Below are 922,746 nucleotides of genomic sequence, written 5' to 3' on the forward strand. Positions count from 1 at the left end.
TTGCCGATACGATCGGCCGTACAATCAATTCTCCATATGAAACACCTGTGGTAGCGATTGTTGCGATGATAGGTTTACCTTTCTTCCTCCTAATCGTGCGTAAAGGAGGTAAAGCATTTTCATGATCCAGTCAGCTCTAGTCAAAAAACAGCGATGGATAGTAGGTGCACTATCCGCACTCATTATCATTACAATCATTATAGGGACGTGTTCGGGATATTCGAATCTTTCTTTAGGGAGACTGATTCCAACGCTTTTCGGGCAAGGGACATTTAAAGAGGAATTCATATTATTTTCCGTCCGATTACCACGAATCATCATTACCATTTTAGCAGGCATGGCTCTTGCACTGTCGGGAGCCATCCTTCAAGGAATCACACGTAATGATTTAGCCGACCCTGGAATCATCGGGATCAACTCAGGAGCCGGTGTTGCCATAGCCGCTTTCTTTCTGTTTTTCCCGCTTGACGCTGGATCGTTTGTTTATATGGTTCCGCTTGTCGGTTTTATCGGCGCGTTATTGACGGCCTGCTTAATATATATCCTCTCATTTAAGAGAAGGAGCGGCCTTGAACCCGTTCGGTTAGTATTGATAGGGGTTGGTTTTTCAATGGCGCTTTCAGGCCTGATGATTGTCCTCATTTCATCAGCGGAACGAGCCAAAGTCGATTTCATCGCAAAATGGTTGGCGGGAAATATATGGGGAACGGATTGGCCTTTCATTTGGGCAGTTCTTCCATGGTTAATTATCCTCATTCCATTCACTTTATATAAAGCAAATCGTTTGAATCTGCTTGGTTTAAGTGAACCGGTAGCAATTGGGGTCGGTGTTTCGATTGAAAAGGAGCGGATCATATTGCTAATCACGGCTGTAGCACTGGCCGCTGCTGCCGTTTCTGTTACAGGCGGAATTGCATTCATTGGACTTATGTCCCCGCATATAGCAAAATCTTTGGTAGGACCTCGAAATCAACTATTCATTCCGGTTGCCATTTTACTCGGCGGATGGCTATTGTTGCTTGCCGATACAATTGGCCGTAATATAATTGAACCAGAGGGGATTCCTGCAGGTATCATGGTTGCATTGATCGGTGCTCCTTATTTCATGTATTTATTGTTGAAAAAATAAAATCTTGCAAAAATCCCCTGAAATTTTTCAGGGGATTTGATGTCTTTTCAATGCTTCCGTTTTTGGTTTTAATCAGGATTATGTATATCTAATTATTTCATCAGGACTCAATCGTTTCGCTTCGAAATAAAACACTTGAATAAACTTTTTTGTATTTACCCGGGTAGGTGTAAGGACTATTGTTGAATCATTTTGCAGTTCTTTCATCTTTTGACGAACGACTGTGAAATCAAAAAATTTAGAAGCGTAATTTTCAAACTTCGGATTTGAAAAATCCGTTAAACCGAGCGAAGCAAAATGATTTAACGAATGGTTAATCGTTCTGCGTATTCGCTGTTCGGCAGCTTTTATTTCCCGGTTGATATCAACCTGCAAAGCTGATGTGCCGAGCTTTTTTTTGGTGATTTCTACAAAGATATCTTTAAGGGTCGGGAAATGCCTTCCAAAAGTAAAAGTCCGTTCATACATAAATAAATATTGCAGCATTTCGATTAAATCTTTTGCACCCTTTTCTCCAACGATCCCTAATTCCGATAAAAGGAACTCACCCACCTCTCTTATACTTTTTTCATTATAACGATTGGATTTATCAACTTTTGGCTGTTCAAAGTTCAATACACTGTTTAATGAGGCCTGGATATTTGTGATCGATCTTTCTAAATGAATGCGTTCCATGACTTTTCGGATGACTGTTAATATTTCAATACGATTGATTGGTTTAGTAATATAATAATCGATTCCAAGTGAGTATGCCTCACCAATCAGATCCTTTGATTCAACCTGCGAAATCATTATTATTTTCCCGTTAAATGTATTTTTTATATGACGAAGTGTCTCAATGCCATCCCGGATCGGCATTAATAAATCAATAAATAGTATATCGATTTGTTTTAAATTCAAAATATGTCCTTCTAATAGACTTCCATCCTCGGCTTCCTCCACCACTTCTCCTAAATCTTCGCTCTCAATAATTTGGCTCAAGTTTGAACGTATCGCACAATCATCATCTGTTATAAAAAAACGCATGGAATCATCCCTTCTGGATCAACTTATGAATGGGTAATTTTATTGAAAAAACGGCACCGTTAAAACTATTCTCAAACAGGATATCGCCTCCCAGTTCTTTTACGACTTCTTTAACATATGAGAGACCAATCCCTGTTGAAGGTGTCCCAAAATGATCATATTTTGAAGTGAATCCAGGTTTGAATATGACAGTCTGATATTTTTGAGGAATTCCAGGTCCGGTATCAGCAACCCTGAATTCTACATTGTCGCGACTTTCACTCAAACTTAAATGTACGATTCCCTTTTCTTTAATTGCTTCCACTGCATTAGCGACTAAATTATTGAAAAGGGATAACACGGTATATACATGATAATGTGAATCGTTTTTTCCATCTAATGAGTATTCAAATTGAATATCCTTTCCTAATGATAAGGCATATTTTTCATTAATTCGGATGATTAAATGAAAAAGCTCAGCAGCATTCATATAATCCCTAAAGCTCTCATTGGAAATCAATTTGGAGAGACCAGCAAAAATTCGTTGATTATCTTTCTTGACTTCATGCATTTCACCCGCGATGCGCAATGCTTTTTGACTATATGGTTCTGTAGGAACATGAAAGTGTTTTTCCCGTTTTTCCAATGCTTTTAATTCCCGATACAAATCATACGATTTCTTTGTAATATTCTCTGCATTTTTTAATGTTTTTTTTAAGTGGATCGTTTCCTCGTATAAATTGGAAATGAGCATCAGCATATGTTCATTTTGTTTTCTGATTTGCCGTTCCCTTGATTGTGCTTCATATAGTTTCATCATATTAAAAAAGCTTAAAACGATAAAACTGTGGGCGAATGCGATCATGATCATCTCGTTTAGTGAACCTAACGTAATTGTTGTTTCTAATACAATATATTGAAAGATTAATTCTATTGAGTCAGACAATATTTCGATAATAAGACCAATAAATCCAATTATCAACGATCGGTTTTGAAAGCGATTGATTTTCACTAAATAAAAAAGAAAGGAGTAGGTGAAATAAAAAAAGAAACTTGGAAAATGAACTTGAAAAGAGGAAGACCAGGAAAAACTATCAAGCATGAAAAAGTCTATTAGAATACGAAATACCACAACCATTGTTCCTGTCAGGAAGCCTGAAAAAATGGCAGGTGTTTTCTGTAATAATAGTAAAAAGAAGAAAAGTACAGGCGGACCAAAGCTTACCCGAAACGTTTCATTTAAAGGATAAAAACTCAATTCGCCTGCTAACGGCACTGTTAACAACATCAAAGCAAGGATATTGACCTCTTTTTTCATTAACGTACTGAGATTCAAGTCGTCACCACCCAATTTGTTTAAAAAATCAGTATACAGTTTCATCGGCTTCAATACAACGCTTACTTTGTTTCTGAATAGAACGGCTTATTACGATTATGGTAATCCCAATCTTTTTTCTATATGTGAAATAAACACGTTTTTTTTGGTTTTTTATTTTTTGATTTTGTAGGTTTTCGTATGATTATGTAGTTCCCAATTTAAAATGAACGGTAGATAGAAATATTTGAAAGCGCTTAATAATATTTAGAATATTCATTGTGTTTTCATCGAATCTATTACAAGTAAGCTTGATGGCATTCGGAAAGACGCTCATATTCAAAAAAATGATACAACAACTGAAGAGGTGGAAGAATGTGATTGAAGAATTGTCAAAAGAGTATGACATTCATGTTAATAGTCAAAGAATAGCCGACTTAGATGAATGGGTAGCACATTACAGATCCTTTGCTACTGAAGGGCAAACCGCCAATTATATACCGGCATTGAGAAATGCACATTTACCGCAATTGGGCATTTGCATATTGGAGCCTGGTGGAACAATGATCAAGACAGGGGATTGGGAAGTCCCCTTCACGCTGCAAAGTATTTCAAAAGTGCTCAGCTTTATAGCCGCATGCTTGGGGTGCGGCATTTCTTATGTGCTAGAGAGGGTCGATGTGGAACCAACCGGGGATGCTTTCAATTCAATTATTCGTTTAGAAATGAATAAGCCGGGAAAGCCATTTAATCCTATGATAAATGCAGGAGCGATTACCATAGCATCGCTTCTCCCAGGGGATTCATCACGAAAAAAATTGGAATTTCTCTATGCATTATTTGAAAATTTGTTAGGGAAGCGCCCAACCATCAATGAGGAAGTATATCAATCTGAGTGGCAAACTTCCCATAGAAATAGAGCTTTAGCCCACTATTTAAAAGAGATGAATTATTTAGAGTCGGATGTAGAGGAAGCTTTAGAGGTCTACCTCAAGCAATGTTCCATAGAAGTAACCACAGAAGACATAGCCTTGCTTGGACTGATTCTTGCACAAGATGGATACCATCCTATTCGTAAAGAACAAGTACTCCCTAAAAAAGTGGCTAAGCTGGCCAAAGCATTAATGCTTACTTGTGGTATGTACAATGCTTCGGGGAAATTTGCGGCTTTTGTTGGGGTGCCAGCCAAAAGTGGAGTATCTGGCGGGATTATGGCACTAGTTCCTCCAAGTGCCCGAAGCGGAATGCCTTTTCAAGATGGATGTGGCATTGGCATATATGGACCTGCCATTGATGAATATGGGAATAGTGTAACAGGTAGTATGTTATTGAAACAAATGGCACAGGAATGGGATCTAAGCATTTTCTAAAAGCAGGGAAATTCATTCTTATAAAAAAGCAATCTTTAACAAGTGGTTATGTAATTCAGCAATTACTTTAAGATTCAGTTGAATGTACTTGAGACCAATCATAAATCCAATTACTTTAAGGACCTTATTATAAAGGAATAATTTTGGAAAGCATGGTGATGAACATATGAATAATTTGCAGCGAAAGATGGGAACGTTTTCGTTAACGATGGTAGGACTCGGGTCTATTATTGGCTCAGGTTGGTTATTCGGTGCTTGGAGAGCGGCGCAAATCGCAGGACCCGCTGCCATTATCTCTTGGATTATCGGGATGGTCGTTATTTTATTTATCGCACTTTCTTACAGTGAATTAGGGTCTATGTTTCCTGAAGCTGGGGGAATGGTAAAATATACGCAATACTCTCATGGTTCTTTTTTAGGGTTTCTTGCAGGTTGGGCAAACTGGATTGCAATCGTTTCCGTAATTCCAGTTGAAGCGATCGCTTCTGTTCAATATATGAGCTCATGGCCATGGGAATGGGCACGGTGGACTCATCGATTAGTAGAAAACGGAAGTCTTACTGGGGGAGGCCTGGCAATTGCTTCTGCCTTACTGATCGTGTACTTTTTATTAAATTACTGGACAGTTAGTTTGTTTTCGAAAGCTAATTCATTCATTACAGTCTTTAAGGTTATTATACCTGGACTTACGATTGGGTCACTTTTATTTGCAGGGTTTCATGGATCCAATTTTACCTCTGCAGGAAGTATCGCTCCAAATGGTTGGGCAAGTGTACTTACAGCTGTAGCAACTTCTGGTATCATCTTTGCATTTAACGGTTTTCAAAGTCCAATTAATATGGCAGGTGAGGCAAAGAATCCTGGACGTTCGATCCCAATTGCCGTAATTGGATCCATTTTAATTGCAACGGTCATCTACGTTTTATTACAGGTTGCGTTTATAGGAGCCGTGGATCCGTCCATGATCGTGAACGGATGGCAACATTTGAATTTCAATTCACCGTTTGCTGACTTAGCAATTGTTCTAGGCATAAACTGGTTAGTTATTTTACTATATGTCGATGCATTTATTTCTCCATCCGGGACAGGAATAACTTACACGGCGACAACGTCACGAATGCTTTATGGAATGGAAAAGAATAAATATTTGCCAAGCGTTTTTGGAAAACTGCATCCACTTTATGGAATTCCTCGTCAAGCCATGTTTTTGAATTTAGGGGTATCTTTCTTATTTTTATTCATGTTTAGGGGCTGGGGCGTTTTGGCAGAGGTTATTTCGGTTGCGACATTAGTTTCTTATATTACAGGTCCAGTCACAGTTATGACATTAAGGCGCACAGGTCAGAATTTGTACAGACCATTACGTCTAAAAGGATTAAGCATCATCGCACCACTTGGTTTTGTTTTCGCTTCCTTGGTTCTATATTGGGCAAGATGGCCGCTGACAGGACAAGTATTATTTATCATTATGATTGGTCTTCCCATTTATTTCTATTATCAATCAAAAATGAAATGGAAGGGATTCCGTCAAAACTTTTCAGCTGGGCTTTGGATGGTTGTTTACTTACTCTGTATGATGACCGTTTCATACTTAGGCAGTGAAAAGTTTGGAGGACTGAACATAATCCCATTTGGTTGGGATATGGTCATCATTACATGTTTAGCCTTAGGGTTTTATAGTTGGGCAATAAAGAGTGGATTCCAAACAGAATATTTGGAACAAGGACAAAAAGTAAATGAAGACTTGAGATCGATGGAGAACGACGTTGCATCCCAAACTGATAAAATGAACGCTGTATAAATGATGAAACCACTTCATTGGTTAGCATGTTCCAATAAGCTATTACATTCGTAGAATGACATCGAAAGTGCTTATTTCTATTTATATTGATGAGGACACAAAAAAGGGGGACGGCAAATTTAATTTGCCGTCCCCCTTTTTGGAATGTAAGAAAAGGCTGTTATTCTTTTATTTCACACCTGGTTTATCTTCATATCCGGCAGTGAAGATAGCAGCTAAAAATGTAATAGCAACTCCAACGATAACAACTGTGCCCATGTTATGACCTCCCTTTACCCATAATGTCCCACTTAAGTATAGGCTTAGTATACCCTAATTTTTAGCAGGAGTGCACACAAATTTTCTTGTCAGCATATTAATCATCAATTCTCAATGATTAAGCCTTTTTCGATACATGGAGAGTCAAGGGGGATTCGAAACATTGCCCGGCCACTTTTTAAAGTCTGACATGTTTGTCAGACTTGGAGCATAGATTTAAGTATTCTCTGAAAGTGACAGGGGGAGGTTCCTTAATGGATATTTTAAAGAAAATCGAAAAATTTAGAGAAGATGAACAGAAGCTGAAGTGGGAAGGCACCTTCGCAGAGTACTTAGAAATATTGAAAGAAACGCCTTTAGTTGCTCAATCTGCTCATTCACGTGTATACAACATGATCAGAGATGCAGGGATAGAGGAAGTAAATGGGACAAAGAAATACAATTTTTTCAGCGGTCAGTTGTTTGGACTAGAGGATTCACTGGAAAGGCTCATCGAAGAATATTTCCATCCAGCGGCAAAGCGGCTCGATGTCCGTAAGCGGATATTGCTTCTCATGGGTCCTGTGTCAGGTGGGAAGTCCACACTCGTTTCTTTACTGAAGCGTGGACTTGAAAATTATTCATTAAAAGACTCTGGCGCGATTTATGCAATAAAAGGATGCCCGATGCATGAAGATCCACTGCATCTCATTCCGCAGTATTTACGGAATGATTTTTTTGAAGAATATGGCATCCGGATTGAAGGAAACCTATCGCCGCTGAATGTAATGAGGTTAGAACAGGAGTATGGAAGCAGGATTGAAGATGTGATGGTCGAGCGTATTTTCCTTTCAGAGGATAAGCGTGTTGGAATTGGAACATTCAGTCCTTCAGACCCTAAGTCACAGGATATTGCTGATTTGACGGGCAGCATCGATTTTTCGACCATTGCCGAATACGGATCGGAATCAGATCCGCGTGCCTATCGCTTTGATGGTGAGCTGAACAAGGCGAACCGCGGGATGATGGAGTTCCAGGAGATGCTGAAATGTGATGAGAAGTTCTTATGGCATTTGCTATCATTGACACAAGAGGGGAATTTTAAAGCTGGCCGTTTTGCATTAATCAGTGCAGATGAACTCATTGTGGCTCATACGAATGAAACGGAGTATAAAGCGTTCATTTCCAACAAGAAAAATGAAGCATTGCATTCCCGTATCATTGTCATGCCTATTCCATATAATCTTAAGGTTACCGAGGAAGAAAAGATTTATGAAAAAATGATCCGTGAAAGTGATGTCTCGGATGTTCATATAGCCCCGCATACATTAAGGGTGGCGGCAATCTTCAGCATCATGACCCGCTTGAAGGATCCCAAAAAGGGCGATATCGATTTAGTGAAAAAGATGAGGCTTTATGATGGGGAAAATGTCGAAGGATTTAATTCCGCAGACATCAATGAATTGAAAAAAGAATACCAGGATGAAGGCATGAGCGGAATCGATCCGCGTTACGTGATTAACCGAATTTCCTCTACGATCATTCGGAAGGAAAATCCGTCCATTAATGCATTGGATGTACTTATGTCATTAAAGGCAGGTCTTGACCAGCATCCGTCCATTACGAACGAACTTCGGGAGAGGTATTTGAATTTCATTTCACTGGCTCGTAAAGAATACGATGCCATTGCAAAAAATGAAGTGCAAAAGGCATTTGTTTATTCGTACGAAGAGTCGGCGAAGATCCTCATGGATAACTATCTTGATAATGTCGAAGCATACTGCAATAAATCAAGGCTGCGCGATCCATTGACTGGGGAGGAAATTAACCCTGATGAAAAATTGATGCGCTCGATAGAAGAGCAAATTGGAATATCCGAGAATGCGAAAAAAGCATTCCGCGAAGAAATATTGATTCGCATTTCTGCATATGCGCGTAAAGGGAAGAGATTCGATTATAATTCCCATGATCGTTTACGGGAAGCGATCCAGAAAAAACTATTTGCGGATTTGAAGGATGTCGTCAAGATCACTACCTCAACTAAGACACCAGACGAAAGGCAACTGAAGAAAGTGAACGAGGTCATCACGAGACTTATCGATGAGCACGGATATAATTCGACTTCAGCCAATGATTTGCTGCGCTATGTGGGCAGCTTGTTAAATCGGTAATCCATAATTTTTTGCCCCTGCCCCATATCGGGCAGGGGTTTATCCCCTTTTGCGGAAGGCGAGAGGAAATCCAATCAATTCCTCTGAATTACATTGAAATCAGCACCTTCTGAAAGTGTTAAAGGGTCCTTCGAAAAGGAATGAGAAATAATGAGCCAAACAAAGCACCGGGCCCTACGGTATGAAGTGGAGCCCGGTGCTTTTGATTACTATTTAGTTACATTCAACCCATACTGCTCAATCAGTGTAATAAGTTGATTCGGTGATAGCTTGTCTTCGCTATGATCGATTTTAATTTCCCCATCATCAACATCGATGATTGCACGTTCCACACCTTCCGTTTTCAAAAGTATGGACTCCAGATTTAAAATCGGACCTTCTGACGTTGCTTCCTTTACATAAAGTGTAGTTGTTTGCATACTTCCTGCACCTCCTTAGATTTGTTCATGATGTTTTATCTATACCCGATATTTCCATAAGATATGTTACGTTTTGGATTTGGAAATATTGGGTATCAATAAGTAGGGGTGATGTTAAATGAGTAAAGAGGAATTGAAAAAAGAACATGTTCCGGAAAACAGCTCCATGGCCAAGGATTATGAAGAGATGAAAGAACTGGGGAAGCAGATGGAAAATCAAAGGACGAATGAAGAATTGAAAGAGTGGGATAAACGCCCAGGTACAGTTCAACATGAAATTGAGGAAGATAAAGATTGACGAATATCACATCCAGAATCAATCTATCTGTTTAAAAGGGGTGTCCAGAAAAACTACTGGGGCACCTTTTTTGTTGTATTTCATTGCTTTTGATGTCCTTGGAGGTTTCTGTTTTGCAGATCAATTACGTGGCTAAGTCAAAAAGATATTTTAAGTTATCCTATAATCCGACAAATAAAACCTGCTTTAAAAAAGAACAGACCTGATAATCATCAAGTCTGTTCTTTTTCTTGAAATACTTATTTACAGTAACATTTAGAAAACAACCTTATAGGGCCCATAATGCCCTTGCCAGGACTTGTCTAGTCCGTAGGCAAACGTCCATTATTGAATTTTGTTGTAAATTATCCTGCATCGCTGCATAAGATAGAGTAATACTTTTCTTTTAATCCGTTTTTTCGCACTGTATTTTTCATTGGAAAACCGGAATGATGTGGGCATTCCCACACTAACTTATTATATGAAGGAATGATGAAAAGCGTGCAAACATTTTTAAGGGGGGAAGAGAATGTCGGAAGAGAGTAATCAACAGTATGTTATCTCACAGGAAAATTGGTCCCTCCATCGGAAAGGTTTTGATGATCAACAACGTCATCAGGAAAAGGTGCAGGAAGCGATCAAGAATAATTTGCCTGATCTAATTTCAGAAGAAAGCATCGTAATGTCCAATGGCCGGGATGTTATCAAGATTCCCATTCGCTCCTTGGATGAATACAAAATTCGTTATAACTATGATAAAAACAAACATGTAGGGCAAGGCGATGGAGACAGTAAAGTGGGGGATGTGGTCGCAAGGGATGGCTCACCGTCCGATGCAGGAGCCGGTAAGGGCCAAGGTGCGGGTGACAAGGCAGGTGAGGATTATTATGAAGCCGAAGTGTCGATGATGGAATTGGAGGAAGCCCTGTTCAGTCAATTGGAACTCCCTAATCTTCAGAGGAAAGAACATGCGGAGCACACGCTTGAACACATCGAATTCAACGATATCCGCAAGACAGGCCTAATGGGAAACATCGATAAAAAGAAAACGATGATATCGGCTTTCAAACGGAACGCCTTAACGGGGAACCCGGGTTTTCATCCTATTTATAAGGAAGACTTTAAATTCAAAACCTGGAATGAGATTCAGAAACCTGATTCTAAAGCAGTTGTACTGGCAATGATGGATACTTCCGGAAGTATGGGGTTATGGGAAAAATATATGGCTCGAAGCTTTTTCTTTTGGATGAACCGTTTCTTGCGGACAAAATATGAAACGGTGGAAATCGAGTTCATTGCCCATCATACAGAAGCGAAAGTAGTTCCGGAAGAGGATTTCTTTTCAAAAGGGGAAAGCGGCGGTACGATTTGTTCGTCCGTATACCGAAAAGCATTAGAACTTATTGATCATAAATATGACCCCATGAAGTTTAATATCTATCCGTTTCACTTTTCCGATGGTGATAACCTAACATCAGATAACGTCCGATGCGTTAAGCTTGTTGAAGAACTCATGAAGGTTTCCAATATGTTCGGGTATGGAGAAGTCAATCAATACAATCGTCACTCGACATTGATGACAGCTTATAAAAATATCGATAATGAAAAATTCAGATACTATATCCTTAAGCAAAAGGCTGACGTTTTCCACGCAATGAAGAGCTTTTTTAAAGACGAGGAAAGTAAGAAGTATGCATAAAAAGGGAAACGTGGTAAGTGAAATTTTCAGATCAAAATAATTGTAGGTTAAAAAGGCGTACGATTCACATTGTACGTCTTTTTTCTAATCTTCCTTTTGGCAATGTCAGGGTGACGGATAAGACCAGATGAAAAGGCCGTTGCTCAAACGGCCTTTTCAAATCTCCTTTATTTATATCATCCGTTTGAAGTTTTATATTCACAATATTTATAAAGTTGAACAGAACCAAAGAAAGACAAAAAACAACCATACCCTTATATTTAGTATGGTTGTTTTACAAAATTTCATGACTGGTTTTATTGGGTAGTTACATATTCATTATTTCCTGCACGCATTCCAACAATGAAAATAAGTGCCGATATTGCGGCCAACATCAATAAGGGAACTGTCCAGCTGTGTGTAATGTCATGTAGCAATCCGAATAATACAGGTCCAATGGCAGCTAAGAGGTACCCGAATGATTGAGCCATTCCTGATAATTCCGTCGCCTCATGGGTGCTTTGTGTTCGAAGACTAAAGAACATCATGGATAAACTGAATATGGTTCCGACCCCAATTCCAATCAATATCATGCATACTGGTATGAATAGAGTGCTTCCATATAATATGCCGAATATCCCTGTGATAAGGAAGACGACAGGCGGGACCACTAACAGACGCTGACTTTGTAGGCGTCCAGCTAAAATTGGCACAAGGAATGTTATAGGAATGACGGCAAGCTGCATGATGGATAGCATCCAACCAGCCTCATCAGCGTTCAGCCCTTTTTGCTCCAGGATTTCCGGCATCCAGGTAATTACTGTATAGAAGATAAACGATTGCAATCCCATGAAGAATGTTATTTGCCAGGCTAACCCAGAACGCCATAAGTTAATCTTTTTATCCTTTTGTGCCGTTTGCACATCCTTACCTGATTTGAATTGCCGTCTTAATTGCGGCATCCATAAGAAAGCTGTAATAAGGGATAAGATTCCCCAACATCCAAGGGCACCAGCCCATCCCAATCCCGATGAAGAAGCAAGGGGAATGCTGATCCCGGAACCTATTGCGCCACATAAATTCATGGAAACAGCATAGGTTCCTGTCATCAAACCGATATTCCTGGCAAAGTTATGCTTGATCAGACTGGGTAACAATACATTGCCGATTGCAATGGCTAACCCGATTAAAATGGTCCCTATGAACAATGTTGGCACTCCGCCAACTGAGCGTACCCCGATCCCGATTGTTAATAATATCAAGGAAAGGAAAAGTGTAAGTTCCATTCCAAAACGCCGTGCTATCCTAGGTGCAAATGGTGATAATAAAGCGAAAGAAAGCAAAGGCAATGTCGTTAATGAACCTGATAATGTATTGGATATCCCCAGGTTATCACGGATCGAAGTGACAAGGGGGCCAACAGATGTTAAGGGAGCCCTCAGGTTTGCCCCAAGAAGAATGATCCCGATGATGAGTAGTCCAACCTTGGGTTTAATATCCATTTTTGTTTGTTCTAGTTGATTTGCTGCTTGGTTAATGCCCATATTCTCCTCCTTACTTACTCTAAAGATTTTTTGAATTGTGCAATGTATTCATTCACAGTTTCGATTGCCCGGTTCGCATCTTGTTCGATGATGGCATCTACAAGATTGCAATGAATGTTCAAATGAAAGTTCACATCAGAACTCATCTCCACTATCTGGTGGATGGATTCATGCAGGGGGTGTTCCATATGTTCGTACAAATCAATCAATAAATCATTATGTGATGAAGCCATAATCGATTTATGTAACTGGATATCAGCTTCTTCGTAAGCCTTGATATCCATTGCCCTGGCAGCTTTACTGCATGCTGATATATGATATCGCAATCGTTCTATATCTTCTTGATTACGTCTTAATGCCGCTAACTGAGCTCCCTCTCTTTCAAGGGCATGACGGACCTCTAACGTTTCTAATATACTTGACTGCTGGATCCTTCTTTCAAAAGCAGCCCCCAAGGCACTTGATGACCTTACGAATGTTCCTTTTCCTTGTTTCGTTACTAAAAGGCCCGCATAAACAAGTGATCGTACAGCTTCTCTTAATGTATTTCTGCTTACATCGAACTGTTGGATCAAATCTATTTCAGGGGGGATTTGATTTCCAATTTTCCATTCACCTGATTCGATTAACGATTCGATTTGGGAAACGACTTGTTCTACAAGTGATAAGCGATTTGTTTTAGATATGGTCAATATTCACACCTCAAATTTGTAGGATGATTGGTTCATTGGTTATTTTAACATATGTTTATTGAAGATGGAGCAAACGAAGTATTTTAAATCCAAATTTGTTTCCCTTTTATTCTTCAGAAAAAAGTTGCAGTTGATTTTAGAAATTAGCCCCCTTTCCGCCGACTGTCTGCCAAGCCTCATCAAAGCAAGCGCCTGTAGTGTCTCGGCTAGCCAGTAATTCTGCAGGCGTGTCTCAAATTTCTTCCATCCAATAAGCGTTTAGAAATTGCCGAAAAGGTGTATTCTTGGGAAGATATAATTTATAAATGGGATTTCTTTAAAAAGAAGCTCAATTCTATCAATGGAATACCTTTTTCTTCTTCTGCTAACGAAACAGGTTAGCAAAAGAAGGAGGAATTAAATTTAGTGGAGATTTAATCTTATTAGGAATGGTATCTTGCCTAGAGGAATTATCAATGGAAGAACAGGATGGTTTATTTGAAGGAATATAAGTTTATGTTCCGAGGGGGATCAGTTGGTTGATGAAAAAATAGCGTAACATTATTTTTTACATTGGTACTTCAATTGATGGCTATATTGCGAATGATGATGGTACATTGGAGTGGTTAGAATCAACAGAAGTAGAAGGAGACTCAGGCTACAATGCCCTTCTGGAAAGAATTGATACTGTCGTTATGGGAAAAGGAACTTATGATGTCATTCGTGGATTTGATATAAATTATCCTTATATTGATTATAAAAATTATGTATTTTCTAAATCTGTTAGTGGTTCTGATGAATATGCTTCATTTATTGATGAAGATGTCAAAACTTTCATTAAAAAGATAAAACAAAAGCCTGGTAAAGATATATGGTTAATTGGTGGAGGAAACTTAGCTCGTGAATTTTTTAAAGAAAATTTAATTGATGAATTCCAACTAGCCATTGCACCAATTATTTTAGGGAAAGGAATTTCCCTTTATGTGGGAGATGATATTGCGCTAAAATACACATTAACGAAAGTAGAAAAATTAGGTCAGCTTACTATGCTTCATTATATAAAAAAATAGTTTTGATCATCTTTCCCTTTTCAACTACATTTATTACTGAAAACCGATCGATGTTTATATAACTAACGATGAGCTTTAGTATAATAAGTTAATAAAGATAAATAAAAGGAAGGGCACAGTTTAAATAACTGTGCCCTTTTTATTGTAATATACTAAAATCACCGAAAAAACTCGGTGCAAATAGTTGTATATAATAACTTGCATTTTTTAGATTAAATAGTTTGTGACAGGTAAAAGAACCGGTTACTTTCAAGGCCGGTTTTCTTTAATATAGGAAAAGCTAACAAGGCTATCCGTTCTCATCTAAAAAGAAAAGAGGGGCCGGCTGTAGGTTTTCTGTTTCTTGTATCGGTTCAATTTCGCTTATAAATTCCAAATAACCGGAATATACCTGCGAGGCCATCCCTAAATAGTGCAATTCAGTGTGGATGATTCCCTTCTGTGGTGAATGGTACATATACATATTTTCATCCCTCCTTTCTATAAAAAATAGGCCAGCCAGTTATAGGAGTTAATCGAACCATTATGAACGTTATTTTTATTTGAGCTCATTCTTAATACTTCAAATATTGGATGCTCAAGGTTCGAAGTCCTTGGATTTGACGAAGGATTTTTGTTTTGTTACGAGTATTTGTTTTATTAAATCAGGATTAAAAAATGTGATAAACATTTTGGAATGGTCGTAAACGGAATTTAGCGACTTCCCCATATTCCTTGGCCAATCGGGTCAGAAAGCCGATGGTATCAGTTTGGAACTCCTTTGTATGTCCGTAAATAAGCCTTCCTTTTGGAACCTTTGGAGATGTGCGGAAGACATCATCAGCGTGGCTCAATGTAGTTTTCCCCTTTCTTTAAAATAATTACATATAATCATTCTATGAGGATAAGCTAAATCGGTTTGGACAAGTCATTAAAGAAAGGGCAAATAATTCTATGGAAAAAATAAAGTTTCATAAGTTAGCAAAAAAAAACTCTGGATGAATAGAGCCAGAGTCTTTCATGAAAGCTTTGGATTAATGGTTTTCAAGTTCTTTCTTCATCGTCCCCATGCAGGAAACGATCATTTTTTTTATTAATGGGCCCGCCAAATTGTGCATTGATTTCCTTAACCACTTGATCTAAAAACTCATCGGATATTATTGGATTTTTAGTTTTTTTGTGCATGTGTTTTTCAACAACCCTTTCTGGAAATCGTTGTTAGGATCAATAATGAAGGATACGTTATCAACATAACCTCACTGATAATAAATTATTCTTTCTATGGCGAACATTTTCACTCGCTTTTACATTTCACGGAAGCGTTTATTATAAACATTTCGCTTAGAGATTATGGTAAGGGGGATATGTTAGTGGATCATTTTACAACCAGAGGGGTGAACCCGATGTGGAAATGGCCCAATTACCTCTAGGTAATTGGGCGGAGGTATATTCATTTCATTAAGGGAACAACTGCCTTAAATATGTTATTAGCTGATCACGAAGTTCAGGTCGTTTCATGGCGAAATCTAATGAAGCTTGGAGGAAGCCGAATTTATCGCCGACGTCATATCGATTTCCTTTGATGATATACGAGTATATTGGTTCCCTTTCTAACAGAAGGTCTAAAGCTTCGGTAAGCTGGATTTCCCCATTCCGATCGGGCTGTGCGGTTTCAAGGATTTTAAAAATCGCAGGTGATAAAATATATCGTCCAATAATCGCCTGTGTTGATGGTGCATCCTCCACTTTTGGCTTCTCCACCAAGTTTCTTACCAGAAATATATCCTCATATCGTTCTTGGAAATTTACAATCCCATACTTGGATACATCGGCAGGTGATACATCCTTACATCCGATAATGCTCGTACGAACCTTGTTATACCGTTCCATTAACTGCTTCAAAGCTGGAACCGGGCTATCCACGATATCATCCCCTAACAAGACGGCAAAAGGTTCGTCTCCGATAAAAGTTTTGGCACATAAAACTGCATGCCCCAGGCCTAAAGGTTCCTTTTGTCTTACATAGTGGATATCCACCATGTTGGAAATGTTCTCCACGATTTTAAGCAGATCATTTTGACCTTTCATTTGCAGAAGCATTTCAAGTTCAATGGATTTATCGAAATGATCTTCGATTGCACGTTTGTTTTTCCCAGTAACGATGATAATATCTGTAATCCCTGATTGTACCGCTTCCTCGATAATATATTGAATGGTCGGCTTATCGACAATCGGCAGCATTTCCTTTGGTTGAGCTTTCGTCGCAGGTAAAAATCGTGTTCCTAAACCGGCTGCTGGAATCACCGCTTTCTTTATCATAGCCCAGCCCCTTTTTAAGGTTCTTTAATATGTTTTTTGTTCTACCCTTCATTTTATGTGGTCATTGGTTGACCTATTTCAAAATGGGTTAAAATAAATCCCTGAAATAGAATAGATTTACCTTTGAAGCAAATATTATGGATATATGAATTGAGTCAAGAGGTGTATATTTTGCCAATTGAAAATCAAGAGAGAGTTCAAATCCTTTTTGCCTTACTCGTCATTGTTTTATATCTTTCTCCTTTATTCATCCTTGGGGAAAATGCGCATATTCGCGTACATGATAATTTGGATTCCAACCTTGCCTGGTATAAAGTCCTTTCAGAGAGCGGTGAGTTATTCGGTGCAATAGACGCCAAAATTCCCCAGATTATGAATGGGCTGCCCCGAAATGCTTTTGGCAGTGAGTTCAGTATTATCGTGTGGCTTCATTCACTTTTTCCGACAATGGTTGCATATGCAATGAGCCAGGCATTAACAAGGTTTATTGCATTCTTTGGTATGTATATCCTATTAAAGAAACATTTGATTACAGGATCCCGATCAGGCTGGATTAGGGTTGGAACATCCTTAGCCTTTGCCCTTACCCCATTCTGGCCATCGGGAATGCTCAGTACACTTGGAATGCCGCTTGCACTTTGGGCTTTTTTGAATATTCGCGGCAAGGACCATTCTTGGAAGAATTATTTGGTCCTTACACTTTTACCGCTTTATTCAAGCATCGTACTTGGCTTTTTCTTTTTCCTTGTTGCAATGGGGTTTCTTTGGCTAACGGATTTGATCAGGAAAAAAGGATGGAATATAACGTTTCTTCTTTCAATCGTGTATATGACGGTCATTTTTGGAATGGTGGAGTATCGTTTGGTTGCTTCATTCATTTTTGATTCGGAGCCAAACAGCAGAGATGAATATTTTCACGCAAGGCTGCCCCTCGAGTGGGTCATTAAACTTACATTCAAAAACTTTGTTCTTGGCCATACGCATGTCATGACTGTACATGCGCTTATCATCCTGCCGATTACCATTTTTGCCTTTTATATTATTCTGACCAAAAAACTGTGGAGACAGGAAAAGGTATATGTTTTTTTATTTTGCTTGAATTTTATCCTCTCAGCGTGGTACGCATTTTGGTTTTATAAAGGCTGGGTTCCTTTAACGGAAAGGTTTCACACCCTGGATACCTTTAATTTTGCCAGATTTCACTTCTTAAGGCCGATGGTCATTTACGTGGGGTTTGCCCTCGCGATAAAGATCATTTGGGAAAACAGCGATTATGCTAAGAAAACCCTTTCTATTTTCATCGCCGTTCAAATTATGGTCTTGATGGGATTCAATGAAGAAATCACTCATAATAAAAAACCTTCTTTTAAAGAGTTCTATTCAGAAAGCCTTTTTCGGGAAATAAAAGATCATATTGACCTTCCGCAAGAAGAATATCGTGTTGCCAGCATTGGACTGCATCCCGCAATTGCACAATTTAATGGATTTTACACGCTAGATAGCTATAACAATTTCTATCCACTTACTTATAAACATCAATTTCGTCAAATAATTGAAAACGAATTGGCTAAGAATAAAAACATCAGAATCTACTTTGATGAATGGGGAGGACGTTGTTACCTATTTTCCGATGAGCTTGGGAAGCATTATATGTTCAAGAAAAGCTCGAGGAAAGAGCTGGAAAATTTAGACCTTAATATGGATGCGTTTAAAGGATTAGGTGGCAAGTATATATTTTCTGCCATACCAATCAACAACGCGGAGGAAAACGGATTGGTACTAGATAGGATTTTCACAAAAAAAGGAAGCGTATGGAAAATTTATTTATACAGAGTCATGTGAAAAGGGGGGAATAGAGTGAATTCACCGATACTGACGATTGTTGTACCTTGTTATAACGAAGAAAGCGTATTGCAGGATACCATTTCCCAGCTTTGTGGATTGGTGAGGGGGTTAGTTGAAGAAAACGTTGTTTCTGGTCAAAGTAAAATTCTATTGGTTGACGATGGAAGTAAAGATCAAACTTGGAAGATCATTTATAAGGAAACGATAAATAATGAATTTGTTCGTGGGCTAAAGCTTTCCCGGAATGCAGGACATCAAAATGCACTTCTGGCAGGATTGTTTACAGCTAAAGAAGCCTCGGATTGTGTGATCTCCATTGATGCAGATTTACAAGATGATATTCAAGTCATCCCTGAATTCATCCGGAAATTCAATGAAGGGTGTGAAATTGTATACGGTGTCCGCCAGAAAAGGGACCTTGATTCATTTTTTAAACGAACATCTGCAACTGGTTTTTATAAAATGATGAACAAGATGGGGGTTAACCTTGTCTATAATCATGCGGATTTCCGGCTAATGAGTAAAAGGGCGATCGCGGAGTTGGAACGATTTGATGAAACGAATCTTTTTTTACGGGGAATCGTACCGCTCATTGGGTTTAAGACGGACTCTGTTTATTATGATCGAAAAGAAAGATTGGCTGGGGAAACGAAATATCCATTTAAGAAGATGGTTGCTTTTGCGCTTGATGGCATTACTTCCTTTTCAGTTACACCGATTCGGCTTGTTTTATGGCTAGGATGTCTTTCGTTTTTCATTAGCTTACTCTTTGGGTCTTACTTTTTATGGTTAAAGTTTTATGGGCAGACCGAGACTGGATGGACTTCATTAATCACCTCCATATGGTTGATCGGTGGCCTACAGCTGATTGCTGTCGGCTTGATTGGGGAATATATCGGTAAAATCTATAATGAATCCAAACGCCGGCCTAAATATATAGTTGATCTGGACCTATTTAATCCGCTCGATTTAAAAAAACGGGAGCAACTAGACAATGAACGGAACAGTATTGAAAAACTATCTAAAACACACTAACTCCTTTATCCGCTTTTTATTGGTTGGGATAGTCAATACAGCGCTTGGACTTTCCCTCATGCTTTTTCTCATGAATGTTCTTGAATTATCTTACTGGGTCTCCACCTTTATCGGTAATGGTACGGGAGCTGTAACGAGTTTTCTTTTGAACAGGACTTTTACCTTTAAAAGTGATATAGAATGGCGAAGGGGAGTTGCACGTTTCTTTTGCGTCATCCTGATCTGTTATTCCGCCGCATATTCTTTAGGCCAAGCTATTGCCGAATCAATGGAAGGATCCGTTCATTTACCCATACAACAAAATGTGGCTGTGATGATAGGAGCCATTTTTTACACAGTTCTCAACTATATTGGTCAGAAATACTTTGTCTTTAAAAAAAGCAATTTAAGACCAATTCAAGAAGGCAGGAACTAATTAGGATGGAGCAGTGGGATAATGCCCCCGATTGGATGGGAATTAAAGTGGAATCGAAAGCGAAAATCAATGCAAGTATAACGACTCAAGCTGGGGGCAGATCTGTTTCACTTCATCCTTCACACTCTCCAAGTGGCAATCATTTATTCCTTTTCTGACCATCTTTTGTTCATTCACTCTTTGTTTTTTTTCTTTTTGGACGCTCCGTTCCTCCCTTCGAACCATGTGTTTGCATGACTTATGTAATATACGTCAAGAATAAAACCTCGCATACAAAAAATAATTATATTTCCGAGCAAAATTTTCATTTACTTTTCCATTTCACGGGAGTATGATAATCAACAGTTTCATATTTCTAAATCGCTTAAACCTTATGGTGCGGGGGACCCGGTATTGGGATTGTTACAACAATCCAAGGGGTGAATCCTTTCAAGGTAGGGCTACTCTTAGGTCCGAATCCGACAGCTAACCTCGTAAGCGTTATATGAGAAGGAAGGTGGAGCTTGTTAGACAAAAAAATTGATGTCTACAGGTCTATTTAGTTATGACTTGTAGGCATTTTTCTATTTCTTCTTGTATTTTGCTACAGCAGGGTAGCATAAAATTATAAATTTAATATGGTGGTGAATACTTGATGTTATCTTCTATAAAGAGATTCTTGATTGGGAGACCTTTAAAATCAAATGCACTTGGTGAACAAAAGCTTAACAAAACAAAGGCTTTGGCGATATTATCTTCTGATGCTTTGTCTTCGGTTGCTTATGGACCTGAGCAAATATTGATCGTTCTGATCACTGTCGGTGCTGCAGCATTCTGGTATTCCCTCCCTATCGCAATCGGAGTATTGATCCTGTTAACCGCCTTGATCTTGTCCTATAGACAGATCATTTTCGCTTATCCGCATGGCGGGGGGGCATATGTGGTTTCAAAAAATAATTTGGGAGTCAATCCAGGGCTGATAGCTGGAGGATCCTTATTGGTGGATTATATATTAACTGTGGCTGTTAGTGTTTCTGCAGGTACGGATGCAATCACGTCCGCTTTTCCCGGCCTGCATTCATATAATGTCATCATAGCCATCATTTTCGTCATTCTGCTTACAATCCTGAACTTGCGGGGGGTTACGGAGTCGGCCTCTGTTTTGGCCTATCCGGTGTACCTATTCGTTTTAGCATTGTTCATCTTGATTGGTGTCGGGATTTACAAGATTTTGACAGGGGGAGTTTCACCTGAATTGCACACGCCCATCGGGACTCCGGTAGCGGGCATCAGTTTATTCATACTGCTAAGAGCATTTGCGTCAGGAAGCTCCGCATTGACAGGAGTCGAAGCTATTTCCAATGCAATCCCGAACTTTAAAGATCCGGCACCGAATAATGCGGCGAAAACTTTAATAGCGATGGGTTCCTTATTAGCTGTATTATTTTCGGGAATCGTATTCTTAGCCTATTCTTTAAGCATTGTCCCTAGCGCAGAGGTAACGGTCGTCTCCCAGGTTGCTGAAGAGATCTTTGGACGGAATTTCATGTATTTCTTCATTCAAGGTACAACTGCTTTGATCTTGATACTTGCGGCCAATACTGGCTATTCGGCCTTCCCTCTGCTTGCGGTAAATCTAGCGAAGGATAAATTCATACCGAGGGCGTTTACGATCAGAGGGGACCGATTAGGGTATTCCAATGGAATAATCATACTGGGACTTGCCTCGATCATCTTAATAGTCTCATTTGAAGGACATACAGAAAATCTCATTCCGCTTTATGCTGTAGGGGTATTCATTCCATTTACTCTGTCCCAGACCGGGATGATTGTTAAATGGATCCGCGAAAAGCCAAAAGGCTGGATGTTGAAATTAACCATTAATTCAATTGGTGCCATTATTAGCTTTATCGTCACGATGATATTCTTCTTGACCAAGTTTACTCAGGTTTGGCCTGTTTTGATTTTTATACCTATTATCCTGTTAATTTTTCATCGAATCAGAAAGCATTATGAAGCAGTTGGTGACCAACTAAGGATTACAACATGTGAGCCGATCTTGCCAATTGAAGGAAATATCATTATCGTACCTGTGGCCGGGATAACTCATGTGGTCGAGAACTCTTTAAATTATGCAAAATCTCTTTCAGCGCATCAAGTCATTGCCGTTTATGTTGCTTTTGAAAGAGAAGATGAAAAGAAATTCGAAGAAAAATGGAAAAAGTGGCAGCCGGATGTCCGACTGGTTACACTGAATTCTTATTACAGAAGTATCATTCAGCCATTAACAAAATTCGTGGATACGGTTGAACATAAGGCGAGTGAATCCAATTATAAAGTTACGGTGATCATCCCCCAATTCATTCCGAAGAAGGGCTGGCACAATATTCTTCATAACCAATCAAGTTTACTGATCCGTGCCTACTTACTTTATAGAAGGAATGTGGTTGTTACGACTGTGCCATATCATTTGAAGAAGTAAGTTCCAGTATCTAAGAAATATAGAAGCCCAGACTGCAGGCAAACTTGAACTGCCTCGTAAATGTTAGACACCAAACTAACATTTACGCGGTGTTTTTTTTATGGCTTGTACAATTTGGGGCGTTTATTTCAGCTCCTTTCCGCAGGCGGTCCTGAAGCCCTCTCGGCTTTGCGCCTTCGTGGGTCTCCCTTATGGACACGCTTTTCCCGCAGGAGTCTTGCACACCCACTCCAATCAACTTGGTTATAGCATTTAGTTAGAAACCAAACCAGGGGATTTGAAGGTGTCGCTTCGGGGCAGTTGGTTCCTTCATTTGATGAAAGAGTCGTTTTCCGAACTCCTTATGTCTACAAACTGATAGGAAGCCTAAATATGGTTTTCTTTTTTTATAATCTTATAACTAAAAAGACAGTCCCTACAGATGCTTTTCTTCAACTAACTCCCCCGGTAGTTGAAGAAGAACATTAATTAAAAACTCATTAAATCCACAATAACGATTATTGCTAATGAAACCCATACAAGAAAAAGGATTGCAGTAAGATGAGGGTATAGGCATAATGATTTAAATTTTTTCAGTCAAAAGGATTTTGGAAATACTTGTCGAAAATTTATAAAAACAACGCTCATGTTGATAATATCCAGGCATGGGAAGAATGATGAACGGCTCTCCGGAAACTCGAAGAAATATGGATGACCCTCTCGGCTGTACTCAAGGCAAACGATTACTTTAATAAATCCCTAATTGCAAGCCAGGCTTAGTGAAAGCATGAAAGTCATTGTATCAATGTTGCGAAATTATCACTGCTTGCAAAAGTTTCAAGGGTAAAGGGACTGGGTGACAATGCAATATAAAAGGAGCGTGATGGTAGTTGAACATCATTCAGAATTTCAATACCTTCGACTATTTTCCATTCCAGCCGGAATTTGAGATTCTATCGGATTACTATATAGAATATAAACAAAGAAATTCTGACCATTCAACTACATTATTCTATCAATTTAAAATCAATCGGGATTTAATGAATCCAATGTCCGTCATTCCCGATGGGTGCATCGACATATTATTTTATTGCGATCCCGATAGCCCCTCCGCAGATGTATGCGGGAGTGTCCTCAAGTACAAAACGATAAACTTTCAGGCTAATTGTGAATATTTCGGTGTGAGGTTTTTGCCTAAGCAGGAAACCCAGCATTTTAAATATTCCATGAAGGAGGTAATCAATCGCCAAATCCCCTTAGCCGATATGGTGAAAATTGGACCTACCATTATGGAAAGGTTAATAAAAGAACGGGATTTTCGTAGAAGAATAAAGCTATTCAAAGAAGAAATAGGGATTAATATTTTTGCGTGTAATGAGTTGCCTGCCATTATAGAATATTCCTTGGACAAAATATATTCTTCTAAAGGAAATGTAAATATGAATCAATTAGCCGCTGAGACCGGATACTCTACAAGGTACTTGCGAAAGCAATTCGATGCCCATGTAGGGATGCCGCCCAAATTATTCAGCCAAATAGTGAGGTTCCAAAACTCCCTGCATATGTTATTGAACAAACGGGCTTTTACAGTTTGGGATGTGATTAATGAGAATGGATATTTTGATCAATCACATTTAATTAATGAATTTAAAAAATTTGGTTATATGACTCCAAATGAATTCATCAATGCCGTTTCAGGAAATTGTCAAACCCAATATAATGTTATTGATATATAGTGATTACATTGGAAAGATCCCGTTCATACGAGATCTTTTTTTTGTTTGGTTTTAATCCATAGCTTAAATATTCTGAATGTTCCGCTTTTTACAATAAAAAAATAATGCGCAGCCTTATTCTTTTAATAGATATACGATGGTTGTTTTTGAGATTTCCACTAGAAAGGGGAAACGATGGATGGGGAAAAAATATCAATTGTTCATTGATGGGCGATGGGTTGATTCATTATCTGGAAGAACATTTGAATCACTTAATCCTGCAACAGATGAAGTGAATGCTGTAGTTGCCGAGGCTGGTCCGGAAGATGTTGATTTAGCGGTAAAAGCTGCACGGAGGGCGTTTGAATCTGGCCCATGGGCTGGAATGGCGCCGGGGGATAGGGGAAGGTTACTGAATAAAGTGGCACAGGCACTGTGGGAGAAAGCTGATATGCTAGCCGAAGTCGAATCACAAGATAACGGGCTGCCAATCAATGAGACAAAATTCATTGCGATGCCAGCCATGATAGATGTACTCGAATTTTATGCGGGGTTAGCAAATAAAGTCCAGGGAAGTACCCTTGCTTCTCCTAATAGCCGGTTCAATTATACCTTGAAGGAGCCAATCGGTGTCATAGGAGCCATAGTGCCTTGGAACTTTCCTCTTATGCTGACGATGTGGAAGCTAGCCCCTGCTTTAGCGGCAGGCAATACGATCGTGATCAAACCAGCTGAGCAAACTCCTGTAAGCATTCTGGAAATGGTTAAAATCTTTCAAGAAGTCGGAATTCCAGATGGAGTCATCAATGTTATTCCGGGATACGGGAAGATAGCGGGGGATGCCCTCTCATCACATCCGGACGTCGATAAAATCGCTTTTACGGGTTCAACGAATACTGGCCGCCTAATCATGCAGGCAGCAAGTAAGAACTTAAAACCAATCAGCCTTGAATTAGGGGGGAAATCACCAAATATCGTTTTTGATGATGCTTCCATTGAGAATGCAGTGAATGGATCCATGTTTGGTATCTTCTTCGCCCAAGGCCAAGTATGCGCCTCGGGTACAAGACTTTTTGTGCAGGAAAGCATATATGATCGATTCATGGATTCATTCGTGAAGAAAGCACAATCCATCCGTGTAGGGAATCCTTTAGATCAAACGACCCAAATGGGACCGCAAGTTTCTTTACAGCAACTGAACAAAATTCAACAGTACGTAGCGGCCGGACTGGAACAGGGAGCTAATCTTGTCATGGGCGGCGAAAGAAACACGTTGGCAGGAAAAGGCTATTTTTTCACGCCCACCGTTTTTGAGAATGTCACCAATGATATGACAATTGCCCGGGAAGAAATTTTTGGGCCGGTTTTGTCGGTCATCAAGTTCAAAGATGAAGAGGATGCATTGAACAAGGCAAATGACAGCTTGTATGGGTTGGCTTCAGGTTTATGGACCAATGATTTAAAACGGGCGCACCGTATGGTAAGGGGGTTAAAAGCGGGGACGGTGTATGTGAACACGTTTAGCATGCTTGATAGTACAGCCCCTTTTGGCGGCAGGAAGCAAAGCGGTTTTGGAAGGGAACTGGGCATCCAAGCGATGGATATGTATACGGAAACAAAAAATGTGTGGATTGATTTGAATGAGCAAGGCTTGAACTGGTATGGAGTTTAAGGGCAGGGATTTGATCAGCTCTTCTCACGGGTACTGGCTTAAGTTGGATTTCCTGCTATCCGCTTGATAAATCCGTATGAATGGGGTGGGTTTACTGAATATTGGCTATCTCTTCATCTTATTGAATATGATTGTTTTAGGTCTTTCAATCCCGGCCGGCAGTGTAGCAATGGCAACCATTCCCGTATGGCTGTTTACGGCCATGACGCTTGGCATCGCTTGTATGATCTTACTGCCAGCAGCGAAAATATACGAAAGAATCAAGTGGAAAGGGCTAGGATATAAAACGTACTTCGGGATATTCATGCAATCCCTTTTTACCGTTACATTATATACGGTCTTCCTTTTATATGGTTTGAAATACTCTAGTGTGATAGCGGCTGGAATCATAAATAGTATGGTGCCAGCCGTAACGCTGGTTCTTTCCTTCATATTATTGGGAGAAAGATTGAACATCCGTAAGGGCATAGCCATCATGCTAGCTGTTTCAGCTGTTCTGGTAATGGAGCTCGCAGGTGCGAGTACTGAGGGGGAATCCAGTGCATTAGGGATTGCTTTCATGATATTGGCAGTTGTGTCATTGGGCTTGTTTTTTGTATATGCAAAGAAATTCGCAGTGGATGTGCCACCGGTGACAATGGCCGCAGGACTGTGCTTAATGGGTTTTCTAACTACGCTGCCGATGGCCATTCATGAGGCGATATCCTTTGATTGGGGAAAAATGACGCTTGGTTTATGGGGGGCTGTCATAGCCTATACCTTGCTTGGGTGGGTATTTGCTTATATTTTCACGTACTTAGGAATTTCAAAGGTACCAGCAAGCACCATCGGGATGGCAACGGCAATCATCCCGATTACTGCAATGCTATATGCCGTGTTATTCCTGGGGGATAAATTACGAAAGGTCGATATCATTGCGACTGTTTTATTAATACTATCGATATTCATTGCAGAATCAAAAGAAAGTGTAAAGGAAGGAAAAGAGTCCATTCCAGTTATCGGGAAAGATGATGCGGTAGGCAAATGAAATCTGCACTTTATACACGAGTCACTTCGAGGGAAAGTTTACTTAATAGATAGAATGATATTTTAACTATAAGGGAGAGGTTAATATGGAAAAAACGTCTAGTATGAAAGTGACGAGGGAAAATCATCCGCTTGATCCATTAACGGCCGAAGAACTTAAACTGACGGTCCAGATTTTAAAACGTGATAAAGGATTGGATGACCATTACCGCTTTGCTAACATCAGCTTACTGGAACCTGCAAAATCCATTGTTCTGGGTTATCGGGAAGAAAAACGAATCAATAGAGAAGCATTCTGTATCATTCTTCATAATAAAGAGGGAAAAACATATGAGGCTGTAGTTTCCTTAACGGAAGGCAGCATAAGGTCATGGAAACTTATTCCGGGAGTGCAGCCATCCATAATGGCTGATGAATTCATGGAGTGTCAGGAAGTCGTGAAACGCCACCCTGAGATGATGAAAGCCTTTGCCAAAAGAGGGCTTACGAATATGGATGATATCATGGTCGATCCATGGTCAGCAGGGAATTTTGGAATCGAAGAGGAAGTGGATGTACGAATCGTCAGGGCTTTATGTTATTACCGTACATCATTATATGATAATGGGTATGCTCGTCCCATTTCAGGATTATATGTCCTTGTAGACTTAAATAAGATGGAAGTCCTCAAGATTGTGGATAAAGGTGTCATACCATTTCCGCCGCTTGATGGAAATTATACACCTGATCAAGTAGGTAACATGAGGCAGGATGTTAAACCTTTGGAAATAGTCCAACCCAAAGGACCAAGTTTCACGACGGAAGGCCATGTGATAGATTGGCAAAAATGGAATATCCGTTTTGGTTTCAACTCCCGGGAAGGTCTTGTCCTTCATACGGTCAGTTACAATGATGATGGAGTGCAGCGGCCAATCCTGTATAGAGCTTCTTTATCCGAGATGGTGGTGCCTTATGGCGATCCAACAGATCCGGTGAACAGGAACAATGCTTTCGATGCAGGGGAATACGGCATTGGCATGTTGGCGAACTCACTAGAACTCGGGTGTGACTGTCTAGGTGAGATAAAGTACTTTGACGCGAATCTGGTGGATAGTAAAGGGAATGTAATTCATATCAAAAATGCAATTTGTTTACATGAGGAGGATTTTGGAATCGGGTGGAAACATACGGATTGGAGGACAGGTCATGTTGAAGTTCGCCGTTCAAGAAGATTGGTCCTATCGAGCATTTCGACAGTTGGAAATTACGAATATGGATTTTATTGGTATTTCTTTCAGGATGGGACGATACAGTTTGAAGTGAAATTGACAGGCATATTGCATACACAAGCCATCGAACCTGACCGGAAGCACCCGCATGGCAATTTGGTTGCACCTCAATTATTTGCTGCACACCATCAGCATTTCTTTAATATGAGGCTTGATATGATGGTTGATGGAATTAAAAATTCAGTTTATGAAGTCAATACAAAAAGTATGGAAAAAGGACCGGACAACCCATATGGAAATGGCTTCTACCCGGTTTCGACTTTGCTTAAAAATGAATCCGAGGCGGTCCGGGACCTAGATTTGCGCACAGCGCGTTTCTGGAAAATCGTCAATCCATCAAAAACGAATATATTGGGGGAACCGGTTGGTTATAAATTGTTTGCCGGGGAGAACTGTTTCCCGTTCGCCCATGATGATTCGCATTTATTAAAACGGGCTGGATTTATAAAACATCATTTTTGGGTGACGCCATTCGATCCTGAAGAACAGTTTGCATCAGGGAGATACCCAAACCAACATGCAGGTGGGGATGGGTTGGAAGAGTGGGTTAAGGCCGAGCGCTCCATTGAAAATGAAGATGTGGTGGTCTGGTATAACATGGGCCACCATCATATAACCCGACCTGAAGATTGGCCAGTCATGCCTACCGCTTATATTAGCTTCATTTTGAAACCGACGGGCTTTTTCAATCGGAATCCAGCTCTTGACGTGCCTCCCTCAAAACCAAAGAATTCAGCTTGCCAGATGGGCGGTAATTCTTCCTGTCATTAAAAATAAATCGTTTCACTATTGCTCGTAAAGGGGGAAATGAATCGCATGCTGCTGCTGACCAGTTTTATGATAGTCATGGCATATACAGTTTACTTTTCTAAAAAAGCTCATCAGAAAAAAGAGCATATTGGTGTTAGCCTGGGAAAATGCATGGTCATGATGTTAAGCATGACCACAAGTTTAACCTTAAGTTTAATGCTGTCATTCCTTTTGCCCGGCAAGCTGGCGGTTTTAACCGTCCTGGCTATCGCATTATGTGCAGTGGCAGCAGCAATCATCGGAAGGCCTTTCGGTTTAACAGCGGTTATGGAATCTCTATCAACAACTCTGATGGGGGCAATGATGGGAGCCATGCTTGGGGTCATGCTGCCTCTTGATTCACAAACTTTCATGCTAGTTTCGATGGATCTGATCTACCTTGCCAGTATATTCTTTGTGACTTTTTATATAAAAAGAGAGGATGTAAAAGAACTAAAAAGTGGGAGGGGATTTGCACCTTTCTATCTGACACTCTTGTTCTCCATCATTATTATCGGAACGACGGCTGTTTGGGAAAGTGATTATTTCAAGGTCGGTGATGATTCGGAAATGGACATGCAACATCATCAACATGGTGGGTAGCTGCAATAATGTCACTAACATCAAAAAGGGCTGCATCTGCAGCCCTTTTTGTGTTGCGGAAACATTTCATAAAATTTCCAAGGGTCATTTCAAATAATGCGAACATATTAAAAGAAGACAAATTGAAATTTCCTGCTTAGTTTTGAACATACATATATGGGGGTTGTAAATGGATATATTATTAGCTCTCTTACCGGCATTATTCTGGGGAAGCATCGTTTTATTTAATGTGAAACTCGGGGGAGGACCCTATAGTCAAACACTAGGTACAACGATTGGCGCCTTGATTTTTTCAATTGGTGTTTATATTTTTGCAGATATTAAGTTGTCACTCCTGGTGTTTGGAGTCGGAGTCGTATCTGGATTGTTTTGGGCCGTTGGACAAGCTAACCAGCTTAAGAGCATTGATTTAATGGGAGTTTCCAAAACGATGCCAATATCAACAGGATTGCAGCTCATAGCAACCACTTTATTCGGGGTCATCGTTTTTAACGAATGGTCTACAAAGAAAGCGATTATTTTAGGCGTTTTGGCTTTAGTCTTCATCATTATAGGAATCGTCTTGACCTCCTTGGAAGATAAAGAATCGAAAGAGGGCAAGTCGGGAAACTTGAAGAAAGGAATCGTTATTCTCCTCATCTCGACATTCGGTTATTTGGTTTATGTGGTCGTGGCCCGTCTTTTTGATGTTAACGGGTGGTCAGCGTTGTTCCCTCAAGCGATAGGGATGGTGATAGGCGGTCTGTTATTGACTTTTAAACATAAACCGTTTAACAAATATACGATTCGCAATATCATTCCGGGATTGATATGGGCTGCAGGGAACATGTTTTTATTCATATCCCAGCCCCGTGTAGGCGTGGCTACTAGTTTTTCCCTTTCACAAATGGGCATAGTCATCTCAACTATTGGCGGGATCATCATTTTACGTGAAAAGAAAACGAAGCGCCAACTAATTGGAATTGTAATTGGAATTATCTTGATCATCATAGCTGGGATTATGCTCGGGGTGGCAAAAAGTTAATAATTGGAGGGTGATTAAATGTATACAGATTTAGAAGGTAAAGTCGTTGTTATAACGGGTTCATCCACTGGCTTAGGAAAAGCGATGGCCATTCGCTTTGCTAAGGAAAAGGCAAAGGTCGTGGTTAATTATCGTACTAAATTAGAGGAAGCAGATAGTGTAATGGAAGAAATCAAAACAAGTGGTGGGGAAGCCATTGCTGTTAAAGGCGATGTCACCATTGAAGAAGATGTGATTAACCTTGTTCAATCAGCGGTAAATAATTTCGGGAAACTCGATATATTCATCAATAATGCAGGAATTGAAAATCCTGTTCCATCTCACGAGATGCCGTTAAGTGACTGGAATAGAGTGATTAATACCAATTTAACCGGAAATTTCCTGGGGTGCCGTGAAGCGATCAAGTATTTTGTCGAGAACGATATTAAAGGGAATGTTATAAACATGTCCAGTGTACATGAAATGATTCCCTGGCCTTTATTCGTTCACTATGCGGCAAGCAAGGGCGGGGTGAAGCTGCTTACGGAAACCCTGGCTCTTGAATATGCACCAAAAGGAATCCGTGTGAACAGCATTGGTCCTGGAGCCATCGCCACGCCAATAAATGCCGACAAGCTTGAAGATTCCGAAAAGAAAAAAGATCTTGAAAGCATGATTCCGATGGGGTATATCGGAAAGCCTGAAGAAATTGCTGCGGTTGCTGCATGGCTGGCATCTTCAGAGTCCAGTTATGTAACGGGCATCACTCTATTCGCTGACGGGGGAATGACAAAATACCCTGCATTCCAAGCGGGAAGAGGATGAATGTAGTTTAATTTGATGCAATAAGAATCCCAGCAGGAACATTCCTGCTGGGATTCTTGTTAAACATGCATTAACGAGTATGATGATTATACCAGCTAATGAAGTTATCGACGACCGTATCGATAAACTGGACAGTCGACTCATGTGTAAGCTTGCCTTCGTTATCGATTTTGTCATGAACTGCACCAACATATACTTCATTTCCGGGAAGGAGCGGGGAGGAGATGCCTAATGCGAATAGGATCTCACGTAAATGCAATTGAGCTTTAACCGTTCCTAATTGCCCCATTGACGCACCCATGATCCATGAAGGTTTGCCGATCAAGACTTTATCGACACGTGATAACCAATCGATTGCATTGCCCAATACGCCTGGAATCGTACCATTGTATTCAGGTGTTACCCACAAGACTGCATCTGCTTCAGCCACTTTGCTTTTAAATTCTTTAACAACTAATGGAGGGTCATTTTCAATATCTTGATCATAAAAAGGTAAATCCCGAATGGTCAAGATTTCAAGATCAAATCGATCTTGATATCTAGTTTGAATATATTTTGCTAGCTTAAGGTTGTAAGACTCTTTACGAATACTTCCCACTATTGCAACAACTTTCATCTTCAATACCTCCAAGGATTATTAATGGATAATCATGTAAATGTGATCCATTTACCTATTATAATTGGAATATAGATGAAAGGGAAAAAGGATGCTTGAGAAATAATCATTCTGCGGATCGCCCTTCATTCACACCACGATGGAAATGCTTCTCCATGACATAGCCAAAAAAGGAGGCAAGCATTTGTTGAAACAGCATGCCAAGTACAACGGGAACAGCTACGGCAGCAGGGAAATAGGTTGTTGCAAGAACGGCTCCAGCACTGATATTTCGCATACCGCCTGTAAATGTCAAGGTGATGATATCCGCCTTTTCCCATCTTAAAAATGCACCGACCATCCAAGAAAGGGCATAACCTGAAGCTGCTATGAACAAAACCAGGAAGGCCATGATCATTAATTTCTTATCGAAATGGGTTAAGTAAGGAGCGATTTTTGAACTGTTCAATATGACTACGATTCCAACGCTTATCTTGGAAAATGGAGCTAAGCGGGGAGATAGTGTATATTGTATTCTCCCTTTTGTAGCCTGATTCAAGAACATGGCAAGCATGGAGGGAAGAACGACCATTCCGATTAATCCTTTCACAATCGATCCCAAATCCATTTCAATCGAACCGCCTCCAAGAAGGGAAACACTGTAAGGAACGATGAATGGCGAGAGAAGGGTGTCGATCAAGATGATGGTTAGGGCAAGTATGGCATTCCCATTATAAATGGATACCCAGATCATACTGGTGACACCGGTTGGAATCACTACAGCCAGGACTAGTCCGGTAATCGTGAAAGCATCACCATGAAACACTAAGTGGCCGAGACCAAAAGCCCAAATAGGCATGAGCATATGAAGGATGAGCAATACGATGAAAACCGGTAAAGGGTGGGTGACGGCCTGTTGCAAAGATTTAAAGTTGGAGCCTAAACTTCCGGAAAATGTAATGAAGGCGAATATCCATGGAACAAGAAAGGTGTAATCGATTAGATGTCCGGCCAATAATACCCCAATCACCACGCTTAACGGAGTGATGAGGGGCATGATTTTATCCATTTGTTCATTTAATTTTTTCAAAATCATTCATCCACTTCCTAAGCTATTCTATTAAGTAAGTTTACCATATTCCTAAAGAGATAATTTGTAAGACAAGTAATTTGTCTGTTTATTTTCGGAATAGTGAAAAGCATGTATTGGAAGGATTCATCGTTCCAAAAAGGATTTTCCCGATTATGTTCATTAACAAGAGATTTTGTCAGGTTTGCTCGATGCATCGTTGTATATTCATCGAAAAATAGTTTAAAGTAGAGGGGAGAGGTGAGGAGAAATGTCAGAAAAGGTTTCCAGTATAATGTGGTTTAGTCTTGCAGTACAAGCCCTGCTTGTTCTTGCTGATCATGATGGATTATGCAATAGTAATAAATTGGCTGATAAGCTTGATTCGGAGTCAGGTTTTCTTAGAAAAATATTAAGTAATTTAGTGAAGGCAGGGCTGATTAAAGCAAAGGAAGGCAGGGATGGAGGTTATTCACTTTCCAAAAATCCCGACCAAATCATTCTTGCAGATATATACGCTGCAATTAAATCCGAACCTTTTTCAAAGGGCTTTCTTGATGTGAATGATAAGAAATGCTTTCAACCATCTTCACGCGAAGCTTTATGCGGATTGAAAAACGAGATGGAGAGCTGGATTATACAAGGCTTGGAGCAGAAAACGATTGCTGATTTACTTTCAAAATCATAATGTAAAAAACGAAACTGAAAGGGTTTCGTTTTTTATAAACTGTATTTGACAAAAGAACAGTATGCGTTATATACTGTTCCTGTATTAATTACAGTTAAATGGAGGTCATTATAAATGACAAAAAATATAATGAGTAAAGAAGAATACTTAAATAAATCGAAAGAATTGAATATACCGTTTGAAAAGCCCAAAGTCCTTAATGATACGGACTTCATTACGGTAGCAAAAGAACGGAGATCTGTTCGCCAGTATGATGCTGAATACGTGATGACTGAAGAGGAAATTCGCGAAATCCTGGATATTGCGATCCAAGCACCGTCTTCTTCCAACTTACAGCCATGGAGATTCCTTGTGATCCAAGATAAGCAAACCCAACAAGAATTGCTCCCCATCGCCAATAACCAACAACAAATCGTCGATGCATCTGCTGTCATTGCCGTTTTAGCGGATATAGAAGGCTACAAAAATGCAGAGCGGATTTATGGTGAATTAGTCAATAAAGGGATCATGAAGAATGAAATCAAAGAGCCATATGTGGCATCTATTCTGCATAATTACGGTAACTTTTCCGCTGAAAAGGCATTAAGTGTAGCCATGATTGACGGTGGCTTGGTATCCATGCAGATCATGTTAGCTGCAAAAGCAAAAGGGTACGATACAGTCCCAATGGGTGGTTTCGATGAAGCCAAATTTGTGGATGCATTCAATGTACCGGAAAACTTCAAACCTGTCATGTTAATTTCCATTGGAAAAGGAACTAAAGCAGGATTTGAAAAAGTCCGTTTGCCACTTGATACTGTATTGACTTGGAATAAATACTAAGGTTTTGGAAAAATATTTGTACTATGTTAAAAGGATAGCTAAAACTCGCTATCCTTTTTTTCATGATTTGAGATTTGCTCTCTACTCATAAAAATGATTATTCTCGCAAGCGATATAAGGATATGTTACAATTTTTCCATATATTTCTTTCAGGATATCTCTTCTGAAACAGTGCTAAAGAATTATTTTTGGAGCTGAAAGCCAAAAAATACAGCAATTATCGTTGGCCGTTTACAATGGATGGGAGGGAGTCCTTATGAAGAATAAGAAAAGTGAAGTGTTCTCGTGGTTGAAATCTATCTTATTCGCTGTAATGATCGTGTTCATTTGCCAACAGTTTTTATTTACACCAGTTACAGTAAAAGGTGAATCAATGGAGCCGACTTATGAAAATGATGACCGGATAGTGGTAGCTAAAATCGGAAAGCCGGAGCGCTTCGATATGGTCGTATTTTATGCTCCCGATGCGGAAGAGAATTATATAAAAAGGGTAATCGGTCTACCAGGTGACAGCGTCGAAATGAAAGATGATGTCTTATTTATCAATGGGAAAAAGTATACAGAACCATATTTGAAAACAAAAAAAGGGGAAATTCCACCTGAAGAAAATCTGACGGAGAATTTCACCCTGAGTGATTTACTTGGAAAATCCAGGGTACCTGCCGGCCATTTATTTGTCATGGGGGATAATCGAAGGAATAGTTGGGATGGAAGAAGATTTGGTTTTATTTCTGAAAAATCACTTGTGGGCAAAGTGAAATTTCGTATCTCCCCATTAAATGAAATGGGAGTGCCGAAGTAAATGGAAAGCCAAGAGGATTATTATTATATGGACTAAGTTGTATTTATAGCAGATGATGGATAAGAACCTTTCCCTGTGGTTAAGGTTTTTCATTTTGGATTGTAGGGGGATTAATATGACGAATGGATTAGCTGACATCTCCATCCCGATGTTGGATGAAGAAATGGGACGGCAGGTTAAAGGACATGTCGATTCACTGACTGTTCCTCTGGGGAGCCTAGGCCGGCTTGAAGAATGGATAATCGAACTGGCCAAGATGACAGGATTGGCATTTCCGGACATTTCGAAACCGGGGGTGATCGTGTTTGCGGCCGACCATGGTATTACGGAAGAAGGGATTTCGGCTTATCCTAAAGAAGTGACGGAACAAATGGCACTTAATTTCCTGAATGACGGTGCTGCCATCAATGTATTGAGCCGCGCGATAGATGCATACTTGGACATTGTCGATATAGGGATCGATGCAGATATCGAAGCACCGGGGTTAACTTCGAGAAAAGTCCGCAATGGAACTAGAAATTTTTATAAAGAAGAGGCGATGACAAAGGAAGAAGTAATTCAAGCGCTTGAAATTGGATATGACCGTGCACAGAAAATGATTGCCCGTGGTGCGAACTGCCTGATCCTTGGTGAAATGGGAATCGGAAATACGACTTCCAGTACCGCCATCATCTCCATCGTAAGCGGGAAAAGCGTTGGATCACTAGTGGGGCAGGGAACAGGATTGAAGTCAGAAGGCATTATACATAAGCGGAGAATAATTGAAGAAGCGATTTCATCAAGAAATCCTAATCCAGATGATCCAATCGATATTTTGATGAAAATCGGCGGGTTCGAAATTGCAGGTATGGCAGGGGCCATGCTTGCTGCAGCGAATAACCGTATACCCATTCTTGTTGATGGTTTCATTACAACCACGGCTGCTGTATTGGCCAACCTGATTTCCGGACGTGCAGCCGACTATATGTTTGTTGGTCATCAATCTGCAGAACCTGGTCATAGAACGGCCATAGAACTGCTTGGCAAGGAGCCGATCCTCGATGTAGGAATGAGAATTGGGGAAGGAACAGGGGCTGCCCTGTCATACCCCATTCTTAAGGCAGCGACATTGGTCATTAAAGAAATGGCAACATTTGAATCTGCAGGCGTGTCAAATAAGTAAGAAATAGGAGACCTTCATTGTGATGGTCTCCTATTTTTATAACTTCTTTCAGTTCACTTTTACTTAATGGGCAGATGCCCTTTATATTTCTTCATTTTCCTGACGACGGAAGGCTGGCTGATCCCTAAGAATTTAGCCATTTCATATGTGGACTTACATTGTTTACTCGCTTTCATCATCATCCATTTTTCCACTTGTTCGAGGGCGGTATTGAGATCACTATCATCAACCATCACATCGTCAATCATTAGGGAATCATCTATTTTCTCAAAAGATTCTTGTCCATGGAAATGGGAGGGGAGAAAGCCAGGGAAAATGATGGAGTCTTCCGAGGTCAAAATGAGCCGTTCAATCAAGTTTTCCAATTCACGCACGTTTCCTGACCATTTATGCTGAATCAGTATTTCGTAAGTGGAAGGGTGCAATTTCTTATCTGACTTGTATTTCTTGTTGATGATTTCAAGATTATGATTGATTAAGATGGCAATATCTTCTTTTCTTTCTCGTAATGGCGGTATTTGGATGGGGATCACATTTAAGCGATAATACAAATCGAGCCTGAATGTTCCCTTTTCCACCATTTCCTCAAGGTTTTGATTGGTTGCCGTTACAAGCCGAAAATCTATCTTATGCTCTTTTTTTCCGCCAACCCTTTTAAAAGTCTTCTCTTGCAGGACATTTAATAATTTCACTTGCATATCCAGCGGAAGCTCTCCGATTTCATCCAGAAATAGGGTTCCATTATCCGCCTGTTCTACTAGCCCTTGCTTCCCCTGCTTCTGCGCTCCGGTGAAGGACCCCGCTTCATATCCAAACATTTCAGATTCAAAGAGACTTTCAGGGATGGTACTGCAGTTGACTTCGATGAATGGCTCTTTGCTGCGGTAACTCTGATTGTGCAGCCTGCGGGCGAATACGCTCTTCCCTACACCGGATTCACCGAGAAGCATGACTGTCGCATCCGTTTTGGAAACACGGTGTATCGTTTTGGCGATTTGCCGCATTTCCTTGCTGCGATAGATCAGCTCTTCCTGTTCCCTAAGTTCCTCGACTTCCGATTGGTATTCTTGAATCTTTCTCTCCAATTGACCATACTGATCCTGGAGGTTCCTGATTTCAGTTTGATCTTGGGCATAGCTGACGACACGAATCAATTCACCATCATCATCAAAGATGGGATAGGCAGTCGACATGACGATTTTTCCCGTCTTTGTATGCTGCATGATCTGGATAGGTGTTTTCTCTTTCAATACCATGGCGGAAATCGACGGTGAAAGGATTCCTTCCGTCTCGAGCTGGTAAACTGATTTTCCAAGATAATGTTCCGGTTCGATTCCATATATCCACCAATGGTTAGGATTCGTGAATAAAATGAATCCTTTTTCATCGGTCACGGTAATATTATTATTGGATGTGTTGATGATGCATTCCAAAACTCTTTTGACATTATTATCACTCATCATTTTCCCCCTTATCCACTGTTCCGGTGATTCAAATATAAATCAAAAATAGAGGTGAAATCAAGAATTTTCAGATATTTCGATTTGGAATTGAATCATTTTTTATAAGAGCCATGCCTGAGATAGTCTCACTCACTTCATTCATCAAAGCTAAAACTAGAGTAATAGAGTAGCGAATCCACCTTAAGTATATGGATATTTACGGTTAACCTACTTATGTTTGGGTATAAATAAAATAGAGAGTAATCGATTGAAGGAGTGATTGACTTGACTGAAAAAAGAACCTTGGGACAATATTTATACAACTGCTTAAAAGCAGAAGGCATTACAGAGATTTTTGGTGTGCCTGGAGACTATAATTTCTCATTGCTAGATACTTTGGAAGATTACGATGGGATTGAGTTCATTAATGGACGAAATGAACTCAATGCAGGATACGCTGCGGACGCTTATGCCCGTGTGAAGGGAATTTCGGCACTCATCACCACCTTTGGTGTCGGTGAAATGAGCGCATGTAATGCAATCGCTGGCGCGTACAGTGAGAATGTGCCGCTCATACATATTGTCGGCTCGCCAAAGTCCATGATGCAACAGGAGAAGGAGCTTGCCCATCATACGTTTATGAATGGAGATTTTGATGTTTTCCGTAAGGTTTATGAGCATATCACCAGTTATACGGCAATTCTTACACCAGAAAATGCAGCAAGGGAGATACCGGCTGCAATCAGGATCGCGAAAGAAAAGAAAAAGCCCGTTTATTTGGTAGTGGCTATCGATCTTGTTGAAAAACCGTTGGTTTCTCACGGTGAGACTTCTGAAAATGTGGCCAAAACGAATGTCGATGCGCTGCAGTCAGCAGTGAAGCATATAAAAGGGATGCTAGAACATGTGAACAAAGCGGTTCTGATTGTCGACGTGAAAACACTTCGTTATAACCTGCAGAAACCCGTACTGCAGCTCGCTGAGAAGTTAAATGTTCCAGTTGCTTCGCTAATGCAGGGAAAAAGCGGGTTTGATGAGAGCCATCCCCAGTATATCGGTGTTTACGGCGGAGCTTTCGGAAGTAAGGATGTCACTCAGACTGTTGAAGAAGCGGATTTCATCATAGCCGTTGGAGCTGTTTGGTCAGACGTCAATACCTCCAAAGGTACAGCAAAGCTTAACCCGTTGAAAATGGTGGAAATTCAACCTGATACAGTTAAAGTGGGGGAAGCCAGCTATATGAATGTCAAGGCGGAGGAAATTCTAAATGCACTCCAGGACATTGGGTACCGGCAGAACGAATCTGTGGGAAACATCTCATTTCCTTATGACACAATGGTTGAAGACCCATCAGCACCATTGAAGGCCGCTTCTTATTATCCTCGAATTCAGCAAATGTTAAAAGAAAATGACATTGTGGTCACGGAAACAGGAACATTCTCTTATGGCATGTCACAGGTCAGGTTGCCGAAAGGGGCGACCTACATAGCTCAGGGAGGCTGGCAAAGCATCGGATATGCCACGCCCGCAGCTTTCGGTGCTTGCATAGCGGATAGAAACCGGCGTGTTCTTTTGTTCACCGGGGACGGATCGATACAGCTGACGGCACAGGAAATAAGCTCGATGCTGGAGAACGGCTGCAAGCCCATCGTGTTTATTCTAAACAATAACGGTTACACGATAGAAAAATTCTTGAACGTAAAAGTCGATATAGAAAAACAGAAATACAACGAGATACCAGAGTGGAATTATACAAAACTGGCTGAAGCGTTTGGTCAAGAGGCATTTACAGCAAAAGTCGAGACGAATGGTGAACTGGATGATGCCATTACAAATGCTCAGAACGCTGATAAGCTTTGCCTTATAGAATTGGTCGTGAAAGATCAAATGGATGCCCCGGAATATTTGCAAAAAATGAGGCAGTATCTTGAAAAACAAGAGAAACTAAAGTAATGCCATGTTCGAAATGCTCTCACTCGGGCGGTCATGGAGCCTCTTCGGCGCTCTTTGCGCCTATGGGGTCTCCCTTGGACACGCTTTTCTAAGCAGGAGTCTCGAACAGCTCCTCCAATCAACTTCGTTTAAAAAATTCAGATAGAAACCCATTTGGGGAAAGGGAGCTGATTTCTGAAATCAACTGAACTTTTTAAATAAAAAACTGCAGGCAAACTGAGTTTTCATAGAGTTTGGCGCAAAATGGTGTTCGAAGTCCAAATAGTAAGGTGAAGGTCAAAAAAAATTCTTGAATGGTCGAATATAGTGCTTCGGCCTTTATGGTTTATTACTCTAATTCTCATTGGATGGAAGAAATATGCGACACTCCTTGCCGAATAACTGGCTAGGAAACCCTTCAGCCGCTTGCTTTGATGAGAAGCCTGCGGAAAGAGAGAGGGTTTCTGAAACAGCTGGAACGGATTTTTTAAAGAAAGGTCTTCTGTTTATGAAGGCCTTTTTTTATTGGTATGGATACTGTACTTACGATATATCTATACGGCTCGATCAAGGACAAGAATGCAAGTTGGAAAAGTAATAGGATGGATTCCAAAAAGATAATGAGAATGGTAATAAGCCATAACACCAGTTGGCAGCCATTTGACATAATAATACGCAAAAAAGCGTGTATGATAGTTTATCAAAACACGCTTTTTGTTCTTTTATCAAGGCATTTAATGCCATATCATTATTTAGTTAAGAACTCGGACTGCCTTTACAAAGCTAGGTCCCCAGTAAGAACTGTTGATGTCAGCGTAGGATACACCTTTAGATGTGGAAGCATTCAGCATTTGACCATTACCGGCATAAATTCCCACATGATTGATTACACCATCATTGTTGGTATCGAAAAATACTAAATCCCCTTTTTGGAGGGATTTTGAAGATACCATTGTACCAACGTGTGATTGTGCCACTGAATTTCGAGGCAAGGAAACACCTGCACTTTGGAATGCCCTTAATGTGAATGAAGAGCAATCAAACACATCAGTGCGTGAAGTGCTAGCACCGTAAACATACTTCGCTCCCATATATTTAGCGCCAGCAGCCAAAACTTGATCTGCTTTGTTCGATTTGGACTGTTTTTTAATTGCAGATCCTGAGACTTGTCCGGAAACCCGGATGGATTGGCCAATACGAATACGATTTGAATTGGAAATAGTAGGGTTCATTTTAAGTAAGGCACTAAGGGAAAGGTTATATCTTTTAGAGATTGTTGATAAGGAATCCCCTAATTTAACCACATAAACTTCTGTTGTATTTTTACTATTATTCGTATTCGTATAGTTGTTAAGGGTATTAACCTTCAAGACCTGGCCAGGAAAAATAAGGTTACTAGTCAAATTGTTTTTAGACTTTAATTGTTTGACAGTCATATTATTGACTCTAGCAATCTTATCCAGGGTGTCACCGGATTTGACCCTATATGTAGCATTAGAAGGACTGTTTTTAGCCGCAGAGCTAGATGCAGGGGCTTTTCCGGAAACCCGGATGGATTGGCCAATATAAATGCGATCTGAATTAGAAATATCAGTATTTAATTTAAGCAGGGCACTAAGGGAAATGTTATACTTTTTAGCAATTTTTGATAAAGTATCCCCCAGTTTAACCACATATTTTTCGGTTTTATCTATATTTTTATCTGTATGGTTGTTAAGGTTATTAACCTTCAAGACTTGGCCGGGAAAAATAAGGTTACTGGTCAAATGGTTTTGAGACTTTAATGTTTGGACAGTTGTATGATTAGCTTTAGAGATTCCATCAAGGGTGTCCCCTGATTTAACTTGATAAGAACCAGCATAAGCGGAAGTGCCTGCCACTAGGGTACCTATAATAGTACCTGCAAGAATGAAAGAGTTTTTAGAATTGTTCATTTAGGAAAGTTCCTCCTGATGTGGTAAAAAAATATGTAGCATTTATATTATAAGGGTATGGACTATAAAAAACATGACCCATATAAATAAAATTCAACTTTTTCGTCATTTTTCGCGTAATCTTGCTACAGATAAATGGGGGTTTATGGGATTTAGATGGAGTGTAAGAGGGCCATACTGTAATTTCGTATAAATGGAAGTTTGAAGTAATTAAAAAGAAAGGTAAGAATAGAATATCCTTACCTTTCCATGATTCATTTTTTAATATTGTCTATAAACGTAGGGATCATCCGGTTCAGCGATTTTACTATGTGATGATACTTTGAGCAGGGGAATGGTTTTCTTGAATGGCTGATAATAAATGGATTCCAATTCACCTTTCACGGAATACCACTCATCATTTTTGGGATGCATTCCTTCAGGAAATTCGATTAGCATACCGAATACCCCAGAGTCCGCGACACAGTGAATGACCCCAAACCGGAACAAGAATACCTGGTTTTTGGCTAGCTCATTTGAATTGTACGAAAATCCGGTTAACGTTATTTGCTTGCCAGTGAACTTTCCAGGAGAGTAATAGATGGCTTCTAAATCGTTTAGGTAGTTTTCATCTGTTAATTGAAGACTATCACGATCAACCAAGCCTTTGAGAGAGTTATCCATTAAAGTTAAATAGTCATCCTTGCCATAATAAAGACTCGTATCCGGCTGCAGGAATTGATGCTGGCTATATTCATCTGAGTCTTCATATACTGGGAAATGAAACCCCTTTTTTTCTACAATATTGGAGTCCATAGTGGCAACAGGCAAAAAAAGACCGGTTAAAATGGGAATGAAGAATAGTAAGTAAGTAAGGTTCATTTTCCATTTCTTATTTTCCTGGGAGTGATCATGTCCGCACTGACAATCATCACCTTCTTCTTGATTATCTTCCTTAAAATATAAGTAAGATCCCATTAACGTGAATATTGCCAATATATAGATGGCAATCTGTGAAACATATGAATATTCCATATTAATGTATTTCGATATATTCCCTGAGGCGTGTAAATGCATGAATAAAAAAGTAAGTCCAAGTAATATGAATAATCTTCCCATATAAAACACCCTCTTTAAGAAATAAACAATAAAGTTAGGCCTAAGACGGAAATGAATATATAGGCCATCAAACATAAAACGAATTTTGTTTTGAAGGTACCTAAAAGCATGATTGTATTTTTAATATCAAACATGGCCCCGAATACAAGAAAAGCAACTAGTGAAGAGGGCGAGAAGGTACTTCTAAAAGAACTTGCAACAAAGGCATCCGCTTGGGAACACAAGGACATGACATAGGACAAAGCCATCATGACTGCATTCCCGGATAGTTTTCCTTGACCGATTTCAAGCAATAGGGATGTTTTCAAAAAAGTTTGAATGGCAGCTGCCAGCAATGCACCAATGATTAAGTATTTTCCAACAGAAAAGAACTCTTCAATCGAGTGTTTGAACATTCCCGTTATTTTGTCTTTAAATGTAAGTTTATGTTGATGTATATGTTCGATATGTTCCTGTTTAAGCTGATTTGTCTTAAACTGAAAAGACAGGATGCATGCAATGATCAGGACGACCACGAATGCAATTCCACCACGATAGAAAACCATGCTCCAGCTATTACCAAACGCTATATAGGTGGAAAACAGGACAATCGGATTGAGAATGGGTGCAGAAAGCATAAAGGCAATGGCCGCTGAAAGAGGAACCCCTTTTGCGATCAAACGGCGGGTAATCGGGACAATCCCGCACTCGCAGGCAAGAAAAAAGACTCCTGCACCTATTGCGGTTAGAACAGATAAGATTGGATTTTTCGGAATGATTTTTGCAATCATCTCTTCTGACACAAACATTTGGATGATTCCAGATATAAGGACTCCCAGTAAAATGAAGGGAAGGGATTCAATTAGGATACTAATAAAAATTGTATTCATTTGCAAAAGGGCCTGAACGTTCATCATAAACCACCTTCCATATTGCTGACTTAACTATATTAGGTTCGTAATAGAAGGAAGTCAATTTATTATTACTGGGGTAATAAGCTGGAAGTTGAAGGGGTAAGGAACTTATGGGATATTGAGGGACTTGAATGGTCTAATGTATAAGTTTGGCAGGAATAATTATTACTTCAATATAAGCCTTGTTCCTTTTGGCTAGAGCTTACATTAGCGATATTCATAATGTTTTCATACACGACTTGTTGATATGGATTTAGGGATGCTTACGGACAAAGTACAGTCCCTCAAAGTTGTGTAATATCCACGGAATTTACACAACTTTGAGGGGATAAAATCATGGTTCATTTTTTCGGCACAGCTTTATTAATTAGGTTTTTACGGGATATGAACGGATTGTCGGTAATCCAGAAACGCCAAGGATAATCTTTTGCTGCCCCGGAGTTGTCGATTCCGACGCGGGGGCCGCTGGATATGTGTTCAGGCATTTTTCCGGCAGCAAGATATAGCGGGGGATCCGTAAAAGTTCGACCATAATCATCCATGGTGATGCCTAGTGCCTTTGTTAGCTTCCCAGGTCCATCGGTCCATTTTCGAATATCGGCAATTCCGCGTCTTTCCTGCATTAACTCAAGCCCTGAATAGGGTTCAACAGCTCGAATTAAAATGGCCTCCGGATTTTCAGGCCCGCCGCTTACGACATTGACCAGTGTATGTGTGTGCATGACGTAAGTGTAAATCAATCCGGAATTACCGAACATCACTTCCGTCCGTTTTGTCCTTCTATTTCCAAAACTATGTGCGGCCTTGTCCCCTGGTCCGATATAGGCCTCTGTTTCAACAATGAATCCAGAAGCGGTTCCATCCGCTGTTTCTTTTACAATGAGGCAGCCGAGAAGGGATTTCGCCAGTTCAAGCGTGGGCTGCTGATAAAAATCTGCGGGTAAAATTGAATGGTTTATCATAGTATCACTCCATTTAGTCTCATACAGGTAAAATTCCCTTATCAATGAAAAAGAAACTTCAAGGGATTAAAAAGACCGGCTGAATATATTAGCCGGTCCTGAGCATATTTTTAGTCTAATTCTTTTTCCGTTTCTTGATCTCTTTTGATACGGCCTGAACCTACGGAAAGTGCCACTAATATCCCCGCGGAAACAAAAAAGATACCGGTGATGAAAACGCTGGAGAATGCATCGACCCAAGCATTTTCAATCGTTTTTACAAGGACATTGCTGACTTCTGCCGGCATTTTAAGGTTTTCCGGATAAAGCATGATGTTGAATAACGCATCCGTTTTATCGGCCAATGCTTTCAGTGCCTCATGCAATATAGGGTCCTTTTGGCTTACGACCGCATCATCCATATTTTGCTGGAGATTGTGATTCATGACAGCGTTCAAGATCGTGATGCCCATCGTTCCTCCTATAGATCGGAAGAATGTGGAAGCAGCTGTAACCGACCCTAGTTGGGATTTTGGAAACTCGTTTTGAACGGCAATCATCAATGTCGGCATGACAAGACCCATACCTATTCCAAGGATGGCCATGAATGAGTACGCAGTGAATATAGTCGTACTGCTGTCCATCATGCTCATTAGGAAGAAGCCAAGCGTTGCAAAGGCCATTCCAAAGGTAAGCACAGTACGAAAACGGAATTTCAATAGTAACCGCCCACCAATGATGCTGGAAAGAATCATGCCGACCATCATCGGAGTCATGGTCGATCCCGCTTTTGTTGGTGAAACTCCCAGTACGCCTTGCATGAACAGCGGGACGAACATGATTGCCCCGAACATTCCAAGGCCAAGCAGGAATCCCAAAATATTCGTGGTGGAAAAAACTCTATTTTTAAAAAGGGATAAATCAAGGATCGGTTCGACTGCTCTTCTTTCAAAAATGATGAATAGGGCAATGAAGACAATGGTGCTGCCGAAAATCAAGAAAGATTCCAGTGATAACCATTCAAATTTATCACCACCGAAGGTCAAGCCCAGCAGTAACAGCACAATACCAGGAATCAAGGTGAAAATCCCCAGGTAATCGATATTCACCTTCTCTGCTTTCCTTATGGCTTCATGTTTCAATCCTACATAAATCAAAATGGCAGATAGTAAGCCCGTCGGTACATTGATCAAAAAGATCCAATGCCAGCTGATATGGTCAACGATCAGGCCGCCCAGAAAAGGACCGATGACGGAACTTAAACCAAAAAGAGCTCCAAATACACCCTGCCATTTGGCTCTTTGTTCGGCAGAGAATATATCGCCGATGATCGTTTGGGATAAAGGCATGATCATCCCGCCGCCGATTCCCTGCAGCCCTCTATAAATGATCAATTGCTCCATCGAAGTGGCTGTGGCACATAAAAACGAACCAATCGTAAAAATGATCGTACCAAGCAGATAAAGGGAACGCCTGCCATATAAATCAGATAGCTTTCCAACAATGGGTACGACAGTCGTTGAGGCTATTAAATAGGCAGTCGTCACCCATGCAAATATGGTAAAACCATTCAATTCCCCGATAATTGTCGGCATGGCCGTACCGACGATCGTCTGTTCCAATGAACTGAAAAACATTCCTATGATCAATCCTGTTAAAACTAGCTTGGTATTAACTGATTTTTTTTCCATTTGCATATGATTTCTCCATTCCTGGAATTGTATTCCTTGTTCGTTTTGTGACTGATAGGTCAAAATTATAAATCTGAAATGACCATTTAGTCAACGGTTTTTTCACTGAAAATTTCCATTGAATTTGGATATCAAGATTCATCCATAACAATTAAGTAATTCGACCAGAAACCACCAAATCCTTCCTGATTAATATCTCCAACGTGTTTCCATTTATGATATCCGATATAATAAGAAGGAATATAGATGAACTTATGATTGGAAGTGTAAGATATGAATAAAAAAATCGGGTTTATTGGATGCGGCAAAATGGGTGAGGCAATGCTTGAGGGCATGTTGCTTGCAGAGGTCATTTCACCTGAAGGGATCATGGTCAGTACTGCGAGTGCGGAAACTAAAACTAAAATCACCACGAAATATAACGTTAAAGGCACTTTGGATAATTTAGAGGTTGCTGGTTTTGCCGACATTCTCTTTCTAGGGATCCAACCTGCCATGCATAAGCAAGTACTTGAAGAAGTGAAGAATCATGTGAAAGAAGAAGCTGTAATCATTACCATGGCAGCTGGGATCACTATATCTTTAGTTGAGAGCAGCTTCGGAAAAAAAGTGAAGGTTATCCGGACGATGCCAAACACTCCTTCGCTTGTCGGTGAAGGCATGACGGCCATGAGCATCAATGCTGAAATTACCGATGCTGATATAGAGGATGTGACTTTTTTGCTGAATAGTTTCGGTAAAACGGAAATCCTCCATGAAGATTTGATGGACGCAGTACCGGCCATCAGCGGTTCGTCGCCTGCTTATGTATACATGTTCATCGAGGCGCTGGCTGATGGAGGGGTCCGTGATGGAATTCCACGGAAACAAGCGTACCGAATGGCAGCACAAGCTGTAATGGGGGCTGCTAAAATGGTACTGGAAACGGAAAGGCATCCTGCTGCTTTAAAGGATGATGTCTGCACGCCGGGAGGGTCAACGATAGCTGCGGTAGCGTCTTTAGAAGAGAATCAGCTAAGATCCAGCATTCTGCAAGCAATGAAGTCCTGCACGGATAAAACGAAAGGTTTCAGCAAATGAAGAAAGATGGATTGCCTATTAGCGGGCAATCTCATTTTGCGCAAAATAATTTCAGAATATTTGGTAAAAAAGAGGAGGCAGCATAATGAATGGTTATATAGAAAAATTAAGGAAGATACTGACGGAAGAACAAGTAACGGTGAATGAAACATTATTGGAACAGCATAGCCATGATGAATCCTACCATACTCCGCATTTACCGGATATGGTCATATATCCAAGGGATACTGCGGAAGTAAGCGCAGTCATGCGGTTTGCGAATGAGCATGAAATACCGGTCATTCCTTTTGGATTGGGTTCAAGTTTGGAGGGGCATGTCGTTCCTGTCAAGGGTGGAATTTCCCTGGATTTGTCCTTGATGAATCAAATATTGGAAATCAGGGAAAATGATTTCCTAGTGAAGGTCCAACCAGGTGTGACAAGGACGCAACTCAATAAAGAATTAAAAAAATTCGGTTTGTTCTTTTCCGTCGATCCTGGTGCAGATGCTACATTGGGAGGGATGGCAGCCACGAATGCAAGTGGTACGACCTCGGTCAAATATGGGATAATGCGGGATCAAGTCAGGGATCTGGAAGTGGTTTTAGCAAACGGTGAAGTCATTCATTCCGGAAGTTTAGCGACAAAGTCATCTTCAGGCATTCATTTGAATGGCTTGTTTGTCGGATCTGAAGGTACGCTAGGTGTATTTACTGAACTGACATTAAAGATATATGGCATTCCTGAAGTCACAATGGCTGGGAGGGCCTCATTTCCAACCGTCGAACAGGCAGTATCTGCGGTTAATGGGATCATGCTTGCTGGAATTCCGATTGCACGAATTGAATTGGTTGATGCCGAGTCCATAAAAAAGGTTAATCAATTCATGGACAAATCCTATGATGTCAAGCCAACTTTATTCCTCGAGTTTCATGGGAATTTTGCCGGCCTGGAACAGGACGTCAAATTTGCCAAGGAAATCGTAAGTGATTTTGGCTGTGGCGATATTCAGTTTGAAACCGATTCAAAAGCACGGAATGCCTTATGGGAAGCACGCCATAACCTCGCTTACGCATTCATTCACAGCGCATCTGGAAAGAAGCTGATGGTGACCGACGTAAGTGTGCCCCTTCATGAATTATCGAATGCCATACTGGATACAAGGAAGAAAGTCGAACAATCCAAAGTGGAGGGTGCGATCGTAGGACATGTAGGTGACGGGAATTATCACGTATTGTTCATGATCGATCTGAAAAATCCTGAAGAAGTAAAAGAAGCGAAGAGGTTAAATGAAGAAATCGTCGAATATGCATTAACAAAAGGCGGTACATGTACGGGTGAACATGGAGTAGGACTTGGAAAATCGAAGTATCAAAGAAGGGAGCATGGAGGAGCTTACGAAGTGATGAAAACGATCAAACAGGCATTGGATCCGAAAGGAATAATGAATCCTGGGAAGATCTTCATAGATTAAGAGGAATATACTATTTTATAGATTAGTAATAACATCAAACAGACTTGATCCCATATAAAATATAGTGGAAATCTTGTCTATTATATGGGGCCAAGTCGAAAAAGCCATTTATATATCACGGAATTTAAACATATATTCGCATAAAAATGATTATCGTCTTTCATTCGGGCTATAATCGGAAAATGGTCCGTCCGATCTGATAATTCGACCTATATCTGGCTAAATCGCCCGTAGTGCGGCTAATCCGGCCTGATCCAGATATTGTACGAAGAAGTACAGTTTTTCAACGAGATTCTCGTCCAAAAAAACAAGACTCCAGACAAGGTTTTGTCTGGAGTCTTATTTTTTATTAAGCGTTAATGTTATTTGAATTTAAGGCATTTTCAACACTTACATAGTTGTAGCCAAGGTCTGTGGCAACTGCTTCGAACGTGATTTCACCGTTCGCTACATTGACGCCTTTTGCAAGTGCATCATTTTCAAGGATCGCTTTGATGGCACCTTTGTTTGCAATTTGAAGTGCGAATGGTACTGTTACGTTAGTTAATGCAACTGTAGAAGTTTGAGGCACTGCTCCTGGCATATTCGCCACTGCATAATGCACTACTCCATGTTTAACATAAGTAGGGTTATCATGTGTTGTTATGTGGTCGACCGTTTCAAAGATACCGCCTTGGTCGATTGCAACATCGACAATGACTGAACCAGGAGACATCGATTTAACCATTTCTTCAGTAACGAGCTTAGGAGCTTTTGCACCTGGAATCAATACAGCACCGATCACTAAATCGGCATCTTTGACTGCTTCCGCAATATTATAAGGGTTGGAGATAAGTGTAGTCAGTTCATTTCCGAAAATATCATCAAGCTGACGAAGGCGGTCAGGGCTTAAGTCAAGAATGGTAACATCTGCGCCTAATCCAATAGCGATTTTAGCAGCATTCGTTCCAACCATACCTCCGCCGACAACAGCGACTTTACCACGTTTAACTCCAGGAACTCCGCTTAAAAGTATTCCTTTGCCGCCGTTATTTTTTTCAAGGAACTGAGCACCGATTTGTGCAGCCATGCGTCCTGCAACTTCACTCATTGGAGTCAATAATGGTAGTGTGCGGTTTACTGCAACCGTTTCATAAGCAATGGCCAAGACACCGCTTTCTTTTAGGGCCTGAGTTAGTGCCGGTTCAGCCGCAAGATGTAAATATGTGAAAAGGATTAAATCTTTTCGGAAATATTTATATTCAGATGAGATAGGCTCTTTTACTTTCATGATCATATCTGTGCTTGACCAAACGCTAGCAGCGTCCTCGACTATAACAGCACCAGCTTCCTGATATGATTCATTTGTAAAACTGCTTCCTAGACCTGCGTTCATTTCGATTAATACTTCGTGACCTGCATTGACTAATGCCACAACCCCGGCTGGAGTGATAGCTACACGGTTTTCATTGTTTTTAATCTCTTTTGGAATTCCTATTCTCATCTTAATCCCTCCAATAATATGTTTTTACTATTTGTATAACAAGTATAGTTGGAAAAAGAAATAGTTAGTATGTGGAAATCAGAAAATTGAAAAAGGTGTATTTGTGGAATTCCACAAACGCAGTGTCAAAAAATATGGGCTAGCCAGGAACAAGACCTTTTTAAAAGCTGAATTCAATTCTTTGCAATAGGTTCTTGAAGGCGCTCTAAAATCCTTCTTTTCTTATATAGCATGATTCCCGTATCGGCTATATCGGCAATCATGGAACGATTTGTAAGGGCGCCAAAGATTATCCCGGCAACAGGAACCATTTGCATAAGTTTTTTCCAGCCAAACTGATCACGGTATGTATAAACGACTTCCCGCCAACCTTGCAGTTCGGATGCTATTTCCCTTTTTGATTGGGAATCGGTCTGGTCCATTTTCGATAATTCATTTAATAGAGCCTTTTTGCCGACAACATCCGATGTTGTGAATTGCAGACATTTGACGATGAAAATACGCTCTTGGCGGTCTCTAGGATTGAAGCCATATGTGATGGCGATATCCTGAAGCGTTTTGATAGACATGCCGAGAAGAAGGGGGATGTCGATGGCCAAGGTGAAAATTCCGCCAATCCCTGTAGTGGCACCTTGAACCGTTGCCAATTTGCTGCCTGAATTTTTAATATCCTGACTCACGCTATCCATGATTTGGAGGGGGATGCCTGAAACATCTTCCAGGGCTTTAATTTCCAACTCGGGAACCTTGGCTTGCAGCTGACTTAGAATATGAGATTCTTTCGTTAAATATTTTCCGCCATTCTGAATGTAGCTGCCGATTTCATCAAGCATAACACCCAATTTTTTCTGAATGAAATCCGGTGTCAACTTATCCAATAGCTTGAAGGGAATCCGTCCGATCCTTTCCCAAAACCATAGTCCTTTCTGATCTTTTTCCCATTTTTCAATGATCGTTAATTCTTTTTCAAGCTCTTCTTTTGTTTCAAGTTTCATATGATCAACCTTTCCACACTTCTAGTATTCCATATCAGGGAATATATCATTAATTTTTCTTGTGAAATTCATCATATTGATTAAGTTTAATGTTAAGGAAGAGGGACATTTTTTGAATCGGGTCTTTTAGCCGAATATTTCCCACTTCAGAGATTCTTTTTAATCGGTAATTCAATGTATTCACATGGATATGAAGATTACTTGAAGATTCATTTGGATTGCAGTCTTTCTCTAGATAGACAGTGAGCGTGCGCAGCAATTCCGTCTGGTTTTTCATGTCATATGCTTTTAGCTTAAGGATGGAAGGATGAACACGACGCTGTTTGTTGCTTGCGAGTGATTCAATCATTTGAAACATGCCAAGTTCTTCATAATGTAAAATGAGTTTCATGTCATCTGGGAAAATACTCTTCATTTTAAGGGTGTATTGAGCTTCTTCGTAACTTGATTTAACATCCATTAAGTTTTTATACATATTGCCAGCCGTTCCAAGGATATGCTCAACACCGAAACGCTGTTTCATCTCCAGAATGAAAAAAGGAATGAACTCATAAATCGATGAAGTGAAAGATGGGCTGTTTTCCTGGTTGCCTCCCGCGAAAAGAATGAGCTTGTTGTGGTCAATGGCAAATAAGGAACTGTTTATCTTCTGAGTGGTCGTTAACATGTATGAAATGTAACGCTCCACTTCGCGATTGATCTCTTTAGGAAATTCGAATACCAATATGGAAAAAACCACTGGAACGTGGATGGAAAATTTCTTGAAATGTTCAATTATTTCCGATTCTTCTTGGTAGTGCCCGGTCAACATGCGCCAAAGGAACTCTTGATGACCTGCTTCTTTCCTTTTCTTTTTCAATTGCAATTGCTGTAACTGGTTCTTCGCCTCCTTGGCAGCGAATTGCAGAAATTTCATATCTTCTCCGGAGAAAGGTTCATTTACTTCCAAAGCCCAAATGAATCCAAGTACTTCATTATTTTTCCGGATGGAAACCGCAACCCTGTTACCGAGACCGACATCATTGATGGCCCCGATTTTAATGGGGGCATCTTCTTTCAATAACGCGGGGATGAAGCCATCTTTCCATAAACTGTTGATGACCTTTTCAGGGACACGTCTTCCGATTATGGTCATGATACGAGCCTGATCCGTAGTATCATCGTGTGTGCTATAAGCAAGTAAGCGGTGGTTACCGTCCTCGATCGTAATGGGGCAACCCAAAACAGAACTGATTCTATCGGCAAATTCCATCATATCTCCATAAAGGTCTTTAAAAATATCTCTATTTTTTTCGAATTCCTTCATTTTTATTTGCCCCTCGCTAAAAAAAATTCCTTCTTCTTGAATTTTAAACGATTTCCCATTAATAAGCATAGATAAATCCTTTGTTAAAACAGAAAATCCCTACCGATGGAAACCGGAAGGGATTTTATTTTAGAATAAGAAGTTAATTAAAAGATAAAGCAAACCAGCTAATGTTGCCGAGATGGGAATGGTAATGAACCAAGTGATGATCATTCTTTTTGCCGTTCCCCATTTAACGCCCTTGACACGATGCGCAGATCCAACACCAAGGATTGAAGACGAAATAACATGGGTTGTACTGACTGGCATGTGTATTACTGTCGCGCCGAAAATGATGAAAGCCCCCGTTAAATCCGCTGCAACACCATTGACCGGACGGATTTTCATGATTTTGCCGCCAACGGTTTTAATGATTTTCCATCCGCCGACAGAAGTTCCAAGCCCCATTGCTAGCGCACAGGAGAATTGAACCCAGAAGGGGATATCGGCACTTGATGCATAACCATTCGCAATGAGGGCCATCGTGATGATACCCATCGCTTTTTGAGCGTCATTCGTTCCGTGGGTATACGATTGAAGTGCTGCAGTAGCAATCTGTATAGTACGGAATTTTTGGTTTGTTTTTGTCAGGTTATTGTTTTTAAAGACTACTTTAAAGATGCTGTATACGATAAACCCGATTGCAAAAGCAATTAGCGGGGAGAAAATCAAAGCTTGAAGAATTTTCATGAACCCTTCCCATTTAATGCCGGCGAAGCCTGCTGCAGCAATGGCGGCACCTGCAATCGAACCAATCAATGCATGGGAGGAACTGCTTGGTATTCCGTAATACCAGGTAAGAAGGTTCCATATGATAGCGGCAAGCAGGGCAGCCAAGATTACATACGAACCATTCGGAAGCGTGAACGGATCCACGATATCCTTCGTTATGGTCTTCGCTACTCCAGTGAATGTCATAGCTCCGACGAAGTTCATGATGGCTGCCATGATGATGGCATGCCTAGGCTTCATGGCCTTTGTTGAAACGGCAGTCGCAATTGCATTGGCTGTATCATGAAAACCATTGATGAAGTCAAATGCTAAAGCAAAGAAAACGATTAATATTGTTAAAATTAATAAAGTATCCATTTATTGGGGTACTCCTTAGGCGTTTTTCATTATGATTGTTTCAAGTGTATTGGCCACTGCTTGACAGTGATCGGCGATTTCTTCAAGGCTTTCGTAAATTTCTTTATATTGAATGATCCTGATTGGATCTTTTTCAACTGTAAACAAGTTTTTGATTGATTGACGTTGGATTCCGTCACAAACTGATTCAAGATCTTTAATCTTGATTGCATTTTCGCGAATCATTGGTAATTTCTTAGTGGATAGTGTATCGACAGCATTTTCAATCTCATACGTACACTGTTTGATAGCATCCACAAACTTAAGCATATACTCATCTGCATTGACAATTGAGTACATCTCGAATAATGCTGCACAGTGTTCCAAACCGTCTATGACATCATCCATTCTCATGGTCAATTCAAGTATATCTTCCCGTTCGATAGGAGTGATGAAGGCATTGTTCAGCTCTTTAATCACATTATGAACCATTGAATCGCCTTTATGCTCATAGTCTTTCATCGTATCTGAAAATACTTTGAGATCGGAGATGTTTTTGAGTTTATAATCCGCGAAATAGTCAGCACCTTCTTTAAGGTTTTGAGCGATGTTAAAAAGCATTACTGCGAATTTGTCTTTTTTTGATTTAAAAGCCATGTTAAAGCCTCCCAATTAGTCATGCAAATTTACGCACTTTAGTCGTACGCTTAGTATTAACAAATTGATTGTAACGAATTCATGTAGTATCCGGGAAGGTTTTTCGACGAAAATTTACAAAATCTTAATAAAACTTTATATAAAAACACAATGAAAATTAAAAAATGGGAAAAACCCTACAATTATAAGGGGTAATCTGTAGAAAAAAAGCCTTTCCAATATGGAAAGGCAAAAGTTTCTATAAAAATAAAGCGATTAAATAGTAAATGATTCCAGCTAAGGAAGCAGAAATTGGCAATGTAATGAACCAAGTGATCAACATGTTTTTTGCGGTTCCCCATTTTACCCCTTTGATGCGGTGTGCAGAACCGACCCCAAGTATTGAAGAAGATATGACATGTGTCGTGCTGACCGGCATATGCAGGAAGGTTGCACCGAAAATGATGGATGCTCCAGTCATATCGGCAGCCACACCGTTAACCGGGCGGATTTTCATGATTTTACCGCCAACGGTTTTGATGATCTTCCAGCCTCCGATTGATGTACCAAGCGCCATGGCTATTGCGCAGGATAGTTGTACCCAGAAAGGAACTTCAGAGGTAGAGGCATAACCGTTTGCGATTAAAGCCATTGTGATGATCCCCATGGATTTTTGAGCATCATTCGTTCCATGTGTATAAGACTGGATGGCCGCCGTGAGAATTTGTATTCTCCTGAATCGCTTATTGGTTTTTCCTAAATTATTATTTTTGAATACTACCTTGAAGATACTGTAAACAATGAATCCAAGCGTGAAGGCAAGGATAGGGGATAGAATCAAGGCTTGTACAATTTTAGTGAATCCACTCCATTTAATCGCATCGAATCCACTAGCCACGATGGCAGCTCCCGCTATTGAACCAATGATCGCATGGGAGGAACTGCTTGGAATGCCAAAATACCAAGTGATTAAATTCCATATTATTGCCGAAATTAGGGCGGCAAGGATTACATATGAACCATTGTTCAATGTGAAAGGATCAACGATATCCTTCGTAATGGTATGCGCTACACCGGTGAAGGTCAGCGCTCCTAATAGATTCATGACCGCAGCCATGATGATTGCATGACGTGGTTTAAGCGCCTTGGTTGATACTGCTGTAGCGATGGCGTTAGCCGTATCATGGAAGCCATTGATAAAGTCAAAGACCAAAGCAAAAATAATAATTAGCGCGGTTAAGATGAGTAGGCTATTCATACATGGAGGACTCCCTTGATTTCAAGTATGTAAAGTGTATATGGATTGTCGCCAATGAATGGGCAGGACAGTTTGCAACTCCTCAATATTAGAATGGGAGTTTTACATTTGATTATTCTTAAAATTTGGCACCTTCTTTTTTACTTGGTTTTAAGCCGAACTATTCAATTGTAACGAATTTCATACCTATAAGGATAGATGTTTCGTCATTTTTTTACAAAATATTTAACTTAGTGAATGATTTAAAAGATAAAATGATCCCTTTAATATATATAAATGGTATGTAATGGTGTTTTTTCGCTTAAGAGGCTCTATATAAATCCCGAGGCTTATGGTTAGAAATAGAAGGTGGAGGGATGTATAATTGGTAAATAAAAGTAAGGGGGAATGATGGAATGATTTCAAATATTGGGGAAACGATCACCTTACATAATGGAGTTAAAATGCCACAGTTGGGTTTCGGTGTATTTAAAGTGAAAAATGGCAATGAAACGGTTGAATCCGTCAAGAAAGCGATCGAAGTTGGTTATCGTGCGATTGATACGGCGGCCATTTATGAAAATGAAGAAGGTGTTGGCCAGGCGATTCGGGAATGCGGAGTGCCACGTGAAGAATTGTTCATTACATCTAAAGTGTGGAATACAGAACAAGGATACGAAACCACGCTCAAGGCATTTGATGATAGTTTACATCGCCTTGGTTTGGAATACTTGGATTTATACCTGATCCACTGGCCGGGAAAAGATAAATATCTGGAAACCTGGAGGGCATTGGAAAAGCTTTATAAGGATGGAAAGGTGAAATCAATCGGTGTAAGTAATTTCCATGTTCATCATTTGGAGAAGTTATTTGCAAACAGTGAAGTGAAACCGGTCGTCAATCAAATTGAATTGCATCCACTTTTGACTCAAGTCGAAATTCGTGACTACTGTGCAAAACATGAAATAAAGGTAGAATCCTGGAGCCCGCTGGGCAGAGGGAACCTATTGGAAGAGCCGACAATTAATCATATAGCGAAGAAGCACGGGAAAACCTCAGCCCAAGTATTGATTAGGTGGCATCTACAACATGATCTAGTTGTAATACCTAAATCGATTACACCGTCCCGTATCGAGGAAAATGCAGAGGTATTTGACTTTTCATTAAGCCTGAATGAAATGAATCAAATAGATGCCTTGAACAAAAATGAACGGTTCGGCAGCAATCCCGATGAACTTTTGTTCTAAAAAATACAGATAGAAGGGTGTCCCGAATGGGGCATCCTTTTTCTTTTTCCTCATGAACATAATTGAGACAGTTATTGCTTATACTAACTATGTGACAAAGTTGAGCCTATGGTATACCCGTTTAATATGTCTAATAATCCTGTTTTCATTGCCAAATATTTTTTAAAAAAATTAGGTTTTAGATTAATTAAACGGGGAAAATAATGAGTACAGCGGCAAACAAAAAGAAAAAATTCACTAACATGAGGATTGTCCAATCAGTTACTCAAGGGCTATAGCTAGCTAAATCTACCCAATAACTAAAACATTCACATTCATTAGATATTGTGCGTTATCGGCATCATACCATTTGAATGTAAAAGTTAAAATTACTGAAAAAAGGCATGACAATATGGAAGTGATTTGATTTCTTGGAGTCTGCTGCAGAAATTGAAAAATAACTAATTTTAAGGAGGAAATATATTATGGGATTTTTATGGTCATTAATTATCGGAGGTATCATTGGTTGGTTAGCAGGTATGATCGTTGGACGTGACGTACCATTTGGAATTATCGGTAACATTATCGCTGGTTTTGTTGGTGCATGGTTAGGTTCGTTGATTCTTGGGAACTGGGGCCCTTCAGTAGCGGATTTCGCTATTATTCCAGCATTGATTGGTGCTATCGTGTTTGTTTTCGTCTTAAGCCTTATCTTAAAAGGCATGAGAAAAGCTTCATAAATGCAAAGGTTAAGCTGGCCCAAGTGGCCAGCTATTTTTTTTGCCAAAATGGACGGATTTTCGTCCCGACATGCCTTTAAACCATCAATTCGCCCCAATCGTAGAAAATCCTGCCGCTGGTCCACAAAAAAATATGGGCAACAATTTCATACTAATAGAAGTAATAAGAACACCGTTCCCGATGGAACGGTGTTTATTCAGTTTAAATGGTGATATCGAATATTTCAGGTCTATCCATGAAAGGAGCTTCAATGCTCATTTTTTTTTCTGAAATGGGGTGGATGAATTCAATTTTCCTAGCATGCAGGGCTTGACGTGGAAATGTCTTTTTTCCGCCATACAAGGTATCTCCGGCCAAGGGGTGATTCAAATGACTGAAATGCACCCTGATTTGATGGGTTCGGCCGCTTTCCAGTGTACAGCTGACAAGTGTCAAGTTTTTCTTGGGATCGCGATTGAGTACCTTAAAATGGGTGACTGCCGTCTGGCCTGTAGGGGAAACCCTTCGTCTCGTGGCATGGTGTCGATCGCGGCCAATTTTTTCTTTGATTTCGCCTTCGTTCTTTTTAATGTTTCCTTCGACTAAAGCTAGATATGTCCGTTTGATCTCCCTTTCTTCCAACATTCTATCCAGCATGGACCCTATGAGGCGGTTTTTGGCAAAAAGGACCGCACCGGTGGTATCCTGATCAAGCCTATGAATATGCTTGATCATACAGGACTGGCCAGTTTTTTGAAGATGGTGCGCCACTCCATTGATGAGGGAGTGTGACTCACCCGGTTGAGAAGGGTGGGTATCCATTCCAGCCGGTTTATTGGCTATCAACAACACATCATCTTCATATATGATGGGTATTCCTAAGTCTGTCGCTTGAACTGTTTCATTTTCAGCGTGATCCAATAAAGGGATGCTGATCGTATCTCCTTCAATAAGAACAGTTGACCATGCGACGGAATTTCCGTTCACTGTTACTTCTTTACTCATCCTCCATTCATGGACTAATTTCTTTGGGGCCTTCCACCGGTCCCTAAAAAGCTTTTCCAATGTTAATCCATTCCAACTTTGGAGAACATCTATTTTTAAATGTTGGTTAGTTAATTTAAAATTTTCCAATTAAACTCCTACTTTCGACTACTTTGGTTTTATTTAAATGAAAAAATATATAATAATTAAAGATAAATCATGAAAAAAGTAACCTTGGACCTATTGTTGAAATTTCCGTGGTGGAAATTACCACATATTTTTTACAAAATTTATGTTATTCTATGGGGAAAGAAATCGCTTGTCCTAGAATATACATATAATAGATAGGTCTAACGGATCTGAAAAAAGGTGGTTTTTTTAGTGAAGACGGTCTTTTCTTCAACTGAAGAACAAGAGCAAGAAATAGCGAGTCTCGTTTCTCGTTTCTACGAATCTGTATTTCCAAAATACTTTACGGAAAGTGAAATTATTCATTTTCGCGAGATTGGCGTTTTAGAACCCAATCAAAGTTCTGTTACTTACTTGGCAACATTAAGAGATGCATTTCAAGTAATGACATGTCTTCAAGTTCTTATGTCGATATTAGACAAACAAAAGAGAGAAGATTTTATAATGATGGAATCTAAATCTGAAGAATTGTTCCAACATAACATCACACTATTGAATGAATGCGGAATATTCTTCCCTTTTTATTATGACCATTTTTCAAGTATAAACCAAGAAGCGAATAATGATATGCAGATGATGGACATCCAGGTGGCGAATCAATTTTTAGTATAAGGTAAAAAAAACGAGCCGGCTATAACGGGAGAATCATTTCCGTTAGGGCCGGCTCATTTTTTCATTCTTAATTAATATCATGGTCCTCGAACCATTTCTCGAACGTTACTTCATCATTAAAACCGACGATTCGTTCTTGTTCTTCACCATTTTTATAGTGAACGATGGTCGGGGTCTTTTTAATGCCATAATCGCTCCATCCTTGTTCAAACTCCAAAAGATTGAATTGAACAAGATCAATACCCAACTTCTCGGCCAAAGGTGCTACGACTGGTGTGGTTTTTTGACTGGTTGAATTCGTAGGACTATAGAAATAAACGGTCACGTCTTTACTATCTTGGAGGTCCTTCTCTAACTCTACAGGAAGGATCAAATTTTGATAATTGGGGTCATCCAGCTGATCGACAGTGGCAGGTTTAAGCTTATCCTTGCCGTATGGATTTCCTTTTGATTTTTCTTCTTTTTTCATGTTTGTAAAAACGCCCAGCAGGACAAAAAGGGCGACGATTATCACTAAAAATATAGCCATTTTCTTCATTAAGCTGCAACCTCCTTGGATCTTGTCCATACGATGTAAATAATAATGACGAATGCAGTCAAGGCTAGAACGTGATGGTGATGAAACCAATACGTTTATATATTGTCCTGTACATGGAACCCTTCCTCATGCAAGGGTGTGTTCGGGAAAGAATGAAACCTTTGCAAAATAATGATACGTGAAAATGTATGCACCGATGCTGTTACTATCCTGGTATAAAAGCAAATCCAATGATCCTATCGAATGATTGCAATTCCTAAAATGATCGTAAACGGATACGTCGCTGATACCAACAGAGCGCAAACGGTTCATTTTGCTTAATTTCAGAGAAATAAAAGCTTCCAAACATAGCAATGATGGAGCAGCCAAGGCTAAAGTTAATAGGTTTTCCCCATTGCAAATAGTCTTGTTCATGGTCCCTCTTCCCCATCTCTTTTCGCTCTCATGAAAAGTATAGTATGTATGGACGGGGTCTGTAAAATATATATTCTTTTTATCGGGCATTGAGAATGGTTTTTATCCATGCAATTTTGAAATCCATGGGTAGGTTCAGTTGTTTTAATTTTTGAATAAGGGGTATAATCCTTATGGAAGAGATTAAAGGAGTATGAGGAAAATGCCCAATTTGGACCTGCATAAATATGAAAAAATAATGGAAATACGTAATATGAGGCTAGGAGACATAGATGAAATAATTGCTTTGCAGTCGAGTTGCTTTCCTGGAATGGTTCCCTGGAAGCGAGATCAGCTTGAGAGTCATCTGGCAATTTTTCCGGAAGGACAGTTTGTGGCTGAATATGATGGAAAAGTGATTGGCTCATGTTCCAGTCTCATTATTAATTTTGACGAATATGATGACCGGCATACATGGGACGATGTAACAGATAATGGATATATCACGAATCATAATCCGGACGGTTATAATTTATATGGGATCGAGGTCATGGTCCATCCTAAATTCCGCAGGATGAAAATTGGTCAAAGACTATATGATTCAAGAAAAGAACTTGTTGCCCATTTGAATTTAAAAAGCATCATTATCGGCGGCAGGATCCCCAATTACCATAAACATGCGGACGAACTGTTACCAAGGGAATATGTGAAAGAAGTGCAATTGCATAAAATATATGATCCGGTTCTTTCGTTCCAGCTTTTGAATGGGTTCACGCTTATGAGGATCAATCCGAATTATTTACCGGATGATCTGCAATCGAATAAGTATGCTACGCTCATGGAGTGGAATAACGTCGATTATCAACCGAAAACAAAACGTTATTATAAAACATCAGAACCGGTAAGGGTTTGCGTCGTGCAGTACATGCTGCGTAAAATCGATTCATTCGAAGACTTCGCTAACCAAGTCGAGTATTTTACCGACGTTGCTTCGGATGCTAATGCGGATTTCGCCGTGTTCCCGGAATTATTCACCACCCAGCTGATGTCTTTCCTGAATGAAAGATCACCAAGCTTGGCTGTACGGAAACTTTCGGATTTCACGGAGCAGTACATTGAATTGTTTACCACTTTAGCTGTAAGGTATAACGTCAATATCATCGGCGGTTCCCATTTCGTAAAAGAAGATGATGATAATATCTATAATATCGCTTATTTATTCCGTCGCGATGGAACGATTGAAAAGCAATATAAAATTCATATCACACCAAATGAAAGAAAATGGTGGGGTATTAACGCCGGTGACCGCGTTCGAGTCTTTGATACGGACTGTGGAAAAATCGCCATACAAATTTGTTATGATATTGAGTTTCCAGAACTCGCCCGGATTGCTACCGACATGGGAGCCAAAATCATATTCACTCCATTTTGTACGGAAGACAGGCAAGGCTACCTGCGAGTTCGTTATTGTGCTCAGGCCCGTGCCGTGGAAAACCAAATTTATACCGTCATTTCCGGAACGGTCGGGAATCTTCCGCAAACGGAAAATATGGATATTCAGTATGCCCAATCGGGAATCTTCGCTCCATCGGATTTCGAATTTGCGCGTGATGGCATAGTCGGGGAAACCAGCCCGAACCTTGAGATGGTCCTGATTGGCGATGTTGATTTGGAAATCTTAAGGCGGGAGCGACAGTCCGGTACTGTAAGGCAATTGAAAGATCGCCGCCATGATATATACAATCTGCATTACAAAGATGGCGAAAAATAAAGAGGTAAAAGAGCTCGTGATGTGAAGAACGCTAGATTCGGTTCTTTTCATTACGAGCCTTTACTTCATTTATTGGAATAAATATGATAATTTTGTATATGTAAGGAAGGTACATAATCATTACAAATAAGGCGTTGGGAGGAGATGTTGGAGATGGATTGGAAATCTTTATATACCACATGGGCAGGGTACCAGAATTTAAATGGGGAATTACGTGTCCTCCTTGAGGAAATGCAGCGGGATGAAGCAAAACTCGAAGATGCCTTTTATAAAAATTTAGAATTTGGAACAGGCGGAATGCGTGGGGAAATCGGAGCGGGAACGAACCGGATGAATCTTTACACTGTAAGGAAGGCTACGGTTGGGTTGGCTCAATATATCTCTTCGTTTGGGGAAGAAGCAAAAGGAAGAGGGGCTGTGATCGCTTATGATTCGAGGCATAAGTCCCCGGAATTTGCACTCGAAGCAGCAAAGACCCTGGCTACATTTGGTGTGAAGGCTTATTTATTCGATGAATTGCGTCCGACTCCGGAATTGTCATTTGCGGTTCGCGAGCTGAATGCTTTTGCTGGAATCGTCATCACGGCAAGCCACAATCCGCCTGAATATAATGGTTACAAGGTTTATGGGCAGGATGGGGCACAATTGCCCCCGGAAGCAGCCGATCAAGTGATCAGCTACGTGAATGCCATTGAAAATGAGCTTGAAATTCAGATTGAAGAAGCTGATATCCTTAAAAGGAAGGGCCTCATCGAAATGGTTGGGGAGGAATTGGATGCGGCATATAACCGTGAGTTGCTCACAGTTCCCGAGAATCCGCAGCTTGCCGAGGAAATAGATGTGTCAATCGTCTTTACACCGCTTCATGGAACGGCCAATAAATCCGTCAGGCGGGCACTGCAAAGCTTAGGGTATCAAAATTTGCATATCGTCAAGGAGCAGGAATTGCCAGATCCGGATTTTTCGACTGTTAAGTCACCAAATCCTGAGGAACCAGCTGCATTTGAAATGGCCATCGAACTTGGAAACAAAGTGGAAGCGGATTTATTGATCGCAACGGACCCAGATGCCGACCGGCTTGGAATTGCCGTGAAAAACGAAGTAGGTCAATATGTTGTCCTGACTGGAAATCAAACAGGTGCACTTTTCCTGGACTATTTACTGTCCCAGAAAAAAGAAAAAGGGAAGATTCCTCAAAATGGAGTCGTCTTAAAAACCATCGTCACTTCAGAAATCGGTCGGGCGATTGCCGAGTCATATGGCTTGAAGACGGTAGATGTACTTACCGGGTTTAAGTTCATCGCCGAGAAAATAAATCAATATCATGTAAGCGGGGAAAATAGCTTTTTGTTCGGATATGAAGAAAGCTACGGTTACCTGATTAAAGACTTTGCACGTGATAAGGATGCCATTCAAGCCGCAGTGCTGGCTGTTGAAGTCTGTGCTTATTATAAAAAGCAGGGATTGACACTATATGAAGGGTTACTGAATGTGTTTGAAAAATACGGCTATTACTTGGAAGGATTGCGTTCATTGACTTTAAAGGGCATAGAGGGAGCGAAACAGATTTCTGGAATATTGAATCAATTCCGTCAAAATCCCCCTTCCCGAATAGCTGGCATTCCGGTAGTTGCTGAAGAAGACTATCAACGCAGCAAAAAGCGTACATTACTTTCGAATGATGAAGATTTGATCGAGCTTCCGAAATCAAATGTATTGAAGTATTTCCTTGAAGATGGTACATGGGTTTGCCTCCGTCCTTCTGGCACTGAACCGAAAATTAAATTCTATTTCGGTGTCCAAGGTAAATCCATGCCAGAAGCTGAGTCCAAGTTATCGGGAGTCATGGAAGATTTCATGAGTAAGATTGAGGCGTTGGTTTAAATGTATGAAAGCTAAACGAAAGACCCTTTTCGGTCTTTCGTTTTTTTGTGATGGGAAATTTTCAGCAGCATGAATGATCAAAATTCTAGGAAATTCCGTTTCCTGTTTGGTATACTGTATTGGCGATGATCTCGGAAAACATCGGGAATAATGGAGGTATAAATTCATGAAATTAGTAATCATTAACGGTTCACCACGTAAACAAGGGCGTACGGGGATAGCCTCACGCTACATATCCAAGAAATACGGAGCGGAACTTATTGATTTAAGCAATAGTGAAATCCCTTTATATTCAGGTGAAGGTGAGCAATATCAATTGGATGTGATTCAAGGTCTTCGGAAAAGCATCGAGGAAGCGGATGGCGTAATCCTGACCACTCCGGAATATCATGGTTCCATGAGCGGAGCCTTGAAAAATGCCTTGGATTTTCTAAGCAGTGAGCAATTCACGCATAAACCAGTTGCACTTTTGGCTGTATCCGGCGGAGGTAAAGGTGGAATCAACGCCTTGAATTCCATGAGGACAGTGGGTCGAAGCCTTTATGCAAATGTGATCGCTAAACAATTGGTTCTTGATCCACATTGCTTCGATTACGAAAATGATGGTTTATTTGAAGAGTCTGCCGTACTTGTAGAAGGTATGATTGAAGAGCTTAAAATGTATGCAACTGCATATACTGCAATGAAAAAATAAAGAAAATGGGGGTCAGGTATTTAAATACCTGACCCTTCCTTGTTTTTATAGGGTTTCACCAGCCAAAGTTATATCCCCGATAATTAATCCTCTTGTATAAATTTTCCCGTTTTGCAAAAACTATAGTTGATTTTAGCTTGGAAGTTCCCTTAAATAATCACTTGTTTGTTCTGCCGCATGATCCAGATAGCGAAGCAGTGCATACAACTGGGATTGAATGATTTGATAATCATGCTCAAACCTGTAAGCATGCAAAAAATGTTCTATTTTTTTCGAAAGAAAGTGATCTTTCGTTCGAACCATCAATACTAACAAGCTGTCCCAATCAGAACGGTGTGTGTGAAACAATGCCTGATCATAATCCGCAATCCTCATGTTCTTCTCCCCCTTAATAAGGAGCTATTTGTATTTTGTTCAGATATGAAAGAACATTTCCTTACAATAAGTGGCGATGTATTTGGACCGCGGTTGTTGCTTTTTTCCTGAATAAAAATAAAAGGTGAGTACATGAGGAAAATACTAGTAATAGGAATATTGGTGCTGCTTTTTTTTCCTGAACCATCGCTGGCGGCAAAAGTGTATTCCCCTGAACAGATGGAAATGGATCTGCAGGGAATCCAAAAGCAGTATGAAGTTAACGTTAAAATAATCGGACAAACTGAAAAAGGGAAAAATATAAAGGCAGTCAAATTAGGAAAAGGAAAAAGATCGATTTTGCTGGTGGGATCACATCATGGAAGGGAATGGCTCAGTTCCATACTTTTAATGCGCATGCTTGAAGAGTATGCAGCCGCCTATCAAGCGGGCAAACAAGTTGGAGAATACCGGACGGAATCATTGGATGAAGTGAGCATCTGGTTCATTCCGATGCTGAATCCAGATGGAGTAAGCATCCAGCAAGGAGATCTCTCCAACTTAAATGTTTTTGAAAAGGCTGCAGTATGGAAAATGAACGGATTTAGCAGGAATTGGTCCAGGTGGAAAGCCAACGCTAAAGGCATTGATTTAAATAGGCAGTATCCGGCTGGATGGCAAGAAGTCATGAGTGATGAAACAAAACCAACGTATAAATTTTATAAAGGCGGAAAACCATTAGAAGCAGCTGAAGTAAAAGCGCTTACGGATTTCACGAAGGAGATCGATCCCCTTATTGCTGTTTCCTACCATACCTCAGGAAGGGAAATCTTTTGGCATTACAAAAACAAACGGAAAAATATGGCGAGGGATTATGGGATTGCCAAAAAAACTGCCGAATTGACTGGATATGAACTGACCTTTCCGGAAAAAGAAGCGGTAGGAAGCGGATTTACGGATTGGTTCATTACTGAATTCCGCCGCCCGGGAATGACAATCGAGCTTAGTTATTTAGTGGATGAAACCAATCCGTCGTTGGCTGTGTTTCCTGAGGAGTGGAAGAGGAATCGATTGGTTGGAATCATGCTTGTAAAAGAAGCGAAGCAGCTGCATAACAACTGAACAATTTTACATAATAATAGTAAGCGAAAAGTATAAGGAGGAAAAGATTTTGAAAAAAGTCATCGTGTTGCTAATGGGGATTTTTTTAATCATGCAAGCAGGTGCCATTTCAGCACATGCCCAAAAACCCGATTACGAAAAATACGGAAAGATTGCAATTACAGTTGTGCAGGCGGATTATCCTGAAGTTAAGATTAACGATTACGAATATAAGGGCAGAAAAACTGTATCGAAAAATCTCGTCGAAGACGTTTTCAGATTTTTGGTCGATGATAAAGGGCAGAAGTTCAATGTCATCGTGACGGTACAACATGATTTGAAAAATGAAAAATTACTTAGTTTGAAGGTCACGGAGCAAAAAGGAAAGTGAGGTCAGAACAAGCGGAAAATTCAAGGTAGGCACCTTACCGGACATCTTCACCTCGAGAAGATGTTTTTTTCTGATTTCTTTTATACGTTGTCCGGAAAATGGCGAATACCGGATTAGTTGCCAATGGAAAGTGATTCGCATCCGTTCAGCTGCCATGAAGTTTTCATTGCATTTATGAGCAGCTAACCAGTATAGTTAGTATCAGATTGAAACAATAAGCTTGATTGTAGGGGTATTAGAAAATGAGAAGGTTTAAGAAAGTTTATGTGGAAATTACGAATATATGTAATTTGAAGTGTAATTTTTGTCCAAGTTCCAGCTTGCAAAGGACCCTGAAATTCATGGATCCTGAAGGGTTTACGGATGTAATCAAGAAAATCAAACCACACACCGATCATATTTATTTTCATCTGATGGGTGAACCATTTTTAAATAAAAATTTGGGTACATTCCTGGATATCAGTGCTGAAAATGACCTGAAGGTTAATATTACAACGAACGGTACTTTGATTCAAAAGGTCAAAGACAAGCTGCTCTCCAAAAAAGCCCTTCGGCAGGTGAATATTTCACTTCATAGCTTTGAGGCAAACGATACGAGCAATAGTCTTGATTCTTATGTCAGTAATATTGCCGATTTCATAAATGAAGCAAATGAAAAAAGTGAAGTGATTTGTGCCATTCGTTTATGGAATATGGATACGGCTGAATTAAAAGCGAGTAATGGCCTGAACGACGATATTCTTAGCATGCTGGAGGAGAAGCTTTCATTGGACATTCGCTTAAGTGAAGCTCTTCAGCAAAAGAATAATATTAAGTTGAAGGACCGGGTTTATATAAACATGGCCGAAAAATTCGAGTGGCCGGAATTGGACCGTGACATTATCGATGAAAATATTTTCTGCTATGCCCTTAGAGATCAGTTAGGCATCTTGGTGGATGGTACAGTGGTACCTTGTTGCTTGGATAGTGAAGGGAAAATACCGCTTGGAAATATATTCGAAACATCACTTGAAGACATTTTAAATGGTGAACGGGCGAAAAATATGTACGATGGTTTTTCAAGAAGATGTGCAGTTGAAGAATTATGTAAACGCTGTGGCTATGCAAAGCGCCATAAAAAATAAGATTAAGAAAAACCACGGAGTCCATCTTCGTGGTTTTTTGTGTGATTGAATGATATTGCCCTTTCTTTTTTATTAAAAATTCAGAATATTATTGTTTTATTGGAAGTCCCGTGATAAAATACTCACTATTATCGATGAAGTCATAACTTCATATTGTCATATAAAAAGTATTGAATTCATATCTTGCTTCAGAGGGGATGTTTTATGGATTTACAGCAAAAGGTTAAAGAAGTATTCCCTAGTTTATCCACTGGTCAAAAAAAGGTAGCAAAATACTTGTTAGTGCATTCACATACATTTGCAGTCACTTCAGCTCAAGAGCTCGGTAAAGATATAGGGGTCAGTGAAACGACCATCATCCGCTTTTGCTATTCATTGGGGTTAAGTGGATATGCGGAACTTCAAAAACTTATTCGCAATCAATTGATATACGAGAGCAGCAGTTTGAATGAATATCACTCTTCAAAACTTGAAGCCGCGAATCAGCCAAACTTCATGGCTCAGGTGATGGGGCAAGATATCATCAGCATCGAAAAGACAATGAATAATTTATCAAATGAAGATTTCTCCAAAACAGTTGATAAATTGGCGGCAGCTGACAATGTTTTGATATCTGGACACCGGTTATCATTTTCCGCAGCACATTGGTTAACCTTTACGCTGCGGCTTGTTAGGGATGAGGTCCATTTATATAGGCCTGATACAGATGATATTTTTTTACTGTTGAATAAAATGACTGAAAATTCCGTTTTCGTATCCATTTCTTTTCACCGTTATGTTAAAGAGACTGTGAAAATTACGGAAATGGCCAAAAAAGCGGGTGCATTTGTAATTGGCGTTACAGATTCTGAACTGGCTCCAATTGCTGAATACGCTGACATATTATTGCCCATTTCAACACCCAGGACTTCCACTATCGATACGGCACCGGTGTTATTCTCATTATTGAATAGTTTAGTAGCTGGTGTATCGATTAAGGATGAACAGGGTTTCAAAGAAAGAAAAGCTATATATGATGCGTTCAATCAAGACGAATTTTTCTTTTAAAAGATTAAATTTCCATCAGTTCGGTGAACAAGCCGATTAAACCGGGATACAAGGGGGAGACAGAAATGGATATCACACAATCTATCGAAAAATTAAGGCCTCGTATACTCGATATCTTTGAGCATTTACACGCACATCCTGAAACGAGTTGGAATGAAGTGAATACGACAGCTTTCATTTCAAATATTTTAACGGAAAATCAGTGTACGGTAAAAACATTCAAGGACTGTACAGGAGTGATTGGGGAAATCGGGGATGGGGATTTCACGGTAGGGTTACGATCGGATATCGATGCACTTTGGCAGGAGGTGGATGGGACGTTTCAAGCCAATCATTCCTGTGGACACGATGGACATATGACCTTGGCACTTGGAGTATTCCTGGTATTGAAAGAAATGGACTTCCATCCAAGAGGCAAACTTAAATTCATTTTTCAGCCTGCTGAAGAAAAAGGTACGGGCGCCTTGAAGATGATTGAAGAAAAAGTATTGGATGATGTCGATTTCCTTTATGGGGTGCACTTAAGACCGGTTGAGGAAGTGAAGGATGGGCAAGCGGCACCAGCCATTGTCCATGGTGCCGCTCAGTTCATTAAAGGAGAAATAGCGGGGACTGATGCACATGGGGCCAGACCGCATCAAGGGCAAAATGCCATCGAGATAGGAGCAGCATTCATCACTTTGTTAAATGGTATCCATCTCAATCCATCCATCCCTTATTCGGCAAAAATGACGCAGTTTTTTGCTGGAGGGGAAAGCTCCAATATCATCCCTGGGAGAGCCACTTTCTCATTGGATTTACGGGCACAGGATAATGCAATGATGGAAGAGCTCACCAAGAAGGTGGAGAAGGTTGCAGAATCTTTGGCCATTGTCCATGGAGTCGAAGTGAAACTCGAACCGGGAACCAATGTTGCCGCAGCAACCGTGAACGATCAAGCCCAGGACATAATGTCTGAAGCGATAGCCGATACACTCGGGGAAGAAAATCTGGTAGCGCCTGTCATTACGACAGGCGGAGAGGATTTTCATTTTTATACGTTGAAAAGACCTGAACTGAAAGCGACGATGCTTGGATTGGGCTGTGATTTGGCACCAGGGCTCCATCATCCGAACATGACGTTCAACAAAGATGCTTTATTATCGGGGATTGAAATCCTGACCAAAGCCATCATACTGACTTTCGAGAAATATGGGGAGGGGGGACACTTGCATGACTGATGAACTATTCATTAAATCCCTATCAACACTTGAGGATTTACAAGAAGTGCAGCGACTGGAAGTTCTTGTATGGGGCATGGATTGCGTTCCCATCCATCAGACGATTACGGCAGTCAAAAACGGCGGGCTTGTTTTAGGCGGCTACTTCAATGGCGAGTTAGTCGGGTTTCAATACAGTTTTCCGGGATTCAAGGATGGAAGGGCATATCTTTGTTCACATATGTTAGCAATCCATCCATCCCATCAAAAGAAGGGCTACGGCAGATTACTTAAACTTGCGCAAAAAGAAGAAGCACTGAAAAAAGGTTATGACTTGATCACATGGACGTATGATCCATTGGAAAGTGTGAATGCAAACTTGAACATCGGTAAGCTAAAAGCTGTTTGCTCTACCTATATGGATGATTGTTATGGAAATATGAATGATACCCTCAATGAAGGATTGTCCACTGATCGATTCATGGTGGAATGGAATATACGCCAGGAAGGAAAGGAAGATACTCCACTTCCAGATAAAGCCGCACACATCGTAACGACAGGAATGAATGACCAAGGCTTTCCTTACATCAAGGATTATCATTTTGAAACCAATGCAGAGGTGATCGCCATACCCATTCCGACAGATATTCAACAAATCAAAAAGGCTGATCTCAGCCTTGCGATTGATTGGCGGTTAAAAACCGGTGAATTATTCAAAAAGCTTTTTGCCAAAGGGTATGTTGCATCCGGGATTGAACGGGAACAAGGTGAAAATATTCAAAACTATTTATTAAAAAAACAAGAATAAGAGGGGAATCGGGATGAAAATAACAGAAGTGCGTTTACGTCATTTAAATATGGATTTGGTAGCTCCCTTTACAACAAGCTTTGGAACGTTTGTGGATAAGGAGTTCATTCTTGTGGAAGTGAAAAATGGAGAGGGGCTTTCAGGTTGGGCTGAATCTGTGGCGTTTTCAGCACCTTGGTATAACGAAGAAACCATAAAAACCAATTGGACCATGCTGGAGGATTTCCTGATACCGCTTGTATTGGATAAAGAAATAGAGCATCCCCGTGATGTATCGGATATGTTCTCGCATATCCGTAAGAATAATATGGCAAAATCGGCAATCGAGGGAGCCATCTGGGATTTATACGCAAAAGAAAATAATATCCCATTAAGCATGGCTTTAGGCGGGGAACTGGAAAAAATCGATGTTGGGATCAGTATCGGCATCCAAAAAACGATACCTGAATTACTGGCGAAGATAGAAGCTGGATTGAAGGATGGGTATAAAAGAATAAAAATGAAAATCCAACCAGGCTGGGATGTAGATGTAATCAGGGAAGTACGCAATCGATATCCCGATGTCCCGATCATGGCAGATGCAAACTCCGCATACCGCCTGAAAGACATCGAATTGCTGAAACAGCTTGATCAATTTGATTTAATGATGATCGAGCAGCCTTTGTCATCAGATGATATTGTCGATCATGCCACATTACAAGCGGAAATCAAAACACCGGTTTGCTTGGATGAAAGCATACATTCCGTGGAAGATGCAAGAAAAGCCCTTGAATTGGGAAGCTGTAAAATCATTAATATTAAGATCGGCAGGGTTGGCGGTTTAACGGAAGCAATGAAAATACATGAATTATGTAAAGAAAGGAATGTACCGGTTTGGTGCGGAGGCATGTTGGAGTCTGGTGTGGGGCGTGCCCATAATATCGCATTGACAACACTTGATAACTTCACGATGCCTGGTGATACGGCAGCATCCGCGAATTATTGGCATAAAGACATCATCCAACCGGAGGTTACAGTGGAAGATGGAGTCATAACGGTTCCAAAGGCGGCAGGCATTGGCTATGAAGTCGATTACGCTGCGGTCGATGAATTCACTTCCTATAGTAAAAGATATACCAAATGATAAATATATAAGAGTTGAAAATAAAAGAGCCTCCCAGCTTCATTTGCTTCGGCACGTTAACTTGAAGCTGGGAGGGGTTTGAAAGAACCGGATAATGATGAAGGGAAAGATATTTCCTTCACCTTAAATTGTCAGAATAGTCATATAATTGAGGTGGTATGTGAAATGAAAAATAGTGTAAATCTTGCAGGGGCCTATATTGGAATCATCATTGGAGCAGGTTTCGCTTCAGGACAAGAAGTATTACAGTTCTTCACGAGTTTTGGAATCTACAGTGTATTGGGAATTTTGGTGGCAACAGCTTTATTCGCGTTTTTAGGCATGCAAGTTACTCAATTGGGGAGCACGCTTCAAACACGCTCCCATAAAAGCATCATCGATCATATTTGTGGCCGCTATGTAGGCAGGGTGGTCGATATTATTATCACATTTTTCTTGTTTGGCGTTACGGTCATCATGATTGCCGGTTCCGGAACGATTTTTGAAGAACAATTCGGGATTCCAAGCATAGTTGGTGCAATCGTCATGACGGTGCTCACGATTGGTACTCTTTTACTTAATGTTAACAAAATAATGTCCATCATAAGTGCCGTAACACCGTTTTTATTTGTTATCATGATCATTATTTCAGGTTATTCATTTTTCACATCCGATCTAAGTTTCAATCAAATCATTTCATCTTCAAGTAAAGGGACGGCAGCAACCGGAAATTGGATGATGGGGTCATTACTTTATGTTTCATATAATATGACTGCCGGAATTGCCATGCTAGCCGTAATGGGAGGGACCCTCAAGAATAAGAAAGAGGCTGGTATGGGAGGGGTTCTAGGAGGTATAGGATTGGGGATTTTGCTATTTTTGATCAATTTGGGGATGATGTCCGACTTGAAGGGCATAGAAGGCTCAGGTATGCCTACCCTTCATTTAGCAAATCAGATTTCTCCATGGTTGGGATATCTCCTATCAATCATCCTTTTAGGAATGATTTATAATACAGCTGTCGGGATGCTGTATGCATTCACCGCCAGGTTGGTGCCTGCTGAAACGAAACGCTTTAAAATATCCGTGATCATGGTCGGGATCCTCGCGTTCCTTGCAAGTTTCGTTGGCTTTATTGAATTGGTTGGGACGGTATACCCAATCACAGGGTACTTAGGTTTTGTAATCATAGCAGCGCTCATCATTTCCTGGGTCCGTTCAAAAACGAAAAAAGAGGCTGTGAATACGGAATTAGTGAAATTTTAATATCCATAAATTTGAGTGCAGAACTGCATGAAACATTTGGCCTGACATCTTCTTCATGGAGGTGTTTTTTTTCTGTTATCGAGGACCTTTACTCATGATCACGGCATTTTTCCTCCTTTTTTTCATACATTAGTTTAAAGGCGGAAGACAAGGGGGATATCGGATGAATGAAGCGGAGCAAAAGGCTCTGGAATATGCCATTAGTGAAATTACAGAAATAGCAACTGGGTTCGGGTTGGATTTTTACCCGATGCGTTATGAAATTTGCCCTTCAGAAATCATTTATACATTTGGTGCCTATGGGATGCCGACCCGTTTTTCTCATTGGAGCTTTGGGAAGCAATTTCATAAAATGAAGCTGCAGTACGACTTTGGATTAAGTAAGATCTATGAACTGGTCATTAACTCTGATCCTTGTTACGCTTTTCTGCTGGACTCCAATTCACTTGTACAAAATAAATTGATTGTTGCGCACGTTTTGGCGCATTGTGACTTCTTTAAGAATAATATCCGTTTCAATAATACTAAGAGGGATATGGTAGAAAGTATGTCGGCAACGGCAGAAAGAATCCGTGAATATGAAATCCTGCATGGCAAAAAGGAAGTGGAAACCTTCCTCGATGCACTTTTAGCCATTGAAGAACATATCGATCCGTCGCTGATGAGACCGAAACTTGCCTGGACGATGGAAGATGAGGAAGAAGAAGAGGAAATAAAACCGACAGCCACACAATACGATGATTTATGGAACCTTGATAAAAAGGATAAACCGAAGCAATCGAACATTAAAAAGAGAAAAAAATTCCCGCCAAGGCCTGAAAAGGATATTATGCTTTTCATAGAACAGTACAGCAGGGATTTAACCGATTGGCAACGGGATATCATGACGATGATCAGGGAAGAGATGCTTTATTTCTGGCCGCAGTTGGAAACGAAAATCATGAACGAAGGCTGGGCATCCTACTGGCATCAGCGCATAATCCGTGAATTGGATCTATCCTCAGGGGAAGCCATTGAATTCGCAAAACTGAACGCGGGTGTCGTTCAGCCATCACGGACCAGCATCAATCCTTATTATCTTGGATTGAAAGTGCTTGAAGATATTGAAGAACGCTATGATAATCCATCTGAAGAAATGATCAAGCTGGGCGTCAAGCCTGGATCTGGCCGGGAAAAGATGTTCGAAGTCAGGGAAATCGAATCGGATATTTCCTTTCTCCGTAATTATTTGACGAAAGATCTAGTCATGCGGGAGGATATGTACTTATTCCAAAAGCAGGGCAAGGATTATAAAATCGTCGATAAGGCATGGGAAAATGTTCGTGATCAACTCGTGAGTATGAGGGTTAACGGCGGTTTCCCTTATATCACAGTAAATGATGGGGACTACATGCGAAATGGGGAACTTTATCTAAAACATTGGTATGAAGATATTGAACTGGATCTGAAGTACCTCGAAAAAGTCATGCCATATATCCATCAGCTCTGGGGCCGCTCCGTTCATATGGAATCAGTCATAGAAGGAAAAGAAGTCCTGTTTTCCTATGATGGAAAAGGTATTCACCGGAAATACTTATAAAGCAGAAAAAACTGCCGATCACTCGGCAGTTTTCTTGTTTTAAGCTCTATAATTCGTTATAAAGAATCATGATACTTGTGATTTGCAACTATTAATGTTATAAATCGATTATAGAATTTTGGAAAAACTCATTAGGCAAACGGAAGGGGGAAGGTATGATTATTCGTGAAGCGGTGGAAGAGGACATAGATTCCATCAAAGAAATATACAATCAAGGGATTGAGGATAGAGTTGCCACGTTAGAAACAGAGATGAAGGACCGAATCTACATGGAGGAATGGTTCGCCAAACACATCGGACGCTATAAGGTCATTGTCGCTGAGCAAGAAGGGGAGATTGTTGGATGGTCCTCCTTGAATCAGCATAACAATCGCAGTGCTTATAAGGGCGTTGCTGATTTATCCGTCTATATCTCAAGAGATCATCGAGGAAAAGGGATTGGCGGTTTATTGCTGCAATCCATCGAAAAGCTCGCAAAAGAAAATGACTTCAATAAAATTGTGTTATTCACATTTCCCTTTAACCAGATGGGTCAAGGGTTGTATAAAAAACGGGGGTATCGCGAAGTAGGAGTGTTTAAGAACCAGGGAATGTTAGACGGGGAATTTGTCGATGTGATGGCCATGGAAAAATTATTACTTTAAACATTTAGGGGGTAGGGGGATTATGACAGTGAACCATTCAGGCGTTTTGTCTGTTGGTTATTTTGATGCCTATTTCAAGCGGTTTTAACTTCTCGTGAACCTGTGCAAAAGGATACATTGAAACAAACTTTTTTAAGGCGAAGCGTGTTATTATGGCGAGCAAACTCACCGAATTTTCATGACAGCTTTTAATAATCTAAAAGGATAAATAAAAATATATTTGCATCAAATAGTTGCAAAATGCAAATAATATGTGTATAAATAAAGTGAGGTGAAAGTAATGGAAAATGAAAACCTTAGAGGTCTCTTCCAACTCTTAACTAGACGTTTTGGGTTATTGAATAAAAATTGTTGCAGCGCTGATGGAATTGAGATATCACTTGTCCAAAGCCACATCCTGTATGAAATAAACCGACAAAACCACACTTCCATCCAGCAAATTGCAGAAACCCTTGGAACGGATATTACGACGTTCAGCCGGCAAATCCAATCCCTTATAAAATTGAATTTAGTCACAAAAACGCCAGATGCGGAAGATCGGAGAATTTCTATCCTTTCTCTGACCGATGAAGGCGTGAAAATCAATCAAACCATCGATAAGCAAATGAATGATTACTTGAATGAAGTCTTCAAGACGATGAATGAGTTTGAAAAGGAATCAGTTGTGCGTTCTCTGAAATTGCTTAATGATCGAATGTTGAAGTCATCCGTATGTTGTACTACTCCTTGGGGGTAGTATAATTTTTAGACAATACTTGCAAATTACAACTTTTTTAAGAAGTGAAAATATAGGAGGGAATAATGATGGTACAATTTGATAAAAGTGCATTACCGGTAGCAATTATAGGCGGGGGACCTGTGGGGCTGGCCGCTGCCGCTCATTTACTAAAAAAAGGGGAGAAGTTTATCGTATTGGAAGCGGGGGACTCGGTTGGTTCCAGCATGCTGGAGTGGGGTCACGTTAGAATGTTTTCTCCTTGGCAGTATAACATCGATAAAGCAGCAAAGGAATTGCTTGAGAACAATGGATGGATGTCACCAGACGAAGAAGCTTTGCCGACAGGCAGCGAATTGGTAGAAGAGTACCTTTTGCCGCTAAGTAACCTTCCAGAAATGAAGGAAAACATCATGTTACAAGTAAAAGTAGTCGGTGTTGCCAAAAAGGCTCACGATAAGTTAAAAACAGGAAAACGGGACACAGTTCCCTTTCAACTGTATGTAGAAGTGAATGGTGACACAAAAGTCATTGAGGCCAAAGCAGTGATTGATTCATCAGGTACTTGGACCAATCCAAACCCCATCCTTTCAAATGGTATCTGGACGAATGCGGAGAGACAATTACACAATCAAATCCACTATGGTATTCCTAACGTCGAACAATTAGAAAACAGATATCAAAATAAATCCATCATGGTAATCGGAAGCGGCCATTCGGCCATCAATGCCCTATTGGATCTGGCAACCTTACAGCAAAAATTTACGGATACAAAGATCTACTGGGTTCTTCGTAAAAAACAGATCAATGAAGTGTACGGCGGGCAAGAAAACGACGGCTTGGCCGCTCGTGGAGAATTGGGCATAAGAATTCAACAATTAGTGGAATCTGGACGAATCATTATTCTTACTCCCTTTCATATTAACGGAGTTACTCAAACAAACAATAAAATCACGGTAGTCGGAGAACTAAACGGAGAGGAATTTACACTCGGTGATATCGATGAAATCGTTGTGAGTACGGGCTTCAGACCTGATACATCCTTTTTAAATGAAATAAGGATAAACCTTGATTCAGCTGTGGAAAGCATAGAAGCGCTTGCCCCGCTAATTGACCCGAATATTCATAGCTGTGGAACCGTGCGGCCGCATGGTGAACAAGAACTACGACATCCTGAAAAGAACTTCTACATTGTTGGCATGAAGAGCTATGGAAGAGCACCTACATTCTTACTGGCGACAGGCTACGAACAAGTCCGTTCGGTAGTGGCTTATCTAACTGGCGATATAGAAGGGGCAAAAGAAGTACACTTGGAACTCCCTGAAACAGGAGTATGCAGTGTGAATCTCGCTCCAAGTTGCTGCGATTCTGATATTCCTGCAAATGAAAAAAAGGATAATTCTTGCTGTGGCAGTCCCGTTCTAGCGAGATTGGACATTAAAAATAATTCTTGCTGCGAATAAACCAAAAGACCAGTCTGATGAAACAGACTGGTCTTTTTAGAGGCTTTGTTATTATTGTTATTTTTGAACAAATAGAAGAGACCACTTATTGAGGCCTTCTTTCGGGTACTTATGCATCTATTTATTTATTTATTTATTTATCCCTTCTACTGCTATTTAATTCATTGAACCCTGCTTCTATTACATCCGCACTCCTTTTATTTCTTTCATCCAATTTAGTTGAGGCATATCCACCTGCAAAAGTTGCCAAAATTCCTAAAAGACCAAAACCTACTTTTCCTGCCCAGTCCTTCCAACTCTTTCGTGCATCTTCAATTTTTTCACTTAGACTGCTATTTTCTTTGTAGATATATCCCATTTCTTTTTCACTAATATTATCTTTATTCAACCGCTCAAAAAGTCTATTAATTGTATCTTTATGAACATCTATCACTTTTTCATGAACAGCTTTATTTTCTGAAGATAATTTATGCATAAACAACAAAATTTCTCTCGGTGTGTTAGGATTTTCAATTATAGGTGATAATTTCTTTTAGTTTCCCATAAGACTTATCAATTCATCTAATTGACTGTCAGGATACTCTCCTTTATGTCTTGCAACTAAAAACAGTTTATTAACTATATTCCATTTTTACCGAAAATTATAGTGGTATAAATTGATAACTACTTCTCGTATGCCTATTTACTCATAAAATATTTTCTGTGCACCAGTAATCCCATTTAAAGTGACTAGCCCTTTTAGTTCCATAAAAAAAGGATTGTCAAAGCACCCTTTTGATATTGAAATAAAGCAAATCATCTTGTATCAACTCTTTAAGCAGACTAACATTAAACTATATTGTTGAATATTTAATCCTTGATTAAATAAGAATATGCTTATACAATGATATAGAATAAATACATAAGCATTTGATTATATGGTCGATTAGGCTAGGAGGGATAACATGCAAACGAATGAAGCGTTGGATATAGAAGCTACGGCAAATGTTCTTAAACTTTTAGGTGATAAAACACGTTTGACGATGGTAAAAATTATGTCTGAACATGAATGTTGTGTCTGTGAATTTGTTGACCTGTTTGATATGAGCCAACCTGCTATTAGCCAACATTTAAGAAAGTTGAAAGATAGCGGAATTGTGAATGAGGCGAGAAGGGGACAATGGATATTTTACTCGTTAAACCAAACTTCCTCGTATTACTCATTTATTCAAACGGTTATCAGGGATTTGCCAAGCCAGGCATTTAAAGTAGAAGAATTAACTGCACAAGGAAAACGAATTTGTTGTGACTAACGAGGAGGAGAACAACAGTGGGTACAGTTATATTAGCTAGTATCATCTTTTTGCTGACGTTGACACTCGTCATCTGGCAACCTAAGGGATTGTCAATTGGCTGGTCAGCATGCGGAGGTGCGGTACTTGCCTTACTCGTTGGGGTTGTTGACTTCAACGATGTAATTACCGTTACGGGTATTGTATGGAACGCGACGTTGGCGTTCATTGCTATTATCATTATTTCTTTGATTTTAGATGAAATTGGTTTCTTTGAATGGGCTGCCTTGCATATGGCGAGAGCAGCCAAGGGAAATGGAGTAAGGATGTTTGTGTATGTGAGCATTCTCGGAGCTCTAGTCGCTGCATTCTTCGCAAATGATGGAGCCGCGCTCATTTTAACTCCGATTGTTTTGGCGATGGTTCGAAACTTGAAGTTGGAAGAGAGAATGATCTTCCCATTTATCATTGCGAGTGGGTTTATTGCGGACACTACATCCTTACCCCTTGTCGTAAGTAATTTGGTCAACATTGTTTCTGCTGACTTTTTTGATATCGGTTTTATTGAGTTCGCATCTAGAATGATCGTTCCCAACCTGTTTTCATTAGCGGCTAGCATCCTGGTATTATATTTGTACTTCAGAAAGAGCATTCCGAAGAATTATGATATGGCTCAATTGAAGAAGCCAGTTGATGCCATTCGTGATATAAAAATGTTTCGCCTGTCTGGGATTGTTTTAGGTGTTCTGCTGGTTGGCTATTTTATCAGTGAATTTTTCAACATTCCAGTATCCATCATTGCAGGTATTATCGCCATTTTCTTCTTGTTTATGGCAAGGCGAAGCCCAGCTGTTAATACCAAGACCGTTGTAAAAGGCGCACCTTGGGCGATTGTGTTCTTCTCCATTGGAATGTATGTTGTGGTGTATGGATTGAGGAATGTTGGATTGACGAATATTTTAGCTGACCTTATTCAAGTGACGGCTAATCAAGGATTATTCGCTGCTACTGTCGGGATGGGATTCATCGCAGCTATTCTTTCATCGCTTATGAATAATATGCCGACGGTCATGATAGACGCTCTTGCCATTTCCGATACGAATACAACGGGCGCGATTAGGGAAGCCCTTATTTATGCCAATGTCATCGGTTCGGATTTGGGACCGAAAATTACACCGATCGGTTCTTTGGCTACGTTATTGTGGCTGCATGTCCTTTCTTTAAAAGGCGTGAAAATCTCATGGGGAACCTACTTCAAAACGGGAATCATCTTGACCATCCCAACATTGTTCATCACATTAGTCGGCCTATATATATGGTTAAAAATCATGCATTAAACACTTACTTTACTAACTAAGGAGAGAAACATCATGGCTAAAAAAACACTTTACTTCTTATGTACTGGTAACTCTTGCAGAAGTCAAATGGCAGAGGCATGGGGGAAGAAATATTTAGGTAACGAATGGCAAGTGCTTAGTGCAGGAATCGAGGCCCATGGATTGAATCCAAAAGCTGTAAAAGCAATGAATGAAGTTGGATTGGACATCTCCAATCAAACATCGGATATCATCGACCCTGACATATTGAATCATGCTGATTTTGTCGTTACGTTATGTGGTGATGCGGCAGACAAATGTCCAATGACGCCACCGCAAGTTAAACGTGAACATTGGGGCTTTGAAGACCCGGCAAAAGCAGAAGGAACAGATGAAGAAATATGGGCTGCCTTCCAACGTGTTCGTGATGAAATTGGAGAAAGAATTTCACGTTTCTCTAAAACGGGTGAATAAATGAACATGAAAAGCCGTTAGTGTTAGTAGGCGGACCGAAGACCATAAAGAAAGAGCTGCCAATTTTGGCAGCTCTTTTCATCATTAAATCTTAATATCGACCTTAGCATTTTTCTGGAGTTCTTCCACATGCTTCACAAGCTTTTCCTGTTTCTTTTGCTGCTCTAATTGTTCCTTGATTTGCGGCTTCAATTCTTCGAGTTTCTGCACTTTCTGCCCGCTTGTTTTAGCTTGCTCTGCAACCTGGTCGTAATACTTTTGGATTTCTTCATCAGTTGCTTCATCCACTTTAATCTCTTTTTCAACATACTTCGTATATGGGATGTTCTCTGCGATCTGAGCATTCAGCATTTCTGAATTCAGGCCTGCTTGCTTCATCGCTTCCTTGAATTTCTCTTCACTGTCATATTGCTTTTTGATTTCGGCAAGTTGCTTTTCAATTTCGGCCTTGGAAGCTGTGTAGCCCTTTTTATCAGCTGCTTGAAGCAGCAACGTTTGCCCCACTAAAGAGTTGAGTGTTTGCTCTTTAATTTGTTTGGCTCCCTCCTTGGTTGTTGGATCTTGTCCGAATTGCTGCATTTGCATTTGTGTGGTAGACAACACGGTATTATATTCCGCACCTGAAATTTTTTCGTCATTGACGATGGCCACCGTTTTCTTTTCATCCACCTTTTGCTTGTCTAGTTTCTTCTGCATTTCTTCCATCTGTTTTTGCTGTTCCTCAGTTGCTTTAGCCGTTTCTTTCTCAGTTGTTTTAGTCTCTTTCTCGTCATTTTTCTTATCAGCTTCATCGTTCGAACCACAAGCTGTTAATACAACTGCCAATAATCCAATGATGATTGGGTATAATAGTTTCTTCATATTTCAGTCTCCTCTCGTATTCAATGCTAAAAAATCATCTAATGCGCATTATAAAGGAATTTCCCATTAAAACACAATATTTTCATTCTTTTTTCCAGAAAACAGGAGGATAGTATAGGCATTAGCTCATTATATAAGTGTAACATTCGCGGAAATGAACCAATTTACCCTTCGTCATGAAATAAGCTTAAAAGGAATTCGAAGACTGATACGTGGTGCAGACAGAAACTTGTAGTCCATCACTTACACACAAAACATTGCTTAGTAACTATTGTATCTAAAACTTGTATGGTATTATATACTTTATCATCCGGATGTAGTTCATTTAGCCTATATATTGAGATTTTTAATCATGAACGGAGCTAGCCGTGAAAATGAGAAAAGTGAAGAGACAGGATTGGAAATCCAGCTATTGGAGGTATACATATTGAAAGGGAAAACAAGGCTGCCATCTGAATTGGCAGCGTATTTAAAGTTGGGGGATGCCGTCATCATTACGGATCAAGATCATCGCATACTTGATATTAATGCTTATTATGAAAGGACGACAGGGTATTCAAGGAACAGTATCATTGGGTTCAAAGCTGGATTCCTAAAGTCAGGGATAACACCGTTGTATACATACACATCCCTGAAAAACGAGTTAAGGAAGGGAAATCCTTGGTCAGGGGTCTTCACCAACCGAAAGAAATCGGGTGACATTTGGCACTCCTCGATTACGATTACTCCTATTCAACTAGGGGGGCAGTGGTATTTTGTCGGGATTTTCCGTGAACTGGAACAATTGAAAGAAGGGATTTACCTTTCGGAAAAGAAAAGGGCAGAGACCCAAAGGGAATTGTTAAAGGTCCTCGCCATTTCATGCGAAATCCGTGATCCAGGCATTGAGGAGCATTTATTGAGAGTTCAAAACCTAACCGAGCAGCTAGTCATGGTTCACAATCGAAGATGCCAGCTGGAACTATCTAAAAGCTATATGAATCATATCGTTCATTCAAGTATTCTGCATGATATCGGAAAAGCGGAGATTCCTGAAGGGATATTATACAAACCTGGCCCGTTATCTCCATATGAACGAAAAATCATCGAGATGCATCCGTTGATGGGATCCGATATATTGAATAAGATTTCAAGGGAAATAAACCATGATGTAATCAGCAGCCTGAAAGTGGCTGAAAACATCATCCTCCATCATCATGAAAAATGGGATGGCACTGGATATCCACATCGTTTGAAAGGTGAGGATATCCCATTGGAAGCTAGAATAGTTGCCATTGTGGATGTGTTCGATGCATTGACCAGCAGAAGGCCGTATAAAGATTCCTGGTCAGTGGAGCGAGCCTTATCATTCATAAACGAACAAAAAGGAAAGCATTTCGACCCATCCATCGTAGCGTCTTTCATTTATTATTTTAATGAAAAGGGAGCGCAGAAAAAAGGTTTAGCAACCGTTCGCAGCACAGGGATATATTAAACTCATCGAATATCTTATCCGATATAATGGGGTTGTAATGCCTTCGATGAAAGAAAAGGTCGCATCCGTCTACTGGATCTGGTGGTTAACCTTTGGTGACCAAGGGGGAACAGCTCCTATCAATTGTAGGGTTGAAAAGAAAATCCCTGCCAATTCACCCTAAATGTAGAGAAGCCTTTTTACTACATTCCTTTTTTCTTGTTTCTATTAAAGTAATAAACGATTGCGATTACCAGAATCAGCAGTACCAAAACAATTCTTACATCGTCCGATGCCTTCAATACTTGTGTTACCGAATACGCTTCGACAAGGAGGGCAGGCAGTTTTCCGATGGATGTCGCGAGAAAGAAAATCATCATCCCCGTCTTGCTTAATGCTGCTGTAAGGTTGATCACGCCGGATGGAATAAAAGGAAGGAGCCTAAGCATCAGGATCATCCAAAATGCATGAATTCCTTGTGACCTTTGCAGCTTCATGACCCACCGGTTCTTCATGAACTTGGGTTTGAATGTTTGAAAGCCCTTTCGGTATAACCAAAAACTGACCACTGCTCCGGCAATTTCCCCCATGTAAGAAAGGATCAATCCCTTTTCAAATCCAAATACGGTGATATTGGCAGCCGTGATGAATACGCTTGGAATAAAACCAAGCACGCTAATCAATATATTGAATGCTAAACTTACAGCAATGGAAAAAGGTCCGCTGGATAGTAATGCATCAGAAATGAAATTCATATCAATCCACGGAACTCCATTTATATCCGATGCCCCAGACCGTTTTCAAATGTTGATCTGCTGGAAAACCGGCATGACGCAGTTTCTCTCTAATATTTCGAATATGGGAATCGATTGTCCGATCTTCCGTATCCGTTTTAAATCCCCATATGGTCGAAAGGAGGTGATCTCTGGAATACACTTGATCTGGGGATTTCAAAAACACGCACAAAAGTGAGAACTCTTTTGGTGTTAATGGGATCGTTTTGGTATCATAATGTGCTTCATAAGCGGATTCATTTAATTTTAGCCCCCTAAAGATCACATGATCATCCTGTTTATGCACTCGCCGCGTGACCGCTTCGATTCTGGCAAGTAAAACATCTTCATTAAAGGGTTTCGTGATATAATCGTCTGCGCCCTTTTTCAACCCTTTCACCATTTCTTGTGCAGCATCCCGGGCTGTGAGCATGATTATGGGAATATTGGAGAACGCACGGATCCTTTCGCACGTTTCCCACCCATCCAACTCAGGCATCATTACATCAAGAAGTACTATGTCCGCATGTTTATGCCTTAAGAACTGTATGGCTTCATATCCAGATTTAATCTTCATGCATGTATATCCGTGAGGCTTCATGTATAGCTCTAATAGATCAAGCATTCTCTGTTCATCATCAACCAGAACTACTGTCTTCATTTGTTATCTCCTTAAATGTGATGGTGAAGCACGTTCCTTGCTTCAAGTTGCTTTTAACCGAAATGGTTCCTCCTTGTATCTCCACTAATTGCTTGACGATGGAGAGTCCCAATCCGAATCCACCGGTATCTCTGGCGCGTGATTTCTCGACACGATATAAACGATCAAAGATATGGGGGATATCTTCAGGGGGAATGCCAACCCCTTGATCGATTATGGAGATGGAAATCCTGCCAAGGCATTCAGTGGCTTTGATGGTGGTGACTGTATATTCGTTCGAGTACTTCAGCGCATTATCCAGCAGGTTAAGAATGACTTGCTCAAACCGTGAAGGATCTATATCGATAAATAAATCATCCTTACATTCCAGGTTCAATTGAATTCTTTCATTTGTAAAAGCCGGTAAAACCTTTTCGTGAATGTTTCGCAGGAATGAAGAGAGCTGGACGGTTTCTTTTGATATGGTGAATGTATTTAGATCCATTCTAGCCATATTGAATAGTTCGTCCAATAATCTGTTTAATCGTTCGGATTCATCATGGATGATCTCTAGGTATCGTGATCGTTCGGAATCATCCAAATCCCTCCTTCGGGCAACATCGGCATATCCCTTTATATATGTTAGCGGCGTTCGCAGTTCATGAGAAATACTTGCCAAAAATTCATTGCGTTCCTTCTTTAAATAGTTCAATTCATCAGCCAAGCTTTGAATGGATTGGGCAAGCTCCCCAAGTTCATCATGAGATCGTACGGGCACAGCTACTGAAAAATTCCCTTTGCTGAGCTTGATTGTCGCTTCCTTCATCGATATCAGTGGCCTGGTCAAAGCCTTTGATAGAAAATAAATGATGACAAGCATGAAGAAAAGGAGCAAAGCAGTCGCAAGAAGGAAATGCCTATTCAATTGTGCGATTAAATCCTCCACTTCTCGTGTATCTTTAAACATATAAACATAGCCTTTGTTTTCTTCATCGCTGATAAATGGCGTAACGGTGGCTATAAATCTTTCATCCTTCCAGCTCGATTGGATGATCAGACCTTTTCGGGGAACATGCGGGAGGTTTTTAGCTAAGATTTTTTTCATTCCCCCATCCACCTTTTCGGAAGATATCAGAATAGCTCCTCTTGTGTCCGTAATCACAACATCTGTATCGGTATGTGATTCCATCAGGCCGATATGCTGAAGGGTTGAGCCGGAATATGTAATTTCCAACACATCACGATGACTATTGCCACGGGCCTTTAGTGACTCCAATTCCTGATTGACACGTGAATGTATCACTTTATTATGCAAGTAAACCATGGAAACGGTTTCCAACAAAAATATGCAAACAAATATAGATAGTCCGAGCTTAAGTGAGATTTTCAGGAGCATTCACCTTCTTATAGAATAAAGTCAGTTTAGCGAAAAAATATGAAGAAAGTATGCAGTTTTTTCAATTTCTGCGCATCTTCTTAAACAATAATACGGTTTTCAAAAGGAACAAGCCAATAAATTGCGAGGTCATCAGTTTGATGTTGGAGGGAGGGGTTGCGTGTTCGTAAACTATTGAAAACTGCCAACCACTTCAAGATGTTTCGGATTACAACCCGCTGTTATAAAAAAAGGCTGTTTTCGCATACTTTGTTGCTATTCACCAAGTAATGTGGTGTGGTTGATTTCCCCTCCATTGCTCGCTTTCCACGGGGCGGGTGGTGAGCCTCCTCGACGTGAACGCCTGTGGGGTCTCACCTGTCCCGCTGCTCCCGCAGGAGACTCGCACTTCCGCTCCAATCAACCTTAAATCGTTTCGTTTTAAAAACAACAATCTTTACGAATAGAGCTTAAAAAAAAGATGATTATTCATCACTTGAATTTAAATATACTGATCTTATTTTAATCACCTATAAAAATATGAAATTGCCAGGAAATTGGGCAGTTATTTTAGTTCATTCAAAATATTTTGTGTTAAGGAAACATTTTGTCGTAAGTGAATACTATGTAAAAAAGGAGTTGAACCATATGAATTGTACAAACCGTACGCAGAAAAAAATAATCGTTTATTCCGCATTATTCAAAAAAATGGGCATTTTCAATGATGAGGAATATAAAAACATCACAAAGACTTTTCAAACAAAGGATTGAGGAAGTGTCCATTGGATATATTCATAACCTTTCATCCTGCATTAATAGGTCTGTAAAATCCCCCGCCTTTCAATTTTTCGAATGGGGAGGGGGAGTTGCAGTCTGGCGGGAACTCATTTGCTCCCATTAATTACGACGGAGGATGGTTTCCCTACTGTCTCTTAAGGGTGTGTCGCCGGTGTTATCAATTTGTCCCGCTCTGATTCCCATCGGATTTTTCATCTGTTTGATTGCTTCGTTTTTAGCCATACGGCTGGACGAAATGATGTATCCTAAGTTTTAAAAACTACATATATGATGGACGATCATGTGCAAATTGGAGGGTGATTATTGAAAATGGGCAGGCCTTATTTTGGGGCTATCGGTTAATTTCCGCCGTTTTTAATGGAGGTTAAAAAGTGAAAAGGAAGATCGTTATGATCCGATGGTGTTCTTTGCGATAATGGAATAAGGAAATCGAAAAGGGGTTATGTAGGATGGCGGAGGACTTTAAGATTCCTAGCTTGAAAGTTGATGAGATCGATAAGAAAATCATATCGGTTTTACATGAGGATGCACGGATTTCGTATACCGACTTAGCGAAGAAAGTGGAGCTCTTCAGGGTTGCAGTTCAGATGAGAATCAATCATCTTGTTGAAAACGGTGTAATCGAGAGGTTCACTGCGGTCATAAATCCAGCCATGTTTCGGCATTCTTTAACGTTGAGGTTGAGCCTAAATATCTGGAATCGGTCGCACAGCAATTAGAAAGTGAACCGGCAGTAACGAGTTTATATCATATGACCGGTCCGAGTAAACTCCATATGCACGGAATCTTTACTGATAACCAGGAGATGGAACGATTTCTTAATGAGATGCTGTATGCGGTCGCCGGTGTTGTCAGCGTTGGATTGCCAAATTCTCATTAAACGTTATAAAAGCCGGATGGGCATGAAACTTTAAATGAAAAAATCCCCCTATATAGGTGGATTTTTTATTATTAGGTGAGCGGGATGATAAAGCCGCCGTACGCAAAGGCAAGAATGATTACGAAGGCGGGGTGGACCTTGAATTTACCTAAGGCCAAAAAGGCCAATCCAGCGATGACGATTGAATGGATGTAGCCGATGGAACCGATGGCATCCTCGGCCATATTCCAGGTGAGCAATAACATCATGATTGCAATCACGGGCTGTACAAGCAAGGACATGCCTTTTACGATGGGAGATTGCTTGTATTTTCGCAGGATTTTTAATAAATATATCAAAGCCACAGCTGAAGGGATGATCGTGCCTGCCAATGCGGCTAGAAATCCTGGCCAGCCATATACATCATATCCGACATATGCGGCTATTTTCGTGGCGATAGGACCTGGAAGTGAATTTCCTAACGCAAGCATTTGTGAGAATTCGGCATTATCAAGCCAGCCATAACGGGTGACGATTTGATCATACATAAGCGGAATCGAGGCTGGACCTCCGCCATAACCAAGAATATTGGCAATGAAAAACGCTAGAAAAACTGCAACACCTATTGGGATAATAAGACCCATTAACCGGATTCCTCCTTCCTATTCACCTTTTTATTATTCAATCTTTCCTTTAATTTAAAATGGAACGCCCCATATAGAAGGAAAATCAAAATGACGATACCCGGATGCAGGGAAATGACTTGCAGAAGCAAAAAGGAAATCGCAAAAAAGGTGATTCCGAGCACCTTTCCTAACCCTTTTATCGCCTTTTCGCCAAACTCATAAGCCATTTGACCAAGCATGACAGCAACAACCGGCATTACAGCAGCGATCATATTACTGATCATGGCCGAATTGCTTAACACATTAATGAATGCAATCAAGAAAACCATCGCAATGCATGAAGGTAAAACGTGAGCGGCCACGCTGACTATGGCTCCTGGCCAGCCTTTTAATTTATAACCAAGATATGCTGCCATCTTAGTGGCAATAGGTCCTGGGAGTGTATTGGCAATCGCCAAAGTGTCCCCGAATTCATCATCGTCGAGCCAGTGATAACGGGAAACTGCTTCGTGGCGGATGAGCGGGATGACAGATGGCCCGCCGCCGAAACCTAAAATCCCCGTTCTCATCATCCCGAACGTCAATTCCGCATATGGATTTTTCAAGAACATTCCTCCTTGGTTTTAGAATTCTTTTCCATGATTATGAATTAATGATAACAAAGACGCTTTCGAAATGTACATGAAATCATGATGATAATTACGTAATGAATGTATAAGAGGTATTTTTCAATGCAATAGGTTGAAGTTAATAAAAAAACTTCTTTTTGTCTAAAGAAATAAAAATTGGATTGCGCAAGACAGGTAAAAATACAAAAAGTACCCTATAGGCAGACCTTTTTAAAGTGACTGCTCTATAGGGTACTTTTTAAAATATAACTTTAACAAACCTTTTTAATGTGGGTTTATTCTTCCCGAATGACTAATAACACACCAATGAAAATTAATATTGTACCTATCCAAAAAGACAAGCCGATTTGTTCACCTAGTATTAACCAACCTAAAAAAGTACCCACTATAGGTTGTAAAAAGAAAAATAATCCGCCACTTGATGCGGTAAGCATTTGCAGTCCGCGATTCCACAATAAAAAGGCACATGCTGTGGAAATAACGCCCAAGTATAAAAGGCCGCCCCATATGGATGGATGCATGATTGCTTGAAAGTCAAGCTCGTCTAATCGACTAATCGTAATGGGTGTTAAACAGATAATTGCCACAAGCACTGCATAGGTCGTTATAACAATTTGTGAATATTGCCCAGGAATCCGTTTAATTAGAACTGACATAAGTGCCCAAGTTAATGCAGCAATCAGCAGCGATACGCCCCCAAGTTGGTGAGATGAGCCAATATGGGCATTTCCGACAATGATGCCAACACCGATCGTCGCTAAAATAACAGAAATTGATTTTTTAAAAGTGATCTTTTCTTTTAAAACGATACGTGCAAATATCACCATAAAAGCAGGTGTTGTCGAAGTAATGATGGCTCCCATTTGTGCAGTGGATAGAAGCGTACCGACTTCCTGGGTTACGATAGAAATTGTGTTTCCAACAAGTCCTATAATGAAAACCAAAAGCCAGTCTCGTCTTTCAATCCGCCAAGATTGTTTTGTTATAAAACCAATTGTCAACAATGCTAAAATCGCAATCACATATCGTAATAATACTAATTCAAGTGGTGGAACAACGTCTACCACAACTTTTACCACAACATACATCCCGCCCCAAATGCTAGCAGCGAGTGATAAATATAAAGAACCTAATATAGTGTTTTTCATTTTGTACCCTCCGTTTTAACTATACATTTCCAGTCCCTAACGGAGTTGCAATTTTCTACCGTTAAGGAAGAATAACTGCAGGTACATCATTTTCGAATAGCGGTGACCACAACATCAGCTTTCAGCTCTCTTTCAAAAATATTAGTTTCAATGATTTTTAGTTAATTATAAAACTATTCTGTTGTAACGGATCATTTGATTCAATAATCAGTAAGTTATATTAAATATACAAGATTTTAGGTATTTATAAAACAACAAAAAATAGTTTTGGACACAGCGTACCGATGGAAAACAACTCACTTGAAAATCTTCCATTAAAAAACTACTTTACACATTGAAGCCAATTTATCCGGCGTGGTTGCAAAAGAGGGACCTCCCAGTTTACGTAGATGTAGAAACCAAACTAAAACCCCACCGGTTGTAATAGGAAAAGGTGGGGGGGGGGGCATGTTTTAAGCCTTAGTATACTGTCTTGATTGACGGATGATCTTTGCTTATATTTTAACGTAAGATAAGAAAAATGGATTCCAGTTTGAATGAAAAGAGGAATTTATAGGGAAGGGAAGCAAATGGTGCAGTAATGGTGTTAGTCAAATGTCTGCAGCGGTAATGATGAAAGAAAAAACGTGGATTAGGATTAAAAAGGCTCCCTTGAAGAGTTTAATCCTAATCCACCATTAAGCTTTTTTTAGTGCATGGCCTTTCCAGAAGCATCACAATCGGTTATATTTTCGTTCGATTTTCCTGAACTCATCTGAAAGTTCAAATAAGGTGTGTAATACTGCTGTTTGAATATATAGATTCATATAATTATCATTGCTCTTCTTTTGAAAGGATAAATCATGTTTTTCATTAATTTTCCTAGTTATACATTCATTAATTTCGCTCCACATTTCTTTTGTTCCTTCTTTAATTTTAGTCTCCATAATCTCCCACTCCTTTTTTATTAGTTTATCCAATCTATTACATTCTTATACTTATTTATTGGCCAAGCTGGTGACTTTTTTATCTTAAAATTAATATTTACCGTTCAAGATATGATTCTTTGCGTAGAAAAGGAGAGAGTAGCGACTATAGTGTTAGTCCATCATTATTTTTTTGTGGAAATCAAAAACCTCTAATGGATGATGACCTATATTGAGTTTGTTCTCAAACAGCAGGATACCAAAGGGCTAATGAACTACGGGTTCTTTGCTTCATTATCGGAGGTTGCATTGGCAGCACATGGAGCTACAGGGAAAGGATAGTTGCATAAGATCAAAAGGTGCCGGAGCAGTTTATCTTTTAAGTGGATTTAATTGAAAGATGAGGAATAAAAACGAGCTTATCAACAGAGAATACTGCTATTAACTACAAAATAGGAGTGTAAATATGGAACAGACACTTTATGAAAAAGTCGGCGGGGAAGAAGCGATAGAAAAAGTTGTGGACTATTTTTACTCCGAGTTGGTTCTTAAGGATGATACAGTTAATCATTTTTTTGAAAAGACGGATATGGAAAAACAACGCCGTCATCAGACGAAATTTATTAGTTTTGCATTAGGTGGTCCAAAACAATACTCTGGACAATCCATGGCAAAAGCTCACCAAGGATTGAATCTGCAACCAGCCCATTTTGATGCCATTGTAAAACATCTAAACGATGCACTTGCTCACTTTGGAGTGAATGAAGCTGACATAGATACATCTTTAACTAAAGTTGCTTCATTAAGAGATGATATCTTGTATAAATAACCGATATTTAGCTAAAGGTACATTGCTTATGGAAGTAAAGGGAATTCCACACGGTAAGCAAAAAATATTATTCTTTTAGCCTAAAAATTGAATTCGGTGTCAGTTTGACTTTGGACTCGCATTTTTTTATTAAAATACGATTTTCCATTCGGGTTGATCAACAGCCTATATGGAATGTTCTAATTCCATTTTTTCATTTCTTTTAATTTAATAGTTCTCTTATTATTCGCACTTCGTAATCGAGGGGGAATGGGGGATATAATCCATGGAACAACGTAAATATCGGGTGAAGAGGTTATAAAGGGTTTCCTAGCTCGACTACCGGAAAGTGAACAACGAAACTTAAAAAAGGTAATTCGGCAGAATTACCTTTTTACTCATGCTTGAACTTCCGGTAAGCTGGTTTTTCTTCAATCTATAAACATTTTATACAATGTAATGCTTAAGCTGTGCGTTAGTTTTTTAATGATTACTAAAAATAGTCAAACTATTTTATAAAAACTGTATACTGCATCGCAGAAAAGAATCCATTTCAATCAATCTATTTTCAAAATGATTCTTTTTATTTACGCTGTGGGGGCTCAGGTTTGCCCATTCCAAGTTTCTTCAGAAAAGAGAATATGAGCTACAGTACCTCATATTTTCTTCATCAGTATAATATCTTTTTTGTGATATACACTTAAAACCAGACCAAACAAGCAGGCGTTAATCATAGCTGATAAAGCACCATAACTCATAAATGGCAGGGATACGCTTGTTATTGGTAATAAGCCGAGAGACATTCCGATGCTGACGGTTACCTGTGCAGTGAATATGGTAAAACTGCCGGAAACGAGCATTTTCCCAAATGGGTCTTTCACAGTTTGGAATATACGGGAAATTCGCCAGATCATCCATAAAAACAGCAGACCAATGAGCAAGGCCCCGGACCAGCCAAGCGTATAGGTAATCGTTACAAAGATAAAATCCGTCATCATTTCATTTGAAAAATCAATCTTCCCGAGGGAACCAAAATGTCCAAACCATCCGGCATCCTCAATTAGCTTTTCCAGTTTCAAATACATATACCCCGATGTCTCACTGAATTTTTCAGGCGTAACGAACGCAAAAAGTCTTTCAAATTGATAGGTCCTTATATTTTTCAACTCTAACTCTATAAGCAGAAGTGAAACACATGCAGTAAGCAGGACCGCTCCAGTAATAAGGATTTTCCTTTTATTTAGGCCGCTCTTCCAGACCATTACAGCAACCATCAATGAATAAAGCATTGCCGCCTGCAAGTTGACTGTATTCAGAAACAGGAATGCAGAACCAACGTATAAAATGGCAGCCAAATAAACATTCATCTTTTTTGATTGAAGCATTCCGGCCCAGGCAAGCAGAAAAATTGGCAGAACCACAATAGAATCGACCGACAATAAACCTATAATATTAATTCGAGGACTGCCGTTCACTAATACATTGGAAAATTGGAACTGAAAAAGAATCAGACATCCTACCGTAAAGAAAACCCAGCCCCATCTCTGAAATTTCCGATAATCGAAAAAAAGAAGGATACAGGCCAAAATAACACTTCCTGTGACAGAATATACCTGCTTCAGCACTGAAAATGAATTTCCTTCCTTAAACAAGAACCAAAACAAAAACAGGCCCGTAGCTGACATGAACAGAAACATGCTCATTAGCTTCCAATCCATCTTCGGCCTGTGCAGCTTGTCCATCTTCTGCCCAATGTCAGAGGGGCTTCCCATATTCCGGACAGCCAGTTCCTCTGCTTCATCCTCTGTATATCCTTTTTTGACCAGTTCAGCTTTAGTTTGATGCAGATGGGCTTTTAATTCAGCTTCTATATATTTTTTTGCTTCTTTTGATCGGATATACGACGAAACCTCATTTAAAAAATGATTGCTTCTCAATCGGTTCTTCCTCCTTCAAACGCTGTCCGCCAACTAGCAGAGGCGGAACCACTTTTAGATTCCTTTTTCTTAAGCCACTTTTTCGCACGTTCATCCAAGGAATAGAGCTTCCTTTCTTCCGTTTCCCAAAAAGACTGAAGCCAGCCTTCCTTCTCAAGCTCATGCAACGCAGCATACAAGGAGCCTTCGTTATTTTCAAATTTCCGGATGCCTTTCTGGTAAAGAGATTCATTAATTTGATAACCGCTTTTTTCCTTATCCAAAGATCTGAAAATACCAATCAAAATGTCTTCCTTACTTACATCCTGCTTTTTGATGGCAGTATGGATGGAGTTTCTATGGTTTTCAGTGAATTTCAAATCAAGAAATGTATGCTTTTTCATTGCCGATTTCAAGCGTGTTAATTTATCTTCCATCGGTGGATTCCTCCCAATAGGTTTTTAACCTTCTTTTCGCCTGACGCATCCGGGTCTTCACCGTTCCAAGTTTGACCCCGGTAATTTCAGAAATCTCCTTGAGCTTCATTTCCTGAAAATAATGGAGATAAATAAGCTCGCGATACTGGATAGGCAGCTCCATAACTGCAACAGCAAGCTGCCTGTCTTCATCCTGCTGAATGACTTCTTCTTCCACGTCATCGGTAGAAGTCCATTCCTGCTCCTCTTCCGCAGTCGAAACTTTTCGGAAGTACCAGCTTTTTCTATAATCCTTACAATGGTTAATAGCAATTCTCCAAAGCCACGTCCTTATATTTGATTGCTGGTTATACGTGGAAAGCGCCTTATAGCATTTGATGAAGATCTCCTGTGTCAGGTCCTCGGCCACAACTGGATCTTTTACATAGGAATAGACCAATTGCAGAATATCCTGGCCATAAAGGGACATAATTTCATCTAGTAAGGATTCGTCATCTTTCATTTGAGACCATTTCAACACAAACTCCTCCAAAACAGTTCACACTTCCTTCCCTAGATATATAGACGATAGTACATAAAAGAAGGTTTTTGTTTTTTGAAATTATTCCTTTTTTACTACAGCTAAAAATATAGAAAACATTTTAGAATTAGTACAGCAATAGTAGGAATCCTCGCCTGACAACATCCAATCAGAAATGTTTAACCGGTTAGAAACATGATAAACCGAAATAAATACTAGAATTTTTTTCATATAGAACTATTGGGACAGATTAGTTGAATAAGAAAAGGCGGGACAAAAATGGAAGCGTTGATTGAAGAGTATGGTCGTGGATACGCAATGATTCGGAAAGCTATCGAAGGATTAGCGGAGGAGGAGCTTCGTTCAAGCTCGCGCCGGACAAGAGGAGCATCCATCAAATTCCCATCCCAAATGACGGATGCTGAGGTCTTGTCTACACATCGGCTGGAAAAAAGTCTTGGCGGAGCAGGAGTCACTTCTGCTTTCGTTTGATCAAGTCACATGGGCGAATGGCTTGGGGTTATGATCTGTTGGACCGTGAACAGTGTTTGCTCCTGTTCCAATTGCTGCGTTCCAGTATGCAGCCTATTCTGGACCATCTGACAAATGAACAAAGCGAGCGGGTGGGGGTATATGACGATGCAGGGCGGTGCACATTTAAGCAACTGCTGGAATTCCGTGTTGAGCATGTTCGAGGACACCTTGCCCAGATTGAAAGGGTGAGGGAAGCGTATCGGCAGAGCAAAGTATAATGTCTGTTAAATTTATAGAGCTAACAGGTGCAAGAGTTAAAGAGGGAGGCCACTCACCTTATCAGTGGCCCCTATATTTATTTTCAAAAGATGATTTCCTTTTCCTTTTCTTGTACTTTTAATATTTTCTTATTTAGAAACATAAGCTACTTCTTTATATTTTCTAATGCTCTATAAGCATTTGCTTCTCCTGAACCAAATAAAGCATCTTGTCCATTCTTTCCATAGTCAAAAGCTGTTTGCTTAATACGTGCTGTTACTTGGGCAGGTTTATACTCTGGGTGAGCTGCCTTAATAACTCCTGCAATTCCAGCTACTTGAGGAGTGGCCATAGAAGTACCAGCATTAAACTCATATGAAGTACCTAGATAGGTAGGCCAAGTACTTAGGATTAAGTTACTTGGATCAGCTGCCGCAGGATCATTGGTTTCTGCATATTTAGGCCCATAATCTCCTCCAGGGGCTGCCACGTCAATAGCACTGTTCCCATAATTAGAGTAGAAAGCAAGCTGCTGAGTTGACCAGCTTGTGGAGGCAGACACATTAATAACTCCTGGCATTTGTGCTGGTACTACAGTTGCAGGCCCTTTCACGCTCATTCCATATGGTTCATACATTTTATTTAAAAATTCGTTTACTGCCTTCTTGTCATCTAAATTTAAACTTTCATTACCACTACCGGCTACTACAGTTACTCCATTCTTTACTGCATATTGAATAGCTCTCTTCCAAAGTAACGTTTCAGCGACTGATTTATAACTTTCTCCCTCAATTGTCATTTTGGTATTATTATAGAAACGAAGAGACATATTAATAACATCTACCTTGTCATTTGTTGCTGCAATAATTCCATCTATAACCCAAGCTGGTAATCCAAGGGCTTGCTCTGAGTATAATACGCGATAGGATCGGATTCCTAAATCTGGTCCTACACCTTTTATTTTACCATTTGCTCCAATGATCCCGGCAACGTGAGTACCGTGCCCATTTCGATCTTTTATATCAGTAGGATCACCTGTTTCAGATTCATCCATTCCAGCAGGAACAAGATTACGTCCACCTATTATATTATTCTTTAAGTCAGGATGGGACTCATCAATTCCAGTATCAATCACTCCCACCACTGCTTTATGAGTGATACTACCATCTTTATTTTTATATCCGCCTGTTTCTAAATCATATGATTTCCCGTCGTTGGTCACCCTTTGAATATCCCATTGGGAGTCCCAATAACTCTCTGAATCTTGCTGGCTGATGATACTAGACTCATAGTTATAAGGGCTGACTGCTGTTTTGTCTATGGTTAAGGGGATTTCTCTGTTAGCAGCTTCTATTGAAGAATTACCTTTTAGTTTTTTTAGAAAAGAAGGCTCGTCAGATTGAGCTTCTATTCCTCCAACTTCGGGAAGAACTTTGGTTACTTTACCACCAGCTTTCCGTATTACCTCTTGATAATTCTCTGGTAATCCACTTTTAAAAGCTATTGCGTATGTGTCATTCATCTCCTGATCTTGACTCTTAGCTTGGATAGGAACACCACCAACGGACAATATCCCTGCTCCTACTGCAATAATCGAAAGTACCGTATGTAGCATTTTCTTTTTCATATGTCTCCTCCTATATATGGAAAATTTTCATCATATACTATCTTAATATACAACAACTTAAATTCCAAGTTTTCCTAATAAATCTCATATTATAGAAATTAGAAGCTCTTTTTTCTTTTTTGGAAAAATATCAAGTTATTGTTTTCGGAGGTATATAGCATCTATTTTAGGTGTTGGAGATTTTTTATTGTTTAAGAAGACCAAGAAAAGCTAATTAAATTTCTAATTCAAGTAACGGGTGCAGTATCATTCAATTGAATATGTTAAGAGCATGTTTTGATCAATCTTTTTCAAAACATGCTCTTTCTATTTATTTATCAAGGTTATTTGTATTAATTGATCAAGCTTTAGAACCTTGAGTTAGTTCCATATGATGGTCGTCAATGGCGAATTTTTTAAGTTCGATTCTTGATATAGGTTGGTTTGAAAAATGACAAAAAAGCGATTTTATTTGGTGGCATTACCGGTGATAAAATATTTACAAAAGTTCAATTAGCGGAAGGGTTAAATACTTCAAGAACGCCGGTAAGGGCAGCTATTCAAGATTTCAAGAAACAAATTAACAGCTTAACAGCGAATCTTAATTGTATTACAGCACGTAGCTTACTTTGAACCTTATTCGAATCAACCAAGAATACACAGTGAGATATCTTCGGTAGCTAACGACTACTTATGCGATTTTGAATAATTGATGTAATATTGCATAAAACTATTAATTTAATGAATAATCTGTATGTTGTAATTATTGGGAATATATAGATGGTTAAATCACTAAGTAATCAATCTCCACTTGGTATGGTATTTGCATATTAGTTAATTAATCACGAATAAGGGTGGAGTGATACATGGAGAATGCTAAATTAAGACGTTCGTTAACAGTGTTTCCTTTAGTGCTATTTGGATTGGCTTATATGGCACCTACAACAGTTTTTTCTACTTATGGGGTTGTTGCGGAAATAACGAAAGGGATGGTGCCTGCTGCTTATATCATAGCTTTAGTTGGTATGTTATTTACAGCCTATAGTTATGGTCAAATGGTTAAGGCCTACCCTGTTGCCGGTTCTGCATATACATTCACACAAAAGGCTTTTAATCCTCACCTTGGGTTTTTGGTAGGCTGGGTTATTCTATTGGACTATTTATTTTTGCCAATGATCAATGGATTATTGATCGCCATTTACTTAAACGCATATTTTCCTTCCGTTCCTTTTTCCTTCTGGTTAATTACCTTTGTCATTTTAATCACCACTGTAAATATAATTGGAGTGAAAATAGCAACAAAAATAAATCTTTTATTAGTTGCCTGTCAATTCTTAATAATAGTTATTTTTACATCCCTCTCGATTAAAGGGTTACTTAACGGAATGGGTTCAGGAACATTATTCATGAGTTCCCCATTTGTGAATGGAGATATACCACTATCTTTAGTATTAGCGGGATCTTCCATTTTGTGTTTATCTTTTTTAGGATTTGATGCTGTTACCACATTTTCAGAGGAAACCATTAATCCGAAAAAAGTAATACCAAAGGCTATTTTCCTCGTCGCATTAATAGGGGGTGGTCTGTTTATCACCATCTCATACATCAGTCACCTTATTTACCCAAATTTCCAAGCCTTTAAAGATCCAGATTCCGCTTCCTTGGAAATTGCTATGTATATCGGGGGTAATTTATTTCAATCTATTTTTCTAGCAGGTTATATTACCGGGGGGCTGGCGTCTGGTTTATCAGCTCATGCAAGTGTTTCGCGACTTTTGTATGCGATGGGGAGAGATGGAGTTCTTCCAAAGAGAATTTTTGGTCATATTCATCCAAAATTTCAAACTCCAACACACAACATCATCTTAGTGGGCATTTTTGCTTTATCTGCGTTATTTATTGATTTAGTGACAGCCTCATCCTTTATTAACTTTGGGGCGCTCGTTGCCTTTACATTTGTTAATCTTTCAGTTATTTCCCATTATTTCATTAAAGAAAAACAGCGAAGCGGGATTAACACACTTAAGTACCTGATATTGCCGCTGATTGGTACTGGTTTCACAATTTGGTTATGGACCAGTCTTGATTCAAAGGCGCTTTTACTCGGACTGGGATGGTTAGGAATTGGTTTCATCATGCTCCTTTCTAATACGAAGATGTTTAGTAAGCGGCCACCAGAGCTTTCTATTGATAGTGCGATTGAAAAAGAAATTCAAGCATAAAAGCTATATTCATTAAGGAGGATAAAAATGGTAAGTGCAGACATCATTCTTTCTGGTCAACATGTATTCACTGGGTTACAAGATGAGCCAATAAAAGCAGCTATCGCTATTAAAGGTAATAAAATTATTAAAATCGGTTCTAAAGAAGATATAATGTCATTCCTTGGAAATGAAACGAAAGTGTATGACATGGAAGACGGACTAATTATTCCGGGATTTCATGATTTTCATATGCACATTATGATGGGAAGCATCTTACAGAAGGACAGTGCCAAATTATTTGATGCAGCTTCAGAAGAGGATGCAGCCAAAATAGTAGGTGAATTTGCAGAAACGAGACCAAATGATGAGTGGATATTCGGCGTGGGTTGGGATCATACCAATTGGAAGAACAAAGTGCTGCCTCATAGGACAACACTAGATAAATATATTAGTGATCGCCCTGTTTTATTATTCAATGCAGAAGTGCATTACGCATGGATCAATAGTAAAGCAATGGAAATGATTCAATTAACGAAGGATACCCCAGATCCGGAATATGGAGAAATTGGAAAAGATGAAAATGGGGAACTGACAGGCCTTCTATTTGAACAGGCAATTGGGTATGCATCAGAGCATGCATACAAATTACCGAAAGATAAACGTGTTAGCCTATTCCAAGGTTTCCTTAATGAAACAAAAAGATTGGGAATTACATCTGTTAATGATTTATATGGAGCTAAAATTGCGCCAAATCCATTAGACGATCTTGAAATTTTTAAAGAATTTGAGAGAGAAGGGTTACTTACAACCAGAATTCACTTTTCGCCGGAGTTAAAAATGGATTTAGCTGCCGCAAAGGAATTACAAACAAATTATCAGTCAGACAAGCTCACCTTTTCTGGATTAAAACAATTTATAGATGGTGTTGTGACAAGTCATACTGCTTTTTTATTGGATCCTTACAAAGACCGTCCAGATACAAAAGGCGGAACCACTTATCCAGCTGAAACAATTAAACAATTAGTAAAAAAGGCAGATAAGGAAAATTTTCAAATTCGTTTCCATGCCATTGGTAACGGTGCAGTCCGTTTAGCATTGGATGCATTTGAAGAAGCGAGAAATGTAAATGGAGAAAGAGATGCTAGACATGTCATTGAACATGTGGAGGTATTGCATCCGGATGATGTTCATCGCTTTAAGGAATTGGATGTAATAGCTTCCTTTCAACCTAAACACATAGAATTAATGGAAAGTGAGGCATATACAGCCAGAATCAGTGAAACACAACAACCTCTCTATTATCCTATCAAAACACTAGTGGATACTGGTGCTAAAATTGCCTTTGGTACAGATTTTCCTGTAGTGCCCCTAAATCCCATGATGGGCATTTATCAGGCAATCACGAGAAAAGATTTAACCGGGAAAGCGTGGCAAGAGTCGGAAGGAGTAACATTGGCACAAGCGTTAAAATACTACACGGCCATACCGGCATACGGGTCATTTAGAGAAAATGAATTAGGCACGTTGGAAGCAGGGAAGATAGCGGATATCGCTGTATTGAATAAAAATTTATTTAGCATATCAAAAGAGGAAATTCTTGAAACAGAAGTGAAGATGACGATCATGGATGGAAAGGTCGTATATGAAAACCTGGTCGTCCAAACTGTATAAGATAAAAAAATAAAAGTGGGGAAGTGAGAAGGTGTCAAAAGTAAAGGTTGGTCTTGTCCAAATTCATTGCGGAGAATTCATTGAGCGAAATATTCAAAAAACGATAGAGAAAATAAAAGAAACAGTAAATAAAGGTGCACAAATCGTTTGTTTACAGGAATTATTTTCTTCGCAATATTTTCCGCAAACGGTCAGTGTGAAAAATTATGATTTAGCTGAAGATGTAGATAGCGGTACATTAGCCGAAATGGGTGAATTAGCAAAGGAATTAGCAATTGTCTTGATTGTACCTTTTTACGAAAGAGCAGGTGCTGGTATTTATTTTAATAGTGCAGCTGTATTTGATGCAAATGGAGAATGTTTAGGGATTACAAGAAAAAATCATATTCCGGATGGTCCCCAGTATCATGAAAAATATTATTTCGTTCCAGGCAATACTGGGTATCCTGTCTATGAAACGGCTCATGGAAAAATAGGAGTCGGGATTTGTTGGGACGAGTGGTATCCAGAAGTTGCCCGAATTTTGAGCTTACAAGGTGCAGAGATATTATTCTATCCTTCCGCTATTGGTTCAGAGCCAGATCATCCCGAGATATCGACAAGATCATCCTGGGAAAAGGCAATTTCCGCTCATGGCATTTCGAATGGTGTATTTGTTGCTGCAACAAATCGAGTGGGCCAGGAAAAGGACATGAATTTTTACGGTGGTTCATTCATTAGCGATACATTCGGGAATATTTTAGCTTCACTTGATGATGAAGAAGGAATTATTGTGCAGGAAATTGATTTAAAAGAGATAGAAGAGACTAGAAAAATTCTGCAATTCTTTAGAGACCGTCGTGTCGATACATACGGCCCTATTTTACAAAAAGAAATACTTCAAAACCCCATCTCCTTCAAAAAAGGGAGCGAACAAAGCGCTGTTCAGTTAATCATTAAAAAATAAAGCAGGTGTTTTTCCTTATCAGGTACATCATAAATCCATCAAGCTAAATTTGTTTTTAATGTACGCAATCCTTCTTCTCAAAGTCGGGTATACTTGGACAACGTTGTATAGTTTTGACTTCCATAAGATTGATTTTAGATCGGAGCTGTCTTTAAGGCAGCTTCTTTTTTTGAGCAAAAAAGCAGTAATTAAAAGGAGGAGGTATCTAACACCTATCGTACTATTTTTTGTTAAGTGAGACGGTTAGAGAAGAACAATGTGGGAAATACTAAGAGAATGAAAACGTTACCGAATTTTCAGAAAAATATATTGACGGGAAAATGTAGTTGTTATATATTATTAATAAGTTAAATTTATTGTTATATAACAGGAGGAGGAGTCAAGATGATGAACATTCAGGATAAAGCCTATGAAAGTTATTTAAAGATTTGTGAAAGGTACGAAATCGAGTCGATAAACTTCGATCACTTCATCAAAAATTTAACCAAAGATCAGTTGGATGAATACAGTAAATTAGCCGTTTAAAGGAAAGGAATTGATTGCACAAGATGGATCTCCCGGTTGATGTAGATGTAGAAGCCAGTTAGAAACCCCACCAGTTGCCATTGGGAACAGGTGGGGTTTTGTCATGTGTTTTAAGAGGCTATTTTTAATTAGTAGGATAACTTGACTGACGAAAATGATAGGAAGTATGATCAATCTTTTTGGATTACCGGCAATTTTCTTGTAAAATCAAAACAATAAAATATCAGTTACTATTACATTATTATGAAGGAAAAAAGCTGTGTATTAAACTTTAGTAGGTAAGAATATAAAATTCAGAATTTTCTTGAAATTAATCCATGCACATGTTAGAATTCATTTCAGATAAGAATATTATCAAGAAGATAATATTGGAATTATGGTGAAACTACGTTTCTTAATAAGCAACAATTACAATAAGGAAGGATTGAAGAGAATCTATATAGGAAATAAAGTCTACGGAGGTTGGTAAAATTAAACGATTCCTTATTTAAAAGCAAAAATATCTCCTCTATTTATATCATCCAAGTATCCAGTCATACTATCTACCTTAAAACATCAAAAATCAGCACAATGATTGTTATGCATAACGACATAGCTAATAATACTTTTTATAAAAGATTTTTCGGCAATAAAAAGAAACGACGTTGCTTATTAAGAAATGATGACCATTGATTACTTCTTCAGTTTTAATATTATTCAAATCTATTTATGAAGGGGTGAGAGATAATTTGAAAGCGCTTCATCGATCTCGAACTATAGAAAAGTTTGATGGAAAATAATATCTAAAATCAGCTTAACAGCACAAATAAAAGTTATGTCGATGTAAATATCTAATGATTTATTTTTTTGGGTGGTGGAATTGTAAGCACTTATATGAAAGTGATCAGTGGGTAATGTCCAGTGTATTTAGCATATAAATGAAATCATTCAGGAGGTTTTGATTAATGAACAAACAACTTCAGATGAATAAGAAATTTAAATGGAAAGTTCGTTATACTGTCTTATTTGTATTATGGTTATGTTGGCTGTTTTCTTTCCTTGATCGAATGGTTATCACTATTGCACTGCCTTTTATTGGTGAAGATCTAAATCTAACGGCGACAGCTCAAGGGTTATTGTTAAGTATTTTCTTTGCAGGTTATGCACTGTTCCAAATACCGGGCGGGATGTTATCAGATAAATTTGGCTTTCGTCGTGTGATGAGCATTGCGATTGTATGGTGGTCAATTTTCACATCAATGACTGGCTTAATTTTTTCTTATCCACTTATGTTAATTATTCGATTCGTATTCGGTTTAGGTGAGGCATGTTTACCAGGTGCTGCTTACAAAGGAATAGCTAATTACTTTCCTAGTAAGCAACGCGGGACGGCCACAGGAATTCAGTCAACGGTTAATACGTTAGGACCGGCTCTTGCTGCTATTGCTGCGGCAGCAATTATTGCGGCATTTGGATGGCGTACAGTGTTTATCGTAATGGGTATTCCGGGCACTATAATCGGTCTGTATATCTGGTTTAAATTCAAAGATAATCCGAAAGATCATCCTAAAATGACGAAAGAAGAGCTTGCAGAATTAGAAGAAGACAGTGAGACAGAAAATTCGAAAGAAGAGAAGAAATCTGGAGTTTCCTTTAAGGAACTTTTAAGAAAGCCTATTTTATGGCAAATGGCGCTTATTTGGTTCTTCTTTGATATTACTTTCTGGGGATTTACTTCTTGGCTCCCATCTTATCTGATAAATGTTAGAGGACTTTCTTTAATGGATACTGGTATTTTCAGTGCCTTACCTTATCTAGTTGGTACAGTCTCAATTGTTCTTGGTGGGTACTTGTCAGATAAAGTAAAAGGAAAAAGGAAATGGGTGTTTATCCCTAATGCTGTAATTGGTGGTTTAGCATTATTATTGATGCTTCAAGCTTCTTCCACTGCAATGGTCATTACATATCAATGTGTTGCAGCATTCTTCATGTTCTTAGCTCAAGGAGCATTCTGGGGTCTGGTTGTTGACACACTTCCTACGAAAATAATGGCTGCAGGCTCATCTACTGTTAACTGTTTCGGATCAATTGCAGGATTTATCGCCCCGTTTTTAATGGGATATATGATTGAAAGCAGCGGTGGTTCTTACAATTCATCTTTCATATTAATGATTGTAGCAATTATTGTAGCAGCAATTATTGCCCTTACGATTGGCAATAATACCGAAAAAGAAAATTCATTGAATTCAGAAACAATAGTAGAAGCTTAATTTGAATTGCAAATACATCAGTAAGTAAATGGGTTCATTCATCTATGCTGAGAATAGCAATATAATATAAATGATGTTTTTTAACATGGTAATAGCAGTATATTTACAAACCCCTTGATAAGCGGCTGTCAGATGGCAGGCGCTTTTTTTTCAGATATTGGGTAAGAAAGAAGAAAAAAGTGTTGTAATTTTCAGAAAAGTAATTAAAATTAAAAAGGAACACCGTTGCTTATTAGGTAACAGGAAGGGTGTGAATAAACGAAATAAATTAAATCATTTAAAAGGGAGTTTGAATGAATGAAAGTAAATTTAAAACCAAGCAATGTTAGTTCATTAACAAAGGTACTTGCAGTAGCTACGCAAAATCAATTTGCTGTCGGTTCGTTTACTCCTAGAGCTACAAAGATGGTAACTCCTATACTTAGAGCGGCCCAAGAAAAGAAATCTGCGGTTATTGTTCAAACTTCTGAGAGAGAGCAGGAACGATACGGAATTAATTTAGCGGAATTTAGCCGAGAGTTTTATCGTGTGATCCAAGAGGAGAATATTACGATCCCTGCCGTGTTACATTTAGATCATACGAAGGATTTCAATGTAATTGCTGAAGCCATCGAAGTTGGTTTTACATCGGTTATGATTGATGCATCAGAGCAACCATTCAAGAAAAATATTGAGATAACAAAAAAGGTTGTTGAGTATGCACATTCAAGAGGCGTAACTGTTGAAGCTGAATTAGGCAAGATAGGGACAACCGACTTTATTGAAACCGACGTTGATGAAGAGCTATTTACAGAGCCTAAAGAAGCAAAACAGTTTGTTGAAGAGACCGGTATTGATGCATTGGCGGTTTCTGTCGGAACTTCACATGGTGTTTATCTTGTTAAAAATCCAAGAATTGATATTGAGCGTTTAATAGAAATTCGTGCATTAACATCTGTACCTTTAGTGTTACATGGTGGTTCAGGCACTCCTTCAGAGATGATTAGGAATGCAATTCAAATTCCTAATGGCGGAATTAGTAAAGTGAATATTGCAACAGATATAGAACATATGATGATAAAAACTCTTAATCGAGAAAATCATGTTACAGAAAAAGAGTGGTCGGAACTACCAACTGAAACATTAACTTTAGTCCAAAACGCAGTTCAGAACGTAGTAAAAGAAAAAATTGAAAACTTTTTAATAAGTAGCGATAGCGCTTCTTATTATATTTAAGAAGTAATATTATACTAACTTTGAACTATACCCCCTTATTTTAGTCACATAAGATAAACTCTTTAACCACATAATGGATGGCTATACTAATTATCGTCGAAGATAACTTTTTTAGGTAATAGGAGGAAAAATAATATGTCTATAGAAAGGTCTAGTTTAGTAACCTTTGCAGGTAATCCAGTTACGTTGATTGGGAGTGAAATTCGTGTTGGTGATAAAGCGCCAAATTTTGAAGTATTAGCAAACGATCTCTCAAATGTTACACTTGAAGATTCAAAAGGGAAAGTCCGCCTTATTTCATGTGTTCCCTCACTTGATACAGGAGTATGTGACGCACAAACACGGAAATTTAACCAATTAGCTAGCAATCTAGGAAATGATGTAGAAGTGTTAACAATTAGTGTAGATCTTCCATTTGCACAAAAAAGATGGTGTGGAGCAGCAGGAATAGAACAAGCCCAAACCCTTTCAGATCATTTTAAGATGTCATTTGGTACAGCTTATGGAACATATATAAAGGAACATCGTTTAGAATGCCGTGCAGTATTCGTTGTAGATGAAAAAGATGTCGTACAGTATGTTGAATACGTTCCGGAAATTACGGAACATCCAAACTATGAAGCAGCTATAGAAGCAATTAAGTCATTAATAAAAGTTAAAAAGTGATATAAGTAAGCAATATACACTATGCTTAAAGGACGTATATTATTTTCCATTAATCCTAAGAAGTAAAATGTTTATTGCATTAAAATCTTTTTTTCTCAGTTTATTTTATTCTATTCCCAAAATAGAAAGGCTGCCTCACAAAAGGACAGCCTCTTCTACTAATGGTTTTATTAATGGGGTGGTGAGGTACAAACATTGAGACAAAAAAGTTGTTATTACCTTAAAGAAATAGGGTTAAAGTTTAAATTAATTTTTGTTAATAAGGAATCAGTAGTATTCTGAATTTTATAATTTTTTGTTGAAAAACTAAGATAGTGGTGATAGTATAAAAATGCAAATAATTTACTAAATATAGAATAAAATAACATATTTTACTCATTTACCGAAACGATGTTGCTTATTAAGAGACAAAAATAGGCAGCTAGACTTCTGAATTTTGGCAATGATATTTGAAAACAGATAGATTGAATTCTATCATTATCCAATTTTAAATATTTTTTTACCCAATATTGTATACAATACTGCATTCAATTTTGAATTCTTCATTAAGGGGAGGTATAAAGTGTTGAATAGTTTAGAAATGGATATCTATAATAAAATCAAGCAAGCTATTATCCAGCAAAAGCTTCGGCCAAATATGCAACTAATAGAAAAGGATCTTGCTGAATCGTTTGGGGTAAGCCGTACCCCTGTTCGAAATGTTCTGCGCAGATTGGAATATGAAAAATTAGTGAAAATTAAAGAGCATAAAGGTACCTTTGTATCTTGTTCAACAATTGAAGAAGCAAAAGAAGTATTTGAAATGAGGAGAATTTTAGAAGGGGAGGCAGTGCGAAGAGCATGCAGACTCTTTAACGAGGAACAATTACAAGAGCTAGAGACTCTGGTTGAAGAAGAACGACATATTTATGGTAGTCTAGATTTTTATGAATCTTTAAAAATATCTGGGGATTTTCATTTAAAAATAGCTGAAATCGCAGGGAATTCGTATTTTTATCAATATCTCGAAGACTTAATTTCCCTAACTTATGTGATCATAGCAATCTATGGAAGAGGTAAAATGGAAACATGTGGTTCTCACGATCATTTGCAAATTTTTAATGCTATTAAGCAAAGGGATGGTGATCTTGCAGAACGCTTATCTCTCATTCATCTTAGTGAAATTGAATCGAATCTTCATTTTAATGAGGAATTACAGATCTCGTCTTCATTGTCAGATATATTTCTTTAAATATTAATTGAAAGCGCTTACTAATGTGGTATTTAAGGAGGTGATACAGTCCATCGAAATCATTTTCAAACGTAATGTAGTTGTCATGTTATTTTTTTTTGATTTTCAAGAAACGCTGTTGCTTAATATGCGACGACATCTTGAGTCAACCGTAATAAGATGGTGGAGAATCGATGGGAAATAGTACTTTTAACAAAACAAATTCGTATTTTAATTCCTGTGAATGAAGAACTTAAAAAGAACACTTAGAAGAAAGATTGCATCATATCATAGCCTTGGCAAACATCTAAGACCTAACTTGTTAACCAATGCATATGTCAGAAATGCGGAAAACAATAAAAAAGGGGTTGGATGTATCATGTCTACAAATTTAAAAAGTTACGTTCCACAAGAAACGCAGATCCAACATGATACGGGTGTGGATGAATCACTTAATCCGAAAACCGAGGAAGGTAGGACGGTAAGTCCGTTAAACTATGTTTTTATGTGGGTTGGGGACGGTGTTAATTTAGGTAATATGACGCTTGGAGCTAGTATGATTGTAGCGGGAATCGCTACTTTAAACATCTTTCAGACATTTGCCGCAGCTATCATGGCAATTGGTATCATTTCAACTGTTTTTGCTTTAAATGACAGGCTCGGATACAGAACGGGAATACCATATGTAGTACAGCTTAGAATGTCCTTTGGGCTGAAAGGTTCCGTAATATCATCACTAATGCGCGGTATTCCCGCCATCGTTTGGTACGGTTTTCAAAGTTGGATTGGCGGTACTGCCTTAAATGAAATTGCGAAGATTATTACGGGCGGCGCCTTTGATAATGTTGCCATTTGCTTTGTAGTGCTACAGTTGGTGCAAATTGGGCTTTCGCTGTATGGATTCCATGCCATTAAATGGGTGGAAACGCTTGCGTCTATTGTTATTGTACTAGCGCTTCTCTATGTATTTGGCGTTCTACTAACTTCCCATAGCGAGGTTATTGCAGAAAAATGGGTTCATGCAGAAGGATCATGGGGCTTACCTTTCTTTGCATTGATAATGATGTTTATGGGGAATTATGCGGCTATCTTTTTAAGTGCAGCGGACTATTCAAGAGAGCTAAAATCTGGTATTAGCGACGCAAAACGCGGGTTTTTGTACTTTCTTCCTATATTAATAGCGTACGGCTTGACACTTGCAATCGGTGGAATGCTTGCTTCCGCAACCGGCATCAACAACCCTGTGAAAGCGTTTGCGGTAGTGGTGGATAACTCTTATATTACACTCTTTGTATCCGCATTTATTGTTTTGGGTGCAGTTGCAGTAAACATGGTTGCCAATATTATTCCGCCAACCTATGTTATTACCCTGCTTACAAAAATGAAATATAAACCTGCAGTTACCATAACCGGACTGCTTGCATTTTGCTCATTCCCTTGGGTTCTTGTACAGGATTCTTCGGCAAAGGGTCTTGGTATTTTCATCCTTATATATTCCGCATTTTTAGGTCCTATTGTTTCTATATTATTAGTCGAATATTATATATTAAGAAAGCAAAAAGTAAATGTTGCAGATTTGTATAAGGAAGACGGTCCATTTGCCGGGTATAATCCGGCAGCGGTGCTTGCATTGCTTATCGGCGCCGGAGCAGCCTTCATGAAAGTGGAGCTGGCATGGATTATCGGTGTTTTTGTGGCAGGTATTGCATATTTGCTTTTGATGAAATTTGCATTTAAAGATTCAAAATTCAAAAAGGGTACTATTTTTGAAAAGTAAACCTGTATTTCTAGGTTTCTAGGGGTTATTCACTCTGTCTAATTATATTGGATTGATGCAATCGGAGGATGAAATAAACAAGGTAGTTGAGTAATGTGAATATACGGAAAATTTTGAAAAAGGGGTTGGGAGAATGAAGTTTGATTTAATTATAAAGAACGGAAATGTAGTAATTGAACATACAGTAGAACAACTAGATATCGGTATACTTAATGGTAAAATTGCAGAAATTTCAAAAGAAATAGTCGGAGAATCTGCTGAAATTATAGATGCTTCTCATCAATATGTCATGCCTGGGATGATAGATGCCCATGTCCATATTTGCGAGCCAGGAAGAACGGAGTGGGAAGGGTTTGTAACAGGAACTCAAGCACTAGCTGCAGGGGGGACAACTTCATTTGTTGATATGCCATTAAACGCTTTGCCAGCAACGACTACAAAGAGTTCACTGCATTTAAAATTAAAATCTGCTGAAAATAAGGCGTATGTTGATTATGCTTTGTATGGTGGATTAGTTCCTGATAATCTCGAAGATTTAGAGGACCTTTCTAACGAAGGTGTTGTGGCCTTCAAATGTTTTATGGCAACATGTGGTAGTGAGGAAATTGGAGATTTTAAAAATGTTGATGATTTTACTCTATATCAAGGTATGAAAAAACTATCGGAATTGGGGCATATTTTATCTATACATGCTGAGAATGCAGAGCTTACTGATAAACTGGCAATTGAAAAGAAGAAACAAGGGAAGACAACAGCAAGAGATTATGTCGAGTCCCGCCCAATTTTTACTGAGGTTGATGCTGTAAAACGTGCTTTGTTATTAGGTAAAGAGACTGGCTGTAAATTACATTTCGTTCATATTAGTAGTGGAGAGGCTGTTGAAGAAATCCTTAAAGCACGTAAACAAGGCCAAGAGGTTACGATAGAATCGTGTCCTCATTATTTCATGTTAGATACGGAAACCTTTGAAAAGATAGGACCTGTTGCGAAATGCGCTCCGCCGCTTCGTTCTAAAACAGAACAAGATAAATTATGGGAAGCTCTTAAGGAGGGGAAAATTGATATCCTGACTTCAGACCATTCCCCATGTCCTCCAGATATGAAGCAGAGCACCACAAATAATATGTTTGATGTGTGGGGAGGGATTAGTGGCTGCCAAAATAATGTTGATTTAATGTTTGACGAGGCTGTTAAGAATCGAGGGGTTTCTGTAAGTGAATTTTCAAAGATGATTGCGACAAAGCCTGCAGAAATATTTAACTTAAGAAATAAAGGAAGCATTAAAGTTTCCTATGACGCTGATATCATTCTCCTTGATCCAAATAAATCGTACACCGTTAAGCCAGAAGATTTGTATTACCGTCATCAACAAAGCCCTTATGTTGGAAGAAAGATTAACTGTCGAGTGACGAAAACGTTTGTAAGGGGACAACTAGTATTTGATTTTGAGAAGGGGATTGTAGGTCAGCCAATCGGGAAGTTTATTTCGGCAAAAAGTAGTTTCGTAAAAGCATAAAATCCTCTAAAGAAGGTTGACCTAAAAGGGCCCTTAAGTTGCTCTTGATGGCGTCATACCTTCTTTTTGTTTTATTTTTTGAATGGTATTATGTTTGGGGATTGCTATTGTGGTAAGATAAAGAAAAAGTAATATAGGATTTAATCGGAGGGTAATGCAAATGGTTAAGTCAGTGGATAGGGCGTTAACAATTATTTCATTAGTAAGCAAGCGTAAAGAAGGGATTGGGGTTACTGAGCTTGCCTCCAATCTAGATTTAAATAAAAGCTCTATATTCAGATTATTAAGTACTCTTGTAGATCATGGATTCATCGAACAAAATCCTGAAACTAAAAAATATAGATTAGGCTATAAATATTTAGAATTAAGTTCGATGCTGCTTGAATCTATTGACTTGAGAACTCAAGCTAAACCTTTTCTGGAAGAGTTAGAATCACATATTAATGAAGTGATCCACTTGACCGTATATGATCAAGGAGAGGTAATCTATATTGAAAAACTTGAGGGAAGTGAAACCCTTAGAACACATTCACAAGTAGGAAGACGGGCCCCAATGCATTGTACGGCAGTCGGCAAGGTAATCTTAGCCCATCTGCCATTAAATGAGATCGTAGATATAATTGACAAGCATGGTTTACCAAAGCATACTGAACAAACGATTACAGATAAAGAATCTTTTTTTAAAGAATTGGGGAAAATAAGGAACGAAGGTATTGGTAGAGAAGTTGAAGAAAATGAACAAGGAATCACCTGTATTGCAGCGCCAATTTTTGATAATCGGAAGAAAATTACTGCTGCCGTTAGTATTTCAGGACCAAGCATCCGAATGACTGAAGAAAGATTAACTGAAATTAAACCAATTATAATGGATATTGGTAAAAAGATTTCCAAAAGGCTTGGTTACACAGACAATTAAATAATGTGAAAAAGGAATTGGTATCAAACCAATTCTTTTTTTGTGGAAATTTATTGAATCAAGTTTATCTTTGAATAGGAACTTTGGTGTTTTGCCCTACGAAAATTTTTATAAAAAATTTAATGGTAAAATACTTGAAATATTCAAAAAACGGTGATAATATCAAAATAAGAAACAAGGTTAGTTAATAAGCAACAGGTTACTCATTTTTATTTTTTAACCATTTAATGAAACGGCGTTGCTTATTGTGCGACTAAAAGGAGGAGTAAATAGTGGATTTTTCTAAAGAGAAAGGCGAATTTTATAATAATCTAACTAAAACGATTCGCCGGCACATAGTTAAAATGACGAACCATGCAGGAAGTGGTCATCCTGGTGGTTCTTTATCGGCAACTGAATTAATGTCCGTGCTATTTTTTGAACACATGAATGTTGATCCTGACAACCCAGATTGGCAAGACCGAGATTGTTTCTTCTTATCTAAGGGGCATTGTACACCTGTTTTTTATTCAGTATTAGCTGAAAAAGGTTTCTTCCCGGTTGAAGAGTTAATGACATTCAGGGACGTTGACGGTAGGTTACATGGACATCCATGTGGAGAGCATATTCCAGGTGTAGACATATCTTCAGGATCACTTGGTCAAGGATTATCGGTAGCTAATGGTGTTGGATTAATTGCAAAACTGGATGGCAGCAATAGAAGATCATATTGCATGATAGGTGATGGAGAATTACAAGAAGGTCAAGTTTGGGAAGCGGCAATGACAACTGCACATTACAATCTTGATAACGTTTGTGCGATTATCGACTGGAACAAAATTCAACTTGATGATTTTGTTGAAAATGTAAAAGGTGTAAAAAATCTTGGTGATAAATTTAGAGCTTTCGGTTGGCACGTTGTTGAAATTGATGGTCATGATATTCATGCAGTTAATGAAGCGTATAAAGAAGCTAAACGCACTAAAGGCAGACCTACTGCAATTCTAGCTCATACGGTTAAAGGCAAGGGAGTTTCATTTATGGAAGATACCCATGATTGGCATGGAATGGCCCCGAATGATGAGCAATTAGAAATCGCTTTAAAGGAGTTGGCTTAAGATGGCAAATCAAGAAGCACCACGTAAAGGTTTTGCTGATGCACTGATTAGACTTGGAGAAAAACATGACAATCTAGTAGTACTTGACGCGGACTGCGCAAAATCGAATATGACAAATCTATATAAAAATAGATTTCCAGAACGCTTTTTCAACATCGGTATTTCTGAATGTGATTTAGTAGGTACCGCAGCCGGTATGGCAGTGGCGGGTAAAGTACCATTTGCCAATGCTTATGCAAACTTCCTTACTGGGCGCGCATTTGATCAAATGAGAATTTCAGTATGTTATTCAAATAACAATGTGAAAATTGTCGGTCATAACGCTGGTACATCAGCTGCTCAAGAAGGTGCAACACATTTACCGCTTGAAGATATTTCTTTAATGCGCTCACTTCCACGTATGACTGTAATTGTTCCAGCTGATGCGGTTGAAATGGAAAAAGCAGTAGAAGCTGCTTATTACCATGAAGGACCAATTTACCTCCGTGTTGGCAAATTACCAGTACCGATCGTTACCAAAAAAGAAGAACCATTCAAAATAGGTAAAGCAATTAAATACCGTGAAGGATCTGATATTACAATCATCAGTACGGGGATAATGCTTGATGAATCACTAAAAGCAGCAGGTGAATTGGAAAAGCAAGGCGTAAGCGCTGAACTTTTACACATCCATACAATTAAACCTATTGATAAAGAAGCCATTATTGCATCTGCTGCAAAAACAAAACATGTCATCACAGTTGAAGAGCATTCAATTATAGGTGGATTAGGTAGTGCTGTTGCTGAAGTATTATCGGAAAACCAACCAACTAAATTAAGAAGAATCGGTACAAATGACCGTTTTGGGGTTTCTGGAAAAATGGATGAATTACTTGATTTATTTGAATTAAGAGCACACCGTATTATTTCTACTGCAAATGAATTATTAGGGCATAGAGTAACTAGCTAATCACATTTTTAGATAATGAAAGGGGGAGGGTTTTTGTCAAACGCAACCCAATATCTAAGTTTAAAGGATACTTTAGACCTCTTCTCTAAATCGGATGACAGCCTTCGTGCAAAAATCAAAGCTCATTTAAATCAAACAAATCATAAGTTTATCGTTTTAGATGATGATCCAACTGGTGTCCAAACGGTACATGATATTTTTGTCATTACGGACTGGGGAAAAGATTGGATTAAAAAAGGGTTATCTAATGAGAGAAGTGTACTTTATATTTTAACAAACACAAGAAGTTATAATGCAGAAAAAACGGAAAACATCAATAGGGAGATTGTCCAAAACATTGTTGACGTTACTAAGGAAATGGGTATTAATTATTCGATTATTAGTAGAAGTGACTCAACATTAAGAGGGCATTATCCACTTGAAATTAATGTGCTCCAAGATGAATTATTAAAAACTGCTAATGTACAAATTTCAGGTCATTTAATCATACCGGCTTTTTTTGAAGCACATCGTTACACCTTGGATAATACTCATTATTTAGGGATGGATGGTCAGCTTATCCCAGTAAATGAAACAGAATTTGCGAATGATTCCGTTTTCGGGTTCAATACTGCTAATTTGCCGAAATGGATTGAAGAGAAGACAAATGGAAGCGTAAATTCAGAGTCAGCTTTGATCATTTCACTTGAAGATATTCATGATGGTGGCATTGATAAAGTTTATGAGATTTTACTATCTGCCAACAATAATGCTCCTATTATAGTAAATGCTAAATCTTATTATGATTTGGACATCGTATCATTAGCTGTCCTTAAAGCAATTGATTCTGGCAAGCAATTCTTGTTTAGAACTGCAGCATCTTTTGTAAAATCGATTGCGGGAATTCAGGATCGTCCATATTTATCAGCTAATGAGATTGTTTCAAATGATGAAAGCCAAAACAATGGTGGCTTTATTATAGTAGGTTCTCACACGAATAAAACTACGGAACAAATTAAGGAACTAATGAATAGATACCCGATTGAACAAATCGAAATGAATGTTGCGAAAGTTCTGAATAAAGAAACGAGAATTGAAGAGCTAACACGAGTATGTCAATTAGTAGATCAAAATATTTCTTCTAATCGCGATACGCTTGTATATACGAGTAGAGATTTAATTAGTGCGAAAGATAAGGAAGAAAACTTAAAGATTAGTCAAACTGTTTCAAGTTCTTTAGTTAAAGTTATTCGCTCACTAAAAGTAAAGCCGAAATTCATCATTGCAAAAGGCGGTATAACTTCGAGTGATGTGGCAACTGACGGCTTAAAAATAAAATATGCAAAAGTTTTAGGGCAAGCGATCGCCGGTGTTCCAGTATGGTTAACCGGAAGTGAAGCTAAGTTCAAAGATACACCTTATATCGTATTTCCAGGCAACGTTGGGGATAAAGGTTCGATTGCTCAAATCTTTGAAAATATAAAAAAGGATCAAAAGGGAGAGATATAAATGGCTAAACAAAAAATGACAGCTGCTGAGTTAATTGCCTTGTATTTAGAAAAAAGAGGAGTGAAACACGTTTATGGTATACCGGGAGCTGCAATTTTACCATTCTATGATGCAGTAAAAGAATTAACTAAAATTGAATCTTATATTGTCCGTCACGAGCAAACTGGTGCTTTCATGGCTGACGGTTATTCAAGAGCAACTGGTGAAGTGGGTGTATGTGCTGCCACATCAGGTCCTGGTGGAACTAACTTCTTAACTGGTCTTTATGGTGCATGGATGGATTCCATACCAATGATAGCAATTACTGGTCAACAAAAAAATAGTCTAATTGGAACCATGCAATTCCAAGAAGCGCCTATCGTTGAAATGGCAAAACCTGTAACGAAAGCTGCTTACCGTTTAACTGACGGCTCGAAAACCGCTGAATTTATTCACGAAGCATGGGTAACAGCAACTACTGGCAGAAAAGGTCCAGTCCTTCTTGATTTACCGATTGACCAACAAAAAGTAGAAATAGAAGTAGACCTAGATGAGCTTATCGCTTCTACTCCAGTCGATAACTTACCACAAGCTTCCGATGCCGATATAGAGAAAACATTAGAATTATTAAAAGATGCTAAAAGACCAGTCTTACTTTCTGGTGGAGGGGTTAACATTGCAAACGCTACTACTGAATTAAAAGCGTTAGCTGAAGAACTGCAAATCCCTGTAGTGACTTCTGGCATGGGGATGGATACATTCCCCAACGATCACCCTTTATTCGCTGGACGTATGGGAACGATGCTTGATACTCCATTCGGTAACAAAACAATTATTGAAGCTGACTTAGTCATCAACCTTGCCGGACGTTTCGCTGATCGTTCTACTGGAAATGTTTCGGTATTCACACAAAACGGTAAGAAAATTGTCCACGTAAACCTTGATAATAAAGAAATTGGTAAAGTTGTACCAACTAATTTAGGTATCGTTTCTGATGTTAAAGCTTTCATGATTAAACTTACAGAAGCCCATAAAGCACTTGGCGCTCATGTCGCTGCAACTGCCGAAGTAGGTACTAAAGTTAACTTAGCTGAAGAGCGTAAGAAATGGGCACGTAAAACGGATTACACAACACTTCCAATCAGACAAGAGCGTGCATTGCGAGAACTTCGTGAATTCTTGGATCGCGATGCCTTCGTATCACATGACTGTGGTATCAGCCAGATCTGGTCTAGTCAATTATTTGAAACGTATGAACCAAGAACATACTTATTAACTGGCGGTGCGGGTACAATGGGGTGGGGGCTTGGTGCAGCAATGGCAGCGAAACTTGCATTCCCTGAAAGACAAAGTGTAAACATCCTTGGTGATGGAAGCTTAGGGATGTCATTACAAGATATTGCTACAGCTGCAAAACATGATATTCCGGTCATTATTTTCTGTATGAATAACTCATTAATGGGATTAATTCGCCAACAACAAAACTGGTTCTATAATGAACGCCAAATTTCTACAGACTTAATTTACAAAAATGAATTATGTGATAATGAAGAGCGAGGAATCGACTTTGTTAAAACGGCTGAAGGTATGGGTGTTCGTGGTGAGCTTGTTACACATTATGATGATATCAAACCAGCTCTACAACGTGCAGTTGACTCAGGTAAACCATATTTAATAGAAGTTATAGTTGATCCAGATCCTAAGAACGCATGCGAATTCTCTAATAACGGTGCACTTAATGGCTTTAAATACTCTGAAAAAATTGATTATTCTAAATAATCATCACTAATAATGGAAGTGATTTTTTTGAAGCAATGGGATATGACCTATTGCTTCAAAAAACATATTAGTAATAAAAAGCAGTATTGCCTTTACTTAAATAATGGGTTCATTAAAGGAGGGAAGCCGAAAAATCGGCGAAACGATGTCAGCAAATCTTCATAATTCTATGAAAGTCGGAATTGTTCACTTTATGGCTTATCCGGAAACAATGGGTGGAGATGGCCCAGCTGTTGAAACAATTAAGAAAATTGTACAAGATGATTTTTTCTCTGGAATTGAAATTACATCCATTAACAATCCTGAAGAACGTAAAGAGGCTGCTCAAATTTTACAATCTGGTGGAATGAATGTAGGATTTGGTGCACAACCGATTCTATTAAGAAACAAAGGAAACCTTAATTCTTTTGATGAAGCTGAGCGTAGAAGGGCTATCGATTTAGTAAAAGGCGGAATTGACCAAGCTTACGAAGTAAATGCTGCTAAACTTGGTTTCTTAAGTGGGGCTAAACCAGATACTCAACAAGATGTTGCCTTACAATTACTAACGAATTCTATCAAAGAATTATGCGATTATGCAAAATCTAAAGGTGATTTAGTACTCTCACTTGAAACATTTGATGATGAGACTGATAAGAAATGTCTAATCGGTTCGAATAAACTTGCTGTTGAAGTTGCAAAAGAAGTTCGTAAAGTAGATCCCACTTTCGGTTTAATGCTTGATTTAAGTCATTTACCAATGCAACGTGAAACGTCTCATGATGCATTAACGGTTGCTCGTGATTATATTAACCATGCCCATATCGGAAATTGCTATATTAAAGATACTTCTGATCCTGCTTACGGCGATCAGCATCCGCGTTTCGGATATCCAGGAAGTGAAGTTGATGTTTCTGAATTAGCGGAGTATTTACGATCCCTATTAGAAATCGGTTACATCGGTGAAGGCATAAAGAATATAGTCGCTTTTGAAGTAAAACCTGTCGGTACAGAATCATCAGATATTGTAATTGCACAGTCAAAACGTACTCTCGTTGATGCATGGTCATTATTACATTCAAAAAAAGGGCGTTTAGTTAGTTAGCCTATATATGTACGATATGTATTAAACGGTGACAAGTGCTTTTGCTTGTCGCCGTTTAATCTAACTTTTAATTAGCTTATCATGCAGAATTCCTATTGAGCAACGACTAAATGTGTTAATATGACTTTGCATTAAGTAACTGGATTTAAATAACAAAAAATTTTCTTAGAGATTAAATTGGCAGGGAAGTGATCGATTGGTTAAACTTCAGAAGGATGTTGACGCTATAAGAATCAACACTAGAACCGAAGAACTTGCTGCTTGTTCATCCACATCTGTTGGTGTCACTAGACTACCTTTCACAGTGGAAAGTTTAAAAGCAGAAAGACTAGTTGAAGAGTGGATGAAAGCAGCTGGGATGACGGTAAGAAAAGATGCTCTTAACAATATAATCGGACGTTATGAAGGGAAAGATCCTACAGCTCCAGTTTTAATGATTGGTTCACATTTAGATAGCGTGATTGAAGCAGGTAAATATGACGGTATTCTAGGTGTTATAACTGGAATCGAAGTTGTTCAAACTCTTAAGGATAATGGCATTATATTATACAATCCAATCGAAGTGGTAGGTTTTTGTGATGAGGAAGGAGTAAGGTTTCACTCAACTTTCCTCGGTAGTAAAGCGATTGCAGGAACTTTTACTGCTGAAGATTTAGAAAGGGCAGATGAACAAGGAATAACAATTGCTGAAGCGTTAAAAGGAATTGGTATTGCTGACCCATATGCTTTTAAAAAGGCTAGTCGTACTCCAGAAGAACTTCTCGCTTATTTGGAACTTCATATCGAACAGGGGCCTGTGCTTGAGAAGGAGAATGAACCTGTCGGAATAGTTCGTGGGATTGCTGGTGCTACAAGATTTTATTTTGAAATTATCGGGAAATCTGGACATGCAGGGACAGTTCCTGTTGCCCTTAGACAAGATGCACTTTTAGGAGCAAGTGATCTCATTTCCTACATTGAGAACATCGCTGTCCAAAATGAACCATTAGTAGCGACAATTGGTAAACTTACTGTAAGCCCGGGTGCTAGTAATGTAATACCTGGTCTTGTAACAGGGACACTGGATATCCGTGATTTAAATGTGGATCGTAAGAAAAAAGCCATTGATGCCATATTAACTGAAAGTGAAAGAGTAGCAAAAGCTAGAGGACTCCAAATTCATTTTGAACAGGTCATGGAAGCCGATCCTGTATACTGTGATGAACAATTGATTAAAGTAATCGAGGAGTCCATTAGCGAACTGGATGGTAGTGCTATCAGTCTTGTAAGCGGTGCTGGCCACGATGCAATGGCTATGGCGGATGTAACGAATGTTGCAATGATTTTCGTTCGTTGTAAAGATGGTCTTAGTCATCACCCTGATGAATTCGTTACTGTAGAAGATATGGGTGTAGGAGCTAGAGTTCTTTACTCTACAGTAATTAAAATAGCCACAAAACAATATTGAGGGACAAATAAGGTTTTATAGAGAGTATAAGACTAGCTTACAAAAAAACTCGTGATCCGACTGTATCGGATCACGAGTTTTTTCAAAATGAATACATTTCAATCAGTACCTCTAGAACAAATCAGTCAACTGTTATTAGAAACATTTTCCTATAATATTGAATGCTTCGAAAAGCTCATTCGATAAGAAATATATTTAAGATAGAGATCCTTCAAGCGATAAAACAGTCATAGGTATCAACACAGATCCGATGGTTACATAAGGAGTTCTGGATGGACTCTTTATCATGTTAATAAAAAAGCCACTGAAATTCCTGGATTCCTCCATAATTCAAGGATTCTGTAGTGTCACTTCAGAAAAAGAAGCCGAGTTTTACTCTTCATATTGATCTCTGTCTGCGTGGGCAGTTTACCTTCAGTCATTACCTGCTTAAGTAGTAATTACAACTACTTATTAATCACTGTTATCTCTGAAAATTGAACCCATGAGTAAAGCTATACGTAAATGAAGTGAGTTTTTTGAATCATGAACGGAATAATTCAAAATGTCCTCACATTTGGCAATTCGGTATTTAACGGTATTACGGTGAACAAACAGTTTCCTGGATGTAATCGCAAGTTCACAATTATTATCCAAATATACCAATAAGGTATTAATTAAGTCTTTTTCATCTTTATTTTTCGGATAGGATAGAGAACGTAAAGTATTTTCATAAAACTTTTTTAAATCTTTTTCGGGAATTAACCGAATCAGTTCGATTAATTGCTTGGTCTCGTAAAAGTTTATAAATTTATTTTGAAACAGTTCAGACCCATGTGTCCATGCTTCCACTGCCTCTTCGTATGTAAGGTGGATATAGGTAAGGTCATTAGAAAAGTTACCAACTCCAAACGACAACGAAATTTTTAGCTTTGAATAAGCCTCATTCTGGAATTCCTTCAGTCTTTCTTCTATTATGCTTTTAATCGAATCATTAAGATTCAGAGGAGATTGCATCAAAATAACAAAATAACCATCTTTCATAAAAACGATGTTGTTAGTATCTATTTTTAAAAATGATTTATGTAAAAATTTATATAAATAGTCGTATGATCTATTCATTATTTCTGCACTTTTTTGTAAAGCGTTTTGTTTATCATAATCAATCTTACATACAATGCATGAGTATTTCATATTGTCGATTAAGCCATGCTGTTTTCCCCTATGAATAATTTCTTGTTTGTTGGATATCTTTCCATCAACAAGGGAAGCAAAAAAGTTATTTTCTAACAAACGACTGTTTTCTCTAATTGCCTCGTTTTTAAGCAGCGTAAATGAAATGACTGTTGATGCTTGCTCTATAGCTAATTGGGAAGATGGGAATGAAAGCTTCTCAGGGTGAAGAATTATTAGTAAATATGGATAGGAACGCATAGTTTTCACCCGAAACATTTTTATAGAAATGTCAGTATTTTGGATGTCGATTGTGAGCTGGTTTTTTTCTAGGTATGTTTCTATATCACTTTTAATGTGTTCCTGAACATTTTTCATAACGATTTTCATATTTCCTGTACGAAAATGATGAGAAAAGGATGTCACATCACCAATAGGATCAAGTAGGAGAACAGGACATTTTAATAGGGAGCCAAGATTTTCAATTAAAGAATTCAGGCTGTAGCCTTTTATCATCATATTGGTAAATTCCTTGTGAATATGCATCGCATAAAATAACTCTTCGATTTGGTTATCCCATATAAAGCTTAATAATTGATGAGCAACCGCACCTAATGTTAATGTCTCTGGAATTTGAATAATGGGAAATTCTAATGAGTCAGCTAATTCGATTACATCCGGCGGTATCTTATCAATGAACCTTTTAAGTTTAATGGCGATCCCTGCACATGGAAGTTCATTAATTTGGGAAATGAGATTGCATAATGCATGAGGGTCGTCTTTAAAAGCGTATCCTGTTGTCAATAATAGGGAGTTTTCAGCTAAAAAATTGATGGCATCTGGTGTTTCTGAAATCTCAATGGATTCTACTTTCCTTTTAAGTCCGGCATGTCCAGCAATAATTTTGGCTTCTCGAAACACATCAACGATAAATAAATCTTCTACCTTTTTCATCATACACCTTCTAATTCTACATTTTTGTCAGTTTTTATTTCTAGAAAGGGAAGCAAACGAATGTTGTTAAATTTGGACAAAAATTTAAATGGTAATTGTTTACATTGCATAATGATTTTGTGAATTAATCCGCTTATAATCAATTGTATAGAGGATTGAAGGGTAATGAAACTGTTTTCAAGATTTTTTTGCATTCCATAAATCTCAAGTTTATATTTATTTAGCAACTATATTTATATTTAGAAGCACATACAATCATACATAATTTTGCAATGGTGAAAATAGCTAATCCGGGTTTTAACATCTAAGATTTTAACAGACCTTTTATACCTTTATATATATATCCAGTTTTTATTTCGGTGAAAAGTAAGCGCTATCATGCTAAGTTTTATAACGAGGAGGAACCCTTTTGAACAAACCAGAGCTCCATTGGAGCAGGAAACACAATGTTAGTAGAGACTTATTGGCAACAAAACCCGAAGAGAGAAATTGGAAAGTGGGAAACTATTTTTCTATATGGATGGGTTCTGTTCATAATGTAATAGTTTTATCTTATTCCGAATATTAAAGAGGATTGGACTTAATAGTAATTATAAAATTTGATTTTCATAGAAAGGAATGAACCTATGGCTACATATGATTTACTCATTAGAAATGGAAATCTTGTAATGTTAGATTCGATTGTTCAAGGAGATATTGCGATTAAGGAAGGGAAAATTAAAGAAGTGTCCATCGGAAAAAAAATTGATGCTATTGCAACAAGAGAAATTAATGCTGAGGGGCAGCACATCCTCCCAGGATTAATTGACACTCATGTTCATTTCAACGAGCCAGGCAGAACTGAATGGGAAGGTGTTCAAACTGGTAGCAGAAGTTTAGCGGCAGGTGGGGTAACAACCTATTTTGATATGCCATTGAACAGTACACCACCAACAATCAATAAAGAATATTTGGCATTAAAGAGAGCTTGCTCCGAAGAAAAGTCGGTAATCAATTGCCGCTTTTGGGGTGGACTTACACCTGAAAATATTGAGAATATTAAGGAACTTGATGAAAATGGAGTAATTGGATTTAAAGCTTTTATGTCACCGAGCGGAATTATCGATTTCAATCATGTCGATGATATTACGATTTTTAAAGGGATGAGAGAAATTGCCTCTATAGGTTCACTTTTAGCCGTTCATGCTGAAAGCACAGTCATTTGTGATCAGCTTACACAAGAAAAACAAAGACAAAATAAAACGACTGCAAAGGACTTCGTTGAATCAAGACCGATAATTTCCGAAATTGAAGCGGTTAGAAGAATAATTTCATATGCTGAAGCTACAGGTTGTAAACTGCATATTGTTCATGCGAGCAGCCGGAAAGTAGTGGACGTCATTAATCAGGCAAAGCAAAGAGGCCTAGATATTACGGTAGAAACATGCCCTCATTATTTATCTTTGACAGTAAAAGACTTAGAGGAAAAAGGCGGATTGGCAAAATGCTGTCCTCCACTGCGTGATGATGAAGAAGTAGAACAATTATGGGAAGCTGTAGCAAACGGTGAAATTGACGTTATAGCATCCGACCATTCACCAGCACCTGCATCTATGAAAAAGGTAATAAATGAAGACTTTTTCAGTGCCTGGGGTGGGATTTCTGGTGCTCAAACTACGCTCAATATTATGTTGACAGAGGGGCATTTTAACCGGAATCTTCCTCTGGGGAAAATTGTTGAATTAACATCAACGAATCCAGCTAAGTTATTTGGCCTTTATCCCCATAAAGGGATAATAGCGGTTGATAGCGATGCTGATTTGGCGATAGTTAATCTGAACAAAAGCTTCGAGCTAAAAGAGGAAGATTTGTTCTACCGCCATCAGCAGTCGCCTTATGTTGGTAGGACATTCAAAGGGCAAGTAACGACGACGATCGTCAATGGGGCTATTGTTTTTGAAAATGGAAGCATTACCACTGTGGAAAAAGTAAAATCTAGTGTTGTTAAGCTATAAAGGATTGAGAAAGTCTTAATTATTTTATTAGCTGATTCGCTTTCAGACATTTGTTTTAGGCTTACACAATCTTAAAGGCAAAAGAAGCCTATAAGGAACTGGGACTGATAAAAGAGAAAATCATGGATGAAGAAATAAGAAGATGTTTTATCTATAATAGACAAAAATATAAATCGTTTTTATTGATTAGGCATAATGACTATTTAAATGAAAGCGTTTAACATTTGTATAAGAGACTTAATGGTTTCTGACACAAGTTAATAATATATGAAAAGAAGCTTCAATAATAAGTTAATCTATAACGGTAACAGGGCACACCATGATTCACATGCTTATATTGGCTCACGATTTAAAAGTTTGATTGGTGTCATATGAATTGGCTCACAAAATACGATTAAAAGGAGAGTTTAAAAGATGGGTTATCCTAAAGATTTATTAGCAAGCAGATCAATAATTGAGCACGGTAAATATGCTTTAATTGCACCTGAGGGATTGGTCAATAATGTTGTTCCAGGATTTGAGAATTGTATCATTTCCATTTTGGGTTCTCCAAAGCTTGGAGCAAGCTTTGTCGATTATATTGTGACAATGCAAAAGGAAGGAAAGAACAGCGAGGGGTTTGGTGGACAAGAAGATGTAGAGACATTTGTCTATGTTATTGAAGGGAAAATAAAAGCTGCTGCAGGTGAACAAGAGTTTGTCCTCGATGAAAGCGGTTATTTATACTGTCCTCCAGGAACAAAGATGTATTTAGAAAACCAATTGGATGGAGATTCTAAACTATTCCTATATAAGCAAAAATATCGTCCGCTTGAAGGACGGAGGCCATGGGTTTATTCAAACCATGCCAACAATATTGAATTTAGGATTTATGATGATATGCATAATGTCCATCTTAAAGATCTTTTGCCTGCTGATATAGATTTTGATATGAATTTTCATATTCTTTCCTTTGATCCTGCTGCCTCTCATCCGTTCATCGAAACACATGTGCAAGAACATGGCGCCTACTTACTCTCGGGAGAAGGGATGTATAATCTGGATAATCAGTGGGTTCCTGTAAAGAAAGGAGATTACATTTTTATGGGTCCATATGTACATCAAGCAGCCTATGCGGTAGGTAGAGAAAATTTAACATATGTTTACTCTAAAGATTGTAATCGTGATGCATCCTTGTAAAGTGTCACATCACTTAGTAGGAATGCGTAGGTGCCAACTTCAAGAGATTTAATGCGGGCAGAATCTGTACTATAGGGAAATCTGGTAAGTGTAATTCAAACCCATTAAATATAAAAGAGGTGCTGAGATATGGACCAGAATATAATTTTGAACAAAAAGTCGATAATAGAGGAAAGAGTTTTTGAAATCGATAAAATAGCAAAATTCGATTCCAATGCACCACAAAAAAATTATTTCTATGAAACGGATAAAACTGTTGGGGCAGTTTGGTGTCTTGAACCTGAGCAGGAAGTATATTTACATTCTCATTCGAATGTTGATGATATTTGGGTTTGCATAGAGGGGGAAGGAACATACTTTCCGGATTTAGAGAATGAGATTACGATCAGAAAAGGAATGGTAGTATTGGCCAAGCCTAATCAAATTCATGGAATGCGTAATACAGGAAACAGTCGATTCATGTTTGTAGGCTTTGCTGCAGGGGCATTGCCAATGGATATAACAAGATATTAGAAAAAGGCTAAGATTATTAAACAATTACAAAATAATTTAAGTTTCTTCTTTCAAAAAACAAAAAAAGTGATTAAGGCGAAGCGATTGTAATGAAGACAGCGCTTCGCTTATATTTTTATTTATAAAAAGAAATGATTTGTAATCTTTACAGGAAATCAATACTTTTAAGAATTGGCTTCCTTAAAAGCTGGCAAACAGATTTTATAAAGGAAATGGTGATGATTAAGATGACACAGCAAGGAGTTACTGTAACATTATTGTCCTCTTTACAGTGGCTTTTTTTTATTTTTGCCAATACGGTTGTCGTACCAATTTCTGTAGGGGCAGCATTCCAGCTTCCTTCAGAAACAATTGAAATGACGATAAGATGCTCTTTTATCTTTACAGGAATAGCCTCTATTCTGCAGGCCTGGATTGGGCATCGTTATCCATTATTGGACAGCCATTCGGGGCTAATGTGGGGTCTGATGATAAATATGGGCATCTCTGCATCTGCACTCGGATTGGATTTTGCAACCGTAGGAGGGGGAATTGCAACAGGCATTCTGCTGGCGGGAGCTGTAACCGTACTGCTTGCGGCATTTAACCTGATTTATATCATACAGAAAGTAATTAAGCCGATGGTGATAAGTGTTTATATTTTTTTGCTAACCTTTCAGCTTATCTTTATTTTCTTCAAAGGTATGTTTAAAATAACCGAAAGTGGAACAATTGATCTCCCTGTCAGTTTGTTTTCAATCTTGATTGTCATCTTTGTTGGCTTTTTAAGGATTAAAGGAGGGAAAATACTAGGCAATTTCTCAATCTTAATCGGAATTATCGTAGGATGGTCATTATATCGAATTATTTTCCCTTCAGATCTTCCGACGGCTAGCTCTTCAGGTATGGCATTCACTTTCTTTCCCCTTGGAACTCCAAACTTGGATATTGGTATTATTCTTGTCTCCTTTTTTGCGGTCCTTCTGAATTTAACAAATTCTTTTGCTTCTATTCAAGCTGTTGCAGATGTTTACAAGGAAAAGGTGGAACATAGTCAATACAGGAGATCTATTTTTGTAACAGGTATTTTTGCGTTTATCTCTTCGATTTTTGGCTTGGTCCCTTTTACTCCATTTACATCTACAATAGGGTTTTTACAAAGTACCAAGTTATTTAAACGAGAGCCATTTATGATAAGCGGATTCTTGTTTATTCTCCTTGGAGTTATTCCGCCATTAGGGAGGTTCTTAGGAACAATACCACTAACAATAGGTAACGCTGTTTTGTTTGTAGCATACCTTCAATTGTTTGGGACCGCATTAAACAGCTTAAAAGGAACGTTATTCAACTCTGAAACGATACTCCGTTTAGCGGGTCCAGTCCTAGTTGGAGTTAGCATTATGAATATCCCGCCGGCATCATTCGGCAGTATTCCTGTCCTCTTGCAGCCTTTCATTACAAATGGTCTCATTATGGGTGTCATTATATCAATCTTTTTGGAAAAACTTATTGATTGGAATAAGTTAACAAATAAGTTGGAAGTCAGGCAGTAATCGATATATCTACCTGGAAATGGAAAAATGAGCAACAACAATAGGTGATTATTCTAAAAAGAAAAAACGGGATTTCATATTACATTTGGAGAAAAAAAGAGTTCATATAATATTGACTACTTTGGATCTGTTGAAGTCAATGGTCAACTTTCTAACGATAAACTTGAAATTGATTATAAGAAAACAAAATAATAAATTGAGAACTTGATTAATCGATAGCAAATGAAGTATTGAACCCGTTCAAAGGTAGGAGAGATCACCTGGTTTAAGAAAATTCCTCTCGGCGTATGCCGGGAGTCAAACTAATTTTTAAAGGAGGAATACACCATGGGCGAATATGTAAAAATAGGTAATCTTCAAGTGGCTCCGGTACTTTTTGAATTTATCAATAAAGATGGGATACCTGGAAGCAAACTGAATCAGGAACAATTTTGGGTTGATTTTGAAAAATTGGTACATGACTTGTCTCCAAAAAACAAAAAATTGTTAGCTCGTCGTGATGAAATTCAAACCAAAATCAATACATGGCATAGAGAAAATAAAGAGATTGACTTTGCTGAATATAAATCATTTTTACAGGAAATTGGCTATCTCGAACCTGAAGGAGAAGACTTTCATATTACGACAGAAGGGGTAGATGATGAAATAGCCTTTCAAGCTGGGCCGCAGCTAGTTGTCCCGGTTGATAATGCCCGTTATGCTATTAACGCTTCAAATGCAAGGTGGGGAAGCCTTTATGATGCTCTTTATGGAACAGATGTTATTAGCGAAAAAGGAGGAGCCTACCGAGAAGGGAGCTACAATGAAGTACGCGGGGGAGAAGTCATTTCATTTGCAAAGGATTTTCTTGATCAAGTAACTCCTTTAAAGGATTATTCACATAAAAACGCTGTGAATTATGCAGTAGTAGATGGGAAATTAGCTGTTACACTCAGAAATGGAGAAATTACGAGTTTAGTAGAGGAATCTAAACTAGTTGGCTATCAAGGTGAATACGAAAAGCCATCGGCTATATTATTAAGAAATAATGGTTTGCATTTTGAAATTCAGATTGATCGAAGTCACATGATCGGTAAAATAGATAAAGCAGGCGTTAAGGACATTCTAATGGAATCTACTCTTACGACCATTATGGATTGTGAGGATTCTGTTGCGGCAGTGGATGCTGATGATAAAGTCCTGGTATATCGAAATTGGTTAGGTCTTATGAGGGGGGATCTGACTGTAACTTTCAAAAAGGATAATAAAATGATGACACGTACAATGAACCCGGATCGTTTATACAGAGCACCAGATGGAGAAGAATTTTCTTTGCCTGGTCGTTCACTTATGTTTGTCCGTAACGTGGGACACTTAATGACCACAAACGCAGTCCTAGATGCTAATGGTGAGGAGATTCCTGAAGGGATTATGGATACAGTCATGACTAGTTTACTTGCCAAACATTCCCTGTTAGGTAATGGTAAATATTATAATTCCTCTAAAGGATCAGTCTATATCGTTAAGCCCAAAATGCATGGATCCGAAGAGGTGGCTTTTGCCAATGAACTCTTTGACCGTGTGGAAGATATGCTAGGTCTACAGCGAAATACACTGAAAATTGGTGTTATGGACGAAGAACGTCGAACTTCATTAAACTTGAAAGCTTGTATCCGCCAAGTTAAAGAAAGAGTGGCATTTATTAATACCGGGTTCTTAGATCGAACTGGAGACGAAATTCATACTTCTATGGAAGCCGGACCCATGATCCTCAAGAATTACATGAAAGGATCAAAATGGCTACAAGGTTATGAAAAATCGAATGTCAATGTAGGTTTAGCAACCGGTTTTCAAGGTCGTGCTCAAATTGGTAAAGGAATGTGGGCAATACCTGATATGATGGCGGAAATGCTAAAGCAAAAGATTGGCCATCTGAAAGCAGGGGCGAATACAGCATGGGTGCCTTCTCCAACTGCAGCGACATTGCATGCTCTTCATTATCATCAAGTGGATGTAAAAAAGGTACAAGATGAGTTGAAAAAGAATCCAGTAAATTTACGTGATGATATTTTAGAAATCCCAGTGGCTCAAAACCTCGAATGGAGTCCGGAAGAAATTCAGCAAGAATTAGATAACAATGCTCAAGGTATCCTCGGTTATGTTGTACGTTGGATAAATCAAGGAATTGGTTGTTCCAAAGTACCGGATATCAACAATGTAGGATTGATGGAAGACCGTGCCACACTAAGAATTTCGAGTCAGCATATGGCTAACTGGCTTCACCACGGAATTTGTACGAAAGGACAGGTTTTGGAGACTTTACAACGAATGGCTAAAGTAGTGGATGAACAAAACACTGGAGATTCATCATATCAATGTATCGCGGGAAATTACGACAACTCAGTGGCTTTTCAAGCGGCATGCGACTTAGTGTTTCAAGGCTATAACCAACCAAGTGGGTATACTGAGCCTATCCTGCATCGACGACGCATTGAAGCGAAGAAAAATAAGTTGTAACAATAAGTGAAATTTCTGGGGCATTCATACCAACCAGGATGCAATGTTATTAAATTCATTCTTAAAGCTTAGCGTAGGAAAAACTAATTGTCTCTTTCTATTTATTGTTTAGTTAAGGTTTTAGGTTAAAGTGGGTATCCCGTGTATAAGAAACAAGATTTTTCGCAAAGTTTTAACTCCATATTTCAGGGGGAATCTCCATTGACTACACTGTATAAACAGATTCGTGATAAGCAATTGTTACCAACGAAAGAAATAGGGTTCCTTAAAGTCCAAGTTCACCGAGTGCCATAACTTAACTTCCACTAGTAAATTCATACGGGGCTTCGGATTGAAATAAGTGATTATTCAATAAAATGGGGAACAAGTGATCAAAATTACTTGTTCCCCATTTTGGTTTGATTCTTTATAAAAAGAAGAAGCTAAGTAAACATATGTGAATTAGATGTAATAAGATTAGTCTTCATCCTTTTAGAGACCATCAGAAGTTAATTCGGACGGCATATGTAGAATTAGTATCTTAATTTATCAAAAAACACCAGTGAAATATGATAAGGTGCTAACTATAACAATAAGTACCACTTCTTTTGATCATAGAAATCTGTATATTTTATTGGTTTGCTTCCATTGGTTATTTTGCACAAAAAAACACCGAAATACTAACAGAATTGTCAATGAAGTTAAATGCGAAAGCAAGTAAAATATTAGATGATATAAATTTCGTGAATATTAATAACGTGAATGGATATTGAGAAGGGAAGCGATGTGATGGGCAATCAAACGAAAAATTCATAGATGAAAAGGATGATGCTGCGTTCGATGATAAAATGGTTAGCATCTTTCGAGGGCAACAGAGAGTAATGGGGTGACCCGGTTATAATATTCCAAGGAATGGATGAGCGCTCAGCAAGCAATGAAAGCTGAGATGGAAAAAGAAAATCTGATTACATATTTTGATAGTGTAGGCAACTTGTTTGGCAGGCTTGAGGGAACGGATTCCTCCGGTGGAATCATTCGGGCCGGTTCTCATATAGACACGGTCAAGGATGGGGGGGTGCGACACTTGGGCTCAGTCTCGATATCAGGCATCACGAGGAAGAGGTTCTTGAAAGGTTTTGTAAGGAAATCCTTTCAACTTTCGAACCCTTCGCAAAAGAAGGTGAAATGAAGCTGGGGGTTTCACAATGGATGGATGTCAAACCTGTTGCGATGGATCGGTAAATGAATCGCCTTGTCTCGACTTGCTGCTGTCGTTCCAAGTAAGGGGGGCTTAGCCATTCGCCTAAGCATTTTACTAGTGTTGCGGATATGGAAAAGGGAATCGGCGTTTTAAGTGAAATACTATATAAATTAGCCTATTAAAGGAGTTGGTTAAAATGGCATATTCAGAATTGAATGCACCGATGAGAACGATCATGACACCAGGGCCGGTCGAGGTGGACCCGCGTGTCTTAAGGGCGATGAGCACGCCAATATTAGGGCAATTCGATCCTGCATTCACTACTATCATGAATGAAGTGATGGAAATGCTGCGTTTGGTTTTTCAAACAAAAAATAAATGGGCGTTCCCGATAGATGGTACCTCACGATCGGGGAATGAAGCGATTCTATGTAGCATCATTGAGCCAGGAGATAAGGTTCTAGTTCCTATATTCGGCAGGTTCGGTCATTTGTTGGTGGAAATTTGTGAGCGATACGGAGCTGAAGTCCATACGATGGAATGTCCTTGGGGGGAGGTGTTCGAACCGGAAGCCGTCATCGCGGAAATCAAGAAGGTCTCCCCTAAAATAACAGCAATCGTCCATGGGGAAACTTCCACTGGTTGTATGCAGCCTTTGAAGGAAATCGGGTTGGCTTGCCGTGAATTGGGAGTCCTGCTTGTGGTGGATGCGGTTGCCTCCATCGGGGGCACCGATGTAAAGGTGGATGAATGGTGTATTGATGGATTGATAGGCGGGACACAAAAATGCTTATCCGTTCCTTCGGGTATGGCACCGATTACGTATAATGAGCGAATAGAAGAAATCATCCAGTCCCGCAAAAAGGTGGAACGTGGTATTGCGACGGATGAAGACAACCAAAAGGTTTCGGTCCGCCGGCCCATCGCCAGTAATTATTTCGATTTAAGCATGCTGCAGGATTATTGGGGGCCGCGCCGTTTGAATCACCATACAGAAGCTACTTCCATGATTTATGCGTTACGTGAAGGGTTGCGCCTTGTACTCGAAGAAGGTCTGGAAACGCGCTTTGCCCGTCATGAACTCCACGAATCCGCTCTCGTTGAAGGGATCAAGGCAATGGGACTTACGTTATTCGGTGATGGGAAAAACAAACTTCCATGTGTAACTTGCATCGGAATTCCAAAAGGAATCGATGGTGAAACTGTTAGAGCCATGCTGTTGAATGAATTTGGTATCGAAATCGCTTCCTCGTTTGGTCCGCTTCACGGGAAAATTTGGAGGATCGGAACCATGGGGTTCAGTTGCAGGAAAGAAAACATCCTGTTTGTACTGGCCTCCTTGGAAGCTGTCCTTTTGCGCCAGGGGTTCCAAGTTAATCGGGGAGAGGCTTTGCAGGCTGCGCTTGATGTGTATGTAGGAAAAACGGAGAAAGTGGTAGCATCAGGGTCTCTTTGAGTAATTGATGTCCTTGTGCATCTTCAGCGAACCTGGCTGCGCTCATTGGGAAGGCTTTGAAACTCAGATCGCAAATGATGGCGGCGGGAGGCTGCACCACATATTTCGATATGCCATTGTATGGAACCCTTCACCAGTCGTTCGAAAAGCTCTCCTTGAAAAGGGCAAGCTCGGTGAGATGAAGTCGGTTATAGACTTTGGATTATGGAGAGGAATGATCCAGGGAAATATCGATGATTTAGTGGATCTCGCCAAATCCGGAGTCATTGGGTTTAAAGCTTTTCTCTCGGCGACGGGAAATGAGGAGTTTGAACGAGCGGATGATTTCACCCTTTTACGTTGAGACGTGTCCGCATTATTTATTATTCAATCAGGATGATTTAATAGAAAAAGCTCGGTTGCAAAATGCGCTCCCCCACTTAAGGGAAGAGAAGAACAAGAAAGATTGATTACCAATTTAATAGAAGAGAAATTCGATATGGTTTCTTCCGACCACTCACCATGCCCTTATGAACTGAAAGATCCTGCCATACATAATATTTTTGAAGCGTGTTCGCAAAACATAAGCAAAGCGTTTATATGGGCCCTACCTTTCCTTGCCTAATCACGGGTACCATTAATAATGGGAAAATAGTATATCAGACTGATGTAATAAGTGAAGGGGAGCGTGGGGATTGGTTAAAAGTGATGGATTCCGGTATTGCAGCCAATAACTAGGGAGAAGGCTTGGCAAATAAGGTTCTGGGCAATTGAATTCATTATAAGGGAGGGGATTCCGAATCGGGAATCCCCTCCTTTCTTTTTATCAGCTTTGCGTATGCATCATGGGCAAATCAAGGGAAAAGAAACCAGACAAGTGGATTGCTTGTCCGGTTTCAAACGTTACTTATTCAACGTGGTCGACGAAATATTGATTTTTCCTGAACACCATCGCTTCCATGGTTGCGATCAATTCCCTTTCATTTAACACGTCTATTTTATACCATGCCAGTTTATTGTTTTTCTTAATCTCTTTCGCTCTAGCGGTTAAAGTCTCCCCCCGTTTGCCAGCTGATAAGAAGTTGATGTTATTTGAAACGCCAACCGCTATTTTGCCATATGAATTGCTGGCTGCTGCGAACACATAATCAGCAAGTGAAAAGATAATGGCCCCATGAACCGTTCCATGGCTATTTAGCATGTGGTCACTAGGAATCAATTCTGCTTCCGCTGTGCCGGGACCAAGTTTCGTCAATCTCATCCCTAGAAAAGAAGCATATGGTTCGTCAACCAGTACTTGTTTGATTTGGTCATAATGCAATTCATGAACATCCTGATCTAAATGTGTGGTCATGGAAATCCCCCTCTTTTTAATGGTCTTTTGCTGAACTTATCCCATATCCGGTATTGGATTTGAACAGTACTTCAGGAAAACTGTTTTCCTCATCTTTTGCCTTTGACAGGATTGTACCTAAGTAGGCTCCAATAAAGCCAAGCGGTACGGTGAAAATGGTCGGGTTGCTCATCGTGAAGAGGGGATTGCCTGTGAAAATACCCATCCCAGGTTCCGGATTCCATACATTGGGACTGAGCATGACCAGTATGATGGAACTGAGTAACCCGAATAACATTCCTGTGATCGCTCCGGTTGCGTTGAAGCGTTTCCAATAAATTGTGCAAAGGATGATCGGTAAATTGGCACTTGCAGCAATTCCAAGCGCAAGGACTGAAAGAAAAGCGACATTCATTGATTGTGCAAATAAAGCAAGTAAAATCGAAATGACAGCTACTCCGACAGAAGCCATTCGGGCGACGAGTATTTGCTGTTTTTCCGTAATCTTTCCTTCCTTGATGATTTCACCGTATATATCATGGGCAAAAGCGGATGCTGACGTTAAAACAAGACCGGATACAACCGCTAAAATCGTGGCAAATGCCACAGCAGAAACGAATGCGAATAAAAACTCACCGCCCATGGTTAATGCAAGAAGGGGAGCGGCCATGTTTCCAGCCGAGTTTGCTGCGACGATCCGCTCAAAACCGACGAAGGATGCAGCACCGAAACCAAGGAAAATCGTCATGATGAAAAATATCCCTATAAACCATGTGGAATATACGACGGATTTCCTTGCAGTAGCTGCGTCCTTTACTGTAAAGAAGCGGACGAGTAAATGAGGAAGACCTGCTGCTCCAAGGACAAGCGACATATTAAATGAAATCATGTCGAGTCCATCGGTGTATTTATTTCCAGGATTCAAAAATTCCTTTCCGAGTGGTGTTGCAGTTTGGACATGATGGAACATCTCTGAAATGTTGAAATTAAAACGGGAAAATACGATGAACGTCAGCACAGCGGAACCGCCTAGTAAGAGAACCGCTTTGGTGATTTGCACCCAGCTTGTCGCTCTCATCCCGCCGAAAATCACATAAATCGTCATCAGCACACCGACAAGTAGGACGGATAGCCAATAATCGATGCCGAGCAGCAGTTTAATTAATCCCCCTGCACCAACAAGTTGTGCAATCATGTAAAAGATTGAAATGACAAGTGTATTGGCGGCAGCTATCCCTCGCACTTTTTTTGATTTGAAGCGTGCTGAAATCATGTCTGCCAGCGTAAACTTACCTAGATTGCGAAGTGGCTCCGAGACAAGGTACAATAAGACAAGAAAGGCAACAAGGTTCCCGATGCTCATGTAAAAGCCATCGAAACCAATCAGTGCGATTGCCCCTGTAATTCCCAGGAAAGAAGCGGCTGACATAAAGTCACCTGCTACGGCCAATCCATTTTGCCATGCTGTCAATCCGCCGCCGACAGTATAAAAATCACTGGCATTTTTCGTTTTCTTAGAAGAGTAATAGGTTATTGTAAGCGTTAACAAAATGATGCCCAAAAAAAGTGTGAGAGATAAAATGCTCATTCGCCAAGCTCCTTCTCATATTTTTTCAAGATATTTTTAGCCAGTTTGTCGTACTTCGCCGCTTTTTTGATATAGACAATTCCTCCCAACCATACAACGGCAAATTGGAGAAGTGCATATACCCATGCCCAAGTAATATTGAAAAAAGCTTCACCTTTCAATACTTCGCTATAAGCAGCTAAAATAGGCAGAACAAAATAAAAAGCAAGAAAGAAGAGAGTGACAGGTACGATGAAAGCTTTTTTCTTTTGAAGCAAATACTTGAATTCTTCTGTTTCAATTAATTGACGATACTTATTTCCGCTGTCATGTCCTGATGGTGAATGTTCAGTTTTAGCTGGTGATTCCATAGTAAGCCCCCTTTTTAGTGTAGTACGTTTTTAAAACGAATATTTGAAAAAATGATATATCATTGTTAAAATTAACATAGTCTGAAAATTTAGTAAATTGTTATTTTTGTTTGTTCGGTCATTTTTCTGAATTAAAAAACATTATTGACAACGTAGAAATGACGTATTAATCTTGAAATGAATCATAACAATAACTTAATCTCCGTTTTATTACCGTTATGTATATCGGGTGGGACAATAGTAAAATTAAGGGGGACTGAAACAATGTACAATCCGGAAATTGAAACGGCATCGCGTGCTGAAATGGAAAGCTTACAATTGGCTCGCCTAAAAAAAACGATAAGCCATGTATATGAAAATGTACCTTATTACAGAGAGAAATTCAGGGAGATGGGCCTGGAACCAGAAAATATACAAACCCTAAACGATGTGATAAAGCTTCCCTTTACAAAAAAACAGACTCTACGTGATCAGTATCCATTCGGTTTATTCGCCGTTCCGATGGAGGATGTCACTCGCATTCATGGTTCATCCGGAACTAGCGGAAAGCCTACAATTGTCGGGTATACGAAAAATGATTTGGAAAATTGGGCAACAATCGTCGCACGTGGAATTGTAGCAGCAGGAGGTCGCAAGTCAGATATTTTCCATAACGCATATGGATATGGTCTGTTTACCGGGGGCCTTGGTTTGCATTGTGGTGCAGAAAAGCTAGGAGTTGCGACAGTGCCCATTTCAGGGGGAAATACCGATCGGCAGATTACGATCATCAATGACTTTAAACCGCGCGGCATTTGTGGAACCCCTACTTATATTTTGAATATTGCCGAAAAGATGGAAGAGATGGGAATTAATCCTGCAGATAACGGGCTTGATTATGGGATTTTCGGAGCTGAGCCATGGTCAGAGGAAATGAGGGCAACACTTGAGAGAAAACTGAATTTGAAAGCCATCGATATTTACGGACTAAGTGAAATCATGGGGCCCGGCGTTGCGATAGAATGCCATGAAGCACAGAATGGACTGCATATCGCAGAAGACCATTTCCTTGTCGAGGTCATTAACCCGGACACGCTCGAACCAGTGGAGGACGGCGAAGATGGGGAACTTGTCTTTACCAGCCTTACAAAGGAAGCGCTGCCAATCATTCGTTATCGGACGGGCGATATCGCTTCAATTACCCATGAACCGTGTAAATGCGGGCGGACCACAACTAGAATGTCACGTGTTAAAGGCAGAACGGATGATATGATCATAGTCAGGGGAGTGAATGTATTTCCTTCTGAAATTGAGCGTGTATTATTCCAAATGGATGGAATTGTTCCTCATTATCAGATTCATCTCGTTAAGAAAGGGAAAATGGACGGTGTTGAACTGCATATTGAAATTGAAAGCGGTTTCTATAAGGAGATTGAAGAAGACTTATCGCATGGGAATGTAGAGATATTAAGGAAAACGATACAGCATCATTTGAAATCCACATGTCTTGTAACGATGGATGTTGTTGTCAACATTCCAAAAAGCATACCCCGTTCAGAAGGAAAAGCAATTCGTGTCGTCGATAAGCGGAAGGATGAAGTCATTAGTTTATAAATTCCACGCTCATGAACATGATTCTGACGTTCAGTATATGACTGCTCATGTACCGATTGAAATACGGGAAGCGAAAGAACTCGAACAAGTGGTGCGAAAACGCGATACATAAAGCGGATGCATTCGTGGTTGACCATGGGTTTAACCCTTATTGGAAGCGGAGATAAGGACCGATCATGAAATAGGGAAGGAGGAGGGCATCTTGGCTAAATATACAGTTGTTGATCAAGAAACTTGCATTGCCTGCGGTGCATGCGGTGCTTCTGCCCCGGAAATTTTTGATTACAATGATGAGGGGGTGGCGTTTGTCATCCTGGATGAAAATGAGGGAACTGCAGAGGTCGCGGAGGAGTTATTGGATGACCTGGATGATGCAATGGAAGGCTGCCCAACAGATTCAATTAAAGTGGAAACTTCGCCCTTTAAAGTTTTAGTGGATTAAAAGATTCGTGAAAAGCACTGATAATTTCCTTTTATTATGAAAAAAGACAGAATAGTCTTGCATTGAGTATAACAATAAAATATAATAACGTTATATAAACGTTATATTATAAAATGAGGTGATTTGGATGAACGTTCTTTTAAATGATATGGCAGGAGAAGAAAAGCTAAATCAATTCATTGCCAGAATCGAAGCAGGAGAAAAGATAGAAGCGGATGATTGGATGCCGGATGAATACCGGGGCACTTTAATCAAGTTAATATCGATGCATGGAATCAGTGAAATCATGGGGGCGCTTCCAGAAAAGGAATGGGTGCCTAAAGCCCCGACCTTAAATAGAAAACTTGGAATCATGGCAAAGGTGCAGGATGAAATGGGGCATGGGCAATTATTGCTTCGGGTTGCCGAGGATTTGCTAAAGCCGTACGGAAAAAAACGGGATGACCTAATGCAAGATTTGTTTAAAGGAGATTTAAAGTTTCATAATGTTTTCCATATGGAAGCCAAATCCTGGGGCGATGCTGGATTGATTGGCTGGCTGGTTGATGGTGCAGCCATCATTTCCCAGACGAACATGCTTGGCGCCTCATACGGACCTTATGCCCGGGCATTACAAAGGATTTGCGCGGAAGAAGTTTTTCACGCCCAACATGGTGAAGCGATCATCATGGCTTTGGCTGAAGGGACGGAAGAACAAAGGAAATTGGTTCAAGACTCCATCGATTATTGGTGGGAATCTTTATTACTTTTCTTTGGACCTCCCAGCAAGAATGAAGTGGGCACATCCAAACAGGATATAACGATTAAGTACAGAATCAGAACCAGTACGAATGAAGAGCTTCGACAAGCCTTTTTTTCTAAATATGTGAAGCGGATCCTTTCACTCGGTTTTAGCATTCCCGATGAAACGCTTAGGTTTGATAAAGCATCTGAAACCTGGATTTACAAACAGCCCGATTGGGGGAAATTGAAGGTGCTCGCAAGGAATGAAGGACCCCGTTCGCAGGATCGCTTAAGCCTTCGAAGAATTTCTTATGAAAATAATAAATGGGTACGTGAGGCGTTGGCGCCAAAGGTCATCTAATGAGGGGGGAAGGACGATATGGAAACTAGACAAGGAAATTACTTTGAAGAATTTGAAGTATTCAGCCGTAAAACGCAATCAGCACCCGTTCAATACCACTTCAGCCTGCTGGCCCCAAATGAGGATATCGCCATCATGATGGCACAAGAAAACTTTATGAGACGTGAAGCGGTTGATGATATCTGGGTCGTGAAAAGACGGAATATACGGAAAATGACGGTCGAGGAAAAGAAAACGCTTCAACGTATCGATAATAAAGATTACAGGACCACAAAAGGGTACGGGTATTTAAAGAAAAAATGGCGGAAGTATGAGCAGGGAATGCTCGATGAAAAAGAGATAATGTCTTGGGCTGGAGGTGTAAAAAATGAAGAATGAATCATTGAAGGACATCGCAATCAAGGAATTGCTGCTTCAACTGGCGGATGATGACTTCATCCATTCATACCGTGGTGCAGAATGGCTTGGACTCGCACCGCATATCGAAGAAGATGTTGCATCCGCTTCGATATCTCAAGACACGATGGGGCATGCAGCCATATATTATAAATTGCTGGATGAACTCGGTGTAGGTGATGCAGATAAACTGGCTCATGACCGTCCCGCAAAGGAACGGCGCAATGCGATCATTCTCGAATTGGTCAATGGTCCTGGTTACTATATGAAAGACCCGGAATATGATTGGGCGTTTGCGGTCGTGCGGAATTACTTTTATACCCAAGCCAAAGCGATTAAGGTTCGATCCCTTCATTCATGTTCATATGAACCGCTTGCTGAAGTGGCACAAAAGGTACAGATGGAACTTTACTATCATTTGATGCACTGGAAAACATGGTTCGTCCAATTGCTGGGATCTGGCCACTTGGAAGCGGTATCAAGGATGAAAGCGGCTATTGGGAAAACAATGCCGGATTTTGCCGGGGTATTTTCACTTGGGCAATATGGAGAGGAAATGGTGGAGCTTGGCTTGATAGAAGGCGAAGCTGACTTACAGAAAAAATGGATCGAGGCTATCACCCCAATTTTTGAAAGTGTAGGATTAGCAACAACTATTGAAATAGGCATGGCAAGAGGTGATGGCCGTAATGGCCAGCATACGGAAGATTTGGAAAAGGCGCTAGAAACGTTAAGTGAAGTGTACGCAACCGATAAAGCAGCTTCATGGTGAATCAATGAAAAGGGGAGGGGTACCATGTCGACCATACAGTTAAACATAGAAGAAATTTATAAGCTCCTGGAAGACGTTAAAGATCCCGAAATCGATACAGTAAGTATCCTGGATTTGGGGATGGTTGAAGACGTTAAGGTTTCGGGCCAGGACGTTTCGGTAAAAATGCTGCCAACTTTTCTTGGGTGCCCGGCATTGTCGATCATCCAAAAAAATGTGGAAACAGCTCTTCGACAGCTGCCTGCCGTAAGAAATGTAAATGTGGAATTTTTACGTTCCCCTTCGTGGACATCCGATCGAATTACGGAAAAAGGGAAAGCTGGATTGAAGGTTTTCGGAATCTCCCCTCCTCCTCGACAAATGAAAAGTGATGGGTCATGGCATGTGGATTGCCCATATTGTGAATCGACATATGTCACGATGGAAAATATCTTCGGTCCAACGGCCTGCCGCAGCATTTTATATTGTAAAGCATGCAAAAATCCGTTCGAAGCGATGAAACCGATGATAAAAATAATTTAATACAATGGAGGTTCTATAAAATGGTAAAGTTAATCGCCCTATACAAACAACCTGAAAACAAGGAAGAATTCGATGAGCACTATTTCAATGTACATGGCCCGATAACGGAAAAAATTCCAGGTCTCCAAAAAATGGAGGTCACTAAAATTGTAGGGACCCCAATGGGCAAAGACTCCGAGTATTACATTCTTTGTGAAATGTATTATGAAGACCACGACGCATTGCAGCAAGGAATGCGTTCTCCGGAAGGAAAAGCATCAGGGAAGGACCTAATGGGCTTTGCAGGGAAACTTGTAACGATGATGATCGGCGAAGAAATAAAATGAATGCGCTTCAATTCATTGAAACGTCAATCGCGGAAGGCATTGGTTATATCTCTTTAAATCGGCCGAAACAACTGAATGCCCTTAACAGGAAAATGGTCAGGGAAATAGTTTCAACCATGGAGGATTTCGACCGGGACCCACAAGTGAAGGTGATTTTGCTATCGGGCAATGGGAAAGCATTTTCCGCTGGAGCTGATATCGACGAGATGGTGAACGACAGCCCAATCAGTATGGAGTTAACGAACCAATTTGCCGATTGGGACCGGATAAGCCTAGTCAAGAAGCCTGTAATTGGTGCGGTGAAAAGTTTTGTATTCGGCGGTGGTTTTGAACTTGCATTATCCTGCGATTTCCTGATTGCCGCCAGCGATACCCAGTTTTCCTTTCCGGAAGTGACACTAGGAGTCATGCCTGGTGCAGGAGGAACCCAAAGGTTGACGAAATTGGTGGGCAAGACGAAGGCACTTGAATGGATGTTGACGGCTGAAAGGATAAAGGCAAAGACAGCCCTGCAATATGGTTTCATTAATAAGATCGTGGCACCTGAATTGTTAATGGAAGAAACGGTTGATTTTGCTAGAAAGATAGCAAAGCAACCCCCGTTAGCAGTAAGGCTGATCAAAGAATCCGTCAATAAGGCAGTTGATTATCCCTTATATGAGGGCATGCAATTTGAACGGAAGAACTTCTATATTCTTTTTGCATCAGAGGACCAAAAAGAAGGAATGAAAGCATTTGTTGAAAAAAGGGAGCCGAAATTCACAGGCGGATAAGGGGTGCTCTATGTACGAAACGATCAAATATGGGGTTGAAAATGGAGTGGCTTGGCTTACTTTGAACCGTCCTGATAAACTGAATGCCTTTACGTCCCAAATGAATAAGGAAATACAGAAAGCGATCAAAGTATCTGCGGGGTCGGATGAAGTGCGGGCCATTATCATTACAGGGGAAGGCAGGGCCTTTTGTTCGGGACAAGATTTATCGGATGTTGATGAAGGCATGAATTTAGGCCAGGTGCTGCGGGAAGCCTACGGTCCGATGATGGAGCAAATAGCAAACTGTGAAAAGCCGATCATTGCCGCAGTCAATGGAGTGGCTGCAGGGGCTGGCTTCAGCCTAGCACTGGCGTGCGATTTTCGGCTTGTTTCTGAAAAAGCCAGTTTTGTAAATGCTTTTGTCAATATCGGATTGATACCTGATTCGGGGAATCTGTATTACCTTTCGCGGATCGTTGGTCATGCGAAAGCCTTGGAATTATCTTTATTGGGGGAAAAGGTTCCGGCTAGCGAGGCGAAAAATATCGGGCTCGCTACAAAAGTGATCGGTGTGGAAGAATGGAACGAGCAATTGAAAGCCTTTGCAGAGAATATCGCGAACAAGCCAACGAAAGCAATCGGGTTAATTAAAAGATACTTAGAGGCGTCCTATCACCTTTCATTGGAAGAATACTTAAAAGAAGAAGCGGAGGGTCAGCGAATTGCTGGCTTAACGAAGGATTATGCAGAAGGTGTGGCAGCATTCATTGAAAAAAGGAAGGCTCAATTCATAGGCAAGTAATATAGAAAAGGGAGTGGGATTACATGGTAAGAGTTCAAGAGGCGGCATTTGAAAAAGCGGAAATGAAGCGTGATTATTATCATCTGATCATTAATGGGGAAAGAGTGGAAAGCTCTGATGGTTCCACGATTGATGCGTACAATCCTGCAACTGGTGAAATCATTGCCAAGGTTGCAAAGGCAACAAGGGAAGATGCAGAAAAAGCTGTTCAAGCTGCACGTGAAGCATTTGATAATGGGAAATGGAAGAGGACTCCGATTAATAAGCGTTCTCGTGTATTGAACAAAATTGCAGCAATCATGCGTTCACGCTTTAATGAATTGGTTGAATTGGAAGTTCTGAACAGCGGCAAATCCATTTCTGCAGCACAAGGCCAAGTCATGCAGGCAATTGAAGATTTCGAGTTTTATGCAGGCGCATTGGTTGCACACCGCGGATCTGTCAATAATGTACCTGGTCAATTCCATAACTATACGGAAAAAGAGCCAGTAGGTGTTTGTGCTCAAATCATCCCTTGGAATTACCCTATGATGATGGCAGCGTGGAAAATTGCACCTGCAATTGCAGTTGGCTGTTCGGTCATCGTTAAGCCAGCTTCGTTAACGCCATTGACGGCAATTGTATTAGGGGAAATCTGTTTAGAAGCTGGTGTTCCTTCCGGTGTGGTCAATATCATTCCAGGCCCAGGATCGGACGTAGGGAATTACCTTGTCGAGCATCCGAAAGTGAATAAGGTTGCCTTTACGGGTTCTACGCCAATCGGCAGGGATCTCATGGGCAAAGCTTCACAGACATTAAAAAGGGTGACATTGGAGCTTGGCGGGAAGTCCCCTAATATTGTCTTTGACGATGCAGACCTTGAAGCAGCCATCGATGGATCATTATATGGCATATTCTACAATACTGGACAATCTTGCGAAGCTAGATCCCGTTTATATGTACATGAAGACATATACGACGAATTCGTTGCCAGATTCGTGGAAAAAACGAAAAAATTGAAATTGGGCAATCCGCTCGACAAAGAAACACACGTCGGTGCAGTCATAGATCAAGGGCAATTGGATGTCATCGACAATTATGTGCAATCTGCCATTACTGACGGTGCGAAAATCCTGACAGGAGGAAAGCCAGCTGTCATTGAAGGATTCGAAAACGGTTATTGGTATGAGCCAACGGTCATAGCTAATGTCAATCATGAAATGGATGTAGTGAAAGAGGAAATATTCGGGCCGGTCGTTGTCATAATGAAATTCAAAGATGAAAAAGAAGCCGTGAGACTCGCAAATGATACGGAATTCGGTTTGGGTTCGGCTCTTTGGACAAAAGATGGCGGGCGTGCGACTAGAGTGGCCAATCAAATAGAAGCGGGAATCGTCATGGTGAATTGCCCATTCTCAGCATTTCCTGGAACACCTTTCGGAGGGTATAAACAATCAGGATTCGGCCGGGAACTTTGTATTGAGACACTTGATCTTTATACAGAAACGAAAAGCATCATTTCCTATCATGGAAGCCGTCCCTTAAATCCCTTTGGAATTCAATAAAACATAAAATAGGTGGCTGGCTGATCGGTATGTCGGAAAAGTAATTCAGGAATGGATGAATGCTGATCTGATTCATCGTAGCCAGCCCTATTTATTTTTGAAGGAGGAATGAACGAATGATTAGAAATCTAGTGATTGTCGGATCTGGTGTCATGGGCAGGGGAATAGCTTATGTTGGAGCAACAGGGGGCTTTAATGTAGTACTGGTGGATGTGAATCAGGATGCTTTGGAAAGTGCAAGAAAAGAGATCGATGGAATTTTTGAGAAGGGTGTACGCTACCAAAAAATCACCCAGGAAGAAGCGGCAGCTGCAAAAAGCAGATTTTCCTATTCTTCCAATTTGAAAGAATCAGCAGCATATGCGGACTTGATCATAGAAGCAGTTCCGGAAAAGGCGGAAATTAAAAGGGCGGTCTTCGAAACGATTGAAGTCCATGCAAAAGAAGACTGTTATTTTGCAACCAATACTTCCACGATGAGCCCGACCGAAATTGGTTCTTATGGAAAGCGTCCTGAAAAAACGATTGCCATGCATTTTTTCAATCCGGTGCAAAAGATGCCGCTCGTTGAAATTGTACGTGGTCTTGAAACCAGTGATGAAACGGCAGCCATAATAAAAGAGGTAGCCGGAAAAATGGGGAAGGAAACCGTGGTCATTAATGAATTCCCTGGGTTTGTAACTAGCAGGATCAGCTGTTTGGTTGGTAATGAAGCGTTCTTTATGCTTCAAGAAGGTTTAGGTACGCCAGAAGAAATCGATAAGGCAATAAAGTTAGGGCTGAATTACCCAATGGGACCATTTGAGCTAGGTGATTTGGTGGGATTGGATGCCCGTTTGAATAATTTAAAATATTTACATAGTAAACTTGGTGAAAAATACCGCCCGGCCCCCCTTCTTGAACAGTATGTTAAAGCTGGCAGACTCGGCCGTAAGACAGGTAAAGGTGTGTACGATTATACAAAAGATGGCGAGCTGGTGAAGAAATGAAGGATGTTGTGATTATTGATGCTGTGAGAACACCAATCGGAAGATATAAAGGAGCTTTGAAAAGCGTTCGCCCGGATGACCTCGGTGCAATTGTAATCAAGGCGCTGACCGATCGCAATCCAGAGCTGCCGCCGGATCAAATTGAAGATGTCATCTTCGGGAATGCAAATCAAGCAGGAGAGGATAATCGCGATGTGGCCAGGATGTCCGCCCTTTTAGCTGGTCTTCCGGTAAATGTGGCTGGTACGACAATAAATCGTTTGTGTGGATCAGGATTGGATGCCGTCATGTATGCTGCACGCTCCATTGCTGTAGGTGAAGGCGATATTTATATCGCAGGCGGTACCGAAAGCATGACAAGGGCGCCATACGTCATGGCCAAACCTGAGAGTGAATTTCCGCGGGGTTCAATGGAGCTTCAGGATACAACAATCGGATGGCGCTTCACGAATGAGAAACTTAAAGAAATGTATGGTACGGATTCGATGCCTCAAACGGCTGAAAACGTCGCCCAGCGTTTTTCGGTTTCAAGGGAGGACCAAGATCAATTCGCATATCAAAGCCAGCAAAAAGCGAAAAAAGCAGTGGAAAATGAGCGTTTCATTAATGAAATCGTACCTGTTCGATATACGGATCGTAAAGGGAATGAAGTCATTGTCGAGAAGGATGAGCACCCTCGTCCTGACACGACCATCGAAAAGTTGGCAAAACTCAAACCGATCTTTAAAGACGGCACTATAACGGCCGGTAATGCTTCAGGCGTAAATGATGGAGCCTCGGCATTACTTTTGATGAGTGCAGAAAAAGCACGGGAGCTTGGATTGAAACCTCTGGCCAAATATGTAGTAGGGGCGGTAGCGGGATTAGAACCGTCCATTATGGGCCTTGGCCCGATTCATGCCACCAAAAAAGCATTGGAGAGGGCAAGTTTGACGATTGAAGACATCGGGCTAGTGGAATTGAATGAAGCATTCGCATCCCAATCCTTGGAGTGTATCCGCCAATTGAAAATGGATCATGAGAAAGTGAATGTCAACGGCGGGGCAATAGCGTTTGGCCATCCGCTCGGTGCAAGCGGGGCGCGTATTTTAACGACGCTCGTCCACGAAATGAAAAAGCGGAATGTCCGCTATGGTCTTGCGACGATGTGCGTAGGCGTTGGCCAAGGCATTTCCGCCATTATAGAAAATATTGAAAAAGATTGAAGATGGTGGTCGGCCCTTATTAGTTTTATCTGCATAAGGGTCATTTTTTTAAAGGGGGAAGAGACTCATGTCCAAGGTTATATATAAAGTGATAAATCAAATCGGCTATGTAACAGTGAATCGGCCCGACGTACTGAACTGCTTCGACTATGAGACACTTTGTGAACTGCAGGATGTCATCGATGCAGTTCATTATGACGGCGATATCCGTGTTGTCATTTTTACCGGTGCAGGGGAAAAGGCCTTCAGCGCGGGCGCGGATTTAAAAGAAAGGAAGTCTTTGAATGATGCGGAAGTAAGAAGGAACGTTAAAGCGATTCGCGATGTTTTTAATAGTATTGCAGGGCTTCCACAGCCAACGATAGCTGCCGTCAATGGATATGCATTGGGGGGAGGATTTGAATGGCTGCTTTCATGTGACTTTGCAATTGCTGCCGAAGGTGTTTCTTTGGGGCTCACTGAAACTAGCTGGGCCATTATTCCTGGGGCAGGAGGTACACAGCGGCTGCCGAGATTGATTGGGGAAATGAAAGCGAAGGAATTGATCTTCACCGCTAAAAAACTGACTGCAGAAGAGGCATGTCAATTAGGGATCCTTTTGAGGGCCGTGCCAAGGGATCAACTTATGTCAGCCTGTGAGGAATTGGCAGCCAATATCATGAAAAATGGGCCGATTGCAGTTAAACAAGCCAAATATGCGATTGACCAAGGAATGAATACGGACTTGCAAACCGGAATGGCCATAGAGGGAAAGGCCTATGAATTGACCATCCCGACTCAAGACAGATCGGAAGCGCTCCTGGCATTTAGTGAACGGAGAAAAGCACGATTTACTGGTGAATAACATTGCGCTTTCTTTTTAAAAAGATATAATAATTATTATGTCTTCCGTGTGAAAATAGTAACAATGTAAGGGCGAGGTGAGAAAGATAGGTACTAACACTCAATCCATGATTTTTACGATATACGGCGATTATATCCGTAACTATGGAAATAAAATCTGGATAGGCAGTTTAATTCGTTTATTGAAGGAATTCGGCCATAATGAGCAGGGCGTACGTGTAGCCGTTTCACGAATGGTCAAGCAAGGATGGATCCAGTCAGAGAAGCAGGGAAATAAAAGCTATTACTTTTTGACTGATCGCGGTGTGCAGAGAATGGATGAAGCGGCCAATCGCATATATAAGATGAAACCGAATGAATGGGACGGTAAATGGCGTATCTTAATGTACACGATACCTGAAGATAAGCGGCAATTACGGGATGATCTCCGTAAAGAATTATTATGGAGCGGGTTTGGCAGTTTTTCAAGTGGTTGCTGGATTTCCCCTAATGATTTGGAGAAGCAAATCAATCGTTTGATCGAGAAATATGACATCAAAGAATATGTTGATTTTTTCATTTCGGAGTACAAAGGCCCTAAAGAAAACCAATCGCTTGTAGAGAAAAGCTGGCATTTGGAAGAGATTGAAAATAAATATGAAGAATTCATCGAGAAATACAGCAAACAATTCATCGTTCATCAAAGCATTATTAACAGGGGCGAAATGTCCGATGCCGATTGTTTTGTGGAACGAACGAACTTGGTACATGAATACCGTAAATTTTTATTTATCGATCCAGGCCTGCCAAAGGAACTTCTGCCTTCAAAGTGGAATGGGAACCATGCTGCTCTTTTATTTAGCCAATATTATCAAGTCTTGGCTGAACCAGCAAGCCGTTTCTTTGAAAGCGTATTTCAGGAAAATAATGATTTATGCCGGAAAGACGAAACCTATGATGCCAAGGATCATCCACTTATCATTAAGTGAAAAAGAGCTTCAGCCAGTCGCTAATGACGACTTGCTGAAGCTCTTTTCACATTAACTTTTCGACTTTTGCAATAATTAATCAAGTATACCTTTGAAGTCTTTCCCTTTTTGAACATATGTATCGATAGAAAGTTGAATCAATTCAAGATCTTTATTATTCAATCTGCGAACCACTTTTCCTGGGGAACCGATCACGAGTGAACGTGGAGGTATGATTTTGCCAGAGGAAATCAATGTGTTCGCTCCGATGATGCATTCTTCACCGATCTCTACATTATCCAATATCGTCGAACCCATTCCAATAATGGATCGTTTGCCTATTTTACAACCATGCAGGATAACATTGTGACCAACCGTCACTTCGTCTTCAATGACAACTGGGCACCCTTCAAATAAGTGAATGGTGGAGTTATCTTGTATACTGCATTTTTCTCCTATCGTTATTGAATCCTCATCACCGCGCAGTACGGCATTAAACCAAATGGTAGAGTCTTTCCCAATCGAAATATCACCGATTAAATGAGCGCCAGGTGCCACGAAAACAGTATCATCAATGGATGGTTTTTTATTATTATACGGAATAATCATAGTCTCGCTCCTTTTTGAAAAAGTCAGAATTGTTTTTCTAATGAATATAGTATAACATTAAATTGACAGGGAGGGATAAAAGTGAAATATATTTGTGAACTTTTTGCGATAAAATATCCTATTATACAAGGCGGCATGGGGAATATAAGCAATGCAAGTCTTACGGCTGCAGTGTCCAATGCAGGGGGACTAGGGACAATAGGGTGCGGTACCATGAATCCTGAACAGGTAGAAGCCATCATTCTCGAAACCAAAGAAAAAACCAATAACAATTTTGCGCTGAACATTCCAATAAACGTTAGTCCATATACTGATGAGTTAGTGAATCTTGTCCTGAAGCATGATATACCTGTAGTTTCCTTATCTGCAGGAAATCCTGCCCCTTTCATTCCACTATTACAAAAAAAGAATGTAAAAGTGATCGCCATCGTCGCTTCGGTCAAGCACGCGCAAAAAGCGCAAGCTGCAGGGGCTGATGTGTTGGTCGCAGAAGGGTTTGAAGCTGCTGGCATCAATTCGAACCTGGAAATGACGACCTTTACACTCATTCCGCAAATCAGCAAGCATGTGACCCTTCCGGTTTTGGCCGCTGGCGGAATAGGCAATGGACAGGGTTTGGCGGCTGCATTGATGCTGGGGGCTTCAGGAGTCCAATTAGGAACCAGGCTGATCGCTACACAAGAAGCACCGTTCCATCCGTCATATAAGCAGAAACTAATCGAAGCGATGGGTAATGACACGGTAATTTTGGGCAGAACACTTGGCCAGGTCAGAAGAGTATTGAAGGATCCATATACCGAGAAGGTCCTGGAATTGGAAAAACAGGGACTGTCTCCTGTGAATTATCGTGAAATGACCTCTGAAGTCCATCATATTAATGGGGCGATGAACGGGGATGTTAACAATGGATTCATGAACAGCGGCCAGGTCGCTGGATTGATTGACGATATACCCACTGTTAAGGAATTACTTGATGGCATGATGAAAGATGCGAAAAAACAAATGGAGAATGGATTGAGCAAGCTCTCTGCCCCTTTTATGATTTGAGAGCGGAGTGAGCCAATCTTATCATTAGTTCATGGGTTTACTCCTTGGTAATTTACCGAAAGCTTGAGGTCAATTCGTCCTCAAGCTTTTTTTCATTTCTGGACCATTTGAAATTATATGATCATTCTTTACAATCTTAAATCTAATGTGAATAGCCCGATAACATAAAATGGACTCCATAAGGTACATTGTTTTAGGATAACATTTTAGAAAAATGTGATTGAACTTGTGATACAATGGAAAATGTCTCTTTTGAAATCAAGGGATGCCTAGAATCAAGGTGCACCCCTTTTATATGTAATAAAAGTTAGAAAAGGGGAAAAGTCTATGGAAACTTTAATAATGGATATGATTGAAGCATTTAAATCTCTATCCTATTTCGGTGTGTTGCTAGCTTTGACTTTCGAATTCATTCCTGCTGAAATCGTTTTGCCACTGGCTGGATACTGGGTTTATCAAGGTGATATGAATTTATACTTGACTATCCTTGCCGGTTCGATCGGTGGGGTAACGGGCCCATTGACGCTTTATGCTTTAGGCAAATATGGCGGGAGACCGCTTGTATTAAAGTTCGGGAAATACTTTTTGATCAAAGAGGAGCAGTTGAATAAGGCTGACCGATTCTTTGAAAGGTTTGGTGGGGGAATTGCCTTTTTGGGACGGTTTGTACCAGGAATTCGTACCGCCGTTTCGCTGCCATGCGGCATGTTGAAAATGAGTATTTGGAAATTCATTTTATATACCTATATGGCGATGCTTCCCGTTACAAGCGTTTATGTTTATCTAGGGTATAAGTTAGGACCGAGGTGGGAGCAGGCAGGAGCCATCTTTTCACAATATGCGAATTTCTTGCTTATCCCCATCGCACTTATAATCATTTGGTTCATTATGAAGACTCAAAAACAAAAGCAAAGACAAAAACTAAAAGTCAATTCATAACAAAGAAGGCGCCTTGATCAGGCGCCTTTTTGATTTATGTCATTATTAGCAGCATCCGCCGAATCCGCCGAATCCCCAACTGCATCCGATGATGATCAACAAGATGAATAATACGATCAGCAATGCAAATCCGTTATCGAAACCACCGAATCCGCCGTCGCAACATTCGTTACAATTTCCACCCATTTGATTTCCTCCTCAATACATAATATGCATTACATACCTAGCAAAACATCTTTACCGGGAATACTTCATACTATGTATTCTAGGCCGAAGTGTTTGCTTATTCATAAAAAATGGGCGTGGGCAATAAGGGGGAAATAAGCCCGAATATTTTTTTGATTTCCTTTTAAATGTTATAATATACCATGTGGATTGTGAGGGAAGGGAGCTGAACTAAGTCATGAAAGTTGCCATTATAACCGATGTGCATGGAAATGCTTCAGCGTTAAAAGCCGTTCTTAAGGATATTGATCAAAGAGAAGATATAGATCGTCTCTATTGTTTGGGAGATATGGTCGGGATTGGCCCTGATACAAATGAAGTCCTTGAACTTTTATTTTCAAGAAATGATCTATCGATGATAACTGGAAATCATGATGAAGCTGTCCTGGCCATCATTAACGGGGAGCCGCATCCGGACGGTCATATTCATGTAAAGGAGCATCATGAATGGATAGCTGATAGGATGCAGCGGAAATTCATAAATGAATTGGGGAAATTGCCTCGAACCATACATCATATCATTAATGATCACTCCGTTTACTTCACTCATTATCACATGGAATCGAAGAAATTGGATGAGCACATAAGCCAAAATCCATTTAGTAAAATAGTTGAACCGAATTTAAATAACTTAGAAATGCTTTTCAAAGATCAACATCACGATTTAATAGGATTTGGACATCATCATCCTATCCACCTCTTTAAAAATGACCGAACGATATTCCTGAACCCTGGTTCTCTTGGATGCAATGGTGAACCAGTTGCACCTTATGCCATTGTCACGATTGAAAATACAGGTATACAGGTAAAGCTTGAAAAAGTCGCCTATGATAATACATCGTTCCTATTATCGTATCAAAGTTTACAAGTTCCAGAGCGTGAATTCATTATACGTGCCTTCCATGGCGGGCAGCAGACCTAACACGTTTATAAATGAAGAAGTATGGGAAAATGTTGAGCATAAAGGTACATGCCTGTGGATACGATAATAGGCAAACATCATGATGCTGGAGGTACGTTATGAAGGAAAAGGAACTGGAACAGGTAAGCCAAGGGCAGGAAGAGATGGAACGGCATAGTCTTGTCTGTAATGATGAATTGTTTAATAAGGATCTGCACGCCATTGTCGATGACACAATGCAAGAGGATAGATAAACGGGGAAAACGCTGCAGGAAATGTCTGTAGCGTTTATTTTTACTTTGGAATGGTTGAAGGCTGAATTTCGGTTTTTCGGATAAGATCCCGTCCTGCTTGTTTTCACTACCCCCTTTCTTCCAGTGGATCCCGGAAATGAATCATTTGAAACCATTCTGGATTTATCCCATACTATATATAAGTTTCAAATCCGAGAGGAGGGATGGCATGGGACATCATCATGGTCACGCCCATGATCATGGGCACGGACACCACCATTCTAATAATAAAAAAGCATTGTTGGCATCTTTCTTATTAATCTCGACATTTATGATAGTCGAGGTCATTGGTGGATTCTTGACAAATAGTCTGGCCTTACTGTCAGATGCAGGTCACATGCTTAGCGATGCGGCAGCTTTAGGACTTAGTTATACAGCGATCAGGTTAGGGGAAAGGAAGGCGACATCTTCCAAATCGTTTGGATATAAACGGTTTGAAATCATTGCTGCTTGTTTGAATGGATTGACCTTGATCGTCATATCCGTATTCATTTTCGTAGAGGCGATTAAGCGGTTCCTGGATCCCCCTGAGGTGCAAAGCTTGGGAATGCTGATGATTTCAATCATCGGCTTACTTGTTAATATCATTGCGGCCTGGATTTTAATGAGCGGAGATAAGGAAGACAATCTGAATGTACGGAGTGCTTTTTTACATGTTATGGGTGATATGCTTGGATCTGTGGGTGCCATTGCGGCCGCCCTCTTGATTTATTTTTTCGATTGGGGAATTGCAGATCCGATTGCGAGCGTCATAGTCGCGATTTTAATTATTATCAGCGGTTTTAGGGTAGTGAGGGATTCTTTTCATATCTTGATGGAGGGCACACCGGACCAAGTCGATATGGATGAAGTGAAAGCATCCTTGATCGGATTGGTTGGAGTATCCGATGTCCATGATCTCCATATCTGGACGATCACGTCTGGTTTTTTGACAATGAGCTGCCATGTTGTCATAAATGAGAGCGGTAATCACGATTCAGTTTTGGCAGAAGCGCAAAAACTACTTCACGATCGGTTTGGAATCGAACATAGCACGATCCAAGTGGAAAGACAGGAAGCGGGCTGTCCCAATCCACACGAGACATGTAATTGAAAAGGGCTGGCTCAGTATAGAGCCAGTCTCTTAAAAGTTTAAATAAGAAAATCATAGTTTTTCCTGTATGATTATTAGGACCATTTAGCAGCATTCCTGTTAAAATGACTAAGTGAAAACATCGGTTAATTTTACTGCGAACATAATCCTGACACATAAAAAGGGTAAGATTGAGGAAAAATGCTTGGTGTTTTTAATGGTTAGCATATGCAAAATGTTTCCACTATAATTCAGGAAGGAGGAATCCATAAATGAAGAAAATTCTTGTAGTAGAAGATGAAATCGCCATATCGATGGTATTGAAAGCATATTTGGAACGGGAAAGTTTTGATGTAGTCCAAGTTTACGATGGGCTAAACGCCATTCCGGTATTCGAAGAAACGAAGCCAGACCTTGTCCTGCTTGATGTCATGCTACCGGGTAAGGAAGGCTGGGATATATTGAAGGAAATTCGGGAGAACGATACATGTCCGGTTATCATGTTGACTGCACTGACAGATGTCGATTACAGATTATCGGGATTTAAGTCAGGTGCGGATGATTACATCTCCAAACCTTTCGTTGCCGAAGAAGTCGTGGCCCGGGTGCATGCCGTTTTAAGAAGGTCCTCATCGGTCGATACGGAAGATGGTCATGTACATGAGTTTGGGAGTTTAACCATCGATGATCTTTCTTATATGGTGCATTTGAATGGGGAAGAGATAAACTTGACGCCACGTGATTTGTCGCTGCTCGTTTTTTTCGCTAAGCACCCTAATCAAATTTTCACGAGAGAACAGCTGCTCGACCAAGTGTGGGGCATGGATTATGACGGCAGTGACCGTGCGGTGGACCTGGCGATCAAACGGATCAGGAAGGCGATAGATGCATGGCCTGTAACCGAGGGGGAAATAAAAACATTGCGTGGATTGGGGTATCAATTGAGTGTCTATGAAAACTAAAAAAAGAACCACTTTACAACGCTATTGGACTAAGAGATACGTATTGACCTTGATTTCCGGTTTGATCTTATTGTCTGTTTTTTCCTTATGGTGGATGGAAAAAACGGCTTTGGAATATAGGCTTAGCCTTCTTAAGTACTTAGCTGATGAAACATCCGACCGGGCGATTAAGGATAATGGTCAGATTGTCGTTGGTCCGATCCTTTCGGAAATTGTAGAGGAAAGGGAGAAAATCCTTCATCTGAACCAACAGCCAATCATCTATATCGTCGATCCCGATGCCACCATCATATATACGATGCCACAATTGTATATAGATCCGGATGAAAATAAACTCCCGGATGTCATCATGAAAAATACGGAGTTAATCCAGAAGGTCAAGATTTCCGACAACAAAGTGTATGTCGTCAAATCCCCCATTACGTTTAATGATGAGACAAGAGGCTGGGTGGTCATTGCACAGGAAGAAGGGGCATTGAAGGAAATCAACCAAGACCATGGCTTGTTGGCGATCATGATTGGAGGCCTGCTGATTCTGGGAACGGGAGTCATTTATTTTCTTTCCAGGCAGATTTCACGTCCCATCCAAGACGTAGCTAACGCCGCTGTCCAAGTTCGTGAAGGCAACTATGATATCCATTTCAAAGAGGAAGAGGAAATCAAGGAAGAAGAAATTTATGAACTGATAGAATCATTTAAGGAAATGACCAATCGATTGAAGGTCATGGAGAAGTTACGGGCGGAATTGCTTGCAGGCGTAACCCATGATTTGAAAACGCCAGTAACATCCATTAGCGGACTGATACAAGCGGTTAAGGATGATGTCGTCAAGGGAGAGCAAAGTAAGGAATTCCTCGATATTTCCTTGAAGGAAACTCAACGTTTGCAAGGTATGATAGAGGATTTACTCAATTATAATGCCATATCGGCAGGTGCTTTTAAAATTCGGCTGCAAAAAGAGAATATCAATATATTCATTAAGGAAATCGCCTATCGCTGGCAGGTGACCCAGGATGATGATCAAGCGTTCGCTCTTGAGATAAAAGTTCCTGATGAACCGGTCTTTGGTCAAATTGATTCATTGCGGATGCAGCAAATCGTCATTAACCTTTTGAATAATGCCAGGCATGCACTTGATGGCAAAGGGAAAATAGCGATCCACCTTTATGAAAAGGATGAAGAAAGAATCTGCATTGATGTACTGGACAGTGGCCGGGGGATCCCAAAACATGAACAACAATTTGTGTTCGAACCATTTTATCGTGGTGAAAACAAAAAGTTGAAGGTACGTGGTTTAGGTTTGGGACTGCCATTCAGTAAGATGCTCGCAAAAGCGCAAAAGGGTGATCTAGTACTTAAGGATAGCGATGAACAAGGCACCACCTTCACGATTGTCATAGAGAAAGCGGATCAGGTATAAAAAAGGGTTGTCCGATGTAATGGACAACCCTCTTATTATGCAGGATGCTAACTATTAAGCCAATTGGCTGATTGCACGCCATAATTGTACATGACGGACCTTCCTTGGAAGGAAGCGTCCCATTTCTTCTTCATTATATCCTGCATGCAAATTCTTATGGTCGAAAATGATTGGCCGGCGAAGTAAATCCGGGTTATCTTGAATAAGCTTACAAAGATCATTAAGCGGTGTATTATTTATATCGATATTCAGGCTTTTGAATTTTTTGGAACGGGTTGAGATGATTTCATCTGTCCCGCCTTCCGTTTTACGTAAAATCTCTTTTATTTCTTCTATAGAAAGAGGTTGGGAATATAGGTTGCGTTCATTAAAGGAAATTTCGTTCTTTTTAAGCCAAGCTTTTGCTTTACGACAGGCTAGACTGCTTGGAGTAGTATAAATTGTTACCATTAAAATCGACTCCTTCAAAGTTTTCAAGTTTATTGGAATGAAATTATTTTTATATTTGTGATACTCTTACTTTAACGTTTCTTTGTGTCAGCAAGATGTCAAGAAAAATAAACTTAAATGTTATTTTAAAAAGAAAGGGAGAAAATGAAATGAAATCTGCCTTTAATGAAAAAGAAGCCATTTGGGTAATGATGCCGAACAAGGATCTACATGGGCCGATATTTAACAGTGTTGTGCGGATAGTATCATGACAGGGGATTTTTGGTCACCAGTCAGGCTATCGATACAAGTAGCGGGACTATCGGGTATCCTTGTTTTCATTTTAGGAATTATCCTGGCACGAATGATGGCTAAAAAGCGATTCAGGGGAAGGGTCCTGTTGGAAACAGCGTTTTTATTGCCGCTTGTTTTGCCGCCTTCCGTCGTTGGGTTTTTATTGATTGTAATTTTTGGCAAGAGTGGGTTGCCGGGACAATTCATTGAAAGGGTTTTTGATCAGCCCCTGATGTTCACGTGGTGGGCGGCGGTCATTGCATCTACCGTGGTAGCGTTTCCGCTTATGTACCAATCCGCTAAAACGGGTTTTGAAGGTATAGATGAAGAAATCGAAAATGCGGCAAGGGTTGACGGGGCGGGCGAGTTGAGGTTGTTCCTGAATGTATCCCTTCCATTGGCGGTCAAATCCATCGTCACAGGTGCCATCTTGAGTTCTGCTCGTGCGTTGGGGGAATTCGGAGCCACACTCATGTTTGCCGGAAACATTCCCGGACAGACACAAACCATACCGACTGCGATTTATATCGCCATGGACTCCGGGAATATGACATTAGCCTGGCTATGGGTTGCCGTAATTATTGTCATTTCATTTCTTATGCTTTTTATCGTGACCTACATAAAGTGAATGCTTTTTCTCGAAAATACTTATGAAAAAGTGGGGTGAGGCTTCTATGTCTTCTCTATGTGTGAAGCCGTTTTTTTCGTAAAGGTTCCGTGCAGGCAGGTTCATTTTACCGGTTGAAACGGAAATCTTTTCCCAATCGCCTTGTAATTGAAGAGCAAGCAACAGTACATCCGCGATACCCTGCCGAAAATAATCAGGATGGACGATCATTCGGCAAATCAGCATTTGACGATTCTCTTTTGAAAAAGATAGTGCACCCACTAACGCATCACCCTTTAAGTAGCATAAGAACGTTTCATGACAATGAATGAATTGTTCATATGTTTCCAATAGAGGAGGTATATCGGCAAAACCGATCATATCCGCTTCCACCTTATAGGCCTCTTTTTGAAGTTTAAAAAGCTGCTGGCCATATTCTGAGTCCAGATCCCGAATTTTCATGATCAAATCGTATCACTCCCTTTCATCACATTATAATGGAAGAAGGAGATTATTGTTTCCAATCAGTCTGTGTTATAATCGACAAACAATATGAACTAATGAAATGAGGAAGAAATTTGTTAACATTTGAAGAAAAATTGAGCATCATTGAAACTTTTCCGGAATTACAGCGAAAAGATGTTTCATTGGGACGTGTGAACTTTCATTATCCAGATAGCGTCCAGGAGAAAAAGATCGTCGTTCAGCACTTGCATCCCAATGGAAATGGATTCGTTTACGCAGGGCATATGAGAAAAAAAGACACTGACCGTAAAGGTTTTATCAATATTCGTGACTATAATGAAGCGGAATTAAAAGAATTGATCCAAAAAAGCGTCGATTACCTATCTGAACCTCCGGTTGAATTCGAAGAAGAGGAAGACGGGTTCGCTAGGTTGGAAGGGACATGGATTGGCCCTGAAAAGCAGGAGCTTACACTTGAAAGGGAAGACCTGCTTTGGAATGTGTATTCCGGATCGAACCTTGAGGAGTGTTTCGAGAGTCCAGTAGAGGCGGAGCGCTACTTATTGGACGAAGGCTTCCGACAAAGCAAGAAGAGGAATATGTAGAATTTTAGGATAATTTGTCGGTTGATTTACAGCGATAATCTTGTTTTTTTAGGAATTTCCATGATATAATATAAGTAATTATTTTTGTTCGGAATAAGTTTGATAGAAGGATTTACTGTAATAGGATTCCTCTTGAAACATTATCCAGAACCAAAAATAGTAATAAAATGGATTTTTCCAAACACAGGAGGAACTATCATGGTACAAGGTAAAGTAAAATGGTTTAACGCAGAAAAAGGTTTCGGTTTCATCGAAGTTGAAGGCCAAGACGATGTATTCGTACATTTCTCAGCTATCCAAGGCGAAGGCTTCAAAACGCTTGAAGAAGGCCAAGAAGTTTCTTTCGAAATCGAGCAAGGCGCTCGTGGACCACAAGCAGCTAACGTTCAAAAATAATTGAACGCATATAAAAAAAGACTCCGATTATGGAGTCTTTTTATTTTTCCTTTTTTTCGGCCATTTCCTTTAATGCTTTGTCCAATTTTTCTTCGATCCGTTTAGAACGATTAAAATGCCCTGCCAGGAAAAACACGATGAATATAACGAATGCGACAAGCACTAGCTTAAAAAGGATAGGCAGGAACTGGGTTATATTTTCATTAATTGGATATTATCCCCTTTCAGTCAGTTCTGGAATAGCGAGGCGAACTTTTGAAGTCTGGGCAAGTCCGATTCTTGATACATCTGTTCTATCTTCAATGTCACCAATAACTGGCTCTTGGCAAATAACATGTCCCGGAAATGATCGACCGCCCCACAAAAATGATGATAGTTGGTTTCACCAGTTCCGAAGACTCCCGATTTCAGATGAGCAATAGGCAACTGTTCCAGTTCTTTATAAAAGGCTGCTGATTTAGCAGGAAGTTCCCCATTGCCCCATGTATAGGTGCCGACGATCAATGCATCGTAATCCGGCAATGTGCGTAAGTCGAATTCATTCATTCGATATAGTCCAGCTTCAGGTAAAAGGGAAGCGAGGGCTTCAGCAAGCGCTTTTGTATTGCCTCCGGCAGAATGATAGACAATGGCAACTTTACAGCTCATCGAACCCATTGCTGGCATTTACTTGACTGTATGTCCTTGACTTCTGTTCGAAGAAATCGGTTTTGGTAAGTCCGATCGATTCATCATCGAACGTTTTGATCCATGGCATCGGATTGTCGCCATACTCTTTATACAAATTCTCAAGGCCTAGCATACGTAACCGTTTGTTGGCGATATATTCGATGTACTCATTGAATTCTTCCAAATCGAGATCGGCTTTGGTTTGGATATCTTCGAGCATATATTCAGACCATTCTTTTTCGAGTTCGACTGCTTTTTCAATCGTTGTATAGATGAACTTCGTGTTTTCTTCATTATTTAACTCAGGATATTCATACATCAAGATTTGAACGAGCATTCCAATGAAATCGAAATGGACCATTTCATCGCGATGAATATAAGATATCATCGTAGCGGAACCAGTCATTAAATTTTGTCGTCCTAAATTATAATAAAAGGCGAAAGCCAGATAGAAATATATCCCTTCAAGGTTCGTTGAATGGATCAGTGCCTCGAATAAATGCTGAGGGCTGGGATCGTCCACGAACGTTTGATAAGCATCAACGATCGGTTGGTTACGCTTAATCACTTCAGGATGTTCTTTAATGCGGTCGAATAGCTGTTTTTGTTTGCCTACAGGAATCAAGGAAGCAAGGATATAGGAATAAGACTCATTATGGATCGATTCCTGCTGGGCCATGTTGGCCAGAATAGCTTTTGCCGCCGGATCTTTGATGTACCGAAGGATTTCTACTAAAGTGGGCGTTTGAAGACTATCCATTCCAGCAATCATTGTAAGGATATCGAGAAAAGCGTCCTGGATATCTTCGTCCAATTCGCCCCACTGTTTTTTATCCTGAATCATGTTCACGCTCGAAGGCTTCCAAAAGTTATTGATGAGCTGTGTATAGGTATCATAGAATTTTTCATACTGAATATCGTTCCAAAGGAGGAAGCCTGAAGCTTCTCCTTTGAAAACACCGGTTGCTTTGGTTGGATGCGTAGGTTCGAGCATCCGAATCTTTTTGATATGATTGGTCATTCGTGAAAACTCCTTTAAGAATAGATTACTGGGTTATGATAGTCGTTAACTTGAACAGCTTTCGCAGGCATTGTCATATTCGGAAGAAGTCGAACGAACATAATACGTTGATTTCAATCCGCTTTCCCATGCCGTTAAATGTATGTCCAATAGAACCTTCGCTTTGATTGTATTGTGTACATACAGATTAAAGCTGATTGCTTGGTCAATATGGCGTTGGCGGGCTGCATTTTGCCTGATGCTTTCCAGTTGGTCCAAATTAAATCGCGTCTTTTTATAATATTCATACGTATTTGGCGTCAAGCCTGGAGCTGTCACCTTGAATTTGAAGTTTTTCTTTTCTTCGTAAAATTCAATTTCATACAAAGGATCGATTCCATCCGTGGAATTACCGATTTTAGCTGTCGAAGAATTCGGGGCAATGGCCATTAAATAGCCATTACGGGTCCCGTGTCCATGCACGTCTGCTTTTAAATCCATCCATTTTTGATCTGTATAGTCACGCAGTTCGAAATAGTCCCCTGTATGCCAATCAGATCCTTCAAAATATGGGTATGAACCTTTTTCCTTAGCCAATTCATTGGATGCCTTGATTGTTAAGTAAGCGATCTTTTCGTATAAAGCATCTGCATAGTGAACAGCCTCATCGGATTCCCAATAAATATTCTGTGTGGCAAGTAAATGATGCCATCCAAACGTTCCTAAACCAATTGCCCGGTAACGTTTGTTCGAGATGGATGCTTGTTTGACAGGAAGATTATTAACATCTATGACATTATCCAGCATGCGGATCTGAATGGGAATCAATCTTTCCAAAACATCGCTGCCCACTGCCCGGGGCAAGTTAATGGATGAAAGGTTGCAGACAACGAAATCGCCGCTTTTACGAACCACAACAACATCTCCATCTTCTGTTTCATATTCATCCGTGATTGTCGAAGGGCTTAAGTTTTGGGCAATCTCCGTGCAAAGGTTAGAGCAATAAATCATACCTTTATGCTTATTGGGATTCTTCCGATTCACTTCATCGCGGTAGAACATATACGGTACGCCTTCTTCCAATTGAGAAATCATGATGCTTTTCATGATGTCCATCGCTTTGATTTTTTCAAAGCTATAGTTTGGAAGTGTGCCATTTTCTGCGGCCTCGACAGCAAGTGCATAATGATTCCTGAAGCTTCCTTCGCCTTTCTTCTCGTCATAAAGATCTTCAAGTGAAAATCCAAGGGTTTGTTTAACGGTATGCGGATCGAAAAGATACCATTCTTTTCTGTCGCGTACAGCTTCCATGAATAAATCGGGTATGCATACGCCTGTAAAAATATCATGGGCTTTTAATCTGTCATCCCCGTTTTGTGTCTTTAAATCGAGGAAGCTCATGATATCTTTATGCCAGGCATCCAAGTAAATCGCGATGGCACCTTTACGTTGCCCCAATTGATCGACACTTACAGCTGTCTGGTTGAATAGTCGAATCCAGGGAGTCGTGCCGGAACTGTTTCCAGAGAAACCTCGGATATCAGAACCAAGCGATCGAACCTTACCGACGTAAAGACCTACTCCGCCGCCAAATTTAGATACTTTTGCTGCATCGTAGTTTGATAGGTAAATTCCGTCAATGGAATCTTCAATTGCGTCGATAAAGCAGGAGCTTAATTGTCCATGTGTTTTACCTGAATTGGAGAGTGTAGGAGTAGCAACGGTCATATAAAGATTGGACATGGCCCAGTATGCTTCTTTAATAAGTTGCAGGCGGTGCTCCGTTTTTTCCAATCGCATGATTTCCATCGCGATGATCATGAAACGTTCTTGTGGCAGTTCGTAGACCTTGTCCTTTTGAGGGCGGGCCAGATAGCGGTCGTTCAATAAGTAGATGCCTATGTACGAGAATAATTTATCTTTTTCCGGATCGATCACCGAACCCAATTCCTCAATTTCCGCTTTCGTATATGAAGATAGCAGTTCTGATTTATAAATAGGATAACGCTGACCTTCTGAAAGCTGGGAGAGTTCCGCGATCAGCTCATAGAATGGGCCATAACTCATGCCTTCATAGCCTCGATTGGCTTGTGCATCCCTATACATTGTATTCAACAGTTCTGCTGCAGCAACGAACGTCCAATCCGGAGCATCGATATCCACACTTTCAAGAGCGAGCTGAATCAGTTTTTTTGATGCCTGTTCTTCGGTTGAGTCACTTTTGCGATCTAGCCATTTTGTAAAACGCTTTTTGAACTTTTCCATATCGAGATGGCCTTCGAATTCCTTTGATAACATCTCGAGCTGGACGGACTTCGCTTCTGTGTCATTTTCACTTATGGTAGAGTTATATGTTTGAGTCATTAATAATCCTCCTTGTTGACTTCCTTCTAAAATAAAAAAACCGCCCAATGAATTGAGCGGATCAAACGATAGAATAAAAGAGCCATGAAAAAATAGCCGTTAAACTATCGTTTCATCATCTCAATCCCCGAAGAATAAGAAACGTGAAAAATTCAAGGCAGGTCTCCTGACTCATGATCATCCTACTTTGAGTCCTTCCCGTATAGAGAGCTATACAGTGGGTTTCTCATTTCGTCACATTTACAGTTGCGGGGACAGTTCCGGGTTTACACCGGATTCCCTTTTCAGCCATCACTGGCACCTTGGATTATAAAAAATTCTATATATAGTTATTGGTAATGTTTATGTAATCAATATCTAGTATTTCTGCTTATATTATCGTAAGCCATATACGATGATAATTCAACTAATATATTTGAAAAAAACCAACCCTTATCTATTGACAAAGTGAGGGCAGAGTGCGAAGGAATGAAAGAATTTATTGGGGAATGGGTAATTCAAGCACTGATTTTAGGCGATTTTGTGTTAAAATAAATTGTCTAGTGAAGGTGGCTCTCCCTTATTGCGATGAGGGGATTCGCGGAAAAATATTTAAGAAAAAGGGGATAAAATCTTGGAAAAAGTATTAGTTTTTGGACATAAAAACCCGGATACAGACACAATCTGTTCAGCAATCGCTTATGCAGACCTGAAAAAGCAGTTAGGTATCAACGCTGAACCAGTTCGTCTGGGTGAAGTGAATGGTGAAACCCAATATGCATTGGACCAATTCAAATTCGAAGCTCCCCGCCTTGTGGAAAAAGTCGCAGGGGAAGCTGAGGGTGTAATCCTGGTCGATCATAACGAACGCCAGCAAAGTGCTGAAGATATTGACCAAGTCCGTGTATTGGAAGTTATCGACCATCACCGTATCGCTAACTTTGAAACAAGCGATCCACTATATTACCGGGCGGAACCAGTTGGCTGTACGGCAACCATTTTAAATAAAATTTATAAAGAAAATGGCATCGAAGTCCCTAAAGCAATCGCAGGTCTTATGTTGTCTGCCATCATTTCCGATTCGTTATTGTTCAAATCTCCTACATGCACGGAGCAAGACGTTGCAGCAGCAATGGAACTGGCTGCCATTGCGGGAGTCGACGCTGAAACATACGGCTTGGAAATGTTGAAAGCCGGAGCTGACTTGAGCGACAAAACGATTGCCCAGCTTATCACGCTTGATGCAAAGGAATTCTCCATGGGGATGGCTAAAGTGGAGATAGCACAGGTCAATGCTGTAGATCCGAACGAAGTCCTTGCTAAGCAAGCAGAATTGGAAGCGGCGATTGGAGCGGTCATCGCTGAGAAAGAATTGGACTTATTCCTATTTGTCGTAACGGATATCTTGACTAATGACTCTGCTGCCTTGGCGCTTGGTAAAGCAGCTTATGCAGTGGAAAAAGCATACGACGTTTCATTAAACAATAACATCGCCGTCTTAGAAGGCGTTGTATCTCGTAAAAAACAAATCGTGCCGATCTTAACGGACGTATTCAGCAAATAATACAGGAAAAGGGGGTGTTCATTAAAAACATGGACATCCTTTTTCTGTATATGCAAAAAAAGACTCAACCACCATTAAGGGTGGTTGAGTCTTTTTTCTTAATTCAAAGCTTCCTTTTCTTTTTCATAGGCAATGACAATCAGTTCTTTGTTGGCTTCCTCGCCAAGTCTGTTTTCAAAGCTTTTCAGTTCATTCAATAAATCCGGTGACAGATTTGCAGCTGTATAATCCTGCTCGGGTGTCATGCTTTTCGCCCCTTTCAAAAGGAAATAATTCATGTTATCTATTTTGTCGGTTTGAAAAGTTTCTATTCAACAAAACTTACTTCTTCAAGATATTTTACTTTCTGATGTGGCGAGTTTTTCAAGCAATAACGAACTTTCTTCATCCAGTCCTTGCACTTGGACAGGTATTCCCAGAAGCTGATATTTAAGGATAACCGTATCAACGGCACCAACTGCTGAAGCATCCCAGATTTTAGAATGGGAAAAGTCGATGACGATTGAATCGGCTTTTTCCTTGAAGTCGAACTTCGAAACAAAGTCCTGGACAGAAGCGAAAAATACCTGCCCGCTGATATGATAAATGGTTTTCTTAGCCTGAATATCTTCCGTTTTCACTACAGCCACTTTAGAAATTTTAGCGGAGAAGAAAATCATGCTCAAGAGCACTCCGGCAAATACCCCTTTTGATAAATCATGTGTATAAAGGACAATGAGGACCGTCACGATCATCACGGCTGCATCCGACTTAGGAGCTTTAGTGAGCCTCTTTAGGGAAGACCAGTCAAAGGTCCCGATTGAAACCATGATCATGACTGCGACAAGTGCAGCCATCGGGATTTTAATAAGGACATCATTCAATACCACGATTAATACCATAAGAAATGCGCCAGCTACAAAAGTGGAGAGCCGCCCCCTTCCTCCTGATTTAATATTGATACCGGATTGGCCGATCATTGCACATCCCGCCATGCCGCCAAAGCATCCGGCAATGATATTCGAAATCCCCTGGCCTTTGGCTTCCTTATTTTTATTACTGTCCGTGTCAGTCATCTCATCGACTATTTGGGCTGTCAATAATGATTCAAGCAGCCCAACAAATGCAAGGGCTATGGAATAAGGGAAAATGATCGCCAAAGTTTCGAAGGTCAAAGGGATATCTGGAAGCATGAACATCGGTAGCGCTTCGGTCAATTGCCCCATATCCCCAACCGTCCGCACCGTAGCCCCCGTGGCAACTGCAACGATCGTCATGAATATGATGGCGACAAGTGGTGAAGGTATGACTTTCGTGATCAGCGGAAAAAGATAAATGATAGCTAAAGAAACGGCTGTCATGACATACATGATCCATGTTTCGCCCACGAAATGGGTGAGCTGTGCCGTGAAAATCAAGATGGCTAAAGAATTCACAAAACCAGTCATGACCGGCTTCGGTATGAACTTCATTAATTTCCCGATCTTTAAAACCCCTAGTAAAATTTGCAGCAAACCAGTCAATATTGTTGCAGCAAGTAAATAGTTCAAGCCATGATCTTTTACAAGATCGACCATGACGAGTGCCATTGCACCAGTGGCTGCCGATATCATTCCCGGCCTTCCGCCGACAAAAGAGATGACGATGGCAATGCAGAATGAGGCATATAGACCAACCATTGGGTCAACGCCAGCAATGATCGAAAAGGCAATCGCCTCCGGAATCAATGCCAAGGCAACGACAATTCCCGATAGAATATCTCCTCTAACGTTGCCGAACCATTCCTGTTTATATCCAGATGTATTCAAAGAAACACTCCTTCTTTCTATATATGTGTGTTCATTTCTGTTTTAACGCACTAAATTATAGCATGAGTCCTTCTTTCAATCTATATGGATAATATTAACGACAAACCGAGGGCTATTCATTTCGTATTATAGGCGAATGAAGGTAAAAGGCATAAAGGGGGAAATTTCAAGAAATGCCGATGGGCAACATCCAATGATGAAGGGCAAAAAAATTTCCAAAGCCTTCTTAATCGCTTTCGCTTCCATGATTCAGATTTTTCTGTATTTAAATGAATTATGAAAATGGGGGTTACTCCTATGAATAAGAGCGAGAAAAGAACGAAACTGCTGGAAAAGGTTGAGAATCATTTAAGACTGACTGCAAGGAATTTAGTGAAATTCGATACAATCCAAGAAACATTGGATTTTACGGTGGAATCATTTCAATTGGAATTTTCGTGGGACTTTGTGGCGATCGTATTGAGAGGGGATGATCGTTTGTATCCAAAAGTATGGAAAGGCGGTTCGCTGCATTTTGCTGATTCTTTTCCCATTCACCTAGGTGAATGTTCCCCGGAGATTCTCGAAGAAGAGGTAAAGGATAGTTACATAACTTAATTGTTTGAAGAGAAAATAGAAGATAAGCTAAATAGTCGAATATGCGACATTGATGAACAATGATTTATACAGGCCACACCGGATTGCCGTTTTGAAACTGGAAGAGGGTCACTTACTGCCCATTCGAACCTGATTGAAAGTGAAGCGGAAAAAGCCTCGGAATGGGATCATATGAAAGAACAGCTTTATCTTAAATATAAAGAAATCATCGTGACAAAAATGGGATGATATGCTGATATTGATGATACCGGTGAAAAGGGAAAATAAACTCGCATCCTCATACTGGGAAGGGATAAGTCTTTACCTTAGTGAATATCCGATATTAAAGAAGCTTTCCCTGACGATATTATGGGGGTGGTACCACCAATAACCTGAAGGATTATTATGCCTACAAATAGGCCATGCATGCTCATAATGTTCCCGAAATGGATTCCCGAAAAAAGTCTTGGCCATTTGACGAATTGGGCTCCTGCACGCTATTGAATGACCTGAAAGACCCTGTACTTGCCGAGTTATTACTTAAGAAATATTTGCCCAGTTGATGGAAGACCAAACGGGAAGCGGAGTAGCGCTTATAAACTGATGATTTGAATCGAGCCAGCTATATTCCGCTGCACATTCACTTTACATAGCAATGATAAAAGATCTTGAAAGGGTCTTTTTTTATTCGATTTTGTGTGTAATCTGGGTAAGGAGGCATGAGGGCTATTGTTACCGAAAAAGGCCAGCTCTATCAAAGTTTTTGGAGTAAAAACCCGCCCGGTGTTAAAAGTCTATTCCTTATCAATGATACTGGATTTACATTTAGGACATGTCACTTCTTTATAATGCTTGAACCTGATTTTTCGAAGGTCGCTTCTGGTCAACATTGCGAATACATTATACCTTGTGCCGCATGCACAAGTATTTTTATCTTTAACTATGTGTCTCTCATCTGTAGTAGCAGAATAAATGGTTGGAAAAAACATATATAACCCTCCTATTTTTAATTTTAGGCAAATTAAAAAGGGGCAATTGATAATAAAGTGATCCATTCAAGAAAAATCTTGGCAGCCCGGCTGCCATGACAACCAAGTTGTTGTGTTAGGCCCGTGGCTTTGCGTCTTTTACTTTCATAAAATTTGCCTAAAATAATCTTAACATAAAATTTGATGCATTATGAAGTGTTTATGGCTGCGGCCAACCTTCCCCTTTTATTAAGTATCAACAGCAATCACCGGGATTGTCCAAATATAGAAGGAAAATAGAGAAGAAAGGTTTGGCACGCTATGTACCTATAGTTCGGAAAACCATGTTCAGCAGCTGGTTTCCAATATTCCTTTTTCATGTGTGCAGGACCCATGTTCGTTTTTGGCCTCACTGCCTGTATCGGAATACGACCGAAATGAAATCCAGTTCCAGAAGTATCCAGAACTACAGCTGTATGAGCATTAAACATGAGAAAGCCTGATTCCAACTGGAAGCAGGCTTTCTTGCCAAAGTGAGATTAATGTGATCTGGCCAATTCCGGATTGCGGTGCATCGCGAAATAGAGGACAAGTCCCGCTATGAGGAGTAACGTGCTGGTCGTGATGAAAACGGCGGAGAATCCGTAGAAACCAGCAACCATTCCGCCCATCGCGGGTCCAATGATATTGCCTAAAAAGCGCAGGCTCGTATTGTATCCAAGTACTTCCCCCTGCATTGCGACAGGAGCTTCCTGGCGAATGTAGGCAATCCTTACAGGGATGATGCCGCCTATTGCCATGCCAAGAATGAAACGTACCAGAACAAGCTGCCAAAAATGATTGATGAAGGCACCGGGCAAGTAGACTGTAGCAGTCAGGAAAAGAAGCAGCACAAGAATCTTCACATGTCCATGACGATCACCTATCTTGCCCCAGTGACGCGCCATCAATAAATTTCCCAGGCCTGCTGCAGAAAAGGCGATACCTGAATAAAATCCAAGATTGGAAGTTCCATGCAACTGGCCAACGTATAAAGAAAGAATGGGCTGGATGCTGAAGTGGGCAACTTGAACAAGTGTCGAAATGAGCATGACATTGACTAGGATGGGATTCCTCAAGATATGCGAGAGAACCTCCCTGCTTGTATAGCTCGACTTTGTTCCCTTCTGCCGTTCCATTTGGTACTCCTTGGTTGCAAAAACAAGAAGTCCGGAGATGAAAATGGTGATGGAGGTGAATTTAAAGGCGGTTGAGTAGCCGAGTGTGTCTGCAAGCAGGCCGCCAAGCAATGGTCCGAAAAGGGAACCGGTTATATTACCCGTTTGCAAGGTTCCCAGTACGCGTCCGGCAATTTCTTTTGGGGTCTGCGTTGATATGAAGGCCTGTGACATGGAAATGAAGCCAGTGAATATCCCGGTGAACATCCTTAAGACGAATAGCTGCCAAACATTTTCAACGAATCCCATCAGGAAAATGGACAGCCCCATCCCAAAGGCACAGGCAATCAAGATTTTCTTCCTGCCGTACCGATCACCAATTCGTCCCCAAATGGGAGAAAATAAAAAGGCAGTCACAAAAGTGATTCCAAATGTCCATCCGGACCAATGCTGGATATATTGAGTCGAATAATCTCCGAATGTACCAATGTATAAGGATATGAATGGGAGAACCATCGTCATGCTCCCGCCTATGAAGAAATTGGCGAACCACATGATGAAAAGATTCCGTTTAGCTATTTTATGAGCATTCATTTTAGATTCAACACTTCTTTCCTCCGAAAAAAACTTCGGGTTCCTAAATAATAGTATACATAATTTAACTAATTTATTAAACGAATTTGTTTTTATTGGTTTTTTAATGAATAGGCAAATGATATAATGTGAAAATATTGATTTTTCAGAAAAATTAAATTAAACAAATGTATTCACTTTTCCATTTAAAGGAGTTTTTAACATGTTGACGATTTTAGGATTTTGCATGATTTTAACGTTTCTGGTCTTAGTCATCACAAAGCGCTTATCAGTGGTTGTCGCTTTTATCTTCACGGCAATAGCTTTTGGTCTGATTGGTGGCTTTGCCTCGGAAATGGGAGATATGATGGTTGCGGGTATTTTAAAGGTGACACCGACAGCAGTCATGATCGTTTTTGCTATTCTATACTTTGGTTTAATGATTGACGTTGGTTTATTCGAGCCCATGATCGCTAAAATACTCAGTTTTGTAAAAGGAGATCCGCTAAAGGTTGTCATGGCAACCGCCATTATAACCATGTTGGTGGGTTTGGACGGAGACGGTTCTTCCACATTCATGATTACCGTTTCAGCCATGCTGCCGCTTTATATCAAATTAGGGATGAACAGGCTCGTTTTGGCCTGTGTTGTTGGTTTAGCCGCCGGCGTCATGAATATGATTCCTTGGGGAGGTCCTTTGGTAAGGGCGGCCGCGAGCCTTCAGGTTGAAGTATCGGAGCTATTCATTCCTCTCATTCCGGTCATGATTTGCGGTCTATTATGGACACTTTTTTCTGCATATGTACTTGGTAAAAAGGAAAGGGAGAGATTAGGGGTCAGTACGATGGAGACGAACATGCAACCTGGTATGGGAGAACAGGCTGCAGCTGTTGAAACCGCACCTAAAGGAACATCCAAGCTTTTTTGGTTTAATTGGTTCTTGACGATTTTACTGATGGTTTTGCTGGTGATGGAAGTGCTGCCGATCCAAATTTTATTTGCCACTGCTTTTGCGATTGCACTATTCGTTAACTTTCCGAACCCAAAAGAACAGCAGGAAAGAATTTTATCTCATGCCAATAGTTTCGTGATGATCTGTACACTTATTTTCGCAGCAGGGATTTTTACGGGTGTATTCACAGAAACGAAGATGATGGACTCGATGGCTGCTTCAATCGTAACTGTCATTCCAGAATGGATCGGGGCACATTTGCCACTGGTGGTAGCGCTGACGAGCATTCCGATGGGGTTCATTTTTTCACCTGATGCCTATTACTTTGGCATTCTGCCAATAATAAGTGAAACGGCATCGAACTTCGGTATTTCTCCTGTAGAAATCGGAAGGGCGGCTTTATTAGGCCATTCGACCGCAGGGTTCCCATTATCGCCATTGGTGCCTGCAACCTTCATATTGATCGGCCTTGTAGGTGTGGATTTTGGGGATCACCAAAAATTCCTGTTTAAATGGGCATTTGGGACAACCATCATCATGACGATTGCAGCCATTACTTTTGGGGTCATCACTTTGTAAAATGCGAGACCATTAAGCTATAATGCAAAATTCCTGTCTGTGAAATTAGTAAGGTATTCACCCTCACGGAATAATCCATTTTCCTATTTATTCCGCTTTCTGTTTATTCTTCCATAATGGTGGAAAGTAATAAGAAGAAGATACATATAAGAGAGTGAGGGAGTTTATATGAACTATAAACAAAAACTTGTGCTGCCCATGTGTGCTGCCCTTTTACTGTATGGATGTAATTCAGCGGATGATTCAAATCAGTCCGACAATAATGCCGAGGACATGACTACAGTGGGACAAGGAACAGAAACAGGGGTTGATCCGCAGGTAAAAGCGGAAGTTAAAGATGTAGAAGGTAAAACACTTGGGACGGTTAACTTTACCGCCGAAGAGAATACTGTGGTTATCGAGACCGCTTTGGAAGGCCTTGAGCCAGGCTACCATGGATTCCATGTCCACGAAAACGCAGTATGTGAGCCGGATGCTAAGGAAGGCCCTTTCACTACAGCGGGAGGACACTTTAATCCAACTAATGACACGCACTCTAAACATGCAGGGGATATGCCCCCTTTATATGTGAAAGAGGATGGGACAGCCAAATATACGGCAACATTGGATAACATGACGATAGACCAGCTGAAGAAAGAAGAGTTGGCTGTAATCGTTCATGCGAATCCAGACAACTTTGCCAATATTCCTGACCGTTATGAAGCTAATGGAGAAAAAGGACCGGATGTGGATACCTTGAAAGCCGGTGATGCAGGCGATAGGCAAGCTTGCGGGATTGTTGTAAGTGCAGAGGGAAAATAACATTAATGAAGCAAAAGCGATTCCTCTAAAGAGGAATCGCTCTTTTCATTGAAGGTAAAACCGCTGACCGCTAAAATCTTAAGATGAATTCATTCTTTTTACGTATTAAGAAGGTTTTTTCTATTGTGATATAGAAGTAAGAGAGTAAGTAATATTGGATTTGAAGCAGATGGCATTAAAAGATCATAGTTAATTCTTGCAGTGGGATAAGGTCCAAGGCATAGGTTTAATATAGAAAAATAAGATTTGATTTAAAGGGATAAAAAAACCCGAATAGGGATCATGTCCACTGATTCGGGTTTGCTTTATCATTTTACGGTACTGGTTTCTTCGATTAGCTGTAATCTCTCAGCCACTTCTTCTTCAGAAAGGTTATGCTCGACTACATAGCGGTTACGGGGATGCACTCGGCATTCATGAGTACAGCTGCGCATATGTTTGTGCTCGTTCTCTTCACTGCAAAGGATTTTCTTGTTGCATTCAGGGTTAGCACAATTAACATAGCGTTCACAAGGTTCGCCGGAATAAATATCGCGACCGACAATAACATGTTCCTTTTGATTGATAGGTACGGCAATCCTTTCATCGAATACATACATTTGGCCATCCCAAAGCTCACCTTGGACTTCGGGATCCTTTCCGTATGTTGCGATGCCGCCATGCAGTTGGCCTACATCTTCAAAGCCTTCTTCGACAAGCCAGCCGGAGAATTTTTCACAGCGGATACCGCCGGTGCAATACGTTAGTATTTTTTTGCCTTCGAACATTTCTCTATTTTCCCGGACCCAATCCGGAAGTTCACGGAAATTCGTGATTTCTGGCTTGATTGCACCCCTGAAATGTCCCAAATCAAATTCATAGTCATTTCTGGCATCAAGGACGATGGTATTTTCATCTTGCATTTGCTCGAAGAACTCCATCGGGCTCAAGTATTTGCCTGTCGTCCGGTTCGGGTTGATGTCTTCTTCCAATCGAAGCGTTACAAGCTCATTTCGTGGACGAACATGCATTTTTTTGAAAGCATGGCCGTCAGCTTCATCTATTTTAAACACGATATCGGCAAAGCGGGAATCGCTTTTCATCATGTCCATATATTTGGTGGTTTGTTCGATCGTACCAGAAACCGTTCCGTTGATCCCTTCTGCTGCCACCAAGATACGGCCTTTCAATTCAAGTGCTTTACATGCCGCAAGATGCTCGGCTGCGAATTCTTCGTGATTCTCGATTGGTACATACAAATAATAAAGTAATACTCTATATGGTTTTGTTTCCATTTTTATTTACCACCTGTGTTTTATATTTGCAAGATATAAAGGGTGATCATTTAGACACTTTTCTCTTACAGATAATCATTATACCAAGAAAACGTAAAAATGATAAGGGCATGAAGAAAAATCAAAAGGAGTGGTATGGAATGCTAAAAAAGTTAATGAGATATCCGATCATTCAAGCACCGATGGCAGGAGGAGCTTCCACCCCGAAGCTTGCGGCTTCAGTATCCAATGCAGGTGGACTGGGCTTTCTCGCAGCTGGCTATAAGACTGCAGAAGAGATGAAGGACGAAATAGGGCAGACCCGTCAGTTGACTGGGCACCCTTTTGGCGTGAATGTATTTGTGCCAGGAAACGAGGCGGTGGATGAAAATATATTATCTGCCTATCGTGAAAAGATCGAAAAAGAGGCCGAGAGCGTTGGGGCTGAGATTGGAAAAGCCGATAGTGATGACGATGATTGGGAAAATAAAATAACGGTATTGAAGGAAGCTGGGGTCGCTGTCGTCAGTTTTACGTTTGGATGTCCAACGGAAGATGTAATAAGGGAGCTCCAAGGTGTCGGTTCCCTTATAGCCGTGACGGTAACCAACCTTCAGGAAGCAAAAAGGGCGGCGGGAGCAGGTGCGGATGTGCTATGTGTACAGGGGTTTGAAGCAGGGGGTCACAGGGGCAGCTTTGAAAACCGCACAGAAGATGATTACGGTCTTTTAGTTTTGATACGGTTGATACAAAGTGAGCTGGACTTGCCGATCATTGCGGCGGGCGGACTGATGCATGGAAAGGATATCGCGGCCGTGCTCGAAGCGGGAGCAACAGCGGCACAATTGGGAACAGCTTTCCTTCGCTGTCCCGAAAGCGGGGCAAGTCCCGTCCATAAGGAAGCTCTGGGAAATCCCCGGTTTACCAAGACCTCTATTACCCGAGCCTTCAGCGGCCGGAGAGCACGCGGGTTGGTGAATCAATTTATAACCGATTATGATGGAATTGCACCAGTCGCCTATCCTCATGTCCATCACATGACAAAGCAAATGCGAAAAGTGGCTGGACAAAAAAACAATCCTGAATTGATGGCTTTGTGGGCAGGACAAGGGTATAGGTTGAGCAGGGAACTTCCCGCATCGGAATTGGTTGAACTTCTTGTAGAAGAACTAAAATGAGAAGGGGGTGGATGGAGATGGAGATAAGGGAATTATTCATGGATGAGCCACCGCCGATGCATTTATTGCTTTTGGCAGATCCCTCAAGGGAATTGGTCGAGGAATACTTGGGAAGCGGAACATGCTTTGTTGCCTTGAATGATGAGCGAATGATCGGTGTTTATGTTTTACTGCAAAAAGGTCCAAAACTGATAGAGATAATGAACCTCGCTGTGGATGAACGGCACCAAGGAAGAGGAATCGGCAGGCAATTGATTGAACACGCCATAGGCCGTGCAAGGGAACAGGGATATAAAACGATTGAAATCGGCACGGGAAATTCGGGGATAGGGCAGCTTGCCCTTTACCAAAAATGCGGTTTTAGAATCACTAGGGTAGATCGGGATTTTTTTAATAGAAACTATTCCGAGGCCATTTATGAAAATGGGATTCAATGCCAGGATATGATTCGCTTGTCACAAAGTTTAGGCTAAGCAATGAACATCCAAGTTTGACGGGAAAGTTTACAGACAAAAGTGCGCGTCGCATGGTTTAGGGGGAATGAACTTGTTCTTTGGAGATATGATTTATCTTCTTTTTGCTTTATTAATGCCGTTTTTATTTGCGATTGGCGTTTTCATATTCATTCGATTAACGAAAAGACAAAAGGATTTTTTATCGGATATTAATAAAGACTCACATGAAAGATAGCAGCAAGATAAAAAGAGTGCAAAACAACGGCACTCTTTTTCATATCTTCACCTTTTCAAAAAGGCTTCCAAATTCCTTTTTACATTGGGCCATTCATGCTCGAGAATACTGTAGACCACCGTGTTCCTTATCCTTCCATCTTGCAGTTTTTTCTCCATTCTCAAAATGCCTTCTTCAAGGGCGCCGAGCCTGGTTATTGCTGCACGCGATCTTTTGTTGCATTCGTCTGTCCTGAATTCAACCCGTTTCATTTTCCACCTTTCAAAAGCATGCTGCAATAGCAGGTACTTACATTCTGTGTTAATGGCAGTCCGCCATTTGTCGGGATGATACCAAGTCGCACCGATTTCCAGGGATTGATTATGAAATTGAATATTTCTTAAGCTCGTGCTGCCAACTATCGAATCATCAGTCTGATCGATAACGACAAATGGATGATGAAGTTCCTGTTCCCTTGCTCGTATGCCATCCTTTACATAGGAAATCGCTTCTTCATAGGACAAAATTTTTGTTGCGCTCCATTCCCATATTTCAGTTGGCAAGGAAGCGGCGTAAAGCGGTTCGATATGATGATCCATCATCGGGGTGAGTATCACGTGTTTCCCGAATAATTCGATATGTTCCATAGTATCCTCCTCTTGATTGATATCTTCATTATAAAAATATTCTGGTCCTGCAATAAGGACCAAACCTGATATAATTTATGGAACCAGTTTGAAGGAGGACCAAATGTTTGAAGTTACTCTAAACTTAGATAAAACGAATAAAGAAGCTTTATATGTCCAATTGTATAAATACTTAATAAAGGAAATCCAGAATGGACAAATAAAGGCTGGGATGAAACTTCCTTCCAAACGAAAACTGGCTGTGCATTTAGGGATAGGCCTGAATACAGTGGATACGGCTTATCATCAGTTGATGGCAGAAGGATATGTGGAAAGTCAATTAAGGAAAGGGTATTACGTAGCCGATTTAGAACCGATCTCACCTTTGAATGAGCCTTTGCCTGTAACAGAAGGGATGATGTGCCCTCCGAATGAAAGAAATGAGATAGATTTCAATCATGGACGGGTGGACGTCGATTCTTTCCCGCATGCCGTGTGGAAAAAATGCTTAAACAATACATTGTATCTACAGGAAAGGGAAATGTTCATGAGCGGTGATCCTCAAGGGGAATGGGGGCTCCGGTTTGAAATCTCATCCTATCTATTCCAATCGAGAGGAGTTCGCTGCGGGGCAGATCAAATCATCATTGGGGCAGGTACCCAGTATTTCATCCATCTATTGCGGTTACTTCTTGGAGATGAGCGGGTATTCGGGTTGGAAGAGCCTGGCTTTCATCGAATAAGGGAGGTACTGAGGTTGGAGGAAGCGGATATGGCATACATACCCTTGGATGAAAGCGGAATGAGTGTGGACTCCCTGAAAGAGAGTGCAGCGAATGTTGCCTATGTCACTCCTTCCCATCAATTTCCTTCCGGAATGATCATGCCGATAACTAGAAGGGTGGAGTTGCTGAATTGGGCAGCGGAAAAAAAAGGTTATATCATCGAAGATGATTATGACGGGGAATTCCGACATTCAGGCAAACCGATTCCGTCCCTACAGGGGTTGGACACAAAGGGAAAGGTCATCTACCTAGGCACGTTTTCAAAGTCGCTCATCCCATCAATCAGGGTAGGATTCATGGTGTTACCTATGGAGCTGGCTTGCCGCTATCAAGAGAAGTTAATGGGATATAAACAGACCGTCTCCAGATTGATTCAGGAAACGCTCTGTCTCTTTATGAAAAATGGACATTGGGAACGCCATCTGAATAAAATGCGAACGATTTATCGTAAAAAAAATAAGGTGCTGCTTAATGCAATTGAAGAGAGCTTCCATGATCGTGTAGCCGTAATCGGTGAAAAGTCAGGATTGCATGTTCTTTTAAAAGTAAAAAACGGCAGCAGTGAGGCAGAGCTCATTCAAAAGGCTGCCAGTGTTGGGGTTAAAGTCCACCCAACTTCGGTTTATTATTCTAACAATGTGAAAGATCCGACTGTTTTGATTGGGTACGGTGGATTAACCGAAAGTGAAATCAAAGCAGGAATCCGACTTTTAAAAATGGCATGGCTATAGCTTGATGCGAAAAAATAAGGAAAAGGCCTTGATTCACACTTATTCAACAATGATATAAGGTATCCATTTTAGTTTCTTATATTATTGAGGATTTTAAGGACTGTCTGGAAAAATATTTCCTGTTCTTCCTCGGTAATGCCTTCCAGGGCTTTTCCTTCGATTTTTTCTGCAATTTTAAGACATTTTGTATGTACCTCTTTTCCCCGGGGCGTCAGTTCAATCCGTTTTTCCTGTTCATCTTTCCCAGGAACTTGTTTAATCATATTATTCTGTTCCATGCTGTTGACCGAACGTGTGATGATAACACTATCAACATCCAAGTAACTGCAAATATCGGGGATTGTGGAATATCCACAGTTCTTTAAATAATTCAGGATCGTCCACTGATTATGGTAAATTTCAAGAGCTGTAATTTGTTCATTCATTTTGCTGACTAATGATCTCGATACTTGTAAATATTGATGAAATAATTGAGTAGGGTTCGTCATATGATTCTCCTTTATAATGGTCGACCAGTCCATTATATTCTTTAATTCTTAAAAGTCTATTGTAAAGAATCATTTTTTTCAGTCAATGTTTATTTTTGGAAGTAAAGCAGTGGAGGAAGGAATTCCGCAATGCGAATGGATTATGGAAGAGTCCGATTGTACTGGATTTTCAAAAGCTGACAAGGGGGACCTTTATATATGATGGCAAATATATATTTTTTTCCTTCGAATGTTCCATTAGCAAGTATCAAAGTGCTGCCGAGAATTGGTAAAAGTCAATACAGCACATCACCTCTTGAAGCTGAATGCAATTATATCCTGCAACCAAAAACCAGCCCTCTATAGTGGCTGGTTTTTGGTTAAACCCTCTCGCTCGTGGAGCGGTGTTTTGTTTCTTTTTTATTTCGTTCTTCTTGTCGTTCATATTTTATTTCATCAATTGGTAAATCATCAATGGGCATGACCACTTGATCACGTTCCAGCTGTTTTTCCTGATCTTTCTTGAATGCCTTGGATTTATCATTACGCTCTTCAAGATACTTTTCTTTATCTTTATTATCCAATGTCAATCCCTCCATCTCTTTGTATCTCTTTTTCCCCTTATTTAGAAAATAAAACGTTTAAGCGAAATATATGTGACCACATTTCATAAATATAAGGAGAACAGGAAAGTGCAAGGAGGGTTTGTTCAGTGAATGTCGCCGTCTTTTTCCGTTGGTTTTGGAGAGGTATTCTCCTTTTATGCATATTAATCGTCATTCCCTATTCATGGGCTTTGATATTAGCATTGCTCACCGCCATTCTTTTAGATGGATTGGTCCGCATGATTGGCGAAACGGCAAAGCTGCATCGGTTTTGGGCAGTGTTGATTTCATTTGTTCTATATGTAGGCGGGCTTATAAGCATCACTTATTTTTCCTTTTCGGTATTAATCAAGAAGGTCATTATCTATTCGGAAGAATTTCCTGGTTTCATACGTGAAGTGTATTTGACGGCTATATTGCCAGTCATTAGGAAATGGGAACGGTATTCCCAAACGTTGCCGCCAAATCTCATACAGTCGATAGAACAAACGATGGAAAAGGGAGTCAGGGCCTTAGAAGGGTTCACAGAGGGCTTTGTTCAGGATATGGTTCAGTTCGTCACACTCATTCCCGGGCTCTTCATTGACTTTTTAATTTATTTAATCGCATTATTCTTATTTAGTCTTGAATTGCCTAAGTTAAGAAAAAAGGCAGTCCTTTATTTAAAGACATCCACTTATCAAAAGATTTCGCTAGTTTATCAAGATTTAAGTATGGCAGCCGTAGGCTTCATCAAGGCACAAATCCTTTTGAGTTTAATAACGTTCATCATGGCTTATGGAGGACTATGGTTATTGAATGTGAAGTATACGGTTCCATTGGCATTGTTAATTGTAGTTGTGGACATTCTTCCTATCTTGGGGACGGGATCTGTACTGGTTCCTTGGGCAGTAATTGTTTGGGCTCAAGGAAACCATCATCTAGGTGTTGGTCTCGCAATCCTATTCCTGGTCATTACGATCATAAGAAGGACCATAGAACCGAAAATCTATTCAGCAAATATGGGATTGAGCCCATTGGCATCGTTGGTCAGCCTTTATTTAGGGTTTAAAATGCTCGGTTTCATCGGGCTTTTCCTTGGACCTTCGATACTGATTGTTTATGATACGTTAAAGAGGGCAGGTGTCATCAAACCCAACTTCAAAATATGAAAGATTATTAGATGTTTTTTGCCTGATTTCTTAAATTTGACATATCTTTTACAGCTCTACCTTGACCGTTGCAATGATTGCAGTCCCGGGAAAAAAATTGCAGATAGCGGGTTTTCCCTTTCCCTTTGCAGTGTTGGCAAATGGTTATGAGTTTCATGATTCCTCACTCCTTCAATAAGTATCGCTTTTCTAACAGTATGAAACAATAAAGGTAGAACTATACTTCATGTAATCATTCAATTTAAAATGAAGCAGGTTTTATATATTATGTTATTATTTCATTTCATGTACCGGTTGGAAAAAAATAACCCCCGCTCCTATTGTCAATTAGGAACGGGGGTTATTATCATGAAACGATTTCAGTTTGCGATATTATCGGGAATTCTTTTACTTCGCTTACGACTTTTGCTTGTTTGTATATTTCAATATAACGAATATGGTGATCTTCCATTTCTTTTATTCTAAAGTTATAGGGACCATAAGTCAGAATATCACCTTGTTTGGCCTCGTAATTCTCGGTAAGGATCCATCCGCCCATCGTATCAATATCTTCATCATTAATATCCAATCCAAGTAAATCATTCACTTCACTGACTAATACCTTGGCATCGATGATGTAGTGATCTTCTTTTAATTTGCGGACATCAGGAACTTCATCCAGGTCGAACTCATCGCGGATATCGCCAACGATTTCTTCAAGGATATCTTCAACGGTCACCAAACCTGACGTACCGCCGTATTCATCCATGAGGATAGCCATGTGGATGCGCTCCTTTTGCATTTTTAAAAGTAAATCGTGAATTGGGATACTGTCAATGACACGGATGATCGGACGAACATATCGTTGGATCGTGGATGCTGTCTGCTTGTTATTGTCTATCATTTCAGTGAATAGCTCTTTTACATTGACCATACCGATAACATGGTCTTTATCTCCGTCAATGACAGGATATCGTGTAAAGTTCTCCTCCGCCATGACGGTGAAAAACTGTTGGATCGTATCATCTTTGGATACCGTTGCAATTTCTGTACGTGGAACCATGATTTCTTTTGCAATCCGATCATCGAATTCAAAAATTTTATTCACATATTTAAACTCTGATTGGTTAATTTCACCACTTTTGTAGCTTTCGGAAACAATGATACGAAGCTCTTCTTCTGTATGAGCCAAATCATGTTCGGAAACTGCTTTTAATCCTAGCATTCTTGTAAGCGTCCTTGCAGAGCCATTCAGTACCCAGATGAATGGATACATGATTTTGTTAAAACCAATTAAAGGTTTGGAAACCAATAAAGTTACTCGCTCCGCTTTTTGAATCGCCAATGTTTTTGGTGCCAATTCCCCAACAACCACATGTATGAAAGTTATTAAAGAAAAGGCAATTGCAACCGAGAGTGCATGTGAAGCTGAATTTGGAAGATTCAATTGATTCAAGAGTGGGTGCAAAATCTTTTTGACTGTCGGTTCCCCGAGCACCCCAAGCCCTAGAGCGGTAACGGTAATACCGAGCTGGCATGTTGAAAGGTATTCATCCAGGTTGGATATCACTTTCTTTGCTGAAAGAGCATTCGGCTTTCCTTCTTCAATTAATTGATCGACCCTCGTGCTTCTCACTTTAACAATCGCAAACTCCGTAGCTACAAAAAATGCTGTTAAAGCAATTAAAATGGCAATAAGAACCAAGTTTATTATGTCCAAATAGTCTCCCTTAACTCGCCTTCGAGACGAATAAGGAGTACACCTCCTACATTTTTAAAATATACAAGTATATTTTTTTTACCTTGCTGAATATTATCGGGAATCATTCAAAATGGCTGTGGTAATTGATGTCCAGCCGCTTTAACTCCCATTTCTTTAAGTGATGAAGAGAATAATAGTATATGCCGATTGGCGACGCGTAGACGGGAAATAGAAGAATTTCCGTCTGAAGGAGTACAGCCATTTTTCAATAGGATGCACATATCCATTACGCAAATCAGCGTCCGCCTGTCAAAACGAACATTCTTTAATGCCCCATCAAATCACCTCAATCTAATTAATTTAAATACTTTCATTATAGAAAGAGTTAATCATTCAGTCAAATAGCTTTCTGCACCATAAATCCGGTAAATTGCTTGTAAAGGATCAGTTTGAGCTAATAATTAGCTGTTTTTGACTGTTTTCACTACTTTATTGTATGATATTATGGAATATTCAGAAAATTATAGGTGGTTACATAAAAAATTGGTCAGTTTCATTATTTTTTCGCTGGTTCATACATATTCTATAGAGTCCAAGACAAGTTCTAAATGCAGATTAAAGGGGGTGGCAGCCATGAAAATCATGGAAAGGATGGCAGCAATCATCGCCGGCAGCATGCTTGTAGGAGTGGGAATCAATTTTTTCCTGATACCTTATCATTTATTGGATGGCGGCATGATAGGGATTGGGCTGATTTTTCATTACTATATAGGACTTCCGACAGGCCTGGGTGTGATTTTGAGCAGCATTCCATTATATATATATGCTTGGTACTTTGAAAAGAAATTATTCCTGAACAGTTTGCATGGCCTGCTTTTTTCCTCATTATGCATCGATATTTTTTCCGACGCTGTCATCGGCTGGAATCTTCCCATTTATGTAAGTGCAATGATCGGGGGAGGTTTGATTGGATTAGGAATCGGCTTGATGCTTCGATATGGGACATCAACAGGCGGAACGGATATGCTGGCACAGATCCTATCAAGGAAGAGCGGATTCAATGTAGGTTTACTGATTTTTATCATTGATGGATGCGTGCTTCTTTGCGGATTGAGTGTTGTGGGGACTTCAATCTTTTTATATTCATTTTTAACGATCATCGCGGTGGCCATGCTGACCTCAGTCACCGTGATGCGAACTATTTTTTGATGAATGACGTATAAAAATCCGAAAAAAGGAAAGGATGGGCAATATGAAGAGGACAGATTTTTAGTCTAATAAATAGTAAAGGAAAGTTCATATGAAAAAACTCTATATGTTTACTGCGTTGTTAGTTATGTTGGCTGGATGTCAGGAGTCTGAAATGCCAGAGGACAAGGAAGTTAACAGTGCTGTTCCAGAATCGATGGATGCATCAATCGTCATTAAAGGCAAATTGGAGCCTGGAAAAGAAGTCATTCTTGAAACTACAGTGAAACAGGGAAGCAAATTGGTGAATGAAGCAGATGAGGTACTCTTTGAAGTAAGAAAGTCAGGGCAGGATAAACGGGAAATGCTTGAAGCAAAGAATACTGGAAGTGGCATGTATCAAGTGATGCATACTTTTGAAGAAACAGGCAAATATATTGTAGTCTCCCATGTTACGGCCAAAGGCCTTCATGTAATGCCTGAAAAAGAAGTTGTCGTTCCAGAACATGAAAGTGAAGGCGCATCGGTTCATCCTAGTACGGATGTATCCATCGAGTTTCAAAGTAACCCTGTAAAGGCAGGAAACAGTTCGAACTTTGCAGCGACCGTTGAATTGGATGGGAAGCCACTGACAAATGCAGATGTGAATTTCGAGGTGTGGAAGGAAGGCAGCGAAGAGAGTCATTTCACCAAAGCTGAAGAAGATGGAGATGGAACATATCTAAATAAGGTATCTTTCGAAGAATCGGGAACCTATAAGGTGCAGGTACATGTTGAAAAAGACGAAGTGCATGAACACCAACTGCAAACCATTCAAGTCAATTGATTGTTTTTTGGAGCGAATGGTTTAAACAGGTTTTATCCTTTCGTTAAATGGGAAGGTAAAGGATAACGGTACAGCAGAAAGGGAGGGTAAGCATGAATAATCAAAAAATCAACAAGTATAAAGATCTCGGGATTCATATTGAAAAAACGAAATCACGCCAGGAGATTTTCACTAATGTTTCGCAAAATGATTCATCCTTACTCACCACAGCTTTTTTTTCTCAATTTCCCCAAAAAAGGGAGCTAAAAGAATATTGATGCAATGAGACCGGAGTACATATCAGCTGGTCTTTTTTTGTGCATTCCTAAATGTGATGCATTGTGAAACTGGATATGAAAAACCGAATAGAACGTTATGAGCTGAAATAGGATAGAAGGACAAACAATTTGAAATTAGCGGTAAGGGGAGTCCGATAGCATGATATCACAGCTTATTATGACGATATTGAATTGGTTTGCTGAAATGGGGTATATGGGGATTTTATTGGGGCTTATGGTTGAAGTCATCCCTAGTGAGCTAGTTCTAGGGTACGGTGGTTATGTGGTCGGCCTGGGGAAAATGAATTTTTGGGGAGCTGTTCTTGCAGGTGTGGCAGGCGGGACGATGGCACAACTTTTTCTATATTGGGCTGGGTATTATGGAGGACGGCCCTTTCTCTTGAAGTATGGAAAATATATTTTAATAAAAGAAAAACATATTGTAAATGCTGAAGAGTGGTTTCAAAGGTATGGCGTTGGCGTGATTTTTACGGCTCGATTCATTCCAGTGGTTCGCCATGCTATTTCCATCCCAGCCGGAATTGCAAGGATGTCCGTATGGAAGTTTATATTTTATACGGTTGCGGCTGTCATACCTTGGACCATATTGTTCCTCACCTTAGGAAGGGTTCTCGGCGAGAATTGGCAGCAAATCCGGGAAATAACTGAACCTTATCTAATTCCGGCTGCAGGTTTTTCCTTTATCTTTATCATGTTGTATATCTTTTGGAAAAAAAAGAGCACTCCTCCAATCGTAACGGTCAAAAAAATGGGACGGTTTCCCGATAAATGAACAAATCGAAAAAACAGCCACGTAAAATCACCTTTTACGTGGCTGTTTTTCATCATTATCCTTGAGGAAGGTCTTCTTCCAGAGGAAGCTGTACGACCTTTTTGGTGACCTCTATAAAACGAATGGCGTGATCTTCCATTTCAATCACTTTAAAGCAGAATCCGTCTTTTTCCATGATGTCCCCTACCTTCACATCATAATTTTCAGTAAGGACCCAACCGCCTATAGTATCGACATCATCTTCTTCTAAGTGAATGCCAAGTAGGTCATTCACTTCCTTTACAAGAAGTTTAGAGTCTAAAATATAATGTCCATCTTTAATTTTCCTGATCGAGGCGACTTCATCAATATCGAATTCATCACGAATTTCCCCTACGATTTCCTCGAGGATATCCTCGACTGTGACAAGTCCGGAAGTACCGCCGTATTCATCCATCAAAATGGCCATATGAATGCGTTCTTTTTGCATTTTTAGCAGCAAATCGTGAATTGGGATATTTTCCATCACCCGAATGATCGGACGTGCGTAATTTTCAATCGCTTTGATATGGATTTCCCGGTTCTTAATAAGATCCGAGAATACTTCCTTTAAGTTCACTAAGCCGATGACATGGTCTTTATCACCTTCGACAACAGGATATCGAGTGTATTTTTCCAATTTGGCCACATCGACGAATTGCTGTACCGTTTCATCTTTGGATATGGTCATGATTTCTGTCCTTGGAACCATGATTTCTTTAGCAACACGATCATCGAACTCAAAGATGTTATTTACATATTTAAATTCCGACTGGTTAATTTCTCCGCTTTTATAGCTATCTGAAAGGATGAAACGTAATTCTTCCTCCGTATGGGCTATTTCGCTTTCGGATGCTGGTTTAAAGCCAAATAATCCGACAACGAATCGGGAAGAATGATTCAAGGCCCAAATGAAGGGAAAGGCTATCTTATGGAAAAAAATCAGCGGGCTGGCAATTGCCAAGGCCACTTGCTCAGCCTTTTGGATGGCAACCGTCTTTGGAGCCAATTCTCCAACAACCACATTCAGGAACGTAATTAGGGAAAATGAAATAACGAATGTCAGAACGCTTGTGACTTCTTGAGGGATGTTCAATGCCTTGAATAAAGGCCCAACCAATTTGAGGACGGTCGGTTGTCCTAGCCACCCCAATCCAAGGGCAGTTACTGTAATTCCAAGCTGTGTCGCGGATAGGTACTCATCAAGATCGGATGTGACCTTCTTGGCCGCAATGGCTTTTTTGTTTCCCTCTTCAATCAATTGATCGATCCGAGAGCTGCGAACCCTTATGATCGAAAATTCCGAAGCTACAAAAAAGGCAGTTAAAGCAATTAAAATAATGACAAATAAAAAACTTAATATGTCCAATTAGTGTGGGACTTAAATTGAATCGCCAGATGTTGAGAACGATTTAATTATCCCAGTCACCTCCCAAAACCAATAATGAATGAAATGATATTAGTATATAAAATGTTAGATGAAAAATAAGTCTCGTCTATCTCGTATGAAAATTTCTCTTGTTTTTATTTTCAATCTATAGAATCATTCACCTCGATTAGTAGTGGAACCTACCTATTAGTATAAGTAACTGGGCGCCAATCAGTCAAAAATTTCACACTAAAAACCTAAGGAAAAAAGGATATTTATCCATTATTTAGTTTTTAATTGTATGGAAAAGGTCGTAAGGAAATCGGTAGAGTGACAGGATAAGGTTCCTTGATGCTTTAAAACGATTTCTTTACAGACGAATAATCCCAATCCCGTTCCTCTCTTTTTTGTGGTGATGAATGGTTCAAAAATATTCGGCAGGACGTCGTCAGGTATCTTCGGCCCATTGTTCGATATATTTAAAGTAAGAATGCCGGGTGGTGATTCAGAGCCTGAAATGTAAATGGATGGGGAAGGCATCCCCGCAACCACATCAAGAGCATTTAATATAATATTAAGTAAAACTTGACGGAATTCTTCTTTAGAACCGGAAATTACGGCATCCTCGGCAATATTGCATGTAATGGAAGCATTAACTTCCAAAATGCTAGGATATAAAAATTCGATCACCTCATTCACAAGCTGAGCAATGGAAAATAGATCAGGTGGTGATGAGGAAGTTTCCTTTTTGGAAATATTAAGAAATTGTGTGATCCGGTAATTGAGCTGATCCAATTCCTTCGAAATGATATCAAGGTACTTTATCTGAGGTTGTTCTGCCTGTAACAATTGTATGAATCCCATGATGGAAGTCAGTGGATTTCTGAATTCATGGACAAAGCTTGAGGTCATTTGGCCAAGGAGTGTCAACCGGTCTTTATGATTTGGGCTTATGAATTGATAGCGTTCTTCAAGTTCCATCGTTTTCAATTCGGTATAATGGGATAATGCAAAATGAATAAGTTTATCGAAGTAAACGTTTACTTGCTTAATTAGTCCCGATATTACTTCTTTGGATGATTCGGAATTCAAAACATGCTCTATGATGATGGATCTCCCGATGGTAGCAGTGGAAAAGAAATTTTCCATATCCAATTGCTTATTGACTCGATCAGACGCAATCTTTTCCCCAACGACCTTCAGTACATCGTCTATTTCAGTATCCGATTTTCCAAGCTGATCCAATAGCAGATTGAAAATATTTTCCACTTCTCCTTTAAAATACCCCAGATATCCGTCCGGTAAATGCAGCAACTCATCTTTCCATTTGGAAATGATACTGCTTTTTTGAGAAGATAAAAAGTGAATGGTCATTTCTCGATTAGATACCATCTTGCCCTCCATACTGTAGGAAAATGAATTTACTTTTGACCCGGAAATTGCTTTATTTGAATAAAATTACAAAATATCAAAATAATTACATCTTGTTTTCATGATAACAGATTAATGTTCTTTTAACATGTGTTAATTGGATAAATATTCGGCAATCAATCAATAAATCCCTTTTTTTGACACAGCTTTATTACAGTGATTACAGGAATCAATAACAAAAAAAGGTATCCGTAAAGTTAATGCCGGTTACCTTTTTTATGGAATGCATATGGTTCGATGTGAACGATTACATGCTGGATATTATATTCCTTCAAAAGATTTTCTTCGATTTTAACCGTAATATCATGACCCTGAATGACGGTCAAAAGAGGATTAACATGAACGGTAGTTTCGAGCAGGATTTCACTTCCATGCATCCGGGCTTTAATTTCACTCATGTCTTTAACACCCTCTGTCAATATAATGGTTTGTCCGATCTTTTGCAGGAGCTGCTCGTCGAAACCATCAGTTAAAGAGATGGAGGCATCACGAAAGATGTCCCAGGCCGTTTTGCATATGATGACCCCCACGACGGCTGCCGCTATCGCATCCAGCCAAGGGATTCCCATCTTAGTACCGATTATTCCGATGAATGCACCAACACTGACAAGGGCATCGGAACGATTATCCTGGGCAACGGCATAGATGGAAGAGCTGTTGATCTTTTTACTTAATGATAAGTTATAACGGTAGATTCCGTACATGAAAATTGCAGAGAATAGAGCGACATAACCGGTCAGCATGCTGGGAACGGTTGTTGAATTTTGGTGAAAGAAGGATTCAATGGCACTGAATAATACCTGAAGGCCCACGGTGATCATGATGAAGGCAGCTACCAACGAGGCTACGGTTTCCGCCCGTAAATGACCATATGAATGATTATCATCAGGAGGTCTCTTTGAAATTTTCAAACCGATCAATACGGCTAAGGAAGCGATGATGTCGGTCGTATTATTTAAACCATCAGCCCAAAGCCCTTTAGAATCACCGAAATAACCAAATGACAATTTAAGAGCAGACAAGAATATGTAAGCGGCAATGCTTATGCAGGCGCCTTTTTCAGCTGAAATCGAATGTTTATCCATGTCCATTCCCTCCCCGATGTAAATTAGGCTTAATAAATCAAACCTTTGTGAGTCTATAGATTTAGCCATCTAACTTGTGGTTAATGGCAGGTGTAAGGTCTGTAAAGAAGTTGGTTAAACAAAAGAATATGCCCTAAAATGGGGATGACAAGTTGATGATATGTATATTTTCTTTAATTGTCATTTATAGAAACTAATACTATATTCTAACCGATGATCGAAAATTAAATACTTCTGCAAGGGGAGCCAAAAAGGCTGAGTGGGACACTTGGTTACCGCTGTGTAGGATGGTTTTGGTCAGCAATTGGCGCCCCGGTGTTTTTTGCTACAAATGTATGACTGAAAAAATCCTCTTAACAAAAAGGCCGGATCCTATAAGGATCCGGCCTTTTTCAGAGAATGCTCTACTCGAGCCATACAGTGCGAACCCGCTAATCTTCATTTTGCAATGAATACCGAACAAGGTGCGTTTTTCGCAATGGAACTACTTGTACTGCCAAGAAAGAATTTTTCCAAACCGCTTTTAGCGCTATTGCCGACAACGATAAGATCCGCTGAAGTTCTTGCTGCAAAGTCACATACGCTATCTGGGGCATATCCTTCCAATAGTTCGAATTTCCCCCTGACTTGACATTCACTTAACAATCTCAACGTATTACTTTCTGCGTTCTGAATACTATTCTCGACGGGGGAAGGGGTGTCATTTACCTTTTGAGGTCCTGGCTGATCGACTTCAATAACGGGATGTGTCTGGACTGGATCTACATAAAATCCGGCAGTAGGTACGAACCCCGGAGCCGAGGCGTCTCCCATGATACGCTGTTCAACCTTATCATTCAGGACATGAACTACGGTCAATTCGGCTTTTGGAAAGGCCTTTTTCAATGTTGCCCCATATTTTACGGCCCGCTTACTCTCTTCATTTCCATCAAAAGCGACGACAATATGTTTTAAGTCTTTCATTAATATCATCTCTCCCCTTTATAAGACCTTATAAGTGTTATACCCGCTTTTAAATGGCTTCACGCCTTTAATCGGTATATAGATTGCCTTTTAAGGGTAAAGGATAGATACGAGCATAGTTAAAATGGTAGGATGAAATCTGGTCCTTCATTTAGCTGGCATGCTCAGACGATGAAGGGATATCATCGGCAAGGATGCCGATTCGTGAGTATGTGCTACAAGAAAAGGGCGCCTTTTATTCAATCGGCGAGTTTTCTTTAATAAAAAGGGTAAAATATTTTTAATGAAACATGTCGAGATGGGAAAATGGGGGGGACAAATGAAAGGGCTAGTGAAATTAGGTCTAATTATAATATTGGCGGTTGTGGTTTTAGGCGCCGGTTCACTATTGTATTTCAAGCAGGGTGCAGATATAAGTCATCTTGAAAATAAACTTCAGCAACCGACAGGAATCTATGATCTGGATGGGAATCTTGCCAGTACGATCACTGCGAATAAATCCGAAGGGGTTGCGATAGAAGAAATACCGGAACATATGAAACAAGCGGTGGTTTCCATTGAGGATCACCGTTTTTATGAACATCACGGCATAGATTATCAAGGGATTATGCGGGCTTTGGTTAAAAATGCGAAGGCTGGAAGTGTTGTTGAAGGCGGGAGCACTCTCACCCAGCAGCTTGTGAAAATCACGATGCTGGAATCGAATCGGACATTGAAGAGGAAGATAGAAGAGTTTTTTCTAGCCCAGGAAGTTGAAAATCAATATACAAAAGATGAAATTCTGGAAATGTACCTGAATCAAGTTTATTTTGGCCATGGGGCATGGGGAATCAAAAAGGCCGCAAATATTTATTTTTCCAAAGAGGTCTCTGAATTGACCGTTGCCGAGGGAGCTTTACTGGCGGGTGTGATTAACTTGCCATCCAAACTTGATCCATACAAGAATTTAGACGGGGCAGTCAAGAGGCGTGATTTGGTTCTTTCGAGAATGGCGGAACATGGTTATTTGACGAAAGATGAAGAAGCAGCTGCAAAAAAAGATTCGGTGACACTTCTAATGGGGGAGAAGGAAACCGATCCATTAAGAGGTAAATATCCTTATTTTGTCGATCATGTTTTATCGGAAGCTTCGAGTAAATATGGTATTAAACTTGAGGATCTGCTATCAAAGGGCTACAAAATTTACACGACACTGGACCAATCCATGCAGCAGTCTACAGAAACCGTTTATGCGAATGATGCCAATTTTCCAGTGGGAACGAGTGCAGATGAACTGGTTCAAAGCGGGTCTGTCCTCCTTGATCCTGAAACGGGAGGCATAAAGGCACTTGTCGGTGGGAGAGGTAAGCATCAATTCATGGGATATAACCGGGCAACCCAGCTGACAAGATCTCCCGGTTCATCCATTAAACCGCTTGTCGTATACTTGCCAGCGGTTGAAGAGGGATACGACATCACCGCCCCTTTAAAGGATGAAAAAATGAGCTTCGGTGAATATGAGCCAACAAACCTTAGTGGTGAATATAAAGGAGAAGTGCCCATGTATGAAGCGGTGATGAATTCCTTGAATGTACCAACGGTTTGGCTATTGAATGAGATAGGCATCGATAAGGGGCTTGATTCACTTAAGCGGTTTGGAATTCCATATGAAAAAGATGATCGAAACCTATCGATAGCTTTGGGGGGGATGAAAAAAGGTGTATCCCCGCTGCAGATGGCAGGAGCCTTTTCAGCTTTCGCCAACGGTGGGGAAAGAATGGAAACCCATGCCATTATAAGAATAGAAAATGCCGATGGAAAAGAGGTAGCCGCCTGGAAAGAGAAAAGCACCAAAGTGACCTCTGAAGGCGCCGTCGACAAAATGAATTCCATGCTGCTTGGAACAGTGGAATATGGCACAGCGAAAAACGCCGCTGTTTCCGGTTATGAAATAGCAGGTAAAACAGGTTCCACACAAGTTCCCATCGAAGGAATTTCAGGGGTCAAAGATCAATGGTTCATCGGTTATTCACCTTCGCTGGTCGGTGCTGTATGGGCTGGATATGATAAGACGGACGAAAAGCATTATCTAACGACTCACAGCAGTCAGGGAAGTGCAATCATCTTTCAAAAAATAATGTCGCAAGCTTTACAGAATCAAACTGCCCAATCCTTTAAAGCTCAAGATATCGGTCCGCTTATAGCTGAACAACAGGCACTTATAGCTGAGCAAAAGGCAAAAGAAGACGATGAGCAAAGGAGACAATATTGGATTGATAAAGGAAATGAAATTCGGGAAGGTTTGAATAAATGGAGGGACTGGAAGTTGCCGTGGTGATCCCCAGGAAGGGGAGCATGAACAAGCTTTTGCTTAATTTAATCAACAAAAAAGACTGTCAATAATTGACAGTCTTTCGTCATTCTTAAAAAATGAGATTTGCTATTATGCCGATTACGACGATTGCGCCTATCACCATTAGAATGGTTCGCATTTCTATACACCCTCTTCATGACGTAGTTGGAATGATTTAAATATTAACGGTTTGGTTCGATTGGAATCCAAATGAACTTTCATCATTTTCTTTACAAATAGCCTGTACTTTTTCTAGCATGGCATGTACATTCTCGCCTTCAAGTATGACTTTCATGGTTGCACACTCTTGAAGAATGAGCACAAAGGATACGAAAGTCGAAAGTTTCTTGGCATCGACCAATTTATGGTTGCAGATAAAATATATATTCCCTTTAAATTCTTTTGTAACTTGATATAGGTTCATGATTTGTCGCATGGATAATCTTTTATTTGTTTTAATATCAGAAGAAATCACTTTATTCATGTCGTTTAACTCCTTTTGTTTTTATACTTTTGGAAAAGCATAATCAAGATGTCAGTTCAGCTACAACTTTTTAAAATGAACAATTATGTTTGTCTTTTTTATGTAATTGTTAGCGGGTCATATTGTATATTTACCCGAGTGAAAGATTTTGAAACCTATTTGAAAATTTCAATTGGAGGGGGAACGAACATTGCTCACACTTATTAAAAATGGGGAGCTTTATGGTCCGGAATATATGGGCCAAAAAGATATCCTCTTGGTAGGAAAGCAAATTGGCTTCATTGAGGACAAGATTGAAAAACCTGCCAATTTCGTTGAAATGAAAGTGATTGATGCGAGTGGTCAAATTGTGGTTCCGGGTTTTATAGATGCTCACGTACATATTATCGGCGGAGGTGGGGAAGGGGGCTTTAAAACGAGGACACCAGAAATCCAATTAACTGATGCCACTTTAGCGGGTATAACGACATTGGTAGGGGTCATAGGAACAGATGGAACGACAAGGACCATGCCAGCACTGCTTGCTAAAGCGAGAGCGCTTGAAGAAGAAGGAATTAGCTGCTTCGTTCAAACTGGTTCCTATCAAGTTCCAGTCAAGACGTTAACAGGTAAGATCGAAGATGATTTGATTCTTGTGGATAAAATTATCGGTGTTGGCGAAATAGCCATTGCCGATCATCGTTCTTCACAGCCGACTGCAGCTGAACTGGCTAAACTGGCCTCTCAGGCGCGCAATGGAGGCCTGTTGTCCGGGAAAAGCGGTATCGTCAACATTCATGTCGGCGACAGTTTAGATCATTTGCAGGTAATTGAGGAAGTTGTCGAGACAACGGAAATACCAATCACCCAGTTCTACCCTACACATATAAATCGAAATCCGCATTTATTCAATGCAGGTGTGGAATATGCAAAAAAAGGGGGTTATATCGATTTTACGACAAGTACGATCCAGAAGTTCCTTGAAGAAGGCGAGGTCAAAGCAAGTACAGCAATAAAAATGGCACTGGAAAAAGGCGTTGAAATCGGGCAGATCACCATAACTTCAGATGGACAAGCCAGCCTGCCTGACTTCGATGGCAACGGTAACCTGCGTGGTTTGAACATTGGAACATGCATGTCCTTATATGATTGTGTTGCCGATGCGATCCTCGAGGATGGAGTGACAATTGCCGATGCCCTACGAGTTGTGACGGAAAATCCGGCAAAAATTTTAAAACTTTCTACAAAGGGGCAGCTTGCTGTAGGTAAGGATGCCGATATCATCATGATGAAGAAAAAAACTTTAGAAATGAATAGTGTTATCGCGATGGGGCAGATCATGGTCAAAGATGGTCAAGCAGTCGTGAAAGGAACATTTGAATGATAAATCTTTCTAATCTTGTTGGTAAGGTTTTCATTTTGGTTATGGCAGGAGTGATTTCCGGTGCTTGTAATACCCCCATCAATCATGAAATGCAAAAAGACCCGTAATTATATAATGGGTCTCAGTTTGTCTACAAAAAGGAGTTCGATTGATTAATCCCAAACCATTATTTTATAAGTAAACTTGGATTTGAATGAAACCCTCAATGGATTGAAGAAATTTGCGACACTCCTGCCGAATAACTGGCTAGCCGAGACCCCACAGACGCATGGCAGACAGGCGGCGGAGTCTAAGACCCATTTATTATATAATGGGTCTTTTTTTGTGCTGGAGACTTTTTGGATAGGTCTTGAATCGATCGAGCATATGAACAACTTGTAGATAATCAATATGAAATTTTCCCATTAAAGGTTCTCATTTTCAAAATGAAGGTATGTTATCAGAAAACATATTCTAAATAAAGGTAAAACGGGAAAAATTCATTCTATTTAACATATTATTAAAAACATGGATGTATTATCCTTTTATATAAGGAAATGTAGTTTATGAAACAGCATTTAATTACAGACATAAAGACCAATAGATACATTTTGGGCTGTTATTTCATGACTGTTCAAAACCTTGGTAAGTTTGCGAAACAAATCTATCTTAAGGGGAGAAATGAAATGGAAAAGACGGGAAACCCAATAATGAAAGCGTATTCAAATGAAGTTGAGCCGGAAATATTTCGCGTATTGACTCCTGATGGCGAAATCATTGAAACGATTGATGGAAAAATCGATAAATCACTTATGTTAAAGATGTATGAGAGCATGCTCCTGCTCAGAACGTTTGACCGAAAATCCGTTAATCTCCAGCGCCAAGGCAGGATTGGAACTTATGCACCTTTTGAAGGACAGGAAGCATCCCAGGTAGGAAGCGCCTTAGCGTTGTCGGCAGGGGATTGGATGTTTCCCACATACCGTGACCATGGAGCGGCAATTATTCATGGGCAGGAATTATACCGTGTTTTCCTATACTGGATGGCGCATTTTGATGGCTCAATTTGTCCTGAAGGAAAAAGGATATTGCCTCCAAGCGTTCCGATTGCCACTCAAATGGTTCATGCCGTTGGAACGGCTTGGGCAAGTAAGATTAGAGGCGAAAAGAATGTTAGCATTGCTTATTTTGGTGATGGAGCAACTTCTGAAGGGGACTTTCATGAGGCACTGAATTTTGCTGGCGTTTATAAAACCCCAACAATCTTCTTCTGCCAAAATAATGGCTACGCGATCAGTGTCCCTTTTGAAAAGCAATCGGCATCCAAAACAATATCCCAGCGGGCTGCCGCTTATGACATCCATGGGGTTCGAGTGGATGGAAATGATATTTTCGCAGTATGGCTGACTGTAAAGCAGGCTGTCGAAAGAGCGCTTAATGGGGAAGGACCTACATTAATCGAAGCCATCACCTTTCGTTATGGCGCTCATACTACTGCAGACAATCCGAACATATATCGCGATCAGGACGAAATTTCAACGTTCTGGAGGGAAAACCGGGATCCCATTACACGTCTTAGAAAGTATTTGAATAAAGAGGGTCACTGGAATGAAGAGCAGGAGGAATTGGCGTTAAAAAAATTCAACGAACTGATTGATGCTCACCTTCAAAAAGCCGAAGGGTATCCAAAATCCGACCCGCTCGAAATGTTTAACCATGTATATGCCGAGGAGTCATGGCATTTAAAGGAACAGAAGCAGGAATTGAACCAAATCTTAAGGAAAGGCGGGAAGAAATAATGGGCAAAAATTTAACGATGCTCCAGGCTATTACGGAAGCGATGGACCAAATGCTGGGTCATGATGATCGCGTGATGATCATGGGTGAGGATATTGGAGTGAATGGCGGGGTTTTTCGATCGACGGAAGGTCTTTATGAAAAGTATGGAAAAGATCGAGTCATTGATACGCCATTAGCTGAATCCGGAATCATTGGGTCTGCAATTGGTTTAGCCCTTAACGGAATGCTGCCTATTGTAGAGATACAGTTTCTCGCCTTTATTTATCCGGGATTCGAACAACTCGTTTCCCATGCTGCCCGTATGAGGTATCGTACCCGTGGGCAATTTGGGGTGCCCCTTTTAATCCGTACTCCATATGGTGCCGGAATCAGGGGCCCTGAACTTCATTCTGAAAGTGTCGAAACCTTCTTTGCCCATACCCCGGGTTTAAAGGTGGTTGCACCCAGTAATCCATATGACGCAAAAGGGCTGCTCATTTCAGCCCTCGAAGATCCAGATCCGGTGATTTTTTTGGAACCGACTAAATTGTATCGGGCTTTCAAGGAAGAAGTTCCCGACGAAATGTACCGAATACCAATCGGGCAAGCAAAAGTGGTCCAGGAGGGGAGCGATCTGACCATTTATGCATGGGGGGCCATGTTAAGGGAGGCATTGAATGCCGCGAAAAAGATTGAAGCAGAAAAAGGCTGGAAGTGTGAAGTGGTCGATCTTCGAACATTATACCCTTTAGATAGGGATACGATCGTGCAATCCATTAAAAAGACAGGTCGTGCATTAATCGTCCATGAAGCCCATAAGACGGCCGGATTAGGTGCGGAGATTATCTCCATCATTAATGATGAAGCTCTTATTTACCTGAAAGCGCCGATTAAGCGTGTAACAGGATTTGATGTACCGGTTCCGCCGTTTACAATAGAAGATCATTATTTACCGACTGTTGATCGTGTAAAACAAGGAATTGTCGAAACGTTATCATTTTAATAGTGATTAAGGGAGAAGGAGGATGACGCATGATGGAATTTAAACTTCCTGATGTAGGGGAAGGGATGCATGAAGGGGAAATTATCCAATGGCTCATTAAAGAAGGGGAGGCGGTTAAACAGGACCAACCCATTGTTGAAGTGCAAACGGATAAAGTCAATGCGGAATTGACGGCTCCTGCAGCGGGAGTGGTCAAGAAAATATTTTTTTCCGAAGGGGATATCGTGGAAGTGGGAACCACTATATTCACAATTCAGGAAGAGAACGATGTGTCAGTTCCTTATAAAGGCATGATTGACGAAGAAATCCAAGTCGTGCAATCTGGTGATGTAATAGTAAATGCAGAACAGATTACGACTAAGCAGCATCATGAGGTAGTGCGTGCGTTGGCAACGCCATTCGTTCGTCAAATGGCGAGGGAAATGAAGGTTGATATCGAGAAGGTTAAAGGCTCCGGCCCGGCTGGGCGAATTACCGAAAGTGACCTGAAGCAGTTTAAAGAAAATAACTCGATTACACTGGAAGATGCCAAACATCATGATAGCAAGAGTGTTCAAGAGATGGCCTTGATGAATGATGCCATTCAGGCAAAAGGAGTGGAAAATGAGTGGGAAGAGCGGATTCCGCTTAAAGGCATTCGAAAAAAAATCGCTGAACATATGGTAAAGTCGGTTTCGACCATTCCTCATGTAACCCATGTAGATGAATTGGAAATGGACCGATTGAAGGAATTTAAAAATCAATTAAAAGAGTACTCCGATGATAAGGATATTAAGTTGACTTTTTTGCCATTTTTCGTTAAAGCCATTGTCATCGCCTTAAAGGAGTTCAAAACATTAAACGCTTCAATTGATGAAAAGACCAATGAAATCATTCTGAAGAATTATTATCATATTGGGATTGCGACGAATACCGAAGAGGGTCTCATAGTTCCAGTCATAAAAAATGCCGATCAAAAGACCATTTTCCAACTGGCTGATGAAATCAAGCAATTGGCAGCCCAAGCCCGTGAAGGGAAGTTGAGCATTGATCAAATCACAGGCAGTACATTTACCATCAGCAATGTAGGACCGATCGGAGGGATGCACGCGACCCCGATCATTAACTATCCGGAAGCTGCCATACTAGCTTTGCATAAAATGGAACATCGCATGGTCGTTCGCGATCTTGAAGGTGTTATCCGTTTAATGATGAATATGTCTCTATCTTTCGATCATCGTTTGATTGATGGGGTAACAGCGGTGCATTTTACCAATAGAATCAAGGAATTGCTGGAAAATCCAATTCGTTTAGTTGTGGAGATGAGATAAATGGTAGTAGGGGAAGTTGCTGTAGAGACGGAAGTTATCATCATTGGAGGAGGTCCGGGAGGGTATGCTGCGGCTATCCGTCTCGGCCAGTTAGGAAAATCGGTCGTACTGATTGAAAAGGATAAGCTGGGCGGGGTTTGTCTTAATCGGGGCTGTATACCTTCAAAGGCATTAATTCACACTGCTGATCAATACCAAAGGCTTAACGATTTAGGGAAAATGGGAATCCGGCTATCCCAGGAAAGAACCGCTATGGACTTGGGAGTTTGGCAAGATTGGAAAGCGGGCATCACATCTCAGTTGAAGCAAGGTATTGCCCATTTGTGTAAGGAAAATGGAGTGACGGTGGTTAAAGGTCAAGCAGCCTTTTTATCTGATGACCGAATTGGAGTTGAAACCGATGGCGATTTTGAAACCTACAAGTTTGAGCAGGCGATTATTGCGACGGGGTCCAGACCTTTCATTCCATCCTTCATTAAAGTCGATGGAGAATATATATTGGATTCAACATCATCTTTGCAGCTGCAGGAAGTTCCATCAAGCTTGTCGATCATTGGCGGTGGATATATCGGAATCGAATTAGGTATGGCATTTGCAAAGCTGGGTACTAAAGTGACCATCATTGAAATGGCCAATCGCATCCTTCCCCAAATTGCTGAAAACCTTGTAAAGGAAGTCACCCGGAGCGCCAAGAAGCTTGGGATGAATATCAAAACATCCACGAGGGTAGAAAAGGCGAGTGTAGTGGATGGCCATGTACACCTTCATGTATCCTCGGAAGAAAAAGGGGCAGAAGTGGTCGTGAGTGAAAAGTCCCTGGTTACAATTGGCAGGATACCTAACACTGAAGAAATTGGCCTGAATCGGGCTGGAGTTACAGTTGGTGAAAAAGGCCATATAGAAGTGGATATGGAATGTCGTACAAATGTGCCGCACATCTTTGCCATCGGTGACACTACACCTGGTCCAGCTCTTGCGCATCGAGCGTCCAAACAGGGAGTGGTGGCAGCTGAAGTGATAGGGGGATTGCCAAGTGCCGTTGACTCACCTAATGTTCCCTATGTAATCTTCTCGGACCCCCAAATAGCTGGTGTGGGTTTAAGCCGTGAAGAAGCTGAACAACAGGGATACAGCGTCAAAATCGGCAAATTTCCGTTCAGTGCCAATGGAAGGGCGCTTGCAACGGATGAAACGGAAGGATTTGCTGAAGTGATCGTGGATGCCGATAGCCACATATTGCTCGGAATGCATATGGTAGGTGCTGATGCGTCAAACCTTATAGGTGAAGGGGTCCTTGCCCTTGAGATGGCGGCTAGGGTCGAAGATATAGCCCTGATCATGCATCCACATCCAACTTTGACTGAGGGGTGGATGGAAGCGGCTGAGGCAGTTTTGGGACATGCGATTCACATCGTAAATAAATAGGAAAAGGTAAAGTCATGGGGATTACCAAAGTAGTCCCCGATAATGGAGTCAGAAAACCTCTCATTGGTCTCCAAAAGGCAAGGCTATCAGCAAATTCACGCCATTTCCAAAATTTTACCCGGCGTTTGAGTAGATAGGATCTTTAATAGGCGTGCGATGATTCCTCTTGTAAAACTAACAACATATTGATATCTTTTACTTTGGTGAAGTATGAAGAGATTTTTCAAGAAGGCTTTGCATCCTTCCACTCCAAAACCAAAACGGTTGATGAGATAACCTATCTATTCGCCATTCAACGATTGAAATGGGTTTGATTTTTTATACGGAAAAATTATGGAAAGAAGGAGGCAGATGTAATGGATTCAAATGGTGGGTCACTGCAAAAGAAATTATTGCCGCGGCATATTAGCATGATGGCAATGGGAGGGGCAATAGGTACTGGCATTTTTAAAGGAAGTGCCGAAACCATATCGTTAGCAGGGCCAGGAGTCATATTCACTTATATTTTTGCAGGATTATTACTGCTTATAGTCATGGGTGCTATAGCGGAAATGGCAATTATTTATCCAAATACGAATATGAAAGGTTTCGTTCAGAAAGCATTCGGTAACCGCTTTTCATTCATAATAGGCTGGATGTATTGTTTCATGTGGCTATCCGTTTGTGTCATTGAGGTAGTGGTTGCAGGAAGCTTCTTGCAATATTGGCTCCCAGCAATCCCGCTATGGATATTAAGTTTAGGGTGTACGGCTTTCATCATTGGGATTAACATGATGAATGTCAAAAATTATGGTGAATTCGAATTTTGGTTTGCTGGCATTAAAATTACAATGATTATCGTATTCATCATATTGGGAGCCTGTATTTTATTTGGAGTCATCCCAACCGGGGAATCTAATTATCTACAAAACTTCACCGGGCATGGAGGGTTTTTCCCAAATGGGTGGATGTCCATCTTTTCGGCATTACTGATCGTCATGTTCTCCTATGGCGGTTCAGAGTTAATAGGGGTGACGGTAACCGAAGCAAAGGATGCGGAACGCATTTTACCGAAGGTCATTAAAAACTATATTTGGAGAGTCGTATTATTTTTCACCTTACCGATACTTGTAATCTGCGGTTTGATTCCTTGGAACAAAATTAGCGACCAGGCAAGTCCGTTTGTACAAGTTTTATCAATGTCCGGTTTTCAGGGATCTGCACATATCATGAATTTCATTTTGATTACGGCCGTCTTATCTGCCGCAAACTCAGGAATATATGGGTGTACCCGCATGCTGCATTCTTTGGCTGCAGAAGGGGAAGCTCCCAAGTCGTTCTCTTATGTATCAAAAAATGGCGTTCCTTTGTATAGTTTGATATTAAGTGCTTTTGTATTGGTCGTCGGCTCCATGGTTACTTTCGTTGCACAGGACAAGGCATTTACTTTATTAATGGCGTTTCCAGGTTTTGTAGTATCCCTTGTATGGATCAGCATCTGTTTAGCGCAGCTAAAACTTCGCAATTCGTATCCCAAAGCCCCGAGTTTTAAATTGTGGGGATTTCCATATGTAACCTTGTTTGCCGTAATCACCTTAAGCATCATTTGTATATCGTTCGTTTTCAGTGAACAGAATCGGATCAGTATCATTGCTTGCCTGATTGTGTTGGCTGCATTAATCTCGATTTCCATTTTTAAATTTAAAAGTGGGGATGAACAGGGGACAACGATAATAGAAAAGGATATTGCTAAATAAATTACGGAAAAGATACGACATGTGCAAAGGCGTCCATGTCGTATCTTTCATTAATAATCATCGATATACTGCAACTTCATTTCGAACGTTCATGTACCCGACGTTTCATTGATTATATGTTGTAAGGAGGATATGAACCTCTCGTTTTCAAGTGGGGTGCCAATGGTCACACGGATAGTATTTTCATAGCCTAGCAAATGACCGGAACGGATGATGACACCTTGAATTAATAACTTCTCAAAAATGTCCCTGCCAGGCTGTTTCAATTTAACCATCAAGAAGTTGGCATGTGAAGGGAAGAATGTTAATCCCATCTTGCTTAATTCGTTTTCTAAATATCTTCTTCCTTCCCCATTCTTACGAACACATTTCTCAACGAATGGATGGTCGTCGAGGGAAGCGAATGCCGCAGCCTGTGCTAAACGATTGGTATTGAAGGGTTCCTTCACTTTAACTAGCTCTTGTATGATGGAAGCATCCATTAAACCGTATCCAATCCTTAATGCAGCCAGGCCATAAATCTTTGAAAAAGTGCGTAGGATGACCAGATTTGAATGCATATTTAAAAGCGGCAAGGTTTCTAAATATTCTGCATCATCGACATATTCATAGTATGCCTCATCAACGATCAGTAAAATATGTTTCGGCACCTTCTCGATAAAAGAGCGTAACTTTTCTTTTTGAACGATTGTTCCTGTCGGATTATTGGGATTACAGACAAATATCATTCTTGTTTTTTCTGTTATGGCATCATACATCCCCTTCAAGTCATGTACCCCATTAATAAGAGGTATCTTTACAGGTGTGCCGCCGTCAATCAATACATTCGTTTCATATCGTGGAAATGTCACATCAGCCATGATGACTTCATCATTTTGTTGGATATAGGTTCGTGTTAACAAACGAATCACTTCATCAGATCCATTGCCTAAAATGATATGATCTTTTTTGATATTCAATTTCCTTGCCAACTTTTCAGCTAATGCAGGTGCCATACCTTCAGGATAAAAGGAGGTTTGCTCCATTTCAGTAATCATGGCTTTTTTTGCTAGAGTTGAGCAGCCGAATGGATTCTCATTGGATGCCAATTTAACGATCGTTTCAAGACCTAGTTCACGTTGCACTTCTTCAATAGGCTTGCCGGAAACATATGGGCTAATGCTTTCGATGTTTTGTCGAACCGGGATTTTCGTAAAGGTCAATGCAGGTTCCTCCCTTTGGTAAATTCTGAATTTTCTTTTTCTATTGGATTATTTTAATGATAGAATATTAACTGATAAAATTACATACAAAAAAGAATGTATTTTTCACTATCCATACAACATTTTAAAGAAATATAAGCTTATATTCCTTCATTATGAAAGGTGGTTGCTTCATGGATGAAATAGATGTCAAGTTACTGGAACTTTTACAAAAGGATGGACGCATTACGATTAGTGAACTCTCGAAGAAATTGGCTCTCAGTCGACCTAGCATCTCTGAACGAATGTATCGCCTGCAAGAAAAGGGGATCATTGAGGGGTTCAGCGCAAGGATTTCACCCCTGGCAATAGGAAGGGGGGTACTAGTGTACATTCAGGTGAGTGAACTTAAGGTTCCAGTTTCCGATTTTGAGCAATTGGTGAAAAATGATTTAGACATTATCGAGTGCCATCGTGTAACAGGAACCGTTGGATATTTCTTGAAAGCGGCTTTGGCTGATATGGACAGCATGAGATTACTGATAGATCGATTAATACCATATGGACATCTGAATACATCCGTGGTTTTGACATCCCCTGTACCATCACGCTCCATCCTTCCTAGGATCAATGAAATGGAGGATCATGGTGCGAAATCTTAGGTGGAAGTTCAACCGATCCTTGTAAATGGGTTTGCACGGAAACCAATGAAGGTTTAAAGAAAGGAACGAGGCACGGTGCCTGTTCCTTTTTTGGTTATTATAAATCCATCAAAGCCCCGAAATATTGCTGGGCCGTTGTAAAACAAATGAATGCCAATAGTTCAGAAATCTCTTCATCACTGAATGTCTCCTTCAATACTTGGAAAAACTTTTCCTCCGTTTTTTCACGTTGTAAGAGGAATACTTCCGCAAAGGCGATTGCATAGCTTTCTTTCATATCTTCCGGCTTTAGTGGAATCCCTTTTGCCTGACAATATGAGCAGCCATTACCATATGCCAGAACCCTTCTGACGTTTTCCTTTAACTTCTTTGAAAGTTTCCCATCTGCAGATATGCAATCTGAGAGGTCCGACCATTTATGCGAAATCTCTTCAGAATGAAATAATCTTTGAAATGGACTGGATCCCTGCGATGATTTTTTTATTCTTGTCATGAACATCTCTCCTTTGAGATAATACTAATATAAAAATTCAGGAGTTTTAATTCCGTTTGTAAAGTATTACGATTAAATTATGAATGAATGTAAAGAGAAGAAGGGAGATAATTTTAAAATGAAAATAGATGAAAAAGACCGGAACATCCTTGCCGAATTAACGTTAAATAGCCGAATTTCCATGAGGGAATTGGCAAAGAAAGTAAACCTCTCCGCCCCCACCGTTGCCGAACGGGTACGGCAAATGGAGTCGTTCGGGATCATTAAAGGGTATGTTGCCGAGATTGATCATAAAAAGATCGGTTTTCCGATTGAGTGTATTGTGGAAGCAACGATAAAAAACGGGGAATATGAGAAATTCAAAAAGTATATTTCCAAGGTGCCGAATGTTGACTTTTGTTATCGAATTGCTGGGCGGGCTTGCTTTATGCTGAAAATCCACAGTGAGAGCCTTGAAGAAGTGGAGGAATTCATCAATCGGACCATTTCGTTTGCGGCAACCGTTACCCATGTGATTCTTTCAAAGGTGGAGCGGGAACTGGAATGAGTATTTTTTTCTAACATGAAGTGTGCAGCGCCTGGATAATTCCAGGTGTTTTTTTGGCGATCAATGTTTTCGGTGATTCAATAAGAATAAGCTATTGGAATAAGGGGTACATGTAATAATGGATTCGAATCTGAAAAGGAGGGGTGAGATATCATGGAGGGAACGGACGACTTTAAACCTGAACTAGCCAGAGAAGCAGTTAATGTGATTGAAAATGTGACTGGAACACATCCTGGTTATCGGCGTGCGCATGCAAGGGGATATGTTTATGAAGGGGTTTTTACCCCAAACGGAAAAGCGTCCCCATTAACGGTAGCTCCGCATCTTCAGGATGAAGCTGTGCCGGTGGTCATTCGGTTTTCAAATAGCTCGCCGATTCCAAGCCATCCTGATGCCATTTCCCCTGTAAAGGGCATGGCCGTCAAGTTTCAATTGCCGAATGGAGAAGAATCAGATCTTATTACTGTGACCATTCCGTTATTCTTTGCGAAAACACCGGAAGCGTTTGTTGATATGGCTGACTTTTTCAAGTCTGCCAAAGAAGGTTTCCCCAATCTGAAAGAGCTTGCAAAAATCCTTTGGAAATACCCTGAAAGCAAGGCAAGCCTGCAAATGCTTAAAGAAATGCGTTCTCCAGCCAGTTTCTCAACGTGTCAATATTACTCCATTCATGCATTCTATTTCATTAACGCGGAAGGAAGGCGGCAGGCAATCAAGTACGAGTGGGTACCTGATGCCGGCCTTAGTATGCTAGAAAAAAAGGAGGTGGCCAAGCATTCGCCGGAGTATCTGGATGAAGAAATGGAAGAAAGGCTCAAGCGCGGTCCGGTGGGCTTTAAATTGAACATCCAAATAGGAGGGGAAAATGACCCGACTGATGATCCAACCAAAGCTTGGTCGGAAGATAAACAGGTAGTCACGATAGGGCATTTGAAGATTTCCAGAAAATCGGCAGTGTTTAAAGATACTTTAATGTTTGATCCAACCAATATTCCTGCAGGAATCGAATGCTCGGAAGACCGAATCTTGCATTTTCGCCATAATGCGTATGCCGTCTCCTATGAACGGCGGATAAATAACGAATGAATGACATCAAGAAAAAAGGGAATTCCCGTACTTTTAAGGGTTCCCTTCAGACTATTGGCAAACTTGCTTTAAGAAATCAGCTTCTTTTCCTCGGACTGAGCCAGGCCACATCAAAGCAAGCACCTGTTGAGTCCAGGCTAGCCAGTTATTCGGCAGGTGTATCGCAAATTTTCTTCAATTAAACGAGGATTTCATTTATATAACAGTAAAACATGGGGGATACCCCTAGTCATGTTTTAAAATCATGGTTCGGAGATCAATCCGAACCCTTTTTTCGTAAGTTTACATTTTTCCGGATCTGAAAATGGTGTAGAGCATAAGTAAGAACATTAGGGTTGCGACGACAAATCCAATCTCGATAACCGGTATTTTCCAAAGGATCAAGGTTTCCCCGCCTATTGCAGAGCCGATAATGAGACCGACCATGATTATGCTGAATGCTAGCAGGATAATGCTGAAAGACAGCCTATTCGAGATTTGATCAAGCTTATGTAAAAACACTTGGAGTTCGGGAATGTTGATATCAAGCCGTAATTTTCCTTTTTTAATGATACCTGTCACTTCCCTGATATCCTTGGGCAATTCGGCAATGGCTTCAGCAGACTCGATGAATTGATTCCAGGCGTTCTTCGCAATGTTCTTGGGGTTGTAGCGTTCCTTAAAAAGCCTTTCTCCAAAAGGTTCAGCTGCCTTCATAATGCTGAAATTCGGATCTAATCCTTCGACAATGGCCTCCATGGTAAGCAAAGCCTTACCGAGCATCGTGAATTCGGGAGGGATTTGGACTTGATGCCGATTGGCAACCGTGAACAGGTCATTGACAGCTCCGCCTAAGCTGATTTGGCTCAATGGGATATCATAATATTTATTTCGCAGTTCATCGATATCCCCTCTTAATGGTGCCATCTCGATTTCGTCCGTCAGGAGGCCCATCTCTGAAAGCGTCTTGATCAATCCATTGGTGCTGCCGCGTTTCAAATTAATGACCAGCGAGGCGAACTGAAACTTCGTCTCTTCCTCCAACCGACCCACCATTCCGAAATCCATAAGTGCGACGACATTCCCTGGCAAAATGATGATATTGCCAGGGTGGGGATCGCCGTGGTAAAAGCCGTCGATCAATATTTGCTGAAGCATGGAATTCGCTAATCTTTCCGCGATTTGCCGGCGATCATAACCTTCATCATCAAGCTGTTTATAATGATTGATCTTAATTCCTTGAATGAAATCCATCGTCAGGACCCTTTTTGTGGAAAATTCCCAATGGATCCTTGGTACCTTAAACCCTTGATCATCGACGAATTGCTTGGCTATTCTTTCCCCGTTTCGGCCCTCGGAGTTATAATCGAGTTCTGCACGGAGTGATTTAGCGAATTCATCAATCATTTTTCTGATTTGGTAGCGTCTTGCCCATGATATGCGTGCTTCCATTAGTCTTGCCAAATCATCGAGAATTTCCAAATCCGTTTCCACAATCGGCAGGATATCGGGCCGCTGCACTTTGATTGCTACGACTTCCTGTGATGGAAGCCGTGCCGTGTGGACCTGACCAATCGAAGCCGTTGCCAGTGGGGTTTCATGAAATTCAAGAAAAAGGTTTTCCAAAGAATCACCCAATTCGGCTTCGACAATTTTGCGAACCCTTTCAAATGGAAAGGGGGTGACCTGGTCCTGTAGCTTTTCAAGTTCGCGGACGATTTCGTCAGGAACGAAATCACGCCTCGTACTTGCAATCTGACCAAGTTTAATGAATGTAGGTCCCAAGCTTTGTAATATCGTATGCAGCCTTTCCCCGATTGAGCGGAGGTTCAGGTTTTCATCAGGTTGGAGTTTCGATGCAGCTTTGCTCTCGGATAATCCCAGACGATAGATAAAGTAACCAAAACCATTTTTCAAGAAGGCATTAATGATTTCTTGGTAACGATGTGCGTGTTTCAGTCGCTTGCGAAACATTCGAGTACCTCCTGATCAGGGTTGTATGTTTTGGTTCTGTTTTTCCAAAATCGCGATACGGCGCTCCAATTCCTGAACTTCTTCTTTAGTTGCCAAGTTTAGGCCATTGAGTGCTTGGTTGACTTTGGCCTTGACGGAATCATCCAGCTGCTTTTGGGCTTGTTCCCCTTTTTCGACCCATTGCTTAATAAGAACCTTGGAGTCTTCTTTTGAGATATCGCCTTTTTTCACAAGAGAGTCCACTGCTTTTTCAATTTGCTCTTTTGTAGCAGCGGCAGCACCTAAACCTAAAGAAAACACATTTTTTAATAAGTCCATTTTTACATTCCTCCAATTAAAATTTTCACACTGTAAGAAAGATAATGACGGATGCTTTTCACTGTGCTTCATTCTTGTTGATACTATCTATCATACATCACTTTAGGGCCGCTACAAAAATATAAGGGTTCTGCAGATTTTTGATGATAAGGAAAAGAATTAATTGATCAGGCGCGGAAATGTTTGAAGTGAAGCGAATTGGATAATATGATAGGGACAAATCTATGAAAGCGGGGATGGAATAATGGGATTCACAAATAAAACGGTGATTGTAACAGGCGCTTCGAATGGTATAGGGAGAGGCGTGGCAAAGGGATATGCAGAAAGCGGCGCTGCTGTCGTTCTCGCAGATTTGGACGAGCGGGAAGGTGTTCTGTATGTGGAAGAGCTCAAAAGTAACGGACATGAAGCCATGTTCGTTAAAACGGATGTACGCAAGGAGGATGACATCCAACATTTGATGGATGTAACTTTAAAAACATATAAGACCATTGATATATTAATCAATAATGCAGGAAAGGCATTATTCAAATCGCTTTATGATCTGACGATTGAGGATTGGGACGATATGATGAATACGAATTTGCGCAGTGTTTTCCTTTGTTCCCGGGCAGCGGCAGAATCGATGCGGAAAAATGCAAAGGGAGGTGCAATCATCAATATAGCATCAACCAGAGCGATAATGTCTGAGCCGGATTCTGAATCCTATGCAGCGACAAAAGGTGGGATCAAAGCCCTGACACATGCACTTGCCGCTTCTTTAGGCAAAGAGAAAATTACGGTCAATTCGATTTCTCCGGGCTGGATTGAAACGGGAGATTATGACTCGCTGAGGGATAAGGATCATCAGCAGCATTTTTCCAATCGGGTTGGTATGCCGGAAGACATTGCAAGGGCCTGTCTTTATTTGACGGCAACGGAAAATAATTTCGTTACGGGTGCGGATCTTATCGTCGATGGAGGCATGACAAGAAAAATGATGTACGAGGAGTAACTCATTTTTTCCGATAGAGATATTGCAGTTCAGTTCCGAGCTCACGGTTGAGCAGCTGTTCCATTTCTTCAAGCTCCTTTATGCCGATAGGGGCATCGGCAGCTGTCCAGTGAATGGTATAAACAAAATAGTAATCTCTTATTTTTCGGAAAATAACAGGCGAATTCGGGAATTGATCAAAAATTGCCCTGATATTATAGCGTCTCATGTAGGACCACTTAACAAGCTGCATGTAGCTACCCATCCTTTTCAAAAGAGATCAATGACTGCCAGGGTGGCAGCCATTGGTCGGTTCTTATTTATCGTTGAATAAATTGAATAAGCCTCTAGCTACGCTGCCTTCTTCGGATGATCCTCCATTTTGCGGCGCTGCAGCAAATACACGGCTGGCAAGCCGGCTGAATGGCAAGGATTGCACCCACACGGTTCCGGGCCCTTTTAATGTTGCAAAGAATAAACCTTCGCCTCCGAATAAAGCGGTTTTCACGCCTTTTACAGTTTCAATATTATAATCTACCCCGCTAGTCATTGCCACTAAACATCCTGTATCGACGCGTAAAATCTCTCCTGCTGACAATTCCTTTTTATGGATCGTGCCGCCGGCATGAACGAAGGTCATCCCATCTCCTTCAAGTTTTTGCATGATGAAGCCTTCACCGCCAAAGAAGCCTGCCCCTATTTTTCTCTGAAACTCAATTCCGACCGAAACGCCTTTTGCTGCCGCCAGGAAAGCGTCTTTTTGACATATGATTTTCCCGCCTAGCTCGCTTAAATCCATCGGGATGATTTTACCTGGATAAGGCGAGGCGAATGAAACGTGTTTTTTATCTCGTCCTTCATTCGTAAAAGCCGTCATGAAAAGACTCTCACCAGTAAGGAGCCGTTTCCCGGCACCGAATAGCTTACCCATCATTCCGCTGTCACCATTCGAAGACCCATCGCCAAAGATGGTTTCCATCTTGATTCGATCTTCCATCATCATTAAACTTCCTGCTTCGGCAATCACCGTTTCCTGAGGGTCCAATTCCACTTCAACAAACTGCATGTCATCACCATATATTTTAAAATCTATTTCATGGTTATTCATTTTCCATTCCTCCTATCCGCTTTATTTTCATTGTAAAAGATAAACTCTTAACCTGCCAATATTTTTCAGCTTTCCGCTGTGATTTATATATTTTTTGTTTTCAAGGGTATATCTAGTAAAATGAAGAAAGAAAAAACAGCATGACATTTAAGGTGAAATGAAATGTAATCTTAAGTGTGGGGGGAGACAACCATGGAGACTTACATATTATCATTGGACCAGGGAACGACAAGTTCGCGGGCCATTTTATTTAATAAAAGCGGGGAAGTCTTGCATATTGCGCAAAAGGAATTCACACAATATTTCCCGAATCCTGGATGGGTGGAGCATAACGCCAATGAAATTTGGGGTTCCATCCTATCGGTAATCGCTTCCTGTCTATCGGAAATGAATGTAAAACCGGAACAAATCGCTGGAATTGGCATAACGAATCAACGGGAGACGACCGTGGTATGGGATAAGGAAACAGGTCAGCCGATCCATCATGCCATCGTCTGGCAATCCCGGCAGACAAGTGAAATTTGCACTCAATTGAAGGATGAGGGTCTCGATGACTTATTTTTGCAGAAAACCGGTTTGTTGATTGATGCTTATTTTTCCGGTACGAAGGTGAAATGGATTCTCGATCATGTAGATGGGGCACGGGAAAAGGCAGAAAACGGAGACTTATTGTTTGGTACGATCGATACGTGGCTGATATGGAAACTTTCGGGTGGTAAGGCACATATAACCGATTATTCGAATGCTTCAAGGACGCTGATGTATAACATTCATGACCTGAAGTGGGATGAAGAGCTGCTTGAAATCCTGCAAGTGCCGCAATCGATGCTCCCGGATGTTCGCTCTTCATCAGAGATATACGGGAAAACAGCGCCACACCATTTCTTTGGACACGAAATCCCGATTGCCGGAGCAGCTGGAGATCAACAGGCAGCTTTGTTCGGCCAAGAATGCTTCGAAAAAGGAATGGCCAAGAATACGTATGGCACCGGATGCTTTATGCTGATGAATACAGGAGAAAAGGCAGTGAAATCAGAGCATGGCCTGTTGACCACGATTGCATGGGGGCTGAATGGAAAAGTCGAATATGCCTTGGAAGGCAGTATTTTTGTCGCAGGTTCGGCCATACAATGGTTAAGGGATGGGCTGAAACTCTTGCATGATCCGAAAGACAGTGAAAAATATGCTTTACGGGTCACTTCAGCGGATGGAGTTTATGTAGTTCCCGCATTTGTTGGATTAGGCACCCCTTATTGGGATAGTGATGTCAGGGGAGCTGTATTCGGACTGACAAGGGGGACATCGAAGGAGCATTTCGTCCGGGCAACATTGGAAGCGTTGGCCTACCAGACAAAAGATGTCCTTAGCGCCATGGAAGTCGATTCAGGGATCAACCTAAAGTCATTGAGGGTCGATGGCGGGGTTGTCAAAAACAACTTCTTGATGGAATTTCAAAGCGATCTCCTGAATGTCCCCGTCGTACGACCGGTTATTAGTGAAACGACAGCGTTAGGAGCGGCATATTTGGCTGGACTCGCTGTCGGGTATTGGGAAGATCAGGAAGAGATTTCAAAGCTATGGGCAGTCGATAAGAAATTTGAACCAGGGATGGAAGAACAGGAAAGAAAGGATTTATATAATGGCTGGAAAAAGGCAGTTCAGGCGGCAACGGTTTTTAAATAGTGTAAGTAAGGGTATTATTAATAGAGGAGAGAGATGAATACAGAACGTACAAACATAAAAAAGGGGTGGTAATATGTTAGTCAAGGATTTCATGATAAGGGAAGTCTATGTAGCCCGTCCTGATTTTACATTAAAGGAAATTCTGCGAATCTTAATCGAAAATAAAGTGGGCGGGGTACCGGTCGTGGATGAACATGATAAGCTATTGGGAATGGTGACGGACGGGGATATCCTTCGTTATTTGACACCTGCTGAGGAAGCCATCATGGGTTATTTCACCTATATTACGGTTCTTCCCGGTGAAGAATTGGATGAAAAGGTTACATCCAAAATGAATGATAAAGTTGCACGAATCATTAAAAATAAAAGGATTACAAAGCTATCCCCCGAAGATCCGTTAGATGAATTGATAAAGGTCCTTTCCAAGCATCATTTCAAGAAGATCCCTGTCGTGGACAAAAATGATAAAGTCGTCGGCATCATCAGCAGGGGAGATGCACTAAGGGCCCTATATAAGGAATTCGTTCAAAATCTTGAATAAGGGATTAAAAAAAGGCCCGCTCGTAATTGAACTATACCCCGGATAACGGACACACATAAAAAAGTGTCCCTTATCCGGGGTTTTTTATGTTTCAATAGGTGTAATGAGTATGGACGGAGGGTTTCTATGAGTAAGAAAATATATACTGAATTTCAGATTAAAGAACTTGAAAAGAATCCAAATATCATAAGTGCTTCAGAGCGTTCTATTTCATATAATCCTGAATTTAAAACAAAAGCTGTTAAGGAATATAAAAAGGGGAAATCCCCCTCTCAAATTTTCATAGAACAGGGATTTAATCTCGAAATAATTGGTAAGGAACAACCTAAGCGTTGTCTACAGCGCTGGCGTGATACCTTTGAAAGGTTTGGTGAGGAAGGCTTCCTTACGGAACGCCGTGGAAAAGGAAGTACAGGCCGCCCTTCTTCCAAGCCACAGTCTGTAGAGGATCAACTTAGGAAGGCCGAAGCGAGAATCAAATTCCTTGAAGCAGAAAATGACTTTCTAAAAAAGCTGGAAGAGTTAGAAAGGCGGGCGTTGAAAAAGAAATAATTCTAACTACAGCTGAGAAGTTCTATCTGATTGAAAGAACGATCAGGACATACCAGTTAAAGAAGGCTGTTTCCTATCTATGCAAATTGGCTGGTGTAAGTCGAAGTGGTTACTACGATTGGTTAAAGGCAGCTCCAAGCCGTGAGTTACGCGAGGAACAGGATGTTTTGGACATAGACTTAATTAAAAATATATTCCTCACTAAAAAGGAAAAAGTAGGCGCTCTCCAAATTAAAATGGTTATGGAAAATGATTATTCGGCCGTCATGAATCATAAGAAAATCAGACGGTTGATGGCAAAATATAATCTCTTCGCAAAAATCAGAAGGGCCAATCCGTATCGAAAGTTGGCTAAGGCAACCCAGGAGCACCTTACTTGTCCAAATCTTCTTAATCGTGAATTCAAACAGAAGGAGCCAGGAAAAGTTCTGCTTACTGACATTACCTACCTTTATTATGGAAAGGGTCAAAAAGCGTATTTGTCATGCGTAAAAGATGCGGCTACAAAAGAAATAGTTACGTATCATTTATCCACGTCATTAGATATGAATATCGTTTATGAAACGTTAAACAAGCTAAGGCAGGCTGTGAATCACGAGTTCCATACGAGTGCAATCCTGCATTCTGACCAAGGATTCCATTACACCCATCCTCTATTTCAAAACAAAGTGAAGGAACTTGGGCTAACCCAATCCATGTCCCGTAAGGGAAACTGTTGGGATAATGCGCCGATGGAAAGTTTTTTTGGCCACTTTAAAGATTTAGCAGAATATAAAACATGTACTAATCTAACGGCTGTGAAGGAAGAAGTTGATCGAGTTATAGAAGAATACAATGAGTGTCGTTATCAATGGGGACTAAAGAAAATGGCCCCGGTACAATACCGGGACCACCTATTAGCCGCATAGGCACTTTTTTATACTGTCCGAAAAATGGGGCATAGTTCAAATCGAGCGGGCCTTTTTTTGTAATTATCATTGAGTGCTTTCTAATGCTTTATCTGCATCAGATTCACCTTTTGCTCTTTTTTCCTTCAATTTAAAGTAGGCGTCCATTACGTCCCGCCCGATCCGTTTGTTAATATCATCAGAGGGCTTACCTTGATACACCCATGGCACGACAACGGAAAATGCCACTTCCGGATTATTGTGAGGTGCATAACCTACAAGCGTCAAATTGATAGTCGGGACTGGCGCGCTATATTGATTCCTCCGCGGTCCGTCGTAAAAGGCCTCGGCAGTACCCGTTTTTGCTGCCGCACGGTAAGACTTCCCGCCGAAATATTTATAGGCCGTCCCGCCTGGCTCCTGGGCAACCTGCCTGAATCCTTCCTGGACACGCTGCAACCAAACGTCTTTCCCGCCTAAATCGTTTAACACTATGGGACTCATTGTTTTAAAGACGCTGCCCAATTCATTGTGTTCGTTGGATGGATTCCTGATTTCCCTGACCATATGGGGCTCAAGCCTTTTTCCGCCGTTCGCAATCGTCGAAACATACTGTGCCAATTGCATGGGTGTATATGTATCATACTGGCCAATCGATAAATCCAGCAGCAATCCGTCTGTTGACATATCGACTCCTTTAAACCCTACGGATTCATTTGGCAGGTCGATGCCTGTACGGACACCTAAACCGAATTGGGCATAATGATTCCGCATGATGGAATAAGCTTCCCGGTTGATTCCTAACGGCCGGTGAGGGATATAATGACCGCCGGCAATTTTGATTGCCGTCATGAACATATAGACATTCGACGATTTCTTTAACGCAGAGACATCGGTTACATAGCCCAAATCACTATAAGATCCTTTGGGATTAGCCCCTGCTAAAAGGAGTTTCCTGTCAAAAAAAGCTGACCCTGGTGCGATGGCTCCTGTCTGAAAGCCTGTGTAGACAGTGGCTCCTTTAACAGATGATCCCATCGTATAGGAGGTCGTAATGTTTCCAAGGGCAAAATCGTTCATTTCGGTCAATCCGGTTTTACTGTTGCGGCCGTATTGCCTGCCGGCCATCGTGAGTACCTCGCCTGTATTCGGGTCCATTAAAACGACGAAGGCACGATCCAATAAGTAGGTATTTCCCTTAGCCTTGGTTTTGCGCAATTCGTTCTCGATGATTTTTTCAACCTGCTGCTGCAGCTCCATATCAATTGTCAGGACCAAGTCTTTTCCGCTCTGCCCTTCAGTGAGGGTATTCGTATTGATGACTTCCCCTTTGCTCAGCACATTTTCAATCCGCGTCTTTTGACCGCGCAGGACATCTTCATATTGCTTTTCGATATAACTTTTTCCGACCCGGTCATTCCTGGTATAGTCGCGTGCCAGATAATAGTCGATATTTTCACTGGGAATGCCTTCTTCGGAAGAAGAGACCTTGCCAAGAACAGAGCGGAGGGTCTCGTCATACTTATAGGTCCTTTCCCAATCCGTCGTTACATCCACGCCTGGCATTTCATCCAAATGTTCGCTGACCCTGGCGAATTCCTTAGTGGTGACATCTTTATTCTTCACGATTGACGGTGCGAGGGCATAGCCGCTATTGAATTCCCGGAAGATGGCGATCACTTCCAATTCATCCTTGGTGAATTCCTTGATATTCTCTTCGGTCACCCGTCCCATTTGAAGTTTGTATAAATCTTTTTGCTCCAATTTCTTTTCGATGACTTTCTTCTTCTCGGCCTTGGTGATCAAAGCATCGGCTTCTTTCGGATGTTTTAAAATCCAAAAATCCTTTTTATCCGGCAAGGTCACCTTTTTGGTATCCTTTTCTATCAAGGTAGCAAGGACCTCTGCCGTCTTCACCATATCGGCCGTTTTCGTATTCGGGTATTTCGTATAAGTGATGGCATTACGCGGCTCATTATCAACGACCGGATTCAAGTTGCGGTCATACATCTTGCCACGGGGAACGGGGGTATTGGCCACATCGTTTTCCGTTCGGTCCACTTCCCGGAGGTAATCATCCCCATACACGATTTGGACGATGCCAAGCCGGATTATTAAGCTTGAAAATAAAATGAATATTAAAAAGAACATGAAGTTCAGCCGGAAAGGAATTGGGGTTTTTTTCTTTTTTTCTTTGGCCATCAGTAACATTCCTTTCTAGTAAAAGTAAAAAATAAGAAAATTCCTATCTCCAATGATATATAAAATTAACTTATTTTTCTATGCTTTATCCGTAAATTTATCTATATTTCCAAAAGAATGTTTTGAAGTTATATAATTCCTAGTAATCTTATAATTAGGAAAATTGCTATAAAGGCCAATGAGTCCGAAGTGGTTTTAATAGATAAAGAGAGGGCGAAGCGGCAAAGCGACCATCATGAGGAGAGAAGTACATATGAGGCGCTTCTGTGAAAAAGGGGAGCTCACAAAGTGAATGAATGAACAATGAATGACTTTAATCTTTGGAATCCATTCACAATGACTTAAGTACCATGATAAGCATTAATTTGCTTCATATTTCCTAACGGGAGCTTGAGTCGTGACGCTGATAATTTCTTTGAAATATCCGCATAGCTCAAGCCATTTTTCAGGGTAAATATAGTTGAATCGTTCGATCGTTTCTAGGGAGTGAAGCACCAGGCAATCGATTTGACCCGTTTTTTTACTTTGTAAATTGAATAGAAGCTCATGCGGGATTGTGTAATAAGGGTGAATTTGATACGGATTGAGTATGACCGGGGAAATATTCTTCCCTTCCATATACTTGTCCGTCACGATCTTTTGGATTGCAAAGCTTTCATCCGTATGTAATTCCCCGATTTTGTAATGAGGATTCAATAGTACAATGCCTCTCATTTGCTTCACCCATTCTTTTTGCTAACCATTCTTGCCAAATGGGGGATGGGATATTCAAAGTAAGAGGCTTGATGCTAGAAAATGGCTTTCATTCCGTTAAGTGTTTTGAGATGATTGACATTTTCGAGCACCTCGTTGGTCAGATCCGCCTTTTTAATGATCGGTGTGCTTCGTAAATCTTCTATGAAGCTTTCATTCGTGAACCAATCAAAGGAATGGGGAAGAAAGAATAGTTGATCTTCCCATGCATCATGAAGAGTGGGGCTGTAAACTTTATCATCTTTTGACGTGGATGCATCAGAGGTATAGATGCTTGCCCAGTAATCCTCTCTGGAACCCGTGTGGGGAATCTCTTTTGTAAATTGGCCAACACCGCGAAAAACCACCGGATGCTGAAAAAGAAGCTCATATAAAGATTTCCCCGTTTCAATCCGCTGTTTCGGGTCGGCAAAGCGTTCGACGGTAAGGCCAGTCAAGGAATGAAGTCCATTTTGCTTGTTTGCATAAGGAAAGATCACTTTCATGAAGCCTAAGTATTCCTGCAGCTGAAAATCAAGCCTGCGGAGGATTTCACCATGACGGGTGCGTTTTAAGATCCTTTCCTGAAGCATTCTTTGTTCATTAATGATAAGGGCTGTTGTCAAAAGGGATGAATGGGGCTCTTCAATGAAAGATTCCCAAATCGGGGCCATGAATCTTGAAATGCGGAATACCGGTAAATACCTTCTTAGCGGAAGTTCTTTTTGTTTAGAATGTTCATATAGAAGAAGCTGGGGGAAGGCATCTGCAAATATGGCTGAATTGGCGCGCTCAAGGAACAGGAAAAATTTCTGCCGTTCCGCTCGGTCAAGGAGGTGGGTCATGGCTGAACTTTTCAAGTCAGTCATATGGTATCCACCATTCCTCGAAACCATATGTGCTAAAAGGGCCCAATGGACCTCTGGGTTACGATTGTAAAAGGCAAGATATGCTTGTGTTCTTGTGATATTGTTCCGGTTCAAAGCAGCCGTCTCGGTTCGAATGCTTTTTATAAGGGCGGTTTCCTCAGGAAAAAAAGCTTTTGACTCATCAAAAGGCTGAAAGAGCTCTTTGTGTAAAAGGGATTTTAGCGTGTCATATCTTTTGGCATCGATGATGGGTTTTGTTTTGACAGGTTGTTTGCCCATCAGCTTCTGCAAATATTGGGAGAGCATACAATCACCACGAATGTTTTTCGACCATTATATGCAGAGCCGTCAAGAAAGGGGCGTTGCATTTGCAACGCCCCCAAGGTGATGTCATCTTTTCTTCTTCTTTTCCAGGTACAATAAAATATAATAGACTATCCAGAAAAGAAACACAGGAATGAAGGATAAAAATCTATATTGGACCGGTACGGCAAATAAGATGAAAATGGCTGATAATAAAAAGGGAACCGCCAGGAGTATATATTTTCTCCATTGCATATGCTGAACCTCCTTAGGTTACGTCATTCTTATAAGAATAAAGGATTATCCAGCAATAATCTAGAAAAGTCGCAATTGACAAAAATATGCAAACGTAGTAATCTTTAAACACAAGTTAAAAATTTCCATTAATTAATGAAAAAGGAGGCGAACGTCATGACTAAATCAGTTAAGCACAATGATGTCATAATCGAATATCATACGTCCGCCTGCCCTGGGACCTTGTCTTTCTAGACAAGGGATCCGACGTGTTCATTGATCATTTTAAAGTGCAGGTTGTGGAATTTTCGCGGCCTGCGCTTTTATATGTGTTATAACGCATCTAAAAAAGCTTCCGCTAATTGGCGGGGGCTTTTTGGCATTTGGAATACAGGTGCATTTGCATCCTTTCCATATAAAAGATAGGAGGAAATTTAAAATGAGACGAAAGACATTGGAAATTTTGTTGCAGCCTGGAGATCCAGAAAGCGGTTAGCGAGTGAAAGATTTGACCAAAAGGGAGGGGAATTCATGTTTGCGATTTTTAAAAAGCTGTCCTGGTTCTTTAAAGAACAGTGGCAGCGTTACACCTTGGCGATTTTATTTCTATGTCTAGTGAATATCTTGGAGGTTATCCCGCCAAAACTTGTCGGGAATGCCATCGATGATATGAACAATGGCAGCATGACACAGGAAGGGGTCATGAAATACGTTATTTATTTGCTTATGGTACTGATCGGCAGTTACCTATTTGGTTACTTATGGAGTTTTCTGTTATTCGGCGGCGGAAACTTGGTCGAACGAAAGCTAAGGTCCGGATTTATGGGCCATTTGCTGAAAATGACGCCGAGTTTTTATGAAAAAAACCGTACAGGGGATTTAATGGCAAGGGCAACCAATGATTTAAAGGCAATATCCCTCACAGCTGGTTTTGGGATATTGACGCTCGTTGACGCGGTGCTGTTCACCATTACAGTAGTGGTCATGATGGGAGCTACGATCAGCTGGCAGTTGACGATTGCGGCGGTGCTGCCACTTCCGATCATGGCAGTGATGATGCAAATTTACGTGAAGAAAATTTACAAACGTTTTACGGATGCACAAGCAGCCTTTGGTACTTTAAATGACAAGGTCCTGGAATCCATTTCAGGTGTCCGTGTTATCCGGGCCTATGTCCAGGAACGGGAAGATGAAAAGCGATTTGATGAAATGACGGAGGATGTATACCGTAAAAATATAGCCGTGGCAAGAATCGACGCCCTCTTTGATCCGACAATCAGCATTATCATCGGCATCAGTTATTTAATCGGGTTGGGCTACGGGGCTTATCTTGTGTTTCAGCAGGCCATAACACTTGGCGGACTTGTTTCGTTCAATGTGTATTTAGGCATGTTAATCTGGCCGATGATAGCGGTGGGTGAACTGATCAATGTCATGCAAAGGGGTAATGCTTCGCTAGATCGTGTTCAGGATACCCTTTCATATGAAGCGGATGTGAAAGATTCATTGGGTCTGAAGAGTATTCAAAAACCTGGAAATATCCAATTCAATTCAGTGCATTTTACATACCCTTCCTCAACGGTTGTGAATCTATCCAATATTTCCGTTCAGCTTGAGCGTGGTCAAACATTGGGGATAGTGGGGAAAACGGGAAGTGGAAAAACGACATTCGTGAAGCAATTGCTGCGGGAATATCCTTTAGGAACAGGTGAAATCGCTTTTGCAGGCATGCCGTTGGAGCAACTGAACCTTGAAGATATTCGTAAGTGGATCGGGTACGTTCCACAGGATCATTTTTTATTCTCGAAATCTGTTAGGGAAAACATCTTGTTCGGTAAAATGGATGCAACGGAAGAGGAACTGGATGATGCTATCCGGCTTGCGGATTTTGAGAAGGACTTAATGATGCTGCCCAACCGTCTTGAGACACTCGTCGGTGAGAAGGGTGTCGCCCTATCTGGAGGGCAAAAGCAGAGGATCTCGATTGCCAGGGCACTGATCAAAAATCCGGAAATCCTTATATTGGATGATTCCTTATCCGCTGTAGATGCAAAAACGGAAACGACAATCATCGAAAATATCCAAAATGAACGTGCAGGGAAAACGACGATCATCACAACCCATCGCTTATCAGCCGTTCAGCACGCGGACAGAATTATCGTGATGGACAACGGAGAGATCATCGAAGAGGGGACTCATGCGGATTTACTGCAAAAGGATGGCTGGTATAGAGAACAATATGAACGACAGCAGGTTGACGAAGGGACGGAGGTGAAGTCATGAAGGTCGTAAAGAGACTTTTTAATTATGCTGCCCTTTATAAAAAATTGATCATTGGCGCCCTGATCATGCTGGCACTTTCGGTAGCGGCAGATTTAACGGGTCCTTTCATTGCCAAGAGAATCATCGATTCACATATACTTGGCATTGAATCTACCTGGTATGAAGCGGGTAAAGGAAAAGATGCTGTCAAGTATGATGGAAATTGGTATAAACGGGCTGATTACTTTGCAAAAGGTGAGAAGAAAGGCAGGGAAGTCCATATTCTGCAGGTGGGCAATCAATTTGTCTTCGTAAATGAAGCTGTCCCTATCGAGGGGCGCAGAACCTTGGAGAACCAATCGTTGATCATCAAGAAAGATGGGAAAGAGCAACATGCGCAAGCTGTGAAATTGACGAGTCAGGAAGTGCTGCGGTTTTACCAACCGGAAATCCCGCGGATCATTAAGCTTGTGGCTTTTTATTTTAGTCTTGTCATCCTTTCCTCCATTTTTCAATATGGGCAAAGTTTTTATTTACAGAAAGCGGCGAACCGAATCATACAGAAGATGCGAAATGATATTTTCACTCATATTTCCCGTCTGCCGATACGTTATTTCGATAATATGCCAGCGGGTAAAGTTGTAGCCAGGGTCACAAATGATACGGAAGCGATTCGGGAATTATATGTAACCGTGCTCGCCAACTTCTTCTCGAGTACGATTAATATTTTCGGGGTTCTGATTGCTTTGTATATTCTGGATCCACGAGTCGGTACCATTGGACTTTTACTTATTCCGATCATCGTTATCTGGACGATTGTATACCGCAAATTCGCCTCGAAATATAATCACATCATTCGGGAACGGGTCAGCGATATTAATGGGATGATCAATGAATCCATTTCTGGAATGAGCATCATCCAGGCATTTGGACGTGAAAAGGAGACAAAGCAATCTTTTGAGAATCTGAACCGGGAGCATTATTCCTATCAAAATAAAATGCTCCATTTGAATTCGTTGACGGGTGGAAACTTGATCGGGGTCATTAAGGTTTTGGCGCTAATGGCATTCGTCTGGTATTTCGGCGGGATTTCCCTTACAGCGAGTTCAGCCATTTCTTTAGGGATGATGTATGCAATTGTTGATTTGATCAGCCGCCTGCTTCATCCGCTTCACGGAATCGTCAATCAGTTCGCTAACCTTGAACAGGCACTTGTTGCAGGGGAACGGGCATTCAGTTTATTGGATGAGCAGGGATTGGCAGTCAGTGATGAAAGCATGTCCAGATACAAAGGAAATGTGCAATTCGAAAATGTTTCTTTTGATTATAAGGATAATGAATATGTGTTAAGGGACATTTCCTTCTCCGCTAAACAAGGGGAAACGGTCGCTTTAGTTGGCCATACTGGGTCAGGAAAAAGTTCCATAATGAATTTATTGTTCCGTTTTTATGACAGTAGTGAAGGCCAAATCAAAATCGATGGCACGAATATATTGGATATCCCCCATCAGACACTTAGGGAGCATATGGGAATCGTCCTTCAGGATCCCTATTTATTTACTGGCACCATCGCTTCCAATATCAGTCTGAATCATAAAGGCATCACAAGGGAAATGGTTGAAAAGTCATTAAGAGATGTAGGGGGGGACAAAGTTCTGAAGCATCTTCCTTTAGGGTTGGATGAACCTGTTATCGAAAAAGGGGGAACATTGTCTTCCGGACAGCGGCAGCTAATCTCTTTTGCACGTGCTCTTGCATTCAATCCGGCGATATTGATTTTGGATGAAGCGACAGCAAGCATCGATACTGAAACCGAGGCAATTATCCAGGAGGGAATGGAAGTGCTGAAAAAAGGGAGAACGACCTTCATCATTGCCCATAGACTTTCCACGATAAAAAATGCCGACCAAATTCTTGTACTGGATAAAGGGCGGATTGCTGAGCAAGGTACACATGAAGAATTAATGGAGTTAAAAGGGAAGTATTATCAAATGTATGAACTGCAGGCTGGTCCGCATAAAGGAGGCATGGCTGGCTGAACACAGAATAAGGATGGATAATCAAGACCAAACTATAATGAGGTTGTCGTAATCGGCACCCTCAAGCAAAAATGTTGATAATAGTAATCATTACGTTTAAGATACACCTATACAGACGATGAGGTGATTATAGTGAAACAAGAAATTCATCCAGATTATCGACAAGTGGTATTCATGGATACCAACAGTGGGTATAAATTTTTGACGGGCTCCACAAAAACGTCAAATGAAACGATCGAGTGGGAAGACGGCCAAACGTATCCATTATTAAAAGTGGAAATCAGTTCAGATACGCACCCTTTTTATACCGGAAAGCAGAAGTTTGCTGAAAAAGGCGGACGGGTGGATCGCTTCCTGGATAAATATAATATGAAGAAATGAGAGTCAGGCCATCGGAAAATCGATGGTCTTTTTTTATGACTGGGTTTGAAAAAGAGTTAATAATGAGGCTAAGGAAAAGGGTGCCCATAATCATGAGGCACCCATCCTGAAATCATTTTGCAGCAATTGCTTCCCCTTTGGCAATATTAACGAGGGCTGCATCGAAGTCCTTTATTAAATCGTCCGGATTTTCAAGTCCGACAGAGAGGCGGAGCAAGCTGTTCGTGATGCCTCGCTTTTCCCTTTCATCATCAGGCATGGCAGCATGGGACATTTTGGCTGGGTAAGATAATATAGATTCGACCGCTCCTAGGCTTACGGCAAAAACAGGGAGCTCGACAGTGTTCACGAAAGAACGGAAGACTTCCTCACTTTCCAATTCAAATGATAGGACCGCCCCCGCTCCAAGTGACTGGCCTTTCTGGATGGTGTGCTGTGGATGATCGGAAAGGCCGGGATAATACACTTTTTTCACCAATGGCTGTTCCTTTAAGTAGGCTGCAATCTTTTCTGCCCCTTTTTGTGAATGCTCCATTCTAACTGATAAGGTTTTCAAACCTCTCATTACAAGCCAGGCATCCTGGACACCAAGGACCGCTCCAAAGGAGTTTTGGAGCGAACCGAGTCTTGCGGCCAATTCCGGATCTTTCACTACCGCAAGCCCAGCTACCACATCACTATGTCCGGATAAAAACTTCGTCGCGCTATGAAGGACAACATCAGCGCCCAGATTCAACGGTTTTTGCAAAGCCGGGGTCAAGAATGTGTTATCAACAAAACTTAAGGCACCAGCTTTTTTTGCGATATCACATACGGCTTGAATATCGGTCACTTTAAGTAACGGATTTGAAGGCGTTTCGATATATATGGCCCTGGTATTTGGCTGAACGGCGGCTTTGACGCTTTCAAGATCCGTCATGTCAACGAAGGTATGCTCAATATTGAAACGGATCAATACGCTTGTGACCATCCTGAACGTTCCGCCGTACACATCTTCGGAAATGACGATATGATCCCCGGCAGACAATAGCAGGAAGGCTGTTGAAATGGCAGCCATACCTGATGAAAAAGCAAAGCCGTGAGTGCCTTCCTCAAGTTCGGCAATGATGTCTTCAAGTGCTTCGCGAGTCGGGTTCCCGCTTCTGCTGTAATCATATTTGCCAAATTGATCGATATCGGATTGATGGAAAGTCGATGCATGCTGAATGGGGACGCTCACACCGCCCGTTGCCGGATCGAATTTATGCTGATTATGAAGTAATTTCGTTTCAAAGCTAAAATCATGACCTGTCATCGTAGCGCCTCCCTTTTTACATGTGCGAATGCTTGCTGCAAGTCCTGAATCAAATCATCGCTATCCTCGATGCCAACGGAGAAGCGGAGCAGGCGATTACAAACTCCATTTGCCGTTCTGACTTCAAGCGGTATATCGGCATGCGTTTGTGTGGCAGGATAGGTGATAAAGCTTTCAACCCCTCCAAGGCTTTCTGCAAAGGAAATTAATGAGAGCGATTGTAAAAAGGGGTTGACCGCCGATTCATCAATGATACGGAATGAAATCATGCCGCCTTTGCCGGGATACAATACGTCCGTGACACAATCATGTTCCGACAAGTAATCTACAAGTATTTTGGCATTCTTTTCATGACGCTCCATCCGCAATGCCAAGGTTTTCATTCCACGCATCATCAGCCAAGAATCAAAGGGGCTCAAGACAGCTCCGGTACCATTATGATGGAAGGCTAATGCATCACATAATTCAGCGCCGCTAGCAACGATCAGTCCGGCGAGCACATCATTATGACCACCGAGATACTTGGTTGCACTGTGAATCACGATATCCGCTCCAAGCAGGATGGGTTGTTGGATAAGAGGCGTGTAAAAAGTATTATCAACGATTAATAATAAATTATATTGTTTGGCCAATGCGGCAACAGCGCTAATGTCCGTTTGCTGCATAAGAGGGTTAGTGGGAGTTTCGATGAAGATGGCTTTCGTGTGAGGAGTGATGGCTTTTTCAATATCCTCCAAACAACAAGTGTTTACATAGTCACACTGCAATCCCCATTTTTTAAAACCTTGTTCTAACAGACGATATGTACCACCATAAAGATCTTCGCTGACAATCCAGGCATCACCTGATTTAAAAAGGGCAAGGATAGTGGAAATGGCGGCCATTCCTGAACTGCAGGCATAACCTTGGTCGCCTTTTTCCATATCGGCGATGGAACGCTCCAATAATTGGCGTGTAGGATTACCTGTTCTTGTGTAGTCGAATCCCGTCGATTGGCCAATTCCTTCATGGCGAAAAGCTGTTGAAAAGTATACTGGCGGATTGACTGTTCCTGTCGCCGTTTCGCTGCGGTTTCCTAATTGAGCAAGATATGTTTCAGTTTTGTACATGGTTTTCACTGCTCCTTTGAGTTATATAAAATAAAAAAAAGTCTTCTTTAAGAAGAAGACTTTGATTAAGTAAGGACGAGTCATTCTTCTTATCTTCCAAGTTCACAAACTTGTGGAATTAGCACCTTTTCATTGGTTTGAAACAAATGAAGGTTGCTGAGGTGTCATCGGGCCATTCCCTCTACCTCTCTCGATAAGAGTTTAGATTATTCAATTTCTTTTGAATTTACTATATATACAAAATACTGTCAAGGACATTTTGGGATGGATAATGCTTGGATGTTCATGACCAGGTTAATTGGTGCCTAGTGCGTCAACACTTTATGTATCTATAAAAAAAATATCCGAATCTTCATATAAACACGAAGGGGCATGGGATTTTCGGAAAAAGTGAAAGGTCAGCGGATATTTTTGCTTTAAAATAATAAAGTTTGTACAATGTATGGAGAGAAAGAATAATTCGACATTATTCATTTCATATGCAAAAAGTCTCAATGAATAGTGCAAACATAGGAGGAGAACACATGGAATACAGAATCGAACGAGATACGATGGGTGAAGTGAAAGTTCCTGCTGATAAATATTGGGGAGCACAAACCGAGAGAAGCCGTAACAATTTCAAAATCGGTAACGAAAAAATGCCGATTGAATTAGTTCGTGCATTTGCATACGTTAAACAAGCTGCGGCAAAGGTGAACTATGATCTTGGTGATCTTTCGGAAGTTAAAAAGAATGCCATCGTCAAGATTTGCGGCGAAATCCTTGAAGGAACGCTAGATGAGCATTTCCCGCTTGTAGTTTGGCAAACGGGAAGTGGTACGCAAAGTAATATGAACGTGAATGAAGTGGTCGCTAACAAAGGAAATGAATGGTTAAAAGAAAATGGTGAATCGGAAACCCTTCATCCGAATGATGATGTTAACAAGGCACAGAGCTCAAATGATACTTTCCCGACAGCCATGCATATTGCTGCCTTTATGGAAGTCGCTGAAAAATTGGTTCCTGCCATCAAAGCTCTTCGTGATACATTCGATACAAAAGAAAAAGAATTTTGGGATGTCGTGAAAATTGGCCGGACACATCTTCAAGATGCTACACCATTAACATTGGGACAAGAGATTTCCGGTTGGAAAGCGATGCTCGACAAAGATCTAGCGATGATTGAGGAAAGCAGCCAAAAATTATTGAACCTTGCACTAGGAGGAACGGCTGTAGGAACCGGAATCAATACAAAAAAAGAATTCCCGGGACTTTCCGCCAAACAAATTGCAGCTGATACTGGATATCCTTTTGTCACATCTGATAATAAGTTCCATGCATTGACAAGCCATAACGAAATCGTCTACGCACACGGTGCTTTAAAAGCATTGGCAGCGGATTTAATGAAAATTGCGAACGATGTCAGATGGCTGGCAAGTGGGCCAAGAAGCGGAATCGGCGAAATAGCCATTCCGGAAAATGAGCCAGGCAGCTCCATCATGCCAGGTAAAGTCAATCCAACACAAAGTGAAGCGCTTACCATGATTGCAACTCAAATCGTGGGTAACGATGCTACAATTGGCTTTGCAGCAAGCCAAGGTAATTTTGAATTGAATGTATTCAAGCCTGTCATCATCTATAACTTCCTGCAAACGGTAAAATTATTGACGGAAGGCATTCATTCATTCAACGATAATTGTGCGGTAGGCATCACTGCAAATGAGGATAAAATCAAAGAAAATGTAGAACGCTCCCTTATGTTGGTAACAGCATTGAACCCGCATATCGGTTATGAAAAAGCAGCCAAAATCGCCAAAACTGCATTCAAGGACAACTCAACATTGAAAGAAGCTGCGTTGAAATTGAAGTTCCTGACGGAAGATGAATTCAAAGCATGGGTCGATCCTGCTAACATGGTTAATAAATAATTGAATGGAAGTGCCCTCCCTTGGTATTAGGGAGGGTGTTTCCATGGGTTAAAATAATGGAATGAACAAATACTGAGATCATAGGTATCGTGAACAGGAGGAAAAACAATGTCTTTATGCCCGCTTTGCAACGGTCTAAGAAAAATTCATGTGAAATGCCCGAAATGCGGCAGTGATCTTGATGATAAAGGGAAATTCATGGACTACGCTGATGATTACAGTGCTTATATGGATATCGACATACTTAAAGAAAACGACGGATACCCTAAATCCCTTCAAAAAGGCCAATGCCCGCATCTCATGAAATGCTCTGAATGCGGACATGATGAAGTGGTATTGGTCCAGGAATGAATTTATCCTTTTTAGTTGAATAAACGTAAAAAGACCCACGACGAATGGGTCTTTTTACGTTTAATTGGCTGATAACTTCATGCTTTCCTGCATCTGTTCATCTTCTTCCACTAAAATGCGATGTTCAGTCCCTTTGTCAAAAAAGTGTGCTTTATTCATATCGAGGGCAAGTTCGATGTTTTCGCCTGCCTGGATGATATTCTTGGCATCGACGCGTGCGACGAAGTCCTGCCCCTCTAATGTGGAGTAGAGCATGATCTCCGCGCCCATCAGTTCGGCTACATCAATTTGGGTTGTGAATGCAGTGTTAGGGGACTTCGTGAAGTAAGCACCTTCATTATGGAAGTCCTCCGGACGGATGCCAAGGATTATGTCTTTTCCGACATATCCTTGATCACGCAGCATTTTCATCTTCAATTCAGGTATTTCAAGTGTTTGTTCGCCTATTTTAATAGTGCCTTCTTTTAAGGTTCCAGTAAAGAAGTTCATGGCAGGCGATCCGATAAAGCCGCCGACGAAAACGTTTATCGGTTTCTCATAAACGTCCTTTGGTGCACCGACCTGTTGGATGATACCATCCTTCATTACAACAAGACGTGTTGCCATCGTCATTGCCTCTGTTTGGTCATGCGTGACATATATCGTTGTGGTGTCGAGCCGTTTATGTAGTTTAGCGATTTCCGCACGCATTTGAACCCGTAGCTTTGCGTCGAGATTGGATAATGGCTCATCCATCAAGAAAACTTTTGCGTCCCTTACAATGGCCCGGCCAAGTGCGACACGCTGGCGCTGACCACCTGAAAGGGCTTTAGGTTTCCTGTTTAGCAGCTCTTCAAGTCCGAGAATCCTTGCCGCTTCATTGACTCTTTGCTTGATTTCCGCTTTTGGCGTTTTCCTGAGTTTTAATCCGAATGCCATATTATCATATACGGACATATGAGGATATAAGGCATAGTTCTGGAAAACCATCGCAATATCACGATCTTTAGGGGGGACATCATTGACTCGCTTGCCGTCTATATATAAATCCCCTTGGGAAATGTCTTCAAGTCCGGCAATCATCCTTAATGTCGTCGATTTGCCGCAACCCGAAGGTCCCACAAAAACTATGAATTCCTTATCGGCAACACGAAGGTTGAAGTCTTTAACAGCCGTAACCTTTTTATCATAAATCTTGAATATATGATCCAACACTAACTCTGCCATGAAAAATCCCCCTTTTAAACTCCTGGATTACTTGTACCAATTAACTATAGTCTAAGCCATCGGATTTGAAAAAAGTATGGGCACATTGCACAAAAAAAGGGTGATATTACCTGTTTGCATTGAAAATTAATCATTCAGTAAAAGTATCAAGTATGCAGTAAGGGCATGACGGAAGTTTCTAATATCGAGACCAGTTCTTTCAGAGAATTTATCGATTCGGTATTGTAAGCTGTTCCGATGTATATAAAGCTGTTTGGAGGCATAGGTGGCATTTGAATTACATTCGATATACGTTTTAATCGTTTTGATCAGTTCTGTATCCTGCTTGGTCTTGCCAAGAATCTCATTGATATACCACTTTGCATTCTTAACGGATGGATCCTTTATTAATGAGTGAGGGATGATGTCTGCCAAATCAGCCACCTTTAGGTCCGGCAGATGCATCTGTGCCAAACCAAAACACTTTTTCTCCTGAGTCCAGTGCTGATGAAGGTCTTGATTTATAGGGTGAAAGCGCCCGGTGAACATACGGGTCTTTACATAAAAGTCACTTTCAAGCGTGGAAGAAATGGCGATTAGTTGTTTAGTTGATAAAGATTCTTCTTCGTCCGTTTCAATTAAGACTCCCGCCGTTTCGTTTTCCCAAACAATAGCTGCCTCAGATGGAACGAAAGCGAGGAAGGCTTCTTCAAAATCGGTGTTGGAAAAATCAGCATGAGTCAGCTTGAAATGAAGAAATCGAACATTCTCCCAGCTTGTTAAAGGCAATGGTGCATTCGGTTCGGATAAAAAAGTTTTCCATGATGAGTCTGGATGTACATTGAAATTATTCGGGTTTATGGAAGGAGCAAAAAGCAGTTCCAATAAACGGATTTCTTCGTCTGTGATTTCTGAACGGGGAATGCCAAGTATACTTCTTGAGTCTTCGAACCAAACATAGTCAGAAATTTCATCAGTATCCATTTTATTGGTAAGGGCATTCGGGAATTTTTGTTTAAGATTTTCAAGCATCATTTCCACCTTCTTTCTCCCTTTCCATATCATTATAGCGAAAAAGAATAAAGTTCAAAAGAATAGGATATTGCTAGTTTTTCCGGGAAGGGATAATCAAAGAAAAGTTGCAAGTTTTATTAATTTTAGGAAAGGGTATTGCGTATGCTTTATGGAATATCGTTAAAAAGAGGAGGGAATCTTTTGAACATATTATTATTGGGCGGTACACGGTTTTTAGGCAGGTATTTAGCAAGAGCTGCGATAGAGAAAGGGCATGAAGTCACACTTTTTAATCGTGGAAGCGATCCTTATGTCTTTCCCGAAATAGAACAGTTAAAAGGGGACCGCGATGGAGATCTGGAAATGTTGAAAGGGAGACAGTGGGATGCAGTCATTGATACATCAGGATTTATCCCTCGAACTGTATCTAAATCTTGCAGACTGCTTAATCAAGTTAAACATTATACATATATTTCAAGCATCTCAGTTTATAGTGATCCAACCGAGCCAGGAATTGATGAAAATGGAGAGGTTCATATACTAAATGATGATAAAGCGGAAGAGATCACCCGCGGAACTGCTGGACCGATATACGGTGAATATTATGGACCGTTAAAATCATTAAGCGAAAAAGCAGCTGAAAAAGAACTGCCGGGGAAAGTTTTGTCCATTCGTGCGGGGCAAATAGTGGGTCCATATGATTACACTGACCGATTGCCGTACTGGCTTAAAAGAATAGCGGAAGGGGGAGAAATTTTATCTCCTGGACGCCCTGGACGTCCAATCCAAGTCATCGATGCAAGGGACTTGGCTCAATGGATCATCCAAATGATAGAAAAAAGTATGACAGGTACATATAATGCCGTTGGACCGGATTATACACTAACTATGGGGCAATTACTTGAAGGCTGCAAAAAGGTAACAGGAAGTAATGCTGACTTTACATGGGTATCTGAAAAGTTTTTGGATGACAATAAAGTGGAGCCGTGGGGAGAGATGCCTTTATGGATACCAGAAGAATTCCCTTTTCCGGGAGCTAAGGAACCTCTGAATGGTTTTTTGGCTGTCGATAACAATAAAGCCATCAATAATGGACTAACATTCCGTCCCCTATCAGAAACCCTCGAAGAAATATGGAATTGGGAAAAGGGACGTCAGGAATCTGTTGTTAGAAAAGCAGGTATCCACAGACAACATGAAAGTGATCTCCTTGGATTATGGAAACAGACAATAGGTTAGAAACCTTCTTTTATTTTATTGAAGTACTGAAGGCACATTAAGTGTGCTTGGTGAAAAGGATGATTTAACCAAACAATGTGAAGGAATTAAAAAAACGATGGGGTAAAAACCCCATCGTTTTTTAGTACATGGATCTGCTTGCATGGTTCGTGAGGATTTCAAGGTTTTCCATGGCGGCCGCCACGTTGTCCTTAATGAAAGGCCTGCTCCCAATAAGGGGAAGCAGGCCTCGATTATTTGATCAATTCATCCAGTCTGGTTTTCCGAACCCGGCAAATTTGTCATCGATGACTTTTTCGAACTGGTCGGATTCCACTACTGATTTAATATCCTTTGCAAATTGGGAGTCTACATCTTTTGTATTCACTGTAACAACGTTTCGATACATATCCGGCATTTTTTCTAAAACAAGGGCATCCTGGAGGTCCATTTTCGCTGCAAGAGCGAAGTTGCCAGGGACCGCTGATAGGTCAACACTGTCTGTTGCCCGGGGCAATTGAGCGGATTCCAATGGTTTGAGTTGGATGTTTTTTGGATTTTTGGTTACATCCTTTTCAGATATTTTTAAAGGGTCGACATCTGGATCGACTTCAATCAACCCTTCATCCACCAGCACTTTAAGTGCACGTGCGAGGTTAACCGGATCATTGGGCACTGCAAGGGATGTACCGTCTTTAATTTCTTTCAATGATTTATACTTGTTCGAATATATGCCCATTGGTGCTGTTGGAACTATGATAAGGTCGGAAAGCTCTAAATCATTTTCTTTAGCGAAGTTATCCATGTACACCTTATGCTGGAAGAGGTTGGCATCGATCGAATGGTTGCCAAGGGACTTATTCGGCTGGATATAGTCGGTGAATTCGACGATTTCTACATTGTAACCGAGATCTTCCAGTCCTGGTTTGATGGCCTCTTTAACCATATCGGCATAGGGCCCGGTAGTCGCCCCGATCTTCAATTCTTTTTTGTCTTCAGTTTTTGGGGATGCATCATCACTCCCGCATGCTGCCAAGCCAAGGGCAAGTGCACAGACTGATAATAACGAAGCTATTTTCTTCATTTGAAATTCCTCCTGTGTAATGAAATGTATTGAATCATTGAAAAATGACTGATCCCTATCGTTTGTTAACTATGTATGAGGCCTTGTCACCAACCATTTGAATGATTTGTACAAGGCAGATCAACACGACGATCGTCGTGATCATGACTGTGTTGTCATAACGGTAATAACCGTACCGGATGGCCAGGTCGCCAATTCCGCCCCCGCCGATTGTCCCTGCCATCGCTGAGTAACCGATAAGCGAAATGGTCGTTAATGTCAGTCCTTGAATGATACCCGGTTTTGCCTCTGGAAGAAGTACATCCTTAATGATCATCCATGGAGTGGCTCCTACGGCAATTGCAGCTTCAATCACTCCTCTGTCTATTTCACGTAATGCCGTTTCAACGATTCTTGCAAAAAAAGGTATTGCGGACACCGACAGGGATACAGAAGCCGCTCTCGGCCCTATTGTCGATCCAGTTAGAAGATCCGTTAAAGGAAGGAGGGCGACCAAGAGAATGATGAAAGGGATTGAACGGACAATATTGACTGCGAATCCTAGAAATCGATTCACGATACTATTTTCAAAAAATAAATTCCTTGTTGTTGTAAACAGCAATACTCCAAGCGGTAAACCGATTAACAGGGCTACTGCAAGGGAAACACCGACCATATAAATCGTTTCAAGAAAGGCTTTATTAAGATCAGGTAAAATATTGACGATGGAATCAAGCAGTGACATGTTTTAGCACCTCCACAGAACTGGAACGATTTTTTATATATTGCAATGCCGAATGAACTTGAGCGGCATCGCCTATTAACTCGATGATTAAAATGCCTAAAGGGACATCCTGGATATACTCAATTTTACCGTGTAAAATATTCCCCTTTACTGAATGGGATTGGAGAGCATCCGAAAGGATCGACTCACCAGCGGTTTGCCCTTCGAATTGAATTTTAATGATCGTACCTTTACTTTCATCAATCAAGTGCGGAGGGAGTGCGAAATCCAGAACACTGCTAATGAATTGCTTCGTTAACTCCTGCTTAGGCTGTGAAAATATTTCATAAACGGGACTTTCTTCAATTACACGGCCATCCTGCATGACGGCGACACGGTGGCATAGCTCTTTGACCACTTCCATTTCATGTGTAATCAACACGATGGTGATGCCAAGCTTACTGCTTATCTTTTTCAATAATTGTAAAATCGCTTTTGTAGTTGTTGGATCAAGTGCTGAAGTCGCTTCATCACATAATAGAACAGTGGGGTCATTTGCTAAGGCACGGGCTATGCCTACCCGTTGCTTCTGTCCACCGCTAAGCTGCGCCGGATAGACATCTTTCTTATCGCTGAGCCCTACGATTTCCAACAATTCCAATACACGTAACCTGATGGCATCCTTCGACCGATGCGCGGCCTTTAAGGCGAAAGCGACATTTTCATAAACGGTTTTTGAACTGACCAGTGAAAAGTGTTGGAATATCATTCCGATTTTTTGCCGTTGTTTACGAAGTTCTTTACTTGATAAAGAGGTTAAATCAATGCCGTCGATGATGATATTTCCACCTGTCGGACGTTCAAGCAAATTCAAGCAGCGGAGTAATGAGCTTTTTCCAGCTCCACTGTAGCCGACAATTCCATACACTTCGCCAGTTTGAATGGTTAAAGATACGTTATCCACTCCGATAACTCGGTTTTTCTTCGAGACGTATTCCTTTCGGACTGAACGGATTTCAATCATGAGCTTTCCCCCTTAAACATTAAAAAACTGCCCCTATCATTCAGAAAGAGGCAGCGAAATTATATCTCGTCTTATCTTTCAGAATGCAATCATTCTGCAGGAAGTGGCACCGTTCCCTAAGGGCGGTTGCCGGACATCACAGGGCCTGATCCCTCCGTCACTCTTGATAAGTAAATTATTATTTTAGAATATTTCAAGTTTTTCAATATAATCTATATTATTTGTAAAATTCGACAATGTCAATCGTTTCTGAAATTTTCGGGGTGATTTTTTGTTATTAAAGTTTAGTAAGGTCCATTAAAAGTGGGCAATTATGCAATAATCCAGCATTTTTGTCCAGGTTAATTATTCCAAAATTTCCTTGTCAAAAGAGTGAAGTGGTAATACATTTATTATAGTAAAGTTAGAAAAAGGAAGATGAAACTATATTTGTGTAATGATGGGGAGGCAATTGAATGTTAGAGATTAACACGATAAATGATGTGGTTTGTGTGAACGGGACTCCTGGCGGGAACAAATCCGGGATGAGTGTTTATGTCTTTTTAACGGATGGTCTATTGATAGATACTGGCGCACAGATTTTATTGGAAGAGCTCATTCCATTCTATGAGTCCGCAGACTTCGACTCAGTGGTCCTGACTCACTATCATGAAGACCATACCGGGGGCGCTGCATGGATACAGGAAAATAAAAAGGTCCCGCTTTTCATTCATCCGATGTCGGTTGAGGTTTGTGCAAAGGATGCCGTATATCCTGAATATCGTAAAATTTTCTGGGGAAAGAGAGACGCCTTTAAAGCTGAGTCGGTAGGGAAGGCCATTCATTCACGCACCCAAACGTGGGAGCCCATTTTTACCCCTGGTCATGCAAAGGACCATATGGTGTATTTGAATCACAGTAATGGCATGCTCTTTTCAGGAGACCTTTTCGTAACACCAAAAACAAAGCTTGTCTTACGGGAAGAGTCTGTCCCGGTCATCATCGATTCCATTAAAAGGTTACTTCAATATGACTTCGGGGAAGTGTTTTGCTGCCATGCTGGACATGTCCCTGATGGGAAGGACATGTTTCGGAAAAAGCTCGATTATTTGGAAAACCTACAAGGTGAAATTTTACGCTTGCATTCTCAAGGGCTGACCGTTCATGAAATCCAGCAGGCCGTTTTACCGAATCGCTATCCCCTTATCGAGATATCTGGGCATGAATGGGATTCAGAGCATATCATTACATCGATATTAAAAGAAAATATTTTAAATGTAAGGGACAATGGAACTATTTGAATGCTATTTCAATGTTTTCTATTTGTCACTCAAACAACTTCCATAGGGGGGAATGCAGTGCAAGCGGGAGATGAACGGGATAAGTAAAAAAGGGGAGCCCTCCTTAAGAGAGCCCACCTAAATTATTTATTTTCGTTGGGATCTGTTTCATCATAAAAATCATGTGCTTCTTCGATGTTCTGAAGGTTAGCGACTTCATACACATTTCCGCCTGCCATTCCTTCATTGATGATACGGTCGATATCCAGGTAAACGGAGTCCTTGCCATCATATTCGGTATCCTTCAAAAATGTCATTTTTTCTTTATCCAAAATTAATCCCTCCTAGCCTTTTCTTTAGTTTAGGCAAAGGAGCTTTTTTTATTCTGTATAAGGATTTCATGAATGTAAAGAAAATTCATTCATATACATGGAAGATCATTAAATCATGTACCATGCTTTTGAGTTTGGTTTCATCTGTTTCGGAAGGCGGGTTGGCTGTCCACTCGATGGAGCCATCTTTATGATACAAGGCTTGGACTGCCTTCTTGTTGAAATAAAAGGAAATTCTCCATCCCGGCAGATTTTTATGCAATGGTGACCATTGAAAATGAGTGATCATATGTATTACCTCCATATATACAGTTTCTCATTTAAGTATAATGGAAAACGGCAGCTGGAGGTGTTATTTTATTGTCAGGTTGGGAAAAGTTAATTCAATGAAAAGATTTTTTAAATGCAAAAGCCTGTTTGTTTCAATTTCCACTTCATCGAATTGCATGGGCTTTGAGTTCACTTCATATATGAAGAGCGAACCCGATTCGTCTTCCCCTATATCAATGGAAAACTCTCCGAGAAACCCGATTTTTTTCGAAAGTATCTCTCCGCATTTTTGGGCGATATTCGCTAATTTTTGATTCAGGCTTCTTGATTGCAGGTCTTGATAAGGGAAAAGCTTACCCCCTCGGGGAGTGTGGGTGGTGATTTCCTGAGTTTGTGACATCCTTACCGCTTTGCCGGTCACTTTATAAAAACCTTTTTCATAATGGACGAGAATCCGGTAATCATAACGATGTCCAAAAAGTTTTTTTGGTCTGATCGCCTGTTGAGCAAGATAGCTCCTTTTTAATAAATCCCTTTTTTTTGTTTTCCAGAATGATGCGAAATCCGGGAAGGACTCACTATGCTTCAAGCTATTGAACAATAGTGTACCATCATCATTTTTGATTATGGTATAAATGCCTTTCCCTTGGCTTCCTTTGCAGGGTTTAAGGTATATATGCCTGTAGGTCTCCAGGAATGAATAAAGGCAATCGCTGTTTCGTAAGACCGTTGTGGGCGGAAGGTGTTTGGTGAGGAATCCATCTTCATTTAATGCTTCGAACATTACATATTTATCTATAAAACAGGGGTTGAATAGATGCATTCGGGAATCTTTAAAGTGTGTGATAAGATGTTGGAATTCCTCTGACGCCTCATAGCTCCTCGAAGGGATACGGTTATAGACGATGTCAGGGAAGGGTACTTTACATTCGATCCACTTGTTTGAAATGGAGGAAAAAACATACCCTCTCAACGAATCGGGATGAAGGGCATTTCCTGTGAATACATACGCCAATATTCCATGTTTTAATAAATATAATGATAGGTCCCGAAAAAGGGTCAGGTTTCCACCCAAACCTGATTCCTTTTTGGGATTGGAAACAGTTAAAATTCCGACGGCGAGAATCCGGTTACCGGGATATATCGTGATTGGAATTAGGGGTTGATTCGAATGGTCCTTTTTATAGCTGATTTCCTTTTTGGCAGGGCCGGCGAAAAGTTCAGCATTCTCATGATTGTGGTACCAATTTTCAGTGGGGCTATCGTAAAAAATGTTCATCGCGGTACACTGATTGATTTCGTAATCGTCTGTTCCGTAAGATAAATGGCATAATCAAGGCTTAGCTTTCTGGTCAGCAATTCGAAATCCTTGAGTTTTGGATGGGCGAATATGGAACGTCCAGGTTTGGAATTGGCTTCAAACATCCAAACCTGCCCTTTTTTATCCAATCCAAAATCAAATCCTATTTCTGCAATGATGCCGTCCAAGTTCTTTTCAATACTGTCACTTAAAATCAGCGCGGCTTCCGATAGCTTTCGTTCGACTTCTTTCGCCTCATCGTCATCTCCAAACAGTTCGGCAACCGTTTTGATGACACCCCCGCTTTTAATATGGGTAGTGACGCTGCCGGCACCGGCGATTTTTGCGGCAATCGCGGTTACCTGCCATTTTCCATTACTGTCCTTGTTCGTATGGACCCGGAAATCCACTGGACGTTTTTCAAATCGAATTAATGGGATGCCCTGCTGTACAATAAGGTTTTCAAGCGGTCGGTCGTGAAAAATATGTTTAACGATGGATTCCAATGTAGGGAATTTTTGCAGTTTATTTTCTTTTGCTTCATTTGTATAGCGACAATAGTAAACATCCTCATGCTTATCATAAAGAATTTGGTGAATCCCTAGACCGAGGCTGCCGTGAATGGGCTTTATATAAACTTGCCGGTAATGGGAAAGAAGGGTTTCCACCACGGACATGGATTGAAATGGATATGTTTCCGGCAAATAAGGCAGTGCCCGCTCATCTGCGCATAGCCTTTCATTTACATCCCATTTATTGAAAAATCCAGGATTATACCATGGTATTGTATATTTTTTTTGGAATTTCCGCTTCACTTCTTTAGGTCCATCCCGGTTTTCCGTCATCCGATTTGGGAGACGGTCATAGATGACATTAGGGAAAGGAAATTCATTTATGTGCCAGTGATCGTTAGCAAACACATAGCCTTTGATTGTCTCCTCATCCCAATTGATTACATTCTCTCCAAAAACAAAGGGGATACAGCCGGTGGTCCTGCTAAGCGAAAGGAGTTTTGCGAAAAATTCCGATCTCTCCCCTAATGGTTTGTTTGAAACGCCAGTGAACCCTGAGGAAAATATTCCGACAAGCGGTCCGATATAGATGCTCTTGCCGTAAATGAATAAATGTAGGGGAATATCGGTATGATCGAATAGTAGGGATTCCGCAAGGCTTTCCGATAATACGATTGACTGATTGACGGCTGGGTTTTGTTTGACGATGGCAGGACATGAATGCCGTCCGAAATAAATTAATTCAATCTCTGCCAAATCTCCAAGCTCTGAAGGATAGTAGAGAACATTGCCAGGGATAGCAGCAATTTCGGCAGGATAAGTCTTTCTCACTTTCTATTCACCTGCTTTCTGAAGATGTTCGGCTAAATACTGGCTATATTGAAACGGTGCGCGATGGATATCCTTCATGGTCTCCGGCTGTAGTGCCTGAATGATTTTCCTTCCGGGCTTGGAGTTGATGTCCATGATCCATAATTGGCCTTTTTTATCGATGCCTAAATCAATCCCCAATTCGAATAATCTTTCAAAGACAGCTTCGGTTTCTACGGGCAGCGTGCGAAGGATATGCTGAATCTTTTGTTCGACAGCAATCGAAATCGTTTCCGGGTTTCTTTTGTTGAAAGTCTCTAATGAAATGGCTTCACCGCCTGTGGCAAGATTTGAAGTAATTCCGTCTTTTTGTCCCGTGCGAATTCCGCGGCCTCGTTCCATCCATTGATTCTTCTCGTTTTTTTGAAGGAAAATCCGTAAATCGAATGGCTCATTATTTTGGTTGCAAAGTTCTAAATATGGCTGGCAAAGGTAGCGGTATCGATTTAATAAATGCTGCAGCCATTTGTTAAGCTGAGATTTGGAGGAGAATGGGCGGTCATATTTGGTGCCCTTTTTCGTCATGGATACCAAAGTGCCGTCTTCGGTTTTTGTTAGGAGATAGATTCCTGTACCGCCTGCACCGAACTCAGGCTTGATGATGATTTTATCCAGGCGTTCTAAATGACCGGTAATATCTTCAGGCGTCGTCACTTGTACGGTCTCTGGAAAAAATGCCTGCAGGTGTGGATGTTTTTTTAGGATTTGGTACACTTCCCACTTACCAGGAAGGCCCAGCCCTAAGAAATTCGAGTTATCTTTTAACCAATTGATTTTGTTTCGCGTTTCCGTTGACTCACGGACTAATCCGTGAAAACAGCGATCATATACAAAATCAGGTAAATCAAAAGATGTGGCGATCCAAGTTTCATTCTCGGCATCAAAACGCTCGCCACGCACTTTTTTAAGATCCATATCAATATTTTCAGGTGAGAATTTACAAACTTTCATATTAAATGATTTAGCGGTTTTGGCTATTTCGGTGAAGTAGTTGTTTTCATGTGTATCCGACGCGGCCATTAATCCTATTAACACGAGCTAGCAACTCCTTTTTATGGATGGTCTTCGCGGTTAAGGGCAAGCATGAAATCTATGATGGATTTTACTGATGGACGAAAGGTTTCATAGCTGCCTTGAAATTTTTTCGAAGGTTTTGAATTCACTTCGATGATCCATGGATGTGTATCAGTATCCAGTGCTAAATCGATCCCTAGCTCACCGAATGAATCGTCATGGTTTTCGACCAAGGCCTGGGCAGTATTTTTAGCCAGCCGAATGAGCTTTTGATATATGCGGCTGGCGTCCTGAAGATCAAATGCTTCCTTTAGAAAGTCCGGCCCATTTTTCATCAATCCGCCTTGTGCAAGATTGGAAACGATTGTACCAGGGTCCCCAATCCGGGCAACCATTGATGAAACTTTCCATTCAAGCTGATCATTCCGGTGAAGAAGAATACGGAAATCAACTTTTCTCTGATCGATTTCGAAAAGGGAAATCCCTTTTTGAAGAATGAAGGATCGTCTTCTTGAAAATCTTTTTAACGTTTCATACAAATTTTCATCCGTATCAGCAAAATGTACATTCTGGAGATGTCCGGATTGCTCGATTTTCCATTTTCCAGCTACTTGCGTTAATCTGCAAATATTCCTGCCTTGGCTTCCTGCTGAAGGTTTAAAGTAGATTACCGAATTCCTTTCTATAAAAGACAAGAAAGTTTCCTTTTCGTTAAAAAGGATCGTCTCGGGCAAATTTGGCAACAGCTCATCTTCTAAGATTAGCAGCTCATGTACATGATGTTTGGAGAGGAACCTTCCATTGAACATCGGTATCGACCGTTCCTCCAGTTCAGTTTTAAACAGCTTGAAAGAATGCGATTCCTCAAGTTTACGTGAGTGTATCCGGTTATAAAATACATCAGGAATGGGGAGGGTAAAGGTTTGCCAGCCATTTTGCCCAGGCAGGTAGCCTTCCACAACTCCATCTTGAAGAGACTGCAGTTTTACTAAATAGAAGGGGATGCCCTGCTGATTACAATATGATTTCATTTCCTGATAAAATTTTTCCATCTCGCCGAATGTCCCGTCTTGCAACGGGGTCTGGTTCATGAGTGAAGCGAAGAATGGGCCTATTTTTATTGACCTTCCTTCCACATGGTATGAGACGGAGATTGGATCGGAAAAAACGGGTAAGGATAAAATCTGGTTCATATCATATGAAAGTTTCAATGTAGGCTGGGATGACGGGAATGGCTGGACAAGTACAGGGACGGAACGGCATCCAGCCATGATCGTTAAGGATTCTCCAAATTGAAGGCCCCATTCCTCAAATAGTTTTTCTTCGATAAACAGTAGCGCCTTCTTTCTAGTTTCTGCGGAATTTACCGTAATGAAAACTTTCTGATGGTTAAGGTTCATAATAATTCCCCGTTTGCACTAAGTTTGATATCCTTTTATAAGAAAATGATGGGCAAATGTGGATAACACATTCTATGTTTTTTTTATTAGAAGGTGTCATCAAGCCTTTATTTCAAGCAATAAAAGGAGAAATTTCAAAGGTATTTTTGGGTGAAGATTCTATTTATGGTCTTTGGTACTGTAATAGGTGATTCACTAATTTATTAGCTATCAGAATGCTGTTCAAACCGTATAAACCAATCTATTCGTACGGGAAACAGCTGCCGTTGACACCCGGGGTGATTCCAGAGCGGCAGGAAGAGTTAGGCAAATAATTAGGCAAATTGTTAATGATGCCTCTATACAGAATATGAAAATTTTCGTGAAGGCAGAAGTAAAGAAAGCATTGTTTACGGAAAAAAGTACTGCACAATTGCTTGATCAATTGGGAATGAAGAAAGCCGCTTCGAGAATTGACGCCAATTTCCCGGACACCATTGTCGAAAAAGGTGCCGAGTACTTATCACTCATTTTCAGCCGCTATTCCAGAAACTGCACAAGATATCGTGGAAGAACAGGTTTCTTCATTTTCGGTGTCCCAGGAAATGGGGTAGAATCATCGGTTTATTTCAAGGTTTCGTAACTGTTTTAATAGGATGACGTGTAATTCTTAATCGGATTTGTTATAGTGGAAAAGATGTATGAATACAATGATTACCGGGAGGGGAAATAAATGAATAACGTATATGATGCAGCGTATGAAATGGAAAAGGCTATTAGGGCAAGTAATGAATATGCCGATTTGCAACGCTTATATGATCTTGTCAATTCTGATGAAGCAACAAAAGGAATGTTTGAAAACTTCCGTAATCTGCAAATAACATTGCAGCAAAAGCAAATGATGGGACAGGAGATTGCACCGGAAGAAGTTGAGCAAGCACAAAAGACGGTACAGCTTGTCCAACAAAACCCAACCATTTCACAATTGATGGAAGCTGAACAACGGATGAGCATGGTCATTGCAGACCTCAATAAAATTATCATGAAGCCGCTTGAAGATTTATATGGCTTGCCTGAACAACAGCAATAAGCAGTTGGAGACTCCCTTCTATAATGGTTGGGGGTTTTTTTGTTCCCTGAATGCACCTGTGCAAGGGTCGTGAACCACTATATGTTCTATTCCCGAAATTTTAGTCATAAATTTGAAAGAGGATACTACAGATGGGGGAGATCAGCATGGTATATCGACTACTTGCGGTCAATATTGACGGGACATTGCTCCAGTCGAATGGCCGTTTAAATAAATCGACTAAAGAAGCAATAGATTATGTTCACCAAAAAGGTGTCCATGTTGCACTTGTGACGTCAAGAAACTATCACTCAGCAAAAAAAGTGGCCAAAGCCCTAAAAATAAATCCGATGATGGTTGCTCAGCAAGGGGCCTTTGTCGGAGCTTCCGTAGAAAAGCCGATAATGGTAAAAAGAATATCGGAAGAACTGACTGTAGAGCTCGTGCAAATGCTTGAAAAGACCACATGCCAAATATTGCTCATTCATGAAAAATACTCTCTGGGCAATCGGGTGAACCTTCCGGACAATTTGCTAGGTAAATCGGTTATGTATTTGAATGAACAAAATATTTATGCTCAAAATTATGTGGACGATATCAGTGAAGAGCTTATTGACCAACCGATGGCCCCGACGAAGATGGACGTAATATTCTCAGAGAAAAGTGATCAAAATGATATGTTGAAATTGATGAAGAAAATGTTCCCTGAAGTGGATGCAATATTACATCCAGGACATAAAATTACAATCGTTCCGAAGGGGGTTTCTAAATGGAGTGGTGTATTGTATTTAGCCGACCATTTAGAGGTTAGAAGAACGGAAATCGTCTCGATTGGCGATGGATTGGATGATATGGAGATGATTGCCGGATCTGGTCTAGGTGTTGCCATGGGCAATGCGGATGAGGAAGTAAGGAAAGTGGCAAAATGGGTGACGCGCTCCAATGATCAAGATGGTGTTGCCTATATGCTGAGGGAATTTTTCAGGAAACAGCATCCAATCGAATTTTTACAAAAGATGAATATGCTTAAGTGAATGGCAGGGCTCCTTCATTTAGAAGGGGCCCCATTCAGATAATGCAGCTTGCGAGGCCTGTTTCATTTCATAAATAATTATAAGCTTCTTTCCATAAACTAAAGGAAAATCAGTAATGGAAAGGAAGAATTCAATGGGTGTAATCAATGCAAAAGAAGTGCAAGTCGGTGACGAGGTGTTTGTGATTTATAATAATCCCCATGTTCCCACCGTTTCGAATATAAGAGCAGCGGAAATTGTTCCGCATCCCAAAGACCCCAATGCAGTTGCCTTGTTCCTGAACGATACATTTCATACGATTGAGGATGATGATGCCTTGTTCACTTCGGAAGCCGCAGCGGAAAAAGCCTACAGTGACTATATGTATAATCAGGACCAGATGACTTGAAAAGGCGTTTACTTCGCTTTACTGAAAGAGAATGAATAGAAGAAAGCCCTCGCTTATAGAGCGGGGGCTCTTTTTGAGCATATTCACGAGTAAAAGCTCGAATTCACGAGTATATGCTCCAAATTCACGAGTAAAGGCTCTGAATTCACGAGTAACGCTCGAATTCACGAGTAAAAGCTCGAAATTCACGAGTAAAAGCTCTGAATTCACGAGTAAAAGCTCGAAATTCACGAGTATATGCTCCAAACTCACGAGTAAAAGCTCGAAATTCACGAGTAAAAGCCCGAAATTCACGAGTAAAAGCCCGGAATTCACGAGTAACGCTCGAATTCACGAGTATATGCTCCAAACTCACGAGTAAAAGCTCGAAATTCACGAGTAAAAGCCCGAAATTCACGAGTAAAAGCCCGAAATTCACGAGTAACGCTCGAAATTCACGAGTGAAAGCTCGAAATTCACGAGTATTTGCTCCAAACTCACGAGTAAAAGCCACAAATTCACGAGTATATGCTCGAAATTCACGAGTAACGCTCGAATTCACGAGTAAAAGCTCGAAATTCACGAGTATATGCTCCAAACTCACAAGTAAAAGCCCGAAATTCACGAATAATGCTCGAAATTCACGAGTAAAGGCTCTGAATTCACGAGTGTTTGTTCCAAACTTATGTGTAAACGCACCCACACTTACATGTCAGAAGCCAGTAGTGTTAAAACAGCATATTTTGCGGGTGAATTAAAAAAACTGCCACTCATTTTTTCAGGAAAACAGAGTGACAGTTATGGCTTTATCAGTTATTGGATTGTATAAATAGTTTCATTGCGTGAATTTGCCCAATATGGTTGGTTTCGTGGAGCACTACAAAATTAATAAATTCCCCGACTGTTTCCATTCCGTTGAAAGGCTGTGCTGTTTTTTCTGTCAATCGTTCTTCCGGAATTTCAAGAAGTCGATCAAGTTGCTCATGCAGCTGTTGCTTTAATAATTCAACGCTAGGTACGTCCCCGCTCCAGTTCGCTGGTTTTGAACCATATCCGAATAGTTGGCTGTAATTCGCTGGCAAATCACTGTTGGATTTCAATAAAAAATTTTCGGCTGCAGTAAGGACATGTCCAAGATGCCAATGGATTGTATTATTAAAACCTTCAGGCTGAACATCCATAAACTCTGGATTGATTCCCTCGATTTCTTTTAAAAGATTGCTGCGCATGACCGTTAGCTGATTTTTTATATAATTCATTTTACATTCCCCTTTCAATCTTGTTTTTCTAAATGCTATCTCATGAAATTATAGCAAGGATAATTCAATATTATCAAATTTTAGATAAGTCTTTTCACGAAAGAAAGGATTATCGATTCTTAATTTCTTTTTTAGGGTTTTAATTGTCAGTTAATAATCGGAATGAATGCATTTGAAGCGAGTAGCTCTAATTTGGTTTGGTTGAGTGCAAGACATATGCCCAAGGGATACAGGGTTCATGAACTCTTAAGCCAAAGGTTGGAGTTTTTTTGCTGTTAATTAATTGACAAATATTCCTATTACTCTTTTATGTGGACTAGTATAATGAAATATATTGGATAATTAATCCATTAGTATGTGGGGAGATGACATATGATGAAAAGGAAACAGCTGCTTGTTGCACTTAGTCTATTATCAATTACGGTAGCTTCAGGTTGTACAACAAAGCAAGAACGTATTTCCGTCCAAAAATATGAAGGTAAAAACTACAAATTCGAAGCATATAAACAAAAGGTAGAAGTGGCGAAAACAGAAAAAACAAAAGAAATAATAAAGAATGCGGATTGGGAAGAGTTCGCATTGGAGAAGGATCATCCTAAGGCGGACTTCATCTTTTATTTTAATGATGAAAAAAGCGAAGGTAAAATGGCTGTATATTATGTTTGGATTAATACTGATGAAAATATTGTAGAATTAACCAAGGATAAATATAGCAAATATGCACAGTTAAATAGAAAGGATTCTGAAACTATATTAAGACTTCTGCATTAATGAAAAGGAGGAGATAGGCAGTACCTGCACTTTCTAAAAACCTCCAGCCAAGCATTTTTTCATTGCATTTAGAATTCACATGTGACCGAGTGGCCAGTTATTTATGGGGTAATCTTTTGGAGGGGCTTATGAGGAAAATTACTTTATCTAATGGAAAAATGGTGGAAGTTGAATGTTTAAGCGCGCTTTGACAAGTGGGGAAGTAGAAGCAGAGGGTGGTGTAATAGTCGAATCTGAATATTTTCATGCTCACCAAGACGTTGCATACCCCATTGAAGGTTTAGTGATATTAGCATCTAAACGCCATATTAAGTGCTTTGATGAATTAAATGAACGAGAAAAGGTTGATTACATAAACGTATTAACCAGGATTAGAAAAGCTCAAAGGGAAGTATTGGGGGTAAACCACGTTTATTATTTTTACAATGAGGATACTTTCCACCATTTTCATACTTGGATGGTTCCTCGATATGAATGGATGTACGAGTTTGGACGTTCGGTGGAATCAGTTAGACCAGTTTTGCTGCATGCAAGAAACAGCTTGAATGATGTTGAAAATTTAAAAACTGTAATGGATGGAATCGAGGCATTAAAAAAAGAATTAAACCGATAATCCTTCCTGTTCAATGTTTAAAAAAGGAGAAAGAACCCATTTTCCATACAAGTCCGGGTTCTTTCATTCTGCTCAGGCTGAATCAGTCTTCTTATTCGTTGTCCTCAATAGTGGCATTGTGCAACAACGGAAAGAGCCACCGGACTTGATGATTTCGCTTATATCGATTTCAATGACTTCGTATCCGCGTTCACGAAGCTGGCTATTTACCTGTTTATTACATGGTAGACTGAATAACCTTTTATTGCCAATCGAAAGCACGTTGGTTCCTAATGTGAATTGTTCTTCTTTAGTCACTTCTATCATGTCGTAACGTGAAGCTAATAAATCCATCTCTTTTTTTGTAAAGGACTCTGGAAAAATAAGCGCTTCAGTCGGTGATATGATATTGAAAACACAATCTAAATGAAGGAATGTTTCAATGAAAGGAACCGCGATGACATCGTATTCCGGTAATAGGGATTGAAGATGCTTGACGGATGTTTCATCCGTTCTTTCACTGATTCCAATATAGATGGTCTTTCCGTCAATAATGACATCCCCGCCCTCAATATAATTTTTGAGGAGGTTGAAATATGAGATACCATTCGTTTCGAGCCAGGATTTCAATATTTGTTCTTCACCCTGCCTTATACCTGTTGCCAATTCAGCAACGTATACGGTATTGCCAAGAGTAAAACCGATATCCCTCGTGAAAACTTGTTCTGGATATGTAAATTGTGGCGGAAGTTTTATGACTTCAATCCCTTCATGTTCAAGAGCCTTAATAAATTGGGCGTGCTGCTTCATGGCAAGTGCCTGATCGATATTTTCTTCTTGAAACTCTTTTTGAGTTTCGTTAATGATCTCGCGGATTTCCATATAACGTGGTTCACAGACGATCACCCGTGATAGCTTTGAATATTCACTTGCACAATAAGCTTCCAGTTCTTCGTTTATTTTGTTCACCATAAATGAGCTCCCTCTAAATAGAATTGTATCTTTACTATTTCCTCTTTTTTCTAGAAAGAAACATAAAATTATATCATCGAACTGCACCGCTAAATTTGGATGGGTTAAAACTAACTTCTCTGATCGCCCCTAATAAATGATTCCGGTATAAACGGGTTAGAGTCTTTCAATTCGAAGAAAGTTCTGTTTAAAAAACATTCCAGTCGTTTTCAGAAATCCGCTCCCTTTCACGATATCGTCAAACTGATTTAAAAATTTCATCTAGATAAAGCCGAATTTAAAATAATCGTATACGGCACCTAGGGAAAAAGGATTATTTTTTTTCGGGTCGAATATATAATGAGCATGCTTTTAATATAAGGGGGAGATTGTAATGATGGATACTCCATTGATCATGACTCAAATCATTGAGAGAGCTGAAAAATATTTTCCGAAGAAAGAGGTAGTTTCGCGTACGGATGGTGGAATTCATACATTTACATACGCTGAGATTACTGAGCGTACAAGAAGGCTGACCAGTAGTCTTGAAAAATTCGGTATTCAAACAGGTGACCGTATTGGAACACTTGCCTGGAACCATCATCGGCATTTAGAAGCTTATTTTGCGATTCCTTGTCATGGTGCTGTCCTACATACAATCAATATGCGTCTGTCTCCTCAACATGTATCTTATATCGTCAATAGTGCGGAGGATCGATTATTATTGATAGACCCGGATGTCATCCCCCTTTTGGAAGCAATTAAAGATGAGTTAACGTCAGTGGAAGGCTATATCATAATGACGGATAAAGATGAGCTGCCTGAAACGACCCTTTCACCTATTTACCATTATGAAAAATTATTGGCAGAAGGGAATCCGAAACAGCCATTCATTCAAACCTTGGATGAAAATGCACCTGCCGGAATATGTTATACTTCCGCCACGACCGGGAATCCAAAAGGTGTGGTTTATTCACATCGCGGAATTTTGTTGCATGCGATTGCACTGGGGCTTGCCGATTCTACAGCATTAAGCGAACGTGATGTGGCACTTCCTGTCGTGCCCATGTTTCATGTAAATGCCTGGGGCATGCCTTTTGCCAGTGTTTGGTTTGGAACAAAGATGGTTTTGCCGGGACCTTATTTCACCCCAAAGATTTTGGCTGAGCTTATAGAAACAGAGAAGGTTACAATCGCAGCAGGGGTTCCGACGATATGGCTGGGCTTATTGAAGGAGCTAGAAGAAGGCAGCCATGATACGAGCAGCATTCGTGCTGTTTTATGCGGAGGGTCGGCTGCTCCGAAAAGCATGATTCAAACCTTTGAACAAAAGTATGGGATACCATTCCTGCATGCTTATGGAATGACTGAAACAAGCCCGCTCGTATTTGTATCCAAACCAAAAAGCTATCAGGAAAATCTCTCTGAAGAAGAACTTTATGAGTTGAAGGCCAAGCAGGGCCTTGTTTCACCAATGATAGAAATTAAAGTGATCGGTCAGGGTGGCGAAGTGAAACCTGATGGAAAAGAAATGGGCGAATTGCTGATCAGGGGCCCTTGGATAGCGAATGAGTATTTTAAGGATGAGCGGTCAGAGGATACGTTTAAAGATGGCTGGCTGTATACGGGGGATGTTGTCACGATTGATGAAGAAGGATTCGTGAAAATCGTCGACCGGACCAAGGACTTGATAAAAAGCGGCGGTGAGTGGATTTCTTCCGTAGATATAGAGAATGCATTAATGGCCCATGATGCAATCTTTGAGGCGGCGGTGATTGCGGTGCCTCACGAAAAATGGCAGGAACGGCCGATTGCCTGTGTTGTTTTGAAGGACGCATACAAGGGGCAAGTGTCCCAGGAGAACATCATTGAATTTTTAATGCCGCAGTTTGCAAAATGGTGGCTGCCCGATGAAGTGGTCTTTTTGGATGAAATTCCTAAAACGGGCGTTGGGAAGTTCTTGAAAAGGGCATTGCGTGATCAGCTTCAGGATAAATATATCAATAAATAATGCTATATTTGTTTAATTATGACTTTTCTGCCTATTCCGTTAATGGTAGAAAAATATATAATAGAGTAATAGAACGAAAGAGGAGGAAATAAATTGAATATTGAATCGACATCACCTGCTGGTACTGTTTTAATAACATATTCGGACAGGACGGCTACTGTTGCAATGAACCGTCCAGAGGCCATGAATGCCTTAAATCCGAAAATGCTGTATGATTTCATAAATGCCCTTAAGGAAGTAAGTGAGAATGATGAAGTGGACGTCGTCATTATAAAAGGGAATGGCAAAGCATTTTCCGCAGGCGGTGACATTAAGATGATGCTCTCGCCTGAAAAAGAAAACGCTTTCGATGAACTGATGGATGGAATCAGTGAATTGGTGACCACTCTATACTTCATGCCTAAATTGACCATCAGTGCCATTCATGGTGCAGCTGCAGGACTTGGGTTGAGTATAGCGCTTGCAACCGATCACCTTATTGCCGATTCGGACAGTAAGGTTGCGATGAATTTTATCGGGATTGGATTAATCCCTGATGGCGGCGGACACTTTTTCCTTGAACGCCGTCTTGGTGAAGTGGGTGCGAAAGAATTGATCTGGGAAGGTAAAGTGCTTACAGCTCTTGAAGCAAAAGAAAAGGGCATCATTCATGAAGTGGCAGAAGGAACCTTGGAACATGCGGTAGAGAAGAAAGTGCAATCATGGCTGCAAAGCCCGGTTCAGGCCATGATTAAAACGAAAAAAATCCTTAGTGAAAAAAATCGCCCACTATTAATCAAGATCCTTGAGATTGAAAAAGCTGCTCAGATGAAAATGCGCCAAACGGCGGACCACCAAGAGGGAATAAAAGCTTTCGTGGAAAAAAGAAAACCGAACTTCATCGGAAAATGAATGAGAAAGGCCGTCACTTTCTAGTGACGGCCTCTGTTTGTAGGCAAAAGGGATTCGGAAAACTTTTCTTTCATCAACGATGTTCCTGCACCAACTGAACCAAAGTGAAACCTTCAACTCCTCGAGTATGGTTTCTTTCTAAAGTTTATTACAAAGTTGATTGGAGAGGGTGCCTGGGGCAGTAATCAACGTCCAAATTGTATAAGCCCTAAAAAAACGTAGGCAAACTTGAGTTTCATTGAGTTTATCTACAGTCTGGGTGGCGGTCATGATATGTGACCGCCTTTTTTATATAAGGAATGTGTGGAAAACTTGATCATATTTTTCAGTGATTGCGCTTCCATTTCCAATCAGCGATGAAAAAGCAATAAAGCGCCTGAAGGTGATGTACAGCGATGTGTTCGATCTTGATAGTTTTTTTCCTTTAATAGATTTTGTCCCAATTCTTTTGCTTGTTCATCATTCTCGGCTGTAAATGGTTCATCCAATAGTTTTTCCCCTGACGGTTCAAAAACGGTCAATTTGTATATTCTGCTCATTTTCAAAAACTCCCTTGTCAATAATGATGCTGTCTTTTATCTAAAGATAGGTGCTGTTATAAAAATTTTATCATTATCTGTCAATTTTGACTATTGTTATGTAAGGGAATGTATTAAGAAAGCGAACATTGATAAGTAGCTGAATATCTTGAAAAATGATGGTAAATAACTAAATCGAACTAATTTCATGGTTTCTTCCTTTATCTTTGGAAACAATGAAAACAAAACCTATTTATACTAGAGGAATTCTCTCCTTAAAATGAAAAATCATAAATGATATAATAAACCTGAGTAAAATGTAGGAAGTGTATGGAGCGAAGGGGGATTTTTTGAATGACGGTAAAAATCGTTAATAATATCACTGAATTGATAGGAGATACACCTGTTGTAAGGATTAATCATTTAACAGCGGAGGGTGACGCTGAAGTATTTGTGAAACTTGAATATTTCAATCCGAGCCGCAGCGTAAAAGATCGGGCTGCCTTCAACTTGATTAGGCAGGCAGAATTGGATGGTATCATTCAATCCGGGGCCACGATCATAGAACCAACATCAGGAAATACAGGAATTGGGCTTGCAATGAATGCCGCGGCAAAGGGGTATCGGGCCATTATGGTCATGCCGGATAATATGTCGAAAGAAAGAATCAATATCTTAAAGGCATACGGAGCGGAAGTTGTCCTAACCCCAGCATCAGAGCGGATGCCTGGAGCCATTCGTAAAGCTGAGGAACTTGCCGCAGAGATTCCGAATAGCTTTATTCCGCAGCAATTCGAAAACCAAGCCAATCCTGATATTCACAGAGTGACGACAGCAGTCGAGATTCTGGATCAGATGGATGGAAACCTGGATGTGTTTGTCGCTACTGCTGGAACGGGAGGAACGATAACCGGTACAGGTGAAGCCTTAAAAGAACATCTGCCGGAGTTAAAGGTTGTCGTTGTCGAGCCTAAGGGTTCCCCAGTTCTTTCCGGCGGAAAGCCTGGTCCTCATAAATTAGTGGGTACAAGCCCTGGTTTTATCCCCAATATTTTAAATACAGAGGTATTTGATGAAATCGTTCAAGCGGCAGATGAAGATGCGATTTCCACCATGAAGGATTTGGCTTCGAAGGAAGGTATATTGATTGGACCTTCAGGAGGTGCTTCTGTCTGGACTGCCCTGCAAGAAGCCCGTCGTCTCGGAAGTGGCAAACGAGTATTATGCATTGCACCGGATAATGGTGAACGATATTTAAGTATGGATATTTTTAAATGAAAAAAAAAGACCGAATGCCGTGCATGAAACAATGTTCACGCCATTCGGTCTTTTTCCTGTTGAAATTGCCCATACTGGAATAACCAGGTACAATGATGCCGTATTAAAATAATAATATATGGGAAAGTATGTTCTGTTTATGTTAGAATTAAATGTTGAAAGAAATCGAGGTGATACTTTTGAGCGGTTTGAAGTTCATTCATGCGGCGGATCTCCATTTGGATAGCCCCTTTTCAGGGTTGAAGGATATGCCGTCAGCTATATTAAAGGAATTAAGGGACAGTCCGTTTAAAGCTTTTAAAACGATCATTAATGAAGCGATTTCATATCAGGTTGATTTTATCGTGTTATCGGGGGATCTATTTGATGGGGAAAATCGGAGTCTCCGGACACAGGTGCGCTTTCGAGCCGAAATGGAAAAACTCCAGCAGCATCAGATCCCTGCTTATATCATTCATGGTAACCATGATCATCTTGGAGGCTCATGGATCACTGTGGGGCTGCCGGATAATGTCCACGTATTTTCAGGGAAAACCGAAGTGAAACGGTTTGAAAAAATCGATGGGACGACTGTCCACCTTTATGGATTCAGTTATCCACGCCGTCACGTAAGGGAGAGAATGATCGAAACATACATAAAAGCTGAAGGGGCCGATTATCATATAGGTCTGCTTCATGGGAATTTGGAAGGCAATTCCGAACATAGCCCATACGCCCCTTTTTCATTGAAGGAACTAGCTGCTAAAGATTTCGATTATTGGGCATTAGGCCATATTCATAAACATCAGGTAGTATCAGAAGATCCGCTAGTGATATACCCAGGAAATATTCAAGGCAGGAACAGAAAGGAGTCCGGCATTAAAGGGTGCTTGCTGGTCGAATTCGACGGGCACATGAAGCGTCACTCTTTTATTGAAACCTCTGAGGTGATATGGGAAAGCGAAACAATTGAAATATCCGCGGAAGGTGGATTTGATGTCCTGTTCAAGCAATGCAAGGAAGTAATTGAACAGAAGCGTTTCGATGGGAGAAACTTACTTTTGGAATTGAAGCTGGATGCAGCTGACGCAGCAGGCCCTTCCGGGGATTATCTTGAAGAATTGACCCGGATCTTGCAGGAAGAGGACCAAGGGGAACCATTTATCTGGGTGTATAAAATCAAAGTCATCCAGTCCATGCCGATGATTAGGTCAAATGAAAGAATATCGCCCTTTATGGCTGAGGTATCGATGCTTGCTTCTGAATTTGATGATACGGATGCTGCTCTGGCCCCGCTTTATATTCATCCGGGTGCAAGACGGTTTCTTGATTCAATAGGGCCGGAAGAGCAGAGGGAACTTTTGGATGAAGCGGAAAGATGGCTTTTGCAAGTTTTTGAAGCGAATCAATGAATGTAGGAAGGAGGAACGGATTTGATTATTAAAGACCTCCATGTTTATGGTTACGGCAAACTGGAAAATCAGCGTTTTCCTGAATTGGGACAGCTGCAGGTTTTCTTTGGGGAAAATGAATCGGGCAAGTCAACCATCATGTCCTTCATTCATAGTATGCTGTTTGGTTTTCCGACAAAGGTTCAAAACGAACCGCGTTACGAGCCCAAAATGCATGCCAAATATGGGGGAAGGCTCAGTCTCATAACAAAAAATGATGGGGAAATCGTCATTGAGCGTGTGAAGGGAAAGGCTGCTGGTGATGTAAAATTGACCTTCGAGGATGGAAGGGTCGGCGGCGAGGAAGAATTGAATGAGATTCTCCATGGCGTTGATAAAAACTATTACCAAGCCATTTTTTCTTTCGACCTTCAAGGTCTGCAGGGATTACATACATTAAGTGAAGGGACCATGAGCAAATATCTGCTTTCAGCTGGGCTGATTGGGAATGATAAACTTCTTGAAGCCGAAACGAAATTGCAAAAGGAGCTCGATTTAAGGTTCAAGCCTTCAGGCCAAAAACCTTTACTGAATGTGAGATTGAAAGAACTTAAGGAATTGCAGAAAAAGGTGAAAGCATCGGAAGAAGAGCAGCAGTCATATACGGCATTACTTCAGGAAGAAGCGAAACTTAAGGAGGAGCTTTCTAAAGTCACGTTAGATATTCAAGAGATTGAAGAAAACCTTGTTAACGTGAGCACTTTTTTGCGAATTAAACCCTTGGTTGAAGAACAGCGGGAACTTGAAACAGAAATAAGTGAAATGCCGGATGTAAGTTTTCCTATTGATGGCTTAAAAAGACTTGAACAGTTTCAGGCAGTTGGAATGCCCCTGAAAGCCCAACTTGCGGCATTGACTGAGAAAATGGAAAAACTTGAGGTGAAACTAACGGAAATCGAAATCAATCCGTTCATCAAGGAGCATAAAGAGCAGATTGAACATGCAATCGATCAAGGAACATTGCTGGAGAAGCTTGAGCTGGATATAAGAAAAGCGGAACACGAAAGGCTGTTGGAAGAAAAGAATATTGAAAAGGTGAAGCAGGAATTATTCTTGGATGTTTCTGATGATGAAATAAGAAAACTGGATATCAGTACATTCATGAAGGAAAAGGTGAAAAGGGCCGAGAGGGAAAAGCATCAACTCCGAAATGATAAAAAACAGCTTGACGAGAAATATGGACTGCAAAAGGATAGTCTGGAAACTGCAGAATCCCGCTTGAAGGAGATAAAGGCCCAGTTACTGCCAGATGAAAAGAGAATCGAGCTGGAGTCCTTATACAATAAGCAAAATAACATCGAATTTGAAGCGGCACAATCCCTTATCCTTGATGAACAAATACTCGAGCTTGAAAAGCAATTGGCTTTACAGAGGAAGAAGGAAGCGCATAATCGCAAGCGTTCGCTTATCATGAATGGCAGTTTAATAGTACTTCTTTGTTTAGGTGCAATCGGAAGTTATTTCAGTGAACAGATTTTGTTGGGGATTATACTTCTAGCCATGGCTGGTCTGTTTGCGGTTTCCAGGCATCTCTTTAAAGGTGATGGTACATTGTCCGGATATATCAGGCAATTGGATGAGATGAAAAGGAAAAGGGCGGCAATTGGCAGTGAAACCAATCGAGTGAGTGATGGAGAGTCGATGGGTAGGTTGCTTGAAATGGACCAACGTCTTCAAAGGCGGTTTGAAAGTGAAATGTTTAAATATGAAGAAAGGGAGGAAGCTTTTGAATCGACCATTCAGGAATATGCTACTTGGGAAGCTAGCAGGGACCGATTGGATAAAGAAGTGAGAAGCATCTTAAGCGGTTGGGGCCTGTCTTATCCCGGAATGGAAATCAATCTTGAATCTGTATTTGAACTTCTTGAGAAATGGAAGGAAGCCGTTGATAGGAAATATGAAGCCATCAAGATGCATAATTTTCTGCATGCAGAATTTGAGGGTAAATCGAAGGCTTTATTTCACTTTGCACACAGCCTTGATCTTGAACCATCCACATGGCGGGAAGCGATTGGCCTATTGAAACGGGAAATGAATAAAGCGGTTGAATACTCCGTTCAACTAATACAATGGATGCAGGAACGGAGTCATTTGACGAACGAAATCGAGCAGTTGACGATGGAAAAAGGCTATCTTGATTCAGAAATGGAAATGCTTTTTAAGTTAGCGAAGGTCAAGGACGAGGAAGAGTTCAGGCAAGACGCTGCATTGTCCGAAAAGAAAATTGCTTTACAAAAACAGCTTGATTTGATCACCATTCAAATTGGGCAATCCAGAATGCTGCCTGAACAAATCCAAACTTACTTAAAACAGGGGATCAACACGTATACATTTGAAAATTTAGAAGAAAAACGTAAGGATTCTGTAAAGGTGAAATCCCTTTTATTAGAGAAACAGGCGGATGCGAAGCATAAGATAAAACAGCTTGAAGTTTCAGGGATTTATGATGACTTACTTCATCGTTTTTATGAAGAAAAAGCTGCATTTAACGAAGAGGCGAAGGAATGGGCGAAATTGGCAATAGCCAAAAGCTTATTGAATAAAACCTTGGACCGATATAAAAGGGAACGCCTGCCGAAGGTCATCGCTGATGCAGAGCGGCATTTTTCCTTTTTAACGAATGGAAGCTATCATAAAATCATCCTTGATCAGTCGGGAGAAGGCATTTGGGTACAGCGCAGTGATGGTTTGAGTTTCAGGGTTGAAGAGGTCAGCCGCGGGACAGCAGAGCAAATTTATGTTTCCCTAAGGCTCGCACTTGCTGATCATACTTTTGAAAATGATTCATTCCCTCTCATCATCGATGATAGTTTCGTCAATTTTGATGCGGAAAGGACAAAACGGATGCTCAAGTTATTGGAAAAGGTTTCGGAAAAACGGCAAATTTTATTTTTTACTTGTCACCGATATATAATGGAGTACTTTAGCGAAAACCAAGTGATTCGTCTATCCAGCCCCGTATTGCGCCAAGATATGAATGATTTGTTCATCCCGAAATATAATGGGTTATAAACTATAAATAAAGAGAGTGAAGTCATTGAAAATGAATGAGTTTGTAAGTCACCATGATTCTTCGTTGGAGCTAATAATCGAAAAGGAGTTTCCTGGTGAACGATGTGTTGGGGGAAAATATTCTGCCAAAGGACATAGCATCACTTTATATGAGAGAGATATCGAAATTCAATGTGAACGCTCCCTAGGCTCGCTTGCAAGGCTTGAGGAATACTCATGGGTGATCCTCACACATGAGTTGGGCCACGCATTGGATCCCGAACTTGCTGTGCTTAGTGAGAAGCTATACACTACAGGAAAATCAGAAATCCTTTATCAAATAGAGGTCAATGCATGGAATATTGCAGAAGGATTAATTCCTTTCGCGTTTCAGGATTTGTTTGCCATCATTAGGGATGAATCTCTGGAACATTGTACAAATCGCCTGCGGGTCGGTTAAAAGGCTCTCCATATGGAGGGTTTTTTTATTTTCCGCTAAACGGAAATTCCGATAGAGTTTGGGTCGAGGGGGAGAATGGACTATTGAATAGTTCGGAAGCTGCAGAAAGTGGTAAATGATATGGAAAGTTAATATAATGTGCTTTTTACATTAATGTTTCCAAAGGAAACTTCATATCTTTAATGGGGTATTCACTTTAATGAATCCTTTAAGAGGAATGGGACATGGATGGATTTTTTGGTTTATATTTTTAAAAGATTGACAGTGAGAATCATTTTCATTAAACTAGTATTATTAGACTAAAAGGGGAGTATTTTAATGCGACCATCTATTAACACACAGTCTTTATCGCTCGGTTATGGTGAAAAATTAATTATAAATGATATGAATATAGAAATACCCAAAGGGGAGATCACCGTATTCATCGGTGCTAATGGATGTGGAAAATCAACACTGCTAAGGTCTGTTGCCCGATTGTTAAAACCTCAATCCGGCTCAGTTTTGCTCGAAGGCAAAGCGATTTCGACCATGTCATCGAAGGATGTAGCAAGAAAGATGGCGATTCTTCCACAATCCCCGGTTGCTCCTGAAGGACTTACAGTCTATCAACTTGTTAAACAAGGAAGGTATCCTTATCAAAGCTGGTTGAAACAGTGGAGTTCCGTAGATGAAGAAAAAGTTCAAAAGGCGATTGAAGCGACGAACCTGACTGATTTAAAGGATCAGGCAGTCGATGAATTATCGGGAGGCCAGAAGCAACGGGCATGGATAGCAATGACGCTGGCTCAGGATACGGACGTCATTTTGTTGGATGAACCGACTACATATCTTGATATGACCCATCAAATCGAGATTTTGGACTTATTGTTCGACTTAAATGAGTCTGAGAACCGAACGATCGTGATGGTGCTTCATGATTTGAATTTAGCTTGCCGTTATGCGGATAATCTGGTGGCACTTAAAGATGGGGCGATACATGCTCAAGGCCGACCAGAGGATATCATCACGCGTGAATTGGTACAGCATGTATTCTGCATGGAATGTCAAATTTCTTGTGATCCGATTTTCGGCAGTCCCATGTGTGTCCCATTTGGTAAAGGCCGCTACGCCCGAAGTCAGGTAAAAGCGCTGGCCAATGCATAACCTACCACCCGCTATTGAAAAAGAGCTGCAGGGATATCGCATTTCCTTTCGAGATGAAGCGAAAGTTTCCAAGACCTTCAATCATGCTGATGAGCTTATTCAGTATGCACAAGCCCGGACTGGTGCTGAAACATCAAGGATAGCCATTTCAATGTGGTTCAGACGCTATGCTTTTTTTGTCACGGCACAATTTTACATGTTCAGCAAACATCGGCTTATCTGGAAAGGCACACTTCAGGAAATTGGAGTTTTGGATGATCCAGAAGATGAACATTGGCTCCCGAGTTTTTGGATGAAAACTAACAGGTGGAGCAATGTCACGGAAAAAGAAAGCACATCTGCCCTCCATTCCATATTAAGCAGCTTTGGTGCAGATGCCATTCGCTTCTTTTCCGGAACTGCTAAAATATCGAAGCTAGTGCTCTGGGAAAATATTTGGAGTTATACGGTATGGATGTATAGTGAGTTATTGAAGCAGGAAGATATAAAGATGCGGGTTGAAAAGGACATTGAAATACTGCTTGAAGATGAAGTATGGCTGAATATTGAAACGCATTCGCCCTTTAAACGGTTCATTGGGGAAAAAAGTGTTCCTGCGTCCATGAATCCTTATAAACGGGTGACATGCTGTTTATATTACCGAATTGAAGGTCAGGAAAAATGTGCGTATTGTCCGAATAATAACTGTTGAAATAGATTTGATTGGAGAGCCAGGCTTGGGGTCAAGCCTGGTTTTCTTGTGGAGTGATAAGAGACGGTCAGCTTAGGCTTTTTCTTGTCCATTGTCTATCACTTATTAACGAAAACTAAACGCACTAACGAGATTGGTATGTTATAATGTTGATATTTAATTGAACGGAGGCAGTCGCATGGGAAATGGGATCATACACTACGGAATTGGTGAAGTAGTAGATATATATATGTACATTAAAACGAGTACAAAAGCGGTGGCAAGTAATGGAAAGCCATTTTTAACATTGATTTTGTGCGATAAAACCGGGGAGATCGAGGCAAAGTTATGGGATGTTTCCGAGGCTGACGAGAAAACATACAGTGCGGAAGCTACGGTGAAAGTTCAAGGGGAAGTCCAGAATTATCGAGGACGCAGCCAATTGAAAATCCGTAATATCAGAATTACTTCAGACACTGATGGGGTAACAAAAGCCGATTTAATTCAAACGGCCCCTATAAGTCAGGAAGAAATGATGGAAACCATCACTCAATTCATTTTTGAAATGAGGAACCCGAATATCCAAAGGGTGACTAGGCATCTTATAAAAAAATATCAGAATGAATTCCTGACGTTTCCTGCTGCCACCAAGAACCACCATGAGTATATGTCGGGTCTGGCCTATCACGTTGTATCGATGCTAGGGCTGGCTAAGGCCATTTCAACCCTATATCCTTCCCTCAATAAGGATCTATTGTATGCCGGAGTCATTCTCCATGACCTTGGAAAGGTACATGAGCTATCTGGACCTGTTTCGACTGTTTATACAGTGGAGGGGAACTTGTTGGGGCATATCACCATCATGGTAAATGAAGTCGGCAAAGCTGCAGAGGAATTGGGCATTGAAGCGGAAGAAATCATGATTCTCAAGCACTTGATATTAAGTCATCATGGTAAAGCGGAATGGGGCAGTCCAAAACCGCCAATGGTGAGGGAAGCGGAAGTGCTGCATTATATTGATAATATGGATGCCAAGATAAATATGATGGACCGGGCATTAGAAAAAGTGAAACCGGGTGAATTTACGGAAAGAGTCTTTGCGCTCGATAATCGTTCATTCTATAAACCAACATTTTAATGAAATATGTTTCTTTCTCGATGGAGAAAGAAGCATATTTTTTTTGTTCACGCATATTCTCTAGTAAATGAATAGTAGATTTTTTGGGAGGGAATGGACATGCCAATTTGGATCTGGTTCGTGTTTATTGGAATAATCGTCAGTGCAGTCATGGCAATTTGGACAGCTAGGCAGGAACGCCTTATAGATGATGCATGGATTGAGAAGGAAGGTCAGAAGTACATTGAACGTATGGAAGAAGAGCGTGAGAGGCGTAAAAAGGATATAAATCAGGGAGCGTAGCTTGAATGATGAGAAAAAAGAAGCGACAGGCCAAAGGCCTGTCGCTTTTTACTATCCAATTATTTTTCAGCCTTGGTTGCGTCACCAGAAGTGATGGCATCTTTCAGATCTTTATCTTTAATCTTCACGTCCGCTTTTTTGACTTCTGAATTCAAAATATCCTGAACTTTAGTTTGGTCAATCTGAGCGACTTTCAAATCATATTCAAGATCTTTTTTCATATCTTTGTATGGTTTCTTTTCTTTTGTATCAAGAAGTTGGATGATGTGGTAGCCATAATCGGATTTAATTGGCTTGCTGATTTCATCTTTCTTCATTTTGTAAGCTTGTTCTTCAAATGCAGGAACCATTTCACCTTGTCCGAACCAGCCTAGCTCGCCGCCTTTTTCAGCTGTGCCTGTGTCTGTTGAATATTCTTTTGCAAGTTTAGCGAAATCTTCGCCTTTGTCCAATTTAGCTTTAACTTCGTTGGCTGTTTTTTGGTCTTTCACTAGAATATGTCTCGCTTTGATTTGTGGTTTATAGTCTTCATAAGCTTTTTTCACATCAGCTTCTTTAACTTTTATATCGGCAACGGCTGCTTTTTCTTGAAGCATGCCGATTTTAAGTGCGCGTTTAAGATCATCTTCGCTCTTATATCCGGAAGAGGCCAGGGCCGTTTCGAAATTTTCACCCATTTGCTCTTTAAGTTCGTCCGTTTTAGCTTTAACTTCTTTATCAGTTACTGTATATTTTTCAGAGAGAACTTTTTCATAAACAAGTTCCTGAAGAACGGTTTCACCATAACGGTCTTTCATTACATTGTAAAATTCCTCTTTAGTTATATCCCCCGCTTTAGTTTCCACGACTGCTTCCTTGTCGCTGTTGCATGCTGTAAGTCCGATCAGCCCTGCAGTAACAGCAATCGATAATGCCCACTTCTTCATAAAAACAACTCCTAGTTTTAAGTTTCTGATTTGCTATTTTTCGTATTTCCACAAAATTAACTATAACATATTCTGGTTACTTTACAAAAAATAATATATTGGTGTAAGAATAAGATTTTTTTTGAAAATGGGTGAACGCCTACCCACATAATAAACCATTACATATGATAAATCGAGGACAACAAAAGGGGGTAGGAAAATGGGTAATGGATTTAACGGAGGTTTCGCTTTGTTAGTGGTGTTATTCATATTATTAATAATTGTAGGATCAGCCTGTTTCTAATCGGCTGCAAAATTAATAATGGAAAGAGCCCACTCCTTTTGTCATGGAGTTGAATAGGATATGGTAGCCGCTCAACATAAAGACGAAGTGAATATCAAGCTTAGAAAGGAATGGATTCCTTTTGGCGGATTTAAGGGTGTGCATGAAATTACAATTACTTAAGAATGGAAAGGAGGAAGATCAATGTCTGGAGGAATAGGTGGAGGCTTTGCTCTAATTGTCGTTCTTTTCATCCTGTTAGTCATCATTGGAGCTTCTTGGTTATAAACTCATAAACAAAAGGCGAAGCTGTTGCTTCGCCCTTTTTCTTTATGTGGATAATGCCCCGGATATCACCAATGTATGTAACAAATGATGGCAATCATTTGTTGCTCATCTCTACGTATACAAAATTTCAATATAGGAGGATAATAACATAATAGTAATTAATACATTAATGGTCCTGAATACTTTAGGCTGCCGGTCTTCAGCAATTTCCTTTTGAATGCATAAAGAGTTTGTCATTCTATTAATATTATAAAGGATCAAAATAGCAAAAATAATAAACCAGAACGAGATCAAAACCTAAAATCCCTCCTTGCAAAACTTCATGTATAAATACGATACCAAATTATAATGAAAAAAGATACATAAAAATCTTATTGGACATCATTATGAATGAATAAGAAATCACTTTTGAATAAGTATATCGTATCCTTCGAGATGTTCCTCGATAAAAGAATGTCTTGGGGAACCAATCAGGTTTTTTATATAAATAAAATCCGATACGCATAATCCGGTGTGCAGGGATAATAAAATAGTGAAATAATGAATGTAATGTGGAAAACTAAGGGCACAACCAATCAATATGACAGACATAATGACGAAAGGCAGCACAAGGGTCAAAAGATAAAGATGCTTTCGAATAGGAACATGTACATTGACTTTGCATGTAAGCACAAGGTTCCACTTCAAGGACCAAGAAGTTTTTACTTTTTTGCATAATAATCGTAAAGGTAAATAGTGTAATAGTTTGTGAACAGGATATAATAAGAGCAATAGGCTAAAAAATACCATTGTTTGATCGCCATACAAAATAACATGAGTTAAAAAGACACTTAATAATGTATAGATCAGAACAAAAGACAACAATATAGTAAAAACTGCAAAAAAGATCAGACGGCAACTGCCATATTGTTTTGCCACGTCAATTGTTTTCCACGAATTCATTTCGAAATCAGCCCTCCAAAGCTGTTTTAATATACTTACATACATTACGATGAATGGATGGAAAAAGCAATGAAATTCTTGGATTAACTTTAAGATAATGTGTTGGCAAGCTAAGGGCGTTAAAGGCCAGGTTTTGAACCAGGGATCTGACGGATTCCTGAGTATGAAAAATCAATAATTGGGTCATATGCCTTCTTATGATAAATTGAATGATCGATTGGGGATAAGTGATTTATGAAAAATATAAATGAAGAAATAGAAATACTCCGTTTTCATCAACGGCTTTTATTAAACCTGATACGCAATCCAGAGGCCAAGTTGGACTATCTATTTGTGGAAAAAAATTTCACGAAGAAGGAAGCGGAAGAATTATTGAAAACATGTGATACCTTGAGCAAACGCTATGAAATAGAAAAAGCGGAAGGGTATATGAACTTTCGACCGCTTTTTAATCAATTTGAAAGAAATATTAATTCAAAAATAACCATAAAGGAATGCGTTGATGCATGCCTCTCACAAGGTTTATATGTATCATTCATGAGGGAAATGGATAGAGTATGAGATTAAACTGGCTCAGTTTCTTTCTCTATCTTTTTTTTTGTGATTTTACCCTCCACGTCAGTAAACTCCTGATCAATATTATCGAAGGACCGTTCAAAGATTTGCATGAAATCTTCACCGTAGATATTACGGATGATGGCCATCATTTCAATCATATCGGGAAACTTGCCATAAAGCTCACGCAGTGGAAGTGCACCTGAGAAAGCAGAGTTCTTGCTTGGGTCGTATGTCTCCATTAAATCAAGAAGGATTTTTTCACCTTCTGCCGTGATCTCTATATACGTATTCCTTTTGTCATTTTCTTTTTTGGAAAATGTTAAGTATCCGCGTTCCTCTAATTTTTTTGAAAAGTTAAATGCCGTAGAAACATGCATGACCCCAAATTTTGCAACATCAGAAATGGAAGAGCCATTAAGATGGTAGGCAATCCAAAGAATATGATGCTCATTGATATTTAAATCATAGGGCTTGATCCATTGCTGCCAATCTTTTTCAATCGATTTCCATAATGCTTTGCTTAATTGTGCAATTCGTTGACTAAAAATCATTGCTTCTTTCATAGAATAATTTTTATTCTGCATATTATGGGCTCACCTACTTATAAGATTCTATATATTTATTATGACAATAAAATAAAAATTAATAAAGAAAAATATTTGCAAAATTTTTAGAAAATTTTAGTTTTTTAATGAATTCTCCATTCTTTCCCAATAAACCATGTAATTTATTGGGAAGAATGGAGAATCAAGATTTTGTGACGATGTCAGCTATTAATTTTTTGAAGAAGGGGTGGCCGCTTCCAATTCTTTCAATGAATTTTCAATTTCTTGAACGTTCTTCAATAATTCATTTTTATTGGGTTCAATTTCCCGCTTCCAGTTCTCGATGACGACCTGAACATCCGAAATGAACGTTTTTACCGTTTCTTTGCTGATTTGTGAAGCTTCCATCGTGTCATCTTTAATATTTAGCATTTTTACCTTTAACTCATCAATTGTATTCTTAATATCTTCGGTATTCGTTTTGATGCGGGTCCGTAGGTCTTTACCTGAACTTGGTGTTGAAAGTAAGGTTGCCGCACCAGCTACTACTGTTCCGGTCAAAAAGCCAATTAGTAATGATTTTGCATTCATTAGGATCACCTCATTTTATATTATGTTTTCGCTTTCCATGGTCTGAATCCCTGCTGAAAAAAGCATCAATTGGAAATTATGATAAATAGGGAGAGAAATACTATTGATATCAAAATACCATAATTTTCATCCTTATGGAAGAGTATCGACCATTTTATCTTTATATCACAAAAATATTTTTTTAAACTTAGAGAGTAAATATATAATATTTAAAAATAACTTGAAGCTTTATTAATAATGCTTCATATAAAGGGAAGAGCAGCATATAGATAATAAAAACAAGCTGTCGGAACATGGATGGCACTGGTGGGTAAAGAATGAAAATCATTTTTTTATTAGGTCTGGTATGCGTGTGCGGAATGGGGTATTTTCTAAGGCGAGCTAAAACTCCTGGCATCTATCCGCCTAAGAGGGTGCTCCAGGCTAGAGCCTTCGCTATGGGCCTCCCCGGGGTTTTACTGCTTTTCATTTGGTTTATGTGGATATTGATTCAATGACCGATGAAGGATGATTCTGACTAGAGTTCCAGATTCATAAGATTGGAAAAAAAGCACCGGATATTCCGGTGCCTTTTTAGGTATGATGATCCTGCTGCTTAAGCATTAATGGGTATATTTGATTTTCTTACGATGCCGTTCACAATTGGATAAATGATGACCATCGCAACTGTATTTAACAGTACGGCAGGAAGTACAACAGCGCCGAAAAGTGCAACGAAAGGCCCTGGAAGGGAAACGATATAATAAGCCGAACCAAGGAAGACAGCGCCGGAAATCATTGTTCCTACGGCAGTCAAGATACTAACGGTGACAACGGATGTTGAAAACTTCTTAAGACTGATGAATAAAAGGTAAAACAGAAAGGCTGTTGCCAATTTGTCTATGATATTTGGAATCTGTCCACCAGGAAATGTAGTCGTCATGGCAGAGATGGCTCCAGCAGCCAAGGCGACAATGAAAACATTCTTCTTCGCGGGAAACAGGGTAATCGCCAAAAACATCATCAACAGCATCATATCCGGTTTCATTCCAAGGAAGAATCCAGGCACGATAAAATGCAGGGCAGCCCCAATCCCGATTAATAGGGACAGTGACACAAGGGTTTTCGTTTTCATTTACTCATCTCTCCTATTCTCATCTCAACTAACATCTTTTCTTCAACAATGCACTATTGCTTGTTGCAAGAAGTTTAAAATAGTATATCATAAGTCCTATTTTTTTAGAAGTTATATTTGTTTGAATTAAAGGATTTGAGCTTCCTTCGCTTTATACGATTCCTGGAATTCCTTCATGAAATCCGCAAGGTCCTGGCAATGGGATAAAGGGACAGCGTTATAGATGGATGCTCTGCATCCACCGATGGAACGGTGACCGTTCAGTCCTACGAATCCGGCTTGCTTTGCCTCTTTAAGGAATTGTACTTCAGCTTCTTCGGATGGAAGCTTGAACGTCACATTCATTAATGAACGGCTGTCCGGTAGGGCATGGCCTTTATAAAAACCATCGCTGCCGTCGATGGCATCATAAATGACTTTTGCTTTTTCTTCATTGGCTTTTGCAATCTTTTCCACGCCGCCTTGTTCTTTTGCCCAATCCAACACAAGGGACAATAAGTAAATGGCCAATGTCGGAGGCGTGTTGTATAAAGAGTTATTTTTCGAATGGATAGAATAGTTCATCATGGATGGGATTTTGTCATTATCCGTAATTAAATCTTTACGGATGATAACGACCGTGATTCCCGATGGCCCCAGATTCTTTTGTGCACCTGCATAGATGATGCCGAATTTTCTAACATCAATTTTTTTACTGAGAATATCACTTGACATATCAGCTACTAAAGGAATGCCACCTGTTTCCGGGAAGTCCTTCCATTGCGTTCCGTAAATCGTATTATTGCTTGTGATATGAAGATATGCAGCATCATCATTCAATTGGATGTCTTCGACTTTAGGGATGAACGTATATTTTTCATCTTTGGATGAAGCGACAACAGCCGTTTCACCAACCTTTTTGGCCTCTTTTAATGCCTTTTCCGACCAAGAACCAGTTAGGACATAATCTGCCCTTTTCCCATCATTCAATATGTTCATGGGAATCATGGAAAATTGTAGGCTTGCTCCTCCTTGAAGCAGGAGAACTTCATAATTTTCAGGAATTTCCAAGAGTTCTTTTAATGATTGAATGGCATGGTTATGAATCTTTTCGAATTCCGAACTTCTATGGCTTAATTCCATGACCGACATACCTGAATCCTCAATATTCAACCACTCGTTTTGGGCTCTTTGTAAAACCTCTAAAGGAAGGGCGGCTGGCCCAGCGTTAAAATTGCGTGCACGTTTCAATTTTTTTCCTCCTATGCGACTATGCGATAAAGTATTTGGGACTATTCATATATCCTACCAGAAAACTAAATTCAATAGGAGGAAAATTTAGAATTTTAGGGGAGATTTCGTTTTAATGATGTGCCAATGCAAAAAGGTCCTCCACTTTGAGTGAGGACCAAATCGGGATCTTTGTTTTTCATGCAACCAGCGTGAGCTAGCGTTCAATTGACGATCCTTTTAAAAGATATAACGAGAGGAAAAAGAAACCTTCATTGACCACGGTCTCATTTTAAATGCTGTGCAATGGAGTCGGCGATTTGTTTCAGGTCATCTGGTGTATAGTCGCTCGTATTCGTTTTCCAAACAGCCCCAAATCCGTCTCCTTCACCATGCCGAGGAATTAAATGCATATGAAAATGGAAAACGGACTGTCCTGCGGCTTCACCGTTATTATTTAGAACGTTCAGGCCTACAGGTTGAAATTCCTGCTTCATGGCACGGGCAATTTCCGGCACCACTTCAAAAAGGTTCTTGGCAATCTCAGGTGTCAACTCATAAAGGTTTTCCTTATGTACTTTTGGTATTACCAGCGTATGGCCTTTTGTTACTTGACTGATATCGAGAAAGGCCAATACATGTTCATTTTCGAAAACTTTGGAACTTGGGATATCCCCATTGATTATTTTGCAAAAAATGCAATCACTCATTAAAAACGCCCCTTTAGAAATTAATGTATTTGGTTAATCGTACCATAGCTTGAATCCCTGGGAAAAGGAAAAATCATAAAAACAGGATGCAACATAAGTTGCACCCTGCCTGTTGAAAAAGGGGTTTTTGCTTCAAAATTCGCATTAGCATAAATTCTCTGCGACAAACACCTCATCTACATTTTAGTAAAATATGGTTATTATCTGATTAGAGATTTTCCATTCAAAGCAACCATCTCCTATATCTTTAAAGTTTCATCAACTTTCAAAGCATAATTGATAATTATTGAATGATTTTTCTGCTTTTACGTGCAAGAGAACCATCTCCTTGCTCGAAACGATTTTTTTTAATGAAGCTTCTGGTTTAATTCAGTTATGCGTCTTTAACTGACACCTCATTTACAATATGATGTAAATCATTTGTAATAAAACATTTGGGTATTTCAGTGTAATACGTCTTTAACTGACACCTCATTTACAATATGATGTGAATCACACGTAATGACTAACCCCTTCTTCCTTATTTATGATGACCACAAAGCAGGGAAAATATAATTAGTTATTTATGGAAATTCAGTCCCGGGAACACTCGACTATATAAAAGCAGGAGAATTTGATAAAATGGAAATAAGAACCTCTATATAGAAAGGATCGTTTATATGTCCTTATTGGAAATAAAGCAATTAGTGGGCGGATATACGAAAACGCCCGTTTTAAAGGGAATAAGTTTTGACATTCAACCAAATGAGCTAGTGGGGTTAATTGGGCTCAATGGGGCTGGGAAAAGTACGACAATTAAACATATCATCGGACTTATGGAGCCGAAAGGCGGAAGTGTCTCGATTCATGGAAAAACTCTTGCCCAGGACCCGGATACATATCGGAAACAATTCACTTATGTTCCAGAAACGCCAATCTTGTATGATGAGCTTACACTTGAGGAGCATTTAAAGCTTACGGCCATGGCACATGGTTTGGCGGAAGCCACATATAAGGAAAGGATGGGCGTTCTATTAAAGGAATTCCATATGGAAAAAAGGCTTAAATGGTTTCCGGCCCATTTCTCAAAAGGAATGAAGCAAAAGGTCATGATAATGTGCGCCTTTCTAGTACAGCCGTCATTATATATCGTCGACGAACCCTTCGTAGGTCTTGATCCATTAGGCATTCAATCCCTGCTCGATTTGATGAGGAAAATGAAAGAGAGCGGAGCGGGAATTTTAATGTCCACACACATACTGGCGACAGCCGAGAGGTATTGTGATTCTTTCATCATCCTGCATAATGGAGAGATTCGGGCAAAAGGCGATCTTGAGCAGCTTCGCAAACAATTTTCCATGCCGGGGGCAACTCTTGATGATTTGTATATTCAGTTGACGAAAGAAGAAATCGGTCATGAATAGTCAAAATCTCTGGAAGGAAAGATATTTAGGCTATATAAATGAAACGCAAAAATATCTGCGCTATATTTTTAATGGCCATCTAGTTTTTGTCATGGTATTGGTTCTTGGTGGTTTGGCCTATTATTACAGTGATTGGGTGAAGACATTGGACAGTGATTTCCCTGCTGAATTGATCATGGCCTTTGTTTTATCGATCATTGTGACCAGAAGCCCGATCAATACTTTTTTGAAAGAACCTGATACGGTATTCCTGCTTCCGCTTGAAACGAAGTTGCGTAGCTATTTCAAGAATTCACTGATATTAAGTTGGGTCATGCAGGGGTTCATTCTTCTGGTCGTCCTCATTGCATCCATTCCGATGTATTCGAAGGTCACGGGTGCAGGAGGTACTGACCTTGGAATCATCCTTGTCGTTTTGCTTATTTTGAAGTTCTTGAATTTAACCATGCGTTGGCAGGTGTTGAAATATCAGGATACATCAGTGAGCCATTGGGACTCTTTCATCCGCTTTTTACTTAACGGAGTGATTCTTTATTTCATCTGTTCGAGGGCAAATATACTGTTTGCACTTATAACATTTTTATTATTGTTAGGACTTTACATGTATTACCGAGGCGCAACCAAAGGATTTGTGCTTAAGTGGGAACGGCTGGTGGAGCTGGAAAACAAGAGGATGAATTCTTTCTATCGAATAGCAAACATGTTTACTGATGTTCCTCATTTGAAAGGAAAGGTAGCAAGAAGGAAATGGATGGACTGGCTATTATCATTCATTCCGTATGGCGAAAAATCAACGTATACCTATCTTTATGCCCGTACTCTGTTGCGATCGAATGATTATGTGGGACTTTGTTTTCGATTGACTATCATTGGGTCAGTGATTTTAAGTGTATTCACTAACATATGGGCACATTTGATTGTAACCTTCATGTTCCTATTCATGACAGCCCTGCAACTGCTGCCGGTATGGAAGGCTCATGAATGGAAGGTATGGGTCTCATTGTATCCATTGCCAGCAAAAATGAGAGAATCTGCAGTCATAAAGCTAATTTCTTATTTCTTATTATTTGAGGACCTTGTCTTCGGTTTGATCCTCCTAGTGAAAGGGGAATGGATGTCCGCTTTAGCCGCCTTGGCAATGGGGCTTGTTTTCTTGCTCGGTTTTAAAATTTATGCAGCCAAGAAAATTAAAAACTTTTAAACAGAAGCTGATTTTTTCATAAAATCAGCTTTTTCTTTTAAGAAATGAAAATTGAAACTAAAAGCCTCATATGTGGTATATACATATTTAACGGAGGTGTTAAATGATGGATGAATATGGACAAAAGGCATTATCGGAACTAATATCCTGGAAAAAGAAAGTAGCCAAGAAATCCGGCAAGCTTGAGCGGATGTCCAAAAAGGCGCAAATCAAAATGAATAGTTATATCCCAGACCGAGTGCACAAAATGATTACTGATAGTATTAAAGGGATGATTGAGGCCGTATTATCAGGTTCAAAATATATGTCTAAAGAAAAAAATGTAGTGCTTCTATCCTTACAGCAAAAAGAAGAATGGGTTGCGGAAACTGTAACGGCCTATCGGAAAACGGCCGTTATAGAAGGTGTGGGAACAGGAGCGGCAGGGCTTTTAATTGGATTGGCTGATTTCCCTTTACTGCTTAGCATCAAGATGAAGTTATTATTCGAAATATCCCGTATATATGGTTTTGATCCAAATAAATATGAGGAACGCCTGTTCATACTCCATATCTTTCAGATGGCATTTTCGAGTGAGGAAAAAAAACTGGAAACATTACGGGTAATAGAAGAATGGGAATCAGGGAAATGGCCGGAAATAGACTGGCAAGAATTTCAGCAGGAATATCGCGATCACATCGATGTCATCAAAATGTTCCAGCTAGTCCCAGGGTTTGGGGCAGCTGTCGGTGCATATGCCAACCATCATTTGTTGGAACAACTTGGGGAGACGGCTGTCAATTGTTACCGAATCAGACTTCTAAAAGAGTAAGGGACGGGGAGAACCCGTCCCTTACTCATTACCGTAATAAAGATTCATTCCCCTTTTGCGATGATTGTTTCTTATTGTGATAGGTTACAGCTGCAGTGCCTAATATCTTGGCTGCAATGAGCATCGCTTTTTCATCGATGTCAAACAAAGGATGATGATGCGGATATGTATGTTCATTTTTGGGCTTGGCCCCCGTAAAGAAGAATGTACCCTTCACATTTTGTAAATAATAAGAAAAATCTTCACCTGTCATATCCGGGTCAATTTCCTCTGTAAACAAAACTTCCTTGACGGATTCAGTGCTTTCGATGAGGAATTTAGTTTCCTCAACATGTGGAATAACAGCTGGATAACCCTGAAAGTATTGATATTCATAAGTGCAGTCGGCAGCTAGGCAGGTTCCTTTAACAACCCGCTCCATTTCTTCGCTTATGAATGAACGGACATCCTCCTTGAAAGTGCGGACGGTCCCGATTATTCTAGCCTTATCCGCAATGACGTTAAAGGCATTATCCGCTACAAAGGAACCGACGGTAATGACTGCAGAATCTATTGGGTTAAGGCGGCGGCTTACGATTTGCTGTAGGGCCATGACTAGCTGGGAGCCGACTACGATTGCATCACGGGTTTTATGCGGCTGGGCTCCATGTCCGCCCTGCCCTTGAATGGTGATTTCAAAACGGTCGGCAGCGGCCATAATGGGTCCATAAGCGTATTGGACTGTTCCGGTAGGGATCGTGGCCCATAAATGGGTGCCGAAAATTACATCCACTCCATCAAGGCAGCCAGCCTCAATCATCGGTTTGGCACCTCCTGGAGCATATTCTTCAGCATGCTGATGGATAAATATATATTCACCTTCGAGCTCATCCTTCAGATCATTCAGATTTTTTGCAAGGACAAGGAGTGCCGCTGTATGGCCATCGTGTCCACACGCATGCATTACCCCGGGTACGGAAGATTTATAGGGAACTTCTTTTTCATCCTGAATGGGCAGGGCGTCGAAATCAGCGCGCAAAGCTACGGTTTTACCAGGCTTATTGCCTGTAATCTTGGCAATAACACCATTACCGCCTACATTCGTCCGGTGTTCGATTTCAATTTTTTTATAATATCCAGCGATGAAGGAAGCCGTTTGGGTTTCTTGAAAAGAAAGCTCGGGATGTTGGTGGAGATAACGTCTGATGGAAACCATTTCTTCATATGAACCATCTAGAAGATTGTGTAATCGCTGTATCATTTTGCGCCTCCTAATGATTGGATTAATTGTAAATAGTATATCATATTCTGAAAGATCCAAAGTGAATTAAATACCTTGAGGAGATATATATCATGATTAAATATTCCTGGATTGCTATGGTTTTGATTTGCTTGCTACTGTTCTTTTTTTTGATGCAAGAAGTCCAGAGTGGGACGCCTTTAACGTTCGATACATATTTTACGAAACTTATTTCCGTAAGTGAGAATACTTTTTCGTTCACTTTCTTCAAGTCCATTATCTATCTTGGGAAATCCAAGTTCATTGGTTTTGGAAGCTTATTATGTGTTCTATATTTGTGGATAATAAAGAAGGATTATTGGACCATGGCCATCTTCTCGATCGGTATGGCCGGGGGTGATGTATTAAATGAGTGGATAAAAAATCATATTAAAAGAGTGCGCCCAGAAAATCATTTAATGGAGATAGCTGGCTTCAGTTTTCCAAGTGGCCACGCAATGGTGGGCCTTATTTTCTTCAGTATGGTTGCTTATTTAATCATGAAAGAAATTAAAGGGAACTCTTTGAAATGGGCAGTGGGAATCGGTTTCGTTAGTCTGATTCTGTTAATCGGGGTCAGCAGGATCGCTATGAAAGTCCATTTTCCAACTGATATCCTGGCAGGCTTTGCATTAGGAGCGGCATATATTTTAACATTGTTTAATTTGTATAAATACCTCGGGCCTAAAGTACTTTGAAAGAGTGATTCAGATAAAATAATTGTAAATACACGTTGCATTTCCCCGGAAATAAAGAAGGAATTTGTCGGAAGGTTATAGGTTCATATGATTTTTGGGCCGCCCAAATAACGCTCTGTATTACTATGAATTCAAAGAGGCCCATCCATGAGGATGGGCCTCTTATTGAGCAAGAATGGATTATTCTTCTGAATCCTTCACTAAAGTATACTGCGTTACATAAGGTTCACCTGAAAACATCTTCTGGCTGGAATTCGTAACGGGAGCTTTGGAGTCGCTGATATGCGCCTTCTGAAAGGAACTGGATTTCTTCCAGTGCAGGAAATCGGTTTGTTTCTCCCAAATCGTTAAGATTACATAAGTTTCAGAGTTGGTTGGCCGCAGTACACGAAGGGCGACGAAACCTGGTTCATTTTCAATGAATCCTGCCCTGTTTTTAAAACGATGTTCGAATACCGGTCTTCCTTCTTCACTGACCGGTATATTGTTCATGACCACATACCCATGATCCTGAAGGTTCCCTTTCCCATCAACTACTTCATACTTGCGTGGAGAGCTGAAGATCGTTTTACCTTCTGTTTCATGTAAAAGTACTGTAGTGTCAGGGTTTTGCATAAGTAATATATTTTCATTCGGATGCTTATCTTTTTTGCTTTTCAAAAAATTGAAACTGCCTGATGTAATGAATACATTCATAAATTCCCCTCCAATATCTATATAGTACCTGTATACCCATTTTACCCAATCAATAGTGCTTTTACCATTTTCAATCTAACCAATAGCCTTTGATACCGGTAAGATACTTATAAAAAAGTCGATTTTCTGACAAATAAATAGGTTGGCTATACTTCTATTATAGAAAAGGCTATAGTTTAAGGAGATTCGATTTGAAATTCAACATCCTTCTGATATTCTATGTAGGTAATGAATAAAAAATAGAAACGTGATTGCTTGAAAGGTGGATATTAATGTCTAAGGAAATTACGAATGATACATTTTTAAAAGCTGCAAGAGGAGAGAAAACTGATCATGTGCCTGTTTGGTATATGCGTCAGGCTGGCCGTTCACAGCCGGAATACCGTAAGTTGAAAGAGAAGTACTCCCTTTTTGAGATTACTCATCAGCCGGAATTATGCGCTTATGTGACTAGATTGCCAGTTGAACAATATGACGTAGACGCTGCGATTTTATATAAAGATATAATGACACCGCTACCAGCCATTGGTGTGGATGTTGAGATTAAGTCTGGAATCGGTCCAGTTATAGCCAATCCGGTCCAATCGGTGACAGATGTTGAAAAATTAGGTGAATTGAACCCAGAGAAAGATATCCCATATGTGTTGGACACGATTAAATTATTGACCACGGAGCAATTGTCCGTTCCTTTGATCGGTTTCTCCGGGGCACCGTTCACCATTGCTTCCTACATGATTGAAGGCGGCCCATCCAAAAACTACAATAAAACGAAAGCTTTCATGTATTCCGAGCCAAAGGCCTGGTTTGCATTAATGGATAAGCTAGCGGATATGATCATTGTATATGTCAAGTCACAAATTAAAGCCGGCGTTAGTGCCATCCAAATCTTTGATTCATGGGTAGGTGCTTTGAACGTTGAAGATTACCGCGTGTTCATCAAGCCGATCATGACTCGTATCTTTTCTTCATTGCGTGAAGAAAATGTACCGCTAATCATGTTCGGGGTCGGCGCAAGTCATTTGGCACTTGAGTGGAATGATCTTCCGATTGATGTAGTCGGGCTCGATTGGAGACTGCCAATTACAGAGGCAAGACAAATGGGAATACAGAAAACGGTACAAGGTAATCTTGATCCTGCCCTTCTTTTATCATCATGGGATGTTATAGAAGAAAGGACGAAAAGGATCCTGGATCAGGGCATGGAACAGGACGGCTACATCTTTAATCTTGGACATGGGGTTTTCCCTTCCGTAAATCCTGAAACACTGAAGAGGCTGACTGCTTTCATTCATGAATATTCATCAAAAATGAAGTAAGGTGAGCTAACCATTTGCTAAAATTCCTTAGTTGGATGCACAATAAAAGAACGAAATCTTTTAATGAGGTGTAATTTCATGTCAAGAAAAAAAATGGGCCTTTTAGTCATGGCTTATGGTACTCCATATACTGAATTGGATATTGAAAGATATTATACACATATTCGTCATGGGAGACGGCCAAGCGATGAATTGATTGCCGACCTAAAAGGCAGATATGAAGCGATTGGTGGATTATCCCCGCTTGCAAAAATAACGGAAGGACAAGCTGAAGCCCTTGAAAAGAAATTGAATTCTGTTCAGGAAGAAGTTGAATTCAAGGCTTATCTTGGACTGAAACATATTGAACCTTTTGTTGAAGACGCAGTGAAACAAATGCATGAAGATGGAATCAAAGAAGCGGTAAGTATAGTATTGGCCCCGCATTTTTCAACATTCAGCGTGAAGTCTTATAATGGACGTGCCCAGGATGAAGCCGCTAAATTGGGGGACCTGGCCATCACTTCCGTTGAAAGCTGGTATGATGAGCCGAAATTCATTCAATATTGGGTAGACCAAGTAAAAGAAGTAATCGGGAAAATGACCTCGGAAGAACGCGATAACTTCGCTTTGATTGTGTCGGCACATAGCCTCCCTGAAAAAATCCTGCAATCAGGGGATCCGTATCCAAATCAATTGAAAGAAACGGCAGACATGATTGCTGAAGGCGCAGGTGTTACCAATTATGCAGTAGGCTGGCAAAGCGCTGGACAAACACCTGAACCATGGTTGGGACCCGATGTACAGGATTTAACCAGAGATCTTCATCAAACAAAAGGCTATAAAGCTTTCATTTATATTCCTGTTGGCTTTGTTGCCGAGCACCTTGAAGTTCTTTATGATAACGATTATGAATGTAAGGTTGTGACGGAAGAGATTGGTGCAGGTTACTATAGGCCGGATATGCCCAATGTTAAACCTGAATTCATCGATGCTTTGGCCACGATCATTTTAAATAAATTACAGGAAAAATGATCAATCCATAGAGGAAATTGGTTTAACCATGCTTACAATGTGCACTACATATTTTCATATGAAATTGATAGGTGCCATACACCTGGAAAAGCGACGCTTTTTTACGTTACCTGAGTGATTTAAATAAATACCCTTTGAAAGAGTGGCTGTCCATTAATGAGGATGGCCATTTTTTCTCTAAAAAATATTGAAAAGACTGAATACTTTTGATATGATATCGTTGAACATAATGACTATTTTGTCCGTTTGGTCAGGAACGAGGTGGGAAATGTCTGTTGATCGTAAAAAATTAATTTTAGAAGCCGCGACCAAGTCGTTTTCACTTTTTGGATATAAGGCAACGACGATGGATCAAGTCGCTAAAATTGCCAATGTGGGAAAAGGGACCATTTATACCTTTTATAAAAATAAAGAAGAGCTGTTTAAAGAAATCGTTCAGCGGATGATAGAGGAAATGAAATATGAAGCGGAACAATCTTTGGATGACCAACTCTCCTTTTTTGAAAATCTGCATCGGGCCGTATATCGAATTCTGGAGTTCAGGCAGGAACATCAATTATCTTTAAAACTTCTTCAGGAAGAGCGGGATATTGGTACGCCGGCCGTTCAGGAAATGGTTAATGAAATGGAAGAAGCCATTGTATCCTACATTAAGGAAAAACTAAAAATAGCGATTGATAAGGGCTATATACAGCCTTGCGATCCAGAGATAACAGCTTTCCTGATGCTAAAGATGTACCTTGCGCTGATTTTTGATTGGGAAAGGAACCATACCCCATTAGAGAAAGAGGAAATTGCTGAACTATTTAAAATATACTTGTTCAAAGGATTATCCGTAAATTGATAATTCTATTTTTTTGCTGAAAGGAAATGAATCCCAATAAAAAGAAGAGATACCGCTCATCGGTATCTCTTCTTTTTATTGGGGATGTTTTTCAGCTGCGAAACTGAAGGTTATATAAATTCATCCTGCTATTTGGGAAGCGGATGGTGGAACACAAGAATACTACTCTCCAGAAAGGCAATGATCACAGTGGTTTCCATAACATTCGTGTTGTTCTTCGATTTTTTTTCCGCATTCCATGCATTGTTTCGGAGGCAGGTTTTTAAAGAACTCAACGCTACTTTGAATCATGAACATCATCTCCTGAATTATTTTATTATTCGCTTTTCTATGGTTTTATTGTATTATAACAGAATCTATATGTCAATGAATGTTTTATAACATAAGTAAAAAAGGTGAAATAAGGGCAAGAATAGTTTATATTAATGGGGAAGTCATTGAGAGAAAAAAAGGAGTGCCTAAGCATGAAAATCACCGTAATTGGCTGCTGGGGCGGTTATCCAGCTAAAAATGAGGCAAGTTCCGGCTATTTGCTTGAATATGAAGATTTTCGCATTCTGCTTGATTGTGGCAGCGGTGTTCTATCACAGCTGCAAAACCATATGAAGCCGGAGGATCTAGGTGCTGTTGTATTATCCCACTATCATCCGGATCATGTAGCGGATATTGGTGTCCTGCAGCACGCTGCGTTCATACAGCAGATATTGGGCAGCGAAAAAAGGACGATTCCCATTTATGGTCATGATTTGGACGAAGTCGAGTTTGGTAAGTTAACTTATAAAGACGTGACAAAGGGGATAGCCTACACTGCTGATCAGCCCTTAACCATTGGACCGTGTAAATTCACGTTCATGAAAACAAATCATCCAGTCCCATGTTTTGCAATGAGGATTGAAGCTGAAAATCATTCGATAGTTTACACAGGGGATAGTTCATATATGGATGAGCTGGCGGATTTCGCTAAAGATGCAAACGTTTTACTATGTGAAAGTAATTTTTACAGTGATATGGATGGTTCAAAGGCGGGGCATATGACGGCAAGAGAAGCGGGCATGCTAGCGGAAAAGGCTGACGTCCAGCTATTGCTGTTAACTCATCTCCCTCATTATGGGGATCTTGATCAACTGAAAAAAGAAGCATCCAAGGTATTCAAAAGGGAAATAGCTGTAGCTAAAACCAATCTCGAATTCCAACTATAAATGAAACATCAGTGATATGAAGTCTACAAGGAGGAACAACTGTGCTTTTTATTGATAATAAGGGAATTACCGATCCAAGAATTAACCTCGCCATCGAAGAATATGCGCTTAAACATTTAAATATAGATGAAACCTATCTTCTATTTTACATTAATTGTCCTTCAATCATCATAGGAAGAAATCAAAATACGATTGAGGAAATCAATGCCGATTATGTAGATGGAAATGGGATTACAGTTGTTCGCCGCCTTTCCGGGGGTGGAGCGGTTTATCATGACCTGGGGAATCTCAATTTCAGTTTCATCACGAGAGATGATGGGGATAGTTTCCATAATTTCAAAAAATTCACCCAGCCTGTAGTGGAAACGCTTGAGAAACTTGGAATACATGCTGAATTGAGCGGTCGTAACGATATCCTGGCTGAAGGAAAGAAAATCTCGGGAAATGCGATGTTTTCAACGAAGGGCAGAATGTTCAGTCATGGGACATTGCTGTTTCAATCAGAAATGGATCACATTGTATCCGCTTTAAAAGTGAAAAAAGATAAAATCGAGTCCAAAGGGATAAAATCAATAAGAAGCCGTGTCGGTAATATCGCTGATTTCTTAAAAGAACCGATGTCTGTTGAAGAGTTCCGTTCATTCCTCCTGCAAAATATTTTCAAAGATGGCGGAAAGGTTACAGAGTACGTTTTAACGGAGACGGATTGGGAGAAAATTCACAAAATCTCTGAAGAAAGGTATCAAAACTGGGAATGGAATTACGGAAAATCGCCTAAATTCAACATGCAAAACTCACATAGATTCCCTGTGGGGTCTGTTGATATCCGCCTTGAAGTGAACAGGGGAATCATTGAAAATTGTAAAATCTATGGCGATTTCTTCGGGGTCGGAGAGGTTGCGGATATTGAACAAAAGCTTACTGGAACACGTTATGATAAGGAAGCGATCAGCAGGGTACTAGATGAGACCGATGTTCGTCATTATTTTGGCAATGTAACGAAAGAAGAAATATTGGCACTAATATATTAAGCCACAAAAGCCGTCCCGACTTAATAGGACGGCTTTTGTGACTAATAATGACAGTAATTGCTTGAATATGGATAAAATTGTTGCTGTAATAGCTTTCTTTTAATATAATAAAAATGTATTTAGTTCACCATAAAAATGAATGAATATTCATTCATGCTATTTGCAGGGGAGGGAGAAAGTTGAATTTATCTGAACAGCTTCATCAAATGGCTATAAAAAAGGCGAATAAGCCAGCATATTACTTTATGGATCAATCCACTACATATGGGGAATTGGATAAAGCCGTTACGAAGTTCGCAGACGAATTACATAGGCTTGGTGTTTCAAAAGGTGATAACATTGCGCTGTTATTGGGCAACTCTCCACATTTCATCATTTCGTTGTATGGGGCTATGCGAGCAGGGGCAACCGTCATTCCCGTCAATCCAATTTACACACCTGACGAGATTGTTTATATCCTGAATAATGGCGATGTAAAGGTTGTTGTGGCATTAGATAAGCTTTTACCCTTACTAGAGAAAGTGAACCCGATCCTCTCAAGCGTAGAACAATATGTTATTTGTGAAACGCAGCAGGATAATGGGGATATTAGCGAATTTAATATCTATCCCAAAATGAAATCGTTTACAAAAATGATCGAATCGGGGGATGACGGTTTTAAAGGGCCAGAACTGGATCCTGAAGATACGGCAATCATACTCTATACTTCCGGAACAACGGGGAAACCAAAGGGGGCCATGCTCACACATACCAATATATTTTCCAATGCGCATGATATTGGTGAATATTTAAAAATCTCGGAAAGCGACCGCGTCATTACGACATTGCCAATGTTCCATGTTTTCAGTTTAACGGTAGTTGTGAATGCCCCATTGATAAGCGGAGGTACGCTTTTAATTGTTCCGCAATTCAGTCCAAAGGAAATATTCAGGCAAATCAAAAAATACGATGCGACCGTTTTTGCTGGAGTGCCTACGATGTATAACTTTCTTTTCCAATACCCGGATGCAAAAGAAGATGCTTTGAAGTCGTTGCGGATATGCATTTCGGGCGGATCCGCCATGCCAGTGTCCCTTCTTGAATCATTCGAGCGAAAATTTAATGTCAGGGTATCAGAAGGATATGGCTTATCAGAAGCTTCCCCTGTTACCTGCTTCAATCCTTTGGATCGTCCAAGGAAGTCGGGATCCATCGGTACCTCCATCCTTAGGGTGGAAAACAAAGTGGTCAATGAGCTTGGAGAAGAAGTGCCGATCAATGAGGTAGGAGAATTGGTTGTCAGAGGTCCGAATGTAATGAAGGGTTATTATAAAATGCCTGAAGAATCAGCTGCTGTCTTGAAAAATGGCTGGTTATATACAGGCGATTTAGCCAGGATGGATGATGAAGGCTATTTTTTCATTGTAGATCGTAAAAAGGAGCTTATCATCGTCGGTGGCTATAATGTCTATCCACGTGAAGTAGAGGAGGTTCTGTATGCCCATCCTGAAGTAGTTGAGGCAGCAGCCATAGGCGTTCCTGATCCCAATCAAGGGGAAGTGGTTAAATGCTTTGTCGTAAAGAAAAACAATGCATTGACGGAGGAAGAACTGCTTGCTTATTGCATGGAACACTTGGCCAAATATAAGGTACCGGCAAAAATCGAGTTTTTGGATGAACTTCCTAAAAATGCGACTGGTAAAATATTACGCCGGTCCTTGAAAAACCATGTACTGCAAAACTGAATATTCATTGACCATCAGGGATCATTGCCTATAACCGGCATGGTCCTTATTTTGTACAACCAAAGTGTAGCAGGCTGCATAAAATATATTGGAGAATCTTAAAACCTTGATTCTTGTTTCGAAAAGAGTTATGATTGTCATTAAAAATTTCCACATAATTGTAAGGAGGGGTTAGATGAGAGATGTAAAGCTTTTGGATATTTTTACGCATCCCATTGCTCAAAAATACTTGAACCGTTCAGGCCTGGCACATGCAATTGCAGTAGCATACCATGCGTTTCACTTGGCAAACGAATATAATGTCGACCCTGATATTGCTGCTAAAGCTGGACTTTTGCATGATATGGGGCATTTCACCTGGTATCGCAATGGTAAATGGGATTATGATTTGTATAAACAAAATGATATTCACCCAATCAAAGGTGCAGAACGAGCACATAAACTGTTAATCCGCTTGGGAGAAAACCCGATAAAGGCAAAGACCATTTCCCTCGCCATTTTATTTCACACCGATTCGTTCTTACCTTCAAATGATATTATTCGTACACCGCTTCAGCAAGTCGTCAAATGGGCCGACGAAAAAGATGAAGAAGAAGGTGGAAAACACCATTATCGCAAAATTGATTTTCCCCGGGCAAAGGAGAGCATCATGAAACTTGATACGCTCATAGATGAGGAACAAAGAAAAAGGCTATCATCCTGAAGGTAAACGGGTGATAGCCTTTTTACTGTCAGGAGGTACACTTTTTAAGCATATTACAGTTTAAATTTGTTATCAGGTGAATTAATGATGTAAAGTATAGACCAATAGAACTATTCGCGGCGGCAATTTTAAAAAGTTATCGGATTAATAACAAATAATGAAAGTTATAGGTGATGTTATGAAGTCGATTAAGCTATTGATATATGGTGGTCAGGGAGGAATTGAGGAATTCATCGAAAAAGAAGAAGACATTAAGGCCATAGGGGTGACTGGAAATGAAATGGACCTTCTTGATTTTAATCACACATCATCAGTCATGCCAGATGTCATTCTTATTGATGCCCGGTCATCAGGGAAGTATGGACAGGAAGTCATGCCAATCTTAAAGGTAAAATATCCATCCACTCCTTTCATCATTTTTACTGCCTATTCAGAAGTTCATTATCTTATCGAAGCGATATGCCATGGTGCAGCGGGTTATGTGTTACAGGATGGCGGAATGAAACAGGTGCTGTCGGCAATCCGTCAATGTACCAACGGTCAGATAGTTTATCCTGCCTCATTTAAATCAATTTTAATGAAGAAGCTGCAGCAGGATGCTGAAAGATCACCAGTAACTTTGGATAAGGCAATCGAAAAATTGGGGGCCTTTTCTAAACGCGAGTATGAACTGCTTATCCTGCTGACCCAAGGTGAAACAAATCAGCAAATCTCAAAAAAACTTTTTCTATCCGTCGGCACGGTAAAAAACTATATAAGCCGCATTTACAGAAAACTGAATGTTAATAATCGACCGGAGCTTATGGCACTTTTGCATAGTCTTCAAAAAAACGGGATAAGGGATGACTACTCATGCCCGCCGTTCCATTAGTCGGCTTCGTGACGAATTCACATTCCAAAAAATTTGAGGAAACGAACTACATCAAATCAATTAGGTGGCGGCAAAGGGATTAATTCACCGTTGCCTTAAACCTCCCGGCCCTCCGGTTTTTTTAAAAATTTCTCTGCATATTCATTATTTGACCTCCTCGTATGTCCATACTATCCCGGAAGTGCATTTTTGCCTGAAGGAGTATTCAGTTAATTCATAAGGTTGATAATGAGATTGAAAGGAATAAATAATATAGAAGGGAAATGGGGTTCTAACCTGTCCATTTTGGATTAAACTATTAAGAGGGAGATTCGTTTAAGGAGGGGCAACATGGTTAGAAAATGGGCTGGAAGAGCGATTCTGTTATATATCCTTTATGCAGCGGTAATGTATTGGTATATTTTTTATGGAGCTGATACCTCGATTCCCGAAGCTTTGCGTGGAACTGCAGCAGATCCTGCAACATTCCTTAATGCAAGGGAACTAAAGCTTAGCGAAGAGTATTCAGGACTGCGGAATTTTATTTTTTTCGTATCCACGCCATATGAATGGCTGCTGTATTTCTTCATTTTATTATTCGGTTTTTCAAAAGCATTTGAAAAGTCTTCAATGGCAGTCTCGAGGTGGAAAGCGGTCAGAACGGGCATCTACTTATTCTGGCTTTCCGTTATTTCTTACCTGGCACTGTTTCCGATCAGTTTCATTGGATACCGGATGAGCAGGAGTTACCATATAAGTACACAAAGTTTCACTTCGTGGATGAAGGATGGAGTCATCGAATTCTGGGTGAATTTCGGGATGATGTTCATCATCGTGTCCGTTTTGTATTGGTTAATGAAGAAAAGTGTGAAGAAGTGGTGGCTCTATGCTTGGATGTTGTCCATTCCATTTACCTTGTTCCTGATGTTTGTACAGCCTGTATTGATTGATCCGCTATATAATGAATTCTATCCGCTTAAAAATAAAGAGCTGGAAACGGAGATATTGGCACTTGCCTCACAGGCTGAAATTCCTGCTGAACACGTGTATGAAGTAAATATGGCGGAAAAGACAAATGCCTTGAATGCATACGTGACCGGAATAGGTTCCAACTCAAGAATAGTCCTTTGGGATACGACCCTGATTAAACTGAAGGAAGATGAAATCCTTTTTATCATGGCACATGAAATGGCTCATTATGTGGAAAAGCATATTTATATAGGGATTGCAGGTTATTTAGGACTGACTTTAATCGGTTTGTGGCTGACATCGAAAATCATGAATTTTATCATTAGACGCTGGGGCCACCTGTTAAAGGTTCGTTCTATTGACAGCATTTCTTCTCTTCCTTTATTTCTTTTAATAACGTCTGTGCTGCTCTTTGCTTCGAGTCCGCTGTCCAATTATGTTTCAAGATATCAAGAAACAAGGGCTGATCGTTATGCAATAGAAATGACCGGGGATAAAGAATCAGCAATCACGACGTTTCAGGAACTCACGAGGTCGGGTTTAAGTCAAGTCAACCCACCATTCCTGGTTAAATGGCTGCGGTATTCCCATCCAACCATGCTCGAGCGGATTTCAACGGTTGAAAATACAGATACAAAAGGTGATTGAAAGCCAGCTGAAAACCAGCTGGCTTTTTTCTTCTATATCGGAATAAAGTAAGTTTGTATGTTGTTTTCAGAAAAAACTATTATTTTTTAAAATCTAAGGTTCTCTACTATAATAAATTAAATTCCCAGTTCGTTTTAAGGAGATCGGATATGTATAATGTACTTTTGATCACTATGGGCTCAGTCCTTGTTGCAGTAGCCTATAACTTATTTTTGATACCTCATTTAATTTTAAGCAGCGGACTTAGTGGACTTGCGATTATGTTCGGAATCATCACCCCGGTCAACACAGGGATATTGAATTTTCTGTTGAACCTGCCATTGCTGATTCTTGGATACTTGAAATTAGGGAGACGTTTTATCACTTATACGATATTATCAGTTGTCGTGATATCCGTCAGTTTATACCTCATTCCGGTTCACGGAATATCCACTGATCCGATTTTGTCTTCTTTATTTGGCGGAATCATATCGGGATTTGGTATAGGCATCATCTTTCGCGCTTCAGGTTCTTCAGGAGGTTTTGATATCATTGCCATGCTATTGGCAAAGAAGAGCGACTTTCCACTTGGTACATTGCTTTCGGTGATGAACGCAGTTGTGGTGGTTATCTCAGGCTTCATCTTTGGTTGGGATGCCGCATTATATACGCTGATTTCCATTTATGCAGCAGGAAAGGTGATCGATACGATCCATTCCAATCACATTAAATTAACTTTGATGATCGTTACCAAAAAGAGTGACGAAATGAAAACCAAGCTCCTGACCAACCTTTATCGTGGGATTACAGTCATGGATGGTGAAGGTGCATATTCAGGAGAAAAGAGTAAAGTAATGATGACAGTCATAACACGTTATCAGTTAACCGATGTAAAAACGATGATAAAAGAAGTGGATCCGAATGCTTTTGTCAATATAACCGAAACAGCCGAGGTCATGGGGATGTTTCATAAAGAGTGATGATAATTAGAAAAGCCTCCCGATATGGGAGGCTTTTTTGATCATTAGGCTTTTTTTATTCATGCATTTTAATTGCCAAACTGTTTTAGTAAAACGTTCATTTCAGAACTTAGTTTTAAGAATAAAGGTTTGTTTTTCGTATCCAAGGCTTCATCGATCTTTTTTGCAAGGATATTCTTTTTGGTAGTAAGGACGGCTTCCTGAATAATCATATCAATTAACATTTCCTGAACCACGGCATCGTTTTTCATTTCGCTCATTGATAAGGACTTTACTGACTCTGAATAAGATTTTTCATTTTTCAAAGTTACCACCCCTGACCCTTTTTATTATTATATGGATTTGAGTGGATAAAATCAACTGAAAATTTTAAAAATTTAAACATTAATAGAGAATGTGTCGTTTAGATGACGAAAAAGCCACTATATAAAAGAATTCTTAATTTTTTGTGAACTTCCTTTTTATGTTTAAAGGTTGTGCTATTATAGTGAGGAATTTAACATACATTTACTATCCCCCTTCACTCTTCTTGGACAATGGGGAATGGAAGGGTACAAGCAATCAAGGGTATAAGCTTCGAAAAAGTAAAAGCGGTGTTTAGCAATGAGGAAGAGGTGGATTAAAATGAAGGAAAATAATCAGGGAATTATTGAGGAATTTGAAATTACGCCACATACACTAATGGTTTCACCAATCAATTACGGCAGTAAAATATATTCCCGTATCATTGAAATGGAGGACGAGTTCATCTCCCCGTTTAAACCCATGGAAATAATAAAGAAAAGCTGTGAGTTCTTCGGTTCAAGTTATGAAGGACGCAAGAAAGGCACGAAACAGCTCATAAACATCACACATAAAGCACCGATCGCGATTGATCCGACCAGTTCGATTTTCTTCTTTCCGACTACATCTCCGTTGCGTCCTCAATGCATCTGGCTATCACATGAGCATGTGGCAACCTATGATCGCCTGGATTCCAAACATACAACCATCACATTCAGGAATAGACAAACCATCGATATAGCAGTATCATGCAGCTCTTTCGAAAACCAGCTGCACCGGACATCTTTTTTAAAAACGAAATTGATCCAGAGAATTGAGGAGACAAAGAGGAAATCCTTCTATCTGTTTTCCGATCCAAATGGGGCAAAGCCTTCAGAGGTTATGTCAAAGTATGTACCGCGTTAGAGGGGTTTCATGTAAACGGGATTCATTCAAAATTAAAGCAAGCCCTTCTTATTAAAGAAGGGCCCCTGAATTAATCCTCAAATAATTCATCCATTAAATCGTCAATCTCTTTTCTTAACTGCTTAGTGCCTTCTTTGGAAATGGTGATCGTATTACCATCGATAATCAGCATATCTCCTACTTTTGCTCCTTTGGGAAGAGCGCTTTTAGGAAAATCCTTCATGTCGCCGCCATCGATTTCAACGACAGCGATCTTTCCCTCGAAGCGATCGATAATTCCTTGTATCATTTATTTCACCGTCTTTACAGTAATTTTCTGACCTGTAGAAGTAAAAATAATGTTACCTGATTTATCTGTGCGATAAGTTTTGGCTTTCACTGAATTCAACCGTTTTACAACAGTAGAAGTAGGGTGCCCATATCCATTTTTCCCTACACTGATTACAGCGTATTTCGGTTTTGCTTTGTTAATGAAAGCTGAACTTGTTGATGTTTTTGCACCATGATGGCCGACTTTGAGTACATCCACACTTGGTACCAGTTTTTTAGCCAGCATATCTGACTCTGCTTTTACTTCGGCATCACCTGTAAACAAGAACGTTTTTTTGCCGTGTTTAAGTAAAAGGACTGCACTCCAATTATTTAAGTCAGACTTAGCATATTCTTTAACAGGTGCAATGAATTTAAGGGAATTATCCTTAGCTTTAGTGTTGATTTCCACGCCAGTCTGCGCTTTTTTTATTGTAAGCTTCTTCTGCTTAACAGCTGTTAAAAAGTCTTTGTATGCTTGGGTAGTATGAGAAACTTTAGGGGCATACACAGATTTAACATTAAGCGATTTAATCACATAAGCCAGACCGCCCACATGATCCGCATCTGGGTGAGTGGATACTACTGCATTAAGTGTTTTTACCTTTTGTTTTTTTAGGTAGGCTACAACTTCGTCGCCCTTTCCTTTACCGCCGCCATCGATTAAAACGTTTTCGTTACCTGTTTGAATAAGGATTGAATCCCCTTGTCCTACGTTGATGAAATGTACCTTCACATTTGAGGCTGCCTCGGTTGTTTTAAGTCCAGTGAATAAAGACAAAACAAGAACAGCGACCAGTAGAATATTTATTTTCTTCATTTTTTCCCCTCCAAATAATAATTTACCATGTTTAACCGGGAAAATGGGGATTTGGGCATAATTTTCTTGGTGATAAAAAAAGGGAGATGGGCGTCTGGATCATGGTTAGGTGAAATGGGACTAGGTATTTATATCTAAGTGATAAAGCTATTAATTCACAGGTGAAAATCATTGGAAAATCTATTACTCCCAGAATTTTATAAGAAGAATGTTGAAAGTAATATAGAAAGTTAGGATTACCAACAAAATATTTTATTACAGAGAATGTTGCTGAGTTTGTCCACTGTTTTTTAAGGTTTGTACAATTTAAATGTTGATTTCCCCTCCAGGCACTCGCTTTCCACGGGCGGTCCGGGAGCCTCCTCTGCGTGTTTGCGTTTGCGGGGTTTCCCTGGGACACGCTTTTCCCGCAGGAGTCTCGTACCTTTCGTTCCAATCAACTTTGTTTTAAAATTTAGATACAAACCCTTTTGGATACAAATTAAACCATGCAAATAAAACATTGCATGGTTTTTATGAGAAATAAGGGATTGGGGAAATTTTTTTACGATTAAACAATGGGGGTATAAGTTTGTGGATGATTATTTCTTAATACAAAATATAATAGACACCCACGATGCAACAACAATTTTGTTCAATATTTCACAAACTATTCGCGAAAGGTTCTTATTTTTTTCTGAAAGTTCTTTTTTGATTTATACGTTTTATATCAAGAGATCGTTACTAGTAGATATAGGTATGGATATGCAATTAACAATCTTTTGCAAAAAACGTTATACGGACTCTAAAATGATAGTGTTGGCGAATGGTTATAATAGGCGTATTGGTGATTAAAATGACTAATTATGAACAGACGAGCCCGACCGGCCTATTATTCGTTAAGGAATGTGTCCTTAGAAATCGTTTAGTGCAAATCGTGAGTGATGTGATACACGGCGGGTAATGAAATTGGTTACTTTAGCATTGATTTTGTCCAAGCACCTCTTTCAATATAACTGTTTTCCTAACTTTCTCATCAATATGGGGAGTGCTCTTGGTTTGATGAGGGTGGAAATACCACTCCTACCTTTGCCAAGTAACATGTAAATAACTTTGATTTAAAGGTTCTCAAAACTAAAATGTTAAGGATATATGCACTTTGATTACATAGGTTATCCCTTGATAGAAAAACGATATTTCATGGCGCTAATGTTTGAACTAGCCAATTATATTTTGATTATGGAATATTCACAGGTGAATGTTACTTACAAAGAAGGGCCTCTGTATCCTTCATGAAATGCTCCAAACACCCATATTTAACAAACATATATAGTGGCGATGCCTGTAACTTGCTAATTCCTTGAACGGTGTTTTTTTTCGAAAAAGTAAGAACATAACAACTCTTCGGTTTTGTTGCGTAGGCGGGGATTGAAATAATTATGATGTTCCTCGTATCCTTTATATAAAAAACAATACATCGTGAAGGATTCATCGCGTTTGATTTCACTAACCTTAATATTCTCCTTGCGCAAATATCGCCTTACCTCGGCGAGTTCGTCTTGAACCACTTTTAAAATATGTTCGACTAGCTCCGAATAGGGCCTTTTTAATTTAAATGGACTAATTTCGATGACCTTGAGATCCCGGTTTAAGACTGTTATAACCATAGGGAGGTAGATGGCTTTTTCAATCATATTACGGTCATCTTCTGGAATGCGGGTCATCATGACCGCTCCTTTCTAATAGCACGGCTTTTAATATTAGTATGTATACCATGCAGAAAAAAGAACATTTGTTCTGTTTTTTTATCCTAATGTATTTTCAGTGTATATGCAAGCGTTTTTGATAAATCTAGAAATATTCGTTAACAAGATTATGTTTTCCGGAGTTAGGGAAAGTATGAAGGTATATGGGTAATAATTCTTGCAATTTCAGGGGAAAGTGATATATCTAAAATAAACAGTTTTTAATAAGTTTATGCTGCTTTGATAGCAGCATGTCGAGGGAGATAATTATGGATTTGGTTACTATACGCGAGTGGTTTACACTTGATCATATATCTGCACTTATTCAGCAATATCGCTCATTCGGTCCAATTCCTGGGATCTTACTGCCGATGCTGGAAGCTTTTTTGCCCTTTTTGCCTTTAGTGGTGTTCGTGCTAGCTAACGCAACGGCTTTTGGTCTCTGGTGGGGGTTTTTATTTTCTTGGATTGGGGCGGTAGCGGGCTCTTATTTGATCTTTTGGATTATTAGAAGATATGGTCAAATGAGATTTTTCCGATTTTTGCAAAAGCATAAACAGGTGCAGAGGTTGATGGTTTGGGTGGAAAGTCATGGATTCGGTCCTTTGTTCATATTGCTCTGCTTCCCTTTTACACCTTCAGCCATCGTTAATATCGTGGCAGGACTTTCAAAAGTCAGTCCCTTGCAATATGGACTTGCAGTAGTGGGAGGGAAAGCGGTGATGATCTTTACGATCAGCTTCGTAGGTTACGATCTAGTATCCTTAATTCATAAACCTGTGCGTACGATCATTATCGGGATCGTCATCTTTATCCTATGGTATGTGGGGAAAAGACTTGAAGTCCGATTAAATAAAAGCATGAAGAGGGAAGAAGGACAATAAATTAGTATATAAATGCAGTAGGGGTTGAACTAGATGGAAAAAACAAACAAGAATTCTTTATCCGATTGGATAAAACCAGCGATGATAGCTTTTGTTATTTACATCTTGATCCGTACATTTCTCTTTTCAAGCTATGATGTTGAAGGGAAGTCGATGCAGCCGACCCTAGAAGATGGAAATAAACTTGTCGTGAATAAAATCAATTACCATATTCATGATATCAACCGTTTTGACATTATTGTTTTTCATGCGAACTCACAAGAAGATTATGTTAAGCGAGTTATAGGGGTTGCAGGTGACCAAATTCGTTATAAAGATGATTGGCTATACGTAAATGGTGAGAAAGTGGATGAGCCTTATCTTCAGAAATTCAAGGAAGGTTTCCCGGGACAGGATTTTACGGGTGATTTTACATTAAAAGAATTGACGGATGTGACCAAAGTTCCCGAGGGCAAGCTTTTTGTCATGGGTGATAATCGTCTTGAAAGTGCTGACAGCCGTCACTTTGGTTATATACCGGTTGAAAATGTTGTCGGTAAAGTGGATGTTCGATATTGGCCGGTGAAAGAATTCAATTATAAATTTACAGGTGAATGATCGTGGAAGCCCAAAAATTATGTGGGCTTTTTCTTTTGGGGAAAAACGCGAACGTACGATTGGTGTTTTTTCAGGGGAAACGTTAAAATAATAGAAAGTAAATCTAATTGGAAACAGAAACCTAGTCATGTTTACTAAAGTATTTCTGGTATGATGGATCTAGATATTATGTTGTAAGGGGGAAAAAGAGATGTCACTCCGTTTTTTACTGGGAAGATCGGGTGCAGGGAAAACTTCGAATATATTGGACGAAATTCGCTCCAAATTGGCAGAAGATCCCGAAGGAAATCCAATTATCTACCTCGTTCCTGATCAGATGACGTTTCTATCTGAATATAAATTAATTAAAACACCAGGCCTTGCCGGAATGATCCGGACACAGGTTTTTAGTTTTAGCAGGCTTGCTTGGCGCGTTCTTCAGGAGACCGGGGGGATGAGCCGGCTGCATTTGGACAGCGTTGGCGTTAATATGTTGATACGGAAGATCATGGATGATAAAAAGGAAGAATTAAAGATGTTTCGTCGTTCTGCTGATAAGCAGGGGTTCATTGCACAGATGGAGCTAATGCTGGCTGAATTCAAGCAGTATTGCATCCAACCTGATGACATTCAAAACTATTTGGCCGAAACCTCACAGGCCGGCAGCGGCATTCAGGATAAACTGCATGATCTTGAATTGGTCTATCAGGCTTTTGAGGATGAAATGGTTAACAAATATTTGGACTCCGAGGACTACTTCACTTTACTGATCGAGAAAATGGCTGATTCTTCCTATATAAGGGAAGCGGATATTTATATCGATGGTTTTTATAGTTTGACTCCACAGGAATTATTGATTGTGGAAGAAATGATCAAGCTGTGCAGGAGTGTAACGATCTCGCTGACGTTAGATCAGCCCTATAGACATTACGCTCCGGATGATTTGCAGTTGTTCAGGCAAACGGGAAATCTATATCATCACCTTTATCAGGCTGGATTGAGGAATGGCATACCGATTTCAGAAGATCGGATCTTAGAAGGAACTGAAAGATTTGGAAAGAGCCAGGGACTGAATCATCTGGAAACTTACTTTGCCATTAGACCTGCCAAAGCGTTAGATCAGTCGCCTGATGTAACGATCGCCCAGGCAGTTAACCGCAGAGCCGAGATTGAAGGAGTTGCCAGGGACATCTTGTCGCTGGTCAGAAAGAAACAGCACCGTTTCAGTGATATTGCGATTTTAGTCCGGAATGGAGAAGCGTACGCAGATATTTTACAGACCGTTTTTCGGGATTATCAAATTCCCTTGTTCGTCGATTCCAAACGGACGATGCTGAATCATCCTCTGATTGAGCTGATTCGTTCCACTTTGGAGATCATCAATGGCTATTGGCGTTATGAGCCGGTATTTCGTGCGATCAAGACGGAGCTTCTATTTCCGCTGCAAAATAACCACGATAGAATGCGCGAACAGGTAGATAAGCTGGAAAACTATGTGCTGGCCCGTGGCATTAAAGGAAGCAGGTGGACGTCCAAAGAACGTTGGACCTACCGGCGCTTCCGCGGACTGGAACTCGAGGACCGGAATCAAACAGATAAGGAAATGCAGCTTGAACAAGAGTTGAATGAGCTGAAGCAATTATTTACCGAGCCTATCTTGAAGCTCTCTAAACGTGTTAAAAAGGCTGTTAATGGCAGGGAATTGTGTGAAGCCCTTTATCTATATCTTGAAGAATTGCATGTACCGGAAAAATTGGAAAAGCTGAAACAAGAGGCAGAAGAAGCAGGTGATCTGGTATCGGCAAGAGAGCATGAGCAAACATGGAATGCAGTTGTCGACCTATTGGACCAATTCGTTGAACTGCTGAGCGGGGAAGAGCTTTCCCTGAAACAATTTGCAGTTATCATTGAAGCTGGTCTGGAGTCTCTTGAATTTTCTTTGGTACCGCCGGCAATTGACCAAGTATTGGTCGCTAATCTAGATTTATCCCGCCTGGATGATGTGAAGACAGCTTTTGTTATCGGCCTGAACGAAGGGGTTCTGCCAGGAAAAGCTGTATCTGATGGGATATTTTCAGATAGTGATCGTGAGGTGCTGCTGGCTGGTGGACTTGATGTTGCCCCAAGTTCAAAAGTGCGCCTGCTTGATGAGGAGTTTACAGCGTACAAAGCATTTACTACGCCTGCAGAGACCCTTTATTTATCATATCCGCTTGCCGATGAGGAAGGGAAGGCACTTTTACCCTCATCCTATTTGAAACGGGTAAGGGACGTATTGCCCAACGTGTCCGATGTGTATTATATGAACGATCCGTCCGATCTCCCTGCTGAGGAACAGGTGAAATATGCTGCAAATCATGATGTGGCCCTATCGTACCTGGCTGCCCAATTGCAGCTGAAAAAAAGGAACTATCCAATCCATTCACTATGGTGGGATGTATATAATGCCATTATGGATGATGAAACGGCCGGTCCTTCAGCAACTAAGGTTTTATCGAGCCTTTTTTATCAAAATAGAACAAAGAAATTATCTGGGGAAACAAGTAAGCAATTATACGGTGAGAGCATTCTTACAAGTGTATCCCGGATGGAAATGTTCAATAGCTGCCCGTTTTCCCATTATGCCGCTCATGGCTTGAAATTGCGGGAACGGCAAATTTTCCGTTTGGATGCTCCGGATATAGGCGAGATGTTCCATGGCGCGTTGAAAATGATTTCCGATTATTTAAAGGAACATGATATTCCTTGGTCTGCATTGACCCCGGAACAATGCTTGGAGCTGGCCAGAATTGCTGTGGAGAGACTTGCTCCTAAACTCCAAAATCAGATTTTGTTAAGTACGAACCGCCATCACTATCTACGCAGGAAACTGGAACATGTGATTGGACGGGCCTCTATCGTATTAAGTGAACATGCAAAGGTGAGCGGTTTTGCCCCAGTCGGATTAGAACTTGGATTCGGAAAAAATGGCGAGCTTCCCCCACTTTCTTTCACGTTGAAAAACGGTACGAAGATGGAATTGATCGGGCGGATTGACCGCGTGGATAAAGCGGAAGAAGATGAGGGTGTCTATTTGCGTGTGCTCGATTATAAGTCGAGTGAAAAGGAACTGAACATGAGTGAAGTGTATTATGGACTCGCACTGCAAATGTTGACATACCTAGATATCGTCGTCACCCATTCCAAGTCGCTAATAGGAAAAGAAGCGATTCCAGCCGGCGTTTTGTATTTTCATGTGCATAATCCCGTTGTTAAATCAAAGGGAATGCTCAGTTTGGATAAAATTGAAGAAGAAATTTATAAAAGTTTTAAAATGAATGGACTTGTACTAGATCATTCAAATGTCATTCAGATGATGGATACCTCGCTTGATATTGAAAATTCGGGTAAGTCGGATATCATTCCAGCCGGATTTAAAAAGGACGGATCCCTCCTTGCGGCTTCCAAAGTTGCCAGCAGGGAAGAGTTTTCGCTTCTGAATCATCATGTGCGCCGTATTTATCAGGAAGCTGGTGATCGAATGGTCGATGGTGATGTGGATATAACGCCATATAAATTAAAGGAAAAAACGCCGTGTACCTTCTGTTCCTTTAAATCTGTATGCCAATTCGACCAGTCACTGGAGGAAAACCAATTCAGGAATTTGGCACAGAAGAAACAAAATGACGTTCTTGAGCTATTAAGGGGGGAGGGAGAGAACGATGAGTAAAACGAAAATTCCTGCTCTGCCAGGAGATGTGACTTGGACGGAAGATCAATGGAAGGCGATATGGGCTAAAGATCAGGACATTCTGGTTGCGGCTGCTGCAGGTTCAGGGAAAACAGCGGTGCTGGTCAATCGGATTATTCAAAAAGTCATTTCCGAAGAAGATCCAATCGATGTTGATGAACTGCTCGTCGTTACATTCACCAATGCCTCGGCTGCCGAAATGCGCCATCGGGTAAGTGAGGCATTGGAAAAAGCGATCAATGATAATCCGCATTCACAGCATTTGCGTAAGCAGTTGAGCTTGATTAATCGTGCTTCGATTTCCACACTTCATTCCTTTTGTTTAGAGGTGATCAGGAAGTATTATTATCTGACTGATATCGACCCGGGCTTCCGGATTGCAGATTCTACTGAGATACAGCTGCTCCGTGATGAAGTGATGGAAGAGCTTTTCGAGGAGCAGTATGGCCAAAGTGACAATGAAGAGTTCTTTAATTTGGTTGATGCCTTCACAAGCGATCGAAACGATGATGCGCTTCAGAATATCGTTCGATCGCTGCATGATTTTTCGCAATCGAATCCAGATCCGGCCCGCTGGCTCGATGGTGCTGCTAGCATGTATGAGTTGGCAGATGATGATGGAATTGATGATCTTTCGTTTATCGATTCATTGAAGTTCGATATTGGCTTGCAATTGGACACTGCCAGGGACTTATTGGAACGCTCGCTTGCGTTGACCAAAATCCCTGGAGGTCCGGCACCAAGGGCTGAGAACTATATAGCTGATCTTGCCCTGGTTGCTAAACTTTCGGAAGTGAAGGACCAATCCTGGAACGCTCTTTATGAAGAAATCCAAAATGTGAAATTTGGTACGGCAAAACGCCTTACTGGTGGAGATTTTATCAAAGAAGTTACGGATGAGGCTACCAAGTATCGAGATAAGGCGAAGAAGATCATCAAATCGTTACAGGAAGAGTTATTTTCCCGTAAACCGGAAAGCTATCTGCGGGATATAAGGGAACTCAAGAGCTATGTCGATACACTTGTAATGCTTGTTAAACAGTTTGACGATCGTTTTTTTGCTGCAAAAGCAGAAAAGAACTTGGTGGATTTCGCCGATTTGGAACATTATTGTCTTCAAATTTTGACAGGGGAAACTGTGGATGGTGAACGAAAACCTTCAGCCGCAGCCGTAGAATACAGGAACCAGTTCAAAGAAGTACTCGTAGATGAGTATCAGGATACGAACCTTGTCCAGGAATCCATCTTAAAGCTGGTGACGGCTGATGGCGAATATAATGGGAATCTTTTCATGGTTGGCGATGTCAAGCAGTCCATTTACCGGTTCAGGCTTGCGGAACCGAATCTCTTCCTTGGAAAATACACACGTTTTACCCATGATGGTGTCGATTCCGGACTGAAAATTGATTTAAACCGCAATTTCCGGAGCCGTAAGGAAGTTCTCGATGGGACCAATTTTCTGTTTCAACAGTTGATGGGCATTACAGTCGGCGAGATTGATTATGATGAAGATGCCCAATTGAAAAAAGGTGCCCCATATCCCGAAGACGATCCAAATCCGATTGAACTTCATTTAATCGATGGAACAGCCGATCCGGAAGCTCATTCGGAAACGGAAGGATCGGATGGCGGGTTTGAAGCCGAGGAGCTTGAAAAAGCACAACTTGAAGCAAGGCAGATGGCCAAGCTCATCAAAAAGGCTATAAGCGAAAAGCATCGGATATATGATACGAAAACCAAAAGGTACCGATCTGCCACTTATCGAGACATGGTCATTCTTCTTCGTTCGATGCCATGGGCACCGCAAATCATGGAGGAATTTAAAAAGCAGGGCATTCCGGTATATGCCAATTTATCGACAGGGTATTTTGAAGCGACCGAAGTGGCCATCATGATTTCCTTATTGAAGGTGATAGATAACCCGCAACAGGATATCCCATTGGCATCCGTTCTCCGTTCACCTATCGTCGGGCTGGATGAAGAAGAGATGTCACAGGTGCGTTTATTCCATACAGGAAGTTATTACGAAGCGCTAGCTGATTTTTACAGGAAGAGTGACCCGGAAGAACATCCGGGGCTTTATGAAAAAGCCTCTGCTTTTTATAAAAAACTAGTGAAGTGGAGGAAGCTTGCCAGGCAGGAAGCATTATCGGATTTGATCTGGCTACTATACCGCGAAACGCAGTTTTATGATTTTGCAGGTGGGATGCCGGGTGGCAAACAGCGTCAGGCCAATTTAAGAGCGCTCTATGACAGGGCAAGGCAATATGAAGCAAGTTCTTTCCGCGGTCTGTTCCGTTTCTTGCGTTTTATAGAAAGGATGCAAGAACGTGGGGATGATTTAGGTGCAGCTCGGGCTTTAGGGGAACAGGAAGATGTGGTCCGGCTGATGACGATTCACTCCTCAAAGGGGCTTGAGTTCCCGATTGTGTTCATTGCCGGCCTTTCCAAGCAATTCAATATGATGGATTTACGCAAGGCCTACTTACTGGATAAGGATTATGGCTTTGCGGCAAAGTATGTGAATTCCGAATTACGGATCACTTTTCCATCCCTCCCTCAATTGGCTTTCAAGAAAAAAAAGCAGCTTGAATTAATTGCCGAGGAAATGCGTGTCCTCTACGTGGCGCTTACAAGGGCTAAGGAAAAGCTATATTTGATTGCCAGTATCAATGATGCTGAAAAAACGCAGCAGAACTGGGAAAGCAATGCGGCACATGGAGAGTGGCTATTGAAGGACTATGTCCGGGCAGGTGCAAAAAGTTATCTTGATTGGATTGGTCCATCCCTTGTCCGACATCGGGATTCTCTTGGTGCTGCAGGTCTTGGCTTGGAAATGGAGTCGCATCCATCGAATTGGTCCATTTCCGTCATACCAAGTGAAGAGCTTGCTGTTCTGGACGAGGAAGAGGCACTGGTTCAAGAGCAAATGCTTGATCATGTCCAGAAATCGGAGAAGGTCGGTATTACTTCCGAGTTTTATGATGATATCAAGGAACAGCTGGAATGGGAGTACCCCGGACATGATGCAACGGTGTATCGTTCCAAGCAATCCGTTTCAGAACTAAAACGGCAATATGAACTCAAGGACGAGCAAAGCTCCACAGAGTTGTTGCGTAAATTTAAACGACCTATCACGAAGCGGCCGACTTTCATGCAAGAAAAGTCACTGACCCCTGCTGAAAGGGGTACGATTACACATTTAGTCATGCAGCATATCGATCTATCTAAAGAGATTACCATTCATTCGATTCAGGAATTGATCGTTGATTTGATTCAACGTGAGTTGTTGACGGAGGAACAGAAAGAAGCTGTGGACCCTGAGACGATCGTCGATTTCTTTGACACTGAAATCGGGCAAAGAATGCAGAGGGCCGGGAACATTCGCCGTGAAGTGCCATTTACGATGTCGTTGCCTGCAAAGGAAGCTTACAGCGATTGGGCAGCTGGAGATGAAGAGATCCTTATTCAAGGTGTAATTGATTGTATCTTTGAGGATGAACAAGGTCTTGTGCTCCTCGATTATAAAACGGATACCATCACTGGCCGTTTTGCTAGCGGGTATGAAGGGGCTAAAGAGATTCTTGCCGATAGATACCGGATGCAGCTTCAGCTTTATACGCGGGCTGTTGAAGGGATAATGAATAAGAAGGTAACCGGCCGTTACTTGTTTTTCTTTGATGGCTCGCATATATTGGAAGTATAAGAGAGAAGGAGTGTCCCATTGATGTGGGACGCTTCTTTTTGGTTGAATAAACAGAATAGTTTGAAAAGGCATAAATGCTTACTATATACTAGTGGAGAAAAATACCTTTTTAAAGGAGTAGAGATGAGTATGACGAGTGAGATCAAGAGCAAGGGATACTTTGGTGAGTTCGGTGGAAGCTTCGTACCGGGTGAGCTTCAGGAAGTTATGGATATTTTGGAAACGGAATTCCTGAACTATAAGGATGACCCGGAATTCATTGAAGAGTTTCAATATTATCTGAAAGAATATGTCGGACGTGAAAACCCGTTAACACTTGCAAAGAATTTAACGAAAAAGGTTGGCGGGGCAAAAATATATTTGAAGCGTGAGGATCTGAATCATACAGGTGCTCACAAAATTAATAATGCGATTGGACAAATCCTGCTCGCCAAACGGATGGGTGCTAAACGAATCATCGCAGAAACGGGCGCTGGTCAGCATGGTGTGGCGACTGCTACAGCATGTGCGATGTTTGGCATGGAGTGTGTGATCTATATGGGTAAGCTGGATACGGAGAGGCAGGCATTGAATGTTTTTCGGATGGAATTGCTGGGGGCAAAGGTCGTAGCGGTCGAAAAGGGACAGGGTCGATTGAAGGATGCCGTTGATGAGGCATTGAATGATTTGGTGCAAAACTATGAGAATACTTTTTATTTGCTTGGTTCAGCAGTGGGCCCACACCCATATCCAACGATCGTTAAGCACTTTCAATCAATCATAAGTGAAGAATCAAAGCGCCAGATCCTTGAAAAGGAAGGAAAGCTGCCAACTGCCATCATTGCTTGTGCAGGAGGGGGAAGTAATGCAATTGGTGCTTTTGCTCATTATATCGATGAAGAAAACGTCCGTTTAATTGGTGTAGAGCCAAGTGAAGCACCAAGTATTTCGCAAGGTGTCCCGGCAGTATTGCACGGATTCAAAAGTTTGACGTTAGTGGACGAACAAGGGGAACCAAAACCGACATTTTCCATAGCAGCCGGATTGGATTACCCAAGCGTAGGACCCGAGCACAGTTTTTTGAAAGATAGCGGACGGGCGGAGTATGTAACGGTTAAAGGGGAAGAAGCTCTTGAGGCTTTTCAGGTAGTATCCAAAGCAGAGGGAATCATTCCAGCTCTCGAAAGTTCACATGCTCTAGCCCACGCCATGAAGCTCGCAAAAGAGTTAACAAGAGATGATATACTGATCGTCAATTTATCAGGCAGGGGAGACAAAGATGTCGAGCAAGTATTTAACATGTTAGAAAAATAGGCCGAATTTAAAAGCCTCCCTGGAAAGGGGAGGCTTTTTCTTAGACTAATTATTCCCTGTAATGGGCTGGTCGACCCCATTGACATCAAGGACATTGCTACCATTCAGGCCATTGGCCGTAAAAACGATGGCAGCTGTGTTAGATGAACCAGATCCGGCGACAGATTTGCTCGAAGATTTTGGCGAAATAACGGCTGCATCCCCGAATAGCAGGTTTCCTTCCGCGATATTGAATATTTGGACTGGACCGACAATAGCTGGCATATGAATTCCTCCTTTAAAATTTAAGTGGTATCGGTTGAACCCTCAATTGGTGTCTCTTCGGGTTTTTTAGGAATCTCCCGAATGTGTTTCACTCTTGATTCCATACGTGCATGGCCTACGTTCCCCACACCGACAACAGATGAAGATGATACCCCGATTATGTCGACGTTGCCAACACGAATAAAGGGATTCGGATTTGAAAATCTTGATATGACGGGTTCATTCGATCTAGGGATATAAATTGGTTTCTTAAAAATGTCATAGTCTTCGAAATGAACATCCACTGAATCGAAAGTTTCGCTTTTCTTCTGGATTGCCAAGGCAAATGATTTTCCGTCAATATAAGAACAGTCTCCAATCTGCATGGTGGAGCTAAAAAGAATTGTCTGGGTAGATATAGACTTTACTTTGGACATTCTTGAAAACATCTCTTTTATCCTTTTGGAGCAAATGGGACGACTGGTCCGATGATAAGGGATTCCGGCGGTGTATCGAATGCGGAAGATAGTTGGACCGTTTGCACATCCCCTATTAGAAATAAAGCAGAGCTTGCTACACCGATAACTTTAATTTCACCTACGCAAAGCTGGTGATTGGTTACATTAAACTCCATTTGGATTTCCTCCTGTCTCGGCTTGTGAATGGGTTATGAATTGAAATAGTGCGGTTTGAATATCGGATTTTACCTTTTCCCTGATCATTTCCTTGATATTATCCCTTTGCTGCGGCGCACGTTCCGCGTACGAAAGATTATCGAAATACATATTGATTCGTTGATGCAGCTGGCGTTCGACGTCCTGCTTAATAAAGTCATGATAAGAGGGTTCCAATGATATTTTCAGTTGGTTTTCCGCATCGTGAATCATATTTTCCAAGTCTGAAAGTATATCGTTGTGAATTTCCTCGACGAGGATCTCCCTGCCTGGAAATAGGTTAGGGGCAGGTTGAACAGGTTGGTTGTTAACGGCAAATTCGTCAATGTTGTTTAGATCAGTTGGATTTAAACCGATATTCAATGTACCATCCAGAGATTCGACCTTTAACTGATCGAATTTATATTCAATTCTTTCTACATGGATTGGCGGTTTGTTTTTTAGTTCGGCAAGTTCATCCGTCAGGCGTTTGAGTTCGTGTTCAAGTTTCATGATCCGTTTATCCTGGGCTTCAAGAAAACACTGCATTTGTATGGAATATGAATATAGATCCTGATTCACGATTCAACACCCCACCTTCACAATAAAATAAATTTTCATTTATGACAGTATATGAAAAAGTTGGATGTAGGTGAATGCCTATGATTTAGGACGATTAAATGGGACGAAACTGGTTACTGGGGTTACATCAGCTGCAACTCCAGGAGCAGGCTCAGTGAATCCACCGGTATTGGCTAATGTGGAATATGGTTTAATTACCCCGGCACTTCCTATTTGAAAAACGGATGAATTGGCGATGCTTTGAATTTTTATCATATTGATTTGTATGGTCTGGTGAATATTAAAGATCATGTTTACTCCTTTCTTAAAAACATTAGAGATTTAAGACCAGTGGCTGATCAATACCATCTGTATCATTTGTATTTGTGGTGCTATAGGCATTATATAGGGATATGGATTCACCTGTATTAAACGAGCCAGCACCCGAAAAAGTTTTTGCAATGGAATATGGACTAATTTTAAAGACGTCACCAATATGGACAATTCCACTGTTACTGGCATTGATGACTTGAACGACTCCTACGATGGCCGGCAAGAAAATCATCCTTTTTTTATTCTGGTTTTTCCCTTGAATCTCAGGCCATGAGCCTATCACTGAAGGGAGTTTCAATGTATTGTATGTTGACTCATGATTGATGTGATTCATCTGCCTATCAATATATTGTTATATAACAATGGTAAATGTTATTGAAATCCCGATAACAGATATGGTAATATAACACTAATTCAGAATATTCAAATAAAATTAGAGGTGAGGAAATGAATGTACCATTAGTTTTATCGCATTTCTTGGATCGGGCAGCCTTACTATATGGCGATAAGAAAGCCATCATTGGAGATGACAAGGTTTTAACATACTTAGAGCTGAACGGCCGTGTAAACCAGCTTTCGAATGGTTTAAGGGACCTTGGAGTCAAAAAGGGTGATAAGGTGGCATATTTGGCACCTAACTCAATTGAAATGCTTGAAGGCTTTTATGGTGTCTTTCAGCTTGGGGCAGTAATCGTTCCATTGAATATCCGTTTGAGGCCTGCCGATTATGTATTCATTTTGAACCATAGCGAGTCAAAGGTCCTTTTCGTAGATCAGGAATTGTATCATCTAATTTCCCCTGTCAAGGATGAACTTGAATCGGTGGAGCACATAATCGTTCATTATAAAAATGAAGAGATCAATGAAACCGATTACAACCATTGGCTGGAAGGTTATGATAACAAGTGCTTCAACCGGGAGTCCGTGGATGAAAATGATGTTTCGAGCCTCCTTTATACTAGCGGGACCACAGGAAATCCCAAAGGGGTGATGCTGACTCATCGGAATAACTATTTACATGCCCTGGGTGCGATGCATCATTTCAGGGTCAATGACCGCGATACATATTTGCATGTACTGCCGATGTTCCATGTGAATGGGTGGGGTGCCCCATTTTATTATACGGCAAATGGCGCCACTCAAGTTTGTTTGAGAAAAACCAGCCCCGAAATGATATTTGAGGCATTGCAAAAACATAAGGTTTCCATAATGCATATGGCACCAACTGTTCTGAATTCCCTGTTTCAATATTATGAACGGAATGTTCCGAATATCGAGCAGGATATCCGAATCGTCGTTGCGGGTTCCGCACCGCCTCCTGCATTTGTTACAAGGGTGGAAAAAGAGTTAGGCTGGGAATTCATTCAAATTTACGGAATGACTGAATCAACACCGGTTAGTCTGATATCGCTGATTCGTTCTGAATTCGATGATCTTTCGGAAAAAGAAAAATACAGAATGAAGGCGAAAGCCGGTTATCCCATCATAGGCAGTGAGGTAAAGGTCATTCGTGACAATGGTGAGGAAGTGGCCCATGATGGCGTGGATATCGGGGAGCTCATCGTCCGCAGTCATGGAGTGATGTTAGGTTATTGGAAAAATGAAGAAGCGACAAGACAGACACTGATAAATGGATGGCTGCATACAGGGGATATGGCCACAATCGATGAAAATGGCAATGTTGATATCGTTGACCGCAAAAAGGATATCATCATTAGTGGCGGAGAAAATATCTCTTCCATAGAGGTGGAAGGAATACTCTACGAACATCCTGACATTCTTGAGGCGGCAGTCATTGCCGTTCCGCATGAAAAGTGGGGAGAGACGCCGCATGCCTTCATTGTGCCAAAAACGGGCGTGAAATTAACGGAGGATGATATAAGGACCTTTACACGAGAAAAACTAGCTCATTTCAAATCAGTTACCAGTGTGTCGTTCGTCGATGAACTCCCAAAAACGGCATCAGGGAAAATACAAAAAATCCATCTCCGTAATGATTACTGGGAATCTAAGGGGAAAATTGGCAGATTCGTTAATTGAAGCTCGCTAACGCTGTTCAGAAATGATCAGCGTTTTTTCTGTTGCCCTTTAACTTTCGTTTTTCATATTAAGCTAGGAAAAGTAACGCATGCCATTGTAGGATAAGGACGGCCATTTTAGGAGCACTGGAATTGGAATTTGTTTCGATAAAAAGCTTCCTGTTTAACGATAAAGTGTTACTATTATAAAATATTTCAAATTATTTTGATTTTTATTTTTCATCATGTTGATTTTAAGAGTTTTGGATTGTGGGGAGAGCATTGAAACGTATTCATTATAGCTGGGTTATTTTAATCATAACCTTCTTCTCGATTATTGTAGCGGGAATCGTTAGGTCATCATCGGGAGTATTCATCGTACCATTTGAAAGTGAGTTCGGGTGGGACCGGTCCGTCATTTCTTTAGCCTTCGCCATAAGTCTTTTTCTTTATGGATTATCGGGTCCATTCATGGCCGCTCTAATTGAAGTGCTTGGATTGAAGAAAATGATGGTATTGGCCATGTCCACTTTATTGGCAGGGATTTTCCTCACTTTTTTCATGGAGCATGAGTGGCAGCTCATTTTAATTTGGGGAATCATCATTGGCTTGGGTTCTGGAGTGTTTTTAACGGTCTTGAGCCCATATGTGGCAAATCGTTGGTTCGAGAAGAGGCGTGGGCTGGCGGTCGGGATACTGACGGCAAGTACAGCCACAGGCCAGCTCATTTTACTTCCGGTTTTAGCCATCATCATTGAGAATTATTCATGGAGGTGGGCGATCGGATTAATATTGATCCTTAGCTTGATCATGCTGGCAATCATCCTTTTATTCATGAAAAACAATCCGATGGAAGTTGGCACTCTTCCATATGGATTAGAAGAGGAAAGTCAGGAGGCAGTTATAGTCCGAAAGAAGAACCCCATTGCCATGGCTTTTCAGTCATTGATTGAAGCAGTGAGGGTGAAGGAATTCTGGTTATTGGCAGGGAGCTTTTTTATATGCGGACTTTCAACTAGCGGGTTGATCGGCACACATTTCATTTCTTACTGCATTAGTTTTGGTTTACCTGTTGTTACGGCAGCATCAATGCTATCTTTCATGGGAATTTTTGATTTAATTGGTACGACTGTATCCGGGTGGTTATCAGATCGTTTTGATAACCGTTGGCTGTTGTTTTGGTATTATGCTCTAAGGGGTGCTTCCCTCGTATTACTTCCATTTGCGCTAAATGAAGGCTCAATCGGTCTATTGATCATCTTCTCCGTTTTTTATGGCTTGGATTGGATCGCCACCGTTCCTCCGACCATAAGCATTTCACGACAAGTCTTTGGCGTGGAGAAAAGCGGGATTGTATACGGTTGGATATTCGCCGCCCATCAGGTGGGGGCAGCAGTGGCGGCGTACGGTGGAGGGCTTATCTTCAAAATATTCAATTCCTATACATGGGCATTCTTCCTTGCAGGAATCTTTTGCTTATTGGGCAGCTTGTTTGTCATACTGATAAAAAAGCAAAAAGCGGTCACGAAAGTTAAAGATAGTGCAATGGAGTTATAGAAAAGATGTTAAATCCGTATGGATGAAAGGGGGTGCACCCTATGAGGGGCACAATGGTGCCATTGCAGGAAAATAAACGGATCGTAAGCATCGATGTTTTACGTGGATTAGCCATTTTAGGTATTTTTTTAGTGAATATGCCTTCTTTCCACTCTCCGCTCTTGTACATAGATGGTGAAGAGCGGTGGTCAGGGGGATGGGACAGGATTTTGTACAGATTCAGTGATATTGTCGCACAGGCCAGCTTTTATCCGTTATTCGCCTTTCTGTTCGGTTTCGGGGCAATCATACTAGCTGTAAGGGCTGAAGAAAAGGGCATTTCATTTCCTTTACTATATATGAAAAGGCTAAGTTTCCTGCTGATACTTGGATGCTTTCATGCCTTTTTCATTTGGCATGGGGACATCCTCATTAATTATGCTGTATTTGGGTTTGCCTTTTTATTTTTTTATAAAATGAAGGGCAGGAATTTAATTCTACTAGGCTCGGTTTGTTATGTCCTGCCTTTTGCGATATTGGGTTCACTATTTCTTATATTGGGCATTTTTGATAGGGAAGGGATGGCAATAACGACTGATTCGGCGATGATGAAACAGTCTTTGGAAGTTTATCAATCTGGTACATTAGCGGACATAATGAGTCAAAGGGCACTGGATTGGTATATGGTGAACAACCCTTATAATGCCATTATCCTTTTTTTATCGATTTTTCCGTTTTTTTTAATTGGTGCAGGCGTTGCAAAACAAGGCATTCTCCAAAATCCAACCCAATATAAACGACAATTGAAAATGATTTCGATTGTAAGCTTGTTATTGGGCATGTCAATTAAGATTCTGCCATATGTGACGGTTTACCATTTTGGTACGATATTCGTGCAAGATTATTTGGGAGGACCATTACTTACGATTTTTTATATCACGGCAATTGCGCTTTTGGCGGAACAGGCAGGGGCTTTCCGCCTCTTACATCCGCTTTCGTATATCGGAAGGATGTCGATGAGCAATTACTTGTTCCAATCGATGGTAAGTACGGCCATTTTTTATTCATATGGACTTGGTTTATATGGATCCGTCTCTTATACGACAGGATTTGTTTTCTTAATAGCCCTGTTTTGCCTGCAAATTCTGCTTTCCTTAATGTGGATGGGGCTGTTTAAATACGGACCGGTTGAATATATATGGCGTTTGGTTACATATGGTAAAAAACCGGTTATGCGCAGGTAGGGACCTATTAAGAATATATGTAAATGATGTTCATTAAATTGTTGGTTTTTACCCATTCAAGTAGATCCTTAGTTTTGTTTTTTTGTAAAAGCCTATGATATGATGAAGATGAAATGGAAACTGAACGAGGGGGCAAAAAAATGACACATATGCATATTACGGCTTGGGTTATCGGAATCATTCTTTTCTTTGTCACATATTCGATGCTTAAAGGTGGAAATCCGAAAGCGAAAATGCTACATATGATAACACGGTTGTTCTATCTATTGATTTTCCTGACTGGCGGAATGCTGATCACTGATTTTGGTGCTTACGCAGTAAAAATGATTGTTGGAATCATCGTGATTGCGGCGATGGAGATGGTGCTGGTCCGTACGAAAAAAGGGAAAAGCACAAGCGCCATGTGGATATTGTTCATCGTAGCGTTTGTATTCGTCCTTTATTTAGGGCTTTCGCTGCCACAAGGAATGGACTTTTTCTAATGTAGAATTGAAGACGGGTAAATGAGGATATCTCATTTACCCGTTTTCTTTTACCCATTATTGTGAATTCACTTTCTCAATGACGATCCTTTTTCCAGTGTTCAGGGTGAATTCAAAACGATCGTGATCCTTTTTCCCATAAGAAAAGTGGTGTTGGACGAGGCATATTTGACTCTCGTTATCAAAGGTGAAGAAATTAACGCCGGACTGGTTAGGGACTGCCCTTAAAAAGGTGAGCTGGTTATAACTATATATACAATCATAAATAGAAAAATCAAGTGAATTCAATGTCGTTACAAATTGGAAAAAGGAATCATCGTTCAATTCTTCCAATAAGCGTTCAAAAGAGTAGAGTAGTTTTTTGCGTATCCGAATGGGCTCATTTTCCCTTAAGAAGGTAATTTCCCGGTGAAGCAGGATTTTCCCCTCTTCTTCAACTACTCCTTGCTGCCAGCGCCCACCCCTGTACACTTCAATGATGCTATCAACGTGGTCTTCAATGGAGCAGGCCTCATCTGTTTCATCATCGAAAAAAATCCATTGTTGATTGATATTTTCCACTGTTCCTTCGGTAAAAGCTCTTGTTTGCCTGTTCATTAACTTGATTCGTTGTTGCTGACTCATACATATACCTCCAATAGTGGAATCCTCACCTACTTTTTAGTCAAAATCCAATGAAAATATAACTGTATATTTTAAAATATTATGGACAAATAACCATCTTTCCGTCTTTGCATAGGCTATGTTTAAACAAGGGATGCTTTGCTCAACAATTCATTAACAACGCCGGGCGATGTGGGCAGGGTAGTCCTACGGAATAGCTGATCGATACTTAGGGACTGTAAATCTTTTTTAAGACAGGGAGCCAATATATTTTTGTTGGTCCGGATAGAAAGGATGAAGTGTAAAATGTGTGGGATAACAGGCTGGGTGCATTTTCAAAAAGATTTACGGACAAAAACGAAAACACTGGAAAACATGACAAAAACGTTGGCAAAGCGGGGGCCAGACGAAGAAAATGTTTGGAGCGAAGCCCATGCAGCCTTTGGTCATAAACGGTTAACGGTTGTCGATGCGGAAGGCGGAAAACAGCCGATGACGAAAAATCACGAAAACGGCAGATATACACTTTGTTATAATGGTGAGCTATATAACACCGAGGATATTCGTAAACAGCTATTATTAAAAGGATATTCCTTTAACGGTCATTCTGATACAGAAGTTTTACTAACTTCTTATATGGAATGGAAAGAAAAATGCATTGACTTGTTCAATGGGATTTTTGCATTTGCGATTTGGGATGAAAAGGAACAGAAATTATTCGTTGGAAGAGATCGCATGGGGGTAAAACCATTCTTTTACGCGGAAAGGGACGGCGGGTTCATTTTCGGATCGGAGCTTAAGGCCATCCTGGCCCATCCGGATGTTAAAACGGAGATTGACCGCGAAGGGTTGTCAGAAGTTTTTGGTGTTGGCCCATCCCGAAAGCCAGGTTCAGGTGTATTTCATAATATCCATGAATTAAGGCCTGCCCATGCGCTTACCTTATCAAGGAAAGGCCTCCGGATTTGGAGATATTGGAATGTGAAAAGCGAAGAACATCGGGATACTCTTGATGAGACGACCGATAAGGTTCGCTTCCTTGTCGAAGATGCAGTCACACGGCAACTTGTATCAGATGTTCCTCTTTGTACCTTCTTATCGGGAGGGCTTGACTCAAGCGCGATAACAGCCATTGCGGCTAACGCCTATCAAAAAGAAGGAAAAGGCCAGCTTCATACCTATTCCATCGATTATGAAGATAATGAGCGCTATTTTAAGGCAAATGATTTTCAGCCTAACTCTGATGGGTATTGGATTAAAAAGATGTCGGAGACCTTTAACACGGTTCACCATTCATCGATCATCACCCAAGAGCAGTTGACGGATTATTTAACGGAAGCTGTCCTTGTAAAGGACCTCCCGGGCATGGCGGATGTCGATTCTTCTTTACTTTGGTTTTGTAAGGAAATCAAACGGGATTTTGTCGTAGGCCTATCCGGCGAATGTGCGGATGAAATTTTTGGAGGTTATCCTTGGTTTCATCGTGAGGATGATTTGAATCGTGCTGGTTTTCCATGGATGAGATCGACCGGGGAGCGGGCATCTTTATTAAAAACGGAATGGCGTGAGAAATTGAAGCTGGAGGAATATGCGCAGGAAGCTTATTTGACCACCCTTGCCGAAACGCCTAAATTGGAAGGGGAAAGCGGTGTGGCAGCAAAACGGAGAGAGCTTTTCTATATGAACTTATTATGGTTCATGACGACGCTCCTTGACCGGAAGGACCGGATGAGTATGGGGGCAAGTTTAGAGGTGCGCGTGCCATTTGCCGACCATCGCCTAGTTGAATATGCATGGAACATTCCTTGGGAAATGAAAATGGAAGGCAACCGTGAAAAGGGTATTCTAAGGAAAGCGTTGGAGGGGCTGTTACCTGATGAGGTATTGTATCGTAAAAAAAGTCCATATCCAAAAACCCATAACCCTATATATACAGACCGTGTGCAGGCGTGGTTGAAAGACTTACTTACGGATAAAAATTCGGTCCTGCATGAGTTTTTCGATAAAAAGAAGCTAACCGATATAGTAGATTCCAAGGGTGCCGCCTTTAAAGTGCCGTGGTTCGGGCAATTGATGTCAGGTCCACAGTTGCTCGCTCACTTGGCACAAACCCATGTATGGTTCAAAGAATATGATATCCAAATAATCGATTGAAAAAAACGGGGCGGATGATTTTCATTTGCCCCGTTTTCATTGCCTCAATAATTGAATGAGAGAATTTTATATTGATAACCACCCAATTCAAATTTACCTTCCTGTGTGGTTTCTTTTGTTCTTAAATCGGTTAGTGTACGTCCTTTCAAATCAAAAGGAAGGGTAAAGGATTGCTGGACATCCGTCGGATTAATGAGGATCACGACAGAACGTTCTCCATTATACTTTTGGTAGGCCACGATATTTTCGTTGCCGGCTGTATTAAGGAATTGGAACTTTCCATCATTGGCAAGTAATCTTTCTTCTTTTCGCAAGAGAATCAATGTCTTAATTTCATTGAAAAGCTCGGTATTTTGTTTTTCTTCTTCCCAGACCATGCATTTTCGGCACCCTGGATCCATGCCTCCGGTTAAGCCGATTTCATCTCCATAGTATATACAAGGGCTGCCATTGAATGTCAAAAGAATTGCGTGGATGAGCTTGGCACGAGCTAGATTTTCACCGCAATCCGTGAAAATCCGCGGTGTATCATGGCTTCCAAGAAGATTGAATGTCACGTCAAAAACATTGGTAGGATAACTGTGATAGATGGCTGTCATTTCTTCCGTGAACTCCCGTGCATTGATGGTTTGTGATGCGACCAAGCGAAAAACTTGGTTGGTAAACGGGTAATTCATGACAGCATCGAACTGATCGCCGCGAAGCCATGGCATCGAGTCATGCCAAATTTCCCCAAGAATATAAAGGTCAGGCTTTATATTTTTCACCGTTGTTCGAAATTCACGCCAGAATGGCTGATCGACTTCATTTGCCACATCGAGCCTCCAGGCGTCTATATCGAACTCCTTAATCCAATAAGCCGAGACTTCGAGCAGATATTCTTTCACCTCCGGATTCGCAGTATTCAATTTTGGCATCGATTCAAAAAAACCGAATGTTTCGTAATTGGGCCTTTCCCCTCCCTTAAGAGGAAAGCTGTGCGGGTGGAACCAATCCTTATATTTCGATTTCTCCCCTTTTTCGAGTAAATCCTGAAAAGGGGGGAAGTAGTAGCCGCTATGGTTAAAAACGGCATCAAGCATGACCCGGATATTCCGTTTGTGGCATTCGGTTATTAGTGTTTTCAATGTTTCCTTCGTTCCAAATTGCGGATCGATACTCCGGTAATCAATTGTATCGTATTTATGATTGGAGTAGGCATGGAAGATTGGCGTGAAATATATTCCGTTGATGCCGAGATTCTCAAGGTAATCCAAATGTTCAATGATTCCTTCGAAGTCCCCGCCAAAAAAATTATCCACGGCCGGTTCTTCACTTCCCCAAGGTATCACACCTTCCGGATCATTGTCGGGATTTCCGTTCGCGAATCGTTCAGGAAAAATTTGATACCAAATTGTATCTTTGACCCATTCCGGTGCCCCGAAAACTTCATTTTGATGTAGATAGGGAATCGCGAAATAGCTTCCCGGATCTCGGGGGGGTTCTTTAAAGAAACCTTTTTCCGTGTAAATGGCACTTTCATCTTCCGAGGATACTTTGAACCCATATCGAATTCTTCGGTAGGGAGGCTTCACATAGATATGCCAATAATCATAACGGTTATCGCTGCCTGATAAACTCATGGGAAGTTCTTGGTACTGCCACTGACCATCATTATCTGAAATGTATGGATCCCCAAAGATCAATCCAGCTGAGGAGATATCTTGTTTTTTCGTACGTAGGCGGATATGTAGGGTTTCAGTGTTGATGGTATAGCCGTAATTGTCATTAGGTCTATGGTGTATAGATGAAAATTCCATTACAAAACCACTCCAATTCTATATGTATTTGGGGATGTGAAAAAGGAAACCTTCCAGCTGTTTATGAGGGGGGGGCACCATGAAGTTGCACTGAGCCAGGCTAAGTGTTTTTCAATATGGTTATATACCCGATTTCAATTGAAAGAAGCACTTATTAACTAAAAAATAACAAAAAGTGTTCATCACTACAAGGAAATAAATACAACGAGGAAAATGTTGTAAAAACCAAAGGCGTTCATATAATGATAACAATAGCTTTGGCATCGCTTTCATTAAGTGGCTTTCTTTGAATGAATGAACTGAAAAACAGTATTATTTGGTGCTTTTGGACATGATAGAATAAACATTTTAAAAAGGAGAATGAAAGTGAAGAAGTTGATTTTTCATTTGTTCATGTCCATGTTTTTTATCGTTAGTGTAAGTGCTTGTGGTACCAGTTCAGATTTGGAAAATGAGGTAGTGAAAGAAAATAAGAAAAAAGAAGACGAAGCAGCCAGCAATGAAGCGAAGCCGGAAAAATTGATCATTTGGGAGGAAAAAGGTAAAGCAGAGGCCCTAATGCCGGTTATTGAAGCTTTTGAAAAGGAATATGGAATCAAAGTTGAGCATGAAGAGCTTGAAATAGATTCCGAGATGTATGAGAGGCTTCGAAGTGATGGGCCAATCGGAAACGGAAAGGCCCCGGATGTCGTAACTTTTTCTCATGAAAAAGTCGGGCAAATCGTGAAGGAAGGCTTAATTCAGGAAATGAAGGTGAAAGATGAGGTATTGAACGCCTTCATTGAACCTTCAATTAGTGGGGAGATGTACCAAGATAAGGTATTTGGATTGCCTAAATCGGTAAACACATCCGTATTCATTTATAACAAAAAACTGATGGCTAAGGCTCCTGAGACGATGAATGCCCTTTATAAAATGGCGAAGGAATTAAGAAAGGATAACGTGCATGGTTACTATGCCAAATGGAATGATTTCCATGATTCTTATGGAGTGATCGCTGGAATGGGAGGTTATATTTTTAAAGATAAGAATGGAAAACTGGACCCTTCCGACATTGGTTTGAATAATAAGGGTGCCATAAAAGGGGCTGCTTACATCCAAAAATGGTATAGGGCGGGTTTGATTCCTAAAGGTGACAAGGCAGCGAGCGAGAAGTTGTTTGTACAAGGGAATTTGGCTTCTATCATGAGTGACGGTGACTCATTTAACGGGCGAAAGGATACAGGAATTGCCCCCATGCCCAAATTGCCAAATGGCCAGCCAATGAAAACGTTGATGGAAATCAAAGGCTGGCATGTAACAGCATTCACAAAACATCCTTATTGGTCTACTAAGTTAGTTGAATATTTGACAAATGATGATAATGCAATGCAGCGTTATGACTTAACAGGAGAAATCCCTCCTAATAAATCAATCAAACACAATGCCGCCAACAATGAAAATGAAAGGGCACAAGCCATAAGCATACAATTACAATACGCTGAACCAGTGCCGAATATACCGGAAATGAATAGGGTATGGGGACCGATGAATGCCGCCATGGATGAAATAAGCACTCAAAAAGCAAAACCAAAAAGGGTCTTGGATAAAGCGGTTAAGACGATAAAAAAAGAACGTTGATCGTGTTCTGATTTTCTTGATTCGGTAACCATGACCAGTACCCCCAATTTGTCCCTTTAGTGTAAAGTTTTTTATAAATTGGATTTGACGTTAAGGGGTCAAAAGGCTAATCTTAAAGGCGTAAAGAGATAGCTAGGAGGAGAGCGGATATGAGAAAAAGAGTGTTATCACTCGCTTTAATTCCGTTGCTTCTTTTTTACGCCATTCCAGTAGGAGCAGCTGAAAAAGAACAACGAACTTGGAAGGATGAAATCGTATATTCATTATTGGTCGACAGATTTTTCGATGGGAATACTCAAAATAACGGAGACGCGAACGTGAATGACCCTTCCACGTTTAATGGTGGGGATTTCGAGGGTGTCACGAAGAAACTGAATTATTTAAAAGATATGGGTTATACCGCTATCATCCTTTCACCGATTTTCGCTAATGATAAAAATGGCTATCATGGCGATTGGGTGGCAGATTTCTATAAGACGGATAAACATTATGGGACATTGAAAGAGTTTAAAAAACTCGTGAATGAGGCACATAAACGCAATATGAAGGTGATCATTGATTTTCAAGCAAATAATGTGGGTCCTGACTCCACGTGGCTGACTGATCCAAAAAAACAAGATTGGTTCCATGAAGAAAAAAAGATTTCCCAGGACAGTAGCCAAAAGGATTTGGAAACAGGCTGGGTCGATGATCTTCCAGATTTGAATCAAGATAATGAGGAAACAAGGAAATATTTACTTGATGCTGCCAAATGGTGGATAACGGAAACTGATATTGATGGTTACCGTATAAATAAAGTCCAATACGTAGCAAAAGATTTTTGGAAGGAATTTGTGGATGCAGTCAAATCTGAAAAATCAAATTTCTATACAATCGGCGATGTACAAGGTGATGCCGATTTGATATCAAGCTACAAGAAGACGGGTATCGATGCTTTTATGGCTTATCCACAAAATGCTGAGCTACGGGAAGCATTTGCTGCACCCGATAAAGAATTGAAGCCTGTTTTTAATGCGTTTGAGAAAAGCGAAGATGAATTAGGGGGCACTGCCCAGCAGGCATTATTCATGGATACACAGGGAATGCCCCGTTTTACAAAGGATGCAGCGGACCATAACGAAAATCCAGGTTCCAGATGGAGAATGGCGCTGTCGTATCTATATACGATGCCAGGGGTGCCAATCGTATTTTATGGATCGGAAATTGCCTTGAATGGGGATATTGCCCCGGATAATCACAAGTTGATGAATTTTAAGACCGAACAGGAATTGGTGGAATATATAACAAAGCTTTCTGAGCTCAGAGACATGTACCCAGCGTTGGTTAAGGGGGATATGGAGCTTTTATATGAAAAAGGTGGAACTTCGGTATTCAAGCGTGTATATGGTGATGAAACGATTGTCGTTGCCATGAACAATACGACTGAAACTCAAATGATAAACCTTACTGATAAGGAACTTGAAAGAAATAAAGAGTTGAGAGGTATGCTGAATGGGGATCTGGTCCGCAGTAAGGACAACAGTTACTCTATCGTAATCGACCGGGAGACGACGGAAGTATACACACTGTCACCTAAATCGATTATTAATATTCCTTACCTGTTAGTCATAGGATTGGTTCTTCTTATTTTTGGTATATTCATTGCATTGGTTATTAAGCGTTCAAAACGGAACCAACCAAAATAATCATATACCTCTCGATTGTCGGTAGCCGCCAAACATTGTCCCTAAGGCTTTGTGGAAAACAGGATCGGGAGGTTACAGCATGAATAAGACCTGGTGGAAAGAAGCGGTCTGCTATCAAATATACCCGCGCAGTTTCATGGATAGTAATGGTGATGGAGTCGGTGATATAAAAGGGCTGATTTCAAAGCTTGACTATTTGCAGGAATTAGGGATTGATGTTATTTGGATTTGTCCGTTTTATAAATCGCCCAATGCGGATAATGGCTATGATATTAGTGACTATCAAGCAGTTTCCAATGAATTCGGTTCAATCGAAGATATTGATCTGTTATTGAAAGATGTTCATGGACGTGGGATGAAGGTGATACTCGATCTTGTTTTGAATCATACAAGCGATGAGCACCCCTGGTTCGTAGAGTCACGTTCGTCCCGCGATAATCCGAAACGGGATTGGTATATATGGAGGGATGGGCAGGACGGTCGTGAGCCAAATAATTGGGAAAGCATCTTTTCCGGAAGTGCCTGGAAATTCGATGAAAGGACCAATCAATACTATTTACATTTATTTGCCGAAAAGCAGCCAGACTTAAACTGGAAAAATACTGATGTACGAAAGGCATTATATGAAATGGTCAATTGGTGGCTAGATAAGGGAATCGATGGCTTCCGGATTGATGCGATCACGCATATTCATAAGCGTGATGGCCTTCCGGATATGCACAATCCTTATTGGCATCAGTACGTACCAGCGTTTGAAATGCACACCAATCAGGACGGGATTCTGGATTACCTTCAGGAGTTGAAAGAAGAGACTTTCTCTAAGTATGATATCATGACGGTCGGTGAGGCCAATGGCGTCAGGATTGAGCAGGCGGAAGAATGGGTCGGGGAATCGAATGGGAAGTTCAATATGATCTTTCAATTTGAACATCTTGGGCTTTGGAATAGGGGTCAGAATCACGACGTTGATGTTCAGGGGTTAAAGCGCACACTGACCAAATGGCAAAAGGGGCTGAAAAACAAAGGATGGAATGCTTTGTTTTTTGAAAATCATGACCAGCCAAGAAGTGTATCAACTTGGGGAAATGATCATCAATACTGGTTGGAAAGCGCAAAGATGATTGGGGCTCTATACTTTTTCATGCAAGGCACACCTTTTATTTATCAAGGCCAGGAAATTGGCATGACGAATGTCCAATTTGATTCGATTGATGATTATGATGATGTAGGAATGAAAAATTTTTACCGGATAGAGACCTCCAAAGGTCGTCCGCATGATGAAATCATGAACATTATCTGGCATAGCGGCCGGGATAATTCACGAACACCGATGCAATGGAATGATATCGAAAATGGCGGTTTCACGAAAGGAACACCTTGGATGAGGGTTAATTCCAATTATCGAGCCATTAATGTAGAACAGCAGAAAAATGACCCCTCATCCATTTATCATTTTTATAAAAAGATGATTGATCTTCGAAAAAAACATCAGGTCCTTGTTTATGGCGAATATGAATTATTATGGGAAGACCACCCTGAACTTTATATTTATACAAGAAACATGAATGATAATTCAGTTATGGTAGTATGTAATTTTAGTATGAATCACCACCAAGTCGACCTCTCTTACTGGGGGGAAATGGAACTTTTGCTAGCTAATTATGAGGATTGTCCTGAGGTGTCCCTTATTGATTTACGTCCATATGAAACGAGGGTTTATCGTTATTAATTGGTAAATCACTTCTATGGTCTTGATTGGAAATCAGCTTAAAACCTATGTAGTTAGTCGTCTGACTTCTTGGTCTTCAATAGACACGCCATTTTTTTAGAAGCTGATCATACATCAGCTTCTTTTTGAATTTTAAAACAGAAATGAAAAAAACGGAAAAGTAAGTATTTTCTGAAAAATTAAACAAACATTTAAAAAAGTATGGATATAACTATCGAACTGAGTGTATTATGAATACATACAAAATGTATAAATATAAAACGAATATTAGCGAAGTGTTTATTGGTATTCACCTTGTATTAAATGAAGTCAAAAAGGGCTAAGAGGGGAGAGGGGAAATGCATGGCCATAACAATAAAAGATGTGGCACAGTTAGCGAATGTTGCACCTTCAACAGTTTCTCGAGTGATTGCAAACAATCCTCGGATAAGTGAAAAAACAAAGGTACGGGTACGTAAGGCGATGAGTAAATTAGGATACCATCCAAACTTCATTGCACGCAGTCTTGCCAATCAATCTACCAGGATCATTGGCTTGGTATTGCCAAGTTCGTCAAATGATTATTATCAAAATCCGTTTTTTCCGACGATCCTTCAGGGTCTAAGTGAAGGAGCTCAGGAAAATCATTATTCCCTGTTGCTAAACACGGGAAAAACAGAAGATGAAATCTACGAAGGAGTAGTGAATATGGTGCAGGGGGGGATGGTTGATGGAATTATCCTGATGTATTCAAGGATGAACGATCACATTCTGACCTATTTGAGAGCAAGGGCTTTTCCATTTGTGATCATTGGGAAACCCTATGATTTTCTCGAGGAGATAACATATGTTGATAATGATAATGTCTTGGCTGCCGAACAGGCAACGGATTACCTCATACAGCTAGGGCATGAGAGGATTGGATTCATCGGAGGTGACATAACCCTTGTGATGACCCTTGATCGTTTGTCAGGATATGAACGGGCATTGAAGAGGGCTGGAATCGATCGAAGGGGGGAATATACCCAGCATGAAGATTTTTTGCATGAAGGGGGACAAACAGCTGCAAAAAGGTTACTATCCATCGATGAACCGCCAACCGCTTTGGTGGTCAGTGATGATCTTATGGCACTTGGCATCGTGCATTCACTTCGCGAGATGGGCGTGCGCACTCCTGAAGAAATTTCAATCGTCAGCTTCAATAACGTTCTTTTCTCTGAACTGTCATTACCAGCCCTGACTTCCGTAGATATCAATATTTTTGATTTGGGATATCAGGCCGCTAAGGGCATCATTCAAATGCTGCAGACTGGAGATGCTCCCGCTGGGACCATCATTCCACATCATTTCGTGGAAAGGCATTCCTGCAGATCAATCAAGCAAGGTGCAATGGCCATGACTTATTGAACGAAAAGGGCATTGCATAAAAGCAATGCCTTTTTTCCCTAGAAATGCACACTGAAACTTTTGAATGCATGTACACCCGTTCCGTGTCTAACCAAATTATTCTCTTTAAGGTATTGAATGGCTTCAAGGACTTTCACAAAGATCCCTGGTTCGAGGCCGAGTTGGTTGTGTCCGCCATATATTTTGGATACTGCCTTGATTTTTGCGATTTTTTCTAATGAATTCACAAGGTCTTCAGGGCTTGTAGAGGGATAAAATGCATAAACTGGAGTATCTGAATAAAGCAGGTCGCCAGTAAATAAATAACCTGTTTCATTATCCAAAATTGAGATGTGGCCAGGTGAATGCCCAGGTGTGTGATAAATCCCTAAACTGCGGTTCCCAAGTTCAATCGTGTCCCCATCCGATAAGAGCCTATCAGGGGGCCCCTGGTATGGCTTGTATGTAGAAGGATCGAATGATTCGGGTATGGGGACAGTGATATCCCGGGCCATGTTCTTTCTTATTTGTTCCAAGGACAAACCTTCAATGCCGTTGATCAGCCAGTTGGCATCATCACCATGAACATAAATTGTCTCATAATCCCCATGACTGCCAATATGATCCGCATGAACGTGTGTCGTCAGGACGATAATCGGAAGATCGGTTAGCTGGTCTGTAATCCGCTTAATCGAACATATGCCTAATCCTGTGTCGATTAACGCAGCTCGGGTCTCCCCAAGTAATAAAAAGGAATGAACCTTCTCCCAATGACCATATTCACTGATTGCAAACGTTTCTGAGTCCAATTCCTGAACGGTGAACCATGGATCTACAATATTTTTCAAAAATGAATCCACTCCTTCCCATTCATATATTCCGCATTAACCGGAAATATCCTGCTTGAAAGACAAAAGCAGTGGATTTGTGATATCCACTGCTTTTGAAAGGGGAAAACTTATCCGTTTACCACGCTCCCGCCGTTTACGTGGATGACTTGTCCGCTGACATAGGATGAATCATCACTTGCCAAATATACATAAGCTGGTGCTAATTCCTCTGGCTGCCCTGCACGGCCCATTGGAGTATCCTGGCCGAATTTGGCAACATCCTCTTCCCCGAATGAGGCAGGAATCAGCGGTGTCCAGATCGGTCCAGGCGCAACACCGTTCACTCTGATGCCATCTTTTGAAATGGAGTTCGACAGGGCCCTTGTAAATGCCAATATTGCACCTTTTGTTGAAGAGTAATCGATTAGTTTTGGGTTGCCTTGATAGGCTGTGATAGAGGTTGTATTAATGATGCTGCTTCCTTTTTTAAGATGCTTCAATGCAGCTTTAGTTAAGTGGAACATCGAGAAAATATTCGTGCGAAACGTTTTTTCCAATTGTTCAGCTGAAATGTCAAGGATACTTGTTTGCACATGCTGTTCACCGGCGTTATTGACTAAAATGTCCAAACCGCCAAATTCATCAACCGTTTTTTTGACGACATCCTGGCAGAAGGCTTCATCACCGATATCTCCGGAAATGAGTAAACATTTCTGACCTTCTTTTTCAATCAATTCTTTTGTCGCTTTGGCATCCTCGTGTTCATCCAAGTATGCAACTGTCACATTCGCTCCTTCCTTGGCGTAATAAATGGCAACCGATTTACCAATTCCGCTGTCTCCTCCTGTTATGATTGCCGTTTTACCTTTTAGTTTGCCGCTTCCTTTGTAGGCAGCTTTAACAGAATCAGGGTTAGGTTCCATTTTTGTTTCCAATCCAGGTTGATGCTGTTGATGTTGAGGTGGAAATCCTTGTTTGTTCTGATTTTGGTTAGTCAAGATTAAAACGCCTCCTGTTTAATTATCTATGCTTTTTCTATTCCTTTTTTAGAAAAAAGAAAACATGGGAAAAATGACCAATTGTTTTGGGGGGTTATTTATATAACTAAGGGAACATGACTAGTCTTTCCATGTTACATGAAGGAGATTCATTTGAAGAATAAGGGGGAAGACGGCTATTGGGGCAATGCAAATAAAAAAAGACCCACCCAAAGGTGAGGCCTTCATACTTAGCGGTAATTTAAGAATTGTACATCAATGGACAGATCAGCGCCCCGGATTGCGGAAATGATTCCTTGCAAATCGTCCCGGTTCTTACCTGTAACACGGATTTGATCATCTTGGATTTGGCTTTTCACTTTCAGACCGCTGTTTTTAATGATGGTATTGATTTTTTTTGCTTGTTCCTTATCGATGCCTTGAATCAACTTAGCACGTTGGCGAACGGTTCCGCCAGAAGCTCCTTCTAATTTGCCATAGTCCAGGTTCTTGACTGGTACGTCACGTTTAATGAGTTTACTAATGAGAACATCCTTCAGCTGTTCAAGCTTATATTCATCGTCGGACACTAAAACAAGATCTTCTTTTTCAATGGTGATGCTGCTTATACTCCCTTTAAAATCATAGCGTGTTTGTATTTCCTTCATAGCCATGGTAACTGCATTCGTTACTTCTGAAAAGTCTACTTTCGAAACAATATCAAATGAATTTTCCTTTGCCATCACTTACCTCCAGCAGGTTTTATTTCCTTTATTATAGAGAAAGTGTGATAGGAAGACAACTATCTAAACCATATTAAAAAAGCGAGGGGACAAGCCCCTCGCGTCATTTATGGTCTGTTTTCTTCGAATAGGAGTGCTTACCCGCAACAAGATTTTCCTGATAGGCGACATTTTTTTCAGCATTTCTCGCCTGGTTATCTTTTGGCCTTTTGTTGTCATCGGTTGTTTTTGACATAGAGAAAACTCCCTTCCATTATCTGATCAATATATATTGTTCACAATAATGGAAGGGAGTATGTATGTTTATGATTTCTCAGGGGTATCGTTTAAGAAGAAGAGGGCAATTGTACCAGGACCGGCATGTGCACCGATGACGGAGCCGATTGTATGGATCATGAAATTGGTTGTCCCGAATTCATTTTGAATGGCTTCCTTCCATTCCATGGCAGTCGCTTCATCATCACCATGACTGATGGCAATCGTTTGGTTTTTTAAATTTTTTCCTCTTTCGTGCATTAATTCGATTACACGTTTAATCAATTTCTTTTTGCCGCGTAACTTTTCCAGCGGAACAAGCTTCCCATCTTCTACATGCAATAACGGTTTAATGTTTAATAAACCGCCAACAAGGGCAGATGTTTTGGAGATGCGGCCGCCACGGGCCAAATATTCAAGGTTATCTACAGTGAATAGATGCTCCATATGCCGGGTTTGGAATTCTATGTCAGCTAAAATTTCTTCTTTAGTGGCACCGTTTGCTGCTAGATCGGCTGCTTTCTTCACAATTAATCCGACGCCCATCGAAGCGCATTTTGTATTGACGATTTCAATGTCAAGGTCAGGGTACTCTTCCTTCACCTGATTAAGAATCATCACTGCCGTTTGATATGTTCCTGATAACTCAGAGGAAAAGGCTATATATATCCCTTGTTTTTTCTCTTTGGCAAACTGTGTGAAAAGTTCTATTAAGCATTCCGGGGAAGCTTGCGATGTTTTCGGGGATTTTCCCTCAATCATCGCCTGATAGACTTCGTGAGAATTAATGGTAAGTAAATCTTCATAATTTTTCCCGTCAAGATGGACTTGTAAAGGAATTAATGAAACATTGTTTTCCTTATAGAAAGACAACGGCAAATCACATGCACTATCTGCAAGAATTGTGATAGCCATAATACACCTGCTTTCCTTTTTACAATTTTTAGAAATGAGTGGACACTCTACAATTTAGTGTAGCACGTAACGGTAAAAATTCAATCTCTACATAAATAGAATAAATAATTAAGGGTAAAAAGATAATAGAATAAGGGTGAAATGGAGGTTTTTAGGATGTACAGTGGTGAAATGAAGAAAATTATCATAGTTGTGGTCGGAGCATTACTTAATGCCATCGCAATGAACTTTTTTCTAATACCGGCAAACGTATATGCAAGCGGCTTTACAGGAGTGGCCCAGCTTCTATCGAGGATGATTGGTTCTTTTGCTCCTTTTAATTTATCGACAGGTATTCTATTGTTTTTATTGAACATTCCAGTAACGATCATTGCTTGGCGAAAGGTTGGAAAGTCTTTCACTTTTTATAGTTTCCTCAGCGTTGTCTTGATGTCCTTCTTTATGGAAATCATTCCGATTACACGCTGGTCACCTGACATATTATTAAATGCGGTATTTGGCGGCGTCATAGCTGCAGTAGGTGTGGGGATCACCTTGAAATACGGTGCATCGACTGGCGGAATGGATATTATCGCCATGCTTCTGTCACGGAAGAAAGACAAACCCGTCGGTACTTATTTATTTCTGCTGAATGGCGTGATCATTGTAACGGCAGGTGCTGTATATGGACCGGAAAAAGCTTTGTACACACTTGTTACCCTTTACACATCGACCCGGGTCGTTGACGCGATTCATACACGGCATGAAAAGCTTACTGCCATGATCATTACAAAGAAAAGTGAAGAACTTAAACAGGCAATCCATGCTAAATTAGTTCGCGGAATCACAAGAGTTCCTGCAAAAGGGGCGTTCACCAACGAAACTAAGGAAATGTTATTGATTGTCATTACAAGGTATGAATTGTATGACCTTGAAAAGATCATCAAGGAAGTGGATCCACACGCTTTCACAAACATCATAGAAACTTCAGGCATTGTTGGAACTTTCCGCAGGGAATGATATGAACAAAAAATTAAGGCCATTACACTTCTATTACAAAAGGCAATATTTAGGCGTTTTAAGTTTAATGCCTGTATCAAACGGCTAATTCTTATATTGTAGCGCCAATTTAAAGTCTTATGAAGGAGTGATAAAAATGGCTAACGACGAAAAAATGAGCAGACAGGAAGCAGGTCGTAAAGGCGGGGAAGCCACTTCTAAAAATCACGACAAGGATTTTTACCGGGAAATTGGACAAAAGGGTGGAGAAGCTACGTCGGATAATCATGAGAAGGAATTTTATCAAGAAATTGGACAAAAGGGCGGAGAAGCCACCGCAGATTCCCATGGTAAAGACTTTTATAAAGAAATTGGTGAAAAAGGCGGTAAAGCACGAAATAACAATTAACAAAGCGAAAGCCTCCAGGATTCCTGGAGGCTTTCACGTTATTTAGAGTGGTTTTCCAGCTCTTCCTGGAGTTCTCGCAGTTGTGCTTTTTCGGCCTCGCTCGTATTGGCAAAGGCTGATGAAAGAGCGTTTTTAGCGATTTCCTCTGTCTTGCGCTGGTCACCGTCATGCTCAGAGTGGAGAGCATTTTTAGCGATTTCCTCTGTCTTATGCTGGTCACCGTCATGCTCAGAGTGGAGAGCTTCTTCAACAAATTCCCTTGCCTTTTGGAATAAATTGTTTCCCATTAGAAGCCACCATAGCTTTGTTCTGACATAATTCTTAACCTGTCTTTTTCAGCCTCTTCAAACGTAGTGTGATAAGGGATTTTTTCGGCATGCCTGGCAACACTTTCTTTGCCTTGCTGTACAAATCGTTTAGATTTACTGCTTTTACCCATTCTTATCTCCTCCGATTCTGAGCGTTGTCGACAACGGAATGGAAGCTGTTGTCCATTTTAGTTTGGCTTGAAAGAGAGATATTATGAAGGTAAAAAATGACGTATTAGGAATTAGGCTTTTATATTGAATTTTTCTTCGAGGAAGACCGCTATACCATCCTCTTCATTCGTCAATGTAGTCGTATTTGCTACCGTTTTTACAGGTGAAATCGCATTTCCCATGGCCACCCCGGTTCCCGCAAAATCAAGCATTTCCAAATCATTATCTTCATCACCGAAAGCGATTATCCTGTTTTGAGGAATTTCCAGATAGTTGGATACACGTTTTAAACCTACCGCTTTACTTAACCCGCTTTTTATTATTTCGATGATATGAAAAGGCTCTGCCCAGCGGCGGTGATCGACCAATTCTGCATGGACATCGGATAAATGCTGGCGAATCTGCCCAACGAATTCACTATCTGTGTGAATTAGCATCGAAGTTGGGGAATCCTGAAGGTAATTGCGCAAGTCACCTGTCTTCATGGTCGGATTTCCTACATTGAACATGTTCATCAACTTTTCATCATGATAATGAACATAAACATCATCTCGGACTTCTGCTATGATGTTGTGGTATTTAAACTGATCACACGCTTCAACAATTTCTTTGGCAACACTTATATCCAATGGAGAGTGATATACCCCCCAGCTTGTATGCAATGGGTGATGGACGAAAGCGCCATTGAAATTAACGATGGGTGTAGTCAACCCCAATTCCCGGTAATAAAGTTCACTTGAGCGAAAAGGACGCCCGGTAGCGATCATAACTTCGTGTCCATCTTCTTTTAGTTTTAAGAGTGTTTTTTTAGTCCTTGAAGAAATGGTTTTGTTATCTGTAAGTAAAGTACCATCAAGATCCAATACGATTAAATGTTTCTCAGCCATGTACACACCTTCTGTTCTTTTTGATTTCATTATATGCAAATATTGTTAAGCCCATTTTAAAGTAAATGTAAATCTTTTTCATTCTTTATGCATTCCTGTATGATATTACTATATCCAAAATCATGATGATTAAAGCGAAGCTCAGGTTTAAGGAGCGGAATGATGAATGCCAATGCCATTTTGATAATGGTATTGAAAAGACCGGAACAAATTATTCGGAGGGGTTAATTTGATAATTATTGAAAAAGAACTAATTGGACATATTCCTGTATTGCACATAGGTGAAGGAACCACTTTCAATCAGGAATTGCCGGTTATTATTTTTATACATGGTTTCCAAAGTGCAAAAGAACACAATCTTCACTATGCTTATTTATTGGCCGAAAAGGGTTTTCGTGTGCTTCTTCCCGATGTGATCCATCATGGGGAAAGGGGAGCTGGTTTGAGTGATTCTCAAATGATGCCCCGTTTTTGGGAAATGGTATTACAGACAATCCAGGATTTATCTTTGTTGAAGGATGATTTATTATCCCGAAAATTAATTGATCCTGACAGAATCGGCGTAGCTGGTACCTCTATGGGGGGAATAGTGACTAATGGGGCCCTGGCTGCCTATGAGTGGATATCCGCCGGAGTCAGTTTAATGGGAAACCCATCATATGTCGCGTATGCAGAGCTCCAAATTACGGAGATTAAGAAAAGGAAAGTTAATTTCCCAGCTACTGATGAGGAAGTTTCCATGGTGATTGAACAGCTCAAGCCATTTGATTTGAGTCTGAATCAGGATAAGCTTTCAAACCGTCCGCTTCTTTTTTGGCATGGTGCCAAAGATCCGATTGTGCCTTATCAACATGCATATCGTTTTTATGAAGCTGTCAAAGCAGGGTATAATGAGGCAGATGAAAAAATTGATTTCATCCTTGATTCTAAGGCTGGGCATAAAGTGAGTAGGGAAGGCGTACTTATGACTGCAGACTGGTTTGCGAAACATTTACTGTCAACTGTGCAAAATGCTTAAGTACTCACTCAAAATCTGTTATGATTCTAATACGGACATAAAATATAGTCTAAAATGGACATAATGATGAAACAGACTATCTAAAACGAAGAGATTTTCCATGAAAGGAGTGATTGAAGTGGATCAAGATACAAAAGACATTATATTTGGAGCTTTGGAGCAGGTCATTGACCCTGAGCTTGGCATAGATATCGTTAATTTAGGCTTGGTATATGATGTGGATATGGATGAGGAAGGTCTGACTACCGTGACGATGACATTGACTGCCATGGGCTGTCCGCTAGCTGGCACGATCGTCGATCAAGTCAAATTGGTTCTGGAAGATATCCCAGAGGTAAAGGAAACGGATGTGAAGATTGTCTGGAGTCCGCCATGGACTAAAGACAAAATGTCCAGGTATGCTAAAATTGCATTAGGCATCAAATAATAATTCTATATAGAAATGAAAAGCCAGTCAAAAAACAGTGAATCCATTCAATTGAGTCACTTATTATGGTCTGGTTTTTTCTAATACTTTCGGCTAGGAGTGGTTAATTGAACAGTCAAATTAAAGATTCATTGGACAGGCCACTAAGGGATTTAAGGATTTCAGTCATAGATCGCTGTAACTTTCGCTGCCAGTATTGCATGCCTGCTGAAATTTTTCATGAGAACTTTCAGTTCCTGCCTAAAAGTGAGCTATTATCTTATGAGGAAATTGTAAGGCTTTCTAAAATATTCGCAAGCTTAGGGGTAAAAAAACTAAGGTTGACAGGCGGGGAACCATTACTCCGGAGAGATCTCACCACTCTGATTACAAATCTCGTCAAAATCGAAGGTATTGAAGATATTGGACTGACTACGAATGGTGTCTTCTTGAAAAAATATGCCGTGAATTTGAGGGAAGCTGGTTTGCAAAGGGTGAATATCAGCTTAGACAGCCTCGATGATGAACTTTTCAAGAAGATGAACGGCAGGAATATCGGCATAAAGCCTGTTATTGAAGGCATCGCAGCTGCCAAAGAAGCTGGGCTTGGCGTTAAAGTGAATATGGTAGTGAAAAAAGAAACCAATGAATCTCAAATCCTGCCGATGGCCCGATTTTGTAAAGAAGAGGGCATTCAATTACGCTATATAGAATTCATGGATGTCGGACATACAAATGGCTGGCAGTTGAAGAATGTCATTACGAAAAAAGAACTTCTTGAAATGCTCCAAACCGAATTTGATTTAGAACCGGTTGAAGAAGATTATTTTGGAGAGGTGGCAAAACGCTACCGTTATAAAGGCACTACTGCAGAAGTGGGCTTCATAACCTCGGTATCCGAGTCTTTTTGTTCAAGTTGTACACGTGCACGTCTCTCTGCTAATGGAAGTTTATATACATGCCTGTTTAATGGAAAGGGACATGACTTGAAGTCATTGCTCCGTTCCGGCATGACAGATGAAGAATTAACCGGGTTCATCATTTCGCTTTGGAATCTTAGAGACGACCGCTATTCGGATGAGCGGGCAGCGGGAACGGCCAAGAAACAGGAAAAAATCGAAATGTCATTCATTGGCGGGTAATATACAAATACTCCTTCCGAATGAATAAAAAATGAAGGGATGGCAATTACGCCATCCCTTCATTTTTTTTATAGTTAATTTTGAACTTCTGATGCCAGTCAATGGACGAAATCGATTTTTATGCTTTTTTATGCATATTTATATTTTTTTATAGGAATCCATGGAAATGAAAATAATTAAATGGTCCTAGGGAAAATTCAGCCCTGAAATAAACGCCGATCATTTTCAGTCAGTACGGCATTATTTATTTATTTATTTACTGCTTTTTATGTGGGATTTAATCGATGGTACAGATTTCTATTGGACAGTTTTCACAGTCGATTTCCTGTTTCAAAAAATCAAAGTCAAGAATCGTAATGCGCCCCTTTTTAATGGAGATGACATTGTTTTTCCTTAATTGAGATAGCATTCGATTGACTACCTCGCGGGATGTGCCGCAAAAATTGGCGAGTTCTTGGTTTGTAAAAGGAAGATTGATAACTTTTCCGTCTTCTGCTTCAGTGCCATAACTATTGGATAAACGGATAAGGGTGGAGTAAAAGGCACCTTTCTTGCCGTGCAGGAGCATATCGCGGAATTTAGCCTGATTTTTACGGTTCTGAGCCGATAACCATGTCATCATCTCGACTGCAAGATGGCTATCTGAGGCGATTTTCTTTTCTAATGCTTCTTTGGAGATTACCGCAACAGATCCATCTTCCATCATCTTTGCGTTCATCATATATTTAGGGTTTGGAGAAAATAAGACTGTTTCCCCAACCAAATCATTCTCCGAACTAATGCGTATAGTTAATTCCCGACCGTCAGGAACAACCTTACTCACTTCTACTGTACCTTTTAAAATGTAATACAAATCACTTGCTGGGGTGCTCTCGTGAAAAAGGTAGCTCCCTTTTTCCATATGTTTAACTTGCTGTTTATTATCTAAAATGGAATGCATCCGATTAGATAACGATAATTCATTCATGCAAATGACCACCTTTCCAAATGCCGTTAAAACTCACTCACTATTTGATTTAAACGGAAAAAACACTAACAGTCAACAACTTTGGATAATTCTAGGAATTTAGATGGATAAATTTTCATTTGAAATATTAGTTTAGAATTTTATAAAAATACATTTGATTTTATTTTTATTCAGTCTTATAATAATAGAATCAAAGAATGACAGGGACCTGAAATTATAGGAGATGGTTTTATGAACGTATCAATAGTAGGTGCAACGGGTTATGGAGGAATGGAACTAATAAGATTCTTGAATAATCATCCGCAATTTAAAATAAAATCATTGCATACTTCTTCCCAATTTGGCCGAAGTTTATCTGAAGAAAATGCACATTTCATGCATATGAAAGACAAATTAGAAGAAATTGACCCGGAAGCGATTGCAAAAAAATCCGATATTGTATTTCTTGCAACTCCTTCTGGTGTTTCCTCGCAACTGATTTCGGAATTTTCTGACCTTGATATTAAAGTAATCGACCTATCAGGAGACCTCAGGCTTCAAGCTCCAGGTGAATATGAACACTGGTATAAAAAACCAGCAGCGCCTCAGCACATTATTGAGGAAGCCGTATACGGATTGACTGAATGGAATGCCGAAGCAATAAAAAAAGCAACGATTATTGCAAATCCAGGGTGCTACCCAACCGCATCACTCTTAGGTCTTGCCCCTTTATTCATTGAAGGATTGGCCGGAGCAGCTGCCGATGTGATTATCGATGCAAAATCCGGGGTTTCCGGGGCGGGTAAATCACCTTCGGCAGTCACCCATTATAGTGAAATGAATGAGAACTTTAAGATATATAAGGTAAATCAACATCAACACATACCGGAAATCGAACAACAGCTTGGGAGATGGTCAACTGGTCTACAGCCTATTACCTTCAATACCCATCTTGTTCCAATGACAAGAGGGATTATGGCGACGATGTATATAAAGGTAAATCGGGAAACCTCAAATGTTGAATTAAAGGATTTATACGAAACTGTTTACGAGAACCACCCATTTGTCCGAATACAGCCCCTTGATCGCTTTCCATCCACAAAACAAGTATATGGATCGAACTTTTGCGACATTGGCGTTGATTATGATGAAAGAACAGGTAAGGTAACGGTGGTTTCAGTTATTGATAATTTAGTGAAGGGTGCTGCAGGGCAGGCCATTCAAAATGCAAATATATTAATGGGACTAGAAGAAACGGCAGGACTATGGAACAGTCCGCTGTATCCGTAAACTTTGGAGGAAAAAAAATGAAAACATTACAGCCAGTTGAAGAAATCAAACAAATTCAAAAAGGAAACATTTTAATGCCCCAAGGGTTCAAAGCGGCAGGTGTACATGCAGGATTACGCTATTCCAAAAAGGACGTTGGCATCATTTTTACCGATGTCCCAGCATCAGCCGCGGCGGTTTATACACAAAATGTTGTTCAAGCCGCTCCAATCAATGTAACGAAAGACAGCATAGCCGTTAATGGAAGGCTTCACGGTATTGTAGTGAATAGTGCTTGTGCGAATGCTTGTACAGGTGAACAGGGGTTAAAAGATGCAAATGAAATGAGGAAGCTTGCGGCTCAAAAGTTCGGTTTGAAGGACCATTCATTTGCAGTGGCTTCAACGGGAGTCATAGGGGAATTCATGGAAATGGAAAAAGTAAAAAAAGGCATAGAGTCATTGCAGCCAGAAAATACACCTGAAGCTGCTGAAGCTTTTGGTACAGCCATTTTAACAACGGATATTGTAACGAAGAGCTGTGGCTATGAAACGATTATTGACGGAAAAACCGTGAAAATGGGCGGTGCTGCGAAGGGGTCGGGAATGATTCATCCAAACATGGCCACAATGCTTGGTTTCATTACGACGGATGCTGTAATTGAACCGGATGATCTACAGCAAGCACTTTCCTCCATTACAAATGATACATTCAATCAAATCACGGTTGATGGTGATTGTTCAACGAACGACATGGTGTTAGTGCTCGCGAATGGAGAAGCAAACAATGAACCTTTGACACCTGACCATCCTGAATGGTCCATTTTCTTGGAATTATTAAAACAAACTTCCGAAAATCTCGCCAAACAAATTGCGAAAGACGGAGAAGGTGCCACAAAACTGATAGAAGTGAATGTTCATGGCATGCCTGCGAAGCAAGATTCACAGATGTTGGCGAAGACGATCGTTGGGTCAAATCTAGTGAAAACGGCAGCTTTTGGAGCGGATGCAAACTGGGGACGAATCATCGCTGCAATGGGTAGAAGCGGAGTGGAATTCAATCCGGATCAAACAACGATCGTTTTTGGCGATATCGTCGTACTTAATGATGGTGAGCCGGTAATGTTTTCTGAGGAAGAAGCCAAAGTATACTTGGAAAATGAAAGTATCATCATTAATGTTTATTTGAAAGATGGTAATGAATCAGGAACGGCTTGGGGCTGCGATTTAACCTATGATTATGTGAAAATAAACGGGAGCTATCGTTCGTAAGAGGTGAAAAGTATGGACATATTAGTTATAAAGTGCGGCGGAAGCATCATTAATGAGTTATCGGAGTCTTTTTTCAATAGTGTTAAAGAGTTACAAAACTGCGGGTACCATATTGTCTTTGTGCATGGAGGCGGCCCTGATATAAATTCAATGCTTGAAAAATTTGAAATTGAACCAGTATTTGAAGATGGTTTAAGAAAAACGACCACAGAAGTGCTGGAAATTGTGGAACTTATGCTGGCAGGCAAATCGAACCGCAGCCTTGTTCATAAATTGGAATCCCATGGCATCAAGGCAATCGGTTTAAATGGCTCTGACGGTGGAATTCTTACAGGTGATTATATCAATGAACAGAAACTTGGAGCTGTTGGTGAGATACAACAAGTCAATACGGAATTATTCGGACTATTATTCGAAAAAGGTTATTGTCCGGTATTGACGCCCATTTCAACAACCGAAGAAGGCACTATATTAAATGTGAATGCCGATATGGCTGCAGGGTCTGTAGCAAAGGCATTATCGGCTGATATGTGTTTATTTGTGACCGATGTTAAAGGGGTCTTGAAAAATGGGCAGATCATTGACAGATTGAATGAAACAGAAACGAATAATTTAATAAATGATGGTAGCATCCATGGGGGAATGATCCCGAAAGTCACTACAGCGCTGTCGGTGCTGAATAAAGGGATTGAAGAAGTGATGATCGTTAGTGGGAAAGATCATTTTTATCAAGACGGACAATTCATCGGTACGAAATTTCTTCAGGAAGAAGGGGTATTTCAATGAGTAATATATTTCCAACATATGCAAGGTGGAACATTGAGCCAACAACAGCGTCAGGATTGAAGATTACGAGTACAGCAGGTAAAGAGTATCTGGATTTCACATCCGGAATCGGGGTTTTGAATCTTGGACATTGTCATGAGTTGGTAAAATCGGCCATCACGGAACAGCTTAATAAATATTGGCATGTATCAAACATGTTTCAAAGTTCCCTACAGGAACGGACGGCAAAAATGCTGGCTGATGCCTCTGGTTTAAGTCAGGTGTTCTTTGCCAACAGCGGTGCCGAGGCGAATGAGGCAGCTATCAAACTAGCACGTAAAGCTACCGGGAAAAGCAAAATTGTCACATGTCAGCAGTCTTTCCATGGCCGTACGTTTGCAACGATGGCTGCAACGGGGCAGGAAAAAATCAAGACTGGTTTTGGACCGATGCTAGCTTCGTTCGACTATGTTCCATTTAATGATAATGACGCCATGACTGCAGCCATCGATGAAAATACGGCAGCTGTTATGATTGAAATTGTTCAAGGAGAAGGCGGCATCCATGTTGTACAGCAATCATATCTGGACACGATTCAAAAACAATGCCAAAAACACGGAGCTCTCCTTATCATAGATGAAATTCAGACTGGAATAGGACGTACAGGGAAACCATTTGCATTCCAGCATTTCAATATCCAACCGGACATCATCACTACAGCAAAGGGGCTGGGAAATGGCTTGCCAATCGGGGCGATGATTGGGAAGGAAGCACTTTCTGAGTACTTTAACCCTGGAAGTCATGGATCCACTTTTGGAGGTAATCCCGTTAGTGTCTCGGCTGCCGAAGCCGTGTTAAAGGAAATTTTCCAATCAGGGTTTTTAAAAGAAACCGTTAAAAAGGCTGAATACCTTGAGAGCGAATTGGCAAAAGCATTGAAGGACATGGAAGAAGTGAAAGAGATTCGGGGTCTGGGAATGATGGTCGGAATTGAATGTAAACAAGATGTTCAGGTGTTTTTAATGGAACTGCAAGAAGAGGGCTTACTTGTATTGAGTGCAGGTCCTAAAGTGCTTCGTTTACTCCCATCCCTGACAGTTACCGAATCGGAGATCGATATGGCGATAAATAAAATAAAAAAAGTATTGGCAATAAAACAAACTATCTAAATTTATTGAATTTTTATGGAACAAAATGAATAATTATGCTATCGTATATATAAATATACATCATCTAAAGAGGTGAAGATCATGAAAAGCTATCTATATTTAGAGAATGGTTCCGTCTTTGAAGGGGAACTGCTGACTAAATCGACTGAAAAAACAATCACTGGAGAGATTGTCTTTTTCACAGGAATGACCGGATATCAAGAAGTGTTGACAGATCCTTCATATAAGGACCAGATTGTCATCTTCACATACCCGCTAATCGGAAATTATGGAATCAATGAACATGATTTTGAAAGTAAGAAGCCGCATGTTGCCGGTGTGATTGTATATGAAGGGAATATGAGCCATTCCCATTATCAAGCTAAATATTCACTTGGTGAATATTTAGACAAGTGGAACATTCCTCTTTTAAGCCATGTTGACACAAGAGCGGTCGTTAAGAATATAAGACAGGAAGGTTCCATGCAGGCAGTCATCACAGCGGAAGAAGAATACACTGTCGTACCTGGCCTGGTTGGTTTATCAGCCCACGTTTCTGAGGTATCCACAAAGGTTGTCGAGAGTTTTGGGGAAGGCGACAAGCACGTGGTAATGATGGATTTCGGCTATAAAAAATCCATATTGGATTCATTGGTAGAGCAAGGCTGCCGAGTCTCTGTCGTACCATTCGATACTGAATTCGAACAAATCAAGGACTTGAAGCCAGATGGAATTTTGCTTTCAAATGGGCCTGGGGATCCAAAACAGCTTGAATACCTTTTAGGAAACATTAAAAAGATCATTACGAATTTTCCAACGATGGGCATTTGCCTAGGTCATCAATTAACGGCCCTTGCCTTAGGTGGAAATACAAAGAAAATGCTGTTTGGACATCGCGGTGCGAATCAGCCCGTGGTCGATTTGAAAACGAAAAAGGTGTATATGAGTTCGCAGAATCATAGTTATGAGGTTGATGAACCGAGCTTACAAGGAACATCGTTGCAAGTGAGATTCAGAAACGTGAATGATAACACGGTTGAGGGGCTCATGCATAAAGACTTGCCTATCTTCACTACCCAATACCACCCAGAGGCAAATCCAGGACCTATCGAGAGTTCATTACTATTCAATGACTTTTTACAAATGATAAATGATTATAGCGGGAGAGAAAAAGCTTATGCCTAAGGACGACACGATACAGACTATTTTAGTGATTGGTTCGGGGCCGATTGTCATCGGGCAGGCCGCCGAATTCGATTATGCAGGTACACAGGCCTGCCTTGCTTTAAAGGAAGAAGGATATAAAGTCATACTGGTCAACAACAATCCTGCAACGATCATGACTGATGATATGAATGCGGATGCTGTTTATTTCGAACCTTTAACAGTTGATGTACTGGAAAAGATCATTTCCAAAGAAAAGCCGGATGGCCTGCTCGCTACATTAGGCGGTCAAACAGGATTGAATCTTGCTTATCAATTGGATGATGCCGGGATACTTGAAAAATATAAAGTCAAATTACTGGGAACTCCGATCGACTCCATCAAAAAAGGGGAGGATCGTGAACTGTTCCGTGAGCTGATGTTTGAAATAGGTGAACCCGTTCCCGACAGTACAATTGTTCATACACTTGAAGAAGCGTTGGCATTTGCTGACAAAATCGGTTTCCCCATCATCGTTCGTCCCGCTTATACACTTGGCGGAACTGGCGGTGGGATTGCTGATTCACTGGATGCCTTTAAGGAACTTGTACGGGGCGGACTGCAAGAAAGCCCGATAACACAATGCTTGATTGAAAGAAGCATAGCTGGTTATAAGGAAGTAGAATATGAAGTTATGCGAGATGGCAACAATACGTGCATCACCATCTGTAATATGGAAAATATCGATCCGGTAGGGATTCATACAGGTGATTCGATCGTCGTGGCACCATCACAGACTTTATCGGACGATGAGTTTCAGATGCTGCGTGCCGCTTCCATTAAAATCATTTCTGCTTTAGGTATCATTGGTGGCTGTAACATTCAATTTGCACTTGATCCGAATAGCAAGCAATATTATTTAATAGAAGTAAACCCGCGTGTCAGCCGTTCATCGGCACTAGCTTCCAAAGCAACAGGTTATCCCATAGCCCGCATAGCTGCCAAGCTCGCTGTCGGCTACAATTTATCGGAGCTCATCAATCCAGTAACGAAAAGCACTTATTCAAGCTTCGAACCTGCTCTTGACTATGTAGCTGTGAAGTTCCCGAGGTGGCCATTCGATAAATTCACGAGCGCCAACCGCAAATTGGGAACACAGATGAAGGCGACTGGTGAGGTGATGGCTTTACACCGCAGCTTTGAGGGAGGAGTCCAAAAGGCCGTCGATTCTTTGGAATTGAAAACGATTGGGCTGCAGCTATCATCGCTAAGAAATAAAACAGTTCCTGAACTTTGGGGAAAGCTTGCCGAAAAATCTGATGAACGAATCTTTGTCATTTTTGAAATGCTTAGAAAAGGCGTGACGATTGAAGAAATCCATGAAGCGACAGCCATAGATTATTTCTTTCTTAAATCCTTTGCTTCATTGATCCAAAACGAAATGGAAATTGAAGCTAAGGAAATCGATCAGGTAACAAGGGAAGAACTTCAATCTTACAAGGAAAAGGGCTTTTCTGATCGCTATCTTGCATCCGTATGGAAAGTAAATGAAATGGAAGTGAGAGCGCACCGGAAATCACTGGGCGTAACTGCTGTCTACAAAACGGTTGATACATGTGCAGCCGAGTTCGAATCACATACGAACTATCATTATTCAACATATTTTGGTGAGAACGAACAGAAAAAAACGGCTAAAAAGAAAGTGTTGATGATTGGCAGCGGTCCGATCCGCATCGGACAGGGAATTGAATTTGATTACTGTTCGGTTCACGGTGTTTATGCACTCCAAGATGAAAATGTCGAAACGATCATGATCAATAATAATCCGGAAACGGTAAGCACGGATTTTGCGACGGCAGACCGCCTATATTTCGAACCTTTAACTCTTGAATATGTTCTGAATGTAATAGAGGCGGAAGATATTGAAGATGTTATCGTCCAATTCGGTGGGCAGACTGCGATAAACTTGGCAAAAGGCCTGGAAGAATACGGTGTCAATTTGTTGGGGACATCATTCGATACACTTGATCAATTGGAAGACCGTGATCGTTTTTATCAGCTCCTTCAAAAACTGGATATCCCCCATGTACCGGGCTCAATGGCTAATGGTGAAGAACAATTAATTGCCAGTGCAGAGGGAATCGGTTTTCCAGTGCTCTTACGCCCATCCTATGTAATTGGCGGCCAGGGCATGGAAATCATCCGCTCCAAGGAAAGCTTATTGAATAGAATCGCAAATGGATCGGCACTTGTATATCCCGTGTTGATCGATTCCTATATTCCAGGGAAGGAAGCAGAAATCGATTTGATTGCGGATGGAAACGATGTATACATTCCCATCATTGCTGAACATATAGAGAAAGCAGGCGTCCATTCAGGGGATAGCATGGCGTTATTGCCAGCTCAATCCTTAACGGATGATATCAAAGATAAAATGACCTTTTATGCTAAAAAACTAGTTAGGGAACTTGGTTATAAAGGACTCATGAACATCCAATTCGTAATCGAGGGAAATAGTGTATATGTATTGGAAGTGAATCCTCGCGCCAGCCGGACAATTCCAATCATAAGTAAAGTGACTGATGTATCCTTGGTGCAAATAGCGACAAAAATATTGCTCGGGAAATATTCATTGTCGAATGTGTTCGAAAAAACGGGCTTAATGGAAGAAATTCCATATGCTGTCGTCAAATATCCGGTATTCTCTACATTTGCACTAAGCGGACTTGATTCGAAGGTAGGTCCGGAAATGAAATCAACAGGTGAAGGAATTGCCATCGGAGAAACGGTAAATGAAGCGTTGTCAAAAGTATTCCATGCTCAAAAAGCTAAACATACTTCAGGTGTTTATCAATCCGGATCAGTCCAATTAAATGAAGATTTGGTAATGCAAATCAAAGAAGCTGGTTTGACAGTGGGGAATTCAGACTTTGATAAATGGTTAAATGAAGGAAACGGCGCAGTCGTTTTGGCATATGGAACAACGGAAGAAGATAAGAAGCTAAGGTTACTTGCAGCGAAATACAGACTGCTTGCATTTACGGAAGAAGAGACTTTCAAGGCCTATCTACAATCGTTAGAAAATGCTGATCCAGGGGTTACCTCGCTTCAGGAATGGCTTATACCATATTCGAAAGGAGTGTCACACGTATGAGTTCAATGACGGCACCGACACAAGCGAAGATATTAAATGGAAAAGATTTTTTAACCATGAAGGAGTCTGCACCAACGGCAATTGCAGATTTGTTAAAGCTAGCGCAGACCATTAAAGCCAAATTGCATGCTGGTGAAGAATATACTCCTTTAAAAGGGAAAACGCTGGGGATGATCTTTGAAAAATCGTCTACCCGTACCCGTGTATCTTTTGAAGTAGGCATGATGCAGCTTGGCGGACACGCTTTGTTCTTAAGCGGCAATGACTTGCAAATTGGGCGTGGTGAAACTATTTCCGATACTGCAAAAGTCCTTTCTGAATATATTGATGGCATCATGATTCGTACCTTCGAGCATGAAAAAATCCTGGAATTGTCAGAAAATGCATCTATCCCAGTTATCAATGGGTTAACAGATCTTGCGCATCCTTGTCAGGTGCTTGCAGACTTCTTGACGATCATCGAGATAAAAGGGCAGCTAAAAGGCTTGAAGATGAGTTATATCGGTGATGGCAATAATGTTGCCAATTCATTGATGGTAGGCTGTGCAAAAATGGGAATGGATTTTTCCATCGGGTGTCCTGAGGCCTACAAACCTGATGAAAAGGTCGTAGCCTATGCCCAAAAAGTGGCAGAAGAGACTGGCAGTGAAATTGTGGTGACAACCTCAGCATCGGAAGCCATAAAAGATGCGGATATCGTCTATTCCGATGTATGGACCTCCATGGGGCAGGAAATCGAGAATAGTATCCGCTTAGAAGCTTTTAAAGATTACCAAATCAATGGTGAACTTGTAAAATTTGCCAAAGAAGATTATTTATTCATGCATTGCCTGCCTGCGCACAGGGAAGAAGAGGTAACGGCTGAAGTCATCGATGGACCTAATTCCGTCGTATTCCACCAAGCCGGAAATCGTCTGCATGCCCAAAAGGCGGTTCTGGTGGATTTAATGTCATAACAAAAAAACGTCTGCTCCCTGAGCAGGCGCTTTTTGATTCAAGCCGCTTTCCTGTATGTTCTTAATTTTTCTGACATGAATGTAAGGATACTGGTAATAATAACGGGGAAAGCATGTAAAAGGGGTGAAATCTATGGGGCAAAATCGCCAATTTAAGCCAGGTCAGAAGGCACCTAATAATGGGACCTACGTAGAAATCGGTGAAACGGGCAGCACGGTAGTGAATCCGAAAATGGTAAAGCTTGATGCAGGGGATTCTTTTCCTGAAACATCCAATCATAACCGGATTTGGACATATAAGCGGAAGCCATGAAACATCTAAAAGCAGGAAAAAGGAATGATCGCCATCCTTTTTCCTGCTTTTTCCTATTCAGGAATAACCGAATATTTTCGAGATTTCCAAACAGCTCTTTCTTAAATAATCGCTTAAGGGATCTTCATGATGATCTGGAATGCTTTCGGTGAACCCGACGGCAGTGATCGCTCCCAACAATTCTGAATTATAATTAAAAACCGGAATGGACATGGAGGAAACAGAAGGTACAAGAGGCTCTTTGGCAAAAGCTATTTTGTATTTCCGAATTTCATGATATTCATCCGTTTCTTTAAGGAACGAGCCTGTAACATTACGATCTTTTTCAATCCATTCGGCTGTCAAGGAAGGATCCTGAAAAACAGTGAATACCTTTCCGGATGAGGATGAAGGGGGAAGACGCGTACCTAACTGTGCCCCGATGTTTAAGTTTTGGTTTGAATTCCAAATTTTCGCCGTGATTGGTCCATCGTATGTCCAAACGGAAAAAAGGACTGTGCAAGAAGTATGGTGACTGATTTCCTGTAAGTAAGGAGTTATTCTGCTCGTGACATCCTCATTTCCTATTGCTGCCATGCCGTATTGAATCAGTTTGCTCCCAAGGTGATACATACCGGTTGTCTTATCGCGATATAGCAACTCAAGCTGAGTCAAAGTATTCAAATACTTATAGAGGTTACTTTTCGTTATTTCCGTTAATTCTTGAATATCAGAGAATCTTAAAGGAGTCCTTTGGGAAGCAAGTAAATCTATGATGCTCATCCCTATTTGTAATGATTGAATCGTCGAACCGGATTTTACGATTTCCATAAGTCAATCTCCCTAATCTGTTTTAATTTAGGTCTAGTATATCAGAATCTGTAAAATATAAATGGAATTTAGCACGAAAAACCGCCGTCTGCTTGAAGCTATCAATAACCTTTCCTGTTAAATAAAAAAATTCAGATGATCCCGAAGTACTCATAATGGTGTAGATGATAACATTTGCACAAAAATTCGCAATACTTTCTTGACAATATTCCGAAAATTAAGTTACTATTTATATAAATAGTGAACAAAGTTATCTATAAGTGAAAGTGATGAGGTGTATAGCCATCCAAATGCTGGTTTGTGAAGTGAATCCAGCAGAATTAGGATAGTGGCATCAAAGATTGGTTTTTAAAAAAATCAAGATGAATAAAGGAGAATGAAATATGAAACTAGTAACTTTCAGCAGTCAAGGATTTAAACGTATTGGTGCAATTTACCCGAATAATGTAATAGTTGACTTGAACTATGCCTATCAAGCGCTACTTGAAAGCGAAGGGAAACTTCGCAGTGAACAAATCGCTGAAGCGTATGTCCCAGCAACAATGGAGGCGTTTTTACAGGGAGGGAATGAAAGCCTTTCCATCGCGAAAAAGGCTGCGGACTACGCTATTAACAATCGTGATTCCTTCAGACATAAATTGGTGCATGAAATTGAAAATATCAAGCTTGAGGCACCTGTCCAAAAGCCAGGCAAAATTATTTGTGTAGGACATAACTACCGTGAGCACATTGCTGAAATGGGTCGTGAACTGCCGCCATTCCCTGTGGTATTCGCAAAGTTCGCCAATACAGTAATCGGTCCCCAGGATGATATACCGTTTTTCCCAATCTCAGAACAACTAGATTATGAAGCGGAATTCGCTTTTGTAGTCGGACAAAGAGCACGTAATGTATCCAAAGAGGATGCTCTTGATTATGTGGCTGGTTATACAATTGCGAATGATGTAACGTACCGTGATATCCAACGGCGTACACTTGAGTGGCTTCAAGGGAAAACGGTTGAAGGAAGTGCTCCGATGGGGCCTTGGTTAGTCACTTCCGATGAACTATCCGATCCATCTGGCTTAAATGTCCGATTAACGGTAAATGGTGAAGAACGCCAAAAAACGAATACAGCCAACTTCGTATTCGATGTGAAGTATTTAGTTGAATTTTTATCGAATTTAATGACTCTTGAACCAGGTGACATCGTACTCACAGGAACACCTGGTGGGGTAGGAGTAGCCCGTGACCCACAAGTATTCTTAAAAGATGGTGACGTTGTCAAAATCGAAATCGACAAAATAGGTTATCTTGAAAACCGTGTGCAACGTGTCGGGGAGGGAAAATAAAATGGCTTATCAGGAAATCGGGACATCAATCCAATCGGTTCAACAATCAATCGACCACATTCTTGAAACAGTGACAAACCTACCGGAAGAAACGATCAGATTTAAGCCGACAGATGATGAATGGTCAATCATGCAGATACTTTCCCATTTAGCTGAGGCCATTCCATATTGGTTAGGTGAAGTGGAAACAGTAATAGCGATGCCTGGAGCCAAATGGGGGCGTGGATTGCAAGATCCAGCCCGATTGGCAGCAGTTACCGATACTGACAAAATCGCTGTTGATGATGTCATGAAGCAAGTGGAGGAGCTTAAATATAAAGTGGAGAGCAGTCTCGGAAATCTTGATGAAGAAACACTATCCAAAGAATCGCCACACCGGAATTTCGCTAAATTCGGAAACAAACCAGTTTCTTATATTGTCGATCACTTCATCGATGAGCATGTTTCAGGACACTATGATCAAATTAAGCGAAATCTTTCTAAAATCCAGTGAGGAAAGATAAAAAAGAAAGAAGGGATAAATATGGCTGGAAAATCGGAATACATGGACAGTTCAATCGTAAAAGATTTTACAAAGGATATTCAGCAGTATAACCTTGGGCCACTGTGGGAAGCCATTCCCGCTTTGATGGACCATGAACCTAAACCTCATGCACATGCTTATTTATGGAAAGAAGAGCTTTTGACAAAAAAATTGATGGAAGCGGCTGAAATCTTCACACCTGACCGGGGAGGGGAGCGCAGGGCCATTTATTTTCAAAACCCTGGCCTCACTTATCGCCAGCCTTGGGGATGGGCTTCGACGACACAAACGCTTTATGCAGCAGTTCAGCTATTATTGCCAGGTGAAGTGGCCCCTTCTCACCGTCACTCCCAAAGTGCACTTCGTTTCATTACGAATGGTGAAGGTGCCTACTCCATCGTGCAAGGAGAAAGGATATTCATGGAAGAAGGAGATTTCTTGATCACGCCTAAAAACCTATGGCATGGTCATGGACATGTTGGCGAAAAACCAATGATTTGGATGGATGCCCTTGATATCCCGACCATCTATTCCATAGGTGGCACTTTCTTTGAACCATATCCAGATCGGATTGAAACGCCTAAACGTCCGGATAATTTTTCAGAGCTCCGTTATCAAGGCGGAATGGTTCGTCCAGTATCCGACCGTTATTCACAAGTGGCACCGCTTGCCAATTACAAATGGAATGGCACAAAAGCAGCGATAGAAGGATTAATGAATTTCGAGCCGGACCCATATGAAGGTTTTGCCGTGGAATATATCAATCCATCAAATGGCCAAACGGCCAATCCGACGATGGGGGCATGGATGCAGAAACTTCCTAAAGGTTTCCATACGAAAGCACATCGCCATACCCATTCCACAATTTATCAAGTGCACCAAGGATCAGGCTATACAGTTATTAATGGAGTGCGTTTTGACTGGTCCAAGGGAGATTATTTCGTCGTTCCGAATTGGGCATGGCATGAGCACGTTGCAGAAGCTGATTCTTACTTATTCTCGGTAAACGACCTACCAATAATGGAGAGATTCGATTTGGAACAGCAACAGTCATTAGACACAAACAATGGTTACCAAAAGATTGAAAGTGAATTCAAGCCTGTTTTGGTTTAAAAGTAATCTGTTTTGGACTTTCAGCTTGATCCTGATGAATATATGGAGGGCCAGCCGAATGAAAACGCTTACTGTGGCATTGGTCCGCAACTTTGGCTAAAAGCAACTAACAGGGGGAATTGATGATGAGCAAAGAAAAAAAACCATTCATAGTTATCGGTGGGGGAATTGGCGGTTTGGCAACTGCTTTAGGAATTGCAGAAACTGAACAGTATGTAAAGGTCCTTGAACAAGCTCCTGAATTTGGGGAAATTGGTGCAGGGATTCAGCTTGCAGCAAATGCCACCAATGTATTGCAGCGTTTAGGCGTTATGGATAAAATCAATGAAATTGCAGTATTTCCAAAAAGGTTGGTGCTGATGGATGCCTTTTCCGGCAAGGAGCTTTCCGCTTTGGATTTAGGTGATGTTTATAAAGAAAGATATGGAGCGCCGTATGTTGTCTTGCATCGTTCCGATTTGCATAAAGTACTGGCTGAAGCCTGTGAAAATAACCCGTATATTGAACTGGTTACGAACCAAACCATTATTGAAACAGTAGAAAATGAAGGTGAAGTTACTGTTACTGCTGCTAACGGGTCTAAACATTCAGGAACTGCTGTCATTGGAGCCGATGGATTATGGTCCAAGGCACGAAAACTTTTTGTGGAAGATCAACCGATCTGCTCTCAATATGTTGCATACAGGGGAGCGATTCCGATGGAAGAGGTTACGAGCCATGGAGATTTAGATGATGTATATATGTGGATTGGGCCAAACCTTCATCTTGTTCAATACCCAGTTAGAAGGGGGGAACTTTACAACCAAGTAGTGGTGTTCAAAAGTTCTCAATACACGGAAGAAAATGAAAAAACTGATCAATGGGGAACCCCGGAAGAAATGGACAGTGTATTTGCCGGAACATGTGAGCTTGTTCAGAATGCGATTTCATTCATTCAAAGGCAACGCCGCTGGCCGATGTATGACCGGTTACCAATTGATAATTGGACTAAAGGAAGGGTTACGCTTACGGGCGATGCGGCACATCCAATGCTTCAATACTTGGCTCAAGGGGCTTGCCAGGCTTTAGAAGATGCAGCTTATTTGTCGGATATGCTTCATAAGCATGGAAATGACATTGAACAGGCATTTTTGGAATATCAAGAGGAACGCATTCCGCGTACAGCTAATGTTCAAACGAGTGCAAGAATGTGGGGGGAAATCATCCACAATACGACCGATGCAGGTATTCTGCTCAGGGATACGATCCTTGCAGGTCGCACGGATAAAGATTTCCAATTCGTCGATGAATTTCATGGTTATAATAAAACGGCCGTAAAAGCATAAGCCGTTTTGTTTCATCCAAATCAGGGATTTTATACATTTTACAAATGAGTCTTCTATCGCTTGTGTTTTATAAGCTGCATTTGCGGCTCGTGGAATGAATAGGCAAACTGTTTTGTACGATCTTGATTTATTTCAACTTGAAGGCGTCATTGATACGCTCGTGTTCCCTATGAACGATTTTCTTTTCAAATCTCTGCTTATTCGCACTGGCTTTCACATGTGTGGAAATGAAAGAGAAGTCAATGGCAGCCGCCATTAAACGAACCAAATGGTTTGCGGGAAAAGCGAGTCCTGGGGAGACCCCGCAGGCGCAAAGGCGCCGAGGAGGCTCCCGGACCGCCCGCGGAAAGCGAGTGCCTGGAGTGGAAATCAACGTTTAAATGTACAAACCCTAAAACAAACTGTAGACAAACTCGATTTCCATCGAGTTTGTCTACAGTTTGTGCCTTTCTTCTATTTGAAGAAAGGTTTTTTCCGTTTATCCTCCATACCTACTGCATTTTTTATAACTTTCCTTTACATGGGGAAAATTAGAAGTATAATGAAATTATAAAGGTCAAAGTTGGTCAAACCGAATGGTGATTCGTTCATGATGTAGATGAATGGGAGGTTTTAAGATGGATATTAATAAAATGACGGAGAGAACCCAACAGGCGTTCATTGTCGGCCAGGAACTAGCCAAAGATAGAGGGAATCCCGAGTTGACGGAGCTGCATTTATTAAAGGTCTTAATGGAACAGGATGAAAGTTTATTAATCAGGATTTTATCGGAATCTGGTAAACCGATGAATCTATTTGATATAGAGCTAAATAAGGAACTGGATCGATTACCGGAAGTGAGCGGGAGTGTTTCCCAGGTTTACATGTCAACCTCCTTACAGCAAATTTTGTCAGCTGCCGAAAAGGAAATGCAAATGTGGGAGGATGAATATTTATCTGTCGAACATATACTGCTTGCGTCGTTGCAGGTCAATAAAACAAATGTAAACAGGCTTTTTTCAACATATGGAATTGATTATGATAAAGCAAAACGGGTTATAAACGATATAAGGGGGAATCAGCGAGTGACTAGTCAAAATCCTGAAAGCACTTATGAAGTACTGAAAAAATACGGCAGAGATCTCGTTGCTGAGGTTAAGTCGGGGAAGGTCGATCCAGTAATTGGCCGAGATACGGAAATCCGTAACGTCATCCGAATCCTTTCACGTAAAACGAAAAATAATCCTGTATTGATTGGAGAACCTGGAGTAGGTAAAACAGCGATTGTCGAGGGGCTGGCACAAAGGATCGTCAGGAAGGATGTACCGGAAGGTTTAAAGGATAAGACCGTTTTTTCGCTAGATATGAGCGCACTTGTCGCAGGGGCCAAATTCCGCGGTGAATTTGAGGAACGCCTAAAAGCGGTGTTGAGTGAGATCAAGAAGAGTGACGGTAAAATTCTTTTATTCATTGATGAATTACACACAATTGTCGGTGCAGGAAGAACGGATGGCGCACTTGATGCCGGAAATATGTTAAAGCCGATGCTTGCGCGCGGTGAGCTGCATTGTATCGGTGCAACTACCCTTGATGAATATCGGCAATATATTGAAAAGGATCCGGCTCTTGAGCGCCGTTTCCAACAGGTTCTGGTTCCCGAACCGGATGTGGAAGATACGATTTCAATTCTGCGGGGATTAAAGGAACGGTTTGAAATTCACCATGGCGTCAGGATACATGATCGGGCAATCGTTGCGGCCTCCGTCCTTTCGAACCGTTATATAACGGAGCGGTTTTTACCGGATAAAGCGATAGATCTTGTGGATGAAGCATGTGCGATGATCCGTATGGAAATCGACTCAATGCCATCCGAGCTGGATGAAATCACGAGAAAAGTCATGCAACTTGAAATTGAAGAAGCGGCCTTGAAAAATGAGGAGGACCCACAAAGCAAGGCAAGGCTGGAAGTACTTCAAAAAGAACTATCAGAACTTCAGGATCAAGCGAATAGCATGAAATCCAAGTGGCAAATGGAGAAATCAGCACTTCAAAAGGTGCAGGACAAACGTGAAGAGCTTGAGAAACTGCGTCATGAACTGGAACAGGCTGAGAATGACTATGACCTTAACCGGGCAGCCGAACTTCGGCATGGAAGGATTCCGCAGCTTCAAAAAGAATTGGAAACAATGGAAGACGAATTGGAAAAGGAAAAAAAGGAATCACGATTGCTTCGCCAGGAAGTGACGGAGGAGGAAATTGCCTCGATTGTTGCAAGGTGGACCGGAATACCGATAAGCAAGCTGGTGGAAAGTGAAAGGGAGAAACTGCTTCGCCTATCTGATATCCTGCATGAACGCGTAATAGGTCAAGGAGAAGCGGTGGAACTCGTATCCGATGCCGTTTTAAGAGCAAGGGCGGGAATTAAAGATCCAAATAGACCAATCGGTTCATTCATTTTTCTTGGGCCGACCGGTGTTGGTAAAACCGAATTGGTAAAAGCTTTGGCAGAAACGTTATTCGATAGTGAGGAACATATGATTCGAATCGATATGTCGGAATATATGGAGAAACATTCAGTGTCCCGCCTTGTTGGTGCACCTCCTGGATATGTTGGATTTGAGGAAGGAGGCCAACTTACGGAGGCTGTTAGGAGAAACCCATACTCAGTCATCTTATTAGACGAAATTGAAAAGGCACATCCGGAAGTTTTCAATATTTTGCTGCAAATGCTAGATGATGGGAGGATAACGGACTCCCAAGGCAGAACAATCAACTGTAAAAATACGGTGATCATCATGACTTCCAATATCGGTTCCCATTTCTTATTGCAGTCGAACCGGGAGGATGGTGGCATTGAAGAAGAAATAAAAGATCAGGTCTTTAAGGAATTAAGAGGCCATTTCCGTCCCGAATTTTTAAATCGCGTTGATGACATTGTTTTATTCAAACCTCTGACGAAACAAGAAATCGTTGAAATCGTGGATAAAATGGTTCATCAATTACAGGTAAGGTTAACTGAGCAAAATATAGTTTTGAACGTCACCGAAGCGGCTAAGGAATTCATTGCGGACCAGGGATATGACCCGGTATATGGAGCAAGACCGCTGAAGCGGTTCATCCAAAAGCATCTGGAAACGAAAATCGCCCGTAAAATCATAGCTGGGAATGTGGAGCTTAAAGAAGGAATCACGATTGATCATGCTCATGATGAATTGGTCCTCATATAAAAACGATGAAATGTAGTTTACACATAAGCAAAGTACGGTATAACAAAGAGGACATCCTAAAAAGGATGTCCTCTTTTGCTTCTTAATGTTGATGAGAGTCTTTAGCTGGCCCGGCAGGCAAGATAGCAGGGATGATACAAATCAGGATAGCAGCAGCTAATCCTAAAATCGTTCCCTGCGCAGCATCGTATGAAACTCCGATCATGGAAGAAACAACATATACAGTCATATGCACTAATAAGAATGTCCAAAAAATTGCCCAAGCATAACGCATCGAATTTCACCTCATTCCACTACATTCATTTTTATCTTACCATAATTAATATACAGTTAAAACGTGTTTTTAATAATAACCGTTAAATAATCCAATACATTAAATCATAAGAGAACTTTTTCCGGCAGACAAGTTGGTTCCAAACTTCAAAGGGGAACTCAAAGGGGAAAATAAAAACAAAAATCGTCCATGCTTGGTTAATTTAGGATGAAAAGTTAGGCATTTCCACTGACCCTTTCTATATTTCTTCATAAATTAATATAGTAGTAGTAATATTCCTTAAAGGAGTTTGAACGATGGAACAGCGAACTTTTCAAATTGATGACCAATGGAATATCATCTATTATCCAGAGCGGCCCAGTGGTTTTTCCGTAATGGTAATTGGAGACCGTAGTCATTTTGTCGAAAAAGACAGCAGCTTTTGGCTGCAGCATCCTGGCAGGCTGCAAATATTGGAATATTTAAAGGAATACGGATACACGCTATTTTCATCCAATTTTTACGGAGCCAACTGGGGCAGTCCTAAAGCACTGGACCTTTCCCTTAACCTATATATTCTTTTCATGAAAAAAGAAATAGTCAATCAAAGGGTTCATATATTGGCAGAGGGGACAGGCGCACTACTTGCCCTAAAGCTAATGAATGAACTTGGAAATAAAATTCGGTCTGTCGTATTGATTGATCCGGTTTTTTCTTTGAAAGCACAACTTGAGAAAGAAAAGGAAAACAAGTTCTTCTATAAAAAGTGGCTGTCAGAGGTTGCTGCTGCATATGAGCTCGATCCGGCAGAATGTGAACAGCATATCCTGGAGACTGAGGGTTCAGTTATCGCAGAGAATATCCCCATGAAAGTGATTCAGGTTTTTGGAAGCTTACGGAAAGAGCAAGCCTCCCTTTATCGGCAAATCCAGCTGGCTAGGAAAGCAGATTTGCAACTGACGTATATATTGCCCGAAAAACGTTATAAAATCCCCTATCAAATACAAAAGTTTTTCAATGAGAATGAAGAGATTTTATGAGAAGTGATATATTTTTACAATAGTTTGCATACGATACAGCATCTAAAAAAACTAGACGTGCCGGGTAAAGTGGGTTTGATGGCATAAGAGGAGGCTGTATTTATGCAAACGAACATTGTCATTGGCACTTATCAATTTGTGGGATTCTATGTGACTCAATATTTTTTGAACCAAGGTAAAGAAGTAATCGGAATCGATTGGGCTGATTCCGAAGCAAGTCAGTATATTATGGAAGAAAAGGAACTTGAAATAGGCAGGAATTCAAATTATATATACTTCCCGATTAATAAACTTAAATTATTGGATATTTCACAGCAGGACACGGTGTTCATATCTCTTTACGATATTCAAAGCGGAAAATTGGACAAAATCGATTTTCTGATAGGCGAAATCGTTTCCTTCATTGAGAAATTCAAAAATGGCAAGGATGAAATGCCAAATTTCGTTCTTTTCATGCCCATTGAAAAAGATGACAGTATATTTCAGTCCATATTAAGCTCGATTCGTGAAATAGATTCTGCGAAAATCATATTCTTACCGACGATTTTTGGACCTTGGCAATCGGAAAACATGAGCTTTGAATCTGGAATCAATCAGCTTGGACAGTCAGATATCAATGCAGCAATTGCTGCCGAATATACCGGAGATGCTCTCTATATCACAGACTTTGTTAACGCTTTGGAAGCAGTGCTTACCTCCTCTTCCGATAGGGACATCCAATTGTGCAGCAGTATAGATGATCATTGGAATAAATGTGCCAAGTTGATATTTGGTGAAAGTATGGATTCATCCACTTCCCAATCAACAACTAAAATCAATAAAGGAACAATATTTGAAGTGCAATGCAAAATGGAACCAGCAGAAGGCATTGCTTTACAAAGAAAACATAATAAACGATTAAACTTACTTAAAAAGTGGAGAAAGCGAGACTGACTTGGAGAGCGATAACCAAACATGAAATCGATAGCTTTCGATATTAGGGAAGGGCAAAACTGTATATTTGCCTCTAATCTATATGTCTTGTACTATAATGTTCAAGGATAGGAATTTTCCTCAAAAGATATTCATGTTTTTATATGTGCGCCCTTTACGAAAGGGTGTTGTGGAATTATGATAATATTGAGCTTTATATGGCATCACAATGATCAATTGGATGAATATTCAAAAGATAGGGGGGAAACGCGAATGAGTTCAGATAAAACTCTTGAATTTATGGGAATCGCCATGAAATACTTCCCAGAGGCTAAAGCGAAGCTTGAAGCAAGCGGGATTCCATTCTCAATGGAGATGGCAGAGCCATTCATGGAGCTCTTTAAAAGCGTAATGCAAGAAGCTTATGAGCTTGGCAAACAAGATGCCCAGCGTTAATTAAAGGCAGGCTGTCCGGTTAAAGGGCAGCCTTGATTCTTTATTCTTTTTTCAAGAACTTGTCGATCAATGGGTTCAGATTGATTTTATCGATGGTCGGTTTGTATTGACTGTATAAGCCCATCAATGTTTCAACGCTCTCCATCAATTGCATGTAATCAACCCTTGATTCCTCTTCTTGTTCCGGTTCAGCTTTCCTGCCAAACATCAAATTCGAAAAATGATCATCCGGGTTTCTTTCGCGGTTGCGATTGAAGATGTCCACAATGAATACCTCCTATACTCCCTTTATTTATAATGTATGTCCTAAAATTCCCTTGGCATAGGCGCTCGTCCGACTTCTGAAAGAGATTTCTTTAGCTTTTCAAACTGTTAACTCTTGCAAGGAAGTCTTTTTTTATATAAAATTAGTACCAGGTAATAATAGATGATTATAATAACTCATTAAAATATAAGGGGATGGCAAGATGAATGCTGGAATACTAGGGCTTGGCCGCTACTTACCCGAAAAAATCGTTACAAATGCGGATTTAGAAAAAATTATGGACACTTCCGACGAGTGGATCCGGACTAGGACGGGTATTGAGGAAAGAAGAATTGCAAATGATGATATTGATACATCAGATATGGCCTATGAAGCCGCAAAAGCTGCATTGAAAAATGCGGAAATTTCTGCTGAAAAGATAGATTTAATTCTTGTAGCAACTGTTACACCTGATCAGCCGTTTCCTTCTGTCGCTTGCATGATTCAAGAGAAATTGGGAGCTATGAAGGCAGCTGCAATGGATGTAAGTGCTGCATGTGCTGGTTTTATGTATGGAATGATCACGGCACAGCAATTTATTAAGACAGGTGCATATAAGCATGTGTTGATTGTCGGTGTTGAAAAACTTTCGAAAGTAACCAATTGGGAAGACCGTAACACTGCTGTACTTTTTGGTGACGGAGCTGGTGCAGTTGTACTTGGACCTGTATCTGATGGCAAAGGAGTCCTTTCCTTTGAATTAGGCGCAGATGGAACAGGTGGGAAGCACTTATTACAGGAAGGAGATTTCATTCAAATGAATGGACGTGAAGTATTTAAATTTGCTGTCCGTCAGATGGGGGAATCCAGCCTGGGTGTATTGGACAAAGCTGGTTTGACAAAAGAAGATGTGGATCTGCTTGTCCCGCATCAAGCAAACATACGCATCATGGAAGCGTCAAGGGAACGATTGAATCTCCCGCTTGAAAAAATGACAAAAACGATTCATAAATATGGAAATACTTCATCAGCGTCCATTCCGATTGCCCTTGTGGAAGAAATGGAAGCGGGAAGAATCAAGGAAAATGACTTAATCGTCATGGTCGGTTTTGGTGGTGGCCTTACATGGGGAGCAATCGCTCTTAGGTGGGGTAAATAAAAGAAGAAGCAAAACGTAAGTGCTTTAAAAATAGGAAGGAGCCATTTTTAATGACTAAACGCCGTGTAGTTGTAACAGGTATTGGAGCAATCTCTCCAGTTGGTAATGATGCAGAAACTGGATGGAAGAATATAATCGAGGGGAAATCGGGAATAGGACCTTTAACTCGTTTGAATGCTGAAGAATTCCCCGTAAAAGTGGCTGCTGAAATCAAGGAATTTGATATAGAGACATATATAAATCGTAAAGAAGCGCGCAAAATGGACCGTTTTACCCACTATGCAATCGCCGCTTCCGTTATGGCATATAATGATAGCAAGCTGGAAATAACCGATGAAAATGCTGCACGTGTCGGGGTCTGGATCGGTTCGGGTATCGGCGGGCTGGAGACACTTGAAACACAGCATGAAAACTTTTTAAACAGAGGATATAAACGGGTGAGCCCATTTTTCGTTCCAATGATGATTCCGGACATGGCAGCCGGCCAGGTTTCTATTTTACTGGGTGCAAAAGGCATCAATTCATGTACGGTAACAGCCTGTGCAACAGGAACAAATTCAATTGGCGATGCGTTTAAAGCCATTCAACGGGGTGATGCCGATGTCATGATCACAGGCGGGGCAGAAGCGCCAATCACGAAAATGTCTGTTGCAGGTTTCTGTGCAAATACGGCTTTATCGACCAACCCTGATCCACAAACGGCTAGCCGTCCTTTTGATCTTAATCGTGATGGTTTCGTAATTGGGGAAGGATCGGGAATTATCGTTCTGGAAGATCTTGAACATGCATTGAATAGAGGAGCCAAGATTTATGCTGAAATAGCTGGTTATGGCTCAACTGGAGATGCCTTCCATATTACCGCTCCGGCACCAGGTGGAGAAGGCGGGGCAAGAGCAATGAAAATTGCAATTGAGGATGCAGGTTTGAATCCGGAAGACATCCAATATGTGAATGCCCACGGAACGAGTACGCCATACAATGACAAATACGAAACGATGGCAGTCAAAGAAGTCTTTGGCGACCATGCTAATAAACTTGCAATAAGTTCCACTAAATCGATGACAGGCCATATGTTAGGGGCAGCTGGCGGTGTGGAAGCAATATTCACGATTCAGGCAATAAGGGACAGCATTTTGCCTCCAACCATCAATATTGAAACACCAGACCCTGAGTGTGATTTGGACTATGTTCCGAATCAAGCAAGGAAGGGCGAAATCAATGTAGCCATAAGCAATTCACTTGGATTTGGTGGACATAACGCAACCATTCTTTTCAAGAAGTATAAATAAGTTATGAAGGAAGGGCAGATCTTTTGGGATCTGCTCTTTTTTATTTTTAAGGGAAAATGAACATGCAAGGGATATAAAATGTGTCAACCGCCTTCTTGAAATCATACGATAGTCAAAAGAAGCGGAGGTGTATGGGAAATGGGAGTCATTTCAACCAATGAATGGATGATGAAGGATTTCAACCGCCCGGTCAAGATGATGGAAAGACTTAAAAGTACATTCAACAATATCCTTGATGCTGACATGATTTATCAACATTTATTAAAGCATGGCATGTATTCGCCGAATCAAAAAACAAAACTCATATGGGAAGATTTAAAAGAAAATAATGCATGGGAAAAAACAGAAAGCTTGTTTACAGCTTATAAGAAGCTTTGGGGAGGGCCTGATGTTCCCATATATATTTTTCCGCTTATGTCTTCAGGGATATGGAATAAAAAAGTTGAAACGAAGTCAGGGTTGGCATTTAGAGATAAACTATTCCTTTTTTACGGCAAGGGGATGGCCGAAAAGGAAATGGAGGCCCTGTTGATTCATGAATATCATCATGTTTGCCGTCTGCATCATTTGAAAAAGGACCAAAAAGACTACACTCTCCTGGATACGATGATCATGGAAGGACTGGCGGAAAGAACGGTGGAAAAATATTTAGGAGCAAAATTTTTAGCGAAATGGACTAAATTATATCAGGAAGATAAACTACGGGAATTTTGGGTCAGGCATTTAGAGGAAAAGCACAAGATAAAACGTACAGACCCTCTTCATGATGCACTTCTGCTTGGGACGAAAGGATATCCATATATGCTTGGATACTGTAGTGGTTATTACCTGGTGAAAAATTTTGAACTCTCTGTGAAGAGATCATTCATTATCCAATCTGAAAAATTCTTATCAAAAAAGAGTTAATATATACGTTCTTTTTTTCTTAATCTGTTTTCTAGAATAGGAATAAATTGTATGGTTCCTGCCTATACTGATTGACAAACAGAAATTTGTTTAAGTGAGGGATGAATGATGCTATATCTTCATGATGTATGGGTTAACTGGTTTGAAGGAGAAGAAAACGGCTATAATATTTGTCATTTTCATGAATGGAGGAAGGATGACGGGATTGAACTATTAGATCAAGTTCCTTTGTTGAAAGTGTCTTCAACATTGTTCCACTACATAGAGAACGACTTGTCAGAATTACCTAAGCCATTGCTCAATGATGTTTATCAAAAAGCATATGCAAGGAAAAATCATGAAAGAATTCAGCTTGACTATTGTTTTATCGTGACTGATGGAAATGGAATTTTAGCTGTTGATACGATAGGTTATCATATTCCGATCAGGAAAAGCAGAATAATTCCCCGGCAGGAACAAATTGTTTATGACATGATAGAAAACCATGATGAGATGGATTACACCTTTACTGAAAAACCTACATCTGAGAAAGAATATCATATTTTGTCGCCGTCTCCCTTATTCATGAACGGTTTGACAAGAAAAGAAAGACAGCTTAAGCAATTGTTATTCATGGCCATGGACCAATTATTCACTGCGAAAAACACTGCTGAAATCCGTTATTGGTATACAGAATGGGCCCCTGAGAAATATGAAAACATTCAAGAAATGGATTTTCAGATAGCTTGGCTTGAGTTATATGAAGAAATGAAGGAAGGCTGGTCAGAGAAGCACCTTCAACTTTGTGAAAACCTTGTGAAGGGGCAGCCTTTTTTTGAAAAGCTTTGGCAAGTGGAGGCTGGCGATAGCCCATCGATATTATGAACAAAAAGACGATCCGATGAGGATCGTCTTTTTTTAGGCTGTTTTCGCATATTTACCAAGTAAAGCGGTGTGGTGGATTTCCCCTCCAGATGCTCGCTTTCCGCGGGGCGGGCGGTGAGCATCCTTGGCGTAAACGCCTGTGTGGGGTCTCACCTGTCCCGCTGCTCCCGCAGGAGTCTCCCACTTGCGCTACAATCAACCTTAAATCGTTTAGTTTTTAAAAACAACAATCTTTACGAAAAGAGCCTTTTTTTATCTCTTTCTGCCTAGTCCCATGCCATTATACATTTTTCTGATCATTTTATTGGCTTCAATATTCGCCTTTTCTGCACCGCGGTCCAGAATTTCATCCAATTCAGGCGAATCGATCAATTCATTGAAGCGTTCCTGGATTGGTAGGATTTCCCCAAGAACCACCTCAGCCAAATCACTTTTAAAGTCACCATAACCTTTACCTTCATACATCTCTTCAATTTCTGAATAGGATTTTCCACTGAAGATGGAGTATATGGACATCAGGTTGGAAACACCCGCTTTGTTTTCCTTATCATAACGGACAATACCTTCCGAATCGGTAACTGCGCTTTTGATGTTTTTTTCGATTTGCTTCGGATCATCCAATAAGGCAATCGTTGCCTTTTTATTAGGATCAGATTTGCTCATTTTCTTCGTTGGTTCCTGAAGGGACATGATACGGGCCCCTTCTGTAGGGAGGCTGATTTCCGGAATTTTAAAAATGTCATTATGCTTTTTATTGAACCGTTCAGCCAAATCGCGTGTCAATTCAAGATGCTGCCTTTGATCTTCCCCGACAGGAACCACATCTGTACTATAAAGGAGAATATCGGCAGCCATTAGCGGCGGGTATGTAAGCAGTGCTGCGGATACCCCTTCTTTGCCAGCGGATTTGTCCTTAAATTGCGTCATTCTCTCAAGTTCCCCTATATAGGATATACTTTGTAAAATCCAGCCTGCCTGAGCATGCGCAGGTACTTCTGATTGAATGAAGATGGTATTCTTTTCAGGATCCAAACCAATGGCCAAATATAAAGCGGCCAATGTTTTAATGTTTTTCCTTAACTTAATGCGATCTTGTGGAACTGTAATTGCATGCTGGTCAACAATACAAAAGAAACATTCATATTCATTTTGTAAGTTAACGAATTGTTTCATGGCTCCAATGTAATTTCCTAAAGTAACGGAACCGGATGGCTGAATGCCGGAGAAAATCCTTTTCAACTGCTAGTCACTCCTCTAAATGCGTTTATTGATAAATGGATATTCGTTCTTCATTATTGTAAGGATAAATAGAAAATGAATCCACTTTCTTTGAAAGAAATGTGCGTGCTCCCGTGATGGGGAAAAACGCTCATTTAAATCTTGTGGAGGGCCGTTTTGTCCTGTATCGATGCCATTCTGAGAATACGAAATGTCCATTATACTGTATTTTAGCATTTATTCATATTAAATGTATAATCGAAACGGCAATCAAGCCGTTAGATTGGATTTTCCGTTTCTTTTTTTTGACATGGAAGAAATGAAGGGTTCGAGGAAAATCAAACCGTTTAACATATAGCACAATGAGCAGAGCATTTTAGGGAAGGATACTAACAAGGGAATACAGGATTGTGAACGTATTCTTAACTTTATAAAGCAGTTTTTCAAATTATTTTTAATATATAGGAGTAAAGTTAATTGTTTGTGGTATTAAAGAAAGGGGTTTATTATATTTGTTGAATATTGATGACTGATGGCGAATGAGGTGGAGAAAATGAAACCAATGTGTAAATGGTTGATGACAGGTATGTGCATATTCCTGATTCAACAGCCAGTTCATGCGCAAGGCATGAATGAAACCAGGCAGGTGGCATTAGAAAATAAAGAATTGCCTGTGAGCGTACCGCGTTTTGTTTTTGATTCGGGGTTGAAATTCGACTACCCGGATGCTGTGCGCGGAATATATGTGACAGGGCCTGCAGCTGGCAGCAATAAATTGAATGAACTTATTAAATATGTAGATGAAACCGATTTGAATGCGATGGTCATTGACATTAAGGATGACAGGGGGAACGTGACGTATAAACCCGAAGATCCCGGTTCTCCATATGCTGGGATCGGTAAAGACTACATAAAAAACCCAAGGTCAATGCTGAAAAAATTTGAGGATAAACAGATTTATCCAATTGCAAGGGTAGTCGTCTTTAAAGACTCCCATTTGGCCAAAGAGAAGCCTGAATTGTCTTTTTTAGATGGAGAAAAGGTATGGAAGAATGGTCGGGGGGAAGCCTTCGTTAACCCATTCTTAAAAGAAGTGTGGGATTATAATGTCGGTATTGCCATTGAAGCGGCAAAGTTGGGTTTTAAAGAAATTCAATTTGACTATGTCCGTTTTCCCGAAGGATTCGAAAATAAAGAAGATGATTTGAAATATGATGTAGGTGAATATGATGAAGCGAAAGTGAGTAATACAGCTAAAAGGGTTCAGGCAGTGACTGATTTCGTAAGTTATGCGAGGGAAAAACTGGAGCCATATGGTGTGGAAGTATCAGTGGATATTTTTGGATATGCAGCTACATTGCCTGAAGCTCCCGGGATTGGTCAAAACTTCACAAAAATCTCTGAGAATGTTGATGTAATTTCCTCGATGATTTATCCGAGTCACTGGACATCTTATTTTGGTATCGATAAGCCGGATTTGGAGCCTTATAATCTCGTTAAGGAATATGCAAAATTAGAGAACGGAAAGCTGAAGGAATTAAAAACACCACCTACTTCAAGACCTTGGTTACAAGATTTTACTGCCTCATATTTAGGAGAGGGGAATTACCAAAGGTATGGTAAGGAAGAAGTGGAAGCCCAAATAAAAGCATTGAAAGACAATGGTATTGATGAATACTTATTATGGAATGCAGCTAATCGATATACAAAGGGAGTAGACTATACCCCATGAAAAAAAGGATGACCTAGGAAGTTTCTTCCGGTCATCCATATTCTCTCTGAATTACCGCTTTTTATTCCCACCAACTTGACTCCATCCTGACTGAATTCGTTTCGAATGATCGAAAATATGAGAGTGACGTTTCCCGCCAAACCATTTTTCGCCGATGCCATTCGTCACAACGCCATTCACGGCTGTAATGCCAATAACGCAAGCAGCGACTAAAAAAAAGTCCAAAAAGTAACTGATCATCAAAACCCTCCTAATATTTTCAAGCTATTCAAGTTCCATTGTAGTGGATAAGAAATAATCTGGAAAGTATAAACTAGCAAATGAGGAGATTAAATTATGAATTGGTACGAAAAGCTAAACCAGTATTTCCCTATTGAAGAGATGAAGTCCAAAGAACATATAGAAGTCCTTTTAGAAGATAAGCAGGAAATATATAAAAAAGATGAAGGTCCCGACCATGTTTTATTGTATGTGGAAGGGGACGAGTTTATATTCGTTGATTACCTTTTTGTATCAAAGAAATCAAGGGGGCAGGGACTAGGAAGGAAATTGATTCAAAAATTGCAAAAAAAGCAGAAAACGGTCTTGCTGGAAGTAGAACCAGTACAAGAAAATGATGATGACACATTTAAAAGGCTGAAATTTTATAAAAGGGAAGGATTCCGGCATGCCTCTTCGATCTCCTACAGCAGAAAATCGCTTGCCACCAAGGAGGATACGCCTATGGAAATCTTATATTGGCCCGCAAATTCATCTGTTGATGAAGAGGACGTATTTGATTTCATGAAAGAGATTTATTCTGAAATCCATACTTACAAAGATGATGATCTTTATGGGAAATCTTATCAAGATGTAGAGGATGTACTAAGCTTGAATGCAGGTCAGGAAACGGATATTTTTAAAGAGGTGCAAATTTGAGTATAAGGGCCGGTTGTTTCACCGGCCCTTTTTAATTTGTCGAAAAGTGTCCCAGCAAAAAACAACCGGAACGTTTGCAAACTGTCTTTTCTTATTGTGCATATTTTGCATTAAATTGAATATCTATAACTTCTTGGAACTAGCTGATTTTTGAATTGTTTTTACTTTTGGAAATATATGTGCTAAAAGAATGGTTTTTAATGTAAAAGGAGGAATTTGCATTTGATTAAAGAAAATATATTAACATGATCTTGTTTATTGACAAAGATTGGGGGTAAATAAAAGTAAAGAGTTATTTAAAGAATCATGAGGGCCGTATTGAGAGTTAAATGAGAATGGTAGGTAGGTATTTTCAATTAGAAAAAGCAGTTTTAATGTATTACATAAAAAACGGAAAAAGTTATAGTACAGGCTAAACTAGAAGTTTAAAAGGATTTTTCCAAATATCAAAAAGGGTATTCATTTTAAATAAATTAGTGTATAATAAAGAAAATGAAATACTTAATTAAAATTATTTCAAATTAGAGTGGTACTTATGAATACTAATAGTAGATTTCCCCTCATAGATCACCGATTCTATATTTAGGGAGTGTGAGTAAACATGGTAACATTATATACATCACCTAGTTGTACTTCATGCAGAAAAGCAAAAGCATGGTTAGAGGAACATGAGATTGGATATAAAGAAAGAAACATTTTTTCAGAACCGTTAACGATTGATGAGATTAAAGAAATTCTTCGCATGACAGAAGATGGAACCGATGAAATCATTTCAACACGGTCAAAAACTTTCCAAAAGTTAAACGTAAATTTAGAGAGCCTGCCTCTTCAAGAATTATATAAATTGATCAAGGAGAATCCAGGTCTGTTAAGACGTCCAATTATCCTTGACGAGAAACGGCTTCAAGTTGGTTATAATGAAGATGAGATAAGACGCTTTTTACCACGTAAAGTCCGTACCTTCCAGTTACGGGAAGCACAACGTATGGTCAACTAATAAGGTCTTTCAAGCTCTGCCAGGAAATGTGCAGGGCTTTTTCTTTATACATAACGTTTCACTGTTTTTTTTAACTTAATGAAGGGGAACATAAAAGAATCCTTAGGCGGCAGCAGACGTTTTGGATTTGCAGCAGGTCCCTTGAACCGGACATCAATTAAAGAAAAAATAAAGAATGCAGCTCATCATGCTGTGTATATAATAAGGCATTAATGGCAGTAAGATCAAAATTAATAAAGCATTATGATAGTTGCATCAGGATGAATTATTTTATAGAATGAATGGAATATTAGGCAAACAATTGTTTTTTAGATAAGTAATGTTTTTTATTTCCCTTCTTCAAGGTTTTGTCATAAAATGATTTAAAATAGTCCGTTTTAATGACTATCATGATTTACAGTATTCACTTACGGGTAAAGAGCTTTTAAGAGCAATTTTCGCTTGGGGGTTATTATCCCTTCAAAATGAGAAAGGAAGGGAGAGGGGAATCATGGAAATCGAACGCATTAATGACGATACAGTAAAATTTTATATTTCCTATATAGATATTGAGGAAAGAGGCTTTGATCGCGAAGAAATTTGGTACAGCCGCGAGCGAAGTGAGGAGCTTTTTTGGGAAATGATGGATGAAGTGCATCAAGAAGAAGAATTCATGATTGAAGGACCCTTATGGATTCAAGTTCAAGCCCTTGAAAAAGGCTTGGAAGTTTTGGTCACAAAAGCCCAGCTTGCCAAAGATGGTCAGAAACTCGAGCTGCCTCTTTCAGATGATAAGTTAAGGGATTTGAATGTATCAGACAAGATGGATACGCTTCTTGATCAACATTTTCATGGTAAAGATGAAGAAAGCGGTATGACATTCGAAGATGGTATGATTGAATTCATCACGACTTTCGAGGATTTTGAAGATGTCATTTCATTAAGCAAGCGTCATGGCTTGGATGAATGGACGACAAAACTTTATGTTTATCAGAATAAATATTATCTTTATATCGAATTTTCCGAGGCGGAGATTGATGAGGAAGAAATCGATAATGTTTTAAGTCTTTTATTGGAATATAGTCAGGAGTCACCTATAACGGTGCACATGCTTGAAGAGTACGGGAAGATAGTTATCGAAAATGATGTATTCACAACGGTCGATAAATATTTCGCATAGACTGTTGAGGCCGATTTCAGTAGAAATCGGCCTTTTCGTCCAAGAATAAATGTTTTTGCCTTAGCATGGAGGTTTTATAAATATGCCTGTGTTTGTTAATTGGAGGTAGTCTAGGTGAAGAATATAGTTGGCGTCGGTCTGCTTATTCTCTTGTTAGTCAGTACATGGCATTTTCTAATAAATGGCGTCGATGGCGGGCTGATTTTTTATTTAAGTCTTATATTGACCCTTTTCTTGGTGATAATTGGATTCAACATTTTCATGGAAAACCGAGATCCCATCCAGACCATAACATGGCTTGTTATTTTTTGCGCTTTCCCATTCATCGGTTTCATTTTTTACTTTTTGTTTGGCCGTAATTTTCGGAAAGAGAGGATATTTCGCAAGAAGTACTTTTTGGACAAACAGAGTTTCGTGAAAATAAGCGGCGAAGCGGATTATAATGAACGAATTAAGGAAATGGGCGAGAACCCTCAACAGTTAATCACTCTTGCAAATAGGCTGGGGAATAGCCCTATTTCATTTCAGACTGAAACCCGGGTTCTAAGGAATGGTGATGAAACATTTTCCAATATCATCGAAGAATTAAAAAAAGCCAGACATCATATTCATTTAGAATATTATATTGTTAGGGATGACCGCATTGGCAGACTGTTAAAAGACATCTTGATACAAAAAGCAAAAGAGGGGGTAGAGGTCCGATTTCTATATGATGCGGTTGGTTCTTGGAAGTTAGCACGTTCTTATATCGATGAACTGAAGAATGCGGGAGCTGAAATGGTGGCCTTTGGTCCGCTGCATCTCCCTTTATTAAATAATAAATTCAACTTTCGTAACCATCGTAAAATAATTGTGATAGATGGTTCTGTCGGTTTCATCGGCGGTCTCAATATTGGGGATGAATATTTGGGACAAGATCGGAAATTCGGTTCTTGGCGGGATACGCACCTTATCATAAAGGGAGAAGCTGTCAGGACTTTACAGCTCATATTTCTCCAGGATTGGTATTATAGCACCAATAATAGTTTTTTAAGTGATGAATATCTCATGGCCGGACTGCCGAACCATCACGGATATGGCGGAATTCAATTGATTGGAGGCGGGCCTGATAGTGAGTGGACAATCATAAAAAGCATTTTCTTTAAAATGATCACTTCAGCAGAAAAGTCCGTCTGGATAGCTTCCCCGTATTTCGTTCCTGATGACGATATCTTACAAGCATTGAAGGTGGCCGCTTTAAGTGGTTTGGATGTCAGGCTGCTCGTCCCGAAGAACCCCGATAAACGTATCGTATTTCATGCTTCGAGAACTTATTTTCCCGAATTGCTTGCTTCCGGAGCTCGTATTTTCCAATATAATGAAGGCTTCATGCATAGTAAAATCATCATCGTGGATGATCAACTGGCATCAATTGGGACAACCAATATGGATATGAGGAGCTTTCACCTGAATTTCGAAGTCAATGCTTTTCTCTATCGGACGGAAAGTACTCAGCAACTGGTGAATGATTTTTTGGAAGATATAAAGGTATCCCAAGAAGTGGAGATTGGTGCGTTTTCCAAACGGAATTTCGGTTTGAAGGTTTTGGAGTCCACTTGCCGATTGCTTTCACCCCTTCTTTAGATACTTTCGCTTATGCCGATAAGGCATTTTTTTTTGCGGATTAAAAGGAATCCTAAGCAAAGCAGGCGAATGTAGTGGATGAGGAGGAGATGTATGCTAACTGCGATAAAGAAAGATGGGACATGGGTTACCCTTCCTGAAAAGATACCAGCAAACGTGATTGATGAATGGAGAAAGTCAGCAGATTATTACTGTCCATGCTGTAAGATGGAAATGACCATCAAAGCGGGAAAAGTCAGGATCCCGCATTTCGCCCATAAAAATAGTTCGACATGCCGCGCTTCTTCAGAACCGGAATCCGCCTATCATTTATTGGGAAAAAGAAAATTATTTCAGTGGTTCTTATCACATGGTTATCAAGTAGTTTTAGAAGCCTACCTTCCCGAAATTAAGAAAAGGGCTGATATGTTGGTTGTGATAGGAGGTAATCGCTATGCAATAGAATTTCAATGCTCAGTTATCCCCGAGGTTGAATTCATTGAAAGGACAAAAGCCTATCAAAGCATAGGCATCAAGCCAATTTGGATCCTTGCTGCAAAACGCTTAAAAAGGAAAAGCTTGTATGAATTCAGTTTATCCCGCTTCCACTGGCTCTTCGTCACCGGCAGCTTCCATCACCCTTTTCTTTGGATGTATTGCCCGGAAACGGATCATTTATCAGTATTGAAGAACCTCACTCCTTTTACCCCCAGAACCGTCTTTGCCGAATTGACAACAGCTTCATTAAGGTTCCTTCCCCCAAGTCGTGCATTGCCCCAAAACTGCTTTAGATTCCCTTTTCTGCCCGCATGGAGATATAAACGAAATCGCTGGTCCCTCCATCGAGTGAAAACAGCACGGAGATGCGATCCTTTTTTCGAAGGGCTATATTTACATCATATTTCACCTGCGACACTTCCAATTGAAGTGGGTGTTCCGGTCAGAGGGATGCTGTTGATCGAAACTGCCTCGATTGAATGGCAGGCATGGTTATACATGGATGTGTTTCATGAGAAAAGAACAGGGGAAAAGATTTCTATGGCTGATATTCTCCATAATTTTAGAAAGCGTTCAAAAAAAGGTGGAATAAAGTTCAGACCGTTGCCTTTGCTTCATGAAAAACCCATCGAGTATCCTGTAGGTCAATATATCATGCTTTTGATGAAATTTGGTTATTTATCAAAACTGAATGAAGGGGTTTTTAAAGTTGAAAAGGAAATTACCCCTCCCTTTACCAGTGATCAAGCTCAAATTTTGGAAAAAAATTTCTATGATAAGCATAAATTGATGATGGAAAAGGGGAATATCCAGTATAATCAGTGATAACATCTCTATTTATCTTGAATTCAGATGAATGGGCAGGATTATTTTTGTTAATGGAGAAATAGTAATAAGAACTGGGAATTAAGAAAACTTTAAGAAAGAATGAACGCTGAATGAAGTATTGCAGCGTTCGATCCGGTTTAAAGATTTAGCCCAATGGCAAGTTTCTATAGAATGGGGAGGAATTTTTTTATGGCACAGGAAACAAAAGCAAATACATTACCTTCAAGAAGTGAAATAGCTCCTGAAGATACTTGGAGACTGGAAGATATCTTCGCAACCGAGGAAGATTGGGAAGCTGCTTTCAAAGCGGTAAAGGAAGACCTCAAGAAGGCGGAAGCACATAAAGGGACGTTGGGAGAAAGCGCAGAAAAATTATTTGCGGCCCTTCAACTCCAAGATGAGGTATTCGAGAAGCTAGGGAAAGTTTATTCTTATTCACATATGCGCAATGATCAAGATACAACCAATCCTTTTTATCAAGGGATGGAGGATAGGGCAAAAGCTTTATACGCCCAGGCAGCTGCTGCGTTTTCATATATGGTTCCTGAACTATTGAGTATTGATGAAAACAAAGTGGAAGGGTTTTTGGAAGAAAAAGAAGATTTGAAATTATACAAACATTCTTTAGAGGAAATCAATCTTCAGAGGCCCCATATCTTATCTGCTGAGCAGGAAGAATTATTGGCGCAAGCATCAGAAGTACTTGATGCATCGGGCAACACTTTCGGTATGCTAAACAATGCCGATTTGAAATTCCCGACCATTAAGGATGAAGAGGGAAATGAAGTGGAAATCACTCACGGAAGGTATATCAGTTTTCTTGAGAGTGAAGATCGCCGTGTACGTGAGGAGGCATTTAAAGGGGTATACAGCAAGTATGGAGAGTTCCGTAATACATTTGCTTCAACCCTGTCAGGTGAGGTGAAAAACCACAACTTCAATGCCACGGTTCGAAAATATGATTCAGCACGCCAAGCGGCGTTAAGTAATAATAACATTCCGGAGACCGTATACGATAATCTCGTTAAAACGGTCAATGACAACTTGCCATTACTGCACCGCTATCTTGATTTACGTAAAAAAGTACTGCAATTAGACGAACTTCATATGTATGATCTATTCACCCCTCTTGTTAAAGAAGTGAAGATGGAAGTGACATATGATGAGGCCAAAGATTATGTCCTTAAAGGTCTTGCTCCGCTTGGGGAGGACTATTTGAACGTTTTGAAAGAGGGATTTGAAAATCGTTGGGTCGATGTGCATGAAAACAAAGGGAAACGAAGCGGTGCCTATTCTTCTGGTACATATGGGACGAATCCTTATATTTTAATGAACTGGCAAAATAACGTCAATAACTTATTCACGCTCGTTCATGAGTTTGGACATTCGGTCCATAGCTACTATACACGTAAATATCAGCCATATCCATATGGGAATTATTCCATATTTGTAGCGGAAGTTGCATCGACCTGTAATGAAAACCTGTTGAACGATTATTTACTGAATTCAATCGAAGATGAAAAGAAACGCATCTATTTATTGAATCATTACCTGGAAGGTTTCCGCGGCACACTGTTCCGGCAAACGATGTTTGCAGAGTTTGAACATACGATTCATTTAAAAGCTCAAAATGGGGAAGCGTTGACAGCGGATATGCTTACTAAGGAATATTATGAGCTGAACAAGAAATACTTTGGAGAGAACGTGACCATTGATGACGAAATCGGTTTGGAATGGGCGCGTATTCCACATTTCTACTATAATTACTACGTTTATCAATATGCAACAGGAATCAGTGCAGCAACAGCATTGAGCAAGCAAATCCTTGAAGAAGGAGAGCCTGCCGTCAAAAGGTATCTGGAGTTCTTGAAGTCAGGAAGTTCCGATTATCCGATTGAAGTGCTCAAAAAGGCTGGCGTCGATATGACAAAAGCTGAACCTGTACAAGAAGCCATGAATGTATTCGAAGAAAAATTAAATGAGTTGGAAGAGCTTTTGAATAAATAAGATGTGAAAAGGACCCGAGCACTTCGGGTTCTTTTCAACTTATATGCATGTCCGTCATAATCCTTTAAATCGATTTCTCTGATTTAAGCTATGAAGAATTATGAAGAAAACAAAAAATAGAATAGGGGAGGTAAAATACAGAGGAATGAGGTTCATGATACCGAGCAGCTGGACAAATAGCGACCCTATCAAGAGTATGAGTAGAATAAAGCCTTTCAATTTGGTCACCTCCAACAGGCCGCAGTAAAAGCTCATCTGCGCTTTATTAGATAGTATGTTTTAAAATAAGCAGTATTCTAAAAATATGACAATAATGTGAAGCTGCGCACAAAGTTCTTGCTTTTAAGGTGCATAATCTGCTATAGTACAGATATAGAAGTTATCACATCCCAAACATATACCCCTTTGTTTGTTCGTCGTGAAATTTCTCCTATCCCCTTATTCGCATAAATAGATGAAAAACCCCAGCAAATTTCGTGATTTGCCGGGGTTTTTCATTTGCAGAAAAGTAAAAGTACAAAATGACGCAGGTTGTAACATAATTTGTACGAAAGATTAGGAAATAAAAACAAATGATTTAATATTTTTGTGATTTGTTTCACAATTAAATTCATTCCCTTGCTTATCAGATATAAAAAACACTTATGGCTTTAAACTTAAATGGGCTCTTATTTAGCTATATATAAAAGAAACAATAATTAAAAAATGAAAAATATATTGTGAACAAATTGTGAAATGTTACACAAACAGTTGAAACATAACTGAGTTATCTGTTATATTATTTATTGTGAAGCGAATCACAAACAAACTTATACCCCTTTGTTTGATCGTGAAAAATTTCTCCCATCCCCTTATTTTCTTATAAAAAAAACCATGCAATCTTTTGATTTGCGTGGTTTTAAACAAAAAAGCAGTCAAATTCATGACTGCTTCTTTGTATATCTCCAAAACGTTCCGTATTTAGCAGGAATCTTTTCTGCCAACTGTTTTAAAACAAGCTTTTTCATTTCCAACTCGACGTTACTCTTATTCATATTATAAACAGTTTCAATTTCCTTTGTGGCCACTAGATTGAAACAGCTTAAAAATTCTTCGAGAGAGGGGGGGTTTGCAGGGGCTGGCAGACCATTGAGCATATCTTCTAAAATTTGAACATATACCTCGTAAGAATAGACACCTGAAACTTTTATTCCCTCTTCTTCAATATTTTGATTGAAAAAGACAAGGGAAGGTATTTCCGTCACTTCCATTTCGTTAGTGATTTTCATGTCACATTGAAAGCCTTTGGCTGCACTGGAAGAATTGATGTCATAAAGGAATTCCTCTACATCCAGACCAACCATTTTGGCACATTCGGTCAAGACTTCGATATTGGATATATCCTTTTTCCCTATGAATACATATTCTTGAAGCTGCCTTAAAAAGCGAATGGCTAATTTACGCCCCTGCAATTCCGCTGCTTTTATTGCGATGGAAGCTGTATATGGAGAAGAGATTGGGTTTTCAGACCAAAGGCTCCCGTCGCAGGACATTCCCGAGCGGCTGGCTGTCTTTTCCCAAACCTGAGCAATGTTTTCATAATTTTTATTTTTCCCCATATTAAGAGAATCGATTTTACCGCTTAAAACATGGCGTAAGCTGAACAATTGGCCATATTCTATCTGTAATTTCCTAATAATTGGTTCTAAGCCCCAGCATTCGGGACAAAGCGGATCAACAAAAACATAAATTTCAATTGGCTTTTTTCCTATATCATAGCAATGCTGCGTCTTGATCCAATCGGAAATATTGAAAACTGGTTTTTGTGCGCTCAACTGCCTTCTCCTTTCCCGTCAGTTCCGGATGTATTGATCATATGCTGTGCCGTCAAATAGAGGCGGTGATAGAAAAACTCTCTAATCTCACCCTCAAGGCCAACTTCGTCCATAGCTTGATACATGCATGAGAGCCATGCTTTCGCACGTTCTGGCGTAATTTCAAAAGGTATATGTCGAGCCCGCAACATAGGATGGCCATGCTCTTCGGTATATAAAGAGGGACCGCCTAAATATTGAGTCATAAATTGTTTTTGCTTACGGACCGTTTCAGTTAAATCGTCAGGGAATATTGGCTGCAGATCCGGGTGCTGACTAACGTTGGAGTAAAACACATCAATTAATTTGTGTAATTGCCCTTCTCCAATTAATTCATATGGTGTAGGGTTCCCTTGCATCATGTTGATTACTCCTTTTAAAGAAAGATGGTTGATATTTATTCATATTTTATCAATGACGTACTGATATAACAAATATATAGCTTAAAGAAAATTTTACATCTGTAGTATGACACAGGGGAATGATCGGAAATTACACCTTTGGAGGGGCTTTCCCATTTGTTCTGGGGAAGAATATATATAGACATGAAAAAACCGACCCGTCACAAATAAACAGGGTCAGCTTGTTTTAACTTAAAAATGTGCCATAAACTTTTTGAACATAATTCTGAGTTTCTTTAAAGGGCGGGATGCCGTTATATTTATCGACATTTCCTGGCCCTGCATTATAAGCAGCAAGGGCAACCTGGATGTCCCCGTCATATCGTTCCATCATTTGACTTAAATATTTACTCCCGCCCATGATGTTTTGTTCTGGATCGGTTGCATCATCCACCCCAAGGCTTCTTGCAGTTGCTGGCATTAACTGCATAAGGCCAGCTGCACCCGCATAACTGGTGGCTTCAGGGTTGAAGTTCGATTCTTGTTTAATGACAGACTTAATCAGTTTTTCCGGAAGATTATATAAACTGGCTGCCTGGCTGATGATATGATCATAGTTTTTGGCGGTTTCGCTGCTGCTCTGTTTGTTAGCATTGGCAGCGGATATCGGGTTGATGTTCAGGGCTGTTAGGCTGCTGGGTTGAAGAAAGGATTTCGTTTCAGCTTCAACATTGGATAATAAGGAACCCAATTTCTGCGAAGAGCTTTCAAGAGCATCACCCGAAACCAGTTCCGAGAGCATGTCCTGGAAAACGGATCGAGATGAATTTTCCCCTGTGATGCTGCTATTTGTGAATTGCTGGATTGCCTGCAATTCCATAAACGTTTTGAAATCTTGGATTTTCAAACTCTCCACCTCCGAATGGGTTCAAACAGGATTATTCCTGGAATTTGGCGCGATAAAACCTCTTAACCTTATTTTCGGTTTCCCTTACTGGAATTTGAAGGGTTTCAAGGAGATTCAGGAAGTTTTTTTTCCCTGCTTTTGCATCCGTCACTTCATATTCAAGCTCAAAGTCTTCCTGATTCAAATACGAACTATGATCTAAAACAAGTAAACCCTCTTTGTAAGGAAATTCAAGGCGGTCTGTCTTTAGTGTCCCAAAACAGGTAATATCTTTTGGATCAATTCCGCATTCGAGGATTAGATGTTGGATCTCGCCATCAGGGAACGTATTATGATTCAGAAATGCATATGCGGTTCCTTCAGGAATATCTTGATTCGTTTCCAATAGTCCCTCTGTTGCGGGCTGTTTTAAAGTCAGCTCGTATCGCCCGTTTTTCTCCCGGATCCTAAGCGCGGAATCTAGGTTTTTTAAAGTGAATCCAAGTGTATCGAAGTAATGATTTTTCTGGGTTTTAAAGTTCGATGCCCCAAGATGAAAGTATTCGATCAGTTGACGAAATTCTTTTTCGCTTAAAAGGTTTTTAAATTCAATTTCAATATGCTGGTTCATGTGCTCCATCCTTTCTGGTTGATTCTTAGGTTAATCATATAAGAACCATTCCAGCTGTCAAATTGAATTCAATAATTTTTTGCTATTGTACTTGAATATTTAGGAATCAATTGCAGGATATGATAAAATATAAACGTTGAGCACGAAAAATGGATTATCGTATATATAGGAATTTAATACATACTTTTTGCTAGAAAAAGAAATAGGATCCAGCGGTGAATTGACATAAAGTCATGTGACTGCTGGATTTAGGAGAGCGTTCTGCCCATACCAGAGTTGAACAGGCGCTTTTTAGATAGATATAGGTGGTGTGGCAATGGAGAGTTGGGACGATTTCTTGGCGCCTTATACTCAGGCTGTCGAAGAATTAAAGGTTAAGCTAAAGGGATTAAGGAAACAGTTTGAGAGAGAGAATATTCACTCGCCGATCGAATTTGTAACAGGAAGGGTAAAGCCGATTGTCAGCATTTTGGATAAGGCGAGCCTGAAGGATATTCCCATTGATAAATTGGGAACTGAAATCCAGGATATTGCAGGGCTTCGCATGATGTGCCAGTTCGTGGATGATATCGAACAGGTAGTTGAACTATTACGAGGTCGCAATGACTTCGAGATAGTTGAGGAGAGGAATTATATTTCCCATAAAAAAGCAAGCGGCTATCGTTCTTATCATGTTGTAATCCGCTATCCGGTCCAGACGATCCATGGCGAAAAAAATATCCTTGCCGAAATACAAATCAGGACTCTTGCGATGAATTTTTGGGCGACGATCGAACATTCTTTAAATTATAAATATAAAGGCATTTTCCCGGAAGATATTCAATTGCGACTCAAACGTGCAGCGGAAGCAGCCTTCCTGCTTGATGCAGAGATGTCGCAAATCCGTACGGAAATCCAGGAAGCACAGCGTCTTTTTTTCAGGAAGAAAGATTCTTGAACGCATCAATGGGTAAACGAGAAGAAATCTAATTTGTGAGGTGGTATTACATGAAATTTGCGATAACGTCAAAAGGAGATGCGAAATCGAATACTTTAATGCAAAGGATGCGTACGTATCTTCAGGACTTTCATTTGGAATATGACGAAGATCAGCCGGATATTGTCATTTCTGTCGGTGGTGATGGCACTTTATTATATGCTTTTCACCGTTATAAGAATCGATTGGATAAAACTGCCTTTGTAGGTGTACATACAGGACATCTTGGTTTTTATGCAGATTGGACCCCTGATGAAATTGAAAAATTGGTGATAGCTTTAGCGAAAACCCCATTTCAAATAGTGGAATATCCACTGCTCGAAACGATTGTCCGTTATCAGCATGGAGGACGGGAAGCAAGATTTTTGGCTTTGAATGAATCGACGGTCAAAAGTGTGGAAGGGACGCTCGTCATGGACGTTGAAATACGCGGCCAGCATTTCGAGACGTTCCGTGGAGATGGGTTATGCATTGCGACGCCATCTGGAAGCACGGCATATAATAAGGCGCTTGGCGGGGCCATCGTCCATCCATCAATCGATGCCATCCAGATAACCGAATTGGCATCTATTAATAACCGGGTGTTTAGGACCGTAGGATCTCCGCTTCTGCTGCCGGCACATCATACGTGTATGTTCAGGCCGGTCAATGCGGTCAATTTTCAAATTACGGTCGACCATTTGTCCTTGCTTCAGGAAAATGTAAAGTCAATACAGTGCCGAGTGGCAGATGAAAAGATCCGATTTGCCAGATTCCGCCCTTTTCCTTTCTGGAAAAGAGTGCATGATTCATTTATTGCTAATTAAGGAGATAGATTCACCTCATGTCAAATCAAAACTTTTCTTTGACCTGGTCGGTTTTTGAAGAGGACTCTGGCTCTTTATTGCGAGAGTTTCTCCGCAAATGCGATATTTCAAAACGAGCATTAACGGATATTAAGTTTAAAGGTGGATATATCCAGTTGAACGGCGAAGAAGTAACTGTGAGGGAACGGATTGAAACGGGTGACATCGTCACCGTCATATTTCCGCCGGAGCAGGCAAGCGAAGGCCTTTTGCCGGAACCCATCCCCCTGAATGTCAGATATGAAGATGAGTTTGTATTGGTGGTGGCCAAGCCCCCTTCCATGAATACCATTCCTTCCCGCGAGCATCCCAACGGCAGTTTGGCGAATGGCTTGGCGGGTTATTATAGGAAGACGGGAATACAGGCGACGATTCATATAGTTACACGTCTTGACCGGGATACATCAGGTTTGGTTTTAATTGCCAAGCATCGGCATATCCATCACCTTTTAAGTGAGCAGCAAAAATCTGGACAGGTTAAACGGAGATACCAAGCCGTAGCTGAAGGAATCGTTGAAGGACCTGTAGGAGAGATAGTGGCGCCAATCGGACGAAAATCGACCAGCATCATTGAACGGGAAGTCAGGCAGGATGGCCGGTATGCCTGTACTCTATTTAAGGTATTGGCACATACAGGGTCCCATACATTCCTTAATTTGGAACTCAGGACAGGGCGTACACATCAAATCAGGGTCCATATGGCGCATATTGGTCACCCGCTGGCTGGTGATGATTTATATGGAGGGAACAGGAGAGGTATCCCTCGCCAAGCCCTTCATTGTTTTGAATTGAAATTTTTACATCCTTTCACGAAGAAGATGATGGTATTTCAAGAAGAGTTACCAGAAGATATGACCCGCTTGCTCGAGGGAAGTAAAGAATGGGATTCCTGACTTTGTATCCGGGCTGCATTAAACGAAACCACTTCATAGACGCAAAAAAAACTCACCAAGATGGCGAGTTTTTTTGGTTAATCAAAAGATGTCCTGAATTTTTCCGCTATATATGGCATGGAAGAAGGCACCTCTTGAAGATCCATTTCGGGATAACGGACAGCTGTCAGTTTTCCACCGAAGACGCAGCCTGTATCAATATTATAAGTATGATTGACTCTTCTAGCTTCAGGGACTGGTGTATGTCCATATACGATCCATGTTTCCCCTTTGTATGATTGGGCCCAGTCTTTTCTGACCGGTGACCCATCGGGGTGTTTGGAGCCATTGATATCACCATAGAGGACAAAGGTCTTTACCTTATTGCTATATTGGCCAATATAGTCACTGCGAATTCCTGCATGGGCAATGATCAACCGCCCTTCATCAATGAGTTGATAAAGTGGGGAACGTTCATACAGATCCATGAACTTTTTTCGGATCTTCTTCTGATCCCGAATGTTCAGTGATTCATATTCAGCTACGGTAGTCTCTAAACCGTGTGATATTTGAACTTTATTGCCTGAAAAATAACGATACAATTTATTGCAGTGGTTACCTGGGGCATACCTTGCTATATTTTGGTTTATGACTAATTCATGGACAACCTCTATTACTTGAAGGGAATTTGGGCCGCGATCGGTTAAATCCCCTACAAAGCCGAGAATTCTTCCGGAGGGATGTACAGGAAACCCAGTCTTCCATGTATAGCCCATTTTTTCGGTCAGCTGCCTGAATTCAGCGAAACATCCATGAATGTCCCCTATGATATCGATGTTCATTTGACACACCCTTTGTTTGTTTTGTATATGTTTATGGTATTAGTATAGTATTATTTAAAAAAATAAAATATAAACGAGGAAATGAAAAAATATGTTTTAGGAGGTGTATGGTTATGGAGGAGATGAAGGACCGAGAGCGGGAGAATAGTCAAATGAATAACGAGCTTTTGCTTGAAGCGCTTAAAACGGAAAGTCTAGATCAGTTCCGTACGGAGTTCCTTGAAATGCATCCATATGATCAGGCTCAATTTTATACAAGCTTGTCAGATGAATTCAGATCCGTCGTTTACACATATTTGTCACCGGAAGAAATGGCGGACCTTTTTGAAAATATAGAAATTGATGAAGAGGATTACGAAAGCCTGTTGGCTGAAATGAATCCTTCTTATGCAGCCGATATGCTTTCCAATATGTACGCGGATGATGCGGCTGACGTCCTGAATGAAATCAATGATGAGCAGGCCGTCAGCTATTTGACCATCATGGATGATGAAGCGGCAAGTGAAATCCAGGAGCTTCTGAACTATGAGGAATCTACGGCAGGAAGTATCATGACGACAGAATTCATTGCCATTGAAGCAAATGAAACCGCTCAATCAGCCATGCAAATCTTAAAAAGGGAAGCTCCGGAAGCGGAAACGATTTATTATGTGTTCGTTACCGATCGGGATAAGAAGCTGCTTGGTGTTTTATCTCTCAGGACATTGATCATTGCTGATGAAGATGCTTTAATCGGTGATTTAATGGATGATAGGGTAGTTTCCGTCCCTGTATCTGAAGACCAGGAAGAGGTGGCACGAAAAATAAGGGATTATAACTTCCTTGCCGTGCCGGTCGTCGATTTCCAAAACCATTTATTGGGGATTATAACCGTTGATGATATCATTGACGTCATGGATGAAGAGGCATCCGATGACTATTCTAAATTGGCAGGTATTTCTGATCTTGATCATGTTGATAAGAGTCCCTTTTCCGCTGCAAAAAAACGGCTGCCATGGTTGGTCATCCTTTTGTTTTTAGGCTTGCTGACTGCAAGCTTGATCGGCCGATTCGAAGAGATACTAAGCCAAAAAGCGATTCTTGCTGTATTTATTCCATTGATAGGCGGCATGGCTGGAAATACAGGAACACAAGCATTGGCAGTAGCAGTCAGAGGAATCGCAACAGGTGAATTAGAACAGGAAAGCAAGTGGAAACTGGTCCTTCGAGAGGCTGGAACTGGCCTTATTATTGGCCTGACATGCGGAATTGCCATCATTTTCATTGTCTATTTTTGGCAAGGTGATTTAATGTTAGGGTTATTGGTCGGAATTTCCATTTTCATAACTCTGATCGTTGCCACACTTGCCGGTTCAATCGTCCCTCTTCTCATGCATAAAATGAAAATCGACCCAGCGGTAGCTTCAGGTCCTTTCATTACAACAATCAACGACCTCATCAGTATTCTTATTTATTTCGGATTAGCAACTTTATTAATGGGCTATCTACTATAAGTCCAAGGAGGCCCTCTTTGGAGGGCCATTCCCACAGGACTTTAGAAAACGGTATTTTTATCAAAGGAATTTTGATATACTATCATTAGTAGCAGGTACTAATAACTTGTATTAAAAATAGGAGGTCACATACGATGACTTTTTCATTAGAAGGAAAAACGTTTGTCATAATGGGTGTTGCGAATAAAAGAAGTATTGCATGGGGAGTTGCCCGTTCCTTACATAAAGCAGGTGCAAAGCTGATCTTCACTTACGGAAAAGACCGTACGGAAAAAAGCGTTAGGGAACTATCTTCTACATTGGAAGGGGAGCCTTCCACCATTTTACAATGTGATGTAACGAAGGATGAAAGCATTGATGAATGTTTTGCGGCGATTAAGGAAGAAACAGGTATCATTCATGGCTTGGTACACAGTGTCGCATTTGCTAACAAGGAAGAGCTGGACGGTGAGTTCGTCAACACGAGCCGTGAAGGGTTCTTGCTTGCCCATAATATCAGTTCATTCTCATTGACGGCTGTAGCTAAAGCGGCGAAGGAAATCATGACTGAAGGCGGCAGTATTGTCACAATGACGTATCTTGGCGGTGAACGGGTCATGCCAAATTATAATGTAATGGGAGTGGCCAAGGCCTCACTAGAAGCCAATGTCCGTTACCTGTCAAGTGATCTTGGCAAAGATAACATCCGAGTGAATGCAATTTCAGCCGGTCCAATCCGTACCTTATCCGCTAAAGGTGTCCGTGACTTCAATACAATTTTAAAGAAGATTGAGGAAGAAGCACCGCTTCGTCGTACAACCACTCCGGAAGAAGTAGGGGATACGGCAGTATTTTTATTAAGTGACATGTCCCGCGGAATTACCGGGGAAAATATCCATGTGGATTCCGGTTATCATATAATTGGATGATAAAAAGGGGACTCTTTAAGGTCCCCTTTTTAATTTTTTGAACTTTTATCATCCTGTTCATCAAAGATTGGTGTTAATGTTTGTTTTCCGGTATCTTGAAGAATTACTTCAATCTTAATCGACTTAATCGAATCTTCATCTAAAGGAATCCTTCCTCCTGTTTCGATTTTTTTCCAAGTTTTAATATCCTCTCGATAAAGTGTTTTCGATAACCTAAACAGGTCCAGCCCTCTTTTTTGTGTATATTGATATGTGTATTTTATTTCTTTCTTGATAGAGCGTATTAATTCCTTTTCATATTCTTTGCGTGTTATGCCACTTTTCAACATGTCAACACTTGCTTTAATCTTCATTTTTATATGAAAACGAACTTTTCCGTTTTTTTCTACGATAGGTGTTATCTTAGTCTTCTTATCGTACACAATAATTGATGTGTTCCTTTCCGTTCCAGGGAAAAGGGTAACGTTATCACGAACAAATTGTTTGTTCACTAATCTTGCACCATTCATCACCTTTTTAGGCAGAATGGCATTTATTTTATTTTCTGAAATAACAGCGATGTTTTCCATTAATAAATCCTTCTTTTTTTCTTTCTGCCCGGTCCATTGCTCCGTAATCTTTAGTTGGGGAATTGAAACGTAATAAGCAGGTTCGTCCAGCTCAATGAGAATCTCTCTTAAATTTATCGGTGGGATGAAAGAGCTTTGATTATAGTTCCCCTTTGGATCGCTTAATTTTGAAAAAGCCATGGAAATGTTTTCGATAGGGGAAATAAGCATGGCATCTTTAACCGCACCCTTAGTCATAAAAAAGTAAATTCTGTAGCGTGTTTCGCGATAACGGTCCAATAAATCAAGCGTATTTTTGAAGTTACCAGTTTTAATGGCTTCTTCCGATAAAATAACAAAGGAAAGATGTCCCCAATAAATACGTCGATCTGACGTATGATATAAATTAAACAAGGCTTCATCGAGAGTCTTTCCAGTAGCACTTCCGACATCTGCAGCGTTTAGGGAGCTGGGATCTCCACCTGATTCGGATTTTGCCAGCCCTTGCATATTAATGATTTGAAGGTGAACGACGACCTGCCCGTCCTTATAATCGATCCCTATTCCATTTGCATAAACAAGTCGTTCAGGTTCATTTGAATCCCAGCAACCAGAGAGAACGGAAACACATAATAGAATTAGAATGAATCTGTTCCTCATTTTTTTCCATCATCGCCTTTCTTCGTGGGGTCTTTAGAAGAAAAGATAGAAGGGCGTTTTTTATCCAAAGAGGGAGGAACCCGAAAAAGGGTTTTTACAACATTGGACCAACTTAAGTTAGCGGATACTTCCATATAAGGAACACCTAATATTCGTATATTACTCACATACGCACAGAGAAATAGCGCTAAAAGGATGAATGCGAAAAGACCTAAAAAAGAGGCGGAAATAATAGCAACCAGCCTAATTAAACTAATGACCCCAATGATCGATTGATTGACGAGTGTAAAAGTAGCCACAGCTGAGCCTGCAATCACAACAAGCATGGCAGGACTTGTTAAACCGGAACGGATCGCAGCATCCCCAATAATTAAAGCGCCCAATACACTTAATGTTGGACCAATTGATGTAGGTAACCGCATCCCGGCTTCTTTGAATATTTCAAAGACGATGACCATCGTAATGGCTTCAAGTGCGGTAGGAAGTGGCAATCCTCTTCTGGACTCGACAACGGTAGCCAACAAGATCAAAGGGAGCTGATCTTGATGAAAGGTGGTTAAAGCCACCCAAAAACCTGGTAAAAGAGCGGCGATGAAAATGCCAAAAAGTCGAAGAGCCCTTTCAAAGGAAGCATAGATAGACGTGTATTCATTGTCTTCCGATGTTTTTAATACAATAAAAAGGTTGATTGGGGTGATCATCGCATAGGCAACCCCGTCAATTAAAATTAAGATCCTGCCTTTTAATAGGCATTGGACGGCAAAGTCAGGCTTACCTGTATAGTCATGCCTTGGGAAGAGGATGGAGGGCTGTTCTTCAATTAACACCATGAACTGATTTCCTCCAAATATTCCATCTATATCAATTGCTTCAATCTTTTTAGAGATTTGCTGAACTATATCTGGCTCAGTGATATCATCCATATATAAAACAGCGACTTTAGTCAAAGTTCGTCTGCCCACTTCGAAATATTTTACACTTAAAGAATTTGTACGCATTCTCTTCCTGATTAAAGCCACATTGATGGACAAATCTTCAATAAAATTATCTCTAGGTCCTTTTATCGTTACTTCTGACGATGTTTCCTCTGGATTACGTTGAGGGCGATTTGCTATGTTTACAGATAACAGAAAACCGAATTCATCTAAGTAAAGTAACAATCTTCCAGAGTAGATATCTGCGAACAACTCTTCCTTGGTATTCACTTCAGTAAGCTGTGGAAGATGGAGTGAAACTTTTATTTCGTCAATTGTTATTTTCCCTCTTGGATATTTTTCGAAAAATAATGTTAGCCTTTCAAATACGAGATTATTTAATAATTCAGTATCGACAAGTCCTTCACATCCAATTACTGTAATTTTTATCGGTGACTCATCACGATATACACTGGTTTGAAAAAAAACATCTCCTGAGTTTTGAAAGATTTCTTTTAAATCTGATTCATTTTTTATCACAAGTTTATCAGGTTTTTCTGGTTTCCTATTCGGACTGGATGGTTGTCGGTTCTTTTTTTTGAACATCGGATGTGGACCTCCTTTTTCTTCGATTACTAAAGAAAACAAATAAACATAAAAGGATGGAAACGGCTAATAAGAAATATAAGGTAATCGGCAAAACAAATGTTTTTATAAAGGAATATAGAATAATATCGCTGAAGTTAAATGAATTAGAAATGATTAGGAACATAGAATAGGTTAGGAGCAATATGATTTTGTTTCGCTTCTTTTTAATGGATAGCACTTCGAGTGATAAAAATAGGAAAAAGGAAACACGGATAAAGGCTCCAGTTAACCATTGATAAATCGACAAGAAATCAAGATGCTCAATGAATCTTCCTAATGTGACTAATCCCCATTGCTCAAAGGCAGGATACTTTTGCCTTGCAGCTTCGACTGGGCCGAATTCTACAATGGAGCCAATAAGTGGCCCAAGAATAAGCCATGTAAGGATGATAGTATTTATAGCAAAAACCTTGAATCTTAGTTTTCCATGAACTTTTTGCTGCATAAAAAGTATGACAATCAATTCGATAAGGCCAGACAAGGGATAAATAATACCTGCAAAGACAGGGGACCATCCATTTTCAAGCATGGGTTTCAAAAGTGAATAATCTTTAAATTGTATGTTCGTGATTGCAACAAAAAAGCCAAACGCAATGACGGCCGTCAGTACAAATGTATTTACAATAGCGATCGTTTGTATGTTTGTTGAGGCAAGGAAAAAGCATAAACCAGTAAATAAGATGATTTCAAATATCGAAGGAGTTATGGGCAAATAGGAAATCTTTGTCCATACAACCATCTCTTTTAATGAAACCGCAGCCAAAAAAGCGAAAAAGAGACTCAGTGTAAAGGATAAAATCCTGCCTGTTACCTTCCCAATATTTTTTTCCACCCAGACAAAAATATTTGTCTGGCCTGTGGCTTTATGGATATAGAATAAGAGAAAACACCAAATCAAAATTAGGCCTAAAGCAAGTAGAACAGAAATCCAGGCATCCCTTTTGGCCGCCCGTAACAAATGAGGAAGAATCGTTACATGATTTTTCAAGCCGACAGCCGTCATCATGATTAAAGATAGTTGTACGGTTGAAATCTTTCCACTATTTTTCATCTTCAATATACTCCTTTAATAACTCGATAGCTTTAGTTTTCTCCATTAATCCCCAACATATCCAAGATAAGTTGATGTCCTTTTTTAGGGAGCGGCACATCTCCAGCATAAAGAAGGGCGAATCTCATATAAATGATACATAGAGCTGATATTCATTATTTGCGAGAATCGGCAAAAACTTCTTTCAACCCTATTCGTGAAAAAGAAGGAGGGGAATCATGGACGTGAAGAAAGTTGGTATGCCTAGTGCCGTTGGAAAACAAACCATACACAATCCGCTGAAGAGACATATTGATTGTACTGAAAGAAATATCAGCACTTCATATACTGCAGAGGAATTGGTGGAGCTGTTGTCACGGCTTCCAGCCTTTGCACCTAAACCTGTTTGTAAGTTCATCATCAATGACCGTACACTGTTTGGGAAATTGGAACAAAAAAAAGAGTCCAGTTTGTTTATAAGGCATAAATTCGGGAAAAAAGTTGTCCAATACAATATGGAGCAGCTGCAGTCTGTGAATATCCTGAAATATTAAGGAGGGTTTTCATGTCAGAGAAAAATGGCGATAAGGAATCCAAACCACTTTTATATGTCAATCAAGCAAAAATATCAGATCAGCGTGGGAATATGCAAAGTGATTTTCGAACGAAAAAGGCTACACCTCAAGACAGCGTTGAGCCTGAACCCGAACTACAGGAAGCCGAGCAAAATGAAGAAAAAATCGAAAAAGTCAAACGGGAATTCGGTGTTTATGATGCCATGATGGAAATTGAAAAAGAGATTACGGGATTAAGGAAAATCACCGAACAATATGCACCTGAGCAAACTCCGGTTGAACAAATGGAACATCCTGAACAAATAGAACCAGAAAACGAAAAATCAGTTAAGAGAAAAAGGAAAAAGGTGGAGAAGAAAGAATCTTCCCGCGAAATCATTTCCCGACTATCCAATCATCAAGGTTTTCCAAAGCCATTATGTGAGGCTATTGTAAAGGGAAAAATGATTCAGTTTCATGTGTTGGGAATGAAAGGGGAATCAGTGAAGATTAAAAGAGGGAAGCATATTCGTTTCGTGGAACTGCCGGATTTCATCGATGCCAAAATAATTGAAGAACCTAAGTGAAGGAGCAATATTAAATGTTTCCCCCACAAAATGAATTTACCTTATTTATAATATTAGGATTGGCTTCCTTCAGGCTGACACGTTTGATCGTTTTCGATAAAATCACGGAGCCGCTGCGCCGCCCCTTTTTTAAAGAGATAGAGGAAAAAAGTGAAGAAGGGGATGTGGAAATATTTTTAGTGCCCAAGGAGAAGGGCCTGCTTGGCTGGATTGGACAATTGCTAAGCTGTTTTTGGTGCGTGGGTGTCTGGGTTAGCCTTTTTCTGGTTTTCCTTTATATCCAACATTGGTTTATTGGCGACGTATTGACATTTATCCTTGCCGTAGCAGCAGTAGGCGCAATCATTGAGGTCATAATCAGCAAATTTATGGACATTTGATTGGAAACAACTTGTCTCTTCGTTCATATAGTATGGTATAGATCTTAAAGGAGGAGTCATAAATTGAATCAGAAACAGAATCCATGGACATATGCAAAACCGATTAAAAAAGATCAACCGGTCAAAATCAAGAAAGACTGTGGCTGTAATAACAACTATAAAAATAAAGGCTATTGATTGAAAAAACCTTTCCATTTAGGAAAGGTTTTTTTTATTTCCTAATCCTACCATTCATAAAAAAACAGTTAAACAAGAAAATAACAATAGAACGAAAAATTAGGATGTGAATCTATGTTCAGACAAGGAAGATATTTTAAGGGCAGCTTACTGGTTTTTATGGTTGTTTTGTATGTGCTTACTGGATGCAGCAATCAGAATGATGGAAAAACGGAGAATTTAGCAATGATTAAGCGTACGAATCCTGAACCGATGGATATCATTAATGGAATGGATGGGAAGGATGAAAAGGGACTGATCTCAAAGGTCAAGGAAACAGTTGCTAATGAAGACTCCATCTATGACGTAATCGTCGTGAAAAACGAAAAAAAGATTATCGTCGCTTATAAAGTTAAGCATCTGCAACGTTTTCATATGAAGAAGATTGAAAAGAATGTGACTAAAAATCTGGAAGAGAAGTTTCCCGAAAATGATTTTATCGTATCGAGCGATTATAAAATCTTTTTGGAATCTGTGAGATTGAACGAGTTACTCAAAGAAAAAGATGTACCCGAGAAAAAGGCAAGGAAGAAGTTCAACGAAATTGAAGAACTTCAAAAAGAATTAATTTAGAAGAGAGGTTCAGCTATGAGCGGCAAAGAGAAAACGACCCCACAGCAGAATGCATATCAAGAACTTCAAGGGAAGCATGAAATTAAAAGACCAATAGTGAAGAATTGTTTGAAAGCCTTTTTAGTAGGTGGCATTTTCTGCATGGTCGGACAAGCCATTTCGTACTTCTATATTTACTTTTTCAACTTTACGGAACAGACAGCTGGTGGTCCTACAACTGCCACCATGGTGTTCCTGGCCCTTTTGATGACCGGTTTCGGATTTTATGACCGCATTGGCCAGTTTGCTGGAGCAGGAAGTGCCGTCCCTGTTACAGGATTCGGTAACGCAGTCATTTCGGCTGCAATCGAACATCGGACGGAAGGTTTTGTACTTGGTGTTGGATCCAATATGTTTAAATTGGCCGGATCTGTCATTTTATTTGGAGTATTTTCAGCCTTTGTCGTGGCGTTGATAAAAACAATTTATCAAATGAGTGGGGGCTAAGCGGTGTTAAAGGGAGAACAAACATGGATGTTTACCAATAAACCGGTCATCTTGGAAACAGGGGTAACAGGCGGGCCATTTGAAGCAAATGGAGAAATCGCGGGTGATTTCGATATCCTATACGACGATTTGTGGATGGAGCAGGAATCATATGAGAAGGCACATCGACATTTGATGGAAAAAGCGGTTGAGCTTGCATTGGAAAAAGGTAAGATCAACAAGGAACAGGTACAATTTTTTTTGGCGGGTGATTTAATCAATCAGGTTACACCTACAAGCTTTGCAGCCAGAACTAATGGGATTCCATACTTCGGCTTGTTTGGAGCCTGTTCCACTTCAATGGAAGGGCTTGCTCTAGCTGCCTTCATCACTAATTATGGCGGGGCTAACTATGTGTTGACAGGTGCCTCGAGCCACAATGCAGCTGTAGAAAAACAATTTCGCTATCCAACTGAATATGGAGGGCAAAAACCACCTACAGCTCAATGGACGATAACCGGAGCGGGGGTGGCGCTGGTTGCTCCTGATGGAAGCGAGCAAGGGGAATTTCCCCACATTGTCTCGGCCACTATCGGGAAGGTCATTGACATGGGATTGAAAGATCCTTTCAATATGGGGGGAGCGATGGCCCCGGCGGCCGTCGATACGATACTTGCCCATTTCAAAGATACTGGTTTGACCCCGGATGATTATGATTTCATCATTACTGGTGATTTAGGTCAAATAGGGTGGAAGACAGCGATTGACTTATTAAAGCAAAAGGGATGTGACATCAATCAGGAAAAATTCAAGGATTGCGGATTGATGATTTTTAAAAAGAATCAGCCTGTTTTGGCTGGCGGGAGCGGCGCGGGATGTTCGGCAGTGGTTCTATACGGTCATATATTAAATGAGATGATTTCTGGCAAATATAAAAAAATCCTGCTTGTCGCAACAGGAGCATTATTGTCACCACTTTCCGTCCAGCAAAAAGATACGATTCCGTGCATTGCCCATGCGGTGGCCATTGAATATGGGATGAATTCATGAAAAAGGAGAGATTTCGATGTTAGCAATGTTTTTTTGGGCCTTTGTCATCGGTGGCTTGATCTGTGTCGTCGGCCAGCTTCTTTTCGATGTTGCTAAGCTGACACCGGCACATACGTTAAGCTTGTTCGTTGTAATAGGAGCTGTTCTTGGCGGGTTTGATTTATATGCGCCGCTAGTTGACTTTGCCGGTGCTGGAGCAACCGTACCGATCGTTTCGTTTGGGAACTCGCTGGTGAACGGGGCGATGATGGAATCGGAAAAACATGGGCTCGTTGGCGTACTGACAGGTATGTTTGAAATTACGAGTTCCGGTATCTCTGCTGCAATCGTCTTTGGATTCATCGGAGCTTTGGTTTTCAGGCCAAAAGGATGAATTAGCCGAAATAGGCAGCCTGGACTAGGACATGGCCTATACATATTTGTCCAGACCTACATATGTTATCAGTAAGCTTTAGCGAGAGCGAGGTGATATGTATGTTTGGTTATGGTGGCTACGGTTGTTGTGGCGGCAGCGGTTATGGCTACGGCGGCGGTTATGGCTACGGTGGCGGTTCCACTTTTGCGATAATCGTTGTATTGTTTATTCTATTGATCATTGTAGGGGCTTCTTTCTGCTGTTAAGGTAAAAGGAATAGGCAGAAGAAGCCTATTCTTTTTTTTTGTTTGGGCCTAGCACCATTTTTCTGATAATGCCATAGGATAGGTACAGAAAAGGGAGGGGCTTAGGTATGGATAATAACTTTTTTAAGAACATAGAAGGTAAAACGGGCGTAAATATGAAAGATGTATTAGAATTGGCAAACTCGCTGCAAGGAGCCAATTTTAAAGATGAAACAACTGTTAGAAATGTCATTAAGCGTGTTTCAAAAATTGCGAACAAACCGGTCAATAAGGAAACGGAAGATAAAATCGTCCATTCCATCGTGTCTGAAGGGAATAAACTGGATTTCGGTACTATTTCTAATATGATAAATAAAAAGTGAAAAAAGGCCTGCTATCATGCAGGCCTTCAGTTTTTTTAAAAAAGTTGCAGTTGCTTCCAGAAATTTGCCGACTGCCTGCCAATCCTCCTCGCCATAAGCATCTAGCGATGTCCCGGCAAGTTTGTTTTTCGGCAGGAGTGTCGCAAATTTCTTATTTTAAGTAAGGGTTTCATAAAACAGTAAAAATCTAAAGTATAAACTGTTCTTATACATGGTTCGGGAAGAGACCATGTATAAGAACATCTTGTATTTCCTAAGATGGAGAGCATCAGCTTTTGGTCAAAGCTTCAGAAAACGTGATGGGTGGGCGGTCCGTCCGCGTCTAGTTTGCAGGATGGAAAGGTAAAGGTCCTTTTTTGCCCTGGTTGCCGCTACATAGAGCAATCGTCTTTCCTCTTCAAGGGGGGATAGTTCCCCTTTCCGGTAAGATTCAAGTGCGAAATCATGAGGAATGCTGCCATCGACAGCAGCAAGAACATAAACCGTGTTATATTCAAGCCCTTTGGAACGGTGTATGGTGGTAAGCTGTATGGCATCCTTAAAATGTTTCGATAGCTGTTTAATCTCTTGTACCATCGCAGTCATATGATCGACATGTTCAAGGAAAGCGGCGACGGTGGGGAAACGATTTGCTGCCACCTTTAAGTCACGGATGTCATCGGATCCTTTTTCCAGGTTCGCATCATTCCCGCGTTTCTTTACATATTCCTGGTATCCTAAATCTTTCTCGATGATTTCTAAAGCTACGAGTGGCGACATAATTTTTAAAGAGCGGATCTGTCCTGGAATCGTTTTTAATTTTCGTTCTTGAAAAGCATGTCCTGTCTTAACAAAAGCAAATGCATCGATAAAATCACAATCCTGCAATATTGTCATTGCTTTTAACTCCTGTAATATACTTTGCTTTAAGAATAAGGAGGATAGGACATCAGATGCTGCCTTGCTGTCATGAGGATGCAAACTCAAGCGCATAAAGGCAAGCATGCCGCGGATGACCTTGCGCTGATAAAACGAATCCGCATCCTTTTCAATGACGAATGGCAGGTTGGAAGCGGCTAGTCGTTCAAAAATGGCCCTGGACATCGTATGTGTCCTGTACAATACTGCAAAGTCCCCAGGGTTTGCTCCCTTGGATATTTTTTCTTGGATATCGGATACGATCATCGTTGCTTCCAATTCCTCATCATAAGGATAAAATAAAACAGGAGGGTTTCCTGAATCATGTTGTGCCCTCATCTTTTTCTCCATCCGGTTCTGGTTGCGCTTGATCAATCGGTTCGCTGTAGCGACAATTTCATGGGAAGAGCGGTAATTCTCCGTAAGCTTCACAACTTGGGATTGAGGGAAATCATGATTGAAATTCAAAATATACTTCGGATCGCTTCCTCGGAATGAATAGATGGATTGATCATCATCTCCAACTGCACATACATTTTTTGATTCAGCAGAGAGGAGTTTTATCAATTCATATTGAACTTTATTGATATCCTGAAATTCATCTACCAAAAAGTAGTTAAATCTTTGCTGATATTTCTTTAAAAAATCCGGGTGATTTTTTAAAAATACATAACAGCCTACAAGCATATCATCAAAATCATACTTCCCTGTTTGCTGTTTATATTCTTCATATTTCTTATATAAAAATAAACACGATTTCTCCCAATCGTCCTTAGGGTGAATATCTTCTGGAAAGGCCAAAGAGTTTTTCCAAAGTCCGATTTGCTGAAGGGCTTGATCATATGCAAATTCCTTATCATCAAGTTCCAGTTCCCTGCCAGCCTGTTTCAATACCTTTTCTTTTTCCCATTCCCACTTCAATAGGAAATCGCGCTGCCATTTGGCTGGTTCATGGAAAATGAGGATTTTATAAAAGATGCTATGAAAGGTCCCGCTAACGATTTGAGAAACAAGGGAAGGCGTCATATAGGGATAGCCGAGCAGACGCTGCTGCATTTCCTTAGCGGATTTTGCCGTAAATGTTACAAGCATGATACTTTTTGGATCAACTTTTTTCACTGTAAGCATATAGGCAGTGCGTACTGTCAATACGCGGGTTTTCCCGCTGCCTGCTCCTGAAAGGACGAGAATTGGACCATCGATTGTCATTACGGCCTTGAGTTGCTCTGCATCGAGTACAACCCCTGATGAGGATAATTCTTGAAAGTATGGTTCCTCTGATTGTGAAAGACCCAATGGTTTATCTGAATATTTCGGATTGCCGGTTATGGGCCGGCTTTTAAGGAAAGGTTCTGTAATGGTTTTCGTTTCCGTAATGGTTCGTGATGTTGGAATCCTAAATCCGTTCTGTTCCACATATTCTAATGGCTTGTCCTCGTTCATCGGTTCTGAAAGGGGTATTTCACAGGGTACCTGCGACGGGTCACTGTGATAAAAATAAGGTGTCTCATGGATTCCAATAAATAATTTCACTGGTTTATGACAAATGATACAAGAAAGCTGATCACGTTTTCCTTTTTCAAAAAGTGTCTGCAGCTCACCAGCTGAAACGGTATGTAAATGTACGATTTCATTGCCAGATTTTGCTTGATTCATATAAATGGATACCTCTAATCTATTAAAAATATCGGCAATACTCATCATACCAGAAGATCAGGAAAAAAGAATGCGGAAATCATGTTTAAATTATGGTTCCGGATGGGTAATTGAATGACAACATTACTATTTAAATATAAGGAGGGGTTACTATGGGATACATAGCACCTGTTACACAATTTGATTATATTCAATATGCTAACCGGACGATCGAAGCTGCAGAGAAAGTAAGAATTGTTAAAGGGACGGCACCCATTCAACCTATCCGTTTTGATCAGATGTTGGAAAGGGAAAGGGAAAGCATTGGAGGATTACTACAAATTCAAGATAATAATCGGGTAAGTACATATGGTGCAGGCACATATAAAGGTCAAATGGGCATGAGGGCAAGTGAAGATTTTACGGCTGGAATGACAGGAAAAGGAAGGTTTATCAACAAAAGTGTCTAGTTTCTCCATGAAAGACAAAAGAGGACACGTGAAGTGTCCTTTTTGTGTTGATTTTTTTTAAAGAATGTCAATTTCCACGATTAGAGCTAACAATAGTTGCAGTAATAGTTGGATGTTTAAAGCGACTTGTGCATCAGTGGTTGTAATGTCGATATCACGGCTGTTTTCAACAATTGTTTTTTGGCGCGTGATTTGTTTAACATTAGAAGATTGGATTAATTCTTGAGTGATCCTATCAGCATTATCAGAATCTGAAATGGAAATGCTTACGATGACCGCGATAGCAGCTTGTAGGGCAGTTTGTAGAGAAAGGGCCGCTTTAACATCCGTTGAAGTGACATTTACATTACAAGAATCTTTAATGTAAATAAGTTCTTCAGAAAGCTGCACTTGATTATTATCCTGTTTTGCCTCTTGGTCAATCTGTGTTTCCTCCTCGTTACAGAATCCTGTCAGGGGATGTCTGGAAGCGGAATCTAGAGCTGACCATGATCTTTCAGAATCATCATGAGTGTTACAATTGCTACGATATACATTTTGGTTCATGTTGTTTTTTCCTCCTTAGGTTTTATTCCCTATTAAAATATGCTTTGATGATTAATCGGGTTGGACGAATAAATCAGTTAATTCGTCTATTTTTTAAATACTTAGAGAAAGTATTAGTGTGTGGGGGATGATTAATAAAGAAGCTGGAGCTTTAGGAATGAAATGTATGTGCTGCTATGTCTCGGTTTACTTATTTCTCGCCAGCAAGTAGGGTGATATGGTGCGTCATTTATTTTTGGAATCCGTGAATTTATTGTGAATGGAATTTGTAACTGGATTAACATCATGTTCCGTGATGTTCTTTTCTTGGTTAATGATTTTTTGTGATTGCTCTTGTAAATGACGAATGGTTTCTTTAAGGTTGTTTTTCTCTCTCTCAGTTAGATCGACTTTTTCCCTTTTGAAACCATATTTTCTCATAGTCCTCGAAACCAGCAGTTCCATCAGTCTTTTTTGAGACTCCTCCAGATTAAAATCATTGTTACCCATAAAATTTTCCCTCCTTCTTGCTTTCTATATATAGACTATGCATTTTTGAGGAGATTGCCATTGGACGCAAATGGTTTTTTTTTATAAAACGATATATAAGTCCATGAACGAACAAAAAAAGCTGTCCAATCAGAAGACTGAAAGGACAGCTTTTTTTATCGTAAAATGGTTTTCTTCATCGTTTTATGAGCAATGCCAGCATCCATGAATTCGTCGGATACGATCTCATACCCTAATTTTGAATAGAAAGGGATAGCATGCACCTGGGAATCAAGCTTCAATTGAGGCACTTCCTGCTCGATGGCGTATTCCTCGATGGCATTCATGATCATGGCGCCGGCACCATTCCTACGGCCCGAGGATAGTACACAAATGCGCTGTACTTTACCGATGTTGTCAATGACCCTGAAGCGGCCGGCACCAATTGGCTGATTCTGCTCATCATATAAAACGAAATGAGTGGACTCTTGTTCATATTCATCGATCTCTTCTTCAAGAGGGACGTTTTGTTCTTGGACGAACACTTTTTTTCGAATCATATATGCATTTTCAAGCTCTTGGCTGTTCTCTGCGATTTTTACAAACACGAAATCATTCAGCTCCTAATCTAAATGTTTCGTAAACGGTCCATGCCCCGTCTTCAAGTTGATACAGCAAGTGGACTCGTTTAACCTCTTCTTCATGGCTGATGTCAAGCATACTTAATTGGCCTAAAACATCAGAATGCTCATTATCCGATAAATCTTGAGCGATGGTAATATGCGGGACAAATGCATATTCACTTTCACTTTTTATGAAGTCCTCATTGTTAAGTGCATCATGAAGCTCTTGAAGCCCTTCGGATAATTCCACTTTGAAATAAATAGTATTGCTTACGGGTTGGAAAGATTTCGTTTTCGTAACGCTCATCGTAAAAGGGCTGCACTTTTGAGCGATGCCTTTTAATTGTTCCGCGATTGTTGAAATTTCCATGTCAGTCGCTTCGAACGTTGGTTTAAGCGTCAGATGCGGTGGTATGAAAGCATATTTCGTATCATACCGTTTGCGATAGGAGTTAGCTAAATCTTGAAGTTTTTTTGAAGGGAAAATTGCAACACCATATTTCATAAATAAAACCTCCTGATATTTTTTTATTGTTGTATTATAGTTGGACATGTTTTTACTTGAAACCATCTCAAAGAGATGGTTTCGAGTAAATTAGAACATTTCCAATAGTGCTCGTTTTAAATCTGCCTGCCAGTATTTCCAGGTATGATTACCTTCAAATTCTTCATAGAAGCAAGGAAATCCTTTTTGGTTTATTAATTTATGCAATTCCCTATTTGGTTCTATGAAGTTTGCCTTGTTGCCCTCCGTCGTCGGAACAGCTGTTTCACCAGTCCCGATCACATGATAAAGTTCGAGGAGATGCGGATCCTCAAAATTACGTACAGCGTCCATTACTGCTTCATTGGCAAGTGGCGACTGCATGATGCATTTCCCGAATGTATGCGGGTACTGCAAAGCGGCCAATAAAGAAACTGTACCGCCAAGAGAGTCACCGATCAAAGTTCGACCATGTCCCATTTGATAGGTTGGGAATTCATCATCTAAAAACGGGACAAGTTCATGGGCAAGAAAACGTATGTATGCAATGTGCTGTTCCCCGTCCGGATGATATTTGCGCCTGCGGTCAAAGCGGTCTTTATAGGGAATTCCGACAATGATGATATTCTCGATCTCATCGTTCCCTAACAGTTCATCTGCTACCCGACCAATTCGGCCCATTTGAAAATAATCACGGCCATCCTGAGCAATCACAAGCGAATATTTATACAATGGCGAAAAATTAGCAGGCAAGTAAACAAGCAGTTCCGATTCTTCTGCTAAAGCTTCGCTTTTAAACATGTACTCTTTAATTGTGCCTTTGCGTAAACTCATTTTCCCGCACCTCAATGATAAATAATAATGAAAAACAACTTACTTGATTATTTTAGCATAGCCTTGCGACTTTTTCCCGTGACAAGAATTTAGAATATAAAATTTTCGTTATATTTTCTAAAAATTTAAATTATAAGGTGCTATAATACAAGGATATAGAAAAATAATACAAAAAAGGTGGCGAATAAAATGGCAGATGTACATGTACACAGCAGGGAAGTAACAAAGGCGGCTAAACGAACATTATTGGAGCGCGGTGTCAGTGTAGAGGCAATTGCAAAAATCGTTTATGAATTGCAGATCCCGTACAAAGCTGATCTTAAGCTGGAGGAATGCATCCACAGCGTTGAGCGTGTCCTGTTGAAAAGGGAAATTCAACATGCCATTTTAGTCGGTGTGGAGCTGGATAAACTGGCAGAGCAAAAAAAGCTATCAGAACCCCTGCAATCAATCGTTGAGTCTGATGAAGGGCTATTCGGAGTGGATGAAACGATTGCCTTTGGTGCAGTACTCGGTTACGGAAGCATTGCTGTAACGACCTTTGGCCATTTGGATAAAAATAAAATAGGCGTCATACACGAACTTGATAAGAAGCAAGAAGGAATCGTGCATACCTTCCTGGATGATATCGTTGCAAGCATTGCCGCGAGTGCCGCCTCAAGGTTAGCTCATCGTCTGAGGGATGAAGAAGAATCGTTAACCGAACAGGAAAAGGACATCCAGGAAGAAGAAGAGTTAATAGGTTGAACCTTGATTAACAATCTTCATCCAGACCTGTCAAACCTGGCCTTAATGAAGCGGGCAGAAAGGATATTGTCTACTTTAAATGTCCGTTTTGTCTGCCTTAGAAAACAGAATGCGTGAATATGGCCTGGATAAACCTCAAGCACCTGAATTTTCCGCTGCGTAATCTTACCTTGTTCGGAGAGATAAATTATCTCCAATGGAGCATTTTCTTCCATATGTTTACGAAGTATATATTTCATTCCCTGTCACTCCTTTGCTGACTTGCTTGCTAACATTATATGCGAACATACGTTTTGTATGCAAGTGAAAAGGGAACGTTAGTTCTTTTTTTGTTGAGATAAAATATGTCCTTACCAATTAGTCATTACATACGTCAAGTTAACTCAGTGGGAGAACACTTTCTTGACGGGGAAGGCTGGTCGTTTTTCACTCTACATACAATTAACGATTTCAAGTCAATAATGCTTACGAGATGAGAAGTTGTCGTGTATCGATACTATTAGTTCAACCTTAACGACTTTACCAATAATAAACTTCTGAATCACTTTTCTTTCTATTTCAAGAAGGGGGAGGTGATTTTTTGTTGCTTGATTGGCTTTCAAAAAGAATTATTAAGGGAGACAACTCTCAGTGGTTGCAAAAAAGCCTTTTAATGGACTGGGTGAAAAGGAATGACTCAAATAAAGATATCTTACCCCAAGGGTGCTCAAGGGTTATCCATAAGGGTACTCCGTCAACGTCTATTCATCCCGTTTTGTTCGCGATTGTGCAGGGTGGCTAATGTTTTGTAACTTCTTCTAACGGTCCTCGCAGAAGTACAAAGCCGCTTCTTCATCATGCCAAACTGAAGTGCATTATGCTTCACCCCATTGTCAGATGGAGAAGGGAGAACCTGTTTCCACGATTAACATCCACAAGAATCACTTCCTTATTATTAGTCTCTTAAAGTGAATTTTTGCTAAATGGAATTTTGCATACATTTGGATATCCATTTTATAAATCATTGAGCGTCGAGTATAGTACTCAGGGTAACGTTGTTTACGTCAGGTAGATGAAACTGAAAACGGCAGGTGCTAATAAGGGGAGCTGGGTGTTAGTTTTACCAACTAACGGGAATCAAAGGCGAGATGGAGCCAATTATGGTCAGCAATCCTTTTTTTATTTGTTCACTTTCATTGTTGATATTGAACAAATAAAAAAGACCATTTATTGTGTTCTTCTTTAGTGTTTCTTAATGAACTAGCGTCCTGATAGTTAGTGTTTGAAAAAAGTAAGAAGTTAACTTTTTACTATTACTTCACCCCTTTTGGTTAACAACCAACCTTCTTGAAAACGTATACTACCCAGTAGATTTTTGCTGTTTTAATTAGATATATTTTTACTTTTGTACCATATTGTACAAACCCCTTTTCCTTTAATGAATAAAATAACCAGAAAATAAAAAAAGGAAAAGGTGATTATAATTAAAAATCATTATACTATTTCACATTGTAATTCCTTTGTAGACACCACATATCTTAATAAGAAATGTAATCAAAAGAAGCCGGATGATTGTCATAGTTGTCATAAGAAGCACAATGACTGTGTATGCGATGAAAAGAAAACCGATGAATGTCATTTGTGCCTGAAGAAACATAATGATTGTCACTGTGACCATAAGAAACATAATCTAGTGAGAGCATCTGCGTTTAGGGCTAATAAGAACACACCACAACTTTACAAAGCCGCGGTTACGCCCTCTGTAAAAGTTTTATACCAAACTGAACAATTTGATTTAGCAAATGAATATAATCCTCATATATCAACATTTATTCCAACTGAGAATGGAATTTATGAGATAACCGCAAAAGTTTCATTTTGTCCGTCAAAAAGAAAAAGTGATAATTCCTCAAAAAACAAAAAAGATAGTTGCAAATGCGATTATTGCAAAAAAAATAGTTGCAACTGTGAGTATTGCAAAAAAAGTCATTCTTCAAAAGACAAAAAAATACCTTCTTCAAAAGAAGGATATGCCGCCTCCATTTCCATTAACGTAAACGGAGATGATATGGATATTGTTAATGACTTCTTTGGAAAATCAAGACCTATTGGACTATCGGTTACTACAATCCTTCAGTTACAAGCAGGAGATCGGGTACAAGTAATATTTAGCGCAGGCGCAAACGGAGAAATTTTAGCAGAGGCACCTTTAACCAACTTTCAAGCTGCTAGATTCCCCTCTCCTATGTAAAGATCTTTTCCTGTCTTTTCTTTGCTTAAATCTTAGATTGAGCACATAGACATCATATTTGTTAATTAAAGTTGAGAAAATCTTATATGTAGGAGCCTAGGATTCTCCTCATAATTGGTTAGTTGGACTCTATTCTTAGAAATTTTTGGGTCAAATCCTGCTGGCTTCTTTTCTTCTTTGACTTTGTTCAAAAAAAAGGTTATCGGGAAAAATAGTAAATTCTATTGAACAAGGCCTAAAAAACAATGACCATACTCAGTGTCAGCTCCCAGTGTTATGACTAAAAGACAACAACAATATCGGACTTCAAAGAAAAGATCCCTTCTCAATTGGGCTTCTTTACGAAAATCTGGAGATAACGGATATAGGGAACTCATTAAGATGTAATAGTTTAAATATTGAACGCATTCTTACAAGCTTTCAACTTTCAAGGATTAACTTCCCAAGCCACTTTACGATAAAAATTTTTTTAGCAAAACTACTTGTTTTATTTTGAATACCACTATATAATAAATCTTGTCCAGTAAAGAAGTCAGCAACTAATTAAGCTTTAAAAGCAAGCTCTAAAGAGCTTGATTTACATATTGACTTGTTAGCTCAGTGGGAGAGCACTTCCTTGACAGGGAAGGGGTCGTGGGTTCGAATCCCTCACAGGTCATCAACTAACAAAGGCATAAATCCTTGGTATAACAAGGATTTGGGCCTTTTTTTATTTTGTCTTACTGGATGAGTTTAAATCAACTAGAGTGATTTGCTCACATTTTGCTAACGGGACTTCTGAAGGGCGTTGTGGAAAATATCAGCCACTTCATCATCTTGGTTGGGCATCATATGGGCGTAATGCTCTAACGTGATGGTAGGATCCGAATGTCCTAAACGAGCCGCTACTTTGACGATATCTACCCCTTCAGAGATCAAGATGGAAGCGTGTGTGTGCCGGAAATCGTGAAACCGAATGGGTGTTACGTTAGCCGCTTTACTGATACGCTTCATCACACGTAACACGTTCCGTGGATCTTGAAAGGTGCCAATCTCCGTACAAATGACTAAGTTCTGATCTTGATAAAGTTCCCCAATTCTTTTTCTCTGGGTTTCTTGTCGTTCCTTATGAGCCTTTAATGCCTTGATCAGGAAATCTTGAATCGGAACCTGCCGTTTTGATTTTTTCGTTTTCAGCGTGGATAAACGATACCCTTTATTAGGAATGTGAGAAAGGGACCGTTGTATCCGGATGACTTTTTTTTCAAAGTCAATATCGCTCCATTTTAACCCAAGGAGCTCACCTTTCCTCATACCCGTATAAATGGCGATTAAGAAGGTTAGATAATGTCGTTCTCCCTTGCATTGATTAAGGAACGAATCAATCTCATCAAAGGACCATATCTTCATTTCTTCTTTTTTCACCGAGGGTGGATCAGCATTAATCACCGGATTGAAACTAATCTTTTTCCACTTTACAGCTTGATCGAAGGCCTGATTTAACAACTGGTGTAATTTTCGTATGGTACTCGTACTATACTCCTCATCTAATTTGAGGTTATAAAAAACATCGATATCTTCGGTCGTAATTTTTGAAAGCATTTTGTTGGCAAAAGGATTTTCTCGTATTAAGTGCTTATCCATCAAATACTTTCTGCTTGAGGCCGTTGTTTCTGTAATCCTTTTTTGATAATGGGACGTAAACCAAAAATCCATATAGGATGAAAAGGATTCTTTGCTCGGATCGACAAATCGATCTTCATCCAGTTCAGTCTGAATCTTTCGAAGAGCAGCTTGTGCATCTTTTTTTCGAGGAAATCCACTCTTTGTTTTTTGTCTTCGTTTACCTGTAATCGGGTCTCTTCCTATGTCTACAATATATGACCAAGTATTTCCTCTTTGTTTAACAGTGCCTTTCATTTTGCTTGCCCCCATATCCTATAGTAGTTCGTGTTAGAACATTGGAAAGCAAGTGGTCTAGTATCAGTTTGACCACTTACTTTCGGTTCTATAAGCCACTCTTTTCCTCTAGTTTTCAGATAGCAGCTTGAATAGTGCTGCTTGTGCATCTTTTTGGCGTGTGAGTCTGCTTTATATTTTTTGTCTACATTCACCTGTTAGCGAATTTTTCTCAAAATCTACTATATGTTCAAGAGTTTTCGCTCTTTTTTGAGCTACCTCTCATTATGCTAACCTCCGTAAATGTTTGATGAAAATTATGTAAGGTAAGTAGGTAGTTGGTGATATGACCACTCCGTACTCACGGTTTTATAAGCTGCTCACTTGTTGCTGAGTCAGCCAGTTAAAAAACTCATCACGGAGCACACGTTTACTGCGACCTAATTTAATAAGTGGAAATGATTTTTGTTCCATTAACTCATAAGCGGTTGGCTTAGATACCATTAAAATTTCAGATAAATGTACGGCTGTTAGGATCATTGGATAATCTTCGATGTTTTTAGGCATACTTTATTTCTCCTTTTAATTTTAATTTATTAGTTTAATAGTGATTAATTAGAATTAACTGATTTAATTCGGACACATTATATTTTTAAAAACCTTTCGTTTTCAAGGGGGGACTCGAAAAATAATAAAAAAGTAATAAGATAATGCATAAAAAGTAAATTTGAGAGATTGTGATGGTTTCTACTTAACTAATGGGGCAGGTTAGTTCAAAAAAAGGGAATTTTACCTTTTTCAGTTCGTATAAAAAGGTAGCAGGAAATAGTGTGTCTTTGGGGGTGAAAAGGATATAAATATAATTAAAGTATTCCAAGTGTTTTTTTCCTTTTTCAGTAAATTTAAGTATTTTTTATGATAAAATTAATCCAGCTTAATGTTGGAGGGAATAGATTGAAACCACTGATGTTTGCACTCATAATTTTATTATTAGCTGGATGTTCAAATGATGATAAACAATCCGCTGAAAGATTAAACACTTACGTAACGACTAGTCTTAATGATTCTGGTTTTAAGGATTATATAAAAAGAGACATAACGATTACTAAGGACAATGAGGAAAAGAATGAATCAAACACCCACTATATATATACGGTCGGTGCAGAGCTAAATGATGATTTTTTCAACAATTTATCAATGGAAGAACAATATAACTTCATAATCTCCTTATCTGATGAATATGATGGTGAGTTTGATTGTGGAGATGAATCACAATGTACAATAGGAAAATTCACATTTCAATACAATGACGATATTTATGAAGTAAGTCCACAAGATAATTTTCTGAAAACCATTACAATTAACGGAGATTCATACAGTTTAGATGATGTCCGTCCAAAGGAAGAAACAGAAACACAAGAGGCTACATCCACAGAGGAAGATACAACCGAAGAGGATGCAACAGAAGTAACACCCTCTATAGATACCGATGCCGTTTATGCATATATGAAAGCAACCTATGAAGAGTTAACAAATTATGGGGAGACTTATGTTCCAGAAGTACACGATCCCCAAATCGCTGAATTGGCTAGTGAAAAATTTGGAATTACCGAAGAAGAAGCTAGTCAGATATATATCGATATAGAAATGGCCGGAGGGCAATGATAAAAATCGCTGTCTTTAAGGCAGCTTTTTCTTATGGAACTAGCGGGGCAGGTTAGTTGAACAGAGTTATGATATAAGTATTGGGGTGATTGTATGAAATATACTTGTCCTTGCTGTGGCTATAAAACATTAGATGAAGAACCTCCTGGAACATATGAAATTTGTAAAATTTGTTTTTGGGAAGATGATGGAGTTCAATATAGTGACCCAGATTATGAGGGTGGTGCCAATATCCCATCTTTAAGGCAAGCACAAAAAAACTATCTTGGGTTTGGTGCTTGTGAGGAAAGGTGTATTGAGTTTGTAAGAAAACCTAATGAGAAAGACGGAAAGGACCCTGTTTGGAAACCCTTAATTTAAGGAAAACTGTTGTTCCATCGCTTACGTCTTTCGGCCTCGGCTTAGCTCCCGACTAACAAACGGGTGCTTTATCTGAAGATCGGAGCTGTCTTTAAGGCAGCTTTTTCTTTATGCAACTAACGGGGCAGGTTAGTTGAACAAGAACTTTGATTATTCTAGAGATTGAAGAGGGATTTTTGTTGAAATTAAAGGATGAAGAATTCGAAAGGATATCTAAGCTAATTATGAAAACAATTCTTATATATTTAGCAGGATTATTAGTTTATCTTATATTGATAGCTAATTATGAATCTCGATTTGATAGTCCATCTGCCATAATCTTTACCTTAATTTTTATATTTTCAATTTTTGTAATTGGTATTTTAAAAAGAATACTTATCAAAAAAAAATAAAATAAAAGACTTACTTAAACTAACGGGTGCTTCGTATTATAAGGTTAGCCAGTTTTTACTGGTTGACCTTTTTTTAATAGAATCTATTATATCAGTAGCCAGGGTGGACGTACGGGTGCGTGGGACTTGATCCCGTGAACTAAACTGTCCGCCCCCTACTTGTAGAAACATGTTTGAGGCTGGTTGGGACGTAGATCTCGTATAACAAGCGAAGCTATGACACTACATGGAGGACTAGGGGTACTGGTTAGTAAGTAGAGGAGGGAAAAACAATGAATCCAGTTGTTGGTCTGGATGTGGCAAAAGGAGAGAGTCAAGTTCAGGCATTTTTAGATCAATCAAAACCGTATGGAAAGAGCTTCTCAATAAAGCATACTAGAGAGGAATTAGATCATTTTATTGGATTTCTAAAAGAAGTTGAAGAGGTGGCAGGGCAGATGCCTATGGTCATTTTAGAATCTACAGGGCATTAACATTCTCCTGTTATTCAATTCTTGGAGGAACAAGGAGTTCTATATATCTTACTAAATCCGATTATTTCTTATCAGGCAAAGAAGTCCGGTTTACGAAAGGTAAAAACAGACGCAATCGATGCGTACCAGTTGTGTGTGCTGTATTACAAAGAGGATTTTGAATCTCATAAAATTAGAGGAATTCGGCTTTTAGACCTTCGGAATTTGTCCAGACAACAGGAAATCGTAACGAATATGTATGTGGAAGCTAAACTTCAGTTTCACACCATTTTAGATCAACTGTTTCCTGAATACAGAAAGGTTTTTGGCGATTTATTCTCAAAGGTTTCATTATTGATGTTAAAGGAATACCCTACTTCAGAGGCCGTAATAAAAGCCGGGGAAAGTAAACTAGCAGAGAGTGTAATGGAGTTCTGTCCTAGCCGATCGGGTCAATGGGCGTGGGGAAAAGCCAAAAAAATAATGGACTCCGCATCTCGAAATCCATTTCAAAAAAGCGTGTATGAAAGTCACGTAATCAATCTACGTATGTATATTGAGTTGCTTTTTCATTACCAGGGACACCTCTCTGAGTTGGAAGATCGTATAGTGGCCCTGGCAAATGAACTGGAAGAATATAAGATCATCCAATCGATTCCCGGTATCGGAGAAAAAATCGCAGCCACGATTATCTCTGAAATTGGTGAAATCGATCGGTTTAATCACCCGAAAAAACTAGTTGCCTTCGCTGGAGTAGATCCAAGTGTTCACTCATCAGGTAAGTTTACGGCAACCATTAATCGTATTACTAAAAGGGGTTCGAGCAGACTACGTCATTCTCTGTATCTTGCCGTACTGTGCGGCATAAGAAGTTCAAGGAACAAAAAGCTTAAAGCATTCTATGATAAGAAAAAATCAGAAGGAAAACCTGCCAAAGTTTCAATCGTTGCCTGTATAAATAAGTTGCTTCATTGGATTTATGCTTTATTAAGCAGAAAAGAAACGTTCCTAGATTTAGCCTAATTAACGATTTTGTGAAACAGAGAAAAATCCTTCCAAAAGGGTTTTGGAGGGCTATTTGTCATGAACAAAAATAGTATATCATAAGGGAAATGAAAATTTCAGAGAAAGATATTGACATCCTATTAGCTGGTTTAGTTCTAAGGAACACAAAAATGATTAAACTTTGTTTCAAACCTGCAGCATAGGCGAATAAAACCTCTTGGCCACCAAGGGGTTTTAGGGTTTCTTAAAGAGTGATTATGCCAACTGGATTTGTATATAATATACATTTATCAAGAATCATTTTTTACAACAAAATAATACAAACAAGATATTGAAAAGATTAAAAGTAAAAGAAGAAAATTTATTATAGGGGTCCCTACCCACATTGACATCAATTTAAAGTTATGTAGTACCCCCAGAACGAAATTTTGGACTCGGTCATATGGTAGGACTCCTATTAGAAGTTGTGTTATAGTAAGAATTAATTAAAATTGTAAATGAAAGGGATTTTATTGTGGATTTTAAGGCTATGGTAGGTTGGTTTATAAAAGATAAAACCTCCATTAAAATAATAAATTTCATTCTAAAATCTTTTGACCAAAGGAGGAACTTAAATGTATCGAAAAATTATGATTTTTCTTTCCCTGTATTTTATAAGTGCTTTTATTCTTTATTTTGTAATTGAGAAAACATCTTTTTTATTACCAGCAATCTTCCTTGGAGCATTAGCATCACTAATCTTTTTAATTGGTTATCTTGCTTATTATTATTACACAAAAAAACAACAAAACAATTAATAACAAAATAGTACATCATTCATCCAAATCTTACTTTATTTTACATTAAAGTAAGATTTTTTTAGTTCTTTGATTTATACTATATTAAAAACTAGGAGGCTATTTATGTTTAAAAAAGTATGTATGTCAATGATGACCCTTGTTATGGTAGGTGGTGTTTCTGCTTCTTTTGCTAATGCTGAGACCCCTGAACCAAAAAATGACAAGATCGATGAAGCTAGAGAGTATATCCTAAAAAGTAAGGAGGAAACTATAAATCTTCTTGAAGATTTACAAAAAGTAAATCCTACTTTAGAAAATGTAGAAAAGACAATTGATAAATATTATAAAAAAAACCCAGCTCCAAAAGAAATTATAAAAGATAAAGATTTATCTTTAGAAGATGTGTTTCCAGATCAAGTAGAAGAAATTGAAGGTACACTTAATCTTAATGAGTTTATGAGTGAAAAAGAAAAAGAAGTTACACAGAACGATGAAGATAACTTCATTAAATTTAAACATAACAAAGGTGAAGTTGATGTCTATGTCGGTGAAACTGGTGGTGTATTTATTTTAGAAACGAAAACTATCGATGAAAATAATAACGCTTTATCAAAGTCTTCTAAAATTGGTGCACTTGCTGCTGCCCAAAAAGTGACAAAGAAAGAAAGAACTACTGGGATTGCTTATAACGCATTTGGTGGCAAAATGTTTACTCTATGGGCCCAAGGTTCATTTAATTACAATGGTAAAAGTGTTTCTGTAGCTACTCAAGATGGAGATTATAATAGACATTTCTGGGGATCGACTTTAAATATCACGAAACCTACTTTGGGTAAAGCAAGAAAAGAAGTTGTTGGAAGTCAGACATATTCTGAAGTTTACTCACGCTTGTATTACGAAGCTGTATTTGGAATAAAGTGGGCAGGGGTTACAATGAAATCAGGAACAGTTGAAACATATGTAGGTGGAAGTAAAAGTGGACATTTATATGGATCTGCAAAAAGGATATAAAAAGATTGATAGATTTTAACGGTATAAGAAGCTTAAAAAAGATTTCAATATGATCAAAAACACTGAAAACACTCTGGATGCTTCCAGGGTGTTTTTCGTGTTTTTGATGAAGTTCTTCATTAGTCATTTTGGGGGTCCCGGCAGGAGGTATCCCAAGTAGGGGTGTCATCAGGAAAGTGCGGATTTACAACGCTAAGCATTTTGACACAAGTCTTATGAGACATTTTAAATTCTAATGTAGAAATGAGGTGATTTGATTATGTACCAATAGGCTTTACTCTATTGAGATTATGAAGGTTTCTACTTAAACTAACGGGTGCGGGGGGGTATTCTCTATGCCAGAAAATCATAAAATGCTTTAATTAAAAGAGTGACTATTATAATCAGTTGAAACCTATTTTAGACGAATATCAAATTGATGAGTAATAAAAGGATATAAAGTAGTAGTAAGTGCACTGCCTATAATCAAGGAGGTCATATATTATGAAAGATGTCTTTCAAAAAGAAATTAATGATCTGCTTAATAAAAAAAGAAGAGCTAAAGAAATCGAAAAGAATAAAGAGGCACTAATTGCGGGTAAAGAGGATGAAGCTAATATACATATTCAAATTGGCTGTTTTCGTATAGATTGTTGTTTTTTCCCCATACTAATTGAACGTTGATATAATCCGTTTTATAGGAGGCGTTTAGTTATGTGGGAAAATGTATACGAAGGTTTCAACGATTTAACTAAGTCACAGCAAATGACTTTATTTGAGGCAATAAAACAAGATTTGTTTCTAGAAGAAACTAATAGAATTGATAAATTGCTGGAATCTATACGTGAAGCTCGATTTGCTTCAGGAATAGGTTGCGTTCATTGTGGAAGTACATCTGTAAAACGCAATGGGAAATATCGTACAAGGCAACGCTATTTATGTAAGGATTGCAATAAAACTTTCAATGATATGACTAATACTCCATTTTCAGGCTCAAAACATCCAGAAAAGTGGGTGAAATATATTGAGCTTATGATTGAGGGTGTTACTTTACCCAAGATCGCTAAACGCTTAAAAATACATATTTCCACTGCATTCTATTGGAGACATAAAATCTTGAACGCACTAGGTAGCCTCGGCTTCAAACAATTAGAAGGAATTGTCGAGAGTGATGAAACATTCTTTCGTGAGTCTTTAAAAGGGTGCCGTGTGATCAACCATAGAAAACCAAAAAAAAGAGGAGAAAAAGATAAAAAAAGAGGAATTTCAAATCTTAAGGTTGCCGTAGTAGTGGCTCAAGACCGCAATGGAAATATGATTGCACGTAAAGCAGGTACAGGGCGGGTTAAAGCCGAAGAAATTGATGCAGTGATAGGTGATTTTATTCACCCATCTGCTTTGTTATGCACTGATACCGCTACAAACTATAAAAAATTCGCTAAGATAAAAGGCTTGTTGCACGAGACGATTAATGAACGTCAGAAGCAACGTGTGAAAAAAGGCATCTATCATATACAGCACGTTAATAACTTTCACAACAGACTAAAGGGTTGGATGGAGCGTTTTCAAGGAGTCGGAACATATTATCTGGATAATTACCTTTACTGGTTTCGCTGGCTAGAAATAGGAAAGAATATGGCATTTGATAAACGTGTTGAACAAATGCTTATTTCAGCTTGCCAAAGATCTAATTATCATACTGTTGAGACGCTCAGAAGTTAACCGGCTTTAGGAGTTTGGTGTACTATAAAAACCCAGAGCATTTTATTCTAAGCGTGATAATACAATTGATCCGTTTAATACATTAGAGTCCCCGATTGTTGAATAACGGATACAATTCGACTTATAGCCGGTAACGTTAGATATCGCTGCTGTTAATATCAAGTGAGTAATCATCGGATATATAGTTTGGGATTTTTCCAGGCGAGTTAAATAGACTATTCTTACTGAATATTGTAAATCCAACCTCTTCCATATCGACAAATGTTTCGACTTTATTTATATCAAAATTTTTAAATACTATAGGTCTATTCCATTGTCTTGAGGGAATTAAATCCTGCTCTACAATACCTTTCCCGTGAAAAATGAATACACTTAGTCCATTACTAACTAATTCTTCTGCTAATTCACTAACCAGATTCAATTTCTCTACAGAATCAACTTTGATAATAGCACCATCTGACGAAAACTCATAAAAAGGAATATTATTTTCAATTAAAGTCTTTTTTTCATATCCAAAGATCATTGATTCTAAAACAAAAAAAATAGGTAAACTGAACATTTTTTGAACTAAGGAAATGATAAAATCATTTGGGATATCACTAATCCCTATAGAGATAGAAACAAAGATATCTTTTGGAAAGTCAAAGCTATTAATGATACTTTGGTGTGAGTATTGCACAAAATATTCTTTTTTCAACTTTTAGCCTCCTTCAGGGTCTAATCCTTTTAAACCCTTACTATTACGTTATGCAGCAATTGTCCCCGTTAATGAAAAACCCCTTTATTCTACAATCCGGCCCGTTTGTTGATTAAAATCACTTATATTTTACCGTAAAAATGCAAGTGATTTGTTTTTTTATCCTGAGAGCAACAATCTTTTAGAAAACAGCCAAAATAATTAAGTAACACTTTATTGGGGTAATTTCTTTGTTAGAATCAAAAAATCTAACCAAGTTTGTTTTACCAATTAAGTGTAGAGATCACGGCTATATAATAAGATTCTGCTCTTTAAAGTTATGGTTGGGGTATGTATAATTTTCGGTAGTTTGTCCATACTAATAATAATTTTTCGGTAAAGCATCCGAATTGGTATCAATAGATATATATTCATTATCTATAAGATATTGCAGTTCTGTTTTTTGATAATCTTTAATTTCATCTATATGCACTTTATGCGTTTCTAACAAATCATAAAATGTTTCACTATCTTTCTCTGGGTTATCTAAGTATCCAAGAAGCGATTGGTCTGAAAACAAATAATAAAAAATTGTGTTTAATACATCTTTTTTATAAACATATTTATTTTTTATTAAGCTAGGAAGTTGGTTAAATGCTATTCCACTGGATGATAATGCTAGCATTTCGTGATTAATCTCACCATAATTAACATAGCATTTAAATTGTTGTATTACATATTCTATTTCCGCCAAAATATCTCTACATTTTTCTCTATAGGACGAACCATCAGAAGGAGCTGTAAAAATATAGTCTGACACATCAAAGTCTTCTTTTAAATAAACTTTAAAAAACCATTCAAGTATTTCTTCTAATCTAACATTTTGCTTTTTTAATAATGAATAATATAATGCCATTGAAGCATCTGTTATTGTTTCCCTAATTCCGAAAGTCCTATTATTAAGGTAGTCTCTTTTTGCCTTTAATTGAAGACTTTCTAGAATTGATGTTGTAGATATAGTACTTATAAAGCTAATTCTTCCGTTAATATCAATAAAATCAAATAACCAAATGAAATTATTTAAAATAGTTTCAAAATCCAATTCCTGTTCTAAATAGGTTTGATCATATATTATCTCAAAATCTGTTCCTTTTGATTTATACTCTACTAACGTAGGTGCATCTTTTTGTAGCACAAATTTATACTTAATAGATATACCAACACTATTTTTAAACAGTTCCTCCTCGATGCATTCCTTTCTTCTTTTAGACTTCCACCTAAGCTCATCTGTTACAGAAAATTCTTTTGTATTATGATTATTAATAATTAATTGTAAATAGTTAGTATTTGCTTCTGGGGAATCAATATAATCACTTATCAGCTCATTCATTTCATCTTTTGTTAAAGGTAAACACAACTGCTTTTGATTTGTTCTAGATTCTATAACATATTTATCAAATAATAGCTCTGCATTAGAAGGGCTTCCTAATAGAAAGTGTTTTACCACTGTTTCGTAATGCTTAACAAGTTGTGAATGTGGACATACTTGCTTGATTGAAAATAATTTCTTCGATAGTAGATTAGCAAAAATCTTTTCGTCTATTCGTTTGTTTAAATGAGATTGCTCAAAAAGCTTTAAAAAGTCCTCTTTATATTGCCAGTGTAATGTTTCAACCAATAGTTCAATATTCTCTTCATTAATAATCATGTTCTTCGGAAAAATCCACTTTTCTATCATGTATTGGGTACCAAATAACATGCACGGAAATTTTTAACTGTGTGATTTTAATATCTCAACAGTTTATTATATTGATAAAGGAATAAGAATTTAATCTACTACTAGAATGAAGTAAGTCTCTAAAAGGGGAGTGTTAGTTAAATGATTTATATAAGCGATATCGAAAAGATAATTAATAACACATTGAATGAGCATAATTTGGATATTATTCATGAATTTGACAATAACCTAAGTGCACCTATGAGTTATAACGTATCGACCAATACTATAAAATTCAATTACCTTCAAGTTAACGGTTATAAAGGGAAAATTAGAATTAAAGAGACAGAGGAGGACTTTGTTAAAATTATTCTTTATCGTATGATTGGTTATTATTTGGATTTTAAGAAAAACAAACATGATTTAAGGATTTTAATGTATGGTCACGAAGAAGAAAAAGAAAAGCTAAAATCTGAAATAGAAACTAATGCTTGGGATTATGGGAGAACATTAATACCTGAACAACTATTGGAGTCGTATGATAAAGTTCGTGAATTAGATAAAATGCTAATAAAATAATGTACTCTAAGAAAATGGAGACCCGACTTTAAACTAAAACAAGAAAAAGAAGCCTCCTTGGAGAATCTCTCTGGATCTGACTTTGATTGAGAAAATAAACTGATATCCAATAAGACAAGACCCAGAGAAAGAGGAGTTGTCTTAGAAAGCTTGATGAATAAACAAATAGAAAATCAAGTTCAAAGTTCATCTCATTTTTTAAGAGAAAACATGGAAAAGCCTATCGATTACTTGACTAAAGAAATACACTCGACTGAACATGCTTATTTCTCCTCATTTTAAATCCATAAGTACAAAAAAAGATAGCCGCAGCTAATCTGGAATTGCTTTGAAAATAAGTATTTATTCAATGCTTGTTGTAAAGTTCCTAATGTTTGTGCTTTTCATTTAATCTCATTCTAAGTTTATAATATTCTAACCACTTCAGCTCTTAACCCGGTAATCACAGTGGCACATCCCATTTTCACATTAAAGGCTTCGTTTAATAATGAATCTAAGGGAAAATAGTTGTATTTTGTTAATTAATATTGTGAAGATTTCGACACAAACTTGGCAGGTTAATAGAATAAGGAATATTCTGGTCTAAAGAGAGTAACTCTTAGTATGTGTCTGTTTTCCGAAATGTTGTTGCTATATAACAAATCATCATATTATTTCGTCAGTTAATGAAATAGATTTGTATATATGGTTCACCGTAATTATTGCTGTTGTTATTATAATTGGTTATAAATATTCTAAAGAGAAAAAGGCCTTGCTAAACTAACAAAGACCGTTTATATCGGTCGATTTCTTAGGCACTGTTCATGATTATGTCCTTATTTATTATAAACCAGAGGAAAAAGCTCTCCGGAACCGGACAGCTTTTTTGTTTTATCAAGTATCAACATTTACCAATGTGACTTAAGATAGCCAACAGATAACGAATAGCCTAATAAACCTTTTTAATATGGCTCCATACTTCTTGTAATGACTTCCCGTCAAACATGGATTGTTCTAATAACTCCTCAATCGAATCAAACGATTGCAAATCAGATTGGTAGTCAGATAGATGCCATTGATTGGAATGTTCGTTGACGTGATATATTATATCTTGAAAAGCAAAACCGACCCTTTCTCTCTTATAGACATCTTCTTTTAGCTGTTCATATGAATAGTTCATTTGTTCAAGAGCAAGGTCAGCATACATTCGAACTTCACTATCATCATCATTCTTAAAATTTTCTATCAATGAATGTAGAATTTCATCATCCAATCTATATGTAAGAGAATTCCAAACACTGTTAGCAACCATTCTTCTCACATTTTCGTCGTCATAATGACTTAACGTTAAAAGTTGATTTCCAAACCACTTCAAATCCACATCGCCTTGTGCTAGGTCCGGTATAGCATATATTAATTCATCTATATTATCTTCTTGTATAAACGTTTCAAATTCTTGTTTACTGTATACCCTTACCTCCATTCCCTCACAATCAAATTCCTCATTTTCAAGGTATAGGTTTTTTAGAAATTCTTCAAAGCTGTCTGCGATTTGTATAGTTTGTTCCAAATCAACGTCTACATAAACAATGGGGGGAGCAGAGGTGGCATCGCGGTAATCAAATGCGAGCCAAGTATGACCGTCTCCATTGAATAAAATAAGACCTTCCGGCAGTTCCCATTCTTTTATGTAATAATCATTTTCAAGGATTCCATTCCCGGCACCAATCCCTTTAATGTGTTCCACTATAACAAAAGTTTCACCCCAGACCGTTGGAACAGGAGAAGGGTGAGCATTACAGATAGGCTGCCCCCCATTTTGTTGCTTAAGAATAGCAATGTACGAGTTTGGTAACGTTACATTAAATAATTCTTCTGCTTTTTTTATGATTTCGTCTGTTAATGGTTGTAACATATACTCGTCATTACTTGCTTCCCATATACTTTTTACCAAAAAATTCACCTCATAGATGTTTAATTAATATTAGAATTGCAAGTGGTTGATTCTTTCTTGTACGAACTTTCAATATCATACTACAAAAGAATGATTCCTTATTTTTTATGGCAGTAATCTTTTACGAAAACAGCCTTCATTAACAAGGCTAAACTCATAACGCTCACTTCTATACATTAGATGTATACTGTGAAAAATTGGAGTAAGTTTATGATGGAACCAAAATATTTCCCTTATTGCCAAAAAGAACTTGTTGATGAATCTTTATAATAATACTTTAACAAAGGCTTGTTGCGGCAACCTTTTTCTTATTCACAGGCTCTTTTCGTAAAGATTGTTGTTTTTAAAACAAAACGCTTTAAGGTTGATTGGAGCGGAAGTGCGAGACTCCTGCGGGAGCAGCGGGACAGGTGAGACCCCACAGGCGTTTACGCCGAGGAGGCTCACCGCCCGCCCTGCGGAAAGCGAGCATCTGGAGGGGAAATCAACCACACCGCTTTACTTGGTAAATAGCAACAAAGTATGCGAAAACAGTCTATTCAAAAATCTGGAAAGGTTAGTTGAAGATCATTTTCAATAAAATGACATATATAAGCCATTTCCATACAAAGATGTTGTAATATAAAAGGACAAGTAGGAGGTTGAGAAGATGAAAACTTTTGAATTAAAATCAGGAACAAAAGTAATAATAGATGAAAGTAGAATAGTAATAGAAAGAACAGGTGGAAAAAGTGCGATGAAGGGTTTGCTTGCAGGGCGAGCAATGGGGCAAATGACCATAAAAACGTCAGCAGTGACTGGGTTAATTCACTTTGCTGACTATTTAATGATTTGTGCTTTTGGACTCCCTACTCCCAATGACTTTAAATTGTCCAGCGTGGCAGAGATAAAACAATACCCTAACTGTATTGTGGCAAAAGAAAGTGAATTAGAAGAGTTATATCAATTTCTCAATGGATTTATCAAGTGATGATTCCATAAAAGGCTTACCTTTAAGGTAAGTCTTTTTGTTTTGAGGTTTCCATATAGGAAAATAAAATACAACTGCTTTGGTTTTTGAAAAGGTAATTTACGTTATAGTTCAAATACAATTGGTTGTCATTTGAGCAATTAATAAATCGAAGCTCCTGTTCATGCACAAAGTTGTACAGAAACTGCGCGTGACGGTGAATCGTTCGTTGCATGACGTTACCCACTTTGGTAAACTATGCAGAAGTGCATTTCACTTTGATTGTTAGTATTTACTATCGAGTGGCATAGATAAGATGTATGATCTTACATAAATCAGGGGCTGTAAGCTTTGGGCGCTCCTTTACTGCATTCACTGCAGACTTGTGGAAGTAAGGGGATAAAGGGACAAAACTCATTGCATGATGATACAAAACCTTAACGATTTAAATATGTTTCTAAGAAAAGACCATCTGTTCCCTCATACAGCAGGAGTTGTATGGGGGCTTGTATTTTATCAAGAATTTTCTGTTTAGATGACCATACTGTAATAAAATAAGGAGGAAGCAATGAACAATTATAAATTGACCATTCAATATGATGGCGGGCGCTATAAAGGCTGGCAACGACTCGGTAATAGTGATGATACGATTCAGGGGAAAATAGAAAATGTATTAACGGAAATGGCGGGGGAAAAAATCGAGATCATCGGGTGCAGCAGAACGGATGCCGGTGTACATGCACTTGCTCAAATCGCCAATTTTAAGATTGGTGAAAATCTGACTGAAGCTGAAATCATGAATTATTTGAATAGGTATTTACCAAGAGATATCAGCATTGTCGAGGTCAGGCTAGTTCCTGATCGGTTTCATGCCCGTTATAATGCTAAGGATAAAACCTATTTGTATAAGATCTGGAACGAGCCATACACAAATCCTTTCATGCGCAAATACAGTATGCATGTAGAGAAAAAGCTGGATATCACAAGAATGAAAAAAGCATGTCAACATTTTATAGGTGAACATGATTTCACGGCTTTTTCAAATGCAAAGTCTAAGAAAAAAACCATGGTGCGTGAAATATATTCCATAGATATAGAAGAAGATGCCGGATTTATCCAAATTACAGTGCGAGGCGATGGATTTCTTTATAATATGGTTAGAAAGATTGTCGGGACGTTGATAGAAGTTGGGTTGGGTGAAATAGATGCTGGAAATATACCAAGCATTTTAGAGTCAAAAGAAAGAATCCAAACGGGCCGCATGGCGGAGGCTGCTGGGTTGTACTTGGTAAAGGTTGATTTTTAGACCAAATATTGATGCATCGGTTAACGCATGTAAAGTGTACAGGCAGTAGATAAAGGGAAGTAATAGGGAAGAATGGTAAAGGGGAATAGAACGAAAAAAGGAGAGATTTTCATGAGATTAGCAGGAAAGAAAATAATCAGTCTTGTGCACCATGAATTTGAAGATTTAGAGCTCTGGTATCCGATTTTACGTTTAAAAGAAGAAGGAGCGATTGTTCATCTCGCTGGAGAAAAGGCGAATGAAACGTATATTGGGAAATATGGTGTGCCAGCTATATCTGATTATGAGTATGGCAGTATTAAAGCTGAAGAATATGATGCCATTCTTGTACCGGGCGGATGGGCACCTGACAAAATTCGCCGGTTTCCTGAAGTGATATCACTTATCCAAAGCATGGAAGAAAATAAAAAACCAATCGGGCAAATTTGTCATGCTGGCTGGGTGTTGATCTCCGCTAAAATTTTACAAGGGAAGAATGTAACGAGTACTCCGGGCATTAAAGATGATATGGAAAATGCAGGGGCGACTTGGATAGATAAGCCCGTCGTCGTAGATGATAACCTTGTGTCAAGCAGGCGTCCACCTGATCTACCGGATTATTTAAGGGAATTGATAAACGTGATTGAAAAGAGTTAATCACCATATTCTGAAAAAGTGGTTTTTTCTTCTGGAAAAACCACTTTTATTATTCCTGCCATCCAATTACGCGAATGCGATATATTTAACGGCAATTGATCATGATTCCCGCTGAAAGGCAATGGTTTATACCCTTGATTGATCCTTAATCAAATCTATATACAAATTTCCTTTTGTCCCTACGACAGCATAAGAGATGTCAAAAACAGAAAGGTTCCTTTTTTTGAGCTCAGCCATTAACCATTCGTCATCGTAAGTTTGATTGGATAAATTTTCGTATAGGATCTTCCCATCATAGACCAACTCTATCGGTACAGTTCCAGCTGAGGACAGTAAAGCTATATCCTGCTTGGTGGTATTTTGGTATTGTGTTTTTTTTAATACAGAGAGGGAGCCATTTATCTCTAAAATGGCACACTCCACTTCTTCTAAATTGAAGATATCCTTTCCCCGCAAAGCCTGTTTAAGAGAATCCAGTGAATACCCCATCCGCTGCATTGACTCTTCGTGTATTTTTCCTTTTTGAATTAAGGCAACGGGTTCTCCAGCGATCCATTTTCCGAAGCGCGGATTTCGAACCGCTACAAGATTCAGTATAAAAACGATGGAACCCATAATAATAATTGCAATGATAGGATACAGGAATTTAACTTTAATATTGAATGCTAGATTTCCTGCAAGTGTCCCCATCGTAATAGAAGCGATATAAAGGTGGTAAGTCCTTTGGGAAATCGTCTGTTTACCGAGCAGATGGACAAATACCCATAATAAAATAAAAGCTATAAAGGGTCGAAAGATGATTTCAACAAATTCTTGCATGACTATTTCTCCCTTTTAAAAATCCCGACAGTTCGTAATAGTATGTTCTTACAGTAAGCCCACTATTCTGTAATTTAAAAAGGAAAAAGACAGGAAACTGTCTTTCTATGGGTGAGATAGTTGAAGAAGAATTAAGTTTTTTAGGATTGTGGCCATAATTTAGATATTCCATAAAGGGCGCGATTCTTTAATAAGGATTGCTTTTCTTCCTGAACGAGTGCGTAAGTCAAAAAGAGGTACGGAAACTAATTGAAATTTTTTTGTGATTAATGTGATTAATTATTACAGGTGAAGAAAAAATGACGTATACCAGATTAATTATGAAACGTGCTTCCTTATAAACCAGGCATTCAAGATAAGTGATCTAGGAAGCAAGTAGCATATCGTTACTTGCTTCTTTTTATTTGGTTCTATAAATCGATGGATAAGTTTACTTAGTATCGATTAAGAAATTTCTTCGAATAATAGTATCAAAAATACATCTGTACGGGGGTATGTTTTGAGAAATATTCGGGAAATTTTCATTGACGATTTAAAAAGCATTTATAAAAATTTCTTTGTTTGTATTGTAGTAGTTTTTCTCATGTTCATCCCTTCCATTTATGCGTGGTTTAATATTGTCGCATCTTGGGACCCGTATGCAAATACGGAAGGAATTCTTGTCGGCGTTGCCAATAATGATAAAGGTGCGGAGTTAAATGGCGAAGCCGTGAATATAGGCAAGGAAGTGATAGAGGGGTTAAAGGAGAATAAGGATTTAGGCTGGAGATTCACTTCGGAAAAAGAGGCAAAAGCTAAGGTGAAAAAGGGGGATTATTATGCATCCATCATCATTCCGGAGAACTTTTCCGAACATATTGCGACAATCATGACCGATGTCCCTAAAAAGGCGGAGATTGATTACTATGTAAATGAAAAAATCAATTCCATTGCTCCTAAAATTACGGCAGCGGGTGCGAACAGCATTGTGGACAACGTGAGCAAAACCTTTATCAAATCGGCCAGTGGGAGTATCCTAGCGATCTTTAATGAACTGGGAGTCACCCTGCAAAATGAGTTGCCGACAATTCAAAAAATGAAGAATATGGTGTATTTATTAGAGGGGCAACTGCCTGAGCTTGAACAAAATATCAAAACCGTTCAAACACATGTTAAAAAGGCTGAGGATATCATTAAGAAGGTCAATGATGGATTGGATTCAATAGAAGGAATAACGTCGCAGAAGGACAAATTGGTATCGGACGTATCTAGTTATGTAGATTCAACAAGGCAGGCATTCGAAGGAATCGCTCCCCTCTTGCAAAATGATATCGCGAACATCAGGAGCGATAATGAATCCGTTTTAGTGGTGGCGAACCGGTTAACGGGTCAGGATTTGCCTGATAATGAGTCGAATCAGCTTGTGGAACAAGGGGTAACGAGGATAAATAAAGAGTTGTACCTTTTGGACAGTATGTATAATTTATTGGTGAGAGTCAATCAATTTAATGAGAAAAACTTGCTTCAGCCAGAAATACAGCTAGTTGATGAATTAAGGGATAATACTTCGAACCAACTTCAAGCGCTGAATGACCGAGCCTATGGCAATCTTATAGAACTTGGCAGGAACAATGATCAAGTTTTGACAAGCTTCCAGGAAAGTTATTCAAAGGAATCAAGGCCAAAATTCAATGAAATCTGGAACGAAACGGAATCAATATTGAATAATGTCCAGGTCACAATGGCGGAGGGAACCAAGGTTCTTCCTGAGGTAAGGACGCTGTTGAATGAGACCAATCGAACATTGGAAACACGTACAGGGGATATCGATAAGTTAATGAATAAGTTTCCGGAAATCGAAACGAAAATAAAGGCTCTAGCTTCTAAAATGAGGGAAATCGATAAGTCTTATGATATGGAAGAAGTGATCGATTTCCTAAGAAATGATATTGAACAAGAAAGTGAATTTTTTTCAGAACCGGTGCTGCTCAATAAACACAGTCTCTTTCCGATTCCGAACTATGGATCCGCCATGTCCCCTTTCTTTACGGCCCTTTCCCTTTGGGTCGGCGGTACAATATTGATTTCCATGCTTAGCGTGGGTGTTTCTCAAAAAGTTTACAGCCCGTATCAAATTTATATCGGGAGGTATCTTATATTTTTCATCATTGGGGTAATGCAGGCTCTTAGTGTTTCCATTGGGAATATCATCTTTATCGGTGTTTATGTAGCGGATAAGTTTGAGTACATCCTGTTTTCCGTTCTGATAAGTACAGTATTTACACTCATTGTCTACACCTTCGTTTCCGTTCTTGGAAATGTTGGAAAAGGGATAAGCGTCGTCTTGATGGTCCTTCAAATATCAAGTTCTGGCGGCACTTTCCCCATTCAAGTCACACCGCCCTTTTTTCAACATATTAACCCTTTCTTGCCATTCACCTATGCTGTGGGTTTACTTCGTGAATCCGTTGGGGGAATAACATGGAGCGTAGCTGGCAAGGACATTTTTATCCTGATTATCTTTTTAATAATCACGCTTATATTAGGTATCATTTTGAAAAAGCCACTGCATGCAAGGACACAAAAAATGAAGGATAAGTTGTATGGAAGCAGGATTTTTTAAGGTTATAAAAGTGGATATAAAAATTAGCCTGAACCCTTACATAAACTGTACCCTATAGAGTAGACACCTAAAAAAGTCTCCTATAGGGTACTTTTTTGTATAATTAAGAAACACAACGAGAAAACACAACATGGGACTGGAGAAGGTTATGAGTAAAAAGCTTTTTACAGAGAAAGAAATCAAACTACTATCATCTAATAATTATGTTAAATCTGTAAGTTCAAAAGGAATTACTTATACTGATGAATTTAAGCATATATTTATAGCGGAAAAACAGAAAGGCAAGTTCGCAAGGCAAATATTTGAAGAATTTGGGTTTGATGTAGAGGTTTTGGGGACGGAAAGAATTAAATCAGCGAGTAAGAGATGGCAAGCAGTTTACGCGAAGAACGGGATTATTGGTTTATGTGACACTAGAGCAGGAAATTCAGGGCGCAAAAAGGAAAGAAAACTTACCCTAGAGGAGAAAAATGCTCGCTTAGAAGCACAAATCAACTTACTAAAGGCAGAAAACGAACTGTTAAAAAAGATTCGTTTTTCAGAAAGGGGGATGAAGAAGTAGTTCTTCCTCCTTTCCAAAAATATATCCTAATTCGCTCCGTGATTGAAAAATATCAACTAAAACATATGGTGAAATACCTTTGTAAAATAGTCGGTGTTTCAAGAAGTGGTTATTATAATTACTTCTCAGTGAAATCACAGGAAAAAAGAATTCGAAAAGATGAAAAGGATGAGGCAGTGAAAGAAATCATCATAAAAGCATTCCATTTCAAAAATCGTAAGAAAGGGGCTCGTCAGATCAAAATGACTTTGGCGGGTCAATTTAATGTTGTCTATAATTTGAAGCGTATCCGGCGAATCATGAAGAAGTACAGCATTATATGCCCTATTCGGAAGGCAAATCCGTACAGACGAATGATGAAAGCCACTCACGAGCACCGTGTGGTGCCGAATCTTTTGAAGAGGGAATTCAAACAGGAAGTTCCAGGTAAAATACTACTCACAGATATCACATATTTGTTCTATGGCCAAGGAAAGAAAGCTTATCTATCAACGATTAAGGATGCTTCGACCAATGAAATTGTGGCTTACCATGTATCAGATCGCATTACCATGGACCTGGCTACGGATACCCTCCTCAAGTTAAAGAAAAATCGAAGATTTCACAAAGCAAAGAATGCCTTTATCCACTCTGATCAGGGAACTCATTATACCCATCCGGACTTTCAGAAATTAGTAAAAAAACTGGGATTAGGCCAGTCGATGTCAAGGCGTGGGAACTGCTGGGATAATGCACCTCAAGAATCTTTTTTTGGCCATTTTAAAGATGAAGCATCTATTAAAGCATGTTCAACTTTAGATGAATTAAAAAAAGAAATTAAGCAATATATGACGTATTACAATCACTACAGATACCAATGGAATTTAAAAAAGATGACTCCTGTTCAATACAGAAATCATCTTTTTCAAGCTGCCTAGGCTTTTTTAAACTGTCCTTTACAAAGGGTACATTTCAACATGGGCTCAGGTTTTTTATTTCTGAATGGAATTTGTCCGTATGTATTTTTGTGTAAGTTTGGAATATTTATCAATACAATGACAATTGAATAGAAAGATACCGATAAATTAGAATTTTTGCATTTTTATAGTTGACAAAAACCATTGGATTAATCATTATTAAGAAATAATGTTTAGTAAATCGATGCGATATAAAAGTGGGGTGACTTTATGTATTTAACAATAGATGGCATTGAAAAAAGTTTTAAGAATGAAAAGAAAGAAAGCATAAAGGTGCTCGAGAAGATAAACCTAGAGGTCGAGAAGGGAAGCTTCGTTTCAATCGTCGGCCCTTCAGGGTGTGGTAAATCCACACTCCTTTATCTGGTTGCCGGCCTTGATAAGGCAGATGCAGGGGAAATACGTGTAGCTGGGAAAAAAGTGATGAAGCCAGGTCCGGAACGGGTCGTAGTATTTCAAGAGGCGGGGTTATTCCCTTGGTTAACGGTACTTGAAAATGTTACATACGGATTGAAGTTAAAGAAGATTCCCAATGAAGAGGCTAAAGCAAAGGCATTGGACATTTTAAAAATGGTTCACCTCAGCCGATATGTTGACTCCTATCCACATCAACTATCAGGGGGCATGAAACAGAGGGTAGCCATCGCAAGAGCGTTGGTGATGGAACCGGATATCCTGTTGATGGATGAGCCATTCTCTGCGCTGGATGAGCAAACGAGGATGGTCTTGCATAAAGAACTGCTCGAAATCTGGAGAAAAACTAAAGTGACAATCTTTTTCGTTACCCATAATATTCGTGAGGCTGTTCAGCTTTCCGAAAAAATCATCGTCTTTGCAACCCGTCCAGGGAAAATTAAAGAGACGATTTCCGTCCCTTCCATGAAAGATGGAGTTATGCCGGATAGTGTAACTTTGCATACAGAACAAAGGGTTCTATCGATTTTACAGGAGGAAATTGAAAAAGTGCTGAAGGAGGAAATGGGGAATGATTACAGCTTTAAGACGAATCATATTCATCGCGATGATAGCGGGGATATGGGAAGTCACATCTAGACTTTCCAGTCTTCCGGAATTCATGTTCCCAAGCCTGACCCAGGTTTTGGAAACTCTGTTTAATGGACTGATGAGCGGACAAATAACTGAAGCCATCGGAAAAAGCCTTGGCCGTATCCTGATCGGCTTTACGATTGCCATTATAGTAGGTCTAATATTAGGATATTTCATTTGGCGCTTTAAATTGGTTGAAGACACTCTAGGATTCGTCGTGACGGCCTTACAGTCCATCCCGAGTATCGTGTGGTTCCCGTTAGCGATCATTTGGTTTGGATTGAATGATTTTTCGATTCTCTTTATCGTCACCATCGGCGCAACTTGGACGATGACGGTTAATGCAACAAGTGGCTTCCGGAATGTACCCCAGTTGTATCAGCGGGTTGCCAAAACATATGGATCGACCGGGTTTCATTTTCTTCGCACCGTCATTTTACCAGCATCCGTCCCGCAAATAATATCCGGTCTCCGAATTGCATGGGCCTTTTCCTGGCGTGCACTGATGGCAGGTGAATTACTTGGCGGGGGAGGCGGTCTTGGGCAATTGCTGGAAATGGGCAGATCACTGGGACAAATGGATTTGGTCATCTCCGTGATGATCATCATCGCAATCATCGGAACAATCGTGGATAATGTTGTCTTTTCCCGCCTTGAACGTAATGTTCAACTGAAATGGGGAGTGAAGTAACGGTAGTTTAATAAAATAATAGTTCAAAAGGAGAGAAAAGTATGCTGAAAAAATCATTTTTTGCCCTTATTCTGTCTGTGTTGTTAATCGGGATAGTAAGCGGATGCACTCAGTCCAGCAGCGATGATGAAGAAGGAGGAGGTTCTGGGGGGAAATCCGTGAAAATTGGGTATTTTCCTAACTTAACCCACAGTGCAACGATCATTGCACTCGAAAAGGGCTTTTTCGAAGAAGAGTTCGGTAAAGATGTTAAGATTGAAACCAAAACAGTGGCCAATGGCGGATTATTCATGGAAGCAATGGCTACAAACGCCATTGATGTCGGAACGGTCGGGCCTGGTCCATTGCTTAACTTTTACGTGAAAAACCCTGAATACCACTTGATCTCCGGGGCTGTTAATGGAGGTGCCGTACTAGTGGCCAGCGAGGGCAGCAAAGTTACGGACTTAAAAGATTTGGGCGGTAAAAAGGTAGCGATTCCCGTCATTGGTAGCACTCAGGATGTCATGCTAAGGAAGGCCCTTCAAGATGTTGACTTAAAACCGACTACGAATGGGGGGACGGTTGAGCTGTATGCGGCCGCGCCTGCTGACACAACCGCGCTTTTTGTCCAAAAATCTGTCGATGCAGCAGCAACTCAGGAACCATGGGGTTATGTATTGGAAAACCAGGCAAAAGGAAAGTTATTGCTTGACTGGGATCAATTTGCATGGGGGAAAGATTCACCTAACACGGTAGTGGCTGCAAGCCAGAAGTTCTTGGATAAAAAGGGGCTCGCTGCTTCTTATTTGAAGGCGCATGAAAAAGCGGTGAAGTTTATCCAAGACAACCCTGAAGAAAGCCAAGAGCTGGTTATTAAGCATTTGAAGGAACTGACTGGAAAAGAATTAAGTAAAGATGAAGTGGCTTCAGCATTTTCACGCCTTGAAGTGACGACTGAAGTTAATGAGCAAGTCATTCAGGAAATGGCAGACATAAGCAAAGAAGCTGGTTATATCCCTAGCAATGATATAAAAGGCATGATCGATTTATCAATTCTTGAAGGAGTGTCCAAATAAATTGAAACAAGCAAGCGCCTCAGCCATCCTGGCTTTGGCGCTTTTTTTGTAATCAGGTAAAGGCTGAATTATTCCATCGCATTGCGCCCGGGAATATAATCATGCATATAACCACCAGGTCATGAAATCCCTGTTATGGGCATACTTGATCCAATGCTTGGATAACGTGATCAACCTCATCCCAGGAATGGATGGTAGCGCCTGAAGCCAGTGAATGTCCCCCGCCATTGAATTGACGTGCGACTGAAGCGATGGGAATGTTCCGTGACCGTATCCTGACACGGATTTCAGAAGGATATTCGATGAAGAAAGCCCATATTTTATTGCTCCTGACACTCGATAGCGTGTTAACTAAATTCGAAGCTTCAATTCGATCCACGCCATACATTTTTAACAGATCCTCCGTAATAATGAAGTAAGCTACCCCTTTATCGGTTACATTGAAGCTCATGAGGATGTCTGTTTGAAGTCTTGAAGCATTTTTTGTCTTTATATTAAGGCTGTTATGGATTCTTTCTGGATGAATATGATAAGTTCTTAAGTGCGAAACCATTTTTAATGTCCTGGAAGTTGTATTCCCATTCATGAAATTACCTGTATCACTAAGTATTCCTGCATAAAATGATTTAGCCGCTTCTTTATTCATGATAAAGCCTTCCGGAGATTCCAAGAATAAATCAACAAGCATTTCACTGGCAGAGCTATAAGAAGGGTCGACCCAGGAAAAATCACCAAACTGCTCATATTCAGGGTGGTGATCAATCTTGATTAGCATGTCCCCGTGATCATATCGTGAATCACTGATCCGTGAAATGTTGGCAGTATCACAAACAATCACTAAGGCACCTTTGTATTTGTTATCGGAAATGACATCCATATCACCAATGAATAGTAGCTTATCCACTTCCTCGCCTACCGCATAGACTTCTTTAGAAGGATAGGAATGCTTCAAAAGCTTCTTTAAACCGATTTGTGATCCCAATGCATCCGGGTCCGGATTAACATGGCGATGAATGATAATTGTGTGGTATTTCTTAATCGCTTCGATTATTTCCGCTTTTTTATTGTCCATATCGCCATCTCCTTTCAATCTTTCCTTGTCTGTCAAGCGATAATCGATAGTATGAAAAATTCATATATTGACAATTATGCATATTCAATCATCCCATGCCTCACGAATAAAGGCAATTTCCCATTACTATGGATTGAGGGCTGTATGTTTATATTAAACGGGAAGTAAGCGAATGAGTATTTCATTGGAAGTAATGAAAACACCTGAACAAAATTATTGCAAAATTCAAAAAATGGTACTATACTTAATTTACCAAACCGATGACAGCAAGTTACCTTGCTGCATGGCCGGCTTGTCATAAAACTGGAATCCATAAAAATTGACTTGGTTCACTTGATCTTCCTTTGCAGGAAGACAGTTCGTGGATAAGGGTCAGTGAAACATTCAATGTAATGACATTGTTGGTTTTACTGGCTCTTTTTTGTGTATCCCGACAGTTTGAAAGGGGTGATGATATGAATGGAGCTTTGGAAGGAGTCAGGATTATCGATGTATCCCGTGTTTTGGCGGGGCCGTTTTGTTCAATGATCCTCGGTGATTTGGGTGCCGATGTTATTAAAATCGAGCATCATGAGGCAGGGGATGAAACGAGAGGATGGGGTCCGCCATTCGTCCAAGGAGAAAGCGCTTACTATTTATGTGCCAATCGAAATAAGCAAAGCATGACCTTGAATTTAAAGTCGGAACAAGGGAAAGAAATCTTCCGGAAGTTGGTGTCTTCAGGGGATATTGTGATACAAAATTTCAAGACGGGCACGTTGGAAAAAATGGGGCTGGGCTATGAGGGTTTAAAGGAAATGAACCCCAAACTGATCATGGCCTCGATTACGGGATTTGGTTTAATCGGACCTTATAAAGATTTGCCTGGCTATGATTATATCATTCAAGCGATGAGTGGTTTGATGAGTATCACAGGAGAAAAAGATGGAAGCCCCGTGAAGGTCGGGGTGGCCATAGCTGACATATTGACTGGCTTGTATACATGCATTGGCATTTTATCCGCTTTGCATCATAGGGATGAAGCGGGGGAAGGACAGGAAATTGATATTTCGTTAATGGATTGCCAGGTTTCTTCATTGGTGAATGTCGCCAGCAACTATTTATTCAGTGGCCAGACCCCTGAACGAATGGGAAATCAACATCCCAATATCGTTCCATACCAAACGTTCCGTACAAGTGATGGGGAGCTTGTTGTGGCTGTAGGGAATGATGATCAGTTCAGGAGATTTTCAGCCGTTATCGGCAGACCTGATTTAGCCGAGCAGGAACAGTTTAAGCATAATGAAAAACGTTTGCTGAACAAGGAAGGATTAATACCGATAATAGAGGATTTGTTGAAAGGAAAGACAAAGAAAGAATGGAAAAGGCTATTTGATGATGCAGGGATACCCAATGGACCGATTAATGATATTGCAGAGATGTTCGAGGACCCGCAAATCATCGCAAGAGGGATGTTGGTGAACATGGAACATCCCACAATCGAAGATCTTAGAGTGACGGGATCGCCACTGAACCTTTCAAAAACGCCGGTAACGATGAGAAAGCATCCGCCACTGTATGGTGAGCATACCGCTTCCATTCTGGCTGAAATTGGATATAGTCCAGACCAAATAAGCAAATTCAAGGAAAATAAAATTATTTAGGAGGAATTTTAATGATGAATTTCGAATTAACAGAAGAACAGCAAAGTGTGAAGAAAGTGGTAAGGAAATTTGTTGATAAGGAAATTATCCCATACATTCAAGAGTGGGATAGGAAAGGTCAATTCCAGCCGCATATTTTAAAAAGGTTAGCGGAATTGCAGTTGATGGGCGTTTGTATACCCGAAGAGTATGGTGGAGTCGGAATGGATTATAATACGCTTGCAATCGTTTGTGAAGAGCTGGAGCGAGGCGATACGGCTTACCGAACTGCAGTTTCTGTACATACAGGGTTAAATAGCATGACCTTGCTGCAATGGGGGACGGAAGAACAAAAACAGAAATATTTAGTACCGCAGGCAAAAGGGATCAAGATTGGCGCTTTTGGGCTGACTGAACCGAATGCAGGGTCTGATGTTGCGGCTATGAAATCAACGGCAAAACGTGTTGGGGACCATTATATCTTGAACGGGTCAAAAACATGGATTTCGCTCTGTGATTATGCAGATCATTTCCTCATTTTCGCCAAGACGGATCATGATGCCGGTTCAAGGGGAATCACTGCTTTTATTGTGGAACGGACTTTCGAGGGAGTGGAGTCGAAAGCCATTAAAGGGAAATTAGGAATTCGTGCCGGGAATACAGGCGAAATCTTTTTAACCGATGTAAAAGTTCCGGTCGAGAATAGGCTTGGTGAAGAAGGTGAGGGCTTTAAAATTTCCATGTCGGCATTGGACAGCGGCCGGTTTACAGTGGCCGCAGGTGCAGTAGGGTTAATTGAAGCAAGCCTGGAAGCAAGCTTGAAATATTGCCATGAACGAAGTACATTCGGAAAAGAGATTGGCAGGCATCAGCTCGTTCAACAGATGATTGCCAAGATGACCGCAAATTTAGAGATTTCCAGATTGCTGGTCTTTAAAGCGGGTACTTTGAAAAATCAAGGAAAAAGGAATACGAAGGAAACATCACTTGCAAAGTGGATATCATGTAATGCTGCTAACGAAGCGGCCAATGATGCTGTTCAAATTCATGGTGCCTACGGATACTCGGATGAATATCCAGTGGAACGTTTTCTGCGGAATTCAAAAGCCCCGGTCATTTACGAAGGAACCCGTGAGATTCATACTGTAATGCAGGGCGAATACGCACTTGGCTACAGACAAGATAAAGAGCTTCGAAAGCAATTGCCTGCATGGCCCTTCGAGCAGGTTTCCGTCCATTAACTATAGATAGAGGAGATCAGATGATGAACACATACTTTATTGCAGGGCATGCAAAACTTCCACAAGGGATGGCAGCAAGAAATTTATATGATTCCATCACGATCACGGTAGAGCTTGACTTTAAATATGGTGTAATAGTCGACGCTTCCTGTACACTTGCTACAGAACATGGCAGGGAATTCATTCGTCAACTGCTGCGCGGTTATTGCCTGAAAGATGGTATCGAAGAATTGATTGATCGTGTACAAATGCATTATCGTGGGAAGGCTGGTCAAGCCATTCAAGCAGGGCTGAAGGATGTGTATGCACAGTTCGAATTGGTCTCCGTTAAATAAGCGAAACTGGGAGGATCCTACCATATGTATAAGGGTGGGATCCTTTGTTATAGGTTCGGGTACATGGCAAATAAGTCCACTTTCATTTTAAATGTCAGTGTTTTTCATTGTTTAAGGAACGGTACATTTGAATGGATATAACGATCGTGATTAAAAAAACACAAAACTCGCCCTTTACGACGAGTTTGTGTTTTTTTTGTTGGAAATTGGACTTTAAATTAAAGCTTAATATCCAGTAAAAAAAATTAGTTGTACATTAAAACGGAACCAAGAAACTAGAAGCAACATCTCCGTTTATTTCGAAAGTTATTGCCGCAAAGCCAACTGCAGTGGTTGGAGGAACACCGGTTTCTGCTGGTGCACCTTTGCATATGGCAAGTGGACCTCCTCCTGCTAGTGCGTCTTTGCGTATGGCAAGTGGACCTCCTCCTGCTGGTGCGCATTTGCGTACGGCAAGTGGACCTCCTCCTGCTAGTGCGCCTTTGCATACGGCAAGTGGACCTCCTCCTGCTGGTGCGCATTTGCATACGGCAAGTGGACCTCCTCCTGCTAGTGCGCCTTTGCGTACGGCAAGTGGACCTCCTCATGTTAAAGCAACGTTTAGTGCGTCTGCGGGAAGTTCGCTTATTTTTGTTGTTTTTACGTGAAGAACGGCCTTTTGAACAAGGGTCATTATACATGAAATCGCCTAACCCGAAGGAATTGGCTCTATCTACCGCATTTTGTATATTTTGAATGATGTCAGACATATTTACATATCCCCCTTTCTATACTTTAAACTATGCGCTTGTACGTAATATGCCAGGGATAATAGCACAATTTTTAATGAAAATTTGTTTTTTGTGACACCCCTCGCTTTTTTTCATAATTTAATATGAAAGTGAAAGGGAAGTGAAGGGTTATATGAATTCTGACAAGAAGCTGCCTGTGTACCAGCTTTTTATTCCACCAGTTAATTTAAGGGAACTTCGCAGAGATATATGGTGCAATGATCCTTTACCGGCAAAGTTAACACTTAACAGAAAAAAACTGGATATTGATATTGTTTACCGTGGCTCACATATCCGCGGTTTTCCAAAAAAATCCTATAATGTAGTCTTTTATAAACCTAATACTTATAAGAATGCCAAGGAAATTCATTTAAATGCCGAATATAAGGATAAATCTTTACTAAGAAATAAATTATCTTTAGACTTTTTTGCGGATATAGGCACCTTATCGCCGAACTCCCAGTTCGTTTTCCTGAATCTGAACGGAAAGGACGAAGGGATATACCTAGAATTGGAATCAGTGGATGAATATTATTTGAAGAAAAGGGGGCTGCCCAAGGGTGCCATTTTCTATGCAGTAGATGGTGATGCCAATTTCTCATTGATGAGCGATTTGGATAAAGGGATCAAAAAATCATTGGAGATGGGCTATCAAAAAAAATGCGGGACAGCAAAGGATGAATTATATTTACAAGAGTTGATCCTCCAAATCAATACAATTTCAAGAGTGGATTTTGAAAAGGAAATCGTAAAATATGTCGATGTGGAAAAGTACCTGCGCTGGCTGGCCGGTGTCATATTTACGCAAAACTATGATGGGTTCGTTCATAACTATGCCTTGTATCGAAATGGAGATACTGGACTCTTTGAAATGATTCCATGGGATTATGATGCGACATGGGGCAGGGATGTTAACGGGAAAGTGATGGAAGAGGATTATGTGGGAATCGAGGGATTCAATACATTGACTGCTAGAATCCTTGATGTAAGGGGATTTCGTGTCCGGTACCAAGAACTTCTTAAGGAGATTTTGAACAATCATTTTAACGTGGACTATATGAAACCTATCATTCAGGAAATGCATGATCAAATAAAACCTTATGTTTCAAAAGATCCATATATCAAGGGGAATATTGTGAAATTTGATAATGAGCCCAAATTCATCCTGGAATTCATTGAGGCCCGTGCAAAGTATATAAGTAGCCGGCTGCATAAATTGGATTAATAATTCCTTTCCTATAGTGAAGGAACAATGATGAATTTAACGGCATGAGTGTTGAAAGAAAAGCATTCATGCTTTTTTACATACGATTCCATTTGCTTTTCTATACCATTACAGCTATGTTTGATAGAAAGATATAATCTAAAGTAATGAAGGATGGGAATGGATTGACTAATCATAGCCGCAAACCGGCATATATATATACGTTTACATGCAGCCCTGACGAACGCTCATTATCTAAAATGGAGATGCGCTCGTTCTTTGGCTTTGAGACTTCAGGGAATATTCTGAAAAGTGATATAGCAATTGAACCGAGCAGGAGCCCTTTTATAAAAGGGCGTGTCGACGTCATGTTTGAAGGGGAAAGCATATCCGAAATCGTTGAGCAAGTGAAAGGTATTCATTTGCCTGATTCTACATTCAAAGTATTATTCGTAAAAATTAATGATCTGAATAAAGACGCAAAAATAGATTATGATGGACAGCGCGAAATTGAAAGGGAGATAGGCTGGCATATTCAGGGGAATGCCGATGTGCGCAATCCTGATCAGGTCTTTGGAATCGTGACCCTTGGCGGACGTTGGTATTTTGGGAAGTATGTCAAGCCTGAAGCGGTTTGGTTAAAACATATGAAGAAGCCCCGGGAATATTCGACAGCGCTTAGCACAAGAGTGGCAAGGGCCATTGCTAACATAGCCGTTCCACATCCGGATGGAGTGAAGGCAATTGATCCATGCTGCGGAATTGGAACGGTATTGGTAGAAGCCCTATCGATGGGGATCAATATTGATGGCCGGGATATCAACCCGCTTGTTACCGACGGTTCCAGGGAGAATATTGCCTATTTCGGCCTCGAAGGTGATGTAACTACAGGTCCGATTTCGGAGGTCACCAGTAAATATGATGTAGCGATTATCGATATGCCTTACAATTTATATACACATGCGACGCCGGAAGATCAGCTATCGATCCTTAAACATGCCAGAAGCTTTGCTGACAAGGTCGTCGTCGTAACGATCGACACGATGGATCATATGATTGAAGAAGCAGGATTTGAAATTGCTGATCGCTGTGTGGCCAGGAAAGGCATTTTTTCCAGAGAGGTTGTAGTGTGTGTGTAGGTTCCATCATCAAGAAAAGGCTGAAATCTTTGAATGGATATGGACTTACCCTGTCAAGTTGACAACAAAAAAAGGCTATGCTGCCATCTGGCTCGATATTCAACCGGTGCTGGATGGCGGACAAGCCCCCTTTAAATTAAGTTTTAAACTTGACTAAATTCCCGGTGTAGATGAACTTTCAGGAATATTTTCATAGTCTGATGGATTAAGATTATGAACCGATCCATCTGTTACACCATTGATAATACCCATTAGACCCGTTTCAACTGTTTTTACTAGCTGGCCTTTCTTTTTTTGCCCAAAGTTTTGTGTTTGTCCACTTACTTCAAATAGAACCGTACCACTTCCGTTTAAAGCAAACGTTCCTAAAGCAGTACCTGGCAGGTCGATAGATTGATCGTACAATGAAATATTTGTAAACACTGAATTCCCTTTTGCTTGTAGTGCGTTATACGCAGTAAGTGTCAACTGACGGGAGAAATCATATTTAAAATCATCTGCATACTCTGCATATTTAGCCCCTTCGGGAGTGCTTGGGTTAGGAACGAATTTTCCTGATATTGACATAGTCACACGCTCATCAGTTCCTTCGATATATGGGAACCCTTGATGATGAAGGTCGATAAAAACATCCACTTTCCCGAATTTCGACTTTAACCCTTTATATGTGTCACGTACCGTTTGGGCTTCAGGTGTAATAAACCAGCCCGGCTTTTCAGATGCCCCCGGGAAGTCTTGAGGCTTTGGTATATAGTTTAGGTTAGGATTAAAGTCACGATTAACATCAAATCCTGGTTTGCTAGCATAGTCGTCGCCTGATCTGGGAGTAGTGTAATAGTTCCAAGTAGGTTTCACATTAGAAAGTTGGGGGAATTTCCCTACAACCTCAGACCATGTCATCTCATTTCCACGACGATCAAGCTCTGAGCCGTCTACGTTCATCATTGGAATAGCAACAATTGTTAGTTCATCAAGCACTTTCTTAACCTCAGGTGAGTTACTTTGACCAAGGTTTTCAAGAATGTTCAATAACGCAACAGTTCCTGTTTTTTCATTTCCATGAATTTCACTTTGAATAAGAACGACTTTGTCACCATGACCGACAGTCACTTTTTGAATGGAACGACCCTGATTTGTTTGTCCAGCGACTTCTACTTTGACTTTCCCTGCACTCACTTGCTCAAGTTGATTTAATTTTTTTACAAGTTCGTCATAATTAAGGAATGCTTCGGTGGAGAGATTCGTTCCACCTGTCGGATTTGGTCCTCGTTCAGCTAAGCTGACATTTGGGCCGAGTAATGCTGCGGCCACTACTGTTGAACTTAAAACCTTTAAAAATTTTCTTTTCACATTCATTCTCCTGTTCTGAAAATATTTAATATTCAGATATTAATTCTTCGTTTTCCCTCCCTTTTCCTGTTCGATTAATTAAAACACCTAAATAGGCCTATGTATTTCAGATTCAATGTGGTTTACATATTTTTTCTAGATATAGTAAAATCCCCTCCAAGTGGTAGTGTATCAACTACGGTTTACCAGTAGCCTTTTACATTTTCCACTTAGTGGGGATAATATCAATTCCAGCCTTTTTTTTGATGTCACTTAGCTTGATAATGAACTACATTTTCAACGAGTTGTTTCGTGACCTTCCCTTGATATTCTAAATAATCCAAATGTCCAATGATTTCTGACATGACGAGCGGGAATTCCGCTATATACTTTTGTTTATAAAACTCCTTTGCCAGTTCATTGCCGGTAGAAATTCCGAATTCTATCAAGCTAAGGATTTTTTGTGATTTTCTCTCTATGCTGTTGAGTCTTTTTTCAATCAAAAGACCAGGTTGTTCAATGATGTTACCATGACCAGGATAGAGGAGATTCACCTGTAATGCCAAACATCGTTTTAATGAATCGATATGATCTACAAGAGTCAGCATTCTATTACCGTTTTCATCAGGTTCGATCAAGGCATTGCTTGATATATGTTCAATCAATAAATCACCTGCAAGAAGCCGTTTCGCTTCCTGGTCAAGGAAAGCAATTTGATCCGGGGCATGCCCGGGAAATTCGATCACTTCAAAATTCAGCCATTGTTTTTCCGTGATTGCGATGATGTCACCATTCAGTTTTTGATCTTTATTATTATCGACAGCGTTGAATAGGTAAGCCACTTGTTTATCTCCAAGTTCACCACAGCCCATTTCAATGTAAAGCTGCTTATAGAATTCAATTCTCATACTTAAGAAGTCAGGGTCCCTTTTTAAACGGGGAATGGATTTAGAATGGGCATAAACGGGAATCGGATGGAGTTCGGTAATCCGATTGACCAAACCAACATGGTCTCCATGGTGATGGGTTAATAAAATTCCAGTGATATCTCCGACGGTAAATCCATTTTCGTTTAATGTTTGCTGAAGTGCATTCCAGCAGACGTCATCATTCATGCCTGCATCGACTAATGTTAAAGATTCATCCTGCTTAACTAAATAAAAGTTTATACTTTTTAAAGATAAAGCGCTTGGAGCTATGATTGGATAAATTTTAAATGTTGTTTTCGTTTTCATGAACTTCCCATATCCTCCTAAATCGAGATAAACATCATCTGGAAAATTGTTGTATTACTAATGACCGACTAGATTTAAAGGGTTATTATTCTATGATTAGTTGAGTGAATTGAAACTGTCAAGCGGAAGCCTCCTTGTAAACGAGAAAATTAATAGTAGAATGATTGGAAATAGATGGTCTATTTATCTAGTTTATTTTAAAATTGAATAAACAAGCTAGTAATTTAGCCAATATTCTTATAATTAATTATTGGGTAACGAAAACTGAAGGTGATAAATGGTGCAAGAATGCGTTAATGGAATGAAACGGTATAGGAGGTTATGGTTTGAAGCCAAAAATTTATATTACAAGGAAATTGCCGGAACAAATAATCGAAGGTCTTAGTCGGAAATATGATGTCAGGATGTGGGAACAAGAGGATATACCGGTCCCTAGAGAGGTCCTTGAAGAAGAAATGAAAGAAGTAGAGGGGCTGCTTTGTTTATTGACGGAACAAATCGATGAGTCACTGATTCAACGGGCGCCTAACCTGAAAATCATAGCGAATATGGCAGTGGGCCATAATAATATTGATGTTCGAAGTGCAACAAAACGGGGCATCATGGTCACGAACACACCGGGGGTTTTAACGGAAACGACAGCTGATTTAACCTTCGGCTTGCTGCTTGCAACGGCAAGAAGGATGATGGAGGCAGAAGATTATTTAAGGAGTGGAAAGTGGGAAACATGGTCGCCGATGCAACTGACCGGACAGGATGTACACGGTGCAACGCTTGGTATAATCGGTTTGGGTAGGATTGGGGAAGCCCTTGCAAAAAGAGCTAAGGGATTTGATATGAACTTGGTTTATTTTAATCGAAGCCGTAAATATGAACAGGAAAAAGAATTAGGAATCGAATATCAGTCCCTTGAAAAATTGCTCCGAATATCGGATTTCGTTTGTGTCATGCTGCCGCTCACACCGGAAACCACTTATATGATTGGTAAGGAGCAGCTTGAATTAATGAAAGGGACGGCTGTGCTCATTAATACAGCAAGAGGCGGGATTATCGATGAAAAGGCGTTATACCAGGCACTGGAAAACCGAGAGATATGGGCGGCTGGATTGGATGTATTCGAAGAAGAGCCCGTCCCTGTGGATCACCCGCTGCTAACATTGCCCAATGTCGTTACACTGCCGCATATTGGGAGTGCCAGCATTGCCACAAGATTGAAGATGGCAGCTCTTGCGGTACAAAACTTGATGGATGGATTATCTGGTGATACTCCGCGTAATTTAGTATTGTTGAATAAATCAAAATGACTCTGAATATGGGATTCGGAATGCCCTTATCCCGAATGACTGTCTAGCCGAGACCCCCAGGCGCTCGCTTTGATGAGGCTTGGCAACGGTCGGCGGAAAGGGAGCGAATTTCTGAAATGCAAACTGGCTTTTCTTCGAGTTTGTCTAGAGTTTGAAATGACTCCAAAATGGGGTCATTTTTTTTGTGGAATTGTTTGGACCTTTTATAGCCTTACTTTGGTTCGCAGTATCCTCAAATATATTTCCTGATTTAAGATTTTTCCTTTTAGAAGATTTCCGAGTTTTGAACATTACTTAATTGAGTGCTCGAGGGAAGAATCCAATTCTAGGGGAAGCATACTTATCGTAAATTGTTCGGATCTTTTGTAAAATAAAGAAAGTCGGGTTTTATCCAGGAAAACAATTAGTTGAAAGGGATAGGGGTAATAATGATTGAAATGAAGGAAACGATATCATCAGGCAACGAAATGACTAAATCCAAAAGGCTGTTGATGGCTCTTATGCTGGGGTCTTTTGCAGCGATTGGGCCGCTGTCACTTGATATGTATTTACCGGGTCTTCCCACACTGGCGGAGGATCTGAAAAGCAGTACATCTTTAGCGCAGCTGAGCTTGACGGCCTGTTTGTTAGGATTGGCTTTAGGCCAAATTTATTTAGGGCCGCTAAGTGATGCAAAAGGAAGACGGACACCGTTAATCATATCTTTATCCATTTATTGCATATCCTCTCTGTTATGCGCTTTTGCTCCAACCATTGAATTGCTTTTATTATTACGTTTTATCCAAGGTATTGCGGGAGCGGGGGGCATTGTCATTTCAAGGGCGATAGTTCGTGACCTTTTTTCAGGATCGGATTTGACCAAGTTCTTCTCCATGTTAATGCTGGTGAATGGGGCGGCTCCGATATTGGCTCCGGTTTTTGGCGGTCAGCTTTTGCAGTTCACGTCTTGGCGGGGAGTCTTCGTTGTCATTTCAGTATTAAGTATCATTATGGTTGCAGCTGCATTTTTGGGGATAAAGGAAACTTTAACGTTTAATCTCAGAAGTGCAGGTGGGGTAAAAGATACTATCAGGACATTTGGGAACTTATTGAGAGATCGTGTGTTTATGGGCTATGCTTTTGCACAAGGATTCATAAGTGCCGCCATGTTCGCTTATATTTCAGGATCGCCTTTTGTTCTCCAGAACATTTATGGCGTTTCTCCACAGACCTTCAGTTTGATTTTTGCAATAAACGGAATTGGGATCATCATCGCTTCACAAGTTGCCGGGAAGCTTGCCGGGAAGGTCAAAGAGGAAAAACTGCTTCAAATGGGATTATGTCTAGCATTGTTTGGGGGAATATTACTACTTGCCTCAGTCCTTCTCGAAAGTGGGTTGGCAGGAATCTTGGTCGCTTTATTCCTCTCCGTCTCCAGCGTCGGTATTGTCGGCACTACGAGTTTTTCTTTAGCGATGCAAAATCAGAAAAAAACAGCAGGCAGTGCTTCGGCTTTAATTGGCCTGCTTCCTTTCATATTAGGATCACTAATGGCTCCCTTGGTGGGACTAGGCTCAGGTGAGTCACCCTTGCCTATGGGAATTGTGATGGTAAGTTGTCATGTCATCGCAATGTTCGCTTATTTAATTCTTGCCCGTCGTGGGTTAAGGCGAGTTTAATTAGGAAAAGCTGAAATCCTTGATGTGGATTTCAGCTTTTTCCTTTAGGGGCGTAAGTATGAATCATAATAGTGATTCTGCTCCATCGATATAAACTTCCGTGCCCGTAATATGGGAAGACATGTCCGATGCTAGAAACAATACGAGATCACCAGCTTGTTCGGTAGTCCCCGCTTTCTTCGCCAGGGGCTGAGAGCCTTGCGGATATTCAATGGGAATCCTGATTTTTTTTAAGTTTTCATCTTCCGGGAATGTGTTATCGTGAATGTTCGTATCGATGGAGCCGGGACAAATGGTATTTACCCTGATTTTATATCTTGCCAATTCGAGTGCAGCCATTTTCCCAAAAGCGACCTGACCAGCTTTGGATGAACTATAAGCGGAAAAACCAAAATTCTTGAAATATCGGTTTCCATTGATGGAGCTGTTGATTACGATGCTGCCACCCGTTTCCTTCATGTAGGGAATGGCATATTTGATGGTGAGAAAAGTGCCTTTGAGGTTGATGGTATGTGTCTGATCCCAATCTTCTGGCTTTATATCTTCTATAGGGGCAATCACTCCGTTAATGCCTGCGTTTGCAAATACAAAATCAATTTTCCCAAACTGTTCATGGGCCGTCTTGAAGGCATGTTCAACTTGCTCAGCCTTGGAAACGTCCGTTTTAATGATTAATGCCTTTCGACCAAGGTTTTCCACTTCTTCCTTCACTTTTTCGGCATTTTCGACTGTACGGTCAAAAAAGATGATGTTCGCGCCGTTTTCAGCTAGTTTCAGTGCGGCACCCCGGCCAATTCCCGACCCTCCACCGGTAATGATGGCAACTTTGTTTATCATTAATTCTGTCATACACTTCACACGCTCCTTTTAAGTTTGCTTTCCCGTTAGGGAGTATGTAGAAACATCATGGCAGTGGTATTATAGAAAAATTATAAACGAATATTGCCTAAAAAATCCAATTTAAACAGTTGCGAGTGTTCATTATACTTTGTTTTTCAGTGAAATGTCTGTATATTGAGGACATGATTACGTTAGCTTGAAAGGGGATAGAATGTTGATAAGATTAGGGGTAATAGGTACAAATTGGATCACGGAACGATTTTTGGAGGCTGCAAAGCATGTAGAGGATTTATCGTTAACCGCCGTGTACTCACGTACAGAAGAGAAAGCCAAGGAATTTGCCAATAAATACGAAGTACATACGACTTTTACGAATTTAGAAGTCATGGCCGCCAGTGATGAAATCGACGCAGTATACATAGCAAGCCCTAATTCTCATCATTGCAGGCAAGCCGTGTTGTTTTTACAAAATAAAAAACATGTATTATGTGAAAAACCAATGGCTTCAAATGCGGAAGAAGTAAGGGAAATGATTGAGGCTGCAAAACAAAATGATGTTCTATTGATGGAAGCGATGAAATCGACCATCATGCCGAATTTTGAAAGTATAAAGGGAAATCTGGATAAAATCGGGAAGGTACGGCGTTTCTCGGGAAGCTTTTGTCAATATTCATCTAGATATGATTCGTATAAACAAGGCACTGTGCTGAATGCATTCAATCCTGAATTCTCCAGTGGCTCTTTAATGGATCTTGGTATTTACGTACTCTATCCGCTTGTTGTTCTGTTCGGTAAACCAAATAAGGTACAGGCATCAGGAACGATGCTTGAATCAGGAGTCGATGGGCAGGGTACGATTCTGCTTTCCTATGATGAAATGGAGGCAGTCGTCATGTTCTCCAAGATTACTGAGTCCAATTTGCCTTCGGAAATTCAAGGTGAACATGGAAGCATCATCATTCAGAAAATTTCAGGACCGCAAGCGGTTGATATTCAGTATCGGGATGGAACCATTGAAAATATTTCAGTTAAACAGGATATGCCTACCATGTATTATGAAGCGAAAGAGTTTGTTGAATTGATACAGCAGGGGAAAATGGAGTCCGATATAAATTCGTATACGAATTCACTATTGACTATGGAAATCATGGATGAAGCAAGAAAGCAAATCGGAATCGTCTTTCCTTCAGACCGCTTATAAGCATATTAGTGGACATGGCCAATAAGGAAGGGGAAAAATGGATGTTACTGATAACCGGTAATTGGGTAAAATTCAGTACAGGGATAATTTTATTGTTGGGGGAATGGACATGAAATGCAAAATTAATCGTAATGCAGCTAAGGTCTTACAAAAAATGCTGAGCACTGAAGAAGCGAAAGGGAAAATGATTCGTGTATATATCACCCATATGCATGGCGATCATGCCCATTATGACATGAAACTAGATACACCGGCAGAACATGATGAAATCGTCAAAACAGATAAAGATATCGATATTTTACTGGATTCACGTGAAGAATTTCTGGATGGTGTCTGGATAAAATATTTTTATGTTCCTGAAGAAGGCTTTGAAATCACGAACCCTTCTAAAGAACCGCACGGACATCATCACCACTAAGAGTAAAGGGGGAGGATTGACATGAATCAAAAATACGAAAAGATCTTTCAACCATATAAATTTCCATCAGGGGTAGAAGTGAAGAATCGTATCATGATGGCTCCTATGACCACTTATTCTTCGGATGATCAAGGCTTTGTAACCGATGATGAACTGGCCTATTACGCTGAGCGCTCGGCTGGTGTAGGAGCGGTGGTCACGGCATGTGCCTATGTATCTGCTGGAGGCAAGGGATTCCCAGGCCAGCTTAGTGCAGATGACGATTCCTTTATCCCATCCTTGAGAAAACTAGCCGAAACGATCCAGTCCAACGGGTCAAAAGCGATTCTGCAAATATACCATGGAGGCCGGCAAAGTCCGCCGGATTTATTGCCTGATAACCAACCTGTTTCTGCAAGTGCCATTGCTTCAAACGATGAAGCACCTGTACCGCGGGAAATGAGTGAAGACGAAATACAAGAGGTTATTAAGGCATTTAGCGAAGCAACAAGAAGGGCCATCGAAGCAGGATTTGATGGTGTGGAAATCCATGGTGCCAATACGTACTTGCTTCAACAATTCTTCTCGCCACACTCGAACCGTCGTACGGATAACTGGGGTGGGACACTGGGACAACGATTGATTTTCCCGCTTACCATTGTGAATGAAGTCGAGAAAACGGTTGCTGAGCATGCGAGAAAGCCGTTTATCATCGGCTACCGCCTTTCCCCTGAAGAAGGCAGCAATCCTGGAATCACTTTAGATGATACGATCCAACTCGTTGACAGACTAGCGAATCAAAACCTGGATTATCTACATATATCGGTAGGTCACTTCTGGAATGGCTCATTCCGTGAGAGTGATAGGACAAAGTCACGCATCGTTAAAATTTACGATAAAGTAGGTAATCGTATCCCTGTGGTCGGTGTAGGATCACTGCATACACCTGATGAAGTAGCAGAAGCTATGGAAACGGGTGTCCCTTTCATCGCCCTTGGCCGTGAGCTTCTTATGGAACCGCATTGGATTGAAAAAATCAGATCTGGAAAAGAAGCGGAAATACGGACTACCCTCTCCAAAAAAGATCAGGATGAACTGGTCATTCCAGATCCGCTTTGGGAAAAGTTGATCGGGATAAAAGGCTGGCTCCCGGTTGTGGAGTGATTGTTAATGTCAGAAATAATATGTTACCCGTCCTCCAAAGGAGGACGGGTTTTGTATGTTTACATATGAAACTAACAACAGATGTAAGTTATTCATCCTTTGCTACAAGTGAGATTGAATCTGGATTTATTCATTCTTCATAGTGAATACTATCTTTAATGCAAAGTTTATGTAGGCAAATATGAATGAAAGTAATATAATCATGTTAATATTTGTACCAATAAATAAAATATATTATTATCAATTTTATAAGTTGGTATGGAAACGGAGGGGTTGTAATGAGGTTTCCACACGATTTTTTATTCGGAGCAGCTTCTGCTTCTTTTCAAATAGAAGGAGCATGGGATGAAGATGGAAAAGGTATAACGAATTGGGATGTCTTTTCAAAGATTCCAGGGAAAACATATGAAGGTACAAACGGGGATGTAGCGATAGACCATTATCATCGTTACAAAGAAGATATTAAATTAATGGCAGAGATGGGACTTGAATCGTACCGGTTTTCCATTTCATGGGCACGTATTTTGCCGACAGGTGACAGGGAAGTAAACGAAAAAGGCGTGGAATTTTATAATAATGTGATAGATGAATGCTTAAAATATGGGATTGTTCCATTTGTTACGCTGTATCATTGGGATTTGCCTTTGACCCTTGAACAAGATGGGGGATGGACGAATAAGCGAACAGCTGAAGCATTCGTCAAGTATGCGGAAATTTGCTTTCGCGCATTCGGAGACCGCATCAAACATTGGATCACGTTTAATGAAACGGTTATGTTTTGCGGTCTGGGCTATTTAAAAGGAGCGCACCCGCCTGGAATCCAAAACGATGAAAATAAATACTTTCAAGCGACACATTATGTTTTTTATGCACACGCAAAAGCGGTAGAGGTATACAAGTCACTGAATCATTACGGTGAAATTGGAATTACCCATGTTTTTCTGCCTGCTTACAGTATAAATGACAAACATGAGAATGTATTGGCTGCTCGTCATGCCAATGAATATGAAACTTTTTGGTATTATGACCCTATTTTAAAAGGTGAATATCCAGCTTATGTGGTTGAGCAGTTAAAGGAAAAAGGCTGGACGCCAAGTTGGACCGAAGAAGAACTGGATACGCTAAAAAGAAATGCGGGGAAAAATGATTTTATTGGACTCAATTATTACCAGCCCATTCGCGTGGAAAAAAATCGGGAAGCCGCTTCAAACATGGAGCATTCAAGAGAAACATCTACTCTGGCTCCAGGGAACCCGTCTTTTGATGGCTTTTATCGGACTGTAAAAATGGATGATAAAACATATACAAAATGGGGCTGGGAAATCTCACCTCAAGGATTTTTAGATGGGCTGCATATGTTAAAAGAACGTTATGGTGAAATTAAAATGTATGTTACAGAGAACGGACTTGGTGATGAGGATCCGATTATCGATGGTGAAATAGTGGATGTTCCCCGTATTAAATATATTGAGGAACACTTAAAAGTGATTAAACGTGCAATCAAAGAAGGCATCCATTTAAAAGGGTATTACGCATGGTCTGTCATTGATCTATTAAGTTGGTTAAACGGGTATAAGAAGCAATACGGATTTATTTACGTAGATCATCATGATCAGTTAAACCGGAAAAAGAAGCTGTCGTTTCATTGGTATAAGCATATTATCGAGACGAGAGGAGAAGAGCTGTAAACTAAAAAGAAAACCTCTTGGTTTTGATCAAAAGGTTTTTGTGTATATTTAGAGCCTGAGCCGAAATACAAAATTAGGTTTATAGGGCATGTTTTGAGCAATCTTTCTCAAAACATGCTTTTTCTATTGTAATAAGGTTTCCGGCATGGGGAATTAGTCCAAAGTTCAAATCTCCTGATTCGTAGTCTGAATCTCCAGCTTCAAATTAACCAGACTGGAAGTATGGTCCCGGATTGTAATGTAAATGTAAAAAGGCGAAAAAACTGTAAACAAATGTTAATGTTACTAATAATGTACAGTTTAACGTTTTACTGTATAATGTTGAAGCGTGGTCAAGACCATGTCAAATAACTTAACAAAGGAGATTACATATGACGATTATTTCTTAGTCTTGAAAAGTCCCCCGCATGGTTTGTCCCGTTGAAACAACCTACAATAGTTAGATTCATTTCGATCAAGCAACTCCCTCAAGAATGAAAGAGTGTCATTTTTTCCTGTTGATGGTAGATTCATATTTAAAAAAAACGACTAAGGATGTGAGTTTGAAAAGGATGATAAAAGATTCTAGATTTCAAGGGTATAATATGAAGGGTTTTCAAAAGGACGTAACGGCAGGATTGGTTGTAGGTGTTGTAGCCATTCCTCTAGGATTGGCTTTTGCAATTGCTTCAGGCGTCGAACCAATATATGGGTTATATACGACCATCATCGCTGGAATCCTCATATCGATTTTGGGTGGCTCCAAGTATCAAATTGGAGGACCAACCGGGGCGTTTGTTCCTTTATTATTTGGAATCGTCATGCAATATGGGTATGAAAGTCTGCTTATTGCCGGGTTTTTAGCGGGGATGATATTAGTCTTGATGGGTCTTCTTAAGTTGGGCAATTTGATGAAGTTCATTCCCCGTCCAGTCATTATTGGATTTACAACAGGAATTGCGATAATAATCTTTTCAGGGCAAATTGCCAACTTCTTTGGCATGAAAGTGGAAAAACATGAAGCGTTCATGGATAACATGAAGGAACTGGTGATTAAAGCAGACACGATCAATATATATAGTGTGTTTGTTGCGATTATATGTTTTGTCGTCATACTGCTGGCACCTAGACTCCTGCCCCGAGTGCCGGGACCGCTTCTGGGCCTGCTGCTATCAACAATGGCAGCCTACTTTTTATTTCCCGATAAGGTGGCCACGATTGGTTCCACGTATGGAGCGATTCCGAAAGGTTTTCCGGAATTCCAAGTGCCGGAGCTTTCAGTGGAAGTCATTATTACACTCCTTCCCGTTGCGTTTACAATTGCCTTGTTAGGCGGTGTCGAGTCATTGTTATCCGCTACCGTGGCCGATAACATGGGGGGAACCAAGCATGATAGCAATAAGGAATTGGTTGGGCAAGGAATTGCGAACATCGCAACCCCATTCTTCGGCGGGATACCTGCAACAGGGGCTATTGCCAGGACAGCTACCAATATAAAAAGCGGGGCAGTCTCCCCGATGTCCGGAGTCATTCACGGTATTGTCGTTTTACTGGTTTTGCTGGTGCTTTCTCCATATGCAGCACATATACCTTTGGCTAGCATGGCTCCCATATTGATGTTTGTTGCCTGGAATATGAGTGAAAGAAAGGAATTCGCTCATGTATTGAAAACGAAGACGTCGGATTCTGCGGTTTTGCTGGTCACCTTCCTCATCACTGTCTTCACTGATTTAATCATGGGAGTGGGAATCGGCTTATTGATTGCATTCATCACCTTCATTGCAAAAATGAGCAACACGTTAAAGGTTAGGGAAAGAAGTCATGAGATTACTGAGATTGTCCCAATTGATAATTCGGAGTCAAAGATCAATGTGTATAACTTGGAAGGTCCTCTCTTCTTTGGTTCGATAGACGTCCTGGAGTCATCGATATTGGAGAACTTGGATAATAAGACGAAAGTGTTGGTATTAAGCATGCGCCGGGTAACATATATGGACACTTCAGCAGAGGCTGCACTATTGGCGATTGTTAATCGCATCGGTAAATATAAGGGGAAATTAATCATTTCCGGAATCCAGCAGCAACCAAAGGAATTGTTACTCAGTACAGGTTTGTATCATAAGATAGAAAAACAGCACTTTTTTAAATCGAAGGAAGATGCCCTGTATTTTGCCAAGAAGCAGTTGAAGGGCAATTCGGATAAAGTAGTCTAATAGATTCATCCTCGAAGTCACCTTTTAGGATAGTTATGTTATAGTATCGTTAACAGTAGATTTTAAAAGAAGGTGACTATCTGGGTGAATGTATATCGGATTGGCCAGCTTGCTGAACTTGCGAATGTTTCGCGAAGAACCATTGACTATTACACACAATTAGGAATGCTGAACTATGAAAAAACTGGGTCAAGATATCGATATTACACAGAAGATGCTTTAAATCGTCTTCAAATGATTAATCGGTATAAGGAACAGAATATGCCGTTGACTGAAATCAAGGAACGGTTACAAGTCTTGTCTGAAACCACAGTTGAGTCCGAGCAAGTCCTCTTGATGGTGGACAAGATATCTACAGATCTTAAAGGACTGGAGAATGAATTGCTTGAATTAAAACCGTTACTGGAACAGCTCGATGAACAGCAATTAACATATGCTGCACAACAGCTTTCCGTTCGGGGCAGCTCTTTATTGAGCATCATTGCCATGCTCACTTAAGCTAATTGCCGAGTTCAACAAAAAAGACCTGATTGGGTCTTTTTTTTGTTGAACTGTTGATTTGAAAATCTATATCCAAACTCATAAACTGAGCTTTATACGATAGCAGTACTTTATTTTTGCTGAACTGACTCTATAAATCTTTTTTTCGATAAAGATGAAGGATATAAGGGAATGGAAAAAGAAGAACTTAAATATCTACTACTATATGATGAGGTGAAAGGGAATGATTGGATCAATAGTTACGACGGTAAAAGGACATCTTCAAGGTACTATGGAAAACGATATATGCGTTTGGCGTGGAGTCAGATATGCTAAAGCGCCGATCGAGGATCTGCGTTTCCGCTCACCGGAGCCAGTTGATAAGTGGAGCGGTATCATCGATGCAGTGGATTTTGGTCCCATTCCCCCGCAGCCGATGGATCGGGCGGTAAGAACAGGAATGGCCGGAAATGAAAAAATGGATGAGGATTGTTTGTTCTTGAATATTTGGTCACCTAGAGCTGATGATAAAAAACGCCCGGTCATGGTCTGGATTCCTGGAGGAGCATATATAACGGGAGCTGGATCCATTGATATGTACAATGGACATTTACTGGCTAAAAATGGAGATGTAGTCGTAGTAAGCATCAACTATAGGCTGGGGGCACTGGGATATCTGGATTTTACCGAGTTTGCAGGTGATGGGGAAATATTTGAAACCAATTTAGGTTTACGTGATCAAGTTGCGTCTCTTAAATGGGTTAAGGAGAATATAGAAGTGTTTGGCGGCGACCCTGATAATGTTACGATATTTGGTGAATCAGCTGGAGGCAATGCGGTTACCACTATACTTACCGTTCCATCAGCGAGAGGTCTTTTTAAACAGGCCATTGCAGAAAGTCCCGCTCCGACATCTGTTTACGGAAAAGGATTTGCGCGCCAATTCAGTGAACGGTTCCTTGAGATATTGGGCATTGGAAAGAATGAATTCCATCGGTTAAAAACACTTCCAGTTCAAGAGATTGTCGCGGCATCCTACCAAATCTTACAGGAAAACTCACAAGCCATGCCGGGCTCACTATCCTTTGGACCTGTCGTAGATGGTGACTTCCTGCCCGATTATCCACTAGATTCGATTCGATCCGGAAAAGTAAAGGGAATACCCTTGCTTATAGGAACAAATAGGGACGAAGCGACCTTATTCGAACAGATGGATCCCCCTTTGATCCCAACTAATGCGGCAATGATTCATAAAATGTTCGAAAATACAGATCCAGAGGCGAAAGAGCGAATTACGAATGCTTATATAAACTACCCAGAAAAGAAAGCTGTGCTTGGCCTTGGCCGTGATGCGACCTTCCATATTCCCTCGGTTTGGTATGCGGAGGCATACAGCCGCTTTGAAAAAAAAACTTGGATGTACCGTTTTGATTATAAAACGGCGGCAATGCGCATAAGTAAATTAGGGGCGACGCATGGTATAGAAATCCCTTTTGCCTTCCAGACTTTCGACTCGGCATTTGGGAAACGGATCACTTCATTTGGTTCAAGGTCAGCTGCCCTAAAGGTTTCCCACAGAATGCAGGGCCATTGGGTCAACTTTGCGAAACATGGAAACCCCAATCCCCCGGAAGGTGAAACTTGGCCAAAATATGATGAAACCAACCACTACACCATGATTTTTGATAAAAAGGATTATATTGAAAAAGACCCTGACAGGATGATAAGGTTGGCATGGGAAGGGGTGGGGATTTACAAGTGAAAAATAGTGGATGGGAAGAAAGAGGGTTGAACTTGGATATCAATAATTTCATGTCAACGAAAGGTTATGCGAAAATTTTGGATCAGGAATATCCATTAGTTTCTTACAGAGAAGAGTTCTATTTGAATCCATGGATGATTTATAAGGATGACAACTCATTGGGACTTTTATCGAAACGGGCTGAGGAAAGTTTCAATGAGTTGTCATTGGAAGATTGGAAAAGGTATGGAATAGACGGCTGGGGCCTAGCCCGGCAGATTATATGAAAACTATGAAAACAAAAGGGGAATCATTGCCTAGAATGGGAGCAACATATGGAGAAAAATAAACTGCATCGTGAATTATCATCGAGTCAAATCACAATGATTGCCATGGGGTGTGCAATTGGCACCGGATTATTTTTGGGGAGCGGCCTTGCGATTTCTACGGCAGGTCCAAGTGTACTTATCAGCTATGCAATTGGTGCATTCATTGTCCTTCTGCTGATGGGCTGTTTGGCGGAAATGACTGTAGCCCACCCAACATCGGGATCCTTTGGGACCATTGCTGAAAAATATATAAGTCCATTTGCGGGTTTTGTTGTGAGATATTCATATTGGATAGCGAATGTCCTTGCCATCGGTGTCGAGGTGAGTGCCATCGCTGTTTATATGAAATATTGGTTCCCGGATGTACCTGGGAGCGTTTGGATTTTCCTTTTTGCTGCACTGCTAATCTATGTAAATGCGACGAGTGTCAATACATTCGGGAATTTTGAGTATGTATTTTCCATGATCAAAATCAGCGCCATTGTCATATTCATACTACTGGGCGCCTACGTGGTGTTTGGCGCCGAACCGTCAAGCGGAATCGGTGTAGAGAACTATGCCAATGATGGCGGTTTTATGCCTTTCGGTTTTTGGGGGCTCTGGGTCGCCATATTCATTTCTCTCTTCAGCTTTTTAGGAACTGAGTTGATTGCGGTGACGGCGGGGGAAGCGAAGGATCCGGATATTGCCGTCCCTAAAGCTTTGAAGGCAACTGTCTTCAGGCTTGCCACTTTTTATGTACTGACAATCGGGATCATGTTAATGATTGTTCCCTGGCAATCGGCCGGTATTGATAAAAGCCCATTTGTTAGGGTTATGGAAACCCTGAATGTTCCCGGGGCATCGGGGATCATGAATTTCATTATTTTAACCGCTGCAATATCTGCAATGAACAGTCAATTATATGCCTCCACCAGAATGATATTTTCATTATCCGAGCAAAAGCAGGCTCCAGCCCTCTTTCAAAAAGTGAGCAATAAAGGAGTCCCGGTAAGGGCCCTCCTCATATCCACTTTGGGCATATTTCTTGCTGCAGGAGTTAAGGTCCTGCTTCCGGATACTTCATATGCATTCATGATGGGCATATCGATGTTCGGAGCCATTTTTACCTGGTTCATGGTGTTCATTTCCCACTTATTTTTCAGGAAGAGGTGGGAGAAATCCGGGGGACGCAAATTACCTGTTAAAATGTATGGATTTCCATATCTAACGCTACTTGGTGCATTTCTTTTGTTTGCTTTGACGGTATCCACCTGGTTCACTGGCCCGTTTAAAATTGTACTCCAGTTCGGTGTACCATGGCTGATCTTTCTTTGCATTGTTTATGCATTGATGTCGAAAATCAAAAGAATGTAAAGGGAAAGAGGGATAGTATGGATAAGGGTCCAAGAGATGAACACCGTCCGGAAGAAAGTATGGTAACTGATTTTGAAAAAGATATGTCCTATGGGGACTACCTGCATTTAAAGCAAATATTATCAAGTCAGCATCGGCTTTCCGGTCATCACGATGAAATGTTGTTCATCATCATTCACCAAACAAGTGAATTATGGATGAAATTGATCCTCCATGAATTGACTGCAGCAACAGCCCTTATTGAGGCAGGACGTTTGGAGCCTTCCTTTAAGATGCTATCCCGAGTGGCCAGGATCCAACAGCAACTTGTTCAATCCTGGAATGTGCTTTCGACCTTGACGCCATCCGATTATATGGAATTCCGGGAGAAACTAGGAAACTCTTCAGGGTTCCAATCATTTCAGAACAGGTTGATAGAATTTGCAATGGGTCAAAAGAATTCGCAAATATTGGCCGTTTTCCGTCACAAGCCCGAGCTTTATGAGTCGATGATGGCAGCCTTGAATAAACCTAGTATTTATGATGCGGCTATAGGGGCTTTGGCTGCAAGAGGGCTTCCCATTGATCAATCGGTCCGGAACAGGGATTGGTCTGTAATTTATCAGGGAAATGCAAGTGTTGAAAACGCGTGGCTGACAGTTTACCGTGATGTGCATAAATACTGGGATTTATATGAATTGGCCGAAAAGCTCGTGGATATTGGAAGTCAACAACAGTTCTGGAGATTCAATCATATGAGCACCGTCGAACGGATCATCGGTAATAAAAAGGGAACTGGCGGATCGTCCGGTGTAAGTTATCTTAAGAAAGTGGTCGAACAGCCATTTTTTCCTGAGCTTTGGACATTAAGGACCAAACTGTAAGCTCGGACTTGCGGGAGAAATACATGAATCAATGGTTAGATATTTTAAAGCGCCTGAATGAAAATACGCTATATTGGCCAGGAGATACGCAATATTCAAATCGGCTGAATTCATCAATGGCTGAAGGGTCAACTGTCACTGTAGGGGAAAATGGAAGGAAATCCTATTTGTATATTGGCACTGCTACTGTGGTGGATGCAGCTGAAGCATTGGCATGAAAGATATTGAAGGCATACAGGGGGCCGGCAGTTGCTGACAAGAGGTCAATGGAAGGGCTGGTCCTTGACTGACTGGAGCCTGGACTGTACGATTTGGCCGCATTGCCGGTTGCATGAGGGGAAGGGAGTCCGGTCAGGGCCGCTGTGAAAAAGAAAGGCAGATGGGGAGAGATAAGGATGGGCAAAATTGGAGTTTATGGATCTTCCTTCGATCCGGTCACGAATGTGCATTTATGGACAGCATCGACCATTGCGCATCGTGCAAAGCTAGACAAGGTGATTTTTTTACCTTGCACAAATGGCCGTATCGATAAACAGATGAAAACAAGCAATGAACATCGGTGGGAAATGCTAAATTTGGCAATAGGGGGCAACCCGCTATTCGAAGTTAGTGATTATGAAATCAATGAACGCGCCGGAACGAGTAAACAATATACTTGGTACACGATGGAATATTTTAAATCACGATTTCCAAATGACGAAGTTTATTTCATAATGGGTGCAGATTTACTTGAAGATATTGATAATCAAGAGTTACCGGTACACTTACGATGGAAATTCAGGGAAAAATTGATTGCCAATCATAAATTCATCGTCATGGCACGGGATGGGATCGATATGCTGAAAATCATTTCCAAAAGTCCATTGCTAAGAAATTATGATGATGGCAATACATTTCACCTTATAGATAAAGGGCTTTCCATGGAAATCAGTTCTACATATATAAGGGATGAATTCGCGATGGGCGGGGAGCCAAGATATTTACTGCCTGATAAGTGTTATCAGTATATCGTGGACAATAAGCTGTATCAAAAAGCATCAAATTCATAAGTGTTGGCCAGGTATTAAAGGGCTCGATCTCCCCGTTGGATCGAGCCCTTTTCGTTTGGGAAGTTTGCATTGAAATAAAAGTACATGTTTATTTATAAAACACAGTTGACAACTTGGTATACTTTGCTTTATGTTAATATAAGTAAATTCAGAATATTTGCTGATCAGAGAACTGAAGGCATACTATCTCCAAAAATAAAAAGGGAAGTAGTGTGCTTTTTTTGTTGCAAAAAACAGGGGGGATTCCATGAAAAAATTGATGGTATTATTGACAAGTTTGATTTTAGCCTTCGGTGTACTTGCAGGATGCAACTCGGAAAAAACGGAAGGGGATGGGTCATCAAAGTCAGTCGAGCTACTGAATGTGTCATATGATCCGACACGGGAATTGTACCAGGAATTCAATGAAGCATTCGTGAAGCACTGGAAAGAAGAATCCGGTCAGGATGTAACGATTCAACAATCACATGGCGGATCTGGTAAACAGGGCAGGGCCGTAATTGATGGATTGGAGGCGGATGTCGTTACATTGGCATTGGCTTATGATATTGATGCCATTTATGAAGCGAGTAACCTATTAGCGAAGGATTGGCAAAAACGTTTACCGGAAAACTCGACACCATACACATCAACGATTGTGTTTTTGGTGAAAAAAGATAACCCTAAAGGCATTAAAGATTGGGATGATCTTATTAAAAAGGATGTATCCGTCATTACACCAAACCCAAAGACAAGCGGAGGGGCAAGGTGGAATTACCTGGCTGCCTGGGCTTATGCAGAGAAGAATTTCGATAAAGACGAAACTAAAGTGAAGGATTTCATGAAAAAACTTTATCAGAACGTTGAAGTCCTGGATTCAGGGGCCCGCGGTGCAACCACGACTTTTGTAGAAAGGGGTATTGGTGACGTACTTATCGCTTGGGAGAATGAAGCCTATTTAACACTGGAAGAATTCGGTGATGACAAATATGAAATCGTCAATCCTTCCATCAGTATATTAGCAGAGCCACCGGTAGCTGTTGTCGACGAAGTGGTCGAGAAAAAAGGAACAAAGGAAGTGGCTGAAGCTTACCTGGAATACCTATATACGGATGTCGGTCAGGAAATTGCCGCGAAAAACTTCTATCGTCCGAGGGATGAGAAGGTTCTGGCTGAATACGAAGACCAATTTGCAAAAATCGATATGGTTACTGTTGAAGATACGTTTGGCGGCTGGAAAAAGGCCCAAGAAACACATTTTAATGATGGCGGTACATTTGACGAGATTTATCAGCAGTAATAAGCATGAAGGAGAAGATGGCTTTATCACCTTCTCCTTCATAAATCGGAAAAAGAGCTGAGGCGAAGCTATGAATATAGTGACAGAAGGTAGACAGACGAAAAAGAGGACCATACCCGGTTTTGGATTGACGATGGGTTTTACGTTACTTTATCTTTCCATCATCGTTTTGATACCGTTATCCATGGTTTTTCTAAACACATTTTCAATGGGGCTTCAGGACTTTTGGGCGACCATAACTGAGCCGAGGGTTGTTGCTTCATATAAATTGAGTTTCCTGACAGCGTTAACTGCGGCCTTTGTGAACGCAGTTTTTGGTGTGTTAATTGCCTGGGTGCTTACTCGTTATGAGTTTCCCGGCAAACGGATCATCGATGGACTGGTGGATTTGCCTTTTGCCCTCCCTACTGCCGTGGCAGGAATTACTTTGACCACCTTGTACTCACCGAACGGATGGATTGGGCAATTTTTCGGCTTTAAAATCGCTTTCACTCCTGCCGGAATCATCATCGCCCTAATATTTATCGGCCTTCCATTCGTGGTGCGGATGGTTCAACCGGTGCTTGAAAATATCGAAAAAGGAATGGAAGAAGCGTCTGCTTCTTTAGGGGCGAATCGAATGCAGACATTCATTAAAATCATCTTCCCGGAATTGATTCCAGCGATATTGACGGGTTTTGCACTTTCGTTTGCGAGAGCACTTGGAGAGTATGGGTCCGTAGTCTTCATTGCCGGAAATATGCCGTTTAAAACGGAGATTTCCCCGCTGATCATCATGACAAAGCTTGAACAATATGATTATGAAGGGGCAACAGCTATTGCGGCCGTCATGCTCATGATTACATTTATAATTTTGTTCACCATCAATATCTTGCAATGGTGGACCGGCAAAAGGTATTCAGGGAAGTAGGAGGAAATATGATGGAACATGGTAATTCAGTGGTTGCTGAAACGAAGCACCCAGTCAGCATTACGAGAAACGCAACAAAAGAGCCTAAATCGATACAATGGGTCCTTATTTCGGTTGTATTGCTATTTTTGACATTGTTTTTAGTTGTCCCATTAATCGCAATCTTTGTAAAGGCTTTTGAAAAAGGTGCAGAAGCCTATTTTGCGGCCATTGCCCATCCTGATTCCTTGGCTGCGATTAAGTTAACATTGATCGTTGTCCTCATCACCTTGCCACTAAATGCCATATTCGGGGTTGTGGCTGCGTGGACCATAACAAAATATGATTTCAAGGGAAAAAACTTCTTAATAACACTGATAGATCTGCCTTTTTCCGTTTCACCCGTCATCGCTGGGTTGATTTTTGTTCTTCTGTTTGGCTTACATGGAACATTTGGTCCACTGCTGCAATCCTTTGACATTAAAGTGATATTTTCAGTACCAGGGATTGTCATCGCTTCCATTTTCATTACCTTCCCATTCATTGCACGCGAATTGATCCCGCTCATGCAAAGTCAGGGGACGTCTGAAGAAGAGGCTTCACTCACGCTGGGTGCTGGAGGGTTTAAGACATTTTGGTATGTGACGCTTCCCAATATAAAATGGGGACTTCTATATGGAGTCATCCTTTGCAATGCAAGGACAATCGGGGAGTTTGGGGCTGTATCGGTCGTATCGGGCCATATACGGGGCATGACCAATACGATGCCGCTTCATATTGAAATCTTATACAATGAATATCAATTTTCGGCTGCATTTGCCGTTGCATCCCTGATGTCCATCTTTGCAATCATGACCTTGATCATTAAAAGTTTCATAGAATGGAAAACCGACTTTAAATCAACCAAAGCGAGTTAGGAGGAATGAAATGAGTATCATCATTGAAAATGTTACAAAATATTACGGGTCCTATCAAGCACTCCAAAACATCAATTTGGAAATAAAGAGCGGTGAACTCGTAGCCCTCCTTGGCCCTTCCGGATCGGGGAAAACGTCATTACTGCGTATCATCGCCGGTCTTGAACAAGCAGAGAACGGGAGGATCCTCTTCAATGAAGAGAATTATACGCATAAACATGTAAAAGATCGAAATGTGGGATTCGTCTTTCAGCATTACGCCCTTTTTCGAAATATGACGATTTTTGATAACATTGCCTATGGATTAAAGGTCCGCCCTAGAAAAATAAGGCCAAGTAAAAAAGATATTGAACAAAAAGTCACTGAATTGCTTCAGCTTGTCAAGTTGGAAGGATATAAAGATCGTTATCCATCCCAATTATCTGGCGGCCAGCGGCAACGTGTCGCATTGGCAAGGGCACTTGCGGTTGAACCGAATATCCTTTTGCTTGATGAACCATTCGGGGCATTGGATGCCAAGGTTCGCAAAGAACTTAGGCGTTGGCTAAGAAGGCTTCACGACGAATTCAATGTTACGAGTGTGTTCGTGACGCATGATCAAGAAGAAGCGATGGATGTTGCTGATCGGGTCGTAATCATGAATGAAGGGAAAATTGAACAGATTGGAACTCCGGAAGAAGTATATGATCACCCTGAAAATCCTTTTGTTTATGATTTTCTCGGCAGTGTCAATCTATTAAAGGGCAACGTCCATAAAGGAAAATTGGTAACTGGGAATGTGGAAATGAATGCCCCGGACATTGAAGATGGAATGGGCACTGGTTATGTAAGGAATCATAACTTTATCATAGAAAGAGAACCATCGGAAAAGGACTCGATCGCATCCATCATTGACCATATCCATACGATTGGTCCCATCGTACGGATAGAAGTCATTCGTCAGGATACAAACGAACCGCTGGAAATCGAACTGACGAAAGAACAATATTTGAATCTGGGAATAAGCAAAGGGGAAAGGGTATATGTCCGTCCAAAAGAATTGAGAGTTTTTGTCGACTTTATGGCTGGGATTTAAGAATGGGTCGAATATTGACGGAAAAACCGCTAAAAGCGGTTTTTTTTAGTTTTTTAAGGGTGCTGACAGCAGGAACTTCCCGTAAAGGTAAATAAGCTGCAAACTGTTATAAAAGGGCTTTCTTGCAATCGGAAATGGAGAGTTTTTACCCGTCAATAGTCTATGATCATATGGTGCCATACACTAGATAAAAAGTCTTGCATCAAAATAAGAAGAGCGTTATGTAAGATATTGGATGTTATATCACGAGAAAAAGTCGAATTTTTATGTTTAATGTTAAAATTGAAATATAATTGTAATATTGTTATTACGCATTTGACAAAATCTGATGATATACTACGACTTAGATGAAAACATAGTAGAGTTTAAGAAATGTATTTAATATAATCACAACGTTAGAAGATTACATAAAGAGTAAAAAAAATAGAGAAGAGTTCCCAGCAATTTATTTTGACTAATGATTTTTCATAGAGAAAAAGAAGTGGGTCGATGGAAATGCAAGGGGAGGAAAGCAGGGGAAATGAGTTTGAAGAAAAAACTTATCGTATTGAACACTACAATTATGCTTGGATTAGGGAGCGCTTTTGCCATACCGTCTGTAAAAGCTGAATCTATCACGGATATTCAATCACAACGCACGGGAATACAATCAGATATTTCAGAGGCAGAACAAGTTATTCAGGAATTGAAAAAAGAACAAACGAAGATGAATGCCCAAATTGCCCAGATAGAATCGGCAATGAAAGAAAACGACCAAAAAATCAAAGATACTAAACAAGAAATTAAAGACACCGAAAAAGACATAGATTCTTTAAAGAAAGAAATTAAAGCGTTGGAAGAAAGAATCGCAAAACGCGAGGAAGTCTTGAAAGAGCGCGCGCTTTCATTCCAAGAGAGCGGCGGGGACGTTGAGTACCTGGAAGTTGTTTTAGGTTCTAAAAGCTTTGGTGAATTCGTTAATCGTGTTGGAGCGGTAGCCACCATCGTGGAAGCTGACCAACAGATTCTTAGAGAACAGGAAGCGGATAAAGCTGACTTAGAAAAAAAACAAGCGACTGTTGAGAAAAAATTGCAAAGCCTAAAGGATATGGAAGTAGAACTGAAGGGCATGCAATCTCAAATTAAAGATCAAAAAGCTGAAACTGTCAAAATGAAGGAAATCGTTGGAAAGAAAGAATCGGAAACAAAGGCCCTAAAACAATCTTTAGAGAATAAAGATGCCGGTTTAGAAGCACAAATTGCGTCCATTCGTGAAAATATCAAAAAAGAGGAAGAACGTAAAGCAGCAGAGAAAGCGGATCTTGACCGTGCTGCTGAAGAAGTGAGTTCTTCAAATTCTTCCAATGATGGATCATCAAGTTCTTCCAATGATGGATCATCAAGTTCTTCTAGTAAAGAATCAACAAGTGCTTCTAAAGCTGAATCGTCAGCATCTGGTTCTTCAAAAGGTGAAGCATCATCTAATTCATCTAAAAGCAGTTCTGTTGATAAACCTGCAGCAGCTAGTAAGCCAGCAGTAAGTAAAACTGAAACATCAAGCAAGCCTAGCAGTGCAAATACAGGCTCTGCCATTACAGCCGGTTATAAATATATCGGTAACTCCACTTATAAATTTGGTGGCGGAAGAACGGCATCCGATATCGCTAACGGTCAATTCGATTGTTCAGCATTCGTTGCATGGGCTTATAAACAAGCTGGTGTGAACCTTCCAGCAAGTACGGGTGCATTGACGAGTGCAGGACGTCAAGTATCCAAGAGTCAAATGCAACCTGGAGATTTAGTGTTTTTCAATACGTATAAAACTGATGGGCATGTCGGTATTTATGTCGGAGGCGGCAAATTTATCGGTTCCCAAAGTTCAACAGGTGTTGCGATCGCCAATATGGAAAGCGGATATTGGGCAAGTAAATTCAACGGCCGTGTCGTTCGTGTAAACTAATCGTTCTTTAAGTAAGCAGGGGAGTAAATGCCCCTGCTTATTTTTTTTTGAAAAAAATCGAAAAAAATGAAACTTATTTTGAAATTCAACGTAAATACTATAAGATAAAACAAGGATAGGTGATGTGGACTTTCAGTAAATCTGGGAAAACATTTATAGAATCAACATTCCATACTATTAAACGGAGGCAAAAAAACATGATGAAAAAATTTATGGCTGCATTACTTACAATTACACTAGCATTCTCGCCAGTCGGCACTTATGTATTCCAAGATCATTCGGAGTCAGTCGATGCAAGGGGTTACAAGTCCGGAAAAAGAAGTTTTAACAGCAACAACAATAACAAATCGAATTTCCAAAATAAAGAAACGAAGAAGTCCGATGCTACTACTGCTAATAAAGCCAAGACTGGAAATACATTCTCAAAAGGCGGCTTAATGAAAGGAATTATGCTAGGTGGACTGGCAGGTTTACTTTTTGGTAGCCTATTCGCCAATATGGGAGCCCTTGGTTCTATACTTGGTCTATTAATCAACGTGTTAGCGGTCGTTGTATTAATCGTTGTAATCCGTAAAATATTCACATATTTCAAAGATAAGAAGAAGAAAGAGGATACAAACCCATGGAGAGGCTAAAGATTTCCGAACAAGATATCATCAATGCGGTTTGTGTTTACATTGCCCGTAAAAAGCAGGTACAACCCAATGAGGTAGAAGTGGAGTTAATGTTTGATGATGATTATGGCTTTTCGGCAGAAGCGTTCGTCGATGGCCGGAAACAAGTGTTAATTACCATCAACTTGATAGAGGCGCTTCGCTTATGGCTGGATGAATATCTGAATAAAGATCCATACTCTGGTATTGAACTTGTATTGGATGATGAAGAAGGCATAGTCGCTTTAGTAAGTGAAAGTAATAGATAATAAAAAAAGGATGCCGTAACGGCATCCTTTTTTTATTTAATAAGGCACAGGGCGATCTATGCGGAGGAAAAGGATAAAAGAGAAATAGAAAAATAGTAAAGCGAACTAAGCAAAATCCTAGATTACCAACGCTTATTACAAACTCGAAATTATATATTTTCCATTTGTTGCAAAAAATGGTCCGTGGAAGTAGGATTGATATATGTTCAAGTCAAAGGAGGAGAAAAAGTGAAAGGTTATATTGAGGATATCACTTTTTTAAATGAAAAGGCCATAAAGTTCGGCAATGAAAAAGTGGAAGCGATACTTGCGCCATCTTTGGGAAGCAATCTGCTTTCGTTGAAGTACAAGCACAAGGATATTGAGTTGCTGCGCACTCCGGATAGTGTAGAAGAGTATAACAAAGCTCCCATTTTATATGGAATGCCAATCCTGTTTCCTCCTAATCGAATTGAAGATGGTCAATTTACATATAAGGGGATTGTATATAAGTTTCCAATCAATGAAATGAAAAAATCCAATCATATTCATGGTTTTTTGCATGACAAGCCGTGGAAAGTCTGCAAAAAGGAAGTGAACGGGAAAGCGGTCGTCATTAATACTGAATTTTCAAGCAGCGATTTTGATCTAAAAGGCAGCTTTCCACAAGATATCACTGTGAATATGTCTTTCTCTTTAAAGGCAGAAACATTGGAAATACAATTGGAAATCACTAACAAGGGCATTGAACCCTTTCCATGGGGAGCAGGTTATCATACTGTATTCAATTTCCCATTTGGAACAGGGAGTAAATTGGAGAATTGCAGAATATCACTTCCTGTCAATAAACATTGGGAGTTGAATGAAAGGTCATTGCCAACTGGTGCAATTCATGAAACGGACAATACATTGGAAATCCAAAATGGTATTAGTTTGGACGGCAGGCTATTTGATGACCTATTTGGCTATGATGAGGAAAGAGCGCTGGAAAACGAGTGCATACTTACTGACCAAGAGGCTGGAATGCAGGTCATCTATCATGTCGATCGACATTTTAAGTTTTGGGTATTGTTCAACCAGGAGGGGTTTGTCTGTCCTGAACCATATACATGGGTAACGAATGCTCCTAATTTGGATTTGTCTGCAAAAATGACTGGATTGCGGGAGTTATGCTCAGGGGAAACGGTTCAGCTGAAAACTAGATTGATTATGAAAGATATATAAAAAAAACACCTTGGCACTTATGGATGCCAAGGTGTTTAAGGTTATGCTTTTTTTCTCATCCACAATGGGTATAGGACGATTCCGAATACATATAAGGCTATGCCAAGTATGAATGTATTCATATCAGCTGTACCTGTCTTGATGACCCAGATCGAGTAAATTAACGCCAGGATGGTAATGATGCCATCACGTACCCTTGAGCCTTTCATGATGTCATAGGTTTCCCCAGTCATGACTAACTTCAATTGATACAGAACCGAAGCAAGATACGGGATCAAGTAAGCGAGTGTAGCGACGATCATCGAGAATTGATAAGCTTCCAAAATCGTACCCGAAATAGTGGAGAATAAGAATATCTGTGTCATGATATTTGTTATTGTCATAGAACGGACGGGTGTGCCATTTTTGTTCGCTTTCGCAAAATAGGCCGGAAACAGGTCTGATTTCGCTGCCTGGTAAGGAACCTCTGATGCAACGACAATCCATCCGATTGTAGATCCCAATAAGGAAATGACGGCAAGAGCAGCCATTAAATACGTACCGCTTGAACCAACTACAGCTTGCAATGCGTCAACAAGCGGTTTTTGAGATATTTTCAAATCGTCTTGCGATATGGCACCCATCGTCAATAAAGTAATGCCGATATAAATGGCAACAGCGATAAGTAAACCTAGGATCGTCGCTTTCTTTACATCATTTTGTGACTTGGCGCGGTTTGACAGCATGACGGCAGCTTCAATACCGATGAAAGCCCATAATGTTGAAATTGCAGCAGCATTCACTTGATCACCTAAAGAGATTGCAGATCCCGCCTTATCATAAAATTCAGCCCCGTTCCCTAGGTTGGAAGTATCGAAGATGAAAATCGTGATAATGATGAAAAATAAGAATCCAAGCACTTTGGTAACCGTAGCAAAAAGATTCATTTTCCCAGCGCTGTTAAAACTTCTTACCAAGATTGCCTGAATCCCCCAAAGGGCAATGGAACATACCGCAAACGTTAATGCTTTACCTAGTTCAAGTTGAAACGAACCGGCTGTATAAATTACTTTCGCACTATGCATCACCGGGAAAAACGTTGATAGGTAACCAGCAAATGAAATGATGACAGAAGCTGTCGCAGCCCAATTCGCAGCCCAATAGCCCCAAGCCATGCTATACCCTGAAACCCTTCCTTTAGCAGGGGATTTAAATAATGATTGAGCATAACTTTGCGGTCCAGCTTTCAAATCAGGTTTCCGCACTGCCAGGTTACCAAACACCAAAGCTATTAGAAAAACTCCCAGTCCAGTAACGATCCATGCCAATGTGGCCCCTAATGGACTGGATACCTGTGCTAATTGAGCAGGGAGCATGAAAATTCCGCCGCCGACCATATTCCCAATAACGAATGTGGTCAAAATCAATAAACCCCATTTTTTATTTACCATTTATATCGAACCTTTCTTAAATACAGTGTGTGTTTATACCGACAACTTATACTAAAATAGTATATCTCAAATAGTTTAGTTTGGTAAAGTGGTAAATAAGTAAAATGTAAAACGCAGACTAATCAGAAAATTATAATTCGTATTGACAAAACGAGGGAATTGGATTATATTAGTAAATACCAAGTTAGTTGGTAAGAATAATGTGATTTCCCTTTTGATTGTATTTTTCAATAACATATGCAACTCCTAAATATTGCCGATTAGTCAACTAAAGGCACCCTTACATCTACTTCTGTTAGATGGCGGGTGCCTTTTACCTTTTATTAGTGAGGGGAGGGGAATCTGGAGTTCCTATTAACTGGTTATTCTTATACGGAAAGTAATGTGAGGATATGATAGGTAAACCAACTTCCTCAAGAAAACATGGAAAGCGGGAAGCGTACGTGCGCTTTAAACAGTAGGCATGAAACGAAACTTTATTACCAGTAGTGAAGGGGAGATATCATGGAAAAGAAAGAAGAATTGAAAATCAGGCATATCATTTCAAGCTTGGAAGATCTGCAATATGGATCCGTGATAATAACCATACATGATGGTGAAATCACACAGGTGGATACAACCGAAAAGAAACGATTCCCATTAGTGAAGGGCAGGGCAGTTAAATCCAGATGAATATTCCGTTAGTAACGGGGCTTTCGATATGAAGGCTCTTTTTTATGCAAAAAATTATTGAATTGGCATTTAGAAGAAGATTGTACTGCATTCAACATGGTAGAATAAGTTAGGGGATAAGGGAGTTTTGTATAGAGGTTTACATGATATCTAAGGGAGGAACAGGAAATAGATGACCTTACAAACTATAGAACATGATATCTTGGCATTAATTGAAACATTTAATGGGAAAATCGCATATAAAATTGAAAATGGTCATGGGGAAACGATTGGATACCACGAGAATGAATCCTTTCAATCAGCGAGTCTTATCAAAATACCGATGATCATCGAAGGTTATCGTCAAAGTGAACAAAAGGAAATCTATTTGAATCAACCAGTGACCATCCCGCCTAATGAAGTGACAGGGGGATCTGGGGTTCTGCATGTCTTATCGAATAAGGTATTTTTAACTGTTGAGGATTTATTGACATTGATGATAACTGTTTCTGACAATACATCCACGAACATGATGATGAACCTGTTGGGATTTGAGGAAATTAATCAATGCATCAAGGATCTTGGTTTGAAAAATACTGTCCTTGAACGAAAAATGCAGGATTTTAAGGCATTAAAAGAAGGGCGCGACAATACCATATCGGCGGAAGATACGATTACCTGCCTGAAAGCGATACATACAGGAAACTTTTTAACGAAAGAAAGCCAAGAAAGAATATTGCGTGTATTTGACAATCAACAATTAAGGGATAAACTTCCATCACTGATGGGCAAAGGGGTCAAGGTAGCAAGCAAAACTGGCGGAATTCGCGGAGTTTCCCATGATTGTGCAATCATTCGTTCAGAAACACAAACAGTCTATGCTGCAGTTCTTACTGAAGATATGAAATCAGAGGAAGAGAGCCGTCAAGTAATCAGTAAAATTGGAAAATTGATATATGATGATATTGTTGCAGAATAAACAGTCAGTTTGAATATTTTTGGAAGTGCGGGAAGTCTTTCGGGAATTCACGCTCTTCGATTTTGGGTATAGAGGGGTCAGTGAAGAATGTTAAATGAAAGGAACATAAAGCGGGGAAAAACCTTGAAAAGCGCGATGAAATTAGGCGTAATGAGTGTTGTTATATTACTGGGGTATTTTGGTTTTTTACACATGAAAATTCAAGAAAGCATTCACCAGCAAATTCCTGAAAATGCCGATTACCTCATTATTCTTGGAGCAAGGGTCAAAGGTTCGGTTCCATCATTATCCTTACAATACCGGATTGATAAGGCTGCAGAATATTTAAAGGCCAATAAACATACGGTGGCCATTGTATCTGGCGGCAAAGGACCGGGGGAAGATATATCGGAAGCGAAAGCAATGCAACAGGGGCTAATCGCCCAGGGAATTGAAGAAGCGCGCATCATGATGGAAGACAAATCTACAACAACTCACGAGAATATTGTTTTCTCAAAAGAACTCATTCCTGATACAGCAGCTTCAGGATTGATCGTAAGCAATGACTTTCATATCTACCGGGCAGTTGAAATAGCAAGAAAAGAAGGCTTGGACCTGAAGGGGATGCCGGCAAAAACACCAAAAGTGTCACTGTTGAAATCATATACCCGTGAATATCTTGCAATTACCAATTACTATTTAACAGAGTTGATTGGAAGGTAACATCCAGTGGCTAAAGATGGGAGGTTGCTTTCTTTACTCAACTTCCACGACAACATTAGGAACTTCCCAAAAGTCTTTCTCTTGATATAGCTCCTTAAGTGTCTTAAAAACGGGAAAACCCGTATAGGAAATCTCGACTTGTTCATCAGCATCCACTTCTTCCACATCTATATCATCAACAAAACCAAGTTGATCATTGCTTTCCATTAAATAATATCCGAGTGCCTCATACCCGCTATAGGCTACAATTACCTTACTGTCAAAACCGTTATTGGATACCTTGTAATATTTCATTGATTGACCTCCTTATTGATCATTCTTGGTTCTGTTTCTTATTACTCTGATATACCCATTTATTAATATCTGAATCATTAAATTGGATAAATAAAGAAAATGGGAAGTAGAAAAGAACTGAAGTCTGTTTTTAAAATATCACTGGATAATTTGCTATCTTCATCAATTCATGTTACTCTAATAAAGAATTGTTTTTGATTGTGGAAGAGGATATGATTATTTTCCAAATGATTAAAAATAGTAATACAATGTGTGTTATGCACTAGGAGGCAACAACAATGGAACAAGGTACAGTTAAATGGTTTAATGCAGAAAAAGGTTTTGGATTTATCGAACGTGAAAACGGAGACGACGTATTCGTACATTTCTCAGCTATCCAAAGCGAAGGCTTCAAATCTTTAGACGAAGGTCAAAAAGTAACTTTCGACGTTGAGCAAGGTGCTCGTGGAGCTCAAGCAGCTAACGTTCAAAAAGCTTAATTTCTAAATTAATCGTAATCGATATGAACAGACTTCCTCGACGGGAGTCTGTTTTTTATTATGCTAAAAAATGAAAGCGAAAAAAATCCCACTCTGAAATGAGTAGGGTTTTAGTGACTTGTCATTAAGCTTTTTTTAATTCCTCTTCAAAGAAAAAAGTAGTTGGATGTTCTTTAACAGTGTAAGAATATCTCTTCATGTTTTTTACATATGCCCATTTATTAATGGTTACTGATTCATTAGTATCCTGGATAGTTACTGTTTCACCAGTATTATACTTATTGCTTCTCAATTTAGCCACCCTCTTTATTAATAGTATAACATATTTGCGAATGAAAGATGTGTTCAAGATATTCCAATGATATATTGCGGTTGAAAAATCAGGCTATGTATACGGAACTAGTCCAATTACTTTGGCTGTACAAAAGCTAAAAGCCTGAGGGTGATTATAAAGGTGCATAAAAAAACAGCCACATGTTCCTAAGTAATTCAGGAATCACGCGGCTATATATCAGAAGATTTCAAGACTGTCAGTTAATTAAAACGCCCAATCCCCATTACGGAAGACAGGTTCGGAAGTGCCGTCCTGTTTGATGCCGTCGATGTTCATTTTCTCTGATCCAATCATGAAATCGACATGTGTAAGGCTTTCATTCAGTCCATTTTCTGCAAGCTCTTCTGGACTCATGTTTTTTCCGCCTTCAATACAGAAAGCATAGGAGCTGCCGATAGCGAGATGGTTTGAAGCATTTTCATCGAATAATGTGTTGAAGAATAAAACATTCGATTGGGAAATCGGTGAGTTGAATGGAACAAGTGCCACTTCACCAAGATAGTGTGAACCCTCATCCGTTTCAACCAATTGTTTTAGGATTTCTTCCCCTTCCTCTGCTTTTACTTCAATGATCCGTCCTTCCTTAAAGGTCACGGAAAAATTATTAATGATGTTGCCGCCGTAACTAAGGGGTTTCGTACTGGAAACCGTTCCATTAACACCTGTTTTCAATGGAACCGTAAACACTTCTTCGGTAGGCATGTTAGCCATGAATTCATGACCCTGTACGTTGATGCTTCCTGCTCCGACCCATAGGTGTTTCTCGGGTAACTCGATTGTCAGGTCTGTTCCAGGAGCCGTGTAATGCAATTTTTGGTAATGCTTGTCATTTAAATAATCAACCTTTTCATGCAGGGTATCATCGTGTTTTTTCCAGGCCTCCACAGGGTCCTTCACATCAACACGAACTGCTTTAAAAATGGCTTCCCATAGCAGATCAACGCGTTTTTCTTCTGCCTCTTCAGGGAATACTTTATCAGCCCAAGCTTCTGAAGGGACGGCAACGATGGACCAGCTTACTTTATCGGATTGCATATACTGACGCCACTTCTTCAGTGCAGTCCCGGATGCTTTTTGGAAGTTGGCAATCCTTTCTGGCTTTACACCTTTTAATAAGTCAGGGCTGGAGGAGATGACGGATAGATAGGCAGCTCCGTTTTCTGCAAGTTCGATCGTTTCTTCCGCTCGCCACTTTGGATACTCTTGGAACACTTCATCCGGAGCCAGTTCATATTTGGTACGTGAAACGATATCGTCATTCCAATTAACGATGACATTACGCGCACCGTTCTCATAAGCCTTTTTTACAATGAGACGCACAAGGTCAGCACCCTCTAATGTTGTGTTTACGACCAGGGTTTGATCTTGTTGGATGTTTACACCGACTTTTACGGCAAGTTCTGCATATTTTTCTAAATTCGTTTGAAAATCACTCATCATTCAAAAACTCCTTTTCCATTTTCTACATTTATAATTGTACTTAATTGTCATATAAAAAAGAAACTTTTTACATCGTTTGTGAAAACTTATAGGTATTAGACGAAGGAGTTCATTATAACCGGCATTGAAATGAATCAGTTAAGGCTCATTCACTTTAGCACAAACCCCGGCACCATTATCGTATAACCACCTCAAGTAGCAGCCGGTTTGTCTATCTTGCATTCTACCAAAATTATCGAGGGAAAGACTATTGAAAAGGTTTGAATAGTTGAATAATTTGATTATTTGGAACAGTGAACAATGGACTGAAAGAAAGAGGGCCTCTTTGAGACCCTCTTTCTTAATAGTCAAAAAATCACTTACCCAAATTAATCCAGACACTTTTCACTTCAGAATAGTTGTCCAGGGCATAGGATCCCATTTCACGTCCGATTCCGGATTGTTTGTAACCGCCGAAAGGGGAAGCTGCGTCGAACGCGTTATAACAGTTCACCCATACAGTACCTGCACGGAGTTTTCCTGCAACATAATGGGCATTGGCTATATCGCTGGTCCATAAGCCGGCAGCCAATCCATACTCACTTGCATTTGCACGGTTAATGACATCATCTAAATCCTCGAATGGCATTGCCGATATGACCGGACCGAAAATCTCTTCTTTGGCTATCGTCATATCCTCTTCGACACCAGCAAATATAGTAGGAGAAACAAAGTAGCCTTGTTCACCCGGTTTATTTCCGCCGACAAGTACTTCCGCACCCTCGTTTTTCCCTTTTTCAATATAGCCCATTACTCGATTTTGCTGCTCCTCGGAAACAAGCGGTCCAATTTGTGTACTTGGATCTAAACCTACCCCTTGTTTGATGTTTTTTGCATGGCTTGCCATATCGGCAACTACGTTATCATAATGCTTCTTTTGGATATAAACCCTGGAACCGGCACAGCATACCTGCCCTTGGTTAAACATGACCCCATTCAAAGCACCAGGGATGGCTTTTGAGAAATCCGCATCAGGCAGGATGATGTTTGGCGATTTCCCTCCTAGTTCCAATGTGACCCGTTTCAATGAATATGAAGCGGAGCGCATGATCAGTTTTCCAACTTCGGTCGAACCGGTAAATGCAATTTTATTTACTTGCGGATGGTCGACAAGTGCTTGTCCAGCGGTTTCACCAAAACCGGGAACGATATTGACGACCCCATCAGGGAAACCGGCTTCAGCCAATAATTCAGCCAGGTAAAGCGCGGAAAGCGGAGTTTGTTCAGCAGGCTTTAATACAACCGTACAACCTGTAGCAAGTGCCGCTCCCAGTTTCCACATTGCCATAAGAAGCGGAAAGTTCCATGGGATGATTTGGCCGACAACACCAACCGCCTCGTGTTTTGTGTAGTTAAAGTAATTTCCGCTTACTGGAATGGTCTGTCCGACAATCTTGGTGGACCAGCCGGCAAAATATCTCATATGTTCTATAGCTAAAGGAATGTCGGCATTGGTAGTTTCACTGATTGGTTTACCATTATCCAACGTTTCCAATTGAGCAAGTTCGGTTTTATTTTCTTCCATTAAATCGGCAAGTTTATACATTAGCCTACTGCGTGAAGCTGCACTCATTCTAGACCAAGGCCCCTCATCGAATGCTTTGCGTGCAGCCTTGACGGCTAAGTCGATATCTTCTTTATCAGCTTCATAAACATCGGCAAGTTTTTGTCCTGTAGCAGGATTGGGTGTGGAGAAGGTTTTTTTTGAAGCACTTTCTACAAACTGACCATTAATATAGAGCTTTTTTGGTCCTGTTAAAAATTTTTGCAGCTTTCCACTTACTTCTAACGTTAGATTTGTCATAATTACCCTCCTGAATAAAATGATTATCTTGGGCAGAACATGATGACTTATTGTTAACGCTATGATTTATGCCAATTTTTATGATAAATGAAAAAATACGAATATTCAATCTATATCATTCGACATAATATTCAAGATATCTTCATCATAAAAAAAATGAAGTATTATTTTGTCATGACATGTGTAAATACTATAGCAAAAATGAAAGTTAATAGTTAAAATGAATAAGGATAAAATAACAAGAAGGTCTAAAGTTCTTCAGGAGGAATATATGGGAAATGATGCGAAAATGATATCGCAACGTAAGATACTAGGCGTTGCGGGTCTCGGATGGATGTTCGATGCACTTGATGTCGGTATGCTTTCTTTCATCATTGTTGCTTTGAAACAGGACTGGAACTTAACCAGTGAGCAGGTTGGCTGGATTGGGAGCATAAACTCTATCGGAATGGCTGTAGGAGCCGTATTCTTTGGTGCGATGGCTGACAGGGTCGGACGGAAGAATGTCTTTATCATTACATTATTATTGTTTTCAATCGCAAGTGGCCTGTCTGCAGCAGTCAGTACACTCAGTTTGTTCTTGATATTGCGATTTTTGATTGGCATGGGACTTGGAGGAGAACTTCCGGTTGCCTCGACATTGGTTTCTGAAAGTGTTGAAGCAAGTAAAAGGGGAAGGGTTGTTGTCCTTCTTGAAAGTTTTTGGGCGGTTGGCTGGATTTTGGCAGCACTCATCTCCTATTTCATCATTCCGGCTTATGGTTGGCGCGTTGCATTGTTATTGAGCGCAGTTCCAGCTTTATATGCTCTGTATCTGCGCTTGAAACTGCCGGATTCACCGAAGTATACGGAACTAGAAAAAAAGCAGAGGCCATCTGTATTAACCAATATGAAAAGTGTCTGGAAAAAGGAATACTCCCGTCAGACCCTTGTATTGTGGATTCTATGGTTTTGCGTGGTCTTTTCTTATTATGGGATGTTTTTATGGCTGCCAAGTGTGATGGTCTTAAAAGGCTTCAGCATGATTCAAAGCTTTGAATATGTTTTGATCATGACGCTTGCACAGCTTCCGGGCTATTTTTCAGCTGCATGGCTGATAGAGAAGATGGGACGTAAATTCGTTTTGATCACATACTTAATTGGAACGGCCGTCAGTGCCTTTTTCTTTGGATCATCAGAGGGGCTGGCACTGCTGATAGTTTCCGGGATGTTTCTATCTTTCTTCAATCTGGGGGCGTGGGGTGCACTATATGCATATACACCTGAGCAGTATCCAACAGCAGTTCGTGGTACAGGTGCTGGGTTAGCTGCAGGAATCGGGAGGATTGGCGGTGTACTGGGTCCGTTGCTTGTAGGGTATTTAGTTGCAGCAGACACCCCTATATCCTCGATTTTTACCATTTTTACAATCGCTATACTAGTGGGTGCGATTGCCGTAGCTTTTGGGAAGGAAACAAAGAATACCGTTTTGACATGAACAAAAGGAAGGGGACTGTAATCAGTCCCCTCTTTTCATTAAGTAAAGTCTTTTATGATTTTTAAAAGTGATTCGGAGGCGCTCTTCGGACTTTCTGCATTCATGATCGCCGATACGACAGCGGTACCTGATAGCCCGCTATCAGAAAGAGCGGATATGTTATCTGCAGTGATACCCCCGATGGCTACGGCGGGAATGGATACGCTGCGGCAAATTTCCTCCAGATCCCCAATGGCCATCAGGGTTGCATCTTGTTTGGTCTTTGTAGGGAAAACGGAACCGACTCCGATATAGTCTGCTCCATTTCGTTCGGCTTCGTGAGCTTCTTCAAGTGTGGAGACAGATACACCGACAATCATATCTTCAGGAACCATTTGTTTGACGACAGTCAGAGGAAGGTCATCTTGCCCAATATGAATTCCGTCCGCTCCAACCGCAAGTGCTATATCCACCCGGTCGTTGATGATAAGGGGAATGGACAGCTCGTTCAATAACTGTTTCAATGCAGAAGCTTTTTTATAAAAGGAAAGGGAGGAATTGTTTTTCTCCCTAAGTTGTACGATTGAGACTCCTCCTGAAACCGATTCTGCAATGATTTCGGTCAATTTTTCTAATGCTATGGACTCTTTCGTAACTAAATACAAGCTTAAATCAATTTGGGACTTCTTCATTCATTTTCACCTCATCCATCCAGATTTCCCTATCCATTCTTGATATTGCATCGATTAATCGCACACGAAACGTTCCTGTTCCTTCATCTTTTTGAAGGTTTGCAGCAGCTAGTTCCCCTGAAATGCTCATGGTTGAGATTCCGGCAATTGCCGCAGAATAGAAATCGTCGGTGACTCCGGAAAAAGTGCCGATAAGAGCGGTGGACATGCAACCGGTACCTGTAACATTAGTTAAAAGGAGGTTTCCATTGTCGATGATGGACGTATGTTTTCCATCGCTGACTGCATCCTTTGCTCCGCTGACCACGACGATGCTATTCAATTTATTAGCTGCTTGTGCAGCCAGCTCTGCATGGCTAATCGCTAGTTCCCCCGAATCCACCCCGCGTGTAACGGTATCCCCGCCCATCAATGAAAGAATCTCACTCGCATTCCCGCGAATGATTTGGAAAGTAACCTTACTAAGGAGCTCTTTGACCTGCTCTGTACGATAGGGGGTGGCACCAACTCCCACCGGGTCCAAGATGACCGGGATCTCCATGGTATTTGCCGTCTTACCGGCAATCTCCATTGCTTCCAAGGCTTTATCATCGATCGTACCGAAATTCAAAACCAATGCATCTGCTAATTTGACCATATCCGCCACTTCTCTTGGGCTCGAAGTCATTACTGGTGAACCACCGATGGCAAGGGTGGCATTTGCACAGTCGTTGACCGTAACAAAGTTGGTGATTTGGTGAATGAGTGGTTTTCTTTCTTTTACCTTCACGAATAAATCGGCTGCAGAAACCTTCATATTAATTCACTCCGTTCTTTTTTTGAAAATGAATGAAAATGATGGACAGGTCCATGACCTTTACCGATTGAAAAGCTATTGCGTATCGCGTCAGAAATATAGGTCTTGGCCTTTTCGATCGACTCTTGCAATGGCAGCCCATTTGCCAGGTTTGATGTAATGGCGGATGATAGGGTACAGCCCGTGCCATGAGTGTTCTTAGTATGAATGCGCTCCCCCTCGATCCATTGGAAGTCAGTCCCATCATAAAAAAGATCATTTGGATTTCCAGCTGCATGGCCTCCTTTAAGTAAAACGGCTTTGGGACCCATTTCTTGTATTGAAATGCATGCTTTGTAGAAATCTTGTTCCGTTCGAATCGACAAACCAGTAAGTACTTCCGCTTCCGGTACATTAGGGGTTACAAGTGTTGCAAGCGGAAGCAAATCCATTTTTAAGGCAGAGACAGCCTTATCGTCGAGCAAATGATGACCGCTTTTGGAAATCATGACAGGGTCAAGGATAACGATGGCAGGCAAGAAGGTTTTAAGGGACGCAGCGACAGTTTCCACGATTTCTTTTGATCCAAGCATGCCTATTTTTACTGCGTCGACAGTAATATCTTCAAAGATAGCTGCAATTTGATCTGATATGATAGCTGTTTCAATTGGCTGTACTGAACGGACTTCCATTGTATTTTGTGCGGTTACGGCTGTGATGGCAGACATGCCAAAGACACCATGTGCAGAAAATGTTTTTAAATCCGCTTGGATTCCAGCCCCGCCCCCTGAATCAGAGCCTGCGATGGTTAATGCTGTTTTCATAAAAAAACCCCTTCATATAAGTATTTTTTAGAAGTATTTTAAGTAATATGAAAGCTAAAATCGCACCAGCGAATGAACTGAGCATAAAAGCCGGTAAAAAACCAAAAAGAGCAGCTTTTTCTCCCAATAGGAGGAGGGCAAGTGGATAACAGGCTAGGGAACCGATAATGCCGGTCCCGATCACTTCCCCTAAACAAGCGAATTTTAAGCTTTGTGTTTTTCGATAAAGGATTGCGGCCAAAAGTGCACCGATCATGCTACCGGGAAAGGCGAAAATTGAACCGGTACCAGACATGTTTCTAATGATGGAAACTAAAAAAGCTTGTGTCACTGCATAAGCTGGCCCCAATAGAACAGCCGTCAGGACATTTGCCAGATGCTGAATAGGAAAGACCTTTGCAAATCCTGCAGGAATGAAAATAAATGAACTGGTCAGCGTCGTAATTGCCGTGATCATGGCAGTCAACGTCAGTTTCTTGACAGGATTCATCATCTACAGCGGCCAATCTTGCTCATTATGAACCATATCCCAGAATAAATATTCATATCGGGAAGTAACCAAAAAGTGCTTTTCTAATCTAAGAAGTTCCTTTTCTGGCATGCCTTCCGTCAACTCTTCCAACAAAGCGATCAGCCATTTGTGTGCTTCCCCAAATTCAGGAGATGAATAGGACCTTATCCAATCTGAGTAGCGATTGTTTTCCAATGATGCTCCATTTTGTTCTTTTAGTAGCAAACCGATTTCATAATAATCCCAAGCGCAGGGCAGGAGACAGGCGATCAAGTCTGCCAAAGTCCCATGCTGAGCTGCATTTAGCATGTAGCCTGTATAGGCTAGAGTCGTTGGAGTAGGTTCTGTATCTTCCAATTCCTTGGAAGTGATCCCGAATTCGGAAGCATAATGCCGATGAATATCCATTTCCACTTGAAGGGTTTCATTTAAAATACTCGCAAACTTTGCCATGGTTTCGATGTTATGAGCTTTGATTACACCTAAAGCAAAGAGCTTGGAATAATCCATGAGATAGATATAGTCCTGCTTCAGGTAATAGGCAAATTTCTTTTCAGGAAGCGTACCATTTCCAATTGCCTGGACGAAGGGATGTGAATGGTTCCTTTTCCAAATCTCTTTTGACCGTGCATGTAGTCTATCACTGAATGTTTCTAATTTAACATTCTCCATTGTTCATCCTCCTTTAGAATGGATCCCTTTGTTAATGAAAAAACCCCGTTCCTGAATACGGAACGGGGTAGATGGATATAGTCTGAAAATGGACGATATCATCCACTTCCCTCCGCCGGTATGAGCCGGTTCAGGTTCAAAGGGTCCGGAACTAATTCCATCTCAGTCTTAAAAAAAGACTCCCCTAGTGGTGTGAATTGTATGTAATTACTGACATCATATCAGAAAGACAAGAAAATGCAACCCGCATTTAAAGAGGGACCATTTTGTCCAGGAAAAAAGGGAGAACCAGGTAATTGACTTTTGATGGTTATTAGGATAAAATCATGTCTACATCATTTATATATCGATTTCTTATCCAGAGAGGTGGAGGGACTTGGCCCAAAGAAACCTCGGCAGCGGACCCGTTTTGGGAACTGTGCTAAATCCAACAAGCATATGCTTGGAAGATAAGAAGAGCCGTACGGACACTGTCAGCCTCTTCTTGAATTAGAAGGGGCTTTTATTTTTGGGAAATAACGTTTAGTGACATAATAGAAAAGGTATATATAATTTGGTGAAAATAAAACAAGTTGATAAAGATTAGCTAACTAGAAGCAGGCTCTAGGATGACTAGGAAAGGAGCCATTTACATGGCAGAATTATTTAAGAGGATCGAACAGAGGAAGGCAAAGCTTATTGAAGAGTTATTGGCCAATGGAGTATACAAAACCTCTGATGAAAGGCACCTTTATGATGCCCCATTAAAAGTACTTGAAGATGAATATAAGATTGTTATAAATAAACCAAATACCGAGTCACCTTCTGAATGGATGACATAGTAAACGATGGACTATAGTTTGGGTTCTTGGATAAGAGATATGATGTAAGCATTCACAGTCTACACTAGTGGATGCTTTTTTGCGTTTAATAGAAAATGACACAAAATATACATAATTACAGAAATAATAGTCATTTTGTCACATTTAACCTTTAAAATAACACATTTAATTTCTGAAAAATAGTTGATTTTAACTAGTAGATTCATTATGATGAAAGTGTAAAAAAATTGAATAAATGGGAGGTGGCATATAATGCCTTGCCGTAAGGTAACTATAGAAAAAATAGAAGAGAAAAGAAAAGAAATGATCAACTTGGCAGCAATTTACGGCTTATCAAGTCTGCTAACTGTTCAAGCAAGTCAAGAATTGGATACGCTATTAAATGCGTTAACAAGTAAAAGAGAGTGTGAACATTTTTACCTCCAGAAAGCATATAGGTATTTTTAAATTAGCCAATTCGCACTCGATTAATATGAAAAAGCTACTGCTCAAGGCAATAGCTCTAAAGAATGATATTACATATCGACACGTTTACCAAGAATGAGCAAATCCCGCTCGATTCCATCCAACTCGGCAACTTGAGGTAAATGTGCCCATTCTTCAAACCCGAATTTGGAAAAAAGCTTAAGGCTTGGTGTATTGTGGGCGAAAATGAAACCCAATAGAGTCTTAACACCTAATTTTGGACTCCATTCAATTGCCTTTTGAATCGAAATTTGTCCGATTCCTTTTCCCCGGAAATAATCATCTATATAAATGCTGATTTCGGCAGTGGAATTATATGCCGGTCGGCCATAGAAGGATTGAAAGCTCATCCATCCAGCAGTTTTCCCTTTTATAGTAATGATAAATAGCGGTCTACTTTCTGAATGATGTTCCTCAAACCATTTAACCCTCGATTGGACGGATACAGGCTCCGTATCTGCCGTGACCATTCTTGAAGCAATTGTTGAATTATATATTTCAACAATTCTGGGTAGATCGGATAGTCCTGCCTCTCTAAACTCTATGAGCTCTTCCATGATTTAAACTCCTAACTATCATTTATTAAATCTCCAGAATGAAGGGTAATCCCGTATTTTGTTTTAGGGACGGTGAATGACACCCAAACCATTGAAAGTTTTATATTATCATACACTCTTGAATCTTTATATGACAATTTTTTTATGTTAAGACTGTAGATTTTTTGGGTATGTAAAAGATTAAATACTTCTAGTAAAGAGACAAGAGGGGAACCAAATGAAAAAATTGGCAGGTTTATTGATTATAGTACTCGTTATATGTTTTGCTGCGTATGAATTTCAGGCCTCGGAGTCGGAAGATGTGCAAAGAGTGATGGCTTTTGGAGATTCATTAACCTATGGAAAAGGGGATAAGGATGGGGAAGGATATATAGAAGGCCTTGAGGATGAATTGAATAATCCGCAATCGGAACAAAAAGTGAGTTTTTGGAATTACGGTATAAAAGGCCAGGAAACGGATGGGGTGATGAAACAGCTTGATGATTACCGCATTAAAACGAAACTTGATGAAGCAGATACTTTCATCGTTTTTATTGGAACGAATGACTTGATCAATAGTAACGGAGGGGACTTGGAGAAAATAAGTGACCGAAAAATCATTGAGGGGAAACAGGAGTATATCAACCATCTCAAAAAGATTACATCAACCTTGATAGAGGCAAACGATAAGGCGGATATTCTGGTAGTAGGACTATATAACCCAATAAAAGACAATCAAAAACTTGAAAAGGACATTCGTGATTATAACCTGTCAATAAAGGGAATAGCGGATAAAGATAAAAGGATGTTATTCATTCCTACAAATGATCTTTTTGAAGATAAAAAGAAAACAGAGTATTTCAGTGATAAGTTACATCCGAATGAAAAAGGGTATCAGCTCATTGCGAACCGGGTTTTGGAAAGTTATGATTTCAAATGAAAGCAAAAATGCACAGGAAGGCTTCCTGTGCATTTTTGCCCTCCAAGAAGTAGCTAGGAATTTGATATCGCTTTAAGTTGAGGGAACTGCAAGTCATGGAGTTGCTTGTATCTGCCGTTGTTTAGCAATAACTGTTCATGTGTTCCTTTTTCATGAACCTGCCCTTTTTCCAGAACGATTATTTGATCCGCATCATGAATGGTCGATAAACGATGTGCAATTACTATTGAAGTCCGGTTTTTCATTAAACGTGACAATGCTTGCTGGATCAAATGTTCGGATTCTGTATCCAAGGCCGCCGTTGCTTCATCGAGAATGATGATTTGCGGATTTTTCAAAAGTGCCCTAGCTATGGCAATGCGCTGTTTTTGTCCGCCTGAAAGCTTGACTCCGCGCTCTCCAATCTGAGAATCATAACCATCAGGAAAGGCACTGATAAAGTCATGCGCATTTGCCGCTTTGGTGGATTCGATGATTTCAGCATCTGTAGCATCAAGTTTGCCATACACGATGTTATCACGAATGGAGCCATTGAATAAAATGATATCCTGGGAAACAATCCCCATTTGTCCCCGTAATGATTTCAGTGACACATCCTTGATATCAAGACCATCCATTTTAATCATGCCATCTTGCGGATCATAAAATCGGATCAAAAGGCTCGTGATGGTCGATTTTCCAGCGCCAGAGGAGCCGACCAGAGCAGTTACTTGACCAGCTTTCATTGACAGGCTTAAATGGCTGAGGACAGGTACACTCTCATCATACGCAAAATCAACACATTGAAATTCAATTTTCCTTTTTATATAAGGGAGTTCGATGGCATTTTCCTTGTCACTTATTTCAGGTTGGGTTTCCAATATTTCAGTTATCCGCTCAAAGGCCGCGGCTGATTGCTGGACAATGCTGATGACCCGGCTAAAATTGCGAACGGGACTCTGCAGTAACCTCAAATAGGCGAGAAAGGCCACGATTAACCCTATTGTGAATTCACCTTCCATCACTTGCCAAGCACCGAACACAATGACTGCTACAAGACCGATATTGTTCAATAAATCAATTATCGGACCGAACATGGAGCGTAGCCGAACGGACTTAAGGTTTGCAGCCATATTTTCCTGATTACGCTCCGCAAACTTCCTTGATTCGAATTCTTCATTTGTAAAAGATTGAATGAGCCGCATTCCTGAAATGGAATCCTGTAACTGGTTGCTGATGTCTCCTGCGGAACTTTGCACAGACCTAAATGACATCCTGATGCGTTTACCGAATACCCTTGTGATATAGAACATGAAAGGGAATGTAAAAAGAAGGACAATGGTCAGCTTCCAATTAATGAAAAGCATATATACCGCCACGGCAATGAAAGTCACCGTGTCAGTCAAGACTTGAAGCATGCTTGAAGAGATGAGCTGCTGCAGTAAATTGACATCATTGGTCAACCGCGACATTAAGTCACCAGTACGGTTTTTATCAAAGAATTTCATATCCAGTGTTTGAATATGGTCATACATGCTATTCCGTATATCCGTAATAGCCTTTTGACCGACCTTGGAAACGATATAGCTGTTAAAGTAGTTCAGTAAAGCCAATAAAATGGCAGCACAAAGAATACCTGCGCCAATCCAGATTAATGAGTCATATCTTTTTTCGGGAATGATTGTATCAATCGTAAACTGCGTCAACTGGGGGATGGAGAACTCAAGCAATGAAATGAAAAGCATGATACATAAAACCAAAGTGCAAAACTTCCACTTCGATGGGACCCGATTGAACATTTGTTTGAACATCAACCATATGCTTCCTTTTGAGGGGATTGCATGCATGGTACTGCGGCCTTTGTGGCTGAATGGAATATGTCCTCCACTCATAGCGATCACTCCTATTTAGACTAACCTTGGTGTTTTGAAAGTCATTTGAATTAGATGAATTTTGCCTTTATGACTATCATAGAGCTTTTCAAAAAATAGACAACTTTTAAGCGGTTCATTTCAGTCAAAAAGTATTATTATTTTACACGTTCATATAGGACATGGAATAATTAAGGGAGATTAGCGAGGCTGATAAGAGGAGATGCTAAAAGTGAATGAAAATGAAAAAGTCAGGGAAGAACTTTTAAATGCGGTCATCGGTCTAACGGATGAACAGTTGAACACCCATCCTGAACCAGGAAGATGGAGCATCATGCAGGTTTTGGATCATTTATATTTAATGGAGAGGGCCATAACAAAGGGCATTTCCGATAAATTGAAAAGCGATGATAGCATTCCTGCTGTGGATAAACCGATCGAGCTTACTTTAAATCGTGAAATGAAGGTCCAGGCCCCGTCCTTTGTCATTCCGTCAGAATCATACCAAACTTTGAGTGAGATTAAGGAAAAGTTGTCCGAATCCCGAAAAGCTTTTGTACGGGTCGTTGACGATGTAAAGGAAATTGATCTCGAACAAAAATCTTTTCCACACCCTTTGTTTAAAGATTTAAGCTTGAAGCAATGGATCCCATTTGTGGGACTGCATGAAAAACGGCATTTATTACAAATTGAAGAATTGAAAGCAAAGTTATAATAGAAGAAAAACTCATCCGTCTTTGGTTGAGTTTTTCATTTTCGGACAGATATTCGTAAAGGAAGGATTTTTCAGTGAAAGCCACTTGGGTAAGGACATGTTTGGTATTGGGCTTTTTCGGATTGATGCTAGGGCTCTTGTTCAAGTATATGCTTCCGCCTGATCTAGATGAAATCGAACTGACTGACGAGCTGAATCCGATCGTCGCCGAAAAAAAAGACGAGCTCATTCAACTGGCTAATGACAAAGGCATCCCGATTATCATTACGGCAGGGTTCCGGTCTGTAGCCGAGCAAAATGAACTCTATGAAAAGGGCAGATCAGGCTCGGGCAACATCGTAACGAATGCAAGAGGTGGCGAGTCTCTGCATAATTTCGGTTTGGCGATAGATTTTGCCCTCCTTAACAAACAAGGCGAGGCTATTTGGGATATGAATTATGACGGCAACGATAATGGAAAGCCGGATTGGATGGAAGTTGTAACCATCGCTAAAGGGTTAGGTTTTGATTGGGGTGGGGATTGGGCTGGGTTCAAGGATTATCCGCATTTACAAATGACATTTGGCTTGAACCTGCGTGAGCTGCAACAAGGCAAGCGGCCAAAAGCGCAGTGATAGTGGATGGTTTCTATGTATGCCGCATAAATTTTGACTTAAAGCAGGAAAATAAGCATGTGAATTGCTTTACAGGTAAGAATTCGATAAAGTGGAATAGTGAGAAATCAGACATAAAGGAGTGCAGTCACCATGGAAGAAACAAAATATTGCCGGGACTCTTTGGTCATAAAAACAAGCCTTGTCCTCCCGCCGGATACAAATAATATTGGTACGATGTTCGGAGGCAAATTAATGGCATATATTGATGATGTAGCGGCTATATCAGCCATGCGTCATGCGCGAAGCAACGTCGTTACGGCATCAACTGATTCTGTCGATTTCCTGCACCCTATTCACGAAGGAAATGCAGTTTGCCTTGAAAGCTTCGTGACTTATACGGGCAGAACATCAATGGAAATCATCGTAAAGGTGATTGCAGAGGATTTAGTTACAGGAGATCGGAATTTATGTGTCATTTCTTTCTTGACATTTGTTGCCATTAATGAAGAAGGTAAACCAATTCCTGTCCCGCGTTTGGTTCCTGAAACAGAGATGGAAATGAATTTAAATGAATCAGCAAAACAACGGGCACAAATAAGGAAAAAAAGAAGGGAAGATACACAGTTCATTGCAAGTACTTTCGGTGTGAAGCTGCCATGGACCGATCAATCGAAGCCTGGATTATATAAATAAGATACGCATTCCTTCAGCCTTCTTATTGATGATTTTAGACCAAATTCATTGTGATTTGGTCTTTTATTAAATGCCATTGGTTTTGGGGCATTATCCGGATGGGAAAGAAACGTGAAAAGACGCTTGGATAAGTCCAAGCGTCTTTTTTGTTAGGTTTGATCATATCACTTTTCAGTCATCGCTTGCTAAAATACCGAAGAAGCGCAAGATGTTAATGAATAGGTTAATGAAATCTAGATATAGATTCAAGGCCATGAGCGGTACTTCCTCGGCTGTTACCCCGTAATGCTTCATTCGGTTGAAATCATATAAAATATAACCACTGAAAACTAAAATCCCAATAAAGGAAAAGACCAGCAAGGCTGTAGAGCTTAATGGAGAGAAAATGTTGAAAATGCTAATGACCACTAAAGCTAGCAAGGCTGCAAATAACATTCCGCCCAAGAAAGAAAGGTCCCTTTTGGTGGTTGTGGCATAAACCGCCAGTCCACCAAATACGACTGTCGTCGTAACACCTGCCAGAATCACCACATTTGCCCCTGCAGCGGCTAGGTAGTGTGCAATGATCGGATATGTCGTAATTCCTGAAATCAATGTGAAACTATACAAAAATGTATAACCGATGGCTTTTTTCCTCCGCAATATGAATGCTCCAATCAACATCGCGATCTCAAGTATCGCTAAGGGAAGAAACAAGGATGGCGGAACAAGTGTGCCGAGAGCCATCCCTAAGACGGAAACGGCAAGTGACATAGCGAACGTCCGCATGACGGACGGCATATATGTTTGTACAGTTTGTGAATACATTCAAACACCTCATTATATATTTTCTACCGTTTTCTACGAATCTGTTTTAAAAAGGTTTCATGCCATTTAATGAAAATAAAGTGTTTTTTTTTTTAGTATTGAAATATATATGAAATAATTACCTGTTTTATGATATCCTAACAAATGTACTAACTTTTCTGAAATATCAAAAAAATTCAATTTGAACCATTCTGCGGTATGTAGAACGACAAGGCCAATAAATAGATATGAACGTTAAGGTTATTATCTTGGAATAGTAAATTAATAATTATTGCTTCTTTACATTTAATCGGACTTCAAAACTTTACTGTATAACCGTTATAAAGGAAACGATTTTTTATTGCGGAAAATTATTCTTAAAGTTATAAAATATGAAAAAAATGTGATTATTTTCTATAAAACCTATTGTATAATTGTAAAAAATTGATTAAAATTCTAGATAATTATCAGAAGATTAATTATTTTCCCGATAAAATAGTTTAGGGGGAGCAAGAATGAAGAAAGCTATTTTGCAAATAGAGAACCTAACTACCTCATTTCGAATCGGCAACAAATATCATGCAGCGGTGGATGATGTTTCGTTTACGGTGAATGAAAATGAAATTGTAGCAGTTGTTGGAGAATCAGGTTGTGGAAAGAGTGCATTGGCCTTATCTATCATTCAATTACATAATAGGCAGAGAACGAAATCCGAAGGAAATATCAATTATAAAGGTCAAAATCTACTAAAGTTGAATGATGTACAAATGAATAAAGTCCGGGGTAAGGAATTGGGGATGATATTCCAGGAACCTTTAACGGCTTTGAACCCGCTCATGACCATCGGAAAACAGATCGAGGAGAACCTTGATTACCATACTGAACTCTCAACTGCTGAAAAAAAGAACAGGACGATCGAACTTTTGACACAAGTGGGAATTCCATACCCTGAACGGACGTACAAGCAATATCCGCATGAGCTCTCGGGCGGAATGCGCCAAAGGGCAATGATCTCGATTGCCATTGCTTGCAACCCTGCACTGGTCATCGCCGATGAACCCACGACGGCACTGGATGTTACGATTCAAGCGCAAATACTTGATCTGCTGAAAGATATCCAGAGCAGGACAAAAATGGGGATCATCTTAATAACACATGATCTGAGCGTCGTAGCAGAGGTCGCAGACAGGATCGTTGTCATGTATGCAGGTCAGGTAGTGGAAACGGGAAGTGTTAAAGAGATATTCAACAATCCGCTGCATCCATATACGAGGTCATTATTAAATTCGATACCTTCTGCTGCAAACGAGAAAAACCGTTTGCACGTTATCGAAGGAATCGTTCCATCGATAGCGAAAATGGATCGGATAGGATGTCGCTTCCAAGATAGGATTCCTTGGATACCTAAACATGCGCATGAAGAGACACCCCGGCTTCACGATGTGGGCAACGATCATTTAGTGCGCTGTACCTGCTATAAAGAATTTTATTTTCAAGCTGAAGGAGATGCAACAGCCAATGACATTACTCAAATTAGATAATCTCAAAGTGCATTTTCCGATAAGGGGCGGTTTTTTTCGAAGGGTGGTCGATCACGTAAAGGCCGTGGACGGTGTTTCCTTGGAGTTGCAGCAAGGGGAAACATATGGTTTGGTCGGTGAATCCGGAAGCGGCAAGTCCACGACAGGCAAGGCAGTGGTCAAACTGAATGAGGTGACATCCGGACAAATCCTATTTGAAGGCAGGGATTTAGCCTCTCTAAGTAGAAGAGAAATTAAACCATTCAGAAAAGATATCCAAATGATTTTCCAAGACCCGTATTCATCATTGAATCCGAAGAAGAGGGTACTGGACATCATTGCCGAACCGCTGAGGAATTTCGAACGGTTATCCCCTTCAGAGGAAAGGAAAATCGTACAGGACTTCTTGGACAAAGTCGGACTGAGTCCTGAATCGATTTACAAGTATCCTCATGAATTTTCAGGGGGGCAGCGGCAGCGGATTGGAATTGCCCGATCATTGACATTGAAACCTAAACTGATCATTGCGGATGAACCGGTGTCAGCATTGGATGTTTCCGTTCAGGCACAGGTATTGAATTTTCTTCAGGATCTCCAACAAGAGTTCAATTTGACTTATTTATTTGTCGGGCATGATTTAGGCGTAATCCGGCATATGTGTGACCGGATGGGTGTTATGTATCGCGGTAGATTGGTAGAGGAAGGCAAAAGTGAGGAAATCTATGAAAATCCCCAACATATATACACGAAGCGCCTGATTGCGGCCATTCCGGATTTAGAGCCGGAAGTTCGCCAAGATAAAGTGCAGCTTAGAAAAAAACTCACCTCGGAATATGAGTCTACCTACTCAAAATATTTCGATGAGAATGGACGTGCTTACGATTTGAAGCCAATCTCATCAACACATAGAGTCGCAATACAATAAGGAGGTGGAAGGACTATGTGGAAGTTTATATTAAGACGATTATTAGTAATGATCCCGCAGCTCTTTTTATTGAGCATCATCGTTTTCATGATGGCAAAAGCAATGCCCGGTGATGCACTGTCAGGCCAGGAAATCAATCCTAGGGCCAATCCAGCCGAGCTTGATAGGATCAGGGAAGAACTGGGTTTGAATGACCCTTGGTACCAACAATATTTAAGGTGGGCATCCAATGCAGTACAGGGGGATTTCGGTATTTCCTATACACATAAGACGCCCGTCATGGATGTGATCGAAGACAGGCTTTGGAACACAGTGTTCCTGGCGTTGGTCACACTGATCTTTACATATATGCTTGCTATTCCATTAGGCATACTTAGCGGAAGGTATAACGATACCTGGGTGGATAAAACCGTTACGGGATATAGCTATTTAGGATTTGGCACGCCGATTTTCATTTTTGCTTTAATCATGTTATTCGTTTTCGGCTTTGCCCTGGATTGGTTCCCGTCTGGGGGCAGTGTCGATTCAAAAGTGGATGAAGGAACATTCGCCTATGTTGTAAGCAAAATTAATCATTTGATTTTACCAGCTTTAAGTACAGCTTTAATTGCAACAACAAGTACGATCCAATATTTGCGTAATGAAATCATCGATAATAAAATCAAGGATTTCGTAAGGACAGCGCGTTCGAAGGGAGTGCCTGAATCAAAAGTTTATTCACGGCATATCCTGAGAAATTCCTTTTTACCGATAGCAGCATTCTTAGGTTATGAAATTACTGGATTGGTCGGCGGCGCGGTCATAATCGAAACCATTTTCAGTTATCCGGGTCTTGGGCAGCTTTTCCTTAGTTCGGTGAGTCTGCGGGATTTCAGCGTTGTCACGGCCATCGTCATGATGACGGGATTTGCCACTCTGCTTGGCACCCTTCTTTCGGACATCATACTTAGTGCGGTCGATCCGCGCATACGGATAGAATAGGAGCGGGGTGAGTCATATGGAAATGAAAGTGGAATCCGGAAAGAACATACAAGTTAACGATGTAAGCCCTTCAGGAATCAAGATCATCTGGCAGGAAATCAAAAGGGATAAGCTTGCAATGGGCTCCTTGATTACATTGGCTGCTATATTGATTTTCGTTTATGGCGCGGCTTTCTTCATGGATGCCAAAGAAATTGCCAAGGTCGATTTCCTCTCCATTTATTTGGAGCCATCTTCAGACTATTGGCTTGGAACCGATTATGGTGGCCGGGATGTATTCGGCCAACTGATAGTAGGTACCAGGAATTCATTCACGATCAGTTTATTCATTACATTATTCACGGCTATCATCGGTTTATCATTAGGGCTTCTTGCTGGTTACTTCGGGGGGGCAACCGATAATGTGATCATGCGTATTATCGATTTCGTGATTGCCCTGCCGCAAATGATGTTCATCATCGTTGTAGTCACGATTGTGCCGATCTTCAATGTATATGTTTTCATTTTAATCATGACGATGTTTTTATGGACAGGAAAGGCACGGCTGATTCGTTCTAAGGCTTTGTCTGAGCGTGAGCTGGATTATATCCACGCCTCACAGACACTGGGGACACCACATTGGAAAATCATCCTGTTTCAGCTTCTGCCCAATGTCAGTTCGTTGATCATCGTCAACTTCATTTTGAACCTTGCAGGCAATATTGGCCTAGAATCCAGTTTGACTTTCTTAGGGTTCGGTCTTCCGGAGAGCACACCGAGTTTAGGGACGCTCATCAGTTATGCTCGAAATCCAGATGTTCTGGAAAACAAGTGGTGGATATGGGTACCCGCATCACTCATGATTCTAGTGTTGATGCTGAGTATAAATTTCGTTGGCCAAGCGTTAAAACGCGCCGCCGATGCAAGACAAAGAAGAGGATAAAAAAAGGGGAGTGTAGGATATGAAAATCAAAAGCTATAGTAAGGTATTAAGTGCATTGGCCATTTCGTCTCTACTGCTTGCTGCATGTTCGAATGATACGGAGAAATCGTCAACGAAAGAGAAAAAAGGGAAAGATGTCGAACAGGTCGATACCTCTAAATTCCCGACAAAGACGACAAATCAAGGAGAGCCGATTAAAGGCGGCCATTTGACATATGGCTTGGTATCCGATACCCCGTTTGAAGGGATATTAAACAAAGTTTTCTATCAAGGCGAACCCGATAATCAAGTTATTACATTCTTTGATGAAGACTTATTGGATACAGATGAAAACTACGTATATACGAATGAAGGTGCCGCTTCCTATGAGATTTCAGACGATCATAAAACGGTTACGCTGACGATTAAGGATAATGTAAATTGGCAAGATGGAAAACCTGTGACAGGTGCCGATTTAGAATATGCATATCTAGTCATGGGAAGCAAAGATTACAAAGGTGTACGCTATGATGAACAAATGGCTTTAATCGAGGGTATGGAAGAGTATCATGAAGGGAAAGCCGATAAGATTTCAGGCATTAAAGTCGACGGCAAGAAAATCATTTTCACATTCAAAAAAGCGAATCCTTCCGTCACGACTGGATTATGGACATACCCGCTTCATAAAGAATACTTAAAAGATGTTCCGATTGCAGAGTTGGAATCTTCGGATAAAATCCGTAAAAATCCGATTGGTTTTGGACCATTCAAAGTGAAGAAAATCGTTCAGGGGGAAGCGGTCGAATTTGAAGCGAATAAAGATTATTACCGCGGTGAACCTAAATTGGACAGTGTCACATTAAAAGTCGTGAATCCGTCCGTTGTCGTCAAGTCACTTGAAAATGGTGACCTCGATGTAGCAGAGGTCCTGGCTGAGCAATATGATCAGGCCAAGGAATTGGATAATGTCGAATTATTGGGGAAAGTTGAATTGGCTTATTCCTATATTGGTTTCAATTTCGGCTACTATGATAAAGAAAAAGAAGAAAATATTATGGATGAGAATCCAAAGTTTGGAGACAAACGCCTTCGTCAGGCGATGGCATATGCCATCAATAATGAAGAAGTTGGCAAAAAGATGTTCAAGGGCCTTCGCTTCCCTGCCAACTCTGTCATTACACCGAACTTTAAATATAATAATAAAGATGTAAAACCATATGAATATGATCCTGAAAAAGCAAAAAAACTTTTGGATGAAGCAGGATTTGTAGATACGAATAATGATGGCATTCGTGAAGATGCAGATGGAAAAGAGTTCAAGATCAATTTTGCTTCCATGAGCGGTTCAGATGTTTCCGAGCCACTTGCAAGATATTATATCCAACAATGGGAACAAGTAGGTTTGGACGTTGAATTGCAGGATGGCAGGCTGCATGAGTTCAATTCATTCTATGACCTATTGAAAAAGGATAATGATCAAGTTGATGTTTATTCAGCTGCATGGGGAGTCGCTTCCGATCCGGATCCATCTGGTCTATGGGCTAGATCTGCGGAATTTAACTATACCCGCTGGGTGAATGAAAAAAATGATGAGCTTCTTGATAAAGGGATTTCAGAGGAAGCTTTCGATGATCAATATCGGATCGATACGTATAATGAGTGGCAAGAATTGATCCATGATGAGGTTCCGGTCATTCCGACATTATTCCGTTATCAATTGGCTGGAGTGAATGAACGCGTTACAGGTTATGATTATCTCGCAGGCCGCCAATATCAGTGGCATAATGTGGGTGTAACGAAATAATTTAATTGATGACTATCGGCTGCCTTTATGGGCGGTCGATTTTTTTGCGTTTCAATGAAGTGGATAAAGGTTATATAGATAATAGTAAGTAATTGGAAGGGTGATATTGATGGAAGTGAGAAATCCTAATGAAACAAAGAGAGAGTTAGAAATATTGTTTACTGAATCGGTTGGCCGGTTACTGAAGCCTCTTGAAGAGGAAATCATTACTGACATTGTAGCCTATCCAGACGAAAAGAGAATTGCCTTCTTGGAATATATGAAGGAAATGTCCAACAAACAAAGACAGTTGAAGTAAGTTGAACTTTCATCATGAAGGAGGTTTTTTTATGGGAAACGAAGAAATGAGCAGATACAAAGTATGGCGCGAAAAGTGGAAAAGAAAAGTTAATATGGAGAATTTAGCATTATATGGGATTTCATCATTAGTTATGGCCATCTTGCCTGTTCTGGCTCATATGAGTTAAATCGATTAAAGGACCGTCTTTTGGCGGTCTTTTAATATGTTAAAAGTTGCCATGAAAAGATATAATGAACAAGAGGAAAGGAGAGATATGCATGAGTGTTATCAAAGAGGAAGAAATCGTATCTTACATAAAAGAATTGGTGTCCATACCCAGCCCCTCCGGTTATACAGATCATGCCATTAAATACGCGGCCGATTTCATGGAGCAAAGGAAGGTTCCTTACAAGATCACGAATAAAGGGGCATTGCTTGCTTCAATAAAAGGGGAAGATGATGGCAAACATCGATTGTTGACTGCCCATGTCGATACTCTGGGTGCCATGGTAAAGGAAATCAAGGCAAATGGCCGCCTTAAATTGACGATGATCGGCGGTTTTCGCTGGAACTCAGTCGAAGGGGAGTATTGTAAAATCCACACAGCTGACGGAGCAATTATCACCGGGACCATATTAATCAATCAGACCTCTGTCCACGTATATAAAAATGCCGGGGATGCCAAGCGTGATGATGAGACAATTGAGGTCCGGATAGATGCTGTCGTGAAAACTAAAGCGGAAACTGAAGCGATTGGCATTTCTGTTGGAGATTTTGTCTCCTTCGAGCCAAGGGTGGAAGTTACGGATACTGGCTTTTTAAAATCAAGGCATTTGGATGATAAAGCAAGCGTCGGCATCCTGCTTCATATCATTGACCTCATTTCCGCAGGAAAGATAAAATTGGCATATACGACCCATTTCCTGATTTCAAACAATGAAGAAATCGGCTATGGCGGCAATTCCAATATCCCTGAGAAAACAGTCGAATATCTAGCTGTCGATATGGGAGCGATCGGTGACGGACAATCAACGGATGAATTCAGCGTTTCCATTTGTGCGAAAGACTCCTCGGGTCCTTATCATTATAAATTACGTCAGCATCTAGTCGCCCTTTCCAAAGCAAATGCTGTCGACTATCGCGTCGATATTTATCCATATTATGGTTCAGACGCTTCCGCTGCGATCCGGGCAGGATATGATGTCGTACATGGTCTGATCGGACCGGGGATCGATGCTTCACATGCCTTCGAGCGGACGCATGTCTCTTCATTAAAGCATACAGCCAATCTGATTTTGCATTATATCCAATCAGAGTTGGTTTAATCGTAAAAAAGCCCGCACTCATATCAGATGAGTGCGGGCTTTTACTGTTTTTTAGCGAAATTTTCATTATACTCGTGAGTTTCTGCGTAATACTCGTGAATTTCGTTGTTTTATTCTTGAATTACGTTCAAATACTCGTGAATGACAAATTATAATGATAATTCTTGTGGAGGTTCCCCATTGTTGTTCATCAACCGAATGCTTTCCGGTTTAATTTGAAGGATTAAATAATTGGGATCTTTCGGACCTTCGAACCAATCTTCAAATGATTCATTCCATAATTTATCCTTTAGTTCCTGTGAGTCGTTTATTTTCGAGGTACCTGAGATTTCCAGGTAGGAATCGCCTAATCCTTCATTATCATAGCCGATCAGAATATGAACATTAGGATTCTTTTCAATTTCATCAATTTTTTCCGTCTTTCCACTCGTTGGTGTGTATAAAGTTAATTCATCGTTAAAGAATGTCATATAGCGCGAATGTGGTTTGTTGTTTTCAACTGTCGATAAAACTCCTATTTTATGATCACGAATGATGTTCAATACTTTTTCTTTTATTTGGGTTTGGCTCATTTTTGCACACTCCTTTTATTTTTTACTCTATTACTTTTCCTCTTTTTCCTTTAAGTTAAACAAAATTATGCAGTTTGCCATTTTTATGAATGAAGACTGAAAGAAGTTGCCATACTAGTCATTATGTGTTCTGTTTCATGATGTTAATCAATCCATTTGTAAAGGTGAGTATGATGAATGAATTGTGGTGAATTACTTATCATTGGAGGGGCAGAGGATAAGTGCCTTGAAGGTGAAGTATTAAATAAATTTGTCGAGCTTGCAGCCCATAACGACGGCGGAATAGGAATATTGCCTTCAGCAAGTGAAATTCCTGAGGAAGTGAGTGCAGAGTATATCAAGATCTTCAGGGATTTAGGCGTGAACAGGGTGGAAGTGATCAAGCTGGATTCAAGGCAGGATGCAGACGATCCAGAAATTTGTGAACAGCTGAAATCTTTTTCAGCTATCTTCATTTCAGGGGGAAACCAAAGCCGATTATCTGAACTGATTGGTAAAACCAAGTTCCACGATGCCCTTTCTAAAGCCTGGCATAAAGGAATGGTGATAGCAGGGACAAGTGCTGGCGCTTCGATTTTAGGTAAGTATATGATCGTCGCTGCTGACACGATGCTGAATGACAATAAATTAAAGGTTGAAATTGGAGTAGGTTTCGGCTTCCTTGACGGCCTGATAATCGATCAACATTTTTCCCAGCGTGGCCGCTTTGACCGTCTGTTAAGTGCGATAGCAGGGAAAAAAGAAATTATGGGTATTGGCATTGATGAAAATACAGCAATTTTAGTTAAAGACGGTCATTTTGAAGTTGTAGGCCAACATCAAGTATTGGTTCTTGATGGCAGCACCAGTGATTATATCAGTATCACAACTTCTGATAATGGCAGTGAAGAGTTGACTCTTTCGGGATTTAACCTTCATGCCCTAACAAGAGGATACCGTTTTGACCTGCTTACCAGGAAATTGTTGATGAAAAAGGGGATCCAACAATGAAGATCAATCGAGTCCGTTATTTAAAAGGACCTAATTATTTTGCTTATACACCTACGATTTGCATTGAATTGGATATAGGGGAACTTGAACAGAAACCATCTGATTCAATACCTGGATTCAATGAAAAATTGTTAAAGACGCTCCCGAACTTGGGAAGCCATACATGTTCAAAAGGGTATCGAGGCGGTTTCGCCGAAAGGCTGAGAAAAGGAACATGGATGGGACATATATTGGAGCATATGACGATTGAGCTTCAAAACTTGGCCGGAATCGAAGCCATTCGTGGAAAAACGATAATGATGGAAAAAAAAGGTGTTTATTATGTTACCTTTGACTATCAGGAGCCTCACTCAGGTTTTCAAGCTTTTTTAGCAGCAAAAGATATCGTGGAAGCCATCCTGAGTGGTGAAAAACTTATAAATGTTCAATCTTATGTAAAACAAATAGAGCAGTTATATTATAAAAATAAACTGGGGCCAAGTACCGAAGCCATTTTTAAGGCAGCGCAGGCAAAAGATATCCCTGTCGAGCGAATGGGTGATGAAAGCTTACTGCGTTTAGGAACCGGTACAAGGCAGAAGTATGTCCAGGCAACAATATCTAGCCAAACTTCGAATATTGCGGTTGAGAATTCATGTGACAAATCATTGACCAAATCAATTTTAAGAGGATGTGGCCTCCCTGTACCTGAAGGGGAAGTTGCCCATTCAATTGAAGATATCTTTGCCTCGGCGGACAGGCTGGGTTTTCCACTGGTCATAAAACCGTATAATGGAAGACAGGGGCAAGGTGTCATCACTCATATCAAAAATAAGGATGAGCTATTCAATGTAATTAATTGTTTGGAGTTGCATGTGGAGAAGTACATAGTCGAACGGCATATTGAAGGACATGATTATCGGTTACTGATAGTCAACGGAGAACTTATCGCCGCTAGTTTGAGGCTTCCTCCCTATGTTATTGGAAACGGTAAGGAAACGATACGCAGTTTGATAGAAAAGGAAAATTGTAATGAGTTGCGGGGAGAAGGTCATGAAAAGCCGATGTCAAAAATCCCGCTTACACATACCGTGACATGCTACTTGGAAAAATCGAATCGGACGCTCGAAACCATTCCGAATCAAGGGGAATTGGTTCAAGTTGTGGGCAATGCAAATCTTTCGACTGGTGGAAAGGCAATCGATGTAACGGACCAGGTTCACCCCACCATAAAAAATATGGCTGTTGCTGCCGCGAAAGCGATTGGTTTGGATATAGCCGGAATAGATTTTATCTGTGAGGATATATCAAAGCCAATCGAACATTCAAGGACTGCGATTATTGAAGTGAATGCTGCACCGGGAATTCGAATGCATCATTATCCGAGTGAAGGAAAAAAAAGGGATGTAGGCAAAGCCATTGTCGATTACTTATTTCCGACTAGGGAAGAGGCTGCTATACCGATCATCGCAGTGACCGGAACAAATGGAAAGACGACAACGACGCGATTGGTTCATTATTTTCTTACTAATGAAAAAACAAAGGTTGGCATGACAAATTCTGATGGAGTATATATCGGCGATGAGGTATTGGATCAAGGTGACTGCAGTGGCCCTGTCAGTGCAAGAATGGTATTGGCCCATCCTGAAGTTGATGTAGCCGTATTGGAAACGGCCCGGGGCGGAATTCTGCGTGAAGGTCTGGCTTTTCGGAAATGTGATGTGGGGATCATCACCAATGTAAGTGAGGATCACCTCGGCCGTGATGGAATCGATACATTGGATGATCTCATAAAATTAAAGAGGCTGATTGCCGAAGTCGTAATGAAAACAGGTTATTGTGTGCTGAATGCAGATGATCCGAATGTAGCTGCCATGAACGCCTATACAGATGGGGAGGTCATTTACACCTCTACAGATGCCACCCAGCCTCATGTTAAGGCTGCGATTAATGGTGGATGTAAAGTTTGGTTCGTCAATGAACAAGGCGTGATTTGTCATTCATCTGATGGAGTCATCCATCCATTCATGGATTGCACCGTTATTCCAATTACGATTTCCGGCATGGCACGTCATAATATCGCCAATTTACTTCAGGCGTTAGCCGCAGCCGAAACACAAGGCGTTTCAATGGAAGAACTAAGAAGGAAGGCTGCCACATTTATGCCTGATACGAATTTGTCCAAAGGACGTTTCAATTTAAAGAAGTTGAAAGAGCGCACGATCATCATCGACTATGCTCATAATGAAGCTGGATTGAAGGCTATATTCGAAACGGTCAGTGCCTATAATAAAAATCGTCTAATCACTGTTTTGGCAGGACCAGGGGATCGTATTAATGAAGAGCTTACCAGGCTCTCCAAGGTGGCGGCCATGAATTCTGATCTATTCATCATTAAAGAAGATGATGATTTACGTGGAAGGGAACCGTTCGAAGTAGCCGGGCTGCTTCAGGAAGCTGCCGTAGAAGCTGGGTTACAGAAAAATCGGATATTCATCGAACCTAATGAATTGGACGCATTCATAAAAGCCTGGGAAACATCACAACCGGGTGACCTATTATTGTTCTTTTACACGGATTTCGAATATGTAGAGAGTTTTTTCGAAAAGGTTTCAACAAATCCATTGCCGAAGAAATAAAAGAACGTGCATTCCGCCCTGCGGAGTGCACGTTCTAATAATTTCCTTCACCATATAGTAGAATAAGAATGGCTGCTAGTCTCAGCTTGGTACGTATAGGTACTAAAAGCATTCATAGTTTAAAACAAGAGATCTCAAAAAGTAAGAATGAAGAAGTACGTTTTTGGGCTAGTTGGGCTTTAGCCATGATTGATTCGAGTGAAATCGATAAAGATTCAATAGCAATCCTAGTCAAGTTCATTAATTAACTCAGGAACTGCTATAGAGGCTTTTTCTCCTTTTTCTCCTAAAACAACAATTGCCATCGTTTTTAAATCACTGTTTTCATTATTTCTGAGCATTTCTCTTAAGATTGGAGCTTGTTCTCCCATGGAGCCAATTGTTTGTAAACCTTTTAATGAATCGTGTTGATTAGTACTTATTAAAAGTTGATTTATTTCTGAAGTAATTAGTTCCTTATTATTATCCCAATTAGATTCTCCTTTCTAAACTTATATGAAATAATTCGATAAAACTAATACAAAACTTTTAATAGTTGAAATTAGGTAAATAAATCGGATACAATCATTTAAATTTCTTTTTTTCATTCATATGTGCAGGCGTCAAATAATCCTTCTTTCTAGTTTAGATCTAAGAGAATGAGACTACTGATATTGTTATAAAACTCATTAGGTTATAAATGAATGAAGTTGTTATTCACCCAGTAGGACTGTGTGATGCTGAGAATAGTATTTAAAAGAGCAGAGCACTTTGAAAAGGAATTGGATCAGTATATTTATTACTATAACCACAAACGTATGTAGGGAAAATTAAAAGACCTGAGTCCGATAGAAGATCGAACTCAGGTCTTAGAAGTTACTTAAACTATATGTCTAACTTTATTGGGTCAGATCAGTTTGTCTACAGTCTGAGCTAATCCAAGTGGATTAGCTTTTTTTGATAACCGTTTCATTTGCAGCCGGGACAGCGGCATGGTCTTTTTTATATATTCGCTGAAGCACGATTGACTGAACAATCATGAATATACCTCCGATCGACCAATACAGCGGCAATGCAGCAGGAGCAGAGAAAGAAATGAATAAAATCATTGCTGGTGAGAGCAGGCTCATCAGCTTCATTTGTTTCTGCTGTTCTTCCGGCATTTGTCTCATGGAAATGACCGATTGGAAGTAATAAATGACACCAGCAATAATCGCCATGGCAATATTCGGCTGGCCAAGACTGTACCAAAGGAAATTATGGGTCGCAATTTCATGGGAACCTTGAATGGCATAATAAAAGCCCATTAGAATCGGCATTTGAATCAAGAGCGGCAGGCATCCCATGTTTAAAGGATTGACTCCATGCTTTTGGTAAAGCTGCATCATTTCCTGTTGAAGGGCCTTTTGTTTAGCTGGATCTTTCGTCTCTTTGATTTTCTGCTGGATTGCTGTCATTTCCGGTTTCAGCCCATTCATCTTCGTTTTCATGCTAAGCTGTGTTTTATATTGCTTGGCAGTCAGTGGAAGCAAGACAAGGCGAATCAAAAATGTCATCATGATGATGCTTAAACCGTAGTTGCCATTAAACAAATGAGCATTAAATTCTAGCATTTTTGTCATCGGGTTAACCAATGCAGTATGAAATGGCCCGCTCGTTGCTGCTGAGCAACCTGTCAAAAGGGTGGTTGCCAAAAATAGGACGGCAATTAAAAGCATGTTTTTCTTATTCAATATAATTTCCTCCTCGAATTGTTATTGTTTAAACAACGAGAAGGAGGCTTGGCTCATCGGAATCATCTGGTGAATCCTTGTGCCGGATAAATGTGAAAAAGCGCTGTGCACCGCGCCAGTCAAAAATGTTGCCTTTCTGAACTGGGGATTTACTTTTATCTGTATGGACGGAAGCTTGATATTTGTCGTTCAAGAGTGATTGCTTTTTATTTAAGAAGTAAAACGCAGCCAGTGGAAAGACAAAGGTAAATAAGTAACCTGCCCATACCGCATGGCGAACGGTCTGATAATCGAATTCTAATAATAATTCCCACATAGGAATCCCTCGTTTTTTCTAAGATAAGAAAATTTAGTTTGGTTGGTCCCAAAAACGATTTCGGGACTGGAATAAGTTTAAATCATTAAGAACACTATATCAAATTCTAGTACAAGAATGCCAAAAAATATAGGGATTTTTTCAAAAAATAAACAGGGAATATTTTCTGGTGCATCAATTTATGATTAAAGGTCATATAGAACCTGGATTTGAGAGAGAAGATTTCACACATGGTCATTCGTCCACACGGATAAAAGGAGGCTCAATTCATTCGAAAAACAGAACCACCATAACGGTACTGAAAATAATTTATATCAAAATGCACATCCCCGAAGCATGGATAATCCATTAAGAAATCAAATAATGGAAGAAAGGATTCTACCTGGCCCGCCTGGTCCGTCCTACAAAGGAGGCCCGCTCATATAGCTCCGCCTTTATTTATTCCACAACTTCACGATGGAATGTATAAGGCAATTGACGCTGGTTCAATGAATGGGCGCTTTTACCAACATACTTATGTATGGCTTAAGATTGTCCGCTCATTTTGTTTTTCCCCCAACTTGTCGGTTAAATTCCGTGGCAGGTTATCGATGGTGACGGGGCGACAGCGATGGCCTATTATGGTACGGGTGGGCATGAGATACAATCATTTCAATGTTATTAAAAAAAAAATCCGCATTTGCGGATTGTTCAGTCGACAAAGGGGGAGTTTGAAATGGTCTTACCCCGAACCATGATTATAAAAGAAGACTTGAAATGAAACCCTGACTGGATTGGAGGAATTTGCAATACCCCTACCGAATAGCTGGCTAGTCAAGATCCCGCTAGATGTTGAAAGGGGAGGAGTTCTTAAATCAACTGGAACGTTTATATAGAAAAACACTTTCAAAGTTTCAATCCAAGAAATAATCAGGAAAATCAGAAATGATGCCATCTACCTGCATCTTTTTGAACATGCGCATTTGTTTTTTATTGTTGACGGTCCATGTATATACTTTCATACCATGCTTTTGGATTCGCATTTGCAGCTTCGTACTTAAAATCGTTTGCTTTGGATTCAAAAATGATGCAAATTCGGCAATCTCTTTTAATTTTTCGTCATTAATTCGCCGTTTAATCAAAACGCCCACTTGTATGTCCGGCATTAATTGATGAAACCTTTTCATGGATTCCATATCGAACGAATGTACCATTATCCTATTTTTACTTGTTGAATATTCTCGGAATTTCTCTAATACTTCTGCAAGTTTCTGTTCAATGCCAGGATAAGCAGATGGATGTTTTATTTCGATTAAGATTCCAACTTCTGACCCGAAATTCTCCAATACCTCACTCAGTAAAGGAATCCTCTCATTCTTATAGCGAGAATGATACCAGCTTCCTGCATCCAATTCCTTTAATTCGGCTGCCGTGTAATTACGGAGGCTCCCTTTGCCGTTTGTGGTTCGATCCAGTGTGGGATCATGATGAACCACAAGTACATCATCTTTACTAAGATGGATATCCACTTCCAGGAAATCAGCTCCCAATTCAATTGCTTTAATATAAGATGCCATTGTATTCTCGGGGCAATATCCAGATGCACCGCGATGTCCAATTTTAAGGGGGGAATGCTGCATTATGAAGCTTTCAGGGAAATCGTTCTTTGATCTTTTAGCGTAGATAGCGAACAGTACAAGTATGGTTAACAAGATAATAAGAATAAATGCAATCATCTTTTACACTCCTATTAGGCACATTATTTTAAATATCCTTTACCCAAACTTAAAGAATATAAAGAAGAAGTCAGCAGCTCAGTCTCATTTCATAATTTTACATGTTAGGCAGGAAAAAATCATGTTTTACACAATGTTATAATCCAGACTTAAAGGATTTATTGGAAAGGTATGGAATACATATAATTTAAGCATCTATAAAGGAGGGAAAGCGGATGGAATTGCAGGTGAAACCGAAGTCTAAAAAATGGAAGGGGAATTTTGGTTTGTATTTTTCCCTGCCCATTCTCTCTTGGGCGTTTTACGATTTTGCCAATACGATTTTTTCTTCTAATATCAATACGATTTTCTTTCCATTCTTCCTCCAGGAACAGATTGGGGAAAATGCCGTTCTTGATCAGATTGCAAGTACCTTCATCTCCTACGCTAATGCGATTGCCAGTTTGTTTCTTGTTTTATTTTCCCCGCTGTTCGGAGTCATGATCGATCGAACGGGAAAAATGAAAAAATACATTATAATTTTTACACTCATTTCTGTTGTATGTACATTTTTAATGGGAGTATTTGGAGGGGCTCCGTTCGAAGGAAAGCTTCTGGGCATTCCAATTTCTTTAGCAATCGTCATTCTTTTATTTGTGATAGCAAAGTTTTTCTATCATTCGAGTCTTGTTTTCTATGATACGATGATGAGTGATTTAGGCACGAAACAGCAATTGCCGCTTATATCAGGATTTGGAGTGGCGGTAGGCTATCTTGGAACGTTAGTGGGACTGTCGATCTATCCATTCATTAGTAAGGGGAGTTCACATGAAGCCTTTATTCCGACGGCCATTTTATTTCTGGTTTTTTCCCTTCCTTTATTCTTTTTTTTAAAAGAGACTCCAAAACAACAAAAAGCGAAACAACCTTTTTTATCAGGTTATAAGGAAATTAAATCAACATTTAAAGAGATGCAATCCTATCGATCGGTTTTTACATTCATGATTGCTTATTTCTTTTTAAACGATGCAATTGCAACCACTATCGGCATGATGGCCGTATATGCCAAGACTGTTGTTGGATTTTCCTCAAGCGGATTCATTTTGCTTTACTTGGTATCGACAGTTTCGAGTATTGCCGGATCGTTTCTGTTTGGATATATTACGCAGTCGAAGGGTCCGCGACTAGCTGTGACATATGTGGGAGTTCTGCTCTTGGTCGCATTATTTATTGCAGTCTTCGCACAAACGGCTCTTTGGTTCTGGATTGCAGGGAGTATGTTCGGCATTTCACTAGGTTCGATGTGGGTGACATCACGGACATATATCGTTGAATTGACCCCGGTAGGGAAAAGGGGGCAATTTTTTGGACTATTTGCATTTTCCGGAAAAGTTTCTTCCATAATCGGTCCGCTTTTATATGGGACGATAACGTTGGTATTCCATGACCTCGGTACATTGGCGAGCCGGATGGCATTAGGGTCACTGATCATCATGACAGTAATAGGCCTGGGCTTTCTTTTGAAGCTGAAGGGATTGGAAGAAGTGAAATAGTAAAAAGGGAATGGAGCCGGCCTTAATGCCGTATCCATTCCCTTGCATATTTTTATACTAAAATCAAGGTGACATCGACGTTCCCGCGAGTTGCTTTTGAATATGGGCAGGTCATGTGAGCTTTTTTGGCAAAGTCTTCGGCTTCTTCCCTGCTTAGGTCCGGGATCGAAACATCCAACCTTACAGCCAATTTAAAACCACCGTCTTCCTCATCTTTACCGATCGTAACATTTGCCGTAACGGAAGTATCGACTTTTTTCTTTTCTTTTTGCAGAACAAGATTCAAGGCACTGTCAAAACATGCGGCATAACCGGCTGCAAATAGCTGTTCAGGATTTGTAGCACGCTCACCGGAACCACCTAATTCCTTCGGTGACCTCACATCGAAATCCAGAATCCCGTCCTCTGATTTTACATGTCCCTCACGACCACCGTGTACGGTAACTGTAGCTGTATATAATGGTTTCAATGAAAACAACTCCTTTGTTCATTCTTATTATCTTTAGTTCCCTAATGTAAGTCGTGTTAAACAAAATGAAAGCAAATGTATGGATAGTATTGTTTGAAATCGGTTTTAAAATGGAAGATATTGTTTTATAATGTACTGTATTAGGAGATGTAATACACCCATTTGCCAGGAGGGGTTGATGATGTTTGAGTTGGATGTCCAAAGTGGAAAGCCGATATATGAGCAATTGATGGATAAGTTTAAGGAACTAATGATCAATGAAGTTTTACAGGAACATAATCAGCTTCCATCCATACGAATATTGGCTCAGGAATTGACCATCAATCCAAATACGATCCAGAAAGCGTACAAGCAGCTTGAATCTGATGGGTTTATATATACATTGCCAGGCAAAGGGAATTTCGTGGCACCTCCTAAATATTTGAAAAACTCATTAAAAGAAGAAAAGATCAGAAACGAGCTCTCAAAGGTACTCGCTGAAGCTCTGTATATCGGAATCGATAAACATGAAATTTATAGATTAATAAAGGAAATCAGCCCATTGGCAAAGGGGGGAGAATCATGATTGAATTAAAACAGGTGAGTAAATTATATGAAGGAAAAGAAGCGATCAAAAACGTCACCTTAGTCATACAAAAAGGCTCCATATTCGGGTTATTAGGTTCAAATGGGGCGGGGAAAACGACTTTATTAAAAATGCTTTCAGGCAATCTGATACAGGACGCAGGTGAAGTTCTTATTGATCGATCATATGTGTTTGAAAACCGTGTAGTGAAAAATCGTTGTTTCTTCCTTCCTGATACACCTTATTTTCTGGCTAATTATACGATCATGCAAATGGCAGGTTTTTATAGTCATATTTATAGTGAGTGGAATCAAGAACGTTTCTATCAATTACAGGAAATATTCCAGATCCCCATCCAATCTAAAATACATAAACTATCGAAGGGGATGCAGAGACAGGTTGCTTTTTGGCTCGCACTCTCGACGATGCCGGAAGTTCTCATCCTGGATGAACCGTTTGATGGATTAGATCCGGTCATGCGTAAAAATGTGAGACAGTTGTTGATTCAGGATGTCTCGGAAAGGGATATGACGATTTTACTATCGTCCCATAATCTTCGGGAAATTGAAGATTTAGCCGATCATGTAGGGATTTTACACAAGGGTGAGCTTGTTATCGAGAAGGATTTGGATGACTTAAAAGCCGATGTACATAAAGTGCAAATTGCCTTCAAACATAAAATTCCCCACGGATTATATCGCGGAATTCAAATTCTTAACAAGGAAAGACGCGGCAGCGTGATCGTTTGCATCGTTAAAGGTAAAGAATCCATGATTAAATCGCACTTTAATCAGTTTCAGCCAGAAATATTAGATATTCTCCCACTTACTCTGGAGGAGATATTCATTTATGAAATGGGGGATATCGGTTATGTCATCCAGAATAACCTGGTTTAATAGAGAACTGATTATCTATATTTTCAGAACCACTGGCTGGATTGGCTTCCTGTCTCTCGTAGGCCTCATATTTGCTCTGCCTTTGAAAATGTTAGCGATTATCTTGAATGAGAATAATGAATATGTGGAATTCGAAAACCTTTTTTCCTGTCAGCAGATGATACAGTTTGTCTTGGTCATCGTTATTCCAGTATTACTTGCCATCTTCCTTTTTCGGTTCTTACAAATGAAACAAGCTTCAGACTTTATTCATAGTTTACCGATTACTAGACGCAGCATCTACGTTCATATGATTGGGACGGGAATTGGCTTCATGGGTTTGCCGATTTTACTTACAGGTTCAATATTGATATTATTTCACTCGGCAATTGATATAGAAAGGCTATATACCATGACGGATATATGGTCTTGGATGGGGACTACATTCATTTTGGAAACTTTGATCTTTTCTGTTGCCGTTCTTGTTGGAATGGTGACGGGATTATCAGCATTTCAAGGATTGCTGACCTATATTTTTCTTGCTTTGCCGGTGGGGCTGTTTGTTTTGTTTGCAGCCAATGTGAAGTTTTTGATAGCAGGATTTTCTGCAGATTATTATCTAAGTGCCAATATGAATGGCATCTCCCCCTTATTAGCAGCAACGGAGATGGATAAAATCACTTTCTTCTCTATCAATACATTAATTTATAGTATATTAACCTTTCTATTTCTGATCTGCTCTCTTTTTCTCTATGAGAGGAGAAAGCTGGAGCATGTGTCGCAGGCATTTGTTTACCCGAAGATTAAGCCATTATTTAAATTCGGCCTGACATTATGCATGATGCTGTTTACTGGGCTTTATTTTAGCGAAACGACAGGTGAACCTGGGTGGATTTTCTTCGGATATGCTGTCGGTTCTTTGCTTGGATATTATTTAGGGGAAATCGTCCTGCAAAAGACTTGGCGAATACGGGTCAACCTGAAAGGTTATGTAGCATTTATAGTGGCTATCATTGTGCTGGCACTCATTATAAGAATAGATCCCCTTCAGTATAAGGCCAAGATACCTGATGAAAAGATGATTAGACAAATTTATATTGGCGATTCTCCTTTATTTTTTGAAGATGATGACACGTCGAAAAAAGCTTTCAATCATCTTAAAGAGAAGGAAAATATAGAAGCGATCAGGTTATTGCATCAGGAAATTATCGATAAGGGTAAAAAGGTTTCCATTGGTGAAGTGAATGATGGACAATCCGTATTTCTGATGTATGAACTCAAGAATGGAAAACGGTTAGCAAGAGAGTATCATTTGCAAAATTACGACTCATACATGCCACTGTTGGCGAAAATTTATGAGTCGAATGAATATAAAAAAATGGTTAACGAGTTATTGAATGTATCCGCTGTAGACGTTTCTAAAATCAAGATAACGGCGAGCGGACAAGTGGACAAATCAATAACGATCACGGACGGTCAACAGTTGGAAGCTGCTGTAAAGGCATTGTCGGAGGATCTGAATAATCAATCGTTTACCCAAATGACATCTTCTTTTGGTGATTATGCCTCCATCGAAATTCTTTTGAATAATAACAAAACCATTTATATGAATTGGGACTCTTCATATACTCAGTTTTCAAAATGGATGGAAAGTACCGATCAATATGAAAAAGCGCGGTTAATGGCTGATGATATCTCTTATATCCTGGTTGCGAAAACCGATTCGGAATTTTATCATTCGAAATCTGAAAGTGAACTTGCACAGCAGATTGAACAACAGCCAAATCGCATGAAAATCAAGACGGCTTTGGAAATCGAGACGGCCATTGATAATGCTCAAATCGATTGGGGCGGAGAGTATTCAGCTGCCTTTTATTATAAAGAAAGCAGAGATGTGGATATCAAGAGTTTTTCTGGCGAACATGTTCCAGGCTTCATTTTGGATCATTTTAATGAAAGATAACGTGAATATTTTGCTTTTACATATATACAGGGAAAGGGGCCGCCCAATATGGCGGCCTCCTTTTGCATTGCCTATCAAATATGTTTGTGTATCTATGCTTTAGAGTTTTACGACGTTTTTAGCTTGAGGTCCACGGTTTCCTTCTTCGATCTCAAATTCAACCTCTTGACCTTCATCAAGGCTCTTGAAACCTTCTCCTTGAATGGCGGAAAAATGAACGAAAACATCATCTTCGTTTGGTACTTCGATGAATCCAAATCCTTTGTCACTATTGAACCATTTCACTTTACCTGTTACTGTCATTCGATGAATCCTCCTAAAAAGTTAAAAAATATTAATGGTGATGATTTTACCTGGATGGAAAAATCAATTTCACACATTATCCAGCACCCTCATTCAAGTTAAAGTCATCATTCGAAGATGATTGATAATATGTGAAATCCTGGAAAAAAAGTAATCCACTAACCTCTGGATCAATTTCCAGTTTTTTAGTATATACCCACCTTTATAAAGGATAAAACAAATGGAAGCAAATTATACATTCCCGTTTAGGGAAAATAATTTTAGTAAGGTTTAATAAGGGGAAGCATAACGGTATTGCCGTGCAGGAATTTCCTCGATAGAAATTTGACAGGGTTACCATGTCCAAGAACAGTAGCCTTGATAAGTTGAAATCAGGAAAACTATTTGGCATTAAGTTTTTCACGAAAATAATCGGGTATAGGTTAAGAAAGAAAGGACTGATGAAATGAAGAAATTATTAAAAAAGGCCCTTATTTTTGCTGCTCCCATCATATTCAAGGAAGTAAAAAAACGCTGGAAGAACAAGCGGAATCAAAAAGCGATTAAAACTGCAAGGTAAATGTTAAACGATGAATAAATGAAAGATAACCATATGGATTAAGATAAGGGGCGCTGATTAAGCGTCTTTTGTTTTGCCATCTGAACAAATCCTCTTATGGTGTTTCATTCACCTCTACATCTTTCCTTCATATCGTGTTAAAATAGAAAGGTTGATTGACAAGAATGAGAGTAGCCAAGGCTCATGCCTTATGATATATTTTTTCTTACATATATTGTGTAGGATCAGGATTTTTGCATGCAAAGAAAGGTTGCCATACCAATGTAAAAAATACAGTAAACCTCCTATAAATTTTTTTTGATTACTCCAATAATGAAAGGAACATTTTATGACTACATTAAAAGACGAGGTTCAATCCCGACGGACCTTCGCAATCATCTCTCACCCGGATGCCGGGAAAACGACTTTGACAGAAAAATTATTGCTGTTTGGCGGCGCGATTCGTGATGCCGGAACAGTTAAAGCTAGAAAAACAGGGAAGTATGCAACAAGTGACTGGATGGAGATTGAAAAACAACGGGGAATTTCCGTTACATCTTCAGTGATGCAATTCGAATATGATGATTTCCGTGTCAATATTCTCGATACACCAGGCCACCAAGATTTCAGTGAAGACACATATCGCACACTAATGGCTGTTGATAGCGCCGTGATGATTATCGATTCGGCAAAGGGTATCGAGGATCAGACAGTTAAGTTATTCAAAGTATGCCGGATGAGGGGCATCCCGATTTTCACTTTTATCAATAAAATGGACCGACAAGGTAAAATGCCGCTTGAATTGCTTGCCGAACTCGAAGAGGTATTAGGTATAGAAACATATCCAATGAACTGGCCGATTGGGATGGGAAAAGACTTCGTAGGCATTTACGACAGGTTCAATAATCGGATTGAACAGTTCAAAACCGAAGGGGAAGAGCGTTTCCTTCCGTTGAATGACGAAGGTGAACTTGAAGTGGATCATAAACTTAAGGATTCCCAGCTATATGAGCAAACATTGGAAGAAATCATGCTGTTGACGGAAGCGGGTAACCAATTCTCTGAAGAAAACATTGCGAATGGAAAACTAAGTCCCGTATTTTTCGGAAGTGCTTTAACGACATTCGGTGTTCAGACGTTTTTGGATGCTTATTTGAAATTTGCACCAGCTCCACAAGCTCGGATGACGACGTCTGGCGAAATGGACCCTGTGAGTCATGATTTTTCTGGCTTCATTTTCAAGATCCAAGCGAATATGAACCCAAAACACCGTGACCGGATCGCTTTCCTTCGTATCTGCTCCGGTAAATTCGAGCGTGGAATGAGCGTAAACTTAAGCAGGACAGGGAAACCGATTAACCTGTCTTCTTCTACCCAATTCATGGCTGATGATCGGAACACCGTAAATGAAGCGGTAAGCGGAGATATCATCGGTTTATATGATACCGGTAACTACCAGATTGGAGATACGATCACAACAAGCAAAGACATGTTCCAGTTTGAAAAGCTGCCTCAGTTTACACCGGAACTATTCATGAGGGTAACAGCTAAAAACGTCATGAAACAGAAACATTTCCATAAAGGAATTAACCAACTTGTACAGGAAGGGGCAATACAGCTCTTCAAAACGGTTCGGATGGAAGAATATCTGCTTGGTGCGGTTGGGCAACTTCAATTCGAAGTATTCGAGCATCGAATGAGGAACGAGTACAATGTTGAAGTCGTGATGGAGCGCATGGGCAGTAAGATAACACGTTGGGCTGAAGATGAAAAGCTTGATGAAAACCTTCATAGCTCAAGAAGCATTCTTGTTAAAGACCGGTTCGACAAATATGCATTCTTATTTGAAAATGAGTTTGCACTACGTTGGTTCCAAGATAAAAATCCTGACGTGGAATTATATAATCCAATGGATTTGAAATAATGGAGAAGCCCGTGTAATATACACGGGCTTTCAGTTTGTAGACAGAAGGGTTTCGGAATGGTCTCATTCGGAAACCTTTTTGATTTTTTAATGTACTTGAAGCGGTTACACAGAATATTTGACCTCTTCGATATTTAGATCATATTTCCCTCTCGCGAAGTACAGTTTGACCATCTTTTTCCGTAAAGAAAGGCTACATGATCCTGATCCATCATGATGAGAAAAAACTGTTCATTAGTTAACGAAGAACGATGTGACAACCAATGGCTTTCAATTAGCCCAGATAATGATTGAATCACATAAAAGTCTTTTTAGAGAAATATCATTGGAAAGATCAATATCTACCAAATTATTCCTTTGACAATCTCCTTAAACTCCTTTATATTTAGCTAGTACTTTAGTGCTTAAAAGCGTTTCAGTAATTATGAGGGGTGAAAAGGTCCAATCCTTACCTCAGAGAATATACAACATGAAAGCGGGGAAATACATTATGCGTCTTGAAGATGCAAAGCTGAAACTTTCCTTACCTGAAGCAATTGGGGTTTTGGCCGTTCTATTCTTTATTATTGCAACTGGTATCATACATTATGGACTTGCCCCCCATATTCCAATTATAGCGGCAATCCTATTTCTATTTGTCTATGGAAAGATCAAGAAGCTTCCATTTTCAATTATGGAGTCAGCTATGGTCAAAGGTGCAGTTTCTGGTATGGGAGCCATCTATATATTCTTTTTCATTGGAATGTTGATTTCCATCTGGATGGCAAGCGGGACGATCCCTACCATCATGTACTATGGGTTTGACTGGATTTCTGGTGAATATTTCTATGCGATCACATTTCTGGTGTGTTCGCTAATAGGGCTCTGCATCGGGAGTTCACTTACAACATCAGCCACAATCGGCGTTGCTTTAATAGGCATGGCGGCTGCGATGGATTTATCGTTGGCGATCACAGCCGGTGCAATCATTTCCGGTGCATTTCTTGGGGATAAAATGTCTCCATTATCCGACTCGACCAACCTTGCATCGGGAACGGTTGGAGCATCATTATTTGAACATATTAATAATATGCTTTGGACAACGATTCCAGGTTTTTTAATATCACTTATCAGCTTTTACTTCCTTTCACCGAATGTCAAAGTGGCTCGTGTTGAGGAAATCGAAGCCATGACCAAAGCCCTGGAAATGGAGACGAATATAAGCATATGGAGTTTGATTCCGTTTGTCATCGTTCTAGTCATGGCTTTGAAAAAGGTGTCGGCGATTCCGACATTGTCAGCAGGAATCATTTCGGCGGCCGTGGTTGCTTTCATACAAACGCCGAGCTTGACCGTTGCAAAACTAGCGGATATCTTATACGGGGGTTTTGTACTGAAGAGTGGAATGGATCAACTTGACTCAATCCTATCGCGGGGCGGCATTGAAAGTATGATGTTCTCCGTTTCGATGGTGTTGTTGGCATTGGCGATGGGCGGACTATTGTTCGAATTGGGAGTCATCCCTTCTATTTTAAAAGCGGTCCAGGATTCATTGACGAGTGTAGCGAAAGTGATTTCCGCTACTGTATTTGCAGGAATCAGCGTGAATTTCCTGGTGGGTGAACAGTATTTGTCAGTTATACTGCCTGGGAAGGCCTTTCAGCAGAAATATGAAGATTTAGGCTTACAGCCCAAAACGCTTGCGAGGGTACTTGAAGATGCGGGAACAGTTGTGAATCCTCTGGTTCCTTGGGGTGTCTGCGGTGTATTCCTGACACAGGTATTGGGTGTTTCAACCCTTGAATATGCCCCATTTGCATTCTTCTGCTTACTTTGTCCTTTGCTCAGTCTGATTTCTGGCTTTACGAAAATCGGTATCCATTATAAATGAAAAAAACAGGCGGTCGGTTTCGACTGCCTGTTTTTTTATATGAACTTCAATAGGGAAAACCCCCTGAAATGAACAGAAATGTCAGGGGGTATAGGATTTAACGTTTATTTTGAAGACGCAATCTCATCCTTTGGGATGGACACGACCTTTTCTTTCTGTTCAAGTAAGTTCATTCGCATGACGACATTTTGGAATATGCCCATTGAAAGCATGAGCAGCAGTAAGGAAGATCCTCCATAACTGATGAATGGAAGGGTGATCCCTGTAATTGGGATAAGTCCAGTCACTCCGCCTACGTTAATGCCAACTTGAATGCCGATCATGGATGAGATGCCGATCAATAAAAGACTTCCAAAAGGATCTTTGCATTTTGCGGAAAGCACATATCCCCTTAGGACGATAAAACCTAGTGTCAATAGAACGAACCCGACTCCGAATATCCCGAGTTCTTCTGCAATGACGGCCATGATGAAATCAGTATGTGATTCAGGTAGGTATCCGTATTTTTGTACACTGTCACCAAGTCCCACTCCAGTAAGGCCACCGGATCCTATCGCGAATAATGAATTGACGAGTTGATACCCGCTTTCTCCTGCCGTTCCAAATGGATCGGCAAACCCCGTAAAACGAGACACCTTATTTTGAGAGAAGACGGATGAGAAATTACCTGTCACGAGTACCCCTAATGCGAATATCGCAACGAATATCGCAGTGATCAATGAAAGTTTGAATATGCTCTTAAAAGACATCCCGGATGAAATGATCATGGTACTTGAAATCAGGAAAATGACCGCTGCCGTTCCATAGTCAGGTTGTATCCCGATTAAAAAACAGATGAATACCAGAAAGAAAATCGGGGGGATGACGGCTTTATCAATACTATTGATTCGATCCTGCCTTTTTCCGTAAATGGCTGCCAGATAAATGATCATCGCCAATTTGGAAAATTCCGCGGGTTGGATCGATTTTGTCCCTAACTTGAACCAGCTTGTGGCATTTCCAGCTGTATGGCCGAAGATAAATAGCATCAAAAGGATACCGGCCATTCCAAACATCATAGACATCAAGAACATTTTGTTTTTGTACATCTTATAAGGAAGAATCATCGTGACGATCATTGCCAGGAATGAAATGAGAAAGGCCGTTTTTTGTTTCTCAAAAAAGAAATCCATGGGCTGACCGTATCGAGCAACAGCAGTAATCATGCTCGAACTGTAAATCATGACTAAACCAAACAAACAGAGTAATACGACAGCGATGAAAATAGGGAAGTCGTATGCTTTAATTATTCTTTTCACTTGTGCGCTCACCTCAAATATGTATGCGCGAAAAAATCGCCTTCTTATATAGTAACGGAAAATCGGTTATATAGATAATAATTTATATTAGATAATATGAATTTATCCTCCATTACCCAATATTAAACACTAAAACCGATAAACTAGTCTCCCGGATTTCCTTTTAGCTTAAGGCCGAATTTGGATTCCTAATATATTACCTTCGATGGCAAACGTGAATACTCCTTTTAAAATCGGAAAATTTTTACTATATATTCCATTTCACCGGTGCTATAGAGATTCCTATTCAAGGTTATTGATGACTGGGATGCAGTTCATGGGTTTCACCAAATGAGTTGTAAAACGTGATGTGATGTTGCGGATACTGTAAACGAATTTGTTAAAGGACTAACTCATCTTAAGAGGTATACTTATATTAGCCCCGATTATATTGCAGGGAACAAACAGGGGTTTTATGGAGAGAGGGTTACGGTTGTTAACTTGGTTTCAATCGATTATATTATATAGGCTGCTACGTCTCTGGCATTATATTAAGAGGGTTCAGGAAAAACCTCGTATGTTCAGTGAAGTTTATGAACTGTTTAAGAAAAGTAGTCAGGTGCTCTTATCAAACCATCCTGGGAAATCAAGGAGTGGAATTGAAGCGCTATTTTACTTTCACTTAGAAAGGGATTTTTGACAGACAGCACTTCAGCCGAGAAGTTTTGCTGCATTTCATTGAAGGTATTACTCCTGGGTAGATTTTTATTCAAGGATAAAAATGATATGGAGTACCAATAAAAATAAAGTAAAGCAAGGGGAGTAGTTATGGAAGAAATACATGACAAGTTGGAAGTGTTTTCTCCGGCAACAGGTGAGAAGATTTCGGAAATCGTCCCAACGCCATTGAAGTCGATTCCTCATATATATAAGAAATCAAGACATGCGTTCCAATCATGGTCGAACCTTCCCATCAAGGAACGGCTGCACTATTTAAAACGGCTTCGTTTATTGATGGTTGAAAAAATGGATGAAATAGCTGAAGTCGTTTCAAAAGATACGGGAAAAGTGAAAATTGAAGCGCTGGTTGCCGACATCATGCCAACGATTGATGCAATCAAGCATATCGAGAAACATGCCGTGAAGACCCTTTCCGGACAGAAGGTCACCACCCCACTCATGTTAATTGGTAAAAAATCTTATATTCATTATATGCCCCGTGGAACGATTCTCGTCATTTCACCATGGAATTATCCGCTGCAGCTTTCCATGGTACCCATTCTTAATGCTTTAGCAGCGGGAAATACAGTCATCGCCAAGCCATCAGAGGTAACTCCTTTAGTTGGAGTGTGCATCGAAAATCTGTTTCTTGAAGCTGGTTTCCCAGAAGGGACTATACAGTTTGCCCATGGAGGGAAAGAATTGGGTTCGGCATTAACTGAACAAAAACCAGATTATATATTTTTCACTGGATCTGTAAGGACTGGAAAAATGATTGGTGAGGTCGCAGCAAAACACCTGATCCCTACGACTCTGGAGCTTGGCGGTAAGGATCCGATGATCGTTCTGCGAGATGCTAACTTGGAGCGTGCTGTGAACGGGGCTCTATGGGGAGCTTTCACAAATAGTGGGCAGGTGTGCATGAGTGTTGAAAGGGTTTATGTGGAACGTCCTGTTTATAAGCAGTTCCTCATGCTTCTTAAAGAAAAAACGAAGTCCATGAGGCAGGGAGTGCAATTGAACGATGATATCGGTTCAATGACTTTCCCGGCACAAGTTGATATTGTGGCTGGACACCTGGAGGATGCACTGAATAAGGGGGCCGTTCTTGAAACCGGTACACCTCCGAAAGAGTGGGAAATGGGACAGACCCATTTCATTCCGCCGACAATTCTGTCCAATGTCGATCATTCCATGAAAATCATGAAAGAAGAAACGTTCGGTCCTGTGTTGCCTGTTATACCTTTCGATACGGAGGAAGAAGCGATCTCCCTGGCAAATGAAAGTGAGTATGGACTAAATTCCAGCGTTTGGACGATGGATAGGGAAAAAGCAAGCAGGATTGCGACACGGTTAGTAACCGGGGCGGTGACGATCAATGATGTGCTGATAACGGTTGCTAATCATCATTTACCATTTGGCGGTGCCAAACAAAGTGGGGTTGGCCGCTATCATGGCGAGCATGGATTGAAGATTTTCTGCCATGAAAAAGCGATCATGATCGATAAAGGTAAAAACAATACAGAAATACAATGGTATCCATATGAAGGGAAATACACGAGTTTTTTATCGCTGTTTCAGAACTACTTTTCTGCCAAACCTAACTGGATTCGTTTCGGCAAAGAATATTTGCGATTGATTAAATTATCAAAAGGGAATCGAAAATGAAATCCATTTATAAAAAAGATTGTTATTTTCATAACTCGCGCGTATACTATTAATATACTTAATAACTGATTTTCCTTTCAAAGGGGAGTAGCGTTAGGGTTCGCCCTAAAACAAAGTCGTCATTACGTGGATGTTGAACATTCATCGGCTTTGTTGACATGTTTTCATGTTCAGCAAGACCTTTGCCTATATGGCAGAGGTCTTTTTATTTTGCCAATGCCAATAGGAAGGAAATACTAACTATTGGAGGTTGAATGGATGGAAGCATCAATATTATTGGAATATGGCTGGGTCCTTCTTATCTTGGTTGGATTGGAAGGGATACTTGCTGCGGATAATGCAGTCGTCATGGCTGTCATGGTTAAGCATTTGCCAAAAGAACAACAGCGAAAAGCCTTGTTTTATGGTCTGATGGGAGCTTTTGTTTTCCGCTTTGCAAGTTTATTCCTTATTTCCTTTCTTGTCGATGTGTGGCAGGTTCAAGCAATCGGTGCGATTTATTTACTTTTCATTGCTTTTCAGAACATTTATAAAAAATACGCTGGTAAAGGTGAGAAGGAAATCACGAAACCCAAAAAGCAATCGGGCTTCTGGATGACCGTGGTAAAGGTTGAAGCGGCAGATATAGCTTTCGCAATCGATTCCATGTTGGCTGCCGTCGCACTGGCTGTTACACTTCCTGCAACAGGCTGGATGAAAGTCGGCGGTATTGACGGAGGGCAATTCGCTGTCATGTTCCTCGGAGGTTTGATCGGATTGGTCATTATGCGATTTGCAGCAACTGCATTCGTGAAGTTGCTTCATCAGCGTCCTTCACTTGAAATGGCGGCATTTTTGATTGTGGGTTGGGTTGGAGTGAAATTGGCGGTACACACACTCGCACACCCTTCACTGGCTGTCATCGATCATCATTTCCCTGAATCAACTCTTTGGAAATCGATTTTCTGGACTGTATTGATTGGAATTGCAGCAGGTGCATGGATCATCTCAAGCAAAAAAGAAAAAAAAGAAAAAGAAGAGGAAAAAATACAAGGAGCTTAAAAAAACAGGCGTGTTGGGCACGCCTATTTTTTTTGCTTTTTAATGTATTTATGGAGATGACCCTCAAAAGCACAGGTATGTTTACGTATGATATGTTAAAAGATGTGAATATTAAATTCCGGTTATAAAAATGACAATTGTCCCATTGTATTGGACGAAAATCTGGAAAAAGTTAATTTACTGTAATTGCACTGTAATAAACGAGAAAAAACTAAGTATTTTATCATGTTGATATATTATGTGATTTCATTTAAATCGCAAAAATAGTTCTTTTGGTACTGTCTTTTAGACTCCCTCCGCTTAAGATAAGTATGTTGATGCGTATTTTATGTTCAACAGGAGCGAGGTGAGCAAATGCTTGGATTGTTGTTTACAGCATTCAAAAAAAAGCGTTCTTTAGAAGAAACCGTATTGAAAATTCAACAAGGCGATATTAGCCTTCGAAATGATACTATAGAGTCATTCAAACCTTTTATTGCGAAAACCGTCTCGTCGGTTTGCAAACGTTACATATACGAATCGGATGATGAATTCAGTATTGGTATGATTGCTTTTAACGAGGCAATCGATAAATATTCCCCGGAAAAAGGCCGTTCTTTATTGGCATTTGCCGAAACCCTCGTTAAACGAAGGGTTATAGATTATTTAAGAAGCCAATCCAAACAAAAAGAAGTACTATTGGATTTATCACTGAATGATGATAATGATCGAAGCCATATATATATCGATAATGAAAATTCGATCAATGAGTACGAGAAGCAGAAGGAATCGGAAAGAAGAAAAGAAGAAATTCAGCTTTATATTAGCCATCTACAGGATTTTGGTCTGTCATTTGAGGATTTAGTTGAAAACTCTCCCAAACATGCAGATGCAAGGAAGGGAGCTATCATGATCGCTAAATTGTTAATGGAAGATGACGAACTGAAAGAAACACTGTTTGCAAAAAAGCGGCTGCCCGTAAAACAGCTTGAGGGAAAAGTGGAAGTAAGCAGAAAAACGATTGAACGGAACAGAAAATACATCATTGCTGTGGCAATCATAATAAACGGAGATTTTTTGTATTTGAATGATTATATAAAAGGGGCTATCGATGGATGAAAAAAGGAGTTATTCTTTCAGTTAATAAGCGATATGTAACCCTATTGACCCCCGAGGGTGAATTTCTGAAAACCAAAAGGCAGGAACGGGTATATGAAGTGGGCGAGGAAATCACTTTTTCACCTGCTAACCAAAGGTTCACTTTAGCTTTTTCAAATTTTCATTCATCTTTCAAAAAAACGGCTCTGCTAAGCATTGCCTCTACTTTCTTGATACTCTTTTCTATTCTTCCTTCTTATTTTTCCGGTCATGTGTCGGCATATATGACGATAGATGTGAATCCAAGCATTGAATTGGAGCTTGACGATGATTTAGAAGTTCTCGAACTTACCGGTTTAAATGAAGACGGCAAGCTTGTGATTGATCATCTAAAGGACTGGAAAGGCAAGAATATAAAGACTGTTACAAATCGGATCGTTGAAACGACGAAGCAACTTGGGTATATGAAAGGAAATAAACAAATAGTCGTTTCCACAACGTTATTGGAAAAAAATAAAGAACTGGATAAGCATTTAAAAAAAGAAATAAAAGAAATATCTGAGCAGGATAATGTTTCTGATACAAGAATGAAAGTGATCCAGGCAACAAAAAGCGATCGGAAGCAAGCAAGGGAACAAGGCATATCCACGGGTAGATATCTCGAAAAGAAGTTGAATGAAGATAAAGGAAAGGTAAAAGTCAATAAGAGGGAGTCTGCTCCAGCACCGGATAAAAAAATAGAGGAAAAAGTTGTTATTCCGAAAGAGAAGGGCGTAACGCTGGGTACGGAAAACAAATCGGATGGGGAAAAGAAAAAAGAGAATGATGCAATTGAAATAAAGAAAAAGCCAGCCAATGAAGCCAAACCGACTGAAAGGAAAGGACCGGGAACACAATTTACCAAAACTAAGGAACAAACTGAACAGGTAGATACAATTGGAAAACGGAATGCCATAAATGTATACAAGGAAAAAAGCAACAAGTCAAAAGGAAAATCGGATAGCGATCACAGCAACCAATCAAAGAACAAGCAGAAAAATGATAAGAGTAATAAAAAGTTCGATGTGAAAAAAGTTCCATCAGCCAAAGAAAAGAATAATAACGATCAAAAAAGGCACGACAGGCATGATAATCAGGACAAGCAGAAAAACCAGGACAAGCAGAATAACCAGGGCAAGCAGAATAACCAGGGCAAGCAGAATAAACAGGTTAGGCAGGATACACATGGTAAGCAATATAACCACCATGATAAGCAGCAAAATAAACAAGATAAGAATGATTGGGACAAGTCGAAATGGGGTAAAGGCAATAATGGAAACGGAAATGGACATAATGAATAAAAAGAGTCCAGCATACAGCTGGACTCTTAGCCATGGATATTTAATTGTAATAAGAATTATTGACCTTTAAGTTGAGATTGTGCTTGTTGTACAAGACGTTTCGTGATTTCTCCGCCAACTGAACCATTGGCACGTGCTGAAGTATCGGAACCTAATTGTACACCGAATTCAGATGCAATTTCATATTTGATTTGTTCTAATGCTTGTTCGATTCCAGGAACAAGAAGGTTGTTACTGCTGTTAGCCATTTGAATCTCCCCTTTACTTTTTCAACGGCTTTTGCCGCTGTAATGATAGTATAAGTAGAATGTGGAGTTTTACTTATATGAGCTGCATCAAACTTATTGGTAAACCTACCTATTTGTTGTAAGTAAGTCAGTTTTAAAAGAGAATGGAAAAAAGAATGAAAAAAGGATGAAAAAAGGGTAAACTAGATTTTTAATGGTTATGTGATTCGCATAACTATAAAGGAGTAAGAAAGGAAACTCTTTATGTTTGCTATCAAAAAAATATTATCAAAGTTAACACCCGCTCAGCTTATCGTCGGTTATTACTTCTTGGCCGTAAGTATCTCGACCATACTGTTGAGTCTGCCTGTTGCTCTTAAGCCAGGCGTGGAATTTAAATTCATGGATGCATTATTCACAGCCGTAAGTGCAGTTAGTGTGACAGGTCTAACAGTTGTTAGTTTACCTGAAGTGTATAATGAGGTAGGCTATTTCATTCTAATGTTTGTTCTCCAATTTGGCGGTATTGGCATTATGACACTTGGAACGTTTTTCTGGTTGATTGTGGGTAAGAAAATCGGTTTGAAGGAAAGACAATTGATCATGACAGATCAAAACCAATCGAATCTTTCGGGGCTTGTTAAATTATTGATTCAAATCATTCAGATATTTGTCGTAATTGAAATGATTGGCGCTCTAGTTTTAGGCATTTACTTTCTGAATTATTTTCCAAGCTGGCAAGAGGCCTTTTTAAATGGCTTGTTCTTAGCCATAAGTGCCACCACGAATGCAGGTTTTGATATCACCGGTATTTCAATGATTCCATTTAAAGACGATTATTTTGTACAGTTCATCACGATCATCCTGCTTACCCTTGGAGCTATCGGGTTTCCTGTCTTGATTGAGTTGAAAGAGTTTTTATCCAATAAAGCCCGTACTTATAAGTTTCATTTTTCTTTGTTCACGAAGCTGACATCAGTCACTTTCTTTTCCCTTATCATTGGGGGAACGATCCTGATTTACTTGCTGGAAATGAACGGGTTTTTTAAAGGTAAGAACTGGCATGAATCTTTTTTTTATTCTCTTTTTATGTCATCGAATACGAGAAGTGGTGGCCTTGCAACGATGAATGTGGGCGATTTCTCGGAACCGACCCTTTTATTGCTGAGCATTTTGATGTTCATTGGAGCATCCCCAAGTTCAGTCGGGGGAGGGATACGGACAACGACTCTGGCCATCATGATTCTATTTTTATGGAATTTCATGAGGGGAAGGCGTTCCATTAAAGTGTTCAAGCGGGAGATTCATCCCGATGATATTCGAAAGGCGACAGCAGTTATGATCATGGGATCGCTCCTTTGCATAATCGCGGTCTTCATTTTATCGATTACTGAGAATTTTACTTTGATGCAAATCATTTTTGAAGTATGTTCGGCTTTTGGTTCAGTCGGTCTTTCGATGGGAATTACACCTGAACTCAGCAATACCGGTAAAATTGTCATTATGATCATTATGTTCATTGGCCGTGTCGGGATAACGTCCCTCCTGTATATCATTGGCCATAAAGAAGTTACGGAAAATTTCCATTACCCTAAAGAACGCGTCATCATTGGATAAGTGATTAAAGTAGAACAGTGACCTTTCCGTCGAGGAAAGGTTTTTTGTTTTGTTTGCAGGAATCATGGACAAAATGTTGAAATTTACCTATAAGTGAGAGTTTTCAACCATTTAAACATACAAAAATATGCTTAATTTGCCCCCTTACTTTGAGTTCATTCGGATGAAGTATAAATCATTTTGGTGAGGAGGTGGAAGAATTGAAGAAATATACTGGAAGGTTCTTTGTCCCTGCCCTTTTCTTCATATTGATATTACCCTATATAGGGTGGCTTGGGCATGAAGAACGAGGATTTTCCGCCTTTTCAGGAATATATGTAATCGTAATTTTAACCATTGCCTGGTGTTTGGGTGCCATCTTCGATCATAACCGGAAAACGATTGCTTTGTTGCAGGATAGCGAAGGGCGTTATCGCATTATCTCCAATTATTCTAAAGAATTGATCAATAGCTTCAATGAAGTCGTTTTCCTAACGGATGAGAAAGGGAAATGGTTGTATTTAAACCCGGCCTGGAAATCGATGAGTGGTGCAACCGTGAATGAATCCCTGGGGCTTCACTTTTCCAAACATATGGATAACGCTTCTTATCAAGACCTATTAAAGACCTTTGAGGACTCCTTTCATCGAGGGGACAAATATTTTCGTGCGGACATAAAACTGAATACGAAAAAGGGAACAAGTTGGGTTGAAGCTTTCGTTAAACTAATTTACGATGACGATGGGAAATTCATCGGGACGGCGGGCATATTATCGGAGATCAATGAACGTAAACATGCTGAGGAAAAGCTTGTGAGCCTAAACGAACACCTGGCAATCACATCAAGCAAATTATCAACGGCAGCCCAACTTGCGGCAGGGATTGCACATGAGGTCAGGAATCCGATGACAGCGATAATGGGATTCGTGAAGTTGATTAAAGATGGCGGTTCCGAAAAGCAGGAATACTATGATATTATTTTTTCGGAAATAAATCGAATCGAGCAAGTGCTGAACGAACTCTTGCTGCTATCGAAACCTGCTGAGGCGGTTTTTCTTGAGAAGGATTTAAAGGAAAGCTGCAACCATGTCGTAACGCTGTTGCAGACAAATGCCGTACTGAACAATATTCAAATTCATAAAAATTATGATTCAGAACCTATTTTTATGTACTTTGATGAAAACCAAATCAAGCAAGTATTAATAAACATGATAAAAAATTCCATAGAATCGATGCCGAACGGCGGCAATATTTTTGTAGGCATAAATGAAAAAAATGGGGAAGTTTTTTTGAGCATTTTGGATGAAGGGGAGGGTATCCCGGAAAACTCCCTTCAAAAAGTAGTAGAACCATTTTTCACTACAAAAACATCAGGAACGGGATTGGGTCTTTCCGTTTGTTTTAGAATCATCGAAAAGCACGGCGGAAAGGTTTTCATCACAAGTGAACTGAAAAAAGGTACGAAAATAGTTTGTATCTTTCCAACCGTCCAACAAAGAGAAAATAGTGAGAACGAAAAGGTCTGGATGCATGGCCGCGAATGACAAGAAAATAATGATTTAATCGTTGAAAAAATCAGAATATTATGTATATAATTTAAGAGTAATAACATACTAACCGGTTAGTTAGTTTAAAAGGAGGAATTCATTTGAACTTTGAACATACTCAAAAGGTGAAAGATCTGGAAAAGAAGTTAACGGAATTCATGGAAAAGCACGTCTATCCAAATGAATCAATATACAAGAAGCAGCTCGCAGCACAGGAGAGCCGCTGGAGTGAAATACCCCCGATATTATCTGAATTGACGACAAAAGCAAAAGAAGCAGGATTATGGAATTTATTTTTGCCTGATAGCGGTTATGGCGCGGGTTTAACAAATCTAGAATATGCCCCTCTTTGTGAAATCATGGGTAGGTCGACGATAGGGCCTGAAATCTTCAACTGTAATGCGCCGGACACTGGTAATATGGAAGTGTTGGTGAGATACGGTTCAGATGAACATAAAGAACGCTGGCTGAAGCCCTTGCTTGCTGGGGAAATCCGCTCATGCTTCTCGATGACAGAACCGGAAGTGGCGTCCTCCGATGCGACCAATATCGAATGCAGGATAGAAAAGACGGGTAATGAGTATGTCATAAACGGCCGAAAATGGTGGTCATCAGGAGCAGGCGATCCCCGATGCAAGATTGCCATCGTCATGGGTAAGACGGATCCTGAGGCGTCCAAGCATGAACAACAGTCAATGATTCTTGTACCGCTGGATACACCGGGCGTCAAAATCGAGAGAATGCTCCCTGTGTTCGGTTATGATCATGCCCCGCATGGCCATGCCGAAATCACTTTTGAAAATGTGAGGGTCCCGGCAACGAATATTCTATGGGGTGAAGGCAAAGGATTTGCGATTGCCCAAGGAAGGCTCGGACCTGGAAGGATACATCATTGCATGAGGCTGATCGGCGCTGCTGAAAGAGCTCTTGAAGAATTATGTAAGCGCATTCAAAAACGTGTCGCTTTTGGTAAAACATTGGCGAGACAAGGTGTGATCATGGAGTGGGTTGCTGATTCACGCATTGAAATCGAACAAGCAAGACTTCTGACCTTAAAAGCTGCTTATATGATGGATACTGTCGGGAACAAGGAAGCGAAGGCGGAGATTGCCATGATAAAAGTGGTGGCACCGAATATGGCCTTGAATGTGCTTGACAGGGCCATCCAAGGCTTTGGAGCTGCTGGGATTTCCGATGATTTCCCTTTTGCTGCACATTGGGCGAATGCACGGACTTTAAGGCTTGCTGATGGTCCCGATGAAGTTCACCGCTCACAAGTTGCCAAGATAGAACTTCGAAAATACCAACAAAAGCATGAGGTGAAAATATGAAAGTTACCGACTTATTCGATTTAACTGGAAAGACGGCGATCATAACCGGTGGAGGAAGAGGATTGGGAGCACAAATAGCGACCGGCTTTGCCGAAGCTGGGGCAAATGTCGTTCTTTGTTCGCGGAAGAAGGAGGCATGCGACGAAGTTGCTTCACAAATCGAAAAGCTTGGAGTCAAGACGCTTTCCCTGAAGTGTGATATCACCAATCCGTCAGATGTACAGGAAGTTGTTAACGAAACGTACCGTGAATTTGGCGCCATCGACATTTTAGTAAACAATAGCGGGGCATCCTGGGGGGCACCAGCCATCGACATGCCCCTTGAAGCATGGCAGAAGGTGATGAATGTCAATATAACCGGAACCTTTATCATGAGCCAGACAACAGGCAGGGTCATGATTGAACAGGGACATGGGAAAATAATAAATATTGCTTCCGTTGCCGGATTAGGGGGAACCGACCCGAGGGTGCTCGATACGGTCGGATATAATACGAGTAAAGGGGCCGTCATTACTTTAACGAAGGATTTAGCTGTTAAATGGGGTCAGCATAATATCAATGTTAATGCAATCGCACCCGGTTTCTTTCCTACAAAAATGACGAAAGGTGTTCTTGAGCAAGGAAAGAATCCTATCTTGGATTCCACGCCGCTAAAAAGATTAGGGAGTGATGATGATTTGAAAGGGGCAGCGGTTTTCCTGGCCTCAAAGGCATCCGATTTTGTGACTGGAAATATCTTGATTGTCGATGGGGGTTCACATGCAAAGTAATGAAAGATAAGTAAATATGGCTGGAGGGTATGAAATGATGAATGAAAAAAAATGGCTTTCCGTTTATCCTGATTCAATTTCAAAGGAAATAAAAGTCCCTGAGTTTCCGATGCAAAGGATTCTTCAAAATGCATGTCAGTCCTATCCAAACAATACAGCTATTACTTTTTATGACCGAAAGATATCCTATCAGGAGCTTTTTCATGCATCGCAAGCCTTTGCTTCAGCCCTGCAAAAAAAAGGTGTTCAAAAAGGCGATCGTGTCGCCATCATGCTGCCTAACTGTCCGCAATACGTTATAGCTTACTATGGATCGTTAGCAACAGGAGCCATTATCACCCAAATCAACCCAATGCTGGTTGAAAGGGAGCTGCAGCATATTTTACAGGACTCAGGTGCAGAAACGATCGTTGTATTGGATGGATTATACCCGAAGGTGAAAAGTGTGCAGCAACACGCAAATCTGAAAAATATCATCGCCGTAAGCCTTCAGTCTTCGGATGCAGATTTCCAGCCTGATGCTTCCTTTGACCAATTCATGAAGACAGGGGACGGGAATATCAATCACGTATCAATCGATCCGGAAAATGATATAGCCGTTCTTCAGTATACAGGAGGAACGACCGGCCGTTCAAAAGGGGCGATGCTGACTCACAGGAATATTCTGGCCAATGTCATTCAATCGTATGAATTCTTCAAGCATGAATTAAAAATGGGCTCTGAAAGAACGCTGTCGGTCATCCCGCTTTTTCATGTTTTTGGAATGACGTCCGCAATGAATTTATCCGTGTATATCGCGGGTGATTCCATCATGCTGCCACGATTTGAAATAGAAGAAGTGCTGGAAACGATTAAGCGTGAACAGCCGACCACTTTTCCTGGTGTACCGACCATGTATGTAGCGTTGACGAATCATCCAAAGGCAGAAGAATATGGAATGGGCTCAATTCGGGTCTGTAACAGCGGAAGTGCACCGATGCCTGTGGAACTGCTGCGTGAGTTTGAACGAAAATCAGGTGCGAAAATATTGGAAGGCTACGGTCTTACGGAAGCTTCGCCAACAACTCATTGTAACCCGGCATTTGCAAAAAGGAAGCCTGGGAGCGTCGGGATTGGTTTCCCATCGACTGAATATAAAGTGATGGACCTGGGGGACGGGACTAAGGAAATGCCCCCTGGCGAATTGGGGGAATTGGTCGTCAAAGGACCTCAAGTGATGAAAGGTTACTGGAATATGCCGGAGGAAACGGCGGTGACCCTTCGGGATGGTTGGCTTTATACGGGTGATATCGCCAAAGTTGATGAAGACGGTTATCTCTATATTGTCGACAGGAAAAAAGATTTGATCATCGCAAGTGGCTATAATATTTATCCGCGAGATGTGGAGGAAATTCTCTATGAACATCCTGCTGTCCAGGAAGCGGTTGTCATCGGAGTTCCTGATGCTTACCGAGGGGAGTCGGTAAAAGCTGTGCTTGTACTTAAACATAATAAAACGGCAAATGAACGGGAAATCATCGATTACTGCCGAGCAAGCCTATCGGCTTATAAAGTTCCGAATTTCGTTGAATTTCGTTATGAGTTACCGAAGACAAATGTCGGAAAGATTTTAAGGCGGGCTTTAAGAGAAGAACTTTCCAGGAAATAAGAGGGCTTTGATAGTACGAACGCGTATGATATCAATTCAGCTGAAATTTTAACAGATTGCGAGGGTGCAAACATGAAAGAAAAAATGACAGAACATAGCATACGCTTATTTGAAAAGAGGGGCTTTAGTGAAACGTCGATTTCCGATATCGTCGAATCGGTCGGGGTTACGAAGGGAACGTTTTATTATTACTTTACGAGCAAAGAGCAGTTGCTTATGGATATTCATCTAGCTTATATAGACGAGTTGCTTAGTGAGCAGGAAATAATCATGTTGGAGCCTGGTAAAAGCTGTAAGGACCAGCTTTTCGAAATGGTATTGATGTTATTAAAAAGCATCAAAACCAAAAAATCCAGCGCAACGGTCTTTTTCCGTGAAATGAAAAATCTAAGTGACGAAAAACTTGCACAAATCCTTCCTAAGCGGGATGAGTTCCGTAATAAAATCGAGCAAGTGCTGATTAGCGGCATCGAGAGCGGAGAACTACGTTCCAATCTCGATGCATCCATCATCTCTTTTGCTATTTTGGGTGTGGCCAATTGGAGCTATCATTGGTTCGACCCAGAAGGTGAAAAAACCGAACAGGAAGTTGCAGCCATTTTTATGGGGATGATTCTGCAGGGAATTGAAGCGTGACCGGGTTACATACTAACCAGTTAGCAGAAGGGAGATAGAAGGCATGACCAACAAGCAAATTCAATCAATAACCGTAATTGGGGCTGGGCAGATGGGGCATCAAATTGCGATGCTTGCTGCACTTGGAGGTTACGAAACGATTCTTCAGGATGTTCAGGGAGACGCTTTGAATACAGCCCAAGAAAAATTGGAGGTCATTTTGACTAAATGGGTTCAAAAAGGAAAATTGTCCGAAGATCGTAAGTTGGCTGCTTTTAACCGTCTTCAATATACCACCGATCTTGAGAAAGCGGCCAGTGGAGCTGATTTGATCATTGAAGCGGTTGTTGAAAAAATTGATGTGAAACGGGAAGTCTTTGCTAGACTTGAAGAATTGGCCCCAGCAGAAACCATTTTTGCCACGAATAGTTCAACGATTGTCAATAGCCTTATTGCGAGTGTGACGAATCGTCCGGATAAGTTCATAAATATGCATTTCTTTTTCCCGCCTCTAATAATGGATTGTGTTGAAGTTGTCATGAGTGATCAAACATCGGAGGAAACAGCGAGGCTTGCGATGGAAGTAACAGAAAAAATGAATAGGACAGGAGTTTTGTTGAGGAAAGAGATATCGGGTTTCGTAGCCAACCGAATTTTGGGAGCTTTGCAGCGTGAGGCCTTATATTTGTATGAAGAAGGGATTGTGGACTATAAGGATATCGATTTAATTTGCAGAAAAGCTTTAGGCCACCCCATCGGCCCTTTTGAACTGATGGATCTATCAGGTATTGATGTAGGATATTTTGTCATGCAGCAGCGATACAATGAAACTGGAAATCCAGAAGACAAGCCAAATGCTTGTATTGAAGAAAAGGTGAATAAAGGACACTTAGGAAGGAAAACAGGAAAAGGCTGGTATGATTATCCAAACCAAGGAGTGAAGAATTGATGACAAAATTAATTAGAGTGGTTAAGGAAAATAGGCTTGCGGTCATCACCATCGATAATCCTCCATTAAACGTAATCAGTAAACAAGTATTCAGAGAATTGGGAGAAACATTCGATGAACTTTCAAAAGATACTGAAACTGTTGCGGTACTCATAACCGGTGCAGGCAATATCGCATTTGCGGCTGGTGCCGATATAAAAGAATTCCCTAACATGATGGGGAACCCGAACATGAAAGAAATGGTAAAGGAAAGTCATGCCGTCCTAACCAAAATAGACCAGTTACCTAAACCTACTATAGCTGTATTAAATGGCCTGACTTTGGGAGGCGGATGCGAACTGGCTCTGGCCTGTGATTTGCGAGTGGCAGAAACACAGGTTCAAATTGGTCTGCCTGAAGTGAAATTGGGCTTATTTCCTGGAGCTGGCGGTACACAGCGTTTGTCCAGACTTGTAGGAAACGCAAAAGCAAAAGAGATTATATTTACCGGTGATCCGCTTGGTGCCACGGAAGCGGAAAAGATCGGGCTTGTCAATAAAGTTGTTGAGCAAGGCTGCGGCTTATCGGAAGCGAAAATCTTGGCCTCACGATTAACAAGGCACTCACTTCAGGCACTTTCGAGAATCAAGAAAGCGATTGATGAAGGAAGTGAGGCAACGCTTGAACAAGGTCTAGAGATTGAAACGAATCTTTTTGAAGAAATCTTCCAAACTGAAGATGTTAAAGAAGGGGTTTCCGCTTTCTTGGATAAACGTAAACCAGCTTTCGTACATCGTTAATCAAGGAGGGGTCTTATGCATGAATTTGAAGTCAACGTCCGTTTTTCCGAAACGGATGCTTTGGGCCACATCAATAACACTAGCTATTTCATATACCTCGAAGAAGCACGAATGAAATTTTTTGAAGCTTTAGGCCTAGCGGCGAATGTCGAATCTTGGAATTTTTTGTTAGCCTCCACTAAATGCGACTTTATTGCTCAGGTATATTTCAATCAACTATTGACCATCCGTACATCTTTGACAAAAGTAGGAACGAAAAGTTGTGAAATGGCCCATGATATCCTCTGTTCACAAACTGGGGAAGTGATCGCCAGGGGAAGTGCAGTTTTAGTCTGTTTTGATTTTTTGAATCAAAAAAGTGAACCTATTCCTGAAGTTATTAAAGAAAAGCTCATTTCACATCTTGTTCATAAATAGAATGTCAAAAGTCTAAAGGAGTGGAAGATCATGGTTGACGATACGATTCCTGTTCGGCCCGGCGAGGAACTGAATATTGATGCATTAGAAGGTTTCCTAAGAAAAAACGTATTGGGCCTTCCAAATGAACCGTTAGAATTGCAACAATTTTCCACGGGCTATTCCAATTTGACCTATCAACTGAAAATTGGTGAGTGGGAGGCTGTCCTCAGAAGGCCACCTCTTGGTCCTGTTGCTCCAAAGGCACATGATATGAAGCGTGAACATCATATCCTAACTTCAATCAACCCATATTTTCAGGCAGCTCCCGAGCCTATTCTGTTCTCGGATGATGAATTGATTGCGGGGGCCCCTTTTTTCCTAATGGAAAGGAAACATGGAATTGTAATAGATACTGAATTTCCCAAGGGAATCGAGCCTACTGTTGAAAAGTGCAGACAGCTTTCATATGTGATGGTCAACCGGCTTGCTGATCTTCACTCGATTCCCTATGAGAAAACAGGGTTGGTTGAAATTTCCAAACCTGAAGGGTTCATTGAAAGACAAGTGCGCGGATGGATTTCCCGCTATGAGAGAGCAAAGACAGATGAAATCAAGGAAATTCGTCCGCTTATCGATTATTTTAAAGAGAATATCCCGAAATATAGCCAGACTTCAATTATCCATTATGACTATAAGATCAATAATGCCATGTTTAACAAGGACCTTACAGAGATGGTTGGTTTATTTGATTGGGAAATGTCCACCGTTGGTGATCCGCTAGCCGATTTAGGAGTGGCTTTAAGCTACTGGACGGAAAGCGGTGATCCGGAACTTATCAAATTCGGTGTGGGTCAAGCATCAATCACGACTTTAACCGGTTTCCTGACACGGCGGGAATTTATCGAGACGTATGCAGCAAGAAGCGGCAGGGATGTTTCCAACGTCGATTTTTACTTAACCTTTGGTTACTTTAAGTTAGCTGTCATCCTTCAGCAAATCTATTATCGATATAAAAAAGGCCAGACTAATGATCCCCGTTTTTCCAATCTCGGAAAAACGGTGAAAAGCTTACTCACTCATGCTGCAAATGTAGCTGCGAAGGAAGTTTAAATAAATGGAATATATACAAAACATTCATTTGCTACTAAAAAAAGAAGAAATAGATAGGGAAAAACTCCAAGAGGGGGATAAAGTTGCGGTCATCCTGGATGTGTTATTAGCGACCACAACAATTATTTCAGCACTTCAGGATGGGGCACGCCAGGTGATACCTGTCATGGATCCAGTGGATGCCTTGGTGAAAAGCCAGGAATTGGACCATGGGGATTCCATAGTGGCAGGGGAACTAAAAGCAAAACCGGTTGATGATTTAATGTATCCAAGTCCTACGCTATTGAGTAAGTTGGTACCTGGAAAAACTTTAATATTGTCAACGACTAATGGAACGGTTGCACTGAGGAATTCAGCCGCTGCAAAAAAGGTCTATATCGCATCTTTGTTAAATAATCCGTCTGTTGCTGAAAAAATAAAAAAACATCATAAAACAGAAACGATCATCATCGTATGTTCGGGAAACTCAGGTGAATTCAGTCTGGAAGACTTTTACGGTGCAGGTCATTTGATAGATTGCCTGATTACTGGATCACAAGGTACGTTCATACTCAACGATGCAGCAAATGCAGCAAAAACGCTTTATCGAACGAATGTCGAAAATGCCTTTGATATCCTGAAATCATCATATGTCGGACAGTTGTTCGACAAACACAGCTTGATCGCAGATTTGGAATTGGCGGCGCAAAAAGGGTCGGTGGGTCTTGTCCCAGAGTTGGTGGATGGAAAGATCGAAGCCGAATTGAAAAGGCAGGAAACGTAGTTCAAAACCTGGATAAGGAGTGAAGGGGATGAGGTTTTCACAGTCAATGGCGGTGGTGACAGGTGCAGGTTCCGGTATTGGGAAGGCTACAGCGATGCGCCTGTCGGACGAAGGGGCAAAAGTGTTGTTGGTAGGGAGGACGAAAGGGAAGCTGGAGGAAGCAGCTGCAGAAATCAATGCAAGGCATAAGATTCCCATGGCTGACATTTTCGCTGCTGATGTTACCGTCGAGGAAGATGTAAAGAATTTGGCCATGTATGTGAAGGAACAATATCGTGACCTTCACATTTTAATCAATAATGCAGGTGGATCAAAGTCCTCGAAGCTTTTGGATACCTCTGCAGCTGATTGGGATATGATTCAACATGTCAATTTGAAAAGTGTCTTTCTAGTTTCCAAGTACTTGGGAAAAGTGATGGAAGAAGGAGCGGGCAGTGGAAATAAAGCCATCAATCGGGCAATCGTGAATGTGGCTTCACTGTCAGGGCATCAGGCAGGGGCATTCATCCCGCATTACAGCTCTGCTAAAGCAGGGGTCATCAGTTTAACGAAATCATTGGCATTGGAACTCGCTGCAGTTGGCATTCGGGTCAATTCCGTATCACCGGGATTCATTGAAACGCCTTTAACGGAGGATGGACTGCAAAATGAAAAATTCGTAAAGTCGATTCAACGGAATACGGCACTGGAAAGAGTGGGGAAAGCAGAGGAAATAAGTAATGTCATTACCTTTGCTGCTTCGCCGGAGGCTTCCTATATGACTGGGACGGATTTATTGGTGGATGGCGGCTGGTTGATCAAATAAAAAGGCTCTTTTCGTTAAGATTGTTGTTTTTAAAACGAGACTATTTAAGGTTGATTGGAGTGGATGTGCGAGACCCCACAGGCGTTTACGCCGAGGAGGCTCACCGCTCGCCCCGCGGAAAGCGAGCATCTGGAGGGGAAATCAAACACACCACATTACTTGGTAAATAGCAACAAAGTATGCGAAAACAGCCAATAAAAAAGGGGATGGGTAAATGTTAAAAGAACACTTATTGACAGAGGTAATCGATAATGTAATGATCCTGACTTTGAATCGTCCTGAAAGCTTGAATGCATTTAGCCCGGATATGATTGCAAGCTTAACGAAAGCGATAAAGGATGTAAAAAAAACACCACATATAAGGGCAGTCATCATCAAAGGGGCGGGAAGATCATTCACTGCGGGAGGTGACGTTAAGTCGATGGGCAAGGCTTCTGCAAGTCAATTGTATGATCATGTTGGCAGAATGAATGAATGCATATTGGCAATGGATGTTTCTGAAATTCCCATAATCGCTGCCGTCCATGGATTTGCGGCAGGGGCCGGATTTAATTTGGCACTCGCCTGTGATTTGATCGTGGCTTCCGATGATAGTCAATTTGCCATGAGTTTTTCACAGGTAGGCCTGATCTCTGATGGAGGTGGTTCGTATTTTTTACCTAAATTAGTAGGGCCACACCTTGCAAAGCAGCTCTTCTTTACTGCCGAGCCAATTTCTGCGGAACGCTTATACCAGTTAGGTGTCATTAATTATATATATCCATTCAATCAACTTGAAGGGGAAACATTGAAACTTGCGGAAAAGCTGGCAAATGGACCGACAAAAGCTTATGGGATGATGAAAAAGCTCGTTAGCCATTCATTTACGGCTACACTTGATGAAATGCTCGAACAGGAACGAATCACGCAAACCTTGATGGCCTCCACAGAAGATCATCTTGAGGGAGTCGCAGCATTCAAAGAAAAAAGAAAACCGGAATTTACAGGGAATTAATAAGGGAGGGATAAAGATGAGAGCCATTCATTTTGAAGAATACGGCGGACCGGAAGTACTGAAATTGACTGAAATGGAAAGGCCCGTGCCAACTGGGCATGAAGTTCTGATTGAAATCGATTGTGTCGGCGTCAATTATGCAGATACTGCCAGAAGGGAAGGGCAATATGTAGTACCTACGCCGCTTCCGTTCATTCCAGGTGCGGAAGTGGCTGGCGTTGTGGTGGAAGTTGGTGGAAAAGTGACCAAAATCAAACCTGGTACAAGGGTCGTGAGTTTAATTGAATCTGGTGGATATTCAGAATATGCTCTTTCGGATGAATTCTCGGCCATTCCGCTTCCTGATTCCATTCCGTTCCATGAAGCTGTTGCCCTGCCCCTCCAAGGTCTGAGTGCCTATCATATTCTAAAGACAATGGGACGCATGCAAAAGGGGGAAACGGTATTGGTCCATGCTGCTGCAGGTGGAGTGGGAACGATTGCCGTACAATTAGCCAAAATCTTCGGGGCTGGAAAAGTGATTGCCACCGCCAGCACAGTGGAAAAGTTGGAACTGGCTAAATCGATGGGGGCAGATGAACTTATCGATTACACGAAAGAAGGATGGGAAATGAAAGTCCGTGAGGTCACGTCCGGCAAGGGAGTAGACGTGGCGCTGGAAATGGCAGGAGGGGATGTTTTCAATAAAACATTGAAATGTTTGGCTCCATTTGGACGTCTTGTTGTTTTTGGTAATGCCAGTCGTAAGCCTTATACGATGAATCCGCAGCAATTGATGAGGCGCAATCAATCCGTCGTAGGTTTTTTCCTGCCACAGATCATGAAACATCCAGATTTGCTGTTGCCTAGCATTCAAGAGCTTTTTTCTTACGTCACGTCCGGGGAACTTAAGCTAACTATCGGCGGCATCTACCCAATTGAAAAGGCAGCAGCCGTTCATGAGGAAATGAACGCCCGTCAAACGAAAGGGAAGTTGATTTTGCAGGTGAAATGAGAAGAAGGGGTGTATATGATGCACCCCTTCTATTTTAATTGGATTTCATTAGTTCCTTAAACCCTCAAGAAGGATTCAATCCGTATCAGTGCTCACGTCCTTATCGGGATGCATGAAAGGTGGCTGCGGCGCTTTTTTAGCCTCTAATAGTTCACGGTTTTCAGTTGAATTCCAGCCTATATCATTGGTGGGGTGTATCCATTCGTCTCCAGCCATGATTTCCGGGTCAGTATTTTCGCTCCAATTTTCGAGTGGAGAGTTTTCAGATGCATATTTACTGTCGCCGATGACGACTCCATAATCATTGACGAATGGAGCCTGTGGTATTATGCCGGTTCCCTTAAAGCTTGGTGCGTTAATTTGGTGTGGTTGTGTATCGTCGACAACCGGTGACTCCAATTTCTTTTTCATGTAGTGTCTCCCTTTCCGTTTTACGGTTATTTTTCTCCTCTGTCCCTATATTATCCCTGAATAATTTCAGGCATTTTTACCCCATTCTAAAATGTAAACTATATGAAAAGGATGGATGAAAATGAAACGGAAAGCCAATGTGGATGGTGCTGTCAAAGCAAGTAAAACGCCAAAAAGAAACCAAGCTGAAAATGAATTTTCCAATGAGTTCGCATTGGAGGAAAACACAATGAAAGGTGCCAACCGTAATTCGAAGCAAGGCAGAAAAGGAAGAAGTTAATGGATAAAGAAAAACAGAACAGCCAGGAAAAGCTGGGGCAACATGTACGAACTGAATTTGGAATCGAATTCAGCGGCGATATGAACGCAACCAAAATTTATGAAATTTTGGCAAAAGAAAATAAAAAACGTGATAGTGATAAGTAAATAAGGACGGACCCAATTTTTGGGTCCGTCCTTATTCTTATAAAATGATGCTGCCAGATTTTGAGAGAGGGAATATCGTTGATCCCTTACCACTCGGATCAAAATAGGCAAGCATGAACGAAGGTTTCTCGACAATCATTCCCTCAGATAAATACGTTTCCAAATCAAAGGGAAGTGCCTCGAGCAATGTGTGTTTGTGTATTTCTTTTTCATTAAGCGACAAAGCTGCGAAAGAGGAACCAAGCTGTTCAGGATTATTCAGAATCTCTTCATATATCTCTTTCCTACCACTTTTATCTAATGAAGCTTCCCACCAAGGTTTACGTGGTTTGTATTTCTGATTCATGAAATAATCCAATTTCATGAGTCCGATAATGTTTTTCAGTTCAGCAGATTCCCGAGAAGCCAAAAACTGCTGTAAACGTCTGAACAAGTCTTCGAGCTGATGGCCGATTCGTGACCAGCCTTGTTCATCCCAATAGGTACCGAAATCTTGAAAGAAGTCGAATGGTGATTGAAATACCGTTTTGACAAGATATTCTGTTGTATGATCCATTCTATGGTCGTTCCAGTATTTTTCAAGGACATCTTCAACCTGTTTAATTCGGACAATGTCATCAAAGGATAAGACATTATTTCCTAGGATTTCATAGGGAGCATGTTCGCTGTATATATATTGGTGTTCAGCGGCGCGTATCCGTAAGCCAGTTCCACGAAGCATCTTTAAGAAACCGAGCTGCATCTCTTCGGGTCTGAGCTCGAAAACATCATTGAAAGTCTTTCTGAAAGAGTGATAATCTTCTTCTGGTAAACCGGCAATAAGGTCTAAATGTTGATCAATTTTTTGCCCTTCTTTAACCATGGTTACGGTCCTTGTCAGTTTTTCGAAGTTCTGCCTTCTCATTACTAGATCATTCGTATGATCATTTGTCGATTGTACCCCTATTTCAAAGCGGAACAGTCCTGCAGGGGCATTATCGTTCAAGAACTGGATAACTTCCGGACGCATGATGTCCGCCGTGATCTCGAACTGGAAAACTACACCGGGAAGATGTTCATCGATTAAGAATTGAAACATCTCCATGGCATAGCTTCGGCTAATATTGAAGGTTCGGTCAACGAACTTAATGGTCTTTGCACCATTAGCCATAAGGTATCTGATATCTTCTTTAATCTTCTCACGATCAAAATACCTGACACCCACTTCAATCGATGAAAGGCAAAATTGGCAGCTGAACGGGCACCCTCGGCTAGTTTCGATATAGGTGACACGTTTAGATAGGTCTCCGCGGTCTTCCTCCAAACGATATGGAGAAGGGAGGGATTTCAAATCAACCTTGCCGTTCTGAGGCTGGATGATTTTTTTTCCATCCTGTCGATACGCAATGCCGCCTACCTTCTTATAGTCATTCGAACCTTCAATTTCAGATAAAAGAGCCTTGAAAGTGACTTCACCTTCGCCAATTACGATGAAATCAGCCCCGGGAATCTGATCAAGCCATTCCCCGACATCATAGGTGACTTCAGGTCCGCCGAGAATGATAACCAATTCTGGATTGATCTTCTTCAGCATGGCTACGACTTTCATTGTTTCTTCGATGTTCCAAATATAGCAGCTGAACCCTATGACATCGGGTTTTTTGGAATGAAGATCACCAACTATGTTCATAATTGGATCTTTTATCGTATATTCTGCCAGCTGTACATCATAATCGGGCTGGGCATAAGCTTTTAAATATCGGATGGATAGCGATGTATGGATATATTTTGCGTTAAGAGTACTGATTATTATATTCATGTTAAAGGGCGTAAAAGAAACGCCTGGCTCCTTTCGTGTACATGTCTTTTTAAGCCAACAAGCACTAACGAGTAATTTTACCATAGCGTGCTCCATTTGAAAAATGGGTTATGGTATTGACGGGGAATCTTTTCAGCTTGAAAGCGAAATGAAATGGAATTTGAAAAAACGGATGAAGCAGAAAATGCTTCATCCGTTTTATTTAAAAAGCTTGTTTAATATACTCTTTCGTTTTAGTCATGAAACGTTTTGTTTTGGTCGCTTTCAATTCGATGATCGGCTGCGCCATGGTAGCGATCATTTCGCTAGATAATAACACGGTAATCATGAAAGAGAGGCCGGCGAGCATGATAAAGCTCTCTGTATTGCTGAAGTATTCCTGGATGGTGCTTTCACGGAAAAACCGGATGAAGAAACCATGCAGCAGATAGACATAAAGGGTTTGTTTACCCCAGTTCGTAAAGAAATATTGTCCGCGTGGAATGAACGAAAGGAAGCTGAACACTGAAATTATGCTCAATCCATAAAATCCTAGGCGTTTAAACATGGACACGATTGTCGCATCTTCAAGTTCGGCATATGGTTTCGAACCGAGCAGCCATTTATAATTGATATCGCCATTTAAATAAAAACCGATAAAAATCACTAACATGACACTAAGTGAAGCCAAACGGACTTTGGGTGTGAATAGTTTTTTTAAATGTTCCTTGCTTAAATGGTACCCGATCAAAAACATCGGGAAAAAAACGAATGTCCTGGAGAGACTAAGGTAATTGGAGATATTGTCAATATATCCAATCAATAAAGCGATTAAAAAAGATAAACCTATGCCTACTGATGGCTTTAGCTTTGAGAAACCAAGGAGCATGATGTTCCAACAGAATAAACTGATCAGGAACCATAGCGACCATTGGGGGTCAAGCAGGTCTACAGTGATGGCAGAACGTTCATATAAGAAATAGTAGTAAACGGTATAGATCAATTGGAAAATGATATAGGGCAATATCAATTTTTTCGTAATTTTACCTAAATACCCTTTTTGATAAAAACCTTTCGCAAAGAACCCTGAAACAAGGATAAAGGCAGGCATGTGAAAGGAATAAATGGTTTTATATAAAGCGTATATCGTTTCACTGTCATGTATATACGTATTCAGCAAATGTCCAAAGACGACAAAAGCCATGAGAATGAACTTGGCGTTATCGAAGAAAAAATCACGTTGTTTCATCGTTGCCTCCATTTAATAAATTTTTAAGGTAGCTAGAAAGCGTTGTTATTCCTTATACCCTAAATACCTTGTACTAAATCAATATTTATTAAACTTATTATAAATACCTTAAATTAAGCTTAACGCTAAGTTTTAGAGTGTTCAATATACTATAATTTGATATAGATGATAATTTTGGAATGATGTGATTGCGCCGATTTTCGAAAAATACCGAGGAAAATCAAGATGGATGTCGAATAAAGTTGGTAAGTATCGGTTTTGATGAGGGGGGTTAATATGAAAGTCGGTTATGAGAATGAATCGGAATATAAACAGGAAATTTTAAAATTGAATAAACAGATCGAAGGGTTTTTGAACATTTTCAATTCGATGTCAGAGCCTTATATTAGGGTTGATGAGGAACTGCGTCTCACTTATGCCAATGATGCCGCTTGCGCCCTGCTGGAAACCGCGAAAGAACAGCTGGAGTCCATGAAGATAACTGATTTTCTCGATGTCATCCCTTTAAATAACCAGGTAGTGTCAAGTTCCCTAAAAACCTCGAATGAAAGTGAAAGGCAAATTATCCAACTACATACCGGAGCCCTTAAGCAAATAGAGTTCATGCCTATAGGCTCACTTTTCGAAGGACAGCAGTTCTACCGTTTGGGGGATGTGACATTGGATGTTTCTTCATCAAGGGAAACAAGGATGTCAAGGCAGATGTTTTTGGACATTTTCGATACAGCCATAGAAAGCATCGTTCTATTCGACAGTTCAGGAATAATAATGGAAGTAAACCATGCCTTTATCCATGTCTTGGGCATCCCGAAAAAAGAGATTGTCGGCAAGAATATGAGGGGCCTCATATCCCCAAATTATAGGGAATATTGGGATGAGAGCATACAAAGGGCCTTTGATGAGTCGAACTTCAAAGGAGAGGTAGAGATAAAGGTTGGGGATGAACTGCATCATTTCACTTTCTCGATAAGTTCAACGGTAGGAAATGAATTATATATGTCGGTGCTTCGAAAAATTACAGAATCAAATATAATAGAAAAAAAGTTAGAGACGAGCGAAAGGATTTTTGCCGAATTATTCGACCAGTCCATGGACGCAATCATATTCTGGAATGATGACGGGATCATTTTTCGGGTCAATCATTCAGCATGTAAAATATTCGAATCCAGCAGAGAGGATTTGATTGGCAGTCATATCTGGAAATACGTGTACAGCAATAAAAACCACTTTAGCCAGATGATGGAAACATTTGAAAGAGACACCCAGGTGCGGGGTGAGCTGATTTATAAAATGCCTAATAACCAAATTAAATTGCTTGAATTGACTGCCAAAAAACATGAAGGTGACGGATATAACGTAACGATCTTTCGAAATGTCAGTGAGCGTTGGCTGATTGAGAAGGAATTAAGGGATAGTGAAAAGAAGTTCAGGAAGATTTTTGAGGGAACATTAGATGGCTTGATATTATGGAATCATGAAGGGTTCACCGATATTAATGAAGCTGGGCAGAAAATATTGGAGATTTCAAAGCGCAAACTGCTATCTATATCTATACAGGGCTTCATCGAAAAAATTCCTGAAAATGCTCCTGTCTTGAACGCTCACATTGAAAATGTTTATAAGCATGAGGTCTACTCTTCCATCATTCCGATAACATTCGAAGATGGAAGGGTTAAGCATATTGAATTTTTGACGAGGAAAAATCTATATTCGAACCTGAATTTAAGCATTTTCCGTGATGTGAGTAAAAATCTCGAAATGCAGGAACAAATCCGAAAATCGGATACTTTGAATGTCGTTGGTGAATTGGCGGCCGGAATTGCTCACGAAATCAGGAATCCAATGACAGCCTTAAAAGGTTTTATCCAGTTGCTTGAAGATGGTGTGAAAGGGGAGTTTTCCACATATTTTCATGTGATTACTTCCGAAATTAAGCGAATCGAAACCATTATAACGGAATTCTTGGTACTGGCAAAACCGCAGGCGCTAAAAATTTTCAAACAGGATGTTCATACCATATTGAGGGAGACACTGGAATTACTGGCCGCTCAGGCACTATTGGAAAATATTCAATTCGAGACAGACTTTGAAGAAGATGAATTTAACGTTTTATGTGAAGCGAACCAGTTAAAGCAAGTGTTCATTAACATCATCAAAAATGCATTGGAAGTCATGCCGGATGGGGGATCTGTTTCCATTAAAACAAACCGGTTTTCAGAGAAATACGTTTGCATTTCTATTACCGACAAAGGAATGGGGATTTCAACGGAAATGCTAAAAAAATTGGGTGAACCTTTTTATACGACGAAAGATAGGGGAACCGGGCTCGGGCTCATGGTCAGCTATAAAATCATTGAAGAGCACAATGGCTATATAGAAGTGGAAAGCGAAGTGGGAAAAGGGACGAGCTTTCATATTTATTTGCCATTCGAGTAATGCAGAAGGGAGTGTTCCAAACTTTTTTAGTTAATGGAAATTATATGGAATTTTCATCAATTAATGGGAATCCTTTATTGGATTCCTTTTTTTATATTATCTTAGAATCACAATTGAGGGTTGTAACAATGAACTCCATTATAGAAAAGCTGCTGAAGTTTAAGTTGGAAAATAAGAATGACATCCAAATTGCAGAACTTTCGAATCGATTTTCGGAGCGGGCTTCATATGAACTTGTCCTAATCTATAAGAGGTCCATGATTAGAAATTTCCGTCATATCCTGTCTGCTGGTGATTAAAGCACTATCGCAATTTAAGAAGTTTTGTCTTTTTTTGCGAATCTATTTACATATAAGGCATATTTTGTAATACTTCTTTATTATAATGTAACTTTAAAAAGGCAGGAGTAGTGAATGTTGTTATGAATTCTAGGTGTGCAACGGAAATTTGTTCTGAGATTCGAATGAAGCGTTGGGAAATGATGGAGTTGGCCAAAATGTATGGGCTAAATCATGAGAATACCCTTCGCCAAAGTGAGCAGCTTGACAAACTTATAAATGAGTATTTGATCCTTCAACATCATTCATCAGTGGAAGTGAGAAATAAGCGGGAAGAAATGGTCGTTATTGTGCAGCAGCCCTTTAATGACGACATTACCTTTTAGTGGGGATTTGAATGCATGCATGACTTTTTAAAGTAGCAGGCAAGGAGACAAGCAACTTTGTGTGATTTCTGGTGAAATGAACCTTTGCAAACATATCCGAAAACAATTAATGAAAGACTTATATAAACAAGACAATATATCTTTTGAATTTCCTATGGATTTGGGGTATATATCGAGGGGAGGCCACCAGAAGGTGTCCTTCATGTATCGGGATTGGTTTAGAAGTCTTAATTTTTCTGAATGGATTACACTGATAAATAAAAAGTAAGAGCTGACTCATTTGATGGAGCCAGCCATGGAAGTTCGGGAATTACAAAACTTCCAATAATATGACCATGAATAAAAGGCCGACAATGAAGGAATAGGTAGATGTGCGTTCATTGCCATCCCCATGGCTTTCAGGAATCAATTCCTTATAAACGATGAAAAGCATGGCCCCGGCGGCGAAAGCTAGGCCGTATGGGACCAGGAACCCAATGTAAGAGGTTAAATAAAAACCTAGTAAGCCAGTAATTATTTCGATGGTACCGGTTAAGGTTGCTATCAGGAACGCTGTGAGTTTACCGATTTTTTGATTAATTAAAAACAAGGCCACTAGTAAGCCTTCCGGAGCATTTTGCAGGCCGATGGCAAAAGCGATCAAATTACCTGTATCAGCACTATCAGAGGCGTAACTGACCCCAACAGAAAGACCCTCAGGAATATTATGGAGTGTAATGGCAGTGATGATGAGCAAAGCCTTTTCATCGAACTGAATGCCACTTTTCGTATGGCTGAGATCGATATGAGGAATGTTTTTTTCCATGATCGTTAATGTCATTACTCCGAGAAAAACCCCAATGACTAGCGGCACAAACCCTCCGGTGGCCAGAGACTCAGGAATCAGGCTCAATAACGAAGCAGCCATCATAATTCCAGCCGTAAATGCCAGAAGCGTGTCTCTGAATCGATGTGTGATTGAACCTTGAATGAACAAGATTGGTAACGCACCAAAACCTGTAGACATTGCAGAAAGGATGCTGCCTAATAAAACTCCACTCATAAATTTCTCCTTTTTGTATGGAACGTATCGTTACTCATTAGTGAATTTTTGGGTGGAACAATAATTTATTGTATTTAGACATAAAGAAAATGTTCCAGTAAAAAACCATTTTGCAGTCATTCTTCTGCATACCATTTTTTCAATGTCAGATCAGTCGGCAGCAGTATGCTGATGATTCCCAGTAGTGGCAGGAATCCCACTAGCTTAATCATGGATCCGATTCCGATTATATCTGCAATGGCTCCCAATGAAACGGATCCAATGGCACCCATTCCAAAGGCTAACCCCACTGTCAAGCCTGCCATCGTTCCGACTTTTCCAGGGACCAATTCCTGTGCGTATATTACAGTGACGGAAAAACTGCTCATTATAATGAATCCCGCCATCAATAATAAAATAAAAGCGGCTGTTGGAGGTACGAATGGTAAAAGTGCGGTTATTGGCATACTGGCAGAGAAAGAAAAGAATATGATATTTTTACGCCCGAATCTATCAGCAAGCGGACCTCCGAAAAATGTACCTACAGCACCGGCAGCCAAAAAGGCAAATAGGAAAAATTGTGCGGATTTTATCGTGAACGAATACTGCTCGATCAAATAAAAACTGTAAAAGTTCGTCATGCACGATACATACCAGGAACGGGCAAAGATTATGAATAAAATCAATACCAGGGCTTTGGCCACTTTATGGGTCCGCTCTTTATTGATTATTTTTGCAGCAAGCTTTTTAGGCTGGAAGTGAACTAATTTTTGGGAATACCACTTGGCAATATACAGCAATAGGATAACGGCCAATAAGGCAACCAAGGCAAACCAGAGTGCACCTTTTTGACCAAAAGGAACAAGCACGATGGCAGTGATGAGTGGGGCAAGTGCCTGCCCGCTATTCCCGCCGACTTGATAAATTGATTGTGCCAGGCCTCTTTTTGGTCCGCCTGCCATATAGGCAACTCTGGAGCCTTCGGGATGGAATATGGCCGACCCTAAGCCCATCAAGATGACTGCACCAAGGATAATGCTATAGTTAGGGGCAATTGCGAGTATGATGACCCCGATTAAAGTACTGGTCAACCCAATGGGCAATGCATATGGAAATGGCCTTTTATCCGTATAGAACCCGACTGCCGGCTGCAGGAGCGATGAGACGATATTCAGGCAGAATGCAATCATTCCCAGCTGTGTATATGTTAGCGACATTGATTTTTCGAGGATTGGGAACATGGCTGGTACGACGGCCTGAAGAGAATCATTCATTAAATGGCAAATGCCAATGACAATCATGATTTTCAGAGTCATATCTTGTTTTTGCGGTTTTGTTTTAATGGCAGCGATACTTCCCATCTGTATATTTCCTTCTTCCTGATTAAGTTTTTTACCTATTCCATAAATAGATTCAAGAAGCATGCACCGTATGCATGACACCTTTAAATAAATCGGAATCGTTACTGGTCTTCATAAAAAAATGAAACTCTTCAAAGTATTGCTAATGGTGGTCTTTTATCAACGGTAAGCTGATTGTTACGGTTGTACCGTTCAGAGGTTTACTTGAAAACTCGATGGTACCGTTAAAAGATTCAATTATTCGTTTACACACAAATAGCCCTAATCCCGTTCCTTCCTTTTTCGATGTATAGAAGGGATCGAACACTTTGCCTATTTCTTTTTCACTCAGTCCTTGCCCGGTGTCGCTGATCATGATTTTAGCCCATTCATTTTCATGGTGAATTCGAATCCTTAACTTTTTCCCAACTTCCATGGCCTCGAAACCGTTTTTGGCAATGTTGAGAATGACTTGTTTAAGTTGGTCCTTTGTACAATGAACCAGGATCGGCTCCTTCATGATTTTCCATTCCACTTCAATATTGAAGTGGCGTGCTTCTGATTCTATTATTGGTCTCAATTCTGCAATGATACTGCGAATATCATGTATGGATAAAGTCTGGGCCATCGGCTTCCCTAAAATCAAAAATTCGCTGACGATACTATTGATCCGTTCAATTTCCTTCATGATGACAGAATAATAGAACTGATCTTGTTCTTCGGGGTGTTTTTCAACCAATAACTGCACTAGCCCCTTTATGCCGGTAAGTGGGTTTTTTATTTCATGTGCAGTACTGGCAGCCAATGTACCGACGAATTCTATTTTTTGCCTTTCATTTAGTAACTTTTGGTTTTTGGCATTCCTGCGAATGATCAGTTCCTCCACGATGGTATAAATCATGTGAGCAAAAAAGAAGGTGAAAAAGACAAGCATTAAAAAAACATTCATGTTATTTGTGCTAATCTTGTCGGGCAATTTGACGGATAGTTTCCAATCGACTTCGGTTAAAGGAACATCCACCCATTTAGAATGTTCAGTGAATCCTTCGGCATTTCTATCTAAAATTCGGGTTTTGTCCTTTGTTTCCAATATAAAGGTTTGACCAGGGCTGAGAATCTTTAATATATTTTCCATATGATCCAGCCTGATATGTGCCAATAAAAACCCTTGCACTTTTTTATCATGATTCAGAATGGGAGCAAAAATGGAAAAATAATTGTAATCAGGGTTATATAGCTCCTTTGTTCCTGCAACAACGGCTTTTTGGGTTTTTACTGCAAGTTCTAAATCATTCTGTTCAATTAGATAGTAATGATTGAAATTCTTATTCGACCCTGAAATGGAGACACCGTTTCGATTTAGCCAATATATTCCTGCATACCTGGAATCTGTATCTTTGATCCATTTCATAAGAAGTTCGGTTTTTTTGTTATCCATATAAAGCACGGAACTGCTAAGGCTAAGCAGTTCAAGGTTTGCCTTCGTTTCTCTGATAAATTGATCTATGTATTCTTGATAAACCGTTACCGTCCATTCAGCTTGTTCCTGTCTTTCTTTTTGAATAGAACGTTCTAAATGCACCCAATAAATGATTGAGAGAATAATTAATGGTAAAATAACAATAAGTAGATATGTGGTGAATTTATGCCTTGTTTTCATGATTGTCACTACTTTAGCTTTTTTTTCAAGTATATCAAAATGAATGATTAAACAATAGTGCATACTAACAGGGGAGATTGACAAAAAAGTCTTTATGCCATATAATAACTTTTAATTCAAGATATTTTAATTAAAAATTTTAAGGTTGTGAAGTTATGGAGAATAATAACATCCAACAGTCTTTGAAACTGTTCATTGTGATGTCTAGAGCCCATCGTTCAATAAATGATGTGGTAAATAAACATATAGCAGAAGAGGGTTTGAATCCAACTGAGTTCGCAGTACTGGAATTACTTTATCATAAAGGGGATCAGCCCCTGCAGCAAATAGGCGGAAAAATCCTGCTAGCTAGCGGCAGCATTACCTATGTCGTGGATAAACTTGAACAGAAGGAATATCTACAGCGAATAGCATGTAAAGAGGATCGCCGTGTAACCTTTGCAAAAATAACGGATAAAGGAAAGGCCTTTATTGAAGGAGTATTTCCTGAGCATGAAAAAAGAATCGATGATATCATGAGTGTACTTACACACGATGAAAAGGACACTGTTATCGAATTGCTTAAAAAGATTGGGTATTCCGCTCAAAATTAGCTAAAGAACCAGCACCCGGATTTGACTGCAGGTGCTGGTTTTTTATTTCTGATAAAATCTGAATTTGTTTTGAGGACATAAAGGTTTTTAACAACGCTGTGGCGAATTAAATTATATTACGATAACCGCGATAATGGTGAATGTGTCTTGAAAACGAATTCGATAAATCACGTTACTTAGGTTGAATTATATCGTGAAAAGGAGCGTACATATGAAATTTAATGAGTATGAATATAAACGTCCTGAAATGGATGAAATTAAATCCCGATTCATGAAAGCTTTGGAAAAGTTTACTGACGCCGCTAATGCTGATGCGCAAATAAAAGCCATGGAAGAAATAAATGAAATCCGAAATTATGTGGGTACGATGTTCAATTTGGTCTATATACGGCATTCCATTGATACGAATGATGATTTTTATAAAGCTGAGAATGATTATTTAGATGACTTCTCCCCTGAAATGGAAGAGTTAACCTCAAAATTTTACAATGAACTCGTTCGCTCGAAATTTCGTAAGGAGCTTGAGAAGAAATGGGGAACTCAACTATTTGACCTGGCAGAGGCCCAACTCAAAACTTTTTCGCCCGAAATCATCCCACAGCTGCAAAAAGAAAATAAATTATCAAGTGAATATTCGCAATTGATTGCCTCTGCAAAAATTCGCTTTGATGGAAAAGAATTAACACTTGCGCAGCTTCAGCCTTTTATGGAGTCCTCGGACCGTGAGTTAAGGAAAAATGCAAGTGAGGCATATTACGGTTTCTTTGAAGAAAAACAGGAGGAATTGGATCGTATATTCGATGACCTAGTCAAGGTGAGGCATGGAATTTCGACAGCGCTAGGTTATGGGAATTTCGTGGAACTTGGGTATTATCGAATGACTCGGACTGATTATGATGCTGAAATGGTTGCTGCATTCCGCAAGCAGGTTAAAGAGGAAGTGGTACCGCTTGTCACCCGGCTGAAGGGACGTCAGCGCAAACGTCTTGGATTGGAGAAACTGAACTATTATGATGAGAATTTTCATTTCAGAACGGGTAATGCCATTCCAAAAGGCGATGCTGAGTGGATCATCGAAAATGGGAAAAGGATGTACCAGGAGCTTTCGCCTGAAACTAATCGGTTTTTCAACTATATGATTGATAATGACCTGATGGACCTTGTGGCGAAGAAAGGAAAAGAAAGCGGTGGCTATTGTACTTTTATAGAAGACTATAAAGCTCCGTTCATCTTTTCTAATTTCAACGGTACTTCCGGGGATATAGATGTTTTGACGCATGAGGCAGGCCATGCATTCCAAGTGTATCGCAGCCGTGAACTTGACATTCCTGAGTATTATTGGCCAACATATGAAGCATGTGAAATCCATTCGATGAGCATGGAATTTTTAACTTGGCCATGGATGGAGCTGTTTTTCAAGGAAGATACGGAAAAGTATAAGTTTTCCCATTTAAGCGGTGCGCTCATATTCCTCCCGTATGGGGTAGCTGTTGATGAATTTCAGCATTTTGTCTATGAAAATCCTGATGCCTCCCCCGTTGAAAGAAAGCAGGCTTGGCGTAAGATCGAGATGGAATATTTGCCACATCGGGATTATGAAGGAAATGAATTCCTGGAGAATGGCGGGTATTGGCAGCGGCAAAGCCACATTTATCAATCACCTTTCTATTATATCGATTATACATTGGCCCAAATTTGTGCTTTCCAATTCTGGAAAAGGTCGACTGAAAAAGATGAAACGGCTTGGGGGGATTATTTGAATCTGTGCCAACTTGGAGGCAGCAAGTCGTTCCTTGATCTCGTTGAATCTGCGAATCTGAATTCCCCATTTGATGATGGTACTGTACAGTCCGTGGTGAAGGTGATAGACGAATGGCTCTCCAATGTAGATGATAAGGCATTATGAAATATTAGTTGTATGATACGAACGCTTGGAGATTATTCCAAGCGTTTTTTTATCTTTCATACGTTCGGAATGTTGGGCATGAAAAGTGGTGATTTTCGCTCCACAGAGAAATGCATAGCGAGTTTCATACTTCATAATGAGAGAATGTTAGCCCAAGACAAAAACAGCCGACGAAAGGAATATTGCTCGGCTTGTCTTAAATGTCTCTTTCTTACATATAAATGTAGGGAGGAGGGGAGAGTATGCTGTCAAGGTGGTCAGGGAGTTTTCAGATTGCAGCAGTTTATGTAGGCACAGTCGTCGGTGCAGGATTTGCAACTGGAAAAGAGATTGTCGAGTTTTTTACCCGTTATGGCTTTTATGGCTTTATCGGGATTTTAATAGCAGGTTATATTTTCATTTTCACGGGGACGAAAATCATGCTCATTTCCACAAGGATAAGAGCATCTTCCTATGAGGAGTTCAATCAATTTCTTTTTGGGAGGAAAATAGCGGGAATCATCAACTTCTTTTTCCTTATCATGCTGTTGGGAGTGACGGCTGTCATGATTTCGGGTTCAGGAGCCGTTTTCGAAGAACAACTTGGCGTGCCTAAAAGTATAGGAAGTTGGTCTACGATCATACTGGCATCCTTGGTCCTGATGATGGGCATGCGCGGTGTTTTCACTGTGAATTCTTTTGTTGTACCAATCATGATCTGCTTTAGCTTGATCCTTTTTTTCTCGACTTTGGATAATGGGGATTTCTTTAAGACACTTACAAAAGTTCCTGATGAAGGGATCACCGTGAAAATGATTTTGTCACCATTTGCCTATACAGCCTTTAACCTTGCTTTGGCACAGGCTGTACTGGTTCCGGTTGCGTATGAAGTTCGAGATGAGAAGGTCATTAAACATGGTGCAATTCTTGGAGGGATATTCCTGACGATCATTTTATTGACGGGGCATTTTTCACTTATGACACTTCCTGACGTGAATAGATATGAAATTCCTTCAGCTGTTATTATGAGAACGGCAGCCAGTCAGTTATATTGGATGTTCATTTTAGTGATTTACGGGGAGATATTCACTTCGGTCATCGGAAACATTTATGGATTACAGAGGCAAATCAGCAATTATATTAAATTGCCAAGCATGATGATCATAGCGGTGATTTTTTTAATAGCTTTGATCATCAGTGAATTCGGATATGGAAGATTACTAGGATATATTTATCCGGTTTTTGGATACATAAGTCTCCTTTTTTTAATATTGGTCTGGAAAAGCAAGGCGGGGAAGGAGTAATGAAGAATGGAGGGCCTGTCCTTAGCCCTCCTTATCTATGTTCACCTTTTCATCAGCGTCTTAGCCATCACTAGAAATGCATCCCGGTAATCTCTATCTTTTTTCGTGAATATAGTTAAGCGGACAGGTGATTTTTCATCCTTGAGCAATATGGAAGTGATCACATCATCGCCGCTTTCCACTTCAAAGCCCGTTCCGCTCTCGACATCAAGTGAAGGATCGTTAATTGTTTCTGAAATGCTTTTCAGCTGGGCTTGTACATTTTTTTCCACCTCATCCCAATTGACATCCGTCTTCAACAATTCGATTCTCATATAAATGGAGTCATCTTCAGTCAGGAACACAATATCCTTTCCTGGTTCTTCGGCACTTAACCTGAATTGTTGCAAAACATAGAGGCTGAACGGTTGGTTATCACTTCTTTTTAGGAAAGCTGTTTTTTCTTTTGCTTCCCCGTTAATTGTATACTGCAGATTTTGCTCCATCAGTCTTACTTTGTTATCACTTCGGTTATCGTGATTATCTCTTTGAGAGGTGTTGCCTTCATTCCCCTCTTTTACTGTGTCTTCCCGTGTCTCATCTGTATTTTCATCTGTGGCTGTACCGCAGCCAGTCAGAAGAAAAACGGCGAATGTGACACAGCCAATATAACGTGTCCAACTAGGCATGTGTTTCCCTCATCTTTCTGATTGAAATTCCAATCTGAATTTGGAGAACCTGCATCAAATACAGGTATTTTACCCTTTAATTAATTAGACGGAATGAAATGGAAATGGTTACAAAAAGCGGGAGAACCAAGTTGCAGGATTGCGATAAAGTGAAAAACGAGATGGTCATCTAGTAACCATCCCGTTTGAGTACATTCAATCATCCTATGATTTTATAATTTTTATGGTTGACGACGGTTTTCTGTTCAAGTTCCAGATCACGATAATTTTCCATATACGTGACGTCTACGATTACTGAGTTCTCGTTCACTTTCTCGACGATTCCTTTTAAGCCTTCTCTAAATTCAATGATATTTCCAACTTCCGCTTTCTTCATGGCAATCATCCTTTCCCATTTTGTTTCCAATGATCAAAAAGTAACTATGGAGTAATTGGATTATTCGAACATCTTGCGGTTTAGATTTTGACGTGGGAGGTGCTAGTAAGAGAAAAAGTTATCTCTTATGTCGGTACAGTAAGCTAAACTTTTAAAAGAAGGTACGATTTCTTGTAATGGAGCAGATGTAATGATATGGCATAATTTGGTATATCTTATGTACGCAGTTACGTACCAGTATGTAATTCTATGTACAAAAAATGCCAATCATTTTACATTATGATATTTTACTATACAGTTTGCACTATTTTAAAGCATTCGTAAAGAATTATGTAGCAGTGGGCCTTAAAAAGTTCTGAATTATATTAAGTGGCAAGCTTATGTTAAAATAAAAACGGAATTTCTCCTGTAGAAATGATAGAACATTTGATAATTAAGGAGGATAATCTTATGAATGCAGAAGAAGCAAAAGCTGTACTCGATAAACTGGCAAATCGGGAAATGGATGAATTCAGGATAACAAAAGAAGAATTTTTACCTTTTCGTGAGGTTCTTGTTAAAAGGGAAGACTTTAAACATTTTCGGGGGAATGCTCAACATAACGGTGTGATAATTTATACGTATTTAGAAGAAGCGAGAAGTTAATGGATATAATTTGGGGTGGCTCATGATTGAGCCACCCCAAATTATTCATTATGGAAAAATCAATTGTTTCCTTAATTTATTTAAAGCGGACCTTCTCCATGATTTGACGGCTGCGGTAGTAACTTTATATATCTCAGCAATTTCAGTCACCGTTTTATTCTCCAAGTACGTCTGTAAAAGCCAGCGTTGCTGATTCAGTGTCAATCCATCCGTGTAGGTTAAGAGATTATCGATGGCAAAGGCCTCATCGTGTATTGAAAATGGATCTTTAATCTCTAGTAGGAAGGAATCAAATGGTTCGGTGTTGGCTTCATATTTATGGTGGTGCTTTAATTCATTCAGAATTTTGCCTTTGATAACCGTAAAGGCATAGTTGGAGAACTGACCGAATTCTTCATCGAATTTCCCATATGACTCCCATAAAGCGATCAATCCTACTTGAAAATATTCTTCCTTATTTTTATAGATGGAAAGTGAGCGGATTATATGATGGATCATCGGCGTGAATTCGGACGTTAGTACTGAGAAATCTTCCATTAAGCAAGCCACCTTTAGAAAGTGCACTTTCCTGTATTCCCGGGTGCTTTTACCATAAATAAATCTTTCGGCTAAAGCCAAATGGCATAACGGGTAAATGGAAGGAATAAAAAGTGAGTTTTAAAGGGATTAACGAGGATCTTATTAATAGGAAAATGTTGATTCGATTGAACTTTAATGAGGGGATGGCCAAATGAAAAACACATCCATAGATTGGATGTGCCAACATTCAATATTTCTATATTTATTGTAAAGCCATATATCATGGGGAGGTGTTCAGTTTCGACAAAAGGGAGCGTGTTTCTGAAATCAAGCTGGACTTTATTTAAAAAAAACTGCAGGAAAACTGATCCTCTTTTAAGCCCCCTTATACGTTCTTAATGGTGATTTCAGAAAGCGGGCAAACTATTAACCATTGTATTGTTAACTTTGTGATTTTCGGAATCCAGCATCCTGTGCGTCTTGTTCTGTACAAAACATTTCTTCCGGTTTGGTTATTTCGTAATATTGGCCCGAAGGAATGTGATATATTTTGTTGCCTTTAGAGTTTATATTCCCTTTAATTTGCGGGTTACTGCAAGATGCAGTTGGCTTTTCCACTGAAGCCTCCACGGACTTCGAATCATCAAAGCCCTTTGAAGTTGCATAGTTTTCAATTGACCAAATACCGATTTCGTCTTTTTGGGCTTGTTTCTGAATGTTTTCCAATTCATCTAGATATTTCGTGTTCGGTGCATAAACATAGGCCACCCTTGCCAGTCCTTTTTCAAGCAGGAGTTTATTCACCATTTTACCGTCAACATAAAAATAGGCCAGCAGCCGACCATATTTATCTCTTTCACCTATGCCGGTTTCTACTTCCACTTCAGAACCCGCTGGCATTAGTTCCTTGGTGAATTTGCTTGCTTCAGGTCCAAAGGGCTGAACGGGCTTGGATGGGTGGACGGTTTCTGGAGTATCTACCAAAAGGAGCCTGACCGTTTCTTCGTTCCCATTAGCCATTTTGATTTTTACTGTATCTCCGTCAACAACTTTAATGATCTCGGCTGTGAATGTCTTGCCTTTTTCTTCATTTGAAGAATCCGCACTGGATCGGATGTCTTCATTGGAAATTGAATCTTCCTGTTTGGATTGATTAATTAGGTTATCTGATGCAGCCTGGCAGCCAGACAACGTGATCAGGCAAAGTGCAGTCAGGAGAAAGGCATTCAGATAAGAATGTAAAAAGGAATTTCCGTTCATGATAAGTCCCTCCATTTATTTAGGTTTTTCCACGTCCGTCATGGATATATTCAGCAGGAATAATACTAACCTATAAAAAAGGGAAAGAAAATGAAAATCATTGAAATTTTTTCATGCATCGCTACCTCATATCATGATAGTTTCTTATAATGATAGGGTGGAGTAAGGGAGGCAGGCGTGTAAAATGATATTTAGACTTGAAAATATTAGGTATAAGGGGATTTTGAAAATTGATGATTTGAGAATATCCGCTTGTATGGTTACTTGCTTGACCGGGGAAAGCGGTGCAGGGAAAACCTCACTGCTCCGATTATTGAACAGGATGGATGACCCGGATAGCGGTTCGATCTATTATCAGGATCAGTTGCTGGATGAATTCAACCCGATAGAGCTCCGGCGTAAAGTCACAATGCTTTCTCAGTCACCGTTCACTATACCGGGTACGATTGAAGAAAACCTGCAGATTGGCCTGGAATTGACAGAACGTGAAAAAAAGGATAAAGCCGAATTGGTTAAAGCACTTGAAACCGTCAAGTTGAAGAAGCCTTTAGACGAAGGGGCGGAGAATCTTTCTGGCGGGGAGAAACAGAGGCTGGCACTGGCGAGGTTACTTTTATTGAAACCCGAGGTGTATTTACTGGATGAGCCGACTTCAGCTCTTGATGAAGAAGCCGAGCTGACGGTCATGAGCCGATTTTTAGAAGAAGTAAAGCGGGGAAAAGGAACGGTCATCATGATAACCCATTCAAAACAGCTTGCGGAAATATGTGCTGAAAAGAAGATCGTTCTGAAAAAGGCGAAGGAGGGTGATTATTAATGGAGGCGAATGGGATAATAGATATTGAGTTCTGGCGTCTCTGTGCAGCCTATGTCTTTGTAGTAATTCTGCTCATAATCGTGAAATGGCGGGGGATTTCACGGGAAAAGCAAATCATGCTCGCTACGGTAAGGATGACGGTGCAACTCATTCTCGCCGGATATGTTTTGACATATATCTTTGAAAATCCCCACCCTTTACTTTCTTTAGGATTTTTATGTGCGATGGCACTGTTTTCCATCCATAATATTTTTAAGCAAGTGCCTTATACAATTAATAAGAAAATCAAAAGGATGGTTATCCTAAGTATGTTGTCAGGACCCATGGTGGCCTTATTTTATTTTAATGTGGTTGTCATCCATTTCACGCCGTGGTATGAGCCGAGGTATTTCATTCCAATTGCAGGGATGATCGTTGGGAATGCCATGACTGGAGTGACATTGGCGCTTAAAAACCTTCATGATGGGATTAGCAGTAATCGTGAAAAGGTGGAAGCGATGTTGATGCTTGGAGCGACTCCAGCGAGGGCAGTGAAGAAATATGTGGATGCTGCATTCGACTCCGCAGTGCTCCCGACTTTGAACAATATGCTCGGGATGGGGATTATCTTCCTTCCAGGAATGATGACAGGGCAAATCCTGTCGGGGATAAGCCCGCTCATCGCTATTGAATACCAGATTGCGATAATAATCGGGATTCTCGGAAGTGTTTCTTTAACGGTGGTCCTCTTCATTATGCTGAGTTTCAGGGCTTTTTTTACCAAAAATGCACAGTTATCCATTTAATCATTGAAGAATCTGAAAAGTAATAGTTGCAGTTCCATCTATATTTTTGTACTATTTTGTAGGTACCAATAGTTTTGGTTTGTTTGTTGGGAATGATAATGCTATCCTGATAAGGAAAAGGGCATTTCTTTTTTCATTTCTTTCATGAGTGGATGGAGAACCCCCTTACATAACCTATTTATGTTAATTTATCTTAAAGGAGATTGATTTATATGGTAGAAAAAACATTTACAGTAACTGCAGAAACAGGAATTCACGCTCGTCCGGCTACATTGCTTGTACAAGCTGCAGGAAAATTTGATTCAGAAATAAACCTTTCTTATAAAGAGAAAAAAGTGAATCTTAAGTCCATTATGGGTGTCATGTCACTGGGTATTGGCCAAGGTGCGGAAATTACGATTTCTGCAGAAGGAAGCGATGAAAATGATGCACTAAATACACTTGCTGAAACGTTGAACAGAGAAGGATTAGCAGAATAATGTCCACTTTGATTAGTGGAATAGCAGCTTCAAACGGAATAGCCATCGCTAAAGCCTATCGACTTACAGAGCCAGATTTATCGATTGAAAAAAGAAGTATAGAAGATGTCGGGGCGGAAATATCCCGTTTTAAGGAAGCTATTCAAAAGTCAACAAATGAATTGGAGATAATCAGGGATAAAGCCGAAAAGGATTTAGGGGCCGATAAAGCCGCTATCTTTGACGCACACCTGCTTGTTTTGGCTGATCCGGAACTTATAACTCCAATTCAGGATAAAATTCAATCAGAAGGTGTCAACGCTGAGTTTTCCTTAAATGAAACCGCAAGCATGTTCATTACGATGTTTGAACAAATGGATAATGAATACATGAAGGAACGTGCAGCGGATATCCGTGACGTCACGAAACGGGTACTGTCGCATCTTTTAGGCGTTCATATTCCAAATCCAAGCATGATTGCTGAAGAAGTGATCATCATTGCGGAGGATTTGACTCCATCCGATACAGCACAGTTGAATCCGGCATATGTTAAAGGATTTACGACCGATATCGGTGGACGTACATCCCATTCAGCCATAATGGCACGTTCATTGGAAATTCCAGCAGTCGTTGGAGCGAAGTCAGTGACCTCTTCCATTGAAAATGGTGACTTGGTCATAATTGACGGATTAAAGGGTGAAGTTCACATCAATCCTACTCCTGAACTCGTGAAACGCTACGAAGAGGAGCAGGAAGCCTATGGTAGGCAAAAGGCTGAGTGGGCGAAGCTGGTTAATGAAAAAACCGTTACACATGATGGCCATCATGTGGAATTGGCAGCCAATATTGGTACGCCTAAAGATCTGGAGGGCGTACATCAAAATGGCGGTGAAGGTATCGGATTATATCGTACGGAATTTCTTTATATGGGCAGAAATGACTTTCCAAGTGAAGAAGAACAGTTCGAGGCATACAAAGCGGTGCTGGAAGGAATGTCAGGCAAGCCTGTAGTCGTCAGAACGCTTGACATAGGCGGGGACAAGGAGTTGCCTTACTTAGAGCTTCCTAAGGAAATGAATCCTTTCCTTGGGTACCGCGCGATTCGCCTTTGCTTAAATGAACAGGAGATTTTCCGGACTCAGCTCCGTGCCCTGCTTCGTGCAAGCATTTACGGAGATTTGAAAATCATGTTCCCGATGATTGCCACGCTAGCTGAATTCCGTGAAGCTAAAGCCGTCTTGGCTGAAGTTAGGCAGGAATTGCTTGACAATGGTATTCAAGTTGCTGAAAAAATTGAAGTCGGAATTATGGTTGAAATCCCTTCAACTGCAGTGATGGCGGATATATTTGCTAAGGAAGTCGATTTCTTCAGCATAGGCACTAATGACTTGATTCAGTATACGATGGCCGCTGACCGAATGAATGAGAGAGTATCCTATTTATATCAACCATATAACCCAGCGATTCTACGCCTGGTTAAAATGGTCATAGATGCAGCTCATAAAGAAGGGAAATGGGCCGGGATGTGCGGGGAAATGGCTGGAGATGAAATTGCCATACCGATTTTGATCGGATTGGGTCTTGATGAATTCTCAATGAGTGCCACTTCGATTTTAAAAGCACGTTCTTTAATTAGCCAACTTTCGCTTGAAGAGATGAAAAACCTATCTCAGGAAGTTTTAGGGTTGGATACGAATGATAATGTGAAAGAAGCGGTAATTAACGCTTTGAAGAAATAAAAAAAATGAGGAAAAACGGCACCCCATCCACAGAATTTTCGGATGGGGTGATTTCCTGTAATTTTTTCTTGAATATTTAAGAAAATGTTTATTGCACTAAAATGGGGGTAAATAAAAAGCAAGCACAGTTGTTTAGCTCTATTAGGGCAGCTGACATTCTCATTTCCCCCTTTGACGCCGGTTGGGTTATCCAACCGGCTATTTTTTTGCAAATAAAATCAAAATAATGATTATTCAGATTTTTCACTTTGCGGTTATGACGATATAATGGAATTATGATTTAATAAAATGGAGGTTAAATATAATATGGAATTACATTTGGAAAAGAAAAATGCGTTGATTTTAGCTTCAAGTCAAGGGTTGGGGAAGGCCATGGCAGCTGAATTGGTTAAAGAAGGAGCAAATGTCATGCTGGCAAGCCGTGATGGAGAAAAGCTTGCCGCAGTACAAAGGGAATTATCGCAGCTTGGGACGGGTAAAGTTTCTTATATGGTAACGGATATAACAAAAGCTGAAGATATTAAAAGCCTGGTTGGGAAAACTGCTGAAGAATTCGGCGGTATTGACATCCTTATTAATAACGCCGGAGGTCCTCCAGGGGGTTCATTTACAGATTTCAATGATGAAGAATGGCAACAATCCTTCGAACTTAATTTACTGAGTTTCATAAGGACGATCCGTGAAAGCTTGCCACATCTAAAAAAACAGGGCGGGAAAATTGTTAATATTGCTTCTTCATCTATTAAGGAACCAATTCCAGGATTGGTATTATCGAATACATTCCGGACGGCAATCGTTGGATTGTCAAAGACGTTAGCTTCAGAATTAGCACCGGATCGGATTTTGGTCAATACAGTCGGTCCAGGAAGAATCGCAACAGACCGCGTTCAGCACCTTGATGAAATGAATGCGGAGAAACTAGGCGTCACTCCTGAGAAGGTGACTGAACAATCGATTAACAGAATCCCTCTTGGCCGTTATGGGGAACCCGAGGAATTTGCAAAGTTCGTTACTTTCCTTGTTTCAGGCGCTAATACATATTTAACGGGCCAGTCGTATTTAGTTGACGGAGGAATGATAAAGTCCATTTAAGGATTTTTGAAACAAAATGATTGGGAGGAATCTGCAAGATGCAATCGAACAAAGTGATCGGCTTCATAGGTTTAGGAGTGATGGGAAAAAGCATGGCCGCAAATCTTCTTAAGGCGGGATTTGAGGTGTTTGTTTATACAAGGACGAAAGATAAGGCAAATGAACTGCTTTCACAGGGCGCGAAGTGGGCATCTGCACCAAAGGAAATTGCGCAGAAAGCAAATGTGATCATTTCCATGGTAGGATACCCTAGTGATGTGGAAGAAATCTATCTTGGGGAAAATGGGCTTATCGAGAACGGGAAACAAGGAACCCATTTAATCGATATGACGACCTCCACACCGTCTTTGGCAGTGAAAATAGCGGAGGAGGCTAAGAAAAGAGGCATGGAATCATTGGATGCACCGGTTTCCGGAGGGGATATCGGTGCCCGTGATGCAAAGCTTACGATCATGGTCGGCGGGTCTAGTGAGGCATTTGAAACGGTCCTGCCCATTTTTGATATAATTGGCAGCAATGTTGTCCATCAAGGCCCGGCTGGTTCGGGACAGCATACGAAAATGTGCAATCAAATCGCCATTGCATCTAATATGATCGGAGTGACTGAAGCGATTTCCTATGCCCAAAAAGCGGGGTTGGATCCGGAACGGGTATTAAGAAGCATATCATCGGGCTCTGCCGGTAGCTGGTCACTTTCCAATCTTGTGCCGCGGATGGTTGAAGGGGATTTTGAACCTGGTTTTTATATCAAGCATTTTATCAAGGATATGAAGATTGCACTTGATGAAGCGGAAAGAATGGGAATGGACGCTCCTGGATTAAGTCTAAGCAAATCCCTGTATGAGGGGCTGGCAGAAGCTGGCGAGGAAAATAGCGGTACACAGGCGTTATATAAACATTATAATTAAGTGCTAGCATTTCTTTACCATGAATAAGCTGATAGCGACAGCCTTTACAAAAAGGAGTGAAAGCTATGGGCGAATTCGATGATATCAATATGAAATTCCAGGAATTAGAAGATGGTCGATATATTGTAAGGATTGAAGGCTTTAAACGAGAAAAAACCATTCATCAAACAAAGCCCATTCGTTGGGATCTGAAATTAATGAATGAAAGTCCGCTAATCTTACCGGTGAAATTCAGTCATATCGAAACGAATGCCGGTTTTCAGATCCTGATGCGCGAATTGAAGAGCTTAGGTTTTTCAAAGCCGCGCTCCGCAAAGGAATTTGAAGAAGTGATGGCTGATTTACTTGGATCCATCGTTGAAGTGAGCCTTACCACGACAAATAAGGAAGAAGGATATCGGGAAATTCGTTTTTTACGGAGATTGTATTAGTTGATTGGCTTGGTGAAAAACCTCAGGTAGCCTGACATCTTTGAAAAATAGGAAAATGGCCTTCAATTGTTCATTCAATTGAAGGCCACTTTTTTTCGGTTACTTTTTAGCTAAAAAAGCTTCAATACGGTCCAAAGCCTTTTCAAGGGTTTCCATGGAATAGGCATAAGATATCCTGAAGTACCCTTCGCCAAGGGGAGAGAAGGCATCTCCAGGGACCACTGCCACTTTTTCCTGTTGAACAAGCTTTAGGCAAAAATCAAGGGAAGAGGCATAGCCTTCAGGCAGCTTTATAAAGAAGTAAAAGGCACCATTTGGTTTGACTATTTCCAGTTCCATCGCTTGTAAGCGACTGTATACGTATTCCCGTCTCCGGGCATACTCGGTCTTCATGGGAATGGCATCATCTCTGCCTGCCGTCAATGCTGCCAAGGCAGCTCTCTGCGATATGGAGGCGGCACAAGTTACATTGTATTGGTGAACCTTCAGGATATGCTGAGAGATGGCCACAGGCGCAAACAGAAGGCCAATCCTCCACCCGGTCATGGAATGGGACTTTGACAATCCGTTCAGGACGATGGTTTGTTCTTTTAAGAAAGTGGCAATCGAAACATGCTCCTGATCGAATACCAGTTCACTGTATATCTCATCAGCCAATATGAATATGTCCTTGCCCCTTACAAGTTCGGCAATGTCCAATAATTCTTCGGCAGATAATGTTACCCCGGTCGGATTCGATGGATAGGGCAGAACGATGCACCGTGTATGATCAGTTATGTACTTTTCAATGATATCTGCAGCCAAACGAAATCCATTTTTTGTTGTATCGGCATAAACGGGTGTTGCACCGCACATCTTAATGATGGGTTCATATCCCGGGTATACAGGACCCGGCAATATGACTTCGTTCCCTGGGATGAGAATCGTCCGAAAGGTAATGTCTATGCCTTCGCTGGCACCAGAAGTCACAAGGACTTCATTCGCCGGATCATAGCTAAGCTTGTATTTATCCTTTACATATTTTGAAGCGGCTTCCCTTAATTCCAGATAGCCGGCATTGTGAGTATAAACGGTATAGTCATTATCGATGGCTTGTTTTGCCGCTTCTTTAATATGCTTTGGAGTTGGAAAGTCAGGCTGTCCTATCGTTAAGGAAATGGTGCCTTCGATATCAGCGACCATATTGTAGAATTTACGGATTCCTGATATTTGAACTTCTTTTACTAGAGGGTTTATTAAATGTTCCATCTATGAATATCCTCCCTTATCTAACTACATGAATTATGTACCATGTTTGACTCATTCTATTTTATCATTTAGTTTGGGTGGGGGAGAAAACTTTTTGAGATTAATGAATTAAAGGTATAATGTATGATAAGAAAATTTTGAGGGTTGATACATTTGATACGGACTTGCGCAATTACATCTAATCAAGAAATCAGTTTTGATATACCGCTAACGGAAATGAATAATCCGGATATCGAGTGGTTCTGGGTGGATTTTTCCAACCCCACAAACAAGGAAATCGAACTTTTATCCAGTCATTTTCACTTTCACCCGCTGGCAATTGAAGATTGCCTGGATGATTTTAATCAACGTCCCAAAATGGATTTTTATGAGGGTTACCAATTTCTTGTGATTCATGCTCTAAGGGAGAAGGTATTTAAAGCAGTGGAATTGGATATGTTCGTTGGCGAAAAATGGATAGTCAGTTTTCATAAAGAAGATATGCTTGAACTGGAAAAGGTACGAGAAGAAATTGCTGGTAATAAAATGTTGAAGCAAAGTCCCTTTTTCTTGATGCATAGGATAATTGACAGGATCGTTGATGAATTCTTCCCTCCTGTTTATAAAATTGAAAGCGAATTGGGTAGCATTGAGGAAAATACTGAAAATGACACGATTAACGAATTGATGGATCAGCTTTTCGATTTACGTACAGATATGTCCAGGCTCCGTCGGACCATATTGCCGATGCGTGATTTATTGTACAGAATGATTTCGTCGGAGCGACTGAATTACTTGAAAGATCAGCACCTTTATTTTAATGATGTGTACGATCATCTTCTTAAATTGACTGAAATGCTTGAATCCTATCGAGATTTTTCGTCCGATATACGTGATAGTTATTTGTCTGTGAACTCTAATAATATGAATTCAACAATGATGACATTGACTGTCATCACTACCATTTTCATGCCGCTGACCTTCATAGTGGGCGTATATGGGATGAATTTTGAATATATGCCGGAATTAAATTGGCATTATGGCTATTTCCTCATTCTTGGAATGATGGGCGGAATTGCCTTGATGATGTTTTTATTCTTTGTTAAAAAAGGCTGGCTCAATCCAAAGAATAGGTCGCGAAAAAGATGAAATGACCTAACTGGCCTGCTATTCTAGGTTTAATTGAGATGAGTATTTTTTTGAATGGAGTGACGATTTGAAATTGTGGGCAAACGAATGGTTTATTCGTTTTAATCGGGGGGACCATCATCAACTTACTTTTCCACATGCATAAAAGCTTTATTCTTTGTTGCTTTCCGCTTAATGCTAATAGGGTTTGGAAGGGCGGCAGGACGTTTTGCGGCCAGCCCATCAGGTCTGCTTCATAACCCATGTTCGGATATATCTTGGAGGGGTTTGTCGAAGGGACAGGCCCCTTTAAGATCGATATGATGGGCTGGATGGCAGTGGTGAAAAATGAACTTTGAAAAGGGGGACTCTGAGTGGTCCCTTTTTTAGTTGGGCTTCAATAGATAATCACTTCTTGAATCCTTTTTTTATCTGTGTTCTAAACAAAAGAAATATTTAACCGAATTATTAGGTAGGAGTTCATTGATAAAACCATCAAATTTTTGTGGAATTATGAAATGAAAAAGTACGAGAAGGGCGAGATGACACAATGGAAGCAAATAAAGGAATATTACTGGAAAGTGGCACGAATGAGCTTGAGATAGTGGAATTCGGTCTCGGAAAGAATAAATTCGGCATTAACGTAATCAAGGTGAAGGAAATCATTAATCCTGTCCCCATCACGCTTGTCCCTCATTCCCATCCAAATGTGGAAGGGATCATTGAGCTTCGTGGAGAAGTCCTGCCAGTTGTGAATGTGGCGGATGCTTTAGGATTTCCTCCATCTGAGACTCCTGAGCAGGATAAATTCATAGTGGCTGAATTCAATCAGCAAAAAGTGGTTTTCCATGTCCATACCGTAACACAGATCCACCGTATTTCCTGGTCCCAAATCGAAAAGCCTTCGGATATGTATCAAGGCCTTGAAAGTCAGATTATCGGAGTAATAAAATTACATAGTGAAATGTTACTGTTACTTGACTTTGAAAAAATAGTGGTCGAAATCAATCCGGAATCAGGAATAAACATCCAACAGGTTAAAAAGCTTGGTGCCCGGCAAAATTCAGACAAGAGAATCCTGATTGCAGAAGATTCTCCATTACTGAGAAAGCTGCTTTTTGATACATTGTCAGAAGCTGGATTCAAGTACTTGGAGTTTTATGAAAATGGACTTGATGCATTTAATTATCTGGAGAATTTAATTGAATCAGGAAAAGTGGTTGAAGATGAAGTGAATCTGGTGATTACCGATATTGAGATGCCTCAAATGGATGGACATCATTTGACTAGAAGAATAAAGGAAAGCGGGGAACTTGCTGGGTTGCCGGTGATTATTTTCTCTTCTTTGATTACTGACAGCCTTCGTCATAAAGGTCAGGTCGTAGGGGCTGACGCACAAATCAGCAAGCCAGAAATTGCAGAGCTTATAAAGTTGATAGACAGATTGGTATTATGAATGTGAAAACGGGCCGATGAGGCGTTACCTCACGGCCCGTTTGGTTTATCAATGATTAATACTTGGAACCTTTTCCTAAAAAGGAGGATGGGAATGGATTGTGAAATGGTTGCTTGACCGACCCACGACCGTGAGCCCTTTTCTCGGTGTTGGCATTGTTCGGTAGTTTTTCACCTGCTTGTCCAACGTAAGTTTGCAGGATCTGTTTTGCCTTGGATAATGACAACGCGGCTTTAGGGTTCCGTATGGAAGCTGCCCGGCTGCCGAGGTGGGGTAGTTTTTTCAAATCTTCCTTTGTGGGAGGTAAATGAAAAACATATGATCCGCATTCGACAATGACGTCGGATTGTTGTGCTGCAAAGCGAGGGTTATCAGAAAAATGAAGTCCAATCTTCTTCGCTTTTCCTTCTTGCATAAGCTTGCTTAATGCTAGCCGTTTTAAATTATATAAATTCTTGGGCTCCAATGCAGTCTTTGCGTGTTTATTGACAATAAATACGGCTTGGGCAAGGGAGTTTATCGAAAACTCATCCCTTTCAGAATGTCCTTTCGTTTGGTTCATTGTGGAAACTCCTTTTCTTAATGAGGTTAGAAGGACGTTATAAACAGATTTCCTTCAGTTAAAACCCGTTTTTTATATATTGGTTGAAATAGAGACGTGTGTGCAACCAGATAGAAAAAAGTGAATAAATACTGCATGTACATCTCTAGGGTATGACCATCATTTCCCAACACTTTACCATCTATTCATTTTCATATTATACCACTTCAAAATATATAGTGAAGTAAAATTCAATCCGAAGCCTTTTGGTCCAAGAAAAAAGAAGGCGCTTATGTCGCCTTCTGTCCAACCCTTATTGTGTGTATATATTGATATTTTCAGATACCGCAGCCTGTGCGCCGAATTGTTGCTGGGGACCCTGAAAGCCTTGATAAGCAGGGTACGCTGGATAAGCGGGGTAAGGAGGGTAAGCGGGCGGGTATGGAGGAGGATATGGAGCATAGACAGGTGGACGGTTATTGAATAGCAACGGTCCAATTGCCAATCCTGCAACAAAAGCTACAGGCGCCAATAGAGGGAAGAAAGGAAAGAAGCGCTCGTCATTCCAATATTCAGGTCCATATTCATTCCCATATGCATTTCTGTAATCGTTCTGTAGCATAATGGTCTGCGGATAGTGGTAGTAAGGAAAATACTGTGTTTGCATAATTTGCCTCCTTTCTCAAATTCTTTACATAGTATGGAATTTTTTAAGAAAAGAGCCTGTTTCATCTTAATCTGTTATAATGAATCTACTTATGAGTAAAATTGGGGGGGACCTTGATGGATCGGTTTAAAAGCTTTCTTGCAGTCGGTTTTGGAGGAGCGGCTGGAGCGATATTGCGATATTGCGTAATCTTGACTGCTGGTCATTCCTTCTTCCCGTTTGGAACCCTCTTAATAAATATAGTAGGCAGCTTTTTACTTGGAATGATCAATGGCTATTTCGCCTCGAAAAAGAAATCGCTTGTTTTTTTAGCGCTGGGCAGCGGGTTTTGCGGCGGTTTCACCACGATGTCCACATTTTCCCAAGAAGTGGTGAATCTACTGCAGACTTCACTGGCATTGGCGGGACTGTATATTGGTGCCACGCTTTTATTTGGTTTGGTTGCTGGTTTCTTCGGACTGGGCCTTTTTAATAGACGGAGAGGTGAGTCCCTTTGATCGAGGTTCTTTCAGTTTTTATAGGAGGCTTTTTTGGAGCGGCCTCAAGATATGTCTTGCAGATTATTTTTAATAGGCTATTGCCAGCCATCTCGATACCCATTAGCATTTTACTGATTAACCTTATAGGTTCCTTTGGGCTCGGACTGGCGTTGCCACAGAAAGAAAGCTGGTCTTTATCTTTGCAGGTTTTTCTGACAATAGGTTTCCTGGGTGCTTTTACGACCTTTTCAACATTCAGCATGGAAACACTTGAACTTATTAGGAAACACCGTTATATAGATAGCCTTATCTATATAACGGTATCTGTTTTAGGGTGTATCGGAACTTTCCTGTGCGGCTATTTAAGTATGGTATAACCTTCATGGCAACTACCATTTGGTGCTGGTAAAAAAAACCTGGTTTTCTCAGATATACTTCTAATGCTATAATTCAGAGGAGTCCATTACACATGATTCAAGTCGTTTTATTCGCACAGGCTTTGTTAAAAAGTCTGGCGGTTTTCCCCTGTATTCTTTTCCTATCAGCTTTCGGATTGGAATTCGTAAACTGTCAACTCCGGACGTGAAAGGAAACGATATGGGAGACGGGTAGTGCCAAGCCCTCTATTAACATGTAACGTTAATGAATCGATTTCATACGTGCCTTCCCGGTACTTTTCAGCGTATGGGGGAGTTACAAGGGCACCGGCAAAGGGGATTTGTACTTGTCCTCCGTGACTGTGACCGCTTATTTGATACTGGATGTCATAAGTCCTTGATGTGTCGGCAAGGTCAGGGGCATGCGAAAGCATAATGGTGAACACTTCATCAGGGATGCCCGATAGTGCTTTTTCAAAATCAGGTTTTCCTAGCATGGCATCATCAATCCCGGCAATGACTATTTCTTCAGCCGTTAATAAGGTAATCCTAGTTGAGGTATTTTGCAACATGGTAAAATGGGATTTTTCCATGATATCGCTGTAAATTTCTGAGCCATATCCCCCATGATCATGGTTACCGTAGATGCTGAATTTTCCAAGTGGCGCTTTGAGCTGATTTAAAACTAGAGGGATTTTCTGGTGATCCTTGTATTTATTAGGATGGTCCATCAAATCTCCGGTAAATAAAATAACATCAGGGTCCAGTTGGTTTATCTTATTGACAATTGCTTGTAAATCTTTAAGCTGAAATTGAAAGCCTAAATGCGTATCACTGAATTGGATCATTTTCATGCCATGAAAACCTTTTGGGATAAGAGGGTGGCTGATGATTTTATGCTTGATTTCTAACCATTTCGGTTCCAAATTATGGGCATAATAGTTTCCGCCAATACCCAAACCGGTTAAGGTAGCCAATGTACCAAGACTTTTCTTTAAGAATGTTCTTCTGGATATGGGTTTATTCAAATTAATCAACCTATCTAATATAAAAATGTTACTTCCTCATACTAACAAACAATATACATAAAATGAAGAAAATATCTTCTATGAGCATTTGAAAAACATGTAAACTGGGGTTTGATGAAACCGTATCCGGTTTGAAATTGAACATCTATACGGAGGTAACATGATGACCGAACCAATGTTTATTACACTGATTATACTTCTATGCGCGATTGCGCTTTTTATACAAGGGAAATTTCGAGCAGATTTAATTGCACTAAGTGCACTATCCATTCTGGGTTTACTGGGGATTCTTACATTGGATGAACTAGTGGCCGGGTTTGCGAATCAAGTGGTCATCATGCTGGCTGGGCTATTTATAGTCGGTGCCGGCTTGTTAAATACAGGAATCGTGGAAAAGGCAGGAAATAAGTTGTTGGGTTTATGTGGGGGCAGTGAATGGAAATCGCTGCTTATCGTCATGCTTACAGCAGGAATATTAAGTGCCTTTTTAAGCGGAACAGGAATTGTTTCCATACTGCTTCCGCTCGTTATGAGCATGGCCTTAAAACAAAAAACAAGTCCGACAAGGTATTTATTGCCACTTGCCTATGCAAGCAGTATAGGCGGGCTATTAACACTGACAGGTTCTCCCTCCAATATGATCGTTGCTGATGTATTACGGCAAAATGGAATAGGGACATTAGAATTTTTTGACTTTACACCCGTGGGCTTGATCGCCTTTGCAGCAGGGGTATTCTTCATGTTGACACTCGGACGCCTGTTGCTTCCAGAGAAGACGATAGCCGCGAACAATAGTGTCAAAGGGCTGTCTGCAGGGGAGCTTGCAGGCATGTACAAAGTATATGACAGATTGCATTACCTGCATATACCCGCTACTTCCGATATTGTTGGAGAAAGGCTGTCTGACCTCCAGCTTCCTATTCAGTATGAATTGACTTTGATTGAAATCCAGCGGAAGCCAAAGGATAAGCAATTACCGCTGTTGCAAAGACAGCTGACGATTTCTGCAAGGGCGGATGAGGTTCTTCATCCTGAAGATATCATTTTGGTGTTTGGAGAAGAAGAAGCAGTTGAGAGATTGGCACTCAACTATGAACTGGAGTTTAAACATTTCAATCCCGAACAAATAAAGAAACATTTTCTTAGCAGTAGATTTGGATTGACAGAAATATTGATCGTCCCGAACTCGGATTATGAAAATCAAACCTTGATAGATGTGCATTTTCGTGAGAAATACCAATGTAATGTGCTTGCAATCAATCGGAATGGCGAATATATTCAAGCGGATGTCGGAACGGAACGCCTTAAACCGGGGGATGCAATCCTGATACATGGGGAATGGGAGAACATTGAGAGGATTTCCTCGGATTTACAGGATGTCATCGTCATTGGAAGTACCTCGGAAGATGGCTCTCCAGTCAACTCCAAGGGCAAAGCATGGATTGCCTTGGGAATCACTGCATTGATGGTCATTTTATTATCGATGGAGGCTGTCCCTGCCGTACTATCGGTATTGACGGCCGCATTGTTGATGGTGATCAGTGGCTGTGTCCGTTCGATGGAGGATGCTTATCAAAAGATTAACTGGGAACCTGTTCTTTTGATTGCCGCCATGTTCGGAATAACGGCTGCATTGGATAATACGGGCGGAGTGAGGATGATAAGTGATTGGCTGGCCGTTTTATTCAGTAATATCGGGGCACACGGCATATTAGCGGTCTTTTACTTGCTGACACTGATCCTGAGCCAATTCATCCCGTATGGAGCCGCGACGGTAATCATGACGCCCATCGCACTGACATCTGCGGTGAATCAAGGCATCGATCCTCTTCCTGTGTTTATATGCCTTGCCGTTGCTGGCAGTTTGGCTTTATCGACTCCAAGGGTTGCCACTACCAACGCGCTTGTCATGACGGCGGGTGATTACAAGCATAAAGATTTCATCATGATCGGGATATCCATACAGATCTTCATCGGCGTTATCATGGTGATCACAATACCGTGGTTCTTCCCTTTTTGATAAGACATAAGGCATTGTTCATTTATGGACAATGCTTTTTCAATGTGTTTCTTTTCAAATGGATTGGATGAATGTGGTTCTGAAAAAAGAGTTATGTAGTAGGAATTTAAATTATTTATTATCAATGCAAGAAACTAATGGTATAATTTTGGCATATTGGTGTTTTCGTAATTAGGGGGAAGATGCATCATGGATACAGAAAAGATATTAAAGAATTTAGACAGGGTGACACCATTTTTTCAACCGATTTTCAGTGCAGATCAACATCAGGTAATCGGGTATGAAATTCTAGGGCGCTATGAGGAACAATCGGAATATAAAAGCCTTGGACCTTTTTTTCACGATTCTGCAGTGCCGGAAGAGTATAGGGTGGAAGTGGATAATTACGTACTTGAAATTGCTTTGGAGAGAATAAAAGACTATGGTGAAGATTTTCTTATCTTTATCAACAGAGATCCTAATTTGCTAATGCTGGATCATGGCGAAGAATTCATGGAGATTTTACATCGTCATTTTCAACCGGAGGAAATGCACCGGATCGTGCTGGAACTATCAGACACGATCAGTCCGGAAAACTTAGATCCTTTGCAGCATGTGCTTGCTTACTTTAAAACATATGGGATTAAGATAGCTTTAGATCATTTAGGACAAGATACGCAATTGGACCGAATCGCACAAATTTCTCCGAATATTTTAAAAGTTAACCTGGACCAGCTTCGCATTTCAGGTGGAGATGCCTATCAGGTCATCCTGTTTTCTCTAAGCATGCTTGCACGAAAAATCGGCGCTAATTTACTATTTGAGAACATTGAATCCGAATACCAGCTCCGTTTTGCATGGAAGAATGGGGGACGATATTATCAAGGGTATTTTTTGGCGAAGCCGGAAGGCGAATTCATTAATAAAGATTTACTTCGTGATAAATTCCATCAAGAATGTCAGTCATTCATTTCTTTAGAGACCAAGAAGCTTGAAGCGGTTTATCAAAAAACCTTGCAATTCAACGAGAATATGCAAAATTTCTTAAAACAGCAAAAGCGGAACGGCTCCCATGAAGAGTTTCTCAATATTTTGGCGAAAAAGTTGGATTCCGTATGTTTTCGGCTTTATATTTGTGATGAAGAGGGGTATCAAAAATCCCCCAATATCCTACATAAGGACGGGCAATGGCTAGTCCAACCTAGTTATATGAATAAAAATTGGAGCTGGAGACCTTATTTTCTCGAAAATATCGTAAAGATGCGCAATGAGAAAAAAGGAAGACTATCCGATTTATACAGTGATATCGAAACAGGGGAAACCATACGGACCTTTTCATACCCCCTGAATAATAAGGAATACATTTTCTGTGATCTTTCTTATAGTTATTTATATGAAAATGAAGCACTATTATAAAAAACGATTCATGAATATAATCGCTTTAAATGTGTAACGATAAGCAGAAATGATGCGCTTGGAGGAGACATATTTTGAGCACGTACATCTGGATTCTAATCATAATCGTTACAATCATGGCATTATATCTGCTCTTTTATACTTATTCTGTAGCAAGGGCACAGAAAGTGAAGGCCAGATATGATTCGACTATCGATGATTCTGTTAAAGAACATCCTTATTTAAAGAACCCGGTATTGGTTTCCCTTTTCGTCGGGACGATTTTGGTTGCCGGTTTTATCTTTTACTATGCTTTTCGATAATTGTGAGAAGGAGATTTCAATATCATGAAATCTCCTTTTTTATTGTGAAGAATGGGCAGTGGTATCAAGGTATCCCGGAGAATTTGATTTTGTAGTTTGGCTTTGATTATGACGGGTATTGAAAGGCATAGGCAAAAATCAGAACCATTGGGAGAAATTCTATAACAAGGAGATGATTGTAATGAGGAAATATCTAGTTGCATGTCTTGCCAGTATCCTTTTATTTTTCAGTGGAGGGTTCACAACTTCAGCGGAAGGCTTACATAGAGAGGAAGTACTATCTTTAGTACAAGATGCCATGGAGAACCAAGGTTCGATCAGTGAGGAAGTACGTACTAAGGAAGCGATTGAAGGGAAGTTGGATAAACACTTCACAGGTGATTTCATCAAGAAGTTTGTCGAAGCGAATGTAGTGGAAGTCGATGGCGGTTATATGGCATTTGGATCAGATTTCGCTCCGTATTATATCCCTTTTTTCAGTTACGACAAGAATACGGAAATTGTATATGGGAAAAACGGTGATGTCATTTATGTTCAGGAGGAATTCCAGGACATTGGGGACGGACCTGTATCGATGAAAAAACATGTTGAATCAGTTACCTTGAAAAAGGAAAATGATGTTTGGAAGGTTATGGATGTAAATTATGAAAGTGATAAAATGAAATAAAGCAAGTTTTTCTAAGTTGAAAAATATGGAGCTGAAATGAAGAAGTCTAGAGGAGGTCACTGCCTACTCTAGACTTTTTTTATATATTCAGTTCTTTTTTTATTTCGTCCAATTCAAAACCAACAATGGCTTTCCCGTCGATGACGACCGTTGGAGTGGAATAGGCGCCGTATTTATTCGTTAATTCTTTTCGGGCATGTCCATCTGCTTTAATATCCTTTTCTTTGTAAACGACATTATTATCATCAAAGAACATTTTCATGATTTTGCAGGGAGGGCAATCAGGTTGGGTGTATAGCGTAACGTCTTTCATTTCAATCCTCCATCTATGATTTAGGTAAGGTTTATTTTTTCATTATAGAGGATGCCGATACATTTGAATAGGAAAACACCCCTAGCACCCGTTCTACTTCCCTTTTTCCTGTTTTACCAGATAGTCTATCAATCCCATGGAACAAACGTTCAGGTCCATGGCGATGATTTCAAAAACAGGATGATCTGTGGTGATTCCTTTTTCGCCTAAATGAAAGGCGACTTCCGTGAAAATATTTTTACTGGTCGCTGCCACTCGTTCCTCAAAGCTCGCATATTCCCTGTAAGCCGATTTGGCAGTCGCAACAAATTTAGGCAGCCAGTAATGAAGTTGTTTATATACTTCCTTAGGGTTTTCAGAAACCCCATAATGGCCAAAATATATACGTTCGACGCCGATGCTTTCATACAATTCCGCTGCTGCAAGCATTGCTTCGGGGTTGAATTGGTTTGGCGATGTGGAAGGTAAGTAAAATTCCAGACCTTCTTCATCGAGTTCACGATAATAGATGCCTACGGTGTCACCTGAAAACATCCCTTTTGAAACCGAATCGAATATGCTTAAATGATGGTTTGCGTGCCCCGGAGTATCATAAAAGGTCAACTTTGAATTTTCACTTGTTTGCAGGGATTCCCGATCCTGTTTAATCAGCATTTTTTCAAACGGAATAGGTAAAATCGGATCGAAAAGCTTGTTGAATTCATCACCATATACTGCTTTAGCCCCAGCAATCAAACGTGTTGGATCTTCTAGATGACGTGCACCTTTTGGATGGACGATCACTTTTGCGTTCGGGCAATGCTGTAAAAAAAGTCCAGCTCCACCTGCATGGTCCAAATGAATATGGGTAAGAATGATATATGTAATATCTTCAAGGGCGATTCCCAAATGTTCGAGCCCCTTCATTAAGTGGGGGATGGAAGGGCTGGCGGAAGTTTCGACTAATGTGATGTCTTCATCGGCAATTACATATGTACCTGTACGATTTCTTCTATCCAAATCAAAACCATCAATCAATGAAATGCGATAACCAAGTTCACTAATGTTTTGCAACAGAATCTACCCCCTGAAAAATTTTTCATGTACAAAATCCATTCCTTATTTTATTCTGTTAATAGTGCCATGTAAAGAATGAAGTTTTAAATTATTCTGAATTTATTTCGGCGTGGTTACTGGATAGAAAAGTATGGTATAGTGAAACCTATCGAAAAGGTTTTATTCAGAAAGGAGAGGGAGTATGTCTCAATTACAGGGCATCCTTACCAGATTGAAAAGTCTTCAAGAGCAAGCGAAGGAATCTGAATCTGCTCAACGTTTTTTTGAAATAGATGGTGTGAAAAAGTGCCAGGTTACATATTTCAGCAAAACAGAAATGTTCGAGCTTGAAGTATACAGTGATAAAGGGAAATCATCCAAATATCAATTTGATAATATTGATATGATTACCATTGAAATCTTTGATCTTCTTCAATCTTAAAAAAATCACGAAAAGCCGCCCTCCTTTGGAAGCGGCTTTTTTATTGTGAATGAAGCAGTGAAAATTACACATCTTATTAATTGGAGGGATGTAAAATGAAAAATCCAATGGTAATATGCCCAGCATGCGGTGAGGAAAGAGAAATGGATGATGTATTAACGGCACAATCCAACCAAAATGTAATTTATCAATGCCCGGAATGCGGTTTTAAACAGGTTAATATCAAAACTAGTAAAGGCTAAAAATCTCTTGCGGACATCCTGCCGATTGGGATTTTATTGGTCTAGGAATGAGCCTTTTCTGCTTACATATGTTAAACTATAGAAAGAGCTGTATATAAAAACATATGGTAAGGGGTTTTAACATGATCGGTACTCATGATGGGGATTTATTGGAATCCAGCGTTAAAGACTTAATGATTTCTTCTGAACGCGTGGCCCACGTGCAGGTAACCAATAATTTAGAACATGCACTATTGGTATTAACAAAGAGCGGTTATACGGCCATTCCTGTGTTAGATCCGATGTATAAACTGCATGGTTTAATTAGCACACCAGTCATTCTTGATTCAATCTTGGGACTGGAACGAATTGAATTTGATAATCTTGAGAATAAAAAAGTTTCCGAAATAATGAATATAGAAATACCTCGCCTGCATATTGATGATACATTGACAAAGGGTGTGGAATTGTTGATTGATCATCCTTTTGTCTGTGTGGAGAATGACGAACATGTATTTGAAGGTATCTTAACGAGAAGAGCAATCCTGAAAAAGGTATTTAAACAAAATACACCCGATAAATAAGTAAGGCTTAAAAAGATGGTTAACCTCAAGACTCGCCAGTTGGCGAGTTTTCTTGTTTTTACATATTTGATCCAGCTAGTGGTAAAGTCTATAAACAGTTAGGGTCTTTGGGGAGGAATGCTGAAATTGGGCCAAGAAGTGAATAGTGCTAAGGTGCAGAATAAAAAATTGAAACGTCCCTTCATATTAGCTGCGATCATGTTGGCTATGTTTATGAATGCTATTGAAGGAACGATTGTGTCAACGGCAATGCCAGCCATTGTAAGTGATTTAGGCGGTTTTTCACTTTACAGCTGGGTATTTTCAGGTTATTTGCTCATGAACGCGGTAACAGTCTTGATATATGGAAAGCTATCGGATATTCTCGGGAGAAAACCTGTTTTATTATTTGGAATCATTGTCTTCCTTATTGGCTCCCTTCTCTGCGGCTTTGCAGATTCTATGACGGAACTCATCATATATCGCTTTATACAAGGTTTTGGGGCTGGGGCTGTCGCTCCTGTGGCTTCGACAATTGTTGGCGATATTTATAAAAATGAAGAGAGGGCACGCGTACAAGGGTATCTATCGAGCGTGTGGGGCATTTCGGCTGTCATGGGGCCAGCTTTGGGCGGCTTGCTCGTTGAATCCCTGACTTGGAAGCTTGTCTTCTGGGTAAATATCCCTTTGGGCTTATTATCTTTTATTGGTATTTGGTTTTTCCTTCATGAAAATATCGAAAAGAAAAAACGTGATATCGATTACCTAGGTGCAACGCTATTGACGTTATCCATATCCACTCTTATGGTGATTCTCGTAGAAGGAGGAGTGAAATGGTCATGGGCTTCAGCTCCGGTCATATCCTTGGCATTAGTGGCCATCATCACCTTCATCTTCTTCATTCTTCAGGAAAAGAAAGCAGCCGAACCGATGATGCCATTTGAAATTTGGCAGGAGCGTTCCATTCTGATTGCCAATCTTGTATCCCTGACGACAGGGGTGATGATGATCGGATTATCAAGTTTCCTCCCGACCTTCGTTCAGGGCGTGATGGAACGCTCGCCTACGGTAGCTGGTTTTACATTGACAGCCATGTCAATTGGCTGGCCGATCGCATCAATGGTCTCTGGCAGGTTATTGATGAAAATAGGATTCAAATCAACCTCCCTCCTTGGAGGGTGTTCATTGATCCTTGGGAGCTTGATCCTAGTGTGGATGAAGCCGGAAGCTGGGCCCCTTATTGCTGCCATGGGATCCTTCTTTGTCGGAGTGGGCATGGGCTTGACTTCAACCTCATTCATTGTCGTCATTCAAAAAACCGTCAGCTGGGAACGAAGGGGCATTGCTACAGCTTCCAATATGTTCATGCGTAATTTAGGGAATACTGTAGGTGCTGCATTACTTGGAGGAATCATGAATATGAGGCTTCAGGCCTACTTGAACGAGCATGCGCCAGCCGGCTCGGGAGTGACGATAGATACGGCGAATAAACTGTTGAACAGTGAAGAACGCATGTCGCTTCCAGAAAACGTTGTAAATGTTTTACAGGAAGGACTTACATTGTCTTTACAGACGATTTATCTTATTGTCCTGGTCTTCTCTATAATCAGCTTCCTATTACTTACGAGACTAAGAAAGAATAAGAAGGAATAGCGAAAAAAGGCAGACTCCTTAAATGGAGTTTGCAGTCAAGAGACAGATGGCTAACAAATTCATTGCCTTCTCAGAGATTGAATTAACAAGCAGGCCACCGCAAAAGCCACCGAAAAGGGTAAATGGGATTAAATGGAGGGCATCCTTCAATTTTAGCTATTTTTTCTTGAATAAAGTATAAAAGCTAGAAAAAGAAGAAAACATATTGGGAAATTTGACTGAACCAATAACCTGGTGTATGGGTAAACCTATCAAAAGAAGGGATGTCATTCCGATAAGGCCGCCGCCCCCAGCCAATGTACCGACGAAGGATGCTGCAGAACTGATGACAAGCAGTAAAATGATCGTCAAAGGATATTCACCCTGTTTCTTTTCTCTTGTATTATAGGCCGACTTTGTTGATAATAAAATTTAAATAAATTAAATCATCATGATAAGATTTAATTATCAAGAGGTTGGTGTGTATGTCATTTTCAGAATTTCATTTATTATCCGTGCTTGCTCAGGAAATGAATATGAGAAAAGCAGCTGAGCGGTTGTTCGTTTCCCAGCCGGCATTATCACAGCGTTTACAATCCATAGAGAAGGATTGGGGCTCGAAACTGTTTCTGCGTTCACAAAAAGGGCTGTCACTGACGCCAGCAGGTGAAGCGGTAATTCGTTTGGCCAATGAGGTTATCGAAAAAGAAGAAAAGGTCAGGGAAAGCATTCAAGCTATGGACCATGAAGTATATGGGACTTTGAAAATAGCCTGTGCTTCGATTGTCGGTCAAAATTGGCTGCCGCAAGTATTGAAAAAGTTCGTTCAAAAATATCCGTATGCCAAAATTTCCTTAATCACTGGCTGGAGCAGTGAGATTTTAAAGTCTTTGTATGAAGGACAGGTGCATATTGGCATCATAAGGGGAGCCCCGGATTGGAAAGGTGTAAAACAGCATTTATTTACGGATATGCTGTATCTGGTCGATACTGAAATGAAGGAACTGAATCAAGTGTTCGAAACGGACCGGCCATTCATTCAGTTTAAAAGCGATTCGAATTATTATCAGGAAATCCAGGACTGGTGGCATCGGCAATTTAAAACGACACCAAAAAACACTATTGTCGTGGATCAAATCGAAACATGCAAACAAATGGTGTTCAATGGAATAGGATATGCAATCCTGCCAGCCATCACTCTGCATGATAAAGATACGAATGTTTTTAAAATCCCTCTACTGGATGGGCATAACCACTCAATCGAACGGGATACATGGCTTTGCGGCTATGAATCTGCCTTCCAGTTAAAGCAAGTGCAAGCATTCACGGAAGTGGTGAAAGAGCATATTCGCGACCAAGGAATGTTATAGGTCCGCTGACGAAAATGTCAATAGGAGAGAATAATATATAAGAGTGACATTCAACTTGTCTTGCCGGCAGTTGTCTGGTAAATTTAAAACGAGTAATGATACATATTTAGGAGGTTTACCCGGAATGAACAAAATGGATGCAAACGAAATTATTTCTTTTATCTCAAATAGTAAAAAATCTACACCTGTAAAGGTATATGTCAAAGGCGATTTAGAAGGCATGGATTTTGGACCAGCTTCTAAAACTTTCATAACAGGAAATACAGGTGTTGTATTCGGTGAGTGGTCTGAAGTCGAAGAAGCAATCAAGGCAGCAGGAACAAAAATCGAGGATTATGTAGTTGAAAATGATCGCCGTAACTCTGCCATTCCTTTATTGGACCTAAAAGGCATCAAAGCCCGTATCGAGCCTGGCGCAGTAATTCGTGACCAAGTATCCATTGGAGACAACGCAGTCATCATGATGGGTGCATCAATCAATATTGGTTCAGTCATCGGTGAAGGCACAATGATCGACATGAACGCAATACTGGGCGGTCGTGCAACAGTGGGTAAAAACTGTCACGTAGGCGCAGGTGCCGTTTTAGCAGGTGTCATCGAGCCGCCTTCCGCACAACCGGTCATTTTGGAAGATGATGTTTTAATCGGAGCCAATGCGGTCGTACTGGAAGGTGTGAAAATCGGTCAAGGTTCAGTTGTGGCGGCTGGTGCAGTTGTAACGAAAGACATTCCTCCTTACTCTGTTGCTGCCGGTATCCCGGCGAGGGTCATTAAACAAATTGACGAAAAAACAAAATCAAAAACAGAAATCATGCAAGAACTTCGTCAACTTTAATTTCTTTAGTGAATATTGCCTGAAGCGTGGATAAATATATCCACGCTTTCTGTATAGGAGGAAATAATGTGAAAATAAGTCCTTTTGCCGAGATCCGGCGTGATTTGCATCAAATACCGGAGATAGGGTTCCAAGAATTCAAGACGCAGGAATACCTACTTAACTACATAACGAAACTGGCCCAGGAGCGAATGGAGATAGAAACTTGGCGGACTGGGATATTCGTGAAAGTGAAGGGAATGAATCCGCGAAAAACGATTGGCTACCGGGCTGATATTGACGGTCTGCCGATAAAAGAGGAAACCGGATTGCCGTTTGCCTCCACACACGAGGAATATATGCATGCCTGCGGTCATGATTTTCATATGAGCATAGGTTTGGGATTATTGACATATTTCACCGAAAATCCGATCGATGATGACTTGCTATTCATCTTCCAGCCTGCAGAAGAAGGTCCTGGCGGAGCTGAACCGATGCTTAAATCGGAAACGATGAAAAAATGGAAGCCTGATATGATTCTTGCTTTACATATTGCCCCAGAGTACCCAGTTGGGACGATTGCCGTTAAAGAAGGGCTTCTATTTGCCAATACATCTGAATTATTCATCGATTTGAGGGGGAAAGGAGGGCATGCAGCCTATCCGCATGAAACAAATGATATGGTCATTGCGGCCTGTTCGCTTGTAGGGCAGTTGCAAACAATCATATCCAGGAATGTCAATCCACTTGATTCAGCTGTCATTACAGTTGGGAAGATTACTGGAGGCACCGTTCAAAATATTATTGCGGAGACAGCACGGTTAGAAGGTACAATACGCACCCTTAACCCAGAATCGATGGTAAAGGTCAAGTCAAGAATAAAGGCGCTTGTGGATGGCATACAAGTGGGATATGAGTGCTTGGCTGAAATCGACTATGGTGCGATGTATCATCAGGTGTATAATGAAGAACGGCTGACCCGGGAATTCATGGAATTTACAGAGAAGTCAACCGCGATTCATTTGCATCGCTGCACTGAAGCGATGACTGGTGAAGATTTTGGTTATATGTTAAAGGAGATTCCAGGATTCATGTTCTGGCTGGGGGTTTCATCGGATTACGGATTGCACCACGCTAAGTTAAGTCCGGATGAAACTGCGATTGAACTCGCGATCAATCACTTAACGGACTATATAACGTTTAAAGGAAGCGAAGCGTAAAAAATGCTTTTCAGTACAGAACATGCTTTAAAGGGAGAACGAATGACGTTGGAGGGCTTATTGTGAAAAAAGAATTTGCGGTGATTGGACTTGGCCGTTTTGGCGGCAGCATAGTCAAGACATTAGCTGAAGAAGGATTAGGGGTTCTGGCTATCGATGCTGACGAAGATCGAGTGAATGAATTTGCCAGAATAGCTTCACATGCAGTAGTAGGGGATACGACAGATGAAAATGTACTGAGAAACATAGGGATTCGGAATTTTGATCACGTCATTGTAGCGATTGGCGAGAATATTCAAGCTAGCATATTGACGACGCTCATGCTTAAGGAATTGGGTGTCGGAAATGTTACGGTTAAAGCGCAAAATGATTATCATGAGAAGGTTCTTCGTAAAATCGGGGCCGACTATGTCGTGCACCCCGAACGAGATATGGGGAGAAGGATCGCCCATAATATCGTCTCCAATAATATTCTCGATTATTTGGAGCTTTCTGATGAACACTCCATCGTCGAAATTGTTGCAAGCCAAAAGATGAATGGAAACTCGATCTTTGACCTTGATATCCGTGCTCATTATGGGCTGAATATAGTCGCAATCAAAAGGGGGAACGATATAAATGTTTCCCCACAGGCGAGCGATTTAATTCATAAAGGTGATATATTGATCGTCATCGGCGCGGATTCGGACATCAATCGCTTTGAAAAAAAAATTGTGGAATAAGCAAGCTTTGCTCAATTTCGGGCAGCGCGCACTTATTATCCACAAAAAAGCCCAGCCATCAATGGCTGGGCTTCTATTATTATTGGACTTCCATGATGATCGGGAGGATCATTGGACGCCGTTTAGTTTTTTCATATAGGAATGGAGATAAAGTGTCTGTAATTTCATTTTTAATTTCAGACCATTGTGTAGTTTTACGATCCATCACCTTATTTAAATGCTTAGTTATCAAGGATTGAGCATCGCTTATAAGGTCTCCTGATTCTCTCATGTAAACAAATCCGCGTGAGATGATGTCAGGTCCGGATGCAATTTTGAATTCCTTCATATTGATGCTGACAACGACAACGACAAGGCCTTCCTCGGAAAGAATCCGACGATCACGGAGAACGATATTACCAATATCCCCGATGCCGCTTCCATCGATATAAACCGAACCTGAAGGGATTTTACCAGCGATTTGTGCTGTGTTTTCACTTAAGGATAGAACTTCACCATTATCCATGATAAAGCAATTTTCTTCCGGAACCCCGCAATCGACTGCATGGCGGGCATGTAGTTTTTGCATACGGTATTCACCATGGATTGGCATGAAGAATTTTGGTTTAATCAAACGAAGCATCAGCTTTTGTTCCTGCTGTCCGCCATGTCCTGATGTATGAATGTCATTCAAAGGACCTGAAATGACGTCTGCTCCTGCACGATACAATTGATTGATTGTTCTCGAAACACTGATTGTGTTACCTGGGATAGGTGAAGATGAAAATACTACAGTATCTCCAGGAATGATTTGAATCTGACGGTGAGTGCCATTCGCTATGCGAGACAATGCTGCCATTGGTTCACCTTGACTGCCTGTACAAAGGATGGTTACTTTATTCGCAGGCATACGATTCAATTGCTGTACATCAATAAATGTATCTTTAGGCGCTACGATATAACCAAGATCTTGTCCAATTGATATGGCTGAATCCATGCTTCGGCCAAAAACGGCTATTTTACGGCCGTTAGCCACGGCTGCTTCGACAACTTGCTGAAGGCGATGGATGTTCGATGCAAACGTTGCAAAAATAATCCGGCCGTCAACCTTACGGAAAATGTCTTGAATGGTATCGCCGACACGGCTTTCGGACATAGTAAAATTCTGCACTTCACTATTTGTGCTATCCGAGAGTAGGCACAATACACCTTCTTTACCGATCTCAGCCATCTTGGTCAGGTTTGCAGGCTCGCCCACTGGTGTGAAGTCGAATTTAAAATCACCAGTATGGACAATTTGTCCAGGTGGTGTTTTTACAACGATTCCATAAGAGTCAGGGATACTGTGTGTTGTGCGGAAGAATGAGACGGACGTTTTCCGGAACTTGATCACTTCATCTTCACTGATCTCAATCATGGTTGTCTGGCGCAAAAGGCCGTGTTCTTCCAATTTATTACGAAGCAGTCCAAGTGCTAGTTTCCCGCCGTATACAGGGACATTCACTTTTCTAAGCAAATAAGGAATCCCGCCAATATGGTCTTCATGGCCATGGGTAATGAAGACACCTTTAATTTTATCTACATTTTTTTCTAAATAGCTGTAATCAGGAATCACATAGTCAATACCGAGAAGCTCATCTTCAGGAAATTTAATTCCAGCATCAATGATGATGATTTCATCTTGAAACTGAACAGCATATGTGTTCTTACCGATTTCGCCTAAACCGCCCAGGGCGAATACAGCTGTTTGATCGTTTTTTACAAATTTCATAAATTATAGCTCCAATACTTTGTAATCTTCATTTTGTTTTTCATATTCTAAATATGCTCCGGTTACGGGTAATACGATTTCTACGTTATAAGGTTCCTTTTTTAATTTTAAACGAACGTCACGAACGGATTCACCTTCGACAAACATTGTTTTAGTATTCTCCCTGATGGGAACCTCTGATATGGTTACTTGATAGTATACCTTAAAAACCATTTTAATCTCTCCTCACTTGTTTGCATTGCTTTTTTCATTATATATAAAAACAACAATTTTTTCATGTTTTTCAACATCATGTAAAAATAAACCCAGCTCCGCCATAAAAACGGAAGGGGTTTGATGAATTAAATATACCAATGTCTAAAGTATATAAAAAAATAGATGGCCGATTCTGGTATCAATCCAATTGTGTCTTCCTCTATCTTATATCCTATCCGTTTTTGCCATGTGTAAAACTTAAATCATGGGATCTTTTTTTCGTAAACGATTTCTTTCTAATTAAAACAGTGCGACTGTCAGCGTTTCATGAAAACACAAAGACTCATATCTTTATTTGAAATATGTATTCACCTGACCATATAAAAGCCAAGATAGAAAGAATGCTTAACAAGAACTTTACAACAAGGAAGAAGCCCTTCGCAAGTTTTTGAAGAGCTGTCCAAAAAAAATTCGCATATGGATGACGGCCAAGGCAGGAATGAGTGGCAAATCATGCGATAGATTTTTTTCTTAAAAGATCATTCCACTGTTTAGCAAGCTTTTTACGAAGCTTTTTTAACATGGCGATCACGCTCCCTTACTATTATTGTATAGGATTATTCAATAATGTAAATACGTCTTTACAGGTACTTGGCCCATTTTTGAAAAAAAAGGCTCATTCATACAAGCGGCTGGGATTTTGGAGTAAAGAAGGATGGGAGAGAAGTAATCTAAGAAAGCCTGAGTTGTTTCTATTAAGAATAGTATATGCCCATTCATGAATAAAAAACGTAAATTGAGTGGAATCCGGTTATGTTACTTGACTTATCTTGATGACAATTATTAAATGGGTACATATTAAAAAAGGAAAAATGAAAGAATTGGAAGTGAATTGTTAGTGAAAATCGTATTCTTTGATATTGACGGAACATTACTCGATCATGAAAAAAAGTTACCTGCTTCAACAAAAAAAGCTATTAAGCAACTGCAGGATAGCGGGGTTTTTGTAGCAATTGCCACAGGAAGGGCTCCGTTCATGTTCGAATCTTTAAGGGAAGAGCTTGGCATCGATACATTTGTAAGCTTCAATGGACAATACGTTGTTTTTGAAGGGAAAGTCGTTTATAAAAACCCTTTGAGCATACCTGAGATAAAACGGCTCCACGAACATGCTGAAAAAAATGAAATACCGATCGTTTTCATGAATGAGGAGACAATGAAATCGAGTGTTCCACATCATATCAGAATTGAAGAAGCATTAAGCAGCCTGAAGTTTCCCCACCCTGAACATGTGGCAGATTTTTATGAGGACCATGATATATATCAAGCCTTATTATTCTGTTCGGAAGATGAAGAAGGGAACTTTGTTGGGAAATATGACGACTTTCATTTCATTAGATGGCATGAATATTCAACGGATGTACTTCCATTCGGGGGTTCAAAAGCTGAAGGCATAAAAATATTAATGGAAAAAGTCGGGTTTGCTTTGGAGGATGTTTACGCCTTTGGAGATGGCTTAAATGATATAGAGATGTTAAAAGTAGCGGGATATGGCGTGGCAATGGGGAATGCCGGTCAACTTGTGAAGCAAGAGGCCGACTTTGTAACGAAGGATGTCGATGATGATGGCATACTTTTTGGTTTGAAGGAACTTGAACTGATATAAAAAAACAAAACCCCCGTCAACCAACAGGCAGGGGTTTTGCTTATTGCGTTACCTTTCCAACGCAATTGAATTTTCCGGAATGGCATAGGGGTCTTCCGGATTGATATGATCATAAAACATGATTCCATTAAGGTGGTCGATTTCATGCTGAAAGCAAATGGCTGCGATGCCTTTCAGGCGGAGTTGAACCGATTTTCCTTCCAGGTCCGTACCCACAACCGTTATTCGAGCATAACGGGGAACATAGCCGGAAACGGGACGATTTACGGAAAGGCAGCCTTCACCGGATGTCAAATATGCTTTTTCCACTGAATGGCTGATGAGTTTAGGGTTGAAAAGTGCATAGCTATACAGTTGACCATCTTTTTCTTTCAAATGAACCGCGATCATCCTTTTTGAAACATTCACCTGTGGTGCAGCCAAGCCAATTCCTGCCCTTAGCCCGTATAGTGCAGAAATATCGGGCTTCTGGCTGTTTTGGACATATTCCATCAAGCTGTCTAAAAGTTGCTTATCTTCATTTGATGCCGGAAGCGGAACCTCTACCGCGACTTGCCTTAAGATTGGATCGTCTTCATTAACAAAATCATCCATGGTAAGCATTATCTTTCACCCCGCAAAAATTCTAATAATATGTATAGGGTTATTTTAACAAAAAAAACACTGAAAGTTAATGGATGTCTAATGAAAGAAAATGGAAGGGATGGAATAAGTCATTAATTCCTATCCCAGCCATTATATTAATTGCGTGTTAAGGTCTATTTAAAAAAATAAATCATTTTTTGTTATTTAGGGTAAATAGTTAACATTTTCGGGTAAAGGTAATAGTAATTACCTGGTTAGCATAAGCACGCGCCGACAATGATTAACAGAATGAACAGGACAATGATTAGAGCGAAGCCGCTTCCAAAGCCGCAGCCTCCACCACCATAGCCATAACCATCACCATAACCATAGCTGGGTGCACTGGAAACCGGATAACAGCAATCCTGGTTGTAACCTCCATACATAATTTCATACCTCCGTTTTTTGTATTATTAAAATACTGACCACTCTGATTTGAAACGGTCACTACAGCCTATGCAGGATGGCTTAAAGGGTGTAGGCTAGCGCCCAGTAATGAAAAAAACCTGTTCGGAATATGATTGTAACAAGTGTTTGCTGCTAATAAGGGAATTTAGAGAAAAATGAATCTTCGAAGTACTATTAGAAGGAGCTGTCTATGTTGAAGCGTTTTGGTCCATATGTTATTTTACTTCTTTCTTTAGTGATCTTGGCTGGTTGTTTTAATGGTTCACCAGAAGAAAGAATCCACAAAATCCTAGAGAAAACTGCAGAAAAGGAAAGTGATTTCACCGAACATCAAGAGCCTCTTAATGATTTGGAGAAAAAAGAAAAAGAAAAATATGAGAAAATCATTAAACTTGGATTGGATGATTATGAACAGATTGTCGAGCTTTCAGATGAAGCCACCAAGAATATCGACCAAAGGGAAAAAATAATTGAAAAGGAACAAAGCAGTATGCAATCCTCAAAAGAACAATTCAATCAGATAGATGAACAAATCGGGAAAATAGAGGATGAAAAAATAAAAAAAGAAGCGACCGAAATGAAAAAGGTCATGAGTGAGCGCTATAGCACCTACGATAATTTATATGATGCTTATCAACAAAGTCTGGCTTATGATCGTGAATTATATGAACTTTTTAAAAAAGAGGATTTGAAAATGGATGAATTACAAGTGCAAATCAAGAAAATAAATACCTCTTATTCAAAAGTTCTGAAAGCGAATGAGGAATTTAATGCATTAACGGAAAAATCAAATCAAAAAAAAGAAAGTTTTTATGATAGTTCCGGCATAGAAATGGCTGATTCAACAAAATAATATAAATAATGATGGGCTGTGATTCTCACTCACAGCCCATATTTTGTTCAATCCAGTTCATGTAGGGACAGAAAAATTCTAGAATGGACTTTTTTGTGCAACCATCTTGATGTGGGATTTTCATACCTGTACTAAAAAAAAACGATAATCAAAATTCAAACAGCAGACTTATATGAAAGCGTTTGAATATTCTTTTGGAATATTATTCCGAAGGCTCAAATGCCTATAGTTAAAGCGGTTTTGGAATCGATCCGGTATGCTGGGGGTTTTAAATGTTATCCTTCGCAATCCTTAAATTGAAAAATAGGGGAAATTTAATGGTACAGTTATAAAGTGAAAACTAATACAGAGAAGAAGTATGAGTATTGGAAATTCTATTAAATCAAAATTATAAGGAACTCCAAGTGATTGACTTGATGTTAATTCATCTTGTAAACTTAATCTATAAAAATTCTTGTATCATTTTCCTTGATTTTTTTTATGGTACAGAATAAGATTGAGACATATTAAGCATATCCACGTTTGAGGATTGGTCTTAAGGGAAAAATAAAAGAATGAATTGTTGAAGAAACTAAAAAGCAAACTATTTTTGCTTTATAGAATAATAATAGCAAACCTTTTTAATGAAAGGATGAGGTGCCAAATGGCTCAAAAAACTAAACAAGCTAAAATTAATGTTCAGGATCAGCTTAAGAAAGTAGAAGAACAATTTGAAACTTTTCAAATTTTAAATGAAGAGGGAGAAGTCGTTAATGAAGCGGCAATGCCTGATTTAAGTGATGAACAATTGCAAGAATTAATGCGTCGTATGGTATATACACGCATCTTGGATCAACGTTCTATATCACTGAACCGCCAAGGCAGATTAGGTTTCTATGCACCGACTGCCGGTCAAGAAGCATCTCAAATCGCTTCCCAGTATGCTTTGGAAAAAGAAGATTTCATTCTGCCTGGCTACCGTGATGTTCCGCAAATCGTTTGGCATGGCCTTCCGCTTTGGCAAGCATTCTTGTTCTCACGGGGACATTTTAAAGGAAATCAAATTCCTGAAGACGTCAATGTAATTTCCCCTCAAATCATTATCGGCGCTCAATATATTCAAGCTGCAGGTGTTGCACTTGGGTTGAAGAAACGCGGAAAAAAAGCTGTAGCCATCACATATACGGGTGACGGCGGAACCTCACAAGGTGACTTCTATGAGGGAATTAACTTTGCAGGTGCATTTAAAGCGCCGGCTATCTTCATCGTGCAAAATAACCGTTTCGCAATCTCGACTCCGGTTGATTTGCAATCAGCAGCAAAAACATTAGCCCAGAAGGGTGTGGCTGCAGGTATCCCTGGCATCCAAGTTGATGGTATGGATGCGTTGGCCGTTTATACAGCTGTTAAAGAAGCGCGTGAACGTGCAATTAATGGTGAAGGCCCTACATTGATTGAAACATTAACTTACCGTTATGGTCCGCATACGATGGCTGGGGATGACCCGACACGTTACCGTACTTCCGAAATGGATAACGAGTGGGAACTGAAAGATCCATTGGTTCGTTTCCGCAAGTTCTTGGAAAACAAAAAACTTTGGAATGAAGAATTAGAGAACGAAACAATAGAAAAAGCAAAAGACGATATTAAAGAAGCGATCAAATTGGCAGATGCAGAACCTAAGCAAAAGGTTACAGACCTTATTGAAAACATGTATGAAGAAATGCCTTATAACTTAAAAGAACAATATGAAATTTATAAAGAGAAGGAGTCGAAGTAAGCCATGGCTCAATTGACGATGATTCAAGCAATTACAGAAGCATTACGTACAGAACTTAAGAATGATGAGAATGTACTCGTTTTTGGGGAAGATGTTGGGGTTAATGGAGGAGTTTTCCGTGCAACGGAAAATCTTCAAAAAGAATTCGGTGAAGATCGTGTATTCGATACACCTCTTGCTGAATCTGGAATCGGTGGATTAGCGGTCGGTCTTTCTTTACAAGGTTTCCGTCCTGTTCCTGAAATTCAATTCTTCGGGTTTGTATATGAAGTAATGGATTCCGTAAGCGGTCAGCTTGCTCGTATGCGTTACCGTTCAGGCGGACGTTACAGTGCACCGGTTACAATTCGCTCACCTTTTGGAGGCGGAGTGCATACTCCGGAAATGCACGCTGATAGCTTGGAAGGTTTAATGGCTCAGCAACCAGGGTTAAAGGTAGTTATCCCTTCCACTCCTTACGATGCAAAAGGCTTATTGATTTCAGCTATTCGTGATAATGACCCTGTCATTTTCCTTGAGCACATGAAATTGTACCGCTCTTTCCGTCAGGAAGTGCCTGAAGAAGAGTATACAATTCCGTTGGGAAAAGCCGATGTGAAAAGAGAAGGAACGGATCTATCCATTATTACGTATGGTGCAATGGTACAGGAATCCATCAAGGCAGCTGAGGAATTGGCTAAGGAAGGCCATTCCGTCGAAGTGGTCGACTTACGGACTGTTTCTCCATTGGATATTGATACAATCATTGCTTCTGTAGAAAAAACTGGACGCGCTATCGTTGTTCAAGAAGCACAAAAGCAAGCTGGTATTGCAGCGAATGTCGTAGCGGAAATTAACGAACGTGCCATTTTGAGCTTGGATGCTCCAGTACTGCGAGTGGCGGCTGCTGATACGGTATTCCCGTTTTCACAAGCTGAAACAGTATGGCTCCCTAATTATAAAGACATTATTGAAACGGCGACTAAAGTCTTGAAGTTTTAACAATCTTGAGTAATGGAATGAATGTCCTGCTTGGGAAAGTAATATCGCATTAACGGTAATGCAAGATAAAGGACTTTATTCAAAGCACTAAGTATGATTTAATATAGGAGGTTGAACTCAGTGGCATTCCAATTTAGACTCCCTGATATCGGAGAAGGTATACACGAAGGTGAAATAGTGAAATGGTTTGTAAAACCAGGAGATAAGATTCAAGAAGATGACGTGCTTTGCGAGGTTCAGAACGATAAGGCCGTTGTTGAAATCCCATCACCGGTGGAAGGTACCGTGGAAGAAATCCTTGTTCAAGAAGGAACGGTTGCCGTTGTTGGCGATGTACTTGTAACATTCGATGCTCCAGGTTATGAAAATCTTCAGTTTAAAGGGGACCATGGAGAAGAAGCAAAGGCAGAAGGTGAGAAGAATACGGAGGCCCAGGTTCAAGCGACTGCTGAAGCTGGACAGGAAGTCAAGAAAGAGGCTGCTCCGGTTCAAGAAAATAATGGTGTAACGGGCGCGGGAGCACAACCACAAGTTGAGGCAGATCCTTCACGACGTATCATCGCCATGCCTTCTGTTAGGAAATATGCGCGCGAACAAGGGGTAAATATTCGTGAGATTTCTGGTTCTGGAGATAATGGCCGCATCATGAAAGATGACATAGATGCTTTCAAAAACGGCAAAACTGCTCCACAGCAACCGGCAGCTCAAAGTGAAGCTTCACAACAAAATGATACGGAAACAACCGAAAAACAAAAAGTTACAATTCCAGAAGGGCAATATCCTGAAACTCGCGAAAAAATGAGCGGCATGAGAAAAGCGATCGCCAAAGCTATGGTGAAATCCAAGCAGACAGCTCCACATGTTACATTAATGGATGAAGTCGATGTGACGCTATTGGTTGCTCACCGTAAGAAATTCAAGGAAATTGCTGCACAAAAAGGAATCAAGCTTACATTCCTACCTTATGTTGTTAAAGCGTTAACAAGTGCATTGCGTGAATTCCCTATGCTTAACACATCATTTGATGATGAGGCTAGTGAGATTATCCATAAACACTATTACAATATCGGAATTGCGGCAGACACAGACAAAGGACTGCTCGTTCCGGTTGTAAAAGATGCAGATCGTAAATCAACTTTTGCTATTTCACAAGAAATTAATGAATTAGCGACGAAAGCCCGTGACGGCAAATTGGCTCCTAACGAAATGAAAGGTGCTTCTTGCTCCATTACGAATATCGGTTCCGCAGGCGGTCAATGGTTCACACCTGTAATCAATCATCCAGAAGTTGCCATTCTAGGGATTGGACGCATTGCCGAAAAAGCAATTGTACGCGACGGGGAAATTATCGCCGCTCCAGTTCTGGCATTATCACTGAGCTTTGATCACCGCATGATTGATGGAGCAACAGCTCAACATGCATTGAATCATATCAAAAAGTTATTGAACGACCCAGAATTATTGTTAATGGAGGCGTAAACAATGGTAGTAGGAGATTTTCCAATCGAAACAGATACTTTAGTGATCGGTTCAGGCCCAGGGGGATATGTTGCCGCAATTCGCGCAGCACAGCTTGGGCAGAAAGTAACGGTCGTTGAAAAAGGAACAATCGGCGGAGTTTGTTTGAATGTAGGCTGTATCCCATCAAAAGCTTTAATTTCGGCTGGACACCGTTTCCATGAAGCTCAGCATTCAGAAGATATGGGTATCTTTGCAGAAAAAGTTTCTGTTGATTTTTCTAAAGTACAAGCTTGGAAAGGTTCTGTTGTTAAAAAATTAACAGGCGGTGTAAGCAGCCTATTAAAAGGTAATAACGTTGATGTTGTAACCGGTGAAGCTTATTTCGTCGATGAAAACAGCATCCGTGTTATGAATGAAGACTCAGCCCAAACATATACATTTAAAAACGCAATCATCGCCACTGGTTCATCGCCAATCGAGATTCCGTCATTTAAATATACGAAACGTGTACTTAATTCCACTGGTGCTCTTGCTTTGGAAGAAGTTCCAGGTTCGATCGTGGTAATCGGCGGAGGTTACATTGGTACTGAGCTTGGCGGAGCATTCGCAAGCTTCGGCACTAAAGTGACCATCCTTGAAGGTACTGAAGAAATCCTTTCTGCAGGCTTTGAAAAACAAATGGCAGCACTTGTTAAGCGTAACCTTAAAAACAAGGGTGCTGAAATTGTCACTAAAGCAAATGCTAAAGGTGTGGAAGAAACTGAAACAGGTGTAACCGTTACTTATGAAGTAAAAGGCGAAGAGAAAAAGGTTGAAGCCGATTACGTATTAGTAACAGTTGGACGTCGTCCAAATACGGCAGAGATCGGCCTGGAGCAAGTCGGAATCAAAATGACTGACCGTGGTTTGGTCGAAACGGATAAACAATGCCGTACAAGCGTGAAAAACATTTACGCAATCGGTGATATCGTTTCTGGACCTCAGTTGGCTCATAAAGCTTCTTATGAAGGTAAAATTGCTGCTGAAGCCATTGCAGGACATTCATCTGAAATCGACTATCTTGCTATTCCGGCTGTTGTATTCTCTGAACCGGAACTTGCTTCTGTCGGTTATAATGAAAAAGAAGCGAAGGAAGCTGGAATCGAAGCGCTTGCTTCTAAATTCCCATTCGCTGCAAATGGACGTGCTCTTTCTTTAAATAATACGGACGGATTTGTGAAGCTTATCACTCGCAAAGAAGACGGATTGGTTATAGGAGCACAAATTGCAGGACCAAACGCTTCTGATATGATTGCAGAACTTGGTCTGGCTATCGAAGCGGGAATGACTGCCGAAGATATCGCAATGACAATCCATGCACATCCAACTTTAGGGGAAATCACAATGGAAGCTGCTGAAGTTGCCCTTGGAACTCCTATTCACATCATCAAGTAATTGATTTTTATAAAAAAGCGTACTGCCTCATGCAGTACGCTTTTTTTGTTTGGCAGATATACGAATATGAAGGATGACTCCCCAGTCATCATTTTCTTCACGCTAGTTAAATGAAAAGGGCTAAAAGGGCATAAGCTATAAAAAGGACTTCTTACTTTTTTTCCTTGTAAGGTTTTGAGAAAGGTAATAAAGGATAAAAAATAAGATGAGCGATGTTAATTGAATATTTTTTGCCAATAAAGAGATCATGGCTGAATATTCATATTAAAATGGGGTGGATCATTTGAAAAATTATCTGGTAATCCTCTTTCAACTAATCGTTTGGAGTGGGTATACCTTAGTTGAATGGCTGTCTGTTAACGATCGATTCGTTTTCAAAGTATTCATGTTTTTGGTCTTTTCCTATCTAGCCATTTACATTGGTAAAATGATTTTAAAATCCAATAGGCGAACAATGCTTGTTACCGTGATAAGTCTATTATGCTACGGTATTTTGCAAATCCTTTTGGAAACGCTAGTACCCCTTTATTAAACTTTTCAAGTCGCTATGACACAAGAAACCACGGAGGAATCATGATTAACAAAGGAGTAGCATTATTTACATTAGTATCATTTTTATTGATGGCATGTAATGGACCGAGTTCCGGTCCAACAGAAAATGAAAATCAAAAAAGTGTGGAAACGACAACATCGGTCCAAGATGAAAGCCAGAAAGAGAAAGACTTGGAAAACGAAACGTCAAAAACGATTGACGATGGGAATGTAAAGGCAGAATATCAGGTGGACGAAAAGAATTGGTCATTTAAACCAATCGGGGAGGCAAATCCGAAAGTTGTGTTGTTAACATTTGATGATGCACCTGATAAATATTCTCTGAAAATCGCCCAGACCCTGAAGCGCCTTGAAGTACCTGCTATTTTTTTCGTGAACGGTCACTTTCTTGAAAATGATGAAAATAAAGCGATGCTAAAAGAAATTCATGAAATGGGTTTTTCTATCGGTAATCATACTTATTCCCATGTAAATTTAAAACAGTTGACCGAGAAAGAACAAGAACGGGAAATCGTAAAATTGAACAATATGGTAGAAGGCATTACAGGGGTAAGCCCTAAGTACTTCAGGGCGCCATTTGGATCGAATACCGAGCATTCAAAAAAAGTCGCTGAGAAAGAAAAAATGTTGGTCATGAATTGGTCATATGGATATGACTGGGAAAAAGACTATCAGGATAAAACAGCGTTAACAGAAATCATGTTGAACAGCCCTTATTTAGGAAATGGTGCGAACTTACTGATGCATGACCGGAAATGGACGAGTGAAGCCATTGAGGATATCGTGAAAGGTTTTCAAAAGGAAGGTTATGAGATCCTTGATCCAAAGTTGATTGAAACGCCTGCTTGAGCCAATTCCGGCTTCAGCAGGTATTTTTATTTCCTTGGATAATAATACATCACCCGTTTATTGAAGAGATGTAGCTGCGCCCGTAATTTCTTTGCAAGGAACTTGCACAGTTCATTAGCTTTTCCCTTATCACCGAAAGTTGCTGTTTCAGGGAGGGTGAATTGGATATAGGATTGAATCCGCTCTGATCCATCTTCATCCTTAACGACTTCTTGGTCAACGCCTATCAATATCATGTGATATCGATCTTCTTTGGATTGGAGGTATATGGCCTTATCTTTCATCTTTTCTGGTTCTTTCATTTCATAAGGAAATGCTTTCTTATCATAATTCCAATCCAGTTGCTTTCCGGTTTTCGCTGTGATCATTTGATAATAGTTCAGCAATTCTTTCACGTCTTCGATGGTTACAGTCCCTTTCACGGACTCAGGAACGAGTTTGATATAGGCATTTTCAGTCATGTGGATCCCCCTTAGATTGATTGGATGTAAGAATATATTAACATTTTATGGATGTATTATATACATATCTATATGTAAATTAAAAGGCGAAATTCCTTTTTCACCTTGCTATGCAAAAGTAAGGGCTGTGATGAAATGAACTCCAGGGTCCAAAAAGGAATCATTCTAACGAACGATTGGAGTAAAGTTATTCCAACATGAGTGTTCATTAAATGGGGAAAATACATATATGTTATACTTTTTAACTTGAAATAATAAATGTGTTATATTATAATTCATATAAAGCGGTTACATTACGTTATTAATGCATACAATATAGAGGAAGGGGTTGTAAAAATGGGAACTATCGTATGTCAAACTTGCAATAGCACGATTGAACATTTTGAAGATGAAAAAGTAAGTGTACTATATACACACAATCACAACTGCCAAAGCTGTGATACAGCTGCCTCTGAAAAATAAATCGAAAAAAGGATAATAAGATTAATAGAATTTAAGGGTGTTTCAGGGTTGTAATCTGGAGCACCCTTTTTGTAGATGTTAATGAAGTGAAAATCTTCAGTTGATCGGGAGCTACTTGCTCAATAATAAGGGGCAAAAAAACCAGAGCAGCACTTTGCTCTGGTTTTATGGGATCAATCAATTTTTAATGATGCGTAAATATTTTATTTCTGGGTCCTCAGGGCCTTGAACAGGAAGGCCGGCCTCGATGTTTTTCCGGATGTAATTGATATTATCTTCAGTAATCAATTCACCTGGTATGAAGATCGGAATTCCAGGCGGGTAAACCATGATGAACTCAGCGCTAATTTTGCCGACAGATTCCTCAATGGGAACCACTTCGGTGTCTGCATAAAATGCCTCCCTTGGTGATAAAGCCAGTGGTGGTGTATCAGGAAGCAGGACTTCGATTTTTTCATGTTCAGCTGCCATTTCCTTAAACTCATCCGCCAAGTCTCTAAGGGCAGCAATCAGAAGATCCGCTTCTGTTTTTGAGTCTCCAGGCGTTATCAGGCAAAGGATATTGTACAAGTCAGAAAGTTCCACTTCGATATTATGCTTTTCACGAAGCCATTTCTCAACGTCGTATCCGGTAATATTCAATTCCTTGATGGATATGATTAATTTAGTCGGGTCATAACTAAAGGCTGCCTCACTCTCGAGAATTTCGCTGCCGACACAGTAAAGATAAGGAATCTCATTAACTGCCTCACGGATATACCCTGCGAGATTGATCGCTTCATCGATCATTTCCCTACCTACCGTCGCAAGTTGTCTTCTGGCCGTATCCAGGGAAGCCAGAAGGATATAGGAGGTTGAGGTGGTTGTGAGCATGCTCAATATGGCTTGAACACGATTTGCGGAAACCAAACCGTTCTTAACATTTAATATGGAACTTCCCGTTAGTGAACCGCCCAGTTTATGAACACTCGTTGCAGCCATATCTGCTCCAGCTTGCATGGCTGACATCGGCAAGTCTTCATGGAAGTGTATATGGACACCATGTGCTTCATCCACCAGTACTGGGATTTGGTGGGAATGAGCAACTTCCACTATTTTTTGCAAATCGGCCGAAATGCCGAAATAGGTTGGGTTGATGACAAGCAATCCTTTTGCATCGCTATGTTCCTTTAAAGCTTTCTCGACGGCATCGACGGTGGTTCCGTGTGAGATGCCCAAATCTTTGTCTATTTCAGGATTGATGAAAATAGGAACAGCTCCGGAAAATACAATGGCAGACATTACGGATTTATGTACATTCCTTGGGACGATGATTTTGTCCCCAGGTCCGCAGACTGTCATGACCATTGTCATGATCGCTCCACTTGTTCCTTGAACGGAAAAGAATGTGTGATCCGCCCCAAAAGCTTCAGCGGCAAGATCCTGAGCTTGTTTAATGATCCCCTTTGGCTGATGGAGATCATCGAGTGGAGCGATATTGATTAAATCTATGGATAATGCATTTTCTCCAATGAAATTACGGAAATCAGCGTCCATTCCTTTCCCTTTTTTATGACCTGGAATATGAAATTGAACGGGATTTTTTTTTGCATGCTGCAATAAGGCAGTGTATAAGGGTGTTTCATTCTGTGACAATTCTTTGTGGCCCCTTTTCATTAAAATAGGTACATAATATTTGGGAGTATATACTCCCTTTCTATTAATGATCGTATGTTTCTCCGATTCCATCGTATGGTTAGTAAACATGTGGATAGACATAAAACATATGAATTATAGCACGTCTTATAATAAATGCCTAGAGTGACTTTAATGTCCTGACTTAAACCATTTATATATGTCTTTGTTGTTAAGGGGCCCAATAAAATTACAGCAGATTATAAATGTCCATTTTCCTAGTATTTACTGGATTTACTCAAGAATTCTTCTTTTATTAATATTGTAGGTGAGTTTAAAAATTGAACGGTTAAACAATATTTGCCATAATGAAGCTAATGGTTTTTGAGTTCAACTAAATAAACAACATAAATTAAAAAAGGGAGCTGAGGAGTTTGAAGTGGAAAACGCGTGTGACCGATTTATTAGGCATTCAATATCCAATCGTACAAGGGGGATTGGCCCATTTAGCATATGCAGACCTGGCGGCGGCAGTTTCGAATGCAGGAGGGCTGGGGCAGGTAACGGCCATGTCCTTGGACAACCCGGAGCAACTGACAGATGAAATTAGAAAAACCAAATCATTGACGGATAAACCGTTTGGTGTGAACTTTGCAATCGGTCAGCATGGAAGACCTTATGAAAATATGCTGGAAGCAGCCCTGAAAGAGGATATCGCAGCTGTTTCCGTAACCGGGGGCAACCCTGCACCATTTCTTGATTACGTCAAAGGCACCCAGGTGAAAAAACTCGTGCTTGTCGCTGCAAAAAGGCAGGCAATGAAAGCTGAGCAGCTTGGGGCAGATGCGGTGATGGTAGTTGGTCAGGAGGGAGGAGGACATTTAGGCCGTGATGATATTGGAACTTCCGTGTTAATTCCTCAAGTTGTGGACTCCGTTAATATTCCAGTCATCGCCTCGGGTGGTTTTGGCGATGGACGCGGTTTGATGGCAGCATTGGCACTTGGTGCCGAAGGAATCGAGATGGGAACACGATTCATAGCGGTCAAGGAATGTGTTCATGCACATGAATTATATAAAAATGCCTTGGTTTCCGGCACAGAAAATGATACCGTTGTCATCAAGCGTTCCATTGGTGCACCAGCAAGGGTAATTGCAAACAGCTGGACCGATAAGATTCTTGAAATAGAAAAAGAAAATGGCGGATATGAACAATTGAAGGATTACATAAGCGGAAAAGCGAATCAGCGTTATATTCATGACGGTGTCGAAGGTGAAGGCTTTGCTTGGGCCGGACAAGTGATGGGGCTGATTCATGATGTACCATCGACTGCTGAACTATTCAGTCGGATTATCGACCAAGCGGAAGCAATTCGTTCAAAATGGGCAGACTGATGATGCATGGACTGCCGGACAGCATGAAAAACTATCTAGAAGGAGCGTGTTTAGGGTATGGATTATCAATATCCAATGGATCTTGATTGGTCTACTGAAGAAATCGTAGATGTGATCAAATTCTTTGAAGCTGTAGAAAAGGCTTATGAAAATAAAATACAAAAGGAAGAATTTATGAAGGCTTACCGAAGATTCAAGGAAATAGTCCCCGGTAAGGCGGATGAAAAAAAGTATACGGATGAGTTTGAGTCAGTCAGCACTTATTCAGCCTATCTTGTTATTAAGAAGGCAAAAGGAATCGATGACGGGGAATGGATAAAAATGAAAAATTAAAAATATTTTTAGAAAACTCCATTGACTTACTGAAAAGATTGTTTTAACATAATAAGCAAGAAAATGATAAAGGCAGTGACGAAGAAGAGTACCTTAATGATGTTCTGCAGAGAGCCAGTGGTTGCTGAAAACTGGTGAACGAATTTAAGCGAATGGACTTCCGAGCCCCAAACCGAAACGGATGAACGGAGTAGGCTTTGGCGATTATCTCATCGTTAGTGGAGATAGGCATGTTAATGCCGTAAAGTGAGCTAATTTAGCTAATTAAGGTGGTACCACGGGTTCCTCGTCCTTTGGATGAGGGGCCTTTTTGCGTTTTTATGGAAATGATAATTAAATCTATGAATGAGAGTAGTAATCTTTTTAGATGCGTAACAGAGAGCCGGGATAGGTGGAAACCGGTACGATATAAGAAGATGAATGGACTTATGAGTGGTTTCTTGAAATAAGTAGGGAAACTCGGCTGCCACCGTTAAAGGGTAATCGCAAGAATTTTTCATTTCTTGCTTGAGAGGGAAAAATGATACGTTTTTCCAACTTGAGGTGGCACCGCGGTTTACCGTCCTCTGCAGACACATATTTGTGTGTTTGCAGGGGACTTTTTTATTGGGATTTCAATATATATACCTTTTAGAAAAAATCAAAAAACCAGAGGAAATGAAAACTCCGGCACTTGGCCATAAGGGTTTTCCCTTCCAGGGGTTTATAAGAGAGCATAAGAATCGGGAGGGAATTGAAGGATGAATAATTTGGATGAAAAAAAAATACTCCGTTTCAAGATGGACACGATTGAAGGGGATATCCACACACCCATTGCCATATTTCAGAAATTAGATGGTGACCAGAAGTTTTTATTGGAAAGCTCGAATTCGCATCACGACAACGGCCGCTACTCTTATCTAGGTTCAAAACCTTATCTGGAGGTGACATCACTTGCTGGCCAAGTAAATGTGAAAGATACTGAAACAGGTGATCAAATTGTAAAGAACATCAATATCATCGAGTTTCTCAAAAACGAATTATTAGTGGAGATAGGAGAGGTTCCCATACATCTTCCGCCATTTAACGGTGGTGCAATCGGATATATGGGCTATGATATCATTCGTCTTTATGAAAATATAGGTCCGGTGCCTCCTGATTCTCTGCAAATGCCTGATGCTCATTTTCTCTTTTATAAAGAACTGTATATATTCGATCATGTTCTGCAGAAAATCCATCTTTTGACTGCGGAAGAGGATAGTGAAAAAAGTTTATTGGGGATGAAGGAAAAAATCAATCAGGCAAGCAAACCGTCAAAGGAAATATCGTCGGAATATTTGGAATTCAAATCGAATTTCAGTCAGGATGAATTCGAGAAAATGGTCCTTGAAGTTAAATCAGCGATAATAGCTGGTGAAGTGTTCCAAGTTGTTTTATCACAAAGGTTCAAAGCGGACTTCGATGGGGAGCCTTTCGATGCCTACCGTCGTTTGCGTTTAGCCAACCCTTCTCCTTATATGTTTTATATAGAATTTGGTGATTATACAATTATTGGGTCGTCTCCTGAAAGTTTGATCAGCGTTTCATCAGGAATGGTTCATGTTAATCCCATTGCCGGTACAAGGCCGAGAGGGAAAACGGATGAAGAAGATAAAGGCTTCGAAAAAAGCCTGCTGATGGATGAAAAGGAACTTGCCGAGCATAAGATGCTTGTTGATTTGGGCAGGAATGATCTTGGCAGAGTTTGCGAAATCGGTTCAATCCACCTTACCGAGGAAATGGAAATTCAAAGATATCAGCATGTCATGCATATTGCTTCGAAGGTTAGCGGAAAGCTTAGGGAAGGGTTCACGAGTTTAGATGCGCTGACGGTCTGCCTCCCTGCCGGAACAGTCTCCGGTGCTCCAAAAATCAGGGCAATGGAGCTGATCAATGAACTGGAAAATTGTAAACGGGGGATGTATTCGGGCTCGATAGGGTTCATAGGTTTTGGAGGGGATCTTGATATGGCTTTAGCGATTAGGACGATGATCATTAAAGATGGCAAAGCCTATGTACAGGCAGGGGCTGGAATTGTATATGATTCAGACCCAAAAACGGAATTTGAAGAAACACAAAATAAAGCACGCGCTTTAATGGAGGTTCACACAAAATGATTTTATTAATTGATAACTATGACTCGTTCACTTATAACCTTTATCAATATTTAGGAGAAGTGGAAAAAGAAATCATAGTAAAAAGGAATGACGAAATCACCATTGCGGAAATTGAGGAACTGAATCCAATGGCAATTGTCATTTCCCCGGGACCCGGCAGGCCGGAAGATGCTGGTATCAGTATGGAAATCATCCGTAATTTTTATGAGAAGGTTCCGCTATTGGGCATTTGTTTGGGGCATCAGGCCATTGGGGCAGTTTTTGGTGCGAATGTGGTTGGAGCGAAACAAATCATGCATGGGAAAACATCGGTTATCGAACATGATGGAACAGGTGTATTTGCCAAACAAGACTTACAATTCCCGGTAATGCGTTACCATTCCCTTGTAGTTGAAAGGGCGAGTTTGCCAGATGAACTGACTGTGACGGCAGTAGCGATGGATGATGGGGAGATCATGGCCCTGAAACATCAAGAATTCCCGCTTTACGGTTTACAGTTCCACCCTGAATCAATAGGGACGAAAATCGGCAAGGAATTATTACATCAATTTTATGAGATTGCGGGAACCTTCCAATCTGAAAAGGAACAATCCATCCTATAAAACAAAAACGACTGGGGGAGTTAGCGGTGAAGGAGTATTTAGCGAAGTTAGCAGAGCGTCAAACATTGACGGAAGAAGAGATGAGCAGAGCAGCCCAAGCGTTATTTTCCAAAGATATCACCGAAAGCGAGATGGCAGCTTTCATCATTGCCCTAAAATCCAAAGGGGAAACGGCAGGTGAAATAGCAAGCCTTGTCAGAGTCATGAGAAAAGAAGCAAGAAGTGTACGAACAAGCTCTCTTAATGTGATGGATAATTGCGGAACGGGAGGAGATGGGTCACAAAGCTTCAATATTAGTACAGCATCAGCCTTCGTACTTGCCGGGGCCGGTGTCAAGGTTGCCAAACATGGAAACCGCAGCATTTCAAGCAGAACGGGGAGTGCGGATGTATTGGAAGAATTAGGTGTCAATTTGTACTTGGAGCCTGACATGTTAAAAGAACTGTTGGAGGAAAATGGAATCACATTCTTGTTTGCCCCATCGGTCCACCCTAATATTGCACGGATTATGAAAGTGAGAAAAGAACTGAAAATCCCGACGATATTTAATCTAATAGGTCCTCTGACAAATCCAGTGCAACTCGACACGCAATTAATGGGAATCAATCGACGTGATATGCTCGAGCTTTTTGCGGAAGTCCTACATAAATTAGGCAGGAAACGCGCGGTCGTGATTAATGGCGCCGGGTTTATGGATGAAGCGAGCCTACAGGGTGAAAATTCACTCGTGCTTTTGGAGCAAGGGGATATCATTCCCTTTACGCTGCACCCTGAAGAAGTGGATCTGCCGGTTTACGGAAATGATGCCATTCGCGGCGGTGACGCCAAACAAAATGCCGATATCATGCTTAGGCTTCTCAAAGGGGAAAAAGGGGCCTATCGTGATACCGTTTTATTGAATGCTGGATTGGGATTATACGCACATGGTACGGCAACAACGATCAAAAAAGGGATCTCCATGGCTAAAGAAAGCCTTGATAGCGGATCGGCACTTGCGAAGTTAGAAAATCTGATTGCTTTTGGCAATAGAAATAAGGTGGTCATGTAATGGAAAATATCTTAACGAAAATCATCGAACAGAAAAAGGCGGAAGTCGCAAAATTAAAAGAAAGGGGCTTAGACGATTCGGTAATGATCAACATAGTCAGACCATCTTTGGTGGAGAATTTGAAAACGGCGAAATCAATGGCGGTTATCGCGGAAATAAAACGGGCTTCCCCTTCAAAAGGGGATATTAAAATCAATGTAAATCCGGTCGAGCAGGCCCTTTCATATGAAAGCGGCGGAGCGGCAGCGATATCCGTATTGACGGATGAGGTTTTCTTTAAAGGATCGATTGCAGATTTGAGAAGCGTAAGCGAGGCCATACAGATTCCCAGATTGTGCAAAGATTTCATCATCGATGAAGTACAAATCGATCGCGCCCATCAAGCTGGTGCCACTATCATTCTATTGATTGTCGCAGCACTTTCTAAAGAGCGCCTTCATGAATTATATCAATATGCAAAAAGAAAAGGGCTTGAAGTATTGACGGAAATCCATGATGAAGCCGAACTGGAACGGGCTCTAGAGCTGAATGCAGAGCTAATAGGGATTAACAATCGGAATTTAAAGACTTTCAAAGTGGATTTGGCTGTAACGGAACGATTGGCGAAGTTACTTGATCCAAAACACCATATCATTATCAGTGAAAGTGGAATCAAAACAAAAGAAGACGTGATGCGTGTGAAGGAAGCTGGTGCAAAAGCTATTTTAGTCGGGGAGACACTGATGACTGCGTCAAATCTTCCGCAAACGATGGCCGAACTGCAAATGAGTATATAAGGAGATTAATATGTTAGTGAAAATCTGTGGGATAAAGACATTGGCAGACGCCCAGACTGCTGTTGAATCAGGGGCAGACTTCATTGGTTTCATTTTTGCCGAGAGTAGCAGGAAGGTTGAGCCAGAGATAGTAGGAGAATTCGCGGCGAATCTAGCTGGACAGGTTAAAAAAGTCGGAGTGTTTGCCAATCAAACTGAACAAGAAGTGATAAAAAGTGCCGAAATCGCAGGGTTGGATTATATTCAGCTTCATGGTAACGAGTCTGCCAGCTTTGCCCGCAGGATGCCCCTACCGGTGATAAAGGCCTTTGCCGTCAATTCAGTGAAAGACCTTGAAAACCTTCATGAATACCCAGCGGATTATCTATTAGTAGATATTCCTAAGATTTCATCTGGAAAGGGATTGACTTTGGATTGGAATATGATCCGAAAAGCGGATCTGCCACCCGGGAAGGTAATTCTAGCGGGTGGGCTGACTCCGGAAAATGTCGGAAAAGCGATTAATGCCGTTTCACCATTCGCAGTTGACGTAGCCAGCGGCGTTGAAACAAACGGATTAAAAGATGCCGTAAAAATAAAGGCATTTATTAATGAGGCAAAATATACAGCCGGAAAAGAGGAATGAATAGATGAACACTTATACACAGCCTGATAAAACTGGACATTTTGGAGCATATGGAGGCCGTTTCGTTCCGGAAACTTTAATGGCGGCGATTACGGAGCTTGAAGAAGTATATGAACAATCTAAAAATGATCCTGAATTCCAAAGGCAGCTAAATTATTACCTGAAACAATATATCGGACGGGAAACACCACTTTATTTTGCGGAGAACTTGACACGGCTTGCTGGAGGTGCAGATATTTATCTGAAGCGAGAAGACTTGAATCATACCGGAGCCCACAAAATAAACAATACGATCGGTCAGGCTTTGCTGACTCAGAAAATGGGCAAGAAAAAGGTGATTGCCGAAACGGGTGCAGGACAGCATGGGGTTGCAACGGCGACTGTGTGTGCTTTGCTGAAGCTGGAATGCATCATCTTTATGGGAGAAGAAGATATCAGGAGACAGAAATTGAATGTATTCAGGATGGAGCTTTTGGGAGCCAAGGTCATATCTGTATCACAAGGTAGCCGGACACTGAAGGATGCAGTGAATGAGGCGTTACGATATTGGGTGGCGAATGTGGATGACACCCACTATATAATGGGATCGGTTCTTGGTCCGCATCCATTCCCCGTTATTGTACGTGATTTTCAAAGCGTGATAGGAAATGAAACAAAGCGTCAATATTCGGAAGCGGTTCATTCCCTACCGGATGCAGTAGTCGCTTGCATAGGCGGAGGAAGTAATGCAATGGGAATGTTCTATCCCTTCATTGAGGATGAAACGGTAAAATTATACGGAGTGGAAGCGGCAGGGCATGGACTTGAAACACCATTACACGCTTCAAGTTTGACTAAGGGGAAACCTGGGGTGCTCCACGGGGCATTCATGTATGTACTGCAGAACGAGGACGGTCAGATCCAGGAGGCGCATTCAATTTCAGCAGGTTTGGATTATCCAGGGGTAGGGCCTGAACATAGTTACTTAAAAGATACAAATCGGGTTGAATATACTTCAGTAACCGATGATGAAGCCTTGGAAGCTTTAGCGATGCTTTCCAGGGAGGAAGGGATCATCCCAGCTTTAGAAAGTTCACATGCCATTTCCTACGGTTTAAAGCTTGCTAAAGAAATGGAAAAAGGAACAGGACTGGTGATTTGCCTGTCCGGCCGTGGTGATAAGGATGTTGAAACGGTCCAATCATTGATGGGGGGTAGTGAACATGAATAAATTAACAAATGCGCTTGAAGAATGTCAAACAAAGAAGGAAAAAGCATTCATCCCTTATATAATGGCAGGGGATGGAGGTCTTGAACGGTTAAAGAGCCAGCTTCTTTTCCTTGAAAACAGCGGTGCGACTGCCGTCGAACTAGGTATACCATTCTCTGACCCTGTCGCTGACGGACCGGTTATCCAACAAGCAGGCATCAGATCTTTGGAAAATGGAACAACTTTAAAAGATGTCCTGAAAAAAGTAATGGAAATCAAAAGTGAAGTGACCATCCCAATTATTTTAATGGGATATACGAATTCTATCCTGGCATATGGACTTAAAGAGTTTACGAATGACTGTCTCCATGCAGGGATTTCCGGGTGCATCATCCCCGATTTACCGATTGAAGAGGAAGCCATCTTTTCATCAATCAAAACTGCAGGGATCGTTCTTATCCGACTTGTGACACTCACGTCTTCGAAAGAACGTATCACTGAGATTACTGCAGGGGCGGAGGGATTCATCTACGCGGTTACTGTCAAAGGCATTACGGGTGCCCGTGACGCCTTTGGGGAAGAACTTGGAGGCTATTTGAAGAAGGTAAAAGAGATAAGTCCGGTTCCCGTTCTTGCTGGGTTCGGCATATCGACGCCAGATCATGTCCGTGATGCAGTACAATACTGCGATGGTGTCATTGTCGGCAGCAAGATCATCGAATGCTTGGAAACTGGTAAGGAAGATCAAATTGGTGATTTGATACAAGCAAGCAAAGGAGTAGCGCAGAAATAAGGAAAGGAGAGCCGCCAAGGCTCTCCTTTTTTCTTAACCAGTTTAATTTAAGGCATCCGATATTCAATTCGAATACGAAGCAACTGTGTTTAATTTAATTGATATAAGGGTAAAAGATGTTCAAACGCATCTTGAATGGTTTGAATGAATTCATCATCTTTTAACTTAATGGCGTCATCACGTGAAATTTTTATACCGCAAAGGATTTCGGCTTTTTTTACAGTTTGTAAACGAGTGAACATTGAATTCAAATCATCTACTCCAAGACCACCATGAGTGATGACATCAGGTTTTGTATGGTCCATTGACCAAACATAATGGGAGGGAATGCTATTCACCAATTGGCCTGCCTGCTGCTCCAGTCGCTTTCCGATTTCAGTTTTATTAGGGGCTTCATAAATCACGGCATACCAGATGAACATATGCGTTTCCCATAACCCGATTTGGAAATGCGGCATCATTTTATAACCTCTGCTATTGGCAGCGAAAGCAACCCAAGTATCTTTAGGAGGATTCACTGACCGTCTGGCATGCTTTGCAACATGAGGGTGCATTTCATCGCCGATCATAACTGACAGTTTTTGAGAAAAGTGCTCTCCAAGTGCATGTAATTTGGGCTGGATCCGTTCTTTTAAAGCGTCCATGCGCGGTTCCAAACCATCAATTTTAAAAACATCAAAATCATTTGCTGTAAAACTTGCTATATTCATTTTCATCTCTCCTACCGTAATATCTGCACATATTGTAGCATAAGTAAAAGTAAAATTTAAAAAATACGATTTGGGTTGGCAATGTAAATTTCCTTATAGGTTATAACACAAATTAGTTGCTATTTGAGGTAGGAAGTCATATGATAAGATAAATTCAGAAAATTACGTTAATTGATGAAGGGAGAATGTTAATTATGAAACAAGTCATGAACCAAGCATTAAAAGCTAAAGAAGTTGAAAGACATAGAGCTGCAGTGTTAAGGATGGAAATGGACTATGAATTAGCAACCCTTTTTGAAGCTATCGGTGAAGAAAATGACCAAAAGAGGTCACAATGCAAGCAAAGGCTAGAACGCATCCGCTTGGAATTGTTGAAATTGAAAGCCTTGTAAATGATTGGCTGCAGAGATCTTGAAGGAGAATGAATAAAGGAAATGAATCAATTTCAATACAAGGAATTTTATTATAGATGAACGGACACTTTATTTATTAAAAATAATGTGTCCGTTTTTCATTAAATGTCCAATATATAATAAGAAAGTATTTTATTTTGTCCAGCTCCCTTTAATAAGGAAGGGAAACGTTAATTCAAATTGATTTGAAAAGTATTTGTGCTCGCTAGCTCATAATTGCAAAACCGATTAAAGGATGGGTGGTCACAAGGAGCCGTCTTTCCTTATATATTTAAAAAAAATGGAAAATTTAAGATGTTAAAAACTTGAAGGCAAGCTATATTTGCTTTAATCTTTAGAAAAGGATCATTTTAATGTAGTTTCTGATCACAAAGGACGGGGATATTATAATGGCATCTGTCAAGGAAATGGATACATATGCGAAGTTATGGATGAAAGAGGCGGGTACTAGGCTAAGGGCGTCCTTTAAAACCAAGTTGAATATTGAAATGAAAACGAATCCGAATGATTTGGTTACTAATATGGATAAGGGGATAGAAAAGTTTTTTTGTGAAAAAATCAACGAAGTGTTCCCTGAACACCGCATATTCGGGGAAGAGGGAATGGGCAATGATATTAAAGACCTAAAAGGTACTGTGTGGATCATCGATCCAATTGATGGAACATTGAATTTCATTCATCAACAGAGGAATTTTGCAATTTCCCTTGGGGTTTATGTGGATGGCATCGGAAAGATCGGCATGGTTTATGATGTCTTTAGTGATGAATTATATCATGCGATTAAGGGGCAAGGAGCATTTCTGAATGATCAAAGGCTGCCATCCCTAGAAGAGGCATCAGTAAGCAAAGCGATAATTTCCATTAATGCAAGCTGGGTAACGGAAAACCGAAGGATCGATCCGAATCTTTTGGCACCGCTAGTTCGGGATGCACGGGGGACACGTTCTTATGGCTCCGCAGCATTGGAGCTTGCTTTCGTCGCAGCTGGAAGGATAGATGCATACATAACCATGAGACTCATGCCCTGGGACTTTGCCGGAGGAGTTTTACTGGTTGAGGAAGTGGGCGGGGAAGTTAGTAATATTAAAGGTGACAAATTGGACTTTATAAAAGGTGGCTCACTTTTCGTATCTAAACCAGGGCTCCATAAAGAAGTATTCGATAAATACTTATCAGGAAATTCCAGTCATTAGAATCAGGGTCTAATTGAAAGCAGTACCACAGTTTGGCACGGATGGATTAAAATGTTCATTATGAAATAATTAACAAAAAAAACTCGCTGTCTGTCAGCGAGTTTTTCATATTATAACTTCCCGGCTTCGCGCAATTTCTTCTTCTGAGTGAAACCGAACCCCATGATTCCGCAAAGAATAACGATTGCAGCTAATATTCCAATCAAGCTCTTCTCAGCAATGAAGATGCCAATGGAGCCGATGCTTGATGTTGCCAATACCGCTAATATTAAGAAATTCCATTTAATGTTCATTAATATCACCCCTAATATATCTATTGTACATAATTTCTGTATTTGTTTCTAGTATGTTTGTGATATAATATGTAAGCTAATACTAGTGATACGTTATACACAAACTTTTTTAGGAGTGAATTTTTTGAAATTAAGAGAAAATATTCGTAATATAGCCATCATTGCCCACGTTGACCATGGTAAAACGACGTTAGTGGATCAGTTGCTTAAACAATCTGGTACTTTCCGTGAAAATGAACATGTGGAAGAACGTGCGATGGATTCTAATGCGATTGAAAAAGAACGCGGAATCACGATTCTTGCGAAAAATACAGCAGTTCAATACCAAGATACAAGAATCAATATTTTGGATACACCTGGTCATGCCGACTTTGGTGGTGAAGTGGAACGGATCATGAAAATGGTTGATGGCGTTCTACTTGTTGTTGATGCATATGAAGGCTGTATGCCACAAACTCGCTTCGTGTTGAAAAAAGCATTGGAACAAAAGATTACACCAATCGTTGTCGTGAACAAAATCGATAAAGATTCTGCACGTCCAAATGAAGTGGTAGATGAAGTAATTGATTTATTCATCGAACTAGGAGCTGAAGAAGAACAGTTAGAGTTCCCAGTTGTCTTCACTTCAGGTATTGCTGGTACTGCAAGCTTGGATTCAGATCCTGCTAAACAAGAAAAAGACATGACCCCACTTTTCGAAACAATCGTCGAAACGATCCCAGCACCAATTGATAACTCAGATGAACCGCTTCAATTCCAAGTGGCTTTACTTGACTATAATGATTATGTAGGACGTATCGGGGTTGGCCGTGTATTCCGCGGTAAAATGCATGTAGGTCAACAAGTTTCATTAATGAAACTTGATGGGAAGGTTAAACAATTCCGAGTAACGAAAATCTTTGGTTATATTGGCTTGAAGAAAGTTGAAATCCAAGAAGCCGTTGCCGGTGATTTAATTGCCGTTTCTGGTATGGAGGATATTAACGTAGGGGAAACGGTTTGTCCGACTGAACATCCTGAAGCCCTGCCTATCCTGCGTATTGACGAGCCAACATTACAAATGACTTTCCTTGTAAATAACAGCCCATTCGCAGGTCGTGAAGGTAAATTCGTTACAGCTCGTAAAATCGAAGAGCGTTTAAGAAACCAATTACAGACGGATGTCAGCTTAAGAGTCGAAAATACTGATTCTCCGGATGTCTGGATTGTTTCAGGCCGTGGGGAGCTTCACCTTTCCATCCTGATCGAAAATATGAGACGTGAAGGTTATGAACTTCAAGTTTCTAAACCGGAAGTTATCGTTCGTTTGATTGATGGTGTCCGTTGTGAGCCAGTTGAACGTGTACAAATCGACGTACCTGAGGAGCACACTGGTTCAATCATGGAATCAATGGGAGCCCGTAAAGGTGAATTGTTGGATATGATCAATAGCGGAAGCGGCCAAGTTCGTTTACTGTTCACGATCCCAGCTCGCGGACTTATTGGATATTCAACTGAGTTCTTAACGATTACACGTGGATATGGTATCATGAACCACTCATTTGACAGCTACCAACCAATGGCACAAGGTCAAGTCGGCGGAAGACGTCAAGGTGTACTTGTTTCCATGGAATCAGGAAAAACTACACAATATGGTATTATGCAAGTAGAAGACCGTGGGGTTATTTTCGTTGAGCCAGGTACGGATATTTATGAAGGCATGATTGTCGGGGAACATAACCGTGATAGCGATTTGACTGTCAATATCGTTAAAGCGAAACAAATGACAAATATGCGTTCAGCAAATAAAGACCAAACTTCTTCCATGAAAAAACCAAGAATCATGTCACTTGAAGAAGCTCTAGAATATTTGAATGATGACGAGTACTGTGAAGTAACTCCGGATTCAATCCGTCTTCGTAAAAAAATTCTTGATAAAAACGAACGTGAAAGAGCAGCTAAAAGAAAAAAAGTTGCTGTTGAAGAAAAATAAATAGCAAGAGGAGGAGAAAAGATTGGATATCCAAGAGCGATTATCATTTTTTGCAGCATTGTACAGAGTGGATGAAAATCCTGAAGCGGGAATGTGGTATTTATATTTGACGGTCTTTGGATTATGCATCCTTGTATATCAGTTAGGTTTTGCCAAAAAGTTACCTTTGCTAAAAAATGTGGTCATTTATGTGGTAATGGCACTTGGATGTACCCTTCTTTCTTTCTTTGCGGTGTTTCTTCCTATGGGGGAAGCATTAGTCATCGCTTCGCTTGTTCTGGGGATTTATCGATTCCGTCTTCATAATTCGAGAAAAGAAGAACAGGCTTAAGATGATGAAATCATTACAAGATGCTATATACAATTGGTTGACGATCAAAGTTGTCTGTGATGCAAGGCCTGATGATACAGCAGCACGTGATACAGAAATGTTTTTCATGCAGATGCTGAAAGATGATCATCAGGTGATAATCGATTCGGTTTCAAAAACAGAACCTTTTTATTTCGTCGAGTATCTTTTGGGGGACGAAATGAAAAAGCAACGCTATCCGATTGAATTAATTGATATCATGTTAGACCAAATACAGTTGGAGCCAGAAAAGTATAAAAATATCGAGTAATGATAAAAAAGGACCGTGCGAAATGCGCACGGTCCTTTTTTATATTGCTTTGGGGAGGGAAAGTCCGTAAAAAAGATGTAAGATTGTCCACAAAAAGAAAGCTGTCAAATCAGAAGGAAGGACAGCTTCTGTTTTCGACAGCGCCGATAATGGGAAGTAAAGCATGATTGCCGGAATGATCGTGAAAAAGGCAAGTGTGTATTTGTTCCAATTCCTGAAAATCTTCAAAGGACGAAGAATATAAATGTAACTGAACGTAATTGCCAGTGAGAAAAGGAGATGGAAAAAGAACAATGTTGCCTCACTCCAGGAGACAGCCCCGATTACAGGAAGGAAATCCACATTCAATAGGAGCTTATACACTTGTTTACCGGAAAACATTTCGACCCACTTCATTATCAATCCAAGCAGAATTCCATTGATGAGACCAATCAGGGAAACTTTATAATGTATTCTACCATTCATCTTCATTTTTGATTGTCCGGTAAAGACGGAAGTTCCCGGTTGCAATCCGTTCGTTCGTACGCTCTTCTATGCGTTGGTTGCATGTATTGCACATATAGGTATGTATAGGGCGGTTGCGAAGTTTCTTAGCTTCTGGGCTATCATCAGGTATAGATTCAATTTGATCGCATATTACACATTTAACCTTCATATTAGTTGAACCTCACTTCAATTTGAATATGCTTTTAAGTATACCAATATTTTTATGGTAAAACGAGGATAAAGTGAAACTAACATATGAACGATAACGATACTTGGTTCATGGTGGATAAAGACAAAAACCCGAAGATTGACTTCGGGTTAGGAATATTCATTCTTTAAAGTGATTCGATTGATCATTTTGCTCTTTATCGAGTTCTTTTCTTTCCGTTTCATCGTCAAGTTTATTTTTTTCCTTTTCAATGCTCTTGGACGGAGTCGGGGTTAAAATATCACCAGGAACCTCAGGAATGACCCGACTTGTGATGTCAGCCAGTTCATTTAGTATCCCTGTTACCGGTTTACCGTCTTTAATGTCTCTGGCCACCTCCCTGATCCGCTCATTAATATCCGGGTCAGCGACGATGAGGGCATTTGCGCCATAAGGATCATGTTTTAAAGTTTCTCCAACTGAGTACTTTATCGTTCCGACCTGTGAACGCTCAATATCTTGGTCGATATCTATTCCGACGATGGCATATTTGCCAAGTACGACTGCGGTGGCATCGTTCACCTCAGGAATGGATTTAGCTAAACCGGTGAGTCTTTCCGCTGTTTGCTGACCTGTATTTCTGTCTGCTTCCTCAATGGTCGAGTTATTGACTTTCGTTAAATTGTTTTTCGCATTATTTTCGGACACTTCATTTTTATTATCCATTGAGCAACCTGTCATCAATAGAACAGCAGCGAGCGACAACATGAATTTTTGCAATGTGCAGCCTCCTTAACGTTTTTTGTAGGTTCCAGCCTTTCCACCAATGACCAGGTCTGATTCAGGTAAGTATTAAATGCAGCTAAACATATTGTCATCAATGTAGGGGATAGCATTTTTTGCTGGAAGTTTTCTTTATAGTCTGTAAATGTTCTTCTATCTTTATGCAAAGGAACATATATTTTATCAACAGTCTCGTCCGCTACATAACTTCTGAGTGTAGTAAATGGTAAGGCATATCCTAAAGAGCAGGCAGGAGGCGTCATATTGGGGAAAAAAATCTATGTTTTAGATACGAATGTCCTGTTGCAGGATCCGTACTCGATTTATTCATTCGAAGATAATGAAGTTGTCATTCCGGCAGTCGTATTAGAAGAATTGGATTCGAAAAAACGGTATATGGATGAAATCGGAAGAAACGCCAGGCAAGTATCGAAATTGATCGATGGCTTTCGTGAAAAAGGGAAGCTTCATCAGAGCATTCCGCTTCATAATGGAGGCAGCATAAGGATTGAACTCAACCACCGTTCATTTCATAAGCTCCAGGAAATTTTTGTGGAGAAAACGAATGATAACAGGATATTGGCAGTCGCGAAAAACTTATCCTTGGAAGAAGAGACGAAGGAAGATGGAAAAACGGTCATTTTGGTAAGTAAAGATACTCTCGTCAGGGTTAAAGCTGATGCCATCGGACTTGAGGCAGAGGACTTTTTAAATGATCGTGTCGTAGAACTGGACCATATATACGCTGGGCACAAAGAAGTGTTTGTATCGATTGATAATCTGAATAAGTTTTATGAAAAAAGTTTTCTGGGACTGGAGGAACTGACAAAGGATTCATATTATCCAAATCAATTCCTGTTGATGAAGGACACGCTGGGGAGTTCAGCTTCTGCGATTGGGATAGTGGATGAGAACTGCAGGCTAGTCAAGAAATTGATGTATGAAGGGGAACATATTTGGGGAATTAAACCGAGAAATGTCCAGCAGACGATGGCCCTTGATTTATTGCTTCGTTCGAATACCAAGCTTGTGACGCTCATCGGTAAGGCGGGGACAGGCAAGACTTTATTGGCATTGGCTACTGGATTGATGCAAACTGAAGATTTGTCACAATATAAGAAACTTCTGGTTGCCAGGCCGATTGTTCCTGTCGGTAAAGATATTGGTTATCTGCCAGGGGAAAAAGAAGAAAAATTAAGACCTTGGATGCAGCCTATTTTCGATAATCTCCAATTTTTGTTCAATACGAAAAAACCTGGGGAATTGGATGCCATTTTAGCTGGCATGAGTTCAATTGAAGTGGAAGCCCTGACCTATATCAGGGGAAGGAGCATCCCGGATCAGTTCATCATCATCGATGAAGCGCAGAACTTAACAAAACATGAGGTCAAGACCATCTTGACGAGAGTCGGGGAGCGGAGCAAAATTGTATTAATGGGGGATCCGGAGCAAATAGATCACCCTTATTTAGATGAATATAATAATGGTTTGACCTATGTGGTGGAAAAATTCAAGACGGAACGCATTGCCGGGCATGTTAAATTGATAAAAGGGGAAAGATCTGGATTGGCCCAACTCGCAGCTACGCTTTTATAATCCATCGGCAAGGGATGTCCCTTGCCGATGGCTCTGAAGTTTTCGGTGAAGAATGGACTAAGTCTTATTTAACAGTGAAAGACCGCACATTTTTTATCGGATCATTGATATTGGAAGCGTCCCCGAAATAAATTTCCATAGGGCCGCCCTCAGATATTTTAAGTGGCTTTCCATCCTTGGAAAAGCCCAGGAAAAATTCAAGTGCCGTTTCCAACGGGAATGTAAGCTCCTCATCATCGGTTGTAACGATGACTTCAGTTACCCCATTTTCTGGTTCGGCATTTTTTAAAAAAGGTTCAAAAGGGATGCCGAAAGTCCCTTCCAGCAATCTTTGCTTCTCGAACTTTCGTTCCGTTTTTATTGTGGGCGGCATTATTGCGCCTTCCTGTATTTCTTTTTGCCAATGTTTGGAGGCGGCAATCGTATATTCTTCTAATTCATTGACTTGGACTCTTTCAGCGTGGAAATATGTATCAATTTCAACTTTACGGTCGTCAAAAATCCATACTCCAGGATCTAGGGTAATTGGATATTTCACTTTTCCGTTTATAAATACGATAGGTTCCAAATATCTCATTCCTTTCTGTTGCTCTTTAATGATTATAATCAATTATAATTGAAATGTCACATCTACACGATGGTGAACAATTTCCATGGCTTGATATATTCATTTGAGGGGTGGGAGTGATATCCCGATGGCAAATTGTTTGTCAATGTCCTTGCTTTTTCACAAAACTAAAGGTAGAATTTAGAGATAAGATTTAATCGCTCTGAGCGGGGGGATTTAACATGGCATCTGATATGCTTGTCAATCATCGAGAAAAAGCTTATGCTTTATTAAAAGCAGATGCTGACAAGATTCTAAAACTGATAAAAGTTCAAATGGAAAATCTCACTATGCCTCAATGTCCTTTATATGAAGAGGTACTTGATACACAAATGTTCGGCCTATCAAGAGAAATTGATTTTGCCGTACGCTTAGGTTTGGTAGAGGAAACCGAAGGTAAATCCCTTTTGGAGGCCCTTGAACAAGAATTGTCAGTTTTGCATGAAGCATCATTAAAAAAATAATAGATAAAACATACTAACTCAAACAAATCTCGATGATTGTTTGAGTTTTTTATTTATGTACATAATTAATTGATAGTGTTATACTATATTCAATAGTGACATACTAATTAATCCGTAGAAGTTCAATTGTGTTTTTTTATTTTTGTTTTTATTATTTTTTGAATTTTCAATGTAATGTTTAATGGTTATATTCAGATTTCAAATTTCTCTATCAATCATTAAATATGTGGGATTTTTTTAATCGAATGCCGTTGATTAACAATGGGACGTTAGTCGGAAAGGCAGAGCTAATTCCTTGTTTTTATATACGAATATATGTAATTTTTTATTTTTTTATTGTATTCAGTTAATTTTAGTATTATGGTTATATTAATTGAATGTTAAGTCAAATCGATAATATATTATTATAGCTAAATTTTCATTTGCTAATGGTGTAAGGCTCTTTTTAGTCTCTATAGGATGTAAAAAACGAAAATATAAAATATATCGAAATAATTACATCCGCGATAAAATGAGCTTGATCAGGATGGTCTCCTTGGTTGGGATATAAATTCTTGAATAAAAAGTGGTGAAAGTCTTTCACGCTTTTTTTCTATATATTCAATAAAAATACATATTGATTAGGGTGGTAGCAATGGGGAAACGTATAGAAAAAGTACTTGCGGCAAATCGTGGAGAAATAGCGATACGGATTTTTCGGGCATGTACGGAATTAGACATTCACACAGTTGCAATCTATTCAAAGGAAGATTATGGTTCTTATCACCGATATAAAGCGGATGAGGCATATTTGGTTGGGGAAGGCAAAAAACCGATTGATGCATACCTGGATATTGAAGGCATAATTGCGATCGCCAAAATGAGCGGAGTCGATGCGATTCATCCCGGTTATGGTTTTCTTTCAGAAAATATTGAATTTGCGAAACGCTGTGAGGAAGAAGGCATAATCTTCATCGGACCAGAATCAAGACACCTAGATATGTTTGGTGACAAAGTAAAAGCCAGAACACAAGCTGAACTGGCTGATATTCCGGTTATCCCTGGTAGCGATGGACCGGTGACCAGTGTTGAAGAAGTAAAGGAATTTGGTGAACAATACGGCTTTCCAATTATCATAAAAGCCTCTTTAGGCGGCGGCGGGCGCGGAATGCGGATTGTCGAAAAAATCGAAGAAGTTGAAGAGGCTTATGATCGCGCAAAATCAGAAGCTAAAGCAGCTTTTGGTAATGATGAAGTCTATGTAGAGAGATTCATTCAAAACCCGAAGCATATAGAAGTTCAGATTTTGGCTGATACTCATGGAAATATCGTCCATTTATATGAACGTGACTGTTCCGTTCAGAGACGGCATCAAAAAGTTGTGGAAGTGGCACCTTCCGTTTCCCTTTCCGAGGATTTAAGGGAAAGGATTTGTGAGGCAGCCGTCAAGTTGGCAAAAAATATTGATTATGTAAACGCCGGTACGGTCGAATTCCTTGTCGCAAATGGCGAATTTTACTTTATTGAAGTCAATCCACGGGTCCAGGTTGAGCATACCATTACTGAAATGATTACGGGCATTGATATCGTTCAATCCCAAATAATGGTAGCGGAAGGGCATGAACTCCATGGCAAAAAGATCGGGATTCCCGAACAGTCAGGAATCAAAACACATGGATATGCGATTCAATCACGGGTGACGACTGAGGATCCATTGAATAATTTCATGCCTGATACCGGGAAAATGATGGTTTACCGTTCCGGTGGGGGGTTCGGTGTTCGTCTGGACGCTGGTAATGGGTTCCAAGGTGCGGTCATCACACCATATTATGATTCACTTCTCGTTAAACTTTCAACACATGCGCTTTCATTTGAACAGGCTGCATCAAAAATGGTGCGTAACCTAAAGGAATTCAGGATTCGTGGAATCAAAACGAATATTCCATTCCTTGAAAATGTTGTAAAACATGAGAATTTCATTAATGGTGAATACGATACTTCCTTTATTGATTCAACACCGGAACTATTTACGTTCCCGGTCCGAAAAGACCGTGGGACAAAAATGCTTTCATATATCGGAAATGTGACCGTGAATGGATTCCCGGGAGTAGAGAAAAAGAAAAAACCTGTTTTTGATCCAGCTCCAATTCCGAATGTTGATGGCCTGCCGCTTATCTCGGGTACAAAAAATATACTTGAAGAGCAAGGTGCAGAGGGACTGGTCAATTGGATCAAAGAACAGAAAGAGGTATTGATCACCGATACGACTTTCCGCGATGCACATCAATCTTTACTTGCGACGAGAATCAGGTCGAAAGATATCCTTGATATCGCTGAGCCTACAGCAAAACTACTTCCTGATTTATTTTCAATGGAAATGTGGGGCGGGGCAACTTTTGATGTCGCATATCGATTCTTGAAAGAAGATCCATGGGACAGGCTGATCAGTTTCAGGAAAAAAGCACCTAATGTCCTATTACAAATGCTTTTAAGGGCTTCAAATGCAGTTGGTTATAAAAATTACCCTGATAATGTCATTCGTGAATTCGTAGAGAAATCAGCGGGTGCAGGCATTGATGTTTTCCGTATCTTCGACAGTTTAAATTGGGTTAAAGGGATGGAATTGGCCATTGATGCAGTTCGTCAATCCGGCAAAATTGCGGAAGCGGCCATTTGTTATACAGGGGATTTGAATGATCCATCACGCAGCAAGTATAATATCGACTACTATAAAAATATGGCCGTGGAATTAGAACATGCCGGTGCCCATATTTTAGCGATCAAGGATATGGCAGGCCTCTTGAAACCTGATGCTGCTTACCGCCTTGTATCGGAACTGAAAGAAACGACATCACTTCCGATCCATCTGCATACTCATGATACAAGCGGAAATGGAATTTACATGTATTCGAAAGCGATCGAAGCTGGTGTGGATATCGTTGATACGGCGATTGGTTCTTTAGCTGGACTGACTTCGCAGCCAAGTGTACAAACACTTCATTATGCGCTGGAGGGGTCAAGCAGACAGCCTAAATTGAAAGTCGATTCACTAGAGCGTTTAGGAGAATATTGGGGAGAGGTCAGGAAATTCTATCATGACTTCGAAAGCGGCATGAATGCTCCTCATACCGAAGTATACAAACACGAAATGCCGGGCGGTCAATATAGCAATTTACAGCAGCAAGCCAAAGCAGTGGGGTTGGGGGACCGCTGGCATGAAGTTAAAGAAATGTACCAGCGTGTCAATGTAATGTTCGGAGATATCGTTAAAGTAACTCCTTCATCCAAAGTTGTTGGGGACATGGCTTTATTCATGGTACAAAATAACCTGTCTGAAGAAGATGTTCTGACAAAAGGCAAATCCATCGATTTCCCTGATTCAGTCATAGAGTTATTCGAAGGCTATCTAGGTCAGCCAGTTGGAGGATTCCCTAAAGAGCTTCAGGAAGTTATCCTGAAAGGGAAGAAACCTATAACAGTAAGACCGGGTGAATTATTGGAAGAAGTGGATTTTGCAGCTCTTAAAGAAGAATTATTCAAGGAATTGGGACGTGCAGTCACTGATTTCGATGTGCTTGCATATGCCCTATATCCAAAAGTATTCTTGGACTACAATAAAACGATTGAGCTATTTGGTGATGTTTCCAACCTCGATACCGCAACTTTCTTATATGGCTTGAGACTGGGGGAAGAGATCGAAGTTGAAATTGAAAAGGGTAAAACGCTCATCGTAAAATTGGTTTCAATCGGTCAGCCATTGGCTGATGGAACACGGGTTGTGTATTTTGAGTTGAATGGTCAATCACGTGAAGTGATCATCAAGGATGAAAACATTAAATCTTCCGTTGTATCAAAAATAAAAGCTGACCCTAAAAATAAAGAACAACTCGGTGCGACAATGCCAGGTACGGTTATTCGTGTAGTGGTCGAGAAAGGCGATCAGGTCAAGCAGGGGGATCACCTGATCATTACGGAAGCGATGAAAATGGAAACTACCGTTCAAGCACCATTCTCCGGGACCATCAAGGATATTTATGTAAAAGATGGAGAAGCGATCAGTACTGGAGACTTATTGATTGAAATAACCAAGTAATATCGCTGCCTGTGACCTTGTGAATGATTTGGGGTATATGGGGTAGGCTTGAGGTTTTAAGCTGCCCTATACCCTCATTTTAGGCAGTGTACGGTCATTGATCTTCACTATAAGATAAACCAAAACCACCATTCCCGGGAATGGTGGTTTTGGTTTATCTTAATTATATTATTGATTGAACAATCAGACATTAACGGGCGGGTACCGTTGGCGTTATATCCTGTTCCTCCTGACCTTTGACAGAGTGCGCGGAGTTCCTTTTTTGCTTGGCCAGGGCATTTTTTTTGCTTCTCGATGTCAATAGCATCAAATAGCTCATTACACCAAAAAAGCAGGCAATGAATAATGCATGTGTAAGTGCGATATATAAGTTTTGCCTTGAGAAAATGATAAAAGCTCCAGCGGTAACTTGTAAAAATACGAGAATGAATGCAGCAATCCAACCGCCATATAACACTTTTTGATTTTTGTAATGTTTTTTTGCAATATAAGCCACATATGATACCCAAATGAAAATAGCGCCTGCCATTGCACGGTGCCCCATCTGAATCCATTCATAAAGGTTGGAGGGGAGTGCAAGACTGTCATTTACGCATAAAGGCCAATCCTTACAGATAAGACTTGATTCTGTATGCCTTACAAGGGCACCTGTATATACGACCACCAGACAAAAAATCAATACGCCAATAATATGGAATTTCATTCGTTTGTCAACGATAAGTCTTTCTGCTTCGAACTTCTTGTCCACTTCAAAAATCAACAGTGTCAGTAAAAAGACGGCAGCAAAAGAAATGAGCGATATGCCAAAATGAAGGGCAAGGACGAAATCGGATTGTGACCAAATGACGGCAGCGGCTCCGATCAATCCTTGGAGTAACAGAAAACCAAAAGAAAGGACGGATAAGAAACGTGCTTCACGGATATGGCCGATTTTTTTCCAAGACATATACGATAATATTAAAACAAGGAAACCTCCAGCACCTGAAACGAGTCGATGGGAAAGCTCAATGACCAATTCAATCGTGATTTTGTCAGGGATCAATTGGCCATTGCACAATGGCCAGGACCTGCCGCATCCCATGCCGGAATCCGTCTTCGTGACTAAAGCTCCACCAAGTAAGATGAAAAGCATTACAACCGTTGTTAAAACAGCAAACCATTTAAGAGACGATTTCACTAGTAGCCCCACCTTTTTCTATGTAGCAATTTAGGGTTATTCCATAAAATTAATAATAGCATAAGGTTTTTCATAATATTTGTCGAACTTCCTCGATATTACACAAAATAGAATGATTTTACAAGTTCAGTTAATATTATAACTATTAATTAAAATGCCTGAAATAGTTGAAAGTTACATAAGACTTTGATAGAAATAAAGGGAGTGTAAACCTTCAAGCAGGAGCAAAATAGGGAATAAGCCTAGGGGATGATGATAATAGCATAATATTCAAGTTCTTGATGAACATCATACAAGAGAAGTAAATTATTGAGACACAAATTGGTCAAAAAATAACCGAAATATTTTCACAAAAGCTTCCAAAAATGTGTTTTAATATATTGAAGAAATGATTTTACTAAATTTTACTGTTAATAAGCATGATATTAAGAATGATAGCTCTCGATGGATTCCATTGACAACGGTCATTGGTAAATAATTTACTTTTTGTTTACGCTTCCTTGGTTACAAATATCAAAAAGTATGAAATAATGTTCTATAGCATATGTAACGTTTTTTTGCATTTGCGTCTGTTTTGAATGATTTAAAGGAGGAAAACAAATGTCAGAAACAAGGGGTTTGTCAGAAGCTGTCATGGAGGACAGTAAAGCCGCCCTTCAATCGGATATACCTGAAACAACAGCTTGGAAGGATTTTCTCGCACTTATAAAAGTGGGGATTGTCAATTCAAATATAATTACAGCTTTTACCGGCGTGTGGTTAGCTCTTCATTTTTCGGGGCTTAGCTTCTTAAGCAATCTAGATGTAGTGTTTTATACACTTGCAGGTTCGGCGCTCATAATGGCGGGATCTTGCAGTTTCAATAATTATTATGACCGTGATATCGATCATTTAATGGAAAGAACGAAAAACCGTCCAACGGTAACTGGGAAAGTACAGCCTTCAAAGGTATTGGCATTAAGTTTCGGTTTAATTGCTGCAGGGCTGATTTTACTTGCTTTGACTAATATGACAACTGCCATACTAGGAGCATTCGGCGTCTTCGCCTATGTTGTTTTATATACTATGGTTTTCAAACGTAGATTTGTCTCGAATACGATTATAGGCAGTATATCGGGAGCGGTGCCTCCACTTATCGGGTGGGCTGCAGTCGACCCGGGCCTTGATAAGATCGCCTGGGTCCTGTTCGCGATCATGTTCTTGTGGCAGCCTCCTCATTTTTATGCACTTGCAATGAGGCGTGTCGAAGAATATCGTGCAGCTGGAGTACCCATGCTTCCGGTAGTAAAAGGGTTCAAGGCGGCAAAAAGATCGATTATGCTATGGATCATCTGTTTAATGTTCATTCCTTTCTTTTTAACTCCATTAGGAACCCCGCTAGTTATTCTTGCTGCATTATTGAGCACGGGTTGGCTTGTTTTGGGGATTAAGGGGTATAAAAAGAAAGATGATGTTAAATGGGCAACATCCATGTTTGTATATTCTTTAAATTATATGACCATTTTATTTGTAGCGATGGTTATTGTCACTCTCATCTAGTTTTGGTTTAAATAAGCTGGCGGCCTGTTCCTTTACAGGCTCCAGCTTACTGATAAATAATGCACTGACCGCCATTCATACATATTAACGTAACCAACAGGGTCATACATAAGAGCGGTTACATGAGTCATCGTAATAATTCCTTAAATTAGGGATTCTTTCTTTTTTAGAAATTTACATAGAGAGAATATTCGCAATTGCGCCCATTTTTATTTTTGTGAGAAAATTTTGACGAAAGAGGGGTTTCTGAAGCTATGAAAAAAAGGCTGCACAAATGGCGCCTGATTGCTCTGCTGGGTATTGTAGGACTTGTACTTTCGGGCTGCGGCGAACCATTTCTATCCGCGCTGAAGCCAGCAGGCAATGTTGCGCAATCTCAGTTTGACTTACTGATATTGAGTACACTAATCATGGTTCTGGTAATTATTGTTGTGATTATTTTGTTCGTTGTAGTTTTACTGCGCTTCCGTCGGAAGAAAGGCGACGAAACAATACCGAAACAAATTGAAGGAAGTCATAAACTTGAAATTATCTGGACTGTTATTCCTATCCTTCTTTTAATTGTTCTGGCTGTTCCGACCGTCGTCACTACATTCGACTTAGCTGACACAAAGGCAATGGATAAGAAAGATAAGGATGGAAAAACGAAGGATGCTCTTGTTGTGAATGTTAGGGCAAATCTTTATTGGTGGGAGTTTGAATATCCTGACCTTGGCGTTGTCACAAGTCAGGATTTGGTTGTGCCTACCGATCAAAAAGTATACTTCAATCTAACTGCTTCTGATGTTAAGCATTCATTCTGGATACCGGCTGCCGGAGGAAAGATGGATACAAATACAGATGGAGTCAATCAGTTTTTCTTAGAATTCGATAGTGAAAAGGCAGAAGATTCGAACAACTTATTTTACGGGAAATGTGCTGAACTTTGCGGTCCTTCCCATGCTTTGATGGATTTTAAGGTCGTACCGAAGTCTAAAAGCGATTTTGAAGCGTGGACTAAAGATATGAAAGCCGCGAAGGAGCCTGTCGTTGCAGGTGATCTAGCCAAACAGGGTGAAGATGTCTTTAATCAAAGCTGTATAGGCTGCCATGCGGTGACTCCAAATGACAGCAGGCCTGAAGCAGCTCGTCAGGCTCCGAATCTGGCTACATTCGGTGAGCGTCAAAAAGTAGCTGGCGTATTGGATCATACGGAAGAGAATGTAAAAAAATGGATCAAGGATCCTGAGAAGTATAAACCGGGCAACACGATGACCGGTACTTACGGCGAACTTTCAGATTCAGATATTAATGCACTGGCAGCTTATCTATTGGAGCTTAAGGTGGAAGACAAATAGAACATTGATTAAGGAGGTTAAATCGTGAGTACGTACGCTAATAAAAAAGGATTTGGCGCTACTATTTGGGATTATCTGACGACCGTAGACCATAAGAAAATCGCCATTTTATATCTTATCTCTGGCGGGTTATTCTTTGTAATCGGCGGTTTGGAAGCGATGTTTATCCGTATCCAGCTAGCAATCCCAAACAATGATTTCGTAAGTGCCGGATTTTATAATGAAATTTTGACCATGCACGGTACGACAATGATATTTCTGGCGGCCATGCCATTAGTGTTTGCTGTAATGAATGCGGTTGTACCATTACAGATAGGGGCACGTGATGTTGCGTTCCCATTTTTGAACTCGTTAGGTTTTTGGTTGTTTTTCTTTGGGGGAATCTTTCTGAATCTTTCATGGTTTTTAGGAGGGGCTCCAGATGCAGGCTGGACATCGTATGCATCGCTTTCCTTGCATTCCGAAGGTCATGGCATTGATTTTTACGTCCTCGGATTACAAATATCAGGTTTTGGAACACTAATTGCAGGGATCAATTTCCTTGTAACCATTATTAATATGCGTACGCCTGGTATGACATATATGCGTATGCCGCTGTTTACCTGGTCAACTTTCGTCGTTTCTGCATTGATTTTATTCGCTTTTCCTCCGCTTACCGTGGGATTGGTGTTAATGATGTTCGATCGGATGTTTGGCGCGAATTTCTTTGATGTAGCGGCTGGGGGAAATACGATTATTTGGGAGCATTTATTCTGGATATTCGGTCATCCGGAAGTTTATATCCTGATTCTTCCGGCGTTCGGTATTTTTTCCGAAATTTTCGCTACATTCTCCAGAAAAAGATTGTTTGGTTATTCATCGATGGTCTTTGCAACCGTTTTAATCGGTTTCTTAGGTTTCATGGTTTGGGCGCATCATATGTTTACCACTGGTCTAGGTCCGATCGCAAATGCAATCTTTGCGGTGGCGACAATGGCTATCGCTGTACCGACAGGTATTAAGATATTCAACTGGATTTTTACGATGTGGGGAGGAAGCGTCAAGTTCACGGTTCCGATGCTTTATGCAGTTGCCTTTATCCCTACATTTACAATGGGTGGCGTGACAGGTATCATGCTCGCTTCTGCACCTGCTGATTATCAATACCATGATAGTTATTTCGTTGTTGCTCATTTCCACTATGTAATCGTCGGTGGGGTTGTATTAGGCTTACTGGCTGGAATCAATTTCTATTGGCCGAAGATGTTTGGGACGATGTTAAGCGAAAAATTGGGTCAAATCACATTTTGGACGTTCTTGATTGGTTTCCATTTAACGTTCTTCATTCAACATTTCTTAGGTTTGATGGGGATGCCGCGCCGGGTATTCACGTTCTTGGACAATCAAGGACTCAATACAGGTAATATGATTAGTACTGTTGGAGCCTTTTTGATGGCATTTGGTGTCTTGGTTATGGTCATCAATATCATCATTACATCTGTGAAGAATGAAAAAGTCGGCAATGATCCTTGGGGAGATGGCCGTACGCTGGAATGGGCCATTCCATCACCACCGCCTTTTTATAATTTTAAACAACTGCCGCTAGTCCGCGGATTAGATCCTTACTGGGTTGAAAAAATGGAAGGGAAAAAGGAAATGACTCCTGCAGAACCACTTGGGGATATCCATATGCCCAATTCATCCATTCTTCCTTTAACGATTGCTTCCGGTTTATTTATCGCCGCATTCGGTGCTTTATACCATATGGATGATAAGTCATGGACCCTGCCTATAATGATAGTAGGACTTTTGGTAACATTTGGTTCAATGTTTATCCGTTCCGTTAAAGACGATCATGGGTACCATATTCATAAAGAAGACCTTATGGACGATAAAGACAAGGGAGGTAAGGCATAATGCAGACAGATGAAAGATTCACGGATGCTACCTGGCCTGCTTCTCCCGAGAAAGCGACTTTAGAAGGTAAAAATAAATATTTAGGATTCTGGTTGTTTCTTGGTGGAGAGACGGTATTATTCGCCTCATTATTTGCAACTTACCTAGCATTGAAGGATAAAGTTCCAAATGGTGATGCAGCCCTAGCTAAAGATTTATTCGAATTACCACTTACGTTTGTGGCAACCATGCTGTTATTGACCAGTTCATTGACTAGTGTGTATGCGATGTACCATATGAAAAATAACCACTTCAAACAAATGCAGGCTTGGCTTGTCATTACGGTTGCACTTGGTTTAGGTTTTCTTGGACTCGAGATTTATGAATTTAATCACTATGTTCATGAATTCCATCATACATTTACGAGCAGTGCCTTCGGCTCCGCGTTTTATACGTTAGTTGGTTTTCACGGAGGACACGTTGCATTCGGTTTGGTTTGGATCATATCTCTTATGGTACGTAATGCAGGAAGGGGCTTGAATTTATATAACGCTCCTAAATTTTATGTTGCGAGTCTTTATTGGCATTTCATTGACGTAGTCTGGGTGTTTATCTTTACTGTCGTATACTTAATGGGAATGGTGGGATAACTGATGGCGAATGAACAATCAAATTCAGCGAACCCGAATGTCGATTTAAAATATCGCCGTAAGAAAAATGCTGAAGAGATGAAACACCAAGTGATATCATTTACACTTATGATTTTCTTTACATTACTTGCTTTTGCTGCAGTAGGAATTGAGGGCTTTTCACATTGGTTCATTAAACCAGTCATTTTGCTGCTGGCAGTTGTACAAGTGATTTTCCAATTGTATTATTTCATGCACATGAAGCATAAAGGGCATGGCACTATTGCATTGTTCTTATTTTCCGGCCTTGCAGTCGGCCTGATAACTGTCCTTGTGTTCACAACGATTGTTTGGTTATAAACCATAAAGAAAATCGGCTATTGAATGATAGCCGGTTTTTCTTTATGGGGTGATTTTCCAGAAAAACAATCCAAGTTTATCTATATTTGTTACAATGTTTCATTTTAGGTATAATAAAAGTAAGAAAAAGTTTATGAACGAGGTGATTTTTTTGTCTATTGATATTTTCGGATTTCGAGCTTTGTGGAGTCCTTATTATTTTGCCGCCCTCGTACTTATAACCGTAGGATATTTTTGGCTGGTGACAAAAAAAGGGGGGAAGTTTCCGGGCAGTTCATCGCTTTCCGTCAAACAGGCAACTTATTTTTTGACAGCCATGTTCCTTCTTTATGTGGTAAAGGGTTCGCCACTGGATCTATTAAGCCACATTATGTTCAGTGCGCACATGTTTCAAATGGCATTGCTCTATCTTGTGATTCCGCCTTTATTTATCATTGCGATTCCGGATTGGCTTTTGAGAACTTTCATAAATTCAAGGGGAGTGAAGGCGTTATTTCAATTTTTCACGAGACCTCTTGTCGCCCTTTTACTATTTAATGTTCTTTTTTCGTTGTACCATATCCCGTTAGTGTTTGACTATATCAAAACGGGGATGTGGATACATGCCGGATACACGGTGCTTTTATTTACTACTGCAGTTTTGATGTGGTTCCCGCTTGTCAATCAATTGCCGGAGCACGAAAGTCTAACGGGTGTAAAAAAAGTAGCTTATATTTTCGGCAGTGGCATTTTAATGACTCCAGCTTGCGCTTTAATCATTTTTGCTAATGATCCGATGTATGATACGTTTACCAATGCGGAATCTTGGGCAAGTGCCATGGAACTTTGCGTTCCCGCCTCAGCACTGTCAAGTTTGACACTCAGTGGTCCAGAAATGTTCAATGGACTGCCATTGCTTGAGGATCAACAGCTTGGTGGGGTTTTGATGAAGGTGATCCAAGAAATCGTTTTAGGCTATGTTTTGGGTGTCATTTTCTTTGCTTGGTTCAAAAAGGAGAATGGCGGCCAAAATGATATCGATCCGATACCTTCGGATCTTCAGACTGTAAAATAATTGTACGATAAAAAAGACTTGTCTTGGGGCGGACAAGTCTTTTATCTGCCTTTGCCTGCTTTTCGATATAAACCAAATAGCCAGAGAATTGACTTGCCTATTCTATAAAAGTGAGCATTCTGTTAATAATCCTTGATTTTATTGAATTTTATGATTGCCTCTTATAAAATGGTAGTTGATTAATAAATATAGAGAGGACTACAATTCATATGTCTTTACCAATCCTTCCAACGATAAGTACAGCCTTCATTGTATTAAGTGCCATCACTGTTGCAATAGGCTGGTATCAAATTAAACAACGCAAAATCGAGACCCATAAAAAAACCATGATGGCAGCTGCGGTTTTTGCGGTAATCTTTTTCACTATATATCTTTCCCGGACGGTATTCATTGGTAGTACGTCATTTGGCGGACCCGCTGACATTAAAATTTATTATACGATTTTTTTGATTTTCCATATAACTCTTGCTACAACTGGAGCTGTTTTGGGGATCATCATGCTTACCACTGGGTTTAAAGGTAAATTCGCCATCCATAAAAAAATCGGGCCTGCGACAAGCATCATTTGGTTTTTCACCGGGATTACTGGAGTAGCTGTTTACATCCTGCTTTATGTCATTTATCATGGCGGAGAAACAACATCTTTAATAAAGGCGATCCTAGGATTTTAAAATAACGAAAAAGCCTGGTGCAATAAAAGCATCAGGCTTTTGTAATGCCTATAAAAAAAGAGAGCATCACGTATGATCCTCTCACTTTGTACCTGCTTTTCACTAACGGCTTTTACAGGCCGTTGAATTGTGTAAGCTCTTCTTTGATTTGAGCGAGGATTTTTTCACTTTGTTTAACTAGTGATGCAGGGAAATCCTCTCCTTCACCATATTCAACTCCGTGTGGATAATAGTGTTTTCCTAATAGAGGAACCATTAGTTTGATGACGGCCCTGTGAGCGCCTACATCGCCCTCTGTAGCATAGCCAAGTATTCTCAGGTAAAACGTGCCTTCTTTTAAGTCGAACTTACGATCGTAACTGACTCTTTCGTAATCCCATTGTTCTGCACGTATTAAACCATATTGCGGCATTAGGTCATCTAATCGGTTTAAGTCGGCTGTGATGTTTTCGATTCCAAAGCTTTCAAATTTCACGAGTAGTACCTCCTATGTTTACTATTAAGAATTAAAATGACATACCGGGAAAATATTATGTACATGAATATATTAAAAATCTCCAAGTATGTTTATAATATACCATTTTATCCTATATTTTATAATAGTACGAAATGGTGGAAGTTGCAATGAACTCAACCATGGTAATTTAATCATTCGCAAAAGTTCCACTTTTTAAATAAATTTAATGAAGGGACAGTCTATCGTAAATTAGAAAATTATGATTGAACAGTGATATAATCAGAAAAGAAAGGTTTTTGCATTGGATACATAAATTAGATAGAGAGAGGGAGTGTTCCTCTGCGCGGTTTAGGTAAGGTGTTGGTGTTAATTATTATTTTTTTCGTAATCGGTATTTATCTTAATATCGGCGATGAAGATGAAGGAAACCCTCTTATTGATGGTAACAAAGGTGTTAACCCCAATGGACATATAAATGAAAAAATCCCTTCCTCTGAAAAGGAAGGGATTACTGAAGTGACAGAAGGTCTGGCGGTAACGATCGGGAAAAATGCAAAAGAGATAGAAAAGGAATATGGTAAACCAGATCGGATAGATATGTCCGCCTATGGATATGAATGGTGGGTTTATAAAAAGGACTATAATAATTATTTCCAATTAGCCGTTGAAAATGAAAAAGTGGTATCTGCTTATGGAATCGGTGATGAGGTCAATGTCGCTCCTTTTAAAATTGGACAATCGATTGATGCTATCTATTCCAGCTTATATGTGGAACCCACTGTTGATATTGAAGTTGGTCACAGTTCATATCGTTTTGAATTGTCGGAGGAAGATATGAACATGAGGCCGTTGATTGATTTAGGGAATATAAATGTTCAGCTGTATTTGGATAAATTCACGGGGACTGTTTCAAGCATCCGATTTTTGAGTGATTCCGCCTTATTGAAGCAACAACCGTATGAGTTGACCTATCATGGTGAACTTGTGACAGTTAAGGACCTTTCTGATGAGGAAATGGCGAAAGTGGAAGATGGCAATGAGCAGCAAATATTCGATATTACGAATATAATGCGCAGCAGGTTTGATTTGAAGCCTTTAGAATGGGATGCGCCAACTGCGGAGGTTGCTTACCTTCATAGCCGGGAAATGACGGACGCACCTGAAGGAACCCATGTTTCTGAAACAAAGGGGGATTTGGAAAAGCGTCTCGATGCGGGCCATGTGAAATACAGGGCAGCAGGTGAAAATATAGCGGCTAATTATGTTGATGCAGCTGCAGTCATGGAAGGTTGGCTAAATAGCAAAGGGCATCGGGATGCGTTGCTGAACGAGGAATTTACCGGTCTGGGCGTCGGGGTATATAAAAAGTACTACACCCAGAATTTCATAAAGAGATAAAAAAACGGATCCGATCTGGGTCCGTTTTTTTGTACTGGATATTTTTTGAAAATAAAATAGGTCCCTGTCGATATCATCACCGGTGGACCATTCCTCGATGATGATCGTATGCCTATGTATTAATTTGCACCGAATCGATCGCCAATGGATAATTTTACATTATGAACTTGGATATCCGCAGTAACGGCAGCATACCCTTTTGGAACTATATGGGTACTCATCTCATCCAATTGCATTTTAAAATAAATGTTATGCACTTTTTATTTACCTTTAGCATATGGTGCAATAGGCGATGTCTAAGTGTGAGGTGAGAGTAATGGCAAAAAGAAAGCGGCCCTCCGTGGATGGATTTCGGGTGTTTGTAAAGGAACATCCTCATTTAGTGAATGAAGTGAGAAGCAAACAAGCAACATGGCAGGAACTTTTTGAAGAGTGGTATTTACTCGGAGAAGATCATCCACGCTGGCAGGCTGACGGCAGTGTGGGCGAGTCCAAAGTGAATTCAGGATCTCCATCTCCGCCGGTTGAAAAGGGAGAACAAAGCACTGAGTTGATCGGTTCGTTAATGAGTGCAGTTAAAAATATGGATATGGGGCAGATTCAACAATATATTACGAATGCCAATCAGGCCATCGGTGCAATCCAAGGAGTGCTATCTGCTTTCCAAGGGAATAAATCAGGTGATACCAGTCCTCCCCCAAAAGAAAAAGAGCAGAAAGCTAACCCTTTTTTATTCACCAAAGATTAAGGAGGGTTTTTCATGCGTCAGAATATATATGAATTCATTCAAACGAACGAAGATATGCGTAATTACTTGAGGATTCAGCCTGCTTGGTACAAAAGGTTAATGCGTAATCCCCATGAGGTTGATGTGTTTGAAACCGAAGCGAAATATCATTTTGAGAAGTCGATTCCACATCGGGTCTCTAAATTTTCGGAAAGCGTTCAGGTTGCCTCAATGATGCTTCATATGTTTCAAGCGATGAATGCTTCGGGTGAATGAAGAAAATAAGAGTAAATTACTCCTTTTGGCGAACAATAAAGGCAAAAGGGGGACGATCGAATGAGAAAATTGATTTTGGCTCTCACAGTGTTGGTGGCAGCGGCTGGTTGTGGAAAGAAAATACCAGAACCTGAAAATTCAGGCGTAGCCATGCAAGGTGTTTCTACAGTTACAGCTGCCACCACTGTATCGAGCATCCGAAACTCAGATGAGGACTTTCGGGTAAAAACTTTTGTAAAAGGTAGCTCTGTCTATGTCGAGTGCTACTTGAAAAACTATGGTTTTTCTGTATCAAATCCTGAACAATTGGCAACTGTGTCCGTATCTATTGATAATCAAAAGAAAGTCAATATGAAAACGGCAGCATTTATTTTAAAGGATGTCCCGAATGGCATGCATAAAATTAAGCTGGAAGTCTTGAATGGTTCAGGTGAAAAAACAGGGTTGCAAAAAGAGATTGAGGTACATATCACTTCCTCGATTTAATCAAACCATTAGCATCTAAAAGGGAGAAATGGTAAAATGGATGTGGAGGTGAGCTTGTTTATGCTTGCTACTATGGAAATCGTCGACATTTTACAACAGGCTGATGGATTAGCTGAAATGATCCTTCATTCTGAAATAGGGGAAGAATATCTCCTTAGTTTATATAAATTACAAAGCGACAAAGAGGCACAGCGGAAAATTTCCAAGTTTACTTCGCTAAAGGATCTATTTGAAGATGTTCAAAGGTTCGGTAAATATCATCCGGATTATAAACGCATCAATTTAGAAACCAGACAAGCTAAACGAGACATGGATATGCATCCTGCCGTGGCAAGGTTTAAGGGGGCGGAGACCGAATTACAATCCGTTCTTGATGAAATAAGCGGAAAAATTGGCCGAGCCGTTTCTGAACAGGTCAAAACCCCAGCGGGGAATCCATTTTTTGTTTCATCAGGTGGATGTTCAACGGGAAGCTGCGGAACCGGCGGAAGTTGTGGATGCTCTGCTTAAGCTAATGGCAAGAATCGTAAACAATCAGGCCGGTATATAGAACATGCAGCCATTTGAAATTCGACATTGCTACGGAGTTCGTTGGCTGTGTCATGTAAGGAAGCTTCGTCTAGAGGGTCAACCGGATACGTTATACAGCGATTAACTGCGATATAAGATACAATCCGGACAAAGGTTGCCGCAGCAAAACATCTTTTGCTGCGGTACAAAAAAACGATGCCGGAAGACATATATACGTTCTTCCTGCCGTACGAAAATGGTTTCACAATGAAGCTGCTTGCCACGCATTGAAAGGCTTGCGGCTTTTTTTATTAAGAAAGAAAGCTTATTACCATTTTGTATCGGATGATAATGGATATATATAAATGGTATACCTGTGAACTTTTTTACCGAAGCTTGGGTAATTTCATCATTATCTAATAGATGATCAATAAATTGACTCCAAATTTGGTTTAAATCCATCGTTGTTTGGCTCCTTTCACAGTGTTTATATTCATAATAGTGAGAGAATTTTGTTTATAATCTTTTTTCTTGGTTGAAAGTAAAGATTCTGCTATGCTACACTTAGTTAAAACCTTTATAAAAGGGAGTTATTGATATGCTTGGAGCGAGACAGGGAATCATCGTCTATTTACATACATTGAAACAAGCCAAAATGCTTAGGAAATTTGGAAATATCCATTATGTTTCAAAAAAACTGAAATATGTAGTGCTTTATACGAATATGGATGAAGTGGAACCACTAGTGGAAAAGCTGAATAATTATTCGTTCGTTAAAAAAGTGGACCTATCTTACAAGCCTTTTTTGAAGGTTGAGTTCGAAAACTCCAAACCGGATAAAGCGAAAGAATATGATTATAAAATGGGGATTTGAAAAAAGCTGACTCATGCGGAGTCAGCCTTTTTCAATTTCTGGCATCAGTTATCTTTCAACCTAATGGGGGCAGATATCTATTCATTCGCAAAATGCCGATTAAGTGTTGGTAGTACAACTCGATTTCTGCAAAGAGCACCGAAGGTTTCACGTCAATTTCAATAATTGGTCTATCCAGTTCCTCGGCTAAGTTCTCAAAAAGCTCATAGCGTTTGTTTTTGGTGGCATGAGGGTTCGGTATACCTTCACGGCAAATGTAAAGTGGCTGGAATTTCCCAGGATCTGTGGGCTGCATGACGATAACCAATGACGTTACCTTTTTATCATCAATAGTTGTATGCATGGCCAAAAGCCTTGCTACTCGATGTTTCTGATTGCGGCCCACTTCCAGCAACTCATATATATCGGAATATCCTTGTCCAATTTCAATAAAACGTTGAATCAATTAAACCTCTCCTAACTAACTTATTATTCATTACTTTATCATTATCCCTCATAAAAGAGAAGGACAACTTCATTGACGAATCATGACAATGAAAATTAGATATCAGAGGTTTATCAAAAAAAAAAGCCCTGCAAAAATATGCAGGGTCCTTCTAAGCCTAACTATGGACCAGAAGGCAAAGGGAGAGGAGAAACCGGAGGAAGAACTTATGGGGAAACGTAAGCCTTCTCCGCGGTTGGCAACAACACCTAAAAAGGAATGTTGTTATTCACATTATTGCCAAAAACCACTTTATTATTCAAAATGTAAAAGATTTATAAAAAGAATGGATATCTTCCTTTCATGGTCCGAAATGATAAGTCGATTTTCATCTTGGAAATGAAGCCAAATCTGATTAAATATTGGCTAGCTTTTTCTAATATGTTAGGATAGGAAAGTAACAGAAATTTGTCATAAAATGTGGTGAGATTATGAGGGTCGTTTCCGGAATTTGCAAAGGAAGACCACTTAAGGCTGTACCGGGTACAGGAACCCGGCCGACTACTGATAAAGTCAAGGAATCCATTTTCAATATGATTGGTCCTTATTTCGAAGGAGGGCTGGTCCTCGACTTGTTTGCCGGAAGCGGTGGACTGGGAATTGAAGCGTTAAGCAGAGGCATGGATAAAGCCATATTTGTCGACCGTGATTTTAAAGCGAATCAAACGGTTAAGGCCAATTTGGAACTATGCAAGTTTTCAGACCGTGCAGAAGTTTATAAAAATGATTCAGAGCGTGCACTGAAGGCTTTGGTGAAAAGGGAAATGACTTTTGAATTGATTTTTCTTGATCCACCTTATAAGAAACAAAAGCTTGTCGAAATTCTTGAAGAAATACATAAATACCGATTGCTGAACGATATGGGACACATTGTTTGTGAGCATGGCCATGATGTTACATTGCCAGAAAAAGTTGGTGACTTTACCGTTAAGAGAAAAGAAGTTTATGGCGTCATTGCCGTTACGATTTATCAATGGGGAAACGTACACGAACAGGGGGAACTATGAATGTCCAAAATAGCGATTTGTCCGGGGAGTTTTGATCCAATAACATTTGGTCATCTTGATATCATTCAAAGGGGAGCGAATGTTTTTGATGAGGTATATGTGGTCATCGTGAACAATTCAGCGAAAAATTCACTTTTTACTGTGGAGGAGAGACTGGATTTGATTACTGAAGCGACGGCCCATATGCCGAATGTTAAAGTGGATTTCTATCAGGGATTGACGGTCGACTATGCTGAAAGCGTTTCCGCGAATGCCATCATCAGGGGATTGAGGGCGACTTCCGACTTTGAATATGAAATGCAGGGAACTTCGATGAACCGATTCCTAAACAATAAAATAGAGTCATTCTTTATCATGACGAAAAATCAATATTCTTTCTTGAGTTCAAGTATCGTGAAAGAGGTTGCGAAGTATGGCGGGGATATCTCCGAACTAGTGCCGAGCGTCGTCGAGAAGGCTCTGGCCAAAAAATACGAGGGACTGAAAGGATAGAAAAAAGAGCATTGCCAACGAGCAATGCTCTTTTTTCGGTTTAAGAAAGGCCTTTGAATAGCCTTTTGGTAAATATGATGATGTATAGGATCAAAGATACGAGTGTTAGAATGGGTCCGAAATCAAGCATGTTCTGATATAGTGAATTCGCGTGTTCACCTGAACCGCTGACTGGGAATGCGTTTATCGGGCTGCCGCTGTACATATTGCCTTTATAGAATGGTTCCCAAAGTAAGATGGTAATAATGGATGCCAGAAGGCCATGTGCTATCCTTGCCAGAAAATAGGGAGTGAAACGAATGTCTGTTACGGCAATGATGCTGGCAACTTGCGCTTGAATGCTGAAACCGTTGAAAGCTAAGATGAAACTTGTCATCGCAGTTTGTTGAAAGAGTGTCGCATCTTCGACCGTACTGGTTAATTTTGAACCAAGAGTCATTTCAAACATGCCTGATATGAAGGGAAGGCTTAAGGAATCGGGGAAACTGAAAATACGTAAAATTCCTCCGACCACGTTAGCTAGCAATCCGGTAATATTCATATGAAATAAAAGCTTGTTCACCACCGAAAAGAGAATGATGAACCCCCCGATCATTAATAGGGTTTGAATGGAGGAGAGTACCGCATCTCCAAGTAAACTGCCAAATGGTCTTGTTTCTTTTATCCTGGTTCGATGCATTTGGCTAAAGGCTTGTCTTATGGAGGGGAGCTTGGCCATTGCATTTGTATGGGATTTTTCTTCTTTCCAACGGTAAAAACGCATGATGATGCCTACACAAAAATTTCCTAGGTAGTGGGAAAGGGCAAGGATGATACCTAAATGAGGATTATGAAAAAACCCAACGGCAACGGCAACGAACAGGAACAATGGATTGGATGAATTAGTAAAACAAACGAGTCTTTCAGCTTCGATGCGGGTCAATTGTTCTTCCTGACGAAGCCTTACAGTGAATTTCGCTCCAGCGGGAAACCCTGATGCAAGTCCCATCGCCCAAACGAAACCGCCCACTCCTGGTACACGGAATAAGGGACGCATAAATGGTTCGAGCATGACGCCAATGAACCTGACAACGCCGAAACTGATTAATAACTCCGAGAGAATCAAGAAAGGTAGAAGCGAAGGGAAAACAATTGTCCACCAAATATTCAGTCCGCCTTTGGAAGCCTCAAAGGATTCTTGGGGGAAGATGATCAAGCCAACTGCCATCATCGTGACGGAGGTAGCTAACAGTACTGTTTTGGATTTTGATTTTAGCAAAATTCAGCCTCCTCTTGAAGGTTTCTAAATAAGGGCAGTTCGTTTTGTATATAATAAAATATGAACTTCCTTTTCTCGAAAAGTAAGCGCATGATGGAATTTGGATTGTACCGACATGTATAAATGAGGATAATCCGCACAATGGGATTTCAATAAGGACCTCACTTTATTGGCTACATGGGTTATATCCGCCATGCTTGTTTCACTGTCAATATAAATAATATGCTTCTATAAATCCGTTTAAGACCATAACTTTGAATGAGTGTTATTTCAATATTTTGAACTAGTTACAGCGGGAGGGATATCTTTGGCGAAACCAAAGGTCGGGCTTGCACTTGGGTCAGGAGGAGCTAGGGGGTTTGCACATATTGGCGTGATAAAGGTATTGCAGCAAGAAGGCATTCCGATAGATATGATTGCCGGAAGCAGCATGGGGGCCATGGTTGCTGCCTTTTATGGAGCGGGTTCGGATATCGAGAGGCTATATAAGTTGTCCCGTGCATTTAAGCGAAAGTATTATTTAGACTTCACCATACCTAAAATGGGCTTCATTTCGGGAAAACGGACAAAGGATTTAATCAGGGTATTTACATATGGCAAAAAATTTGAAGAACTTGATATTCCTGTGGCAGTGGTCGCCACTGATATAAAAACTGGGGAAAAAGTCATTTTTCAGGAAGGTCCCATCGCACCGGCTGTAAGGGCAAGCATCTCCATTCCTGGCATTTTCATTCCCGAAAAAATCGGAAACAGACTGCTTGTTGATGGAGGAGTGGTTGACAGGGTTCCTGTTTCAGTTGTGAAGGATATGGGAGCAGACATCATAATTGGTGTGGATGTAGCCCACGTAAAACAGGATATGGAGATAAACTCCATTTATGACGTCATCATGCAAAGCCTCGATATTCTGCAAATGGAGCTGGTTAAAAGCAGGGAGTTTGCCTCAGACGTCATGATACGTCCCAGGGTGGAGAAATACAGCTCGAAATCATTTACAAACGTACAGGAAATAATTAGTATTGGAGAAGAAGCTGCAAGAGGAAAGATAGATCAAATTAAGCAGAGTATTGTTACTTGGAAGGAGTCCTTTGAAGATGAGCCGTAAAATGTATGTACGCACTTTCCTGGTGGTGGCTATACTTCTCATAGCATCAGCCCTTTATTCCCTACCTTTTTATGTATCAAAACCAGGAATGGCCAAAGAATTGGAGCCAATCATTGAGGTATCCGGAGGAGATGAAGCAAAAGGAAGCTTTATGTTAACCACGGTAAGGATGGGCCGGGCGAATGTATATTCCTACATGATGGCGAAGTGGAGCAAATATCAGGAACTTTATCCCGAAACCTCCATTCGAAGCGAAGATGAAACAGATGAAGAATATAATATCAGGCAGCTGCACTTAATGGATGGTTCTAAAAATAATGCCATTCAGATCGCATATGAAAAAGCAGGGAAAGAGGTCGAATACGAGTACCTGGGTGTTTATGTTTTGGACGTGCTAAAAGGAATGCCGGCAGCTAAAGAGCTGAAAGCGGGCGATCAAATCATTCAGGTCGATGATGTTAAATTCAAGTCTGCGCAGGAATTCATGAACTATATTAACGGAAAGAAGGCTGGAGACAAAGTTAAAATAGTGTATAAGCGGGAAGAGACGGAGAAAACGTCCATTCTTTCTTTGCAGCCTTTTAAAAATGACCCAAATAGGGTAGGGATAGGCATTTCGCTGGATGATAATCGAAAAGTGAACACAAAACCGGCGATTTCCATAGATTCAGAACAAATAGGCGGTCCTTCTGCTGGTTTAATGTTTTCATTGGAAATTTATAATCAATTAACAAAGGGCGATCTTACAAAAGGATATGACATAGCGGGTACAGGAACGATGTCCGACGATGGGACAGTCGGTCCAATTGGCGGAATTCAACAGAAAATAGTTGCAGCCGATAAGTCTGGAGCCGAAATATTCTTTGCCCCGAATGAAAACGGAGCAGCAGGTTCGAATTATGAAGATGCACTTATTGCAGCAAAGGATATCGACACGGACATGAAGATCGTGCCGGTGGACAACTTTGATGATGCAATAGCCTATTTAACGAAGCTAAAAGGAAAAGAAAAATGAAAAAAAGCGCAGGCAGTCATCTACTGTTTGCGCTTTTTTTGATGATTGTTTTTACTTTTAAGGATGGACGGGCCAAGCTTAAACCATTCTTCATTTAAAAATGATGGGAGATTCATATTCCCGTTTCATCAATGCAGCCTGATATGGTTCCGGCAAGCCCAGTGCATACACCTGTGCCGCTCGCAAGTCCGTATCGATGTCCTTTTTCTGATAGGACGAAAGTTTAGAGATGAGCGGGAGGGATAAGCCTTTTTTTACAGTGCGAAGATATTCTTGCCCCCGGCCATTCATGCCAAGAAGTCTGATATAGGCTGGCTGGTCATTGTGAATCATCAGTTCCTTTATTGTATGAGTCAATATATGGACACACATTCGTTGCAGCCGTGTCCATGTGTAGCGTTTTGTCTTCAGGGCTGCCATGAATCCCGAAAAGCTCGAAGATCGTTTGGCCATCTCCTTTATCCTATGTTCAATCCCTTCCTCAATTTCGTAAATCCCTGCCAATTCGGTTAAAGAGGAAGAAAGGATTCGGTATTTCAACATGGGCCAATACATTTCCCAGTCATGCAAAGCATTGTAGTGCGTTAAATATTGCTCAAGACCATTCAGCGTCGGTTGAGGAATATAACTGGAAACGGAATTTAACTCCTGATGTTCATGGATGGCTTTACGTATCCCCGTTGCACTGGCAATAGGTTCTTTGGATAACTTTGTTTCATGGTATCCGGCAGCGACCCTTTGAATCGTATAAGGACGAATGGAGTAGCCGTTTGAAAGTGCAGTACTTACATATTCCTTGCCAAGAATATTATTTGGCTTCGTCAAATCCAATCCGGCATCATCATTGATGATCGATCGATAAGCCTGGGCAGCGCTGGCCGGGTAACTATTACCGGCATCCATAGCCGATTTAATTGCAGCATCAAATGCAGCGGAATTATCCGATAGGATTCTGTGGGCGGTTATGAATGGTTCAATTCTGCCATCCTCGCTACCAAAGCAAAAGGAGTCACAGCCAAGGGATTCCAAAAGAGAAATAGATCCTTTTGCAAATATTTCCGCCTTCTGTGTCGCGAAAGCATAGGGCAGCTCAATGACAAGATCTATGCCGCCGTTCAAGGCCATTTCGGCACGTGTCCATTTGCTGACGATAGCGGGCTCGCCACGCTGTAAGAAGGGTCCACTCATAACAGCGACCACAACATCTGCCCCTGTTTTTTCTCTACTTTCTCTTGCATGTAAAACATGTCCATTGTGAAAAGGGTTATATTCGACTACTAAACCGCAAGCTTTCATTCGTTCACCTCAGAGAAAAACTTTGTATTTTATCAACTTAGTGCTAAAATAGTATTTCAAGTAAAATTACTATAAGTAATCGTCCGGATTCTTTGTTTGAAATGATTCTTAAACTTAGACAATCAGTTAGGATGACTACATTATAGTGTAAAGAAAAAATATTGACAAACTTATAATTGAAAGCTATAATTATTTTTGTTGCCTTGAGGTGATTTCATTTGAAATGGACGATTAGTCAACTTCAAAAAATTCGGGACAAAGATTTACGGTTTGATGAACTGGTGGATGTCTTGGACATTAGAGAAAGAGACCCGCAAATTCGCGATGTTTCTCCGATCAGAGTAGCAGGAAGAGCTGATATCAGCTCGACCGAGATTACTTTTCACTTGCATCTTTCAGGTGAATTAACATTACCTTGCTCCCGTACACTGGTAGACGTTAAATATCCGATTGATATTGATACAAAGGAAACCTTTCTTTTAAAGGCAGATGGCGCTGATTTCTACGGAGATGATGTCACTGTTGTGGAAGGTGAAGTTGTAGACCTAATACCGGTAATTAAAGAAAATTTATTGCTAGAAATTCCGATGCAGGTTTTTTGTGAGGATGTCGATTCGAACGAAGCTGCTCCTCAATCCGGGAAAGACTGGGCCGTTATTTCTGAAGAGGAAAATGAGCACAAGGTTGATCCGAGATTTGCAAAGCTTGCCGACTTTTTTGACAACAATAAAGAATCTTGATTGGAACGAAAAATCGTTAATCCGATTTTTCCAGCTTTTTTATATTTTTTAAGGAGGTGGGAATAATGGCTGTACCTTTTAGAAGAACGTCGAAAACTGTAAAAAGAAAACGTCGTACGCACTTCAAGCTTCAAGTACCTGGTATGGTAGAATGCCCGAGCTGTGGTGGAATGACTCTTTCACATCACGTTTGTAAAGAATGTGGAACATATAAAGGAAAAGAAGTTGTCGCAAAATAATTTCTTGACCTACTTGAGAGCTTTGCTTTCTTGATGCAACACGCTAATCAAAGCGCAGGGATTTTTCTCTGTGCTTTTTTTACAAATATATTTGGCAGAATATTTTGAATCATTTGTGTTTGCCGATGATTTTGGAGAAGGTGTTTACATGGATCAGGTGATTGAAGTTGAAAAGGATAAACGCGGTTTCATGAAGCTCTTATTTAATAGACCGGAGAAAAGGAATGCCGTGAATTATCAATTGATGGACGAACTTGAGTCGATATTGTCAGAAGCTGCATTCGATGATGAAGTTAAGTTGCTAGTCCTGACAGGGGCGGGATCTGAGGCATTCTGTTCAGGCGGGGATCTAAGGGAATTTCAGGATTTGCACACAGAAGAAGAGGCCTTTGCTATGTTATCAAAAATGGGTGAAATTCTGTATAAACTAGCAGTTTTCCCAAAACCAACAATAGCGCTCATCAATGGAAGTGCTTTCGGCGGTGGATGCGAAATAGCGACAGCTTGTGATTTCAGATTAGCAAAGAGCGAAGTCAAGCTAGGGTTTGTGCAAGGTACCCTGGGAATAACGACAGGCTGGGGCGGTGCTTCACTTTTACTTGAAAAAATACCAGAGCAAACAGCGCTAAAGCTATTATTGGATGCAAAAATACATAAAGCTGAGGAAGCAAAGGAATTTGGTTTCGTAGATGAGATAGTCGGAGAAGGTACGGAAGGATGGGAAAGGTTCGCAGAAGATTTTCTCAGCCATGAGATAGGGGTATTGATGGCCTATAAACGATTGCTGGTCCGTAAATGGCAGGGTAGCGGGCTTAAAGGAAGAATGGACGCGGAAATCCGGGAATGTGCTAAACTGTGGGCAAGTGATGAGCATCATGCTGCGGTCGATCGCTTTTTAAAAAAGAAAAAATAAATATTACACGCTCTATATATCTTCTATCTTTCCTAGCAGGTGCATATTATGAATTAAAACTTGCTGGGAGGTAGAGAGATGACGATTGCGAGACAAGATGCATGGACTCATGATGAGGATCTGTTGTTGGCTGAAGTGGTACTGAGGCATATACGAGAAGGCAGTACACAATTAAAGGCGTTTGAAGAAGTGGGGAAACAGTTATCGAGGACATCTGCCGCTTGTGGGTTCCGTTGGAATTCATTTGTAAGGAAGCAATATAAGTCAGGGATAGAGCTGGCGAAAAAACAAAGGAAAGAACAGGTAGTCGATAATCCTGAAATGGAAAGGGATTCGGTTGCAGCGGTGGAGAATGTCACGGTTGGAGAAAAAGCGCCCGAGCATGAAGATAAAGAATCTATTACCCTTCAGGAAGTTATATTATATTTAACTAAAATGGATGAATTCTTTCAGCTTGATAATAAGGAAAAAGAACGGATTTCTGAGCGGTCCCTATTTCTTGAACGGGAAAATGTCCGGTTGTTGGAAGAAAATGAATTGCTTAAAGAAAACCTGAGAGCTGTTGAGGAAGATTACCGTGCGTTAATGCAGATTATGGAGCGCGCAAGAAAACTTAGTGTACAAGAGGACGAAAAGACTAATCCGAAGGTGAGTTTTCAAATGGATAAGAATGGTAATCTGGAAAGGGTCAATAAATAAAAAATGCGGGTGGGAAAATCCGCCCGCATTTTCTTGGTGCTTCCTTATTCTTGTGTATCTATTTCTTTATTATCTTGTATGTCAAATGGGCTCCAAATCAGCGGGTTTTCTCCAAGGTCCCTGTCCAAATCATAGGAAACAGCAGAAAAACCCATCTTTTTCCAAAAGTCTTGTGAATGAACTCTTGGATTGGTTTTGATAGGCATGTTCAGGCTTTTGGCGAATTCGACCAAAGCTCTTCCATAACCTTTTTTCTGATAGTTAGGCAGGACTTCAAGTTTCCAAAGAACAAGGAAGTCCCTAGACTTGTCAAAATATTCGTCGAATTTAGCGCTTCTTTTATACAGGCTCATGCGTGCTACAAGTTTGTCGCCATAAAAGATTCCGTAAAAAGGTGATTGGCTGTCATTTTCGATGATGTTACCTTCTAAATCATCTAGCATTGACAGTTCCTGTATCCCGTATTCTTTGAATTTTTTGAATTCCTCAAGCGTTTTAAAATTTACAAGTAATCGTTCCACCTTGTATTCCATAAAAAAGCTCCCCCTTAATTCTGATAAACCTCTTCCGATAGTACCCTTTGAAAGTCATCCCACTGATCCTTACCATGTGGAATTCCAGCTTAGGTCAAATCTAGTATGACAACATCGACTAAACCTAGCTGTCTAAATGCTTATAGCCTTTTATCCCCGTCCTTTTCCCTTAAATTTCCCGTGGGTTGAGTTTGGAGTTATCTTTTGTACCCTAAAAGTATTCAAAATGGCTAAGCTTTTCGTATCTAATATACCATTAAATTAACGCTTAAAGAAGAAAATATATCTTCAATGGCGTATTAATCGTTCTTTCCATTGGTATTTTATGACGAGCCATTGTTAATGGCAGTTCAATTTCAATCAAATAGGTGTGCTGTGTTTTCCGGCGATGGGAAAATTGATGCAGGATAAAAAAGATAATGTGATAAAATAGGGAATATATTTCAAAAAGTAAGGAAGGGTACTATGAGAATTGGAATCATTGGGGGAGGGGCCATAGGGCTGCTTTTTGCGTCTCATTTAAGTGAAAAACATGGTGTGACACTTTATACTCATACTGCGGATCAGGCGTCCATCATCCAACGTGAAGGAATCCGTCTTATTACGGATGGTGAAAGCAGGCTGCTGACAGGCATCATTTCCAAGGGCCTGGATGATGGGATATCGGATGTGGAGCTTCTAATATTGGCCGTCAAGCAATATCACCTGCCGCAAATATTGCCTAGGATCAAAGGTATTCAGGTTCCAATGCTATTCTTGCAGAATGGCTATGGGCATATTTCTTATTTAAAGCAGCTTCAATCCCCGACCATATATGTGGGGGTAGTGGAGCATGGGGCAATGAAACATGACGGGAATACCGTGGAGCATACTGGGCACGGCATTACAAGGGTCGCTTCCTTTAAAGGGGAACTTGAGCAACTATCGTTAGTGAATGAAAGGATCGACCATTTTCCTTTTGCGAAGAGTGAGAATTTTCACTCGATGCTGATCGATAAGCTTGTCGTTAATGCAGTGATAAACCCATTAACGGCGATACTTGGTGTGGAAAATGGCGGTTTAATCACTAACCCCTACTATTACCAATTATTTCGAGAACTTTTTGGGGAAATCTCCAGTATTTTGGAGGTTCATAATAAGGATGAGTCATTTGAACATGTGAAATCCGTTTGTATGTCAACTGCAGAAAATCGATCTTCAATGCTAAAAGATATAGAAAATGGCCGCAAAACGGAAATTGATGCTATTTTGGGTCATATCCTCTCGGAGGCAAAGAGTAAAGGGAAAAGTGATTGCCTGACATCTTCTCTATATAAGATGGTCAAAGGAAAAGAGTCTCAGGGGGGATGAGAATGTGCCGTACGTAGTTTCGAGCCTTGCCGCGATATTTATTACCTTGCCATTCGTGGGGTATTTACTTTTTTTTATCAGTGCCAAACAATTTACTGGAAACCATAGGCGCTCCGTTCAATTTGCTATGGACATGAGTACGCTGCTGTTCGTATTATCCGTCCATTATTTGATCATTACGATTTGGGATAAGCAAATACTTTGGGTGATCATGCTGATCATGATCATCAACGCATTCGTGGTGGTCCTTGTCCATTACAAGGTAAAAGAAGAAATCATTTTTCATAAGGTATTAAAGGGTTTTTGGAGAGTGAACTTCGCCTTCTTTTTTGTAGCTTACCTTCTATTATTTTCCATTGGAATAATAACAAGTATTACGAAGATATTTACTACATAACATAGAACATCGCATCAATTTTCTGCTGCTGGGCAACTTCTTTTGTTTTCTTAAACCGGAATGTTATACTCTAAAAAGAATTGTAGTTGCAGAGAAAGGGAGAACAGAAATGGAGATGAAAGATCTCGCGTTACCATCTTTAAACCGTTTTGCATCGGACTATTTACAAAACCGTCTTGAAACGGAGGATTATTTTCACTATGACTTGTCTAAGCCTGACATTTATCTCAATAGATATAATGAATTGATGAACCGCTCTTTTTTACGTGATGAATTGTCGGATTACATACAACAATACATGTCTCGTTTTGCAATCAGTGAGGCAGTTAAGGCGAATATTGAAAGGTTGCGCAAGGATGATTCCGTTGTGGTGATTGGAGGACAGCAGGCTGGGTTATTATCAGGGCCGCTGTATACCATTCATAAAGTGATTTCGATCATTAAGCTTGCGGAAGAACAGGAAAAAGAACTGGGGCAGCCAGTCATTCCAGTCTTTTGGATAGCTGGAGAAGATCATGATTTGGCTGAAGTCAATCATGTTTATGTTATGAAAAACGGTAAACCCGATAAGAAAACCTATCCTTCCTATCAGCCTTATAAAACAATGGTTTCTGATGTAGAGCTGGAAACGGATAAGGCTGAGAAGTGGTTTGAGGAAATCATTGAAACTTATGGAGAAACGGCCTTTACGAATAAACTCCTGATTGATATGAAGGAAACCATTAAGCAATCGAATACTTTCGTCGATTTCTTTGCCAGACTGATTCATGAATGGTTCAAAGAATATGGCCTTTTACTAGTTGATGCCGGAGATCCGGAGTTAAGGCGAATGGAGAAGGCATACTTTGAATCGATGATCAATGAAAGTGGACGGATTGCTGAAGTGGTCGAGGAACAGCAATCATTCATGCATGCGAAAGGGTATGCAAAAATGATTGAAATGGATAATCGGGCAGCTAATTTATTTTATTATGATCCAGAAAAAAAAGATCGATGTTTACTCGAACGTGTAGAAGGCGGTTTCAGCGGTAAAAACGGTGAGGTATCATTTACCGGGGAGGAACTCTTGCAGATTGCCAAAAATCATCCAGAACGATTAAGCAACAATGTCATTACACGCCCGCTCATGCAGGAAATGCTTTTCCCTGTATTGGCTTTCGTTTCTGGACCAGGGGAAATAGCTTATTGGGCAGAATTAAAAAAGGCATTTGAGTTGTTTTCCATGAAGATGCCCCCAATCATTCCTAGGTTAAACATCACGCTGGTAGAGCGCAGTATCCATAGCGACCTTGAAGAAATGGAACTCAGTTTGGAAACTGTTCTGACTGAAGGAACCGCTAATGCTGTGAAAAGTTACCTTGATTCGGTGAAAGATGAGACGATTGACACCCTGTTCGGGACACTGAAATCACAGCTTGAAGAGAACCATGAAAAGCTATTTGCCCACGCTGTCTCTTTAGATAGAGCACTTGAGCCGATGTTGAATAAAAACATTGAATTCATACAAAAGCAATTGAATTTCATGTATGGCAAAATCGGTGACCGTACAAAGGAACGGCATTCGGTCACATTGAAAAAATATGAACGGATCGCAAATTCACTGTACCCTCTTGGATCACCCCAAGAAAGGATTTGGAATGTGTTTTATTACTTGAATCAATACGGGCCAGAGTTCGTACGGGATATGATGAAACTGGAATACCGGTTCAATAATCAGCATAAATTGATTTTCATTTAGAAAAACCATCCGTTTTGGGTAAAAGTGGCGGACATATCATTTTGAATAAGGTTGCCACAAACCAATCCCGCCGGATGGATTATAAATGTAAAAAAGACAGGTGCTAAAGCCTGTCTTTTTTTCTGTTTCCTGGGCACTTGTCAGGTAGTATCTTCGACAGGAATTGTGGGGCTGCGTCTTAGTCTGAGTCCATTCGAGGGAAGTGCATGTTTATGTAAATAATTTGGCTAAATAAACTTAAGTAGAAAAGAAGGGAATTTTTACTTGGAAGGAGAAAGTAAAAACAAGTGGAGAAAGGTGGGGGAATGTGGTACATTGAGATTAGAATGTGGGGGTATTGGGTATGTTCATGGGAGAGTACCATCATAACATCGATATAAAGGGCCGTTTGATAGTCCCGGTGAAATTCAGGGAAAATCTCGGGGAGCAATTTGTCCTTACCCGCGGACTCGATCAATGTTTATTTGGTTACCCTATGGAAGAGTGGAAGCTGCTTGAAGAAAAGCTGAAAGCCCTGCCCTTAACAAAAAAAGATGCCCGAGCCTTTACCCGTTTTTTCTTTTCTGCAGCTACAGAATGCGAAATTGATAAACAAGGGCGAATTAATATCCCCACGCCGCTTACTTCATATGGCCAATTGGAAAAAGAATGTGTAATTCTTGGTGTTACCAATCGTATTGAGATTTGGAGCAAATCCCTTTGGGAAAACTATTTTTCAGCTTCTGAGGATTCTTTCGCTGAGATAGCAGAAAATATGATTGGCTTTGATATTTAAGGCTGCCCCCAGAAATAGGGTCACTCAATAACCGATTGGAAGGATGTCTAACATGTTTCAACATACAACAGTGTTATTAAAAGAGACGGTTGATGGATTGAACATCAAACCTGATGGAATTTATGTGGATTGTACTTTAGGAGGAGCCGGTCACAGCGAATACTTACTTTCACAGCTCTCTGACAAGGGTAGGCTTTATGCTTTTGATCAGGACGAAACGGCGATTCGGAATGCTAAGGAAAAATTGGAAAGCTATGGCGAACGTATTGTTCTTGTTCCTAATAATTTTAAATACTTAAAAGAAGAGTTGAATGCCCGCGGAATCGAGAAAGTGGACGGGATCCTATATGATTTGGGTGTTTCATCCCCACAATTGGATACACCAGAACGTGGTTTCAGCTATAACCATGATGCACCTTTGGATATGAGGATGGACCAAAGTGCTGCCATTTCTGCCTATGATGTCGTGAATACTTGGTCATTCCATGATTTGCTGAGAATTTTCTTCCAATATGGCGAAGAAAAGTTTTCGAAACAAATTGCCAGGAAAATTGAAGCGGCACGTGAAATAAAACCGATTGAAACGACCTTCGAGCTTGTGGAGTTAATTAAGGATGGAATACCAGCCCCGGCAAGACGTAAAGGCGGACATCCTGCGAAACGAGTGTTCCAAGCAATAAGAATCGCTGTGAATGACGAACTTGGTGTCTTTGAAGATTCCTTGGAGCAAGCCATATCGCTTTTGGATAAAGAAGGAAGAATATCTGTCATTACATTCCATTCACTAGAAGATAGAATTTGTAAAACGGTATTTAAAAAAGCCAGCAGCATGCCGGACCTTCCGCCTGGACTTCCAGTTATCCCGGATGAATTCAAACCAACTATGAAAATAATTACGAGAAAACCGATTTTGCCATCAGAAGAAGAATTGGAAGGGAATAATCGTTCCCGGTCGGCTAAGCTAAGAATCGCCGAAAAGCAATAATCACAGAAAAAAATCAGTAGAGGGGGAACATGAATGAGTTCCATAGCCAAAAAAATACAAGAACAGCAATATGAAGACCAACAGCAGCAACAGACGCACCAAACAGTGGTCATCCGTAAAGCGAAGATATCCATTGGTGAAGTTTTCTTACTATGTGCCCTTGCTATCATGGTTACCTTTATGGGAGTGAAAATAGTCTCTAATCAAGCGGCCATCTATGAAACGAATAAAGAAATCCAGCTAGTGGAAACGTCGATTGAAGAACAGGGTAAAGTGAATGATGATTTGAAAGTGCAGGTTGCTGAACTTAGTACATACGAAAGAATTTGGAAAAAAGCTGCAGCGCTAGGGTTCAAGTTAAATGAGAATAATGTGAAGGGTGTGCAGTGATAATGCAGAAACAAAAAAATATGAAGCATGGGGCAGCCGGATTATTCTTCTTATTCGGCCTGCTCTTTTTTGTGTTAATCTGCCGCTTTTTGTATATTCAGGTGACAGGTACAGCAGGCGGGGAGGTACTGGCTTCAAAAATCGACAAGAAATATGAAAAAAAACAGGTCATAGAAGCAAAAAGGGGAAGCATACTCGATACTAAAGGTGAAGTCATCGCCGAGGATACTTCCTCCTATATCTTAAGGGCGGTACTCAGTGAAAAGGAGCCGGAGCATGTCAAGGATCCGGAAATGACTGCGAATAAGCTTGCTAAATATATCGATATGGATGAACAGGACATCTATGAAAGACTTACGAAAAAAGAGGCATACCAGGTGGAGTTTGGCAGTGCCGGCAAGGATTTGACTCAGGTCACAAAGCAGAAAATAGAAAAATTGGAACTGCCGGGAATTACATTCGGAAGGACCAATAAACGTTTTTATCCTAATGGGATTTTCGCTTCCCATCTGATTGGCTATGTAGAAAAGGATGAAAAAACGGGAGAAATGGCTGGTAAATTCGGCATCGAAAGGTACCTCAATAAAGAACTGCAGGAAACGGATGGGAAGCTGACATATGACAGTGACTCATGGGGCTTCCTCTTACCTGATAAGGAAGAAAAGGTTGTTGCACCGGATAATGGCAATGATGTCATGCTTACCATCGACAAGAAAATACAAACATTCCTGGAAGACTCGATGAGCAAAGTGCAGGAAAAATACGATCCTGAACAAATCATAGCGATTGTCTCCAATCCGAAAACGGGGGAAATCGTGGCGATGGGGCAAAGGCCTACCTTCCATCCGACAACGAAAGTCGGTCTTACGGATACTTGGCGGAACCTGGCTATTGAAGAAACCTTCGAACCTGGATCAACCATGAAAACATTCACCCTTGCCGCGGCTGTTGAGGAAGGGGTCTTTAATCCGAATGAAAGCTTTGTCGCTGGAACCTACAAAGCCGGATCAGGGAAAATCGGAGATCATAGCGGAATCGAAAGAGGGAAGAGCATGACCTTTCTTGAAGGGGTTCAACGTTCCTCAAACGTCGCTTTTGCTACTCTTGCAATGGATAAGATAGGAGCGGATACTTTCCGTGAGTATTTGACTAAGTTCGGATTTGATAAAAAAACGGGAATTGACCTACCAAACGAGATAACTGGAAAAATTCAATACAAGTATAAGCTTGAAAAAGTTACCACTTCCTTTGGACAGGGTTCGACCGTTACACCGATTCAACAAATCCAAGCTGCATCCGCAATAGCCAATGACGGGAAAATGATGCGGCCGTATGTGATAAAAAGCATTTCCGATCAGGATACGGGGAAAACTCTGAAAACAACTAAGCCGGAAGTTACAGGGCAACCGATTTCGGCAGAAACTGCAAAACAAGTACGTGATTATTTGGAAACGGTAATTTCCGCGAAAAAAGGAACAGGGAAAAAATATGCCATTGAAGGATATGAAGTAGCGGGGAAAACCGGTACTGCACAAATTGCGGGTCCGACAGGTAGATATTTAGAAGGGAAAAATAACTATGTGTTCTCCTTTCTAGGCATGGCTCCAAAAGATGATCCGCAGTTGGTCATGTATGTGGCGGTCAAGCAGCCGAAGTTAGGTGTATCTTATGTTGGGGCTGATCCATTGTCAGAGATATTTAATCCTGTCATGCAAAATAGCCTGCAATATCTAAACATAAAACCTTCTGAGGTGAAAAAACAAAAAGCAAATAAAATCGTGGACTATGCGAATCAAACCGAGAGTTCAGCTGTCAAAGAACTGAAGGAACTTGGCTATGATGTAAGTACGTTAGGAAGTGGACGTAAAGTGCTCGATCAATCCCCAAAAGCGGGGAGCGTACTCTTACAGGGTGAAAAGGTAATCCTCAGGACGGAAGGCGAAATGAAAGTTCCTGACATGAAGGGATGGTCCCTGCGCGATGTTATGAAATTGGCTAAGGTCGCAAAACTGGATCTAAAAACTGAAGGTACTGGATATGTGAGTAAACAAAGTCTTGAGCCAGGGAAAAAAGTAAAGGAAGGAGAGACATTCAATATTGAATTATCCCAGCCTGAGGGGGCTGGTGAAGATATACCGACAAAAGGGAAAACAGAGTGAAGATAAAGAGGGGATCCAAATGGATCCCCTCTTTAATTCTTTCAAACAAAGTTTGTAGTCTAGCATCGAGTAGACAAGCATATATTGAAGCATGTATGAAATGGAGGTGCCTGTTTTTGCGTGTTTCGAATGTTACTGTCCGAAAACGGCTGGCAATCGCATTGGCGATCGGTATCGTTGTTTTTTTTATCATTGATATCCGATTGGGAATTGTACAGTTTTATCTAGGGGATAAGTTGACGGGGCTGGCTAAAGACTCCTGGAGCAGGAATATTCCTTTTGAAGCCAAACGAGGAGAAATTCTGGATCGGAATGGTGTTGAGCTGGCAACGAATATATCTGCACCAACAGTCTATGTCATCCCAAGACAGATTGAGAATCCTGGGGAGACGGCGGAACAGCTTGCTTCAATATTGGATATGACAAAGGAAAAGGCTTATCAATGGTTAACGAAACAGGCGATGAGCGTCAGAATTCCGGAAGGCAGAAAGATATCTCATGAAAAGGCGAAGGAAATTAAAGCATTAGGGATAAAGGGCGTTTACATCGCTGAGGATTCAAAGCGCCATTATCCATTTGGTGAATACCTTTCGCATGTTCTTGGCTTTACTGGCTCTGACAATCAAGGGTTGATGGGTATTGAATTGTCATATGATAAGGAACTAAGCGGGGAAAAGGGATTCGTAAAATTTTACTCCGATGCTAAAGGGAAAAGACTTGAAAATATGGCCGATGACTATAAGCCCCCTGTTGATGGTGATAACTTGAAGCTAACCATCGATAGTAAAATCCAGACAATTGTGGAGAGGGAGCTCGATAATGCGGAGGCGACATATGATCCCGATGGTATAATTGCCATTGCGATGGATCCGAATACAGGGGAAATATTGGCAATGTCAAGCAGGCCAACCTTCGATCCGGCCAACTTTCAAAATGTACCTTCAGAAGTATATAACCGTAATTTACCCGTTTGGAGTGTATATGAACCAGGTTCGACTTTTAAGATCATCACGCTTGCTGCGGCGCTTGAGGAAGGGAAGGTCGACTTACAAAAGGAACATTTTTACGATTCCGGACATGTGGAAGTGTCAGGGTCTACACTGCATTGCTGGAAAAGAGGAGGACATGGGGACCAGACTTTTCTTGAAGTCGTCGAGAACTCATGTAACCCTGGTTTTGTAGAATTAGGAAACCGGCTTGGTAAAGACAAGCTGTTTAAATATATAAATGATTTCGGGTTTGGGCAAAAGACAGGGATTGATTTAACCGGAGAAGGAAAAGGAATCATGTTCAACATGGATCAAGTGGGTCCGGTTGAGCAGGCAACGACAGCGTTTGGACAAGGTGTAGCTGTAACGCCCATTCAGCAGGTGACAGCGGTATCGGCGGCTGTGAATGGCGGAACTTTGTATACACCTTATATCGCGAAGGATCTTGTTAATCCAAAAAATGGGGAAGTACTGATGCGAAAGACCCCACAGGCGAAGAAAAAAGTGATTTCAGAAGCGACCTCTAAGAAAGTCCGTGAAGCACTTGAATCCGTTGTCGCCCAAGGTAGCGGTAAAGGAGCATTCGTGGAGTCGTACCGAGTCGGCGGGAAAACGGGTACAGCCCAAAAAGCTGAAAATGGCAGATACCTTGAAAATAATTATATTCTCTCATTCATTGGGGTCGCTCCAGCGGATGATCCGCAAATCGTCGTTTATATAGCTGTGGACAATCCTAAAGGAACGGTACAGTTCGGCGGGGTCGTTGCCGCACCGATCGTTGGGAATATCATGGAGGATTCACTTAGGGCCATGGGCGTCAAGCCAAGAAAAAACCAGATTGAGAAGGAAACGGTCTGGACAGATCCGGTCATGGTCGAGGTACCTGACGTTGTGGGTATCAGCAAAAAAGAGTTGCAAACCCAGCTCATCGATCTTAAGCTGGATATTGCCGGAAATGGGGATAAAGTCATAAATCAAGCCCCCGATCCAGGTGTTAAAGTAAAACAAGGCTCCACAATAAGAATTTATCTTGGCGAAAATACAGAATAAGTATAATATAATATATGAATAGTTAAAGCGGCTGAAGAATCATCAGCCGCTTTGTTTACGGAGTCGGGATAACCCCGTATAATTGAAATTGGTTTCTCGACAAGCCAAGGCTAATCACATATAATGAATCCTCAAATTAAGTTGAGAGGGATGGAAAAATGAAGCTTCACAAATTATTATCTTATTTACACTCCTTATTTACGTATGAAGGAGAAAATCCTGAAATCACCTCCATTGAAAATGATAACCGTAAAGTCATAGACGGAAGTTTATTTGTTTGTATAAAAGGTTATACAGTCGATGGTCATGATTTTGCCCGACTTGCTGTAGAACATGGAGCTGCAGCAGTCATTGCCGAAAGGCCGCTTGACCTCGATGTTCCCGTGATCGTAGTCAGGGATTCGAGCAGGGCGATGGCGGTGCTTGCCGATGCATTCTATGGCCATCCAACTCAAAAGATGCGCTTGATCGGAATTACAGGTACGAATGGAAAGACGACGACCAGTCACTTATTGGAAAAGATTTTCGAGGATCGACAAGAAAAAACAGGCTTGATTGGCACGATGTATACAAAAATTGCCGATACGGTATATGAAACTAAGAATACGACGCCAGATAGCGTTACGCTGCAGAAGGCTTTTCATGAAATGGCCGAAGCATCCGTTACCACTGCGATTATGGAAGTCTCATCGCATGCACTTGAGCTTGGACGCGTCCATGGCTGTGATTATGATATTGCCGTCTTTACGAATCTCACACAGGATCATTTGGATTTTCATAAAACCATGGACAGATACAGGCAGGCAAAATCCTTATTTTTCTCACAGCTAGGCAATGCTTACATAGAAAATCGTCCTAAATATGCTGTGCTTAATGCCGATGATGAGGCAACAGCTGATTTCATTAAAGCGACTGCTGCTACAGTCGTAACATACGGCATAGACAAAGAAGCGGATATCAGGGCCAAGGATATACAAATTGATGCAAATGGCACATCGTTCACCTTGACAGCAGGTAAAGAAGAGCGTTACATTCAGCTGAAGCTAATTGGTAAATTCAGTGTTTATAATGTGCTCTCAGCAATCTCAGCTGCTTTGTGCGCCGGTAACGATCTAGATGAGACAATTAGATCCATTGAGGATATAAAAGGTGTTGCAGGCCGTTTTGAGCTCATTACAGCGAATCAGGACTTCGCTGTCATTGTAGACTATGCCCATACTCCGGACAGTTTAGAAAATGTTCTAAAGACTGTTGGCGAGTTTGCCAGAAAGAAAATTTTCGTGATAGTGGGCTGCGGCGGGGACCGCGACAAGACAAAGCGTCCCATCATGGCCGAAATTGCATGCAGCTTGGCGACTGACCCGATCTTCACTTCGGATAATCCGCGCAGTGAAGATGCTGCCCAGATCCTCCGGGATATGGAAGCTGGTGTAGCAGGCAAAGAATATACCGTTATTGAAGATCGCAGGCAGGCGATAGCTTACGCTGTTACCAAGGCGGAAGAGGGCGACGTTATATTAATAGCCGGAAAAGGTCATGAAACCTATCAATTGGTCGGTGACGAAGTGCTTCACTTCGATGACCGTGAAGAAGCGGAAAAGGCGATTCAAAGTCGTCTGGGTTCAGTTTGAACCAAAGCTGAAATTGCCTTTGCGAAAAATAAGAAAAGACATCAAGCAGATTTTTATATTTGAATTGTGTTAGGAATGAGGGAGTAAGGAATGTTGGAACAAGTGATTTTTTATACGATTTTGGTGGCGTTTTTAGTAACCGTTCTTCTTTCGCCGATTTTCATCCCGTTTTTAAGAAGATTGAAATTCGGGCAAAGTATTAGGGAAGAAGGCCCACAATCGCATCTGAAGAAAACCGGCACACCCACCATGGGCGGTTTGGTCATATTATTATCTGTAACCATCGCTACACTAGTCATGACTTTGAAATTTTCGTCACCTTCAACTGAAACGTATTTATTATTATTCGTTACTTTAGGTTTTGGTTTATTAGGTTTCCTGGATGATTTCATCAAAGTGGTCATGAAGCGAAACCTAGGATTGACTTCCAAGCAAAAACTGCTTGGACAAATTGTGATTTCTGTCATCTTTTACTTCGTCTTTAAGCAGACAGACCGTTTTAATCCAGAATTGACGATTCCAGGTACTGACTTTGCTTTTGATTTTGGCTGGTTTTATCTGTTTATCGTTATTTTCTGGCTCGTAGGTTTTTCGAATGCCGTCAATTTGACGGATGGGCTTGATGGACTTGTCTCAGGAACATCTGCCATTGCCTTTGGTGCTTTTGCCATTTTGGCCTGGAGTCAGTCACAATATGATGTCGCTATTTTTTCAGTGGCGGTTGTTGGTGCAGTACTCGGGTTCTTGGTATTCAATGCACATCCAGCAAAGGTTTTCATGGGGGATACGGGTTCCTTGGCCCTTGGGGGGGCGATCGCAACCATCGCCTTGTTAACGAAGCTTGAAATCCTCCTGGTGATCATCGGCGGAGTCTTCGTGATTGAGACGCTCTCGGTCATCTTGCAGGTAGGATCTTTTAAGACGACTGGTAAACGTATTTTTAAAATGAGTCCGCTTCATCACCATTATGAGCTTTCCGGCTGGTCGGAATGGCGCGTCGTCGTTACTTTCTGGACAGTGGGGCTGCTGTGTGCGGTACTCGGAATCTATTTAGAGGTGTGGATATAATTGAAAGAGACTGCAAAGTATTCAGAGAAAAAGATATTAGTATTGGGTTTGGCAAAAAGCGGAGTGATTGCAGCTTCGCTTCTACATAAATTAGGTGCTTTCGTGACGGTTAATGACATGAAGCCATTATCGGAAAATCCTGAGGCTCAAGGACTTCTTGAACAGGGAATCAAAGTCATCTGCGGCAGTCATCCGATCGAGCTTCTTGATGAGGGTTTCGAGCTGATCGTGAAAAACCCGGGAATCCCCTATCGGAACCCTATCGTAAAAGGGGCATTGGAAAAAGGGATCCCTGTTATCACGGAAGTTGAACTGGCCTATCAGATAAGTGAGGCGCCTTTCATAGGAATCACTGGTACAAATGGGAAAACGACCACTACAACATTGATATACGAAATGTTGAAGACCGGTGAAAAATCCCCGCTGGTTGCAGGTAATATCGGGACAGTGGCTTCTGGTGTTGCTGAAAATGCAAAACCCGATGATTCGATCGTCATTGAATTATCATCGTTTCAGTTAATGGGAATAGACGAATTCCGTCCTGAAATTTCAATCGTGACAAATTTGTATGATGCACATTTGGATTATCACAGTTCCAAACAGGAATATGTCGAAGCAAAAGCTGCGATTACGAAAAATCAAATAGCCTCAGATTTCATGATTTTTAATGCAGATCAAGATCTTGTTTTGTCCATGGCGAAAAAGACCAAGGCTGAACTTGTTCCTTTTTCAGCTGAAGTGAAACATGAGAATGGAGCCTATGTGGAAGATGGTGCCGTCAGTTTCCGAGGAGAAAAAATCATTGAAGTTTCAGAAATAGCCCTTCCTGGTAAGCACAATTTGGAAAATGTGCTTGCGGCCATCTCAGCGGCCAAACTCAAGGGTGTAGCTAACGAAGCCATTCAGACTGTATTGAAAACATTTTATGGTGTGGAGCACCGTCTGCAGTTTGTGGCAACGATCGATCACCGTAAATTTTATAATGATTCGAAAGCGACGAACATTCTAGCAGCATCCAAAGCGCTAACTTCCTTTACGGAACCTGTCATCTTATTGGCGGGCGGTTTGGATCGCGGAAATGAATTTGATGAGTTGAAACCGGCGATGGAAAATGTCAAAGCCGTGATAACTTTTGGTGAAACGGCAGAAAAAATTGAACGGGTAGCAAAAGAATTAGGAATAGCGAATATAAAACGTGTCGATAATGTAGAAAAGGCCGTGCCGGCTGCATTTGAATTATCAAATGAAGGCGACTGCATTCTTCTCTCCCCGGCTTGTGCAAGCTGGGATCAATATAAAACTTTTGAGCAAAGAGGAGACATGTTTATGGAGGCTGTGCATAAACTTAAGTAAGAGCTTTCGCAGAGAGAAGTTAACTTGCTTCTACGTTGACACCATGGAAAAAAGCGATAATGAGCCGTTATCGCTTTTTTTTTGACTAAAGTGCTGACAAGCAATCAGCATTGATGTTTTATATTCGCAGGCTCGAAAAACTTCCTAGAGGTGGATGTCCGTGCCATTAAAAAAATCGAATCCTGATCTCATTCTCATTATCGTCACCTTAAGTCTTTTGACTGTTGGATTAATCATGGTTTACAGCGCGAGTGCCATTTGGGCAACATATAAATTTGATGATTCGTTTTATTTTGCTAAAAGGCAGTTGCTATTTGCCTGCGTTGGTGTCATAGCCATGTTTTTCATCATGAATGTGGATTACTGGACGTGGCGGACATGGGCCAAAATCCTTATCATCATTTGTTTCATTATGTTACTGGCTGTGCTTGTACCAGGTATAGGAATGGCGAGAAATGGTTCGAGGAGCTGGATTGGTGTGGGTGCCTTTTCGGTGCAGCCCTCTGAGTTCATGAAGCTGGCGATGATCGCTTTTTTAGCTAAGTTTTTATCAGAACGGCAAAAGTTGATCACCTCCTTTAAAAAAGGGATGCTTCCATCCTTGGGTTTAGTGTTTTTGGCATTTGGATTGATCATGTTACAGCCGGACCTTGGAACGGGAACGGTGATGGTTGGAACGTGCATCGTTATGATTTTTATATCCGGGGCAAAAATCAGTCATTTTGTCGGCTTGGGGCTAATCGGGGTAGCAGGTTTTGTTGGTCTGATTTTATCAGCGCCCTACCGGATAAAAAGGATCACGTCTTTTCTGGATCCTTGGGAAGACCCTTTGGGCAGTGGATTTCAAATGATTCAATCGTTTTATGCAATCGGACCCGGGGGATTGTTCGGATTGGGACTCGGGCAAAGCCGCCAAAAGTTTTTCTATTTACCAGAACCGCAGACTGATTTCATCTTTGCCATACTTTCCGAGGAACTTGGCTTCATCGGGGGTTCTCTGGTCATTTTATTATTTGCGCTCATGCTTTGGCGGGGCATTCGGATCGCACTTGGCGCCCCTGATTTATATGGGAGCCTTGTAGCGGTGGGGATCATTGCAATGGTCGCCATTCAAGTGATGATCAATATAGGTGTGGTAACGGGTTTGATGCCAGTTACGGGTATCACCTTGCCCCTCTTAAGTTATGGCGGTTCATCATTGACGCTCATGTTGATGGCGATTGGGGTGCTCCTGAATATTAGCCGTTATTCAAGGTTCTGAAAATAAGTGAAATAAAGGGTTTGGCTAAAGGGAAGTTCTGTTAAACGCAGGGCTTCCTTTTTTACGTTGAAAACCTTTGCAGGAAAACGATTTTGGATTGTGCTTTGCCGAAATTTAGAAATAAATGAAATGCCGCTTAAATATTACCATGTATGAATGTTGAGGAATCCACAATAAATATTGGCAATACGTCTTTGTTTAGACTATAGTATAAGAGGGTTAGGCCGTACTGGGGCTTGCTTCTGCTCATTTTCTGCTAAAAAGGCGTAATTAATCTTGTCATTTAAGTGACCTCATGGAAGAGGAAATGAAAATTATAACTTGGAATTTTTGGAACAACAAGGAGGTTTATCATGGATAATGTGATAAAGCAATTAACTGAAATGAAAATCGGCAAAGTTCTTGAACAGGAACCGCTTGCAAATCATACAACTATGAAAATTGGGGGGCCGGCTGATTTATTCATCGTGCCGTCATCCATTGAAAATATAGAAAAAACAATGAAGGTCATCAAAGAAAATGAGATTCCATGGACGGTGATCGGCAGGGGCTCGAACCTACTTGTCAGTGATGGCGGAATTGAAGGTGCCGTGCTTAAATTGGGTAAAGGACTTGATCATCTCGAGATAAATGGGCCGGAGATCAAAGCAGGAGCTGGGGTATCGCTTGTCAGCCTGTCCGTACAAATCAGTAAAAAAGGATATGCAGGATTGGAATTTGCCAGTGGGATTCCCGGTTCCGTCGGCGGAGCAGTCTATATGAACGCTGGTGCACACGGTTCCGATATGAGTGAAATTCTCAAGGAGGCACATGTTCTATTTGAAGATGGAACCCTAGCTTGGCTTTCGAAAGAAGAAATGGAGTTTTCTTATCGAACTTCTCTGCTTCAGAAGAAAAGACCTGGTATTGTACTGGAAGCAATTTTTCAATTGACAGAGGGTGATAGAACCGAAATCGTTGAAAGAATGCAGAATAACAAGAATTATCGTAAAGATACCCAGCCGTATAATCTTCCATGTGCCGGGAGCATATTTAGAAACCCACTTCCACACCATGCTGGTAAATTGGTCGAAAATGCAGGCCTGAAGGGACATTCTATTGGCGGAGCTCAGATTTCACCAATGCATGGGAACTTTATCGTTAACACAGGTAATGGAAGCGCAGCGGATGTTCAAGCGTTGATACAGCATGTGAAGGATACTGTGTTTGATAAATTTGAAGTTGAAATGGAAACAGAAGTGGAAATTATCGGCAGAAAATAATAGATTCATTATATCCAAATATTGTGATATAATGTGTTACCTTTTAAAGTTTGTTAATGACCAAATATAGAGTTTGTCTTGATTTCGCACTGTCAAGAACCATCCATTTTTTCAGGAAGAGGTGAAGGGGATGGAAAAGGGGAAAATCGTTTCCATTGAGGACCGCATCCCGAAATTAAAACAATTAAGAAAAAGCAAAGCAAACAGGCGGCTTGTTCTTTTGCTTTCCCTTTTCTTCATTCTGGTTGCTTGTGTGCTATATTTCTTATCTCCGTTAAGCTATGTGAAATCCGTGCAGGTAGAGGGAAATCGTTATATTACTTCCAAACAGATCATTAAACTGAGTAAGGTGAAGAAAGATCGAAGCATCTGGAAGGTTGATACAGGGGAAGCTGCAGCCAATATCAAAAAAAATCAAGAAATAAAAAGCGTTAAGGTGACACCGATATTTCCTAATTCCATAAAAATTACGGTGTCGGAACATAATAGGATGGCATATCTGTCCAATAATGGGAAGATTGCTCCCATTTTGGAGAACGGGTCCGTTTTAGAGGAGTTGGCAACAGGCGAAATTCCAGTATTTGCCCCTGTTTTAATTGGTTTCAAAGAGGGTAAAGCATTAAAGTTGCTTTTAGAAGAACTGGACAAGCTTCCTGTCGAGATTCAGAATGCCATTTCAGAAATTCATTACGCTCCAACCAAAACTGATGTCTACCATATCGTCATGTATATGAACGATGGGTTTGAAGTAAGTGCGACAAGCCGGACTTTATACGAGAAAATGATTCACTATCCATCAATTGTCAGCCAGTTGGATCCGAATGTAAAGGGAGTCATCGATCTGGAAGTGGGTTCTTATTTTAAGGCATATGAAGACGCTGAACAAAAGGAAGACACTAATGAGGAAAATTAATGGCAAACGGGTGGTTTTACCCCTGGTTTGCGTAGTTCTCGGATTCATGATTGCCTTCTCTTACAATCTGACCAAAGAAGGTGAGGGTGCAGGGGAGGACAAGGCCTGGGATCAGGAATATGAACTCAGGCAGCAGCTGATTGAACAAGAGAAGCAGAACCGGAAACTTCAGAAGGAACTCCTTCAGAAGCAAGAAAATGTATCCCAAATAGAAAAAGACCTAGCGCAGGAAAAGCAGCTTTTTTTCAATTTGGCAAAGGATACGGAAAAATACCGTATGTTTCTCGGGAAAGTGAAAGTAAAAGGCTCAGGCCTGCAGGTGACTCTTGAAGATGGTACGGATATGGATTCAAAAGCCAATGTTAATAATTACCTCGTCCATGAACAGCATGTCTTCAAGGTCGTCAATGAACTATACATATCAGGTGCAGAGGCTGTTGCGATTAACGGTCAAAGGTTAAATCATGATTCATACATAATCTGTAATGGGCCTGTGATTACAATCGATGGTCATCAACATCCTGCTCCCTTCATCATATCTGCGATTGGGGACCCGGATGTCCTGGGTGCTTCACTGGACTTACCTGGTGGCATCAAGGAACAGCTGGTTAATGAGAATATTATCTTTACAGTGGAAAAGCAAAAGAATATCATTTTTGATCCAATTATTGGAGGGTGATCAGACCGCCGGATTCGATGAAAGATTGGTGAGAAACTGGAAATGAAAAAAAAGCTTTCTTTTAGTTTGGTTACGTTGATTGCTGGCTTCATGCTCGCTATTCAATTCAATTTGGTGAATCAGCCTGTCGTTTCCGATACAAGGGATATGTGGGAGCTGAAAAATGATTTATTGAAAGAACAGCAGACCCAGGCGGATTTAATAGAGGGTATCAGAAAGCTTGAGGGAAAAATAGCATCCTATGAAACAAAGAAAAATGAGAGTAAAGAAGAAGTATTGCGTGACACCCTGACCGAATTAAAGACAGACGCAGGTTTGACCGAAATTAAAGGTAATGGGGTAATCGTATCTATACAGCCCATCAAAGCAGATATCCTACTTGGTGAGAAGGTCGAGTATATTTCACCTGTTTTGATCATTCGGCTCATTAATGAAATGTATAGATATGGCGCTGACGAAATTTCCATTTCAGGACAAAGGTATATATCAACATCGGTTATTCGTGATATTAATGGGCAGCCGAAAATGGACGGTTATCCTCTTGTTCATTACCCGGTCGAAATAAAGGCGATAACCGTTAATCCAAAGAAACTGAAGCAACGCATTGAAGGTTCCGAACTTATGGATGATTTCTTTATAGATAATTTTGAAGTGCAGATCGATGTACCTTCCGGTGAGTTGACTTTGCCGGCCTACCAAAATGCTATTAATGTGGAAGATATGGAACCCATTATGGATGGGGGGGAATCGTAATGTGGCTTCCGGTTTTTGGGTTATTAATTGGAATCACCCTTGGCTTTTTGGTGGATTTTGATATTCCCCATGAATATTCAAATTATCTTTCCATTGCCGTGCTTGCTGCTTTTGATACCTTATTTGGGGGCATACGGGCTCATTTGCAAAATCTTTATGATGAAGTTGTATTTGTAACAGGATTCTTCTTTAATATTGTTTTAGCCGCAGGTTTGGCTTTTCTAGGTGTACATCTTGGTGTAGACTTATATTTAGCCGCAATCTTTGTGTTCGGTGTAAGGCTCTTTCAAAATATAGCCCTGATTAGAAGGATCCTAATTGAAAAATGGTCCATTTCCCGGAAAAAGCAGAAAAAAAATCTATAATTTTAAAGGGAATTAAGTTATAAATGACGAATAGTTTATGGCAGTATCTAGTTTATTAAGTGTATCAGTCTCGTTGAGAAGCGAACAATAAACACCATAAAGTGGGAAATCTACGAGTTTTGTTCGGGAAATACAAAATGAACCGAATATCCATGAAATTCGCGAGTTGTTGTAATCAGTTCTGTTATTCTATAATGTATAAGACTTCGATATAAAAATGTTAATCTACAATACATGTATAAAACTGAAGGAGGTGCCATGGAATGAACAGCAACGAAATATACGTAAGTCTTGACATCGGTACATCCAGTGTAAAAGTTATCATTGGGGAAATGGTCAATGACACATTAAATATAATCGGCGTAGGAAATGTTAAATCAGAAGGGCTCAAAAAGGGTTCGATCGTCGGTATAGATGAAACCGTCCAATCCATTCAAAAGGCTATAGAGCAAGCAGAACGGATGATAGGGATGGAGATTAAGAAGGTAATCGTCGGCATAAGCGGAAATCACGTGACGCTTCAGCCGTGTCATGGGGTAGTAGCGGTATCCAGTGACAATAAAGAGATTACCGAGCATGACGTTTTCCGTGTTAGGGAAGCAGCGGAGTTAATAACGATACCATCCGACAGGGAAATCATCGACGTGGTGCCGATTCACTACAAAGTTGATGAACTTGATGAAATCAGTGATCCAAGGGGCATGATAGGTGTCCGGTTGGAAATGAGGGGGATTTTAATCACAGGTCTTCGGACAATTTTACATAACACACTGCGCTGTGTGGAAAGGGCAGGGTTGGAAATAACCGATATTGCCCTTCAGCCGTTAGCCGCAGGTTCCCTTGTTTTATCCAAGGATGAAAAAGAACTTGGTGTGGCACTTGTCGATATTGGCGGTGGTTCCACGACACTGGCAATTTTCGAACAAGGCTATTTACAATATACGTCTGTGATACCTATAGGCGGGGAAACACTTACGAAGGACCTTTCCATCGTTCTAAGGACAACGATGGATGAAGCTGAGAAAATAAAAGTAAAGCATGGACATGCCTTTTATGATGACGCGTCTGAAGATGAAGTATTCCAAATACCGATCATCGGCAGCGATCAGCAGCAGACCTGCAACCAGTTAATGCTTTCGGATATCATTGAAGCGCGGGTGACCGAAATATTCGAGTTGATTCAAGATGATTTGAAGAGACTTGGATTCCAGGATATACCAGGTGGTTTCGTGTTGACCGGGGGCGTCGTCAAGATGCCGGGAGTTCTGGAGCTTGCTCAATATGTGTTCCAAAACCGGGTAAGGACAGCTGAACCGAATTACATCGGTGTCAGGGAACCCCAATACACGACAGCTGTTGGTTTGATTAAACACGCATGCAAGAAAGAGAGAATGCAAAAAAACACCGCTAATAAAACTCCTGTAGCAGCTGGACAAGCTCAAGAAGATAACGACCAGCGCAGCCAGAAGGTTTCTCAGAAAAACAAAGAGAACACGGCTAAAAAACAAGGTGAAAAAGGTGAATCTAAATTCAAAAAAATCCTGGGTTACTTTTTTGAATAACAATCATTAAGAATCGGGAATTTCGTCAAAATAGGAGGATTGTCATGTTGGAGTTTGATTCTAATCTAGAACAATTAGCAACGATAAAAGTAATAGGTGTTGGCGGCGGCGGAAACAATGCAGTAAACAGAATGATCGAGCATGGTGTACAGGGTGTTGAGTTTATTTCTGTCAATACTGACGCACAGGCTCTTAATCTATCTAAAGCAGAAATCAAAATGCAAATCGGTGGCAAACTTACTCGTGGTTTGGGAGCAGGTGCCAATCCCGAAGTAGGAAAAAAAGCTGCCGAAGAAAGCAAAGAGCAGATTGAAGAAGCGCTTAAAGGGGCAGATATGGTTTTCGTAACGGCTGGAATGGGCGGCGGTACGGGAACAGGGGCTGCTCCTGTCATAGCGGGCATCGCTAAAGATCTAGGGGCTCTTACAGTGGGTGTAGTTACACGTCCATTTACTTTCGAAGGCCGAAAACGTGCAACACAGGCACAAGGCGGGATTTCATCCATGAAGGAATCGGTTGACACACTGATCGTCATTCCGAACGACCGCCTCCTTGAAATCGTCGATAAAAGCACGCCGATGCTTGAAGCATTCCGTGAAGCCGATAATGTACTTCGCCAAGGTGTACAAGGGATTTCAGATTTAATTGCTGTTCCAGGTCTTATTAACTTGGACTTTGCCGATGTGAAGACAATCATGTCAAACAAAGGTTCCGCACTTATGGGAATCGGGATTTCCTCAGGGGAAAACCGTGCGGCGGAAGCGGCGAAAAAAGCCATTTCCAGTCCGTTGCTTGAAACATCGATTGATGGTGCCCAAGGCGTACTGATGAATATTACAGGTGGCACGAACCTAAGTCTTTTTGAAGTCCAGGAAGCGGCCGATATCGTGGCTACTGCATCCGATCAAGACGTAAACATGATTTTTGGTTCGGTTATCAATGAAAACCTTAAAGATGAAATCGTCGTTACGGTAATTGCAACAGGTTTTAACGAGGTTGAAGCTTCAATTAGGCCTACTGGACGTCCAACACTCGGACAACAGCAGCAATCAAGACCTCAGACACAACAAACGCCACAGTCAAACGTGAAGCGTGAAGTGAAGAGAGAAGAAGTCAATGAACAGCCTGCACGTAATGCCAATCAAGGTGATGAGGCCTTGGATATTCCAACCTTCCTCCGTAACCGTAATAGACGCCGTTAATACCGACGTCATTTGCCGTTCCCATTTGGGGACGGTTTTTTGTCGTTAATAATGTGAACTCTCAAAAGCAATTGGTGTCAATTGACCTTATAATGGGGCGTTTCACTCGGACCGAAGTGATGAATGAATTCTGCATCATTGGATCCATGATCTTTTCTGGCTATCCTGTGAGCTGGAAGACGGAATTGTACTGGGGGGAATGACTTGGCAGAAGGGAGTCCACATCATTTGTTCACTTTCATTCATAAATGTAAAAAGATGAAAGATGAAAGAGCAATAAATTATTAAACTTTTATAACATAAATCGACAGAAGTAAAAGGGAGCAGGATAGTCTCTAAGACGGTATTAAAAATATCAATGGCTGTTTTTCTACAAAAAGGGTAAAAATGACTGAAAAACTCTTAAGTTTTCAGTACAAAAAGTGACACACTTTCTAACGGCAGGTACGCTATACTTTTTGCTAGTGGAAGGTTTGTTAATAAAAGGAGGGGAGGGTGTTTGACTTTATATTTAGATGTGATCTGGTTGTTGAATTGGTTATTTGACTGCCTCCTTTTATATTGGACCGCAATCATTCTTAAACGAAGGGTAGCTCTTTGGCGGGTATGCATCGGCGGATTGATTGGTTCCTTCATTATCGTATTGGCATTCACTCCTTTTTATGCAATTGCCGACCGAGTGTACATGAAGATTTTAGTATCCCTTGTCATGGTGCTGGCAACCTTTGGGTTTAATAGGTTGAAACTTTTCATGAAATCGGTGGCCACTTTATATTTCGTGACGTTTTTATCGGGAGGTATCCTTCTGGGACTTCACTACTTATTTGAATTCCAAATCGTGTCCAAGGACCCTGGTCAATATGCAGGAATCAACCGTTTTGGCGACCCTGTCAGCTGGATATTCGTAATGATCGGGTTCCCGCTCGCATGGCAATTTTCCAAGCGAACACTAGAAGGGATGGAGATGACCAAGCTTACACATGAACAAATGGTTTCGGTTTCGGTAAAAATCTCTGACTTTGAAGGGAAATTTCATGGATTGGTGGATAGCGGCAATCAACTATATGATCCGATTACACGCTCCCCGGTCATGATCATCTCTCTTTCAGGAAGGGAAGCAGGAATTCCGGACGATATGCTAGAGCTCTTTAAAAATCCTGATAACCTGATAAGTCAGGAAACGCAGCCAGAATATTCATGGACAGGAAGAATGCGTGTCATCCCTTATAAAGTCGTGGGCCATGAACATCAGCTGTTAACCGCAATCAAACCGGATTACATTAAAATCATTCAAGGAGAAAAAGAATTTCATGTCAAGCAGGGTCTCGTTTCGTTTACTTTTCAGCAACTCTCTCCCGACAATAGCTATCAATCTATCGTTCACCCGAAAATGTTAACCGGGATACCGGTGCAAAATGCCTCCTGAACCATCAATTCACTCTTTAATTTGACCCATAATCCGTTTATTAGAAGGGAGAATTATTTTGAAGAAATTCATTCTTCGGCTCACTTATTTTTGGTACAAACTATTGTTCAAGCTCGGATTGAAAACGGACGAAATATTTTATATAGGAGGGAGTGAGGCACTGCCCCCGCCCCTTTCGAAGGAAGAAGAGGCAATACTGATCAATAAATTACCCAATGGCGATGAAGCTGCACGTTCGATCTTGATTGAACGTAATTTAAGGCTGGTGGTTTATATTGCCAGGAAATTCGAAAATACTGGGATCAATATTGAGGATTTAATCAGCATTGGAACCATAGGTTTGATCAAAGCTGTGAATACATTCAATCCTGAGAAGAAAATAAAACTCGCTACATATGCTTCGAGATGCATCGAGAATGAAATATTAATGTATTTACGCAGAAATAACAAAATCCGTTCTGAAGTTTCTTTTGATGAACCCCTCAATATTGATTGGGATGGAAATGAACTTCTGTTATCCGATGTACTTGGAACGGACGATGACATTATCACGAAAGACCTTGAGGCAAATGTTGACCGTAAGCTGCTGACAAAAGCACTTACACAGTTATCCGAACGTGAAAAACAGATAATGGAACTCCGTTTTGGGCTTGCAGGCGGAGAAGAAAAAACCCAAAAGGATGTTGCCGACATGCTGGGGATATCCCAATCTTACATTTCACGTTTGGAAAAAAGGATTATTAAGAGGCTTCGTAAAGAATTTAATAAAATGGTGTAAAAAAATAAAGTGCTTAAATGTCAATCAAATCAATACTTTGATACCTATATTGAAAAATAATGGGGATTTTCTGTTCTAGCCATGTGCATATTTTTTCCTCCCGCGGAAATACTGTTTTTTGTACAGCGCTCCTGTGAGGAGGGAATAATTTTGTCTCGTAATAAGGTTGAAATCTGCGGTGTGGATACATCAAAATTACCGGTTTTAAAGAATGAAGAAATGAGAAAACTCTTTAAAGAACTGCAAGATGGCGATATTTCAGCAAGAGAGAAACTGGTAAACGGGAATCTTCGACTCGTTCTAAGCGTCATTCAACGCTTCAACAATCGGGGAGAGTATGTAGATGATCTATTTCAGGTAGGCTGTATAGGGTTGATGAAGTCGATAGATAACTTTGACCTAGGTCAAAATGTTAAGTTTTCAACGTATGCTGTTCCGATGATTATTGGAGAAATCAGAAGATATCTTCGTGACAATAATCCGATTCGGGTATCCCGTTCTTTAAGAGACATCGCTTACAAAGCTTTGCAGGTAAAAGAAAAGCTCATAAGCCAGACCCTTCGTGAGCCGACAGCTGAAGAAATCGCCAAGGTGTTGGAAGTGCCTCATGAAGAAATTGTTTTTGCACTAGATGCTATACAAGATCCAGTTTCACTTTTTGAACCGATTTATAATGATGGCGGGGATCCGATTTATGTACTCGACCAACTGAGTGATGAAAAAAATAAAGATAGTACCTGGATTGATGAAATAGCTATAAATGAAGGCATGAGACGGTTGAATGACCGGGAAAAAATGATCCTTCGCAAACGGTTTTTCCAAGGAAAGACGCAAATGGAGGTAGCCGAGGAAATCGGCATTTCACAAGCACAGGTCTCCCGATTGGAAAAAGCGGCAATCAAACAAATGAATAAAAATATCCAACAGTAGAAGCTGGGCATGAGAAAAGTTAGCTGAAGCGGGTAGGGCAAAAATGTCAATACCCGCTTAACGCTACTTATCCATAGCGGCTTTTTTATTTTGTTGAAAATCCCTTCCGGAAGGGATCGTGATCGAATGGACGTTTATTTAACGTATTCTTCATCCTTGAGCGCATCATGTCATATACATAGGAATAGGACCTTCATCTATGATGAAATTTTGAGGAGCTGAGTGATGTGACCAGGATTTCCGAATTTCAAATTAAGGATATCGTCAATATAGCGGATGGCAAGAAATTAGGTAATATGTCAGATCTTGAAATCAATACGGCCACGGGGAAAATAGAGGCCATCATCGTTTCTAATGGAACTAGATTGATGGGTTTTTTTGGCAGGGAACAAGATATTGTGATCCCATGGCGTAAAATAAAAAAAATCGGTGCAGATGTCATCCTTGTTGAGCATCAGACAGTTTTTCAAGCAGAAGTGAAAGATGAACGGTTTTAAAGGTGCGTGGCCCAAATATATGATACACTAGACTAAAAATAAAGAGGTTTATAGCATGAAAGAGCCATTTGTTTTAATCAAAGATCAATATATGCTCATTGACAGCTGGAGACAAAAAAATCTCCAGCTCGTAGCGGGCTTCACCACAAAAAATGGGGGAGTCAGTACAGGTGAATTTCAATCATTGAATACCGGTTTTCATGTAGGTGATAAACTTGAAGATGTCCAGGGAAACCGCAGGATTATAGCTGATAAGCTGACGTTCCCGCTTAATGAATGGATAGGCGCCGAGCAGACACATGAAACGAAAATCCATCAAGTTACCAGCCGCGATGGCGGGAGAGGTGCTACGGATTATGATTCAGCCTTTAAAGCGACTGACGGATTCTATACGAAGGACCAAAATGCTCTATTGACCCTTTGCTATGCAGACTGCGTGCCCTTATACTTTCTTGCTCCGGCACATGGTATGATTGGGGTGGCACATGCCGGCTGGAAGGGTACGGTTAATGGAATTGCACGAAAAATGGTTGAGGCATGGCTGAGTGAGGGTATAAAAGCTAGTGAGATATTTGCTGTTATTGGACCGTCGATTTGTTCGAAGTGCTATGTAGTTGATGATTATGTCATGGATTTAGTGCAGAATATGCTGGTAGATATTGACGAAAAGCCCTATAATTTAATCAGTGAAGGACAATATCAGTTAGACCTTAAGCAACTTAATGCATTGATTCTTCAAAAATCAGGAATTCCAAAAAGTCATATCGACGTTACATCATACTGTACCAGCTGTGATCATGAGTTGTTTTTTTCACATCGCCGTGATAACGGGAAGACAGGCAGGTTGATGAGTTTTATCGGTTGGAAGGAGGATTTAGAGTAACAGTGAAAGTAGTGGACAATTTAAAAAACATCGAAGAAAAGATAAATAGAGCATGTGAGAATAGCGGAAGGGACCGTGAAGCGATAAAGTTGATCGCGGTGACGAAATATGTTTCGGTCGAGAGAGCGAATGAAGCATTGGAAGCGGGAATACTTGATTTGGGTGAAAACCGTGACGAAGGGCTTTTGACTAAATATGAAGTGCTGAAGGACAAGCCAAACTGGCATTATATCGGTTCCATGCAAACACGCAAAGTAAAGAATGTCATCGATAAAATTTCGTATATCCATTCATTGGATCGCATTTCTTTGGCAGAAGAAATTCAAAAACGTGCAAATGAGCCGATAAACTGTTTAGTGCAGGTGAATGTTTCTGGTGAGGAATCAAAACATGGCCTGGGTCCTGAGGAGACGATGGATTTCATCAAAGGATTATCCAAGTTTGATAAGGTGAATGTTGCAGGATTGATGACAATGGCTCCACTGACCGATGATGAACAGGTTTTGCGGGAATGCTTCCGAAAACTGAAAGGCATCCAGGTTGAAATACAAAATTTAGAGTTGAAGCATGCCCCCTGTACTGAATTGTCCATGGGGATGTCCAATGATTTCATGATTGCCATCGAGGAAGGCGCTACAATGATCAGGATTGGTACAGCACTTGTAGGCGAATAATTTTAAGGAGGTACCCTATAGATGTCGTTCGTATCAAAATTTAAATCTTATTTCGCGCTGGATGATGAGTATGAGTACAAGGATGAAGTGATGGAGGAAGAGGAGGCTGAACCAAAAGTGGTGAAGTCAGCTAAACAGCATCAGTCCGCTTCTGCAGGGAATCATGCCAATCAGAATATCGTAAGTTTGCAAAGCGTACAGAAATCTTCTAAAGTAGTATTATTGGAGCCCCGAGCTTATGCAGAAGCCCAGGAGGTAGCCGACCATTTAAAAAACAGGCGTGCTGTAGTCGTGAACCTTCAACGGATCCAGCATGACCAAGGAAAGCGAATCATTGATTTTCTAAGTGGGACTGTTTATGCAATCAGCGGGGATATCCAAAAAATCGGAACAGATATATTCTTATGTACCCCGGACAACGTCGATGTTTCCGGTAATATTACCGGCTTCGCCGCCGAAGAGGAGTACGAAGAAGCGAGGTGGTAATGGTTAATGGGTTTAGTGCTTCAGGGTTTATATTATTTAATTGAAATTTATTCAATGGCATTAATCGGTTACATATTGATGTCATGGTTCCCTAATGCTAGGGAGACATCGATTGGTCAATTTCTGGAAAAGATTTGCGAACCGTATTTAGAACCGTTCAGAAAGTTCATCCCGCCACTTGGCATGATCGATCTTTCACCTCTTGTGGCTTTGCTGGTACTTAATTTTGCCAGCGGTTATGGAATCTATTACTTACAGACTTTAATAGGATGATCAACAACTAACCTGACATGATCTTACTACACAGTCGGAAGATTCTCCGCTGTGTAGTAGCAACGCAGAGCCGTTTAATCAATTCCTTATGATCGTCCATTAATTTGATAACTAAGGAGCATTTATTCAATCATGAGTATTTATCAGCATTTCAGGCCGGAGGAAAAAGATTTTATTGACCAGGCTATGAATTGGATCGATCAGGTTAAAAATTCCTACGCTCCGAAACTATCTGATTTTCTTGATCCGCGTCAGCAGGAAATCCTTACTTCCTTATTGGGGAATGATCCCGATGCGAAACTGCAATTCAATGGCGGGGGCGATTTCGTAGAGCGAAAACGTGCGCTCATTTACCCTGATTATTATTCTCCTGAACCATCGGATTTCAATATCTCCTTATACGATATCTCCTATCCAAAAAAGTTTGTTACGCTTGAACATAGGCAAATACTTGGAACCTTAATGTCACTAGGGGTAAAACGTGAAAAATTTGGTGATATAATAGTGACGGAGGAGCACACTCAGTTTATAGCTGCCGAGGAGATGGATTCGTATCTCACAGGGAATCTGGAGAAAATAGGTAATGCTTCTGTTTCCATCAGACGGCTTCCAATCGAGGATATCGTCCAAATTAAAGAAAAATGGGAAGAGCAAGTAACCACCGTCAGTTCTCTTAGGATTGACAGTGTGCTTTCGTCCGTCCTGAACATGTCCCGTCAAAAAACGCAGGCCTTGATAGCGTCAGGTAAAGTAAAGGTGAATTTCAAGCAAACGGAAAACGTCTCGGAAGAATGCCGTGAAGGTGATACACTTTCCATCAGAGGTTTTGGCAGATGTAAAATAGCTTCAATCGATGGAAAAACCAAGAAGGATAAGTGGAGAATCTCGTTAGGCAGACAAAAATAATTCAATAAAAAGCAGGATTTATAAATTTATTGTCGAATATAGAGTTTTAACATACTAGAGTAGAAACCGTTCTGGAGGTGCCGTAATGCCCTTAACCCCGATAGATATACATAACAAGGAATTTAACAAAGTATTTCGTGGGTATGATGAAGATGAAGTTAATGAATTTCTCGACCAGGTCATTAAAGATTATGAACTGATTTTGAGGGAGAAGAAAGAACTTGAAGATAAACTGAACGAGACTTTTGATCGTTTGGGACATTTTACGACAATTGAGGGTACACTTAACAAGTCAATTATTGTCGCTCAGGAAGCAGCCGAAGAATTAAGGCGCAATGCCCAAAAAGAAGCGAAACTGATCATAAAGGAAGCAGAGAAAAACGCGGACAGGATCGTCAATGAGTCACTCGTGAAAGCAAGGAAAATAGCGATGGATATAGAGGATTTGAAAAAGCAATCCAAAGTATTCCGGACGCGTTTCAAAATGCTTGTCGGTGCACAGCTCGATTTGCTGGACAATGACGATTGGGATCATCTTCTTGATTATGAAGTGGATGCGACTGAAATAGAATTAAATGAGAGAGTGGAAGAGGAAATTTAAACGATTCCTTGACTTTGAACACTTTTTTCGCATATAATTTTTTAACAATACTATTCATTATGAAATTAGACGATGACAGGGAAAGTAAATTCTTCACACACTTATTTTTAGCGAACCGGGGATGGTGAAAGCCCGGAATAAGCGAAGATATTGAAGATCACCCTTGAGTTCTGAGTTGAACCTGCTTTTGCAGTAAGTAAATGAAGCGTTTCATTCACGTTACGAATGCTCGAGAGGTTGGATTCACTTTGTGAATCTTTCTAGCCAGGGTGGTACCGCGGGAAGCTAAGCTTTCTCGTCCCTTTTTTAGGGATGAGAGGGCTTTTTATTTTGGCCGGATATCAAGTCATCGGTTCGAATGAATTTATGTAAAGACGGATGGAGGATTTTATGATGGAATACAAAGATACCTTATTGATGCCTAAAACTGAATTTCCAATGCGGGGGAATTTGCCGAAGCGTGAACCGGAAATCCAAGAAAAATGGAATGAAATGAACATCTATAAAAAAGTGCAAGAACAAACGGAAGGGCGTCCTTTATTCATTTTGCATGATGGACCTCCGTATGCAAACGGCGATATCCATATGGGCCATGCAATGAACAAGGTTTTAAAGGATTTCATTGTTCGATTTAAATCAATGAGCGGTTTTCAAGCTCCGTATGTACCTGGCTGGGATACGCATGGGCTTCCGATTGAAACGGCATTGACAAAAAAAGGCGTGAAACGGAAAGAAATGAGCGTTGCCGAATTCAGAAAGCTTTGTGAAGAGTATGCTTATGGTCAGATTAACAATCAACGTGAGCAGTTTAAGAGAATAGGGGTCCGTGGTGATTGGGATAATCCTTATATCACATTAAAGCCTGAATATGAAGCACAGCAAATCAAGGTATTCGGTGAAATGGCGAAAAAAGGCTATATTTATAAAGGGAAAAAACCTGTTTATTGGTCCCCGTCAAGTGAATCAGCTCTTGCCGAAGCGGAAATTGAATATCAAGACAAACGTTCTGCATCCATCTATGTTGCTTTTGAAGTAACAGATGGCAAAGGTGTAATTGAAGAGGGCGTCAAAATCATCATCTGGACGACAACTCCATGGACGATTCCGGCGAATCTTGGTATTTCATTGCATCCGCAATTAAATTACGTAGTAGTGGCTGTCGAAAATGAAAAATTCTTACTTGCTGAGGCACTGCTTGAGTCGGTTACGGAAACATTAGGCTGGGAAAACCCGTCTATCCTGAAAACAGTAAAAGGAAGCGAGTTGGACCGTGCAGTTGCCAAACATCCTCTTTATGACCGTGAATCTTTAGTGATGTTAGGTGAACACGTAACGACTGAGGCTGGAACGGGTTGTGTTCATACTGCGCCTGGCCATGGTGAAGATGACTTTATCGTTGGGCAAAAATACGGCTTGGACGTACTTTGTCCTGTAGATGAAAAAGGAGTCATGACTGAAGAGGCAGGGGAATTTGCCGGATTATTTTATGATCAAGCAAATAAACCTATTACCGAAAAATTAACTGAAGCAGGCGCGTTATTGAATTTGACGTTCATTACACACTCTTACCCACATGACTGGCGGACGAAGAAGCCAACGATCTTCCGTGCAACAGCACAATGGTTTGCGTCAATCAAAGACTTCCGCAATGAACTACTGGAAGCGATTGAAGAAACCAAATGGGTACCGGCTTGGGGCGAAACGCGCCTATTCAATATGGTCCGTGACCGCGGGGATTGGTGCATTTCCCGCCAGCGCGCTTGGGGAGTGCCAATCCCAGTGTTTTATGCAGAAAATGGCGAGCCGATCATTACGGATGAAACAATCAACCATATTTCAAAGCTATTCCGCGAACACGGTTCAAACATCTGGTTTGAGCGTGATGCGAAAGATCTTCTGCCTGATGGCTATACACATGAAGGCAGCCCGAATGGTATCTTCACGAAAGAAACGGATATCATGGACGTTTGGTTCGATTCCGGTTCTTCTCATCAAGCGGTTCTTGAAGAGAGAGACGACTTGCGACGGCCTGCTGACCTTTATTTAGAAGGGTCCGATCAATATCGCGGCTGGTTTAACTCATCACTTTCAACAAGTGTTGCAGTTACAGGCAAAGCACCATATAAAGGTGTACTTAGCCACGGTTTCGCATTGGATGGCGAAGGCCGTAAAATGAGTAAGTCGATCGGGAACGTTGTACTGCCATCCAAGGTCATGAACCAACTTGGTGCTGATATCTTACGCCTTTGGGTAGCTTCGGTGGATTATCAATCGGATGTCAGGGTTTCCGATCCTATTTTAAAACAAGTTTCGGAAGTTTACCGTAAAATCCGTAATACATTCCGCTTCCTGTTAGGGAACTTGGATGGATTCAATCCAAAAACCGATAAAGTGGCAGTCCAAGAATTGCCTGAAGTCGATCGATACATGCTCGTTAAATTGAATAAACTGATCAAACAGTCTAAGCTAAGTTATGAAAATTATGAGTTTGCTACAATTTATAATATGGTCAATAATTTCTGTACACAGGATTTAAGTTCGTTCTACCTTGATTATGCAAAAGACATTCTTTATTGTGAGGCTCCGGATGGTAAAGAGCGCTTGGCCATTCAAACGGTCCTTTACGAATCATTGGTCAGCTTAACCAAATTGGTGTCACCGATCCTCTCTCATACAGCTGATGAAGTATGGGCGTTCATTCCGGGTGTAACGGAAGAAAGTGTACAGTTGACATTGATGCCTGAAGAAATTAACGTTGACGATGCTGAAGTTATTGAAGAAAAATGGACGGCGTTCATGGATGTCCGTGATAATGTTCTGAAAGCATTAGAAGAAGCCCGTAACAAGAAGGTCATCGGAAAATCACTGAACGCTAAAGTGATGGTATATGTTAATGAAGAAACGAAGAATCTGCTTGATGGCATCAAGGAAAGCTTTGAACAGCTATTCATCGTATCCGAATTCGAAGTCGCTGGCGATGTGGCAAATGCCCCAGCTGAGTCGGTTAAACTTGAGGATATAGCGATCCTTGTTACAAAAGCAGAAGGTGAAACGTGTGAACGTTGCTGGAATGTTTCGAAGGAAGTAGGTCAAGTGGAAGAACATCCAACACTTTGCCCGCGTTGTGCTACAGTCGTGAAAGAGCATTACGTGAATCAATAATACCTGCAAAAAAACCGGTCCTTTTATAAAGGGCCGGATTTTTTTTGTGGGAATGAAGCTAAAACCACAATAGGGAATTTTACCTTTATCCAATCTTCCCGATATTCTTCAGGTACAGTTAGCAGACTTATGCTTTTCGGATTAGTCATTATTTCTAGTTTATGCTACAATTCAAAAGTGAAGATTTGATTAGTTTGGGGGAAAAAATGTGTTTTATTATTTGATTGCCCTTTTGGTCATAGCTCTCGATCAGCTGACAAAATGGATGATTGTGAAAAAAATGGAGTACGGAGAAAGCATTGAAATTATTGAAAACCTTCTATATATCACCTCGCATCGTAATCGTGGGGCAGCGTGGGGAATTCTACAAGGTCAAATGTGGTTTTTCTACATCATCACCATCGCTGTCATTATTGGACTTGTCTATTATATTCAGAAAATGGCGAAGGGAAGCATTTTGCTTGGAGTTGCACTTGCTCTCATGCTAGGCGGTGCGATTGGTAATTTCATCGATCGTGTTGCTCGTCAGGAAGTAGTGGATTTCGTTCATGCCTATATTTTCAGCTACAGTTTCCCGGTATTTAATGTTGCTGATGCTGCGCTTTCAATTGGTGTCGGACTGCTCGTGATTCATATGTTTTTAGAAGAAAAAAACGCTAAGGAGAAAGATAATGGATAAAAGGTTATACAGCATCGATGAAACACTAAAAGGAGTTAGGATTGATAAGGCTCTGTCCACTTTGAATGAGGAATGGTCACGTACTCAGGTCCAGCAATGGATTAAAGATGATCATGTTTTGGTAAATGGCACGGCGATAAAGACGAATTACAAAGCTATTCCTGGCGATACAATCGAAGTGACGATTCCTGATCTTGAGGAATTGGATGCGGTAGCAGAGGAAATGGATTTGGATATCTATTATGAAGATAAAGATGTACTCGTTGTTAATAAACCTAGCGGCATGGTCGTCCATCCGGCACCGGGACATGTATCTGGCACGCTTGTAAATGGATTGATGGCTCACTGCAAGGACCTTTCTGGAATTAACGGAGTCATGCGGCCTGGAATCGTCCATCGGATCGACAAAGATACATCAGGTTTATTGATGGTTGCCAAAAATGATATGGCACATGAGAAACTGGTACAGCAGCTTGTTGACAAAACGGTTACCCGTAAGTATCAAGCTGTAGTTCATGGTGTGATCCCTCATGACTTCGGAACGATCGATGCACCGATTGGCCGCGATAAAAAAGATCGCCAAAGCATGACTGTCACAGATTCGAATTCCAAAAATGCTGTCACGCATTTCCGTGTCATCGAACGCTTCAAAGCTTTCACTTTGGTGGAATGCCAGCTTGAAACAGGAAGAACACATCAAATCCGTGTTCACATGAAATACATTGGCTTCCCGCTGGCGGGAGATCCGAAATATGGTCCGAAAAAGACACTGAAATTAGATGGACAAGCGTTGCACGCGGGTCTTCTAGGTTTCATCCATCCTCGTACAAATGAGTATATGGAATTCGAAGCTCCGATTCCGGAAGAGTTTGAAAATCTAATTAATCAATTACGTAGAAGTAAGGATTGACAAATTCTTTTTTTTGATATATTATAATAACAACTTAATAAGAACCTTTAACACAGTTCAGAGAGACTGAGAAGGAAACGGATACGCAAAGTGGGATAACCATGCCCATGGTGAGTAAATCCTCATGCCTTCTTGGCATGAGGATTTTTTGTTGAAATTGACTATCAGAAAAAAGGAATCGGGGTGGCCGACGTGTTGAATGAGAAAGCCATAGTACTTGATGAGCAGGCCATTAGCAGAGCCTTGACGAGAATTGCCCATGAAATTATTGAGAAAAATAAGGGTATTGAGGATTGCGTCTTAATCGGGATACGCACTCGCGGGATTTTCCTCGCTGACCGTCTTGCAAAGCGCATCAATCAAATAGAAGGCAAGGAAATAGAACTTGGTGAACTGGATATTACACTTTATCGTGATGATCTTTCGAAAAAGACCAATGATGGGGAACCCATCGTAAAAGGCTCAGACATTCCGGTCAACATCACTGACAAGAAAGTGATTTTAGTGGATGATGTTCTTTTCACAGGCAGAACCGTAAGAGCGGCAATGGATGCTCTGGTGGATTTGGGAAGACCTTCGCAAATCCAGCTCGCCGTATTAGTAGACAGGGGACATAGGGAATTGCCGATTCGCGCGGATTTTGTCGGTAAAAACGTTCCGACTTCCCAATCTGAAAAAATCACGGTTACTTTAACAGAAGTAGATGAAGTAGACCAAGTTACTATATTAGAAAACTAAACAACATGAAAATTTCATATTACCCTTTTAAAGACAGTCCAGAGAGGCTGGCAAAGGGGAGTCAATCGGGAGAGTTGTGTCTACGCATGGACATTTGCCTTCCGAGAAACCCTCTTTGTATATTGCAAAGAGGGTTTTTGCAGTTTTGATGGGATTTTCATGAGGGGGATACAGAAATGGAAGAAACTAAAAGGGACATCGTACTGGATGTCGAGGACGTGCCAAAGGCTGGCCAGTGGATAACGTTAAGCATCCAGCATTTGTTCGCCATGTTCGGTGCAACGGTGCTGGTGCCATTTTTGGTAGGATTAAGCCCGGCGGTAGCACTGGTTTCAAGCGGATTGGGCACACTTTCATACTTATTGATAACCAAAGGTAAGATACCAGCTTATCTCGGTTCATCTTTCGCTTTCATTACGCCAATCATAGCAGCTAAGGCTCTAGGAGGTCCGGAAGCGGCCATGATCGGCTGTTTTGCAGCAGGGTTCATATATGGGATAGTAGCTTTGATTATTCAAAAAGTCGGATTGCGCTGGTTAATGAATATACTTCCTCCGGTTGTGGTGGGTCCGGTGATTATCGTAATCGGATTAAGCCTTGCAGGAACGGCCGTGGACATGGCAATGTATGATCCACAAGATAAATACAGCGTCACATATATAGTGATAGCGCTGATCACCTTAGCGGTAACCATCATCTGTAACGTGTTCTTTAAGGGATTCATTAACTTGATCCCCATATTAATGGGAATCATAGTCGGCTACGGCTGTTCGGCTGTTGCAGGAATAATAGATTATGAACCGATCAAGTCAGCACAATGGTGGGAAATGCCTGAATTCATGTTTCCATATGTAACCTATACTCCGTCCTTCTCATGGGAAGTCATTGCCATCATGGTACCGGTTGCCATCGTAACTTTATCAGAACATATCGGGCACCAGATGGTACTGAGCAAAGTAGTCGGCAGGAATTTTTTAGAAAATCCTGGTTTGCATCGCTCGATTTTAGGAGATGGAGCAGGAATCATGATCGGATCCTTTATCGGTGGGCCGCCGCTGACTTCATATGGCGAGAATATTGGGGTCCTGACTATGACAAAGGCGTACAGTGTGTATATCATCGGTGGGGCAGCATTGACTGCAATCATCTTTGGCTTTAACGGTAAGATTTCAGCAGTCATCAGCTCGATACCTACAGCTGTGATGGGGGGGATTTCCATCTTGCTCTTCGGAATCATCGCATCAAGTGGATTGAGGATGCTGATTGATAATAAGGTCGATTTTGACAAGAAAAGGAACCTGATGATAGCTTCAGTCATCCTGGTGTTAGGAATAGGAGGGGCGTTTGTACAACTATCGGAAACGGTATCGCTTTCCGGAATGGCACTTTCAGCCATCGTCGGAATCCTTCTTAACTTGATTCTTCCGGACCGTGAAAAAATATCCGGAGATATATTTGAAAAATAAGATATTGCATCAAAACAATAAATCACCTTTTAAAAGAAGTCCAGAGAGGCTTAAAAGGGTGTTGCTGTAAAGAGAATGAGAACGGGATAAAGTGTAAACCATTCCGTGTCCTCACACTCTTTATGACCTACACCCTGTCCTTAATGGCGGGGTATTTTTTATGCCCCGCATCACAAATGTGAAAGGAGCAGGATCGATGAAAAAATTATTGACCATGAATGAATTAGCTTTAACTGATATTGAAAGAATTTTACATGAGGCAGAGGGTTTTGCCAACGGATCTAGCTGGAATCCAAAGCAGCAGACCACAGTTGCCAATCTCTTCTTTGAACCAAGTACACGTACAAAATCAAGCTTTGAAATGGCTGAAAGAAAATTGGGGCTTGAGGTCATTCCTTTTGATGCGGGTACATCATCCGTGTTAAAAGGTGAAACCTTATATGACACTGTTAAAACGTTAGAAGCAATAGGTGTGAATGCCTTGATCATCCGTCATGAACAGGATAATTATTTTGATGAATTGAATGAGAAGATCGGGATTCCAATAATCAACGCAGGGGATGGCTGCGGAAATCATCCAACCCAATCATTACTGGACTTATTGACGATAAAACAAGAGTTTAAAAGTTTCAAAGGTCTGAAGATTGCCATAATAGGTGATGTGAGGCATAGTCGGGTTGCGAAATCGAATGCAGAAGCATTAACCCGTTTAGGAGCGAATGTCGTATTTTCGGGTCCGCCTGAATGGTTTGACAGAACAAACAGTTTGGGAAGGTATGAAGACATCGACCATGCGGTAGCTACCTCTGATGTGGTCATGCTGCTCAGAATACAGCATGAAAGGCATATTGAAAAATACGATCAGGCAAATGGAGATTATCTGGAAAGTTTCGGTCTGACCAAACAACGTGAAAAAAATATGAAACCGGGTGCGATCATCATGCATCCTGCACCAATAAACCGCGGTGTTGAAATAGACAGTGATTTAGTCGAATGCAGCCGCTCAAGAATTTTCAAACAAATGGAAAATGGCGTGTTTATTAGAATGGCCGTATTAAAAAATGTGCTTGAACAATCCGAAGGGGGAAACATTCATGAAAACAATAATCAAAAATGGAGTATTGCTAGATAATCAAAACTCATTCAAAAAAGCGGACATTGAAATGGAAGGCAAGGTCATCACAAAAATCGGCGAGAACTTGGCAACGGAAAATTGTAAAGTAGTTGATGCTGAAGGGTTACTTATTACATCAGGATTCGTTGATCTGCATGTCCATTTACGCGAACCGGGCGGTGAACATAAAGAAACAATCGCAAGTGGAACGCTTGCAGCGGCAAGAGGCGGTTTCACTACGGTAGCGGCAATGCCCAATACAAGGCCAGTTCCCGATACAGTGGAAAACCTTGAAGCGCTAAACAGGAAAATTGAAGAAACGGCTCATGTAAGGGTACTCCCATATGCATCCATTACAATTAGGGAAGCTGGCAAGGAGTTGACCGACTTTTCTTCATTAAAACAAACGGGTGCTTTTGCCTTTACGGACGATGGCGTGGGAATTCAAGAAGCTGGGATGATGCTGGAAGCGATGAAACGGGCAGCCGCTCAAGATATGGCCATAGTTGCTCATTGTGAAGACAATAGCTTAATCAACAAAGGCTCCGTCCATGAAGGAAGATTCTCAAAAGAACAGGGAATCAATGGAATTCCGTCCGTATGTGAGGCTGTACATATTGCCCGGGATATCCTCCTTGCTGAAGCTGCGGATTGCCATTATCACGTTTGCCATATATCCACGAAGGAATCGGTAAGGACGGTAAGGGATGCCAAACGCGCCGGTATCCGCGTCACAGCCGAAGTTACACCGCATCACTTATTATTGTGTGAGGATGATATACCGGGACTTGATACGAATTATAAAATGAACCCGCCATTAAGGGGCCGTGAAGATCGGGATGCATTGATAGAAGGACTGCTTGACGGAACCATCGATTTTATAGCAACAGACCATGCCCCGCATGCGGCAGAGGAAAAAGCGCAGGGAATGCAGCTGGCTCCTTTCGGAATAGTGGGATTGGAAACGGCCTTCCCGCTGCTTTACACCGAATTGGTTAAAAAGGGCGTCATTACATTAAAGCAATTGATTGATTTCATGACAATTAAACCCTCTGAAAGTTTCTCCCTTCCTTATGGAGAGCTAAAGGAAGGTGCTATTGCGGATATCGCGCTCATCGATTTGGAAACAGAAAAAGAAATTAATGCTGAAGAGTTTGCTTCAAAAGGAAAAAATACACCTTTTAATGAAAAGAAATGTTATGGCTGGCCAGTCATGACGATTGCGGAAGGAAAAATAGCTTGGGAAAAAGGACGTGTTCAAGGATGAAAAGACAGCTAATTTTAGAAGACGGGACAGTATTCCTTGGGGAAGCATTCGGAGGGGAAGTAGAAAAAATTGGTGAAGTCGTTTTTAACACAGGAATGACAGGGTACCAGGAGATTCTATCCGATCCATCCTATTGCGGTCAGATCGTTACACTTACGTATCCATTAATCGGGAACTACGGAATAAACCGGGATGACTTTGAATCCATCAATCCAGCTATATCGGGATTCGTCGTTAAGGAAACAGCAGAACTTCCTTCCAACTGGAGAAACCAATTATCACTTGATGAATATCTGAAAATGAAGAACATACCTGGAATAAGCGGAATCGATACGAGAAAGCTGACAAGGATCATCAGGAAATCAGGTGCACTTAAAGGGGCGCTCTGCAATATCAATAAAGATGCAAAAGAAGTGGTTTCCCAGTTGAAAGCAACGGTGATTCCTTCTAATCAAGTGAAACAGGTTTCAACAAAAGCACCATATTCCAGCCCGGGCAGAGGCCCGCGGGTAGTTCTTGTAGACTATGGCATGAAGCACGGGATTTTACGTGAGTTGACGAAGCGCGGCTGTGATGTCGTGGTTGTGCCTTATAACGTCACGGCCGAAGAAGTGATGCAATATCATCCGGATGGCGTGATGCTTTCAAACGGTCCTGGAGATCCGAAAAGTGTTCATGAGACGCTTGAAATGATCCGTACAATCCAAACGCAAGTGCCATTATTCGGAATCTGTTTAGGACATCAATTATTCGCACTTGCAAACGGGGCGGATACGGAAAAATTAAAATTCGGCCATCGAGGATCTAATCATCCGGTTAGGGACCTTCGTACCGGAAAGGTATCCATCACATCTCAAAATCATGGGTATACAGTAGAAGAGCTTTCCATTGAAAATACAGATCTTATTGTGACACATACAGCATTGAATGATGATACGATTGAAGGCCTGCGCCATAAAAAGTATCCGGCTTTCACCGTACAATATCATCCGGAAGCATCACCAGGGCCGGAAGATGCCAACTACTTATTCAATGAATTCTTACAAATGATTGAAGCTGCAACCAACAAGGGGGAAAAAACATGCCAAAACGCACTGATATAAAAAGCATCCTAGTAATTGGTTCCGGTCCGATCGTCATCGGACAGGCCGCCGAGTTCGATTATGCAGGAACTCAAGCGTGTATAGCCTTAAAAGAAGAAGGTTATCGAGTGATCCTGATTAACTCTAACCCTGCTACAATCATGACAGACAGTGAAATGGCTGATGCGGTTTATATTGAACCGATCACATTGGAATTTGTCAGCAAAATCATTCGTAAAGAGCGCCCGGATGCACTGTTACCTACCTTGGGCGGACAGACCGGCTTGAACATGGCAGTCGAGCTTGCTGAAGCAGGAATCCTGGAAGAATGCAATGTACAGATTCTTGGGACCAAACTTTCAGCTATCCAACAAGCGGAAGACCGTGACCTTTTCCGTACGCTGATGAACGATCTAGGGGAACCGGTACCTGATAGCGACATTATTCATAACTTGAAAGAGGCATATACATTCGTTGAACGGGTCGGCTACCCAGTCATTGTTCGTCCTGCCTTCACGCTTGGCGGAACAGGCGGTGGGATTTGTGATAACGAAGAGCAGCTGATCGAGATTGTTGAGGGTGGCCTGAAAAGCAGCCCGGTACACCAATGTCTGCTTGAGAAGAGCATTGCCGGTTTCAAAGAAGTGGAATATGAAGTGATGCGCGATTCGAATGATAATGCGATAGTCGTTTGTAATATGGAAAACTTCGATCCTGTCGGTGTCCATACAGGCGATTCAATTGTTGCCGCACCAAGCCAAACATTAAGTGACAGAGAGTACCAAATGCTTCGAAATACGTCTTTGAAGATTATCCGTGCCTTGAAGATTGAAGGTGGATGTAATGTTCAGCTGGCGCTAGATCCAAACAGCTATCAATATTATGTCATCGAAGTAAACCCAAGGGTCAGCCGTTCGTCGGCACTTGCCTCAAAAGCAACAGGATATCCAATTGCAAAGCTTGCAGCAAAGATAGCCGTTGGTTTGACGCTTGATGAAATGATGAACCCTGTCACTGGCAAAACCTATGCCAGCTTCGAACCGGCACTGGACTATGTCGTTACGAAAATTCCGCGCTGGCCTTTCGATAAGTTCGAAAGCGCCAACCGTAGACTCGGGACCCAAATGAAGGCGACCGGAGAAGTCATGGCAATCGGCCGTACATTCGAGGAATCAATCTTAAAAGCTGTCCGTTCCCTTGAAGCGGGTATATACCATCTTAATTTGAATGACGAGTTTGAAGATGGAAAAATAGAGAAACGGATCAGGAAAGCGGGAGATGAACGGTTATTCTATATCGGTGAAGCGTTAAGAAGGGGAGTAACGATCGAAACAATACACGAATGGAGCCAGATCGATTTATTCTTCTTGCATAAGTTGAAAAAAATAATCGACTTTGAAAAGCAGCTTAAAGAACATTCTTTCGATTGTGAAGTATTGCAAAAGGCTAAAGAACTAGGGTTTTCTGACAAAACGATTGCAGAAATATGGGGAGTTCCCGAAATTGACGTCTATGAGTACCGGAAACAGCAAGGAATCATCCCTGTTTACAAAATGGTTGATACATGTGCTGCGGAATTCGAATCGGAAACACCGTATTTTTATGGGACATACGAAGATGAGAATGAATCCATCGTTACTGACAAGAAAAGTGTCATTGTTCTGGGATCAGGCCCAATTAGGATCGGGCAAGGAGTAGAGTTTGATTATGCGACCGTACATTCGGTATGGGCCATTAAAGAAGCGGGATATGAAGCGATCATCATCAACAACAATCCAGAAACAGTTTCGACGGATTTCAGTATCTCCGACAAACTTTATTTCGAACCATTGACTATTGAAGATGTCATGCATGTCATCGATTTGGAAAAACCGGAAGGGGTCATCGTCCAGTTTGGTGGACAGACAGCAATCAACCTTGCAGATGGTCTTGTTGAAAGAGGAGTGAAGATCCTTGGTACTTCACTTGAAGACCTGGATAGGGCGGAAAATCGCAATAAATTCGAAAGAGCACTTAAGGATTTAGGCATTCCGCAGCCAAAGGGTAAAACTGCAACATCGGTTGATGAAGCAATCGTCATCGCTGAAGATATTGGTTATCCGGTTTTAGTAAGGCCATCGTATGTTCTCGGAGGAAGAGCGATGGAAATCGTCTATAAACAAGATGAATTGCTGCATTACATGAAAAATGCCGTGAAAATAAATCCGGATCATCCTGTCCTGATCGACCGCTACTTAACGGGTAAGGAAATTGAAGTTGATGGAATTTCTGATGGCAAAACCGTCGTTATCCCTGGAATCATGGAGCATATCGAACGTGCCGGCGTCCATTCAGGTGATTCGATTGCAGTCTATCCGCCTCAAAATTTAACGGAAAAACAAAAAGAAGTAATCATCGATTATACGACCCGGTTGGCAAAAGGTTTGAATATAATTGGTCTCTTGAACATTCAATATGTCATCAGCAATGAAGAAGTGTATGTGATTGAAGTAAATCCACGTTCAAGCCGGACCGTTCCATTCTTAAGTAAAATTACGAACGTGCCGATGGCCAACTTAGCCACGAAGGTCATCTTGGGCCACACACTTGAAAGCCAAGGTTACAAATCGGGGCTAGTGCCAGAACAAACTGGAGTCTATGTGAAAGTGCCGGTCTTCTCTTTTGCAAAATTAAGAGGTGTGGACATCTCACTCGGACCTGAAATGAAATCGACTGGTGAAGTAATGGGGAAAGATAGCACCCTTGAAAAGGCTTTATACAAAGGGCTGGTCGCTTCCGGTTTCAAAATTAAGGGGCATGGTTCGGTGTTATTGACGATATCTGATAAAGATAAGCAAGAAGCGCTACTTTTAGCAAAACGTTTCCATAATATCGGTTTCAAGCTGATAGCCACCAGCGGAACTGCTGCCTTATTGAAGCAATCCGGCATCCCGACTGCGATTGTCGGTAAAATTGGCGAAGAAGGTACAAACCTGCTGGATGTTATCCGGAACGGGGAAGCACAATTTGTCATAAATACTTTGACAAAAGGTAAGCAGCCTGCCCGAGATGGTTTCAGAATCCGACGTGAATCGGTTGAAAATGGGGTGACATGCCTAACATCACTTGATACGGCAGAAGCTATTTTAAGAGTGATAGAATCGATGACTTTCTCAGCAGAAGCAATGGGAAAAACGGAAAAAAGTCGTGAGGTGAGCTATATATGATCAAGAAGGAAAGAATGAAGGTGTTAAATCATAAGGAACTGGCCCCATCCATTTTTGAACTTACTCTGCAAGGTGAATTGGTTTCAGAGATGAATCAGCCAGGCCAGTTTGTCCAAGTCAAGACAACAGATGGCACCGAGCCATTGCTAAGACGCCCGATTTCAATTTCTTCTTACGACAACAGTGAAAAACAGTTCACGATGATATACCGGGCTGAGGGTAAAGGAACGGCGCTGTTATCACAGCGTAAAGAGGCGGAATCGGTCGATATCCTTGGACCCCTTGGCAACGGATTTCCCGTTCATGAGGCTAAAAAGGGCGAAACGGCATTATTGGTTGGTGGCGGGATTGGGGTCCCGCCCCTGTATCAATTATCACGGATGTTGGTTGCAAAAGGTGTTAAGGTAATCCATGTATTAGGCTTCCAGACAAAGTCAGCCATCTTTTACGAAAAAGAATTCAGTGAATTAGGTGATACCTATATTGCCACGGTTGATGGTTCATATGGGACAAAAGGATTTGTTACGACTGTAATAGATAACCTCGAGCAAGAGTTTGCAACGATCTTTTCATGCGGGCCTACACCAATGTTAAGAGCGTTGGAAGCGGGCTATCGTGAGAAAAAGCTTTACCTGTCCCTTGAGGAAAGGATGGGATGCGGCATCGGTGCATGCTTTGCCTGCGTGTGTCATACAGGGGATGATCCAACTGGTTTCAGTTATAAAAAGGTATGCAGTGATGGACCCGTATTCCGGGCAGGAGAGGTGGTATTATGAGCAGGCTTTCAGTGGAATTACCAGGATTAAACTTGAAAAACCCAGTCATGCCAGCATCTGGATGCTTTGGATTCGGCCGTGAATACAGTCAATTTTTCGACTTGGATATTCTTGGGGCGATCATGATCAAAGCGACCACTCCTGAGCCGAGGTTCGGTAACCCGACTCCGCGTGTTGCGGAAACCTCTTCGGGAATGCTGAACGCCATCGGTCTGCAGAATCCAGGTTTAGAAAAGGTCATCAGTGAAGAATTGGCCTGGCTAGGCGGGTATGATGTACCCATCATCGCCAATGTTGCCGGTTCGCAAATAGGTGACTATGTAAAGGTTGCCAGTGATATAAGTAAGGTGGGGAATGTAAAAGCACTTGAATTGAATATCTCTTGTCCGAATGTAAAAGAAGGTGGCATTGCTTTCGGTACGGTGCCGGAAGTTGCCAAAGAGGTGACCAAGGCGGTCAAGGAAGTGTCTTCCGTCCCTGTGTATGTGAAGCTTTCACCGAATGTCAGTAATATTGTGGAAATGGCCAAAGCCGTAGAAGAGGGCGGTGCCGACGGTTTGACAATGATTAATACATTGGTCGGCATGCGATTGGATTTAAAAACTGGCAGACCGATCCTTTCTAACAGGACGGGTGGGTTTTCTGGTCCTGCAATAAAGCCTGTTGCGCTCCGGATGATTTATGAGGTAAGCCAGCAAGTGTCTATTCCGATCATCGGAATGGGCGGCATCGCTACAGCGGAAGACGTCATTGAATTTTTCTATGCGGGTGCAAGTGCTGTTGCGGTGGGAACCGCTAACTTCGTGGATCCCTTTGTATGCCCGACCATCATCGAAGAATTACCGAAATTGTTGGATGAGCTCGGATTTGACCATATTTCACAATGTACCGGAAGGAGCTGGAAGCAGAATGAAACAGTCCCTAATTATCGCTCTTGATTTTCCTGACCTCATTCAAACAGAAGAATTCCTAAAACAGTTCCATTCGGAAAAATTGGCTGTAAAAGTGGGGATGGAATTATTTTATCAGAATGGACCATCAATAATTTCTTTCGTAAAAGAGCAAGGCCACGATGTGTTTTTGGACTTGAAGCTTCATGATATTCCGAATACGGTCAAAATGGCCATGACAGGATTGGCAACTTTAGGGGCTGACATGGTCAATGTCCATGCGGCGGGTGGACAAAAGATGATGGAAGCAGCCATTGAAGGTTTGGATAAGGGAACGTCCGCTGGTAAAAAACGTCCATTATGCATAGGGGTTACCCAACTGACGAGCACATCACAGGAACAAATGAATGTTGAGCAAAACATTGCCGGATCTCTGGAGGATTCGGTCCTCCATTATGCAAAACTTACTAGACAGGCAGGATTGGATGGCGTCGTCTGTTCCACCCATGAAGTAAAGAATATACATGAACGCATCAGTCATGAATTTTTAACGGTCACACCTGGAATCCGAAGTGCAGGTGGACAGGCGCATGATCAAAAGAGAATTGCAACGCCTGAACAGGCTAGGGATTTTGGAGCGGATGCCATCGTTGTAGGGAGAGCCATAACGGGGGCGGCAGATCCATTAAAGGCGTATTTGGATATGAAAGCAGCTTGGGAGGGAATATCATGTTAAATAATAAGATAGCTGAACATCTATTGGAAATAAAAGCAGTGTACCTACAACCGAATGACCCCTTTACTTGGGCATCTGGAATTCAATCACCCATTTATTGTGACAACCGCTTAACCCTTTCATACCCAGAGGTTCGCAATGAAATAGCAGAAGGATTGAAAGGATTGATTGAACAGAATTTCCCTGAGGCTGAACTGATTGCAGGCACAGCAACTGCCGGCATTCCGCATGCAGCTTGGGTGAGTGAAAAATTAAATGCACCGATGTGCTATGTTCGATCCAAAGCCAAGGAGCACGGAAAGGGCAATCAAATTGAAGGCCGTGCTGTTCCAGGACAAAAAGTGGTGGTTGTGGAAGACTTGATTTCAACCGGGGGAAGTGTGATTACTGCTGTTAACGCGCTGAAAGAAGCTGGCTGTGATGTTCTAGGAGTCGTTTCGATCTTCACATACGAATTGGAAAAAGGAAAAGAAAAATTCGATGCTGAGGGCATTATTAACCATTCATTGAGTGACTACTCGACTTTGATAAAAGTCGCTAATGAAAAAGGCTACATCACAGCAGAAGAATTGGAAAAGCTAAAAAAATGGCGTGAGAATCCGGCTGATACGGCTTGGATTTCTGCATGAAAATAGAGGTGACCCCATCACAAAGGATTGGGTCACCTCTATTTTTTTACCTTTCAATCCTTTACCGCTTCCTTTAAGCGTATGACAGTATCGGCATCAGGTGTAATATAAACGGTCTGCTGCTGGTCGTAGATCACGAACCCGGGTTTGGAACCATTCGGTTTCTTAACATGGCGAACTTGTGTGAAATCAACGGGCACTGAGCTCGATTGCTGTGCTTTACTGAAGAAAGCTGCTAATACGGCTGCCTCTTTTATCGTTTTTTCACTTGGCGATTCATTTCGAATCACAACATGTGAGCCAGGTATATCTTTGGTATGAAGCCATATTTCATCACGGCGTGCAAACTTATTCGTTAGATAATCATTTTGTTTATTATTTTTCCCGACAAAAATGAGATCTCCATCTGTAGCATAGTATGTTTCAAGCTGCGGTTTTGCATTTGCAGGCTTTTTCATGCCTTTTTTCTTTTTTTGCCTAATGTATCCTTCTTCCTGAAGTTCTTCGCGAATCTCCTCTATATCTCTGGGTGAAGCTGATTGGAGCTGCTGATGCAAGGCTTCAAAGTAGGCCAATTCCAATTTTGTTTTTTGGATTTGTTCTTGGACGACTCCGACTGCATTTTTGGACTTTTGGTATCTGGAGAAGTACTTCTGTGCATTATCTGATGGATTTTTTAACGGGTCAAGCGGGATGGTGACCATACTTTGTTCTTCATCATAATAATTGACGACATCGATTTCCTTCATGCCTTTTTTCATTTGATATAGATTAGCTGTAAGCAGCTCACCGAATAACTGATACTGTTCTCCGCGTTCCGTATCTTTTAATGTACGTTCGAGCTTCCCGATTTTTTTGGAGTTCTTTTCTATTTCATTAGTAATGAAACGTTCTACATCCTGGCTCTTTTGCTTAACCCGATCTCTTTCTGCCTTTCCGAAGTAATAGCGGTCGAGCATCTGGCTCAATGAAGGAAACGTACGTTGATTCCCAGTCAGATGATCGAGTGAAAGCATATAAAAAACTTCTTTATTTCCATCTTGCCTGATCATCGCGGTATAGTTTTGCTCCGAGATTTCTTGGATAATCTTTAAAAAAGCTGCTGGAAGGGTCGTGCTGTTGGCAAGTCCAGCCCGGTAAACGGCTTCCTTTGCAACTAATGGTGAAACCCCAGAAAAATGGGAAACAAGCTGTCGATCCAGCTTTCCTGCATTGAAGTCAATATTCTTCCTTATATCATCCTCGGTAGCCTCGAAGGGATTCTTCTTTTCTTGTGCGGGCGGGGCCAAATATTCCTGGCCGGGCAATATTGCGCGATAACTGTTAACAGCATGTGAAACATGCTTAATGCTGTCCAAAATCATATTTCGTTCTTTATCGACTAAAACAATGTTGCTGTGACGCCCCATGATTTCGATGATTAACTGCTTTTGAGAGACATCACCAAGCTCATTGCGGCCCTTCACTTCAAAAATGATCATCCTATCAAGTCCATATTGATATATATTTTCTATCGTATAGCCTTCAAGGTGCTTCCTAAGAAGCATACAGAACATGGGTGCCTCTTTGGGATTTTCATAACTCTCTTCGGTCATTTGCACCCTCGAATAACTTGGGTGGGCTGATAGTAAGAGCTTATGGTTCTTACCTCCAGCACGAACAACCAGTATTACTTCATTTTTGTAAGGCTGATGTACCTTATTGATTCGTCCACCTTTTAATATAGAAGCGATTTCTTCTGTCATCGCTTTCGTGAATAATCCATCAAATGACATTCTATTTTTACTTCCTTTACATAAGATTTTCTAAGAACTCATTTTTGCCGGGCGTTATCAAAGCATCAGGGGCTGCCCATTTTAGCTAATCCCAATTTTTTAGCGAACTGAGTGAAAAGCTGGGGTAGTTAGTTCAGATAAATTGAATGGCTGATTTTTTTGTTTCTGAGATTAAATGCAAATTTAGTCCATTCATCATGATTAGCGGTCGTTCATTCATTAAATTATCCGGATCGTTCTTCTTTCCGCAATTCTGTTTAATTATAGCATTATTTTGGACGAGTCTGAATAATCATGGAAGAAGAGCAGGTTGTTTTATGTATCGGTAAGCAGGCAGGTGTTGGATGAGTAAAGCAAAAAGCGCCTGTTGAGATGTATACAGGAGCCTATTTCATTCTATTCAAAGGGATGTGTGATACTTGATGGAGTTCAAGGAAATGAATAATCAAGAAATGGAGAAAGCGCTTCAAACAAACGTTACACACGGTTTGGACGATGATGAAGTAAAGGACAGGCTGCGAAAGCATGGTTTTAATGAATTGAAAGAAGGAGAAAAACAGTCAGCCATTCTTTTATTTTTCGCCCAATTCAAAGATTTCATGGTCATAGTTTTACTTGCCGCGACCTTAGTCTCCGGGATATTGGGTGAATATATCGATGCGATTGCCATCATGGCGATTGTTTTTTTGAATGGAGTACTTGGGTTTTTTCAGGAACGGAAGGCAGAGAAATCCCTGGATGCCCTAAAGGAAATGGCTGCGCCGCAAGTTAACGTACTTCGGGACGGCCAGTGGCTGAAAGTCCCTTCGAGAGAAGTCGTAGTAGGGGATATCCTGAAGTTTTCAAGTGGTGACCGAATTGGTGCCGATTTACGGATTTTCGAGCATTCAAGCCTTGAAATAGAAGAGTCTGCACTTACCGGTGAGTCACTCCCGGCAGTTAAGTGTTCTGATCCATTGATGAATGAGGTTGAAGGTATCGGTGATCAGGAAAATATGGCGTTTATGGGAACGATGGTAACAAGAGGAAATGGGGTTGGAATCGTAATCGCTACAGGAATGAATACGGCGATGGGCAAGATTGCGGATCTCCTGCAGACTGCTGAAACAAAAGAAACACCACTTCAACGGAGGCTGGAGCAGCTAGGGAAAATTTTGATCGTCACGGCTTTAATATTAACAGTAATAGTGGTCCTGACTGGTGTCATTCAAGGGCATGACCTCTATACGATGTTTTTGGCCGGGGTATCTTTGGCTGTCGCGGCGATTCCCGAGGGCTTGCCAGCCATTGTGACTGTAGCATTATCTTTGGGCGTTCAGCGTATGATCAAACAAAAAGCGATAGTACGCAAGCTTCCTGCCGTAGAAACGCTTGGCTGCGCAACGGTGATTTGCTCAGATAAGACAGGAACACTTACACAAAACAAAATGACGGTGACGAAGGTTTGGAGTGGAGGGAAAACTTGGGATGTCGGCGGTACTGGTTATAATCCGGTCGGAGAGTTTTCTTTAGAGGGAGTTTCAGTTGCCCCGAAAAACCATAATGCCTTGCTTCAAATGATTACATTTGGCATGCTCTGTAATAAAGCCGAGTTAAAGGAGGATGGTAAACGATATATTTTGGACGGTGATCCGACAGAAGGGGCGATGCTGGTCGCGGCAATGAAAGCGGGCTTGACGAGGGAACACTTGTCTAAGAGGTTTACGATAGTCAAGGAGTTTCCATTTGACTCGAGCCGCAAAATGATGAGTGTCATAGTGAAGGATGATAAAGATAATCATTTCGTCATCGTAAAAGGGGCACCTGATGTATTAATCGCCCAGTCCGACACGATTCTTTGGGAAGGAAAGTCGGAAATATTGAATCAGAAGAGTAAGGAAAGGGTGCAACAGGACATGAATGGGCTTGCCGCGCAGGCACTTCGAATGATTGCTGTTGGTTATAAACCCCTTTCAAAAGGAACGATTTTGCTTCATGAAACCGAAGCTGAGCGCAATTTGACCTTCATGGGACTGCAGGGCATGATCGATCCCCCACGTCCGGAAGTGAAGCAGGCAGTTAAGGAATGCAGGGATGCCGGGATCAAAACTGTCATGATTACTGGCGACCATGTAATAACCGCAAAGGCAATAGCTAAAGAACTTGGTATTTTAAAAGGAAAAGACCGTGTACTGGAAGGACGGCAATTGGCCGACATGGAAATCGGGGAACTTGAGGAAGTTGTTGAAAGTGTTTCTGTATTTGCCCGCGTTTCCCCTGAGCATAAGTTAAAAATCGTAAAAGCCTTGCAAAATAAAGGACATGTCGTTGCAATGACAGGGGATGGAGTCAATGATGCCCCTGCGATAAAATCAGCGGATATTGGTATATCCATGGGTATCACGGGTACTGATGTCGCTAAGGAAGCTTCTTCCTTGATATTGGTTGACGACAATTTTGCCACAATTAAATCGGCCATCAATGAAGGCAGGAATATTTACGAAAACATCAGGAAGTTCATCCGTTATCTGCTTGCTTCCAATGTTGGGGAGATTTTGGTCATGTTTTTTGCGATGCTATGTGCCTTGCCGTTACCTTTGATACCAATCCAGATCTTATTCGTGAACCTTGTTACCGACGGACTGCCTGCGATGGCATTGGGACTGGATTCCGCAGAAGAAGATGTAATGAAAAGAAATCCAAGAAATGCTAATGAAGGTGTTTTTGGAAGAGGGCTTGGCTGGAAGATCATCTCTCGTGGTTTTCTGATCGGGATTTCTACATTGATCGCATTTTATGTAGTATATCGTGCAAATCCGGATAATCTTGCTTATGCACAAACGATTGCGTTCGCCACCTTGGTCCTGGCTCAGCTAATACATGTATTCGATTGCCGAAGCGAACGTTCGATCTTCTCGAGAAATCCATTCGGTAACCTTTATCTAGTGGGGGCGGTACTGTCATCCCTATTATTGATGGTAGCCGTCATGTATGTGCAGCCTTTACAAACAATCTTTCATACAGTACCGATTTCGGGAAGGGATTGGCTATTAGTTATAGGGATGGCATCCATTCCAACTTTTTTACTGGCTGGAACCTTTTTAGCAAGAAAAGCACAATGATATATGGTATAATCATTAAGGTGGTAGAGTCATGCTCTATTGCCTTTTTATTTTGTAGTATTTTATTTGTGAGCTAAAGTTTTCGTGCTGTAGCTAATATATAATGAATGTTAAAGGCCAAATTACTACATTATGTTTGATAGGATGTGGAACCATGGTTACCAGTATGACGGGCTATGGAAGAGAAGAAGCGGAAAACGAACAGGTCAAGGTTTTTGCCGAAATTAAGACCGTGAACCATCGTTTTTGTGAATATACGATTCGGATGCCGCGCCAGCTTTTGGTTTTGGAAGAAAAGGTGAAGAAGAAGGCGAATCAATACATAAGAAGGGGACGGGTGGAAATCTTCATCACAGTGGAAGGTGAGAGCCTGGTTTCCAAAAAGGTGAAGATCGATTGGAATCTTGCGGATCAGTATGTGGGTTTGATGGATGAAGTCAAGCGAAAGTATAATCTGGAAAGTTCGATTACATTACAGGATATGCTGCAACTTGAATCGATTTTCATGACGGAAGAAGTACCCGCGGTTCCTGCCGATTTGGAATCCCTGTTATTGAAGGCTGTCACGGGGGCATTGGAAAATCTGGAAATAATGCGGAATCTGGAAGGTCAGGAACTGGCCTTGGACATGAAACGCCAGCTGAAAAGGTTCGATGAGATTGTAGCAGGGGTCAAAATGCATGCACCTTCAGTCGTCGAGAAATATAAAGCCCGGTTGGAACTCAAGCTGGCCGAGTTGACTGAAGGGTTGATTGAAGATAGCAGGATTGTTACAGAAGCGGCCATTTTTGCTGATAAATGTGATATAAATGAAGAACTGACCAGACTCGATAGCCATGTACAGCAATTTTCAAGAACGCTTACCCATAGTGAACCAATTGGAAGAAAACTTGACTTCCTTGTCCAGGAAATGAACAGGGAAGTCAATACGATTGGATCGAAGGCAAATGATTCGGCCATTACCAAAGAAGTGGTGGAAATGAAAAGTCTTCTTGAAAAATTAAAGGAACAGGTTCAAAATATCGAGTAGTCGGTTTATGATGAACCTAACAAGGTGACAATAGATATGAATGGGGGACAAAAATGTCAATAAAGCTCATTAATATTGGTTTTGGGAATATCGTTTCCGCAAACCGGATCGTATCAATCGTGAGCCCGGAATCGGCTCCGATCAAAAGGATCATCCAGGACGCCCGGGACCGCGGATCCTTAATAGATGCTACATATGGTAGAAGAACCAGGGCCGTAATAATTACAGACAGCGACCATGTTATCTTATCTGCCGTTCAACCGGAAACGGTTGCTGCACGGCTCCAAGACAGAGATGACAGCGTAGAAGAGGGGTAACTGAAACAATATGAGAGAAAAAGGTTTATTAATCGTTTTGTCCGGTCCATCCGGTGTTGGTAAAGGAACAGTAAGGAAGGCAATTTTTTCTCAGCCAGGAACGGCATTCGAATATTCAATTTCGATGACGACACGGCTGCCTCGCCATGGTGAAGTGGACGGAGTGGACTATTTCTTCAAAAAACGCGAAGAATTCGAAGCACTTATCGAAGAAGGTAAATTGCTGGAATATGCTGAGTTCGTCGGTAATTATTATGGAACACCTGTGGATTATGTCCGTGAAACAATCGATTCCGGAAAAGATGTATTTCTGGAAATAGAAGTGCAAGGAGCTAAACAGGTGCGGGAGAAATTCCCTGAAGGACTTTTCATTTTCCTTGCTCCTCCAAGTTTAACTGAACTCGAAAGCCGCATCGTTACTCGCGGAACCGAGACGGAGGAAGCGATAAAAGGAAGGATGAAGGTGGCTAAGGAAGAAATAGAACTTATGGATCTATACGATTATGTTGTTGAAAATGATCATGTGGATGCCGCATGTGCGCGAATTAATGCAATTGTAATTGCCGAGCATTGCCGTCGGGAAAGAGTTGCTGTTTTATATAAAAAAATGTTGGAGGCGGAATAAATTATGTTATATCCATCAATTGATTCTCTATTACTTAAAATCGATTCTAAATACTCACTTGTATCAGTGGCGGCTAAACGGGCCAGGGAAATGCAAATTAAAGATAACTGCCTCGTAACGAAACCGGTTTCCCATAAATCGGTAGGTCGTGCCCTTGAAGAAATTCATTCCGGTAAATTGACTTATGATAATTCTTACGAGGAAAACTAAGAGAACACATAGCTTGACCTATCGGGCCTGACACCCTAAAGCAAACAGGAGCATTGCATTTGGAAAGTGCTTCCTTCCTGCGGCCAAGGTGTCAGGCCTGTTTGTTTTGATTTTTTAAAAGTAACCAAAGTCATGGATGAAACCCTGAAAGATATGGAATGCTGGGGGAATCCATATGTTATTGCGCATTTCAAATGAAATTTCTTCGGTTTTCCGTCATAATTAGAAAAAAAGAATGAATAGTTAGGGGAAATTTGCATGCTTATCGATAAAAAAGTACTTCTTTGTGTCACCGGCGGGATTGCTGTATATAAGGCTGCTGCCCTGACAAGTAAATTAACTCAGGAAGGTGCCCATGTAAAAGTGATCATGAGTGAATCGGCACGTAAGTTCGTGACGCCGCTCACCTTTCAGGCACTTTCGAGAAATGATGTTTATACAGATACTTTTGATGAGAAGGATTCTTCAGTCATTGCCCACATCAACTTGGCTGATTGGGCTGATATCATCCTTTTGGCTCCAGCTACAGCCAATGTCATTGGCAAGGTAGCCAATGGAATCGCGGATGATATGATCACGACCACTCTGCTGGCAACGGAAGCTCCTGTTTGGGTTGCGCCGGCAATGAACGTGCACATGTACGCCCATCCAGCGGTTCAGAAAAATATGGAGACACTTCGGTCATTTGGATATCAATTCATTGAACCGGGTGAAGGGTATTTGGCCTGCGGTTATGTAGGAAAAGGGCGATTGGAGGAGCCGGAAACAATCGTGGAACATCTTAATCGATATTTCGGTGAACGCAAATCACAGAAACAGCCTCTTAAAGGAAAGAAATATTTGATAACGGCAGGACCGACTCGTGAAGCGATTGATCCGGTGCGTTATGTGACGAATCATTCCAGCGGCAAAATGGGCTATGCCCTAGCCGAAGAGGCAATTAAAATGGGAGCTGAAGTGACATTGATTACTGGTCCCGTGAACTTGACGCCACCTTTCAAAGCTAGAGTAATACCAGTGGAATCTGCAGCGGATATGTATGATGCGGCATTCGAACAGTTCGATTCCAGCGACGTCGTAATCATGACGGCTGCAGTTGCGGACTATAAACCAAAGATTTATCATGCTCAAAAGATGAAAAAGCAGCCAGGGGAAAATGTGATTGAATTTGAACGGACAAAGGATATCCTTAAGGAACTCGGTGAAAATAAAACTCATCAAATTTTGGTAGGTTTTGCGGCTGAAACGAACAACGTCGAAGAATATGCAAGAGGAAAATTAGTCAAAAAGAATGCAGATATGATCGTTGCCAATAATGTTACCATCGCAGGGGCAGGGTTTGGAACGGATACGAACATCGTGACCATTTACGATAAAGATGGAAGTGCGACCGAACTTCCAAAAATGAGTAAAGCGGATATAGCTAAAAGCATTCTGGCAGAAGTATCCCGCATGCAAAAGGAATGATGTCTTATGGATATAGCATCCGTAATCGTGGATGTACCTGCTAAACAAACGGATCGAGAATTCGACTATCGCATACCTGAAAAGTGGAACCAAGTCATCAAACCCGGAATGCGAGTCATCGTCCCGTTCGGACCAAGAATGGTGCAGGGATTCGTCACAGGCTTAAAAGCTAAAAGCGACTTTGCGAAATTACGCAATATAAAGGAACCAATGGATTTGGAGCCCATCCTTAATGATGAATTGCTGCAGCTTGGTGACTGGTTGACCAAAGAGGCGATGTGTTTTAAAATTTCATCGCTGCAGGCCATGCTTCCGGCAGCGATGAAAGCAAAGTATGAAAAAGTTATTAAAGTCGTTGAAGAAAAAAAGGATCAGCTGCCTCTCTTCATCCAAAACCTTTTCGGAAAAAATGATTCAATATCATGGAAAGACGTGATTGAAGGGGAGAACGCCTCCCTCTTTCAAAAAGAAATGCAAAATGGCAATCTTGAGCTCGTATATAATGTGAAAAACCGGCTAAATAAGAAGACGGTCCGTGTCATTAAATCTTTGCTTTCCCCTAAGGAACTGAAGGAAATGGCATCAGCCATGTCCAGCCATGCAAAAAAACAACAGGAACTACTTCAATACTTTATTGAACATCAAGAACCCATTCCGTTAAAGGAATTGCTCGAATTGTTAAACACATCAAGCGGTACCGTCAAATCCCTAGTGTCAAAAGGGGCTTTGGCGGAAATGGATCAAGAAATATATCGTGATCCGTATGAAAACCGTGTGTTCGAAAAATCCACACCCTTTACACTAACAGCTGAACAAACCGCTGCCTTGAAGCCCATCAACGAGAAAATCCGTCATGATGAACATGATGTCTTTCTTTTATATGGTGTAACCGGCAGCGGCAAGACAGAAGTGTATCTACAGGCAATTGCCTCTGTCATTGAAAAAGGAAAGGAAGCCATCATGCTTGTACCTGAAATCTCCTTAACGCCACAGACGGTAAAGCGTTTTAAGGAACGATTTGGAGAGCAGGTAGCTGTCATGCATAGCGGTTTATCCGTAGGTGAAAAATATGATGAATGGCGGAAAATCCATCGTAAGGAAGTTAAAGTGGTGGTGGGGGCGCGTTCAGCCGTGTTTGCTCCTTTTGAAAACCTGGGGCTGGTCATCATTGATGAAGAACATGAATCCAGTTATAAGCAAGAAGAAACGCCTAGGTACCACGCCAGGGATGTTGCCATTGAAAGAGCAAAATCATATAGGTGTCCGGTAATTCTTGGCAGCGCCACACCTACACTTGAATCTTTTGCGCGTGCCAAGAAAAATGTCTATAAATTATTGACCCTTAGCCAGAGGATGAATAAAAATGCGTTGCCGGCAGTGGATATTGTAGATATGAGGGAAGAACTAAGAACGGGAAATCGTTCCATGTTTTCGGAGCTGCTCTTTACCAAGCTGAAAGACCGGCTTGAGAAGGGAGAGCAAACAGTCCTGATGCTAAATAAAAGGGGACATTCTTCCTTTGTGATGTGCCGAAGCTGCGGATTGGTCATCAACTGCCCTAATTGTGACATTTCACTTACTTATCATCGCTTTAATGATATAATGAAATGCCATTATTGTGGGTTTGAAGAGGGAATGCCTTCCGTTTGCCCTGAATGTGAAAGTGAACATATAAGATTCTTCGGTACGGGCACTCAAAAGGTTGAAGAAGAGTTGGCAAAAATTCTCCCTGAAGCACGGGTCATACGAATGGATGTCGATACGACGAGCAAGAAAGGTTCACATGAGCGGTTGCTGAATGCCTTTGGTGAAGGGAAGGCAGATATATTGCTTGGCACCCAAATGATAGCCAAGGGCCTTGATTTTCCTAATATCACTCTTGTTGGAGTCCTATCAGCTGATACGATGCTGCATCTGCCTGATTTCCGTTCTTCTGAAAAGACATTCCAGCTGCTGACACAGGTAAGTGGAAGGGCGGGACGTCATCAGCTTCCGGGAGAAGTGGTCATACAAACGTATACGCCTGAGCACTACAGCATCGAGCTTTCAGCCTTACAGGATTTTGATGCTTTTTATGAACGGGAGATGCATCTAAGGAGGCAAAGTCATTACCCTCCCTATTATTATGTTGTCCTTATAACCGTTTCACATGAAGACTTAATGAAGACGGTAAGTGTTACTGAAAAAATCACCAATTATTTAGGCTCACGATTGAATCGGGATTCTATCGTACTGGGTCCGGTTGCTTCGCCCATTAGTCGAATCAACAATAGATATCGCTATCAATGTCTGATAAAATACAAACGAGAGCCGGACCTTAATCAGCATCTACGCACACTTTTGGAGCATTACCAAAAAGAAACCGCTCAAAATCATCTGCAGATTTCAATAGATTTAAATCCACAGATCATGATGTAATTGTTTGAGAGATGGATGATTACCGCGAGCTGCTGCAGCTTGCGTTTTTATAATGAAGTGTTGTTTTTCATATCTAGGAGGGTACCTTTAATTTTGGCTATTTTACCGATTGTCTTGTTTCCTGAAAAAATTTTACAACAAAAATGCGATAAAGTAACAAGTTTTGATAAAAAGTTGGCAAAGCTGTTAAATAATATGTATGAAACGATGGTGGAGGCGGATGGCGTTGGACTTGCAGCACCTCAGGTTGGCGTGAAAAAGCAAGTGGCCGTCGTTGAAATAGAAGAAGGATCAGGTGCTATCGAATTGATTAATCCGGAAGTGCTGGAAGTGGAAGGCGAACAGACGGGTGTTGAAGGATGCTTGAGCTTCCCGAGTTTATATGGCGAAGTATCGCGTCCATACCGCGTCAAAGTCCGGGCACAAGACCGAAAAGGATCTTTTTTCGAGATAGCAGCGGAAGATTTCCTCGCGAGGGCCCTTCAGCATGAAATTGATCATCTGCAAGGCGTTTTATTTACAAGTAAGGTCTCCCGGTATATTTCGGAAGAAGAGTTAGAAAGGTTTGGGGAAGAATGACAAAAATTATATTTATGGGTACGCCGGACTTTTCAGTGCCGGTATTGAGAAGAATCATTGATGAAGGGTATGATGTGATCGCTGTGGTCACGCAGCCCGATCGTCCAGTAGGCCGCAAAAAGGTACTGACGCCGCCGCCAGTTAAGGTCGAAGCCGAAAAGCAGGGGATTCCCGTTTATCAGCCCGAAAAAATCCGAGAAAAAGAAGAACTTGAAAAAATCATTGCATTGAATCCTGACTTAGTGGTGACGGCGGCTTTCGGTCAAATCCTTCCGAATGAATTGCTGGATGCCCCTAAGTACGGATGTATTAATGTACATGCCTCCCTGCTTCCTGAACTGCGTGGAGGGGCGCCAATTCACTATTCCATCTTACAAGGGAAAGAAAAGACGGGAATAACCATCATGTATATGGCGGAAAAATTGGATGCCGGTGATATATTGACCCAGGCGGAAGTGATTATAGAGGAAGAAGACAATGTAGGATCACTGCATGATAAATTAAGCAAGATAGGGTCGGATTTACTTGCAGAGACGCTTCCGAAACTTATAAATCAGGAGCTGCAGGCGATCAAGCAGGATGAGGCAAAAGCGTCTTTTGCGCCTAACATAAAACGGTCTGAGGAAAAAATCGACTGGTCGAAATCAGGGGAAGACATCTATAACCATGTACGTGGCCTGAATCCTTGGCCTGTTGCTTATACAACCTTAGACGGGGCCATTTTGAAAATTTGGCAGGTGAAGAAACTTGCAGATGGCAATCAGGCAGTGCCAGGCACGGTCATTGATGTACAAAGTGATGGTTTCATCGTTTCGACAGGCAATGAGACGGCAATACTAGTTACAGAACTGCAGCCTTCAGGGAAGAAAAAAATGCCGGCGAAAGATTATTTGCGCGGAGCCGGATCGTTCATTAAAGCAGGCATGAAGTTAGGAGAACAAAATGAAGCAAACTAAAAAGGGAGTGCGTGAAATCGCTCTCGATATCTTGGAATCTGTAGAGAAAAACCAATCCTACAGTAACCTATTATTGAACAATTTGATTAAAAAGCACCAGTTATCCGCCGTGGATAGCGGACTGCTTACAGAAATAAGCTACGGTACCATACAGCGGAAGATGACTTTGGATTATTATTTGAACCCATATATTAAACAACCGAAAAAAACGCAAAGCTGGGTCATCAATTTACTTAGACTTTCCGTTTACCAAATGGTCTATTTAGATAAAGTGCCTGATCATGCAATCATTTTCGAGGCCGTCGAAATTTCCAAAAAGCGCGGGCATAAAGGTACATCTTCGATGGTAAATGGTGTACTTCGTAATATTCAAAGAAATGGTGTTCCTTCTTTAGGTGATATTAAAGATGATCTGGAACGGCTTTCCATAGAAGTAAGTCACCCAATTTGGTTGGTCAAGCGTTGGGTAGAGCAATTTGGTTATGAAAAAACCAAGGAAATGTGTGAGATCAACTTAACTGCGCCTTTACAGACGGGACGGGTTAATTTAAAGAAGATTTCACGCCGTGAACTGATCAGCATATTAACGGAAGAAGGATATGATGTTGAGGCAAGTGAAGTCGTTCCCGAAGCAATCGTCAGCTATAAAGGGAATCTTGCTCATTCAGAAAGCTACAAATTAGGGTATTTATCGATTCAGGACGAGAGTTCAATGCTTGTAGCCCATGCATTAGGTGCGAATGAAAATGATGCTGTACTCGATTGCTGTGCTGCACCTGGAGGGAAAACGACACATATCGCAGAAGGCTTGACCACTGGACAAGTATATGCGCTCGACCTTCATGAGCATAAGGTCAAGCTCATTAAAGAACAGGCTGAGCGCCTAAAACTCAGAAACAATATTAAAACAATGGCCCTTGATAGCAGGAAAGTGCAAGAACACTTTAATAAAGAAGGGTTTGACAGGGTGCTGATCGATGCACCATGTTCCGGGTTGGGAGTCATGCGCCGGAAGCCTGATGTAAAGTACACTAAAACAAAAGATGATATAATGAAACTCTCAAGTATACAAATACAATTATTGGAATCGGCTGCCCCGCTTGTTAAGCAAGGCGGACGGTTAGTATATAGTACCTGTACGGTGGATAAAGAAGAAAATGACAAAGTCGCTGCAGCATTTTTGGAAAGCCATCCGGATTTTGAAAGCGATGCAACCTTGTCCACAAGAATGCCTGAAAGCGTTCAGCCATTTATCGAGGGTCATACGCTGCAAGTTTTTCCGCAATATTTTAGCAGTGACGGGTTCTTTATTGCGAGTTTTAGAAAGAAGGTGCTGTAATGGCAGAAATCACTAAATCATCTAGAGTAAGAAAAGACACGACACCAGAAAAACCATCGATCTACTCATTAGAGCTTCACCAAATTAAAGAATGGCTTGTTCAAAATGGAGAGAAGGCATTCCGGGCCGATCAAATATATGACTGGCTTTATAAAAAGCGTGTCTCCAGTTTTGAAGGTATGTCCAACCTTTCGAAAACATTACGGGATAAGCTTGAATCACAATTCACCTTCACCACATTGAAGACTTTGATTCAGCAAACGTCCAATGACGGAACGATGAAGTTTTTATTTGAACTCCATGATGGATATTCGATTGAAACAGTGCTGATGCGCCATGAATACGGAAACTCCATTTGCGTGACAACGCAGGTAGGATGTAGAATTGGCTGTACATTCTGTGCATCGACATTAGGCGGTTTAAAGCGTAATCTTGAATCAGGGGAAATTGTTGCCCAGGTCGTTAAAGTTCAGCAAGCACTTGACGAATCGGAAGAACGTGTTAGTTCTGTCGTTATCATGGGAATCGGTGAACCGTTTGATAACTACGATAATATGATGTCATTCTTGAAGAATATAAACCATGAAAAAGGCTTGAACATCGGGGCGCGTCATATTACCGTTTCCACAAGTGGAATCATTCCTAAAATCTATAAGTTTGCCGAAGAAAGCATGCAAATAAACTTTGCTGTTTCCCTTCATGCACCGAATACGGAATTAAGAAGTAAATTGATGCCAATCAATAAGGCCTACAAACTTCCAGACTTGATTGAAGCCATCAAATACTATACAGAAAAAACAGGTCGCCGTGTAAGTTTTGAATATGGTCTATTCGGTGGCGAAAATGATTCAGTGGAGCACGCAGAAGAATTAGCAAGTTTAATAAAAGGGATAAAATGCCATGTTAACTTAATACCGGTTAACTATGTACCTGAACGCAACTATGTACGTACACCTCGGGACCAAATTTTTGAGTTTGAAAAAACATTGAAGAAGCGCGGCATTAATGTAACGATCCGAAGGGAACAAGGCAGTGATATTGACGCAGCCTGCGGCCAGCTTCGGGCCAAGGAGCGCAAAGAAGAGACGAGGTGACCCTATGAGGGCAATATTTAAGACAGACCGTGGAAAAGTCCGCCAGCATAATGAAGATAATGGCGGAATCTTTAAGAACTCGGAAGGCGTTCGCCTTGCCATCGTTGCAGATGGCATGGGCGGCCACCGTGCCGGGGATGTAGCCAGTGCAATGACGATAGACCTTCTGAAAAAGGGCTGGGAAGCATCTACAGGTATCGAAACGGCAAATGATGCCGAGGATTGGCTGAAGCAGCAAATCGTTCTGGTCAATCAGTTGCTTTTTGAACATGCTGAAGCGAATACGGAATGTAAGGGCATGGGGACCACCATTGTTGCAGCCATTTGCACCGACAAGTTTGCTACCATTGCCAACATCGGGGACAGCCGATGTTATTTGTATAATGAGAGCGGCTTTAAGCAGGTCACGGAAGATCATTCACTTGTTAATGAATTGGTCCGTTCCGGGCAGATTTCAAAGGAAGATGCCGAAAACCACCCACGGAAAAATGTTTTATTACGAGCCCTGGGAACAGAAATGCAAGTGGAAATGGACGTTATGACTGTCATTTTCGAAGAAAATGATTTACTATTGCTTTGTTCGGATGGATTGACGAACAAAGTGAGTGAACAGGAACTGGAAGATACCATAACCAATGGACAGTCACTTGAAGAAAAGGCGATTTCATTAATAGATAAGGCCAATCACTACGGTGGGGAAGATAATATCACCCTTGTGCTTGTTCAATTTACTGAAGAAAGTGAAAGCAGGTGAATTGAATGTTGATTGGTAGAAGAATCAACGGCCGTTATAAACTGATCGAGATGGTCGGTGGCGGCGGTATGGCAAATGTTTACCTTGCAAGGGATATGATCTTGGATAGGGACGTTGCATTGAAAATCCTTCGCATGGATTTTAATAATGACGAAGAGTTCATCAAGCGCTTCAATCGGGAAGCCCAATCGGCAACCAGTTTGGCCCATCCCAATATCGTAAGTATTTATGATGTTGGTGAAGAAGATTCAATCTATTATATTGTAATGGAATACGTGGACGGTTTTACACTAAAGCAATACATACAAAAATATTATCCAATTCCAGTTGATGAAGCCCTGGATATCATGAAGCAAATCACGGCAGCGATTTCCCATGCCCATCATAATGGGATCATCCATCGTGACATCAAGCCACAGAACATTTTGATTGATAAAGAAGGAACCGTCAAGATTACGGACTTCGGCATTGCATTGGCACTAAGTGCAACAAACATAACGCAGACCAACGCAGTCTTGGGCTCGGTTCATTACTTATCCCCGGAACAGGCCAGAGGCGGTATGGCCAATAAGAAATCCGACATTTATTCACTGGGTATCGTCATGTTTGAATTGTTGACGGGGAGATTGCCTTTTTCGGGTGAATCAGCCGTTTCGATAGCTCTTAAACACTTACAATCGGAAACTCCTTCGCCAAAACGCTGGAACTCTGAAATACCTCAGAGTGTGGAAAATATTATCTTGAAAGCGACAGCCAAAGATTCATATTACCGCTATGATAGCGTGGATTCAATGGAAGATGACATGCGGACTTCGCTTAATCCTGAGCGTTCAAATGAACTGCCTTTTGCCATTCCTGAAGATCATGATGCAACGAAAGCCATCCCCGTCATAACGGATGATCAGATTTCAAGCGTCGATGAGACAATCATAAGGGGTCCGGAAAAAAATACATTGGTCTATGCGGACGATGAAGAAAGTGAATCAGAAGCAGAGAGTAAATCGAAAACGAAACCGAAAAAACAAAAGAAACAGAAAAAACAAAAAATCAAGTCGGAACATAAAGGTAAAAAACGAAAGAACATCCCTGCGATCTTGGTGACCACCTTTTTAGTTCTCGCACTGCTTGCTGTTTTATCTGTCACTGTTTTACCTCCCCTCCTTGTTTCGAAGGAAGTGACGATCCCGGACCTCAAAGGGGAAGAATTGGATGATGCCATTACTGAATTGCTTGAATTGGATTTGAAAATTGGAGAAACGATCGAGATCGAAGATGAAGAGGTTGAAGCTGGTCTTGTAATCAAAACCAATCCTAAAGAAGGTAAGACAGTCAAGGAAGGTGCAGTGATCGATATTTATCAAAGCATTGGTAAAGAGACGATTTCATTGTCCAGTTATGAAGGTCGAGACTATTCTGATGTTAAATCCCTGCTTGAAAAAATGGGATTCAAAAACATAAGCGTGACCGAAAAATATGATGACAGTGCTGCCGGCACGATCATAGAACAATCGCCTTCGGGGGCCACTGAGGTCGTACCATCCGAAACGGAGCTTGAGCTAACGGTCAGCAAAGGGGCAGATCTGCTGAGCTTGAAGAACTTAACAGGGTTCAATGAAGCAGGCCTTAATGATTATTCCAATGAGAGTGGAATAAAAATCGATGTCGAAGAAGAAATCTATGATGATTCCGTAGCAGAGGGGCTTGTCATTTCCCAGTCACCCGAACCTGCTACGAAGGTGGAAAAGGGCAGTACTGTGAAAGTGGTCATTTCAAAAGGGAAAGAAGAGATTCCTCCCAAGAGTGTAACGGAGGAAATCAAAATCGAGTATGATCCGGTTGAGCCAGGCAAAACGCAAAAAATACAAATTTTCATCGAGGATATCAACAATAGCATGACGGAGCCTCAAGAAACGTTCTTTATCTTGGATGATGCCAAAAGAACGATCGAATTAATGGTTTCCCCGGATAAGAAAGCAGGATATAAAGTCATGCGGGACAATCAGGTCATCATTGACGAATCCGTCTCATATCCAGAATAAATTTAATAATTAGGAGTGTGGTTATGCCCGAGGGAAAAATTATCAAAGCATTAAGTGGATTTTATTATGTCCTTGATGGTGAAGAGGTGTATCAATGCCGCGGACGGGGCGTATTCAGGAAGAATAAGGTAACGCCGCTTGTGGGTGATTATGTGGTTTTTGAAGCGGAAAATAAAACGGACGGGACCGTGACCGAAATAAAACCACGAAAGAATGAATTGATTCGTCCGCAAATCTCGAATGTAGATCAGGCAATCCTTGTCTTTTCAGCAGTAGAGCCTGATTTCAGTCCGGCTTTGCTTGATCGATTCCTCGTACTGATCGAAGATAACGAAATCGAACCCATTATCGTCGTGACGAAACTTGACTTGGTTACGGCTGAAAACCAAAAGAAATTGTCTCAGTATATCAAGGACTATCAGAAACTTGGCTATACTGTACTGGAAACATCCTCAGTTACTGCTGGAGGAATTGAAGGACTAGTGCCGTATTTAGAAGGAAAAACCAGTGTATTTGCCGGTCAGTCAGGCGTCGGGAAATCGTCTTTGCTGAATGCAATCAATCCTGACTTGGCTTTAAAGACGGATGATATTTCATCACATCTGGGACGTGGGAAGCATACCACCCGCCACGTTGAATTGATTCATATTGGCTCTGGACTAGTCGCAGATACTCCTGGGTTCAGTTCCCTTGAATTCATGGAAATGGAAGCTGAACGGTTATCTTATTGCTTCCCGGAAATGCATAAGTATGGGGAAGACTGTAAATTCCGTGCCTGCCTGCACGATAAAGAACCGAAGTGTGCAGTGAAAGAAGCGGTTGATGCCGGGGAAATTCCACGCTATCGATATGAGCATTATATGCAATTCTTAGAAGAAATCAGAGATAGAAAGCCGAGGTATTAAAATGGTTAAAATCGCACCATCCATTTTATCAGCTGACTTTGCAAAATTGGGAGAAGAAATTCTTGATGTCGAAAGGGGCGGAGCGGATTTAATCCATGTGGATGTCATGGATGGGCATTTCGTGCCGAATATAACGATAGGCTCACTAATTGTTGATGCTATCCGCCCGGTGACAAAACTTCCGCTTGATGTTCATTTAATGATCGAACAACCTGATCGTTATATCGAGGCCTTTGCGAAAGCGGGAGCCGATTATATAACTGTACATGTAGAGGCATGCACTCATTTGCATCGGACGATACAATTGATTAAATCTTTTGGTGTAAAGGCAGGCGTGGTGCTTAATCCAGCCACTCCGGCTTCCATGATCCAACCTATAATCGAAGATATTGACATGGTATTGTTGATGACGGTCAATCCGGGTTTTGGCGGGCAAAGGTTCATTAAATCCGTTCTGCCGAAGATTGCCGAAGTGAAGGCGATGGCAGAAATGTATAATCAAAACCTCGAAATAGAGATTGATGGCGGAGTGAATGAAGAAACGGCTAAACTATGTATTGAACAAGGGGCGACAGTCCTGGTGGCCGGCTCGGCAATATATAATCAAGAAGATCGACACGCAGCGATTCAAAAGATTCGGGGAAAGTGATATAAGCCGACACTATCAAATTCGTATGATGGTGGTCGGCTTTTTTTATCAATTAAACAAAGGCACCTTGGATATGATTAGATATAGAAAAGGATGATTTCAATGATTATTAGTATAATGGCTGGAGGTCCGGAATGTTTTTGGCCGGATCTGGAATGGTATGAGGAGAAGACTGATCTTTGGGTTGGGGTTGATAGGGGAGTATGGTCCTTGCTTGAAAAAGGTATCGAACCTAAGTACGGCTTTGGGGATTTTGATTCAGTTTCGGAAGGCGAATACAAGAAGATTGAGCAAAGGCTGGAACAAATCAATCTATATTCTTCGGAAAAGGATGAAACGGATTTAGAGATCGCATTTAAATGGGCAATAGGGCAAAAGCCAAGTGAAATTCATATCCTGGGCGCTACAGGGGGAAGAATGGACCATTTTCTTGGAAATATCCAGCTGCTGCAAAAAGAAAGTGTCCTCCCTTATCATGGCGATATAGAAATATACATAGTCGATCGGCAAAATATATTCACAGTAAAGACAGCGGGTTCATATGAGGTCACTGCTTTGAAAGATAAGAAATACTTGTCATTGCTTCCTGTAACGGCAGAAGTCACCGGCATTACACTTTCGGGCTTTAAATACCCACTGAATGATGCAAGCGTGGAAATAGGTTCGACGCTTTGCATCAGCAATGAACTAATTTCCGAATCTGGGAATGTTTCATTTGAGAAAGGCATATTAATGGTGATAAGAAGCAGTGATTAAAATTCATGCTTAGAGCAGATTCGGATATAATTACGATCATCCTATATCCGCTTAAAAGCTTATGTTGTAATAGAAAAATTCCACTTCATCTTTTATTGTGGGATGCAAAGAGGAGGGGCATGATGAAATTTTATACGATTAAATTGCCAAAAGTTCTGGGCAGTTTGGTAAGGGCTATGCTCGGAGCGTTTAAAAAAGGCTGATACTTATCTCCATGACACCTCTCAAATACAGGGAGGTGTTATTTTTGGTAAAAAGGGGCGGCCATCCATTAATGGGTGAAGGCTTTCTTCCTTGATTCAGATCAGCCTTGATCACCGAATTGAAACCATCCCCATTAATATCGGCCATTACAAGTAAAAAGGCATCCTAAGAGGATGCCGTAACATTATACGCGTTCTACTTTGCCCGATTTAAGAGCTCTTGCAGAAACGTATACACGTTTAGGTTTACCGTCAACTAAAATACGTACTTTTTGAAGGTTAGCGCCCCATGTACGCTTGCTAGCGTTCATTGCGTGAGAGCGGCTGTTACCAGAACGAGTTCTTCTTCCAGTGATTACACATTTACGTGCCATGTCAAATTCCCTCCTAACTACAACAAGCTTAAGTTTTTCGCAGTCGTCTTAAGTCTTTGTAAAATACTTTAATAATTTATCATACCTACCGTTAGAATGCAATACTTCAGTTAATTACTTTCAAGAAAAAAACCTTGACATACATACTTCAAAATTGAATTATATATAGTACCGTATGACATTTACTTTTAAAACCATAGACATTATAGTAAAATGTCTTTAGTTGATTTGATTTTTTGGGAGGGAAAAGAAAATGTCTATCGAATTACAAACGAAGTATGGACAAATTGACATCTCTAATGATGTTATCGCTACTGTAGCAGGCGGAGCAGCCGTGGATTGCTACGGAATTATAGGAATGGCTTCCAAAAAACAATTTAAAGACGGCATTGCCGAAATTTTAAGAAAAGAAAACTTTACTAAGGGTGTAATAGTCCGTCAAGATGAGGAAGAAGTTCATATCGATATGTATATTATCGTAAGTTATGGAACGAAAATCTCGGAAGTTGCACATAATGTGCAATCAAAGGTAAAGTATACTCTGGACAAAACTGTAGGATTAGCTGTTGATTCCGTCAACATTTTTGTACAGGGAGTTCGCGTGACGAACCCTTAAATATTAGGAGGAAAGTTTTGTGTCAATTACAAGTTTAAACGGAAAGCGCTTTGCAGAAATGATCATTCAAGGTGCCAACCATTTAGCGGCTAATGCCCAAATGGTTGATGCGTTGAATGTTTTCCCTGTTCCAGATGGAGATACAGGAACGAATATGAATTTATCGATGACTTCGGGAGCGAAGGAAGTGCAAAATAACGTCCAGGAACACATCGGGAAAGTGGGTACGTCCCTTTCAAGAGGTCTGCTAATGGGCGCACGTGGCAATTCAGGAGTAATTCTATCGCAACTGTTCCGCGGTTTTGCTAAAGCGATTGAAAATAAATCGGAAATCAATAGTGAAGAGTTTGCCCAAGCTTTTGAAGCAGGGGTACAGACAGCTTATAAAGCTGTAATGAAACCTGTTGAAGGAACCATCTTAACTGTTGCAAAAGATGCGGCCAAGCAAGCGGTTTCATCAGCAGCAATGCACCAAGACCTTATTCAAGTAATGGAAGAAATCGTTACGGAGGCCAATGCCTCATTAAAACGCACACCTGATCTTCTTCCAGTCTTAAAAGAAGTCGGAGTCGTTGATAGCGGTGGGCAAGGGTTGGTGTTCGTTTATGAAGGCTTCCTTGCTGAGCTGAAAGGTGAAGCCCTTCCAGTCCGATCTTCAAATGGTCCAAGCATGGACGACATGATCAGTGCCGAACATCACATGAATGTACAAGGGCATATGAATACGGAAGATATCGTGTATGGCTACTGTACGGAATTCATGGTCCGATTGGAAAGTGAGAAACTTGCCAATAAACCATTTGATGAAGAAAAATTCAGAAATGATTTAAGTGAATACGGAGATTCTTTATTGGTCATCTCAGATGATGAAGTCGTCAAAGTACATATTCACTCTGAACAGCCTGGCACGTGCCTGAATTATGGACAGCAATATGGCAGTTTAATTAAAATGAAAATCGATAATATGCGTGAACAGCATACTGCGATTGTCGGTGAGACGAATACACCGCTTCAAACTAAACCGTCCACCAAAGAGAAGTACGCTATAGTGTCAGTGGCGATGGGTGCTGGCATCAGCGAATTATTCAAAAGCATCGGAGCTAAGTCCATCATCGAAGGCGGACAAACGATGAATCCTAGCACGGAAGATATCGTTAAGGCTGTCGAAGAGGCATATGCAGATCATGTCATCATCTTGCCTAATAATAAAAATATCATCATGGCGGCCAATCAGGCTGCAGATGTGCTTGGCGATCATGTGACTGTCATTCCAACGAAAACAGTGCCGCAGGGAATGGCTGCATTGTTGGCGTTCAACCCTTCACTTGATGCTGATGAGAATAAAAAAGCGATGATCGAAGCCCTTTCGCATGTGAAAACGGGACAGATCACTTATGCTGTCCGGGATACAAACATTGACGGTCTAGCAATCGAGACCGGGGACTTCATGGGAATTGCTGAAGGCACCATCAAAGTGAAGGATAAAGACATGACTCAGGCGGCAAAAGATCTTCTGACAGATATGATTGACGAAGATTCGGAAATCCTTACCATTTTATATGGAGAAGATGCCACTGCTGAAGATGTCGAAAGTCTTGTTGCGTTTTGTAATGAGAATTTTGAAGACGTTGAAGTTGAAGTCCATAATGGGAAACAACCTTTATATTCTTTTATTTTTTCAATTGAATAAGTAGAGGATCAGGAAGATATGGGAAACTTGTTCGTCCAAATTCTGGTAGGATCCTGAAAAAAATAAAAGGCAATAAACTGCATATGTCATTAGGCTATGCAGTTTTATTTTTTTGAAAAGAAGGATTACGGACAGCGTGATTGTAATTACAATATATCAGGCTTTAATTATTTAACTACTCCCAGTGTGAAGAAGGAGGAACAATTCATGAAATTTAGAAGTGTATTCGATATAATTGGTCCTGTTATGATCGGTCCCTCTAGTTCCCATACAGCAGGAGCTGCAAGGATCGGTAGGGTTGCCAGGAGTTTATTCGACCGGGAACCGAAATGGGCCCATATTTCTTTTTACGGATCATTTGCCAAAACCTATAAAGGCCATGGAACGGATGTAGCCATTGTAGGTGGCTTACTTGATTTTGATACATTTGATGAGAGAATCAAAGAATCGCTGGAACTAGCCCGCAAAAAGAAAATGAAAATTACTTTTCGGGAAGAAGAAGCAGTACCGGAACATCCCAATACGGCAAAAGTAACCGTTGGTGATGATGATGGTGAACTGGAACTTGTCGGAATATCGATTGGCGGGGGAAAAATCGAAATCGTCGAACTGAATGGATTTAAATTGAGGCTCTCCGGGCACAATCCTGCCATACTCGTCGTTCATGATGATCGATATGGAGCCATTGCCAATGTTTCAAACATATTAGCCAAGCATCAAATCAATATTGGCCAGATGGAAGTTTCCCGAAAAGAGAAAGGGAAGATGGCCTTGATGACGATTGAAGTGGACCATAACCTGGAGGATCAAGTCATCGCTGAAATTACGGCACTCCCCAACATCACTCAAGTAGCAAGGATTGTGGATTGACAGGGCAATCGTTTCCACTTAGGAAGGAGAATGAATCATGTTTCGAAATGTAGCGGAATTAGTAGAATTGGCTGAATCAAAGCAGAAAAGAATTTCAACGCTGATGATAGAGCAGGAAATGGAAGTAACGGGAAAAAGCCGTGAAGAAATCATCCGCCAGATGGGAGTCAACCTGGATGTAATGGAACAGGCAGTTGAAAAAGGACTTCAAGGTGTACGGTCCGTTTCCGGCCTGACGGGTGGGGATGCAGTTCTTCTTCAGAATTACATTAAATCCGGAAATTCCTTATCCGGTGAGCTGCTGTTGGATGCGGTAAGCAAAGCCGTGGCAACAAACGAAGTGAACGCAGCCATGGGAACGATTTGTGCGACACCGACTGCCGGATCTGCTGGTGTTGTGCCTGGAACGCTTTTTGCTTTGCAAAATAAATTAAAACCGACTCGGGAACAAAAAATCGAGTTCCTATTTACAGCAGGGGCTTTTGGTTTTGTTGTAGCGAATAATGCTTCGATCTCTGGAGCCGCAGGGGGCTGTCAGGCGGAGGTCGGTTCTGCCTCGGGCATGGCAGCGGCAGCCATCGTTGAAATGGCAGGAGGGACACCAGCACAAAGTGCAGAGGCGATGGCAATCACATTGAAGAACATGCTTGGTCTTGTATGTGACCCTGTTGCTGGGCTTGTAGAAGTGCCTTGTGTGAAGCGGAATGCCATGGGTGCAGCTAATGCAATGGTTGCTGCAGATATGGCGTTAGCCGGGATCACAAGCCGGATACCGTGTGATGAAGTAATTGATGCGATGTATAAAATCGGGCAAACGATGCCATCGGCACTTAGGGAAACTGCACAAGGAGGTTTAGCGGCTACACCGACTGGGCGGGAGTTGGAAGCGAAAATCTTTGGCTTGCCGCTGAATAAGAAGTGAAAGCAACTTTACAGGAACCTATAACAGCAGTAAAAGGAATTGGGGCCGAAACGGCGGCAGCGTTGGGGGAAATGGAGATCCATACCGTCGCGGATCTCCTTGAGCATCTCCCATATCGCTATGAAGATTACCGGTTGAGGGATTTGGAAACGGTCGAGCACGATGAGCGGGTTACCGTGGAAGGCAAGGTTCATACGGTGCCCACTTTAGGATACTTCGGAAAGAAAAAATCCAGGCTTACGATTAAAGTATTGACTGGGAGATATTTAATAAATGTCATTTTTTTTAACCAGCCATACCTGAAGCCGAAGCTTGCTATAGGTGAAACCGTAACGGTTACAGGGAAGTGGGATCGTCATCGCCAAACCATTACAGGGTCGGAATGCCACGTTGGTGATCGCAGCCGTGAGAAAGAATTCGAACCGGTATACTCAGTGAAAGGCAGCATTACTGTCAAGGGTCTCCGCCGCTTTATCTCCAATGCATTTTCTGAATATGGGGCAATGATAGAAGAAAATCTGCCCCCGCAATTACTGGCGGCATACAAACTGATGCCTCGTAACGATGCTCTTCGTACCATGCATTTCCCTTTATCGGCCAATGAGGTGAAAAAGGCTCGACGCCGTTTTGTGTATGAAGAGTTTTTATTGTTTCAACTTAAAATGCAGGCACTTCGTAAAGTGCAGAGGGAGCAGTCAAAAGGGATAGGACAGGAGTTTGATATGAAGCAGCTGGAGGCCTTCATTGGAACTCTACCTTTTCCTTTGACGAACGCTCAAAATAGGGTCGTCGAGGAAATAATGAATGACATGAAATCTCCTTACCGGATGAATCGTCTACTTCAAGGGGATGTCGGGTCTGGAAAAACGGTGGTTGCCGCCATATGCCTGAAGGCGACGATTACAGCAGGTTTCCAAGGTGCACTTATGGTCCCGACGGAAATCTTGGCTGAGCAGCATGCACAATCCCTGAAGGCAATGTTGGAACCGAGTGGAGTAAAGGTTGCATTGTTGACCAGTTCGGTAAAAGGCAAAAAACGCAAGGAACTATTGCAAATGCTGGAATCCGGGGAGCTAGATCTTTTGATAGGAACTCATGCATTGATACAGGATGAAGTGAATTTTCAAAACCTAGGTCTTGTCATAACGGATGAACAGCATCGTTTCGGAGTGGAACAGCGCCGCATCCTTCGTGAAAAAGGTACGAATCCAGATGTCCTTTTCATGACTGCTACACCGATTCCGCGAACGCTTGCAATTACAGTGTTTGGGGAAATGGACGTCTCCACGATCGATGAAATGCCTGCCGGGCGAAAAGCGATAGAAACTTATTGGGCGAAACACCAGATGCTTGATCGGATCTTAGCATTTGTCGAAAAAGAACTAAAGAAAGGGAGACAGGCATACGTCATCTGTCCATTGATTGAAGAGTCGGAGAAACTCGATTCATTACAGAATGTTCTCGATGTTCATGCAATGCTGACACAATACTTTGCGAACAGGTACAAAGTGGGTCTTATGCATGGAAGGCTGCCCGCGGATGAAAAAGACGAAGTGATGCAGCAGTTTAGTGCCAATGAAGCACAAATCCTTGTTTCCACGACGGTTGTCGAGGTTGGGGTGAATGTTCCAAATGCAACGGTAATGGTCATTTATGATGCGGAGCGCTTTGGGCTTTCACAGTTGCATCAGTTACGCGGAAGGGTCGGACGGGGGAGTGATCAGTCCTTTTGCATACTGCTGGCTGATCCGAAAACGGAAGTCGGGAAAGAACGGATGAAAATCATGACCGAGACAAACGATGGATTTGCCCTTTCCGAAAAAGATTTGGAACTTCGTGGCCCCGGGGACTTCTTCGGTAAAAAACAAAGCGGCCTTCCCGAGTTCAAGGTAGCAGACATGGTCCATGATTACAGGACCCTGGAAGTGGCAAGGATGGATGCAGCAAAATTGATTGCCTCCCAAAGCTTTTGGCATTCCCCGGAGTATGCTCCGCTTCGGAACTATCTAGAGGGGACGGGTGTATTCACGGGAGAAAAGCTGGACTGAACTGAATGAAAAACCAATAGCAGATTGTGAGATTTTACTCAATATCTTGCAATCTGTTTTTAAAATATATATACTACTATTAGTACCTAGTCATAATACTACGGATGGTGACCTTCAAATGCGAAGAAATAAGAAGGAACGCCAGCAATTATTAATCGAAACGATTAAACAGAATCCTTTTGTAACGGATGAGGAGCTGGCTGAAAAATATTCGGTGAGCGTCCAGACCATTAGGCTTGACCGTCTTGAATTATCGATACCGGAACTGCGTGAGCGTATTAAAAGCGTGGCCGAGAAAAAATTCAGTGACGAGATCAGGGCATTGCCTTTGGATGAAATCATCGGGGAAGTAATTGACCTTAATTTAGATGATAATGCAATTTCGATTTTAGATATAAATAAAGAGCATGTCTTTAAGCGGAATGGAATTGCAAGGGGGCATCACCTTTTTGCCCAAGCGAATTCATTGGCTGTGGCAGTCATAAATGATGAACTGGCCTTGACTGCAAAAGCATCCATTTTATTTACTCGTTCTGTAAAGGAAAATGAAAGAGTGGTAGCTAAAGCGAGGGTTAAAAGCGTGGATCACACCAACGATCGTTCCGTGGTGGAAGTCAGAAGCTACGTGGGTAATGAACTGGTTTTTAAAGGCGAGTTCGAAATGTATCGCTCTTAACTTTCTAGTAAAGGATGAAAGAAAATGAAGATTACGATAGATGCCATGGGTGGCGATAATGCTCCCGAGGCGCAGGTTTTGGGGGCGATGAAAGCTGTCGAGAATTTTTCCGATGTGGAAATCACCTTGATAGGCAATCAAGCTGAAATAAACCAATACTTAGCAAAACATGACCGTATAAGGGTTATACATACTGATGAAAAAATATTGAGTACCGACGAACCGGTTCGTGCGGTCCGGCGCAAGAAAAGCGCCTCGATGGTGTTGGCTGCACAGCACGTGGCTGACGGAGAAGCAGATGCATGCATTTCCTCAGGCAATACGGGGGCGCTAATGGCTGCGGGCTTGTTTGTGGTCGGAAGAATAGAAGGAATTGAACGTCCGGCATTGGCTCCCACCCTTCCGACAATCGATGGTAAAGGTTTTGTGTTACTGGATGTAGGTGCGAACTCCGATGCGAAACCGGAGCATCTCCTTCAATTCGCCATAATGGGGTCTGTTTATGCCCAAAAAGTGCGGGGAATCGAAAAGCCCCGTGTCGGATTACTTAATATTGGCACGGAAGAAAAAAAGGGGAATGATCTGACAAAGCATGCCTTTACATTACTGCAGCAATCATCGGAGATATCCTTTATAGGTAACGTAGAGGCAAGGGACCTCCTGAACGGGCCGGCAGATGTTGTCGTTACGGACGGCTTCACGGGAAATATGGTATTAAAGACGCTTGAAGGTACTGCTATGAGCGTATTCAAAATGGTGAAAACGGCCTTGATGAGCAATCTCAAGAGTAAGTTGGCCGCAGCAATGGTAAAACCTGAACTAAAAGGCATAAAAAATAAAATGGATTATTCGGAGTATGGCGGTGCGGGCCTATTCGGTTTGAAGGCCCCTGTCATTAAGGCTCATGGTTCTTCAGATGCGAATGCGGTCTATAATGCAATACGCCAGACTCGCAATATGGTTGGAAATGACGTCATATCGACAATTGCGGAGACGATAGAAAAACAATAATAAATCAAAGAGGCAGGGGAGTAACAGATGGGTAAAATTGCTTTTGTCTTTCCAGGACAAGGTTCACAATCAATAGGAATGGGGCATGGCTTATTTCAGGAAAACGAGCGTGCTCAGAAAATTTTTCGAACAGCTGATGAAAAACTTGATTTTCCACTTTCCGAATTGACCTTTAATGGCACACAACAAGAATTAACGGTGACTTATAATGCACAGCCTGCTTTATTGACCACGAGTTATGCTTTCGTCAAGGAGTTGGAAGAAGCGGGAATCAAACCCGATTATACAGCCGGGCACAGTTTAGGTGAATATACGGCATTAGTGGCATCTGGTGCAATTTCTTTTGAGGATGCTGTATATACAGTGCGTAAGCGTGGTGAATTCATGGAAGCTGCGGTACCGAATGGTCAAGGCTCAATGGCTGCGATTTTGGGAATGGACCGGGAAGCCCTATCTGAAGTCACTTCTGAAATTACGGCCACAGGGGAATCCGTTCAATTGGCCAATATTAACTGTCCAGGGCAAATCGTCATTTCAGGCACTTCGGAAGGGGTTAAACTTGCGAGTGCAAAAGCCAAGGAAAATGGCGCTAAACGGGCTCTTCCTCTTGAGGTTAGCGGACCGTTCCATTCGGAATTGATGAAACCGGCAGCAGAAAAATTACAGGGTGTCCTCGATGAAGTAAGCATCAAACAGGCAGAAATTCCTGTTATTTCAAACGTAACGGCCAAGCCCATTACAGCTCCTGCCGAAATAAAAGAAAAATTAATCGAACAACTGTATTCACCGGTCCTTTGGGAGGACAGTGTGAAAAATCTACTTGAATTGGGCGTGGATACGTTCATCGAGGTGGGCCCTGGGAAAGTATTGGGCGGATTGATAAAGAAAATTGATCGTTCCGTTCAAATTCATTCGGTATCCGATTTAGATACTCTAACTAAAACAATTGAAACATTGAAGGGGGTACAATCATGATCCTCGAAGGAAAAAAAGCACTTGTAACGGGAGCCTCACGAGGTATAGGCAAGGAAGTTGCATTGGAACTTGCCCGTCAGGGAGCAGATGTTGCCATCAACTATTCTGGCAGTGAAGCTAAAGCGAATGAAGTGGTTGAAGAAATCAAGGCATTGGGGCGTAATGCATTCGCCATACAATGCGATGTTGCAAATAGTGAATCGGTGACAAGTATGATCAAAGAGGTCATCGAACAGTTTGGCAGAGTGGATATCCTGGTCAATAATGCTGGCATCACACGTGATAACCTATTGATGCGTATGAAAGAAGATGAATGGGATTCAGTGATCAATACGAATCTTAAAGGCGTGTTCCTATGCACCAAAGCGGTTACAAGGCAAATGATGAAACAGCGTAGCGGCAGGATCATCAATATGGCATCGATCGTCGGCGTCAGCGGTAATGCAGGGCAGGCTAATTATGTAGCGGCTAAAGCTGGTGTGATCGGCCTGACTAAAACCACGGCAAAGGAACTTGCTTCAAGAGGCATTACGGTCAATGCTATTGCCCCAGGTTTCATCTCAACGGATATGACGGGTGAATTGCCTGAAGACGTCCAAAAAGCCATGCTGGACCAAATTCCGCTTGCGCGGTTCGGTGACCCTAAAGATATTGCTGCAGTGGCGTCTTTCCTCGCTTCTGATGCCAGCAAATATATGACTGGGCAAACTCTTCATGTAGATGGCGGCATGGTCATGTAAGTTTTCTTTGATTTTTTTCGAAATTAATTTATAATGTTTTGAGGGGAGGTGAACACATTGGCAGATGTATTAGAAAGAGTAACTAAAATCGTTGTAGATCGTTTGAACGTAGAAGAATCAGAGGTAAAACTTGAAGCTTCTTTCAAAGAAGATCTTGGTGCCGATTCCCTTGATGTAGTTGAACTAGTCATGGAATTCGAAGACGAGTTTGATATGGAAATTTCGGACGATGACGCTGAAAAAATCGCCACAGTAGGTGATGCTGTGAATTACATACAAAGCACTATGTAATGAATTGTCATTTGACTAAAAGCTCCGTTTTTTAACGGGGCTTTCTCTTATTGCTTAAAGAAGTTTGTTGCATCAGCAGATAAGGAAATGAGCATGTACACGGTAAGTTCCGCCTGCATGGCAGTGGTCTTTTGCCATTAGTTTTCTTTAAGGTGATAATAATGTATGATGGTACATAGGAAAGCTTGACAGGAATTCCTGCCAGGTTTCTTTTTATATATATTGGAAAAATATGCTTTTTGAACCGTTGTGGAGGGTTTTGTGTGATGCGTAGGAACGGAAACAATCGTAAACCATCAATCAAGGATAATAATTTTAAACAGCTGCAAGAAAATCTGGGTTTTCATTTTAAAGATGAAAATCTATTAAAACAAGCTTTTACGCATTCATCTTATGTGAATGAGCATCGCCGTAAGCCTTATGAAGATAATGAAAGGCTTGAATTCTTAGGGGACGCTGTACTTGAATTGACCATCTCTAAATACTTATATCAAAAATATCCGATGATGAGCGAAGGTGAACTTACCAAACTAAGGGCTGCCATTGTTTGTGAGCCTTCACTAGTTGCTTTTGCCAACAGCCTTTCTTACGGGGAATATGTATTACTCGGAAAAGGTGAAGAAATGACAGGTGGAAGAGAACGTCCTGCCATGCTTGCGGATGTATTCGAAGCTTACATTGGTGCTTTGTACCTTGATCAAGGATTAGAGCCGGTTGTGCAGTTTTTGACGAATGTCGTGTTTCCGAAGATAGACGAGGGTGCTTTTTCTCATGTGATGGATTATAAGAGCCAGCTTCAGGAGCTGATCCAGCGGGATGCCATCGGTGTCCTGCAATATAAAATCTTGCAGGAAAAAGGACCGGCTCATAATCGGGAGTTTGTTTCGACCGTCTCCCTTAATGGGGAAGAGCTGGGCACTGGAATAGGAAAGTCAAAAAAAGAAGCGGAGCAGCATGCTGCCGAGCATGCATTGATCGTTTTAAAAGATAAAAAATCAACAAGATAGTTGAACAGTAGAGGGGGAAAGGTCATGTTCCTCAAACGTTTGGACGTTGTAGGATTTAAATCTTTCGCAGAGAAAATTTCGATTGATTTTGTACCTGGTGTCACGGCAGTGGTTGGACCAAACGGAAGCGGTAAAAGTAATGTGACCGATGCAGTCCGTTGGGTACTTGGAGAGCAGTCTGCGAAATCACTGCGTGGAGCAAAAATGGAAGATATCATCTTTTCGGGAAGTGACACGAGGAAAGCGTTGAATTTTGCGGAAGTATCATTGACCCTTGATAACGAGACCAATTCCCTACCGATCGACTTTCATGAAGTCAGTGTGACAAGACGTGTATATCGATCGGGAGAAAGTGAATTTTTCATTAATAATCAAGGTTGCCGTCTTAAAGACATCATAGACCTTTTCATGGATTCTGGTCTTGGGCGAGAAGCCTTTTCCATCATCAGCCAAGGGAAAGTGGAAGAAATCCTGAGCAGTAAGGCTGAAGAAAGACGAGTGATTTTTGAAGAGGCAGCCGGTGTCCTTAAGTATAAAACTAGAAAACGAAAAGCGGAATCGAAGCTGACGGAAACACAGGATAACTTAAACCGTGTCCATGATATCCTCCATGAATTGGAGGGACAGGTGGAGCCGTTAAAAATTCAGTCTTCCCTCGCCAAGGAATTTTTGGCGAAGAAAGAAGAGCTTGAGCAAATAGAAGTGGCTTTAACCGTTTTTGAAATAGAAGAGCTTTATGAGAAATGGAAAAAACTTTCTCAAGAACTTGAAAAACATAATGAAATGGAACAGCAAATGGCAGGACAGCTTCATGACAGGGAAGGGCATCTCAAAAAACTAAGGGATAGTCTTGCTGCGCTTGAGACATCGATCAATGGGCTTCAGGAAGTTCTCCTGAATGCCAGCGAAGAACTTGAAAAGCTTGAAGGCCGTAAAGAGGTTTTGAAAGAACGGAAAAAAAATGCTGCCCAAAACAAGTCACAGCTAGAAAAAGCGATTGTGGAAGGTGAGGCTGCCGTCGAGCGGTTGTCTTTGCAAAAGGAAAGAGAAACGGAAATCCTCAATGCACTGAACATGGAAGTGAAAGAGATTTCTGAAACCTTACATGAAAAACAAAAAAGCCTAGGCCTATTCAATAGTGATATTGAAGCGATGATCGAAGCGAAAAAGAGTGACTATATCGAGTGGTTGAACAAGCAGGCATCGGCTAAAAACGAAAAACAATACCTGCTCCAGCAATTAACGCAGCAGGAACATAAAAATGCTAAACTGGATATGGAAAATGAAAAGTTCTTAACTGAAAGAATGGAAATCGCTGCTAAAAAAATGGAATATTCACAGCTGATGGAAAATATGACCAAGCAGCTTGAAGAGCATGTCACTTATTTCCGAAATCAGCAGAATAAATTGATTGCTGCAAAAGATACGTATCAAAAACAAGAAACCACCCTTTATAAGGCCTATCAATTCCTTCAACAGGCAAAATCTCGTAAGGAACTACTTGAAGAAATGGAAGATGATTATGCAGGCTTTTTTCAAGGGGTAAAAGAGGTTTTGAAAGCGAAAGAAACCCTTCGAGGCATTGAAGGGGCAGTTGCGGAATTGATAAAGGTTCCAAAGGAATATGAAACGGCTATCGAAACGGCTTTGGGCGGAGCGATGCAGCATGTTGTCGTGGAACGCGAAGAGCATGCACGGGAAGCCATTTCCTTCTTGAAGAAAAATAGGTATGGGCGTGCGACGTTCTTGCCATTATCAGTCATAAAGGCAAGAGAGATATCAGCTAACCAACTATCGATGCTGAAGAGCCATCCAGCTTTTGTGGGGACGGGTTCCTCATTGATCCAATATGATGATAGGCATGCAGCGATTGCTGAAAACCTATTAGGAACCGTAATGATAACGACCGATTTAAAAGGTGCAAATGACCTGGCCAAAATGATGCAGCACCGTTTCCGCTTCGTAACACTTGAAGGAGATATCGTCAATCCAGGTGGTTCAATGACTGGTGGAGCCTTAAAGCAAAAAACGACCTCCCTGCTTTCAAGGAAAACGGAATTGGAAGAGCTCCATCAAAAACTTGCTGCAATGGAAGCTAAAACAAATCAGCTAGAAAAGCAAGTCAAACAGCTCAAAGTGGATCTGGGTGTTCAAGAGCAAACGCTTGAACAAACCAGAAAAACAGGAGAGAGACTTCGATTACAAGAACAAACCCTTAAGGGCGAACTCCGTGAAGTGGAGCTGCAGGAAAGAAATGTGAATGAACGGCTGCATCTTTATGATTTGGATAAAAATTCATATTTGGAAGAACAACAGCAAAAAACTGCAAGACTTGAAGAGCTGGAAGAACTTTTGGGATCGTGTAAAACTGAGATTGAAGGGCTGGACCGGTTGATTTCAGAAATGACCGAACAAAAGCAATCTCAACAATCCTCAAAAGAGAGCCTTGCTGAAGAAACGAATGAACTGAGGGTAATGCTTGCCTCTAAGCGCGGCCAGCTGCAAAACCAAAAAGAGAAGATGGAACGCATTGAATCGGATCTTTCAAAGGAAACAAGCAGGCTTGCCGAAAACAAAGATGATTTAGGGCTCCTGACCAATGAAATGACAGACAGTTCAAGCGGGGAAGAGTCCCTGGAAGATATGGCTCAGCAGAAATTGCTCGATAAAAATGGGGCAATTGAAGGAATCGCCATGAAAAAACAGGAAAAAGACGAGCTTCTAACGCAAGTTGAAACTCTTGAATTGTCCTTGAAAGAGGAAAATAGGCTTTATAGAGGCATTGTCGAAGTGATAAAGGATGAAGAAGTGAAATTAACTCGTCTGGATGTCGAACTGGAAAATCGCCTCGCCCACTTGAGAGAAGAATATACCCTTTCCTTTGAGGGTGCTAAAGAACAGTATCCATTGATGATGCCTGCAGAAGAAGCTCAAAAAAGGGTGAAGCTGATCAAGCTTGCAATCGAGGAACTGGGGACGGTGAATCTAGGTGCAATTGATGAATACGCACGAGTAGCTGAACGCTATGAATTCCTTCTTAGTCAAAAGGAAGACCTTCAACAGGCGAAAGATACATTATTCCAAGTCATCGATGAAATGGATGATGAAATGAAGCGGCGCTTTGCGGATACCTTCTATTCAATCCGTGAAGAGTTCGAACAAGTCTTCAAAGCCTTATTCGGCGGTGGCAGAGCGGAGCTAAAGCTGACAAATCCGGATGATTTACTAAATACAGGAGTAGATATCATTGCACAGCCTCCTGGGAAAAAACTGCAAAATTTGAGCCTCTTATCCGGGGGAGAACGAGCATTGACAGCCATAGCCCTTTTATTCTCCATTCTAAAAGTGCGTCCTGTGCCTTTCTGTATCCTTGATGAGGTCGAGGCAGCGCTTGATGAGGCGAATGTCGTCCGGTTCAGTCAATTTTTAAGGAAGTTCAGCAGGGAAACGCAGTTCATCGTGATCACTCACCGCAAAGGCACGATGGAAGAGGCGGATGTCCTATATGGCATTACGATGCAGGAGTCAGGTGTCTCCAAACTTGTTTCCGTCCGGATGGAAGAATCAGAAAACTTTATTGAAGTTTAAAATTCATGAATTAAAGGAAGTGGGACAATGAGTTTTTTCAAAAAGCTAAAAGAGAAATTTACGACCCAGGAAGAAAAAGAAAAAGAAAAATCAGTTGAAGCAGAAATATCCATAGGGGAAAAATTCAAACAAGGTTTGACAAAGACGAGGAATTCCTTTACGGGAAGGGTTAATGAACTTGTTGCCCGATACCGGAAAGTGGATGAGGACTTTTTTGAAGAACTTGAAGAAATCCTGATACAGGCTGATGTAGGCTTTGATACTGTGATGGAACTGATTGATCAATTAAAAATGGAAGTCAAGCTTCGCAATATCTCTGATACGAGGGAAGTGCAGTCCGTTATTTCCGAAAAGCTTGTAGAAATCTACCAAGGTGATGGTGAAGCGACTTCAAGCCTGAATATACAAGAAGAAGGTTTGACGGTCATTTTGTTTGTAGGGGTTAATGGGGTAGGAAAAACGACGACAATTGGTAAACTTGCCCATAAATTCAAAACAGAAGGTAAATCTGTCGTATTGGCTGCCGGTGATACCTTCCGTGCCGGTGCAATCGAACAGCTCGAGGTTTGGGGAGAGCGTGTCGGTGTCAGTGTAATCAAACAGGGTGAAGGTTCTGACCCTGCAGCGGTCATGTTCGACGCCATTCAGGCCGCCAAGGCACGAAAAGCGGATATACTGATTTGCGATACGGCCGGCCGCTTACAGAATAAAGTGAATTTAATGAAGGAATTGGAAAAGGTGAAACGTGTAATTGAACGTGAAGTACCAGGTGCACCACACGAGGTGTTGCTTGCCCTTGATGCTACGACTGGGCAAAATGCACTTATTCAGGCCAAGACATTCAAGGAAGCGACCAATGTTTCCGGTATTGTTCTAACAAAGCTTGATGGCACTGCAAAAGGTGGGATTGTTTTGGCAATTCGCAATGAATTGGCCATTCCCGTTAAATTTGTCGGGCTAGGTGAAAAAATGGACGATTTACAGGAATTCGATGCTGAGAAATATGTTTACGGCCTTTTTGCTGATATCATCGATAAAGAAGAGGTTTAGAAAAAATGCAAGCCGGAAGAGATAATTCTCTTCTGGTTTTTTGTTCACAGTGGTTATTTGGAGGAACAATTGCAGAAAGGTACAAAAAAGAGGATGAAAAAGAAAAAAATAATGCTTTGCAAACATGTGGTAAGGAGTTTAACTTGACATCAAATAAACAAGGCTTTACAATATAAACTTGTAAAGGGTTTTCACTTAACAGCAGGGAGGCTTGCTAAGATGCTTGAAAAGACAACGCGGATTAATTATTTGTATGACTTTTACCAATCGTTGTTAACAGAGAAGCAGCAGAGCTACATGTCCCTCTACTATCTGGATGATTACTCTCTTGGCGAGATTGCCGAAGAATACGAAGTCAGTAGGCAGGCAGTCTATGATAATATAAAAAGAACGGAAGCGATGCTTGAGGAATATGAAGCAAAGCTTTTGTTATTTCAAAAATTTCAAGAGCGTAACCAGTGGATTGCGAATATGAAGGGACTCATAGAAAAGGATTCCTTTTCAAAAGAGGAGCTGCTTGAAGCAATCACAACGCTTGAGAAGTTGGATTAGGAGGCGGCAATATGGCATTTGAAGGATTGGCCGACCGACTGCAGAGCACGATGCAAAAAATCCGCGGAAAAGGGAAGGTCAACGAAGCGGACGTAAAAGAAATGATGCGTGAAGTTCGATTGGCCCTGCTTGAAGCTGATGTTAACTTTAAAGTCGTGAAGGATTTTGTAAAACGTGTCAGTGAACGTTCGGTAGGTCAGGAAGTGCTGAAAAGCTTAACCCCCGGTCAACAGGTAATTAAAGTAGTTAAGGAAGAATTGACGGAGCTGATGGGCGGCGAACAAAGCAAGATTGCCGTTGCCTCGAAACCACCGACTGTCATTATGATGGTAGGGCTTCAGGGTGCTGGTAAAACGACGACCACCGGAAAGCTTGCCAATCTTCTTAGAAAAAAATACAACCGCAAGCCATTGCTCGTTGCGGCTGATATTTACCGTCCGGCGGCGATTAAGCAGCTTGAAACACTTGGCAAACAATTAAGCATGCCTGTTTTCTCCCTTGGGGACCAGGTCAGCCCTGTTGAAATTGCCAAACAGGCAATTGAAAAAGCAAAGGAAGAACATCATGATTATGTGTTGATTGATACCGCAGGCCGCCTACATGTTGATGAAAACTTGATGGGTGAACTGAAGGATATCAAAGAGTTGACAAAACCTGATGAAATCTTCTTGGTTGTCGATGCGATGACAGGTCAGGATGCGGTCAATGTAGCCCAAAGCTTCAATGAACAGCTAGGCCTGACAGGAGTCGTCTTAACGAAACTTGATGGGGATACACGTGGCGGTGCGGCACTTTCCATTCGTTCAGTCACCGACACGCCGATTAAATTCGTCGGTATGGGGGAAAAGTTGGATGCACTTGAAGCTTTCCATCCAGAACGGATGGCGTCAAGGATTCTCGGCATGGGTGATGTATTGACCCTTATCGAAAAAGCACAGGCCAATGTAGATGAAGAAAAAGCGAAAGAATTAGAGAAAAAGATGCGTACAGCCACTTTTACCTTTGATGATTTCCTTGATCAGCTTGGTCAGGTGCGGAATATGGGACCGCTTGATGATATTCTGAAAATGATTCCCGGTGCGAATAAAATGAAAGGGATGGACAATCTTCAAATCGATGAGAAACAGATCGGTCATGTAGAAGCTATCATCCGTTCAATGACTACGCATGAGAAGGAACATCCGGAATCCATGAATGCATCCCGCAAGAAACGGATTGCCAAGGGAAGCGGCAGATCGATTCAAGAAGTGAACCGTCTACTGAAACAATTCGAAGAAATGAAAAAGATGATGAAACAGGTTACGAACATGCAAAAAGGAAAGAAAAAGGGATTCAAATTCCCGTTCATGTAAGGTTTATTTCAGGTCGAAACTGAAGTGAAATACGGGTCGAATCCATGTGTTTCAACACTTTTTTTACCTGTTAAGAAAAAAACCTTTACAAACATGCAAGACATTTGATATTATACTATCTTGTGTGAAACTATTCGGAGGTGCTTATTTAAAATGGCAGTAAAAATTCGCTTAAAACGTATGGGAGCTAAAAAATCTCCTTTCTATCGTATTGTAGTTGCAGATTCCCGTTCACCACGTGACGGACGTTACATTGAAGTGGTAGGAACTTATAACCCGGTGACTCAACCAGCTAAAGTTGAAATCAACGAAGAGCTTGCTCTTAAATGGTTACAAGATGGAGCTAAACCATCTGATACAGTTCGTAACTTATTCTCTACACAAGGCATCATGGAAAAATTCCATGTTGCGAAAAACAGCAAGTAATCGACGGTAGTTGATGAAAGCACTGATTGAAACGATTGTTTCAGCACTTGTGGATTATCCGGAAGAGGTCATCGTGACCTCCAAGGAAGAATCCGACCGGATTGTTTATATCCTCTCCGTTCATAAAGAGGACATGGGCAAGGTGATCGGTAAACAAGGGCGTGTTGCTAAGGCGATTCGGACTGTGGTATATGCAGCAGGATCTTCACAGCAGAAGAAAATCTATTTGGAGATTTCCGAATAAGGAGGGTTAATACCCCTCCTTTTTTTGTACTTCAAGAAAGTGAAATTCCGACTCGGATCCTAATTGAATAGACCAGGACTTTAAACTTTACGCCTTTTTAAGACGCATCTTTTACCGATTTACGTTATACTTAAGAGAATGACCCCCATTTCAAAAAGATTACCCCATCATACATATTTTTTGAAGGAAATAAGAAATCATAGATAATAGGAGGTGCTGGAATGAAAATTCTCCAAAATGTAATCGTTAACCAAGTATTAACGGAATCCAGCAAGAATCAGCTCCTCGAGAAATACAAGTCAAAACGCCTTCAGCTTCAAAAAGAGAGTGAACAGCTTCGCTTTGAACTGAAAAAACTTGAAAAAACAAGAACTCTCCAACCTGCTAGTCTCCGTGCTCATTTTGAAAAAGAAATAAACCAGAGGCAAGAAAAAATTAAACTGCTTGAATTTCAAATGGAGCAGTTGGAGATCCTTCCCGCAGGAAGTGAATTGAAGGAACGGGAAGTTCAAAGTATCATTGATGTGGAAATTGGGGCAGATTGGGACGAAATTATGGCAACGAAGACCATTGTCATAAAAGATGGAATCGTCTCGGAAATTCGTTAGAGGTGAAAGAATGGAAAAATGGTTTAATGTAGGTAAAATTGTCAACACACATGGTCTTTTAGGAGAAGTCCGTGTTATTTCTTCAACAGACTTTCCAGAAAAACGATACAAAGTGGGAAATACTCTGTATTTGTTTAGGGACACGGAGAAAAAACCCTTGCCGCTTATCATCAGGTCGCATCGCACCCATAAAAACTTTAACCTGTTGACATTCGAGAATTATTATAACGTCGGACAGGTCGAGGCTTTTAAAAACGGGGTCCTGAAAGTCAAGGAAGCACAGCTTGGCAAATTGGACGAAGGTGAGTTCTACTTCCATGAAATCATCGGCTGTTCGGTATTTACTGATGAAGGCATGGAAGTTGGGGAAATCATTGAGGTTCTTACGCCTGGTGCCAATGATGTTTGGGTGATTAAGAAAGCTGGCAGTAAGGACGTCCTGATCCCGTATATTGAACAAATTGTAAAAGAAGTGGATATTTCCGCTAAAAAGGTCATCATTACACCGATGGAAGGACTTTTGGACTGATGAAAATCGATGTGCTTTCGCTTTTTCCAGAAATGTTCGAAGGGGTATTTGGTTCGTCCATCTTAAAAAAGGCAGCGGAAAAGCAGGCTGTCAGCTATAAGGTGACCAATTTTCGAGATTATGCAGATAATAAACATTCGACGGTAGACGATTATCCGTATGGCGGCGGTGCCGGAATGGTATTGAAGGCACAGCCGATCTTTGATGCTGTGGAAGCTTTAAAAGGGCAAGGTGAGCTAACCCCAAGGGTAGTCCTGCTTTGTCCCCAGGGAGAGCGTTACACGCAGAAAAAAGCCGAAGAGCTTGCCGGAGAGGAACATCTCATTTTCATTTGCGGGCATTATGAAGGGTATGATGAGCGCATCCGGGAGCATGTCGTCACTGATGAAATATCGATTGGAGACTTTGTACTTACAGGCGGGGAATTGGGTGCGATGGTCATTATTGACAGCGTTGTGCGTTTGCTGCCTGGCGTTCTGGGAAATGTTGACTCCCCGATTCTTGATTCCTATTCTTCTGGTTTGTTAGAGCATCCCCATTATACTAGGCCTGCAGATTTCCGGGGGATGAAGGTTCCCGATCCGTTAATATCCGGGAATCATAAAAAAATCGATGAATGGCGGATGAAGGAATCTCTGCGCAGAACTTGGATTCGACGTCCGGATTTGCTCGATAGTTATGAACTATCGGAAGTTGAAAAAAAATTATTATCCGAGATTAAAAAAGAAGACTGATGTCTATTGCATCGACGTTTATAGTATGATAGGATATAACTTGTGACTTGGGCAAAATGCTCAGTCTTATAACGATGTTCCGCTGCAAACAATATGTATTTGCAAGAGCGTCCAGGAGGAGTTGAAATCGATGCAAAATCTTATTAACGAAATCACAAAAGAACAACTTCGCTCAGATCTTCCATCATTCAGACCTGGTGACACAGTACGTGTACACGTAAAGGTTATTGAAGGAACTCGCGAACGTATCCAGTTGTTTGAAGGCGTTGTAATCAAACGTCGTGGCGGCGGAGTTAGTGAAACTTTCACAGTACGTAAGATTTCTTACGGCGTTGGAGTAGAACGTGCTTTCCCTGTTCACACACCAAAAATTGCGAAACTAGAAGTTATCCGTCACGGTAAAGTACGTCGTGCGAAACTTTATTACCTACGCGAACTTCGTGGTAAAAAAGCACGTATTAAAGAAATTCGTCGTTAATCCTTCGAATATCTTCATGCGGGTTTACCATGATCCACATAAGGTGAATAACCAAACAGTATCATGCAAAAAAAGGGAGCTTGTTTATCAGGCTCCCTTTTTGCACTTTAAGAAACGATGAATGCACATACGGTGAAAACTATATAGAATCCTGCTCGCTATAGCGTTCGCAACATGTTAAAATGATTGTTGATATGCTTCAAAAAGGGTGGGTAAGGATGGCGAAAAAGAAAAATGAATTGTGGGAATGGACGAAGGCGGTCATAATCGCGGTTATAGCGGCGACGCTGATTCGTTATTTCCTCCTGGCTCCTATTGTTGTGGACGGTAATTCCATGATGCCGACATTAAAGGATACGGACCGCATGATCGTTAATAAAATCTCCTATTCGATCGGCGAACCGAAAAGATTCGACATTATCGTTTTCGAAGCTCCAGAAGGAAAAGATTACATAAAGCGGGTCATCGGATTGCCAGGGGAAAAAGTGGAATATAGAGATGATACTCTATATGTGGATGGAAAAGCTTATGATGAGCCATACTTGGATGAATATAAAGAACAATTGATTGATGGCGGGGATTTGACCGAATCTTTTACATTAAGTGATGTCATAGAACAAGGAACGGTACCTGAAGACACCCTTTTTGTCCTAGGGGATAATCGCCGTTTTAGTAAGGATAGCCGCCATATTGGCGTAGGTGTCGTTCCTTACGATAAAGTGTTAGGAAAAACTAAATTAGTTTATTGGCCGATTGAAGACTTTCGATTGGCGGAATAGTAGGAAGGTGGATTCCATTGACAATACAGTGGTTCCCTGGCCATATGGCCAAAGCAAGACGGGAAGTAACAGAGAAATTAAAACTGATCGACATCATCTTTGAACTTGTGGATGCCCGGATTCCGGCATCTTCACGAAATCCGATGATCGATGAAATCATTCAGCATAAACCGCGGGTTATCCTTTTGAATAAAGCGGATATGGCCGATCCGGTAAAAACCAATATGTGGCTTGAGCATTATAAATCGCAGGGGAAAACGGCGATTGCCATTAATTCGCAGGCAGGAAACGGTTTAAACCAGATTACGGCTGCTGCCAAAAAACTTTTAAAAGAGAAGTATGAGCGGATGGAATCTAGAGGAATAAAGCCGAGAGCGATCCGGGCCATGATAGTCGGCATTCCGAACGTTGGGAAATCGACACTAATCAATCGACTTGCCAAAAAGAACATTGCCAAAACAGGGAATACTCCTGGCGTCACGAAAGCGCAGCAATGGATAAAAGTTGGTAAGGAATTGGAATTGCTGGATACGCCGGGGATTCTCTGGCCGAAATTCGAGGATCAAGAAGTTGGTTTGAAGCTTGCATTGACAGGTGCGATCAAGGATACGATTTTAAACTTGCACGAAGTCTCTTTATACGGTCTTCGCTTTTTGGAAAAAGAATATCCGGATCGAATGAAATCCCGTTATAACCTGGATGTAATTCCGCAGGAAACGCTAGAATTGTTCGATGCGGTCGGAAAGTTCAGGGGCTGTTTGGCATCTGGGGGCTTCATCGATTATGATAAGACCGCGGAGTTGGTCGTACGTGAAATCCGTTCAGAAAAGATGGGCCCGCTTACGTTCGAGGTCCCATTAGATTATGAAGAGGTTGATATTCCCGATTAACTGGAAGTGATACGGAGCTGGAGCTGGATGTCGAAAAGGTATTTCTTTTTGATGTCTCTTTTCCGCTCCGTATTTTTTTTCTGAACTGAAGAAAGGAAGCAAGACTGCCGATAATTAATATGATGGGTGATAAAAGATGATAACTACAATGAGCATTAAGGAAATCTCCTCAAAATTAATGACAATAAGAGAACCCGAAGATCCTTTTTTACAAGAATGCCAGGAGGATGGAAGAAAGGGAGTAACCGACTTAGTAGGCAAATGGCAAAGAGCTTATGAAAAAGAACAAAAGGTAAGGGATGCTTTCACGGAAATGACAGAGTTTGAACGGCAATTGCGAAAACAGGGGTTTTCCATTTTGGCTGGTATCGATGAAGTGGGAAGAGGACCGCTCGCAGGACCAGTTGTGACGAGTGCAGTCATCTTGCCTGAATCTTTTTATTTGCCAGGTCTTAATGATTCTAAAAAAATTCCAGAATCAAAAAGGGAACGGTTTTATGAGATGATTTTTAAGGAAGCACTATCCATAGGTGTGGGTGTTGTACATAGCGAAGTTATTGATGAAATCAATATATATCAAGCCACGAAAAAGGCAATGGTGGCCGCAGTGAACGATTTGTCAGAACTTCCTGATCATTTGCTGATCGATGCGATGGAACTGGATGTGCCGATTCCGCAGCTTTCACTCATAAAGGGGGACTCAAGAAGCATTAGCATCTCTGCGGCCTCCATAATAGCGAAAGTGACCCGTGATAGGATGATGAAGGAATATGGTGAAAAATATCCGGAATATGGTTTCGAAAAGCACATGGGTTACGGGACGAGCCAACATTTAGAAGCACTCCGCACGCACGGGCTTACACCTTGGCATAGAAGAAGTTTTGCACCAGTTAAGGAAATCGCTGCAAGAACGAAGAGCTAAGGGGGGATGAGGGTGCAATCCATAACAAGCGGGCAACCCGTTTCTTCACCCATCGAAGTAAAAGGATCTGTGAGTTTGAAAAATGGACAAATCCTTATCGGGAAGGTGAATAAGGTTTTTCCTGACCAAACGGCCGAAGTGCAGATTGGCCATCAAAAAATGATTGCCAATCTCGAAATCCCGCTACGGGCAGGAGAAAGGTACTGGTTTCAAGTGAAGCACCCAATAGAGGGGAGGATCGTGTTAAAAGCTTTAGATTCCCCCGATATGAGTGTTTCCGGCTTAAAGGGAACGGCTGGACAATTGATCGCTCATCTTGGCATGACGCCTGAACCGGCCGCTTCGAAGCTTGCCGAATACCTCTTGGCAAATAGGCTTCCGATAACAAAGGAAACCTTTCAGTCCGCTTTACAATGGTTAAAAGCTACCGATGCTGCAGAAGCTGGTCTGCCTGTAATAAAATCGATGTACATTCAGCAACTGCCATTTGTAAAAGATGTATTTGATGCATTATTTACGCAGTCCAAAGGTGAACCTTTCCACAAACTACTCAGTGCCTTCAAGCAACAGCTGCAAGATGTTGGGGCAGTAACGAGGACTGCCGTCAAGCTTAAGGATGTATTGGACTCTTTGCATGTTGTTAAACAGAACCAGCTTCAACAAAATGGTTTGCAAAACCTAGTGACCACTTGGCTGAATCCCGATTCAACGCCAGAAATGAAATCTGGTGCATTTTCCCTGCTTCAAAAGACGGGTTTAATTCCAAAAGGAATTACAGAAGCTGTCTTTCTGGAAAACTTAATGGATGGAACTGAGGCAAGGTCCGTTATGGCCAAGAATTCAGTGATTGATAAATTACACCAAGGATTGCAGTTGCTTTCCGGGACAAAAAGCGGTGCATTTGCAAAAGTTGTAGAGGCCGAACCGACCATTGATCGCAAATTTACCGGTCATGATCATAAGGGAGCAAACCTGCCAGCTGATCTCCACTCGATACAGAGAAAAAACATTTCTGCAGAAAAACTTTCCCCTCTTGTCTTTCATTTACTCCAGAGTGCTTTTACCGAAGCAACAGCTAAAAAGGCAATAGGCGGAAAAATAGAAGTGAACGACCTTATAGGCTACTTGAATACGGATACAGAGCAAATAGAGGAGTCGAAGGGTAAGGTGGCTGAATTACTGTTTCAGTCGCTTAATAAGCTTTCTGAGGCCCAATACGTTAGGAATAATGAGCGGCTTGTCCTTTCACATGTACTGGAAGCTGAGCTTCAAACAATCGATTTCACCAACGGGTCTTCCGTTGCAAACCAACTAAAAGAAATGACCAAGGTCCTTGGCCTTCAGCTGGAACATGCACTCCTTAATCTTTCTGGAGATGATACGAAGGAGATCCCGAATGATTTAGAGACACTTAAACCGCTGCTGCTTAAATTGCTGAATGAGCAAATTCCGGCATCTATCAAGGAGATGGCAGAACAAATCCTGAATCGGATTACTGCGCAACAGGTCCTTTCACAGGAAAATGGGCCGATCCAGAATTTGCTCCTGACACTTCCACTCAATTTGGGATCGATTCAAACAGACCTAACTTTACAATGGAGCGGAAGGAAAACAAAAGATGGCAAAATAGACCCGGATTACTGCAGAGTCCTATTTTATTTAGAATTGGAACGTCTTAAAGAAACGGTCATCGACATGCAGGTTCAAAACCGTATCATAAAAGTGACGGTCATCAATGGGCATGGTGCGCTCCTTGAAGAGGCAGCCGGTCAATATCTTGACATCCTAAGAGAAAATCTCGGAAAAATGGATTACAGATTATCAGGGGTTTCATTTGTAAAAACCGTGAATGAAAAAGAGCGGGTCCTAGAGGTGAAACCGATTCCTTTTTCGGAAACCGGTTCATATAGCGGATTGGATATTCGAATATGATAAATGAGCAACGAAAAGAAGCCATTGCCTTAAAGTATGATCAAAGAACGTCCAAAGCGCCCGTCATATTGGCGAAGGGGAAAGGTAAAACGGCTGAAAATATTCTGAAAACGGCCATGAAACTGAATATACCGGTCCAGAGGGACGAATCGCTTGCTGCACTTTTAGGTCAATTGGATATAAATCAAACGATTCCGGAAGAATTATATGGAGCAGTTGCAGAGGTATTTGCATTCATTTATAAAGTTGACAAGGACATGAATCGGTAGGATCCTAGTTATCTGTGATTTCACCAAATGGAGTTATGTTGGTTTATGTAGAATATTAGGGAAATCACTATCATATTTTCATTATACTAAAAAAATACTAAACTATTTACAAAAGGACAAGGCAATGGCTTTGTCCTTTTGCTTTTATTTAGGGTAAGACAAGGGATAACCGTGGATTCTCATGAAAAGTTTTCTGAGTCAATATGTTGAAAAGGCTTTCATAGTAACATTTTATCTAGATTTCAACTGTAATGACAATAGAATTTCAGAGCAAAAATGAATGATTTTAACAAGAAAAAAATCTACGGAAAAGAAGGTTTTTTCCATTTTACACAGGAGAATAGAAGTATATTATAATAATATTTTAAAAATTCCGGGAAAGAAAATTATGCACGAAGGAGAATTTTGTTGTAATATGATAGAGAAAACACGCATTAAATTTCGAAGTTGTTTTTTAGTAGATAAGGAGGATGGGAAATGAATATCCATGAGTATCAGGGGAAAGAGATATTGCGACAATACGGGGTATCCGTTCCAAATGGCCGGGTTGCCTTTACTGTTGATGAAGCAGTGGAAGCAGCGAAGGAGTTAGGTACGGAAGTTGTTGTCGTAAAAGCTCAAATTCATGCGGGCGGCCGCGGGAAAGCCGGCGGAGTCAAGGTAGCGAAGAATCTTGATGAAGCTCGTACATATGCAGAAGAGATTCTTGGCAAGACGTTGGTGACCCATCAAACAGGACCTGCAGGCAAGGAAGTTAAGCGTTTACTTATAGAAGAGGGCTGCGACATTACGAAAGAGTATTATATCGGGCTGGTCCTTGACCGTGCTACGAATAGTGTCGTGTTGATGGCTTCTGAAGAAGGCGGAACGGAAATTGAGGAAGTGGCCGAAAAGACGCCAGAGAAAATTTTCAAAGAAGTAATCGATCCGGTTGTCGGCCTGACTGGCTTCCAAGCACGGAGGATTGCATTCAATATCAATATTCCGGCTTCACTTATAAATAAAGCTTCCAAGCTGATGGTTAACTTATATACTGCTTTCGTTGAAAAAGATTGCTCAATCGCAGAAATCAACCCATTAGTGGTTACGGGCGACGGAAATGTAATGGCACTTGATGCTAAATTGAATTTTGATGATAATGCGATTTACCGCCAAAAAGACATCGCGGAATTCCGTGATTTGGATGAAGAGGATGCAAAAGAGATTGAAGCATCAAAACATGGCCTTAGTTACATATCGCTTGACGGAAATATCGGATGCATGGTTAATGGTGCCGGGCTTGCTATGGCTACGATGGACATCATTAAACATTATATGGGAGATCCGGCTAACTTCCTTGACGTTGGTGGCGGCGCCACTGAGGAAAAAGTGAAAGAGGCTTTCAAAATCATCCTTTCCGATAAAAATGTTAAAGGCATCTTCGTTAATATCTTCGGAGGAATCATGAAATGTGACATCATCGCAACAGGCGTCGTGGCTGCTGCTAAAGAGCTTGGCTTGGATGTCCCTCTTGTTGTTCGTCTTGAAGGAACGAATGTGGACCTTGGCAAAAAGATTCTAAAAGAGTCAGGTTTAAATATTACGGCTGCTGAATCAATGGCTGATGGAGCACAAAAAATAGTATCACTTGTAGGATAATAGGCAGGGGGGAACATAATGAGCGTTTATATTAATAAAGATACGAAAGTGATCGTTCAGGGAATCACTGGTGCAACAGCATTATTTCATACAAAACAAATGTTGGAATACGGCACGAAAATCGTTGGAGGAGTCACTCCGGGTAAAGGTGGAACAGAAGCGGAAGGAGTACCTGTATTCAATACAGTTTCCGAAGCTGTCACTGAAACCGGTGCGAATGCTTCCGTTATCTATGTACCGGCGCCATTTGCTGCCGATGCAATTCTGGAAGCTGTAGACGCAGAACTTGATCTTGTCATTTGTATCACGGAACATATTCCTGTCCTGGATATGGTCAAGGTTAAGCGTTACATGGAAGGCAAAAAAACTCGCTTGATCGGACCGAACTGCCCAGGTGTCATTACTCCTGAAGAGTGTAAGATTGGTATCATGCCAGGATATATCCACAAAAAAGGCCATGTAGGTGTAGTTTCACGTTCTGGAACTTTAACGTACGAAGCCGTTCACCAATTATCGCAAGCTGGCATCGGGCAATCTTCGGCTGTCGGTATCGGTGGGGATCCAGTTAACGGAACGGATTTCATCGACGTATTGAAGGCATTCAATGAAGATCCGGAAACACATGCTGTGATCATGATCGGGGAAATCGGCGGAACGGCAGAAGAAGAAGCAGCAATCTGGGTGAAGGAAAATATGACTAAGCCAGTTGTTGGTTTCATTGGTGGCCGTACGGCTCCTGCCGGTAAACGCATGGGACATGCCGGAGCCATTATCTCAGGAGGAAAAGGAACTGCTGACGAGAAAATCCGCGTTATGAACGAATGTGGAATTAAAGTTGCCGAAACTCCATCCGTAATGGGTGAAACATTGATTTCCGTCTTGAAAGAAAAAGAGATTTACGAACCTTGTAAAACACATTAATTTAAGCTGGGCCGACCTTTTTTTGGGTCGGTCTTATTTTCCTCCAATATCCTCGGGAGACACCGAGTACATCACCATCAACCTACCTTTAAAAAAATCCGGTTAGGGGCGTTTCAAATTGAATAAAAAAGAAAAGTTAATCCATCTCCATCATTGCCGCGGGGCAGGATGGAAATCAATCCAAACAATCATGTCAAAAGACCCGTCATTATCTTCCCTATTCACGACGGATTACGTTGAATGGGCAAAAATGCTCCCTATCCCTTCAAATAAGCTCAACCTCTTTCTCAAAGATTTACATTCACTCAATACCATCGATAAACTTAAAAATTACGAAGATAGCCAAATCCATTGTTTGACGATCTTCGATGATGAATATCCTTTTTTACTGAAGCAAATATTCGATCCTCCATGGGTTCTTTATTATAAAGGTGATAAGAAGCTTTTAACAAGGAAGAATACGCTAGGTGTTGTTGGAACACGTAAGCCAACCTCGTATGGTCTGGAGGCCTTAAAATCGATTCTATTACCGCTAGTAAAGAAAAAGTTCGTGATCATAAGCGGGGTGGCGGCTGGAATCGATGCAGAGTCACATAAGATCACATTAAAGGAAGGCGGAGATACGATTGGGGTTTTAGGAGGAGGGCTTATGCAAATATATCCGAAATCCAATGTTACCCTTGCTGAAGAAATCGTCAATAAAGGCCTGCTTATATCTGAGACTCCACCGGAAATGAAGGCGGAACCTTGGATGTTTCCGCTTAGGAATCGAATCATCAGTGGATTATCACAGGGAGTATTCGTGGTCGAGGCAAAAGAAAGGAGCGGTTCCCTTATTACGGCACAAGCTGCTTTGGAACATGGCAGGGAGGTATTTGCACTTCCTGGAAATGTTACAAGCCTTGAATCACTGGGGACCAATCAATTGATTTCCGATGGTGCCAAACTTGTTTTGAGTTCCAGGCAGATCGAGGAAGAGTTTTGACAATATAATATAGAAGATAGGCGGAGAATCATACGGGAAAATAGAAAAAAGGTGCTTTTTTAGAAGGATGGGTTGAATTATTAGACAAAAAGGTTGAAAATATTGTAAAACTGTTATAAGTTTTGCAAATGGCACCTCTTGTCAAAATACCTATTAATAAATGAATCAGCATGCTTTGAAAAGTAAAGAGGTGTTGACAAATGATTTTTGAATGATTAATAATAGTGAAGATTTATATTACCTCTTTGAGGAGGATTTATTGGATGTCAGAATACTTAGTGATTGTGGAATCGCCCGCAAAGGCGAAAACAATAGAACGTTACTTGGGAAAAAAATATAAAGTAAAGGCTTCCATGGGGCATGTTCGAGATTTGCCTAAAAGTCAAATGGGTGTCGATGTTGAACATGAATATGAGCCTAAATATATAACTATCCGCGGCAAAGGCCCGGTTTTAAAAGAATTGAAAACCGCTGCGAAAAAAGCGAAAAAAATCTATCTCGCGGCTGACCCCGACAGGGAAGGGGAAGCCATTGCCTGGCATTTGGCTCACAGTCTTGATGTTGATGTTAACTCTGATTGCCGTGTGGTATTCAACGAGATCACGAAAGAGGCCATCAAAGAATCATTTAAATCGCCGAGGCCAATAAATATGAAATTGGTTGATGCCCAGCAGGCAAGAAGGGTTTTGGATCGTTTAGTCGGATACAATATAAGCCCGCTTTTGTGGAAAAAAGTGAAAAAAGGCTTAAGTGCGGGACGGGTCCAATCGGTTGCTGTACGGATGATCATTGACCGGGAGAAGGAAATCAAAGATTTCATCCCGGAAGAGTATTGGACAATCAAGGCTGATTTTGTAAAAGGCAAAGAACAGTTTGAAGGTTCCTTCTTCAGCCTTGGCGGAGAGAAGAAGGAATTAAAAACCGAAGAGGACGTCAAAAAAGTGCTCGCCTCTTTAAATGGCGGCGAATTTACGATAGGAGCCGTGGCTAAAAAGGAAAGAAGGCGCAATCCAGCTGCCCCTTTTACAACTTCTTCCCTACAACAGGAAGCGGCACGTAAATTGAATTTCCGTGCAAAGAAAACCATGATGCTTGCTCAGCAGCTTTATGAAGGAATCGAGCTTGGCAAGGAAGGTACAGTCGGGTTAATCACTTATATGAGAACCGATTCAACCCGGATTTCCGATGTTGCGAAAGAGGAAGTCCATACATTCATCCAAAATAATTATGGTAAAGATTATGTTCAGGCTGAACAGCGCAAGGAGAAAAAACAAACGAATGCCCAGGACGCCCATGAAGCAGTCAGGCCAACAAGCACATTACGTGAACCGGGTGTGGTCAAGGAGTTCTTATCCAGAGATCAATTCCGTCTTTATAAATTGATATGGGAACGATTCGTTTCTAGTCAAATGTCTTCGGCAGTCATGGATACGATGAGTATCGACCTGCATAACGGGGAGGTCATCTTCAGGGCAAATGGTTCAAAAATTAAATTTCCGGGTTTCATGAAGGTATATGTCGAAGGGTCCGATGACTCGGTGGAAGAAAAGGAAAATGCACTTCCGGATGTAAAAAAAGGAGATCAATTCTTTTCAAAAGATATCGAGCCAAAGCAGCATTTCACACAGCCTCCGCCCCGATATACTGAAGCACGTCTTGTCAAAACCCTAGAGGAACTGGGAATAGGCCGTCCTTCTACATATGCTCCTACCTTGGATACGATTCAAAAACGGGGCTATGTTACCTTGGATAATAAACGGTTCATCCCAACTGAGCTTGGTGAGATCGTTCTTGAATTGATACGCGAATTCTTCCCGGATATTCTTGATGCAGAGTTCACTGCCAAGATGGAACAGGAATTCGACAGCGTCGAGGAAGGCAGTATCGAATGGATAAAGGTCATTGATGAATTTTATAAAGAGTTTGCAATTCATCTGGCCAAAGCTGAAGTCGAGATGGAGAAAATTGAAATTAAAGATGAACCTGCCGGTGAAGATTGCGTGGAATGCGGACATGGGATGGTCTTTAAGATGGGGCGTTATGGAAAGTTCATGGCATGCAGCAATTTCCCGGATTGCCGTAACACAAAGCCAATCGTTAAAGAAATCGGTGTCAAATGCCCAAAATGTAAAGAAGGAAACATCATTGAAAGGAAAAGTAAAAAACGCCGCATATTTTACGGGTGTGATACCTACCCTGGATGTGACTTCATATCATGGGATAAACCGCTTCCGCGGAGTTGTCCAAAATGTGAAGGTACACTTGTTGAAAAGAAACTCAAAAAAGGCGTCCAGGTCCAGTGCATGGATTGTGATTTCAAGGAAATGCCGCAAGCATAGAAAAGACCGTGAAATCGTTTACTTTCCCTGTGAACTATCGAAAAAACCTAAATATAAATTGACTCGGCATCTGCCGAGTTTCTTTATGTTCAGGAAAGTATGATATCATAATAATATGTGAATTCGGTTCCAAGAAGAAAATGGATAAAGCTTGAAACTTTTTTATTTAGGCCATGTGATGTAAAATTCAGTGGACAAGTACATTCTTTTAAAGATATAATTCCTATTTGTGTCCGTTACCCTTTTTAGAAAAGATGGATTGCAGGAAGAATGCCGGCTTGAGGCATGTGCTTTAAAATTATCGTTAGCAGGAATGAGTATTTCGGGTATAAATACATAGATATCGTTAAAAATGAAACGTTAATAAAAGCAGTTTTAATGATAAATGATCCTGTCTTATCATATCTATACATGGAGGTTCGAAAAATGAAAGAAACAAAAGTAAGTGTAATCGGTGCTGGGCTTGCTGGAAGTGAAGCGGCGTGGCAGTTAGCTAAAAGAGGAATTAAAGTCGATCTATATGAAATGCGCCCTGTAAAACAAACGCCAGCCCATCATACCGATAAATTCGCTGAACTTGTTTGTTCCAATTCACTTCGGGCAAATACTTTAACAAATGCAGTTGGTGTTTTAAAAGAAGAAATGCGTATTCTGGATTCGGTTATCATGTCGGCAGCAGATGCTTGTGCTGTACCGGCTGGCGGTGCTTTAGCTGTTGATCGACATGAATTTGCCGGTCTTGTTACGGAAAGGGTTAAAAATCATCCAAATGTGACGGTAATTAATGAAGAAGTGACGGAAATTCCGGAAGGTCCTACCGTCATTGCAACCGGTCCGCTTACAAGTCAGTCGCTATCTGACAGTTTAAAGCAAATCATGGATGAAGAATACTTGTACTTCTATGATGCCGCCGCACCAATTCTTGAAAAAGACAGCATAAACATGGATAAAGTATATTTGAAATCCCGTTATGACAAAGGGGAAGCAGCTTATTTGAACTGTCCGATGACGGAAGAAGAGTTTGACCGCTTTTATGAAGCATTGATCGCTGCAGAAACAGTACCACTTAAAGAATTCGAAAAGGAAATCTTTTTTGAAGGCTGCATGCCAATTGAAGTGATGGCATCACGTGGGAAGAAAACGATGTTATTTGGTCCATTGAAGCCTGTTGGATTAGAAGATCCAAAAACGGGAAAACGTCCTTTTGCTGTAGTTCAATTGCGTCAAGATGATGCGGCAGGAACACTTTATAATATTGTTGGTTTTCAGACACATTTGAAATGGGGGCCGCAAAAAGAAGTGTTGCAGCTCATACCTGGATTGGAAAATGCGGAAATTGTGCGTTATGGAGTCATGCATCGAAACACATTCATAAACTCACCTAATGTATTGAAACCTACGTATCAATTCAAGAATCGGGATGATTTATTCTTTGCCGGTCAAATGACTGGTGTCGAAGGGTATGTAGAATCTGCTGCATCAGGACTTGTTGCAGGTATCAATGCTGCAAGGATCGTCCAAGGATTGGAGCCTATCATATTCCCTGCGGAGACGACGATGGGCAGCATGGCAAGGTACATAACTTCGACGAATGGTAAGAGCTTCCAACCGATGAATGCCAACTTTGGATTGCTTCCAGACCTGGAAGTGAGAATCAAATCGAAAAAAGAGCGGAACGAAACGCATGCTAAACGCGCTTTGGACACAATTCAGAACTTTGTGAAAAATTTGTAAAATATTTGCCTGCTGTTTTAAAGTATGATACTATTTATTAGCCTTTGCGAGGTGTTTCCATGATTAATCAAAAAAAGGCATTATCATCCTTCATCGAATATTTACAGATTGAAAAAAACAGTTCACAATACACCATTGAAAATTATAAACGTGATATTCACGAATTTTTTCTGTTCCTTAATGAACAGGGCATTGAGGATATCACGTCCGTTGAATATTTGGATGTCCGGTTATATTTAACGAATTTATATGAGAAAAACCTTTCTAAGCGCACTGTAGCAAGAAAAACTTCTTGCTTGCGGAGCCTTTATAGATTTTTACTACGTGAAGGTGATGTGAAGGATAACCCTTTTTCTTTGGCTTCTTTACCTAAAAAGGATCAAAGACTGCCACGTTTTCTTTATGAGAAGGAAATGAATCAGTTGTTTTCTACTTTAAAGAAAGATTCACCGATAGGAATAAGGAACAATGCCTTACTGGAATTATTGTATGCTACAGGAATTCGTGTAAGTGAATGTTGTGAGATTAAACTGCAGGATATCGACCTTTCCTTAGGGACGGTACTGATCCATGGAAAAGGAAAAAAGGATCGCTACGTTCCGGTTGGCAGTTATGCACAGGAAGCGATAGATTTATACATACGTACAGCCAGGATGGAATTGACTTCGTCTGACGCCAAGGCGCATGTTTATTTATTTGTTAATTTTCGTGGAGACCCTCTGACACCTAGGGGAGTTCGCTATATATTGAATGAATTGATAAAAAAGTCAGCCGCAGATGGAAGTCTTCATCCCCATATGCTAAGGCATTCGTTTGCTACACACCTATTGAATAATGGGGCGGACATTCGCACGGTTCAGGAATTGCTTGGTCATTCCAAAATTTCATCAACGCAAGTGTATACGCATGTTACAAAAGACCAATTGAAAAAAGTCTACAATGCATCACATCCGCGGCCTTAAATGTTGAAAGGGGACACTTTATGACAACGATATTTGCAGTGCATCATAAAGGTGAATGTGCCATGTCCGGTGATGGGCAGGTTACTTTAGGAAATTCAGTAGTGATGAAGCATACGGCGAGGAAAGTAAGGAAAATCTTTAATGGTAATGTCCTGGCAGGTTTTGCAGGTTCCGTTGCAGATGCATTCACCTTATTTGAGATGTTCGAAGCTAAACTTGAAGAGTATAATGGCAATCTTCAGCGCGCTGCCGTCGAAATGGCAAAGCAATGGAGAAGTGACAATGTATTGAGAAAACTGGAAGCCATGCTGGTTGTGATGGATAAGAACCACTTACTGCTCGTTTCTGGCACCGGGGAAGTAATTGAACCGGATGACGGGATTCTCGCCATAGGATCGGGTGGGAATTATGCCCTGGCTGCCGGCAGGGCATTAATGAGGTTTTCCAGTGACCATTTATCGGCAAAGGAAATCGCTCAATCATCTTTACAAATTGCAGCGGAAATTTGTGTATTTACGAATACGAATATAATCGTGGAAGAGTTGTAAGGAGGAGCGCAAATGTCAAAAAAAGCTAATTTAACACCGAGGCAAATCGTTGAAAAACTGGATCAGTATATCGTAGGGCAGCGTGAGGCAAAACGGGCAGTGGCAGTGGCTCTTCGGAATCGCTACCGACGTTCCCTTCTTTCGGATCAACTTCGTGATGAAGTCGTTCCGAAGAATATATTAATGATTGGACCGACAGGCGTTGGGAAAACAGAAATAGCTCGGAGAATGGCTAAATTGGTAGGTGCTCCTTTTGTAAAAGTTGAAGCAACGAAATTTACGGAAGTCGGGTATGTCGGCCGGGATGTTGAGTCGATGGTTCGTGATTTGGTGGAGACTTCCGTCCGCCTCGTGAAGGAAGAAAAGATGGCCAGCGTAAAGGAGCGGGCAGAAGAAAATGCAAATCGCCGCTTAATAGAACTTTTAGTGCCATCAACAAAAAAACAGAGTAATTTCAAGAATCCTCTTGAAGTCTTTTTTGGAGGCAATAACAATCAAGACGAACAGGATTCGGAAGAAAATTCCGAAGATTTAAGTTTGCAGGAAAAAAGAAAAATCGTCGCTGAAAAGCTGGCTAATGGTGAGTTAGAAAGTGAAATGATAACGGTCGAAGTGGAAGAACAGACTGCTTCGATGTTTGATATGCTCCAAGGTTCGGGAATGGAACAAATGGGGATGAACATGCAGGACGCTTTAGGAAGCTTGATGCCGAAAAAAAGCAAGAAGCGAAAATTGAAAGTAAGTGAAGCAAGAACCGTTTTAACAAATGAAGAAGCGGCAAAATTGATTGATATGGATGAAGTCACTTCCGATGCATTATACGGGGCTGAGCAAAATGGGATTATTTTCATCGATGAAATAGACAAAATTGCCAGTAAGCAATCAGGAAGTTCATCAGCGGATGTCTCAAGAGAGGGTGTCCAAAGGGATATCCTGCCAATCGTTGAAGGTTCGACAGTAGTGACTAAATATGGTTCAGTTAAAACGGATCATGTCTTATTCATTGCTGCAGGGGCCTTTCACATGGCTAAGCCATCCGATCTTATCCCTGAATTACAAGGTAGATTTCCAATTCGTGTAGAATTGAACAAACTGACTGTAGACGACTTTGTACGGATTCTTCATGAACCGGATAATGCTTTGTTAAAACAATATGTTGCTTTATTAGAAACTGAAGGTATAGAAATTGAATTTTCTGACGATGCTGTTCGTAAGATAGCTGAAGTGGCCTTCGAAGTAAATCAAAATACAGACAATATTGGTGCAAGAAGACTTCATACCATTTTGGAACGGTTGCTTGAAGACTTATCTTTTGAAGCTCCGGAAATAACGATGGAGAAGATTACAATTACGCCCCAATATGTCGAAGGTAAGCTTGGTTCTATCGCCCGGAACAAAGATTTAAGCCAGTTTATCCTTTAATTAAGAAACAATCTTGGCAATGATTTGCCTATGCAATAAACATAAAATTACGGAAATACAACTTCATAGTTATTGTGAACCATGGTATTTTTAGGAGGAACAAATCAAATGAACTTATTAGCAAAAACAAGAAAAATCAATGCAATGCTACAAAAAGCAGCAGGTAAAGCAGTTAACTTCAAGGAAATGGCTGAAAGTTTAAGTGAAGTTATCGAAGCGAATGTATTCGTCGTCAGCCGCCGCGGGAAATTACTTGGCATCGCGGTAAGTCAGCAAATTGAAAACGAACGCATGTACAAAATGTTGGAAGATAAACAATTCCCTGAAGAGTACACAAAAAACCTCTTCAATATTCCTGAAACCTCTTCTAATCTTGATATCGAAAGCGAATATACTGCTTTCCCAGTCGAAAACAAAGAGCTTTTCGCAACTGGATTAACAACGATCGTACCGATTATGGGCGGCGGAGAACGTTTAGGAACATTGGTCCTTGCGCGATTACAAGAAAAATTTCATGATGATGATTTAATTTTGGCTGAATATGGTGCGACTGTAGTCGGCATGGAAATCCTGCGTGAAAAATCAGAAGAGATAGAAGAAGAAGCTCGTAGTAAAGCTGTCGTTCAAATGGCAATTTCCTCGTTATCTTACAGCGAATTGGAAGCGATTGAGCACATTTTTGAGGAGCTTAAAGGTAATGAAGGTCTGCTTGTAGCATCCAAAATTGCAGACCGTGTCGGCATCACCCGTTCCGTTATCGTAAATGCCCTACGGAAACTGGAAAGTGCCGGAGTCATTGAATCCCGCTCACTAGGAATGAAAGGTACTTATATCAAAGTATTGAACGATAAATTCCTTCTTGAATTAGAAAAGCTTAAAAATAATTAACATACAAAAAAGGCAGTCCTTTAAAAAGGGCTGCCTTTTGATTTTTCGCCTAAAGTTATTTGGACCTTGCCATTTCCAATTGGCCATCTTCTTTAAATTTATGGCAGCGAAAGTAAGTATCGCCTGCATCGACAATTTTTTATGTCTAAAGTAGTCCCACGTATACCATGCTTTTTTCTTTTGCATCTGCGAATACACGCTCAATCGTTTCTTTACGTTTCGCATATATAGGTTTTACAGCTTGATGATGACGCAGGTGATCTGCTTCTTCCACATTTTTGCCAGAAATGCCGTGTCACCACTTTTAGATAGTCTTGGCTTTCTGTACACCGTGAGTAAAATGAGCACGTGACACTTTATCAAGGAAACCATAGCCTTAGAACCAACGGTAAGCCATATTTGTTTCAACTTCTTCAATTGTTTTACGCATTGAACGAAAACCGAAGGTATATTGAATGAAAGTCAATTTGACTAATATAACTGGATCAATACTTGGGCGTCCTATCTCTGTAATACAACTCTTTCACTAACTCATAAATGAAAGTGAAGTCAAATGCACCCTCAATTTTACAAACCAAATGGTTGCAGCCACTAGTTGATCTAAAGTATTTAGAAAGCATCCTCTTCACCTCAAGTTTTATTAATACTATTTTTAAAACAATAAAGACTTTAGGAAAAAGGGTTCTATCTATAACAAAGTTGATTGGAACGGAAGGTACGAGACTCCTGCTTAGAAAAGCGAGTCCAGGGGTGACCCCACAGGCGCAAAGGCGTCGAGGAGGCTCATTGGACTCATTGGACCGCCCGCGGAAAGAAGTGCCCTACGTTCCAATCAACGTTCAAATTGCACAACCCCGAAAAGAAACTGTAGACAAATTCGGTTTTCATCGAGTTTGTCTACAGTCTGGGCAGTCCTTTAAAAAGGCTGCTTTTTTTTGTGGTATTTGAATCTGTTGCTTTCTGGGACTAATCAGCAAAAGGAGGTGAACGTCAGGGGAGAGATAGGAAAAAGAGGTCATTCGAATTAAATGTAAATGTGAATATAGGCTTGTTTTCTATTAGAATTGAGAAAATAGTTAAATTTTTCTTTAAAAGGGTAATTATATTATTATAACTGTTGTAATAGGGAAAAAGAACGTGGTTGTACCTTTTTTTGATTTTTAAAACCCTATGGATTACGATTTTCAACCATTAAGGGATTTTGTCGAATGAATCAGCGCTTTGAAAAAACGTTTTTTTTTCAAAAAAAGAAAAAAGGCAGTAATCCTTTGTTTTCTTATGAATCCTTTATTTTAAAGGGTGAAATCAACTAAATTTGAGATAATTAATTGAAAGTAAATGTGAAAATTAGTTCTAAAGTATCAGGTATATGGATTTGTTTTTCGTTATGATATAAAAGCTAATGGATGGAAAATTTGGTTAATATGTAGAAAATCATATTAAAATGTAATATTACGTAATATTAATCCTGTAATCATACTAATAATCACAACAAAATTATTCAATTTGTGACAATTTTCGACGATAATAGGTCTAAAGTCCATGTGTTGTTTATGGACATAGTTATAATGTTTCTTTAAAATTAAAACGTAAATGCACTGGGTTAATTTATTGATATTGTAATTAAATGTTAGTTATAGAAAGAGGTAATCGATGTGGAGTTATTTTCAAATACTTTTCAATCACTAGAAAATGCCCTTAATTATTCTAATGTAAAACAAAAAGTCATTTCACAGAACATAGCCAATTCGGATACACCTAATTATAAAGCTAAAGAGGTCGACAAAACACAATCCTTTAAGACAGAGCTGGAATCTTCCCTGGATTCATATCGTACCGATGAACGACATTTCCCCTTCAAATCAGAGGGGAGTCATGCTTCTCAAATCGTGACGCAGAAAAATGTCCGATATAACAATAATGGAAATAGCGTGGACGTTGATAAGGAAATGACGGAGCTTGCTGCCAATCAGATTTATTATAATGCAGTAACCGACAGGCTTTCGGGTAAGTTTCAATCATTGCAGAATGTAATTAGAGGAGGTAAGTGATGGGAATCTTCCAAAGTATAAACATCACCGGATCCAGCCTGACGAGTCAAAGGCTAAGGATGGATGTAATCTCTGCTAATATGGCTAATGCCGATACGACCAGGGCGGAATATGACGCCGAATCTAAAAAATGGAAGCCGTACACAAGAAAATCGGTTGTGCTGCAAAGTAAGGAAAACGGTTTTTCAAGTTTCTTGAACGCAGCATCCCAAAAAACGAGCGAGGTAGGGAATGGTGTGAAGGTGACTGGAATAGTTAAAGATAAAACACCTTTTGAACTGGATTATAATCCAGATCATCCTGATGCCAATGAAGATGGTTATGTTGAAATGCCAAATGTCGACCCGCTTCGGGAAATGGTTGATTTAATGAGTGTCACACGTTCATACGAAGCAAATGTGACAGTTTTAAATGCATCAAAGGGAATGATGATGAAAGCTTTGGAAATTGGAAAATAAAAGTTTGAAAGGGGATTGTTGATATGGAGGGGATTTCTCTTTCTGCAATGAACAATGTAAGCAATGTGCAGAAAAAAGATCAAAGCAATACTAATACACCATACGGAGCACAGCAAAATTTTGCGTCGGTATTAAAAGAATCAATGAATAAAGTTAACGAAGCACAAGTGGCATCTGATGACCTTACTACCAAATTGGTTAATGGAGAGGATGTTGAGCTTCACTCGGTGATGATAGCTTCACAAAAAGCCAGCATTACCATGCAGGCTACATTAGAGGTTCGGAATAAGGTTGTGGAAGCCTACCAGGAAATGATGAGAATGAGTATATAGCATTCATTTTTTAACCTCATTATATAGAGAAAAATGACCAGGGGGAAAAAATCCCCCAATCATAAATTCATAGACTGACCGGGGGATTTAAATGAATGATGTACTAGTGAATTTTAAAAACAAAATAACTGCTTATTGGACGGGCCGCAGTAAAAAACAGAAATTCATGATGATTGGTTCAGCAGCATTAATAATCATCATCATTACGGCAGTTTCAATTTTAACCACGCGTACGACGCTGGTGCCCTTATATTCCAACTTAACTCCATCAGAAACGGGTAGCATTAAAGAGAATTTAGACAGTCAAGGGATTACAAATGAAGTTTCTGAAAATGGTACGACCATAAAAGTTCCTGAAGAAAGACTTGATTCACTTAAAGTGGAACTGGCAGCTGAAGGAATTCCGGAATCAGGCAATATCGACTATTCCTTTTTTAGTCAAAGTGCTGGTATTGGAATGACTGAAAATGAATTCAATGTCATTAAACTGGACTCGATGCAAACGGAATTGGCCAGTTTAATAAAAAAGATTGATGGAGTAGAAGATGCCAGTGTAATGATCACTCTTCCTGATAAAGGAGTTTTTGTCAGTGATTCAACTGGGGAAGCGTCAGCATCCATCGTATTGAATACGAAGCCAGGTTATAAATTTGAAGAAAGTCAAATCAATTCCCTTTATCATTTGGTTTCAAAAAGTGTTCCGAATCTCCCTACTGATAATATCGTCATAATGAACCAAGAGTTTGAGTACTTCGATCTTGAAAATGAAAATACTTCTTTCGCGTCGGCATTCGCCACACAAAATGAAATAAAAAAGGAAATAGAACGTGATATTCAAAGACAGGTGCAAAATATGCTTGGAACGTTAATGGGGAGAGACAAAGTGGTTGTTTCAGTCACGACAGACATTGATTTCACTCAAGAAAACCGGGAAGAGAATTTAGTTGAACCGGTCGATGAAGAAAATATGGCTGGAATTGAGATTTCTGCGCAAAGGATCAATGAATCGTATAGTGGGGATGCAGCAGGTGCAGGAGGCGTGCCGCAAAGTGAGGATTCCTCAGATTCATTGGGATCCAAATACGCTGAAGGTACAAACGGATCCGGTGATTATGAAAAAGTGGATGAAACGATAAATAGTGAAGTGAACCGAATCAAGAAGGAAATAGTCGAAAGCCCATATAAGGTTAAAGATTTAGGTATCCAGGTCATGGTCGAACCGCCCACCGCTGATGATCCGAATTCTTTATCTCAACAGAGTGTGGAGGATATTACACAAATCCTTGGTACGATAATACGCACGACAATCGAGAAAAAAGCTGAAGGTGAAGAACTGACGGACGAGGAGCTTAATAATAAAATTGCGATTTCCGTTCAGCCGTTTAACGGAAAAATGACGTTGCAAAAAGGCGAAACGAATCCTTCGTTACCAATATGGGCATACATCGTAGGCGGAGTGCTAATACTTGCCATTATCATTCTCTTAATCTTGTTCCTCAGATCCCGAAAGCAAGCTGAAATGGAAGAGGAGTACGTGGTTGAAGAGGAAGAAGTCGTATTCGATGTTCCGGATTTGAATGAAGAGAAGGAAACGGAAGCATCTTTAAAAAGAAAACAACTGGAAAAACTTGCGAAAGAAAAGCCGGATGAATTTGCAAAATTATTAAGAAGCTGGATAGCGGAAGACTAGGAGGCTTTTGAAAGTGACAGATAGAAAAAAAAAGGCCGGATTGACTGGCAAACAGAAAGCTGCCATCCTCCTTATTTCTTTAGGCCCGGATGTTTCTGCATCCGTATATAAGCATCTTTCTGAAGAGGAAATTGAGAGATTGACCCTTGAAATTTCGGGAGTGAGAAAAGTGGACTCCCATGATAAAGAAGCAATTCTGGAAGAATTCCATAATATTGCTTTAGCACAGGATTACATCTCGCAGGGCGGGATAGGTTATGCAAAGCAGGTACTTGAAAAGGCATTAGGTACTGATCAGGCAACCGCCATCATTAACCGTTTAACATCATCCTTGCAGGTTCGGCCATTCGACTTTGCACGAAAGGCAGACCCTGGACAAATCCTGAACTTCATCCAGAACGAGCATCCGCAGACCATTGCATTGATCTTGTCATATCTTGATCCCACACAGGCTGGACAAATATTGTCTGAACTTCCGCAAGAGGTGCAGGCGGATATTGCAAGAAGGATTGCTTTAATGGATAGCACTTCTCCGGAAATCATCAATGAAGTGGAGCAAATACTCGAAAGAAAACTTTCTGCGACTGTAACCCAAGATTATACACAGACAGGTGGAGTGGAAGCTGTTGTAGATGTGTTGAATGGTGTTGACCGCTCAACGGAAAGAACGATTTTGGATGCACTTGAAATTCAAGATCCGGAGCTTGCAGAGGAAATCAAGAAACGAATGTTTGTTTTTGAAGATATCGTGACCCTTGATGGCAGAGCGATTCAGCGAGTAGTCAGGGAATCTGATAACGAAGATCTTAAACTTTCTCTTAAAGTGGCTAGTGATGAAGTGAAGGAAATCGTTTTCCGAAACATGTCAAAACGTATGGTTGAAACCTTCCAGGAAGAAATGGAATATATGGGGCCGGTTCGATTGCGTGATGTAGAAGAAGCACAATCAAGAATTGTTGCCGTCATTAGACGTCTGGAGGAAACTGGGGATATCGTGATTGCCCGCGGCGGAGGGGATGATATCATTGTCTAGGATTATCAAATCCCAGCAGGCTAACCAGGAGAAAAGCAAGAAGATCGTAATAAAAGTTCGCCCTTTCGACTTTCTTCAAAATGATGATGCAGATGAGCGGAAAAAACTTCATTATATTCAATCTGATGAATTGCTCAATGATGCTAAACAGGAAGCGGAAACGATATTGCGCGAAGCTAAACAAAAAGCCCAAGCAATTGCTGCTGAAATCCAGCAAGACCGAGAACAATGGGAGAATCAAGAAAAATCAATGTTTATTGAACAAGCTCAAAAAGAAGGGTATCAGCAGGGAGTCGAAAATGGGATCCAAAAGGGTTATAACGAGATTGCAGCGGAAATAGCCTTCGCAAAAGAAGTGGTGGAGTCCTCTAAAAAAGATTATCGGCACAATATCGAGTCATCTGAAACCGTTATTTTGAATCTTGCCCTGAAGGTGGCAGAGAAAATTATCGGGCAACAGCTTGAAAAAGATGAAGAGTCTTTTTTATCCATCGTCAAAAGAGCCATCAAAGAGGTGAGGGATTACCGTGAAGTGCAATTGCATATCCATCCGATCCAATATCAATCGATTCTTTCTCACAAAGATGAGTTGATGGCAATCTTTCCGAAAGATACTGAGTTGTATATCTTTCCGGATGATGAGCTTGAAATAGGCAGCTGTATCATCGAATCCGAAAACGGAAGGATGGACGCGAGTGTCGACAGCCAGCTGCAGGAAATAAAAGTGAAACTAACTGAATTGCTGGAAGGGGAGTAAAGATGAAAACTAGAGACCTATTGACCTTAGTTGATGAAGTTGATCCATTCAAACACTATGGACGGGTCAAACGTGTCGTGGGGTTAATGATAGAATCTCAAGGCCCTGAAAGCTCTGTTGGTGATGTTTGTTATATCTATACGGGTATACAAAAAAAGAAAAATCGAATCTTAGCTGAAGTTGTCGGTTTCCGTGATGAAATGGTTATTTTAATGCCATTTACAGCAGTTAGTGATATTGCACCGGGTTGTATCGTGGAAGGGAGAGGAAGGAGCCTTGAGATAAAGGTGGGAAGCGGGCTAATTGGCAAAGTAGTCGATCCATTGGGACATCCCATTGATGACTCAATGCTTCCAAAAGGTCTCGCGACAATTTCTGTGGATCAAGATCCGCCGAATCCGATGAAACGCCCCCCCATTAATGAACCGATAGATGTAGGAGTTCGGGTGATTGATAGTTTATTAACAGTTGGAAAAGGACAGCGTGTTGGTATCTTTGCAGGGAGCGGCGTCGGGAAAAGCACGTTGCTTGGTATGGTGGCAAGGAATACGACGGCTGACTTAAACGTAATCGGTCTTATTGGTGAACGTGGCCGTGAAGTTCGAGAATTCATTGAGAAAGATCTTGGACCAGAAGGGCTGTCACGATCAATCGTTGTAGTGGCCACATCTGACCAGCCAGCGTTGATGAGGATAAAGGGGGCTTTGACGGCAACTGCCATTGCGGAATATTTTCGTGATAAGGGATTGAATGTGATGCTGATGATGGATTCGGTCACGAGGGTTGCGATGGCCCAGAGGGAAATTGGGCTTGCTATCGGGGAACCGCCGACGACCAAAGGATATACGCCATCCGTTTTTGCCATCCTTCCAAGGTTACTCGAAAGAACGGGAACAAATCAGTTGGGGACCATAACGGCTTTTTATACGGTACTAGTCGACGGTGATGATATGAATGAACCGATTGCTGATGCAGTCAGGGGGATTTTGGATGGTCACTTCATACTAGACCGTAACTTGGCCAATAAAGGACAGTTTCCAGCGCTCAATGTATTAAAGAGCATTAGTCGTGTCATGAACAATATTGTTGGTGACAAGCATAAAAACGCCGCAGAAAAATTGCGGGCAAGTTTATCAACCTATATGGAGTCGGAAGATTTGATTAATATAGGAGCTTATAAGAAGGGTTCTTCTAAACAAATTGATAACTCGATTACACGCTATCCGGAAATCATTTCATTTTTGAAACAAGGAACCCATGAAAAAGCTTCCAAAGATAATAGTATCAACGCCCTTGTCGAATTGATGGAGAAAGGTGATTAATAATGATTTATCAATATAAATTCGAGAAGATCCTGACCATCAAAGAAAAAGAAAAGACCGATGCACTAGCTAAATATAATGCTGCTTTAAAAAAATTTGAAGAAGTGGCAGAAAAGTTATATAAGCTTTTAAAGAAAAAAGAAGAGTTGCTAGAGTTTCAACAGGAAAAGCTGCGAAATGGATTATCCGTTCAGGAAATTCGCCATCATCAGTTATTTATGGACAACTTGGAAAAACTCTTAGGCCACTGTCAACAGGAAGTCATTGAAGCGCGATACAAGATGAATAATCAACGGGATATATTAATGGAAAGAAATATCGAGGTTAAAAAGTACGAAAAAATGAAAGAAAATGGTTCTCTTAAATTCCTCGATGTCATTAAAGAAGCTGAGAACAAACAAATGGATGAAATATCTATCCGGCAATTCTTAAGCAAAGGCGTAAGGTGATGGAATGCGTAAAAAAAGTGAATCTAATGGATCGGAAGAATTGGTAGAAAGAAAGATAAGTAAGTTTCAATGGTTTCTTGTCATCTTCATTCCATTAATCTTTGCGGTAACTGTAGCGTTGATCGTTTTTACAGTTGCAGGGGTGAATGTAGTGGAAAAGGCAAAGGAAATGTCTTCGAAAATACCCTTCATTGAATGGGATCAAAAGGATGAAGAGAAGGGGAAACCTGCCAAGAATGATGAGAAAGTTTCCATGAAACTCGAAAAATTAGAAACCGAGATTGAAAACAAGGAAAAAGAGATAGAAAAGCTTGAGGGCATCATTGATTCACGTGATAAGGCCATTGCAAAGGCAGAAGCGGAAAAACAGCAGCTTCAAACAGAAAAGAATCAACTTAGGGATAGTCAGAATAATAGTAAACAAGCGTTTAAAGATATAATCCGCACTTATGAAACGATGGCTCCTAAGAAGGCTGCACCTATCATTATGGAAATGACTGATGAAGATGCAGTGGAGATTCTCTCAAGTATGAAGGCTGCCACTTTAGCTAAGGTTTTGGAGCAAATGACAACGGCTGATGCTGCAAGGTTAACGAAGAAACTAACGGAACAAAGTTCTTAAGTGGAAAGAGTGAGGAGGTGAATATATGAATTCAGCAATTAATTCTTTCCTTCCCTTGGCATCATTAGGTCTAAAGGTACCAGTTAAGCCAAATCAGCAAACTGATTCAGGGTTTGGTTCAGTCCTACAATCAGCCATTGGGACAGAACCTCCCATTCCATCGGATATAGGCGCCCTTACTGAAAGACGAATGTCTGTAATAAAGGATCTACTTGGTTTTTTGAAACTTGAAAGGCTAAGTGAAACAGGGGAAGAGAGTGCAGCCGTTGCCCCTTCTGTAAACCAACAAGACAACGACCTTATTTTACAGGTCCTAAAAAATGTAGCCGGAAATGATGAGGGTGCTCTTGATGATTTCCTTGGGAGCATCGAGGATCTGGATTTAGAACAAGGAGTGGACGACGACTTCAGCCTGAATCCACAAAGTTTGTTATCAGCCAATGTCATGGATCTGTATACCATCCTGAAAAAAATTACTGTTTTAAGCGAAGAAAAATGGCATGACCCCTCATTATCCGGTGTGGTGAATCTTTTGAAACTGGTGAAAACTCATGATCTTCTCTCGGAAAATAAGGATATGACCCAAGATGAAGCGGCCATCCAGAAACAATTGAAACACCTGCTTGAAGGGTTGACGGGAAAGTTGGAGAGATGGCTGTCCAATCAGTCAAAAGCAGAACCTGATCAATCCAACGCTCTGGGGAAAGGGCAAACTCATACAATGGAAACATTGAAAAGTGCATTCTCGCAATTATCCGGGAGCGACAAGGTAAATAAAGATGGGACAGTCAGCAGCGGTGTTACTTTGCAAAGTTCGGATGGTGGTAAACATCAAGGGACTGGTATGCCTTTTTTCATGACAAAACTGGAGCAATTCGTCTTGGCAGCTCCCAAGGGTGAGCAAACTGTCAGTCAAGAGGAGTTTATTAAACAATTTGAAAATATTTTGAGTAAGGCGAACTTTAACGGAACCAACGGTGTAAATAAACTTTTAATCAGATTGACTCCTGAACATTTAGGGTCCTTAAGAATCGAGTTGATTCAAAAGGATGGTATGCTGTCAGCCAAGATTATGGCTTCTACTGCTCAGGCCAAAGATATGCTGGAGAATCAGATTCACGGCTTAAAACAAGCCTTTAGCGGACAAAACATTCAAATTGAAAGAATTGAAATATCACAGGCCTTCAATGCTTTTAACTCTGAGAAATTCAGCCATAAAGATGCGGATGAACATAATGAACAACAGGAGAGTAAGGAAGAAAGCAATGAGGAAACGGAAAGCGAGTTTACGGGATCCCTTGCCGATGCTCTGTTAAATCTTGAAGTGTAGGTGAAAAAATGACGACCATCGATACGTCACTATTATTATCAAATTCTCAAACTGAAAACAGAAAAAACGGGGATGCATTGGGAAAGGATGATTTCTTGAAATTGTTGCTTACCCAGCTTCAAAATCAAGATCCGTCAAGTCCGATGGACAATACGGAATTCATCGCCCAAATGGCCACTTTTTCTTCCCTGGAACAGATGATGAATATGGGAGCCCAAATGGAAGAAATAATCGGGATCAATCAACAAAATAGTTTAATGAACTATAACTCTTTTGTCGGTAAGGAAGTCACTTGGCACAAATTGGATGAAGGCGATGATGAGCTTGCGATAGAAGAAGGGACAGGCATCGTTAAATCGATTCAATATAAGGGTGATGGTGTTTATTTTCTTTTAGAAGATGGCACAAAGCTTGAACCCGCAAATATTTCAGCAATGAAACAACCAAGTTCGACGTCGAATAGTCTGACGGCGGCAAGTGAATTAATAGGCAAGCGTGTTTCCTGGAAGGACGATAAAAATGGTGAGTCGTCTGCTGTCGTAATTTCGGTATCCATGAGTAATGGCAAGCTGGAAATTGAAGTGGATGATGAAAACAACACCAAGTTAACATCAGAGCAATTGATGAAGATCGCTAAAGCTTAAGGGATGGAAATATCAATGAACTTGGTTTTCAAGCAAATTCCGCTCAGCTTTTGCCACAAACAAGATTACTGTTAAGGCAAAAGCGGATGATCCAAAGCGACTTTCGACAGCCTTTTCAAATTGCTGTCTCCACAAATGAAAAATTGAGCATTAGTAAACATGCTCAATTGCGGATGAGTCAACGGAATTTAGAAATAGCACCAAAAACCTGGAACAAAATAGCTGATAAAGTCAATGAGGCCAAAAAGATGGGTGTAACTGAATTTCTTATCATTATTGATAATGAGGCACTCATAGTAAGCACGAAAAACAACAAGGTCATTACGGTCATGGACAGGGATGTAGCAACATCACAAATCTTCACGAACATCAATGGAACCATAATAGGCTGGACCTGGAATAGGAAGCCTGGACTGTGGAATGACGGAAGCAGTCGATAAATGAAAGGGGAGTTTTCACATGCTTCGTTCAATGTATTCGGGAATAAGCGGATTAAAAAACTTACAAACAAAATTGGATGTAATCGGTAATAACGTCGCCAATGTCAATACATATGGTTTCAAAAAAAGCCGTGTGACATTCAGCGATGCGATGAACCAAACGGTATCTGGTGCAAGTGCAGCAACAGCCAATAAAGGCGGAACCAATTCTAAACAAATTGGATTGGGCTCCACGATAGCTACAATCGATACGATCCATACACAGTCAAGCCTGCAAACCACCGGCCGCGATCTTGATTTAGGAATATCTGGTGATGGCTATTTTGTCGTCAAGCAAGGCGATTCACTTTCATATACACGTGCAGGAAACTTTTATCTGGATGATAACGGTACACTTGTCAACGCGAATGGATTGAAAGTACAGGCTTACAAGGTTGATGCAAACGGTAAACGATCAAAAACGATTGGCGACGTTGCTGTTAACGTCAATGCGATTTTACCTGCCATTGCCACTACTAAAATATCAGTAAGTGGAAATCTAGCTGCTGACGCAATTGATGGTACCGTATTTAGCCAGCAAATGAAAGTTGTGGATGAAAACGGAAAAGAACAAACGGCTACTATCTATTTTCAAAAAAACGGTGATGATAAATGGGAGCTTTTTGATGAAGAACCTGCTGCTTTGGGGGATACATCAACAACTAAACCAAAACCGTTCACTTCTGTGAAATTCGATGCAAATGGTCAGGTAGTGGCAGCCGATAAAACCCAGGCAGGACAAACGATTAACATTTCAAGCGGCAAAGAGGATGACTCGGATACAACAGTTGATGAAAGCGTGCAAAAAGTTAAGTTGGATTTTGACTTCTCCAACCTTACTCAAGTTAAAGGTTCCACTACAGCTCTTGTCAATCCAGATGGTAATAAAGAAGGAAAACTGGAAAGCTTCAATATTGGCGCATCAGGGGAAATAAATGGCGTTTATTCCAACGGTCTGATAACAACCTTAGGCCAACTGGCCGTCGCCAAGTTCTCCAATGCATCAGGCTTGACGAAAACGGGTGGTAACACTTTTCAGGAATCAATCAATTCAGGTACGGCAAACATCAATATCGCAGGTGAGGGGCGTGGAGTGATTGCATCAGGTTCATTGGAAATGTCCAATGTGGATTTATCCGAAGAGTTTACTGAAATGATCGTTGCACAACGTGGTTTCCAGTCGAATTCCAGAATCATCACGACGTCGGATGAAATTTTACAGGAATTAGTTAACTTAAAACGATAAGTTAAGGGAGGGAGGAGCCAGGTGCTTGTGCTTTGGCTCCTAAATATCATTATCAAAGTCACAAGGCTCAATGGAAAATGCTTTCATATCAATGCATTGTACATAGACACAGTCGAGTCATTGCCAGATACGACCATTACTTTTACAAATGGTAAGAAAATCGTTGTGCTAGAGAAGGAAGAAGAACTGGTTGGAGCTATTATACAATTTTACCGTACCGTCAATATTCTCGGTTTGCGTAAGGATGTGGAGGAAAGTTCATGAAAAAAAATCTAATGACTATTATGTTGATTATACTCGTGGCTATAACGCTTGTAGGTGTCATAGCAGTCGTGGTTGTGACAAAGTTATCTGATCCCACATCTGCCGAAGGTAAACCTAGCATTGACGAAATTGTCAAATCATCAGTTGAGATTCCTGAAATCACTACGAATCTTGCCGGCAATGATTATATCAAAATCTCTTTTATGGTCCAAACAGAAAACAAAAAAGCGAAAGAAGAGTTGGAAAAAAGAAATTTCCAAGTGAAAAATATAATTATAACCGAACTATCTGAAATGAAAGCGGAAGAGTTAACCGGTAAAAAAGGTAAGGAAAAGCTTCAAGAAACTTTGAAGACCAGAATGAATGAATTAATGGAAGAAGGAAAAGTTGAAAAGGTTTATATTACTTCCTCGATTCTGCAATAAGAACATCCTTGCTTCATTAAATAAGAAGGGGAAGCTTTGGAGGTGAGTGTTAATGTCCGGGGAAATATTATCGCAAAATGAAATAGATGCACTGTTATCGGCCATTTCCACAGGTGAAATGGATGCAGATGATTTAAAAAAAGAAGAAGTAGAAAAAAGAGTGAAAGTTTACGACTTTAAAAGGGCGCTTCGGTTTTCAAAGGACCAAATCCGCAGTTTGACTAGAATACACGAGAACTTTGCGAGGCTGCTGACCACATACTTTTCTGCTCAACTTAGAACATATGTCCAAATATCCGTTGCTTCGGCAGATCAAATACCATACGAAGAGTTTATCCGATCAGTTCCAAAAATGACCATCATGAATGTTTTTGAGGTACCGCCCTTGGATGGCCGAATCATTCTTGAGGTCAACCCGAATATCGCCTATTCCATGATGGATCGTGTTTTGGGCGGGCGGGGCATAAGCGTGAATAAGGTAGATAGTTTAACCGAAATAGAAACGAAAATCATGTCGAATTTATTCGAGAAGGCTTTTGAAAATTTACAGGAGGCTTGGGGAACGATTGTTGAAATCGAACCGGTAATGACAGAGTTCGAGGTGAATCCACAATTTCTGCAACTCGTTTCACCCAACGATACTGTTGTGGTCATTTCCTTAAATACACAGATTGGCGAAACGAGCGGAATGATTAATGTTTGCATCCCTCACGTCGTATTGGAACCGATCATACCAAAGTTATCCGCTCATTATTGGATGGAAAATTCCCAAAAGGAAAAAATTCCAGAGGAAATCATGATTTTGGAAAAGCGTATCCGAAACGCAGATCTTCCCATTATTTCCGAACTTGGTTCTACGGATATCACCATTCAGGACTTTTTGCTGCTTGATGTTGGCGATGTCATCGATTTGAATAAGGCAATCGATGAACCTTTGACGATTACAATTGGGGGGATCCCAAAATTCAGTGGGCAGCCAGGAAAAGTAGGAAAAAAACATGCTATCCAGATTCTTGATATTTTGAAAGGGGGAGACGAAGATGGTAAGTGATGGAATGCTTTCACAAGACGAGATAGATGCCCTTTTAAAAGGTACAAGTGATATTGAGGATGAGGTGTTCCCTCTCTCGATTGACGATTATTTATCAATGATGGAACTCGACGCCCTCGGTGAAATTGGTAATATCTCCTTCGGAAGTTCGGCCACTGCCCTATCCACTTTATTGAATCAGAAAGTTGATATCACCACCCCGACGGTTTCTTTAATTGAAAGGGGACAGATCGCGGAAGAATTCCCGCATCCGTATGTAGCGATTCAAGTGCAATATACAGAAGGTTTTTCAGGTATAAATATGCTGGTCATCAAGCAAAGCGATGCTGCTATCATTGCAGATTTGATGCTTGGAGGAGATGGGGAGAATCCTTCTGACCTGCTTGGGGAAATACAATTGAGTGCTGTTCAGGAAGCAATGAATCAAATGATGGGTTCTGCGGCGACATCCATGTCGACCATTTTCAGTAAAAAAGTGGATATTTCTCCACCTAGCATAGACTTACTAAATTTTTTAAACGGTGTAGGTGAAAATGCGATACCTGACGAGGATTTATTTGCAAAAATCTCGTTCCGCCTCCGTGTCGGCAACTTAATTGATTCCAGTATTATGCAATTGTTGCCATTAGAGTTTGCTAAAGGTTTAGTTTCTGAATTATTAAATGGGACGAGCGAAAGCCTGCCTACCGATATTAATACGCAACAAGTACTAAGTGATCCAGTACCAAACATTCCAAATCAGGAGCCTGCATCATTCCAGGACACCAGGTCAGATCGATCGGCAAATGAAATTTATGGACAAGGCGGTCACCAAACCCAACCTGCGAACCAAATGCCGAATGTTCCGCAACATTTTGGAGTTCCATCCGTACCAACAGGACAGCCGGTAAATGTTCAGCCTGCCAGTTTCACTAGTTTTCAGCCTTATCAGCTTCAGGAGTCTGAAACGAAAAACCTCAGCATGCTGATGGATATCCCTTTGCAAGTAACTGTGGAGCTTGGAAGAACGAAACGCTCCGTAAAGGATATTTTGGAGCTGTCATCCGGATCGATCATTGAATTGGATAAATTAGCAGGAGAGCCAGTGGATATTTTGGTAAACAGCCGCTTGATAGCGAAAGGTGAGGTAGTGGTGATTGATGAAAACTTTGGGGTACGTGTTACGGATATCATGAGTCAAAGTGAACGATTAAATAAAATAAGATAATTTGGGGGACGAGAATAATGGCTAATAGAATTTTAATTGTGGACGATGCAGCATTTATGAGAATGATGATAAAGGATATCCTTTCTAAAAATGGTTTTGAAATAGTCGGGGAAGCAGCAGATGGCGCCCAAGCTGTGGAAAAATATAAAGAAACCCATCCGGATCTTGTTACGATGGATATTACCATGCCTGAAATGGATGGGATTACAGCGTTAAAGGAAATTAAAAAGGTAAACCCTCAGGCCAAGGTCATTATGTGTTCTGCGATGGGGCAGCAAGCCATGGTCATTGATGCGATCCAGGCGGGTGCAAAAGACTTCATCGTGAAGCCATTCCAGGCAGACCGGGTATTGGAAGCAATAAATAAAGCATTAAGTTAAGAGGGTGTCTTCATATTGTTTTTAATAAAAAAATGGCTTCAGGTCTCACTGTTGATAGCAGTATTCTTCTCTGGGGCCATACAGGCCCATGCGGAAGACCTTGATAAAACAGTGAAGGATGTTTATGAGCAGCCAGATGATTTAAAGGTGGATAAAGATGAATCAATAGACTCGAAATCTACCGGACAGACTTCTAATCCTGATAAAGTGGGGATAACCGTTTGGGAGTTTCTGAGGATGATATTTGCTACTATTTTTGTTGTGGCCCTTCTATATACCCTATTGAAATTCATCAATAAAAAAAATAAATCGTATCAAAAGGCAAATTCAGTGGAGAATTTAGGCGGTACGGGCCTTGGGGCAAATCGTTCAGTCCAGCTTGTTAAAGTAGGCGGGCGAATATTGGTGATCGGGGTTGGCGAAAACATTCAGCTCTTGAAAGAAATAGATGATCCCGAGGAATATGAACAGCTTTTGAAAGATCACAACGATAAGATCGATCAAATGATCCAGCCTGGGGAATTTGCCATGAAGTTGAAAAATAAGTGGTCGAAGAAAAGCGAATCCGGAACTGCCAGTATCTCTGCAGAGTTCAAAAATCAACTTGATCAAATGTCCGATAGCAGGAAAAGGCTGTTAAATGAGCTTGGTAGGAAAGGAAGAGACAATGAATGAATGAGTTCATGGAGTTTTTTAATAACAGTGATCCCACTAATGTCTCTACTTCCGTAAAACTTGTTCTCCTAATGACTGTCTTATCGCTGGCACCAAGCATATTAATCTTGATGACCTGTTTTACAAGAATCATCATTGTCCTGAGCTTTGTGAGAACATCGCTAGCTACCCAGCAGATGCCGCCGAACCAGGTACTGGTCGGCCTGGCACTTTTCATGACATTCTTCATAATGGCACCGACTTTTCAGGAAGTGAATGAAAAGGCATTAACCCCGTTATTTAATGAAGAGATAGATTTAGAAGAGGCATATGTTCAGGCCTCGATACCATTTAAGGAATTCATGAGTGCCCATACAAGGCAAAAGGATCTGGCGTTATTCTTGGAGTATGCCAAGGTGGATAAGCCGGAAACGATACAGGACATACCCTTGACTGCCTTTGTACCAGCTTTTGCTATCAGTGAAATCAAAACGGCTTTTCAAATAGGTTTTATGATTTTCATACCATTTCTGGTTATCGATATGGTCGTTGCCAGTGTCCTGATGTCAATGGGGATGATGATGTTGCCGCCAGTCATGATTTCCCTGCCATTTAAAATCCTCCTTTTCATTCTTGTTGACGGATGGTATTTAGTAGTGAAGTCTTTATTACAGAGTTTTTAAGCAGGTGAGAAAAAATGAGTGCAGATTTTGTTATTGATATAGCAGAAAAAGGAATTTATATGGTATTGATTATCGCTGGCCCATTGATGGTCATCGCTCTTATAGTAGGACTGCTAGTAAGCATCTTTCAGGCGACTACACAGATTCAGGAACAAACCTTGGCATTTGTTCCAAAAATCGTGGCAGTCTTATTGGGACTCATTTTATTGGCTCCATGGATGCTGAGCCACCTATTATCATACGCAAATGAAATATTCGGTAATCTGAATCGATTTGTAGGGTAGGACATGGAGGAACTATTTCCGCACTTTCCCGCCTTTTTATTAATTGTGGTACGGGTCACTACGTTTTTCGTGGCCATGCCGATTTTTTCTTACCGTTCAATACCGGTACAACATCGGGTAGGGCTTGGGATCTTCCTTGCCTGGATCATGTACTATACCATTGATGCCCCGGTTCTGGTATTGGATGTCACATTTTATTTATTGATCATAAAGGAAGCGCTGGTTGGGCTTTTCATCGGGTTTGCCGCTTATATGATTTTATCAGCCGTTCAAATCGCTGGAGGATTGATTGATTTTCAAATGGGTTTTTCAATTGCGAATGTCATCGATCCCCAAACGGGGGCGCAAAGCCCGCTGATGGGACAATACCTATATACAATCGCTTTATTATTTCTATTGAGTACGAACGGCCACCATTTGCTTTTGGATGGAATATTTTATAGTTACCAGTTCATCCCGATTGACCAATTATTTGTACCATTCGGAGATCAAACACTAATAGAATATTTGGCCAAAGCTTTCAGCAAAGCTTTCATGATTGCTTTTCAAATGTCCATACCTGTAGTGGGAAGTATTTTCTTAGTGGATGTCACGTTAGGGATCCTTGCCAGGACGGTCCCTCAATTAAATGTGTTCGTTGTCGGGATCCCAGTGAAAATCATTGCCGGCTTAGCGGTTATCATACTGGTAATGGGGATGATGATGACAGTTGTAACACAACTCTTCAATTTCTTGCTTTTGACCATGCGTCAACTAATGCAGTTGATTGGAGGCGTTTGATATGGAGAGGTTTCAGCTGGATTTACAGTTTTTCGCTGGAGAGAAGACCGAAAAGGCGACTCCCAAAAAACGTCAGGATTCGAAGAAAAAAGGTCAGGTGGCAAAGAGTCAGGATGTAAATACCTCTGTGAATTTAATTGCAGTGTTTTCTGTGCTAATGCTTATGGGACCATACATGTATAATCATCTGCTCGGTCTAATGAAAGAATATCTGCAACATTTTACCTTGACTGGATTCAGTGAGGAGAATATGCAAATTATCATGATTGAGGTTTTAAAGGAGATGGGCCTTATCCTGGGACCCGTTTTCGCAGCAGCGATAGTGGCTGGGATACTGGCTAATGTCATGCAAATCGGTTTTTTGTTTTCGACTGAATCCATTCAGTTCAAACTGGATAAATTGGATCCCATTAAAGGATTCAAACGTATTTTTTCAATGAGGGCCATCGTTGAATTATTGAAATCCATTCTTAAAATATCATTTGTTGGCTTTGTTGCCTTTTATGTACTATGGCAGCGCATGGACGAGATTATGATTTTATCACAGATTTCTGTGGAAGAAGCGATGGCAACATTGGCGGATATTACGATTAAAGTAGGGTTTTATGCTGCCGTGGCTTTATTGTTCATTGCTCTATTAGACTATTTGTACCAAAAATATGACTTTGAAAAAAACATCCGGATGTCCAAACAGGATATTAAGGATGAGTATAAAAACTCCGAAGGGGACCCGCTCATCAAATCCAAGATAAAGCAAAAGCAAAGGCAGATGGCCGCACAAAGAATGATGCAGGAAATTCCCAATGCGGATGTCGTCATCACTAACCCGACGCATTTTGCTATTGCTTTAAAATATGATGAAGAAAAAGCTGAGGCTCCGTACGTAGTGGCAAAAGGCGTTGATTTTGTTGCTCAGAAAATTAAATTCATTGCTAAAGAAAACGATGTGGCCATGGTGGAAAATCGGCCTTTGGCCAGGTCATTATATGATCAAGCTGAATTAGGCCAGGCGATACCTGAAGAGTTCTTTAAGGCGGTCGCTGAAATACTGGCCTTTGTATATAAAACCAAAGGTAAACTGTAAAGAAGTAATAGGGTAACCCGCTAGTTAGGAGAGAAAAAACATGCGAGCAAGAGATTTAGTTGTTATATCAAGCGTCATCATGATCGTTACCATGTTGGTCATTCCATTGCCAACATGGTTGTTAAGTATTTTACTCCTTTTAAATATCTCTCTTGCGTTGCTGGTTCTATTGACTACGATGAATATGAAAGAACCTCTCGAATTTTCAATCTTTCCTTCCTTGCTCCTTTTACTGACATTGTTCAGGCTGGGGTTGAATGTTTCGACGACTCGTGCCATTTTGACCTATGGTGATGCTGGAGGAGTTGTAGAAACCTTTGGGTCGTTTGTAGTCGGCGGTAACGTGCTTGTAGGATTAGTTGTATTCATCATTTTGGTCATCATCAATTTCATCGTCATCACCAAAGGCTCCGAACGGGTCTCGGAGGTAGCGGCTAGGTTTACGCTGGATGCGATGCCAGGGAAACAGATGGCCATAGATGCAGATTTGAATGCTGGGATGATCTCCGAAAACGAAGCACGTGGCAGAAGGGAAAAAATCAGTAACGAAGCAGACTTTTATGGATCCATGGATGGAGCGAGTAAGTTTGTTAAAGGGGATGCCATAGCGGGCATCATCATTGTCATCATAAACTTGATTTTCGGTATGATTATTGGCGTCATGCAATTGGACATGAGCTTTGGAGAAGCAGCCGTCCATTTTTCCATGTTATCGGTTGGTGACGGTATCGTGAGTCAGGTACCTGCTTTATTGATTTCTACAGCTACGGGTATTGTCGTAACCCGGGCAGCCTCGAATGGAAACCTCGGAGCGGATATTGTTGAACAGTTATTCCAATTTCCCAAAATGCTTTACCTGACAGCTGCAACCATTTTCCTTTTAGGTTTATTCACTCCCATTTCCGACCTATTCACGATTCCGATCGCTGCTTTATTAGTCGTTGGAGGGTATACAATTTCAAGGATACCAAATCAGGACGAAAATGAAATACAAGAAATGGAAGAAGTATTGGAAACCGATGAAATGAAAAGTCCAGAAAGCGTTGTTAACCTTTTAAGTGTCGACCCGATCGAATTTGAGTTTGGATATGGATTGATTCCGCTTGCGGATGCCAATCAAGGGGGAGACCTGCTGGACAGGGTCGTCATGATCCGCAGGCAGCTTGCAATTGAATTGGGACTCGTGATCCCTGTGGTCAGAATACGTGACAACATTCAGTTGAATCCCAATGAATATCGGCTGAAGATTAAAGGAAGTGTCATGGCCAAGGGGGAATTGCTCCTAAATCATTTCTTGGCCATGAGTCCAGGGATGGAGGATGATTCAATAGAAGGAATCGATACGATAGAACCGTCTTTCGGTTTACCGGCCAAGTGGATCACGGATGATATGAAAGAACATGCCGAGATGTTGGGTTATACAGTTGTGGACCCGCCAAGTGTTGTATCCACTCACTTGACGGAAGTGATAAAAGCCAATGCGCATGAATTATTGGGCAGGCAGGAAACGAAACAATTGATCGATCATCTCCACGAATCGGCACCTATACTAGTAGAGGAAGTCACTCCGAACCCCTTGTCCATAGGAGATGTGCAAAAGGTATTGGGAAAATTATTGAAGGAAAAAGTTTCAATAAGGAACTTACCGATCATTTTCGAAACACTTGCTGATTATGGCAAGTTATCGACTGATACAGATTTGCTTACTGAATATGTAAGGCAGAATTTAGCCAGGCAAATAACGAATTCTTTTCTTTCGGATGAAAATAGAATTAAAGTCATAACATTATCAGGGAAAGTGGAAAAGACCATCGCGGATAGTGTACAGCAAACCGAACATGGTAATTTTTTATCATTGGATCCAACTATATCACAATCCATATTGGAGGCAATTGCAGCCAAATTGGAAGAGCTGACCCTAATGGATCACCAACCGATCTTACTCTGTTCTCCAGCAGTAAGGATGTATGCCCGGCAATTAACTGAACGATATTTTCCTAATGTACCGATTCTTTCATACAATGAACTCGAATCGAATGTAGAAGTACAAAGTGTAGGGGTGGTGAATTTCGATTGAAGGTAAAGAAATATTTGGCACCATCAATGAACGAGGCAATGAAGCGAATAAGGGAGGAACTAGGCAGTGATGCGGTAATCTTAAGTTCAAAGGCTGTATATACTGGTGGTTTCTTAGGATTATTCAAAAAGAGGAATATTGAAGTCATTGCAGCCATAGACCCCGTGTCACAGCCTGTCCAAACCGTAACCAAACAAAAATCGAAGAAGTTGCCATCAAAGCTGGAAGTGGCAAGTCATGCCCATGAGCCTAATGAAGGCAATAGGGAAAGTGCTGACTTAGTAAAAGAGATCGAAGGTTTGAAAGATATGATAAAGAGTTTGCAAACCTATTCACTTGATAGAAAATATCCGGCGAAACTGCAGAAAATCCATGAATACCTAACTGAGCAGGAAGTGGATATATCACTTCGGTGCCAAATCATGGATGAACTGCTTGAAAAATGGTTCGTTTTTAAACAGCAATCCACTGATGAAGAGGTTCAAGTTTGGTTGGAAGAAGCCATGTTCGCGATTTTGGAAAAGGCCGAAAATGGAAAAAACGGGCTGCAAAAAAAGTATATTAATATTGTTGGTCCAACAGGTGTGGGAAAGACAACGACCTTGGCAAAAATAGCTGCGGAAACCATGTTGAAGCATGATAAAAAGGTGGCTTTCATTACGACGGATACGTACAGGATCGCTGCAATAGATCAACTTAAGACATATGCCAAGATTCTAAACGTTCCCATTGAAGTCGCTTATAACCTGGAAGACTTCAAAAGAGCGGCTGAACGCTTCTCCCATTACGATTATGTTTTTATTGATACGGCAGGAAGGAATTTCCGTAACCCGCAATATGTTAAGGATCTTAATGAAATCATCCATTTTACTGATGAGATGGAAACCTACTTAGTGTTGTCATTGACTTCTAAACAAAAGGATATGGAAGATATTTACCGACAGTTTGCTAGCATACCGATTAAACAGGTGATTTTTACAAAAGCGGACGAAACCTCCACTTTCGGACCGATTTTTAATTTTATACACACTCATAAATTGGGAGCGGCCTATATAACAGATGGACAGAATGTGCCAGACGATATTGAAATAGCTACATCATCACAGCTATTGAAAATGGCTATCGGGGCTAAAAAATATGAAAGATCAAGCTGAGAATTTACGAAAAAGATTGGAAGCCCGCCAAAATAAGACAATGGCCAAAACGATTGCCGTTTTAAGCGGTAAAGGTGGAGTGGGAAAATCAAACTTTACTTTGAATTTTTCCATTGCCTTATCCCAAAGAGGCAAAAAGGTACTGTTGTTCGACATGGATATCGGTATGGGGAATATTGATATTTTGATAGGTGAACACTCTCCCTGCAGTATTATTGATTTTTTTGAAAAAGATTGTAGTTTGAAGGATATCATCATGTCAGGACCGGGAAATATTTCAATCATTACAGGTGGGACAGGGTTGACGGATCTCTTTTCACTTGATGAAGATCATTATACCCGTTTTAATGAAGAATTCAGTTTATTGTTGGCGAATTACGATTATATATTATTTGATATGGGAGCAGGCATCACTAAGGATTCCATGAAATTCCTGTTATGTGTGGATGAATTAGTCGTTATCACGACGCCGGAACCAACTTCTATCATGGATGCTTACTCCGCAATGAAATATATCCATTCAGTAAATAAAGAGATTCCATTGTTCCTAGTTTGCAATCGGGTTTTCACGAGTAAGGACGGCAAAGAAACGATTAAGCGGCTCCAAAATGCACTAGTGAAATTTTTGGGGCTGGAAACTGTAGCTCTAGGGTACTTGCCAGATGATAGAACCGTACCTAAATCTGTTACCAAACAAATGCCCTTTCTCCTTTTCGATTCTGAAGCCGATGTATCGAAAGCCATTTTGGACATTGCTTCAAGATATGCAAATCATTCATTTGGGGAAGAATTGACTTTGCAAAAAAGTCATTTCCTCCAAAATATGAAGAGATATTTTTTTGGAAAGTAGGTCTCCTTATATGGGTAAAGTAAAAGTGCTGATAGTGGACGATTCTGCGTTTATGAGAAAGTTAATTTCAGAGTTTTTAGCAGAAGATAGCAGGGTGGAAGTCATCGGGACTGCCAGGAATGGAAGAGATGCCATTGACAAAATAAAGGCTTTAAAACCCGATGTCGTGACTTTGGATGTGGAAATGCCGATAATGGACGGCTTGGAAGCATTAAACCGGATTATGAATGAATGTCCGACCGCTGTAGTCATGTTATCAAGCACCACGAAAAAAGGAACGGAAAATACATTTGCCGCCATGAACAGTGGAGCCTTTGACTTTGTGGCTAAGCCTTCGGGAGCCATTTCATTGGATTTACATAAAATCAAGAAAGAACTCCAAGAAAAAGTTATGGCTGCCAGCAGGGCAAATGTTCACAAACTAGAAAAACATGCGAAAAATATTGAAAGAAGCCCATCCGTTTGGGGAAAATATAGTAAAATAGATTCAATACAAATACCTAAAAGCGAAAAAAATATAAAAAAATGGTCCTATGGATATAAAAAGATAATCGTTATCGGCACATCAACAGGAGGCCCGAGAGCGCTGCAGACAGTCTTGACAGGACTCCCAGAAGAAATTGATGCACCCATACTCATTGTCCAGCATATGCCCCCCGGTTTCACAAAATCCTTGGCAACACGCCTGAATTCATTATGCAAGATTAAAGTGAAGGAAGCTGAAGAGGGAGAACTGATTCAAAAAGGTATCGCCTACATCGCACCTGGAGGTTTTCACTTGAAAGTGAAGAAGGTCGGGATGAGCTGGGCAATCCATTTGGATCAATCCGAAGTGCGTCATGGACATCGCCCGTCGGTTGATGTGCTATTTGAATCGGTAAGTGAAATGAATGATTCTGCGAAAATAGCCGTTATCATGACCGGGATGGGAAAGGACGGGGCGAGAGGGCTTACAAATCTTAAACAAAAGGGTCCTTTAAAAGCGATAGCCGAATCACAGGAGACATCAATCGTTTTTGGTATGCCTAAAGCGGCAATCAATACCAAGTTAATAGATAGCGTAGAGGATGTAGAAGAAATAGCTAAAGCGATAATAAGCTATTGTTAACACGTGGAGGTGTGAGATTGTATGGATATGAATCAATATTTAGAGGTATTTATAGAGGAAAGTAAAGAACATCTTCAAACGTGCAGCGAACAGTTGCTGGTACTCGAAAAGAACCCGGAAGACCTCTCGATCGTAAACGAAATCTTTCGTTCCGCCCATACCTTAAAAGGGATGTCGGCAACTATGGGGTATGAGGATCTAGCCAACTTAACTCATAAAATGGAGAATGTGCTGGATGCGATCCGAAACAGCCAAATCGCCCTTTCGCCTGAATTGTTTGATGTGATATTTTTAGCGGTTGATCATTTAGAAGCAATGGTCATGTCCATTGCTGAAGGTGGAGATGGAAAAAGAAATGTGAAGGATGTTGTCCATCAGCTGGAAATGATTGAAAAAGGGGAGTCGCCCTTTTCTTCCACCAATGCAGAGATTGCAGCAGCTTCTGCCGTCCTGGAAAAGAAGGAAATGATTGCGGGAGAGTATGATGAATTTGAATGGACAGTACTTCAACAGTCAAAGGATCAGGGGTTTAACAGCTTCGAAATTTCGATAGGGTTGCGTGAGGACTGTCTTTTAAAAGCTGCCCGTGTGTTTATGGTTTTCGAAGTGCTTGAAAAGTCAGGTGAAGTAATCAAGTCCCACCCACCCGTCGAACTTTTGGAAGAAGAGCAATTCGATCAGCAATTTACAGTCACGATGGTAACAACAGAATCGGGTGAAGAGATAAAGAAAAAAATCATGAAGGTTACCGAAGTGGATCAAGTTGTTGTAAATGCAATTGATCTAGAATGCGTGCGGCATGAAGCTAAATCTAACGAGGATAATGTTACTGAAATTCTAAAACAAGAGTCAAATGATGCCTTGCTACCAACTGATAACGATGATAAGAAAAAACAGACTCCCGTCAAGCCGGCATCAAGCAAGACCATTCGGGTGAACATTGAGCGGCTTGATATATTAATGAATTTATTCGAGGAACTAGTAATCGATAGAGGCAGACTTGATCAAATTTCCAGTGATTTGGATAATCAAGAATTGCATGAAACAGTAGAAAGAATGTCCCGTATAACAAGTGATTTACAAACAATCGTATTGAACATGCGGATGGTGCCCGTGGAAACTGTATTCAATCGTTTTCCTAAAATGGTTCGTCAATTGGCAAGGGATTTAAACAAGAAAGTCAATTTGGAAATCAACGGTGCCGAAACGGAACTTGATCGTACAGTCATTGATGAAATCGGTGATCCACTCGTCCATTTAATAAGAAACGCCATGGATCATGGAATTGAAACAACTGAAGAACGTTTGGCTAAAGGAAAGAATGAAGAAGGTAAAATCCTCTTAAAAGCATATCACAGCGGTAATCATGTTTTCATTGAAATCGAGGATGACGGCGCAGGCATCAATAAAGATCGAGTCTTGAACAAGGCCCTATCCAATGGGATATTAACTAAGGAAACTGCCGCCACCCTAACGGATAAGCAAATCTATGAATTGATATTCGCTTCTGGTTTTTCAACAGCGGAAACCATTTCAGATGTATCGGGACGGGGTGTGGGGCTCGATGTGGTTAAAAATACTATTGAGTCCCTCGGTGGAACTGTCACAATCGATTCCAAAGAGAATGAAGGATCCATCTTCCTTATTCAACTTCCGCTTACATTGTCCATTATTTCTGTCATGCTGGTTGAAATCCAAAACGAAAAATATGCCATACCGCTTTCTTCCATTATTGAAACAGCAATAATAAAAAGAGCAGATATCATGAATGCCCATAATCAACAAGTTATTGACTACAGGGGAAAGGTTCTACCGCTTCTGTTCTTGAAAGATATATTCGAAGTTCCTATCAGTCAGGAAGAAGAAGAGTCCCTCTCTGTGGTCATTGTAAGAAAAGGTGATAAATTAGCAGGATTAGTCGTTGATTCATTTATCGGGCAGCTGGAAATCGTTCTGAAGTCATTAGGTAATTATTTAACTAGTGCATTTGCAATTTCCGGGGCAACGATACTTGGTGATGGGCAAGTTGCTTTAATCATAGATTGCAACACATTGATTCATTGAATGATAGATAAATGGGGCAGGGTAATGGGGCGTTAGTTCGACCGTGCCGATGCGTATCAAGGCTTTACAATCATCATGTGTTTTTTAAAAGGAGGGGAATAGATGTCGGAGGATATGAAAGTAATTGTATTTCAAATTATGGATAAAGAATATGCAATTCCAGTGGATAAGGTCAGTGGTATCGAAAAGCTTCTGCATATTACCAGAGTTCCAAAGACTGTAAAATTTGTTAAGGGAGTCATAAATTTAAGGGGTGTAATCACTCCAATTATTGATTTACGGGTTCGGTTTGGTTTCGAAGAGGTGGAATACGATGAGTCAACAAGGATTATAGTCGTCTTTCTGGATGATATGGAAGTGGGGCTAATAGTGGACTCTGCTAATGATGTTTTGGATATTCCCGTGGAAAGTATCGAACCTCAGCCTGAAATTGTGGGACATCTAGCTTCAGAATATATTAGCGGAGTGGCTAAAATTGAGAAACGACTGCTCGTCCTAATTAATTTGGAGAAGGCCTTAAGTCTAGAAGTGACTGAAAATATGTTAAGAGAAGGATAATCATATGTCATTCATTGAGAAAATTAACCCGCTTCAACTCGATATTTTGAAGGAAATCGGTAATATAGGTGCAGGGAACGCAGCAACCGCGCTTTCTGCCATCCTTAATAGGAAAATTGCTATGAATGTTCCTAATGTCCGAATCGTTTCCTTTGATGAAATGATGGAAATGGCTGGCGGGGCAGATCACGTCGTTGCCAGCGTTTTCCTTAGAATGGAAGGTGATGCTTCAGGGAGCATGTTTTTTATCCTTGCGCTACCCGTAGCTGAATACTTGATTCGTAAGATGACTGGTGATGTGACCTTTTTAATAGATTCAGCACCCTATAATGAATTGGCACGCTCTTGCCTTCAGGAGTTAGGGAATATATTAGCGGGATCCTATCTCTCTTCCCTTTCTGATTTCACCCGATTGAATATCCATCCATCCGTTCCTTCCTTGAGCATCGATATGGTAGGGGCAACGATCAGTTATGGATTATTGGAATTATCTCAAGTAAGTGACGCAGCCATCGTCATTGATACAGTACTTGAAAAAGACCAACTTTTTGATGACTCCATTAATGGTCATTTCTTTCTATTACCTGATCCCGAATTTCTTGATATCATTTTTTCTGCTTTAGGAGTGTCACCTAATGACTGAATTGTTAAAGGACCAGGTTGTTAAGGTTGGAATAGCGGATATGAATATAATAAAACCTCCCGATACGATTCGTACTTCCGGGTTGGGGTCGTGTGTTGGAGTCGTGATTTATGATGAAAAAAAAGAAATTGCAGGTTTGGCCCATATCATGCTGCCTGACTCTTCACTCGCTAAATCGGGACAGATCAACATTGCCAAATTTGCAGATACGGCCATTAAGGAATTAGTGCAGATCTTAGTAAAAGAAGGCGCAAGAATGCCTTTCCTAAAAGCGAAGTTGGCTGGCGGAGCGCAAATGTTTCAATTTGCCTCTGGAGGGGATTTAATGAGGATAGGACCCCGGAATGTGGAAGCTGTCCGGAAAGAGTTATCTGACTTGCGGATAAGAGTCGTTGCCGAAGATGTTGGCGGGAATAGCGGAAGAACGATCGAATTCAATTTAAAGGATTGTTTGCTAAAAATTCGGACCGTTACTAAAGGGACTAAAAACATATAGGATCGGAATTGGCTTTTAAAAAGTCAAAAATATGACAGGTACACTTGCTACTGAACCAATAATCATTTATGGCTTTAGGGGCCGTTTTGATCACAAATCATATAACAATGTTAGGAGGATGTCCAATGTCTCATCTGACCATCGAAGAAGAGCAGTTATGTTGGAAAAATTGGGTGGATTGCAGAGATCCGCTGGCCGGGGACATTTTGGTAAAGAAATACATACCTCTCGTATCGTATCATGTTCAACGTATTTCGGTAAGTCTTCCTAAAAATGTGAGCCGGGATGATATAAGAAGTTTAGGGATGATGGGGTTATTCGATGCCCTGGAGCGCTTTGATACGAAGCGTGACCTGAAGTTTGACACATATGCATCTTTTAGAATCCGTGGTGCTATTTTAGATGGATTAAGGAAAGAGGATTGGCTTCCACGGAGTGCAAGAGATAAAGCCAAGAAAATTGAATCTGCAATAGAAAGGCTGGAGCAGCAATACATGAGGAACCTTTCGCCAAATGAGATTGCCGCTGAATTGAAAATCCCGGAAGATGAAGTATATGCTGCATTAAATGAGAATTTCTTTGCCAATGTACTTTCAATTGATGAAAATCCCCAAGAGGACGATAAAGAAAGCGCGAATTTTCATATTAAAGATGAAAAGGCGGATTTACCTGAGGAACATGTGTTAAAGGAAGAACTGTATGTCGAATTAGCCAAAGTCATAGAAACGCTTAATGAAAAAGAACAGTTGGTTTTACAGCTTTTTTATAAGGAAGAACTAACATTAACCGAAATCGGACAAGTGATGGGATTATCTACTTCCCGGATATCCCAAATTCACTCGAAAGCGATATATAAATTAAGAAACACGATGCAAGATCAAAAGATTTAATCATGATTTTTTTGAAGTGGGCTTTGGAGAACGAAGAAAGCCCCTATATGTCAAATTGAAAAAATTCTTACGGGTACCCGGATCAATAAATGTCGAAATCACAGAATGTTCGAACTGTACTTTTTCATGAAAGCATAGAGAAAGTAATCAAGGAAGAACAACAGTGAAAAAAGATCCCCGTCCGTATTAAGGTAACAGGATTGACTATTCCGGTTAATAGGAGGCAACATGTCAGCGGTTTTTATATTTCTGTTGTTTGTATTAAACATATTCACCATTTTTGCCATCATCGTTTTATATCTTCGCCAAAATCTTTTAAGTAAGTTGGAAAAAGACCAAAAAGCCATCATTGGGGAAATGGAACAACTTTTGTCAGGTTATTTAATGGAGATGAAAGAGGACAACGAGACATTGGTAAAGGCATTCACCAATTCGGTGGCTATGAATCACGATCTTGGACACAAAGAAAAAGAATATGGTTCAAACAAGGAAACAAAGGAAGATAAAGATGAAAAACAAGAACAAAACAGTAAGTATGAAGAGGGAAATCGTGCCGCAGCTAAAATGAAGGCGATTAACGCTTATAAAATAGTGCCTGAAGAAAATGAGGCCAATGCTCTACCCGTTAAAGTCGAGGACAAATTGGAGCTTTCATCGGCAGCGACTTCCCCTCAAAGCGAGGGGAAGTCGGCTGGCATGGAATTTTCGGACATGCTGCAGGCTTCGTTAAATGAATGGTCATTGGATGAAAAAGTGGATATGTTAGCGGATCAAGGGAATTCAGTAGAGGAAATCGCCAAAAAGTTAGGTCGCGGTCAAACGGAGATAGAGCTATTACTAAAGTTTCGTGAGAATAGATAAGTTATCTCTTGATTGTACAGAGTCATTATGATATATTATGAAATGGTGTTATTACACACGCCCCGTGATTCTTGCAGATGGTGCTGTTACGACAGTTTCTGTATGAAAATGATCGGTGCGGAGGAAAAACAAAACCATTTAGGAGGAACTAAAATGTCAGTCATTTCTATGAAACAATTGCTTGAAGCTGGTGTGCATTTCGGACACCAAACACGTCGCTGGAACCCGAAAATGAAGAAATATATCTTCACTGAGCGTAACGGCATCTACATCATCGACCTTCAAAAAACAGTTAAAAAGGTTGAAGAAGCTTATAACTTCGTGAAAGAACTAGCTGCTAACGGTGGTACTGTTCTTTTCGTCGGAACTAAAAAGCAAGCTCAAGAATCTGTTAAAGAAGAAGCTATCCGTTCTGGTATGTACTATGTAAACCAACGTTGGTTAGGTGGAACTTTAACAAACTTTGAAACAATCCAAAAACGTATCACTCGTCTTAAAGATATCGAAAAAATGGAAGAAAACGGAACTTTCGAAGTCCTTCCTAAAAAAGAAGTTATCCAACTTAAAAAAGAATGGGATCGCTTAGAAAAATTCTTAGGCGGTATTAAAGATATGAAGACTCTTCCAGATGCGATCTTCGTTATCGACCCTCGCAAAGAGCGTATTGCTGTTGCGGAAGCACACAAATTACACATTCCACTTGTTGGTATCGTTGATACAAACTGTGATCCGGATGAAATCGATGTAGTTATTCCTGCGAATGACGATGCAATCCGTGCTGTTAAATTATTAACAGGTAAAATGGCAGATGCTATCTTAGAAGCTAAACAAGGCGAAGAAACAGCAACTGAAACAACTACTGCTTAATAAGTAAAAAAGGTTGCTTATTCAGTAAGAAAAAAGGTGATAAGAGGATAATGCCTTTTATCCCTTTTTTTTGCACTAAATGAACTTACATAAAATCACTGTACGGAATGTCTTTATAAAAAGGTATGGGCGATTTTTGAGGGATGAAAATCATCAACTAGTTTAGCTCCGTCAAATTGACTGAAAAAGTTGATGTTTTTTCAGGAAAATTGTCAAAGCTCGTTATTTTCTTTGATGATAACAAGTATTTTTTGGCAATAATGGGTAAAGATTGAATAAACTGCATTTAATTTGAGGAGGATATATATTATGGCAATCACTGCACAATTAGTTAAAGAATTGCGTGAAAAAACTGGTGCCGGCATGATGGACTGTAAAAAGGCACTTGTACAAACAGAAGGCGATATGGAAAAGGCAATCGATTTCCTACGTGAAAAAGGGATTGCAAAAGCAGCTAATAAAGGCGACCGTATTGCTGCTGAAGGTCTAACTTCAATCGTTGTGGAAGGAAACCAAGCGGTTATTCTTGAAGTGAACTCAGAAACTGATTTCGTTGCTAAAAACGAAGGCTTCCAAATTCTTGTTAAAGAATTGGCTTCATTCCTTCTTGCTAACAAACCTGAAAGCGTTGAAGCAGCTCTTGAGCAAACAATGGAAAATGGAGCAAAAGTTGCAGATCATATCAATGCTGCTGTTGCAAAAATCGGGGAAAAATTAACTCTTCGCCGTTTCCAAGTCGTTTCTAAAACAGATAACGACGCATTTGGTGCATACCTTCACATGGGTGGACGCATCAGCGTATTATCAGTTCTTGAAGGTACAACTGATGAAGAGGCAGCTAAAGGCGTTTCAATGCATATCGCTGCAATTAACCCTAAATATATCTCTCGTGACCAAGTTGATGCCAGCGAACTAGAACGCGAACGCGAAGTTCTTACTCAGCAAGCACTTAATGAAGGAAAACCTGAAAAAATCGTTGCAAAAATGGTTGAAGGACGTATCAATAAATTCTACGAAGAAATCTGTGTTAACGAACAAGCTTTCGTTAAGAACCCTGATCAAAAAGTGGGACAATTCGTTGAATCTAAAGGTGGAAAAATCCAATCATTCGTTCGTTATGAAGTAGGGGAAGGTCTTGAAAAACGTCAAGAAAACTTTGCTGAAGAAGTAATGAATCAAGTTAAAAAAGACTAATTGTTTGATAATTAATAATAGGGAACACTCTTGTGTTCCCTATTTTTTGAAATGTCATGAATTTTTGGTAGTATTGCAAGAAAACATGATGAACGAATGAAAAGATTACATAGTTGGAGGTTCTCATGAGTAACGCTAAATATAAACGTGTCGTTCTAAAACTAAGTGGCGAAGCATTAGCCGGTGAAGAAGGATTTGGAATTAACCCTGCAGTAATTAAATCCATTGCTGAACAAGTCAAGGAAGTGGCTGAGCTTGATGTGGAAGTGGCTGTTGTTGTCGGCGGCGGAAACATTTGGCGCGGAAAAATAGGCAGTGAAATGGGCATGGATCGTGCTAATGCCGATTATATGGGTATGCTGGCTACAGTCATGAACTCATTGGCATTACAAGACAGCCTTGATCAGCTTGGAATTGAAACGCGCGTGCAAACTTCCATTGAGATGAGACAAGTCGCAGAACCATACATTAGACGCCGTGCAATCAGGCACCTGGAGAAAAAGAGAGTGGTGATTTTTGCAGCTGGTACAGGTAATCCATACTTCTCAACGGATACCACTGCCGCCCTGCGTGCTGCTGAAATTGAAGCTGATGTCATCTTGATGGCGAAGAATAATGTGGATGGCGTATACAATGCAGATCCGGTTAAGGACAAAAATGCAGTGAAGTATGATAAACTTTCCTATCTTGATGTGATTAAAGAAGGGTTAGAAGTAATGGATTCAACTGCGTCCTCGCTATGCATGGACAATGATATTCCATTGATCGTCTTCTCGATCATGGAAAAAGGTAATATTAAACGGGCCGTTTTAGGCGAAACGCTTGGAACTATCGTAAGGGGGAAATAAAAGATGCCGAAACAAGTTATTTCGAATGCGAAAACGAAAATGGAAAAAGCCATTGGAGCGTACACACGTGAATTAGCAAGCATCCGTGCCGGAAGGGCAAATGCCTCATTGCTTGATAGAATCTCGATTGATTATTATGGTTCGCAGACACCAGTCAATCAAGTGGCTGGCATTTCTGTCCCGGAAGCCAGATTATTAGTCATTCAACCATATGATAAAACGGTGTTGGGTGAAATCGAAAAGGCGATTTTGAAATCAGACCTAGGCTTAAATCCTTCCAATGATGGATCGATCATCAGGATAGCCATTCCGGCGTTAACTGAAGAGCGTAGAAAAGAGCTTGTGAAAGTTGTGAAAAAAGAAGCGGAAGAAGCGAAAATAGCTGTCCGTAATGTGCGTCGAGATGCAAATGATGATTTGAAAAAGCTTGAAAAAAGCGGTGAAATCACTGAAGATGATTTACGTGGCTATGCTGATGACATCCAAAAGATGACAGATGGCAATATCACGAAAATCGATGAAATTACAAAAGATAAAGAAAAAGAAATTTTGGAAGTATAATTTTCGCTGAAGAATTGATTAAATAAAGAGGGCCGAATCCATACCGGGTCATGTCTTGGTTCTAACATATAGGTGTGCTTAAAGGAGAAAACTGTTATAATAAGGTTTCTCCGATTATGATTACTCCTTAGTTAGTATGTTGCATGCAAACGTTGGAGGTGGTCCTTTTTTTGCATTTTTCATGGTATTCATAAACCGGTTTTAGAAAAAAAGAAGTAATGATTTCTCCCTTTCTAGCTTCTAATGAAGAAATAATTTTCATAATAATAATATGAGAACCAGTTTTTTTTTGATATTATAATATAGATTCTTTTTAAGCGGCAGAAAGCTTGATATACATAGTGCACGACAACTTTGCCTTTGTAGAGAGATAAGTACAACCTGATGGGGGACTAACATATGTATTCACTTTGGAAGCGTTTCGTTAAAAAAGATGCTTCTTCCGATGTAACAAATAGGATTCAGCATATTAAACAGTTTGATGTTCCTCAGCATATAGCCATCATTATGGATGGAAACGGCCGTTGGGCCAAAAAGCGTGCATTGCCACGTGTGGCGGGTCATCATGAAGGAATGAAAACCGTTCGTAGGATTACGAAAGTTGCCAATAAATTAGGGGTCAAGACTTTGACAGTCTATGCGTTTTCAACTGAAAATTGGAAACGTCCGAAAAGTGAAGTAGACTTTTTGATGAAGCTTCCACAGGAATTTCTTGGGACATTTTTACCCGAGCTCATTTCCGAAAATGTAAGAGTTGAAATGATAGGGGACTTGTCTCTCATTCCGTCACATACTCAAAGTGCCGTTAAACGGGCAATGGAAGACACGAAAGGCAATGATGGGATGATTCTGAATTTTGCCCTGAATTATGGAAGCCGCGGGGAGATTGTATCTGCAGTGAATAGCATCTTGAATGATGCTAAGAATGGTATAATAAAGGAAACTGTAACTGAGGAAATGTTATCCAGTTATCTGATGACCAAACATTTGTCGGATCCTGATTTACTGATCCGTACAAGCGGTGAAATCCGTTTAAGCAATTTCATGCTTTGGCAGTCGGCTTATACTGAAATGTGGTTTACTGAAGTGCTATGGCCGGATTTTAGTGAAGAGCATTTATTGCAGGCAGTTGAGGAGTATCAAAAGCGTTCACGAAGATTCGGTGGCGTTTAATGTAGAAGGCGAGGAAAATGGAATAATGAAACAACGAATTATTACGGCGGTCGTAGTTGCCGCTATCTTCATTCCACTAGTCATTTTAGGGGGCACTCCCTTTTTACTGACGGTTTATCTGTTAGGGTCAATTGGTTTGTATGAACTGATGAAAATGAAAAAGTTACGTGTATTGTCTTTTGAATCATTTCTTGCACACATATTATTGTGGGTGCTTTTATTGCCTAATGAGCATACCGCTTTTTTAGCGGAAATAAATTACGATAAAGTTCAAGTCTTCTTAATCGGGATTTTGCTGCTGTTACTTTATACAGTCGTTTCAAAAAACCGTTTCACTTTTGATGACGCAGGCTTTCTCGTGATTTCAATCCTATACTTGGGGATAGGTTTCTACTACCTATTTGAAACACGGGACTCTTTGGGGTTGGGGCTAATCTATATCCTGCTTACCCTATTTACGATCTGGGCAACCGATTCCGGAGCCTATTTCATTGGTAAATCACTTGGTAAAAGAAAGCTATGGCCAGAAATAAGTCCAAACAAGACGGTGGAGGGATTTATCGGCGGGTTATTTTCCGCTATGGTAGTGGGTGTTCTATTTTACGTCTTCTCCAACCTTGACTACACGTTATTACAATTATTATTGATTTCATTAATCATTGGGGTATTCGGGCAATTGGGTGATCTTGTCCAATCGGCGTATAAACGTCACTATGGCGTTAAAGATTCAGGGAAGCTTCTCCCGGGACATGGGGGAATTTTGGACAGGCTTGATAGCGTGATATTCATTTTACCGATTTTGCATTTATTGCATGTTTTATAATATATATATAGGCAAGCGTTATTGAATTAGGAGATGAACAATTTGAAAAATATCAGCCTTTTGGGCGCGACAGGATCGATTGGTCAACAAACAGCGGATGTAGTAAGGTCCCATCCAGATCAATTCAAGATTGTGGCGCTTTCTGCTGGAAAGAATATAGAATTGGTCAGGACTTATATAAAAGAATTTAAACCGAAACTGGTTTCAGTCCAAACGGAAGAAGATTATCATGTTTTGAAAAGTGAATTCTCCAGCCGCAAAGATATCGAGTTCATGTATGGAGATGAGGGATTGACTGCTGTTGCCGTTTATGGTCAAGCGACGATATTGGTCAATGCCGTCATCGGAAGCGTGGGTCTTCATCCGACACTTCAAGCAATAAAGGCTAAAAAAGATATAGCCATCGCCAACAAGGAGACTTTGGTGACTGCAGGTCATTTAGTCATAAGTGAAGCAAAAAAAGCGGGGGTCAGATTACTGCCGGTTGACAGTGAGCATTCAGCTATTTTTCAGGCATTGCAAGGTGAAAAGGAAAAAAATATAGAACGTCTTGTCATTACTGCTTCAGGAGGCAGTTTTCGGGATCGGACCAGGGAAGAATTGAAGGGTGTAACGGTGGAAGAGGCACTGAACCATCCGAACTGGTCAATGGGAGCTAAAATCACCATAGATTCGGCATCAATGATGAATAAGGGATTGGAAGTAATTGAGGCCCACTGGCTATTCGACCTTCCCTACGATAAAATTGATGTATTGCTTCATAAGGAGAGCATCATCCATTCCATGGTTGAGTTTCATGACTCCAGCGTGATGGCACAACTGGGGACACCGGATATGAGGGTTCCGATACAATATGCACTTACTTATCCAGACCGTATTCCGCTAACAGGTCGCAAACGGCTTAATCTTGCTGAAGCAGGCAAACTGCACTTCAGCGATATGGATTTCACCAGATATCCTTGTTTGCAATTCGCATATAAAGCGGGTAAAATGGGCGGAACGATGACTACTGTGTTGAATGCCGCCAATGAAGCCGCAGTCTCTGCGTTCTTATCTGGAAAGGTAACCTTCCTTGATATAGAAACATTGATTGAAAAGGCGCTTAATCAGCATTCCGTCATAGCCCTTCCAGATTTAGAAACGATTCAGGAAGTCGATAATATGACAAGGCAGTATATAGAATCTTTAGTGAAAGATAGGTGACCGGAACATGCAGACTTTAGAAACGATTATAGCGTTCATCATCATTTTTGGAGCTCTAGTATTTTTCCATGAGCTTGGGCACTTAGTGTTTGCAAAGCGAGCAGGAATTTTATGCCGTGAGTTCGCAATCGGTTTCGGGCCAAAAGTATTCACTTATAAAAAGAAGGAAACCGTATATACCATTCGATTGCTCCCTCTTGGCGGGTACGTGCGTATGGCTGGCGAAGACGCAGAGAATATTGAATTGAAGCCCGGCTATCGGGTGGGATTAATGTTTGATAATGAAGAGAATGTTACAAAAATCATTTTGAACAATAAAGATAAATATCCTGATATCCGTCTTGTGGAAGTTGAAGTGATCGATCTTGATCATAAACTGATCCTTACAGGTTATGAGGAGGGTGAGGAAGATACACTAAAAACGTTTGCCATTCATAAAGAAGCGGTGATCGTTGAAAATGGTGTAGAAAACCAGATTGCTCCTTTTGATCGGCAATTTGCCTCAAAGTCGCTTGGGCATCGTTTCCTGACGATTGTAGCTGGACCGGCAATGAATTTCGTTTTGGCTTTTGTCATTTTTGTGTTGATCGGCATGTTTCAAGGAGTCGTGGTGGATGAAGCGAAACTTGGTGAGTTGACTCCAGATGGTTCGGCTGTAAATGCCGGTTTAAAATCGGGGGATATCATTCAATCCATCGAAGGTACGGAAGTCTCCACATGGGGAGATGTTCAGGAAAGCATTCAAAAGAACCCAGGGCAAGAGATCGAGTTCGTCGTTGACAGGGACGGGAAAACATTAGAAGTTCCGGTTGTTCCACAAGAAGTGGAGAGGGAAGGGAAGAAAATCGGAATTATCGGCGTTTACCCTCCGGTTGAAAAAGCACCGATTAAAGCAATACAATATGGTTTCACAGAAACGTATTTTTGGACAAAACAAATCTTCATCATCCTTGGTGACCTCGTAACGGGTGGATTTACGATCGACAGTTTATCCGGTCCTGTAGGAATATATAAATCAACTGAGGAAGTAGCGAAACAAGGTTTATTCACGTTAATGAAATGGGCTGGGCTGCTCAGCATTAACCTGGGAATCATGAACCTGCTTCCGCTGCCGGCATTGGATGGAGGAAGACTGTTATTCTTTGTGGTCGAATTCTTAAGAGGAAAACCGATTGACCGTCAAAAAGAAGGAATGGTCCACTTCATCGGCTTTGCCTTGCTGATGTTATTGATGATTGTCGTTACATGGAATGATATCCAGCGATTCTTCCTGTAAGATAAGTTTGGATAATGCAAAAACAGGCCAGCAGATTTATCTGTTGGCCGTTTTCTTATCTGAAGAGATTTCCTAGTTTTTTAACCGTTTTGGGGAAATTGTTTGTTTTCTAGGGAAATCGTAAGTATAATCGAGAATGAGTATATTAAATTAGCTTTTCTGAAAAACGCGGAAAGTCTTTTTTGTATGAAAATGACCGTATTAATGTTGCGGTATGAATTTTACCGAAGCCGCAATTAATTTAAAGGAAATATTGAAGAGGTGCAGATATGAAACAAAGTATGACGTTGATCCCTACATTAAGGGAAGTGCCTGCAGATGCTGAAATCAAAAGTCATCAGCTGCTATTACGTGCAGGATTTATGAGACAAAACTCCAGCGGGGTATATAGTTTTATGCCGCTTGGAAAAAAGGTGCTTCAAAAGGTTGAGGCTATCGTTAGGGAAGAAATGGAAAATGCTGGTGCGGTAGAATTGTTGATGCCTGCTCTGCAACAAGCCGAATTCTGGCAGGAATCTGGACGCTGGTATACCTATGGTCCAGAGTTGATGCGGCTTAAGGATCGCAACAACCGTGAATTTGCGCTTGGTGCCACACATGAAGAAGTGATAACCAGCTTAGTTCGTGATGAAGTGAAATCCTATAAGCGTCTTCCATTAACGGTTTATCAGATCCAAACCAAATTCCGTGATGAAAAAAGACCGCGTTTCGGATTGTTGCGTGGACGTGAGTTCATCATGAAGGATGCTTATTCTTTCCACGCTAATCAAGAAAGCCTGGATGCTGTTTATAAAAATTTATATGCGGCATATTCGAATATATTCAGCCGCTGTGGGCTGGACTTCCGTGCCGTCATTGCCGATTCTGGGGCAATGGGTGGTAAGGATACACATGAATTCATGGTCCTGTCTGAAATTGGGGAGGATACCATCGCATATTCTGATACTTCCGATTATGCAGCTAATATTGAAATGGCACCTGTGAGCGTAAAATATGAAAAAAGCTCCGAAGAACAAATTGCACTTGAAAAAATTCATACACCAGGTCAAAAAACGATTGAAGAAGTTGCTTCATTCTTGAATACTAGTGCAGAGAAACTAATAAAATCGTTATTGTTTAAAGTGGATGAAAAGTATGTGCTTGTTTTGGTAAGAGGAGATCATGAAGTCAATGATATCAAGCTGAAGAATTTCTATAACGCTTCAATCGTTGAATTGGTCGATCCAAATGAGACGAAAGAAGTCTTAGGATGTACAATTGGATCTCTTGGACCAATCAATGTCACTTCTGAAGTCGAAGTGATTGCGGATGTTGCCGTCGAGGCCATGGTTAATGGAATTTGTGGTGCAAATGAGGAAGACCACCATTATGTGAACGTAAATCCCGCTCGTGACTTTAACGTGGATAATTATATAGATCTTCGTTTCATCCAAGAGGGTGACCCATCACCGGACGGAAACGGAAAGATTAAATTTGCCAAAGGGATTGAGGTAGGCCACGTATTCAAACTGGGAACTAAATATTCTGAAGCTATGAATGCGACATTCCTGGATGAGAATGGACGGACGCAGCCTATGATCATGGGCTGTTATGGCATTGGTGTTTCCCGTACACTAGCCGCTGTTGCTGAACAATTCAACGATGAAAAAGGGTTGGTCTGGCCAGTGAATTTAGCGCCATACCAAGTCCATTTGATTCCAATCAATATGAAGGATGAGGCTCAGGCTGCACTGGCAGAAGATTTATATAATGATCTAAAGGCACAAGGCATGGAAGTTCTTATGGATGATCGTCAAGAACGTGCGGGCGTAAAATTCGCAGACTCTGACTTGATGGGTCTTCCTGTCAGGGTGACTGTTGGTAAAAAGGCATCCGAGGGAATCGTTGAAGTGAAAATCCGTAAAACGGGTGAGGTTCTTGAAGTTGAAAGAGCTGAACTGACTCAAAAGCTTCACGAAATAATGGCATAATTTAAAAATAGCGGATTTAGGCATCATTCAATTGGATGATGCCTTTCCTTTTCATGGATTTGGATACTAGTGAAACATTCATGATATGTTATAATAGCCTCTGGTATCAAAAGAAAATGATTGTGAAAAATAAGAGATAGTAGATAGGGGAGAGAGGGAATGGATCAAAATCCAAATAGCGGTAGAGAGAGATTTCAACTCTTGCTCCAGCAAATGGGCTTGACTGAGGATGCCTTTGTGAATTATTTCATAGGTGCCGAAATTGATAAACTCTCAATCGAGAGGGAGTCCAAAACATGGCATTTTGCCTTTAATATACCTGCATTAATTCCTTGCAGTGTTCATACAAGACTTGCTACTCATCTGGCAAGTACGTTTTCCCATATTGCAAAGGTCACATTCAACTTGAATGTGGCCAATCCGCAAGTGACGGAACAATTGGTGAAGGAGTATTGGAAAAACTGCATTGGCGAGCTTGAAGGCATGTCACCTGCACTGTTATCACTTCTAAATGAACAAGTTCCAACGGTAAATGGATATAAGCTTATCGTTAGCGCCCGGAATGATACGGAGGCTGGACAGTTGAAGCGAAAATACTCCGGCATCATTTCGAATATCTATCAAACATTCGGTTTTCCTCCGTTGACACTTGAAGCGGAAGTGAAGGAAACGGTTTCGAATCCTGATTACCAAAAGTTCTTAGAAGAGAAACAAAAGGAAGACGCAGAAAAGGGACTTGCTGCCCTAGTGGAAATGCAGAAAAAAGAATCGGAAAAAGGCGGGGACGATGCCGTCTACGATGGACCGGTTAAAATTGGCTATACGATTAAAGAAGATGCGGATTTCCGCAGAATCGAACAAATTATTGATGAAGAGCGCAGGATTGCTATCGAAGGCTTCGTATTTGATGCAGAAGTGCGTGAGTTACGCAGCGGACGAAGCCTGTTGACTTTTAAAGTCACAGATTATACGAGCTCGATATTGGTCAAAATGTTTTCGCGTGATAAAGAAGATGCTGCCATACTTGCCCGTGTGAAAAAAGGGATGTGGGTACGTGCCCAAGGCAGCATCCAAAATGATACATTCGTACGTGACCTAGTTATGATCGCAAATGATATAAATGAAATTTCTAAACAAGGACGGCAGGATAAGGCTCCAGAAGGGGAAAAGCGTGTAGAACTGCATATGCATACCCCAATGAGCCAAATGGATGCAGTGACGCCTACTTCTGCGCTTGTTGCCCAGGCTGCAAAGTGGGGGCATAAGGCTGTGGCCATTACAGATCATGCGGGAGCTCAATCATTCCCTGAAGCTTATAGTGCCGGGAAAAAGAATGGTATCAAAATCCTTTATGGTGTCGAAGTGAATCTTGTAAATGATGGTGTACCCATAGTTTATAATGAGGCGCATATCGCTTTGGCAGATGCCACCTATGTTGTGTTTGACGTAGAGACGACAGGCCTATCAGCCGTATATGATACGATCATTGAATTTGCTGCAGTGAAAATTCGTGATGGTGACATCATTGATCGCTTCGAGTCTTTTGCTAATCCGCATCATCCACTATCCAATACAACGATAGAATTGACTGGAATCACTGATGATCTTGTAGAAAATGCTCCGGAAGTCTCGGAAGTACTAGAAAAGTTCAAGGAATGGGCGGGCGATGCGATTCTGGTTGCCCACAACGCAGCCTTCGATATGGGATTTTTGAATATAGGCTATAAAAACTTGGGTTATCCTAAAGCTTCCAATCCTGTTCTTGATACATTGGAACTTGCCCGTTTCTTATATCCGGAGTTTAAAAATCACCGGTTAAATACATTATGTAAAAAGTTCGATATTGATTTGACCCAGCATCATAGGGCCATTTATGACGCCGAAGCTACAGGTTACCTTATGCTGAAGATGCTAAAGGATGCAATGGAAAAGGAGATTACCCATCATGATCAACTTAATGACAATATGGGTAAAGGAAACGCTTATCAGCGTTCCCGGCCGTCTCATTGTACGCTGATTGCGCAAACACAGGCTGGCTTAAAAAACCTTTTCAAATTAATTTCAATATCACACATAGATTATTTCTATCGTGTGCCCCGGCTACCACGCTCACAACTTAAAAAGTATCGTGAAGGAATCTTGGTCGGATCGGGATGCGATAAAGGGGAAGTTTTTGAAGGGATGATGCAGAAGGGTTTTGAGGAAGTCGTCGATATCGCCGAATTCTACGATTATCTTGAAATCCATCCGAAGGAAGTGTATAAGCATTTGATTGAGCTTGAATATGTACGGGATGATAAATCATTGGAAACGATCATCTCCAATATCGTCAAGCTTGGTGAAAAATTGGATAAGCCAGTCGTAGCCACGGGAAATGTGCATTATTTAGATCCGAATGATAAAATTTACCGTAAAATCCTTGTGAATTCACAAGGTGGCGCAAATCCGCTGAATCGTCATAAGCTTCCTGACGTACATTTTCGGACGACAGATGAAATGCTGCGGGAATTCTCCTTCCTCGGTTCTGAAAAAGCCAAAGAGGTCGTGGTAACCAACACGAATAAAATCGCTGATATGATTGAAGAAATCAAGCCGATCAAGGATGAGTTATACACACCTAAAATTGAAGGTGCAGAAGAAGAGATGCGTCAAATGAGTTATGGAATGGCAAGGAAGATTTATGGAGAGAACCTGCCGGAAATCGTGGAAGCCCGTCTTGAGAAAGAATTGAAAAGCATCATTGGCCACGGTTTTGCCGTTATTTATTTAATTTCCCACAAACTTGTTAAAAAATCCTTGAATGATGGTTATCTAGTTGGTTCAAGGGGATCGGTTGGGTCATCTTTCGTTGCCACCATGACTGAAATTACAGAGGTGAATCCGCTTCCGCCGCATTATGTATGTCCGGAGTGCAAGAAATCCGAATTCTTCAATGACGGTTCTGTAGGTTCCGGGTTTGACCTGCCTGATAAAGACTGTCCCGATTGTGGCATTGCTTATACAAAAGACGGGCATGATATCCCGTTTGAAACCTTCCTTGGATTTAAAGGGGATAAGGTTCCGGATATTGACTTGAACTTCTCCGGTGAGTATCAGCCGAAGGCCCATAACTATACGAAGGTCTTATTCGGTGAAGAATATGTATATCGTGCCGGAACGATTGGTACGGTCGCTGAAAAAACGGCTTATGGATATGTAAAAGGGTATTCCTCTGATAATAACATCCACATGCGTGGAGCCGAGACTGATCGCCTTGTTGCCGGTTGTACTGGTGTGAAAAGGACGACTGGACAGCACCCGGGGGGAATTATCGTTGTTCCTGATAATATGGATATCTATGATTTCACACCAATTCAGTTCCCTGCGGATGACAGGAATTCTGAGTGGAAAACAACTCACTTTGATTTCCATTCCATTCACGATAATATTTTGAAACTTGATATACTTGGTCACGATGATCCGACTGTAATCCGGATGCTTCAAGATTTAAGTGGCATCGATCCAAAGACCGTCCCTACCGATGATCCAGAAGTAATGAAAATATTCAGCAGTACTGAATCTTTAGGAGTTACCGAAGAAAAGATCATGTGTAAAACGGGTACGCTTGGCATACCGGAATTTGGTACGCGCTTTGTCCGGCAGATGCTTGAAGATACGAAACCTACGACATTTTCCGAGCTTGTTCAGATTTCGGGGCTTTCCCACGGTACGGATGTATGGCTGAGTAATGCACAGGAATTGATCCACAACCGCATATGTACACTAAGTGAGGTTATAGGCTGCCGGGATGATATTATGGTCTATCTGATATACCAAGGCCTAGATCCTTCACTAGCGTTTAAAATCATGGAATCTGTTCGTAAAGGGAAAGGGCTCTCGGAGGAATTCGAAGAGGAAATGAGGAAAAATGAGGTGCCAGAATGGTATATCGATTCATGTAAAAAGATTAAATACATGTTCCCGAAAGCCCATGCTGCAGCTTACGTCTTAATGGCTGTTCGGATTGCCTATTTTAAAGTGCATCTGCCTTTATTGTATTATGCAGCCTATTTCACAGTACGTGCCGATGATTTTGAAATCGACGCCATGACACGGGGATCGCAAGCGATCAAATCAAAAATGGAAGAAATTATGGTAAAGGGATTGGATGCATCCACAAAGGAAAAGAATACATTGACGGTTCTTGAACTTGCTTTGGAAATGTGTGAACGCGGATATTCATTCGCTAAAGTGGACTTGTACAAATCCAGTGCAGATCAATTCTTGATTGAAGGAAATACTTTGATACCGCCTTTCAATTCGATACCTGGTCTTGGAACGAATGCGGCGATCAATATCGTCAACGCACGGGAAAATGGTGAATTCCTTTCCAAAGAAGACCTTCAACAACGGGGGAAGGTTTCGAAGACCATCCTTGAATACCTTGATAAACAAGGTTGTCTGGAGTCATTGCCTGAACAAAATCAGTTATCTTTATTTTAAAGAGGAAACTGATTCCAAAAAGGAAGAAACAGACATGATATTTGCATAAATATCTTGATTATGGTATATTTTTATTGGAAATACTAAGAGGAACCAATGGCAAGAGTGGGGAAACCCACTCTTTCGTGTTGTATTGACCATTTAATTTTGAATCCGAAACCAAGCGCATACAACGCACGTATGGAGGAAACAAATGAGTAAAAAGGTAACGGAAGTCGTAGAGGAATTAGCACTACCAATTCTTGAAGAATTGCAGCTTGAATTAGTCGAAGTGGAGTATGTGAAGGAAGGTAAAAGCTGGTTCCTTCGAGTGTACATTGATAAAGAAACAGGCGTAGATATTGATGATTGCGGAAATGTGAGTGAAAAACTCAGTGAAAAGCTTGATGAGGTTGATCCGATTCCACAAAATTATTTTCTCGAAGTTTCATCACCCGGAGCTGAAAGGCCTCTGAAAAAAGAGAAGGATTTCCTTAATGCTATCGGTAAAAATGTTTACATAAAAACATATGAGCCCATTTTAGATGAAAAAGAATTCGAAGGAATCTTAACCAGTTTCGATGGTGAAGAAGTGACAATCGAAGTCAGAATCAAAACAAGAAAGAAAACAATCGTCATACCATTCGAAAAGGTAGCCAAAGCGAGATTGGCGATTACCTTCTCTTAAGTCAAGCAAATCATTAATTTAAATATCCGTAAGGGGGATCACCATGGGCAATGAGTTATTGGATGCTCTCTATATTTTAGAAAACGAAAAAGGAATTTCCAGGGAGGTTTTGATCGACGCGATTGAATCTGCCCTTATATCGGCATATCGCCGTAACTTTAACCAAGCGCAAAATGTACGTATCGACTTGAATCTTGGTAAAGGAACTATGCGTGTATTTGCCAGAAAAGACGTTGTTGACGAAGTGTTTGATTCGCGTCTGGAAATTTCTGTTGAAGAAGCAAGAGCAATTGATCCCAACTATCAGTTAGAGGATATTGTCGAAATGGAAGTAACACCAAAGGATTTCGGCCGTATTGCAGCACAAACAGCAAAGCAAGTCGTCACTCAAAGAGTGCGTGAAGCTGAACGGGGCATCATTTATGCCGAATTCATCGATCGTGAAGAGGATATCATGACTGGTATCGTTCAACGCCAGGATTCCCGATTCATTTATGTGAGCCTAGGTAAAATCGAAGCTTTGCTCCCAGTGAATGAACAAATGCCGAATGAACAGTATAAACCTCATGATCGCATTAAAGTTTTCATCACTAAAGTTGAAAAGACTTCAAAGGGCCCGCAAATTTTTGTATCCCGTTCACACCCTGGTCTTTTAAAACGTTTATTCGAAATAGAAGTGCCTGAAATTTTTGATGGAACAGTGGAAATTAAGTCAGTTGCCCGCGAAGCAGGCGACCGTTCAAAAATCTCCGTGCACTCCGATAACGAAGAAGTCGATCCTGTCGGTTCTTGTGTAGGCCAAAAGGGACAGCGTGTTCAGGCGATCGTCAATGAATTGAAAGGTGAAAAGATCGATATCGTTAAATGGTCGGAGAATCCGGTCATTTTCGTTGCGAATGCATTAAGCCCTTCAAAAGTACTTGAAGTTATCGTTAAAGAAGAGGAAAAGGCGACTACTGTAATCGTTCCGGATTATCAACTTTCCCTGGCAATTGGTAAGCGTGGACAAAATGCCCGTTTAGCTGCCAAGCTTACAGGCTGGAAAATTGATATCAAGAGTGAAACGGAAGCCCGCGAAGCTGGTATTTATCCTGTGGAAGAACAGGAATTCCTTTTGAGCAGAGATAGTTATGTTACTGAAGAGGAAACAGATTTCGAAGAGGATAACGAGTAATTCGAGGTGAAAAAGATGAATAGCCGAAAAAAAATCCCGATGCGTAAATGTGTGGCAACAGGTGAAATGAAGCCGAAGAAAGAACTCATTCGCATCGTTCGATCTAAAGAAGGGGAAGTCAGCCTTGATCCGACCGGAAAAAAATCGGGAAGGGGAGCTTATTTGACTCTTGATCGGGATGTTATCGAGCTGGCCAAAAAGAAAAATGTGCTGGCTAATCACCTTAGTACCCAAATCGATTCTTCCCTTTATGAACAATTGCTTGAATTAGTGAATAAGGAGAAAAACTAACAACATGACCCAACAACAACAATGGATGTCTCTATTAGGTTTGGCCAATCGAGCACGCAAGCTAATTTCGGGTGAAGAATTAGTGGTTAAAGAGATTAGAAGCGGTAATGCCAAAGTTGTTATTTTATCCGCGGACGCTTCAAAAAACACTGAAAAAAAAATATCTGATAAGTGCGCATTTTATCAGGTTCCTTTAAAAAGAGTCGAAAGCAGGTCAATGCTCGGCCATGCGATAGGCAAGGATGCTAGAGTTGCCGTCGCAGTTCTGGATGAAGGTTTTGCACAAAAACTCCGAACGCTGCTCGATTAAATTTTACGGGGGTGAACGTATGACAAAATTGCGTGTATATGAATATGCAAAACAAAAGAACGTTTCAAGCAAGGATGTAATAAATAAACTTAAAGAAATGAATATAGAGGTAACAAACCATATGACAGCATTAGACGATTCAACTGTAAATAAATTAAACGATTCAATCAAACCTAAAAACGAAGATAAAAGCCAAGCTGCTGAACCAAAAGCTAACGCTACAGTCGCGAAGTACGAAGCTGAAGCGGATGAAAAGAGCACAGTCAATAAAGAAAAGCTGAAGAAGAAACCACCAGTTAAACCTGTAGGTACGAAAAAACCAACAGGTCAGTTCAACAAGGGCCGCAATAACAAGAATAAAAATAATAAACAAAGACAACAAGCGCCGGCGGCACCTGTTACAAAACGTAAAGAAAGAGAACTTCCAGAGAAAATTACGTTTTATGAGTCTTTGACAGTTATGGAACTTGGAAAAAAACTTCACCGTGAACCTTCTGAAATCATTAAAAAGCTCTTTATGCTTGGTGTTATGGCAACAATCAACCAAACTTTGGATAAAGATGCAATTGAATTGATTTGTGCGGAATACGGTGTATTGGCTGAAGAAGAGATTCGTGTCGACCTAACAGACCTTGAATCACTTGTCACTGAGGACGCTTCTGAAGATTTGATTGAACGTCCGGCTGTCGTGACGATCATGGGACACGTTGACCATGGTAAAACGACATTGCTTGATTCTATACGCCATACAAAAGTTACTGAAGGCGAAGCGGGCGGGATCACTCAGCATATCGGTGCATATCAAGTTAAAGTAAACGATAAGAAAATAACTTTCTTGGATACACCAGGTCATGCCGCGTTTACAACGATGCGTGCCCGCGGTGCACAAGTTACGGATATCACAATCTTGGTCGTAGCAGCGGATGATGGTGTAATGCCTCAAACGATTGAAGCGATTAACCATGCTAAAGCAGCGGAAGTTCCAATTATCGTCGCTGTTAATAAGATGGATAAAGAAGCAGCTAATCCAGACCGCGTCATGCAAGAATTGACAGAGCATGGTTTAGTTTCTGAAGCATGGGGCGGGGATACAATTTTCGTACCAATTTCAGCTAAAAACGGTGAGGGTATCGATAGCTTGCTTGAAATGATTCTGCTTGTTAGTGAAGTGGAGGAGTATAAAGCGAATCCGTCCCGTAAAGCAAATGGAACGGTTATCGAAGCACGTTTGGACAAAGGCCGCGGTTCCGTTGCGACATTGCTTGTTCAAAACGGAACGTTGAAAATCGGTGATCCGATTGTTATCGGTAATACATTCGGACGTGTCCGTGCTATGGTCAACGATCTTGGACGCCGTGTTAAGGATGCAGGTCCTTCAACACCGGTTGAAATCACTGGATTGAACGAAGTGCCACAGGCCGGCGATCGTTTCATCGTCTTTGAAGATGAGAAAACGGCCCGTCAAGTTGGGGAAGTGCGTGCACAGAGACAACTTGCTTCACAACGTAATGAGAAATCCCGTGTAACCCTGGATACATTATTCGAGCAAATGAAAGAAGGGGAAATCAAAGAATTGAACATCATTCTAAAAGCTGATGTTCAAGGTTCTGCGGAAGCAGTGGCCGCTTCCCTGAATAAAATAGAAGTGGAAGGCGCTAAAGTTAAAATCATACACATTGGCGTCGGTGCTATTACAGAGTCTGACATCATCCTTGCTACAGCTTCAAATGCAATCGTCATCGGATTCAACGTCCGTCCTGATGTGAATGCGAAGCGTGCAGCTGAATCAGAAAATGTTGATGTCCGTCTTCACCGCATCATCTATAAAGCAATTGAAGAGATCGAGTCGGCTATGAAAGGGATGCTTGACCCTGAATTCGAAGAAAAAATTATCGGTCAGGCTGAAGTTCGTACGACTTTCAAAGTATCCAAAGTGGGTACGATTGCCGGTTCTTACGTTACAGAAGGAAAAATTACACGTGATAGCGGAATTCGCTTAATTCGTGAAGGTGTCGTCATTTACGAAGGTGAAATTGATGCATTGAAACGTTTTAAAGATGATGTAAAAGAAGTGGCAACGAACTATGAGTGCGGTATTACGATTAAAAATTACAACGACCTTAAAGAAGGCGATGTAATTGAAGCGTATGTAATGGAAGAGATCGAACGTAAATGATCGTTGGCTCTGTCCAATGTGAATGCATCATCCATGACACCCATTCTTTGAAAGAAAAGAGGGCAGTGCTTCAGCGTGTATTGACACGGCTTAAGCAGAAGTTCAATATTTCTGTAGCAGAGACCGATTTTCAGGATTTATGGCAGCGGACAAAGATTACTATCGTAACCGTAACATCCTCAAGGAAGGCTACTGAACGGGAACTTCAAAATGCCCTTAAATTTCTAGATTCTTTTCCGGAACTAGAGCGAACAATAACAGATATAGACTGGCTTTAGGCTATCGAGGTGATATTATGAGCCTTCGTTCAAATCGTGTTGGCGAACAAATGAAAAAAGAGCTGAGTGAAATTATCGGCCGAAAAATTAAAGATCCAAGAATCGGATTTGTAACAGTGACGGATGTCGCGGTTACAGGCGATTTACAACAGGCAACAGTTTATATTTCCGTTTTGGGTGACCAGGAACAAAGGGAGAAAACCCTGCAAGGTCTTGCTAAGGCGAAAGGATTCATGCGTTCAGAAATTGGGCAGAGAATCCGCCTGCGCAAAACCCCTGAGCTGTTTTTTGAATTTGATGAATCGGTCGATTATGGTAATCGCATCGAGTCGTTGATTTCCCAAATCAATTCAGAGGATAAACCGGCTGAAAAAGACGAGGAATAAGCAAGCAGTAAAAGGAGGCCGACTCAATAAGTGCTTTGCACTTCTTGAAGTCGGTCTCTTTTTTTTGAAAAAGGAAAAACACCTTTGGGAATTGGAATTCATTTTGCTTTATGATAATAGTTTAGGGTGTTTTATAAATGATGAGGTGAAAGCGTGAACGGTATTCTTCCATTATGGAAACCCAAGGGATTGACATCCCATGATTGTGTTTTTAAATTAAGAAAGATTTTAAAGACAAAAAAGGTTGGGCACACAGGTACTTTAGATCCTGATGTAACAGGGGTTTTGCCTATTTGTATTGGCAGGGCAACTAAAATAGCCGAATATTTGACAGAAGCCGGTAAAGCGTATGAAGGTGAAGTGACCCTTGGTTTTTCAACGACAACTGAAGACGCAAGCGGTGAAAAAGTGGAAGAGAAAAAGATTGATCAAGTGATTCAGCGTAAACGGATTCTTGAAGTGCTGGAATCATTGACTGGAACAATTGAACAGACGCCGCCAATGTTTTCGGCGGTAAAAGTAAACGGGAAAAAGTTATATGAATATGCCCGTGCAGGGATAGAAGTGGAGAGGCCGACAAGGGAGGTCACCATCCATGAAATTACCCTTCTTGATGATCGTTCTGAATTTAAAGGGGAAACCATTTCTTTTCGTTTTCGCGTCAAATGCAGCAAAGGAACGTATATTCGGACGCTTGCAGTCATGATGGGTGAAGAACTGGGTTTTCCTGCCCATATGTCAGACTTGACGCGTATTGAATCAGCAGGTTTTAAGCAGGAGGACTGTTTTACATTTGCTGAAGTGGAAGAGTTCATGGAAAGTGGACAAACGGATGAATTTCTGTTGCCTTTGGAGCGGGGATTATTTCATTTGCCCAAATTTCAGATTAGTGATAAAGTAGCAAAGAAAGTACTTAACGGTGCGGTATTGGAACAAACAAAGGATGTTGTTGTTGAAAAAGGAAAGCCTTTTGTGATGGTCGATCCAGCAGATAAGGCCATTGCCATTTATCAAATACATCCGACAAAAGTGGGATTAATTAAACCTGTAAAAGTATTGGTACAAGAATTATAGACCGTTTTACCGCCGGAAAGAGGAGATTGAAAGGTGAAAGTGATCGCAATAGAGCATCCTCATCAATTTAATTCGGATGATTTTCCCGAGCTTGTAATGGCGCTTGGATTTTTTGATGGGATACATAAAGGTCATCAGATTGTTATTCAAACCGCCAAGAAAAAAGCCGATGAAATGAATCTTAAATCAGCAGTCATGACATTTGACCCGCATCCTTCTGCAGTACTGGGTAGGAAAACGGAAAATATCCGCTATATCACTCCACTTGAAGATAAGGTGGATATCATAGAGTCGATGGAGATCGATTATTTATTCATTGTCCATTTCAGCAAGGAATTTGCTTCGGTACTGCCGGAGCGGTTCGTTGACGAATACATTGCCGGGCTGAATGTCCGTCACGTAGTTGCAGGCTTTGATTATTCATACGGCCGCTATGGTCAAGGGTCGATGGAGGATTTGCCTGTTTACGCACAGGGAAGGTTTTCGCAGACAGTCGTTGAAAAACAGACACTTGAAGATGAAAAGGTTAGCTCGACGAGAATCAGGGAAACTCTCGGAAATGGCAACTTTTCCGACTTTTATCATTTGGCTGGCCGCCGCTATTTAACGAAAGGTCATGTCGTTCACGGTGAAAAGCGGGGAAGGAAGCTGGGTTTCCCCACCGCTAATATTGAAGTAAGTGACGATTATATCTTCCCTGCTGCAGGCGTATATGCCGTCAGGATCAAAATAAGCGGTAAATGGTATAATGGAGTTTGCAATGTTGGCTACAAGCCTACGTTCCACGAAGAAAAACCTAAGTATCCCACTGTAGAGGTTCATGCATTGGAGTTCTCGGGAGATATTTATGGCAACCAGGTATCGGTGGAATGGCATACAAGACTTCGGAGTGAACAGAAATTTTCCGGACTTGAAGCATTGGTCGCTCAGATTGAAACGGATAAGCAAAATGCAATAGCCTATTTTGCAAGTCTTGAAGCATAAAAGACAAGACTTGCAATTTTAATGAAAAACATGTATTCTATTGTATGTATGAAAATAACCATTGCTTGGCTAGTCGAGACTCCGACGCTGGCTCGGTAATAGGTGATTTTACAGAATTTTAGGAGGAATAATAACATGGCAATTACACAAGTACGCAAAAACGAACTTATCGCTGAGTTCAGAACTCACGATACTGACACTGGATCTCCAGAAGTTCAAATCGCAGTATTAACAGAAGAAATCAACAACTTGAACGGTCACTTACGCACACACAAAAAAGACCACCATTCACGTCGCGGTCTTCTAAAAATGGTAGGTAAACGTCGTAACCTTTTAACTTACCTACGTAACAAAGACGTTACTCGTTACCGTACACTAATTAACAAATTAGGTCTACGTAGATAATTTTTTCAGGAAGGCGGGAAATTTCCCGCTTTTTTGATGTTAATCAAATGATTTGGACGTATTCTACTTAAGGCTGGGCCTTCGTCCTTGGGACTCGGCAGGAGCCGGGTCCTTTTCCATTTATAAATGATCAGGATATACATAATCAAATGAATGAAATTTTTATTCATTTTACTGTTAATGCTTGTTTTTTTCGTGCATAATAGGAATAGTTTGGTTTTAACTCGAGTTTAGTTACTTTCACATATAAATGATTTAATCCAATACAGGTTTAGGTAAACTAAGCCTCTAAGTGAAGATTCAGAGAGGGGTTTAATAAATGGGACAGGAAAAACATACGTATTCATTTGACTGGGCCGGCCGTAATGTAACGGTAGAGATAGGGCAATTAGCCAAACAAGCGAACGGGGCAGTTTTAGTCCGTTATGGAGAAACTGCTGTATTAAGTACTGCAACAGCTTCAAAGGAACCTAGAAATGTCGACTTCTTTCCTTTGACAGTGAACTATGAAGAAAGACTTTATGCAGTCGGTAAAATTCCGGGAGGCTTCATAAAACGTGAAGGACGACCAAGTGAAAGGGCAATTCTTGCAAGCCGCTTAATCGATCGTCCAATCCGTCCGCTTTTCGCAGATGGCTTCAGGAACGATGTTCAGATCATCAGCATGGTCATGAGTGTCGATCAAGATTGCTCTACGGAAATGGCAGCCATGCTAGGTTCTTCCCTTGCACTTTCAGTTTCCGATATTCCGTTCGAAGGTCCAATTGCTGGAGTTGTAGTAGGGAGAATCAACAATGAATTCATTATTAACCCTACTGTTGACCAACTAGCCAAAAGTGACATCAATCTGACGGTTGCCGGCACTAAAGATGCTATCAACATGGTTGAAGCCGGAGCAAATGAAGTACCAGAGGAAACCATGCTTGAAGCAATCATGTTTGGACATGATGAAATCAAGAAGATCATTGCATTCCAAGAGAAAATCGTTGCTGAAATCGGCAAGGAGAAAATGCAGGTCACTTTATATCAAGTGGATGCTGAACTGGAAGCAGAAGTGAAAGGCCTATGTGAAGCAGACTTGAACAAAGCCGTACAAGTTCAGGAAAAACATGCTCGTGAAGACGCCATCAAAGCAGTAAAAGATCGTGTGTTGGTTAATTATGAAGAAGAGACTGATGAAGAAAAATTAAAGCAAATCAAAGAAATCCTGAATAAATTGGTGAAATCCGAAGTCCGCCGTTTAATTACGGAAGAAAAAGTACGTCCGGATGGCCGTAATCCTGACGAAATCAGACCATTATCATCAGAGGTTACTATTCTGCCTCGTACTCATGGTTCCGGATTGTTCACGCGCGGACAAACCCAAGCGCTATCCATCTGTACATTAGGTGCTCTTGGTGATGTGCAAATTCTGGACGGACTTGGTACCGAAGAGTCAAAACGTTTTATGCACCACTATAATTTCCCGCATTTCAGTGTTGGTGAAACTGGCCCTATCCGTGGGGCAGGACGCCGTGAAATCGGTCATGGTGCACTTGGTGAAAGAGCATTGGAGCCTGTGATTCCAAACGATAAAGACTTCCCATATACAATCAGACTTGTTTCTGAAGTCCTTGAATCAAACGGTTCAACATCACAAGCAAGTATCTGTGCAAGCACTTTGGCAATGATGGATGCCGGTGTTCCATTGAAAGCTCCAGTTGCCGGTATTGCTATGGGTCTTGTCAAAACAGGTGAGCACTATACAATCTTAACGGATATTCAAGGTATGGAAGATCATCTGGGGGACATGGACTTTAAAGTCGCAGGGACTTCAAAAGGTGTTACTGCCCTGCAAATGGATATTAAGATCGAGGGTCTTTCGAGAGAGATTCTTGAAGAAGCTTTACTACAAGCCAAACATGGCCGGATGCATATTTTAGAATCAATGATGTCAACAATCAATCAACCGCGTGAGCAGTTGTCCAAATATGCTCCAAAAATCGTTACTATGTCCATAAATCCGGATAAAATCCGTGATGTAATTGGACCGAGCGGAAAACATATCAACAAAATCATTGAAGAAACTGGCGTGAAAATTGACATCGAACAGGATGGAACGGTATTCATATCTTCTACTGATGAACCAATGATTCAAAAGGCGAAGAAAATCATTGAGGATATCGTACGTGAAGTCGTCGTGGGTGAACTATACTTAGGTAAAGTTAAACGTATCGAAAAGTTCGGTGCCTTCGTTGAGATCTTCAATGGTAAAGACGGTTTGGTACATATTTCTGAACTGGCTGAAGAAAGAGTCGGAAAAGTGGAAGATGTCGTTTCACTTGGCGATGAATTATTGGTCAAAGTTACTGAGATCGATAAGCAAGGAAGGGTAAACCTTTCCCGTAAAGCGGTCTTGAAAGAGCAAAAAGAGGCAGCCAATCCTTCTCAATCGTAATGGAAAATGAAAATCCGGCATGCGATTCCTTGTGAATCTGCATGCTTTTTTTGTTTAAAAATATTGGAATATCGATATCGAGATGGCGTTATAAGCATGTCATGTTCTACCTTGTCCGTTTTCTTCATACATTTTGGTATGAAGGGGGCGTAAAAAATGAATAATAAATGGAAGCAGATAGTTGCGATAAGTGCCATTGCAGGTATATCATGGTTATTAGTGCAAAATCCATATACACAAGTTTATTTGACCCAATTAACCAATGATTCAGTTGCTTCAATGAAGCAAGAAGACGAGCTTCTTTTACAAATAAAAGAATCAACAAAAAAATATGAGATTGCACCACAGGATGCACGAATAGATTCTGTTTGGAAAACCGTGCCTGCATATAACGGCCTGAAGGTAAATATTGATGAATCGTATAAAGCCATGAAGAAGGAGGGCGTGTTCGATAAGGATAAGCTGGTATTTGAGCAGGTCCCTGCAAAGATTCATATGGAGGATCTGGATCCGGCTCCGATTTACCGGGCCCACCCCGAAAAGCCAGTGGTTTCATTTTTAATCAATGTGGCCTGGGGGAATGAATACTTACAAGATATGTTGGCCGTGTTAAAAAAGAATAATGTCAAGGCAACTTTTTTCCTTGAAGGGAATTGGACCAAGAAAAATCCTGATTTGGCCAAGATGATTATGGGCGGCGGGCATGAAATTGGAAATCATTCTTATTCACATCCCGATATGAAAAACATATCCGCACAAGCTACACGTGAGGAAATTCGAAAAACGAATGAAGTCATTGAAGCGGTGACAGGTTTGAAAATGAAATGGTTCGCACCACCTAGTGGAAGCTACCGGGATGAAACGGTGAAAATCGCCGATTCTTTCGGTATGGAGACCGCCATGTGGAGTGTGGATACGATCGACTGGCAAAAGCCAAGCCCTGAAGTCCTTCAACAAAGAGTGCTTTCTAAGATACACCCTGGAGCATTTATATTGATGCATCCGACGGAATCTACTGCAAAATCATTGGAGACGTTAATAATTGAAATAAAAAAGAAAGATTTAGATGTTGTTACACTTTCGGAAGCAGTAGATGAAGAGCGATCGAATCCATAAAACATTGGTAACGAAAGCAGCATAGAATGATTGGGAGGAATGTTAGTTGATTAAGAAATACACGTGTCAAAATGGAGTTAGAATTGTATTGGAAAATATTCCGACAGTACGCTCAGCAGCAATTGGCGTATGGATCAAAACAGGTTCAAGAAATGAAACACCAGAATTGAATGGGGTTTCACATTTCCTGGAGCATATGTTCTTCAAAGGGACAACTACGAGAAATGCGCGTGAAATTGCTGAGTCGTTCGATAGTATTGGTGGACAGGTTAATGCATTCACTTCAAAAGAGTATACATGCTACTATGCTAAAGTAATGGATAACCATGCAAGCTATGCGCTTGAAATCCTTGCTGATATGTTCTTTAACTCAACATTTGATGGGGAAGAATTGAAAAAAGAAAAAAATGTCGTCTACGAAGAAATCAAAATGTACGAAGACACACCCGATGATATTGTCCATGACCTTTTAAGCAAGGCGGTATATGAAAACCATCCCCTTGGCTATCCTATACTTGGAACGGAAAATACGCTTGAAACCTTCAATAGTGATACATTAAAAAAATACGTGCATGACATGTACACACCCGATAAAGTAGTAGTGTCCATTGCTGGTAATGTGGATGAAAAATTGATTCAGGAGGTCGAAAACTATTTCGGCTCGTATCAAGGAGGGGAAGACCGTCTTGAATTGGTCAAACCTTCCTTCCATGAAAATAGGATCACCCGTAAAAAAGATACGGAACAAGCCCACTTATGCCTTGGTTACAAAGGGTTGGAAATCGGCAATGATAAAACATACAGCCTGATTACCTTAAATAATATTCTTGGGGGAAGCATGAGTAGCCGCCTATTCCAGGACGTCAGGGAGCAACGCGGCCTTGCTTATTCCGTCTATTCCTATCATTCCAGCTATCAAGATAGCGGAATGGTGACAGTATATGGGGGGACAGGCACAAACCAGCTTGACAGCCTGTATGAAACCATTCAGGAAACATTGGATACTTTAAAAAGGGATGGCATAACGGAAAAGGAATTACGTAATAGTAAAGAGCAACTTAAAGGAAGTTTGATGCTCAGCCTTGAAAGCACGAATAGCCGCATGAGCCGGAACGGAAAAAATGAGCTAATGTTAGGTGAGCACCGTACCCTAGATGATATCATCATCAAGATTGACGAAGTGACAGAGGATACCGTCAATGAATTGGCAAATCAGATCTTTACGGAACATTCCTTGTCATTAGTGAGCCCGCTGGAAAACTGGGACAAATAATGACGATTAAGCCTGTACCTTCCTTTTGTTAAAGGGAGGTCAGGCTTTTTTTCTTTGAATGTGGGAGGGGCCAGTGTTTTGGACAATATTTGGATAAAGGCCTTCTAAGTTTACCTTTTTCGGATATAGATTGAATAGAAGACGAAAAAGGGGGAACCAAATATGAGGTTAAGCGAACTGAGCGGTAAGGAAATAGTCGATGTGAATAGGGCGGAAAGATTAGGAATCCTTGGTCAGACGGATTTGGAAATAGATGAAACTGGACAAATTACCTCGTTGATCATCCCATCTGTCAAATGGTTCGGCCTTTTAAGGAGTGGCAGTGAAATAAGAGTGCCATGGGATCACATAAAAAAAATCGGTGCGGATATGGTCATCATTGATTTTCAAGAAGGACTTTCACTTAAAGACGGAGAGCAAATGGATGGATGAGGATGCTCGCGCCTACTCCTTGGAATTTCACGAAATGCAATCCCGAAAACGCCTTAGCTGGCAATAGCTAAGGCGTTTTTTGATTTCTTATCACCGTTTTTTAACTAAAAACATAAGATGGCAGGGTAACTAGAGAATGTAGCAAAAACCGAATTGCTTCCTGAAGGGATTGTATCGCAGGGCAAGGAATGTTTAGGATCTTTTATATAAAGAAGGTGACGGTTTTAATGCTCACAGGCATGCAAATCGCTGTAATTGGTGGAGATGCGCGTCAGCTTGAAGTTGTCCGTAAACTGACAGAGCTTGATGCAAAGCTATTATTGGTAGGTTTCGAACAGCTCGACCATGCTTTTACCGGAGCGGTTAAGGAAAAAATGGAGGATATAAATTTCAAGGAAATAGATTCAGTTATCCTACCTGTCCGGGGCACCGATTCAGATGGGAAAGTAGAAACGATTTTTTCCAGTGAAGAGGTTGTTTTAACTGAAGAAATGATAAAAGAGACCCCGGCACATTGCACTTTTTATGCAGGAATCAGTAACGATTACCTCGATGGGATATTCAAGAAAGTGGATCGCAAACTTGTACTATTGTTCGAACGTGATGATGTGGCTATTTATAATTCGATTCCAACTGTTGAGGGTACGATCATGATGGCCATTCAACATACGGATTTTACGATCCATGGATCGAATGTAGCCGTTCTCGGACTGGGAAGGGTCGGTATGAGTGTAGCCCGGTCATTCCATGCACTGGGAGCAAAAGTGAAGGTGGGGGCAAGAAAAAGCGAAGATATTGCGAGGATCAGTGAAATGGCATTAGCCCCTTTTCATTTAAATGATCTTGCTGCTGAAATGAAAAATGTTGATATATGTATCAATACGATTCCTTTTCCGATAATTACTGCACAAGTTATAGCTAAAATGCCCGTTCATACATTAATCATCGACCTTGCTTCAAAACCGGGGGGAACGGATTTTCGTTACGCTGAAAAAAGGGGAATTAAGGCGCTGTTGGCACCAAGCCTGCCGGGAATAGTTGCCCCGAAAACAGCTGGTCAGATATTAGCGAATGCACTGGGACTATTGATACAAGGTGAGTTCACGAAAAGGAAGGGGAAAAAGATATGAGTCTCAAAGGTAAACGGATTGGTTTCGGATTAACAGGATCACATTGCACATATGATGAAGTGTTCCCGGAAATAGAAAAACTTGTAGATGAAGGGGCGGAAGTCATTCCAATCGTAACATCGACAGTTCAAAACACGGAAACCCGTTTTGGAAAGGGCGAGGATTGGGTCGAAAGAATAGAAAAATTGACGGGGAATCATGTCGTTGATACAATCGTCAAAGCAGAGCCTTTAGGACCTAAATTGCCACTTGATTGCATGGTGATCGCTCCTTTAACGGGTAACTCAATGAGTAAGATGGCAAATGCTCTTACCGATTCGCCAGTACTTATGGCTGCAAAAGCGACGATGAGAAATCACCGTCCGGTCGTGGTCGCGATTTCAACGAATGATGCACTTGGGTTAAATGGTGTCAATCTAATGAGGCTGATGGCTGCAAAAGATATTTATTTCGTTCCATATGGCCAGGATAATCCCAAAGGCAAACCAAGTTCCATGGTTGCAAGGATGAGCATGATAAGGGATACGATCATAGCTGCACTGGAAAGGGAACAGATTCAACCTGTCATCGTCGAAAGGTTCAAGGATGATTTAGTCTGAACAAGTATTTCTGCCTCCATCCCGCATTCTAACGACTAACATATATGCATAAATTTGCAGGTTGAAGTTATGAAAAACCACTCCACTACCAGAATATTTTGTTAAAGTGCGACCCTTTGGAATGTTAATGTGATAAAATAAATGATATTCTGAACAAGAAGCAGTAAATCCAGTAAATAACTAATTTAAGAGATAGAAAAGGAGTATGGATAAATGACTGAGACACAGGGATTGCGTATTGCAGTTGTGGGAGCAACTGGAGCAGTAGGACAACAAATGATTTCAACACTCGAACAAAGGGACTTACCGATAAAGAAAATCATCTTTTTATCATCGGCTCGTTCCGCTGGAATCAAACTTACGTTTAAGGGCGAGGAAATCGAAGTGCAGGAAGCAAAACCTGAAAGCTTTGAAGGCATAGATATCGCTTTATTCAGTGCTGGAGGAAGCGTGTCTAAGGAATTGGCTCCAGAAGCAGTGAAACGCGGTGCGATAGTAGTGGATAATACGAGCGCATTCCGCATGGATGAAAATGTTCCGCTAGTCGTTCCTGAAGTAAATGAAGAAGACTTGAAACAGCATAATGGGATCATTGCAAACCCGAATTGTTCAACTATCCAAATGGTTGTGGCATTAGAACCGATCCGCGAGACGTACGGCTTATCAAAAATTGTTGTTTCAACCTATCAGGCTGTCTCCGGTGCAGGTGCAGCAGCGATAAATGAATTAAAGGAACAGGCTCGCGACTTGCTTGATGAAAAAGAAATAGATCCGAAGATTTTACCGGTAAAAGGGGACGAAAAGCATTATCAAATCGCATTTAACGTCATTCCCCAAATCGATAAATTCCAAGATAACGGGTACACATTCGAAGAGATGAAAATGATTAATGAAACAAAGAAAATCATGCATATGCAAGACCTTCCAGTGGCTGCAACTTGTGTGAGGCTTCCTGTTGTAACAGGTCATTCGGAATCTGTATACATTGAAGTTGAAAAAGAAGGCATAGCGGCTTCTCAAATCAAGGATTTAATGAAAACGGCACCTGGAATAGTGTTAGAAGATGAACCCGAGCGACAAGTTTACCCTACGCCTGCTTCATCCGTCGGCAAGAATGATGTATTCGTCGGTCGGATTCGCAAAGATTTGGATGAAGATAAAGGCTTCCATTTATGGGTGGTTTCCGATAATCTATTAAAAGGAGCAGCTTGGAATTCAGTTCAAATTGCTGAGAGCCTTTTAAAATTAGGTTTGGTTACCGTTAAGTAATAATTTATTTTTAATAACTAGATAAAAAATTAAATTCCAATAGGATAGAGAGTTTTTGTCAGCTTCCCGGATTGGGAAGCTGGCTTATATTTGGGGTGCATATTATGAAAATTATCGTCCAGAAGTACGGTGGGACATCCGTTCGGGATGAGGAAAGCCGTTTATTTGCCAAGGGGCATATTGAAAATGCGATCAAAGAAGGCTATAAAGTGGTGGTTGTGGTTTCAGCAATGGGAAGAAAAGGCGATCCTTATGCAACGGATACCTTACTTTCCCTAGTAAATGGAGCGAAAGCCAGCCTTTCAAAACGGGAACAGGATTTACTTATGTCAGTTGGAGAAACGATATCATCTGTCATATTCACGAACATGCTCTTGGAACATGGTATTGATGCGGTCGCTTATACTGGAGCTCAAGCGGGATTCTTGACGAATACCGACTATTCAAGTGCGAAAATTATCGAAATGAAATGCGACCGTCTCATGAAGGAACTTGAGGTGAAGGATGTAGTCGTTGTAGCAGGCTTCCAGGGAGCGGCTAAAAACGGCGACATCACGACCATCGGCCGTGGGGGAAGTGATACTTCTGCCGCTGCATTAGGCGCAGCATTGCAAGCTGAACGGGTCGATATTTTTACGGATGTGGAAGGAATCATGACGGCAGATCCACGTATTGCCGATCAAGCTCGTCCATTATCTATCGTTTCATATACGGAAGTTTGCAATATGGCATATCAAGGGGCGAAGGTCATTCATCCGCGAGCTGTTGAAATTGCGATGCAGGCGAAAGTCCCTATTCGGATAAGGTCAACATACAGTGAAGGTTTGGGGACCCTTGTTACAAGCATGAACAAGGGAAGCCAGGGCAGTGACATACGTGAAAGGCTCGTGACCGGGATTGCCCATGTACCAAAGATCACTCAAATCAAGGTACGTGCGAAAAAAGATCAATATAATCTGCAGGCAGAAGTTTTCAAAGCAATGGCCAATGCCTCTATTTCAGTGGATTTTATAAATATATATCCAAGCGGCGTAGTGTATACCGTTTCGGAAGAGATGACAGAACATGCCCTCTCGATTTTGGCCGAGCTTGGTCATGAACCGGTCATTGAAAGAAATTGTGCCAAGGTTTCAGTAGTCGGTGCAGGTATAAATGGAGTGCCAGGCGTTGCAGCGAAGATTGTCACAGCGCTTTCCGAAAAGGAAATTGCCATTCTCCAGTCTGCGGATAGCCATACGACAATTTGGGTACTCGTGAAAGAGGAAGATTTAATAGAAGCTGTTAATTCCCTGCACTATGCATTTCAATTGCATGAAAGGGAAGTCCAATGATTTGGCTTTTTATTGAATAAAGGTTTTAAAAATTAAAGAGGTGTTAGATGATGATATTTGGTAGAGTATCAACCGCAATGGTCACCCCTTTCGATGGCAAGGGAAATGTCGATTTTCAAAAGACGACTTCATTGGTTAATTATTTATTAAAGAATGGAACCGATTCGCTTGTGCTTTCGGGAACGACAGGGGAATCTCCAACTTTATCTTCGGAGGAGAAAATTGCGTTATTGCGTCATGTTTCTAAGGTTGTAGAAAAACGTGTGCCCATCATCATGGGGACAGGAAGCAACAATACGTATGCTTCCATCGAGTTGACAAAAAAAGCGGAACAAAATGGCGCAGATGCGATAATGCTGGTGGCCCCGTATTATAGTAAAACGAATCAAGAAGGTCTGTACCAGCATTTTAAGGCTATTGCTGCCAGTACGACTCTCCCTGTTATGGTATATAATATCCCTGGGCGCGCTTCGGTTAACATTGAACCGGAAACGATCATCCGCCTTTCAAAAATTCCTAATATCGTAGCCGTTAAAGAAGCGAGCGGGGATTTAAACGCTATGACCCAAATCATAGCCGGCACGGATGAAGATTTTGCGTTATATAGTGGGGACGACGCATTAACACTCCCAGTATTGGCTATTGGTGGTGTGGGTGTAGTTTCGGTTGCTTCACATATTGCCGGTAATGAGTTGCAGAAAATAGTGGAGGCCTTCATCAGTGGGAATTTGAAAGAGGCAGCGAGGCTGCATCAGGAACTGTTACCGCTTATAAAAGGTTTGTTTGCAGCGCCAAGCCCTGCACCTGTCAAAACAGCGCTTCAGTTAAATGGAATTGACGTTGGCTCTGTGAGACTTCCAATCGTGCCATTGACGGAACAGGAGCGCCTTGCATTAACTAAGGTATTAAATAAATAAAATGACACGGAACAAGCTGATCGTTGAAGATTGGCTTGTTTTTACATAATGATGTAAATGAATGGGATATCCTTTCCAATTTCTATTTAAATTTTTTTATTATCGATTGAAACTGGATAAAAGTACAAAGGATCTCTTACAAAATAGGTTGTTTTTTTTGAATTATATGAAAATGTCCCTCTGAAAATGGTAAGTGTTGTCATGTTTTTTGAACATCGGTTATAATGAATTCATTGGGAAATTATGAACGGGAATTTTTAAGGAGGATATTCGATTGGGTAAAGATAAAAATAATGGAATAAAAGTCATTTCTCTTGGAGGACAAGGGGAACTTGGTAAAAATATGTACGTCGTTGAGGTGAACGAGGACATCTATCTTCTTGATGCAGGGTTAATGCTGCCAGAAGACGAAATGCTCGGAATCGATGCGGTCATCCCTGATATTTCTTATTTGATGGATAATAAGGAAAGGGTGCAGGGGATATTCATTACCCATGGTCATGAAGACCATATGGGAGCGCTTGCTTATGTCTTGAAATATTTACCGGCACCTGTTTATGGAACAAAGCTTACACTAGCTTTAATTAAAACGAAATTAAAGGAAGACGGATTTAACGGCAGGGCAACATTCACTGAAATCGATTCGGATTCTCTTTTAAGTTTCCCTCAAGCGGCTGTGTCTTTTTTCCGGACAAACCATAGTATTCCCGATTCCGTCGGAGTCGTGATCCACACTCGTGAAGGTGCAATCGTTTATACTGGGGATTTCAAATTCGATCAAGCAGCAACAGATTTATATAAACCGGAAATCGGTAAAATGGCTGGTATCGGTGAAGAAGGTGTCCTATGCTTGCTTTCGGATAGTACCGGTGCCGAGAGGCCAGGTTATACGACATCAGAAGCAGTTGTGGCCAAAGATATTACAGAGGTTTTTCATGCAGCATCCGGAAGGATCATCGTAGCGTGCTTCGCTTCGAACATTAACCGGATTCAACATGTTTTCAATGCAGCGGCAGCAAGTCGCAGAAAAGTGGCAGTTGTAGGAAAAAGCCTGCAACGCGTTTATGAAACAGCCTTGAACCTTGGCTACTTAAAGGTCGAAGAAGAGCTGATAATCCCGATTAATGAAATTCGCCAGTATGACGACCGTGAAATCGTCGTGTTATCGACAGGTCATCAGGGGGAGCCCATTGCGGCACTGCAAAAAATGGCAAAACAGACCCACAAGCAGGTGACGATCAAAAAGGGAGACACAGTTTTGATCAGTGCATCACCCCTACAGGGCGGCGAACTTATTTTATCCAAAACCGTCGATTTGCTTTACAGGGTAGGTGCTGAAGTGGTATCTGCCAATAAATATAAAGTGCATGTAACAGGGCATGGAAGCCAGGAAGAACTTAAAATGATGATCAATTTGATGAATCCTAAATTCTTGATCCCTGTACATGGGGAATACCGCCATTTATATGCCCATCAAAAAGTTGGGGTTGCTGCGGGAATTGAACGTGAAAACATCATCATTGCCGAAAAAGGTGATGTCATCGAACTAAAGGGCAATAAAATGGGTCTTTCCGGCAAAGTCTCTGCAGGAAATATCCTGATAGATGGCAGTGGTGTTGGAGATGTGGGTAATATCGTTCTTCGTGATCGTCGCTTGTTATCCCAGGATGGCATTTTGATTGTAGTGGTCACGTTGAACCGTCAGGATAAAAGCATTGCAGCAGGACCCGAAATCATTTCAAGGGGCTTCGTATATGTTCGCGAATCTGAAAAAATGATTGGGGAAGCAACTGAAATAGTAAGTGAAATCGTAAAGAAAAATGGGTCGCGCCAACCTTTTGATTGGTCCACGCTGAAGCAGGAAATGCGTGATGCGTTAAACCAATTCTTCTATGAGAAAACGAAACGCCGCCCAATGATTTTACCTATAATCATGGAATATTAAGTAAGGAACCCCTGGTTTAAACAGTCAGGGGTTCTTTTTTCTGTGTCAAACCTCTTATATCTTGAAGAATGAAGTCCGAGACTCGAGACATAATAAAGCTATAGGCTTAAGAGAAAGGGGTTGGCATAGTGGATAATGCACCATTACCAAATGAAAATGAAGGCAAACAGGAAGGTAAGAATTCAACTTTAATCGAAAAAATCCAGCAGCTGGGGGCTACTAATGTTCCGCAACTATCTCAGGACTCAAAAATCCATTGTTTGACGATCATTGGACAAATTGAAGGACATATGCAGCTGCCGCCTCAAAATAAAACGACCAAATATGAACATGTTATTCCGCAAATTGTGGCAATTGAACAAAATCCCAATATAGAGGGGCTGCTTGTCATTTTAAATACAGTCGGAGGAGATGTCGAAGCGGGACTAGCCATCGCAGAAATGCTGGCCTCCCTTTCAAAGCCTTCTGTCTCGATTGTACTTGGGGGAGGTCACTCGATCGGTGTGCCTATTGCCGTTTCGTGTGACCATAGCTATATAGCAGAAACAGCAACGATGACGATTCATCCCATTCGTTTGACAGGGCTAGTCATTGGCGTGCCTCAAACCTTTGAATACTTGGATAAAATGCAGGAAAGAGTCATTAAATTTGTTACGCGGCACTCCAACGTATCGGAAGAAAGTTTTAAGGATTTAATGTTTGCTAAAGGAAATTTAACCCGGGATATCGGCACGAATGTAATCGGGGCCGAGGCAGTTGAAATCGGTATGATCGATGATGTAGGAGGAGTAGGCCAGGCCATGAGAAAACTAAATAGCTTCATGGAAGAAAGAAGGCCAAAAATTGCCGGGGAAGAGGAGGGGCTTCTGCAATGACGCTTTATACAATCGTTCCTGAAGAAATAATTTTCCCTCATCACCATGAAAAGACGGCAAATTTAATAGAAATGATCTATAATGGTGTACATGTAATGGTTGAACATGACGGAGGCCGCACGTTTCGCATTGATCGAATAGTAAGCACGGATCCTGAAGATTATATGAATGTACACATACAGCCGGGGGCTGTCATAAATGTGTTCGAACAGATGAATCATTAGTAAAAACGACTAACTGAGGTAAATTATGATATACTGGTATGAAAATCAGCAGCCGCTTGGCTGCTTTATTCATTATGTGGGCAAAATGTTTGTCTAAATAATAAATGGTATATATATCAAGGACAGGTACATATATATTTGATATAATCAGTGAGCGAACGTTTGTTTCGAGAAGGGAAATCATGTAGTGATGTTGAATAGGAAAGTTAGAATAGTTTCATGAAGAATCAGGTGATATTATGGCAAAAAAGAAACGCAGAAAAAAGAATAGTACAGAGAAATTAAAAATAACGCTTAAATATGAATTGATCGGCCTAACTTTAATAGGTCTGGCCATCATTGCCATTGCCAAGCTTGGAGCTGTGGGAAACGGGACGGTCTTTTTAATCCGCTTCTTCATGGGGGAATGGTATATCCTCTTTTTGTTGGGAGCAATTGCAGCTGGCTTCTATTTGATGATAAAAAGGGAGGTCCCATACCTGTTAAAACGGCAATTCGTCGGGATGTATTTTCTTGTCGCGAGCATGCTCCTGCTAAGTCATGTCACACTGTTTAACATGCTTGCAGATGGAGGGCCGTTTACGAAGCCAAGTGTCATTTCGAATACATGGGAACTATTCTGGATGGAAGTGACCGGCAAGGCCAGCACAAAGGACCTTGGGGGCGGTATGATTGGAGCGATATTATTTGCAGCCTCATACTTTTTATTCGACGAAGCTGGATCGAAAATCGTTTCATTCCTTTTTATCATAGTAGGTGCCGTCCTATTAACCGGGAAAACGTTAGGTGAAACCCTCGGGAAGTTTTTCAGGGGTCTTGGCGTCTTTTTCAAAAAGCAATGGTCTGCTTTCAGAGATGATATGAAAACGTGGAATGACGACAAAAAAGAAAAGAAAAAGAATCCCGTGAAAAAGAAGAAACGGGAAAACGATCCGGTGGAGGAAACCGATCAGCCCCTTCATCAAGAAGAGGAAACACAGCAAATGGCGACCGAACGGATCATTTCCAGCTTTGCTGATAAAGCCTATAGCGACGAAAACGAAATAACTCCAGTAGTTACGGAACCTGCAGCCGAAAGTGCAGAGGAACAGGATGACGCCGTTCCGCCTATGAATTTTACGGAAGTGGAGAATAAAGAATATCTTTTACCGCCTCTTTCTTTGTTATTGCAGCCCAAAAAAACGGACCAAAGCGGAGAGTACCAATTGATCCATGAGAATGCGGCAAAACTTGAGCGCACCTTTCATAGTTTTGGAGTGAAAGCGAGGGTCACTCAAGTTCATTTAGGCCCAGCCGTAACCAAATATGAAGTCCATCCGGATGTAGGGGTGAAGGTAAGTAAAATTGTCAGCCTATCCGATGACTTGGCTCTTGCACTTGCCGCAAAGGATATTAGGATCGAAGCTCCGATTCCCGGGAAATCGGCTATCGGAATAGAAGTGCCCAACTCCGAAGTGGCAATGGTGTCATTAAGGGAAGTTTTAGAGGCCAAAGAAGTTGACAAGCCTGACGCAAAACTGCAAATAGGCTTAGGGCGGAATATTTCTGGTGAAGCGGTTAAGGCGGAGCTTAATAAAATGCCGCATTTACTAGTTGCTGGTGCCACCGGCAGCGGGAAATCCGTTTGTATCAATGGGATTATCACGAGTATTCTGATGCGCGCAAAACCGCATGAAGTGAAAATGATGATGATCGATCCAAAAATGGTGGAGTTGAATGTCTATAATGGAATCCCCCACTTACTCGCGCCTGTAGTGACCAATCCAAAGAAAGCTGCACAGGCTTTGCAAAAAGTGGTCAGTGAAATGGAAAGGCGCTACGAGCTATTTTCTCATTCCGGTACCCGTAATATTGAAGGCTACAATGATTATATTAACCGGTATAACATTGAAGAAGATGCCAAACAACCGCTCTTGCCTTATATCGTAGTGATTGTCGATGAGCTGGCGGATTTGATGATGGTCGCCTCAAATGATGTAGAGGATGCCATCACACGGCTTGCACAAATGGCACGTGCCGCGGGCATCCACTTGATAATTGCCACTCAGCGGCCATCCGTAGATGTAATTACAGGGGTCATTAAAGCGAACATCCCATCTCGAATCGCTTTTAGTGTCTCATCCATGACCGATTCAAGAACGATTCTCGACATGGGTGGAGCCGAAAAACTGTTAGGACGGGGTGACATGCTCTTCCTGCCTGCAGGAGCTTCAAAACCGGTTCGCGTTCAAGGGGCCTTTTTATCCGACAATGAAGTCGAGGAAGTTGTCACATATGTCATTTCACAGCAAAAAGCACAATATAACGAAGAGATGATACCAGATGAAATTGCAGAAACTTCTAATGGTGAAGTCGAAGATAATTTATATGGGGATGCGGTGTCCTTGATCGTAGAAATGCAGACTGCATCTGTCTCCATGCTGCAGCGCCGTTTCCGGATTGGCTATACCCGGGCAGCAAGATTGATCGATGAAATGGAAGCAAGGGGAATTGTCGGTCCCTATGAAGGCAGTAAACCACGAAATGTATTGGTTACTAAAGATGAACAGGATGAAGCGCATTCATCATAGTTGAAAAAAACCGGGCTGCAGCCCGGTTTTTTAATTATTCATCGCCTCGTCCAAATGTTTAAGGCAGAAGTCGGTAATCATCGCTTCTTCATCATCTTCTAAATCAAATTCGAGTGCGCCTTCGTTCCCTTTTTCAAAAATATCATATTTAATCAATTTGCCTATTTGTTCTTCCACAGCAAAAAGCACCCTGATATATAAACCATTTTCTGAAAAGAGCTCATCCTCTTCAGGCACTTCAATATCCAAGAACAACTCGTAACGTTCCCCGGACAAAATACCAAATGGATCATTCAATTTTTCGATCGTGTATTCTGTAATCTTTAACATCTTGTGTACATCCCTTCAAAGAAGATAAATCTTATTATACAGGAAAACATCATCTTGAACAGAGCGGCATTCATTTTGCATTTTCAAAATGAATTTATCTGATTTAGGAGAATAATCGTACAAATTTCGCGGTCTTATCTAGATTGAAAGACACATGTAAGGGTAATTTCTCCTAAATTCTTTTAAAGTAAATAGTAAAACACTATTTATTTATATCAAAAAAAATGTTATATTATTTTCGATTAGTAGGAATGATTCAACATCAGAGGTCTGATGTCTTAAGAAATTAGCTGGGGGAAACTGTATGTCAATAAAATCAGATAGTCGACATTTATATTTGCAGGTCATTGATTACCTGAAGCAGGATATTGAAGCAGGAGTCTATCAGGAAAATGAAAAATTCCCTTCAGAATTCGATCTTGCAAAAAAATTGGGAGTGAGTAGGGCGACACTTCGAGAAGCGCTGCGAATTTTAGAAGAAGAAAACATCATCATTCGCCGCCATGGAGTTGGGACTTTCGTCAATCCGAAACCTCGGTTCACTTCAGGTATCGAGCAATTAAAAAGTGTCACGAACATGATTGAAGAGGCAGGAATGAAACCGGGTACGATTTTCTTAAGCTCGACGGCCCAAGAACCTACAGAAGAGGATATACGCAGGTTTTCATGTTCAACAGATGAACGCATCGTCATCATCGAGCGAGTAAGGACAGCGAATGGGGAGCCAGTTGTCTACTGCATTGACAAAATTCCTGAATCTATACTATCAGAAAATTTTGACCGGAACGATGAGTCTCTTTTTGATATTTTGGAAAGAGATGCGCATCGGAAAATTACGCATGCCGTAGCGGAGATTGAGCCTATTGGATACCATGAGAAAGTTTCTCCTATCCTTAAATGCTCTCCAGAAGCCGCACTACTCGTTTTAAAGCAGATGCATCTGGATGATTGGGACCAGCCTATCCTGTATTCTGTTAACTACTTTAAAGCCAATATGTTCAGCTTTCATGTTCTTCGTAAACGTGTGTAGGCCCTGACTCTGCATACGGGTGAATGCAAGCGTTTGTTTTGATTCCGTAAAATTCAAATCAAACATAAGCAAAAAAAATTAACGAGAAGTGAAAACGCAAACATAAATGACTTTTCAGAACATTCCTGCTCAAAAAACTATGTAAATTAGGGGGATAAAAATTGAAAAAGCGCAAATTAGGACTAGCTCTTTCACTTGTTCTTGCAGCCGGTACGCTACTAGGGGCATGTGGTAATTCAGAGAATGATGATAAAGAATCTTCAAATGGGAAAAACAAAGATAACTTCACGGTTGCGATGGTAACTGATACAGGCGGCGTGGATGACGAGTCGTTCAACCAATCCGCTTGGAAGGGCATTCAGGAATTCGGTAAAGATAATGGTCTGGAAAAAGGTAAAGATGGCTATAACTACCTGCAATCTAAATCAGATGCCGATTACGCTAAAAACCTGAATACGCTTGTACGTGAAGATTACCAACTTATTTATGGTATCGGTTTTCTTTTAGCCGAATCTGTTGGTGAAGTGGCTGACCAACGTCCGGATTCACACTTTGCTATCGTGGATACTGTTGTTGATAAAAAGAACGTAGCCAGCATTAATTTTAAAGAGCAGCAAGGTTCATTCCTTGTAGGTGTAATTGCCGGATTGCAAACGAAAACAAACAAGGTCGGTTTTATCGGCGGTGTTGAATCTGAATTAATCAAGAAATTCGAAGTTGGTTTTAAGGCTGGGGTATTATCTGTAAACCCGGATGCGAAAGTTGAAGTTAAATATGCGGGAGACTTCAATAAAGCTGATATCGGTAAATCCACTGCAGGCTCCATGTATTCTTCTGGTATCGATATCATTTATCACGCTGCTGGAGGAACTGGAAAAGGTGTATTCACTGAAGCTGTAGAGCAAAAGCAAAAAGATCCTAAAAGAGAAATCTATGTTATCGGTGTAGATAGCGACCAAGCTAAATTAGGGGCAGTTCCGGGAACTGACGACAATATCACACTGACTTCCATGCTGAAACGAGTTGACGTAGCAGTTAAAGACCTTTCCGAGAAAGCGAAAGAAGGAAACTTCCCTGGCGGAAAAGTAATTGAGTACGGTATCGAAGAAAACGGTGTAGGCATTTCCGATACAAAAGATAACGTTACAGAAGAATCTTTAAAAGCGGTCGAAGAGTGGACAGAAAAAATCAAATCAGGTGAATTCGTAGTTCCGGGTACGGATGAAGAATTCGAAAAACTTGGTTTATAAGCTGTAATGCCAGAAAGAATAGGGAGGCAGGATTGCCCTCTATTCTTTCTTTTCCCAATAACTCTTTGCACTGAAAAATTTCGAATGAAAAACTATGATAGAATCGTAGTTTTTCATTTGGTTTTTTTAAAAATCAATAAGTTACTAGCAGCAATTAAATGATTTAAGAATATGTACACTCATTTTAGGAGTTGATAATACGTGGAATATGTAATTGAGATGCTCAATATCCGTAAGGAATTCCCCGGCATCGTCGCAAATGATAACGTTACCCTGCAGGTTAAAAAAGGGGAGATTCACGCATTATTAGGTGAAAATGGCGCGGGTAAATCCACTTTGATGAATGTTTTATTCGGCTTATATCAGCCTGAGCAGGGAGAAATCCGTGTGAATGGCAAGCCAGTCAAGATTACCAGTCCTAACATTGCCAATGATTTAGGGATTGGGATGGTCCATCAGCATTTTATGCTCGTTGACCCTTTTACAGTAACGGAAAATATCATATTAGGAAAAGAACCATCAAAAGCGGGTAAGATCGATTTGAAAGAAGCGAGCGAGGAAGTTAGGAAACTATCAGAACAATACCAGCTTCGTGTTGACCCCTACGCAAAAATTGCCGATATTTCAATAGGGATGCAGCAGCGTGTCGAGATTCTTAAGACGCTTTACCGCGGTGCGGAGATATTGATTTTTGATGAACCGACCGCTGTATTGACTCCTCAAGAAATCAAGGAATTGATATATATTATGAAAGCCCTTATCAAAGAAGGGAAATCTATCATTTTAATCACACACAAACTTAAGGAAATCATGGAGGTTTGTGACCGGGTAACGGTTATACGCAAAGGGCAAGGAATCGGTACAGTGAATGTCAACGAAACGAACCCTGACGAATTGGCCAGCTTAATGGTCGGTAGGGAAGTTCTATTCAAGACGGAAAAAGCGGCAGCCACTCCTTCGGATGTAGTTCTTGAAGTTCGTGAACTTGAAGTCAAGGATTCCCGGGGCGTTTCAGCTGTTCGGAATTTGGAGTTAACAGTCCGTGCAGGAGAAATTGTCGGTATCGCTGGTGTAGATGGAAATGGTCAATCCGAACTAATTGAAGCATTGGCTGGACTAAGGAAGACAACAGCAGGTTCGATAAAGCTAAATGGAAAAGAGATCAGGAACCTTAAGCCGCGTAAGATCACTGAAGCAGGTGTCGGCCATATTCCGGAAGACAGACATAAGCATGGTTTGGTCCTCGATTACAGCATTGGGGAAAATATTGTCTTGCAAACCTACTATCAAAAGCCTTTTTCAAAAGCAGGTATCTTGAACTCAAAGAAAATTTTCGAAAAAGCCCGTTCATTGATCAAAAGTTACGATGTTCGCACCCCGAGTGAATATACCCCGGCAAGGGCGCTTTCTGGAGGGAATCAACAAAAAGCTATCATCGGCCGGGAAGTTGATAGGAACCCGGATTTATTGATTGCCGCACAGCCAACACGCGGACTTGATGTCGGAGCGATCGAGTTTATCCATAAACGTCTAATTGAACAGCGTGATGCAGGAAAAGCGGTACTTCTCATATCATTTGAATTGGAAGAAATCATGAATGTGAGCGATAGAATTGCCGTTATATACGAAGGGGAAATCGTCGCAATTGTCGATCCGAAAGAAACGACTGAACAGGAGCTTGGCCTTCTTATGGCCGGCAGTAAACGGACGGAAGCAGGTGGAAAACAAAATGTCTAAGTATTTATCTAAATTAACGAGTCCGTTAATAGCAGTTATCCTCGGCTTGGTCGTTGGGGCAATAATCATGTTAGTAAGCGGCTATGACCCAGTTGCCGGCTATGGCTCCATGATAAATGGAATTATTGGGGATTCTTATTATGTAGGGGAATCCGTCAGGACAATCATCCCTTATATCCTTGCTGGTTTGGCAGTGGCTTTTGCTTTCCGCACGGGCCTATTCAATATCGGCGTGGAAGGGCAATTAATTGTAGGCTGGCTGGCGGCAGTTTGGGTCGGAATTGCTTTTGATCTTCCAAGGATCATCCATTTACCATTTGCCATCTTAGCTGGTGCAGTTGCTGGCGCCTTGTGGGCATTTATCCCTGGTTATTTAAAAGCTAAGTTCCGCGTACATGAAGTGATCGTTTCTATCATGTTGAATTATACAGCTTTATATGTGACGAATTATTTAATTAGGAATGTAATGACTGACAAACTGGATAAAACAGAAAGAATTGCCGATACAGCATCACTTCGGTCTCCTTTTTTCGAAAGCATTACGGATTTTTCCCGGATGCATTGGGGAATAGTGGTCGCGATTATTTGCGTAATCATCATGTGGTTCCTTCTTGAAAGGACAAAAACCGGCTTTGAACTGAAAGCGGTAGGTTTCAATCAGCACGCGTCCGAATATGCAGGGATGAGTGTAAATAAGAACATCATACTTTCCATGGTTATTTCAGGTGCGTTTGCAGGGCTTGCAGGTGCGATGGAAGGCCTTGGAACTTTCGGTTATGCCGCAGTTAAAGGCGGATTCACAGGTATGGGCTTTGACGGGATTGCAGTAGCCTTACTAGGAGCGAATACGGCTATTGGTGTCGTGCTGGCAGCCTTATTATTTGGGGGGCTGAAAGCAGGTGCCTTAAATATGCCGCTGGAAACCGGCATACCAAGTGAAATAGTAGATATTGTCATAGCATTGATCATTTTCTTTGTCGCATCCAGTTATTTTATTCGTTGGATTGCCGCTCGATTTAAGAAAGGGGTGAAATAAGTGGACTTTTACCAAGTATTACAAATTATTATTCCATCAATGATTGCTCTAGCTGCTCCACTTATTTTTACTTCACTCGGAGGAGTGTTTTCTGAACGGGCAGGTGTCATAAACATCGGTTTAGAAGGTTTGATGGTCATTGGTGCCTTTACAGGGATTGTTTTTAACTTAATGTTTGCTGATGTATTTGGGGAATGGACTCCTTGGCTGGCAGTCTTGGCGGCAATGATTGCCGGCTTGCTGTTTTCCATTCTGCATGCTGTGGCATGCATTACGTTCAGGGCGGATCAAACGGTCAGTGGGGTCGCCATCAACTTGTTGGCAGTAGGTCTGACCATGTTTTTGGTGAAGCTGATTTTTGACAAAGGTCAAACTGATAGAATCACAGAAACATTCCCACGGATTGATGTTCCGTTACTAAGTGATATTCCATTTATAGGACCCATCTTTTTCTCAAATGGTTATTATATCGTATATATAGCGATTCTAATATCCTTTGTCGTTTGGTACGTACTTTATAAAACACCTTTCGGGTTAAGGATCCGTGCAGTGGGTGAGCATCCGATGGCTGCTGACACGATGGGTGTCAATGTTACGAAAATCCGCTATGCCGCCGTTTTATTATCAGGTGCTTTTGGCGGTATCGGCGGAGCGATTTATGCTACCATCTTTTCGAATGAATTCAATCATGCGACAATTAATGGTCAAGGTTTCATGGCCATTGCCGCCATGATTTTTGGTAAGTGGCACCCGATCGGGGCAATGGGTGCTGCGTTATTCTTTGGTTTGGCACAAAGTTTAAGTATCGTTGGCTCGAGCCTTCCCTTCTTCAAGGATATTCCATCGGTTTATCTCTTGATCGCTCCTTATGTTCTGACGATCATTGCACTAACTGGTTTTATTGGACGTGCAGATGCTCCGAAGGCATCCGGACAGCCATATATCAAAGGGAAAAGATAAATATTTAACCGGTCAGCAAACTTTGCTGGCCGGTTTTGTCTTTTGAGCTTGAGCCATAAGTGATGGTGAGGCTGGTGAAATACCAAAAAAAGTAGCTGTAACTTGCATGATTTTTCCTTTCACATGTATATTTTAAGTAGATGTTTAAAAGGGTTCCAATCTACAAACAATAAGCTAATAAAGGTGATTTATATAATGAGGAGGATTATTCATGTCTATTGCTTCCGATACAATTACGGAAAAAAGCGGTTACAAGCTTCATGTAGTCCAGACGGATAAATATAAAACGAATACTCTCGTGCTGAAGATGAAAGCCCCGTTGACAAAAGAGGACGTTACATATCGTGCATTACTGCCATATGTGTTACAAAGCAATACAAGTAAATACCCTACAACACCCGAGCTTCGATCGTATCTTGATGATTTATATGGAGCAGGGTTTTATGTCGATGTTGCTAAAAAAGGAGAATATCAAATCATAAGTTTTACGATCGATATCGTCAATGAAAAGTTCCTTAGTGATTCAACCCCCCTTCTCGAAAAGGCTTTTGGGTTATTATCAGAAGTGATCTTTAATCCGAAGAAGAACGGCGAAGCCTTTGACTCTAAAACGGTTTCCAATGAAATCCGTTCTTTAAAACAGCGGATTCAATCCATTTCCGATGACAAGATGCGATACTCAGCTACACGCCTTGTAGAGGAAATGTGCAAAAAGGAACCATATGCTCTAGAAGCGAGCGGCAATCTTCAAGACTTGGAAACGATAACTCCAGAATCCCTTTACGCCTATTATAAAAAAGTGCTGACGGAGGATGAAATCGATTTATATGTAATCGGTGACATCAATGAATCGGAAGTGGAGGCTCTAGCTGACAAGCATGTGTCGTTGCAAGAACGAGTGCCTGTGAGACTGCAAAGGAAGCCGGGCAAGGTAGTGGAGAAGGAAAAAGAAATAATCGAAAATTCGGATGTAAAACAAGGTAAATTGAATATCGGTTATCGAACCCAAGTTGCATACGGTGATCCGGATTATTATGCTCTCCAGCTATTCAATGGGATTTTTGGTGGCTTTTCACATTCGAAACTTTTCATTAATGTCAGGGAGAAAGCCAGCCTTGCTTATTATGCAGCTTCAAGGCTCGAAAGTCATAAAGGACTTTTAATGGTCATGGCGGGCATTGAGAATGCCAACTACAAGCAAGCATTGGATATCATCCATGCACAAATGAAGGAAATGAAGCAAGGGAACTTTTCCGAAGAGGAACTGGCACAGACAAAGGCGGTCGTTAAGAACCAACTCCTTGAAACCATTGACGTTTCGAGAGGTCTTGTGGAAATTTTATATCATAATGTGGTTTCCGGGCAGGATATATCGCTCGACGATTGGTTTGCAAAAACAGAGCGGACGACAAAGGAAGAAATCATTGCAGTCGGTCAAAAAATTCAGCTTGATACGATTTATTTCCTAACGGAAGCGGAGGTGCAAGGGTAATGGAAAAAATAGCATTCACTCAATTGAAAGAAGAACTTTTCCATGAAAAAATGGATAATGGTCTAGAAGTATATATTCTTCCGAAAAGTGGGTTCAATAAATCATTTGCGACTTTCACGACTAATTATGGTTCAATTGACAACCATTTTAAACCATTGAATGGAACGGAATTCTCTAAAGTACCTGATGGGATTGCCCATTTCCTTGAACATAAGCTATTTGAAAAGGAAGATGGTGATGTTTTTCAGCAATTTTCAAAGCAGGGAGCATCTGCAAATGCTTTTACTTCTTTCACCCGTACAGCCTATTTATTTTCAAGCACGTCCGATTTCGATAGAAATCTAACTACCTTAATTGACTTTGTCCAGGAACCTTACTTTTCGGAAAAGACGGTAGAGAAGGAAAAAGGAATCATTGGGCAGGAAATCAATATGTATGATGATAATTCAGACTGGCGATTATATTTCGGGACGATAGCCAATATGTATCATCAACACCCAGTGAAAATCGATATTGCCGGAACTGTGGAATCGATTGCGGATATTACGAAGGATATGCTTTACGAATGTTATAATACTTTTTACCATCCTAGCAACATGCTCCTATTCGTTGTAGGACCGGTAGATGTCGAAAGCACCATGAAACTGATTAGGGATAATCAAAATAATAAAGGGTACAACGAACAACCTGCAGTGGAACGTAAATTTGACGAAGAGCCGGAAGTCGTTGCCAAGGATAAGGAAGTCTTAAGAATGAATGTCCAGACACCAAAAGTGATGCTGGGCATCAAGGCCATCAATGTGCACCAATCCGGTTTACAGCTTTTGAAAAGGGAATTGGCGACCAATATATATTTGGAAATGCTATTTGGCAAAAGTTCACCTTTGCATGAGGAGCTATATGAGGAAGGGTTGATCGATCAAACCTTCTCTTATGATTATACCCAGGAACAAGGTTTTGGGTTTGCGTTAATTGGCGGGGACAGTGCCAAACCTGATGAGTTGAGGGAGTCTTTATTTGGTATCCTGCAAAAATCAAAAGCCGGAACTGGCCTGAATGAAGAAAGCCTGCAAAGGACAATCAAGAAAAAAATCGGTTCTTTCCTTCGCTCCCTGAACTCGCCGGAATATATAGCGAATCAATTCACCAGATATGCATTCAATGATATGAACTTGTTCGATGTTGTATCGGTATTGGAAAAACTAACGATTGAAGATATCAGGGAGGTCGCTGAGGACTTAATATCCGATCAACGGATGACTGTCTGCCAGGTACTTCCTAAATAATATAAAGGGGGCGGCAATGTGGGGAAACGTTTTGCCCTTATTACTGGAGCCAGCGGAGGAATCGGCAGGGAAATAGCTATAAAGCTCGCCGAGGAGAATTACTCACTTTATTTACATTATAACAGCAATGAAGAAGCGATACTTGAACTGATTGAAGAGCTGAAGCCTCATCAAGTCGAACTTATTCCGGTTCAAGCGGATTTGGCTGCAGCGGATGGATACAAGAAATTGGCGGAAAATATTTTTGCCCTCCATGCAATCGTCCTTAATAGTGGCAATAGCTATTATGGGCTTATATCGGACATGGATGAGACAATCGTTAATGAAATGGTCCAGCTGCATGTAACGAGCCCTTTCCAATTAACAAAGGAACTGCTTCCAAAGCTCATGTACCAAGAACAGGCTGCCATCGTTGCGGTCACATCGATTTGGGGGCAGACAGGTGCATCTTGTGAAGTGTTATATTCTATGGTCAAGGGCAGTCAAAATGCTTTTATCAAGGCGCTTAGCAAAGAGGTATCGCTCAATGGAATCCGGGTGAATGCCGTTGCCCCCGGTGCGATTTCCACTTCCATGCTCGAATCATTCAGTGCGGAAGACCTGGAAATCATCAAAGGCGATATTCCGATGGGCAGGATGGGCCATTCAAAAGAAGTCGCAGAGGCCGTATACTATTTGCTTTCCGACAAGTCGTCTTATATAACCGGGCAAATCTTAGGTGTAAATGGCGGATGGTACACATGATTTTTTTTAGACATGTATAATTTTCTCGGTTCCTTCACAAAATATCTATGTACTATTTTGAAGGAAAGGGTGACCATTCATGTCTGTACTGGACAATTGGGATCAATGGAAAAATTTCTTAGGCGACAGATTAAATCAAGGTGAACAACAAGGTTTGTCAGAAAGTGCTGTTAACAACTTGGCTTTCGAAATCGGTGATTACCTGGCTAATCAGGTTGAGCCCCAGAATGATCAAGAAAAAGTGCTTGCTGATCTTTGGTCGGTCGCAAACGATCAAGAAAAGCATGCCATGGCAAGCGTCATGGTCAGGTTAGTCGAGAACAATGGAACGAAGTAAAATATCAATCCAAAAGGCCCTGTTATTAAATAACAGGGCCTTTTGGATTGAAGTGGATGCCTATTTATCCCCTTATATAAAAATGAATATTTTTCTAGGGTTTTTCCTTTTAACTTATCACGAAATGCTATATTATAGAAGCTAGACAATTACTATTAAAGTGTTCAGACCTTGAAATTTCCGATGGATGAGTTTTTTGCCCCTGAGAGGGTAAAGACTTTTAGGCTTAAGGAGTGTTATCGTGGATAATAAAGAATGGTATTTTGAATATGAAATTCAAGTCAACCGCCCTGGTTTATTAGGGGATATATCATCCCTTCTGGGTATGCTTTCCATTAATATCATCACCATCAACGGGGTCGATGAAGGCAGGCGGGGGTTACTTTTGTTGGCGAAAGACAGCCGTAATATAGAAAGGTTCGAGTCAATCCTACGTACGATGGATACGATAAAGGTCATTAAGCTTAGGGAACCTAAATTGCGTGATCGCCTCGCAGTCAGGCATGGACGTTATATTCAGCGCGATGCTGATGAGAAAAACACCTTTAGGTTTGTTCGTGATGAACTAGGCTTGCTTGTCGATTTCCTGGCCGAGCTATTTAAACAGGAAGGTCATAAATTGATTGGGATACGAGGAATGCCACGTGTCGGGAAAACTGAATCTATCGTAGCCTCGAGTGTATGTGCTAATAAGAGATGGTTGTTTGTGTCATCGACCCTTTTAAAGCAGACTATCCGCAGTCAGCTAATTGAGGATGAATATAATAATGATAATTTGTTCATTTTAGATGGGATTGTTTCAACTCGCCGTGCAAATGAACGTCATTGGCAGTTGATTCGCGAAATTATGAGGCTTGATGCTGTCAAAGTAATCGAACATCCGGATGTTTTTGTCCAAAATACGGAGTATACTCTTGAAGACTTTGATTATATTATTGAATTGCGAAACAATCCTGAAGAAGAAATAACATATGAAGTTGTCGACCAAAAAGACCAGTTTTCGGGGTCGGATTTTGGTTCCTTTGACTTTTAAAATGGCAGGTGTTTTATTTGACTGAGTTAGGTAATCGATTAAAGGAAGCTAGGGAAGCCAAAGGCCTTAGCTTGGATGATTTGCAGGAATTAACTAAGATTCAAAAACGTTACCTCATTGGCATTGAAGAGGGAAATTACAGCATGATGCCTGGGAAGTTCTATGTACGGGCATTCATAAAGCAATATTGTGAAGCGGTCGGACTGGATTCAGAAGAGATTTTCGAACAATATAAGAGTGAGATACCATCGGTCTATAGCGAGGAATTGCCAGAACAGCTTTCAAGGGTCCAATCCCGGAAAACCATACCGGCAGGAAATTCAAAAGTTGTAGAAATGTTACCGAAGATCTTGGCTGCCGTTTTAGTCATTGGTGTGGCCGTATTGATTTGGGTGCTTGTATTGAATTATATGAGTAATCCGGATAACGATGACAAAAAGGACCCAAAACAGAGCGATGCCGTGGGATACAATAAAAGTGAAGAGTTTAACAAAGAAGAAGAGAATGCAGACCAAAAACAGAATGAAGAAAAATCAGATTCATCTGATAAGAAGAATGAAGATGATGCAGTTGTCAAGGATGAAAAGAAAGAGCAAAACCTTGCCGTCACCAGTTCCAGCGGTAAAAATAGTACGTATGAATTAAAAAATACCGATACCTTTAAATTAAAGGTGACCTCCAAAGGCTCACCATGGGTAGGCATAAAAAATGGTGAAGGTAAATTACTTTTCCAGGGCACCATCGACAAGGACAAGAGCCAGGAAATTGATTTCACCAATGAGAAAGAAGCTGTCATCAATATAGGCAGGGCATATGAAACTGAGATTTATGTGAATGATGAGAAGCTGGAGTATTCCATTTCACCGACTGAAGTGAATACGCAATTGGTTACGATACAATTTACGAAAGCCGAATAGTCATCTTATAGATGACTATTTTTGCTCTATATATACAAAAGTAAGGCTGCAGTAAATGGTTTACCCGGCATATAAGATTGGATTTTGAGTTAAATTATACATATAAGCATTATTTTAGTCTAAGACGCATTGCCCAAATGGCAGGCGTAAATTTTGGAGGTAAAAGTTTTGAATCTGCCTAATAAGATTACAGTAGCAAGAATCTGTTTAATACCAGTATTTTTAATCATCATGCTCGTTCCTTTTTCATGGGGGACACTAACTTGGGGAGAATACAGTTTGCCAGTGGCGCATCTGGCTGGAGCCATCCTCTTTATTATCGCTTCCACTACGGATTGGATCGATGGCCATTTTGCCAGAAAATATAATATGATTACTGATTTAGGGAAATTTTTAGATCCATTGGCTGATAAACTTCTGGTTTCGGCTGCCTTAATCGTTTTGGTTGATCTAGATTTAATGTACGGTCAATCTTGGATCGCCATCGTGATCATAAGTCGTGAATTTGCGGTCACCGGATTACGTTTGGTGTTAGCGGGTACGGGGGAAGTGGTTGCAGCGAACCAGCTTGGAAAAATTAAAACATGGGCACAAATTGTTTCTATATCGGCTTTATTGCTGCATAACCTTCCATTTGCCCTCATTTCACTTCCTTTTGCTAATATCGCATTATGGATTGCATTAATCTTTACAATCTGGTCAGGTTTGGATTATTTTATAAAAAACAAAGAAGTATTTGTTAATTCAAAGTAAAACGAATGGTGGTTTTGAAAAGATGGATGCAGAAATCATTGCAGTGGGCTCAGAGCTTCTTTTAGGGCAAATCAATAATACTAATGGAAGATTCTTATCGCAGCAGTTTGCGGAAATGGGGATCAACGTTTTTTACCATACTGTGGTCGGGGATAACGACCGCCGTTTACAACAAGCTATAGAAATCGCTGAATCAAGGGCAAATTTGATTGTCTTTACCGGTGGACTTGGTCCAACCAAAGATGATTTAACGAAAGAAACGATTGCTCGCCATATAGGGAAAAAGCTCGTTTTTAATGATGAAGCATTGCAATCCATTGAAGCCTACTTCCAAAAAAGGGAACGTCCGATGACGGAAAACAACAAAAAGCAGGCCCTCGTCTTAGAAGGCAGTGAAGTGTTGGCAAACGATCATGGGATGGCACCGGGAATGGTCTTGTCCAAATCTGGGATTACATATATGCTTCTACCTGGGCCGCCAAGTGAAATGGAGCCGATGTTTTTAAGTTATGGTTATGAAAAGATCATGAATAAATTGGAAAAGCATGAACGAATCGATTCCAAGGTTCTTCGGTTCTACGGTATAGGTGAAGCCGAACTGGAAACGGTGATTGAAGATCTTCTTGTCAATCAAACGAATCCGACAATTGCCCCGCTGGCAGCCGAAGGGGAAGTGACGTTAAGGATCACCGCTAAAGACTCATCTAAAGAAAAATGCGAAGAGCTTATTTTGGAAGCGGAAAAAGAAATTCTTAGCAGGGTCGGCAAGTTCCATTATGGAAGTGATAATACCTCGCTAATAAAGGAACTTGTAAAAGAATTAACGATCCGCAAGCTTTCAATTTCGGCAGCTGAAAGCTTGACCGGAGGGATGTTCCAAGAACAGCTGACAACCATCCCGGGCGCCGGTAAAGTTTTCAAAGGCGGAATAGTCTGCTATACGAATGATGCGAAGGCTAATGTCCTCGGTGTCAGTGATGATACCATATCCGAGTATGGAGTGGTCAGCGGTGAGTGTGCTATGGAAATGGCCTCTAATGTCCGGAACAAGCTCGATGCGGATGTAGGCATAAGCTTTACGGGCGTTGCAGGGCCGGATGAACAAGAAGGCAAGCCTGTAGGTACAGTATTTATTGGCATTTCCTATCGGGATGGAAACACTCATTTCAAGGAGTTGAATCTTTCAGGAAGCAGGGCGCAAAACCGTATTCGGAGTGTGAAATACGGCTGTCATTACCTATTAAGGGATTTATAAACTCTATAAGCAGAGCTTTTTACAGCTCTGCTTTTTATTTTGGTTTTAGAAGTTTGTTTCTTGAAAAATAGGGAAAAAAAGAAAAAAGTTAATTCAATGAAAATGTTTTTTTTAGGGAGTAAGTGAAATGAAATGGAGATTTCCTTTAGATAAAACGCTTTTTTACAAAGAATATCCCGAAAGAAAAAAACGAATGAATGTTCGACTTTTTGCTTGGCAAAATTGTAAAAAGAGTATATAGTAAAGATAGGTTTTGAGACAGGGTACAAACCTTGATCTCAAATAATTGCTAACGTAAGTACACCTTTAATCGGGCAGCCGATTATTTGAATATAGAGGAGGAAATTGAGTGAGTGATCGTCAAGCGGCTTTAGATATGGCGTTAAAACAAATTGAAAAACAATTTGGTAAAGGTTCTATTATGAAACTTGGGGAACAGACTGATCGTAGGATTTCAACGATTTCAAGCGGTTCCTTAGCATTGGACGTAGCATTGGGAGTGGGCGGATATCCAAGAGGCCGTGTAATTGAGATATATGGACCTGAAAGCTCGGGTAAAACGACTGTTGCATTACATGCTATTGCAGAGGTACAAAAGACTGGCGGCACGGCTGCATTCATTGATGCCGAGCATGCTTTAGATCCAGCATATTCAGAAAAACTTGGTGTCAATATCGATGAGTTACTGCTTTCACAGCCTGATACGGGTGAACAAGCCTTAGAAATCGCTGAAGCGTTAGTTCGAAGCGGAGCGGTGGATATCATTGTCATTGACTCGGTGGCAGCACTTGTTCCTAAAGCTGAAATCGAAGGCGAAATGGGAGATTCCCATATGGGTCTTCAAGCCCGGATGATGTCTCAGGCACTTAGAAAACTGTCTGGTTCCATTAATAAATCAAATACCATTGCCATTTTCATTAACCAAGTCCGTGAAAAAATCGGTGTTATGTTTGGAAATCCGGAAACGACTCCGGGAGGCCGGGCGTTAAAGTTCTATTCAACTGTTCGTCTGGAAGTGCGCCGTGCGGAACAATTAAAACAAGGTAATGAAATCGTCGGTAATAAAACGAAAATCAAAGTTGTAAAAAACAAGGTTGCTCCACCATTCCGTCAAGCAGAAGTTGACATCATGTATGGTCAGGGGATTTCACAGGAAGGTGAAATCATCGATATGGGTGCAGATCTTGATATCGTCCTTAAAAGTGGCTCGTGGTATTCATACAATGAAGAGCGTGTCGGACAAGGTCGCGAAAATGCGAAGCTGTTCTTGAAAGAAAATCAGGATATCGCTCAGGAAATTTCTCAGAAAATCAGAGATCACTATAACCTCGATGGAGAGCATGAATTACCGCCAGAAGAAAATGAACCAGAAGAGCATTTTGAATTGCTTGATTAATGATATTTAAAAAAGGCCTAAGCTTGTTCGCTTAGGCCTTTTATGTATATTTTGAGAAAAGTGCGAAATTTTCAGCGGATTAAAGGGCGTTGAAATCAGATTCACAGACTTCTTCCATAATGAATGCTGTAGATTATGATGGTTGTTATCAAGAAAACTTGAATAAACATTGATACATAAGGGACAAACGCTTGACAATAAAAATTCTCAACTATACAATTAATATGTATATTTTACAATTTTTCAAACTAAAATTTTGAAAATTAAGTGCTGTATATTGAATTTATGTGCAATGTACTTGCCGACAGTTCAACATTTTATGTAAAAAGTTCATAGCAAGGGGAGGTGAAACGATGGAACCCATGACAATCATCTTCACTTTGCTTGGCCTAATCGTCGGTGCAGTTGTTGGTTATTTTATTCACAAATCAAAATTTGAGAGTAAAATAGCAGGGGCAAAGGGCTCTGCAGAACACATCCTTGAGGATGCAAAACGTGAAGCGGAAGCACTTAAGAAAGAAGCCTTGTTGGAAGCAAAAGATGAAATTCATAAAGTTCGTGCCGATTCGGATCGGGAAGCCCGTGAAAGAAGGAACGAATTACAAAAACAAGAAAATCGGTTATTGCAAAGAGAAGAGAATCTGGACCGCAAGGATGAAACGTTAGACAAACGTGAGAGCCTTTTGGAGAAAAAAGAAGATTCTCTAAACCAAAGACAACAGCATATTGAAGAGATGGAAAGCAAAGTGGACGAGACGGTTCGTAAGCAGCAAACAGAGCTTGAACGTGTTTCCGGTTTAACTCGTGAAGAAGCTAAAGCAATCATTATCGACCGAATGGAAAACGAGCTGGCTCACGATGTAGCGCTTATGATTAAAGAAAGTGATACCCGTGCCAAAGAAGAAGCTGATAAAAAAGCAAAAGAAGTCCTTTCTCTTGCCATTCAGCGTTGTGCGGCTGATCATGTTGCAGAAACCACCGTTTCTGTAGTAAATCTTCCAAACGATGAAATGAAAGGACGGATAATCGGACGTGAAGGACGAAATATCCGGACGTTAGAAACGCTAACAGGTATTGACCTTATTATTGATGATACTCCTGAAGCTGTCATTTTATCCGGATTCGATCCAATTAGACGGGAAACGGCACGCTTGGCTCTTGAGAAACTTGTTCAGGACGGACGGATCCATCCGGCTCGCATTGAAGAAATGGTTGACAAAGCAAGACGTGAGGTAGATGAACATATTCGTGAAATTGGTGAACAAACAACTTTTGAAGTTGGTGTTCACGGTCTCCATCCAGATCTCATCAAAATACTAGGACGTTTGAAGTTCCGTACCAGTTATGGGCAAAACGTACTTAAACATTCAATTGAGGTGGCCCAGCTTTCAGGTTTACTGGCCGCTGAGCTTGGTGAGGATGAAGTTCTTGCCCGTCGTGCAGGTTTATTGCATGATATTGGGAAAGCGATTGATCATGAAGTGGAAGGCAGTCATGTTGAAATTGGCGTTGAATTAGCAACCAAATATAAAGAGCATCCAACTGTCATTAACAGCATCGCTTCACATCATGGCGATACGGAACCAACTTCCATCATATCAGTGCTTGTGGCTGCCGCTGATGCATTATCAGCTGCAAGACCGGGAGCTAGAAGTGAAACGCTTGAAAATTACATTAGAAGACTTGAAAAACTTGAGGAAATTTCTGAATCCTATGATGGAGTGGAAAAATCTTTTGCGATTCAAGCCGGACGAGAAGTGCGGATTCTAGTGAAACCAGAACAAATCGATGATCTTTCTGCACATCGACTCGCACGTGATATCCGGAAAAGGATTGAAGAAGAGCTCGATTACCCAGGTCATATAAAAGTCACGGTCATCCGTGAAACAAGAGCAGTCGAATACGCCAAATAATTGTAAATGAAGGACGAAGTGGTGCAAACCACTTCGTTTTTTCTATTTCCGAAATTAGTCGTTAAGCGTAATTCCTATAATTACCCCAAATTATGTTACAATACATACTTGAATAATTCATATAATTAGGTGAATCTAGAAAGGATTTTACAATGAAATTGCTATTTATTGGAGATGTTGTGGGGTCTCCTGGTCGTGACATGATCCAAGAATACCTTCCTAAGTTAAAAGAAAAGTATCGTCCGCATATCACGGTCATCAATGGAGAGAATGCAGCAAGTGGCCGGGGAATTACAGAAAAGATTTACCGCAGTTTTTTAGAGTGGGGAGCGCAGGCGGTGACCATGGGAAACCATACATGGGATAATCGGGATATTTTCAACTTTATTGATGAAGCGAAATATCTCGTCCGTCCAGCAAACTTTCCAGACGGGGCACCTGGAGAAGGAATGAAATTTTTAAAATTGAACCATCATGAAATAGCGATCATCAATTTGCAAGCGAGAACGTTCATGCCTGATTTGGATTGCCCGTTCAAAAAGGCGGAAGAACTCGTGGCGGAGGCTCGAAAAAAGACACCGATCATCTTTGTCGATTTTCATGGAGAAGCTACAAGTGAAAAGCAAGCTATGGGATGGTTCCTGGATGGGAAGGTTACAGCCGTTGTCGGTACACACACGCACGTCCAGACAGCCGATAACCGTATATTACCTGCAGGCACCGCTTACATATCAGATGTAGGCATGACAGGACCATATGATGGCATTCTTGGTATGGAAAGAGGGGCAGTCATCCATCGGTTCCTAACCAGCCTTCCTGTTCGTTTCGAAGTGCCTAAAGAGGGGCGGACCCTATTAAGTGGGGTTCTCCTTGAAATTGATGATAAAACCGGCAAGGCAATAAAAATAGACAGGATACTGATTAACGAAGATCATCCATTCTATCAATGATTCAAAAGGATGGACAGTCAAACTGTCCATCCTTTTTCCATTCATTAATAAATGGTGGACAATCCAGGTTTTCTTTGTCATACAAGTTTTACTTGATGAATATAGTAGCAGTGGAAAGTGTTATAACTATTGAGCCAAGTTAGAATCGGCAGGGAAAACAAGGAGGACTAGGAATGGAAATATTAAAAGTTTCAGCAAAATCTAATCCTAATTCTGTAGCAGGCGCACTAGCGGGAGTGCTCAGGGAAAGAGGAGCAGCCGAAATTCAAGCAATCGGTGCAGGTGCGTTAAATCAAGCCGTCAAGGCAGTAGCAATCGCGAGAGGGTTTGTCGCACCTAGTGGAGTCGACTTGATTTGTATTCCTGCCTTTACAGATATACTTATTGATGGCGAAGAGAGAACGGCAATAAAACTAATCATTGAACCAAGATAATTTCATGTTTGGGTGCCCTGTTTGTCGGAAGGCGAGCAGGCTCTTTTTTGTCCTGAAATCAAAATGACGAAAAATCCATGTCCCATTATAATGGAATGTATAATCTTAAAAAGATACAGGAAGGAGAATTACATTGGCGATTTTTGATGCACATTGTGATGTGCTGATGAAAATGTTCATCGATCCGGATATTACTTTTACGAATAGTGATAAATTGCATATAACAAAGCGGGGATTATTGGATGAAGGGGGAAAGGTCCAATGTTTTGCCATATATATTCCTGAAAAAGTCCACCCTGATATGAGGTTTCAAGCCGCTTTGGCGATGGTGGATATTTTTTATGAAAAAATTTTATCAGAGCCTGAAATGAAATTTATAAAGACCCAGGCAGACATTCAATCTTTAAAAGAAAATGAAATAGGTGCAATGCTAACTTTGGAAGGGTGCGATTGCATTGGGAATGATTTGTTGAAACTGAAAACACTTATTCATCTTGGAGTTTCCTCCATAGGACTAACTTGGAATTACGCTAATTTGGTAGCGGATGGGGCATTAGAAACAAGAGGGGGCGGCTTGACAGGGTTTGGAACAGATGTAGTGGCACTATTGAATGAGAAGTCAATTTGGTGTGATTTATCCCATTTATCTGAAGCAGGGTTTTGGGACACCCTAAAGTTGTCGGAATTCCCAATTGCCTCCCATTCGAATGCTTATCATCTTTGTCCGCATCCACGAAATTTAAAGGACGGGCAGATAAAAGCCCTTTTGCAGAAAAATGGGGTGATCGGCGTAACCTTTGTCCCGCAATTTCTTTCAAATGGCGGTTCGGCTACGATAAAGGATATCTTGAAACATATAGAACATATATGCAGTTTAGGAGGGGAAAGACAAATTGGATTAGGGTCGGACTTCGATGGAATCGATCATATGGTAGAAAATTTAATGTCTTATAAGGATTATCATAACTTAATCAATGAACTGAACAGGCTTTATTCCAGTGAGTTTGTAAAAGGACTCCTTTTTGATAATTTCACCCGTAATTTTCCGCATGAAAAGGTAATATCTTAAATGATTTTTAATTCTTACTATATAGATATGAATTATTATTCTGAAAATATAAAAAATAAAAGCAAAAAGGTTGCAATTTAATGATTTAACCGATAGAATTGAAAGCGTTTAGTACACCTTTCCTAAAATAGAACGATTAATTATACATAGTTGAATGTTCTGAAGAGAGGTGCGGTTAAATGCATTTATATACGAACGTCCTAAAGGAGTGTAAGACATGATCAATCAACTTTCATGGAAAGTTGGCGGACAACAAGGTGAAGGTATTGAAAGTACAGGAGAAATATTCTGTATTGCCCTCAATCGCTTAGGTTATTACTTGTATGGCTACCGTCATTTCTCATCCCGAATCAAGGGTGGACACACGAATAACAAAATTCGTGTAAGTACTACGGAAACTCGTGCTATCTCTGATGATTTAGACATCTTAGTTGCTTTTGACCAAGAAACAATTGACGTCAATTATAAAGAATTACATGAGGGTGGCATCATAATCGCAGATGCAAAATTCAAACCTGTCTGCCCAGAAGATACAAAGGCAGAATTATATATTGTTCCATTTACGGAAATAGCAGCCGAATTAGGAACATCATTAATGAAAAATATGGTGGCAATCGGCGCGACATGTGCTGTTCTAGGTATGGAAATATCCGTCTTCAACGATGTGGTTGATGAAATATTCGGCCGTAAAGGTGAAGAAATCGTTAAGAAGAATATGGATGCCATTACTGCTGGCTATAAGGCAATGGAAGTGTTGCTTGGAGAAAAACTGGGAGCAATGGAACTGGAAAAGGCGGATGGCCAAAAACGAATGTTCATGATTGGTAACGATGCCATCGCTTTAGGAGCAGTTGCAGGCGGTTGCCGCTTCATGGCAGCTTACCCGATTACTCCGGCCTCTGAAATTATGGAATACTTAATTAAAAAACTCCCTCAATTTGGTGGGACGGTCATACAGACTGAAGATGAAATCGCGGCGGCTACAATGGCAATCGGTGCAAACTATGGCGGTGTACGTGCCATCACAGCTTCAGCTGGACCTGGACTTTCCTTGAAAATGGAAGCGATTGGTTTAGCGGGCATTACCGAAACTCCAATTGTCATCGTCGATACTCAACGTGGCGGTCCATCCACGGGACTTCCTACAAAACAGGAGCAATCCGATTTAATGGCGATGATCTATGGTACACATGGTGAAATACCTAAAATCGTCATGGCTCCGAGTACTGTTGAGGAAGCTTTTTACGATACGGCAGAAGCATTCAACCTTGCAGAGGAATATCAATGTCCAGTTATCGTTTTATCCGACCTACAGCTATCATTAGGTAAACAAACGGTTCAGCCGCTTGATTACGGCAAAGTGGAGATAAGACGCGGAAAATTGGTTGACTTTGAAATTGAAGAGTCTGAAAACAAATCTTACTTCAAGCGTTATGAAGTAACGGAAGACGGAGTCTCACCACGTGTAGTGCCTGGTATGAAAAATGGGATTCACCATGTTACAGGTGTTGAACATGATGAAACGGGCAGACCTTCCGAGACGGCTTTGAATCGTAAATTGCAAATGGATAAACGGATGCGTAAGCTGAATAATTTATCTAACACATTCCAAACACCAGTATACAAAAACACACCGCATGAAGAAGCGGATTTATTAATTCTCGGCTTTAACTCAACACGCGGGACGATTGATGAAGCGATCGGCCGGTTAGAAACGGATGGAATGAAAGTGAATCATGCGCATATCCGTTTGATTCATCCTTTCCCAGCAGATGAAGTCCTATCATTGGTGCAAAGTGCTAAGAAAGTAGTAGTTATTGAAAATAATGCGACTGGACAATTGGCTAATATTATCAAGATGAATGTTGGACATGTTAATAAAATTAAAAGCATCCTAAAATATGATGGCAACCCATTCCTCCCGCATGAAATTCACACACAATGCAAGGAGATGTTCGAATATGGCAACGTTTAAAGAGTTTCGGAATGATGTAAAACCTAACTGGTGTCCTGGTTGCGGGGATTTCTCCGTTCAGGCTGCCATGCAGCGTGCGGCAGCCAATGTAGGATTGGAGCCGGAGAATTTGGCCGTTGTTTCCGGTATCGGCTGTTCAGGTCGTATATCGGGTTACATCAAGTCCTATGGTTTCCATGGCATCCATGGCCGCTCACTGCCAATTGCCCAAGGAGTAAAAATGGCCAACCGTGAATTGACCGTTATAGCTTCAGGCGGTGACGGAGATGGTTTTGCTATCGGGATGGGACACACCATCCATGCGATTCGCCGTAATATCGACATTACGTATATAGTCATGGATAACCAAATTTATGGATTGACAAAAGGCCAGACTTCTCCTAGGTCCGCTGCTGGATTTAAAACTAAATCCACACCAGAAGGATCAATAGAACAAGCTGTTTCACCTATGGAATTAGCATTGTCAGCTGGTGCTACGTTTGTCGCCCAAAGCTTTTCCACTGACTTGAAAGACCTGACGGCAATCATTGAAGCAGGGATAAACCACAAAGGGTTCTCCTTTATCAATGTTTTCTCTCCTTGCGTAACATATAATAAGATCAATACGTATGATTGGTTTAAACAAAACTTAACTAAATTGAACACGATAGAAGGCTATGATTCATCAAATAAAGAACAGGCCATGCAGACTTTGATGCAACATGACAGCCTTGTGACAGGGATTATTTATCAAGACTCTTCACGCCCTTCGTACCAGGAATTAGTGCCAGGGTATGCTGAAAAAGCGTTGAATAAATCAGAGCTGACACTGGATCAACAACACTTTGATAAGCTTGTTGCTGAATTTATGTAAAAAGTTAAAAGGTTCACCCCTTAATATGGGGTGAACCTTTTTTGTGGTTAATTATCAGGCTCTCCAGTAGATGTGCCACATGCTAGAAGACTTTCGACTGGCTTAGCTTAACAACCGTTGTTGCATCCGCCGAAGTTACGGTTAAAAGAAGCAACCGCCACCGCAACGGCCACCGCAACGGCCACCGAAACCGCCACAGAAACCGCCACCGAAACCGAAGCAACAACGATTCCTTCTTCTACAACAACAACGTTCATTGTCGTGATGATGATGATGATGATGGTGACGATCGCGGTCACGATCCCGGTCCCGATCGCGGTCCCGATCGCAGTCCCGATCGCGGTCTCGATCGCGGTCCCGATCGCAGTCCCGATCGCGGTCTCGATCGCGGTCCCGATCCCGGTCCCGGTCCCGATCCCGATCGCGGTCATGGTCGCGTCTATTACAGCCCCTCACCGCACGACAAAAATCGTTTGCGATTCTGTCGTTATTATTGCGGTTATCATGATGATCATGATTTTTGCTTTCACATGACATATAAGTCACTCCTTCATAATTTTTGTTTGTACAAGATATCTTATTCAAGAGCGGACAGGATGCTATAGAAACATGACCCATTTAACGAAAATGTACGAATGCCCTAAAAATCACCATTATTAATGTGAAAAGCGATTATGGTATTTTTGTGACGGATTTTTCATATATTTACATATTAAGGAATATGAAGAGGGCAGCCCTATTTCAGGGGGAATGTACATGTTGAGAGGTAAAATGAAAGCCGTCGTCAAACACCACCGAGGTTATGGGGCACAGTTACAAGTTGTCGATATACCGGATATTCGTGATGACGAGGTCTTGATTCGGGTGAAAATGACCTCGATCTGCGGAACGGATATTCATATCTTCACCTGGGATGAATGGTCACGGGGAAGAGTGAGTCCACCATACGTATTTGGGCACGAATTTGCTGGGGAAGTAATCGAGACAGGAGCAAGGGTCAGCAATGTTTCAGTTGGTGATTATGTATCTGCAGAAACACATATCGTTTGCGGAACATGCAGGCAGTGTTTAATGGGTCAATTCCATATTTGTAAAAAAACAAACATTATCGGTGTTGATAAACAAGGATGCTTTGCAGAGTATATAGCTCTGCCAGCCAAAAATTTATGGAAAAATCCAAGTGATATGCCACTCGATATAGCTACCATCCAAGAACCGATGGGTAATGCAGTCCATTCAGTGCTAGCTGGCGAGGTGCTGGGTAAAACGGTGGCAATAATCGGTTGTGGTCCAATTGGACTTATGGCGATTGCTGTTGCAAAGGCTGCGGGAGCTGATAAAGTAATCGCTCTAGATATTAATGATTATCGACTTCAGCTTGCCAAAAAGATGGGTGCGACAGACATCATTCATTCAATTAAACAGGATCCATTGGAAATCACGAAAGGCCTCACAAGTGCGGATGGGGTGGATGTTGTTTGCGAAATGAGCGGTAATCCTGCAGCTATCCAACAAGGGTTTAAGATGGCTACGAATGGTGGAAGAATATCAATACTAAGTCTGCCTTCTAAGCCCGTCACGCTTAATATAACGGAGGATATTGTATTCAAGGGCCTTACTGTCCAAGGGATAACCGGAAGGAAGATGTTTTCAACCTGGCAACAGGTTTCAAGTCTGCTTGAAAGTGGCAAGGTTGATGTAAAACCGATGATTACCCACCGTTTTTCACTAAGCGATTTTGAAAAGGGATTTGAATTGATGACCAAAGGTCAGTGTGGTAAGGTTCTTCTGATACCTTAAAGAGTGAGAAGGTTTACGAGTAAAACGCCCAAACTCACGAGTAAAGTGGTCAAACTCACGAGTAAAGCGGTCAAACTCACGAGTAAAACGCCCAAACTCACGAGTAAAGTGGTCAAATTCACGAGTAAAGTGCCCAAAACACGAGTAAAGTGCCCAAACTCACGAGTAAAGCGGTCAAATTCACGAGTAAAACGCCCAAACTCACGAGTAAAGCGGTCAAACTCAGGAGTAAAGTCCCCAAAACACGAGTAAAGTGCCCAAAACACGAGTAAAGTGCCCAAACTCACGAGTAAAACGCCCAAATTCACGAGTAAAGCGGTCAAATTCACGAGTAAAGTGCCCAAAACACGAGTAAAGCGCCCAAAACACGAGTAAAGTGCCCAAACTCACGAGTAAAGCGGTCAAACTCACGAGTAAAGCGGTCAAATTCACGAGTAAAACGCCCAAACTCACGAGTAAAGCGGTCAAACTCAGGAGTAAAGTCCCCAAAACACGAGTAAAGTGCCCAAACTCACGAGTAAAGTGGTCAAACTCACGAGTAAAACGCCCAAACTCACGAGTAAAGCGGTCAAATTCACGAATAAAGTGCCCAAAACACGAGTAAAGCGGTCAAACTCACGAGTAAAGTGCATGGTCTGCATTTGAAATAGCTGTGAAGGAATAGTAAGAAGGGGCTAAGTTCGTTAGAATATGCGAATCGGGTCTCTTTTTTTAGTTCACAATTACCTTATTTATGAAAAATTTCTTACAATTGAAGAAGCCACGACAGAATGATTGTTTCTTGCTGTTAAAAGCTTTATACTATAATAATGTGGATATATCACACTTAATAGCTAATATTTACTGGTAATTCTTAAAAAGGAATCCGTATAAAACCATTTGAAGATAGGTCTTGAAATAGTTGGTGAAAGAAATAAACTAACTATTTTGAAAGGAGATTAACCATGAACGAGAAACAACGATTAGAATCACAACAAGTACAGGCTGAGAATCCAGCGGACAAAAAATCCGAAAAGGACTTCAGTAAGTACTTCCAAGCCGTTTATATTCCGCCTTCCTTAAAAGATGCGAAAAAGCGAGGAAAAGAAGAAGTAGAATATCATGATGACTTTGCAATTCCTGAAGGTTTCCGTGGAATGGGAGAAGGTAAAAAGTTTTACATCCGTACTTATGGCTGTCAAATGAACGAACATGATACAGAAGTCATGGCGGGCATCTTTATGGCACTTGGTTATCAGCCGACAGACACGGTGGATGATGCTAACGTCATTTTACTTAACACTTGTGCGATTCGGGAAGGCGCAGAGAATAAAGTGTTCGGTGAATTGGGGCATTTAAAATCATTGAAATTGGAAAAGCCGGATCTACTGCTTGGGGTTTGCGGTTGTATGTCACAAGAGGAGTCAGTTGTAAAGCGGATTCTAGAGAAGCACCATTTTGTTGATATGATTTTCGGAACGCATAATATCCACCGGCTGCCGCAAATTCTTAATGAAGCTTATCTTTCCAAGGAAATGGTCATTGAGGTTTGGTCCAAAGAAGGTGATGTAATCGAGAACCTTCCGAAAGTGCGTAAAGGAAAAACGAAGGCATGGGTCAATATCATGTATGGCTGCGATAAGTTTTGCACTTACTGCATCGTACCTTACACAAGAGGGAAAGAAAGAAGCCGCAGACCAGGAGATATCATCCAAGAAGTCCGTCATTTAGCGGCACAGGGTTACAAGGAAATAACCCTGCTTGGACAGAATGTGAATGCTTACGGTAAAGATTTTACGGATATCGAATATCGTTTCGGCGATTTGATGGATGAAATCCGTAAAATCGATATTCCACGTATTCGTTTTACGACAAGCCATCCCCGTGATTTTGATGATCACTTGATAGAAGTACTGGCTAAAGGCGGCAATCTCGTTGACCATATCCATCTTCCAGTCCAATCGGGAAGTACGGACACACTTAAAATCATGGCCCGTAAATATACACGAGAACAATATTTAGAGCTAGTAAAAAAGATCAAGGAAGCTATTCCAAGTGTATCGCTAACCACTGACATCATTGTAGGCTACCCGAATGAAACGGAAGAGCACTTTGAAGAAACGATGTCTTTATATCGTGAAGTTGGTTTCGATGCAGCATATACTTACATCTATTCACCACGTGAGGGAACACCGGCTGCTAAAATGCAGGATAATGTACCGATGGAAGTGAAAAAGGAACGTCTGCAACGCTTGAATGCCCTTGTCAATGAAACGTGCGCATTGAAAATGAAAGAGTATGATGGACAGATTGTTGAAGTGCTAGTTGAAGGCGAAAGCAAGAAGAATGCGGAAGTATTGGCAGGTTATACAACGAAAAATAAGCTCGTGAACTTCAAAGGACCAAAATCCGCTATTGGCCAAATCGTAAAAGTGAAAATCACCGGAACGAAAACATGGTCATTAAATGGGGATATGGTTGAAGAAGCAACGGCGATTGAGGTGGAGTAATATGACTAAATATACTAAAGATGACATTCTGAACAAAGCGGCCGAGCTTGCTGAAATGATCGCCAGCACGGAAGAAGTCGATTTCTTTAAACGGGCAGAAGCTCACATCAATGAAAACCAAAAAATCAGGGAAATGATCGCCAGCATCAAGAGCTTGCAAAAACAGGCTGTAAACTTCCAGCATTACGGCAAAGAGAAAGCATACAGCCAAGTCCAGGCCAAAATTGATGCATTGGAAAAGCAATTGGATGAACTTCCGATCGTGCAGGAATTCAAACAATCCCAAGTGGATGTAAATGATCTTTTACAAATGGTCTCATCACAAGTATCGAACAAGGTGACGGACCTGATCATTGAATCGACCGAAGGGGACATCCTTCGCGGTGAGACAGGTTCACAGGTACAAGCTGGCGGCGGAAGCTGTTCATGAATATAGAAAAAAAGCCCTTCTGATTTCAGAAGGGCTTTTTCTATATGCGGAAATCCTTATACAGTGCCCATTCGTGACACATATCCCAAAACTTGCGCATAAAATAACCTAGGTTTAAAACATTACAGCAGTTTTCAAACAATTAAAATTCTACGCACACTAGACTTTTACCACGCATAGGATGAATGGAAACTGTATGAGGAGGGTTCGCTAGCATGTCACAATATAGAGAGATAATTACTAAAGCGGTGGTGGCAAAAGGACGTAAGTTCACAAAGTCCTCTCACACCATTTGCCCGGCTCATCATCCTTCTAGCATTCTAGGTTGTTGGATCATCAACCATAAATACGATGCAAAGAAAGTCGGCAAAAAGGTAGAAATTCACGGCAGCTACGAAATCAACGTCTGGTATTCTTATAACCATAATTCGAAGACGGAAGTTGTAACTGAAAAAGTGCAATATACCGACGTTATTTCGCTGAAATACCGTGATCCCGATTGTCTTGATGACCATGAAATCGTTGCAAAAGCTGTCCAACAGCCGAATTGTTTAGAAGCTTGCATCTCCCCATGTGGACAAAAAATCATTGTCCATGTGGAAAGGGAATTCTTTGTGGAAGTCGTCGGCGAAACGAAAATTTGTGTCGCTGTTAGTCCAGATGGCCGCTGTGAGGATGACTGGGGCTCTGATTTCGATGATGAGGATTTCGAAGATTTAGATCCGGATTTCCTTGATGAATTCGAAGACGAATAGAATTTAGAAATTAATACCGGATGACATTCCCTTCATCCGGTTTTATTTAATTTGAAGCGGGACAAGCAGGCCTGGCCATGATCAAAAATAGGGATGCAATGTTACTATATCCGTGCGTATGGCTCTACATAGGCAGCTCAAAAAAAGTTTGAATTCAATGTATAATTGATTTACCATGCAATTTCGAATACAGGCAATGTTGCTTTCCCGTATGTTATAATGAAGGACATAAATGTGTAATAGATTTTAGTTTGGAAAGGTTTTGAAGGAATGGCTGGATATACTCCGATGATACAGCAATATTTAAAAATTAAGGCAGAGTATCAGGATGCCTTTTTATTTTTTCGTTTAGGTGATTTTTATGAAATGTTTTTTGACGATGCACTGAATGCATCACAAGAGCTCGAAATCACATTAACGAGCCGAGAAGGCGGTAGTGAAGAGCGAATTCCGATGTGCGGCATTCCGTATCACTCGGCTGCTAATTATATTGATATATTGATAGAAAAAGGTTTTAAAGTAGCTATTTGTGAACAAACCGAAGATCCGAAGCAAGCCAAAGGTGTGGTACGCAGGGAAGTTGTACAGCTGATTACTCCGGGAACGAAAATGGATAGTAAGGGTCTGCGTGAAAAGGAAAATAATTATATTGCCACCATCACTTATTTCACCGATGGGCAGTTTGGCTTTGGATACAATGATTTATCGACAGGGGAAAATAAGGTCACTTTGATTGAGAGTTTTGAGGAAGTCCTGAATGAATTTGCCATCCTTGGTGCTAGTGAAGTGGTCATTGCCGAGGATTTCAATGAAGAATGGAAAAAAAGGCTGCAAGAACGGGGCGCTGCCGCTCTATCCCTAGAGAATAATTTGGTTCAAAGCGAGTCATTCGTTGCATTACTTCATCTGTTAAAAGACCAGAAACTGGCGACAACGACCTCGCGTTTATTGAATTATCTTTACCGTACCCAAAAACGCAGCCTGGATCATTTACAGCCTGTGCTTGCATATGAAACATCACAATATATGAAAATAGATTATTATAGCAAACGCAATTTGGAATTAACTGAAACCATTCGCTCCAAAGGAAAAAAAGGCTCATTATTATGGCTGCTTGATGAAACGAAAACAGCCATGGGCGGAAGGATGTTGAAACAGTGGATTGATAGGCCGCTCATTAATAAAAAACAGATCGAGCGGAGACAAAGCCTTGTTGAGACCCTGAAAAATCAATACTTCGAACGGCAGGACTTACGTGAACGCCTGAAGGAAGTGTACGACTTGGAGCGGCTTGCCGGCAGGGTTGCCTTCGGGAATGTAAACGCTCGGGACTTGATTCAACTGAAGCGTTCATTACAACAGGTGCCGATCATTCGTGAAATCGTGAAGTCAATGGCTTCCAATCAGGATATTTCAATTCTGGCCGATAAATTGGATCCTTGCGAAGAAGTGACGGATTTGCTTGAAACGGCGCTTGTAGAAAACCCGCCATTGTCCGTAAAGGAAGGGAATATCATTCAGGATGGTTTCCATAAGGAGCTGGATACATACAGGGATGCCAGCAGAAACGGGAAAACCTGGATTGCGCAGCTTGAACGCGAAGAGCGGGAACGGACCGGGATCAAATCTTTGAAAATCGGATATAATCGTGTATTTGGCTATTACATTGAAGTCACACGAGCCAATTTACATCTGCTTGAAGAAGGCCGGTATGAACGGAAGCAAACCTTAACGAATGCCGAACGTTATATCACACCTGAATTGAAAGAAAAGGAAGCTTTGATTTTACAAGCAGAAGAAAAAAGCATCAGTTTGGAGTATGACCTATTCCTCAATCTTCGTGAAGAGGTCAAAAGCTATATCCCGCGCTTACAGGATTTAGCGAAAGGCGTCAGTGAACTGGATGTCCTGCAGTGCTTTGCAACGATTAGCGAAGAACGCCATTATGTGAAGCCAGTCTTTTCTGATGATCGAAGAATCGTACTGAAGGAGGGCCGGCATCCAGTAGTTGAGAAAGTCCTTCAATCACAGGAGTATGTCCCCAATGACTGCTTTATGGATGGAGACAGGGAGTTACTCTTGATCACAGGACCCAATATGTCGGGTAAAAGTACGTATATGCGTCAAATTGCGCTGACATCGATTCTAGCGCAAATTGGATGCTTCGTATCAGCAAGTATAGCTGAATTGCCTATTTTTGATAAGGTGTTTACTAGGATTGGGGCGGCAGATGATTTGATTTCCGGTCAAAGTACATTCATGGTAGAGATGCTCGAAGCAAGAAATGCCATCATGAATGCGACAGAAAACAGTTTGATATTATTTGATGAAATAGGGCGGGGAACATCAACATATGATGGGATGGCGCTTGCTCAGGCCATCATTGAATATATTCATGAGGAAATTGGGGCAAAAACTCTCTTTTCGACCCATTATCACGAATTGACTGTATTGGCGGCAGAACTGCCAAAATTGAAAAATATCCATGTCAGTGCCATTGAGCAAAATGGGAATGTCGTTTTCCTTCATAAAATTAAAGAAGGGCCAGCAGATAAAAGCTATGGAATTCATGTGGCTAAGCTAGCTGATTTACCAGAGCAGTTAATAGATCGGGCGGCCGCTATTTTAGCGCAGCTGGAAAATGAAAATGGACAGGCAAAGGCGATGCCTGAACAGCCTGCTGCTACTGCTGTAGAAGCACCTATTGCCGAAGCTGCCCCGGTAACAGACGTCAATGAGGCACAGCTTTCCTTCTTTGGGGAAGAGGCTCCTAAAGGAAGAGTGAATTCTTCACCTAAGGAAAAAAAGGTGCTGGATGACATAAAATCACTGGATATCCTTGAAATGACGCCGCTTGAGGCAATGAATACCCTTTATAAATTACAAAAGAAACTTAAATGAGAATTAAAGCGAGGCGATAAAAATGGGAAAAATCATACAGCTTGATGAGGCTTTATCTAATAAAATCGCAGCTGGCGAAGTTGTTGAACGCCCAGCCTCAGTCGTTAAGGAACTTGTGGAAAACGCAATAGATGCAAACAGTACCATTATAGAGATTGAATTGGTGGAGGCTGGACTTGGTTCCATCCGGATCGTGGATAATGGCGATGGAATTTTGGCTGATGACATAGAAGCGGCATTTAAACGCCATGCCACAAGTAAAATAAAAGATGAAAATGATCTTTTCCGAATTCGAACACTTGGCTTCCGCGGTGAAGCAATGCCCAGTATTGCTTCAGTTTCCCGTTTTGAAATGAAAAGCAGCACAGGCGAAGGTGTGGGAACACGCATACTTCTTGAAGGCGGCATGGTTAAGGAACTCGAAGCTTCATCCAGCCGAAAAGGAACGGATATCCTGGTTTCCGATTTATTTTACAATACTCCTGCAAGGTTGAAATATATGAAAACGATTCATACCGAGCTAGGAAATATTACGGATGTCGCTAACAGGCTTGCACTTTCGCATCCGGATGTTTCTATTCGGTTATCACACAACGAGAAGCGAATCCTGCATACGAATGGTAACGGTGATGTCAGGCAGGTGCTAGCCGCAATTTATGGTACGAATATTGCCAAAAAGATGATTCCGGTTCAGGCAAGCTCCTTGGACTTCAAATTATCCGGATATATCGTTATGCCTGAGGTCACCCGGGCTTCAAGGAATTATATTTCAACCATGATAAACGGCCGCTTCATTAAAAACTATGCGCTCGTGAAAGCAATCCTGGATGGGTACCATACACTCCTTCCAATTGGGCGTTTTCCAATTGCTTTGTTGAATATTGAAATGGATCCGATTCTTGTCGATGTCAATGTACATCCATCCAAAATGGAGGTAAGGCTTAGCAAGGAACAGGAATTGTACAGTCTTGTATCGGAAACGATCAAATCTTCGTTTAAAAAGATGACTCTAATACCAAGTGGATATACACCAACACCAAAGCCGGAACAGGTGAAAAGTGAGCAAACCGAGCTGGAATTGGACCATGTTGTGGAAAGCGGCAAGCGGGTCCTTGAAGAAGCCAAGAAAGAAGCTTCACTCTTGAAGGATACCTTGATTCGGGAAAAGCAGGAACAAAAGAGTTATGTGGATCATAATGAAGATTTCAATCTAGAACCAATAAAGGAAATAATCTATAGCAATGAAAAGCAGCAAATGGCAGATGCTTATATTCCGGTTTTACAAGATGATGAAAGCAAACCAAATTACGAGTCAGCTGAAAAGTATACAACCTATACGGTCGAACAAGAGGAAGAAATTGAGGTGAATGAACCGGATAGCCGCATCCCTCCCATGTACCCAATTGGGCAAATGCATGGAACCTATATTTTCGCCCAAAATGAAAAAGGATTGTACATTATAGACCAACATGCTGCCCAGGAACGGATCAAATACGAATATTTTAAAGAAAAGGTCGGACGTGTTGAAAACGAGCTACAGGATATGCTAGTTCCCATCACCCTTGAATTTTCAACAGACCAATGTATCAGGATAAATGAATATAGGCATGAATTGGAAAAAGTAGGCATCTATTTAGAAGAGTTTGGCTATAACGCCTATATTGTCCGATCGCATCCACAATGGTTCCCTAAAGGAATTGAACAGGAAATCCTTGAAGAAATGATAGAACAATTGCTATCGATGAAAAAGGTCGACATCAAAAAACTGCGTGAAGAAGCAGCCATCATGATGAGCTGTAAAGCCTCAATAAAGGCAAACCGTCATCTGCGCAATGATGAAATCCAAGCATTATTGGATGAACTAAGGCGGACAACCGATCCCTTCACATGTCCTCATGGAAGACCTATCATCATCTCTTATTCCATTTATGAAATGGAGAAAATGTTCAAGAGGGTCATGTAATGAAAAGCAATGGAGAATCCTTATGCAATGGGATTCTCCATTGCTTTTTTAGTTAAATGACCACTTTTATTGGTTCGTGCTCTTTTTTCCTGAAGCTTTTTAAAAGTTTTCTGCAGAGGAGTCCTGTATATTCTGAGTAACTAGGTATATTTATCCAATGTGATAGAAACTATTGAATGGCCTAATCTTTCTGATACCACCTTGGAATTTTCTCCGATCTCCAACATTATAGTTGCATGTGTATGGCGTAAATCATGGAATCGAATCCTCTTCATTCCGGCAAGCATAATATCATAAAGAAGCTGCTTGTGTATCGTATTGGGATTGACTGACTCTCCACCAAAAGCAGAAACGACAAAGTGATCCGCTATTAACTTCAACCCCACTCCTGTTTCTTAACTTTGTGAGATTGTAATTCTTCGATCCTCTCATTGGTAAAAAGATAACTTTCTTGAAACTATGTAAAATTTATTATGATATGGTTGTTTTTACCTGTAATTAGACATATCATAATGATATATCAGAGTGATATGTGGAAGGGGGATTGTTACATTGTCAATTGAAAGTTCTATACTTGCTATATTAAGCTTTTGGCCCAGTACAGGCTACAATATAAAAGCAGAGTTTGAGCATAAAGCTGCCGGCTTATACTGGGGAATGAGTTATGGGAGTATTTACCCGAAATTAAAGAAGCTTGAAGAAGAAGGACTTGTTTATCCTATTGAACAAGAGGAAGAGGGACGTAAAAAGAAACTTTATGAACTTACCCCAAAAGGGTGGGAGGAATTTGAAAACTGGCTTCAACTCCCACCTGCCTACCCAATAATTAGAGACGAATTATTAATGAAGATGTCCACATGGCATGAAGATATGGAAAGCTCAGTATTAATCAGTCATCTACTAAGAAGAAAAAAGACAACCGAAGATTTACTTGAATTTGTAAAAGACTGGCCGACAAACGGAACCTCTTACATCAGTAAAGTGGGTATGCTAACCATTCGCTATTCTGAATTACGACTGGAAGCGGAGTTGAAATGGATTGAAGAATCAATAAATGCTTTGGAAAATAATCAACTTTCAAAAGGGCAGGATCCTAACGGGAATACAGAAAAACTGCTAGCAAGACGAAGAGGGGCAACCCAAGGGGAAAAGGAGAAATAACACATGAAAGCTGGAATGTTTGAGCCTTTAAAATTCCGTCCATTTCGTTCATTATTTGGCGCGCAGCTATTTTCTGATCTGGGTAATTGGCTTGATTTTATAGCTTTACAGGTTATTGTTGCTTATCATTGGGGGTTAGATGAAACAGCCATTGCCGCAGTGATTATTGCATTAGGGCTGCCTTGGGTCATCATAGGTCCCTTTGCCAGTGTATTTGTCGATCGACTTCCAAAAAAGCAAATGATGATCATTTGTTTATTTTTAAAGGTCATGTTTGTAGGTGGACTGTTATTTGCTCCAAACCTTTATATCCTTTTACTATTTGTATTTTTGAAGGGAACAGTCTCAGCGATTTACGACCCAGCAAGACAAAGTATGATTAGGTTTACTGTCCCTGATAACCACCTTCCAGAGGCCGTAACACTTAGCCAGCTGTCCGTTAATACAATGAAAATTATTGGTCCTGCCCTAGGGGGAGGCCTCATAGCTTTATTTGGAACAAAAAGTCCATTCTTATTTGAAGCTGCAGGTTTTTTCATCGCCATATTTTTTTTGTTAACTCTTCCCAACATGGATGAAAAAGAAAGGAATGCTGGGACTAAATCAGAAAATATAAATAAGAAAAATGGTCACTATTGGAAAGAATTATTAGATGGCATTATGCACATCTCATATACCCCATTATTAAAAATCTCAGTTATCCTATCGTCTGTAGCGTTTTTTATCATTTTCCTGTACGATGGACTATTCATATTTATTGCCCAAAATCTTGGCTTCACTGAAGGAAATTTTGGGTTACTAATTAGTGCTGTAGGTATGGGAAGCGTGGCAGGTTCCCTTTTAATGGGCAACTGGACTCATTGGAAAAGAAAACCTATTCATTTTATGTCAAGTGCATTCCTTTTTAGTGGTTCATTAATCATTGTAATGGGTCTTGGTAGTATGGAGATTGTAAATCTCCCTGCATTGGCCTGGGTGATTGGCGCATTTTTCCTTGGTTTCATGGGCTCCGGTGAGTCGGTCCCTTATGGATTTATCTTACAATCTGAGACACCTAAGCAAATGATGGGCAGAGTATCTGCTGCGGCTACATCATTACAAACCTTTTCTATGCTTATTGCCCCTGCGGTGGGATCTCTTCTTGCCAAATGGCTTGGAGTTCCTTTCGTCTTGATAGGAGCAGGAGGGGCAACCTGCTTATTAGGTGCAATTGTTCTCATCTTTATTGTGAGAAGAATAAACGTTCAAAAAGATATTCCGGAAAAACAATTCAATGCTTAAATAGTTACATGATGAAATAATCTTATTTGGAACATGAACGGTGAAGTTAGAATGAGGTTTTTAGCAACCGAAATTTATTGGTCATAAAAAAAAGCAAGATGAAATATGTATGATTCTTGAACTCTAATAGAATGTATTCCACAATTGGGCGCGATTCTTTAATAAGAGTCGCTTTTTTTATAGAACTAACGGGGCAGATTAGTTCAAGAAGGAAAATTATAGAGAAATATAGAAACTAGTATTTACTACTTATGTGGGAGGATCTGTATGCAAAAGAAGATTTACATTGTAAGACATTGCGAAGCACAGGGGCAACCTTCGGAATCTCATTTAACAGAAAAAGGTTCGAAACAAGCGAAATATTTAGTTGATTTCTTCAGTAATGCAAAAATTGACCGAATAATATCGAGTCCCTTTTTGCGTGCTATTCAATCAGTAGAACCATTAAGTGAGAAAACAAATATTAAAATAGAGATTGATGAACGCCTCTCGGAACGAACACTAAGCACAACGGACTTACCTGATTGGTATGAAAAACTAAAAGCAACATTTAATGATATGGAATTAAAATTTGAAGGAGGAGAGTCAAGTCAAGAAGCGATGAATCGAATCGTAAATGTTGTTGAAGAAGTCTTTAAAAGTAGGACTGAAAACACAGTAATCGTCAGTCACGGAAATATAATATCCTTACTTTTTAAGAATTATAATCGTGACTTTGATTTCGAGTGTTGGGAGAATCTTAGTAATCCTGACGTTTTTCAAATAAACTGTATTAATAATGAAGTGATCTTGGAACGTATATGGGATGAAGATAAAATGAATGGGTGTAGCGTGATTCTCTAGTAAGTATCGCGCTAATAAGATACCCGAAGGGAAAGTCTTATGCAAATAATTAGCGTTAGAGAACATCCAGAGTATAAAGAAAAAGCAATAAAATATATTCAATGCAAATGGGCAAACGAAACCAGTATGAAAGTATATGAGGACTGTATTACACACAGCATAACAACGGATAGTCCATTTCCTATTTGGTATTTAATGGAGGATTATGGTGAAGTTATTGGCTGCGCAGGTCTTATTAGCAATGATTTTATTAGTCGTATGGATTTATGGCCTTGGATATGTGCCCTTTATATTGAAAATAGTTATCGTGGTAGGTCTTTAGGCAAAGAGCTACTTAAACGTGCTAAAGCTGATGCCGAAAAAGCAGGATTCAATAAAGTTTTCCTTTGTACTGACCACATTGGATACTATGAAAAATACGGATTTACTTACATAGGTGACGGATACCATCCTTGGGGAAGTAGTTCAAGAATTTATGAGAGCAATAACTAAAATAATCATGTTTTAGCTTAGCGATTTTTCTTAATGAACCAACAGGTGCGTTAGCTGAAGACCAGAGCTGTCTTTAAGGCAGCTTTTTCTTCTATCGAAATTCCCGATTTGATTATAATGTGTTAGGCACTGCAAGTATCGAATCGCAAACCAAGAAAGCGCGGCGGTTCTGCTACAAATAGAAGAAACTCGGTGGAATATATAGAAATTGTATAAGATAAATCCTAGTATTGAATAATTGTATCCAAGTGTGTGCTGGATTTTTCAATGGGGTGACCGCCAAATTGACCATAAATTTTCTATTAGGAAATGAAATGTTCTGATAAAAGGGATGAATAAATTTAAATAAATCAGTAAATGCAACTAATGTGAGATGTTGAGAAGTAAAATGAATTCGGTTTTTTAAACGGGTCATGTAATGAAAAGCAATGGAGAACCCTTATGCAGTGGGATTCTCCATTGCTTTTTTCGATTTTGATTTTATTAGACGCCCATCCTTGAAGGGGGGATAGGAGTTGGACAGGTTTAAGCAAGTTCCCAAAATATATCTTCAATAATAATAATATGGGGGAGTGGGCTGGAATTGATAGTTATATGCAGGGGCAGTATACATTTGGTTATCATAGTGATTATTATATTGCGGATATTGCTGCATGTCTTCTTCGGAAGCTCGTTGGCAATTGGCTGGCGGACCGATGAATGTTGAGGTTTGAACCGGTGCAATCGCTTTTTTCCATTGGTTTTCATCCAGGCAATACGTATGTGCCATAATATTTGCAGGTGTCAATTTCAAGATATCCGAACCTAAAATCACCTCAGGTGTTGGTGCATTAAAAATGGCCAGCAGGTGAGTATTATCCGTATTAGCCACTTCATAATGCCACCAACCTTGGGGAACGTTGGCTACTTGGCCAGGTTTAATAGGATAATTTTGTATTTGCTTAGTAAAAGGATTCAGTAATGAAACGGTTGCCGCTCCAGAAATGCAATACACAAGTTCTGCAGCATTTTGGTGATAATGCGGTTCTACGACATTGTTTGAACTAAGGTAAATATCTAATAAAGAAACATTTTCGAGTGTGTTCAATTGTTTGATACCTAATACATTTATATAGTTTTGATTGTCTTTTTTCATTAAATTGCTTTTATTAACATCAAAAAAGTATTGTGTGGATGGTGAAGTATAGTCCATATAGGAGACCATGAATTTATCATTCCTTTATTTAAGACTTGATTTTTCAGGATATGTAAATCTCATTTTAATGTGCAATAACCCAATGGGTTATTTGCTTATGGAGCTAATAAGGAGTGTGATGGAACCGGCCATTGAATGATTGAGGTGCAGTGATTTCCTGTAACGAATGGGCCCAAAAAGATGGTTATGAGATGAATGGTATTTTTATATATTTTAAAACCGAAACTACTAATCTGATTATTAGATATAATCAAACTTTAAATAAGCAGAATTTTCCCATTGCATGACTTTAAATTACAGTGATATAATGTTCTTTATGATTTTAAAGTTTAACATAGGAAGTGGCTAAATTGTCGAACAATTCAAAAGAGAGTAAATTCGTCCCGTACGTCTCTGCATCTAAATCTCTACCGGAATTAACTGCAACTGCAATTATTCTAGGGATCATTCTTGCAATCGTATTCGGGGCGGCAAATGCATACTTAGGCCTACTTATTGGTTTAACTGTCTCTGCTTCAATACCCGCAGCGGTAATTTCAATGGCTATCTTAAGAGGGGTTTTTCGCAGGGATTCAATATTAGAAAACAATATTGTGCAAACGATGACCACGGCAGGTGAGGCTATTGGTGCCGGTGCTGTATTTACCATACCAGCATTATTCATGTGGGACATGGACGTGAGTCAAGCATTCATCATTTTCGTTGTTTTAACTGGGGGATTTTTAGGGGTCTTCATGATGGTTCCCCTTCGCCAGCTTTTGATTGTAAGGGAACATGAAACATTACCATATCCTGAAGGTACGGCATGTGCCGAGGTCCTGAAGTCAGGAGAAAAGGGTGGTACAAGCGCGAAACTAATCGGAGCCGGTTTGGTTATCGGCGGTGTCGTTAAAGGGCTTGGTGATGGGTTTAAACTCTTCAAGACAGAGGTTGAAACGGGAATCACGAATTTTAAAAATGCAGTGGTTGGTCTTGATGCCTTTCCTTCCCTTTTGGGTGTAGGTTATATTATTGGACCGCGTGTTGCAGGACAAATGCTAGGTGGGGGTTTATTAGCCTGGGTCGTTCTAATACCGGCCATCAGTTTTTTCGGCGGAAGCAATGGAACAGCCATTTTCCCTTCCGATGTACCGATCGGTGAATTGGATGCATGGGGAATTTGGGATAATTATATACGCTATATTGGTGCTGGTGCCGTTGCAACTGGCGGATTGATCACATTGATCAAAACATTACCAATACTTTTCAGTTCAGTTTTTGATACTATTAAAGGCGTAAAAGCCAATAAAGGACAACTAAAATCAGGTTCGATCCGTACAGAACAGGATATGCCTGCTAAATATGTTTGGTTGGGAACGATCATCGTCATTTTAATCATTGCTTTCACACCTATAACAGATGTAGGGATCATCGGTGCGATTGCAATTGCGATTTTTGGATTTTTATTCGTGACAGTGGCTTCAAGGGTTGTTGGAATCGTCGGAAGTTCTTCTTCCCCTGTTTCTGGAATGACGATAGCTACACTATTGATTGTGGCCATTGTCTATAAAGCTACTGGTTTTACTGGTACAACTGGAATGGTAGCCGCATTGACCGTCGCTGCAATCATTTGTACAGCACTTGCGGTTTCAGGTGATGTTTCACAAGATCTAAAAACAGGATATATCGTTGGCGGAACACCATGGAAACAACAAGTTGCCATGATGATCGGTGTTGTTGCGTCCGCTTCCGTCATTGGTTTTATCCTTGTTCTGATGGATAATGCATATACGATGGGTTCTGCAGAACTACCTGCACCTAAAGCGGCACTAATGAAAATACTTGCTGAAGGTGTTCTAGGGGGGGATTTGCCTTGGACCCTCATCTTTATCGGTGCTGCTATTTCCATCACATTAGAGTTTTTCGGTCTGAATTCACTTGTTGTTGCAGTCGGCATTTACTTACCGGTTCATACTAGTGTCCCAATCATGATCGGTGGATTTATACGATTCTTCGTTGAGTTCTTCTCGAAAACAAAAGAAGCGCTTAAAGCTCGGGTTGATAGAGGTGTATTATTTGCCTCTGGATTAATAGCAGGTGAATCATTGATTGGTGTTCTTATTGCCATATTGATCGCAGCAGGTGTCCAAGTTCCGGCTGCGGCTAAATTAGCCAGCAATTTGCTGCCATTCCTACTATTCCTTGCTCTAGCTGGATTGCTTTGGTTCGTATCCAGCAAAGGGAAAAAAGAAGATGCATCGTAAACGCCAATCAAAAAAGAGGAACCTGTTAACTATGGTTCCCCTTTTGGAAAGACGCGTCACTATGGTACATGAATCTTCGGAAGCAACTTTTTTGGTCATTCAAAGGACAAATTTTGTGGAACGAATTACAATTCGTTTCTTTAAACAACCATCAGTCCGTAAAATCAAGCTTGATAAGTTTGGGGCATATGCCATTAAACAGATGCAGTTCCAAAGGAATGTAAATCAGATTTCTGAAGCGATGAGTGAACATTTTGGTGAGGAAGCAGAACCAGCCTTACCTCGGTTGATGAAGTTTCTGGAGATTCTTGAGGTTCATGATTGGATCATATGGGATGATGAAGAAGAAAAATGAAAGAAAGCTGAAGCTCTTTTTGATGCTTCAGCTTTTTTCTGTTTTCCCTTTGGTAAACGAAATTTTCTTTAGATTTATGAACTTCTAATAATCTCCCTTCAACGAATTGGAACATAGGTATAATTATTTGTAATAACTTTATAGATATTATATCCTTGTACTGGTAGTCATGAGTAATAAAGCAGTGATATTCAATTTTGAAGAGCAGGTGGTTATTTATTATGGGAAGAGTACAAGGTAAAGTAGCATTAGTGACAGGTGGAGCTTCGGGTATAGGGTTATCCATATCCACTCTGATGGCTAAAGAAGGCGCTAAAGTCGTGATTGCTGATTTTAACGAAGCAGGAGCAAAAGAAGCGGCCGAAAACATAAAAAAACAAGGTGGGGAAGCGGCTGGAGTATTCTTGGATGCTGGACAAGCAGATTCTATCCAGGCAGCAGTCGACTTTACAATTGAACAATATGGTACGGTTACGGTACTTGTTAATAACGTGGGTTTAACTAACCTCCATAAAGATCTGGATGTCGTGAATTTAGATTTGGAAGAATGGGACCGACTTATGGATGTGAATTTAAAAAGTGTCCTATTGGGAAGCAGGTTTGCAATTCCTCACATGATTAAAGCAGGAGGGGGAGCGATAATCAATACTGCCTCCATGGCTGGGTTTACAGGTGACTCCGTACGATCTGCATATGGTGCGTCCAAAGCGGGGGTAGTGAATTTGACCCGTTATATCGCTGCACAGTATGGTAAAGATCATATTCGTTGTAATGGAGTGGCACCAGGCCTTATTTTAACTCCTGCAGCGAAAAATAATATGCCTCAGGCCGTACTCGATATTTTTGCCAAATTCAATGCATTGCCATATCATGGTGAAGCGGAAGATATCGGGTATACAGTTCTCTTCCTTGCATCTGACGAATCCAAATTCATTACAGGTCAGACGATCCAAGTGGAAGGCGGTCATTATATAGCCAACCCAAGCATCTCTGATTTTAATGATTATGTAACTAAAGCAAAATCCAATTAATTGTCTGGACATTCTTATATCAAAACCTTACCCTGGATAAGATCAACCTTATCCGGGGGTTTTTAATTATGAAGCCCACTATTTTAAAAAACATGAAGCAGGTGCAAATAATAATGAAAGAAACGAATTATGATGAAATGCTGAACATCAGGACGGAAGGTGAACAAAAAAAATTCAATGATTCTTTGCATTATCACCGCTATGAACCTACTCCATACAGTGCATTAGAACATTTATTCAAAAAATATGCACTGAAAGGAAATGATCGCATTGTAGATTTTGGATGCGGTAAAGGACGCTTGAATTTTTTTATCCATCATTTATATAAATCATTTGGGGTTGGCGTGGAGATGAATGAAAGTTTTTATAAAGATGCGATCGAGAATCTGAATGGCTATATGGAGAAAAGGAAAAAAAACAATGCCAATATAGAATTCCACTGTTGTTTGGCAGAAGATTATGATATTGATACGAAAGACAATCGTTTTTATTTCTTTAATCCGTTCTCGGTACAGATTTTCATGAAAATCATCAATAACATTTTGCTTTCCTTTGAAAAAGAACCGCGCCAAATCGAACTTATATTATTTTATCCTTCACAGGATTATATTTTTTTCCTTGAAAATCAAACTGCCTTCAGGCTGAAAAAAGAAGTGATGTTACCTGTCTTGACTGAATCTAATCCTTTTGAGAAATTCGTCATATACGAATTATTGAATTGAATGGATACTCGTTTTATGGTGATGATCAGGTAAATATTAACAGTACCCAAGCAATCATTGGTGCTTGCTTGAGTGCAATGGGTAAAGCCATTAAAGATGATTGATTTACAGCATATTGTAAGTTCTTTTAAGACTGTGTTTCATATTATTTTTCTATATAAATTTGATGCCAAATCATAAAAGTTAAAATGGTCCAGAGCTTCCGGCTGTTGTCCGCTTTATTATTTACATGGTTTCAAGTAATTTGATAATTTGCGCTTTGTTAAAAAGATAGTCGGGCCGGGCTTTCCTTGATTTACCTTACTGCCCAATCGTATAATTCGTCCTTTAACCAATGGCGTATCTGAACAGGAAAGCTTAGCTTCTTTCTGCTCCATACATGTTCCGGGACTATCCCGCGGGAATATGTTTGCGTTTCCGATATAGCGGTTTTCCAAATGCGCCACTTCGTGCTCTATAAAACTCTTTCCTCTTACACCCTCTGGCAGAACAGAGGAAAGCGCCTTCAACACTTTCTGAAATATCACCATGGGTGGAATCGCAGATATATTTCAAAAATCGGAGATATAAGACCGAAAATCGCAGATATATTTCAAAAATTGACGATATAACTCCGAAATCGCTGATAAAATGCCGAAACCGGAGATATAATCTAATTCTTCAGGACTTATTATATAACTAATATTTCTATAATTTAGAGCGGCCGCTGTTTCCTGGGCAACGTTTATTTCACTATATCCTTCTCTTTCGAACCCAACAGAAAAAGTTTTGATTCTATTGCGATGGAGCAGATAAATGATGAATCAATTCCGCCTGATAGAAAAGATCCAACCGGAACATCACTTCTCATATGGACGTTTACGGAATCCATTAGAGTTTCTTGTAAGGATGCCTTAATTAGGCATCCGTCATTTTTTATATATTTACAATCAATAGTTTCGCTCGATGACAAAGTGTGCACGATCGCCTCTAAAGAGAGTTTTAGAGAATTCAATGACCGATCCGTCATTCTCATATGTGTAAGTTTCTAAGGAAAAACAAGGTGAACCGTTCGGAACCTCCAATTTGTCAGAAATGGAATCGTCGGCAAGTGAAAACTCCAAGTGTTCGACTGTTTTTTTTACTTTTAAATTGAATTGTGTCTCAAGTACTTTAAAGAGTGATTTTTCGCAGGCTTCGATATTAAGCCCGGGTGTTTTATACCAAGGGAGAAAGGCAATTTCATATTGAAGGGGGATGTCGTTTACGTAACGTATCCGTTCCAGTTTATTTACTGGGTCTCCAATATTTTGTTTGAAAAGCTTGGCTAGGGTAGCGTTTGCTTCAATCACCTTTAAGCTAATGACCTTCGTAGAAGGGTTTTTTCCTTGCATCGTGACTTGCTCAGAGAATTTTTCAACCGTGCTTGTAAGAAATTGCTTCACTTTATTCTCCGAAACGAAAGTCCCTTTGCCTTGAACACGGTAGATGTAGCCTTCGACGTTCAATTGCTGTAAGGCCGTACGAACTGTTGTCCTGCTTACTCCGTATATTTTACAAAATTCAGCCTCGGTCGGTAATTTTGTATTTGGTTGATATTCGCCATTTTTTATGAGATCGATAATCGATTCCTTAACTATGGAATGCAATGCCGCTTCTTTATTCATGGTCTCCACAGTGATTCCTCCTATGTTCATTCCAATATATACATATAGATTATCTCGGATAAGTTTAATAATCAACTTTAAATCGAAAATTTGTAGTAACAAATTTAAAATTGTGTTGATATTTTCCTGATTTGTAACTACAATATATGTATGGAGGTAATAATACCCACTTCATATAGCCTTTCAAGGGAAGTGATAAAACAAAGTAACATGGATTTATACAAAAATGTGGTTTAGTCTTACTTAAAAATACTGAATAATCAATCATTAAAAAGGGGGGTAATTTCAATGAATATCTTATTATGTTGTTCTGCGGGGATGTCTACTAGTTTATTAGTTACCAAGATGGAGGAAAGCGCTAAAAAACAAGGAATAGAATGTCGTATATGGGCTGTGGGTTCTACAGAAGTGAATAATGAAATAGAAAAGGCCGATGTGATTTTATTAGGTCCGCAGGTTAGATATCTTCTTTCCAAGTTACAGGAAGCGGGGAAAGATAAGGGGATTCCAGTCGCAACCATCAATCCAATGTTCTATGGACTATGTAATGGTGAAGAAGTATTAAAACAAGCCACTACTTTAATAAAAGGAGAATAAGGATATGATGACTTTTATTGATAAGTATATTATGCCTGGGGCGGTAAAGGTAGGAAATAACCGGCATTTGCTTGCGATTCGTGACACATTGATTGGAATGATAGCGATTACAATGATTGGGTCATTCGCCGTCCTGTTTAATAATCTAGGGCAAGTCATCAAGCCTTACGGTAGAATGATGGAGGCCATCTTTGGTCCTGCATGGAATACGCTGGGCGGTGACATTTGGTTTGGAACCTTTGCATTCATGACTGTATTCGCTGTATTCGGCATCTCTTATAAATTGGCACGATCATACGGTGACGATGGTTTTGAAGCGATGCTGGTTTCCGCAGCCTGTTTCTTCTTATTATTGCCTCAAATCGGAAATGTCACCTTGACCATCGATGATAAGGATGTAACAGGCGGGGCATGGGGTTTTGTAAGCGTTAACTATTTTAATGCTACAGCTTTATTTACAGGAATTGTCGTTGCCTTAATTGCCACTGAAATCTTTGTGAGACTTTCACGAGTGAAATATTTAGTCATCAAGCTGCCTGATGGAGTACCTCCAGCGGTAGCCCGTTCATTTGCAAAGTTAGTGCCGGGTATGGCGACGATCTTTATTGCTGGTGTATTCGGACTGCTATTCCGTAAAATTACGGATGGGCAGATACTGAATGACTGGCTTGGTAAAGTGATTGTATCTCCATTACAAAGTGCAGTAGATTCATTGCCATTCGCTATTTTACTAGTATTTCTTGTTCATTTATTATGGATGATCGGTTTGCATGGACCCAATATCCTTGGCGGAATCACGACACCGCTTTTTGAAAGTTCGGGAGTGAAAAATATCGATTTATATGCAAAAGGGGTAAAAGACATGGATCAATACGGGGTATTGGCGGGTTCTTTCCTGGATGCATTTGTTTATTTAGGCGGATCTGGTGCAACATTGGGCCTGATCATTGCAATGATCATTGCCGGTCGGAAACGGTATAAACAGATGATTGCACTCGGAGGGGCACCAGGAGTGTTCCAGATTAACGAACCCATCCTTTTCGGATTGCCTATCGTTCTGAATCCAATGTGGTTCATCCCATTTGTTCTCGGCCCGGTAATTACAACCGTGATCTCTTATATCGCGGTAAGCAGCGGAATGGTTTTCCCGATCGTAGCCAAGATTCCATGGGTTACCCCTCCGATCGTGGGCGGATTCCTAGCGACAGGCGGGCATATGTCCGGAGCGGTCTTGGCTGCAATCAACTTAGTCATTTCAACAGTGATTTATTTACCATTCGTCTATGCTCAAGTGAAGATAGATACCAAAAATAAAACAGAGCTTACAAAAGATTCAGAAACGCTAAGCGTTTAAGAAAGCGGTGATGAAAATGGAAAAAGAAGAATTGTACCAACTATCCTTTCAATTGATTTTATATAGCGGGAATGCGAGAAGCTTTGCAATGGAAGCCATGCAGGAAGCAAAGAAAAGGAATTTTGATTCTGCTCGCGTGAAAATAGCCGAGGCCGAAACGGAATTACTGCAAGCCCATAAATACCAAACCCAATTAATCCATGCTGAGGCGGGCGGGGACCAATTTGATCTTCCCATTATCCTGGTGCATGCACAAGATCATTTGATGACAGCGATGACTATAAAGGATCTTGCAATTGAAATGATTGATCTACGCGAAGAATTCTTACATGCAGATGCTGTGAAGGAGAGGACTGCTGAATGAGCAAGGGGCTGAAGATTGTCACGATTGGCGGAGGTTCGAGCTATACGCCCGAACTGATCGAAGGTTTCATCAAATATCATGAAAAACTTCCTGTGAGTGAAATTTGGCTCGTGGACATCGAAGCTGGAAAGGAAAAGCTTGAAATTGTCGGTAATTTGGCAAAAAGGATGATTGAAAAGGCTGGCGTGAATATTGAAGTCCATCTCACGCTAGACAGAAAGAAAGCGCTTAAAGGCGCTGATTATGTAACAACCCAGCTGCGGGTTGGCCAGCTAGCAGCAAGGGCGCTTGATGAAAAGATTCCATTGAAACACGGAGTGATCGGACAGGAGACGAACGGACCAGGCGGGCTTTTCAAGGCTTTTAGAACGATTCCCGTCATTCTGGATATTGCTCATGAAATGGAGGAATTATGTCCGGAAGCATGGCTGATTAACTTCACGAATCCTGCAGGAATGGTAACGGAAGCAGTTCTGCGTCACAGTAATATTTCCAAAATCATCGGCCTTTGCAATGTGCCGATTGGTATGGAACGAGGTGTTGCGGATTTAATGGATGTAGAGCCATCAAGAGTCCGGATCGACTTTGCTGGCTTGAACCATATGGTTTACGGCTTGGATGTATTCGTTGATGGCGAGAGTGTCAAAGATCAAATCATCCATTTGATTACAGATCCATCTAATGCTGTCACGATGAAGAATATCCATGCAATGGGCTGGGAACCGGAATTCCTAAGAGCGTTAAACCTGTTTCCGTGTCCATACCACAACTACTATTATAAAACGGGAGATGTGCTAGCCCAGGAATTGAAGGATGCAGAAAAAGGGGAAACACGTGCAGAGGTCGTTCAAAGACTTGAAACAGGTTTATTTGAGCTATACAAAGACAAGGATCTGGCCATCAAGCCGCCGCAGCTTGAAGAGCGCGGAGGTGCGTACTACAGTGATGCTGCTGTGAGGTTGATTTGCTCGATGCATACCGATAAGCGAGATATACAAGCGGTAAATACCATAAACCATGGTGCGATTGAAGGCATCCCCTATGGCTCGGCGATCGAAACCAGTTGCGTGATAACTAAGGATGGTCCTAAGCCTATCAATGTAGGTGAGCTTCCTGTCGCAGTCCGCGGTTTAATTCAGCAAATCAAATCCTTTGAAAGGGTAGCCATCGAAGCCGCAATTACAGGCGACTATGATACTGCATTGCTTGCCATGACGATCAATCCACTCGTTCCAAGTGATCGGGTTGCAAAACTTATCTTAGACGAAATGCTGGAGGCGCATAAAGAGTATTTGCCGCAGTTTTTTGAAAAAAAGGAGTTGCACGATAATTTATCATGATTGAAGTCCTTGTAAATGCAGATGATTTCGGGTTGACTAAAGCGGTGAATTATGGGATTTTGGATAGCCACAAATATGGAATTGTCAATTCGGCGACGATCATGATGAATGCGAAAGCAACGGAGCATGCGATTGAAATCGCAAAGAAGACACCTTCGTTGAAAGTAGGTATACACTTAGTGCTGACATGGGGTAAACCTTTATTGAGTGATGTTCCGAGTTTAGTTGACGAATCAGGTTTTTTTAAAAAGCAAGCGTTGATATATGGGGATCCTGCCGGTATTTCCTTGAGGGAATTGGAGAGGGAGTGGTCAGCACAAATCGAAAGATTCTTGGAATTTGGTCTATTTCCGACTCATTTCGACAGCCACCATCATGTACATGGGATCACAGCATTTCTACCTGTAATAAAAAAGCTGTCTGATAAATACGGATTGCCAGTACGTAATGCCGGAAGGCACCTGGCTGGGATTCAAACCGTTACAGATGTATTCCTGGATGATTTTTATGGAGATATGGTGGTTGAAGATTATTTTCAAAACTTGAAGGGGAGGGTACCGGATGGGGCGAGCGTGGAGATAATGACCCATCCTGCTTATATGGATGAAGAATTGATGGAAGTCTCCTCTTATAATGATAAACGCTTGAAAGAAACCCGGATTTTGACACAAGCAAAATTACCTGAGGGATTTTCCCTTAGATTCAGCATCAACCAAGTTAAGATTTGATCATTACAAAAGAGGACCATTCATCAAATGATGAATGGTCCTTTTAAATTCAATGAGTGCTATATCTAAAAATTAATAAGCCAAGCTGAATAGGGCTTTGATGTGTGATAGATAGCGAACATTACTTGCTTCTTTCATCAATGTAGCCGGCAGGCCTTTAAGGGAAGTGTTATTGGCCCCAACGGTTGCCACCGCATCCTTACGGCCTAGGCTCGCAAGTGTACCTGAGTTTACAGGTGAAAATTCTTCAAGTTTCTTGCCTTCAAAGGCTGCATATAGGTTGTATCCAACAAGCTCACCCATTTGCCAAGCATTTTGTGCAGTAGGAGCGTATGGACGGCCGCCTTCTGGAGGGAACGCAACGGCGCTGTCCCCGACAACGAATACGTCATTATGAGATTTGGATTGCAAATACTCATTAACGGTCGCTTTGCCGCGATCCACTTCAAGGCCTGATTCGCCCACGATAGGAAGAGCCGCAACTCCGCCTGTCCAAACAAGTGTATTGGCCGTTATCGTTTGTCCATCTTTCAATTCGATTTGATTTCCTTTAACACCCGTTACAGGCAGACCTGTCAGGAATTCAACACCGCGTGCTTCCAAGCTTGTCATCGCACGTTCGATCAAGTGGTCAGGCAGGACCGGAAGGATTTTTGGACCAGCTTCTACAAGCTTGATTTTCAAGTCCTTGAAGTCCACTCCGAATTTTTTGGCGATTTTAGGGAAATGATCCACGATTTCACCGATTAACTCGACGCCTGTCAATCCGCCGCCGCCGATCACGATAGTTGCGTCCGCCTCATTATTCGTTTGTGCATATTCGCGGATGCGATCTTCGATATGTTTGTAAATTTTGTTTGCATCGTTTACGGATTTCAAGACCATGCTGTTTTCCTCAAGTCCCGGAATGCCGAAGAATCCTGTTTGGCTTCCTAAAGCAACAACTAGGGCATCATAAGATAAAGTGGAACCATTGGCAAGTTTCACTTCTTTGTTATCGACTGAGAAAGAATCCACTTTGGAAATGATAAGGTCGATATCTTTTCCTTTGAAAAGTTTTTCCAACGGAATGGAAACGGCTTGTTCAGAAATGGATCCGCCTGCAAGACGGTGCAATTCAGTGATGATTTGGTGTGTTGGAAATTGGTTCACCACTGTAACCTGTACTTCATCTTTTTTGTAATATTCACGTACGGATAAGGCAGATAGCAATCCAGCGTAACCTGCACCTAAGATGACGATTTGTTTTGACATAGTTAATCCCCCGTCCTTACTGATTGAAAATTCATCAAATTATTTTTGGTTTTTGCGTTCTGAAGAGACTTCAAGAAAAGCTTGGGCGAAACGGAAAAGTTTTTGTGCTTGTGGGTCTTTCATCATTCTTAACAGACCAAAAAGACCGATCACGTCATGATTCACTTCAGCACGATCCTTAGCTTCGATGGCAGTAACCGCAAGCCCTTTCACTGAATCGACTACAGGTGTCGCGATCTCCGAAATGGCGCTGACCGTATCGTTTTTCAAAACATCATCAGTCGCAACCGATTGAGCGAAATCATAAGACTTTGTTAAAATATTCACTAACTCAGTCAGTTTTGGTAACTGCTCAACTAAAGTGTTCAATGATTCCTGAACCTCGGGTTTTAAAAGCTGATCAAGGATATCCAATTGTTCTTGGTTTGCAGAAATATTAAGTGTTTCATGTTCAGGTTTTGAGACTACATCTACCATATCTAATTCCCCTTTATACTTGATTATTTTGATTAATGTGTTTTCCGCCGATACTACTAATCATACGACTCTAACCACTTAATTTCAAATATTTCTTTTGTGATACGAATATAATTTTTATAGTTATTATTAACAGTTATTAGGTGGATTTTGTGATTTCTCTTAATATTCCAAAAAAATATTAAGATTATTCTAATTATAATACCTTATATAAAGAGACATTCTATAAGATTACGATTGGGGGTTCACCGCATTTCCTATTATATAGGGGGCATGATTCAATCGACTACCGGCAGAATATGTAGACATCTTTTGTTTTGAATAAATGTTTGGTTTGCTATAATGTCCATAATCTTTGAATATGCCATGCCTGAGTGTGACCCAGGAATATTTTATCTGGTTTAGGGTATAGAATATTATCGGAATTGGAGTTGATGCCCTTGGTAGAACGCAGGATATTAAAGGTCCGTGGTGAGAATATCGAAATATCCTCCAGGTATAATGAAAAATATAGTAAATGGAATTGTACAGCCAAAATTCCCAATAGTTCCATCATTGCTTATTGTCGTGATAAGAATAGGCTTCGTGCTGAGACCGTTTCTATGAGCAGGTTACTAATTACTTATGATGACTATAAAGTTGTCTGAGATGTATAGGGATAATTCATAAATAGAAAAAAGGCGCATAACCTAGAAGATGATGGTTGGGCGCCTTTTTTATTGTATGAAAGAAGGAGGAATAATGCTAAGTTTCATCATCAGCCCCCTATATATCTTCGAAAATGGAAATATATCTCCGAAAACTGCCCCTTTATCTACGAATTATACGTTTTATCGATTTTTCGACAAAAATTTTACTAAAAAAGCTATTTTTTATTAAAATGCAACAAAATTGTCAAAAAAAATATCAGAAAATACTGATAAGGAAAGTAAAATTATGTTAATATATTTAAAAAAAGTATTATTTTCTAAGTAATAATACTTTTTTTAAACGATTTCCATAAATGGAGTCTAGGGCCTGACCTTAGCAGGCTTACAGAATAAGATTATCAATTGATTTTGCTAAAATAAACTGAAATGGAGTGGTAGAATGGTTAATATTACGGGATATGGAAAAGCGACAGAAGAGGCAGTGAATGATTTTCAGCAATTTGTGGGTTTTGAGATCCCTGCAGATTATAAACAATTTCTCCTTACACATAATGGCGGCACAACTGCTGTTCAAAACAGTAAGTTTTATGTAGATGGATTAGACACGCTTGTTTGCTTAAATGTACTTTATGGATTAGAGATTCAGGATAAGGAACTGGATCTACAGAAATGGCATGAAGAAAATAGGGAAAACTTACATAAGAATTGCATTATAATAGGTAATGATACATGTGCAGGTAAAATCTTGCTGATAGATAACGAAGAGGAAAAGGGAGTTTATTTCTGGGATCAGGGTTGGTATTCGGATCCATCAAGTCAGGATGAAAATATTTATAAAGTAGCAGCGAGTTTTAAATCCTTCATTGAGGGATTGAAAATCCCGGAAGAAATCTAATTTTATTTGAATCCCCTTGATTGGCTCATACCATTCAAGGTTTTTTATTTTCATTTCAATAAATGGAATGATATGAAGGATTGTCATGTTAATGAGGAGATAAAGATGTATAAAATATTATTGGTTGAAGACGATTTCAAAATAGCGGGAATCTTAGTCAATTATTTAAAAAGGTATGGGTACGAGGTATTTGAAGTGAAGCAACTGGACCAAGTCTTTGCGGAGTTCCAAGAGGTAAAGCCAGATCTGGTTTTATTGGATATTAATCTTCCCTATTATGATGGTTTTCATTGGTGCCGCCTAATAAGAGCGGTTTCAAAGGTTCCCATCATATTCATCTCTGCAAGGACAGATGAAATGAACCAAGTCATGGCCATTGAATATGGGGGGGATGATTATTTAACAAAACCGTTTCATTTGGAAGTGGTACTAGCGAAAATAAAGAGTGTCCTACGCAGGGTGTATGGTGAATATGCGGAAATATCCTCATCCCACCAAAAAATAAAGGAAATGGATGGGTTAACGCTTTATACGGAAAAAGCGATGATCGAATATCAGGACAAGCGGGTATCGTTAACTCAAAATGAGTTGAAATTATTGAGTTGTTTACTGCGTCAGTATGACAACATTGTCTCGCGTGAAGATTTACTTGAAGCATTATGGAATGATGATTCATTTGTTGATGACAATACATTGACCGTCAATGTCACAAGGGTACGGAGAAAACTTGAGGATATTGGCATCAATCACGCCATAACAACTAGCAGGGGAAAAGGATATCGACTTAAAATAGTGCAAGGTGAAGAAAAGTGAAGCTGAAATCCTTTATAAAAGACCGCCTTTATTTTATTTTTTATACCGTTCTATTGGTAAGCCTGCTTATCATTGCTTATGCATTAGCCGTTCTGGAAGCGGGGAATCACCTATCGATTTCGAATATCTTCTATTTATTTATTCTCGCGTTGTTTATGATGCTTCTATTTTTAGGGGCGGATTATATAAGGCATTACCGTTTTCTTAATCAATTAGCAAGGATGAAGCAAGAACCGAGCTTGTCGTTTGAATATGTCGAAGCTTTTAGGGAACCCCTGTCAAATGAACAAAAGTTGTGGATGGAACTTTTTCAACAAATGAACCAGGTAACAATTGGACAATTACAAGAACAAGTCAAACAGAAGGAGCAATATGAGCTGTTGATCCATCAATGGGTTCATCAAATGAAGACACCTGTTTCAGTCATTTCCTTACTGGTTCAAGAAGGCAAAAGGACAATTTCGAGTGAATCGATGAAGGATTATCTTAAAGAGATAGAAGAAGAAAATGATCGATTTCGCAGAGGACTGGAAATTATTTTGCATGGAGCAAGGCTGCAGCGTTTTTCGGATGATGTAAAATCGGAGCGGGTTGACTTAATTAATCTAGTCAAGCAAGTGATTAACGAGGAAAAGAAACAGTTCATCAAACGGTTCATATATCCCAGGCTTGACACGGAGCTTGAGAATTTATATGTGCATTCGGATCGTAAGTGGCTCCACTTTGCCATTAGTCAGGTGGTCTTTAATGCATTGAAGTATTCAAGGCAGGAAGAGCATGACAGCATAACGTTCAGCGTTGTTGAAAAAGAGTCGGAGATTATCCTTAGGATAACAGATCAAGGAATTGGAATCGTCCCACATGATGTAAAACGGGTGTTTGATCCATTTTTTACTGGAGAGAACGGGCGAGCCCAACAGGAGTCAACCGGGATGGGATTATATCTAGTGAAGGAAATCGTTAACAGGCTTGGGCATGGTGTTACCATTCAATCGAATGTATCGGAAGGAACTACTGTGGAATTTCTCTTTAAGACAAATACCTTACATGAAAGGTGACAGAATTGTAAGGGTGTTAAACGATAATGTAATAAACTTCGATGGGAACCTCCCGCTTTATTCAATATACTTACGGTAAGAAAGGGAGGTATTCAGGATGTCGATTTTAAAAGCGGAGCAATTATCCAAAACATATTTTCAAAAGCAGGGGAATTTATTTCATAAAGCGTTACATAATTTCACCATGAATGTACAGAAAGGGGAATTTGTCGGGGTGATGGGTCCATCAGGCAGCGGGAAAACCACTCTGCTTAACTTAATGGCCACGATTGATAAGCCGACCACAGGTAAAGTCATTCTAAATGATCAAAACCCTAATGAATTAAACAATCAGGACCTGGCTTTGTTTCGCAGGAGGGAGATTGGGTTTGTTTTTCAAGACTTCAACCTTCTTGATACACTTACCGTTCGCGAAAATATCCTCCTTCCTTTAGCGTTAGATCATTATAAATTGGAGGAAATGGAAAATAGGGTAAATCAGTTGGCGAACCTTCTTGGTATAGAAGGGATTTTAGAAAAGCGGACTTATGAAATTTCCGGAGGTCAGCAGCAACGAACGGCTTGTGCAAGAGCGATGATTCATGAACCTTCCATTATTTTAGCGGATGAACCTACTGGTAATTTGGATTCCAAATCCGCCAAGCAGGTAATGGACACCCTCACGACACTTCAGGAGAAAAAGGGAGCAACCATCCTCATGGTCACTCATGACCCGACTGCTGCCAGCTTCTGTGACCGGATTCTATTCATAAAGGATGGCAAGTTCTTTTCGGAGGTGCACAGCGGAGGGGAAAGACAGAGTTTCCATCAAAGGATTTTAGATACGTTAAGCGTTTTAGGAGGAGTCTATCATGAACATCCGGCTTCTCGCTAAGAGAAATATCCAAGGAAATGCACAACGTTATCTAGCTTATTTTTTCAGTATCGTCCTTTCCGTCTCAATTTTTTTTATTTACGCATCATTTATCTTTCATCCTGATGTGGTCCATGCGAATATTCCGGGGGGACAGCTAATTAGTAAGGGACTCATTGCAGCAGAAATAGTGATCATCATATTTTCGGTTTTCTTTATCGCTTATTCAAATGCCGCATTTATACTGCCGCGAAAAAAAGAGTTTGGGCTGTTGACACTGCTTGGAATGTCCAGATCCCAACTTAGAAAACTGATTTACTTGGAGCAAACGATGGTTTCCCTCATATCCATCCTGATTGGGGTAGGTTTGGGTTTTTTGTTCTCAAAGTTATTCTTAATGGCAGTTTCTTGGTTATTGGCTGTAGAGCGACCAATATCGTTTGTCTTTGTCCCTGAGGCCTTTGTTTATACGATTGTTGGTTTCGTTTTGCTATTTCAGCTATTATCGCTCCTTTCATTGTTTCACATTGGAAATGCGGAGGTCGTCGATTTACTAAAAGATAAACAAAAACCAAAAAAGACGCCCTTCGTTTCAAAGTGGTTAATTGCATTATCAGCAGTTTGCTTAAGCGTTTCTTATTATTTGGCAGGCACTATGTCGTTGAACAATTCTTATATTCGAGTAATGCCCATTTTATTCTTCGTACTGATAGGCACCTATTTTTTATTCAGCCAAAGTATTGTCGCTCTTTGCAGCAGGCTTTACCGGAAGAAGAAAAGCTTATATGGCGGAACGAATTTAATCACTCAAACAAACCTGATCTTTAATATTAAAGACTATTCGAGATTATTCTTCTTGACCTCGATCATAACAGCCGTCATTTTGACAGCTGCAGGCACACTTTTCATGTTCAGTGCAGACTTAAAAAAGCAAGGGATGAATAACATTCCGCAATCAATTGGCTGGGTGGAAAATGACGCTTCTATATATTCCATTATTGAACCATCAGCAGTAGAGGAAGCATTAAAGGAAGATGGATTCAAGATCCTTTATGAAGTAAATATGACGGGTGTACCCATTACCCACATGTTACCCCATATGAGAACGGGAGAATCCAATGAAAATAGGTCATTATTAATCTCGGAAAGTGATTATAACAATGTGGCTGCATTGCGAAAGATTGATCCGGCAAAGTTAACTGGAAAGGAAGCGTTATACATTTTTCCTTATGGAGGAATGGATTATCACTTCGTCCAAAAGGGAGAAAAAAAGGAACTTCACTATGGTAAACAAACCATGCAGGTAACAATGATTGGTCAGCGCAATCAATCCATAGTCACCCCCCTAAAGTCAGCAACGACCCTGATGGTGGTCGATGATCGGCTGTTTCAAGAAATAACTGCTGATGTGCCTTTAAAAGAAAAGGTAAGAGTACGCGGGTACGAAATTAGAGATTGGGAAGAATCAATGGAAACATCCAGTAAAATTGAAAAAATGTCTAGCAATCCAGGCCATAATCAATTGCAAACAAGAGCTCCGATCTATCAAGAAATGAAACAGGGAAGCATTTTGATACTTTTTATCGGCTTGTTTGTCAGTTTATTATTCTTTATCGTCCAAGGAAGCATGATGTATCTCCGAGTTTTTACGAATTTCGAAGATAAAAAAATCCAAATTCATGCCCTTCATCGATTGGGACTGACAAAAAAAGAAATACGGCAAATTTTAAGTGCGGAAATACGCACCCTCTTTTTCGCTCCTTTTCTGATAGGGATGATTCATGCCATCATCGCCTACGTGGCATTAAGCAATTTATTGGGGTCCAACTTGTTCGTCTATTCTGCTATGGTCATCGGAATGTATTTTCTTTTTCAACTGCTATATTATCAAGTAACAAAAAAGATGTATGAGCGGGCAGTCATCAACTCGATTAAATAAAAGCTGTCATTTATAAAAGGAATCAGGGGGCAGGCCCTGATTCCTTTTTTTTGTTTTCGTATATGACAAATTAGTTAATATGTACTATTGAAAAGGTAACGATTCATTTTTTGTGCGAAAATTGATATAAAAAATGTGAATTATGGTGTAACTTTACAGACGGAATCTTTAGGTTCTTGTAATATTTTCATATAAAGGGTAAAATTATTTATTTGAAGAGAAAGTACCAAACCCAACATCGTCAAATCCCCCCCCCTTTTTATTATATTAATATAATTATTTATTGGAAATGATATGTTGTATTAGAAAAAAATATTAGTTGATTCAATGCAGATAAAATATGAAAAAGTTATATGGTCGAAAGTTAGTGGGTAATCTGTTAATTACTTGATTAATTATAGTATTATATACCTGGAATTATAGAGAATATTAGATTTTTCTCTATTTCTTTGTCACTTTATATAGTAAACTCAGAATAGGTTCGTTAACTTTTAGCTGCTAGAGATGAGGTAAGTTTAATCCTATGAAAAATAAAAAGTTAAGGGCATTTCTTTATTTGACCATTCTTTTATTGATTGTTTTCATTTTTCTAAATATGTTTTCAACATATTTAAGCATTAAAAATTCTGTCCAAAAATCCGTTGCTAATCAAAACTTGGTAGCTGCTAGATCTATTGCCGACTCGATGGATATAGAGGCCTATCAGCGATTTCTCAATAACCAAGTAAGGAGCCGGGATTATAGGGATATAAAAGCTTACTTAGAGGACGCCCGTGAAAAAATAGGAGCATTATATGTTTATACGATCATGATTGATAATCCGGAAGTATCTAAGGCTATGATTACTGGGTTTTCTAAAGATCATAAAGGGAATTTTCCTATCGGTGGTGCATGTACTGTTCCGCCGGAGCAGGTCAAACAGGGGTATGAAGGCAAAAGCTTCATTACCGGGATTCTAGAAGATCCGGAATATGGTGAGTATTTGACTGTGGGAGTGCCAATGAAAAATAAAGATGGCGACATAATTGGTTTTTTGGGCATTGATGTGAGCGCAGAAGATATAAATGCCATTAACGGCAAGGTATTGAAAAGCAGCATTGCCATTCTTGTCTATAATGGTGGATTTGTTATCATGCTGCTGGTTACCTTTTTTGTCATTCAAAAATGGTATCAAAAGGAACTGACACGTGAAGTGGGGGATACGGAAGATACGTATCAATCGGAATTTCAATCGCTCTTTGCTTCAGTCCGTTCATTAAGGCATGATTTTTCCAATCATATTCAGGTGATACATGGACTGCTTAAATTAGAGGAGAACGCAAAAGCACTCGAATACTTAACCGGTCTTTCAAAAGAAGTGCATTCAATTGAATCGATGAAATTGGATGTGACTCACCCAGGCTTATCTGTCCTGTTAGAGACAAAAAGGCTCTCGGCCCAGAATTATAACATCGATATTGAGGTTGATGTTTCACCCGAATCCTTCAATCGAATTAAAACAATCGATTTGATTAAATTATTATCAAATGTTATCGACAATGCTATTGAGGCAACAATTGAATTGCCAGAGCAAGAACGCCGAATGAATATTGCCTGCAAAGCTAATGATGAAAAGTATACGTTTATGGTAAAGAACACCGGACCAATGATTTCGGATTTAGATCTGGAGAATATATTCGCCAGCGGGTTTTCAACCAAAAAGGCACAAAAGGGCAAAGTTCGCGGACAAGGATTGTTCATCGTTAAAGACTTAGTGAACAGATATGATGGAGAGATTCATGTACATTCCTCAGAAAAAGAAACAACCGTTACGATGATCATACCCGTAAATGGAAAAATCGCCTAAATGACAATAGAAAAAAAGGTATGATTCCTCAAATGCAGAAGGAATCATACCTTTTTTTGCGATTCCATTAACTAAATTATATCCCTTTCTGCCAAGGGAAGGGCAATGGATCTGCGAGCCTCAAATTATTTTCGGCAATTCTACACTCTGACAATCTGAGAGATATAAATATGTCGATTATTAGGGGGGAAGAGTTGAATAAAAGTACCTGAATTGGACATAATGGGTAGATGTTTAGCTGCTTTCATCGAGATTATGATAAGATAGGGAAAAATCATTTAAGGCAGTGAGATTGTGAAAAAACAAAAAGGAAAACTTCTCGTTATCATTGGACCGACTGCTGTTGGGAAGACGAAGATGAGTATTGAGATGGCAAAGTTATTTAATGGTGAAATTATTAGCGGGGATTCCATGCAGGTTTATAAGGGGATGGATATTGGGACTGCGAAAATCAAAAGGGAAGAAACAGAGGGAATTCCTCATTATTTACTTGATATTAAAGACCCTGATGAACCATTTAGTGCGGCGGAGTTCCAGGAACGGGCTAATGCTTGTATCAAGGAGATCCAAAGCAGGGGGAAACTTCCCATTATCGTCGGTGGAACAGGATTATACATACAATCGGTCATTTATGATTACCAATTTTCGGAGGCGCCATCCGACCCTGTTTATAGGGAGGGACTCGAAAAACAGGTTAGGGAGTTGGGGATTGATCCCATTTTTGAACACTTACGCAGCGTTGACCCGGAAAGCGCGAATCGGATTCATCCTAATAATGTAAGAAGGGTGATCAGGGCACTAGAGATTTTTCATTGTACTGGTAAAACAATGAGTGAGCAGTTGAATGAACAGCCTACAGAATTGAAATATGATACGTGCATCATTGGATTGACTATGGAACGTGAAAAGTTATATCAACGCATCGATCAACGTGTTGATGGAATGGTGGAAGAAGGGCTGATTCAAGAGGTAGAGTCATTTTATGAAAAAGGTTTGAGGGATTGCCAATCAATCCAGGCTATAGGATATAAAGAAATCTATGATTTTTTTGATGGTAGGGCTTCTTTGGACGAAGCAGTTGAGATATTGAAGCAAAACTCCCGTCGATATGCAAAAAGGCAATTGACCTGGTTTCGGAATAAAATGGATGTAATTTGGTTTGATATGACCGATCTCGAGGGTTTTCCAAAAAAAATACATGAAATATCTGGATTTGTAGCAGGAAAGCTTTTCAGTGAAGGCGAATACATAAATTTAGAGAGAAAAGAGGAGGACTAATACATGAAACAATCAGTAAATATTCAAGATCAGTTTCTTAATCAATTACGTAAAGATGGTACGTATGTGACGGTATTTTTACTAAACGGTTTCCAGATTAGAGGACAAGTGAAAGGGTTCGATAATTTTACCGTTTTATTTGAATCAGAGGGCAAACAACAATTAGTCTATAAACATGCGATCTCTACATTTGCTCCACAACGTAATGTTCAGATTGATTACGAAGTGAAGGAATAATCATATATATGAATGTAAAAAACAGGTTTAGCTTATAGCGGCCTGTTTTTTTTGCATGCACTTCTCTGTTCTTTTTCAAAGAATCGATAATTTTACGTACCTGATTTGAATATATATTAAGGAACGGATTATTTTCCGGGAAACCGCAGGAAATGACATTACCCCTAATAAAATGGTGAACGGAAATGGAGTTTGTCGAAACATATCCTTCGAGGAAATAATCCTGTCAGAGTAAGCTGCTTACCAGGTAGGAATGGGGCTTATTCTCGAAAAGAAAAAAACGAATTTTCCGATGGGGTAGTTTTGGCTAGGCAATATATGCCTATGACCATCATAAATTGAAAATTGTGGTGTTAGAGTTAGGGTCCAAGATGGAGAGGTGAATGCATTGGAACAACCGATCCGTATGAAAAATAACGGGCAAATCAATATTGTGTTTAACGCGGAAAACAGAAAAGCGCTACAAAAGGATCTGCCGATAAAAGAAATTTTGGTACAGGAAATCCCCCACCAGCATGTGGCATTGAAAGAGATTGAAGATGAACTGAAATCGCTGGTCGGAATGGAAGAAATGAAACGGATGATAAAAGAGATATATGCCTGGATTTACATCAATAAACAGCGTGAGGCAAAGGGGTTGAAAACAGGCAGGCAAGCACTGCATATGATGTTTAAAGGAAATCCCGGAACAGGGAAAACAACGGTTGCACGTTTAATCGGTAAGTTGTTTCAAAAAATGAATGTCCTTTCGAAAGGGCATTTAATTGAGGCGGAGAGGGCAGATTTAGTCGGGGAATACATTGGTCATACTGCCCAAAAAACAAGGGATCTAATTAAAAAGGCCATTGGCGGGATCCTATTTATTGATGAAGCCTATTCCTTGGGAAGAGGCGGCGAAAAGGATTTTGGAAAAGAAGCCATAGATACCCTAGTCAAGCATATGGAGGATCGTCAGCACGAATTCATTTTGATCCTTGCTGGATATTCGAGGGAAATGGATTATTTCCTCAGCCTTAATCCTGGTCTTCATTCCAGGTTCCCGCTTGTGATTGATTTTCCGGATTATACGATTGAACAGTTAATGGAAATAGCCGATCGGATGCTGCAGGAAAAGGAGTATCTAATGAATCGGGATGCCGAAAGAAAATTAAAAGAACATTTAATCATATTGCGTTCATTCCGGGGACCTATTTCATTTTCCAACGGACGTTATATCCGCAATGTACTTGAAAAGTCCATCAGGGCGCAGGCGATGAGGCTTTTACTGGAAGATTCATTTGAAAAATCCGATTTACTGACGCTTACCAGCCAAGATTTGATTTTCGAGGATGATGAGAAAGAATGACATGGAAATGCCCGCCGAGATGGCGGGCTTTTCAAATTTATGTTTTAGGCACCCATTTCTTATTGGGGAGATGCCAATTATTGGTGTAAGATAGGACTCGCAATATCGTGATGACGGCAAAGAGCGAATAAAGCTGCCATGACTGGGATAATACACCACTGCCTAGAGCCAAGCCTGCAATGATGGCCCATACTACGTAGATTTCTTTTCTGAAGACCAATGGCTTTCTTCCAGCTAACACGTCACGGATTATCCCGCCGCCGCATCCGGTTAATGCAGCTGATACAATGATGGCGCTTATTGGGTGATTAAGTTCCACGGCATACATCGCCCCTTGGATGGCAAAGGCTGAAAGGCCAATGGCATCACTGAGGTTTCCCCATTTGTCCCAGTGCTTTGAAAGGTTTGTAGGAAAAACAAAAACGATGGTGATGGATACTAAAGCGATGACAAAATAGAAACTTTGATCCCATAACGCTGAAACGGGGACACCGATCAACAGATTGCGGATTGCCCCTCCGCCAAAGGCGGTTATGATTCCCAAAATATAAACTCCTAAAATATCATACTCTTCTTCCATGGCGATGATGGTTCCGCTAATAGCGAATGCAATCGTACCTATTAAGCTTAATACTTCCCATGTCATATGAATGTCCCTCTATGTCTTTTCGATTTTAATGGTAAAGCCAAATTTGATTTTAGCATGTTATCGGAATTTTTAAAACGGTTAAAAGCTTCGTTTTGAGGGAATTTTTATATATTCAATTTTTTTGTTATGATTAACTGAAATCTACCAGAAAGTGGTGCTTGTGATTTGGAAGAAACAAAAAAGGAAACGGCCGTGTTGATTGGTTGTCAAACAACTGAGGCTAATGAACGTTTTGAATATTCACTCGATGAATTGGCTTCTTTGGCGAAGACGGCGAATGGTGAAGTTTTAATGACCATCTCCCAGAAAAGGGAAAGTGTTGATCCCGCTACATATATAGGAAAAGGGAAAGTGGAGGAACTTCGGAATCTGGAAGAGGAGCTGGAGCCGGATTTATTTATCTTTAATGATGAACTATCCCCGAGCCAGATTCGGAACCTTTCGAAACAATTGGAGGCAAGGATCATTGACCGGACACAGCTAATATTGGATATTTTTGCTCAGCGGGCGCGATCCAGAGAAGGGAAGCTGCAAGTTGAACTTGCCCAGCTCCAATATTTATTGCCGCGTTTGGTCGGACAGGGGACGGCGATGTCCAGGCTAGGAGGCGGAATCGGCACCAGGGGACCAGGGGAGACGAAGCTGGAAAGCGACCGACGACACATCCGTGGGAAAATAGATGAAATTAAGCAACAATTGAGTGGAATAGTGAAGCATCGTGAACGCTATCGTGATAGAAGGAAACGTAATAAGACCTTTCAAATAGCACTTGTAGGATACACGAATGCAGGTAAATCAACACTGTTCAACCGTTTGACAGAGGCGGATTCATACGAAGAGAACCAATTGTTCGCTACATTGGATCCCATGACACGAAAGGCGATTCTTCCTAGCGGATTTACCGTACTGCTGACGGATACTGTTGGATTCATACAAGATTTGCCGACATCTTTAATTGCTGCATTCCGTTCTACCCTTGAAGAAGTGAAAGAAGCGGATCTGTTGCTCCATGTGGTCGATTCCTCAAGTACAGATTACTTTAATCATCAGAAAACGGTGCAGGATTTGCTAAATGACTTAGATGTCCCTTCCATTCCACAGCTAACGTTGTATAATAAGAAAGATATGATTCACACTGATTTTGTCAGGTCAGCAAGTCGTGCTTCATTGATGATCAGTGCCTATGAAAAATCGGACTTGAATCAAATCATGGAAGAAATTGAAAAGTACGTGATTGAAGAAATGGTCCCGTATCATGTTTTCCTGCCGTCGAGTGAGGGTAAATTATTATCACAGCTGAAAAATGAAACCATATTGCGCACTCTCTCCTTTAATGAAGAATCGGAAAGGTATGAATGCAAAGGTTTTTGTCTAGCTGATCATCCAATAACCGGGCAGCTGGAGAAATATTCATTATAAAGGGGAATTTTGATGTATCAGCAGTTAACTAATGGAGAAGTGTTGAAAAACATTGCCGAGGAAGTGGAAGCAATGATTTCTCCGTTACATAAGCAAGTGGACGAACGAATTGAAGAAAATCAATTCCGCGTATTACAAAGTTATCAAGCACATAGAGTGAGTGATTCCCATTTCATCCCGACAACAGGGTATGGATACGACGATATGGGCCGCGATACGCTGGAATTGATATATGCAGATGTATTTGGAGCGGAAGCTGGATTGGTTCGCCCCCAAATTATTTCAGGCACTCACGCCATCTCCACCGCTCTTTTCGGCATATTGCGCCCAGGGGATGAATTGTTATACATAACTGGAAAGCCGTATGACACTTTGGAAGAAATTGTAGGTATCCGGGGTTCGGGTATCGGATCTTTGCGTGATTTTCAGATCAGCTATAAGGCCGTTCCATTAAGGGAAACTGGAACCGTTGATTTCGAAGCCGTCAAACAAGCCATCCAACCAAATACGAAGATGATCGGTATACAACGGTCAAAAGGGTATGCTACACGTCCATCCTTTACGATTGATGAAATAAGGGAAATGATTTCTTTTGTAAAAGACATTAACCCTGAAATCGTCGTATTCGTGGACAATTGTTATGGAGAGTTTGTTGAGACGCAAGAACCATGTCACGTCGGAGCGGATTTAATGGCAGGTTCACTCATTAAAAACCCAGGTGGCGGGATAGTGAAGACCGGAGGATACATTGTTGGTAAAAAGGACCTGGTTGAAGCTTGCTCCTATCGGTTAACATCACCAGGAATAGGGGCTGAAGCAGGTGCGTCGCTTTATAGTCTGCAGGAAATGTACCAAGGATTCTTCCTTGCACCACATGTCGTGGGCCAAGCTGTTAAAGGAGCCATCTTCACAGCTGCCTTTTTAGAAAAACTCGGTATGAATACATCTCCTAAATGGGATGCGAAGCGAACTGACTTAATTCAATCCGTCCAATTTAATGACCGGGATAAGATGGTTGCCTTCTGTCAGGCCATCCAATATGCTTCACCAATCAATTCACATGTGACCCCATATCCTGCCTATATGCCAGGATATGAAGACGATGTAATCATGGCTGCGGGTACCTTTATACAAGGGGCCAGCATTGAACTTACGGCAGATGGTCCGACTAGGGCTCCATATGTTGCCTACGTTCAAGGCGGCTTGACATACGCCCATGTTAAAGTAGCTGTATTGACTGCTGTGAATGCGCTAATGGACAAAAAGCTGATTCAATTGTAAACGAAATTAAGTTAGGAATGTTATGGGAATCCAAATACAATTGGATTCCTGCAAAAACAATAGTCATAATATTTGAGTAGTAACAAATCATTTAATTTTTCTGAAAGAATCATGTCATGAAATGTAACATCGTATTGACAAGTTTAATAACATGATATAAGATAATTTTAGATAAACAAAAGGAGGATGCTAAGAATGAGCGGCAACAACATTCGGCGTTCGATGCCTCTTTTTTCCATCGGAATCGTCATGCAGCTAACTGAGTTGTCTGCACGCCAAATTCGATATTACGAAGAGCATCAACTTATTACTCCTATGAGAACAGATGGAAATCGTCGGGTTTTCTCATTAAACGATATCGATCGACTGCTTGAGATTAAAGACTTAATCGAACAAGGAGTCAATCTGGCCGGCATCAAAAAGATTTTCACTGTAAAGGAACAGAATTTACCTAAAACTCAAGAATTAGAGCAAGCGGAAAAGATAAGACAGGACCTTAGTGACGAGGAGCTTCGCAAGCTTCTGCGTACCGAGCTTTTACAAGGAAGCAAGCATCGAACATCTCTTCGACAAGGGGATATGTCCCGTTTTTTCCAATAAAAATATGATTTATGAATGATTATTAGGGGGAATAGAAATTGACAAAGTTCACACGTGAAGACATCACTCGTTTAGCGAAAGAAGAAAATGTTAAGTACATTCGTTTACAATTCACTGACATTTTAGGGACAATTAAAAACGTTGAAATCCCAGTCAGTCAATTAGAAAAAGCACTTGATAATAAAATGATGTTTGACGGATCTTCCATTGAAGGCTTCGTACGTATTGAAGAGTCTGATATGTACCTATATCCTGATTTAAATACATGGGTTATCTTCCCTTGGACTTCCGAAAAAGGTAAAGTCGCACGTTTAATCTGTGATATTTACAATACGGATGGAACACCTTTTGATGGAGATCCACGTGCAAACCTAAAACGTGTTCTTGCAGAAGCTAGGGAAATGGGCTTCACAGATTTCAATCTTGGACCTGAACCTGAATTCTTCCTATTCAAACTGGATGCAGCAGGCGAGCCGACTCTAGAATTGAACGATAAAGGCGGATACTTTGACCTTGCACCTACTGACCTAGGAGAAAACTGCCGTCGAGATATCGTTCTTGAACTTGAAGAAATGGGATTTGAAATCGAAGCATCCCACCATGAAGTAGCTCCAGGACAACATGAAATTGACTTTAAATATGCAGATGCAGTTTCAGCTTGCGATAACATCCAAACATTTAAATTGGTTGTTAAAACGATTGCCCGCAAACATGGTTTACACGCGACATTCATGCCAAAACCATTGTTCGGTGTTAACGGATCTGGTATGCACTGTAACGTTTCTCTATTCAAAGGCAAAGAAAACGCATTTTATGATAAAGAGGGTAAATTGGAATTAAGTAAAACAGCTGAGCAATTTATCGCAGGTATCATTAAGCACGCTCCAAGCTTCACTGCGGTAACAAACCCAACTGTTAACTCATACAAACGTCTAGTTCCTGGTTACGAAGCTCCTTGTTATGTTGCATGGTCCGCTAAAAACCGTAGCCCACTAATCCGTATCCCGGCATCACGCGGAGTAAGTACTCGCGTAGAGGTACGCAGTGTCGATCCAGCAGCAAACCCATACTTGGCACTTGCAGTTATACTAAAAGCTGGTCTTGACGGTATCAAGAACGACTTGACTCCTCCAGCTCCAGTTGACCGCAACATCTATGTTATGAATAAAGAAGAGCGTGAAGAAGTAGGTATCGTTGATCTACCAGCTACTTTATATGCTGCATTGGAAACATTAAAAGCCGATGAAGTCATTAAAGAAGCATTAGGTGAACATTTACTTGAACACTTCGTCGAAGCAAAAGAAATCGAGTGGGATATGTTTAGAACACAGGTTCACCCATGGGAACGCGAACAATATATGTCCATGTATTAATATCTCAAACCCTTGGCACCTTTGGTGTCAGGGGTTTTTTATTTGGTGGGCAAATCTAAGTCATATATATGAAGTAGATATTTGCCCACCAAATTCAGCAAAAAAATTTAACCGATGATTCCCTTGGTGTATTCCTCAAATATTCCTCAAACTTATCCATGTTTTTCTGTTCAAGTTTTTTGCTTATATGTGCGTAAACATCAGAAGTTATAGCAAGGCTGCCATGACCTAATCTTTTCTGAACATATTTCATATCCGAACCAGCTTCAAGTTGGAGCACTGCATGTGTATGACGGAGAGAATGGATGGGAAGAGAGGGCAACTCAGTCCTTTTTAAGATATGGCTGAATGCGTTAAATAAGGTGGATTTTGGCATCAAATAACTCATTCATTAACTTCCTTACTGCTGCTCTCCTCTTGGGTTTGCTTTATATGGAGTATATAAGAATCAATATTTAGTGACTAAGAAAGCTTAAAAACAAGAAGAAGTCTTGAAAAAGAATGGATTAAAATAAGCTGCCCATCGGGTGGCTTTTTATTATGAGTTTAAATTAAAAGGAGACGATGGAAAATGAATTTTACTAAACTTCATCAATTGGTTGATAAAAGAGGTAAATTAATACCCAAAGGCACTTATTCAAAACGTACAAAAGCAATTACCCACCGAGTTTGGCACCATTCCTTAACAAAAAAAGATTTGGGTGGTTCTGATGCTGCAAGCTTCGCGGGTTACCATGTAAACACGCTGGGGTGGCCGGGGATAGGGTATACATTTGTTATCGGGCCTAAGAATGCTATTAACACACCAAACGGTAAAAGAGCTCGGATTGTATATGCGAATGATATCGACCGCAGGACCTATCATGTGGGGAATAGCAATCAGTTCTCTATAGGTATCTGTGTTGCTGGAGATTATCGATATGACACTATGGATGATGCCACTCTTGCCAGTATTGCAGAACTTCACGCTGTACTTGTTAAAGATGGGATTGGGAAATATGATAAGGCGCATAATGAAATGCCAGGTTATAGTTGGAAAGCATGTTGTCAGTATAACTACAGAGATGCTTTTGATTGGAAAGGTTCAAAAACTCCAGCCAAACCAGCACCGGCTCCTGAAGTTTATACAATCCAAGAAGGTGATACTTTATGGAGCATTGCACATAAGGATGGAACAGGAGGGGTTCAAGTTGAAGATTTAATAAAAGCGAATCCTGGCATAGATCCAACTACACTAAAAATAGGTCAGAAAATCAATTTCGGAAATGCTAAAAAGGTTAATGTTCAACCAGATAAAGATGAAGATAAATTTTCTAACAGTGGAGATCAAACAATCAGTTCCATTCAAAAAATGTTAAAAAGCAGTTATAAAGCTGGTCTTATTGTTGATGGATTTAATGGCCCTAAAACCAAATCAGCACTTGTCAAAGCACTACAAACAGAACTTAATAAACAATTTAATAAAAAACTTGTTGTGGATGGTAAGTGGGGGGCTAAAACAAGGGCTGCTATTGTTACTGTTGAAAAAGGTGCAAAAGGAAATCTAACTTGGATCCTGCAGGCTGCGCTTTACTTGGAAGGATATAGTCCTGGATCACTCGATTCTATCTTTGGAAAAGGTACTGAATCGGCTTTATATAAATTCCAAAAGGCAAAGGGAATTTCTACAGATAAGAAAGCAGGTAAAGATACTTTCACTAAATTGTTTGGTGCTTAATCAATAGCCCTTACTCGTATTGAGTAGGGGTTAGTTTTCTGAAAATTCTGGGAGGATATAAAAATTGTGAACATTGTTTTTTTATAATTGAATTGCTCCTATAATAAAAAAGAGCGCGCGCTAAATATTTAATTTGAAGGAGCAAAGAAATGATTGCAAATCAACAATTAGTTATAAACAATCTTGAAGAAAAAATAAGAATATTCTCTCATGCGGTTAATGGAAAGCTTATCAAAGAAGAAGATTTCGTTTTGGCGAATACAGAAGTACCAACTGATACATTCAATGTACTTTTGCCGAAATCTTCACATATAAAAAATGCATTTAATATTAGAAGTAGCATCGAAAATATGTCTCTTAAAGAATATCCCTTTAGTACGTGGATTGACTCCCGGTATTTGAACGCTGACTGGCAAGACCTAATGCAAGAATACGACCTAAAAGAAGCAGAACGTAATGTAATGATGAAACTTGAAAATACTCTTAATGTTGGTCAAAGAAAGTCCCATCAGCTTATGATTACTCATGTGAGAAATTTTGAAGAACTTAAGGAATATAAAGAGGTTTTTATGAGCCTATTTGAAGGTACACCAGAAAAAGATGCGTTAGAAAATTATTTTAATAAGTTTTCTGAAGTAAATTTGGGTTCAGAAATTCAAATGTTTATTGGACGCGTCGGTGAATTAACTGTATCTACTGCTTTACTAATAGATAGCAAAGAAAGTTATGGTATTTATGATGTTATGACAAAAGAAACATTTAGAGGTAAAGGATATGGCAGTGAAATGTTTCAATACCTTCTTACTCAAACAAAAGATAAACAAAAACCCGTTGTCCTACAAGCATCAGAGGATGGGAAAAATATCTATAAGCGCTTTGGGTTTATAGATGTTGGAGAAATGGTTGTATTTGAATAAGGAGTTTTCTTATGAAGTAAAAGGGCGATCCATATTAGTCATGTCTGATATTGATCGCCCTTTTAACAAGGTCAATTCAATATAATAAAGAAATACATATAAAAGTAGGGGGATTTGAATAGATTTTGATTTTTTATTAAACCATCCTGATAAGATAATAGAAGTTTCGGAAATGATTTATAAGGAATTTGTAGTAAAAACGGGAAGTGGTATGAATTTTGAGGATGTTATTAAACACTTTTCAAATACGAGGGACAATACAATTCCGATCATTTCTCTAGCCCGAACTTATTTGGGGAAGGAATTTTTTTCTGTCTTTAACGAGAACGTATGTTCGTTTATAATGAATAAAAAGGAGGGATCTTCTTATGAGTACAATTCGTGATAGAGGGCTTGTTAAATGGCAAGCAGCATTAATCATGCCTGAACATAAAGCTTTAAATAAAAAAATAGGTGAGGTTGATTATTTCTTAAATAAAAAACCTATCCTTGATGAATACCAGGTTGAAGAGTTTGAAAACAACATTCATTATGCAATGGAATATCATTTACCGATAAGATTTAGATTACATAACGAGGGAAGTCCACAAGAATTGGATGGTTATTGTGTGTACATTCATCCTGTCACAAAAGAGTTACGCATTCAGAAGAGAGATAGTTCCTTTGAGAAAATTAAATTCGATGAAGTTATTAGTGTGATTGTAGAGGATTAAAAAAAGCCCTTCTCATTAGTGAAGGGCTTGATTTGATATTTGTACCTTGTATAAGGTAAAGGGAATTGATACTAATATTAATCGTGAAGAGCTTGCTGGAATAGATGGAGTGGAACATAATGCCTTACATGATGCTACGGTAATTAAGGACTATTATGAGGAAATAATTAAATCGGAGCTTAAAAAAAGATGACCCCGGATCACATTGCCGAAGTCATCTTATAGCAGTAGCCTTGAATCTTTAATATAGCTGTCTACTTTTGATCATATAGTTCACACACAACTTTTTTATATTATTTTAAATTCGACCAACTTTTTTCAAGTTTATTATAATAATAGAACCATGAAGATAATGCCACAGCATTACTAACGACAGCCACTGGTCCTGCAATTTTTGTCAATATTGTTTTCGCTGTTGCCCAAGAAATTATTTTCCCTGCTACTAATGAACCACCACTAAATCCAGAAACTAGCCAACCAACCGTGGTTGAACTCTCAGTACCTCTAAGAGAATCCACATTATTTGCATATGTATTAAAAGGTTTAGAACTTGCTAATTTAGCAGTTTTATTTGGTTCCTTTAGATAACGAGCAGTACCTTTACCAGTAGTGAAATTCTTAGTGTAACTAATGTTCAATATTGTAACCATTGATTTGTTACCACTTGTAGAAGCCATTGGATAAAAACCACTCGCTTCTTCCTGTGTTTTAGGTTCTGGTATTTCTTCGAAAAGAATTACATCTTGATCTACTATTTTATCGTTAGTAAGAGTTGTTGAAAAGTCTTGTATAAGTTCATGGTTGTCTTCATTATAAACTTTTGTGTGTATTATTATTGTGTTTTCATCAATTGTTTCAGTTGTTTCTATATAACGTGTTTGAACACCCAAGATTGTCAATATGTACTCAGATTTTTCTTCAGTATCCGTAATAATCTCCATACCATCTTCAGGTATGATTGTTGAACCTGAAGTTGCTAATGCTGTGTTACTCGGAATAGAGAATGCTAGACTTCCTACAAGTAGGATAAAGCTCATTAAGATTGAAATTTTTTTAATGTTTTTCCAAAACTCCCTTTTTATGTTTTCGGTTAAGCAGCGAGTCTTATACTAACATACTATTAATCTTTTTTAAAGGAAATAAATACAAAACAGTAAAAAAATAGAATTAAAGAAAAAGTGAAAAATGTTAGAATCCCACTTAAAAAATGAGCGTATAGTGCAAAAATCATTGAAAGATTTGATAGTGCAATGATTAAAAAAATGTTCACCCTATGCTTATTTTTATAAAACAAACTAAAAATAATTGATAAAAAAAACAAGATACTGGCCAAATAAAATACAAAATCCGCCGGGGAACTTTTCTGGTACCGTACAACATACCAATAAAGAAGTACAACAAAAAATATTTTTACAAACTTGAACACAAAATCTCTCCTTCTATGTATTTCGTAAGTATGAATTATTATCTTTTTCGTAAAAATAGTCTTTTGATTTCTTTTAAAAATCACTATTAATTCCATATAACCCATAATTAAGAAATTATATTAATGGTAAATATAACATATATTCCTGATAGAAGGTACTCTATATATCTTGTACATAACAAATGCTGATAGGCTTGACCTTCTTAACTAACTCCGTAATATCATATCATCGTTATAAATCACTTGAACTATACGAGAATCCTTGCTAGCTGCAAATTCTGACTTAATCTTCTGAATCCATTCATATGCGGCAATGGCAGCTGCCCAATCTGGATCCTTCTTATAATCTGAATTAGGAACGGGGAAGCTTCCACTCTGCAAGAAATTAATTTCTCTTGAATGTAAGTGAACCTTGATATTTATGTTCAACCCTAAATACCTCCTGGAGTTAGTATAGTTTTATGGCCACATGTTAGTTATTTTCTTACTTCTTCATTTGCCTCTTTTCAATATATACCCAACTATAATAGAACAGCCAGAAAACCAAGGGTACTAAAAGTACATAAGCGTTAAATTCCTTTGAATGATGATATTGATATATTATTAAAATTATTCCTATAATTAATGCCGGCAGTAAAAGAATAAAATATTTTTCTTATGCAATTTACCTCTCTCCCATTTTGTCATTCAAAGCACTCCTCTCTCTAAAAATGTAATCAATCCATATATTAACATAAATTCGAACTGGTTTTCGTTATAGATGAAAAAGAATGAATGTATCACTATGAAAAAATGACCACATTCTTACCACCAAATAAAAATAAAAAGGTGAAATAACCTAAAAGAAATTTGTATACAGGTTATAGAAAGCCTTGTTAAATAAGCCTTTATGTATCTTTTTGAAAAAAAACGAAAGGCGAAGATATGTTTAGAACACAAGTTCACCCATGGGAACGCGAACAATATATGTCCATGTATTAATATCTCAAACCCTTGGCACCTTTGGTGTCAGGGGTTTTTTATTTGGTGGGCAAATCTAAGTCATATATATGAAGTAGATATTTGCCCACCAAATTCAGCAAAAAAAATTTAATCGATGATTCCCTTGGTGTATTCCTCAAACTTATTCATGTTTTTCTTTTCAAGTTTTTTGCTTATATGTGTGCGTAAACATCAGAAGTTATAGCAACGCTGCGATGACCTAATCTTTTCTGAACATATTTCATATCCGAACCAGCTTCAAGTTGGAGCACTGCATGTGTATGACGGAGGGAATGGATGGGAAGAGAGGGCAACTCAGCCCTTTTTAAGATATGGATGAATGCGTTAAATAAGGTGGATTTTGGCATCAAACAACTCATTTATTAACTTCCTTTCTGCGCTCTCCCACTAGGGTTTGCTTTATATGGAGTATATAAGAATCAATATTTAGTGACTAAGAAAGCTCAAAAACAAGAAGAAGTCTTGAAAAAGAATGGATTAAAATAAGCTGCCCATCGGGTGGCTTTTTATTTCAGGCTCTGTTAAAGGATGTTGCTGATTTTCTTATGGAACAAATGGGGCGGAATAAATAAAAAAGGCCGACCAATATTGAACTATGCCCCATTTTTCGGACAGTATAAAAAAGTGCCTATGCGGCTAATAGGTGGTCCCGGTATTGTACCGGGGCCATTTTCTTTAGTCCCCATTGATAACGACACTCATTGTATTCTTCTATAACTCGATCAACTTCTTCCTTCACAGCCGTTAGATTAGTACATGTTTTATATTCTGCTAAATTTTTTAAGTGGCCAAAAAAAACTTTCCATCGGCGCATTATCCCAACAGTTTCCCTTACGGGACATGGATTGGGTTAGCCCAAGTTCCTTCACTTTGTTTTGAAATAGAGGATGGGTGTAATGGAATCCTTGGTCAGAATGCAGGATTGCACTCGTATGGAACTCGTGATTCACAGCCTGCCTTAGCTTGTTTAACGTTTCATAAACGATATTCATATCTAATGACGTGGATAAATGATACGTAACTATTTCTTTTGTAGCCGCATCTTTTACGCATGACAAATACGCTTTTTGACCCTTTCCATAATAAAGGTAGGTAATGTCAGTAAGCAGAACTTTTCCTGGCTCCTTCTGTTTGAATTCACGATTAAGAAGATTTGGACAAGTAAGGTGCTCCTGGGTTGCCTTAGCCATCTTTCGATACGGATTGGCCCTTCTGATTTTTGCGAAGAGATTATATTCTGCCATCAACCGTCTGATTTTCTTATGATTCATGACGGCCGAATAATCATTTTCCATAACCATTTTAATTTGGAGAGCGCCTACTTTTTCCTTTTTAGTGAGGAATATATTTTTAATTAATTCTATGTCCAAAACATCCTGTTCCTCGCGTAACTCACGGCTTGGAGCTGCCTTTAACCAATCGTAGTAACCACTTCGACTTACACCAGCCAATTTGCATAGATAGGAAACAGCCTTCTTTAACTGGTATGTCCTGATCGTTCTTTCAATCAGATAGAACTTCTCAGCTGTAGTTAGAATTATTTCTTTTTCAACGCCCGCCTTTCTAACTCTTCCAGCTTTTTTAGAAAGTCATTTTCTGCTTCAAGGAATTTGATTCTCGCTTCGGCCTTCCTAAGTTGATCCTCTACAGACTGTGGCTTGGAAGAAGGGCGGCCTGTACTTCCTTTTCCACGGCGTTCCGTAAGGAAGCCTTCCTCACCAAACCTTTCAAAGGTATCACGCCAGCGCTGTAGACAACGCTTAGGTTGTTCCTTACCAATTATTTCGAGATTAAATCCCTGTTCTATGAAAATTTGAGAGGGGGATTTCCCCTTTTTATATTCCTTAACAGCTTTTGTTTTAAATTCAGGATTATATGAAATAGAACGCTCTGAAGCACTTATGATATTTGGATTCTTTTCAAGTTCTTTAATCTGAAATTCAGTATATATTTTCTTACTCATAGAAACCCTCCGTCCATACTCATTACACCTATTGAAACATAAAAAACCCCGGATAAGGGACACTTTTTTATGTGTGTCCGTTATCCGGGGTATAGTTCAATAAAGGTCAGCATTTTTCATACTATTTCTCTAACAGAAACCGCCACCGAAACAGCTAGCTCCAACAATGATTAAGAGTATAAACAAAACGACAATAAAGGCGAAACCTCCACCAAATCCAATACCGCCATCACAACTTGATTCACAACCTGACATAAAGACATCTCCTTTTTTGTTTATTAAGGAGGTAAAACTCAAATGGGTTATATTACCTTATGCTCTAATCAGGAAAATGACACTTAACGTTTAACAAAGCCTTATTTAAATTAAAAGGAGAAGATGGAAAATGAACTTTATTAACCTTCCACAATTAGTCGATATGCGAGGCAAATTAGAATCGAACGGTTCATACTCAAAGCGAACCAAATCCATTACCCACCGAGTTTGGCACCATTCCTTAACAAAAAAAGATTTGGGTGGTTCTGATGCTGCAAGCTTCGCGGGTTACCATGTAAACACGCTGGGGTGGCCGGGGATAGGGTATACATTTGTTATCGAACCTAAGAATGCTATTAACACACCAAACGGTAAAAGAGCTCGGATTGTATATGTGAATGATATCGACCGCAGGACCTATCATGTGGGGAATAGCAATCAGTTCTCTCTAGGTATCTGCGTTGCTGGAGAATATCGATATGACACTATGGATGATGCCACACTTGCCAGTATTGCAGAACTTCACGCTGCACTTGTTAAAGATGGGATTGGGAAATATGATAAGGCCCATAATGAAATGCTAGGTTATAGTTGGAAAGCATGTTGTCAGTATAACTACAGAGATGCTTTTGATTGGAAAGGTTCAAAAACTCCAGCCAAACCAGCACCGGCTCCTGAAGTTTATACAATCCAAGAAGGTGATACTTTATGAAGCATTGCACATAAGGATGGAACAGGAGGGGTTCAAGTTGAAGATTTAATAAAGCGAATCCTGGTATAGATCCAACTAAATTAAAAATAGGTCAGAAAATAAATTTTGAAAATGCTAAAGAGGTTATTGTACAACCAGATATAAATGAGAAGGACGAAACTTCAAACTGTGGAGATGAAACAATAAGATCCATTCAAAAAACTTTAAATAGCCGTTTGCAGCTGGTCTTATTGTTGATGGATTTAATGGCCCTAAAACCAAATCAGCGTTTATTAAAGCTCTACAAACAGAGCTTAATAAACAAGTCAAAAAAAAACTTGTTGTGGATGGTAAGTGGGGAGCTAAAACAAGGGATGCCATTGTTACTGTTGAAAAAGGTGCAAAAGGAAAGCTAACTTGGATCCTGCAGGCTGCGCTTTACTTGGAAGGATATAGTCCTGGATCACTCGATTCTATCTTTGGAAAAGGTACTGAATCAGCATTATTAAAATTCCAGAAAGCTAAAAAGATTACTGCAGACAAGAAGGAAGGCAAAGCAACTTTCACTGAATTGTTTGATGCATAATTTAAAAGCAGTAATATAAAGGATTTGATTGGTTATAATACTAATGTGAAATACAATGTGGCAGGCCCTCGCAAGTTTTCACTCATTGTAAAAAGCCCTTCTCTTGGTGAGAGGGGCTCAATAATTATTTTATATTTGTTAGTTCTTGTTTATAAAGTCAAGTAATAATTTGTGTGAATATTTTATATCACTATTTATTTCACTATCCTCTACAGAGCCTAAAATATGCAACGCTTTTTTTATTATGATTTCGTCAGTTACAAACTCATCGGTAATTAATTTAACTAAACTTTCAGATGCGTTTTCTTGAATATATATATCTGAGTTAGTTTCAAGGAACATGATCAGTGTAGATGCGAATTCTGTCAAATCTTTATAACTACATTCCCATATGCTTATACCCTCTAAAATCTCCTCAGTGTCTTTACTTTTGCACAACTCTTTTGCACGTTCAACGGATAACTCATATCCACCAATATATGCGGACAAATCTTCTGTTGGCGGTTCATATAAATTTTCAATCATTTCTTTAAAAGTCTTAAAGATAACAGAAATTTTGTTCTCTTCAGTGTCTATAAAAGTTATTTCTGGTTCCTCTTTATTTTTTCTATAATCTAATACAGTCCAGGTATGTCCATCACCGGATAAAGTAATGAAGTCTTTCTCTCTAATCCCCCATTCTTTAAGTATTGCTTTTGAAGTGAAAATACCTTTATTTTTTTTTATGCCATAAAGATAATGTAAAGGTATATGGTCATTAGCCCATGAATTTTTACAATTTACGGCAACGCTTGATATTTGAGGTACCCACCATTTTTAATCTTCAGCAATTCAATATACTCTTTTGGAAAGTTAACATTGAATTCTCTTTCTGCTTCTTTAATATCTTCTTCAGTCAATTTTGCTAATTCAATTTCTTCATCTATATAATCTTCATCATCTTCTGCCCATATATTTTTCATTAATATTCTCCTTAAATAAATGACAGGAAACAATCTTCGTATTAAACGATCGTCCCTGTTACTATAAAAAGGCATATCCCCCTAAATTATAGACTTAACCTTCTCAACTAACTCCGTAATATCATTATCCTCGTTATAAACCACTTGGTCTATTCGGAAATCTTCACTAGCTGCGTAACTACGTATATTTGTTGAATCCACTCGTATGCCGCAACGGCAGCTGCCCAATCTGGATCCTTTTTATATTCTGAATTAGGAAGAGGAAAGCTTCCACTCTGTAAAAACTTCGTTCCTTTTGAATGTAAGTAAACTTTGATATTAATGTTCACAATAATACCTCATTGACCCAAGAGTTTTTAGTTTTACAATATTAATTAACATAAAAATAGTGTAAACAGGTTTAGTAATTATAATAACAGGGTAATAGTATTTTTGGTATACAATAATAGGGGGATTAAATTATGAAGGGGTCACTAGAAACATATAAATTTTTGGAATTCATCCAAGAAAATAAAGAGGATTTTGAAGGTTCATTATTAAACGAAGCATTTAATGTGAAAGACAAAATTGAAGAAATTTTAACAATCGGTAATATTGACCTGATAAATAATGCCCATAAGCTGGTTCAATACATTATTAAGGGTGAAGAACAAGAACTTCAATCATTTGCTAAACAAGAAGGTATAGCTTGGGCGACACACGAAATACCGTTATATTTCAAATTAGAGTGGGTACAAGCCATTCGAAGAACCTTGTGGAAGTTCCTACAAAAATATAATGAGGTACAGAATAAAGTTATTACTGAAGAATTTTTTTTGGTAGAAAAACAAGTTAATAATCAAGTAGATAGGTTTTTAAATGTGTTTTTTATCACATATTCTCAATACAAAGATTCGTTGATAATGGCTCAAAAAGAATTGGTTGAAAATCTTTCGGTGCCTATAATACCAATAACACCCACTATATGTATTTTACCTCTAATTGGTGCGGTTGATCTTTACAGGACGAATATTCTCGAGGAAAAAGTTTTAATAGAGATTGGAAAATTACGTATTCAAACATTGATTATGGACTTATCTGGAATTATGGAAATGGAACCTGAAGTAATGAATCATTTAATGAAGATTATTGACGGCACTTCTTTAATGGGATGCACCACTGTGATTACCGGGTTAAGGGCTGAAGTGGTTAGAAATATGATAAACTTAGGAATGAGATTAAATGAAAAGGCACAAACATTAGGAACTTTACAACAAGCGTTGAATAAATATTTAACAAGTTAATCACGTAGAACTATAGGAGGGTCGCTTTGCCGACTCTTTTTTCTTTTCAATATATTCTTTCCAACTGTCTAACTATTTTTTCCTGCCCAGGAGTTACATCTTTATATAAAAAATATAGTTAGGTATTTAATTCAACACCAATCAATTCGTTTTCTTCTTCAATTAACCTGCCCCGATAGTTCCATAAGAAAATAAGATCCATAGGCAGGAAAAACCTTATCTTAATTAAGATTGTCCATAAAATCAGCATCAAAGTAAAGATCGTTCATAAGCTTGTTCACAATCCCGTTAAAATAAGCAAACTGTCCTTTGTGCATCTTAACTCCACTCTTAACCTTCATAGCAAACTCTTTGAATGCTTTGGTGCCGATTTCTACTTCCTGAGCTTTTGTAAATGCTCTTTTGTTAGTAGAATAATCAACCACTCTATTACTCTGCTTAATTACCTTCCAGAATTCCTGTATAGTTTCAGCTTTTTCGTAGAAAGAACCAACTAGATTACTAAATACACCTGGAACCCAATGGGCTACAAAGTTTGCTTGTTTTAATGAGGTTTCTGGAGATTTATCAACACAAGAGAATTGAACAACGGCTTTACGTTTATTGTTTTTAATATTTTGTTTTAAGAAAACAGTAGTTGTTTTAATGGCCGGACACTTCTTGGACCTTTTCACAGGGGGCTTGCCGGTCATTTCATCTTTCATAGGTTGAATAATGATGGCATTGGCTGTTTGCATCATATCCTTTTTTCTCTTCATGGGTATTGGCGGATCATGCCAAGGTCTTCAAGCTGCTTCATTAAACGTTGAACAGTTTTATAAGATACTTCAAGTTAAGCTGCAATGGTATTTTTGCACATGTAGCTTACACCAAATTGCTTACAGCTGTGGCGTTAAAGAACTTCCAGTAATGCAATAAGTCTAGCTTGTACATCCGCACGCTTAATAGACACACGAATGATGTCTCTGTACGACCTTACCGTATTATTTAATTCTTCAATGTCATTGAAAGATGATAAGTTGTCATATGCCTCATCATTTGCGATTACATCAATACGTTTCTTCATTAATATAGTCTCCTTTAGGAAACAAAAAAGCAACGATTCACCATTGATTAGCAAACCGTTGCGAAGAAACCCATAATGTATTAAACTACATCCAAGGGTTCAGCAAGTGTTTGCCTATCGTGAGTAGGCGGACGGTTTAAGAAGTGCTACCAACACAACTTAAACACGCTGTGCTTTTTTTGTTTTTAGATTTATAAAAGTGAAGAGTATACTAAAAATACTGCCCGAAAATCACCCGATAATTCTTGAGATATTATGAGTAATTATGATAAATGAATTTTAGTGAATGCTTATAAATAGGCGTTTTAGTGAAAGTTTGACACTATTTTAAAGGTAAGAGCATGTTTAGAACTCAAGTTCACCCATGGGAACGCGAACAATATATGTCCATGTATTAATATCTCAAACCCTTGGCACCTTTGGTGTCAGGGTTTTTTGTTTGGTGGGCAAATCTAAGTCATATATATGATTCATTCAAAAAACTTTAATTAACCTTATGCAGCTGGTCTTATTGTGGTTGGAAAGTGGGGAGCTCAGACTAAAGCTGCCATTGTCACAGTGGAGAAAGGTGCAAAGGGCAATCTTACATGGATCCTACAGGCTGCACTATATTTGGAAGAATATACCCTTGGATCACTTGATTCTGTTTTTGGAAAAGGCACCGAGTCAGCTTTAAATGAGTTCCAGAAGGGAAGAAGTTTATTTGCAGATAAGATAGCAGGTAAAGCGACTTTCACTGAAATGTTTGCTGCATAATCAAAAGCCCTTACTCATTTTGAAATGTACCCTTTGTAAAGGACAGTTTAAAAAAGCCTAGGCAGCTTGAAAAAGATGATTTCTGTATTGAACAGGAGTCATCTTTTTTAAATTCCATTGGTATCTGTAGTGATTGTAATACGTCATATATTGCTTAATTTCTTTTTTTAATTCATCTAAAGTTGAACATGCTTTAATAGATGCTTCATCTTTAAAATGGCCAAAAAAAGATTCTTGAGGTGCATTATCCCAGCAGTTCCCACGCCTTGACATCGACTGGCCTAATCCCAGTTTTTTTACTAATTTCTGAAAGTCCGGATGGGTATAATGAGTTCCCTGATCAGAGTGGATAAAGGCATTCTTTGCTTTGTGAAATCTTCGATTTTTCTTTAACTTGAGGAGGGTATCCGTAGCCAGGTCCATGGTAATGCGATCTGATACATGGTAAGCCACAATTTCATTGGTCGAAGCATCCTTAATCGTTGATAGATAAGCTTTCTTTCCTTGGCCATAGAACAAATATGTGATATCTGTGAGTAGTATTTTACCTGGAACTTCCTGTTTGAATTCCCTCTTCAAAAGATTCGGCACCACACGGTGCTCGTGAGTGGCTTTCATCATTCGTCTGTACGGATTTGCCTTCCGAATAGGGCATATAATGCTGTACTTCTTCATGATTCGCCGGATACGCTTCAAATTATAGACAACATTAAATTGACCCGCCAAAGTCATTTTGATCTGACGAGCCCCTTTCTTACGATTTTTGAAATGGAATGCTTTTATGATGATTTCTTTCACTGCCTCATCCTTTTCATCTTTTCGAATTCTTTTTTCCTGTGATTTCACTGAGAAGTAATTATAATAACCACTTCTTGAAACACCGACTATTTTACAAAGGTATTTCACCATATGTTTTAGTTGATATTTTTCAATCACGGAGCGAATTAGGATATATTTTTGGAAAGGAGGAAGAACTACTTCTTCATCCCCCTTTCTGAAAAACGAATCTTTTTTAACAGTTCGTTTTCTGCCTTTAGTAAGTTGATTTGTGCTTCTAAGCGAGCATTTTTCTCCTCTAGGGTAAGTTTTCTTTCCTTTTTGCGCCCTGAATTTCCTGCTCTAGTGTCACATAAACCAATAATCCCGTTCTTCGCGTAAACTGCTTGCCATCTCTTACTCGCTGATTTAATTCTTTCCGTCCCCAAAACCTCTACATCAAACCCAAATTCTTCAAATATTTGCCTTGCGAACTTGCCTTTCTGTTTTTCCGCTATAAATATATGCTTAAATTCATCAGTATAAGTAATTCCTTTTGAACTTACAGATTTAACATAATTATTAGATGATAGTAGTTTGATTTCTTTCTCTGTAAAAAGCTTTTTACTCATAACCTTCTCCAGTCCCATGTTGTGTTTTCTCGTTGTGTTTCTTAATTATACAAAAAAGTACCCTATAGGAGACTTTTTTAGGTGTCTACTCTATAGGGTACAGTTTATTTAGAGTAGGGGCTTTTTTATTTAAAACTCCGTCTAAAGTACATTCACTTAACAAGTGCATATGATAATTTTATAAACTGTGAAGGGTTGAGAAAAATGTATCATGTTCCTTATATCCATCATTATCAATGTCAAAATCCTTATAATGTTAATGTACCCATAAATAACAATATAATACAGCCCCAATACTGGACAGCCCACGATGTTGATAACCAATTGGGTTATTTACAATCATCAAACAACAGAAATAATATTGAGGTAAAAGATTATGGAGCAAAACCATTTGTAGTGAATATTAATGAGGCTACGAAACAAAACAATACCTATCGTACCGCTTTATGGACAGGAAAACATTTTCAAGTTACATTGATGAGTCTAAAAGTTGGTGAAGATATTGGTTTAGAAATTCACTCTAACGTTGACCAATTTTTACGTATTGAACAAGGTCAAGGTTTTGTTCAGATGGGCAAGAGAAAAGATAATTTAAACTTTGTAAGGAATGTCTATGATGATTATGCAATAATGATACCTGCTGGCACATGGCATAATGTAACCAATACAGGTAATATTCCTCTAAAACTTTACTCGATATATGCTCCACCTAACCATCCATTTGGCACGGTTCATGTAACTAAAACAGATGCTGTGGCTGCAGAACACCGTTCTGACTGCGATATGCACTTTTCTCATCCAACAGAGTATCCAAATAGGATTCAAACAAATAATTTAAACATTGTAAAAACAAGCTTTTCTAAAGAGGAAGCAGCATCGATAGCTTTACTTTTAGGCATTGATTTTAATAAAAGCAAGTTTGATTTAGATGAGTTTTGGATGGGAGTAAATACCGAGCTTGAGCATGGAAAAATATCCAGCCAAACAAATGTAACTGATGATGATCCTATAATAACGGGGAAAATAGCCCTAGCTCATCTTAACGAGTTTCCTGATTACTACAAAAGACTAAAGGTGCTTGAGAAAGAAGCAAAAGCCTATTGGAAAAAGGATTAATAGAATCCCTAAATGATAAGAACAACTCATATTTTTAAGCGAGTTTGTGAAATATTTTACTTAAACTAACGGGTGCGTTAGCTGAAGATCGTAGCTGTCTATAAGGCAGCTTTTCTTATGGAATTAACGGGGCAGGATAGTTGAAGAAAAAGATACATATTTTAGGGGCAAATTCATTGGAATTTGTCTTTTTATGTAGTTAATCCTCTCTTCAATCAGATAAATACACTAATAATATGTGATTGGTTTAAAAGGGGCATGAAAGGACATAAATTGGGGAATTTTAATAATCTAATATCATTTTATGTCCGAAGAAAAGTTATTCCATGTACCTACGGAAATATAGGATAGTAATTGCTTTTTAGTTGTAGCTTTAATTTCTGATATTAGTTTATTTGAACAACGTAGTGTTGAGACCTAATGTAAGGTTCTTACAGAATTAATTTAAACGATGTGAAGTATTTTATTTAATCTATCGGGCACTTAAGGAGTAGATGGGTTTTCGGTGATAATGACCAAGTTAAGAATCTAAAAGTTATTTTAATTTAAAAATGCAGAAATGTAGTGTATATACTAATCTTATTTATAGGAGGGCAGATCAATGAATACACGGGAAGTCAAGGTCCAAAAACAAGGGTGGATTCCTAAAAAGGAACGTATATGGGTAATCGTGGCGATTATTATCGCTGCTTCGATAACGATTTGGGAAATTAAGGGACTATCACAACTTTCATTAACCACTCTGCACAGCGGGCAGTTCGAACATACATTTAAAGGTTTTGGCTCCAATGCAAGAATTGCCTTATTTTTTGTACTTGCTTATTATGTACTTCTTCGTGTTATTAGGCTTCGTATGCTGAAAGGTCAAGGCAAGGTAAAAAAATGGTTGTCTACTTTGCTGCGCTTTGCCCGAAGATGGCATACTCCAGCAGCGATTATCGCCATCGCTTTTATTATCTTACATACGGTAGCTGTTTTTATGCACGGCTTCAAATTTGATTTAAATAATATAAGTGGGTTGCTTTCCTTGCTAGTCCTGCTTCCAGTTCCTATATCGGGAATATTTCGATATCAGAGGAGGGACCGGAAGTGGCATTTGCGGTCTGGTGTTGCTTTTGCAATCCTATTTTTAATTCATTCTTTTTTATAACCAACATGTTATAAACCTTATTAGAGTCAGAGAAATAGTCTATTTTCAGGTGTAATGAAGTAAATGTAACAATGGGGGAAATATTAAAGTGATCGTTTCGTGATTTTTTAAAAAGTGCTTCTTGGGTAACTCTTTTTTTGGAGAACGAGATTGTGAATAAATACACTTAAACTAACGGGTGCGTGGGACTTGATCCCGTGAACTAAACTGTCCGCCCCCTACTTGTAGAAACATGTTTGAGGCTGGTTGGGACGCAGATCTTGTATAACAAGTGAAGCTATGACACTACATGGAGGACTATGGGTTCTGGTTAATAAGTAGAGGAGGTAAAGATAATGAATCCAGTTGTTGGTCTGGATGTGGCAAAAGGAGAGAGCCAAGTTCAGGCATTCTTAGATCAATCTAAACCGTATGGGAAGAGCTTTTCAATGAAGCATACCAAAGAGGAGTTAGATCATTTTTTAGAATTTCTAAAAGAAATTGAAGAGGTGACAGGGCAGATGCCTATGGTCATTTTAGAATCTACAGGGCATTACCATTCTCCCGTTATTCAATACCTGGAGGATCAAGAGATTCTATATATCTTACTAAATCCGATTATTTCTTATCAGGCAAAGAAGTCCAGTTTTCGGAAGTAAAAACAGACGCTATCGATGCGTACCAGTTGTGTGTGCTGTATTACAAAGAGGAATTAGAACCTCAGAAAATGAGAGGAATTCAGCTATTAGACCTTCGGAATTTGTCCAGACAACAGGAAATTGTAACATAAGATCATCCAATCGATTCCGGGTATCAGAGAAAAAATCGCAGCCACGATTATCTCTGAAATTGGTGAAATCGATCGGTTTGATCATCCGAAAAAACTGGTTGCCTTCGCTGGAGTAAATCCAAGTGTTCACTCATCGGGTAAGTTTACGGCAACCATTCATCGTATTACAAAAAGAGGTTCAAGCAGACTACGTCATTCTCTGTATCTTGCCGTGCTATGCGGCATAAGGAGTTCAAGGAACAAAAAGCTTAAAGCTTCCTTTGATAAGAAAAAATCGGAAGGAAATCCAGCCAAAGTGGCGATCGTTGCCTGTATGAATAAACTTCTTCATTGGGTTTACGCTTTATTAAAGAGAAAAGAAGCATTCCTAGATTTATCCTGATTAACGGTTTTATGAAACAGAGAAAAATCCTTCCAAAAGGGTTTTGGAGGGTTATTTGTCATGAACAAAAATAGTATATCATAAGGGAAATGAAAACTTTAGAGAAAGATATTGACATCCTATTAGCTGGTTTAGCTTTAGATCAGGGCTGTCTTTAAGGCAGCTTTTTCCTTATGAAACTAACGGGGCAGGTTAGTTCATTATCACCAATAAAATCTTAGTTTTATTGGTGATAATGAACGAGCAGAATTAAATTCTAACAAAGGTATATTTTATGGTAAAATAAGGTTTGTTTGAGCTGGAAGGAAGGGTTGTTGGAGTGTATTTAATTAATGGTAGTTTGCTTATTGAAATTGGAGTTATATGTTATTTGGCTGGAAGAGGTATTTTAATAGGGTTTAAATTAAAAAAACAAAAACAGGTATATTGGTTAAGGGAAGTCATTAATTTTCTTTTTGTTTTATACATACTTATGGTTGTTTCCGTTACACTGTTTCCATTAGCTTTATGGATTGATTTTAATATGCAAAATATTAAGTTTGGCTTAAATCTCATTCCACTTGTTGGAATTATAAACGATATTAAAAAAATAGGTATTGCATATGACGGTGATACCGTGTTTATGATTAGACTAATTATTAAAAATGTGGGTGGAAATATATTATTATTGATGCCTTTGGGTGTATTATCACCGATAATATGTAATAAATTTAAGGATTTTAAAAATATTGTACTATTCGGATTTGTTATATCAATTAGTATAGAATCTATACAATTTATTGAACTAATAGCAGGTGGTTGGGGAAGAACAGTTGATATTGATGACGTAATTTGTAATGTATTAGGTGTTATTCTTGGATACTTCATTTATAAATTTATGTTTAAAATAGCCGATAAATTTCAGATCGAAATATTACAAAATTTAAACTCTGGGAATTCAAGATTGTTTGATGACGATAAAGGGATTAAATTATAGATTTTATTGAACAAACAGGTGCTTTAGCTGACGATCAGAGCTGTCTTTAAGGCAGCTTTTTCTTATGGAACTAAAAGGGCAGAATAGTTCATTACAGTTTATAATATGAGTAGACTTTGATTTAGATTGAGGAGACAAAATAATGCGTTCTTTTTTGAGAAAAGAATTTTGGGATGACAGACATAAACCAATTCTGTTTATACAGTGGGTATTGACAATCTTTGCAATAATATTATATTTCCAAACTTATGACAGTATAGATTATTTTTACTCTGGAATTTTAAGACTAATTGCAGGAATAATCACCCTTCTAATAGGAATTGAAAACTACATTGTTAAAAAAAGAGAATATATATTTTGGTTCATCCTATCGATAATGTTTTGTGGAATGGGGATAGACATATTAATGAACTAAAGGGGCAGGATAGTTGAAGAGTGCTGTTTGATCTTTATTCAAAAATATTGAATAAGAGGTTGAATAAAATTCCATTTTTTATGTAATCAACAGGCTTCTTCAGAAGCCGAAAACGTTGATTTATTAACGATGTATAGAATCATGCATAAACGATAAAAAACGAACAAAAGCCAAACCCTTGAAGCATAGAGGTTTGGCTTTTTTAGTAACTTCATATAGTTATTGTTATGTTAACTTCACATGAATATGATATCCAAACAGAATTACAACATATATATTTAGGAATCATGTCGAAATAAAATTTTAAATATTACAAAATGAATAGTGTATCTTAATCCTATATATTGTAAAAAAAATACGTATTTTAAAGAGAGTTCAGTTATCCCTCATAATGAAAGGAGTTATTACAATCAAAAACAATAATGATCGGCATCTGCTGGACAAAACAGAGAGTTGGTTGGTTTTTACTGGTTATGCAGCGTTTGTTTGGTCGACTCTATTTGGGTTAATCCACATTTACTGGGCTGCAGGAGGCACTTTAGGATTTGAAGGCAGGACGATGAGCGAAGTGTTATTCATCATTAATCTGGTTGCAATTGCCCTATGTATAATTGCTGCTTTTACTGCACTTGCACTTGTTCAAACATGGGGACGAAGGTTTCCATCATGGTTGTTGCTCACTTCAGCATGGGGAGCGTGTGTGGTATTGGGTTTGCGCGGTGGTGCAGGGATAATTCAAAGCTTGTTGGAAGCAGAACCACTTTCTTTACTATTAATAATTGTTGAACCGTTTTTCTTGTTAGGAGGTATCTTATATGGACTTCTTGCTTTTCTTTACATTTATACCTCCAATAATGGGAGAAAAATAAAACAGAATGAGATAAATATGAGGTGAACCTATAGTTCTTCAAGAAACGGGCGCGATTCTTGAGGAAGGTTCGCTTTTCTTATAGAACTCTCTCAGTTAATTAAGTATTTCTTACGAATGCTCGCTTATTCGCAGGATTTCATCCCACAAGTAGAGTATGAATGAGTGAATTAAAGGGGATTTGACCGTTTGGCAATATGAAGGCAGATGGAAACAGAGGATTTAACCTAAATCCCTTAATATTCCATATTCTGCACACTTCTCCACGACATCCCCGGGGCTTTCCCTCCCATGTCTCAACGGGTCATATTTGTATGCCCTCTCATTCCTTCGTTATGCCTATCCAAGGGGTGGAGGCTGGTATTGCTAACGGGACGGGTGATTGCCCTTTTGTTCTATACATCCAGTACTCCGTGCTTCTTTGAAATCCTACGAATAAGCCAATGCTCGTGAATGACGATATCAAAAGGCAAGTTTCATGCTGCATCTTGAGCGATCGGATAAACTTTTTCTGGGGAATATTCAGATCCAGTTCTGGCCATCCCCAAGTTTACCACACAACTTCATGACAGATTTCATTTTCTTTGTTTTTTTCACCTTAACATTTGTGGCGTGAATGGCTTGGAACTCAGGGTTATTCATGATCAGACTCATCGTCGCAAGAAATAGAAAACGTCTGAGTCGAGATCTTCCACGTTTGGATAGGACAATTTGGCCTTTCCACTTCCCAGAGCTTGCCTCGGAAAGGTGCAGACCTGCGTGACGCAATAAAGCATTGCCATGAGCGAATCCACTTAAATCACCTGATTCTCCAAGAATACCAGCCAGTGTAATCGTGCTAATTCCTTTAATCGCGAGTATTTTTTCGGCATAAGGGATCTGTACGAGTATGTTTGTGACTTCTTGTTCAACTGCTTCAAGTTGGGCGGTCGCAAGATCGTATTCCTCAAGCAATTGCTTCAAATGAAGTTTATAAGCATCAAGAGCTTTTTTAGTACCAACCGATTTGTTAGCTAGTTCAATCAGTGAATCGGCCTTTGGAATACAGGCATGTCTTTTCATCACCGATTTCCATCCTTTAACGATATCTTGAGGCTGTAAGGAACGTAGTTCAACTGGAGTAGGAAATAGACGAAGGGTTGCGATAGCTCCCTTTGCTGTAACATCTTTGAAGACTTGACGTATTTCAGGGAAGACGATATCTACCCAGCGATTTAGTTAGTTCATTTATGCCTCACGGGGTAACGGGTGCCAGCATTCTCTCAACTTCCCATTTTTCGATTCATACATGGCCGGAACACCGTTATGCTGCTTTAGATTTATATACGTGCGGAAATCAGGAATTATGGCCAGTATTAGAAGAGATTCTTAACAAAATGAAAGTGGGTTCTGCTTTTGTTTATGAACTTTCACGCGGGCATGAATCAAAAAATAAACCTGCCATAAAAGATCTTATTTTCACTTATGATGGCAGTAAAAAGAAAGATAGTGAAAGGACTGTAGAATTACTGGATGACCGCGGAAATGCATATGATAGTATACAGTTAAAAGAACTTGTGGAAGGACAACATAATATTCTCTATCATGGATCAAGTCAATTTCAAGATATTACATTGGTTGAGGACAATGACTTGCGTTTATATTTAGATCAAGAGTTACAATTTTCTTCATTGGATGAAAGGCATTATCATGAAGCATTAGTATTTCCTGCGATGGAGATGGCTTCTGACCATGAACGGGTTCTCATATTGGGAGGTGGAGATGGACTTGCTTTACGTGAAGTTCTTAAATATCCCAACGTAAAACATGTCGATCTTGTTGATATAGATTCTCAGGTGATTGAACTTGCAAAGACGAATCCAAAATTAATAACTCAAAATAATTGTTCTTTACTGGACGAAAAGGTAAATATTCATTTTGAAGATGCAAACAAATTTACTTTAAGGGAATTGCAGCCCTACAACGTAATAATTATTGATTTTCCAGATACCGTTGACCAAGTCATTAGCTCATTATATACAGTTGAATTGTTCAGCCAAACAGCAAAAATATTATCGAAACAAGGTGTGTTAGTTTGTCAGTCCAATTCACCAGAAGATACACCAACAGTATTTTGGAGTATTGGTAAAACAATTAATAGGGCCGGTCTTAATACACTTGAATACAATGTTATTGTTCCCTCTTTCGGCTTATGGGGGTTTCATTTAGCATCACATTTCAAGTTTCCAAGAATTATTCCGAGTATTTCTGTCCAACATCAAGTACTAAATTCAGACATGTCGAATTTGTTTACTATTCCTTCGTCAATTAAGGAAGTACGGGGAAAAGCTGTTATAAATAGCCTCAAAAATCTAAACTTACACAAGTTGTATAAAAACGAAATAGAAAAATGGTGACCAAACACCAGGTTTTATAGAAACCAAAAAAAATACATTTTAGTTTAGCTGTTTAAAATGACTCCGGTAATGCGCCGGGGTCTTTTTTTTGGGTACATTCGTTTTAATGAATTCGCTAAATAGCGATCCACTCTTCAGTTAGGTTAGTTAAAGTTGGACTATCCATTACACCAATGCATCTGTTAGATGCTGAGAGAATTTCCCACATGTATTTAGCGCCATCTCTTTCTCCTTCTTATCATATAGTTCATTCAGTAATTTCTTTCATTTAACCCCAGGAAATTCTAAAGGTAAGTGCATATACACATTTTTTGTGAATTTCATTCTTATTGATAGAAGATGGACATTTACCACGACACAATGTCATTCCATGACACATATACATACAGGGTAAATGATTATATAGGAGGGGCAACATTATGAATAAGGAATGGTTAACTAATTTGGTTGGGAAAGTTCTAAAGGTAGATAGAGGAGGGCCTGAATCTCGGACAGGATTATTATTAGGCATTTATGATGACCACTTATCGATTTTAACTGAACAAGAAGGTGTTATCTATTATAAAACTGACCATATCAAAAGTATTACCGAGAATGTAAAGAAGGGGTTCCAATTTCAACTGGAGGTTCCCGAAGATTTTACTTTTAAAACAGCTGCAACTTTTAAAGGCTTACTAGGTGACCTCAGAAATCAATGGGTAAATATTAACCGAGGCGGTCCCGAGAAGCTTGAAGGCGTACTTCATGATATTAATGATGAATTCGTAACATTAATCCTAAACGAAGAAGTTATTCGTCTGTCAATGTTCCATATCCGCAGCATCAGTTACGGGGCAAGAGTAGAGAAACAAAAGGAAGATGAAAAATCAGAAAAAAATAAAAATAATAAAGACGATGGAAAAGCGGAAAAAAATAAAAATAATAAAGACGATGGAAAAGCGGAAAAAAATAAAGATAATAAAGCAGAAGAAAAAGAAAAATAGTATAACATAAATGATGTGTCGCTTCTTGGGCAGAAGCGACCATCCAATTAATAAGGGGGGACTCCTCAGATGAAAGAACAAAATTTTCACGAAGCACTTAATTCACTGATAGGTTTTAATATTAGTATTATTTCCGATGATAAAACCGTTCATAATGGGGTAGTACTTGATGTGAAAAGCGACTTTATTGTCATTCAAATGAATCCTGATAAACAATGTTATTTTAACTTAAATCAGGTTTATGCCTTATTAAAAAACACCAAAGAATTCCAGGTTCAAATACTTGACCACAAACCAACACAGAAACAAAGTTTTACAGAACTAATAAATGAACTCAAAGGTCAATGGGTGACAGTAAATAGAGAGAACAATCTATCCTTTGACGGATTTTTAAGTACCGTAACTAATAATTATATCGTTTTATTAAATAAGGATAAACAACTTTATGTCCAATTATCAAATATACTCTACATTTTCAAAGGGATAGATAATAAGGAATCATCCGAGAACAAACAAAAGGAAAATAAGGACGAAAATACTGAAAATAAACAGTCAGATGCAGATCAAGTTAAGGAAAGTGATTCCGTGTTGAAGGAAGACACTGAAGTTAATTCCAAAGGGAAGGAAGAGCCTGCTGAACAGAAACAAGAACAGGACATTTTAACTTTTGAAAAAGATGAACCAGCCTCTGCAAACTCGGAAGTTTTATCTGACGTGAAAGAAGAACCGACTGGTCAATCTACAGGAAATGAAGTGAACAAAGATCAATTCAACGTAAAAGAAAATAAGAAGGAAAAACCTTCAGAAACTAATCCTGAAATAAGTGTACATTCGGAAGTTTTATCTGACGTGAAAGAAGAACCGACTGTTCAATCTACAGGGAATGAAGTGAACCAAGATCAATTCAACGTAAAAGAAAATAAGAAGGAAAAACCTTCAGAAACTAATCCTGAAATAAGTGTACATTCGGAAGTTTTATCTGACGTGAAAGAAGAACCGACTGGTCAATCTACAGGAAATGAAGTGAACCAAGATCAATTCAACGTAAAAGAAAATAAGAAGGAAAAACCTTCAGAAACTAATCCTGAAATAAGTGTACATTCGGAAGTTTTATCTGACGTGAAAGAAGAACCGACTGTTCAATCTACAGGGAATGAAGTGAACCAAGATCAATTCAACGTAAAAGAAAATAAGAAGGAAAAACCTTCAGAAACTTATCCTGAAATAAGTGTACATTCGGAAGTTTTATCTGACGTGAAAGAAGAACCGACTGTTCAATCTACAGGGAATGAAGTGAACCAAGATCAATTCAACGTAAAAGAAAATAAGAAGGAAAAACCTTCAGAAACTTATCCTGAAATAAGTGTACATTCGGAAGTTTTATCTGACGTGAAAGAAGAACCGACTGTTCAATCTACAGGGAATGAAGTGAACCAAGATCAATTCAACGTAAAAGAAAATAAGGAGGAAAAACTTTCAGAAACTAATCCTGAAATAAGTGTACATTCGGAAGTTTTATCTGACGTGAAAGAAGAACCGACTGTTCAATCTACAGGAAATGAAGTGAACCAAGATCAATTCAATGTAAAAGAAAATAAGAAGGAAAAACCTTCAGAAACTAATCTTGAAATAAGTGTACATTCGGAAGTTTTATCTGACGTGAAAGAAGAACCAACTGTTCAATCTACAGGAAATGAAGTGAACCAAGATCAATTCAATGTAAAGAAAAGTACGGATAAATATAAGAAACAAAAATCCCTTGAAAAAAAGAAAAAAGAAAGTAAGAAGGAAAAACCTTCAAAAACTAATAAGAAAGAAAATAAGAAGGAAAAATCGTCAGAAACTAATAAAAAAGAAAATAAGAAGGAAAAATCGTCAAAAACTAATAAAAAAGAAAGTAAGAAGGAAAAACCTTCAGAAACTAAAAAAAAAGATATACAAGAGGCAATCCAAGATAACTTGACTGAAGAATTCAGGAACTCAGGCCCTCAAGAAATGAACGAACAATCCTCAAAGAAAAATAATTTAAAAGAAAAAATGAAACTGATAGATAAAAAATGTTACGAATTAATAAAATCCACTGAAAAAATGTATACAGAAAACGGAAATGAAAAAAACAATTATTCTTCATTGATGAAATTTGCAGAAAGAGTGCATGGAAAATTGAAGGCAAAACGGTTAAAGCCTTAGATACAATCCAGGGCTAATTGAAAGGAGGACATGGAATGATGATTTTGTTTTTTTCTGTAATTGGGGGAGTCTTCTATTCTTTTTTTGTAAAACCTCAAAATCAAACCACTCCTGATACCGTAAATATTACACCATCCAAAAACAAGGCGGCGGAGGTAAATGCTTAGTTCACAAATTGTCTTGATGTCAATAATTTTTACTTTAACAATTATTCTCATGTTATGGAGACCATTTGGGATTAATGAAACGATACCTACTACAATAGGTGCCTTGACTGTATTAGTTGCAGGCATTGTTCCTTGGATGGATGTTTTAAATATTTTTGATATTATCAGGGGCGCTTCTTTAACCATATTATCCACCATAATGATGTCTATTGTACTTGAGAGCATTGGTTTTTTTAGGTGGATTGCTTTAAATATCATCATCCGGTCTAAGGGTTCAGGGGTTAGATTATTCGTTTATACTAATCTCCTATGTTTTTTCATGACAATGTTTTTCAATAACGATGGAAGTATCCTTATCACAACACCTATCATTATTCACATTGTAACGTTACTAAAGATTAAACCTCACCAAAAAATCCCCTATCTAATATCAGGAGCTCTAATTGCAACCGCAGCGAGTGCCCCAATAGCAGTAAGCAATATTTCCAATTTGATTGCACTAAAAATTGTAGGATTGAGCCTAAATAGTTATATCAATATGATGTTTGTTCCTTCAATGATAGGGATTTTAACAATAGGGTTATTACTTTATCTATATTTTAAGAAGGACCTTCCAAGGAAAATTCCCAGTGTACCTGTAAAATGGGATAAAACCTTTTCACGCTATGTGCAAACTCATCCACTCGATGTTAAACAACATTCCGAAGATAATGATTGGAAGTTGTTTAAAATGAGTTTTGCAATCGTCATTTTAACTCGGGCGAGCTTCTTCGCACTTACACCATTTGGGGTTCCCTTGGAATTGATCGGTATGGTGGGAGCGTTCCTTTTGATATTACTTAGATGGTATAAAACCAAAACTGGTCTTGGCGATATTGTAAAGAAAACACCTTGGCATGTTCTTTTATTTGCTTTCAATATGTACGTGCTGGTATATGGGTTGAAGAATGTTGGCTTGAATGAATATATAGTCAGCAATTTAAAACCCTTAATTATGGACAGCCCATTCAACGCAACCATGATCATGGGCATATTATTAACTATCCTATCCAATTTATTTAATAATCTTCCTGCAGTTATGATAGGGACTTTGTCGATAACAGAGATGGGATTGGATCCTCACCTTGTACAAATTGCTTATCTTGCTAACGTGATTGGAAGCGATATAGGTGCTTTGTTAACGCCTGTTGGTACGCTGGCCACATTAATTTGGATGTATATATTGAAGAAACACTCCATCAATATCTCCTGGGGAAAGTATCTTAGAGTTACCTTTTTAATAATTCCTATAGGGTTAATCGTAAGTTTAATCTCGCTGTATTTTTGGACCAATTGGTTATTAATGTAGGAAGGAGGGATGATTATGAATAAAATATTACAAAATCTCAGAGGCAAAACAATTAAAATCGAAATTTCCGGAAAAAAATTTTTTTTCGGTACACTGGTTGATACTGGTATTGATGTAGTGGTTATCTTTAATGGACAGGATTTTGTGTATCTTCCAATAATTCATATTCAAAATTGCAAAGTAAATACTACGGAAAACGAGGAGATTTCCCCTCCTGAAGACTCACCTGGAATTGAAGCGGAGGAAGAATTATCACTACGAAAAACTCTTTTATCCGCGAAAGGGATGTTCACGGAAATATACGTAACTGGTAACCAGCCTTTACATGGTTATATAACAAGGGTGATGAATAATTACTTTGAATTCTATTCACCAGTTTACAAGACTATGTATATACCTTTAATTCATTTAAAGTGGATTATCCCATACACAGACAACCAAACTCCTTATGGTTTAAGTAACAAGGATCTTCCTGTACATCCATCAAAACTTTCAATGGCAAGAACCTTTGACGTACAAATGGAAAAACTGATCGGTAGCTTAATTATTTTTAATATAGGAGAAAACTCCAATTTAATTGGACAAATTAATAAGTTAGAAGATAATTTTGTTGAACTTATTACGGCAAGGGAGGAACCTGTATATTTAAATCTTCACCATATTAAAACAGTTCACCTACCGTGAATTAAAGGCAGCAAATATGCTGCCTTTCTCACATATCTATCTTTTGGTAAAAAATCAGGAATTTGTTCAATCCGCTTTATTTTTCCCTCATATGATTATCGCTGTTGGCTTTGGTCCATGGAGTGGTCGAAAACCAAGGGAGTTTTTGTTGAATTGAAATAAGTGATACCCCTTCCCGAGGGTCTTTCTTTAGATACTCGATTTCTACGGGAATATTTAATGAGTATCCTGGTTTCTTATCAGGAAAATGCTCACCTTCTCCATGACAGTGTAAAACCTTCCCTTGTTTTAAAATAAGGTTCTAACCTTCTTGACTAACTCCGTAATATCTTTAGCATCGTATAAACAACATGATCTATTCGGAAATCCTTACTAGCAGCATAGCTACATTTGATTTTCTGTATCCATTCGTACGCCGCAACTGCTGCAGTCCAATCTGGGTCTTCCTTATATTTTGCATTAGGAACAGGGAAGCTTCCATTTTGTAAAAATTTAGTTTCCTTAGAATGTAAGTAAACTTTGATATTAATGTTCAACTTTCAACACCTCAATGACATATTTATCGAAATTATTCTATTCCTTCTCGAAAATATAATCTAGGTTATATGCGCCAACCAGTACTCTACCTTTATTCTTATAAGGGATTCATACTTTGGTAAGTAAATTTCCAAAAGGTGTATCACTAACTTATGGTTAAAAGACGAATTTTGTTGCTCATTGGGTTCCAGGTGTATTTAGTAATCTAGTAGGGTCTTTCTACGAAGAAGCTGAAACTATACAGGAATTTTGGAAGGTAATTAAACAGTGTAATAGAGTGGTAGATTATCCATCTAACAAAAGAGCATTCACAGGTAAACAAGAAAAAGAAATCGGCACCAAAGCATTCAAGGAATTTGCTATGAAGATGAAAAGTAGTGTGAACATGTATAAAGTGCAGTTTGCTTACTTCAATGGAATTGTGAATAAACTTATGAATGAGCTATACTTTGATGCAGATTTTATGGACAACCTTAATTAGTCTCAATAAAAGGTTTTTCCTGGCTGTGGATATTCTTTCTTGTTTTAAAGAGTTTTTTAGAGGATTATCCAAATTAGAATATTGAGCAACGGCTTTACGTTTATTGTTTTTAATATTTTGTTATAAGAAATAAGTAGTTGTTTTAATGGCCGGACACTTCTTGTACTCTTTCATAGGGTCCTTGCCGGACATTTTATCTTTCACAGGTTGAATAATGATGGCATTGGCTGTTTGCATCATATCCTTTTTTCTCTTCATGGCATGCCGAGGTCTTCAAGTTTCTTCATTAAACGTTGAACAGTTTTATAAGAAACTTCAAGCTTATCTGCAATGTATTCTTATACATATAGCTCACACAGATTTGCTTGCAGCTGTGACGTTTTAGAACTTCTAGTAATGCGATTAGTCTGGCTTGTACATCTGTACGCTTAATAGACATACGAATAGTATCTCTATATACTCGTACCGTTATATTTATATCTTCAATATCTGTGAAAGTGGAAAGGTTGTTATATGATTCTTCATTGGCTATTACGTCTATATGTTTCTTCATTTTAGTTACAACTATATGGACAAACATTCAAGCGATATTAAAAAGCAAGAATATATTATTTAGAAAGGAGCTGAATTTTATGTCACATAATAATTTTTGTTGTCCTTTCTGTTTAAATAGGAACTGTTGTTGTCCCCCTGGCCCTCAAGGCCCTCAAGGCCCTCAAGGAGTTCCTGGAATTCCAGGGCCCCGAGGACTACGAGGACCCCAAGGAATCCCAGGCCCTCCAGGACCCCAAGGAATCCCAGGTCCACCAGGATCCCAAGGAATCCCAGGCCCACCAGGATCCCAAGGAATCCCAGGTCCACCAGGATCCCAAGGAATCCCAGGCCCACCAGGATCCCAAGGAATCCCAGGCCCACCGGGACCCCAAGGAATCCCAGGCCCACCAGGACCCGGCTGTATAGAACCTCCACCCACAGCCACTCAAATCGTTTATGTAAATAAAGCTGGTAATGATGCGACTGCTGACGGTAGTGAATGTGATCCATTCTTGACCGTCACTGCGGCCATGGCATCTATCCTAGATGCATCACCAACTAAACGGTATGCTATCTCTATTGGACCAGGTAACTACACAGAGCCATTAATTCATTTAAAAGCAAATGTTCAATTGATTGGAACCAGTACTTTATTAACCAGGTTATCGATACCTTTCGATATTAATGATCCATCATGGTTTGAAACTGGATTTCAAAATGATAATCGATCTGGATTTGTGGATTTAACTTTGTTATCTGCACCCCTTGACTTTAACTTTGTGACAGCTAGCAGTTTTAGTGGTAAGTTATTCTTTGTCAGTGTTAATTTAACTCCTTCTCCAACATTCACTGCTTTAACTACTTCTGTTAATCAAGTCAATATTCGTGACTCGTTGCTATCTTCTGGTTACACTCAAAATGGAATTAACATGGTGATGTTTGCTTCATTTGTTTCTAGTGGAAATATAATCATTAATTCACAAGCAACTACGGATACCCAAGTTAATTTAGTGGGTGGAGGAATAAATGGAAATATTATCATTAATGTTCAATCTGGTCATATTCCAATCGATCCTTTGAATTTAACCAGTTTTGCTATAACGGAAAATATTTTCAATCCTTTCCCTAATTCAGGAAGGTTAATTGTTAATGGGGTTAATAATGTAAGTACAAGAGTCAGAGCGACAGTAGATTCGATACCTATTCGGTCTCGAGTAACTCTTGTAGGAACGGGTACAACATTAATTAGAGTTGATGATGCTTTTGGACTAGCGTATACACCTGCTAATCCAGGGGATTGGGTAGCTCCTTCTCCGACAACAGTACAAGAAGCATTAGATAGAATAGCGGCCAGTATTGGCCCCGTGCCATAAATGGGCTAGCTCAAGAATATTAATTCTTCTAGAGAGGTTTTTAAAGTAGGTGTTCTTCAACTAACTGGTTCGTTAGTTTCATAGGGCATAAAGGAAGACCATAATAAGTGGTCTCTTTTATTTGTTTGAAAATCAACATTTCTCTAGCCCGAACTTATTTGGGGAAGGAATTTTTTTTGGTATTAATAAGAACTTTTGTTCGTATATAATGGATGTAAAGGAGGGATTTTTCTGATGGGGATAATTCGTGATAGAGGGCTTGTTAAATGGCAGTCAGCATTGAGTATGCCGGAACATAAAGCTTTAAATAAAAAAATAGATGAGGTTGACTCTGATATTAATATTCATTCATTTTTCTCTTTTCAGTTTATATAGTTAAAACAAGTAATATTATTCATGTCCACATTCATCCTTACCTGAGTCTACACATTCTGTAAAGTCTTTGGTCCACTGTTTTTGTTCTCCACTGCTCATTTCGGCCATTCATATTGACTAATAAAACCATCACCATCTAAATCATTTGATTTAGTTTGTTTTTGTTGAGATTCCTGAGGCTTCTGTTGTGCTGCTAATTGGGCCTGTCGTTGCTTTTCTGCGATTCACTCACGTTCTTTTCTTTCGGCCTCTTCTTTTGCTTTCTTTTCCGCAATTATTCGTTCTTTTTCTTTTTTTATTTCTGCAATTTCCGCATTCAGCTTATCGAATCTATTGTCTTTCTCAATACTGGTGACAGTTTCATGACTACATCCACCAATAAAGATATTGTTAGGATAATAGGAAATAGAATTTTTCTCAATTTTCCACCTCCTCATATAAATCAGCTACTTTCACTCCTAATAATTTTAGCTAATTTAAATGCCTTATTAATTGTAGGATAGTTTTTTCTTTAGGGCCGCTGAACAAATAAAAAGGAAACCAATCATATAATGTGGTCTCATTTCGTGCTCTATGAAACTATGATTGCTGTTTAAAAAAGATCTAATTTAGTCCATTTTCTAATATATAAACTTTTGGATAGTTTCGAAAACTTTTTATTTTCATATTCTAATGTATATCTTTTTGGAGGTGATTAAATGTCTAAAGATTTGTGTAAGAAACTCGCAAAAATCCTTAAAGGCGAAGCGCAGCAAAAAAATAATGTATGTATGGTAACAAGGGAGAGACGTGATCTAAAACCAACAATCCTTGGTCAATCTACTCAATCAGAGATGGTAATTTCTCTTGAGTTTAGTTTTGAACCAATTTCAAAGAAAAGTAAAACATTAAATTTAGCTGAACTTGTTTTTTTACAGGAAGAAGTGAATCCTTTTTTAAAAGCTATTAAAATGAGTGATCATATAAAAGTTTCGGCAGTACACAACCACTGGTTATTTGAAAAACCACGACTCATTTATATGCACCTTGAATCAATTCAAAGTCCGTTGGAGTTTGCAAAAGAGGTTGCGGAGGCGCTAAAAAAAGCTGGTATAAAATAAAACTGTACAAGCCTTTTCCTCTTGATCCATTTAGTGGAACCACTTCAAAACTAAAATTTTCAAATTTAAATTTAGGAGGGGGAGTTTCCCTCTCCCATTTTTTAAAAACTATTCTGCCCCGTTAGTCCGAATCACCCCCAATAAAAAATTCTCATTTGGAAACATACTCTTTTGTGGAATGATCCTTATACTTTAAGGGTTAAAGGAATAAATATTCTGGGCGGGTAAAAACCTTTTCTGAGATTAATTAAGGGTGTCCATAAACTCAGCATCAAAGTATAAATCGTTCATAAGCTTGTTCACAATCCCGTTAAAATAAGCAAACTGTCCTTTATGCATCTTAACGCTACTCTTAACCTTCATAGAAAATTCCTTAAACTCTTTTGTGCCAATCACTATTTCTTGTTCCCTAGTGAATGCTTTTTTGTTATAAAATAATGAACCACTCTATTACATTGCTTAATAACCTTCCAGAATTCCTGTATAGTTTCAGCTTTTCGTAGAATGAACCTACTAGATTGCTAAATATACCTGGAACCCAATGGGCAAAGTTCGCTTGTTTTAATGCGTTTTCTAGAGAATTATCCACATGTGAGAATTGAGCTACGGCTTTACGTTATCTTTCTGATGAGTACAATTCGTGATAGAGGACTCGTTAAATGGCAAGCGGCATTGATTATGCCAGAACATCAAGCTTTAAATAAAAAATAGGTGAGGTTGATTATTTCTTAAATAAAAAGCCTATCCTTGATGAATACCAGGTTGAAGAGTTTGAAAACAACATTCATTATGCGATGGAATATCATTTACCGATAAGATTTAGATTACATAACGAGGGAAATCCACAAGAATTACAAATTGTGTGTACATACATCCTGTCACGAAAGAGCTACGAATTCAGAAGAAAGATCGTTCCTTTGAGTATATTCAGTTTAATGAGATTATTGATGTGATCGTAGAGGATTAAAAAAAGCCCTTCTCATTGAGAGTGGCTTGTTTTTTGAATCTATTTTTTTACGTTTAATCTAGTTTGATAAAAAATGTTAAAAATTCATCTTATTAAATTGGAATGTACTAACTATCTCATATTATGTTATCCTACACAAAATTGATAATAGTTGTTATGAGTACTTGTACTATAAGAACTGATAGGAAACCTGATATAATTTTCCCTGCTTTTGCGCCTTTATTATCATGGTAAATATTACCGATAATAAAGGAGGGGATAAAAAATATAATTGAATAGAACACTGTATAATGAATACCTGAATCACCATTTGACCAAGCGCTTAACCCAATATTATTTAAAATAATATCTCCAATGCAAAATTTATCACCAAATCGAAAATTAAACAATATTCCGATTAAACAAAGGGCGAAAGAAAGTGAACCTACTCCAATATGTTTTTTTTCTTAACTGTAATTGTTGTCATGTCTTTTTCCCCTTACTGTTAGGAATTTTCCTATTTTTAAAATAATCCTAATTATTTAATTTTATGAGTTTTAAAGATAAAACCCACTAATTTTGTGTACAGCCATAGCAACTTACCTAAATTATGGTTTTTTTATCTTAACATATCAATAAGCAGTTCAATAAAAAACTTGTTGTGGATGGTAAATAGGGAGCTAAAACTAAGGCTGCCATTGTCACGATTAAAAAAGGTGCTAAAGGCAATCTTACTGATCATGCAGGCCGCACTTTATTTGGAAGGATTTAACCCTGGATCACTTGATTCTATCTTCGGAAAAGGTACTGAATCAACATTATCTAAATTCCAGAAAGCTAAAAAGGTAACTGCAGATAAAAAAGCAGGTAAAGCAACTTTCCAATAGCCCTTACTCGTTTGAGTAAGGGCTATTTAGTTAGAATGAATATAAAATATTATTCTACGACACTAAAAGAACTCAAACATACTTCGTTTAAGTCTTTCCCTTTTTAAAAATTTAGTATAGTATTACATATGAACCAAAAAAAACCAAATATATATTATATATGAACTATTGACATTTAGGTAGTGGCTACATGCGGAATTGCCACTGCTATTGGTGAGGTAGGAATAGTATTAAATATTGGTCAGACAAAATCAGTGGCCACTACAATTAGTGCAGATTTTGGTGCTAGTAATGCTGCATTATCAGGGGCTCTAGGGTATAGTGTTACGGGTTCAACATCTATAACGATTTTTTGGTACATATAAAGTACCGAGTAAACATAATGGAAAAAAAGTTAAAACGTGTAAAATGACGGCATATCCTGTATATAAAACTAAGCTATATGATGTACATAAAATGCCATGGAATTCCTTTACTTGGACTAAACAAGGAACAGGCAAGGCAAAAAAAGCTTATGGTGTATCTTATAAAAAAGTATATACTTATAAATAAAGGGTGGAAGTTTAAATGAAAAAAAAATATATAGTAATAATTTTAATGCTGATTATAATAATTGGAAGTTTGCAAATTCCTAGTCTACTAGAATCAGTATATCCATTGGCTAAAGAAGATAGAACTGAAGCTTTTTATAATATTAGATATTTATTGCAAGGGATTTTTTCTTTAGCAGGTATAATATTTGTTAATATTTTACTGTTATTATATTTCAAGAATAGTGATGTTGATAAAAGAAACTACAAATAAGTAATTCAAGCCCTCTTCGATGAGGGCTTTTTTTATACAGCCATGTATGACTTTTTACATTTCCCTGTCGATACCTTAATAGTTGTCTTACTTTGTTTTTGCATTGACTTTTATGTATCATACGTACACTTTTCAAAAAAATATTATCTTATCCAATTTACCTCTTATCAGTATCTCGTTTGTCATTCAAAATACACCTTTCAAGGGGCTTGTCTACACTCTGAAAGCCCTTCTCATAGACAAGAGGGGCTTTTGTTTTTTTGTGAGAACTATCGTTCGTATATAATGGAGGGATTTTTCTGATGAGTACAATTCGTGATAGAGGCCTCGTTAAATGGCAAGCAACGTGTCAAGAAAGGGATATTTCATATCCAACACGTCAATAACTTTCACCTTCGTTTGTAGACTACAGACGGGTTAGTGTGCTTTCTTTTTCCGTTTACTTTTAGGGATCATATCATTATGACAGGGGTTATTTTTGTTTTAAAATATTTGTCTAACCTTCTTAACTAACTCCGTAATATCAATATCATCGTTATAAAGCACCTGATCTATACGAAAATCATCACTTGCAGCGAAGCTATTCTTAATCTGCTGAATCCACTCATATGCAGCTATGGCAGCTGTCCAGTCAGGAGCTTTCTTAAAGTCTGAACTCAATACAGAAAAGCCTCCACTTTGTAAGAGTTTATTTTCTTTTGAATGTAAGTATACCTTGATATTTATATTCATTAATTTTGCTCTTCTCGTTTTTATTTTAGTAATTTATACATATATTTTATATCAATTTACTAAAAAATATGTGCGTGTATTTTGCCCACCATTTGCCCACCAATTCATGAAATTGTACTATTGCTATGATTGGCAACAGTCATTCCGTAGAATGAATGCCCGGAATAGATAAAAACCCTGACACTAAAGGTGCCAAGGGTTTGAGATATTAATACATGGATATATATTGTTCGCGTTCACATGTGTGAACTTGTGTGCGGAACATACTTCTTAGCATAATCAGGTCATAAAACATCGCAAATGCCTATTTAATAGTTTTTTCTATAATTGATTCTGCACAAACATTGAATCCAAAGGTGGATGCTGAGTCTCTCCAGAGTGGACAGAAACTTGTAGTAAGTGGTTCAAAAACGACTTATCACACAGTAAAAGGCGACACAGTATCTGCTCTTGGTAAAAAATATGGGAGCACAATTATACAGGTAAAGGACTCGAATAAACTTGATAGTAGCTATATAATCATGGTTGGGCAAAAGCTGCGCGTAAAATAAGTTGTAACAAAAAGCCCCTATCAATGAGAAGGGCTTTTTTATTATATAAAGTATTATTGCCTTTATACTTATTTGGAAATTAGATAAGGACAAATTGTACAATGATTTACTCAGTATATTTATAGCAGAAAGACCGATTTTTATTTCGGTCTTTTTTGTTGTTTAATTGTGTCATTAAATTATTTAGAGCATAGAATGAATTAACCCATTTAAGTTCCTCCTTAAAAAAATAAGGAGTGATTGTATGTCAGGTAGTCGTAGAGATGGCTGTTGTGATGGATTTGACGGAGGCTGTGGATTTAGTGGTGGATTTGCCTTTTTAGTTGTATTGTTTATCCTCTTAATTATTGTTGGAGCTAGTTTCTGCGGTGGTTTTGGTGGCGGTTATGGTGGATATGCCCCAGCCTATGGATATGGTGCATGCTGCTAAGAATATCAAAAGCTGACCTCATTTTTGGTCAGCCTTTTATTATTTAATTTCTATTTCAGATGGGATACTTTTAACTTTGTAAATCTGTATTTCCCTGATTATACGCCTTAAAGTAATCGGCTCATTAGTTTAATAAAAACATGGACAAAATCAGGAGAAAAAGGCGGACAAAGTTGCTGCTTTTTTTTTATGCCCATTTTTATAAGATTAATCCAGGCTGGGAGACGCACAGTTTAAAGTTATTTTAGAAATTGTAAAATCAGTTGTCGGCAATATAAAAGGTGTAATAGACGGTGGACGAAAGGTCATCATGGGTTTAATACAAGTTTTTTCCGGATTGTTTACCGGTGATTTCTCAAAAATGTGGATAGGAATCAAGAATATCTTTTCAGGTTCCATTCAGTTTATTTGGAATTTCATGCAGCGAATGTTCTGGGATAAGATGCTTAAAGGAATCATTAGCGAAATTAATGGTAAATGCATTCAAGGGCATGTGGGGCAGTATAAAAAATGTTTTCTCTACAGTCATGAAGTGGATCGTGGATTTTGTAAAGAATCGATTTACTGCGATGAAAAATACAGTGAATACGATTACTACCACTTTAAAAAAACTCATCTCTACTATTTGGAATGGGTATCTTAGACTTTTTCAAATTAGTGATTAATTCTATTGTGGATTTTATTTAAAAATCGTTTTACTAGTTTGAAAAATACAATCAATACCATTTTTATAAATCCTGAAAATGAATTATTTCAAAACTCCTGAGAGTCGACAGTTATATAGACTTACCTTACCCGAATTAGAAAACATATTTGATACTGAAAAAGCAAAAGCCAGGGAAGTACATGACTAATAAAAAAATGTCACTTGTGTAAATCATTTCTACTGAGCTTGTTGCTTTCTCTTCAAAAACAGACGAAACCAAACTAACTGTATCAAAACTGCAATAATTACACCGACTAGAGTATCTGTCATTCTATCTATCGCATAATGTTTCGTTTGGTGTTCAAGTACAAAGACAAATAATATCGTTAGTGCGACTTGATAAATTACTGTTTTGTTAAATTTTAACCATTGTGTGATATAACATCCTAAAAGAATTAATAGTCCTAAATTCCATCCATTTATACTCATATGTCTTGCAATGAGTACAGTAACGGAAATACCAATCATGGTACCAATTACACGTTGTATGGATTGTTGGACCGTTTTGTCAATTGTTGATTGAAGGCATAGAATGACCGAAAGTGGAGCTAAGTAAGGGTGGTCGGAACCCAATAGTTTTGATAATTCCCAGGACAGAGTAGAACCTATTGCTATTTTCCATATTAGAATCGAAAAGTTCTTATTTGGATTTTCATGTTTATTTGTTTTCATATTCACCTCGGGGTAATATTCTACCTTTTTATAGAATCCCTCGTATTGTGAATTTTTATGTAGTTGAAAAGTCTCTGGTCAAAAGAAAAAAGGAACGGTTAAATCGCGCTTGGTGAAATATTATCCATTCAAGAACTTACAACTAATTCTCTTAAAGTTTATCTCGGAAAAGCTTAAGCCATCCAGTCCCCAAAAAACCGTTTCCAGGTTTGCAAAAAGTTGAACATATTTACAAAATGAATGCTTCGAAAGAATCTTACTTATTTACAATGAAGTGGCATTATAAACTTCATTTATATAAACTTATAAATTGATGGATATCTTACAGTAGGTTGGAACGTCATTTTGAATTACCCCCTTTATAAAAGGTATGACGTCATTGGCATGGAGCCTTCTTGAAAAAATCTATGCAGTCGGCAAATTATTAGGCAGCCCGCATTAATGCAAAAGGCGAGTAGTTTTTTAAAATACAGAATAATGGTCCATGCTGATATTTGAGCATGGTTCCTTTTCTTAGGTGGTGCAGGAGAAGGAACAGTGACTTGTCTGCAAAACTAAATACCAAGAAGTTAGATGGGTAGCTAAATTCTTTTCAATTTTAGAAAAATATTATCAATATTGATAAATTGGTAATTTCGATAATTACTATGTTTTACAGTGCACCTTGCCAAAAATGAAAAAAATAAAGAATTTAAATATTAAAACTGTAGATTTTATAAGGTTTACAGAATTGGCATAATTTTTGCATATAAAGATTTGCATACAACTAATGGGAAGAAATAAAAACTGCAGCATTTCAGATTACTAAAATTAGGAGGCAAAATAATAATGAACTATTCATCAAAGCTAGTAAAAGTAAATAAAGATCCAGGACATGGCTCACACATCTCCCCTGTTTATATGACTTCAACATTTGTTTTTGATAATGCAGAAGTAGGAGCACAACGCTTCGCAGGAGAAGATACAGGATTTATGTATTCACGCCTGGGAAATCCAAATGTAAGAGAACTGGAAGAGAAGGTAGCGGCATTGGAATTTGGTGAAGGTTGTTTAGCTTTCTCATCTGGAATGGCTGCCATAACTGGCTGCCTTTTGGGTGTTTTGCAGGCAGGAGATCACGTTGTTGCACACACAGCGTTGTATGGGGCGACGCACGCATTTCTATCCAAAACGGTAAAGAAATTTGGAATTGATGTAACCTTTATACCGTTTAAGACAGGGGAAGAGCTTGAACCACACATTACAGATAGAACGAAAGTGGTCTACTTCGAAACTCCGTCTAATCCCACGCTTTCCTTAGTGGATATGAAGAGTGTAGCGGCGATTACAAAGCAAAAGGGTATCTTAACTATTGTTGATAATACGTTTTTGTCCCCATATTTACAAAATCCTATTCTATGCGGCATTGATATTGTTGTTCACAGTGCAACGAAATATTTGTCGGGTCATGGATATCTAATTGGCGGACTAGTGATTTCCAGCAAGGAAATTATTGATACGATGAGAAAAGAAGTGCAGAAGACTATGGGAGCAAATTTGGCCCCTATGGATGCCTGGCTTCTCTTTCAAGGAATACGTACATTGCACATTCGCATGGACCGTTCACAAGAAAATGCACAAATTTTGGCTGAACGCTTGGAAAAACATAAGGCTATAGAGAAGGTTTATTTTCCAGGGCTAGCAAGTTTTGAAGATAAAAATATCATGGAGAAACAAATGAAAGGTCCTGGAGCAATGATTTCTTTTGTCTTGAAGGGGGGATACGAAACAGGTGTTAAAGTTATGAATTCTGTAAAACTGAGTACTTTAGCAGTTTCCCTAGGAGATGTAGGTACATTAATTCAACATCCAGCTTCGATGACACATGCGATAATCCCTAAAGAAGAAAGAGAAAAAGCAGGTCTTTATGATGGACTCGTTCGTTTTTCGGTTGGAATTGAAGATGTAGAAGATATATGGAAGGATCTCGAGATGGCATTAGAATAACGGCACGGCGGTAGGATTTGTCAATTTCATTGCGGTTAAGGGAATTATAATGCTGGCATTCAATAGCAAATTAATTTTCATATTTAAGAGATTAGCGAAGCAAGGAGGTAAGTGATGTATAAAAAAGGAAAAGGGAGGCTCCTGAAATCTGATGGAATCAGTGCAGTATCAATCCTCGAGGGTCGGTCAAAAGATTTTCTTCCGCATTCGGGGAGGCTTCTAGCGTATCGGTCATGCGGGGGTAATCAAGTAAGCTAAACTATACAATCTGAAAGATTATCCACTTTACCTAAGATTGCAAATTTTATTTGCAATCTTTTTTCGTCTCCGTAGGGAATATTTCGCATATTTGGAAATATTTTTTCTGGATTTGGGAACCGAAAAACAGTACAGATCGGTGGGTTATCACTATATTCGTCGCGGAAATGGGAATTTATCAACTAGTTCGATAGTAGGAATGTTGAATTAACAAGGATTTTATTTTGGCACAACTTTTGCATAATATGATAACGAAAAGGAGGAGGTGGAGTCCATTTGAAAAGTATAGATAAAATTTTCAGAATATTATAATTATAAAGAGTAATGAAACTGAGTATCTGTAAATCATCCATTTTATTGAAAATGCAGGGGGACACTAGTGTTGTATTAATTTAAATTATGGTTTTCACCAATAAATTTTCAATTATTTGAGGAACAGGTGAAAATGATGAAATTAGATTACTATATGACAAAATTAACAACGGAGTCGTTCCTAAAATTATTGCTTTTTGCGCAGCTAGAAGAAGTCGAAAGCCTTCATGCGCTGGGCGATTGTCTTCAAAGGCGGAAGTGAAGTTGCATCTGCGTCTTGTGTTTATGGAAAAAAGGATTTCCTATCCTGAAAAAGCAGTTATGACAACGGCCAAAGAACATGACCGTGGCCAGCTTGAAATCATGGTAGATGACAAAAAATGAATGTATGTGTTTGACCGTGGTTACCTAGATTATCACGTTTTGACCGAATGACCGATGCTTTAAAAATTAGCCGTTATTTGAGGGCTGTATTATGGAAACCAGTGTATATCTGGCTTCGAAAGATTGAATGAAAAGCCGTCCCTTAATGAGCAATTTTGTTGTTGTCGTACAGATTTAATTGTAGATGAAATTCCAAATGGACAAAACCATCTTTTATAAGGTATTTACCTTTGTGGCTCCAAACAGAAAGAATGATTAAACTGAAGATTATGAAACTATTTATGCAACGCAGGTGAGGGGGGAATTATTTATGAAAAAGAGTTTCATCATCATCACTTTTTCGATACTCATAGCACTTGTATTATCTGCATGCGGAAAGGCCGAAAATCAGGCAGCAAGTCAACGAGGCAAACAGGCAGATGAGGGCAGGGATATACTAGAGCAAATTAAATCGAGTGGGACCATTAAAATTGGAACAGAAGGAACCTTTGCACCTTTTAGCTACCATGATTCTTCAGGGAAGTTAACCGGTTTTGATATTGAAATCGCGGAGGAAGTAGCAAAAAGACTTGGTGTGAAACCAGAATTCATTGAAACCCAATGGGACGGTATGTTCGCAGGACTCGATTCAAAGCGGTTCGATATTATTGCTAATAATGTAGGAATTACTCCTGACCGCCAGAAAAAATACGATTTTTCAGTGCCGTATATTATGTCAAAACCTTTCTTAATTGTTCACAAGGACAATAATACGATTAAATCATTTGAAGATTTGAAAGGAATAAAATCAGCTCAGACATTAACTAGTAACTATAAAGATATAGCAGCATCTTATGGTGCTGAGATTGTTGGAGTAGAAGGTTTTAATCAATCCATTGATTTATTACTTTCAAAACGTGCGGATGCGGTTGTAAATGACGGACTATCCTACCTAGATTTCAAAAAGCAAAAACCTGATGCACCGGTTAAATCTGTCGCAGAACTTGATGATCCGGCAAAAATGGGGGTCATGATGAGAAAAGGGAATAAAGAATTGGAAGAGGCCGTAAATAAAGCGCTTTCCGATATGATGAAGGATGGTAAATATTTAAGTATTTCAAAAAAATATTTTGGAAAAGATGTTTCAAAATAGGGAGGGTTCTACATGTTTGCTGATGAAAGAATGGACCAAATTTTTGACATCATTGTAAATTCCTTTTTCCCGATGTTAAAAGCTGGGGTTGCGTTTACGGTTCCCTTGACATTAGTATCCTTTTTACTGGGACTCCTTCTTGCTTTACTTACGGCATTGGCTCGAATCTCGGGAATAAAACTCCTAGACGCTGTTGCAAGATTTTATGTATGGGTGATTAGGGGAACACCGCTGCTTGTTCAGTTGTTTATCATTTTCTATGGCCTTCCGAGTATAGGCATTACGATCGGCCCCCTTCCTGCTGCGATTATCGGTTTTACGCTTAGTGTTGGCGCCTACAACTCAGAGATTATTCGTGCGGCCATACTCTCCATTTCCAAAGGTCAATGGGAGGCGGCGTATTCTATTGGGATGAGCTATCCGCAGGCATTAAAAAGAATTATTCTCCCTCAGGCAACAAGGGTATCTGTCCCGCCTTTGGCAAACAGTTTTATTAGCTTGGTAAAGGATACATCATTGGCTGCTACCATTACGGTGACTGAGATGTTTAGAGTTGCTCAGCAAATTACCGCAACAACCTATGAACCGTTGGTACTCTATTGTCTAGCAGGATTTATTTATTTGATTTTCAGTACCGTTCTTTCGAATGCTCAAGGACAGATGGAAAAACGGCTCGATCGTTACGTGACGGGCTAATTTGATAGGGGGAAATATAAATGATTGAAATAAAGAACCTGCATAAACAATTTGGACAAACAGAGGTTTTAAAGGGAATCGATCTAAAAATTGAGGAAGGCCATACAGTTTGTATTATTGGGCCATCGGGTTCAGGGAAAACAACCTTGTTACGCTGCCTGAATTTATTGGAAACGCCTACAAAAGGGACCATCAAACTTGGAAAGTTTTCTTTGGATTTTCAGGATAAAAAACCAGTTCCAAAAGATAAGGTGATTAAGTTCCGTCAACAAACGGGTATGGTTTTCCAAGGTTACAATTTGTTCCCTCATATGACTGCGCTTGAAAATGTTATGGAAGGTCTTGTTTATGTTCGTAAACAAGACAAGGAAGCCTCTCGTACGAAGGCTCTTCAATTGCTGAAAAAGGTAGGATTATCGGAACGGGCGAACCACTATCCATCCCAGCTATCCGGTGGACAACAACAACGTGTAGGAATTGCACGGGCGATGGCTATGGAACCTGAAGTTCTGCTTTTTGATGAACCTACTTCCGCGTTAGATCCTGAGTTAGTTGGTGAGGTTCTTAAGGTCATGAAAGAACTTGCTAAAGAAGGAATGACCATGGTTGTAGTGACACATGAAATGAATTTTGCGCGTGAAGCAGCGGATAAAGTTGTATTTATTGATAAAGGTGTAATCGTTGAAGAAGGAACACCTCAACAAATTTTTGAAAATACAGGGCATGAACGGACATTACAATTTTTAAATAGACTTTGTTCATAGGTAAGGGCAGGTGCCCCCAAGCTGCGGAAAAATGGAAAACACGTTACTCGGACTTTCCTGCAGGTTAGAACGACAGAATCTTATAACTTATACCCTGGGATTGCAAATTTCAATTGCAATCTTTTTTTGAATAACTAAGAAAAAATTTTCAAACTTGGGAGATGGATTTTGCAGATTTAGAGGCTCAGATTGATTCTTACGTTAAGATGTTAATCCTTTGCAGCCCGCATAATCCGGTGGGAAGGATCTGGACACGACAAGAGCTCACACAGTCCAGGGGGAGAAGGCTTTATGAGAACGAATATCGTATGTCCCCGCTCTACTATGGAAAAAGCTCTGCTACAGTTAGAACAAGCAGTCAAGCAACTTTCCTATACAGGAAAGTAAAACATCAGAATATTGGGGAGGAATTAAAATGGATCACACGAATGAATATGATTTCAAAAATTTTGTTCAAGATATGACGGTTATGGTGGAACGGAGTCAGAGCGATAACGAGTGTGTTGTGGAAGCAGAAAGGTTAGTTGGTAAATTAATTCAATCCCAATCATGGCTTCCTTCTGAGAAAAGAAGACCCAGTGAGGGAGGGTACTCGCGGCATCTGTTGTATTGTGACCCAGAGGATCGTTTCGAAGTGATCGTGCTAGTCTGGAAGCCCGGCCAGAAGACCACTCTTCATGATCACGATGATACATGGGGAGCAGAAGGAGTTGTCGCGGGTAAGGTTAAAGTGACTAATTATATACGATTAGAGGAATTATCTGGGGGCAATATTGTTAAGTTACAGCATACTGATACCATCATTGTAAACGAGCAGAATACAGGAAAGCTACTGCCTCCAGCAGACTGTCATATCTTGGAGGGGGTAGGTAATACACCAGCCATCACGATCCATGTTTATGGAAAGCAATTGAGAAAATTTCGGGTATTCACCCCTTTAGACGGAGAGGGGCTATATCTTGCAAAAGAAAAGCGGGTTGAATACTCCCCTGCTTAGAATCGATTAAATAGTGAAAGTGTGGTCCGGTCTGTCCTTACATCCTAAGAAGAGGCGGGCTACACAATTTCATTTTGTCACATTCTGAATTTAATGGAGAAAATGCGGATCTACAACTAATCATAATAAAAAGCCACCTAAAAAAAGATGGCTTTACCTCATATGTCTAATAATAAGGATTAACATGGTAAAAGTAAGGATTAACATGGTAAGGATTAACATGGTAAAGGTAAGGATTAACATGATGAGGATTATCATGATAAAGGTAAGGACTATAATGGTAAAGGTAAACATGATGAGGATGATTACGTAAACCAAATTCATCTAGACGCCAATCACTTAATTTAAAATGTCTCATGGGTAGACCATAATTTTTTTTCCAGACGGCTCATAGTCTAACACACCACCTTTTTTCCATATCTTATGAATGGGTAAATGAGTATGACTGGGTCTTTACTTATTATTATATTCCTCATACGCTTTCTTCTCGCGATCATTGAAAGCTTTTACCTGGTAATAGTAATAGTGCTGCTCGCAAAAATAGCCTTCCAGCTCCCAACTGGTCCAACTATAAAGCGGTTTTAACTATTCTTGTTTCTTTCCTTTATAAATTTCTTGGCTTTTAATCCACCGTTTTGTTACATGTTTTCTTGGTCTTGAAAAATTTTTTCTCAAACGTGATAGAAAATAGGAATGATTAACCTATAAGAGGCTGAAAAAATTGTGATTTTGCAAGGAATTAAAGATTGGCACGAATATTGCAAATTAATATTCATGACTAAGAGATAAGGAGGTAAGCGATGTATAAAGCCGTTATTCTAGGAACTGGACCTGCTGGGTTAACCGCAGCAATCTATTTAGCACGTGCTAACATAAGTCCTTTGGTCATTGAAGGGCCTGAACCAGGGGGGCAATTGACATTGACAACAGATGTCGAGAATTTTCCTGGTTTTCCTGAAGGGATTATGGGACGAGAGTTGATGCAGAACATGCGAAAGCAAGCTGAGTTTTTTGGAGCAAAGTTTAAAAGAGGCTGGGTTAAAAAAGTCGACTTTTCCAATAACCCTTTTACCTTAACGGTGGAAGGAATAGGGGAGCTTAAAACGCAATCTTTAATCATTTCAACGGGAGCTTCAGCGAAACTTTTGGAGATTCCAGGGGAAAGAGAAAATATTGGTCGTGGGGTAAGCACCTGTGCGACATGCGATGGATTTTTCTTTAGAGGAAAGAAAATTATCGTTGTCGGGGGCGGAGATTCTGCTATGGAAGAGGCAAATTTTTTAACGAGGTTTGCTTCGAAGGTTCGGGTTGTCCACCGCAGAAAGGAGCTTCGCGCTTCCCAAATTATGCAAGACCGTGCCAAAAAGAATCCAAAAATTACGTGGAGCTTAAATTCCATTCCTGAAGAAGTGATCGCAGGGGATCGACACGTTACTGGCTTGAAAGTGAAAAACAGCGAAACAGGAAAAGAGGAAGTTCTGGAAACTGATGGTGTTTTCATTGCCATTGGGCACAAACCGAACACAGCATTTTTAGATAATCAAATCAAAACGGACGAAATGGGATATATCATGGTGAATCCTGGTACAACCGAAACGAATATCCCGGGTGTATTTGCATGCGGGGATGTTCAAGATCATAAATACCGCCAAGCCATTACGGCTGCGGGAAGTGGTTGTATGGCTGCTCTGGATTGCGAAAAATATCTTGATGCAAGTGAATTATATAGTGGAAACTCAATCTATCAATGAGAATCAAATATGGGGAGGATTTTAATAATGAAAGAGATTAAAACAAAACAAGAGTTTGAAGAGGCGATTTTATCAACAAAACCAGTTATGGCCAAATTCTATGCCGAATATTGCCCAGACTGTCAGCATACCGATTTATTTATGCCCAACTTGGAAGAAGCGTTTAGAGAAAAAGTGGAAATGATTGCGGTAAATAGTGAACATTTTCCAGAGGTATTAGAGAAGCTGGATGTGTACGGAATCCCAAGCTTTATTGCTTTTAAAGAAGGGAAGGAACTGAACCGCTTTGTAAGTAAACTTGGAAAAAGTCAGGAAGAGGTTGAACAGTTTCTTAATCAAATTGTAGAGGCAAGTGGAAAACTAGGATAGAAAATCCTTGCCAATAAATATTGAGCAGTCACTCAATATTTATTGGCCATCTATTTAGTCTCAACAAACTTATCAACTATTTTTTCATAGAAACTATACAGTTTTTAGAGTTCGAATAACACGCCGACTTTGTGCCGGTAGTAGTTGAGTATTGTAAGACCTTTTTTGCTTCAAGGAGGATAAGAAATGGAACTTATGAAAAATATGAAGGAATAAAATGATCTGAAATCCGAAATGGAGACATCAGCATTAAAGTATGGACTGGTGATTCATGAGGATTAAAATAGTTTACACGTCTTAATGGTTTGTCAGGAGGAACAGAGGGTGCAAACAACAAAACGATTCCAAAAAGGCGTATAAAATTTGGAGGCAAGTGTAAGCTAACATACATATATAAGCTGCCGCGGGAGGTGAGTAAGTATGAGTAATGATGCAAGAGGTTCTAAAAAAAATAAACGAAATGATGCAAACCATGTGAATGCTGAGACGAAAGCCAATCAAAGACGAATTTCAGAAAAGAATAACCAAGAGAATAATGATAATAAAGAATAATAAATTTCTTCTCATATAACAAAAAAAGATTATAGAAAAATTTTTTACTAGAGAACTTGATATTTCACATCAGTTCTCTTTATTGATTTATCACTCGAAAAAGAAGGTCATATCCAGGACCATACACCTCGTTAGAATATATATTAAAGGTAATTTCTGTAAATATAAGTTCGTTTCCTTTTGTCCTAGAGTTACTGCCTAATTAAAACCATCTTTTACATAAGCTCTAGTTGACGAGTGGGATAAAAGTCTGGCATTGGGTGGCTTATTATAAAGAACATGGTATAGAAGGGCTGTGATACTAACAAAGTTGATTGGTGCGTCAACTGGTGCAAAACTGGCTGGTTTTAATTGCAATAGTTCATTAGGTATAGGTTCAGCAATGGTTTCCAGGGGAAAGTGGCACTCATTATTGCTGCATTGGCTTTGAAGCCAATTTACTCACTCGAGAAATGTTTGCTGTTGTTATTGGTTACAACGATTGTTACCCCTCCAATGATGCAATGGTTCTTTATTCAAGCTAATAATTTACATAAACAGAAATAATATCGCCATCTTTAGCTGTCAGAAAGGGTCTTTCTAGGTCGCAAGGATTCTTCTAATCAGCTTAATAAAAGATAAAAGCGTCGTTGCATTATGATTTATTTTTTAGTTATTTTTTTTATGTTGTACATCACATTATAATAACCAGTATCTTTACTCCCTTGCCTATGAATATTCACAAAATTTTTGTTCATAATAAACATGACTAGTGGTTTAGACTTTCGAAAAAATGGTGAATAGTGAAGGAGACTTATAACATGACACATAAACAACAATATCAGCAAGCTATCATTGCGGCTCAACAAGCACAACGGGCTTTTCAAACTGCTCAAGCTAATGCAAACCCACAACAATATCAACAGGCACAGCAACAACTTGAACAGGCTCAACAACATCTTCAACAAGTCCAACAGTCTTGGTTCTAATTCAACTAACTAATAAATATTTTCTGAATCAATATGAATAAAAATACATAAAGAAAATAAGAAAGGTAAATTGAAAAACATTTACTTTTGGTTAAACTAGGCTACGAAGGATGGTTCAAAAATCAATATAGTATTTTAACAAGGCTTTGATTGAAAATATAGGTTTTAACGCTTTTAACTAACTAATCTCAATGTCTTCACCACTTGGTCTATTAGGAAATCCTTTCTCGTTGTATTTCCTGGCCTTTTATGTTTAATTAAGGTTGATCATAAACTCAGCATCAGAATAAAGCTCATATAAGCTTGTTAACAATCCTATTAAAATAAGCAAACTGTCCTTTATACATTTTAACTCCATTCTTAACCTTCATAGCAAATTCCTTGTTTGGTGTCGATTGCTATTTTTTGTTCCCTAGTGAAGGCTCTTTTGTTAGTGGAATATTACATTGCTAAATAATCTTCCAGAATTCCTGTATAGTTTCAGCTTTTTCGTAGAATGACCCTACTAGATTAATAAATACATTTGGAACCCAATGGGCTACAAAATTCGCTTGTTTTAAAGAGTTTTCTAGAGAATTATCCACATGAAAGAATTGGGCTACAGCTTTACGTTTATTGTTTTTAATAATTTGTTTTAAGAAAGAAGTAGTTGTTTTAATAGCCGGACACTTTTTGGATTTTTGGACTCTTTCACAGGTTGAATAATGATGGCATTAGCTGTTTGCATCTCAAACCTTGGCACCTCTGGTGGGGGGATTATTTGGTGGGCAAATCTAAGTTATATAAATGAAATTGATATTTGCCCACCAAATTCAACAAAAAAATTTAATTAATGATTTCCTTGGTGTATTCCTCAAACTTGTCTACGTTTTCTTTTCGAGTTTTTTGCTTATATGTGCGTAAACATCAGAAGTTATAGCAACGCTGTCTTTTCTGAACATATTTCATATCCGCTCCAGCTTCAAGCTGGAGCACTGCATGTGTATGACGGAGGGAATGGATGGGAGGAGAAGTCAACTCAGCCCTTTTTAAGAAATTGCTGAATGCGTTAAATAAGGTAGACTTTGGCATGAAGCTGCCAACATCCCTGCAAAGTATTAGATTTGGATCATTTCAAGACTAGTTTATATTGGTTTTGATGCCGTAGGCGATGTTGGGAGTACTTGTGTGAGTGTCTGGCTAATGGAATAACCCGTTTATAAAAGAATCTACTAACATTTTTCCAACGAAAGAGTTTTTCGAATATGATTTTCAGTTGAAATTTTAATTAACTGATGAAGTAGTACTAAATAATTTACTCTCCTTTTATCTTTTAATGAACGAACGCACCTGTTAGTTGAACAAGATTTTTTTATTAATGTTCTTTAATTGGCTAAACCCAAAATCTAGATGCAAAAAAAAACGGAATGGTAGATGGTGTGAATGTAGGTACCTCTACCGTACTCCCTGTTATAACCAACTTTTCCAGGTAGTCTGTAACATTCCACATATTTAAGCCTTTTTTATTTATGCTTTAGGGAGACGGGGATCTAGCTCACTCAAAGCGAGTTGCTTTCCTTGGCAAAAGGACATCCGGAATTGTACTTGAAGCAAAAACTTTTACGGTATCTCCGGCATTTAATTTCACTATGACACTAACTGATACAACTAGAGAGTATCATAGGACACATTTACATTCACAACTGGATTACCTACGTTTGAAATAGTATCGGTATCATTTTGAGCCTGGACCTGAAGTTGAGCTAGAAGTTGAGCCTGAAGTTGTGCCTGGGCTTGAAGTTGAGCTAGAAGTTGCTCTTGTTTTTGTTGCTGTTGTTGAAGTTGGAATTGAATATGTTCTAATTTACAGTTACTATCATCATGATTGACATAATCGCATCGTTTTTTCTTCATACAACCATCATCATGCTGGTCATGATCGCATCGTTTTTTCTTCATGCAACCATCATCATGCTGGTCATGATCGCATCGTTTTTTCTTCATGCAACCATCATCATGCTGGTGATTGTCGCATCGTTTTTTCCTCATACAACCATCATCATGCTGGTCATGGTCGCATCGTTTTTTCTTCATGCAACCATCATCATGCTGGTCATGGTCGCATCGTTTTTTCTTCATGCAACCATCATCATGCTGGTGATTGTCGCATCGTTTTTTCTTCATGCAACCATCATCATGCTGGTCATGATTGCATCGTTTTTTCTTCATACAACAATCATCGTGATTATGCATAAAAATATCACTCCTTTTTTGCTATACTTTAAGTTACTTTTTAAGGTCGCCTTATTTTGGACAAGTATCCCTGTATACCTATTATATGAACAATTTTAAGAAATGAATGAGCACTCTCCCTATTAAAAATTAATGTAGAGTGAAATTCAGAAATTATACTTAAGGATGGTTTGCTCCGCATTCCGTCTTTTATTGAATATATATCCTAAGCGACTACCCCGTTGGGTAGGCGTTTTTTAATACTTTCTTTCGGGGTGCCTTTTTGCAGGAAATCATCTTCTTTTGTCGAATTTGTAGGGAAAAAAGGGTGTTGAAAGTGGATATCATATCATCATTATTAAAAAATAAGAACGTGTCTATTTTTTTATAATGACATTTAAAATTTGTTAGAAAAAATATAGCTAACGCCCGAAAAACGACCGATAAATGCCCGATTAATCATGATATATTACTCTTGTTCGTCTCATTGGACGGCTTTTTTTTATGAATATATCCTAGGCATACATTTTTGCGATAAATAAAAATTAATTGAAGGAATACATTTTCAATAACCCTCGGAATAAAACCATCGATCCCTTTTTATGGAGATGGTTTTTTTATTTGTAGCTCTGTTAAGAGTACATTTACTCAACAAGTGCATAAGATAATTTTAAAAACTGAAGGATTGAGAAAAATGTATTATGTTCCTTATATCCATCCCTATGAATATCAAAATCCTTATTATGTTAATGTACCTATGTATAACCATTTAAGAAATCCTGATTATTGGCTTGTTAATAATGCTAATCAATTGGGTTTTTTACAAACATCAAACGGAAGAAATCATAATGAGGCAAATGATTATGGACCAAAACCATTTGTAGTAAATATCAACGAGGCTTCGAAACAAAACACTACCTATCGTACTGCTATTTGGACAGGAAAACATTTGCAAGTTACACTGATGAGTCTTAAAGTTGGTGAAGATATTGGTTTAGAAATTCACCCTAATGTTGACCAATTTTTGCGTATTGAGCAAGGTCAAGGTGTTGTTCAAATGGGGAATAGACAGGATAATTTAAACTTTGTACGAAACGTCCATGATGATTTTGCAATAATGATACCTGCTGGCACATGGCATAATGTAACCAATACAGGTAACATTCCTCTAAAACTTTATTCGATATATGCGCCTCCTAACCATCCATTTGGCACTGTTCATGTTACCAAAGCAGATGCATTGGCTTCGGAAGAAGGGCATCGGATATGGCAATAGATTAAACCTTTAAAAAATCCCCATCTCCTTAACTTTGAGTATATTCTTCAGTGATATCATTAGTGTAATCGTTATGGATTAATAAAAGCGCTTTTCGAATCGAGTGGGGCTCCATTTTTTATAAAAAAAAGTAAATGAAGTAAATACACTTTTAATAATCCTTTTGTATTCATCACTGTCCCATTCTCCTCAATCATGGGGGAATTTAGGTTAATTAGAAAATGAATGGAGATAAGTATTATTGACTATCCCCAATAATACGCCATACAAAAATGCCCGTCTCTTATCGAGAGGGGCATTCTTGTATTATTCGATTGAATGTTATTTCATTAATGATATACGTTAACCCCTTTGGATGCCCAGTCACCATAATTCGTGATATGCATATTAACTTGTAAACTAAGGAGTCTTTCTCTGTCTTTATAATGCCAGTATACCGGCTGTATCAAAGACAGCTAAGTGTTTTAATATCATGTCAAAAAGCCTTATTTCATCATTATTAGTAAAAAAATCAGACCTTTTATTTTTTGATTATAATCTTTTCAAATGAACCTTTTTATTTCCTTCTACATACATTATCTAAGCAAACAGCCCAAAGTTTTTCGGTAAATCCAGGAGGTATTCGTATGAGAAAAAATTTCAAGCAATACGGTCAAACTCTCCATTTAGTTGGAGGGAACTTAGTATATATTTCTAATATGATTTATCCTATTTATTCAAATGGAACTATTTCTAATTATCAACAATACTGTTTGGATATAAAAAATGCAATAAGTGTTAGTCAAAGCAGTATACAATCTCTTGAGACAATTTCTCCTCCGTATATTTTAGAAGAGGAACATGGATTATTGATCAAAGCATTTAAAGATATATTAATTTGTCTAAACAGTTTAATACTAAGAATTAAAAGTGTAACACCCGCAGAAATAAAAGAAGCTGATATTATGAATGAAATTTCTATATTAAAAGTTATTCAACAGGAATTAACTGAAACTACACTGGGTTTGATTGAAAAGCTAAATTCACAAACAAGAAGGTGAGATGTTTTGAACCTAGGACCTGATGAAAATAATATATTGTATTCCTTACCTACTAATACTGCGGATAAGATTGATTTTTTTGGTGAAATGATTGTAAACATAGGGAATATCATCACTGTTATCGGGATTGCTGTAGAGGCCCAAGAAGAGGCCCAAGAATTTGAAGAGATTGAAGAAGTTGAAGAGGGAGAAGGAGCTACTAAGAATCCAAATACCGCCAATGCAGGATCAGAGCATAATGCAGGCTTTATATTAGCATTGATTGGAAGCCTATTGGTGACTATTGGAGACATGGTATCTACAGGGGCTACTGCACTCGCAATTGAACAAACAGCTTTATTAGAGAAAAAAGCAGAACAAGAAGCAAAGGAACAAAGTAGAAAAATTAAAAAAATGGAAAAACAAATAAATACATTAACTCAGGATATGAAATCTTTACATTTGATTACCGAATCTCTAAAAAGAGAAGTGATCTTCTTACAAAATTTTATTTATCCCCATTTTTATCAACAGTGAATTTTGCAGTTATTAATATTAAATTCAGTAGGGCGGAGGCAATTATATATGAATAACGATATTTCCTAGATTGAAGAGGCGAATAACACCTTAATAGGAAGGGTGTTCACACTCGGAGGCACTGTTTTATTTCTTATTGGTTCATTTATTGCAGTGGTATTAGCCTTTCAAGCATTAATAAACTTATCCATAATTAAATAAATGTTTATGATGTATAATTTCACAATTAACTAGTTAGAATCGGCGCGTTGCTAATCTTTATGCAAACAAAAATCCCGGCTTTTAAATATCTTTACATTTACATTCGTTTTGATCTAAGTCACTAACTTTTTTCTCAATAAGTGTAGTATGAATAAAAATCTGGATATGGAGCATATCCGGGGGATCCATATTCACCAATTCCACCGTAAAAGGGCTCTGAAAGAAATGCACCAGCAAGTCCCCCTGCGAAAGGAAATCCATAGCTAATACCAATACCAACATAATCTCCAATGGGACCAGCATATCCAATACTACCAACCGGACCAACATGCCCAATACTACCAACATGTCCAACACCACCAATGTGCCCAACACCACCAATGTGTCCAACCCCTCCAATGGGACCAATACCACCTACAGTAATCCTCCTTAATTCAACTATATTTACACCTCCATTTAATTCAAACATTCCAAGTAATCTCTCCCCTATTTTTCAATTTGATTTAGAGTATGCAAAGGGAAGGAAGAAGTTTAGATTATTACCTAGGAATATCAACATTATTTATGTTTTATATTTCCTGTTACGAACCACATTTAACACATATACAATAACCCCTCTCAATGTGAGAAGGGCTTTTAAAGTAGATTATCTTTACAAATCCATTCGTTCTTGTAATTAGTCGCTTACTTTTTTTCTCAATAAGGGTAATATAAATATGGGTCAGGATATGGTGCATAGCCTGGATATGCATATCCATCATATCCGTATCCATCATATCCATATCCATAATACCCACCATAGCCGCCATAAAAAGGTCCTGAAAGCAAAGCTCCAGCAGCAAGACCACCTAAAAAAGGAAATCCAAACCCAAAAGGTCTCCCAAACCCAAAAGGCCTTCCAAACCCAAAAGGCCGTCTCCCGAACCCAAAAGGCCTTCCAAAACCTCCAAAGTGACCTCCAAAACCAATACGTCTTCTTAAATCATTTAAATTTATATCTTCATCTGTGTATATATAATCCATTTTTTGCGATTCCTCCTCTATTCTTTATTTGATTTAGAGTATGCAAAGAAAAGGATGATGATTAGGTTCATACCTAGGAATATGTACTGGGAAACTTCTACTCTGTAAAAAGTCTTGTTCCTTTTGAATGTAAGTAAACCTTGATGTTATGTTCATTGTTTTTCCTCACAATTAATAACGAATTGCTTTAATTTCTGCGTGATCTATTTCCTTAATCATATTACCCGGGAGTGAAGGAACTCCTAGGTCAATGTTGCTCTTATTGACAGATTGAACAGTAGTGGAGTCGTCAGAGATGCGTATTAATGCACCTAAACATTTATTATCATCTTCTGCAACCTGAATATCTGTCGCATCCGTATCACCTTTGTTGAGAATAAATCCGGTTACATTAACGCCTCCATCCCAAAAAGTAAATCATAGTGATGAAGAATTATAATGTAATACTTGAAAATCGAACGATTTAAAATTTTTATAAAAAGAGGAACATATGGATAAAGGAGGAATGTGTGTGTGTCGTAATATAATGATTTTCTTTTCCCTGTATTTTATAACTTCCTTTTTCTCTAATTCACAATCGTAAAAACCCCTTTTTTATTACCGGCAGTCTTTTAAGGAGCAATAGCAACTTTAGTTATATTAATTAGTTATCCTATATATTTTTATACGATAAAAAGATAAAATAACTAAAATATTCCTTTTTTAAAATGAAAAGGAATATTTTTTGCGTGTTTAATATATACTTAGTTTTTGTTAATAAAAGCCATTAAAGCTATTCTAGTTGAAAAAACATCAATGGTAATAGCTTTAGGTTCAGCAATTATAGTTTCTGCTACGGGGGCATGTGCAGCAGAAACTGAAGATCTGGTAAATTCACAAGAAAAATCATTTACTCAAGAACCAGACGGTACAGGTAGTTCCATTCTAGCGAAGAATAAAGTTAAAGGAAGGTTAGATGTACATTCCCCACCCTTGATGAGAACCTATGCAGTCGCTAAATCATCTGCGAACAGGTTGCAGGGTTATATTTACGCACAAGCTAAAACCTATAATGGTGATGTTCTTTAATCAAATCAAAATCTGCAAGTGCTACCAATGCGGACTATATTGAGTTAAAACAATGAACGGAACATTCTACTTCTTGAATGATTTCGCTTTGGGACTCATATTTTTAAACTTAAAGGTTATAAAACTATTGCTGGTCAAACAAAGGCATATTGATAATTGGTGATAGAAAAATAATGAAGAGATATAGCTCATTGCGTATCTCTTTTAATTAGGAGGAGATTGGTTTATGAAAAAATACTACATAGCAGCGTTATCTATTTTGCTATTGCTTGGAGTTTCTTACTGGTTTTTTTCTTCATCGCCACCTAAAGAAGTAAGCACTTCAGATATGGGGGAGGTTGAAGAAGAACGTGAAGTAATGAATGGGGCTGAGTATGGTTCGATTGGGTATGGGTTGGAAAATTTGAGTGGTAAAATTATTGATGAAGGAAGTACGCTTACTAGCACAGACAATGAAGTGTCAGTTATTGCCTCAGTAGACAACAATATTGATGAGGACAGAAGGTATGCACTACTTATTTTTGAAGATTATGAACAAGTAAAGTTTAAAGTTGAAAATAAGGGGCAGGACGTAAATAAGTATTTCTTTGATATGAAACCTAACAGCTCCTTAAACTTTAAAGTTTCTGTTCCCATTCGTTCGGATTCCAGTGAATTGACTTTTGTAATCGTGCAAAAGCCGGAGTATAAATTGAAGGAGCTCGATCTAGTTAGGGCAGGAATTTTAGAACAAGTTTTAAGTATGCGGTTTTCCATCAACCAAGCTGACAGCGGGAAAGACGTAAAAAAATTTAAGGAAGTAAAACCTGATGCGATTGTGAAAGATGGATTAAATGAAAATATATCCATCACAAATAGTCAGGAAAAGTTGCAATCAATTATGACCGAAAAAGAAGGCAAAAAGCTTAAGCTCTCTGCCGGAAATGAGACGAATGATCAAATCAGCTATGCAATCATAGCTTTAAAAGATTGGGAGCAAGTTCCGATAATAGATAACACAGAAGTCTTACATACCACTGTTCCACCAGAAACTAGAAATCTTTTTGATTTTAAACTACCCGAAGTCCAAAGAGAGAATAATTTCCAACTCATCGCCTTCCCGTTTCCTTATGAAGTAAATGCTGATAGTTATGAGAGTCAACAAACTTTTGGTTCCTTTAGAGTTGTTATTCAAGATAAAAAATAAGAGTGCATGCAATTCAGCTAAGACAGATATGAAAGAGGTTTATAATCTATTAAAGTAATGAAATAGATATTTGCCCACCAAATTCAGCAAAAAATTTAATCGATTATTGGTGAATGCTCGGAGTATGGCTGATTGGCCTTTCTTTTTGTTCTAATAGTAATTGCTTGTTTCTCAAGAATTTAAACAAGATTTTAAATATTAATAGCCCAATAATAGTGCCAAAACTATTCATTATAAGGTCATCAATGTCAAATGAACGGTAATTATAACCTATAAAAAATCCAGCTATTACTTGAACCACTTCTATAGTTAAACTAGTTAAGAATCCAATAAGGATAATCTGCTTTTTCTTTATTTTTGATAATAAAATTGAAGGTGCAAATCCTAATGGGATAAATAATAAAATATTTAAAGCATATTGCCTTATTACTGTTGAAAAATATCGAACCTCAATTGCTTCTTTGACTCCATTAAACGGAATTAAATTATTCTCTGATCCTAAATTATCTTCAATCATCACTTGAATTAAATAATTTTGATAAGGAAAAGGGAAGAAAGTGAAAACTACTAATCCAGTAAGATAAATACCAAAAATGATCCAATAAAAATAACGTAATAATGAGATATAACCTTTAAAAAATTTAAATCCAAAAAACAATCCAAAAAACGTAATCATAAGAATACTTGGATATAATCCATTCAACATAATAAAAAACTCCAAATCAAAAAATTATATTAATAACTTAAACTTCCTGAACCCTGAATTCTTACTCCTAGATAATTTTTATCTGCGCAGATACAAATAATAGAGTAACAAATACAAATAAAATGGTAAAATGTCCATTAGTTAATGATTTTTACCAATGATTATTCCATTGAAAGATTACAATTTGGATAAGTTTGTTTACAAGTATACAGATGGAACTGGTACACACAATAAAGGAGTTACCTCATCAAGCCTAAGTGCAGCAGGTTGGGCAAAGAAATTTGATTTAAAGGCAATAGGATCAAATGCAGCACCTAGAACCATAATGGCTACCAATCTTACCAAGTGAAAAAAGGTAATAAAAAATGATATCAGTGCCAACGCTTATGGGCATTATACACATGTTGAAGTTGGCATAACAGGGACGATCACAGTTGCAACTGGACATATTTCTGTCGGAGGAAACCCAAAGAAAAGTGACGAAAGTGTTCCGCTGATAACTTTTAAGTATTAATGGCTATGACTATTAATCTATTTGATTATTATAGATATTAATTATAATTAAGTGGAATCGTGTTGTAAGGAGTGTAACAATGAAACTTTTCTTGAATTTAGTGCTGGGTGTAGTTCTAAGTGTAGCAGTATTTTTTCTATTATTAACTGTTTTTAGCGAAGATGTTGGACCATTTTTCATTATAACTGTTTTAATTGGTCTTGTTTTAGGACTACAAATTTATATTCTTAGTAAAATAAAAAACATTAAAAGAGAATAATTACTACTCTAGGAATTCTAGAGATAACTAGAATCTCTAAAGAAACGTCTATCAAAGATAGGCGTTTTTAAATTGTAATATTCACCCGTAATTTGAATGAAAATTATCAGTTCATTTATGACTACATCGATAGTTGCTCAATAGGAAAGGAAATAGCACGAGCAATGCAGTCAACATCAATTGCGAATGGTTTCATCCCACATACCTAAACACTTAATATTTCTTAGACGGTATTGTTACCAATCTATTAGTTTTTCACCTCTGAAAAATTTTCCGTTTGGTCCCTCAGATCCGATTGTTGCTAACCATAAGAAAGACTCAGCGGCTTGCTTGGGTGTCGTTGGAACAGATGGTCCACCCATCTCTGAGCTTACCCATCCTGGATCGACGGCATTTATTTTAATATCACCTTTGACTTCTCCAGCAAGCAATTGTGTCAATCCGTTTAAGGCAAACTTAGACAGCTTATATGCCCCTACACCTGGATATGACAATTGGCTCATTTCGCCATATTCTGAGGAAACATTAATAATTCTGCCATAGCTTGTTTTTCCATGATGGGAATAAAGGAGCGGATTACATGGTAAACCCCAAAGAAATTGGTTTTCATTGTTTTCTCCAGAATGGAAGGGTCCATAGCCACTAACTTTTTATCTTCATCCAAATACACGCCTGCATTATTAATCAATACATCTAATCTTCCATATCGCTCATTTACAATGATCGCGGTCGAAAAATGCTTTCTTGATTGTCTACATCCATTACCAGAAATGATACCTCTACTCTGACTTCTTAAGTATATTGGCAATCTTATGACCCATTATTGGATCTCGACTTGTCAAGATGACCTTAAAACCTTCCAAAGCCAATTGTTTGACCACCTTATATCCAATTCCTCGATTACCGCCAGTGACAAGCGCAACTTTTGTATCCTTTGACATTTTCTAATTTCCTCCTTTTTTGCCTGCTAATCATAGGCAAGAGTAGATTATTGCACAATCTAGAAAAATGAAGGAATCAATCCCTATTCCCCGAAGAATCTTAAAGAAATCCATTTATCACAATTCGTAGTAATTATATTAGTTAAATGACTAAGTATAAGGGCTAGAGAAGGCTCTAATTCAAGGCAGAATTTTACAAATAATAATATTTTATTAAGCCATTTTGTATCGTAGATGAAGTGGGAGTGGGATAAAATTGGGGATTTTAATTAACATAGAGCAACCGATCCTTCAAACTTAATTTGTAGGATCGGTTGCTCTATTTATGGTATTTACTGTGTTTTTATGAATGTCTTCCGTTCCAGCCTCCAAGGAAGTTTTATAATAGTTACATTTAAGATTTATTAGTTCCATAGTTTTGTTCATTTCTACCAATTGTGCTTCTACAGCAGCTTTACGTTCTAAGAACATGTCATATCTTTGCTGTAAGGTAATATGGCTCATAGTTAAATGAGGGTGTAAAAGAGGAAATGACAGCCCGCCCTTATTTTATATATTTTACCAATTGAAAAACATCTATTATTTGGGGTGCTTTTCTTTGCAGGGAATTTGTCCCTTTTGTCAAATTAGTTAAACAAAGGGGATGAAAAAATGAATGATGATTATGAGAAAATCGGTATTTTATTATCCAATATGACAAACGAATTAGTGTCGAGTAGAGTAAGGATTAGAGCTATAGTAGAATTACTGGATGAAAAAGGACTAATAACCCGCGAAGAGTACGAAGATAGGTTTAAAAATGTTTTTGAACGAGATGCAATTTCATATAGAAATGATCTATTGAAAGAATTTAAATTTGATGAATAAGAGGAGAAGGCATCCATTAATTTGGGTGCTTTTTCGGGGTGAGAACGATGATCCATGATGAGAAAAAGAAACCGGTTAAGAAGCCAGTGAAGCTAAGAAGTAGAGATCTGGAAGGCCAATGAATATGAAAGCTTTTACAAATAAGTATTTTACAATATGAAATTTAAGCCAGAAGATTCCTAATGTGCAAAAAGGAAAAGAGTGTTAATCCTTATGTGATCAACACGCCCGTTAGTGCAGTAACACTCATGTTATTTTCTTAGATTTGATTTCATTAATAGTGAAATCTGTTGCTTATTCGTATTTGAAATTTATTCCAGTTGATTAACAATTAACTTTTGTCTTTGCAATCGATGATTTTGACTTAACTTAGCTTTCGCTTTTATTTTGTTGATTTTTATTTTGCATCCTTGAACTCCTTTGTTCATACCAGCGAAAAACAATGCAGGCCATGAAAAATTACTAAGACGGTTTGGTTTTTGATGTCTTTCCAAGTTAAGTCTATATTCTTCTCATCTATAAAATTTAGTCTTCTAAAAGCTAACTTTCATTGAGTTAGCTTTTCTCTGATACAGTTCCGTTTTTTGATATGGGAGCATTTTTGCCTAATATAACAGAAAAGACAACAATCACTGCTATTACAAGAGTGAAAATTGTAATGGATTCATCTAGAAATACTGTTGCAAATAGAATCATCAAAAATGGTTGTAAATATTGAATCTGACTAACTCTTGCTATCCCGCCCAAAGCCATTCCGCTATACCAAGCAACATATGCTAGAAATTGACTAACCACTGCGAGATAAATAAAACTAATCCAAGCTTGTATTGGGGCATGAAGCATTTCAGTTGTCAGATTCAGCCCAACTGGAATAATGAAAAATGGAGCACCGATCATAATTGCCCATGCAATCACTTGCCAGCTACCTAATTCTTTCGCTAATTCTCCCCCTTCTGCGTAACTAAGTCCCAGAATGATCACTGCTGCCAGTAAAGCTAAATCGGCAAATTGCAACTGCCCGAATCCAAGATGAAGGGCATACATAATTACCGCTAAAGAGCTGATCATACTAGAAATCCAGAATTTGAGAGATGGGAATTCACCTGCCCTAAATATAGCAAATCCGGCTGTCGCTAACGGTAACAGAGCTAATTCCACAGCTCCATGAGAAACAGGTAAGGATTCCATTGCCCAAGAAGTGAGGAGAGGAAATCCTAAAACTGCACCAAAAGCAACAATGAGTAGGCGTTTGAATTGGTGAAGAGAAGGTAGCTTTTCCTTTCGAACAATTAGTACAACGGCTACTAAAATAGCGGCTACAACTGTTCTTCCTAAACCAACGATCGTAGTCCCAAAATATTCTACTGCAATACTTGTAGAAGGGAGTGTTAAGCTAAAACAAATGACCCCCACTAATCCTAAAAATAATCCGAATTTTTCTCTTGTTACTCCCCGCATCTTCTCTAGCCCCCCATTTATACTTTCTACCCATCTGTACCGTTTTTTTACTTATCTTAAAAACAGTTTTGATATAATTAACATACTATGATTCCATTCAATAAAAATAAACCATTTTTTTACCTATCTGTCCTGGTACAGTTGGAGGGGGGCATTAAATGAATTCAAAATATATGAAGATAATCGAAGACATTAAGCTTCGATTAGAAGATGGTTCGCTAATTGCAGGCAGTAAACTGCCTTCTGTTCGTCAGTTATCTGAGTATTTTTCATGTAGCAAAAATACGGTCATTAAAGCATACGTAGAACTTGAAAAAGAGCATTTAATTTATTCTGTTCCTAAAAGCGGCTACTATGTTGTGAATGAATACCAAAAAGCGCCGGAAGAAAATGAGGTAATTGATTTTTTGTCTGCCGGTCCAGATAAAAATGTTATGCCTTATGTGGAATTTCAACATTGTATAAATCAAGCAATTGAACATTATAAAGAAGAGCTTTTTACATACTCTGATCAACAAGGTCTTTACTCACTACGAGTACAGTTGGTGAAATATCTGCAAAATTTACAGGTTTTCACTCAACCAGAAAGATTAGTCGTTGTATCTGGCTCCCAGCAAGCACTTAATTTATTGGTTTCTATGCCATTTCCAAATGGGAAAAACAATATTCTAATTGAACAGCCTACTTATTTCGGATTCATTGAGTCAATCAATCTGCATCAAACTACTACTTTTGGAATTGAATTATCAATGGAAGGGATTGATCTTGATCGTCTGGAATACATTTTTCGAAATAATGATATAAAATTTTTCTATATTATCCCGAGATTTCACAATCCACTAGGCCATTGTTATACGAATAGCGAAAAGAAAAAAATCGTGGAGTTAGCTGAAAAATACGATGTATATATAGTGGAGGATGATATATTAGGAGACCTTGATCCAAATCCAAAATCAGATCCATTATTTTCTTTTGATCCTTCTGGGAGAGTGATCTATATTAAAAGCCTTTCGAAAATTTTTCTCCCTGGGTTAAGAATTGGTACTGTCGTTCTTCCTGAATTAATGATTAACAATTTCATACGATATAAATTCAGTACGGATTTTAATAGTTCAGCTCTTTCTCAAGGTGCGCTGGAAATCTATTTAAAAAGCGGTATGTTTAATAGCCATCTCAAAAAAGTTAAAGAGCTTTATAGGAATAAAATGCAAATCCTTCAAGAAGCATGTCAATTATTTCTGCCGGCCAATACTTCTTTTTCAAAACCGACTTCCGGATTCTATCTTTCCATCAGTTTGCCCGAAAATGTGAAAGCAAAACAGGTGGTCCATATGCTAAGCGAGCAGTATATATATGTTGATGATGCATCAAGGATGTTTTTAGCAGAATATAAAAAGGAAAATCTCGTTCGATTGTGCATCTCACAAGTGAACGAGAGTCAAATTAAACTAGGGGTAGAGCGATTGGCTCACTGTATTGCTTTAATTGACAGTAGAAAAAAACATGTTACTCCAAATAACTTTTTACTCATATAGTATGGGTAAGTTTTTATAGTGGTCAGCATCTGAGGATTATAAGGATTTCCAAGCATTTATCAAAACGGTTGAGTATGCAACATGGAAATTGAGCAATGTTCTATTTGAATCATCATGATATGTTTTCTGTGAAGTTATCCTAATAATCCTGCAATAATATACTATATACCAATTGATTTTAAGATGAAATATAAGGGTTACTTGAAAGGAGTATTCCTCATGAATATTACATCTTTTTTAATTTACTGCTTTATTGTTTTAAAAGCGTATATGGAATAACGGCGTTTGAATATATGTCACATTTAAAAGAAAAGGGGTAAATATTCCAGCATTTTAAATGATTCCACACTACATTACCAAAATATAATGACGGCAATCGTGTAAGTCTATACGATTAAATTAGGATAAAAATAAAAGGGGGAATACAGTTGTCTTTAAACGTAGGGGATATTATTACATTTGAACGGACTTTCACTAAAGAGGATGTTGAATTGTTCACAAAAGTATCATGGGATGAGGCGATTCACCATATTACTCCCGATGAACAGGGAAGACTTGTTATTCAAGGGTTGTTGACTGCTTGTTTACCAACAAAAGTTGGTGGAGAAAACAATGTACTGGCTCGTACTATGAATTTTGAGTTCATTAAACCAGTTTTTACAGGAGATACAATAGTATGTGAAGTAACGATCGAAAAATTTGAAAAGAAAGATAATGGTAGAATATCTATTTTGGCAACTTTCCTATGCACAAATCAGAATGCGGAACATGTATTAAGAGGAAGCTTTGCGGGAGTAATAGTATAAACTAATATATATAGAATTGCTTCTATAGCCTCTAACCCGCCGATAGCGGAAAGAAAAGATCATTCTTTATGAGGTTGCTTGTGGCTTTTAATGAGTTTTAGTAATTTTAAAGCATCCTGTCGAGGATGTTTTTTTATTGGAATAAATACACAATGATAAAGACTGTGATGTTAATCCTGTAGAATGACAACAAAGTCATATAAATAAAGCTGTTTAAAAATTAGCTTGTTTATAAGGAGAGGTTCTGATATGATTGTTTGATAAATTTTTTAAGGGGTTTAGAGAGGGTGAGTCAATTGACTAAAAACCTTAGACAATTGAAAAATGTTTCGGTGTTCCAAACGCTTCTAACTTAGAAAAATAATTTAGAAGCGAGGAATAATTATATGAAAAATCAAAGAATCTTTACTATATCATTTCTTTTTTTATTTATAAGCAACTTTTTAGTTTTTATTGGGTTTGAAATGTTGCTGCCTATTTTGCCTGCCTATTTGTTAAGCATGAATGCATCTTCCATTCAGGTAGGTCTAGTCACATCATTATTTACGATAGGTGCTGTTTTAATCAGGCCTTTTGTAGGTTACTATTTAATTGATAACCAGAGGAAAAGTCTGGCCATTTGTGCAAGTGCAGCTTTAATGATCATTACAATACTATATCCGTATCTTAATATTATATGGCTTATTCTATTGTTACGGCTTTTCCATGGTGCTGCTTGGGGGGTATCAACCACAGCTAATAGCACAATAGTAGTGGATTTGATTCCTAAGACACGCTTAGGAGAAGGGATAGGGTATTTTTCTATATCCACAACGGTCGGAGCTATCGTTGCACCGAGTATAGGTATCCTTATCTATGACTCTTTTTCCTTCGATATTTTGATATGGTCATCAGCAGTATTGAGCTTATTGGCGGTAATTGCGCTTCAATTTGTATATTCACCTACTAATGTAAAGCGTAAGAAGAAACCATTTCGCTTTTTGGATATGATTTTTGAAAAAGACGTATGGTTCCCAGCATTACTTACCGTTATTACAACACTAGGTTTTGGGGCTATCATTACATTCTTGGTTCTTTTTGGTAAACAAAAGGGAGTAGATCATATTTTTCTATTCTTCCTTATCAATGCAACTGTATCAACTTTACTACGGCCGTTTACAGGAAAATGGTATGACAAAAAAGGACCTTGGTCTATTATCATTATCTCAGCTATGTTAGGATTTTTGTCACTTTTTATCCTGTCTTATACGACAAATCATATTCAACTTATCATTGCGGCGATTTTATTTGGGGCAGGTTATGGCACTGTTATGCCATGTTTACAAACGTGGACTGTTCAAAAAGTAAGAGAAGAAAAAAGGGGTGCAGCCAACGCAACCTTTTTTTCCAGCTTTGATGTTGGTGTTGGAATTAGCGCATTTGTATTAGGCATTTTAGCTGAATGGATTAGTTTAGAGATGATCTTCAGGTTTGTTAGTCTAAGTTTTATTGTTGTTGCAGTTTTAGTCTATAAGGATTATATAAATAAAAGTAAGGCATAAATAAATCGAACTAATACAAATCCACCTCTATTTTAATAGAGGTGGATTTGTTTGCTGGAATTATAATACCAATACGGCTATAACTGGAATGCATCTAGTTCCACTCGTAAGCACATAAGGGATGTATTAAAAAGGCAGCTAATGACCTAGTCAGCAGGACAAGTGTTAAAAATCAACGATTCTTTTTTTGACCGATTCTACAGTAATTTTCTTGCCAGCAGAAGTGCTTTGATTTGCGAATCTCAAGCTTCAAAGCTCATATCAAATTTCCCAGGTGCGAAGTTTAAGTTATAATAGTTAAAAACATCCGTCTATATAAGATGGATGATGTAAGCTTCTTGATTAATACATAAAAAGGATTGGTGAATAAGAATGGCAATAGTTGATGTAACGGTTATTCCTGTTGGTACACAAACTCCAAGTGTCAGCAG

General features: G+C 40.2%; 903 protein-coding genes, 1 tRNA gene, 22 pseudogenes, 7 riboswitches and 2 other annotated features (2 of these 935 only partly in view). Of the genes and pseudogenes, 668 read left to right on the forward strand and 258 right to left on the reverse strand.

From position 1 onward, the window contains the following. Both JNUCC41_RS13410 and JNUCC41_RS13415 read left to right on the forward strand, forming a co-directional pair. Positions 1-125: the final stretch of a FecCD family ABC transporter permease gene (locus tag JNUCC41_RS13410; protein ID WP_141993803.1), read on the forward strand. The gene continues 886 nt to the left of window position 1, outside the view; the window shows 125 of its 1,011 coding nt (coding positions 887-1,011); its start codon lies beyond the left edge, outside the window; the stop codon is at positions 123-125. Next, positions 122-1,129 carry a FecCD family ABC transporter permease gene (locus JNUCC41_RS13415; RefSeq protein WP_192203433.1) on the forward strand — a complete coding sequence of 336 codons (1,008 nt, stop codon included), beginning with the start codon at positions 122-124 and terminating at the stop codon, positions 1,127-1,129. Before JNUCC41_RS13410 ends, JNUCC41_RS13415 begins: the two co-directional genes overlap by 4 nt. A 78-nt stretch (positions 1,130-1,207) precedes the next feature. Here the strand turns inward: JNUCC41_RS13415 and JNUCC41_RS13420 are convergent, their stop codons facing one another. After that, positions 1,208-2,155, reverse strand: a complete 948-nt coding sequence (locus JNUCC41_RS13420; RefSeq protein WP_192203434.1) for a response regulator — start codon at positions 2,153-2,155, stop codon at positions 1,208-1,210. A gap of 4 nt (positions 2,156-2,159) precedes the next feature. Continuing rightward, complete coding sequence (locus JNUCC41_RS13425) at positions 2,160-3,422, reverse strand: ATP-binding protein (RefSeq protein WP_192208158.1); 1,263 nt, start codon at positions 3,420-3,422, stop codon at positions 2,160-2,162. A 407-nt stretch (positions 3,423-3,829) separates the two neighbouring features. Between JNUCC41_RS13425 and JNUCC41_RS13430 the strand changes: the two genes are divergently transcribed. The 3 genes from JNUCC41_RS13430 (at position 3,830) to JNUCC41_RS13440 (ending at position 9,028) form a co-directional block, all read left to right on the forward strand. Then, entirely contained in the window at positions 3,830-4,819 is a 990-nt protein-coding gene (locus JNUCC41_RS13430) for a glutaminase (RefSeq protein ID WP_228467656.1), read from the forward strand. 166 nt (positions 4,820-4,985) lie between these two features. Further along, the gene (locus JNUCC41_RS13435; protein WP_192203435.1) at positions 4,986-6,620 is read left to right on the forward strand and encodes a glutamate/serine transporter AimA; all 1,635 of its coding nucleotides are present in this window, start codon (positions 4,986-4,988) and stop codon (positions 6,618-6,620) included. A 512-nt stretch (positions 6,621-7,132) separates the two neighbouring features. Continuing rightward, positions 7,133-9,028, forward strand: a complete 1,896-nt coding sequence (locus JNUCC41_RS13440; RefSeq protein WP_192203436.1) for a PrkA family serine protein kinase — start codon at positions 7,133-7,135, stop codon at positions 9,026-9,028. A 209-nt stretch (positions 9,029-9,237) separates the two neighbouring features. Here the strand turns inward: JNUCC41_RS13440 and JNUCC41_RS13445 are convergent, their stop codons facing one another. Continuing rightward, entirely contained in the window at positions 9,238-9,447 is a 210-nt protein-coding gene (locus JNUCC41_RS13445; protein WP_063235974.1) for a hypothetical protein, read from the reverse strand. 118 nt (positions 9,448-9,565) lie between these two features. On the opposite strand from JNUCC41_RS13445, the gene JNUCC41_RS13450 reads away from it, so the two are divergent. Both JNUCC41_RS13450 and yhbH read left to right on the forward strand, forming a co-directional pair. Then, positions 9,566-9,745 carry a hypothetical protein gene (locus tag JNUCC41_RS13450; RefSeq protein ID WP_063235975.1) on the forward strand — a complete coding sequence of 60 codons (180 nt, stop codon included), beginning with the start codon at positions 9,566-9,568 and terminating at the stop codon, positions 9,743-9,745. Between the two features lie 508 nt (positions 9,746-10,253). Next, positions 10,254-11,423: a sporulation protein YhbH gene (yhbH, locus tag JNUCC41_RS13455; protein ID WP_192203437.1), complete on the forward strand. Its 1,170-nt coding sequence runs from the start codon at positions 10,254-10,256 to the stop codon at positions 11,421-11,423. A gap of 296 nt (positions 11,424-11,719) precedes the next feature. Here yhbH and JNUCC41_RS13460 read toward each other — a convergent pair whose 3' ends face one another. Both JNUCC41_RS13460 and JNUCC41_RS13465 read right to left on the reverse strand, forming a co-directional pair. Next, a complete protein-coding gene (locus tag JNUCC41_RS13460) occupies positions 11,720-12,946 on the reverse strand; it encodes a CynX/NimT family MFS transporter (RefSeq protein ID WP_192203438.1) in 1,227 nt (408 codons plus the stop codon). A 14-nt stretch (positions 12,947-12,960) separates the two neighbouring features. After that, positions 12,961-13,638 (reverse strand): FadR/GntR family transcriptional regulator, encoded by a 678-nt coding sequence (locus JNUCC41_RS13465; RefSeq protein WP_192203439.1) that lies wholly within the window; start codon positions 13,636-13,638, stop codon positions 12,961-12,963. A 596-nt stretch (positions 13,639-14,234) separates the two neighbouring features. On the opposite strand from JNUCC41_RS13465, the gene JNUCC41_RS13470 reads away from it, so the two are divergent. Further along, on the forward strand, positions 14,235-14,687 hold the full coding sequence (locus JNUCC41_RS13470) for a dihydrofolate reductase family protein (RefSeq protein WP_192203440.1): 453 nt from the start codon (positions 14,235-14,237) through the stop codon (positions 14,685-14,687). A 289-nt stretch (positions 14,688-14,976) separates the two neighbouring features. Here the strand turns inward: JNUCC41_RS13470 and JNUCC41_RS13475 are convergent, their stop codons facing one another. The 4 genes from JNUCC41_RS13475 to galU all read right to left on the reverse strand — a co-directional run bounded on the left by JNUCC41_RS13475 (position 14,977) and on the right by galU (position 16,985). Next, a complete protein-coding gene (locus JNUCC41_RS13475; protein WP_192203441.1) occupies positions 14,977-15,150 on the reverse strand; it encodes a hypothetical protein in 174 nt (57 codons plus the stop codon). A gap of 187 nt (positions 15,151-15,337) precedes the next feature. After that, positions 15,338-15,520 (reverse strand): hypothetical protein, encoded by a 183-nt coding sequence (locus JNUCC41_RS13480; RefSeq protein ID WP_192203442.1) that lies wholly within the window; start codon positions 15,518-15,520, stop codon positions 15,338-15,340. Positions 15,521-15,710: 190 nt separating this feature from the next. Then, positions 15,711-15,851, reverse strand: a complete 141-nt coding sequence (locus tag JNUCC41_RS13485; RefSeq protein WP_192203443.1) for a hypothetical protein — start codon at positions 15,849-15,851, stop codon at positions 15,711-15,713. A 273-nt stretch (positions 15,852-16,124) separates the two neighbouring features. After that, positions 16,125-16,985, reverse strand: a complete 861-nt coding sequence (galU, locus tag JNUCC41_RS13490) for a UTP--glucose-1-phosphate uridylyltransferase GalU (protein ID WP_192203444.1) — start codon at positions 16,983-16,985, stop codon at positions 16,125-16,127. Positions 16,986-17,162: 177 nt separating this feature from the next. On the opposite strand from galU, the gene JNUCC41_RS13495 reads away from it, so the two are divergent. The 12 genes from JNUCC41_RS13495 to JNUCC41_RS13550 all read left to right on the forward strand — a co-directional run bounded on the left by JNUCC41_RS13495 (position 17,163) and on the right by JNUCC41_RS13550 (position 31,621). Beyond that, positions 17,163-18,827 carry a DUF6044 family protein gene (locus JNUCC41_RS13495; protein WP_370662577.1) on the forward strand — a complete coding sequence of 555 codons (1,665 nt, stop codon included), beginning with the start codon at positions 17,163-17,165 and terminating at the stop codon, positions 18,825-18,827. Between the two features lie 15 nt (positions 18,828-18,842). Further along, complete coding sequence (locus JNUCC41_RS13500; protein WP_076367686.1) at positions 18,843-19,865, forward strand: glycosyltransferase family 2 protein; 1,023 nt, start codon at positions 18,843-18,845, stop codon at positions 19,863-19,865. Beyond that, positions 19,825-20,280, forward strand: a complete 456-nt coding sequence (locus JNUCC41_RS13505; RefSeq protein ID WP_192203445.1) for a GtrA family protein — start codon at positions 19,825-19,827, stop codon at positions 20,278-20,280. Before JNUCC41_RS13500 ends, JNUCC41_RS13505 begins: the two co-directional genes overlap by 41 nt. A gap of 5 nt (positions 20,281-20,285) precedes the next feature. After that, complete coding sequence (locus JNUCC41_RS13510; RefSeq protein WP_192203446.1) at positions 20,286-20,438, forward strand: hypothetical protein; 153 nt, start codon at positions 20,286-20,288, stop codon at positions 20,436-20,438. 193 nt (positions 20,439-20,631) lie between these two features. After that, positions 20,632-20,776: riboswitch (cyclic di-AMP (ydaO/yuaA leader) on the forward strand. A 138-nt stretch (positions 20,777-20,914) separates the two neighbouring features. After that, positions 20,915-22,741, forward strand: a complete 1,827-nt coding sequence (locus JNUCC41_RS13515; RefSeq protein ID WP_192203447.1) for an APC family permease — start codon at positions 20,915-20,917, stop codon at positions 22,739-22,741. An 869-nt stretch (positions 22,742-23,610) separates the two neighbouring features. Beyond that, complete coding sequence (locus JNUCC41_RS13520; RefSeq protein WP_192203448.1) at positions 23,611-24,456, forward strand: helix-turn-helix domain-containing protein; 846 nt, start codon at positions 23,611-23,613, stop codon at positions 24,454-24,456. Positions 24,457-24,634: 178 nt separating this feature from the next. Further along, a complete protein-coding gene (locus JNUCC41_RS13525; RefSeq protein WP_192203449.1) occupies positions 24,635-26,107 on the forward strand; it encodes an aldehyde dehydrogenase family protein in 1,473 nt (490 codons plus the stop codon). 76 nt (positions 26,108-26,183) lie between these two features. After that, positions 26,184-27,134 (forward strand): DMT family transporter, encoded by a 951-nt coding sequence (locus tag JNUCC41_RS13530; protein ID WP_192203450.1) that lies wholly within the window; start codon positions 26,184-26,186, stop codon positions 27,132-27,134. An 85-nt stretch (positions 27,135-27,219) separates the two neighbouring features. Further along, positions 27,220-29,172: a primary-amine oxidase gene (locus JNUCC41_RS13535; protein ID WP_192203451.1), complete on the forward strand. Its 1,953-nt coding sequence runs from the start codon at positions 27,220-27,222 to the stop codon at positions 29,170-29,172. A gap of 36 nt (positions 29,173-29,208) precedes the next feature. After that, on the forward strand, positions 29,209-29,793 hold the full coding sequence (locus JNUCC41_RS13540) for a hypothetical protein (protein WP_192203452.1): 585 nt from the start codon (positions 29,209-29,211) through the stop codon (positions 29,791-29,793). A 169-nt stretch (positions 29,794-29,962) separates the two neighbouring features. Continuing rightward, positions 29,963-30,817: a RhaT/GlcU family sugar-proton symporter gene (locus JNUCC41_RS13545; protein ID WP_192203453.1), complete on the forward strand. Its 855-nt coding sequence runs from the start codon at positions 29,963-29,965 to the stop codon at positions 30,815-30,817. 18 nt (positions 30,818-30,835) lie between these two features. Next, positions 30,836-31,621, forward strand: coding sequence for a glucose 1-dehydrogenase (locus JNUCC41_RS13550; RefSeq protein ID WP_192203454.1), 786 nt, complete (start codon positions 30,836-30,838; stop codon positions 31,619-31,621). A 70-nt stretch (positions 31,622-31,691) separates the two neighbouring features. On the opposite strand, the gene JNUCC41_RS13555 is transcribed toward JNUCC41_RS13550, so the two are convergent. After that, positions 31,692-32,237, reverse strand: a complete 546-nt coding sequence (locus JNUCC41_RS13555) for an NADPH-dependent FMN reductase (RefSeq protein ID WP_192203455.1) — start codon at positions 32,235-32,237, stop codon at positions 31,692-31,694. 106 nt (positions 32,238-32,343) lie between these two features. Further along, positions 32,344-33,312: a bile acid:sodium symporter family protein gene (locus tag JNUCC41_RS13560; protein ID WP_192203456.1), complete on the reverse strand. Its 969-nt coding sequence runs from the start codon at positions 33,310-33,312 to the stop codon at positions 32,344-32,346. A gap of 244 nt (positions 33,313-33,556) precedes the next feature. Here JNUCC41_RS13560 and JNUCC41_RS13565 point away from each other — a divergent pair, with 244 nt between their 5' ends. From JNUCC41_RS13565 to cobT, 4 genes are all read left to right on the forward strand, one after another. Then, complete coding sequence (locus JNUCC41_RS13565; RefSeq protein ID WP_192203457.1) at positions 33,557-33,973, forward strand: RrF2 family transcriptional regulator; 417 nt, start codon at positions 33,557-33,559, stop codon at positions 33,971-33,973. 114 nt (positions 33,974-34,087) lie between these two features. Next, on the forward strand, positions 34,088-34,795 hold the full coding sequence (locus JNUCC41_RS13570; RefSeq protein WP_192203458.1) for a nitroreductase family protein: 708 nt from the start codon (positions 34,088-34,090) through the stop codon (positions 34,793-34,795). Between the two features lie 256 nt (positions 34,796-35,051). Continuing rightward, complete coding sequence (lepB, locus tag JNUCC41_RS13575; RefSeq protein WP_192203459.1) at positions 35,052-35,597, forward strand: signal peptidase I; 546 nt, start codon at positions 35,052-35,054, stop codon at positions 35,595-35,597. Between the two features lie 115 nt (positions 35,598-35,712). Further along, positions 35,713-36,759 carry a nicotinate-nucleotide--dimethylbenzimidazole phosphoribosyltransferase gene (cobT, locus tag JNUCC41_RS13580; protein WP_192203460.1) on the forward strand — a complete coding sequence of 349 codons (1,047 nt, stop codon included), beginning with the start codon at positions 35,713-35,715 and terminating at the stop codon, positions 36,757-36,759. A gap of 59 nt (positions 36,760-36,818) precedes the next feature. Here cobT and JNUCC41_RS13585 read toward each other — a convergent pair whose 3' ends face one another. Then, positions 36,819-38,222, reverse strand: a complete 1,404-nt coding sequence (locus JNUCC41_RS13585; RefSeq protein ID WP_192203461.1) for a sigma-54 interaction domain-containing protein — start codon at positions 38,220-38,222, stop codon at positions 36,819-36,821. Between the two features lie 264 nt (positions 38,223-38,486). Between JNUCC41_RS13585 and JNUCC41_RS13590 the strand changes: the two genes are divergently transcribed. Further along, positions 38,487-40,154: an alpha-keto acid decarboxylase family protein gene (locus JNUCC41_RS13590; protein WP_430624064.1), complete on the forward strand. Its 1,668-nt coding sequence runs from the start codon at positions 38,487-38,489 to the stop codon at positions 40,152-40,154. Between the two features lie 731 nt (positions 40,155-40,885). Here the strand turns inward: JNUCC41_RS13590 and JNUCC41_RS13595 are convergent. From JNUCC41_RS13595 to JNUCC41_RS13615, 5 genes are all read right to left on the reverse strand, one after another. After that, positions 40,886-42,067 (reverse strand): C40 family peptidase, encoded by a 1,182-nt coding sequence (locus tag JNUCC41_RS13595; protein WP_192203463.1) that lies wholly within the window; start codon positions 42,065-42,067, stop codon positions 40,886-40,888. Positions 42,068-42,328: 261 nt separating this feature from the next. Next, positions 42,329-43,165, reverse strand: coding sequence for a TIGR03943 family putative permease subunit (locus tag JNUCC41_RS13600; RefSeq protein WP_192203464.1), 837 nt, complete (start codon positions 43,163-43,165; stop codon positions 42,329-42,331). Between the two features lie 14 nt (positions 43,166-43,179). Continuing rightward, positions 43,180-44,061, reverse strand: coding sequence for a permease (locus tag JNUCC41_RS13605; protein ID WP_370662517.1), 882 nt, complete (start codon positions 44,059-44,061; stop codon positions 43,180-43,182). Positions 44,062-44,399: 338 nt separating this feature from the next. Then, entirely contained in the window at positions 44,400-45,020 is a 621-nt protein-coding gene (locus tag JNUCC41_RS13610; RefSeq protein ID WP_192203465.1) for a DNA-3-methyladenine glycosylase, read from the reverse strand. A 110-nt stretch (positions 45,021-45,130) separates the two neighbouring features. Continuing rightward, on the reverse strand, positions 45,131-46,696 hold the full coding sequence (locus JNUCC41_RS13615; RefSeq protein WP_192203466.1) for an MDR family MFS transporter: 1,566 nt from the start codon (positions 46,694-46,696) through the stop codon (positions 45,131-45,133). A gap of 267 nt (positions 46,697-46,963) precedes the next feature. On the opposite strand from JNUCC41_RS13615, the gene proC reads away from it, so the two are divergent. Next, entirely contained in the window at positions 46,964-47,770 is an 807-nt protein-coding gene (gene proC, locus JNUCC41_RS13620) for a pyrroline-5-carboxylate reductase (RefSeq protein ID WP_192203467.1), read from the forward strand. An 85-nt stretch (positions 47,771-47,855) separates the two neighbouring features. Then, entirely contained in the window at positions 47,856-49,223 is a 1,368-nt protein-coding gene (locus JNUCC41_RS13625) for an FAD-binding oxidoreductase (RefSeq protein ID WP_192203468.1), read from the forward strand. Between the two features lie 349 nt (positions 49,224-49,572). On the opposite strand, the gene ald is transcribed toward JNUCC41_RS13625, so the two are convergent. From ald to JNUCC41_RS13655, 6 genes are all read right to left on the reverse strand, one after another. Further along, positions 49,573-50,706 carry an alanine dehydrogenase gene (gene ald, locus JNUCC41_RS13630; RefSeq protein WP_192203469.1) on the reverse strand — a complete coding sequence of 378 codons (1,134 nt, stop codon included), beginning with the start codon at positions 50,704-50,706 and terminating at the stop codon, positions 49,573-49,575. Positions 50,707-50,879: 173 nt separating this feature from the next. Further along, the gene (locus tag JNUCC41_RS13635) at positions 50,880-51,701 is read right to left on the reverse strand and encodes an EcsC family protein (RefSeq protein WP_192203470.1); all 822 of its coding nucleotides are present in this window, start codon (positions 51,699-51,701) and stop codon (positions 50,880-50,882) included. A 49-nt stretch (positions 51,702-51,750) separates the two neighbouring features. Continuing rightward, on the reverse strand, positions 51,751-53,007 hold the full coding sequence (locus tag JNUCC41_RS13640; protein ID WP_192203471.1) for a PucR family transcriptional regulator: 1,257 nt from the start codon (positions 53,005-53,007) through the stop codon (positions 51,751-51,753). A gap of 129 nt (positions 53,008-53,136) precedes the next feature. Continuing rightward, a complete protein-coding gene (locus JNUCC41_RS13645; RefSeq protein ID WP_192203472.1) occupies positions 53,137-54,135 on the reverse strand; it encodes an inorganic phosphate transporter in 999 nt (332 codons plus the stop codon). Between the two features lie 15 nt (positions 54,136-54,150). Further along, a complete protein-coding gene (locus JNUCC41_RS13650) occupies positions 54,151-54,771 on the reverse strand; it encodes a DUF47 domain-containing protein (protein ID WP_063235631.1) in 621 nt (206 codons plus the stop codon). Between the two features lie 238 nt (positions 54,772-55,009). Then, a complete protein-coding gene (locus JNUCC41_RS13655) occupies positions 55,010-56,008 on the reverse strand; it encodes an inorganic phosphate transporter (RefSeq protein WP_192203473.1) in 999 nt (332 codons plus the stop codon). Positions 56,009-56,403: 395 nt separating this feature from the next. Between JNUCC41_RS13655 and JNUCC41_RS13660 the strand changes: the two genes are divergently transcribed. Continuing rightward, complete coding sequence (locus JNUCC41_RS13660) at positions 56,404-57,234, forward strand: aldo/keto reductase (RefSeq protein WP_192203474.1); 831 nt, start codon at positions 56,404-56,406, stop codon at positions 57,232-57,234. Between the two features lie 464 nt (positions 57,235-57,698). Next, entirely contained in the window at positions 57,699-57,953 is a 255-nt protein-coding gene (locus JNUCC41_RS13665; protein ID WP_179086047.1) for a GlsB/YeaQ/YmgE family stress response membrane protein, read from the forward strand. A 202-nt stretch (positions 57,954-58,155) separates the two neighbouring features. Here the strand turns inward: JNUCC41_RS13665 and JNUCC41_RS13670 are convergent, their stop codons facing one another. Beyond that, positions 58,156-59,067, reverse strand: coding sequence for an RluA family pseudouridine synthase (locus JNUCC41_RS13670; RefSeq protein WP_430624065.1), 912 nt, complete (start codon positions 59,065-59,067; stop codon positions 58,156-58,158). 231 nt (positions 59,068-59,298) lie between these two features. On the opposite strand from JNUCC41_RS13670, the gene JNUCC41_RS13675 reads away from it, so the two are divergent. Further along, positions 59,299-59,718 (forward strand): DUF5365 family protein, encoded by a 420-nt coding sequence (locus JNUCC41_RS13675; RefSeq protein WP_192203475.1) that lies wholly within the window; start codon positions 59,299-59,301, stop codon positions 59,716-59,718. Positions 59,719-59,785: 67 nt separating this feature from the next. On the opposite strand, the gene JNUCC41_RS13680 is transcribed toward JNUCC41_RS13675, so the two are convergent. Continuing rightward, positions 59,786-60,256: a thioredoxin family protein gene (locus tag JNUCC41_RS13680; RefSeq protein ID WP_192203476.1), complete on the reverse strand. Its 471-nt coding sequence runs from the start codon at positions 60,254-60,256 to the stop codon at positions 59,786-59,788. A 126-nt stretch (positions 60,257-60,382) separates the two neighbouring features. Further along, entirely contained in the window at positions 60,383-60,670 is a 288-nt protein-coding gene (locus JNUCC41_RS13685; RefSeq protein WP_228467328.1) for a hypothetical protein, read from the reverse strand. A gap of 202 nt (positions 60,671-60,872) precedes the next feature. On the opposite strand from JNUCC41_RS13685, the gene JNUCC41_RS13690 reads away from it, so the two are divergent. The 3 genes from JNUCC41_RS13690 to JNUCC41_RS13700 all read left to right on the forward strand — a co-directional run bounded on the left by JNUCC41_RS13690 (position 60,873) and on the right by JNUCC41_RS13700 (position 64,998). Continuing rightward, positions 60,873-62,420: a carbon-nitrogen hydrolase family protein gene (locus JNUCC41_RS13690; RefSeq protein ID WP_192203477.1), complete on the forward strand. Its 1,548-nt coding sequence runs from the start codon at positions 60,873-60,875 to the stop codon at positions 62,418-62,420. 153 nt (positions 62,421-62,573) lie between these two features. Then, positions 62,574-64,304 carry a phospho-sugar mutase gene (locus tag JNUCC41_RS13695; protein WP_192203478.1) on the forward strand — a complete coding sequence of 577 codons (1,731 nt, stop codon included), beginning with the start codon at positions 62,574-62,576 and terminating at the stop codon, positions 64,302-64,304. A 166-nt stretch (positions 64,305-64,470) separates the two neighbouring features. Next, positions 64,471-64,998, forward strand: a complete 528-nt coding sequence (locus JNUCC41_RS13700; RefSeq protein WP_076367619.1) for an NADPH-dependent FMN reductase — start codon at positions 64,471-64,473, stop codon at positions 64,996-64,998. Between the two features lie 132 nt (positions 64,999-65,130). Here JNUCC41_RS13700 and JNUCC41_RS13705 read toward each other — a convergent pair whose 3' ends face one another. Next, entirely contained in the window at positions 65,131-65,373 is a 243-nt protein-coding gene (locus JNUCC41_RS13705) for a YhdB family protein (RefSeq protein ID WP_192203479.1), read from the reverse strand. Positions 65,374-65,505: 132 nt separating this feature from the next. Between JNUCC41_RS13705 and JNUCC41_RS13710 the strand changes: the two genes are divergently transcribed. From JNUCC41_RS13710 to JNUCC41_RS13765, 12 genes are all read left to right on the forward strand, one after another. Then, complete coding sequence (locus JNUCC41_RS13710; protein WP_192203480.1) at positions 65,506-66,474, forward strand: M14 family zinc carboxypeptidase; 969 nt, start codon at positions 65,506-65,508, stop codon at positions 66,472-66,474. 49 nt (positions 66,475-66,523) lie between these two features. After that, positions 66,524-66,844 carry a DUF3889 domain-containing protein gene (locus JNUCC41_RS13715; protein WP_192203481.1) on the forward strand — a complete coding sequence of 107 codons (321 nt, stop codon included), beginning with the start codon at positions 66,524-66,526 and terminating at the stop codon, positions 66,842-66,844. A gap of 242 nt (positions 66,845-67,086) precedes the next feature. After that, positions 67,087-67,968: a radical SAM/SPASM domain-containing protein gene (locus JNUCC41_RS13720; RefSeq protein WP_192203482.1), complete on the forward strand. Its 882-nt coding sequence runs from the start codon at positions 67,087-67,089 to the stop codon at positions 67,966-67,968. A gap of 204 nt (positions 67,969-68,172) precedes the next feature. Beyond that, complete coding sequence (locus JNUCC41_RS13725; protein ID WP_192203483.1) at positions 68,173-69,015, forward strand: MurR/RpiR family transcriptional regulator; 843 nt, start codon at positions 68,173-68,175, stop codon at positions 69,013-69,015. Between the two features lie 65 nt (positions 69,016-69,080). Next, positions 69,081-70,235 carry a M20 peptidase aminoacylase family protein gene (locus tag JNUCC41_RS13730; protein WP_192203484.1) on the forward strand — a complete coding sequence of 385 codons (1,155 nt, stop codon included), beginning with the start codon at positions 69,081-69,083 and terminating at the stop codon, positions 70,233-70,235. Continuing rightward, positions 70,228-71,022, forward strand: a complete 795-nt coding sequence (locus JNUCC41_RS13735) for a GNAT family N-acetyltransferase (protein ID WP_192203485.1) — start codon at positions 70,228-70,230, stop codon at positions 71,020-71,022. The genes JNUCC41_RS13730 and JNUCC41_RS13735 overlap by 8 nt, the downstream gene beginning before the upstream one ends. 13 nt (positions 71,023-71,035) lie before the next feature. Continuing rightward, positions 71,036-72,145, forward strand: a complete 1,110-nt coding sequence (menC, locus tag JNUCC41_RS13740) for an o-succinylbenzoate synthase (RefSeq protein ID WP_192203486.1) — start codon at positions 71,036-71,038, stop codon at positions 72,143-72,145. 165 nt (positions 72,146-72,310) lie between these two features. Continuing rightward, on the forward strand, positions 72,311-73,390 hold the full coding sequence (locus tag JNUCC41_RS13745) for a YkvI family membrane protein (RefSeq protein ID WP_192203487.1): 1,080 nt from the start codon (positions 72,311-72,313) through the stop codon (positions 73,388-73,390). Between the two features lie 163 nt (positions 73,391-73,553). Then, complete coding sequence (locus JNUCC41_RS13750; RefSeq protein ID WP_192203488.1) at positions 73,554-74,969, forward strand: SpoVR family protein; 1,416 nt, start codon at positions 73,554-73,556, stop codon at positions 74,967-74,969. A gap of 155 nt (positions 74,970-75,124) precedes the next feature. Beyond that, positions 75,125-75,613: an arsinothricin resistance N-acetyltransferase ArsN1 family A gene (locus JNUCC41_RS13755; RefSeq protein ID WP_192203489.1), complete on the forward strand. Its 489-nt coding sequence runs from the start codon at positions 75,125-75,127 to the stop codon at positions 75,611-75,613. 280 nt (positions 75,614-75,893) lie between these two features. Continuing rightward, positions 75,894-76,349, forward strand: coding sequence for a MarR family winged helix-turn-helix transcriptional regulator (locus JNUCC41_RS13760; RefSeq protein ID WP_192203490.1), 456 nt, complete (start codon positions 75,894-75,896; stop codon positions 76,347-76,349). Positions 76,350-76,414: 65 nt separating this feature from the next. Further along, complete coding sequence (locus JNUCC41_RS13765) at positions 76,415-77,791, forward strand: FAD-dependent oxidoreductase (protein WP_192203491.1); 1,377 nt, start codon at positions 76,415-76,417, stop codon at positions 77,789-77,791. 133 nt (positions 77,792-77,924) lie between these two features. Here the strand turns inward: JNUCC41_RS13765 and JNUCC41_RS13770 are convergent, their stop codons facing one another. Continuing rightward, on the reverse strand, positions 77,925-78,272 hold the full coding sequence (locus JNUCC41_RS13770; protein WP_192203492.1) for a hypothetical protein: 348 nt from the start codon (positions 78,270-78,272) through the stop codon (positions 77,925-77,927). Between the two features lie 463 nt (positions 78,273-78,735). On the opposite strand from JNUCC41_RS13770, the gene JNUCC41_RS13775 reads away from it, so the two are divergent. The 3 genes from JNUCC41_RS13775 to arsC are packed head-to-tail and all read left to right on the forward strand — an operon-like array spanning position 78,736 to position 80,852. After that, positions 78,736-79,083 carry an ArsR/SmtB family transcription factor gene (locus JNUCC41_RS13775; RefSeq protein ID WP_192203493.1) on the forward strand — a complete coding sequence of 116 codons (348 nt, stop codon included), beginning with the start codon at positions 78,736-78,738 and terminating at the stop codon, positions 79,081-79,083. A gap of 17 nt (positions 79,084-79,100) precedes the next feature. Then, positions 79,101-80,399, forward strand: coding sequence for an arsenic transporter (locus JNUCC41_RS13780; RefSeq protein WP_192203494.1), 1,299 nt, complete (start codon positions 79,101-79,103; stop codon positions 80,397-80,399). A 33-nt stretch (positions 80,400-80,432) separates the two neighbouring features. After that, a complete protein-coding gene (gene arsC, locus JNUCC41_RS13785; RefSeq protein WP_192203495.1) occupies positions 80,433-80,852 on the forward strand; it encodes an arsenate reductase (thioredoxin) in 420 nt (139 codons plus the stop codon). Positions 80,853-80,936: 84 nt separating this feature from the next. On the opposite strand, the gene JNUCC41_RS13790 is transcribed toward arsC, so the two are convergent. Next, on the reverse strand, positions 80,937-81,713 hold the full coding sequence (locus tag JNUCC41_RS13790; protein WP_192203496.1) for a SurA N-terminal domain-containing protein: 777 nt from the start codon (positions 81,711-81,713) through the stop codon (positions 80,937-80,939). 352 nt (positions 81,714-82,065) lie between these two features. Here JNUCC41_RS13790 and JNUCC41_RS13795 point away from each other — a divergent pair, with 352 nt between their 5' ends. Beyond that, entirely contained in the window at positions 82,066-83,187 is a 1,122-nt protein-coding gene (locus JNUCC41_RS13795; RefSeq protein WP_228467329.1) for an HD domain-containing phosphohydrolase, read from the forward strand. A gap of 182 nt (positions 83,188-83,369) precedes the next feature. On the opposite strand, the gene JNUCC41_RS13800 is transcribed toward JNUCC41_RS13795, so the two are convergent. From JNUCC41_RS13800 to JNUCC41_RS13810, 3 genes are read right to left on the reverse strand one after another with little or no spacing between them, the layout of a single operon-like run. Continuing rightward, positions 83,370-83,921, reverse strand: a complete 552-nt coding sequence (locus tag JNUCC41_RS13800; protein ID WP_192203497.1) for a TVP38/TMEM64 family protein — start codon at positions 83,919-83,921, stop codon at positions 83,370-83,372. A gap of 1 nt (position 83,922) precedes the next feature. Continuing rightward, on the reverse strand, positions 83,923-84,600 hold the full coding sequence (locus JNUCC41_RS13805; RefSeq protein ID WP_192203498.1) for a response regulator transcription factor: 678 nt from the start codon (positions 84,598-84,600) through the stop codon (positions 83,923-83,925). Continuing rightward, on the reverse strand, positions 84,578-85,903 hold the full coding sequence (locus tag JNUCC41_RS13810) for a sensor histidine kinase (RefSeq protein ID WP_228467330.1): 1,326 nt from the start codon (positions 85,901-85,903) through the stop codon (positions 84,578-84,580). The genes JNUCC41_RS13805 and JNUCC41_RS13810 overlap by 23 nt, the downstream gene beginning before the upstream one ends. A gap of 699 nt (positions 85,904-86,602) precedes the next feature. On the opposite strand from JNUCC41_RS13810, the gene JNUCC41_RS27080 reads away from it, so the two are divergent. Both JNUCC41_RS27080 and JNUCC41_RS13815 read left to right on the forward strand, forming a co-directional pair. Next, a complete protein-coding gene (locus JNUCC41_RS27080) occupies positions 86,603-86,725 on the forward strand; it encodes a hypothetical protein (RefSeq protein WP_286182049.1) in 123 nt (40 codons plus the stop codon). A 476-nt stretch (positions 86,726-87,201) separates the two neighbouring features. After that, positions 87,202-87,666 (forward strand): annotated as a pseudogene (locus JNUCC41_RS13815) (Lrp/AsnC family transcriptional regulator). A gap of 37 nt (positions 87,667-87,703) precedes the next feature. Here JNUCC41_RS13815 and JNUCC41_RS13820 read toward each other — a convergent pair. The 4 genes from JNUCC41_RS13820 to JNUCC41_RS13835 all read right to left on the reverse strand — a co-directional run bounded on the left by JNUCC41_RS13820 (position 87,704) and on the right by JNUCC41_RS13835 (position 90,940). Next, complete coding sequence (locus JNUCC41_RS13820; protein ID WP_192203500.1) at positions 87,704-88,255, reverse strand: chromate efflux transporter ChrA; 552 nt, start codon at positions 88,253-88,255, stop codon at positions 87,704-87,706. Further along, entirely contained in the window at positions 88,255-88,842 is a 588-nt protein-coding gene (locus JNUCC41_RS13825) for a chromate efflux transporter ChrB (RefSeq protein WP_192203501.1), read from the reverse strand. Before JNUCC41_RS13825 ends, JNUCC41_RS13820 begins: the two co-directional genes overlap by 1 nt. Before the next feature lie 299 nt (positions 88,843-89,141). After that, complete coding sequence (locus JNUCC41_RS13830; RefSeq protein ID WP_192203502.1) at positions 89,142-90,014, reverse strand: DMT family transporter; 873 nt, start codon at positions 90,012-90,014, stop codon at positions 89,142-89,144. 713 nt (positions 90,015-90,727) lie between these two features. Then, complete coding sequence (locus tag JNUCC41_RS13835; RefSeq protein WP_061461893.1) at positions 90,728-90,940, reverse strand: hypothetical protein; 213 nt, start codon at positions 90,938-90,940, stop codon at positions 90,728-90,730. A gap of 445 nt (positions 90,941-91,385) precedes the next feature. Between JNUCC41_RS13835 and JNUCC41_RS13840 the strand changes: the two genes are divergently transcribed. Then, complete coding sequence (locus JNUCC41_RS13840) at positions 91,386-91,748, forward strand: group I truncated hemoglobin (protein ID WP_192203503.1); 363 nt, start codon at positions 91,386-91,388, stop codon at positions 91,746-91,748. A 635-nt stretch (positions 91,749-92,383) separates the two neighbouring features. Here JNUCC41_RS13840 and JNUCC41_RS13845 read toward each other — a convergent pair. From JNUCC41_RS13845 to JNUCC41_RS13855, 3 genes are read right to left on the reverse strand one after another with little or no spacing between them, the layout of a single operon-like run. Continuing rightward, positions 92,384-93,664, reverse strand: coding sequence for an FtsW/RodA/SpoVE family cell cycle protein (locus tag JNUCC41_RS13845; RefSeq protein ID WP_192203504.1), 1,281 nt, complete (start codon positions 93,662-93,664; stop codon positions 92,384-92,386). Further along, a complete protein-coding gene (locus JNUCC41_RS13850; protein ID WP_192203505.1) occupies positions 93,661-94,080 on the reverse strand; it encodes a PadR family transcriptional regulator in 420 nt (139 codons plus the stop codon). Before JNUCC41_RS13850 ends, JNUCC41_RS13845 begins: the two co-directional genes overlap by 4 nt. Next, the gene (locus tag JNUCC41_RS13855; RefSeq protein WP_192203506.1) at positions 94,070-94,612 is read right to left on the reverse strand and encodes a sigma-70 family RNA polymerase sigma factor; all 543 of its coding nucleotides are present in this window, start codon (positions 94,610-94,612) and stop codon (positions 94,070-94,072) included. Before JNUCC41_RS13855 ends, JNUCC41_RS13850 begins: the two co-directional genes overlap by 11 nt. A 267-nt stretch (positions 94,613-94,879) precedes the next feature. Here JNUCC41_RS13855 and JNUCC41_RS27270 point away from each other — a divergent pair, with 267 nt between their 5' ends. Then, complete coding sequence (locus JNUCC41_RS27270) at positions 94,880-95,092, forward strand: hypothetical protein (protein WP_353618243.1); 213 nt, start codon at positions 94,880-94,882, stop codon at positions 95,090-95,092. A gap of 5 nt (positions 95,093-95,097) precedes the next feature. Here JNUCC41_RS27270 and JNUCC41_RS27275 read toward each other — a convergent pair whose 3' ends face one another. Next, positions 95,098-95,289, reverse strand: coding sequence for a hypothetical protein (locus tag JNUCC41_RS27275; protein WP_353618244.1), 192 nt, complete (start codon positions 95,287-95,289; stop codon positions 95,098-95,100). A gap of 209 nt (positions 95,290-95,498) precedes the next feature. Further along, on the reverse strand, positions 95,499-96,959 hold the full coding sequence (locus JNUCC41_RS13865) for a S8 family serine peptidase (protein ID WP_192203507.1): 1,461 nt from the start codon (positions 96,957-96,959) through the stop codon (positions 95,499-95,501). 423 nt (positions 96,960-97,382) lie between these two features. On the opposite strand from JNUCC41_RS13865, the gene JNUCC41_RS13870 reads away from it, so the two are divergent. The 18 genes from JNUCC41_RS13870 to JNUCC41_RS13955 all read left to right on the forward strand — a co-directional run bounded on the left by JNUCC41_RS13870 (position 97,383) and on the right by JNUCC41_RS13955 (position 119,656). Then, a complete protein-coding gene (locus JNUCC41_RS13870) occupies positions 97,383-97,571 on the forward strand; it encodes a hypothetical protein (protein WP_192203508.1) in 189 nt (62 codons plus the stop codon). Positions 97,572-97,804: 233 nt separating this feature from the next. Further along, positions 97,805-99,160 carry an APC family permease gene (locus tag JNUCC41_RS13875; RefSeq protein WP_192203509.1) on the forward strand — a complete coding sequence of 452 codons (1,356 nt, stop codon included), beginning with the start codon at positions 97,805-97,807 and terminating at the stop codon, positions 99,158-99,160. Between the two features lie 27 nt (positions 99,161-99,187). After that, the gene (locus JNUCC41_RS13880) at positions 99,188-100,813 is read left to right on the forward strand and encodes an amidohydrolase (protein WP_228467331.1); all 1,626 of its coding nucleotides are present in this window, start codon (positions 99,188-99,190) and stop codon (positions 100,811-100,813) included. A 31-nt stretch (positions 100,814-100,844) separates the two neighbouring features. Next, a complete protein-coding gene (locus tag JNUCC41_RS13885; protein ID WP_192203510.1) occupies positions 100,845-101,759 on the forward strand; it encodes a carbon-nitrogen hydrolase in 915 nt (304 codons plus the stop codon). Between the two features lie 384 nt (positions 101,760-102,143). Further along, positions 102,144-102,284 carry a hypothetical protein gene (locus tag JNUCC41_RS13890; protein WP_155727232.1) on the forward strand — a complete coding sequence of 47 codons (141 nt, stop codon included), beginning with the start codon at positions 102,144-102,146 and terminating at the stop codon, positions 102,282-102,284. A gap of 944 nt (positions 102,285-103,228) precedes the next feature. Beyond that, positions 103,229-104,533 carry an MFS transporter gene (locus tag JNUCC41_RS13895; RefSeq protein WP_192203511.1) on the forward strand — a complete coding sequence of 435 codons (1,305 nt, stop codon included), beginning with the start codon at positions 103,229-103,231 and terminating at the stop codon, positions 104,531-104,533. Between the two features lie 297 nt (positions 104,534-104,830). Next, entirely contained in the window at positions 104,831-105,748 is a 918-nt protein-coding gene (locus tag JNUCC41_RS13900; RefSeq protein WP_192203512.1) for a class II fructose-bisphosphate aldolase, read from the forward strand. 135 nt (positions 105,749-105,883) lie between these two features. Further along, positions 105,884-106,414 (forward strand): thiol peroxidase, encoded by a 531-nt coding sequence (gene tpx, locus JNUCC41_RS13905; RefSeq protein ID WP_192203513.1) that lies wholly within the window; start codon positions 105,884-105,886, stop codon positions 106,412-106,414. A 565-nt stretch (positions 106,415-106,979) separates the two neighbouring features. Next, positions 106,980-107,645, forward strand: coding sequence for a GntR family transcriptional regulator (locus tag JNUCC41_RS13910; RefSeq protein ID WP_228467332.1), 666 nt, complete (start codon positions 106,980-106,982; stop codon positions 107,643-107,645). Positions 107,646-108,003: 358 nt separating this feature from the next. Further along, positions 108,004-109,401 (forward strand): NCS1 family transporter, encoded by a 1,398-nt coding sequence (locus JNUCC41_RS13915; protein ID WP_192203514.1) that lies wholly within the window; start codon positions 108,004-108,006, stop codon positions 109,399-109,401. Positions 109,402-109,534: 133 nt separating this feature from the next. Next, positions 109,535-110,917 (forward strand): allantoinase AllB, encoded by a 1,383-nt coding sequence (gene allB / locus JNUCC41_RS13920; protein ID WP_192203515.1) that lies wholly within the window; start codon positions 109,535-109,537, stop codon positions 110,915-110,917. Between the two features lie 160 nt (positions 110,918-111,077). Continuing rightward, the gene (locus JNUCC41_RS13925) at positions 111,078-111,833 is read left to right on the forward strand and encodes an IclR family transcriptional regulator (RefSeq protein ID WP_192203516.1); all 756 of its coding nucleotides are present in this window, start codon (positions 111,078-111,080) and stop codon (positions 111,831-111,833) included. 272 nt (positions 111,834-112,105) lie between these two features. After that, positions 112,106-112,930 (forward strand): transketolase, encoded by an 825-nt coding sequence (locus tag JNUCC41_RS13930; RefSeq protein WP_034314956.1) that lies wholly within the window; start codon positions 112,106-112,108, stop codon positions 112,928-112,930. Between the two features lies 1 nt (position 112,931). Next, positions 112,932-113,879, forward strand: a complete 948-nt coding sequence (locus JNUCC41_RS13935; RefSeq protein ID WP_192203517.1) for a transketolase family protein — start codon at positions 112,932-112,934, stop codon at positions 113,877-113,879. Positions 113,880-113,912: 33 nt separating this feature from the next. Continuing rightward, positions 113,913-115,367, forward strand: coding sequence for a four-carbon acid sugar kinase family protein (locus JNUCC41_RS13940; RefSeq protein ID WP_192203518.1), 1,455 nt, complete (start codon positions 113,913-113,915; stop codon positions 115,365-115,367). Then, positions 115,368-117,125: a thiamine pyrophosphate-binding protein gene (locus tag JNUCC41_RS13945; RefSeq protein ID WP_192203519.1), complete on the forward strand. Its 1,758-nt coding sequence runs from the start codon at positions 115,368-115,370 to the stop codon at positions 117,123-117,125. 145 nt (positions 117,126-117,270) lie between these two features. Continuing rightward, complete coding sequence (locus JNUCC41_RS13950) at positions 117,271-118,209, forward strand: sugar phosphate isomerase/epimerase family protein (protein ID WP_192203520.1); 939 nt, start codon at positions 117,271-117,273, stop codon at positions 118,207-118,209. A 196-nt stretch (positions 118,210-118,405) separates the two neighbouring features. Beyond that, positions 118,406-119,656 carry an allantoate amidohydrolase gene (locus JNUCC41_RS13955; RefSeq protein ID WP_192203521.1) on the forward strand — a complete coding sequence of 417 codons (1,251 nt, stop codon included), beginning with the start codon at positions 118,406-118,408 and terminating at the stop codon, positions 119,654-119,656. Positions 119,657-120,109: 453 nt separating this feature from the next. On the opposite strand, the gene JNUCC41_RS13960 is transcribed toward JNUCC41_RS13955, so the two are convergent. Beyond that, positions 120,110-121,762: a PucR family transcriptional regulator gene (locus tag JNUCC41_RS13960; protein WP_192203522.1), complete on the reverse strand. Its 1,653-nt coding sequence runs from the start codon at positions 121,760-121,762 to the stop codon at positions 120,110-120,112. A 626-nt stretch (positions 121,763-122,388) separates the two neighbouring features. On the opposite strand from JNUCC41_RS13960, the gene JNUCC41_RS13965 reads away from it, so the two are divergent. The 7 genes and pseudogenes from JNUCC41_RS13965 to JNUCC41_RS27430 all read left to right on the forward strand — a co-directional run. Next, entirely contained in the window at positions 122,389-123,756 is a 1,368-nt protein-coding gene (locus tag JNUCC41_RS13965; protein ID WP_192203523.1) for an allantoinase, read from the forward strand. Between the two features lie 414 nt (positions 123,757-124,170). Further along, entirely contained in the window at positions 124,171-124,935 is a 765-nt protein-coding gene (gene allE / locus JNUCC41_RS13970) for a (S)-ureidoglycine aminohydrolase (protein ID WP_192203524.1), read from the forward strand. A gap of 129 nt (positions 124,936-125,064) precedes the next feature. Further along, positions 125,065-125,448, forward strand: a complete 384-nt coding sequence (locus tag JNUCC41_RS13975) for a cupin domain-containing protein (protein ID WP_228467333.1) — start codon at positions 125,065-125,067, stop codon at positions 125,446-125,448. A gap of 227 nt (positions 125,449-125,675) precedes the next feature. After that, the gene (locus JNUCC41_RS13980) at positions 125,676-126,980 is read left to right on the forward strand and encodes a uracil/xanthine transporter (RefSeq protein WP_192203525.1); all 1,305 of its coding nucleotides are present in this window, start codon (positions 125,676-125,678) and stop codon (positions 126,978-126,980) included. A gap of 327 nt (positions 126,981-127,307) precedes the next feature. After that, complete coding sequence (locus JNUCC41_RS13985; protein WP_192203526.1) at positions 127,308-129,476, forward strand: malate synthase G; 2,169 nt, start codon at positions 127,308-127,310, stop codon at positions 129,474-129,476. 1,376 nt (positions 129,477-130,852) lie between these two features. Then, positions 130,853-132,112 carry a pyridoxal-phosphate-dependent aminotransferase family protein gene (locus JNUCC41_RS13990; protein ID WP_192203527.1) on the forward strand — a complete coding sequence of 420 codons (1,260 nt, stop codon included), beginning with the start codon at positions 130,853-130,855 and terminating at the stop codon, positions 132,110-132,112. 22 nt (positions 132,113-132,134) lie between these two features. Further along, positions 132,135-132,632: pseudogene (locus JNUCC41_RS27430) on the forward strand (hypothetical protein); the annotation flags it as partial. A gap of 366 nt (positions 132,633-132,998) precedes the next feature. Here JNUCC41_RS27430 and JNUCC41_RS14000 read toward each other — a convergent pair. The 3 genes from JNUCC41_RS14000 to JNUCC41_RS14010 are packed head-to-tail and all read right to left on the reverse strand — an operon-like array spanning position 132,999 to position 135,362. Then, complete coding sequence (locus JNUCC41_RS14000; protein ID WP_192203529.1) at positions 132,999-133,445, reverse strand: PaaI family thioesterase; 447 nt, start codon at positions 133,443-133,445, stop codon at positions 132,999-133,001. A 16-nt stretch (positions 133,446-133,461) separates the two neighbouring features. Beyond that, complete coding sequence (locus JNUCC41_RS14005) at positions 133,462-135,012, reverse strand: solute symporter family protein (protein ID WP_192203530.1); 1,551 nt, start codon at positions 135,010-135,012, stop codon at positions 133,462-133,464. Beyond that, positions 135,009-135,362, reverse strand: coding sequence for a DUF485 domain-containing protein (locus tag JNUCC41_RS14010; RefSeq protein ID WP_192203531.1), 354 nt, complete (start codon positions 135,360-135,362; stop codon positions 135,009-135,011). The genes JNUCC41_RS14005 and JNUCC41_RS14010 overlap by 4 nt, the downstream gene beginning before the upstream one ends. A 264-nt stretch (positions 135,363-135,626) precedes the next feature. Here JNUCC41_RS14010 and JNUCC41_RS14015 point away from each other — a divergent pair, with 264 nt between their 5' ends. From JNUCC41_RS14015 to paaX, 14 genes are all read left to right on the forward strand, one after another. After that, positions 135,627-136,955 (forward strand): phenylacetate--CoA ligase family protein, encoded by a 1,329-nt coding sequence (locus JNUCC41_RS14015; protein ID WP_192203532.1) that lies wholly within the window; start codon positions 135,627-135,629, stop codon positions 136,953-136,955. Positions 136,956-137,157: 202 nt separating this feature from the next. Beyond that, entirely contained in the window at positions 137,158-137,397 is a 240-nt protein-coding gene (locus JNUCC41_RS14020; RefSeq protein WP_192203533.1) for a ferredoxin, read from the forward strand. Positions 137,398-137,524: 127 nt separating this feature from the next. Further along, a complete protein-coding gene (gene paaA / locus JNUCC41_RS14025) occupies positions 137,525-138,481 on the forward strand; it encodes a 1,2-phenylacetyl-CoA epoxidase subunit PaaA (protein ID WP_192203534.1) in 957 nt (318 codons plus the stop codon). 18 nt (positions 138,482-138,499) lie between these two features. After that, the gene (gene paaB, locus JNUCC41_RS14030) at positions 138,500-138,859 is read left to right on the forward strand and encodes a 1,2-phenylacetyl-CoA epoxidase subunit PaaB (protein ID WP_192203535.1); all 360 of its coding nucleotides are present in this window, start codon (positions 138,500-138,502) and stop codon (positions 138,857-138,859) included. Beyond that, on the forward strand, positions 138,849-139,649 hold the full coding sequence (paaC, locus tag JNUCC41_RS14035) for a 1,2-phenylacetyl-CoA epoxidase subunit PaaC (RefSeq protein ID WP_192203536.1): 801 nt from the start codon (positions 138,849-138,851) through the stop codon (positions 139,647-139,649). The genes paaB and paaC overlap by 11 nt, the downstream gene beginning before the upstream one ends. A 24-nt stretch (positions 139,650-139,673) precedes the next feature. Then, positions 139,674-140,171: a 1,2-phenylacetyl-CoA epoxidase subunit PaaD gene (paaD, locus tag JNUCC41_RS14040; protein ID WP_192203537.1), complete on the forward strand. Its 498-nt coding sequence runs from the start codon at positions 139,674-139,676 to the stop codon at positions 140,169-140,171. A 20-nt stretch (positions 140,172-140,191) separates the two neighbouring features. Next, the gene (locus JNUCC41_RS14045) at positions 140,192-140,497 is read left to right on the forward strand and encodes an EthD family reductase (protein WP_034314904.1); all 306 of its coding nucleotides are present in this window, start codon (positions 140,192-140,194) and stop codon (positions 140,495-140,497) included. Further along, entirely contained in the window at positions 140,494-141,270 is a 777-nt protein-coding gene (locus JNUCC41_RS14050; RefSeq protein ID WP_192203538.1) for an enoyl-CoA hydratase/isomerase family protein, read from the forward strand. Before JNUCC41_RS14045 ends, JNUCC41_RS14050 begins: the two co-directional genes overlap by 4 nt. Positions 141,271-141,280: 10 nt before the next feature. Next, positions 141,281-142,054, forward strand: a complete 774-nt coding sequence (locus JNUCC41_RS14055; RefSeq protein WP_192203539.1) for an enoyl-CoA hydratase-related protein — start codon at positions 141,281-141,283, stop codon at positions 142,052-142,054. 23 nt (positions 142,055-142,077) lie between these two features. Then, positions 142,078-143,598: an aldehyde dehydrogenase family protein gene (locus JNUCC41_RS14060; RefSeq protein ID WP_192203540.1), complete on the forward strand. Its 1,521-nt coding sequence runs from the start codon at positions 142,078-142,080 to the stop codon at positions 143,596-143,598. 116 nt (positions 143,599-143,714) lie between these two features. After that, entirely contained in the window at positions 143,715-144,587 is an 873-nt protein-coding gene (locus JNUCC41_RS14065; RefSeq protein ID WP_192203541.1) for a 3-hydroxyacyl-CoA dehydrogenase, read from the forward strand. Continuing rightward, positions 144,584-145,792 carry a 3-oxoadipyl-CoA thiolase gene (locus JNUCC41_RS14070; protein WP_192203542.1) on the forward strand — a complete coding sequence of 403 codons (1,209 nt, stop codon included), beginning with the start codon at positions 144,584-144,586 and terminating at the stop codon, positions 145,790-145,792. The genes JNUCC41_RS14065 and JNUCC41_RS14070 overlap by 4 nt, the downstream gene beginning before the upstream one ends. A 67-nt stretch (positions 145,793-145,859) precedes the next feature. Continuing rightward, positions 145,860-146,636, forward strand: a complete 777-nt coding sequence (locus tag JNUCC41_RS14075) for an enoyl-CoA hydratase-related protein (protein ID WP_192203543.1) — start codon at positions 145,860-145,862, stop codon at positions 146,634-146,636. A gap of 85 nt (positions 146,637-146,721) precedes the next feature. Further along, positions 146,722-147,603 carry a phenylacetic acid degradation operon negative regulatory protein PaaX gene (gene paaX / locus JNUCC41_RS14080; RefSeq protein WP_142244574.1) on the forward strand — a complete coding sequence of 294 codons (882 nt, stop codon included), beginning with the start codon at positions 146,722-146,724 and terminating at the stop codon, positions 147,601-147,603. A gap of 75 nt (positions 147,604-147,678) precedes the next feature. Here the strand turns inward: paaX and JNUCC41_RS14085 are convergent, their stop codons facing one another. After that, positions 147,679-148,191, reverse strand: a complete 513-nt coding sequence (locus tag JNUCC41_RS14085; RefSeq protein ID WP_076367452.1) for a gamma carbonic anhydrase family protein — start codon at positions 148,189-148,191, stop codon at positions 147,679-147,681. 81 nt (positions 148,192-148,272) lie between these two features. Here JNUCC41_RS14085 and JNUCC41_RS14090 point away from each other — a divergent pair, with 81 nt between their 5' ends. Further along, on the forward strand, positions 148,273-149,238 hold the full coding sequence (locus JNUCC41_RS14090) for an NAD(P)H-dependent flavin oxidoreductase (RefSeq protein ID WP_192203544.1): 966 nt from the start codon (positions 148,273-148,275) through the stop codon (positions 149,236-149,238). A 327-nt stretch (positions 149,239-149,565) separates the two neighbouring features. Next, the gene (locus tag JNUCC41_RS14095) at positions 149,566-150,177 is read left to right on the forward strand and encodes a DedA family protein (protein WP_192203545.1); all 612 of its coding nucleotides are present in this window, start codon (positions 149,566-149,568) and stop codon (positions 150,175-150,177) included. Between the two features lie 45 nt (positions 150,178-150,222). Here JNUCC41_RS14095 and JNUCC41_RS14100 read toward each other — a convergent pair whose 3' ends face one another. Further along, positions 150,223-150,363: a YjcZ family sporulation protein gene (locus JNUCC41_RS14100; RefSeq protein ID WP_192203546.1), complete on the reverse strand. Its 141-nt coding sequence runs from the start codon at positions 150,361-150,363 to the stop codon at positions 150,223-150,225. 217 nt (positions 150,364-150,580) lie between these two features. On the opposite strand from JNUCC41_RS14100, the gene JNUCC41_RS14105 reads away from it, so the two are divergent. The 5 genes from JNUCC41_RS14105 (at position 150,581) to JNUCC41_RS14120 (ending at position 155,050) form a co-directional block, all read left to right on the forward strand. Next, complete coding sequence (locus tag JNUCC41_RS14105) at positions 150,581-151,324, forward strand: metallophosphoesterase family protein (protein ID WP_192203547.1); 744 nt, start codon at positions 150,581-150,583, stop codon at positions 151,322-151,324. Between the two features lie 98 nt (positions 151,325-151,422). Continuing rightward, positions 151,423-151,557, forward strand: a complete 135-nt coding sequence (locus JNUCC41_RS27085; RefSeq protein ID WP_286182057.1) for a hypothetical protein — start codon at positions 151,423-151,425, stop codon at positions 151,555-151,557. Positions 151,558-151,765: 208 nt separating this feature from the next. Then, positions 151,766-152,689, forward strand: coding sequence for a cation diffusion facilitator family transporter (locus JNUCC41_RS14110; protein ID WP_192203548.1), 924 nt, complete (start codon positions 151,766-151,768; stop codon positions 152,687-152,689). A 251-nt stretch (positions 152,690-152,940) separates the two neighbouring features. Further along, positions 152,941-153,630: a response regulator transcription factor gene (locus tag JNUCC41_RS14115; protein ID WP_192203549.1), complete on the forward strand. Its 690-nt coding sequence runs from the start codon at positions 152,941-152,943 to the stop codon at positions 153,628-153,630. After that, the gene (locus JNUCC41_RS14120; protein ID WP_228467657.1) at positions 153,620-155,050 is read left to right on the forward strand and encodes a HAMP domain-containing sensor histidine kinase; all 1,431 of its coding nucleotides are present in this window, start codon (positions 153,620-153,622) and stop codon (positions 155,048-155,050) included. The genes JNUCC41_RS14115 and JNUCC41_RS14120 overlap by 11 nt, the downstream gene beginning before the upstream one ends. Positions 155,051-155,104: 54 nt before the next feature. On the opposite strand, the gene spx is transcribed toward JNUCC41_RS14120, so the two are convergent. After that, positions 155,105-155,500: a transcriptional regulator Spx gene (gene spx, locus JNUCC41_RS14125; RefSeq protein ID WP_034314875.1), complete on the reverse strand. Its 396-nt coding sequence runs from the start codon at positions 155,498-155,500 to the stop codon at positions 155,105-155,107. Between the two features lie 247 nt (positions 155,501-155,747). Here spx and modB point away from each other — a divergent pair, with 247 nt between their 5' ends. Further along, entirely contained in the window at positions 155,748-156,401 is a 654-nt protein-coding gene (modB, locus tag JNUCC41_RS14130; RefSeq protein ID WP_192203551.1) for a molybdate ABC transporter permease subunit, read from the forward strand. Here the strand turns inward: modB and JNUCC41_RS14135 are convergent. Then, positions 156,363-156,842: a GNAT family N-acetyltransferase gene (locus JNUCC41_RS14135; protein WP_228467658.1), complete on the reverse strand. Its 480-nt coding sequence runs from the start codon at positions 156,840-156,842 to the stop codon at positions 156,363-156,365. The genes modB and JNUCC41_RS14135 overlap by 39 nt on opposite strands. Before the next feature lie 116 nt (positions 156,843-156,958). Here JNUCC41_RS14135 and JNUCC41_RS14140 point away from each other — a divergent pair, with 116 nt between their 5' ends. Both JNUCC41_RS14140 and JNUCC41_RS14145 read left to right on the forward strand, forming a co-directional pair. Continuing rightward, positions 156,959-157,450, forward strand: a complete 492-nt coding sequence (locus JNUCC41_RS14140) for a hypothetical protein (RefSeq protein WP_192203553.1) — start codon at positions 156,959-156,961, stop codon at positions 157,448-157,450. A gap of 198 nt (positions 157,451-157,648) precedes the next feature. Next, the gene (locus JNUCC41_RS14145; RefSeq protein WP_028393295.1) at positions 157,649-157,846 is read left to right on the forward strand and encodes a cold-shock protein; all 198 of its coding nucleotides are present in this window, start codon (positions 157,649-157,651) and stop codon (positions 157,844-157,846) included. A gap of 228 nt (positions 157,847-158,074) precedes the next feature. Here JNUCC41_RS14145 and JNUCC41_RS14150 read toward each other — a convergent pair whose 3' ends face one another. The 3 genes from JNUCC41_RS14150 to JNUCC41_RS14160 are packed head-to-tail and all read right to left on the reverse strand — an operon-like array spanning position 158,075 to position 161,879. After that, the gene (locus tag JNUCC41_RS14150) at positions 158,075-158,512 is read right to left on the reverse strand and encodes a flavodoxin domain-containing protein (RefSeq protein ID WP_192203554.1); all 438 of its coding nucleotides are present in this window, start codon (positions 158,510-158,512) and stop codon (positions 158,075-158,077) included. Next, positions 158,484-159,536 (reverse strand): ribonucleotide-diphosphate reductase subunit beta, encoded by a 1,053-nt coding sequence (locus tag JNUCC41_RS14155; RefSeq protein ID WP_192203555.1) that lies wholly within the window; start codon positions 159,534-159,536, stop codon positions 158,484-158,486. The genes JNUCC41_RS14150 and JNUCC41_RS14155 overlap by 29 nt, the downstream gene beginning before the upstream one ends. Before the next feature lie 45 nt (positions 159,537-159,581). After that, the gene (locus JNUCC41_RS14160; protein ID WP_192203556.1) at positions 159,582-161,879 is read right to left on the reverse strand and encodes a ribonucleoside-diphosphate reductase subunit alpha; all 2,298 of its coding nucleotides are present in this window, start codon (positions 161,877-161,879) and stop codon (positions 159,582-159,584) included. 139 nt (positions 161,880-162,018) lie between these two features. Then, positions 162,019-162,199: riboswitch (cobalamin riboswitch) on the reverse strand. Between the two features lie 293 nt (positions 162,200-162,492). Between JNUCC41_RS14160 and JNUCC41_RS14165 the strand changes: the two genes are divergently transcribed. Beyond that, a complete protein-coding gene (locus JNUCC41_RS14165) occupies positions 162,493-163,422 on the forward strand; it encodes a manganese-dependent inorganic pyrophosphatase (RefSeq protein WP_192203557.1) in 930 nt (309 codons plus the stop codon). A 98-nt stretch (positions 163,423-163,520) separates the two neighbouring features. On the opposite strand, the gene JNUCC41_RS14170 is transcribed toward JNUCC41_RS14165, so the two are convergent. Then, the gene (locus tag JNUCC41_RS14170) at positions 163,521-163,667 is read right to left on the reverse strand and encodes a hypothetical protein (RefSeq protein ID WP_192203558.1); all 147 of its coding nucleotides are present in this window, start codon (positions 163,665-163,667) and stop codon (positions 163,521-163,523) included. An 84-nt stretch (positions 163,668-163,751) separates the two neighbouring features. Next, positions 163,752-165,209 carry a SulP family inorganic anion transporter gene (locus JNUCC41_RS14175; RefSeq protein WP_192203559.1) on the reverse strand — a complete coding sequence of 486 codons (1,458 nt, stop codon included), beginning with the start codon at positions 165,207-165,209 and terminating at the stop codon, positions 163,752-163,754. A 297-nt stretch (positions 165,210-165,506) separates the two neighbouring features. On the opposite strand from JNUCC41_RS14175, the gene JNUCC41_RS14180 reads away from it, so the two are divergent. Then, positions 165,507-165,806 carry a hypothetical protein gene (locus JNUCC41_RS14180; protein ID WP_192203560.1) on the forward strand — a complete coding sequence of 100 codons (300 nt, stop codon included), beginning with the start codon at positions 165,507-165,509 and terminating at the stop codon, positions 165,804-165,806. 773 nt (positions 165,807-166,579) lie between these two features. On the opposite strand, the gene JNUCC41_RS14185 is transcribed toward JNUCC41_RS14180, so the two are convergent. After that, positions 166,580-166,774, reverse strand: a complete 195-nt coding sequence (locus JNUCC41_RS14185; protein WP_192203561.1) for a hypothetical protein — start codon at positions 166,772-166,774, stop codon at positions 166,580-166,582. A gap of 77 nt (positions 166,775-166,851) precedes the next feature. After that, positions 166,852-166,942, reverse strand: a riboswitch (cyclic di-GMP riboswitch). 350 nt (positions 166,943-167,292) lie between these two features. Further along, positions 167,293-168,504 (reverse strand): MFS transporter, encoded by a 1,212-nt coding sequence (locus tag JNUCC41_RS14190; RefSeq protein WP_192203562.1) that lies wholly within the window; start codon positions 168,502-168,504, stop codon positions 167,293-167,295. Positions 168,505-168,706: 202 nt separating this feature from the next. On the opposite strand from JNUCC41_RS14190, the gene JNUCC41_RS14195 reads away from it, so the two are divergent. Both JNUCC41_RS14195 and JNUCC41_RS14200 read left to right on the forward strand, forming a co-directional pair. Beyond that, on the forward strand, positions 168,707-170,014 hold the full coding sequence (locus JNUCC41_RS14195; protein ID WP_192203563.1) for a CitMHS family transporter: 1,308 nt from the start codon (positions 168,707-168,709) through the stop codon (positions 170,012-170,014). A gap of 168 nt (positions 170,015-170,182) precedes the next feature. Continuing rightward, on the forward strand, positions 170,183-170,815 hold the full coding sequence (locus JNUCC41_RS14200) for a superoxide dismutase family protein (protein ID WP_192203564.1): 633 nt from the start codon (positions 170,183-170,185) through the stop codon (positions 170,813-170,815). Between the two features lie 308 nt (positions 170,816-171,123). Here JNUCC41_RS14200 and JNUCC41_RS14205 read toward each other — a convergent pair whose 3' ends face one another. Beyond that, positions 171,124-172,089 (reverse strand): oxygen-dependent tRNA uridine(34) hydroxylase TrhO, encoded by a 966-nt coding sequence (locus JNUCC41_RS14205; RefSeq protein ID WP_192203565.1) that lies wholly within the window; start codon positions 172,087-172,089, stop codon positions 171,124-171,126. A gap of 140 nt (positions 172,090-172,229) precedes the next feature. On the opposite strand from JNUCC41_RS14205, the gene JNUCC41_RS14210 reads away from it, so the two are divergent. The 3 genes from JNUCC41_RS14210 to JNUCC41_RS14220 all read left to right on the forward strand — a co-directional run bounded on the left by JNUCC41_RS14210 (position 172,230) and on the right by JNUCC41_RS14220 (position 173,936). After that, on the forward strand, positions 172,230-173,246 hold the full coding sequence (locus tag JNUCC41_RS14210) for a nitronate monooxygenase (protein WP_192203566.1): 1,017 nt from the start codon (positions 172,230-172,232) through the stop codon (positions 173,244-173,246). 17 nt (positions 173,247-173,263) lie between these two features. After that, positions 173,264-173,719, forward strand: coding sequence for a GNAT family N-acetyltransferase (locus JNUCC41_RS14215; protein ID WP_192203567.1), 456 nt, complete (start codon positions 173,264-173,266; stop codon positions 173,717-173,719). A 73-nt stretch (positions 173,720-173,792) separates the two neighbouring features. Next, positions 173,793-173,936, forward strand: coding sequence for a hypothetical protein (locus JNUCC41_RS14220; protein ID WP_192203568.1), 144 nt, complete (start codon positions 173,793-173,795; stop codon positions 173,934-173,936). 47 nt (positions 173,937-173,983) lie between these two features. Here the strand turns inward: JNUCC41_RS14220 and JNUCC41_RS14225 are convergent, their stop codons facing one another. Next, positions 173,984-174,562: a GNAT family N-acetyltransferase gene (locus JNUCC41_RS14225; RefSeq protein WP_192203569.1), complete on the reverse strand. Its 579-nt coding sequence runs from the start codon at positions 174,560-174,562 to the stop codon at positions 173,984-173,986. Between the two features lie 103 nt (positions 174,563-174,665). Here JNUCC41_RS14225 and JNUCC41_RS14230 point away from each other — a divergent pair, with 103 nt between their 5' ends. Then, positions 174,666-176,057 (forward strand): MocR-like pyridoxine biosynthesis transcription factor PdxR, encoded by a 1,392-nt coding sequence (locus JNUCC41_RS14230; protein ID WP_192203570.1) that lies wholly within the window; start codon positions 174,666-174,668, stop codon positions 176,055-176,057. Positions 176,058-176,125: 68 nt separating this feature from the next. Here JNUCC41_RS14230 and JNUCC41_RS14235 read toward each other — a convergent pair whose 3' ends face one another. Both JNUCC41_RS14235 and JNUCC41_RS14240 read right to left on the reverse strand, forming a co-directional pair. Beyond that, on the reverse strand, positions 176,126-176,545 hold the full coding sequence (locus JNUCC41_RS14235) for a MarR family winged helix-turn-helix transcriptional regulator (RefSeq protein ID WP_076367409.1): 420 nt from the start codon (positions 176,543-176,545) through the stop codon (positions 176,126-176,128). Between the two features lie 359 nt (positions 176,546-176,904). After that, positions 176,905-177,108 carry a hypothetical protein gene (locus JNUCC41_RS14240; protein ID WP_098372640.1) on the reverse strand — a complete coding sequence of 68 codons (204 nt, stop codon included), beginning with the start codon at positions 177,106-177,108 and terminating at the stop codon, positions 176,905-176,907. A 128-nt stretch (positions 177,109-177,236) separates the two neighbouring features. Between JNUCC41_RS14240 and ytvI the strand changes: the two genes are divergently transcribed. After that, the gene (gene ytvI / locus JNUCC41_RS14245; protein WP_192203571.1) at positions 177,237-178,280 is read left to right on the forward strand and encodes a sporulation integral membrane protein YtvI; all 1,044 of its coding nucleotides are present in this window, start codon (positions 177,237-177,239) and stop codon (positions 178,278-178,280) included. Positions 178,281-178,626: 346 nt separating this feature from the next. On the opposite strand, the gene JNUCC41_RS14250 is transcribed toward ytvI, so the two are convergent. Next, positions 178,627-179,979, reverse strand: a complete 1,353-nt coding sequence (locus JNUCC41_RS14250; RefSeq protein WP_192203572.1) for a hemolysin family protein — start codon at positions 179,977-179,979, stop codon at positions 178,627-178,629. A 615-nt stretch (positions 179,980-180,594) separates the two neighbouring features. On the opposite strand from JNUCC41_RS14250, the gene JNUCC41_RS14255 reads away from it, so the two are divergent. From JNUCC41_RS14255 to JNUCC41_RS14270, 4 genes are all read left to right on the forward strand, one after another. Further along, positions 180,595-181,170 (forward strand): YitT family protein, encoded by a 576-nt coding sequence (locus JNUCC41_RS14255; protein WP_311202512.1) that lies wholly within the window; start codon positions 180,595-180,597, stop codon positions 181,168-181,170. Positions 181,171-181,261: 91 nt separating this feature from the next. Continuing rightward, positions 181,262-181,975 (forward strand): FixH family protein, encoded by a 714-nt coding sequence (locus JNUCC41_RS14260; RefSeq protein ID WP_192203573.1) that lies wholly within the window; start codon positions 181,262-181,264, stop codon positions 181,973-181,975. A gap of 92 nt (positions 181,976-182,067) precedes the next feature. Then, a complete protein-coding gene (locus tag JNUCC41_RS14265; protein ID WP_192203574.1) occupies positions 182,068-182,232 on the forward strand; it encodes a hypothetical protein in 165 nt (54 codons plus the stop codon). 163 nt (positions 182,233-182,395) lie between these two features. Further along, the gene (locus tag JNUCC41_RS14270) at positions 182,396-183,025 is read left to right on the forward strand and encodes an undecaprenyl phosphate transporter UptA (protein ID WP_192208167.1); all 630 of its coding nucleotides are present in this window, start codon (positions 182,396-182,398) and stop codon (positions 183,023-183,025) included. Positions 183,026-183,080: 55 nt separating this feature from the next. Here JNUCC41_RS14270 and JNUCC41_RS14275 read toward each other — a convergent pair whose 3' ends face one another. The 4 genes from JNUCC41_RS14275 to JNUCC41_RS14290 all read right to left on the reverse strand — a co-directional run bounded on the left by JNUCC41_RS14275 (position 183,081) and on the right by JNUCC41_RS14290 (position 187,891). Next, entirely contained in the window at positions 183,081-184,412 is a 1,332-nt protein-coding gene (locus tag JNUCC41_RS14275) for a hemolysin family protein (protein ID WP_192203575.1), read from the reverse strand. A 282-nt stretch (positions 184,413-184,694) separates the two neighbouring features. Next, positions 184,695-185,804: a histidine kinase N-terminal domain-containing protein gene (locus JNUCC41_RS14280; protein WP_192203576.1), complete on the reverse strand. Its 1,110-nt coding sequence runs from the start codon at positions 185,802-185,804 to the stop codon at positions 184,695-184,697. 236 nt (positions 185,805-186,040) lie between these two features. Next, positions 186,041-186,928, reverse strand: coding sequence for a cation diffusion facilitator family transporter (locus JNUCC41_RS14285; RefSeq protein WP_192203577.1), 888 nt, complete (start codon positions 186,926-186,928; stop codon positions 186,041-186,043). Positions 186,929-187,366: 438 nt separating this feature from the next. Then, positions 187,367-187,891, reverse strand: coding sequence for a universal stress protein (locus JNUCC41_RS14290; RefSeq protein WP_192203578.1), 525 nt, complete (start codon positions 187,889-187,891; stop codon positions 187,367-187,369). A gap of 319 nt (positions 187,892-188,210) precedes the next feature. Here JNUCC41_RS14290 and JNUCC41_RS14295 point away from each other — a divergent pair, with 319 nt between their 5' ends. Then, positions 188,211-190,208 carry a transglycosylase domain-containing protein gene (locus tag JNUCC41_RS14295; RefSeq protein WP_228467334.1) on the forward strand — a complete coding sequence of 666 codons (1,998 nt, stop codon included), beginning with the start codon at positions 188,211-188,213 and terminating at the stop codon, positions 190,206-190,208. A gap of 190 nt (positions 190,209-190,398) precedes the next feature. Here the strand turns inward: JNUCC41_RS14295 and JNUCC41_RS14300 are convergent, their stop codons facing one another. After that, entirely contained in the window at positions 190,399-190,707 is a 309-nt protein-coding gene (locus JNUCC41_RS14300; RefSeq protein ID WP_098372549.1) for a hypothetical protein, read from the reverse strand. A gap of 190 nt (positions 190,708-190,897) precedes the next feature. On the opposite strand from JNUCC41_RS14300, the gene iadA reads away from it, so the two are divergent. The 6 genes from iadA to JNUCC41_RS14330 all read left to right on the forward strand — a co-directional run bounded on the left by iadA (position 190,898) and on the right by JNUCC41_RS14330 (position 199,302). Further along, a complete protein-coding gene (gene iadA, locus JNUCC41_RS14305; RefSeq protein WP_192203580.1) occupies positions 190,898-192,070 on the forward strand; it encodes a beta-aspartyl-peptidase in 1,173 nt (390 codons plus the stop codon). 689 nt (positions 192,071-192,759) lie between these two features. Next, positions 192,760-193,848 carry a pyruvate dehydrogenase (acetyl-transferring) E1 component subunit alpha gene (gene pdhA, locus JNUCC41_RS14310; protein WP_192208168.1) on the forward strand — a complete coding sequence of 363 codons (1,089 nt, stop codon included), beginning with the start codon at positions 192,760-192,762 and terminating at the stop codon, positions 193,846-193,848. Continuing rightward, positions 193,848-194,831, forward strand: coding sequence for an alpha-ketoacid dehydrogenase subunit beta (locus tag JNUCC41_RS14315; RefSeq protein WP_192203581.1), 984 nt, complete (start codon positions 193,848-193,850; stop codon positions 194,829-194,831). The genes pdhA (JNUCC41_RS14310) and JNUCC41_RS14315 overlap by 1 nt, the downstream gene beginning before the upstream one ends. Positions 194,832-194,860: 29 nt before the next feature. Next, positions 194,861-196,141: a dihydrolipoamide acetyltransferase family protein gene (locus JNUCC41_RS14320; protein ID WP_192203582.1), complete on the forward strand. Its 1,281-nt coding sequence runs from the start codon at positions 194,861-194,863 to the stop codon at positions 196,139-196,141. Next, positions 196,142-197,566: a dihydrolipoyl dehydrogenase gene (gene lpdA, locus JNUCC41_RS14325; protein ID WP_192203583.1), complete on the forward strand. Its 1,425-nt coding sequence runs from the start codon at positions 196,142-196,144 to the stop codon at positions 197,564-197,566. It begins immediately after the preceding gene. Positions 197,567-197,922: 356 nt separating this feature from the next. Then, positions 197,923-199,302, forward strand: a complete 1,380-nt coding sequence (locus JNUCC41_RS14330) for an amino acid permease (protein WP_192203584.1) — start codon at positions 197,923-197,925, stop codon at positions 199,300-199,302. Between the two features lie 89 nt (positions 199,303-199,391). Here JNUCC41_RS14330 and hisC read toward each other — a convergent pair whose 3' ends face one another. Beyond that, positions 199,392-200,504 carry a histidinol-phosphate transaminase gene (hisC, locus tag JNUCC41_RS14335; protein ID WP_192203585.1) on the reverse strand — a complete coding sequence of 371 codons (1,113 nt, stop codon included), beginning with the start codon at positions 200,502-200,504 and terminating at the stop codon, positions 199,392-199,394. Between the two features lie 173 nt (positions 200,505-200,677). Here hisC and JNUCC41_RS14340 point away from each other — a divergent pair, with 173 nt between their 5' ends. Then, the gene (locus JNUCC41_RS14340; protein WP_192203586.1) at positions 200,678-201,145 is read left to right on the forward strand and encodes an Lrp/AsnC family transcriptional regulator; all 468 of its coding nucleotides are present in this window, start codon (positions 200,678-200,680) and stop codon (positions 201,143-201,145) included. A 97-nt stretch (positions 201,146-201,242) separates the two neighbouring features. Here the strand turns inward: JNUCC41_RS14340 and JNUCC41_RS14345 are convergent, their stop codons facing one another. Further along, complete coding sequence (locus JNUCC41_RS14345) at positions 201,243-201,638, reverse strand: carboxymuconolactone decarboxylase family protein (protein ID WP_192203587.1); 396 nt, start codon at positions 201,636-201,638, stop codon at positions 201,243-201,245. Positions 201,639-201,756: 118 nt separating this feature from the next. Here JNUCC41_RS14345 and JNUCC41_RS14350 point away from each other — a divergent pair, with 118 nt between their 5' ends. After that, positions 201,757-202,185: an Lrp/AsnC family transcriptional regulator gene (locus JNUCC41_RS14350; protein WP_192203588.1), complete on the forward strand. Its 429-nt coding sequence runs from the start codon at positions 201,757-201,759 to the stop codon at positions 202,183-202,185. A gap of 153 nt (positions 202,186-202,338) precedes the next feature. Continuing rightward, positions 202,339-203,271, forward strand: a complete 933-nt coding sequence (locus JNUCC41_RS14355; protein ID WP_192203589.1) for a catalase family peroxidase — start codon at positions 202,339-202,341, stop codon at positions 203,269-203,271. 282 nt (positions 203,272-203,553) lie between these two features. Here JNUCC41_RS14355 and JNUCC41_RS14360 read toward each other — a convergent pair whose 3' ends face one another. After that, positions 203,554-205,224 carry an ABC1 kinase family protein gene (locus tag JNUCC41_RS14360; protein WP_192203590.1) on the reverse strand — a complete coding sequence of 557 codons (1,671 nt, stop codon included), beginning with the start codon at positions 205,222-205,224 and terminating at the stop codon, positions 203,554-203,556. Between the two features lie 15 nt (positions 205,225-205,239). Next, positions 205,240-205,542, reverse strand: coding sequence for a phasin family protein (locus JNUCC41_RS14365; RefSeq protein WP_192203591.1), 303 nt, complete (start codon positions 205,540-205,542; stop codon positions 205,240-205,242). A 244-nt stretch (positions 205,543-205,786) separates the two neighbouring features. On the opposite strand from JNUCC41_RS14365, the gene JNUCC41_RS14370 reads away from it, so the two are divergent. After that, entirely contained in the window at positions 205,787-206,536 is a 750-nt protein-coding gene (locus tag JNUCC41_RS14370) for a glucose 1-dehydrogenase (protein ID WP_192203592.1), read from the forward strand. A 1-nt stretch (position 206,537) separates the two neighbouring features. Here the strand turns inward: JNUCC41_RS14370 and JNUCC41_RS14375 are convergent, their stop codons facing one another. Beyond that, positions 206,538-206,768, reverse strand: coding sequence for a hypothetical protein (locus tag JNUCC41_RS14375; RefSeq protein WP_144526882.1), 231 nt, complete (start codon positions 206,766-206,768; stop codon positions 206,538-206,540). 63 nt (positions 206,769-206,831) lie between these two features. Further along, positions 206,832-207,623 carry a TIGR00266 family protein gene (locus tag JNUCC41_RS14380; RefSeq protein WP_192203593.1) on the reverse strand — a complete coding sequence of 264 codons (792 nt, stop codon included), beginning with the start codon at positions 207,621-207,623 and terminating at the stop codon, positions 206,832-206,834. A gap of 192 nt (positions 207,624-207,815) precedes the next feature. Here JNUCC41_RS14380 and glpK point away from each other — a divergent pair, with 192 nt between their 5' ends. The 3 genes from glpK to JNUCC41_RS14395 all read left to right on the forward strand — a co-directional run bounded on the left by glpK (position 207,816) and on the right by JNUCC41_RS14395 (position 211,307). Beyond that, positions 207,816-209,306 carry a glycerol kinase GlpK gene (glpK, locus tag JNUCC41_RS14385; RefSeq protein ID WP_192203594.1) on the forward strand — a complete coding sequence of 497 codons (1,491 nt, stop codon included), beginning with the start codon at positions 207,816-207,818 and terminating at the stop codon, positions 209,304-209,306. A gap of 73 nt (positions 209,307-209,379) precedes the next feature. After that, positions 209,380-209,847: a CBS domain-containing protein gene (locus JNUCC41_RS14390; RefSeq protein ID WP_192203595.1), complete on the forward strand. Its 468-nt coding sequence runs from the start codon at positions 209,380-209,382 to the stop codon at positions 209,845-209,847. A 126-nt stretch (positions 209,848-209,973) separates the two neighbouring features. Continuing rightward, positions 209,974-211,307, forward strand: a protein-coding gene (locus JNUCC41_RS14395; RefSeq protein ID WP_192203596.1) for an IS3 family transposase whose coding sequence is annotated in 2 segments (ribosomal slippage) — positions 209,974-210,346 and positions 210,346-211,307 — 1,335 coding nt in all. Because the reading frame shifts where the segments join, the coding sequence is not laid out codon by codon here. Between the two features lie 66 nt (positions 211,308-211,373). On the opposite strand, the gene JNUCC41_RS14400 is transcribed toward JNUCC41_RS14395, so the two are convergent. From JNUCC41_RS14400 to JNUCC41_RS14415, 4 genes are all read right to left on the reverse strand, one after another. Continuing rightward, the gene (locus tag JNUCC41_RS14400) at positions 211,374-213,488 is read right to left on the reverse strand and encodes a peptidoglycan D,D-transpeptidase FtsI family protein (RefSeq protein ID WP_192203597.1); all 2,115 of its coding nucleotides are present in this window, start codon (positions 213,486-213,488) and stop codon (positions 211,374-211,376) included. Between the two features lie 360 nt (positions 213,489-213,848). Then, positions 213,849-214,202 (reverse strand): hypothetical protein, encoded by a 354-nt coding sequence (locus tag JNUCC41_RS14405; protein WP_192203598.1) that lies wholly within the window; start codon positions 214,200-214,202, stop codon positions 213,849-213,851. Positions 214,203-214,276: 74 nt separating this feature from the next. Next, positions 214,277-215,368, reverse strand: coding sequence for a DUF2515 family protein (locus JNUCC41_RS14410; RefSeq protein WP_192203599.1), 1,092 nt, complete (start codon positions 215,366-215,368; stop codon positions 214,277-214,279). Positions 215,369-215,479: 111 nt separating this feature from the next. Then, positions 215,480-215,647 (reverse strand): hypothetical protein, encoded by a 168-nt coding sequence (locus JNUCC41_RS14415; protein ID WP_192203600.1) that lies wholly within the window; start codon positions 215,645-215,647, stop codon positions 215,480-215,482. A 510-nt stretch (positions 215,648-216,157) separates the two neighbouring features. On the opposite strand from JNUCC41_RS14415, the gene JNUCC41_RS14420 reads away from it, so the two are divergent. The 3 genes from JNUCC41_RS14420 to JNUCC41_RS14430 all read left to right on the forward strand — a co-directional run bounded on the left by JNUCC41_RS14420 (position 216,158) and on the right by JNUCC41_RS14430 (position 220,308). Continuing rightward, positions 216,158-217,909, forward strand: a complete 1,752-nt coding sequence (locus JNUCC41_RS14420; RefSeq protein ID WP_192203601.1) for an ABC transporter ATP-binding protein — start codon at positions 216,158-216,160, stop codon at positions 217,907-217,909. After that, a complete protein-coding gene (locus JNUCC41_RS14425) occupies positions 217,906-219,927 on the forward strand; it encodes an ABC transporter ATP-binding protein (RefSeq protein ID WP_192203602.1) in 2,022 nt (673 codons plus the stop codon). Before JNUCC41_RS14420 ends, JNUCC41_RS14425 begins: the two co-directional genes overlap by 4 nt. Before the next feature lie 132 nt (positions 219,928-220,059). Continuing rightward, positions 220,060-220,308: a type B 50S ribosomal protein L31 gene (locus JNUCC41_RS14430; protein ID WP_061461980.1), complete on the forward strand. Its 249-nt coding sequence runs from the start codon at positions 220,060-220,062 to the stop codon at positions 220,306-220,308. A 112-nt stretch (positions 220,309-220,420) separates the two neighbouring features. Here JNUCC41_RS14430 and metC read toward each other — a convergent pair whose 3' ends face one another. Continuing rightward, positions 220,421-221,602 (reverse strand): cystathionine beta-lyase, encoded by a 1,182-nt coding sequence (gene metC / locus JNUCC41_RS14435; protein WP_192203603.1) that lies wholly within the window; start codon positions 221,600-221,602, stop codon positions 220,421-220,423. After that, positions 221,599-222,711, reverse strand: a complete 1,113-nt coding sequence (locus JNUCC41_RS14440) for a methionine biosynthesis PLP-dependent protein (RefSeq protein ID WP_192203604.1) — start codon at positions 222,709-222,711, stop codon at positions 221,599-221,601. Before JNUCC41_RS14440 ends, metC begins: the two co-directional genes overlap by 4 nt. Before the next feature lie 86 nt (positions 222,712-222,797). Beyond that, a riboswitch (SAM riboswitch) is annotated at positions 222,798-222,911 on the reverse strand. Positions 222,912-223,235: 324 nt separating this feature from the next. On the opposite strand from JNUCC41_RS14440, the gene fumC reads away from it, so the two are divergent. Further along, the gene (gene fumC / locus JNUCC41_RS14445; RefSeq protein WP_192203605.1) at positions 223,236-224,618 is read left to right on the forward strand and encodes a class II fumarate hydratase; all 1,383 of its coding nucleotides are present in this window, start codon (positions 223,236-223,238) and stop codon (positions 224,616-224,618) included. Between the two features lie 108 nt (positions 224,619-224,726). Further along, on the forward strand, positions 224,727-224,969 hold the full coding sequence (locus JNUCC41_RS14450; RefSeq protein WP_192203606.1) for a hypothetical protein: 243 nt from the start codon (positions 224,727-224,729) through the stop codon (positions 224,967-224,969). Positions 224,970-225,029: 60 nt separating this feature from the next. Here JNUCC41_RS14450 and JNUCC41_RS14455 read toward each other — a convergent pair whose 3' ends face one another. Then, a complete protein-coding gene (locus JNUCC41_RS14455; RefSeq protein ID WP_192203607.1) occupies positions 225,030-226,175 on the reverse strand; it encodes an ABC transporter ATP-binding protein in 1,146 nt (381 codons plus the stop codon). 126 nt (positions 226,176-226,301) lie between these two features. Next, a complete protein-coding gene (locus JNUCC41_RS14460) occupies positions 226,302-227,189 on the reverse strand; it encodes a PucR family transcriptional regulator (RefSeq protein ID WP_228467659.1) in 888 nt (295 codons plus the stop codon). A gap of 180 nt (positions 227,190-227,369) precedes the next feature. Between JNUCC41_RS14460 and JNUCC41_RS14465 the strand changes: the two genes are divergently transcribed. Continuing rightward, the gene (locus tag JNUCC41_RS14465) at positions 227,370-228,407 is read left to right on the forward strand and encodes an NAD-dependent epimerase/dehydratase family protein (RefSeq protein ID WP_192203609.1); all 1,038 of its coding nucleotides are present in this window, start codon (positions 227,370-227,372) and stop codon (positions 228,405-228,407) included. A 241-nt stretch (positions 228,408-228,648) separates the two neighbouring features. Here JNUCC41_RS14465 and JNUCC41_RS14470 read toward each other — a convergent pair whose 3' ends face one another. Genes JNUCC41_RS14470 through JNUCC41_RS14480 form a run of 3 tightly spaced genes read right to left on the reverse strand, consistent with a single transcriptional unit; the run spans position 228,649 to position 231,197 of the window. After that, positions 228,649-229,470 carry a MetQ/NlpA family ABC transporter substrate-binding protein gene (locus JNUCC41_RS14470; RefSeq protein ID WP_192203610.1) on the reverse strand — a complete coding sequence of 274 codons (822 nt, stop codon included), beginning with the start codon at positions 229,468-229,470 and terminating at the stop codon, positions 228,649-228,651. A 55-nt stretch (positions 229,471-229,525) separates the two neighbouring features. Beyond that, a complete protein-coding gene (locus JNUCC41_RS14475) occupies positions 229,526-230,194 on the reverse strand; it encodes a methionine ABC transporter permease (RefSeq protein ID WP_192203611.1) in 669 nt (222 codons plus the stop codon). Next, positions 230,181-231,197: a methionine ABC transporter ATP-binding protein gene (locus JNUCC41_RS14480; RefSeq protein WP_192203612.1), complete on the reverse strand. Its 1,017-nt coding sequence runs from the start codon at positions 231,195-231,197 to the stop codon at positions 230,181-230,183. Before JNUCC41_RS14480 ends, JNUCC41_RS14475 begins: the two co-directional genes overlap by 14 nt. Before the next feature lie 68 nt (positions 231,198-231,265). After that, positions 231,266-231,370, reverse strand: a riboswitch (SAM riboswitch). Between the two features lie 282 nt (positions 231,371-231,652). On the opposite strand from JNUCC41_RS14480, the gene JNUCC41_RS14485 reads away from it, so the two are divergent. Continuing rightward, positions 231,653-232,477: an MBL fold metallo-hydrolase gene (locus JNUCC41_RS14485; protein WP_192203613.1), complete on the forward strand. Its 825-nt coding sequence runs from the start codon at positions 231,653-231,655 to the stop codon at positions 232,475-232,477. A gap of 122 nt (positions 232,478-232,599) precedes the next feature. Here JNUCC41_RS14485 and JNUCC41_RS14490 read toward each other — a convergent pair whose 3' ends face one another. The 6 genes from JNUCC41_RS14490 to JNUCC41_RS14515 form a co-directional block, all read right to left on the reverse strand. Then, complete coding sequence (locus JNUCC41_RS14490) at positions 232,600-232,788, reverse strand: hypothetical protein (RefSeq protein ID WP_076367325.1); 189 nt, start codon at positions 232,786-232,788, stop codon at positions 232,600-232,602. Between the two features lie 85 nt (positions 232,789-232,873). After that, complete coding sequence (locus tag JNUCC41_RS14495) at positions 232,874-233,077, reverse strand: YheE family protein (protein WP_192203614.1); 204 nt, start codon at positions 233,075-233,077, stop codon at positions 232,874-232,876. A gap of 63 nt (positions 233,078-233,140) precedes the next feature. Beyond that, positions 233,141-234,337: a YheC/YheD family endospore coat-associated protein gene (locus JNUCC41_RS14500; protein ID WP_192203615.1), complete on the reverse strand. Its 1,197-nt coding sequence runs from the start codon at positions 234,335-234,337 to the stop codon at positions 233,141-233,143. Further along, positions 234,334-235,701: a YheC/YheD family endospore coat-associated protein gene (locus JNUCC41_RS14505; RefSeq protein ID WP_192203616.1), complete on the reverse strand. Its 1,368-nt coding sequence runs from the start codon at positions 235,699-235,701 to the stop codon at positions 234,334-234,336. The genes JNUCC41_RS14500 and JNUCC41_RS14505 overlap by 4 nt, the downstream gene beginning before the upstream one ends. A 3-nt stretch (positions 235,702-235,704) precedes the next feature. Then, positions 235,705-236,775, reverse strand: coding sequence for a YheC/YheD family endospore coat-associated protein (locus tag JNUCC41_RS14510; RefSeq protein WP_192203617.1), 1,071 nt, complete (start codon positions 236,773-236,775; stop codon positions 235,705-235,707). 17 nt (positions 236,776-236,792) lie between these two features. After that, complete coding sequence (locus JNUCC41_RS14515; RefSeq protein WP_192203618.1) at positions 236,793-238,154, reverse strand: YheC/YheD family endospore coat-associated protein; 1,362 nt, start codon at positions 238,152-238,154, stop codon at positions 236,793-236,795. 361 nt (positions 238,155-238,515) lie between these two features. Here JNUCC41_RS14515 and JNUCC41_RS14525 point away from each other — a divergent pair, with 361 nt between their 5' ends. The 4 genes from JNUCC41_RS14525 to JNUCC41_RS14540 all read left to right on the forward strand — a co-directional run bounded on the left by JNUCC41_RS14525 (position 238,516) and on the right by JNUCC41_RS14540 (position 240,624). After that, on the forward strand, positions 238,516-238,776 hold the full coding sequence (locus JNUCC41_RS14525) for a hypothetical protein (protein ID WP_192203619.1): 261 nt from the start codon (positions 238,516-238,518) through the stop codon (positions 238,774-238,776). A gap of 90 nt (positions 238,777-238,866) precedes the next feature. Beyond that, on the forward strand, positions 238,867-239,223 hold the full coding sequence (locus tag JNUCC41_RS14530; RefSeq protein ID WP_192203620.1) for a YlbF/YmcA family competence regulator: 357 nt from the start codon (positions 238,867-238,869) through the stop codon (positions 239,221-239,223). A 146-nt stretch (positions 239,224-239,369) separates the two neighbouring features. Next, positions 239,370-240,236, forward strand: coding sequence for a Cof-type HAD-IIB family hydrolase (locus tag JNUCC41_RS14535; protein WP_192203621.1), 867 nt, complete (start codon positions 239,370-239,372; stop codon positions 240,234-240,236). A gap of 115 nt (positions 240,237-240,351) precedes the next feature. Next, positions 240,352-240,624: a transcriptional regulator SplA domain-containing protein gene (locus tag JNUCC41_RS14540; protein ID WP_228467335.1), complete on the forward strand. Its 273-nt coding sequence runs from the start codon at positions 240,352-240,354 to the stop codon at positions 240,622-240,624. A gap of 145 nt (positions 240,625-240,769) precedes the next feature. Here JNUCC41_RS14540 and JNUCC41_RS14545 read toward each other — a convergent pair whose 3' ends face one another. Together JNUCC41_RS14545 and JNUCC41_RS14550 are read right to left on the reverse strand one after the other, a co-directional pair. Continuing rightward, complete coding sequence (locus JNUCC41_RS14545) at positions 240,770-241,186, reverse strand: hypothetical protein (RefSeq protein WP_192203622.1); 417 nt, start codon at positions 241,184-241,186, stop codon at positions 240,770-240,772. A gap of 226 nt (positions 241,187-241,412) precedes the next feature. After that, entirely contained in the window at positions 241,413-241,862 is a 450-nt protein-coding gene (locus JNUCC41_RS14550; RefSeq protein WP_192203623.1) for a DinB family protein, read from the reverse strand. A 372-nt stretch (positions 241,863-242,234) separates the two neighbouring features. Between JNUCC41_RS14550 and JNUCC41_RS14555 the strand changes: the two genes are divergently transcribed. Then, positions 242,235-242,633 carry a hypothetical protein gene (locus tag JNUCC41_RS14555; protein WP_192203624.1) on the forward strand — a complete coding sequence of 133 codons (399 nt, stop codon included), beginning with the start codon at positions 242,235-242,237 and terminating at the stop codon, positions 242,631-242,633. 128 nt (positions 242,634-242,761) lie between these two features. After that, positions 242,762-243,246: pseudogene (locus JNUCC41_RS14560) on the forward strand (HIT family protein). Positions 243,247-243,318: 72 nt separating this feature from the next. Here JNUCC41_RS14560 and JNUCC41_RS14565 read toward each other — a convergent pair. Beyond that, a complete protein-coding gene (locus tag JNUCC41_RS14565) occupies positions 243,319-244,197 on the reverse strand; it encodes a dimethylarginine dimethylaminohydrolase family protein (protein WP_192203625.1) in 879 nt (292 codons plus the stop codon). A gap of 373 nt (positions 244,198-244,570) precedes the next feature. Between JNUCC41_RS14565 and JNUCC41_RS14570 the strand changes: the two genes are divergently transcribed. Further along, positions 244,571-246,187: a long-chain fatty acid--CoA ligase gene (locus JNUCC41_RS14570; protein ID WP_192203626.1), complete on the forward strand. Its 1,617-nt coding sequence runs from the start codon at positions 244,571-244,573 to the stop codon at positions 246,185-246,187. 93 nt (positions 246,188-246,280) lie between these two features. Beyond that, positions 246,281-247,078 (forward strand): enoyl-CoA hydratase, encoded by a 798-nt coding sequence (locus tag JNUCC41_RS14575; RefSeq protein ID WP_192203627.1) that lies wholly within the window; start codon positions 246,281-246,283, stop codon positions 247,076-247,078. A gap of 350 nt (positions 247,079-247,428) precedes the next feature. On the opposite strand, the gene JNUCC41_RS14580 is transcribed toward JNUCC41_RS14575, so the two are convergent. Further along, positions 247,429-247,617: a YhzD family protein gene (locus JNUCC41_RS14580; protein ID WP_192203628.1), complete on the reverse strand. Its 189-nt coding sequence runs from the start codon at positions 247,615-247,617 to the stop codon at positions 247,429-247,431. A gap of 333 nt (positions 247,618-247,950) precedes the next feature. Between JNUCC41_RS14580 and cysK the strand changes: the two genes are divergently transcribed. The 8 genes from cysK (at position 247,951) to JNUCC41_RS14620 (ending at position 256,988) form a co-directional block, all read left to right on the forward strand. Then, entirely contained in the window at positions 247,951-248,874 is a 924-nt protein-coding gene (cysK, locus tag JNUCC41_RS14585) for a cysteine synthase A (RefSeq protein WP_089364653.1), read from the forward strand. Between the two features lie 179 nt (positions 248,875-249,053). Then, entirely contained in the window at positions 249,054-250,265 is a 1,212-nt protein-coding gene (locus tag JNUCC41_RS14590) for a metallophosphoesterase family protein (protein WP_192203629.1), read from the forward strand. Between the two features lie 21 nt (positions 250,266-250,286). After that, the gene (locus JNUCC41_RS14595) at positions 250,287-253,316 is read left to right on the forward strand and encodes an ATP-binding protein (RefSeq protein ID WP_192203630.1); all 3,030 of its coding nucleotides are present in this window, start codon (positions 250,287-250,289) and stop codon (positions 253,314-253,316) included. Positions 253,317-253,347: 31 nt separating this feature from the next. Next, entirely contained in the window at positions 253,348-253,755 is a 408-nt protein-coding gene (locus tag JNUCC41_RS14600) for a hypothetical protein (protein WP_228467336.1), read from the forward strand. A 318-nt stretch (positions 253,756-254,073) separates the two neighbouring features. Then, positions 254,074-254,898, forward strand: a complete 825-nt coding sequence (locus JNUCC41_RS14605; RefSeq protein ID WP_192203632.1) for an ABC transporter ATP-binding protein — start codon at positions 254,074-254,076, stop codon at positions 254,896-254,898. Next, the gene (locus JNUCC41_RS14610) at positions 254,891-255,589 is read left to right on the forward strand and encodes a (2Fe-2S)-binding protein (RefSeq protein ID WP_192203633.1); all 699 of its coding nucleotides are present in this window, start codon (positions 254,891-254,893) and stop codon (positions 255,587-255,589) included. Before JNUCC41_RS14605 ends, JNUCC41_RS14610 begins: the two co-directional genes overlap by 8 nt. Positions 255,590-255,767: 178 nt before the next feature. Further along, positions 255,768-256,706 (forward strand): 3'-5' exoribonuclease YhaM, encoded by a 939-nt coding sequence (gene yhaM / locus JNUCC41_RS14615; RefSeq protein ID WP_192203634.1) that lies wholly within the window; start codon positions 255,768-255,770, stop codon positions 256,704-256,706. 99 nt (positions 256,707-256,805) lie between these two features. After that, positions 256,806-256,988 (forward strand): sporulation YhaL family protein, encoded by a 183-nt coding sequence (locus tag JNUCC41_RS14620; protein ID WP_370662518.1) that lies wholly within the window; start codon positions 256,806-256,808, stop codon positions 256,986-256,988. Positions 256,989-257,047: 59 nt separating this feature from the next. Here the strand turns inward: JNUCC41_RS14620 and JNUCC41_RS14625 are convergent, their stop codons facing one another. Further along, positions 257,048-257,914 carry a peptidylprolyl isomerase gene (locus JNUCC41_RS14625; RefSeq protein ID WP_192203636.1) on the reverse strand — a complete coding sequence of 289 codons (867 nt, stop codon included), beginning with the start codon at positions 257,912-257,914 and terminating at the stop codon, positions 257,048-257,050. Between the two features lie 199 nt (positions 257,915-258,113). Between JNUCC41_RS14625 and JNUCC41_RS14630 the strand changes: the two genes are divergently transcribed. Next, positions 258,114-258,197: a YjcZ family sporulation protein gene (locus JNUCC41_RS14630; RefSeq protein ID WP_141242671.1), complete on the forward strand. Its 84-nt coding sequence runs from the start codon at positions 258,114-258,116 to the stop codon at positions 258,195-258,197. 183 nt (positions 258,198-258,380) lie between these two features. Next, the gene (locus JNUCC41_RS14635) at positions 258,381-258,464 is read left to right on the forward strand and encodes a YjcZ family sporulation protein (protein ID WP_034314699.1); all 84 of its coding nucleotides are present in this window, start codon (positions 258,381-258,383) and stop codon (positions 258,462-258,464) included. Positions 258,465-258,575: 111 nt separating this feature from the next. Here JNUCC41_RS14635 and JNUCC41_RS26745 read toward each other — a convergent pair whose 3' ends face one another. Continuing rightward, positions 258,576-258,758 carry a hypothetical protein gene (locus tag JNUCC41_RS26745; RefSeq protein ID WP_034314696.1) on the reverse strand — a complete coding sequence of 61 codons (183 nt, stop codon included), beginning with the start codon at positions 258,756-258,758 and terminating at the stop codon, positions 258,576-258,578. 108 nt (positions 258,759-258,866) lie between these two features. Then, positions 258,867-259,451: a DUF3267 domain-containing protein gene (locus JNUCC41_RS27280; protein WP_353618248.1), complete on the reverse strand. Its 585-nt coding sequence runs from the start codon at positions 259,449-259,451 to the stop codon at positions 258,867-258,869. Between the two features lie 189 nt (positions 259,452-259,640). Between JNUCC41_RS27280 and JNUCC41_RS14645 the strand changes: the two genes are divergently transcribed. Further along, on the forward strand, positions 259,641-259,967 hold the full coding sequence (locus JNUCC41_RS14645; protein WP_192203638.1) for a DUF1878 family protein: 327 nt from the start codon (positions 259,641-259,643) through the stop codon (positions 259,965-259,967). Positions 259,968-259,969: 2 nt separating this feature from the next. Here JNUCC41_RS14645 and JNUCC41_RS14650 read toward each other — a convergent pair whose 3' ends face one another. From JNUCC41_RS14650 to JNUCC41_RS14670, 5 genes are all read right to left on the reverse strand, one after another. Beyond that, positions 259,970-260,548: an HTH-type transcriptional regulator Hpr gene (locus tag JNUCC41_RS14650; protein WP_034314691.1), complete on the reverse strand. Its 579-nt coding sequence runs from the start codon at positions 260,546-260,548 to the stop codon at positions 259,970-259,972. A gap of 189 nt (positions 260,549-260,737) precedes the next feature. Further along, positions 260,738-261,100, reverse strand: a complete 363-nt coding sequence (locus tag JNUCC41_RS14655; RefSeq protein ID WP_192203639.1) for a YtxH domain-containing protein — start codon at positions 261,098-261,100, stop codon at positions 260,738-260,740. Between the two features lie 595 nt (positions 261,101-261,695). Continuing rightward, on the reverse strand, positions 261,696-262,214 hold the full coding sequence (locus JNUCC41_RS14660) for a tryptophan transporter (RefSeq protein WP_076367276.1): 519 nt from the start codon (positions 262,212-262,214) through the stop codon (positions 261,696-261,698). Between the two features lie 126 nt (positions 262,215-262,340). Beyond that, a complete protein-coding gene (serC, locus tag JNUCC41_RS14665) occupies positions 262,341-263,444 on the reverse strand; it encodes a 3-phosphoserine/phosphohydroxythreonine transaminase (RefSeq protein WP_192203640.1) in 1,104 nt (367 codons plus the stop codon). Between the two features lie 266 nt (positions 263,445-263,710). Next, positions 263,711-264,133 (reverse strand): HIT family protein, encoded by a 423-nt coding sequence (locus tag JNUCC41_RS14670; RefSeq protein ID WP_192203641.1) that lies wholly within the window; start codon positions 264,131-264,133, stop codon positions 263,711-263,713. Positions 264,134-264,792: 659 nt separating this feature from the next. Between JNUCC41_RS14670 and JNUCC41_RS14675 the strand changes: the two genes are divergently transcribed. The 3 genes from JNUCC41_RS14675 (at position 264,793) to JNUCC41_RS14685 (ending at position 267,548) form a co-directional block, all read left to right on the forward strand. After that, positions 264,793-265,536 carry an ABC transporter ATP-binding protein gene (locus JNUCC41_RS14675; RefSeq protein WP_192203642.1) on the forward strand — a complete coding sequence of 248 codons (744 nt, stop codon included), beginning with the start codon at positions 264,793-264,795 and terminating at the stop codon, positions 265,534-265,536. Continuing rightward, complete coding sequence (locus JNUCC41_RS14680) at positions 265,529-266,737, forward strand: ABC transporter permease (protein ID WP_192203643.1); 1,209 nt, start codon at positions 265,529-265,531, stop codon at positions 266,735-266,737. Before JNUCC41_RS14675 ends, JNUCC41_RS14680 begins: the two co-directional genes overlap by 8 nt. A 103-nt stretch (positions 266,738-266,840) precedes the next feature. Beyond that, the gene (locus JNUCC41_RS14685) at positions 266,841-267,548 is read left to right on the forward strand and encodes an EcsC family protein (protein WP_342615246.1); all 708 of its coding nucleotides are present in this window, start codon (positions 266,841-266,843) and stop codon (positions 267,546-267,548) included. A gap of 28 nt (positions 267,549-267,576) precedes the next feature. On the opposite strand, the gene JNUCC41_RS14690 is transcribed toward JNUCC41_RS14685, so the two are convergent. After that, the gene (locus JNUCC41_RS14690) at positions 267,577-268,788 is read right to left on the reverse strand and encodes a M20 family metallopeptidase (RefSeq protein ID WP_192203644.1); all 1,212 of its coding nucleotides are present in this window, start codon (positions 268,786-268,788) and stop codon (positions 267,577-267,579) included. Between the two features lie 92 nt (positions 268,789-268,880). On the opposite strand from JNUCC41_RS14690, the gene JNUCC41_RS14695 reads away from it, so the two are divergent. After that, positions 268,881-269,504: a phosphatase PAP2 family protein gene (locus JNUCC41_RS14695; RefSeq protein ID WP_192203645.1), complete on the forward strand. Its 624-nt coding sequence runs from the start codon at positions 268,881-268,883 to the stop codon at positions 269,502-269,504. A gap of 180 nt (positions 269,505-269,684) precedes the next feature. On the opposite strand, the gene JNUCC41_RS14700 is transcribed toward JNUCC41_RS14695, so the two are convergent. Continuing rightward, positions 269,685-270,200, reverse strand: coding sequence for an antibiotic biosynthesis monooxygenase family protein (locus JNUCC41_RS14700; protein WP_192203646.1), 516 nt, complete (start codon positions 270,198-270,200; stop codon positions 269,685-269,687). A 272-nt stretch (positions 270,201-270,472) separates the two neighbouring features. Here JNUCC41_RS14700 and hemE point away from each other — a divergent pair, with 272 nt between their 5' ends. The 3 genes from hemE to JNUCC41_RS14715 all read left to right on the forward strand — a co-directional run bounded on the left by hemE (position 270,473) and on the right by JNUCC41_RS14715 (position 273,374). After that, on the forward strand, positions 270,473-271,516 hold the full coding sequence (hemE, locus tag JNUCC41_RS14705) for a uroporphyrinogen decarboxylase (protein ID WP_192203647.1): 1,044 nt from the start codon (positions 270,473-270,475) through the stop codon (positions 271,514-271,516). A gap of 78 nt (positions 271,517-271,594) precedes the next feature. Then, a complete protein-coding gene (gene hemH, locus JNUCC41_RS14710; protein ID WP_192203648.1) occupies positions 271,595-272,530 on the forward strand; it encodes a ferrochelatase in 936 nt (311 codons plus the stop codon). A 268-nt stretch (positions 272,531-272,798) separates the two neighbouring features. Next, complete coding sequence (locus JNUCC41_RS14715; protein WP_192203649.1) at positions 272,799-273,374, forward strand: TetR/AcrR family transcriptional regulator; 576 nt, start codon at positions 272,799-272,801, stop codon at positions 273,372-273,374. A gap of 162 nt (positions 273,375-273,536) precedes the next feature. Here the strand turns inward: JNUCC41_RS14715 and yhfH are convergent, their stop codons facing one another. Beyond that, the gene (yhfH, locus tag JNUCC41_RS14720) at positions 273,537-273,665 is read right to left on the reverse strand and encodes a protein YhfH (RefSeq protein ID WP_076367255.1); all 129 of its coding nucleotides are present in this window, start codon (positions 273,663-273,665) and stop codon (positions 273,537-273,539) included. A gap of 173 nt (positions 273,666-273,838) precedes the next feature. Between yhfH and JNUCC41_RS14725 the strand changes: the two genes are divergently transcribed. From JNUCC41_RS14725 to JNUCC41_RS14755, 7 genes are all read left to right on the forward strand, one after another. Then, positions 273,839-274,573 (forward strand): MBL fold metallo-hydrolase, encoded by a 735-nt coding sequence (locus tag JNUCC41_RS14725; protein ID WP_192203650.1) that lies wholly within the window; start codon positions 273,839-273,841, stop codon positions 274,571-274,573. 41 nt (positions 274,574-274,614) lie between these two features. Then, positions 274,615-275,604 (forward strand): lipoate--protein ligase, encoded by a 990-nt coding sequence (locus tag JNUCC41_RS14730; protein WP_192203651.1) that lies wholly within the window; start codon positions 274,615-274,617, stop codon positions 275,602-275,604. A 179-nt stretch (positions 275,605-275,783) separates the two neighbouring features. Continuing rightward, positions 275,784-277,328 carry a fatty acid--CoA ligase family protein gene (locus tag JNUCC41_RS14735; protein WP_192203652.1) on the forward strand — a complete coding sequence of 515 codons (1,545 nt, stop codon included), beginning with the start codon at positions 275,784-275,786 and terminating at the stop codon, positions 277,326-277,328. A 175-nt stretch (positions 277,329-277,503) separates the two neighbouring features. Further along, a complete protein-coding gene (locus tag JNUCC41_RS14740; protein WP_034314654.1) occupies positions 277,504-278,031 on the forward strand; it encodes an HD domain-containing protein in 528 nt (175 codons plus the stop codon). Positions 278,032-278,209: 178 nt separating this feature from the next. Beyond that, on the forward strand, positions 278,210-278,902 hold the full coding sequence (locus tag JNUCC41_RS14745) for a LuxR C-terminal-related transcriptional regulator (protein ID WP_192203653.1): 693 nt from the start codon (positions 278,210-278,212) through the stop codon (positions 278,900-278,902). A 330-nt stretch (positions 278,903-279,232) separates the two neighbouring features. After that, entirely contained in the window at positions 279,233-280,498 is a 1,266-nt protein-coding gene (locus JNUCC41_RS14750; protein WP_192203654.1) for a M48 family metallopeptidase, read from the forward strand. 149 nt (positions 280,499-280,647) lie between these two features. Then, entirely contained in the window at positions 280,648-281,457 is an 810-nt protein-coding gene (locus JNUCC41_RS14755) for a YitT family protein (protein WP_098371346.1), read from the forward strand. Positions 281,458-281,525: 68 nt separating this feature from the next. Here the strand turns inward: JNUCC41_RS14755 and JNUCC41_RS14760 are convergent, their stop codons facing one another. After that, entirely contained in the window at positions 281,526-281,762 is a 237-nt protein-coding gene (locus JNUCC41_RS14760; protein ID WP_192203655.1) for an IDEAL domain-containing protein, read from the reverse strand. Between the two features lie 319 nt (positions 281,763-282,081). Between JNUCC41_RS14760 and JNUCC41_RS14765 the strand changes: the two genes are divergently transcribed. Continuing rightward, the gene (locus JNUCC41_RS14765) at positions 282,082-282,645 is read left to right on the forward strand and encodes a competence protein ComK (RefSeq protein WP_192203656.1); all 564 of its coding nucleotides are present in this window, start codon (positions 282,082-282,084) and stop codon (positions 282,643-282,645) included. Positions 282,646-282,715: 70 nt separating this feature from the next. Here the strand turns inward: JNUCC41_RS14765 and JNUCC41_RS14770 are convergent, their stop codons facing one another. The 3 genes from JNUCC41_RS14770 to JNUCC41_RS14780 form a co-directional block, all read right to left on the reverse strand. After that, positions 282,716-282,934 carry a DUF3006 domain-containing protein gene (locus JNUCC41_RS14770; RefSeq protein WP_192203657.1) on the reverse strand — a complete coding sequence of 73 codons (219 nt, stop codon included), beginning with the start codon at positions 282,932-282,934 and terminating at the stop codon, positions 282,716-282,718. Next, positions 282,935-283,774 carry a ComEC/Rec2 family competence protein gene (locus JNUCC41_RS14775; RefSeq protein WP_192203658.1) on the reverse strand — a complete coding sequence of 280 codons (840 nt, stop codon included), beginning with the start codon at positions 283,772-283,774 and terminating at the stop codon, positions 282,935-282,937. A 1,331-nt stretch (positions 283,775-285,105) separates the two neighbouring features. Beyond that, positions 285,106-285,477, reverse strand: a complete 372-nt coding sequence (locus tag JNUCC41_RS14780; RefSeq protein ID WP_192203659.1) for a YhjD family protein — start codon at positions 285,475-285,477, stop codon at positions 285,106-285,108. 290 nt (positions 285,478-285,767) lie between these two features. On the opposite strand from JNUCC41_RS14780, the gene JNUCC41_RS14785 reads away from it, so the two are divergent. The 5 genes from JNUCC41_RS14785 to trpB (JNUCC41_RS14805) all read left to right on the forward strand — a co-directional run bounded on the left by JNUCC41_RS14785 (position 285,768) and on the right by trpB (JNUCC41_RS14805) (position 295,687). Next, a complete protein-coding gene (locus JNUCC41_RS14785; protein WP_192203660.1) occupies positions 285,768-286,382 on the forward strand; it encodes a TVP38/TMEM64 family protein in 615 nt (204 codons plus the stop codon). Positions 286,383-286,415: 33 nt separating this feature from the next. Continuing rightward, positions 286,416-286,979 carry a signal peptidase I gene (gene lepB, locus JNUCC41_RS14790; protein WP_192203661.1) on the forward strand — a complete coding sequence of 188 codons (564 nt, stop codon included), beginning with the start codon at positions 286,416-286,418 and terminating at the stop codon, positions 286,977-286,979. Positions 286,980-287,169: 190 nt separating this feature from the next. Then, entirely contained in the window at positions 287,170-290,667 is a 3,498-nt protein-coding gene (gene addB / locus JNUCC41_RS14795; protein WP_192203662.1) for a helicase-exonuclease AddAB subunit AddB, read from the forward strand. Then, positions 290,660-294,394 carry a helicase-exonuclease AddAB subunit AddA gene (addA, locus tag JNUCC41_RS14800; RefSeq protein ID WP_192203663.1) on the forward strand — a complete coding sequence of 1,245 codons (3,735 nt, stop codon included), beginning with the start codon at positions 290,660-290,662 and terminating at the stop codon, positions 294,392-294,394. The genes addB and addA overlap by 8 nt, the downstream gene beginning before the upstream one ends. A gap of 129 nt (positions 294,395-294,523) precedes the next feature. Next, on the forward strand, positions 294,524-295,687 hold the full coding sequence (gene trpB / locus JNUCC41_RS14805; protein ID WP_370662579.1) for a tryptophan synthase subunit beta: 1,164 nt from the start codon (positions 294,524-294,526) through the stop codon (positions 295,685-295,687). Between the two features lie 45 nt (positions 295,688-295,732). Here the strand turns inward: trpB (JNUCC41_RS14805) and JNUCC41_RS14810 are convergent, their stop codons facing one another. The 6 genes from JNUCC41_RS14810 to JNUCC41_RS14835 form a co-directional block, all read right to left on the reverse strand. Next, complete coding sequence (locus tag JNUCC41_RS14810; protein ID WP_192203665.1) at positions 295,733-295,951, reverse strand: spore germination protein; 219 nt, start codon at positions 295,949-295,951, stop codon at positions 295,733-295,735. 20 nt (positions 295,952-295,971) lie between these two features. After that, the gene (locus tag JNUCC41_RS14815) at positions 295,972-296,367 is read right to left on the reverse strand and encodes a spore germination protein GerPE (RefSeq protein ID WP_192203666.1); all 396 of its coding nucleotides are present in this window, start codon (positions 296,365-296,367) and stop codon (positions 295,972-295,974) included. 17 nt (positions 296,368-296,384) lie between these two features. After that, positions 296,385-296,564, reverse strand: a complete 180-nt coding sequence (locus JNUCC41_RS14820; protein WP_192203667.1) for a spore gernimation protein GerPD — start codon at positions 296,562-296,564, stop codon at positions 296,385-296,387. Further along, the gene (gerPC, locus tag JNUCC41_RS14825) at positions 296,554-297,165 is read right to left on the reverse strand and encodes a spore germination protein GerPC (protein ID WP_192203668.1); all 612 of its coding nucleotides are present in this window, start codon (positions 297,163-297,165) and stop codon (positions 296,554-296,556) included. The genes JNUCC41_RS14820 and gerPC overlap by 11 nt, the downstream gene beginning before the upstream one ends. 78 nt (positions 297,166-297,243) lie before the next feature. Continuing rightward, the gene (locus JNUCC41_RS14830; protein ID WP_192203669.1) at positions 297,244-297,456 is read right to left on the reverse strand and encodes a spore germination protein GerPB; all 213 of its coding nucleotides are present in this window, start codon (positions 297,454-297,456) and stop codon (positions 297,244-297,246) included. Positions 297,457-297,478: 22 nt separating this feature from the next. Then, positions 297,479-297,700: a spore germination protein gene (locus JNUCC41_RS14835; protein ID WP_192203670.1), complete on the reverse strand. Its 222-nt coding sequence runs from the start codon at positions 297,698-297,700 to the stop codon at positions 297,479-297,481. Positions 297,701-297,924: 224 nt separating this feature from the next. On the opposite strand from JNUCC41_RS14835, the gene JNUCC41_RS14840 reads away from it, so the two are divergent. The 4 genes from JNUCC41_RS14840 to JNUCC41_RS14855 all read left to right on the forward strand — a co-directional run bounded on the left by JNUCC41_RS14840 (position 297,925) and on the right by JNUCC41_RS14855 (position 302,757). Beyond that, the gene (locus JNUCC41_RS14840; protein WP_192203671.1) at positions 297,925-299,517 is read left to right on the forward strand and encodes a long-chain-fatty-acid--CoA ligase; all 1,593 of its coding nucleotides are present in this window, start codon (positions 297,925-297,927) and stop codon (positions 299,515-299,517) included. 260 nt (positions 299,518-299,777) lie between these two features. Further along, entirely contained in the window at positions 299,778-301,052 is a 1,275-nt protein-coding gene (locus JNUCC41_RS14845) for an MFS transporter (protein WP_192203672.1), read from the forward strand. Between the two features lie 41 nt (positions 301,053-301,093). Beyond that, entirely contained in the window at positions 301,094-302,275 is a 1,182-nt protein-coding gene (locus tag JNUCC41_RS14850) for a DUF418 domain-containing protein (RefSeq protein WP_192203673.1), read from the forward strand. Between the two features lie 140 nt (positions 302,276-302,415). Continuing rightward, positions 302,416-302,757, forward strand: coding sequence for a YisL family protein (locus JNUCC41_RS14855; RefSeq protein ID WP_192203674.1), 342 nt, complete (start codon positions 302,416-302,418; stop codon positions 302,755-302,757). 57 nt (positions 302,758-302,814) lie between these two features. Here JNUCC41_RS14855 and JNUCC41_RS14860 read toward each other — a convergent pair whose 3' ends face one another. Continuing rightward, positions 302,815-303,381 carry a DUF2777 domain-containing protein gene (locus JNUCC41_RS14860; RefSeq protein ID WP_076367203.1) on the reverse strand — a complete coding sequence of 189 codons (567 nt, stop codon included), beginning with the start codon at positions 303,379-303,381 and terminating at the stop codon, positions 302,815-302,817. A gap of 285 nt (positions 303,382-303,666) precedes the next feature. Between JNUCC41_RS14860 and asnB the strand changes: the two genes are divergently transcribed. Continuing rightward, positions 303,667-305,514, forward strand: coding sequence for an asparagine synthase (glutamine-hydrolyzing) (gene asnB / locus JNUCC41_RS14865; RefSeq protein WP_192203675.1), 1,848 nt, complete (start codon positions 303,667-303,669; stop codon positions 305,512-305,514). 44 nt (positions 305,515-305,558) lie between these two features. On the opposite strand, the gene JNUCC41_RS14870 is transcribed toward asnB, so the two are convergent. Then, a complete protein-coding gene (locus JNUCC41_RS14870; protein ID WP_192203676.1) occupies positions 305,559-307,313 on the reverse strand; it encodes a glycoside hydrolase family 13 protein in 1,755 nt (584 codons plus the stop codon). Positions 307,314-307,679: 366 nt separating this feature from the next. On the opposite strand from JNUCC41_RS14870, the gene JNUCC41_RS14875 reads away from it, so the two are divergent. The 4 genes from JNUCC41_RS14875 (at position 307,680) to JNUCC41_RS14890 (ending at position 313,733) form a co-directional block, all read left to right on the forward strand. Then, the gene (locus tag JNUCC41_RS14875; protein ID WP_228467337.1) at positions 307,680-308,933 is read left to right on the forward strand and encodes an extracellular solute-binding protein; all 1,254 of its coding nucleotides are present in this window, start codon (positions 307,680-307,682) and stop codon (positions 308,931-308,933) included. 149 nt (positions 308,934-309,082) lie between these two features. Next, positions 309,083-310,618 (forward strand): alpha-amylase family glycosyl hydrolase, encoded by a 1,536-nt coding sequence (locus tag JNUCC41_RS14880; protein ID WP_192203677.1) that lies wholly within the window; start codon positions 309,083-309,085, stop codon positions 310,616-310,618. 79 nt (positions 310,619-310,697) lie between these two features. Beyond that, positions 310,698-312,347, forward strand: coding sequence for a glycoside hydrolase family 13 protein (locus tag JNUCC41_RS14885; RefSeq protein ID WP_192203678.1), 1,650 nt, complete (start codon positions 310,698-310,700; stop codon positions 312,345-312,347). Between the two features lie 342 nt (positions 312,348-312,689). Beyond that, positions 312,690-313,733: a LacI family DNA-binding transcriptional regulator gene (locus JNUCC41_RS14890; RefSeq protein ID WP_192203679.1), complete on the forward strand. Its 1,044-nt coding sequence runs from the start codon at positions 312,690-312,692 to the stop codon at positions 313,731-313,733. A 38-nt stretch (positions 313,734-313,771) separates the two neighbouring features. Here the strand turns inward: JNUCC41_RS14890 and JNUCC41_RS14895 are convergent, their stop codons facing one another. From JNUCC41_RS14895 to JNUCC41_RS14915, 5 genes are all read right to left on the reverse strand, one after another. Next, complete coding sequence (locus JNUCC41_RS14895; RefSeq protein ID WP_430624066.1) at positions 313,772-314,560, reverse strand: MBL fold metallo-hydrolase; 789 nt, start codon at positions 314,558-314,560, stop codon at positions 313,772-313,774. A 110-nt stretch (positions 314,561-314,670) separates the two neighbouring features. Next, on the reverse strand, positions 314,671-315,540 hold the full coding sequence (locus JNUCC41_RS14900; protein ID WP_192203681.1) for an SDR family oxidoreductase: 870 nt from the start codon (positions 315,538-315,540) through the stop codon (positions 314,671-314,673). 230 nt (positions 315,541-315,770) lie between these two features. After that, positions 315,771-316,262, reverse strand: coding sequence for a YajQ family cyclic di-GMP-binding protein (locus JNUCC41_RS14905; protein ID WP_063232211.1), 492 nt, complete (start codon positions 316,260-316,262; stop codon positions 315,771-315,773). Between the two features lie 103 nt (positions 316,263-316,365). Beyond that, positions 316,366-316,497 (reverse strand): DUF3941 domain-containing protein, encoded by a 132-nt coding sequence (locus JNUCC41_RS14910; protein ID WP_192203682.1) that lies wholly within the window; start codon positions 316,495-316,497, stop codon positions 316,366-316,368. 68 nt (positions 316,498-316,565) lie between these two features. Then, positions 316,566-317,432 carry a DegV family protein gene (locus JNUCC41_RS14915; protein WP_192203683.1) on the reverse strand — a complete coding sequence of 289 codons (867 nt, stop codon included), beginning with the start codon at positions 317,430-317,432 and terminating at the stop codon, positions 316,566-316,568. A 156-nt stretch (positions 317,433-317,588) separates the two neighbouring features. Here JNUCC41_RS14915 and JNUCC41_RS14920 point away from each other — a divergent pair, with 156 nt between their 5' ends. Together JNUCC41_RS14920 and JNUCC41_RS14925 are read left to right on the forward strand one after the other, a co-directional pair. Beyond that, a complete protein-coding gene (locus JNUCC41_RS14920; protein WP_192203684.1) occupies positions 317,589-318,431 on the forward strand; it encodes a YitT family protein in 843 nt (280 codons plus the stop codon). A 136-nt stretch (positions 318,432-318,567) separates the two neighbouring features. Then, positions 318,568-318,816, forward strand: a pseudogene (locus tag JNUCC41_RS14925) (KGG domain-containing protein); the annotation flags it as partial. A 41-nt stretch (positions 318,817-318,857) separates the two neighbouring features. Here the strand turns inward: JNUCC41_RS14925 and JNUCC41_RS14930 are convergent. The 3 genes from JNUCC41_RS14930 to JNUCC41_RS14940 form a co-directional block, all read right to left on the reverse strand. Beyond that, entirely contained in the window at positions 318,858-319,106 is a 249-nt protein-coding gene (locus JNUCC41_RS14930) for a DUF3813 domain-containing protein (RefSeq protein ID WP_192203685.1), read from the reverse strand. Continuing rightward, positions 319,106-319,258: a hypothetical protein gene (locus JNUCC41_RS14935; RefSeq protein ID WP_164468789.1), complete on the reverse strand. Its 153-nt coding sequence runs from the start codon at positions 319,256-319,258 to the stop codon at positions 319,106-319,108. The genes JNUCC41_RS14930 and JNUCC41_RS14935 overlap by 1 nt, the downstream gene beginning before the upstream one ends. A 111-nt stretch (positions 319,259-319,369) precedes the next feature. Further along, on the reverse strand, positions 319,370-320,185 hold the full coding sequence (locus JNUCC41_RS14940; protein WP_192203686.1) for a Cof-type HAD-IIB family hydrolase: 816 nt from the start codon (positions 320,183-320,185) through the stop codon (positions 319,370-319,372). Positions 320,186-320,414: 229 nt separating this feature from the next. Here JNUCC41_RS14940 and JNUCC41_RS14945 point away from each other — a divergent pair, with 229 nt between their 5' ends. From JNUCC41_RS14945 to moaA, 3 genes are all read left to right on the forward strand, one after another. Then, positions 320,415-321,203, forward strand: coding sequence for an alpha/beta fold hydrolase (locus JNUCC41_RS14945; protein ID WP_192203687.1), 789 nt, complete (start codon positions 320,415-320,417; stop codon positions 321,201-321,203). A 100-nt stretch (positions 321,204-321,303) separates the two neighbouring features. After that, entirely contained in the window at positions 321,304-321,630 is a 327-nt protein-coding gene (locus JNUCC41_RS14950; RefSeq protein ID WP_430624067.1) for a metal-sulfur cluster assembly factor, read from the forward strand. Positions 321,631-321,737: 107 nt separating this feature from the next. Continuing rightward, complete coding sequence (gene moaA, locus JNUCC41_RS14955) at positions 321,738-322,751, forward strand: GTP 3',8-cyclase MoaA (protein ID WP_192203689.1); 1,014 nt, start codon at positions 321,738-321,740, stop codon at positions 322,749-322,751. A 277-nt stretch (positions 322,752-323,028) separates the two neighbouring features. On the opposite strand, the gene JNUCC41_RS14960 is transcribed toward moaA, so the two are convergent. Next, positions 323,029-323,718 (reverse strand): Crp/Fnr family transcriptional regulator, encoded by a 690-nt coding sequence (locus JNUCC41_RS14960; RefSeq protein ID WP_192203690.1) that lies wholly within the window; start codon positions 323,716-323,718, stop codon positions 323,029-323,031. A 231-nt stretch (positions 323,719-323,949) separates the two neighbouring features. On the opposite strand from JNUCC41_RS14960, the gene argC reads away from it, so the two are divergent. From argC to JNUCC41_RS15000, 8 genes are all read left to right on the forward strand, one after another. Continuing rightward, entirely contained in the window at positions 323,950-324,987 is a 1,038-nt protein-coding gene (gene argC, locus JNUCC41_RS14965; RefSeq protein ID WP_192203691.1) for an N-acetyl-gamma-glutamyl-phosphate reductase, read from the forward strand. Between the two features lie 17 nt (positions 324,988-325,004). After that, positions 325,005-326,237, forward strand: coding sequence for a bifunctional ornithine acetyltransferase/N-acetylglutamate synthase (gene argJ / locus JNUCC41_RS14970; protein WP_192203692.1), 1,233 nt, complete (start codon positions 325,005-325,007; stop codon positions 326,235-326,237). 12 nt (positions 326,238-326,249) lie between these two features. Continuing rightward, complete coding sequence (argB, locus tag JNUCC41_RS14975; protein ID WP_192203693.1) at positions 326,250-327,023, forward strand: acetylglutamate kinase; 774 nt, start codon at positions 326,250-326,252, stop codon at positions 327,021-327,023. Beyond that, a complete protein-coding gene (locus JNUCC41_RS14980) occupies positions 327,020-328,171 on the forward strand; it encodes an acetylornithine transaminase (RefSeq protein ID WP_192203694.1) in 1,152 nt (383 codons plus the stop codon). The genes argB and JNUCC41_RS14980 overlap by 4 nt, the downstream gene beginning before the upstream one ends. An 81-nt stretch (positions 328,172-328,252) precedes the next feature. Continuing rightward, on the forward strand, positions 328,253-329,335 hold the full coding sequence (locus JNUCC41_RS14985; RefSeq protein ID WP_192203695.1) for a carbamoyl phosphate synthase small subunit: 1,083 nt from the start codon (positions 328,253-328,255) through the stop codon (positions 329,333-329,335). Beyond that, entirely contained in the window at positions 329,328-332,447 is a 3,120-nt protein-coding gene (locus JNUCC41_RS14990; RefSeq protein WP_192203696.1) for a carbamoyl-phosphate synthase (glutamine-hydrolyzing) large subunit, read from the forward strand. The genes JNUCC41_RS14985 and JNUCC41_RS14990 overlap by 8 nt, the downstream gene beginning before the upstream one ends. After that, positions 332,444-333,403: an ornithine carbamoyltransferase gene (gene argF / locus JNUCC41_RS14995; protein ID WP_192203697.1), complete on the forward strand. Its 960-nt coding sequence runs from the start codon at positions 332,444-332,446 to the stop codon at positions 333,401-333,403. Before JNUCC41_RS14990 ends, argF begins: the two co-directional genes overlap by 4 nt. A 133-nt stretch (positions 333,404-333,536) precedes the next feature. Next, on the forward strand, positions 333,537-333,716 hold the full coding sequence (locus JNUCC41_RS15000) for a YjzC family protein (protein WP_034314546.1): 180 nt from the start codon (positions 333,537-333,539) through the stop codon (positions 333,714-333,716). Positions 333,717-333,773: 57 nt separating this feature from the next. On the opposite strand, the gene JNUCC41_RS15005 is transcribed toward JNUCC41_RS15000, so the two are convergent. Further along, a complete protein-coding gene (locus tag JNUCC41_RS15005; RefSeq protein WP_192203698.1) occupies positions 333,774-334,526 on the reverse strand; it encodes an IclR family transcriptional regulator in 753 nt (250 codons plus the stop codon). 383 nt (positions 334,527-334,909) lie between these two features. On the opposite strand from JNUCC41_RS15005, the gene JNUCC41_RS15010 reads away from it, so the two are divergent. The 5 genes from JNUCC41_RS15010 to clpB all read left to right on the forward strand — a co-directional run bounded on the left by JNUCC41_RS15010 (position 334,910) and on the right by clpB (position 342,024). After that, positions 334,910-335,857, forward strand: coding sequence for a fumarylacetoacetate hydrolase family protein (locus JNUCC41_RS15010; protein WP_192203699.1), 948 nt, complete (start codon positions 334,910-334,912; stop codon positions 335,855-335,857). A 1-nt stretch (position 335,858) separates the two neighbouring features. After that, positions 335,859-336,350 (forward strand): DinB family protein, encoded by a 492-nt coding sequence (locus JNUCC41_RS15015; RefSeq protein ID WP_192203700.1) that lies wholly within the window; start codon positions 335,859-335,861, stop codon positions 336,348-336,350. A 30-nt stretch (positions 336,351-336,380) separates the two neighbouring features. Beyond that, positions 336,381-337,493, forward strand: a complete 1,113-nt coding sequence (locus JNUCC41_RS15020; RefSeq protein ID WP_192203701.1) for a cupin domain-containing protein — start codon at positions 336,381-336,383, stop codon at positions 337,491-337,493. A gap of 125 nt (positions 337,494-337,618) precedes the next feature. Beyond that, positions 337,619-338,818, forward strand: coding sequence for an FAD-dependent monooxygenase (locus JNUCC41_RS15025; protein ID WP_192203702.1), 1,200 nt, complete (start codon positions 337,619-337,621; stop codon positions 338,816-338,818). 617 nt (positions 338,819-339,435) lie between these two features. Beyond that, positions 339,436-342,024, forward strand: coding sequence for an ATP-dependent chaperone ClpB (gene clpB, locus JNUCC41_RS15030; RefSeq protein WP_192203703.1), 2,589 nt, complete (start codon positions 339,436-339,438; stop codon positions 342,022-342,024). 82 nt (positions 342,025-342,106) lie between these two features. Here the strand turns inward: clpB and JNUCC41_RS15035 are convergent, their stop codons facing one another. After that, positions 342,107-342,298 carry a YjzD family protein gene (locus tag JNUCC41_RS15035; RefSeq protein ID WP_076367140.1) on the reverse strand — a complete coding sequence of 64 codons (192 nt, stop codon included), beginning with the start codon at positions 342,296-342,298 and terminating at the stop codon, positions 342,107-342,109. A gap of 296 nt (positions 342,299-342,594) precedes the next feature. On the opposite strand from JNUCC41_RS15035, the gene JNUCC41_RS15040 reads away from it, so the two are divergent. The 3 genes from JNUCC41_RS15040 to JNUCC41_RS15050 all read left to right on the forward strand — a co-directional run bounded on the left by JNUCC41_RS15040 (position 342,595) and on the right by JNUCC41_RS15050 (position 344,685). Continuing rightward, on the forward strand, positions 342,595-343,317 hold the full coding sequence (locus JNUCC41_RS15040) for a hydrolase (protein ID WP_192203704.1): 723 nt from the start codon (positions 342,595-342,597) through the stop codon (positions 343,315-343,317). A gap of 102 nt (positions 343,318-343,419) precedes the next feature. After that, complete coding sequence (locus JNUCC41_RS15045; protein WP_192203705.1) at positions 343,420-344,250, forward strand: Rossmann-fold NAD(P)-binding domain-containing protein; 831 nt, start codon at positions 343,420-343,422, stop codon at positions 344,248-344,250. Between the two features lie 252 nt (positions 344,251-344,502). Then, a complete protein-coding gene (locus tag JNUCC41_RS15050; RefSeq protein ID WP_034314525.1) occupies positions 344,503-344,685 on the forward strand; it encodes a ComZ family protein in 183 nt (60 codons plus the stop codon). A 40-nt stretch (positions 344,686-344,725) separates the two neighbouring features. On the opposite strand, the gene JNUCC41_RS15055 is transcribed toward JNUCC41_RS15050, so the two are convergent. Further along, complete coding sequence (locus JNUCC41_RS15055) at positions 344,726-344,950, reverse strand: hypothetical protein (RefSeq protein WP_192203706.1); 225 nt, start codon at positions 344,948-344,950, stop codon at positions 344,726-344,728. A 202-nt stretch (positions 344,951-345,152) separates the two neighbouring features. Here JNUCC41_RS15055 and JNUCC41_RS15060 point away from each other — a divergent pair, with 202 nt between their 5' ends. The 4 genes from JNUCC41_RS15060 (at position 345,153) to JNUCC41_RS15075 (ending at position 349,147) form a co-directional block, all read left to right on the forward strand. Further along, positions 345,153-346,088, forward strand: a complete 936-nt coding sequence (locus tag JNUCC41_RS15060; RefSeq protein WP_192203707.1) for a beta-ketoacyl-ACP synthase III — start codon at positions 345,153-345,155, stop codon at positions 346,086-346,088. A 50-nt stretch (positions 346,089-346,138) separates the two neighbouring features. Beyond that, positions 346,139-347,377: a beta-ketoacyl-ACP synthase II gene (gene fabF / locus JNUCC41_RS15065; protein ID WP_192203708.1), complete on the forward strand. Its 1,239-nt coding sequence runs from the start codon at positions 346,139-346,141 to the stop codon at positions 347,375-347,377. A gap of 138 nt (positions 347,378-347,515) precedes the next feature. Next, a complete protein-coding gene (locus JNUCC41_RS15070; RefSeq protein ID WP_192203709.1) occupies positions 347,516-348,283 on the forward strand; it encodes a DUF2268 domain-containing putative Zn-dependent protease in 768 nt (255 codons plus the stop codon). Positions 348,284-348,391: 108 nt separating this feature from the next. Next, the gene (locus JNUCC41_RS15075) at positions 348,392-349,147 is read left to right on the forward strand and encodes a YjbA family protein (protein WP_192208171.1); all 756 of its coding nucleotides are present in this window, start codon (positions 348,392-348,394) and stop codon (positions 349,145-349,147) included. Positions 349,148-349,399: 252 nt separating this feature from the next. On the opposite strand, the gene trpS is transcribed toward JNUCC41_RS15075, so the two are convergent. Then, positions 349,400-350,386: a tryptophan--tRNA ligase gene (gene trpS, locus JNUCC41_RS15080; RefSeq protein WP_098371292.1), complete on the reverse strand. Its 987-nt coding sequence runs from the start codon at positions 350,384-350,386 to the stop codon at positions 349,400-349,402. Positions 350,387-350,951: 565 nt separating this feature from the next. Here trpS and JNUCC41_RS15085 point away from each other — a divergent pair. Then, the gene (locus JNUCC41_RS15085; RefSeq protein WP_228467663.1) at positions 350,952-352,097 is read left to right on the forward strand and encodes a putative glycoside hydrolase; all 1,146 of its coding nucleotides are present in this window, start codon (positions 350,952-350,954) and stop codon (positions 352,095-352,097) included. A gap of 51 nt (positions 352,098-352,148) precedes the next feature. On the opposite strand, the gene JNUCC41_RS15090 is transcribed toward JNUCC41_RS15085, so the two are convergent. Further along, on the reverse strand, positions 352,149-352,337 hold the full coding sequence (locus JNUCC41_RS15090; protein WP_192203711.1) for a hypothetical protein: 189 nt from the start codon (positions 352,335-352,337) through the stop codon (positions 352,149-352,151). A 96-nt stretch (positions 352,338-352,433) separates the two neighbouring features. On the opposite strand from JNUCC41_RS15090, the gene JNUCC41_RS15095 reads away from it, so the two are divergent. The 6 genes from JNUCC41_RS15095 (at position 352,434) to pepF (ending at position 360,106) form a co-directional block, all read left to right on the forward strand. After that, a complete protein-coding gene (locus JNUCC41_RS15095) occupies positions 352,434-353,015 on the forward strand; it encodes a GNAT family N-acetyltransferase (protein ID WP_192203712.1) in 582 nt (193 codons plus the stop codon). A gap of 601 nt (positions 353,016-353,616) precedes the next feature. Further along, the gene (gene spxA / locus JNUCC41_RS15100; RefSeq protein WP_034314502.1) at positions 353,617-354,012 is read left to right on the forward strand and encodes a transcriptional regulator SpxA; all 396 of its coding nucleotides are present in this window, start codon (positions 353,617-353,619) and stop codon (positions 354,010-354,012) included. A 490-nt stretch (positions 354,013-354,502) separates the two neighbouring features. After that, positions 354,503-355,171 (forward strand): adaptor protein MecA, encoded by a 669-nt coding sequence (gene mecA / locus JNUCC41_RS15105; protein ID WP_192203713.1) that lies wholly within the window; start codon positions 354,503-354,505, stop codon positions 355,169-355,171. 114 nt (positions 355,172-355,285) lie between these two features. Then, positions 355,286-356,794, forward strand: a complete 1,509-nt coding sequence (gene cls, locus JNUCC41_RS15110) for a cardiolipin synthase (RefSeq protein WP_192203714.1) — start codon at positions 355,286-355,288, stop codon at positions 356,792-356,794. Between the two features lie 93 nt (positions 356,795-356,887). Beyond that, positions 356,888-358,096 (forward strand): competence protein CoiA, encoded by a 1,209-nt coding sequence (locus tag JNUCC41_RS15115; protein WP_192203715.1) that lies wholly within the window; start codon positions 356,888-356,890, stop codon positions 358,094-358,096. Positions 358,097-358,288: 192 nt separating this feature from the next. Next, a complete protein-coding gene (pepF, locus tag JNUCC41_RS15120) occupies positions 358,289-360,106 on the forward strand; it encodes an oligoendopeptidase F (RefSeq protein WP_192203716.1) in 1,818 nt (605 codons plus the stop codon). Positions 360,107-361,026: 920 nt separating this feature from the next. Here the strand turns inward: pepF and JNUCC41_RS15125 are convergent. From JNUCC41_RS15125 to JNUCC41_RS15140, 4 genes are all read right to left on the reverse strand, one after another. After that, positions 361,027-361,920: a ClpXP adapter SpxH family protein gene (locus JNUCC41_RS15125; RefSeq protein ID WP_192203717.1), complete on the reverse strand. Its 894-nt coding sequence runs from the start codon at positions 361,918-361,920 to the stop codon at positions 361,027-361,029. Beyond that, on the reverse strand, positions 361,917-362,321 hold the full coding sequence (locus JNUCC41_RS15130; protein WP_048686552.1) for a globin domain-containing protein: 405 nt from the start codon (positions 362,319-362,321) through the stop codon (positions 361,917-361,919). The genes JNUCC41_RS15125 and JNUCC41_RS15130 overlap by 4 nt, the downstream gene beginning before the upstream one ends. A 226-nt stretch (positions 362,322-362,547) precedes the next feature. Beyond that, positions 362,548-363,216 (reverse strand): lytic transglycosylase domain-containing protein, encoded by a 669-nt coding sequence (locus JNUCC41_RS15135; RefSeq protein WP_370662521.1) that lies wholly within the window; start codon positions 363,214-363,216, stop codon positions 362,548-362,550. Between the two features lie 22 nt (positions 363,217-363,238). After that, positions 363,239-363,817 carry a CYTH domain-containing protein gene (locus tag JNUCC41_RS15140; protein ID WP_192203718.1) on the reverse strand — a complete coding sequence of 193 codons (579 nt, stop codon included), beginning with the start codon at positions 363,815-363,817 and terminating at the stop codon, positions 363,239-363,241. Positions 363,818-364,133: 316 nt separating this feature from the next. Between JNUCC41_RS15140 and JNUCC41_RS15145 the strand changes: the two genes are divergently transcribed. From JNUCC41_RS15145 to JNUCC41_RS15155, 3 genes are read left to right on the forward strand one after another with little or no spacing between them, the layout of a single operon-like run. Beyond that, positions 364,134-364,754 carry a GTP diphosphokinase gene (locus JNUCC41_RS15145; RefSeq protein ID WP_286182086.1) on the forward strand — a complete coding sequence of 207 codons (621 nt, stop codon included), beginning with the start codon at positions 364,134-364,136 and terminating at the stop codon, positions 364,752-364,754. A 50-nt stretch (positions 364,755-364,804) separates the two neighbouring features. Then, the gene (locus tag JNUCC41_RS15150; RefSeq protein WP_053534153.1) at positions 364,805-365,599 is read left to right on the forward strand and encodes an NAD kinase; all 795 of its coding nucleotides are present in this window, start codon (positions 364,805-364,807) and stop codon (positions 365,597-365,599) included. A 17-nt stretch (positions 365,600-365,616) separates the two neighbouring features. Beyond that, entirely contained in the window at positions 365,617-366,531 is a 915-nt protein-coding gene (locus JNUCC41_RS15155; protein ID WP_192203720.1) for an RluA family pseudouridine synthase, read from the forward strand. Positions 366,532-366,608: 77 nt separating this feature from the next. On the opposite strand, the gene prpE is transcribed toward JNUCC41_RS15155, so the two are convergent. After that, positions 366,609-367,352 (reverse strand): bis(5'-nucleosyl)-tetraphosphatase PrpE, encoded by a 744-nt coding sequence (gene prpE / locus JNUCC41_RS15160; protein WP_192203721.1) that lies wholly within the window; start codon positions 367,350-367,352, stop codon positions 366,609-366,611. A gap of 122 nt (positions 367,353-367,474) precedes the next feature. Between prpE and mgtE the strand changes: the two genes are divergently transcribed. Next, complete coding sequence (mgtE, locus tag JNUCC41_RS15165; RefSeq protein ID WP_192208173.1) at positions 367,475-368,845, forward strand: magnesium transporter; 1,371 nt, start codon at positions 367,475-367,477, stop codon at positions 368,843-368,845. 134 nt (positions 368,846-368,979) lie between these two features. After that, complete coding sequence (fabI, locus tag JNUCC41_RS15170) at positions 368,980-369,753, forward strand: enoyl-ACP reductase FabI (RefSeq protein ID WP_192203722.1); 774 nt, start codon at positions 368,980-368,982, stop codon at positions 369,751-369,753. Between the two features lie 29 nt (positions 369,754-369,782). Here fabI and JNUCC41_RS15175 read toward each other — a convergent pair whose 3' ends face one another. The 3 genes from JNUCC41_RS15175 to JNUCC41_RS15185 are packed head-to-tail and all read right to left on the reverse strand — an operon-like array spanning position 369,783 to position 373,574. Beyond that, complete coding sequence (locus JNUCC41_RS15175) at positions 369,783-370,961, reverse strand: Ger(x)C family spore germination protein (protein ID WP_192203723.1); 1,179 nt, start codon at positions 370,959-370,961, stop codon at positions 369,783-369,785. After that, a complete protein-coding gene (locus tag JNUCC41_RS15180; RefSeq protein ID WP_228467339.1) occupies positions 370,958-372,481 on the reverse strand; it encodes a spore germination protein in 1,524 nt (507 codons plus the stop codon). The genes JNUCC41_RS15175 and JNUCC41_RS15180 overlap by 4 nt, the downstream gene beginning before the upstream one ends. After that, the gene (locus JNUCC41_RS15185; protein WP_192203724.1) at positions 372,441-373,574 is read right to left on the reverse strand and encodes a GerAB/ArcD/ProY family transporter; all 1,134 of its coding nucleotides are present in this window, start codon (positions 373,572-373,574) and stop codon (positions 372,441-372,443) included. Before JNUCC41_RS15185 ends, JNUCC41_RS15180 begins: the two co-directional genes overlap by 41 nt. Positions 373,575-373,792: 218 nt before the next feature. Between JNUCC41_RS15185 and JNUCC41_RS15190 the strand changes: the two genes are divergently transcribed. The 9 genes from JNUCC41_RS15190 to JNUCC41_RS15230 all read left to right on the forward strand — a co-directional run bounded on the left by JNUCC41_RS15190 (position 373,793) and on the right by JNUCC41_RS15230 (position 378,361). Further along, positions 373,793-374,107: a hypothetical protein gene (locus JNUCC41_RS15190; protein WP_192203725.1), complete on the forward strand. Its 315-nt coding sequence runs from the start codon at positions 373,793-373,795 to the stop codon at positions 374,105-374,107. Between the two features lie 11 nt (positions 374,108-374,118). Further along, a complete protein-coding gene (locus tag JNUCC41_RS15195; protein WP_192203726.1) occupies positions 374,119-374,694 on the forward strand; it encodes a hypothetical protein in 576 nt (191 codons plus the stop codon). A 14-nt stretch (positions 374,695-374,708) separates the two neighbouring features. Further along, positions 374,709-375,074, forward strand: coding sequence for a DUF1360 domain-containing protein (locus JNUCC41_RS15200; protein ID WP_192203727.1), 366 nt, complete (start codon positions 374,709-374,711; stop codon positions 375,072-375,074). Between the two features lie 291 nt (positions 375,075-375,365). Next, entirely contained in the window at positions 375,366-375,863 is a 498-nt protein-coding gene (locus JNUCC41_RS15205) for a YhcN/YlaJ family sporulation lipoprotein (protein ID WP_192203728.1), read from the forward strand. A 15-nt stretch (positions 375,864-375,878) separates the two neighbouring features. Further along, on the forward strand, positions 375,879-376,349 hold the full coding sequence (gene spoVAC, locus JNUCC41_RS15210) for a stage V sporulation protein AC (protein ID WP_192203729.1): 471 nt from the start codon (positions 375,879-375,881) through the stop codon (positions 376,347-376,349). Between the two features lie 3 nt (positions 376,350-376,352). Further along, a complete protein-coding gene (spoVAD, locus tag JNUCC41_RS15215; RefSeq protein ID WP_192203730.1) occupies positions 376,353-377,378 on the forward strand; it encodes a stage V sporulation protein AD in 1,026 nt (341 codons plus the stop codon). 16 nt (positions 377,379-377,394) lie between these two features. Further along, positions 377,395-377,751, forward strand: a complete 357-nt coding sequence (spoVAE, locus tag JNUCC41_RS15220) for a stage V sporulation protein AE (protein ID WP_192203731.1) — start codon at positions 377,395-377,397, stop codon at positions 377,749-377,751. Between the two features lie 101 nt (positions 377,752-377,852). Further along, the gene (locus tag JNUCC41_RS15225) at positions 377,853-377,999 is read left to right on the forward strand and encodes a YjcZ family sporulation protein (RefSeq protein WP_192203732.1); all 147 of its coding nucleotides are present in this window, start codon (positions 377,853-377,855) and stop codon (positions 377,997-377,999) included. Between the two features lie 107 nt (positions 378,000-378,106). Further along, complete coding sequence (locus tag JNUCC41_RS15230) at positions 378,107-378,361, forward strand: sporulation-specific transcription regulator SpoVIF (RefSeq protein ID WP_192203733.1); 255 nt, start codon at positions 378,107-378,109, stop codon at positions 378,359-378,361. A gap of 279 nt (positions 378,362-378,640) precedes the next feature. On the opposite strand, the gene JNUCC41_RS15235 is transcribed toward JNUCC41_RS15230, so the two are convergent. Then, on the reverse strand, positions 378,641-380,914 hold the full coding sequence (locus tag JNUCC41_RS15235; RefSeq protein ID WP_192203734.1) for an ATP-dependent helicase: 2,274 nt from the start codon (positions 380,912-380,914) through the stop codon (positions 378,641-378,643). A gap of 152 nt (positions 380,915-381,066) precedes the next feature. On the opposite strand from JNUCC41_RS15235, the gene JNUCC41_RS15240 reads away from it, so the two are divergent. After that, positions 381,067-381,363, forward strand: coding sequence for a hypothetical protein (locus JNUCC41_RS15240; protein ID WP_192203735.1), 297 nt, complete (start codon positions 381,067-381,069; stop codon positions 381,361-381,363). Positions 381,364-381,420: 57 nt separating this feature from the next. Here JNUCC41_RS15240 and JNUCC41_RS15245 read toward each other — a convergent pair whose 3' ends face one another. From JNUCC41_RS15245 to JNUCC41_RS15265, 5 genes are all read right to left on the reverse strand, one after another. Further along, entirely contained in the window at positions 381,421-381,909 is a 489-nt protein-coding gene (locus JNUCC41_RS15245; RefSeq protein WP_192203736.1) for a spore coat protein, read from the reverse strand. A gap of 225 nt (positions 381,910-382,134) precedes the next feature. Then, on the reverse strand, positions 382,135-382,398 hold the full coding sequence (locus JNUCC41_RS15250; protein ID WP_192203737.1) for a hypothetical protein: 264 nt from the start codon (positions 382,396-382,398) through the stop codon (positions 382,135-382,137). A 155-nt stretch (positions 382,399-382,553) separates the two neighbouring features. Further along, positions 382,554-382,985 carry a GNAT family N-acetyltransferase gene (locus JNUCC41_RS15255; RefSeq protein ID WP_192203738.1) on the reverse strand — a complete coding sequence of 144 codons (432 nt, stop codon included), beginning with the start codon at positions 382,983-382,985 and terminating at the stop codon, positions 382,554-382,556. 4 nt (positions 382,986-382,989) lie between these two features. Beyond that, positions 382,990-383,505 carry a YjcG family protein gene (locus JNUCC41_RS15260; RefSeq protein ID WP_192203739.1) on the reverse strand — a complete coding sequence of 172 codons (516 nt, stop codon included), beginning with the start codon at positions 383,503-383,505 and terminating at the stop codon, positions 382,990-382,992. A 90-nt stretch (positions 383,506-383,595) separates the two neighbouring features. After that, entirely contained in the window at positions 383,596-384,318 is a 723-nt protein-coding gene (locus tag JNUCC41_RS15265; protein WP_192203740.1) for an alpha/beta hydrolase, read from the reverse strand. Positions 384,319-384,507: 189 nt separating this feature from the next. On the opposite strand from JNUCC41_RS15265, the gene JNUCC41_RS15270 reads away from it, so the two are divergent. After that, positions 384,508-385,065 (forward strand): phosphatidylglycerophosphatase A family protein, encoded by a 558-nt coding sequence (locus JNUCC41_RS15270; RefSeq protein ID WP_192203741.1) that lies wholly within the window; start codon positions 384,508-384,510, stop codon positions 385,063-385,065. A 17-nt stretch (positions 385,066-385,082) separates the two neighbouring features. Here JNUCC41_RS15270 and JNUCC41_RS15275 read toward each other — a convergent pair whose 3' ends face one another. After that, positions 385,083-385,304, reverse strand: a complete 222-nt coding sequence (locus JNUCC41_RS15275) for a hypothetical protein (protein ID WP_192203742.1) — start codon at positions 385,302-385,304, stop codon at positions 385,083-385,085. Positions 385,305-386,737: 1,433 nt separating this feature from the next. Between JNUCC41_RS15275 and JNUCC41_RS15280 the strand changes: the two genes are divergently transcribed. Both JNUCC41_RS15280 and JNUCC41_RS15285 read left to right on the forward strand, forming a co-directional pair. Next, complete coding sequence (locus JNUCC41_RS15280; protein ID WP_192203743.1) at positions 386,738-387,295, forward strand: complement C1q domain-containing protein; 558 nt, start codon at positions 386,738-386,740, stop codon at positions 387,293-387,295. 586 nt (positions 387,296-387,881) lie between these two features. Continuing rightward, positions 387,882-387,953, forward strand: a tRNA-Val gene (locus JNUCC41_RS15285). Positions 387,954-388,060: 107 nt separating this feature from the next. On the opposite strand, the gene JNUCC41_RS15290 is transcribed toward JNUCC41_RS15285, so the two are convergent. Together JNUCC41_RS15290 and JNUCC41_RS15295 are read right to left on the reverse strand one after the other, a co-directional pair. Continuing rightward, entirely contained in the window at positions 388,061-389,194 is a 1,134-nt protein-coding gene (locus JNUCC41_RS15290; protein WP_192203744.1) for a site-specific integrase, read from the reverse strand. Between the two features lie 348 nt (positions 389,195-389,542). After that, positions 389,543-389,740: a helix-turn-helix domain-containing protein gene (locus JNUCC41_RS15295; protein ID WP_100533856.1), complete on the reverse strand. Its 198-nt coding sequence runs from the start codon at positions 389,738-389,740 to the stop codon at positions 389,543-389,545. 387 nt (positions 389,741-390,127) lie between these two features. Here JNUCC41_RS15295 and JNUCC41_RS15300 point away from each other — a divergent pair, with 387 nt between their 5' ends. The 7 genes and pseudogenes from JNUCC41_RS15300 to JNUCC41_RS15330 all read left to right on the forward strand — a co-directional run bounded on the left by JNUCC41_RS15300 (position 390,128) and on the right by JNUCC41_RS15330 (position 396,538). After that, a complete protein-coding gene (locus JNUCC41_RS15300; RefSeq protein WP_192203745.1) occupies positions 390,128-390,838 on the forward strand; it encodes a hypothetical protein in 711 nt (236 codons plus the stop codon). A 93-nt stretch (positions 390,839-390,931) separates the two neighbouring features. Beyond that, positions 390,932-391,198, forward strand: a complete 267-nt coding sequence (locus JNUCC41_RS15305; RefSeq protein ID WP_192203746.1) for a CPCC family cysteine-rich protein — start codon at positions 390,932-390,934, stop codon at positions 391,196-391,198. Between the two features lie 664 nt (positions 391,199-391,862). Beyond that, positions 391,863-393,065, forward strand: a pseudogene (locus tag JNUCC41_RS15310) (IS110 family transposase). 596 nt (positions 393,066-393,661) lie between these two features. After that, on the forward strand, positions 393,662-393,844 hold the full coding sequence (locus JNUCC41_RS15315; protein WP_192203747.1) for a hypothetical protein: 183 nt from the start codon (positions 393,662-393,664) through the stop codon (positions 393,842-393,844). A gap of 105 nt (positions 393,845-393,949) precedes the next feature. After that, positions 393,950-394,837, forward strand: coding sequence for a hypothetical protein (locus JNUCC41_RS15320; protein ID WP_192203748.1), 888 nt, complete (start codon positions 393,950-393,952; stop codon positions 394,835-394,837). Between the two features lie 483 nt (positions 394,838-395,320). Continuing rightward, positions 395,321-395,500, forward strand: coding sequence for a hypothetical protein (locus JNUCC41_RS15325; RefSeq protein WP_192203749.1), 180 nt, complete (start codon positions 395,321-395,323; stop codon positions 395,498-395,500). Positions 395,501-395,530: 30 nt separating this feature from the next. Then, a complete protein-coding gene (locus tag JNUCC41_RS15330; protein WP_192203750.1) occupies positions 395,531-396,538 on the forward strand; it encodes an IS1595 family transposase in 1,008 nt (335 codons plus the stop codon). A gap of 136 nt (positions 396,539-396,674) precedes the next feature. Here the strand turns inward: JNUCC41_RS15330 and JNUCC41_RS15335 are convergent, their stop codons facing one another. Continuing rightward, entirely contained in the window at positions 396,675-397,235 is a 561-nt protein-coding gene (locus tag JNUCC41_RS15335; protein ID WP_192203751.1) for a hypothetical protein, read from the reverse strand. Between the two features lie 358 nt (positions 397,236-397,593). Further along, positions 397,594-398,952 carry a hypothetical protein gene (locus JNUCC41_RS15340; protein WP_192203752.1) on the reverse strand — a complete coding sequence of 453 codons (1,359 nt, stop codon included), beginning with the start codon at positions 398,950-398,952 and terminating at the stop codon, positions 397,594-397,596. Positions 398,953-399,093: 141 nt separating this feature from the next. Here JNUCC41_RS15340 and JNUCC41_RS15345 point away from each other — a divergent pair, with 141 nt between their 5' ends. After that, complete coding sequence (locus tag JNUCC41_RS15345) at positions 399,094-399,510, forward strand: hypothetical protein (protein ID WP_192203753.1); 417 nt, start codon at positions 399,094-399,096, stop codon at positions 399,508-399,510. A gap of 928 nt (positions 399,511-400,438) precedes the next feature. Here the strand turns inward: JNUCC41_RS15345 and JNUCC41_RS15350 are convergent. Beyond that, positions 400,439-401,443, reverse strand: coding sequence for an SMI1/KNR4 family protein (locus tag JNUCC41_RS15350; RefSeq protein WP_228467340.1), 1,005 nt, complete (start codon positions 401,441-401,443; stop codon positions 400,439-400,441). Positions 401,444-402,092: 649 nt separating this feature from the next. Here JNUCC41_RS15350 and JNUCC41_RS15355 point away from each other — a divergent pair. From JNUCC41_RS15355 to JNUCC41_RS15365, 3 genes are all read left to right on the forward strand, one after another. After that, complete coding sequence (locus JNUCC41_RS15355) at positions 402,093-402,413, forward strand: hypothetical protein (RefSeq protein ID WP_192203754.1); 321 nt, start codon at positions 402,093-402,095, stop codon at positions 402,411-402,413. 547 nt (positions 402,414-402,960) lie between these two features. Next, on the forward strand, positions 402,961-403,698 hold the full coding sequence (gene truA / locus JNUCC41_RS15360; protein ID WP_192203755.1) for a tRNA pseudouridine(38-40) synthase TruA: 738 nt from the start codon (positions 402,961-402,963) through the stop codon (positions 403,696-403,698). 111 nt (positions 403,699-403,809) lie between these two features. After that, the gene (locus JNUCC41_RS15365) at positions 403,810-404,334 is read left to right on the forward strand and encodes a type 1 glutamine amidotransferase domain-containing protein (RefSeq protein ID WP_192203756.1); all 525 of its coding nucleotides are present in this window, start codon (positions 403,810-403,812) and stop codon (positions 404,332-404,334) included. A 126-nt stretch (positions 404,335-404,460) separates the two neighbouring features. Here JNUCC41_RS15365 and JNUCC41_RS15370 read toward each other — a convergent pair whose 3' ends face one another. Next, positions 404,461-405,153, reverse strand: a complete 693-nt coding sequence (locus JNUCC41_RS15370; protein ID WP_192203757.1) for a DUF421 domain-containing protein — start codon at positions 405,151-405,153, stop codon at positions 404,461-404,463. Between the two features lie 499 nt (positions 405,154-405,652). Here JNUCC41_RS15370 and JNUCC41_RS15375 point away from each other — a divergent pair, with 499 nt between their 5' ends. The 5 genes from JNUCC41_RS15375 to JNUCC41_RS15395 all read left to right on the forward strand — a co-directional run bounded on the left by JNUCC41_RS15375 (position 405,653) and on the right by JNUCC41_RS15395 (position 412,069). Continuing rightward, positions 405,653-407,755, forward strand: a complete 2,103-nt coding sequence (locus JNUCC41_RS15375; RefSeq protein WP_192203758.1) for a YhgE/Pip domain-containing protein — start codon at positions 405,653-405,655, stop codon at positions 407,753-407,755. A 148-nt stretch (positions 407,756-407,903) separates the two neighbouring features. After that, positions 407,904-409,234, forward strand: a protein-coding gene (locus tag JNUCC41_RS15380) for an IS3 family transposase (protein WP_428834110.1) whose coding sequence is annotated in 2 segments (ribosomal slippage) — positions 407,904-408,285 and positions 408,285-409,234 — 1,332 coding nt in all. Because the reading frame shifts where the segments join, the coding sequence is not laid out codon by codon here. A gap of 249 nt (positions 409,235-409,483) precedes the next feature. Further along, the gene (locus JNUCC41_RS15385) at positions 409,484-410,326 is read left to right on the forward strand and encodes an ABC transporter ATP-binding protein (RefSeq protein WP_192203759.1); all 843 of its coding nucleotides are present in this window, start codon (positions 409,484-409,486) and stop codon (positions 410,324-410,326) included. Next, complete coding sequence (locus JNUCC41_RS15390; RefSeq protein ID WP_076367033.1) at positions 410,259-411,011, forward strand: ABC transporter permease; 753 nt, start codon at positions 410,259-410,261, stop codon at positions 411,009-411,011. The genes JNUCC41_RS15385 and JNUCC41_RS15390 overlap by 68 nt, the downstream gene beginning before the upstream one ends. 41 nt (positions 411,012-411,052) lie before the next feature. Then, positions 411,053-412,069 carry an aliphatic sulfonate ABC transporter substrate-binding protein gene (locus JNUCC41_RS15395; RefSeq protein ID WP_192203760.1) on the forward strand — a complete coding sequence of 339 codons (1,017 nt, stop codon included), beginning with the start codon at positions 411,053-411,055 and terminating at the stop codon, positions 412,067-412,069. A 133-nt stretch (positions 412,070-412,202) separates the two neighbouring features. Here the strand turns inward: JNUCC41_RS15395 and JNUCC41_RS15400 are convergent, their stop codons facing one another. Further along, complete coding sequence (locus JNUCC41_RS15400; RefSeq protein ID WP_192203761.1) at positions 412,203-413,141, reverse strand: DHH family phosphoesterase; 939 nt, start codon at positions 413,139-413,141, stop codon at positions 412,203-412,205. Positions 413,142-413,596: 455 nt separating this feature from the next. Here JNUCC41_RS15400 and JNUCC41_RS15405 point away from each other — a divergent pair, with 455 nt between their 5' ends. The 3 genes from JNUCC41_RS15405 to JNUCC41_RS15415 are packed head-to-tail and all read left to right on the forward strand — an operon-like array spanning position 413,597 to position 416,339. Further along, positions 413,597-414,784 (forward strand): CaiB/BaiF CoA transferase family protein, encoded by a 1,188-nt coding sequence (locus tag JNUCC41_RS15405; protein ID WP_192203762.1) that lies wholly within the window; start codon positions 413,597-413,599, stop codon positions 414,782-414,784. Positions 414,785-414,798: 14 nt separating this feature from the next. Further along, positions 414,799-416,004, forward strand: coding sequence for an acyl-CoA dehydrogenase family protein (locus JNUCC41_RS15410; protein ID WP_192208176.1), 1,206 nt, complete (start codon positions 414,799-414,801; stop codon positions 416,002-416,004). A gap of 23 nt (positions 416,005-416,027) precedes the next feature. After that, positions 416,028-416,339: a DUF3870 domain-containing protein gene (locus JNUCC41_RS15415; protein ID WP_192203763.1), complete on the forward strand. Its 312-nt coding sequence runs from the start codon at positions 416,028-416,030 to the stop codon at positions 416,337-416,339. A gap of 275 nt (positions 416,340-416,614) precedes the next feature. On the opposite strand, the gene JNUCC41_RS27435 is transcribed toward JNUCC41_RS15415, so the two are convergent. Continuing rightward, complete coding sequence (locus JNUCC41_RS27435; protein WP_428834086.1) at positions 416,615-417,088, reverse strand: CotG/ExsB N-terminal domain-containing protein; 474 nt, start codon at positions 417,086-417,088, stop codon at positions 416,615-416,617. Positions 417,089-417,242: 154 nt separating this feature from the next. Here JNUCC41_RS27435 and JNUCC41_RS15420 point away from each other — a divergent pair, with 154 nt between their 5' ends. Both JNUCC41_RS15420 and JNUCC41_RS15425 read left to right on the forward strand, forming a co-directional pair. Then, positions 417,243-418,334 carry a CotH kinase family protein gene (locus JNUCC41_RS15420; protein WP_192203764.1) on the forward strand — a complete coding sequence of 364 codons (1,092 nt, stop codon included), beginning with the start codon at positions 417,243-417,245 and terminating at the stop codon, positions 418,332-418,334. A 146-nt stretch (positions 418,335-418,480) separates the two neighbouring features. Further along, positions 418,481-419,452, forward strand: a complete 972-nt coding sequence (locus tag JNUCC41_RS15425; protein WP_192203765.1) for a TRM11 family SAM-dependent methyltransferase — start codon at positions 418,481-418,483, stop codon at positions 419,450-419,452. Positions 419,453-419,605: 153 nt separating this feature from the next. Here the strand turns inward: JNUCC41_RS15425 and JNUCC41_RS15430 are convergent, their stop codons facing one another. Beyond that, on the reverse strand, positions 419,606-420,802 hold the full coding sequence (locus tag JNUCC41_RS15430) for a M14 family metallopeptidase (protein WP_228467343.1): 1,197 nt from the start codon (positions 420,800-420,802) through the stop codon (positions 419,606-419,608). Between the two features lie 248 nt (positions 420,803-421,050). Then, on the reverse strand, positions 421,051-422,016 hold the full coding sequence (locus JNUCC41_RS15435) for an MBL fold metallo-hydrolase (protein WP_192203767.1): 966 nt from the start codon (positions 422,014-422,016) through the stop codon (positions 421,051-421,053). Between the two features lie 326 nt (positions 422,017-422,342). Between JNUCC41_RS15435 and JNUCC41_RS15440 the strand changes: the two genes are divergently transcribed. Both JNUCC41_RS15440 and JNUCC41_RS15445 read left to right on the forward strand, forming a co-directional pair. Beyond that, entirely contained in the window at positions 422,343-423,320 is a 978-nt protein-coding gene (locus tag JNUCC41_RS15440; RefSeq protein WP_192203768.1) for a 2-hydroxyacid dehydrogenase, read from the forward strand. A gap of 437 nt (positions 423,321-423,757) precedes the next feature. Then, the gene (locus JNUCC41_RS15445; protein WP_192208177.1) at positions 423,758-424,978 is read left to right on the forward strand and encodes a multidrug effflux MFS transporter; all 1,221 of its coding nucleotides are present in this window, start codon (positions 423,758-423,760) and stop codon (positions 424,976-424,978) included. A 63-nt stretch (positions 424,979-425,041) separates the two neighbouring features. On the opposite strand, the gene JNUCC41_RS15450 is transcribed toward JNUCC41_RS15445, so the two are convergent. Beyond that, positions 425,042-425,827 (reverse strand): SDR family oxidoreductase, encoded by a 786-nt coding sequence (locus JNUCC41_RS15450; protein ID WP_192203769.1) that lies wholly within the window; start codon positions 425,825-425,827, stop codon positions 425,042-425,044. 205 nt (positions 425,828-426,032) lie between these two features. On the opposite strand from JNUCC41_RS15450, the gene JNUCC41_RS15455 reads away from it, so the two are divergent. The 20 genes from JNUCC41_RS15455 (at position 426,033) to JNUCC41_RS15550 (ending at position 446,502) form a co-directional block, all read left to right on the forward strand. Further along, the gene (locus JNUCC41_RS15455; protein ID WP_192208178.1) at positions 426,033-427,019 is read left to right on the forward strand and encodes a Gfo/Idh/MocA family protein; all 987 of its coding nucleotides are present in this window, start codon (positions 426,033-426,035) and stop codon (positions 427,017-427,019) included. 109 nt (positions 427,020-427,128) lie between these two features. Then, a complete protein-coding gene (locus JNUCC41_RS15460; RefSeq protein WP_192203770.1) occupies positions 427,129-427,437 on the forward strand; it encodes an iron-sulfur cluster assembly accessory protein in 309 nt (102 codons plus the stop codon). Positions 427,438-427,458: 21 nt separating this feature from the next. Continuing rightward, entirely contained in the window at positions 427,459-428,580 is a 1,122-nt protein-coding gene (locus JNUCC41_RS15465) for an NADH-dependent flavin oxidoreductase (RefSeq protein WP_192203771.1), read from the forward strand. 278 nt (positions 428,581-428,858) lie between these two features. Next, positions 428,859-430,268 carry a glycoside hydrolase family 1 protein gene (locus JNUCC41_RS15470; protein WP_192203772.1) on the forward strand — a complete coding sequence of 470 codons (1,410 nt, stop codon included), beginning with the start codon at positions 428,859-428,861 and terminating at the stop codon, positions 430,266-430,268. A 551-nt stretch (positions 430,269-430,819) separates the two neighbouring features. Further along, positions 430,820-432,460, forward strand: coding sequence for a SulP family inorganic anion transporter (locus tag JNUCC41_RS15475; protein WP_192208179.1), 1,641 nt, complete (start codon positions 430,820-430,822; stop codon positions 432,458-432,460). 84 nt (positions 432,461-432,544) lie between these two features. Continuing rightward, positions 432,545-432,958, forward strand: a complete 414-nt coding sequence (locus JNUCC41_RS15480; protein WP_192203773.1) for a MerR family transcriptional regulator — start codon at positions 432,545-432,547, stop codon at positions 432,956-432,958. 226 nt (positions 432,959-433,184) lie between these two features. Further along, entirely contained in the window at positions 433,185-434,702 is a 1,518-nt protein-coding gene (locus JNUCC41_RS15485) for a carboxylesterase/lipase family protein (protein ID WP_192203774.1), read from the forward strand. Next, on the forward strand, positions 434,699-434,968 hold the full coding sequence (locus JNUCC41_RS15490; protein ID WP_192203775.1) for a hypothetical protein: 270 nt from the start codon (positions 434,699-434,701) through the stop codon (positions 434,966-434,968). Before JNUCC41_RS15485 ends, JNUCC41_RS15490 begins: the two co-directional genes overlap by 4 nt. 48 nt (positions 434,969-435,016) lie before the next feature. Further along, positions 435,017-436,366, forward strand: a complete 1,350-nt coding sequence (locus tag JNUCC41_RS15495; RefSeq protein WP_192203776.1) for an amino acid permease — start codon at positions 435,017-435,019, stop codon at positions 436,364-436,366. A gap of 17 nt (positions 436,367-436,383) precedes the next feature. After that, positions 436,384-437,229 (forward strand): tryptophan 2,3-dioxygenase, encoded by an 846-nt coding sequence (kynA, locus tag JNUCC41_RS15500; RefSeq protein ID WP_192203777.1) that lies wholly within the window; start codon positions 436,384-436,386, stop codon positions 437,227-437,229. 23 nt (positions 437,230-437,252) lie between these two features. After that, positions 437,253-437,447, forward strand: a complete 195-nt coding sequence (locus JNUCC41_RS15505; protein WP_192203778.1) for a hypothetical protein — start codon at positions 437,253-437,255, stop codon at positions 437,445-437,447. Between the two features lie 177 nt (positions 437,448-437,624). Further along, on the forward strand, positions 437,625-438,278 hold the full coding sequence (gene nadD, locus JNUCC41_RS15510; protein ID WP_192203779.1) for a nicotinate (nicotinamide) nucleotide adenylyltransferase: 654 nt from the start codon (positions 437,625-437,627) through the stop codon (positions 438,276-438,278). A gap of 247 nt (positions 438,279-438,525) precedes the next feature. Further along, on the forward strand, positions 438,526-439,557 hold the full coding sequence (locus tag JNUCC41_RS15515) for a sulfate ABC transporter substrate-binding protein (protein ID WP_192203780.1): 1,032 nt from the start codon (positions 438,526-438,528) through the stop codon (positions 439,555-439,557). Between the two features lie 70 nt (positions 439,558-439,627). After that, positions 439,628-440,467, forward strand: a complete 840-nt coding sequence (gene cysT / locus JNUCC41_RS15520) for a sulfate ABC transporter permease subunit CysT (protein ID WP_192203781.1) — start codon at positions 439,628-439,630, stop codon at positions 440,465-440,467. A gap of 11 nt (positions 440,468-440,478) precedes the next feature. After that, a complete protein-coding gene (cysW, locus tag JNUCC41_RS15525; protein ID WP_192203782.1) occupies positions 440,479-441,363 on the forward strand; it encodes a sulfate ABC transporter permease subunit CysW in 885 nt (294 codons plus the stop codon). A gap of 10 nt (positions 441,364-441,373) precedes the next feature. Continuing rightward, positions 441,374-442,438, forward strand: a complete 1,065-nt coding sequence (locus JNUCC41_RS15530) for a sulfate/molybdate ABC transporter ATP-binding protein (protein ID WP_192203783.1) — start codon at positions 441,374-441,376, stop codon at positions 442,436-442,438. A 520-nt stretch (positions 442,439-442,958) separates the two neighbouring features. After that, a complete protein-coding gene (locus tag JNUCC41_RS15535; RefSeq protein ID WP_342615295.1) occupies positions 442,959-444,377 on the forward strand; it encodes a C40 family peptidase in 1,419 nt (472 codons plus the stop codon). 200 nt (positions 444,378-444,577) lie between these two features. Continuing rightward, a complete protein-coding gene (locus JNUCC41_RS15540; RefSeq protein ID WP_192208180.1) occupies positions 444,578-445,012 on the forward strand; it encodes a hypothetical protein in 435 nt (144 codons plus the stop codon). Beyond that, positions 445,000-445,299, forward strand: a complete 300-nt coding sequence (locus JNUCC41_RS15545; RefSeq protein ID WP_192203785.1) for a YxcD family protein — start codon at positions 445,000-445,002, stop codon at positions 445,297-445,299. The genes JNUCC41_RS15540 and JNUCC41_RS15545 overlap by 13 nt, the downstream gene beginning before the upstream one ends. Before the next feature lie 228 nt (positions 445,300-445,527). Further along, positions 445,528-446,502: an aldose 1-epimerase gene (locus JNUCC41_RS15550; RefSeq protein WP_192203786.1), complete on the forward strand. Its 975-nt coding sequence runs from the start codon at positions 445,528-445,530 to the stop codon at positions 446,500-446,502. A 41-nt stretch (positions 446,503-446,543) separates the two neighbouring features. On the opposite strand, the gene JNUCC41_RS15555 is transcribed toward JNUCC41_RS15550, so the two are convergent. Next, positions 446,544-447,932: an amino acid permease gene (locus JNUCC41_RS15555; protein WP_192203787.1), complete on the reverse strand. Its 1,389-nt coding sequence runs from the start codon at positions 447,930-447,932 to the stop codon at positions 446,544-446,546. A gap of 504 nt (positions 447,933-448,436) precedes the next feature. Between JNUCC41_RS15555 and JNUCC41_RS15560 the strand changes: the two genes are divergently transcribed. The 3 genes from JNUCC41_RS15560 to JNUCC41_RS15570 all read left to right on the forward strand — a co-directional run bounded on the left by JNUCC41_RS15560 (position 448,437) and on the right by JNUCC41_RS15570 (position 450,264). Then, a complete protein-coding gene (locus JNUCC41_RS15560; RefSeq protein WP_098371233.1) occupies positions 448,437-448,604 on the forward strand; it encodes a YezD family protein in 168 nt (55 codons plus the stop codon). A 172-nt stretch (positions 448,605-448,776) separates the two neighbouring features. Next, positions 448,777-449,562, forward strand: coding sequence for a serine hydrolase (locus JNUCC41_RS15565; RefSeq protein ID WP_192203788.1), 786 nt, complete (start codon positions 448,777-448,779; stop codon positions 449,560-449,562). A gap of 87 nt (positions 449,563-449,649) precedes the next feature. Further along, positions 449,650-450,264 (forward strand): YdcF family protein, encoded by a 615-nt coding sequence (locus JNUCC41_RS15570; RefSeq protein ID WP_228467344.1) that lies wholly within the window; start codon positions 449,650-449,652, stop codon positions 450,262-450,264. Between the two features lie 33 nt (positions 450,265-450,297). On the opposite strand, the gene JNUCC41_RS15575 is transcribed toward JNUCC41_RS15570, so the two are convergent. After that, a complete protein-coding gene (locus JNUCC41_RS15575) occupies positions 450,298-450,558 on the reverse strand; it encodes a hypothetical protein (RefSeq protein WP_192203789.1) in 261 nt (86 codons plus the stop codon). 278 nt (positions 450,559-450,836) lie between these two features. On the opposite strand from JNUCC41_RS15575, the gene cspC reads away from it, so the two are divergent. Beyond that, positions 450,837-451,037, forward strand: coding sequence for a cold shock protein CspC (cspC, locus tag JNUCC41_RS15580; protein ID WP_010331195.1), 201 nt, complete (start codon positions 450,837-450,839; stop codon positions 451,035-451,037). 124 nt (positions 451,038-451,161) lie between these two features. On the opposite strand, the gene JNUCC41_RS15585 is transcribed toward cspC, so the two are convergent. The 3 genes from JNUCC41_RS15585 to JNUCC41_RS15595 form a co-directional block, all read right to left on the reverse strand. Continuing rightward, on the reverse strand, positions 451,162-451,329 hold the full coding sequence (locus JNUCC41_RS15585; protein WP_179086028.1) for a hypothetical protein: 168 nt from the start codon (positions 451,327-451,329) through the stop codon (positions 451,162-451,164). Positions 451,330-451,575: 246 nt separating this feature from the next. Continuing rightward, positions 451,576-452,808, reverse strand: a complete 1,233-nt coding sequence (locus JNUCC41_RS15590) for an aminopeptidase (RefSeq protein WP_192208182.1) — start codon at positions 452,806-452,808, stop codon at positions 451,576-451,578. A gap of 358 nt (positions 452,809-453,166) precedes the next feature. Continuing rightward, the gene (locus JNUCC41_RS15595; RefSeq protein ID WP_192203790.1) at positions 453,167-454,654 is read right to left on the reverse strand and encodes an aldehyde dehydrogenase family protein; all 1,488 of its coding nucleotides are present in this window, start codon (positions 454,652-454,654) and stop codon (positions 453,167-453,169) included. Positions 454,655-454,925: 271 nt separating this feature from the next. Here JNUCC41_RS15595 and JNUCC41_RS15600 point away from each other — a divergent pair, with 271 nt between their 5' ends. After that, on the forward strand, positions 454,926-456,131 hold the full coding sequence (locus tag JNUCC41_RS15600) for an MFS transporter (RefSeq protein ID WP_192203791.1): 1,206 nt from the start codon (positions 454,926-454,928) through the stop codon (positions 456,129-456,131). A 38-nt stretch (positions 456,132-456,169) separates the two neighbouring features. On the opposite strand, the gene thiE is transcribed toward JNUCC41_RS15600, so the two are convergent. The 5 genes from thiE to tenA are packed head-to-tail and all read right to left on the reverse strand — an operon-like array spanning position 456,170 to position 459,584. After that, entirely contained in the window at positions 456,170-456,802 is a 633-nt protein-coding gene (thiE, locus tag JNUCC41_RS15605; RefSeq protein WP_192203792.1) for a thiamine phosphate synthase, read from the reverse strand. Further along, positions 456,783-457,598, reverse strand: coding sequence for a hydroxyethylthiazole kinase (gene thiM / locus JNUCC41_RS15610; RefSeq protein WP_192203793.1), 816 nt, complete (start codon positions 457,596-457,598; stop codon positions 456,783-456,785). The genes thiE and thiM overlap by 20 nt, the downstream gene beginning before the upstream one ends. Beyond that, the gene (gene thiD / locus JNUCC41_RS15615; protein WP_192203794.1) at positions 457,595-458,401 is read right to left on the reverse strand and encodes a bifunctional hydroxymethylpyrimidine kinase/phosphomethylpyrimidine kinase; all 807 of its coding nucleotides are present in this window, start codon (positions 458,399-458,401) and stop codon (positions 457,595-457,597) included. Before thiD ends, thiM begins: the two co-directional genes overlap by 4 nt. Then, positions 458,370-458,891 carry an energy coupling factor transporter S component ThiW gene (gene thiW, locus JNUCC41_RS15620; RefSeq protein ID WP_192208183.1) on the reverse strand — a complete coding sequence of 174 codons (522 nt, stop codon included), beginning with the start codon at positions 458,889-458,891 and terminating at the stop codon, positions 458,370-458,372. Before thiW ends, thiD begins: the two co-directional genes overlap by 32 nt. Positions 458,892-458,894: 3 nt before the next feature. After that, the gene (gene tenA, locus JNUCC41_RS15625; RefSeq protein WP_192203795.1) at positions 458,895-459,584 is read right to left on the reverse strand and encodes a thiaminase II; all 690 of its coding nucleotides are present in this window, start codon (positions 459,582-459,584) and stop codon (positions 458,895-458,897) included. Between the two features lie 90 nt (positions 459,585-459,674). Further along, a riboswitch (TPP riboswitch) is annotated at positions 459,675-459,780 on the reverse strand. 155 nt (positions 459,781-459,935) lie between these two features. Next, a riboswitch (SAM riboswitch) is annotated at positions 459,936-460,040 on the forward strand. 176 nt (positions 460,041-460,216) lie between these two features. On the opposite strand from tenA, the gene JNUCC41_RS15630 reads away from it, so the two are divergent. Both JNUCC41_RS15630 and JNUCC41_RS15635 read left to right on the forward strand, forming a co-directional pair. Next, positions 460,217-460,405 carry a Fur-regulated basic protein FbpA gene (locus JNUCC41_RS15630; RefSeq protein ID WP_192203796.1) on the forward strand — a complete coding sequence of 63 codons (189 nt, stop codon included), beginning with the start codon at positions 460,217-460,219 and terminating at the stop codon, positions 460,403-460,405. 252 nt (positions 460,406-460,657) lie between these two features. Next, entirely contained in the window at positions 460,658-460,852 is a 195-nt protein-coding gene (locus JNUCC41_RS15635) for an aspartyl-phosphate phosphatase Spo0E family protein (protein WP_192203797.1), read from the forward strand. Between the two features lie 68 nt (positions 460,853-460,920). On the opposite strand, the gene JNUCC41_RS15640 is transcribed toward JNUCC41_RS15635, so the two are convergent. Continuing rightward, positions 460,921-461,427 (reverse strand): GNAT family N-acetyltransferase, encoded by a 507-nt coding sequence (locus JNUCC41_RS15640; protein ID WP_192203798.1) that lies wholly within the window; start codon positions 461,425-461,427, stop codon positions 460,921-460,923. Between the two features lie 217 nt (positions 461,428-461,644). On the opposite strand from JNUCC41_RS15640, the gene JNUCC41_RS15645 reads away from it, so the two are divergent. After that, positions 461,645-462,346 (forward strand): GDSL-type esterase/lipase family protein, encoded by a 702-nt coding sequence (locus JNUCC41_RS15645; RefSeq protein WP_192203799.1) that lies wholly within the window; start codon positions 461,645-461,647, stop codon positions 462,344-462,346. A 53-nt stretch (positions 462,347-462,399) separates the two neighbouring features. On the opposite strand, the gene JNUCC41_RS15650 is transcribed toward JNUCC41_RS15645, so the two are convergent. Continuing rightward, positions 462,400-464,217: an ABC transporter ATP-binding protein gene (locus JNUCC41_RS15650; protein WP_228467345.1), complete on the reverse strand. Its 1,818-nt coding sequence runs from the start codon at positions 464,215-464,217 to the stop codon at positions 462,400-462,402. A gap of 211 nt (positions 464,218-464,428) precedes the next feature. On the opposite strand from JNUCC41_RS15650, the gene JNUCC41_RS15655 reads away from it, so the two are divergent. The 3 genes from JNUCC41_RS15655 to JNUCC41_RS15665 all read left to right on the forward strand — a co-directional run bounded on the left by JNUCC41_RS15655 (position 464,429) and on the right by JNUCC41_RS15665 (position 466,200). Then, on the forward strand, positions 464,429-464,911 hold the full coding sequence (locus tag JNUCC41_RS15655) for a DinB family protein (protein WP_192203800.1): 483 nt from the start codon (positions 464,429-464,431) through the stop codon (positions 464,909-464,911). 125 nt (positions 464,912-465,036) lie between these two features. Next, on the forward strand, positions 465,037-465,525 hold the full coding sequence (locus JNUCC41_RS15660; RefSeq protein WP_192208185.1) for a M15 family metallopeptidase: 489 nt from the start codon (positions 465,037-465,039) through the stop codon (positions 465,523-465,525). Between the two features lie 132 nt (positions 465,526-465,657). Further along, entirely contained in the window at positions 465,658-466,200 is a 543-nt protein-coding gene (locus tag JNUCC41_RS15665) for an acyl-CoA thioesterase (protein WP_192203801.1), read from the forward strand. A gap of 171 nt (positions 466,201-466,371) precedes the next feature. On the opposite strand, the gene JNUCC41_RS15670 is transcribed toward JNUCC41_RS15665, so the two are convergent. Continuing rightward, positions 466,372-467,007 carry a Bax inhibitor-1/YccA family protein gene (locus JNUCC41_RS15670; RefSeq protein WP_192203802.1) on the reverse strand — a complete coding sequence of 212 codons (636 nt, stop codon included), beginning with the start codon at positions 467,005-467,007 and terminating at the stop codon, positions 466,372-466,374. Positions 467,008-467,501: 494 nt separating this feature from the next. Between JNUCC41_RS15670 and JNUCC41_RS15675 the strand changes: the two genes are divergently transcribed. The 8 genes from JNUCC41_RS15675 to JNUCC41_RS15710 all read left to right on the forward strand — a co-directional run bounded on the left by JNUCC41_RS15675 (position 467,502) and on the right by JNUCC41_RS15710 (position 474,722). Continuing rightward, positions 467,502-468,527: an ABC transporter ATP-binding protein gene (locus JNUCC41_RS15675; protein ID WP_192203803.1), complete on the forward strand. Its 1,026-nt coding sequence runs from the start codon at positions 467,502-467,504 to the stop codon at positions 468,525-468,527. Then, a complete protein-coding gene (locus JNUCC41_RS15680) occupies positions 468,505-469,431 on the forward strand; it encodes an ABC transporter ATP-binding protein (RefSeq protein WP_192203804.1) in 927 nt (308 codons plus the stop codon). The genes JNUCC41_RS15675 and JNUCC41_RS15680 overlap by 23 nt, the downstream gene beginning before the upstream one ends. Before the next feature lie 15 nt (positions 469,432-469,446). Further along, a complete protein-coding gene (gene opp4B, locus JNUCC41_RS15685; protein WP_098371215.1) occupies positions 469,447-470,412 on the forward strand; it encodes an oligopeptide ABC transporter permease in 966 nt (321 codons plus the stop codon). Positions 470,413-470,434: 22 nt separating this feature from the next. After that, positions 470,435-471,334 carry an ABC transporter permease gene (locus tag JNUCC41_RS15690; RefSeq protein WP_370662580.1) on the forward strand — a complete coding sequence of 300 codons (900 nt, stop codon included), beginning with the start codon at positions 470,435-470,437 and terminating at the stop codon, positions 471,332-471,334. 19 nt (positions 471,335-471,353) lie between these two features. Then, entirely contained in the window at positions 471,354-473,117 is a 1,764-nt protein-coding gene (gene opp4A / locus JNUCC41_RS15695; RefSeq protein WP_192203806.1) for an oligopeptide ABC transporter substrate-binding protein, read from the forward strand. 109 nt (positions 473,118-473,226) lie between these two features. Further along, complete coding sequence (locus JNUCC41_RS15700) at positions 473,227-473,415, forward strand: hypothetical protein (RefSeq protein ID WP_192203807.1); 189 nt, start codon at positions 473,227-473,229, stop codon at positions 473,413-473,415. A gap of 31 nt (positions 473,416-473,446) precedes the next feature. Continuing rightward, a complete protein-coding gene (locus JNUCC41_RS15705) occupies positions 473,447-473,584 on the forward strand; it encodes a hypothetical protein (RefSeq protein ID WP_192203808.1) in 138 nt (45 codons plus the stop codon). 91 nt (positions 473,585-473,675) lie between these two features. Next, the gene (locus tag JNUCC41_RS15710) at positions 473,676-474,722 is read left to right on the forward strand and encodes a M42 family metallopeptidase (protein ID WP_192203809.1); all 1,047 of its coding nucleotides are present in this window, start codon (positions 473,676-473,678) and stop codon (positions 474,720-474,722) included. 149 nt (positions 474,723-474,871) lie between these two features. Here the strand turns inward: JNUCC41_RS15710 and JNUCC41_RS15715 are convergent, their stop codons facing one another. After that, a complete protein-coding gene (locus tag JNUCC41_RS15715) occupies positions 474,872-475,294 on the reverse strand; it encodes a pyridoxamine 5'-phosphate oxidase family protein (protein ID WP_192203810.1) in 423 nt (140 codons plus the stop codon). A 177-nt stretch (positions 475,295-475,471) separates the two neighbouring features. Here JNUCC41_RS15715 and JNUCC41_RS15720 point away from each other — a divergent pair, with 177 nt between their 5' ends. After that, positions 475,472-476,284: a cyanophycinase gene (locus JNUCC41_RS15720; RefSeq protein ID WP_192203811.1), complete on the forward strand. Its 813-nt coding sequence runs from the start codon at positions 475,472-475,474 to the stop codon at positions 476,282-476,284. Then, complete coding sequence (gene cphA / locus JNUCC41_RS15725; RefSeq protein ID WP_192203812.1) at positions 476,281-478,902, forward strand: cyanophycin synthetase; 2,622 nt, start codon at positions 476,281-476,283, stop codon at positions 478,900-478,902. Before JNUCC41_RS15720 ends, cphA begins: the two co-directional genes overlap by 4 nt. A gap of 227 nt (positions 478,903-479,129) precedes the next feature. On the opposite strand, the gene JNUCC41_RS15730 is transcribed toward cphA, so the two are convergent. Continuing rightward, on the reverse strand, positions 479,130-479,273 hold the full coding sequence (locus JNUCC41_RS15730) for a hypothetical protein (protein WP_192203813.1): 144 nt from the start codon (positions 479,271-479,273) through the stop codon (positions 479,130-479,132). Between the two features lie 345 nt (positions 479,274-479,618). On the opposite strand from JNUCC41_RS15730, the gene JNUCC41_RS27285 reads away from it, so the two are divergent. Further along, the gene (locus JNUCC41_RS27285) at positions 479,619-479,705 is read left to right on the forward strand and encodes an IS3 family transposase (RefSeq protein WP_353618332.1); all 87 of its coding nucleotides are present in this window, start codon (positions 479,619-479,621) and stop codon (positions 479,703-479,705) included. A 123-nt stretch (positions 479,706-479,828) separates the two neighbouring features. Here the strand turns inward: JNUCC41_RS27285 and yidC are convergent, their stop codons facing one another. The 3 genes from yidC to JNUCC41_RS15750 form a co-directional block, all read right to left on the reverse strand. Further along, positions 479,829-480,614: a membrane protein insertase YidC gene (gene yidC, locus JNUCC41_RS15740; RefSeq protein ID WP_342615307.1), complete on the reverse strand. Its 786-nt coding sequence runs from the start codon at positions 480,612-480,614 to the stop codon at positions 479,829-479,831. 28 nt (positions 480,615-480,642) lie between these two features. Continuing rightward, entirely contained in the window at positions 480,643-480,930 is a 288-nt protein-coding gene (locus JNUCC41_RS15745; RefSeq protein WP_192203815.1) for a hypothetical protein, read from the reverse strand. Positions 480,931-481,823: 893 nt separating this feature from the next. After that, entirely contained in the window at positions 481,824-482,645 is an 822-nt protein-coding gene (locus JNUCC41_RS15750) for a glycerophosphodiester phosphodiesterase (RefSeq protein WP_192203816.1), read from the reverse strand. A gap of 215 nt (positions 482,646-482,860) precedes the next feature. On the opposite strand from JNUCC41_RS15750, the gene JNUCC41_RS15755 reads away from it, so the two are divergent. After that, the gene (locus tag JNUCC41_RS15755; RefSeq protein ID WP_192203817.1) at positions 482,861-484,177 is read left to right on the forward strand and encodes an MFS transporter; all 1,317 of its coding nucleotides are present in this window, start codon (positions 482,861-482,863) and stop codon (positions 484,175-484,177) included. A gap of 52 nt (positions 484,178-484,229) precedes the next feature. On the opposite strand, the gene JNUCC41_RS15760 is transcribed toward JNUCC41_RS15755, so the two are convergent. After that, positions 484,230-484,646, reverse strand: coding sequence for an organic hydroperoxide resistance protein (locus tag JNUCC41_RS15760; protein WP_076366919.1), 417 nt, complete (start codon positions 484,644-484,646; stop codon positions 484,230-484,232). Positions 484,647-484,827: 181 nt separating this feature from the next. Between JNUCC41_RS15760 and JNUCC41_RS15765 the strand changes: the two genes are divergently transcribed. Genes JNUCC41_RS15765 through JNUCC41_RS15775 form a run of 3 tightly spaced genes read left to right on the forward strand, consistent with a single transcriptional unit; the run spans position 484,828 to position 488,049 of the window. Further along, positions 484,828-485,211, forward strand: coding sequence for a GntR family transcriptional regulator (locus tag JNUCC41_RS15765; RefSeq protein ID WP_192203818.1), 384 nt, complete (start codon positions 484,828-484,830; stop codon positions 485,209-485,211). Next, complete coding sequence (locus JNUCC41_RS15770; RefSeq protein WP_192203819.1) at positions 485,208-486,107, forward strand: ABC transporter ATP-binding protein; 900 nt, start codon at positions 485,208-485,210, stop codon at positions 486,105-486,107. Before JNUCC41_RS15765 ends, JNUCC41_RS15770 begins: the two co-directional genes overlap by 4 nt. Continuing rightward, the gene (locus JNUCC41_RS15775; protein WP_192203820.1) at positions 486,082-488,049 is read left to right on the forward strand and encodes a DUF6449 domain-containing protein; all 1,968 of its coding nucleotides are present in this window, start codon (positions 486,082-486,084) and stop codon (positions 488,047-488,049) included. Before JNUCC41_RS15770 ends, JNUCC41_RS15775 begins: the two co-directional genes overlap by 26 nt. 99 nt (positions 488,050-488,148) lie before the next feature. On the opposite strand, the gene JNUCC41_RS15780 is transcribed toward JNUCC41_RS15775, so the two are convergent. Next, positions 488,149-488,352: a cold-shock protein gene (locus JNUCC41_RS15780; RefSeq protein ID WP_061462203.1), complete on the reverse strand. Its 204-nt coding sequence runs from the start codon at positions 488,350-488,352 to the stop codon at positions 488,149-488,151. Between the two features lie 887 nt (positions 488,353-489,239). On the opposite strand from JNUCC41_RS15780, the gene JNUCC41_RS15785 reads away from it, so the two are divergent. Next, a complete protein-coding gene (locus JNUCC41_RS15785; protein WP_192203821.1) occupies positions 489,240-490,814 on the forward strand; it encodes a peptide chain release factor 3 in 1,575 nt (524 codons plus the stop codon). Between the two features lie 490 nt (positions 490,815-491,304). Continuing rightward, entirely contained in the window at positions 491,305-492,684 is a 1,380-nt protein-coding gene (gene nhaC, locus JNUCC41_RS15790; RefSeq protein ID WP_192203822.1) for a Na+/H+ antiporter NhaC, read from the forward strand. Between the two features lie 104 nt (positions 492,685-492,788). On the opposite strand, the gene JNUCC41_RS15795 is transcribed toward nhaC, so the two are convergent. Continuing rightward, on the reverse strand, positions 492,789-493,982 hold the full coding sequence (locus JNUCC41_RS15795; RefSeq protein WP_228467346.1) for an FtsW/RodA/SpoVE family cell cycle protein: 1,194 nt from the start codon (positions 493,980-493,982) through the stop codon (positions 492,789-492,791). A gap of 807 nt (positions 493,983-494,789) precedes the next feature. Between JNUCC41_RS15795 and JNUCC41_RS15800 the strand changes: the two genes are divergently transcribed. The 4 genes from JNUCC41_RS15800 to JNUCC41_RS15815 all read left to right on the forward strand — a co-directional run bounded on the left by JNUCC41_RS15800 (position 494,790) and on the right by JNUCC41_RS15815 (position 499,807). After that, positions 494,790-496,349, forward strand: a complete 1,560-nt coding sequence (locus JNUCC41_RS15800; protein ID WP_192203823.1) for an aldehyde dehydrogenase family protein — start codon at positions 494,790-494,792, stop codon at positions 496,347-496,349. A 258-nt stretch (positions 496,350-496,607) separates the two neighbouring features. Beyond that, a complete protein-coding gene (locus tag JNUCC41_RS15805; protein WP_192203824.1) occupies positions 496,608-497,390 on the forward strand; it encodes a TerC family protein in 783 nt (260 codons plus the stop codon). Positions 497,391-497,744: 354 nt separating this feature from the next. Then, positions 497,745-498,488 (forward strand): RNA polymerase sigma factor SigI, encoded by a 744-nt coding sequence (gene sigI, locus JNUCC41_RS15810; RefSeq protein ID WP_192203825.1) that lies wholly within the window; start codon positions 497,745-497,747, stop codon positions 498,486-498,488. Then, positions 498,485-499,807, forward strand: coding sequence for an anti-sigma factor domain-containing protein (locus JNUCC41_RS15815; RefSeq protein ID WP_192203826.1), 1,323 nt, complete (start codon positions 498,485-498,487; stop codon positions 499,805-499,807). The genes sigI and JNUCC41_RS15815 overlap by 4 nt, the downstream gene beginning before the upstream one ends. A 56-nt stretch (positions 499,808-499,863) precedes the next feature. Here JNUCC41_RS15815 and JNUCC41_RS15820 read toward each other — a convergent pair whose 3' ends face one another. Then, a complete protein-coding gene (locus JNUCC41_RS15820; protein ID WP_034314196.1) occupies positions 499,864-500,055 on the reverse strand; it encodes an alpha/beta-type small acid-soluble spore protein in 192 nt (63 codons plus the stop codon). A gap of 243 nt (positions 500,056-500,298) precedes the next feature. On the opposite strand from JNUCC41_RS15820, the gene JNUCC41_RS15825 reads away from it, so the two are divergent. The 14 genes from JNUCC41_RS15825 to JNUCC41_RS15890 all read left to right on the forward strand — a co-directional run bounded on the left by JNUCC41_RS15825 (position 500,299) and on the right by JNUCC41_RS15890 (position 514,334). Further along, a complete protein-coding gene (locus tag JNUCC41_RS15825; protein ID WP_192203827.1) occupies positions 500,299-501,651 on the forward strand; it encodes a TrkH family potassium uptake protein in 1,353 nt (450 codons plus the stop codon). A 200-nt stretch (positions 501,652-501,851) separates the two neighbouring features. After that, entirely contained in the window at positions 501,852-503,174 is a 1,323-nt protein-coding gene (locus JNUCC41_RS15830) for an ATP-binding protein (protein ID WP_192203828.1), read from the forward strand. A 104-nt stretch (positions 503,175-503,278) separates the two neighbouring features. Next, positions 503,279-504,508 carry an acyl-CoA dehydrogenase family protein gene (locus JNUCC41_RS15835; protein WP_192203829.1) on the forward strand — a complete coding sequence of 410 codons (1,230 nt, stop codon included), beginning with the start codon at positions 503,279-503,281 and terminating at the stop codon, positions 504,506-504,508. Beyond that, positions 504,505-505,278: an SDR family oxidoreductase gene (locus JNUCC41_RS15840; protein ID WP_192203830.1), complete on the forward strand. Its 774-nt coding sequence runs from the start codon at positions 504,505-504,507 to the stop codon at positions 505,276-505,278. Before JNUCC41_RS15835 ends, JNUCC41_RS15840 begins: the two co-directional genes overlap by 4 nt. 37 nt (positions 505,279-505,315) lie before the next feature. After that, on the forward strand, positions 505,316-506,926 hold the full coding sequence (locus JNUCC41_RS15845; protein ID WP_286182419.1) for a long-chain-fatty-acid--CoA ligase: 1,611 nt from the start codon (positions 505,316-505,318) through the stop codon (positions 506,924-506,926). A gap of 72 nt (positions 506,927-506,998) precedes the next feature. Next, positions 506,999-507,562: a TetR/AcrR family transcriptional regulator gene (locus tag JNUCC41_RS15850; RefSeq protein WP_192203832.1), complete on the forward strand. Its 564-nt coding sequence runs from the start codon at positions 506,999-507,001 to the stop codon at positions 507,560-507,562. 43 nt (positions 507,563-507,605) lie between these two features. Further along, positions 507,606-508,490, forward strand: coding sequence for a 3-hydroxyacyl-CoA dehydrogenase family protein (locus JNUCC41_RS15855; RefSeq protein ID WP_192203833.1), 885 nt, complete (start codon positions 507,606-507,608; stop codon positions 508,488-508,490). After that, positions 508,490-509,269 carry an enoyl-CoA hydratase gene (locus JNUCC41_RS15860; protein ID WP_192203834.1) on the forward strand — a complete coding sequence of 260 codons (780 nt, stop codon included), beginning with the start codon at positions 508,490-508,492 and terminating at the stop codon, positions 509,267-509,269. The genes JNUCC41_RS15855 and JNUCC41_RS15860 overlap by 1 nt, the downstream gene beginning before the upstream one ends. A gap of 15 nt (positions 509,270-509,284) precedes the next feature. After that, positions 509,285-509,686: an acyl-CoA thioesterase gene (locus tag JNUCC41_RS15865; protein WP_192203835.1), complete on the forward strand. Its 402-nt coding sequence runs from the start codon at positions 509,285-509,287 to the stop codon at positions 509,684-509,686. Positions 509,687-509,716: 30 nt separating this feature from the next. Next, positions 509,717-510,778 carry a phosphotransferase family protein gene (locus JNUCC41_RS15870; protein ID WP_192203836.1) on the forward strand — a complete coding sequence of 354 codons (1,062 nt, stop codon included), beginning with the start codon at positions 509,717-509,719 and terminating at the stop codon, positions 510,776-510,778. Between the two features lie 4 nt (positions 510,779-510,782). Continuing rightward, positions 510,783-511,541: a 2-phosphosulfolactate phosphatase gene (locus JNUCC41_RS15875; protein ID WP_228467347.1), complete on the forward strand. Its 759-nt coding sequence runs from the start codon at positions 510,783-510,785 to the stop codon at positions 511,539-511,541. A 28-nt stretch (positions 511,542-511,569) separates the two neighbouring features. Continuing rightward, positions 511,570-512,346 (forward strand): SDR family NAD(P)-dependent oxidoreductase, encoded by a 777-nt coding sequence (locus JNUCC41_RS15880; protein ID WP_192203838.1) that lies wholly within the window; start codon positions 511,570-511,572, stop codon positions 512,344-512,346. Between the two features lie 214 nt (positions 512,347-512,560). Beyond that, complete coding sequence (locus JNUCC41_RS15885; protein ID WP_192203839.1) at positions 512,561-513,340, forward strand: enoyl-CoA hydratase/isomerase family protein; 780 nt, start codon at positions 512,561-512,563, stop codon at positions 513,338-513,340. Between the two features lie 16 nt (positions 513,341-513,356). Further along, positions 513,357-514,334: a quinone oxidoreductase family protein gene (locus tag JNUCC41_RS15890; protein ID WP_192203841.1), complete on the forward strand. Its 978-nt coding sequence runs from the start codon at positions 513,357-513,359 to the stop codon at positions 514,332-514,334. 75 nt (positions 514,335-514,409) lie between these two features. Here JNUCC41_RS15890 and JNUCC41_RS15895 read toward each other — a convergent pair whose 3' ends face one another. Continuing rightward, positions 514,410-514,745 (reverse strand): DUF3905 domain-containing protein, encoded by a 336-nt coding sequence (locus tag JNUCC41_RS15895; RefSeq protein ID WP_192203842.1) that lies wholly within the window; start codon positions 514,743-514,745, stop codon positions 514,410-514,412. Positions 514,746-514,866: 121 nt separating this feature from the next. On the opposite strand from JNUCC41_RS15895, the gene JNUCC41_RS15900 reads away from it, so the two are divergent. After that, complete coding sequence (locus JNUCC41_RS15900) at positions 514,867-515,025, forward strand: hypothetical protein (protein ID WP_192208350.1); 159 nt, start codon at positions 514,867-514,869, stop codon at positions 515,023-515,025. Further along, positions 515,025-515,171, forward strand: a complete 147-nt coding sequence (locus JNUCC41_RS15905; protein ID WP_192203844.1) for a hypothetical protein — start codon at positions 515,025-515,027, stop codon at positions 515,169-515,171. The genes JNUCC41_RS15900 and JNUCC41_RS15905 overlap by 1 nt, the downstream gene beginning before the upstream one ends. A gap of 37 nt (positions 515,172-515,208) precedes the next feature. On the opposite strand, the gene JNUCC41_RS15910 is transcribed toward JNUCC41_RS15905, so the two are convergent. Further along, the gene (locus JNUCC41_RS15910; protein WP_192208189.1) at positions 515,209-516,969 is read right to left on the reverse strand and encodes a B12-binding domain-containing radical SAM protein; all 1,761 of its coding nucleotides are present in this window, start codon (positions 516,967-516,969) and stop codon (positions 515,209-515,211) included. Between the two features lie 202 nt (positions 516,970-517,171). After that, entirely contained in the window at positions 517,172-518,197 is a 1,026-nt protein-coding gene (locus tag JNUCC41_RS15915; protein WP_192203845.1) for an acyltransferase family protein, read from the reverse strand. A gap of 276 nt (positions 518,198-518,473) precedes the next feature. Here JNUCC41_RS15915 and JNUCC41_RS15920 point away from each other — a divergent pair, with 276 nt between their 5' ends. The 3 genes from JNUCC41_RS15920 (at position 518,474) to JNUCC41_RS15930 (ending at position 521,297) form a co-directional block, all read left to right on the forward strand. Continuing rightward, entirely contained in the window at positions 518,474-520,633 is a 2,160-nt protein-coding gene (locus JNUCC41_RS15920) for a PAS domain-containing sensor histidine kinase (RefSeq protein WP_192203846.1), read from the forward strand. 128 nt (positions 520,634-520,761) lie between these two features. Next, on the forward strand, positions 520,762-520,932 hold the full coding sequence (locus JNUCC41_RS15925; protein WP_192203848.1) for a hypothetical protein: 171 nt from the start codon (positions 520,762-520,764) through the stop codon (positions 520,930-520,932). Between the two features lie 122 nt (positions 520,933-521,054). Beyond that, complete coding sequence (locus JNUCC41_RS15930) at positions 521,055-521,297, forward strand: aspartyl-phosphate phosphatase Spo0E family protein (protein ID WP_192203849.1); 243 nt, start codon at positions 521,055-521,057, stop codon at positions 521,295-521,297. 310 nt (positions 521,298-521,607) lie between these two features. Here JNUCC41_RS15930 and JNUCC41_RS15935 read toward each other — a convergent pair whose 3' ends face one another. The 3 genes from JNUCC41_RS15935 to JNUCC41_RS15945 form a co-directional block, all read right to left on the reverse strand. Then, positions 521,608-522,339: a ZIP family metal transporter gene (locus JNUCC41_RS15935; RefSeq protein ID WP_192203850.1), complete on the reverse strand. Its 732-nt coding sequence runs from the start codon at positions 522,337-522,339 to the stop codon at positions 521,608-521,610. Between the two features lie 116 nt (positions 522,340-522,455). Further along, positions 522,456-523,679, reverse strand: coding sequence for an MFS transporter (locus tag JNUCC41_RS15940; RefSeq protein ID WP_192203851.1), 1,224 nt, complete (start codon positions 523,677-523,679; stop codon positions 522,456-522,458). A gap of 142 nt (positions 523,680-523,821) precedes the next feature. Continuing rightward, entirely contained in the window at positions 523,822-525,318 is a 1,497-nt protein-coding gene (locus JNUCC41_RS15945) for a sensor histidine kinase (RefSeq protein ID WP_192203853.1), read from the reverse strand. Between the two features lie 155 nt (positions 525,319-525,473). On the opposite strand from JNUCC41_RS15945, the gene JNUCC41_RS15950 reads away from it, so the two are divergent. The 3 genes from JNUCC41_RS15950 to JNUCC41_RS15960 all read left to right on the forward strand — a co-directional run bounded on the left by JNUCC41_RS15950 (position 525,474) and on the right by JNUCC41_RS15960 (position 529,100). Then, positions 525,474-525,911, forward strand: a complete 438-nt coding sequence (locus JNUCC41_RS15950) for a MarR family winged helix-turn-helix transcriptional regulator (RefSeq protein ID WP_192203855.1) — start codon at positions 525,474-525,476, stop codon at positions 525,909-525,911. Positions 525,912-526,122: 211 nt separating this feature from the next. Continuing rightward, positions 526,123-527,817 (forward strand): M3 family oligoendopeptidase, encoded by a 1,695-nt coding sequence (locus JNUCC41_RS15955; protein ID WP_192203856.1) that lies wholly within the window; start codon positions 526,123-526,125, stop codon positions 527,815-527,817. 242 nt (positions 527,818-528,059) lie between these two features. Continuing rightward, complete coding sequence (locus JNUCC41_RS15960) at positions 528,060-529,100, forward strand: YkvI family membrane protein (protein ID WP_192203858.1); 1,041 nt, start codon at positions 528,060-528,062, stop codon at positions 529,098-529,100. A gap of 41 nt (positions 529,101-529,141) precedes the next feature. Here JNUCC41_RS15960 and JNUCC41_RS15965 read toward each other — a convergent pair whose 3' ends face one another. Next, on the reverse strand, positions 529,142-529,768 hold the full coding sequence (locus JNUCC41_RS15965; protein ID WP_192203860.1) for a hypothetical protein: 627 nt from the start codon (positions 529,766-529,768) through the stop codon (positions 529,142-529,144). A gap of 199 nt (positions 529,769-529,967) precedes the next feature. Next, on the reverse strand, positions 529,968-530,144 hold the full coding sequence (locus JNUCC41_RS15970) for a YkvS family protein (RefSeq protein ID WP_064505160.1): 177 nt from the start codon (positions 530,142-530,144) through the stop codon (positions 529,968-529,970). Positions 530,145-530,594: 450 nt separating this feature from the next. Here JNUCC41_RS15970 and JNUCC41_RS15975 point away from each other — a divergent pair, with 450 nt between their 5' ends. Next, positions 530,595-530,789 carry a hypothetical protein gene (locus JNUCC41_RS15975; protein ID WP_192203862.1) on the forward strand — a complete coding sequence of 65 codons (195 nt, stop codon included), beginning with the start codon at positions 530,595-530,597 and terminating at the stop codon, positions 530,787-530,789. 48 nt (positions 530,790-530,837) lie between these two features. Here JNUCC41_RS15975 and JNUCC41_RS15980 read toward each other — a convergent pair whose 3' ends face one another. Together JNUCC41_RS15980 and JNUCC41_RS15985 are read right to left on the reverse strand one after the other, a co-directional pair. Continuing rightward, positions 530,838-531,326 (reverse strand): sigma-70 family RNA polymerase sigma factor, encoded by a 489-nt coding sequence (locus JNUCC41_RS15980; RefSeq protein WP_192203864.1) that lies wholly within the window; start codon positions 531,324-531,326, stop codon positions 530,838-530,840. Positions 531,327-531,749: 423 nt separating this feature from the next. Continuing rightward, positions 531,750-532,568 (reverse strand): thermonuclease family protein, encoded by an 819-nt coding sequence (locus tag JNUCC41_RS15985; protein ID WP_192203866.1) that lies wholly within the window; start codon positions 532,566-532,568, stop codon positions 531,750-531,752. Between the two features lie 187 nt (positions 532,569-532,755). Here JNUCC41_RS15985 and JNUCC41_RS15990 point away from each other — a divergent pair, with 187 nt between their 5' ends. From JNUCC41_RS15990 to JNUCC41_RS16020, 7 genes are all read left to right on the forward strand, one after another. Continuing rightward, complete coding sequence (locus JNUCC41_RS15990) at positions 532,756-533,385, forward strand: ABC transporter ATP-binding protein (RefSeq protein ID WP_192208190.1); 630 nt, start codon at positions 532,756-532,758, stop codon at positions 533,383-533,385. Further along, positions 533,385-534,170: an ABC transporter permease gene (locus JNUCC41_RS15995; RefSeq protein ID WP_192203868.1), complete on the forward strand. Its 786-nt coding sequence runs from the start codon at positions 533,385-533,387 to the stop codon at positions 534,168-534,170. The genes JNUCC41_RS15990 and JNUCC41_RS15995 overlap by 1 nt, the downstream gene beginning before the upstream one ends. 212 nt (positions 534,171-534,382) lie before the next feature. After that, on the forward strand, positions 534,383-534,649 hold the full coding sequence (locus tag JNUCC41_RS16000; protein WP_076366836.1) for a phosphocarrier protein HPr: 267 nt from the start codon (positions 534,383-534,385) through the stop codon (positions 534,647-534,649). Beyond that, positions 534,649-536,367 carry a phosphoenolpyruvate--protein phosphotransferase gene (gene ptsP / locus JNUCC41_RS16005; RefSeq protein ID WP_192203870.1) on the forward strand — a complete coding sequence of 573 codons (1,719 nt, stop codon included), beginning with the start codon at positions 534,649-534,651 and terminating at the stop codon, positions 536,365-536,367. Before JNUCC41_RS16000 ends, ptsP begins: the two co-directional genes overlap by 1 nt. A 306-nt stretch (positions 536,368-536,673) precedes the next feature. After that, positions 536,674-537,459, forward strand: a complete 786-nt coding sequence (locus JNUCC41_RS16010; RefSeq protein WP_192203871.1) for an SDR family oxidoreductase — start codon at positions 536,674-536,676, stop codon at positions 537,457-537,459. A gap of 38 nt (positions 537,460-537,497) precedes the next feature. Further along, positions 537,498-538,367: an NAD(P)-dependent oxidoreductase gene (locus JNUCC41_RS16015; RefSeq protein ID WP_192203873.1), complete on the forward strand. Its 870-nt coding sequence runs from the start codon at positions 537,498-537,500 to the stop codon at positions 538,365-538,367. Positions 538,368-538,432: 65 nt separating this feature from the next. Further along, a complete protein-coding gene (locus JNUCC41_RS16020) occupies positions 538,433-538,798 on the forward strand; it encodes a hypothetical protein (protein WP_034314117.1) in 366 nt (121 codons plus the stop codon). 99 nt (positions 538,799-538,897) lie between these two features. On the opposite strand, the gene JNUCC41_RS16025 is transcribed toward JNUCC41_RS16020, so the two are convergent. Then, positions 538,898-540,046 carry an aminotransferase A gene (locus JNUCC41_RS16025; RefSeq protein ID WP_192203875.1) on the reverse strand — a complete coding sequence of 383 codons (1,149 nt, stop codon included), beginning with the start codon at positions 540,044-540,046 and terminating at the stop codon, positions 538,898-538,900. A 144-nt stretch (positions 540,047-540,190) separates the two neighbouring features. Here JNUCC41_RS16025 and corA point away from each other — a divergent pair, with 144 nt between their 5' ends. After that, positions 540,191-541,174 (forward strand): magnesium/cobalt transporter CorA, encoded by a 984-nt coding sequence (gene corA / locus JNUCC41_RS16030; RefSeq protein WP_192203877.1) that lies wholly within the window; start codon positions 540,191-540,193, stop codon positions 541,172-541,174. A 529-nt stretch (positions 541,175-541,703) separates the two neighbouring features. Further along, the gene (locus tag JNUCC41_RS16035) at positions 541,704-542,609 is read left to right on the forward strand and encodes a chemotaxis protein (RefSeq protein ID WP_192203879.1); all 906 of its coding nucleotides are present in this window, start codon (positions 541,704-541,706) and stop codon (positions 542,607-542,609) included. Positions 542,610-542,664: 55 nt separating this feature from the next. On the opposite strand, the gene JNUCC41_RS16040 is transcribed toward JNUCC41_RS16035, so the two are convergent. Together JNUCC41_RS16040 and JNUCC41_RS16045 are read right to left on the reverse strand one after the other, a co-directional pair. Continuing rightward, positions 542,665-543,171, reverse strand: a complete 507-nt coding sequence (locus JNUCC41_RS16040; RefSeq protein WP_192203880.1) for a YkyB family protein — start codon at positions 543,169-543,171, stop codon at positions 542,665-542,667. Positions 543,172-543,463: 292 nt separating this feature from the next. After that, positions 543,464-543,817, reverse strand: coding sequence for a hypothetical protein (locus JNUCC41_RS16045; RefSeq protein WP_192203882.1), 354 nt, complete (start codon positions 543,815-543,817; stop codon positions 543,464-543,466). Positions 543,818-543,933: 116 nt separating this feature from the next. Between JNUCC41_RS16045 and JNUCC41_RS16050 the strand changes: the two genes are divergently transcribed. Further along, positions 543,934-544,314, forward strand: a complete 381-nt coding sequence (locus JNUCC41_RS16050; RefSeq protein ID WP_192203884.1) for a fluoride efflux transporter FluC — start codon at positions 543,934-543,936, stop codon at positions 544,312-544,314. Further along, a complete protein-coding gene (gene crcB, locus JNUCC41_RS16055; protein ID WP_192203886.1) occupies positions 544,311-544,673 on the forward strand; it encodes a fluoride efflux transporter CrcB in 363 nt (120 codons plus the stop codon). The genes JNUCC41_RS16050 and crcB overlap by 4 nt, the downstream gene beginning before the upstream one ends. A 164-nt stretch (positions 544,674-544,837) precedes the next feature. Here crcB and JNUCC41_RS16060 read toward each other — a convergent pair whose 3' ends face one another. Then, complete coding sequence (locus JNUCC41_RS16060; protein ID WP_192203888.1) at positions 544,838-545,701, reverse strand: metallophosphoesterase; 864 nt, start codon at positions 545,699-545,701, stop codon at positions 544,838-544,840. A 163-nt stretch (positions 545,702-545,864) separates the two neighbouring features. Here JNUCC41_RS16060 and JNUCC41_RS16065 point away from each other — a divergent pair, with 163 nt between their 5' ends. The 4 genes from JNUCC41_RS16065 (at position 545,865) to JNUCC41_RS16080 (ending at position 550,085) form a co-directional block, all read left to right on the forward strand. Next, positions 545,865-547,721 carry an SLC13 family permease gene (locus tag JNUCC41_RS16065; protein ID WP_228467348.1) on the forward strand — a complete coding sequence of 619 codons (1,857 nt, stop codon included), beginning with the start codon at positions 545,865-545,867 and terminating at the stop codon, positions 547,719-547,721. Positions 547,722-547,910: 189 nt separating this feature from the next. Continuing rightward, positions 547,911-549,116, forward strand: coding sequence for an EAL domain-containing protein (locus JNUCC41_RS16070; protein WP_192203892.1), 1,206 nt, complete (start codon positions 547,911-547,913; stop codon positions 549,114-549,116). A 74-nt stretch (positions 549,117-549,190) separates the two neighbouring features. After that, complete coding sequence (locus JNUCC41_RS16075; RefSeq protein WP_192203894.1) at positions 549,191-549,418, forward strand: hypothetical protein; 228 nt, start codon at positions 549,191-549,193, stop codon at positions 549,416-549,418. A 181-nt stretch (positions 549,419-549,599) separates the two neighbouring features. Beyond that, positions 549,600-550,085, forward strand: coding sequence for a DUF3993 domain-containing protein (locus JNUCC41_RS16080; RefSeq protein WP_192203897.1), 486 nt, complete (start codon positions 549,600-549,602; stop codon positions 550,083-550,085). Positions 550,086-550,164: 79 nt separating this feature from the next. Here the strand turns inward: JNUCC41_RS16080 and JNUCC41_RS16085 are convergent, their stop codons facing one another. Both JNUCC41_RS16085 and JNUCC41_RS16090 read right to left on the reverse strand, forming a co-directional pair. Then, positions 550,165-550,398, reverse strand: coding sequence for a glutaredoxin family protein (locus JNUCC41_RS16085; protein WP_192203899.1), 234 nt, complete (start codon positions 550,396-550,398; stop codon positions 550,165-550,167). Positions 550,399-550,491: 93 nt separating this feature from the next. Next, a complete protein-coding gene (locus JNUCC41_RS16090; RefSeq protein ID WP_228467349.1) occupies positions 550,492-551,451 on the reverse strand; it encodes an MBL fold metallo-hydrolase in 960 nt (319 codons plus the stop codon). 184 nt (positions 551,452-551,635) lie between these two features. On the opposite strand from JNUCC41_RS16090, the gene JNUCC41_RS16095 reads away from it, so the two are divergent. The 4 genes from JNUCC41_RS16095 (at position 551,636) to JNUCC41_RS16110 (ending at position 554,312) form a co-directional block, all read left to right on the forward strand. Beyond that, positions 551,636-551,875 carry a YkuJ family protein gene (locus tag JNUCC41_RS16095; RefSeq protein WP_034314086.1) on the forward strand — a complete coding sequence of 80 codons (240 nt, stop codon included), beginning with the start codon at positions 551,636-551,638 and terminating at the stop codon, positions 551,873-551,875. A 95-nt stretch (positions 551,876-551,970) separates the two neighbouring features. Then, positions 551,971-552,117 (forward strand): hypothetical protein, encoded by a 147-nt coding sequence (locus JNUCC41_RS16100; protein WP_192203901.1) that lies wholly within the window; start codon positions 551,971-551,973, stop codon positions 552,115-552,117. 122 nt (positions 552,118-552,239) lie between these two features. Then, a complete protein-coding gene (gene cbpB / locus JNUCC41_RS16105; RefSeq protein ID WP_192203903.1) occupies positions 552,240-552,680 on the forward strand; it encodes a cyclic-di-AMP-binding protein CbpB in 441 nt (146 codons plus the stop codon). A gap of 126 nt (positions 552,681-552,806) precedes the next feature. After that, the gene (locus JNUCC41_RS16110) at positions 552,807-554,312 is read left to right on the forward strand and encodes an MDR family MFS transporter (RefSeq protein WP_286182116.1); all 1,506 of its coding nucleotides are present in this window, start codon (positions 552,807-552,809) and stop codon (positions 554,310-554,312) included. 156 nt (positions 554,313-554,468) lie between these two features. Here JNUCC41_RS16110 and JNUCC41_RS16115 read toward each other — a convergent pair whose 3' ends face one another. Then, complete coding sequence (locus tag JNUCC41_RS16115; protein WP_192203907.1) at positions 554,469-554,663, reverse strand: TSUP family transporter; 195 nt, start codon at positions 554,661-554,663, stop codon at positions 554,469-554,471. Between the two features lie 113 nt (positions 554,664-554,776). Here JNUCC41_RS16115 and JNUCC41_RS16120 point away from each other — a divergent pair, with 113 nt between their 5' ends. The 4 genes from JNUCC41_RS16120 (at position 554,777) to JNUCC41_RS16135 (ending at position 558,417) form a co-directional block, all read left to right on the forward strand. After that, positions 554,777-555,661, forward strand: a complete 885-nt coding sequence (locus JNUCC41_RS16120; protein WP_063231999.1) for a transcriptional regulator CcpC — start codon at positions 554,777-554,779, stop codon at positions 555,659-555,661. 124 nt (positions 555,662-555,785) lie between these two features. After that, positions 555,786-556,496: a 2,3,4,5-tetrahydropyridine-2,6-dicarboxylate N-acetyltransferase gene (gene dapD / locus JNUCC41_RS16125; RefSeq protein ID WP_192203908.1), complete on the forward strand. Its 711-nt coding sequence runs from the start codon at positions 555,786-555,788 to the stop codon at positions 556,494-556,496. Positions 556,497-556,564: 68 nt separating this feature from the next. Beyond that, complete coding sequence (locus tag JNUCC41_RS16130) at positions 556,565-557,695, forward strand: N-acetyldiaminopimelate deacetylase (RefSeq protein ID WP_428834090.1); 1,131 nt, start codon at positions 556,565-556,567, stop codon at positions 557,693-557,695. A 62-nt stretch (positions 557,696-557,757) separates the two neighbouring features. Continuing rightward, positions 557,758-558,417, forward strand: coding sequence for a potassium channel family protein (locus tag JNUCC41_RS16135; RefSeq protein WP_192203910.1), 660 nt, complete (start codon positions 557,758-557,760; stop codon positions 558,415-558,417). Between the two features lie 79 nt (positions 558,418-558,496). Here JNUCC41_RS16135 and rnjA read toward each other — a convergent pair whose 3' ends face one another. Together rnjA and JNUCC41_RS16145 are read right to left on the reverse strand one after the other, a co-directional pair. Beyond that, the gene (rnjA, locus tag JNUCC41_RS16140; protein ID WP_034314071.1) at positions 558,497-560,167 is read right to left on the reverse strand and encodes a ribonuclease J1; all 1,671 of its coding nucleotides are present in this window, start codon (positions 560,165-560,167) and stop codon (positions 558,497-558,499) included. Between the two features lie 3 nt (positions 560,168-560,170). Beyond that, positions 560,171-560,380 carry a DNA-dependent RNA polymerase subunit epsilon gene (locus tag JNUCC41_RS16145; RefSeq protein WP_034314070.1) on the reverse strand — a complete coding sequence of 70 codons (210 nt, stop codon included), beginning with the start codon at positions 560,378-560,380 and terminating at the stop codon, positions 560,171-560,173. An 880-nt stretch (positions 560,381-561,260) separates the two neighbouring features. Between JNUCC41_RS16145 and JNUCC41_RS16150 the strand changes: the two genes are divergently transcribed. Then, on the forward strand, positions 561,261-562,028 hold the full coding sequence (locus JNUCC41_RS16150; protein WP_370662526.1) for a Cof-type HAD-IIB family hydrolase: 768 nt from the start codon (positions 561,261-561,263) through the stop codon (positions 562,026-562,028). Between the two features lie 48 nt (positions 562,029-562,076). Here the strand turns inward: JNUCC41_RS16150 and def (JNUCC41_RS16155) are convergent, their stop codons facing one another. Both def (JNUCC41_RS16155) and JNUCC41_RS27090 read right to left on the reverse strand, forming a co-directional pair. After that, positions 562,077-562,631: a peptide deformylase gene (gene def / locus JNUCC41_RS16155; RefSeq protein ID WP_192203912.1), complete on the reverse strand. Its 555-nt coding sequence runs from the start codon at positions 562,629-562,631 to the stop codon at positions 562,077-562,079. Positions 562,632-562,867: 236 nt separating this feature from the next. Continuing rightward, positions 562,868-563,038, reverse strand: coding sequence for a YjcZ family sporulation protein (locus JNUCC41_RS27090; RefSeq protein ID WP_192203913.1), 171 nt, complete (start codon positions 563,036-563,038; stop codon positions 562,868-562,870). A 212-nt stretch (positions 563,039-563,250) separates the two neighbouring features. Here JNUCC41_RS27090 and JNUCC41_RS16165 point away from each other — a divergent pair, with 212 nt between their 5' ends. From JNUCC41_RS16165 to JNUCC41_RS16190, 6 genes are all read left to right on the forward strand, one after another. Continuing rightward, positions 563,251-563,913: a YkyA family protein gene (locus JNUCC41_RS16165; protein ID WP_192203914.1), complete on the forward strand. Its 663-nt coding sequence runs from the start codon at positions 563,251-563,253 to the stop codon at positions 563,911-563,913. A 643-nt stretch (positions 563,914-564,556) separates the two neighbouring features. After that, positions 564,557-565,672, forward strand: a complete 1,116-nt coding sequence (pdhA, locus tag JNUCC41_RS16170; protein WP_192203915.1) for a pyruvate dehydrogenase (acetyl-transferring) E1 component subunit alpha — start codon at positions 564,557-564,559, stop codon at positions 565,670-565,672. A gap of 3 nt (positions 565,673-565,675) precedes the next feature. Then, a complete protein-coding gene (locus JNUCC41_RS16175; protein WP_076366780.1) occupies positions 565,676-566,653 on the forward strand; it encodes an alpha-ketoacid dehydrogenase subunit beta in 978 nt (325 codons plus the stop codon). Between the two features lie 120 nt (positions 566,654-566,773). Continuing rightward, the gene (locus JNUCC41_RS16180) at positions 566,774-568,132 is read left to right on the forward strand and encodes a dihydrolipoamide acetyltransferase family protein (protein WP_192203916.1); all 1,359 of its coding nucleotides are present in this window, start codon (positions 566,774-566,776) and stop codon (positions 568,130-568,132) included. A gap of 3 nt (positions 568,133-568,135) precedes the next feature. Next, positions 568,136-569,548, forward strand: a complete 1,413-nt coding sequence (gene lpdA / locus JNUCC41_RS16185; protein WP_192203917.1) for a dihydrolipoyl dehydrogenase — start codon at positions 568,136-568,138, stop codon at positions 569,546-569,548. A 573-nt stretch (positions 569,549-570,121) separates the two neighbouring features. Further along, a complete protein-coding gene (locus tag JNUCC41_RS16190) occupies positions 570,122-570,949 on the forward strand; it encodes a polysaccharide deacetylase family protein (protein ID WP_192203918.1) in 828 nt (275 codons plus the stop codon). Between the two features lie 26 nt (positions 570,950-570,975). Here JNUCC41_RS16190 and JNUCC41_RS16195 read toward each other — a convergent pair whose 3' ends face one another. Beyond that, positions 570,976-571,410 carry a DUF1885 family protein gene (locus JNUCC41_RS16195; protein ID WP_192203919.1) on the reverse strand — a complete coding sequence of 145 codons (435 nt, stop codon included), beginning with the start codon at positions 571,408-571,410 and terminating at the stop codon, positions 570,976-570,978. Positions 571,411-571,746: 336 nt separating this feature from the next. Here JNUCC41_RS16195 and JNUCC41_RS16200 point away from each other — a divergent pair, with 336 nt between their 5' ends. Further along, the gene (locus tag JNUCC41_RS16200; protein WP_072272684.1) at positions 571,747-571,872 is read left to right on the forward strand and encodes a GapA-binding peptide SR1P; all 126 of its coding nucleotides are present in this window, start codon (positions 571,747-571,749) and stop codon (positions 571,870-571,872) included. 177 nt (positions 571,873-572,049) lie between these two features. Here JNUCC41_RS16200 and JNUCC41_RS16205 read toward each other — a convergent pair whose 3' ends face one another. Then, a complete protein-coding gene (locus tag JNUCC41_RS16205) occupies positions 572,050-573,507 on the reverse strand; it encodes an aminotransferase class I/II-fold pyridoxal phosphate-dependent enzyme (RefSeq protein ID WP_192203920.1) in 1,458 nt (485 codons plus the stop codon). A gap of 413 nt (positions 573,508-573,920) precedes the next feature. Here JNUCC41_RS16205 and JNUCC41_RS16210 point away from each other — a divergent pair, with 413 nt between their 5' ends. The 9 genes from JNUCC41_RS16210 (at position 573,921) to trpA (ending at position 582,382) form a co-directional block, all read left to right on the forward strand. Beyond that, on the forward strand, positions 573,921-574,880 hold the full coding sequence (locus JNUCC41_RS16210) for an NAD(P)H-dependent flavin oxidoreductase (RefSeq protein ID WP_192203921.1): 960 nt from the start codon (positions 573,921-573,923) through the stop codon (positions 574,878-574,880). A 57-nt stretch (positions 574,881-574,937) separates the two neighbouring features. Next, on the forward strand, positions 574,938-575,213 hold the full coding sequence (locus JNUCC41_RS16215) for a UPF0223 family protein (RefSeq protein WP_098371129.1): 276 nt from the start codon (positions 574,938-574,940) through the stop codon (positions 575,211-575,213). Between the two features lie 66 nt (positions 575,214-575,279). Beyond that, positions 575,280-575,510: a binding site (T-box leader), on the forward strand. Between the two features lie 35 nt (positions 575,511-575,545). Next, positions 575,546-575,783, forward strand: a binding site (T-box leader). Positions 575,784-575,953: 170 nt separating this feature from the next. Next, positions 575,954-577,348 carry an anthranilate synthase component I gene (trpE, locus tag JNUCC41_RS16220; protein ID WP_192203922.1) on the forward strand — a complete coding sequence of 465 codons (1,395 nt, stop codon included), beginning with the start codon at positions 575,954-575,956 and terminating at the stop codon, positions 577,346-577,348. Continuing rightward, positions 577,345-577,950 (forward strand): anthranilate synthase component II, encoded by a 606-nt coding sequence (locus JNUCC41_RS16225; protein WP_192203923.1) that lies wholly within the window; start codon positions 577,345-577,347, stop codon positions 577,948-577,950. The genes trpE and JNUCC41_RS16225 overlap by 4 nt, the downstream gene beginning before the upstream one ends. Before the next feature lie 26 nt (positions 577,951-577,976). Continuing rightward, positions 577,977-578,999 carry an anthranilate phosphoribosyltransferase gene (gene trpD / locus JNUCC41_RS16230; protein WP_192203924.1) on the forward strand — a complete coding sequence of 341 codons (1,023 nt, stop codon included), beginning with the start codon at positions 577,977-577,979 and terminating at the stop codon, positions 578,997-578,999. Beyond that, positions 578,999-579,775, forward strand: coding sequence for an indole-3-glycerol phosphate synthase TrpC (gene trpC / locus JNUCC41_RS16235; RefSeq protein ID WP_192203925.1), 777 nt, complete (start codon positions 578,999-579,001; stop codon positions 579,773-579,775). The genes trpD and trpC overlap by 1 nt, the downstream gene beginning before the upstream one ends. 10 nt (positions 579,776-579,785) lie before the next feature. Beyond that, on the forward strand, positions 579,786-580,400 hold the full coding sequence (locus JNUCC41_RS16240) for a phosphoribosylanthranilate isomerase (RefSeq protein ID WP_192203926.1): 615 nt from the start codon (positions 579,786-579,788) through the stop codon (positions 580,398-580,400). A 4-nt stretch (positions 580,401-580,404) separates the two neighbouring features. Continuing rightward, positions 580,405-581,610: a tryptophan synthase subunit beta gene (gene trpB / locus JNUCC41_RS16245; RefSeq protein ID WP_192203927.1), complete on the forward strand. Its 1,206-nt coding sequence runs from the start codon at positions 580,405-580,407 to the stop codon at positions 581,608-581,610. After that, positions 581,603-582,382 carry a tryptophan synthase subunit alpha gene (trpA, locus tag JNUCC41_RS16250; RefSeq protein ID WP_192203928.1) on the forward strand — a complete coding sequence of 260 codons (780 nt, stop codon included), beginning with the start codon at positions 581,603-581,605 and terminating at the stop codon, positions 582,380-582,382. The genes trpB (JNUCC41_RS16245) and trpA overlap by 8 nt, the downstream gene beginning before the upstream one ends. Positions 582,383-582,471: 89 nt before the next feature. On the opposite strand, the gene JNUCC41_RS16255 is transcribed toward trpA, so the two are convergent. Further along, complete coding sequence (locus tag JNUCC41_RS16255) at positions 582,472-583,092, reverse strand: YktB family protein (protein ID WP_192203929.1); 621 nt, start codon at positions 583,090-583,092, stop codon at positions 582,472-582,474. Between the two features lie 194 nt (positions 583,093-583,286). On the opposite strand from JNUCC41_RS16255, the gene JNUCC41_RS16260 reads away from it, so the two are divergent. Both JNUCC41_RS16260 and JNUCC41_RS16265 read left to right on the forward strand, forming a co-directional pair. After that, positions 583,287-583,484, forward strand: a complete 198-nt coding sequence (locus JNUCC41_RS16260) for a hypothetical protein (protein ID WP_034314018.1) — start codon at positions 583,287-583,289, stop codon at positions 583,482-583,484. A gap of 410 nt (positions 583,485-583,894) precedes the next feature. Further along, complete coding sequence (locus JNUCC41_RS16265; RefSeq protein WP_192203930.1) at positions 583,895-584,698, forward strand: inositol monophosphatase family protein; 804 nt, start codon at positions 583,895-583,897, stop codon at positions 584,696-584,698. 110 nt (positions 584,699-584,808) lie between these two features. On the opposite strand, the gene JNUCC41_RS16270 is transcribed toward JNUCC41_RS16265, so the two are convergent. After that, positions 584,809-584,991: a YlaF family protein gene (locus JNUCC41_RS16270; RefSeq protein WP_034314013.1), complete on the reverse strand. Its 183-nt coding sequence runs from the start codon at positions 584,989-584,991 to the stop codon at positions 584,809-584,811. A gap of 124 nt (positions 584,992-585,115) precedes the next feature. Here JNUCC41_RS16270 and typA point away from each other — a divergent pair, with 124 nt between their 5' ends. The 3 genes from typA to JNUCC41_RS16285 are packed head-to-tail and all read left to right on the forward strand — an operon-like array spanning position 585,116 to position 587,583. Then, positions 585,116-586,963, forward strand: a complete 1,848-nt coding sequence (typA, locus tag JNUCC41_RS16275) for a translational GTPase TypA (protein WP_192203931.1) — start codon at positions 585,116-585,118, stop codon at positions 586,961-586,963. A gap of 22 nt (positions 586,964-586,985) precedes the next feature. Then, on the forward strand, positions 586,986-587,294 hold the full coding sequence (locus JNUCC41_RS16280) for a YlaH-like family protein (RefSeq protein WP_192203932.1): 309 nt from the start codon (positions 586,986-586,988) through the stop codon (positions 587,292-587,294). Between the two features lie 4 nt (positions 587,295-587,298). Then, entirely contained in the window at positions 587,299-587,583 is a 285-nt protein-coding gene (locus JNUCC41_RS16285; protein WP_192208193.1) for a hypothetical protein, read from the forward strand. A gap of 39 nt (positions 587,584-587,622) precedes the next feature. Here JNUCC41_RS16285 and JNUCC41_RS16290 read toward each other — a convergent pair whose 3' ends face one another. From JNUCC41_RS16290 to JNUCC41_RS16300, 3 genes are all read right to left on the reverse strand, one after another. After that, positions 587,623-588,054 (reverse strand): hypothetical protein, encoded by a 432-nt coding sequence (locus tag JNUCC41_RS16290; protein ID WP_192203933.1) that lies wholly within the window; start codon positions 588,052-588,054, stop codon positions 587,623-587,625. Further along, the gene (locus JNUCC41_RS16295; protein ID WP_072272690.1) at positions 588,038-588,238 is read right to left on the reverse strand and encodes a YlaI family protein; all 201 of its coding nucleotides are present in this window, start codon (positions 588,236-588,238) and stop codon (positions 588,038-588,040) included. Before JNUCC41_RS16295 ends, JNUCC41_RS16290 begins: the two co-directional genes overlap by 17 nt. Positions 588,239-588,397: 159 nt before the next feature. After that, positions 588,398-588,997, reverse strand: a complete 600-nt coding sequence (locus tag JNUCC41_RS16300) for a YhcN/YlaJ family sporulation lipoprotein (protein WP_228467351.1) — start codon at positions 588,995-588,997, stop codon at positions 588,398-588,400. Positions 588,998-589,264: 267 nt separating this feature from the next. Between JNUCC41_RS16300 and JNUCC41_RS16305 the strand changes: the two genes are divergently transcribed. Then, complete coding sequence (locus JNUCC41_RS16305; protein ID WP_192203934.1) at positions 589,265-590,596, forward strand: PhoH family protein; 1,332 nt, start codon at positions 589,265-589,267, stop codon at positions 590,594-590,596. 64 nt (positions 590,597-590,660) lie between these two features. Here the strand turns inward: JNUCC41_RS16305 and JNUCC41_RS16310 are convergent, their stop codons facing one another. Beyond that, a complete protein-coding gene (locus JNUCC41_RS16310; protein WP_076366738.1) occupies positions 590,661-591,164 on the reverse strand; it encodes a hypothetical protein in 504 nt (167 codons plus the stop codon). 221 nt (positions 591,165-591,385) lie between these two features. Between JNUCC41_RS16310 and JNUCC41_RS16315 the strand changes: the two genes are divergently transcribed. Both JNUCC41_RS16315 and pyc read left to right on the forward strand, forming a co-directional pair. Next, positions 591,386-591,667 carry an Fpa/YlaN family protein gene (locus JNUCC41_RS16315; protein ID WP_098371113.1) on the forward strand — a complete coding sequence of 94 codons (282 nt, stop codon included), beginning with the start codon at positions 591,386-591,388 and terminating at the stop codon, positions 591,665-591,667. A gap of 634 nt (positions 591,668-592,301) precedes the next feature. Next, entirely contained in the window at positions 592,302-595,739 is a 3,438-nt protein-coding gene (gene pyc, locus JNUCC41_RS16320) for a pyruvate carboxylase (protein WP_192203935.1), read from the forward strand. A gap of 190 nt (positions 595,740-595,929) precedes the next feature. On the opposite strand, the gene JNUCC41_RS16325 is transcribed toward pyc, so the two are convergent. Then, entirely contained in the window at positions 595,930-596,916 is a 987-nt protein-coding gene (locus JNUCC41_RS16325; protein WP_192203936.1) for a COX15/CtaA family protein, read from the reverse strand. A 600-nt stretch (positions 596,917-597,516) separates the two neighbouring features. On the opposite strand from JNUCC41_RS16325, the gene cyoE reads away from it, so the two are divergent. The 7 genes from cyoE (at position 597,517) to JNUCC41_RS16360 (ending at position 604,381) form a co-directional block, all read left to right on the forward strand. Then, the gene (gene cyoE / locus JNUCC41_RS16330) at positions 597,517-598,455 is read left to right on the forward strand and encodes a heme o synthase (protein ID WP_192203937.1); all 939 of its coding nucleotides are present in this window, start codon (positions 597,517-597,519) and stop codon (positions 598,453-598,455) included. Between the two features lie 254 nt (positions 598,456-598,709). Beyond that, a complete protein-coding gene (coxB, locus tag JNUCC41_RS16335) occupies positions 598,710-599,792 on the forward strand; it encodes a cytochrome c oxidase subunit II (protein ID WP_192203938.1) in 1,083 nt (360 codons plus the stop codon). Positions 599,793-599,816: 24 nt separating this feature from the next. Further along, entirely contained in the window at positions 599,817-601,688 is a 1,872-nt protein-coding gene (gene ctaD / locus JNUCC41_RS16340) for a cytochrome c oxidase subunit I (protein WP_192203939.1), read from the forward strand. Continuing rightward, positions 601,688-602,317, forward strand: coding sequence for a cytochrome (ubi)quinol oxidase subunit III (locus tag JNUCC41_RS16345; protein ID WP_192203940.1), 630 nt, complete (start codon positions 601,688-601,690; stop codon positions 602,315-602,317). Before ctaD ends, JNUCC41_RS16345 begins: the two co-directional genes overlap by 1 nt. A gap of 3 nt (positions 602,318-602,320) precedes the next feature. After that, complete coding sequence (ctaF, locus tag JNUCC41_RS16350) at positions 602,321-602,656, forward strand: cytochrome c oxidase subunit IVB (RefSeq protein WP_048684534.1); 336 nt, start codon at positions 602,321-602,323, stop codon at positions 602,654-602,656. A 142-nt stretch (positions 602,657-602,798) separates the two neighbouring features. After that, the gene (ctaG, locus tag JNUCC41_RS16355) at positions 602,799-603,710 is read left to right on the forward strand and encodes a cytochrome c oxidase assembly factor CtaG (protein ID WP_342615807.1); all 912 of its coding nucleotides are present in this window, start codon (positions 602,799-602,801) and stop codon (positions 603,708-603,710) included. Positions 603,711-603,919: 209 nt separating this feature from the next. Beyond that, positions 603,920-604,381: a DUF420 domain-containing protein gene (locus tag JNUCC41_RS16360; RefSeq protein ID WP_179891037.1), complete on the forward strand. Its 462-nt coding sequence runs from the start codon at positions 603,920-603,922 to the stop codon at positions 604,379-604,381. 112 nt (positions 604,382-604,493) lie between these two features. Here the strand turns inward: JNUCC41_RS16360 and JNUCC41_RS16365 are convergent, their stop codons facing one another. Then, positions 604,494-604,856, reverse strand: coding sequence for a YugN family protein (locus JNUCC41_RS16365; protein ID WP_076366720.1), 363 nt, complete (start codon positions 604,854-604,856; stop codon positions 604,494-604,496). Between the two features lie 345 nt (positions 604,857-605,201). On the opposite strand from JNUCC41_RS16365, the gene JNUCC41_RS16370 reads away from it, so the two are divergent. After that, positions 605,202-606,236, forward strand: coding sequence for a CAP domain-containing protein (locus JNUCC41_RS16370; RefSeq protein WP_228467352.1), 1,035 nt, complete (start codon positions 605,202-605,204; stop codon positions 606,234-606,236). A 119-nt stretch (positions 606,237-606,355) separates the two neighbouring features. Here the strand turns inward: JNUCC41_RS16370 and JNUCC41_RS16375 are convergent, their stop codons facing one another. Then, a complete protein-coding gene (locus JNUCC41_RS16375; RefSeq protein WP_192203942.1) occupies positions 606,356-606,493 on the reverse strand; it encodes a hypothetical protein in 138 nt (45 codons plus the stop codon). A 59-nt stretch (positions 606,494-606,552) separates the two neighbouring features. Here JNUCC41_RS16375 and JNUCC41_RS16380 point away from each other — a divergent pair, with 59 nt between their 5' ends. From JNUCC41_RS16380 to JNUCC41_RS16395, 4 genes are read left to right on the forward strand one after another with little or no spacing between them, the layout of a single operon-like run. After that, positions 606,553-606,984 carry a YlbD family protein gene (locus JNUCC41_RS16380; protein ID WP_228467353.1) on the forward strand — a complete coding sequence of 144 codons (432 nt, stop codon included), beginning with the start codon at positions 606,553-606,555 and terminating at the stop codon, positions 606,982-606,984. 12 nt (positions 606,985-606,996) lie between these two features. Beyond that, positions 606,997-607,239: a YlbE-like family protein gene (locus JNUCC41_RS16385; protein WP_192203944.1), complete on the forward strand. Its 243-nt coding sequence runs from the start codon at positions 606,997-606,999 to the stop codon at positions 607,237-607,239. 60 nt (positions 607,240-607,299) lie between these two features. Beyond that, entirely contained in the window at positions 607,300-607,725 is a 426-nt protein-coding gene (locus JNUCC41_RS16390; protein WP_192203945.1) for a hypothetical protein, read from the forward strand. A gap of 60 nt (positions 607,726-607,785) precedes the next feature. Further along, complete coding sequence (locus tag JNUCC41_RS16395) at positions 607,786-608,235, forward strand: YlbF/YmcA family competence regulator (protein ID WP_192208196.1); 450 nt, start codon at positions 607,786-607,788, stop codon at positions 608,233-608,235. A 141-nt stretch (positions 608,236-608,376) separates the two neighbouring features. Here the strand turns inward: JNUCC41_RS16395 and JNUCC41_RS16400 are convergent, their stop codons facing one another. Then, a complete protein-coding gene (locus JNUCC41_RS16400) occupies positions 608,377-608,697 on the reverse strand; it encodes a hypothetical protein (protein WP_192203946.1) in 321 nt (106 codons plus the stop codon). A gap of 136 nt (positions 608,698-608,833) precedes the next feature. Here JNUCC41_RS16400 and JNUCC41_RS16405 point away from each other — a divergent pair, with 136 nt between their 5' ends. Then, positions 608,834-609,109 carry a YlbG family protein gene (locus JNUCC41_RS16405; protein WP_048684554.1) on the forward strand — a complete coding sequence of 92 codons (276 nt, stop codon included), beginning with the start codon at positions 608,834-608,836 and terminating at the stop codon, positions 609,107-609,109. 55 nt (positions 609,110-609,164) lie between these two features. Here JNUCC41_RS16405 and JNUCC41_RS16410 read toward each other — a convergent pair whose 3' ends face one another. Next, positions 609,165-609,554, reverse strand: a complete 390-nt coding sequence (locus JNUCC41_RS16410) for a DUF7147 family protein (protein ID WP_192203947.1) — start codon at positions 609,552-609,554, stop codon at positions 609,165-609,167. A 470-nt stretch (positions 609,555-610,024) separates the two neighbouring features. On the opposite strand from JNUCC41_RS16410, the gene rsmD reads away from it, so the two are divergent. Further along, positions 610,025-610,600: a 16S rRNA (guanine(966)-N(2))-methyltransferase RsmD gene (gene rsmD / locus JNUCC41_RS16415; protein ID WP_192203948.1), complete on the forward strand. Its 576-nt coding sequence runs from the start codon at positions 610,025-610,027 to the stop codon at positions 610,598-610,600. Then, complete coding sequence (gene coaD / locus JNUCC41_RS16420; protein ID WP_192203949.1) at positions 610,601-611,092, forward strand: pantetheine-phosphate adenylyltransferase; 492 nt, start codon at positions 610,601-610,603, stop codon at positions 611,090-611,092. Positions 611,093-611,132: 40 nt separating this feature from the next. On the opposite strand, the gene ylbJ is transcribed toward coaD, so the two are convergent. After that, a complete protein-coding gene (ylbJ, locus tag JNUCC41_RS16425; RefSeq protein WP_192203950.1) occupies positions 611,133-612,350 on the reverse strand; it encodes a sporulation integral membrane protein YlbJ in 1,218 nt (405 codons plus the stop codon). 307 nt (positions 612,351-612,657) lie between these two features. On the opposite strand from ylbJ, the gene JNUCC41_RS16430 reads away from it, so the two are divergent. Further along, a complete protein-coding gene (locus JNUCC41_RS16430) occupies positions 612,658-613,455 on the forward strand; it encodes a patatin-like phospholipase family protein (protein WP_192203951.1) in 798 nt (265 codons plus the stop codon). Then, the gene (locus JNUCC41_RS16435) at positions 613,445-614,470 is read left to right on the forward strand and encodes a SepM family pheromone-processing serine protease (protein WP_192203952.1); all 1,026 of its coding nucleotides are present in this window, start codon (positions 613,445-613,447) and stop codon (positions 614,468-614,470) included. The genes JNUCC41_RS16430 and JNUCC41_RS16435 overlap by 11 nt, the downstream gene beginning before the upstream one ends. A gap of 90 nt (positions 614,471-614,560) precedes the next feature. On the opposite strand, the gene JNUCC41_RS16440 is transcribed toward JNUCC41_RS16435, so the two are convergent. Continuing rightward, entirely contained in the window at positions 614,561-615,766 is a 1,206-nt protein-coding gene (locus tag JNUCC41_RS16440) for a nucleotidyltransferase (protein ID WP_192203953.1), read from the reverse strand. Positions 615,767-615,984: 218 nt separating this feature from the next. On the opposite strand from JNUCC41_RS16440, the gene JNUCC41_RS16445 reads away from it, so the two are divergent. The 4 genes from JNUCC41_RS16445 (at position 615,985) to JNUCC41_RS16460 (ending at position 618,357) form a co-directional block, all read left to right on the forward strand. Beyond that, positions 615,985-616,506, forward strand: a complete 522-nt coding sequence (locus tag JNUCC41_RS16445; RefSeq protein WP_141992222.1) for a YceD family protein — start codon at positions 615,985-615,987, stop codon at positions 616,504-616,506. Positions 616,507-616,571: 65 nt separating this feature from the next. Continuing rightward, positions 616,572-616,745, forward strand: coding sequence for a 50S ribosomal protein L32 (gene rpmF, locus JNUCC41_RS16450; RefSeq protein ID WP_034313929.1), 174 nt, complete (start codon positions 616,572-616,574; stop codon positions 616,743-616,745). A 148-nt stretch (positions 616,746-616,893) separates the two neighbouring features. Then, complete coding sequence (locus JNUCC41_RS16455; RefSeq protein ID WP_192203954.1) at positions 616,894-617,658, forward strand: enoyl-CoA hydratase/isomerase family protein; 765 nt, start codon at positions 616,894-616,896, stop codon at positions 617,656-617,658. Between the two features lie 78 nt (positions 617,659-617,736). Beyond that, positions 617,737-618,357: an RsfA family transcriptional regulator gene (locus tag JNUCC41_RS16460; protein WP_192203955.1), complete on the forward strand. Its 621-nt coding sequence runs from the start codon at positions 617,737-617,739 to the stop codon at positions 618,355-618,357. 44 nt (positions 618,358-618,401) lie between these two features. Here the strand turns inward: JNUCC41_RS16460 and JNUCC41_RS16465 are convergent, their stop codons facing one another. Next, the gene (locus JNUCC41_RS16465) at positions 618,402-618,890 is read right to left on the reverse strand and encodes an N-acetyltransferase (RefSeq protein ID WP_192203956.1); all 489 of its coding nucleotides are present in this window, start codon (positions 618,888-618,890) and stop codon (positions 618,402-618,404) included. Between the two features lie 465 nt (positions 618,891-619,355). On the opposite strand from JNUCC41_RS16465, the gene JNUCC41_RS16470 reads away from it, so the two are divergent. From JNUCC41_RS16470 to pyrE, 42 genes are all read left to right on the forward strand, one after another. Then, on the forward strand, positions 619,356-620,240 hold the full coding sequence (locus JNUCC41_RS16470; RefSeq protein ID WP_192203957.1) for a 2-dehydropantoate 2-reductase: 885 nt from the start codon (positions 619,356-619,358) through the stop codon (positions 620,238-620,240). Between the two features lie 4 nt (positions 620,241-620,244). Further along, positions 620,245-620,637 carry a DUF3397 domain-containing protein gene (locus tag JNUCC41_RS16475; RefSeq protein WP_192203958.1) on the forward strand — a complete coding sequence of 131 codons (393 nt, stop codon included), beginning with the start codon at positions 620,245-620,247 and terminating at the stop codon, positions 620,635-620,637. Between the two features lie 109 nt (positions 620,638-620,746). Further along, a complete protein-coding gene (gene bshC / locus JNUCC41_RS16480; RefSeq protein ID WP_192203959.1) occupies positions 620,747-622,375 on the forward strand; it encodes a bacillithiol biosynthesis cysteine-adding enzyme BshC in 1,629 nt (542 codons plus the stop codon). A gap of 343 nt (positions 622,376-622,718) precedes the next feature. After that, entirely contained in the window at positions 622,719-623,150 is a 432-nt protein-coding gene (gene mraZ / locus JNUCC41_RS16485) for a division/cell wall cluster transcriptional repressor MraZ (RefSeq protein ID WP_034313914.1), read from the forward strand. 52 nt (positions 623,151-623,202) lie between these two features. Continuing rightward, entirely contained in the window at positions 623,203-624,135 is a 933-nt protein-coding gene (rsmH, locus tag JNUCC41_RS16490) for a 16S rRNA (cytosine(1402)-N(4))-methyltransferase RsmH (protein ID WP_034313911.1), read from the forward strand. Positions 624,136-624,168: 33 nt separating this feature from the next. After that, positions 624,169-624,525 (forward strand): cell division protein FtsL, encoded by a 357-nt coding sequence (ftsL, locus tag JNUCC41_RS16495; protein ID WP_101224576.1) that lies wholly within the window; start codon positions 624,169-624,171, stop codon positions 624,523-624,525. A 2-nt stretch (positions 624,526-624,527) separates the two neighbouring features. Then, entirely contained in the window at positions 624,528-626,684 is a 2,157-nt protein-coding gene (locus JNUCC41_RS16500; protein WP_192203960.1) for a penicillin-binding protein, read from the forward strand. Between the two features lie 116 nt (positions 626,685-626,800). Further along, positions 626,801-628,723 carry a stage V sporulation protein D gene (locus JNUCC41_RS16505; protein WP_192203961.1) on the forward strand — a complete coding sequence of 641 codons (1,923 nt, stop codon included), beginning with the start codon at positions 626,801-626,803 and terminating at the stop codon, positions 628,721-628,723. 158 nt (positions 628,724-628,881) lie between these two features. Then, positions 628,882-630,354, forward strand: a complete 1,473-nt coding sequence (locus tag JNUCC41_RS16510) for a UDP-N-acetylmuramoyl-L-alanyl-D-glutamate--2,6-diaminopimelate ligase (protein ID WP_192203962.1) — start codon at positions 628,882-628,884, stop codon at positions 630,352-630,354. Positions 630,355-630,444: 90 nt separating this feature from the next. Continuing rightward, entirely contained in the window at positions 630,445-631,422 is a 978-nt protein-coding gene (mraY, locus tag JNUCC41_RS16515) for a phospho-N-acetylmuramoyl-pentapeptide-transferase (RefSeq protein ID WP_192203963.1), read from the forward strand. After that, complete coding sequence (murD, locus tag JNUCC41_RS16520; RefSeq protein ID WP_192203964.1) at positions 631,423-632,775, forward strand: UDP-N-acetylmuramoyl-L-alanine--D-glutamate ligase; 1,353 nt, start codon at positions 631,423-631,425, stop codon at positions 632,773-632,775. It abuts the gene before it with no gap. A 154-nt stretch (positions 632,776-632,929) separates the two neighbouring features. Beyond that, complete coding sequence (spoVE, locus tag JNUCC41_RS16525) at positions 632,930-634,036, forward strand: stage V sporulation protein E (RefSeq protein ID WP_370662527.1); 1,107 nt, start codon at positions 632,930-632,932, stop codon at positions 634,034-634,036. Positions 634,037-634,389: 353 nt separating this feature from the next. Beyond that, complete coding sequence (murB, locus tag JNUCC41_RS16530; RefSeq protein WP_192203966.1) at positions 634,390-635,298, forward strand: UDP-N-acetylmuramate dehydrogenase; 909 nt, start codon at positions 634,390-634,392, stop codon at positions 635,296-635,298. Positions 635,299-635,428: 130 nt separating this feature from the next. Further along, entirely contained in the window at positions 635,429-636,211 is a 783-nt protein-coding gene (locus tag JNUCC41_RS16535; protein ID WP_192203967.1) for a cell division protein FtsQ/DivIB, read from the forward strand. After that, entirely contained in the window at positions 636,198-636,890 is a 693-nt protein-coding gene (locus JNUCC41_RS16540; protein ID WP_192203968.1) for a DUF881 domain-containing protein, read from the forward strand. The genes JNUCC41_RS16535 and JNUCC41_RS16540 overlap by 14 nt, the downstream gene beginning before the upstream one ends. A 42-nt stretch (positions 636,891-636,932) precedes the next feature. Then, the gene (locus JNUCC41_RS16545; protein ID WP_192203969.1) at positions 636,933-637,643 is read left to right on the forward strand and encodes a DUF881 domain-containing protein; all 711 of its coding nucleotides are present in this window, start codon (positions 636,933-636,935) and stop codon (positions 637,641-637,643) included. Continuing rightward, entirely contained in the window at positions 637,643-638,008 is a 366-nt protein-coding gene (locus JNUCC41_RS16550; protein WP_098371078.1) for a small basic family protein, read from the forward strand. Before JNUCC41_RS16545 ends, JNUCC41_RS16550 begins: the two co-directional genes overlap by 1 nt. A 263-nt stretch (positions 638,009-638,271) precedes the next feature. Then, complete coding sequence (ftsA, locus tag JNUCC41_RS16555) at positions 638,272-639,570, forward strand: cell division protein FtsA (RefSeq protein WP_192203970.1); 1,299 nt, start codon at positions 638,272-638,274, stop codon at positions 639,568-639,570. Positions 639,571-639,614: 44 nt separating this feature from the next. Continuing rightward, the gene (gene ftsZ / locus JNUCC41_RS16560) at positions 639,615-640,772 is read left to right on the forward strand and encodes a cell division protein FtsZ (RefSeq protein WP_034313879.1); all 1,158 of its coding nucleotides are present in this window, start codon (positions 639,615-639,617) and stop codon (positions 640,770-640,772) included. A 499-nt stretch (positions 640,773-641,271) separates the two neighbouring features. Further along, entirely contained in the window at positions 641,272-642,198 is a 927-nt protein-coding gene (gene spoIIGA / locus JNUCC41_RS16565; protein ID WP_192203971.1) for a sigma-E processing peptidase SpoIIGA, read from the forward strand. Positions 642,199-642,256: 58 nt separating this feature from the next. Continuing rightward, positions 642,257-642,976 (forward strand): RNA polymerase sporulation sigma factor SigE, encoded by a 720-nt coding sequence (sigE, locus tag JNUCC41_RS16570; RefSeq protein ID WP_034313874.1) that lies wholly within the window; start codon positions 642,257-642,259, stop codon positions 642,974-642,976. A gap of 150 nt (positions 642,977-643,126) precedes the next feature. Continuing rightward, a complete protein-coding gene (sigG, locus tag JNUCC41_RS16575; RefSeq protein WP_034313871.1) occupies positions 643,127-643,906 on the forward strand; it encodes an RNA polymerase sporulation sigma factor SigG in 780 nt (259 codons plus the stop codon). Positions 643,907-644,133: 227 nt separating this feature from the next. Further along, positions 644,134-644,403, forward strand: coding sequence for a YlmC/YmxH family sporulation protein (locus JNUCC41_RS16580; RefSeq protein WP_076366653.1), 270 nt, complete (start codon positions 644,134-644,136; stop codon positions 644,401-644,403). Positions 644,404-644,458: 55 nt separating this feature from the next. After that, positions 644,459-645,286 carry a peptidoglycan editing factor PgeF gene (gene pgeF, locus JNUCC41_RS16585; protein WP_192203972.1) on the forward strand — a complete coding sequence of 276 codons (828 nt, stop codon included), beginning with the start codon at positions 644,459-644,461 and terminating at the stop codon, positions 645,284-645,286. Between the two features lie 2 nt (positions 645,287-645,288). Continuing rightward, positions 645,289-645,960, forward strand: coding sequence for a YggS family pyridoxal phosphate-dependent enzyme (locus tag JNUCC41_RS16590; RefSeq protein ID WP_063596307.1), 672 nt, complete (start codon positions 645,289-645,291; stop codon positions 645,958-645,960). Positions 645,961-645,981: 21 nt separating this feature from the next. After that, on the forward strand, positions 645,982-646,446 hold the full coding sequence (locus JNUCC41_RS16595; protein ID WP_076366647.1) for a cell division protein SepF: 465 nt from the start codon (positions 645,982-645,984) through the stop codon (positions 646,444-646,446). Between the two features lie 6 nt (positions 646,447-646,452). After that, on the forward strand, positions 646,453-646,719 hold the full coding sequence (locus JNUCC41_RS16600; RefSeq protein ID WP_053345253.1) for a YggT family protein: 267 nt from the start codon (positions 646,453-646,455) through the stop codon (positions 646,717-646,719). A 132-nt stretch (positions 646,720-646,851) separates the two neighbouring features. Beyond that, positions 646,852-647,625: a YlmH family RNA-binding protein gene (locus JNUCC41_RS16605; RefSeq protein ID WP_192203973.1), complete on the forward strand. Its 774-nt coding sequence runs from the start codon at positions 646,852-646,854 to the stop codon at positions 647,623-647,625. A gap of 85 nt (positions 647,626-647,710) precedes the next feature. Next, positions 647,711-648,226, forward strand: coding sequence for a DivIVA domain-containing protein (locus tag JNUCC41_RS16610; protein WP_034313857.1), 516 nt, complete (start codon positions 647,711-647,713; stop codon positions 648,224-648,226). Positions 648,227-648,619: 393 nt separating this feature from the next. After that, positions 648,620-651,388, forward strand: coding sequence for an isoleucine--tRNA ligase (ileS, locus tag JNUCC41_RS16615; RefSeq protein WP_192208197.1), 2,769 nt, complete (start codon positions 648,620-648,622; stop codon positions 651,386-651,388). Positions 651,389-651,596: 208 nt separating this feature from the next. Next, positions 651,597-652,067 carry a signal peptidase II gene (lspA, locus tag JNUCC41_RS16620; protein WP_192203974.1) on the forward strand — a complete coding sequence of 157 codons (471 nt, stop codon included), beginning with the start codon at positions 651,597-651,599 and terminating at the stop codon, positions 652,065-652,067. After that, positions 652,060-652,977: an RluA family pseudouridine synthase gene (locus tag JNUCC41_RS16625; RefSeq protein ID WP_076366639.1), complete on the forward strand. Its 918-nt coding sequence runs from the start codon at positions 652,060-652,062 to the stop codon at positions 652,975-652,977. Before lspA ends, JNUCC41_RS16625 begins: the two co-directional genes overlap by 8 nt. A 195-nt stretch (positions 652,978-653,172) precedes the next feature. Then, on the forward strand, positions 653,173-653,715 hold the full coding sequence (gene pyrR, locus JNUCC41_RS16630) for a bifunctional pyr operon transcriptional regulator/uracil phosphoribosyltransferase PyrR (protein ID WP_192203975.1): 543 nt from the start codon (positions 653,173-653,175) through the stop codon (positions 653,713-653,715). Between the two features lie 176 nt (positions 653,716-653,891). Then, positions 653,892-655,181, forward strand: a complete 1,290-nt coding sequence (locus JNUCC41_RS16635) for a solute carrier family 23 protein (protein ID WP_192203976.1) — start codon at positions 653,892-653,894, stop codon at positions 655,179-655,181. A 196-nt stretch (positions 655,182-655,377) separates the two neighbouring features. Beyond that, on the forward strand, positions 655,378-656,313 hold the full coding sequence (locus tag JNUCC41_RS16640; RefSeq protein WP_192203977.1) for an aspartate carbamoyltransferase catalytic subunit: 936 nt from the start codon (positions 655,378-655,380) through the stop codon (positions 656,311-656,313). Further along, positions 656,276-657,562, forward strand: a complete 1,287-nt coding sequence (locus JNUCC41_RS16645; RefSeq protein WP_192203978.1) for a dihydroorotase — start codon at positions 656,276-656,278, stop codon at positions 657,560-657,562. The genes JNUCC41_RS16640 and JNUCC41_RS16645 overlap by 38 nt, the downstream gene beginning before the upstream one ends. Further along, positions 657,559-658,665 (forward strand): carbamoyl phosphate synthase small subunit, encoded by a 1,107-nt coding sequence (locus JNUCC41_RS16650; protein WP_192203979.1) that lies wholly within the window; start codon positions 657,559-657,561, stop codon positions 658,663-658,665. Before JNUCC41_RS16645 ends, JNUCC41_RS16650 begins: the two co-directional genes overlap by 4 nt. Next, a complete protein-coding gene (carB, locus tag JNUCC41_RS16655) occupies positions 658,644-661,850 on the forward strand; it encodes a carbamoyl-phosphate synthase large subunit (protein WP_192203980.1) in 3,207 nt (1,068 codons plus the stop codon). The genes JNUCC41_RS16650 and carB overlap by 22 nt, the downstream gene beginning before the upstream one ends. Next, complete coding sequence (locus tag JNUCC41_RS16660; RefSeq protein ID WP_192203981.1) at positions 661,847-662,626, forward strand: dihydroorotate dehydrogenase electron transfer subunit; 780 nt, start codon at positions 661,847-661,849, stop codon at positions 662,624-662,626. Before carB ends, JNUCC41_RS16660 begins: the two co-directional genes overlap by 4 nt. Then, entirely contained in the window at positions 662,623-663,564 is a 942-nt protein-coding gene (locus JNUCC41_RS16665) for a dihydroorotate dehydrogenase (RefSeq protein WP_192203982.1), read from the forward strand. Before JNUCC41_RS16660 ends, JNUCC41_RS16665 begins: the two co-directional genes overlap by 4 nt. After that, complete coding sequence (gene pyrF / locus JNUCC41_RS16670; RefSeq protein ID WP_192203983.1) at positions 663,536-664,252, forward strand: orotidine-5'-phosphate decarboxylase; 717 nt, start codon at positions 663,536-663,538, stop codon at positions 664,250-664,252. Before JNUCC41_RS16665 ends, pyrF begins: the two co-directional genes overlap by 29 nt. After that, positions 664,246-664,881: an orotate phosphoribosyltransferase gene (gene pyrE, locus JNUCC41_RS16675; RefSeq protein ID WP_098371060.1), complete on the forward strand. Its 636-nt coding sequence runs from the start codon at positions 664,246-664,248 to the stop codon at positions 664,879-664,881. The genes pyrF and pyrE overlap by 7 nt, the downstream gene beginning before the upstream one ends. 53 nt (positions 664,882-664,934) lie before the next feature. Here the strand turns inward: pyrE and JNUCC41_RS16680 are convergent, their stop codons facing one another. Next, a complete protein-coding gene (locus JNUCC41_RS16680) occupies positions 664,935-666,656 on the reverse strand; it encodes an Rqc2 family fibronectin-binding protein (RefSeq protein ID WP_192203984.1) in 1,722 nt (573 codons plus the stop codon). A gap of 422 nt (positions 666,657-667,078) precedes the next feature. Here JNUCC41_RS16680 and JNUCC41_RS16685 point away from each other — a divergent pair, with 422 nt between their 5' ends. The 17 genes from JNUCC41_RS16685 (at position 667,079) to spoVM (ending at position 685,098) form a co-directional block, all read left to right on the forward strand. Continuing rightward, positions 667,079-669,757 carry a calcium-translocating P-type ATPase, SERCA-type gene (locus JNUCC41_RS16685; protein WP_192208198.1) on the forward strand — a complete coding sequence of 893 codons (2,679 nt, stop codon included), beginning with the start codon at positions 667,079-667,081 and terminating at the stop codon, positions 669,755-669,757. A gap of 154 nt (positions 669,758-669,911) precedes the next feature. Further along, positions 669,912-670,787 (forward strand): YicC/YloC family endoribonuclease, encoded by an 876-nt coding sequence (locus JNUCC41_RS16690; protein ID WP_192203985.1) that lies wholly within the window; start codon positions 669,912-669,914, stop codon positions 670,785-670,787. A gap of 53 nt (positions 670,788-670,840) precedes the next feature. Then, positions 670,841-671,104: an extracellular matrix/biofilm regulator RemA gene (gene remA, locus JNUCC41_RS16695; RefSeq protein ID WP_034313813.1), complete on the forward strand. Its 264-nt coding sequence runs from the start codon at positions 670,841-670,843 to the stop codon at positions 671,102-671,104. A gap of 10 nt (positions 671,105-671,114) precedes the next feature. Beyond that, a complete protein-coding gene (gene gmk, locus JNUCC41_RS16700) occupies positions 671,115-671,729 on the forward strand; it encodes a guanylate kinase (RefSeq protein ID WP_034313809.1) in 615 nt (204 codons plus the stop codon). Between the two features lie 3 nt (positions 671,730-671,732). Continuing rightward, a complete protein-coding gene (gene rpoZ, locus JNUCC41_RS16705; protein WP_098371057.1) occupies positions 671,733-671,939 on the forward strand; it encodes a DNA-directed RNA polymerase subunit omega in 207 nt (68 codons plus the stop codon). 258 nt (positions 671,940-672,197) lie between these two features. Continuing rightward, entirely contained in the window at positions 672,198-673,406 is a 1,209-nt protein-coding gene (gene coaBC / locus JNUCC41_RS16710; protein ID WP_192203986.1) for a bifunctional phosphopantothenoylcysteine decarboxylase/phosphopantothenate--cysteine ligase CoaBC, read from the forward strand. Between the two features lie 6 nt (positions 673,407-673,412). Then, positions 673,413-675,824: a primosomal protein N' gene (gene priA / locus JNUCC41_RS16715; protein WP_192203987.1), complete on the forward strand. Its 2,412-nt coding sequence runs from the start codon at positions 673,413-673,415 to the stop codon at positions 675,822-675,824. A 93-nt stretch (positions 675,825-675,917) separates the two neighbouring features. Next, the gene (gene def, locus JNUCC41_RS16720) at positions 675,918-676,403 is read left to right on the forward strand and encodes a peptide deformylase (protein ID WP_192203988.1); all 486 of its coding nucleotides are present in this window, start codon (positions 675,918-675,920) and stop codon (positions 676,401-676,403) included. Then, positions 676,400-677,359 (forward strand): methionyl-tRNA formyltransferase, encoded by a 960-nt coding sequence (gene fmt / locus JNUCC41_RS16725; RefSeq protein ID WP_192203989.1) that lies wholly within the window; start codon positions 676,400-676,402, stop codon positions 677,357-677,359. The genes def (JNUCC41_RS16720) and fmt overlap by 4 nt, the downstream gene beginning before the upstream one ends. Then, positions 677,346-678,698 (forward strand): 16S rRNA (cytosine(967)-C(5))-methyltransferase RsmB, encoded by a 1,353-nt coding sequence (gene rsmB, locus JNUCC41_RS16730; RefSeq protein ID WP_192203990.1) that lies wholly within the window; start codon positions 677,346-677,348, stop codon positions 678,696-678,698. Before fmt ends, rsmB begins: the two co-directional genes overlap by 14 nt. Further along, positions 678,698-679,792 (forward strand): dual-specificity RNA methyltransferase RlmN, encoded by a 1,095-nt coding sequence (gene rlmN / locus JNUCC41_RS16735; RefSeq protein WP_192203991.1) that lies wholly within the window; start codon positions 678,698-678,700, stop codon positions 679,790-679,792. The genes rsmB and rlmN overlap by 1 nt, the downstream gene beginning before the upstream one ends. Positions 679,793-679,796: 4 nt before the next feature. Beyond that, complete coding sequence (locus JNUCC41_RS16740) at positions 679,797-680,546, forward strand: Stp1/IreP family PP2C-type Ser/Thr phosphatase (RefSeq protein WP_192203992.1); 750 nt, start codon at positions 679,797-679,799, stop codon at positions 680,544-680,546. A 5-nt stretch (positions 680,547-680,551) separates the two neighbouring features. Continuing rightward, entirely contained in the window at positions 680,552-682,585 is a 2,034-nt protein-coding gene (pknB, locus tag JNUCC41_RS16745; protein WP_192203993.1) for a Stk1 family PASTA domain-containing Ser/Thr kinase, read from the forward strand. 23 nt (positions 682,586-682,608) lie between these two features. Then, on the forward strand, positions 682,609-683,490 hold the full coding sequence (gene rsgA, locus JNUCC41_RS16750) for a ribosome small subunit-dependent GTPase A (RefSeq protein ID WP_141992197.1): 882 nt from the start codon (positions 682,609-682,611) through the stop codon (positions 683,488-683,490). Position 683,491: 1 nt separating this feature from the next. Then, complete coding sequence (rpe, locus tag JNUCC41_RS16755; RefSeq protein ID WP_192203994.1) at positions 683,492-684,139, forward strand: ribulose-phosphate 3-epimerase; 648 nt, start codon at positions 683,492-683,494, stop codon at positions 684,137-684,139. Between the two features lie 102 nt (positions 684,140-684,241). Beyond that, on the forward strand, positions 684,242-684,895 hold the full coding sequence (locus JNUCC41_RS16760) for a thiamine diphosphokinase (protein ID WP_192203995.1): 654 nt from the start codon (positions 684,242-684,244) through the stop codon (positions 684,893-684,895). Between the two features lie 122 nt (positions 684,896-685,017). Next, entirely contained in the window at positions 685,018-685,098 is an 81-nt protein-coding gene (gene spoVM / locus JNUCC41_RS16765; protein ID WP_034313769.1) for a stage V sporulation protein SpoVM, read from the forward strand. A gap of 185 nt (positions 685,099-685,283) precedes the next feature. On the opposite strand, the gene rpmB is transcribed toward spoVM, so the two are convergent. Then, complete coding sequence (gene rpmB / locus JNUCC41_RS16770) at positions 685,284-685,472, reverse strand: 50S ribosomal protein L28 (RefSeq protein WP_034313767.1); 189 nt, start codon at positions 685,470-685,472, stop codon at positions 685,284-685,286. 253 nt (positions 685,473-685,725) lie between these two features. Between rpmB and JNUCC41_RS16775 the strand changes: the two genes are divergently transcribed. The 36 genes from JNUCC41_RS16775 (at position 685,726) to codY (ending at position 722,108) form a co-directional block, all read left to right on the forward strand. Next, positions 685,726-686,088 (forward strand): Asp23/Gls24 family envelope stress response protein, encoded by a 363-nt coding sequence (locus JNUCC41_RS16775; protein WP_192203996.1) that lies wholly within the window; start codon positions 685,726-685,728, stop codon positions 686,086-686,088. Between the two features lie 19 nt (positions 686,089-686,107). Beyond that, complete coding sequence (locus tag JNUCC41_RS16780) at positions 686,108-687,778, forward strand: DAK2 domain-containing protein (protein WP_192203997.1); 1,671 nt, start codon at positions 686,108-686,110, stop codon at positions 687,776-687,778. 207 nt (positions 687,779-687,985) lie between these two features. Further along, positions 687,986-688,648, forward strand: coding sequence for an L-serine ammonia-lyase, iron-sulfur-dependent subunit beta (gene sdaAB / locus JNUCC41_RS16785; protein ID WP_192203998.1), 663 nt, complete (start codon positions 687,986-687,988; stop codon positions 688,646-688,648). A 37-nt stretch (positions 688,649-688,685) separates the two neighbouring features. Then, a complete protein-coding gene (gene sdaAA, locus JNUCC41_RS16790) occupies positions 688,686-689,570 on the forward strand; it encodes an L-serine ammonia-lyase, iron-sulfur-dependent, subunit alpha (RefSeq protein ID WP_141992193.1) in 885 nt (294 codons plus the stop codon). Further along, on the forward strand, positions 689,567-691,618 hold the full coding sequence (gene recG, locus JNUCC41_RS16795) for an ATP-dependent DNA helicase RecG (RefSeq protein WP_192203999.1): 2,052 nt from the start codon (positions 689,567-689,569) through the stop codon (positions 691,616-691,618). The genes sdaAA and recG overlap by 4 nt, the downstream gene beginning before the upstream one ends. Before the next feature lie 118 nt (positions 691,619-691,736). Continuing rightward, positions 691,737-692,294 (forward strand): transcription factor FapR, encoded by a 558-nt coding sequence (gene fapR / locus JNUCC41_RS16800; protein WP_098371041.1) that lies wholly within the window; start codon positions 691,737-691,739, stop codon positions 692,292-692,294. 24 nt (positions 692,295-692,318) lie between these two features. Continuing rightward, positions 692,319-693,305, forward strand: coding sequence for a phosphate acyltransferase PlsX (gene plsX, locus JNUCC41_RS16805; RefSeq protein WP_192204000.1), 987 nt, complete (start codon positions 692,319-692,321; stop codon positions 693,303-693,305). Positions 693,306-693,332: 27 nt separating this feature from the next. Next, positions 693,333-694,280: an ACP S-malonyltransferase gene (gene fabD / locus JNUCC41_RS16810; RefSeq protein WP_192204001.1), complete on the forward strand. Its 948-nt coding sequence runs from the start codon at positions 693,333-693,335 to the stop codon at positions 694,278-694,280. Next, positions 694,277-695,020 carry a 3-oxoacyl-[acyl-carrier-protein] reductase gene (gene fabG, locus JNUCC41_RS16815; protein ID WP_192204002.1) on the forward strand — a complete coding sequence of 248 codons (744 nt, stop codon included), beginning with the start codon at positions 694,277-694,279 and terminating at the stop codon, positions 695,018-695,020. The genes fabD and fabG overlap by 4 nt, the downstream gene beginning before the upstream one ends. Before the next feature lie 57 nt (positions 695,021-695,077). Then, on the forward strand, positions 695,078-695,311 hold the full coding sequence (locus JNUCC41_RS16820; protein WP_034313729.1) for an acyl carrier protein: 234 nt from the start codon (positions 695,078-695,080) through the stop codon (positions 695,309-695,311). A 266-nt stretch (positions 695,312-695,577) separates the two neighbouring features. After that, the gene (gene rnc, locus JNUCC41_RS16825; RefSeq protein ID WP_192208199.1) at positions 695,578-696,318 is read left to right on the forward strand and encodes a ribonuclease III; all 741 of its coding nucleotides are present in this window, start codon (positions 695,578-695,580) and stop codon (positions 696,316-696,318) included. A gap of 24 nt (positions 696,319-696,342) precedes the next feature. Next, positions 696,343-699,906, forward strand: a complete 3,564-nt coding sequence (gene smc, locus JNUCC41_RS16830) for a chromosome segregation protein SMC (protein WP_192204003.1) — start codon at positions 696,343-696,345, stop codon at positions 699,904-699,906. A gap of 27 nt (positions 699,907-699,933) precedes the next feature. Then, positions 699,934-700,956, forward strand: coding sequence for a signal recognition particle-docking protein FtsY (ftsY, locus tag JNUCC41_RS16835; RefSeq protein WP_192204004.1), 1,023 nt, complete (start codon positions 699,934-699,936; stop codon positions 700,954-700,956). A 5-nt stretch (positions 700,957-700,961) separates the two neighbouring features. Beyond that, complete coding sequence (locus JNUCC41_RS16840) at positions 700,962-701,132, forward strand: hypothetical protein (protein WP_192204005.1); 171 nt, start codon at positions 700,962-700,964, stop codon at positions 701,130-701,132. Between the two features lie 43 nt (positions 701,133-701,175). Next, positions 701,176-701,508 carry a putative DNA-binding protein gene (locus tag JNUCC41_RS16845; protein ID WP_192204006.1) on the forward strand — a complete coding sequence of 111 codons (333 nt, stop codon included), beginning with the start codon at positions 701,176-701,178 and terminating at the stop codon, positions 701,506-701,508. 11 nt (positions 701,509-701,519) lie between these two features. Then, positions 701,520-702,860, forward strand: coding sequence for a signal recognition particle protein (gene ffh / locus JNUCC41_RS16850; RefSeq protein ID WP_192204007.1), 1,341 nt, complete (start codon positions 701,520-701,522; stop codon positions 702,858-702,860). A gap of 153 nt (positions 702,861-703,013) precedes the next feature. Continuing rightward, positions 703,014-703,286: a 30S ribosomal protein S16 gene (gene rpsP / locus JNUCC41_RS16855; protein ID WP_034313715.1), complete on the forward strand. Its 273-nt coding sequence runs from the start codon at positions 703,014-703,016 to the stop codon at positions 703,284-703,286. A 13-nt stretch (positions 703,287-703,299) separates the two neighbouring features. Then, positions 703,300-703,530, forward strand: a complete 231-nt coding sequence (locus JNUCC41_RS16860) for a KH domain-containing protein (RefSeq protein ID WP_048684915.1) — start codon at positions 703,300-703,302, stop codon at positions 703,528-703,530. Positions 703,531-703,751: 221 nt separating this feature from the next. Beyond that, positions 703,752-704,138 carry a YlqD family protein gene (locus JNUCC41_RS16865; protein WP_034313711.1) on the forward strand — a complete coding sequence of 129 codons (387 nt, stop codon included), beginning with the start codon at positions 703,752-703,754 and terminating at the stop codon, positions 704,136-704,138. 10 nt (positions 704,139-704,148) lie between these two features. Beyond that, the gene (gene rimM / locus JNUCC41_RS16870) at positions 704,149-704,667 is read left to right on the forward strand and encodes a ribosome maturation factor RimM (protein ID WP_192204008.1); all 519 of its coding nucleotides are present in this window, start codon (positions 704,149-704,151) and stop codon (positions 704,665-704,667) included. Next, positions 704,667-705,401: a tRNA (guanosine(37)-N1)-methyltransferase TrmD gene (gene trmD, locus JNUCC41_RS16875; RefSeq protein WP_192204009.1), complete on the forward strand. Its 735-nt coding sequence runs from the start codon at positions 704,667-704,669 to the stop codon at positions 705,399-705,401. The genes rimM and trmD overlap by 1 nt, the downstream gene beginning before the upstream one ends. Before the next feature lie 130 nt (positions 705,402-705,531). Beyond that, on the forward strand, positions 705,532-705,879 hold the full coding sequence (gene rplS, locus JNUCC41_RS16880) for a 50S ribosomal protein L19 (RefSeq protein ID WP_034313702.1): 348 nt from the start codon (positions 705,532-705,534) through the stop codon (positions 705,877-705,879). A gap of 218 nt (positions 705,880-706,097) precedes the next feature. After that, complete coding sequence (gene lepB, locus JNUCC41_RS16885) at positions 706,098-706,658, forward strand: signal peptidase I (RefSeq protein ID WP_192204010.1); 561 nt, start codon at positions 706,098-706,100, stop codon at positions 706,656-706,658. 17 nt (positions 706,659-706,675) lie between these two features. Further along, a complete protein-coding gene (ylqF, locus tag JNUCC41_RS16890; protein ID WP_076366559.1) occupies positions 706,676-707,548 on the forward strand; it encodes a ribosome biogenesis GTPase YlqF in 873 nt (290 codons plus the stop codon). A gap of 139 nt (positions 707,549-707,687) precedes the next feature. Continuing rightward, entirely contained in the window at positions 707,688-708,470 is a 783-nt protein-coding gene (locus JNUCC41_RS16895; protein WP_228467668.1) for a ribonuclease HII, read from the forward strand. 12 nt (positions 708,471-708,482) lie between these two features. Next, positions 708,483-710,402 (forward strand): hypothetical protein, encoded by a 1,920-nt coding sequence (locus tag JNUCC41_RS16900; RefSeq protein ID WP_192204011.1) that lies wholly within the window; start codon positions 708,483-708,485, stop codon positions 710,400-710,402. Further along, a complete protein-coding gene (locus JNUCC41_RS16905) occupies positions 710,399-710,671 on the forward strand; it encodes an EscU/YscU/HrcU family type III secretion system export apparatus switch protein (protein ID WP_192204012.1) in 273 nt (90 codons plus the stop codon). The genes JNUCC41_RS16900 and JNUCC41_RS16905 overlap by 4 nt, the downstream gene beginning before the upstream one ends. A gap of 477 nt (positions 710,672-711,148) precedes the next feature. Further along, complete coding sequence (gene sucC / locus JNUCC41_RS16910; RefSeq protein WP_076366553.1) at positions 711,149-712,309, forward strand: ADP-forming succinate--CoA ligase subunit beta; 1,161 nt, start codon at positions 711,149-711,151, stop codon at positions 712,307-712,309. A gap of 18 nt (positions 712,310-712,327) precedes the next feature. Then, positions 712,328-713,230, forward strand: coding sequence for a succinate--CoA ligase subunit alpha (gene sucD / locus JNUCC41_RS16915; RefSeq protein WP_192204013.1), 903 nt, complete (start codon positions 712,328-712,330; stop codon positions 713,228-713,230). Between the two features lie 118 nt (positions 713,231-713,348). Continuing rightward, a complete protein-coding gene (gene dprA, locus JNUCC41_RS16920; RefSeq protein WP_228467354.1) occupies positions 713,349-714,215 on the forward strand; it encodes a DNA-processing protein DprA in 867 nt (288 codons plus the stop codon). Positions 714,216-714,478: 263 nt separating this feature from the next. Beyond that, positions 714,479-716,554, forward strand: a complete 2,076-nt coding sequence (gene topA, locus JNUCC41_RS16925; protein ID WP_192204014.1) for a type I DNA topoisomerase — start codon at positions 714,479-714,481, stop codon at positions 716,552-716,554. Between the two features lie 426 nt (positions 716,555-716,980). Beyond that, the gene (gene trmFO, locus JNUCC41_RS16930; RefSeq protein ID WP_063231875.1) at positions 716,981-718,288 is read left to right on the forward strand and encodes an FADH(2)-oxidizing methylenetetrahydrofolate--tRNA-(uracil(54)-C(5))-methyltransferase TrmFO; all 1,308 of its coding nucleotides are present in this window, start codon (positions 716,981-716,983) and stop codon (positions 718,286-718,288) included. A 59-nt stretch (positions 718,289-718,347) separates the two neighbouring features. Beyond that, positions 718,348-719,250 (forward strand): tyrosine recombinase XerC, encoded by a 903-nt coding sequence (gene xerC / locus JNUCC41_RS16935; protein WP_192204015.1) that lies wholly within the window; start codon positions 718,348-718,350, stop codon positions 719,248-719,250. Positions 719,251-719,270: 20 nt separating this feature from the next. Continuing rightward, positions 719,271-719,798 carry an HslVU peptidase proteolytic subunit gene (hslV, locus tag JNUCC41_RS16940; protein ID WP_048684874.1) on the forward strand — a complete coding sequence of 176 codons (528 nt, stop codon included), beginning with the start codon at positions 719,271-719,273 and terminating at the stop codon, positions 719,796-719,798. A 12-nt stretch (positions 719,799-719,810) separates the two neighbouring features. After that, a complete protein-coding gene (hslU, locus tag JNUCC41_RS16945; protein WP_192204016.1) occupies positions 719,811-721,220 on the forward strand; it encodes an ATP-dependent protease ATPase subunit HslU in 1,410 nt (469 codons plus the stop codon). Between the two features lie 108 nt (positions 721,221-721,328). Further along, on the forward strand, positions 721,329-722,108 hold the full coding sequence (gene codY, locus JNUCC41_RS16950; protein WP_057278408.1) for a GTP-sensing pleiotropic transcriptional regulator CodY: 780 nt from the start codon (positions 721,329-721,331) through the stop codon (positions 722,106-722,108). On the opposite strand, the pseudogene JNUCC41_RS16955 reads toward codY, so the two are convergent. Continuing rightward, positions 722,085-722,455: pseudogene (locus tag JNUCC41_RS16955) on the reverse strand (transposase); the annotation flags it as partial. The gene codY and the pseudogene JNUCC41_RS16955 overlap by 24 nt on opposite strands. 32 nt (positions 722,456-722,487) lie before the next feature. Continuing rightward, a pseudogene (locus tag JNUCC41_RS26760) lies at positions 722,488-722,692 on the reverse strand (transposase); the annotation flags it as partial. 1,071 nt (positions 722,693-723,763) lie between these two features. On the opposite strand from JNUCC41_RS26760, the gene flgB reads away from it, so the two are divergent. The 66 genes from flgB to JNUCC41_RS17290 all read left to right on the forward strand — a co-directional run bounded on the left by flgB (position 723,764) and on the right by JNUCC41_RS17290 (position 790,294). Then, a complete protein-coding gene (flgB, locus tag JNUCC41_RS16965) occupies positions 723,764-724,159 on the forward strand; it encodes a flagellar basal body rod protein FlgB (RefSeq protein WP_192204018.1) in 396 nt (131 codons plus the stop codon). Beyond that, positions 724,159-724,617: a flagellar basal body rod protein FlgC gene (gene flgC, locus JNUCC41_RS16970; RefSeq protein ID WP_192204019.1), complete on the forward strand. Its 459-nt coding sequence runs from the start codon at positions 724,159-724,161 to the stop codon at positions 724,615-724,617. The genes flgB and flgC overlap by 1 nt, the downstream gene beginning before the upstream one ends. 23 nt (positions 724,618-724,640) lie before the next feature. Next, the gene (fliE, locus tag JNUCC41_RS16975; RefSeq protein ID WP_192204020.1) at positions 724,641-724,949 is read left to right on the forward strand and encodes a flagellar hook-basal body complex protein FliE; all 309 of its coding nucleotides are present in this window, start codon (positions 724,641-724,643) and stop codon (positions 724,947-724,949) included. 91 nt (positions 724,950-725,040) lie between these two features. Then, entirely contained in the window at positions 725,041-726,639 is a 1,599-nt protein-coding gene (gene fliF, locus JNUCC41_RS16980; RefSeq protein WP_192204021.1) for a flagellar basal-body MS-ring/collar protein FliF, read from the forward strand. A gap of 13 nt (positions 726,640-726,652) precedes the next feature. Then, the gene (gene fliG / locus JNUCC41_RS16985; RefSeq protein ID WP_192204022.1) at positions 726,653-727,672 is read left to right on the forward strand and encodes a flagellar motor switch protein FliG; all 1,020 of its coding nucleotides are present in this window, start codon (positions 726,653-726,655) and stop codon (positions 727,670-727,672) included. Beyond that, complete coding sequence (fliH, locus tag JNUCC41_RS16990) at positions 727,656-728,429, forward strand: flagellar assembly protein FliH (RefSeq protein WP_192204023.1); 774 nt, start codon at positions 727,656-727,658, stop codon at positions 728,427-728,429. Before fliG ends, fliH begins: the two co-directional genes overlap by 17 nt. A gap of 2 nt (positions 728,430-728,431) precedes the next feature. Further along, positions 728,432-729,751, forward strand: a complete 1,320-nt coding sequence (fliI, locus tag JNUCC41_RS16995) for a flagellar protein export ATPase FliI (RefSeq protein ID WP_192204024.1) — start codon at positions 728,432-728,434, stop codon at positions 729,749-729,751. A 2-nt stretch (positions 729,752-729,753) separates the two neighbouring features. Continuing rightward, positions 729,754-730,200 carry a flagellar export protein FliJ gene (gene fliJ, locus JNUCC41_RS17000; protein ID WP_192204025.1) on the forward strand — a complete coding sequence of 149 codons (447 nt, stop codon included), beginning with the start codon at positions 729,754-729,756 and terminating at the stop codon, positions 730,198-730,200. A 4-nt stretch (positions 730,201-730,204) separates the two neighbouring features. Continuing rightward, on the forward strand, positions 730,205-730,822 hold the full coding sequence (locus JNUCC41_RS17005) for a MotE family protein (protein WP_192204026.1): 618 nt from the start codon (positions 730,205-730,207) through the stop codon (positions 730,820-730,822). A 25-nt stretch (positions 730,823-730,847) separates the two neighbouring features. Beyond that, a complete protein-coding gene (locus JNUCC41_RS17010; RefSeq protein ID WP_192204027.1) occupies positions 730,848-732,152 on the forward strand; it encodes a flagellar hook-length control protein FliK in 1,305 nt (434 codons plus the stop codon). Positions 732,153-732,160: 8 nt separating this feature from the next. Next, positions 732,161-732,796: a flagellar hook assembly protein FlgD gene (flgD, locus tag JNUCC41_RS17015; RefSeq protein ID WP_192204028.1), complete on the forward strand. Its 636-nt coding sequence runs from the start codon at positions 732,161-732,163 to the stop codon at positions 732,794-732,796. 86 nt (positions 732,797-732,882) lie between these two features. Continuing rightward, the gene (locus JNUCC41_RS17020) at positions 732,883-733,236 is read left to right on the forward strand and encodes a TIGR02530 family flagellar biosynthesis protein (protein WP_192204029.1); all 354 of its coding nucleotides are present in this window, start codon (positions 732,883-732,885) and stop codon (positions 733,234-733,236) included. A 19-nt stretch (positions 733,237-733,255) separates the two neighbouring features. Continuing rightward, the gene (locus JNUCC41_RS17025; protein WP_192204030.1) at positions 733,256-734,521 is read left to right on the forward strand and encodes a flagellar hook protein FlgE; all 1,266 of its coding nucleotides are present in this window, start codon (positions 733,256-733,258) and stop codon (positions 734,519-734,521) included. A gap of 48 nt (positions 734,522-734,569) precedes the next feature. Then, positions 734,570-734,785, forward strand: a complete 216-nt coding sequence (locus tag JNUCC41_RS17030; protein ID WP_098371378.1) for a flagellar FlbD family protein — start codon at positions 734,570-734,572, stop codon at positions 734,783-734,785. Continuing rightward, positions 734,782-735,210: a flagellar basal body-associated protein FliL gene (gene fliL / locus JNUCC41_RS17035; RefSeq protein ID WP_192204031.1), complete on the forward strand. Its 429-nt coding sequence runs from the start codon at positions 734,782-734,784 to the stop codon at positions 735,208-735,210. Before JNUCC41_RS17030 ends, fliL begins: the two co-directional genes overlap by 4 nt. Before the next feature lie 52 nt (positions 735,211-735,262). After that, the gene (gene fliM, locus JNUCC41_RS17040) at positions 735,263-736,261 is read left to right on the forward strand and encodes a flagellar motor switch protein FliM (protein ID WP_192204032.1); all 999 of its coding nucleotides are present in this window, start codon (positions 735,263-735,265) and stop codon (positions 736,259-736,261) included. Further along, positions 736,251-737,468, forward strand: a complete 1,218-nt coding sequence (gene fliY, locus JNUCC41_RS17045) for a flagellar motor switch phosphatase FliY (protein ID WP_192204033.1) — start codon at positions 736,251-736,253, stop codon at positions 737,466-737,468. Before fliM ends, fliY begins: the two co-directional genes overlap by 11 nt. A 17-nt stretch (positions 737,469-737,485) precedes the next feature. Next, on the forward strand, positions 737,486-737,848 hold the full coding sequence (locus JNUCC41_RS17050; protein WP_063231856.1) for a chemotaxis protein CheY: 363 nt from the start codon (positions 737,486-737,488) through the stop codon (positions 737,846-737,848). 15 nt (positions 737,849-737,863) lie between these two features. Then, complete coding sequence (locus JNUCC41_RS17055; protein WP_192204034.1) at positions 737,864-738,523, forward strand: flagellar biosynthetic protein FliO; 660 nt, start codon at positions 737,864-737,866, stop codon at positions 738,521-738,523. Beyond that, the gene (fliP, locus tag JNUCC41_RS17060; RefSeq protein ID WP_063231854.1) at positions 738,520-739,185 is read left to right on the forward strand and encodes a flagellar type III secretion system pore protein FliP; all 666 of its coding nucleotides are present in this window, start codon (positions 738,520-738,522) and stop codon (positions 739,183-739,185) included. The genes JNUCC41_RS17055 and fliP overlap by 4 nt, the downstream gene beginning before the upstream one ends. 14 nt (positions 739,186-739,199) lie before the next feature. After that, positions 739,200-739,469 (forward strand): flagellar biosynthesis protein FliQ, encoded by a 270-nt coding sequence (fliQ, locus tag JNUCC41_RS17065; RefSeq protein ID WP_101224658.1) that lies wholly within the window; start codon positions 739,200-739,202, stop codon positions 739,467-739,469. 3 nt (positions 739,470-739,472) lie between these two features. Beyond that, a complete protein-coding gene (gene fliR / locus JNUCC41_RS17070) occupies positions 739,473-740,249 on the forward strand; it encodes a flagellar biosynthetic protein FliR (protein WP_192204035.1) in 777 nt (258 codons plus the stop codon). Position 740,250: 1 nt separating this feature from the next. Beyond that, on the forward strand, positions 740,251-741,333 hold the full coding sequence (gene flhB, locus JNUCC41_RS17075; protein WP_192204036.1) for a flagellar biosynthesis protein FlhB: 1,083 nt from the start codon (positions 740,251-740,253) through the stop codon (positions 741,331-741,333). Positions 741,334-741,373: 40 nt separating this feature from the next. Then, entirely contained in the window at positions 741,374-743,410 is a 2,037-nt protein-coding gene (flhA, locus tag JNUCC41_RS17080) for a flagellar biosynthesis protein FlhA (RefSeq protein ID WP_192204037.1), read from the forward strand. Continuing rightward, on the forward strand, positions 743,407-744,564 hold the full coding sequence (gene flhF, locus JNUCC41_RS17085; RefSeq protein ID WP_192204038.1) for a flagellar biosynthesis GTPase FlhF: 1,158 nt from the start codon (positions 743,407-743,409) through the stop codon (positions 744,562-744,564). The genes flhA and flhF overlap by 4 nt, the downstream gene beginning before the upstream one ends. Continuing rightward, on the forward strand, positions 744,548-745,414 hold the full coding sequence (locus JNUCC41_RS17090; protein WP_192204039.1) for a MinD/ParA family protein: 867 nt from the start codon (positions 744,548-744,550) through the stop codon (positions 745,412-745,414). The genes flhF and JNUCC41_RS17090 overlap by 17 nt, the downstream gene beginning before the upstream one ends. A 10-nt stretch (positions 745,415-745,424) precedes the next feature. Then, positions 745,425-746,522 carry a protein-glutamate methylesterase/protein-glutamine glutaminase gene (locus JNUCC41_RS17095; protein WP_192204040.1) on the forward strand — a complete coding sequence of 366 codons (1,098 nt, stop codon included), beginning with the start codon at positions 745,425-745,427 and terminating at the stop codon, positions 746,520-746,522. Between the two features lie 21 nt (positions 746,523-746,543). Then, positions 746,544-748,586, forward strand: a complete 2,043-nt coding sequence (locus JNUCC41_RS17100) for a chemotaxis protein CheA (RefSeq protein ID WP_192204041.1) — start codon at positions 746,544-746,546, stop codon at positions 748,584-748,586. A gap of 102 nt (positions 748,587-748,688) precedes the next feature. After that, positions 748,689-749,144: a chemotaxis protein CheW gene (locus JNUCC41_RS17105; RefSeq protein ID WP_192204042.1), complete on the forward strand. Its 456-nt coding sequence runs from the start codon at positions 748,689-748,691 to the stop codon at positions 749,142-749,144. A 4-nt stretch (positions 749,145-749,148) separates the two neighbouring features. Further along, complete coding sequence (locus JNUCC41_RS17110; protein ID WP_192204043.1) at positions 749,149-749,787, forward strand: chemotaxis protein CheC; 639 nt, start codon at positions 749,149-749,151, stop codon at positions 749,785-749,787. Continuing rightward, complete coding sequence (locus JNUCC41_RS17115) at positions 749,780-750,283, forward strand: chemotaxis protein CheD (RefSeq protein ID WP_192204044.1); 504 nt, start codon at positions 749,780-749,782, stop codon at positions 750,281-750,283. The genes JNUCC41_RS17110 and JNUCC41_RS17115 overlap by 8 nt, the downstream gene beginning before the upstream one ends. 125 nt (positions 750,284-750,408) lie before the next feature. After that, positions 750,409-751,173 carry a FliA/WhiG family RNA polymerase sigma factor gene (locus tag JNUCC41_RS17120; protein ID WP_192204045.1) on the forward strand — a complete coding sequence of 255 codons (765 nt, stop codon included), beginning with the start codon at positions 750,409-750,411 and terminating at the stop codon, positions 751,171-751,173. A gap of 228 nt (positions 751,174-751,401) precedes the next feature. Further along, positions 751,402-752,034, forward strand: coding sequence for a hypothetical protein (locus JNUCC41_RS17125; RefSeq protein WP_192204046.1), 633 nt, complete (start codon positions 751,402-751,404; stop codon positions 752,032-752,034). A gap of 153 nt (positions 752,035-752,187) precedes the next feature. Beyond that, positions 752,188-752,901, forward strand: coding sequence for a 30S ribosomal protein S2 (gene rpsB / locus JNUCC41_RS17130; RefSeq protein WP_053345349.1), 714 nt, complete (start codon positions 752,188-752,190; stop codon positions 752,899-752,901). A gap of 309 nt (positions 752,902-753,210) precedes the next feature. Next, entirely contained in the window at positions 753,211-754,095 is an 885-nt protein-coding gene (gene tsf, locus JNUCC41_RS17135) for a translation elongation factor Ts (protein ID WP_076366479.1), read from the forward strand. A 125-nt stretch (positions 754,096-754,220) separates the two neighbouring features. Beyond that, positions 754,221-754,943 (forward strand): UMP kinase, encoded by a 723-nt coding sequence (pyrH, locus tag JNUCC41_RS17140; RefSeq protein ID WP_034313639.1) that lies wholly within the window; start codon positions 754,221-754,223, stop codon positions 754,941-754,943. 3 nt (positions 754,944-754,946) lie between these two features. Then, positions 754,947-755,504, forward strand: coding sequence for a ribosome recycling factor (frr, locus tag JNUCC41_RS17145; protein WP_192204047.1), 558 nt, complete (start codon positions 754,947-754,949; stop codon positions 755,502-755,504). Positions 755,505-755,903: 399 nt separating this feature from the next. After that, positions 755,904-756,677, forward strand: a complete 774-nt coding sequence (locus JNUCC41_RS17150; protein ID WP_192204048.1) for an undecaprenyl pyrophosphate synthase — start codon at positions 755,904-755,906, stop codon at positions 756,675-756,677. A 25-nt stretch (positions 756,678-756,702) separates the two neighbouring features. Next, positions 756,703-757,500: a phosphatidate cytidylyltransferase gene (locus JNUCC41_RS17155; RefSeq protein ID WP_192204049.1), complete on the forward strand. Its 798-nt coding sequence runs from the start codon at positions 756,703-756,705 to the stop codon at positions 757,498-757,500. Between the two features lie 42 nt (positions 757,501-757,542). Continuing rightward, positions 757,543-758,703: a 1-deoxy-D-xylulose-5-phosphate reductoisomerase gene (dxr, locus tag JNUCC41_RS17160; protein WP_192204050.1), complete on the forward strand. Its 1,161-nt coding sequence runs from the start codon at positions 757,543-757,545 to the stop codon at positions 758,701-758,703. 7 nt (positions 758,704-758,710) lie between these two features. After that, positions 758,711-759,979: an RIP metalloprotease RseP gene (rseP, locus tag JNUCC41_RS17165; RefSeq protein ID WP_192204051.1), complete on the forward strand. Its 1,269-nt coding sequence runs from the start codon at positions 758,711-758,713 to the stop codon at positions 759,977-759,979. A gap of 269 nt (positions 759,980-760,248) precedes the next feature. After that, the gene (locus tag JNUCC41_RS17170; protein WP_192204052.1) at positions 760,249-761,949 is read left to right on the forward strand and encodes a proline--tRNA ligase; all 1,701 of its coding nucleotides are present in this window, start codon (positions 760,249-760,251) and stop codon (positions 761,947-761,949) included. Positions 761,950-762,108: 159 nt separating this feature from the next. Beyond that, positions 762,109-766,431, forward strand: coding sequence for a PolC-type DNA polymerase III (locus JNUCC41_RS17175; RefSeq protein WP_192204053.1), 4,323 nt, complete (start codon positions 762,109-762,111; stop codon positions 766,429-766,431). Positions 766,432-766,624: 193 nt separating this feature from the next. After that, the gene (gene rimP, locus JNUCC41_RS17180; RefSeq protein WP_192204054.1) at positions 766,625-767,098 is read left to right on the forward strand and encodes a ribosome maturation factor RimP; all 474 of its coding nucleotides are present in this window, start codon (positions 766,625-766,627) and stop codon (positions 767,096-767,098) included. A 43-nt stretch (positions 767,099-767,141) separates the two neighbouring features. Further along, positions 767,142-768,272 (forward strand): transcription termination factor NusA, encoded by a 1,131-nt coding sequence (gene nusA / locus JNUCC41_RS17185; RefSeq protein WP_076366463.1) that lies wholly within the window; start codon positions 767,142-767,144, stop codon positions 768,270-768,272. Between the two features lie 15 nt (positions 768,273-768,287). Further along, positions 768,288-768,563 (forward strand): RNase P modulator RnpM, encoded by a 276-nt coding sequence (gene rnpM, locus JNUCC41_RS17190; RefSeq protein ID WP_061462443.1) that lies wholly within the window; start codon positions 768,288-768,290, stop codon positions 768,561-768,563. A 4-nt stretch (positions 768,564-768,567) separates the two neighbouring features. Then, entirely contained in the window at positions 768,568-768,873 is a 306-nt protein-coding gene (locus JNUCC41_RS17195) for a YlxQ family RNA-binding protein (RefSeq protein WP_061144653.1), read from the forward strand. Positions 768,874-768,892: 19 nt separating this feature from the next. Further along, the gene (gene infB, locus JNUCC41_RS17200; protein ID WP_192204055.1) at positions 768,893-771,049 is read left to right on the forward strand and encodes a translation initiation factor IF-2; all 2,157 of its coding nucleotides are present in this window, start codon (positions 768,893-768,895) and stop codon (positions 771,047-771,049) included. Further along, complete coding sequence (locus JNUCC41_RS17205) at positions 771,046-771,327, forward strand: DUF503 domain-containing protein (RefSeq protein WP_192204056.1); 282 nt, start codon at positions 771,046-771,048, stop codon at positions 771,325-771,327. Before infB ends, JNUCC41_RS17205 begins: the two co-directional genes overlap by 4 nt. Before the next feature lie 17 nt (positions 771,328-771,344). Continuing rightward, positions 771,345-771,713, forward strand: a complete 369-nt coding sequence (gene rbfA, locus JNUCC41_RS17210; protein WP_034313607.1) for a 30S ribosome-binding factor RbfA — start codon at positions 771,345-771,347, stop codon at positions 771,711-771,713. A 153-nt stretch (positions 771,714-771,866) separates the two neighbouring features. Then, positions 771,867-772,787, forward strand: a complete 921-nt coding sequence (gene truB, locus JNUCC41_RS17215) for a tRNA pseudouridine(55) synthase TruB (RefSeq protein WP_192204057.1) — start codon at positions 771,867-771,869, stop codon at positions 772,785-772,787. 33 nt (positions 772,788-772,820) lie between these two features. Next, positions 772,821-773,771, forward strand: a complete 951-nt coding sequence (ribF, locus tag JNUCC41_RS17220; protein ID WP_192204058.1) for a bifunctional riboflavin kinase/FAD synthetase — start codon at positions 772,821-772,823, stop codon at positions 773,769-773,771. Positions 773,772-773,906: 135 nt separating this feature from the next. Next, positions 773,907-774,176: a 30S ribosomal protein S15 gene (rpsO, locus tag JNUCC41_RS17225; protein WP_053345367.1), complete on the forward strand. Its 270-nt coding sequence runs from the start codon at positions 773,907-773,909 to the stop codon at positions 774,174-774,176. Positions 774,177-774,495: 319 nt separating this feature from the next. After that, positions 774,496-776,613 carry a polyribonucleotide nucleotidyltransferase gene (pnp, locus tag JNUCC41_RS17230; RefSeq protein WP_192204059.1) on the forward strand — a complete coding sequence of 706 codons (2,118 nt, stop codon included), beginning with the start codon at positions 774,496-774,498 and terminating at the stop codon, positions 776,611-776,613. A 156-nt stretch (positions 776,614-776,769) separates the two neighbouring features. Next, the gene (locus JNUCC41_RS17235; protein ID WP_192204060.1) at positions 776,770-777,729 is read left to right on the forward strand and encodes a polysaccharide deacetylase family protein; all 960 of its coding nucleotides are present in this window, start codon (positions 776,770-776,772) and stop codon (positions 777,727-777,729) included. 46 nt (positions 777,730-777,775) lie between these two features. Beyond that, positions 777,776-779,002, forward strand: a complete 1,227-nt coding sequence (locus JNUCC41_RS17240) for a M16 family metallopeptidase (protein WP_192204061.1) — start codon at positions 777,776-777,778, stop codon at positions 779,000-779,002. A 162-nt stretch (positions 779,003-779,164) separates the two neighbouring features. Beyond that, positions 779,165-779,434 (forward strand): YlmC/YmxH family sporulation protein, encoded by a 270-nt coding sequence (locus JNUCC41_RS17245; protein WP_192204062.1) that lies wholly within the window; start codon positions 779,165-779,167, stop codon positions 779,432-779,434. 227 nt (positions 779,435-779,661) lie between these two features. Then, on the forward strand, positions 779,662-780,564 hold the full coding sequence (gene dpaA / locus JNUCC41_RS17250; RefSeq protein WP_192204063.1) for a dipicolinic acid synthetase subunit A: 903 nt from the start codon (positions 779,662-779,664) through the stop codon (positions 780,562-780,564). Then, complete coding sequence (locus JNUCC41_RS17255) at positions 780,561-781,163, forward strand: dipicolinate synthase subunit B (protein WP_192204064.1); 603 nt, start codon at positions 780,561-780,563, stop codon at positions 781,161-781,163. The genes dpaA and JNUCC41_RS17255 overlap by 4 nt, the downstream gene beginning before the upstream one ends. Before the next feature lie 213 nt (positions 781,164-781,376). Beyond that, positions 781,377-782,432 carry an aspartate-semialdehyde dehydrogenase gene (asd, locus tag JNUCC41_RS17260; protein WP_192204065.1) on the forward strand — a complete coding sequence of 352 codons (1,056 nt, stop codon included), beginning with the start codon at positions 781,377-781,379 and terminating at the stop codon, positions 782,430-782,432. Positions 782,433-782,536: 104 nt separating this feature from the next. Continuing rightward, the gene (gene dapG, locus JNUCC41_RS17265) at positions 782,537-783,763 is read left to right on the forward strand and encodes an aspartate kinase (RefSeq protein WP_192204066.1); all 1,227 of its coding nucleotides are present in this window, start codon (positions 782,537-782,539) and stop codon (positions 783,761-783,763) included. 47 nt (positions 783,764-783,810) lie between these two features. Next, positions 783,811-784,680: a 4-hydroxy-tetrahydrodipicolinate synthase gene (dapA, locus tag JNUCC41_RS17270; RefSeq protein ID WP_192204067.1), complete on the forward strand. Its 870-nt coding sequence runs from the start codon at positions 783,811-783,813 to the stop codon at positions 784,678-784,680. A 274-nt stretch (positions 784,681-784,954) separates the two neighbouring features. Next, a complete protein-coding gene (locus tag JNUCC41_RS17275) occupies positions 784,955-786,625 on the forward strand; it encodes a ribonuclease J (protein WP_192204068.1) in 1,671 nt (556 codons plus the stop codon). 128 nt (positions 786,626-786,753) lie between these two features. Next, the gene (locus tag JNUCC41_RS17280; RefSeq protein WP_228467355.1) at positions 786,754-787,500 is read left to right on the forward strand and encodes a ClpP family protease; all 747 of its coding nucleotides are present in this window, start codon (positions 786,754-786,756) and stop codon (positions 787,498-787,500) included. Continuing rightward, on the forward strand, positions 787,497-787,724 hold the full coding sequence (locus JNUCC41_RS17285) for a YlzJ-like family protein (protein WP_098370978.1): 228 nt from the start codon (positions 787,497-787,499) through the stop codon (positions 787,722-787,724). Before JNUCC41_RS17280 ends, JNUCC41_RS17285 begins: the two co-directional genes overlap by 4 nt. 239 nt (positions 787,725-787,963) lie before the next feature. Then, entirely contained in the window at positions 787,964-790,294 is a 2,331-nt protein-coding gene (locus JNUCC41_RS17290) for a DNA translocase FtsK (RefSeq protein WP_192204069.1), read from the forward strand. A gap of 30 nt (positions 790,295-790,324) precedes the next feature. Here the strand turns inward: JNUCC41_RS17290 and JNUCC41_RS17295 are convergent, their stop codons facing one another. Further along, positions 790,325-790,624, reverse strand: a complete 300-nt coding sequence (locus tag JNUCC41_RS17295; RefSeq protein ID WP_192204070.1) for a DUF6509 family protein — start codon at positions 790,622-790,624, stop codon at positions 790,325-790,327. Positions 790,625-790,928: 304 nt separating this feature from the next. On the opposite strand from JNUCC41_RS17295, the gene JNUCC41_RS17300 reads away from it, so the two are divergent. The 20 genes from JNUCC41_RS17300 (at position 790,929) to JNUCC41_RS17395 (ending at position 813,044) form a co-directional block, all read left to right on the forward strand. Next, a complete protein-coding gene (locus JNUCC41_RS17300) occupies positions 790,929-791,654 on the forward strand; it encodes a GntR family transcriptional regulator (RefSeq protein ID WP_192204071.1) in 726 nt (241 codons plus the stop codon). Between the two features lie 161 nt (positions 791,655-791,815). Next, positions 791,816-792,904: a BMP family lipoprotein gene (locus tag JNUCC41_RS17305; protein WP_192204072.1), complete on the forward strand. Its 1,089-nt coding sequence runs from the start codon at positions 791,816-791,818 to the stop codon at positions 792,902-792,904. 201 nt (positions 792,905-793,105) lie between these two features. Beyond that, positions 793,106-794,641: an ABC transporter ATP-binding protein gene (locus JNUCC41_RS17310; protein WP_192204073.1), complete on the forward strand. Its 1,536-nt coding sequence runs from the start codon at positions 793,106-793,108 to the stop codon at positions 794,639-794,641. Next, the gene (locus JNUCC41_RS17315; protein ID WP_192204074.1) at positions 794,634-795,677 is read left to right on the forward strand and encodes an ABC transporter permease; all 1,044 of its coding nucleotides are present in this window, start codon (positions 794,634-794,636) and stop codon (positions 795,675-795,677) included. The genes JNUCC41_RS17310 and JNUCC41_RS17315 overlap by 8 nt, the downstream gene beginning before the upstream one ends. Continuing rightward, on the forward strand, positions 795,678-796,637 hold the full coding sequence (locus JNUCC41_RS17320) for an ABC transporter permease (protein ID WP_192204075.1): 960 nt from the start codon (positions 795,678-795,680) through the stop codon (positions 796,635-796,637). Positions 796,638-796,848: 211 nt separating this feature from the next. Then, positions 796,849-798,129, forward strand: coding sequence for an EF-P 5-aminopentanol modification-associated protein YfmF (gene yfmF / locus JNUCC41_RS17325; RefSeq protein WP_192204076.1), 1,281 nt, complete (start codon positions 796,849-796,851; stop codon positions 798,127-798,129). Next, entirely contained in the window at positions 798,129-799,415 is a 1,287-nt protein-coding gene (gene yfmH / locus JNUCC41_RS17330) for an EF-P 5-aminopentanol modification-associated protein YfmH (protein WP_192204077.1), read from the forward strand. Before yfmF ends, yfmH begins: the two co-directional genes overlap by 1 nt. Before the next feature lie 18 nt (positions 799,416-799,433). Then, positions 799,434-800,159 carry an elongation factor P 5-aminopentanone reductase gene (gene ymfI / locus JNUCC41_RS17335; RefSeq protein ID WP_192204078.1) on the forward strand — a complete coding sequence of 242 codons (726 nt, stop codon included), beginning with the start codon at positions 799,434-799,436 and terminating at the stop codon, positions 800,157-800,159. A gap of 79 nt (positions 800,160-800,238) precedes the next feature. Further along, positions 800,239-800,496, forward strand: a complete 258-nt coding sequence (locus tag JNUCC41_RS17340; RefSeq protein WP_192204079.1) for a DUF3243 domain-containing protein — start codon at positions 800,239-800,241, stop codon at positions 800,494-800,496. A gap of 241 nt (positions 800,497-800,737) precedes the next feature. After that, positions 800,738-801,529: a DUF3388 domain-containing protein gene (locus tag JNUCC41_RS17345; protein ID WP_034313530.1), complete on the forward strand. Its 792-nt coding sequence runs from the start codon at positions 800,738-800,740 to the stop codon at positions 801,527-801,529. An 8-nt stretch (positions 801,530-801,537) separates the two neighbouring features. After that, the gene (locus JNUCC41_RS17350) at positions 801,538-802,446 is read left to right on the forward strand and encodes a helix-turn-helix domain-containing protein (RefSeq protein ID WP_228467356.1); all 909 of its coding nucleotides are present in this window, start codon (positions 801,538-801,540) and stop codon (positions 802,444-802,446) included. A gap of 168 nt (positions 802,447-802,614) precedes the next feature. Beyond that, the gene (gene pgsA, locus JNUCC41_RS17355) at positions 802,615-803,199 is read left to right on the forward strand and encodes a CDP-diacylglycerol--glycerol-3-phosphate 3-phosphatidyltransferase (RefSeq protein WP_034313524.1); all 585 of its coding nucleotides are present in this window, start codon (positions 802,615-802,617) and stop codon (positions 803,197-803,199) included. Between the two features lie 22 nt (positions 803,200-803,221). Further along, positions 803,222-804,454, forward strand: coding sequence for a competence/damage-inducible protein A (locus JNUCC41_RS17360; RefSeq protein WP_192204081.1), 1,233 nt, complete (start codon positions 803,222-803,224; stop codon positions 804,452-804,454). Between the two features lie 349 nt (positions 804,455-804,803). Further along, positions 804,804-805,850: a recombinase RecA gene (gene recA / locus JNUCC41_RS17365; RefSeq protein WP_098370967.1), complete on the forward strand. Its 1,047-nt coding sequence runs from the start codon at positions 804,804-804,806 to the stop codon at positions 805,848-805,850. A gap of 353 nt (positions 805,851-806,203) precedes the next feature. Next, entirely contained in the window at positions 806,204-807,763 is a 1,560-nt protein-coding gene (gene rny / locus JNUCC41_RS17370) for a ribonuclease Y (protein WP_063231807.1), read from the forward strand. Between the two features lie 152 nt (positions 807,764-807,915). Beyond that, positions 807,916-808,713 carry a TIGR00282 family metallophosphoesterase gene (locus JNUCC41_RS17375; RefSeq protein ID WP_192204082.1) on the forward strand — a complete coding sequence of 266 codons (798 nt, stop codon included), beginning with the start codon at positions 807,916-807,918 and terminating at the stop codon, positions 808,711-808,713. 173 nt (positions 808,714-808,886) lie between these two features. Then, positions 808,887-809,147, forward strand: coding sequence for a stage V sporulation protein SpoVS (spoVS, locus tag JNUCC41_RS17380; RefSeq protein WP_029281188.1), 261 nt, complete (start codon positions 808,887-808,889; stop codon positions 809,145-809,147). A 133-nt stretch (positions 809,148-809,280) separates the two neighbouring features. Beyond that, the gene (locus JNUCC41_RS17385) at positions 809,281-810,216 is read left to right on the forward strand and encodes a dipeptidase (protein ID WP_192204083.1); all 936 of its coding nucleotides are present in this window, start codon (positions 809,281-809,283) and stop codon (positions 810,214-810,216) included. A 217-nt stretch (positions 810,217-810,433) separates the two neighbouring features. Next, the gene (locus JNUCC41_RS17390) at positions 810,434-812,191 is read left to right on the forward strand and encodes a 2-oxoacid:acceptor oxidoreductase subunit alpha (protein WP_192204084.1); all 1,758 of its coding nucleotides are present in this window, start codon (positions 810,434-810,436) and stop codon (positions 812,189-812,191) included. Continuing rightward, positions 812,178-813,044 (forward strand): 2-oxoacid:ferredoxin oxidoreductase subunit beta, encoded by an 867-nt coding sequence (locus JNUCC41_RS17395; RefSeq protein ID WP_192204085.1) that lies wholly within the window; start codon positions 812,178-812,180, stop codon positions 813,042-813,044. The genes JNUCC41_RS17390 and JNUCC41_RS17395 overlap by 14 nt, the downstream gene beginning before the upstream one ends. A gap of 107 nt (positions 813,045-813,151) precedes the next feature. On the opposite strand, the gene JNUCC41_RS17400 is transcribed toward JNUCC41_RS17395, so the two are convergent. Beyond that, positions 813,152-813,475, reverse strand: a complete 324-nt coding sequence (locus JNUCC41_RS17400; protein ID WP_192204086.1) for a hypothetical protein — start codon at positions 813,473-813,475, stop codon at positions 813,152-813,154. Positions 813,476-813,803: 328 nt separating this feature from the next. Here JNUCC41_RS17400 and tdh point away from each other — a divergent pair, with 328 nt between their 5' ends. Next, positions 813,804-814,844: an L-threonine 3-dehydrogenase gene (gene tdh / locus JNUCC41_RS17405; protein ID WP_192208202.1), complete on the forward strand. Its 1,041-nt coding sequence runs from the start codon at positions 813,804-813,806 to the stop codon at positions 814,842-814,844. Here the strand turns inward: tdh and JNUCC41_RS17410 are convergent. From JNUCC41_RS17410 to JNUCC41_RS17420, 3 genes are read right to left on the reverse strand one after another with little or no spacing between them, the layout of a single operon-like run. Then, positions 814,841-815,131, reverse strand: coding sequence for a hypothetical protein (locus tag JNUCC41_RS17410; RefSeq protein WP_192204087.1), 291 nt, complete (start codon positions 815,129-815,131; stop codon positions 814,841-814,843). The genes tdh and JNUCC41_RS17410 overlap by 4 nt on opposite strands. Next, on the reverse strand, positions 815,067-815,276 hold the full coding sequence (locus JNUCC41_RS17415; RefSeq protein ID WP_192204088.1) for a hypothetical protein: 210 nt from the start codon (positions 815,274-815,276) through the stop codon (positions 815,067-815,069). Before JNUCC41_RS17415 ends, JNUCC41_RS17410 begins: the two co-directional genes overlap by 65 nt. A gap of 38 nt (positions 815,277-815,314) precedes the next feature. Continuing rightward, positions 815,315-815,485: a hypothetical protein gene (locus tag JNUCC41_RS17420; protein WP_192204089.1), complete on the reverse strand. Its 171-nt coding sequence runs from the start codon at positions 815,483-815,485 to the stop codon at positions 815,315-815,317. Between the two features lie 303 nt (positions 815,486-815,788). Between JNUCC41_RS17420 and miaB the strand changes: the two genes are divergently transcribed. From miaB to mutL, 5 genes are all read left to right on the forward strand, one after another. Then, entirely contained in the window at positions 815,789-817,333 is a 1,545-nt protein-coding gene (gene miaB, locus JNUCC41_RS17425) for a tRNA (N6-isopentenyl adenosine(37)-C2)-methylthiotransferase MiaB (RefSeq protein ID WP_137019693.1), read from the forward strand. A gap of 1 nt (position 817,334) precedes the next feature. Beyond that, on the forward strand, positions 817,335-817,763 hold the full coding sequence (locus JNUCC41_RS17430; RefSeq protein WP_063231802.1) for a YlbF/YmcA family competence regulator: 429 nt from the start codon (positions 817,335-817,337) through the stop codon (positions 817,761-817,763). Between the two features lie 215 nt (positions 817,764-817,978). Next, a complete protein-coding gene (locus JNUCC41_RS17435) occupies positions 817,979-818,518 on the forward strand; it encodes an outer spore coat protein CotE (protein WP_192204090.1) in 540 nt (179 codons plus the stop codon). Between the two features lie 270 nt (positions 818,519-818,788). Then, positions 818,789-821,419: a DNA mismatch repair protein MutS gene (gene mutS / locus JNUCC41_RS17440; protein WP_192204091.1), complete on the forward strand. Its 2,631-nt coding sequence runs from the start codon at positions 818,789-818,791 to the stop codon at positions 821,417-821,419. 22 nt (positions 821,420-821,441) lie between these two features. Further along, complete coding sequence (mutL, locus tag JNUCC41_RS17445) at positions 821,442-823,382, forward strand: DNA mismatch repair endonuclease MutL (protein ID WP_192204092.1); 1,941 nt, start codon at positions 821,442-821,444, stop codon at positions 823,380-823,382. A 140-nt stretch (positions 823,383-823,522) separates the two neighbouring features. Here the strand turns inward: mutL and JNUCC41_RS27440 are convergent, their stop codons facing one another. Beyond that, positions 823,523-823,762 (reverse strand): tyrosine-type recombinase/integrase, encoded by a 240-nt coding sequence (locus JNUCC41_RS27440; RefSeq protein WP_430624068.1) that lies wholly within the window; start codon positions 823,760-823,762, stop codon positions 823,523-823,525. A gap of 172 nt (positions 823,763-823,934) precedes the next feature. Here JNUCC41_RS27440 and JNUCC41_RS17455 point away from each other — a divergent pair, with 172 nt between their 5' ends. From JNUCC41_RS17455 to JNUCC41_RS17470, 4 genes are all read left to right on the forward strand, one after another. Further along, a complete protein-coding gene (locus JNUCC41_RS17455; RefSeq protein WP_192204093.1) occupies positions 823,935-824,543 on the forward strand; it encodes a PadR family transcriptional regulator in 609 nt (202 codons plus the stop codon). Positions 824,544-824,546: 3 nt separating this feature from the next. After that, positions 824,547-825,824 (forward strand): MFS transporter, encoded by a 1,278-nt coding sequence (locus JNUCC41_RS17460; protein WP_192204094.1) that lies wholly within the window; start codon positions 824,547-824,549, stop codon positions 825,822-825,824. 267 nt (positions 825,825-826,091) lie between these two features. After that, positions 826,092-826,667: a histidine phosphatase family protein gene (locus tag JNUCC41_RS17465; RefSeq protein WP_192204095.1), complete on the forward strand. Its 576-nt coding sequence runs from the start codon at positions 826,092-826,094 to the stop codon at positions 826,665-826,667. 39 nt (positions 826,668-826,706) lie between these two features. After that, complete coding sequence (locus JNUCC41_RS17470; RefSeq protein WP_192204096.1) at positions 826,707-827,159, forward strand: GNAT family N-acetyltransferase; 453 nt, start codon at positions 826,707-826,709, stop codon at positions 827,157-827,159. A gap of 550 nt (positions 827,160-827,709) precedes the next feature. Here JNUCC41_RS17470 and JNUCC41_RS17475 read toward each other — a convergent pair. Then, on the reverse strand, positions 827,710-828,363 hold the full coding sequence (locus JNUCC41_RS17475; RefSeq protein ID WP_192204097.1) for a cupin domain-containing protein: 654 nt from the start codon (positions 828,361-828,363) through the stop codon (positions 827,710-827,712). 341 nt (positions 828,364-828,704) lie between these two features. Between JNUCC41_RS17475 and JNUCC41_RS17480 the strand changes: the two genes are divergently transcribed. From JNUCC41_RS17480 to JNUCC41_RS17495, 4 genes are all read left to right on the forward strand, one after another. After that, the gene (locus JNUCC41_RS17480) at positions 828,705-830,597 is read left to right on the forward strand and encodes an OPT family oligopeptide transporter (protein ID WP_192204098.1); all 1,893 of its coding nucleotides are present in this window, start codon (positions 828,705-828,707) and stop codon (positions 830,595-830,597) included. Further along, complete coding sequence (locus JNUCC41_RS17485; RefSeq protein WP_192204099.1) at positions 830,587-830,952, forward strand: PqqD family protein; 366 nt, start codon at positions 830,587-830,589, stop codon at positions 830,950-830,952. Before JNUCC41_RS17480 ends, JNUCC41_RS17485 begins: the two co-directional genes overlap by 11 nt. Positions 830,953-831,173: 221 nt before the next feature. Next, entirely contained in the window at positions 831,174-831,983 is an 810-nt protein-coding gene (locus JNUCC41_RS17490; RefSeq protein ID WP_192204100.1) for an SDR family NAD(P)-dependent oxidoreductase, read from the forward strand. Positions 831,984-832,096: 113 nt separating this feature from the next. Beyond that, positions 832,097-832,705 (forward strand): class I SAM-dependent methyltransferase, encoded by a 609-nt coding sequence (locus JNUCC41_RS17495; protein ID WP_192208204.1) that lies wholly within the window; start codon positions 832,097-832,099, stop codon positions 832,703-832,705. A 145-nt stretch (positions 832,706-832,850) separates the two neighbouring features. Here the strand turns inward: JNUCC41_RS17495 and JNUCC41_RS27445 are convergent. Both JNUCC41_RS27445 and JNUCC41_RS17505 read right to left on the reverse strand, forming a co-directional pair. Then, positions 832,851-833,579, reverse strand: a pseudogene (locus JNUCC41_RS27445) (asparagine synthase-related protein); the annotation flags it as partial. Between the two features lie 55 nt (positions 833,580-833,634). Beyond that, a complete protein-coding gene (locus tag JNUCC41_RS17505) occupies positions 833,635-834,351 on the reverse strand; it encodes a GntR family transcriptional regulator (RefSeq protein ID WP_228467669.1) in 717 nt (238 codons plus the stop codon). Between the two features lie 288 nt (positions 834,352-834,639). On the opposite strand from JNUCC41_RS17505, the gene JNUCC41_RS17510 reads away from it, so the two are divergent. Genes JNUCC41_RS17510 through chbG form a run of 5 tightly spaced genes read left to right on the forward strand, consistent with a single transcriptional unit; the run spans position 834,640 to position 838,734 of the window. Beyond that, positions 834,640-834,948, forward strand: a complete 309-nt coding sequence (locus JNUCC41_RS17510; protein ID WP_192204102.1) for a PTS sugar transporter subunit IIB — start codon at positions 834,640-834,642, stop codon at positions 834,946-834,948. A 4-nt stretch (positions 834,949-834,952) separates the two neighbouring features. Further along, on the forward strand, positions 834,953-836,302 hold the full coding sequence (locus JNUCC41_RS17515; protein ID WP_192204103.1) for a PTS sugar transporter subunit IIC: 1,350 nt from the start codon (positions 834,953-834,955) through the stop codon (positions 836,300-836,302). Between the two features lie 16 nt (positions 836,303-836,318). Then, positions 836,319-836,666, forward strand: coding sequence for a PTS sugar transporter subunit IIA (locus JNUCC41_RS17520; protein WP_098370952.1), 348 nt, complete (start codon positions 836,319-836,321; stop codon positions 836,664-836,666). Further along, positions 836,663-838,006: a 6-phospho-beta-glucosidase gene (locus JNUCC41_RS17525; protein WP_192204104.1), complete on the forward strand. Its 1,344-nt coding sequence runs from the start codon at positions 836,663-836,665 to the stop codon at positions 838,004-838,006. Before JNUCC41_RS17520 ends, JNUCC41_RS17525 begins: the two co-directional genes overlap by 4 nt. Then, the gene (chbG, locus tag JNUCC41_RS17530; RefSeq protein WP_192204105.1) at positions 838,003-838,734 is read left to right on the forward strand and encodes a chitin disaccharide deacetylase; all 732 of its coding nucleotides are present in this window, start codon (positions 838,003-838,005) and stop codon (positions 838,732-838,734) included. Before JNUCC41_RS17525 ends, chbG begins: the two co-directional genes overlap by 4 nt. Positions 838,735-838,806: 72 nt before the next feature. Here the strand turns inward: chbG and JNUCC41_RS17535 are convergent, their stop codons facing one another. Further along, entirely contained in the window at positions 838,807-839,988 is a 1,182-nt protein-coding gene (locus JNUCC41_RS17535; protein WP_098373865.1) for an NAD(P)/FAD-dependent oxidoreductase, read from the reverse strand. A 39-nt stretch (positions 839,989-840,027) separates the two neighbouring features. After that, complete coding sequence (locus tag JNUCC41_RS17540; RefSeq protein ID WP_192204106.1) at positions 840,028-840,465, reverse strand: helical membrane plugin domain-containing protein; 438 nt, start codon at positions 840,463-840,465, stop codon at positions 840,028-840,030. A gap of 440 nt (positions 840,466-840,905) precedes the next feature. Here JNUCC41_RS17540 and JNUCC41_RS17545 point away from each other — a divergent pair, with 440 nt between their 5' ends. The 10 genes from JNUCC41_RS17545 (at position 840,906) to spoVK (ending at position 851,379) form a co-directional block, all read left to right on the forward strand. Further along, the gene (locus JNUCC41_RS17545) at positions 840,906-841,112 is read left to right on the forward strand and encodes a hypothetical protein (protein WP_192204107.1); all 207 of its coding nucleotides are present in this window, start codon (positions 840,906-840,908) and stop codon (positions 841,110-841,112) included. Between the two features lie 442 nt (positions 841,113-841,554). Further along, a complete protein-coding gene (locus tag JNUCC41_RS17550) occupies positions 841,555-842,010 on the forward strand; it encodes an SMI1/KNR4 family protein (RefSeq protein WP_192204108.1) in 456 nt (151 codons plus the stop codon). A gap of 105 nt (positions 842,011-842,115) precedes the next feature. Next, entirely contained in the window at positions 842,116-842,823 is a 708-nt protein-coding gene (locus JNUCC41_RS17555; protein WP_192204109.1) for a response regulator transcription factor, read from the forward strand. Continuing rightward, a complete protein-coding gene (locus tag JNUCC41_RS17560; RefSeq protein ID WP_192204110.1) occupies positions 842,820-843,881 on the forward strand; it encodes a sensor histidine kinase in 1,062 nt (353 codons plus the stop codon). Before JNUCC41_RS17555 ends, JNUCC41_RS17560 begins: the two co-directional genes overlap by 4 nt. A 97-nt stretch (positions 843,882-843,978) precedes the next feature. Then, entirely contained in the window at positions 843,979-844,755 is a 777-nt protein-coding gene (locus tag JNUCC41_RS17565; RefSeq protein WP_192204111.1) for an ABC transporter ATP-binding protein, read from the forward strand. Further along, a complete protein-coding gene (locus tag JNUCC41_RS17570; RefSeq protein ID WP_192204112.1) occupies positions 844,733-846,673 on the forward strand; it encodes an FtsX-like permease family protein in 1,941 nt (646 codons plus the stop codon). The genes JNUCC41_RS17565 and JNUCC41_RS17570 overlap by 23 nt, the downstream gene beginning before the upstream one ends. Positions 846,674-847,196: 523 nt before the next feature. Beyond that, entirely contained in the window at positions 847,197-848,519 is a 1,323-nt protein-coding gene (locus JNUCC41_RS17575; RefSeq protein WP_192204113.1) for a sensor histidine kinase, read from the forward strand. A 357-nt stretch (positions 848,520-848,876) separates the two neighbouring features. Then, positions 848,877-849,797 carry a tRNA (adenosine(37)-N6)-dimethylallyltransferase MiaA gene (miaA, locus tag JNUCC41_RS17580; RefSeq protein WP_370662582.1) on the forward strand — a complete coding sequence of 307 codons (921 nt, stop codon included), beginning with the start codon at positions 848,877-848,879 and terminating at the stop codon, positions 849,795-849,797. A gap of 3 nt (positions 849,798-849,800) precedes the next feature. After that, entirely contained in the window at positions 849,801-850,034 is a 234-nt protein-coding gene (gene hfq, locus JNUCC41_RS17585; protein ID WP_034313436.1) for an RNA chaperone Hfq, read from the forward strand. Positions 850,035-850,422: 388 nt separating this feature from the next. Beyond that, positions 850,423-851,379, forward strand: coding sequence for a stage V sporulation protein K (gene spoVK, locus JNUCC41_RS17590; protein ID WP_076368565.1), 957 nt, complete (start codon positions 850,423-850,425; stop codon positions 851,377-851,379). A 37-nt stretch (positions 851,380-851,416) separates the two neighbouring features. On the opposite strand, the gene JNUCC41_RS17595 is transcribed toward spoVK, so the two are convergent. Continuing rightward, a complete protein-coding gene (locus tag JNUCC41_RS17595; protein WP_192204114.1) occupies positions 851,417-852,025 on the reverse strand; it encodes a trimeric intracellular cation channel family protein in 609 nt (202 codons plus the stop codon). Between the two features lie 168 nt (positions 852,026-852,193). On the opposite strand from JNUCC41_RS17595, the gene hflX reads away from it, so the two are divergent. The 4 genes from hflX to glnA all read left to right on the forward strand — a co-directional run bounded on the left by hflX (position 852,194) and on the right by glnA (position 856,701). Continuing rightward, a complete protein-coding gene (gene hflX / locus JNUCC41_RS17600; RefSeq protein WP_192204115.1) occupies positions 852,194-853,447 on the forward strand; it encodes a GTPase HflX in 1,254 nt (417 codons plus the stop codon). 12 nt (positions 853,448-853,459) lie between these two features. Then, positions 853,460-854,728, forward strand: a complete 1,269-nt coding sequence (locus JNUCC41_RS17605; protein ID WP_192204116.1) for a methionine gamma-lyase family protein — start codon at positions 853,460-853,462, stop codon at positions 854,726-854,728. 195 nt (positions 854,729-854,923) lie between these two features. Continuing rightward, the gene (locus JNUCC41_RS17610) at positions 854,924-855,328 is read left to right on the forward strand and encodes a MerR family transcriptional regulator (protein ID WP_192204117.1); all 405 of its coding nucleotides are present in this window, start codon (positions 854,924-854,926) and stop codon (positions 855,326-855,328) included. Positions 855,329-855,366: 38 nt separating this feature from the next. Next, positions 855,367-856,701, forward strand: a complete 1,335-nt coding sequence (glnA, locus tag JNUCC41_RS17615) for a type I glutamate--ammonia ligase (RefSeq protein WP_192204118.1) — start codon at positions 855,367-855,369, stop codon at positions 856,699-856,701. Positions 856,702-856,795: 94 nt separating this feature from the next. Here glnA and JNUCC41_RS17620 read toward each other — a convergent pair. Next, positions 856,796-857,077, reverse strand: a pseudogene (locus JNUCC41_RS17620) (tyrosine-type recombinase/integrase); the annotation flags it as partial. 195 nt (positions 857,078-857,272) lie between these two features. On the opposite strand from JNUCC41_RS17620, the gene JNUCC41_RS17625 reads away from it, so the two are divergent. The 3 genes from JNUCC41_RS17625 to JNUCC41_RS17635 all read left to right on the forward strand — a co-directional run bounded on the left by JNUCC41_RS17625 (position 857,273) and on the right by JNUCC41_RS17635 (position 860,048). Further along, the gene (locus JNUCC41_RS17625; protein ID WP_192204120.1) at positions 857,273-858,418 is read left to right on the forward strand and encodes a peptidoglycan-binding protein; all 1,146 of its coding nucleotides are present in this window, start codon (positions 857,273-857,275) and stop codon (positions 858,416-858,418) included. A gap of 149 nt (positions 858,419-858,567) precedes the next feature. After that, positions 858,568-859,335 carry a GNAT family N-acetyltransferase gene (locus tag JNUCC41_RS17630; RefSeq protein WP_192204121.1) on the forward strand — a complete coding sequence of 256 codons (768 nt, stop codon included), beginning with the start codon at positions 858,568-858,570 and terminating at the stop codon, positions 859,333-859,335. 368 nt (positions 859,336-859,703) lie between these two features. Further along, positions 859,704-860,048 (forward strand): YolD-like family protein, encoded by a 345-nt coding sequence (locus JNUCC41_RS17635; protein WP_192204122.1) that lies wholly within the window; start codon positions 859,704-859,706, stop codon positions 860,046-860,048. A gap of 293 nt (positions 860,049-860,341) precedes the next feature. Here JNUCC41_RS17635 and JNUCC41_RS17640 read toward each other — a convergent pair whose 3' ends face one another. The 3 genes and pseudogenes from JNUCC41_RS17640 to JNUCC41_RS17650 all read right to left on the reverse strand — a co-directional run. Beyond that, positions 860,342-861,085 carry a hypothetical protein gene (locus JNUCC41_RS17640; RefSeq protein ID WP_192204123.1) on the reverse strand — a complete coding sequence of 248 codons (744 nt, stop codon included), beginning with the start codon at positions 861,083-861,085 and terminating at the stop codon, positions 860,342-860,344. A 596-nt stretch (positions 861,086-861,681) separates the two neighbouring features. After that, on the reverse strand, positions 861,682-861,903 hold the full coding sequence (locus tag JNUCC41_RS17645; RefSeq protein ID WP_192204124.1) for a hypothetical protein: 222 nt from the start codon (positions 861,901-861,903) through the stop codon (positions 861,682-861,684). 660 nt (positions 861,904-862,563) lie between these two features. Continuing rightward, positions 862,564-862,823, reverse strand: a pseudogene (locus JNUCC41_RS17650) (tyrosine-type recombinase/integrase); the annotation flags it as partial. A 43-nt stretch (positions 862,824-862,866) separates the two neighbouring features. Here JNUCC41_RS17650 and JNUCC41_RS17655 point away from each other — a divergent pair. Continuing rightward, a pseudogene (locus JNUCC41_RS17655) lies at positions 862,867-862,962 on the forward strand (phage holin); the annotation flags it as partial. Between the two features lie 142 nt (positions 862,963-863,104). Here JNUCC41_RS17655 and JNUCC41_RS27295 read toward each other — a convergent pair. The 3 genes and pseudogenes from JNUCC41_RS27295 to JNUCC41_RS17665 all read right to left on the reverse strand — a co-directional run bounded on the left by JNUCC41_RS27295 (position 863,105) and on the right by JNUCC41_RS17665 (position 864,694). Further along, a pseudogene (locus JNUCC41_RS27295) lies at positions 863,105-864,017 on the reverse strand (IS3 family transposase). Beyond that, on the reverse strand, positions 864,014-864,439 hold the full coding sequence (locus JNUCC41_RS27300; protein WP_353618264.1) for an HTH domain-containing protein: 426 nt from the start codon (positions 864,437-864,439) through the stop codon (positions 864,014-864,016). Before JNUCC41_RS27300 ends, JNUCC41_RS27295 begins: the two are co-directional and overlap by 4 nt. A 129-nt stretch (positions 864,440-864,568) precedes the next feature. Further along, positions 864,569-864,694: a YjcZ family sporulation protein gene (locus tag JNUCC41_RS17665; RefSeq protein ID WP_192204125.1), complete on the reverse strand. Its 126-nt coding sequence runs from the start codon at positions 864,692-864,694 to the stop codon at positions 864,569-864,571. A 130-nt stretch (positions 864,695-864,824) separates the two neighbouring features. On the opposite strand from JNUCC41_RS17665, the gene JNUCC41_RS17670 reads away from it, so the two are divergent. Then, complete coding sequence (locus JNUCC41_RS17670; RefSeq protein WP_192204126.1) at positions 864,825-865,406, forward strand: peptidoglycan recognition protein family protein; 582 nt, start codon at positions 864,825-864,827, stop codon at positions 865,404-865,406. A gap of 322 nt (positions 865,407-865,728) precedes the next feature. Continuing rightward, the gene (locus JNUCC41_RS17675; RefSeq protein ID WP_192204127.1) at positions 865,729-865,971 is read left to right on the forward strand and encodes a peptidoglycan-binding domain-containing protein; all 243 of its coding nucleotides are present in this window, start codon (positions 865,729-865,731) and stop codon (positions 865,969-865,971) included. 138 nt (positions 865,972-866,109) lie between these two features. Here the strand turns inward: JNUCC41_RS17675 and JNUCC41_RS17680 are convergent, their stop codons facing one another. The 4 genes and pseudogenes from JNUCC41_RS17680 to JNUCC41_RS17690 form a co-directional block, all read right to left on the reverse strand. Beyond that, positions 866,110-866,496 carry a hypothetical protein gene (locus tag JNUCC41_RS17680; protein WP_192204128.1) on the reverse strand — a complete coding sequence of 129 codons (387 nt, stop codon included), beginning with the start codon at positions 866,494-866,496 and terminating at the stop codon, positions 866,110-866,112. Positions 866,497-866,499: 3 nt separating this feature from the next. Further along, positions 866,500-866,769, reverse strand: a pseudogene (locus tag JNUCC41_RS27305) (SMI1/KNR4 family protein); the annotation flags it as partial. Further along, entirely contained in the window at positions 866,751-866,933 is a 183-nt protein-coding gene (locus tag JNUCC41_RS17685) for an SMI1/KNR4 family protein (protein WP_192204129.1), read from the reverse strand. The gene JNUCC41_RS17685 and the pseudogene JNUCC41_RS27305, both read right to left, overlap by 19 nt. Positions 866,934-867,082: 149 nt before the next feature. After that, positions 867,083-867,262, reverse strand: coding sequence for a hypothetical protein (locus JNUCC41_RS17690; RefSeq protein WP_192204130.1), 180 nt, complete (start codon positions 867,260-867,262; stop codon positions 867,083-867,085). 132 nt (positions 867,263-867,394) lie between these two features. Between JNUCC41_RS17690 and JNUCC41_RS17695 the strand changes: the two genes are divergently transcribed. Beyond that, positions 867,395-868,216: an STAS domain-containing protein gene (locus JNUCC41_RS17695; RefSeq protein ID WP_192204131.1), complete on the forward strand. Its 822-nt coding sequence runs from the start codon at positions 867,395-867,397 to the stop codon at positions 868,214-868,216. Between the two features lie 221 nt (positions 868,217-868,437). Here JNUCC41_RS17695 and JNUCC41_RS17700 read toward each other — a convergent pair. Continuing rightward, positions 868,438-869,282: pseudogene (locus JNUCC41_RS17700) on the reverse strand (helix-turn-helix domain-containing protein). A 513-nt stretch (positions 869,283-869,795) separates the two neighbouring features. Here JNUCC41_RS17700 and JNUCC41_RS17705 point away from each other — a divergent pair. Beyond that, positions 869,796-870,038: a peptidoglycan-binding domain-containing protein gene (locus JNUCC41_RS17705; protein WP_192204132.1), complete on the forward strand. Its 243-nt coding sequence runs from the start codon at positions 869,796-869,798 to the stop codon at positions 870,036-870,038. 57 nt (positions 870,039-870,095) lie between these two features. On the opposite strand, the gene JNUCC41_RS17710 is transcribed toward JNUCC41_RS17705, so the two are convergent. Beyond that, positions 870,096-871,426, reverse strand: a protein-coding gene (locus JNUCC41_RS17710; protein ID WP_428834110.1) for an IS3 family transposase whose coding sequence is annotated in 2 segments (ribosomal slippage) — positions 870,096-871,045 and positions 871,045-871,426 — 1,332 coding nt in all. Because the reading frame shifts where the segments join, the coding sequence is not laid out codon by codon here. A gap of 204 nt (positions 871,427-871,630) precedes the next feature. On the opposite strand from JNUCC41_RS17710, the pseudogene JNUCC41_RS26770 reads away from it, so the two are divergent. The 7 genes and pseudogenes from JNUCC41_RS26770 to JNUCC41_RS17740 form a co-directional block, all read left to right on the forward strand. After that, positions 871,631-872,191, forward strand: a pseudogene (locus JNUCC41_RS26770) (cupin domain-containing protein); the annotation flags it as partial. Between the two features lie 18 nt (positions 872,192-872,209). Further along, positions 872,210-872,542, forward strand: coding sequence for a DUF5661 family protein (locus JNUCC41_RS26775; protein WP_228467670.1), 333 nt, complete (start codon positions 872,210-872,212; stop codon positions 872,540-872,542). A gap of 601 nt (positions 872,543-873,143) precedes the next feature. Next, the gene (locus JNUCC41_RS17720) at positions 873,144-873,692 is read left to right on the forward strand and encodes a hypothetical protein (RefSeq protein ID WP_192204134.1); all 549 of its coding nucleotides are present in this window, start codon (positions 873,144-873,146) and stop codon (positions 873,690-873,692) included. Between the two features lie 335 nt (positions 873,693-874,027). After that, positions 874,028-874,843 (forward strand): annotated as a pseudogene (locus JNUCC41_RS17725) (IS110 family transposase). Positions 874,844-875,162: 319 nt separating this feature from the next. Next, on the forward strand, positions 875,163-875,819 hold the full coding sequence (locus JNUCC41_RS17730; RefSeq protein WP_192208206.1) for a VanZ family protein: 657 nt from the start codon (positions 875,163-875,165) through the stop codon (positions 875,817-875,819). Between the two features lie 142 nt (positions 875,820-875,961). Next, positions 875,962-876,234 carry a hypothetical protein gene (locus tag JNUCC41_RS17735; RefSeq protein WP_192204135.1) on the forward strand — a complete coding sequence of 91 codons (273 nt, stop codon included), beginning with the start codon at positions 875,962-875,964 and terminating at the stop codon, positions 876,232-876,234. 391 nt (positions 876,235-876,625) lie between these two features. Beyond that, positions 876,626-877,129, forward strand: a complete 504-nt coding sequence (locus tag JNUCC41_RS17740) for a DUF3995 domain-containing protein (RefSeq protein ID WP_192204136.1) — start codon at positions 876,626-876,628, stop codon at positions 877,127-877,129. Positions 877,130-877,578: 449 nt separating this feature from the next. On the opposite strand, the pseudogene JNUCC41_RS17745 reads toward JNUCC41_RS17740, so the two are convergent. Continuing rightward, a pseudogene (locus tag JNUCC41_RS17745) lies at positions 877,579-878,320 on the reverse strand (transposase); the annotation flags it as partial. Between the two features lie 11 nt (positions 878,321-878,331). Here JNUCC41_RS17745 and JNUCC41_RS17750 point away from each other — a divergent pair. The 6 genes from JNUCC41_RS17750 to JNUCC41_RS17770 all read left to right on the forward strand — a co-directional run bounded on the left by JNUCC41_RS17750 (position 878,332) and on the right by JNUCC41_RS17770 (position 884,870). Beyond that, on the forward strand, positions 878,332-879,498 hold the full coding sequence (locus tag JNUCC41_RS17750; RefSeq protein ID WP_192204137.1) for a spermine/spermidine synthase domain-containing protein: 1,167 nt from the start codon (positions 878,332-878,334) through the stop codon (positions 879,496-879,498). 419 nt (positions 879,499-879,917) lie between these two features. Continuing rightward, complete coding sequence (locus JNUCC41_RS17755) at positions 879,918-880,481, forward strand: hypothetical protein (protein ID WP_192204138.1); 564 nt, start codon at positions 879,918-879,920, stop codon at positions 880,479-880,481. A gap of 69 nt (positions 880,482-880,550) precedes the next feature. Then, positions 880,551-882,671 carry a DUF2642 domain-containing protein gene (locus tag JNUCC41_RS17760; RefSeq protein ID WP_192204139.1) on the forward strand — a complete coding sequence of 707 codons (2,121 nt, stop codon included), beginning with the start codon at positions 880,551-880,553 and terminating at the stop codon, positions 882,669-882,671. A gap of 35 nt (positions 882,672-882,706) precedes the next feature. Next, complete coding sequence (locus JNUCC41_RS27095) at positions 882,707-882,838, forward strand: hypothetical protein (protein WP_286182143.1); 132 nt, start codon at positions 882,707-882,709, stop codon at positions 882,836-882,838. Then, positions 882,831-884,186: an arsenic transporter gene (locus JNUCC41_RS17765; protein ID WP_192204140.1), complete on the forward strand. Its 1,356-nt coding sequence runs from the start codon at positions 882,831-882,833 to the stop codon at positions 884,184-884,186. Before JNUCC41_RS27095 ends, JNUCC41_RS17765 begins: the two co-directional genes overlap by 8 nt. A 15-nt stretch (positions 884,187-884,201) precedes the next feature. Then, positions 884,202-884,870: a DUF2642 domain-containing protein gene (locus JNUCC41_RS17770; protein WP_192204141.1), complete on the forward strand. Its 669-nt coding sequence runs from the start codon at positions 884,202-884,204 to the stop codon at positions 884,868-884,870. Positions 884,871-886,011: 1,141 nt separating this feature from the next. Here the strand turns inward: JNUCC41_RS17770 and JNUCC41_RS17775 are convergent. Then, positions 886,012-886,441: pseudogene (locus JNUCC41_RS17775) on the reverse strand (helix-turn-helix domain-containing protein); the annotation flags it as partial. Positions 886,442-886,520: 79 nt separating this feature from the next. On the opposite strand from JNUCC41_RS17775, the gene JNUCC41_RS17780 reads away from it, so the two are divergent. Continuing rightward, positions 886,521-887,795 carry a collagen-like triple helix repeat-containing protein gene (locus JNUCC41_RS17780; protein WP_192204142.1) on the forward strand — a complete coding sequence of 425 codons (1,275 nt, stop codon included), beginning with the start codon at positions 886,521-886,523 and terminating at the stop codon, positions 887,793-887,795. A 234-nt stretch (positions 887,796-888,029) separates the two neighbouring features. After that, positions 888,030-888,170 carry a hypothetical protein gene (locus JNUCC41_RS17785; RefSeq protein ID WP_192204143.1) on the forward strand — a complete coding sequence of 47 codons (141 nt, stop codon included), beginning with the start codon at positions 888,030-888,032 and terminating at the stop codon, positions 888,168-888,170. Positions 888,171-888,394: 224 nt separating this feature from the next. On the opposite strand, the gene JNUCC41_RS17790 is transcribed toward JNUCC41_RS17785, so the two are convergent. Beyond that, the gene (locus JNUCC41_RS17790; RefSeq protein ID WP_192204144.1) at positions 888,395-888,607 is read right to left on the reverse strand and encodes a hypothetical protein; all 213 of its coding nucleotides are present in this window, start codon (positions 888,605-888,607) and stop codon (positions 888,395-888,397) included. 261 nt (positions 888,608-888,868) lie between these two features. Here JNUCC41_RS17790 and JNUCC41_RS17795 point away from each other — a divergent pair, with 261 nt between their 5' ends. The 4 genes from JNUCC41_RS17795 to JNUCC41_RS17810 all read left to right on the forward strand — a co-directional run bounded on the left by JNUCC41_RS17795 (position 888,869) and on the right by JNUCC41_RS17810 (position 891,907). Then, positions 888,869-889,270 carry a DUF1259 domain-containing protein gene (locus JNUCC41_RS17795; protein WP_192204145.1) on the forward strand — a complete coding sequence of 134 codons (402 nt, stop codon included), beginning with the start codon at positions 888,869-888,871 and terminating at the stop codon, positions 889,268-889,270. Positions 889,271-890,013: 743 nt separating this feature from the next. Next, a complete protein-coding gene (locus tag JNUCC41_RS27310) occupies positions 890,014-890,223 on the forward strand; it encodes a YolD-like family protein (protein WP_353618334.1) in 210 nt (69 codons plus the stop codon). Between the two features lie 691 nt (positions 890,224-890,914). Then, on the forward strand, positions 890,915-891,103 hold the full coding sequence (locus JNUCC41_RS17805) for a peptidoglycan-binding domain-containing protein (RefSeq protein ID WP_192204146.1): 189 nt from the start codon (positions 890,915-890,917) through the stop codon (positions 891,101-891,103). 567 nt (positions 891,104-891,670) lie between these two features. Further along, complete coding sequence (locus JNUCC41_RS17810) at positions 891,671-891,907, forward strand: hypothetical protein (protein ID WP_192204147.1); 237 nt, start codon at positions 891,671-891,673, stop codon at positions 891,905-891,907. Between the two features lie 483 nt (positions 891,908-892,390). Here JNUCC41_RS17810 and JNUCC41_RS17815 read toward each other — a convergent pair whose 3' ends face one another. After that, on the reverse strand, positions 892,391-892,639 hold the full coding sequence (locus tag JNUCC41_RS17815) for a hypothetical protein (protein ID WP_192204148.1): 249 nt from the start codon (positions 892,637-892,639) through the stop codon (positions 892,391-892,393). A 795-nt stretch (positions 892,640-893,434) separates the two neighbouring features. On the opposite strand from JNUCC41_RS17815, the gene JNUCC41_RS17825 reads away from it, so the two are divergent. From JNUCC41_RS17825 to JNUCC41_RS17835, 3 genes are all read left to right on the forward strand, one after another. Then, the gene (locus JNUCC41_RS17825; RefSeq protein ID WP_192204149.1) at positions 893,435-893,620 is read left to right on the forward strand and encodes a YjcZ family sporulation protein; all 186 of its coding nucleotides are present in this window, start codon (positions 893,435-893,437) and stop codon (positions 893,618-893,620) included. A 310-nt stretch (positions 893,621-893,930) separates the two neighbouring features. Beyond that, positions 893,931-894,263 carry a phage tail protein gene (locus JNUCC41_RS17830; RefSeq protein ID WP_192204150.1) on the forward strand — a complete coding sequence of 111 codons (333 nt, stop codon included), beginning with the start codon at positions 893,931-893,933 and terminating at the stop codon, positions 894,261-894,263. A 100-nt stretch (positions 894,264-894,363) separates the two neighbouring features. After that, positions 894,364-894,474 carry a hypothetical protein gene (locus tag JNUCC41_RS17835; protein ID WP_192204151.1) on the forward strand — a complete coding sequence of 37 codons (111 nt, stop codon included), beginning with the start codon at positions 894,364-894,366 and terminating at the stop codon, positions 894,472-894,474. 29 nt (positions 894,475-894,503) lie between these two features. Here the strand turns inward: JNUCC41_RS17835 and JNUCC41_RS17840 are convergent, their stop codons facing one another. After that, positions 894,504-894,998, reverse strand: coding sequence for an FUSC family protein (locus tag JNUCC41_RS17840; RefSeq protein WP_192204152.1), 495 nt, complete (start codon positions 894,996-894,998; stop codon positions 894,504-894,506). 828 nt (positions 894,999-895,826) lie between these two features. Between JNUCC41_RS17840 and JNUCC41_RS17845 the strand changes: the two genes are divergently transcribed. The 15 genes and pseudogenes from JNUCC41_RS17845 (at position 895,827) to JNUCC41_RS17915 (ending at position 910,210) form a co-directional block, all read left to right on the forward strand. Then, a complete protein-coding gene (locus JNUCC41_RS17845) occupies positions 895,827-896,984 on the forward strand; it encodes a trans-sulfuration enzyme family protein (protein ID WP_192204153.1) in 1,158 nt (385 codons plus the stop codon). A 670-nt stretch (positions 896,985-897,654) separates the two neighbouring features. Continuing rightward, a pseudogene (locus JNUCC41_RS17850) lies at positions 897,655-897,935 on the forward strand (DUF4372 domain-containing protein); the annotation flags it as partial. A gap of 313 nt (positions 897,936-898,248) precedes the next feature. Next, positions 898,249-899,070: an amino acid ABC transporter substrate-binding protein gene (locus JNUCC41_RS17855; protein ID WP_192204154.1), complete on the forward strand. Its 822-nt coding sequence runs from the start codon at positions 898,249-898,251 to the stop codon at positions 899,068-899,070. Positions 899,071-899,082: 12 nt separating this feature from the next. Beyond that, entirely contained in the window at positions 899,083-899,766 is a 684-nt protein-coding gene (locus JNUCC41_RS17860) for an amino acid ABC transporter permease (protein WP_228467358.1), read from the forward strand. Between the two features lie 20 nt (positions 899,767-899,786). Continuing rightward, a complete protein-coding gene (locus JNUCC41_RS17865; protein WP_192204155.1) occupies positions 899,787-900,530 on the forward strand; it encodes an amino acid ABC transporter ATP-binding protein in 744 nt (247 codons plus the stop codon). A gap of 161 nt (positions 900,531-900,691) precedes the next feature. Further along, positions 900,692-900,790: pseudogene (locus tag JNUCC41_RS17870) on the forward strand (aminotransferase class I/II-fold pyridoxal phosphate-dependent enzyme); the annotation flags it as partial. 155 nt (positions 900,791-900,945) lie between these two features. Next, positions 900,946-901,527 carry a cysteine dioxygenase family protein gene (locus JNUCC41_RS17875; RefSeq protein WP_192204156.1) on the forward strand — a complete coding sequence of 194 codons (582 nt, stop codon included), beginning with the start codon at positions 900,946-900,948 and terminating at the stop codon, positions 901,525-901,527. A gap of 800 nt (positions 901,528-902,327) precedes the next feature. Continuing rightward, a complete protein-coding gene (trxB, locus tag JNUCC41_RS17880) occupies positions 902,328-903,278 on the forward strand; it encodes a thioredoxin-disulfide reductase (RefSeq protein ID WP_192204157.1) in 951 nt (316 codons plus the stop codon). A gap of 27 nt (positions 903,279-903,305) precedes the next feature. Beyond that, positions 903,306-903,647: a thioredoxin family protein gene (locus JNUCC41_RS17885; protein WP_192204158.1), complete on the forward strand. Its 342-nt coding sequence runs from the start codon at positions 903,306-903,308 to the stop codon at positions 903,645-903,647. A gap of 420 nt (positions 903,648-904,067) precedes the next feature. Further along, positions 904,068-904,199, forward strand: a complete 132-nt coding sequence (locus JNUCC41_RS27100) for a hypothetical protein (protein WP_286182144.1) — start codon at positions 904,068-904,070, stop codon at positions 904,197-904,199. A gap of 800 nt (positions 904,200-904,999) precedes the next feature. Then, positions 905,000-905,167 carry a hypothetical protein gene (locus JNUCC41_RS17890; protein WP_192204159.1) on the forward strand — a complete coding sequence of 56 codons (168 nt, stop codon included), beginning with the start codon at positions 905,000-905,002 and terminating at the stop codon, positions 905,165-905,167. A gap of 1,860 nt (positions 905,168-907,027) precedes the next feature. Next, the gene (locus JNUCC41_RS17900; protein ID WP_192204160.1) at positions 907,028-907,498 is read left to right on the forward strand and encodes a hypothetical protein; all 471 of its coding nucleotides are present in this window, start codon (positions 907,028-907,030) and stop codon (positions 907,496-907,498) included. A 574-nt stretch (positions 907,499-908,072) separates the two neighbouring features. Further along, positions 908,073-908,654 carry a cupin domain-containing protein gene (locus tag JNUCC41_RS17905; RefSeq protein WP_192204161.1) on the forward strand — a complete coding sequence of 194 codons (582 nt, stop codon included), beginning with the start codon at positions 908,073-908,075 and terminating at the stop codon, positions 908,652-908,654. Positions 908,655-909,280: 626 nt separating this feature from the next. Then, the gene (locus JNUCC41_RS17910) at positions 909,281-909,694 is read left to right on the forward strand and encodes a hypothetical protein (protein WP_192204162.1); all 414 of its coding nucleotides are present in this window, start codon (positions 909,281-909,283) and stop codon (positions 909,692-909,694) included. Positions 909,695-909,700: 6 nt separating this feature from the next. After that, positions 909,701-910,210, forward strand: a complete 510-nt coding sequence (locus tag JNUCC41_RS17915) for a hypothetical protein (protein ID WP_192204163.1) — start codon at positions 909,701-909,703, stop codon at positions 910,208-910,210. Between the two features lie 334 nt (positions 910,211-910,544). Here JNUCC41_RS17915 and JNUCC41_RS17920 read toward each other — a convergent pair whose 3' ends face one another. Both JNUCC41_RS17920 and JNUCC41_RS17925 read right to left on the reverse strand, forming a co-directional pair. Continuing rightward, positions 910,545-910,880: a hypothetical protein gene (locus tag JNUCC41_RS17920; protein WP_192204164.1), complete on the reverse strand. Its 336-nt coding sequence runs from the start codon at positions 910,878-910,880 to the stop codon at positions 910,545-910,547. A gap of 227 nt (positions 910,881-911,107) precedes the next feature. Next, positions 911,108-911,434 (reverse strand): hypothetical protein, encoded by a 327-nt coding sequence (locus tag JNUCC41_RS17925; protein ID WP_192204165.1) that lies wholly within the window; start codon positions 911,432-911,434, stop codon positions 911,108-911,110. 795 nt (positions 911,435-912,229) lie between these two features. On the opposite strand from JNUCC41_RS17925, the gene JNUCC41_RS17930 reads away from it, so the two are divergent. Further along, on the forward strand, positions 912,230-912,502 hold the full coding sequence (locus tag JNUCC41_RS17930; protein WP_192204166.1) for a hypothetical protein: 273 nt from the start codon (positions 912,230-912,232) through the stop codon (positions 912,500-912,502). Between the two features lie 226 nt (positions 912,503-912,728). Then, positions 912,729-913,688, forward strand: a complete 960-nt coding sequence (locus JNUCC41_RS17935) for a hypothetical protein (RefSeq protein ID WP_192204167.1) — start codon at positions 912,729-912,731, stop codon at positions 913,686-913,688. A 103-nt stretch (positions 913,689-913,791) separates the two neighbouring features. Here the strand turns inward: JNUCC41_RS17935 and JNUCC41_RS17940 are convergent, their stop codons facing one another. Further along, on the reverse strand, positions 913,792-914,394 hold the full coding sequence (locus tag JNUCC41_RS17940; protein WP_192204168.1) for a VanZ family protein: 603 nt from the start codon (positions 914,392-914,394) through the stop codon (positions 913,792-913,794). Between the two features lie 593 nt (positions 914,395-914,987). Here JNUCC41_RS17940 and JNUCC41_RS17945 point away from each other — a divergent pair. Then, a complete protein-coding gene (locus JNUCC41_RS17945) occupies positions 914,988-915,167 on the forward strand; it encodes a hypothetical protein (protein WP_192204169.1) in 180 nt (59 codons plus the stop codon). 236 nt (positions 915,168-915,403) lie between these two features. Here JNUCC41_RS17945 and JNUCC41_RS27315 read toward each other — a convergent pair whose 3' ends face one another. The 4 genes and pseudogenes from JNUCC41_RS27315 to JNUCC41_RS26795 all read right to left on the reverse strand — a co-directional run. Continuing rightward, on the reverse strand, positions 915,404-915,670 hold the full coding sequence (locus JNUCC41_RS27315; protein ID WP_342615401.1) for an SDR family NAD(P)-dependent oxidoreductase: 267 nt from the start codon (positions 915,668-915,670) through the stop codon (positions 915,404-915,406). Further along, positions 915,667-915,975 carry an SDR family NAD(P)-dependent oxidoreductase gene (locus JNUCC41_RS27320; RefSeq protein WP_353618269.1) on the reverse strand — a complete coding sequence of 103 codons (309 nt, stop codon included), beginning with the start codon at positions 915,973-915,975 and terminating at the stop codon, positions 915,667-915,669. Before JNUCC41_RS27320 ends, JNUCC41_RS27315 begins: the two co-directional genes overlap by 4 nt. Then, a complete protein-coding gene (locus tag JNUCC41_RS27325) occupies positions 915,947-916,108 on the reverse strand; it encodes an SDR family NAD(P)-dependent oxidoreductase (protein ID WP_342615403.1) in 162 nt (53 codons plus the stop codon). Before JNUCC41_RS27325 ends, JNUCC41_RS27320 begins: the two co-directional genes overlap by 29 nt. A gap of 297 nt (positions 916,109-916,405) precedes the next feature. Beyond that, a pseudogene (locus tag JNUCC41_RS26795) lies at positions 916,406-916,600 on the reverse strand (hypothetical protein); the annotation flags it as partial. A gap of 159 nt (positions 916,601-916,759) precedes the next feature. On the opposite strand from JNUCC41_RS26795, the gene JNUCC41_RS17955 reads away from it, so the two are divergent. Further along, entirely contained in the window at positions 916,760-916,975 is a 216-nt protein-coding gene (locus JNUCC41_RS17955) for a hypothetical protein (protein ID WP_192204170.1), read from the forward strand. Between the two features lie 311 nt (positions 916,976-917,286). On the opposite strand, the pseudogene JNUCC41_RS26800 reads toward JNUCC41_RS17955, so the two are convergent. Both JNUCC41_RS26800 and JNUCC41_RS17960 read right to left on the reverse strand, forming a co-directional pair. Beyond that, positions 917,287-917,412: pseudogene (locus tag JNUCC41_RS26800) on the reverse strand (FMN-binding negative transcriptional regulator); the annotation flags it as partial. A gap of 118 nt (positions 917,413-917,530) precedes the next feature. Then, entirely contained in the window at positions 917,531-918,433 is a 903-nt protein-coding gene (locus tag JNUCC41_RS17960) for a DMT family transporter (protein ID WP_192204171.1), read from the reverse strand. Positions 918,434-918,591: 158 nt separating this feature from the next. Between JNUCC41_RS17960 and JNUCC41_RS17965 the strand changes: the two genes are divergently transcribed. The 4 genes from JNUCC41_RS17965 to JNUCC41_RS17980 all read left to right on the forward strand — a co-directional run. Continuing rightward, positions 918,592-919,968, forward strand: a complete 1,377-nt coding sequence (locus JNUCC41_RS17965; protein ID WP_192204172.1) for an aminotransferase-like domain-containing protein — start codon at positions 918,592-918,594, stop codon at positions 919,966-919,968. 428 nt (positions 919,969-920,396) lie between these two features. Then, on the forward strand, positions 920,397-920,774 hold the full coding sequence (locus JNUCC41_RS17970; RefSeq protein ID WP_192204173.1) for an FAS1-like dehydratase domain-containing protein: 378 nt from the start codon (positions 920,397-920,399) through the stop codon (positions 920,772-920,774). Between the two features lie 386 nt (positions 920,775-921,160). Beyond that, positions 921,161-922,315 carry an MFS transporter gene (locus JNUCC41_RS17975; protein ID WP_192204174.1) on the forward strand — a complete coding sequence of 385 codons (1,155 nt, stop codon included), beginning with the start codon at positions 921,161-921,163 and terminating at the stop codon, positions 922,313-922,315. Positions 922,316-922,687: 372 nt separating this feature from the next. Further along, positions 922,688-922,746, forward strand: the start of a protein-coding gene (locus JNUCC41_RS17980; RefSeq protein ID WP_192204175.1) for an MTH1187 family thiamine-binding protein. It continues 256 nt past the right edge of the window; 59 of the gene's 315 nt are visible here — the first part of the coding sequence; the start codon lies at positions 922,688-922,690; the stop codon falls past the right edge of the window.

Origin of the sequence: Brevibacillus sp. JNUCC-41 (genome assembly GCF_014844095.1) — a bacterium.
GTDB classification, from domain to species: domain Bacteria; phylum Bacillota; class Bacilli; order Bacillales; family DSM-1321; genus Peribacillus; species Peribacillus aracenensis.

Excerpts from the sequence above, each read along its gene's own strand:
- JNUCC41_RS14345 (WP_192203587.1), bottom strand. The coding sequence starts at position 201,638 with ATGACAAGAATAAAAAAATCATCGCAGGGATCCAGTCCATTTCAAAGA.
- JNUCC41_RS14500 (WP_192203615.1), bottom strand. The coding sequence starts at position 234,337 with ATGAACATTTTTTACGATAGCCCCACTGAAAATTGGTACCACAATCAT.
- JNUCC41_RS14890 (WP_192203679.1), top strand. The coding sequence starts at position 312,690 with ATGGCCATAACAATAAAAGATGTGGCACAGTTAGCGAATGTTGCACCT.
- JNUCC41_RS15045 (WP_192203705.1), top strand. The coding sequence starts at position 343,420 with ATGCAAACGAACATTGTCATTGGCACTTATCAATTTGTGGGATTCTAT.
- JNUCC41_RS17785 (WP_192204143.1), top strand. The coding sequence starts at position 888,030 with ATGGGGATAATTCGTGATAGAGGGCTTGTTAAATGGCAGTCAGCATTG.
- JNUCC41_RS17020 (WP_192204029.1), top strand. The coding sequence starts at position 732,883 with ATGATCCAAAGCGACTTTCGACAGCCTTTTCAAATTGCTGTCTCCACA.
- JNUCC41_RS16215 (WP_098371129.1), top strand. The coding sequence starts at position 574,938 with ATGGATTATCAATATCCAATGGATCTTGATTGGTCTACTGAAGAAATC.
- JNUCC41_RS15205 (WP_192203728.1), top strand. The coding sequence starts at position 375,366 with ATGTTCAGACAAGGAAGATATTTTAAGGGCAGCTTACTGGTTTTTATG.
- rlmN (WP_192203991.1), top strand. The coding sequence starts at position 678,698 with ATGGCAGAAATCACTAAATCATCTAGAGTAAGAAAAGACACGACACCA.
- JNUCC41_RS13450 (WP_063235975.1), top strand. The coding sequence starts at position 9,566 with ATGAGTAAAGAGGAATTGAAAAAAGAACATGTTCCGGAAAACAGCTCC.
- JNUCC41_RS15150 (WP_053534153.1), top strand. The coding sequence starts at position 364,805 with ATGAAATTTGCGATAACGTCAAAAGGAGATGCGAAATCGAATACTTTA.
- ptsP (WP_192203870.1), top strand. The coding sequence starts at position 534,649 with ATGTCCACTTTGATTAGTGGAATAGCAGCTTCAAACGGAATAGCCATC.
- JNUCC41_RS14070 (WP_192203542.1), top strand. The coding sequence starts at position 144,584 with ATGAAGGATGTTGTGATTATTGATGCTGTGAGAACACCAATCGGAAGA.
- JNUCC41_RS17845 (WP_192204153.1), top strand. The coding sequence starts at position 895,827 with ATGAACTATTCATCAAAGCTAGTAAAAGTAAATAAAGATCCAGGACAT.
- JNUCC41_RS16045 (WP_192203882.1), bottom strand. The coding sequence starts at position 543,817 with ATGCAAACACAGTATTTTCCTTACTACCACTATCCGCAGACCATTATG.
- sdaAA (WP_141992193.1), top strand. The coding sequence starts at position 688,686 with ATGTTTCGAAATGTAGCGGAATTAGTAGAATTGGCTGAATCAAAGCAG.
- JNUCC41_RS14000 (WP_192203529.1), bottom strand. The coding sequence starts at position 133,445 with ATGACCACACATTTAGATCAGGATGTTCATGAATTGCATTATGACCAA.
- JNUCC41_RS15475 (WP_192208179.1), top strand. The coding sequence starts at position 430,820 with ATGATAAAAGATTCTAGATTTCAAGGGTATAATATGAAGGGTTTTCAA.
- rpsB (WP_053345349.1), top strand. The coding sequence starts at position 752,188 with ATGTCAGTCATTTCTATGAAACAATTGCTTGAAGCTGGTGTGCATTTC.
- argB (WP_192203693.1), top strand. The coding sequence starts at position 326,250 with ATGGACATATTAGTTATAAAGTGCGGCGGAAGCATCATTAATGAGTTA.
- JNUCC41_RS15250 (WP_192203737.1), bottom strand. The coding sequence starts at position 382,398 with ATGGGTAACAATGATTTTAATCTGGAGGAGTCTCAAAAAAGACTGATG.
- JNUCC41_RS17555 (WP_192204109.1), top strand. The coding sequence starts at position 842,116 with ATGTATAAAATATTATTGGTTGAAGACGATTTCAAAATAGCGGGAATC.
- JNUCC41_RS14155 (WP_192203555.1), bottom strand. The coding sequence starts at position 159,536 with ATGACCAATCATATCAAAAAGATTCGGATGCTCGAACCTACGCATCCA.
- nusA (WP_076366463.1), top strand. The coding sequence starts at position 767,142 with ATGGGCAATGAGTTATTGGATGCTCTCTATATTTTAGAAAACGAAAAA.
- JNUCC41_RS13720 (WP_192203482.1), top strand. The coding sequence starts at position 67,087 with ATGAGAAGGTTTAAGAAAGTTTATGTGGAAATTACGAATATATGTAAT.
- JNUCC41_RS13705 (WP_192203479.1), bottom strand. The coding sequence starts at position 65,373 with ATGAGGATTGCGGATTATGATCAGGCATTGTTTCACACACACCGTTCT.
- JNUCC41_RS17495 (WP_192208204.1), top strand. The coding sequence starts at position 832,097 with ATGAAAGAAACGAATTATGATGAAATGCTGAACATCAGGACGGAAGGT.
- JNUCC41_RS17100 (WP_192204041.1), top strand. The coding sequence starts at position 746,544 with ATGGATATGAATCAATATTTAGAGGTATTTATAGAGGAAAGTAAAGAA.
- JNUCC41_RS15850 (WP_192203832.1), top strand. The coding sequence starts at position 506,999 with ATGAAAGAAAAAATGACAGAACATAGCATACGCTTATTTGAAAAGAGG.
- trpE (WP_192203922.1), top strand. The coding sequence starts at position 575,954 with ATGAATAATTTGGATGAAAAAAAAATACTCCGTTTCAAGATGGACACG.
- JNUCC41_RS13460 (WP_192203438.1), bottom strand. The coding sequence starts at position 12,946 with ATGGGCATTAACCAAGCAGCAAATCAACTAGAACAAACAAAAATGGAT.
- lepB (WP_192203459.1), top strand. The coding sequence starts at position 35,052 with ATGAAGAATAAGAAAAGTGAAGTGTTCTCGTGGTTGAAATCTATCTTA.
- JNUCC41_RS16460 (WP_192203955.1), top strand. The coding sequence starts at position 617,737 with ATGACGATTGCGAGACAAGATGCATGGACTCATGATGAGGATCTGTTG.
- JNUCC41_RS13760 (WP_192203490.1), top strand. The coding sequence starts at position 75,894 with ATGGAAAATGAAAACCTTAGAGGTCTCTTCCAACTCTTAACTAGACGT.
- JNUCC41_RS15040 (WP_192203704.1), top strand. The coding sequence starts at position 342,595 with ATGGAACAGCGAACTTTTCAAATTGATGACCAATGGAATATCATCTAT.
- JNUCC41_RS14015 (WP_192203532.1), top strand. The coding sequence starts at position 135,627 with ATGTACAATCCGGAAATTGAAACGGCATCGCGTGCTGAAATGGAAAGC.
- mraZ (WP_034313914.1), top strand. The coding sequence starts at position 622,719 with ATGTTCATGGGAGAGTACCATCATAACATCGATATAAAGGGCCGTTTG.
- JNUCC41_RS14295 (WP_228467334.1), top strand. The coding sequence starts at position 188,211 with ATGAAAGGGCTAGTGAAATTAGGTCTAATTATAATATTGGCGGTTGTG.
- JNUCC41_RS17095 (WP_192204040.1), top strand. The coding sequence starts at position 745,425 with ATGGGTAAAGTAAAAGTGCTGATAGTGGACGATTCTGCGTTTATGAGA.
- spoVAC (WP_192203729.1), top strand. The coding sequence starts at position 375,879 with ATGAGCGGCAAAGAGAAAACGACCCCACAGCAGAATGCATATCAAGAA.
- JNUCC41_RS17680 (WP_192204128.1), bottom strand. The coding sequence starts at position 866,496 with ATGATTGAAAATTTATATGAACCGCCAACAGAAGATTTGTCCGCATAT.
- pgeF (WP_192203972.1), top strand. The coding sequence starts at position 644,459 with ATGAAAGAGCCATTTGTTTTAATCAAAGATCAATATATGCTCATTGAC.
- JNUCC41_RS15000 (WP_034314546.1), top strand. The coding sequence starts at position 333,537 with ATGGGGCAAAATCGCCAATTTAAGCCAGGTCAGAAGGCACCTAATAAT.
- JNUCC41_RS17510 (WP_192204102.1), top strand. The coding sequence starts at position 834,640 with ATGAATATCTTATTATGTTGTTCTGCGGGGATGTCTACTAGTTTATTA.
- rseP (WP_192204051.1), top strand. The coding sequence starts at position 758,711 with ATGCAGACTTTAGAAACGATTATAGCGTTCATCATCATTTTTGGAGCT.
- JNUCC41_RS14565 (WP_192203625.1), bottom strand. The coding sequence starts at position 244,197 with ATGGTGAACAAAATAAACGAAGAACTGGAAGCTTATTGTGCAAGTGAA.
- JNUCC41_RS15345 (WP_192203753.1), top strand. The coding sequence starts at position 399,094 with ATGATTTATATAAGCGATATCGAAAAGATAATTAATAACACATTGAAT.
- trmD (WP_192204009.1), top strand. The coding sequence starts at position 704,667 with ATGAAAATCGATGTGCTTTCGCTTTTTCCAGAAATGTTCGAAGGGGTA.
- JNUCC41_RS16840 (WP_192204005.1), top strand. The coding sequence starts at position 700,962 with ATGCAAGCCGGAAGAGATAATTCTCTTCTGGTTTTTTGTTCACAGTGG.
- JNUCC41_RS14880 (WP_192203677.1), top strand. The coding sequence starts at position 309,083 with ATGAGAAAAAGAGTGTTATCACTCGCTTTAATTCCGTTGCTTCTTTTT.
- JNUCC41_RS15955 (WP_192203856.1), top strand. The coding sequence starts at position 526,123 with ATGAAATTTAATGAGTATGAATATAAACGTCCTGAAATGGATGAAATT.
- JNUCC41_RS14470 (WP_192203610.1), bottom strand. The coding sequence starts at position 229,470 with ATGAAGAAAATAGCTTCGTTATTATCAGTCTGTGCACTTGCCCTTGGC.
- fliP (WP_063231854.1), top strand. The coding sequence starts at position 738,520 with ATGAATGAGTTCATGGAGTTTTTTAATAACAGTGATCCCACTAATGTC.
- flgC (WP_192204019.1), top strand. The coding sequence starts at position 724,159 with ATGGGAATCTTCCAAAGTATAAACATCACCGGATCCAGCCTGACGAGT.
- JNUCC41_RS15200 (WP_192203727.1), top strand. The coding sequence starts at position 374,709 with ATGTTTCCCCCACAAAATGAATTTACCTTATTTATAATATTAGGATTG.
- rpmF (WP_034313929.1), top strand. The coding sequence starts at position 616,572 with ATGGCTGTACCTTTTAGAAGAACGTCGAAAACTGTAAAAAGAAAACGT.
- JNUCC41_RS16845 (WP_192204006.1), top strand. The coding sequence starts at position 701,176 with ATGCTTGAAAAGACAACGCGGATTAATTATTTGTATGACTTTTACCAA.
- JNUCC41_RS14350 (WP_192203588.1), top strand. The coding sequence starts at position 201,757 with ATGAAAATAGATGAAAAAGACCGGAACATCCTTGCCGAATTAACGTTA.
- coaD (WP_192203949.1), top strand. The coding sequence starts at position 610,601 with ATGTCCAAAATAGCGATTTGTCCGGGGAGTTTTGATCCAATAACATTT.
- JNUCC41_RS17735 (WP_192204135.1), top strand. The coding sequence starts at position 875,962 with ATGCGTTCTTTTTTGAGAAAAGAATTTTGGGATGACAGACATAAACCA.
- JNUCC41_RS13915 (WP_192203514.1), top strand. The coding sequence starts at position 108,004 with ATGTCTACAAATTTAAAAAGTTACGTTCCACAAGAAACGCAGATCCAA.
- yhbH (WP_192203437.1), top strand. The coding sequence starts at position 10,254 with ATGTCGGAAGAGAGTAATCAACAGTATGTTATCTCACAGGAAAATTGG.
- JNUCC41_RS15140 (WP_192203718.1), bottom strand. The coding sequence starts at position 363,817 with ATGAACCAGCATATTGAAATTGAATTTAAAAACCTTTTAAGCGAAAAA.
- spoVE (WP_370662527.1), top strand. The coding sequence starts at position 632,930 with ATGTCCGTGCCATTAAAAAAATCGAATCCTGATCTCATTCTCATTATC.
- sigI (WP_192203825.1), top strand. The coding sequence starts at position 497,745 with ATGCTTGGATTGTTGTTTACAGCATTCAAAAAAAAGCGTTCTTTAGAA.
- JNUCC41_RS13730 (WP_192203484.1), top strand. The coding sequence starts at position 69,081 with ATGGATATCACACAATCTATCGAAAAATTAAGGCCTCGTATACTCGAT.
- JNUCC41_RS16635 (WP_192203976.1), top strand. The coding sequence starts at position 653,892 with ATGGAAGAAACTAAAAGGGACATCGTACTGGATGTCGAGGACGTGCCA.
- JNUCC41_RS14285 (WP_192203577.1), bottom strand. The coding sequence starts at position 186,928 with ATGGATAAACATTCGATTTCAGCTGAAAAAGGCGCCTGCATAAGCATT.
- lpdA (WP_192203917.1), top strand. The coding sequence starts at position 568,136 with ATGGTAGTAGGAGATTTTCCAATCGAAACAGATACTTTAGTGATCGGT.
- JNUCC41_RS15195 (WP_192203726.1), top strand. The coding sequence starts at position 374,119 with ATGTCAGAGAAAAATGGCGATAAGGAATCCAAACCACTTTTATATGTC.
- JNUCC41_RS14670 (WP_192203641.1), bottom strand. The coding sequence starts at position 264,133 with ATGAGTGATTGCATTTTTTGCAAAATAATCAATGGGGATATCCCAAGT.
- fmt (WP_192203989.1), top strand. The coding sequence starts at position 676,400 with ATGACAAAAATTATATTTATGGGTACGCCGGACTTTTCAGTGCCGGTA.
- bshC (WP_192203959.1), top strand. The coding sequence starts at position 620,747 with ATGGAGATGAAAGATCTCGCGTTACCATCTTTAAACCGTTTTGCATCG.
- JNUCC41_RS15680 (WP_192203804.1), top strand. The coding sequence starts at position 468,505 with ATGACATTACTCAAATTAGATAATCTCAAAGTGCATTTTCCGATAAGG.
- JNUCC41_RS14005 (WP_192203530.1), bottom strand. The coding sequence starts at position 135,012 with ATGAGCATTTTATCTCTCACACTTTTTTTGGGCATCATTTTGTTAACG.
- JNUCC41_RS17720 (WP_192204134.1), top strand. The coding sequence starts at position 873,144 with ATGAATACACGGGAAGTCAAGGTCCAAAAACAAGGGTGGATTCCTAAA.
- JNUCC41_RS17195 (WP_061144653.1), top strand. The coding sequence starts at position 768,568 with ATGACCCAACAACAACAATGGATGTCTCTATTAGGTTTGGCCAATCGA.
- cyoE (WP_192203937.1), top strand. The coding sequence starts at position 597,517 with ATGTCAGAAACAAGGGGTTTGTCAGAAGCTGTCATGGAGGACAGTAAA.
- JNUCC41_RS15295 (WP_100533856.1), bottom strand. The coding sequence starts at position 389,740 with ATGCCTAAAAACATCGAAGATTATCCAATGATCCTAACAGCCGTACAT.
- fliJ (WP_192204025.1), top strand. The coding sequence starts at position 729,754 with ATGATTTATCAATATAAATTCGAGAAGATCCTGACCATCAAAGAAAAA.
- JNUCC41_RS15385 (WP_192203759.1), top strand. The coding sequence starts at position 409,484 with ATGTATTTAACAATAGATGGCATTGAAAAAAGTTTTAAGAATGAAAAG.
- JNUCC41_RS14810 (WP_192203665.1), bottom strand. The coding sequence starts at position 295,951 with ATGCCAGCTATTGTCGGTCCAGTCCAAATATTCAATATCGCGGAAGGA.
- JNUCC41_RS14870 (WP_192203676.1), bottom strand. The coding sequence starts at position 307,313 with ATGGAATTTTCATCTATACACCATAGACCTAATGACAATTACGGCTAT.
- JNUCC41_RS15705 (WP_192203808.1), top strand. The coding sequence starts at position 473,447 with ATGGGAAACGAAGAAATGAGCAGATACAAAGTATGGCGCGAAAAGTGG.
- JNUCC41_RS15915 (WP_192203845.1), bottom strand. The coding sequence starts at position 518,197 with ATGAAACAACGTGATTTTTTCTTCGATAACGCCAAGTTCATTCTCATG.
- miaB (WP_137019693.1), top strand. The coding sequence starts at position 815,789 with ATGAACGAGAAACAACGATTAGAATCACAACAAGTACAGGCTGAGAAT.
- dapA (WP_192204067.1), top strand. The coding sequence starts at position 783,811 with ATGATGATATTTGGTAGAGTATCAACCGCAATGGTCACCCCTTTCGAT.
- JNUCC41_RS17835 (WP_192204151.1), top strand. The coding sequence starts at position 894,364 with ATGAATTATTTCAAAACTCCTGAGAGTCGACAGTTATATAGACTTACC.
- JNUCC41_RS13615 (WP_192203466.1), bottom strand. The coding sequence starts at position 46,696 with ATGCAAATGGAAAAAAAATCAGTTAATACCAAGCTAGTTTTAACAGGA.
- JNUCC41_RS14540 (WP_228467335.1), top strand. The coding sequence starts at position 240,352 with ATGGAAAGGAAGAATTCAATGGGTGTAATCAATGCAAAAGAAGTGCAA.
- JNUCC41_RS14675 (WP_192203642.1), top strand. The coding sequence starts at position 264,793 with ATGTCCTTATTGGAAATAAAGCAATTAGTGGGCGGATATACGAAAACG.
- addB (WP_192203662.1), top strand. The coding sequence starts at position 287,170 with ATGTCACTCCGTTTTTTACTGGGAAGATCGGGTGCAGGGAAAACTTCG.
- JNUCC41_RS17535 (WP_098373865.1), bottom strand. The coding sequence starts at position 839,988 with ATGTCAAAACAAATCGTCATCTTAGGTGCAGGTTACGCTGGATTGCTA.
- JNUCC41_RS17795 (WP_192204145.1), top strand. The coding sequence starts at position 888,869 with ATGTCTAAAGATTTGTGTAAGAAACTCGCAAAAATCCTTAAAGGCGAA.
- tenA (WP_192203795.1), bottom strand. The coding sequence starts at position 459,584 with ATGGAGAATGTTAAATTAGAAACATTCAGTGATAGACTACATGCACGG.
- JNUCC41_RS15675 (WP_192203803.1), top strand. The coding sequence starts at position 467,502 with ATGAAGAAAGCTATTTTGCAAATAGAGAACCTAACTACCTCATTTCGA.
- JNUCC41_RS15445 (WP_192208177.1), top strand. The coding sequence starts at position 423,758 with ATGAAGGAAACGATATCATCAGGCAACGAAATGACTAAATCCAAAAGG.
- JNUCC41_RS14780 (WP_192203659.1), bottom strand. The coding sequence starts at position 285,477 with ATGACCCGCATTCCAGAAGATGACCGTAATATGATTGAAAAAGCCATC.
- JNUCC41_RS17575 (WP_192204113.1), top strand. The coding sequence starts at position 847,197 with ATGAAAAATAAAAAGTTAAGGGCATTTCTTTATTTGACCATTCTTTTA.
- JNUCC41_RS17285 (WP_098370978.1), top strand. The coding sequence starts at position 787,497 with ATGACGCTTTATACAATCGTTCCTGAAGAAATAATTTTCCCTCATCAC.
- JNUCC41_RS13635 (WP_192203470.1), bottom strand. The coding sequence starts at position 51,701 with ATGAAACTTGAAACAAAAGAAGAGCTTGAAAAAGAATTAACGATCATT.
- JNUCC41_RS13990 (WP_192203527.1), top strand. The coding sequence starts at position 130,853 with ATGGCATATTCAGAATTGAATGCACCGATGAGAACGATCATGACACCA.
- JNUCC41_RS15085 (WP_228467663.1), top strand. The coding sequence starts at position 350,952 with ATGTGCATATTCCTGATTCAACAGCCAGTTCATGCGCAAGGCATGAAT.
- JNUCC41_RS16540 (WP_192203968.1), top strand. The coding sequence starts at position 636,198 with ATGAGGAAAATTAATGGCAAACGGGTGGTTTTACCCCTGGTTTGCGTA.
- JNUCC41_RS13790 (WP_192203496.1), bottom strand. The coding sequence starts at position 81,713 with ATGAAGAAACTATTATACCCAATCATCATTGGATTATTGGCAGTTGTA.
- JNUCC41_RS17750 (WP_192204137.1), top strand. The coding sequence starts at position 878,332 with ATGCCTCACGGGGTAACGGGTGCCAGCATTCTCTCAACTTCCCATTTT.
- JNUCC41_RS16265 (WP_192203930.1), top strand. The coding sequence starts at position 583,895 with ATGGCATCTGTCAAGGAAATGGATACATATGCGAAGTTATGGATGAAA.
- JNUCC41_RS16345 (WP_192203940.1), top strand. The coding sequence starts at position 601,688 with ATGCAGACAGATGAAAGATTCACGGATGCTACCTGGCCTGCTTCTCCC.
- JNUCC41_RS15545 (WP_192203785.1), top strand. The coding sequence starts at position 445,000 with ATGGAGAGGCTAAAGATTTCCGAACAAGATATCATCAATGCGGTTTGT.
- JNUCC41_RS14185 (WP_192203561.1), bottom strand. The coding sequence starts at position 166,774 with ATGTTTTTTCCAACCATTTATTCTGCTACTACAGATGAGAGACACATA.
- JNUCC41_RS14610 (WP_192203633.1), top strand. The coding sequence starts at position 254,891 with ATGCATAACCTACCACCCGCTATTGAAAAAGAGCTGCAGGGATATCGC.
- prpE (WP_192203721.1), bottom strand. The coding sequence starts at position 367,352 with ATGAACATCGATATCATAGGGGACATTCATGGATGTTTCGCTGAATTC.
- JNUCC41_RS15535 (WP_342615295.1), top strand. The coding sequence starts at position 442,959 with ATGAGTTTGAAGAAAAAACTTATCGTATTGAACACTACAATTATGCTT.
- JNUCC41_RS17635 (WP_192204122.1), top strand. The coding sequence starts at position 859,704 with ATGAGTACAATTCGTGATAGAGGGCTTGTTAAATGGCAAGCAGCATTA.
- JNUCC41_RS17685 (WP_192204129.1), bottom strand. The coding sequence starts at position 866,933 with ATGAAAAATATATGGGCAGAAGATGATGAAGATTATATAGATGAAGAA.
- codY (WP_057278408.1), top strand. The coding sequence starts at position 721,329 with ATGAACTTATTAGCAAAAACAAGAAAAATCAATGCAATGCTACAAAAA.
- JNUCC41_RS14740 (WP_034314654.1), top strand. The coding sequence starts at position 277,504 with ATGAGAGATGTAAAGCTTTTGGATATTTTTACGCATCCCATTGCTCAA.
- JNUCC41_RS17245 (WP_192204062.1), top strand. The coding sequence starts at position 779,165 with ATGAGGTTAAGCGAACTGAGCGGTAAGGAAATAGTCGATGTGAATAGG.
- JNUCC41_RS13800 (WP_192203497.1), bottom strand. The coding sequence starts at position 83,921 with ATGAATTTCATTTCTGATGCATTACTATCCAGCGGACCTTTTTCCATT.
- JNUCC41_RS13840 (WP_192203503.1), top strand. The coding sequence starts at position 91,386 with ATGGAACAGACACTTTATGAAAAAGTCGGCGGGGAAGAAGCGATAGAA.
- JNUCC41_RS14915 (WP_192203683.1), bottom strand. The coding sequence starts at position 317,432 with ATGGCTATCACAATTCTTGCAGATAGTGCATGTGATTTGCCGTTGTCT.
- JNUCC41_RS17375 (WP_192204082.1), top strand. The coding sequence starts at position 807,916 with ATGAAATTGCTATTTATTGGAGATGTTGTGGGGTCTCCTGGTCGTGAC.
- pyrF (WP_192203983.1), top strand. The coding sequence starts at position 663,536 with ATGAAACAGTCCCTAATTATCGCTCTTGATTTTCCTGACCTCATTCAA.
- JNUCC41_RS16050 (WP_192203884.1), top strand. The coding sequence starts at position 543,934 with ATGGATCGGTTTAAAAGCTTTCTTGCAGTCGGTTTTGGAGGAGCGGCT.
- yfmH (WP_192204077.1), top strand. The coding sequence starts at position 798,129 with ATGGAAAAAATAGCATTCACTCAATTGAAAGAAGAACTTTTCCATGAA.
- JNUCC41_RS13505 (WP_192203445.1), top strand. The coding sequence starts at position 19,825 with ATGAACGGAACAGTATTGAAAAACTATCTAAAACACACTAACTCCTTT.
- JNUCC41_RS13550 (WP_192203454.1), top strand. The coding sequence starts at position 30,836 with ATGTATACAGATTTAGAAGGTAAAGTCGTTGTTATAACGGGTTCATCC.
- JNUCC41_RS13735 (WP_192203485.1), top strand. The coding sequence starts at position 70,228 with ATGACTGATGAACTATTCATTAAATCCCTATCAACACTTGAGGATTTA.
- JNUCC41_RS14650 (WP_034314691.1), bottom strand. The coding sequence starts at position 260,548 with ATGCAGAATAAAAATTATTCTATGAAAGAAGCAATGATTTTTAGTCAA.
- clpB (WP_192203703.1), top strand. The coding sequence starts at position 339,436 with ATGGATATTAATAAAATGACGGAGAGAACCCAACAGGCGTTCATTGTC.
- JNUCC41_RS17460 (WP_192204094.1), top strand. The coding sequence starts at position 824,547 with ATGAAAGCTGGAATGTTTGAGCCTTTAAAATTCCGTCCATTTCGTTCA.
- sucC (WP_076366553.1), top strand. The coding sequence starts at position 711,149 with ATGAATATCCATGAGTATCAGGGGAAAGAGATATTGCGACAATACGGG.
- JNUCC41_RS15415 (WP_192203763.1), top strand. The coding sequence starts at position 416,028 with ATGAACACATACTTTATTGCAGGGCATGCAAAACTTCCACAAGGGATG.
- JNUCC41_RS17875 (WP_192204156.1), top strand. The coding sequence starts at position 900,946 with ATGGATCACACGAATGAATATGATTTCAAAAATTTTGTTCAAGATATG.
- JNUCC41_RS17550 (WP_192204108.1), top strand. The coding sequence starts at position 841,555 with ATGGTTAATATTACGGGATATGGAAAAGCGACAGAAGAGGCAGTGAAT.
- JNUCC41_RS14365 (WP_192203591.1), bottom strand. The coding sequence starts at position 205,542 with ATGGACTTATTAAAAAATGTGTTTTCTTTAGGTTTAGGTGCTGCCGCT.
- pdhA (WP_192208168.1), top strand. The coding sequence starts at position 192,760 with ATGAAAGCGTATTCAAATGAAGTTGAGCCGGAAATATTTCGCGTATTG.
- JNUCC41_RS15450 (WP_192203769.1), bottom strand. The coding sequence starts at position 425,827 with ATGACAGAATTAATGATAAACAAAGTTGCCATCATTACCGGTGGAGGG.
- cspC (WP_010331195.1), top strand. The coding sequence starts at position 450,837 with ATGGAACAAGGTACAGTTAAATGGTTTAATGCAGAAAAAGGTTTTGGA.
- JNUCC41_RS14150 (WP_192203554.1), bottom strand. The coding sequence starts at position 158,512 with ATGCCAGCAATGGGTTCGATGAGCTGTAAAGTTGCCATTGTCTATCAT.
- JNUCC41_RS13775 (WP_192203493.1), top strand. The coding sequence starts at position 78,736 with ATGCAAACGAATGAAGCGTTGGATATAGAAGCTACGGCAAATGTTCTT.
- priA (WP_192203987.1), top strand. The coding sequence starts at position 673,413 with ATGGATATAGCATCCGTAATCGTGGATGTACCTGCTAAACAAACGGAT.
- JNUCC41_RS17975 (WP_192204174.1), top strand. The coding sequence starts at position 921,161 with ATGAAAAATCAAAGAATCTTTACTATATCATTTCTTTTTTTATTTATA.
- frr (WP_192204047.1), top strand. The coding sequence starts at position 754,947 with ATGCCGAAACAAGTTATTTCGAATGCGAAAACGAAAATGGAAAAAGCC.
- JNUCC41_RS16595 (WP_076366647.1), top strand. The coding sequence starts at position 645,982 with ATGTCGTTCGTATCAAAATTTAAATCTTATTTCGCGCTGGATGATGAG.
- modB (WP_192203551.1), top strand. The coding sequence starts at position 155,748 with ATGACAGGGGATTTTTGGTCACCAGTCAGGCTATCGATACAAGTAGCG.
- spoVS (WP_029281188.1), top strand. The coding sequence starts at position 808,887 with ATGGAAATATTAAAAGTTTCAGCAAAATCTAATCCTAATTCTGTAGCA.
- JNUCC41_RS15895 (WP_192203842.1), bottom strand. The coding sequence starts at position 514,745 with ATGAAAAAGAAATTGGAGTCACCGGTTGTCGACGATACACAACCACAC.
- JNUCC41_RS14410 (WP_192203599.1), bottom strand. The coding sequence starts at position 215,368 with ATGGGCAAACAACCTGTCAAAACAAAACCCATCATCGATGCCAAAAGA.
- JNUCC41_RS14950 (WP_430624067.1), top strand. The coding sequence starts at position 321,304 with ATGAAAGGAGTGATTGAAGTGGATCAAGATACAAAAGACATTATATTT.
- JNUCC41_RS16360 (WP_179891037.1), top strand. The coding sequence starts at position 603,920 with ATGTCTTTACCAATCCTTCCAACGATAAGTACAGCCTTCATTGTATTA.
- JNUCC41_RS16025 (WP_192203875.1), bottom strand. The coding sequence starts at position 540,046 with ATGGAACATTTAATAAACCCTCTAGTAAAAGAAGTTCAAATATCAGGA.
- JNUCC41_RS17770 (WP_192204141.1), top strand. The coding sequence starts at position 884,202 with ATGAATAAAATATTACAAAATCTCAGAGGCAAAACAATTAAAATCGAA.
- rpsO (WP_053345367.1), top strand. The coding sequence starts at position 773,907 with ATGGCAATTACACAAGTACGCAAAAACGAACTTATCGCTGAGTTCAGA.
- JNUCC41_RS16685 (WP_192208198.1), top strand. The coding sequence starts at position 667,079 with ATGGAGTTCAAGGAAATGAATAATCAAGAAATGGAGAAAGCGCTTCAA.
- JNUCC41_RS17120 (WP_192204045.1), top strand. The coding sequence starts at position 750,409 with ATGTCTCATCTGACCATCGAAGAAGAGCAGTTATGTTGGAAAAATTGG.
- rpe (WP_192203994.1), top strand. The coding sequence starts at position 683,492 with ATGGTTAAAATCGCACCATCCATTTTATCAGCTGACTTTGCAAAATTG.
- kynA (WP_192203777.1), top strand. The coding sequence starts at position 436,384 with ATGGATAAGGGTCCAAGAGATGAACACCGTCCGGAAGAAAGTATGGTA.
- fliM (WP_192204032.1), top strand. The coding sequence starts at position 735,263 with ATGTCCGGGGAAATATTATCGCAAAATGAAATAGATGCACTGTTATCG.
- JNUCC41_RS17760 (WP_192204139.1), top strand. The coding sequence starts at position 880,551 with ATGAAAGAACAAAATTTTCACGAAGCACTTAATTCACTGATAGGTTTT.
- JNUCC41_RS17910 (WP_192204162.1), top strand. The coding sequence starts at position 909,281 with ATGAGAAAAAATTTCAAGCAATACGGTCAAACTCTCCATTTAGTTGGA.
- JNUCC41_RS15885 (WP_192203839.1), top strand. The coding sequence starts at position 512,561 with ATGTTAAAAGAACACTTATTGACAGAGGTAATCGATAATGTAATGATC.
- JNUCC41_RS14905 (WP_063232211.1), bottom strand. The coding sequence starts at position 316,262 with ATGGCAAAGGAAAATTCATTTGATATTGTTTCGAAAGTAGACTTTTCA.
- addA (WP_192203663.1), top strand. The coding sequence starts at position 290,660 with ATGAGTAAAACGAAAATTCCTGCTCTGCCAGGAGATGTGACTTGGACG.
- JNUCC41_RS17300 (WP_192204071.1), top strand. The coding sequence starts at position 790,929 with ATGTCAATAAAATCAGATAGTCGACATTTATATTTGCAGGTCATTGAT.
- dapG (WP_192204066.1), top strand. The coding sequence starts at position 782,537 with ATGAAAATTATCGTCCAGAAGTACGGTGGGACATCCGTTCGGGATGAG.
- JNUCC41_RS16605 (WP_192203973.1), top strand. The coding sequence starts at position 646,852 with ATGAGTATTTATCAGCATTTCAGGCCGGAGGAAAAAGATTTTATTGAC.
- JNUCC41_RS14105 (WP_192203547.1), top strand. The coding sequence starts at position 150,581 with ATGAAAGTTGCCATTATAACCGATGTGCATGGAAATGCTTCAGCGTTA.
- JNUCC41_RS15225 (WP_192203732.1), top strand. The coding sequence starts at position 377,853 with ATGTTTGGTTATGGTGGCTACGGTTGTTGTGGCGGCAGCGGTTATGGC.
- hfq (WP_034313436.1), top strand. The coding sequence starts at position 849,801 with ATGAAACAATCAGTAAATATTCAAGATCAGTTTCTTAATCAATTACGT.
- JNUCC41_RS13475 (WP_192203441.1), bottom strand. The coding sequence starts at position 15,150 with ATGTATATGTACCATTCACCACAGAAGGGAATCATCCACACTGAATTG.
- JNUCC41_RS17945 (WP_192204169.1), top strand. The coding sequence starts at position 914,988 with ATGAAACTTTTCTTGAATTTAGTGCTGGGTGTAGTTCTAAGTGTAGCA.
- ftsL (WP_101224576.1), top strand. The coding sequence starts at position 624,169 with ATGAGTTCCATAGCCAAAAAAATACAAGAACAGCAATATGAAGACCAA.
- mutS (WP_192204091.1), top strand. The coding sequence starts at position 818,789 with ATGGCTGGATATACTCCGATGATACAGCAATATTTAAAAATTAAGGCA.
- rnjA (WP_034314071.1), bottom strand. The coding sequence starts at position 560,167 with ATGAAATTTGTAAAAAACGATCAAACAGCTGTATTCGCCCTGGGCGGT.
- rbfA (WP_034313607.1), top strand. The coding sequence starts at position 771,345 with ATGAGCCTTCGTTCAAATCGTGTTGGCGAACAAATGAAAAAAGAGCTG.
- JNUCC41_RS16095 (WP_034314086.1), top strand. The coding sequence starts at position 551,636 with ATGTCTCAATTACAGGGCATCCTTACCAGATTGAAAAGTCTTCAAGAG.
- JNUCC41_RS15750 (WP_192203816.1), bottom strand. The coding sequence starts at position 482,645 with ATGATTGCATTTATTCTTATTATCTTGTTAACCATACTTGTACTGTTC.
- trpB (WP_192203927.1), top strand. The coding sequence starts at position 580,405 with ATGAACACTTATACACAGCCTGATAAAACTGGACATTTTGGAGCATAT.
- JNUCC41_RS17765 (WP_192204140.1), top strand. The coding sequence starts at position 882,831 with ATGCTTAGTTCACAAATTGTCTTGATGTCAATAATTTTTACTTTAACA.
- JNUCC41_RS17490 (WP_192204100.1), top strand. The coding sequence starts at position 831,174 with ATGGGAAGAGTACAAGGTAAAGTAGCATTAGTGACAGGTGGAGCTTCG.
- JNUCC41_RS15260 (WP_192203739.1), bottom strand. The coding sequence starts at position 383,505 with ATGAAATATGGTGTTGCAATTTTCCCTTCAAAAAAACTTCAAGATTTA.
- coaBC (WP_192203986.1), top strand. The coding sequence starts at position 672,198 with ATGCTTATCGATAAAAAAGTACTTCTTTGTGTCACCGGCGGGATTGCT.
- sucD (WP_192204013.1), top strand. The coding sequence starts at position 712,328 with ATGAGCGTTTATATTAATAAAGATACGAAAGTGATCGTTCAGGGAATC.
- JNUCC41_RS17920 (WP_192204164.1), bottom strand. The coding sequence starts at position 910,880 with ATGTTTGAATTAAATGGAGGTGTAAATATAGTTGAATTAAGGAGGATT.
- JNUCC41_RS13640 (WP_192203471.1), bottom strand. The coding sequence starts at position 53,007 with ATGAAGGAATTCGAAAAAAATAGAGATATTTTTAAAGACCTTTATGGA.
- JNUCC41_RS15690 (WP_370662580.1), top strand. The coding sequence starts at position 470,435 with ATGAAAGTGGAATCCGGAAAGAACATACAAGTTAACGATGTAAGCCCT.
- JNUCC41_RS16315 (WP_098371113.1), top strand. The coding sequence starts at position 591,386 with ATGGCATCTGATATGCTTGTCAATCATCGAGAAAAAGCTTATGCTTTA.
- topA (WP_192204014.1), top strand. The coding sequence starts at position 714,479 with ATGTCAGAATACTTAGTGATTGTGGAATCGCCCGCAAAGGCGAAAACA.
- JNUCC41_RS15530 (WP_192203783.1), top strand. The coding sequence starts at position 441,374 with ATGAGTATCATCATTGAAAATGTTACAAAATATTACGGGTCCTATCAA.
- JNUCC41_RS15650 (WP_228467345.1), bottom strand. The coding sequence starts at position 464,217 with ATGAGTGGAGGACATATTCCATTCAGCCACAAAGGCCGCAGTACCATG.
- mecA (WP_192203713.1), top strand. The coding sequence starts at position 354,503 with ATGGAAATCGAACGCATTAATGACGATACAGTAAAATTTTATATTTCC.
- JNUCC41_RS13750 (WP_192203488.1), top strand. The coding sequence starts at position 73,554 with ATGAATGAAGCGGAGCAAAAGGCTCTGGAATATGCCATTAGTGAAATT.
- JNUCC41_RS16285 (WP_192208193.1), top strand. The coding sequence starts at position 587,299 with ATGAAATCATTACAAGATGCTATATACAATTGGTTGACGATCAAAGTT.
- JNUCC41_RS16015 (WP_192203873.1), top strand. The coding sequence starts at position 537,498 with ATGCAATCGAACAAAGTGATCGGCTTCATAGGTTTAGGAGTGATGGGA.
- JNUCC41_RS14980 (WP_192203694.1), top strand. The coding sequence starts at position 327,020 with ATGAGTAATATATTTCCAACATATGCAAGGTGGAACATTGAGCCAACA.
- JNUCC41_RS15995 (WP_192203868.1), top strand. The coding sequence starts at position 533,385 with ATGGAGGCGAATGGGATAATAGATATTGAGTTCTGGCGTCTCTGTGCA.
- JNUCC41_RS15645 (WP_192203799.1), top strand. The coding sequence starts at position 461,645 with ATGAAAAAATTGGCAGGTTTATTGATTATAGTACTCGTTATATGTTTT.
- JNUCC41_RS13980 (WP_192203525.1), top strand. The coding sequence starts at position 125,676 with ATGACACAGCAAGGAGTTACTGTAACATTATTGTCCTCTTTACAGTGG.
- thiE (WP_192203792.1), bottom strand. The coding sequence starts at position 456,802 with ATGAAGAAGTCCCAAATTGATTTAAGCTTGTATTTAGTTACGAAAGAG.
- JNUCC41_RS13560 (WP_192203456.1), bottom strand. The coding sequence starts at position 33,312 with ATGATTTTGAAAAAATTAAATGAACAAATGGATAAAATCATGCCCCTC.
- JNUCC41_RS14480 (WP_192203612.1), bottom strand. The coding sequence starts at position 231,197 with ATGATTGAAATCCGTTCAGTCCGAAAGGAATACGTCTCGAAGAAAAAC.
- JNUCC41_RS15865 (WP_192203835.1), top strand. The coding sequence starts at position 509,285 with ATGCATGAATTTGAAGTCAACGTCCGTTTTTCCGAAACGGATGCTTTG.
- JNUCC41_RS15410 (WP_192208176.1), top strand. The coding sequence starts at position 414,799 with ATGAATTTCGAATTAACAGAAGAACAGCAAAGTGTGAAGAAAGTGGTA.
- JNUCC41_RS16380 (WP_228467353.1), top strand. The coding sequence starts at position 606,553 with ATGGCAAAAAGAAAGCGGCCCTCCGTGGATGGATTTCGGGTGTTTGTA.
- galU (WP_192203444.1), bottom strand. The coding sequence starts at position 16,985 with ATGATAAAGAAAGCGGTGATTCCAGCAGCCGGTTTAGGAACACGATTT.
- JNUCC41_RS17485 (WP_192204099.1), top strand. The coding sequence starts at position 830,587 with ATGCATCGTAAACGCCAATCAAAAAAGAGGAACCTGTTAACTATGGTT.
- JNUCC41_RS27080 (WP_286182049.1), top strand. The coding sequence starts at position 86,603 with ATGAATTGTACAAACCGTACGCAGAAAAAAATAATCGTTTATTCCGCA.
- JNUCC41_RS17740 (WP_192204136.1), top strand. The coding sequence starts at position 876,626 with ATGAAAGGAGTTATTACAATCAAAAACAATAATGATCGGCATCTGCTG.
- lepB (WP_192203661.1), top strand. The coding sequence starts at position 286,416 with ATGGAAAAAACAAACAAGAATTCTTTATCCGATTGGATAAAACCAGCG.
- rsmH (WP_034313911.1), top strand. The coding sequence starts at position 623,203 with ATGTTTCAACATACAACAGTGTTATTAAAAGAGACGGTTGATGGATTG.
- JNUCC41_RS15425 (WP_192203765.1), top strand. The coding sequence starts at position 418,481 with ATGAAGGATGGGAATGGATTGACTAATCATAGCCGCAAACCGGCATAT.
- JNUCC41_RS14495 (WP_192203614.1), bottom strand. The coding sequence starts at position 233,077 with ATGATCACTCATTTTCAATGGTCACCATTGCATAAAAATCTGCCGGGA.
- JNUCC41_RS13755 (WP_192203489.1), top strand. The coding sequence starts at position 75,125 with ATGATTATTCGTGAAGCGGTGGAAGAGGACATAGATTCCATCAAAGAA.
- ftsZ (WP_034313879.1), top strand. The coding sequence starts at position 639,615 with ATGTTGGAGTTTGATTCTAATCTAGAACAATTAGCAACGATAAAAGTA.
- JNUCC41_RS15090 (WP_192203711.1), bottom strand. The coding sequence starts at position 352,337 with ATGATCAGTTACTTTTTGGACTTTTTTTTAGTCGCTGCTTGCGTTATT.
- ctaF (WP_048684534.1), top strand. The coding sequence starts at position 602,321 with ATGGCGAATGAACAATCAAATTCAGCGAACCCGAATGTCGATTTAAAA.
- JNUCC41_RS17360 (WP_192204081.1), top strand. The coding sequence starts at position 803,222 with ATGGATGCAGAAATCATTGCAGTGGGCTCAGAGCTTCTTTTAGGGCAA.
- JNUCC41_RS13525 (WP_192203449.1), top strand. The coding sequence starts at position 24,635 with ATGGGGAAAAAATATCAATTGTTCATTGATGGGCGATGGGTTGATTCA.
- JNUCC41_RS15975 (WP_192203862.1), top strand. The coding sequence starts at position 530,595 with ATGAATGCAGAAGAAGCAAAAGCTGTACTCGATAAACTGGCAAATCGG.
- JNUCC41_RS15600 (WP_192203791.1), top strand. The coding sequence starts at position 454,926 with ATGGGAAATGATGCGAAAATGATATCGCAACGTAAGATACTAGGCGTT.
- JNUCC41_RS15265 (WP_192203740.1), bottom strand. The coding sequence starts at position 384,318 with ATGAGTTTACGCAAAGGCACAATTAAAGAGTACATGTTTAAAAGCGAA.
- JNUCC41_RS16070 (WP_192203892.1), top strand. The coding sequence starts at position 547,911 with ATGGATACAGAAAAGATATTAAAGAATTTAGACAGGGTGACACCATTT.
- JNUCC41_RS27270 (WP_353618243.1), top strand. The coding sequence starts at position 94,880 with ATGGAAGCGTTGATTGAAGAGTATGGTCGTGGATACGCAATGATTCGG.
- JNUCC41_RS17290 (WP_192204069.1), top strand. The coding sequence starts at position 787,964 with ATGGCAAAAAAGAAACGCAGAAAAAAGAATAGTACAGAGAAATTAAAA.
- JNUCC41_RS15960 (WP_192203858.1), top strand. The coding sequence starts at position 528,060 with ATGCTGTCAAGGTGGTCAGGGAGTTTTCAGATTGCAGCAGTTTATGTA.
- JNUCC41_RS14785 (WP_192203660.1), top strand. The coding sequence starts at position 285,768 with ATGGATTTGGTTACTATACGCGAGTGGTTTACACTTGATCATATATCT.
- JNUCC41_RS14230 (WP_192203570.1), top strand. The coding sequence starts at position 174,666 with ATGTTTGAAGTTACTCTAAACTTAGATAAAACGAATAAAGAAGCTTTA.
- mraY (WP_192203963.1), top strand. The coding sequence starts at position 630,445 with ATGTTGGAACAAGTGATTTTTTATACGATTTTGGTGGCGTTTTTAGTA.
- paaB (WP_192203535.1), top strand. The coding sequence starts at position 138,500 with ATGGAAACTAGACAAGGAAATTACTTTGAAGAATTTGAAGTATTCAGC.
- rny (WP_063231807.1), top strand. The coding sequence starts at position 806,204 with ATGGAACCCATGACAATCATCTTCACTTTGCTTGGCCTAATCGTCGGT.
- JNUCC41_RS14625 (WP_192203636.1), bottom strand. The coding sequence starts at position 257,914 with ATGAAGAAGTGGGCATTATCGATTGCTGTTACTGCAGGGCTGATCGGA.
- JNUCC41_RS16640 (WP_192203977.1), top strand. The coding sequence starts at position 655,378 with ATGAAAAAATTATTGACCATGAATGAATTAGCTTTAACTGATATTGAA.
- JNUCC41_RS17005 (WP_192204026.1), top strand. The coding sequence starts at position 730,205 with ATGCGTAAAAAAAGTGAATCTAATGGATCGGAAGAATTGGTAGAAAGA.
- JNUCC41_RS15060 (WP_192203707.1), top strand. The coding sequence starts at position 345,153 with ATGAATGCTGGAATACTAGGGCTTGGCCGCTACTTACCCGAAAAAATC.
- JNUCC41_RS13680 (WP_192203476.1), bottom strand. The coding sequence starts at position 60,256 with ATGAAGAAAATGGCTATATTTTTAGTGATAATCGTCGCCCTTTTTGTC.
- JNUCC41_RS14095 (WP_192203545.1), top strand. The coding sequence starts at position 149,566 with ATGGAAACTTTAATAATGGATATGATTGAAGCATTTAAATCTCTATCC.
- fliY (WP_192204033.1), top strand. The coding sequence starts at position 736,251 with ATGGTAAGTGATGGAATGCTTTCACAAGACGAGATAGATGCCCTTTTA.
- JNUCC41_RS13530 (WP_192203450.1), top strand. The coding sequence starts at position 26,184 with ATGAATGGGGTGGGTTTACTGAATATTGGCTATCTCTTCATCTTATTG.
- spoVM (WP_034313769.1), top strand. The coding sequence starts at position 685,018 with ATGAAATTTTATACGATTAAATTGCCAAAAGTTCTGGGCAGTTTGGTA.
- JNUCC41_RS13535 (WP_192203451.1), top strand. The coding sequence starts at position 27,220 with ATGGAAAAAACGTCTAGTATGAAAGTGACGAGGGAAAATCATCCGCTT.
- JNUCC41_RS13975 (WP_228467333.1), top strand. The coding sequence starts at position 125,065 with ATGGACCAGAATATAATTTTGAACAAAAAGTCGATAATAGAGGAAAGA.
- JNUCC41_RS15720 (WP_192203811.1), top strand. The coding sequence starts at position 475,472 with ATGAATTGTGGTGAATTACTTATCATTGGAGGGGCAGAGGATAAGTGC.
- flhA (WP_192204037.1), top strand. The coding sequence starts at position 741,374 with ATGCGAGCAAGAGATTTAGTTGTTATATCAAGCGTCATCATGATCGTT.
- JNUCC41_RS14475 (WP_192203611.1), bottom strand. The coding sequence starts at position 230,194 with ATGTCACTGCTTGATTCCATCGTCAATATTTTACCTGATCTTAATAAA.
- JNUCC41_RS27285 (WP_353618332.1), top strand. The coding sequence starts at position 479,619 with ATGCTGAGAATAGTATTTAAAAGAGCAGAGCACTTTGAAAAGGAATTG.
- JNUCC41_RS13960 (WP_192203522.1), bottom strand. The coding sequence starts at position 121,762 with ATGAAAAAGGTAGAAGATTTATTTATCGTTGATGTGTTTCGAGAAGCC.
- JNUCC41_RS17420 (WP_192204089.1), bottom strand. The coding sequence starts at position 815,485 with ATGCAGACCATGCACTTTACTCGTGAGTTTGACCGCTTTACTCGTGTT.
- fliR (WP_192204035.1), top strand. The coding sequence starts at position 739,473 with ATGGAGGAACTATTTCCGCACTTTCCCGCCTTTTTATTAATTGTGGTA.
- JNUCC41_RS13935 (WP_192203517.1), top strand. The coding sequence starts at position 112,932 with ATGGCAAATCAAGAAGCACCACGTAAAGGTTTTGCTGATGCACTGATT.
- JNUCC41_RS14530 (WP_192203620.1), top strand. The coding sequence starts at position 238,867 with ATGAATAACGTATATGATGCAGCGTATGAAATGGAAAAGGCTATTAGG.
- JNUCC41_RS15020 (WP_192203701.1), top strand. The coding sequence starts at position 336,381 with ATGGCTGGAAAATCGGAATACATGGACAGTTCAATCGTAAAAGATTTT.
- JNUCC41_RS14535 (WP_192203621.1), top strand. The coding sequence starts at position 239,370 with ATGGTATATCGACTACTTGCGGTCAATATTGACGGGACATTGCTCCAG.
- JNUCC41_RS16000 (WP_076366836.1), top strand. The coding sequence starts at position 534,383 with ATGGTAGAAAAAACATTTACAGTAACTGCAGAAACAGGAATTCACGCT.
- infB (WP_192204055.1), top strand. The coding sequence starts at position 768,893 with ATGACAAAATTGCGTGTATATGAATATGCAAAACAAAAGAACGTTTCA.
- JNUCC41_RS16760 (WP_192203995.1), top strand. The coding sequence starts at position 684,242 with ATGATTATTAGTATAATGGCTGGAGGTCCGGAATGTTTTTGGCCGGAT.
- JNUCC41_RS14075 (WP_192203543.1), top strand. The coding sequence starts at position 145,860 with ATGTCCAAGGTTATATATAAAGTGATAAATCAAATCGGCTATGTAACA.
- JNUCC41_RS15355 (WP_192203754.1), top strand. The coding sequence starts at position 402,093 with ATGAAAACTTTTGAATTAAAATCAGGAACAAAAGTAATAATAGATGAA.
- coxB (WP_192203938.1), top strand. The coding sequence starts at position 598,710 with ATGAAAAAAAGGCTGCACAAATGGCGCCTGATTGCTCTGCTGGGTATT.
- JNUCC41_RS15095 (WP_192203712.1), top strand. The coding sequence starts at position 352,434 with ATGAATTGGTACGAAAAGCTAAACCAGTATTTCCCTATTGAAGAGATG.
- JNUCC41_RS17865 (WP_192204155.1), top strand. The coding sequence starts at position 899,787 with ATGATTGAAATAAAGAACCTGCATAAACAATTTGGACAAACAGAGGTT.
- rimP (WP_192204054.1), top strand. The coding sequence starts at position 766,625 with ATGAGTAAAAAGGTAACGGAAGTCGTAGAGGAATTAGCACTACCAATT.
- JNUCC41_RS16085 (WP_192203899.1), bottom strand. The coding sequence starts at position 550,398 with ATGAAAGACGTTACGCTATACACCCAACCTGATTGCCCTCCCTGCAAA.
- JNUCC41_RS15665 (WP_192203801.1), top strand. The coding sequence starts at position 465,658 with ATGGAAGAAACAAAATATTGCCGGGACTCTTTGGTCATAAAAACAAGC.
- argF (WP_192203697.1), top strand. The coding sequence starts at position 332,444 with ATGAGTTCAATGACGGCACCGACACAAGCGAAGATATTAAATGGAAAA.
- JNUCC41_RS15290 (WP_192203744.1), bottom strand. The coding sequence starts at position 389,194 with ATGAAAGGCACTGTTAAACAAAGAGGAAATACTTGGTCATATATTGTA.
- JNUCC41_RS17235 (WP_192204060.1), top strand. The coding sequence starts at position 776,770 with ATGAATAATAAATGGAAGCAGATAGTTGCGATAAGTGCCATTGCAGGT.
- JNUCC41_RS15470 (WP_192203772.1), top strand. The coding sequence starts at position 428,859 with ATGAGGTTTCCACACGATTTTTTATTCGGAGCAGCTTCTGCTTCTTTT.
- JNUCC41_RS16120 (WP_063231999.1), top strand. The coding sequence starts at position 554,777 with ATGTCATTTTCAGAATTTCATTTATTATCCGTGCTTGCTCAGGAAATG.
- JNUCC41_RS15275 (WP_192203742.1), bottom strand. The coding sequence starts at position 385,304 with ATGAAATATATACTTCGTAAACATATGGAAGAAAATGCTCCATTGGAG.
- fliQ (WP_101224658.1), top strand. The coding sequence starts at position 739,200 with ATGAGTGCAGATTTTGTTATTGATATAGCAGAAAAAGGAATTTATATG.
- JNUCC41_RS13600 (WP_192203464.1), bottom strand. The coding sequence starts at position 43,165 with ATGGGAAGATTATTCATATTACTTGGACTTACTTTTTTATTCATGCAT.
- JNUCC41_RS15115 (WP_192203715.1), top strand. The coding sequence starts at position 356,888 with ATGCTAACTGCGATAAAGAAAGATGGGACATGGGTTACCCTTCCTGAA.
- JNUCC41_RS14255 (WP_311202512.1), top strand. The coding sequence starts at position 180,595 with ATGAAAATCATGGAAAGGATGGCAGCAATCATCGCCGGCAGCATGCTT.
- JNUCC41_RS14755 (WP_098371346.1), top strand. The coding sequence starts at position 280,648 with ATGTATAATGTACTTTTGATCACTATGGGCTCAGTCCTTGTTGCAGTA.
- rpmB (WP_034313767.1), bottom strand. The coding sequence starts at position 685,472 with ATGGCACGTAAATGTGTAATCACTGGAAGAAGAACTCGTTCTGGTAAC.
- JNUCC41_RS15820 (WP_034314196.1), bottom strand. The coding sequence starts at position 500,055 with ATGGCTAACAGCAGTAACAACCTTCTTGTTCCTGGAATCGAACAAGCA.
- JNUCC41_RS17810 (WP_192204147.1), top strand. The coding sequence starts at position 891,671 with ATGAAAAAAAAATATATAGTAATAATTTTAATGCTGATTATAATAATT.
- yhfH (WP_076367255.1), bottom strand. The coding sequence starts at position 273,665 with ATGATTCAAAGTAGCGTTGAGTTCTTTAAAAACCTGCCTCCGAAACAA.
- JNUCC41_RS16035 (WP_192203879.1), top strand. The coding sequence starts at position 541,704 with ATGGAAGCAAATAAAGGAATATTACTGGAAAGTGGCACGAATGAGCTT.
- JNUCC41_RS14570 (WP_192203626.1), top strand. The coding sequence starts at position 244,571 with ATGATGGATACTCCATTGATCATGACTCAAATCATTGAGAGAGCTGAA.
- JNUCC41_RS15185 (WP_192203724.1), bottom strand. The coding sequence starts at position 373,574 with ATGAAAAATAGTGGAAAGATTTCAACCGTACAACTATCTTTAATCATG.
- trxB (WP_192204157.1), top strand. The coding sequence starts at position 902,328 with ATGTATAAAGCCGTTATTCTAGGAACTGGACCTGCTGGGTTAACCGCA.
- JNUCC41_RS15075 (WP_192208171.1), top strand. The coding sequence starts at position 348,392 with ATGCTATATCTTCATGATGTATGGGTTAACTGGTTTGAAGGAGAAGAA.
- fliL (WP_192204031.1), top strand. The coding sequence starts at position 734,782 with ATGAAAAAAAATCTAATGACTATTATGTTGATTATACTCGTGGCTATA.
- JNUCC41_RS15595 (WP_192203790.1), bottom strand. The coding sequence starts at position 454,654 with ATGACAAATCTAACGTTAGAAGTAAGTGGAAAGCTGCAAAAATTTTTA.
- JNUCC41_RS14630 (WP_141242671.1), top strand. The coding sequence starts at position 258,114 with ATGGGTAATGGATTTAACGGAGGTTTCGCTTTGTTAGTGGTGTTATTC.
- JNUCC41_RS17505 (WP_228467669.1), bottom strand. The coding sequence starts at position 834,351 with ATGAATAAAGAAGCGGCATTGCATTCCATAGTTAAGGAATCGATTATC.
- rimM (WP_192204008.1), top strand. The coding sequence starts at position 704,149 with ATGGAAAAATGGTTTAATGTAGGTAAAATTGTCAACACACATGGTCTT.
- asd (WP_192204065.1), top strand. The coding sequence starts at position 781,377 with ATGACTGAGACACAGGGATTGCGTATTGCAGTTGTGGGAGCAACTGGA.
- JNUCC41_RS17605 (WP_192204116.1), top strand. The coding sequence starts at position 853,460 with ATGTATCAGCAGTTAACTAATGGAGAAGTGTTGAAAAACATTGCCGAG.
- JNUCC41_RS13945 (WP_192203519.1), top strand. The coding sequence starts at position 115,368 with ATGGCTAAACAAAAAATGACAGCTGCTGAGTTAATTGCCTTGTATTTA.
- JNUCC41_RS15755 (WP_192203817.1), top strand. The coding sequence starts at position 482,861 with ATGGAATTGCAGGTGAAACCGAAGTCTAAAAAATGGAAGGGGAATTTT.
- JNUCC41_RS14200 (WP_192203564.1), top strand. The coding sequence starts at position 170,183 with ATGAACTATAAACAAAAACTTGTGCTGCCCATGTGTGCTGCCCTTTTA.
- JNUCC41_RS14145 (WP_028393295.1), top strand. The coding sequence starts at position 157,649 with ATGGTACAAGGTAAAGTAAAATGGTTTAACGCAGAAAAAGGTTTCGGT.
- JNUCC41_RS15575 (WP_192203789.1), bottom strand. The coding sequence starts at position 450,558 with ATGAAATATTACAAGGTATCCAATAACGGTTTTGACAGTAAGGTAATT.
- JNUCC41_RS17565 (WP_192204111.1), top strand. The coding sequence starts at position 843,979 with ATGTCGATTTTAAAAGCGGAGCAATTATCCAAAACATATTTTCAAAAG.
- JNUCC41_RS17965 (WP_192204172.1), top strand. The coding sequence starts at position 918,592 with ATGAATTCAAAATATATGAAGATAATCGAAGACATTAAGCTTCGATTA.
- JNUCC41_RS16395 (WP_192208196.1), top strand. The coding sequence starts at position 607,786 with ATGCTTGCTACTATGGAAATCGTCGACATTTTACAACAGGCTGATGGA.
- JNUCC41_RS17090 (WP_192204039.1), top strand. The coding sequence starts at position 744,548 with ATGAAAGATCAAGCTGAGAATTTACGAAAAAGATTGGAAGCCCGCCAA.
- JNUCC41_RS15630 (WP_192203796.1), top strand. The coding sequence starts at position 460,217 with ATGGCAGAATTATTTAAGAGGATCGAACAGAGGAAGGCAAAGCTTATT.
- cphA (WP_192203812.1), top strand. The coding sequence starts at position 476,281 with ATGAAGATCAATCGAGTCCGTTATTTAAAAGGACCTAATTATTTTGCT.
- JNUCC41_RS27280 (WP_353618248.1), bottom strand. The coding sequence starts at position 259,451 with ATGTATGTAAGTATATTAAAACAGCTTTGGAGGGCTGATTTCGAAATG.
- JNUCC41_RS17670 (WP_192204126.1), top strand. The coding sequence starts at position 864,825 with ATGAACTTTATTAACCTTCCACAATTAGTCGATATGCGAGGCAAATTA.
- JNUCC41_RS15635 (WP_192203797.1), top strand. The coding sequence starts at position 460,658 with ATGCCTTGCCGTAAGGTAACTATAGAAAAAATAGAAGAGAAAAGAAAA.
- JNUCC41_RS13485 (WP_192203443.1), bottom strand. The coding sequence starts at position 15,851 with ATGCACAAAAAAACTAAAAATCCAATAATATCCGATGAGTTTTTAGAT.
- JNUCC41_RS16290 (WP_192203933.1), bottom strand. The coding sequence starts at position 588,054 with ATGAAGATGAATGGTAGAATACATTATAAAGTTTCCCTGATTGGTCTC.
- JNUCC41_RS15155 (WP_192203720.1), top strand. The coding sequence starts at position 365,617 with ATGTCAAATCAAAACTTTTCTTTGACCTGGTCGGTTTTTGAAGAGGAC.
- JNUCC41_RS15130 (WP_048686552.1), bottom strand. The coding sequence starts at position 362,321 with ATGATGCAAGGGAACCCTACACCATATGAATTAATTGGAGAAGGGCAA.
- hemH (WP_192203648.1), top strand. The coding sequence starts at position 271,595 with ATGTCAAGAAAAAAAATGGGCCTTTTAGTCATGGCTTATGGTACTCCA.
- paaC (WP_192203536.1), top strand. The coding sequence starts at position 138,849 with ATGAAGAATGAATCATTGAAGGACATCGCAATCAAGGAATTGCTGCTT.
- JNUCC41_RS17390 (WP_192204084.1), top strand. The coding sequence starts at position 810,434 with ATGATCAATCAACTTTCATGGAAAGTTGGCGGACAACAAGGTGAAGGT.
- JNUCC41_RS17115 (WP_192204044.1), top strand. The coding sequence starts at position 749,780 with ATGACTGAATTGTTAAAGGACCAGGTTGTTAAGGTTGGAATAGCGGAT.
- JNUCC41_RS16190 (WP_192203918.1), top strand. The coding sequence starts at position 570,122 with ATGATTAACAAAGGAGTAGCATTATTTACATTAGTATCATTTTTATTG.
- fliI (WP_192204024.1), top strand. The coding sequence starts at position 728,432 with ATGAAAACTAGAGACCTATTGACCTTAGTTGATGAAGTTGATCCATTC.
- JNUCC41_RS14315 (WP_192203581.1), top strand. The coding sequence starts at position 193,848 with ATGGGCAAAAATTTAACGATGCTCCAGGCTATTACGGAAGCGATGGAC.
- JNUCC41_RS16385 (WP_192203944.1), top strand. The coding sequence starts at position 606,997 with ATGCGTCAGAATATATATGAATTCATTCAAACGAACGAAGATATGCGT.
- JNUCC41_RS27300 (WP_353618264.1), bottom strand. The coding sequence starts at position 864,439 with ATGAGTAAGAAAATATATACTGAATTTCAGATTAAAGAACTTGAAAAG.
- JNUCC41_RS13645 (WP_192203472.1), bottom strand. The coding sequence starts at position 54,135 with ATGGATACTTTATTAATTTTAACAATATTAATCGTTTTCTTTGCTTTA.
- JNUCC41_RS13690 (WP_192203477.1), top strand. The coding sequence starts at position 60,873 with ATGCCCAATTTGGACCTGCATAAATATGAAAAAATAATGGAAATACGT.
- JNUCC41_RS15325 (WP_192203749.1), top strand. The coding sequence starts at position 395,321 with ATGAAAGATGTCTTTCAAAAAGAAATTAATGATCTGCTTAATAAAAAA.
- JNUCC41_RS15395 (WP_192203760.1), top strand. The coding sequence starts at position 411,053 with ATGCTGAAAAAATCATTTTTTGCCCTTATTCTGTCTGTGTTGTTAATC.
- JNUCC41_RS14195 (WP_192203563.1), top strand. The coding sequence starts at position 168,707 with ATGTTGACGATTTTAGGATTTTGCATGATTTTAACGTTTCTGGTCTTA.
- JNUCC41_RS13540 (WP_192203452.1), top strand. The coding sequence starts at position 29,209 with ATGAATCGCATGCTGCTGCTGACCAGTTTTATGATAGTCATGGCATAT.
- rsgA (WP_141992197.1), top strand. The coding sequence starts at position 682,609 with ATGCCCGAGGGAAAAATTATCAAAGCATTAAGTGGATTTTATTATGTC.
- JNUCC41_RS14860 (WP_076367203.1), bottom strand. The coding sequence starts at position 303,381 with ATGAGTCAGCAACAACGAATCAAGTTAATGAACAGGCAAACAAGAGCT.
- JNUCC41_RS17960 (WP_192204171.1), bottom strand. The coding sequence starts at position 918,433 with ATGCGGGGAGTAACAAGAGAAAAATTCGGATTATTTTTAGGATTAGTG.
- JNUCC41_RS14055 (WP_192203539.1), top strand. The coding sequence starts at position 141,281 with ATGTACGAAACGATCAAATATGGGGTTGAAAATGGAGTGGCTTGGCTT.
- JNUCC41_RS14170 (WP_192203558.1), bottom strand. The coding sequence starts at position 163,667 with ATGACACCCGAGCAGGATTATACAGCTGCAAATCTGTCACCGGATTTA.
- def (WP_192203912.1), bottom strand. The coding sequence starts at position 562,631 with ATGCTTACCATGGATGATTTTGTTAATGAAGACGATCCAATCTTAAGG.
- JNUCC41_RS13710 (WP_192203480.1), top strand. The coding sequence starts at position 65,506 with ATGAGGAAAATACTAGTAATAGGAATATTGGTGCTGCTTTTTTTTCCT.
- JNUCC41_RS17395 (WP_192204085.1), top strand. The coding sequence starts at position 812,178 with ATGGCAACGTTTAAAGAGTTTCGGAATGATGTAAAACCTAACTGGTGT.
- JNUCC41_RS17315 (WP_192204074.1), top strand. The coding sequence starts at position 794,634 with ATGTCTAAGTATTTATCTAAATTAACGAGTCCGTTAATAGCAGTTATC.
- JNUCC41_RS14605 (WP_192203632.1), top strand. The coding sequence starts at position 254,074 with ATGCGACCATCTATTAACACACAGTCTTTATCGCTCGGTTATGGTGAA.
- JNUCC41_RS14715 (WP_192203649.1), top strand. The coding sequence starts at position 272,799 with ATGTCTGTTGATCGTAAAAAATTAATTTTAGAAGCCGCGACCAAGTCG.
- JNUCC41_RS15420 (WP_192203764.1), top strand. The coding sequence starts at position 417,243 with ATGAATTCTGACAAGAAGCTGCCTGTGTACCAGCTTTTTATTCCACCA.
- JNUCC41_RS17470 (WP_192204096.1), top strand. The coding sequence starts at position 826,707 with ATGCAAATAATTAGCGTTAGAGAACATCCAGAGTATAAAGAAAAAGCA.
- JNUCC41_RS15145 (WP_286182086.1), top strand. The coding sequence starts at position 364,134 with ATGGAGAGTTGGGACGATTTCTTGGCGCCTTATACTCAGGCTGTCGAA.
- JNUCC41_RS15845 (WP_286182419.1), top strand. The coding sequence starts at position 505,316 with ATGAATGAAAAAAAATGGCTTTCCGTTTATCCTGATTCAATTTCAAAG.
- JNUCC41_RS15745 (WP_192203815.1), bottom strand. The coding sequence starts at position 480,930 with ATGTGGGAATTATTATTAGAATTCGATTATCAGACCGTTCGCCATGCG.
- JNUCC41_RS17695 (WP_192204131.1), top strand. The coding sequence starts at position 867,395 with ATGAAGGGGTCACTAGAAACATATAAATTTTTGGAATTCATCCAAGAA.
- JNUCC41_RS15435 (WP_192203767.1), bottom strand. The coding sequence starts at position 422,016 with ATGAAAACGAAAACAACATTTAAAATTTATCCAATCATAGCTCCAAGC.
- JNUCC41_RS16435 (WP_192203952.1), top strand. The coding sequence starts at position 613,445 with ATGAGCCGTAAAATGTATGTACGCACTTTCCTGGTGGTGGCTATACTT.
- nhaC (WP_192203822.1), top strand. The coding sequence starts at position 491,305 with ATGCGTCTTGAAGATGCAAAGCTGAAACTTTCCTTACCTGAAGCAATT.
- mutL (WP_192204092.1), top strand. The coding sequence starts at position 821,442 with ATGGGAAAAATCATACAGCTTGATGAGGCTTTATCTAATAAAATCGCA.
- JNUCC41_RS16195 (WP_192203919.1), bottom strand. The coding sequence starts at position 571,410 with ATGACTGAAAATGCCTATATCAAACTCGTTCCTGAGTCCGTGAAAGGG.
- JNUCC41_RS14700 (WP_192203646.1), bottom strand. The coding sequence starts at position 270,200 with ATGAATGTATTCATTACATCAGGCAGTTTCAATTTTTTGAAAAGCAAA.
- yhaM (WP_192203634.1), top strand. The coding sequence starts at position 255,768 with ATGGGAAATGGGATCATACACTACGGAATTGGTGAAGTAGTAGATATA.
- thiM (WP_192203793.1), bottom strand. The coding sequence starts at position 457,598 with ATGAAGGTTTCTGCAGCCGATTTATTCGTGAAGGTAAAAGAAAGAAAA.
- JNUCC41_RS15890 (WP_192203841.1), top strand. The coding sequence starts at position 513,357 with ATGAGAGCCATTCATTTTGAAGAATACGGCGGACCGGAAGTACTGAAA.
- JNUCC41_RS15765 (WP_192203818.1), top strand. The coding sequence starts at position 484,828 with ATGTTTGAGTTGGATGTCCAAAGTGGAAAGCCGATATATGAGCAATTG.
- JNUCC41_RS14840 (WP_192203671.1), top strand. The coding sequence starts at position 297,925 with ATGAATGTACCATTAGTTTTATCGCATTTCTTGGATCGGGCAGCCTTA.
- JNUCC41_RS15320 (WP_192203748.1), top strand. The coding sequence starts at position 393,950 with ATGTTTAAAAAAGTATGTATGTCAATGATGACCCTTGTTATGGTAGGT.
- lpdA (WP_192203583.1), top strand. The coding sequence starts at position 196,142 with ATGGTAGTAGGGGAAGTTGCTGTAGAGACGGAAGTTATCATCATTGGA.
- JNUCC41_RS15485 (WP_192203774.1), top strand. The coding sequence starts at position 433,185 with ATGATTGGATCAATAGTTACGACGGTAAAAGGACATCTTCAAGGTACT.
- JNUCC41_RS14695 (WP_192203645.1), top strand. The coding sequence starts at position 268,881 with ATGATTAAATATTCCTGGATTGCTATGGTTTTGATTTGCTTGCTACTG.
- JNUCC41_RS14050 (WP_192203538.1), top strand. The coding sequence starts at position 140,494 with ATGAATGCGCTTCAATTCATTGAAACGTCAATCGCGGAAGGCATTGGT.
- JNUCC41_RS16080 (WP_192203897.1), top strand. The coding sequence starts at position 549,600 with ATGAGGAAATATCTAGTTGCATGTCTTGCCAGTATCCTTTTATTTTTC.
- JNUCC41_RS15880 (WP_192203838.1), top strand. The coding sequence starts at position 511,570 with ATGAGGTTTTCACAGTCAATGGCGGTGGTGACAGGTGCAGGTTCCGGT.
- argC (WP_192203691.1), top strand. The coding sequence starts at position 323,950 with ATGAACGTATCAATAGTAGGTGCAACGGGTTATGGAGGAATGGAACTA.
- JNUCC41_RS16200 (WP_072272684.1), top strand. The coding sequence starts at position 571,747 with ATGGGAACTATCGTATGTCAAACTTGCAATAGCACGATTGAACATTTT.
- JNUCC41_RS14065 (WP_192203541.1), top strand. The coding sequence starts at position 143,715 with ATGATTAGAAATCTAGTGATTGTCGGATCTGGTGTCATGGGCAGGGGA.
- JNUCC41_RS13880 (WP_228467331.1), top strand. The coding sequence starts at position 99,188 with ATGGTAAGTGCAGACATCATTCTTTCTGGTCAACATGTATTCACTGGG.
- JNUCC41_RS27275 (WP_353618244.1), bottom strand. The coding sequence starts at position 95,289 with ATGCTCAACACGGAATTCCAGCAGTTGCTTAAATGTGCACCGCCCTGC.
- JNUCC41_RS13515 (WP_192203447.1), top strand. The coding sequence starts at position 20,915 with ATGTTATCTTCTATAAAGAGATTCTTGATTGGGAGACCTTTAAAATCA.
- JNUCC41_RS17105 (WP_192204042.1), top strand. The coding sequence starts at position 748,689 with ATGTCGGAGGATATGAAAGTAATTGTATTTCAAATTATGGATAAAGAA.
- JNUCC41_RS13545 (WP_192203453.1), top strand. The coding sequence starts at position 29,963 with ATGGATATATTATTAGCTCTCTTACCGGCATTATTCTGGGGAAGCATC.
- JNUCC41_RS14555 (WP_192203624.1), top strand. The coding sequence starts at position 242,235 with ATGATGAAAAGGAAACAGCTGCTTGTTGCACTTAGTCTATTATCAATT.
- JNUCC41_RS16020 (WP_034314117.1), top strand. The coding sequence starts at position 538,433 with ATGGGCGAATTCGATGATATCAATATGAAATTCCAGGAATTAGAAGAT.
- JNUCC41_RS14100 (WP_192203546.1), bottom strand. The coding sequence starts at position 150,363 with ATGGGTGGAAATTGTAACGAATGTTGCGACGGCGGATTCGGTGGTTTC.
- trpA (WP_192203928.1), top strand. The coding sequence starts at position 581,603 with ATGAATAAATTAACAAATGCGCTTGAAGAATGTCAAACAAAGAAGGAA.
- JNUCC41_RS15460 (WP_192203770.1), top strand. The coding sequence starts at position 427,129 with ATGAAATGCAAAATTAATCGTAATGCAGCTAAGGTCTTACAAAAAATG.
- JNUCC41_RS14405 (WP_192203598.1), bottom strand. The coding sequence starts at position 214,202 with ATGAGAGGCATTGTACTATTGAATCCTCATTACAAAATCGGGGAATTA.
- JNUCC41_RS15985 (WP_192203866.1), bottom strand. The coding sequence starts at position 532,568 with ATGAACGGAAATTCCTTTTTACATTCTTATCTGAATGCCTTTCTCCTG.
- JNUCC41_RS14135 (WP_228467658.1), bottom strand. The coding sequence starts at position 156,842 with ATGAAAATTCGGGATCTGGACTCAGAATATGGCCAGCAGCTTTTTAAA.
- JNUCC41_RS15330 (WP_192203750.1), top strand. The coding sequence starts at position 395,531 with ATGTGGGAAAATGTATACGAAGGTTTCAACGATTTAACTAAGTCACAG.
- JNUCC41_RS14830 (WP_192203669.1), bottom strand. The coding sequence starts at position 297,456 with ATGATCTTTAATATTCACCAGACCATACAAATCAATATGATAAAAATT.
- yfmF (WP_192204076.1), top strand. The coding sequence starts at position 796,849 with ATGTCTATTGCTTCCGATACAATTACGGAAAAAAGCGGTTACAAGCTT.
- JNUCC41_RS15905 (WP_192203844.1), top strand. The coding sequence starts at position 515,025 with ATGGATAAAGAAAAACAGAACAGCCAGGAAAAGCTGGGGCAACATGTA.
- JNUCC41_RS16010 (WP_192203871.1), top strand. The coding sequence starts at position 536,674 with ATGGAATTACATTTGGAAAAGAAAAATGCGTTGATTTTAGCTTCAAGT.
- JNUCC41_RS14045 (WP_034314904.1), top strand. The coding sequence starts at position 140,192 with ATGGTAAAGTTAATCGCCCTATACAAACAACCTGAAAACAAGGAAGAA.
- fumC (WP_192203605.1), top strand. The coding sequence starts at position 223,236 with ATGGAATACAGAATCGAACGAGATACGATGGGTGAAGTGAAAGTTCCT.
- JNUCC41_RS16100 (WP_192203901.1), top strand. The coding sequence starts at position 551,971 with ATGAAAAATCCAATGGTAATATGCCCAGCATGCGGTGAGGAAAGAGAA.
- JNUCC41_RS13835 (WP_061461893.1), bottom strand. The coding sequence starts at position 90,940 with ATGGAGACTAAAATTAAAGAAGGAACAAAAGAAATGTGGAGCGAAATT.
- JNUCC41_RS13555 (WP_192203455.1), bottom strand. The coding sequence starts at position 32,237 with ATGAAAGTTGTTGCAATAGTGGGAAGTATTCGTAAAGAGTCTTACAAC.
- JNUCC41_RS17940 (WP_192204168.1), bottom strand. The coding sequence starts at position 914,394 with ATGTTGAATGGATTATATCCAAGTATTCTTATGATTACGTTTTTTGGA.
- JNUCC41_RS15640 (WP_192203798.1), bottom strand. The coding sequence starts at position 461,427 with ATGGAAGAGCTCATAGAGTTTAGAGAGGCAGGACTATCCGATCTACCC.
- pepF (WP_192203716.1), top strand. The coding sequence starts at position 358,289 with ATGGCACAGGAAACAAAAGCAAATACATTACCTTCAAGAAGTGAAATA.
- JNUCC41_RS16865 (WP_034313711.1), top strand. The coding sequence starts at position 703,752 with ATGAAAATTCTCCAAAATGTAATCGTTAACCAAGTATTAACGGAATCC.
- JNUCC41_RS14120 (WP_228467657.1), top strand. The coding sequence starts at position 153,620 with ATGAAAACTAAAAAAAGAACCACTTTACAACGCTATTGGACTAAGAGA.
- JNUCC41_RS17435 (WP_192204090.1), top strand. The coding sequence starts at position 817,979 with ATGTCACAATATAGAGAGATAATTACTAAAGCGGTGGTGGCAAAAGGA.
- JNUCC41_RS13850 (WP_192203505.1), bottom strand. The coding sequence starts at position 94,080 with ATGGAAGATAAATTAACACGCTTGAAATCGGCAATGAAAAAGCATACA.
- JNUCC41_RS14235 (WP_076367409.1), bottom strand. The coding sequence starts at position 176,545 with ATGACGAACCCTACTCAATTATTTCATCAATATTTACAAGTATCGAGA.
- pyrE (WP_098371060.1), top strand. The coding sequence starts at position 664,246 with ATGTTAAATAATAAGATAGCTGAACATCTATTGGAAATAAAAGCAGTG.
- tpx (WP_192203513.1), top strand. The coding sequence starts at position 105,884 with ATGTCTATAGAAAGGTCTAGTTTAGTAACCTTTGCAGGTAATCCAGTT.
- JNUCC41_RS14550 (WP_192203623.1), bottom strand. The coding sequence starts at position 241,862 with ATGAATTATATAAAAAATCAGCTAACGGTCATGCGCAGCAATCTTTTA.
- JNUCC41_RS14115 (WP_192203549.1), top strand. The coding sequence starts at position 152,941 with ATGAAGAAAATTCTTGTAGTAGAAGATGAAATCGCCATATCGATGGTA.
- JNUCC41_RS15400 (WP_192203761.1), bottom strand. The coding sequence starts at position 413,141 with ATGGACAATAAAAAAGCGGAAATAATCGAAGCGATTAAGAAATACCAC.
- thiD (WP_192203794.1), bottom strand. The coding sequence starts at position 458,401 with ATGAAAACAGCATTAACCATCGCAGGCTCTGATTCAGGGGGCGGGGCT.
- JNUCC41_RS15780 (WP_061462203.1), bottom strand. The coding sequence starts at position 488,352 with ATGACAGTAACAGGTAAAGTGAAATGGTTCAATAGTGACAAAGGATTT.
- JNUCC41_RS15465 (WP_192203771.1), top strand. The coding sequence starts at position 427,459 with ATGAATCAAAAATACGAAAAGATCTTTCAACCATATAAATTTCCATCA.
- JNUCC41_RS17400 (WP_192204086.1), bottom strand. The coding sequence starts at position 813,475 with ATGACCGCGATCGGGATCGGGACCGGGACCGGGATCGGGACCGCGATC.
- JNUCC41_RS15505 (WP_192203778.1), top strand. The coding sequence starts at position 437,253 with ATGAATCAATGGTTAGATATTTTAAAGCGCCTGAATGAAAATACGCTA.
- JNUCC41_RS15515 (WP_192203780.1), top strand. The coding sequence starts at position 438,526 with ATGAAAAAATTGATGGTATTATTGACAAGTTTGATTTTAGCCTTCGGT.
- JNUCC41_RS16545 (WP_192203969.1), top strand. The coding sequence starts at position 636,933 with ATGAAAAAAAAGCTTTCTTTTAGTTTGGTTACGTTGATTGCTGGCTTC.
- JNUCC41_RS15570 (WP_228467344.1), top strand. The coding sequence starts at position 449,650 with ATGTTAAATGAAAGGAACATAAAGCGGGGAAAAACCTTGAAAAGCGCG.
- murB (WP_192203966.1), top strand. The coding sequence starts at position 634,390 with ATGGATAATGTGATAAAGCAATTAACTGAAATGAAAATCGGCAAAGTT.
- JNUCC41_RS15175 (WP_192203723.1), bottom strand. The coding sequence starts at position 370,961 with ATGAGGAACAGATTCATTCTAATTCTATTATGTGTTTCCGTTCTCTCT.
- plsX (WP_192204000.1), top strand. The coding sequence starts at position 692,319 with ATGAAGATTACGATAGATGCCATGGGTGGCGATAATGCTCCCGAGGCG.
- JNUCC41_RS16455 (WP_192203954.1), top strand. The coding sequence starts at position 616,894 with ATGGATCAGGTGATTGAAGTTGAAAAGGATAAACGCGGTTTCATGAAG.
- argJ (WP_192203692.1), top strand. The coding sequence starts at position 325,005 with ATGAAAACATTACAGCCAGTTGAAGAAATCAAACAAATTCAAAAAGGA.
- JNUCC41_RS13570 (WP_192203458.1), top strand. The coding sequence starts at position 34,088 with ATGACAAAAAATATAATGAGTAAAGAAGAATACTTAAATAAATCGAAA.
- JNUCC41_RS14330 (WP_192203584.1), top strand. The coding sequence starts at position 197,923 with ATGGATTCAAATGGTGGGTCACTGCAAAAGAAATTATTGCCGCGGCAT.
- JNUCC41_RS15710 (WP_192203809.1), top strand. The coding sequence starts at position 473,676 with ATGAGTGTTATCAAAGAGGAAGAAATCGTATCTTACATAAAAGAATTG.
- JNUCC41_RS13660 (WP_192203474.1), top strand. The coding sequence starts at position 56,404 with ATGATTTCAAATATTGGGGAAACGATCACCTTACATAATGGAGTTAAA.
- JNUCC41_RS17595 (WP_192204114.1), bottom strand. The coding sequence starts at position 852,025 with ATGACATGGGAAGTATTAAGCTTAATAGGTACGATTGCATTCGCTATT.
- JNUCC41_RS15775 (WP_192203820.1), top strand. The coding sequence starts at position 486,082 with ATGTCATCCAGAATAACCTGGTTTAATAGAGAACTGATTATCTATATT.
- pknB (WP_192203993.1), top strand. The coding sequence starts at position 680,552 with ATGTTGATTGGTAGAAGAATCAACGGCCGTTATAAACTGATCGAGATG.
- JNUCC41_RS15270 (WP_192203741.1), top strand. The coding sequence starts at position 384,508 with ATGGCAGATGTACATGTACACAGCAGGGAAGTAACAAAGGCGGCTAAA.
- JNUCC41_RS13725 (WP_192203483.1), top strand. The coding sequence starts at position 68,173 with ATGGATTTACAGCAAAAGGTTAAAGAAGTATTCCCTAGTTTATCCACT.
- JNUCC41_RS14645 (WP_192203638.1), top strand. The coding sequence starts at position 259,641 with ATGAAAAATATAAATGAAGAAATAGAAATACTCCGTTTTCATCAACGG.
- smc (WP_192204003.1), top strand. The coding sequence starts at position 696,343 with ATGTTCCTCAAACGTTTGGACGTTGTAGGATTTAAATCTTTCGCAGAG.
- JNUCC41_RS17175 (WP_192204053.1), top strand. The coding sequence starts at position 762,109 with ATGGATCAAAATCCAAATAGCGGTAGAGAGAGATTTCAACTCTTGCTC.
- JNUCC41_RS15495 (WP_192203776.1), top strand. The coding sequence starts at position 435,017 with ATGGAGAAAAATAAACTGCATCGTGAATTATCATCGAGTCAAATCACA.
- JNUCC41_RS15025 (WP_192203702.1), top strand. The coding sequence starts at position 337,619 with ATGAGCAAAGAAAAAAAACCATTCATAGTTATCGGTGGGGGAATTGGC.
- carB (WP_192203980.1), top strand. The coding sequence starts at position 658,644 with ATGCCAAAACGCACTGATATAAAAAGCATCCTAGTAATTGGTTCCGGT.
- JNUCC41_RS15965 (WP_192203860.1), bottom strand. The coding sequence starts at position 529,768 with ATGCCTAGTTGGACACGTTATATTGGCTGTGTCACATTCGCCGTTTTT.
- JNUCC41_RS13830 (WP_192203502.1), bottom strand. The coding sequence starts at position 90,014 with ATGAAAAACACTATATTAGGTTCTTTATATTTATCACTCGCTGCTAGC.
- JNUCC41_RS15230 (WP_192203733.1), top strand. The coding sequence starts at position 378,107 with ATGGATAATAACTTTTTTAAGAACATAGAAGGTAAAACGGGCGTAAAT.
- JNUCC41_RS15730 (WP_192203813.1), bottom strand. The coding sequence starts at position 479,273 with ATGGGAGAACAAGCTCCAATCTTAAGAGAAATGCTCAGAAATAATGAA.
- JNUCC41_RS14455 (WP_192203607.1), bottom strand. The coding sequence starts at position 226,175 with ATGGCAGAGTTAGTGTTGGATCATATATTCAAGATTTATGATAAAAAG.
- JNUCC41_RS27100 (WP_286182144.1), top strand. The coding sequence starts at position 904,068 with ATGAGTAATGATGCAAGAGGTTCTAAAAAAAATAAACGAAATGATGCA.
- paaA (WP_192203534.1), top strand. The coding sequence starts at position 137,525 with ATGAACGTTCTTTTAAATGATATGGCAGGAGAAGAAAAGCTAAATCAA.
- JNUCC41_RS15370 (WP_192203757.1), bottom strand. The coding sequence starts at position 405,153 with ATGCAAGAATTTGTTGAAATCATCTTTCGACCCTTTATAGCTTTTATT.
- opp4B (WP_098371215.1), top strand. The coding sequence starts at position 469,447 with ATGTGGAAGTTTATATTAAGACGATTATTAGTAATGATCCCGCAGCTC.
- JNUCC41_RS14360 (WP_192203590.1), bottom strand. The coding sequence starts at position 205,224 with ATGTTTCGCAAGCGACTGAAACACGCACATCGTTACCAAGAAATCATT.
- lepB (WP_192204010.1), top strand. The coding sequence starts at position 706,098 with ATGGCGAAAAAGAAAAATGAATTGTGGGAATGGACGAAGGCGGTCATA.
- JNUCC41_RS17340 (WP_192204079.1), top strand. The coding sequence starts at position 800,239 with ATGTCTGTACTGGACAATTGGGATCAATGGAAAAATTTCTTAGGCGAC.
- JNUCC41_RS13685 (WP_228467328.1), bottom strand. The coding sequence starts at position 60,670 with ATGAACAAGACTATTTGCAATGGGGAAAACCTATTAACTTTAGCCTTG.
- hslU (WP_192204016.1), top strand. The coding sequence starts at position 719,811 with ATGTCAAAAAAAGCTAATTTAACACCGAGGCAAATCGTTGAAAAACTG.
- JNUCC41_RS15935 (WP_192203850.1), bottom strand. The coding sequence starts at position 522,339 with ATGAGTGGAGTTTTATTAGGCAGCATCCTTTCTGCAATGTCTACAGGT.
- spoVAE (WP_192203731.1), top strand. The coding sequence starts at position 377,395 with ATGTTAGCAATGTTTTTTTGGGCCTTTGTCATCGGTGGCTTGATCTGT.
- JNUCC41_RS14685 (WP_342615246.1), top strand. The coding sequence starts at position 266,841 with ATGATGGATGAATATGGACAAAAGGCATTATCGGAACTAATATCCTGG.
- JNUCC41_RS15980 (WP_192203864.1), bottom strand. The coding sequence starts at position 531,326 with ATGGAAGATTTCTCAGTACTAACGTCCGAATTCACGCCGATGATCCAT.
- JNUCC41_RS15700 (WP_192203807.1), top strand. The coding sequence starts at position 473,227 with ATGGAAGTGAGAAATCCTAATGAAACAAAGAGAGAGTTAGAAATATTG.
- JNUCC41_RS17860 (WP_228467358.1), top strand. The coding sequence starts at position 899,083 with ATGTTTGCTGATGAAAGAATGGACCAAATTTTTGACATCATTGTAAAT.
- JNUCC41_RS17935 (WP_192204167.1), top strand. The coding sequence starts at position 912,729 with ATGAAAAAATACTACATAGCAGCGTTATCTATTTTGCTATTGCTTGGA.
- JNUCC41_RS14770 (WP_192203657.1), bottom strand. The coding sequence starts at position 282,934 with ATGATACAAGGAATTATCGATCGCTTCGAGGGAAAGATCGCTGTCGTT.
- JNUCC41_RS16255 (WP_192203929.1), bottom strand. The coding sequence starts at position 583,092 with ATGAATATAGCAAGTTTTACAGCAAATGATTTTGATGTTTTTAAAATT.
- JNUCC41_RS13865 (WP_192203507.1), bottom strand. The coding sequence starts at position 96,959 with ATGAAAAAGAAAATGCTACATACGGTACTTTCGATTATTGCAGTAGGA.
- JNUCC41_RS14225 (WP_192203569.1), bottom strand. The coding sequence starts at position 174,562 with ATGGAACATATCGAATTATTCGGGAAACACGTGATACTCACCCCGATG.
- JNUCC41_RS16465 (WP_192203956.1), bottom strand. The coding sequence starts at position 618,890 with ATGGAATACAAGGTGGAACGATTACTTGTAAATTTTAAAACGCTTGAG.
- JNUCC41_RS14340 (WP_192203586.1), top strand. The coding sequence starts at position 200,678 with ATGGATGAAATAGATGTCAAGTTACTGGAACTTTTACAAAAGGATGGA.
- JNUCC41_RS14855 (WP_192203674.1), top strand. The coding sequence starts at position 302,416 with ATGACACATATGCATATTACGGCTTGGGTTATCGGAATCATTCTTTTC.
- JNUCC41_RS13650 (WP_063235631.1), bottom strand. The coding sequence starts at position 54,771 with ATGGCTTTTAAATCAAAAAAAGACAAATTCGCAGTAATGCTTTTTAAC.
- fabG (WP_192204002.1), top strand. The coding sequence starts at position 694,277 with ATGATCCTCGAAGGAAAAAAAGCACTTGTAACGGGAGCCTCACGAGGT.
- JNUCC41_RS16740 (WP_192203992.1), top strand. The coding sequence starts at position 679,797 with ATGAGGGCAATATTTAAGACAGACCGTGGAAAAGTCCGCCAGCATAAT.
- JNUCC41_RS14660 (WP_076367276.1), bottom strand. The coding sequence starts at position 262,214 with ATGAAAACGAAAACCCTTGTGTCACTGTCCCTATTAATCGGGATTGGG.
- proC (WP_192203467.1), top strand. The coding sequence starts at position 46,964 with ATGAATAAAAAAATCGGGTTTATTGGATGCGGCAAAATGGGTGAGGCA.
- JNUCC41_RS16225 (WP_192203923.1), top strand. The coding sequence starts at position 577,345 with ATGATTTTATTAATTGATAACTATGACTCGTTCACTTATAACCTTTAT.
- JNUCC41_RS13795 (WP_228467329.1), top strand. The coding sequence starts at position 82,066 with ATGAACGGAGCTAGCCGTGAAAATGAGAAAAGTGAAGAGACAGGATTG.
- JNUCC41_RS27315 (WP_342615401.1), bottom strand. The coding sequence starts at position 915,670 with ATGAGCCAATTGTCATATCCAGGTGTAGGGGCATATAAGCTGTCTAAG.
- JNUCC41_RS15190 (WP_192203725.1), top strand. The coding sequence starts at position 373,793 with ATGGACGTGAAGAAAGTTGGTATGCCTAGTGCCGTTGGAAAACAAACC.
- JNUCC41_RS16535 (WP_192203967.1), top strand. The coding sequence starts at position 635,429 with ATGGAAAAGGGGAAAATCGTTTCCATTGAGGACCGCATCCCGAAATTA.
- ald (WP_192203469.1), bottom strand. The coding sequence starts at position 50,706 with ATGAGAATAGGAATTCCAAAAGAGATTAAAAACAATGAAAACCGTGTA.
- remA (WP_034313813.1), top strand. The coding sequence starts at position 670,841 with ATGTCAATAAAGCTCATTAATATTGGTTTTGGGAATATCGTTTCCGCA.
- JNUCC41_RS16145 (WP_034314070.1), bottom strand. The coding sequence starts at position 560,380 with ATGGTTTTTAAGGTATACTATCAAGTAACCATATCAGAGGTTCCCATC.
- JNUCC41_RS15925 (WP_192203848.1), top strand. The coding sequence starts at position 520,762 with ATGAACTCCATTATAGAAAAGCTGCTGAAGTTTAAGTTGGAAAATAAG.
- JNUCC41_RS15970 (WP_064505160.1), bottom strand. The coding sequence starts at position 530,144 with ATGAAGAAAGCGGAAGTTGGAAATATCATTGAATTTAGAGAAGGCTTA.
- rnc (WP_192208199.1), top strand. The coding sequence starts at position 695,578 with ATGCGTAGGAACGGAAACAATCGTAAACCATCAATCAAGGATAATAAT.
- rsmD (WP_192203948.1), top strand. The coding sequence starts at position 610,025 with ATGAGGGTCGTTTCCGGAATTTGCAAAGGAAGACCACTTAAGGCTGTA.
- mgtE (WP_192208173.1), top strand. The coding sequence starts at position 367,475 with ATGAAGGACCGAGAGCGGGAGAATAGTCAAATGAATAACGAGCTTTTG.
- JNUCC41_RS14010 (WP_192203531.1), bottom strand. The coding sequence starts at position 135,362 with ATGGAATCACCAGCTAAAACTGAACATTCACCATCAGGACATGACAGC.
- JNUCC41_RS14690 (WP_192203644.1), bottom strand. The coding sequence starts at position 268,788 with ATGATACAGCGATTACACAATCTTCTAGATGGTTCATATGAAGAAATG.
- JNUCC41_RS15035 (WP_076367140.1), bottom strand. The coding sequence starts at position 342,298 with ATGCGTTATGCTTGGGCAATTTTTTGGACATTCTTATTAGTGCATATG.
- JNUCC41_RS16500 (WP_192203960.1), top strand. The coding sequence starts at position 624,528 with ATGCAGAAACAAAAAAATATGAAGCATGGGGCAGCCGGATTATTCTTC.
- JNUCC41_RS16660 (WP_192203981.1), top strand. The coding sequence starts at position 661,847 with ATGATCAAGAAGGAAAGAATGAAGGTGTTAAATCATAAGGAACTGGCC.
- JNUCC41_RS14450 (WP_192203606.1), top strand. The coding sequence starts at position 224,727 with ATGTCTTTATGCCCGCTTTGCAACGGTCTAAGAAAAATTCATGTGAAA.
- JNUCC41_RS16405 (WP_048684554.1), top strand. The coding sequence starts at position 608,834 with ATGCTTGGAGCGAGACAGGGAATCATCGTCTATTTACATACATTGAAA.
- JNUCC41_RS17610 (WP_192204117.1), top strand. The coding sequence starts at position 854,924 with ATGAGCGGCAACAACATTCGGCGTTCGATGCCTCTTTTTTCCATCGGA.
- chbG (WP_192204105.1), top strand. The coding sequence starts at position 838,003 with ATGATTGAAGTCCTTGTAAATGCAGATGATTTCGGGTTGACTAAAGCG.
- JNUCC41_RS13595 (WP_192203463.1), bottom strand. The coding sequence starts at position 42,067 with ATGAACAATTCTAAAAACTCTTTCATTCTTGCAGGTACTATTATAGGT.
- ftsA (WP_192203970.1), top strand. The coding sequence starts at position 638,272 with ATGAACAGCAACGAAATATACGTAAGTCTTGACATCGGTACATCCAGT.
- JNUCC41_RS17930 (WP_192204166.1), top strand. The coding sequence starts at position 912,230 with ATGGTAATAGCTTTAGGTTCAGCAATTATAGTTTCTGCTACGGGGGCA.
- JNUCC41_RS17515 (WP_192204103.1), top strand. The coding sequence starts at position 834,953 with ATGATGACTTTTATTGATAAGTATATTATGCCTGGGGCGGTAAAGGTA.
- JNUCC41_RS17890 (WP_192204159.1), top strand. The coding sequence starts at position 905,000 with ATGACACATAAACAACAATATCAGCAAGCTATCATTGCGGCTCAACAA.
- JNUCC41_RS14215 (WP_192203567.1), top strand. The coding sequence starts at position 173,264 with ATGGAGATAAGGGAATTATTCATGGATGAGCCACCGCCGATGCATTTA.
- JNUCC41_RS17025 (WP_192204030.1), top strand. The coding sequence starts at position 733,256 with ATGCTTCGTTCAATGTATTCGGGAATAAGCGGATTAAAAAACTTACAA.
- paaD (WP_192203537.1), top strand. The coding sequence starts at position 139,674 with ATGTCGACCATACAGTTAAACATAGAAGAAATTTATAAGCTCCTGGAA.
- JNUCC41_RS14935 (WP_164468789.1), bottom strand. The coding sequence starts at position 319,258 with ATGGGTAAAAGCAGTAAATCTAAACGATTTGTACAGCAAGGCAAAGAA.
- JNUCC41_RS17010 (WP_192204027.1), top strand. The coding sequence starts at position 730,848 with ATGAATTCAGCAATTAATTCTTTCCTTCCCTTGGCATCATTAGGTCTA.
- JNUCC41_RS16905 (WP_192204012.1), top strand. The coding sequence starts at position 710,399 with ATGATAAATGAGCAACGAAAAGAAGCCATTGCCTTAAAGTATGATCAA.
- JNUCC41_RS17755 (WP_192204138.1), top strand. The coding sequence starts at position 879,918 with ATGAATAAGGAATGGTTAACTAATTTGGTTGGGAAAGTTCTAAAGGTA.
- JNUCC41_RS13965 (WP_192203523.1), top strand. The coding sequence starts at position 122,389 with ATGGCTACATATGATTTACTCATTAGAAATGGAAATCTTGTAATGTTA.
- JNUCC41_RS13765 (WP_192203491.1), top strand. The coding sequence starts at position 76,415 with ATGATGGTACAATTTGATAAAAGTGCATTACCGGTAGCAATTATAGGC.
- fabF (WP_192203708.1), top strand. The coding sequence starts at position 346,139 with ATGACTAAACGCCGTGTAGTTGTAACAGGTATTGGAGCAATCTCTCCA.
- JNUCC41_RS14060 (WP_192203540.1), top strand. The coding sequence starts at position 142,078 with ATGGTAAGAGTTCAAGAGGCGGCATTTGAAAAAGCGGAAATGAAGCGT.
- JNUCC41_RS14085 (WP_076367452.1), bottom strand. The coding sequence starts at position 148,191 with ATGATTATTCCGTATAATAATAAAAAACCATCCATTGATGATACTGTT.
- JNUCC41_RS13425 (WP_192208158.1), bottom strand. The coding sequence starts at position 3,422 with ATGTTGTTAACAGTGCCGTTAGCAGGCGAATTGAGTTTTTATCCTTTA.
- hemE (WP_192203647.1), top strand. The coding sequence starts at position 270,473 with ATGTCTAAGGAAATTACGAATGATACATTTTTAAAAGCTGCAAGAGGA.
- JNUCC41_RS27325 (WP_342615403.1), bottom strand. The coding sequence starts at position 916,108 with ATGTCAAAGGATACAAAAGTTGCGCTTGTCACTGGCGGTAATCGAGGA.
- JNUCC41_RS16600 (WP_053345253.1), top strand. The coding sequence starts at position 646,453 with ATGGGTTTAGTGCTTCAGGGTTTATATTATTTAATTGAAATTTATTCA.
- JNUCC41_RS14635 (WP_034314699.1), top strand. The coding sequence starts at position 258,381 with ATGTCTGGAGGAATAGGTGGAGGCTTTGCTCTAATTGTCGTTCTTTTC.
- pyrH (WP_034313639.1), top strand. The coding sequence starts at position 754,221 with ATGAGTAACGCTAAATATAAACGTGTCGTTCTAAAACTAAGTGGCGAA.
- arsC (WP_192203495.1), top strand. The coding sequence starts at position 80,433 with ATGGCTAAAAAAACACTTTACTTCTTATGTACTGGTAACTCTTGCAGA.
- JNUCC41_RS17110 (WP_192204043.1), top strand. The coding sequence starts at position 749,149 with ATGTCATTCATTGAGAAAATTAACCCGCTTCAACTCGATATTTTGAAG.
- sdaAB (WP_192203998.1), top strand. The coding sequence starts at position 687,986 with ATGAAATTTAGAAGTGTATTCGATATAATTGGTCCTGTTATGATCGGT.
- JNUCC41_RS15800 (WP_192203823.1), top strand. The coding sequence starts at position 494,790 with ATGGAAGAAATACATGACAAGTTGGAAGTGTTTTCTCCGGCAACAGGT.
- JNUCC41_RS17905 (WP_192204161.1), top strand. The coding sequence starts at position 908,073 with ATGTATTATGTTCCTTATATCCATCCCTATGAATATCAAAATCCTTAT.
- JNUCC41_RS15245 (WP_192203736.1), bottom strand. The coding sequence starts at position 381,909 with ATGAACCAAAATGTATATCGTAGCAATTGTAACACTCATGATGATTCT.
- JNUCC41_RS13925 (WP_192203516.1), top strand. The coding sequence starts at position 111,078 with ATGGTTAAGTCAGTGGATAGGGCGTTAACAATTATTTCATTAGTAAGC.
- menC (WP_192203486.1), top strand. The coding sequence starts at position 71,036 with ATGAAAATAACAGAAGTGCGTTTACGTCATTTAAATATGGATTTGGTA.
- JNUCC41_RS16680 (WP_192203984.1), bottom strand. The coding sequence starts at position 666,656 with ATGTCATTTGATGGATTATTCACGAAAGCGATGACAGAAGAAATCGCT.
- JNUCC41_RS16040 (WP_192203880.1), bottom strand. The coding sequence starts at position 543,171 with ATGAACCAAACGAAAGGACATTCTGAAAGGGATGAGTTTTCGATAAAC.
- JNUCC41_RS13665 (WP_179086047.1), top strand. The coding sequence starts at position 57,699 with ATGGGATTTTTATGGTCATTAATTATCGGAGGTATCATTGGTTGGTTA.
- JNUCC41_RS15785 (WP_192203821.1), top strand. The coding sequence starts at position 489,240 with ATGACTACATTAAAAGACGAGGTTCAATCCCGACGGACCTTCGCAATC.
- JNUCC41_RS14815 (WP_192203666.1), bottom strand. The coding sequence starts at position 296,367 with ATGTCCAAAGTAAAGTCTATATCTACCCAGACAATTCTTTTTAGCTCC.
- JNUCC41_RS14885 (WP_192203678.1), top strand. The coding sequence starts at position 310,698 with ATGAATAAGACCTGGTGGAAAGAAGCGGTCTGCTATCAAATATACCCG.
- JNUCC41_RS13700 (WP_076367619.1), top strand. The coding sequence starts at position 64,471 with ATGAAATTAGTAATCATTAACGGTTCACCACGTAAACAAGGGCGTACG.
- JNUCC41_RS15180 (WP_228467339.1), bottom strand. The coding sequence starts at position 372,481 with ATGTTCAAAAAAAAGAACCGACAACCATCCAGTCCGAATAGGAAACCA.
- rpoZ (WP_098371057.1), top strand. The coding sequence starts at position 671,733 with ATGTTATATCCATCAATTGATTCTCTATTACTTAAAATCGATTCTAAA.
- JNUCC41_RS17465 (WP_192204095.1), top strand. The coding sequence starts at position 826,092 with ATGCAAAAGAAGATTTACATTGTAAGACATTGCGAAGCACAGGGGCAA.
- JNUCC41_RS14160 (WP_192203556.1), bottom strand. The coding sequence starts at position 161,879 with ATGACTCAAACATATAACTCTACCATAAGTGAAAATGACACAGAAGCG.
- JNUCC41_RS14600 (WP_228467336.1), top strand. The coding sequence starts at position 253,348 with ATGAATGAGTTTGTAAGTCACCATGATTCTTCGTTGGAGCTAATAATC.
- JNUCC41_RS15015 (WP_192203700.1), top strand. The coding sequence starts at position 335,859 with ATGGCTTATCAGGAAATCGGGACATCAATCCAATCGGTTCAACAATCA.
- JNUCC41_RS14375 (WP_144526882.1), bottom strand. The coding sequence starts at position 206,768 with ATGCAGCTTGTTAAGTGGTCCTACATGAGACGCTATAATATCAGGGCA.
- JNUCC41_RS13950 (WP_192203520.1), top strand. The coding sequence starts at position 117,271 with ATGTCAGCAAATCTTCATAATTCTATGAAAGTCGGAATTGTTCACTTT.
- xerC (WP_192204015.1), top strand. The coding sequence starts at position 718,348 with ATGATTAATCAAAAAAAGGCATTATCATCCTTCATCGAATATTTACAG.
- JNUCC41_RS15005 (WP_192203698.1), bottom strand. The coding sequence starts at position 334,526 with ATGGAAATCGTAAAATCCGGTTCGACGATTCAATCATTACAAATAGGG.
- JNUCC41_RS14110 (WP_192203548.1), top strand. The coding sequence starts at position 151,766 with ATGGGACATCATCATGGTCACGCCCATGATCATGGGCACGGACACCAC.
- JNUCC41_RS17855 (WP_192204154.1), top strand. The coding sequence starts at position 898,249 with ATGAAAAAGAGTTTCATCATCATCACTTTTTCGATACTCATAGCACTT.
- JNUCC41_RS14620 (WP_370662518.1), top strand. The coding sequence starts at position 256,806 with ATGCCAATTTGGATCTGGTTCGTGTTTATTGGAATAATCGTCAGTGCA.
- JNUCC41_RS17125 (WP_192204046.1), top strand. The coding sequence starts at position 751,402 with ATGTCAGCGGTTTTTATATTTCTGTTGTTTGTATTAAACATATTCACC.
- dapD (WP_192203908.1), top strand. The coding sequence starts at position 555,786 with ATGAACAAAATGGATGCAAACGAAATTATTTCTTTTATCTCAAATAGT.
- ffh (WP_192204007.1), top strand. The coding sequence starts at position 701,520 with ATGGCATTTGAAGGATTGGCCGACCGACTGCAGAGCACGATGCAAAAA.
- dpaA (WP_192204063.1), top strand. The coding sequence starts at position 779,662 with ATGCTCACAGGCATGCAAATCGCTGTAATTGGTGGAGATGCGCGTCAG.
- gmk (WP_034313809.1), top strand. The coding sequence starts at position 671,115 with ATGAGAGAAAAAGGTTTATTAATCGTTTTGTCCGGTCCATCCGGTGTT.
- JNUCC41_RS15390 (WP_076367033.1), top strand. The coding sequence starts at position 410,259 with ATGATTACAGCTTTAAGACGAATCATATTCATCGCGATGATAGCGGGG.
- cysT (WP_192203781.1), top strand. The coding sequence starts at position 439,628 with ATGAATATAGTGACAGAAGGTAGACAGACGAAAAAGAGGACCATACCC.
- JNUCC41_RS15560 (WP_098371233.1), top strand. The coding sequence starts at position 448,437 with ATGGAAAAGAAAGAAGAATTGAAAATCAGGCATATCATTTCAAGCTTG.
- JNUCC41_RS13610 (WP_192203465.1), bottom strand. The coding sequence starts at position 45,020 with ATGATAAACCATTCAATTTTACCCGCAGATTTTTATCAGCAGCCCACG.
- JNUCC41_RS15715 (WP_192203810.1), bottom strand. The coding sequence starts at position 475,294 with ATGAGCCAAACCCAAATAAAAGAAAAAGTATTGAACATCATTCGTGAT.
- JNUCC41_RS14580 (WP_192203628.1), bottom strand. The coding sequence starts at position 247,617 with ATGAGCAGAATATACAAATTGACCGTTTTTGAACCGTCAGGGGAAAAA.
- JNUCC41_RS13415 (WP_192203433.1), top strand. The coding sequence starts at position 122 with ATGATCCAGTCAGCTCTAGTCAAAAAACAGCGATGGATAGTAGGTGCA.
- JNUCC41_RS13420 (WP_192203434.1), bottom strand. The coding sequence starts at position 2,155 with ATGCGTTTTTTTATAACAGATGATGATTGTGCGATACGTTCAAACTTG.
- JNUCC41_RS15240 (WP_192203735.1), top strand. The coding sequence starts at position 381,067 with ATGGGATACATAGCACCTGTTACACAATTTGATTATATTCAATATGCT.
- JNUCC41_RS17830 (WP_192204150.1), top strand. The coding sequence starts at position 893,931 with ATGGGTTTAATACAAGTTTTTTCCGGATTGTTTACCGGTGATTTCTCA.
- JNUCC41_RS13440 (WP_192203436.1), top strand. The coding sequence starts at position 7,133 with ATGGATATTTTAAAGAAAATCGAAAAATTTAGAGAAGATGAACAGAAG.
- JNUCC41_RS15340 (WP_192203752.1), bottom strand. The coding sequence starts at position 398,952 with ATGATAGAAAAGTGGATTTTTCCGAAGAACATGATTATTAATGAAGAG.
- JNUCC41_RS17155 (WP_192204049.1), top strand. The coding sequence starts at position 756,703 with ATGAAACAACGAATTATTACGGCGGTCGTAGTTGCCGCTATCTTCATT.
- JNUCC41_RS17825 (WP_192204149.1), top strand. The coding sequence starts at position 893,435 with ATGTCAGGTAGTCGTAGAGATGGCTGTTGTGATGGATTTGACGGAGGC.
- JNUCC41_RS16625 (WP_076366639.1), top strand. The coding sequence starts at position 652,060 with ATGGATAAAAGGTTATACAGCATCGATGAAACACTAAAAGGAGTTAGG.
- JNUCC41_RS14960 (WP_192203690.1), bottom strand. The coding sequence starts at position 323,718 with ATGAATGAATTATCGTTATCTAATCGGATGCATTCCATTTTAGATAAT.
- JNUCC41_RS13820 (WP_192203500.1), bottom strand. The coding sequence starts at position 88,255 with ATGGGTCTTATTATCCCAATAGGTGTTGCAGTTTTTCTAGCGTTTTTC.
- JNUCC41_RS14940 (WP_192203686.1), bottom strand. The coding sequence starts at position 320,185 with ATGGCTGAGAAACATTTAATCGTATTGGATCTTGATGGTACTTTACTT.
- JNUCC41_RS14415 (WP_192203600.1), bottom strand. The coding sequence starts at position 215,647 with ATGCAATGGAGAAAATATATACTCCTGGCGGTTCCCTTTTTATTATCA.
- JNUCC41_RS14985 (WP_192203695.1), top strand. The coding sequence starts at position 328,253 with ATGAAAAGCTATCTATATTTAGAGAATGGTTCCGTCTTTGAAGGGGAA.
- JNUCC41_RS27090 (WP_192203913.1), bottom strand. The coding sequence starts at position 563,038 with ATGTATGGAGGTTACAACCAGGATTGCTGTTATCCGGTTTCCAGTGCA.
- JNUCC41_RS14280 (WP_192203576.1), bottom strand. The coding sequence starts at position 185,804 with ATGGTATCTAATCGAGAAATGACCATTCACTTTTTATCTTCTCAAAAA.
- cobT (WP_192203460.1), top strand. The coding sequence starts at position 35,713 with ATGACGAATGGATTAGCTGACATCTCCATCCCGATGTTGGATGAAGAA.
- JNUCC41_RS13805 (WP_192203498.1), bottom strand. The coding sequence starts at position 84,600 with ATGAAGACAGTAGTTCTGGTTGATGATGAACAGAGAATGCTTGATCTA.
- JNUCC41_RS15920 (WP_192203846.1), top strand. The coding sequence starts at position 518,474 with ATGAAAGTCGGTTATGAGAATGAATCGGAATATAAACAGGAAATTTTA.
- JNUCC41_RS13585 (WP_192203461.1), bottom strand. The coding sequence starts at position 38,222 with ATGATGAGTGATAATAATGTCAAAAGAGTTTTGGAATGCATCATCAAC.
- JNUCC41_RS14320 (WP_192203582.1), top strand. The coding sequence starts at position 194,861 with ATGATGGAATTTAAACTTCCTGATGTAGGGGAAGGGATGCATGAAGGG.
- rnpM (WP_061462443.1), top strand. The coding sequence starts at position 768,288 with ATGAATAGCCGAAAAAAAATCCCGATGCGTAAATGTGTGGCAACAGGT.
- JNUCC41_RS15900 (WP_192208350.1), top strand. The coding sequence starts at position 514,867 with ATGAAACGGAAAGCCAATGTGGATGGTGCTGTCAAAGCAAGTAAAACG.
- JNUCC41_RS14765 (WP_192203656.1), top strand. The coding sequence starts at position 282,082 with ATGAAGGAAAATAATCAGGGAATTATTGAGGAATTTGAAATTACGCCA.
- tsf (WP_076366479.1), top strand. The coding sequence starts at position 753,211 with ATGGCAATCACTGCACAATTAGTTAAAGAATTGCGTGAAAAAACTGGT.
- flgD (WP_192204028.1), top strand. The coding sequence starts at position 732,161 with ATGACGACCATCGATACGTCACTATTATTATCAAATTCTCAAACTGAA.
- pdhA (WP_192203915.1), top strand. The coding sequence starts at position 564,557 with ATGGCTCAAAAAACTAAACAAGCTAAAATTAATGTTCAGGATCAGCTT.
- JNUCC41_RS14210 (WP_192203566.1), top strand. The coding sequence starts at position 172,230 with ATGCTAAAAAAGTTAATGAGATATCCGATCATTCAAGCACCGATGGCA.
- JNUCC41_RS13605 (WP_370662517.1), bottom strand. The coding sequence starts at position 44,061 with ATGATGAACGTTCAGGCCCTTTTGCAAATGAATACAATTTTTATTAGT.
- asnB (WP_192203675.1), top strand. The coding sequence starts at position 303,667 with ATGTGTGGGATAACAGGCTGGGTGCATTTTCAAAAAGATTTACGGACA.
- JNUCC41_RS16645 (WP_192203978.1), top strand. The coding sequence starts at position 656,276 with ATGAAAACAATAATCAAAAATGGAGTATTGCTAGATAATCAAAACTCA.
- JNUCC41_RS13445 (WP_063235974.1), bottom strand. The coding sequence starts at position 9,447 with ATGCAAACAACTACACTTTATGTAAAGGAAGCAACGTCAGAAGGTCCG.
- JNUCC41_RS14485 (WP_192203613.1), top strand. The coding sequence starts at position 231,653 with ATGTTAGAGATTAACACGATAAATGATGTGGTTTGTGTGAACGGGACT.
- JNUCC41_RS17790 (WP_192204144.1), bottom strand. The coding sequence starts at position 888,607 with ATGAGGAGGTGGAAAATTGAGAAAAATTCTATTTCCTATTATCCTAAC.
- cysK (WP_089364653.1), top strand. The coding sequence starts at position 247,951 with ATGACGGTAAAAATCGTTAATAATATCACTGAATTGATAGGAGATACA.
- JNUCC41_RS16610 (WP_034313857.1), top strand. The coding sequence starts at position 647,711 with ATGCCCTTAACCCCGATAGATATACATAACAAGGAATTTAACAAAGTA.
- allE (WP_192203524.1), top strand. The coding sequence starts at position 124,171 with ATGGGTTATCCTAAAGATTTATTAGCAAGCAGATCAATAATTGAGCAC.
- JNUCC41_RS13695 (WP_192203478.1), top strand. The coding sequence starts at position 62,574 with ATGGATTGGAAATCTTTATATACCACATGGGCAGGGTACCAGAATTTA.
- JNUCC41_RS15945 (WP_192203853.1), bottom strand. The coding sequence starts at position 525,318 with ATGAAAACAAGGCATAAATTCACCACATATCTACTTATTGTTATTTTA.
- JNUCC41_RS17525 (WP_192204104.1), top strand. The coding sequence starts at position 836,663 with ATGAGCAAGGGGCTGAAGATTGTCACGATTGGCGGAGGTTCGAGCTAT.
- JNUCC41_RS14425 (WP_192203602.1), top strand. The coding sequence starts at position 217,906 with ATGAAGGTCGTAAAGAGACTTTTTAATTATGCTGCCCTTTATAAAAAA.
- JNUCC41_RS14745 (WP_192203653.1), top strand. The coding sequence starts at position 278,210 with ATGAAGTCGATTAAGCTATTGATATATGGTGGTCAGGGAGGAATTGAG.
- JNUCC41_RS14820 (WP_192203667.1), bottom strand. The coding sequence starts at position 296,564 with ATGGAGTTTAATGTAACCAATCACCAGCTTTGCGTAGGTGAAATTAAA.
- JNUCC41_RS14260 (WP_192203573.1), top strand. The coding sequence starts at position 181,262 with ATGAAAAAACTCTATATGTTTACTGCGTTGTTAGTTATGTTGGCTGGA.
- JNUCC41_RS13655 (WP_192203473.1), bottom strand. The coding sequence starts at position 56,008 with ATGAATAGCCTACTCATCTTAACCGCGCTAATTATTATTTTTGCTTTG.
- JNUCC41_RS16260 (WP_034314018.1), top strand. The coding sequence starts at position 583,287 with ATGAAACAAGTCATGAACCAAGCATTAAAAGCTAAAGAAGTTGAAAGA.
- JNUCC41_RS13875 (WP_192203509.1), top strand. The coding sequence starts at position 97,805 with ATGGAGAATGCTAAATTAAGACGTTCGTTAACAGTGTTTCCTTTAGTG.
- JNUCC41_RS15840 (WP_192203830.1), top strand. The coding sequence starts at position 504,505 with ATGAAAGTTACCGACTTATTCGATTTAACTGGAAAGACGGCGATCATA.
- JNUCC41_RS13625 (WP_192203468.1), top strand. The coding sequence starts at position 47,856 with ATGAATGGTTATATAGAAAAATTAAGGAAGATACTGACGGAAGAACAA.
- JNUCC41_RS13985 (WP_192203526.1), top strand. The coding sequence starts at position 127,308 with ATGGGCGAATATGTAAAAATAGGTAATCTTCAAGTGGCTCCGGTACTT.
- ftsY (WP_192204004.1), top strand. The coding sequence starts at position 699,934 with ATGAGTTTTTTCAAAAAGCTAAAAGAGAAATTTACGACCCAGGAAGAA.
- JNUCC41_RS13510 (WP_192203446.1), top strand. The coding sequence starts at position 20,286 with ATGGAGCAGTGGGATAATGCCCCCGATTGGATGGGAATTAAAGTGGAA.
- JNUCC41_RS14920 (WP_192203684.1), top strand. The coding sequence starts at position 317,589 with ATGTACAGTGGTGAAATGAAGAAAATTATCATAGTTGTGGTCGGAGCA.
- JNUCC41_RS14355 (WP_192203589.1), top strand. The coding sequence starts at position 202,339 with ATGGAGGGAACGGACGACTTTAAACCTGAACTAGCCAGAGAAGCAGTT.
- nadD (WP_192203779.1), top strand. The coding sequence starts at position 437,625 with ATGGGCAAAATTGGAGTTTATGGATCTTCCTTCGATCCGGTCACGAAT.
- JNUCC41_RS14930 (WP_192203685.1), bottom strand. The coding sequence starts at position 319,106 with ATGGGAAACAATTTATTCCAAAAGGCAAGGGAATTTGTTGAAGAAGCT.
- JNUCC41_RS14775 (WP_192203658.1), bottom strand. The coding sequence starts at position 283,774 with ATGAAGAAAATAAATATTCTACTGGTCGCTGTTCTTGTTTTGTCTTTA.
- JNUCC41_RS15305 (WP_192203746.1), top strand. The coding sequence starts at position 390,932 with ATGAAATATACTTGTCCTTGCTGTGGCTATAAAACATTAGATGAAGAA.
- JNUCC41_RS14850 (WP_192203673.1), top strand. The coding sequence starts at position 301,094 with ATGAGGGGCACAATGGTGCCATTGCAGGAAAATAAACGGATCGTAAGC.
- JNUCC41_RS17815 (WP_192204148.1), bottom strand. The coding sequence starts at position 892,639 with ATGAATATAAATATCAAGGTATACTTACATTCAAAAGAAAATAAACTC.
- rsmB (WP_192203990.1), top strand. The coding sequence starts at position 677,346 with ATGAAGCAAACTAAAAAGGGAGTGCGTGAAATCGCTCTCGATATCTTG.
- JNUCC41_RS17900 (WP_192204160.1), top strand. The coding sequence starts at position 907,028 with ATGATTGACATAATCGCATCGTTTTTTCTTCATACAACCATCATCATG.
- JNUCC41_RS17640 (WP_192204123.1), bottom strand. The coding sequence starts at position 861,085 with ATGAGCTTTATCCTACTTGTAGGAAGTCTAGCATTCTCTATTCCGAGT.
- JNUCC41_RS17625 (WP_192204120.1), top strand. The coding sequence starts at position 857,273 with ATGAATTTTACTAAACTTCATCAATTGGTTGATAAAAGAGGTAAATTA.
- JNUCC41_RS15825 (WP_192203827.1), top strand. The coding sequence starts at position 500,299 with ATGTTTGCTATCAAAAAAATATTATCAAAGTTAACACCCGCTCAGCTT.
- pyc (WP_192203935.1), top strand. The coding sequence starts at position 592,302 with ATGGGGAAACGTATAGAAAAAGTACTTGCGGCAAATCGTGGAGAAATA.
- JNUCC41_RS15540 (WP_192208180.1), top strand. The coding sequence starts at position 444,578 with ATGAAAAAATTTATGGCTGCATTACTTACAATTACACTAGCATTCTCG.
- JNUCC41_RS13810 (WP_228467330.1), bottom strand. The coding sequence starts at position 85,903 with ATGGTTTACTTGCATAATAAAGTGATACATTCACGTGTCAATCAGGAA.
- cysW (WP_192203782.1), top strand. The coding sequence starts at position 440,479 with ATGGAACATGGTAATTCAGTGGTTGCTGAAACGAAGCACCCAGTCAGC.
- ileS (WP_192208197.1), top strand. The coding sequence starts at position 648,620 with ATGGAATACAAAGATACCTTATTGATGCCTAAAACTGAATTTCCAATG.
- JNUCC41_RS16295 (WP_072272690.1), bottom strand. The coding sequence starts at position 588,238 with ATGAAGGTTAAATGTGTAATATGCGATCAAATTGAATCTATACCTGAT.
- JNUCC41_RS15010 (WP_192203699.1), top strand. The coding sequence starts at position 334,910 with ATGAAACTAGTAACTTTCAGCAGTCAAGGATTTAAACGTATTGGTGCA.
- JNUCC41_RS15860 (WP_192203834.1), top strand. The coding sequence starts at position 508,490 with ATGACAAAATTAATTAGAGTGGTTAAGGAAAATAGGCTTGCGGTCATC.
- JNUCC41_RS16775 (WP_192203996.1), top strand. The coding sequence starts at position 685,726 with ATGTCTATCGAATTACAAACGAAGTATGGACAAATTGACATCTCTAAT.
- miaA (WP_370662582.1), top strand. The coding sequence starts at position 848,877 with ATGAGTATTGAGATGGCAAAGTTATTTAATGGTGAAATTATTAGCGGG.
- JNUCC41_RS17475 (WP_192204097.1), bottom strand. The coding sequence starts at position 828,363 with ATGGTCTCCTATATGGACTATACTTCACCATCCACACAATACTTTTTT.
- JNUCC41_RS15815 (WP_192203826.1), top strand. The coding sequence starts at position 498,485 with ATGAAAAAAGGAGTTATTCTTTCAGTTAATAAGCGATATGTAACCCTA.
- rpsP (WP_034313715.1), top strand. The coding sequence starts at position 703,014 with ATGGCAGTAAAAATTCGCTTAAAACGTATGGGAGCTAAAAAATCTCCT.
- JNUCC41_RS14190 (WP_192203562.1), bottom strand. The coding sequence starts at position 168,504 with ATGAATGCTCATAAAATAGCTAAACGGAATCTTTTCATCATGTGGTTC.
- JNUCC41_RS15070 (WP_192203709.1), top strand. The coding sequence starts at position 347,516 with ATGGGAGTCATTTCAACCAATGAATGGATGATGAAGGATTTCAACCGC.
- JNUCC41_RS15235 (WP_192203734.1), bottom strand. The coding sequence starts at position 380,914 with ATGAATCAAGCAAAATCTGGCAATGAAATCGTACATTTACATACCGTT.
- JNUCC41_RS16165 (WP_192203914.1), top strand. The coding sequence starts at position 563,251 with ATGTTGAAGCGTTTTGGTCCATATGTTATTTTACTTCTTTCTTTAGTG.
- hslV (WP_048684874.1), top strand. The coding sequence starts at position 719,271 with ATGACAACGATATTTGCAGTGCATCATAAAGGTGAATGTGCCATGTCC.
- trpB (WP_370662579.1), top strand. The coding sequence starts at position 294,524 with ATGACGAGTGAGATCAAGAGCAAGGGATACTTTGGTGAGTTCGGTGGA.
- JNUCC41_RS16440 (WP_192203953.1), bottom strand. The coding sequence starts at position 615,766 with ATGAAAGCTTGCGGTTTAGTAGTCGAATATAACCCTTTTCACAATGGA.
- fabD (WP_192204001.1), top strand. The coding sequence starts at position 693,333 with ATGGGTAAAATTGCTTTTGTCTTTCCAGGACAAGGTTCACAATCAATA.
- JNUCC41_RS17150 (WP_192204048.1), top strand. The coding sequence starts at position 755,904 with ATGTATTCACTTTGGAAGCGTTTCGTTAAAAAAGATGCTTCTTCCGAT.
- JNUCC41_RS15855 (WP_192203833.1), top strand. The coding sequence starts at position 507,606 with ATGACCAACAAGCAAATTCAATCAATAACCGTAATTGGGGCTGGGCAG.
- fliF (WP_192204021.1), top strand. The coding sequence starts at position 725,041 with ATGAATGATGTACTAGTGAATTTTAAAAACAAAATAACTGCTTATTGG.
- JNUCC41_RS17205 (WP_192204056.1), top strand. The coding sequence starts at position 771,046 with ATGATCGTTGGCTCTGTCCAATGTGAATGCATCATCCATGACACCCAT.
- JNUCC41_RS13435 (WP_192203435.1), top strand. The coding sequence starts at position 4,986 with ATGAATAATTTGCAGCGAAAGATGGGAACGTTTTCGTTAACGATGGTA.
- cbpB (WP_192203903.1), top strand. The coding sequence starts at position 552,240 with ATGATCGGTACTCATGATGGGGATTTATTGGAATCCAGCGTTAAAGAC.
- JNUCC41_RS17050 (WP_063231856.1), top strand. The coding sequence starts at position 737,486 with ATGGCTAATAGAATTTTAATTGTGGACGATGCAGCATTTATGAGAATG.
- JNUCC41_RS14390 (WP_192203595.1), top strand. The coding sequence starts at position 209,380 with ATGTTAGTCAAGGATTTCATGATAAGGGAAGTCTATGTAGCCCGTCCT.
- JNUCC41_RS17170 (WP_192204052.1), top strand. The coding sequence starts at position 760,249 with ATGAAACAAAGTATGACGTTGATCCCTACATTAAGGGAAGTGCCTGCA.
- JNUCC41_RS14400 (WP_192203597.1), bottom strand. The coding sequence starts at position 213,488 with ATGGCCAAAGAAAAAAAGAAAAAAACCCCAATTCCTTTCCGGCTGAAC.
- JNUCC41_RS14725 (WP_192203650.1), top strand. The coding sequence starts at position 273,839 with ATGAAAATCACCGTAATTGGCTGCTGGGGCGGTTATCCAGCTAAAAAT.
- fapR (WP_098371041.1), top strand. The coding sequence starts at position 691,737 with ATGCGAAGAAATAAGAAGGAACGCCAGCAATTATTAATCGAAACGATT.
- JNUCC41_RS16690 (WP_192203985.1), top strand. The coding sequence starts at position 669,912 with ATGGTTACCAGTATGACGGGCTATGGAAGAGAAGAAGCGGAAAACGAA.
- JNUCC41_RS17885 (WP_192204158.1), top strand. The coding sequence starts at position 903,306 with ATGAAAGAGATTAAAACAAAACAAGAGTTTGAAGAGGCGATTTTATCA.
- JNUCC41_RS15565 (WP_192203788.1), top strand. The coding sequence starts at position 448,777 with ATGACCTTACAAACTATAGAACATGATATCTTGGCATTAATTGAAACA.
- JNUCC41_RS17520 (WP_098370952.1), top strand. The coding sequence starts at position 836,319 with ATGGAAAAAGAAGAATTGTACCAACTATCCTTTCAATTGATTTTATAT.
- JNUCC41_RS15910 (WP_192208189.1), bottom strand. The coding sequence starts at position 516,969 with ATGAATATAATAATCAGTACTCTTAACGCAAAATATATCCATACATCG.
- JNUCC41_RS15590 (WP_192208182.1), bottom strand. The coding sequence starts at position 452,808 with ATGAGTGATTTTCAAACGAATTTAGAAAAATATGCAGAACTTGCCGTA.
- pnp (WP_192204059.1), top strand. The coding sequence starts at position 774,496 with ATGGGACAGGAAAAACATACGTATTCATTTGACTGGGCCGGCCGTAAT.
- JNUCC41_RS13745 (WP_192203487.1), top strand. The coding sequence starts at position 72,311 with ATGAAAAATAGTGTAAATCTTGCAGGGGCCTATATTGGAATCATCATT.
- JNUCC41_RS14990 (WP_192203696.1), top strand. The coding sequence starts at position 329,328 with ATGCCTAAGGACGACACGATACAGACTATTTTAGTGATTGGTTCGGGG.
- JNUCC41_RS15875 (WP_228467347.1), top strand. The coding sequence starts at position 510,783 with ATGGAATATATACAAAACATTCATTTGCTACTAAAAAAAGAAGAAATA.
- JNUCC41_RS17840 (WP_192204152.1), bottom strand. The coding sequence starts at position 894,998 with ATGAAAACAAATAAACATGAAAATCCAAATAAGAACTTTTCGATTCTA.
- JNUCC41_RS16665 (WP_192203982.1), top strand. The coding sequence starts at position 662,623 with ATGAGCAGGCTTTCAGTGGAATTACCAGGATTAAACTTGAAAAACCCA.
- JNUCC41_RS16550 (WP_098371078.1), top strand. The coding sequence starts at position 637,643 with ATGTGGCTTCCGGTTTTTGGGTTATTAATTGGAATCACCCTTGGCTTT.
- truA (WP_192203755.1), top strand. The coding sequence starts at position 402,961 with ATGAACAATTATAAATTGACCATTCAATATGATGGCGGGCGCTATAAA.
- JNUCC41_RS14910 (WP_192203682.1), bottom strand. The coding sequence starts at position 316,497 with ATGTCAAAAACAACCGATGACAACAAAAGGCCAAAAGATAACCAGGCG.
- JNUCC41_RS17255 (WP_192204064.1), top strand. The coding sequence starts at position 780,561 with ATGAGTCTCAAAGGTAAACGGATTGGTTTCGGATTAACAGGATCACAT.
- JNUCC41_RS15660 (WP_192208185.1), top strand. The coding sequence starts at position 465,037 with ATGCTAGGGCTCTTGTTCAAGTATATGCTTCCGCCTGATCTAGATGAA.
- JNUCC41_RS14440 (WP_192203604.1), bottom strand. The coding sequence starts at position 222,711 with ATGTACAAAACTGAAACATATCTTGCTCAATTAGGAAACCGCAGCGAA.
- JNUCC41_RS14380 (WP_192203593.1), bottom strand. The coding sequence starts at position 207,623 with ATGAATAACCATGAAATAGATTTTAAAATATATGGTGATGACATGCAG.
- JNUCC41_RS16175 (WP_076366780.1), top strand. The coding sequence starts at position 565,676 with ATGGCTCAATTGACGATGATTCAAGCAATTACAGAAGCATTACGTACA.
- JNUCC41_RS13565 (WP_192203457.1), top strand. The coding sequence starts at position 33,557 with ATGTCAGAAAAGGTTTCCAGTATAATGTGGTTTAGTCTTGCAGTACAA.
- JNUCC41_RS17630 (WP_192204121.1), top strand. The coding sequence starts at position 858,568 with ATGATTGCAAATCAACAATTAGTTATAAACAATCTTGAAGAAAAAATA.
- opp4A (WP_192203806.1), top strand. The coding sequence starts at position 471,354 with ATGAAAATCAAAAGCTATAGTAAGGTATTAAGTGCATTGGCCATTTCG.
- JNUCC41_RS14460 (WP_228467659.1), bottom strand. The coding sequence starts at position 227,189 with ATGATGCTTGAAAATCTTAAACAAAAATTCCCGAATGCCCTTACCAAT.
- JNUCC41_RS16065 (WP_228467348.1), top strand. The coding sequence starts at position 545,865 with ATGACCGAACCAATGTTTATTACACTGATTATACTTCTATGCGCGATT.
- spx (WP_034314875.1), bottom strand. The coding sequence starts at position 155,500 with ATGGTAACAATTTATACTACTCCAAGCAGTCTAGCCTGTCGTAAAGCA.
- JNUCC41_RS15050 (WP_034314525.1), top strand. The coding sequence starts at position 344,503 with ATGAGTTCAGATAAAACTCTTGAATTTATGGGAATCGCCATGAAATAC.
- JNUCC41_RS15805 (WP_192203824.1), top strand. The coding sequence starts at position 496,608 with ATGGAAGCATCAATATTATTGGAATATGGCTGGGTCCTTCTTATCTTG.
- trpC (WP_192203925.1), top strand. The coding sequence starts at position 578,999 with ATGGAAAATATCTTAACGAAAATCATCGAACAGAAAAAGGCGGAAGTC.
- JNUCC41_RS15365 (WP_192203756.1), top strand. The coding sequence starts at position 403,810 with ATGAGATTAGCAGGAAAGAAAATAATCAGTCTTGTGCACCATGAATTT.
- JNUCC41_RS14265 (WP_192203574.1), top strand. The coding sequence starts at position 182,068 with ATGAATAATCAAAAAATCAACAAGTATAAAGATCTCGGGATTCATATT.
- JNUCC41_RS14290 (WP_192203578.1), bottom strand. The coding sequence starts at position 187,891 with ATGAAAGACTTAAAACATATTGTCGTCGCTTTTGATGGAAATGAAGAG.
- JNUCC41_RS13900 (WP_192203512.1), top strand. The coding sequence starts at position 104,831 with ATGAAAGTAAATTTAAAACCAAGCAATGTTAGTTCATTAACAAAGGTA.
- fliE (WP_192204020.1), top strand. The coding sequence starts at position 724,641 with ATGGAGGGGATTTCTCTTTCTGCAATGAACAATGTAAGCAATGTGCAG.
- JNUCC41_RS14655 (WP_192203639.1), bottom strand. The coding sequence starts at position 261,100 with ATGAATGCAAAATCATTACTAATTGGCTTTTTGACCGGAACAGTAGTA.
- JNUCC41_RS17570 (WP_192204112.1), top strand. The coding sequence starts at position 844,733 with ATGAACATCCGGCTTCTCGCTAAGAGAAATATCCAAGGAAATGCACAA.
- JNUCC41_RS17430 (WP_063231802.1), top strand. The coding sequence starts at position 817,335 with ATGACTAAATATACTAAAGATGACATTCTGAACAAAGCGGCCGAGCTT.
- JNUCC41_RS14300 (WP_098372549.1), bottom strand. The coding sequence starts at position 190,707 with ATGAATAAAGTGATTTCTTCTGATATTAAAACAAATAAAAGATTATCC.
- JNUCC41_RS15950 (WP_192203855.1), top strand. The coding sequence starts at position 525,474 with ATGGAGAATAATAACATCCAACAGTCTTTGAAACTGTTCATTGTGATG.
- JNUCC41_RS15555 (WP_192203787.1), bottom strand. The coding sequence starts at position 447,932 with ATGGTAAATAAAAAATGGGGTTTATTGATTTTGACCACATTCGTTATT.
- JNUCC41_RS15405 (WP_192203762.1), top strand. The coding sequence starts at position 413,597 with ATGAATGGAGCTTTGGAAGGAGTCAGGATTATCGATGTATCCCGTGTT.
- JNUCC41_RS15770 (WP_192203819.1), top strand. The coding sequence starts at position 485,208 with ATGATTGAATTAAAACAGGTGAGTAAATTATATGAAGGAAAAGAAGCG.
- JNUCC41_RS17780 (WP_192204142.1), top strand. The coding sequence starts at position 886,521 with ATGTCACATAATAATTTTTGTTGTCCTTTCTGTTTAAATAGGAACTGT.
- JNUCC41_RS14515 (WP_192203618.1), bottom strand. The coding sequence starts at position 238,154 with ATGAACCTTAACCATCAGAAAGTTTTCATTACGGTAAATTCCGCAGAA.
- JNUCC41_RS15870 (WP_192203836.1), top strand. The coding sequence starts at position 509,717 with ATGGTTGACGATACGATTCCTGTTCGGCCCGGCGAGGAACTGAATATT.
- JNUCC41_RS15940 (WP_192203851.1), bottom strand. The coding sequence starts at position 523,679 with ATGGGAAGTATCGCTGCCATTAAAACAAAACCGCAAAAACAAGATATG.
- flhB (WP_192204036.1), top strand. The coding sequence starts at position 740,251 with ATGGAGAGGTTTCAGCTGGATTTACAGTTTTTCGCTGGAGAGAAGACC.
- trmFO (WP_063231875.1), top strand. The coding sequence starts at position 716,981 with ATGAAAGAAACAAAAGTAAGTGTAATCGGTGCTGGGCTTGCTGGAAGT.
- JNUCC41_RS14680 (WP_192203643.1), top strand. The coding sequence starts at position 265,529 with ATGAATAGTCAAAATCTCTGGAAGGAAAGATATTTAGGCTATATAAAT.
- JNUCC41_RS17955 (WP_192204170.1), top strand. The coding sequence starts at position 916,760 with ATGAATGATGATTATGAGAAAATCGGTATTTTATTATCCAATATGACA.
- JNUCC41_RS16860 (WP_048684915.1), top strand. The coding sequence starts at position 703,300 with ATGAAAGCACTGATTGAAACGATTGTTTCAGCACTTGTGGATTATCCG.
- JNUCC41_RS16400 (WP_192203946.1), bottom strand. The coding sequence starts at position 608,697 with ATGGATTTAAACCAAATTTGGAGTCAATTTATTGATCATCTATTAGAT.
- JNUCC41_RS14370 (WP_192203592.1), top strand. The coding sequence starts at position 205,787 with ATGGGATTCACAAATAAAACGGTGATTGTAACAGGCGCTTCGAATGGT.
- JNUCC41_RS13895 (WP_192203511.1), top strand. The coding sequence starts at position 103,229 with ATGAACAAACAACTTCAGATGAATAAGAAATTTAAATGGAAAGTTCGT.
- JNUCC41_RS17295 (WP_192204070.1), bottom strand. The coding sequence starts at position 790,624 with ATGTTAAAGATTACAGAATACACGATCGAAAAATTGAATGATCCATTT.
- JNUCC41_RS16270 (WP_034314013.1), bottom strand. The coding sequence starts at position 584,991 with ATGAACATTAAATGGAATTTCTTAATATTAGCGGTATTGGCAACATCA.
- JNUCC41_RS14205 (WP_192203565.1), bottom strand. The coding sequence starts at position 172,089 with ATGGAAACAAAACCATATAGAGTATTACTTTATTATTTGTATGTACCA.
- JNUCC41_RS27085 (WP_286182057.1), top strand. The coding sequence starts at position 151,423 with ATGAAGGAAAAGGAACTGGAACAGGTAAGCCAAGGGCAGGAAGAGATG.
- rplS (WP_034313702.1), top strand. The coding sequence starts at position 705,532 with ATGCAAAATCTTATTAACGAAATCACAAAAGAACAACTTCGCTCAGAT.
- JNUCC41_RS16510 (WP_192203962.1), top strand. The coding sequence starts at position 628,882 with ATGAAGCTTCACAAATTATTATCTTATTTACACTCCTTATTTACGTAT.
- metC (WP_192203603.1), bottom strand. The coding sequence starts at position 221,602 with ATGACAGGTCATGATTTTAGCTTTGAAACGAAATTACTTCATAATCAG.
- JNUCC41_RS17540 (WP_192204106.1), bottom strand. The coding sequence starts at position 840,465 with ATGGTAGATGTAGTCTCAAAACCTGAACATGAAACACTTAATATTTCT.
- JNUCC41_RS14420 (WP_192203601.1), top strand. The coding sequence starts at position 216,158 with ATGTTTGCGATTTTTAAAAAGCTGTCCTGGTTCTTTAAAGAACAGTGG.
- glpK (WP_192203594.1), top strand. The coding sequence starts at position 207,816 with ATGGAGACTTACATATTATCATTGGACCAGGGAACGACAAGTTCGCGG.
- thiW (WP_192208183.1), bottom strand. The coding sequence starts at position 458,891 with ATGAATCCTGTCAAGAAACTGACGTTGACTGCCATGATCACGGCAATT.
- JNUCC41_RS27095 (WP_286182143.1), top strand. The coding sequence starts at position 882,707 with ATGATGATTTTGTTTTTTTCTGTAATTGGGGGAGTCTTCTATTCTTTT.
- JNUCC41_RS26775 (WP_228467670.1), top strand. The coding sequence starts at position 872,210 with ATGCACTTTTCTCATCCAACAGAGTATCCAAATAGGATTCAAACAAAT.
- JNUCC41_RS16470 (WP_192203957.1), top strand. The coding sequence starts at position 619,356 with ATGAGAATTGGAATCATTGGGGGAGGGGCCATAGGGCTGCTTTTTGCG.
- JNUCC41_RS14180 (WP_192203560.1), top strand. The coding sequence starts at position 165,507 with ATGAATAAGAGCGAGAAAAGAACGAAACTGCTGGAAAAGGTTGAGAAT.
- allB (WP_192203515.1), top strand. The coding sequence starts at position 109,535 with ATGAAGTTTGATTTAATTATAAAGAACGGAAATGTAGTAATTGAACAT.
- fliH (WP_192204023.1), top strand. The coding sequence starts at position 727,656 with ATGATATCATTGTCTAGGATTATCAAATCCCAGCAGGCTAACCAGGAG.
- JNUCC41_RS15315 (WP_192203747.1), top strand. The coding sequence starts at position 393,662 with ATGTATCGAAAAATTATGATTTTTCTTTCCCTGTATTTTATAAGTGCT.
- fabI (WP_192203722.1), top strand. The coding sequence starts at position 368,980 with ATGACTTTTTCATTAGAAGGAAAAACGTTTGTCATAATGGGTGTTGCG.
- JNUCC41_RS17665 (WP_192204125.1), bottom strand. The coding sequence starts at position 864,694 with ATGTCAGGTTGTGAATCAAGTTGTGATGGCGGTATTGGATTTGGTGGA.
- JNUCC41_RS13890 (WP_155727232.1), top strand. The coding sequence starts at position 102,144 with ATGATGAACATTCAGGATAAAGCCTATGAAAGTTATTTAAAGATTTGT.
- JNUCC41_RS27435 (WP_428834086.1), bottom strand. The coding sequence starts at position 417,088 with ATGTCTGACATCATTCAAAATATACAAAATGCGGTAGATAGAGCCAAT.
- JNUCC41_RS16390 (WP_192203945.1), top strand. The coding sequence starts at position 607,300 with ATGAGAAAATTGATTTTGGCTCTCACAGTGTTGGTGGCAGCGGCTGGT.
- JNUCC41_RS17925 (WP_192204165.1), bottom strand. The coding sequence starts at position 911,434 with ATGGATTATATATACACAGATGAAGATATAAATTTAAATGATTTAAGA.
- JNUCC41_RS16650 (WP_192203979.1), top strand. The coding sequence starts at position 657,559 with ATGAAAAGACAGCTAATTTTAGAAGACGGGACAGTATTCCTTGGGGAA.
- JNUCC41_RS14750 (WP_192203654.1), top strand. The coding sequence starts at position 279,233 with ATGGTTAGAAAATGGGCTGGAAGAGCGATTCTGTTATATATCCTTTAT.
- JNUCC41_RS16240 (WP_192203926.1), top strand. The coding sequence starts at position 579,786 with ATGTTAGTGAAAATCTGTGGGATAAAGACATTGGCAGACGCCCAGACT.
- JNUCC41_RS15670 (WP_192203802.1), bottom strand. The coding sequence starts at position 467,007 with ATGTATTCACAAACTGTACAAACATATATGCCGTCCGTCATGCGGACG.
- spxA (WP_034314502.1), top strand. The coding sequence starts at position 353,617 with ATGGTAACATTATATACATCACCTAGTTGTACTTCATGCAGAAAAGCA.
- JNUCC41_RS15930 (WP_192203849.1), top strand. The coding sequence starts at position 521,055 with ATGAATTCTAGGTGTGCAACGGAAATTTGTTCTGAGATTCGAATGAAG.